At 53.2% G+C, this 922746-nt stretch carries 869 protein-coding genes, 10 tRNA genes, 3 other RNA genes, 31 pseudogenes and 2 other annotated features (2 of these 915 running past the window's edge); of the genes and pseudogenes, 469 read left to right on the plus strand and 444 right to left on the minus strand.

The annotated features are described in order from the left end of the window. From B1H58_RS15405 to B1H58_RS15515, 24 genes are all read left to right on the plus strand, one after another. Positions 1-369 carry the final stretch of a phage portal protein gene (locus B1H58_RS15405; protein ID WP_085071351.1) on the plus strand. 990 nt of this gene lie to the left of the window's left edge, so 369 of the gene's 1359 nt are visible here — the last part of the coding sequence; its start codon lies off the left edge, out of view; it ends in the stop codon at positions 367-369. Then, a complete protein-coding gene (locus tag B1H58_RS15410) occupies positions 311-1162 on the plus strand; it encodes a phage head morphogenesis protein (RefSeq protein ID WP_085071352.1) in 852 nt (283 codons plus the stop codon). Before B1H58_RS15405 ends, B1H58_RS15410 begins: the two co-directional genes overlap by 59 nt. A gap of 3 nt (positions 1163-1165) precedes the next feature. Beyond that, positions 1166-2311 carry a DUF2213 domain-containing protein gene (locus B1H58_RS15415; protein ID WP_085071353.1) on the plus strand — a complete coding sequence of 382 codons (1146 nt, stop codon included), beginning with the start codon at positions 1166-1168 and terminating at the stop codon, positions 2309-2311. 2 nt (positions 2312-2313) lie between these two features. Continuing rightward, positions 2314-2805, plus strand: a complete 492-nt coding sequence (locus B1H58_RS15420) for a structural cement protein Gp24 (protein WP_085071354.1) — start codon at positions 2314-2316, stop codon at positions 2803-2805. Positions 2806-2808: 3 nt separating this feature from the next. Continuing rightward, on the plus strand, positions 2809-3774 hold the full coding sequence (locus tag B1H58_RS15425; RefSeq protein ID WP_085071355.1) for a major capsid family protein: 966 nt from the start codon (positions 2809-2811) through the stop codon (positions 3772-3774). Between the two features lie 14 nt (positions 3775-3788). Further along, complete coding sequence (locus tag B1H58_RS15430; protein ID WP_085071356.1) at positions 3789-4151, plus strand: DUF4054 domain-containing protein; 363 nt, start codon at positions 3789-3791, stop codon at positions 4149-4151. A 9-nt stretch (positions 4152-4160) separates the two neighbouring features. Next, the gene (locus B1H58_RS15435) at positions 4161-4628 is read left to right on the plus strand and encodes a phage virion morphogenesis protein (RefSeq protein WP_085071357.1); all 468 of its coding nucleotides are present in this window, start codon (positions 4161-4163) and stop codon (positions 4626-4628) included. Continuing rightward, positions 4621-4977, plus strand: a complete 357-nt coding sequence (locus tag B1H58_RS15440) for a hypothetical protein (RefSeq protein WP_085071358.1) — start codon at positions 4621-4623, stop codon at positions 4975-4977. Before B1H58_RS15435 ends, B1H58_RS15440 begins: the two co-directional genes overlap by 8 nt. Further along, the gene (locus B1H58_RS15445) at positions 4974-5459 is read left to right on the plus strand and encodes a phage neck terminator protein (protein ID WP_085071359.1); all 486 of its coding nucleotides are present in this window, start codon (positions 4974-4976) and stop codon (positions 5457-5459) included. The genes B1H58_RS15440 and B1H58_RS15445 overlap by 4 nt, the downstream gene beginning before the upstream one ends. Before the next feature lie 3 nt (positions 5460-5462). Beyond that, positions 5463-6965, plus strand: coding sequence for a DUF3383 family protein (locus tag B1H58_RS15450; protein WP_085071360.1), 1503 nt, complete (start codon positions 5463-5465; stop codon positions 6963-6965). A 10-nt stretch (positions 6966-6975) separates the two neighbouring features. Continuing rightward, entirely contained in the window at positions 6976-7407 is a 432-nt protein-coding gene (locus tag B1H58_RS15455; protein WP_085071361.1) for a hypothetical protein, read from the plus strand. A gap of 3 nt (positions 7408-7410) precedes the next feature. After that, on the plus strand, positions 7411-7824 hold the full coding sequence (locus tag B1H58_RS15460; protein ID WP_085071362.1) for a hypothetical protein: 414 nt from the start codon (positions 7411-7413) through the stop codon (positions 7822-7824). 14 nt (positions 7825-7838) lie between these two features. After that, positions 7839-7991 (plus strand): hypothetical protein, encoded by a 153-nt coding sequence (locus B1H58_RS20835; protein ID WP_167373273.1) that lies wholly within the window; start codon positions 7839-7841, stop codon positions 7989-7991. Then, positions 7978-9567 (plus strand): phage tail tape measure protein, encoded by a 1590-nt coding sequence (locus tag B1H58_RS15465; RefSeq protein ID WP_085071363.1) that lies wholly within the window; start codon positions 7978-7980, stop codon positions 9565-9567. Before B1H58_RS20835 ends, B1H58_RS15465 begins: the two co-directional genes overlap by 14 nt. Then, entirely contained in the window at positions 9567-10373 is an 807-nt protein-coding gene (locus tag B1H58_RS15470; RefSeq protein WP_085071364.1) for a phage baseplate protein, read from the plus strand. The genes B1H58_RS15465 and B1H58_RS15470 overlap by 1 nt, the downstream gene beginning before the upstream one ends. Before the next feature lie 9 nt (positions 10374-10382). Beyond that, positions 10383-10718 (plus strand): hypothetical protein, encoded by a 336-nt coding sequence (locus tag B1H58_RS15475; RefSeq protein WP_085071365.1) that lies wholly within the window; start codon positions 10383-10385, stop codon positions 10716-10718. Next, on the plus strand, positions 10718-11668 hold the full coding sequence (locus B1H58_RS15480) for a hypothetical protein (protein WP_085071366.1): 951 nt from the start codon (positions 10718-10720) through the stop codon (positions 11666-11668). Before B1H58_RS15475 ends, B1H58_RS15480 begins: the two co-directional genes overlap by 1 nt. Positions 11669-11758: 90 nt before the next feature. Then, positions 11759-12178: a PH domain-containing protein gene (locus tag B1H58_RS15485; RefSeq protein ID WP_085071367.1), complete on the plus strand. Its 420-nt coding sequence runs from the start codon at positions 11759-11761 to the stop codon at positions 12176-12178. Between the two features lie 56 nt (positions 12179-12234). Further along, positions 12235-12687 carry a Gp138 family membrane-puncturing spike protein gene (locus B1H58_RS15490; RefSeq protein ID WP_237172416.1) on the plus strand — a complete coding sequence of 151 codons (453 nt, stop codon included), beginning with the start codon at positions 12235-12237 and terminating at the stop codon, positions 12685-12687. Positions 12688-12808: 121 nt separating this feature from the next. Continuing rightward, positions 12809-13189, plus strand: coding sequence for a contractile injection system sheath initiator (locus B1H58_RS15495; protein WP_085071368.1), 381 nt, complete (start codon positions 12809-12811; stop codon positions 13187-13189). Beyond that, positions 13173-14351 carry a baseplate J/gp47 family protein gene (locus tag B1H58_RS15500; RefSeq protein ID WP_085071369.1) on the plus strand — a complete coding sequence of 393 codons (1179 nt, stop codon included), beginning with the start codon at positions 13173-13175 and terminating at the stop codon, positions 14349-14351. Before B1H58_RS15495 ends, B1H58_RS15500 begins: the two co-directional genes overlap by 17 nt. Next, positions 14351-15073: a baseplate wedge 1 family protein gene (locus B1H58_RS15505; protein WP_085071370.1), complete on the plus strand. Its 723-nt coding sequence runs from the start codon at positions 14351-14353 to the stop codon at positions 15071-15073. Before B1H58_RS15500 ends, B1H58_RS15505 begins: the two co-directional genes overlap by 1 nt. Beyond that, positions 15066-16139 carry a hypothetical protein gene (locus tag B1H58_RS15510; RefSeq protein ID WP_085071371.1) on the plus strand — a complete coding sequence of 358 codons (1074 nt, stop codon included), beginning with the start codon at positions 15066-15068 and terminating at the stop codon, positions 16137-16139. The genes B1H58_RS15505 and B1H58_RS15510 overlap by 8 nt, the downstream gene beginning before the upstream one ends. Further along, positions 16140-16565 carry a hypothetical protein gene (locus B1H58_RS15515; RefSeq protein ID WP_085071372.1) on the plus strand — a complete coding sequence of 142 codons (426 nt, stop codon included), beginning with the start codon at positions 16140-16142 and terminating at the stop codon, positions 16563-16565. A 2-nt stretch (positions 16566-16567) separates the two neighbouring features. On the opposite strand, the gene B1H58_RS15520 is transcribed toward B1H58_RS15515, so the two are convergent. The 5 genes from B1H58_RS15520 to B1H58_RS15540 form a co-directional block, all read right to left on the minus strand. Next, complete coding sequence (locus B1H58_RS15520; RefSeq protein ID WP_085071373.1) at positions 16568-17602, minus strand: hypothetical protein; 1035 nt, start codon at positions 17600-17602, stop codon at positions 16568-16570. A gap of 7 nt (positions 17603-17609) precedes the next feature. After that, positions 17610-19040: an MBOAT family O-acyltransferase gene (locus tag B1H58_RS15525; RefSeq protein ID WP_085071374.1), complete on the minus strand. Its 1431-nt coding sequence runs from the start codon at positions 19038-19040 to the stop codon at positions 17610-17612. Between the two features lie 435 nt (positions 19041-19475). Further along, positions 19476-19685 (minus strand): hypothetical protein, encoded by a 210-nt coding sequence (locus B1H58_RS15530; RefSeq protein WP_085071375.1) that lies wholly within the window; start codon positions 19683-19685, stop codon positions 19476-19478. A gap of 138 nt (positions 19686-19823) precedes the next feature. Beyond that, positions 19824-19897 (minus strand) — tRNA-Gly (locus B1H58_RS15535). 1 nt (position 19898) lies between these two features. Further along, positions 19899-19974: transfer RNA gene (locus B1H58_RS15540), tRNA-Lys, on the minus strand. Between the two features lie 241 nt (positions 19975-20215). On the opposite strand from B1H58_RS15540, the gene B1H58_RS15545 reads away from it, so the two are divergent. The 6 genes from B1H58_RS15545 to B1H58_RS20840 all read left to right on the plus strand — a co-directional run bounded on the left by B1H58_RS15545 (position 20216) and on the right by B1H58_RS20840 (position 23394). Continuing rightward, a complete protein-coding gene (locus tag B1H58_RS15545; protein ID WP_085071376.1) occupies positions 20216-20629 on the plus strand; it encodes a hypothetical protein in 414 nt (137 codons plus the stop codon). Positions 20630-21115: 486 nt separating this feature from the next. Continuing rightward, positions 21116-21436, plus strand: coding sequence for a hypothetical protein (locus B1H58_RS15550; protein ID WP_157130192.1), 321 nt, complete (start codon positions 21116-21118; stop codon positions 21434-21436). Between the two features lie 233 nt (positions 21437-21669). Continuing rightward, positions 21670-22011 carry an MliC family protein gene (locus B1H58_RS15555; protein WP_085071378.1) on the plus strand — a complete coding sequence of 114 codons (342 nt, stop codon included), beginning with the start codon at positions 21670-21672 and terminating at the stop codon, positions 22009-22011. Between the two features lie 97 nt (positions 22012-22108). Continuing rightward, a complete protein-coding gene (locus B1H58_RS20695) occupies positions 22109-22261 on the plus strand; it encodes a hypothetical protein (protein WP_157130193.1) in 153 nt (50 codons plus the stop codon). Positions 22262-22644: 383 nt separating this feature from the next. Continuing rightward, the gene (gene cspE / locus B1H58_RS15560; protein ID WP_085071379.1) at positions 22645-22857 is read left to right on the plus strand and encodes a transcription antiterminator/RNA stability regulator CspE; all 213 of its coding nucleotides are present in this window, start codon (positions 22645-22647) and stop codon (positions 22855-22857) included. A 390-nt stretch (positions 22858-23247) separates the two neighbouring features. Continuing rightward, a complete protein-coding gene (locus B1H58_RS20840) occupies positions 23248-23394 on the plus strand; it encodes a hypothetical protein (protein ID WP_167373296.1) in 147 nt (48 codons plus the stop codon). A gap of 46 nt (positions 23395-23440) precedes the next feature. Here the strand turns inward: B1H58_RS20840 and B1H58_RS15565 are convergent, their stop codons facing one another. Further along, positions 23441-23680 (minus strand): DinI-like family protein, encoded by a 240-nt coding sequence (locus B1H58_RS15565; RefSeq protein WP_038625468.1) that lies wholly within the window; start codon positions 23678-23680, stop codon positions 23441-23443. Positions 23681-23867: 187 nt separating this feature from the next. Between B1H58_RS15565 and iraP the strand changes: the two genes are divergently transcribed. Further along, on the plus strand, positions 23868-24158 hold the full coding sequence (gene iraP, locus B1H58_RS15570) for an anti-adapter protein IraP (RefSeq protein WP_085071380.1): 291 nt from the start codon (positions 23868-23870) through the stop codon (positions 24156-24158). A gap of 100 nt (positions 24159-24258) precedes the next feature. Here the strand turns inward: iraP and B1H58_RS15575 are convergent, their stop codons facing one another. Further along, positions 24259-24582: a DUF6388 family protein gene (locus B1H58_RS15575; RefSeq protein WP_085071381.1), complete on the minus strand. Its 324-nt coding sequence runs from the start codon at positions 24580-24582 to the stop codon at positions 24259-24261. Between the two features lie 221 nt (positions 24583-24803). On the opposite strand from B1H58_RS15575, the gene yedD reads away from it, so the two are divergent. After that, positions 24804-25283, plus strand: a complete 480-nt coding sequence (gene yedD / locus B1H58_RS15580) for a lipoprotein YedD (protein ID WP_085071382.1) — start codon at positions 24804-24806, stop codon at positions 25281-25283. Positions 25284-25354: 71 nt separating this feature from the next. Here yedD and fliT read toward each other — a convergent pair whose 3' ends face one another. From fliT to fliD, 3 genes are read right to left on the minus strand one after another with little or no spacing between them, the layout of a single operon-like run. Further along, a complete protein-coding gene (gene fliT / locus B1H58_RS15585; protein WP_085071383.1) occupies positions 25355-25714 on the minus strand; it encodes a flagella biosynthesis regulatory protein FliT in 360 nt (119 codons plus the stop codon). Between the two features lie 2 nt (positions 25715-25716). Continuing rightward, complete coding sequence (fliS, locus tag B1H58_RS15590) at positions 25717-26124, minus strand: flagellar export chaperone FliS (RefSeq protein ID WP_085071384.1); 408 nt, start codon at positions 26122-26124, stop codon at positions 25717-25719. Positions 26125-26137: 13 nt separating this feature from the next. Then, positions 26138-27544 (minus strand): flagellar filament capping protein FliD, encoded by a 1407-nt coding sequence (fliD, locus tag B1H58_RS15595; RefSeq protein ID WP_085071385.1) that lies wholly within the window; start codon positions 27542-27544, stop codon positions 26138-26140. A gap of 252 nt (positions 27545-27796) precedes the next feature. Here fliD and B1H58_RS15600 point away from each other — a divergent pair, with 252 nt between their 5' ends. From B1H58_RS15600 to B1H58_RS15610, 3 genes are all read left to right on the plus strand, one after another. Further along, positions 27797-28693: a flagellin N-terminal helical domain-containing protein gene (locus B1H58_RS15600; RefSeq protein WP_085071386.1), complete on the plus strand. Its 897-nt coding sequence runs from the start codon at positions 27797-27799 to the stop codon at positions 28691-28693. Positions 28694-28897: 204 nt separating this feature from the next. Next, the gene (locus B1H58_RS15605; protein ID WP_085071387.1) at positions 28898-29794 is read left to right on the plus strand and encodes a flagellin N-terminal helical domain-containing protein; all 897 of its coding nucleotides are present in this window, start codon (positions 28898-28900) and stop codon (positions 29792-29794) included. A gap of 291 nt (positions 29795-30085) precedes the next feature. Then, complete coding sequence (locus B1H58_RS15610; protein WP_085071388.1) at positions 30086-33769, plus strand: glycosyltransferase; 3684 nt, start codon at positions 30086-30088, stop codon at positions 33767-33769. 144 nt (positions 33770-33913) lie between these two features. Here the strand turns inward: B1H58_RS15610 and glgX are convergent, their stop codons facing one another. The 6 genes from glgX to rfbA all read right to left on the minus strand — a co-directional run bounded on the left by glgX (position 33914) and on the right by rfbA (position 42983). Further along, positions 33914-35989: a glycogen debranching protein GlgX gene (gene glgX, locus B1H58_RS15615; RefSeq protein ID WP_085071389.1), complete on the minus strand. Its 2076-nt coding sequence runs from the start codon at positions 35987-35989 to the stop codon at positions 33914-33916. Positions 35990-36058: 69 nt separating this feature from the next. Next, on the minus strand, positions 36059-38548 hold the full coding sequence (treY, locus tag B1H58_RS15620) for a malto-oligosyltrehalose synthase (protein ID WP_237172500.1): 2490 nt from the start codon (positions 38546-38548) through the stop codon (positions 36059-36061). A 41-nt stretch (positions 38549-38589) separates the two neighbouring features. Further along, complete coding sequence (treZ, locus tag B1H58_RS15625; RefSeq protein ID WP_085071391.1) at positions 38590-40377, minus strand: malto-oligosyltrehalose trehalohydrolase; 1788 nt, start codon at positions 40375-40377, stop codon at positions 38590-38592. Positions 40378-40741: 364 nt separating this feature from the next. After that, on the minus strand, positions 40742-41584 hold the full coding sequence (gene rfbD, locus B1H58_RS15630; RefSeq protein WP_085071392.1) for a dTDP-4-dehydrorhamnose reductase: 843 nt from the start codon (positions 41582-41584) through the stop codon (positions 40742-40744). Next, on the minus strand, positions 41569-42117 hold the full coding sequence (gene rfbC / locus B1H58_RS15635; protein ID WP_085071393.1) for a dTDP-4-dehydrorhamnose 3,5-epimerase: 549 nt from the start codon (positions 42115-42117) through the stop codon (positions 41569-41571). The genes rfbD and rfbC overlap by 16 nt, the downstream gene beginning before the upstream one ends. Beyond that, positions 42114-42983 carry a glucose-1-phosphate thymidylyltransferase RfbA gene (rfbA, locus tag B1H58_RS15640; protein ID WP_085071394.1) on the minus strand — a complete coding sequence of 290 codons (870 nt, stop codon included), beginning with the start codon at positions 42981-42983 and terminating at the stop codon, positions 42114-42116. Before rfbA ends, rfbC begins: the two co-directional genes overlap by 4 nt. A gap of 238 nt (positions 42984-43221) precedes the next feature. On the opposite strand from rfbA, the gene B1H58_RS15645 reads away from it, so the two are divergent. The 8 genes from B1H58_RS15645 to B1H58_RS15680 all read left to right on the plus strand — a co-directional run bounded on the left by B1H58_RS15645 (position 43222) and on the right by B1H58_RS15680 (position 50523). Then, complete coding sequence (locus tag B1H58_RS15645) at positions 43222-44193, plus strand: HNH endonuclease signature motif containing protein (RefSeq protein WP_085071395.1); 972 nt, start codon at positions 43222-43224, stop codon at positions 44191-44193. Positions 44194-44340: 147 nt separating this feature from the next. Further along, positions 44341-45063: an RNA polymerase sigma factor FliA gene (locus B1H58_RS15650; protein ID WP_085071396.1), complete on the plus strand. Its 723-nt coding sequence runs from the start codon at positions 44341-44343 to the stop codon at positions 45061-45063. A 46-nt stretch (positions 45064-45109) separates the two neighbouring features. Beyond that, a complete protein-coding gene (gene fliZ / locus B1H58_RS15655) occupies positions 45110-45613 on the plus strand; it encodes a flagella biosynthesis regulatory protein FliZ (protein WP_085071397.1) in 504 nt (167 codons plus the stop codon). 148 nt (positions 45614-45761) lie between these two features. Beyond that, on the plus strand, positions 45762-46748 hold the full coding sequence (locus B1H58_RS15660; protein WP_085071398.1) for a D-cysteine desulfhydrase: 987 nt from the start codon (positions 45762-45764) through the stop codon (positions 46746-46748). A 256-nt stretch (positions 46749-47004) separates the two neighbouring features. Next, positions 47005-47805 carry a cystine ABC transporter substrate-binding protein gene (tcyJ, locus tag B1H58_RS15665; protein WP_085071399.1) on the plus strand — a complete coding sequence of 267 codons (801 nt, stop codon included), beginning with the start codon at positions 47005-47007 and terminating at the stop codon, positions 47803-47805. Continuing rightward, positions 47805-48473, plus strand: a complete 669-nt coding sequence (tcyL, locus tag B1H58_RS15670) for a cystine ABC transporter permease (RefSeq protein WP_085071400.1) — start codon at positions 47805-47807, stop codon at positions 48471-48473. Before tcyJ ends, tcyL begins: the two co-directional genes overlap by 1 nt. Continuing rightward, positions 48470-49222 (plus strand): L-cystine ABC transporter ATP-binding protein TcyN, encoded by a 753-nt coding sequence (gene tcyN, locus B1H58_RS15675; protein ID WP_085071401.1) that lies wholly within the window; start codon positions 48470-48472, stop codon positions 49220-49222. Before tcyL ends, tcyN begins: the two co-directional genes overlap by 4 nt. A gap of 227 nt (positions 49223-49449) precedes the next feature. Continuing rightward, the gene (locus tag B1H58_RS15680) at positions 49450-50523 is read left to right on the plus strand and encodes an acyltransferase family protein (RefSeq protein ID WP_085071402.1); all 1074 of its coding nucleotides are present in this window, start codon (positions 49450-49452) and stop codon (positions 50521-50523) included. Positions 50524-50773: 250 nt separating this feature from the next. On the opposite strand, the gene putA is transcribed toward B1H58_RS15680, so the two are convergent. After that, positions 50774-54724: a trifunctional transcriptional regulator/proline dehydrogenase/L-glutamate gamma-semialdehyde dehydrogenase gene (gene putA / locus B1H58_RS15685; protein WP_085071403.1), complete on the minus strand. Its 3951-nt coding sequence runs from the start codon at positions 54722-54724 to the stop codon at positions 50774-50776. 433 nt (positions 54725-55157) lie between these two features. Between putA and putP the strand changes: the two genes are divergently transcribed. After that, complete coding sequence (gene putP, locus B1H58_RS15690) at positions 55158-56642, plus strand: sodium/proline symporter PutP (RefSeq protein ID WP_085071404.1); 1485 nt, start codon at positions 55158-55160, stop codon at positions 56640-56642. A gap of 122 nt (positions 56643-56764) precedes the next feature. Here the strand turns inward: putP and pdxR are convergent, their stop codons facing one another. Continuing rightward, the gene (gene pdxR, locus B1H58_RS15695; protein WP_085071405.1) at positions 56765-58228 is read right to left on the minus strand and encodes a MocR-like pyridoxine biosynthesis transcription factor PdxR; all 1464 of its coding nucleotides are present in this window, start codon (positions 58226-58228) and stop codon (positions 56765-56767) included. A gap of 99 nt (positions 58229-58327) precedes the next feature. On the opposite strand from pdxR, the gene B1H58_RS15700 reads away from it, so the two are divergent. Beyond that, the gene (locus tag B1H58_RS15700) at positions 58328-59044 is read left to right on the plus strand and encodes a GNAT family N-acetyltransferase (protein ID WP_085071406.1); all 717 of its coding nucleotides are present in this window, start codon (positions 58328-58330) and stop codon (positions 59042-59044) included. A gap of 64 nt (positions 59045-59108) precedes the next feature. Here the strand turns inward: B1H58_RS15700 and B1H58_RS15705 are convergent, their stop codons facing one another. From B1H58_RS15705 to B1H58_RS15715, 3 genes are all read right to left on the minus strand, one after another. Next, positions 59109-59735 carry a LysE family translocator gene (locus B1H58_RS15705; RefSeq protein WP_085071407.1) on the minus strand — a complete coding sequence of 209 codons (627 nt, stop codon included), beginning with the start codon at positions 59733-59735 and terminating at the stop codon, positions 59109-59111. A gap of 241 nt (positions 59736-59976) precedes the next feature. Next, positions 59977-60399 (minus strand): DUF2000 domain-containing protein, encoded by a 423-nt coding sequence (locus B1H58_RS15710; RefSeq protein WP_085071408.1) that lies wholly within the window; start codon positions 60397-60399, stop codon positions 59977-59979. 17 nt (positions 60400-60416) lie between these two features. Beyond that, positions 60417-60620, minus strand: a complete 204-nt coding sequence (locus tag B1H58_RS15715) for a Dabb family protein (RefSeq protein WP_085071409.1) — start codon at positions 60618-60620, stop codon at positions 60417-60419. 162 nt (positions 60621-60782) lie between these two features. Between B1H58_RS15715 and B1H58_RS15720 the strand changes: the two genes are divergently transcribed. The 6 genes from B1H58_RS15720 (at position 60783) to phoH (ending at position 66093) form a co-directional block, all read left to right on the plus strand. Beyond that, positions 60783-61262: an Lrp/AsnC family transcriptional regulator gene (locus B1H58_RS15720; protein ID WP_085071410.1), complete on the plus strand. Its 480-nt coding sequence runs from the start codon at positions 60783-60785 to the stop codon at positions 61260-61262. 186 nt (positions 61263-61448) lie between these two features. Beyond that, on the plus strand, positions 61449-62282 hold the full coding sequence (gene efeU / locus B1H58_RS15725) for an iron uptake transporter permease EfeU (protein WP_085071411.1): 834 nt from the start codon (positions 61449-61451) through the stop codon (positions 62280-62282). A gap of 53 nt (positions 62283-62335) precedes the next feature. Next, on the plus strand, positions 62336-63457 hold the full coding sequence (efeO, locus tag B1H58_RS15730) for an iron uptake system protein EfeO (protein ID WP_085071412.1): 1122 nt from the start codon (positions 62336-62338) through the stop codon (positions 63455-63457). A 5-nt stretch (positions 63458-63462) separates the two neighbouring features. Next, positions 63463-64740 carry an iron uptake transporter deferrochelatase/peroxidase subunit gene (gene efeB / locus B1H58_RS15735; protein ID WP_085071413.1) on the plus strand — a complete coding sequence of 426 codons (1278 nt, stop codon included), beginning with the start codon at positions 63463-63465 and terminating at the stop codon, positions 64738-64740. A 297-nt stretch (positions 64741-65037) separates the two neighbouring features. Then, positions 65038-65238, plus strand: coding sequence for a hypothetical protein (locus tag B1H58_RS20705; RefSeq protein ID WP_157130194.1), 201 nt, complete (start codon positions 65038-65040; stop codon positions 65236-65238). A gap of 66 nt (positions 65239-65304) precedes the next feature. Continuing rightward, the gene (gene phoH, locus B1H58_RS15740; protein WP_085071414.1) at positions 65305-66093 is read left to right on the plus strand and encodes a phosphate starvation-inducible protein PhoH; all 789 of its coding nucleotides are present in this window, start codon (positions 65305-65307) and stop codon (positions 66091-66093) included. A gap of 483 nt (positions 66094-66576) precedes the next feature. Here phoH and B1H58_RS15745 read toward each other — a convergent pair. Next, a tRNA-Ser gene (locus B1H58_RS15745) sits at positions 66577-66664 on the minus strand. Positions 66665-66897: 233 nt separating this feature from the next. On the opposite strand from B1H58_RS15745, the gene phoA reads away from it, so the two are divergent. Then, a complete protein-coding gene (gene phoA, locus B1H58_RS15750; RefSeq protein WP_085071415.1) occupies positions 66898-68307 on the plus strand; it encodes an alkaline phosphatase in 1410 nt (469 codons plus the stop codon). 38 nt (positions 68308-68345) lie between these two features. On the opposite strand, the gene msrA is transcribed toward phoA, so the two are convergent. Both msrA and B1H58_RS15760 read right to left on the minus strand, forming a co-directional pair. Continuing rightward, entirely contained in the window at positions 68346-68885 is a 540-nt protein-coding gene (gene msrA, locus B1H58_RS15755) for a peptide-methionine (S)-S-oxide reductase MsrA (RefSeq protein ID WP_085071416.1), read from the minus strand. Positions 68886-69008: 123 nt separating this feature from the next. Beyond that, positions 69009-69572: a flavin reductase family protein gene (locus B1H58_RS15760; RefSeq protein ID WP_085071417.1), complete on the minus strand. Its 564-nt coding sequence runs from the start codon at positions 69570-69572 to the stop codon at positions 69009-69011. A 318-nt stretch (positions 69573-69890) separates the two neighbouring features. Between B1H58_RS15760 and B1H58_RS15765 the strand changes: the two genes are divergently transcribed. The 20 genes and pseudogenes from B1H58_RS15765 (at position 69891) to flhE (ending at position 93039) form a co-directional block, all read left to right on the plus strand. Further along, positions 69891-70421: an isochorismatase family protein gene (locus B1H58_RS15765; RefSeq protein ID WP_085071418.1), complete on the plus strand. Its 531-nt coding sequence runs from the start codon at positions 69891-69893 to the stop codon at positions 70419-70421. A 42-nt stretch (positions 70422-70463) separates the two neighbouring features. Then, entirely contained in the window at positions 70464-71147 is a 684-nt protein-coding gene (locus B1H58_RS15770) for an SOS response-associated peptidase family protein (protein ID WP_085071419.1), read from the plus strand. A gap of 334 nt (positions 71148-71481) precedes the next feature. Then, positions 71482-72275, plus strand: a pseudogene (otsB, locus tag B1H58_RS15775) (trehalose-phosphatase). Then, entirely contained in the window at positions 72272-73708 is a 1437-nt protein-coding gene (otsA, locus tag B1H58_RS15780; RefSeq protein WP_085071420.1) for an alpha,alpha-trehalose-phosphate synthase, read from the plus strand. The pseudogene otsB and the gene otsA overlap by 4 nt, the downstream one beginning before the upstream one ends. A gap of 1018 nt (positions 73709-74726) precedes the next feature. Next, entirely contained in the window at positions 74727-75074 is a 348-nt protein-coding gene (gene flhD, locus B1H58_RS15785) for a flagellar transcriptional regulator FlhD (RefSeq protein ID WP_085071421.1), read from the plus strand. Further along, a complete protein-coding gene (flhC, locus tag B1H58_RS15790) occupies positions 75074-75652 on the plus strand; it encodes a flagellar transcriptional regulator FlhC (RefSeq protein WP_085071422.1) in 579 nt (192 codons plus the stop codon). The genes flhD and flhC overlap by 1 nt, the downstream gene beginning before the upstream one ends. 133 nt (positions 75653-75785) lie before the next feature. After that, positions 75786-76673 (plus strand): flagellar motor stator protein MotA, encoded by an 888-nt coding sequence (gene motA, locus B1H58_RS15795; protein ID WP_085071423.1) that lies wholly within the window; start codon positions 75786-75788, stop codon positions 76671-76673. Beyond that, entirely contained in the window at positions 76670-77701 is a 1032-nt protein-coding gene (gene motB, locus B1H58_RS15800; protein WP_085071424.1) for a flagellar motor protein MotB, read from the plus strand. Before motA ends, motB begins: the two co-directional genes overlap by 4 nt. A gap of 11 nt (positions 77702-77712) precedes the next feature. After that, positions 77713-79710, plus strand: coding sequence for a chemotaxis protein CheA (gene cheA, locus B1H58_RS15805; RefSeq protein WP_208615361.1), 1998 nt, complete (start codon positions 77713-77715; stop codon positions 79708-79710). A gap of 24 nt (positions 79711-79734) precedes the next feature. Then, positions 79735-80232: a chemotaxis protein CheW gene (gene cheW, locus B1H58_RS15810; protein WP_085071426.1), complete on the plus strand. Its 498-nt coding sequence runs from the start codon at positions 79735-79737 to the stop codon at positions 80230-80232. A 334-nt stretch (positions 80233-80566) separates the two neighbouring features. Then, complete coding sequence (locus tag B1H58_RS21205) at positions 80567-82225, plus strand: methyl-accepting chemotaxis protein (protein WP_085071427.1); 1659 nt, start codon at positions 80567-80569, stop codon at positions 82223-82225. Positions 82226-82368: 143 nt separating this feature from the next. Continuing rightward, positions 82369-84042 (plus strand): methyl-accepting chemotaxis protein, encoded by a 1674-nt coding sequence (locus B1H58_RS15820; RefSeq protein ID WP_085071428.1) that lies wholly within the window; start codon positions 82369-82371, stop codon positions 84040-84042. A 203-nt stretch (positions 84043-84245) separates the two neighbouring features. After that, positions 84246-85919, plus strand: a complete 1674-nt coding sequence (locus B1H58_RS15825; protein WP_085071429.1) for a methyl-accepting chemotaxis protein — start codon at positions 84246-84248, stop codon at positions 85917-85919. Positions 85920-86221: 302 nt separating this feature from the next. Then, on the plus strand, positions 86222-87097 hold the full coding sequence (cheR, locus tag B1H58_RS15830; RefSeq protein WP_085071430.1) for a protein-glutamate O-methyltransferase CheR: 876 nt from the start codon (positions 86222-86224) through the stop codon (positions 87095-87097). Continuing rightward, positions 87094-88143 (plus strand): protein-glutamate methylesterase/protein-glutamine glutaminase, encoded by a 1050-nt coding sequence (locus tag B1H58_RS15835; RefSeq protein ID WP_085071431.1) that lies wholly within the window; start codon positions 87094-87096, stop codon positions 88141-88143. Before cheR ends, B1H58_RS15835 begins: the two co-directional genes overlap by 4 nt. Before the next feature lie 40 nt (positions 88144-88183). Beyond that, positions 88184-88573: a chemotaxis response regulator CheY gene (gene cheY, locus B1H58_RS15840; RefSeq protein WP_085071432.1), complete on the plus strand. Its 390-nt coding sequence runs from the start codon at positions 88184-88186 to the stop codon at positions 88571-88573. 9 nt (positions 88574-88582) lie between these two features. Further along, positions 88583-89227 carry a protein phosphatase CheZ gene (gene cheZ / locus B1H58_RS15845; RefSeq protein WP_085071433.1) on the plus strand — a complete coding sequence of 215 codons (645 nt, stop codon included), beginning with the start codon at positions 88583-88585 and terminating at the stop codon, positions 89225-89227. A 191-nt stretch (positions 89228-89418) separates the two neighbouring features. Next, on the plus strand, positions 89419-90570 hold the full coding sequence (gene flhB / locus B1H58_RS15850; RefSeq protein WP_085071434.1) for a flagellar biosynthesis protein FlhB: 1152 nt from the start codon (positions 89419-89421) through the stop codon (positions 90568-90570). Further along, on the plus strand, positions 90563-92644 hold the full coding sequence (flhA, locus tag B1H58_RS15855; protein ID WP_085071435.1) for a flagellar biosynthesis protein FlhA: 2082 nt from the start codon (positions 90563-90565) through the stop codon (positions 92642-92644). The genes flhB and flhA overlap by 8 nt, the downstream gene beginning before the upstream one ends. Next, entirely contained in the window at positions 92644-93039 is a 396-nt protein-coding gene (gene flhE / locus B1H58_RS15860; protein WP_085071436.1) for a flagellar protein FlhE, read from the plus strand. Before flhA ends, flhE begins: the two co-directional genes overlap by 1 nt. Before the next feature lie 187 nt (positions 93040-93226). Here flhE and argS read toward each other — a convergent pair whose 3' ends face one another. Both argS and B1H58_RS21180 read right to left on the minus strand, forming a co-directional pair. Beyond that, positions 93227-94960: an arginine--tRNA ligase gene (gene argS, locus B1H58_RS15865; RefSeq protein ID WP_085072340.1), complete on the minus strand. Its 1734-nt coding sequence runs from the start codon at positions 94958-94960 to the stop codon at positions 93227-93229. A gap of 205 nt (positions 94961-95165) precedes the next feature. Continuing rightward, positions 95166-95288, minus strand: a complete 123-nt coding sequence (locus B1H58_RS21180) for a hypothetical protein (RefSeq protein WP_257788816.1) — start codon at positions 95286-95288, stop codon at positions 95166-95168. A gap of 311 nt (positions 95289-95599) precedes the next feature. Here B1H58_RS21180 and B1H58_RS15870 point away from each other — a divergent pair, with 311 nt between their 5' ends. Then, positions 95600-96163: a VOC family protein gene (locus B1H58_RS15870; protein ID WP_085071437.1), complete on the plus strand. Its 564-nt coding sequence runs from the start codon at positions 95600-95602 to the stop codon at positions 96161-96163. Here B1H58_RS15870 and B1H58_RS15875 read toward each other — a convergent pair. Next, positions 96160-97308: a MalY/PatB family protein gene (locus B1H58_RS15875; protein ID WP_085071438.1), complete on the minus strand. Its 1149-nt coding sequence runs from the start codon at positions 97306-97308 to the stop codon at positions 96160-96162. The genes B1H58_RS15870 and B1H58_RS15875 overlap by 4 nt on opposite strands. A gap of 85 nt (positions 97309-97393) precedes the next feature. Between B1H58_RS15875 and cutC the strand changes: the two genes are divergently transcribed. Continuing rightward, on the plus strand, positions 97394-98146 hold the full coding sequence (gene cutC / locus B1H58_RS15880) for a copper homeostasis protein CutC (protein ID WP_085071439.1): 753 nt from the start codon (positions 97394-97396) through the stop codon (positions 98144-98146). 384 nt (positions 98147-98530) lie between these two features. Beyond that, on the plus strand, positions 98531-98980 hold the full coding sequence (locus tag B1H58_RS15885) for a hypothetical protein (RefSeq protein WP_157130195.1): 450 nt from the start codon (positions 98531-98533) through the stop codon (positions 98978-98980). Positions 98981-100020: 1040 nt separating this feature from the next. On the opposite strand, the gene B1H58_RS15890 is transcribed toward B1H58_RS15885, so the two are convergent. Continuing rightward, positions 100021-100659, minus strand: coding sequence for a LexA family transcriptional regulator (locus tag B1H58_RS15890; protein ID WP_335671916.1), 639 nt, complete (start codon positions 100657-100659; stop codon positions 100021-100023). Between the two features lie 135 nt (positions 100660-100794). Between B1H58_RS15890 and B1H58_RS15895 the strand changes: the two genes are divergently transcribed. From B1H58_RS15895 to B1H58_RS15910, 4 genes are all read left to right on the plus strand, one after another. Then, positions 100795-101265 (plus strand): glycoside hydrolase family protein, encoded by a 471-nt coding sequence (locus B1H58_RS15895; RefSeq protein ID WP_085071441.1) that lies wholly within the window; start codon positions 100795-100797, stop codon positions 101263-101265. Continuing rightward, positions 101262-101519: a DUF7940 domain-containing protein gene (locus B1H58_RS15900; protein WP_085071442.1), complete on the plus strand. Its 258-nt coding sequence runs from the start codon at positions 101262-101264 to the stop codon at positions 101517-101519. The genes B1H58_RS15895 and B1H58_RS15900 overlap by 4 nt, the downstream gene beginning before the upstream one ends. A gap of 149 nt (positions 101520-101668) precedes the next feature. Beyond that, positions 101669-103348 carry a hypothetical protein gene (locus B1H58_RS15905; protein WP_085071443.1) on the plus strand — a complete coding sequence of 560 codons (1680 nt, stop codon included), beginning with the start codon at positions 101669-101671 and terminating at the stop codon, positions 103346-103348. Between the two features lie 651 nt (positions 103349-103999). Next, positions 104000-104866, plus strand: a complete 867-nt coding sequence (locus B1H58_RS15910; protein WP_085071444.1) for a hypothetical protein — start codon at positions 104000-104002, stop codon at positions 104864-104866. Positions 104867-104939: 73 nt separating this feature from the next. On the opposite strand, the gene B1H58_RS15915 is transcribed toward B1H58_RS15910, so the two are convergent. The 6 genes from B1H58_RS15915 to B1H58_RS15940 form a co-directional block, all read right to left on the minus strand. Then, positions 104940-106037, minus strand: a complete 1098-nt coding sequence (locus B1H58_RS15915; protein WP_085071445.1) for a glycerol dehydrogenase — start codon at positions 106035-106037, stop codon at positions 104940-104942. 92 nt (positions 106038-106129) lie between these two features. Further along, positions 106130-106579 carry a DUF4385 domain-containing protein gene (locus B1H58_RS15920; protein ID WP_085071446.1) on the minus strand — a complete coding sequence of 150 codons (450 nt, stop codon included), beginning with the start codon at positions 106577-106579 and terminating at the stop codon, positions 106130-106132. 154 nt (positions 106580-106733) lie between these two features. Then, complete coding sequence (gene cmoB, locus B1H58_RS15925; RefSeq protein WP_085071447.1) at positions 106734-107702, minus strand: tRNA 5-methoxyuridine(34)/uridine 5-oxyacetic acid(34) synthase CmoB; 969 nt, start codon at positions 107700-107702, stop codon at positions 106734-106736. Continuing rightward, positions 107699-108439: a carboxy-S-adenosyl-L-methionine synthase CmoA gene (gene cmoA / locus B1H58_RS15930; protein WP_085071448.1), complete on the minus strand. Its 741-nt coding sequence runs from the start codon at positions 108437-108439 to the stop codon at positions 107699-107701. The genes cmoB and cmoA overlap by 4 nt, the downstream gene beginning before the upstream one ends. Before the next feature lie 489 nt (positions 108440-108928). Then, positions 108929-109750, minus strand: a complete 822-nt coding sequence (locus tag B1H58_RS15935; protein WP_085071449.1) for a DUF72 domain-containing protein — start codon at positions 109748-109750, stop codon at positions 108929-108931. A gap of 108 nt (positions 109751-109858) precedes the next feature. Next, complete coding sequence (locus B1H58_RS15940) at positions 109859-110425, minus strand: hydrolase (protein ID WP_085071450.1); 567 nt, start codon at positions 110423-110425, stop codon at positions 109859-109861. A 311-nt stretch (positions 110426-110736) separates the two neighbouring features. On the opposite strand from B1H58_RS15940, the gene aspS reads away from it, so the two are divergent. The 6 genes from aspS to ruvB all read left to right on the plus strand — a co-directional run bounded on the left by aspS (position 110737) and on the right by ruvB (position 116153). Further along, positions 110737-112515, plus strand: coding sequence for an aspartate--tRNA ligase (aspS, locus tag B1H58_RS15945; RefSeq protein WP_085071451.1), 1779 nt, complete (start codon positions 110737-110739; stop codon positions 112513-112515). A 1-nt stretch (position 112516) separates the two neighbouring features. Then, positions 112517-112951, plus strand: a complete 435-nt coding sequence (gene nudB / locus B1H58_RS15950; RefSeq protein WP_085071452.1) for a dihydroneopterin triphosphate diphosphatase — start codon at positions 112517-112519, stop codon at positions 112949-112951. Positions 112952-113136: 185 nt separating this feature from the next. Beyond that, a complete protein-coding gene (locus tag B1H58_RS15955) occupies positions 113137-113880 on the plus strand; it encodes a YebC/PmpR family DNA-binding transcriptional regulator (RefSeq protein ID WP_085071453.1) in 744 nt (247 codons plus the stop codon). 37 nt (positions 113881-113917) lie between these two features. Then, a complete protein-coding gene (ruvC, locus tag B1H58_RS15960) occupies positions 113918-114442 on the plus strand; it encodes a crossover junction endodeoxyribonuclease RuvC (RefSeq protein WP_085071454.1) in 525 nt (174 codons plus the stop codon). A gap of 83 nt (positions 114443-114525) precedes the next feature. Continuing rightward, positions 114526-115140 (plus strand): Holliday junction branch migration protein RuvA, encoded by a 615-nt coding sequence (gene ruvA / locus B1H58_RS15965; RefSeq protein ID WP_085071455.1) that lies wholly within the window; start codon positions 114526-114528, stop codon positions 115138-115140. A gap of 8 nt (positions 115141-115148) precedes the next feature. Beyond that, positions 115149-116153, plus strand: a complete 1005-nt coding sequence (gene ruvB, locus B1H58_RS15970) for a Holliday junction branch migration DNA helicase RuvB (protein ID WP_085071456.1) — start codon at positions 115149-115151, stop codon at positions 116151-116153. A gap of 44 nt (positions 116154-116197) precedes the next feature. Here ruvB and znuB read toward each other — a convergent pair whose 3' ends face one another. Together znuB and znuC are read right to left on the minus strand one after the other, a co-directional pair. Next, positions 116198-116983 carry a zinc ABC transporter permease subunit ZnuB gene (znuB, locus tag B1H58_RS15975; protein WP_085071457.1) on the minus strand — a complete coding sequence of 262 codons (786 nt, stop codon included), beginning with the start codon at positions 116981-116983 and terminating at the stop codon, positions 116198-116200. Continuing rightward, positions 116983-117735 carry a zinc ABC transporter ATP-binding protein ZnuC gene (znuC, locus tag B1H58_RS15980; protein WP_085071458.1) on the minus strand — a complete coding sequence of 251 codons (753 nt, stop codon included), beginning with the start codon at positions 117733-117735 and terminating at the stop codon, positions 116983-116985. Before znuC ends, znuB begins: the two co-directional genes overlap by 1 nt. Positions 117736-117812: 77 nt before the next feature. On the opposite strand from znuC, the gene znuA reads away from it, so the two are divergent. From znuA to lpxM, 3 genes are all read left to right on the plus strand, one after another. After that, complete coding sequence (gene znuA, locus B1H58_RS15985; RefSeq protein ID WP_085071459.1) at positions 117813-118760, plus strand: zinc ABC transporter substrate-binding protein ZnuA; 948 nt, start codon at positions 117813-117815, stop codon at positions 118758-118760. 13 nt (positions 118761-118773) lie between these two features. Then, positions 118774-120093 (plus strand): murein DD-endopeptidase MepM, encoded by a 1320-nt coding sequence (gene mepM, locus B1H58_RS15990; protein WP_085071460.1) that lies wholly within the window; start codon positions 118774-118776, stop codon positions 120091-120093. Between the two features lie 181 nt (positions 120094-120274). Beyond that, positions 120275-121249, plus strand: a complete 975-nt coding sequence (lpxM, locus tag B1H58_RS15995; protein ID WP_085071461.1) for a lauroyl-Kdo(2)-lipid IV(A) myristoyltransferase — start codon at positions 120275-120277, stop codon at positions 121247-121249. 139 nt (positions 121250-121388) lie between these two features. Here lpxM and B1H58_RS16000 read toward each other — a convergent pair whose 3' ends face one another. The 6 genes from B1H58_RS16000 to B1H58_RS16025 form a co-directional block, all read right to left on the minus strand. Further along, entirely contained in the window at positions 121389-122621 is a 1233-nt protein-coding gene (locus tag B1H58_RS16000; protein WP_085071462.1) for an MFS transporter, read from the minus strand. An 82-nt stretch (positions 122622-122703) separates the two neighbouring features. Continuing rightward, positions 122704-125061 carry a GNAT family N-acetyltransferase gene (locus B1H58_RS16005; protein WP_085071463.1) on the minus strand — a complete coding sequence of 786 codons (2358 nt, stop codon included), beginning with the start codon at positions 125059-125061 and terminating at the stop codon, positions 122704-122706. A gap of 1 nt (position 125062) precedes the next feature. Then, a complete protein-coding gene (locus B1H58_RS16010; RefSeq protein WP_085071464.1) occupies positions 125063-126355 on the minus strand; it encodes a lysine N(6)-hydroxylase/L-ornithine N(5)-oxygenase family protein in 1293 nt (430 codons plus the stop codon). A 10-nt stretch (positions 126356-126365) separates the two neighbouring features. Further along, entirely contained in the window at positions 126366-127922 is a 1557-nt protein-coding gene (locus B1H58_RS16015) for a pyridoxal phosphate-dependent decarboxylase family protein (protein WP_085071465.1), read from the minus strand. A gap of 536 nt (positions 127923-128458) precedes the next feature. Further along, positions 128459-129901 (minus strand): pyruvate kinase, encoded by a 1443-nt coding sequence (gene pyk, locus B1H58_RS16020; RefSeq protein ID WP_085071466.1) that lies wholly within the window; start codon positions 129899-129901, stop codon positions 128459-128461. Positions 129902-130219: 318 nt separating this feature from the next. Next, positions 130220-131092 carry a MurR/RpiR family transcriptional regulator gene (locus tag B1H58_RS16025; RefSeq protein ID WP_085072342.1) on the minus strand — a complete coding sequence of 291 codons (873 nt, stop codon included), beginning with the start codon at positions 131090-131092 and terminating at the stop codon, positions 130220-130222. A 359-nt stretch (positions 131093-131451) separates the two neighbouring features. Between B1H58_RS16025 and zwf the strand changes: the two genes are divergently transcribed. Both zwf and B1H58_RS16035 read left to right on the plus strand, forming a co-directional pair. Continuing rightward, positions 131452-132927, plus strand: coding sequence for a glucose-6-phosphate dehydrogenase (zwf, locus tag B1H58_RS16030; RefSeq protein ID WP_085071467.1), 1476 nt, complete (start codon positions 131452-131454; stop codon positions 132925-132927). Between the two features lie 209 nt (positions 132928-133136). After that, complete coding sequence (locus B1H58_RS16035) at positions 133137-133775, plus strand: bifunctional 4-hydroxy-2-oxoglutarate aldolase/2-dehydro-3-deoxy-phosphogluconate aldolase (RefSeq protein WP_085071468.1); 639 nt, start codon at positions 133137-133139, stop codon at positions 133773-133775. Positions 133776-133811: 36 nt separating this feature from the next. Here the strand turns inward: B1H58_RS16035 and purT are convergent, their stop codons facing one another. After that, a complete protein-coding gene (gene purT / locus B1H58_RS16040; RefSeq protein ID WP_085071469.1) occupies positions 133812-134990 on the minus strand; it encodes a formate-dependent phosphoribosylglycinamide formyltransferase in 1179 nt (392 codons plus the stop codon). Between the two features lie 139 nt (positions 134991-135129). Here purT and B1H58_RS16045 point away from each other — a divergent pair, with 139 nt between their 5' ends. From B1H58_RS16045 to B1H58_RS16055, 3 genes are all read left to right on the plus strand, one after another. After that, entirely contained in the window at positions 135130-135471 is a 342-nt protein-coding gene (locus tag B1H58_RS16045) for a YebG family protein (RefSeq protein ID WP_085071470.1), read from the plus strand. 325 nt (positions 135472-135796) lie between these two features. After that, the gene (locus B1H58_RS16050; RefSeq protein WP_085071471.1) at positions 135797-136468 is read left to right on the plus strand and encodes a tellurite resistance TerB family protein; all 672 of its coding nucleotides are present in this window, start codon (positions 135797-135799) and stop codon (positions 136466-136468) included. Positions 136469-136604: 136 nt separating this feature from the next. Then, positions 136605-138668 (plus strand): prolyl oligopeptidase family serine peptidase, encoded by a 2064-nt coding sequence (locus tag B1H58_RS16055; RefSeq protein ID WP_085071472.1) that lies wholly within the window; start codon positions 136605-136607, stop codon positions 138666-138668. On the opposite strand, the gene exoX is transcribed toward B1H58_RS16055, so the two are convergent. Both exoX and B1H58_RS16065 read right to left on the minus strand, forming a co-directional pair. Continuing rightward, a complete protein-coding gene (exoX, locus tag B1H58_RS16060) occupies positions 138665-139333 on the minus strand; it encodes an exodeoxyribonuclease X (RefSeq protein ID WP_085071473.1) in 669 nt (222 codons plus the stop codon). The two genes, B1H58_RS16055 and exoX, sit on opposite strands and share 4 nt — an antisense overlap. Positions 139334-139360: 27 nt before the next feature. Beyond that, positions 139361-139588: a DNA polymerase III subunit theta gene (locus tag B1H58_RS16065; RefSeq protein ID WP_085071474.1), complete on the minus strand. Its 228-nt coding sequence runs from the start codon at positions 139586-139588 to the stop codon at positions 139361-139363. Positions 139589-139716: 128 nt separating this feature from the next. On the opposite strand from B1H58_RS16065, the gene yobA reads away from it, so the two are divergent. The 3 genes from yobA to B1H58_RS16080 are packed head-to-tail and all read left to right on the plus strand — an operon-like array spanning position 139717 to position 141347. After that, positions 139717-140094, plus strand: a complete 378-nt coding sequence (yobA, locus tag B1H58_RS16070; protein ID WP_085071475.1) for a CopC domain-containing protein YobA — start codon at positions 139717-139719, stop codon at positions 140092-140094. Positions 140095-140096: 2 nt separating this feature from the next. Further along, the gene (gene copD / locus B1H58_RS16075; protein WP_085071476.1) at positions 140097-140972 is read left to right on the plus strand and encodes a copper homeostasis membrane protein CopD; all 876 of its coding nucleotides are present in this window, start codon (positions 140097-140099) and stop codon (positions 140970-140972) included. A 33-nt stretch (positions 140973-141005) separates the two neighbouring features. After that, a complete protein-coding gene (locus B1H58_RS16080) occupies positions 141006-141347 on the plus strand; it encodes a YebY family protein (protein WP_085071477.1) in 342 nt (113 codons plus the stop codon). Between the two features lie 553 nt (positions 141348-141900). Here B1H58_RS16080 and B1H58_RS16085 read toward each other — a convergent pair. The 7 genes and pseudogenes from B1H58_RS16085 to B1H58_RS16115 form a co-directional block, all read right to left on the minus strand. Further along, the gene (locus B1H58_RS16085; RefSeq protein WP_237172419.1) at positions 141901-142149 is read right to left on the minus strand and encodes a hypothetical protein; all 249 of its coding nucleotides are present in this window, start codon (positions 142147-142149) and stop codon (positions 141901-141903) included. 596 nt (positions 142150-142745) lie between these two features. Beyond that, positions 142746-143012 (minus strand): hypothetical protein, encoded by a 267-nt coding sequence (locus B1H58_RS21070; RefSeq protein ID WP_237172421.1) that lies wholly within the window; start codon positions 143010-143012, stop codon positions 142746-142748. Positions 143013-143182: 170 nt separating this feature from the next. After that, complete coding sequence (locus tag B1H58_RS21075; RefSeq protein WP_335671930.1) at positions 143183-143371, minus strand: DinI-like family protein; 189 nt, start codon at positions 143369-143371, stop codon at positions 143183-143185. 45 nt (positions 143372-143416) lie between these two features. Further along, a pseudogene (locus B1H58_RS20845) lies at positions 143417-143539 on the minus strand (hypothetical protein); the annotation flags it as partial. A 227-nt stretch (positions 143540-143766) separates the two neighbouring features. Next, positions 143767-143979, minus strand: a complete 213-nt coding sequence (locus B1H58_RS16100; protein ID WP_157130196.1) for a hypothetical protein — start codon at positions 143977-143979, stop codon at positions 143767-143769. A 291-nt stretch (positions 143980-144270) separates the two neighbouring features. Further along, complete coding sequence (locus tag B1H58_RS16110; RefSeq protein WP_085072343.1) at positions 144271-144912, minus strand: hypothetical protein; 642 nt, start codon at positions 144910-144912, stop codon at positions 144271-144273. A 12-nt stretch (positions 144913-144924) separates the two neighbouring features. Next, positions 144925-145653 carry a LexA family protein gene (locus B1H58_RS16115; protein ID WP_085071480.1) on the minus strand — a complete coding sequence of 243 codons (729 nt, stop codon included), beginning with the start codon at positions 145651-145653 and terminating at the stop codon, positions 144925-144927. Positions 145654-145759: 106 nt separating this feature from the next. Here B1H58_RS16115 and B1H58_RS16120 point away from each other — a divergent pair, with 106 nt between their 5' ends. The 4 genes and pseudogenes from B1H58_RS16120 to B1H58_RS16135 all read left to right on the plus strand — a co-directional run. Further along, positions 145760-145948, plus strand: a complete 189-nt coding sequence (locus B1H58_RS16120; protein WP_085071481.1) for a Cro/CI family transcriptional regulator — start codon at positions 145760-145762, stop codon at positions 145946-145948. Between the two features lie 349 nt (positions 145949-146297). Further along, positions 146298-146756, plus strand: coding sequence for an STM2901 family protein (locus tag B1H58_RS16125; RefSeq protein WP_085071482.1), 459 nt, complete (start codon positions 146298-146300; stop codon positions 146754-146756). After that, complete coding sequence (locus tag B1H58_RS16130) at positions 146750-147052, plus strand: DUF1493 family protein (RefSeq protein ID WP_085071483.1); 303 nt, start codon at positions 146750-146752, stop codon at positions 147050-147052. Before B1H58_RS16125 ends, B1H58_RS16130 begins: the two co-directional genes overlap by 7 nt. 174 nt (positions 147053-147226) lie before the next feature. After that, a pseudogene (locus tag B1H58_RS16135) lies at positions 147227-147471 on the plus strand (transposase); the annotation flags it as partial. A gap of 87 nt (positions 147472-147558) precedes the next feature. Here B1H58_RS16135 and B1H58_RS16140 read toward each other — a convergent pair. Beyond that, positions 147559-147942: pseudogene (locus B1H58_RS16140) on the minus strand (phage tail protein); the annotation flags it as partial. A 183-nt stretch (positions 147943-148125) separates the two neighbouring features. On the opposite strand from B1H58_RS16140, the gene B1H58_RS20710 reads away from it, so the two are divergent. Both B1H58_RS20710 and B1H58_RS16145 read left to right on the plus strand, forming a co-directional pair. Beyond that, positions 148126-148299, plus strand: a complete 174-nt coding sequence (locus tag B1H58_RS20710) for a hypothetical protein (RefSeq protein WP_157130197.1) — start codon at positions 148126-148128, stop codon at positions 148297-148299. Between the two features lie 510 nt (positions 148300-148809). Beyond that, positions 148810-149343 carry a hypothetical protein gene (locus B1H58_RS16145; protein WP_085071485.1) on the plus strand — a complete coding sequence of 178 codons (534 nt, stop codon included), beginning with the start codon at positions 148810-148812 and terminating at the stop codon, positions 149341-149343. Between the two features lie 371 nt (positions 149344-149714). On the opposite strand, the gene B1H58_RS16150 is transcribed toward B1H58_RS16145, so the two are convergent. Continuing rightward, entirely contained in the window at positions 149715-149975 is a 261-nt protein-coding gene (locus tag B1H58_RS16150; protein ID WP_085071486.1) for a hypothetical protein, read from the minus strand. A 260-nt stretch (positions 149976-150235) separates the two neighbouring features. On the opposite strand from B1H58_RS16150, the pseudogene B1H58_RS21080 reads away from it, so the two are divergent. Beyond that, a pseudogene (locus tag B1H58_RS21080) lies at positions 150236-150331 on the plus strand (con-10 family general stress protein); the annotation flags it as partial. 211 nt (positions 150332-150542) lie between these two features. Here the strand turns inward: B1H58_RS21080 and B1H58_RS16160 are convergent. The 5 genes from B1H58_RS16160 to B1H58_RS16180 form a co-directional block, all read right to left on the minus strand. Further along, positions 150543-151958 (minus strand): hypothetical protein, encoded by a 1416-nt coding sequence (locus B1H58_RS16160; RefSeq protein ID WP_085071488.1) that lies wholly within the window; start codon positions 151956-151958, stop codon positions 150543-150545. 227 nt (positions 151959-152185) lie between these two features. Then, positions 152186-152374: a hypothetical protein gene (locus tag B1H58_RS16165; RefSeq protein ID WP_085071489.1), complete on the minus strand. Its 189-nt coding sequence runs from the start codon at positions 152372-152374 to the stop codon at positions 152186-152188. Positions 152375-152886: 512 nt separating this feature from the next. Continuing rightward, the gene (locus tag B1H58_RS16170; RefSeq protein ID WP_085071490.1) at positions 152887-154101 is read right to left on the minus strand and encodes a diguanylate phosphodiesterase; all 1215 of its coding nucleotides are present in this window, start codon (positions 154099-154101) and stop codon (positions 152887-152889) included. Positions 154102-154395: 294 nt separating this feature from the next. Beyond that, a complete protein-coding gene (locus B1H58_RS16175) occupies positions 154396-154644 on the minus strand; it encodes a DUF883 family protein (RefSeq protein WP_085071491.1) in 249 nt (82 codons plus the stop codon). A 573-nt stretch (positions 154645-155217) separates the two neighbouring features. Then, positions 155218-155916, minus strand: coding sequence for a CTP synthase C-terminal region-related (seleno)protein (locus tag B1H58_RS16180; RefSeq protein ID WP_085071492.1), 699 nt, complete (start codon positions 155914-155916; stop codon positions 155218-155220). 203 nt (positions 155917-156119) lie between these two features. Between B1H58_RS16180 and B1H58_RS16185 the strand changes: the two genes are divergently transcribed. Beyond that, the gene (locus tag B1H58_RS16185; RefSeq protein ID WP_085071493.1) at positions 156120-157001 is read left to right on the plus strand and encodes an alpha/beta fold hydrolase; all 882 of its coding nucleotides are present in this window, start codon (positions 156120-156122) and stop codon (positions 156999-157001) included. A gap of 234 nt (positions 157002-157235) precedes the next feature. After that, on the plus strand, positions 157236-157883 hold the full coding sequence (locus B1H58_RS16190) for a metallophosphoesterase (RefSeq protein ID WP_085071494.1): 648 nt from the start codon (positions 157236-157238) through the stop codon (positions 157881-157883). 18 nt (positions 157884-157901) lie between these two features. Here B1H58_RS16190 and rsmF read toward each other — a convergent pair whose 3' ends face one another. The 3 genes from rsmF to yebS form a co-directional block, all read right to left on the minus strand. Next, the gene (gene rsmF / locus B1H58_RS16195) at positions 157902-159341 is read right to left on the minus strand and encodes a 16S rRNA (cytosine(1407)-C(5))-methyltransferase RsmF (RefSeq protein WP_257788817.1); all 1440 of its coding nucleotides are present in this window, start codon (positions 159339-159341) and stop codon (positions 157902-157904) included. 104 nt (positions 159342-159445) lie between these two features. Continuing rightward, positions 159446-162082, minus strand: a complete 2637-nt coding sequence (locus tag B1H58_RS16200) for a PqiB family protein (RefSeq protein ID WP_085071496.1) — start codon at positions 162080-162082, stop codon at positions 159446-159448. Continuing rightward, the gene (gene yebS, locus B1H58_RS16205; protein ID WP_085071497.1) at positions 162048-163289 is read right to left on the minus strand and encodes a membrane integrity lipid transport subunit YebS; all 1242 of its coding nucleotides are present in this window, start codon (positions 163287-163289) and stop codon (positions 162048-162050) included. The genes B1H58_RS16200 and yebS overlap by 35 nt, the downstream gene beginning before the upstream one ends. Positions 163290-163507: 218 nt before the next feature. Between yebS and B1H58_RS16210 the strand changes: the two genes are divergently transcribed. The 4 genes from B1H58_RS16210 (at position 163508) to htpX (ending at position 167979) form a co-directional block, all read left to right on the plus strand. Continuing rightward, entirely contained in the window at positions 163508-164008 is a 501-nt protein-coding gene (locus tag B1H58_RS16210; RefSeq protein ID WP_085071498.1) for a GAF domain-containing protein, read from the plus strand. Between the two features lie 96 nt (positions 164009-164104). Further along, positions 164105-164794: an RNA chaperone ProQ gene (gene proQ / locus B1H58_RS16215; protein ID WP_085071499.1), complete on the plus strand. Its 690-nt coding sequence runs from the start codon at positions 164105-164107 to the stop codon at positions 164792-164794. 19 nt (positions 164795-164813) lie between these two features. Beyond that, a complete protein-coding gene (prc, locus tag B1H58_RS16220) occupies positions 164814-166859 on the plus strand; it encodes a carboxy terminal-processing peptidase (RefSeq protein WP_085071500.1) in 2046 nt (681 codons plus the stop codon). A 238-nt stretch (positions 166860-167097) separates the two neighbouring features. Beyond that, positions 167098-167979: a protease HtpX gene (gene htpX / locus B1H58_RS16225; RefSeq protein ID WP_085071501.1), complete on the plus strand. Its 882-nt coding sequence runs from the start codon at positions 167098-167100 to the stop codon at positions 167977-167979. Positions 167980-168075: 96 nt separating this feature from the next. On the opposite strand, the gene B1H58_RS16230 is transcribed toward htpX, so the two are convergent. Next, complete coding sequence (locus B1H58_RS16230) at positions 168076-169458, minus strand: MFS transporter (RefSeq protein ID WP_085071502.1); 1383 nt, start codon at positions 169456-169458, stop codon at positions 168076-168078. A 188-nt stretch (positions 169459-169646) separates the two neighbouring features. On the opposite strand from B1H58_RS16230, the gene kdgR reads away from it, so the two are divergent. Continuing rightward, the gene (gene kdgR / locus B1H58_RS16235) at positions 169647-170438 is read left to right on the plus strand and encodes a DNA-binding transcriptional regulator KdgR (RefSeq protein ID WP_085071503.1); all 792 of its coding nucleotides are present in this window, start codon (positions 169647-169649) and stop codon (positions 170436-170438) included. Positions 170439-170487: 49 nt separating this feature from the next. On the opposite strand, the gene B1H58_RS16240 is transcribed toward kdgR, so the two are convergent. Then, a complete protein-coding gene (locus tag B1H58_RS16240; protein WP_085071504.1) occupies positions 170488-170730 on the minus strand; it encodes a YobH family protein in 243 nt (80 codons plus the stop codon). Positions 170731-170910: 180 nt separating this feature from the next. Here B1H58_RS16240 and B1H58_RS16245 point away from each other — a divergent pair, with 180 nt between their 5' ends. The 5 genes from B1H58_RS16245 to rlmA all read left to right on the plus strand — a co-directional run bounded on the left by B1H58_RS16245 (position 170911) and on the right by rlmA (position 174080). Further along, positions 170911-171177 carry a YebO family protein gene (locus tag B1H58_RS16245; protein ID WP_085071505.1) on the plus strand — a complete coding sequence of 89 codons (267 nt, stop codon included), beginning with the start codon at positions 170911-170913 and terminating at the stop codon, positions 171175-171177. Positions 171178-171205: 28 nt separating this feature from the next. Continuing rightward, a complete protein-coding gene (locus tag B1H58_RS16250) occupies positions 171206-172210 on the plus strand; it encodes an MBL fold metallo-hydrolase (protein ID WP_085071506.1) in 1005 nt (334 codons plus the stop codon). Between the two features lie 537 nt (positions 172211-172747). Further along, positions 172748-172915: a DUF2627 domain-containing protein gene (locus B1H58_RS20715; protein WP_103058347.1), complete on the plus strand. Its 168-nt coding sequence runs from the start codon at positions 172748-172750 to the stop codon at positions 172913-172915. Then, entirely contained in the window at positions 172902-173111 is a 210-nt protein-coding gene (gene cspE, locus B1H58_RS16260; protein WP_004386688.1) for a transcription antiterminator/RNA stability regulator CspE, read from the plus strand. The genes B1H58_RS20715 and cspE (B1H58_RS16260) overlap by 14 nt, the downstream gene beginning before the upstream one ends. A gap of 162 nt (positions 173112-173273) precedes the next feature. Continuing rightward, positions 173274-174080, plus strand: coding sequence for a 23S rRNA (guanine(745)-N(1))-methyltransferase (gene rlmA, locus B1H58_RS16265; protein ID WP_085071507.1), 807 nt, complete (start codon positions 173274-173276; stop codon positions 174078-174080). 9 nt (positions 174081-174089) lie between these two features. On the opposite strand, the gene mntP is transcribed toward rlmA, so the two are convergent. The 5 genes from mntP to manX form a co-directional block, all read right to left on the minus strand. After that, on the minus strand, positions 174090-174659 hold the full coding sequence (gene mntP / locus B1H58_RS16270) for a manganese efflux pump MntP (protein WP_085072344.1): 570 nt from the start codon (positions 174657-174659) through the stop codon (positions 174090-174092). A gap of 381 nt (positions 174660-175040) precedes the next feature. Then, a complete protein-coding gene (locus B1H58_RS16275; RefSeq protein WP_085071508.1) occupies positions 175041-175499 on the minus strand; it encodes a DUF986 family protein in 459 nt (152 codons plus the stop codon). A gap of 85 nt (positions 175500-175584) precedes the next feature. Next, positions 175585-176433, minus strand: a complete 849-nt coding sequence (locus B1H58_RS16280) for a PTS mannose transporter subunit IID (protein ID WP_085071509.1) — start codon at positions 176431-176433, stop codon at positions 175585-175587. An 11-nt stretch (positions 176434-176444) separates the two neighbouring features. Beyond that, positions 176445-177251, minus strand: coding sequence for a PTS mannose/fructose/sorbose transporter subunit IIC (locus tag B1H58_RS16285; protein ID WP_085071510.1), 807 nt, complete (start codon positions 177249-177251; stop codon positions 176445-176447). 65 nt (positions 177252-177316) lie between these two features. After that, positions 177317-178279 (minus strand): PTS mannose transporter subunit IIAB, encoded by a 963-nt coding sequence (gene manX, locus B1H58_RS16290; protein WP_085071511.1) that lies wholly within the window; start codon positions 178277-178279, stop codon positions 177317-177319. 520 nt (positions 178280-178799) lie between these two features. On the opposite strand from manX, the gene B1H58_RS16295 reads away from it, so the two are divergent. Next, on the plus strand, positions 178800-180365 hold the full coding sequence (locus B1H58_RS16295; RefSeq protein ID WP_085071512.1) for a TerC family protein: 1566 nt from the start codon (positions 178800-178802) through the stop codon (positions 180363-180365). Positions 180366-180395: 30 nt separating this feature from the next. Here the strand turns inward: B1H58_RS16295 and B1H58_RS16300 are convergent, their stop codons facing one another. From B1H58_RS16300 to pabB, 4 genes are all read right to left on the minus strand, one after another. After that, entirely contained in the window at positions 180396-181958 is a 1563-nt protein-coding gene (locus B1H58_RS16300) for an EAL domain-containing protein (RefSeq protein WP_085071513.1), read from the minus strand. Positions 181959-182252: 294 nt separating this feature from the next. After that, positions 182253-183617: an L-serine ammonia-lyase gene (locus B1H58_RS16305; RefSeq protein ID WP_085071514.1), complete on the minus strand. Its 1365-nt coding sequence runs from the start codon at positions 183615-183617 to the stop codon at positions 182253-182255. Positions 183618-183884: 267 nt separating this feature from the next. Beyond that, entirely contained in the window at positions 183885-184469 is a 585-nt protein-coding gene (locus tag B1H58_RS16310) for a CoA pyrophosphatase (protein ID WP_085072345.1), read from the minus strand. Continuing rightward, positions 184447-185829, minus strand: a complete 1383-nt coding sequence (gene pabB, locus B1H58_RS16315; RefSeq protein WP_085071515.1) for an aminodeoxychorismate synthase component 1 — start codon at positions 185827-185829, stop codon at positions 184447-184449. The genes B1H58_RS16310 and pabB overlap by 23 nt, the downstream gene beginning before the upstream one ends. A gap of 161 nt (positions 185830-185990) precedes the next feature. Between pabB and B1H58_RS16320 the strand changes: the two genes are divergently transcribed. Continuing rightward, positions 185991-186179, plus strand: coding sequence for a YoaH family protein (locus tag B1H58_RS16320; protein WP_085071516.1), 189 nt, complete (start codon positions 185991-185993; stop codon positions 186177-186179). On the opposite strand, the gene B1H58_RS16325 is transcribed toward B1H58_RS16320, so the two are convergent. Beyond that, the gene (locus B1H58_RS16325) at positions 186180-186533 is read right to left on the minus strand and encodes a RidA family protein (RefSeq protein ID WP_085071517.1); all 354 of its coding nucleotides are present in this window, start codon (positions 186531-186533) and stop codon (positions 186180-186182) included. Positions 186534-186685: 152 nt separating this feature from the next. Between B1H58_RS16325 and B1H58_RS16330 the strand changes: the two genes are divergently transcribed. The 5 genes from B1H58_RS16330 to rnd all read left to right on the plus strand — a co-directional run bounded on the left by B1H58_RS16330 (position 186686) and on the right by rnd (position 193124). Continuing rightward, positions 186686-188596, plus strand: coding sequence for an ATP-dependent DNA helicase (locus B1H58_RS16330; RefSeq protein ID WP_085071518.1), 1911 nt, complete (start codon positions 186686-186688; stop codon positions 188594-188596). 57 nt (positions 188597-188653) lie between these two features. Continuing rightward, entirely contained in the window at positions 188654-189355 is a 702-nt protein-coding gene (tsaB, locus tag B1H58_RS16335; protein ID WP_085072346.1) for a tRNA (adenosine(37)-N6)-threonylcarbamoyltransferase complex dimerization subunit type 1 TsaB, read from the plus strand. Positions 189356-189414: 59 nt separating this feature from the next. Continuing rightward, positions 189415-190005 (plus strand): Slp/YeaY family lipoprotein, encoded by a 591-nt coding sequence (locus B1H58_RS16340; RefSeq protein WP_085071519.1) that lies wholly within the window; start codon positions 189415-189417, stop codon positions 190003-190005. 203 nt (positions 190006-190208) lie between these two features. Beyond that, a complete protein-coding gene (gene fadD / locus B1H58_RS16345; protein WP_157130198.1) occupies positions 190209-191888 on the plus strand; it encodes a long-chain-fatty-acid--CoA ligase FadD in 1680 nt (559 codons plus the stop codon). Between the two features lie 108 nt (positions 191889-191996). Beyond that, the gene (rnd, locus tag B1H58_RS16350) at positions 191997-193124 is read left to right on the plus strand and encodes a ribonuclease D (RefSeq protein ID WP_085071521.1); all 1128 of its coding nucleotides are present in this window, start codon (positions 191997-191999) and stop codon (positions 193122-193124) included. A gap of 54 nt (positions 193125-193178) precedes the next feature. On the opposite strand, the gene minE is transcribed toward rnd, so the two are convergent. From minE to minC, 3 genes are read right to left on the minus strand one after another with little or no spacing between them, the layout of a single operon-like run. Further along, complete coding sequence (gene minE / locus B1H58_RS16355) at positions 193179-193448, minus strand: cell division topological specificity factor MinE (RefSeq protein WP_085071522.1); 270 nt, start codon at positions 193446-193448, stop codon at positions 193179-193181. A gap of 3 nt (positions 193449-193451) precedes the next feature. Further along, a complete protein-coding gene (minD, locus tag B1H58_RS16360) occupies positions 193452-194264 on the minus strand; it encodes a septum site-determining protein MinD (RefSeq protein ID WP_085071523.1) in 813 nt (270 codons plus the stop codon). A gap of 31 nt (positions 194265-194295) precedes the next feature. Continuing rightward, entirely contained in the window at positions 194296-194994 is a 699-nt protein-coding gene (gene minC / locus B1H58_RS16365; protein ID WP_085071524.1) for a septum site-determining protein MinC, read from the minus strand. 160 nt (positions 194995-195154) lie between these two features. Between minC and B1H58_RS16370 the strand changes: the two genes are divergently transcribed. The 4 genes from B1H58_RS16370 (at position 195155) to B1H58_RS16385 (ending at position 197824) form a co-directional block, all read left to right on the plus strand. Then, entirely contained in the window at positions 195155-195430 is a 276-nt protein-coding gene (locus B1H58_RS16370) for a YcgL domain-containing protein (protein ID WP_085071525.1), read from the plus strand. 85 nt (positions 195431-195515) lie between these two features. After that, positions 195516-196610, plus strand: coding sequence for a lytic murein transglycosylase (locus B1H58_RS16375; RefSeq protein ID WP_085071526.1), 1095 nt, complete (start codon positions 195516-195518; stop codon positions 196608-196610). Positions 196611-196657: 47 nt separating this feature from the next. Next, a complete protein-coding gene (locus tag B1H58_RS16380) occupies positions 196658-197317 on the plus strand; it encodes a fumarylacetoacetate hydrolase family protein (protein ID WP_085071527.1) in 660 nt (219 codons plus the stop codon). A 60-nt stretch (positions 197318-197377) separates the two neighbouring features. Next, positions 197378-197824 (plus strand): YcgN family cysteine cluster protein, encoded by a 447-nt coding sequence (locus B1H58_RS16385; RefSeq protein ID WP_085071528.1) that lies wholly within the window; start codon positions 197378-197380, stop codon positions 197822-197824. Between the two features lie 16 nt (positions 197825-197840). On the opposite strand, the gene dsbB is transcribed toward B1H58_RS16385, so the two are convergent. After that, positions 197841-198371, minus strand: coding sequence for a disulfide bond formation protein DsbB (gene dsbB / locus B1H58_RS16390; protein ID WP_085071529.1), 531 nt, complete (start codon positions 198369-198371; stop codon positions 197841-197843). A gap of 128 nt (positions 198372-198499) precedes the next feature. Continuing rightward, on the minus strand, positions 198500-200044 hold the full coding sequence (gene nhaB, locus B1H58_RS16395; protein WP_085071530.1) for a sodium/proton antiporter NhaB: 1545 nt from the start codon (positions 200042-200044) through the stop codon (positions 198500-198502). A gap of 214 nt (positions 200045-200258) precedes the next feature. On the opposite strand from nhaB, the gene fadR reads away from it, so the two are divergent. Further along, positions 200259-200975, plus strand: coding sequence for a fatty acid metabolism transcriptional regulator FadR (gene fadR, locus B1H58_RS16400; protein ID WP_085071531.1), 717 nt, complete (start codon positions 200259-200261; stop codon positions 200973-200975). Between the two features lie 58 nt (positions 200976-201033). Here fadR and B1H58_RS16405 read toward each other — a convergent pair whose 3' ends face one another. Then, positions 201034-202569: a SpoVR family protein gene (locus B1H58_RS16405; protein WP_085071532.1), complete on the minus strand. Its 1536-nt coding sequence runs from the start codon at positions 202567-202569 to the stop codon at positions 201034-201036. 505 nt (positions 202570-203074) lie between these two features. Between B1H58_RS16405 and B1H58_RS16415 the strand changes: the two genes are divergently transcribed. Together B1H58_RS16415 and dadX are read left to right on the plus strand one after the other, a co-directional pair. Continuing rightward, entirely contained in the window at positions 203075-204379 is a 1305-nt protein-coding gene (locus B1H58_RS16415; protein WP_085071534.1) for a D-amino acid dehydrogenase, read from the plus strand. A 19-nt stretch (positions 204380-204398) separates the two neighbouring features. Continuing rightward, complete coding sequence (gene dadX / locus B1H58_RS16420) at positions 204399-205469, plus strand: catabolic alanine racemase DadX (protein ID WP_085071535.1); 1071 nt, start codon at positions 204399-204401, stop codon at positions 205467-205469. Between the two features lies 1 nt (position 205470). Here dadX and B1H58_RS16425 read toward each other — a convergent pair whose 3' ends face one another. From B1H58_RS16425 to B1H58_RS16435, 3 genes are all read right to left on the minus strand, one after another. Continuing rightward, positions 205471-206661 carry a multidrug effflux MFS transporter gene (locus B1H58_RS16425; protein ID WP_085071536.1) on the minus strand — a complete coding sequence of 397 codons (1191 nt, stop codon included), beginning with the start codon at positions 206659-206661 and terminating at the stop codon, positions 205471-205473. Positions 206662-206775: 114 nt separating this feature from the next. Continuing rightward, a complete protein-coding gene (locus tag B1H58_RS16430; RefSeq protein ID WP_085071537.1) occupies positions 206776-207009 on the minus strand; it encodes a DUF1480 family protein in 234 nt (77 codons plus the stop codon). A 78-nt stretch (positions 207010-207087) separates the two neighbouring features. Beyond that, positions 207088-208815 (minus strand): potassium/proton antiporter, encoded by a 1728-nt coding sequence (locus tag B1H58_RS16435; RefSeq protein WP_085071538.1) that lies wholly within the window; start codon positions 208813-208815, stop codon positions 207088-207090. A 244-nt stretch (positions 208816-209059) separates the two neighbouring features. Here B1H58_RS16435 and B1H58_RS16440 point away from each other — a divergent pair, with 244 nt between their 5' ends. After that, the gene (locus B1H58_RS16440; protein ID WP_085071539.1) at positions 209060-209770 is read left to right on the plus strand and encodes a phage antirepressor KilAC domain-containing protein; all 711 of its coding nucleotides are present in this window, start codon (positions 209060-209062) and stop codon (positions 209768-209770) included. Between the two features lie 493 nt (positions 209771-210263). After that, complete coding sequence (locus tag B1H58_RS16445; RefSeq protein WP_085071540.1) at positions 210264-210785, plus strand: hypothetical protein; 522 nt, start codon at positions 210264-210266, stop codon at positions 210783-210785. A gap of 78 nt (positions 210786-210863) precedes the next feature. Here the strand turns inward: B1H58_RS16445 and B1H58_RS16450 are convergent, their stop codons facing one another. After that, positions 210864-212144 (minus strand): YeaH/YhbH family protein, encoded by a 1281-nt coding sequence (locus B1H58_RS16450; protein WP_085071541.1) that lies wholly within the window; start codon positions 212142-212144, stop codon positions 210864-210866. 93 nt (positions 212145-212237) lie between these two features. Beyond that, positions 212238-214172 carry a protein kinase YeaG gene (yeaG, locus tag B1H58_RS16455; protein WP_085071542.1) on the minus strand — a complete coding sequence of 645 codons (1935 nt, stop codon included), beginning with the start codon at positions 214170-214172 and terminating at the stop codon, positions 212238-212240. An 88-nt stretch (positions 214173-214260) separates the two neighbouring features. Here yeaG and B1H58_RS16460 point away from each other — a divergent pair, with 88 nt between their 5' ends. From B1H58_RS16460 to B1H58_RS16475, 4 genes are all read left to right on the plus strand, one after another. Continuing rightward, complete coding sequence (locus B1H58_RS16460) at positions 214261-216189, plus strand: recombinase family protein (RefSeq protein WP_085071543.1); 1929 nt, start codon at positions 214261-214263, stop codon at positions 216187-216189. Between the two features lie 151 nt (positions 216190-216340). Then, positions 216341-217452 (plus strand): IS3 family transposase gene (locus B1H58_RS16465; protein ID WP_157130138.1). Its coding sequence is split into 2 segments (ribosomal slippage): positions 216341-216602 and positions 216602-217452, totalling 1113 coding nucleotides; the frame shifts between segments, so codons are not numbered across the junction. A gap of 247 nt (positions 217453-217699) precedes the next feature. Beyond that, the gene (locus tag B1H58_RS16470) at positions 217700-217936 is read left to right on the plus strand and encodes a hypothetical protein (protein WP_085071544.1); all 237 of its coding nucleotides are present in this window, start codon (positions 217700-217702) and stop codon (positions 217934-217936) included. Continuing rightward, positions 217914-218534 carry a glycoside hydrolase family protein gene (locus tag B1H58_RS16475; RefSeq protein ID WP_157130199.1) on the plus strand — a complete coding sequence of 207 codons (621 nt, stop codon included), beginning with the start codon at positions 217914-217916 and terminating at the stop codon, positions 218532-218534. Before B1H58_RS16470 ends, B1H58_RS16475 begins: the two co-directional genes overlap by 23 nt. Before the next feature lie 30 nt (positions 218535-218564). Here B1H58_RS16475 and B1H58_RS16480 read toward each other — a convergent pair whose 3' ends face one another. Beyond that, the gene (locus B1H58_RS16480) at positions 218565-219473 is read right to left on the minus strand and encodes a RipA family octameric membrane protein (protein WP_085071546.1); all 909 of its coding nucleotides are present in this window, start codon (positions 219471-219473) and stop codon (positions 218565-218567) included. 160 nt (positions 219474-219633) lie between these two features. Further along, positions 219634-220371: a hypothetical protein gene (locus tag B1H58_RS16485; protein WP_085071547.1), complete on the minus strand. Its 738-nt coding sequence runs from the start codon at positions 220369-220371 to the stop codon at positions 219634-219636. Between the two features lie 526 nt (positions 220372-220897). On the opposite strand from B1H58_RS16485, the gene B1H58_RS16495 reads away from it, so the two are divergent. Both B1H58_RS16495 and B1H58_RS20720 read left to right on the plus strand, forming a co-directional pair. Beyond that, on the plus strand, positions 220898-221572 hold the full coding sequence (locus B1H58_RS16495; protein WP_167373297.1) for an EAL domain-containing protein: 675 nt from the start codon (positions 220898-220900) through the stop codon (positions 221570-221572). Between the two features lie 75 nt (positions 221573-221647). Continuing rightward, complete coding sequence (locus B1H58_RS20720; protein WP_157130200.1) at positions 221648-222013, plus strand: hypothetical protein; 366 nt, start codon at positions 221648-221650, stop codon at positions 222011-222013. A gap of 29 nt (positions 222014-222042) precedes the next feature. On the opposite strand, the gene B1H58_RS16500 is transcribed toward B1H58_RS20720, so the two are convergent. The 3 genes from B1H58_RS16500 to B1H58_RS16510 form a co-directional block, all read right to left on the minus strand. Continuing rightward, positions 222043-222414: a hypothetical protein gene (locus tag B1H58_RS16500; RefSeq protein WP_157130201.1), complete on the minus strand. Its 372-nt coding sequence runs from the start codon at positions 222412-222414 to the stop codon at positions 222043-222045. 120 nt (positions 222415-222534) lie between these two features. Then, positions 222535-222900 (minus strand): helix-turn-helix domain-containing protein, encoded by a 366-nt coding sequence (locus B1H58_RS16505; protein WP_085071551.1) that lies wholly within the window; start codon positions 222898-222900, stop codon positions 222535-222537. Positions 222901-222973: 73 nt separating this feature from the next. Then, entirely contained in the window at positions 222974-223234 is a 261-nt protein-coding gene (locus B1H58_RS16510; RefSeq protein WP_085071552.1) for a type II toxin-antitoxin system RelE family toxin, read from the minus strand. Between the two features lie 255 nt (positions 223235-223489). Here B1H58_RS16510 and B1H58_RS16515 point away from each other — a divergent pair, with 255 nt between their 5' ends. Then, the gene (locus tag B1H58_RS16515) at positions 223490-223711 is read left to right on the plus strand and encodes a DUF2188 domain-containing protein (RefSeq protein ID WP_085071553.1); all 222 of its coding nucleotides are present in this window, start codon (positions 223490-223492) and stop codon (positions 223709-223711) included. A 437-nt stretch (positions 223712-224148) separates the two neighbouring features. Here the strand turns inward: B1H58_RS16515 and B1H58_RS16520 are convergent. After that, a protein-coding gene (locus tag B1H58_RS16520) for an IS3 family transposase (protein WP_157130170.1) occupies positions 224149-225317 on the minus strand; the annotation gives its coding sequence in 2 pieces (ribosomal slippage) (positions 224149-225068 and positions 225068-225317; 1170 coding nt in all). Positions 225318-225473: 156 nt separating this feature from the next. Between B1H58_RS16520 and B1H58_RS16530 the strand changes: the two genes are divergently transcribed. Together B1H58_RS16530 and B1H58_RS16535 are read left to right on the plus strand one after the other, a co-directional pair. Beyond that, a complete protein-coding gene (locus B1H58_RS16530; protein WP_085071554.1) occupies positions 225474-226223 on the plus strand; it encodes a MipA/OmpV family protein in 750 nt (249 codons plus the stop codon). Between the two features lie 76 nt (positions 226224-226299). Beyond that, the gene (locus B1H58_RS16535; RefSeq protein WP_085071555.1) at positions 226300-227151 is read left to right on the plus strand and encodes an aldo/keto reductase; all 852 of its coding nucleotides are present in this window, start codon (positions 226300-226302) and stop codon (positions 227149-227151) included. A gap of 72 nt (positions 227152-227223) precedes the next feature. Here the strand turns inward: B1H58_RS16535 and B1H58_RS16540 are convergent, their stop codons facing one another. Together B1H58_RS16540 and gapA are read right to left on the minus strand one after the other, a co-directional pair. After that, positions 227224-228102 (minus strand): D-hexose-6-phosphate mutarotase, encoded by an 879-nt coding sequence (locus B1H58_RS16540; RefSeq protein ID WP_085071556.1) that lies wholly within the window; start codon positions 228100-228102, stop codon positions 227224-227226. Positions 228103-228179: 77 nt separating this feature from the next. Further along, positions 228180-229178 (minus strand): glyceraldehyde-3-phosphate dehydrogenase, encoded by a 999-nt coding sequence (gene gapA, locus B1H58_RS16545; protein ID WP_085071557.1) that lies wholly within the window; start codon positions 229176-229178, stop codon positions 228180-228182. Positions 229179-229520: 342 nt separating this feature from the next. Between gapA and msrB the strand changes: the two genes are divergently transcribed. Both msrB and B1H58_RS16555 read left to right on the plus strand, forming a co-directional pair. Next, entirely contained in the window at positions 229521-229931 is a 411-nt protein-coding gene (msrB, locus tag B1H58_RS16550) for a peptide-methionine (R)-S-oxide reductase MsrB (protein ID WP_085072347.1), read from the plus strand. Between the two features lie 4 nt (positions 229932-229935). Continuing rightward, on the plus strand, positions 229936-230217 hold the full coding sequence (locus B1H58_RS16555) for a YeaC family protein (protein WP_085071558.1): 282 nt from the start codon (positions 229936-229938) through the stop codon (positions 230215-230217). 30 nt (positions 230218-230247) lie between these two features. Here B1H58_RS16555 and pncA read toward each other — a convergent pair whose 3' ends face one another. The 3 genes from pncA to sppA form a co-directional block, all read right to left on the minus strand. Beyond that, positions 230248-230859 carry a bifunctional nicotinamidase/pyrazinamidase gene (pncA, locus tag B1H58_RS16560; protein ID WP_085071559.1) on the minus strand — a complete coding sequence of 204 codons (612 nt, stop codon included), beginning with the start codon at positions 230857-230859 and terminating at the stop codon, positions 230248-230250. Between the two features lie 14 nt (positions 230860-230873). Continuing rightward, complete coding sequence (ansA, locus tag B1H58_RS16565; protein ID WP_085071560.1) at positions 230874-231890, minus strand: asparaginase; 1017 nt, start codon at positions 231888-231890, stop codon at positions 230874-230876. Positions 231891-231983: 93 nt separating this feature from the next. Continuing rightward, positions 231984-233840 carry a signal peptide peptidase SppA gene (sppA, locus tag B1H58_RS16570; protein ID WP_085071561.1) on the minus strand — a complete coding sequence of 619 codons (1857 nt, stop codon included), beginning with the start codon at positions 233838-233840 and terminating at the stop codon, positions 231984-231986. 172 nt (positions 233841-234012) lie between these two features. Here sppA and B1H58_RS16575 point away from each other — a divergent pair, with 172 nt between their 5' ends. The 3 genes from B1H58_RS16575 to B1H58_RS16585 all read left to right on the plus strand — a co-directional run bounded on the left by B1H58_RS16575 (position 234013) and on the right by B1H58_RS16585 (position 236981). Further along, entirely contained in the window at positions 234013-234564 is a 552-nt protein-coding gene (locus tag B1H58_RS16575) for an NAD(P)H nitroreductase (protein WP_085071562.1), read from the plus strand. 189 nt (positions 234565-234753) lie between these two features. Next, on the plus strand, positions 234754-236670 hold the full coding sequence (locus B1H58_RS16580; protein WP_085071563.1) for a DNA topoisomerase III: 1917 nt from the start codon (positions 234754-234756) through the stop codon (positions 236668-236670). Further along, positions 236670-236981 (plus strand): YnjH family protein, encoded by a 312-nt coding sequence (locus tag B1H58_RS16585; RefSeq protein ID WP_085071564.1) that lies wholly within the window; start codon positions 236670-236672, stop codon positions 236979-236981. The genes B1H58_RS16580 and B1H58_RS16585 overlap by 1 nt, the downstream gene beginning before the upstream one ends. A 37-nt stretch (positions 236982-237018) precedes the next feature. Here the strand turns inward: B1H58_RS16585 and xthA are convergent, their stop codons facing one another. The 7 genes from xthA to B1H58_RS16620 all read right to left on the minus strand — a co-directional run bounded on the left by xthA (position 237019) and on the right by B1H58_RS16620 (position 240161). Beyond that, on the minus strand, positions 237019-237825 hold the full coding sequence (xthA, locus tag B1H58_RS16590; RefSeq protein WP_085071565.1) for an exodeoxyribonuclease III: 807 nt from the start codon (positions 237823-237825) through the stop codon (positions 237019-237021). 192 nt (positions 237826-238017) lie between these two features. Next, positions 238018-238142, minus strand: a non-coding RNA gene (locus B1H58_RS16595) — RtT sRNA. Between the two features lie 42 nt (positions 238143-238184). Beyond that, positions 238185-238309, minus strand: a non-coding RNA gene (locus B1H58_RS16600) — RtT sRNA. A gap of 42 nt (positions 238310-238351) precedes the next feature. Further along, positions 238352-238436, minus strand: a tRNA-Tyr gene (locus B1H58_RS16605). Positions 238437-238566: 130 nt separating this feature from the next. Further along, a tRNA-Tyr gene (locus B1H58_RS16610) sits at positions 238567-238651 on the minus strand. 149 nt (positions 238652-238800) lie between these two features. Further along, complete coding sequence (purU, locus tag B1H58_RS16615) at positions 238801-239649, minus strand: formyltetrahydrofolate deformylase (protein ID WP_085071566.1); 849 nt, start codon at positions 239647-239649, stop codon at positions 238801-238803. 53 nt (positions 239650-239702) lie between these two features. Further along, the gene (locus B1H58_RS16620; RefSeq protein ID WP_085071567.1) at positions 239703-240161 is read right to left on the minus strand and encodes a YchJ family protein; all 459 of its coding nucleotides are present in this window, start codon (positions 240159-240161) and stop codon (positions 239703-239705) included. Positions 240162-240270: 109 nt separating this feature from the next. Here B1H58_RS16620 and rssA point away from each other — a divergent pair, with 109 nt between their 5' ends. The 5 genes from rssA (at position 240271) to B1H58_RS16645 (ending at position 245771) form a co-directional block, all read left to right on the plus strand. Next, the gene (rssA, locus tag B1H58_RS16625; RefSeq protein WP_085071568.1) at positions 240271-241170 is read left to right on the plus strand and encodes a patatin-like phospholipase RssA; all 900 of its coding nucleotides are present in this window, start codon (positions 240271-240273) and stop codon (positions 241168-241170) included. 100 nt (positions 241171-241270) lie between these two features. Next, positions 241271-242284 carry a two-component system response regulator RssB gene (gene rssB / locus B1H58_RS16630; RefSeq protein ID WP_085071569.1) on the plus strand — a complete coding sequence of 338 codons (1014 nt, stop codon included), beginning with the start codon at positions 241271-241273 and terminating at the stop codon, positions 242282-242284. A 194-nt stretch (positions 242285-242478) separates the two neighbouring features. Next, on the plus strand, positions 242479-243387 hold the full coding sequence (galU, locus tag B1H58_RS16635) for a UTP--glucose-1-phosphate uridylyltransferase GalU (protein ID WP_085071570.1): 909 nt from the start codon (positions 242479-242481) through the stop codon (positions 243385-243387). 24 nt (positions 243388-243411) lie between these two features. Beyond that, positions 243412-244752 (plus strand): UDP-glucose dehydrogenase family protein, encoded by a 1341-nt coding sequence (locus B1H58_RS16640; protein WP_085071571.1) that lies wholly within the window; start codon positions 243412-243414, stop codon positions 244750-244752. A 14-nt stretch (positions 244753-244766) separates the two neighbouring features. Continuing rightward, positions 244767-245771, plus strand: coding sequence for an NAD-dependent epimerase (locus B1H58_RS16645; protein ID WP_085071572.1), 1005 nt, complete (start codon positions 244767-244769; stop codon positions 245769-245771). Positions 245772-245902: 131 nt separating this feature from the next. On the opposite strand, the gene hns is transcribed toward B1H58_RS16645, so the two are convergent. Next, positions 245903-246310, minus strand: a complete 408-nt coding sequence (gene hns / locus B1H58_RS16650; RefSeq protein ID WP_085071573.1) for a histone-like nucleoid-structuring protein H-NS — start codon at positions 246308-246310, stop codon at positions 245903-245905. A gap of 509 nt (positions 246311-246819) precedes the next feature. Between hns and tdk the strand changes: the two genes are divergently transcribed. Continuing rightward, a complete protein-coding gene (tdk, locus tag B1H58_RS16655) occupies positions 246820-247425 on the plus strand; it encodes a thymidine kinase (protein ID WP_085071574.1) in 606 nt (201 codons plus the stop codon). Positions 247426-247587: 162 nt separating this feature from the next. Here the strand turns inward: tdk and adhE are convergent, their stop codons facing one another. After that, positions 247588-250275 carry a bifunctional acetaldehyde-CoA/alcohol dehydrogenase gene (gene adhE / locus B1H58_RS16660; RefSeq protein WP_085072348.1) on the minus strand — a complete coding sequence of 896 codons (2688 nt, stop codon included), beginning with the start codon at positions 250273-250275 and terminating at the stop codon, positions 247588-247590. Between the two features lie 469 nt (positions 250276-250744). On the opposite strand from adhE, the gene B1H58_RS16665 reads away from it, so the two are divergent. From B1H58_RS16665 to oppF, 7 genes are all read left to right on the plus strand, one after another. Then, the gene (locus tag B1H58_RS16665) at positions 250745-251392 is read left to right on the plus strand and encodes a YchE family NAAT transporter (RefSeq protein WP_085071575.1); all 648 of its coding nucleotides are present in this window, start codon (positions 250745-250747) and stop codon (positions 251390-251392) included. Positions 251393-252010: 618 nt separating this feature from the next. Continuing rightward, positions 252011-253636 (plus strand): ABC transporter substrate-binding protein, encoded by a 1626-nt coding sequence (locus B1H58_RS16670; protein ID WP_085071576.1) that lies wholly within the window; start codon positions 252011-252013, stop codon positions 253634-253636. Positions 253637-253803: 167 nt separating this feature from the next. Continuing rightward, positions 253804-255444 (plus strand): oligopeptide ABC transporter substrate-binding protein OppA, encoded by a 1641-nt coding sequence (gene oppA, locus B1H58_RS16675; RefSeq protein ID WP_085071577.1) that lies wholly within the window; start codon positions 253804-253806, stop codon positions 255442-255444. An 88-nt stretch (positions 255445-255532) separates the two neighbouring features. Next, positions 255533-256453, plus strand: a complete 921-nt coding sequence (gene oppB / locus B1H58_RS16680) for an oligopeptide ABC transporter permease OppB (protein WP_085071578.1) — start codon at positions 255533-255535, stop codon at positions 256451-256453. A 14-nt stretch (positions 256454-256467) separates the two neighbouring features. Then, positions 256468-257376, plus strand: a complete 909-nt coding sequence (gene oppC / locus B1H58_RS16685) for an oligopeptide ABC transporter permease OppC (protein WP_085071579.1) — start codon at positions 256468-256470, stop codon at positions 257374-257376. A gap of 11 nt (positions 257377-257387) precedes the next feature. Continuing rightward, on the plus strand, positions 257388-258401 hold the full coding sequence (gene oppD, locus B1H58_RS16690; RefSeq protein WP_085071580.1) for an ABC transporter ATP-binding protein: 1014 nt from the start codon (positions 257388-257390) through the stop codon (positions 258399-258401). Then, the gene (gene oppF / locus B1H58_RS16695) at positions 258398-259399 is read left to right on the plus strand and encodes a murein tripeptide/oligopeptide ABC transporter ATP binding protein OppF (RefSeq protein WP_085071581.1); all 1002 of its coding nucleotides are present in this window, start codon (positions 258398-258400) and stop codon (positions 259397-259399) included. The genes oppD and oppF overlap by 4 nt, the downstream gene beginning before the upstream one ends. A gap of 55 nt (positions 259400-259454) precedes the next feature. Here oppF and B1H58_RS16700 read toward each other — a convergent pair whose 3' ends face one another. After that, positions 259455-259778, minus strand: coding sequence for an HI1450 family dsDNA-mimic protein (locus B1H58_RS16700; protein ID WP_085071582.1), 324 nt, complete (start codon positions 259776-259778; stop codon positions 259455-259457). A gap of 46 nt (positions 259779-259824) precedes the next feature. After that, positions 259825-261285, minus strand: a complete 1461-nt coding sequence (cls, locus tag B1H58_RS16705; protein ID WP_085071583.1) for a cardiolipin synthase — start codon at positions 261283-261285, stop codon at positions 259825-259827. Positions 261286-261440: 155 nt separating this feature from the next. Here cls and B1H58_RS16710 point away from each other — a divergent pair, with 155 nt between their 5' ends. Beyond that, positions 261441-261614: a YciY family protein gene (locus tag B1H58_RS16710; protein ID WP_133158584.1), complete on the plus strand. Its 174-nt coding sequence runs from the start codon at positions 261441-261443 to the stop codon at positions 261612-261614. An 85-nt stretch (positions 261615-261699) separates the two neighbouring features. Here B1H58_RS16710 and B1H58_RS16715 read toward each other — a convergent pair whose 3' ends face one another. Then, entirely contained in the window at positions 261700-261996 is a 297-nt protein-coding gene (locus B1H58_RS16715; RefSeq protein WP_085071585.1) for a YciI family protein, read from the minus strand. 207 nt (positions 261997-262203) lie between these two features. Between B1H58_RS16715 and tonB the strand changes: the two genes are divergently transcribed. Then, the gene (gene tonB, locus B1H58_RS16720; protein ID WP_085071586.1) at positions 262204-262950 is read left to right on the plus strand and encodes a TonB system transport protein TonB; all 747 of its coding nucleotides are present in this window, start codon (positions 262204-262206) and stop codon (positions 262948-262950) included. Between the two features lie 69 nt (positions 262951-263019). On the opposite strand, the gene yciA is transcribed toward tonB, so the two are convergent. The 4 genes from yciA to B1H58_RS16740 form a co-directional block, all read right to left on the minus strand. Beyond that, the gene (gene yciA, locus B1H58_RS16725; RefSeq protein ID WP_085071587.1) at positions 263020-263448 is read right to left on the minus strand and encodes an acyl-CoA thioester hydrolase YciA; all 429 of its coding nucleotides are present in this window, start codon (positions 263446-263448) and stop codon (positions 263020-263022) included. A gap of 60 nt (positions 263449-263508) precedes the next feature. Beyond that, positions 263509-264045: a septation protein A gene (locus B1H58_RS16730; RefSeq protein WP_085072349.1), complete on the minus strand. Its 537-nt coding sequence runs from the start codon at positions 264043-264045 to the stop codon at positions 263509-263511. 62 nt (positions 264046-264107) lie between these two features. Next, positions 264108-264845 (minus strand): YciC family protein, encoded by a 738-nt coding sequence (locus tag B1H58_RS16735; protein WP_085071588.1) that lies wholly within the window; start codon positions 264843-264845, stop codon positions 264108-264110. Between the two features lie 25 nt (positions 264846-264870). After that, a complete protein-coding gene (locus B1H58_RS16740) occupies positions 264871-265290 on the minus strand; it encodes a YkgJ family cysteine cluster protein (RefSeq protein ID WP_085071589.1) in 420 nt (139 codons plus the stop codon). Positions 265291-265557: 267 nt separating this feature from the next. On the opposite strand from B1H58_RS16740, the gene ompW reads away from it, so the two are divergent. Continuing rightward, positions 265558-266190, plus strand: a complete 633-nt coding sequence (ompW, locus tag B1H58_RS16745; RefSeq protein WP_085071590.1) for an outer membrane protein OmpW — start codon at positions 265558-265560, stop codon at positions 266188-266190. 51 nt (positions 266191-266241) lie between these two features. Here the strand turns inward: ompW and B1H58_RS16750 are convergent, their stop codons facing one another. From B1H58_RS16750 to B1H58_RS16780, 7 genes are all read right to left on the minus strand, one after another. Beyond that, the gene (locus B1H58_RS16750) at positions 266242-266556 is read right to left on the minus strand and encodes a BON domain-containing protein (protein WP_085071591.1); all 315 of its coding nucleotides are present in this window, start codon (positions 266554-266556) and stop codon (positions 266242-266244) included. Between the two features lie 143 nt (positions 266557-266699). Beyond that, positions 266700-267503 carry a tryptophan synthase subunit alpha gene (trpA, locus tag B1H58_RS16755; RefSeq protein ID WP_085071592.1) on the minus strand — a complete coding sequence of 268 codons (804 nt, stop codon included), beginning with the start codon at positions 267501-267503 and terminating at the stop codon, positions 266700-266702. After that, positions 267503-268693 carry a tryptophan synthase subunit beta gene (trpB, locus tag B1H58_RS16760; protein WP_085071593.1) on the minus strand — a complete coding sequence of 397 codons (1191 nt, stop codon included), beginning with the start codon at positions 268691-268693 and terminating at the stop codon, positions 267503-267505. Before trpB ends, trpA begins: the two co-directional genes overlap by 1 nt. A 45-nt stretch (positions 268694-268738) precedes the next feature. Next, positions 268739-270097, minus strand: coding sequence for a bifunctional indole-3-glycerol-phosphate synthase TrpC/phosphoribosylanthranilate isomerase TrpF (gene trpCF / locus B1H58_RS16765; RefSeq protein ID WP_085071594.1), 1359 nt, complete (start codon positions 270095-270097; stop codon positions 268739-268741). A 2-nt stretch (positions 270098-270099) separates the two neighbouring features. Continuing rightward, on the minus strand, positions 270100-271098 hold the full coding sequence (trpD, locus tag B1H58_RS16770) for an anthranilate phosphoribosyltransferase (RefSeq protein ID WP_085071595.1): 999 nt from the start codon (positions 271096-271098) through the stop codon (positions 270100-270102). Between the two features lie 15 nt (positions 271099-271113). Continuing rightward, the gene (locus tag B1H58_RS16775; protein WP_085071596.1) at positions 271114-271692 is read right to left on the minus strand and encodes a glutamine amidotransferase-related protein; all 579 of its coding nucleotides are present in this window, start codon (positions 271690-271692) and stop codon (positions 271114-271116) included. Then, a complete protein-coding gene (locus tag B1H58_RS16780; protein ID WP_085072350.1) occupies positions 271692-273254 on the minus strand; it encodes an anthranilate synthase component 1 in 1563 nt (520 codons plus the stop codon). Before B1H58_RS16780 ends, B1H58_RS16775 begins: the two co-directional genes overlap by 1 nt. Positions 273255-273276: 22 nt before the next feature. Beyond that, positions 273277-273373, minus strand: a sequence feature (Trp leader region). Positions 273374-273521: 148 nt separating this feature from the next. Between B1H58_RS16780 and rnm the strand changes: the two genes are divergently transcribed. From rnm to rluB, 3 genes are all read left to right on the plus strand, one after another. Then, positions 273522-274406 (plus strand): RNase RNM, encoded by an 885-nt coding sequence (gene rnm, locus B1H58_RS16785; protein ID WP_249776132.1) that lies wholly within the window; start codon positions 273522-273524, stop codon positions 274404-274406. A 13-nt stretch (positions 274407-274419) separates the two neighbouring features. Continuing rightward, positions 274420-275040 (plus strand): L-threonylcarbamoyladenylate synthase, encoded by a 621-nt coding sequence (locus B1H58_RS16790; protein ID WP_085071598.1) that lies wholly within the window; start codon positions 274420-274422, stop codon positions 275038-275040. Between the two features lie 267 nt (positions 275041-275307). Further along, entirely contained in the window at positions 275308-276192 is an 885-nt protein-coding gene (gene rluB, locus B1H58_RS16795) for a 23S rRNA pseudouridine(2605) synthase RluB (RefSeq protein ID WP_085071599.1), read from the plus strand. Between the two features lie 54 nt (positions 276193-276246). Here rluB and cobO read toward each other — a convergent pair whose 3' ends face one another. Continuing rightward, positions 276247-276840 (minus strand): cob(I)yrinic acid a,c-diamide adenosyltransferase, encoded by a 594-nt coding sequence (gene cobO / locus B1H58_RS16800; protein ID WP_085071600.1) that lies wholly within the window; start codon positions 276838-276840, stop codon positions 276247-276249. Further along, a complete protein-coding gene (locus B1H58_RS16805) occupies positions 276840-277601 on the minus strand; it encodes a YciK family oxidoreductase (RefSeq protein WP_085071601.1) in 762 nt (253 codons plus the stop codon). Before B1H58_RS16805 ends, cobO begins: the two co-directional genes overlap by 1 nt. A 194-nt stretch (positions 277602-277795) precedes the next feature. On the opposite strand from B1H58_RS16805, the gene sohB reads away from it, so the two are divergent. Continuing rightward, positions 277796-278845, plus strand: a complete 1050-nt coding sequence (gene sohB, locus B1H58_RS16810; protein ID WP_085071602.1) for a protease SohB — start codon at positions 277796-277798, stop codon at positions 278843-278845. Between the two features lie 27 nt (positions 278846-278872). Here the strand turns inward: sohB and B1H58_RS16815 are convergent, their stop codons facing one another. Then, a complete protein-coding gene (locus B1H58_RS16815; RefSeq protein WP_085071603.1) occupies positions 278873-279124 on the minus strand; it encodes a DUF2498 family protein in 252 nt (83 codons plus the stop codon). Between the two features lie 404 nt (positions 279125-279528). On the opposite strand from B1H58_RS16815, the gene topA reads away from it, so the two are divergent. The 5 genes from topA (at position 279529) to acnA (ending at position 287389) form a co-directional block, all read left to right on the plus strand. After that, the gene (gene topA / locus B1H58_RS16820) at positions 279529-282117 is read left to right on the plus strand and encodes a type I DNA topoisomerase (RefSeq protein WP_085071604.1); all 2589 of its coding nucleotides are present in this window, start codon (positions 279529-279531) and stop codon (positions 282115-282117) included. A gap of 277 nt (positions 282118-282394) precedes the next feature. Then, positions 282395-283369 (plus strand): HTH-type transcriptional regulator CysB, encoded by a 975-nt coding sequence (cysB, locus tag B1H58_RS16825; RefSeq protein WP_085071605.1) that lies wholly within the window; start codon positions 282395-282397, stop codon positions 283367-283369. A gap of 503 nt (positions 283370-283872) precedes the next feature. Beyond that, entirely contained in the window at positions 283873-284028 is a 156-nt protein-coding gene (locus B1H58_RS16830) for a YmiA family putative membrane protein (protein WP_418304129.1), read from the plus strand. Between the two features lie 2 nt (positions 284029-284030). Continuing rightward, on the plus strand, positions 284031-284195 hold the full coding sequence (locus B1H58_RS20725) for a hypothetical protein (protein WP_157130202.1): 165 nt from the start codon (positions 284031-284033) through the stop codon (positions 284193-284195). A gap of 518 nt (positions 284196-284713) precedes the next feature. Then, positions 284714-287389, plus strand: coding sequence for an aconitate hydratase AcnA (gene acnA, locus B1H58_RS16835; protein WP_085071607.1), 2676 nt, complete (start codon positions 284714-284716; stop codon positions 287387-287389). Between the two features lie 58 nt (positions 287390-287447). On the opposite strand, the gene ribA is transcribed toward acnA, so the two are convergent. Continuing rightward, positions 287448-288041 (minus strand): GTP cyclohydrolase II, encoded by a 594-nt coding sequence (gene ribA / locus B1H58_RS16840; RefSeq protein WP_085071608.1) that lies wholly within the window; start codon positions 288039-288041, stop codon positions 287448-287450. A gap of 232 nt (positions 288042-288273) precedes the next feature. Between ribA and pgpB the strand changes: the two genes are divergently transcribed. The 5 genes from pgpB to yciH all read left to right on the plus strand — a co-directional run bounded on the left by pgpB (position 288274) and on the right by yciH (position 291946). Further along, positions 288274-289044, plus strand: a complete 771-nt coding sequence (pgpB, locus tag B1H58_RS16845) for a phosphatidylglycerophosphatase B (protein ID WP_085071609.1) — start codon at positions 288274-288276, stop codon at positions 289042-289044. Positions 289045-289187: 143 nt separating this feature from the next. Continuing rightward, a complete protein-coding gene (locus tag B1H58_RS16850) occupies positions 289188-289493 on the plus strand; it encodes a LapA family protein (protein WP_085071610.1) in 306 nt (101 codons plus the stop codon). A gap of 6 nt (positions 289494-289499) precedes the next feature. Then, positions 289500-290669, plus strand: coding sequence for a lipopolysaccharide assembly protein LapB (gene lapB / locus B1H58_RS16855; protein ID WP_085071611.1), 1170 nt, complete (start codon positions 289500-289502; stop codon positions 290667-290669). Positions 290670-290903: 234 nt separating this feature from the next. Continuing rightward, positions 290904-291626, plus strand: a complete 723-nt coding sequence (pyrF, locus tag B1H58_RS16860; protein WP_085071612.1) for an orotidine-5'-phosphate decarboxylase — start codon at positions 290904-290906, stop codon at positions 291624-291626. Next, positions 291623-291946 carry a stress response translation initiation inhibitor YciH gene (gene yciH / locus B1H58_RS16865; protein WP_085071613.1) on the plus strand — a complete coding sequence of 108 codons (324 nt, stop codon included), beginning with the start codon at positions 291623-291625 and terminating at the stop codon, positions 291944-291946. Before pyrF ends, yciH begins: the two co-directional genes overlap by 4 nt. A gap of 81 nt (positions 291947-292027) precedes the next feature. On the opposite strand, the gene osmB is transcribed toward yciH, so the two are convergent. Next, positions 292028-292243 carry an osmotically-inducible lipoprotein OsmB gene (gene osmB / locus B1H58_RS16870; RefSeq protein WP_085071614.1) on the minus strand — a complete coding sequence of 72 codons (216 nt, stop codon included), beginning with the start codon at positions 292241-292243 and terminating at the stop codon, positions 292028-292030. Between the two features lie 396 nt (positions 292244-292639). Here osmB and araD point away from each other — a divergent pair, with 396 nt between their 5' ends. The 3 genes from araD to B1H58_RS16885 all read left to right on the plus strand — a co-directional run bounded on the left by araD (position 292640) and on the right by B1H58_RS16885 (position 295500). Then, a complete protein-coding gene (araD, locus tag B1H58_RS16875) occupies positions 292640-293341 on the plus strand; it encodes an L-ribulose-5-phosphate 4-epimerase (RefSeq protein WP_085071615.1) in 702 nt (233 codons plus the stop codon). Positions 293342-293508: 167 nt separating this feature from the next. Further along, the gene (kdgT, locus tag B1H58_RS16880; protein ID WP_085071616.1) at positions 293509-294492 is read left to right on the plus strand and encodes a 2-keto-3-deoxygluconate transporter; all 984 of its coding nucleotides are present in this window, start codon (positions 293509-293511) and stop codon (positions 294490-294492) included. A 141-nt stretch (positions 294493-294633) separates the two neighbouring features. Next, the gene (locus tag B1H58_RS16885; protein WP_085071617.1) at positions 294634-295500 is read left to right on the plus strand and encodes a crotonase/enoyl-CoA hydratase family protein; all 867 of its coding nucleotides are present in this window, start codon (positions 294634-294636) and stop codon (positions 295498-295500) included. Between the two features lie 6 nt (positions 295501-295506). Here B1H58_RS16885 and pdeR read toward each other — a convergent pair whose 3' ends face one another. The 5 genes from pdeR to B1H58_RS16910 all read right to left on the minus strand — a co-directional run bounded on the left by pdeR (position 295507) and on the right by B1H58_RS16910 (position 304632). After that, complete coding sequence (gene pdeR / locus B1H58_RS16890) at positions 295507-297492, minus strand: cyclic di-GMP phosphodiesterase (protein ID WP_085071618.1); 1986 nt, start codon at positions 297490-297492, stop codon at positions 295507-295509. Between the two features lie 222 nt (positions 297493-297714). Then, positions 297715-298008 (minus strand): YbdD/YjiX family protein, encoded by a 294-nt coding sequence (locus tag B1H58_RS16895; protein ID WP_085071619.1) that lies wholly within the window; start codon positions 298006-298008, stop codon positions 297715-297717. After that, complete coding sequence (locus tag B1H58_RS16900; protein WP_085071620.1) at positions 298001-300067, minus strand: carbon starvation CstA family protein; 2067 nt, start codon at positions 300065-300067, stop codon at positions 298001-298003. Before B1H58_RS16900 ends, B1H58_RS16895 begins: the two co-directional genes overlap by 8 nt. Positions 300068-300269: 202 nt before the next feature. Beyond that, positions 300270-302201 carry an exoribonuclease II gene (locus tag B1H58_RS16905; protein ID WP_085071621.1) on the minus strand — a complete coding sequence of 644 codons (1932 nt, stop codon included), beginning with the start codon at positions 302199-302201 and terminating at the stop codon, positions 300270-300272. Positions 302202-302325: 124 nt separating this feature from the next. Continuing rightward, on the minus strand, positions 302326-304632 hold the full coding sequence (locus tag B1H58_RS16910; RefSeq protein WP_085071622.1) for an FdhF/YdeP family oxidoreductase: 2307 nt from the start codon (positions 304630-304632) through the stop codon (positions 302326-302328). Between the two features lie 245 nt (positions 304633-304877). Here B1H58_RS16910 and B1H58_RS16915 point away from each other — a divergent pair, with 245 nt between their 5' ends. From B1H58_RS16915 to B1H58_RS16930, 4 genes are all read left to right on the plus strand, one after another. Next, the gene (locus B1H58_RS16915; RefSeq protein WP_085071623.1) at positions 304878-306470 is read left to right on the plus strand and encodes a PTS transporter subunit EIIC; all 1593 of its coding nucleotides are present in this window, start codon (positions 304878-304880) and stop codon (positions 306468-306470) included. A 397-nt stretch (positions 306471-306867) separates the two neighbouring features. Further along, a complete protein-coding gene (locus B1H58_RS16920; RefSeq protein ID WP_085071624.1) occupies positions 306868-307077 on the plus strand; it encodes a hypothetical protein in 210 nt (69 codons plus the stop codon). 283 nt (positions 307078-307360) lie between these two features. Further along, a complete protein-coding gene (locus B1H58_RS16925) occupies positions 307361-308326 on the plus strand; it encodes a chemotaxis protein (RefSeq protein ID WP_085071625.1) in 966 nt (321 codons plus the stop codon). A 316-nt stretch (positions 308327-308642) separates the two neighbouring features. Then, entirely contained in the window at positions 308643-309542 is a 900-nt protein-coding gene (locus tag B1H58_RS16930; RefSeq protein WP_085071626.1) for a LysR family transcriptional regulator, read from the plus strand. Here B1H58_RS16930 and B1H58_RS16935 read toward each other — a convergent pair. The 7 genes from B1H58_RS16935 to sapA all read right to left on the minus strand — a co-directional run bounded on the left by B1H58_RS16935 (position 309539) and on the right by sapA (position 317092). After that, positions 309539-310675: a CMD domain-containing protein gene (locus tag B1H58_RS16935; protein ID WP_085071627.1), complete on the minus strand. Its 1137-nt coding sequence runs from the start codon at positions 310673-310675 to the stop codon at positions 309539-309541. The two genes, B1H58_RS16930 and B1H58_RS16935, sit on opposite strands and share 4 nt — an antisense overlap. Before the next feature lie 198 nt (positions 310676-310873). Then, positions 310874-311662: an enoyl-ACP reductase FabI gene (gene fabI / locus B1H58_RS16940; protein ID WP_085071628.1), complete on the minus strand. Its 789-nt coding sequence runs from the start codon at positions 311660-311662 to the stop codon at positions 310874-310876. Positions 311663-311820: 158 nt separating this feature from the next. Continuing rightward, positions 311821-312633: a putrescine export ABC transporter ATP-binding protein SapF gene (gene sapF / locus B1H58_RS16945; RefSeq protein ID WP_085071629.1), complete on the minus strand. Its 813-nt coding sequence runs from the start codon at positions 312631-312633 to the stop codon at positions 311821-311823. Next, positions 312633-313625 carry a putrescine export ABC transporter ATP-binding protein SapD gene (gene sapD / locus B1H58_RS16950; protein ID WP_085071630.1) on the minus strand — a complete coding sequence of 331 codons (993 nt, stop codon included), beginning with the start codon at positions 313623-313625 and terminating at the stop codon, positions 312633-312635. Before sapD ends, sapF begins: the two co-directional genes overlap by 1 nt. Next, positions 313625-314515: a putrescine export ABC transporter permease SapC gene (gene sapC / locus B1H58_RS16955; RefSeq protein ID WP_085071631.1), complete on the minus strand. Its 891-nt coding sequence runs from the start codon at positions 314513-314515 to the stop codon at positions 313625-313627. Before sapC ends, sapD begins: the two co-directional genes overlap by 1 nt. Beyond that, positions 314505-315467, minus strand: coding sequence for a putrescine export ABC transporter permease SapB (sapB, locus tag B1H58_RS16960; protein WP_085071632.1), 963 nt, complete (start codon positions 315465-315467; stop codon positions 314505-314507). Before sapB ends, sapC begins: the two co-directional genes overlap by 11 nt. Beyond that, positions 315464-317092 (minus strand): ABC transporter substrate-binding protein SapA, encoded by a 1629-nt coding sequence (sapA, locus tag B1H58_RS16965; protein ID WP_085071633.1) that lies wholly within the window; start codon positions 317090-317092, stop codon positions 315464-315466. Before sapA ends, sapB begins: the two co-directional genes overlap by 4 nt. A gap of 383 nt (positions 317093-317475) precedes the next feature. Between sapA and uraH the strand changes: the two genes are divergently transcribed. Both uraH and B1H58_RS16975 read left to right on the plus strand, forming a co-directional pair. Continuing rightward, entirely contained in the window at positions 317476-317886 is a 411-nt protein-coding gene (uraH, locus tag B1H58_RS16970) for a hydroxyisourate hydrolase (RefSeq protein ID WP_085071634.1), read from the plus strand. 301 nt (positions 317887-318187) lie between these two features. Further along, complete coding sequence (locus tag B1H58_RS16975) at positions 318188-319219, plus strand: acyltransferase family protein (protein ID WP_085071635.1); 1032 nt, start codon at positions 318188-318190, stop codon at positions 319217-319219. A gap of 12 nt (positions 319220-319231) precedes the next feature. On the opposite strand, the gene pspF is transcribed toward B1H58_RS16975, so the two are convergent. Then, positions 319232-320287 carry a phage shock protein operon transcriptional activator gene (gene pspF, locus B1H58_RS16980; RefSeq protein WP_085071636.1) on the minus strand — a complete coding sequence of 352 codons (1056 nt, stop codon included), beginning with the start codon at positions 320285-320287 and terminating at the stop codon, positions 319232-319234. A 163-nt stretch (positions 320288-320450) separates the two neighbouring features. Between pspF and pspA the strand changes: the two genes are divergently transcribed. The 7 genes from pspA to tyrR all read left to right on the plus strand — a co-directional run bounded on the left by pspA (position 320451) and on the right by tyrR (position 326469). After that, complete coding sequence (gene pspA, locus B1H58_RS16985) at positions 320451-321116, plus strand: phage shock protein PspA (RefSeq protein WP_085071637.1); 666 nt, start codon at positions 320451-320453, stop codon at positions 321114-321116. An 88-nt stretch (positions 321117-321204) separates the two neighbouring features. Further along, on the plus strand, positions 321205-321429 hold the full coding sequence (gene pspB / locus B1H58_RS16990; protein ID WP_085071638.1) for an envelope stress response membrane protein PspB: 225 nt from the start codon (positions 321205-321207) through the stop codon (positions 321427-321429). Next, positions 321426-321788 carry an envelope stress response membrane protein PspC gene (gene pspC, locus B1H58_RS16995; protein WP_085071639.1) on the plus strand — a complete coding sequence of 121 codons (363 nt, stop codon included), beginning with the start codon at positions 321426-321428 and terminating at the stop codon, positions 321786-321788. Before pspB ends, pspC begins: the two co-directional genes overlap by 4 nt. Positions 321789-321843: 55 nt before the next feature. Continuing rightward, complete coding sequence (gene pspD, locus B1H58_RS17000) at positions 321844-322059, plus strand: phage shock protein PspD (RefSeq protein WP_085071640.1); 216 nt, start codon at positions 321844-321846, stop codon at positions 322057-322059. 132 nt (positions 322060-322191) lie between these two features. Next, positions 322192-323589 (plus strand): YcjX family GTP-binding protein, encoded by a 1398-nt coding sequence (locus tag B1H58_RS17005; protein ID WP_085071641.1) that lies wholly within the window; start codon positions 322192-322194, stop codon positions 323587-323589. Continuing rightward, positions 323586-324617, plus strand: coding sequence for a YcjF family protein (locus tag B1H58_RS17010; RefSeq protein ID WP_085071642.1), 1032 nt, complete (start codon positions 323586-323588; stop codon positions 324615-324617). The genes B1H58_RS17005 and B1H58_RS17010 overlap by 4 nt, the downstream gene beginning before the upstream one ends. Positions 324618-324903: 286 nt before the next feature. After that, positions 324904-326469, plus strand: coding sequence for a transcriptional regulator TyrR (gene tyrR / locus B1H58_RS17015; RefSeq protein ID WP_085071643.1), 1566 nt, complete (start codon positions 324904-324906; stop codon positions 326467-326469). Positions 326470-326563: 94 nt separating this feature from the next. Here the strand turns inward: tyrR and B1H58_RS17020 are convergent, their stop codons facing one another. From B1H58_RS17020 to tpx, 4 genes are all read right to left on the minus strand, one after another. Then, the gene (locus B1H58_RS17020; RefSeq protein ID WP_085071644.1) at positions 326564-327016 is read right to left on the minus strand and encodes a DUF943 family protein; all 453 of its coding nucleotides are present in this window, start codon (positions 327014-327016) and stop codon (positions 326564-326566) included. Then, on the minus strand, positions 327003-327536 hold the full coding sequence (locus B1H58_RS17025; RefSeq protein WP_085071645.1) for a DUF943 family protein: 534 nt from the start codon (positions 327534-327536) through the stop codon (positions 327003-327005). The genes B1H58_RS17020 and B1H58_RS17025 overlap by 14 nt, the downstream gene beginning before the upstream one ends. Continuing rightward, positions 327523-328371, minus strand: coding sequence for a DUF3289 family protein (locus tag B1H58_RS17030; RefSeq protein ID WP_085071646.1), 849 nt, complete (start codon positions 328369-328371; stop codon positions 327523-327525). Before B1H58_RS17030 ends, B1H58_RS17025 begins: the two co-directional genes overlap by 14 nt. Positions 328372-328609: 238 nt before the next feature. Further along, the gene (tpx, locus tag B1H58_RS17035) at positions 328610-329113 is read right to left on the minus strand and encodes a thiol peroxidase (protein WP_085071647.1); all 504 of its coding nucleotides are present in this window, start codon (positions 329111-329113) and stop codon (positions 328610-328612) included. A 175-nt stretch (positions 329114-329288) separates the two neighbouring features. Between tpx and ycjG the strand changes: the two genes are divergently transcribed. Beyond that, positions 329289-330266: an L-Ala-D/L-Glu epimerase gene (gene ycjG / locus B1H58_RS17040; RefSeq protein WP_085071648.1), complete on the plus strand. Its 978-nt coding sequence runs from the start codon at positions 329289-329291 to the stop codon at positions 330264-330266. On the opposite strand, the gene mpaA is transcribed toward ycjG, so the two are convergent. After that, positions 330263-330988: a murein tripeptide amidase MpaA gene (gene mpaA, locus B1H58_RS17045; RefSeq protein ID WP_085072351.1), complete on the minus strand. Its 726-nt coding sequence runs from the start codon at positions 330986-330988 to the stop codon at positions 330263-330265. The genes ycjG and mpaA overlap by 4 nt on opposite strands. Positions 330989-331142: 154 nt before the next feature. Between mpaA and B1H58_RS17050 the strand changes: the two genes are divergently transcribed. The 3 genes from B1H58_RS17050 (at position 331143) to ynaL (ending at position 334349) form a co-directional block, all read left to right on the plus strand. After that, positions 331143-332759: a peptide ABC transporter substrate-binding protein gene (locus B1H58_RS17050; protein ID WP_085071649.1), complete on the plus strand. Its 1617-nt coding sequence runs from the start codon at positions 331143-331145 to the stop codon at positions 332757-332759. Between the two features lie 178 nt (positions 332760-332937). Further along, positions 332938-333921 carry a zinc transporter ZntB gene (gene zntB / locus B1H58_RS17055; protein ID WP_085072352.1) on the plus strand — a complete coding sequence of 328 codons (984 nt, stop codon included), beginning with the start codon at positions 332938-332940 and terminating at the stop codon, positions 333919-333921. Positions 333922-334208: 287 nt separating this feature from the next. Next, entirely contained in the window at positions 334209-334349 is a 141-nt protein-coding gene (gene ynaL, locus B1H58_RS20730) for a proline-rich small protein YnaL (protein ID WP_418304158.1), read from the plus strand. Positions 334350-334402: 53 nt separating this feature from the next. Here the strand turns inward: ynaL and ttcA are convergent, their stop codons facing one another. From ttcA to B1H58_RS17075, 4 genes and pseudogenes are all read right to left on the minus strand, one after another. After that, positions 334403-335338 carry a tRNA 2-thiocytidine(32) synthetase TtcA gene (gene ttcA, locus B1H58_RS17060; protein WP_085071650.1) on the minus strand — a complete coding sequence of 312 codons (936 nt, stop codon included), beginning with the start codon at positions 335336-335338 and terminating at the stop codon, positions 334403-334405. A gap of 1 nt (position 335339) precedes the next feature. Then, a pseudogene (locus B1H58_RS17065) lies at positions 335340-335611 on the minus strand (tyrosine-type recombinase/integrase); the annotation flags it as partial. 477 nt (positions 335612-336088) lie between these two features. Continuing rightward, positions 336089-336868: an alpha/beta fold hydrolase gene (locus B1H58_RS17070; RefSeq protein WP_085071651.1), complete on the minus strand. Its 780-nt coding sequence runs from the start codon at positions 336866-336868 to the stop codon at positions 336089-336091. Positions 336869-337186: 318 nt separating this feature from the next. Next, positions 337187-339178 carry a BCCT family transporter gene (locus tag B1H58_RS17075; RefSeq protein ID WP_085071652.1) on the minus strand — a complete coding sequence of 664 codons (1992 nt, stop codon included), beginning with the start codon at positions 339176-339178 and terminating at the stop codon, positions 337187-337189. 331 nt (positions 339179-339509) lie between these two features. Between B1H58_RS17075 and B1H58_RS17080 the strand changes: the two genes are divergently transcribed. After that, the gene (locus B1H58_RS17080) at positions 339510-339782 is read left to right on the plus strand and encodes a putative hemolysin (protein WP_085071653.1); all 273 of its coding nucleotides are present in this window, start codon (positions 339510-339512) and stop codon (positions 339780-339782) included. 36 nt (positions 339783-339818) lie between these two features. On the opposite strand, the gene B1H58_RS17085 is transcribed toward B1H58_RS17080, so the two are convergent. After that, positions 339819-340811 (minus strand): 2-hydroxyacid dehydrogenase, encoded by a 993-nt coding sequence (locus B1H58_RS17085; RefSeq protein ID WP_085071654.1) that lies wholly within the window; start codon positions 340809-340811, stop codon positions 339819-339821. Between the two features lie 184 nt (positions 340812-340995). On the opposite strand from B1H58_RS17085, the gene B1H58_RS17090 reads away from it, so the two are divergent. The 3 genes from B1H58_RS17090 to B1H58_RS17100 are packed head-to-tail and all read left to right on the plus strand — an operon-like array spanning position 340996 to position 344133. Continuing rightward, positions 340996-343623: a YdbH family protein gene (locus B1H58_RS17090; protein WP_085071655.1), complete on the plus strand. Its 2628-nt coding sequence runs from the start codon at positions 340996-340998 to the stop codon at positions 343621-343623. After that, positions 343613-343798, plus strand: coding sequence for a YnbE family lipoprotein (locus B1H58_RS17095; RefSeq protein ID WP_085071656.1), 186 nt, complete (start codon positions 343613-343615; stop codon positions 343796-343798). Before B1H58_RS17090 ends, B1H58_RS17095 begins: the two co-directional genes overlap by 11 nt. 11 nt (positions 343799-343809) lie before the next feature. Continuing rightward, complete coding sequence (locus B1H58_RS17100) at positions 343810-344133, plus strand: YdbL family probable chaperone protein (RefSeq protein WP_085071657.1); 324 nt, start codon at positions 343810-343812, stop codon at positions 344131-344133. 76 nt (positions 344134-344209) lie between these two features. Here B1H58_RS17100 and B1H58_RS17105 read toward each other — a convergent pair whose 3' ends face one another. After that, entirely contained in the window at positions 344210-344809 is a 600-nt protein-coding gene (locus tag B1H58_RS17105; protein ID WP_085071658.1) for an FMN-dependent NADH-azoreductase, read from the minus strand. A gap of 254 nt (positions 344810-345063) precedes the next feature. Between B1H58_RS17105 and hrpA the strand changes: the two genes are divergently transcribed. Further along, positions 345064-348966 carry an ATP-dependent RNA helicase HrpA gene (gene hrpA / locus B1H58_RS17110; RefSeq protein WP_085071659.1) on the plus strand — a complete coding sequence of 1301 codons (3903 nt, stop codon included), beginning with the start codon at positions 345064-345066 and terminating at the stop codon, positions 348964-348966. Between the two features lie 18 nt (positions 348967-348984). Here hrpA and B1H58_RS17115 read toward each other — a convergent pair whose 3' ends face one another. The 6 genes and pseudogenes from B1H58_RS17115 to rstA form a co-directional block, all read right to left on the minus strand. After that, a complete protein-coding gene (locus B1H58_RS17115) occupies positions 348985-349800 on the minus strand; it encodes a trypsin-like serine peptidase (protein ID WP_085071660.1) in 816 nt (271 codons plus the stop codon). Between the two features lie 120 nt (positions 349801-349920). After that, positions 349921-350025: a small membrane protein YdgU gene (ydgU, locus tag B1H58_RS21370; RefSeq protein WP_472462600.1), complete on the minus strand. Its 105-nt coding sequence runs from the start codon at positions 350023-350025 to the stop codon at positions 349921-349923. A 128-nt stretch (positions 350026-350153) separates the two neighbouring features. After that, a pseudogene (asr, locus tag B1H58_RS17120) lies at positions 350154-350540 on the minus strand (acid resistance repetitive basic protein Asr); the annotation flags it as partial. 167 nt (positions 350541-350707) lie between these two features. Continuing rightward, positions 350708-352198: a carboxypeptidase M32 gene (locus B1H58_RS17125; protein WP_085071662.1), complete on the minus strand. Its 1491-nt coding sequence runs from the start codon at positions 352196-352198 to the stop codon at positions 350708-350710. A 14-nt stretch (positions 352199-352212) separates the two neighbouring features. Further along, positions 352213-353520: a two-component system sensor histidine kinase RstB gene (rstB, locus tag B1H58_RS17130; RefSeq protein ID WP_085071663.1), complete on the minus strand. Its 1308-nt coding sequence runs from the start codon at positions 353518-353520 to the stop codon at positions 352213-352215. Beyond that, positions 353520-354242, minus strand: coding sequence for a two-component system response regulator RstA (gene rstA, locus B1H58_RS17135; protein WP_085072353.1), 723 nt, complete (start codon positions 354240-354242; stop codon positions 353520-353522). Before rstA ends, rstB begins: the two co-directional genes overlap by 1 nt. A gap of 178 nt (positions 354243-354420) precedes the next feature. Here rstA and B1H58_RS17140 point away from each other — a divergent pair, with 178 nt between their 5' ends. Further along, entirely contained in the window at positions 354421-354834 is a 414-nt protein-coding gene (locus tag B1H58_RS17140) for a hypothetical protein (RefSeq protein ID WP_085071664.1), read from the plus strand. Here B1H58_RS17140 and B1H58_RS17145 read toward each other — a convergent pair whose 3' ends face one another. Further along, positions 354835-356226 (minus strand): basic amino acid/polyamine antiporter, encoded by a 1392-nt coding sequence (locus B1H58_RS17145; RefSeq protein ID WP_085071665.1) that lies wholly within the window; start codon positions 356224-356226, stop codon positions 354835-354837. Positions 356227-356437: 211 nt separating this feature from the next. Continuing rightward, on the minus strand, positions 356438-357391 hold the full coding sequence (ydgH, locus tag B1H58_RS17150) for a DUF1471 family protein YdgH (protein WP_085071666.1): 954 nt from the start codon (positions 357389-357391) through the stop codon (positions 356438-356440). 513 nt (positions 357392-357904) lie between these two features. Here ydgH and pntA point away from each other — a divergent pair. Continuing rightward, positions 357905-359434, plus strand: a complete 1530-nt coding sequence (gene pntA / locus B1H58_RS17155) for a Re/Si-specific NAD(P)(+) transhydrogenase subunit alpha (protein ID WP_085071667.1) — start codon at positions 357905-357907, stop codon at positions 359432-359434. Positions 359435-359445: 11 nt separating this feature from the next. Next, the gene (pntB, locus tag B1H58_RS17160; protein WP_085071668.1) at positions 359446-360837 is read left to right on the plus strand and encodes a Re/Si-specific NAD(P)(+) transhydrogenase subunit beta; all 1392 of its coding nucleotides are present in this window, start codon (positions 359446-359448) and stop codon (positions 360835-360837) included. Between the two features lie 134 nt (positions 360838-360971). Here the strand turns inward: pntB and B1H58_RS17165 are convergent, their stop codons facing one another. The 4 genes from B1H58_RS17165 to B1H58_RS17180 all read right to left on the minus strand — a co-directional run bounded on the left by B1H58_RS17165 (position 360972) and on the right by B1H58_RS17180 (position 364624). Then, positions 360972-361562 carry a hypothetical protein gene (locus B1H58_RS17165; protein WP_085071669.1) on the minus strand — a complete coding sequence of 197 codons (591 nt, stop codon included), beginning with the start codon at positions 361560-361562 and terminating at the stop codon, positions 360972-360974. Further along, positions 361562-362521, minus strand: coding sequence for a hypothetical protein (locus tag B1H58_RS17170; RefSeq protein WP_085071670.1), 960 nt, complete (start codon positions 362519-362521; stop codon positions 361562-361564). Before B1H58_RS17170 ends, B1H58_RS17165 begins: the two co-directional genes overlap by 1 nt. Before the next feature lie 281 nt (positions 362522-362802). Beyond that, the gene (gene uspE, locus B1H58_RS17175) at positions 362803-363753 is read right to left on the minus strand and encodes a universal stress protein UspE (protein WP_085071671.1); all 951 of its coding nucleotides are present in this window, start codon (positions 363751-363753) and stop codon (positions 362803-362805) included. Between the two features lie 118 nt (positions 363754-363871). Continuing rightward, positions 363872-364624 (minus strand): FNR family transcription factor, encoded by a 753-nt coding sequence (locus B1H58_RS17180; RefSeq protein ID WP_085071672.1) that lies wholly within the window; start codon positions 364622-364624, stop codon positions 363872-363874. Positions 364625-365020: 396 nt separating this feature from the next. On the opposite strand from B1H58_RS17180, the gene smrA reads away from it, so the two are divergent. Further along, complete coding sequence (gene smrA / locus B1H58_RS17185; RefSeq protein WP_085071673.1) at positions 365021-365584, plus strand: DNA endonuclease SmrA; 564 nt, start codon at positions 365021-365023, stop codon at positions 365582-365584. 66 nt (positions 365585-365650) lie between these two features. Here smrA and B1H58_RS17190 read toward each other — a convergent pair whose 3' ends face one another. After that, positions 365651-366571 (minus strand): LysR substrate-binding domain-containing protein, encoded by a 921-nt coding sequence (locus B1H58_RS17190; protein ID WP_085071674.1) that lies wholly within the window; start codon positions 366569-366571, stop codon positions 365651-365653. 318 nt (positions 366572-366889) lie between these two features. On the opposite strand from B1H58_RS17190, the gene B1H58_RS17195 reads away from it, so the two are divergent. The 4 genes from B1H58_RS17195 (at position 366890) to B1H58_RS17210 (ending at position 373388) form a co-directional block, all read left to right on the plus strand. Beyond that, entirely contained in the window at positions 366890-368200 is a 1311-nt protein-coding gene (locus B1H58_RS17195; protein ID WP_085071675.1) for an MFS transporter, read from the plus strand. A gap of 141 nt (positions 368201-368341) precedes the next feature. Then, the gene (gene hglS, locus B1H58_RS17200; RefSeq protein WP_085071676.1) at positions 368342-369679 is read left to right on the plus strand and encodes a 2-oxoadipate dioxygenase/decarboxylase HglS; all 1338 of its coding nucleotides are present in this window, start codon (positions 368342-368344) and stop codon (positions 369677-369679) included. Between the two features lie 286 nt (positions 369680-369965). After that, on the plus strand, positions 369966-371483 hold the full coding sequence (locus B1H58_RS17205; RefSeq protein WP_085071677.1) for a carboxylesterase/lipase family protein: 1518 nt from the start codon (positions 369966-369968) through the stop codon (positions 371481-371483). A 237-nt stretch (positions 371484-371720) separates the two neighbouring features. Next, positions 371721-373388 (plus strand): methyl-accepting chemotaxis protein, encoded by a 1668-nt coding sequence (locus B1H58_RS17210; RefSeq protein ID WP_085071678.1) that lies wholly within the window; start codon positions 371721-371723, stop codon positions 373386-373388. 18 nt (positions 373389-373406) lie between these two features. Here B1H58_RS17210 and B1H58_RS17215 read toward each other — a convergent pair whose 3' ends face one another. Beyond that, positions 373407-374276: a LysR substrate-binding domain-containing protein gene (locus B1H58_RS17215; protein ID WP_085071679.1), complete on the minus strand. Its 870-nt coding sequence runs from the start codon at positions 374274-374276 to the stop codon at positions 373407-373409. A gap of 128 nt (positions 374277-374404) precedes the next feature. Between B1H58_RS17215 and B1H58_RS17220 the strand changes: the two genes are divergently transcribed. Together B1H58_RS17220 and B1H58_RS17225 are read left to right on the plus strand one after the other, a co-directional pair. Continuing rightward, positions 374405-375574, plus strand: a complete 1170-nt coding sequence (locus B1H58_RS17220; protein WP_085071680.1) for a methionine aminotransferase — start codon at positions 374405-374407, stop codon at positions 375572-375574. Positions 375575-375592: 18 nt separating this feature from the next. Beyond that, positions 375593-376375: a transporter substrate-binding domain-containing protein gene (locus tag B1H58_RS17225; protein ID WP_085071681.1), complete on the plus strand. Its 783-nt coding sequence runs from the start codon at positions 375593-375595 to the stop codon at positions 376373-376375. Positions 376376-376438: 63 nt separating this feature from the next. Here the strand turns inward: B1H58_RS17225 and pepT (B1H58_RS17230) are convergent, their stop codons facing one another. Then, a complete protein-coding gene (gene pepT, locus B1H58_RS17230; RefSeq protein ID WP_085071682.1) occupies positions 376439-377665 on the minus strand; it encodes a peptidase T in 1227 nt (408 codons plus the stop codon). Between the two features lie 124 nt (positions 377666-377789). Between pepT (B1H58_RS17230) and B1H58_RS17235 the strand changes: the two genes are divergently transcribed. The 5 genes from B1H58_RS17235 to B1H58_RS17255 all read left to right on the plus strand — a co-directional run bounded on the left by B1H58_RS17235 (position 377790) and on the right by B1H58_RS17255 (position 383625). Next, on the plus strand, positions 377790-379376 hold the full coding sequence (locus B1H58_RS17235) for an ABC transporter substrate-binding protein (protein WP_085071683.1): 1587 nt from the start codon (positions 377790-377792) through the stop codon (positions 379374-379376). 250 nt (positions 379377-379626) lie between these two features. Next, positions 379627-379947, plus strand: coding sequence for a PTS sugar transporter subunit IIB (locus tag B1H58_RS17240; protein ID WP_085071684.1), 321 nt, complete (start codon positions 379627-379629; stop codon positions 379945-379947). Beyond that, positions 379947-381275: a PTS sugar transporter subunit IIC gene (locus B1H58_RS17245; protein WP_085071685.1), complete on the plus strand. Its 1329-nt coding sequence runs from the start codon at positions 379947-379949 to the stop codon at positions 381273-381275. The genes B1H58_RS17240 and B1H58_RS17245 overlap by 1 nt, the downstream gene beginning before the upstream one ends. Positions 381276-381286: 11 nt before the next feature. Then, on the plus strand, positions 381287-382681 hold the full coding sequence (locus tag B1H58_RS17250; protein WP_085071686.1) for a glycoside hydrolase family 1 protein: 1395 nt from the start codon (positions 381287-381289) through the stop codon (positions 382679-382681). Positions 382682-382701: 20 nt separating this feature from the next. Then, positions 382702-383625 carry a LacI family DNA-binding transcriptional regulator gene (locus tag B1H58_RS17255; protein WP_085071687.1) on the plus strand — a complete coding sequence of 308 codons (924 nt, stop codon included), beginning with the start codon at positions 382702-382704 and terminating at the stop codon, positions 383623-383625. A 139-nt stretch (positions 383626-383764) separates the two neighbouring features. Here B1H58_RS17255 and aldA read toward each other — a convergent pair whose 3' ends face one another. Further along, positions 383765-385201, minus strand: coding sequence for an aldehyde dehydrogenase (gene aldA, locus B1H58_RS17260; protein WP_085071688.1), 1437 nt, complete (start codon positions 385199-385201; stop codon positions 383765-383767). A gap of 397 nt (positions 385202-385598) precedes the next feature. On the opposite strand from aldA, the gene rhaT reads away from it, so the two are divergent. Then, positions 385599-386633, plus strand: a complete 1035-nt coding sequence (gene rhaT / locus B1H58_RS17265; RefSeq protein ID WP_085071689.1) for an L-rhamnose/proton symporter RhaT — start codon at positions 385599-385601, stop codon at positions 386631-386633. 114 nt (positions 386634-386747) lie between these two features. Here rhaT and rhaR read toward each other — a convergent pair whose 3' ends face one another. Both rhaR and rhaS read right to left on the minus strand, forming a co-directional pair. Continuing rightward, entirely contained in the window at positions 386748-387617 is an 870-nt protein-coding gene (gene rhaR / locus B1H58_RS17270) for an HTH-type transcriptional activator RhaR (protein ID WP_085071690.1), read from the minus strand. 12 nt (positions 387618-387629) lie between these two features. Further along, positions 387630-388454 (minus strand): HTH-type transcriptional activator RhaS, encoded by an 825-nt coding sequence (gene rhaS, locus B1H58_RS17275; protein WP_085071691.1) that lies wholly within the window; start codon positions 388452-388454, stop codon positions 387630-387632. A gap of 298 nt (positions 388455-388752) precedes the next feature. Here rhaS and rhaB point away from each other — a divergent pair, with 298 nt between their 5' ends. From rhaB to rhaM, 4 genes are read left to right on the plus strand one after another with little or no spacing between them, the layout of a single operon-like run. Beyond that, on the plus strand, positions 388753-390225 hold the full coding sequence (gene rhaB / locus B1H58_RS17280) for a rhamnulokinase (protein ID WP_085071692.1): 1473 nt from the start codon (positions 388753-388755) through the stop codon (positions 390223-390225). Next, on the plus strand, positions 390222-391478 hold the full coding sequence (locus B1H58_RS17285; protein ID WP_085071693.1) for an L-rhamnose isomerase: 1257 nt from the start codon (positions 390222-390224) through the stop codon (positions 391476-391478). The genes rhaB and B1H58_RS17285 overlap by 4 nt, the downstream gene beginning before the upstream one ends. Before the next feature lie 11 nt (positions 391479-391489). Beyond that, positions 391490-392332 carry a rhamnulose-1-phosphate aldolase gene (gene rhaD / locus B1H58_RS17290; RefSeq protein ID WP_085071694.1) on the plus strand — a complete coding sequence of 281 codons (843 nt, stop codon included), beginning with the start codon at positions 391490-391492 and terminating at the stop codon, positions 392330-392332. Next, positions 392322-392636, plus strand: a complete 315-nt coding sequence (gene rhaM / locus B1H58_RS17295; protein WP_085071695.1) for an L-rhamnose mutarotase — start codon at positions 392322-392324, stop codon at positions 392634-392636. The genes rhaD and rhaM overlap by 11 nt, the downstream gene beginning before the upstream one ends. 72 nt (positions 392637-392708) lie before the next feature. Here the strand turns inward: rhaM and B1H58_RS17300 are convergent, their stop codons facing one another. The 3 genes from B1H58_RS17300 to B1H58_RS17310 all read right to left on the minus strand — a co-directional run bounded on the left by B1H58_RS17300 (position 392709) and on the right by B1H58_RS17310 (position 396169). Then, positions 392709-393890 carry a sugar transporter gene (locus B1H58_RS17300; RefSeq protein WP_085071696.1) on the minus strand — a complete coding sequence of 394 codons (1182 nt, stop codon included), beginning with the start codon at positions 393888-393890 and terminating at the stop codon, positions 392709-392711. Between the two features lie 241 nt (positions 393891-394131). Next, positions 394132-394452 carry a hypothetical protein gene (locus B1H58_RS17305; RefSeq protein WP_157130204.1) on the minus strand — a complete coding sequence of 107 codons (321 nt, stop codon included), beginning with the start codon at positions 394450-394452 and terminating at the stop codon, positions 394132-394134. Between the two features lie 295 nt (positions 394453-394747). Further along, complete coding sequence (locus B1H58_RS17310) at positions 394748-396169, minus strand: MFS transporter (RefSeq protein WP_085071698.1); 1422 nt, start codon at positions 396167-396169, stop codon at positions 394748-394750. Positions 396170-396285: 116 nt separating this feature from the next. On the opposite strand from B1H58_RS17310, the gene B1H58_RS17315 reads away from it, so the two are divergent. The 6 genes from B1H58_RS17315 to B1H58_RS17340 all read left to right on the plus strand — a co-directional run bounded on the left by B1H58_RS17315 (position 396286) and on the right by B1H58_RS17340 (position 401841). After that, entirely contained in the window at positions 396286-397143 is an 858-nt protein-coding gene (locus tag B1H58_RS17315) for a helix-turn-helix transcriptional regulator (protein ID WP_085071699.1), read from the plus strand. Positions 397144-397197: 54 nt separating this feature from the next. Then, positions 397198-398352: an MFS transporter gene (locus tag B1H58_RS17320; RefSeq protein WP_085071700.1), complete on the plus strand. Its 1155-nt coding sequence runs from the start codon at positions 397198-397200 to the stop codon at positions 398350-398352. Positions 398353-398543: 191 nt separating this feature from the next. Next, positions 398544-399029: an efflux pump transcriptional repressor OqxR gene (locus B1H58_RS17325; RefSeq protein ID WP_085071701.1), complete on the plus strand. Its 486-nt coding sequence runs from the start codon at positions 398544-398546 to the stop codon at positions 399027-399029. Between the two features lie 602 nt (positions 399030-399631). Then, a complete protein-coding gene (locus B1H58_RS17330; RefSeq protein WP_085071702.1) occupies positions 399632-399985 on the plus strand; it encodes a helix-turn-helix domain-containing protein in 354 nt (117 codons plus the stop codon). Positions 399986-400122: 137 nt separating this feature from the next. Continuing rightward, a complete protein-coding gene (locus B1H58_RS17335) occupies positions 400123-401451 on the plus strand; it encodes a glycoside hydrolase family 28 protein (RefSeq protein ID WP_085071703.1) in 1329 nt (442 codons plus the stop codon). Positions 401452-401568: 117 nt separating this feature from the next. Then, positions 401569-401841 carry a barstar family protein gene (locus B1H58_RS17340; protein WP_157130247.1) on the plus strand — a complete coding sequence of 91 codons (273 nt, stop codon included), beginning with the start codon at positions 401569-401571 and terminating at the stop codon, positions 401839-401841. Positions 401842-401875: 34 nt separating this feature from the next. Here the strand turns inward: B1H58_RS17340 and B1H58_RS17345 are convergent, their stop codons facing one another. From B1H58_RS17345 to B1H58_RS17355, 3 genes are read right to left on the minus strand one after another with little or no spacing between them, the layout of a single operon-like run. Next, positions 401876-404284, minus strand: coding sequence for a virulence factor SrfC family protein (locus B1H58_RS17345; RefSeq protein WP_085071705.1), 2409 nt, complete (start codon positions 404282-404284; stop codon positions 401876-401878). Further along, positions 404281-407256, minus strand: coding sequence for a virulence factor SrfB (locus tag B1H58_RS17350; RefSeq protein WP_085071706.1), 2976 nt, complete (start codon positions 407254-407256; stop codon positions 404281-404283). Before B1H58_RS17350 ends, B1H58_RS17345 begins: the two co-directional genes overlap by 4 nt. A 2-nt stretch (positions 407257-407258) precedes the next feature. Beyond that, positions 407259-408611: an SrfA family protein gene (locus B1H58_RS17355; RefSeq protein ID WP_085071707.1), complete on the minus strand. Its 1353-nt coding sequence runs from the start codon at positions 408609-408611 to the stop codon at positions 407259-407261. Between the two features lie 43 nt (positions 408612-408654). On the opposite strand from B1H58_RS17355, the gene B1H58_RS20735 reads away from it, so the two are divergent. Together B1H58_RS20735 and B1H58_RS17360 are read left to right on the plus strand one after the other, a co-directional pair. Beyond that, positions 408655-408978, plus strand: a complete 324-nt coding sequence (locus B1H58_RS20735; protein WP_157130205.1) for a hypothetical protein — start codon at positions 408655-408657, stop codon at positions 408976-408978. Positions 408979-409273: 295 nt separating this feature from the next. Next, a complete protein-coding gene (locus tag B1H58_RS17360) occupies positions 409274-409456 on the plus strand; it encodes a con-10 family general stress protein (RefSeq protein ID WP_038626107.1) in 183 nt (60 codons plus the stop codon). A gap of 309 nt (positions 409457-409765) precedes the next feature. Here B1H58_RS17360 and B1H58_RS17365 read toward each other — a convergent pair whose 3' ends face one another. Continuing rightward, positions 409766-410944 (minus strand): benzoate/H(+) symporter BenE family transporter, encoded by a 1179-nt coding sequence (locus B1H58_RS17365; protein ID WP_085071708.1) that lies wholly within the window; start codon positions 410942-410944, stop codon positions 409766-409768. Between the two features lie 80 nt (positions 410945-411024). Here B1H58_RS17365 and B1H58_RS17370 point away from each other — a divergent pair, with 80 nt between their 5' ends. After that, entirely contained in the window at positions 411025-411591 is a 567-nt protein-coding gene (locus tag B1H58_RS17370) for a helix-turn-helix domain-containing protein (protein ID WP_085071709.1), read from the plus strand. A gap of 8 nt (positions 411592-411599) precedes the next feature. Here B1H58_RS17370 and pqqU read toward each other — a convergent pair. Further along, positions 411600-413713, minus strand: a pseudogene (gene pqqU, locus B1H58_RS17375) (TonB-dependent receptor PqqU). A gap of 237 nt (positions 413714-413950) precedes the next feature. On the opposite strand from pqqU, the gene B1H58_RS17380 reads away from it, so the two are divergent. Then, the gene (locus B1H58_RS17380; RefSeq protein ID WP_085071710.1) at positions 413951-414820 is read left to right on the plus strand and encodes an NAD(P)-dependent oxidoreductase; all 870 of its coding nucleotides are present in this window, start codon (positions 413951-413953) and stop codon (positions 414818-414820) included. A gap of 45 nt (positions 414821-414865) precedes the next feature. On the opposite strand, the gene B1H58_RS17385 is transcribed toward B1H58_RS17380, so the two are convergent. Then, on the minus strand, positions 414866-415213 hold the full coding sequence (locus B1H58_RS17385; protein ID WP_085071711.1) for a hypothetical protein: 348 nt from the start codon (positions 415211-415213) through the stop codon (positions 414866-414868). A gap of 760 nt (positions 415214-415973) precedes the next feature. On the opposite strand from B1H58_RS17385, the gene B1H58_RS17395 reads away from it, so the two are divergent. The 3 genes from B1H58_RS17395 to B1H58_RS17405 are packed head-to-tail and all read left to right on the plus strand — an operon-like array spanning position 415974 to position 417674. Next, positions 415974-416801, plus strand: a complete 828-nt coding sequence (locus B1H58_RS17395) for an arylamine N-acetyltransferase family protein (RefSeq protein ID WP_208615323.1) — start codon at positions 415974-415976, stop codon at positions 416799-416801. A gap of 56 nt (positions 416802-416857) precedes the next feature. Beyond that, positions 416858-417247 (plus strand): hypothetical protein, encoded by a 390-nt coding sequence (locus B1H58_RS17400; RefSeq protein ID WP_208615324.1) that lies wholly within the window; start codon positions 416858-416860, stop codon positions 417245-417247. After that, positions 417240-417674, plus strand: a complete 435-nt coding sequence (locus B1H58_RS17405; RefSeq protein WP_085071714.1) for a thiol-disulfide oxidoreductase DCC family protein — start codon at positions 417240-417242, stop codon at positions 417672-417674. The genes B1H58_RS17400 and B1H58_RS17405 overlap by 8 nt, the downstream gene beginning before the upstream one ends. A 58-nt stretch (positions 417675-417732) precedes the next feature. Here the strand turns inward: B1H58_RS17405 and ahpF are convergent, their stop codons facing one another. Continuing rightward, positions 417733-419301: an alkyl hydroperoxide reductase subunit F gene (gene ahpF, locus B1H58_RS17410; RefSeq protein ID WP_085071715.1), complete on the minus strand. Its 1569-nt coding sequence runs from the start codon at positions 419299-419301 to the stop codon at positions 417733-417735. Positions 419302-419366: 65 nt separating this feature from the next. After that, a complete protein-coding gene (gene ahpC, locus B1H58_RS17415; RefSeq protein ID WP_085071716.1) occupies positions 419367-419930 on the minus strand; it encodes an alkyl hydroperoxide reductase subunit C in 564 nt (187 codons plus the stop codon). 522 nt (positions 419931-420452) lie between these two features. Between ahpC and B1H58_RS21210 the strand changes: the two genes are divergently transcribed. Beyond that, positions 420453-422123 (plus strand): methyl-accepting chemotaxis protein, encoded by a 1671-nt coding sequence (locus B1H58_RS21210; RefSeq protein ID WP_085071717.1) that lies wholly within the window; start codon positions 420453-420455, stop codon positions 422121-422123. 233 nt (positions 422124-422356) lie between these two features. Further along, entirely contained in the window at positions 422357-422818 is a 462-nt protein-coding gene (locus B1H58_RS17425; protein WP_208615325.1) for a hypothetical protein, read from the plus strand. A gap of 79 nt (positions 422819-422897) precedes the next feature. Here the strand turns inward: B1H58_RS17425 and B1H58_RS17430 are convergent. From B1H58_RS17430 to B1H58_RS17445, 4 genes and pseudogenes are all read right to left on the minus strand, one after another. Next, positions 422898-424238: pseudogene (locus B1H58_RS17430) on the minus strand (MFS transporter). A 157-nt stretch (positions 424239-424395) separates the two neighbouring features. Further along, positions 424396-424632, minus strand: coding sequence for a non-oxidative hydroxyarylic acid decarboxylases subunit D (locus B1H58_RS17435; RefSeq protein WP_085071718.1), 237 nt, complete (start codon positions 424630-424632; stop codon positions 424396-424398). Positions 424633-424645: 13 nt separating this feature from the next. Beyond that, positions 424646-426073, minus strand: coding sequence for a non-oxidative hydroxyarylic acid decarboxylases subunit C (locus B1H58_RS17440; RefSeq protein ID WP_085071719.1), 1428 nt, complete (start codon positions 426071-426073; stop codon positions 424646-424648). Between the two features lie 16 nt (positions 426074-426089). Beyond that, on the minus strand, positions 426090-426680 hold the full coding sequence (locus B1H58_RS17445; RefSeq protein ID WP_085071720.1) for a non-oxidative hydroxyarylic acid decarboxylases subunit B: 591 nt from the start codon (positions 426678-426680) through the stop codon (positions 426090-426092). A gap of 224 nt (positions 426681-426904) precedes the next feature. On the opposite strand from B1H58_RS17445, the gene B1H58_RS17450 reads away from it, so the two are divergent. Beyond that, the gene (locus tag B1H58_RS17450) at positions 426905-427363 is read left to right on the plus strand and encodes a MarR family winged helix-turn-helix transcriptional regulator (protein WP_085071721.1); all 459 of its coding nucleotides are present in this window, start codon (positions 426905-426907) and stop codon (positions 427361-427363) included. A gap of 346 nt (positions 427364-427709) precedes the next feature. Continuing rightward, the gene (locus tag B1H58_RS17455; protein ID WP_085071722.1) at positions 427710-430055 is read left to right on the plus strand and encodes a membrane-bound PQQ-dependent dehydrogenase, glucose/quinate/shikimate family; all 2346 of its coding nucleotides are present in this window, start codon (positions 427710-427712) and stop codon (positions 430053-430055) included. A gap of 58 nt (positions 430056-430113) precedes the next feature. Here the strand turns inward: B1H58_RS17455 and B1H58_RS17460 are convergent, their stop codons facing one another. Beyond that, complete coding sequence (locus B1H58_RS17460; RefSeq protein ID WP_085071723.1) at positions 430114-430695, minus strand: flavin reductase family protein; 582 nt, start codon at positions 430693-430695, stop codon at positions 430114-430116. 284 nt (positions 430696-430979) lie between these two features. Between B1H58_RS17460 and araJ the strand changes: the two genes are divergently transcribed. From araJ to B1H58_RS17475, 3 genes are all read left to right on the plus strand, one after another. Then, complete coding sequence (gene araJ, locus B1H58_RS17465; protein ID WP_085071724.1) at positions 430980-432158, plus strand: MFS transporter AraJ; 1179 nt, start codon at positions 430980-430982, stop codon at positions 432156-432158. A 507-nt stretch (positions 432159-432665) separates the two neighbouring features. Beyond that, positions 432666-434366 (plus strand): tannase/feruloyl esterase family alpha/beta hydrolase, encoded by a 1701-nt coding sequence (locus B1H58_RS17470; RefSeq protein ID WP_085072355.1) that lies wholly within the window; start codon positions 432666-432668, stop codon positions 434364-434366. Positions 434367-434515: 149 nt separating this feature from the next. Then, a complete protein-coding gene (locus B1H58_RS17475; protein WP_085072356.1) occupies positions 434516-435256 on the plus strand; it encodes a nitroreductase family protein in 741 nt (246 codons plus the stop codon). A gap of 101 nt (positions 435257-435357) precedes the next feature. Here B1H58_RS17475 and tyrP read toward each other — a convergent pair whose 3' ends face one another. Further along, positions 435358-436569, minus strand: coding sequence for a tyrosine transporter TyrP (tyrP, locus tag B1H58_RS17480; RefSeq protein ID WP_085071725.1), 1212 nt, complete (start codon positions 436567-436569; stop codon positions 435358-435360). Positions 436570-436813: 244 nt separating this feature from the next. Here tyrP and B1H58_RS17485 point away from each other — a divergent pair, with 244 nt between their 5' ends. Further along, positions 436814-437836 (plus strand): LLM class flavin-dependent oxidoreductase, encoded by a 1023-nt coding sequence (locus B1H58_RS17485; RefSeq protein ID WP_085071726.1) that lies wholly within the window; start codon positions 436814-436816, stop codon positions 437834-437836. 235 nt (positions 437837-438071) lie between these two features. On the opposite strand, the gene dcuR is transcribed toward B1H58_RS17485, so the two are convergent. The 3 genes from dcuR to B1H58_RS21095 form a co-directional block, all read right to left on the minus strand. Then, positions 438072-438788, minus strand: a complete 717-nt coding sequence (dcuR, locus tag B1H58_RS17490) for a two-component system response regulator DcuR (protein ID WP_085071727.1) — start codon at positions 438786-438788, stop codon at positions 438072-438074. After that, positions 438785-440374: a sensor histidine kinase gene (locus tag B1H58_RS17495; RefSeq protein WP_208615326.1), complete on the minus strand. Its 1590-nt coding sequence runs from the start codon at positions 440372-440374 to the stop codon at positions 438785-438787. Before B1H58_RS17495 ends, dcuR begins: the two co-directional genes overlap by 4 nt. Before the next feature lie 150 nt (positions 440375-440524). Further along, complete coding sequence (locus B1H58_RS21095) at positions 440525-440698, minus strand: hypothetical protein (RefSeq protein ID WP_237172509.1); 174 nt, start codon at positions 440696-440698, stop codon at positions 440525-440527. Here B1H58_RS21095 and mqo point away from each other — a divergent pair. Then, entirely contained in the window at positions 440616-442226 is a 1611-nt protein-coding gene (gene mqo, locus B1H58_RS17500; protein ID WP_237172502.1) for a malate dehydrogenase (quinone), read from the plus strand. The two genes, B1H58_RS21095 and mqo, sit on opposite strands and share 83 nt — an antisense overlap. Before the next feature lie 108 nt (positions 442227-442334). On the opposite strand, the gene B1H58_RS17505 is transcribed toward mqo, so the two are convergent. The 6 genes from B1H58_RS17505 to B1H58_RS17530 form a co-directional block, all read right to left on the minus strand. Beyond that, a complete protein-coding gene (locus B1H58_RS17505; protein ID WP_157130206.1) occupies positions 442335-442715 on the minus strand; it encodes a tellurium resistance protein TerW in 381 nt (126 codons plus the stop codon). 95 nt (positions 442716-442810) lie between these two features. Beyond that, positions 442811-443752: an HpcH/HpaI aldolase/citrate lyase family protein gene (locus tag B1H58_RS17510; protein WP_085071730.1), complete on the minus strand. Its 942-nt coding sequence runs from the start codon at positions 443750-443752 to the stop codon at positions 442811-442813. 2 nt (positions 443753-443754) lie between these two features. After that, positions 443755-444840, minus strand: coding sequence for a cysteine protease StiP family protein (locus tag B1H58_RS17515; RefSeq protein ID WP_085071731.1), 1086 nt, complete (start codon positions 444838-444840; stop codon positions 443755-443757). Continuing rightward, positions 444837-445619 carry a hypothetical protein gene (locus B1H58_RS17520; RefSeq protein WP_085071732.1) on the minus strand — a complete coding sequence of 261 codons (783 nt, stop codon included), beginning with the start codon at positions 445617-445619 and terminating at the stop codon, positions 444837-444839. The genes B1H58_RS17515 and B1H58_RS17520 overlap by 4 nt, the downstream gene beginning before the upstream one ends. Continuing rightward, a complete protein-coding gene (locus B1H58_RS17525; RefSeq protein WP_085071733.1) occupies positions 445612-446745 on the minus strand; it encodes a phosphoribosyltransferase domain-containing protein in 1134 nt (377 codons plus the stop codon). The genes B1H58_RS17520 and B1H58_RS17525 overlap by 8 nt, the downstream gene beginning before the upstream one ends. Positions 446746-446761: 16 nt before the next feature. Further along, a complete protein-coding gene (locus B1H58_RS17530; protein WP_085071734.1) occupies positions 446762-447844 on the minus strand; it encodes an ATP-grasp domain-containing protein in 1083 nt (360 codons plus the stop codon). Positions 447845-448152: 308 nt separating this feature from the next. On the opposite strand from B1H58_RS17530, the gene B1H58_RS17535 reads away from it, so the two are divergent. From B1H58_RS17535 to B1H58_RS17570, 8 genes are all read left to right on the plus strand, one after another. Then, positions 448153-448731 (plus strand): TerD family protein, encoded by a 579-nt coding sequence (locus B1H58_RS17535; protein ID WP_085071735.1) that lies wholly within the window; start codon positions 448153-448155, stop codon positions 448729-448731. Between the two features lie 46 nt (positions 448732-448777). Then, the gene (locus B1H58_RS17540; RefSeq protein WP_418304130.1) at positions 448778-449908 is read left to right on the plus strand and encodes a TerD family protein; all 1131 of its coding nucleotides are present in this window, start codon (positions 448778-448780) and stop codon (positions 449906-449908) included. A gap of 13 nt (positions 449909-449921) precedes the next feature. Further along, positions 449922-450377, plus strand: coding sequence for a tellurite resistance TerB family protein (locus tag B1H58_RS17545; protein WP_085071737.1), 456 nt, complete (start codon positions 449922-449924; stop codon positions 450375-450377). A 34-nt stretch (positions 450378-450411) separates the two neighbouring features. Beyond that, positions 450412-451455 carry a TerC/Alx family metal homeostasis membrane protein gene (locus B1H58_RS17550; RefSeq protein WP_085071738.1) on the plus strand — a complete coding sequence of 348 codons (1044 nt, stop codon included), beginning with the start codon at positions 450412-450414 and terminating at the stop codon, positions 451453-451455. A gap of 58 nt (positions 451456-451513) precedes the next feature. Next, on the plus strand, positions 451514-452092 hold the full coding sequence (locus B1H58_RS17555; protein ID WP_085071739.1) for a TerD family protein: 579 nt from the start codon (positions 451514-451516) through the stop codon (positions 452090-452092). A gap of 75 nt (positions 452093-452167) precedes the next feature. Further along, positions 452168-452743: a TerD family protein gene (locus B1H58_RS17560; protein WP_085071740.1), complete on the plus strand. Its 576-nt coding sequence runs from the start codon at positions 452168-452170 to the stop codon at positions 452741-452743. Positions 452744-452824: 81 nt separating this feature from the next. Next, the gene (locus tag B1H58_RS17565; RefSeq protein ID WP_085071741.1) at positions 452825-454057 is read left to right on the plus strand and encodes a VWA domain-containing protein; all 1233 of its coding nucleotides are present in this window, start codon (positions 452825-452827) and stop codon (positions 454055-454057) included. Positions 454058-454616: 559 nt separating this feature from the next. Next, positions 454617-457106, plus strand: coding sequence for an Ig-like domain-containing protein (locus B1H58_RS17570; protein ID WP_085071742.1), 2490 nt, complete (start codon positions 454617-454619; stop codon positions 457104-457106). Between the two features lie 262 nt (positions 457107-457368). On the opposite strand, the gene B1H58_RS17575 is transcribed toward B1H58_RS17570, so the two are convergent. Further along, on the minus strand, positions 457369-457623 hold the full coding sequence (locus B1H58_RS17575) for a hypothetical protein (protein WP_085071743.1): 255 nt from the start codon (positions 457621-457623) through the stop codon (positions 457369-457371). Between the two features lie 72 nt (positions 457624-457695). Further along, positions 457696-458673, minus strand: coding sequence for a DUF6685 family protein (locus B1H58_RS17580; RefSeq protein WP_085071744.1), 978 nt, complete (start codon positions 458671-458673; stop codon positions 457696-457698). Between the two features lie 159 nt (positions 458674-458832). Here B1H58_RS17580 and B1H58_RS17585 point away from each other — a divergent pair, with 159 nt between their 5' ends. The 5 genes and pseudogenes from B1H58_RS17585 to B1H58_RS17605 all read left to right on the plus strand — a co-directional run bounded on the left by B1H58_RS17585 (position 458833) and on the right by B1H58_RS17605 (position 463820). Continuing rightward, on the plus strand, positions 458833-459189 hold the full coding sequence (locus tag B1H58_RS17585) for a hypothetical protein (RefSeq protein WP_085071745.1): 357 nt from the start codon (positions 458833-458835) through the stop codon (positions 459187-459189). A 275-nt stretch (positions 459190-459464) separates the two neighbouring features. Beyond that, positions 459465-460322: pseudogene (locus B1H58_RS17590) on the plus strand (MFS transporter); the annotation flags it as partial. 271 nt (positions 460323-460593) lie between these two features. After that, complete coding sequence (locus B1H58_RS17595) at positions 460594-461628, plus strand: tyrosine-type recombinase/integrase (protein WP_085072358.1); 1035 nt, start codon at positions 460594-460596, stop codon at positions 461626-461628. A gap of 122 nt (positions 461629-461750) precedes the next feature. Next, positions 461751-462551, plus strand: a complete 801-nt coding sequence (locus B1H58_RS17600) for a MetQ/NlpA family ABC transporter substrate-binding protein (RefSeq protein ID WP_085071746.1) — start codon at positions 461751-461753, stop codon at positions 462549-462551. A gap of 309 nt (positions 462552-462860) precedes the next feature. Then, positions 462861-463820, plus strand: coding sequence for an apurinic/apyrimidinic endonuclease family protein (locus B1H58_RS17605; RefSeq protein ID WP_085071747.1), 960 nt, complete (start codon positions 462861-462863; stop codon positions 463818-463820). A 97-nt stretch (positions 463821-463917) separates the two neighbouring features. On the opposite strand, the pseudogene B1H58_RS21235 reads toward B1H58_RS17605, so the two are convergent. The 4 genes and pseudogenes from B1H58_RS21235 to B1H58_RS21240 all read right to left on the minus strand — a co-directional run. Then, a pseudogene (locus B1H58_RS21235) lies at positions 463918-463998 on the minus strand (arylsulfatase regulator); the annotation flags it as partial. Continuing rightward, positions 463982-464237, minus strand: a pseudogene (locus tag B1H58_RS17610) (type VI secretion system tube protein Hcp); the annotation flags it as partial. The pseudogenes B1H58_RS21235 and B1H58_RS17610, both read right to left, overlap by 17 nt. A 239-nt stretch (positions 464238-464476) precedes the next feature. After that, positions 464477-465169: a hypothetical protein gene (locus B1H58_RS17620; protein ID WP_085071749.1), complete on the minus strand. Its 693-nt coding sequence runs from the start codon at positions 465167-465169 to the stop codon at positions 464477-464479. 39 nt (positions 465170-465208) lie between these two features. Then, positions 465209-465358, minus strand: a pseudogene (locus B1H58_RS21240) (helix-turn-helix domain-containing protein); the annotation flags it as partial. Positions 465359-465885: 527 nt separating this feature from the next. Between B1H58_RS21240 and B1H58_RS17635 the strand changes: the two are divergent. Continuing rightward, positions 465886-466716 (plus strand): annotated as a pseudogene (locus tag B1H58_RS17635) (nickel/cobalt transporter); the annotation flags it as partial. Here B1H58_RS17635 and B1H58_RS17640 read toward each other — a convergent pair. Further along, positions 466713-467618: a LysR family transcriptional regulator gene (locus B1H58_RS17640; RefSeq protein ID WP_085071751.1), complete on the minus strand. Its 906-nt coding sequence runs from the start codon at positions 467616-467618 to the stop codon at positions 466713-466715. The pseudogene B1H58_RS17635 and the gene B1H58_RS17640 sit on opposite strands and share 4 nt — an antisense overlap. Positions 467619-467714: 96 nt before the next feature. Here B1H58_RS17640 and B1H58_RS17645 point away from each other — a divergent pair, with 96 nt between their 5' ends. The 3 genes from B1H58_RS17645 to hpxO all read left to right on the plus strand — a co-directional run bounded on the left by B1H58_RS17645 (position 467715) and on the right by hpxO (position 471179). After that, positions 467715-468782, plus strand: a complete 1068-nt coding sequence (locus tag B1H58_RS17645; RefSeq protein ID WP_085071752.1) for an SDR family oxidoreductase — start codon at positions 467715-467717, stop codon at positions 468780-468782. Positions 468783-468943: 161 nt separating this feature from the next. Beyond that, the gene (gene glsB, locus B1H58_RS17650) at positions 468944-469867 is read left to right on the plus strand and encodes a glutaminase B (protein ID WP_085071753.1); all 924 of its coding nucleotides are present in this window, start codon (positions 468944-468946) and stop codon (positions 469865-469867) included. Between the two features lie 154 nt (positions 469868-470021). Next, positions 470022-471179 carry an FAD-dependent urate hydroxylase HpxO gene (hpxO, locus tag B1H58_RS17655; protein WP_085071754.1) on the plus strand — a complete coding sequence of 386 codons (1158 nt, stop codon included), beginning with the start codon at positions 470022-470024 and terminating at the stop codon, positions 471177-471179. A gap of 25 nt (positions 471180-471204) precedes the next feature. Here the strand turns inward: hpxO and bla are convergent, their stop codons facing one another. From bla to guaD, 6 genes are all read right to left on the minus strand, one after another. Next, the gene (gene bla / locus B1H58_RS17660; protein ID WP_085071755.1) at positions 471205-472071 is read right to left on the minus strand and encodes a class A beta-lactamase; all 867 of its coding nucleotides are present in this window, start codon (positions 472069-472071) and stop codon (positions 471205-471207) included. Between the two features lie 115 nt (positions 472072-472186). After that, a complete protein-coding gene (gene dcp, locus B1H58_RS17665; protein WP_085071756.1) occupies positions 472187-474340 on the minus strand; it encodes a peptidyl-dipeptidase Dcp in 2154 nt (717 codons plus the stop codon). Between the two features lie 49 nt (positions 474341-474389). Then, positions 474390-475181 (minus strand): xanthine dehydrogenase accessory protein XdhC, encoded by a 792-nt coding sequence (xdhC, locus tag B1H58_RS17670; RefSeq protein WP_085071757.1) that lies wholly within the window; start codon positions 475179-475181, stop codon positions 474390-474392. Beyond that, entirely contained in the window at positions 475168-477534 is a 2367-nt protein-coding gene (gene xdhB / locus B1H58_RS17675) for a xanthine dehydrogenase molybdopterin binding subunit (RefSeq protein ID WP_085071758.1), read from the minus strand. The genes xdhC and xdhB overlap by 14 nt, the downstream gene beginning before the upstream one ends. Continuing rightward, complete coding sequence (gene xdhA / locus B1H58_RS17680) at positions 477524-478966, minus strand: xanthine dehydrogenase small subunit (protein WP_085071759.1); 1443 nt, start codon at positions 478964-478966, stop codon at positions 477524-477526. The genes xdhB and xdhA overlap by 11 nt, the downstream gene beginning before the upstream one ends. Continuing rightward, entirely contained in the window at positions 478963-480300 is a 1338-nt protein-coding gene (guaD, locus tag B1H58_RS17685) for a guanine deaminase (protein WP_085071760.1), read from the minus strand. The genes xdhA and guaD overlap by 4 nt, the downstream gene beginning before the upstream one ends. 360 nt (positions 480301-480660) lie before the next feature. Here guaD and ydfG point away from each other — a divergent pair, with 360 nt between their 5' ends. Continuing rightward, positions 480661-481410, plus strand: coding sequence for a bifunctional NADP-dependent 3-hydroxy acid dehydrogenase/3-hydroxypropionate dehydrogenase YdfG (ydfG, locus tag B1H58_RS17690; RefSeq protein WP_085072360.1), 750 nt, complete (start codon positions 480661-480663; stop codon positions 481408-481410). A gap of 97 nt (positions 481411-481507) precedes the next feature. Here ydfG and B1H58_RS17695 read toward each other — a convergent pair whose 3' ends face one another. Next, the gene (locus tag B1H58_RS17695; protein WP_085071761.1) at positions 481508-481834 is read right to left on the minus strand and encodes a YnfA family protein; all 327 of its coding nucleotides are present in this window, start codon (positions 481832-481834) and stop codon (positions 481508-481510) included. Between the two features lie 120 nt (positions 481835-481954). Between B1H58_RS17695 and B1H58_RS17700 the strand changes: the two genes are divergently transcribed. Then, positions 481955-482302, plus strand: a complete 348-nt coding sequence (locus B1H58_RS17700; protein WP_085071762.1) for a DUF1283 family protein — start codon at positions 481955-481957, stop codon at positions 482300-482302. A gap of 52 nt (positions 482303-482354) precedes the next feature. Beyond that, a complete protein-coding gene (locus B1H58_RS17705) occupies positions 482355-482651 on the plus strand; it encodes a DUF1161 domain-containing protein (RefSeq protein WP_085071763.1) in 297 nt (98 codons plus the stop codon). A 131-nt stretch (positions 482652-482782) separates the two neighbouring features. On the opposite strand, the gene B1H58_RS17710 is transcribed toward B1H58_RS17705, so the two are convergent. Continuing rightward, positions 482783-484237, minus strand: coding sequence for an MDR family MFS transporter (locus tag B1H58_RS17710; protein ID WP_085071764.1), 1455 nt, complete (start codon positions 484235-484237; stop codon positions 482783-482785). A 381-nt stretch (positions 484238-484618) separates the two neighbouring features. Here B1H58_RS17710 and B1H58_RS17715 point away from each other — a divergent pair, with 381 nt between their 5' ends. The 4 genes from B1H58_RS17715 to osmV are packed head-to-tail and all read left to right on the plus strand — an operon-like array spanning position 484619 to position 488048. Continuing rightward, positions 484619-485332 (plus strand): ABC transporter permease, encoded by a 714-nt coding sequence (locus tag B1H58_RS17715; protein ID WP_085071765.1) that lies wholly within the window; start codon positions 484619-484621, stop codon positions 485330-485332. A gap of 11 nt (positions 485333-485343) precedes the next feature. Beyond that, positions 485344-486255, plus strand: a complete 912-nt coding sequence (locus tag B1H58_RS17720; RefSeq protein WP_085071766.1) for a glycine betaine ABC transporter substrate-binding protein — start codon at positions 485344-485346, stop codon at positions 486253-486255. 9 nt (positions 486256-486264) lie between these two features. Continuing rightward, positions 486265-486912: an osmoprotectant ABC transporter permease OsmW gene (gene osmW / locus B1H58_RS17725; RefSeq protein ID WP_085071767.1), complete on the plus strand. Its 648-nt coding sequence runs from the start codon at positions 486265-486267 to the stop codon at positions 486910-486912. After that, positions 486912-488048, plus strand: coding sequence for an osmoprotectant ABC transporter ATP-binding protein OsmV (gene osmV / locus B1H58_RS17730; protein ID WP_085071768.1), 1137 nt, complete (start codon positions 486912-486914; stop codon positions 488046-488048). The genes osmW and osmV overlap by 1 nt, the downstream gene beginning before the upstream one ends. A gap of 111 nt (positions 488049-488159) precedes the next feature. Here the strand turns inward: osmV and bioD are convergent, their stop codons facing one another. From bioD to B1H58_RS17745, 3 genes are all read right to left on the minus strand, one after another. After that, a complete protein-coding gene (bioD, locus tag B1H58_RS17735; protein WP_085071769.1) occupies positions 488160-488843 on the minus strand; it encodes a dethiobiotin synthase in 684 nt (227 codons plus the stop codon). A gap of 131 nt (positions 488844-488974) precedes the next feature. Beyond that, positions 488975-490192: a sugar metabolism global transcriptional regulator Mlc gene (gene mlc / locus B1H58_RS17740; RefSeq protein WP_085071770.1), complete on the minus strand. Its 1218-nt coding sequence runs from the start codon at positions 490190-490192 to the stop codon at positions 488975-488977. 142 nt (positions 490193-490334) lie between these two features. After that, a complete protein-coding gene (locus B1H58_RS17745) occupies positions 490335-491231 on the minus strand; it encodes a LysR family transcriptional regulator (RefSeq protein WP_085071771.1) in 897 nt (298 codons plus the stop codon). A 94-nt stretch (positions 491232-491325) separates the two neighbouring features. Here B1H58_RS17745 and B1H58_RS17750 point away from each other — a divergent pair, with 94 nt between their 5' ends. Together B1H58_RS17750 and tus are read left to right on the plus strand one after the other, a co-directional pair. Beyond that, positions 491326-492582 carry an MFS transporter gene (locus B1H58_RS17750; RefSeq protein ID WP_085071772.1) on the plus strand — a complete coding sequence of 419 codons (1257 nt, stop codon included), beginning with the start codon at positions 491326-491328 and terminating at the stop codon, positions 492580-492582. Positions 492583-492715: 133 nt separating this feature from the next. Next, entirely contained in the window at positions 492716-493654 is a 939-nt protein-coding gene (gene tus, locus B1H58_RS17755) for a DNA replication terminus site-binding protein (protein ID WP_085071773.1), read from the plus strand. A gap of 93 nt (positions 493655-493747) precedes the next feature. Here tus and fumC read toward each other — a convergent pair whose 3' ends face one another. Then, the gene (gene fumC / locus B1H58_RS17760; protein WP_085071774.1) at positions 493748-495145 is read right to left on the minus strand and encodes a class II fumarate hydratase; all 1398 of its coding nucleotides are present in this window, start codon (positions 495143-495145) and stop codon (positions 493748-493750) included. A gap of 199 nt (positions 495146-495344) precedes the next feature. On the opposite strand from fumC, the gene manA reads away from it, so the two are divergent. From manA to B1H58_RS17775, 3 genes are all read left to right on the plus strand, one after another. Then, a complete protein-coding gene (gene manA / locus B1H58_RS17765) occupies positions 495345-496517 on the plus strand; it encodes a mannose-6-phosphate isomerase (RefSeq protein WP_085071775.1) in 1173 nt (390 codons plus the stop codon). A gap of 74 nt (positions 496518-496591) precedes the next feature. Continuing rightward, positions 496592-498088 (plus strand): YdgA family protein, encoded by a 1497-nt coding sequence (locus B1H58_RS17770; RefSeq protein ID WP_085071776.1) that lies wholly within the window; start codon positions 496592-496594, stop codon positions 498086-498088. A 202-nt stretch (positions 498089-498290) separates the two neighbouring features. After that, positions 498291-499073 carry a DUF1460 domain-containing protein gene (locus tag B1H58_RS17775; protein WP_085071777.1) on the plus strand — a complete coding sequence of 261 codons (783 nt, stop codon included), beginning with the start codon at positions 498291-498293 and terminating at the stop codon, positions 499071-499073. A 48-nt stretch (positions 499074-499121) separates the two neighbouring features. On the opposite strand, the gene add is transcribed toward B1H58_RS17775, so the two are convergent. From add to B1H58_RS17805, 6 genes are all read right to left on the minus strand, one after another. Then, complete coding sequence (gene add, locus B1H58_RS17780; RefSeq protein WP_085071778.1) at positions 499122-500120, minus strand: adenosine deaminase; 999 nt, start codon at positions 500118-500120, stop codon at positions 499122-499124. 165 nt (positions 500121-500285) lie between these two features. Next, on the minus strand, positions 500286-501008 hold the full coding sequence (locus B1H58_RS17785) for a GNAT family N-acetyltransferase (protein ID WP_085071779.1): 723 nt from the start codon (positions 501006-501008) through the stop codon (positions 500286-500288). A gap of 299 nt (positions 501009-501307) precedes the next feature. Further along, positions 501308-502225 carry an arabinose operon transcriptional regulator AraC gene (araC, locus tag B1H58_RS17790; protein WP_085071780.1) on the minus strand — a complete coding sequence of 306 codons (918 nt, stop codon included), beginning with the start codon at positions 502223-502225 and terminating at the stop codon, positions 501308-501310. A 58-nt stretch (positions 502226-502283) separates the two neighbouring features. Beyond that, positions 502284-503267 (minus strand): L-arabinose ABC transporter permease AraH, encoded by a 984-nt coding sequence (gene araH, locus B1H58_RS17795; RefSeq protein WP_085071781.1) that lies wholly within the window; start codon positions 503265-503267, stop codon positions 502284-502286. 15 nt (positions 503268-503282) lie between these two features. Further along, positions 503283-504806 carry an L-arabinose ABC transporter ATP-binding protein AraG gene (gene araG, locus B1H58_RS17800; protein WP_085071782.1) on the minus strand — a complete coding sequence of 508 codons (1524 nt, stop codon included), beginning with the start codon at positions 504804-504806 and terminating at the stop codon, positions 503283-503285. Between the two features lie 128 nt (positions 504807-504934). Then, on the minus strand, positions 504935-505918 hold the full coding sequence (locus B1H58_RS17805) for an arabinose ABC transporter substrate-binding protein (protein WP_085071783.1): 984 nt from the start codon (positions 505916-505918) through the stop codon (positions 504935-504937). Positions 505919-506290: 372 nt separating this feature from the next. On the opposite strand from B1H58_RS17805, the gene B1H58_RS17810 reads away from it, so the two are divergent. Next, positions 506291-507976 carry a ribulokinase gene (locus B1H58_RS17810; protein WP_085071784.1) on the plus strand — a complete coding sequence of 562 codons (1686 nt, stop codon included), beginning with the start codon at positions 506291-506293 and terminating at the stop codon, positions 507974-507976. Between the two features lie 9 nt (positions 507977-507985). Beyond that, positions 507986-509488 carry an L-arabinose isomerase gene (araA, locus tag B1H58_RS17815; RefSeq protein ID WP_085071785.1) on the plus strand — a complete coding sequence of 501 codons (1503 nt, stop codon included), beginning with the start codon at positions 507986-507988 and terminating at the stop codon, positions 509486-509488. 193 nt (positions 509489-509681) lie between these two features. On the opposite strand, the gene yjfF is transcribed toward araA, so the two are convergent. The 4 genes from yjfF to ytfQ all read right to left on the minus strand — a co-directional run bounded on the left by yjfF (position 509682) and on the right by ytfQ (position 514224). Beyond that, a complete protein-coding gene (gene yjfF / locus B1H58_RS17820) occupies positions 509682-510674 on the minus strand; it encodes a galactofuranose ABC transporter, permease protein YjfF (protein ID WP_085071786.1) in 993 nt (330 codons plus the stop codon). Then, positions 510667-511686: a galactofuranose ABC transporter, ATP-binding protein YtfT gene (gene ytfT, locus B1H58_RS17825; protein ID WP_085071787.1), complete on the minus strand. Its 1020-nt coding sequence runs from the start codon at positions 511684-511686 to the stop codon at positions 510667-510669. Before ytfT ends, yjfF begins: the two co-directional genes overlap by 8 nt. Beyond that, positions 511679-513196, minus strand: coding sequence for a galactofuranose ABC transporter, ATP-binding protein YtfR (gene ytfR, locus B1H58_RS17830; protein ID WP_085071788.1), 1518 nt, complete (start codon positions 513194-513196; stop codon positions 511679-511681). The genes ytfT and ytfR overlap by 8 nt, the downstream gene beginning before the upstream one ends. Before the next feature lie 71 nt (positions 513197-513267). After that, positions 513268-514224 (minus strand): galactofuranose ABC transporter, galactofuranose-binding protein YtfQ, encoded by a 957-nt coding sequence (gene ytfQ, locus B1H58_RS17835; protein ID WP_085071789.1) that lies wholly within the window; start codon positions 514222-514224, stop codon positions 513268-513270. A gap of 681 nt (positions 514225-514905) precedes the next feature. On the opposite strand from ytfQ, the gene ydgT reads away from it, so the two are divergent. The 9 genes from ydgT to nth all read left to right on the plus strand — a co-directional run bounded on the left by ydgT (position 514906) and on the right by nth (position 522415). Next, positions 514906-515121, plus strand: a complete 216-nt coding sequence (gene ydgT / locus B1H58_RS17840) for a transcription modulator YdgT (RefSeq protein WP_157130207.1) — start codon at positions 514906-514908, stop codon at positions 515119-515121. 110 nt (positions 515122-515231) lie between these two features. Continuing rightward, positions 515232-515675 (plus strand): DUF2569 domain-containing protein, encoded by a 444-nt coding sequence (locus B1H58_RS17845; RefSeq protein WP_085071790.1) that lies wholly within the window; start codon positions 515232-515234, stop codon positions 515673-515675. Positions 515676-515800: 125 nt separating this feature from the next. Further along, positions 515801-516382, plus strand: coding sequence for an electron transport complex subunit RsxA (gene rsxA, locus B1H58_RS17850; RefSeq protein WP_085071791.1), 582 nt, complete (start codon positions 515801-515803; stop codon positions 516380-516382). Next, complete coding sequence (rsxB, locus tag B1H58_RS17855; RefSeq protein ID WP_085071792.1) at positions 516382-516960, plus strand: electron transport complex subunit RsxB; 579 nt, start codon at positions 516382-516384, stop codon at positions 516958-516960. The genes rsxA and rsxB overlap by 1 nt, the downstream gene beginning before the upstream one ends. Beyond that, complete coding sequence (gene rsxC / locus B1H58_RS17860; protein ID WP_085071793.1) at positions 516953-519409, plus strand: electron transport complex subunit RsxC; 2457 nt, start codon at positions 516953-516955, stop codon at positions 519407-519409. The genes rsxB and rsxC overlap by 8 nt, the downstream gene beginning before the upstream one ends. Beyond that, on the plus strand, positions 519410-520465 hold the full coding sequence (rsxD, locus tag B1H58_RS17865; protein WP_085071794.1) for an electron transport complex subunit RsxD: 1056 nt from the start codon (positions 519410-519412) through the stop codon (positions 520463-520465). It abuts the gene before it with no gap. 3 nt (positions 520466-520468) lie between these two features. Further along, positions 520469-521101, plus strand: a complete 633-nt coding sequence (gene rsxG / locus B1H58_RS17870; protein WP_085071795.1) for an electron transport complex subunit RsxG — start codon at positions 520469-520471, stop codon at positions 521099-521101. Beyond that, a complete protein-coding gene (locus B1H58_RS17875; protein WP_085071796.1) occupies positions 521094-521783 on the plus strand; it encodes an electron transport complex subunit E in 690 nt (229 codons plus the stop codon). Before rsxG ends, B1H58_RS17875 begins: the two co-directional genes overlap by 8 nt. Further along, positions 521780-522415: an endonuclease III gene (nth, locus tag B1H58_RS17880; RefSeq protein ID WP_085071797.1), complete on the plus strand. Its 636-nt coding sequence runs from the start codon at positions 521780-521782 to the stop codon at positions 522413-522415. The genes B1H58_RS17875 and nth overlap by 4 nt, the downstream gene beginning before the upstream one ends. Before the next feature lie 161 nt (positions 522416-522576). Here the strand turns inward: nth and betA are convergent, their stop codons facing one another. The 3 genes from betA to betI are packed head-to-tail and all read right to left on the minus strand — an operon-like array spanning position 522577 to position 526382. Further along, entirely contained in the window at positions 522577-524262 is a 1686-nt protein-coding gene (betA, locus tag B1H58_RS17885) for a choline dehydrogenase (protein WP_085071798.1), read from the minus strand. 42 nt (positions 524263-524304) lie between these two features. Then, complete coding sequence (gene betB / locus B1H58_RS17890; protein ID WP_085071799.1) at positions 524305-525765, minus strand: betaine-aldehyde dehydrogenase; 1461 nt, start codon at positions 525763-525765, stop codon at positions 524305-524307. Positions 525766-525776: 11 nt separating this feature from the next. Then, a complete protein-coding gene (gene betI, locus B1H58_RS17895; protein WP_085071800.1) occupies positions 525777-526382 on the minus strand; it encodes a transcriptional regulator BetI in 606 nt (201 codons plus the stop codon). Positions 526383-526544: 162 nt separating this feature from the next. Here betI and betT point away from each other — a divergent pair, with 162 nt between their 5' ends. The 3 genes from betT (at position 526545) to gstA (ending at position 531305) form a co-directional block, all read left to right on the plus strand. Beyond that, positions 526545-528554: a choline BCCT transporter BetT gene (betT, locus tag B1H58_RS17900; RefSeq protein ID WP_085071801.1), complete on the plus strand. Its 2010-nt coding sequence runs from the start codon at positions 526545-526547 to the stop codon at positions 528552-528554. Between the two features lie 532 nt (positions 528555-529086). Beyond that, positions 529087-530574, plus strand: coding sequence for a dipeptide/tripeptide permease DtpA (dtpA, locus tag B1H58_RS17905; RefSeq protein ID WP_085071802.1), 1488 nt, complete (start codon positions 529087-529089; stop codon positions 530572-530574). A 125-nt stretch (positions 530575-530699) separates the two neighbouring features. Further along, on the plus strand, positions 530700-531305 hold the full coding sequence (gene gstA / locus B1H58_RS17910) for a glutathione transferase GstA (RefSeq protein WP_085071803.1): 606 nt from the start codon (positions 530700-530702) through the stop codon (positions 531303-531305). A gap of 55 nt (positions 531306-531360) precedes the next feature. Here gstA and pdxY read toward each other — a convergent pair whose 3' ends face one another. The 5 genes from pdxY to anmK all read right to left on the minus strand — a co-directional run bounded on the left by pdxY (position 531361) and on the right by anmK (position 535853). After that, positions 531361-532221, minus strand: a complete 861-nt coding sequence (pdxY, locus tag B1H58_RS17915) for a pyridoxal kinase PdxY (protein ID WP_085071804.1) — start codon at positions 532219-532221, stop codon at positions 531361-531363. 57 nt (positions 532222-532278) lie between these two features. Continuing rightward, positions 532279-533553 carry a tyrosine--tRNA ligase gene (tyrS, locus tag B1H58_RS17920; RefSeq protein WP_157130208.1) on the minus strand — a complete coding sequence of 425 codons (1275 nt, stop codon included), beginning with the start codon at positions 533551-533553 and terminating at the stop codon, positions 532279-532281. 132 nt (positions 533554-533685) lie between these two features. Continuing rightward, the gene (gene pdxH, locus B1H58_RS17925; RefSeq protein WP_085071806.1) at positions 533686-534342 is read right to left on the minus strand and encodes a pyridoxamine 5'-phosphate oxidase; all 657 of its coding nucleotides are present in this window, start codon (positions 534340-534342) and stop codon (positions 533686-533688) included. 58 nt (positions 534343-534400) lie between these two features. Next, positions 534401-534715 carry an MliC family protein gene (locus B1H58_RS17930; RefSeq protein WP_085071807.1) on the minus strand — a complete coding sequence of 105 codons (315 nt, stop codon included), beginning with the start codon at positions 534713-534715 and terminating at the stop codon, positions 534401-534403. A 19-nt stretch (positions 534716-534734) separates the two neighbouring features. Next, positions 534735-535853 (minus strand): anhydro-N-acetylmuramic acid kinase, encoded by a 1119-nt coding sequence (gene anmK / locus B1H58_RS17935; RefSeq protein WP_085071808.1) that lies wholly within the window; start codon positions 535851-535853, stop codon positions 534735-534737. Between the two features lie 287 nt (positions 535854-536140). Between anmK and slyB the strand changes: the two genes are divergently transcribed. Beyond that, positions 536141-536608, plus strand: coding sequence for an outer membrane lipoprotein SlyB (gene slyB, locus B1H58_RS17940; protein WP_085071809.1), 468 nt, complete (start codon positions 536141-536143; stop codon positions 536606-536608). 49 nt (positions 536609-536657) lie between these two features. On the opposite strand, the gene slyA is transcribed toward slyB, so the two are convergent. From slyA to B1H58_RS17960, 4 genes are all read right to left on the minus strand, one after another. After that, positions 536658-537101, minus strand: coding sequence for a transcriptional regulator SlyA (gene slyA / locus B1H58_RS17945; protein ID WP_167373298.1), 444 nt, complete (start codon positions 537099-537101; stop codon positions 536658-536660). A gap of 565 nt (positions 537102-537666) precedes the next feature. Further along, positions 537667-538188: a superoxide dismutase family protein gene (sodC, locus tag B1H58_RS17950; protein ID WP_085071810.1), complete on the minus strand. Its 522-nt coding sequence runs from the start codon at positions 538186-538188 to the stop codon at positions 537667-537669. A gap of 91 nt (positions 538189-538279) precedes the next feature. Further along, on the minus strand, positions 538280-539176 hold the full coding sequence (locus tag B1H58_RS17955) for an aldo/keto reductase (protein WP_085071811.1): 897 nt from the start codon (positions 539174-539176) through the stop codon (positions 538280-538282). 70 nt (positions 539177-539246) lie between these two features. Then, on the minus strand, positions 539247-539516 hold the full coding sequence (locus tag B1H58_RS17960; RefSeq protein WP_085071812.1) for a DUF1289 domain-containing protein: 270 nt from the start codon (positions 539514-539516) through the stop codon (positions 539247-539249). Between the two features lie 173 nt (positions 539517-539689). On the opposite strand from B1H58_RS17960, the gene eptA reads away from it, so the two are divergent. From eptA to rnt, 4 genes are all read left to right on the plus strand, one after another. Next, on the plus strand, positions 539690-541324 hold the full coding sequence (gene eptA / locus B1H58_RS17965) for a phosphoethanolamine transferase EptA (RefSeq protein ID WP_085071813.1): 1635 nt from the start codon (positions 539690-539692) through the stop codon (positions 541322-541324). 38 nt (positions 541325-541362) lie between these two features. After that, positions 541363-541953, plus strand: a complete 591-nt coding sequence (locus B1H58_RS17970) for a TetR/AcrR family transcriptional regulator (protein ID WP_085071814.1) — start codon at positions 541363-541365, stop codon at positions 541951-541953. Positions 541954-542077: 124 nt separating this feature from the next. Continuing rightward, entirely contained in the window at positions 542078-542485 is a 408-nt protein-coding gene (gene gloA / locus B1H58_RS17975) for a lactoylglutathione lyase (RefSeq protein ID WP_085071815.1), read from the plus strand. 101 nt (positions 542486-542586) lie between these two features. Further along, positions 542587-543282, plus strand: coding sequence for a ribonuclease T (gene rnt, locus B1H58_RS17980; RefSeq protein ID WP_085071816.1), 696 nt, complete (start codon positions 542587-542589; stop codon positions 543280-543282). A 64-nt stretch (positions 543283-543346) separates the two neighbouring features. Here the strand turns inward: rnt and B1H58_RS17985 are convergent, their stop codons facing one another. Next, positions 543347-543682, minus strand: a complete 336-nt coding sequence (locus B1H58_RS17985) for a Grx4 family monothiol glutaredoxin (RefSeq protein ID WP_208615362.1) — start codon at positions 543680-543682, stop codon at positions 543347-543349. 358 nt (positions 543683-544040) lie between these two features. Between B1H58_RS17985 and B1H58_RS17990 the strand changes: the two genes are divergently transcribed. Next, a complete protein-coding gene (locus B1H58_RS17990; RefSeq protein WP_085071818.1) occupies positions 544041-544859 on the plus strand; it encodes a C40 family peptidase in 819 nt (272 codons plus the stop codon). Between the two features lie 59 nt (positions 544860-544918). On the opposite strand, the gene cydH is transcribed toward B1H58_RS17990, so the two are convergent. Continuing rightward, positions 544919-545008 (minus strand): cytochrome bd-I oxidase subunit CydH, encoded by a 90-nt coding sequence (gene cydH, locus B1H58_RS21325; protein ID WP_157130209.1) that lies wholly within the window; start codon positions 545006-545008, stop codon positions 544919-544921. Between the two features lie 284 nt (positions 545009-545292). Here cydH and purR point away from each other — a divergent pair, with 284 nt between their 5' ends. Next, the gene (gene purR / locus B1H58_RS18000) at positions 545293-546318 is read left to right on the plus strand and encodes an HTH-type transcriptional repressor PurR (RefSeq protein ID WP_085071820.1); all 1026 of its coding nucleotides are present in this window, start codon (positions 545293-545295) and stop codon (positions 546316-546318) included. 35 nt (positions 546319-546353) lie between these two features. On the opposite strand, the gene punR is transcribed toward purR, so the two are convergent. Next, positions 546354-547262, minus strand: a complete 909-nt coding sequence (punR, locus tag B1H58_RS18005) for a DNA-binding transcriptional activator PunR (RefSeq protein ID WP_085071821.1) — start codon at positions 547260-547262, stop codon at positions 546354-546356. Positions 547263-547373: 111 nt separating this feature from the next. Between punR and punC the strand changes: the two genes are divergently transcribed. Together punC and cfa are read left to right on the plus strand one after the other, a co-directional pair. After that, positions 547374-548576 (plus strand): purine nucleoside transporter PunC, encoded by a 1203-nt coding sequence (punC, locus tag B1H58_RS18010; RefSeq protein ID WP_085071822.1) that lies wholly within the window; start codon positions 547374-547376, stop codon positions 548574-548576. Positions 548577-548866: 290 nt separating this feature from the next. Continuing rightward, positions 548867-550015, plus strand: a complete 1149-nt coding sequence (gene cfa, locus B1H58_RS18015) for a cyclopropane fatty acyl phospholipid synthase (protein ID WP_085071823.1) — start codon at positions 548867-548869, stop codon at positions 550013-550015. Between the two features lie 62 nt (positions 550016-550077). On the opposite strand, the gene B1H58_RS18020 is transcribed toward cfa, so the two are convergent. Next, positions 550078-550725: a riboflavin synthase subunit alpha gene (locus B1H58_RS18020; RefSeq protein ID WP_085071824.1), complete on the minus strand. Its 648-nt coding sequence runs from the start codon at positions 550723-550725 to the stop codon at positions 550078-550080. Positions 550726-550949: 224 nt separating this feature from the next. Here B1H58_RS18020 and B1H58_RS18025 point away from each other — a divergent pair, with 224 nt between their 5' ends. The 6 genes from B1H58_RS18025 (at position 550950) to B1H58_RS18050 (ending at position 555241) form a co-directional block, all read left to right on the plus strand. Beyond that, a complete protein-coding gene (locus tag B1H58_RS18025; protein WP_085071825.1) occupies positions 550950-552323 on the plus strand; it encodes an MATE family efflux transporter in 1374 nt (457 codons plus the stop codon). 138 nt (positions 552324-552461) lie between these two features. Next, positions 552462-552538 (plus strand) — tRNA-Val (locus tag B1H58_RS18030). Positions 552539-552542: 4 nt separating this feature from the next. Then, positions 552543-552619 (plus strand) — tRNA-Val (locus B1H58_RS18035). A gap of 11 nt (positions 552620-552630) precedes the next feature. Further along, positions 552631-552707: transfer RNA gene (locus tag B1H58_RS18040), tRNA-Val, on the plus strand. 586 nt (positions 552708-553293) lie between these two features. Further along, the gene (pykF, locus tag B1H58_RS18045) at positions 553294-554706 is read left to right on the plus strand and encodes a pyruvate kinase PykF (RefSeq protein WP_085071826.1); all 1413 of its coding nucleotides are present in this window, start codon (positions 553294-553296) and stop codon (positions 554704-554706) included. A 298-nt stretch (positions 554707-555004) separates the two neighbouring features. After that, positions 555005-555241, plus strand: a complete 237-nt coding sequence (locus B1H58_RS18050; protein WP_002908860.1) for a major outer membrane lipoprotein — start codon at positions 555005-555007, stop codon at positions 555239-555241. 79 nt (positions 555242-555320) lie between these two features. Here B1H58_RS18050 and B1H58_RS18055 read toward each other — a convergent pair whose 3' ends face one another. The 7 genes from B1H58_RS18055 to sufA form a co-directional block, all read right to left on the minus strand. Beyond that, a complete protein-coding gene (locus tag B1H58_RS18055) occupies positions 555321-556340 on the minus strand; it encodes a L,D-transpeptidase family protein (protein ID WP_085071827.1) in 1020 nt (339 codons plus the stop codon). 65 nt (positions 556341-556405) lie between these two features. Beyond that, positions 556406-556822 carry a cysteine desulfuration protein SufE gene (gene sufE, locus B1H58_RS18060; RefSeq protein ID WP_085071828.1) on the minus strand — a complete coding sequence of 139 codons (417 nt, stop codon included), beginning with the start codon at positions 556820-556822 and terminating at the stop codon, positions 556406-556408. Positions 556823-556849: 27 nt separating this feature from the next. After that, positions 556850-558073 carry a cysteine desulfurase SufS gene (sufS, locus tag B1H58_RS18065; protein ID WP_085071829.1) on the minus strand — a complete coding sequence of 408 codons (1224 nt, stop codon included), beginning with the start codon at positions 558071-558073 and terminating at the stop codon, positions 556850-556852. Then, positions 558070-559350: a Fe-S cluster assembly protein SufD gene (gene sufD / locus B1H58_RS18070; RefSeq protein ID WP_085071830.1), complete on the minus strand. Its 1281-nt coding sequence runs from the start codon at positions 559348-559350 to the stop codon at positions 558070-558072. Before sufD ends, sufS begins: the two co-directional genes overlap by 4 nt. Continuing rightward, complete coding sequence (sufC, locus tag B1H58_RS18075; protein WP_085071831.1) at positions 559325-560071, minus strand: Fe-S cluster assembly ATPase SufC; 747 nt, start codon at positions 560069-560071, stop codon at positions 559325-559327. The genes sufD and sufC overlap by 26 nt, the downstream gene beginning before the upstream one ends. Positions 560072-560117: 46 nt before the next feature. Then, a complete protein-coding gene (gene sufB / locus B1H58_RS18080; RefSeq protein ID WP_085071832.1) occupies positions 560118-561614 on the minus strand; it encodes a Fe-S cluster assembly protein SufB in 1497 nt (498 codons plus the stop codon). 7 nt (positions 561615-561621) lie between these two features. After that, on the minus strand, positions 561622-561996 hold the full coding sequence (sufA, locus tag B1H58_RS18085; RefSeq protein ID WP_085071833.1) for a Fe-S cluster assembly scaffold SufA: 375 nt from the start codon (positions 561994-561996) through the stop codon (positions 561622-561624). 392 nt (positions 561997-562388) lie between these two features. Here sufA and B1H58_RS18090 point away from each other — a divergent pair. After that, positions 562389-562794: pseudogene (locus B1H58_RS18090) on the plus strand (hypothetical protein). A 3-nt stretch (positions 562795-562797) separates the two neighbouring features. On the opposite strand, the gene B1H58_RS18095 reads toward B1H58_RS18090, so the two are convergent. Together B1H58_RS18095 and ydiJ are read right to left on the minus strand one after the other, a co-directional pair. Further along, a complete protein-coding gene (locus tag B1H58_RS18095) occupies positions 562798-563229 on the minus strand; it encodes a hotdog fold thioesterase (RefSeq protein ID WP_085071834.1) in 432 nt (143 codons plus the stop codon). Then, positions 563229-566282 (minus strand): D-2-hydroxyglutarate dehydrogenase YdiJ, encoded by a 3054-nt coding sequence (ydiJ, locus tag B1H58_RS18100; protein WP_085071835.1) that lies wholly within the window; start codon positions 566280-566282, stop codon positions 563229-563231. The genes B1H58_RS18095 and ydiJ overlap by 1 nt, the downstream gene beginning before the upstream one ends. A 218-nt stretch (positions 566283-566500) precedes the next feature. Between ydiJ and ydiK the strand changes: the two genes are divergently transcribed. Continuing rightward, on the plus strand, positions 566501-567631 hold the full coding sequence (gene ydiK / locus B1H58_RS18105; RefSeq protein ID WP_085071836.1) for an AI-2E family transporter YdiK: 1131 nt from the start codon (positions 566501-566503) through the stop codon (positions 567629-567631). 244 nt (positions 567632-567875) lie between these two features. Next, positions 567876-567985, plus strand: an RNA gene (gene rprA, locus B1H58_RS18110) — antisense sRNA RprA. 68 nt (positions 567986-568053) lie between these two features. On the opposite strand, the gene ppsA is transcribed toward rprA, so the two are convergent. Next, a complete protein-coding gene (ppsA, locus tag B1H58_RS18115) occupies positions 568054-570429 on the minus strand; it encodes a phosphoenolpyruvate synthase (protein WP_085071837.1) in 2376 nt (791 codons plus the stop codon). Positions 570430-570914: 485 nt separating this feature from the next. Here ppsA and ppsR point away from each other — a divergent pair, with 485 nt between their 5' ends. Continuing rightward, positions 570915-571742: a posphoenolpyruvate synthetase regulatory kinase/phosphorylase PpsR gene (ppsR, locus tag B1H58_RS18120; protein ID WP_157130210.1), complete on the plus strand. Its 828-nt coding sequence runs from the start codon at positions 570915-570917 to the stop codon at positions 571740-571742. A 140-nt stretch (positions 571743-571882) separates the two neighbouring features. Then, entirely contained in the window at positions 571883-572929 is a 1047-nt protein-coding gene (locus tag B1H58_RS18125) for a 3-deoxy-7-phosphoheptulonate synthase (protein ID WP_085071839.1), read from the plus strand. Between the two features lie 164 nt (positions 572930-573093). Here B1H58_RS18125 and B1H58_RS18130 read toward each other — a convergent pair whose 3' ends face one another. The 16 genes and pseudogenes from B1H58_RS18130 to B1H58_RS18200 all read right to left on the minus strand — a co-directional run bounded on the left by B1H58_RS18130 (position 573094) and on the right by B1H58_RS18200 (position 587218). Beyond that, complete coding sequence (locus B1H58_RS18130) at positions 573094-574533, minus strand: protein adenylyltransferase SelO (RefSeq protein WP_085071840.1); 1440 nt, start codon at positions 574531-574533, stop codon at positions 573094-573096. Positions 574534-574609: 76 nt separating this feature from the next. Beyond that, positions 574610-575350 (minus strand): EAL domain-containing protein, encoded by a 741-nt coding sequence (locus B1H58_RS18135; RefSeq protein WP_085071841.1) that lies wholly within the window; start codon positions 575348-575350, stop codon positions 574610-574612. A gap of 382 nt (positions 575351-575732) precedes the next feature. Beyond that, positions 575733-576194, minus strand: a complete 462-nt coding sequence (locus B1H58_RS18140) for a C40 family peptidase (RefSeq protein ID WP_085071842.1) — start codon at positions 576192-576194, stop codon at positions 575733-575735. A gap of 70 nt (positions 576195-576264) precedes the next feature. Next, positions 576265-577020 carry a vitamin B12 ABC transporter ATP-binding protein BtuD gene (gene btuD, locus B1H58_RS18145; protein ID WP_085071843.1) on the minus strand — a complete coding sequence of 252 codons (756 nt, stop codon included), beginning with the start codon at positions 577018-577020 and terminating at the stop codon, positions 576265-576267. Beyond that, complete coding sequence (locus B1H58_RS18150) at positions 577020-577565, minus strand: glutathione peroxidase (RefSeq protein WP_085071844.1); 546 nt, start codon at positions 577563-577565, stop codon at positions 577020-577022. The genes btuD and B1H58_RS18150 overlap by 1 nt, the downstream gene beginning before the upstream one ends. A 33-nt stretch (positions 577566-577598) precedes the next feature. Further along, entirely contained in the window at positions 577599-578582 is a 984-nt protein-coding gene (btuC, locus tag B1H58_RS18155; protein WP_085071845.1) for a vitamin B12 ABC transporter permease BtuC, read from the minus strand. A gap of 101 nt (positions 578583-578683) precedes the next feature. Next, the gene (locus tag B1H58_RS18160; RefSeq protein WP_085072363.1) at positions 578684-579115 is read right to left on the minus strand and encodes a DUF2502 domain-containing protein; all 432 of its coding nucleotides are present in this window, start codon (positions 579113-579115) and stop codon (positions 578684-578686) included. 217 nt (positions 579116-579332) lie between these two features. Further along, positions 579333-579632: an integration host factor subunit alpha gene (ihfA, locus tag B1H58_RS18165; RefSeq protein ID WP_038626354.1), complete on the minus strand. Its 300-nt coding sequence runs from the start codon at positions 579630-579632 to the stop codon at positions 579333-579335. A gap of 4 nt (positions 579633-579636) precedes the next feature. Continuing rightward, positions 579637-582024: a phenylalanine--tRNA ligase subunit beta gene (gene pheT, locus B1H58_RS18170; RefSeq protein ID WP_085071846.1), complete on the minus strand. Its 2388-nt coding sequence runs from the start codon at positions 582022-582024 to the stop codon at positions 579637-579639. Between the two features lie 14 nt (positions 582025-582038). Next, positions 582039-583022 carry a phenylalanine--tRNA ligase subunit alpha gene (gene pheS, locus B1H58_RS18175; RefSeq protein WP_085071847.1) on the minus strand — a complete coding sequence of 328 codons (984 nt, stop codon included), beginning with the start codon at positions 583020-583022 and terminating at the stop codon, positions 582039-582041. A 72-nt stretch (positions 583023-583094) separates the two neighbouring features. Beyond that, positions 583095-583219, minus strand: a sequence feature (Phe leader region). After that, a pseudogene (gene pheM / locus B1H58_RS21330) lies at positions 583169-583210 on the minus strand (pheST operon leader peptide PheM). (Overlaps the previous feature by 42 nt.) Positions 583220-583332: 113 nt before the next feature. Then, positions 583333-583689 (minus strand): 50S ribosomal protein L20, encoded by a 357-nt coding sequence (rplT, locus tag B1H58_RS18180; protein WP_038626360.1) that lies wholly within the window; start codon positions 583687-583689, stop codon positions 583333-583335. 40 nt (positions 583690-583729) lie between these two features. Continuing rightward, positions 583730-583927 carry a 50S ribosomal protein L35 gene (gene rpmI, locus B1H58_RS18185; protein WP_038626362.1) on the minus strand — a complete coding sequence of 66 codons (198 nt, stop codon included), beginning with the start codon at positions 583925-583927 and terminating at the stop codon, positions 583730-583732. Between the two features lie 96 nt (positions 583928-584023). Continuing rightward, the gene (gene infC, locus B1H58_RS18190) at positions 584024-584566 is read right to left on the minus strand and encodes a translation initiation factor IF-3 (protein WP_038626364.1); all 543 of its coding nucleotides are present in this window, start codon (positions 584564-584566) and stop codon (positions 584024-584026) included. 3 nt (positions 584567-584569) lie between these two features. After that, positions 584570-586498, minus strand: coding sequence for a threonine--tRNA ligase (gene thrS / locus B1H58_RS18195; protein WP_085071848.1), 1929 nt, complete (start codon positions 586496-586498; stop codon positions 584570-584572). 423 nt (positions 586499-586921) lie between these two features. Beyond that, positions 586922-587218: a hypothetical protein gene (locus B1H58_RS18200; protein ID WP_085071849.1), complete on the minus strand. Its 297-nt coding sequence runs from the start codon at positions 587216-587218 to the stop codon at positions 586922-586924. Positions 587219-587438: 220 nt separating this feature from the next. On the opposite strand from B1H58_RS18200, the gene fdhF reads away from it, so the two are divergent. From fdhF to B1H58_RS18220, 4 genes are read left to right on the plus strand one after another with little or no spacing between them, the layout of a single operon-like run. After that, the gene (gene fdhF / locus B1H58_RS18205; protein ID WP_085071850.1) at positions 587439-590411 is read left to right on the plus strand and encodes a formate dehydrogenase subunit alpha; all 2973 of its coding nucleotides are present in this window, start codon (positions 587439-587441) and stop codon (positions 590409-590411) included. After that, positions 590411-590899 (plus strand): hypothetical protein, encoded by a 489-nt coding sequence (locus B1H58_RS18210; RefSeq protein WP_085071851.1) that lies wholly within the window; start codon positions 590411-590413, stop codon positions 590897-590899. The genes fdhF and B1H58_RS18210 overlap by 1 nt, the downstream gene beginning before the upstream one ends. Next, positions 590892-592271 carry a cytochrome ubiquinol oxidase subunit I gene (locus B1H58_RS18215; protein WP_085071852.1) on the plus strand — a complete coding sequence of 460 codons (1380 nt, stop codon included), beginning with the start codon at positions 590892-590894 and terminating at the stop codon, positions 592269-592271. The genes B1H58_RS18210 and B1H58_RS18215 overlap by 8 nt, the downstream gene beginning before the upstream one ends. Further along, on the plus strand, positions 592268-593221 hold the full coding sequence (locus tag B1H58_RS18220) for a cytochrome d ubiquinol oxidase subunit II (protein WP_085071853.1): 954 nt from the start codon (positions 592268-592270) through the stop codon (positions 593219-593221). The genes B1H58_RS18215 and B1H58_RS18220 overlap by 4 nt, the downstream gene beginning before the upstream one ends. Before the next feature lie 60 nt (positions 593222-593281). Here B1H58_RS18220 and B1H58_RS18225 read toward each other — a convergent pair whose 3' ends face one another. Both B1H58_RS18225 and B1H58_RS18230 read right to left on the minus strand, forming a co-directional pair. Next, entirely contained in the window at positions 593282-594043 is a 762-nt protein-coding gene (locus B1H58_RS18225; RefSeq protein WP_085071854.1) for a DUF481 domain-containing protein, read from the minus strand. 268 nt (positions 594044-594311) lie between these two features. Continuing rightward, the gene (locus tag B1H58_RS18230; RefSeq protein WP_085072364.1) at positions 594312-595406 is read right to left on the minus strand and encodes an ABC transporter substrate-binding protein; all 1095 of its coding nucleotides are present in this window, start codon (positions 595404-595406) and stop codon (positions 594312-594314) included. Between the two features lie 202 nt (positions 595407-595608). Here B1H58_RS18230 and ghoS point away from each other — a divergent pair, with 202 nt between their 5' ends. Together ghoS and B1H58_RS18240 are read left to right on the plus strand one after the other, a co-directional pair. Next, on the plus strand, positions 595609-595902 hold the full coding sequence (gene ghoS, locus B1H58_RS18235; protein WP_085071855.1) for a type V toxin-antitoxin system endoribonuclease antitoxin GhoS: 294 nt from the start codon (positions 595609-595611) through the stop codon (positions 595900-595902). A 75-nt stretch (positions 595903-595977) separates the two neighbouring features. After that, positions 595978-596862, plus strand: coding sequence for a fructosamine kinase family protein (locus B1H58_RS18240; protein ID WP_085071856.1), 885 nt, complete (start codon positions 595978-595980; stop codon positions 596860-596862). A gap of 30 nt (positions 596863-596892) precedes the next feature. On the opposite strand, the gene B1H58_RS18245 is transcribed toward B1H58_RS18240, so the two are convergent. Further along, complete coding sequence (locus tag B1H58_RS18245) at positions 596893-597429, minus strand: YniB family protein (RefSeq protein ID WP_085071857.1); 537 nt, start codon at positions 597427-597429, stop codon at positions 596893-596895. A 160-nt stretch (positions 597430-597589) separates the two neighbouring features. Between B1H58_RS18245 and hxpB the strand changes: the two genes are divergently transcribed. The 7 genes from hxpB (at position 597590) to B1H58_RS18280 (ending at position 605432) form a co-directional block, all read left to right on the plus strand. Continuing rightward, positions 597590-598261: a hexitol phosphatase HxpB gene (gene hxpB, locus B1H58_RS18250; RefSeq protein WP_085071858.1), complete on the plus strand. Its 672-nt coding sequence runs from the start codon at positions 597590-597592 to the stop codon at positions 598259-598261. Between the two features lie 252 nt (positions 598262-598513). Continuing rightward, entirely contained in the window at positions 598514-599350 is an 837-nt protein-coding gene (kduI, locus tag B1H58_RS18255; RefSeq protein WP_085071859.1) for a 5-dehydro-4-deoxy-D-glucuronate isomerase, read from the plus strand. A 22-nt stretch (positions 599351-599372) separates the two neighbouring features. Further along, complete coding sequence (gene kduD, locus B1H58_RS18260) at positions 599373-600134, plus strand: 2-dehydro-3-deoxy-D-gluconate 5-dehydrogenase KduD (RefSeq protein ID WP_085071860.1); 762 nt, start codon at positions 599373-599375, stop codon at positions 600132-600134. A gap of 124 nt (positions 600135-600258) precedes the next feature. Then, complete coding sequence (locus B1H58_RS18265) at positions 600259-600834, plus strand: metal-dependent hydrolase (RefSeq protein ID WP_085071861.1); 576 nt, start codon at positions 600259-600261, stop codon at positions 600832-600834. Positions 600835-601023: 189 nt separating this feature from the next. Beyond that, positions 601024-602415 carry an L-cystine transporter gene (locus tag B1H58_RS18270; protein ID WP_085071862.1) on the plus strand — a complete coding sequence of 464 codons (1392 nt, stop codon included), beginning with the start codon at positions 601024-601026 and terminating at the stop codon, positions 602413-602415. A gap of 228 nt (positions 602416-602643) precedes the next feature. Beyond that, on the plus strand, positions 602644-604908 hold the full coding sequence (gene katE / locus B1H58_RS18275) for a catalase HPII (RefSeq protein ID WP_085071863.1): 2265 nt from the start codon (positions 602644-602646) through the stop codon (positions 604906-604908). A 137-nt stretch (positions 604909-605045) separates the two neighbouring features. Beyond that, positions 605046-605432, plus strand: coding sequence for a DUF6515 family protein (locus B1H58_RS18280; RefSeq protein ID WP_085071864.1), 387 nt, complete (start codon positions 605046-605048; stop codon positions 605430-605432). A 134-nt stretch (positions 605433-605566) separates the two neighbouring features. Here the strand turns inward: B1H58_RS18280 and osmE are convergent, their stop codons facing one another. Next, positions 605567-605902: an osmotically-inducible lipoprotein OsmE gene (gene osmE / locus B1H58_RS18285; RefSeq protein WP_085071865.1), complete on the minus strand. Its 336-nt coding sequence runs from the start codon at positions 605900-605902 to the stop codon at positions 605567-605569. 276 nt (positions 605903-606178) lie between these two features. On the opposite strand from osmE, the gene B1H58_RS18290 reads away from it, so the two are divergent. The 4 genes from B1H58_RS18290 (at position 606179) to B1H58_RS18305 (ending at position 610569) form a co-directional block, all read left to right on the plus strand. Continuing rightward, positions 606179-607369, plus strand: coding sequence for a multidrug effflux MFS transporter (locus tag B1H58_RS18290; RefSeq protein WP_085071866.1), 1191 nt, complete (start codon positions 606179-606181; stop codon positions 607367-607369). A gap of 122 nt (positions 607370-607491) precedes the next feature. After that, positions 607492-608319, plus strand: a complete 828-nt coding sequence (gene nadE / locus B1H58_RS18295; protein WP_085071867.1) for an ammonia-dependent NAD(+) synthetase — start codon at positions 607492-607494, stop codon at positions 608317-608319. A 258-nt stretch (positions 608320-608577) separates the two neighbouring features. Beyond that, positions 608578-609441, plus strand: coding sequence for an excinuclease Cho (cho, locus tag B1H58_RS18300; RefSeq protein ID WP_085071868.1), 864 nt, complete (start codon positions 608578-608580; stop codon positions 609439-609441). Positions 609442-609537: 96 nt separating this feature from the next. Then, positions 609538-610569, plus strand: coding sequence for an SDR family oxidoreductase (locus B1H58_RS18305; protein ID WP_085071869.1), 1032 nt, complete (start codon positions 609538-609540; stop codon positions 610567-610569). Positions 610570-610648: 79 nt separating this feature from the next. Here B1H58_RS18305 and spy read toward each other — a convergent pair whose 3' ends face one another. Then, positions 610649-611140: an ATP-independent periplasmic protein-refolding chaperone Spy gene (gene spy, locus B1H58_RS18310; RefSeq protein WP_085071870.1), complete on the minus strand. Its 492-nt coding sequence runs from the start codon at positions 611138-611140 to the stop codon at positions 610649-610651. A gap of 479 nt (positions 611141-611619) precedes the next feature. Between spy and B1H58_RS18315 the strand changes: the two genes are divergently transcribed. Both B1H58_RS18315 and B1H58_RS18320 read left to right on the plus strand, forming a co-directional pair. After that, complete coding sequence (locus B1H58_RS18315) at positions 611620-612774, plus strand: mandelate racemase/muconate lactonizing enzyme family protein (RefSeq protein WP_085071871.1); 1155 nt, start codon at positions 611620-611622, stop codon at positions 612772-612774. Further along, positions 612767-614044, plus strand: a complete 1278-nt coding sequence (locus B1H58_RS18320; protein ID WP_085071872.1) for an MFS transporter — start codon at positions 612767-612769, stop codon at positions 614042-614044. The genes B1H58_RS18315 and B1H58_RS18320 overlap by 8 nt, the downstream gene beginning before the upstream one ends. 38 nt (positions 614045-614082) lie before the next feature. On the opposite strand, the gene astE is transcribed toward B1H58_RS18320, so the two are convergent. The 5 genes from astE to B1H58_RS18345 are packed head-to-tail and all read right to left on the minus strand — an operon-like array spanning position 614083 to position 620207. After that, positions 614083-615096, minus strand: coding sequence for a succinylglutamate desuccinylase (gene astE, locus B1H58_RS18325; protein ID WP_085071873.1), 1014 nt, complete (start codon positions 615094-615096; stop codon positions 614083-614085). Positions 615097-615152: 56 nt separating this feature from the next. Beyond that, positions 615153-616484 (minus strand): N-succinylarginine dihydrolase, encoded by a 1332-nt coding sequence (astB, locus tag B1H58_RS18330; RefSeq protein ID WP_085071874.1) that lies wholly within the window; start codon positions 616482-616484, stop codon positions 615153-615155. Continuing rightward, complete coding sequence (gene astD, locus B1H58_RS18335; protein ID WP_085071875.1) at positions 616481-617950, minus strand: succinylglutamate-semialdehyde dehydrogenase; 1470 nt, start codon at positions 617948-617950, stop codon at positions 616481-616483. Before astD ends, astB begins: the two co-directional genes overlap by 4 nt. Then, positions 617947-618990, minus strand: coding sequence for an arginine N-succinyltransferase (astA, locus tag B1H58_RS18340; RefSeq protein ID WP_085071876.1), 1044 nt, complete (start codon positions 618988-618990; stop codon positions 617947-617949). The genes astD and astA overlap by 4 nt, the downstream gene beginning before the upstream one ends. Beyond that, positions 618990-620207 (minus strand): bifunctional succinylornithine transaminase/acetylornithine transaminase, encoded by a 1218-nt coding sequence (locus tag B1H58_RS18345; RefSeq protein WP_085071877.1) that lies wholly within the window; start codon positions 620205-620207, stop codon positions 618990-618992. The genes astA and B1H58_RS18345 overlap by 1 nt, the downstream gene beginning before the upstream one ends. 497 nt (positions 620208-620704) lie before the next feature. Between B1H58_RS18345 and B1H58_RS18350 the strand changes: the two genes are divergently transcribed. The 6 genes from B1H58_RS18350 (at position 620705) to B1H58_RS18370 (ending at position 625003) form a co-directional block, all read left to right on the plus strand. Then, a complete protein-coding gene (locus B1H58_RS18350) occupies positions 620705-622141 on the plus strand; it encodes a cytochrome ubiquinol oxidase subunit I (protein WP_085071878.1) in 1437 nt (478 codons plus the stop codon). Beyond that, positions 622141-623151, plus strand: coding sequence for a cytochrome d ubiquinol oxidase subunit II (gene cydB, locus B1H58_RS18355; protein WP_085071879.1), 1011 nt, complete (start codon positions 622141-622143; stop codon positions 623149-623151). The genes B1H58_RS18350 and cydB overlap by 1 nt, the downstream gene beginning before the upstream one ends. A gap of 12 nt (positions 623152-623163) precedes the next feature. Further along, a complete protein-coding gene (locus tag B1H58_RS18360) occupies positions 623164-623322 on the plus strand; it encodes a DUF2474 domain-containing protein (protein ID WP_418304131.1) in 159 nt (52 codons plus the stop codon). A 172-nt stretch (positions 623323-623494) separates the two neighbouring features. Then, positions 623495-623725 carry a DUF8093 domain-containing protein gene (locus B1H58_RS21375; RefSeq protein ID WP_472462601.1) on the plus strand — a complete coding sequence of 77 codons (231 nt, stop codon included), beginning with the start codon at positions 623495-623497 and terminating at the stop codon, positions 623723-623725. Then, positions 623670-624509, plus strand: a complete 840-nt coding sequence (locus tag B1H58_RS18365) for an HNH endonuclease signature motif containing protein (RefSeq protein WP_237172429.1) — start codon at positions 623670-623672, stop codon at positions 624507-624509. The genes B1H58_RS21375 and B1H58_RS18365 overlap by 56 nt, the downstream gene beginning before the upstream one ends. Before the next feature lie 11 nt (positions 624510-624520). Next, positions 624521-625003: a YrhA family protein gene (locus tag B1H58_RS18370; RefSeq protein ID WP_085071880.1), complete on the plus strand. Its 483-nt coding sequence runs from the start codon at positions 624521-624523 to the stop codon at positions 625001-625003. A gap of 112 nt (positions 625004-625115) precedes the next feature. Here the strand turns inward: B1H58_RS18370 and B1H58_RS18375 are convergent, their stop codons facing one another. From B1H58_RS18375 to B1H58_RS18410, 8 genes are all read right to left on the minus strand, one after another. Further along, a complete protein-coding gene (locus B1H58_RS18375; protein ID WP_085071881.1) occupies positions 625116-626552 on the minus strand; it encodes a YchO/YchP family invasin in 1437 nt (478 codons plus the stop codon). 148 nt (positions 626553-626700) lie between these two features. Then, the gene (gene cobA / locus B1H58_RS18380; RefSeq protein WP_085071882.1) at positions 626701-627528 is read right to left on the minus strand and encodes a uroporphyrinogen-III C-methyltransferase; all 828 of its coding nucleotides are present in this window, start codon (positions 627526-627528) and stop codon (positions 626701-626703) included. Beyond that, positions 627525-630167, minus strand: a complete 2643-nt coding sequence (locus B1H58_RS18385) for a nitrate reductase (RefSeq protein ID WP_085071883.1) — start codon at positions 630165-630167, stop codon at positions 627525-627527. Before B1H58_RS18385 ends, cobA begins: the two co-directional genes overlap by 4 nt. Continuing rightward, positions 630164-634252, minus strand: coding sequence for a nitrite reductase large subunit NirB (nirB, locus tag B1H58_RS18390; RefSeq protein WP_085071884.1), 4089 nt, complete (start codon positions 634250-634252; stop codon positions 630164-630166). Before nirB ends, B1H58_RS18385 begins: the two co-directional genes overlap by 4 nt. A 10-nt stretch (positions 634253-634262) precedes the next feature. Then, the gene (locus B1H58_RS18395) at positions 634263-635051 is read right to left on the minus strand and encodes an ABC transporter ATP-binding protein (RefSeq protein ID WP_085071885.1); all 789 of its coding nucleotides are present in this window, start codon (positions 635049-635051) and stop codon (positions 634263-634265) included. 11 nt (positions 635052-635062) lie between these two features. Then, complete coding sequence (gene ntrB, locus B1H58_RS18400; RefSeq protein ID WP_085071886.1) at positions 635063-635938, minus strand: nitrate ABC transporter permease; 876 nt, start codon at positions 635936-635938, stop codon at positions 635063-635065. Then, on the minus strand, positions 635935-637200 hold the full coding sequence (locus B1H58_RS18405) for a CmpA/NrtA family ABC transporter substrate-binding protein (protein WP_085071887.1): 1266 nt from the start codon (positions 637198-637200) through the stop codon (positions 635935-635937). The genes ntrB and B1H58_RS18405 overlap by 4 nt, the downstream gene beginning before the upstream one ends. A 240-nt stretch (positions 637201-637440) precedes the next feature. Next, on the minus strand, positions 637441-638685 hold the full coding sequence (locus B1H58_RS18410; protein WP_085071888.1) for a nitrate- and nitrite sensing domain-containing protein: 1245 nt from the start codon (positions 638683-638685) through the stop codon (positions 637441-637443). A 168-nt stretch (positions 638686-638853) separates the two neighbouring features. Between B1H58_RS18410 and B1H58_RS18415 the strand changes: the two genes are divergently transcribed. The 9 genes from B1H58_RS18415 (at position 638854) to B1H58_RS18455 (ending at position 650218) form a co-directional block, all read left to right on the plus strand. Further along, on the plus strand, positions 638854-640641 hold the full coding sequence (locus B1H58_RS18415) for a methyl-accepting chemotaxis protein (protein ID WP_085071889.1): 1788 nt from the start codon (positions 638854-638856) through the stop codon (positions 640639-640641). A gap of 423 nt (positions 640642-641064) precedes the next feature. Then, the gene (locus tag B1H58_RS18420; RefSeq protein ID WP_085072367.1) at positions 641065-641520 is read left to right on the plus strand and encodes an SH3 domain-containing protein; all 456 of its coding nucleotides are present in this window, start codon (positions 641065-641067) and stop codon (positions 641518-641520) included. An 85-nt stretch (positions 641521-641605) separates the two neighbouring features. After that, positions 641606-642820 carry a type IVB secretion system protein IcmH/DotU gene (gene icmH, locus B1H58_RS18425; RefSeq protein WP_085071890.1) on the plus strand — a complete coding sequence of 405 codons (1215 nt, stop codon included), beginning with the start codon at positions 641606-641608 and terminating at the stop codon, positions 642818-642820. Continuing rightward, positions 642820-644934 carry a type VI secretion system membrane subunit TssM gene (gene tssM, locus B1H58_RS18430; protein WP_085071891.1) on the plus strand — a complete coding sequence of 705 codons (2115 nt, stop codon included), beginning with the start codon at positions 642820-642822 and terminating at the stop codon, positions 644932-644934. The genes icmH and tssM overlap by 1 nt, the downstream gene beginning before the upstream one ends. 10 nt (positions 644935-644944) lie before the next feature. Beyond that, on the plus strand, positions 644945-645640 hold the full coding sequence (gene tagF, locus B1H58_RS18435) for a type VI secretion system-associated protein TagF (RefSeq protein WP_085071892.1): 696 nt from the start codon (positions 644945-644947) through the stop codon (positions 645638-645640). Positions 645641-645675: 35 nt separating this feature from the next. Further along, positions 645676-646854, plus strand: a complete 1179-nt coding sequence (gene tagH / locus B1H58_RS18440) for a type VI secretion system-associated FHA domain protein TagH (protein ID WP_085071893.1) — start codon at positions 645676-645678, stop codon at positions 646852-646854. After that, positions 646851-647627, plus strand: a complete 777-nt coding sequence (locus B1H58_RS18445) for a PP2C family protein-serine/threonine phosphatase (protein ID WP_085071894.1) — start codon at positions 646851-646853, stop codon at positions 647625-647627. Before tagH ends, B1H58_RS18445 begins: the two co-directional genes overlap by 4 nt. Before the next feature lie 191 nt (positions 647628-647818). Then, entirely contained in the window at positions 647819-648745 is a 927-nt protein-coding gene (locus B1H58_RS18450) for a hypothetical protein (RefSeq protein ID WP_085072368.1), read from the plus strand. Between the two features lie 54 nt (positions 648746-648799). Next, entirely contained in the window at positions 648800-650218 is a 1419-nt protein-coding gene (locus B1H58_RS18455; RefSeq protein WP_085071895.1) for a serine/threonine protein kinase, read from the plus strand. 9 nt (positions 650219-650227) lie between these two features. Here the strand turns inward: B1H58_RS18455 and B1H58_RS18460 are convergent, their stop codons facing one another. Together B1H58_RS18460 and chaB are read right to left on the minus strand one after the other, a co-directional pair. Beyond that, the gene (locus B1H58_RS18460; protein WP_085071896.1) at positions 650228-650905 is read right to left on the minus strand and encodes a gamma-glutamylcyclotransferase; all 678 of its coding nucleotides are present in this window, start codon (positions 650903-650905) and stop codon (positions 650228-650230) included. 298 nt (positions 650906-651203) lie between these two features. Further along, the gene (gene chaB / locus B1H58_RS18465) at positions 651204-651434 is read right to left on the minus strand and encodes a putative cation transport regulator ChaB (protein ID WP_085071897.1); all 231 of its coding nucleotides are present in this window, start codon (positions 651432-651434) and stop codon (positions 651204-651206) included. Positions 651435-651826: 392 nt separating this feature from the next. Here chaB and chaA point away from each other — a divergent pair, with 392 nt between their 5' ends. After that, a complete protein-coding gene (gene chaA, locus B1H58_RS18470; protein ID WP_085071898.1) occupies positions 651827-652924 on the plus strand; it encodes a sodium-potassium/proton antiporter ChaA in 1098 nt (365 codons plus the stop codon). Between the two features lie 83 nt (positions 652925-653007). Here chaA and kdsA read toward each other — a convergent pair whose 3' ends face one another. Genes kdsA through hemA form a run of 6 tightly spaced genes read right to left on the minus strand, consistent with a single transcriptional unit; the run spans position 653008 to position 658319 of the window. Further along, complete coding sequence (gene kdsA, locus B1H58_RS18475) at positions 653008-653862, minus strand: 3-deoxy-8-phosphooctulonate synthase (RefSeq protein WP_085072369.1); 855 nt, start codon at positions 653860-653862, stop codon at positions 653008-653010. A gap of 35 nt (positions 653863-653897) precedes the next feature. Continuing rightward, entirely contained in the window at positions 653898-654707 is an 810-nt protein-coding gene (gene sirB1, locus B1H58_RS18480) for an invasion regulator SirB1 (protein WP_085071899.1), read from the minus strand. Next, positions 654704-655102 (minus strand): SirB2 family protein, encoded by a 399-nt coding sequence (locus B1H58_RS18485; protein WP_085071900.1) that lies wholly within the window; start codon positions 655100-655102, stop codon positions 654704-654706. The genes sirB1 and B1H58_RS18485 overlap by 4 nt, the downstream gene beginning before the upstream one ends. A gap of 14 nt (positions 655103-655116) precedes the next feature. Further along, the gene (gene prmC, locus B1H58_RS18490; RefSeq protein ID WP_085071901.1) at positions 655117-655944 is read right to left on the minus strand and encodes a peptide chain release factor N(5)-glutamine methyltransferase; all 828 of its coding nucleotides are present in this window, start codon (positions 655942-655944) and stop codon (positions 655117-655119) included. Further along, the gene (prfA, locus tag B1H58_RS18495) at positions 655944-657026 is read right to left on the minus strand and encodes a peptide chain release factor 1 (RefSeq protein WP_085071902.1); all 1083 of its coding nucleotides are present in this window, start codon (positions 657024-657026) and stop codon (positions 655944-655946) included. The genes prmC and prfA overlap by 1 nt, the downstream gene beginning before the upstream one ends. Positions 657027-657062: 36 nt before the next feature. Further along, complete coding sequence (gene hemA, locus B1H58_RS18500) at positions 657063-658319, minus strand: glutamyl-tRNA reductase (RefSeq protein WP_085071903.1); 1257 nt, start codon at positions 658317-658319, stop codon at positions 657063-657065. 222 nt (positions 658320-658541) lie between these two features. Between hemA and lolB the strand changes: the two genes are divergently transcribed. The 4 genes from lolB (at position 658542) to B1H58_RS18520 (ending at position 662485) form a co-directional block, all read left to right on the plus strand. Beyond that, positions 658542-659159 (plus strand): lipoprotein insertase outer membrane protein LolB, encoded by a 618-nt coding sequence (gene lolB / locus B1H58_RS18505; RefSeq protein WP_085072370.1) that lies wholly within the window; start codon positions 658542-658544, stop codon positions 659157-659159. Next, on the plus strand, positions 659156-660019 hold the full coding sequence (ispE, locus tag B1H58_RS18510) for a 4-(cytidine 5'-diphospho)-2-C-methyl-D-erythritol kinase (protein ID WP_085071904.1): 864 nt from the start codon (positions 659156-659158) through the stop codon (positions 660017-660019). The genes lolB and ispE overlap by 4 nt, the downstream gene beginning before the upstream one ends. Positions 660020-660155: 136 nt before the next feature. After that, a complete protein-coding gene (gene prs, locus B1H58_RS18515) occupies positions 660156-661103 on the plus strand; it encodes a ribose-phosphate diphosphokinase (protein ID WP_103061170.1) in 948 nt (315 codons plus the stop codon). A 221-nt stretch (positions 661104-661324) separates the two neighbouring features. After that, on the plus strand, positions 661325-662485 hold the full coding sequence (locus B1H58_RS18520) for a GGDEF domain-containing protein (protein WP_085071906.1): 1161 nt from the start codon (positions 661325-661327) through the stop codon (positions 662483-662485). On the opposite strand, the gene ychH is transcribed toward B1H58_RS18520, so the two are convergent. Next, entirely contained in the window at positions 662482-662769 is a 288-nt protein-coding gene (ychH, locus tag B1H58_RS18525; protein ID WP_085071907.1) for a stress-induced protein YchH, read from the minus strand. The two genes, B1H58_RS18520 and ychH, sit on opposite strands and share 4 nt — an antisense overlap. 249 nt (positions 662770-663018) lie before the next feature. On the opposite strand from ychH, the gene pth reads away from it, so the two are divergent. Continuing rightward, positions 663019-663606 (plus strand): aminoacyl-tRNA hydrolase, encoded by a 588-nt coding sequence (pth, locus tag B1H58_RS18530; protein WP_085071908.1) that lies wholly within the window; start codon positions 663019-663021, stop codon positions 663604-663606. Positions 663607-663622: 16 nt separating this feature from the next. On the opposite strand, the gene B1H58_RS18535 is transcribed toward pth, so the two are convergent. Continuing rightward, positions 663623-664315 (minus strand): EAL domain-containing protein, encoded by a 693-nt coding sequence (locus tag B1H58_RS18535; protein WP_085071909.1) that lies wholly within the window; start codon positions 664313-664315, stop codon positions 663623-663625. A 216-nt stretch (positions 664316-664531) separates the two neighbouring features. On the opposite strand from B1H58_RS18535, the gene ychF reads away from it, so the two are divergent. From ychF to B1H58_RS18560, 4 genes are all read left to right on the plus strand, one after another. Then, on the plus strand, positions 664532-665623 hold the full coding sequence (ychF, locus tag B1H58_RS18540; RefSeq protein WP_085071910.1) for a redox-regulated ATPase YchF: 1092 nt from the start codon (positions 664532-664534) through the stop codon (positions 665621-665623). A 364-nt stretch (positions 665624-665987) separates the two neighbouring features. Next, a complete protein-coding gene (locus B1H58_RS18545) occupies positions 665988-666470 on the plus strand; it encodes a cold-shock protein (RefSeq protein WP_085071911.1) in 483 nt (160 codons plus the stop codon). Positions 666471-666728: 258 nt separating this feature from the next. Beyond that, on the plus strand, positions 666729-666974 hold the full coding sequence (locus B1H58_RS18555; protein ID WP_085071913.1) for a DUF2543 family protein: 246 nt from the start codon (positions 666729-666731) through the stop codon (positions 666972-666974). 159 nt (positions 666975-667133) lie between these two features. Continuing rightward, positions 667134-667802 (plus strand): YecA/YgfB family protein, encoded by a 669-nt coding sequence (locus B1H58_RS18560; RefSeq protein WP_085071914.1) that lies wholly within the window; start codon positions 667134-667136, stop codon positions 667800-667802. A gap of 27 nt (positions 667803-667829) precedes the next feature. Here the strand turns inward: B1H58_RS18560 and B1H58_RS18565 are convergent, their stop codons facing one another. Next, a complete protein-coding gene (locus tag B1H58_RS18565) occupies positions 667830-668954 on the minus strand; it encodes an aminotransferase class V-fold PLP-dependent enzyme (protein ID WP_085071915.1) in 1125 nt (374 codons plus the stop codon). A 218-nt stretch (positions 668955-669172) separates the two neighbouring features. Here B1H58_RS18565 and B1H58_RS18570 point away from each other — a divergent pair, with 218 nt between their 5' ends. Both B1H58_RS18570 and gap read left to right on the plus strand, forming a co-directional pair. Further along, positions 669173-670153 (plus strand): GlxA family transcriptional regulator, encoded by a 981-nt coding sequence (locus B1H58_RS18570; RefSeq protein ID WP_085071916.1) that lies wholly within the window; start codon positions 669173-669175, stop codon positions 670151-670153. A 79-nt stretch (positions 670154-670232) separates the two neighbouring features. Next, positions 670233-671243 (plus strand): type I glyceraldehyde-3-phosphate dehydrogenase, encoded by a 1011-nt coding sequence (gene gap, locus B1H58_RS18575; protein WP_085071917.1) that lies wholly within the window; start codon positions 670233-670235, stop codon positions 671241-671243. A 217-nt stretch (positions 671244-671460) separates the two neighbouring features. Here gap and B1H58_RS18580 read toward each other — a convergent pair whose 3' ends face one another. The 8 genes from B1H58_RS18580 to B1H58_RS18615 all read right to left on the minus strand — a co-directional run bounded on the left by B1H58_RS18580 (position 671461) and on the right by B1H58_RS18615 (position 677995). After that, the gene (locus B1H58_RS18580; RefSeq protein ID WP_237172433.1) at positions 671461-671751 is read right to left on the minus strand and encodes a DUF3289 family protein; all 291 of its coding nucleotides are present in this window, start codon (positions 671749-671751) and stop codon (positions 671461-671463) included. A gap of 290 nt (positions 671752-672041) precedes the next feature. After that, positions 672042-672551 carry a hypothetical protein gene (locus tag B1H58_RS18585; RefSeq protein WP_085071919.1) on the minus strand — a complete coding sequence of 170 codons (510 nt, stop codon included), beginning with the start codon at positions 672549-672551 and terminating at the stop codon, positions 672042-672044. Positions 672552-673088: 537 nt separating this feature from the next. After that, on the minus strand, positions 673089-673289 hold the full coding sequence (locus B1H58_RS18590; protein WP_085071920.1) for a hypothetical protein: 201 nt from the start codon (positions 673287-673289) through the stop codon (positions 673089-673091). A gap of 226 nt (positions 673290-673515) precedes the next feature. Continuing rightward, positions 673516-673911 carry a VOC family protein gene (locus B1H58_RS18595; RefSeq protein WP_085071921.1) on the minus strand — a complete coding sequence of 132 codons (396 nt, stop codon included), beginning with the start codon at positions 673909-673911 and terminating at the stop codon, positions 673516-673518. Positions 673912-673991: 80 nt separating this feature from the next. Further along, the gene (locus B1H58_RS18600; protein WP_085071922.1) at positions 673992-674960 is read right to left on the minus strand and encodes an XdhC family protein; all 969 of its coding nucleotides are present in this window, start codon (positions 674958-674960) and stop codon (positions 673992-673994) included. Further along, the gene (locus B1H58_RS18605; RefSeq protein WP_085071923.1) at positions 674960-675520 is read right to left on the minus strand and encodes a nucleotidyltransferase family protein; all 561 of its coding nucleotides are present in this window, start codon (positions 675518-675520) and stop codon (positions 674960-674962) included. The genes B1H58_RS18600 and B1H58_RS18605 overlap by 1 nt, the downstream gene beginning before the upstream one ends. A gap of 120 nt (positions 675521-675640) precedes the next feature. Continuing rightward, positions 675641-677161, minus strand: a complete 1521-nt coding sequence (gene exaC, locus B1H58_RS18610) for an acetaldehyde dehydrogenase ExaC (RefSeq protein WP_085071924.1) — start codon at positions 677159-677161, stop codon at positions 675641-675643. Positions 677162-677281: 120 nt separating this feature from the next. Next, entirely contained in the window at positions 677282-677995 is a 714-nt protein-coding gene (locus tag B1H58_RS18615) for a glutamine amidotransferase (RefSeq protein WP_085071925.1), read from the minus strand. 201 nt (positions 677996-678196) lie between these two features. Between B1H58_RS18615 and B1H58_RS18620 the strand changes: the two genes are divergently transcribed. Beyond that, entirely contained in the window at positions 678197-679096 is a 900-nt protein-coding gene (locus tag B1H58_RS18620; protein WP_085071926.1) for a DMT family transporter, read from the plus strand. Between the two features lie 60 nt (positions 679097-679156). Beyond that, positions 679157-680533: a CoA transferase gene (locus B1H58_RS18625; RefSeq protein WP_085071927.1), complete on the plus strand. Its 1377-nt coding sequence runs from the start codon at positions 679157-679159 to the stop codon at positions 680531-680533. An 83-nt stretch (positions 680534-680616) separates the two neighbouring features. Here the strand turns inward: B1H58_RS18625 and B1H58_RS18630 are convergent, their stop codons facing one another. From B1H58_RS18630 to B1H58_RS18645, 4 genes are all read right to left on the minus strand, one after another. Then, positions 680617-681198 (minus strand): TorD/DmsD family molecular chaperone, encoded by a 582-nt coding sequence (locus B1H58_RS18630; RefSeq protein WP_085071928.1) that lies wholly within the window; start codon positions 681196-681198, stop codon positions 680617-680619. Positions 681199-681233: 35 nt separating this feature from the next. Next, positions 681234-681971 (minus strand): phosphatase, encoded by a 738-nt coding sequence (locus tag B1H58_RS18635; RefSeq protein ID WP_085071929.1) that lies wholly within the window; start codon positions 681969-681971, stop codon positions 681234-681236. 59 nt (positions 681972-682030) lie between these two features. Continuing rightward, entirely contained in the window at positions 682031-682972 is a 942-nt protein-coding gene (ghrA, locus tag B1H58_RS18640; RefSeq protein WP_085071930.1) for a glyoxylate/hydroxypyruvate reductase GhrA, read from the minus strand. A 106-nt stretch (positions 682973-683078) separates the two neighbouring features. After that, positions 683079-684548: a peptide MFS transporter gene (locus tag B1H58_RS18645; protein WP_237172434.1), complete on the minus strand. Its 1470-nt coding sequence runs from the start codon at positions 684546-684548 to the stop codon at positions 683079-683081. A gap of 232 nt (positions 684549-684780) precedes the next feature. Here B1H58_RS18645 and B1H58_RS18650 point away from each other — a divergent pair. Continuing rightward, positions 684781-684868, plus strand: a tRNA-Ser gene (locus B1H58_RS18650). Positions 684869-684934: 66 nt separating this feature from the next. Here the strand turns inward: B1H58_RS18650 and hmpA are convergent. The 3 genes from hmpA to B1H58_RS18665 form a co-directional block, all read right to left on the minus strand. After that, positions 684935-686218, minus strand: coding sequence for an NO-inducible flavohemoprotein (gene hmpA, locus B1H58_RS18655; RefSeq protein WP_085071932.1), 1284 nt, complete (start codon positions 686216-686218; stop codon positions 684935-684937). A gap of 187 nt (positions 686219-686405) precedes the next feature. Further along, a complete protein-coding gene (locus tag B1H58_RS18660; RefSeq protein WP_085071933.1) occupies positions 686406-686717 on the minus strand; it encodes a hypothetical protein in 312 nt (103 codons plus the stop codon). Positions 686718-686779: 62 nt separating this feature from the next. Then, positions 686780-687400 carry a LysE family translocator gene (locus B1H58_RS18665; RefSeq protein ID WP_085071934.1) on the minus strand — a complete coding sequence of 207 codons (621 nt, stop codon included), beginning with the start codon at positions 687398-687400 and terminating at the stop codon, positions 686780-686782. A gap of 275 nt (positions 687401-687675) precedes the next feature. Here B1H58_RS18665 and treA point away from each other — a divergent pair, with 275 nt between their 5' ends. Further along, positions 687676-689343, plus strand: a complete 1668-nt coding sequence (gene treA, locus B1H58_RS18670; RefSeq protein ID WP_085071935.1) for an alpha,alpha-trehalase TreA — start codon at positions 687676-687678, stop codon at positions 689341-689343. 218 nt (positions 689344-689561) lie between these two features. After that, positions 689562-691712, plus strand: a complete 2151-nt coding sequence (locus B1H58_RS18675; protein WP_085071936.1) for a TonB-dependent siderophore receptor — start codon at positions 689562-689564, stop codon at positions 691710-691712. Positions 691713-691862: 150 nt separating this feature from the next. Here B1H58_RS18675 and B1H58_RS18680 read toward each other — a convergent pair whose 3' ends face one another. Beyond that, positions 691863-692111: a GlsB/YeaQ/YmgE family stress response membrane protein gene (locus B1H58_RS18680; RefSeq protein ID WP_085071937.1), complete on the minus strand. Its 249-nt coding sequence runs from the start codon at positions 692109-692111 to the stop codon at positions 691863-691865. A 13-nt stretch (positions 692112-692124) separates the two neighbouring features. After that, positions 692125-692322 (minus strand): glycine zipper domain-containing protein, encoded by a 198-nt coding sequence (locus tag B1H58_RS18685; protein ID WP_085071938.1) that lies wholly within the window; start codon positions 692320-692322, stop codon positions 692125-692127. Between the two features lie 221 nt (positions 692323-692543). On the opposite strand from B1H58_RS18685, the gene B1H58_RS18690 reads away from it, so the two are divergent. Together B1H58_RS18690 and B1H58_RS18695 are read left to right on the plus strand one after the other, a co-directional pair. Next, entirely contained in the window at positions 692544-693278 is a 735-nt protein-coding gene (locus tag B1H58_RS18690; protein WP_085071939.1) for a flagellar brake protein, read from the plus strand. A gap of 98 nt (positions 693279-693376) precedes the next feature. Next, positions 693377-694525, plus strand: coding sequence for a mechanosensitive ion channel family protein (locus B1H58_RS18695; protein ID WP_085071940.1), 1149 nt, complete (start codon positions 693377-693379; stop codon positions 694523-694525). Here the strand turns inward: B1H58_RS18695 and emtA are convergent. Continuing rightward, positions 694510-695124 (minus strand): membrane-bound lytic murein transglycosylase EmtA, encoded by a 615-nt coding sequence (emtA, locus tag B1H58_RS18700; protein ID WP_085071941.1) that lies wholly within the window; start codon positions 695122-695124, stop codon positions 694510-694512. The genes B1H58_RS18695 and emtA overlap by 16 nt on opposite strands. Before the next feature lie 188 nt (positions 695125-695312). Between emtA and ldcA the strand changes: the two genes are divergently transcribed. Next, the gene (gene ldcA, locus B1H58_RS18705; protein ID WP_085071942.1) at positions 695313-696269 is read left to right on the plus strand and encodes a muramoyltetrapeptide carboxypeptidase; all 957 of its coding nucleotides are present in this window, start codon (positions 695313-695315) and stop codon (positions 696267-696269) included. Here ldcA and B1H58_RS18710 read toward each other — a convergent pair. After that, positions 696266-696649 carry a hypothetical protein gene (locus B1H58_RS18710; RefSeq protein WP_085071943.1) on the minus strand — a complete coding sequence of 128 codons (384 nt, stop codon included), beginning with the start codon at positions 696647-696649 and terminating at the stop codon, positions 696266-696268. The genes ldcA and B1H58_RS18710 overlap by 4 nt on opposite strands. A gap of 204 nt (positions 696650-696853) precedes the next feature. Between B1H58_RS18710 and B1H58_RS18715 the strand changes: the two genes are divergently transcribed. Then, a complete protein-coding gene (locus tag B1H58_RS18715) occupies positions 696854-697210 on the plus strand; it encodes a DUF4186 domain-containing protein (protein ID WP_085071944.1) in 357 nt (118 codons plus the stop codon). A gap of 69 nt (positions 697211-697279) precedes the next feature. Here B1H58_RS18715 and B1H58_RS18720 read toward each other — a convergent pair whose 3' ends face one another. Continuing rightward, positions 697280-697459 carry a hypothetical protein gene (locus B1H58_RS18720; RefSeq protein ID WP_085071945.1) on the minus strand — a complete coding sequence of 60 codons (180 nt, stop codon included), beginning with the start codon at positions 697457-697459 and terminating at the stop codon, positions 697280-697282. Positions 697460-697673: 214 nt separating this feature from the next. Between B1H58_RS18720 and B1H58_RS18725 the strand changes: the two genes are divergently transcribed. Continuing rightward, the gene (locus B1H58_RS18725) at positions 697674-698006 is read left to right on the plus strand and encodes a hypothetical protein (protein ID WP_085072371.1); all 333 of its coding nucleotides are present in this window, start codon (positions 697674-697676) and stop codon (positions 698004-698006) included. Between the two features lie 43 nt (positions 698007-698049). Next, entirely contained in the window at positions 698050-698604 is a 555-nt protein-coding gene (locus tag B1H58_RS18730; protein ID WP_085071946.1) for a hypothetical protein, read from the plus strand. Positions 698605-698616: 12 nt separating this feature from the next. On the opposite strand, the gene B1H58_RS18735 is transcribed toward B1H58_RS18730, so the two are convergent. After that, complete coding sequence (locus B1H58_RS18735) at positions 698617-698823, minus strand: DUF2767 family protein (protein WP_085071947.1); 207 nt, start codon at positions 698821-698823, stop codon at positions 698617-698619. Between the two features lie 124 nt (positions 698824-698947). Here B1H58_RS18735 and B1H58_RS18740 point away from each other — a divergent pair, with 124 nt between their 5' ends. The 4 genes from B1H58_RS18740 (at position 698948) to B1H58_RS18750 (ending at position 702827) form a co-directional block, all read left to right on the plus strand. Then, positions 698948-700714: a sensor domain-containing phosphodiesterase gene (locus tag B1H58_RS18740; protein ID WP_085071948.1), complete on the plus strand. Its 1767-nt coding sequence runs from the start codon at positions 698948-698950 to the stop codon at positions 700712-700714. Between the two features lie 121 nt (positions 700715-700835). Continuing rightward, positions 700836-701012, plus strand: coding sequence for a hypothetical protein (locus B1H58_RS20855; RefSeq protein WP_167373299.1), 177 nt, complete (start codon positions 700836-700838; stop codon positions 701010-701012). Between the two features lie 109 nt (positions 701013-701121). Continuing rightward, positions 701122-701661 (plus strand): SRPBCC family protein, encoded by a 540-nt coding sequence (locus tag B1H58_RS18745; RefSeq protein WP_085071949.1) that lies wholly within the window; start codon positions 701122-701124, stop codon positions 701659-701661. Next, positions 701661-702827 carry a zinc-dependent alcohol dehydrogenase gene (locus B1H58_RS18750; protein WP_085071950.1) on the plus strand — a complete coding sequence of 389 codons (1167 nt, stop codon included), beginning with the start codon at positions 701661-701663 and terminating at the stop codon, positions 702825-702827. The genes B1H58_RS18745 and B1H58_RS18750 overlap by 1 nt, the downstream gene beginning before the upstream one ends. A gap of 70 nt (positions 702828-702897) precedes the next feature. On the opposite strand, the gene B1H58_RS18755 is transcribed toward B1H58_RS18750, so the two are convergent. The 4 genes from B1H58_RS18755 to B1H58_RS18770 all read right to left on the minus strand — a co-directional run bounded on the left by B1H58_RS18755 (position 702898) and on the right by B1H58_RS18770 (position 706434). After that, on the minus strand, positions 702898-703146 hold the full coding sequence (locus tag B1H58_RS18755; protein ID WP_085071951.1) for a hypothetical protein: 249 nt from the start codon (positions 703144-703146) through the stop codon (positions 702898-702900). Between the two features lie 205 nt (positions 703147-703351). Further along, the gene (gene lysM / locus B1H58_RS18760; RefSeq protein ID WP_085071952.1) at positions 703352-703792 is read right to left on the minus strand and encodes a peptidoglycan-binding protein LysM; all 441 of its coding nucleotides are present in this window, start codon (positions 703790-703792) and stop codon (positions 703352-703354) included. 95 nt (positions 703793-703887) lie between these two features. Continuing rightward, positions 703888-705852: a M10 family metallopeptidase C-terminal domain-containing protein gene (locus B1H58_RS18765; RefSeq protein ID WP_157130212.1), complete on the minus strand. Its 1965-nt coding sequence runs from the start codon at positions 705850-705852 to the stop codon at positions 703888-703890. Positions 705853-706233: 381 nt separating this feature from the next. Next, the gene (locus B1H58_RS18770) at positions 706234-706434 is read right to left on the minus strand and encodes a hypothetical protein (protein WP_085071954.1); all 201 of its coding nucleotides are present in this window, start codon (positions 706432-706434) and stop codon (positions 706234-706236) included. A 172-nt stretch (positions 706435-706606) separates the two neighbouring features. Between B1H58_RS18770 and B1H58_RS20860 the strand changes: the two genes are divergently transcribed. The 4 genes from B1H58_RS20860 (at position 706607) to B1H58_RS18785 (ending at position 708491) form a co-directional block, all read left to right on the plus strand. After that, positions 706607-706750 (plus strand): hypothetical protein, encoded by a 144-nt coding sequence (locus B1H58_RS20860; RefSeq protein WP_167373300.1) that lies wholly within the window; start codon positions 706607-706609, stop codon positions 706748-706750. Positions 706751-706965: 215 nt separating this feature from the next. Next, positions 706966-707553, plus strand: a complete 588-nt coding sequence (locus B1H58_RS18775; RefSeq protein ID WP_085071955.1) for a YceI family protein — start codon at positions 706966-706968, stop codon at positions 707551-707553. A gap of 123 nt (positions 707554-707676) precedes the next feature. Then, a complete protein-coding gene (locus B1H58_RS18780) occupies positions 707677-708021 on the plus strand; it encodes a hypothetical protein (RefSeq protein ID WP_335671919.1) in 345 nt (114 codons plus the stop codon). A gap of 215 nt (positions 708022-708236) precedes the next feature. Then, the gene (locus B1H58_RS18785; protein WP_085071956.1) at positions 708237-708491 is read left to right on the plus strand and encodes a hypothetical protein; all 255 of its coding nucleotides are present in this window, start codon (positions 708237-708239) and stop codon (positions 708489-708491) included. An 84-nt stretch (positions 708492-708575) separates the two neighbouring features. Here the strand turns inward: B1H58_RS18785 and B1H58_RS18790 are convergent, their stop codons facing one another. Continuing rightward, a complete protein-coding gene (locus tag B1H58_RS18790; RefSeq protein ID WP_085071957.1) occupies positions 708576-709850 on the minus strand; it encodes a Glu/Leu/Phe/Val family dehydrogenase in 1275 nt (424 codons plus the stop codon). Between the two features lie 565 nt (positions 709851-710415). On the opposite strand from B1H58_RS18790, the gene B1H58_RS18795 reads away from it, so the two are divergent. Next, complete coding sequence (locus tag B1H58_RS18795; protein WP_085071958.1) at positions 710416-711864, plus strand: amino acid permease; 1449 nt, start codon at positions 710416-710418, stop codon at positions 711862-711864. Positions 711865-711924: 60 nt separating this feature from the next. Here B1H58_RS18795 and ahr read toward each other — a convergent pair whose 3' ends face one another. From ahr to B1H58_RS18835, 8 genes are all read right to left on the minus strand, one after another. Continuing rightward, entirely contained in the window at positions 711925-712941 is a 1017-nt protein-coding gene (gene ahr / locus B1H58_RS18800; RefSeq protein WP_085071959.1) for an NADPH-dependent aldehyde reductase Ahr, read from the minus strand. 114 nt (positions 712942-713055) lie between these two features. Continuing rightward, a complete protein-coding gene (locus tag B1H58_RS18805) occupies positions 713056-714477 on the minus strand; it encodes a heavy metal sensor histidine kinase (protein WP_085071960.1) in 1422 nt (473 codons plus the stop codon). Beyond that, positions 714474-715154 (minus strand): heavy metal response regulator transcription factor, encoded by a 681-nt coding sequence (locus tag B1H58_RS18810; protein ID WP_085071961.1) that lies wholly within the window; start codon positions 715152-715154, stop codon positions 714474-714476. Before B1H58_RS18810 ends, B1H58_RS18805 begins: the two co-directional genes overlap by 4 nt. A 30-nt stretch (positions 715155-715184) precedes the next feature. Further along, the gene (gene copD, locus B1H58_RS18815; RefSeq protein WP_085071962.1) at positions 715185-716117 is read right to left on the minus strand and encodes a copper homeostasis membrane protein CopD; all 933 of its coding nucleotides are present in this window, start codon (positions 716115-716117) and stop codon (positions 715185-715187) included. Positions 716118-716121: 4 nt separating this feature from the next. Next, positions 716122-716502 carry a copper homeostasis periplasmic binding protein CopC gene (gene copC / locus B1H58_RS18820; RefSeq protein WP_085071963.1) on the minus strand — a complete coding sequence of 127 codons (381 nt, stop codon included), beginning with the start codon at positions 716500-716502 and terminating at the stop codon, positions 716122-716124. Positions 716503-716534: 32 nt separating this feature from the next. Further along, positions 716535-717374 (minus strand): copper resistance protein B, encoded by an 840-nt coding sequence (locus B1H58_RS18825; RefSeq protein ID WP_157130253.1) that lies wholly within the window; start codon positions 717372-717374, stop codon positions 716535-716537. A 142-nt stretch (positions 717375-717516) separates the two neighbouring features. Continuing rightward, positions 717517-719229, minus strand: a complete 1713-nt coding sequence (locus tag B1H58_RS18830; protein ID WP_085071965.1) for a copper resistance system multicopper oxidase — start codon at positions 719227-719229, stop codon at positions 717517-717519. 426 nt (positions 719230-719655) lie between these two features. After that, on the minus strand, positions 719656-720150 hold the full coding sequence (locus B1H58_RS18835; RefSeq protein ID WP_085071966.1) for a thioredoxin family protein: 495 nt from the start codon (positions 720148-720150) through the stop codon (positions 719656-719658). A gap of 134 nt (positions 720151-720284) precedes the next feature. Between B1H58_RS18835 and B1H58_RS18840 the strand changes: the two genes are divergently transcribed. The 4 genes and pseudogenes from B1H58_RS18840 (at position 720285) to B1H58_RS18855 (ending at position 724905) form a co-directional block, all read left to right on the plus strand. Beyond that, on the plus strand, positions 720285-721166 hold the full coding sequence (locus B1H58_RS18840; RefSeq protein WP_085071967.1) for an ROK family protein: 882 nt from the start codon (positions 720285-720287) through the stop codon (positions 721164-721166). Between the two features lie 328 nt (positions 721167-721494). Beyond that, positions 721495-721722, plus strand: a pseudogene (locus B1H58_RS18845) (Y-family DNA polymerase); the annotation flags it as partial. Between the two features lie 73 nt (positions 721723-721795). After that, the gene (locus B1H58_RS18850) at positions 721796-722782 is read left to right on the plus strand and encodes a tyrosine-type recombinase/integrase (protein WP_085071969.1); all 987 of its coding nucleotides are present in this window, start codon (positions 721796-721798) and stop codon (positions 722780-722782) included. Next, the gene (locus tag B1H58_RS18855; protein WP_085071970.1) at positions 722782-724905 is read left to right on the plus strand and encodes a tyrosine-type recombinase/integrase; all 2124 of its coding nucleotides are present in this window, start codon (positions 722782-722784) and stop codon (positions 724903-724905) included. The genes B1H58_RS18850 and B1H58_RS18855 overlap by 1 nt, the downstream gene beginning before the upstream one ends. A 125-nt stretch (positions 724906-725030) precedes the next feature. Here the strand turns inward: B1H58_RS18855 and B1H58_RS18860 are convergent, their stop codons facing one another. Then, entirely contained in the window at positions 725031-725648 is a 618-nt protein-coding gene (locus B1H58_RS18860) for a helix-turn-helix transcriptional regulator (RefSeq protein ID WP_418304159.1), read from the minus strand. Positions 725649-725959: 311 nt separating this feature from the next. Here B1H58_RS18860 and B1H58_RS18865 point away from each other — a divergent pair, with 311 nt between their 5' ends. From B1H58_RS18865 to B1H58_RS18875, 3 genes are all read left to right on the plus strand, one after another. After that, positions 725960-726925, plus strand: a complete 966-nt coding sequence (locus B1H58_RS18865; RefSeq protein ID WP_157130214.1) for an ornithine cyclodeaminase family protein — start codon at positions 725960-725962, stop codon at positions 726923-726925. After that, entirely contained in the window at positions 726922-728049 is a 1128-nt protein-coding gene (locus tag B1H58_RS18870) for an aminotransferase (RefSeq protein ID WP_085071972.1), read from the plus strand. The genes B1H58_RS18865 and B1H58_RS18870 overlap by 4 nt, the downstream gene beginning before the upstream one ends. A 75-nt stretch (positions 728050-728124) precedes the next feature. Further along, on the plus strand, positions 728125-728919 hold the full coding sequence (locus B1H58_RS18875; RefSeq protein WP_085071973.1) for a PhzF family phenazine biosynthesis protein: 795 nt from the start codon (positions 728125-728127) through the stop codon (positions 728917-728919). A 135-nt stretch (positions 728920-729054) separates the two neighbouring features. Here B1H58_RS18875 and B1H58_RS18880 read toward each other — a convergent pair whose 3' ends face one another. Together B1H58_RS18880 and B1H58_RS18885 are read right to left on the minus strand one after the other, a co-directional pair. Then, on the minus strand, positions 729055-729948 hold the full coding sequence (locus B1H58_RS18880) for a dihydrodipicolinate synthase family protein (RefSeq protein ID WP_085071974.1): 894 nt from the start codon (positions 729946-729948) through the stop codon (positions 729055-729057). Positions 729949-730071: 123 nt separating this feature from the next. Continuing rightward, positions 730072-730668 (minus strand): helix-turn-helix domain-containing protein, encoded by a 597-nt coding sequence (locus B1H58_RS18885; RefSeq protein WP_085071975.1) that lies wholly within the window; start codon positions 730666-730668, stop codon positions 730072-730074. Positions 730669-730711: 43 nt separating this feature from the next. Between B1H58_RS18885 and B1H58_RS18890 the strand changes: the two genes are divergently transcribed. The 3 genes from B1H58_RS18890 to B1H58_RS21155 all read left to right on the plus strand — a co-directional run bounded on the left by B1H58_RS18890 (position 730712) and on the right by B1H58_RS21155 (position 732094). Further along, positions 730712-731416: a B3/B4 domain-containing protein gene (locus tag B1H58_RS18890; protein ID WP_085071976.1), complete on the plus strand. Its 705-nt coding sequence runs from the start codon at positions 730712-730714 to the stop codon at positions 731414-731416. A gap of 61 nt (positions 731417-731477) precedes the next feature. Then, entirely contained in the window at positions 731478-731819 is a 342-nt protein-coding gene (locus B1H58_RS21150; protein ID WP_208615327.1) for a LysE/ArgO family amino acid transporter, read from the plus strand. Next, complete coding sequence (locus B1H58_RS21155) at positions 731810-732094, plus strand: LysE/ArgO family amino acid transporter (RefSeq protein WP_208615328.1); 285 nt, start codon at positions 731810-731812, stop codon at positions 732092-732094. The genes B1H58_RS21150 and B1H58_RS21155 overlap by 10 nt, the downstream gene beginning before the upstream one ends. A 14-nt stretch (positions 732095-732108) precedes the next feature. Here B1H58_RS21155 and B1H58_RS18900 read toward each other — a convergent pair whose 3' ends face one another. Next, on the minus strand, positions 732109-733041 hold the full coding sequence (locus B1H58_RS18900) for a LysR family transcriptional regulator (protein WP_085071977.1): 933 nt from the start codon (positions 733039-733041) through the stop codon (positions 732109-732111). 66 nt (positions 733042-733107) lie between these two features. On the opposite strand from B1H58_RS18900, the gene B1H58_RS18905 reads away from it, so the two are divergent. From B1H58_RS18905 to B1H58_RS18935, 7 genes are all read left to right on the plus strand, one after another. Then, positions 733108-733725: a LysE family translocator gene (locus B1H58_RS18905; RefSeq protein WP_085071978.1), complete on the plus strand. Its 618-nt coding sequence runs from the start codon at positions 733108-733110 to the stop codon at positions 733723-733725. Positions 733726-733775: 50 nt separating this feature from the next. Next, on the plus strand, positions 733776-734234 hold the full coding sequence (locus B1H58_RS18910) for a GNAT family N-acetyltransferase (protein ID WP_085071979.1): 459 nt from the start codon (positions 733776-733778) through the stop codon (positions 734232-734234). A 112-nt stretch (positions 734235-734346) separates the two neighbouring features. After that, entirely contained in the window at positions 734347-735516 is a 1170-nt protein-coding gene (locus tag B1H58_RS18915) for an MFS transporter (protein WP_257788830.1), read from the plus strand. A 58-nt stretch (positions 735517-735574) separates the two neighbouring features. Beyond that, entirely contained in the window at positions 735575-736729 is a 1155-nt protein-coding gene (umuC, locus tag B1H58_RS18920; RefSeq protein WP_257788819.1) for a translesion error-prone DNA polymerase V subunit UmuC, read from the plus strand. Between the two features lie 116 nt (positions 736730-736845). Continuing rightward, positions 736846-737868 carry a LacI family DNA-binding transcriptional regulator gene (locus B1H58_RS18925; RefSeq protein ID WP_085071982.1) on the plus strand — a complete coding sequence of 341 codons (1023 nt, stop codon included), beginning with the start codon at positions 736846-736848 and terminating at the stop codon, positions 737866-737868. 167 nt (positions 737869-738035) lie between these two features. Continuing rightward, a complete protein-coding gene (locus B1H58_RS18930) occupies positions 738036-738959 on the plus strand; it encodes a TIM barrel protein (protein WP_085071983.1) in 924 nt (307 codons plus the stop codon). A gap of 10 nt (positions 738960-738969) precedes the next feature. Next, positions 738970-740139, plus strand: coding sequence for a Gfo/Idh/MocA family protein (locus B1H58_RS18935; protein WP_085071984.1), 1170 nt, complete (start codon positions 738970-738972; stop codon positions 740137-740139). 90 nt (positions 740140-740229) lie between these two features. Here B1H58_RS18935 and B1H58_RS18940 read toward each other — a convergent pair whose 3' ends face one another. Beyond that, complete coding sequence (locus B1H58_RS18940) at positions 740230-740817, minus strand: TetR/AcrR family transcriptional regulator (RefSeq protein ID WP_085071985.1); 588 nt, start codon at positions 740815-740817, stop codon at positions 740230-740232. A 146-nt stretch (positions 740818-740963) separates the two neighbouring features. Between B1H58_RS18940 and B1H58_RS18945 the strand changes: the two genes are divergently transcribed. Together B1H58_RS18945 and B1H58_RS18950 are read left to right on the plus strand one after the other, a co-directional pair. Next, positions 740964-741350: a RidA family protein gene (locus B1H58_RS18945; protein WP_418304132.1), complete on the plus strand. Its 387-nt coding sequence runs from the start codon at positions 740964-740966 to the stop codon at positions 741348-741350. A 94-nt stretch (positions 741351-741444) separates the two neighbouring features. Then, positions 741445-741940, plus strand: a pseudogene (locus B1H58_RS18950) (SulP family inorganic anion transporter); the annotation flags it as partial. 126 nt (positions 741941-742066) lie between these two features. On the opposite strand, the gene B1H58_RS18955 reads toward B1H58_RS18950, so the two are convergent. The 7 genes from B1H58_RS18955 to B1H58_RS18985 all read right to left on the minus strand — a co-directional run bounded on the left by B1H58_RS18955 (position 742067) and on the right by B1H58_RS18985 (position 748591). Further along, positions 742067-742771, minus strand: a complete 705-nt coding sequence (locus B1H58_RS18955) for a PIG-L deacetylase family protein (RefSeq protein ID WP_085071987.1) — start codon at positions 742769-742771, stop codon at positions 742067-742069. A gap of 2 nt (positions 742772-742773) precedes the next feature. Beyond that, positions 742774-743367, minus strand: coding sequence for a sugar transferase (locus tag B1H58_RS18960; RefSeq protein ID WP_085071988.1), 594 nt, complete (start codon positions 743365-743367; stop codon positions 742774-742776). A gap of 326 nt (positions 743368-743693) precedes the next feature. Next, the gene (locus B1H58_RS18965; RefSeq protein ID WP_085071989.1) at positions 743694-744125 is read right to left on the minus strand and encodes a carboxymuconolactone decarboxylase family protein; all 432 of its coding nucleotides are present in this window, start codon (positions 744123-744125) and stop codon (positions 743694-743696) included. A gap of 141 nt (positions 744126-744266) precedes the next feature. Beyond that, positions 744267-745388: an MFS transporter gene (locus B1H58_RS18970; protein WP_085071990.1), complete on the minus strand. Its 1122-nt coding sequence runs from the start codon at positions 745386-745388 to the stop codon at positions 744267-744269. Continuing rightward, the gene (locus tag B1H58_RS18975; RefSeq protein WP_085071991.1) at positions 745385-745933 is read right to left on the minus strand and encodes a TetR/AcrR family transcriptional regulator; all 549 of its coding nucleotides are present in this window, start codon (positions 745931-745933) and stop codon (positions 745385-745387) included. The genes B1H58_RS18970 and B1H58_RS18975 overlap by 4 nt, the downstream gene beginning before the upstream one ends. Positions 745934-745991: 58 nt before the next feature. Beyond that, positions 745992-747008: a LacI family DNA-binding transcriptional regulator gene (locus tag B1H58_RS18980; RefSeq protein WP_085071992.1), complete on the minus strand. Its 1017-nt coding sequence runs from the start codon at positions 747006-747008 to the stop codon at positions 745992-745994. A gap of 83 nt (positions 747009-747091) precedes the next feature. After that, positions 747092-748591, minus strand: coding sequence for a PTS transporter subunit EIIC (locus B1H58_RS18985; RefSeq protein WP_085071993.1), 1500 nt, complete (start codon positions 748589-748591; stop codon positions 747092-747094). Positions 748592-748882: 291 nt separating this feature from the next. Here B1H58_RS18985 and B1H58_RS18990 point away from each other — a divergent pair, with 291 nt between their 5' ends. Together B1H58_RS18990 and B1H58_RS18995 are read left to right on the plus strand one after the other, a co-directional pair. Beyond that, entirely contained in the window at positions 748883-749479 is a 597-nt protein-coding gene (locus tag B1H58_RS18990; RefSeq protein WP_085071994.1) for an NAD(P)H-dependent oxidoreductase, read from the plus strand. Next, positions 749476-750063 (plus strand): TetR/AcrR family transcriptional regulator, encoded by a 588-nt coding sequence (locus B1H58_RS18995; protein ID WP_085071995.1) that lies wholly within the window; start codon positions 749476-749478, stop codon positions 750061-750063. The genes B1H58_RS18990 and B1H58_RS18995 overlap by 4 nt, the downstream gene beginning before the upstream one ends. Positions 750064-750148: 85 nt before the next feature. Here the strand turns inward: B1H58_RS18995 and srlR are convergent, their stop codons facing one another. The 8 genes and pseudogenes from srlR to B1H58_RS19030 all read right to left on the minus strand — a co-directional run bounded on the left by srlR (position 750149) and on the right by B1H58_RS19030 (position 755356). Next, positions 750149-750916, minus strand: a complete 768-nt coding sequence (gene srlR / locus B1H58_RS19000; protein ID WP_085071996.1) for a glucitol operon DNA-binding transcriptional repressor SrlR — start codon at positions 750914-750916, stop codon at positions 750149-750151. Positions 750917-751003: 87 nt separating this feature from the next. Then, positions 751004-751369 (minus strand): transcriptional regulator GutM, encoded by a 366-nt coding sequence (gutM, locus tag B1H58_RS19005; protein ID WP_085071997.1) that lies wholly within the window; start codon positions 751367-751369, stop codon positions 751004-751006. A 44-nt stretch (positions 751370-751413) separates the two neighbouring features. Continuing rightward, positions 751414-752193 carry a sorbitol-6-phosphate dehydrogenase gene (gene srlD / locus B1H58_RS19010; protein WP_085071998.1) on the minus strand — a complete coding sequence of 260 codons (780 nt, stop codon included), beginning with the start codon at positions 752191-752193 and terminating at the stop codon, positions 751414-751416. A 13-nt stretch (positions 752194-752206) separates the two neighbouring features. Beyond that, on the minus strand, positions 752207-752575 hold the full coding sequence (locus tag B1H58_RS19015) for a PTS glucitol/sorbitol transporter subunit IIA (RefSeq protein WP_085071999.1): 369 nt from the start codon (positions 752573-752575) through the stop codon (positions 752207-752209). A 14-nt stretch (positions 752576-752589) separates the two neighbouring features. Next, a pseudogene (srlE, locus tag B1H58_RS19020) lies at positions 752590-753357 on the minus strand (PTS glucitol/sorbitol transporter subunit IIB); the annotation flags it as partial. A gap of 95 nt (positions 753358-753452) precedes the next feature. Further along, positions 753453-753578, minus strand: a pseudogene (gene srlE / locus B1H58_RS21335) (PTS glucitol/sorbitol transporter subunit IIB); the annotation flags it as partial. A gap of 14 nt (positions 753579-753592) precedes the next feature. Next, positions 753593-754141: a PTS glucitol/sorbitol transporter subunit IIC gene (srlA, locus tag B1H58_RS19025; RefSeq protein WP_085072000.1), complete on the minus strand. Its 549-nt coding sequence runs from the start codon at positions 754139-754141 to the stop codon at positions 753593-753595. Between the two features lie 342 nt (positions 754142-754483). After that, positions 754484-755356: a LysR family transcriptional regulator gene (locus B1H58_RS19030; RefSeq protein WP_085072001.1), complete on the minus strand. Its 873-nt coding sequence runs from the start codon at positions 755354-755356 to the stop codon at positions 754484-754486. Positions 755357-755500: 144 nt separating this feature from the next. Here B1H58_RS19030 and B1H58_RS19035 point away from each other — a divergent pair, with 144 nt between their 5' ends. Continuing rightward, the gene (locus B1H58_RS19035) at positions 755501-756376 is read left to right on the plus strand and encodes a DMT family transporter (RefSeq protein ID WP_085072002.1); all 876 of its coding nucleotides are present in this window, start codon (positions 755501-755503) and stop codon (positions 756374-756376) included. 16 nt (positions 756377-756392) lie between these two features. Here B1H58_RS19035 and B1H58_RS19040 read toward each other — a convergent pair. Next, positions 756393-757026: pseudogene (locus tag B1H58_RS19040) on the minus strand (AraC family transcriptional regulator). On the opposite strand from B1H58_RS19040, the gene B1H58_RS19045 reads away from it, so the two are divergent. Both B1H58_RS19045 and B1H58_RS19050 read left to right on the plus strand, forming a co-directional pair. Beyond that, a complete protein-coding gene (locus tag B1H58_RS19045) occupies positions 756932-757660 on the plus strand; it encodes an SDR family oxidoreductase (RefSeq protein WP_085072003.1) in 729 nt (242 codons plus the stop codon). The pseudogene B1H58_RS19040 and the gene B1H58_RS19045 sit on opposite strands and share 95 nt — an antisense overlap. Before the next feature lie 248 nt (positions 757661-757908). Further along, positions 757909-758475: a C40 family peptidase gene (locus B1H58_RS19050; RefSeq protein ID WP_085072004.1), complete on the plus strand. Its 567-nt coding sequence runs from the start codon at positions 757909-757911 to the stop codon at positions 758473-758475. Positions 758476-758555: 80 nt separating this feature from the next. Here the strand turns inward: B1H58_RS19050 and B1H58_RS19055 are convergent, their stop codons facing one another. Both B1H58_RS19055 and B1H58_RS19060 read right to left on the minus strand, forming a co-directional pair. Further along, a complete protein-coding gene (locus tag B1H58_RS19055; protein WP_208615363.1) occupies positions 758556-758876 on the minus strand; it encodes an AzlD domain-containing protein in 321 nt (106 codons plus the stop codon). Continuing rightward, positions 758876-759541, minus strand: a complete 666-nt coding sequence (locus tag B1H58_RS19060) for an AzlC family ABC transporter permease (RefSeq protein ID WP_085072006.1) — start codon at positions 759539-759541, stop codon at positions 758876-758878. The genes B1H58_RS19055 and B1H58_RS19060 overlap by 1 nt, the downstream gene beginning before the upstream one ends. Before the next feature lie 92 nt (positions 759542-759633). Between B1H58_RS19060 and B1H58_RS19065 the strand changes: the two genes are divergently transcribed. Further along, a complete protein-coding gene (locus B1H58_RS19065; protein WP_085072007.1) occupies positions 759634-760182 on the plus strand; it encodes a helix-turn-helix domain-containing protein in 549 nt (182 codons plus the stop codon). A 44-nt stretch (positions 760183-760226) separates the two neighbouring features. Here B1H58_RS19065 and umuD read toward each other — a convergent pair whose 3' ends face one another. Further along, a complete protein-coding gene (gene umuD, locus B1H58_RS19070) occupies positions 760227-760646 on the minus strand; it encodes a translesion error-prone DNA polymerase V autoproteolytic subunit (RefSeq protein ID WP_085072008.1) in 420 nt (139 codons plus the stop codon). 350 nt (positions 760647-760996) lie between these two features. Between umuD and B1H58_RS19075 the strand changes: the two genes are divergently transcribed. Further along, positions 760997-761239: a helix-turn-helix domain-containing protein gene (locus tag B1H58_RS19075; RefSeq protein WP_085072009.1), complete on the plus strand. Its 243-nt coding sequence runs from the start codon at positions 760997-760999 to the stop codon at positions 761237-761239. 159 nt (positions 761240-761398) lie between these two features. On the opposite strand, the gene B1H58_RS19080 is transcribed toward B1H58_RS19075, so the two are convergent. Next, positions 761399-761665: a DksA/TraR family C4-type zinc finger protein gene (locus B1H58_RS19080; RefSeq protein ID WP_085072010.1), complete on the minus strand. Its 267-nt coding sequence runs from the start codon at positions 761663-761665 to the stop codon at positions 761399-761401. A gap of 124 nt (positions 761666-761789) precedes the next feature. Continuing rightward, on the minus strand, positions 761790-761942 hold the full coding sequence (gene ymcF / locus B1H58_RS21340) for a cold shock small protein YmcF (RefSeq protein ID WP_418304160.1): 153 nt from the start codon (positions 761940-761942) through the stop codon (positions 761790-761792). A gap of 684 nt (positions 761943-762626) precedes the next feature. On the opposite strand from ymcF, the gene B1H58_RS21380 reads away from it, so the two are divergent. Next, entirely contained in the window at positions 762627-762962 is a 336-nt protein-coding gene (locus tag B1H58_RS21380) for a hypothetical protein (RefSeq protein ID WP_472462602.1), read from the plus strand. 219 nt (positions 762963-763181) lie between these two features. Here the strand turns inward: B1H58_RS21380 and B1H58_RS20755 are convergent, their stop codons facing one another. Beyond that, positions 763182-763535 carry an anti-adapter protein iraM gene (locus tag B1H58_RS20755; RefSeq protein ID WP_157130215.1) on the minus strand — a complete coding sequence of 118 codons (354 nt, stop codon included), beginning with the start codon at positions 763533-763535 and terminating at the stop codon, positions 763182-763184. 667 nt (positions 763536-764202) lie between these two features. Here B1H58_RS20755 and B1H58_RS19085 point away from each other — a divergent pair. Further along, entirely contained in the window at positions 764203-764448 is a 246-nt protein-coding gene (locus B1H58_RS19085; protein ID WP_085072011.1) for a biofilm development regulator YmgB/AriR family protein, read from the plus strand. A gap of 166 nt (positions 764449-764614) precedes the next feature. On the opposite strand, the gene B1H58_RS19090 is transcribed toward B1H58_RS19085, so the two are convergent. After that, complete coding sequence (locus B1H58_RS19090) at positions 764615-764845, minus strand: DUF1272 domain-containing protein (RefSeq protein WP_085072012.1); 231 nt, start codon at positions 764843-764845, stop codon at positions 764615-764617. Between B1H58_RS19090 and B1H58_RS20865 the strand changes: the two genes are divergently transcribed. Then, positions 764736-764975 (plus strand): hypothetical protein, encoded by a 240-nt coding sequence (locus tag B1H58_RS20865; RefSeq protein WP_167373274.1) that lies wholly within the window; start codon positions 764736-764738, stop codon positions 764973-764975. The genes B1H58_RS19090 and B1H58_RS20865 overlap by 110 nt on opposite strands. Positions 764976-764997: 22 nt before the next feature. On the opposite strand, the gene B1H58_RS19095 is transcribed toward B1H58_RS20865, so the two are convergent. Beyond that, the gene (locus B1H58_RS19095) at positions 764998-765855 is read right to left on the minus strand and encodes a manganese catalase family protein (RefSeq protein ID WP_085072013.1); all 858 of its coding nucleotides are present in this window, start codon (positions 765853-765855) and stop codon (positions 764998-765000) included. Positions 765856-766336: 481 nt separating this feature from the next. On the opposite strand from B1H58_RS19095, the gene B1H58_RS19100 reads away from it, so the two are divergent. The 4 genes from B1H58_RS19100 to B1H58_RS19115 all read left to right on the plus strand — a co-directional run bounded on the left by B1H58_RS19100 (position 766337) and on the right by B1H58_RS19115 (position 769187). Next, on the plus strand, positions 766337-766870 hold the full coding sequence (locus tag B1H58_RS19100; RefSeq protein WP_085072014.1) for a hypothetical protein: 534 nt from the start codon (positions 766337-766339) through the stop codon (positions 766868-766870). A gap of 171 nt (positions 766871-767041) precedes the next feature. Beyond that, a complete protein-coding gene (locus B1H58_RS19105) occupies positions 767042-767302 on the plus strand; it encodes a DUF2534 family protein (protein WP_085072015.1) in 261 nt (86 codons plus the stop codon). A gap of 230 nt (positions 767303-767532) precedes the next feature. Continuing rightward, complete coding sequence (locus B1H58_RS19110; RefSeq protein ID WP_167373302.1) at positions 767533-768408, plus strand: DUF4198 domain-containing protein; 876 nt, start codon at positions 767533-767535, stop codon at positions 768406-768408. Between the two features lie 176 nt (positions 768409-768584). Beyond that, complete coding sequence (locus tag B1H58_RS19115) at positions 768585-769187, plus strand: glutathione S-transferase family protein (RefSeq protein WP_085072017.1); 603 nt, start codon at positions 768585-768587, stop codon at positions 769185-769187. Positions 769188-769231: 44 nt separating this feature from the next. Here B1H58_RS19115 and B1H58_RS19120 read toward each other — a convergent pair whose 3' ends face one another. Beyond that, positions 769232-769480, minus strand: a complete 249-nt coding sequence (locus B1H58_RS19120) for a hypothetical protein (protein ID WP_085072018.1) — start codon at positions 769478-769480, stop codon at positions 769232-769234. Between the two features lie 661 nt (positions 769481-770141). Here B1H58_RS19120 and B1H58_RS19125 point away from each other — a divergent pair. Continuing rightward, positions 770142-771701: a sensor domain-containing diguanylate cyclase gene (locus B1H58_RS19125; protein WP_085072019.1), complete on the plus strand. Its 1560-nt coding sequence runs from the start codon at positions 770142-770144 to the stop codon at positions 771699-771701. A 75-nt stretch (positions 771702-771776) separates the two neighbouring features. Here the strand turns inward: B1H58_RS19125 and B1H58_RS19130 are convergent, their stop codons facing one another. Together B1H58_RS19130 and B1H58_RS19135 are read right to left on the minus strand one after the other, a co-directional pair. Next, entirely contained in the window at positions 771777-773006 is a 1230-nt protein-coding gene (locus B1H58_RS19130; RefSeq protein ID WP_085072020.1) for an amino acid permease, read from the minus strand. A gap of 360 nt (positions 773007-773366) precedes the next feature. Further along, positions 773367-773442 (minus strand) — tRNA-Val (locus B1H58_RS19135). 478 nt (positions 773443-773920) lie between these two features. Here B1H58_RS19135 and B1H58_RS19140 point away from each other — a divergent pair. The 6 genes and pseudogenes from B1H58_RS19140 to B1H58_RS21345 form a co-directional block, all read left to right on the plus strand. Continuing rightward, a complete protein-coding gene (locus B1H58_RS19140; protein ID WP_085072021.1) occupies positions 773921-774178 on the plus strand; it encodes a hypothetical protein in 258 nt (85 codons plus the stop codon). Positions 774179-774334: 156 nt separating this feature from the next. Beyond that, positions 774335-775618, plus strand: a complete 1284-nt coding sequence (locus tag B1H58_RS19145; RefSeq protein ID WP_085072022.1) for an arsenic transporter — start codon at positions 774335-774337, stop codon at positions 775616-775618. A 30-nt stretch (positions 775619-775648) separates the two neighbouring features. Beyond that, positions 775649-776071 (plus strand): arsenate reductase (glutaredoxin), encoded by a 423-nt coding sequence (gene arsC, locus B1H58_RS19150; protein WP_085072023.1) that lies wholly within the window; start codon positions 775649-775651, stop codon positions 776069-776071. A 438-nt stretch (positions 776072-776509) separates the two neighbouring features. Beyond that, on the plus strand, positions 776510-776866 hold the full coding sequence (locus B1H58_RS19155; RefSeq protein ID WP_085072024.1) for an MmcQ/YjbR family DNA-binding protein: 357 nt from the start codon (positions 776510-776512) through the stop codon (positions 776864-776866). Between the two features lie 287 nt (positions 776867-777153). Beyond that, positions 777154-777729: a TetR/AcrR family transcriptional regulator gene (locus B1H58_RS19160; protein WP_085072025.1), complete on the plus strand. Its 576-nt coding sequence runs from the start codon at positions 777154-777156 to the stop codon at positions 777727-777729. Positions 777730-777781: 52 nt separating this feature from the next. Next, positions 777782-777925, plus strand: a pseudogene (locus B1H58_RS21345) (DUF1348 family protein); the annotation flags it as partial. Positions 777926-778256: 331 nt separating this feature from the next. Here the strand turns inward: B1H58_RS21345 and B1H58_RS19170 are convergent. Continuing rightward, positions 778257-778745: a hypothetical protein gene (locus B1H58_RS19170; RefSeq protein WP_085072026.1), complete on the minus strand. Its 489-nt coding sequence runs from the start codon at positions 778743-778745 to the stop codon at positions 778257-778259. A 101-nt stretch (positions 778746-778846) separates the two neighbouring features. Next, positions 778847-779197 (minus strand): annotated as a pseudogene (locus B1H58_RS21110) (hypothetical protein); the annotation flags it as partial. Positions 779198-779254: 57 nt separating this feature from the next. Here B1H58_RS21110 and B1H58_RS19180 point away from each other — a divergent pair. Then, positions 779255-779509 carry a helix-turn-helix domain-containing protein gene (locus B1H58_RS19180; RefSeq protein WP_085072027.1) on the plus strand — a complete coding sequence of 85 codons (255 nt, stop codon included), beginning with the start codon at positions 779255-779257 and terminating at the stop codon, positions 779507-779509. Positions 779510-779535: 26 nt separating this feature from the next. On the opposite strand, the gene B1H58_RS19185 is transcribed toward B1H58_RS19180, so the two are convergent. Next, complete coding sequence (locus tag B1H58_RS19185; RefSeq protein ID WP_085072028.1) at positions 779536-780141, minus strand: CGNR zinc finger domain-containing protein; 606 nt, start codon at positions 780139-780141, stop codon at positions 779536-779538. Between the two features lie 278 nt (positions 780142-780419). On the opposite strand from B1H58_RS19185, the gene B1H58_RS19190 reads away from it, so the two are divergent. Continuing rightward, a complete protein-coding gene (locus tag B1H58_RS19190; RefSeq protein WP_085072029.1) occupies positions 780420-781292 on the plus strand; it encodes an alpha/beta fold hydrolase in 873 nt (290 codons plus the stop codon). A 208-nt stretch (positions 781293-781500) separates the two neighbouring features. On the opposite strand, the pseudogene tnpA reads toward B1H58_RS19190, so the two are convergent. The 3 genes and pseudogenes from tnpA to B1H58_RS19205 form a co-directional block, all read right to left on the minus strand. Further along, positions 781501-781668, minus strand: a pseudogene (tnpA, locus tag B1H58_RS19195) (IS66 family insertion sequence element accessory protein TnpA); the annotation flags it as partial. A gap of 304 nt (positions 781669-781972) precedes the next feature. Further along, positions 781973-782611, minus strand: coding sequence for a LysE family translocator (locus B1H58_RS19200; RefSeq protein WP_085072030.1), 639 nt, complete (start codon positions 782609-782611; stop codon positions 781973-781975). A 47-nt stretch (positions 782612-782658) separates the two neighbouring features. Then, a complete protein-coding gene (locus B1H58_RS19205) occupies positions 782659-783387 on the minus strand; it encodes a hypothetical protein (RefSeq protein ID WP_085072031.1) in 729 nt (242 codons plus the stop codon). A gap of 2207 nt (positions 783388-785594) precedes the next feature. On the opposite strand from B1H58_RS19205, the gene B1H58_RS19215 reads away from it, so the two are divergent. Both B1H58_RS19215 and B1H58_RS19220 read left to right on the plus strand, forming a co-directional pair. After that, complete coding sequence (locus B1H58_RS19215; RefSeq protein WP_085072033.1) at positions 785595-786800, plus strand: multidrug effflux MFS transporter; 1206 nt, start codon at positions 785595-785597, stop codon at positions 786798-786800. Between the two features lie 20 nt (positions 786801-786820). Continuing rightward, positions 786821-787381 (plus strand): TetR/AcrR family transcriptional regulator, encoded by a 561-nt coding sequence (locus B1H58_RS19220; RefSeq protein ID WP_085072034.1) that lies wholly within the window; start codon positions 786821-786823, stop codon positions 787379-787381. A gap of 299 nt (positions 787382-787680) precedes the next feature. Here the strand turns inward: B1H58_RS19220 and B1H58_RS19230 are convergent, their stop codons facing one another. Beyond that, positions 787681-788583 carry a DMT family transporter gene (locus tag B1H58_RS19230; protein ID WP_085072036.1) on the minus strand — a complete coding sequence of 301 codons (903 nt, stop codon included), beginning with the start codon at positions 788581-788583 and terminating at the stop codon, positions 787681-787683. A 297-nt stretch (positions 788584-788880) separates the two neighbouring features. Here B1H58_RS19230 and B1H58_RS19235 point away from each other — a divergent pair, with 297 nt between their 5' ends. Next, a complete protein-coding gene (locus tag B1H58_RS19235) occupies positions 788881-789564 on the plus strand; it encodes an O-methyltransferase (RefSeq protein ID WP_085072037.1) in 684 nt (227 codons plus the stop codon). A 208-nt stretch (positions 789565-789772) separates the two neighbouring features. On the opposite strand, the pseudogene B1H58_RS19240 reads toward B1H58_RS19235, so the two are convergent. The 4 genes and pseudogenes from B1H58_RS19240 to B1H58_RS19260 all read right to left on the minus strand — a co-directional run. Then, positions 789773-790099, minus strand: a pseudogene (locus B1H58_RS19240) (integrase core domain-containing protein); the annotation flags it as partial. Positions 790100-790119: 20 nt separating this feature from the next. Further along, positions 790120-791267, minus strand: a protein-coding gene (locus tag B1H58_RS19245) for an IS3 family transposase (protein ID WP_157130216.1) whose coding sequence is annotated in 2 segments (ribosomal slippage) — positions 790120-791030 and positions 791030-791267 — 1149 coding nt in all. Because the reading frame shifts where the segments join, the coding sequence is not laid out codon by codon here. A gap of 53 nt (positions 791268-791320) precedes the next feature. Continuing rightward, positions 791321-792174 (minus strand): annotated as a pseudogene (locus B1H58_RS19250) (IS3 family transposase); the annotation flags it as partial. A 307-nt stretch (positions 792175-792481) separates the two neighbouring features. Then, positions 792482-793402 carry an AraC family transcriptional regulator gene (locus B1H58_RS19260; RefSeq protein ID WP_085072038.1) on the minus strand — a complete coding sequence of 307 codons (921 nt, stop codon included), beginning with the start codon at positions 793400-793402 and terminating at the stop codon, positions 792482-792484. 106 nt (positions 793403-793508) lie between these two features. Here B1H58_RS19260 and B1H58_RS19265 point away from each other — a divergent pair, with 106 nt between their 5' ends. Next, positions 793509-794342: an oxidoreductase gene (locus tag B1H58_RS19265; RefSeq protein WP_085072039.1), complete on the plus strand. Its 834-nt coding sequence runs from the start codon at positions 793509-793511 to the stop codon at positions 794340-794342. A gap of 221 nt (positions 794343-794563) precedes the next feature. Here B1H58_RS19265 and B1H58_RS19270 read toward each other — a convergent pair. The 9 genes and pseudogenes from B1H58_RS19270 to B1H58_RS19315 form a co-directional block, all read right to left on the minus strand. Beyond that, positions 794564-794911: pseudogene (locus tag B1H58_RS19270) on the minus strand (MFS transporter); the annotation flags it as partial. 5 nt (positions 794912-794916) lie between these two features. Beyond that, a complete protein-coding gene (locus B1H58_RS19275; protein WP_085072040.1) occupies positions 794917-795207 on the minus strand; it encodes a chorismate mutase in 291 nt (96 codons plus the stop codon). 163 nt (positions 795208-795370) lie between these two features. Then, positions 795371-795949, minus strand: a complete 579-nt coding sequence (locus B1H58_RS19280) for a DUF308 domain-containing protein (RefSeq protein ID WP_085072041.1) — start codon at positions 795947-795949, stop codon at positions 795371-795373. 237 nt (positions 795950-796186) lie between these two features. After that, the gene (locus B1H58_RS20760; RefSeq protein WP_157130217.1) at positions 796187-796840 is read right to left on the minus strand and encodes a hypothetical protein; all 654 of its coding nucleotides are present in this window, start codon (positions 796838-796840) and stop codon (positions 796187-796189) included. Positions 796841-797484: 644 nt separating this feature from the next. Then, positions 797485-798066: a cytochrome b gene (locus B1H58_RS19290; RefSeq protein WP_085072043.1), complete on the minus strand. Its 582-nt coding sequence runs from the start codon at positions 798064-798066 to the stop codon at positions 797485-797487. Further along, entirely contained in the window at positions 798066-799109 is a 1044-nt protein-coding gene (locus B1H58_RS19295; RefSeq protein WP_085072044.1) for a catalase family peroxidase, read from the minus strand. Before B1H58_RS19295 ends, B1H58_RS19290 begins: the two co-directional genes overlap by 1 nt. A gap of 635 nt (positions 799110-799744) precedes the next feature. Next, positions 799745-801001, minus strand: a complete 1257-nt coding sequence (locus B1H58_RS19305; protein ID WP_085072046.1) for a sensor domain-containing diguanylate cyclase — start codon at positions 800999-801001, stop codon at positions 799745-799747. Positions 801002-801641: 640 nt separating this feature from the next. After that, positions 801642-802337: an aspartate/glutamate racemase family protein gene (locus B1H58_RS19310; protein WP_335671920.1), complete on the minus strand. Its 696-nt coding sequence runs from the start codon at positions 802335-802337 to the stop codon at positions 801642-801644. Positions 802338-802408: 71 nt separating this feature from the next. Beyond that, entirely contained in the window at positions 802409-803017 is a 609-nt protein-coding gene (locus B1H58_RS19315) for a TetR/AcrR family transcriptional regulator (RefSeq protein WP_085072048.1), read from the minus strand. Positions 803018-803861: 844 nt separating this feature from the next. Between B1H58_RS19315 and B1H58_RS19325 the strand changes: the two genes are divergently transcribed. After that, positions 803862-804428 (plus strand): nuclear transport factor 2 family protein, encoded by a 567-nt coding sequence (locus B1H58_RS19325; RefSeq protein ID WP_085072049.1) that lies wholly within the window; start codon positions 803862-803864, stop codon positions 804426-804428. 348 nt (positions 804429-804776) lie between these two features. Further along, positions 804777-805385, plus strand: a complete 609-nt coding sequence (locus B1H58_RS19330; protein ID WP_085072050.1) for a GNAT family N-acetyltransferase — start codon at positions 804777-804779, stop codon at positions 805383-805385. Positions 805386-805479: 94 nt separating this feature from the next. Here the strand turns inward: B1H58_RS19330 and B1H58_RS19335 are convergent, their stop codons facing one another. Continuing rightward, entirely contained in the window at positions 805480-806373 is an 894-nt protein-coding gene (locus B1H58_RS19335; protein WP_085072374.1) for a LysR family transcriptional regulator, read from the minus strand. A 118-nt stretch (positions 806374-806491) separates the two neighbouring features. Here B1H58_RS19335 and B1H58_RS19340 point away from each other — a divergent pair, with 118 nt between their 5' ends. Both B1H58_RS19340 and B1H58_RS19345 read left to right on the plus strand, forming a co-directional pair. Beyond that, positions 806492-807382, plus strand: coding sequence for an MBL fold metallo-hydrolase (locus B1H58_RS19340; RefSeq protein WP_237172437.1), 891 nt, complete (start codon positions 806492-806494; stop codon positions 807380-807382). A gap of 5 nt (positions 807383-807387) precedes the next feature. Then, complete coding sequence (locus B1H58_RS19345; RefSeq protein ID WP_085072376.1) at positions 807388-808383, plus strand: alpha/beta hydrolase; 996 nt, start codon at positions 807388-807390, stop codon at positions 808381-808383. Positions 808384-808497: 114 nt separating this feature from the next. Here B1H58_RS19345 and B1H58_RS19350 read toward each other — a convergent pair whose 3' ends face one another. Next, positions 808498-808842 carry a cupin domain-containing protein gene (locus B1H58_RS19350; protein ID WP_085072051.1) on the minus strand — a complete coding sequence of 115 codons (345 nt, stop codon included), beginning with the start codon at positions 808840-808842 and terminating at the stop codon, positions 808498-808500. A 344-nt stretch (positions 808843-809186) separates the two neighbouring features. Here B1H58_RS19350 and B1H58_RS19355 point away from each other — a divergent pair, with 344 nt between their 5' ends. Further along, the gene (locus B1H58_RS19355; protein WP_085072052.1) at positions 809187-809927 is read left to right on the plus strand and encodes an SDR family oxidoreductase; all 741 of its coding nucleotides are present in this window, start codon (positions 809187-809189) and stop codon (positions 809925-809927) included. Positions 809928-810310: 383 nt separating this feature from the next. On the opposite strand, the gene B1H58_RS19360 is transcribed toward B1H58_RS19355, so the two are convergent. Next, complete coding sequence (locus B1H58_RS19360; RefSeq protein ID WP_085072053.1) at positions 810311-811744, minus strand: MFS transporter; 1434 nt, start codon at positions 811742-811744, stop codon at positions 810311-810313. Positions 811745-811881: 137 nt separating this feature from the next. On the opposite strand from B1H58_RS19360, the gene B1H58_RS19365 reads away from it, so the two are divergent. Continuing rightward, positions 811882-812238 (plus strand): ArsR/SmtB family transcription factor, encoded by a 357-nt coding sequence (locus B1H58_RS19365; RefSeq protein WP_085072054.1) that lies wholly within the window; start codon positions 811882-811884, stop codon positions 812236-812238. 74 nt (positions 812239-812312) lie between these two features. Further along, positions 812313-812672: pseudogene (locus B1H58_RS21115) on the plus strand (RidA family protein). Positions 812673-812685: 13 nt separating this feature from the next. On the opposite strand, the gene B1H58_RS19375 reads toward B1H58_RS21115, so the two are convergent. The 3 genes from B1H58_RS19375 to B1H58_RS19385 all read right to left on the minus strand — a co-directional run bounded on the left by B1H58_RS19375 (position 812686) and on the right by B1H58_RS19385 (position 814845). After that, positions 812686-813315 (minus strand): LysE family translocator, encoded by a 630-nt coding sequence (locus B1H58_RS19375; protein ID WP_085072055.1) that lies wholly within the window; start codon positions 813313-813315, stop codon positions 812686-812688. Between the two features lie 185 nt (positions 813316-813500). Continuing rightward, a complete protein-coding gene (yajD, locus tag B1H58_RS19380) occupies positions 813501-813848 on the minus strand; it encodes an HNH nuclease YajD (protein WP_085072056.1) in 348 nt (115 codons plus the stop codon). 97 nt (positions 813849-813945) lie between these two features. Beyond that, positions 813946-814845, minus strand: coding sequence for a DMT family transporter (locus tag B1H58_RS19385; RefSeq protein ID WP_418304133.1), 900 nt, complete (start codon positions 814843-814845; stop codon positions 813946-813948). 108 nt (positions 814846-814953) lie between these two features. Between B1H58_RS19385 and B1H58_RS19390 the strand changes: the two genes are divergently transcribed. The 3 genes and pseudogenes from B1H58_RS19390 (at position 814954) to B1H58_RS19405 (ending at position 818308) form a co-directional block, all read left to right on the plus strand. Further along, positions 814954-816288: an aminotransferase-like domain-containing protein gene (locus B1H58_RS19390; RefSeq protein WP_085072058.1), complete on the plus strand. Its 1335-nt coding sequence runs from the start codon at positions 814954-814956 to the stop codon at positions 816286-816288. Positions 816289-816331: 43 nt separating this feature from the next. Further along, positions 816332-816406, plus strand: a pseudogene (locus B1H58_RS21350) (oxidoreductase); the annotation flags it as partial. Positions 816407-817825: 1419 nt separating this feature from the next. Next, complete coding sequence (locus B1H58_RS19405) at positions 817826-818308, plus strand: glutathione peroxidase (RefSeq protein WP_085072061.1); 483 nt, start codon at positions 817826-817828, stop codon at positions 818306-818308. A gap of 190 nt (positions 818309-818498) precedes the next feature. Here B1H58_RS19405 and B1H58_RS19410 read toward each other — a convergent pair whose 3' ends face one another. The 5 genes and pseudogenes from B1H58_RS19410 to icd form a co-directional block, all read right to left on the minus strand. After that, positions 818499-819233, minus strand: a complete 735-nt coding sequence (locus B1H58_RS19410) for a metallophosphoesterase family protein (RefSeq protein ID WP_085072062.1) — start codon at positions 819231-819233, stop codon at positions 818499-818501. 821 nt (positions 819234-820054) lie between these two features. Further along, a complete protein-coding gene (locus B1H58_RS19420; protein ID WP_085072064.1) occupies positions 820055-821035 on the minus strand; it encodes a GlxA family transcriptional regulator in 981 nt (326 codons plus the stop codon). A gap of 373 nt (positions 821036-821408) precedes the next feature. Continuing rightward, on the minus strand, positions 821409-822536 hold the full coding sequence (locus tag B1H58_RS19425; RefSeq protein ID WP_085072377.1) for an MFS transporter: 1128 nt from the start codon (positions 822534-822536) through the stop codon (positions 821409-821411). A gap of 389 nt (positions 822537-822925) precedes the next feature. Beyond that, a pseudogene (locus B1H58_RS21120) lies at positions 822926-823045 on the minus strand (GNAT family N-acetyltransferase); the annotation flags it as partial. A gap of 114 nt (positions 823046-823159) precedes the next feature. Further along, positions 823160-824413, minus strand: a complete 1254-nt coding sequence (icd, locus tag B1H58_RS19440) for an NADP-dependent isocitrate dehydrogenase (protein ID WP_085072067.1) — start codon at positions 824411-824413, stop codon at positions 823160-823162. Positions 824414-824514: 101 nt separating this feature from the next. Here icd and rluE point away from each other — a divergent pair, with 101 nt between their 5' ends. The 8 genes from rluE to B1H58_RS19480 all read left to right on the plus strand — a co-directional run bounded on the left by rluE (position 824515) and on the right by B1H58_RS19480 (position 832467). Beyond that, entirely contained in the window at positions 824515-825171 is a 657-nt protein-coding gene (gene rluE, locus B1H58_RS19445) for a 23S rRNA pseudouridine(2457) synthase RluE (protein WP_085072068.1), read from the plus strand. Between the two features lie 12 nt (positions 825172-825183). Beyond that, positions 825184-825621: an NUDIX domain-containing protein gene (locus tag B1H58_RS19450; protein ID WP_085072069.1), complete on the plus strand. Its 438-nt coding sequence runs from the start codon at positions 825184-825186 to the stop codon at positions 825619-825621. 98 nt (positions 825622-825719) lie between these two features. Next, a complete protein-coding gene (gene mnmA / locus B1H58_RS19455; RefSeq protein WP_085072070.1) occupies positions 825720-826832 on the plus strand; it encodes a tRNA 2-thiouridine(34) synthase MnmA in 1113 nt (370 codons plus the stop codon). A gap of 37 nt (positions 826833-826869) precedes the next feature. Further along, entirely contained in the window at positions 826870-827508 is a 639-nt protein-coding gene (gene hflD, locus B1H58_RS19460) for a high frequency lysogenization protein HflD (RefSeq protein ID WP_085072071.1), read from the plus strand. A gap of 49 nt (positions 827509-827557) precedes the next feature. After that, positions 827558-828928: an adenylosuccinate lyase gene (purB, locus tag B1H58_RS19465; protein ID WP_085072072.1), complete on the plus strand. Its 1371-nt coding sequence runs from the start codon at positions 827558-827560 to the stop codon at positions 828926-828928. Positions 828929-829033: 105 nt separating this feature from the next. Next, a complete protein-coding gene (gene phoP / locus B1H58_RS19470; RefSeq protein ID WP_085072073.1) occupies positions 829034-829702 on the plus strand; it encodes a two-component system response regulator PhoP in 669 nt (222 codons plus the stop codon). A 6-nt stretch (positions 829703-829708) separates the two neighbouring features. Further along, positions 829709-831169, plus strand: a complete 1461-nt coding sequence (gene phoQ / locus B1H58_RS19475; protein WP_085072074.1) for a two-component system sensor histidine kinase PhoQ — start codon at positions 829709-829711, stop codon at positions 831167-831169. Positions 831170-831342: 173 nt separating this feature from the next. Next, positions 831343-832467 (plus strand): ribosomal protein uL16 3-hydroxylase, encoded by a 1125-nt coding sequence (locus B1H58_RS19480; RefSeq protein ID WP_085072075.1) that lies wholly within the window; start codon positions 831343-831345, stop codon positions 832465-832467. A gap of 79 nt (positions 832468-832546) precedes the next feature. On the opposite strand, the gene pepT (B1H58_RS19485) is transcribed toward B1H58_RS19480, so the two are convergent. After that, the gene (gene pepT / locus B1H58_RS19485) at positions 832547-833773 is read right to left on the minus strand and encodes a peptidase T (protein WP_085072076.1); all 1227 of its coding nucleotides are present in this window, start codon (positions 833771-833773) and stop codon (positions 832547-832549) included. Positions 833774-834043: 270 nt separating this feature from the next. Between pepT (B1H58_RS19485) and potA the strand changes: the two genes are divergently transcribed. From potA to potD, 4 genes are read left to right on the plus strand one after another with little or no spacing between them, the layout of a single operon-like run. After that, positions 834044-835159, plus strand: a complete 1116-nt coding sequence (potA, locus tag B1H58_RS19490) for a spermidine/putrescine ABC transporter ATP-binding protein PotA (protein ID WP_085072378.1) — start codon at positions 834044-834046, stop codon at positions 835157-835159. After that, positions 835143-836003 (plus strand): spermidine/putrescine ABC transporter permease PotB, encoded by an 861-nt coding sequence (potB, locus tag B1H58_RS19495; protein WP_085072077.1) that lies wholly within the window; start codon positions 835143-835145, stop codon positions 836001-836003. Before potA ends, potB begins: the two co-directional genes overlap by 17 nt. Then, on the plus strand, positions 836000-836773 hold the full coding sequence (gene potC, locus B1H58_RS19500; RefSeq protein ID WP_085072078.1) for a spermidine/putrescine ABC transporter permease PotC: 774 nt from the start codon (positions 836000-836002) through the stop codon (positions 836771-836773). The genes potB and potC overlap by 4 nt, the downstream gene beginning before the upstream one ends. An 11-nt stretch (positions 836774-836784) precedes the next feature. Then, positions 836785-837831: a spermidine/putrescine ABC transporter substrate-binding protein PotD gene (potD, locus tag B1H58_RS19505; protein ID WP_085072079.1), complete on the plus strand. Its 1047-nt coding sequence runs from the start codon at positions 836785-836787 to the stop codon at positions 837829-837831. Between the two features lie 137 nt (positions 837832-837968). Here the strand turns inward: potD and cobB are convergent, their stop codons facing one another. From cobB to lolC, 5 genes are read right to left on the minus strand one after another with little or no spacing between them, the layout of a single operon-like run. Further along, entirely contained in the window at positions 837969-838808 is an 840-nt protein-coding gene (gene cobB, locus B1H58_RS19510; protein WP_085072080.1) for a Sir2 family NAD+-dependent deacetylase, read from the minus strand. Positions 838809-838821: 13 nt separating this feature from the next. Beyond that, a complete protein-coding gene (gene nagK, locus B1H58_RS19515; RefSeq protein WP_085072081.1) occupies positions 838822-839730 on the minus strand; it encodes an N-acetylglucosamine kinase in 909 nt (302 codons plus the stop codon). Positions 839731-839752: 22 nt separating this feature from the next. After that, positions 839753-840994 (minus strand): lipoprotein-releasing ABC transporter permease subunit LolE, encoded by a 1242-nt coding sequence (gene lolE, locus B1H58_RS19520; protein ID WP_085072082.1) that lies wholly within the window; start codon positions 840992-840994, stop codon positions 839753-839755. Beyond that, entirely contained in the window at positions 840994-841698 is a 705-nt protein-coding gene (gene lolD / locus B1H58_RS19525) for a lipoprotein-releasing ABC transporter ATP-binding protein LolD (RefSeq protein ID WP_085072083.1), read from the minus strand. The genes lolE and lolD overlap by 1 nt, the downstream gene beginning before the upstream one ends. Next, positions 841691-842890: a lipoprotein-releasing ABC transporter permease subunit LolC gene (gene lolC / locus B1H58_RS19530; RefSeq protein ID WP_085072084.1), complete on the minus strand. Its 1200-nt coding sequence runs from the start codon at positions 842888-842890 to the stop codon at positions 841691-841693. The genes lolD and lolC overlap by 8 nt, the downstream gene beginning before the upstream one ends. Positions 842891-843136: 246 nt before the next feature. Between lolC and B1H58_RS19535 the strand changes: the two genes are divergently transcribed. Both B1H58_RS19535 and mfd read left to right on the plus strand, forming a co-directional pair. Further along, on the plus strand, positions 843137-843346 hold the full coding sequence (locus B1H58_RS19535; RefSeq protein WP_085072085.1) for a hypothetical protein: 210 nt from the start codon (positions 843137-843139) through the stop codon (positions 843344-843346). A gap of 135 nt (positions 843347-843481) precedes the next feature. Further along, positions 843482-846925, plus strand: coding sequence for a transcription-repair coupling factor (gene mfd / locus B1H58_RS19540; RefSeq protein ID WP_085072086.1), 3444 nt, complete (start codon positions 843482-843484; stop codon positions 846923-846925). 232 nt (positions 846926-847157) lie between these two features. On the opposite strand, the gene B1H58_RS19545 is transcribed toward mfd, so the two are convergent. Continuing rightward, positions 847158-847706: a glycine zipper 2TM domain-containing protein gene (locus B1H58_RS19545; RefSeq protein WP_085072087.1), complete on the minus strand. Its 549-nt coding sequence runs from the start codon at positions 847704-847706 to the stop codon at positions 847158-847160. A gap of 390 nt (positions 847707-848096) precedes the next feature. On the opposite strand from B1H58_RS19545, the gene B1H58_RS19550 reads away from it, so the two are divergent. Both B1H58_RS19550 and B1H58_RS19555 read left to right on the plus strand, forming a co-directional pair. After that, positions 848097-848693 (plus strand): TetR/AcrR family transcriptional regulator, encoded by a 597-nt coding sequence (locus B1H58_RS19550; RefSeq protein ID WP_085072088.1) that lies wholly within the window; start codon positions 848097-848099, stop codon positions 848691-848693. Positions 848694-848773: 80 nt separating this feature from the next. Further along, on the plus strand, positions 848774-849715 hold the full coding sequence (locus B1H58_RS19555; RefSeq protein ID WP_085072089.1) for an alpha/beta fold hydrolase: 942 nt from the start codon (positions 848774-848776) through the stop codon (positions 849713-849715). Between the two features lie 63 nt (positions 849716-849778). Here the strand turns inward: B1H58_RS19555 and B1H58_RS19560 are convergent, their stop codons facing one another. The 7 genes from B1H58_RS19560 to hinT all read right to left on the minus strand — a co-directional run bounded on the left by B1H58_RS19560 (position 849779) and on the right by hinT (position 855146). After that, positions 849779-851083 (minus strand): NAD(P)/FAD-dependent oxidoreductase, encoded by a 1305-nt coding sequence (locus tag B1H58_RS19560; protein WP_085072379.1) that lies wholly within the window; start codon positions 851081-851083, stop codon positions 849779-849781. A gap of 219 nt (positions 851084-851302) precedes the next feature. Then, positions 851303-851845, minus strand: a complete 543-nt coding sequence (ycfP, locus tag B1H58_RS19565; RefSeq protein WP_085072090.1) for an alpha/beta hydrolase YcfP — start codon at positions 851843-851845, stop codon at positions 851303-851305. A 38-nt stretch (positions 851846-851883) separates the two neighbouring features. Beyond that, positions 851884-852921, minus strand: coding sequence for a beta-N-acetylhexosaminidase (gene nagZ, locus B1H58_RS19570; RefSeq protein WP_208615330.1), 1038 nt, complete (start codon positions 852919-852921; stop codon positions 851884-851886). Between the two features lie 57 nt (positions 852922-852978). Continuing rightward, entirely contained in the window at positions 852979-853809 is an 831-nt protein-coding gene (gene thiK / locus B1H58_RS19575) for a thiamine kinase (protein ID WP_085072092.1), read from the minus strand. Continuing rightward, positions 853790-854365: a penicillin-binding protein activator LpoB gene (lpoB, locus tag B1H58_RS19580; protein ID WP_237172507.1), complete on the minus strand. Its 576-nt coding sequence runs from the start codon at positions 854363-854365 to the stop codon at positions 853790-853792. Before lpoB ends, thiK begins: the two co-directional genes overlap by 20 nt. Before the next feature lie 41 nt (positions 854366-854406). Further along, the gene (locus tag B1H58_RS19585) at positions 854407-854775 is read right to left on the minus strand and encodes a YcfL family putative periplasmic lipoprotein (RefSeq protein ID WP_085072094.1); all 369 of its coding nucleotides are present in this window, start codon (positions 854773-854775) and stop codon (positions 854407-854409) included. A 20-nt stretch (positions 854776-854795) separates the two neighbouring features. Beyond that, complete coding sequence (hinT, locus tag B1H58_RS19590) at positions 854796-855146, minus strand: purine nucleoside phosphoramidase (RefSeq protein ID WP_085072095.1); 351 nt, start codon at positions 855144-855146, stop codon at positions 854796-854798. A gap of 363 nt (positions 855147-855509) precedes the next feature. Between hinT and B1H58_RS19595 the strand changes: the two genes are divergently transcribed. The 4 genes and pseudogenes from B1H58_RS19595 to B1H58_RS19610 all read left to right on the plus strand — a co-directional run. After that, positions 855510-857102: an MFS transporter gene (locus B1H58_RS19595; RefSeq protein ID WP_085072096.1), complete on the plus strand. Its 1593-nt coding sequence runs from the start codon at positions 855510-855512 to the stop codon at positions 857100-857102. A gap of 10 nt (positions 857103-857112) precedes the next feature. Then, entirely contained in the window at positions 857113-858252 is a 1140-nt protein-coding gene (bglB, locus tag B1H58_RS19600; RefSeq protein WP_085072097.1) for a beta-galactosidase BglB, read from the plus strand. Between the two features lie 278 nt (positions 858253-858530). After that, complete coding sequence (locus B1H58_RS19605; protein ID WP_085072098.1) at positions 858531-859373, plus strand: YPO3983 family protein; 843 nt, start codon at positions 858531-858533, stop codon at positions 859371-859373. Continuing rightward, positions 859370-859758 (plus strand): annotated as a pseudogene (locus B1H58_RS19610) (DUF943 family protein); the annotation flags it as partial. The gene B1H58_RS19605 and the pseudogene B1H58_RS19610, both read left to right, overlap by 4 nt. 312 nt (positions 859759-860070) lie before the next feature. Here B1H58_RS19610 and ptsG read toward each other — a convergent pair. The 14 genes from ptsG to yceD all read right to left on the minus strand — a co-directional run bounded on the left by ptsG (position 860071) and on the right by yceD (position 872337). After that, positions 860071-861504 (minus strand): PTS glucose transporter subunit IIBC, encoded by a 1434-nt coding sequence (gene ptsG / locus B1H58_RS19615; RefSeq protein WP_085072099.1) that lies wholly within the window; start codon positions 861502-861504, stop codon positions 860071-860073. 288 nt (positions 861505-861792) lie between these two features. Next, positions 861793-862593, minus strand: a complete 801-nt coding sequence (locus B1H58_RS19620) for a metal-dependent hydrolase (RefSeq protein WP_085072100.1) — start codon at positions 862591-862593, stop codon at positions 861793-861795. Positions 862594-862607: 14 nt separating this feature from the next. Beyond that, a complete protein-coding gene (gene holB, locus B1H58_RS19625; RefSeq protein ID WP_085072101.1) occupies positions 862608-863606 on the minus strand; it encodes a DNA polymerase III subunit delta' in 999 nt (332 codons plus the stop codon). After that, the gene (tmk, locus tag B1H58_RS19630; protein ID WP_085072102.1) at positions 863606-864238 is read right to left on the minus strand and encodes a dTMP kinase; all 633 of its coding nucleotides are present in this window, start codon (positions 864236-864238) and stop codon (positions 863606-863608) included. The genes holB and tmk overlap by 1 nt, the downstream gene beginning before the upstream one ends. Continuing rightward, on the minus strand, positions 864228-865250 hold the full coding sequence (mltG, locus tag B1H58_RS19635; RefSeq protein WP_085072103.1) for an endolytic transglycosylase MltG: 1023 nt from the start codon (positions 865248-865250) through the stop codon (positions 864228-864230). Before mltG ends, tmk begins: the two co-directional genes overlap by 11 nt. Before the next feature lie 13 nt (positions 865251-865263). After that, a complete protein-coding gene (pabC, locus tag B1H58_RS19640; protein ID WP_085072104.1) occupies positions 865264-866067 on the minus strand; it encodes an aminodeoxychorismate lyase in 804 nt (267 codons plus the stop codon). A gap of 132 nt (positions 866068-866199) precedes the next feature. Then, positions 866200-867441: a beta-ketoacyl-ACP synthase II gene (fabF, locus tag B1H58_RS19645; RefSeq protein WP_085072105.1), complete on the minus strand. Its 1242-nt coding sequence runs from the start codon at positions 867439-867441 to the stop codon at positions 866200-866202. An 85-nt stretch (positions 867442-867526) separates the two neighbouring features. Continuing rightward, positions 867527-867763 carry an acyl carrier protein gene (acpP, locus tag B1H58_RS19650; protein WP_085072106.1) on the minus strand — a complete coding sequence of 79 codons (237 nt, stop codon included), beginning with the start codon at positions 867761-867763 and terminating at the stop codon, positions 867527-867529. Positions 867764-867917: 154 nt separating this feature from the next. After that, entirely contained in the window at positions 867918-868652 is a 735-nt protein-coding gene (fabG, locus tag B1H58_RS19655; RefSeq protein ID WP_085072107.1) for a 3-oxoacyl-ACP reductase FabG, read from the minus strand. A 12-nt stretch (positions 868653-868664) separates the two neighbouring features. Beyond that, positions 868665-869594, minus strand: coding sequence for an ACP S-malonyltransferase (gene fabD / locus B1H58_RS19660; RefSeq protein WP_085072108.1), 930 nt, complete (start codon positions 869592-869594; stop codon positions 868665-868667). 15 nt (positions 869595-869609) lie between these two features. Then, positions 869610-870563: a beta-ketoacyl-ACP synthase III gene (locus tag B1H58_RS19665; RefSeq protein ID WP_085072109.1), complete on the minus strand. Its 954-nt coding sequence runs from the start codon at positions 870561-870563 to the stop codon at positions 869610-869612. A 6-nt stretch (positions 870564-870569) separates the two neighbouring features. Further along, on the minus strand, positions 870570-871604 hold the full coding sequence (plsX, locus tag B1H58_RS19670; RefSeq protein ID WP_085072110.1) for a phosphate acyltransferase PlsX: 1035 nt from the start codon (positions 871602-871604) through the stop codon (positions 870570-870572). 26 nt (positions 871605-871630) lie between these two features. Next, positions 871631-871801: a 50S ribosomal protein L32 gene (gene rpmF, locus B1H58_RS19675; RefSeq protein WP_038626789.1), complete on the minus strand. Its 171-nt coding sequence runs from the start codon at positions 871799-871801 to the stop codon at positions 871631-871633. 14 nt (positions 871802-871815) lie between these two features. Further along, positions 871816-872337, minus strand: a complete 522-nt coding sequence (yceD, locus tag B1H58_RS19680) for a 23S rRNA accumulation protein YceD (protein ID WP_085072111.1) — start codon at positions 872335-872337, stop codon at positions 871816-871818. A 142-nt stretch (positions 872338-872479) separates the two neighbouring features. Between yceD and B1H58_RS19685 the strand changes: the two genes are divergently transcribed. Beyond that, positions 872480-873070, plus strand: a complete 591-nt coding sequence (locus tag B1H58_RS19685; RefSeq protein WP_085072112.1) for a Maf family protein — start codon at positions 872480-872482, stop codon at positions 873068-873070. A 58-nt stretch (positions 873071-873128) separates the two neighbouring features. Here the strand turns inward: B1H58_RS19685 and rluC are convergent, their stop codons facing one another. Next, a complete protein-coding gene (gene rluC / locus B1H58_RS19690) occupies positions 873129-874082 on the minus strand; it encodes a 23S rRNA pseudouridine(955/2504/2580) synthase RluC (RefSeq protein WP_085072113.1) in 954 nt (317 codons plus the stop codon). Between the two features lie 572 nt (positions 874083-874654). Between rluC and rne the strand changes: the two genes are divergently transcribed. Both rne and B1H58_RS20870 read left to right on the plus strand, forming a co-directional pair. Beyond that, positions 874655-878080, plus strand: a complete 3426-nt coding sequence (gene rne, locus B1H58_RS19695) for a ribonuclease E (protein ID WP_085072114.1) — start codon at positions 874655-874657, stop codon at positions 878078-878080. A 76-nt stretch (positions 878081-878156) separates the two neighbouring features. After that, on the plus strand, positions 878157-878438 hold the full coding sequence (locus B1H58_RS20870) for a hypothetical protein (RefSeq protein ID WP_085072115.1): 282 nt from the start codon (positions 878157-878159) through the stop codon (positions 878436-878438). Between the two features lie 5 nt (positions 878439-878443). On the opposite strand, the gene flgL is transcribed toward B1H58_RS20870, so the two are convergent. From flgL to flgB, 11 genes are all read right to left on the minus strand, one after another. After that, positions 878444-879409 (minus strand): flagellar hook-associated protein FlgL, encoded by a 966-nt coding sequence (gene flgL, locus B1H58_RS19705; protein WP_085072116.1) that lies wholly within the window; start codon positions 879407-879409, stop codon positions 878444-878446. A gap of 25 nt (positions 879410-879434) precedes the next feature. Then, positions 879435-881072 (minus strand): flagellar hook-associated protein FlgK, encoded by a 1638-nt coding sequence (gene flgK / locus B1H58_RS19710; protein WP_085072117.1) that lies wholly within the window; start codon positions 881070-881072, stop codon positions 879435-879437. A gap of 125 nt (positions 881073-881197) precedes the next feature. After that, positions 881198-882166 carry a flagellar assembly peptidoglycan hydrolase FlgJ gene (gene flgJ / locus B1H58_RS19715; protein ID WP_085072118.1) on the minus strand — a complete coding sequence of 323 codons (969 nt, stop codon included), beginning with the start codon at positions 882164-882166 and terminating at the stop codon, positions 881198-881200. Beyond that, positions 882166-883275, minus strand: coding sequence for a flagellar basal body P-ring protein FlgI (locus B1H58_RS19720; protein ID WP_085072119.1), 1110 nt, complete (start codon positions 883273-883275; stop codon positions 882166-882168). Before B1H58_RS19720 ends, flgJ begins: the two co-directional genes overlap by 1 nt. A gap of 9 nt (positions 883276-883284) precedes the next feature. Beyond that, the gene (gene flgH, locus B1H58_RS19725; protein ID WP_085072380.1) at positions 883285-883989 is read right to left on the minus strand and encodes a flagellar basal body L-ring protein FlgH; all 705 of its coding nucleotides are present in this window, start codon (positions 883987-883989) and stop codon (positions 883285-883287) included. An 80-nt stretch (positions 883990-884069) separates the two neighbouring features. Continuing rightward, positions 884070-884852, minus strand: a complete 783-nt coding sequence (flgG, locus tag B1H58_RS19730) for a flagellar basal-body rod protein FlgG (protein ID WP_085072120.1) — start codon at positions 884850-884852, stop codon at positions 884070-884072. A gap of 17 nt (positions 884853-884869) precedes the next feature. Further along, positions 884870-885628, minus strand: coding sequence for a flagellar basal body rod protein FlgF (locus tag B1H58_RS19735; RefSeq protein ID WP_085072121.1), 759 nt, complete (start codon positions 885626-885628; stop codon positions 884870-884872). A 21-nt stretch (positions 885629-885649) separates the two neighbouring features. After that, the gene (gene flgE / locus B1H58_RS19740) at positions 885650-886849 is read right to left on the minus strand and encodes a flagellar hook protein FlgE (RefSeq protein WP_085072122.1); all 1200 of its coding nucleotides are present in this window, start codon (positions 886847-886849) and stop codon (positions 885650-885652) included. 29 nt (positions 886850-886878) lie between these two features. Continuing rightward, a complete protein-coding gene (flgD, locus tag B1H58_RS19745; protein WP_085072123.1) occupies positions 886879-887553 on the minus strand; it encodes a flagellar hook assembly protein FlgD in 675 nt (224 codons plus the stop codon). A gap of 12 nt (positions 887554-887565) precedes the next feature. After that, positions 887566-887970, minus strand: coding sequence for a flagellar basal body rod protein FlgC (flgC, locus tag B1H58_RS19750; RefSeq protein WP_085072124.1), 405 nt, complete (start codon positions 887968-887970; stop codon positions 887566-887568). Positions 887971-887973: 3 nt separating this feature from the next. Beyond that, on the minus strand, positions 887974-888387 hold the full coding sequence (gene flgB, locus B1H58_RS19755; RefSeq protein WP_085072125.1) for a flagellar basal body rod protein FlgB: 414 nt from the start codon (positions 888385-888387) through the stop codon (positions 887974-887976). 156 nt (positions 888388-888543) lie between these two features. Here flgB and flgA point away from each other — a divergent pair, with 156 nt between their 5' ends. The 3 genes from flgA to flgN all read left to right on the plus strand — a co-directional run bounded on the left by flgA (position 888544) and on the right by flgN (position 890045). Continuing rightward, on the plus strand, positions 888544-889203 hold the full coding sequence (flgA, locus tag B1H58_RS19760) for a flagellar basal body P-ring formation chaperone FlgA (protein WP_085072381.1): 660 nt from the start codon (positions 888544-888546) through the stop codon (positions 889201-889203). Between the two features lie 102 nt (positions 889204-889305). After that, positions 889306-889608, plus strand: a complete 303-nt coding sequence (gene flgM, locus B1H58_RS19765; RefSeq protein WP_085072126.1) for a flagellar biosynthesis anti-sigma factor FlgM — start codon at positions 889306-889308, stop codon at positions 889606-889608. 5 nt (positions 889609-889613) lie between these two features. Beyond that, positions 889614-890045: a flagellar export chaperone FlgN gene (gene flgN, locus B1H58_RS19770; protein WP_085072127.1), complete on the plus strand. Its 432-nt coding sequence runs from the start codon at positions 889614-889616 to the stop codon at positions 890043-890045. 99 nt (positions 890046-890144) lie between these two features. Here flgN and murJ read toward each other — a convergent pair whose 3' ends face one another. The 3 genes from murJ to rimJ all read right to left on the minus strand — a co-directional run bounded on the left by murJ (position 890145) and on the right by rimJ (position 893370). Further along, entirely contained in the window at positions 890145-891683 is a 1539-nt protein-coding gene (murJ, locus tag B1H58_RS19775) for a murein biosynthesis integral membrane protein MurJ (RefSeq protein WP_085072128.1), read from the minus strand. Between the two features lie 122 nt (positions 891684-891805). Then, positions 891806-892726, minus strand: coding sequence for a Gfo/Idh/MocA family protein (locus tag B1H58_RS19780; protein WP_085072129.1), 921 nt, complete (start codon positions 892724-892726; stop codon positions 891806-891808). Positions 892727-892779: 53 nt separating this feature from the next. Continuing rightward, entirely contained in the window at positions 892780-893370 is a 591-nt protein-coding gene (gene rimJ, locus B1H58_RS19785; RefSeq protein WP_085072130.1) for a ribosomal protein S5-alanine N-acetyltransferase, read from the minus strand. A gap of 292 nt (positions 893371-893662) precedes the next feature. On the opposite strand from rimJ, the gene mdtH reads away from it, so the two are divergent. The 8 genes from mdtH (at position 893663) to solA (ending at position 900137) form a co-directional block, all read left to right on the plus strand. Further along, complete coding sequence (gene mdtH / locus B1H58_RS19790) at positions 893663-894868, plus strand: multidrug efflux MFS transporter MdtH (protein ID WP_085072131.1); 1206 nt, start codon at positions 893663-893665, stop codon at positions 894866-894868. Between the two features lie 110 nt (positions 894869-894978). Beyond that, positions 894979-895626, plus strand: a complete 648-nt coding sequence (grxB, locus tag B1H58_RS19795; protein ID WP_085072132.1) for a glutaredoxin 2 — start codon at positions 894979-894981, stop codon at positions 895624-895626. Positions 895627-895775: 149 nt separating this feature from the next. Beyond that, positions 895776-896339 (plus strand): lipoprotein, encoded by a 564-nt coding sequence (locus B1H58_RS19800; protein ID WP_085072133.1) that lies wholly within the window; start codon positions 895776-895778, stop codon positions 896337-896339. 258 nt (positions 896340-896597) lie between these two features. Further along, positions 896598-897641, plus strand: a complete 1044-nt coding sequence (gene pyrC / locus B1H58_RS19805) for a dihydroorotase (RefSeq protein WP_085072134.1) — start codon at positions 896598-896600, stop codon at positions 897639-897641. A gap of 138 nt (positions 897642-897779) precedes the next feature. Next, positions 897780-898025: a DNA damage-inducible protein I gene (dinI, locus tag B1H58_RS19810; RefSeq protein WP_085072135.1), complete on the plus strand. Its 246-nt coding sequence runs from the start codon at positions 897780-897782 to the stop codon at positions 898023-898025. Positions 898026-898172: 147 nt separating this feature from the next. Beyond that, positions 898173-898448 (plus strand): hypothetical protein, encoded by a 276-nt coding sequence (locus B1H58_RS19815; protein ID WP_085072136.1) that lies wholly within the window; start codon positions 898173-898175, stop codon positions 898446-898448. Between the two features lie 216 nt (positions 898449-898664). After that, entirely contained in the window at positions 898665-898919 is a 255-nt protein-coding gene (bssS, locus tag B1H58_RS19820) for a biofilm formation regulator BssS (RefSeq protein ID WP_084970930.1), read from the plus strand. Positions 898920-899021: 102 nt separating this feature from the next. After that, on the plus strand, positions 899022-900137 hold the full coding sequence (gene solA, locus B1H58_RS19825; protein WP_085072137.1) for an N-methyl-L-tryptophan oxidase: 1116 nt from the start codon (positions 899022-899024) through the stop codon (positions 900135-900137). Positions 900138-900232: 95 nt separating this feature from the next. Here the strand turns inward: solA and proP are convergent, their stop codons facing one another. After that, on the minus strand, positions 900233-901693 hold the full coding sequence (gene proP, locus B1H58_RS19830; RefSeq protein ID WP_085072138.1) for a glycine betaine/L-proline transporter ProP: 1461 nt from the start codon (positions 901691-901693) through the stop codon (positions 900233-900235). 750 nt (positions 901694-902443) lie between these two features. Here proP and B1H58_RS19835 point away from each other — a divergent pair. Beyond that, the gene (locus tag B1H58_RS19835) at positions 902444-903019 is read left to right on the plus strand and encodes a cytochrome b (RefSeq protein ID WP_085072382.1); all 576 of its coding nucleotides are present in this window, start codon (positions 902444-902446) and stop codon (positions 903017-903019) included. Positions 903020-903023: 4 nt separating this feature from the next. Beyond that, positions 903024-903599: a YceI family protein gene (locus B1H58_RS19840; RefSeq protein ID WP_157130254.1), complete on the plus strand. Its 576-nt coding sequence runs from the start codon at positions 903024-903026 to the stop codon at positions 903597-903599. 153 nt (positions 903600-903752) lie between these two features. Here the strand turns inward: B1H58_RS19840 and trhO are convergent, their stop codons facing one another. Beyond that, on the minus strand, positions 903753-904811 hold the full coding sequence (trhO, locus tag B1H58_RS19845; protein ID WP_085072140.1) for an oxygen-dependent tRNA uridine(34) hydroxylase TrhO: 1059 nt from the start codon (positions 904809-904811) through the stop codon (positions 903753-903755). A 208-nt stretch (positions 904812-905019) separates the two neighbouring features. Between trhO and B1H58_RS19850 the strand changes: the two genes are divergently transcribed. The 3 genes from B1H58_RS19850 to B1H58_RS19860 all read left to right on the plus strand — a co-directional run bounded on the left by B1H58_RS19850 (position 905020) and on the right by B1H58_RS19860 (position 907731). Next, positions 905020-906117 (plus strand): NADH:flavin oxidoreductase/NADH oxidase, encoded by a 1098-nt coding sequence (locus tag B1H58_RS19850; RefSeq protein WP_085072383.1) that lies wholly within the window; start codon positions 905020-905022, stop codon positions 906115-906117. A gap of 145 nt (positions 906118-906262) precedes the next feature. Then, positions 906263-907183 (plus strand): Kdo(2)-lipid IV(A) acyltransferase, encoded by a 921-nt coding sequence (locus tag B1H58_RS19855; protein ID WP_085072141.1) that lies wholly within the window; start codon positions 906263-906265, stop codon positions 907181-907183. A 146-nt stretch (positions 907184-907329) separates the two neighbouring features. Continuing rightward, positions 907330-907731, plus strand: a complete 402-nt coding sequence (locus B1H58_RS19860) for a MysB family protein (protein WP_085072142.1) — start codon at positions 907330-907332, stop codon at positions 907729-907731. Between the two features lie 8 nt (positions 907732-907739). Here B1H58_RS19860 and B1H58_RS19865 read toward each other — a convergent pair whose 3' ends face one another. The 3 genes from B1H58_RS19865 to mdoG form a co-directional block, all read right to left on the minus strand. Beyond that, positions 907740-907979 carry a YceK/YidQ family lipoprotein gene (locus B1H58_RS19865; protein WP_085072143.1) on the minus strand — a complete coding sequence of 80 codons (240 nt, stop codon included), beginning with the start codon at positions 907977-907979 and terminating at the stop codon, positions 907740-907742. A 172-nt stretch (positions 907980-908151) separates the two neighbouring features. After that, a complete protein-coding gene (mdoH, locus tag B1H58_RS19870) occupies positions 908152-910716 on the minus strand; it encodes a glucans biosynthesis glucosyltransferase MdoH (protein ID WP_085072144.1) in 2565 nt (854 codons plus the stop codon). Continuing rightward, on the minus strand, positions 910709-912244 hold the full coding sequence (gene mdoG / locus B1H58_RS19875) for a glucans biosynthesis protein MdoG (RefSeq protein WP_157130255.1): 1536 nt from the start codon (positions 912242-912244) through the stop codon (positions 910709-910711). The genes mdoH and mdoG overlap by 8 nt, the downstream gene beginning before the upstream one ends. A 269-nt stretch (positions 912245-912513) precedes the next feature. Here mdoG and mdoC point away from each other — a divergent pair, with 269 nt between their 5' ends. Further along, positions 912514-913635: a glucans biosynthesis protein MdoC gene (mdoC, locus tag B1H58_RS19880; RefSeq protein WP_085072146.1), complete on the plus strand. Its 1122-nt coding sequence runs from the start codon at positions 912514-912516 to the stop codon at positions 913633-913635. 24 nt (positions 913636-913659) lie between these two features. Here mdoC and B1H58_RS19885 read toward each other — a convergent pair whose 3' ends face one another. Together B1H58_RS19885 and B1H58_RS19890 are read right to left on the minus strand one after the other, a co-directional pair. Then, complete coding sequence (locus tag B1H58_RS19885; protein ID WP_085072147.1) at positions 913660-915132, minus strand: phospholipase D-like domain-containing protein; 1473 nt, start codon at positions 915130-915132, stop codon at positions 913660-913662. 31 nt (positions 915133-915163) lie between these two features. Further along, positions 915164-915715 (minus strand): O-acetyl-ADP-ribose deacetylase, encoded by a 552-nt coding sequence (locus B1H58_RS19890; protein WP_085072148.1) that lies wholly within the window; start codon positions 915713-915715, stop codon positions 915164-915166. Between the two features lie 105 nt (positions 915716-915820). On the opposite strand from B1H58_RS19890, the gene B1H58_RS19895 reads away from it, so the two are divergent. Further along, a complete protein-coding gene (locus B1H58_RS19895) occupies positions 915821-916981 on the plus strand; it encodes a glycoside hydrolase family 1 protein (protein WP_085072149.1) in 1161 nt (386 codons plus the stop codon). On the opposite strand, the gene B1H58_RS19900 is transcribed toward B1H58_RS19895, so the two are convergent. From B1H58_RS19900 to B1H58_RS19920, 5 genes are all read right to left on the minus strand, one after another. Next, positions 916978-917175 (minus strand): hypothetical protein, encoded by a 198-nt coding sequence (locus B1H58_RS19900; RefSeq protein WP_085072150.1) that lies wholly within the window; start codon positions 917173-917175, stop codon positions 916978-916980. The two genes, B1H58_RS19895 and B1H58_RS19900, sit on opposite strands and share 4 nt — an antisense overlap. 338 nt (positions 917176-917513) lie before the next feature. Continuing rightward, on the minus strand, positions 917514-918887 hold the full coding sequence (locus B1H58_RS19905; protein WP_085072384.1) for an efflux transporter outer membrane subunit: 1374 nt from the start codon (positions 918885-918887) through the stop codon (positions 917514-917516). Then, positions 918887-919975, minus strand: a complete 1089-nt coding sequence (locus B1H58_RS19910) for an HlyD family secretion protein (protein ID WP_085072151.1) — start codon at positions 919973-919975, stop codon at positions 918887-918889. Before B1H58_RS19910 ends, B1H58_RS19905 begins: the two co-directional genes overlap by 1 nt. Beyond that, the gene (locus B1H58_RS19915; RefSeq protein ID WP_085072152.1) at positions 919972-921657 is read right to left on the minus strand and encodes an MFS transporter; all 1686 of its coding nucleotides are present in this window, start codon (positions 921655-921657) and stop codon (positions 919972-919974) included. Before B1H58_RS19915 ends, B1H58_RS19910 begins: the two co-directional genes overlap by 4 nt. Position 921658: 1 nt before the next feature. After that, positions 921659-922090: a MarR family winged helix-turn-helix transcriptional regulator gene (locus B1H58_RS19920; RefSeq protein WP_085072153.1), complete on the minus strand. Its 432-nt coding sequence runs from the start codon at positions 922088-922090 to the stop codon at positions 921659-921661. 543 nt (positions 922091-922633) lie between these two features. Between B1H58_RS19920 and B1H58_RS19925 the strand changes: the two genes are divergently transcribed. After that, positions 922634-922746, plus strand: the beginning of a protein-coding gene (locus tag B1H58_RS19925; protein ID WP_085072154.1) for a biofilm/acid-resistance regulator YmgB/AriR. 151 nt of this gene lie beyond the right edge of the window; only the first 113 of its 264 coding nucleotides appear in the window; its start codon is at positions 922634-922636; its stop codon lies beyond the right edge, outside the window.

A 922746-nucleotide genomic window follows, 5' to 3' on the forward strand; every position in this document is an offset into this window, starting at 1 on the left:
ATCAACGGCATGCAGGAAACACGCCTGCGGCCGATGCAGGATTTCGCTGACAGGTTCCTCCTTGACCGCCTGGCTGTTACTGAGCAGATGACCTACGAATATCCGTCAATCGACAGCATCAACGAAACGGAAGAGGCAACGCGCTTCACTCAGTACGCGACCGGCTTCAATACGCTCGTTACCGGCGAGATTCTGACCGAGGAGATCGCTCTCCGGGAGATGATTGCCCGAGGCGTACTGAAGACGGTAACCGAGGAGGAAATTCAGGGCATCGTCAGCGGTGGTGCAGATTCCGGCTCATGGGGTAACTATGGAATTACAACAACTTCTGGAGCGCAAGCAGGGCCGCCGGAAGCCGCGGCGGCGTAAGATGCGGCCACCCACACCCAGCAAGCGCGCTGAGGTGTGGTACCGGGACCGGCTATCAGAGTTCATCAGCAGCATGACTCAGATCGTCACTGAGGAACTGGAAAGGCCAACGCTTACTGACGCACCAGACGACAACCCGCTTTCAATCACCGCCAGACTCGCCCGTATCATGCAGCGCCTCGCCAGCATCTCAATAGGCGAGATAGCCAGCCGCATAGCCTCCGGGCTTGTTCGGAGGGCCAACCTTCAGAACAAAGAGCAGACGCAGCGCACCTACAAAGAAGCCTTTGGTATCGACCTCACCGGCATGTTGGGTGACGGCGCTGTCAGGGAGAAAATGGAGGATGCGGTCCGCGAAAACGTCGATCTGATTACGTCTATTCAGACTGACTTCATCAACGACATCGGGGAGAAGGTTTTCGGCAACCTGCGTGAAGGCGGTCGGAGCGAGAACCTTATAGGCATCATTCAGGAGCGCGGTAACGTCTCTCTGAGCCGCGCCCGCTTCATTGCCCGCGACCAGACTGCAAAGCTCAACTCACAGCTGACAGAAGCGCGCAGTCAGGCGCTGGGGCTGGACGTGTACGAGTGGAGCGGCACAGGCGATGAGAGAGAGCGTGACAGTCACTTCGCCCTGAACGGCAAACTCTGCAAATACTCCGATCCTACCGCCTACTCAGATGACGGCGGCAAGACGTGGAAGAAGCGCAGCAGCATTGGTGCCTACGAGGGCAACCCCGGCGAGGATTACCAGTGCCGGTGCCTTTCTCTCCCTTACGTAGCGTGGGAATAAGCCATGACATGGAAACGAACACCGCAGGGGTACGTAATTACCACTGCGACGATAACCCGCGCCGGTCCTATTGAATATTACGGGCATGAGCTGGGGTTAACCGGCAGCGATGCCAACAAGAAGATCACAGTAACCCGCACGCTCGATGAGCTATCCAAACCAGAAACCCTCGCCTCATTCAACGGCCTACCGTTCACGCTGACGCATCCGGACGATGGCGCAGTGAACGCGAACGACCACAAAGAGAAAGCCTCAGGGCATATCGCAAACACCCGCATCAATGGTGATGAGGTGGAGTGCGATGTTTTCCTGACTGACTCAGCGGCGATTGAGGCACTGGAAAAGACAGGCATCCGGGAAGTTTCGGTTGGCTATGAGCCCGCAGAACTGATTGACCGGGGCGGGCAGCTTTACCACATCAACATTCGCGGCAATCACGTCGCGGGCGTGGCAGAGGGGCGTTACGGGCCTCAGTGTAAGTTAAACGACAAAAAAGGTAAGCCGATGTTCAAAACACTAACCGACGCCCTCAGTTTCCTGAAGGGCAAAAAGCTCAAAGACGCAGATGGCGCCAGCCTGACGCCCGATGAGATTGTGGGGATGATTTCCGCACTGGAAAAAGCCCTCGAAGATTTAAACTCTCAGGGTACCGATGAGGCAAACGCTCAGGCTCAGCAGGTTCTGTCTCAGCTTGCGGAACTGAAAGCGCAACTCGAAGGCATGACTGTTACGCCTCCTGTTGATGCAGATCCGGACACCTCCGGAGGCGACGACAAAGACGCGAAAATCACCGCGCTCGAAACCGAGAATGCTGACCTGAAAGACAAGGTGAAGGAGCTGGAAGATAAGCTCGCCGCTCTGCAGGCAGACAGCGAAACCGAAGCAACTCTGACCGACGCAAAAGCCCGCTTCCCAAAAGTTAACTTTAACGATGCTAAATCAGCCCGCGCCGTTCGCTCTGCCGTGCTGGTCAGCACACGTGCATTTAACGATGCGCAGGTTAAGGCAATGACCGACAGCGAGGTCCGGGCGGCGTATGCGGCGATTCAGGCTACGGCTAAATCACGCAGCAACATCGGTTCTCACCTGTTTAACGACAATAAGCCCGCTCCAACTAAAACGGCCACCCAGCGCCTCGGAGGTAAATAATCATGGCATTCGGATTCACTGACTGGGACGGTGCAGACGGCACTATCCAACCGGGTTCAATCAAACGCGCGTCCAGCTCAAACGACAAGGTCTGGGGTGAAGAGAACCTGACTAACACGCCGCTGGCGTACGGCACTTTTGTAGCTGTTAATCCGGCAGGCGGTGTTATGCCTCTGGCAGCTGACACTCGCATTCACGGCATCGTGGTGCGTGACATTTACGGCGACGCAGCACCTGCTAACAAGACCTCTAATATCGGCCACTTCTCACACGGTGACTGCGTTGGCGCACTGGCGGTTGACGGCGTGGACTTCGTGCGCGGCGATACGGCGTACATCGTTGCGACCGGTGCAGACGCTGGCAAGGTTACCAGCGAGGCAACCGGCAACATCGATTTGGGTTACTGGGTTGAAGATGTGAGCGCAGGCAATAACTGCGTGGCGATCACCCTGGGTTATGTACAGCAGGCAGCGCCGGCAGCGGCGGGAGAATAAGAAATGGCAATGGAAACCGCAGATTTTGAAAACGTACTGCAGGAAGCGCTGACCGAGCGCGATACGACCCTGCAGGAACGCGAGCTTCCGGAAATCAACATCGGTGAAGCGCTGCCGATCAAAGAGGGTCTGGATTTCGCCCTCGAATACGTTGATTTCGGCGTCTCTACGGTTGTCGGCTCAGTAAAAGACGGCATCATCGGAAACAAAACCAACAGCCTGAAAACCATTGATAGCGATATCGAATGGATGAAGGCACCTGTGGGCCAGTGGGCTAAAGCAGCCACCTGGACGCAGCAGGAGCTGGAGAAGATCGCCCGGCTGAACATCAGCCTGCAGTCTAAAAAGCAGGATGACCTGTACGCTAACGCGCTGGCAACCATTCAGTATGCCGGTTACGTGGGCCATCAGGGCGTGAAAGGTCAGGAAGGCCTGCTGACCGGCGCCTCCGTGCAGCTAATTACTGACGCAGGCAACAAAACCATCGCGGACATGACTTCTGCTGAGTTCGTCGCGCTGGTGCTTAACGCCTACAACGTAGCATGGAAGAAATCTGGCTACCGCATCCAGCCAACGAATATCGCGATGGACGCCAGTGATTTCATGCTGGCAATGCAGAAGTTCGATCCTGACTCGGCAATTGTCGGAACGGACCTGCTGCCGGTTGCGGCAATGGATCGCATCATGGCGGCGCTGCGTAAAGCGTCAGGCAATGAAGCTTTCAGCATCACGTTTGTGAAGGTGCCAAGCAACTATGCAGTAGGCATCAAATCAGGCAAGACGCGCATGGTGATTTACACCTATGAGGCGGATTACCTTGAGATGGAAGTTCACATGCCGGAACTGCTGCCTGTCCGCGCACGTGACCTGCTGACGTATGAGTGCGGTTATCGCTCAGCGTTTGGCGGCGCCATGTGGAAGCAGCCGCAGTCCGCCGTTTACGTGGATTACAAGTCCTCACCGCAGTAACAGAAGGGGGTAGCATGGAATTCACTGACCGTTACCCCGAATTCTCCAGCACCGCACCAGCCCGCATCAGCGGGGCTCTTGAAGATGCAGCAAACCAGATGAGCCGCAAAGTGTGGGGCCGCCTGTATGAACAGGGTCAGGCTGCATTAGCGGCTCATCTGCTCTTTGTATCTGGCGCGCTGACAGCCTCCGGCAATTCCAACGGTAACCCGATGAAGACGATCGCCAGCAAGTCCGTGGCGGGCGTTTCTGTCAGCTACTCATTACCTGATGCCGGGTTTGGTTCAAATCACGACGGCTACGCATCCAGCGGCTACGGGCAGGAATACATCCGCCTGCGCAAACTGGTAGCCGTGCATGTGCTGGCAATTCGCTAAGGGGGCCATATGACGCCGGAAGAAACGCTCAGGGCAACAACTGAGTACCTGAAGAACCTGCAGGCGATGAAGTCTCACCATGTGGCTGTGGGCCTGCCGGCATCAAAGGTGGCCGATAAGAAATATGAAGGCGGCGTGTCAGTCATTGAGGCGGGCGCCGCGCATGAGTTTGGCACGGAGCATATCGATGAGCGCTCTTTCCTGCGCGCTCCATTCACCCTGAAGAAATCAGAAATAAACCGGGCTATTGAAAGTCAGGTTGCCAGTGTCGGCGCCGGCCAGAGAGATGCAGTATCGGCTCTTAACCTGATTGGCATCGTTGCCCAAAACATTAGCATAAAAGCATTTGAGACCGGCGGTTATGGTACATGGCCGGATATCAAGGAAGAGACCAAGAAGGCAAAGGGCTCATCCGGGGTGCTGATAGACACAGGCGAGCTGCGCGGCTCTATAACGTGGGAGGTTCGCAGTGAGTGATTTATCCGATCTCGATATGACCGACGCGCTGATTGGCTGGGAGCGGCCGGTAAAGCTCAAAACCAGAACTGAAGTCACGGTGAATTTTATGCCCGTCGCCGTCGTCACGGTTCAGGACATCATCGCAGTTGTGCAGAGTGCCAACAAAGAAAACCTGACGCTCGACAGCCTGGACTGGTCGAAAGAGTACCTGCTTATTCATGCGCGCACGAAGATGGAAGCGGGGCAGTTCATTGAGAAGGACGGCAGAGATTACAAGGTCGTTTCTCCCGGCGACTTCATGGACTACGGCTTCTGCTCTGCCATTGCGGAGGAAACCAAGCTTCCACTACTGGTGCCAACGCCATGAGACAACCCCACCTGATAGCCGTGGCCCGCTTTGTGCGCGACCTGCTGAGCTATGATGAGCAGCTAATAAAATTCGATCGCCAGAACGTCATAGCTACCGATTTCGAGACGAGCTACATCATCGTTAATGGCTCCCTTCCGCAGACGGTGCTGGCGCGCGGGCAACACTTCAATGGCACAACCGAGGTGATGACCTACACGGCGGCCGTCAGCCACGCTGTGGTGCTGGAGTTCTACGGCAGCAACGCCTACACCAACGCCCAGGCATTCATGATGCTCAGTGAGAGCCAGAGAGCTAACGAACTCAGGCGCAAAAATGCACTGACCATTATGGCCGTATCGAATATCACCGATGTGGGGCAACTGTTGGGTCAGTCTCACGGCAACCGCGTCCATCTCAGTTTCAACGTTCAGTATGCCCCGGCGCATGACGTGCAGACGCTGCGTATCGACACGCCGCAATTTCAATTTTTAGAGGACTAATAAATGTCGGCATCAATTAACAACGTCATCAATGTGACGCTTCTGGAAGAAGGGCGGGCAGCGGCGCGGGATAACATCAACGTGTGCGCCATCATGACCAGTCAGCCCGGCGTACTAAGCACGGCAGAGCGCTGGCGTTCATATAAGTCACCATCTGCCGTGGAGCAGGACTGGGGCGCATCGTCTGTAACTGCGGCATTCGCCAATGCGTTTTTCGGCACGAGCCCTAACCCGGTTTCCGCCGGCGGAACGCTGATTATCGGATACTGGAATGCAGCCGGTGAAACTCTCCCCGCCACTGCAGGTGTGTTGCGTGGTTCTGAGATTTCACAGGCCATTGTGTTGCCTGTTCTGCGTCAGCATGAAGACTGGTCATTCAATATCACGGTGGATGGCACAAAGCATGAAGTCACCGGCATTGACGGATCAACTGCAGCAACCTTGGCAGACGTGGTGGAACAGATTCAGGACAAACTGACTCCGGAGGTTGCTTCGGTCGTGTTTGATGGCTCGCACATCGTTATCACCAGTAAAACAACGGGCGCAGCATCGATTGTTGGCTATCCGGAGGCATCATCTACCGGCACGTTTATCGGTGACCTTCTGGCTGTTTCTGATGGCTCTGGCGCAGCGCATGTTGATGGCAAGGCTGATTCTCAGGTTGATCCTGAAACACAGCTACAGGCGCTGAGTGCTCTCAAAGCGCTGGTAAACATCAAGGGCGTCAGCTTCATCGATAAAATCCTTGATGCGCAGGTGCCGCTCATAGCAGCCTGGGCGAAAGCAAATGCCGTCATAGTGTATGAGACGTTCACCGGCAGTGAGGCGCTTGAGGTTGACCCGGCTAACCCGGCGTGGGCGGTAACGCTCGCCAGTCAGACCAATTTCCGCATGTTGTACAGCAAGGCGGGCAACCGCAAGTTGGGCGTCAGTTACATGGCGCGCACCCATACTGTCAATTTTAACGGTGAACGGACAGCCATTACCCTGCACCTGAAAACGCTGAGCGTCTCTGCTGAGGATTACTCGCAGACGGAAATCGACAAGGCTAAACGCATCGGCCTGGACATCTACACCACGATTAAAGACGTGCCGTGCGTCTTGTCCAGTGGCACCAACGATTTTGTGGATAACGTCTACAACCTGATGGCGTACGTTGACGCCGTGCAGACTGACTCCTTCAACCTCCTTAAAACCACGCCTACTAAAGTGGCTCAGACCTATTACGGTGTTGACCAGCTAGAGGACTGCGTGGAGAAAACCACTCGTGGCTTTGTGCGTGCGAATGTGTTCAGCCCTGGCACCTGGACGCTGCCTGATTTCTTCGGTGACCGCGACATGTTCCTGCGCAACATCGAGCAGGAAGGGTTCTACGTGCTGGCTGGCGATCTGGCTGACCAGTCAGCCGCTGACCGGCAGGAGCGCAAGTCGCCTGTTGTCCAGGTAGCCGTGAAGAATGCCGGAGCTATCCACAGCGGCGACATCATCATCAACTTCAATAAATAGGGGCCGGTAAATGTCACAGATTGTTATTAGCGCAGATACCGCCACTATCGTACTGAACGGGCGGATTATTACAGATATCTCAGCGGGTGATTACATCACGCTGACGCCATCAAACGCCCTGACCAGCCGCGCCAACAGTGCAAATAATGGGGTCACAATCTCCGGGCGTGTCGATGCTGGGGTGCATGTTGCAGTGCTCAGGGTTCAGAAGTTTTCCAACGATGACATCTGGTTGAACCAGCAGCGTAACGCCAAAATTCCTACCGTGTTTAATGGATCGGTTAAAGAGTCGTTTGTGCGTGATGGTGCCGCGCTGAAAGAAACCTACGATCTGCAGGTCGGCTCTATCACGACCCAGCCAACGCAAACCAAAAACAACCAGGACGTTAACGCGCTGATGGAATACACCATCGAGTTCCGCAACGTTGTGCGCAAGGTATAAGCCATGTCAAAAGATAAGCAGAAAGAAGCGCTGGATATGATCCGGGCCGTTTACGATGACGGTTATGCAGAGATTAACGGCAACCGGTACGAGTTCTCAGCGATGACACACAAGAAGCGCCGCAAGGTGTTTGCTTTCTTTACCGGCATCGCCAGCGAACTTGGCAGGCAGTCTCTGGAGTTCCTTGATACTGCCCGATTCGAAGAAGTTGAGCGGGTGATGTTTGATTATGTGCTGTTTGATGGCGTTCAGTTATCCAAGCAGCCTGACCACTTTGAATCGTACCCCGCTGACTACGTCATGCTGGTTACCACGGCGCTGCAGGTAATTAGCTGGCCTTTTATGGGCGGGAGCAATATGAACTCACGTTCAGAAGCTCCAGACGTTCAGAAATTTACGTTAAATCCTCGAACGTAAGCGATGAGATGAGTATGTACCTGGCGCTGTCAAAGGCCGGGTACGGCTCTTACTCTGAGCTCATCAGGCTGGATACGCCCGAACTGCTGGACATGCTGGAGTTCGAGAACATCAGCGCTGACATTCAGCAATACGAAATGGAGAAATCCCGCAATGGCGATAGTTAATGAGCTTATTACCAAGTTTGGGTTTATCGGTAACCTTGCGCCGCAGGAATCGTTTAACGCAAATCTGAAGGCTTCCATTGGCCTTCTGTCTGGTATGGGGGCAGCTATTCAGGGGGCGGCGGGCGCTCTTGCCGGATGGTTCACGTCCATTATAGACGGTCTTGACCCGTTGGTTCAGTTTCACCGCGAAACCGGGCTTTCTGTGGAAGGGTTGCAGGAGCTTGGGCGCGTGGCAGAGCTTAACGGCTCCAGCATGGAGGCAGTCACCGACTCCATAGGCGAAATGACCATGAGGATTGGAGAATTTGTCTCCACTGGTGAAGGTGAAATGGCTGACATTGCCAAAAGACTTGGCATGAGCTTTAAGGATTCTCAGGGCAACGTAAAGGATGCCACGCAAACATTCACCGAGCTATCAGACAAAATGCGCGGAATGAGCCAGGCAGAGAAGTTTTCCTTGCTGGACAAGATGGGTATTGATCGCTCAATGGTTCAGATGTTGTCGCTTAGCCGTGAGGAACTGGATAAATCCCTGCAACAGGCTCGTGACTGGGGCGTTGTAACAACAGAACAGGCTGATGCTGCCGCCGATTTTAATAATTCCCTTAAAGATCTTCGCATGGGCTACAGTTCTGTATCCACGCAGGTGGCCCTAAGTTTTCTTCCCATGCTGAAAGATGTAATTGACGGCATGCGAGAGTGGCTGCACACCAATGCGGACTTAATTAAAAACGGACTACATGCGTTTGGCGAGATTGTTTTCTCTCTGGCTGGAATGATACGGCGCTTATTGCCTGTCATCGCCTTAGCAGTAGTTGGGTTTACCATTTGGAAGATCGCAGCCTTTGGCCTGGGCAATGCTTTGAAGCTTGCATTCTCCCCGGTGTTACTTATTACAGCCCTGATAATAGGCATTGCTCTTGTTATCGATGATTTGATTGTTGCTATGCAGGGCGGGCAAAGTGTCATCGCAGATTTCTTTAAAGACACATGGGGTATCGATATTGTACCGGGCCTGCTGGCGATAAAAGATGCCGTGATGGTCGTGGTGGATTTTATCATCGATTCCTTCAAGGTCAGCGTTGAAAGCATAAAGTTGCTGTTCTCTGCTCTATGGAAGGTGGTAACCGGCGATTTTAAAGGTGCATGGGATGATGTTGTTAAAATCTTCGATAACAGCGTCGAGCTGATGAAAATGCCATTTACTGCTTTCATAGACTGGGCGAAAAATATCTTTGCGGGCTTGGGCGATTACATCGGGAATGTAATCAGCAACGCCGCGTCAAATGCATGGAATGCAACCAAGTCATTTTTTGGTGCAGGGGGTGATGAAGATCAATCCGTGCCTGCGTACTCAGCTGGGGGGGCTGGCATGAATGGCATCCCATACGGTAATCCTGGTCTAAATGGCAATCTGGCATACGCATCGGGCGGCGTCAGTAACTCCAACGTTAGTCAGAGCAATACCATTCACATCAACACCTCTGATCCGGTTGTTGCAGGCAACACAGCAGCAGATGGATTGCAGCAGAGCATGCGTGACGCTAACAGGATGAGCAGAAGAGGTGGGATGTAATGGGTATTCTCGACGGTTTCACAAAAGCTCAGGAGTCTGGTAAAGCCACGGTAAAAAATGTCGGCATCGGCGGGTTTTCGATGTTTGCCCGCGTCAGTGACTCAACACAGTATCCATCACAGGTTCCCGTCGATGTACTGGAGGATGGCAGCAACGCATCTGATGACATCATTAACGGGCCACTTGTGGTCACAATCAGCGGTGTGGTTTCTGATGTGTATGCTGACGCTGAACCGGGAGAGTCATTTGGCATCATCCCCGACTATTCCCGCGTGGGGGAGGTCATTGAGTACATTCCGGCGAAAACACAGCAACAGCTTCAGAAGGTAAATGAGATCGCCGACCGGGTGGAGCAGCAGGTACTGAAAGCGAAACGCCTGGTGGATAAAGGTGCCGATCTGTTTGGCTTGGTGGGCAACCCCACCTCTGGCGGCGCCAAAGGGCTGCGTGAGCAGTTCCTCGACTTTATTGAGGCGATTTATTACGGCAAGCAACTGATATCCGTAGAGGTAGATTACCGTACGCACGAAAACATGGCTCTGAGCGGACTTGCTCTGAACACTGATAATCAGACGATGGAAACCCGCTTCGAAGCCACCTTCACTAAAATCAATTTCACGCAGATAACCACAACGCCAATCAGTCGCTACTTCAAATCCCCATCCGCGGCAGCTAAATCCAAAACGGCTGGCGTGGCGAATAAAGGCGCTCAGACCCCGGCGGATAACTCTAAAGTAAGCGGCGGGCCCGTCAGGTCAAAGTCACTCGCCACTTCACTAAAAGGCGCTTTTAAGAGCTTTCTTTAAGGATGACACATGGACCTGATAACCAATATCACCGACGAACCTATTCAGCGGCATGTACTTCTGTTTGAGCGTGGTGAGGCGGTAATGACAATTCGCCATCTGCCAACGGTAGAAATGTGGAAGATGCGCATGGAATACAATGGTGACTTTATCGACGGCGTTAAGCTATCGCTGGGAACGCTGCATTTTCGACACAAGAACTGGCCGTTTGATATTGCGCTGCTCACCACTGATAACTCCGGCATTGATCCATGCCGGGCTGATGACTTCTCTACCGGACGCTGTGAGATGTATATGGTGACGCCGGAAGAGATGATTGAAGTACGCGGGGGAGACGTGCCGTGATGGAAACCTTTTATCGTGACTACCGGCTGACGGTCGGCATCGGCAATCAGGCAGTGATTATTGAGCCGCCAATGTCAGTGTCTTTCAAAGCACTCGAATCGGTAGATAAGAAATCACTGGGAAAACTATCAGTGTCGATAAACGGCCTGAAACCGTCGACACGCCTGCAACTGGTAAAATCTGAGGATGATAAAAAATACATCCCGGTACGGCTGGAGGTTGGTTATAACGAAAAATTGCGGCAGGTTTTCCAGGGCTCTGTAAAAAGTGGCGCCGTGAAAAGAGAAGGTCCGATTCACGTCGTAAGCTTGGAATGCGAGGATGGCGGTCACGACTATATCAATGCGTTCACATCGCGCACTGTTCGCGGCAAAGAGCGGGTAGTAGATGCTGTGTTGCAGGACATGCCGAACACGAAGAAAGGGGCGGTTACGGGTCAGCAGCAGTTGATCCGGCCAAAGGTTCTGGTAGGAAGCTCAAGCAAAATCCTGAGTGACATGTTGTCGCCTGATGAAGCGTTTTTCATTAAGGATGAGCGCATCAATATTCTGAAATCGAATGAGGTGGTATCAGGCAACATACCGGTGGTGAATGCCAGGAGTGGACTGCTCAATACGCCTCAATCGACTAAGGCAAGCGCACAGGCGAGTGGAAACCAGAAGAAGCCAGCCCCTACTAACAATCCAGTAACCGACCCCGGCGGAGACAGTAAAGAAACCGTGGATTCCAGCACGTTAGTTTCTCAGGTGAAAGGCCAGATCGTCTTCGAAACAAAACTAAATCCAATGCTCAGAATTGGTGGTCTGTGCTCTCTGGAGAGCGTAACAAACCCCGCGCTGAACGGGGTTTATAAAATTTACCAGATTGAAACCAGCGGGCAGTACACCGGACCAGCATGGACACAGAAGGTTGTGTGCCAGCCAGCGGGCGAGTATAAGGTCATTACTTAAAATTTATTGATTAATCTCTCCAATAACATATCGAAACAAATTTTGTAAGGTGATATTATCCGAATCCCTTTGCAAAGGAGTTTTTGGGATATGTCCTATATCGATTCAAATCTGGTTGGCAATGAAGAAGTTTTGTACCGTGGAAAGGTGACTCTATTAGCATTGATACCATGGGTTATCTGGGGTTTGATTCTGGCGATGTTTACCATGGGGGTAGGCTTACTTCTCATTCCTTTAGGTTACTTAAGTCTCCGCTCTAACGAGGCAGGAATAACAAACAAGCGATTGATTGCTAAAGCTGGTTTGATAAAGCGAGATACTGTAGAAATCCCTATTAAGAAAGTATCAAGCCTGCAAATCAAACAGGGTATTATTGGTCGCATCTGCGGTTACGGCTCCTTGGTAATCAGTGACACCGGTTCTGCACATGCCCCAATACGCTTCATCAAAGACCCAATGCGCTTCCGTCAGCGCTTCTTTGAGGCTCAGGAAGCTGCAGAGTCAGCTTAAGCCTAAAAAAAGCACATAAGCCCGCCACCTGGCGGGTTTTTTTATGGGTGAAATTCATGATTGAAGAACTCCACGACACCATAGGTCAGGGTGTCGATTTTGCCCTGGCTAATGTTCACACCATTGTCATAGCAAAAATCACTGCTGTAAACGAAAAAACCATTAATTGCGTACCAGTTATAAATCGTGTTGTGGATGGTGCGAGCATCAGGTTGCCCGAGCTTATCGAGGTTCCGCCGGTCATTATGCAAGGCGGTGGGAGCTACATTGTTGAGCCTGTGAAGCCTGATGATTACTGCCTCGTTCTGATATCAGAGCGCTGCTATGACTCATGGTATGCCGGTAGTGATTTCGTTCCGCCGCTTGAAATGCGCATGCACGACTACTCGGACGGCTTCGCACTATGCGGCGTTAACCCGCTCGCGTCTGCGATATCAATTCCAAAACAGAATCGCCTCATGATGGGTAATACCGATCATTCGGGGATATGGTTATTACAGGAAATCTGACTGTCACAGGCGATATCACCTGCACAGGCCGCCTGACAGTTGGCGCAGCAACAATTGGGGGTATTGATTTTGGCGCGCATACCCATCGCGGTGATAGCGGTGGAAATACAGGAGGGCCTCAATGATCGTATCTGCGCTCGATAAAGATGACGACTGGGGGTTTGGCCGCGGGAGGGCGAATTACATCACTGGCGGGGCCGCCATTGCCCAGAAAGTTAAGTGCCGAATCCGGTCATTCAAAAACGACAACCCCCTCAACATGGCAGATAACATCGACTGGTTTTATCTGCTATCCGAGAAAAACACCGAACAGCAAATACTGCGCGAAATAGAGCGCGTCACGCTGGCAACAGATGGCGTGATGCGGATTAACAATCTGGAGTTGACCGTCAATAAACGGACCAGACATCAGATTATCGAATTACGCATCCAGACAGTATTTGACGAACAGATAATCAACTTCCCTGTTGGCGGAGCGCAGAGCGATGGCACTACAGTTTGATAATAACGGCCTGCAGATAGATACATTCAGGGATATATTCCAGAGCCTGAGCGACGGTTATAAGGCAATTTACGGTCAGGATATCGACCTCGATCAGGAGTCGCCCGACGGCCAGCGCGTTGCAATCGAGGCACAGGCACGCACCGATATTGAAGCGGCGCTGCAGTGGATTTACTCGCAGATGGACCCGGATTTCAACACTGGCGACATGCAGCAGATCATCGCAAAGCTGCACGGGCTTTATCTTCGCCCTGGCTCCCGCTCTCAGCGAGATCTGAAGGTCACAACTGACAGACCGGTGCTTTTGTACAGTGGTTACAAAATTCGTGACCAGGCTAATCAGGTCTGGTTTGTCAGGCAAGATATTACGGTGCCGGCCGGCACGACCACGGTTACGTTCTTTGCGCAAAACTTTGGAAAGGTGACCGGGCTGATATCCGACACCTTCACTCAGATAACACCTGAGCTGGGTATTCTGAGCATCATCTCTGACACTGCCGTTGTTGTGGGAAGGGATGAGGAAACACCCGAACAGTTTCGCCAGCGCCGCAACAGGTCACTGGAAAACCCGGCCACGGGCAGCACTGGGGCCATATTTGCAAAGATAGCGCAACTCGCCGGTGTAACCGATCTCAATATCGATGAGAACGATACGAAGTTTGATGATGCGGAAACCGGTATTCCTGCCAACTCGATATGGCTGGTAGTGGAGGGTGGTGCCGTGTCTGAAATCGTTGAGGTCATGGTTAAGCAGAAGGGCGGCGGCACAGGAACTAAAGGAAGCGTTACCGGGCGCTACATTGAGTCACTGGCTCGGCCTGACGGCTCCATCCTTCAGATAGCGCATGACCTACAATTTGACCGTCCTGTTTACAAGCCGCTGTACATCAGGCTTACGGCCCGACGCAAGATTACCAATGACCCGGTCGATCAGGATTCACTGAAGGAGGCTCTGGCATCCCGGGAGCTGCACATTGGTGAGAGCATTGACGCAAACGAATTTTACGCCGACGGGTATAGCACAAGCCGTGTGAACTATGTACTTACTGACCTCATGATCAGCAATGACGGAAGCACATACACCGATGCGGAACTCTCTCCGGGATTTCAGGGGAAATTCACCTTAAGCACCAGTGATATCGACATCACCGAGGTGACCTGATGAATAACGACATCATTAACCGCTATACGCTGATGCTCATCCGGCAGTACTGGGAGAAGCCGAAAGCCAAAGCTGAAATTCAGGCCATGATGAAGCAGTGGCAGATTATTGCCGACTTCATTCGCAACCCTGACAACTTTGATATTGATAAAGCGACTGGTTACCGGCTGGACGTTATTGGTCGCATAGTGGGGTTATCACGAAGCGTTCCTGCAGTGATTGCAAAGGTATTCTTTGGCTTTGAGGGGCATGAAAACTCAGCTGGCTTTAAAAGCAAGTCCAAGCCCGGCTACGTGGGGGCGCCATTCTACAGTAAGTTTTCGCCGGCTTACGGTGATTATCAGCTTGGAGATAATGAATACCGGCGGTTCCTGAAGGTTAAGATCGCTAAGAACGCCACGTCCGGAACTATAGCGTCTGATGATCGCGTCAGCCTGCAGGAGGTCATTCAGGCCGCTTTTAACGGAGAGGCTTACGTTACAGACCGCAAGGATATGACGCTGGCTCTGAATATATCCCCTCAGATATCCCTGGATGAACTGCGCCTGATCGTAAAGCTGGGCCTTTTACCCAAGCCTGCCGGCGTCAGATACGACTATTACTATCAGGTTACGCCCGGGCAGACGTTTGGGTTCTCAAGAAACCCCTCAGCCAGAGGGTTCGCAAGCAAATTCAATACCGCCTATCAGGGCGGTTTTTTTTCGAGGAAAATTCATGTCTAAGATTGCACGATACGCAGGGAATCTTCCCGCTTTTGCATCTAATGCTCAGGGACTGGAGCGAACCGTCTTCGGTGGGACGGCGCAGGCTGACGATTTGACATCACAGGTTACTGACGCATTTCGCCGTGGGTGGGGAATAGTAGGCCCGTCTGAGAATCCCTCGCTGGAGGATTTCAACGCCGCGTTCTATACGCTGAGCCAGCTCATTTCATACCAGCATCAGATGGGTGTGCCGGAATGGGATGCCGCTCAGGAATACTATGTTGGCTCTCTATGCATCAGGAACGGAGATGCATACTCATCTGTTGCCAGTAACAACATTAACAGTCCTCCGCCATCATCAAAATGGGCGAAGTTGATTAATGATAAAAATGGTCTTCTTAGCCTCGGGTTGAGTGATGTCAGCGGCTTCGTCGGCCGGCTTATCAACATTCAGATTTTCGCAGTAAGTGGCACATACACCCCATCTGCAGGCGCAAAAAAGTGCATTATAGAGGCTGTTTCCGGAGCTGGCGGCGGCGGATCTGTAATTAATATTTCATCTGGGCAATCTGCTGTCGGTAATGGGGGGGTTAGTGGCGAATACGTCAGAACCCCTTTAATAAGCGCTCAAGCTCAAGCTATAACTATTGGTGCCGCTGGATCAGGAGGCACGGCAGGAAATCCTGGCAATGCAGGCGGAGCCACCCTTGTAGGCTCAATAATAAGTCTGCGAGGTGGTCCTGGCGGAGGAAGTGGTTCTGCATCAACTAACAACTTAATCGCCCAAACAAATGGGGCCTTATCTGGCACGCTCAACTATCCAGCAAACTCTTTATTTATGTCTGCCTCTTTGGGCCCCAGAGGACTGATCGTTAACCCGGGCGTCGCTTCAGGCTGCCTCGCTGGTAGCGGCGGGTCATCCCCTCTAGGGAAGGGTGCCGACGGTACAAACGCCACAAGTAATGGATCTGACGGTTCCGGATATGGCTCTGGCGGTTCAGGCGCAATAAATATTGGAGCGAACCCATCACGATCTGGTGGTTCTGGCACAGGCGGAGTTGTGATTATTTGGGAGTATGCATAAATGTCGACATATGCTCTTATTAAAGATGAAATGGTTGTAAATGTTGTTGTATGGGACGGCGAAGGACAAATGTTTGATTCCTTCACAACATATGAAGTTAAAGAAAATGAACAAATCGGACCCGGATTCTCAGCAAAGAAAGACAAAAAAGGGTCTTGGTCTTTTACACCACCATCTGTAGTAATGACTGATGAAGAGATAGCATTGGCAAATATTTCCACAGCTCAGTCTGAGTATGATGTTGCAACTGCAAATATCAATGCTCTTAGACAAATTGTAGAAGATGGAGACTATGAGGATAGTAGCGAGGAAGAGATTAAAAATTTAATCAATGAATGGACTTCCTATCGTATAGCGCTTCGCTCTTACCTTAAAGCTGCAGACGGGAGCAAAGAGCTCCCTAGAAAAGCTGAAGATAACAACTAACTTCAAGCGCCATGGATAGGCGCTATAACCTCTCTTCTCAGGCAATCAAGAACCTTATTGGCTCTTAATTCCTCTCCGCTCTTGTTCAAGTGGTAGTAAGTATCAAAAAAATACTTGGAGTCCAGATTGAATTCATAAGGTTTGCAGTGAATATCAATCCCTTCTTCACTCACTTCCCTCTTAATTTCTGATATGAAGTGGCTAGAACTTTCGTTCATTTCATTAAATGATTCAGATTTAATCGATGCCGGCCAGATTAATATTAGCTTTGCACCCTTCGATTCAATGGCTTCTTTTAGTTTAATAATTTGATCGATGCTATATTTCGCAGGCTTAGACGAAGACTCATATGTCAGAGGTGAACCCTCTGCATCAATATTTGACATGAGGCTCTTTACATGACTGGTCTGGTTTTCTGGTGTTATTATGTCACCATTGCGTTTTATTGATTTATAGCTGTAACCCCGATATACACCAGTAGGTATAAATCGCTTAATGTCATGCTCGCTGGTTAAAACTCGCCTTTTTGGCGTAAGCAGCCCCTCAAAAACTCTTCGTGCATCGGTATGCGCAATAAAGCTGGCTTGATCAAAAATATCTAACCCATGGAGATAGTCAGCCCCCCATGCAATCATGTTGTTTATAAACCAATCTGAATACATGCTTTTTCGCACATAATAAGTATATTCTAGCGGAGCGACAAAAATGTCGCCTTTTTTCGCGATGTTACTTGCTACCTTTGACAGGTAACTCATGTCGAGTGACGCATGTAAGCCAAAGTTAAACGTTGGTATTCCTGTGCCTTCCTCAATCACGCTACTGTCAAAACCAAAAAGGGAGTTTGAACCGGAAATTATAACTATTCTTTCTGGCGATTTTACTTTTGAAAGTAAATCTGTTTTTTTAATTACTGTTTCTTTTAGCCACCACTCGGCCTTGACTGGCGCTCCAATCTGCTGCTTATACAACAATGCGTAAACTGCTGATAAAGAAATGGCCGAGATAAAAAATACTAATACCTTAACTGTGTTTTTCATGATGACCTCAAAAAGCAGCGTAAATGAAAGCAGCTGCAGAAGCACCGCCAAACATAAATATGATAGAGGCAGCTAAAGCCAGCCCTGCAAGCACCGTTCTCAGGAACCCAATTTCCCCTGAGTTTATCACTTGGGCAGTGTTCTTTACGGTAAAAACAAAGAGCAATACGACGCTGACATACATAGCTGCGTATGTCGTCACTTGGTTAGGGCTGAATACAGATTTGAGCCAGTTCCAGTCGTTGTAAGGGTCACGATAGAGCCAGTTACGTAGCTCTACCAAATCAGGCCTGAACATAGCGCAGAATATGTTGTAGGCCGACTGAACACTGTCGGCGCGGAAGGGTATCCATGACAAGTTGATGAACAGAATGGTAACCAGCCATCCAGCAAGCGCCGGCATCCTCAGCCCGGCCTTCTCCCACAGCACGTTAACGATCGTGGCGATGCCATGCATGGCACCCCAGATAATGAAGTTGAGTTCGCTTCCGTGCCAGGCTCCGCTTATCAGAAATGTGATGAGCAGGTTAGCCATGGTCCGCGGCATTCCCTTCCTGCTGCCTCCTAGGGGGATATAAACGTAATCCCGGAGCCAGGTAGACAGTGATATGTGCCACCGGCTCCAGAAATCCCGGATGTTCACAGCCTTGTATGGAGAATTGAAATTATCCGGGAGGCGGATACCCAGCAGTAATGCTGAGCCGATAGCGATGTCAGAGTAGCCGGAGAAATCGAAATATATCTGTGCAGTGTAAGAAAGGCTCGTTACCCATGCCTCGGCGAAACTCAATGCTGCAGTATTGGCATATCCGACATCTGCATAACGAGCGAAGAGGCCAGAGAGAACTACCTTTTTGAATAGTCCAATGGCGATTACCGTCAGTCCGGCCAGCACCATAGACGAGCGTATCATCTCCCGGGAGTTTGTTTGCGGCATCAGTGACTGCCACCGGGTGATAGGACCTGCGATCATCTTAGGAAAGAACAGCACGTAATAGAGATAATCGAAAAGTGCTACCCGCTCAATCTTCCCTTTGTAGGCGTCCACTAAAAAGGAGATCTGCTGAAAGGTGAAGAAGCTTACCGCCAGCGGCATGCCGTATGTGCGAAGCCAGTCAGTAGCATATGCAGCGCCAATCGGAACAAAGTGGTTGTACTTGAGAACGCACAGCAAAATTACATTCGCAGTCACACCAATTATCATCGCCAACTTACGTCTTCTGGGGGACATGATAATAGCTCGGTATGATGCATAGCTCACTAAACATGAAGCAGCCAGAACCGGAGCGCCGGTATATGTTGTGTAGACATAGAAATATGCAGAAGCGGCGATCATGAATAACTTACTTCCACTAACGCTAAAGCGCCTGATCAGGTTGTATGCCACGGCAGTAATTGGCAGGAATAGCAGGATAAAAGACAAGGAATTGAAAAGCATCTGTTAAGCCTGGTAATTTTTATTGGGAAGAATCTTAGTTTTAAAGAGAAAGGTTCACAAGTGGTTACCGATGATGATGTCTAATGCAGTAGATAATTTGGTGAGACAAATTTGGGACATGCAGGGCTTTGTGACCTTTGCCAAAGCTTTGCTGCTCACAAAACGCGCATTGGATGGGTTAGGGCATATGTAGGGCAAAAAATTACCGCAAAGCAACTCAAAGCCACGGCAGGCAAGGAATCGGTTTGCGGTAATGCATTGCAAAAACTCACATCACCCAGCATCAACACAGCATAGCGGCACTATGAGGTGGTTTCATGAATATGCAGGTGTAGTGGGGCCTGGTTCAGGCCTGTTTGTTAAACCTTGCCTGGAAATATCTGCCTGATAATAAAAAACCCCGCAGGAGCGAGGCTTGTTGAGTTCAGTGGTTTGTTACAGCAATGAAAAGTGCCATGAGCCAATGGCTTTTCGGGTCAGGATCATCACCTTTTCTTGCTCATCTATAACGACGTAGAACTGATCTTTAACTTTAAGGTTGCGTGGGAAGCCTTCATTACCGTCGTATCGTACGGTGATTTTGCCCCCAAAAACCTCAGCCTCCGCCTTTTTATCAAACTGGGGCAGGTAAATTGTTTTCTTCACTGTTTCTCCTCCTTCTGATTGCGCGTCGCTGCTGTATGGCGACGGCGTGGCGATCTGCCTGTAATGTTCGATACCGCCCTGAAGTATTCCCCAAAATCTGTCGACTGCGGCATGTCACATGTAAAAAAGAGGGAAGCGTGGAGCGGCCAGCGGGAATCGAACCCGCGTCATCAGCTTGGGAAGCTGAGGTAATGCCATTATACGATGGCCGCCTGGTGGGTCGTGCAGGGTTCGAACCTGCGACCAATTGATTAAGAGTCAACTGCTCTACCAGCTGAGCTAACGACCCAGGCGGGAAGTATCCTACCACAACATATAAGGTAAAAATTGCGTCATATCAAGGGAAGCTGATACCAGTTAAAACATTGATAGCAGCGAAAGCGCGTACTGCATAGCCGGTAAATAAAAATGCGTTATGTTTTTGGCGGGCAGCGAGGATACCCAACAAGAGCGGGCACATCATCAGGTTTCTACTACGCTAAAGATATTCTTATCAGCTGTATCACCTTCATTATGGCAAGGGGGATGTGATGTCTGAAGATAGAGAAGTTAAAAACGTCGTGGCAAGCAAAATGCGCGATATGGATTTGGTTTATCTCACCAATATAGTGAATGCGGTCGGCGGATCTTTTGGAATTACCCTGTTCCTGAAAGGCACGGTGATCAGCGGCTTAATGATATCTGGTAAAGAGTACTACTCAACGCTGGCTGAAAACTTAGCGCAGGTGGGAGATATCGGTGAAAACCTGGCGGAACACTTTGCGCGGGTCGCGGATGATGTTTACGCCCCTGTTTCTGAAAGCGAATCTATCCCGGCAAACTTTATCCATATGAAAGATCTGAGAGTTAAATCAGGTAACGGCGAATTTGATGAAATGCACAATGCCCTGCTACGGCTAAAAATCGAAGAGATAGATGGCCACATTGTGGGTAACGTATCTTAGCATGCTGTTATGTTTATCAGGCCGCCTGCGGGCGGCTTTTTGTTGCCGCAAGTCACTGGATGCGCGCGTTTTGGATATGGGATGAACAATCAAAGGGTTTTATAACCGATAGCAATAATTAAATAAAATAAGTAAGAATAATTAGCAATCTTATATCGTGAGCGCTATTTTTTATTACATTAATAAGCAAATTACGAACACTGAATAATAATTGGGTGGGTTTTTTTTGATAAGGTAAGCTACTCAATGGAAATAATAAGCTGCCTGAAATTTCATCATTTTCCGTTATCTGTGATACCAGGGAAAATCTGATTTTAAGCACTATTATATTGAATAAGTGAATTAGGGATAAAACTGCGTTTTTATTCTTGATTTCGATCATTTTATCAACATCAGGCAATGGCTAATAATAGCGCTCTTTAATAAGCATGGCAGTTTGTTCTTATTGTTAATTTTTATTTGCACAGCATAATAACAAGGTTATTTATGAGTAGAATGGTTTCAGATTGGTCGCCAGAGCGTATCAGGTCATTACTTAGCTGGATTGAAAAAAGAACGCCTGAAACGGTAACGCTTAATGCTAATGATTTTTCCTCTTTAATGCTTTATTGCGAACAGCTGCACAGTCATGATGACAGCACGCTATTACTGGAAAATGAAAAGCTAAAGAAAACCATTGCCGCACAGGCGCGAAAAATAGAACAGATTAGCCAGTCGCCAGCGAAGGCGAAACGCCTGGCTATTGCTATCGCAACGATACACAGCTATGCGGATGAAGCGTTGAAATCTGGACGGGTGAAGATGTAGCCTTAATAACGTACAGGGCTTAAAATCCATCGTTGAGTCATCCCCGTTATGCATTTGCTCGCAGAGCCAGGCGGTATCAGCTCTGCGATGTCCCAATTTTGTGTCACTATTATTTGCTGAAAGGCGGGGAAATTAACGCTAATAATGAGTGTTAAACAGGATGGCGGAATGAGTGCGGGGCTTTCAGGAAGTACCAAATCCGCCTCCGGGTGCGCTGATTTTAAGGAGGAGTTATGCATAAAAATCAAGCAGGTCTGGCCGTGATCGCTATGTTGCTCTGCGGATGCAGCACACCGTATTCATTCCCGGGAAAGGGCGTTACCGACACGACGCAGGCGATTTACCGATGTGATGATGGTCAACGGCTTGAGATCACTTATTATAATAACCAGCCCAACGCACTTGCAGTAATAAAGAAGGGGAGCGGCCCTGAAATAGTGATGGCTAACGTGATATCAGGCAGTGGGGCGAAATATAACGGTAATATCTGGCAGTGGTGGAGCAAAGGCCGAAGCGGTATTTTTAGCGACCTGATGAAGGATACCAGTACGGAGTGTCAGGCAATTGCTGAATAGGGATCGTTACTGTTTTCAGCAGGTTTTCGCGTAGTTTTTATCTTAGGCCGCCGGGGCTCTGCTAATCTTTAAAAGAAAGAGATGAGGGGAGCGAAAAATGAACAAACGTCTACTTTTTGCCATTTTAGCGATTGCGTTTTTAGCTGGTGCTATTCTGCGTTTTATGGCCGGCGGCATGGCTTTCGGGGTGATGTTTTTAATCCTTGCGGCAGCTTCTGCCTGGTTTAGTATTAAAGCGAAGCGGGAATAACACGCCCGCTGCCATTCAGGTTACTATTTGTGCGGCGTAGCAGAGAATATTAATAAAACAAAGCGCAGCAGCATTATTTTTCCCTATACGTTTCTTTACATATCGATGAGGTCAGTACGCACAAGCGCTGCGCTTATTATTTCATACCGCACAGTAAAACAATTCAAAATAACGCTTGCGCTCAATTAGGTTCCATGAGTAAATGACGCATCGGTTTGGAAGTCAGACCTTATGAAAGCAGTTTTAGTAAAGCAGTCCTCATTTAAAGCGTTATCTTAGATACCCTTCTTCTTGAGCCTCTTCTAAGTGCCCAGTAAGTATTCTCTGCAATACAGACCTTGTATGCCACGCTAGCTGGCTCACCAATTAAGAAGGAAGTTACTATGTCTAACAAAATGACTGGTTTAGTAAAATGGTTTAACGCTGAGAAAGGTTTCGGCTTCATTTCTCCGGAAGATGGCAGCAAAGATGTATTCGTACACTTCTCTGCAATCCAGAGCAACGATTTCAAAACCCTTGATGAAGGCCAGAAAGTAGAGTTCTCTATCGAGAACGGTGCTAAAGGTCCGTCAGCAACTAACGTTGTTGCGCTGTAAGGCGTTTTAGCCTGCATCAAGCCTTGCGATAGCGATGAAGGTTTTAACCTGAGCAGCAAAGGCCATGATAAAGGCAAAAGCTTCGGTCTGCTGACCGGGGCAATCTTTCAAAAGCGGCTGATTTATCAGCGCGTATTTTGAATAAAAAGCTCACTTCGGTGGGCTTTTTTTATGCCTGAAAATCCGCTCTGCCTGCAAAGTGTTATCAGCCGGACCACACTAAAGCGCATAACAGGCGGTCAACACAAGTCCGGTGTAAAGCCGTTCGGGACAAACGGCAGGTCAGGCGCATTAACTGTGACCGCATCGACAAGAGATAAATTTCTTGCCCGGTTATCTGTGGCCACCACCTACACTTATTAAGCCCCTGTCGGGTTACTGGAGGTTAAAATGTCAGAGCGTCCTGATGTAAATGATCCGTTAGAAGATGATGAGCCCGTACCGCAAACGCCGGACGAAATCGCTGACGACGATGACGATGCCGATCCGCTGGAAGATGATGACGATGAAGGCCAGGATCCCAGTACGGTAATCTAGCCAAAAAAACCGCCCCAAAGGGCGGTTTCTTTATCTGACAGACGGGTTATTCCGCTACCAGCCACATATCCGCTTCATCAAACATCTCTTCAACGATGCGGATAATGATTGATTTATCGCTTTTGCTGGCGTCGCTTTCAATGGCGTTACGCTGCATAGCCTTAGCTTTTACCTCTGCATCCGGGAAAGTGCGATGAATTCTTTTTTGCAGCTCTTCCAGAATAAGTTCATGCGCGCCAGGCAGCCCGGCAACGTTGCGCTTGTCATAAATCAGTTCAACAAACATGGGTAGCAATCCTCTTGATTCGGCACCGCTCGAAGCATCCGTTATCATACTGGATATGCAAACAGTATCAAATGCATTTTTTAACGTGCACATCAGAAATAATTATTCCGGTTGCTTTACGTATTGTCTTATACAACTTGCACCATTTGCGTGGTAGTTTCGATCGCAAAACTAAAAGGGGATCACCATGAAACACCTTGTCATCGATATTTTGATGAAACTGGCAAAAATGGATGTGGAAGCCAAAGAACTTACAGCGCAGGTGGAGGCACAATCATTGCTGGTTGCCGCGCTGTTGTTAACTGCCGGGAAAGAAGGGTCTGACAGCATCGAAAAGAACATTAGCAACGCTATACTGGCCGCTTCGCGGGCATCACCCGACGTGATCCAGTCTGATATTGATTTGCTCTTAACGCACATTAACCGTTTGCTGGCGGTAACGCGCTATATCGATGAAGACGTGGTAGAGCGAAGTTAACAACAACCTCTGAAGGTGCTGATCCAGCGACACCTTCAGAGGCAGTATGATGACGGTGCGGCATTGTTATTGACGCATTTTACTGTCACTTATTTAGCCGTTATAAATCATTTTTCTGGCAAAACTCTTCCCACGTCATTCCCAGCGCTGCCGCGTGCTCTTGCAGATAGGTTTCAATTGCCTGAATCGCTACTTCTTTATCAGGTTCCGCCAGCTGAATAGAAAACAGAATGGCATCCTGATTTTTAGCCCGCAAAAACGCGGCATAAAACCGATCCGCCTGCATACTGCGATACTGTGCCAGCGACATATTAAACCCGTCTGCTTCTTGCTGCGTCAGGCCATCAAGGGCAGCCTGAAAGTCAGGATGGGCTGACAAAAACATTGAACGGGCGATAGCATAATACTCTTGAGGCGTTTTCATGGGCGTAACCTGTAAATAATGATGGCGTTAAGTGTAACCTGAGGCGACGCAGCTGTCAGGCGATCGCCATCTAACCGCCGCAAAGTTACCCACTGCCCGGGCGGGGTGGGGAAAAATGTTCTTAATCACCTGCATTAACCCGACTGATGCGCAAGTTTCTTGCGCTGGCGGGGTGAAAAATTATAACGTAGCCGCCATCAAATGAAGGTTAGGGAGCCAGAATGAAAAAGTGGATGCTGTTGGGCGCGCTGGCGCTGACGGGCTGTGCGCAGATTGATCAATATCAGCAGGCGGTAAAAACACCGGCTCCGGCCAATCTGCAGGGTTACTGGCAAACTACCGGGCCGCAGCGCGGGCTGATTAGCGATCGGGCGATGGGTAGCCTGATCATTACTGCCGAAGGCGATACGCTGGACTGCCGCCAGTGGCAGCGCGTGATAGCCAAGCCTGGTAAGCTGACGCTGCTAAACGGAGAATACGTTAACGTGAATAAGCAGCTGCGCGTAATGCCGCTGGCACTGGAAGGCAATGAACTGCATTACGACAAGCTGACGCTGAAAAAAGTAGAGCAGCCGACGATTGAATGCCAGCAGGCGCTGGAGCAGGTGGCGTTACAGCCGGATGCCGCGGTTATTCAGAATATCGAGCCGCACAATATGCGCGCCGTTTTCGCGACGCAACCCGCCGCAGGCCAGCCGTAGCCAACAGAAGATGACGCGCGGGCGTCATCTTCTGCATTTCGGTTATCCATGCCTTTATCCGGCGCCCCGATTTACAGATCGGAAGGGTGCAGGACATTACCAGAAAAACGGCCATAGGCGGAGGTAACGTTTTTCTGCTGATTACCCTGATTAACCATCGTGCGCAGCTCATCCATGCGGCTGACAAGCAGACTTTTAATCAGGTTTTCATTATCCAACAATTGCTTCAGCAGCGGGCGGATTTGCGTTTGCAGCGCGGCGGGCAGGGAAGTGCCGGCCATGGAAAGCGTCACGCTTTCTACCGCCTGCACATAGCCCATCTCATGGCCGATCAGCTCATCCCATTGGCTCTGCTTCGCCAGCGCCAACATGGTATTACTAAGCATCAGCAGCTGCTGATAGCGGCGCAGCAAATCGAGGTTAGCCGACATTATCAGGCTTCCTGAGTCACGTGCGCGTTCGGCCCGATCTCTTTCCAGGCATCGGCAATATTGGTCAACAGTCTTTCCACTTCGGCAATCGCCTCAGCGTCATTATGCAGGTTGGCATGCAGCAACCTGCGAGTCATATAGTCATACAACCCATCAAGGTTCGCTGCAATTTCGCCGCCAGCTTCATGGTTCAGGCCGGCGCGCAGGCCGCCAGTGATAATGTTGATCGCTTTAGAGAGCGCCTGACCTTTGCCGGGAATGTCGCCCTGTTCCATCAAAATGACCGCTTTTTTCATCGCGCTTAGCGCGCCATCAAATAGCAGGACCACCAGCTGATGCGGCGTGGCGCTCATCACGGCACTTTCAACGCCAACCTGGGCGTAGGCCTGGATTCCCGATTTTGCGTACATGTTATTCCTCTGATTAGCCATTCATCGCGTTGAACTGTTGGGTCAGGTAGTTCCCGGTCTGCGTCATCGATGAAACTAAAGTACTTAAGCTGGTAAATTGCGTTTTATAGCGCGCCATGGTCGCCTCAATCTGGGCGGTGACCTGATCGTACTGATCGGACAGGCGCTTCAGCGAAGTATTGATACCGTCTTCCGCACGCTGAATTGAACCGTCAGAAGCCAATATGGACTTCAGCAGATTGCTGGCCTGGGTGGCGAAGCCGGTAGTTTTACCGTCGCCTGACAGAAAATTCACCACGCTGGTTGATTTTTCATTCAACGCTTTGTTCAGCTTATCGCTGTCTACCGTCAGCTTGCCGTTAAGATCTTGCGTCACGCCAATTTGCGACAGCAGCGAAATATCACCGCCGGTCTGCGAAGCGGTGGACAGCGTTGAGCGCAGGCGCGTTTGAATATTACGTAGCGTGCCGTCACCCAACAGATCGCCGTTACCGGTATTCTGACTGCCGCTGCCCTGATCCACTGCGGTATATATCGTCTGGTTAGCGATGGTGGTCTGCAGCGAGTTATAGGCGTCAACGTAGGCCTGTACTGCATCAACCATCGGCTGATTATCTTTTTCTACCGTCAGGGTTTCCGGGTTGCCGACGTTGGTTTTCGTCAGCGTCAGGGTGACCCCTTCCGGCGCATCGGTGATGGTATTGCTGCTGCGCGTAATCGCCACGCCGTTAAGCGTTAATTGGGCGTCTGCGGCGGCAACTTTTTCACTCATTGCGTTAGTGCTCGACGATTTATCGTAGCTAATGTACTGCGCCAGCGAGCTGTCATCGGTGGTCACCGTCATTTCATTAGCGGTGCCGGTATCGCGCGAGGTCAGCGACAGGTAATAGGTGTTATCGTCAGATTTAATGATGCTGGCGGTAACGCTGCCCTGCTGTTGGTTAATCGCATCACGAATATCCGCCAGGCTGGTTTTATCCTGAGCCAGCGTTACGGTCATCGGTTTTGACTGGCCGCTTTGCGCAATGGTAATGGTGCGCGAAGCCAGCGAGCTGTCGCCGAGATCGGTATCTTTACTGGTGGCAGATTTAGAGAGCAGTGACTGCGCTTTAGCCAAAGTAGTCACTTCTACCGAATAGTTACCTGCCGCTGCGTCGTTAGCCAGCGCCGCGCTAAAAGCGGTATTAGTGCTGCTGACCTTGGTTGATGCGATACTGGAAGTATCCTTCAGCTTATCAGCGGCGGTTTGCAATTTTTCCAGCGACGTTTGCACGATACCCCAGGCGGTTAGCTTCGCCTTATAGGAGGTCTGCTGGGTAGTAATCGGCGTCAGGCGTGTTTTTTCTGATGTCTCAAGGCTGTCATACAACGATTGCAGATCGAGACTGGTTCCCGCACCGAGAGAGCTAACACTTGCCATGTTGTAATCCTTTGTTGGTTGACTATCACTGGGAAGGGTATCGGCAGCAGTTGAGAAAATATTAGCCTGAATGGAAAAAAACAATCGGCAGATAAAAAGCCCTTCTTTATTGCACTTCCGGCTTTAACCCGTTTGCGAATTTTTCGAAAATTTTTCTAAAGGTTGTTTTAAGGCTGACGATAATGAGGGTGACGGTGATGAAGCCGTAGAACAGATGCCTGAATCTGAACCATTTTTTAAAGGAAAAACATCATGGCAGTAATTAATACTAACACCCTGTCGCTGATGACTCAGAACAACCTGAGCAAATCTCAGTCTTCTCTGGGCACCGCGATTGAGCGCCTGTCTTCTGGTCTGCGTATCAACAGCGCAAAAGATGACGCAGCAGGTCAGGCGATCGCTAACCGCTTCACCTCTAACATCAACGGTCTGACCGTGGCGGCACGTAACGCTAACGACGGTATCTCTCTGGCGCAGACCGCTGAAGGCGCGCTGAGCGAAATCAACAACAACCTGCAGCGCGTACGTGACCTGACTGTTCAGGCGCAGAACAGCACCAACTCTGCCTCTGATATCGACTCCATTCAGTCTGAAGTTAACCAGCGTATGGCTGAAATCGACCGCGTGACCAGCCAGACTGACTTTAACGGCACTAAAATCCTGGATAACGATACCGCCAAGACATTCAGTTTCCAGGTTGGTGCTAAAGATGGCGAAACCATCAGTATCACCATGAACAGCAGCTCCGGCTGGAACATGTATAAGGCGGCCGCAACTGCAGGCGTCAGCGGCGCCAGCGTTGCAGCGGACGATCGTCAAGTCAAGGCCAGCGGCTTTGATGTACTGACAGCAGTCGGGGATGCAAACGACGCAACCAGTGGTGCATTGGCAACAATTGATAATGCCATTAAAGCCGTTGATTCTCAGCGCAGCCTGCTGGGTGCGTCTCAGAACCGTTTTGAGTCCACCATCACCAACCTGAACAACACGGTGAACAACCTGTCTGCAGCCCGCAGCCGTATTCAGGATTCTGACTACGCAACGGAAGTGTCCAACATGTCCCGCGCGCAGATCCTGCAGCAGGCTGGCAGTTCCGTACTGGCTCAGGCCAACCAGGTTCCGCAGACCATGCTGTCCCTGCTGCGTTAATCGGTTACCGGTTACGCTATCAAAGACGCCCTCATTATGAGGGCGTTTTTTTAGCCGTTATTTGTCGCTTTACCACTATTAATTTATTTAGCGAAGCTGCAAAAAAATTCTAAAGTCCTGCTTAACGTTGTCGATAACATTTATGACGGTGATGAAGCCGCAGGCCAAATGCCGAACCCTAATTTAACTTGAAGGATACTTATCATGGCAGTTATTAATACTAACACTCTGTCGCTGACCACTCAGAACAACCTGAGCAAATCTCAGTCTTCTCTGGGCACCGCGATTGAGCGCCTCTCTTCTGGTCTGCGTATCAACAGTGCAAAAGATGACGCAGCAGGTCAGGCAATCGCTAACCGCTTCACCTCTAACATCAACGGTCTGACCGTGGCGGCACGTAACGCTAACGACGGTATCTCTCTGGCGCAGACCGCTGAAGGCGCGCTGAGCGAAATCAACAACAACCTGCAGCGTGTACGTGACCTGACCGTTCAGGCGCAGAACAGCACCAACTCTGCCTCAGACATCGACTCCATTCAGTCTGAAGTTAACCAGCGTATGGCTGAAATCGATCGCGTGACCAGCCAGACTGACTTTAACGGCACTAAAATCCTGGATAACGATACCGCCAAGACATTCAGTTTCCAGGTTGGTGCTAAAGATGGCGAAACCATCAGTATCACCATGAACAGCAGCTCCGGCTGGAACATGTATAAGGCGGCCGCAACTGCAGGCGTCAGCGGCGCCAGCGTTGCAGCGGACGATCGTCAAGTCAAGGCCAGCGGCTTTGATGTACTGACAGCAGTCGGGGATGCAAACGACGCAACCAGTGGTGCATTGGCAACAATTGATAATGCCATTAAAGCCGTTGATTCTCAGCGCAGCCTGCTGGGTGCGTCTCAGAACCGTTTTGAGTCCACCATCACCAACCTGAACAACACGGTGAACAACCTGTCTGCAGCCCGCAGCCGTATTCAGGATTCTGACTACGCAACGGAAGTGTCCAACATGTCCCGCGCGCAGATCCTGCAGCAGGCTGGCAGTTCCGTACTGGCGCAGGCCAACCAGGTTCCGCAGACCATGCTGTCCCTGCTGCGTTAATCGGTTACCGGTTACGCTATCAAAGACGCCCTTATTACAAGGGCGTTTTTTTTACTTCTTTCGTTTGACTGAGCAGTATCCTTTCATTTGACTGAGCAGTATCCAGCGTTATTTTCACCTGTCTAACTTTTCCTGGTTCGGTATCTATCAGTTAAATTAATGCCCTTTTAGCGCTGATCTCGGCGCTTTGGAAAAGCACGGCCGCGGTAGATTAGCAATCAAATCTGTTTTCCTCGGGATCTCATTCTGCATCACTTTCGGGGAAAGTCACAATAGAACCTGGAAGATATTATGTCGCGTATATTGATCTGCTCAAACCATTTAGAAAAGCTGCAAGGTAGTGAGTTAGTTACACTAGAGCTGGTTGAGTTTATGCTTGATCAGGGGTGGTATGTGGATGTATTCACGCATCTTTTAGGTGGCGACATTCAAAATGAGTTTGAAAGCCTTCCGAACCAGGAACGTTTACTGGTTACTGATGATGACAGTTATCCTTTTGAACAGGCTTATGACATTGTCTGGATACAGCATACTGTCCTCAATGCCTATATGATTGAGCGACTCTGTAAAGAGGGAACTAACACCCGCTTTATCTTTAACCACATGTCGTCTTTTGCATCAATGGAAATGCCTCTGGATGCCGAGCTGGAAAATCGTCTGGCAGCAGCTGTATTAGCTGTTTCGCATGAATGCGCGGAAATGCTAGTGAAAAAGGGTATTAAAAAAGAAAAAATTATTCTTTTCGATAATCCTGCTCCGGTAAAATTTGCCGGTACGTCAGTTGAATATAAAGAAACGCTAAAAAATGTTCTGTGTATATCTAATCATCCGCCACAAGAACTTTTTGAAGCACAGCAGATGCTGGAAAAGCAGGGCGTCCGCTGCGATATGATCGGTGCTGCAGGCAAGCAATTACGCGTATCTCCTGCGCTTATTGCCAGTTACGACGCTATTATCACTATTGGTAAATCAGTTCAATATGCTTTGGTAGCCGGTATTCCCGTTTATATTTATGATATGTATGGCGGTGAAGGCTATCTTACGGAAAGCAATTTTACCCAGTCGGCATGGCATAACTTTTCAGGGCGGGCCACCAAACAAAAACGCGAAGCAGCGAATATTTGTCAGGAATTAATTGACGGGTTTGAGCAAGCACAGCGTTATGTACTGCAGCAGCGCTCTGAATTTATCCAACGCTGGAGCCTGACACAACAGCTTCCTGCTCTGCTGGCAGGTTTGGCGGAACCTCAGCATTATCAACTTAGTGATGAGGAATCTCGCACTTTATCCATTCATAATAAGGCGCAGCGGCAGGGGACTGCCCCTGTATGGTCATATAAAAAATGGACAGAAGCTCGTGCGCTTAGTCAGCATCGACTGGCTGCAACCGAAGCCATTCTGAGAAACAACGATGCTGCCTGTCGTATTGATATCATCGTGATCAATGCAGGTGATGTTGCAGCTACTATGGCTTCGTTAGACAGTGTTATGGCACAGCACTATCGGGCAGATAACATCTGGGTCACCGGTCAACATTTTGCGGAAACAACAACCTTACCGATTAACGTTATTCATCAGCAGGAAAGTTGGTGTGATGGCATAACACTGATCGCTGAAAAGAGTCAGGCTGATTTACTATTGGTATTGCATGCCGGCGATTGCCTTTTGCCGCATAGTTTATTGAAGCTTGCGGAACACAAACTACGCTATCCTTCATCGCTAATTTTTTATTTTGATGAAGAGGCTTCTGATGCTCAGGGTGGAATAAATCCTATGCTGAAGCCTGATACAAATATTGATTTGCTACGCAGCTATCCTTATATCGGCAGGTCATTGGCGTTTGAACGCGGTCTGCTACCGGCTGTTAACGGGTTAAACCCGGCATCTGGTGAGTTTGCACTGATTGATATGGTATGGAAAGCCATTGAGGCTGCCGGTCCGGGCTGCGTAAAACATATCGATTATATCAGCGTCAGGGCAGCTTTACCTCTGCTGCATTGGTTAAATAGCAGCAATAATAATTTATATCAACAAGTGATTAATGAACATTTTAAACGGTTTGGCATTGCCGCAGATATCAATAGTGCACATGAAGGTTCTGCATTAAAGATTCGTTATCATCATCAGTGTAATTATAAAGTCAGTATCATCATACCGACGAAAAATAACTATAAAACTTTACGTCAATGTATTGAGTCATTGATGGAAAAGACAGCTTATCACCATTATGAAATTATCATCGTCGATAATGGATCAACTGATAGTGATATGGTTGAGTATTTGCAAAAATTAAAGGCACTAAATATATCTCAGTTAAGATTACTGGAATGGGATGGCAACTTTAACTATGCAAAAATTAATAATTTTGCTGTTAACGCTGCTACAGGTGAACTGCTCCTGTTTATCAATGACGATATTGAAGCTTTTGAATCTGATTGGCTTGACGAGATGATTTCCCATGCCCTACGACCTGAAGTAGGCCTTGTAGGGGCCAGGCTCATTACCAAAACGGGTATAGTACAACATGGGGGTATCGTGTTAGGCCTGAACGGTGTAGCAGGTACTGTTAATCAGGGGCTAAACTCTGCTTCGTCCGGTTATATGAATCGCCTGAAAGTGGCTCAAAATATGAGCGCGCTTAGTAGCGCCTGCTTAATGATAAAAAAAGAGGCATTTCTCTCTATTAATGGTTTCGATGATAAAGATTTCCCTCAACATTTTACTGAAATTGATTTGGCTCTAAGGTTGAGCCAACAAGGTTATCTGCATGTATGGACGCCTTATGCCACGCTGTTTCAAACTAACAGAACATCCCTCTATAAAGGGGAAAACAGAGCGAAAGCTTTCCCCAGTAAAGAGGATAAAGATCGGCTGTATCATAAATGGCTTCATCAGCTTTCCATTGACAGTGCTTATAACAAGCAATTAAGTAAGCATGTCCCTGGATTTGAGATCTCACCTTATATGGCTTCCGTGCAGGATCCATTGCCGGGAAGGCCGCTGCCAGTGATATTAGCCAATAATATTGATCGTCAAGGCTGTGGCTATTACCGTGTGATCCATCCTTATACAGCACTTGAACAACAGCTTTATATTGATGGCGGGGTAAACGATACGCTGATAGCTCTTCCTGAGATTGAGCGTTTACAGCCTGATGTAATGCTAATCCAACCGGGATTAAGAAGAGGGTTAAGTAAATATTTTGAACAGGTGAGAACTTATTCCTCAGCCAAAATTGTTATCGATTATGATGATTATTCGCCTAATATCCCTGTCCGTAGTATGGTCAGAAAACATATTAAACAGGATATTATTAAAGATATTCGTCGTGATTGCGCGCAGGCTGACTGGGTTGTTGTTTCTACAGCCCCGCTGGCTGATGAGTTTTCGCGTTTTACCTCTAATATCAGGATTGCGCCAAATGGGTTACCTGTAGATATTTGGGGAGAACTGAAAAGTAATAAAAGGACTAAAAAGAAGCTGAGGGTAGGTTGGGCCGGTGGTTCTACGCATACAGGCGATCTTTCGCTTATTAAACCTCTCATTAAAGCCTTTGAGCATGAGATTGAGTGGGTATTTATGGGCATGAAACCTGAAGGTGTTCAATGCGAATTTCATCCGGGCGTGCCAATTGAAGTTTATCCGGAAAAATTGGCCAGCCTTGATTTAGATTTGGCCTTAGTACCGCTGGAAATTAACCAGTTTAATATATGTAAAAGTAACCTGCGTTTACTTGAGCTGGGCGCTTGCGGCATACCCGTGATCTGTACTGATATTGAACCTTTCCGCTGCGGTTTACCTGTTACCCACGTAAATAACCGCTACGCAGAGTGGGCTGAGGCAATTAATATGCATATTCACGAAAAGGAAGCCCTTGAGCGACAAGGAGAAGAGTTAAGAAAAGCGATTCATGAGAACTGGATGCTAAGGGACGGCTTGCTTGAAAAGTGGCGGAACGCCTGGCTGCATTTATAAGCGATGTAGATGATCACTATTTTACATCAAGGGAAATAGTAACAACTTTAAGCGATAAAAACGCGGACAGGATTCGCTGTCCGCACTTATCTGTAACTCATAGCGGGTAACCCCGCCATTTTACTCATCTATCTACAACGCTCCCTACGGCCTTCTGAACAACACGATACTGCGGCCTTCCAGTTCAAATTCCTTTTCACGCGTAATCACCAGTCCACGCCGGTCGGTATCGGAGGTGGAAAGCTCCAGCACCCAGCCGCCTTCGCCAAACTGTGGGATAAGGAACGGTACATTACCTTCAAACGGGTTGAGCAAAATCAGAACATCGTGCCAAATGCCTTCTTCCTGCTGCAGATCGGAGCGCCCCAGATAGACGCCCAGCGTCGATCCTTCGTCCCACTGTTCAGGCTGCTGGAAGCCGCCGCCGGCGTTAAACCATTTAATATCCATGCCGTCGCGCCAGCTTTCGCGGCGCAGCAGCGGCTGTTTGCTACGCAACGCAATCACCTGACGGGTAAACTCGCGCAGCGCCTCGGCGCTTTCCGGCAGGTTTTCCCAGTGTACCCAGGAGATCTCGCTGTCCTGGCAATAACCGTTATTGTTACCCATCTGGCTGCGGCCAAACTCGTCGCCTGCCAGCAGCATTGGCGTGCCGTGGGAAAAGAACAGGGTAGCGAGGAAGTTACGCTTCTGGCGTTCGCGCACCGCATTGATGCCCTCATCATCCGTTGGTCCTTCGACACCGTAATTATAAGAGCGGTTATCGTTATGGCCGTCGTTGTTATCCTCGCCGTTATCGTCGTTGTGCTTTTCGTTATATGAAACCAAATCGTTCAGCGTAAAACCGTCATGGGCGGTAATAAAGTTGACGCTGGCCCAGGGACGGCGGCCTCGCAAATCGTAAAGATCGCCGGAGCCAAGCAGTCGGGCGGCGAAATCGGTTGAGACGTTATCGCCTTTCCAGTATTCGCGCACCGTATCGCGATATTTGTCATTCCACTCTGCCCAGCCGGGCGGAAAGCCGCCAACCTGATAGCCGCCGGGGCCGATATCCCAGGGTTCGCCGATCAGCTTCAGCTTTGAGAGCACCGGGTCCTGCATAACCGCATCGAAATAGCCGCCGCGCTGATCGAAGCCTTCCGGCTCGCGTCCCAGAATGGTGCCAAGATCGAAGCGGAAACCGTCAATATGCATGGTTTCTGCCCAGTAGCGCAGCGAATCCATTACCATTTGCAGCACGCGCGGATGCGAAGTATTTACGGTATTACCGGTACCGGTATCGTTGATGTAATAGCGATGCTGGTCGGGCAGGGTGCGGTAATAGGAAAAGTTATCGATGCCTTTGAAAGAGAGCGTAGGGCCGAGCTCATTCCCTTCCGCCGTGTGGTTATAAACTACGTCAAGGATCACTTCGATACCGGCATCGTGGAACGCACGCACCATATCGCGGAACCCCTGAATGCCCTTCGGACCGTAATAGCGTGAGGCAGGCGCAAAGAAGGCGAGGGAGTTATAGCCCCAGAAATTTTTCAGGCCTTTCTCAAGCAGATGCTGATCGTCCGGGAACCAGTGGATCGGCAGCAGTTCAACGGAAGTAATCCCCAGGCTTTTAATGTAATCCACTGAAACCTTGTGCCCCATCCCTTCAAAGTTGCCGCGCAGTTCAGGCGGCAGGGCGGGATTAAGCTGGGTAAAGCCTTTTACATGGGCTTCATACACAATCGTATTTGGCCAGGCGATGGTCGGGCGATTGGTGTCCTGCCAGTCGAATTCATTGGGATCGATCACCCGGCACTTCGGCGTAAAAGGGCCGCTGTCGCGCGTGTCAAAGGTTAAATCTTTGTCTTCATGCAGCAGATCGTAAGCAAAATGCGCTTCATTCCACTCAACATCGCCCACCAGTTCGCGCGCGTAGGGATCGATCAGTAACTTGTTGGGATTAAAGCGGTGACCGTTTTCGGGATCGTAAGGTCCATAAACGCGATAACCATACAGTGCGCCAGGCTTCAGGCCCGGGACATAACCATGCCAAATCTCATGGGTATACTCCGGCAGATCCAGCCGGGCAATTTCTGTTTTGCCATCTTGATCGTACAGGCACAGCTCAACGCGTTCGGCATGCGCAGAGAAAATAGCGAAGTTGACGCCCTCGCCATCAAAATTAGCCCCAAGCTGGTGGCTATGCCCCGTCGTGATTTCAAAAGGCTGATCGTTTGACATACATCTCTCTCCATTGAAAGATAATTTTTAAGCACAACAGCAATTTGTAGCGTTTTTATTTAAATAAAATCATGCGCTTACCAGTATGAGAGACGAACTACAGGCCACCGTCTCCAGGCTTAAGCGGTCGGCTGGCGAGACAAATTCTCCGCTCAGGATGTCCCGGTAACGACGGTTAGCGAGGCGCTCGGGCAGGGCAATTTCCGTTTCCAGCCAGCGCTGTGGCTGCGGCTGGGCCAGACCGCCATCAAGGCTGCTGAAAACCAGGCGCGGTGCGATAACAATCAGCGCATCATCATTTTCCACCCGGGCGAAGGCGATAACGTTCTCTGCCCGCTGACCGCTGGTGGAAAGCGGCAGATATTCACCCCGGCGAAACAGCGCAGGAGCCTGCTGACGAAGATGCAGCAGGCGCGCAATGATATGCTGCTTTAAGCGACCGCTTAACCAGCTCTCTTCCGATGCGGACTCCGGCGTTTCATGGCCGTTCAGCATGGCGTCAAGTGTCGCAAAGTCAGGTTCGCGGCGGTTATCGGGATCCACCAGGCTGAAGTTCAGCGCTTCGCTGCCCTGATAAATATCCGGCACGCCCGGCGCGGTCAGTTTGATAATGGTTTGAGTAAGACTATTGACCAGGCCAGCATGAATAAAAGGCTGTAGCGCCTCGGTAAAGTCCTGCAGGAAGGCCTGATTAGCCGGTGAAAGCAGATGTCGAACATAGTCCAGCACCGCGTTCTCATAGGCATCATTGCTGTCGGCCCAGTCGGTGCGCAGCTTCGCTTCCCGCAGCGCCTTTTCAACAAAAGCAAGGAAACGTGTTTCCAGCGCCTGCAGACCTGCCTCGTCTTGCGGATGCAGCGTTGGCGGCCAGACGCCAGCCAGCGCCTGATAAAGCATCCATTCCACGGCGGGTTTCGGGGCCGGGCCATCTTCCAGCACGCTGATTTTTGAACGGTTCATCTGCCGCCAGCGGGCAACGCATTCGGCCCAGCGCTCTGGCGCTTCAGTCAGCGTATAGAGCCGGGCGCGGGCATCTTCGCCGCGTTTGGTGTCATGGGTTGAGGTGCCGGAAAGCGCATCGGGCTGCCGTTCAAGCCGCGTTTGCATTTCGCTGTGGAAGCGATCGAGCGAGAAAGCGCGCGGGATTGGCTCAGCGCCCACTTCGTTTAGCGCCAGCTCCATGTTCTGACGGAAAAACAGCGTATCCTCTACCGATTTTGCCATCAGCGGGCCCGTGAGCTGCTGGAAACGGGTGCGAAACTGGGCTGCGACCTCGTTAGCTTGCTGTGACACTTCGCCGCATAAAATGCGCACCAGGAAATCGAGCGCTTCAGGCGCGGGCGCACTGGCGCTGGTTCTTACTTTTTCCGCCACCCGTTGCAGCATCTCGTTGCTTTCCGCCGGCAGGCCTTCTGCGGTGCCGTAGGTGCGGTAAACCGGGAAAGCGATTAGCAACTCACGCAGGGCGGCGCGCACGGCCTGTTCTTCCTGCGCCACGTTATCGATGCTGGCGATCTCCATGGAGAGACGCAGCAGCGTTGAAAATTCACCGGCAAAATTGCGATCGGTCATCAACAGCTTGGCTGAGCGCAGCTCGGCGGCCATGTTCACCGGCTTGCCTGTTACCTCATCATAGGCTTTACGCAGCAGACGGATATTTTCACCATCCACCAGCACATCGGAAAGCGACTCGATAAATTCATAGCCGGTGGTGCCAGAGATGGGCCAGTCCGCTGGGATCTGCTCATCTTTGCCAAGGATTTTTTCCACGGTGATATAGCACTCCGGCCCGGCCTGCTGGCGCAGACGTTCAAGATAGGCTTTGGGATCGGCCAGCCCGTCCACATGATCCACACGCAGCCCATCAACCGCGCCGGAATGTACCAGCTCCAGGATCAGCCGGTGCGAATCATCAAATACCAGCGGGTCCTCAACACGAACGCCTGCCAGCCCGGTGATCTCGAAGAAACGACGATAAGAGAGATCGCGCGGCGCATCGCGCCACGACATCAGCCGCCAGGGCTGACGCTCATGCAGCTTAGCGATCTCCGCCTTATCGGTAAGCCGCAACACCTCTTCTTCGCGGCCCTGCCAGCTTTCCGGCGTCAGCGGGTAAAAGCTTTCATAATAGGCGAGCGCCGGCTTACCGGTTTTCGGATCGGCTTTGACGCTGATTTCGCCTTTTTCCAGGACCGCTTCAAAAGTATCGCCCAGGAAAGGCAGCGTCAGGCGACGCGACCAGTCAATGTCGAAATAGCGGGCGTAGCGGCTGTTTTCACCGTGCTCAATCACATCGCGCCACCAGGCATTTTCCAGCGAGGCGGCCATATGGTTCGGCACGATATCTAGGATCAGACCCAGCCCGGCCTCCTGCAGCGCCTTAACCATACGGTCAAAGCCTGCACGCCCACCCAGTACCGGATCGATCTCATTAGCGTCAGTCACGTCGTAGCCGTGAGTAGAGTCAGACGTTGCGGTAAAAACCGGCGAGGCATACAGATGGCTGATGCCGAGTCGCTTGAGATAGGGCACCAGACCAGCGGCACGATCAAACGTCATGCCGTTGCGAAACTGAATACGATAGGTAGCGGTCGGGATCTTCACTCTGTATCTCCTGGAGCAAGGCGGACAATCATCGAATTCTGCGGCAGCTCCGCTGACGCCTGCGGCCAGGCAAACAGGGTTTCGCCGGGCAGGTCGGGCAGCGGCTGCGTGGTTGCGCCAATATTAAACGCCAGCGACAGCGTGCCTGCGGGGAAAGACCAGCTCACAGCGACAAAGCCCTCTGCTGTCTTGATCACCTTGCCCGCATTACCGCCCGCGTTGGCCAGAAGCGGCACGATATGCTGCTGGCGCAGCGCTAACAGCTCACGGGTAAGCGCCAGCCAGGCTTTACCTTGCTCGCTTTCCCGTTTCTGCCAGTCCAGCTTTGAGGCTGCAAACGTGGTTTCGGCGTTGGGATCGGGTACGCTTTCACCTTCATGGCCCGCGTGGCCCTCAAACTCTCTGGCACGGCCTTCGCGCACCGCTTTAGCGAGATCGCCATGGAAATCGGTGAAAAACAGGAATGGATTGGTCTCGCCATACTCTTCGCCCATAAACAGCAGCGGAATATGTGGCGAGAGCAGCAGCGTGGCGAACATCACTTTAGTGCGCTCAACGCCAGCCAGTTCAATCAGCCTTTCGCCCTGAGCGCGGTTGCCGACCTGATCGTGGTTTTGAATAAAGTCCACAAAGGCAACCGGCGGCTGGCTGCTGCTGCTAACGCCGCGCGGCTGGCCCGACTGCACAGAGACTTCGCCCTGATAAGCGAAACCTTCCGTGAGGATACGTGCCACCAGTTTTTCCGGCTCGTTGGCGAAATCCTGGTAGTAGGCATGCGTCTCACCGGTCGCCATAACATGAACCGCATTATGGAAGTCATCATTCCATTCGCCGGTAAACAGCGGCACGGAGCCATCCTGTTCGCGCGGATGCAGGAAAATAACGTTGCGGCTATCCTCGGTTGTGAGATGGACAGGGCGGTCGGTAATTTCGGTGCGAATACGCTCGGCAATTTCAATCAGCGCATGCTTTTCAGAATTATCTTCGATTTGATCGATAGCATCGAAGCGCAGGCCGTCAAGGTTAAACTCTTTCAGCCAGTAGAGCGGCGCTTCAACGATATAACGACGAGCGGCATCAACGTCATACGCAATACCCGCGCCCCAGGGCGTCATCCGCTCTTTATGAAAGAATGCCGGGGCCAGCAACGGCAGATAGTTGCCTTCGGGACCAAAGTGGTTCAGAACAATATCCAGCATCACTGAAAGTCCATGACCATGAGCGGCGTCGATAAAGGCCTTGAAGTCATCCGGCGTGCCATATGCCGAATGCGGCGCGTAAAGCAGCACCCCGTCATAGCCCCAGCCACGGTTGCCGCCGAACTGCGAAACGGGCAGCACCTCAATCATGGTAATACCCAGTTCGGCCAGCCGGGGTAGCTTCTCAATGGCAGCCTGGAACGTACCCTGTGGCGTGAAGGTGCCGATATGCATCTCATAGACCACGGACTCTTCCCACGGACGCCCCTGCCAGGCGCTGTTTTGCCAGGCATAACGCATGGGATCAATAACCAGAGAAGGACCGTTAACATCCTCTTTCTGAGCGCGGGATGCCGGATCCGGCACCACCATGCCATCGGCAAGAACGAAATTATATTCCGTGCCGGGCGCAATATTATTAGCCTGTAGTTCAAACCAGCCGTCGCCGCTTGCATTCATCTCGCGGTCATGGCCGTCAATCCTCAGGGTTATCGTCTGCTGGCCGGGTGCCCAAAGACGAAAACGCACTGTATCGGCAGCCACATATTCGGCGCCCCAACTCTTACGAAATGATTTGGACTCCATTCATTTTCCTCGCTTCACGCAGAAATGACCCATGGACGACATCATGTAATTTTGTTCGGTGATGCAAGCTATTCGCTTAAGCCTGTAGCGCGATCTGGATGCCGCAGCGGATCGGCCCATTTCTGATAACGATCAGAGGGCTGTTCCGCTTAGTGAGGAGATAAAACGGTGTCCGGTTAACCTGGCCTCAGGCTGCATACACAGAACAATCATAGACTATGCAGCGAGAGTTGAAGGGCTGGGTTAACGGAGCGGCGTGTTCGCCTTTTGTTTAACAATAAAGATAGCATGGAGTAAGCCAGCAGCCTTGGTTGCTGGCTTGTTACTAAAAATTGAGAGGGGGGCGTTTCTGTTACTCCACCGCTCAGGCTGACATCACCATGCCCAGCGCCTTATCCCAACAGGAGGCCTGAGACGCAGTTCTTTCGCTTTGCATCACGGAGTTGATCGGGCGGCACGCCTGTTGTTTAAAGGCCGCAGTGGATATCGGGCAGACTTCAATCGAGCGCAGCGCAGGATACTCATTGCCGAAGAGGTTGAATATAGTCAGTGCGAACTCATACCAGCTGACCGCCTTATCGCCGCAGTAGTGATAAATTCCCGCCGCATTCGCATCGGTAGCCAGCGTGATCATCGCCTGCGCCAGATCGCCCGCGTAGGTCGGGCAGCCGCGCTGATCGTTCACGACACGAAGCGTTTGCTGAGTTTGCGCCAGACGCAGCATAGTCTTAACAAAGTTGTTGCCATGTTCGCTAAACACCCATGAGGTGCGAACGATAATGGCGCGGGGCAGTATCGCCTGCACGCGCTTTTCGCCTTCCCATTTGCTTAAGCCGTAAAAGTTAACCGGGCAGGGAACGTCGCTTTCAACATAGGGCGTGGTTTTGGTGCCGTCAAAAACGTAATCGGTAGAAATATGGATCAGCTGGGCGCCATTATCACGCGCAGCGCGTGCCAGATTTTCCGGGCCAATCGCATTAATTTTCATTGCGCGGATGCGATCGGTCTCCGCCTTATCCACCGCCGTGTAAGCAGCAGCATTCATAATCACCTGGGGCTGAAAACGACGAACAATGCGGTCTACTGCCGCCTGGTTGGTAATATCCAGCTCGGCTGAACCGCAGGCCAGTAAAATCCAGTCGGCAGGAAAGCGGTCCAGCAGGCTCCGGCCCAGCTGGCCGTAAGCGCCGGTTAACAATACGCGCATGGCAACAACTCCGTAAGAGGTAAACCTTTTTTATCTTTTTCCGACAGCAACGGATCTTTCACCGGCCAGTCAATATTTATGCAGGGGTCATTCCACAGCAGACAGGCTTCATCTTGTGGGTTGTAGTAATCGGTACATTTATATTCAAAATCCGCAATATCAGAGAGCACCAGGAAACCGTGCGCCAGGCCGGGTGGGATCCAGAGCTGCGTCTTATTCTCTTCGGAAAGAATAACGCCTTCCCACTGGCCAAAGGTGGGTGAATCCGGGCGAATATCCACGGCGACGTCAAACACTTCGCCGCGTACCACGCGCACCAGCTTGCCCTGCGGCTGCGTTTTTTGAAAATGCAGGCCGCGCAAAACGTTTTTACCGGAGCGGGAATAGTTGTCCTGCACAAACTCCAGCTTTATATCCAGCAGCTGCTGATAGCGTTTTTTTTCGAAGGTCTCCAGAAAGAAGCCGCGCGCATCGCCATAGACGGCGGGCTGAATAATTTTTACATCACAAATACGCGTATTGATTACCTTCATGCTTCCACCAGCAACTGATGCAGATAGGATCCGTACTGGGTTTTGTTAAGATAGTTGGCCCGCTCGCGCAGCTGGCCGGCGCTTAGCCAGCCCTTACGCCAGGCTATCTCTTCCAGGCAGGCGACTTTGAAACCCTGACGTTTTTCAATGGTGTGAATAAAATGCGATGCCTCCAGCAGGCTGTCATGGGTGCCGGTATCAAGCCAGGCGAAACCGCGTCCCAGCACTTCTACCGACAGCAGGCCATCTTCCAGATACATCTGGTTAAGCGTGGTAATCTCCAGTTCGCCGCGCGCGGAAGGTTTTACCTGCTTCGCCATCGTGCAAACCTGCCGGTCATAAAAATAGAGGCCGGTCACCGCATAGTTGGACTTCGGCTGGCTCGGCTTCTCTTCCAGCGAGATCGCCTGAAACTGTTTATTGAATTCCACCACGCCAAAGCGCTCCGGATCCATCACCTGATAGCCGAAAACCGTTGCACCGCTGTCACGCGCGCTCACTTCTTCCAGCTTTTTGGCGAAGCTTTGCCCGAAGAAGATGTTGTCACCCAGTACCAGCGCACAGCCTTCACCGGCAAGAAAGTCCTCGCCGATAATAAACGCCTGTGCCAGCCCTTCAGGTTTCGGCTGAACGGCAAACTGCAACTGAATACCGAAACGGCTGCCGTCGCCCAGCAGTCGCTGGAAAGCCGGGAGATCTTCTGGCGTAGTGATCACCAGAATCTCCTGAATGCCCGCCAGCATCAGCACGGAAAGCGGATAATAGATCATCGGCTTGTCATACACAGGCAGCAACTGCTTGGATACGCCGCAGGTGACCGGATGCAGGCGCGAGCCTGTGCCGCCAGCGAGTACGATACCTTTCATACAGAGTCTCGATATAACAAGATGCAGGGAGCCTTCCCCGGGGATGTGATAAAGATTACGCCTGAGATCCGATGAGTAATGGCGCAAATAAGAGGGGAAAGCAGGGGCTTTATTGCGGATAACCTGCGGGCGAGAAAGATTTTAAGTCTGCGTTACAGAAAAGTAACCCGCTGCCGATAATAACGGCAAAGCAGCGTCTCTTCGCTGATTAACCCGTGACTCTTTTTCGGGAGTGGTTATGCGCTTTAATTATGACTTGTTACCAGGGGAACAGCTGACCTTTGAAGAGATCAGCCAGCGCTACGGGCAAAAATATCCAACGGAAAAGGCGCTGACCTTTCGTGGCTTATTAAGCCCATCCACCAGCCCGCGTCAGCTGGTTATTCGGGCGGTATTTGCCCATCAGGCCGAAAACAGTCCGCTGGAAGATCTGCTGTTTGTTTCTGACGATAACGATCGAAAAAATTATCTGCGCCGCTTTGAGCACTATATGCATCAGGGGCAATCCTTTCTTTATCTCAGGCGCAATGATGCCGCCGGGACGTTATGGAAAGTCATGGGGGAGAGCCGGGTCTATGCGATGCTCGATCCCAACGGGGCAACGGCGCAAAATCTGCTGGCCAGCCGCGGCTATCGGTTGACGCTGATGCGTCAGCAGGGCGATGACGATTACTGGCAGCTTTATGATCCCAAAGCGCAGCCTTGCTTTAACGAGGCGCGCACACTGCAATTTATCGTGGTGCTGGAAACGCCGATGCTGCCTGCGCCTGCCGCGGTGATTGCTGGCCAGCAGGTCGGACGGCGCGTCAGGGTTAAAGTGCTGCAGCGCGCCAGCCAGGCGGAATTCAGCGCGGCGGTTAACGCGCGCTACGGCGGTTGCGTGATTACCGGCACTACGCTTTCAGAGAGCGCTTCTGCTCCCTGGGTTGAAGCCTGTTATATAGACGCCAGCGAAAACAGCGAAGGTCTGCTGGCTGATAGCAGCGTCGACAACGGTCTGTTTTTACGCAGCGACCTGCGGCGACTGTTTATTAGCGGACGATTATTTATCGATAGCGATCAGGGAACGGTGCATATTCGTCCGGCGCTGCAAAGTGAAGATAACCTGCATGACATTTATCATGACATTGATGGCAAAGTCTGCGCGCTTTGGCAATGTGTGCCGCCGGCAACCCGCGAACGGCTAAAGAAAACGGTGCGCCTGTTTTAACAAAAGTGTGATCCCATCGGCATCGCACCGGTAGTGGTCACACACATTTTCTAAATAACCCGCCTTTTTTATCCCTATTCCCCCAATCGATCGCCCTACAGAATCGGATAATCATGCCGATAACGTAACTAACGCAGGGTAGTCAAAGTGAACGATCTCTATACCGCTGATGGCGTGATGGACAAACACTCGCTGTGGCAGCGATACGTACCGCTGGTGCGCCATGAGGCGCTACGTCTGCAGGTACGGCTGCCCGCAAGTGTTGAGCTGGATGATTTACTGCAAGCTGGAGGTATCGGGCTGCTGAATGCCGTGGAGCGCTATGACGCGCTGCAGGGTACCGCCTTTACCACCTATGCCGTACAGCGCATACGTGGGGCCATGTTGGATGAGCTACGTAGCCGTGACTGGGCGCCGCGCAGCGTGCGACGCAACGCGCGCGAAGTCGCGTCTGCGATGCATCAGTGTGAACAGACACTGGGGCGTGCCGCATCCGAGCAGGAAGTTGCCAGGCAGTTAAATGTTTCGCTGGAAGAGTATCGACAGATTCTGCTGGATACCAACAACAGCCAGCTTTTTTCCTATGACGAATATCGCGAAGAGCATGGCGATAGTGCGGAACTGGTGACGGAAGGACATGAAGATGCCAATCCGCTTCACCAGCTGATGGAAGGGAATCTGCGTGAACGCGTCATTGAAGCGATCGAGGCATTGCCCGAGCGCGAAAAAATGGTGCTGACACTGTATTACCAGGAAGAGTTGAACCTGAAAGAGATTGGCGCGGTGTTGGAGGTGGGAGAGTCCCGCGTCAGCCAGCTGCACAGTCAGGCGATCAAACGCCTGCGCGCCCGGTTAACGGGAGCGCGCTGACAGCGTCAGCTCTCGCTTTCGAGACATATAACCGGGGGTCTCCTCAATGGGAACCAAACTAAAAACGAGGCCATTAAGCCGTTATCTTAAAGACTTTAAACACAGCCAAAGTAATTGTTCACACTGCGGAAAAGTACTCGACAGGATGGCGTTAGTTTTTCGCGGTCAGATCATCAATAAAGAAGCCATATCCCGGATGGACCAGCCGATCGACGATCAGGTCTGGCTTAAACTACAAAACGAACTGACCGCTCTGTGCCGGTTTTGCAGCGATATTTACTGCAATACGCACCCCAATTATTTTGACATTATGGCGTTTAAACAATATCTGTTTGAACAGACGGAAATGAGCCACAGCACGATACGTGAGTATGTGGTTCGTCTGCGTCGTCTGGATGACATGCTGTCGGCGAAAAATTACCCGGCAGAGAAATTACGCGGCGGAAGCTGGCACGAATGTCTGGAAAAAGACTTACCGGATGCCGGAAACAATAACTACCGCATTGCCCTGCGAAAATATGACCAGTTTTTAGGATGGCAGCGTAATTAAGTGTTCGGCACGGATGGGTTTTCATCCGTGCCGCGCTGACTTTTTCAGCAGCTAAGCGCGTCTGCGCCTCATCACACGAACTGACCATAGATCCCCGACAGATCTTCTGCAACACTGTAGCCATTATTCTGTGTGCGTGGAGGCTGCTTTGTCCCTGTCTAATCTGATCAAATTTCCCCGTCTGGAACTTGTTGGCGCCCCAACGCCGCTGGAGCATTTGCCACGTCTTTCCGACTACCTTGGCCGCGATATTTTTATCAAGCGTGATGATATTACGCCGCTGGCGCTGGGTGGAAACAAGCTACGCAAGCTGGAGTTTCTGGCGGCGGATGCGTTGCGCGAAGGGGCCGATGTGTTGATTACCGCCGGGGCCATCCAGTCAAACCATGTACGCCAGACAGCCGCAGTGGCGGCAAAGCTGGGTCTGAAGTGTTTTGCCTTGCTGGAGAACCCGATCCAAACCCCGGCGGAAAACTATCTCAGCAACGGCAACCGTCTGCTGCTTGATCTGATGGACTGCGAAGTAGAGCTGGTGGATACGCTACATGCGCCCGCACAACAGCTGGAGGCGCTGCGTATTCGTCTGGAAGCGCAGGGCTTTCGTCCTTATGTGGTGCCGGTTGGCGGTTCCAACGCGCTGGGCGCACTGGGTTATGTAGAGTGCGCGCAGGAGATCGCGCATCAAAGCGAGGATGTTGTGGATTTCGCTGCGGTGGTTGTGGCCTCCGGTAGTGCGGGCACGCACGCGGGTCTGGCGCTGGGATTAGAACATCTGCTGCCGGAAACGGAGCTGGTTGGCGTGACGGTGTCACGTAAAGTTGTGGATCAGCTGCCGCTGGTCACCGGCCTCCAGCAGCAGGTTGCCAGCATGCTGGAAACGCACGGCAGCGCGGCGATCACGCTTTGGGATGACTATTTTGGTCCGCGTTACGGCATGCCCAGCGAAGAGGGTATGGAAGCAGTGAAGCTGTTGGCGCGCCTGGAAGGCATCTTCCTTGATCCGGTCTATACCGGCAAAGCGATGGCGGGATTAATCGATGGCATCAGCCAGCAGCGCTTTCAGCGTGAAGGACCGTTGCTGTTTGTGCATACCGGCGGCGCACCGGCATTATTTGCTTATCACCCTTCGGTCTGATACCGAAAAACGAAAAGGATGATAGCCGTTATACTTCAGGCGGTATCTTTGCTGGCACCCCTTTCTTTCCTGCAGCACTGACTTGTGTAACTGCATCGGGATCCAGGCGGTTGCCGCAGCGATGCAGCTTGAATTATTTAGGGTATACAATCATTCTGTTTAATGATCTTTGCTTTTTCGTAACAAAGCCGAACTATTCGGCTTTGCTTTTTAACGAAAGCGTTTTACACACAATCCAACAATAAACGGGGTAAATATGATTTTTTCTCAGGTACGTCGTCAACTGGTTCTGGGCGTGATGGCCGTGGCGCTGGTCGCGGGTGTTAACGTAAAAACATTCGCGGCGGAAAACCTGCTCAACAAGGTTAAAGAACGCGGCAGCCTGCTGGTGGGCCTGGAAGGCACCTATCCGCCGTTTAGCTTTCAGGATGAAAACGGCAAGCTGACCGGTTTCGAAGTGGAGTTTGCCGAAGCGCTGGCTGAGCATCTTGGCGTTAAGGCAAGCCTGAAGCCGACCAAATGGGACGGCATGCTGGCATCGCTGGATTCCAGACGCATCGATGTGGTGATTAACCAGGTCACGATTTCCGACGAACGCAAGAAAAAATATGATTTCTCCACGCCTTATACCGTCTCCGGCATTCAGGCGCTGACCCGTAAAGATAAAGAAGGCACCATCAAAAGCCCGCAGGATCTGGCGAACAAAAAAGTTGGTGTCGGCCTGGGCACCAACTATGAGCAGTGGCTGCGTGAGAATGTGAAAAATGTTGATATTCGCACCTACGATGATGACCCGACTAAATATCAGGATCTGCGCTCTGGCCGTGTGGATGCCATTCTGGTTGACCGTCTGGCTGCGCTCGACCTGGTGAAGAAAACCGGTAATACCATGGCGGTAGCAGGTCCGGCATTCTCACGTCAGGAAGCGGGTGTGGCGCTGCGTAAAGGCAATGAAGATATGCTGAACGCTATTAACCAGGCGATTGCCACCATGCAGACAGACGGCACGCTGAATAAGATTTCACAAAAATGGTTCGGCGCGGACGTTACTAAATAATGCAAGAGAGTATCCAACTGGTGCTGGATTCAGCACCTTTTTTATTAAAGGGCGCGCTGTTCACGCTGCAGCTCAGCATCGGCGGCATGTTTTTTGGCCTGGTGCTGGGTTTTATCCTGGCGCTGATGCGCCTCTCATCCTTCTGGCCAATTAACTGGCTGGCGCGCATTTATGTTTCTATTTTTCGCGGCACCCCGCTGATTGCTCAGCTGTTTATGATCTATTACGGTCTGCCGCAGTTTGGCATCGAGCTTGATCCTATCCCGTCGGCGATGATTGGCCTGTCGTTAAATACCGCAGCCTACGCCTCTGAGTCGCTGCGTGGCGCGATTGCCGCCATTGAGCGCGGTCAGTGGGAAGCGGCGGCCAGTATCGGCATGACGCGCTGGCAAACGCTGCGTCGCGTGGTGCTGCCGCAGGCGGCGCGTACCGCTTTGCCGCCGTTGGGCAACAGCTTTATCAGCCTGGTAAAAGATACCTCGCTGGCCGCCACCATTCAGGTGCCGGAGCTGTTCCGCCAGGCACAGCTGATCACATCACGCACGCTGGAGGTTTTCACCATGTATCTGGCGGCATCGCTGATCTACTGGGTGATGGCGTCTGTGCTGTCAGCGCTGCAAAACCGCCTGGAAGATTATGTTAACCGTCAGGATCGGGAGGGCAAATGAGCGCCATTGAAGTCAGCAAACTGGTAAAACGGTTTAACGGTCAGACGGTGCTGCATGGTATCGATCTTGAGGTCGCTTCCGGTGAGGTCGTGGCGATCATCGGCCCCAGCGGCTCGGGAAAAACCACGCTGTTGCGCAGCATTAATCTGCTGGAAGTACCCGACGGCGGCACCATTAAAGTGGGCGATATTGAAATCAATGCCGCTCTGCCGGTCAGTAAACAGAAAGAGCGCGTACGCCAGTTGCGCCAGCAGGTGGGCTTTGTATTCCAGAGCTTTAACCTGTTTCCGCATCGCTCGGTGCTGGAAAATATTATTGAAGGTCCGGTCATCGTTAAGGGCGAACCCAAAGCCGAGGCGATAGCACGCGCCCGGGCGTTACTGGAGAAGGTAGGGCTGCACGGTAAAGAGGAAAGCTATCCACGCCGCCTTTCTGGCGGACAGCAGCAGCGCGTCGCCATTGCGCGTGCGCTGGCGATGCGTCCTGAAGTGATCCTGTTTGATGAGCCCACGTCGGCGCTCGATCCTGAACTGGTCGGCGAGGTGCTCAGTACCATTCGTTCACTGGCGGAAGAGAAACGCACTATGGTAATTGTCACGCATGAGATGAGCTTCGCACGTGACGTGGCCGATCGCGCTATTTTTATGGATCAGGGACGCATTGTGGAGCAGGGGCCGGCAAAAGAGCTGTTTGCGCATCCTCAACAGGCGCGTACGCGCCAGTTCCTGGAGAAATTCCTCAGCCAATAACTGGCCTTACCGACGCCAGGTTACTCCTAAATCTATTTATCCAACGGGCAGCCACATTCGCGGGCTGCCCGTTTTTTTATTGTTTCAGTGACCCTTTGATTATTTTGTGTCAGGACCGATTATTCTTTTTAAGATAAAAGCTACAGCGAATTCATTCACGTCCCGTTAATAATGCAGGCTGGCTATTCTGCCTTTTTACTTCCGTCAACTTAGCGGGAATCACAGCAATGAACGATAAAAAAAGCCAGGAAATTCAGTGGGTCAATACGCTCAAAGGCGGCTGCATTCTACTGGTGGTGCTCTATCATGTGGTGTTGCCTGGATTTGAAGGCACGCTGAAACATCTCACGGCAGGCGGCTTACCGGCCCACCTGTGGGTGGCGTTTAATACTGTCCTGTCGCCGTTGCGTATGCCAGCTTTCTTTTTTGTATCCGGCATGCTGGCCGCGCGGGCAATTAATGACAAACCGTGGCAAAAAGTATTTACCAGTCGCGTAACTAATCTTTTTTATCTTTATATTCTTTGGGGTGTTATTCAGTGGTTTTCTATTTACGGTATCTCTTCAGAGATTACTCATCATCGTATTTCCAGTAATATTAACTCCTCGTATGCTGAATCACCGCAGGAATTTATATCACTGATGCTGCTGGCAATGAGCAGTTCCTGGTATCTTTATGCGCTGGGATTGTTCTTTCTGTTTGCGAAACTGTTCCGCAAACAGCGCCTGCCGCTGGTTATTGTCGCGGTGCTGTTGAATTATCTGGCAGTGGAAAAAATCATCCCTGGATGGGGACCGGAAAGTCTCTCACAATATTTTATCTATTTTATTATGGGTTCATTCTGGAGTGCGCAGGTTATCCATCTTAGCGAATGGCACAAAAATAACCTGCTGCCGTGGCTGGGATTAGCGTTACTGTCCGTGGTGCATCTACTGCTGGGTCTACAGAAAAACCTGTTTCTCTGCACGTTAGCTATCCTGTTCTGTATCGCGCTCTGCCGTACCCTGAATAACCACTTCCGTATGACGTGGATGAACTGGATCGGTAAAAATACGCTGCAAATTTATGTGTTGCACCGCATCTTTATTGAATATTTCGGTATGACGGCGATCCTGTTCGCGCTGGATCATCACCTGTTTGATTCCGCGCTGTTCTCGATACTTTGGGCGGCCGGCTTTCCGGTTGGCATGGTGGCGCTCTGTTCACTCTGTTCGATAGCAGTATGGAAGCTATTGAATAAGGGGCTGGGGAAATCGCTGTTTATCTATCCGCGTCTGCTGCGCATGAAATTCGATGTATAACCGAAGGCCGCGTAATCCATAACAAGGGCATCAGGTTTTGACGAAAGGTAAGAGGCCTGTTAACGCGTTTGTTTGACCGCATCGGGTTAACAGTAGCCTCTTTTAAACCAGAAGCTGCGTATCAGTGGTGGATCTGCGCCAGATCGTGCTCAGAAAGGCCGGTCATTTTCATCAGGGTAATGATCGTCCAGGCACCAGAGCAAAAAAAAAGCCGCCCTGTAGCAAGGCGGCTTGTTGTTAACCGGTGGCGTTAGCCAATCGTCATCAGGCTGGCGTTTCCTCCCGCCGCAGCGGTATTGACGCTCAGCGAGCGTTCAATTAACAGCCGCTCCAGCAGCAGATTGGTTTCGCCACGGGCAAAGCCCTGCACTGAAACGATCGCGCCGCCGCGTGCGGCAATCTTCTCGCACAGCAAACGCAGCTGATCGGCGTCGCCGTGATAGATCACCGCATCATAGTGCTGTTCCTGAGCCAGCGGATCATGGGCGAAGTCGATATGTGCACGCACTTTCTCCGGCAGCGACTGCGCCAGCTTACGATGCAGCTCATCATCCTGCCACAAAGCGCGACTGCCGACGCTGGTCACCGCTGCCAGCTGTACCAGCGCATCCTGCTCGTTATCCGCCAGACAGAGCACGCGCTCGCGTGGCAGCAGAATATAGGTATTGCGCTCGCCGGTTGGGCCCGGCAGCAAGCGTACCGTGCCGCCCTGCGCCAGTTTTTCATAGCGGGCGCAAACTTCCGCCAGCTGCGGCTGCGCGTTGGCCCAGTCGCTCAGCGCTTTGTGCGCTTCGATAAGGGCAGGGCGCAGTGTGGCATCAAGCGTCTGTTCGGCATCGTGACGATCGAGCGTGACCTGCAGCGCATTATCCGGACGATGCGACAACAGACGATAGAGGTAAAGCGGGCCACCTGCTTTCGGGCCGGTACCTGACAAGCCTTCGCCGCCGAACGGTTGTACGCCAACCACTGCGCCAACCATATTACGGTTAACGTACAGGTTACCAACTTTCGCACGCTGGGTTACCTGACCGATAGTTTCATCGATACGGGTATGCACGCCCAGCGTTAAGCCATAACCAGAAGCATTGATTTGCTCAATCAGCTGCGGCAGTGAGCTGCGCGTATAACGCACCACATGCAATACCGGACCAAAAATCTCTTTATCCAGTTCATCGATACTGTTCAGCTCAATCAGCGTCGGCTTAATAAAGGTGCCCTGCGTCCACTCTTTGCTGTCCTGCTGATTCTCCTGTACCGCCTGGAACACCGTTAGCCCTTTGGCGCGCATCGCCTGAATATGACGCTCAATATTCTCTTTCGCCTCGGCATCAATTACCGGACCGATATCGGTTGAGAGGCGTTCAGGATTACCCATACGGCATTCCGCCATCGCGCCTCGCAGCATCTTCAACGTATGCTCGGCGGCGTCCTCCTGGATGCAAAGCAGGCGCAGCGCCGAACAGCGTTGGCCCGCGCTGTCATAAGCAGAGGAGACGATATCCAGTACCACCTGCTCGGTCAGCGCGGAGGAGTCGACAATCATCGCGTTCATTCCGCCGGTTTCGGCAATCAGCGGCGTTGGGCGGCCCTGTGGATCGAGGCGTCCGGCCAGGTTACGTTGTAACAAACTCGCCACCGCGGTCGAGCCGGTAAACATGACGCCGCGCACCCGATCGTCGCCGGTCAACTGGGCGCCTACGGTCTCGCCGAGGCCCGGCAGTAGCTGGATCACGCCAGCCGGCACGCCCGCTTCAAGCAGAATGCGTACTGCCTGAGCGGCAATCAGCGGCGTTTGCTCTGCGGGTTTCGCCAGCACGCTGTTGCCCGCCGCCAGGGCGGCGGCAATCTGTCCGGTAAAGATCGCCAGCGGGAAGTTCCACGGGCTGATACAGACCACCGGCCCTAATGGACGATGGGTTTCATTATCAAAGTCGCTGCTTACCAGGCCGGCATAGTAATAGAGGAAATCGACCGCTTCGCGCACTTCAGCAATCGCGTTACTGAAGGTTTTACCCGCTTCGCGCACCAGGATGCCGATAAGCGTCTGCATCTGACCTTCCATCAGTTCAGCGGCGCGCTCCAGAATAGCGGCGCGCTCCTGCGCTGGGGTGGCAAACCAGATTGGACCAGCATTCACCGACGCCTCCAGCGCCTGTGCGACCTCCTGCTCGCTGGCTTCACGCACTTCGCCCACCCGGTCGGAAGGATCGGCCGGGTTCAGTACCGGGCGGTATTCACCCTGGCCCAGCTCTCCTTCAATCATCGGTTCGGCACGCCATAAATGCGCGGCGCTGCTTAACAGGGCGCTGGAGAGTGACGCCAGGCGATGTTCGTTAGCTAAATCCAGTCCGGCGGAGTTGGGGCGTTTATCACCATACAGATCGCGTGGCAGCGGAATTTTCGGATGCGGCAAACCAATGGCACCTTCCGTTGCGGCCAGACGCTCAACTTGCTGAACCGGATCGGCCACCAGCTCATCCAGCGGCAGGGTTTTATCCGCGATACGGTTAACAAACGAGGTATTAGCGCCATTTTCCAGCAGACGACGCACCAGGTAAGCCAGCAGGGTTTCATGGGTGCCGACCGGTGCATAGATACGGCACGGGCGGTTCAGCTTGCCATCAGCGGTTTTGCCCACCACCTGCTCATACAGCGGCTCGCCCATGCCGTGCAGACACTGAAACTCATACTGACCGGGATAATAGTTATTGCCCGCCAGATGATAGATCGCCGCCAGGCTGTGGGCATTATGGGTGGCGAACTGCGGATAAATCAGGTTAGGCACAGCCAGCAGCTTGCGGGCGCAGGCCAGGTAAGAGATATCGGTGTAGACCTTGCGGGTATAGACCGGGTAGCCTTCCAGCCCTTCGACCTGCGCGCGTTTGATTTCGCTGTCCCAGTAAGCGCCTTTTACCAGACGAATCATCAGACGACGACGGCTGCGCTGCGCCAGATCGATCAGTGCGTCAATCACAAACGGACAACGCTTCTGATAAGCCTGAATAACGAAGCCGATGCCGTTCCAGCCTTCCAGTTCCGGCTCGAAGCAGAGTTTTTCCAGCAGATCGAGTGACAGCTCCAGACGATCCGCCTCTTCGGCATCAATATTAATCCCGATATCGTAAGAACGCGCCAGCAGCGTCAACGATTTAAGAATAGGGTAGAGCTCTTCCATAACGCGCGAGTATTGCGCGCGGCTGTAGCGTGGATGCAGCGCAGAAAGCTTGATCGAAATCCCCGGGCCTTCATAAATACCGCGCCCGTTGGAGGCTTTGCCAATGGCATGGATCGCCTGCTGATAAGAGAGCAGATACGCTTTCGCATCGCTGGCGGTCAGCGCCGCTTCGCCCAGCATATCGTAAGAGTAGCGGAAGCCTTTTTCTTCCAGTTTACGGGCATTGGCCAGCGCTTCTGCGATGGTTTCGCCGGTAACAAACTGCTCGCCCATCAAACGCATCGCCATATCCACGCCTTTGCGGATCAGCGGCTCGCCGCTTTTACTGATAATACGGTTAAGGGAGCGCGACAGGTTGGCTTCATTATGCGTTGCGACCAGACGGCCGGTAAACAGCAGACCCCAGGTGGCGGCATTCACAAACAGCGAAGGACTGCGGCCCAGATGCGCCTGCCAGTTGCCGTTGCTGATTTTATCGCGGATCAGCGCATCGCGTGTCGGCTTATCGGGGATGCGCAGCAGCGCTTCCGCCAGACACATCAGCGCCACACCTTCCTGAGAAGATAACGAGAACTCCTGTAGCAGGCTTTGCACCATTCCGGCGCGTCCGGTTGCCCCTTTTTGGTGCCTCAGCTTATCCGCCAGCGACCACGCAAGCTGATGGGCTTTTTCTGCCAGCGGGGCAGGTAAACGCGCCTGCTCCAGCATCATTGAGACGGCTTCAGGTTCCGGGCGACGCCAGGCAGAGGTAATGGCTGCACGGGTAACCGTTTGTGGCAGGATCTGTTCAGCGAAATCAAGAAACGGCTGATGCGGCTCTTCCGGCAATGCCTCTTCTGATTCATTTGCTGCTGCCTGCAGCGGATATTCAGCGGGCTGCGTGCCCTGTTCCAGCTGCTCAAGATAGTTAAAAATCGCTTGTTTGATCAGCCAGTGCGGGGTGCGATCGATATGTTGTGCAGCCTGTTTGATTCTTTCGCGGGTGGCTTCATCCAGTTTGACACCCATTGTCGTCGTTGCCATGCCTTAAACGCTCCTCAAAACCTTATATCACCGTTGTATGGCGCAATATCACCCATGTTGCAACTTTGTGCAACCGTGTTAATTGTGAGCCTGTTAACACTCCGCGCAAACGCCAAATTGTTAAATCTGCGAAAGCGGCATGGATATTGCTGCAAATTCCTCGCCATCTTTGCGAAAGCCCGAATTTTCTGAAGTTGGCGCGGTTGCGATCAGGGTGCTACTGATTGAAACGTGACCTGGTGCAACCTTCTGAAATTCTGATAACCAGAGGGAGTGAATTCAGTGTAACAGCTGTGTTAAATGTTGTGCGTTATGAACCTTTCCGGCAGGATAGCGCGCCAAAGATAAGTTTTTAATAAAAACCGCTGCGTTCCGGCGGTGAAGACAGGGCAAATAACCCTCTGCTTAATACCGATAATAAATGGAGAACCTGATGACAGTAAGCACACCGATGTTGGTGACATTCATCATCTATATTCTTGGCATGGTGTTGATTGGCTTTATAGCCTGGCGCTCAACCAAAAATTTCGATGACTACATTCTTGGGGGGCGTAGTCTGGGCAGCCTGGTTACCGCACTTTCAGCGGGCGCATCGGATATGAGCGGCTGGCTGCTGATGGGGTTGCCCGGCGCTATCTTTTTGTCAGGAATTTCAGAAAGCTGGATTGCCATCGGGCTAATTATCGGTGCCTGGCTGAACTGGAAAATTGTAGCGGGTCGCCTGCGCGTACAAACTGAACATCACAATAACGCCCTGACGCTGCCTGATTTCTTTACCAGCCGCTTCGAGGATCGCAGCAAGCTGCTACGGATTATCTCCGCCATCGTTATTCTGGTTTTCTTTACCATCTACTGTGCATCCGGCATTGTGGCCGGGGCGCGCCTGTTTGAAAGCACCTTTGGTATGAGCTACGAAACGGCACTGTGGGCCGGAGCGGCCGCCACTATTCTTTATACCTTTGTAGGTGGTTTCCTTGCGGTAAGCTGGACCGATACCGTGCAGGCAAGTTTGATGTTTTTCGCTCTGCTGTTAACGCCGATTATGGTGATTATCGCCGTGGGCGGCTTTGAAGATTCTCTGCGGGTGATTGAAGCGAAAAGCCTGGAAAACATCGATATGCTGAAAGGGCTGAACTTTGTTGCGGTAATTTCGCTGCTGGGCTGGGGCCTGGGCTATTTTGGTCAGCCGCATATTCTGGCGCGTTTTATGGCAGCCGACTCGCATCGCTCGATCCGTACCGCACGACGTATCGGTATGGCATGGATGATCCTCTGTCTGGGCGGCGCGGTCGCGGTGGGCTTTTTTGGCATCGCCTGGTTCCAGAGCCATCCGGAACAGGCGGCTGGCGTAAGTGAAAACGGCGAGCGCGTCTTTATCGAGCTGGCGCGTCTTCTGTTTAACCCGTGGATCGCCGGCATTCTGCTTTCGGCTATCCTGGCGGCGGTGATGTCTACCCTAAGCTGCCAGCTGCTGGTCTGCTCCAGCGCGCTGACGGAAGATCTTTATAAAGGTCTGCTGCGTCAAAACGCCAGTCAGAAAGAGCTGGTCTGGTTTGGCCGTATGATGGTGCTGGTGGTGGCTCTGATTGCTATTGCGCTGGCCTCTAATCCTGAGAACCGTGTTCTGGGGCTGGTGAGTTATGCCTGGGCGGGTTTCGGCGCCGCGTTTGGTCCGGTAGTGCTGTTCTCGGTCTGCTGGAAACGCACCACGCGCAACGGCGCGCTGGTGGGCATGGTAATTGGCGCGCTGACGGTGCTGGTATGGAAACATTACGGCTGGCTGGGTCTGTACGAAATCATCCCTGGCTTCCTGTTTGCCAGCATCGCGATCTACGTTGTGAGCCTGATGGGGCGTGCGCCCTCTGCTGAAGCGCAGGCGCGTTTCGATGCGGCCGACGCAGAATATAAATCGCATTAATTTCCCCGGGCCGACAGGCCCGATGACCTTACAGGAATATTTCCTCTGATCGCGGCCTGCCTGTTTATGGCAGGCCGCACTGTTTCTGCTGCATTCCCCTTTTGCTCAGGGCAGGGCAGAGGCTACTTTCCGCTCGCCTGATGGCGCAGACGTGTAATCAATTGCTGTAACCGCTCTATCGCCGGAACAAACTGCGAGGCTGAGGTATTGCCGTAGCCCAGCACCAGCCCGTACCGGACACGGTTTTTATCAAGATAAAACTGACTTAACGGGGCGGGCGCCAGCTGATACTGACGCGCCTGTCGGGCCAGCATGACATCATCAATAGCATTAAGCGTGATGGTAAGATGCAGGCCGCCGTTTCCGCCAGTAATGGTGAACGGCTCGGTTAGATGATTCGCCAGCGCTGCGCGTAGCTGTTGCTGCCGTTTGCGATAGAGACGGCGCATCGCCGCAAGATGACGCGCATAGTGTCCCTCTTCGATGAATCGCGCCAGCGCGCGCTGTTCCGCCCGGTGCCCGCCGCGCAGCAGTGCGCCCACCACAGGCCGCGCCGCCAACGCCAGAGCGGGCGGCAACACGATAAATCCGGTGCGCAGTGCCGGAAACAGGGTTTTGCTAAATGTACCAAGATAGATTACCGGCGCATCAGGCTGCATGCCTGCCATGGCCGGTATGGGCGCGTTGTCGTAGCGAAACTCACTGTCGTAATCATCTTCAACAATCCAGGCGTGATGTTGCCGCGCAAACGTCAGCAGCGCCAGGCGACGGGCGGCGCTGAGCACAGCTCCGGTGGGATACTGGTTCGATGGCGAAGTGAAAATTATTCGGGGCGGTAAGGCAGTGAAATTAGCAAAGCACAGCCCTTCATTGTCTACAGGGATCGCTTCAGGCACCAATCCTGCCGCAGTAAACGCGCTTTTCACCCCCAGATAACCGGGATCTTCAATCCAGGCGCTTTCGCCCGGCTGCGTCAGCAAACGTGCGCACAGGCTTAGCCCCTCCAGCGCGCCTTCAGTAATAATAATCTGCGAAGCGTCGCAGTGAATGCCGCGCGCCAGCGCCAGATGTCGTGCAATTGCCACCCGCAGCGACCATTCGCCTGCTGCATCGCCATAGCCCAACAGCGTGCAACTTTCTTCATGCAGAACGCGAGTGAGTAAACGACGCCAGAGCGGCAGTGGAAAGTAGTTGAGAGCGGGCGTACCGGGCGTAAAAAGCAAAGGCGGCGAATCGCGCTGGCTGCCAGACGGAAGCTGCATCAGATGCGCTGGCAAGGAAACGCTGTTGGTATTCACCGAAAAAGTATTTTGCGCCGCCAGTGTCGCAACCTGCGAACCCTTGCGGTCGCGTAGCAGATAGCCCTCCAGCGCCAGCTGTTCCAGCGCGCCGTTAACCGTATTGCGCGATAGCGTTAGTCGTTGCGCGATGGTACGCGATCCTGGCAGGCGGCTTCGGGCCTGTAGCTTTCCTGCAAGGATGGCATCACGTAAAGCATGGTACAGCGCACGCTGGCGGGTTACGCCGCCTCGCTGTGCCAGCGCATTTTCAAGCAGCGTATAAAAAGCGTCGTCGGGAATATTCATCACATCTCCTGGTGGTACCATAAAAACGTACCACTGTGGCGCTTTTTAAGGAACCAGTACCTTTATATGCTCTGCCTCTCTAACAGCTAAGGAGGCATAATGCATCACTATAATGAATTTGGTCAGCCAGTTGGCGAGCCGTTATCTGACTGGCAGCCGCGCCCACATCCGCAACGCACGCAGCTTGAGGGCCGCCTCTGCCGCCTGGAACCGCTAAACATGACCCATGCGCAGACATTGTACGCCGCGTTTCAGCAGGCACCCGATGCCCGCGACTGGACATGGCTGCTGCGGGAGCCTGACAACAGCAACGCCAGTTTTGCCGCCTGGGTAAAGAGCGTGGAAAATCTCAACGATCCGCTTCACTTTGCGGTAATTGATAAACAGAACATGATGCCTGTCGGATCACTGGCGCTGATGCGGATCGATCCTGTGAATGGCGTGACGGAAGTGGGGCATGTTCATTTTTCACCGCTGTTAACCCGCACGGCAATGGGGACCGAGGCACAGTGGCTGCTGATGCGTTATGCCTTCGAGACGCTGGGCTATCGCCGCTATGAATGGAAATGCAACAGTCTGAATGAAGCTTCTCGTCGTGCTGCGTTACGGTTGGGCTTTCAGTATGAAGGGCGTTTTCGCCAGGCGCTGGTGACAAAAGGCCGTAACCGCGACACCGACTGGTTTTCTGTTATCGATAAAGAGTGGCCGGAAGTGGATATGGCGCTACGCAGCTGGCTTGCGCCGGAGAATTTTGATGCCGCAGGCCGTCAGCGGTGCTCGCTGCAAAGCCTGCGAGCGCAATCCGCTACGCGGTAGTTGAGCGTGTTGATACCCCCGGGGAAGCCCTCGCCCCAGGGGGCGTGGATAACAGTGGATAGAGCTACAGCGTTTTTGCCACCATGCCGATGGCCGCCAGCAACATAATCACGCCCGCAGAGCGGAATAGCAGGCGCTGCGCTTCAGCGCTGGTAAGGAAATGGCGTATCTTAAGCGCCGCGAGGATAAATACGGCACCGACTGCCAACAGCACGAAAATGGTCAGCGGCACCAGCATCATGCCCCAAATCTGCAACGAGACGTTATCCAGCGAAATCACCAGCGGCAGGATCGCCAGATAAAAGGCGATAGTCTTCGGGTTGCCCAGCGTAATGGTCAGCCCGGAGAACCAGGCGGAGGCCAGCTGTTTACGCGTCGCCCGCTGATCGATATTGACCGCCTGCGGCTGATAGCGCCAGAACTGCCAGGCGAGACAGCATAAATAGAGCGAGGCCGCCCAGTTAATCAGGGTAAACAGCGAAGTGTAGTTATGGGCGATAACCGCCAGGCCAAACACCGCCACAGAGAGATAAATCAGGTCGCCCAGAATCAAACCGGTCAACATGGTGAAGCCCGTCACGGCACCGCCGCTAACGCTGCGGGCGACCAGGGCGGTCATCCCCGGACCTGGTATAGCAGCAGCTAATCCAAGCGCGGCGATATAAGAGAGGATTTGTGCAGTTCCCAGCATAGTTATTCCTGTTCAGAAAAAGAAAGATTGCGCCAGCAGGGCTTAAGGTCCAGATGTTCACGACACCGGTTAGCAAACGCGGTAGCGCCTTCTTCCTGCGGTCCCCAAACGGTGAGAGAGCGGAACGTCCGTGCCACCATCATCATGTGGGCATGCTTCTTTGCCTGTACGCCGCTGCACAAAATAGCCAGCCTTTGCGATTAAGCTGCCTGTTTGATGGCGTTCGGCATGTTATGGCTTGTTATTTATAGAGCGGCAGGCTGCCTGTGATTTTGGTGATTTTCTTTTTCGGGCCGATAAGCCCAATGGCGACCAGCTCGATATTACTGCTGTTGACTGAAGAGATGCGTTCGCCATATTCATCATAGGTTTTACAGGACTGGGCCAGGGCGCTGAATGGCATAACATAGATCTCTTCATCATTTTCAGCCGTCTTTTGCAGTTCATGGATGACTTCGCCTGGCGCCAGCAGTACCGGGAGCGGCGCGTAAATCACGCCCGGGTAATTGATGTTGTCCAGACTTTGCCTGTCCGGGCCTACCAGGTTTTCAACGGTGCGGCCAAAGCTAATGCCGATCACGCTCGCGGCGTTAATGGCAAGACCGGCGGGCAAATCTTTATCAATGACAATCGTGCAACGATGTTGGCTGGCATCAAATTTCATATTCGGTTCCTGGTTTTTCAGCAAGCGCGGCCTTCAAACATGCCGATAACGACAAAATCAGCCGCGATATGACGGCGAGTGATGTTGCGACCATAGGTCCATCCTTTAATTTCATCAATGTAATTAGGGTGCGCACGCGTCGATCTTTCCGCATCGATAGCTTCAATGGAAGCCCAGCTCCATGGGGTTTTAAACGTAAACAAGACGATATGCATTAACATACGAGTCGGTTCCTTTCGGCATTCACTTCAATTAATCATTAAAGTTGCGAATGTATTATGCCGTAGCCGGAAGGGAAATTGTTACCTATATCACTTGCTTCTTTGCTGGTGTCAGGAAAAAATCATCTTTTATCACGGTGAAAACGAAAGGAACTTTCTTTTATGGCGCTTAGCCCGACAGAAATGAAAATCCTGAAGCTGTTGCAGGATGATGCGCGTGTTACTAATCAGGTACTGGCCGAAAAAATCGGCATGTCCGCTTCGCCATGCTGGCGCAAAGTACGCAAGCTGGAAGAGGATGAAGTGATTCAGGGCTATCGTGCCGTCCTGAATCGCAAAAAAATTGGCCTGGGCGTTATGGTGTTTGTGCGAGTAGCGATCGACAGCCACAGCGAAGCGGAAGCAAGGAAATTTGAAGAGGAAGTAACCGCGCTGGAAGATGTGGTGGCCTGCTACAGCATCGGCGGCGATGCCGATTTTTTATTGCAGGTAGTGGCTTCGGATCTGGATTCCTATGCCGATTTCGCCATGTCGGTAGTGCGCCGTCTTCCCGGAATCAAAGAGATGCAAAGTATGTTTGTTCTGAAAGAGATTAAACCGCTGGTGACCTTGCCGATTAAAAAGATCGGGGAGGGGAGCTGAAGCAAGCCTACTTGCCGCTGAAGGAGCTCTGACGCTGAAAAACGTCGCTGGCTTAAATTTCCTGCGCCCTGATAAATAATCACTGCGGCGTCTTGTTTTTTTTGTGCCGATAATGATAATCAGTATCGTTTGTGTTTACGCATCTTTACGTCACTTTACGCGAACTAAAACTACTGAGGATCAGGCATGTTTGTACCCTTTCTGATTATGCTGCGCGAAGGGCTGGAAGCAGCACTTATTGTCAGCCTGATTGCCAGCTACCTGAAGCGTACCCAACGCACCCGCTGGTTCGGCGCCATGTGGGCTGGCGTCTTTATTGCGGCCGCGCTCTGTCTGGCGCTTGGCGTGTTCATCAACGCCACAACCGGTGAGTTCCCGCAAAAGGAACAGGAGCTGTTTGAAGGTATTGTGGCGGTGATAGCGGTAGCGATTCTTACCTGGATGGTTTTCTGGATGCGCAACGTTTCGCGCAACGTCAAAGCGCGGCTGGAAGATGCCGTCGACCAGGCGCTGCAAAAAGGCAGCCACAATGGCTGGGCGCTGGTGCTGATGGTGTTTCTTGCCGTGGCACGCGAAGGGCTGGAATCGGTCTTCTTTCTGCTGGCCGCTTTTACCCAGGATGTCGGTATGGCGCCGCCCGTTGGCGCTGTGCTCGGGCTGATCACGGCTGCGGCTATCGGCGCGCTAATCTACTGGGGCGGCGTCAAACTCAACCTGGCGAAATTTTTCAAATGGAGCAGCCTGTTTATCATTTTTGTTGCCGCCGGCCTGGCTGCCGGGGCGATCCGCGCCTTCCATGAAGCGGGGCTGTGGAATCACTACCAAATCATCGCCTTTGACCTCAGTAACGCGCTCTCCACACACACCCTGTTCGGGACGCTGCTGGAAAGCCTGCTGGGATACCAGGAGACGCCTACCGTTAGCGAAGTCGCAGTCTGGTTTATCTATCTGATCCCGGCGCTACTGTTCTTTTTTATGCCTGCCCGGCCGGGTGCCGCAGCGGCACGTTCAACAAGCTAAAACTAATGGCGCGTTTTTCGCGCCTGTTTGTGACTTTAACAGGGACTATATTGATGACTATGATTTCTCGCCGTAAAGCCTTACTGGCTTCTCTTCTGGCGTATTCCGCTGTGTCCGGTGCGGCTGATGTGCCGCAGGTAAATGTCAGCGTTAACGATAAACAATGTGAACCGATGGCACTCACCGTTAATGCCGGCAAAACCCAGTTTATTATCCGTAACAACAGCCAGAAAGGGCTGGAGTGGGAGATCCTCAAGGGCGTTATGGTGGTAGAAGAGCGTGAAAATATCGCGCCGGGCTTTACGCAAAAGCTCACCGCCAATCTTGAGCCTGGCGAATATGAGATGACCTGCGGCCTGCTCAGCAACCCGAAAGGCAAACTGATCGTTAAGGCGACCGGCACTGAGCAGAGCAGCGGCAAACAGGCTGAGCTGATGCAGCTAAGCGGAGCGATTACCGACTATAAAAGCTGGGTTGTTGGCGAAGTGACGCAGCTGGTCAGCAGCACTAAAGCTTTCACCGACGCGGTTAAAGCGGGTGATGTGAAAAAAGCGCAGTCGCTCTATGCGCCAACCCGGCAGCACTATGAGCGTATCGAACCGATCGCTGAGCTCTTCTCTGACCTGGACGGCAGCATTGACGCGCGTGAAGATGACTATGAACAAAAAGCAGCGGATCCTAAATTCACCGGTTTCCATCGTCTGGAAAAAGCACTGTTTGGCGATCGCAGCACCGAGGGCATGAACGATTATGCCGATCGTCTGTATCAGGACACGCTGGAGCTGCAAAAACGCATCAATGCGCTGGCTTTCCCGCCGGGCAAAGTAGTGGGCGGCGCAGCTGGCCTGATTGAAGAAGTTGCCGCCAGCAAAATTTCCGGCGAAGAAGATCGTTACAGCCGTACCGATCTGTGGGATTTCCAGGCCAACGTTGATGGCGCGCAGAAAATCGTCAATCTGCTGCGTCCGCAGCTGGAAAAAGCCAATCCGCAGCTGCTAAGCAAGGTGGATAACAACTTCAAAAAAGTCGATGTCATCCTGACCAAATATCGTACGCAGGATGGCTTCGCCTCATATGAAAAATTGACCATAACCGATCGCAACCGCTTGAAAGGGCCGATTACCGTCCTGGCGGAAGATTTGGCTCTGTTGCGTGGCACGCTGGGACTGGATTAAGCCGGATGGAAAAAGTGACCGACGCGGCGATGCCTTCACGGCGTCGCCTGTTAAAAGGGCTTGGTCTGCTGAGCGGCGCCGCTGTGGTTGGCAGCGGTTGCCCGGTAAGCGCTGTGGCGGCGGAAAGCTTCTCGCCTGGGGCGCTTTCTCCCAATTTCCGGGAAGAGCGCCAGCCGTTTTACGGACCGCACCAGGCCGGGATCACCACGCCGCAGCAGGCCGCGATGATGCTGGTGGCTTTTGATGTGCTGGCAGGCGATAAAAACGACCTTGTGCGGCTGTTTAAACTGCTCACTGAACGCATCGCTTTTCTGACCACGGGCGGCACGGCACCGCTGGTCACCAATCCCCGGTTGCCGCCGCTTGATTCCGGCATCCTCGGCGAACGTATCTGGCCCGATAATCTGACGATCACCGTCTCGGTAGGTGAGGCGCTATTTGACGATCGTTACGGTCTTACGGCGCTGAAGCCTGCAAAGCTGCAAACCATGACGCGTTTTCCTAACGACGCGCTGGATGCGGAAAGCTGTCATGGCGACCTGCTGCTGCAGATTTGCGCCAACACCAACGATACCGTAATCCATGCGCTGCGCGATATCATTAAGCATACGCCTGATTTGCTGGCGGTACGCTGGCGGCGCGAAGGCTTTATCCCGGACCATGCGGCGCGCAGTAAAGGCAGGGAAACGCCCATTAACCTGCTGGGCTTCAAAGATGGTACGGCCAATCCCGACACGGCAAACCGGGCTTTGATGGATTCGATACTGTGGGTGACGCAGGATCAGCAGGAGCCCGCCTGGGCCGTGGGCGGCAGTTATCAGGCAGTACGCATTATTCAGTTTCGCGTCGAGTTCTGGGACCGTACGCCGTTGGGTGAACAGCAGACCATCTTTGGCCGTGAAAAGCTTAGCGGCGCGCCGCTGGGGATGAAACATGAACATGACGAGCCGGATTACGCGCAAGATCCGCATGGGAAGATCATTCCGCTGGATGCGCATATTCGTCTGGCCAACCCACGTACGCCGGAAACGCAAAGCAGCCTGATGCTGCGTCGTGGCTACAGCTATTCCGCCGGCATTACGTCTGCGGGTCAGCTGGATATGGGGCTGCTGTTTGTCTGCTACCAGCACGATTTAGAAAAAGGATTTTTAGCCGTGCAACAACGGCTCAACGGCGAGGCGCTGGAGGAATATATTAAACCCACAGGGGGCGGCTATTTCTTTGTGCTGCCGGGCGTGATAAATAATCAACATTATCTGGCTCAGTCATTACTGGAGGCCTGATTAACTTACGGTTTCCCGCCAGGTTATAAATGGCGGGAGACGGTTTTTTGCTCGATCTTTCTCTTTGCTATTCCGCTTTCTTTCCTGTTATGAAATTTCTGAATTATCTCACCGCTATTTTTGTTTTTTAACCTACTGAATTATCAGCATAAATCAGGAGAGTGACTTTTTCATGGATGCCGGGTGATTATTTTTTATTCATTTGATCAAAATTGCTATTGCAAAATTATAAGAATCTGTTGCACTTTATACAGGTCGGTAGTCTGTAATGCTCAGCTTCCTCGATGGAGAATGCGAATGGAAAAGTCCTGTAATGGACAGCCCGTTTTAAATAAAAAACATCGCAAGACTTTTCGCGAGCGTTTTTCTTTCTCCAGACTATTTGCTTCTTTTATCAATCCTCTCGGCTTAACTCGTCCCTTTTATGATTTCCGGCGTATGTCAGCGGCATGCGCTCATTCAATGGCTCGTAAGGCTCTGAAGGAAGCCACCCTCTAAAGCGTTCACGTAATCGCACCAGACCAGCTCCGGTGCGGGAAATGAAACCAACTGTAAGGTGCCACTATGGGAAGACAGAAAGCAGTGATCAAAGCGCGTCGTGAAGCACGTCGGGTGCTTCGTAGCGATTCACGCAGCCACCGGCAGCGTGAAGAAGAATCGGTCACCTCGCTGGTGCACATGGGCGGCCTGGACGCCATCGGTATGGCGTGTGATTCACGCGATCGTTCACCTATCGAAGCGCGTAATGAGGCTCAGGCGCACTATCTTAACGCCATAGAGACGAAGCAGCTGATCTTTGCAACCGGCGAAGCGGGTTGCGGTAAAACCTGGATCAGCGCTGCAAAAGCAGCAGAAGCCCTGATTAACAAGGATGTCGACAGGATTATCGTGACCCGACCGGTGCTGCAGGCCGACGAGGATCTGGGCTTTTTGCCTGGTGATATCTCTGAGAAGTTTGCTCCCTATTTTCGCCCGGTCTATGACGTTCTGGTTAAACGTCTCGGCTCTTCCTTTATGCAATACTGTCTGCGTCCGGAAATTGGTAAGGTGGAGATCGCCCCCTTTGCCTATATGCGCGGACGTACGTTTGAAAACGCGGTGGTCATCCTTGATGAGGCGCAAAACGTCACCGCCGCCCAAATGAAAATGTTTTTGACCCGCCTGGGCGAGAACGTCACGGTTATTGTCAACGGCGACATTACCCAGTGCGATCTGCCGGCCGGGGTAACATCGGGCCTGGCCGATGCGCTTGACCGTTTTGTCGAAGATGAAATGGTAAGCGTAGTGCGGTTTGGGAAAGAGGATTGTGTGCGTTCCGCGCTCTGTCAGCGCGCGCTGCATGCTTATAGTTGATTGAGTGAGTAGCTGTAGCCCAAGCCCGGACGTAAGTCCGGGCTTTTTTATGCATACAAAAAAGCCTGAGCTTTCGCTCAGGCTTTAATGCAAATAAAAAAGCCTGAACTTTCGCTCAGGCTCTTTCATTAAATATGGCGGTGAGAGGGGGATTGACTCGCGCTGAAGCGCTCGCCCTGCGGGCAGCCTGTGGCTGTCCAACCGGCTTTGCCGGTTGTCGAACCCGGCGGGGCTTCTCATCACCCCTCTCTGCGGTGCTTTATGCGTACAAAAAAGCCTGAACTTTCGCTCAGGCTCTTTCATTAAATATGGCGGTGAGAGGGGGATTGACTCGCGCTGAAGCGCTCGCCCTGCGGGCAGCCTGTGGCTGTCCAACCGGCTTTGCCGGTTGTCGAACCCGGCGGGGCTTCTCATCACCCCTCTCTGCGGTGCTTTATGCGTACAAAAAAGCCTGAACTTTCGCTCAGGCTCTTTCATTAAATATGGCGGTGAGAGGGGGATTCGAACCCCCGATACGTTGCCGTATACACACTTTCCAGGCGTGCTCCTTCAGCCACTCGGACACCTCACCGTATTGTCTGCTGACACCGCTCTGGGTGGCAACGGGGCGCTACTATAGGGAGTTGTTATAAAAGGGTCAAGCACTATTTTTCCCTTTTATTAGCGCCGGTTAAGCCTTATACAATTCAGGCGCGTTAAACCCATTGTCATAAAAATGCCAACACCCTGTAAGAAAAAATACATCCCTTTCCTTTACGCTTCTTTACACTAATGGCAGATAAACATTTACAAAGGACTAAGCGAATGAAAAAGCAGCCCTTTATAGCGCTCTCCCTGTTGGCAATTTTAGTTAGCGGTCATGCCGTGGCTGAAATCGCCACTCTCTCACGCGCCGCGATCGGCGATATCACTCAGCACGGCGGCGCGCGCCGTTTTACTGGCGATCAAACCGCCGCACTAAAGGCATCGTTAAGCAGCGCTCCGGCAAAAAACGTTATTTTGCTGATTGGAGATGGTATGGGTGATTCGGAAATTACCCTGGCGCGCAACTATGCCATGGGAGCAGGCGGCTTTTTCAAAGGTATCGATGCGTTACCGCTCACCGGACAATATACGCACTACTCGCTGGATAAAAAGACGCATAAACCCAACTATGTAACTGATTCTGCCGCCTCGGCAACCGCCTGGTCAACCGGAGTGAAAACTTATAATGGCGCGCTTGGCGTTGACGTGAACGGCAACGCTCAGGCGACGCTGCTGGAGTTGGCCAAAGCAGCGGGTAAAGCGACCGGCAACGTATCTACTGCTGAACTGGAAGATGCCACGCCCGCCGCGCAAATATCGCATGTCACCTCACGTAAGTGCTACGGTCCGGAAAAAACCAGTGAGCTTTGCGCCAGCAATGCGCTGGAAAAGGGTGGCAAAGGGTCGATTGCCGAGCAGTTGTTAGTTACGCGTGCTGATGTCACGCTGGGCGGCGGAGCGAAAACTTTCAGCGAAGTAGCCAAAGCGGGGGACTATCAGGGGAAAACGCTGCGCGAACAGGCAGAAGCGCGTGGTTATCAACTGGTCAGCGATCTGCAAAGCTTAGAGGCGATAACCGTAGCCAATCAACAGAAGCCGCTGCTGGGCCTGTTTAGCGAAGGCAATATGCCGGTGCGCTGGCAGGGGCCAAAAGCCAGCTATCATGGCAATATCGACAAGCCCGCTGTGACCTGCGAAGTCAACACCCAACGTTCAGCCAGCACCCCAACGCTGGCGCAGATGACCGATAAAGCCATTAGCCTGCTCAGTCAAAACAAGCAGGGCTTCTTCCTGCAGGTTGAGGGCGCGTCGATCGATAAACAGGATCACGCTGCCAATCCCTGCGGACAGATTGGGGAAACGGTAGATTTAGATGAAGCGGTACAGAAGGCGTTGGAATTTGCGCGTAAAGATGGCAATACGCTGGTGATCGTCACCGCCGATCATGCACATTCCAGCCAGATTGTTGAAAACGGCACTAAAGCGCCGGGATTGACGCAGGCGTTAAACACCAAAGATGGTGCAGTCATGACCGTTAGCTATGGTAATTCGGAAGGGGAATCGCAAGAGCACACCGGCACGCAGCTGCGTATCGCCGCCTACGGTCCTCATGCAGCAAATGTGGTGGGACTAACAGACCAGACCGATCTCTTCTTTACTATACATAACGCGCTGGGGCTACAGAAATAAAGAAAGGCGAGCCAGGCTCGCCTTATGTCTTTCTCCGCTTAAGAAGATGACTTCACGCGGTTAGCAAAACTTTTACGCAGCTTCTGCAGCTTGGGTGGGATTACCGCCATGCAAAAGCCGTTGCGCTGGCCTTCGCCTTCCCAGTAGTTCTGATGGTAATCTTCCGCCGGGTAAAACTCTTTCAGCGGCTCGATAGTGGTCACGATCGGATCGCTGTGATCCTGCTGCGCACGCGCGATCGCTGCTTTGGCTTCCGCTTCCTGTTCAGCGTTCGCCGGGAAAATTGCGGAACGGTACTGGGTACCGATATCGTTGCCCTGACGGTTCAGCTGAGTCGGATCGTGCGTAACAAAACTGATATCCAGCAGATCGCCATAGCTCACTTTCTCCGGATCGAAACCGATGCGGATGGCTTCGGCATGTCCGGTTGCACCGCTGCATACCTGCTCGTAGGTTGGGTTAGGGCGCGTTCCGCCGGTGTAGCCGCTCTCTACAGATTCAACGCCAATGATGTCCTTGAATACCGCTTCGGTACACCAGAAACATCCGCCTGCAATTACCGCATATTCAATTGCCATTCTTTTACTTCTCCAGATTGGGTCGTGACGCTAAGGGAGCCATCCTCGCATAATCTGCTATTCACCGGCAATTAGCGCCGCTCTTTCTGTTCAGCTAACCGGCTAACAGGAAAATTTTTCATGTTAAATCAGCATCTCCGGCTTAAATTTCTTATGCTGATCGCTGGTTTTTTCACCCATAACCCGAAACAGGCCTTCGCCGGTATAGTGCAGCGTAGCAGGGAAGGCTACCTGGGGATCGACATGCGCCTTTACCACTTCAAAGATGAAAAAGTTGTAATTATCTACCAGCGCGCCGTCGTAAAGCCGACATTCAAAACTGGCGAAACATTCGGCAATCAGCGGCGCTTTAACCACGCTGCCCGGTTCGATGTTCAGGCGGTTAGCTGCGAACTTATCCACCTCATCGCCGTGACTGTTGCCAATGGCCACCACCTGATCGATTAACTCGTGGGTAGGGACATTTATCACGCATTCGCCACTGTTACGGATCAAATCGTGGCTGACATTCATACTGGCGATCATGCAGCCTACCAGCGAAGGCGAAAATTCAAGGATGGTATGCCAGCCCAGCGTCATTATATCGCTTTGGTTTTCCCAGCTCGATGTCACCAGAACCACCGGGCCAGGTTCCAGATATTTGCGCACTTTTTCCACGGGAAAGTTTTGCTTGTTGTAATCAGTCATAATGCCTCCACTGGTGAAAGAGACTCTTCTCTGAGTGTAGCGGGTGACGCGCGCGGCACCAGCGAAAGCCCGCACTAGCGGCTACGCAGACGAATAATCAGGCCGCCCGCCGCTGCCAGCGTCGCCAGGATTATCACACCGTTCCAGCCCGCCTGCGCCAGTTTATGGCGCTAATGCGCAAAGTGATGCCACCTATTACTGGCACTCAGCCGCCTCAGCATTTGCATGCTAAACTGTGATCCACGCCTATTGCAGGGATTGACCCCGGCGTCAGGCATCAGCCAGGATGGAATCTTCCCTTCTCACTGAGAAAACTCTATGTCCGCACGTATAGTGATTGTGGTTGATATGCAAAACGGCGTTTTTAATACGCCGCGTTTCGATCGGGCAGGGCGCGTCGCCTGTATTAATCAACTGATTGACGCCGCTGAACACACCATTTTTATTCAACATCTGGATACGGATATGCAGCCAGGAACCGAAGCCTGGCAAATCTTACCGGAGCTGCATCAGCCGCCGGGCTCGCTCTACATTAATAAACAGGCGTGCGACAGCTTCTGGAACACCGAACTCGATCAGCTGTTACAACGACTGGATGCCTCCTCCTTTGTTATCTGCGGCTGCGCTACCGACTATTGTGTGGATACCACCATTAAAGTCGGCAGCAGCAAGGGATACGCCATCCGCGTGGCAGCCGACGCGCATACCACTTCCAGCCGCCGCTGGGCCACAGCAGAGCAACTGATTGAGCAGCATAACGAAGTCTGGGCCAATCTTATCCTGCCGGGCAATGGCGTGCAGGTGATCAGCACCGCTGAGATCGTACAGGCGTGGCGTACCGCCGCCTGATCTCTGCGCGCCTTCTATACTGCTATATATAAAGGAGGCGCTATGTGCGGACGTTTTACTCAAATTCAATCACGCGAAGCCTGGCTGTCAGCGCTTGAAGGCCAGGCAGAACGCAATATCGCCTGGGATGAGCAGCCGATCGGGCGCTACAACGTTGCGCCCGGCAGTCATGTGCTGCTGCTGAATCACCGTGACGATGCGCTGCATCTCGATCCGGTATTTTGGGGCTATGCGCCGCCCTGGTGGCATAAGGCGCCGTTGATCAACGCTCGCGTAGAAACGGCGGCAGAAAGCAAAATGTTTCGTCCGCTATGGCAGCACGGGCGCGCCGTGGTGATGGCGGATGGCTGGTATGAATGGAAACGTGAGGGCGAAAAGAAACAGCCTTACTACATCTATCATCGCCAGCGCCAGCCGCTGTTTTTCGCGGCGATAGGTCATGCGCCCTATGCACGTCCGCAGGAAAAAGAAGGGTTTGTGATTATCACCGCAGCCAGCGATCGCGGCATGGTTGATCTGCACGACAGGCGTCCGTTGGTGCTGGAAGCGCAGGCGGTAAGCGAATGGCTGCATCCTGATACCTCCGCCCAGCGCGCTGGCGAGCTGGCCGGGCAGGCAGCGCTGGATGCGCAGCAGTTTAGCTGGCATCCCGTCAGCCGGGCAGTAGGCAATCCGCATCATCAACAGCCGGAACTGGTAGATCCCATAGAGGACCCGCTCTGTTAAACCGGCTAAGTCCACCTTTTTTTGCAAAATTCAGTCTGTTCTGAAAATTCGTACATTCCTGGCGAAGCCGGAATTGATGACTATACTGGTTTGGTACGATGTCCGCATAAAGTGATGCGAGATGGGCAGTCGGCTCAGGGCCGGCCAGGTAACAGGTCAACCCGGGAGAGTCGCCATCATTAGCTATCCAGCATTGTGCCACTTGTCTCATCCAGCCGCGCTGTAAACCTGCCCAGTTTCGTTATCCTTTTGCTGCATCAAAAATTTCTAAGCGCGTTAACCCCAGGGCCTTATCCGGCTGGTTAAACGTGTTAATCCGGGCAGGAGGAAGAGTGTGACAACCGTAGCAGTAGAAAACCACGTATTACCTTCCCTGAGCGGCGGCCTCTATGCATTCTTCTTTGATGTTGACGGTACGCTGGCTGCGATCCAGTCGCGTCCCGACGAAGCTTTTATTCCTGAGCCGGTACGAGAAACGCTGCTGACGCTTTCACGATTAAGCGAGGGCGCACTGGCGCTGGTCTCAGGACGTCCCATTCATGAACTGGATATGCTGGCCGCGCCGTTGCAGGTGCCGGCAGCTGGCGTACATGGCGCGGAACGACGCGACGCCAGCGGCGAACTGCATCGTATTTCTCTGCCAGCCTCGATGGGCCAGGAATTGAGCGATACCCTGCACAATGCCATGGCGCAGTGGCCGGGTACACAGCTGGAAACCAAGGGCATGGCGTTTGCGTTGCACTATCGTCGCGCCGTGCAGTATGAAGATGAGGTCATGCAGCTGGCTCAAAAGCTGGTTGAACATTATCCGACGCTGTCGCTGCAGCCGGGTAAATGTGTAGTGGAAATCAAGCCACAGGGTGTGGATAAAGGCGAAGCGATCAAAGCATTTATGGGAGAAGCGCCGTTTGCCGGACGTATTCCGGTATTTATTGGTGATGATTTAACGGATGAAAAAGGATTTCGCGCGGTTAACGCGCTGCAGGGCATATCCGTAAAAGTTGGTGAAGGCTCAAGCGAGGCGCACTTTCGCCTGAAAGGGGTAAGTGAGGTCTATGCCTGGCTGGAGCAAATCAAATTACAATTAGATCAAGACAAGACAACGTCGGTAAGGAGTCAAGGTTATGAGTCGCTTAGTAGTCGTATCTAACCGTATCGCTGTACCAGATGGATCAAAAGCCAGCGCTGGCGGTTTGGCGGTCGGTATCCTGGATGCACTGAAAACGACCGGTGGATTATGGTTCGGCTGGAATGGAGAGATCAGCGCCATTGGTGAAGAAGATAGTGAAGAGATCGACATTGTTAAACAGGAAGGCATTACCTACGCCTCTTTCCCGTTGAATCAAAACGATTACGATCTCTACTATTGCCAGTTCTCCAATACCGTTATTTGGCCTGCTTTCCATTACCGTCTCGATTTAGTGCAGTTCCAGCGTGAAGCGTGGGACGGCTATAGTCATGTGAATGAGCTGCTGGCAGAACGTTTGCTGCCGCTGATCGAACCAGACGATATTCTGTGGATTCATGATTACCATCTGCTGCCGTTTGCTGCCGAGCTGCGTAAGCGCGGGGTAAATAACCGGATTGGTTTCTTCCTGCATATTCCTTTCCCAACGCCAGAAATCTTCAACGCGCTGCCGCCGCATAAAGAGCTGCTGGAAATGCTGAGCGATTACGATCTGCTGGGCTTCCAGACAGAAAACGATCGCCAGGCTTTCCTGGAGTGCATGGCGATGCTGACCCAGGTTCAGCATCAAGGGCCGAAACTGCATCGTGCCTTTGGCAATACTTTTGCTACCGAGGTCTATCCAATCGGCATCGAGCCGGACAGCATCAAAGAGATGGCAGAGGGTCCGCTGCCGCCGAAGATGGCGGCAATGAAACGTGAACTGGGCGATGCGAAGAACATTATCGCCTGTGAGCGCCTGGACTACTCCAAAGGCCTGCCGGAACGTTTTCTGGCTTACGAAGCGCTGCTGGAGAACTATCCGCAGCATCGCGGCAAAATTCGCTATTCACAGATCGCGCCCACTTCACGCGGCGATGTGCAGGCGTATCAGGACATTCGTCACCAGCTGGAGACGGAAGCAGGGCGCATCAACGGTAAATACGGCACCCTGGGCTGGACGCCGCTCTACTATCTGAACCAGCATTTCGATCGCCGTCTGCTGATGAAAATTTTCCGCCTGACCGACGTTGCGCTGATTACGCCGCTGCGTGACGGCATGAACCTGGTGGCTAAAGAGTACGTTGCCGCACAGGACCCGGAAGATCCGGGTGTACTGGTGTTGTCGCGCTTTGCAGGTGCGGCAAACGAGCTGACCTCGGCGCTGATCGTTAACCCCTACGATCGCGATGAAGTGGCGGCGGCGCTGGATAAGGCATTAACCATGTCACGTACCGAGCGTATTTCTCGCTATAACGACATGATGACTATCTTGCGCAAAAACGATATTAGCGCATGGCGTGAAAACTTCCTGCAGGATTTGCGCGCGATTACGCCGCGCTCTGAAGATGGTAAGACGGACAACAAGGTCGCAACCTTTCAACGTCTTGCCTGATTAAGCTAACGCATCGACAGGGAGGTTGATGCGTTTTCTCTTTTTGCCGCCGTTTACTCAGCCGTTACGCCTGAAGAGGCTGAAATAAGCTACCTGTAAAAACGCCTGAATCCCGCATAAAATAATGCATTCCCGCTTATTAATAGCCTGAACGAAAAAACGCGCAAAGCAGTGTGCACAGACTGTTTTTTGTGCAGTTGCGAGCTATTTGCGAAAAAAACCGCGTTTATTGATAAAGAACCGCTTATCCGTGCCGATAGTAGATCACTACCCTCCGTCTTTGCATAAAATCATTCATATTCCTTATGTAACAGCTCGTTACACCTCTTGCTATGCTCTATACAATGACGCTTCACTGTTAACGAACCGTTGCCATAAAGCGGTGATCCGACCTCTTGACTCCTGCTGATTCAATCCACTTCGTACGAAACAATTACCCTAAGTGATTAATTTCACAACGGGTTCATCATGCCCGATCCAGTATTAAATATGGTGTTTACAAAAATAGATGGATGTTAATTTTGCGTAACAGCACATTTTTCTTTTTCGAGATGCAATCTGAGCAAAAAGCAACCTTTTGATGCGAGTTTGTTAACAGGAAGCTAAAAACTTAGCAAAAAGGGGCTTTTTTGCTGGTGTAATGAACTATTCACAAGCGTTACTGATGGATTTTTTTTGGGAATTTGCGTTAAAAGTGTGACGTGGATCACACTTTATCTAAAATTTTACCGATCGCTCGTTGTATGTCGAAATCAGAGGGGATACATTTGCACTGCTTTCGGAATTATCTTAAAAAAATGTAAGCGAACGTCACGGAAGACAGCAACAACTCAAGTAATGCATGGCCTGGTGTTATGACTATTACTGACTCAGTAGCCCGATGGGATGTGAAAACGTTCAGAAAATGTTTGGCTTCTGCCGCTGATTTTTTGCCATCTTTAGATTTACCAGCCAGCAACCAAGAATGCGGTAACCATTCCGCACAGTTAAAAGTAGTGTTAGTCAGGATGGGAAAAAAATGGGTACATCCGAATTATTAAAACATATTTACGATATCAACTTGTCATATTTGCTGCTTGCTCAACGTTTAATTAACCAGGAAAAAGCCTCTGCAATGTTCCGTTTGGGTATCGATGAGTCAATGGCTGATACTTTGTCGCAGTTAACGCTGCCGGAAATGGTTAAATTAGCGGAAACTAACCAGTTAGTATGTCAGTTTCGGTTTAACGACCACAATCTTATTAACCGCCTGACGCAGGAATCGCGTGTGGATGATTTGCAGCAAATCCACACAGGTATTCTATTATCCAGCCGCTTATTACGCGATGCTGCAAAAGATGAAGCGCCGAAAAAGAGGGCGGTATAATGAGCGAAAAAAGTATTGTACAGGAAGCGCGTGATATTCAACTGGCGATGGAATTAATTACGCTGGGTGCGCGCCTGCAAATGTTGGAAAGTGAAACGCAGCTTAGCCGTGGCCGTTTAATCAAATTATATAAAGAGCTACGTGGCAGTCCGCCGCCAAAAGGCATGCTGCCGTTTTCTACCGACTGGTTTATGACCTGGGAACAGAATATTCATGCATCGATGTTCTGTAACGCCTGGAAGTTTCTGCTGAAAAGCAAACTCACCAGCGGCGTGGATGCGGTTATTAAAGCGTATCGTCTGTATCTTGAGCAGTGTCCGCAGTCGGATGATGGCCCGCTGCTGGGGTTGACCCGCGCCTGGACTCTGGTGCGCTTTGTTGAGAGTGGCATGCTCGAACTGTCCGACTGCAAATGCTGCGGTGGAAGCTTTATCAACCATGCGCATCAGCCAACAGGCAGCTTTGCCTGTAGCCTGTGCCAGCCGCCGTCACGTGCGGTAAAAAGACGTAAACTTTCGGTAGAGGCTGCCGATAACAATTCACAACTGCTGGATGAACAGGTTAAACACGCCGTTTAAGTTTGTTCGCACTGTGAAAGGCATCCAGCAGCGGTTTTTAACCGCTGCTTTTTTTTGTCCTCACTTTGACGAATAACGCCTGCGGCTCTCTGGCTTAACTTCCACCAACACGTTACTGACGTAAGGATTTATTGTGCTGGTTATCTTGGGTTATATCCTCGTTGTTGGCTCGGTGTTAGGCGGCTATATGATGGTCGGCGGTCACCTGGGCGCGCTTTATCAACCTTCCGAACTGGTGATTATCGGCGGGTCCGGTATTGGCGCTTTTATTGTCGGCAATAACGGCAAAGCGATTAAGGCAACGTTAAAAGCGTTACCGATGCTGTTCCGCGGCTCTAAATATAATAAAGCCGTGTATATGGACCTGATGGCGCTGTTATATCGTCTGATGGCCAAATCACGTCAGCAGGGCATGATGTCGCTGGAACGCGATATTGAAAATCCCAAAGAAAGTGAAATTTTCGCTAATTACCCGCGCATCCTGTCCGATAACAGGTTAGTGGACTTTATTACCGACTATATGCGGTTGATGATCAGCGGCAACATGAACGCGTTTGAAATTGAAGCGCTAATGGATGAAGAGATCGAAACCTACGAGCATGAATGCGATGTGCCAGCACAAAGTATCGGCGCGATGGGCGATTCGCTTCCGGCTTTCGGTATCGTGGCGGCGGTGATGGGCGTGGTGCACACGCTGGCTTCGGCGGACCGTCCGGCGGCAGAGCTGGGCGAGCTGATTGCTCATGCGATGGTCGGTACGTTCCTCGGTATCCTGCTGGCCTACGGCTTTATTTCGCCGCTGGCATCAGTGCTGCGTCAGAAATGTGCGGAAAACACCAAGATGATGCAGTGCATCAAGGTGACGTTGCTTTCCAGCCTGAACGGCTATGCGCCGCAGATTGCCGTTGAGTTTGGTCGTAAAACGCTTTACTCCACCGAGCGTCCGTCGTTCACCGAACTGGAAGAGCACGTACGCAACGCGAAATCAGCCGGTAAACAGAATTCGGGCCAGGACGCATGAACAACCACAATCACCCCATCGTAGTGGTAAAAAAGCGCAAGCATAAAAAACATGAGGGTGGTCACGGTTCATGGAAAATCGCCTACGCCGATTTTATGACTGCGATGATGGCGTTTTTCATGGTGATGTGGCTGATCTCGGTTGCAAACCCCAAGCAGCTGACGCAGATCGCAGAATATTTTCAGACGCCGCTGAAAGTGGCGTTGTCTGGCGGTCAGCGCAGTAGCGACAGTGAAAGCCCGATCCCCGGCGGCGGCGACGATCCAAGCAGAAAGGAAGGGGAAGTACAGAAACATATCGATCTAGACGCGGAAAAACGCAAGCTGGATGAGATCCGTCTTAACCGCCTGCGCGAACGCCTCGACCAGCTGATCGCGTCCGATCCGCGCCTGAAAGCGCTGCGACCGCACTTGATTATTAATCTGGTTGATGAAGGATTACGCATCCAGATTATCGATAGCCAGAACCGGCCAATGTTTAAAACCGGCAGCGCGCAGGTTGAGCCTTATATGCGCGATATTTTGCAGGCAATTGCGCCGATTTTAAACGATTTGCCAAACAAGATCAGTCTTGCAGGCCATACCGATGATTTTCAGTACGCCACGGGCGATCGCGGCTACAGCAACTGGGAACTGTCGGCCGATCGCGCTAACGCCTCACGTCGTGAGCTGGTGGCGGGTGGCCTGGATGGTAGCAAAATGCTGCGTGTGGTGGGCATGTCCGACACCATGCGGCTGAAAAACCGCGGCGGCAATGAGGCGATAAATCGTCGCATCAGCCTGCTGGTGCTAAATCGCGACACTCAGGCGCAAATCGAAAAAGAGAATGCCGAAAGTGACGTTGTAGAGCTAAGCGATCCACAGAGTATTAAACAAATAACCGCGCCGGCTCAGCCGTCTGCTGCGGTCATAAACCCAGATCTTCAACCTTCACAGGCCGCGCCGGTCAGTCAGGAGAAGCCGGTAACCGATTTACCGCCAGCTCCTGCCAGCACGCCGCAGCCTGATCGCGACTCACAGCAGAGGTGATAACCGTGAGCATGGATATCAGCGATTTTTATCAGACGTTCTTCGATGAAGCTGACGAGCTATTGGCGGACATGGAGCAACACCTGCTGGGGTTAGACCCGCAGGAGCCTGATTCGGAACAGCTTAACGCCATTTTCCGTGCAGCCCATTCGATCAAAGGGGGGGCCGGCACCTTTGGCTTCGTGGTTTTGCAGGAAACCACGCATATCCTGGAAAATATTCTGGACGGTGCGCGCCGGGGCGAAATGCAGCTCAGCACTGACATCATCAACCTGTTTTTGGAAACCAAAGATATTATGCAGGAACAGCTCGATGCCTATAAGGCGGGTCAGGAGCCTGACGCCGAAAGCTTTAAATACATTTGCGAAGCTCTGCGCCAGCTGGCGCTGGAAGCAAAAGGCGAAACGATCGCACCAGCGAAAACCGCTGAAGCCGAACCGGTTACCGCCGCGCCTGCTGCTGCATCTGGTCTGCGCCTGAAGCTGAGCGATCTCAAGCCGAACGAAGTGGCCCTGCTGCTGGAGGAGCTGAGCAACCTCGGCACCGTTAGCAATGTGCAGAAGGGGGAAACCAGCCTGGAAGCCACGCTCGACACCACCATCGATAAAGATGATTTGGTGGCGGTGCTCTGTTTTGTCATTGAAGAATCTCAGATCAGTTTCCTGGATGCAGCCTCTGCGCCTGCGCCTGTGGTAGCGGAACCGGAACCGGCTGCGCCGACCACTATGGCCGAAGCGGAGATTGCTGCGACGCCAGCCACGGTCACCGAACTGGTGCCAGCGGCAAAACGTGAAACCAAAAAGGCCGCGCCGGCGAAAACCAGCGAATCGAGCAGTATTCGCGTGGCGGTTGAGAAGGTTGACCAGCTGATTAACCTGGTTGGCGAACTGGTGATTACCCAGTCGATGCTGGCGCAGCGTTCTGGTGCGCTTGACCCGGTTGCACACGGCGATCTGCTGAACAGTATGGGCCAGCTGGAGCGTAACGCGCGCGATCTGCAGGAATCGGTGATGTCGATCCGTATGATGCCGATGGAATATGTCTTCAGCCGCTTCCCGCGTCTGGTGCGCGATCTGGCCAGCAAGCTGGGCAAAGAAGTTGAACTGACGCTGCTGGGCAGCTCAACGGAACTGGATAAGAGCCTGATCGAACGCATTATCGATCCGTTAACGCACCTGGTGCGTAACAGCCTTGACCACGGGATTGAATCGCCCGAGAAGCGTGTTGCCAACGGTAAAACCGCAGTGGGCAATCTCACCCTGTCAGCGGAACATCAGGGCGGCAATATCTGCATTGAAGTGATTGATGACGGTGCCGGTCTGAACCGTGAGCGTATTCTGGCGAAGGCGCTCTCATCTGGCCTGCCGGTCAGCGATGCGATGAGCGATGAAGAAGTTGGCATGCTGATCTTCGCCCCTGGCTTCTCTACCGCCGAGCAGGTTACCGACGTATCAGGCCGGGGCGTCGGAATGGATGTGGTGAAACGAAACATCCAGGAGATGGGCGGCCACGTTGAGATCGCTTCGAAGCAGGGCAAAGGCACCACTATCCGTATTCTGCTGCCGCTGACGCTGGCGATCCTTGACGGCATGTCAGTACGCGTCGCGGATGAAGTATTTATCCTGCCGCTGAATGCGGTGATGGAATCACTTCAGCCAAGCGCAGAAGATCTGAAGCCGCTGGCGGGTGGCGAGTGCGTACTTGAAGTACGTGGTGAATATCTGCCGCTGGTAGAGCTGTGGAACGTTTTTGATGTGCAGGGCGCGAAAACCGAGGCGACTCAGGGCATCGTGGTGATATTGCAAAGCGCGGGCAAACGCTACGCCTTGCTGGTTGACCAGTTGATTGGCCAGCATCAGGTTGTGGTTAAAAACCTTGAGAGCAACTATCGCAAAGTACCGGGCATCTCCGCCGCCACCATCCTTGGCGATGGCAGCGTTGCGCTGATCGTTGATGTCTCTGCACTGCAATCATTAAACCGCGAAAAGCGCGTGGCCGGCGCCGCGTAAACGTAACCAATTAGGGGCAAACCTATGACTGGAATGGCAAATGTAACGAAACTGGCCGGTGAAACCGTCGGACAAGAGTTTCTGGTTTTTACGCTCGGTGACGAAGAATACGGCATCGATATTCTGAAAGTGCAGGAGATCCGTGGTTACGATCAGGTGACCCGTATCGCCAATACCCCCGCGTTTATCAAAGGGGTAACTAATCTGCGCGGCGTGATTGTACCCATCATCGATCTGCGCGTGAAGTTCGCGCAGCCGGGCGTTCAATACAACGATAACACCGTGGTTATTGTGCTTAATCTGGAGCATCGCGTGGTGGGCATCGTAGTGGATGGCGTTTCTGATGTGCTGTCGCTGACGACCGATCAGATTCGTCCTTCGCCGGAATTTGCGGTGACCATGTCTACCGAATACCTGACAGGGCTTGGTGCGCTGGGTGAGCGGATGCTTATTTTGGTAGATATTGAGAAGCTGTTAAGCAGTGAAGAAATGGCATTAATGGATACTTTGCGTAGCGCATAAAATATACCGTTAACCCCGGCAGGTAATAAACCTGATAAATTGTAACGGGGTGACACAATAAAAAAAGGGCGTCATACTGACGCCCTTTTTTTATGTCTTTGGGAAATTTCTTATTCATCAATAGTTGCATATTAATGCTGTTGCAGATTAGCCCGTGTCGGAAAGGCCTGCAATTACCGGTCACTTACAATAACGCGTCGGATGGGGGAAGAAAGCAGTGAATCGCGGCTGCAGGTAAAGCCGCAGTAATAACGGAATATCTGGAGTAAACCCCTCCATGACAGCGGATTCTTTACACAAATTGTTATTTTTGTGTTTGAAATAAGGGAACTATATGTTTAAAAATATAAAGATTGTAACGGTGCTGTATGCCGTGCTGGCATTATTTAGCCTAATGCAATTAATAACTAACGGTTTGTTCTATTACTCTCTGCAAAAAAATCAGCATAATGTTGAAATTGACCATGTTATTCGCGTGCAGCAAGAGCACTTATATGATCTTGGCACGACGCTGTTAAAGGCACGTAATACCCTGGTTCGCTATGCACTTTATTTAAAGCTGCAGGAAGAAGATAAAAGCCTTGCTGCTTCCTCGCAGGAAATGTGGGTTAGCTCCAAAAAAAATCTGGATGAGGCAAAAGCGATATTCCATGAATTCCAGCAATCGCTAAAACAGTCGCAAGAGAAGGATAATGATGAGGTTATCGCGGCGTACCACCAGCTGCATCAGGCGTTGAGCGAGCTGCGACTGATGTTAAATAAAGGTGATATGGCGGGCGCGCTGGCGCAACCCACGATACAATATCAGGAGCGCTTTATTCTGGCTTATGAAAACTGGCTGATGAAAAATCATGCGCTGATTGAAGAAGCCAACGCGATAAACGAACGGGATCACGAGTATTCAATCGGGCTATCCATTTTTATTTCATGTCTGTCGGTTATCAGTACCGTTTTAATGTGGATCATGCTGCGACGCATCTTGCTGAAGCCGCTGATGTCCACAATGGAACATATCAAGCGTATTACGCGCGGCAATCTTACGGAAGACATCTCTGCTGAAGGTCATAACGAAATGAGCCAGCTGGCGCTCAGCCTGAGTGAGATGCAACAATCTTTACGGCGCACCGTCAGTGATGTGCGCGGTGGGGCGAACACTATTTATCATAGCGCCACCACCATTTCTCACGACAGCGGCGACTTAGCATCCAGAACCGAACAGCAGGCGGCTTCCCTGGAACAGACGGCCGCCAGTATGGAAGAGCTGACCGCCACGGTGAAACAGAACGCTGATAATGCCCGCCAGGCATCGCAGCTGGCGCTGAGCGCATCGGAAACGGCGCAGAAGGGCGGCAAGGTGGTACACAATGTTGTGACCACCATGAGCGAAATATCCCACAGTTCGAAAAAGATCGCCGACATCATCAGCGTGATTGACGGCATCGCCTTCCAGACCAATATCCTGGCGCTGAATGCGGCGGTGGAAGCGGCGCGCGCCGGTGAGCAGGGGCGTGGCTTTGCGGTGGTTGCCGGTGAGGTACGCAGCCTGGCAAGCCGTAGTGCGCAGGCTGCAAAAGAGATCAAAGACCTGATTGACGAATCGGTCAGCTGTGTGGATACCGGCTCTGTGCTGGTGAGCAGCGCAGGTGAAACCATGCATGAAATCGTCAGCGCGGTAAAACGCGTGACCGATATTATGGCTGAAATCGCCGCCGCTTCGGATGAACAGAGTCGTGGAATTGAACAGGTAAGCCAGGCGGTGACGGAAATGGATCGCGTAACCCAGCAGAACGCCGCGCTGGTAGAGGCATCCGCCGCCGCCGCCGCCGCGCTGGAAGAACAGGCCAGTCGCCTGGGTAAAGCAGTAGCGGTGTTTACGCTGCCGGGCGGCAGTAACAGCATGGAGACGCAGGAGACATCGCTGATGTTGACACAAACTCACACCAGACTGGAAGACAAAGCGCAAGCTGCTGAAGATAATTGGGTCACATTTTAACCGCTGTATCTGCTTATCTGATGCCGTCACCCGGCGGCATCAGTTTTATTACTCCATCCGCTTTTTTTAGTTCAATAAATAAAACTTACCCCTTCCTTGCCGATAACTGACTGGTAGTCATTTTCTTAATACCAGGGGTAAATATGTTAAAGCGAATTAAAGTGGTGACCAGCCTGATTGCCGTGCTGGTCATTTTTGGCGTAATGCAGCTACTGGCGGGTGGGCTGTTTTTCCATGCGCTAAATAAAGATAAAACCAATTTTAACGTTTCACAAACGTCCAGTCAGAACATCGCCGCGTTGACCGATGCCTGGATTGCGCTTAACCAGACGCGTATCACGCTTAACCGTGGCATGCTGCGTCTGCAAAGCTCTCTGGCCAGCGAGATCAATGGCGGCAAACTGGATGGACTGGTGCAGCAAAGCCGGGCGCAACTGGCAGAAGCGGAAAAACATTACCGCGAATATAAGTCGCTGCCAAACACGCCAGGCCTGGATGAGCAATACAATAATCTTTCACTGCGTATGGAAGAAAAATATACCACGCTGGCCAAGACGTTATCTGAGATGACCGACCTGCTGGAAGCGAAGCAGCTGGAAGGGATGTTTAAGCTCAATATTGAGCAGAAACAGGATGAGACCCAGGCGGTCTATACCGAATGGCGCAATGCGCAGGCAGAGCTGTCAGCGAAAGGTATCGCCGAAAACGAAACTGCCTTTAATATCATGCTGTGGATCCTGGGCATCATTATGGTGCTGGTCGTGACTGTGATTGTACTTTGCTGGTTTGGCCTGCAGAACATTCTGCTCGCGCCGCTGCAAAAAACCATGCAGCACATTAAAGCTATCGCCGCAGGCGATCTGACGCAGCCGATTGAAGTGGAAGGGCGCAATGAGATGAGCCAGCTGGCCGCCAGCCTGAAGCATATGCAGCAGGAGCTGGTGCGCACCGTCAGCGACGTGCGCGACGGTTCAGACGCCATCTACACCGGCGCAAGCGAAATCACCGCGGGCAGCAATGACCTCTCTTCCCGTACCGAGCAGCAGGCTGCCTCGCTGGAGCAGACCGCTGCCAGCATGGAAGAGCTGACCGCCACGGTGAAACAGAACGCGGAGAACGCCCGTCAGGCGTCACAGCTGGCGCTGAGCGCGTCAGAAACCGCACAGAAGGGTGGCAAGGTGGTGGACGGTGTGGTGAAAACCATGAGCGAAATTGCCGGCAGTTCGAAGAAGATTGCCGACATCATCAGCGTGATCGACGGCATCGCCTTCCAGACCAACATTCTGGCGCTGAACGCGGCGGTGGAAGCGGCGCGCGCCGGCGAGCAGGGGCGTGGCTTTGCGGTGGTTGCCGGTGAAGTGCGTAACCTGGCGCAGCGCAGCGCCCAGGCGGCGAAAGAGATCAAATCACTGATTGAAGACTCGGTTTCCCGCGTTGACACCGGCTCCGCGCTGGTAGGTACCGCTGGCGAAACCATGAGCGATATCGTCAGTGCGGTAACGCGCGTGACCGACATCATGGGCGAAATCGCCTCGGCATCGGACGAGCAGAGCCGTGGGATCGACCAGGTGGGCCTGGCGGTGACCGAAATGGATCGCGTAACCCAGCAGAACGCCGCGCTGGTAGAAGAGTCCGCCTCTGCTGCTGCCGCGCTGGAAGATCAGGCCAGCCGCCTTAGCCAGGCCGTATCGGTGTTTAAAGTGCGTCAGGAGCAGGCTGCTCGTTCAATGCCGCTGAAAACGCAGGTATTGAGCAAGCCTGCCGGAACAAAGCTGGCAGCGGCCCCTGCTACTGACAGCAACTGGGAAACCTTTTAATTCTTTTACCCCTGAATCTGCGAAATAACCATAACCAGGGATGCCGTTCGGTGACGGCATCCCTGTGCAGAAAAGTAAAGCGCCCTGAACCGTACATTTACAGAGCGATAGAGGGGTGGGCGGCGGTTAATTTCAGATAAGGATAAAGATCCTGATAAGCGTGCCGATAAATCCATTCATTCAACCACGCTTTAAGGTTCACTATGTTTAAACATATTAAAGTTGTGACGGCACTGATTCTGGTGCTGACGATATTCGCTGGACTGCAGATTGCTTCAAGCGGGCTGTTTTTTAATGCCCTGAAAGGGGATCGGCAAAATTTTATGCTTACGCAGAAGATCCAGCGTGAGCAGATCAATCTCAACGCCGCCTGGGTAGCATTGATTCAGGCGCGTAATACCCTTAACCGCGCCGGTATCCGCTATATGCTGGATGCCAATAATGCGGGCAGCGGCAGCACCGTTGCCGAGCTGGTAGCGCTGGCCAATCAGCAGCTGGAAGCAGCGGATAAAAGCTTTGCCGCCTATCAACAGGAAGTGCCGGATGATGTCAAAAACATGGCTTACCTGGTGGCAGTAAATGAAAAATATAAGGTGCTGCATGACGCGTTAACCGAGCTGGTGCAGATGCTGGGTGCAGGCAACCTGAAAGGGTTTGTTGACCAGCCGACGCAGGGCTATCAGAACGATTTTGAAAGTGCTTATAACACCTGGGCACAAACCACCAGCACCTTTATGACCGCCGGTGCCGAACAAAATGAGAGCGCCTATCAGCGTGCGCTGTGGATCATTGGCATCGTTCTGTTGGTGCTGGCAAGTATCGTTGCGCTGGTCTGGACCGGTATGCACCACATTCTGCTGCGTCCGTTGAAAACCACTATGGAGCATATTCGTCATATCGCCGCAGGCGATCTGACGCAGTCGATTGAAGTGGAAGGGCGCAATGAGATGAGCCAGCTGGCCGCCAGCCTGAAGCATATGCAGCAGGAGCTGGTGCGCACCGTCAGCGACGTGCGCGACGGTTCAGACGCCATCTACACCGGCGCAAGCGAAATCACAGCGGGCAGCAATGACCTCTCTTCCCGTACCGAGCAGCAGGCTGCCTCGCTGGAGCAGACCGCTGCCAGCATGGAAGAGCTGACCGCCACGGTGAAACAGAACGCAGAGAACGCCCGTCAGGCGTCACAGCTGGCGCTGAGCGCGTCGGAAACCGCACAGAAGGGTGGCAAGGTGGTGGACGGCGTGGTGAAAACCATGAATGACATCGCCGGCAGTTCGAAAAAGATCGCCGACATCATCAGCGTGATCGACGGTATCGCCTTCCAGACCAACATTCTGGCGCTGAACGCGGCGGTGGAAGCGGCGCGCGCCGGCGAGCAGGGGCGTGGCTTTGCGGTGGTTGCCGGTGAAGTGCGTAACCTGGCGCAGCGCAGCGCTCAGGCGGCGAAAGAGATCAAAACGCTGATTGAAGACTCGGTTGCCCGCGTCGATACCGGTTCAGTACTGGTGGAAAGCGCTGGCGAAACCATGAGCGATATCGTCAGTGCGGTAACGCGCGTAACCGACATCATGGGCGAAATCGCCTCGGCGTCGGACGAGCAGAGCCGCGGGATTGACCAGGTGGGCCTGGCGGTGACGGAGATGGATCGCGTTACCCAGCAGAACGCCGCGCTGGTGCAGGAGTCCGCTACTGCCGCTGCCACGCTGGAAGAACAGGCCAGCCGCCTCAGCCAGGCTGTCGCCGTGTTCAGAATTCGTAAAGAATTTGCCGCCGCCGCCGTTAACGTTAATACGGCAGCGAAAAAGCTGCAGAGCGCTACGCCGACAACGGCAGCGCGCAAATCCACCGGCACGGATGAGAACTGGGAAACCTTCTGATTGAGTGCGCAGTGGCAATAAGTGATGTGTTGACAGCAGGAAGTCCTTGTCCAGCTTCAAATGATGGCGAGCCATACCAATGGCCGCCAGCCAGATTGGGTCACACAGCAGAATGCCGCGCTGAGAGAGGAAGCGGCAACGGCCACGGATTAGCTTGTAGCCTGGCTAATTCGTCTGAGTAACAGCGGCGCGGTTTGCGCTGCTGCTTGCCAGACCGGCGCATTCAGGCGAGATGCACATAAGCTATCGCCCTGAAGCGGCGCCCTTTAACCTTTTATCTGCTTTTTGTTGGGTGAACCTGGATGAAGAAATCAACATTACTGGCACCACCCGAGAACGCAACGCTGTTATCTCAGATGGTTCAGCGCTTGCCTCTCTCTGATACGCATTTTCGCCGTATCAGTCAGCTCATTTATCAGCGTGCCGGTATTGTACTTGCCGACCATAAGCGCGAGATGGTTTACAACCGGCTGGTGCGTCGTCTGCGCACGTTGAACATCGATGACTTCGGACGTTATCTCGCCCTGCTGGAAAACGATCAGAACAGCGCCGAGTGGCAGGCATTTATTAACGCGCTGACCACCAACCTGACGGCGTTTTTCCGTGAGGCGCACCATTTTCCGATTCTGGCCGAGCATGCCAAACGGCGCGGGGGAAACTACAACGTCTGGAGTACCGCGGCTTCTACCGGCGAAGAACCCTACTCCATCGCCATGACGCTGGCGGAAACGCTGGGCACGGGCCCGGGCAAATTCACGGTTCATGCCAGCGATATCGATACTCAGGTCCTGGAAAAGGCCTCATCGGGGATCTATCGCCAGGAAGAGCTGCGCACGCTATCGCAGCAGCAGATGCAGCGCTTCTTTTTGCGCGGTACCGGCCCACACTCCGGCATGGTGCGGGTGCGTTCTGAACTGGCAGGCATGGTGAGCTTTACCCAGCTTAACCTGCTGGCGCACGAATGGTCGCTGCCCGGACCGTTTGATGCGATTTTTTGCCGCAACGTAATGATCTATTTCGACAAAGAAACTCAGGAAAAGATCCTGCGGCGCTTTGTTCCGCTACTGAAGCCCGGCGGCCTGCTGTTTGCTGGTCACTCGGAAAACTTCAGCCAGATAAGCAAAGAGTTTTATCTGCGCGGACAAACGGTTTACGGGCTGACTAAGGAAAGATCATGAGCAAAATCACCGTAATGTGCGTTGATGATTCAGCGCTAATGCGACAACTGATGACAGAAATCATCAACAGTCATCCCGATATGGAAATGGTGGCGACGGCGCCCGATCCGTTGGTGGCGCGCGATTTGATAAAACAGTTCAATCCGCAGGTGCTGACGCTGGATGTCGAGATGCCGCGTATGGACGGCCTCGATTTTCTGGAAAAGTTGATGCGTCTGCGCCCGATGCCGGTAGTGATGGTTTCATCGCTAACGGCGAAGGGATCGGAGGTGACCCTGCGCGCACTGGAGCTGGATGCGATTGATTTCGTTACCAAGCCGCAGCTGGGCATTCGCGAAGGCATGATGGCTTACAGCCAGATGATTGCCGATAAAATTCGTGCCGCAGCGCGCGCCCGTATGGTGCCGCGCCTTAATCAGGCGGCGCCGGTGATGCTGAAAGCGGGCCCGCTGCTCAGTAGTGAAAAGCTGATCGCCATCGGCGCATCAACTGGCGGCACCGAAGCGATCCGTCATGTGCTGCAACCGTTGCCAATGACCAGCCCGGCGCTGTTGATTACGCAGCATATGCCGCCAGGTTTTACCCGCTCGTTTGCCGAGCGTTTGAACAAGCTGTGCCAGATCACCGTGAAAGAAGCGGAAGATGGCGAACGTATTCTGCCGGGCCATGCTTATATTGCGCCCGGCGCTATGCACCTGGAGCTGGCGCGCAGCGGCGCTAACTATCAGGTGAAACTGAACGATGGTCCGCCGGTTAATCGTCACAAGCCTTCGGTGGATGTGCTGTTTAAATCGGTGGCGCAGCATGCCGGACGTAACGCCGTCGGCGTCATCCTTACCGGGATGGGCAATGATGGTGCGGCCGGGCTGCTGGAGATGCAGCGCGCCGGCGCCTGGACCATCGCGCAGAATGAAGCAAGCTGTGTGGTTTTCGGTATGCCCCGTGAAGCAATTGCTTACGGGGGAGCCAGTGAAGTGGTGGATCTGCACCAAATCAGCCAGCATATGTTGGCCAAAATTAGCGCCGGACAGGCATTGCGTATTTAACCAGGCCCGTCCAGCGGGTTGAGATAACACAGGAGTAGATATGGTTGACAAAAACATGCGCTTTTTAGTGGTGGACGATTTCAATACGATGCGTCGTATTGTACGTAACCTGCTAAAAGAGCTGGGCTTCAACAACGTTGAAGAAGCCGAAGATGGGGCAGACGCGCTGACCAAGCTGCGTGCTGGCGGTTTCGATTTCGTCATTTCCGACTGGAACATGCCGAACATGGATGGTCTGCAACTGCTGCAAACCATCCGTGCCGACGCCACGCTGGGCAAGCTGCCGGTGCTGATGGTCACCGCGGAAGCGAAGAAAGAGAATATCATCGCTGCGGCGCAGGCGGGAGCCAGTGGCTATGTGGTGAAACCTTTTACTGCGGCGACCCTGGAAGAGAAGTTAGGTAAGATCTTCGAAAAATTAGGTATGTAAGGAGACGTGATGAGCGAACTTACGAAACCAGCGACCGACGCGGCATCGGCGCAGGACATCATCACACGCATTGGCTCGTTAACGCGCATGCTGCGTGACAGTCTGCGTGAGCTGGGGCTGGATCAGGCCATAGCAGAGGCGGCGGAAGCGATTCCCGACGCCCGCGACCGCCTTGATTATGTTGTTCAGATGACTGCTCAGGCTGCTGAGCGCGCGCTGAACTGCGTAGAAGCATCACAGCCGCGCCAGGATGCGCTGGAGCGCGGCGCCAAAGATCTTAAGACACGCTGGGATGCCTGGTTTGAGGACCCCATCGAGCTGTCGGATGCGCGCGTGCTGGTTTCGGATACGCGCGAATATCTGGCTACCGTGCCGGAACACACGTCCTTTACCAACGCACAACTGCTCGACATCATGATGGCGCAGGATTTCCAGGACCTTACCGGTCAGGTTATCAAGCGTATGATGGATGTGATCCAGGAAATTGAGCGCCAGCTGCTGATGGTGCTGCTGGAGAATATGCCGGAAGCGAATGCGCGTCAGAAGCGGGAAGAGAACAGCCTGCTGAACGGTCCGCAAATCAATGCCGCCGCGCCTGGCGTGGTTGCGAACCAGGATCAGGTTGATGACCTGCTCGATAGTCTGGGCTTCTGAGTTAAAGGCTGCCGTTCGGTAAAACAGAGCGGTAGCCCTTTTGCTTGTGCACAGGCCGACGATCGCCCGATCGTCGGCCTGCTTTTTCCATTCCCTGAAATAACCCCTGTTTAACCCTGTTACTCCACCCATTAAATTTGCCTGGGTTTGGCAAGCTATGCGTAATTCCCATTCCAGAGCAGGTGATCAACGTGGCTGAAGGTAGCGACGAGGAAAAAACAGAATCGCCCACACCCCACCGACTAGAGAAAGCGCGCAAAGAAGGGCAGATCCCGCGATCCCGCGAACTGACTTCTCTGCTGATGCTGGTGGCGGGGTTGCTGATTTTGTGGATGGGCGGCGGGACGATGGCGCGTCAGCTGGCTGAGATGGTCGCCTCCGGCTTTAGCTTTGATCATCATTTGATTAATGACCCCGGACAGATTGTACGTCACATCAGTCGCTTGCTGGGGCTGGCGGTATGGGCGCTGGTACCGATGATGGCGGGCCTGGTGCTGGTAGCGATCGCCGCGCCGATGCTGCTGGGCGGGATTGTCCTGAGCGGTAAATCCATTTCATTCAAGTTTAGCAAGCTGAATCCGCTGAGCGGCCTGAAGCGCATGGTGTCAGCGCAGACCTGGGCCGAGCTGTTAAAAGCGGTGATGAAAGCGGTGCTGGTGAGCTCGGTGGCCGGTTGGTATATCTGGGTAAGCTGGCCAGAGATGCTGCACCTGGTCAGCGAAGCTCCGTTTGTTGCGCTGGAGCACGGCATGCGCATGGTTGCCGTATGCTGTTTTCTGGTGGTGTTGGGGCTGGTGCCGATGGTGGGCTTCGACGTCTTCTGGCAGCTCTACAGTCATTTCAAGCAACTACGCATGTCGCAGCAGGATATCCGCGATGAATATAAAGAGATGGAAGGCGACCCACACGTTAAGGGCCGTATCCGTCAGGCAATGCGCGCAGCCGCTCGTCGCCGCATGATGGCGGACGTGCCGAAAGCGGACGTGATCGTTACCAACCCCACACACTATTCCGTCGCGCTGCAGTATGACGAGAAGAGAATGAGCGCGCCGAAAGTGTTGGCGAAGGGGGCGGGCGACGTGGCGTTGAAGATTCGTGAGTTGGGGAAAGAACATCGCGTGCCGATACTGGAAGCGCCGCCGCTGGCGCGCGCCCTTTATCGTCACAGTGAAATTGGGCAGCACATTCCAGGCGCGCTGTATGGCGCGGTAGCGGAAGTGCTGGCCTGGGTATGGCAGCTGCGTCGCTGGAAGCGCGAGGGCGGCCTGATACCGCAGAAACCTCAACGTTTGCCGGTGCCGGCTGAACTGGACTTTGCAGGAGAAACGAGAACTGATGGCTAATCTGGCCGCTTTACTTCGCTTACCGGGTAACATGAAAGATACGCAGTGGAAGGTGCTGGCTGGCCCGCTGCTGATTCTGATGATCCTGTCGATGATGGTGCTGCCCCTGCCGCCCTTTATCCTCGATCTGCTGTTTACCTTTAATATCGCGCTGTCGATTATGGTGCTGCTGGTAGCGATGTTTACCCAGCGGACGCTGGAGTTTGCCGCGTTCCCGACCATTCTGCTGTTTTCAACGCTGCTGCGCCTGGCGCTGAACGTTGCCTCCACGCGCGTTATTTTGCTGGAAGGACATACCGGCGCGGCGGCGGCCGGTCAGGTGGTGGAGGCGTTTGGCCACTTCCTGGTCGGCGGCAACTTCGCCATCGGTATAGTGCTGTTTGTCATTCTTATCATCATTAACTTTATGGTTATCACCAAGGGTGCCGGACGTATCGCCGAAGTGGGCGCGCGCTTTGTACTTGACGGGATGCCGGGCAAGCAGATGGCGATCGACGCCGATCTGAATGCCGGTTTGATTGGCGAAGAAGAAGCGAAAAAGCGCCGTTCAGAAGTGACCCAGGAAGCCGATTTCTACGGCTCAATGGACGGTGCCAGTAAGTTCGTTCGTGGTGACGCTATCGCGGGCATCATGATCATGATTATCAACGTGGTGGGCGGCCTGCTGGTGGGCGTGCTCCAGCACGGAATGTCGCTGGGTACCGCAGGGGAAACCTATACGCTGCTGACCATCGGTGACGGCCTGGTTGCGCAGATCCCCGCGCTGGTGATCTCGACCGCCGCCGGTGTGATTGTTACCCGCGTCGGCACCGATGAGGATGTGGGCGAGCAGATGGTGACCCAGCTGTTCAACAATCCACGCGTAATGATGCTGAGCGCCGGTGTATTAGGCCTGTTGGGGTTGGTGCCGGGCATGCCAAACCTGGTGTTCCTGCTGTTTACCGCCGCGCTGTTAGGCTTAGCCTGGTGGCAACGTGGCCGCGAGATGCAGCCGAAGCCGGTAGCGCAGCCGTTGCCGCGTGCGCAGGAGACGGCCGCAACGGTTGAAGCGACATGGGGCGATGTGCAGCTGGAAGACTCACTGGGGATGGAAGTGGGCTATCGCCTGATCCCTATGGTGGATCAGCAGCAGGATGGCGAGCTGCTGGGACGTATCCGCAGTATTCGTAAGAAGTTTGCGCAGGAAATGGGCTTTCTGCCGCCGGTGGTGCATATCCGTGACAATATGGATCTGCCTGCCGCCCGCTATCGTATTCTGATGAAAGGGGTTGAGATCGGCAGCGGCGACGCTTATCCGGGGCGCTGGATGGCGATTAACCCTGGTACGGCCTCCGGTACGCTGCCGGGTGAAGCGACGGTTGACCCGGCATTTGGTCTGGCAGCGATCTGGATTGACAGCGCGCTGAAAGAGCAGGCGCAGATTCAGGGCTTTACCGTAGTGGAAGCCAGTACCGTCGTGGCAACGCACCTTAATCATCTGATTGGTCAATATGCCAGTGAGCTGTTTGGCCGTCAGGAAGCGCAGCAGCTGATGGATCGCGTAAGTCAGGAGATGCCGAAGCTGACTGAAGATCTGGTGCCGGGCATCGTGTCGCTGACAACGCTGCATAAGGTGCTGCAGAATCTGCTGGCCGAGCGTGTGTCGATCCGCGATATGCGCACCATTATTGAAACGCTGGCGGAACATGCGCCGGTACAGAATGACCCGTATGAGCTGACGACGGTGGTACGCGTGGCGCTGGGCCGCGCCATTACCCAGCAGTGGTTCCCGGGCAATGGCGAAGTGCAGGTGATTGGTCTTGACGCGACGCTGGAACGTCTGCTGTTGCAGGCGCTGCAGGGCGGTGGCGGACTGGAGCCGGGTCTGGCGGATCGTTTGCTGGAGCAGGCGCAGCGCGCGCTGCAAAACCAGGAGATGTTAGGCGCGCCGCCGGTGCTGTTGGTTAATCACCCGCTGCGTGCGTTGCTGGCGCGCTTCCTGCGCCGTAACCTGCCGCAGCTGGCGGTGCTCTCGAATATGGAGCTGAGCGATAATCGCCATATCCGTATGACCGCAACCATTGGAGGTCAGTAATGCGATTTTCACTCTGTGCGTTGATGCTGCTGTTGCCGCTGACAACCCTGGCGGCGGATGGTGCCTGGCAGGGGAGCGCCACCGGCGTGACGTTAAGTAATCGCGGCGTGGAGGCATCATCGCCGCCGATTGCGCCGCCGGGTCCGATTTCCGGCCTGATGAATGTGATTTACTGGCGTTTCGAACTGACCGGCCCGCAGCCAGCTGGCCTGATGGTAAAACTCTGTTCCAGCACCCGCTGCACGCCGATCGAAGGGGCCAGCGGCTCGACACGCGGCCTGACCAATGTGCCCGCCAGCGATACGCTGCGTTTTGTGTATAGTGTACAGGGGAAGGGAAGGCTGTTTCCTGTCACGCGGGTGCGCAGCAATCAGGTAATGGTAAATTATAACTAGTACCGCGTCTTATCGCACCGATCTGCCTGCTCCTCATGGGGGAGCACTGCGACTCAAACCACTCCAATTGCGGCCATTTCTGACAACAACCTTTCCGAAGCCTGATAGCAGATAAAAAAATCCACGCCGGAGCGTGGATTTTTTTGATGTCATCGGGCCTTCGCCAGAAACAAGGGCAGCCGGTGGCTTACATACGCTCGACGGTTTCAATACCCAGCGTATCCAGACCCTGCTTCAGCGTGCGTGCCGTCAGCAGTGCCAGCTTCAGACGGCTCTGGCGTACTGCGGCGTCTTCTGCTGACAGAATCGGACAGTGCTCGTAAAAACCAGAGAACAGACCGGCCAGATCGTACAGATAAGCACACATCACGTGCGGCGTACCGTCACGCGCCACCAGCGTAATGGTCTCTTCAAACTGCAGCAGACGTGCCGCCAGCTGTGCTTCACGCTCGTCGTTCAGCTGAATGGTGCCTTCCAGCAGCGCATTCTCATCAATACCGGCTTTGCGGAACACTGACAGCACGCGCGTATAAGCATACTGCATATACGGCGCAGTATTGCCCTCAAATGCCAGCATGTTATCCCAGTCGAAAATGTAATCGGTGGTGCGGCTTTTCGACAGGTCGGCATATTTTACCGCGCCAATACCGACAATATTTGCCAGTTTGCGCAGCTCATCGGCATCCATCTCTGGATTCTTTTCCGATACCAGCGCGGTAGCGCGCTCAACCGCTTCATCCAACAGATCGGAGAGCTTAATGGTACCGCCGCTGCGGGTCTTAAACGGACGTCCATCTTTGCCCAGCATCATACCAAACATATGGTGCTCAAGGGGCACCGATTCCGGCACATAGCCCGCTTTACGTACGATGGTCCAGGCCTGCATCAGGTGCTGGTGCTGGCGCGAATCGATATAGTACAACACGCGATCGGCATGCAGCTGCTCATAGCGATATTTCGCGCAGGCAATGTCGGTAGTGGTGTAGAGATAGCCGCCGTCCTTTTTCTGGACGATCACGCCCATCGGCTCGCCTTCTTTATTTTTAAACTCGTCAAGGAAGACAACGGTTGCGCCTTCGCTTTCCACCGCCAGCCCTTTCGCTTTCAGATCGGCAACGATACCCGGCAGCATATCGTTATACAAACTTTCACCCATGACATCGTCACGCGTCAGCGTCACGTTCAGACGATCATAGACCTTCTGATTCTGGGTCATAGTGATATCAACCAGCTTTTTCCACATGGTGCGACAATATTCATCGCCGCCCTGTAATTTCACCACATAGCTGCGCGCGCGCTCGGCGAAAGCCTCATCTTCGTCATAGGTCTTTTTCGCTTCACGGTAGAATGCTTCCAGATCGGCCAGCGCGATCTCTTCATGATGCTCACGCTGCTGCTTTTCCAGATAGGCGATCAGCATACCGAACTGTGTGCCCCAGTCGCCGACATGGTTGGCGCGGATCACGTGATGACCAAGGAATTCCAGCGTACGTGCCGCCGCATCACCAATAATGGTTGAGCGCACATGGCCTACGTGCATCTCTTTCGCCACGTTTGGCGCTGAGTAGTCAATCACGATAGTTTGCGCATCCACTGGCGCAACGCCCAGACGCGGCGATGCCAGGGCGGCTTCTGCCTGCTGCGCCAGCCATTCAGGGGCGAGGAAAATATTAATAAAGCCCGGACCCGCGATTTCAACCTTACTGGCAATGCCATTAAGATCAAGATGCTGAACGACTCGCTCAGCCAGCTGACGTGGCTGCTGCCCCAGTTTTTTCGCTACCGCCATAATGCCGTTGGCCTGGTAATCGCCAAACTGAACTCTGGCCGACTGACGAACCATAGGTTCGCAATCTGCCGGCGCGCCAACGGCGATCATCGCCTGACTAACTTTTTCCGAAAGGAGAGCCTGAATATTCACCGAGTTACCTTCATCCGTCTGCACTGCCCGCCGCGCCAGGGGCGGCAGGCATAATCATCGCGACGCCTGACAGTCTGGCAGGGTGCTGTACAATAGCGTCGCGGAAAAAAGAAGGGGGGAAGTATACGTTATTTGCGGGGGGGCGTCAGCAGCCGTAGCAGGCGGAAACATTGCTGTTGATGTTTCCGCCACCGACGAAAAAAGGTTAACGACGTCGAGAATGCCGATATGGGTTATTTACCGTTTTTTCATTGCGCACCTTCCAGTGGCGGGTGAGAGCATACCCCATCAGCGCGATAAGAACTGCAATAATAATAAGTTTAAGCATAAAGCCATTCCTTGTGTGATGGTTCGGGTAAATCTATAAGAAAGACTTAGTAGTCGCAATTGCGTACTCAACCAATTAGGAATTACCTTAAACTCCCTGCAAACATAATTAAAAACATTAGGTTAACCGGGGTTTTATAAAATATTTCCTGGACCTGTGCCGTGCTAAACTGGACATAAATAAGGTAAATTACGCCAGCTTATCTAAAAAATCTTGTCATTAACGCTATTTTTACAACTATAACTGGTCTTGCGAAATTGCTTATAAAGCAACCAATGTTTAAAGAAATTGTCTAAAAGTGGAGAGTAATTGTGCCATTCAGGAATAATCTGGAAGCGCTGTCTGACCTGACAAACGATCTGCCGCGTTTTGAAAAATCACTGGTGAATTTGGCGGAAAAGTTGGGTTTAGTACTGGAAAATCTCGATGCCGACCATATTTCGCTGCGCTGCCATCAAATTGCGACAGCGGAGCGCTGGAAACAAGGCTTGATGCAGGTTGGCAAGCTGTTCTCAGAAAAAATGATTAACGGCAGGCCGATTTGTCTGTTTCAACTGCACGAGCCGCTGAGCGTAGGGCCGTGGCGGATCGAGGTGGTCGAGCTGCCCTGGCCGGGCAATAAACTCTATCGCCATGAAGGATGGGAGCATGTTGAAATTGTCCTGCGCGGCGATCCGGCCACGCTGGGTGCCAGGGCAATGGCATTATTATCCGACAGCGGCCTGCTGCAGCCGGGCATTTCATTCAAAACCAGTGCGCCGCAGGGCGAAGGCGAACGTCTGCCTAATCCCACGCTTGCTGTGACCGACGGACAGATCACCATTAAATTTCATCCCTGGAGTTTGCAGGAGATCGTTGCCAGCGAGCAGGATTAAGCCTTTGCCGCAGCGACCGCGCGTTCCAGACGTGTCACCGCCTCTTCCAGCGTGGCCCGCGTACAGCCGAAGTTAAAACGCACGAAGCCATCGTCGCCAAACTCCCGCCCCGGTGAAAAACCCAGCCCGTGCTGCTCAAACCAGAGCGTCGGGCTGTCAATACTGGGCAAGCGTGCTGAAATCCAGGCCAGATAGGTGGCTTCCGGTGGCGCGACGCACAAACCTGGCAGCGCGTTAACACGTTTACACAGCCAGTCACGATTATGGCGCAGATAGTCGAGCTGAGCCTCAAGCCAGGGCTGACCATCGCGCCAGGCTGCGGTAGCAGCGGTCAGCGCCAGGATATCTGGCGAGGGTACCAGGCCGCGACGTGCCTCTTTGAAACGCTGGCGCAACGCTTTATTCGGAATAATCGCCAGCGATGCGCCCAGGCCAGCGATATTAAAGGTTTTCGACGGTGAAATAAGCGTCACTGAACGCTGCGCGGCATCCTCGCTAAGCGTAGCGAAAGGCGTATGCGTTAAGCCCGGCTCCAGGATCAGATCGCAGTGGATCTCATCAGAACAGACAATCAAATCGTGGCGCTGGGCAAACCGCAGTTGCTCCGCTAACTCTTCGCGCCGGTAGACCGTGCCGCCGGGATTGTGCGGATTACACAGCATCAGCAATTTCTCATTTCCCTTTAGCTGCATCTCCGCCGCTGCCAGATCCATTACCCAGCGCTGATTTTCCAGCCGCATTTGCAGATTGATTTGGCTGCGCTCTGCCCAGGCGGCGGCCAGTCTGAAAGGAGGATAAATGGGCGTCGGGGCAAGGGTACCTTCACCAGGAGAGGTAAAGGCGCGCACGCATAAATTGAGACCGGTAACCACGCCGGGCAAAAACACTAACCAGTCCGGCTCAATCTGCCAGTGATAGCGGGTGGCCATACGTTCAATAACGATATCGATAAGCTCGTCGGGCTCGCTGCCGTAACCGAATACGCCATGTTCCACGCGCGCGTGCAGCGCCTCGATAACCGCAGGCGGCGAACGAAAGTCAGTATCCGCTACCCACAGCGGCAAAACATCGCGGTCGCCATATTTTCGCCATTTAAGGCTATCGCTGTGATACCGGTCTACCCATTGGTCGAAATTGAATGCCATGATTACGTCTCTCTTTATACTACCTGCAAACTGAGCCTAACTGAGAATCAGGAAACCAGCCAGCAGTCATTAACAGGAGGATGAAATGGTTAAACTGGAAGTCTGCTGCTACGGAATCGACTGCGCGGTTAACGCCCAGCAGGCGGGCGCTGACCGGATTGAGCTTTGCGCCGCGCCGAAAGAGGGCGGTTTAACACCGTCCGCAGGCATGTTACAGGCGGCACGTGAACATCTTGATATTCCGGTCCACCCTATTGTTCGTCCACGCGGCGGCGATTTTTGCTACAGCGCCCGTGAATTCGCCACGATGAAATCGGATGTAGCGTTAATTCGGGAACTGGGTTTTCCCGGTGTGGTGCTGGGGATGCTTGATGAAGATGCCTATATAGACATCAACAGGATGGAGGAAATAATGTCGCTGTGTGGCGATATGCAGGTGACTTTCCATCGTGCTTTTGATCTCTGCCATAGTCCGAAACGTACCCTGGAGACATTGACCGGGCTGGGCGTTGCGCGCATTCTGACATCAGGCCAGCAACAAAATGCGGAGAACGGAATTGCATTGTTAAAGGAACTTACTGAGTTAAGTAAAGGTCCAATTATTATGGCGGGGGCGGGCATCAGGTTAAGCAACCTGCAAAAGTTTCTGGATGTCGGGATCCGTGAGCTGCACAGCTCAGCCAGTCATCTGGTTTCTTCCCCGATGCGCTACCGGAAAGCGGGTGTTTCCATGAGTTCCGATGTCGAGACCGATGAATTCAGTCGTCAATGTGTTGATGGCGAGATGGTTGAGGCGATGAAGAGCATTATGCAGATGAATGTTGTTCGGGTTGCCTGAACCATAAACAGTTTTTGCCGCGCAGCACGCCGTTCCTCAGACGTGATGTTTGCAAGTACCAAACCCCAGCACTTTGTTGGGGTTTTTTTTATGCCAAACAGAGCCAGATAAAAGGCGTGACTTTAAAATCATAACCTGCCTGCTGCATCATTTTTAGTGGATTTCACACGCTCACTTCACCTGCCACCCCGGGATTTTGACATCAACGCAACATTCCCGCTGTAGAATTAATTCTGCATTTTTTTGCCTGATTTTAACTATTATTAAATTTCGATAAGAATATTCTCGATTATCCTGGCTAAATTCTTATGTAATTTTTAAATGGTACTGATGTTTTGTAAATAAGACAAGACTACTTTAGATAAATTGTGAGGATAAAAGCCCATGAAAAACAGGAAGTTACCAGCGCTTCTCACCGTTATGGTACTGGCTTTAACAGCGTGTAATGAGCAAGAAAGTGTAACGTTTGTTAAAAACCCAGATAAGTCAGGTGAATCAATCACGCCTCCTGACTGGGCCGCTATTGCACGTAGTGATATTCAGAGCGGTTTAACAATGAGTCTTTTTAGCGCGACCTGTAAACTCCTTTATCGCGATGAGCAGTGGTTTGTGGGATGCAAACCCGAAGAAGACGAGTCATCATTTATGCTCTATTCCATTCAGCAGGATAAAACCTCGAAAATGAGTTCTGTGGTGGTTGCGATTAACGATCTGGCCAAACGTTATACGCAACAAAACCTGATGTTGCGTCAAATTATCACTACTGATACGCACAACATCGCGCTCAATCCAGAACGTTTAAAACAAGATTTCGAAGCCCAGTCAGGAACATAAAAGGGGGAGCGGATCTCTTTTCAAGCCTGTGCGTTAACAGGTAAGCCTGCCATTCTGCATCACAGCTGTGTGATATCAACTGTTGCCCCCTGGCTGCCGGAGCCTAATCCGGCGGCACCCTTATTCTTCCCTCGCTACTTCTCCTGAGCCCTTTTAACGATAGATATCGGCAAAACGTATTGCCTGCCTCTGATAGCTACATCACTGGAAACTCCTTAAGGCCTGAAAAGAATGTTATTAACTTTAATACGCTTTGGTACGGAGACGAAAAGTTAAATCTGCAGCAAATTTAACTAAATGAGACAGGTCACATTTTTCACATTGGTTACCAGTGCTAAACACATCACGGGATCCGGTGCCGATCTTCCGTTACGCCGCAAAATAAATTCTGCCTTTATAATTTATTGAAAGATATACCTATTTTATTGAACGCCTTTCTCCTGGCGCGAATGAGAATTTTTCTCAAAAATTCCCAAAAGAGCGAGTTTTTGATTGAATTGATAATAATTCCCTGTATTTAAAGAATAAATTCTATAGGCGGGAAAGTTATCACTGGAAAGGAAGGAAGTTTTTCACCTTATCAAAAATTTTTTTAAGCAAATTTTCATCTCTTGTTACCGTTAAGCTTGTTTAATCATTAAAAATCAGAAAATGATTAGCTGACAGGAAGTTAGCTCATCCACAACCCTGCTGAAATGCCTGTCAGCGCTACGTTTTGCTATCGAAACCGCCTGTGAATAAGCCCATTTTTTCAGCAAACAAACTTGACACTTTTTTAATAGCTAATAGTATTTTTAATAACAAAGGTTATGAAGTGTGGTGAATGTGTTAACCGCCTCGTCAGCGAACTATTAAGCCGCATTCATGCTTCATAGGCGTGTTGAAGCATAGTTGAACCCGGAGCGGCGCCCAGGCGCCGATGGGAAGTTAGATAACTGACGGGCTGAGTAGCTGAAGAGGTTCGCCATGATTTATGTCTTATATCGTGTCGCCGGTGGGCAGTATCGCGAGTTCACCTTACCGGATGATGATGTGGCGGCTTACCGGCGCAAATCACGGATTAAAAAGATAGCGACGCCGATAAGTTCGGCGGAGGGGGAGAGTTCGACAGCCGGTAAACGTGGATCATCCACGGTTAAAAAGCCGTTAGATGGACCTTCGAGATAGCGATAAACACTGATGCGCTCATTAACACGAGCGATCACCAGGTCGCCTGACTCTGGCGGAATATCAGTATCAATAATGACGATACTGCCCGCAGTAGCTTCAGCACAACCGCTGTTTCGATCTATCAAGTAGGCTCGCCAGGTTTTTTTGGCGCGGACGCCGTTAGGCGTGGTTACGGTCTCGCTGGTTTTACCTGCCAGCGTCCAGACAGGGACGTCACTGGCCGCGGGAGTATGTGAAAAACCTTCTTTGTTTGAAGGTCCCTGCATCTCTCCCTGACCTTTGGCCAGCCATTCGACATTGACGTTGAGTGCGGCCGCGATGTCGACCAGTTTGCGTGATCCAGCGGCCTGACCTTTGGTCAGACGCCAGATAGTAGGCTGGGAAACGCCGGATGCTTTAGCTAAAGCACCCTGAGTCATTCCGGCCATGTTCATCGCTATATTGAGCCGCGTAGCAAGAGAATCTGTTTTCATAAACGAAAATTTATAGCGCGCCGTATTGTTCGTCAAACACGCTTTGCTATGGCCTGATTCGATACGTTTTGTTATGGGTTCAAGCATTATACATAACAGAATGAAAACCACCAATGTGGCAGAGCCAATTTTTAACAAGGTCACGGGTAAGTTAGAGAAGGAGAGAGTGCGATGAGCGAGATAATAAAAATTCTTAAATTTGAAGAAGGTTATCGGGCAAAGCCTTATATCGATACAGAAGGATATCCGACCGTGGCTTATGGCATCAAACTTGGGCCGCGCGGATGCCCAATCAGTAATTATACCTTCACGGTGCCGGAGGTGGTGGGGAGCGTATGGCTGGAAACTCTGTTGAGCAATAACAGGTTACAAATGAATGCCATGCCGGGAATTGTCGATGCGCTGCGACATTGTAACGAACCGCGGAGCGATATTTTGTACAGCATGGCATGGCAAATGGGGGTTGAGGGGTTAGCCGGATTCAAGAATATGCTGGCCCTAATTTCTCAGGAAAATTTTACCGCAGCGGCCAGCAGCATGTTGATGAGTAAGTGGGCACGGCAAACGCCTAACCGGGCGAAGCGCCATGCGGATGTAATGCGTAGCGGCAGTTATGAGAGTTACAGAGGGGTAATCATATGAAATTACGGCTGGTTAAGGATTGGCCGAACTGGTGGCGCTGGCATTCTACGAAAGCGCTGGTTGCACTCGGTCTGCTACCTACGATTTGGCTTGAAATGCCTGCTGAGTGGAAAGCATTGATTCCGGCTCACTGGCTACAAATCACTTCATTTATTGTGATGCTGGTGGGAATGTTCTCACGTATTACCAGGCAAAAAGCACCGCCTGATACCAATACGCCAGCTGATACAGAAGGCACAAATAATACGCCTTGAATTAAATATTACGCACCAGGGCTTAATAATGAAAACGGTAAAGAATAATTCCGTAATAGAAGCGGAAAGGGATTTCCGCAACCTTAATTCGTGCGCTGAACAGTTTTAACAAGGATAAAAACCCTTACTTTTCATTCTGGAGGTTCATCATGGCTTTAACTACATCTTCTCAAAAAATTGCTGCAACAAGTGCAACTGATTATACAACCGATAATACCGTCGCTTTTCAGGCGCTGCTTAATAAGGAAAGACATGTCATCGTCGATACCATTATTAATCTTTCTGCACAGGTTAAAACTGCCTTTGAAGGGCAGATTATCGAAGGAACGGAGACGGGTGAAATCAGGCCGATAGGAACCACCATGAGCGGCCGCGCCATGTTGGCTTTAAAGCATCGACGTTGCCGGGTAAGCAGTTTGAAATCCGCTAACCCTCTCTTGCTGCAGAGTAATGAAAAAGGCGGCGGCCGTCAGGGTACTATCGATATTCAGGCGGACTTCTGTGTCGTTGAAGGCTGTACCATGGTAAATCAGGTAAACGCCGTTATCGCTTCTTCGACTTACCGTGCGCATGGTTCACGTATTATCAATAATAACTTTTTAGATTGTATTGGGGTGGGGCTGGAAGATCGCGGCGATGCGGTAAGTATCTGGGGATCGGGTACGGTTATTGCGCATAACTATGCCTCCTGTAAGGCTGATACCGATGGACGTATTGCTTTCCACGCCGAAGCGCCGGTGACCTCCACTACCGGGCGTGCACAGTTTGACGCGCAGCACACCATTATGGCAAATAACCTGGCTTACGGCCCGTTCCGTCGTCACTTTGTCATGGAAGGGATTACCAACGGAACCTCGATTGGCAACGTCTCCATCGGCGGTGCTACCTGGTGGTGCGAAGCTTATATTATGTGTACCAACGTGCTGGCAGAAAATACCCTTAAATATACCCGTACCGCCGCCGATCTGCAGGGCTCAAACTGGGTACCAAAACGCGGGGCTATTTGCGTACAAAACTGGTCTTATAATGTGACCATACGCTCCACGGCGGTCCTGGATGAAGGTTCAGTAGGTGATGGTTTTATTCTCGATCGCTCATCAACGGTATTTGGCCAGCATAAACTGACGCTGCAGGTTTCCATGCTGAATAAAGGTGAAGCCAAAAATAACGCCTTTAATTTAGTACCGGCAGAAGATTTGCATCTGAATAACTGTTTTGCCGATGGCTTCGCGAACTTAATCAAAAGCTCTACCAATGCTGTTAACACTATCCTGCTGACCGGTTGCCGTCTGCGAGGCAATGGTACCGCAAGCGGCATTCTGTTCCAGGGCGGTGCAGGCGGTACGCTCTCTATTAACCACAGTATTATTGATGTGGGCACCAATGATTATGCCCTGAGCCTGATGAACCTGTCGAAAGTGCACGTTACCAGTACCGGTTTTTCTGGAAATAAATATGCTGCAAATATGCGTGATATTGGCGAGAAGTTTGTCATGAGCAACTGTTATAACCTTAACTCAGCTTCTCCGCTATCAATCCGCTATACCAAAACCAATGATGCGGGCGGTTCCAGCTCATTAACCACAGGGGACGTACCGGAAATTGAATGGCTGTTTAATCAGAATGATGGCATTACCTGTGGATTCGTCTATTCTCAGGCGCAGCTTAAATCGTTAACTTCTACAGTTAATACTTTCGGCAAAGCGATGGGTAAAATCGTGCTGGGTTATAACGCCGATAAGAAACTGCGTTACTACTATGCAACGGGGCAGAGTGCTAATGCGCCCTGGGTAACCTTTGATTATGCTGAAACCGTGACGCCAGCTTAATTAACCAGGCCTTCCGTGCAATGCGGAAGGCCCTTTTTGCTTAAATAAATTTAACAATGCCGTTCCTTAGCTTACTCCTTCTGTATGACAGTATGAACACACCCTTGCGCATATTAGCAGCCAGTTATTAATACGGTTTCTACCGGGTAAGTTTTCACCTTTTTTCCTTTATCCCTTTCAACCTGTTAAATCCAGTTAGTTTATTTTTCCGGGCTCTTTTTTAACCGGTTTATGCCGAAACAGAAGGAGTTGTCACAGTCATTAACGATACTGATTTAGTTAACCAGGCTAAAAATAAAATAATTTATAATAAAGCGGCTATTGCGCCTTTTAATAGTATATTTCTGACCGGGTATCGGCTGGAGGGTAACGGTACCGCTACGGGGATTCTGCTTTGTCTATCCGCAGGCACAGCTTGCTTCCTCCGCCGCCGCCGTAAATGCTATTGGTAAATCCTCAGGCAAGATTGTACTGAGCTATGATGTAAGTAAGCAGCTACGTTACTACTATGCCACGGGTGAAGAGGCGAAAGCGCCATGGGCCATGCTGGAAAGCACGCGTTCAGTTACGCCTGCCTGACCTGATGCTACTGCCGTCTACGGCGGAGGCCTTGATGCTGGTATCCCCGTGGCATTACCACAGGAATTGATAATGAAGTCTGGATACCTGGCACTGACTACCGGCATTTGCAGCCTGAGCTTTTGCAGCCTGAGCCTGGCGGCAGAAACCTGCCGCGCCATTCCTGAAGCGATAAAACAGAGCAACAGCGTCATTCTGCTGGGCGGCACGGCAAAAGGGCCGGTTAAACAGGTGGTGATGGGCGAGTTCGGCAAAAATGTCAATTCGCAAAAGCGCGTATTGGGCCAGTTCGACCGTTGCGGTCAGCTTGTCGTCGCGGATATCAGCTACGATAAAAACGATCAAAATATTGTCCTGGCCATGGAGCAGCATATTTTTCGCGTTAATCACGGCTGGCTGGCTGAATACCAAATCTCAGTGAAAGTGCAAAAAGAGAATGCCCTGGTGGAGGTAAATAACAAGCAGGGCAATATCAGCTATATGATAGGAACCCAGGGCAATATCATCAGCGCCAGCGATAGTTTTATGCTGATGGGAAAGAAAGGTTTCACCGAGACAACGTACGACTATGATCCCCAAATGCGTTTAAGCAGCAGCACATCACGCGGCTCGGATAGGCTCACCAACGGTGAATATCGCTATCGCTGGAGCAAAGTGGGATTGCTGCTGGGCAGCAGCTCGGCGCAAAGCAAGGAAAGTTACACTTACGATGCGCAACAGCGCGAGCTGGGAATGCGGATGGTTAATACCACCAGCAACGGCACCATTACCACGCTGGATGAGTGCCAGAGCTGGGATAAAATCGGTAACTGCACGCTGAGCTATTCCCATGAAACCGAAATTGCCGGGCAGGAAACCCTGCAGCGTCAGCTGGGGACGGCGTATCGCTTTGAGTACTGGGATAGTGAGGCAGAAAAGGACGGAGAGGAAAAACGCTAAACGCTTTTGCGCACGGAGAGGATCTGAACAGAGGCGCCCGTTGACGCCTCTGCTGTTTAACGCCGTAACGTCACTATTTCACGCTTTGGCTGAACGCATCTACTGCCAGAATAGCATTGGCGACCGTTTCCGGCGTCAGACCCGGATTAAGGTTTTTCAGCGTGTCGCCTTCGCTGTTTGCCAGCGCGCCGATTCTAACCATGTTTTCCCAGCTTTCATTTTCCAGGTGCATCTCTGCCAGCGTAGTCGGCATGTTTATCGCGCGATAGAAGCGGATATAGCGGGCGATCTCCTCATCAGGCCGCTGTTCCAGCACCATCTGCGTGAGCGTGCCATACGCCACTTTTTCACCATGCGTCAGATGATGAATATCACCTTCGATAGCGGTAAAGCCATTATGAATGGCATGCGCGCCCGCCAGCCCGGCATTTTCAAAACCCAGCCCCGAAAGCAGCGTATTGGCTTCCACTACTGCTTCAACCGCAGGCGTGACGCGCTTTTGTGCAACGGCGGTCCAGGCGCTGTAGCCCCAGGTCAGCAGCGTCTCTTCACAGGCGCGAGCGATCGCCATTCCGGCAATGGTCGGATCGCCATTCACCATCGATTTACCGTGTGAACGCAGCACCGCCTGCGCTTCAACGTAGGTCGCCAGGCCATCAGCAATGCCGGAGGCAAACAGCCGCACCGGCGCCTGAGCGCAGACCCAGGTATCTACCAGCACCAGGTCGGGGTTTTTACTGTAAAAGCGATAACTTTCGAAGACGCCGCTCTCGGAATAGATAACGGAGAGTGCGCTACAGGGCGCATCGGTCGAGGCGGCAGTCGGTACGATAGCCACCGGCGATTGCAGCTCATCCGCCACCGCTTTGGCCGTATCCAGCGTTTTGCCGCCGCCCAGACCAACCACGACCACAGAGCCCTGTTGGCGTGCGGCATTGGCCAGGCGGGTAATCTCACTGCCGGAAGCCTCACCATTGAATTTTTCATAGTGCTGCTGGATATCGCTCTGTTTCAGCGTATTTTGCACCTGTTCGCCAACCAGTCCCCATACAATATCGTCAGCGATCAGAAACGCGCTGTCACCCAGCTCTTTCAGCCAGGTTCCCAGTTCAGCCAGTACGCCTGCGCCCTGAACATATTTGCGTGGGGAGGAAAAAACAAACTTACTCATTCCGGTTCTCCTTTTAGCCATTGATTTAACGTATTAGCTAAAGCCTGGCAGGTTTCCGGGCATGGGTTTGTTAAAGTGTGGGAAAAGGAGAATTATCCATAGCGCTGCTGGTGGGCTTTTTTGCGTCGCAGGTAATCTTCATCGGCACGAATTTTATCCCAGTATCCTTTAAAAATGGTGGCCGATTCGACTTTCTCCGCATCCAGCTGTTGCGGCAGCACCTGCCGCTGCGCATCATATTTTTTACCGCCGGGATGATTGGCATAGCGTCGTGCGCGGGTAAAACCCATTTGAATAAATTTACGCGCCATATCCATACCAACAAAGTCATCCTGCTGTCGATAGGCTTCAAACAGCGCCATAATTTTTTCCGCTGACTCACGCGCAATGGCTGGGGTACGAAAGCGCCAGTGCGGTAAAATTTCCGATTTGTAGGGCTCGACAAGCAGTACGCCCTGTTCGCCCCGGCCTACCTGATACAGCTCCGGGTGCTGGCGAAAATCGATGGTTTTAAAATCCTGCTGATAATCAAACTCTCTCATTGGCCCTCCTGCGATCGCTGCGTTAAGTTTAGTGTTCAACGCAAAAATCTGCTTTTCTGCGGCGGGGCCGTTGGGTATGAGGAAGGAGATAAAGCGTTGGGAAGGGCGCTGTGGCATTAAAAAAGGGCATCCCGGGATGCCCCTGACTATCCTGTTACGGCTTGCGTGCTACCAGTACGGCACGTAAAGGAGCGGGGTAACCCTCCACAGTTTTGCTGCTGTCCTGGGGATCGAGAAAGTCCGCCAGCGATTCGGTAATCATCCAGTCGGTGCGTCGCTGTTCGTCGGTGGTGGTGCGGGAATAGTCCACGATGCGCACATCAACAAAACCGCATTTTTCCAGCCAGCGTGCCAGAGCCTCCGCCGACGGAATAAACCAGACATTGCGCATTTGCGCATAGCGTTCGCCCGGCACCAGCACATCATGCTCGTCGCCTTCAATAACCAGGGTTTCCAGCACCAGCTCGCCGCCGCTCACCAGCTGATTTTTCAGCTGGTAGAGATGATCCAGCGGGGATCGCCGATGATAAAGCACTCCCATGGAAAAAACGGTATCAAAAGCCTTCAGCTCCGGCAGCTGTTCAATACCGACCGGCAGCAGATGCGCGCGCTGATCGTTGCCAAGCAGCTTACGTACCGCTTCAAACTGGCAGAGAAACAGTTGTGTAGGATCGATGCCTACCACCAGGTTTGCGCCCGCGCCAATCATGCGCCACATGTGATAACCGCTGCCGCAGCCGACATCCAGCACGGTGCGATCGGTGAGCGGGGAGATGTGCGGCAGCACGCGATCCCATTTCCAGTCGGAACGCCACTCGGTATCAATATAGGTGCCGTAAAGTGAATAAGGACCTTTACGCCACGGCATCAGGGTGCGCAGCAGTTTTTCGATGCCCTGACGCTGGCGATCGCTAAGCGCATCGCTGTCGGCGGTAACGCTGTGCTGTAAATCGAGATGCTGCGGCGTGAGCTGCGGCAGGTTATCTACCGCTTTGGTCCAGTTGCGGAAATGACCGTGAAGATTTTCACGCTGCCAGGCTGCCAGCTGCGCCGGCAGCACTTCAAGCCAGCTGGCCAGCGGACCCTGCGCGATGCGCTGATAAAAGTTGCCGAAGTCGATCATGCCGTACCTGCTTTTAACGCCACCAGGGAACCAAAGTTAAAGCACTGGAACCAGAGTTCGCTGTGTTGAAAACCGGCCTGGCGCAGGCGCGCCTTATGTGTTTCAACCGAGTCGGTCAGCATCACGTTTTCCAGCATGCTGCGCTTCTGGCTAATTTCCAGCTCGCTGTAGCCGTTGGCACGCTTGAAGTCGTGATGCATGTTAAATAACAGCTCGCCCACTTCGGCATTCTCAAAGCTGAATTTTTCCGACAGCACCAGCGCGCCGCCAGGATTCAGACCCTGATATATCCGCTCCAGCAGCGCCAGACGATCGTCAGGTGCCAGGAACTGCAGGGTGAAGTTCAGCACTACCATTGAGGCGTTTTCAATGTTGATATCGCGAATGTCAGCTTCGATAACCTCAACCGGCGTGCTGGCGCGGAAGGCATCGATATGACGACGGCAGCGTTCAACCATCGCCGGAGAGTTATCAACCGCAATAATTTTGCAGCCTTCCGCCTGTACCGAACGGCGCACGGAAAGCGTGGCGGCACCAAGCGAACAGCCTAAATCGTAAACCCGGGTATGGGGCTTAACAAAGCGTTCGGCCAGCATGCCGATCATAGAGATGATATTGGAATAACCCGGCACCGAGCGCTGGATCATATCCGGGAAAACTTCAGCTACGCGCTCATCAAACGTCCAGTCGCCCAGTTTATCAATAGGCGCGGAGAACAGCGTATCTCGATTAGACATAGGGGTAAATCCGGTCAACTACGGAAAGGGCGTTATTTTGGCAGAAAGCGCGGCGCGCTGCATCTTTTGTCGCGTAGCACTGCACCGGCTGCGACAACCGTTGAGTCGTGAAGGCGCCGCGCGCTTAGTGTTTCACGGTAAATATGGAATCTGTGTCTTCAAAGCATCTTTTTATTCATGAAATGATGCATGTCTGGTAACACCAAAAGAGAATGTGGGTCCGGACAAGAGGGTTACTTAGCTGGGCTGCGGACTATACCTGTCAGCTTGAGGGTAAACCACTGTTACAGTATTCACTGAAACAACAAGCCCAAATTATTGCCGATTATTATGTACTTTATACCTTCGGTTATAGGGTATGGGATATGTATAAAAAACAGGCTTATCCACTAGATTAAGCCAGCAGCAAAAATGGGCGGCAGAAATTTCATCGCTACGTTCACCCTTTATCGCGTCGATGGCAAATTGATGGCGACCCGCATATAACGCTTAAAACAGCGCCGCCTGCTGCGGCCAGTCCGGGGGCGCGCCTACCTGCGGCAACGCCTGTTGCAGGCGCGGCCACAGCGTTTGTACCAGATCCAGCACCTCGCCGATATCGGGCGTATGAATAAACAGCCACGGCGTTCCCTTTTCCTGCCAGCCAGGCAGCTTGTTTAGCCAGTCCTCGAACCATATCTGATTTTCCTGCAGGGATTCGCTGCCGATAAAGCGCACCATCGGGTCGCTGGCGGTCATGATAGCGTGCGTCGGCACCTTCGGTTTTTTCGCTTTGGCATCCAGCGTGGCGGGCGTAACGGCATCAGAAGCGTGAACCGGGCGGCTGTCAAGGATCACGCGGTTAACGCCGCGCTGATGTAGGCCGCGATTCAGTGCACGCTCCGCTTCACCTTTGGCGAAAAAAGCCGGATGACGCACTTCAACGCCATAGCGGAACACGGCAGGTAAACCATCAAGAAATGCCCACAGCGCCGCCAGCGAATCGGGGCCAAAGGTGGCAGGCAGCTGCAGCCAGTACTGACCAATGCGGGCGCTAAGCGGATCCAGCGTACGGAAAAAGGTATCCAGCAGATCGTCGCAGTCGCGCAGGGCAGCCTGATGGCTGATAGTGGCGGGAAATTTAAAACAGAAACGAAAATCATCGCTGGTCATATCATGCCAGAGCAACACCACCTCTGTTTTTGGCAGCGCATAGAGCGTGGTATTGCCTTCAACGCAGTTAAAATAGCGGGCATAGTCAGCCAGCGTTTCCAGCCCATAGCGCTTCCAGTGCGGATGTTGCCACTGCGGCAAACCCAGACGAAGTGTCATAATGCTCCCGTATCAAAGTGCCCCCGGCGAACTGGCCCGCTCTGCAAACGCGAAAAGCGGATCACCCGCCGGGGCTTCACGGGCGGACAGAAGAGTGTCCACCACAGGTTACAGCGCGGCGATAATCTCCTCGCTACGGCGTATTTTTGCGATACGCGGGAAAATCCATTCCAGGCTGCTGTTATGCTGCTCTACGCTGCCAGCGCTGCAAATATCCTCGGCAATGACCAGGTTAAAGCCCAGCTCCCAGGCGTTGCGCGCGGTAGATTCTACGCCAATATTGGTGGAAATGCCGCCCAGGACGATAGTATTGATGCCGCGACGACGCAGCTGCAACTCCAGATCGGTGCCGTAAAAGGCGCCCCACTGGCGCTTAACCACTTCAATATCGCCAGACGCCACGCCCAGCGCCGTAGGGTAGTTCCACCAGTTTTCCGGCAGTGCGCCGTGCATCAGCGCAGAATCGACTTCCTGCTTCGGCGCATCGGCAAAATCAGGCGACCAGCCAACACGCACCAGCACCACCGGCGCGTTTACGGCGCGGAATTTTTCCGCCAGCCTGGCCGCCCCTGCCACCACCTGCTGCGCGCTGTGCGGGCCGCCGGCAAAAGGCAGGATACCTTCCTGCAAATCGATTAAAACCAGCGCGGTTGATTCAGGATTGAGTTTCATAATGTTCTCCGCGAACAGACAAAAGCGTAAGCCTACGTGACTCGCTGGCGTGCGGGCGAGCAGAAAAATGTCGTTAATTCATGAATTTTGTGAATTTCTGTGTGCGCGGCGCTAACATTAGCCGGCAGGGAATAACAAATGTGCACACATTCTGCGCTGCGCGCCGTTCCCCCTTATCGTGCCTCGCTTTTTACATTATAATGCCTGCCTTTTTGCGGCAGCGTCTGCCTGAGGGTTATCCGCCGGATAACCGACTCCAGAACGATACATCAGCGCTGCCCATGCTGCAGCGGCGAAGTTAAAAGGATAGCGTTATGCGTACAGAATATTGCGGACAGATCAATCCGTCTCATGTTGGCCAGCAAGTGACTCTCTGCGGTTGGGTTAACCGTCGCCGCGATCTCGGGAGCCTGATCTTTATTGATATGCGCGACCGTGAAGGCATCGTCCAGGTCTTTTTCGACCCGGATCGTCAGGAGGCGTTCAATCTGGCGTCTGAGCTGCGTAACGAGTTCTGCATTCAGGTGACCGGCGTGGTCCGCGCCCGTGACGAGCGCAATAAAAACCCCGATATGGCGACCGGCGAAGTAGAAGTTTTCGCCACCGACCTCACCATCATCAACCGTGCTGAGCCGCTGCCGCTGGATTTTAACCAGGTCAATACGGAAGAAGCGCGTCTGAAATATCGCTATCTCGACCTGCGGCGCCCTGAAATGGCGCAGCGCCTGAAGGCGCGTGCCAAAATCACCAGCCTGGTGCGTCGCTTTATGGACGATAACGGCTTCCTTGATATTGAAACGCCGATGCTGACCAAGGCCACGCCGGAAGGCGCGCGCGATTATCTGGTGCCGAGCCGCGTTCATAAAGGCAAATTCTACGCGCTGCCGCAGTCTCCCCAGCTGTTTAAACAGCTGCTGATGATGTCCGGCTTCGATCGTTACTATCAGATTGTTAAATGCTTCCGTGACGAAGACCTGCGTGCTGACCGTCAGCCTGAATTTACGCAAATCGACGTGGAAACCTCCTTTATGACCGCGCCGCAGGTGCGTGAAGTGATGGAGCGTCTGGCGCGCCAGCTGTGGCTGGAAGTGAAGGGCGTCGACCTGGGCGAGTTCCCGCAGATGACTTTTGCTGAAGCGATGCGTCGTTACGGTTCCGACAAGCCAGACCTGCGTAACCCGATGGAGCTGGTGGATGTCGCCGATCTGGTTAAAGAGGTTGAGTTCAAGGTCTTCTCTGGTCCGGCCAACGACGCCAAAGGCCGCGTAGCGGCGCTGCGCGTACCGGGCGGTGCGCAGCTTAGCCGTAAGCAGATTGATGAGTACGGCAAGTTTATTGAAATTTACGGCGCGAAAGGGCTGGCTTATATCAAAGTCAACCAGCGCGCGCAGGGCCTGGAAGGCATTCAAAGCCCGGTAGCGAAATTCCTTAACGCTGAAATCGTGGAAGCGATCCTGGCACGCACCGGCGCGCAGGATGGCGATATGGTGTTCTTCGGCGCTGATAAAGCGGGCGTGGTGGCTGATGCGATGGGTGCGCTGCGCCTGAAACTGGGTCGCGATCTGAACATCACCGACCTCAGCGCCTGGAAACCGCTGTGGGTTATTGACTTCCCGATGTTTGAAGACAACGGCGAAGGCGGCCTGACGGCAATGCATCACCCGTTCACCGCGCCGCGCGATATGACGCCGGAGCAGCTGAAAGCCGCGCCGGAAACCGCCATCGCCAACGCTTACGATATGGTGATTAACGGCTACGAAGTGGGTGGCGGATCGGTACGTATCCACAACGGTCAGATGCAGCAAACCGTATTTGGCATTCTGGGCATTACCGAAACCGAGCAGCGCGAGAAGTTCGGCTTCCTGCTGGATGCGCTGAAGTTCGGTACGCCGCCGCACGCGGGCCTGGCATTTGGTCTTGACCGTCTGGTGATGCTGCTGACCGGCACCGATAATATTCGTGATGTTATCGCCTTCCCGAAAACCACCGCTGCAGCCTGTCTGATGACCGAGGCGCCAAGCTTCGCTAACCCAGCTTCGCTGGAGGAGTTGAGCATTCAGGTGGTGAAAAAGGAAAAGCCAGAGAGCCTGTAAGATGACGTTTAAGCATCCTGTCTCGGTACTGGTGGTGATTTTCGCGCAGGATACCGGGCGGGTGCTGATGCTACAGCGGCGCGACGATCCTGCGTTCTGGCAGTCGGTCACCGGCAGCCTGGAGGCGGGAGAAGCGCCTGTCGAGGCGGCGCGGCGCGAGGTGTGGGAAGAGCTGGGCATTGACGTGGCGGCTGAAGGGCTGACGCTTGAAGATTGCCAGCGGCAAATTGAATTTGAAATCTTTCCGCATTTTCGTCATCGCTATGCGCCGCACGTTACGCATAATATTGAGCACTGGTTTCGGCTGGCCTTGCCGGGTGAACGCAGCATTATGTTAAGCGAGCATCTGGCCTGGCAGTGGCTGGATACAGCCACTGCCGCCCGTCTTACCAAGTCCTGGAGTAATCGCCAGGCGATAGAAGAATTCGTCGGCTAACCGCTGCCGACAGCCGCGCAGCGCACCGCAATGTGCGTGCTGTTTATCAGCAATAGCGCGCTGAAGCTGTCAGTCAGTCTGGACTGATACAAAATCAACAGCGTCAGACTAAGGTGCGTTGTTTCCCTGCAGAGGGAACCGGCCTTGAGGCGTCTGACCGGTGTCAAACTGGAGAGAGCAGAGTTATGGCAGGTCATAGTAAATGGGCCAACACCAAACACCGCAAAGCGGCACAGGATGCCAAGCGCGGTAAAATTTTTACCAAAATCATTCGCGAGCTGGTGACGGCGGCGAAGCTGGGCGGCGGCGATCCCGCTTCCAACCCGCGCCTGCGCGCGGCAATGGATAAAGCGCTGTCTAATAATATGACGCGCGACACCATGGATCGCGCTATCGCTCGCGGCGTAGGCGGCGACGATAACAGCAACATGGAAACCATTATTTATGAAGGCTATGGCCCGGGCGGCACGGCGGTCATGGTTGAATGCCTGAGCGATAATCGTAACCGTACCGTATCAGAAGTGCGTCACGCCTTTACCAAATGCGGCGGCAACCTCGGTACCGATGGTTCCGTTGCCTATCTGTTCACCAAAAAAGGCGTGATCTCTTATGCGCCTGGCCTGGATGAAGATACGGTAATGGATGCGGCGCTGGAAGCGGGTGCGGATGACGTAGTGACCTATGAAGATGGCGCGATTGACGTCTTCACGCCGTGGGAAAACTTAGGAGAAGTGAAGGATGCACTGGATGCGGCGGGTCTGAAAGCGGAAAACGCAGAAGTCACGATGATCCCTTCTACCAAAGCGGATATGGATATTGAAACGGCTCCGAAACTGATGCGTCTGATCGATATGCTGGAAGACTGTGACGACGTGCAGGAAGTTTATCACAACGGTGAAATGTCCGACGAGGTGGCGGCAACCCTGTAATGGTTGTTGCCCTTCACCAACCTGACGGAGCAGCCTGATGGCGATTATTCTGGGCATTGACCCGGGTTCACGTATTACCGGCTACGGCGTGATCCGGCAGGTTGGGCGACAGTTGACCTACCTCGGCAGCGGCTGTATTCGCACCGGCGTTGACGATCTACCCTCCCGTTTGAAGCTGATTTACGCGGGCGTGACGGAGATCATCACGCAGTTTCAACCTGACTTTTTTGCCATTGAACAGGTGTTTATGGCGAAAAATGCCGATTCAGCCCTTAAGCTGGGTCAGGCGCGCGGCGCGGCTATCGTGGCGGCGGTCAATCAGGATCTGCCGGTATTTGAATACGCGGCGCGTCAGGTGAAACAAACGGTGGTCGGCATCGGCAGCGCGGAAAAAAGCCAGGTGCAGCATATGGTGCGCACCTTACTGAAGCTGGCGGCTAACCCGCAGGCGGATGCCGCCGATGCGTTGGCGATTGCGATCACTCACTGTCACGTTAGTCAGAACGCCAACAGGCTAAGCGATACGCGCCTGACCCTGACGCGCGGCAGATTGCGTTCGTAACCCATTATCAGGCTGGATATTCATCCAGCCTTTTTTATGTTATAACTCTGACACTTTCTCTCCCTGAATCAAAGGAAGCTACTGTGATAGGTCGTCTGCGAGGCATCATTCTGGAAAAACAACCGCCGCTGGTATTAATTGAAGCGAACGGAGTGGGATATGAGGTCCACATGCCAATGACCTGCTTCTATGAGCTGCCCGAGCTGAATCAGGAAGCCGTTATTTTTACGCAGTTTATCGTGCGTGAAGATGCCCAGCTGCTGTATGGCTTTACCAGCAAGCAGGAGCGCGCGCTGTTTCGTGAACTGATTAAAGTCAATGGCGTAGGGCCGAAGCTGGCGCTGGCGATCCTTTCCGGGATGTCGGCACAGCAGTTTGTGACCGCAGTAGAGCGTGAAGAAGTCGCGACGCTGGTTAAGCTGCCCGGCGTCGGTAAGAAAACCGCCGAGCGGCTGGTCGTGGAAATGAAAGATCGCTTTAAGGGCATGCACGGCGATCTGTTTGGCGGCGACGCAACCTTTACGCTTACCAGCGAGAATGCCGCCATCGACAGCAACGATGCCGAGGCCGAAGCGGTTGCCGCGCTGGTGGCGTTGGGGTATAAACCGCAGGAAGCCAGCCGGATGGTTAGCAAAGTGGGCCGCCCGGACGCTGACTGTGAAACCCTGATTCGTGAAGCGCTGCGTGCTGCGCTCTGAGGTAAACCATGATTGAAGCCGATCGCCTGGTCTCACCTGGCAATGTGAGCGAAGAAGAAATTATCGATCGCGCGATCCGTCCGCGCCTGCTGGATGAATATGTGGGCCAGCCGCAGGTGCGCGAACAGATGGAGATCTTTATCAAGGCGGCCAAAATGCGCGGCGACGCGCTGGATCACCTGCTGATTTTCGGCCCGCCAGGCCTGGGTAAAACCACGCTGGCGAACATTGTTGCCAATGAGATGGGCGTGAACCTGCGCACCACCTCCGGTCCGGTACTGGAAAAAGCGGGCGACCTGGCGGCGATGCTGACCAACCTTGAACCGCACGATGTGCTTTTCATTGATGAAATTCATCGTCTGTCACCGGTAGTGGAAGAGGTGCTTTATCCGGCGATGGAAGATTATCAGCTGGATATTATGATCGGGGAAGGGCCGGCGGCGCGCTCTATCAAGCTTGATCTGCCGCCGTTCACCCTGATCGGTGCCACCACGCGTGCAGGTTCGTTAACCTCGCCGCTGCGCGATCGTTTCGGCATTGTGCAGCGCCTGGAGTTCTATCAGGTAAAAGATTTGCAGCACATCGTGGCTCGCAGCGCCGCCTGTCTGGGGCTGGATCTGAGCCCGGAAGGCGCGCTGGAAGTGGCACGACGTGCACGCGGCACGCCGCGTATTGCTAACCGGCTGCTGCGCCGCGTACGCGATTTTGCTGAAGTGCGCGCCGAAGGCGTGATGGACGGCGATGTCGCGGCGAAGGCGCTGGATATGTTGAATGTCGACCACGAAGGCTTCGACTATATGGACCGCAAGCTGTTATTAGCCATTATCGATAAGTTTACCGGCGGGCCGGTAGGGCTGGATAACCTGGCGGCGGCCATTGGCGAGGAGCGTGAAACCATTGAGGATGTGCTGGAGCCTTACCTGATTCAGCAGGGCTTTATTCAGCGTACGCCGCGTGGACGCATTGCCACACAGCACGCCTTTAAGCATTTCGGCATGACCCGCGAAGTATAAAAAACGCCAGCGATAAGCTGGCGTTTTCGTCTGGTTAACCGCTCTCAGGCCGGAGCTTTTTTCATCTGGCTGATAATAAACAGCAGTGCGGCACAAAGCACCACCGAAGGGCCGGCGGGCGTATCGTAAAAGGCCGAGAAGGTAAGGCCGCCGGTCACGGCAATAATGCCTGTACCGATAGCGATAAACGCCATCTGCTCCGGCGAGCGGGCAAAGCGGCGAGCGGTGGCGGCGGGGATCACCAGCAGCGAAGTGATAATCAGCGCCCCGACAAACTTCATCGCCACGCCAATGGTTAAGGCAGTAACCAGCATCAGCAGCATGCGCGTGCGCGCGATATTGACGCCATCCACCTGCGCCAGCTCCGGGCTAATGGTCATGGAGAGTAAAGGTCGCCATTGCCAGGCGAGCGCCGCCAGCACCAGCGCCACGCCGCCGCCGATTATCCATAAATCCTCCGGCGTCACCGCCAGCAGATCGCCAAACAGATAAGCCATCAGATCCACGCGGACATTCGACATCAGGCTCACCACCACCAGCCCCAGCGACAGGGCGCTGTGCGCCATAATTCCCAGCAGCGTATCAATAGCCAGATGGGGACGACGCTCCAGCCAGACCAGGCCCAGCGCCAGCAATAGCGTGACCGCAATCACCGCGTAAAAAGGATTAACGTTCAGCAACAGGCCAAAGGCCACGCCCAGCAACGAGGCGTGCGCCAGCGTATCGCCAAAATAGGACATCCGACGCCAGACCACAAATGAGCCCAGCGGACCGGCTGCCAGCGCCAGCATTACGCCGCCCAGCCAGCCGGGAAGTAACAGTTCAAGCATTATTTTTCCTGTCCTTTACGCAAAACTATCCGTCCCTGTAAATCGTGACGATGATTATGATGATGCCGGTAGATCGCCAGCTGCTCTGCGCCGCGTGGGCCAAACATAGCGATAAATTCAGGATGGCGCGACACCACTTCCGGCGTGCCGGAACAGCAAATATGGTGATTCAGGCAGAGCACTTCATCCGTTTTTGCCATAACCAGATGCAGATCGTGCGAGACCATCAGCACGGCGCAGTTCAGTTCAAGGCGCAGCTGGTTAATAAGATCGTACAGCGCAACCTGACCGTTAACGTCAACGCCCTGGGTGGGTTCGTCCAGCACCAGCAGATGTGGTTGATTAAGCAGGGCGCGCGCCAGCAGTACGCGCTGGGTTTCACCACCCGACAGCTTTTGCAGCGCGGCATGCTGCAGGTGTCCGGCCTGCACGCGTTTGAGCGCAGGCAGAATATCCGCTTTGCGCGTGCCCGGACGCAGCCGCAGAAAACGCTCTACGGTCAGCGGCAGCGTTGGGTCGAGATGCAATTTTTGCGGAACATAGCCGATACGCAGCGGATTATTGCGTTTCAGCGTGCCACTATCCGGCGCGATCAATCCAAGCACGACGCGAACTAACGTGGACTTACCGGCGCCGTTAGGGCCAAGGAGCGTCAGGATCCGTCTTGGTTCCAGCGCTAAAGAGATATTGGACAATACCTGACGCTGGCCAAAACTGACTGAGATATTTTCCAGACTAATCAGTGAGGTCATAGTTATTAATGCTTGCAGAAGTTATCGGATGTTATAATATCACAATCCATCACCCAGTCACGATGGATTGACGCATTATGTTACAGAATAAAAAAGCCCTTTTTCCTCTGCTATTTTCCCTTGGTTTTGCCGCTGCGTTTAGCGCTCCCGCCAGCGCAGCGGTTATCGCTTCGATTAAACCGCTGGGCTTTATCGCCTCCGCGATCGCCGATGGCGTAACCCCGGTAGAAGTTTTACTGCCCGATGGCGCTTCCGAACATGATTACGCTTTGCGTCCTTCTGACGTTAAACGCTTGCAGAGCGCGGATCTGGTGGTATGGATTGGTCCTGATATGGAAGCCTTTATCAGTAAAACCGCCAGCGCATTTCCCGCAGAAAAGAACCTGGAAATTGCCCAGTTGCCCGCGGTAAAACCGTTGCTGATTACCGGCGCGGAAGAGCAGGATGAGCATCATGAAGAAGATGAAGCCCATCATGACGCAGCGCATGAACATCATGATCATGGACAATATAATATGCACCTGTGGATGTCGCCGGAAATAGCGCGCCAATCTGCGGTTGCAATCCATGAGAAATTATTGGAACTTATGCCGCAGCGCAAAGACAAACTTGACGCTAACCTGCAGCAATTTGAGGCAGATTTAGCGAAAAGCGATACGCAAATTGCGCATCAGCTGGCACCGCTTAAAGGAAAAGGATATTTCGTTTTTCATGATGCTTATAGCTACTTTGAAAAGCATTACGGTCTCACGCCACTTGGCCATTTTACCGTTAATCCTGAAATCCAGCCGGGCGCGCAGCGTTTACATCAAATTCGAACACAGTTGGTTGAGCAAAAAGCGACCTGCGTTTTTGCTGAGCCACAATTCAGGCCGGCCGTAATCGATGCCGTTGCCAGAGGAACTCAGGTGCGTAAAGGTACGCTCGATCCGCTGGGAATGGGCATCAGCTTAGCAAAAGACAGTTATGTGAAATTCCTCTCACAGCTGTCGAGCCAGTATGAAAGCTGCCTGAAAGGAGCATGAGGAATCCCTAAAAGTGCAACAGATAGCCCGCTCTGTCGCTCTGGCATTTAATAATCTGCCGCGTCCCCACCGCGTTATGCTTGGGTCGCTGACCGTTGTTACTCTGGCCGTCGCTGTCTGGCGGCCGTTTGTTTATCACCCGGGTGAAACATCGCCCATCGTAAAAACCATTGAAATTGACAAAAACCAGCTGCGTACGCTGCTGCCTGAAGCCAGCGAGCCGCTCGATCAGCCTGCGCCGGAAGATGACCTGCCGCAGGATGAGATCGATCAGGACGTAACGGCGGAAAGCGGCATCCATGACTATGTGGTCTCCAGCGGCGACACCCTGAGCAGCGTGCTGAACCAGTACGGCATCGATATGGGTGAAATCAACCAGCTGGTTAAAACGGATAACGATCTGCGTAATCTCCAGGTGGGGCAGCAAATCTCCTGGACACTTACCGATGAAGGCCAGCTGCAACGCCTGACGTGGGAGATGTCGCGGCGCGAAACCCGTACCTACGATCGCATCGGTAACGGTTTTAAGATGTCCAGCGAGCTGCAGAAAGGCGAATGGACAAACAGCGTGCTGACCGGCGAAGTCAAAGGCAGCTTTGTCAGCAGCGCTCAGCGCGCCGGGCTGACCAGCGCGGAGATCAGCGGCGTGATCAAAGCGCTGCAGTGGCAAATGGATTTCCGCAAACTGCGCGCGGGCGATAAATTCAGCGTACTGATGTCGCGTGAAGTGATGGATGGAAAAAATGAACAGAGCCAGCTGCTGGGCGTGCGTTTGCGCACCGGAGGCAAGGATTACTACGCCATCCGTGCCGAAGATGGCAAATTCTATGACCGCAGCGGCTCTGGCCTGGCGCGCGGTTTTATGCGTTTCCCAACGGTAAAACAGTACCGGGTCTCCTCTAACTTTAATCCGCGCCGTCTGAATCCGGTGACAGGCCGTGTCGCACCGCATAAAGGGGTGGATTTTGCCGTGCCGGTCGGCACGCCGGTACTGGCAGTGGGCGACGGTGAAGTGGTACAGGCAAAACGCAGTTCCGGCGCGGGCAACTATGTTGCTATCCGCCATGGCCGTCAGTATATGACGCGCTATATGCATATGAAAAAGCTGCTGGTGAAGCCAGGCGATAAGGTCAAACGTGGCGATCGCATCGGTCTTTCCGGCAACACGGGTCGTTCAACCGGCCCGCATCTGCACTATGAAATCTGGATCAATAACCAGGCCGTAAATCCGCTGACGGCGAAGCTGCCGCGCACTGAAGGACTTACCGGCAAGGATCGTTCCGCATTCCTGGCGCAGGCAAGAGAAGTGCTGCCTCAGCTCAAACTCAATTAAGCGTCAGCAGTTTCTTATCAGCGAGGCGCACGGTAACACGTGCGCCTCCGCTTGCTCTCTTTTTCCCCACAGGTGCGTTGGTTTCGTATTATTTAGGGTTGGTTTAACGACAACCTGCGGTAAGCGTTGCAAATTTACCTGCCGACACTATCATTAGCCGGTTATTGATAGAGGCGAGTGCATGGAAACCAGCAAGAAAAAAAATACAGAATTTATTCCCGTCTTCGATAAATCCTTCCTGTTACCCAAATACTGGGGTGCCTGGTTGGGTATCGGTGCGTTTGGCGTAATGGCAATGCTGCCTGCAGCGCTACGCGATCCTATCCTTGGCGCGGCGGGCCGCCTTGCTGGACGTTTTGCAAAAAGCGCGCGTCGTCGCGCGCAAATCAACCTGCTGTATTGCATGCCAGAGCTGTCGGAAGCTGAGCGTGAAGCGATCATTGATGAAATGTTTGCCACCGCTCCGCAGTCAATGGCGATGATGGCCGAACTGGCGCTGCGTAATCCGGATCGCGTCCGACAGCGTGTTCACTGGCACGGGCGGGAAATTATTGATGAGATGCTGGCAGAGAAGCAGAATGTTATTTTTCTGGTGCCGCACGGCTGGGCAATCGATATTCCTGCCATGCTGCTGGCTTCAGAAGGTCAGATGATAGCGGCAATGTTTCACAATCAAAGTAATCCGCTGAATGACTATATCTGGAATCGGGTGCGGCGTCGTTTCGGCGGCCGTATGCATGCCAGGAACGATGGTATAAAGCCCTTTATTAACTCGGTGCGTCAGGGGTACTGGGGATATTATTTACCCGATCAGGATCATGGCGCAGAGCAAAGTGAATTCGTTGATTTCTTTGCCACTTATAAAGCGACTTTGCCTGCGGTGGGGCGGCTGATGAAAGTATGCCGCGCGCGCGTGGTGCCGCTATTCCCGGTCTATAATGCCAAAAATCATCAGCTGGATATCTATATCCGCGCGCCAATGGACGATCTGCTTGATGCAGACAACCCAACGCTGGCGCGCCGCATGAATGAAGAAGTAGAGTATTTTGTGCGTCCGCATCCGGAGCAGTACACCTGGATATTAAAACTGCTTAAAACGCGGCGTGAAGGGGAGATCGAACCCTATAAGCGCAAAGAGCTGTTTCCGCGCAAATAGTAAAACGGTAAGCGCCCGCCGGTTGCATAAAGCAAAGGCAGGGCAGAAGTGACCATCGTCCCGCGCCTTTATGGCGCGGGATTTGCGTTCCGGCAGCCGCTAAGAGCGGACTGAAACGCATGGAGATGCATGCCTCTGCTCAGAGCGGATTTACCGTACTGCGTCGCTTGCGCTCGCGCAAAAAAGCGGTCACCAGCACCAGCCACAGCAGGCCGCTCGCCAGATTGATCAGGCTAAACCAGGCGCTGCCGCCATGAAAATAGCCATATTTCGTCAGCTCAATACCCAACGCAAAAGCAATAATACTTACCATCCCTAACATGGCGGCCACGCTGCCTTTGCCCGCAGTGCTGGAAAAGAGCGTTAAACGATACAGCCCGGCATTTACCATGCCTGCGCCGTAGGCATACAGGCTCAGTCCGGCGGTCAGCCACAGGTAACTGTGGTTATCGATCAGGCTGGTTAGCGCAGCAAGCGCCAGTCCGGCCAGAATCGGCCATGCGCCAAAGCGCAGCGGGCCTTCAATCGGCAGGCGGCTGGCCAGACGGCTCAGCGTCAGGTTACCGGCGATCATCGCCAGGAAAACCGGCAGCTGCAGCAGGGCGTAATCCATACGCGACAGCCCCTCATCCTGAATCAGAATTACCGGCGACAGTGCTACCCAGGCAAGGATAGGAATAAATACCAGGCCGATCGCCAGCGAGCCGCTCATGATTTGCCGATCGCGTGCCAGCGCCAGATAGCTGCGCGCCAGATTTTTCAGGCTAATGGAAACGGTACGATCGCCTGCGGTTTCCGGCATGGCGCGCCAAAGGCCAATCAGCGCCAGCGCCGCGATAACAGCAAACAACCAGAACATGGTGCGCCAGTCACCTACGGTTAAAAAGGCTGCGCCCGCCAGCGGACCAGCCAGCGGCGCCAGCAGCGCGACATTGGCCATCAGCGCCATAATCCGCACGCTGCGCGCCTCGTCAAACGCTTCCTGAATCGCCGCATAGCCTACCGCGCCGATAAAGCAGAGGCTGATGCCCTGCAAGAAACGCAGCACGATAAATTGCTCAATGGATGAAATCCAGTGCATCAGCGCGCAGCAGATAATAAAAAACAGTACGCCAGCCAGCATTACCGGACGCCGGCCATATTTATCTGATAACGGGCCAAGCAGCCATTGCAGAACGATGCCGCCGATCAGATAAGCCGTCAAGGAAGCGGAAACCCATTCGGCTCCGACATTGAATTCGTTGGTGACCAGCAGCATGCCGGGCTGGATCATGTCGTGCGCAATATAGGTAGCGAACTCAAACAGCACCAGCGAAAGCGGAAAGAGTAAATGCCTGAAGGTCAGGCTGGAAACCGGGGTGTATGCGGCCATGCAGGTATGCTCCAGAAAGATAAAAACGCGACCGCAAATGCGGCCGCGTCAGTATAACGATCAAAATTATATTAAATATGAATTATTCCTGATGCGCGAACGCGGCAATCGGGTTAATCAGTTCTCCGGCAAACTTCAGGTTCTCTGCCGGATCGGCCAGATTAATCATCTGCTGATTATTCGCCAGCTGCAGGCGATTCAGACAGGAAAGCGCGAAGGTGGGCGCAAACAGATTATAGCGGGCAAATTTAGGTGCCAGCTGCGGATGCGCCTGCTGATAATCATGAACGCACTGCGCCACGCGCTGCCAGAAACGTGCTTCGGGCAGCGTCCCGCTGTCATCCAGAATAGCAGAGACAAAGCGGAAAATGCAGTCAAACACATCGGTAAAGATTGAGAGTACCTTCAGGTTTTCCGGTACCTCCACCGCCAGGCGTTGCGCCTTCTCCGGCAGCACCGCATCCGGGTTCAGCACCGCGATCTCCTCGCCAATATCTTTCATACAGGCGGCGATCGGCACATTATTTTCCAGCAGCAGGATCAGGTTTTCGCCGTGCGGCATAAAGACGATGTCATGTTGGTAGAAACAGTGCAGCAGCGGGCTAAGGTAGCAGGTCAGATAGCGATCGATCCAGGCTTCCGCCGCCAGGCCGGAATCGGCAATCAATGCAGGCAACAACGGCTGCTGATGCTGATCGATATGCAGCAGTGAAGCCATGGTCATCAGACGCTGGTCAGGTTTCAGGTTCGCCACTGGATTATCGCGCCACAGCGCGGCAAACATCTTTTTCCAGGCGGAGTCGCCCTGAATAGCGCGCTCATAGTAACGGTTATGATAGCCGATCGCCGCTACCTCGCGCAGCAGACGGAAGTCACACTGCTGTAGCCAGCGATCCTGGCTCACTACGCTTTCCAGCCACTGGTTTACCGCTGGCGTGGTGGCCATATAGTAAGGTGACAGTCCGCGCATAAAGCCCATATTTAATACTGAGAGTGCGGTTTTGACATAACGTTTGTTGGGCTGGCTGCGGTTAAAGAAGGTGCGGATCGACTGCTGCGCCTGATAGTTATCTTCGCTTTCTCCCAGCCAGATAATATCGCGTGCGGCGATATCGGGTGCAAAAACCGTCAGCAGCTTATTCTGCCACTGCCAGGGATGGACCGGCATAAACAGATAATCCTGCGCATCCACGCCCAGCGCCCGCAGGCGCGTATTAAACCCGGCGATGGTGGTTTCTCCGAGCTCCTCCTGCATTAACTGCTGATAGCTCAGCGTATCCAGGCTGGAGAAGTGCGCATTGCGGGTATGCACCGCAACCCAGACCAGGCGCACTGGCGTGGCCGCTTCCGGCGCGTAGGCAAGATAGTCACGCGCATCAAAACCGATGCGGCCATTATTGGCAACAAAGCAGGGGTGACCTTCGGTCATTGAAGCTTCCACCGTCTGGAAATCTGCCTTTACCAGCGCCGCGCTGTCCGGGTTGCCCTTCTGTAGCTTATAGACGCTGCTACACAGCGTACTGGTGATCTCTTCCATATAGATCGCCAGCATGGCGGCAGGGATACCAATCTGCTGCTTAAACTCAATAATAAACTGCAGCGCATCCAGCGGCCGCGGCTCGCCGTTTTCATGCTTTTCCAGTGAGTCTGCATCAATTTGCCAGTGATCGAGCGCCAGACGGCGGGCGCGGAAAGTGTATACCGCTTCGCCGCCCGGCACCGCCAACTGATAGCTACCGCTGGCGTCAGGCTGGGGTGAAATCAGCTTCTCATGGGCGAACTCAGCAATCGCCTTGCGCACCAGCAGGCGGTTAGCCAGCGCCCAGTTGTCGCCGCTCAGGTGTTGTCCGTTGATCAAGGTTTGGTTTGTTGTCATCTGTAATTGTTCCTGCAGTTGCGCTTGCTGATAATCTTCGCGCTGGCAAAAGGCGAGCCAGGCGGTTTTATGGCCCATATCGATGGTGTGCTGATAGCGGAAGCCGGCCCGTTTGTTCAGACGATGGATTTTCTCGTTACGCACGTCTGGCTCCACCACCACCCGCCGCACCTGCGGCAGGCTGAAGAGGTAATCCATTACCGTGCTGAATACCTGCCAGCTAAACTGCGGCAGCGGTTTTTCCGCAGGCGCAATCAGAATATGCATCCCATAATCGTCAGGGCGAGCCGGATAGTATTTGCCCACCTCATCCTGTTCGGCGCGGTAAAACTCCATCAGGAAAACTGGCCGGTCATTGCAAAGGCCGATCATTGCCGCCTGCGGATCGTGGGCGGCCAGCTGCTGGTAAAAGTTAGCGACCTGTTCCAGCGTGTGGTTTTGCATACCCCAGAAGCATGCGTAGCTTTGCGTCACCCAGCGATGGATAAGCGGCGCGTCCTCTGCGTTCATTGGGCGCAGGGCAAATTCACCAGCGGGTCGTTTGCAGCGATATAAAAAACTCATCTTAGCGCTCCGTCTCTGCCGGGAAGGTCTGGAAGGCGATGCGTTTTTCAACCGGGTAGATCTCCCGTCCGGCGATTTCACGGATCAGCACTGAGTTGCGATAGCAGGCCATGCCGAGATCGGGCGTGACAAATCCATGGGTATGCAGCTCGGCATTTTGTACAAACACCGCGTTATGGCGATCGATGCTGTAATTGCGCTGCACATCGTAGCGCCCCTGCTCATCCCAGCGCAGCCGGTGAGAGATGCCTTCAATAAACTGCGGCGGCCGGTAGTGATAGCCGGTCGCCATCACCAGACCCTCGGTACGGCGCGTATAGTGCTCATCCTGCTCGCGCTGATGCAGCGACAGCTCCAGCTGGTTATCCGGCAGGCGACGCAGGCCGGTCAGCGCTGAATTGGTAAACAGCCGCACCTTGAGGTCGCCATCCAACTGTTTGATATACATTAGATCGTAAATGTCATTTATCAGGCTGCTGTTGATACCTTTGAACAGGTTTTTATGTCCGGCATTCAACTGGTCACGTTTAGCCGGAGGGAGGGCATGAAAATAGTCGATCCATTCTGGCGAGGTCATTTCCAGCGTCAGTTTGGTATATTCCAGCGGATAGAAGCGCGGCGCGCGCGTTATCCAGTTGAGCTGATAGTCGTGGCTGTCGATATCGCTTAACAGATCGTAAAAAATCTCCGCCGCACTCTGACCGCTGCCGAGCACGGTTATTGAGCGCTGCGCCTGCAGCTGCTGCTTATTCACCAGATAGTCGCTGGAGTGCACAATCCGATCGCGCAGCGGACGGCTGCATTCCGGCAGCCAGGCGACCGGGCCGGTACCCAACACCAGCTTACGCGTCAGCCAGGTATGACGTTCGCCGCTGCGGGTATCAAGGGTCTGAAGCTGATAGCATTCGCGGCCCTCATCGTAGCTGACATAGTCAACGCGCGTATTCCAGCGCAGGTTATTCAGCTGTGAGCAGGCCCACTGACAGTACTGGTTGTACTCCTTACGCATCAGAAAGAAGCTTTCCCGGATATAGAAGCTGTAAAGCTTGCCCTTTTGCTTCATATAGTTCAGCAGGCTAAACGGGCTGGTGGGATCGGCCAGCGTCACCAGATCGGCCATAAACGGGGTTTGCAGATGGGCGCTTTCCAGCATCATGCCGGTGTGCCAGTCAAAACCGGGATTCTGGTCGAGAAACAGACCATTAATCTCCTCCAGCGGCGATGTCAGACAGGCGAGGCTCAAATTAAACGGACCGATGCCAATGCCGATAAAGTCATAAACGGTGTCGTTCATCATTATGTCCTTACTGATTTGCAGCGCTTAACGGCGTGTTGCGTGACAGTTCGCGTCCGTAATGGCTAATTAACGCAATAACGTCTTCCATATCGGCGACGCGGGTAGTGGGGTTAAGCAGGGTAAATTTCAGATACTGGCGTCCGTTGACTTTAGTGCCTGCCACCACCGCGTTGCCGGAGCGGAACAGCGCTTTGCGGATCTGCGCGTTGATCTCATCTGTTGTTTCATCGTTCAGGCCGGGACGGGGGATATAGCGGAATACCTGAGTGGTCAACTCCGGCGCATGCAGCACTTCGATGGCGGGATGCGCCAGTAGCAGGCGATGCGTTTGCTGTGCAAGGGCCAGTACGCTGTCAAAGGCCGCACCCAACTGCTGCGCGCCCATAATACGCAGCGTCATCCACATCTTCAGCGCATCAAAGCGGCGCGTGGTCTGAATACTTTTATTTACCAGGTTGGGCGTACCTTCCTGCTGTGCGCTCAGCGGATTGAGATAGTCGGCATGTACCGTAACGTGGCTGAGGTGTTGGCTTTCACGCACAAAGAAAGCGCCGCAGCTGACCGTCTGAAAGAAGGATTTATGATAATCCACGGTAACCGAATCAGCGTGCTCAATGCCAGCCAGGCGCGATCGATGCTGTGACGACACCAGCAGACCACAGCCGTAGGCGGCATCCACATGCATCCAGAGCTGGTAGTGACGGCAGATATCGCTAATCGCCTGTAGCGGATCGATGCTGCCGAAATCGGTGGTGCCCGCTGTGGCCACCACGGCAATCGGGATCAGCCCATCCTGCCGACATTGCTGGATCGCCTGTTCAAGTTTGACGGCATCCATACGGTAATGCTCATCGTGGTCAATAGCGATCACCGCATCATAGCCAAGGCCCAGAATGGCAGTGGATTTCTGAATACTGAAATGGCTCATTTTCGAGGTGAAAATGCGCCATTTACCTGCCTCAGGCGGCAAACCGCGCTGTTTGATCAGATGTTCCGGGCGTTGACGCACGCACCAGCTGTCGCGCGCCAGCAGCATGGCCATCAGGTTAGACTGCGTACCGCCGCTGGTGAAAATACCGTCCGAACCGGCTGGCAGGCCGATGCGCTGCAGCGTCCAGTCGATAACCTTCTGCTCGATCAGCGTACCGCCAGCGCTTTGATCCCAGGTATCTACCGAGCTGTTAACCGCGCTCATAACCTGTTCGGCCAACAGAGAAGGCAGAACGATTGGGCAGTTCAGGTGTGCCACATATTTAGGATGATGAAACCAAACCGCATCACGCAGATAGACTTCCGCCAGTTCGGCAAGCGCCGCCTGTGAATCGCCCAGCGGCTGCTCCAGATCGATATTACGTAAGGCTGGTGCCAACTCGTGCGGCAGGATGCCGCTGAACGGCTTCTCAGTCTGCTGGATCTGATGCCGAATTAAAGACAGCGCGCTTAATGTTTGCTGCGCATATTGCTCCAGCTGAGCCTCGTTAAAGAAAAATTCGCTACCGCTAATGCCTGAATAGTCGCAATGGTCTACAGCGGTCTGTTGTGTTGTTGCGGAAACTAAAGCCATTTCCTGACCCTTTTTCTGGACGTAGGAACCCGTACCGCCAGTAAAAAAAATGGCGGCCCTGTACGCCTGGTGTTTTACGACACCAGTTAAAATTTTCTAATGTTTTGCGGGTGTGAGGAATTTACCCGTAATAAAATAAAAACAGAGGAGCTACCGTCTGAAGCAGATAAACCTCCTTTTTATGCGGTTATCGCGCTATTTTGTTAATGTAATGCTGCGCATGAGAATGAAAATGTGATTATAAATAGCAATCATTATCATTCAATATAATTTTGATGACAATAAAGCTATAAGTAACATTAATATTTAAAGTGTGATGCAGATCACCTTTTTTCGGGTTTAAGGTGCTGGGAACGTGCAAGGATCTTCAGATAACCGGGCGTAAACAGACGGATATCCACTGCGCGGTAAGCAGGAAAACAGGTGTGTGCAAATCAGGGAGATGGTGAGCGGGGCGCTGCGTAGCAGGTGCTACCGTGGTCGGTGGGAACGAAGAGCAGAGAGAAAAGCTGCCGCTTCTGCGGCAGCTTGCGGAATTACTCGACGCGCAGGATACGACTGGTATTGGTGGTGCCGGTGGTGGCCATCACGTCGCCCTGGGTGACGATAACCAGGTCGCCAGAAACCAGGAACCCTTTGTCGCGCAGCAGATTAATCGCATCATGCGCTGCCGCCACGCCATCATTATTACTGTCAAAGTAGACGGGCGTGACGCCGCGATAGAGTGCCGTCAGGTTGAGCGTGCGTTCATGACGCGACATAGCGAAAATGGGCAGGCCCGAGGTGATGCGCGAGGTCATCAGGGCGGTACGGCCCGATTCCGTCATGGTGATAATCGCCGTTACGCCCTGCAGATGGTTAGCAGCGTACATCGCCGACATAGCGATCGCTTCCTCCACGTTATCGAACTGCACTTCCAGACGATGTTTCGATACGTTGATGCTGGGAACTTTTTCCGCGCCCAGACAAACTTTTGCCATCGCGCTAACGGTTTCAGCCGGATACTGACCCGCCGCGGTTTCAGCCGAGAGCATTACCGCATCTGTCCCATCCAGCACCGCATTGGCGACATCCATCACTTCGGCACGCGTCGGCATTGGATTGGTGATCATCGACTCCATCATCTGCGTGGCAGTAATCACCGCCCGATTCAGCTGACGGGCGCGACGGATAAGCGCTTTCTGAATGCCGACCAGCTCCGGATCGCCAATTTCCACGCCCAGGTCACCACGGGCCACCATCACCACGTCGGAGGCAAGAATGATATCGTCCATCGCTTCCTGGCTGGAAACGGCTTCGGCGCGCTCAACCTTGGCGACAATTTTCGCATCGCTGCCCGCGTCCTGCGCCAGACGACGTGCGATATTAAGATCTTCACCGCAGCGCGGGAAAGAGACCGCCAGATAGTCAACGCCGATTTTCGCGGCGGTAAGAATGTCCGCTTTATCTTTTTCAGTGAGTGCCTCAGCAGAGAGACCGCCGCCCAGTTTGTTAATCCCTTTATTATTGGAGAGCGGGCCGCCGACGGTAACTTCGGTAAAAACTTTGTTCTCGCGCACTTCCAGTACTTTCAGCTGTACGCGGCCATCATCCAGCAGCAGCACATCACCCGGCACCACATCTTCCGGCAATCCTTTATAATCAATGCCGACTTTTTCCTTGTCGCCTTCACCTTTCCCCAAACTGGCGTCAAGCAGAAACCGGTCGCCTACGCTGAGAAAAATTTTCCCTTCTTTAAAAGTCGAAACGCGAATTTTCGGCCCCTGCAGATCGCCAAGAATGGCGACGTGGCGTCCCAGTTTGGCAGCAATTTCACGCACTTTATCTGCGCGCAGCTGATGATCCTCTGGTGTGCCGTGGGAGAAGTTCAAGCGGACTACGTTAGCGCCGGCGGCAATGATCTTCTCCAGATTATTATCGCGGTCAGTAGCGGGGCCTAAAGTAGTAACGATCTTGGTTCTTCTGAGACGTCGAGTCATGGGTTTTCCTTAAGGTGTAAAAACCTGAGTGATGCGTAGAGTAAGTATGCGTGTTCTTTTTATGATTATTGATATAACGGCGAATTCATATTCCTTCCTGTTACGCCTGAGTGCATTGCAGGCGCTGTGCTAAAGAGCTTTTACTTTCTCGTCAAATACAATACTGACACCGGATGCTAAAGTCACTCTTCACGCGCAGTGAAGGAAAAGTTCGTTGATAACAGACAAGATTTATCGCTTCGTGGCAGCGGAAAAGGGCATGAAAAGCAGACGCCGTCGGCGGTAAAAAAATGCATCGGTCAGCGTAACAGCGCCTGCTTAACGTTGAATGGGGAAAGGGTCGATCTCTTTATCCAGCCGTGACGGCTTTAACGCCTCTTTCACGCGTTTGAGATTATCGCGGAAGCTGGCGCCATGATGTAGCGTAAAGCCGGTCGCCAGCACGTCAATCAGCATGAGCTGGGCCATACGTGACACCATCGGCATATAAATATCGGTATCTTCTGCCACGTCCAGCGCCAGCAGCAGCGAGGCCTCCTGCGCGAGCGGGGAACCGGAAGCGGTAATGGCCAGTACCACCGCGCCGTTTTCGCGCGCCAGCTGAGCCAGCTCCGGCAGCGATTTTGTGCGCCCGGTGTGGGAAATCAACACCACCACATCGCCCACGCCACTGTTAATACAGCTCATGCGCTGCATAACCACATCGTCTGAACAGAACACCGGTACGTTAAAGCGGAAAAACTTATTCATGGCGTCGTGCGCTACTACGGCTGACGCGCCCAGCCCGAAAAAGCCGATCTTTCTTGCCGTGGTCAGCACCTCGACGGCGCGCTGGATCGCCCGCATATCCAGGCGTTGACGCACCTGTTCCAGACCCGCCAGCGCTGACTGAAAAATCTTGTCGCTGTAGATTTCTACCGCATCATGCTCATTAATATTACGGCTGACCCACGGCTTGCCGGTCGCCAGGCTTTGCGCCAGCTGCAGTTTAAAATCGGGAAAGCCTTTGGTTTGCAGACGATGGCAAAAACGGTTTACCGTAGGATCGCTGACTTCGGCGGCGGCGGCCAGCAGCGCGATACTGGAGTGGATAGCCATTTCAGGCGCGGCGAGCACCACTGCTGCAACTTTGCGTTCGGATTTACTGAGAAAAGGAAGCTGCGACTGAATTCTCTCTAACATATTGTTCATACGGTAACGCTCATCACTTTTGTCAATTTCATAGACAGGTGCATCCAATGGCTGTTTATTGCGAATATACCGCGCTATAGCCGCAGCATGGCAGCGCAGGTAAAACCTGACCTGACGTTTTTTGCCAGAATATGAGCTGTGTCTGATTTCATTGCACAAAAGCCATAGTATTTACAGGGAAACACGCCGCGTATAAGCAGGCCAGGCGTTGTTAAAATAACCGTTTATGGCAAAAGAAGCGGGTGCTGGTTTACCCGCATCGCGCAAACACAGTACATTGTGCTGGAATAAAATTACAATAAGAGCTGGGTCACTGAGGATTATCCGGGCCCGACTCATCCTGCAACGAGGAGATAAGAATGGCGGTAACACAAACAGCCCAGGCATGCGATCTGGTTATTTTCGGTGCTAAAGGCGACCTGGCGCGCCGTAAACTGCTGCCTTCCCTGTACCAGCTGGAAAAGGCTGGGCAGATTCATGAGCAGAGCCGTATCATCGGCGTTGGACGCGCGGAATGGGATAAAGCGGAATATACCAAAGTCGTACGCGAAGCGCTGGAAACGTTCATGAAAGAAAAAATCGACGAAGCGCTGTGGGATCGCCTCAGCAGCCGCCTCGATTTCTGTAATCTGGATGTTAACGATACCTCGCATTTCCCGCGCCTGGGCAAAATGTTGGATCAACAGAACCGCGTAACCATTAACTACTTTGCCATGCCGCCCAGCACCTTCGGCGCTATCTGTAAAGGGCTGGGGATGGCGAAGCTGAATGCCAAACCCGCGCGCGTTGTTATGGAAAAACCGCTCGGCACCTCGCTGGAAACTTCGCAGGAAATCAACGATCAGGTTGGTGAGTATTTTGAAGAGTGCCAGGTATTCCGTATCGACCATTATCTGGGTAAAGAGACGGTGCTTAACCTGCTGGCGCTGCGCTTCGCCAACTCCCTGTTTGCCAATAACTGGGATAACCGCACCATCGATCATGTGCAAATCACCGTAGCGGAAGAGGTCGGGATTGAAGGCCGCTGGGGCTATTTTGATAAAGCGGGTCAGATGCGCGATATGATCCAAAACCATCTGCTGCAGATCCTCACCATGATTGCCATGTCGCCGCCGTCCGATCTCAGCGCTGACAGCATCCGTGACGAAAAAGTCAAAGTGCTGCGCTCGCTGCGCCGCATCGATCACAGCAACGTACGCGACAAAACGGTACGTGGTCAGTATACCGCCGGGTTTGTGCAGGGCAAAAAAGTGCCGGGCTATCTGGAAGAAGAGGGCGCTAACAAAACCAGCAATACGGAAACCTTCGTGTCGATTCGCGTTGATATCGACAACTGGCGCTGGGCTGGCGTGCCGTTCTATCTGCGCACCGGTAAACGTCTGCCGACCAAATGTTCGGAAGTGGTGGTCTATTTCAAAAATCCGGAAATGAACCTGTTCAAGGATTCCTGGCAAGAGCTGCCGCAGAACAAACTGACAATTCGCCTGCAGCCGGATGAAGGGGTGGATATCGAAATCCTGAATAAGGTTCCGGGTCTCGATCATAAACATAACCTGCAAACCACCAAACTGGATCTGAGCTACTCAGAAACCTTTAACCAGTCTCATCTGGCGGATGCCTATGAGCGTTTGCTGCTGGAAACCATGCGTGGCATTCAGGCGCTGTTTGTGCGTCGTGATGAAGTAGAGGCCGCGTGGAAATGGGTGGATTCCATTATTGATGCCTGGGCAGCGGATAACGATGCGCCTAAGCCTTATCAGGCTGGCACCTGGGGGCCGGTTGCTTCGGTCGCGATGATTACGCGCGATGGTCGTTCGTGGAACGAGTTCGAATAAGCCGCTTCCTGCTAAGCCCGCGTAATGCGGGCTTTTTTTTGCCTTAAGAAACGTCATATAAAAATGAACCGCAGTTTCAAAAAATGCTTAAGCGCGTGGACGCCTGAGGTGAAAATCAGGTATGGTAGTGTCCGTTTCCTTTGCTGCGCGGATGCGCGCCATTATTGCCAGTGGTCGGAACGTTCGCTGGCCTCACAGGAGAAAGTGCGATGAAAAACTGGAAAACGAGTGCCGAAGCGATCCTGACCACGGGACCGGTGGTGCCGGTTATTGTAGTCAACAAACTGGAACATGCGGTGCCGATGGCGAAAGCGCTGGTGGCGGGCGGCGTTCGCGTACTGGAAGTGACTTTGCGCACGCCGGTGGCGATGGATGCGCTGAAAGCCATTATTCAGGAAGTGCCGGACGCTATCGTCGGTGCCGGAACGGTGATAAATCCTCAGCAGCTGGCGGAAGTCACGGCGGCAGGCGCCCAGTTTGTTATCAGCCCGGGCATTACCGAACCGTTGCTGCAGGCGGCCACAGAAGGTACCGTTCCGTTAATTCCAGGTATCAGCACCGTTTCTGAATTGATGACCGGGATGCAGTATGGCCTGCGCGAATTTAAATTTTTCCCGGCAGAAGCCAACGGCGGCGTAAAAGCTTTACAGGCGATCGGCGGGCCTTTCCCGCAGGTGCGTTTCTGCCCAACCGGCGGTATCTCGCCAGCTAACTATCGTGATTACCTGGCGCTGAAAAGCGTACTCTGCATCGGCGGCTCCTGGCTGGTGCCGAACGATGCGCTGGAAGCGGGCGACTATCAGCGTATTACCGAGCTGGCACGTGAAGCAGTAGCTGGCGCTCGCTAAATACAATGGCTCTCCCACCGCGGGAGAGCCGTTTCCTTAACCGCTTACCCTGACCGCCGCCGCTGCCGCAACCGCGCGACTAACCGCTTCCTCAACGCTTTCTGCAGTGGCCAGCGCTACGCCCATGCGCCGTTTGCCGTCGATGTCCGGTTTAGCAAACAGCCGCAGCTGTTGACCGGCACCTAATGCTTTTTCCACATCGCTATAGCTGACATTGTTGCTCTGCAGCTCCGGTAAAATAACCGCTGACGCGGCGGGGCCGTACTGACGAATCGCCCCAATCGGCAGGCCTAAAAAGGCACGTACATGCAGGGCAAACTCAGAGAGATCCTGTGAAATCAGCGTTACCATGCCGGTATCATGCGGGCGCGGCGAAACTTCGCTAAAGATCACCTCATCACCGCAGACAAAGAGCTCAACGCCAAATAACCCAAAGCCACCCAGCGCCTTAACCACTTTTTCAGCGATCTGCTCAGCGCGTGCTAATGCCAGCGGGCTCATCTGCTGCGGCTGCCAGGATTCACGATAATCGCCATCTTCCTGACGATGGCCGACAGGCGCGCAGAAGTGGATGCCGTCCACGGCGCTTACGGTAAGCAGGGTAATTTCAAAATCAAATGTTACCACGCCTTCAATAATGACTTTTCCCGCTCCGGCGCGTCCGCCCTGTTGCGCATAGTCCCACGCTTTTTCCAGCTGTGACGCATCACGAATAAAACTTTGGCCTTTGCCGGAAGAGCTCATGACCGGTTTAATGATGCAGGGGAAACCAATCTCTTCTGCCGCGGCGATAAAAGCGGTTTTACTGTCGGCAAAGCGATAGCTGGAGGTAGGCAGGCCCAGCGTTTCAGCTGCCAGACGGCGAATACCTTCACGATTCATGGTCAGACGCGCCGCCTGAGCGGCTGGCACTACGCGCTGTCCCTGCTGCTCCAGCTCAATCAGCATATCGGTGGCGATAGCTTCAATTTCCGGTACCACAAAGTCGGGGCGCTCCTGGTTAATCAGCGCTTTCAGCGCTTCGCCATCCAGCATATTAATGACATGGCTGCGGTGGGCAACATGCATGGCCGGCGCATCGGCATAACGATCAACAGCGATCACCTCAACGCCCAGACGCTGACATTCGATTGCCACTTCTTTGCCCAGTTCACCTGAACCCAACAGCATCACGCGCGTCGCACCCGGACGCAGCGCAGTTCCAAGAATCGTCATAGTACCTACCTGAAAAGTGAAGAGTAAAAACGCGCGCAGTATATACGAAAACGTTTGCGTTGGCAGCTGCAGGGAAAACTTGATCTCACTGTTTGGCCTGTTATACTGTATAAAAATACAGTATAACCCGAGGTGAGTCATGGCTGTTGAAACCAAATTTGTTGTGGTCAGAAAAGGTGAAGAAAAAATGACATTTGCCAGTAAAAAAGAAGCAGACGCATACGACAAAATGCTCGATATGGCAGAAGCTTTTACTGACTGGCTGATACAAAGTGAACTGCCACTGGAGGAAGCGCAACTGGAAAAACTGGGGCTGTTCCTGGCAGAACAAAAAGATGCCGTTCAGCACATTTTGCGTACCAGCAAGCTGCCGGAAGCGCAGCCAGCGGTAAAAGCCGCGAAAGCTACCGCAACGGAAACAGATGACGGTAAAGCACAGGACGAAACGGCAAAAAAAGTACGCGCAGTGAAGGCCGCCTGATTGACCAGCCTGATTAACATTGCAGCCTGTTGAATATCAGCCACACTTTCCTGATAACGATCTTAAGCAGAGTGGGATGAGCGCTCCCGTCTCATCCCGTCCTGTTTTATACAGGACAGGCAGGGTGATGTAGCGATGTAGACCCACAGCTCCGATGGCGCGTTTTCGCTCAACCACGGGCGATCTTTGGCGCGAGCGGCCCGTTGCTAATCACCTGACGCTGCTCCGGAAATATCCGGCGCGGCGTTTTCTGCTATTTGCTCTCGCTTACGCTTCTTGACGTCCGGTGCTTCACACTAAGGCACACATCAAAAAAGGAGAGATTATGAGTAACTGGCTGCAGCAGGTGCAAAAAATGTTAAGCAATACGGCAATTGGCAACGCGGGCGCAAAAGCGCAGGGCGGCAGCGAAGGGTTAAGTAAAATGCTGGCGCCTGGCGCGCTCGGTGGCCTGGCCGGAATGCTTATCTCCAATAAATCTTCCCGTAATCTGTTAAGCAAATATGGCAAAAATGCGCTGGTGATTGGCGGCAGCGCGGCGGCAGGCGTTCTGCTGTGGAATAAATACAAGCAGCGGGTGCGCGAAGCCCATCAGGGTGAGCCTGAGTTTGGTCAGCAGGCGACACCGGTGGATCAGCGTGCAGAACGATTAATCACCGCGCTGGTGTTTGCTGCAAAAAGCGACGGACATATTGATGGCGAGGAACGTAAAGCCATTGAGCAAAATATCCATCAGGCAGGGTACGGCGAGCAGGCGGAGGCGCTGATTCAGCAGGCGATCAACCGTCCACTGGACCCGCACTGGCTGGCGCAGGGAATAAAAAACGAGGAAGAGGCGCTGGAACTCTATTTCCTGAGCTGTGCGGCTATCGATGTCGATCACTTTATGGAACGCAGCTACCTGAAAGAGCTGGGCGATGCGCTGAAGATCCCTGTAGATGTGCGCGAAGATATTGAGAAAGATATTCGTACCGAAAAAGAAAAACTTCCTTCCTGAACGCCGCAGTTAAGGCCTGTCGCAGTCTGGCGACGGGCTGCTACTTCTCTCTTACCTGCTTTTTACCGCTGCCGCTTGGCAATCATGGTCTTAACTGCCAACCTTAGTGTATGTCTGTCTGAAAACAGTAACCGTTATGATGCCACCGAAAGCGAAAAGAGTTCCTCACGAAATGACGCTGCATGATGATACGCGCGTCGATAATTACTACTGGCTACGCGACGATCAGCGTGAAGATCCAGAGGTACTGGATTATCTGCACGCTGAAAACAGCTATGGTCATCAAGTGATGCAGACCCAAAAGGCGTTGCAGGATCGCCTGCTGAAAGAGATGGTCGGACGTATTTCGCCGCAGGATTACTCGGTCCCTTACGTGAAAAACGGCTATCGCTATCAAAGCCGTTATGAGGCCGGTAACGAATACGCTATCTATTATCGCCAGCCAGCGGAGACCGAAACGCCGGAGGAGTGGGAAGTGCTGCTGGACGCCAACCGGCGCGCCGCCCACAGTGAATTTTATACCATGGGCTCGCTCGATATCAGTCCTGATAACCGCATTATGGCGCTGGCGGAAGACTTTCTGTCGCGCCGTCAGTTCGGTATCCGTTTCCGTAATCTGGAAACCGGCAACTGGTATCCTGAAGTGCTGGAAAATGTCTCTTCCAGTTTTGCCTGGGTTAACGATTCAAAAACGCTCTATTATGTGCGCAAAGATAAGCAGACGCTGCTGCCGTATCAGGTGTGGCGTCATAATGTCGGCACGCCGCAACAGGATGATGAGCTGGTCTATGAGGAGAGTGATGACACCTTTTACCTCAGCGTGCATAAAACCACTTCGGAACATTTTGTTCTTATTGCGCTGCACAGCACCACTACAACCGAAATCCATCTGCTGGATGCTGAATATGCCGATGCGCGCCCCCGAGTTTTTGTGCCGCGCCGCAAAGGTCATGAATACACGCTCGATCATTACGATCATCACTTCTGGCTGCGCTCGAATCGTGAAGGCAAGAACTTCGGCCTGTATCGCACCAGCTATCTGGATGAATCACGATGGGAAACCATTATCGCGCCGCGCGATCATGTGGTGATGCAGGATTTTCAGCTGTTTCGTGACTGGCTGGTGGTTGAGGAACGCCAGCGTGGCCTTTCCAGCCTGCGGCAGATCTGCTGGCGTACCGGCGAAACCTTTGGGATCGCCTTTGACGATCCCGCTTATGTGACCTGGCTGGCCTATAACGCTTCGCCGGAGACCAGCAAGCTGCGCTACGGCTATTCATCCATGACCACCCCGAGCACGCTGTTTGAACTGGATATGGATACCGGTGAACGGCGCGTATTAAAACAGACGCAGATAAACGGCTTTGACTCCGCTAATTATAAAAGCGAGCACTTGTGGGTTAAAGCGCGGGACGGCGTGGAAGTGCCGGTTTCGCTGGTCTATCACCGCCAGCATTACCAGCCGGGAAAAAATCCGATGCTGGTATATGGGTATGGCTCTTACGGCACCATTATGGATGCCGATTTCAGCTCCAGCCGCCTCAGCCTGCTGGATCGCGGCTTTATCTATGCATTGGTTCATGTGCGCGGCGGCGGCGAACTGGGGCAGCAGTGGTATGACGATGGGCGTTTACTGAACAAGATGAACACTTTTTATGACTTTCTCGATGTAACCGATGCGCTGGTTCAACAGGGCTATGGCGATCCACAGCGGCTCTATGCAATGGGTGGCAGCGCGGGCGGCCTGCTGATGGGAACGGTGATAAATCTACAACCTGAGCGTTTTCATGGCGTCGTGGCGCAGGTGCCGTTTGTGGATGTGGTGACCACTATGCTGGATGAGTCGATTCCGCTTACCACCGGCGAGTATGACGAATGGGGCAATCCCGACGATCCACAGTATTATCACTATATGAAGCAATACAGCCCATACGATAACGTCACCGCTCAGCCCTATCCGCATATGCTGGTAACCACGGGCCTGCATGATTCTCAGGTACAGTACTGGGAGCCGGCCAAGTGGGTTGCTAAGCTGCGCGAGCAGAAGACCGATGAAAATCTGCTGCTGCTCTGTACCGATATGGATTCCGGCCACGGCGGGAAATCGGGACGTTTTAAATCTTATGAAGGTGTTTCGCTGGAATTTGCTTTTATTATCGGCCTGGCGCAGGGCACGCTGCACGGCAGCAGCGGCTATTAATCATCCTGATTAACCTGCTTCTGCAGGGCATTACGCAGGGCAGGTTTAAGATCCGGGATAGCATTCAGCATCCAGCGCAGATAGCCCGGATCGCGTTTAGCTACATCAGCAACAGGACGCCCACGATATTTACCGAACGGCATCACTTCCACTTCCGCTGCGGTTTGCTGCATGCGCGTAGCCATATGTGCCGCATCCCAGCCGGAGGTTTCCATAATGCGTATCAGCAGCGCGGCGGTGACATAACAGTCATAGAGCGCCCGGTGTGCATGCAGGTCTGCTGGCGGCGTAACATCCAGCCGCAGATGCTGACGCAACGCCTGATTGCCATAGGTTAAACCGGGCCACAGCTGGCGAGCCAGCTTCATGGTACAGATCCATTCGCCATACATTTCCGGCAGCATACGCCGATCGAAGCTGGCATTGTGCGCCACATAATAGGCACTACCGTGATAGCGACTGATTAAGGCTTCAATTGGCGGCTTATTCGCCACCATGGCTTCACTGATGCGATGTACGGCCATCGCCTGACGGCTAATAGGCCGGTCCGGACGCACCAGATCGCTCATGGGATTAACGATCTGGCCGTCAATCACATCGACGGAAGCAATTTCAACGATACCGCCCTGTAAACCACAGGTTTCAGTATCAATCACGCGGAGCATAAAGCCTCTTAGCGCTGACGCGCACTGTTATTTCTTCGGTTCCCATGGCAGGCGGGAAAGGTTAATCGAGGTTTGTCGATGATGCATCAGACGCTGGCGGAACCAGTCGCGTAGCGCTTCTGGCTGCTCACGCTCAACGATTTCCGCTACCACCGGCATATTGTAACGCTCTTTGAAGGCGACGCCAGCGGCGGCCAGGTCGACATTCACTTTATCTTTTTCTTCCTGCGTTAATGTTGCCAGGTTGTTAGACATTTTTTGCTCCTGTGTATAAGCGCCGCAGTGCTTATATTGAATCGCCGTTAATGCCTCGACAGGCTTAATTACGGGAGGTATGCTGCGGCCTCGTTGGTGACAACCACGATAGTTTACAGGATGAAATCATGTTGAAAACCCGCTTCTCTGCTTTACCTGGTGCAGCCGCCCTGGTACTGGCAGTTGCCTTTTCTCCGGCTGCGCTGGCCCATGCCCATCTGAAATCGCAATATCCCGCCGCGAATGCCAATGTAGAAGCCTCGCCGCAGGCGCTGACCCTGACATTCTCTGAGGATATTGAGCCTGCTTTCAGCGGCGTTGATATTGTTGCCGCTGACCAGCAGACGATGCCGGTAGCTGAAGTGGAGCGTGCGCCTAAACAACATAATCAGCTGATTGTGCCGCTGGAGAAACCGCTGCCCAGTGGAAGCTATCAGGTAAACTGGCATGTACTGTCGGTAGATGGTCACCGAACCAAAGGAAGTTACACTTTCAGCGTGAAATAGTGATGACGCTGGATACGCTGTATATATTTTGCCGCTGGCTCCACTTCAGCGCCTTGTTGCTGCTAACCGGCAGCGCCTTTTATAGCGCGCTGCTGGCACCGCGCCGCTATCAGCCTGTGCTAAGCCAGCGTTTGATGCCGCTGTTTACTCTCTGCATTATCCTGACGCTATTGAGCGCGCTGGCGATCCTGGCGGCCCAAGCCGGCCTGATGAGCGGAGACTGGCGTAATATTGCCCGGGCGAATATCTGGTGGGCGGTCATGCAGACAGGTTTTGGTCAGGCCTGGCGCGTGCAGCTGCTGGGCGCGTTGCTGGCTGGCCTTGCTCTGGCAACCGGCGGCAGCACGCGTCAGCGTTTACTGCTGCTGTGTGGTTTGCTACAGCTCTGTGGCCTGGCGCTGGTTGGACATGCGGCTATGCTGGATGGCTGGCCTGGCGTGTTACAGCGTGTTAATCAGGCGATTCATCTTACCGGCGCAGCCTTCTGGGCTGGTGGCCTGCTGCCGTTATTATGGTTAATGCGTGATGCGCAATTGCCGCAGCAGCGTGCTGATGCAATCCAGACCATGATGCGCTTTTCGCGCTATGGGCATTTGGCGGTGGCGCTGACTTTGCTGAGCGGCATCGTTAACACAGCTTTTATCGTTGGCTGGCCCTGGCCTGCAAACAATGATTACCGGCTATGGCTGACCATTAAAATCGGGCTGGTGGCGCTAATGTTATGCACCGCGCTGTTTAATCGCTACTGGCTGGTTCCGCGTTTTGCCATGCCGGGCAGCAGGGCGCAATTATGGTTTGTGCGTGCAACGCAGCTGGAAATAGCGATGGCGGTACTGGTGGTGATATCAGTCAGCATCTTTGCCACGCTACAACCGTAATGAGTAAGTTAAGTAAGACAATAAGGTAACCCCATGAAAAAAATCCTCGGATTAATACTGGCGATGGGATGCTGCACCAGTGCGCTGGCAGCGTCAGAAGTTATCACCGTAAGTCGTTTTGAAATTGGCAAGGATAAATGGCCTTTTACGCGCGAAGAAGTGATGCTCACCTGTACGAAAGGGCATGCGCTGTTTGCCATCAACCCCAGCACCCTGATGCAGTATCCGCTCAATGATGAAGCGGCAAAGAACGTGACCTCAGGCAAAGCCACGGCACAGCCCATTTCGGTGATTCAGGCCGACGATCCGCAGCACCCAGGGCAAAAAGCCAGCCTGCAGCCTATTATTGAGCGTGCAGAGAAGCTGTGTAGGTAAACCCTCAGGCGCGGTATCGCCGCGCTAATTCCCTGTAGCTAATTTTGGTGCTAAAAGACAGCGCCCGGGCTGCTTTTTGCCGTTGTTCTCACAGACTTAAACTCTTCTTTGCAGCCTGTTTGCATCTGACTGGACATTACTCATGACTGTTCTACGCTTTATAAGGCAAGGCGACATCGCCTGCATTAATGCCAACTTTTAGCGCACGGCTCTTACAAGAGCCATTTCCCTGGACCGAATATAGGAATCGTATTCGGTCTTTTTTTATTTACTATTCAAGAACAGCAACTTAGGTAAAAATCAGTAGCTTACCAGGACCCCTGATCTACCCAATATCCCCTCTGTTGATCTCTTGTAGTCAGTTTGTGGACGCGATTTTTATTTTCTGCAACGGGTTTAAATAAATGGCATCTTCCAGATGGCCTGGTGCGAAACAAAAACGCATGCAAACTCATGCACCTTATGCATGCGCTGCTTAAAAGCGGGAAAATCGCGGATAAATGGCATTAAAAACCGACATTATGAGTGCCGGTCTTGTGGTTTAATTCATGCATCAGTTCTGCCATGAAACGATGTCGTCCAGACCTGAGAGCAGGTCTGGAAAATAACTTCCATCAATATTGAAGGAATCCTCAAGCGTAATATTGTCAGCATGGTTTTCAGGCTTTAGTACCATGCTAACGCCAACAGCCCCGGCAAAATGTGCCTGGTGAAATTTAAGCACAACCTGCTCGAATGCCGAGGTTAAATTAATATCCTTAAATTCCCCCCCATTCTTTAAGGCCTGATGGAAACCCTGCATATCATTCCTGAACTGCTCTAACTGACCGAAAAAAACTCTGCGGCGAACTCAGTTTTTAAGGCAGGAATTGAGAATTCAACCCATACCATAATACGGCTATAGGCAGGCTCCTCGGGCTCAGCCAGTCTTTCATAAGGCGTTAATTTAAGGTGTCTGGTACCGCTTGTGATATCTATCATCACTCCCCCTTTACGGCATGTACTGAAAATGCATGATAGTCCAGTCAGCTTCCCTGACCAGAACCTCAGGACGGTATGATCTGTAAATATAAGTGCCTTTATTTTGCTTGTTTTCCAGAAGCTTATACATACGAGCTTCGTACCGGAAAAGCCCTGGCTTTTTCAGTGGATCTGGCGTTCTGGTACCATAACGAATGGCCTTTTCCTGAATCTGTAAAGGCACATAGCGGCCGGGGTTTGGCATATGTTTTGCCGATGACTCACTCATCCTTTACGCGCAAGCGGATAAGCCCATTTTAAGGCGGCCACGTAAGATACTGGTGGTGGCCTGACTCAGTTTCACGGTTACAGCCGTTTTGACACCACTCTCCAGTAACGCTTTACCAGCCCGAAAAAGGCGAAATGCACCAAAGGCGATTAGAGCGAGGTCTGTAGGGTCAATAAGAGGGCTTCTAACGGAGCCTCTTCCAGTCTGACAAACACGCCATTGGCATCATAAATCTGCCATAAACCGGGAACCTGAGCGACGGAATAACCAAAACACATCCCGTTTTCATCATCAACGATGGGTTTTGAGTTCAGTGGTGGGTTACGGGGGCGAAATTCAAAGTATTCACCTGATGGTAATTTTGACTGGAAGGTGTAAAAAAGTCCTTGCTCGTCTGTAATTAATCCAATGCTCATTGTGATGATTTCCTTTTGGGCTAATCTTGGGATCATCATAATGGACATTTTTGCTTGAATCTACTTTACCCGATGCTTATTAAGCGGTTCAGCCAACTAACGCCCCGCACGGCGGGTTGTTCAATCCCACCGCCCCAAAAATAAGGGTTTCAGTGCGGCAGGATTTTGAATTAATGCCAACTTCCTCCTTCCCAAACCTCTTGCAGAATCCCGTTTAATGTTTCTCGGTCTGATTCTTTGTTAAAACCCATGAATTCAACGACCGTAGTTGACCTTTTCTTGATACTCATTTTTATATCAGGGAAAACGCATTTCACTCGACGATCTATCTCATTCTGAAATGCATCGACAATTTGCAGCCCTAATTTTTGTTCTTTATCCTACATGATATTGATTCTCATAATCTACTCAGCCTTATAAAATATATCATCTTCGATTTCGTTATTTTCGCTATTTGCCAGATCAGTAATGAGTGTGAGTGCGAGTTTTAAGTCCGATGGTTTGCAGTTTGCAATCAGAGATACCTTGACCTGGCCCCAGCATTAGATTTAAACATCAGTTAGTTATATCTCGTTTTAACCTAACCCTAATGACTAATACAAACCACTTTAGTAACTTCCGCTTATGATACTAAACGGACCTTATTAGCCAAAAGCCAGACCAAGTACCATGTCTGATATGGCTCATGAGGCAGGCCATATATGCCTAATTTACAAAAGGTCTAAGATCGCTTGGATACTTAAACTTTGTATGATTAACGAACTTTTTGGTAGATGCACATCAGGGGCAGAGCGATTGCTGCTGACAGAACCGCCTTTGTACAGACCACAGTAAAAGCAAAATCGGCCATGGCTTCTTCGCCATCGCCATGTATGGGTATGTAATGACCAACGAAGCTGCTAACCCAGCTGTCCGGTATCAAAACGATACCCGCAATTACTAAGATAAAGAACATTAAAATTTTCATCCTGCTTCACACTTTTATGAAGTTCTGCAAGAGTCAGGAAAAATGAATCTTTATGCGGAATTTTGAATACCGTATCGATTAATCTTATAGCTCAAATGTCATCATGAACTCTGTTGGCAATACGGTACACTAAATAGGCAATTATAAAACCCAGGCATGATATACCGGCTTTAAGATAGCGGTACTCAGACTCTGACATAAAAATGAACCAAAACAGGAGCCCAAGGGTAGCCAAAATAATGCAATCGCTGATCCCTGCTATACCCCGTGATATGATTTTTTTTAATATATTCATGGAGTTACTCTCTGAAAAAACAACGTTGTCACCTCGTCGAACAGACGGCGGTTGCGATGCCATAAAGCCGTTGCGTCTTCAAAAGGCTTTACTCGTTTCTCAATTAGAAAATAAAGAAGATCCAAATTTCCCAGCCTGCGGAGATAATTATAAAGTTCCGGATCTCGTCGATTCAGCTCACGGGATGAATAAACAGCTCTGGACTGTAATGCTCCTAAAGAAAGCAACGTCGAAAAAGTAAATCCCACGACCATTTTTGCGACCATACGGCTAGTAAACATAGTGCCAATATTGCCCAATATTAACCTGTTTGTTATTACACTACCGGCAAGACTTGCTGAACTATTAACCGCTACGTTTTTAAGTTTCTCTATATCTACTTTATCCAGGTAACGTTGAATAATGTAATTTGCCATCTTTTCGATGTATTTGCGGTTAGCAAAGCCATCTTTAACCAGCCTGATACAGCGCTCTTTATCAAAATTATTTTCCCAGCGACTATCTGTATCCAGAAAGTCATAGCCGAGATAAAACAAATCTACAGGTAGCTCCAATGCACCCCCTGCGAAACTACGCAAAAAACTGCTGTTAACATTAATGGCATCCGCCATATTGTTTGCTAGCTCTTTAGCATCCATACCAAAACCCATCTAATTTTTTGTGAAAGTTTCTTCCGGCCATTGCGCCTTTACCACTTTGCCGATAATGCGGCAGCTATGATCGCAGTCCAGAATCCTGTAGGCCGGATTGAGTGGCACCAGATAACTTACTCCACCATCAAGCTCGTACTTTTTGAAGGTTGCCTCTGAGTCTCCGTTAGCTGAAGCCACACAGAAATCACCTGATTCCACCAGTTCGGCAGGGTCCACGAGTATCAACATCCCTTCAGGAAAACTCGGCCGTACCCCCTGTGGAGCCGTCATAGAATGACCTTTGACTTCAAGCCAAAATGCTTTGGCGCTCGCTTTCTTTGTGGTTGCTATCCATGCCCTGGCATCACTGGCGGTATAGCTTCCTACCTCCGAAAAGGGGCCGGGCTGTACATAGTCGAAAAGTGGATAATCGTAAGCCAGTCGACCAGAAGGCTGTTTAGATCTTTCTTCTGAGTTGTTGAAAGAATACTCAGACACCTCTCTGGACAGTGTTTTGCTGAACTCAGAGATTGGCACCTGTAGGATCTTCGCAAAGCCAGAAGCTATGGGGACGTTGAGACCAATTCTACCATTGAGGTAATGGCCTACCGCGCCCTGTGAAATCCCCAGTTCGTCTGCGATTGTGTACTGAGTAATACCCAGCATTTTTTTCTTAGACTCATACAGAGCTTTCAGCCGCTTCGCGTCTTCAAGCTGTTCTGTCGTCAGGGGCTTCTTTTTTTCCATATTGCGATTGTAATACTAACAGTACTCATTTAAGAAATACCTGTACTATTGAATATAATAAATACCCTTAGTATTCTTATGGCGAGTAAACCTCAGGAGCTAGCTTATGAATCGAATGACACTTGAGGATTACGCGAAGCTATATGGCCAGGCTAAGGCTGCGAAAGACTTTGGCGTAATTCAGTGCGCAATCAGTAAAGCCATCCGTACCGGTCGAAATATTTTTGTCACCATTTTGCCGGACGGAAGTGTCAAGGGGGAGGAGCTACGGCCTTTTCCAAGTCATAAAAAATAGTTTCACCGCTCTTAAACATCCCGCGCTGAAAAAGCGCATGAATCAACGAAACAGCCAATACTGCAAGAACGTGGGTTCGAATCCCACCCTGACAAATAAACCGCCTCCGAGCGGTTTTTTTATGCCCGTTTCCCGGTACGACAACCCCAGTGGGCTGTGGGGCGAATAACACCCGCAGCACAAGCACCGGTCGGCCCTGAGCCAAATTCCTGCTGGTGGCTTATGCAGACAGCCGGAAAGACGGAATATACAAAGCCTGGCAACAACATACCGGTTAACCTTGCTCATCTGGACTGCTCTAAATTACAGCGGTACTATCAAAAAGTACGCAGCTAAAAGGATGAGCGTTATGGATACCACAGAGCAGCTTAACGGGACTTATTTTTATGGTGGACTGACGAACCTCACAGCCGGGGAGCTTTTTTACTGGATCATGGTTGATGTCACTGCCGGGCATTTTACTGGTGCAAAGGATGTAATCGCTGCGGCAGCAGTTTACAGCGGGCAAAACACTATTCAGGTTAGAGGGAAATTTGGCAAAGCCACGCCGGGAACGAGTTACGCGTCAAAGTATTCTCGTAAGCTTCTGAAAGGGTACATGCTGCCATTTCAGTTACCCACCTGGATTCAGAATCCTGCCAATCCATTTGAAGTTAAAAGGGTAATGACTTACAGACTGGCTACGTTTGTAGGACGAACTATCCCGGTTATCGGTTGGCTTGTATTGGCGACAGACGTGGCGCAAATAAGCTATGAGGCAATGGTTCGTTATAACAGAATAGTCAGGACAGAGGATAAAGTATGGTAGAGGATAATGTCGAACAAGCCGTATTTGAGCTGGTAAATGAATACAACGGCCCAAGGTTGTTTTCAATGAAACGTTATCCGCTAAAGGCTACAACTGATCTGAACGAAGATTTCAGAATGGATCCGATTGACGCATATGAGCTACTTGAGCGGTATGTGGAGATGTTCAACATAGAGCCATCTGACATAGATTTTGAGCAATATTTTCCTGAAAACCTGAGCAAAAAACATGACCCGTTAACTATTCAGTTAATGATAGATTCTGCAAAAGCCGGACGCTGGTTAGGTAAAAGCTAAAGCATCTGCAACTGTTTTATTCTTTCATCTGTGGTGGCCATGTGCCGCCTTTTATATGCCCGCACTTATATCTCATCAGACATTACAGAGGCTCTTTGCATAAAGGGAAATGAATCCCCACGGGTTTAACAGACACCTCAGAGTCATTTAAGATGACTTATAAAAGAGGTGCCCATGAGCGGTAAACGTTATCCTGAAGAGTTCAAAATTGAAGCGGTCAAACAGGTTGTTGCTCGCGGCCATTCCATCGCAACCGTCGCCACCCGTCTTGATATCACCACGCACAGCCTCTATGCCTGGGTAAAAAGTATGGCCCTGATTCATCAGTCACTAAAACGCAGTCCGGTGCTCAGTCTGAGATCCGGCGTCTTCAGAAAGAACTGAAGCGGGTTACCGACGAGAGAGACATACTAAAAAAGCCGCTGTAGATTCAATCGGTCAATGCAACCCCGGATGACAAAAGATATTGTCCTGAACGCATTACTGATGGCGGTATGGCGGCGTGACCCGATAACCGGCGATCCTTCGCCCAAACCGAGGTTTTTAAGAACATCAGCAATCAGTCCGGCGCCCTTGATTTCAGCCATAGCGCTGGCGATTTGCAGATACTGTGAATGAAGGGTTTTCTCTGCCAGGTGCTTTCTCATGAGTTCGTCAGCATAAGCCCGTATCTCGATAGCTTTGTCGTCCACATACTTACGCGTCGCCAACACCACGGATGGATCAATTTTTAGCGTCACGGCGGCGGTACTGTTCACGATTAAAATCATGCGGATGGTCTGCGTGCGACCGCTGCCTTCCTGCAGCGGCGGCTTATAGGTTTCGGCGCAGTTCGCCACGGCCACCATATCGCCATCGGTATCAAACAGGCCGCTTTCACGTATCCAGAAATCATAAAATATTCTGGCAACAAAGAGGGCAGATTCTCATTCCTCCCATGCACTCCGTGTTATAGGCTCTTTGCTTTGCTAAAGATTTTACATCTGTACACAATAGATACAGAGACGTTCCTTCATGGTTACAAATCTTGTGCTATAGATCACATCACCTTTACAGCAAAGCGGGAAACGGTGATGGCTTTGGCATTGAAAAAGGATTTACTTGTAGGAGCGGTACTGGTTGAGGTACTGCGTCAACATCCGGAAATTGAGTTACCAGGTAACTTCGTAGATGCGGTTATAGAAATGAGTACTGCTTTATGCGAAAAGTTTCCGCGCGATGATGATTCTACTGCATCAGATAATTAAAAAGCGCCTGGGTGACGGGAACAGATTACAGGCAAAATCCTGTAAGGCTCGCTTTGACGGGCCTTTTTTGGACCCACGCCACGCCGGGGTTAACTGTTCGTTATGCGTAGTCAAATAGCAAACTGACATGATGTACGCTGTACGGCGCTTGCTGCGGGGGCATCTGATGCATTGCATTTATTATCTTATCGGTTTTCTGTTCAATGATATGAAAAAGGCCTTAAGCGTAATGCCTGTAAAAATGGCTGTAACATCATGCATTGAGGTAATGTCGCTCACGTGTTTATTTTATCAATGCAATATTAATTTTTAGCGCTGGCTTTTTATTAAGCATACCCTATGCTTAAAATATAAACAAAAAAGGAGCTGCCGGTAAACTCATCTGATGTATAAAAATTTTCATAAAATCAAAGAATAACAAAATGCTTTTTACCCGGGACGCTGTGGTTGTGCCAGTCTTTTAGCTCTACCGGGCAAAATATTGATTACAATAAAAACGGGGAATAAAAAATGAAAATTGCCTGCCTTGCCTGGGGTTCGCTTATTTGGAAGCCGGAAAATTTACCTTTAGCTTTTGACTGGAACCCGGACGGTCCTGTTATGCCAATTGAGTTTTCCCGTGTAGGAGATCAGGGCGAACTCGCTACTGCTATCTGCATGAATGCCCCACCTGTACAGGTTTACTGGGCTTTGCTGGATACCAACACCCTTCAGCATGCTATCTCATCCCTGCGCGAACGAGAAAAAATCCCTGACTCTCGGGAGGACAGCGTAGGTAAATTTTTACTGAAAAGCATGCCCACCGGGGTTCTGGCTAACTGGGCCGTAGCACAAAAACTGGATGCGGTAATATGGACGGCTCTGCCGCCAAGGTTTTCTGGTCTTGAAGGCCGTATTCCTTGCGCTGAAGATATCCTGGAATATCTTGGCTTGCTTGAGGGAGAAAAGCTTCAGCATGCTCAAAACTATCTGAAAAAAGTGCCAGCTAACATCAATACGCCTTATCGCAAGCTTGTTCGTGAGCAACTGGGATGGGATTGTTAAGCAGGGAGAAAGAGAGTTAAGGCATTTTTGGTCAGTGAAATTATAAAATAGATGATTAGACGAAAAAATAACCCTCCATTAAGGGAAATCCATTATCTCTGGAGGGGATGCAAGGCACCTGTCGTTACAGAAGCATTATTAAATAATTAGAATCTTATATTTTGATCTCGAGCAATTTTGTCATAAACCTGACAGAACAAATCAATAAGCCAGATAGCTAGCTGTTTCTTTACAAATCGCTTTTAATAATCTTTATTAGCGCCGGGATAATCACGGAAGTAAACAGCGAGAGCGGCAGGAAAGAGGCAAGTGGCTTTTGGTTTTTGACAGCGCTCAAAGCAATGCTCTGAACGCTGCGAATTTAAATTTCATTAATCAATTGGGGCAGGTTGTAGCAGGTCGATAACATCATCGATCTCATTACTGGCGGCATGTCTGTCAAGGGCAACGGCATAGTACTTTCCTTTACAGTAATGCTTTTTTACCACAACCCGGTGGCCGGCAGCATTGTCACCCTGGCCCGCTGATGGAGAGGACAACGTGGTCGGAACAACCAGTTCGTCTTCAAGCTTCTCCGCTTCAATAATTCGGTTATAACCGTCACTGGAAAGCAACAGATGTTGAATGCGCATATCCCTTCCTCTTGCTGATAGATTGGTACGAGTCTGAAGAAATTGTAGCGCAACGCTTATCAAATGCCGGAATAGCCTGATCAAAGAGTTCTTTGAGGCAGGCATTTAGCGTAGTAACAGACGTATCAGGCGCCTCTTGCTATCGATCCGGCATGGTGAACGAATGTTGATTCGTCCTTATCTCTCGCCGCGTACAGCCTGACCGTCTGCTTATTACCTGCCTGGGCCATTAATCTAATGACAAAAGTTCAGGAGGATAAATGGCCTGGCATCGTGGAGGTTGCGGTAACTTTGCAGAAAACCGGGAGAAAACATCTGAAGCAGGTAAAAAGGGCGAACATAGCCACAGCGGTGGACGAAAGGATGAATAAAGAACACCTGTTCTTTTAACTGCCAGCCCCAACGGTACAGGTTGGGGCTATAACTTTTCAGGCCAACTCGTCTTGGCGAAAAATCCGGTTACACGCTGAAGCCGTAGGGGAAAACCCCGTGAAACAGAGAGTGCGTATAGATGGCAGACTGATTCATGCTATCGACATATATTGATATTTATCAGTGCGTTAAAGCCTACAGTGTGACGCCAGCATTCTCCAGCACCTGAATGATTTTAAGGGCACCGGTATAGTTAATATGATCGCCATCAAGGAAATCAATGCGATCAAAATCCTGATGCGCGGAAAGGTCGTGCAGAACAAAACCATCACCACACAGGCTGTCCAAAAAAGCCCGGTTTTCCTGCAACATCCCCTGATGCATATGTTCGCGGTAGGCTGCGGGAAAAGGCGGGATGACATAATGAACGGTTATTCCACTTTTTTTAGTTTGTTCCGCTATCTCCAGCAGTAAGCGCATATTCGCTTGCTGGCTAAGCTTATATTTATAATTTTTACTGTGTAACTTCGCTCGTGCTGCGCTGCTGACCGGAGCCTCGCTTTCATCCAGAAAAGCGGCATCTTCTTTTCTCTGCTCCCAAAAATCATGGCATTTTGCCAGGGTTTCAGCACACTCCAGTTTTTGATGAATATTGTTGAGAGCGGGAACATTCATTTGGAAAGGAATGATTTCCGCAGCCCATTCACAAGCCGTGCGATCCACAATCGGCTGCCTGGTTTTATGGTGAGGGATAATATTGTTTAACTGATTGTAATGACTAAGAATATGAACAACACGGATATTCTCTTCCGCTCTGGTTTTGGCCAGTTCATAAAAGAGATCAAACATACCAAACATGATAACGATCTCTTTAACATTTCCCCTCTCAGTGTAATGCGCAATCATCGCCTGAGCCTGTTTCAGATCCATACTGTGCATTGCCAGATTAACAGCGGAACGAAGGTTTTTTTGAGGGAATGCATGATAGCAATAAGAGTTGCCAACAATTAAGGTCGCCGGATCTTTATTGATTAAACGAAGATGCTTTTCCTGCAGATAAGCAATGAAAGTATCTTCATTATATGAAAAGGGAGCCGCCTTGTTGAACATCACTTCCTGAAAGTCCGCAATGAGCAGGGCCGCATTAACTTCAGGGAGCGTGAGAATATTAGCCGCATCATGATCGTAGATGATGACTGGCCGCTGGCTTTCAGTAAGCTGCTGGTGAAATGCTGCTGCAGAAACCGGTTCGGTTAAGGTGCATTTGATAAAGTAGAAATTCCCCAGCGCGCTTTTATCCAGGTATTGATAAAAATATCCGGCATGTTCTTCATTACCAAAGAAAAATATATCTAATTTTTGGTGATGAAAAATATTTAACCAGTAATGCCAAAGCGCTTCTTTCAGGCAACCTGTTTCAGTCTGCGCCAGCCCGCTTTCCAGCACTGCTGCCACGCTATTCAGCAGATTGATGGTGGGTTCATTATCCATGATAAAGGCGGGATGGTCAGACAGGCATTTCACCAGTTGATTAACCGCTTGCTCTGCATTACTTTCAATGTTTTTAGATAAGCTCTGAATTTCTTTAAGAAAAACCAGTTCCTGTGCCAACGTCTATTCCCCCTTCAATCGTTTTGCTCAGTGTAACGGGCCTGACGATTATCTATGGGAAAATAACGGGGGTAATTAATGCGCTTTTATCAGGATTACTTATGTTTTGGCAATGATCCGGGTTAATGATATTGCGATGGCAGACCTGTGATTTTCATACTTCAGCATGCTTTTTGCCAGCAATAAAAAGGGCCGCCATAGCGACCCTGTCATCTGTCTTTATGATATCAAACAGCATTCATAGCTGTTACGTTGATGTCAGATCGTAGAATGCCATGTCTGGCAGATTGCTCATCAAAGAAGTCATTTAAAGCACGAGCAGCGTTTTCGCCATGAATTGGCAAAGACATTTCAATGGCTTTTTCGCCTTTTTTAACGATGAACTTTACGAACCAACTTTTCTTAACTGAACTCATTCTTTGCCTCCCCTGGTGATAAGTCGGGTATCTCCCCGTGATTATTTAATCGGCGAATATTGCTAAAACTTTAACCATTTTTATGGCGAGTGGTCGTTAATGATGACAGCTATCGCTTTTATCATCCTTCTGCGCGCTGGATAACGGCGCAACCGGAGGCATATTGTGCCTAAGCGCTGGCTCGCATTGCGCTGATACCGATCAAAATTCATACGCACAGCGGTATTGGCATGATTGAATGTGCACTCTCGCTGACTGAAGGCAAAATTTTGTGGGGCTTAACGCAGTTTATACGCATTTATGCACAGGCTACCCCCATTTTCTGTGGATAACTAACCGGCGGTTTTTACCCGTGATTTAATCTGTTGTTAGCCAGTACGAGAAAGGGTGTTTAGCCCACAGCAGAGAATGGCGTGCGGTCGTTACGGGCGCGCGCATTGGTCAGCGCGCCCGTAACTCGAAAAGAACCCCGGCAGGGATGAAAAGAGGACATAAGTAGAAAATGATTGATTTTAATTAATTTTTTCAGGCCACGCCACGGCAGGAATGCCGTTCAGTTTAGGTCTGGCAAAGAGATCGCCCTGAAAATTACAGATACCTGCGGCTTCCAGCCACATCCATTCTTCCGGTTTTTCTACGCCTGTGGCGATAACGCAAATTTCCAGGGAAGAACAGCATTTGATAATTGCCTGAACGATCGCCTGTTTCGGGCCGCTTTTATGAACATCACGAATAATGGTGTGGTCGATTTTTACCCGATCCGGTTGAAATTGCACCAGCAGTGAAAGTCCGGCATATCCTGCGCCAAAATTATCTATAGCAAGGCTGATGCCTGCAGCCTTGAGTTGCTTAATGGCCGTTTCCACTTCCTCGATCCGTGAAATAACTTCGTTCTCAGTGATTTCAACAACGATCTGCTCAGGTACCAGCCCATTTGCTTCAATCTCACTCAACAAAAAGTTAACGGCATTTGGGACCATAACCAGCGACATCGGCAGCAGGTTTACAGAAAGCGTTTGTGCTTTAATCCCTAACTTTTTAGCCAGCGCAAAGGCAGCCTTCTTGGATTGCAGATCGTTCCGGTAGATTTTATCGCGCGAAAGCGCTGATGAATCGTCCAAAGGTGAGCCTTCACACACAGGCTGTATCAGAGCTTCAAGCGAGTCTGTTTGACAGGAAAAGGGATCGATAATGGGCTGCATGGACACGCTAAAGGTTTCGGCTTCGGTGGCCAGCGCTTCCGGCTGAGAAAGGGAGGTATCATCGCTAATGAAATCCCAGTAATCTGCCGGCGGGATTTCAAAATAGTTCTCTTTTTCCCGGGCTTCGACAAAGGTGCGCAGGAACTGTAGCGCTCTGTCACTATAAGTCAGCTGGTATTTTGAGGTGCCTCTGTCCAGTACGGCCTGAAGAACGCTCTCCTTGTCATATTTCCGGAGATCGAACAGTTCCATTCCTGTATTACCAAAGCGACGCGCAGGTGCGTAATCCCGTAACAGTTCCACCAGGTTATGATGTCGTGGATCGCGGCAAATCGCGGCATAGATGGAAAGCACCGCTTCTTCAGGGCCTTCCAGCAGCTGGAAAAAGTGGGTGCCATTGAACAGTAAAATACCGGTAACGCCATATAATTCATTGTGACTATTGGCCTTGATGACCATTTGCTCCAGTTCTTTAACCGGGACGTCATCGACAAGGTGGCTGCGATAGATAAGGGTAGATAACATAGCGTATTCCGTGGTGTTTGTGTTTATGTTGCACACCTTAACAGAAGCCTTTACGTTGTTGTCCATATCTATTAAAAAAGCATCAACATCTTTCCTGATCCATGTTCGTTCAGAAATGTGGCTTAAAGCGGCGTCTGGGGATTTTAGTGTTAAATGTGAAAGAGAAAAGCTGAGTGGCTTGTCAGACAGGAAGCAATGCTGATTGGTTGCGGCAGGACGCGGACCGAGAAGTTACAGCTTATTAAAAGGTTAGGCAGGATCAGGCTGGCAGGAAGCCTGCCAGCCTGCGAGACGTTATTTACGACCCAGCAAATAACCAAATACCACCCCGACAGCGGCAGCAATAGCTAAGCCGCCCATCGGATTGGAAGAGACCTGGCTGCGCACGGTATCAGCGGCATCTCGTACTGCGTAGCTCGCCTGGCTGGCATATTTACGTGCGCTGCCCTGAGCTTCATCAGTATAGCTATCCGTTGCGCGACCGTAAGCTTCCTGAGCCCTACCTGCGCCTTCACGTACTTTATCTTCAACTTTACCTAACATATTTTTCTCCTTTGAAAGCGTTGAGTAAATGAAGTCTAGCAGAAATAAAATTAGCTGCCGGGTGACGGAAAAAAACAGAGCGGATTTACAGCAGCTTGACATATTTACCGCAATTTATTGGCAGAAGTTTCGCCCAAAACGGCATAGTAAATAAATAACGCAGGCATTGCCAGGTGGGCCAGGCATGCAGCTTATTAACTGAATAACCTGGTGTTTTTATCTTTTGTGATTGGTTCCTTATCAGAAAGATAAGTTTTATAAAAAAACGACAAATTAAGATTAATCTGTGCAAACAGTCGCGTCATGAAATATTTAAAGAGATGACAAATAATTACTCTCCTTGAAAATAAGCCTGTATTGTTGTGGAGCACGGCGTAGTTAAATAAAGTCTCAATAGAAAGGAAATAATTTAATCGATGAGCCGTTTTTTAGTGCGGTTAATAAGCCAGCGCGAACTTCCTGCCAGGTGAATCCCATTATTGAATAACAATTTTTGCTGATGCTGATGCTGATGCTGATGCTGATGCATTGCTGAGAGGTGAGAACAGGGGAAAGCATTTCCCCTGTCTTAGATCAGTTACGCGCTGCGGCTGCTTTAATCCATGCCAGCACCAGCGGCGAAATTTCCTGGCGTAGCGCTGCGCGTTCAGACTGAAACAGCGTGGCGACAAAAAAGCGGTGGTCGGGCAGCTCAATAGCGCGCGCATCGCCAGCCATATCATGGGCGCTAATGCGTAATGGAAACGCCTCCAGTTCACGAATAAAGTCGGGGTTAACACCGAAATTACAGTGATAGCCTTCATGCGTCTGCAGACTGCCGTAAGCGTCAGCAATGCGGCTGCCTGGCACCAGCTGTACATCGCCGGTTTTCTCTACCAGTGAGCATGCCAGCGGCGTGATCACTAAGCGTCCCGCCTGGTCTGTTTCCGCATGTCCGGCATCGTGCCAGCCCATCACGTTGCGCGCATATTCTACCAGCGCATACTGAAACCCGCCGCAGGAGCCCAGAAACGGAACCTGCTGTTCACGCGCCCAGCGAATAGCGGTAAAGGCGCCGCGATCGTGTTGATAAGGGCTGCCGGGCACCAGCCAGATGGCATCATAGCTTGTCAGAGCATCTGCGTTATGGATCGAGGTGGTCGGCAGCCAGTCCCAGCTGGCAGTAATATTTAACTGGCTTAGCGCCAGAGGAATGGCCAGTGGAATAGCCTGATGTGCAACGGCGGACGGGCGATAATCGCCGACTAAGGCAAGACGAACAGCAGCGGACATCTTCAGCTTCCTGTGCAGTGAAAAAAGGAGATGAGTCAAATTCTGCTCCTTTTATAGCGGTTTTGGTTAATTTATGCGATAAAGAGCACAGATTTAAGCGTAGAAAAAGAAGTTATCGTAACGGTCTTGTGGACCAGCTCCTGTGCGATAGCCCGCCGTTCGGCCAACTCATCTTCTTCATAACCGTCACGGGAATCCGTTTAATGCATACCAAACCAGCAATTTTACTGGCAGGCGTTCTGGCGCTCGCTCCTGCAATAGCGCAGGTGGAAACGCAGCACAGCCATTGGGGAACACGCTGGCAGCGGCTGCCAGCTACGCCCGTTCCGGTGGCTGGCATGCAAACAGGCTATGCCGATGTAAACGGTATCCAGCTTTATTACGCCACAACAGGCAAAGGCGCGCCCGTTATCCTGCTGCATGGCGGGCTGGCCAACAGTGATTACTGGGGGCTACAGGTCACGGAGCTGGCGAAGCACCATCAGGTGATCCTGGTCGATAGCCGTGGACATGGCCGCAGTACGCGCAATGCGCGGCCTTACGGTTATGATTTGATGACCGACGATATTATTGCTTTGATGGATCGCCTGCATCTGCCGACAGCCGCTATTGTTGGCTGGAGCGACGGAGCAATTATCGGGCTGGATATGGCGATGCGTTATCCGCAGCGGGTAAGCAAAGTGTTTGCTTTTGCGCCAAGCACCACTACGCAGGGCGTAAAAGCAGGCACCGAAAAAAATCCGCTGTTTGCGGCTTATATTTCCCGTGCGGAAGAGGAGTATAAAAAGCTGTCGGCCACGCCCAATGATTATGCGAATTTCAGGCGGCAGATTAGTCAGATGTGGCAGTCGCAGCCTGGGTGGCGCGACGAAGATTTAGGCAAGATTACAGCACCGGTAATGATTGCTGATGGCGATCATGATGAGGCGATCGATCGCAATCATCTGGAGCATATTGCCGCAACCATTCCTGACGCTGGCCTGCTGATCCTGCCTACCGTCAGCCATTTTGCCTTTCTGCAGGCGCCGAAAGAGTTCACCGATGCGGTGCTGCACTTTCTCGATGATAAAACATCCCGCACTTGATCTGTAAACGTGCGGCGACCATCGCGCTTAGCCAACAATGAGTTTATGTGCCAGGCGGGCCATAATCTCCAGTAGCAGCACGCTGCCGCTAAAAAGGCAGATTAGCATCAAAATAAATTTCTTTTGGTTATTCATTCTGTTCCGCACCTGTGAATTGACTCCGCTGCTACACTTTAAAGGCAACAGCCTTAACCGCATATCAATATCCCCCTTACAGCTGTAAGGAAAACCAACATGTTGTATCAATACCTTAATGGTGCTAACTGGCGGCATATTTATATCGTCGGCGATTTGCATGGCTGCCACGCCTTGCTGGATCGCCAACTGCTGGCGGCGCGCTTTGATCCGCAGGAAGATCTGCTGATTTCAGTAGGCGATCTGATCGATCGCGGACCGGATAGTTTGGGCTGCTTGCGCCTGCTGGCGGAGCCCTGGTTTCGCAGCGTGCGCGGCAATCATGAAGAGATGGCGCTGAACGCGCTGCAGCAGAACGAAACCCTGCTGTGGAAAATGAACGGCGGGGATTGGTTCTGGCGGCTGAATGCTGAACAGCGCGATGAGGCGCAGCGCGCGCTAATACAGTGTCAGACGCTGCCTTTGATCCTGCATATTAGTCTGGAAGAGCGCACAGTGGTTGTGGCACATGCTGACTATCCGGCAGCGCATTATGCTTATGAACAGCCTGTTAATGAATATGACGTGGTCTGGGGACGCGAACGTATCCATCGTTTACAGCGCGGTCAGGGAGAAATTATTACCGGAGCGGATGATTTCTATTTTGGTCATACACCGCTGGACCAGCCGCTAAGCGGCTGGAACCAACACTTTATTGATACCGGTGCGGTGTTCGGCAATCAGCTTACGCTAATTAAAATTCAATAAGCTGATGCCAGCGTCCCGTTAGCGCCGAAACAGTTTACCGTCGCGCACCAGCTCACGTGGATAGCTGTTTTTCAAACGCTGTCCCACCTTTTTCGCCAGGCCAAGCGGCTGTTGCTGCCAGGTCACCAGCACTTCATCGCGTGGCAGCGGTGCCTGTGGCCAGATATCACGCCCGCGATACCACTCTTCCGCTTCATCTTCGCTTAGCTCAACACTATTAGTGGCATCGGGACGGGCAAGGGCGATCACCGCTTCATGCTGCCAGCGATAGCCTTTGTTGAAGGTTTCCGCCAGTTTCAGCCCAATGCGTGAAAAACGCACCCGACCAAAAAGCGACTCTGCTGTGCCGGGAAACAGCCAGATCTCTTTATCGCGCTGCCATAGCGAGTGCGAAGAGGGGCAGTGCAGGCCAGATTTTGCAGCAGCCTGAATCACCGTCTGCGCATCCTTACGTGACAGCGGGCTGAAAGGAAACTTGCCAACCTTGTAACCTGGCACAGGCGGCGGTTCCACGCCGTGCGTTTTGCGCAGTCGCGCCACAAAGAAGCCTTCACTATCGAAAAGCTGCGGGAAAACGTGCAGAAAACCTTCCGGCGTAACGGCTTTATCCGCGCCGGGAAATAGATCGTTTAGTGCATCGATCTCTACGGCATCAGGATATCGCTGGCAAAGCCATGACACGACCTGCTGATTTTCCAGCCTGTTCAGGGTACAGGTGGAATAAATCAGCGTGCCGCCGGGCCTGAGCGCATGAAAAGCGCTGTCGATCAGATCGCGCTGGGTGGCGGCGATAGCGTGAGTGCTTTCCAGCGTCCAGTTGCGCAGGGCGTCGGGGTCTTTACGAATCACACCTTCGCCGGAGCAGGGCGCATCAAGCAGAATGGCATCAAACGTTTCCGGCAGCGCCGGGCCAAAGACGCGCCCGTCAAAATGGGTGATTGCCGTATTGCTGATACCGCAGCGGCTGATATTTGCGTGCAACACTTTTACCCGGCTGGCCGCATATTCATTTGCGACAATGACGCCATGGTTATTCATCAGTGCCGCCATCTGGGTCGTTTTCGAGCCGGGCGCAGCCGCCACATCCATCACACGCTCAGGTTGTGGCTGTACAGCGAACAGCGCGCTAACCGGCAACATTGAGCTGGCCTCCTGGATATAAAAGAGCCCGCTGAGATGTTCGGCGACGCTGCCCAGCGGCAAGGCCTCATCTTCTTCACTGCGCGTTATCCAGAAACCTTCAGCACACCAGGGGATTGGCGTGAGCTGCCAGCCATAGTCAGCCGTCTGGCTTAAAAAATCCGCCACGCTGATTTTCAGCGTATTCACGCGCAGACTACGGCGCAGCGGCTGCTGGCTGATAGCCAGAAAGTCCTGCAGGCTGGCTTCATCGGGCAGCGTTTGCCGCATCAGATCAAGAAAGGCCTCAGGGAAAGGGGCTCGGGATTGTTGGGGCACGACAGAGTTCCGGTAGTTGCAAAAAATCAGGCGGGAAGTGTACCACAGCCAGGACAAAAGCTGATGAAGAGGGAAGCCTGACAGCCAGGCTCCCCCGCAGGCGATCAGGAGGAGGGGATTGCCGTCCCCCATTTACGCCACTCTTTTGGCTCGCCATCCTGCAGCAGGAAATGTTTGCCGGAAGAGGCCCGTGGCGCCAGCGGCACCGTTGGCGGCGTGGCAAATTGAATGCCGCCGCGAATAAACTGCTGGAAGGTGCCGGTTTTCACTACGCCGCCAATCAGGCCAAACTCCAGGTTATAGCCAGAGGCCAGCCAGAACACTGAGTTGTTGCGCACCAGATGCTGATACTTCTTGCTGATGCGCAACTGAACCTGCACACGATCCGCCATGCTGCCGAGCGAGGTGCCGGTTACCGTACCAACCTCAACGCCCCGGAACAGTACCGGCGTGCCGATGCCCAGCGATCCCGCTTCCGGCGCATCAACCACAATACTCAGCCCGTCCAGATAACGTGAGTCAGTAATGGTGGTTTCCTGCAGCTCAAAACGGCGCGTCAGACTGCCTTTACCCGGATCAACGTTGATATAAGGCTGCAACAGCGTTTCCAGGTGATTGACCCCGGTAGCGGATATTTCCGGCGACACCACCGAGAAACGGCTGCCGTTGCGGGCGAAGCTTTGCACATATTCCGGATACAGCACCGCTTTGGCGATCACCTGATTATGATCCTGGCTGAGTGCCAGCGACTCCACCTGACCAATATCAATACCCAGGTAGCGAATCGGCATGTTGGCAGAGAGCTTGCTGCCATCATAGGTGTGCAGCAGAATCTGGCTGCCGACGGCGCGAGCGGCAGTTTCGGAGCTGTAGAGCACGCGCGTTTCATTTTTGCTGCTGCTGGCTCCTTCAAGGTTATCAAAGCTGATGGCACCGCGCAGCGCCCGGTTCAGCGGTGAGGCCTGAACCGTTAGTCCGCTGCCGTTCAGCTGCACTTTGGCCCCGCCTTCCGCCCAGAACACACTATCGGGGGTCAGCAGCTTGCGATATTCCGGCTTAATATGCACCGCCACCACAAACTCGTTGGCCTTCGGCGTCACATCAACAATTTCACCTACCTGGAACTTGCGATAGAGCACCACGGAACCGGGCTGAATATCCGGCAGGCTGTTAGCCGTCAGCGTCAGGGTGGTCGGCGGACGTTCGCCGGTAATGCCTTCCTCCGCTTTCTCCGCATTGGCGTAGAGCGGATACCGATCGCGCGGCGCGCCTTTGCTGCCGGGCTCCAGGCGAATACCGCCATCTACCCATTCGCTGGCGCTGGCACCCAACACTTTCATGCCATCAAGACCAAATTTAACGTCCAGTCGGCTGTTGATAATAAATTTGCTGTCGGCATGTACCAGCTGACGATGTTCCGGGGCAATTGCCGCTTCGAAATCCACCCCTTTTTCGGTGAGGTGGCGACGGATCACCTGACCAATCTGAATGCCGCGCAGCACAACCGGCTGGCCCGCATCAATGCCGTAGCTTTCCGGCGCGCTCAGGCGTACGGTCAGCACATCAGGCTGCTGTAGCAGCGCCTCGTTGCTTTGGCGGACCTGAAAACGATTTTGCGGGTCGCCCTCGCCAGGAATCAGCTCCAGCGTGGTGCCGGTGAGCAGCGCACTCAGGTTGGGATTATTCAGGGTAACTTTCGGACTACGCATTTCGATACGCGTACCGCTGCGCATCAGACCCACCACGGAAGGATCCAGTGTCAACTCGCCGATCACGTTGCCGCCAGGCTGTAGCGTTATTTTGGTCAGGGTACCCACTTCCAGTCCCTGATAAATGAGCGGCGTGCTGCCTTCCTGCAAACCTTTGCCATTGGGCAGATCGAGCGTGACGATGACGCCACGCTGGCTATGTGCCAGATCGGGATAAAGCTGATAGCTGCTTTCGCTGGCGGCCTGCTGCGAGGCGGGCGGAGAGTCAAAGGCAATAGCGCCGTTCACCAGCGCCGCAAGGCTTTCCAGCTCTACTTTCGCCCCGCTAAGATTCACATCCGCCTTAACGCCGGAAACGTTCCAGAAGCGACTATCCTTTTTCACCAGGTTAGTGAAGCGGCGCTCAATCAGCGCATCAATCGTTACGCCGTTATTATCGGGATTAATCGTGTAGTCATAGACGCGGCCGACCGGGATTTTGCGGTAGTAGACGGGCGAGCCGGTATTCAGCGAACCCAAATCCGGCGCGTTTAAATGCACCATCATCTCGCCGGTGTTAACACGGTATCTGGGCTGCGTATCCAGCGCGACGAAGTTTTCCCGGCGCGGCCCGCTCTTGCCGGGCATCATACCGATGTAGTTACCGCCGACTAACGCATCCAGCCCGGAAACGCCCGCCAGCGAGGCTTTGGGCGTCACCAGCCAGAATTGCGCATCTTCACGCAACGCGTCGCGCATATCGCTTTTAATACTGACGCGTACCTTGATTTTACGCAGATCGTCGCTGAGGCTGATGCCCTGCACGGTGCCAACCTCAACGCCCTGATAGCGTACCGGCGTGCGACCCGGCACGATACCGTCCGCCTGGGCAAAGTCGATGGTTACCGTGGTGCCGCGCTCCTGATAGTTGGTCCACAGCAGCCAACCGGCAATCATCAGAGCGATAAAAGGCAGCAGCCAGAACGGCGAAATTTTACGCTTGTTGGTTATCCGCGCTCTAGTCGGTGTAGTCGGCGTTTGTTGCATGAGCATCCCAAATAAGACGGCTATCCAGCCACTGTACGGCAAGGATAGTTAAAATTACTGCGGCGCCAAAATAGAAGGCGGCCGGTCCCATAGTAAAAGCCAGCAGCTGGTCACGATTCACCAGCGACATGGTTAACGAAATCACAAACAGATCCAGCATTGACCAGCGGCCCACCCAGGTCACCAGTCGCAGCAGTCGGATACGGGTTTTTAGCCCTTGCTGACAGCGAAAATGAATACTGAGCAACAGCACCAGCAGCACCAGCACCTTGGTAAAAGGCACCAGAATACTGGCGATAAACACAATCGCTGCCACCGGGATATTGCCGGAGGCCAGCGACAGAATGCCGGAAAAAATGGTGTCTTCCTGACGCGCGCCGTTGAGATAAATGATAGAAATTGGCAGCAGGTTAGCCGGTATCAGAAAAACGATGGCTGCTATGAGCGCCGCCCACGATTTTTGCAGGCTCAGGGGGCGACGATGAGCAAGACGCGTATGGCAGCGCGGACAGCGTCCACGATCATCCGGCAAGCCGGTATGATGACAGTTCAGGCAGACCTGTAGCTTCTCCTGCGCAACCTCCGCCTGCGGCTGCGGATAGAAGCGATGCCACAGCTGCTCCATATTCAAATGGATCATGGTTAACAGGCTAAGGATCATCAGTGCGATAAACGCCACCAGCCCATAGCCAATGTCAATATCGGCATAATCCTTTACCTTGATAGAGGCGACCGCAACGCCCATCAGGTAAATATCCAGCATGACCCACTCTTTCAGGCGCTCAAGCATCAGCAGTACCGGGCGCAAATTCATGCCCAGCCGGTTGCCGAAAAACAGAAAGCCGATAGCGCCGACCAGCGTAACCGGCGCGCCAATGGTGCAAAAAGTGACCATCGCAGCGGTCAGCACGTCGCCCTGCATGGTCATCTGCATAATGCCCGTCAGAACGTTGGCGCGAATTGGCGTGCCCAACAGGCGGATCTGGATAAGCGGCTCGATAAAAGCAAAAGGCATTAACAGCAGCATGGTCACCGCCATGGCCATTAATCGGGTCATTGACCAGTCCCGGCCGGTCATGATTTTAGCGTTGCAGCGCGGACAATGAGCAGACTGGCACGATTTAACATCCGGTAAGGAAAAAAGGGTATCGCATTGCGGACAACGCTGATAACGTTCATGGGGCAGAACGTGACTGATAGTGTGTATTTTCATATAGTGAAGCAGTGACCCTCATCGTGCAGATAAGCACGGTCCTTGAATGATGCAAAACGGACGCTGAGGGGCATAGCCCGTTTTGATAATCCGATCCGCAAGATACTAAGGTTATATTAACTGCCGGAATCCTTCACCTTGTGGCAATGGATATTTAGTGCTTATTTTACCGGACGGCTCAATTGTAGCCGTCCGCTTGCTTTTAAGATGGTCAGGAAATGAACAAACAAGAATTTTATCACGATCTTAACCGCGATCTGCGTGCGCTTATCGCCGGTGAAACCAGTTTTCTCGCCGCGTTAAGCAACAGCAGCGCGCTACTGTTTGAGCGTCTGGAAGAGGTTAACTGGGCAGGCTTTTATCTGTTAACTGAAGAGAAGACGCTGGTGCTGGGGCCGTTCCAGGGCAAAATCGCCTGCGTACGTATTCCGGTTGGCCGTGGCGTGTGTGGCACGGCAGTTGCAGAGAAAAACGTGCAGCGTGTTGATGACGTGCATGCATTTCCGGGTCATATCGCCTGTGATGCCGCCAGTAACGCTGAAATCGTGCTGCCGCTGATCGTCGATGGCGAGGTGATCGGGGTACTGGATATCGACAGTACGCGCTTTAATCGCTTCGACAGTGAAGATGAAACTGGCCTGCAAACCTTTACCAGTGAGCTTTGCAACGTGTTAGCCCAAAGCGATGTTAAAAAATATATTCATCTGAATCGTGGCTAAAGCGCTGGATTTCGTGGCAATTGCTGATGGGGTCATTATAATGTCGCCTGTTCATGCCCGCGCTGGTTGGCAAACCCGTTGTAATCAGGAAATTTCATGGAAAATCAACCTAAGTTGAATAGCAGTAAAGAAGTCATCGCCTGGCTTGCGGAGCGTTTCCCGCACTGCTTTAGTGCCGAAGGTGAAGCGCGTCCGCTTAAAATCGGTATCTTTCAAGACCTCGTCGAACGTGTTCAGGGTGAAATGAACCTGAGCAAAACGCAGCTACGTTCCGCTCTGCGTCTTTATACCTCCAGCTGGCGCTATCTGTACGGCGTTAAAGCGGGCGCAACCCGTGTTGATCTGGATGGCAATGCCTGCGGTGAGCTGGAAGAGCAGCATGTTGAACATGCGCGTAAGCAGCTTGAAGAGGCTAAAGCCCGTATTCAACAGCAGCGTCAGCAGCAGCAGGCGAAAAAGCGTGAAGCGGGTGCCGGTGAAGACGCGCCAGCGCGTCGTCCGCGTAAAGCCGCCAGCCGTAAACCTGCCGAAGGTGGTCAGCCTGCGCGCAAAGCCCGCACCAATGAGGCGCGCCCGGCTCAGGATCGTGCGCCTGCCGCACCGCGTCAGCCGCGTCCGCAGCCCGTTACCGACACTTCAGCGCTGCAGCCCGGTCAAAATATTAAAGTTAAAGCTGGCAAAAGCGCAATGGACGCCACCGTTCTTGAGATCTCCAAGGATGGCGTCCGGGTACAGCTGGCATCCGGCCTGGCAATGATCGTACGCGCAGAACATTTACAGTTCTGAAACGGAGGCCACCCTGGGCATGAACAAGTTTTTTAAGATGAGCGTGATGGCGGGCCTGCTACTGGCAGGTCACGCCATTGGCGCTGATAGCATTACTCGCGCGGATCAAATCCCGCAGCTGCAGGAAGAGCCGCAGCACGCTACCGTTAGCGAACGCGTTACCTCCCGTTTTACCCGCTCTCACTACCGTCAGTTCGATCTCGATAACGCCTTCTCAGCGAAAATCTTCGACCGCTATTTGAATATGCTGGACTACAGCCACAATGTGCTGCTGGCAACCGATGTGGCGCAGTTCGCTGATAAAAAAACCACGCTGGGCGATGAGCTGCGCAGCGGTAAACTCACGGTGTTTTACGATTTATTCAATCTGGCGCAAAAGCGTCGTTTTGAGCGTTATCAGTATGCGTTGACCGTGCTGAACAGGCCGATGAGCTTTACCGGCAACGATACCATCGATACCGATCGCAGCAAGGCACCGTGGCCGAAAAATGCCTCTGAGCTGAATGCCCTGTGGGACGCGAAAGTTAAGTATGACTGGCTCAGCCTGAAGCTGACCGGCAAGCAAGACACCGAAATCAAAGATATTCTCACCAAGCGTTACAATTCCGCTATTCGTCGTCTGGCGCAGAGCAATAGCGAAGACGTTTTCCAGCTGGCGATGAATGCGTTCGCGCATGAGATCGACCCGCATACTAACTATTTGTCCCCACGCAATACCGAGCAGTTTAATACCGAAATGAGCCTTTCCCTGGAAGGTATCGGCGCGGTGCTGCAAATGGATGAAGACTACACGGTCATCAATTCAATGGTAGCAGGCGGCCCGGCGGCGAAAAGCAAAGCTTTGAGCGTCGGCGATCGGATTGTGGGCGTGGGTCAACCGGGCAAACCGATTGAAGATGTCATCGGCCTGCGGCTGGATGATGTAGTGGCAAAAATCAAAGGGCCAAAAGGCAGTAAAGTGCGCCTGGAGATCCTGCCTGCCGGTAAAGGCACCAAAACCCGTACCGTTACGCTGACGCGCGAGAAAATACGCCTTGAGGATCGCGCGGTCAAAATGAGCGTGCATAACGTCGGTAAAGATAAAGTTGGCGTATTGGATATTCCGGGCTTCTATGTCGGCCTGACCGATGATGTGAAAGTACAGCTACAGAAACTGGAAAAACAACACGTCGATAGCGTGGTTATCGATCTGCGCACTAACGGCGGCGGAGCGCTTACCGAAGCGGTGTCGCTTTCCGGTCTGTTTATTCCCAGCGGCCCGGTAGTGCAGGTACGCGATAATAACGGCAAAGTCCGTGAAGACAGCGATAATGACGGCGTGGTTTATTACAAAGGCCCGCTGGTGGTGCTGGTTGATCGCTTTAGCGCCTCGGCGTCAGAAATTTTTGCAGCAGCTATGCAGGATTACGGACGTGCGCTGATTGTCGGCGAGCCAACCTTCGGTAAAGGCACCGTGCAGCAGTATCGTTCTCTGAACCGTATTTACGACCAGATGCTGCGCCCTGAGTGGCCTGCGCTGGGGTCGGTACAGTACACGATTCAGAAATTCTACCGTATCAACGGCGGCAGTACGCAGCGTAAAGGCGTTACGCCCGATCTGCTAATGCCTACCGGTGTCGAGGCGGCAGAAACCGGCGAGAAGTTTGAGGATAACGCTCTGCCGTGGGACAGCATCAATGCGGCAAGCTATACCAAATCGGGCGATTTAAGCGATCTGGTGCCTCTGTTGACTAAAGCGCACCAGCAGCGTATCGCTAAAGATGCCGAGTTCCAGTACATCATCAAAGATATTCAGCGCTATAACGCCCTGAAGGACAAGCGCAACATTGTGTCGCTCAATCTTGCCCAGCGTGAGAAAGAGAACCGTGAAGATGATGCGCTGCGTCTGGAGCGGATTAACGCGCGCTATAAAGCGGAAGGGAAAAAGCCGCTAGCTAAGCTTGACGACCTGCCGAAGGATTATAAAGAGCCCGATCCTTATCTGGACGAAACGGTAAATATTGCTAACGATCTGGCGCATCAGTCGCCGGAACAGCCGGGTAAAAAAGCGGCAACGGCAAAATAAAACGTCGATATAACCACCCCTTAAAAGGCACCGCGTTGGCGGTGCCTTTTTTATTGCACGCTATTGTTTAGCCCGGCTGTTTAATCCCACAAAGTGAGGTTAAAAAAAGATTGCGACAAAATGTAAAGTTATGTCTTTTTAAGCACTTAAACGTTAAGTATGCTTGAAAAGCTACGCGATGTCCCTACGATGTATATCCGCGCATGGGCGCTTAGTTAACTGAGGAAGATTAAAGTTTATGATGCGTATTGCTCTTTTCCTGCTGACCAACCTTGCCGTGATGTTGGTATTCGGGCTGATTCTGAGCCTGACAGGAATTCAGTCAAGCAGTGTGCAGGGCCTGATGATAATGGCGGGTCTGTTTGGCTTCGGCGGTGCGTTTGTTTCACTGCTGATGTCGAAATGGATGGCACTGCGTTCCGTTGGCGGTGAAGTTATTGAACAGCCGCGTAACGAGACGGAACGCTGGCTGATGGAAACGGTAGGGCGTCAGGCGCAGCAGGCGGGAATCGCTATGCCGCAGGTAGCGATTTACCATGCGCCTGATATTAACGCGTTTGCCACCGGCGCACGTCGTGATGCTTCGCTGGTCGCCGTATCTACCGGCCTGTTGCAAAACATGAGCCGTGATGAAGCGGAAGCCGTGCTGGCGCATGAGATAAGTCACATTGCTAACGGTGACATGGTCACCATGACGCTGATCCAGGGCATTGTGAACACCTTTGTGATCTTTATTTCCCGTATCCTCGCACAAATCGCCGCAGGCTTTCTGTCCGGGAACCGGGAGGATGAAGAGAGCAGCAACGGCAACCCGATGGTCTATTTCGCTGTGTCGATGGTGCTGGAGCTGGTGTTTGGTATTCTTGCCAGCATGATCACCATGTGGTTCTCACGTCATCGTGAGTTTCATGCTGACGCAGGCTCAGCGCGTCTGGTCGGTCGTGAAAAAATGATTGCGGCGCTGCAGCGGTTAAAAACCAGCTACGAGCCGCAGGAGCCGGGCAGCATGATGGCGTTTTGTATCAACGGTAAAGGCAAATCATTAAGCGAATTCTTTATGTCGCATCCGCCGTTGGATAAACGTATTGAAGCGCTGCGCAGCGGCCAGTATCTGAAATAAAAGTCTCTGCCAGCCTGGCTGGAATAATGAAAAAACCACCTCTCAGGAGGTGGTTTTTTATTGCCTGCGGTTCAGGAATAGCGGCCAGCCCCGGCGTTAACTGGGCTTTTGCAACGGCTGGCGCAGGCGCGACAGGCTGAACAGCGCGGCGAGGGTAGAAAACAGACCCGCCAGCAGCAGCGAGGCGTGCGTACCCTGCGTATCAAACAGGTTAAACATAAGCGCTACCAGCGCCGCGCCGCTGGTTTGTCCCAGCAGGCGAGCCGTGCCCAGCATACCGCTGGCGCCGCCGCTGCGATGGCGCGGTGCGGCAGAAATGATGGTGTGATTATTTGGCGACTGAAACAGGCCAAAGCCCGCGCCGCATAAAATCATGCGCCAGATAATATCGCCATCTGTCGGCGCGGCGGGCAACCAGGCCAGCGCAAACAGACCAAAGGCAAAAACGGCCAGCCCGATCCCCCCCAACAACCCGGCATGAAAGCGTTCCAGCAGGCGTCCGGCAATCGGCGACATCACCATCGTGGCCAGCGGCCAGGGCGTCAGCAACAGACCGGTTTCCACCTCGCTTCTGCCCAGCACGCTCTGCAAAAAGAAGGGCAGGGAAACCATTGCCAGCATCTGCGCCAGAAATGAACAGATCGAGGTGCAGATTGAAAGCGAAAAGATGGGGATACGTAGCAAATCCACCGGCAGCAGCGGAAAGGTCATTCTCAGCTGACGCCGGATAAACAGCGTGCCGACCAGCAGCAACGCCAGCAGTTCGGCCACAATAAGCCGGTAGTCCTGGCCCTGCGCCGCGCCGCTTAGTGCTGACAGCAGCAGGCCGAAAGTCAGCGCATTCATTACCGCGCTGGTAATATCGAAACGCTGCGTTGGCGATGACTTCTGGGTGTTGTCCGGTAAAAAGCGCCAGGCCAGCAGCAGCGCCAGCATGCCCGCAGGGACGTTAATCAGAAACAGCCATTTCCAGGACGTCACTGCCAGGATCGCAGCAGCAACCGTTGGCCCCGCTGCGCTGGAGACGGCGACAATCAGCGCGTTAATCGCCATGCCGCGTCCCAGATAGCGCTGCGGATAAATAATCCGTATCAGAGCGGTATTCACGCTCATCAGCGCCGCGCCGCCAAAGCCCTGCAGAACACGGGCGAAGGTTAACATGCCGAGCGAGTCGGAAAAGGCGCACAGCAGCGAAGTAGCGCTAAACAGCAACAGCCCGCCCTGATAAATACGCCGATAACCCAGCAGATCGCCAAGAAAAGAAAACGACAGCAGTGAAATGATAATCGCCAGCTGATAGGCATTAATGATCCAGATTGATTCCGCCGGGCTGGCCTGGAGCTCGCGAGCGATAGTCGGGAGGGCTACGTTGGCAATGGTGCCGTCAAGCACGGCAACGGTTATTCCTAAAGCAATAGCGGCTATCGCGCCATAACGGCGCGGCAGCGGTAAACCGTCAGAGGATGTAGTCACAGGCATGCTTAAAATTAAAGAGAGTGAATATCACCATGCTAATGATTTTTTTAACATGATGCATCTTAATTGCATTGAAAAGTCTTACAGACACGTCACTTGTCACGCACAAATATTGCCTGCGGCAGGAAGAGCCACGTATACTGGAAATGGCGTTCCATTTTTAATAAAACAATTTTAAAAAGGCTTTGATTATGGCGAATGTAGATGGCGATAAACAGCCCGATTCGGTCTCTTCTGTACTAAAGGTGTTTGGCATTTTACAGGCTCTGGGCGAAGAACGTGAAAACGGCATTACCGAACTGTCGCAGCGCGTGATGATGTCCAAAAGTACCGTTTATCGTTTTCTGCAAACAATGAAGTCGCTGGGCTATGTTTCTCAGGAAGGCGAATCAGAAAAGTATGCGCTAACGCTGAAACTGTTTGAGCTGGGTGCCAGAGCGTTGCAGAATGTTGATCTGATTCGCAGCGCAGATATTCAAATGCGCGAGCTGTCGCGGCTGACCAAAGAGACCATTCATCTTGGGGCGCTGGAAGACGATAGCATTGTCTATATTCACAAAATCGATTCGCTCTATAACCTGCGCATGTATTCGCGTATCGGACGCCGTAATCCTTTGCACAGCACTGCGATTGGCAAGGTGTTGCTGGCCTGGCGCGATCGTGCCGAGGTGCATGATATTCTGCGTGAGGTGGAGTTCCGCCGTAGCACACCGCACACGCTGGGCAGCGAAGAAGAGCTGCTGAAAGTGCTGGACGTCGTAAAAGTTCAGGGTTTTGGCGAGGATAATGAAGAACAGGAAGAGGGGCTGCGCTGTATTGCCGTACCGGTTTTTGACCGTTTCGGCGTGGTAATTGCCGGTATGAGTATCTCTTTCCCGACTATTCGCTTTTCAGAAGAGCGCAAGCATGAATATGTCGCGATGCTGCATCGAGCAGGGCGGACACTCTCATCGCAGCTGGGCTATCACGACTATCCTTTTTAAGGAACACAAAGCGGCACTTTCAGGGTGCCGCTGTTGCTGAAGGGGCAATCTAGCCGTTATTGTCCACAACCTCAGAACTTTTTCTGAGAACAGGACAATCCGCCACGCCAATAATGCCGCTGTCGCTGTGCAGATATTGCGCTTTGATCATCCCGCGAGCCGTCAGGTACTGACACTGTAAACCGATACCGGCGACATTTTTGTGGCTGCCGGTCAGGATGCCATAGCCGGTTAGCAACAGTCCCAGCCAGATGAGTGCCAGTAAACTCACAATTCGAAGCAATATTTTCATTTTATCTCCCTGTAAAAATGGCAAGCTTCCCGCTTCGCTGCCGAAAAGGGAGCAGCATAGCCTGATTGCAGAATGAAAGCGATCGGAGGAAGCTTAAAGCGATGTTCTGACGCAGCGGCTATTCATTACGATGAATCCAGGTAAAATCGTCGGCGTAACGTAAGACAAGCAGAGGTTGTTATGAACGAATTAAATGGCGGTGGCACTCTGATGCCGCTTATCAGCAGTATTGCTTTTGCGGTGGTGGGGCTGATTGCCTGGTTTTTTGTTAATCGCGCCAGCGTGCGTGCCAGTGAACAGATTCGGCTACTGGAAGCGCTGCTGGAAGAACAGAAAAAACAGAATGCTATTCTGTATCAGCTGACGCAGCAGGTTGCCGGCGGCGAACAACAGCAGAGGGATGATGAGCAGGACCCAGATTTCACCCGCCTGATCCCGGAGCGATAAACAGTCATTACGGCTAAGGAGCAGAAGGATGAAATGGAAAAATCCCTGGTACGACGCGGAAAAATCACACCATACGCCGGAAGGATTTTGCAATCCAGAGCCTGACCTGCGTCAGTCGGGCGATCTTCAGCGCTGGCGCAAAGAGCGTAAAGCGCAGGGAGTCCCGTTTCCTCCACGGCAGGGCTATGAAGCTTTTACGCAGCAGTGGCAGCAGCAGGCCGATCTGAGCGGTGAGCAGGACTGCATATGGTGGCTGGGCCACGCGGCGATAATGCTGCGGCTGGATGGGCGCTACGGTTTGATCGATCCGGTATTATCGCAAAGAGCTTCGCCGCTGCGCTTTTATGGACCGCAGCGTAAAACGCCTGCACCGTTGGCTATTAAAGATCTGCCTTCTCTCGACTGGGTATTGATTTCGCATAATCATTACGACCATCTCGACAGGCCGACCATTAACGCTATTCTGCGACGCTTCCCACAGGTCCAGTTTATTGTCCCGCTGGGACTGGAGCCCTGGTTCCGTCGGGCAGGCGCGCGCCATGTGGTGCAGCTTGACTGGTGGCAGCAGACGCAGCGTCACGGGATAACGTTTCATGCCGTACCGGCGCGGCACTGGAGTATGCGCACCCTGTACGATCGTAATCGTTCGCTTTGGTGTGGCTGGACCATTAAAACGGAACATCTTAATTTCTGGTTTTCTGGCGACAGCGGCTATTCACCCAGCCTGCTGGACATAGCGCGTCGTCTGGGACCATTCAATCTTGCGGCATTACCCATAGGCGCATATGCACCAAGATGGTTCATGCAGGGACAGCATATGGACCCGCAACAGTCAGTATCATTACATCAGGCTATCGGCGCTCCGGTAACCATTCCTCTCCACTGGGGAGTATTTGAGCTGGCTGATGAGGCGCTGGATGAGCCGCCACAGGAGCTGGCACGGGCGCTCGAGGCGGCTAAGCAGAATAAAATGCGTTTCCGACCCTGGAAAATAGGGGGAAGGGCCAATTTAAATAATATAAACCAGGAATAATCTGATAACAGCGAGGGATGATTTAATAGTGCAACGGTTACGCTTTAAAAACGCCCTCGCCTTATTCAAAAGATCGGAATAACTTTTAAATAATAATGCTGCGTTTATTTGGGGCAGGTAAATTTATATATTCCTTTTTTGGTGCAGCCTCGCAAATTTGCTACCAGCGGGGCAGATTACAGCGATGCTATTTCTGATATTGCATGGCCCTGAAAGCAGGCGAAGACGTTGAAAAAAGGTGAAGTAAAGTTGCCATAATTATGCAATATTCTTCCGTTACAGTGAGAAGCGGCGAAGGTAAAAACTGAGACGCACATCTCTTCAGGCCCACAGGCTGCTGGATTTCACTGTTGGACGGCAACGTAGTACGCCCGGGCGAAGGGGCGGCGTTTAACGTTTCTTAATGCATAAAACTGCAAACCTTGTAATGAATTCACAATAAGTGTGCGGCAGGTCGATCACCGTTTAAAAATTACTTGCCATAAATTATCGGATATGTGATAACGCTATTAAGCAAAACGAGGTACAGCTCTGTTTATGTATGGCATATTCAGTAAAGAAGTAATGAGTAAAGACGTTGACGTTGAATACCGCTTCCTTGCCGAACCTTATATTAGTGCCTCATTCAGTAATGTCTCTGGTTTTCTGTCAGTCGCCTTCGGGCAAATAAACATTCTAAGGAATTACAAAGATGGCAAAAATTAAAGGTCAGGTTAAGTGGTTCAACGAATCCAAAGGTTTTGGCTTCATTACTCCGGCAGACGGCAGTAAAGATGTGTTCGTTCACTTTTCTGCTATCCAGGGTAATGGTTTCAAAACCCTGGCCGAAGGCCAGAACGTCGAGTTCGAAATTCAGGATGGTCAGAAAGGTCCGGCTGCGGTTAACGTTGTCGCTATCTGATAGCCTGTTTTTCTTTTCACGCGGTTTTTTGTTTACTGCGTAAAGATAAGGCAAAGGCCCTGGTCAATGACCGGGGCCTTTCTTTTTTGACGGCTTTTGGCGGATGACGCTGTTGCCTGCAGCGTGTAAACTGCGCGCCTGATTCAGCCAGAGAAAGAGACCATGGATTATCTTTGTCCCCTCTGTCAGCAGCCATTAACGCTGGTTCATCACAGCTGGCGCTGCGCGCAACAACATCAGTTTGATCGGGCAAAAGAGGGCTACGTTAATCTGTTGCCGGTGCAGCATAAGCGCTCCAAAGAGCCCGGCGACAGCGCAGAAATGATGCAGGCGCGTCGGCAGTTCCTGGATGCCGGTTACTATCAGCCGCTGCAGCAGCGAGTAGCTTCTTTATTAGCGCAACAGCTACCTGCGAAAGCCCGCATACTGGATATTGGCTGTGGCGAAGGTTATTACACCGCAGCGGTGGCCGATGCATCGGGAGAGCAGGCCAGCGTTTGCGGGCTGGATGTGGCTAAGGTGGCGATTCGGGCTGCGGCAAAACGCTATCGGCATATCGATTTTTGCGTTGCGTCCAGCCATCGTCTGCCTTTTGCCGATGCTTCCCTGGATGGCGTTTTACGCATTTACGCGCCCTGTAAGGCTGAAGAGCTGGCGCGCGTGATCCGCAGCGGTGGCTGCTTGTTAACCGTAACGCCTGGTCCACGCCATCTGCTGCAGTTCAAAGCGCTGATCTATTCGCAGGTGAGATTGCATGATACGCAGCAGGAAGTGCTGCCAGGATTTACGCTGGAACTGGAACAGCAGCTGGCGTATCCGTTAACGTTAAGCGGTGCGGATGCGGTAACGCTACTGCAAATGACGCCGTTTGCCTGGCGCGCCAGCGCGGACGTATGGCAAGCGCTACGCGACAGTGCGCAATTCAGCAGCGAGGCGGATTTTATCGTACGTCTTTGGCGCCGTAGTTAATTGATAATGTCAGGCGAAATGCGTCCAGAGGATCTGCGCGCCAATGGCGATCAGCACTGCGCCGCCGAGCAGTTCAGCGCGTTTGCCCAGCAGCGGGCCGATCAGGCGCCCGATCAGCATACCAATGGTGGTCATGGTAAAGGTGGAGAGGCCAATCAGCAGCGCGGTCAGAACAATATTGACCTGCATAAACGCCAGGCTCACGCCAATTGCCATCGCATCCAGGCTGGTGGCGATAGCGGTGGTGACCAACAGGCCCAGTCCATGCTGTTTTACCGGTTCACAGGGCGCTGCCGTGACGGGCTGCTGGCGGCAGCCTTCAATCAGCATACGTCCGCCTAAAAAACAGAGCAGGGTAAAAGCGATCCAGTGATCCCAACGGGCGACGAAGTGGGTAGCGAACTGGCCAAGCGACCAGCCGACCAGCGGCGTCAGGGTTTCAATAACCCCAAAAATAAGCCCGGTGCGCAGCGCTTCGCGCAGTTGTGGACGTTGCAGGGCGGCGCCTTTACCGATGGCGACGGCAAATGCATCCATTGACATGCCAAAGGCAAGAATAAGCAGAGCGGAAAAAGTCATCGAAGTCGTAACCTCGGCTGGGAATACCATAACCTGACGCGCCTTCCCAACCAGACAGGCACATCGGTCAATGGTCTCGCCTACCGTAAAAGGTCGCACGCGCCACGTTGCTGTAACAACGAGTATGTTGACAGGTGCATTTCTGTATTAATAACAGAAATCGGCTACTCCCCAGGAACGGCGCTCACCTTACCACATTATCTTTTGTCGTCAAAATAAAAATAGTGTCACGACAGCTTGTATGGATATTATATGTTGCGCTGATAACAACAGGTAAAAATAATCCTGATAATGTTAAGGGAATGATGTTGAAATAAAAAAGGCACACACTTTATGTGCAATGTTATAGCCTGTTGAATATGCCTTTTGCTATATTTTATCTTATTGATTTTCAACCATTACATGGTAAATTTTTTCCAGATCGTCCAGTTTACTGACCCTGATTAACAGGTTTCGCTGTTCCAGTTGAATAACCAGAATGCCATCCTCTGATAAATTCATACCTTTTATACGGTCATAATTAACCCAGGCATTCGTGAAGAAAAGGCCCTGTTTTTTTAGTAATAACTGTGGAGTGCGGATCCATGAGAGATAAACCGAAACGACAATGAGTGCCAACAATAATGTCGTGGTTATTACGGGTCCCTGTTGGGTGACGTTATTATAAATAAGAATCATTATCAGGCCGATAAAAATAATATTATCGACTTTGCTGCGGCGCTGTAGGGGAACCTGCAGCAGCGTTGGGCCGTGACGACGCGGCATTATCCACTGATCGTAAATGGCGTACAGCAGCAGCAAGGCGATAAACAGCACCAGAACAATGTCAGTTAACGACATAAAGACTCCTCAGATAACGCCGGCAGACGGAGCTGAATAAAAAAACGGCCAGCCGTGGCAAGCGACTGACCGTCTGAAACGCGGGTTACAGGCCCAGCAGGCCGATCCAGTAACCAAAAATACCGATCGCAAAGAAGCCAATGATGATCCACAGCGCGTTCACTTTGCGGCGCAGCAGCCACATACAGCCAAAGGTAAGCAGCAGCGGCACCAGCCCCGGCATCAGCTGATCCAGAATCGACTGTACCGTGGTAACGGTGGTTTTACCGGTTTGGTCGGTAATACGTGAAACCACCAGCGGGATGTTAACGTGGGTCCATTTGTTAACCAGCGCCCCCATAACAAACAGGCCAAGAATAGACGCCCCCTCCGTAAGCTTTTGCAGGAAGCCGCCACCCATATCATTAACGATATCTACCCCTTTTTTGTAGCCATACGCTACGCCGTAGTAACGAAACAGCAGACGTACCGCGTTAAACAGCACAAAAAACAGTAGCGGGCCAAGCAAACTGCCGGTCATGGCGATACCGGCACCCAGCGCAGCGAAGACCGGACGCATGGTGCCCCAGAATATGGGATCGCCGACGCCCGCCAGCGGTCCCATCAGGCCCACTTTGATGCCGTTGATCGCGGCATCGTCAATGGGCGCGCCATTGGCCCGCTGCTCTTCCATCGCCAGCGTGACGCCCAGGATAGGCGCGGCCGGATAGGGATGGGTGTTAAAAAACTCCAGGTGCCGCCTGATGGCCTGACGGCGCTCTTCATTATTTTCCGGGTAAAGCCGACGGATAGCGGGAACCATCGAGAAGCAGAAGCCCAGCGCCTGCATACGTTCGAAATTCCACGAGCCCTGAAAAAGATTGGAGCGCAGAAAGACGCTACGCACATCGCCGCGCGTCAGTTTTTTTGCCGTTGCTGTAGTTGTATCTACCATTTGCATACCCCTTAATCTAATTCGTTATCCAGGTCGTTCCGGGCCGGGCCTGAGGCAGGCGCAGCGCCACCAGCGGCACGGTTATATTTGGGACTGAGCTGAATATAAAGCGCAGCCATTACCGCGCCAATCACGCCCAGCGCAACCAGGTTGAAATCGGTAAAGGCGGCGGTAACAAAGCCCAGGTAGAAAAACGGCATCAGATAGCCAGCGCGCATCATATTGATAACCATCGCATAGCCCACTACCACAATCATGCCACCCGCAATATTCAGACCGTTGGTAACCACTTCCGGGATGGCGTTCAGCATATTCTGGACCGCGTCGGTACCTACCGATACCGCCACAATCACTGCGGGGATAGCGATACGCATTGCCTGCAGAATCAGCGCGGTGACGTGGATCCATGAAATGGCGGTGAGGTTACCTTTATCCGCCGCTTTATCTGCCGCGTGCTGGAAAGCAACGGTGATAGTACGCACGATAATGGTTAATACCTGACCTGCAGCGGCCAGAGGGATCGCCAGGGCGATACCGGCACCGATGCTCTGACCGCCGGCAATCACCAGGATGGTGGAAATGATCGAGGCCAGCGCGGCGTCCGGTGCGACGGCTGCGCCGATATTCATCCAGCCCAGCGCGATCATCTCCAGCGTACCGCCGATAATAATGCCGGTTTTCATATCGCCCAGCACGGCGCCGATTAAGGTACAGGCGACCAGCGGCCGGTGAAACTGGAACTCATCCAGAATGGATTCCACACCGGCAATACAGGCGACAATAAACACCAGCGCAATTTGTAGAGTGGTGACTTCCATTGCACTTCTCCTGTGACAGAGTAAAACTACATGAAACCTGAAATATCAGGCGCGTGGGATGGCGATCAGTGGTTCATTTTGGCGATCAGATCCATCATTTTCAGTCGTGGATCGTTGGAGACTTTTCTGACTTCCAGTTCGATACCGCGAGCGTTGAGTTTTTTAAACGCTTCGATATCTTTGTCATCCACAGAAACAGCGTTGTTGACCTGCGTTTTCCCCTGGCGGAAGGCCATGCCGCCGATGTTGACTGATTTCACCTCAACGCCCTGCTCAACGACCCGCACCACATCGGTCGGATTGGTGAACAGCAGCATGACGCGATCGTGGGCATACTTTGGGTTATTCCAGACGCGGACCATTTTATCGATATCTACCACGTGCGCGCTGACGCCTGGCGGCGCCACCTGGGTGAGCAGCGTTTTACGCACCTTATCGGCCGCCACTTCATCACTAACGACGATAATGCGGTTAACGTTGGTCTCCTTGGTCCAGCGCGTCGCCACCTGACCATGGATCAGACGGTCATCAATACGTACCAGACCGATTTTCATATGATCTTCCGGACCCAGCACCGGCTGCGGCGCGGCTGAACGCGCAGGGGCCGCTGGCGCCGCAACCGCTTCCGGCGCTTCGGCTTTCAGCGCTTTCACGCCTTCACGGCCGGTTTCCACTGCAATGGCGACCAGCTCGTCAAAGGCAGGATCGTCATCCCGCGCCATCAGGGTTTCCACCAACATAGGAATGTTGACGCCCGCAATAACCTCATGCTGCTGTTTATCCACGACGATACGGCTCGCCGCGTTGAACGGACTTCCTCCCCAGGTGTCGACCAGAAAAAGCACGCCTTTGCTGGTATCGAGCTCAGCGAGACGCGCGTGGTATTTTTCAATCAGGGTTTCAGCATTTTCACCTGGCACGAAATCGATCCAGCCAATGTTTTGCTGCTCACCTAATAGCATTTCGGCGGTTTTGAGCAGCTGCTCCGCCGCCCAACCGTGTGTGCCGATTACAATAGCAATAGTCACTTGCTACCTCCGTTTTCATTATTGAGCGATTCAGTCCAAAACCGATTCGCCAACGCTGTTATCCGGGCGTTGCTGTTTCAACGGTAATGAACATGCAGGCCTTGCCGTCAGCGGAGCGCTTCTTTTTATATAACTGACAACCTAAAGATAACTTCGGGATTTATTTTAGTGAGTGAAAAAATAAATTTTGTGACCCGCCTCAGTTATTTACAGGCTTATCATTTCGAAACGAATAATTAATATAAGTAATCAAGATGCGTAAATTTTTATTAACTATGAGAAATTATTTTGACGACCCTGTGTCAACTGCTAATATCATTTCCTCTTTTTCAATACAGGAGTAACGGGCCTCAGCCCTCCCTATGGACTGTCACCGACGTCTTTTATTCACGCCACCGGGTCATCCGGCTTCTTTGTTAACGCCTTCTGGCGTCACCCTCGGTTCTGCTTTCCTGTTCTGCCGCGCTACGGTTGTTGAACCCGGCGTTCGGTTTTCCTGCTGCATTTTTCGGAGTCTGTTATGGAATTTCTTTTAGACCCTTCGATTTGGGCCGGTCTGCTGACGCTTATTGTTCTGGAGATCGTGCTGGGGATTGATAACCTGGTTTTTATCGCCATTCTCGCCGATAAGCTGCCGCCAAAAGAGCGTGACAAAGCGCGTCTGATTGGCCTGTCGCTGGCGCTGCTGATGCGTCTGGGCCTGCTGTCGTTAATCTCCTGGATGGTAACCCTGACGCGACCGCTGTTCAGCATTGGGCAGTTTAGCTTTGCCGGACGCGATCTTATCCTGCTGGCGGGCGGTCTCTTTTTGCTGTTCAAGGCCACGATGGAGCTGCATGAGCGGCTGGAAAACCATCCGCACGACAGCAACGGCAATAAAAGCTACGCCAGCTTCTGGGCGGTGGTGGCTCAGATTGTGGTGCTGGACGCTGTTTTCTCGCTGGATGCGGTCATTACCGCCGTGGGCATGGTGAACCATTTACCGGTTATGATGACCGCCGTGGTGATCGCGATGGGCATTATGCTGCTGGCCTCCAAACCGCTCACCAATTTCGTGAATGCGCATCCGACCGTGGTAGTGCTCTGTCTGAGCTTCCTGCTGATGATTGGTCTGAGCCTGGTAGCTGAAGGGTTTGGTTTCCATATTCCTAAAGGGTATCTCTATGCGGCGATTGGCTTCTCGATTCTGATTGAGTTGTTCAACCAGATCGCCCGGCGCAATTTTATCCGTCATCAGTCGCATCGCCCCATGCGTGAACGTACCGCAGAAGCGATCTTACGTCTGATGGGCGGACGTCGTGGCGGAGCAGCAAGCGTGGAAGCGGGGCAGAGTACCGTAGAAAATCCAAAGCTGCCGCAGGAAACCTTCAAGGATGAAGAACGCTATATGATTAACGGCGTATTAACGCTGGCCTCGCGCTCGATTCGCAGCATCATGACGCCGCGCGGAGAGATTTCCTGGGTGGATGCCACTAAGCCACTGGATGAGATCCGCATGCAGCTGCTGGATACGCCGCACAGCCTGTTTCCGGTTTGCCGTGGCGAGCTGGATGAGGTTATCGGCATCGTGCGTGCCAAAGATCTTCTGGTGGCGCTGGAGCAGGGCATGAATATTCATACTTTCGCCGCCTCATCGCCGCCGCTGATCGTCCCGGAAACGCTGGACCCCATTAACTTACTGGGCGTGCTGCGTCGGGCAAAAGGCAGCTTTGTGCTGGTGACCAATGAATTTGGTGTGGTACAGGGGCTGGTGACGCCGCTGGACGTGCTGGAAGCAATCGCCGGTGAGTTCCCGGATGAAGATGAAACGCCAGATATTGTTGTTGATGGCGATAGCTGGCTGGCAAAAGGCGGCACCGATTTGCATTCGCTGCAGCAGCGGCTCGACTACTTCGATCTGGTTAAGCCAGGCGATAATCACGCTTCGCTGGCCGGCCTGCTGATTGCGCAGAAAGGTCAGCTTCCGTTGCCAGGGGAGACGATCGATATGCCGCCGTTGCATTTCATGATTGTCGAAGCGACCGATTATCGTATTGATTTGGTGCGTATCATCAAGGATCGGCCGCAGGACGAAGAAGAAAGTTAATGCGATTGCCGGGACAGCGCGTCCCGGCAGTTACTCTGGCAGGCTGGCCTGATGCTGAGCCAGCCATGCCGGAAATGCTTCCAGCGGCATCGGACGAGCATAGTAGTAGCCCTGTAAGGTATCCACGCCGCGCTGGCGCAAATAGCTGGCCTGCTCGGCAGTTTCCACGCCTTCCGCCACCAGTCTGATATGCAGTCGCTGCGCCAGAGAAATTACCATATCGGTTACCGTTGCGTTAATCGCATCGGTGCCAATGGCAGCGGTAAAAATCTTATCCAGCTTCAACACATCCGGGCTTAGGGTTTTCAGATAGGAAAGCGAGCTGTGGCCGGTACCAAAATCGTCAATCGCGACCCTGATGCCTGACTGTTGCAGCTGGGCCACCACACTTTGATCCATCAACGGCAATGCATCACGCTCCGTTAACTCCACCACTAATCGTGGTAGCGGATTAGCCGGCCACCAGATTTTTTGCAAGTCATCAATAATGGCCTGGTTATGAAAATGGCTGGCGGCAACGTTAATAGCAATATGAAAATCAGCGGTATGCGGCAGTTGCGGCAAATGGCGCACGGTTTCGTTAAGGACAAAGCGGGTCAGTGGAGCAATAAGATTATGTCGCTCGGCCAGCGGAATAAACAGATCCGGCGGTATCCAGCCCTGACGCGAGTTATGCCAGCGCAGCAAGAGCTCAATGCCGTCGCAGTTACCGGTGCGGCTATCGATAAGCGGCTGGCAGTACACCATAAATTCATGCGCAGAGAGACCATAGCCGATTTGCCAGGAGAAGCTCATGCGGTTAGCTGTCGCCAGCCAGACAATATAGCCGGTTAGCAGGCTAAGCAGCAGGGCGAGCGGCAGCTGTGAAGGCAGTGACAGCAAGGCCAACTGGGTAGGCGCTGGTCCGTACAGGATAATGGTAAAAGGGTAGCGCAATGAGCTCTGTTGATAGCTGACTTCACCTTCTGCCGGGCGGGTATTTTCAATTAGCGGATTACCATACTCCAGGCTTTTGCCACCGATATTAAACACCGCGCGCTCTACCCAGGGCTGCGTTGGCTCCAGCAGATAGCGGCTCATCAATTCGATATTGATAACCTGCAAAATGCCGCTGCGATTATCCAGCGAACTGGCGGTCCAGAGCAGTAAAATCGGCGATCCTTTAATCAGAACGTTGTCCACGCCCAGCGTCATGCGCTGATTATCTACTGCCAGTTCGGGGTAAGTTTCATTGAAGATGAGCGATTGATCGCCAAACACGCTGGAGCAGTAAACACGATTCTTATCCACTAACAGGATGGCACGCACGGTTTGCATGGCGGAGATTTTTTCATGCAGCAGAAAGCGGATATCGTTGCATTTAAGCCCAACCAGGCCGACGGTATTATTTGCTGCTACGTCCAGCGGTGAGAAAAGGCGATCGAAACGCTGAATAGCGTTACTGGCAAACTGTTGCGACTGCTGCTCTATCCGCTTTTTTTCTTCTAAGTAGCGAAAAGTGAGTGTAAGGATAAGCACCAGTGCAGCGACTATCGACGCGATAAACAGCCTTTTACGGCGAAGTTGTCCAATAATCTGCTGGGATATTTGCATCCGTAGCCACCCTTTACACCCAAATAAAATTCCGACATTTCCATATCGGCATCAGCGGCATTAAGTTTAGCGACGTTGGAGAAAAAGACGCGTCTGTGGGAGTAAGCGTTGGGCCTCAGAGAGCAACAGCAAGCCGTCCCGGCTGAGTCGTGATGAAGCGTCCTGAAAGAGGAATTAATAAAAGGAGCCTGCGCATGCAGGGCAGCCACACGACACCTGATATCCATGTGCGGGCACCAGGTACCTTATAATAAGCCTGAGCCGCGCTCAAAATGCGGCTCAGGCAAGTGATATTTAATCGCACTGCACCTTAATCGCCAGGCCACCGCGTGAAGTTTCACGATATTTGGCGTTCATATCTTTGCCGGTCTCGTACATCGTCTCGATCACTTTATCCAGCGACACACGCGGCTCGCTGGTACGGCGCAGCGCCATGCGCGCCGAGTTAATCGCTTTTACCGAGGCGATAGCGTTACGCTCGATGCAGGGAACCTGCACCTGGCCGGCAACCGGATCGCAGGTCAGACCAAGGTTATGCTCCATACCGATCTCTGCGGCAACGCATACCTGTTCCGGGCTGGCACCTAACAGCTCCGCCAGTCCTGCCGCCGCCATGGAGCAGGCCACGCCCACTTCGCCCTGGCAGCCGACTTCCGCACCGGAGATGGAAGCATTCATCTTATACAGCGTGCCGACAGCACCCGATGCCAGGAAATAGCGAATGAAAATATCGGGGCTTACCGATTCGATAAAATGGTCGTAATAGGCCAGCACCGCAGGCACGATGCCGCAGGCACCGTTAGTCGGGGCAGTAACAACGCGTCCACCGGCAGCGTTCTCTTCATTCACCGCCAGCGCAAACATATTCACCCAGTCGATAACAATCATCGGATCGTTAGAGTGCTTGCCGGAAGAGACCAGCATCCGACGCAGCGCAGCCGCACGGCGCGGAACCCGTAGCGGGCCAGGCAGTACGCCTTCGGTATTCAGTCCGCGATCGATACAGTCGCGCATTGTCTGCCAGACGGCAGCAAAATAGCTCTCAATCTCCTGGCGACTATGCAATGCCAGCTCATTCTTCATCACCAGGCCGGATACAGAAAGCCCGGTTTCGCGGCAGTGCGCCAGCAGCTCTTTCGCCGAGTTAAACGCATAAGGCACCGAAACTTCATCCAGCACCGGTTCGCCAAAATGCTCGTCATCAACGATAAAACCGCCGCCAATGGAGTAATAGGTTTTACTGTAGATGCAGGTTTCGCCAGCAAACGCATGGATACGCATAGCGTTCTCATGGCGTGAAAGGTTTTCGCTGCGGAAATTCATGCCGCCTTCGCGCGGAAAATCGACCTCATGCTGACCGTTTGCCAGCAGCAGACGCTCGCGCTGTTCAACATCACGAATAAAGGCAGGGATCGCATCAATATCCACGCTTTCAGGCGAGGCGCCGGAAAGCCCCATAATAATGGCGATATCGGTATGGTGTCCTTTACCGGTGAGCGAAAGCGAGCCGTACACTTCCACGGCGATGCGCGTAACGTCCAGTAACCGGTTATCCCGGCTCAAATCATCGACAAACTGTTTGCCGGCTTTCATTGGGCCCAGGGTATGGGAACTCGACGGGCCAATGCCGATCTTAAACATGTCGAAAACGCTAATCACGCTATACGCTCCTTAACTATTAATCTCGCAGCGAAATGCACTGCCTGTATACCTGTCATGCTTCACGTTAAAGCCGAACGAAAACCCGTTGCGCTGGCTGGCTGCCTGAACCTGATTAATGCGAAACACCTCAGAAACTTCCTGATGAGTCGGCGCGCCAAATATAACTATTTTGTGGGAATAGGGAAGTGATTTGGATCGCTAACCCAGGAAAATTTAGTGAAAAATCACGGAAAGGGTACTTTTTGCCCAACATTTATTTGGTTATCACGTCGCCAGTTCCGGCATTATCTGTAAGCTAAGCTGGCGGATAATGCCAGCCGTCATGCCCCAGACAAAATAGTCCTGATACCAGGATAGCCAGACCTGATGCATCATGCCTTCACGGTGAATCTCCAGCGACGTATAACGTGAAAGACGCAGCGCCTCCTGCAATGGCATTTCAAAAATGGCATCCACTTCATCAGCGCTGGGCTGGAGCGGCAGATCGGGCGGAATAATCCCTACTACCGGCGTTACCTGAAAGCCGCTGCTGCTGCCTACCACGGGTAAGGTGCCAATAAGACGCACATCCTGCGCCTGCAGCGCGATCTCTTCCTGTGCCTCACGCAATGCGGTAAAGCACAGAGAGGGATCGCTGGCATCGCGCATGCCGCCGGGAAAAGCCACCTGGCCTGCATGCTTGCGCAGCCAGGGCGCACGGCGCGTGAGCAGCAGACCCGGCTCGGGGCGGGCAACAATCGGCACCAGTACCGCCGCCTGGCGACGGGCGGGCAAAAAACCGGGCGACGGCGGTGGAGGCTGGAGCTGGAAACGGGTCAGAAAACTATCAAGCGTCAGCGGCAGGGTCATCAGGCGCACCATCCTCCAGCAACGGTAAAATGCGGCCCAGCTTATGCAACGTCTCCTGATATTCCAGTTCCGCCTCGCTGTCGGCAACGATACCGCCGCCTGCCGCACAGTAAAGCTGACCGCGTTCCGCAATCAGCGTGCGAATGGTAATGCTGCTGTCCATTCTGCCGCAGCAGCTCAGATAACCGATGCTGCCGCACCAGGCGTTACGGCGCTGCGGCTCTAACGCTTCAATGATCTCCATCGCCCGTACCTTGGGGGCACCGGTAATCGATCCGCCCGGAAAGCAGGCACGCAGCAGATCGCAGGCGCTCAGCTCCGGCTTCAGGCGGGCGCGGATGGTACTGACCAGATGATGTACGGCAGGAAAAGGTTCAACCACAAACAGCTCCGGCACCCGCACGCTGCCTGGCACCGCGACGCGGCCAATATCATTACGCAGCAGGTCGACAATCATCAGGTTCTCGGCACGATCCTTTTCCGATTCCGCCAGTTTGCGCGCCTGCAACCGATCGGCCTGCTCGTCCGCCAGACGCGGCAGCGTTCCCTTAATGGGCCGGGTTTCGATAACATCGTGCTTTAACGAAAGGAAACGCTCCGGCGACAGGCTAAGAATAACGCTATCCGGCAAACGTAAAAAGGCGCTAAAGGGCGCACGGTTGCTCTCATTAAGTCGCTGAAACGCCTGCCATTCATTGCCTTCATAGCTTGCCTGAAAGCGTTGCGCCAGATTGACCTGATAGCAGTCGCCAGCCTGCAGCCAGGCCTGAATACGCTCGAAACGCTCACGGTAGCCTTCCGGCGTCATGTTTGACTGCCAGCGGCGGGTCAGACGAAACGGCGCAGCGATCGGTGGCGGCAGGTTATTCAGCCAGCGCAGCCGCGCATCTGCGGGCTGATGATCGACCAGCGTAAGCGTTTGATGCTGATGATCAGCTATCAACGCCCAGTTATAGATGCCCGTCGCCATATCTGGCGTGGCGATATCCGCAATGGCCTGCTGCGGCAGGCGTTCAAACCGGCGCCCTAAATCATAACCAAACAGGCCAAGCGCGCCGCCCTGAAACGGCAAATCGTCACGCGGCGCAACCGCAGAGAGCAGGCTGGCCTGCTCTGCCTGCAGTAAGCTCAGCGGATCTGCTGCTGATTCGGTGACAACGTCACCTTTACGGATGCGGGTTACCTCTCCGTGTGTCTCCAGCGTGGCAACAGGGTCAGCCACCATAATATCGAAACGGCTGTCAGGATGGTCGGCAGAACCGGAGCTGAGCAGCATCGCCCAGGGCAAATGGGCGACGCGACCAAAGAGTTCAGAAAGCGCATCAGGTGTATAGGGTAAAGCGTGGTAGACTACAGGCATCACTTTTAGCAGCGTTAGTGGTGGTCAAACGGCAAGCCTGGCATATTTTTTCGCTGCTGGCATCTGTTTGTTTACCGTAAAATATTCATGCGGCTGACCAACCCAACGCGCGGGAAGTTCAGGCACGTTGTTGTCCGTTTCAATTAATAACAGGAGCCATTATGTCTACAGGTTTACCGGCGTTAAGCCATGAACAGCAGCAACAGGCGGTGGAGCGTATCCACAAACTGATGGCCGAAGGAATGAGTAGCGGAGAGGCCATTACCCGTGTGGCCCAGGAGATCCGCCAGACGCATACTGGCGGACATGTCGCAGCACTCTTCGAAGAAGATGAGGATGATGAGGCCTGATCAGGCGGGATTGAGCGCGGCAATAATTTTAATTTCTACTTTATATTTTGGGTTCATTAAACCGGCCTGAACGGTGCAGCGCACCGGGGCATTGTCTGGTGAAACCCAGGCATCCCAGGCCCGGTTCATCGCGGCAAAATCCGCTTTATCAACCAGAAAAATAGTGGCGTCCAGAATGCGGCTTTTATCTGAACCCACGCGAGTCAGCAACCGGTCGATAACCGCCAGCGCATTCGCCGTTTGCGCTTCAGCATCTTCATCCAGATTCTCCGGCACGCTGGTGTAATAGACGGTATCGTTGTGGATCACCGCTTCCGACATACGATGTTCAGGATCAATACGGGTAACTGACATAGCTTATTTCCTTATTCCGTTTTTTCGCCGTTAGCCTGGCACAGTTAAGCCTGCGCTGTCATTAAAATGAGGACGGGGTGATGCTTTTGCCGCCAGCCGCTCGAATTATTTCAGGTATAATCAGGCCGTTTTAACGCAACCAGAGAGGATATGTGGCAGACGATTTTGCAGCCGATGGCGCTTTAGCGCAGGCAATACCCGGTTTCCGGCCGCGTGAGGCGCAGCAGCAAATGGCCGTAGCGGTCACGCAGGCGATTGAGCATCGCGGCGAGCTGGTAGTAGAAGCGGGAACCGGCACGGGAAAAACCTACGCCTACCTGGTGCCGGTATTACGTGCCGGCAAGAAAGCGATTATCTCCACCGGATCAAAAGCGTTACAGGATCAGCTTTACAGCCGCGATCTGCCAAAAGTGGCGAAGGCGCTGGCGTATAAAGGTAAAACGGCGTTGCTGAAAGGGCGCTCTAACTATCTTTGCCTTGAACGGCTGGAACAGCAGAGCATGACCGGCGGCGAGCTGACCGTCCAGACCCTCAGCGATCTGGTTTATCTGCGCCGCTGGGCCAGCGAAACGTCGGATGGCGACATCAGCGGCTGTAGCGGCGTGGCGGAAGACAGTGCAATCTGGCCGCTGGTGACCAGTACCAACGATAACTGCCTCGGTAATGATTGTCCGCTCTATAAAGATTGCTTTGTGGTCAAGGCGCGTCGTCGGGCGATGGATGCCGACGTAGTGGTGGTTAACCACCATCTTTTCCTGGCAGATATGGTGGTTAAAGAGAGTGGATTTGCTGAACTGATCCCCGAAGCGGACGTGATGATCTTCGACGAAGCGCATCAGGTGCCCGATATCGCCAGCCAATATTTTGGTCAACAGCTCACCAGCCGACAGCTGCTGGATCTGGCGAAAGATATTACCATCGCCTATCGCACCGAAGTGCGCGACGTCCAGCAATTGCAAAAAGCGGCCGACCGGCTGGCGCAAAGCGCTCAGGACTTCCGTCTGGCGTTAGGCGATCCCGGTTTTCGCGGCAATCTGCGCGAGATCCTCAGTGACCGTGATGTACAGCGCGCCCTGACATTGCTGGATGATGCGCTGGAGCTGTGTTATGACGTGGCGAAAATGTCGCTGGGACGCTCGGCGCTGCTGGACGCCGCCTTCGAGCGGGCTTCACAGTATCGTAATCGCCTGAAGCGATTAAAAAATATTAGCGAGCCTGGCTTTAGCTACTGGTATGAATGTAGTTCGCGACATTTTGTGCTGGCGCTGACGCCGCTTTCGGTTGCCGAGCGCTTTCGTGAAGTGATCAGCGAACGCCCGGCTGCCTGGATCTTTACCTCTGCCACGCTGGCGGTAAATGAAAAAATGACCCACTTTATGGATCGGCTTGGCGTGCATCAGGCGCAAAGCATGATCCTGAACAGTCCGTTTGACTATGCGCGTCAGGCTTTGCTTTGTGTGCCGCGCGATCTGCCGTCGCCTAACCAGCCGGGCGGGGCTAAACAGTTGGCGCGCCGCCTGCTGCCGCTGATCGAAGCGAATAATGGCCGCTGCTTTTTCCTCTGTACTTCGCATCAGATGATGCGTGCGCTGGCGGAGGAGTTTCGCGCCAGCCTGACGCTGCCGGTGCTGCTGCAGGGCGAAACGGGCAAAGCGCAGCTGCTGAAACAGTTTATTGAGGCGGGCAACGCGCTGCTGGTGGCAACCAGCAGCTTCTGGGAAGGGGTAGATGTTCCCGGCGATGCGCTGTCGCTGGTGATTATCGATAAACTGCCCTTTACCTCGCCAGACGATCCCCTGCTAAAGGCGCGTATGGAGGATTGCCGCCTGCGCGGAGGCGATCCTTTTGATGAGGTGCAGTTGCCCGATGCGGTGATCACCCTGAAGCAGGGCGTTGGACGCCTGATCCGCGACGTGGAAGATCGTGGCGTGCTGGTTATTTGCGATAACCGCCTGGTCATGCGGCCTTATGGCGCAGTATTTCTTAATAGCCTGCCGCCCACGCCACGTACCCGCGATCTGCAGCAGGCGGTCAGCTTCCTGCATCGTCCCGATGAGAAGTAATTCCCTGGTGGCTGTGCTAAGATGCGCGCCGAAAAAAATTTCTCGCCTGAGGTTGTTATGTCCGCGCGAATTTTAGCTCTTGATACTGCTACTGAAGCCTGTTCGGTAGCGCTGTTGCTGGACGGTGTCGTTGACGCCCATTTTGAACTTTGCGCACGCGAACATACGCAGCGTATTCTGCCAATGGTAGAAGAGATGCTGACGCGCCATCAGATAACGTTGTCGCAGCTGGACGCGCTGGCATTCGGTCGTGGGCCGGGCAGTTTTACCGGCGTACGCATCGGCATTGGCATTGCGCAGGGACTGGCGTTTGGCGCAGGCCTGCCGCTGCTGGGTATTTCCACGCTGATGACCATGGCGGAAGCCGCCTGGCAGCATCATGGCGCTCGCCGCGTGCTGGCGGCGATTGATGCGCGCATGGGGGAAGTCTACTGGGCGGAATATCAGCGCGCTGATGATGGTCAGTGGCAGGGCGCCGCGAGTGAGGCGGTGCTGAAGCCGGAAGCGGCGCTGGCGCGGATGCAGCAGCTTTCTGGCGAATGGATGACGGTCGGCACTGGCTGGGCCGCCTGGCCGCATCTGATGGCGGAAAGCCCGCTGACGCTGCACGCCAGCGATATTACCCTGCCTGCGGCGGAGGCGATGTTGCCGTTGGCGCAGCAGCTCTGGCAGCAGGGCGCTGCCTTACCGCCGGAGCAGGTGGAACCCGCCTATCTACGCAATGAAGTGGCATGGAAAAAACTACCGGGACGTGAATAGACTGGCGGCAACTTATTTATTACGCAATAGTCTAATCAGGCAGGTTTCTGGAGAAAGCTATGCGTAAATATCTTAATAACAAAGCAGCTCTGCTGGTAGCTACGCTGCTGCTGGCTGGCTGCGTGACCGTCCCGGATACCGTTAAAGGTCGTTCGCCTGTGCCGCAGCAGGATTTGCTGCGGGTTATGAACGCCCCTCAGCTTTATGTCGGACAGGAGGCGCGCTTCGGCGGTAAGGTGGTAAAAGTCACTAACCTTAACGGCCGCACGCGACTGGAAATCGCCACTCAGCCGCTGGATGACACCGCGCGGCCCCGATTGAATGCCGCCTCGGTTGGTCGTATCTGGGCCGATATCAACGGCTTTGTCGATCCGGTTGATGTGAATAACCAAATGGTAACGGTGGTCGGCACCATCAGGGGCAGTGAAAAAGGCGAGATCGGCAAGGCCAGCTACAACTTTGTGGTGGTAGATGTCGCGGGCTATCAACGCTGGCGTTTACAGCAGCAGGTTGTTATGCCGATGCAGCCGATCGATCCCTGGATCTGGTATGGTCCGGGACGTCACCATCCTGGTTTCTGGGGGCCAGGCCCCTGGGGCAACTATTACAACTCCGGTCCGGTACAGGTGCAAACTATCCTGACGGAATAAACATCCTGGTAGTAATGATTAGCGGCCCGGTCGCATATTATGTGACCGGGCCATTTTATTGTTAAAAAACAAAAAAATTTAGTGATGGGCTTCGCAGCCTGAACGGCAGGTGTCAGGCATACTGGTACAATGAGTTAAAATATTGTTAACAACAGCGGGCCGAGGCTGCGATGGCGAATAAATATGATTTCCGAGGTGAATCCTTGAATAAGGTCTGGCTGAACCGTTACCCCGCCGATGTACCGGCGGAGATTAATGCCGATCGTTATACGTCGCTTATCGATCTTTTTGAGCAGGCTGCCCAGCGTTACGCCGATCGTCCAGCTTTTATTAATATGGGTCAGGCGATGAGCTTCCGTAAGCTGGAGCAGCGTAGCCGGGCGTTTGCCGCCTATCTGCAGCAAACGCTGGGGCTAAGCAAAGGCGATCGGGTGGCCATTATGATGCCTAATCTGCTGCAATATCCGATTGCGCTGTTTGGCATACTGCGGGCCGGTATGGTAGTGGTGAATGTAAACCCGCTCTATACCCCGCGCGAGCTGGAGCATCAGTTGAATGACAGCGGCGCGAAAGCGATCGTTATTGTTTCTAACTTTGCCCATACGCTGGAAAAAGTTGTGGCGAAAACCTCGGTCAGACACGTTATTCTGACCCGTCTGGGCGATCAGCTTTCGCCCGCGAAAGCCACGCTGGTTAATTTTGTGGTGAAATATATCAAGCGGCTGGTACCGAAATATAACCTGCCAGATGCGGTCTCATTTCGCAGCGTGCTGCAGCAGGGCGCACAGCTGGATTATTTCCGACCGGAACTACAGAATGACGATCTGGCTTTTTTGCAATATACCGGCGGCACCACCGGTGTTGCCAAAGGAGCCATGCTTACCCATCGCAATATGCAGGCTAATCTTGAGCAAACCAAAGCCACCTATGGCTCACTGCTGCGCGACGGCAAAGAGCTGGTGGTCACGGCGCTGCCGCTCTACCACATCTTTGCGCTGACCGTAAATTGCCTGTTATTTATTGAGCTGGGCGGGCAAAATTTGCTGATTACCAACCCGCGTGATATTCCCGGCTTTATAAAAGAGCTGAGCAAATATCCTTTTACCGCCATCACCGGGGTGAATACGTTATTTAACGCCCTGCTGAATGATAAACATTTCCAGCAGCTCGATTTTTCCGCGCTGCGTCTGTCGGCGGGCGGGGGGATGTCGGTACAGAAAGCGGTGGCGGAGCGCTGGGAGAAGCTGACCGGGCACTATCTGCTGGAAGGTTATGGGCTGACCGAATGCTCACCGCTGGTTTCGGTTAACCCTTATGATATTACCTGTCATAACGGCAGCATCGGTCTGCCTGTGCCCTCTACCGAGATCAAGCTGGTAAATGACAACGGCGTGGAAGTGGGAGCAGGAGAGCCGGGCGAGCTCTGTATCAAAGGGCCGCAGGTTATGACCGGCTACTGGCAGCGTCCGGATGCCACCGATGAAGTGCTAAAAGAGGGCTGGCTCTATAGCGGCGATATCGTTACCGTCGATGAAGAGGGCTTTTTGCGTATCGTCGATCGTAAAAAAGATATGATTCTGGTTTCCGGCTTCAATGTCTATCCGAACGAGATTGAAGATGTGGTAATGCAACATCCGAAAGTGCGCGAGGCGGCGGCCATTGGCGTACCGAGTGACCTTTCTGGCGAAGCGGTGAAAATCTGTATCGTGAAAAAGGACCCCTCTCTGACCAAAGATGAGTTGATTGCCCACTGCCGTCGTCATCTCACCGGTTATAAGGTGCCGAAAATCGTTGAGTTTCGCGAAGAGTTGCCTAAAACCAATGTGGGTAAAATCCTGCGACGCGCGTTGCGTGACGAGATAAATAAAGCGCCTGCCGCCTGATGCCGCGAGTATGTTAAGCTATGGATGTAAACGCCGGTTAATCCGGCGTTTACATTGTATTCATCAGCATTAGCAACGCAAACGTACCGCTGGCAAGAGAGCAAGCATTTGAATTACACCTATATCACCACTAATGAGGCGCTGCAGGCCTGCTGTGACGCTGCGCGTCAACACCGTGCTATTGCGCTCGATACCGAGTTTGTCCGCACCCGCACCTATTATCCGCAACCTGGCCTGCTGCAAATTTATGATGGCGAACAGATCACGCTGGTTGATCCTCTGACCATTACCCAGTGGCAGCCGCTGATCGATCTGCTAAGCGACGCCAGCATAACGAAATTCCTGCACGCCGGTAGTGAAGATCTTGAAGTCTTTCAGCACAGCTTCGGGGTCATGCCAACGCCGCTGATTGACACGCAAATCCTCGCTGCTTTTAGCGGACGTCCGCTATCAATGGGCTTTGCAGCGATGGTCGAAAACTTTACCGGTGAAGTGCTGGATAAAAGTGAATCACGCACTGACTGGCTGGCGCGTCCGCTTTCTGCCCGTCAGTGTGAATATGCGGCCGCCGATGTGTTCTGGCTGTTGCCGATTGCCCACACGCTGATGGATGAAACCGCAGCGGCAGGGCAGCTGGATGCGGCGCGCAGCGAATGTCTGCTGCTTTGCCAGCGCCGTACTGAAACGCTGCAGCCGGAAGAGGCGTATCGGGAAATCAGTAACGCTTCGCTGCTGCGTCCGCGTCAGCTGGCGGCATTACAGCGCCTGGCGGCCTGGCGTCTGAAACTGGCGCGCGAAAAGGATATGGCGGTTAATTTTGTCGTACGCGAAGAAAATCTCTGGAAGGTAGCGCGCTATCTGCCGGGTTCGCTCGGCGAGCTGGATCACTTAGGGCTGAGCGGTCACGAAATCCGTTTCCACGGCAAAACGTTGCTGGATATGGTTAATGAGGCTAACGCGCTGCCGGAAGAGAGTCTGCCGGAGATGCTGCTCAATATTAACGATCACCCGCACTATAAAAAAGCGTTTAAAGCGCTGAAAGCAGTAGTGCTGGAGGTCAGCGAGCGCAGCGGGCTGAGTACCGAACTGCTGGCGTCACGCCGTCAAATCAACCAGCTGCTGAGCTGGCACTGGCAAATCAAACCGCGAGAAAAGCTGCCTGAGCTGGTAAGCGGATGGCGCGGCGAATTGATGGAACAGGAAATCAAACAGGTACTGGCGGACTATCCGCAGTAGCCTGCATAAACTTTCCCCTGCGTAAGGCAGGGGAAGGTCAGGAATGAAGACGAATCATTTCGCGGTTTCTTCCATTTCTGGCAGCGTCACGTTCAATTCCAGTATCGAAATATCATCACCGCGCTGATCCAGCTGTACCGTTACCATCTCCGGATCAATCTTCACATATTTGCAAATCACTTCCAGAATGTCGCGCTTCAGCTGGGGAAGGTAATGGGGCTCACTATCGCCCCTCCTGCGTTCAGCTACGATAATCTGCAGCCTTTCCTTGGCTATGTTAGCAGTGTTCTTTTTACGGGATAAAAAGAAGTCAAGTAAGGCCATGGTTTATCCCCCGAACAGGCGTTTCAGGAATCCCTTCTTCTCTTCTTCAATGAAGCGGAAGGGGCGTTCTTCACCGAGTAACCGCTCAACGGTATCGGCATAGGCTTTGCCCGCATCGGATTCAGTATCCAGAATCACGGGTTCGCCCTGGTTGGAAGCGCGCAGTACCGACTGATCTTCCGGGATTACGCCAACCAGCGGAATACGCAGAATCTCCAGCACATCTTCCATACTCAGCATATCGCCGCGGCTAACGCGACCTGGATTATAACGCGTCAGCAGCAGGTGCTCTTTTACCGGCTCCTGGCCGTTTTCAGCACGGCGTGATTTGGATGCGATAATGCCCAGAATACGATCGGAGTCACGCACCGAAGAGACTTCCGGGTTGGTGGTGATAATAGCTTCATCGGCAAAATAGAGTGCCATCAGCGCGCCGGTCTCAATACCTGCCGGCGAATCACACAGTACGAAGTCAAACTCCATCTTATCCAGTTCGTTCAGCACTTTCTCAACGCCTTCGCGCGTCAGTGCATCTTTATCTCGCGTTTGGGAAGCAGGCAGGATATAGAGGTTTTCTGTACGTTTGTCTTTAATCAGTGCCTGATTCAGCGTGGCATCGCCCTGGATAACGTTGACGAAATCATAAACCACGCGCCTTTCACAGCCCATAATCAGATCGAGATTACGCAGACCGATATCAAAATCGATCACCACGGTTTTCTTCCCTTTCTGTGCCAGACCGGTAGCAATGGCCGCGCTTGACGTGGTCTTGCCAACGCCCCCTTTGCCGGATGTAACTACAATAATGCGTGCCATATATAAGAATTCCTTATAAATAAAAAGGGGCCTAATTCAATGTCTGTATTGTCAGCGCGCCATCTTTTAGGCTAAGGCGCGCTGCTTTTGCAAAATATTCCGCCGGAATTTGATCCATAATCCAGTACTCACCCGCTATGGAAACCAGCTCCGCAGATAAACTGGTACAAAATATCTGGCATTCACGATCGCCACCGGCGCCCGCCAACGCGCGTCCGCGCATCATGCCATAAATATGAATATTGCCATCGGCAACCAGTTCAGCACCGGCGCTTACGCTATTCGTCACAATCAGATCGGTATTACGCGCATAAATTTGTTGCCCGGAGCGAACCGGCGTGGTGACCACACGCGTTTTAACCAGAGTGCTTTCCGGCGCCGCTACCGCAACCGAGTCTACCGGTTCAGAATTTTTTTTCTGTTCTTTGCCTTCGGACAGGATGGGCAGGCCAGCGCGTGCGATCATGCGCTTAAGCGACTCATCTTTACAGCCGCTGACGCCTACAATGCGTAACCCCGTCGAAGCGATAGCCTGCTGCATCTGTTTCCAGTTAACGTCACCGTTCAGAGAGGCTACATTCAAAACCACGGGCGCATTTTTGAGAAAGGCAGGCGCCTGGTCAATTTTGTCCTGAAGCGCCTGACGAACCACATCGGGATGCGTGTGGTGTAAATGAACAACAGACAGAGTAAAACTACTGCCTTTAAACTCGATTGGCGTTTGCGACATCTGTCCTGGCTCAGTCCTGTTATGTCTAAACCCGACTAAATTATGCCTGATTTAGCCAGCGCGTAATCAAGGCGGGACATTATTCCTAACTACTGCAAGCATGTTATAGTTACTGTTATATTCAGGCAAGTCACCACCCCGCTTAATTCGAGTAAAAAATATGTTTTGTGTGATCTACAGAAGTCCTCAACGCGATCAGACTTATCTTTACGTTGAAAAAAAAGACGACTTTTCCCGTGTGCCGGAAGAGCTGCTGCGTGGTTTTGGCAAACCGCAGCTGGCAATGGTGTTACCCCTTGAACGCACTAAGAAACTGGCGAATGCGGATATTGAAAAAGTAAAGCTGGCACTGCACGAGCAGGGTTATTATTTGCAGCTGCCGCCACCGGTAGAAGATCTGCTGAAAATACATTTAGGAAAAAACGATCCGGTTTAATTCAGATTCATCTGTAAATAATAAATTGGCGAATAATTCCTCAATTTATTTCCGGCGATTTTCAATTGATTAATAAGGAACTGATATGAAGCTAAATGCTCTGAGCGCGACGTTACTGACAATAATGTTAGCGGGATGCGCCAGTAAAAATAGCGTCTCGTCAGCGCCTGAAACCACGGGGGCTGCCGCGCCGACGCCTGCCGCCAAAAGCGGCGGCTTTCTGACGCCACCGACGGGTAAAACCACCCTGGCACAGCAGGGGCGCGATCCTGCGGAGTTCCCCGCTTACGTTGAGCAGCTGAAAGCGCAGGCGCGCCAGCAGGGCATCAGTGAGCAAACCGTAAACAGCGCTTTCGCTAACGTGCATTTTGTTGACCGGGTGATTAAATCCGACCGTAATCAGCCCGAGCAGAAAATTACGCTGGATGATTATCTGGCGCGGGTCATTACCCCTAAAAAGATTGAGCAGGGCCGCAGTCTTTATCAGCAATATCAGAACGAGCTGACAAGCGTAAGCCAGCAATATGGCGTAGCGCCGCAATATATTGTGGCGCTGTGGGGAATGGAGAGTAACTTTGGGCGGCTTCAGGGCCGCGAAGATATTATCTCTGCGCTCGCCACGCTGGCTTTTGAAGGGCGGCGCGAAGCCTTCTTCACTAAGGAGCTGATCGCCGCGCTGAAGATGATCCAGCAGGGTCATATCAGCGCGCCGGAAATGAAAGGCTCCTGGGCGGGTGCGATGGGACAGAATCAGTTTATGCCCAGCTCTTATCTGAACTATGGTGCGGACGGCGACGGCGACGGAAAAATTGATATCTGGCATAACCAGCGCGATGTGTTTGCCTCCACGGCTAACTATCTGGCTAAAGAAGGCTGGAATTCTGGCGAAAGCTGGGGACGCGAAGTGATCCTGCCGGTCGATTTTGCCCCTCAGCTGGCGGGTCTGAAGACACCCCAGGCCAAAACGGTGGCCGAATGGGAAAAACTGGGCGTGCGGCTGAGTAGCAGCGATAATTTGCCGGATACCGGGCAGCGCGGCTGGATTATACTGCCGGACGACGTGGGCGGACGCGCCTTCCTGGTGTATGACAACTTCCGTACCATAATGCGCTGGAATCGATCATATTATTTCGCTATCAGCATCGGCAAAATGGCGGATGCGGTAGCACAAGCACAGTAGGCTAGCGGCGCCGGCCTGGCGCTGTCACTCTCAGCAAGGGGAAAAGCATGTATCAACATCGTAACTGGCAGGGCGCGCTGTTAGATTTTCCAGTCAGCAAAGTGGTTTGTGTCGGCAGCAATTACGCTAAGCACATTAAAGAGATGGGCAGCGCGACGCCGCAGGAGCCGGTGATTTTTATCAAGCCTGAGACGGCGCTGTGCGATCTGCGACAGCCGCTCTCGATTCCACGCGACATGGGGGCGGTGCATCATGAGGTGGAAATGGCGATCCTGATCGGCTCCACCCTGAAACAGGCCAGCGAAGCGCATGTCGGTCAGGCTATCGCGGGTTACGGCGTCGCCCTTGATTTGACGCTGCGTGATATTCAGGCTGGCCTGAAAAAAGCCGGACAGCCGTGGGAAAAGGCCAAGGGATTCGATAATTCCTGTCCGCTTTCCGGCTTTATTCCTGTTAATCAATTCACCGGCGATCCGCAGCAGTGCGAACTTAAGCTGGTGGTTAATGGTGAAGTGCGCCAGCAGGGCAGCACCGCCGATATGATCACGCCCATCCTGCCGCTGATTGCCTATATGAGCAAATATTTTACCCTGCGCGCGGGCGATGTAATTTTGACCGGCACCCCGGAAGGCGTGGGGCCACTGCATGCAGGGGACCAGCTGGAAGTCTCGCTGGCGGGCCACGGCGTGAGCACGCGCGTGCTGTGATGCTTGCATCTGACCGCTGAACTGTTTATAAGGTGCGCTTTTGCTTAACCGGACATCACAATGACTGAGACCCCTTTCTGGCAGGAAAAGAGCCTGGAACAAATGACTGATGAGGAATGGGAATCCTTGTGCGATGGTTGTGGCCAGTGCTGCCTTAATAAATTGCAGGACGCCGATACGGATGAAATCTATTTCACCAACGTGGCCTGCAACCAGCTTAATATCAAAACCTGTCAGTGCCGTAACTATGAGCGCCGCTTCGAATATGAAGAAGACTGTATCAAGCTGACGCGTGACAATCTGCCTACCTTCTCCTGGTTGCCAGCCAGCTGCGCCTACCGTCTGTTGGCGGAAGGAAAAACGCTACCGGTCTGGCACCCTTTACGCAGTGGCTCAAGTGCCGCAATGCATGCGGCACGGATTTCGGTGCGTCATATCGCGGTGCGTGAGAGCGAAGTCAGGGACTGGGAAGATCACATTATTAACCGGCCGGAATGGAAAGGCTGATCCAGCCGGTCAATGCTTAACGGGAAAAGAGATCGCGACGCCGGGGTTTGAACGGCTGCGCGATCAATACCAGCAGCGCTACCAGCAGATAAGCAGCAAAAATAATCATTAGCCATTGTGGCATACTCAGCGTCAGGAAAGACCAGACGCGTTCTGAGCAGTCGCCCGTGGCAACAAACACTGACGGCAGCCATTTATCCAGCGGTAGCCAGCCGGGAAAACGGGCGGCGAAATCACAGGTTGTAAACGGATTAGGATGCAGTTGCAGCATCGTATGCTGATAGGAGAGACGCAATCCCTCCCAGGCGCTGTAGAGCCAGATCAGCAGCGCCGCATAGCGCAGCGGCGTTTTTGGCGCGATCGCGCCAACCAGCCCGGCACCCATCACGCCAAACAGCGCGCAGCGCTCATAAATACACATCACGCAGGGTTTCAGCATCATAACGTGTTGAAACCACAGCGCGACCATTTCCAGCGCAAAAGCAGTCAGCGCCAGCAGCAGCCAGGCGCCACGTCCTTTTGAGCATTGGTTCAGGTATCGCAACATAAATCATTCCCTGTCATTAGCGTTGAACCGGCAGTGTAAAGCAAATAAACATCGCTGCCAGCCAGGGCAGCGAAAAAACAGAATTAAAAATGACGTAAGATCATTTTGTTCCCGATTTTTACCGGGCGCTATGATGCAAGTGGCGGCAGCCAGCCATGCGCCATCATCCATAATGTCATCGGCTCCAGCGCATACATAATGCAGAGCAGCCCCACCAGCGACAGTACAAAGGTATAGGGCAGTGCCATCCATACCATGCGCCCGTAAGAGAGGCGAATCAGCGGTGCCAGCGCGGAGGTCAGCATAAACAGAAACGCAGCCTGACCGTTAGGCGTGGCGACAGAGGGCAGATTGGTGCCGGTATTGGTCGCAACCGCCAGCAGTTCAAACTGCTGCAGGCTAATCTCACCGCGGGTAAAGGCGTTTTTCGCTTCATTAATGTAAACCGTGCCGACAAACACGTTATCTGATATAGAAGACAGCACCCCATTGAACACATAAAACCAGGTCAGCTGCATATTGGCTTCTGCCTGCAAAACAAAATGGATCAGCGGGCTAAAGAGATCCTGTTGCACGATAACCGCGACAATAGCGAAAAACACCGTCAGCAGCGCGGTAAAGGGCAGCGCTTCTGAAAACGCCCGACCAATAACGTGCTCATCGGTCACCCCACACAGCGAGGTGGCGAGAATGATCACCGACAAACCAATCAGGCCCACTTCCGCCAGGTGCAGCGCTAGCGCAACGATCAACCAAACGGCGATGGCACCCTGGATCCACAAATTAAGGCGATCCTGACGGGTACGCTTTTTCCGGGACTGAAGATCGTAATTCATCAGGATCTCGCGCACTTTTTCCGGTAGCGGTTCGCCATAGCCAAACAGGCGGAAGCGCTCCAGCAGCATGCAGGTGATCAGGCCGCAAATCAGTACTGGTACCGTCACCGGCGCCATACGCAAAAAGAATTCAATAAAGTCCCAGTCGGCGGCTTTAGCGATAATCAGGTTCTGTGGCTCACCTACCATGGTCATTACGCCGCCTAAGGCGGTACCGACGCCAGCCTGCATCATCAGGCTGCGCAGAAACGAGCGGAACTTTTCCAGCGTTTCGCGACGTGCCTCGTGATTGATATCCCCGGATTCGGCATGCTCATCTCCCTCCGATAACACGCGGTGATAGATATCGTAAAAGCCGGCGGCAACGCTCAGCACCACGGCGACCACCGTCAGGGCGTCGAGAAAGGCGGAGAGGAACGCGGCGGCCAGGCAAAACGCCAGGCCCAGCACCATCTTCGAACGGATGGTCAGCAGCAGGCGGGTAAACACAAACAGCAACAGCTGGCGCATAAAATGGATGCCAGCCACCATAAAGATCAGCAGCAGCAGCACCTCAAGGTTATTCGCCAGTTCTTCTTTCACCTGTTCCGCACTGGCCATGCCAATGATAATCGCCTCCAGCGCCAGCAGGCCGCCGGGCAGCAGAGGATAGCATTTTAACGCCATCGCAAGGGTAAAAATGAACTCTGCCACCAGCAACCAGCCGGCAAGAAACGGGCTAACAAAGAAAAACAGCAGCGGATTAACAACCAAAAATCCCAGCAGCGTTAGCTTATACCAGTCGGGAGATTGCCCAAGAAAATTGCGCGTAAAGGCGCGCCCGGTGGAAATATCCATGTGTATCGTTATCCTCATACAGGACCAAGAAAATTTTCAGATTCAAAGGGTAAACGTCGCCAGCGAGTGAGGCAATGCACATTCGGTTAAAGCGGCTCAATTCGTCATTTTTTGCGCTGGATTCAGGTTTTAAACGAAGCGAGGCTAGGTGATGCCTGGGCCCTCTGGTATGATGAGTGGCATATTGCCTAATGAAAAAGCAACGAGAAATGCTATGGTTATAAAGGCGCAGAGCCCGGCCGGGTTCGCGGAAGAGTATATCATTGAAAGTATCTGGAACAGTCGCTTCCCCCCTGGATCTATCCTGCCTGCCGAACGCGAGCTTTCTGAGCTGATTGGCGTAACGCGTACCACGCTGCGAGAAGTGCTTCAGCGTCTGGCGCGCGATGGCTGGCTGACCATTCAGCACGGCAAGCCGACGCGGGTAAATGATTTCTGGGAAACTTCCGGTCTGAATATTCTTGAAACGCTGGCGCGTCTCGATCACGACAGCGTACCGCAACTGATGGATAACGTGCTCTCCGTGCGTACTAACGTTTCCTCCATCTTTATCCGTCGCGCTATCCGTCACTTTCCTGAACAGGCGCGTGAGGTGCTGAAAGCGGCTGAAGGCGTCGAGGATCAGGCGGATGCCTATACCGAGCTGGATTATCGTATTTTTCGCGGGCTGGCTTTTGCCTCCGGTAATCCGATTTACGGCTTGATTCTTAACGGGCTGAAAGGGCTCTATACCCGCGTGGGACGTCACTATTTTTCCAATCCCGAAGCGCGTACCTTAGCGCAGCGTTTTTATCAACAGCTGCTCTCTTTTTGCGATGGCACCGAGCCGGAAAACATCGTTACCGCAGTACGTGAATATGGTCGTCGCAGTGGGGAAATCTGGCACAGCATGCAAAAATCGATGCCGGATGATGAGCTCCATCGTCGCTGAGGAGTATTGACCCGTCTGAGTAATAACAGGGCCGGATTCGCCTCCGGCCCTGAGGGTTTTATAAAGTGTTAGGACGCGGCGGGCAGCGATCCAGTATCTCAACGCTGCCATCTTCATTCTGCTGTTCCAGATGAACCTCAAATCCCCACAAACGATGCACATGCTTTAACACTTCGCGTCGGCTCTTGTCCAGCGGAGAGCGCTGATGCGGCACATAGCGCAGCGTCAGCGAGCGATCGCCGCGTAAATCAACGTTATAGACCTGAATGTTAGGTTCCAGGTTGCTCAGGTTATACTGCGCGGAAAGCTGCTGACGGATTGCGCGATAGCCCGTTTCATCATGAATCGCGGCAATTTCCAGATAATTGTTCCGATCGTCATCCAGTACGGTGAACAGACGGAAATCACGCATCACTTTCGGCGAAAGGAACTGACTGATAAAGCTTTCATCTTTAAATTCCCGCATGGCGAAATGCAGCGTTTCCAGCCAGTCCGAACCGGCCATATTCGGGAACCAGTAGCGATCCTCTTCGGTGGGCGACTGGCAGATGCGTTTAATATCCTGGAACATAGCAAAGCCCAGCGCATAAGGGTTGATTCCGTTATACCAGGGGCTGTTATAGGCGGGCTGGAACACCACATTCGTATGGCTGTGGAGGAACTCCAGCATAAAGCGCTCTGTTACCTTACCCTCATCGTACAGATGATTCAGGATGGTATAGTGCCAGAAGGTCGCCCAGCCTTCGTTCATCACCTGCGTCTGTTTCTGCGGATAAAAATACTGACTTACCTTACGCACAATACGCAGGACTTCACGCTGCCAGGGCTCCAGCAGCGGTGCATTTTTTTCCATAAAATAGAGCAAGTTTTCCTGCGGTTCAGAAGGGAAACGTACTTTCTCAGCATGCACTTCTTCTTTTTCGCGACGCGGTAGGGTACGCCACAGCGTATTAACCTGGCTTTGCAGGTACTCTTCGCGGCTTTTCTGCCGCGCTTTCTCTTCCTGTAATGAGATTTTTTGCGGACGCTTATAGCGATCGACACCGTAATTCATTAGCGCATGGCAGGAGTCGAGCAGACGTTCTACTTCCTCCACGCCATAACGCTCTTCACACTCGGCGATGTAATTTTTCGCAAACAGCAGGTAATCAATGATTGAGCCAGCATCGGTCCAGCTGCGGAACAGGTAGTTATTTTTAAAGAATGAGTTATGACCATAGCAGGCGTGAGCGATAACCAGCGCCTGCATGGTGATGGTGTTCTCTTCCATCAGGTAGGCGATGCAGGGGTTAGAGTTAATCACGATTTCATAAGCCAGCCCCTGCTGACCATGTTTATAGCGCTGCTCGGTTTCGATGAATTTTTTACCAAAAGACCAGTGCGCATAGTTGATGGGCATACCGACGCTGGAGTAGGCATCCATCATCTGTTCAGAGGTAATGACTTCAATTTGATGCGGATAGGTATCCAGACGGTACTGTTTCGCGACGCGATCGATTTCCGCCAGGTAGGTATCAAGTAGCTCAAAGGTCCAGTCGGGTCCGTCACTGAGTCGTTTGCTGTCCTTAACCGGATCGTCAAATAATGTCGCCATAGCGCACCCCTCGTTGGTGAATCCCATTGGGCAAAGCGTTGCCGCAAGGATTCCTGTTGTTTAAGGCTCATCCTGAATAAGAAGGCCCAAAGAACTGAGCGAACACTCTAATGATAGTTCACTGTTTTCCATCTGAAACCGGAATGCAACCTGAAACTGCAATACAAAATAAAGCGCCAATTAAAAACGAAATTTTAAATAACGAATAATGCGAATTAATGCCTGTTAATTAGTATAAAATGCTGTTTATTCTGTTTTTGTATGACCCATATTAAATCTGCTGGCGACAGGCCAGTTTACCGGGTTAATCCTCACTTGCTGCTGCGATAACTTTAAAAATAATATTTTCCACTGAAATTTAGTCAGCATCTTGTTTTTACTCAGCGCTAAGGTAAAAAAGATGTGAAATATGTCACCGCTATGTTGATGGGGATCCGGCAAAATTATCATCCATAGGGTTGGCTAAGAGTTAGTGGATTGTTCTATCGGGGTTGCTGGGGGAATTATGCGAGTTGTCATTCTGGGAAGTGGAGTTGTCGGCGTCGCCAGCGCCTGGTATCTGGCTCAGGCGGGTCATGATGTTACGGTTATCGATCGTCAGCCGGGTCCGGCGCAGGAGACCAGCGCTGCCAATGCCGGGCAGATTTCTCCTGGCTATGCAGCCCCCTGGGCTGCGCCGGGCGTACCGTTAAAAGCGATAAAATGGATGTTTCAGCGGCATGCTCCTCTGGCAATCCGTCTTGATGGCAGCCGCTTCCAGCTGCAATGGATGTGGCAGATGCTGCGTAACTGCGATATGCGTCACTATCAGGAGAATAAAAGCCGGATGGTGCGCATTGCGGAATACAGCCGCGACTGTATGAAAGCACTGCGGGAACAAACCGGAATCAACTATGAGGGCCGTCAGGGCGGTACGCTGCAGCTGTTTCGTACCGCGCAACAGTATGAAAGCGCCAGCAAAGATATTGCCGTACTGAAAGAGGCCGGCGTGCCTTATGAACTGCTGGAGGCGCACCAGCTGGCGCGTGTGGAACCGGCACTCGCCTCCACCCATCATAAGCTGACCGGCGGGCTGCGCTTGCCCAATGACGAAACCGGCGACTGTCAGCTTTTTACCCAGCGGCTGGCGCAGATGGCGGCAGAGGCCGGCGTAACATTTCGCTTTAATACGCCAGTGGATGGCCTGCTGCGTGAAGACAATCGCATTGTCGGCGTGAAATGCGGCGCAGAGATTGTTACCGCAGACAGCTATGTTGTTGCCTTCGGATCCTGGTCCACCGCGCTGCTTGCGGATATCGTTTCTATTCCGGTTTATCCTTTAAAAGGCTATTCATTAACCATTCCAATTCGCGATGAGGCCGGTGCGCCAGTTTCCACCGTTCTGGACGAAACCTATAAAGTGGCCATTACCCGTTTTGACCAGCGCATTCGCGTTGGCGGAATGGCGGAAATTGTTGGCTTTAATACGCAGCTGTTGCCCGCCCGGCGTGAGACGCTGGAAATGGTGGTACGTGACCTTTATCCCAACGGCGGCAATATTGAACAGGCCAGCTTCTGGACCGGTCTGCGTCCAATGACGCCGGACGGCACGCCGATTGTTGGGCCTACGCCGTTAAAAAATCTTTACCTTAATACCGGACACGGCACGCTCGGATGGACGATGGCATGCGGTTCAGGACAGCTGCTTTCTGATATTATCTCCGGAAAAAAACCGGCGATAGCTGCAGATGATCTTTCTGTAATGCGTTATCTGCCTGGTTATTCACCGGTAACGCCCCCGCAACTGCATAACGCAAACGTTGCACGTTAACGAGTATCAAGGAGAGGTTATGTCACGTCCGATTGTCGCAACCATTCATAGCGCTGCGCTGCGACAAAATCTGGAAATTGTGCGCCGCGCTGCGCCGGGATCCCGTGTCTGGTCTGTGGTCAAAGCGAACGGCTATGGTCATGGCCTCAGTCGCATCTGGCAGCATCTGAGCGATACGGATGGCTTTGCGCTGTTAAATCTGCAAGAGGCGATTCTGCTGCGTGAGCAGGGCTGGAAAAAACCGATTCTGCTGCTGGAGGGCTTTTTCCATAGCGATGAGCTTGAATTGCTGGACCGCTATCGTTTGACGACCAGCGTTCACAGCAACTGGCAAATCCAGGCGCTGGCGAAAGCGCAGCTTAGCGCGCCGCTCGACATTTATGTCAAAGTAAACAGCGGCATGAACCGGCTGGGCTTTATGCCTGAACAGGTGCATAAGGTATGGCAAAAACTGCGTGCACTGGAGAATGTCGGAGAGATGACCCTGATGACCCATTTCGCCGAGGCGGAAAAAGAAGAGGGCATTCTTGAACCCATGAAGCAGGTTGAGCTGGCGGCAGAAGGGCTTAACTGCCCGCGTTCGCTGGCTAATTCAGCGGCGACGCTCTGGCATCCGGAAGCGCATTTTGACTGGGTGCGGCCCGGAATTATCCTTTATGGCGCTTCACCAGGCGGTCACTGGCAGGATATTGCCGGAACCGGCCTCAGGCCCGCGATGACACTGAGCAGCGAAATTATCGGCATCCAGCATCTGCGCCCTGGCGCTGGCGTGGGTTACGGCTATCGTTATCATGCAGTTGCGGAGCAGCGCATTGGGGTTGTGGCCTGCGGCTACGCGGATGGCTATCCTCGTCATGCGCCAAACGGTACGCCGGTAGTCATTGACGGCGTGCGCACCACCACCATCGGCGCGATATCGATGGATATGCTCACTGTGGATTTAACGCCTTGTCCGCAGGCCGGAATTGGCTCCAAAGTAGAGTTGTGGGGCGAACAGGTGAAAATCGACGAGGTGGCAAGCAGTGCCGGTACCGTTGGCTATGAGCTAATGTGCGCCGTCGCACCGCGGGTACCGGTTGAAGTCTTATAGTTTACAGCGCGGTCAGCGAGCCGCGCATTTTTTTACTGCAGCGCCATGCCAGAAACGTGAGCGCTGCGCCTGCCAGCATCATCAGCGCCAGCGCATCTTTTTCCGTCAGCGGTAACGCCATCATCAGCAGTCCAGCCGAAGAACCGCCCGCCATCTGGATAAATCCTGCCAGCGCGGAAGCGACGCCTGCCTGCTGCTGATAAGGCTCCAGCGCATAGCTGGTGGCCGGGCCTACGGTAAAGGCCAGGCCCGCTACAGAGATGGCAACAGGCAGCATATAGAGCGCCCAGTGGGTTTGCATCGTGACGGGAAACAGCTGCTCACCTGCAAACAGCATCAGCGCGCCCAGCAGCATCGCCAGCGTTCCCAGCGCCAGACAAACCGGACGTCCAACTTTGCGGATCATTTTATTGACCAGTATGCTCACCAGCATAATCCAGAAGCCGTTTGCGCCGAAGGCGATAGAGAACTGAAGCGCGCTAAGACCGCCTACAGTCATAAGCACATGCGGTGCCAGCGAAACGTACGTTAACACCATCCCCAGCGCGCCTGCGTTGGCAAAGGCAAAAGCGAGAAAACGCGGCTGGCGCAAAATGGCACCATATTGACGCAGCGGCAGACCTTTCACTTTGCGTGTGTCGGCAGGGCGCGTCTCTGGTAACAGAAACGCAATCAGCACACCGATCGCCAGCGCATAGCAGACCAGGAACCAGAAGGGCGCTCGCCAGCCGAAGGCTTCGGCCAGAAAACCGCCCAGCATGGGGGCCAGCGCCGGCACGATATTAAGCGCGCCGTTAAGAAAGCCATAGGCACGCGCTGCTTCATCACCCGACAACCGATCGCGTACGCCGCTAAAAGCAACCACGGCGGTACAACAAACGGCGCAGCCCTGAATCAGACGCGCCAGCAGAAACATAGGCCAGTTTACTGCGCAGGCCGCGAGCGCGCTGCCGCAGACATAGAGCAGCAGACCTGCCATGGCGACAGGCTTACGGCCAAAGTTATCTACCAGCGGCCCGGCGATAATTTGCCCCAGCCCCATAACCAGCAGAAAGATGGGGATAGTGGTTTGCACCGTTGAGACCGGCGTTGACAAACCCAGGGCAATGTCCGGTAGCGTCGGCAAATAGAGATCGATGCCAAGGGGCGCTAACAGCACCAGGCTAAGCAACAACAAGGTAAATTTTTGCATCAGGGAAGTTGTTATCCGATATTTTTGAGCTGCACAGCGTAGAGAGATGTGACGAAAAAGAAAAGGGAAAAGTAACAAAATCAGGAGCAGCCGGGCTGCTGCTCCTTTAACTTATCAGGCAGGTTTTTTTAAAACCCAGCGATCCTGCTGTTTATCATAGTGACCGATCTCCAGATCCACCGGCTGTCCGTCAATCCACGCGGGAACGCTGGTTTCTTCATCCCAGCCGTCAAGCTGGTAGCTGAGCCCGGGATTGGTTTGACAGGGGATGCTGATGGTATCAGCCAGTTCAGCATCCATATCTGCATCAATAATCTCGTAGCGACCAATTTTGACTACATGACCCATGGGTTATTTCCCTCCAGGAAAGACGTGAACTATAAGCTTAGTCGCTCTGGCGGGAAATTCGAGGCCGTCAGGCCAGGATTATTCCTTCTCTTCCGGCACCCGCACGCCGATTTTGATCACCTGGTTATCCTCTTTTTCCGCCACGGTCCAGATCAGATGATTCCATTCCACCTGATCGCCCACCACCGGCGCGCCGCCGAGCATGCCCAGAATCAGCTGCCCCAGCGATTGCTGATCGTTAGTCTCTTCATTCAGATCCAGACCATAGATTTGTGCCACGTCGCGCAGTCTTGCATCCGCATCCAGAATAAAGTCGCCGAAAAAGCGCTGGTCAAGTGCTACCGGAGGCGACTGACTGAACAGCCTGCCGAGTGCGGGCAGGTCGCGCTCACGACCAATCACACAGAGCACATCGCCTTCCCGCAGGCGGGTATTGCCGGTGGGATGCATCAGCACATTATGACGGAACAGGGCGGCGATACGCGTTTCACGCGGCATTTGCAGATCGCGCAGCGCCGCGCCGACGCACCATTTATCCGCGCTTAACTGATAAACAAATTGTTCCCAGGGGTTTTCCGGATGGATATCAAGCCCAACGCGACTAATCGGCGAAGCGGTAGGCGGCACGATAACTTTCGCTTTACGCGCGGCAAAGCCCAGTGAAGTGCCCTGTAGCATCAGCGATACCAGCACCACGAAAAAGGCGATATTGAAGAATAGCGAGGCGTTTTCCAGCCCGGCCATCATCGGGAACACCGCCAGAATAATGGGCACCGCGCCGCGTAAACCGACCCAGCTGATAAAAACGCGTTCGCGTAGGGTAAAACTGCGGAAGGGCAGCAGGCCAATAAAAACAGAGACCGGACGGGCAAACAGAATCAGCCAGAGCGAAAGGATCATCGCCGGTACGGCGATATGCCAGAGGTCGGAAGGGGTTACCAGCAGACCCAGCACCAAAAACATGCCGATTTGGCTCAGCCAGGCCATCCCGTCAAAGGTTTGCAAAATGCCGTGCCGGTTGCGGATGGGGCGGTTCCCCAGCAGGAAGCCGCAGAGATAGACCGCCAGAATGCCGCTGCCTTCCAGCACCGTGGTCAGGGCGAAAACCAAAATCCCGCCGCTGACGGCCAGCAGTGGATAAAGCCCATTGGCTAAAGAGATACGGTTAATCAGCTGTTGTATCGCCCAGCCGCCGCCCAGCCCCAACACAATGCCTAAACCAAACTGCTGGATTAAATGAACCACAAACATCCAGCTTAAACCGCTTTCTCCCTGCTGAATCATCTCAATCAGGGTAATGGTAAGGAACACCGCCATGGGATCGTTGCTGCCGGATTCAATTTCCAGCGTAGAGCTGACGCGCTCGTTCAGCCCCTTATCCCCCAACAGCGAGAACACCGCTGCGGCATCCGTGGAGCCGATAATCGCGCCAATCAAAAAGCCCTGCATCATATCCAGCCGGAACAGCCAGGCGGCAGCGAGCCCGGTAAGGCCGGCGGTGATCATCACGCCTACCGTAGCCAGCGACAGCGCCGGGCCTAATGCGACACGCAGCGAAGTGGCACGGGTGCGCATGCCGCCATCCAACAGGATCACCGCCAGCGCCAGGTTAGAAACCATATACGCGAGCGGATAATTATCAAACGCGAAACCCCCGATACCGTCCACGCCGGTCAGCATACCCAGCGCCAGAAAGATCACCAGGATAGGGATCCCTAAACGGGAAGAGAAGGCGCTGAGTAGGATGCTTGATGCAACCAGCACGGAACCAATAATGAAAAGACTGTAAATTGTGCTGGCATCCAAGGCATTTTCTCCTCGTAAAACAGATGGCAAAAGCGATTTTAAACGTGGTTACACTATAACCGTTTTCAAAAGATAATGCTTTATCAATAGGTTGTCACAGCACGCAGGATAAAAAATGTGTGCTTTTCGCAGTATGGTATAAAGTAAAATTGCTTAAAAAAAATACTGGATATTAAACCAGTAATACGTATACTATTTGTACTCCCTAACGGGCTGATGCTATTTGCAAGTCAATGGTGAAGCTATGATGATTTCTACTGAGAGCCTGAACGCTCTTCATCAATCCGTCACAATGAGTAGCCGTGAAATCGCCGAGATGACCGGTAATACCCATGGTGAAGTGAAACGTCTGATTAAAAGTCTGGAAACGGCCCAGCGTCTGTCACAGCCGTTAATCGCATGGGATTACGAAGCTGACGGCGCGACACGCCAGGAATATCGTCTTAACAAGCGCGACTCGGTGCTGGCCGTGGCGCGTTTATCGCCAGCCTTTACTGCTGAAGCGCTTGATCGCTGGCAGGAGCGGGAAAAAATGGCGCATCTGCCCGATTTTACTAATCCAGCGGAAGCGGCGCGCGCCTGGGCCGAACAGTTTGAACAGCGTCAGAAAGCAGAGCAGCAGCTGGCGCTTTTCGCCCCCAAGGCTGAATTCTTCGATCGTTATGTCACGGTTGAAGAGGAGTCGCTTGGTTTCCGTCAGCTGTGCAAGATGCTGAAGGTTAAAGAGCCTGACTTTCGCCAGTTCCTGCTGGAACGTCATATCATGTATCGCATGAACGGCACGCTTACGCCGCATCAGCAGCATATCAACGCAGGGCGCTTTACACTGCGTTCCGGAGTAGGCGAAAACCAACATGCGTTTTCGCAGGCGCGCTTCACGGCCAAGGGCGTGAAGTGGGTTGCCAGCCTGTGGGCAGGGCACATTGCATCGCAGCCGAAAGGCGCTGCGGCCTGATAACAAGCCGGGAAGGAGAACGCAGATGAATGGATGCGATGCAAGTTAAAAGCCGGTCATGGACCGGCTTTTTTGTTTCTGAAATCCGCCTGCTCGCCTCATGGATAACATCGCCTGCGCTATACCGGTTCGGGGTTTTTCATCCTTCGCGTGGCCTCGCGCTGTTATACTACCGCCTGTACTACCTTTTTGCTTAAAGCTGAGATATAACCAGCGTCAATGCGCAACTGGTCTTTTACTGAAATAAATTTATATGAAAAGTAGATCACAGATTTAACAATAATAATTTAAATATTGAACCATTCCGTTAGTTTTTACGGGTTTTCTGCTTTATTTTTTATAGCTGAATAAAGGCACTCTCCCTTGAGAAGAGGGATGGGAACTTTATCAACAAAAATACGTTAGCTTTATAGATTGAGTGTGTAGTCTTAATCAGACACTGATATTAGTTCGCAGAAAGCCTTCTGCTATTCAAACTTATAAAGGAAGCACCTTGGCTGGTAAACTTACAGGCGTCGCTTGCATAGCTTTTACTGGAGTGGCAGCTTTTTCCAACCTCTGTCTGGCGGATGAGCTGGATCTCTATTCCCTTCATACCGCTTCATTTGCATACCATCTTTATTCTCCGACCAAAGATTATAACCAGTACTTCAAAAATAATTTGATTGCTGTGGAAAGGCGGGTTAACGAGAACTCAGATTACAGCCTGTATGCTGGTACCATGATTAACAGTGAAGGGAATCGATGCGCGCTACTGGGTTTTGAGAAGGATTGGGGAACCTACAACAACCTGACCATTGAGGGCATTTACCTCTATGCCGGTGAGTTTTGGTTTAAGTCGTTCTCAAGCTGTGGCGATAAGGGTATGTACCAGGATATAAAGAAGATGACTGGCGTTGGCTTCGCTCCTTATATTTATCATGGCGTTAAGTATGAAATGAACCCTCATGTTAGTTTCAGGTCGGGGGTTCTGCTGCCGGGAATTTTAGTTCTTAGTCTGCAGTTTAAATTCTGACGGGCTGGACAACGAGCGCACGATGGCGATAAAAAAGCAGCCTTCAGCGGCTGCTTTCAAGGCACCAGCTTATACAGACTAGCTCATCTCGCTGGCCTGTTTATGAAACAGCTCGCGGAACACCGGATAGATATCCTCTGGCTCACGAATATGCTGAATCGCAAAGTTATCAAACGCGGCCTGAAGATGCTCATATTCACGCCACAGCGTTTGATGAGCGCGGCGGGTAATCTCGATATAACTGTAATAACGCACCACCGGCAAAATATTCTTTGCCAGTATCTCATGGCACAGCGGTGAATCGTCAGCCCAGTTATCACCATCGGAAGCCTGCGCGGCGTAGATATTCCATTGCGTGGGATCGTAGCGATCTTTCACCACCTCATCCATCAGCTTTAAGGCGCTGGAAACAATAGTGCCGCCGGTTTCCTGCGAGTAGAAAAACTCCTGTTCATCCACTTCCTTTGCCTGGGTATGATGGCGGATATAAACCACTTCCACGTTTTTATAGGTACGGCTCAGGAACAGATAGAGCAAAATATAGAAGCGTTTTGCCATATCTTTTGTTGCCTGATCCATTGAGCCTGACACGTCCATCAAACAAAACATGACTGCCTGACTGGACGGCTCCGGTCGTTTTTCAAAGTTTTTGTAACGCAGGTCAAAGGTATCGATAAAGGGAACCCGCTCGATGCGTGCCCGCAGTTCAGCAATCTCTTTACGCAGCCGCTCTTCTTCCAGCAGTTGCACCGGCTCGGTTTTTTCCACCGTCTGCAGCGCATCCTCCAGCTCATGCAGCATACGGCGCTTACCTGCCGTCATCGCGGTACGCCGCGCCAGTGAGTTCTGCAGCGAGCGTACCACGCTGATATTGGCGGGCACGCCGTTAGAGGTAAAGCCGGCGCGATGCGTCTTATATTCATTCATCTGCCGCTGCTGCGTTTTACGCAGGTTGGGCAGAGCCAGATCTTCAAACAGCAGATCAAGATATTCATCCTTGGAGATTTGGAAAACAAACTCGTCCTGACCTTCACCATCCTGGCTGGCGTTGCCCTGGCCGCTTCCGCCGCCACCGCCGCCGCCCTGAGGACGTTCTACACGGTCATTCTGTACAAAATGATCGTTGCCGGGATGAACGCGATGGCGGGTGCCGCCGCGTCCCTGATGGAAAACAGGTTCATGAATGTCATCTACCGGTATAGAAACAGATTCACCACTCTCAACGTCGGTAACCGAACGTTTATTGATGGCCTCGGAGATCGACTGTTTAATTTGCGACTTGTAGCGACGTAAAAAACGCTGGCGATTTACCGCGCTTTTATTTTTGCCGTTCAGCCGCCGATCGATAAAATAGGCCATAGCTCCCCCAAACCACGTTGCAAGCAAGGTCGAACATAATGTCCGACCTCTTTACTGTCGCTTCCGTTACGTTTATAGGCTGGTACGCCTTACTTACGATGATTTGCGTACGCGCAGGTACCATTCACACAGCAGACGAACCTGCTTGCGGGTGTAGCCTTTTTCCATCATACGGTCGACAAAATCATCATGCTTTTTCTGCTCATCGGTTGACGTTTTTGCGTTAAAGGAGATAACCGGCAACAGCTCTTCGGTATTAGAGAACATTTTCTTCTCAATAACCGTGCGAAGCTTCTCATAGCTGGTCCAGTTAGGGTTGCGCCCGCTGTTTTGTGCACGGGCGCGCAGCACGAAGTTAACGATTTCGTTACGGAAATCTTTGGGATTACTGATCCCGGCTGGCTTCTCAATTTTCTCCAGTTCAGCATTCAACGCCTCGCGATCGAAAAGCTGGCCGGTATCCGGGTCGCGGTATTCCTGATCCTGAATCCAGAAATCCGCATAGGTCACGTAGCGATCAAAAATATTCTGACCATATTCTGAATAGGATTCCAGATAGGCGGTCTGGATCTCTTTGCCAATGAATTCCGCATATTTAGGGATCAGATAACCTTTCAGAAACTCCAGATATTTCTCGGCAAGTTCCTGTGGGAACTGCTCGCGTTCAATCTGCTGCTCCAGAACGTAGAACAGATGGACCGGGTTTGCCGCCACTTCCGTATGATCGAAGTTAAATACCCGCGACAGAATTTTAAAGGCGAAACGTGTGGAGAGCCCGTTCATCCCTTCATCCACACCAGCATAATCGCGATACTCCTGGTACGATTTGGCTTTCGGATCGGTATCCTTCAGGCTCTCACCGTCATAGACCCGCATTTTTGAATAGATGCTGGAATTTTCCGGCTCCTTCAGGCGGGAAAGGATCGAGAAGCGGGCCAGCGTTTCCAGCGTACCGGGCGCGCAAGGTGAATGGGTCAGCTCACTGTGATTAAGCAGTTTTTCATAAATCTTGATCTCTTCTGAGACGCGCAGGCAATAAGGCACCTTAACGATATAAACACGGTCAAGGAACGCCTCATTGTTTTTGTTGTTACGGAACTGCACCCACTCAGATTCATTGGAGTGCGCCAGAATAATTCCGTTAAACGGCAGGGCGGAAATCCCTTCCGTACCGTTGTAGTTACCCTCCTGCGTTGCGGTCAGCAGAGGATGCAGCACCTTAATCGGTGCTTTAAACATCTCTACAAACTCCATGATGCCCTGGTTGGCGCGGCACAACGCCCCTGAATAGCCATAGGCATCAGGATCGTTTTGCGCATGGTTTTCCAGCTTACGGATATCCACCTTACCGACCAGCGCGGAGATATCCTGGTTGTTCTCATCGCCCGGCTCGGTTTTTGCGATAGCCAGCTGCTCCAGAATCGACGGCCAGACTTTAACCACTTTAAAACGGGTAATATCACCGCCGAACTCATGCAGCCGTTTTGCCGCCCACGGCGACATAATAGTGCCCAGATAACGGCGCGGCACGCCATACTCTTTTTCAAGAATATTGGCATCCTCCTGCGGATTAAACAGGCAGAGCGGATGGTCATTGACCGGACTGCGTTCGCCGTCGGCGCTCAAAACATAAATAGGTACACGCTGCATCAGCGATTTTAAGCGTTCGGCGAGTGAGGATTTACCCCCACCAACCGGGCCCAACAGATAGAGGATCTGTTTTTTCTCTTCCAGGCCCTGAGCCGCATGTTTCAGGTAAGAGACGATTTGTTCAATCGCTTCTTCCATCCCATAGAACTCTTCAAAAGCCGGATAACGTGCAATTACACGATTTGAGAACAGTCGGGAAAGGCGAGGCTCCTGGGCAGTATCGACCATGACTGGCTCACCAATAGCCATCAGGAGTCTTTCTGCCGCGTTGGCGTATGCACTGCGATCCTGCTTACAGGTAGCAAGAAATTCCTGCAGTGTGAACTCTTCGTCCTTGGCAGCTTCATAACGCTGACGATAGTGATCGAATATATTCATAGCGATGCCCGTCCTGTTAGAATCATTGGGAACAAAAAAGGGATACGTTAACCACAGCTTTTTACTTGCCTCTTTAGCGGGGAATTAAATGAAATACATACCATATTGTTATCGACGCCTTTCCACTATGAGTCAAGTTACGAGCGGTCAAGGATTAGACGATCAGAGGTCGATAATTGAGCGTTTTTTAGAGGATAATGCTGAGAAATTCACCGGAGAGCCAACATATATAACGGACGAAGGTATCTCTGCATACAAAGATGCCAACATTGCAGAATCTTCTGCTCTCGGGATTTTCCTTCGAGACGTGAAGGAGCACCGAATTGGTTTCGGAAGTGCGTTAATCGTCACATCACTCGACAGGTTATCCAGGAGGAATGCATGGTCAGAGAACACTATTCAGTTCATCGTTAACTCCGATGTAGTGGTATTCGATATCAGTACTGGGCTTGTGTTAAAGAAAGATGACTCTTTCACTAAAATTCATATGGAAATCATTCTTTCCCGTAGTCATAACGAATCATTGATGAAGTCAATACGTGCTAAAACTGCTTGGGAAAACAAGGTACTAAAGGCTGTAGAAAAGGGTGAGGTTCTTTCAAACAAGCTTCCTCGGTGGTTAGAAAATATCGATAACAAATACGCCCTTAAACCGGAAAAAGCAGAGGAAATCAGACAGATTTTTGATTGGTATATTCACGGGTATAGCACAGGCCAAATTGTCAAAATGCTCAACAATGGTTCGCGTTTAGTAACCATTTCAAAACTACTTCGTGACAGGCGTTTGATTGGTGAGCATAAACGGGTGAATGGTCAAATTCTACCCAATGTGTACCCTATTGTAGTTGACGAAGAAAAATTCACCATAGTTCAAAATTTGATCAACTCCAATAAAGCTAATGTAGGGAGTAGTCCAGAGAGCCTTCTTGATAATATTCAGGAAGTACAAGAAATCTTCAAACTTACTGAGGAAGGTTTGAGTACCGGGCAGATAGTACGGAAACTCAAAAACGGATGGACTACCGTAAACGTTTTACGAGTACTTAGAGATGGTGAAGTCGTCACAAAAGAAATCATCGACAATCTTACTTTTAAACGAGTCCAAGAAAGGTTAACCAAGAAGGGCATAGCAAAGAGGGTCAGAAAGGATATTACCCGTTCTGAAAACGATGTGATCACGAACCTATTCGCTCCAGTGCTTCATTGTGGGTTATGTGGGGGAAGAGTTGCTCTGCACTATAACCATCTTAAAACAAAGTACATTTCATGCCGAACGAGAGAAGAGAAAAAAACCTGCACTGCAAAAGGCGTACAGTACATACACCTCGAAGAAAACATTCTTAGTACTATCAGGAAAGTTAACTTTTCGGCTTTGATGAATTCTGATGGCAACAAAAATTTTTCAGGTGAGGCAAAGAAAGCTGAACTTCTATCATTGCGGGCAGAAGAACAGCGTTATATAGATGCTATTAAAGAAAGGGAACTTCAAAAGAAACGTAAATCATTCGAGTTACAAGCAGGGTTAAGTGATGTACGTGACGCTATTGAAGAACTTGCGAAAGAAATTGCTAACAATAATACTTTAGAAGTACTACCTAATTTTAACTTTGATATGAGTAAAGCACTCGATCCCGAAAATCTTGAGATCCGAGCAGCTATAAAGAAAGAAATAAAGCAAGTGGTTCGCACCATCAATTACATCAGGTTCGATAAGTACATATCAGTTGAAATGAAGTACTTCACAGATGTTTTGAGGCACGTACTAATTATAAAGAATAAAGGCGGGGAACTTGTCGCTAACATAGCCATACAAGACCACGGCGACATAATTACATATGAGACACCTTCATTTGTATTGGTTGAAGATAAAGAAAATAGGGTATGTAGCATAGACGACAAGTACAAAGTTACTGTGCAAGATTACGGGCTTTTATTGAACTATATGCAGGGTATAGCAGATCAAAAAATTGTAGACTATATGATTGCCAACATGTCTCAGATACTGCGTAATAACTAAAAAAAGCCAGTACTTTGCAGTACTGGCTTCATTTTAATCTAATTTGGTTTCACGTCCTGCTTCAACATCACTTGTAAGTATCCCGCATAATCGTACCATTCACATTCAGAGATCATCCGGCATAATCAATCTGCCAACAAAGGAGATCGCTATGCGTAAAGCCCGTTTTACTGAGCATCAGATCATCGCCGTGATTAAGTCGGTTGAAGCCGGACGAACTGTTAAGGATGTTTGCCGGGAGGCCGGTATCTCTGAAACCACTTACTACAACTGGAAGTCTAAATACGGCGGCATGGAAGCATCTGATATTAAAAAGATAAAGGACCTTGAGGACGAAAACCGCCGTCTCAAACAGATGTTTGCCGACCTGAGTCTTGAGAACCGGGCTCTGAAAGACGTTATCGAAAAAAAGCTTTAAAACCAGCCTTTAAGCGTGAGCTGGTAACACATCTGATAACGGCATTCGGACTCAGTATTCGCCAGGCCTGCCGAAGTCTGAACCTGAGCAGAACGGTTTATCATTACCGCCCGGATACCACGCGTGATGAACCCGTTATTGCCGCATTGCAGGCGGCGGCTGAACGATACCCGCGATACGGTTTTCCGAAGCTTTATCAGGTTCTGCGACGTCAGGGGTATCAATGGAATCACAAAAGGCTCCACCGTATTTACTGTCTGCTCAGGCTGAATTTTCGCCGTAAGGGTAAACAACGGCTGCCGGTGCGTAATCCTTCGCCGCTGGCCACGCCGGAAGCGCTGAACCAGAGCTGGTCTGTCGATTTTATGAATGATGCCCTGGTCTGTGGCCGTCGTTTTCGCACGTTCAATGTCGTTGATGACTTTAACCGTGAGGCATTGTCGATTGAAATCGATCTGAATCTGCCAGCCCCGCGAGTGGTCCGGGTGCTCGACAGGATCGCGGCAAACCGTGGCTATCCTGCCATGCTTCGCATGGATAACGGACCGGAATTTATCTCGCTGGCACTGGCTGAATGGGCAGAGAAACATGCAATAAAACTGGAGTTTATCCAGCCGGGTAAGCCAACACAGAACGCTTTCATTGAGCGTTTTAACCGGACATACCGTACAGAAATACTCGATTTTTATCTGTTCAGAACGCTGAATGAGGTGCGGGAAATCACGGATAAATGGTTATCAGAATATAACTGTGAACGCCCGCATGAATCGCTGAACAATATGACACCGGAGGAATATCGCCAACAACATTATCTGGCCGGGATCTCAAAAAATGCATGGAACTAAAACGGGTCTATTTACAAAATCTCCAACTTAGCTTTCTTGGGAGTAACATTAGGCGGATGGGTGACAATCATCCTCGCTATTGGTGCATTGCTTTTATTTTTGATGAATTTAGTTAAGTTCATTCAATTTTCATACGGCTGTTATAAGAAAATTAAGAATTATTATCAAGATAAAAAAGAAAAATAAACTCATTTCATTTGAACCTCTTTTTAGTACTAATTGATTAAATACTATCAGGAAGAAAGTAATGCTTCCTGTTTATTTAATTCTAAAAGAGGTTTATATGAAAAAGATTATGATTGCACTTGTTATTTTTATCGGTTCTATTTTGTTCATTACACATGGTAGTAAACAAACAGAGCCAAAGAATATTAGTTATATTCAATGCGTAGTAATTGACGGAAAAGTACATGATTGTACTGATATAACTGACTTCAAGATATTAAAAACGGAGTCTACGGATGGATATAAAGAGCACAATTAAGGGAATAAGTGCTGGGGTACTTCTTCTGTTTGGAACGAGCGTAGTAACATTTGAAGGCTTACCATCAATGAATCCTAACGGCAATTATTCGCCGTATAAAGATCCTGTTGGTATTACAACTCTCTGTTATGGATACGTACCGCAAATGACAGAAGCCATACAGAAAGAGTATACAAAGAAAGAATGTGATGTTCTGCTTGATAAGACACTTTATAAGTACACAATAGTACTGAACAACCTGCCAGTAATGCCAGTTTCAACAACGGTAGGATTTCTGGACTTTGCCTATAACGCAGGTATTAATGCAGCGAATAACAGTACAGTGAAAAAGAGGCTTGCTGAAGGTAACTATGTTCAGGCAAGTAAGGCAGTACTGCAATGGCGTTACGTCTCTCAGAAGAAGCCAGATTACTCTAAGGGACGATGGGAACACAGGAATGGTAAGTACTATTATGACTGCTCTCAGTACCATCAGGGCAAGCCTAATAAGCTGTGCTATGGCCTCTATACAAGGCGTTTGATGGAGAGTGAACTACTTGCCGGCACTATGACCAACAAAGAAGAAATACAAAGCTACATACACAGATTTGGAAAGTAGAAGAGGGGATACCATGTGGTATCCCTTTTTTTATTTAAAATACAAGAGATACAAGATGGATAAAGATATAAGCAACCAAATAATTAATAGTATTAGCTTCATTATTTTTATGGATAAATTTAGCATGTTGTGCCATGAACTTTTTTTGCCTTCGTTCGCGGATTTGTCTTCTGGTTTCTTTTCTTTTTCTATCTCAACAGCCCAACTGGATATTAATGTTTTAGTCTTGCCCGTGCTCCTATAAGTAAAGATGTCTATGACATTCGATATTGTAAGCACTAAAATACTAAAAGTTGCAAGCAAAATGAAGAAGTTGTTTCTGTCATTATATGGGAACACCACAAAATATATACCTTCTGCTAAAAACAACCAAACACCTAAAAACAGAATGTACAATGCCCTATTTAATTTTGATATTGAGTGACGTTTAGCCGTGGTGTTAATTAGTGTGCTGTAAATTCTACCTGAAAAAAGTGGTTCCAGTAAATTTACGTGGTACTCCCAATTCTTTTGCCAATATTCCCCACCCTGTATTATTTTCGTTGCAATGATCGTTAACAATACACCTACAACAGCAACACTGGCCACTAAACCTAATAATGCACGTTTATCTTCTGGAGCCATGTTCAGACGATAATATGCAGCGAGTAACAAGCCTGTTACTGTTATCAGCGATGCGATTAATGTCCAAACGTAAGTAGTTCTTTTCCAATAAAGGTCTATTTCAAACTTACGTATATCATGGGCTTTATCATATGATTCTTTAAGAACATCATAGTCTCTATTCGTGAGATATTCTTTGTTAGGATCGTTTAAGAGTTTTTTAATGTATTGATTTGGCGTAGGTTCCAGAAAGTACGCTTGAGCAATATTATCTTTGTGCTTCTTATCAAGGGGTTTTTCAGAACTACTGCTTTTGACAACTCTACGATTTAGCATAGTACTAATCCTTTGTAACCACACGGGTAAATTCTGATGTTAGCTTCAAAGGGATGACAAATCTATAGGAATGTGTAAAGTTACTAATGTGTTGCCCATATGCCCAGAAACTGGGGGCGTGTTCTGCAAACCGTATATGGGCAACACATTACTCATTTTATCAAGGTGTTGCTAATATTGCGTTTACGATAGACTGATTAAAATCATATGGGTTCTTGATCATGTTATCTATAAATTCATCATTTTGGAAGTCAATTTCTATCTCAATTTCTTCAGCACCATTCACTGAAAGAATAGTGGCTTTAGTGGAATATTTCTTGTGGCTAATATCTTTTATGTATTGAAGTTGTTCGTGTAATGATAGTTCTTTTAAGTCCTGTTCTAACTCAAAGGTAAGTTCTCTAACATCATTGGGTTCAATTGATATAGGAAAGGGGGCGGGTGAGTAATTTTTTTGATTGCTTTTAAAAGAAAACTGCCTTTTTAATTCCGCCAAATCTAATGATTTTATTTTTATTGGGAAATTGTTATGGTTTGATACAATGAATGTCAATGATAGTCCAATTGTATTGATTTTATTCTTTGTGGTGTAAGATCTTACATAATTCTTCGCTTGAAATGTTGTAATTTCAGTGCCTTTGTTTTGTTTTTCTGTATTGATTTTATGCTCTTTAACCCAAGCTTTATAACCAGCAAGGAAAAGAGCAATGAAGGCTCCAGCAATAAGGATGGGGCGATAATAAGCTTTAAATGGATCAAGGAATTCTGTAAAATTTGCTGCAAATAAAACAACCGAAACAAAAAGAAAAGCACCAACTATTGATTGTATTTTTCCAAAAAGTTCAAATAGTTCATTAAAACCAGAGATTAATGCCTTGAGGTATGTTTTTAGGTACATAAATCAAATCCATTTAAAAAAGGTTAAAGGAGAGAGTTGTCTAAGTCTTCAAACATAATACTACGTGTTTCGCGTATTGAATACTTACTTGTACCGTGCTCTTGTACGATTCTAAAAGCATCATCAATGTACACCGGCGTGTTAATTATGAACTCAACATGATATGGATAGATGAACACGATCCAGTAAAAACAGGGGGTTGTATGGCTCTCAAACATACCATAGCTGCCATATAGCTCAGGTTTGTAGTAGGTGAACACGTCCTCTCTTTGACAGTACACGATAGTTTTCCCGTTCATTTCAATGATAGCCATTATACCTTCCCTCTAATTTTCATACTGTTTATCCATACAGTATTGCCAAGTGTGCAAATCTCGCAAGCAAAAAATGCAAAATGATATCTATCAATAACCTATGCATCGATAGGTGAATTTATGATATCTAAAACCTTTCAAAATGATCTGTACCAATAGGTAAAAGCGATCAATAATCATTCATATAACATACAAAAAGCGAAGGAATGGTTATGGAACATAGTTTTTGGGCACAGCCAATTCATACTACTGATGGCAAGCTGTTGGGGGTTGAAGTACTGACCAAGTTTGAGCAGCCTGGCCTGTACCAAGTAATTAACCCTAAATACTACATAAAGAGTTTGTCCACAGAGGCAAAACGGCAACTTCTGATTGATCAGTTGCTCACGATTGCAGAGCACTCACAATGGTTCAGGCATAACAAACAGTTCTGTAATGTTAATATCGATAATGATCTTGCAGAACTACTATTGAATGATCCTTGGTTAAAGAACATTGTTATGCAGCTTCCCTTTGTACGTTTAGAAATTTCTGAAGATTTTAAAGGATTGAATGAAGGTATGAACAATCCAGTACTCAAGGGGCTTGTAGAGAACCTGAATGTACTTTGGCTGGATGATTTAGGTTCAGGGAAAGCTAACATGCAAGCTGTTATTACGCAGGTTTATGAAGTGGTGAAGCTTGATCGTAAGTTCTACAGGCAAGAAGTAGAGAAACCGTACTTTATAGAGATGGTGAGGAATATCCGAAAATACTGTGATTGGATTGTGGTAGAAGGAGTAGAATTTATAGAGGAGTTACCCATTCTAAAGCAGGCTGATATCTGGGGAGTTCAAGGTTTTTTGTATAAATCTGTACCACTCACAAAGATACAAACCTTGATTTGACTATCAAGAAAAGTAGTGGAAAACTGAAATAGAAAAGTGTTTAATTCCGGTTTTCCACACACAGTTTGAAATTTCATGAATTTAATAACAAAATTAGGATTAATTGCAGTACTAACTTCAACTTGTCATTTTGCAAATGCATTATCTTTAAAAGGGTATCTTGATGCTAAAAAAGACACCTCTCCTGTTGATCAAAAAGTGATCGCAGATTTATACCTTGGTGCTGTAGCACAGAGTTTAATAGAAAGTAATGCTGTAGTTTATAATCAGTTAGGAAAAAACCTATTTTGTATGCCAAATCATATTGTATTTGGCTCAGATGAATTAGATGCAGCCATAGAGAAATATATTGGGCCTAATCCGCTTCCTGAAAATTTATATGATGTAGGAATTGCAGCCGTAGGACTTATAAGCTTGGAACGCATGTATCCATGTCAATAAGATAAGGCCGCTATGATAGCGGCCTTTCTTCATTTCTTATCTTTAAGCATTTCAAAGATTAGTTTTTTCATTTCTTGAGAGCACTGCTCAACGTATAAGTTCTCATCATCAGTTTTTATTTCATTAGTACGAGTATCAAGTTCTTTAAGGAATTCCTCACTTTGTACTAAATCAATAACAGACTCTGTGAACTTTTGTTTTTTATTCAAACTAAAAGATTGGGGTAGTAAATTACCAATTGCTATTGAAGTATAACCCCATTGGGTGGGAGTAATTATCTCAGCAGCTTCTTGCATTGTTTCTTTAACATTTTTCTTCCTGGAGAAAACAGAAAAAAAGGTTTCTATTATTTTATCAACAATCTTGTTTTGTTTTTCTTCAGGCAGAGTTTTAAAAAGCACGTGAAAAATTCTTAAGAAAGTCAAGAGATCCATGTTTGTTTTCAAGTATGTAAAAAGTGGTGGCATCATACTCTATGAGAGACTAATACGAAAAGGCCACCGTGAAGGTGGCCTTTCAATTTAGAGTACTAACTGTTCTGGACGGCAATCATAAAGCTTTGCAAGCCGCTCACGAGTCTTTTTCTGTGGCTTACTCTCTGCACGTTCTAACTGAGAGATAGCACTCTGAGTAGTACCTAATTTTTCTGCTACATCGTACTGACTCAAACCACGATGGATACGCCAGGCGGCCTGAAGGCTCACTTCTTGATCAATCATGATTCCTACCACTTCATGCGGTACGGTTTCATCATCATCTGGGCTTGCTTCAATAGGTATACTCTCCCATTCGCCTTCAGCGTCTGAGAGAAGCTTTTCGTATTCTGCTACAGGAAGTACCACAAATTGTGGTTTTCCTGCTTCATCGTATATGTACTGTTTTGACATAGTTTATCCGGGTATCTATGAGTCGCGGCAAATGTCATAGGTGCGTAATGAAGCGGGGGAAACCCCCGCTTAGTTAGTAAGTACTCGATGTTCTTCGTGCCACTTCCTTGATTTCAAGTACTACCGGTTCACCGTATATTAATTCAAAAAGTACTCTGTAGTCTCCAACACGTAACCTGTACTGGTTGTCGCTTGCCTGAAGTTTCTTAATGTCCAAGGTCACTAAGGGGAAAGCAACTAACTCGCCAACTTTTTGATAAATGGTGTTCTGATAGCGTCTGTCGATCTTGAGAAGGTGCTTAGAAGCACGCTTAGACCAGATCACTTTAACCACTACGCACCTCATTTTTAAAGAACATATCCCGCTTGGGATGATTAGATAGTATGATCAATATCTAATCATTGCAAGATCATTTTTCTAATCATCTAATGTTGGTTTCTTGCTGGAATTCGAGGGTACAGAGACTTGCAAAGATGCACTTGTAAGATGCGTACATATTGTGATTATGATCAAATAAAATACTACATGTAGTGTTTTTTGAAGCGGAGCGGATATAAAATATTAACTTACATTACTGGAGGGCATCAAATGGGTAAAAACCAGCACGTAGTACCTCATAACGGTGAGTGGGCAGTAAAAGGGGCAGGTAATACAAAAGCGACCTCAGTACATGGTACACAGCAACAAGCGATTGATGCTGCTCGTGCCATTGCACAAAACCAAGGTAGCGAATTGCTGATTCATGGACGAGATGGACAAATTCGTGCAAAAGACTCGCACGGCAAAGATCCGTTTCCCCCTAAAGGATAGTCAAAGCAACACATCAAAAAGAGCCGACAGGCTCTTTTTTATTACTTATCAATTGGTTAGGTTAAAAATACAAATGTTCCCATTGATTCTTTTATGCGTCCTTTCGTTTTTAGCACAGGTAATGGAAGCGTTATAAAAGGTGTATCAGCTTCCGGAAGATATTCTCTTGGGAGTACAGCAACCCTTATGCCAACCTGACGTATTTTTATCGGGGTACACAGATTTGATGGTTACTCTGCTCGAACGAATCACATAGGTTACTTTTAACTGTAGATGGCATTTCAGGAATTTTCTTTAATGCTATTGAATTACACTAGGAAAGTGTGACCGGTAATAAGCATTGCCCTTGCGGGGCGCGGCCTGTGACGGCTTTGTAAATAAGCGGAGAAAGACTCAGCAAACTGAACCCTTCTTTCCTTCGAATATGACTGTAGTGGTCAACAAAAACTGGTCACCGCTTTAGAGTTTTTCCAGTATCGACTTTCCGATTCGTTTGGTGGTAATCCACCGTTATATTCATGCGGCCTGAGCGTGCTGTAGTAACCCACGATGTAATCTGTGATCGCATGAGAGGCTTCACTGAAGTTCATGTATCCCATCACGGGAACCCATTCATTTTTCAGGCTCCGGAAGAACCGCTCCATTGGGCTGTTATCCCAGCAATTTCCCCGCCGACTCATGCTCTGCTTTATCCTGCAACGCCACAGTAACTGCCTGAACTGCCGGCTTGTGTAGTGGCTACCCTGATCGCTATGGAACATCACTCCGCCTGGCTTTCCCCGACGCTCCCAGGCCATTTCCAGCGCTTTCATAGTGAGTTTGCTGTCCGGTGAGAATGACATTGCCCAGCCCACGGGTTTTCTGGCGAACAGGTCGAGAACAACAGCAAGATATGCCCAACGTTTTCCTGTCCAGATATAAGTCACGTCGCCGCACCATACCTGGTTGGGCTCGATGACCGCGAACTGACGATCAAGGTGGTTCGGTATAGCGATGTGTTCCTGTCCACCGCGCTTATACCGGTGTGTTGGCTGCTGGCAGCTTACAAGTCCCAGCTCTTTCATGAGTTTGCCAGCAAGCCAGCGCCCCATACGGAAGCCTTTAAGTGTTGCCATAGTGGCAATGCTTCTTGCGCCCGCTGAGCCATGACTGATGCTGTGTAACTCCTGCACCTGGCTACGCAACGCTGTCCGCCTGATATCCGGTTCATCAGGACGACTTTTCCAGTATTTGTAGCTGCTACGGTGAACCCCAAACACATGGCACAGTATCGCCACGGGATAACGCGCTCTGAGCTTCCCGATTAACGAGAACTGTTCAGGGAGTCTGACATCAAGAGCGCGGTAGCCTTTTTTAATATGTCATTTTCCATTTCAATACGTTGAAGTTTTTTCTTCAGCTCACGAATTTCAATTTGTTCCGGCGTTATCGGCGAGGCTTTTGGCGTTTTGCCCTGACGTTCATCACGCAACTGTTTAACCCAGCGCGTCATGGTAGAAAGCCCTATATCCATCGCTTCAGCCGCTTCAGCAACGGTGTAATTCTGATCGACGACAAGCTGGGCTGATTCGCGTTTGAACTCTGCACTGAAATTTCTTTTTTTCATTGGGGCACCTGTATTGTTCTGAGGCGAGCATATCACCTCTGTTCAGGTGGCCAAATTCAGTAAACCACTACAGACAAAATGTATTAAGATTTAAACCTGTCACGTAATGACGTTAGACTACCTCTCTAATTGTTATATTTATGGAAGAAACATATTGTGAACCGATTCAAAATTAGCGCGCTTGCTTTGCTGTTGCCTCTTTGCGGTGTCGCCCAGGCGGAACAAACTTCTCCGCTCACGCTGGGTGCGTCAGTGGCGTATGCGCAGAGTCCCTATAAAGGGGGACAGGATCGCTATTTACCGCTGCCGGTGATCAACTATGAAAGCGACAGCTTCTGGCTGCGCACACTGCAGGGCGGTTATTATCTGTGGAAAGATCAACAGGATCAGCTTTCTGTTACCCTGGCAGGCTCGGCACAGCGCTACGATCCGGATGATAACGATCTGGGCGCGATGAAAGGACTTGATGAACGTCACATGACGCTGATGGGCGGCCTGGAATATCGTCATATAGCTGAGTGGGGGATTGTGCGGACCAATCTGCTTGGCGATGTACTGGGCAAAAGCGACGGTATCGTCTGGGATTTGACCTACCTTTATCGCTTTGAGTTCGGCGACTTCAGCGTGGCGCCTGGCATCGGCGCAACCTGGACCAGCGCCAATCAGAATCGTTATTATTATGGCGTTTCCAGCCACGAGTCAGCGCGCACCGGCATTCGTCGCTATCAGCCGGATGACAGCTGGAGTCCTTACCTTGAGCTAAGCGCTAACTATCGCCTGACCGAGCGCTGGAATACCAGCGTCTATGCACGCTATACGCGACTGGCTGATGAGATTAAAGATAGCCCGATGGTCGACACGGATTCTCAACTGACCACCTGGGCTGGTATTAGCTATAGCTTCTGATTGAGCAGGCTAAAACAGGGCAGCGGGCGCTCCGTTGCGCCTGTTTGGTGCATGCCCGCGGTGCAAAGGAGGGAGGATGGGCAAAAATATAGCGTTTGCAGCGGATTTGACGTTGCCAGCCATTGGTCAGGGCACCTGGTATATGGGTGAAAAAACCGAGCTACGTCAGCAGGAAATTGCCGCCTTACAGGCTGGCCTGGAGTGCGGTTTAACGGTAATCGATACCGCTGAAATGTATGCAGACGGCGGGGCGGAGCAGGTTGTTGGTGAGGCGCTGCAGGGAAGGCGCGATCGTGCCTGGCTGGTTTCAAAGTTTTACCCGTGGAATGCCGGCGTTGATGATGCAAGGGAAGCCTGTGAGCGCAGCCTGAAGCGCCTGAAGACAGATTATCTTGATCTCTATCTGTTGCACTGGCGCGGCAATATCCCGCTGGAAGAGACGATCCGTGCAATGGAGAAACTTCAGCAGCAGGGAAAAATCCGCCGCTGGGGCGTGTCTAATTTTGACTACGAGGAGATGCAGTCGCTTTGGCAAGAGCCAGGCGGCAGTGCCTGTGCCGCTAACCAGGTGCTATATCATCTTGCCTCACGCGGCATTGAGTTCGATCTTCTGCCCGCCTGTGGTGAGCGCCAGCTACCCATTATGGCCTATTGTCCGCTGGCTCAGGCAGGGCGTTTGCGCCATGGCCTGATGAGTTCGCCCGAACTAAACGAAATGGCCGATCGGTTAGGGATTAGCGTAGCGCAACTGCTGCTGGCGTGGGTGATCCGCCATCCGAATGTCATGGCGATCCCCAAAGCCAGCAGTATCAGCCATGTTCAGGAAAATGCCGCCGCGTTAAGCGTGACGTTAGATGAAACACATTTGAAGCAAATCGATCTGCTGTTTCCGCCGCCGCAAAGCAAGCAGCCGCTGGATGTGGTATGAAAATAACGCCATGCAGGTCGGGCATTTGCCCGACCTGTAACTGCTGGCACGTTTTTCAGACGAAAAGATAAATTAGCGCTTTTTACGCAGGCGGAAGGTGGTGGCCAGGCGAGCCGGTTGCTCGGGCGCACTCTTCATTGGCGTATTGATACGTGCTGTTTCTACGCAAACCATGGTCTGGAAGCCATCGTTCGCCATATCGGCCATGCTGCAGGATAACTCCACGCCCGGATTCCAGGTAACCACATCGCTATGATGATGGTGGTAAACCTCAATCACCCGCTGCCCGGATTTATCGTGGATCAGACTACAATCTTCTGGCTGGGTATAAATACGATCGACCTGACCGGCATAGCGCTGTTTGCCATCCGCAGAGGTTGCCTGTTCGCCGCCTTTCACCTTGTCGATAAAGTGCGTGCCCAGACCGCTGACTTCCACCTCCGCAATATCCGCCACGTTAAAATAGCTGTGCAGGGCGCAGGTCGCCTGGTATTCACCATGCGCTTCCAGCTCAATTTCGCAATGTTCACCCAGGCGGAAGCGCGCAATTAATGTGAAATCATGCGGCCAGAGCGCTTTGGTCTGCTCATTACTTTCCAGCACCAGCGTCAGCAGAACGTTGTCGTTATTTTCATCGTGAGCAGAGAGCGTCCAGGGTTGATTACGGGCAAAGCCGTGTGCCGGTTGGCCTGCCGGTCCAAACCACGGCCAGCAAATCGGTACGCCGCCGCGAATCGCCTTACCTGAGGTAAACGCCGTTTTGTCACTAAGCCAGATAACTGGCTTTTCACCGTTTGGCTGCCAGGCAATCAGCTGTGCGCCCTGCAGCGTAACCGCAGCACGCACTTTCGGATGATTAACCACGATAACGGGCAATTCGCCAATCTGTCGTTGGCTCAGGTAAGGGGAGATCTGGTTTACCACGGGAAGCGAAAAGATTTTTTCGGTCATGATGTTACCTTGCTGGAATTCAGACGATAAAAAAGGGCGACCGTAGTCGCCCTCTAAGCTTAGTCTGTCACTGTTACTTATTTAGAAGCAACCAGCGCGATCAGATCCAGAACTTTGTGAGAGTAGCCGGTTTCGTTGTCATACCAGGAAACCAGTTTCACGAAGTTGTCGTTCAGTGCGATACCGGCAGCGGCATCGAACACAGAAGTCAGGGTTTCGCCGTTGAAATCGGTAGAAACCACGGCGTCTTCGGTGTAACCCAGAACGCCTTTCATGTCGCCTTCAGAAGCGGCTTTGATTGCTTCACAAATTTCTTTGTAAGAAGCAGGCTTAGCCAGACGCACAGTCAGGTCAACAACGGACACGTTCGGAGTCGGAACGCGGAACGCCATACCAGTCAGTTTACCGTTCAGTTCCGGCAGAACTTTACCTACGGCTTTAGCCGCACCGGTAGAAGACGGGATGATGTTCTGAGCTGCGCCACGGCCGCCGCGCCAGTCTTTGTGAGACGGGCCATCAACGGTTTTCTGCGTTGCGGTAGTTGCGTGAACGGTGGTCATCAGGCCTTCAACGATACCGAATTTGTCGTTGATAACTTTAGCCAGCGGTGCCAGGCAGTTGGTGGTACAGGATGCGTTGGAAACGATGTCCTGGCCAGCATATTTGTCAAAGTTAGCGCCACGAACAAACATCGGGGTGTCATCTTTAGACGGGCCGGTCATTACCACTTTTTTGGCGCCAGCAGCGATGTGTTTGCGTGCAGTTTCGTCGGTCAGGAAGATACCGGTTGCTTCTGCTACTACGTCAACACCGACTTCGTCCCACTTCAGGTTAGCCGGGTCTTTTTCAGAGGTAACACGGATTTTTTTGCCGTTTACGATCAGCGCGCCGTCCTGTACTTCAACGGTGCCTTCGAAGCGGCCGTGCGTTGAGTCATATTTCAGCATGTACGCCATGTATTCCGCGTCCAGCAGATCGTTGATTGCAACGATTTCAACGTCAGAACGTTGCTGCGCAGCACGGAAAACGATGCGACCGATACGACCAAAACCGTTAATACCTACTTTGATAGTCATATATTCCACCAGCTATTTGTTAGTGAATAAAAGGTTGCCTGTAAAATTACAAAATCCTTACCAGGCGTCAAGCGGAATCGTGTCAATTATTGCGACAAATCAAACCTGTGATGGTGAATTTGCAGGTAAAAATGCGCTTCCGCGTCTATTCTCCCGCAGGAGTTTTACGCCTCAATTACCGAATATAAAGGCCTGCCCTGACTGGAAAGTGATCTTCATCACAGTTTAACAGTTAAGCGGCGGTGAAAATTCGCCAGGCACAAAATATTAAGCTGTTCTTGTTAACTGTTTGTTAGAATACTAGCCGATTTTTCCAGAATAACACTGCCAGAGATGATGAAAATGGCTAAAGAATTGAACGATCGTACGCCTGATAACCAGCTTAGTGAAATGCAACGTTATGTTACCCAACAGCGGGGCACTGAGCCGCCGTTCAGCGGCGCGCTGCTGCATAATAAATCGGAAGGTATTTATCACTGTCTGGTATGTAACGCACCGTTGTTTTTATCGGAAACCAAATACGATTCTGGTTGCGGCTGGCCCAGCTTTTATCAGCCTTACAGCGATGATGCGATCCACTATCTGGAAGATAATTCACATGGCATGCAGCGGATTGAAATTCGTTGTGGCAGCTGTGACGCTCATCTTGGCCACGTCTTTCCCGATGGTCCCCAGCCGAGCGGCGAACGCTACTGCGTAAATTCAGCCTCGCTGAGCTTTAGCGATAATGACGGTAATCAGATTAAAGGTTAATACGATGAAATCTGAACTCAAGGCGATAGTCGACGCAATGACCCCTGAGATTTATCAGCGTCTGGCAACGGCAGTAGAAATCGGAAAATGGCCAGATGGCGTGGCGCTTACGGAAGAGCAAAAAGAGCACTGTATGCAACTGGTTATGCTGTGGCAGGCGCAGCACAATCATCAGCCGCAGCATATGAGCATCGGTGCAGGCGGAGAGCTGGTGACCCGTTCGAAACGCGAGCTGAAAGAAGAGTTTGGTATCAGTGACAGCGTCACACGTATCACACTGCAATAATTATCCCGCCAGCACGGCGGGATAATGGCCTTACTGGCGGATCAGTGCGCCGTTTGCCGCCATATCCGCTAAGGCCTGATGGCTGTCCTGCGGCTGTAAGTTAACGCCGCGGCAACCTTCAGCAATCACTTCTACCTCATACCCTAACCGCAGCGCATCCAGCACGCTAAATTTCACGCAGTAGTCTGTCGCCAGACCCATCATGACCAGACGTCTGATGCCCTGCTGACGTAACCAGGCATCGAGCCCGGTCTGGCGGCGATGACCGTTATCAAAAAAGGCGCTGTAACTGTCAATATCAGGCTGCTCACCCTTATGAAATATTTTATCGATTAACGTGCGCCTGAGCGCCGGATGAAAATCTGCACCCTGCGTATGTTGAACAGCATGATCGGGCCACCAAATCTGCGGCAGGCCATTCAGCTCGCCCAGCGTATTGACGGCCTTACCGGAAACCGAAGCAAAACTGCCATGGTTTGCCGGATGCCAGTCCTGCGTGGCAATCACCGGTTCGCCACGTCGATGAAACGCTTCGGCCAATTGATTAGCGACGGCAATGGTCGCGTCGCCGTCGGCCACCGCCAGTGCGCCGCCCGGACAAAAATCATTCTGCAAATCGATAAGGATCAACGCCTGGGTCATAACAGAATCCGCTATTAGTTATCAGAGGTTAGCTCGCCACGCAGATTGACCTGCATTAGCTGCCGCACTTCATCGCAGCTTAACGGCTGACTGAGTAAATAGTGCAGTTTGGTCAGAGTAGCCTCTACCGTCATATCGAAGCCGCCGATCACGCCTGCATGGGCGAGGGCGTTGCCGGTAGCGTAGCCCCCCATATTCACCTTGCCCGACATACATTGGGTAAGGTTAACCACCACAATACCGCGTTCAGAAGCTGCCTGCAGCTCAGCAAGAAACTCGGCGTTTTGCGGCGCATTACCCACGCCGTAAGAACGTAAAATCAACGCTTTTACCGGCTGGCGCAGAAAGTTGCGTACCACCTCAGCGGAAATGCCTGGATAGATGGTCACTACCCCGATTGGCTGAGGCGTAATAGGGTGAACAATCAGTTCGCCTTCGCCTTGTGGGGAAGCGGGCGTATTCAGTCGTCGGATATGAATACCCGCTTCCAGCAGCGGCGGCAAATTGGGCGAGGCAAAGGCATTAAAGCCATCCGCATGGGCTTTGGTGGTGCGATTACCCCGGTAAAGGGTATTGTTAAAAAATAACGACACTTCTTTGATCGGGTAGTTAGCCGCAACGAAGAGTGCGTTCAACAAGTTTTGCTGGCCGTCAGAGCGCAGTTCCGCCAGCGGGATTTGTGACCCTGTCACAATCACCGGCTTGGCCAGATTCTCCAGCATAAAAGAGAGCGCCGAGGCGGTAAACGCCATGGTATCGGTGCCGTGCAAAATCACAAAACCATCGTACAACGCATAATTTTGCTGAATATCGTCTGCAATCGCCTGCCAGTCTTGTGGCGTCATATCCGAAGAGTCGATCAGCGGCTGGTATTCATGAATGGTAAAGTCAGGCATCTCCGGGCGATGAAACTCCGGCATTGCCGACAGCTGCTGCTGAAGGTGACCGGAAACCGGAATATAACCTTGTTCTGAACGCTGCATACCGATGGTTCCGCCGGTATAGGCAACGTAAATGGATTTTTTTTGCATGAAAAGCGACTCAGCTTGGCGGTAAAACCGCAGTATAAGGTAAAGTCTCAGGAAGAGCAGCCCGACCAGCGGCAATACCGGTCGGGCTGAAAGTTATCGTACGTCGCCGCAGGTCAGGCAGAGAGCGTAACGGTTTTGCGGATCGTTCAGGGTTCCCGGAAGCCCGGGCTGCTGTTTCATGGCGCTTACCACATCCGCCATGGGGGCCGGTAGCCAGGCTTTCAGCGTAGCGGGCAGCAGTGCCTGTGCTGAAGCATCCATCTGTCCCAGTACCATGTCAATGAAGGCGGGCTCGTCGGCAAACCAGTTCAGTTGTATATTCTTCACCTTCGCCAGCTCTGCCGCCTTAGTAATAGCATCATCAAAATCACCCAGTGCATCGACCAGGCCATTTGCTTTGGCATCTTCACCGGTCCAGACGTGGCCCTGGGCAATCTGATCGATCTGCTCAGGCGTTTTCTGCCGTGCTTTCGCCACCAGGCCGATAAAGTTGCGATAGCCGTTTTCAATGCTGAGCTGCATCATTTGCTGTACTTCAGGCGGCAGCGCCTTAGTGGTGGCAACGTCCGCCAGCGGCGAGGTCGCTACGCCATCAGTATGCACGCCGATAGCATCCAGCGAATTTTCCACCGTATTGATTACGCCGAAAATGCCGATGGAACCGGTCAATGTCGCCGGGCTGGCAATAATGTAGTTAGCAGGCGTTGAAATCCAGTAACCGCCAGAGGCCGCCATGCCGCCCATGGAAACCACCACCGGTTTGCCTGCTGTACGTGCTGCTGCCAGCTCCTGACGCACCACTTCCGATGCGGTTACGCTGCCGCCCGGGCTGTTTACACGCAGTACAATCGCCTTGATTGCCGGGTCGAGCCGCGCTTCGCGGATCTGCGCCGCGGTGGTATCGCCGCCGACGGATCCCGGCGTCTCTTCGCCATCCATAATTGCGCCATTCGCAAGGATCACGGCGATATTGCCATTCTGCGAGCTGGTATCCTTCACCGGATAGTCATAAATGCTGATAGCGTTGTAATCCTGATCCTGCTTGTCCCAGCCAAACTGTTTGGTAAACAGCTGCTCGGTTTCGGCACGGGTCGCCAGCTGATCCACCAGCTTGTTTTCTTTCGCATAGAGTGCCGTATCGCCGCCGGTTTTTTGCAAACCGCTCAGCAGGCCCTGCGCGCCAGGGAAAAGCTGTTGTGGGCTAATCTGACGGTTAGCGGCAACGGTATTCAGATAGTTTTGCCACAGTTCACCCACCCAACGGCTGTCGGCCTCGCGCGCTGCCGGCGACATATCATCACGCAGGAAAGGCTCTACCGCAGATTTATAGGTGCCGACGCGAAAAACGTGTGAGGTCACTTTCAGCGTGTCGAGCAGGCTTTTGTAGTAAAGCGTGTTGGTGGCAAAGCCGTGCAGATCGACGGTGCCCTGCGGCGAAAGGTAAATTTTATTGGCATAGCTGGCAAGGTAGTATTGCGCCTGACTATAGCTGTCGCCGCTGGCATAAACCGGCTTGCCGCTGTCGCGGAACTCACGCAGCGCCTTGCCGATATACTGCAGAGAAGGCTGGTCGGCCCCGGCAAAGTTACGCAGGTCCAGCACAATTCCGGTGATTTTCTCATCCTCTTTGGCCTGACGGATCGCTGCCACCACATCAAAAAGCGAATTCTCTTTCAAACGATCGCTGCTGGCACCCAACAGCTGACGACCAATTTTGCTGAGCTTGTTGCTGACCGAAGGTTTATCGACCACCACGCCGGAGAGATCGACTTTCAGCGCGCCACGCGGCACCTCTGCCGGTGTGCTGACGCTTTTAATCTGTAGCCAGATCCCTACGCCAATCAACAGCAAAAAGATAAAAAATAAGTTGAGGATGCATTCACGAACAAAGTTCAGCACCCGCCATGTCCATTTAAATAAGCCGGTTATGATTCGCCACAACGTGCGCATGTTTTCTCCATAATCACCAGACAGAGCGCAGAAAAGCAGCTTTTCTGCCAGAATTTCATCCACATCCTAAAGAGCAGTTGGGCAAATGTCAGCAGGAAATCGCACGCGGCTGTAACAAAACGTCAGCCTGTGCTAGTTTGCAGTGAATGCTAATCATTATCAGGAGGCATAAATGGATGCACTGGATTTACTGGTTAACCGTCGTTCCGCATCGCGCTTAGCCGAGCCTGCGCCACAGGGCGAAGCGCTGGACAATATTATACGCGCCGGTATGCGTGCGCCGGATCACGGCACGCTACAGCCATGGCGCTTTCATATTATTGAAAAGCAGGGATTAGAGCGCTTTAGCGCCCTGCTGGAGCAGGCTGCGCGTGACGGAAACATGGATGATAAAGCCATTGAAAAGGCGAAGCAGTCCCCGTTCCGGGCGCCGATGATTATCACCGTGGTTGCGCACTGCGTCGAGCATCATAAAGTGCCGCGCTGGGAGCAGTTGTTATCAGCAGGCTGTGCGGTCATGGCAATGCAAATGGCCGCCGCCGCACAGGGGTTTAACGGTATCTGGCGCAGCGGCGCTTGGACAGATAACGACGCGGTAAGAGCGGCATTTAACTGTCGCGAGCAGGATGCGATTGTCGGCTTCCTTTACCTGGGAACGCCGCAGTTAAAATCATCCACCACCGTTTTACCTCCTGATACCGCCCCCTTCGTCAGTTATTTCTGACAGATCGCGCGCCGTCGTTTTGGCAGGATAAGTTGATTATCCTGCTTTTTATCTACTCCGCCGCAGGGATGGCTTATCACGCCAGAGCGAACGCGTTAACATAGATGGCCGCTCTCATCACGAGCGGTCTGATGCCGATTAAAGCCGGTGTTCCTTATTATCTTGTCTTAAGAGAGCTTTGCCCCATTCATGCGCCTGTTTATTGCTGAAAAGCCAAGCCTGGCCCGCGCCATTGCCGATGTGCTGCCGAAACCACATCGTCGTGGCGATGGTTACATTGCCTGTGGAAACGATCAGATGGTTACCTGGTGCGTGGGGCACCTGTTAGAACAGGCCCAGCCTGACAGCTATGACAGCCGCTATGCGCGCTGGTCGTTAGCGGATTTACCTATCGTGCCGGAAAAGTGGCGTTTGCAGCCGCGTCCTTCCGTGGCGAAACAGTTGAATGTGATCAAAAAACTGCTGGAGCAGGCGGATGAAGTGATCCACGCCGGCGACCCCGATCGCGAAGGACAACTGCTGGTGGATGAGGTGCTGGACTATCTGGCGCTGCCCGCGGCTAAACGTGATAACGTCCAGCGCTGCCTGATTAACGATCTCAATCCGCAGGCCGTGGAGCGTGCCATTAACCGTCTGCGACAAAACAAAGAGTTTATTCCGTTATGTGTATCGGCGCTGGCTCGCGCCCGGGCTGACTGGCTGTATGGCATAAATATGACCCGCGCCTGGACCCTGTTGGGGCGCAATGCTGGTTACGACGGCGTGCTGTCGGTGGGGCGCGTGCAGACGCCGGTATTGGGGCTGGTGGTGCGGCGCGATGAAGAGATCGAAAACTTTATACCGAAAGATTATTTTGAAGTAAAAGCGCATATCGTCACGCCCAAAGAGGAGCGTTTTGTGGCGCTCTGGCAGCCCAGCGACGCCTGTGAACCCTGGCAGGATGAAGAGGGAAGGTTGTTGCATCGTCCGCTGGCGGAACATGTGCTGGCGCGCATTGGCGGTCAGCCTGCGCATGTTACCGGTTATCAGGACAAGCGGGAAAACGATACAGCGCCGCTGCCTTTCTCACTTTCCAGTCTGCAGATTGAAGCGGCCAGACGCTTTGGCCTGAGTGCCCAGACGGTACTGGATACCTGCCAGCGGCTGTATGAAACCCATAAGCTGATTACTTACCCACGCTCCGACAGCCGTTACTTGCCGGATGAGCATTTTGCCGGGCGTCATGCGGTATTAAACGCCATTAGCGCGCATCAGCCTGATATGAAAACCCCGGCCGATTTCGATACCAACCGTAAAAACCGCTGCTGGGATGATAAAAAGGTGGATGCTCACCACGCCATTATTCCTACCGCGCGCAGCAGCGCCGTGCGTCTGAGCGATAATGAGGCCAATATCTATGGGCTGATTGCGCGTCAGTATCTGATGCAGTTTTGCCCGGATGCGGTTTACCGTAAGTGTGTTATTGAGCTGGATATTGCTGGTGGCAAATTTATCGCCAAAGCGCGCTTTCTTGCCGGGGCGGGCTGGCGAGCATTGCTGGGTAGTAAAGAGCGGGATGAGGAAAATGACGGTACGCCATTGCCGGTGGTAGCGAAGGGCGATGAGCTGTTGTGTGAAAAAGGGGAGATCGCTGCGAAACAAACGCAGCCGCCACGGCCCTTTACCGATGCGACGCTGTTATCTGCCATGACCGGCATTGCCCGCTTTGTGCAGGATAAAGATCTAAAGAAAATCCTGCGTGCGACCGATGGTTTAGGAACGGAAGCAACCCGGGCCGGCATTATCGAACTGCTGTTCCGGCGTGCCTTCCTGACCAAAAAGGGCCGTTATATCCATGCGACCGAAGCGGGCAGAGCGTTAATCCACTCTCTGCCGGAAATGGCTGCGCGTCCCGATATGACGGCTCAGTGGGAATCAACGCTGACGAAAATCAGTGAAAAGGCCTGTCGCTATCAGGATTTTATGCAGCCTTTGGTCGCAACGCTGCATGACCTTATTGCGCTGGCGCGTCAGCAAAGCTCGGCGCGCGCCTTTCGGGGCGTAGCGGCACCCGCCGGGAACCAGAAACGTCGTAGTAAAAAGGCGAAAGCAAAGGAGACGGAATAATGAAACTGGCATGGGGCATTATGCTGGCACTGCTGTTAAGCACGGCAGCGCAGGCGCAACGCCATGATTATCATAGCGGCGGCAATCAGCAGAGCGATATAAACAGCGATGTGATAGTGGATATGCCACCGGAAGTCTGGACGCAGGGGCAAAATCGTTCGCAGAATCCGCCCTGTTTGCGTTGCTGTATCTATGAAAATCGTAGCTATACCGAAGGCGCGGTGGTTAAAGCGGAAGGGGTGCTACTGCAGTGCGTACGCGATGAGAAATCGTTAGGCACTAATAATCTGATCTGGCGTATCGTGAAATAACAGCAGGCGTTGCGACAAGCCTCGCAACGCCTGCTGTTTAAAGCTGGAACTCAGCCCAAATCGGCGCATGGTCGGACGGTTTTTCCATCGCGCGGATCTGATAGTCAATGCCGGTATCAATGCAGCGCTCTGCCAGCGCACGCGTGGCCAGCAGCAGATCGATACGCAGGCCACGGTTATCATCAAAACCTCTTGAACGATAATCAAACCAGGAAAAGCGATCGGCGCACGCGGGGTTCGCGGCTCGCCAGGTATCGACCAGACCCCAGTTAAGCAAGCGGTCCATCCACTCCCGTTCTTCCGGCAGGAAAGAACATTTACCGGTACGCAGCCATCGCTTACGACTATCTTCACCGATACCAATGTCCAGATCGCTGCTGCTGATATTCATATCGCCCATCACTAAAACCCGATCGTCCGCCGTCAGGTGGGTTTCCAGATAGTTTTGCAGATCGCGGTAAAATTTTTCCTTTGCCGGAAATTTTGTCGGATGGTCACGGCTTTCGCCCTGCGGAAAATAGCCGTTAATCACGGTAATATTCCCGGATGGTGCGGGGATTTGCGCAATAATCAGACGGCGCTGCGCCTCTTCATCATCCTCAGGAAAACCGCGCTGTACCATAAGCGGCATTTCACGGGTCAACAGGGCTACGCCATAATGGCTTTTCTGTCCATGATAAAAGACGTGATAACCCAGCTTGCTGACATCCTCCAGCGGGAACATATCATCATGAACCTTGGTTTCCTGCAGGCCGATAACGTCAGGATTATGCTGCTGAATCAGCGCTTCCAGCTGATGGGGGCGAGCGCGTAGCCCGTTGATATTGAAAGAGATGAATTTCATATTGCGATAACTGCACAGTAAAAAGATGGCAGGATGTTAACAGAGATGTTTTGCTGATGACAGTATGTAAACCGGATTGCGCACGTTGTCTCGCGCTGCTCGACTCGAACCTTGTCGAAGCTTCTCACCTTCTCCCGATGGGGAAGATGCTGCATTAGCGCTGAGTTGGAAAACAGAGAGAGTATACAAAGATGGTGGTGGGAGAAGGATGACTCGTCGCTGCGCTCCTCACCCTGCGGGCCGTGCTGCGCACGTTGTCTCGCGCTGCTCGACTCGAACCTTGTCGAAGCTTCTCACCTTCTCCCGATGGGGAAGATGTGGCTTTACAGTTGAATTTACTAAAGGGGAGCATGCAAAGATGGTGGTGGGAGAAGGATGACTCGTCGCTGCGCTCCTCACCCTGCGGGCCGTGCTGCGCACGTTGTCTCGCGCTGCTCGACTCGAACCTTGTCGAAGCTTCTCACCTTCTCCCGATGGGGAAGATGTGGCTTTACAGTTGAATTTACTAAAGGGGAGTATGCAAAGATGGTGGTGGGAGAAGGATTCGAACCTTCGAAGTCTGTGACGGCAGATTTACAGTCTGCTCCCTTTGGCCGCTCGGGAATCCCACCAGATAAAACAGGTTTGCTCTTATTGTCGCTTTCAGCTTCATCAGTCATCAAAATGATTGATGCCAGATTTGCCCGTAAAACTCGCCAGCATGCCCGACGGATTTTACTCCTCTGCGCTGAAACAGAAGAGTGGTGGTGGGAGAAGGATTCGAACCTTCGAAGTCTGTGACGGCAGATTTACAGTCTGCTCCCTTTGGCCGCTCGGGAATCCCACCACGAATCAGGACAATATTGCCTGAAAGCGGGGCGCATCATAACAAATGAAACGATGCTGTAAAGCGCCCCACGAAAAAAAGCGGTCTGTTCGCCGTTTTTTTACCCACGCCGCCGCTTTGTTGAACAGCCGGCGTCGGTAAAGCTTAACTTAAAGAATAATCGTGCGGTTGCCGTAGACAAAAACGCGCTGTCCCAGCACTTTATATAGCGCACGGCTTAACACATTTTTTTCGACGTCGCGTCCCGCACGCATCATCTCTTCTGCCGTATAGCTGTGGTCAACGTTAATCACGTCCTGCATGATGATTGGGCCTTCATCCAGGTTGTCATTTACGTAGTGCGCGGTGGCACCGATAATTTTTACCCCGCGTTCGTACGCCTGGTGATAAGGGCGCGCACCGATAAACGCCGGCAGGAACGAGTGGTGAATATTAATGATCTGATTCGGGTAACGTTGCACAAAAGCGGGCGTCAGAACGCGCATATATTTTGCCAGTACCACGTAATCAGGCTGATAGCGATCGATCTGCTCCGCCATCTGGTTATCGTGCTCTTCTCGCGTCAGCCCTTCATGGCTCACCAGAACAAAAGGAATATCGAAGCGCTCCACCAGCGAACGCAGCGTATCGTGGTTGCCGATAACGGCGGCGATTTCCATATCCAGCCCGCCGAAAGCGCTTTTCATCAGTAGGTCGCCCAGGCAGTGTGCCTCTTTGGTAACCAGAATCACCACGCGACGACGTCCGGCACATTGCAGTTCACGAACCGAACCCTGCGGGAGCGCGCTGTCCAGATCCGCCAACAGCGTCGTATCGTTAAAAATGCCTTCCAGTTCAGTGCGCATAAAAAAGCGCCCGGTGCGATGATCGACAAACTCATTGTTTTGCACGATGTTAAGCTCGTGCTTGTAGCAAATGTTAGTGATCTTGGCGATAAGGCCCTTGGCGTCAGGGCAAATAGTTCGAAGTACTTTACGTTGTAAGTTCTGCGCTTGCATGAGTTATCAATCCTGTCGAAGCGGGATAGCAGTGAATCTGAACGGCACCAGCATTACTGGCCGCAACACTTTTTGTATTTTTTTTCGGAGCCACAGGGACAGCGGTCATTACGACCCACCTGGGGTGCGGTTCCATCAATATAGTACCAGCGTTGATCCTCACGGACAAAGCGCGAGCGTTCATAAACCGCCCCTGTGCGGCCATTTTCACTATAACGCGCAAAAAATGTCACATAAGCTTCATTATCATGACTTCCCGCCTCGCGGGCGACGATGGTCAGCCCTTGCCAAACGGTTTGTGGAAAACTTTCAGATAAGGCCTGGCGCAGTTGTGAAGTACGATGCGTGCTGTGCCAGGTCGCCAGTAAATAATCAACGTCATGTCGGGCATAGGCTGTATAGCGGGAACGCATTAGCGCTTCCGGGCTGGGAGGGATATGCTCGCCACTTAGATAGGGACCGCAACATAGGCTATACTGCAATCCGCTGCAGCATGGGCAATTTTCAGACACGTGAACTCCAGATTTTGCAACAACAGGGCAAAAGACGTTATTTTACGTTATGTTATCTGACCCGAACGTATAACGCTATTCAATGAAAAGGGGTGAAAACAGGAATGCAATGAGACAGGTAAAAATAGGACTGGCGCTGGGCTCAGGTGCCGCCAAAGGATGGGCACATATTGGCGTAATTGATGCGTTGTTGAGTGCAGGGATCCGTATTGATGTTATTGCTGGCTGCTCTGTTGGCGCATTGGTTGGCGCAGCCTGCGCGACCGAACGATTGCCGTTGTTAGAAAAGTGGGTAAGATCCTTTGGTTACTGGGATGTGATTCGGTTGATGGATTTTTCATGGCAGCGGGGCGGTTTACTGCGAGGTAATCGCGTATTTAACCACATTCGTCGTTTAATGCCTGATGAGTCTATCGAACAGTGTCATATTCGTTTTGGCGCGGTAGCCACCAACCTGAGCACCGGGCGAGAGCTATGGCTAACCGAAGGCGATTTGCATCAGGCGGTACGTGCCTCATGCAGTATGCCGGGACTGTTGCCGCCGGTCAGACATAATGGCTATTGGCTGGTGGATGGCGCGGTGGTGAATCCCGTTCCGATCTCTCTGACCAGAGCGTTGGGAGCAGATATTGTTATTGCTGTTGATTTACAGCACGATGCGCATCTCATGCAGCAGGATCTCTTCTCTGCCACACCCATGCAAAACATGCCGGAGGAATCTGTATCCTGGCGCGGCAGGCTGCGCCAACGTTTGGCACAACATTTAACACAGCGACGAACATCTCTTTCGCCGGGTGCGATGGAGATTATGACAACCTCAATTCAGGTACTTGAAAATCGCCTCAAGCGTCACCGCATGGCAGGGGACCCGCCGGATGTATTAATACAGCCTTATTGTCCCCAGATTAGTACGCTTGATTTTCATCGTGCAGAGGAAGCGATTGCAGCCGGAAGAGCCGCAGTTGAGAAAAAAATGGATGAATTATTACCGTTAGTACAAAGCCGGTAATGAGAATGGGTCAATCACACATGTTACTTCAGGCAATTCTGACAGGCACAAGTGCGTTTTTTGAACCACTATTGAGTTATCTGGCTTACGGGGGAAAACAATGGAAAAACCATTAAATGGAAAACAGATCTTGATCGTGGAAGATGAGGCTGTTTTTCGCTCCCTGCTGGAAAATTTCTTGTACTCGCTTGGCGCTACACTATTGGTAGCCAGCGATGGTCTTGATGCTATCGAAACGTTGCGCTTTCATCAGCCCGATATGCTGATTTGCGACTTAGAAATGCCTCGTATGAATGGCATCAAGTTAGTGGAACACTTACGCACCAACGGCAACCAGGTTCCCATTTTGGTCATTTCTGCTACTGAGCAGATGTCCGATATTGCACACGTTCTGCGTCTTGGCGTACAGGATGTGCTGCTTAAACCGATCAAAGATATGGAGCGCCTGCGTGAGGCGGTCTACGAGTGCCTCTATCCATCAATGTTTACTTCTCAGGTTGAAGAAGAAGAGCAGTTGTTTCAGGACTGGGATGCGTTAGTCAGCGATCCCACTGCGGCCGCCAAGCTACTTAAACAGCTACAGCCGCCGGTTCAGCAGGTTATCGCTAACTGCCGGATGAACTATCGGCAGCTTACGATGGCGGAACAGCCTGGACTGGTCCTGGATATCGCGGCTTTATCTGACAAAGATCTGGCCTTTTACTGCCTGGACGTGACGCGTGCCGGTGATAATGGCGTGCTGGCTGCGCTGCTGTTACGCGCGTTATTCAACGGGCTGCTGCAGGAGCAGCTTTCCGGGCAGAAGCAGCGTTTACCTGAATTAAGCAGCGTGCTTAAACAGGTTAATTTGTTATTGCGTCAGGCAAATCTTAAGGGGCAGTTTCCATTATTAGTCGGGTATTATCATCAAACCTATAAAAACCTGATTTTGGTCTCTGCTGGTTTAAACGCAACGCTGAACATTAGCGGACAAGAAATACAACTCAGAAATGGTGTGCCTTTGGGCACAATGGGTAGTACACATCTCAATCAAATTAACCAGCAGGGCGATGCATGGCAATGTCAGGTCTGGGGGAATGGAGGGCGGCTGCGTCTGATGTTGTCGCCTGAATAACAAGCGAATGCTTTTTATTTTTGCGCCGCCCAGACAGACCTTAGTATAAGTTTTACACTTGGGTAATAATCTTAATTTAGCCGGGAAGAAGTTATCCAGGATAAATCCGGCGCCCCTTAACTGATATACTCGTTTCGTTTTTTAAATCGACATATCAAGTATTAACTTGAACGGCCTATAAGAGAGGTATCTTAATGTCTGCCTATAAGTCAAAAGTAAAAAAAGCGGTAATCCCCGTTGCCGGTTTAGGGACGCGCATGCTGCCCGCAACCAAAGCCATTCCAAAGGAAATGTTGCCGCTGGTTGATAAGCCGTTAATTCAGTATGTCGTTAACGAATGTATCGCTGCCGGGATCAATGAGATTGTGCTGGTTACGCACTCGTCAAAGAACTCCATTGAGAACCATTTTGATACCAGTTTTGAACTGGAGGCGATGCTGGAAAAACGCGTTAAGCGTCAGCTGCTGGATGAAATTCAGTCTATTTGTCCGCCGCACGTTACCATCATGCAGGTGCGTCAGGGCATTGCAAAAGGCCTGGGTCACGCAGTCATGTGCGCGCATCCGCTGGTGGGCGATGAGCCAGTTGCGGTGATTCTGCCAGACGTCATTATCGATGAGTATGAGTCTAACTCCACCAAAGATAACCTGGCTGAAATGCTGAACCGTTTCGACGAAAGTGGCCGTAGCCAGATCATGGTAGAGCCGGTAGCAGACGTTACGGCTTACGGCGTTGTTGATTGCCAGGGTGCCGAACTGCAGCCGGGCGACAGCGCGCCGATGGTTGGCGTGGTAGAAAAACCGAAAGCCAACGAAGCACCGTCTAATCTGGCCGTTGTTGGTCGTTATGTACTTTCTGCCGATATTTGGCCGCTGCTGGCTAAAACGCCTCCGGGCGCAGGCGGTGAAGTTCAGCTGACCGACTCTATTGCCATGCTGATGGAAAAAGAGACCGTAGAAGCTTATCACCTGAAAGGCGTTAGCCATGACTGCGGCAACAAGCTGGGTTATATGCAGGCTTTCGTTGAGTATGGTCTGCGTCATCCGTCACTGGGCAGCGATTTCAAACAGTGGCTGAACGATACAGTTGAAAATAAAAAGTAATTCACACAGCAACAGGATAACGCAATGAAAGTCACCGTATTTGGTATCGGCTATGTGGGTCTGGTTCAGGCTGCGGTATTGGCCGAAGTCGGACATGACGTTCTTTGTATTGATGTCGACGAAAACAAAGTCGAAAATCTGAAGAAAGGGATCATTCCCATTTATGAGCCAGGTCTGACGCCGCTGGTTAAGCAAAACTATGAAGCGGGTCGACTGAATTTTACTACCAATGCCGAAGAAGGCGTTAAACATGGCGTTATGCAGTTTATCGCCGTGGGTACGCCGCCGGATGAGGATGGCTCTGCCGATCTGAAATATGTTACTGCGGTAGCGCGTACCATTGCTCAATATATGGATGAGCATAAAGTGGTGCTGGACAAGTCTACTGTACCGGTCGGAACAGCTGACCGCGTGCGTAACGTCATGCAGGAAACCCTTAAGGCGCGTGGGCTGGATTTGACCTTTGATGTGGTCTCTAACCCTGAGTTCCTGAAAGAAGGTGCCGCAGTAAGCGACTGCATGCGTCCTGAGCGTATCGTAGTCGGAACGGATAACGATGAAGTCGTTGAGCTGCTGCGCGAGCTGTATGAGCCGTTTAACCGCAATCACGATCGTCTGATTCTGATGGATATCCGTAGCGCTGAGTTAACCAAGTATGCGGCAAACTGCATGCTGGCGACCAAAATCAGCTTCATGAACGAAATCTCCAACCTGGCGGAACGTCTGGGCGCAGATATTGAGAAAGTGCGTCAGGGTATTGGTTCAGATTCCCGTATCGGCTATCACTTCATTTACCCGGGCTGCGGCTACGGCGGTTCCTGCTTCCCGAAAGATGTACAGGCGCTGATCCGTACGGCGGAAACCATTGGCTATAAACCTCGTCTGCTGCAGGCGGTGGAAGCTGTCAATGACGATCAGAAACTCAAGCTGCCGACCTTTATCAAGCGCCATTTCGGTGACGATCTTAAGGGTAAAACCTTTGCGCTGTGGGGACTGTCATTTAAACCCAATACCGACGATATGCGTGAAGCGTCCAGCCGCGTGCTGATGGAAACGCTGTGGGCTGCAGGCGCAACGGTACAGGCGTTCGATCCGGAAGCGATGGATGAAGCTCAGCGTATCTATGGTCATCGTGCGGACCTGAAGCTGATGGGAACAAAAGAAGCCGCTCTGCAGGGTGCAGACGCGCTGGTTATTTGTACCGAATGGCAGAACTTCCGTGCGCCGGACTTCGACGTCATTAAAAATGCCTTAAAACAACCCGTGATTTTTGATGGTCGTAACCTGTATGATCCAGAAAGAATTAGCAAACGCGGTTTTGTTTATTATGCAATTGGCCGCGGAGCGTCTATTCAAATTGCATAATTAATGAGGTAAATATGAACTATCTGGTTACCGGCGCGGCAGGGTTTATTGGTTTTCACGTTACCCAACGCCTTCTGTCGGCCGGTCACCAGGTTGTCGGTCTCGACAACCTGAATGATTATTATGATGTAAATCTCAAACGTGCCCGCCTTAATCAAATCACTTCTTCCGACTTTACTTTTATCGAAGGCGATTTATCTGACAGGGATGCAATAGCCTCGCTGTTTGCACAGCATCGTTTCCAGCGTGTTATTCATCTGGGGGCGCAGGCAGGTGTTCGTTATTCTATTGATAATCCACATGCATATGCAGACGCTAATCTGACGGGGCACCTTAATATTCTTGAGGGCTGTCGTCATCATAAAATCGAGCATTTGCTGTACGCCTCTTCCAGTTCTGTTTACGGTCTGAACCGTAAAATGCCATTTTCCACCGACGATAGCGTAGACCATCCGGTTTCGCTTTATGCGGCAACGAAAAAAGCTAATGAACTGATGTCGCATACTTATTCACATCTTTACGGTATCCCAACGACCGGTTTGCGCTTCTTTACCGTCTACGGACCGTGGGGACGTCCGGATATGGCCCTGTTTAAATTCACCCGAGCTATTATCGCGGGCGAAAGGATCGACGTTTATAACAATGGTCAAATGCGCCGCGATTTTACTTATATTGACGATATCACCGAGTCGATTTTCCGCCTGCAGGATGTGATACCGCAAAAAGATCCCGACTGGACAGTTGAAACAGGCTCGCCTGCCACCAGCTCTGCGCCTTATCGTGTTTATAATATTGGTAACAGTCAGCCTGTAACGCTAATGGCTTATATAGAAGCCCTGGAGAAAGCGCTGGGTACAGAGGCGCAGAAAAATATGCTGCCGATGCAGCCGGGCGATGTGCTGGAAACCAGTGCGGATACGCAGGCGCTGTACGAGGTGATCGGATTTAAACCGCAAACGGGCGTGGAAGAGGGCATCAAACGCTTTGTGGAGTGGTACCGGGCTTTTTATAAGGTCTGAGTTAAGTAATTAAAAAAAGGAAGCCTGGGGCTTCCTTTTTTTGGGTGTGGCCTGGCATGACAAATACGATAAAAAGACCAATAAAAAACCCCATAACAAAATGGGGTTAAGAGAAGCACCCTGAACAGGAATTACAGCAGAAAATCATCCAGCTGCTTGCCTTCCTCTTCAATGGCTTTCTTGATTACCGCAGGAGTACGGCCCTGGCCTGTCCAGGTTTTGCTTTCGCCATTTTCATCAACGTATTTATATTTAGCCGGACGTGCAGCACGCTTGGCTTTGCCACTTGTTTTAGTTGCTGCCATAGTTTGCAGCAGTTCATTCGGATCAATGCCGTCGGCAATCAGCATTTCGCGGTACTGCTGAAGTTTACGCGTACGCTCTTCAATTTCAGCCTGCGCCTGACTTTCTTCTTCGCGGCGCTCATTAACGACCACTTCCAGTTTTTCCAGCATTTCTTCCAGAGTTTCCAGAGTACATTCTCTGGCCTGGGCGCGCAGTGTACGGATGTTGTTCAGAATTTTAAGTGCTTCGCTCATTGTCCTAATCTCAAAATATATTGGGTGGGAGAAATGTTCTGCCTGATAATAATAGAGGTGGAAAAAAGGAACTGCAATAGTTAATTTTGTAAGAAATTCACAAAGTCTTATTAAAGTGAGATTTGCATAACGCAATTGGGGGAAAGTTATAGTTGTCTCAGGCGAAAATAAGCCAGTCCCATTAAAAGCTATCATTAAACGGCCTTGGGCTTACAAGGGATTATCTGTTCATCCTGGTGCTTAAAATCGTCGTATAACCTAAAGCGTTAGCCTCATTAAGCTTAAAGTGCAAAGGTTCAGAGCGGCTAAAAAAAGGCCATAATAAGAACAGGGATTGAGGTTTTATCATTTAATGCCGCGGACAGAGATTATGCGTTACTGCGGATGATGTTAAACAAGCGCCGCGGTTAAACAACATAATCATATTGCAGGTTATCCAGCCGGCACTACTGAGGCTATGATACAATCGTCGGCGTTTTTGTTTAACCCTTTTGGCGGAGTTCAGCCCTATGGCTCAGCTTTATTTCTATTACTCGGCAATGAATGCCGGGAAATCCACCGCATTGTTGCAATCTTCTTATAATTATCAGGAAAGGGGCATGCGGACTTTGGTCTGGACTGCGGAGATAGACGATCGCTTCGGTAGTGGTAAAGTCAGCTCACGCATTGGCCTTTCGTCACCGGCTAAATTGTTTAACAATCAGACTTTGCTGATGCATGAAATTACTGAAGAATATGAAAAAAAGCCGATACATTGCATACTTGTTGATGAATGCCAATTTTTGACGCGCGAACAAGTTCGAGAACTTTCTGATGTCGTCGATTATCTGGATATACCCGTATTGTGTTATGGCTTGCGCACTGATTTCCGTGGTGAATTATTTAGCGGAAGCCAGTATTTATTAGCCTGGGCTGATAAACTTATCGAATTAAAAACCATTTGCCATTGCGGCCGTAAAGCCGGGATGGTGCTACGTCTTGACAGTGAGGGTAAGCCCTATGCCGAAGGCGAGCAGGTGGTTATCGGCGGTAACGAGCGCTATGTTTCTGTGTGTCGCAAGCATTATAAGGATGCGCTGGTAAAAGGCGTTTTACAGCCCGCAGAGCCTTCCTGAAAGGAGAGGGGTAGGCTGCAGCGCCAGACGCGTTACAGAGGCTTACAGGGCGTTTTATGCAGGAAGTGAAGCGTCGGGAAATCAGTACAGAACACCGGGGATGCGTCCAGACGACAGAGATAAAAAAAACCCGCCAAAGCGGGTTTTTTTATGGTCTGAGAATCAAACTTTTTTAGCTTTCTTCTCTACTTTAGCCTCTTTGACCGGCTGAGCAATGATCGCTTCAGAGACAGATTCAAAGGGTTCTGCATATTCGCGACCGTAGAAGGTATCAAGCATGATCTGTTTCAGCTCAGCAATCAGCGGGTAACGCGGGTTAGCGCCGGTACACTGATCATCAAACGCGTCATCAGCCAGCTTATCGACTTTCGCCAGAAAATCAGCTTCCTGAACGCCTGCCTCGCGAATCGATTTCGGAATACCCAACTGGGCTTTCATCTCTTCCAGCCACGCCAGCAGTTTCTCGATTTTCTGCGCCGTGCGGTCGCCGGCAGCGCTCAGACCAAGGTGGTCGGCGATTTCGGCATAACGACGGCGAGCCTGCGGACGATCGTACTGGCTGAACGCTGTCTGTTTGGTCGGATTGTCATTAGCGTTATAGCGAATAACATTCGAGATCAGCAGGGCATTAGCCAGGCCGTGCGGGATATGGAATTCAGACCCCAGTTTATGCGCCATTGAGTGACACACCCCAAGGAAAGCATTCGCAAAAGCGATACCGGCAATGGTTGCGGCGTTATGAACGCGTTCACGCGCTACTGGATTTTTCGCACCATCGCGATAGCTGTCTGCCAGATTGTCTTTCAGCAGCTTAAGGGCCTGCAGCGCCTGACCATCAGAGTACTCATTGGCCAACACGGAAACATAGGCTTCCAGCGCGTGGGTTACCGCATCAAGACCACCAAAAGCGGCCAGCGATTTCGGCATATTCATCACGAGGTTGGCATCTACGATAGCCATATCCGGCGTCAGCGCGTAATCAGCCAGCGGATATTTCTGGCCGGTGGCATCATCGGTCACCACCGCAAACGGCGTAACTTCTGAACCGGTGCCTGAAGTGGTGGTCACCGCAATCATCTTCGCCTTCACGCCCATTTTCGGGAACTTATAGATACGTTTACGGATATCCATAAAGCGCAGAGCCAGCTCTTCGAAATGGGTTTCAGGATGCTCGTACATGACCCACATGATTTTGGCTGCGTCCATTGGAGAGCCGCCGCCAAGGGCAATGATCACATCCGGTTTAAAGGAGTGCATCTGTTCAGCGCCTTTGCGCACGATGCTCAGCGTTGGGTCGGCTTCCACTTCAAAGAAAATTTCGGTTTCGACGCCGTGAGATTTCAGTACAGAGGTAATCTGATCGGCATAACCGTTATTGAACAGGAAGCGGTCGGTCACGATAAAGGCGCGTTTTGCTCCGTCAGAAGCTACCTCTTCCAGGGCGATAGGCAGAGAGCCACGACGGAAATAAATAGATTTTGGAAGTTTGTGCCACAACATATTTTCAGCTCGCTTGGCCACGGTTTTCTTATTGATAAGATGCTTAGGACCGACGTTTTCAGAAATTGAGTTGCCGCCCCATGAACCACAGCCCAGCGTCAGAGAAGGCGCCAGTTTAAAGTTATACAGGTCGCCGATACCGCCCTGTGAAGCTGGCGTATTGATCAGGATGCGCGCGGTTTTCATTTTGTCGCCAAAATAATTTACGCGTTCATGCTGGTTGTCCTGGTCGGTATACAGACAAGAGGTATGACCGATACCGCCCATCGCCACCAGTTTCTCTGCTTTTGCCACAGCCTGTTCAAAGTTATCTGCGCGGTACATTGCCAGCGTAGGCGAAAGTTTTTCGTGGGCGAAAGGTTCAGATTCGTCCACCAACTGCACTTCGCCAATCAGAATTTTGGTGCTTGCCGGTACATGGATGCCTGCCATTTCGGCAATTTTCACTGCCGGCTGACCCACGATGGCTGCATTCAGCCCGCCGTTTTTCAGGATGATATCCTGTACGGCTTTCAGCTCTGTGCCCTGTAACAGGTAACCGCCGTGGCTGGCGAAACGCTCACGTACTGCATCATATACGGCGTCTACCACGATAACGGACTGCTCTGAAGCGCAAATGACGCCGTTATCGAAAGTCTTGGACATCAAAATAGAGGCCACGGCACGCTTGATATCTGCGGTTTCGTCAATAACGACCGGGGTATTCCCCGCGCCGACGCCGATAGCGGGTTTACCAGAGCTGTAAGCTGCTTTTACCATCCCCGGGCCACCGGTTGCCAGAATCAGGTTAATGTCCGGATGATGCATCAGTTGGTTAGAAAGCTCTACGGAAGGCTGGTCAATCCAGCCGATAATATCTTTTGGCGCACCAGCGGCGATGGCAGCCTGCAGCACGATATCCGCTGCTTTATTGGTAGCGTCTTTCGCTCGCGGATGTGGAGAGAAGATAATACCGTTACGGGTTTTAAGGCTGATCAGCGCCTTAAAGATAGCGGTGGAGGTTGGGTTAGTAGTAGGGACGATACCGCAAATTAGGCCGGTGGGTTCAGCAATGGTAATGGTGCCGAAAGTCTCGTCAGTTTCCAGAATACCGCAGGTTTTTTCATCTTTATAGGCATTGTAAATATATTCTGAAGCGAAGTGGTTTTTAATCACTTTATCTTCCACAATACCCATTCCAGATTCTGCTACCGCCATTTTTGCCAGCGGAATACGCGCGTCGGCAGCAGCCAGCGCGGCGGCGCGGAAAATTTTATCAACCTGCTCTTGAGTGAAATTGGCGTATTCGCGCTGCGCTTGTTTTACACGTTCAACAAGTGCGTTAAGTTCAGCGACATTGGTAACGGCCATAATGCTCTCCTGATGGAAGTTAAACTCTTTTAGTAAACAGGCCAGGCTGAATGCGGCATTACGCTTTGGAGCGGGCAAATAACGCATTTTGCGCTTTACTTACTCCGTGCTGTTTACTGAAAGAGTTTCTATGGCGAAGGCGTTGGTAAATGACAGCGCGCCTCGTTATCAATTCCTTTTGATGAGGCCAGCTTACCTGGATCGGGGTAGATGCTTGTTGATTTAGATCAAGATTCCTTGAAGCTGACACCTTTCAGCATGATTATTTTTTGACCAAAATCAGATTTTGACTAATCTACCGTAACAACAATTTTTTTCGCATCATTAGCTAAACAATCTTTTAACAATGGATTTTTTTCCTGCGTTGAGGGGTAATTACAGCTTTTTAGACTGGGGTTGTCCGCTGGCAAGCGGATGATATTTACTTTAAATTAAGGCGGTTATTATTGGCGCATTTGCGGAGTAGTTTGTGAATACCCTTGCACTGGATCTGTCCGGCTATATTAAATTTTTTGTTGGCCTGTTTGCGCTGGTGAACCCCATCGGGATTATTCCTGTTTTTATTAGCATGACCAGCTACCAGCCGGTGGCCGAAAGAAACAGAACCAACCTGACGGCGAACCTTGCTGTGGCGATTATCCTCTGGACATCGCTGTTTCTGGGTGATGCCATTCTGCATATCTTTGGTATCTCTATCGACTCTTTCCGTATTGCAGGCGGCATCCTGGTGGTGACCATTGCCATGTCGATGATTAGCGGTAAGCTGGGCGAAGATAAGCAAAATAAACAGGAGAAATCAGAAACGGCGGTACGCGAAAGCATTGGCGTTGTGCCGCTGGCATTGCCATTAATGGCTGGCCCGGGGGCCATTAGCTCAACTATCGTCTGGAGCACGCGTTATCACAGTTGGGTAAACCTGCTGGCCTTTAGCATCGCCATTGCGCTATTTGCCTTTTGCTGTTGGCTTTTGTTTCGCGCCGCGCCGGTTATGGTGCGCGTGCTGGGCCAAACCGGCATCAACGTTATTACCCGTATCATGGGGTTATTACTTATGGCATTGGGCATAGAATTTATTGTTACTGGCCTTAGAGCAAGCTTCCCTGGCTTGCTTAATTAACCTTTCATAACCGATGTCTGCGTGACATCGGTTATGAGCTTTACTCTTCCGCGCTGAACAACTTAATTTTCCCTTTGAACCATTTCTTTGCCCTTAAAAAGTGCAATTGTGCACTTTTCTGCACTCTTTTGGTGCTGTTATTCATAACTCTTAATAACAGATGCTAATTATTAGTTTAATTGCTGATTTTTCTGTGACTTTGGTTTGTCTGCCCAGAAATGTGATTATTTTCACATCAGTTACTGCGTAATACTTTTCATCTGACAGATTTTTATCAGCTGTTTTGCTTTATTGATAGATGATCATTCTATGTGAAGCATTTGTTATGATTTTTTGCCGCTTTTTCAGGCGCTTTTCATAATAAGTGGTCCTCTAAATCAGACTTGTGGCTATTTTTTCTTTTGATATCAAAGAAATAAATGATAATTCAACTGTAAAAATAACGCTTCCGTGTAAAGAGCGATCATGATAAAAGAGAAATAGATAACATTTTTACTATTTGTTTTTGGCACAAAAAAAATCATCTGTTAACTTCCGATTAAAGTTTTTTGATCCGGGCAAAGTGAGAACGGATTTTGCTTTACAGCCTGCAGGTTACTTCTAAGAGCAAAAGGTTTTATGAATTCAGCAAATCCTGATTATTTTGGCAAAGCGGCACTCATTGTTCTCCTGGCTTTGTCTGTTAATGCCCGGGCAGCCAGCGTGCCGCCTACTGTAGAGTTAGCTCAGGATCAAACCATTGTTATTAATAACGGTACCGAAGTCGCCTCGCTGGACCCGCATAAAACCGAAGGTGTGCCGGAAAGCGATGTCATAACTAATTTGCTGGAAGGATTGATTGCAACTGATAATGCCGGTCGTCTGCTGCCTGGTGTTGCGCAGCAATGGCAGCAGCAAAATAATGTCTGGACCTTCACCCTGAGGCCGGATGCCCGCTGGAGCAATGGCGACCCGGTAACGGCCGCCGATTTTGTCTACAGCTGGCAACGGCTGGTGGATCCCAAAACGGCTTCTCCCTACGCCAGTTTTTTGCAGTACGCACATATTCTGAACGTCGATGACATTATTGCAGGCAGGCAACCTCCCTCGGCGCTGGGCGTAAAAGCGCTGGACGATCATCACCTGGAGGTTACGCTAAGTCAGCCGGTGCCTTACTTTACGGCGATGCTGGAACATACCGCGTTAAAACCGGTTCATCGCCAGACCATTGAGCAGTGGGGGGACAAATGGACCCGTCCGGAGCATTATGTCGGCAACGGCGCCTATACGCTGAACAGCTGGGTGGTTAACGAGAAAATTACGCTGAAGCGCAACCCACATTATTGGGATAATGCGCATACGATTATTGAAACAGCGATTTTCTTGCCGATCAGCTCGGAAACCAGCGACGTCAACCGCTATCGTAGCGGCGGTATCGATATTACCAACAGCGCGATCCCTCCCGAACTTTTTCCTTTGCTCAAGAAAGAACTGGGCGCTCAGGTGCATGTCAGCCCTTATCTCTGCACTTTTTATTATGAGTTGAATAACCAGCGTCCGCCGTTTAATGATGCGCGGGTGCGTACGGCGGTGAAATTAACCCTGGATCGCCAAATCATCGCTGAAAAAATCATGGGGCAAGGGCAAATTCCCGCCTTTGGCTTTACGCCGCCCTATATTAACGGGGCTAAATTTACCGCGCCGGCCTGGTTTACTCAGACGCAGGCAGAACGCAACGCCACAGCAAAACAGCTGCTGGCTGCGGCGGGCTACGGCGCGCAAAAGCCGCTGACCTTTACGCTGCTCTATAACACCTCCGATCAAAATAAAAAGCAGGCTATCGCTGCCGCCTCAATGTGGAAAAAAAATCTTGGCGCTAACGTCACGCTGCAAAATCAGGAATGGAAAACCATGCTGAATACGCGGCATGAGGGAAATTATGACGTAGCGCGCGCCACCTGGTGTTCCGACTATAACGAGCCTTCCTCTTTTCTGAATATGCTGCTGAGCGACTCTTCGAATAATACCGGTTTTTATCGTAGCCCGGCATTTGATGCATTGATGGCGAAATCGCTGGTGGCCGACGATGCGCAGCGCGCCGTGTTATATCAACAGGCGGAAGCGCAGCTGGATAAAGATTCAGCGCTGGTGCCGGTCTATTACCGCGTCAGCGTGCGACTGGTGAAGCCCTGGGTAGGCGGCTTTACCGGCAAAGATACGCAGGACCGACAGAACATTAAGAATTACTACATCACCAAACATTAATTCGCTGCCCGGGTAATTGATAACGGGCGGTAGATGATGGCAGCCCTAAGAAAACAGGAAGCAAACCCTGTCCGGCTTCAGGTTCCGGAGCGCGTGGCAGGTAACCCGTACAGCGGGGGAAAGCCGCAGGTAAATACTGCGGTAATTATAAAAAAACTGGAGTAAACATGACCAACATCACAAAAAAAAGCCTGGCGGCACTGGGCGTTATGGCAGCGCTGGGCGCATTAACCGTGAACAGCGCGCTGGCAGCCAATGTGCCGGCAGGGGTGCAGCTGGCGGAGAAACAGGAGCTGATCAGAGGCAACGGCGCCGAGCTGCAGTCGCTCGATCCCCACAAAGTCGAAGGCACGCCGGAAGCCTATGTGAGCCGCGATCTGTATGAAGGGCTGGCGATTAACGACGCCGACGGCAAAATTCAACCTGGCGTGGCGGAAAGCTGGGAAAGCAAAGAGGGCGGTAAGGTCTGGATCTTCCATCTGCGTAAAAATGTGAAATGGTCCAACGGCGAGCCGCTAACCGCCAATGATTTTGTTTATAGCTGGCGTCGTCTGGCCGATCCGAAAACCGCCTCGCCCTATGCCAGCTATCTGCAGTACGGCCACCTGCTAAACGTAGATGATATTATTGCAGGTAAAAAAGCGCCGGATACCCTTGGGATTAAAGCGGTTGATGACCATACGCTGGAGGTTACGCTGAGCGAAGCGGTGCCTTATTTTTACAAGCTGATTATTCATCATTCAATGTCGCCGGTGTATAAACCCGTTATCGAAAAATTTGGCGATAAGTGGACGCAGCCGGAAAACTTCGTCGGCAACGGCGCGTTTAAGGTTAAAGAGTGGGTGATTAACGAACGCCTGGTTGTAGAGCGTAACCCGCAATACTGGGATAACGCCCATACCGTACTGAATAAAGTCACCTTCCTGCCCATTTCTTCAGAAGTGACCGATACAAACCGCTATCGCAGCGGCGGCAGCGATATGACCTATAACTATCTGCCGATTGAGCTGTATCAGAAGCTGAAAAAAGAGATCCCGCAGGAGATCCATGCCGACCCGTATCTCTGCACCTATTATTATGAAATTAATAACCAGAAACCGCCGTTTAACGATCCGCGCGTGCGTACCGCGCTGAAGCTGGGTATCGATCGCGATATCATCGTGAATAAAGTAAAAGCGCAGGGCGAAGACCCCGCCTGGAGCTATACGCCGCCATTTACTGACGGCATCACTCTGACCAAACCGGAATGGATGAGCTGGACCCAGCAGAAACGCAATGAAGAAGCGAAAAAGCTGCTGGCCGAAGCGGGCTATACCGCCGATAAACCGCTGTCGTTCAGCCTGCTGTATAACACTTCCGATCTGCATAAAAAGCTGGCCATTGCCGCCGCCTCGATCTGGAAGAAAAACCTGGGCGTTGATGTGAAGCTGCAAAACCAGGAGTGGAAGACCTTCCTTGATACGCGTCACCAGGGCAACTTTGATGTCGCGCGCGCCGCCTGGTGTGCCGATTACAACGAACCCACCAGCTTTCTGAATACCATGCTCTCAAACAGCAGCAATAATACCTCGCACTATAAAAGCGCTGAGTTCGATAAGCTGCTGGCGCAGGCGCTGAGCGCGAAGGATGAGGCTACGCGGAGCCAGATTTACGCCGAAGCGGAGAAGGTGCTGGATAAAGATTCCGTTATTGTGCCGATCTACTACTACAAAAACCTGCGTCTGGTGAAACCGTACGTCGGCGGCTATACCGGCAAAGATCCGCTGGATAACTCGCACGATAAAGATCTCTATATCATCAAACATTAATGCAGGTTTCCGGGCGGTCGCAGGCCGCCCATTTCAGGCAATATGGCTTCGGCTATCCGGCTGAAGCCAGGTTTATCAGGTACGGGCAATGTTAAAGTTCATCCTGCGTCGCTGCCTTGAAGCAATTCCGACGCTATTTATTCTGGTTACTATCTCTTTCTTTATGATGCGCCTGGCGCCCGGTAGTCCCTTTACCGGTGAACGTGCCTTAACGCCGGAAGTAATGGCGAATATCGAAGCGAAATATCATTTAAACGATCCGATGTGGAAGCAGTACGTCGATTACCTTAACCAACTGGCGCACGGCGATTTCGGTCCCTCGTTTAAATATAAGGATTATACCGTTAACGATTTAGTGGCCGGCTCGTTCCCGGTTTCCGCGAAGCTCGGCGCAGCGGCCTTTATTTTTGCCGTGCTGCTGGGGGTAACGGCAGGCGTTATCGCTGCGTTAAATCAAAACAGTAAATGGGATTATGTCGTCATGGGGGTGGCGATGACCGGCATAGTTATTCCCAGTTTTGTTGTCGCGCCGCTGCTGGTATTAATCTTTTCTATTACTCTGAAATGGTTGCCCGGCGGTGGCTGGAACGGCGGGGCGCTGAAATTTATGATCCTGCCGATGGTGGCGCTGTCACTGGCCTATATCGCCAGCATTGCGCGTATTACCCGTGGCTCAATGATCGAGGTCATGCACTCTAACTTTATTCGTACCGCGCGTGCGAAAGGATTACCGACGCGGCGTATTGTGTTACGTCACGCCTTAAAGCCTGCGCTGTTGCCGGTGCTTTCTTATCTTGGCCCCGCTTTTGTTGGCATTATTACCGGCTCGATGGTTATTGAAACTATTTACGGGCTACCGGGAATTGGTCAGCTGTTTGTTAATGGCGCGCTGAACCGTGACTATTCACTGGTACTGAGCCTGACGATTTTAGTCGGCACGCTGACCATTGTTTTTAACGCCATCGTTGACGTGCTGTATGCCGTTATCGATCCAAAAATTCGTTATTAATACCGGGGCTCGCCATGATTTTAAGTAAGAAAAATAGCGAAGCTCTTGATACGTTCAGTGAAAAGCTGGAAGTGGAAGGGCGCAGTTTGTGGCAGGACGCGCGTCGTCGTTTTATACATAACCGTGCGGCGTTGGCCAGCCTGTTTATTTTACTGCTGATCGCGCTTTTTGTGATTATTGCCCCCTGGGTCTCGCCCTTTGCCTATGATGATACCGACTGGGCGATGATGTCTGCCGCGCCAGATATGGAATCGGGCCACTATTTCGGCACTGACTCTTCCGGACGCGATCTGCTGGTGCGCGTGGCGATTGGCGGGCGCATCTCGCTGATGGTTGGCATTGCCGCCGCGCTGGTGGCGGTAGTGGTTGGCACCCTGTACGGCACGCTGGCGGGCTATCTGGGCGGAAAAACCGATTCCGTTATGATGCGCCTGCTGGAAATCCTTAACTCCTTTCCCTTTATGTTCTTTGTGATCCTGCTGGTGACCTTTTTCGGGCAAAACATCCTGCTGATCTTTGTCGCCATCGGCATGGTCTCCTGGCTGGATATGGCGCGTATTGTGCGCGGCCAGACGTTAAGCCTGAAGCGAAAGGAATATATTGAAGCAGCCCAGGTTGGCGGCGTCTCGACAATCAAGATTGTGCTGCGCCATATCGTGCCGAACGTGCTGGGCGTGGTGGTGGTCTACGCCTCCTTACTGGTGCCGGGCATGATCCTGTTTGAGTCATTCCTTAGCTTTCTGGGACTGGGTACGCAGGAGCCGCTCAGCAGCTGGGGTGCCTTACTGAGCGACGGTGCCAACTCAATGGAAGTGTCGCCCTGGCTGCTGCTTTATCCGGCGGGGTTTCTGGTGATTACGCTGTTTTGTTTTAACTTTATCGGCGATGGCCTGCGTGATGCCCTCGACCCGAAAGATCGTTAAGGAGTTTCCCGATGAGTACTATTGAGGTTCAGCCAGCGATGGCGAAAAACGCGGGAAGCGACTTACTGCTCGACGTGAAGGATTTACGCGTCACCTTTTCTACCCCGGACGGCGATGTCACGGCGGTGAATGATCTTAACTTCAGCCTGCGGGCCGGTGAAACGTTAGGGATTGTCGGCGAATCCGGCTCCGGTAAATCACAAACCGCTTTTGCCCTGATGGGCCTGCTGGCCAGTAACGGACGCATCGAAGGCTCCGCGCGTTTTAACGGTCGTGAAATCCTTAACCTGCCGGAGAAGCAGCTTAACGCGCTGCGGGCGGAGCAGGTGGCGATGATTTTCCAGGATCCGATGACCTCGCTGAATCCCTATCTGCGCGTCGGCGATCAGCTGATGGAAGTATTACAGCTGCATAAAGGAATGAGCAAAGCGCAGGCGTTTGAAGAGTCGGTACGGATGCTGGATGCGGTAAAAATGCCGGAAGCGCGCAAGCGCATGAAAATGTACCCGCATGAGTTTTCTGGCGGCATGCGCCAGCGCGTAATGATTGCCATGGCGCTGCTTTGCCGGCCCAAACTGCTGATTGCCGATGAGCCGACCACCGCGCTTGATGTGACGGTGCAGGCGCAAATCATGACGCTGCTGAATGAGCTGAAGCGCGAATTCAATACCGCCATCATTATGATCACGCACGACCTGGGAGTCGTGGCGGGTATCTGTAATAAGGTCCTGGTGATGTACGCCGGACGCACCATGGAATATGGCAGCGCGCGCGACGTCTTTTATCATCCGGCGCATCCTTACGCGCTGGGGCTGCTGAACGCGGTGCCGCGTCTGGATACGGAAGGGGAATCGCTGCTGACCATACCGGGCAATCCGCCGAATCTGCTGCGTCTGCCGAAAGGGTGTCCGTTTCAGCCCCGTTGCCCCTATGCGATGGAAATCTGCGCCGCCGCGCCGCCGCTGGAAGCCTTTGGCGAGGGACGTTTGCGCGCCTGCTTTAAGCCGGTGGAGGAATTAGTATGAATGCCGTAGCTGAGAAAAAAGTCCTGCTTGAAATCGCCGACCTTAAAGTGCATTTCGATATAAAAGATGGCAAACAGTGGTTCTGGCAGCCGTCGAAAACCCTGAAGGCGGTAGATGGCGTCAGCCTGCGTCTGTATGAGGGAGAGACGCTGGGCGTGGTTGGCGAATCAGGCTGCGGCAAATCAACGCTGGCGCGCGCCATTATCGGCCTGGTCAAGGCGACTGAGGGCCGCGTCGCCTGGCTGGGCCGCGATCTGATTGGTCAAAGCGACGAAGAGTGGCGCAAGGCGCGCAGCGATATTCAGATGATTTTTCAGGATCCGCTGGCCTCGCTGAACCCACGCATGAATATCGGCGATATTATCGCTGAGCCGCTGCGAACCTATCATCCCAATATGCCGCGTCAGGAAATAAAAGATCGTGTGAAGGCGATGATGATGAAAGTCGGGCTGCTGCCGAACCTGATTAACCGTTATCCGCATGAGTTTTCCGGCGGTCAGTGTCAGCGTATCGGTATTGCCCGCGCGCTGATTCTGGAGCCGAAACTGATCATTTGCGATGAGCCAGTATCGGCGCTGGATGTTTCGATTCAGGCGCAGGTAGTTAATCTGTTACAGCAGTTACAGCGTGAAATGGGGCTTTCACTAATCTTTATCGCTCACGATCTGGCGGTGGTAAAACATATTTCCGATCGCGTGCTGGTGATGTATCTGGGACATGCGGTAGAGCTGGGAACCTGGAGCGAGGTCTATAACAATCCGCAGCATCCTTATACCCGCGCGCTGATGTCTGCCGTACCGATCCCCGATCCCGATCGGGAGAGAAATAAAACTATTCAGCTGCTGGAGGGCGATCTGCCATCGCCGATTAATCCGCCATCGGGCTGCGTGTTCCGTACCCGTTGCCCGATTGCCGGACCCGAATGCGCGAAAACCCGCCCGCTGCTGGAGGGGAGTTTTCGCCATGCGGTTTCCTGCCTGAAGGTTGATCCGCTATAGCGTGCTGATACCAAAAAGGCTGCCGGAGGCAGCCTTTTTGGTCATGGGACGCACGTTATTCACGCCATAAAATATGGCACAGCTTATGATCTTTCTCACGGCACAACAGAACGCGGGCAAAGACGTCGGTTACCGGTTCGCCTTCCGCTTCGCCAAGACCAATCACCACCTCGGCGAAAAAGTCGGGATTCAGATCGTAATCGACATGCTCGCGCCAGTCTTCCGAGGGATCAAACAGCTCCGCGCCGCCGCGCTCTTCAAACTGCAAGTTAAACAGAATGATATCCGCCGGATCGAGGTTATCACCCGCCAGCTCAAGAAAAATATCGTAAGCCTGTTCCAGCGTTTCATCTTCAGTAAGACGGTTATTTAAGTCCATGATTGATCCCGTATGCCCGCAGGCGTAATAGCATTTTCCGCATCTTTTACAGCAACGGACTAAAGAAGTAAAACAGTCGTTCAACGATCCGCTGCCACCAGGGGCGACGCACCCAGCGTTTGGCATCCACCAGACGGGAGCGGGCGATATAATCATCCTGCACGTGCGCCAAATCGCTGCCAAAACCGTCGTCGTCAATCACCAGCGTAATTTCAAAATTCAGCCACAGGCTGCGCATATCCAGGTTAACGGTGCCAATCAGGCTAAGCTGCCCATCCACCAGCACGCTTTTGGTATGCAGCAGGCCGCCTTCGAACTGATAAATTTTTACCCCGGCTTCCAGCAGTTCAGTAAAGAAAGCGCGACTGGCCCAGCCAACCAGCAACGAGTCATTATGACGCGGCACAATGATACTGACATCAACGCCGCGCAGCGCCGCCGTACAGATAGCATGTAATAAATCGTCGCTGGGAACAAAGTAGGGCGTGGTCATAATCAGTTGTTCGCGCGCCGAATAGACCGCTGTCAACAGCGCCTGATGGATCATATCCTCCGGGAAACCGGGACCAGAGGCGATCACCTGTATAATATGCCCGCTCTCCTGTTCGAAGGGCATCACGTTAGTATCCGGCGGCGGCGGCAAAATGCGTTTGCCCGTTTCAATCTCCCAGTCACAGGAGTAGATGATGCCCATGGTGGTGGCTACCGGGCCCACCATACGCGCCATTAAATCGATCCACTGACCCACGCCCGCATCCTGTTTGAAATAGCGCGGGTCTACCATATTCATGCTGCCGGTATAGGCAATATAGTTATCGATCAGCACCACTTTACGGTGCTGACGTAAATCCATACGGCGCAGAAAAACGCGCAGCAGGCTGACCTGCAACGCCTCCACAACGTCAACCCCGGCATTGCGCATCATCGCGGGCCACTGGCTGCGGAAAAAGGTGACGCTGCCGGCTGAATCCAGCATCAGGCGACAGTGCACGCCGCGTCGCGCTGCCGCCATCAGCGACTCGGCAACGTCGTCTGCCAGGCCGCCGGGATGCCAGATATAAAACACCATCTCGATATTATGGCGCGCCAGCTGAATATCACGGATCAGGGCTTTCATCGTATCGTCAGTACTGGTCAGCAGCTGCAGCTGGTTGCCTTTCACACCGGCAATGCCCTGACGATTTTCACACAGCTGAAACAGCGAGCGTGCCACATCGCTGTGTTCTGTGGCGAAAATAGAGTGACAGCTTTTTAAGTCATGCAGCCAGCGGGCCGTAGAGGGCCACATGGTGCGCGCGCGCTCAGCACGCCGTTTGCCCAGATAGAGCTCGCCAAAGGAAAGATAAGCGATGATGCCCACCAGCGGCAGAATATAGATAATCAACAGCCAGGCCATCGCTGACGTTACTGCCCGGCGTTTCATCAGAATACGCAGCGTCACGCCAGCGATCAGTAACCAGTAGCCGAAAAATAAAAGCCAACTAATCAGAGTGTAGAACGTGGTCATAAAGTGGAAGTCCGGTTCGCGCTTTGATGCAGGGAGTGTACGTGGAGATAGCCACCTGCGAAACCCTTTGCCATTAATCAGCAACAGAGAAGGATGTTGCCAGCAGAGGAAAAGATCTATAATGCGCCGCGTTGTTTGGCAATCGGATAAATATTATGAAGCGAAGCAGGAATGAAGTCGCTCGCTGGCGTATGTTGCGTCAGGCTCAGCGTAAAAAGGCGCGCTGGCTGGAAGGGCAGTCGCGACGTTATCGACGTATTCATGCTATTCGCCATCAGCTGGCGCAGCAGCAACGCCGTTCAGTGCTGTTTATCAACTATTTCTGGTAAGAAAAAAGGGAGCTTTGTGGCTCCCTTAATGTTTCTCTGAGGCTTTTTGCCCCTGCTTATTTACCCGCCAGCAAGATGTTTACGCTCAAAATACCCGCTTAAACGGCTTTACTGCGACCTGTTTATAGACGCCAGCGGCGATATAGGGATCGTCCTCAGCCCAGGACTGCGCGGCTTCCAGCGAGGGGAACTCAGCGATCACCGTTGAGCCGGTAAAACCCGCCGCTCCCGGTTCGTTACTGTCAACGGCAGGCATCGGGCCTGCCACAATTAAACGACCTTCGTCCCGCAGTAGCTGTAGACGAGCAAGGTGGGCCGGGCGAACGGCGCCGCGCTTTTCCAGCGAATCGGCATTGTCTTCAGCATAAATAACATACAGCACGATAATTACTCCTGTTGGGGCGGGTCAGTTTGGCAGTTACGTTAATTTATCGTAAAGTTTTGTGCAAATGAAAAGATAACGCCGTGTTGACCTGTAGCAATGAAGGCGGGTTTTATGCTTTTTTCTGGCTGCTGTAGTGGGTGAGTTGTTGAAACTGATTGCTATTTGCATTTAAAATTGCGACCTCACTTGACCATGCGAATAGTTATGACAACGCTGACGACTCCTTTACCTCGCCGCTTATCAGTATCCATGTTGCTTTCAGTGGCGCTGCACGGCAGCGTGATTGCCGCTTTGTTGTATGCTTCGTTTAACCGGAGCGTTGAAGCGCCTAAGATGTCGCAGCCCATTAGCGTCTCGCTGGTGGCTCCGGAGGTTCAGCCGCAGGCACAGCCTACACCGGAGCCTGCGCCCATGCCGGAACCAGAACCGGAACCCCAGCCGGAGCCGATGCCTGAGCCGCCGAAGGCGGAGCCGGTAACGATCCCCAAACCTGAGCCAAAACCCAGGCCGAAGCCCAAACCGAAACCGGTTAAAAAAGAGGTGGTGAAGCCGCCTAAAGAGATCAAACCACAGACGCAGCCGCGGCAGGCATCGCCTTTCCAGGAAAATAGCGCTAAAACCACGGCGGCGAAACCCTCCACCGCGCCGAAAACTTCGCCAGCGCCATCGCGCACCGTTTCTGACGGACCGCGAGCGTTAAGCGTCGGCAAGCCGGGCTATCCCGCGCGCGCTTTTGCCCTGCGTATTGAAGGGCGTGTGCGTGTGCAGTATGACGTAGACAGCAGCGGACGTGTTGATAACATTCGTATTCTGTCAGCGCAGCCGCGTAATATGTTTGAGCGTGATGTGAAGCAGGCTATGAGGAAGTGGCGCTATGAGAGCGGTAAGCCAGGCAATAACCTGACGATGACTATCGTGTTTCGCATTAATGGCGGCACCAGCATTGAATAGCACGGCGATCGCCTGAAAAAGGTGCCGCGCCTGCGCGGCACCTTTTTCATGAATTACAGACGCGGCGCTTTATTCCGTACTCTCCTGCGCAAGATAATGACTCTTCCCGGCTGGTAGCGGACGAGATTTCCCCTGTTCATCTACCGCGACATAGATAAAAATCGCTTCGGTAGTACAGTAGAACTGGCCCAGCGGCTCAGAAGAGACTTTCTTGATCCAGACTTCCACATTGATGGTCATCGAACTGCTGCCGGTGCGAATACAGCGGGCATAGCAGCTGACAACGTCTCCTACCGCCACCGGCTTAAGGAACGTCATTCCATCAACGCGTACCGTCACAACGCGTCCCTCGGCCAGCTCCTTGGCCAGAATAGCGCCGCCAATATCCATCTGCGACATCAGCCAGCCGCCGAAAATATCGCCGTTAGCGTTGGTATCCGCCGGCATCGCCAGCGTACGTAACACCATTTCGCCTTGCGGCTTACGATTATTATCCATTACTCAATTCTTTAGTTAGCAAAATAAAAGCCCGGTGCATTGGGGCCGGGCAGAGCAGAACTATTTTTCCTGCTGAGGCATCAGACGGTAAATATAAACGCCGCTGAGCAAGGTAAACAGCAGCGTCAGGCCCGTCAGGCCGAAGACTTTAAAATTAACCCAAAACGCCTGCGGCATCCAAAAGGCAACATAGATATTCGCCAGACCACACGCCAGAAAGAACAGCGCCCAGGCAATATTCAGTTTACGCCAGGCGTATTGCGGCAGCTGCAGCTCTTTCCCCAGCATGCTCTGAATTAATGGTTTTTCCATGAAAAGCTGGCTGAACAATAATGCCAGAGCGAACAGCGTATAAATAACCGTGACTTTCCATTTGATAAACTCATCGTTATGGAAAACCAGCGTCAGCGTGCCGAATACCGCGACCAGCACAAAGGTAAAGATGGTCATCTTTTCCAGTTTACGATAGAGGATCCAACTGGCGACCAGCGCCAGCCCGGTTGCGGCTATCAGCGCGCCGGAGGCGACATAAATATCGTACAGCTTATAAAAGACGAAAAAGACCACCAGCGGAAGAAAATCGAGTAGTTGCTTCATAATGAATTCCAGATCGAGCCCGGTAGAAAAGAACAACGGCATACAAAGTATGCCGTCAGAACTTAACGCAGCAGCATATAAAGACGGAACAGATAAATAACCAATATTGCCGAAACCAGGTTGCTTAACGCATTAAGCAACACAGAGGCGACATTAGCCGGCAGGACGGTAAAGGAAGAGGCCAGCAGCAATAAGGCCATTTTAGCCAGCAACCAGACGATGACCGCTGGTGCGATCAGACGCATATGTGCCCAGGCGAGACGGGAACTGGTGCGCAGCGCGGCAAGAATACCGGTTTTCTCAATCGCCAGAATCACCGGCGCCAGAGAAAGCAGGATACCCAGAATCACGCCGGGAATAACCAGCACCATAAAGCCAAGCTGTACCACCAGCGTAATCAGAAAGGTCAGCAGCAGCAGACGCGGCAGCAAAGGAGCAGAAGCGCCAATCGCCCGCAGCGCGCTGGTTCGTTGACCCGCCGACACCAGAGGGATCAGGCAAAGCATGGCGCCGAGCAGCAATGTATTACCGACCAGAGAGGCAAACGTACCGGCTGCTGAAGCGCGTAGCAGAACCTGCTGCTGTTCCGGCGACAAGTTTTGGATCACCTCAATTAACGAAGTGGCGCCGCCGTTATCGCCTTCGCTCAGTATCGAGAGCTGTTCTGCGTCCGGTGTTAACACATGACCAATCATCACTGTAATCAGTGATGTCAGTAATGCTATCAGCACAATAGTGGCCAGCTGATGACGCAAAAAATTTCCCGTGTCACGGTATAGCGAGCCCGCCGTGATGGACATGTACACTCCTTTGGTAATTACCGGTTTACAGATCCGGCGATTGTACATGGTCTGACGCGGGACTGGCACCCAGACTTACATAACTTTCAGTAAGTGGCGGGTTTGATGAAAAAAACAGCGGTGGCAGACCATATTTTGCCCGGGCACGGTCACAGGCTTCATTCCCGACACCATTTTCACCGGACATAGCAAATTCACGGCAGGGCGTTGGACGCTGTTCGTAAATACCACAGGAGACGCACTGACCCACTTCGCCCTGCAAAGCAACACAGCGCGGCGTACGGGCATTTGTGCCACGCATGTTGCGCATCAGCAAATTAAGCGGTTCGGTGAGATCGGCGGGTACGCCTCCACCGGCATCATCTGCCTCAGCCCAGTAGAAGGAAACACGGAAATGGGCGCAGCAGGCACCACAGGAAACACAAGGATTAAAATTATCGCTCATTTGATCGCCCGCCCCTCCGAGGCATCGAACCAAAATCACACTGGAAGATCAGCAAAATAATCTTTCATGTAACGTCCTGCAACGGGAATTTCACAGGTGTTACCGCTTTGTTTATTGATCTAAATCAATGTTGCCTTTTTTAAGTGCTATGGAAAATTTGATCTACATGATTTTTCAGCCGTTTCGTTGTAAAAGGTGCTTCTGACACTTTTTTCTTACTTATAAGTGGGTAGGGGTTAATCCCTTTTAATTACACAAGGAGTAGTTATGAAACGAGCTGCATTAGCGTTGGCGTTCCTCTCGGCATTTCCGGTTATTGCCAGCGCCCATCAGGCGGGCGACTTTTTTATACGTGCGGGTAGCGCGACGGTTCGTCCCTCTGAAGGATCGGATAACGTGCTGGGGATGGGGTCTTTTGACGTTGATAACAATACGCAGCTCGGTCTGACGTTCACCTGGATGGCCACCGATAATATTGGCGTAGAGCTGCTGGCTGCAACACCGTTTCGCCATAAAGTCGGCCTCGCTGCGACGGGTACGCTGGCAACCGTACGTCAGCTTCCGCCAACGCTAATGGCGCAATATTACTTTTTTGACAGCAACAGTAAGCTGCGTCCTTATGTCGGGGCCGGGATTAACTACACCACCTTTTACGATACCGATTTTAACCAGACCGGACGCGACGCGGGCCTGAGCGATCTCAGTGTAAAAAATTCATGGGGGATGGCCGGTCAGGTGGGGCTGGATTATGAAATCGATCAAGACTGGATGCTGAATATGTCGGTCTGGTATATGGATATTGATACCGAAGTCAAATTCAAAGCGGGCGGTCAGCAGCAGAATATCGATACGCGTATTGATCCCTGGGTATTCTTCTTTGGCGTGGGTTACCGCTTCTGATTGCGCTGCTAAAACGCATAAGGCCGCTGGCATAGCGGCCTGAGCGGAAAATTATTTAATCTGCATATTATTGACTACCGATTTCACGCCCGGCACGCGGCGCGTCACTTCTACCGCATGGTTAGCCATCTGCGGCGAAGAAACAAAGCCGCTGAGCTGTACCCGACCTTTAAAGGTCTCCACATTTATTTCACGTGCTTTCAGTGATTCGTCGCCCAGGAACTGGGATTTCACCCTGGTAGTGATCACCGTGTCATCAATATATCCCCCGGTTCCTTCCTGGGTGGAAGTCGGGGCGCAGGCGCTCAGCATCATGGCTACCGCCGCAGCAGCCACTGTTCCGGTAAACAATTTAACAGCTTTCATATCGCTACTCCCTGTCATGAAAAAGGCGGTTGCCGCTTCGATTAGCGGCACATTAAGTGTGGTAGACAATAGTGGGAAATACAAACGGGCAGGGGAAAAGGCGCGGATAAAGAGTGCCTTACCAGAGGCAAGGCACAGAGGATTTAGCGGGTAGCCGCTTTCAGCTCGCTGACAAAACGTTTCAGCTCGGCAAGCATCACGTCAGGTTCGGCGTGGTGTTTTTCTATGATTTTTACAATGGCAGAGCCGGAAATTGCACCGTCTGCGCCAGCCGCAATCGCCTCTTTTACCTGCGAAGGTTCTGAAATGCCGAAACCTTGCAGCGTAGGCGCGGCATGGTACTCACGCAGCGTGTCGATTAAATGCTTTAACGGCAGGCTGGCGCGCTTCTCCGCTCCGGTAACGCCGGCACGCGACAAAAGATAGATATAACCACGTCCGTAAGAAGCGACCGCGCGCAGCAAATCATCATCGGCATTAGGCGGGCAGATAAATATCGGCGCGATATTATGACGCATCGCTGCCTGACGGAAAGGACCTGACTCTTCGACCGGCACGTCGGCAACCAGCACCGAATCGACGCCAGCCTGCTCGCAGCGGGCATAAAATTCATCGACGCCGTTAGTAAACACCAGGTTTGCGTACATCAGCAGCCCAATCGGTAAATCGGGATATTTATGACGTATGGTCGTCAGCATCTCAAAACATTGCGCCGGCGTGGTTCCGGCAGCAAAGGCGCGCAGCGTGGCGTTCTGAATAGTCGGCCCATCCGCCAGCGGATCGGAGAAGGGAATACCTAACTCAAGGGCATCGGCACCAGCGGCCACCAGCGTATCGATAATCTGCAAAGAGAGCTCCGGCGAGGGATCGCCCAGCGTAACAAAAGGAACAAAAGCGCCTTCTTTGCTGGCCTGCAGACGTTTAAACAGCTGTTCATAACGTTCCATTAGATCTCTCCCTGCGCTTTCAGAATATCGTGAACGGTAAAAATATCTTTGTCGCCACGGCCGGAAAGGTTGACCACCAGCAGCTGCTCTTTTTCAGGATCTTGCTGAATCATCTTCAGGGCCCAGGCCAGCGCATGCGCTGATTCCAGAGCCGGGATAATACCTTCCGCCCGGCAAAGCTGTTTAAAAGCCGCCAGCGCTTCGTTATCGGTAATGGATACATATTCCGCGCGGCCAATGCTGTTCAGATGTGCATGCTGCGGCCCCACCGACGGGAAATCCAGCCCGGCGGAAATGGAATAGGACTCTTCAATCTGACCATCCTCGGTCTGCATCATCGGCGCCTTCATACCGAAATAGATGCCAACCCGTCCATGCTTCAGCGGTGCGCCATGCTCGCCGGTTTCAATACCGTGCCCGGCAGGCTCAACGCCAATCAGACCGACATCTTTCTCATCAATAAAGTCGGCAAACATACCGATAGCGTTTGAGCCGCCGCCCACGCAGGCGATCACCGCATCCGGCAAACGTCCTTCCGCCTGCATGATCTGCGCTTTGGTCTCTTCGCCAATCATCCGCTGAAACTCACGCACGATAGTAGGATAAGGATGCGGCCCTGCGGCGGTGCCCAGCATATAGTGCGCGGTCTCATAGCTGCCGGACCAGTCGCGCAGCGCCTCATTACAGGCATCCTTCAGCGTCGCGGAGCCACTGTGAACCGGGATCACTTCGGCGCCCATCAAACGCATGCGGAAAACATTGGGCGACTGACGTTCTACATCTTTTGCGCCCATATAAATACGGCATTTCAGGCCCAGCAGGGCGCTGGCAAGGGCCGAGGCGACGCCATGCTGACCCGCGCCGGTTTCGGCAATGATTTCCGTTTTGCCCATCCGTTTCGCCAGCAGTGCCTGGCCCAGAACCTGATTGGTTTTATGCGCGCCGCCGTGTAGCAAATCTTCACGCTTCAAATAGAGACGCGTTTTGCTGCCTTTGGTCAGGTTCTGACAAAGCGTCAGCGCAGTGGGACGTCCGGCATAATTCTTCAGCAGATCGTTAAACTCCGCCTGAAAGTCGGCGTCGCGTTGGGCGCTAACAAAGGCTTCTTCCAGCTGGCGCAGCGCAGGCATCAGAATTTGCGGAACATACATGCCGCCAAATTCGCCAAAGTAGGGGTTCAGTAATGTCATGTGCGTTATTTTCCTTATCACCGCCCGCGGTGCGGACGTATGCTGTCAGTAGGCGCGCAGCGTTTGAAAAACTGCGGCGATCTTTTCGGCATCCTTGATGCCCGGCGCGCTTTCAACACCGGAATTAAAATCGAGCCCGACGCAGCCCAGCTGCGCTGCCGATACGCAATTATCTGCACCGAGACCGCCCGCCAGCAGCACATTATCCAGCTGCTGGCCGGTGAGTAATGACCAGTCGAAACGCTGGCCGCTGCCGCCAGCGCCATTATCAAAAACATAGCGATCGACATGGGCGAGATTGCGCGTCGGAAGCCGATCGCTCACGCTAAGCGCTTTCCAGATCGCGATTTCTGGCGGCAGTTCAGCGCGCAGCGTATCAATATAATCCTGATCTTCATTGCCGTGCAGCTGAACGGCGCTCAGAGACAGCGCACGGCTGGTTGTGACAACGTCACCGATTGCCGCATTGCGGAACACGCCCACGTAGCCCAAAGGGGCCGCTGCAATAACCTGTCGTGCCTGGGCAATATCAACTTTACGCGGCGATCCTTCGGCGAAAATCAAACCGCCATAAATGGCGCCTGCCTGCCAGGCCGCAAAGGCATCTTCTGGTCGGGTCAGGCCGCAAACTTTGTTATCTCCCAGCAGCACGCGCCGTACCGCCAGGTGAAGATCCGCTTCGCTCATCAGGGCGGAGCCGATTAAAAAACCGCTGGCAAAACGGCTCAGTTCACGAACCTGCGCATAGCTGCCGATGCCAGATTCACTGATTACCGTGACGCCGTGACCCGTCCGTGGCGCCAGCTGGCGGGTACGGTCCAGATTAACCGACAGGTCGCGCAGGTCGCGGTTATTGATACCCACAACTCTGGCGTTCAGCGCCAGCGCGCGCTCCAGTTCGGCTTCGTTACTGACTTCGGTCAGAATTCCCATTTCCAGGCTGTGCGCCACCGCCGCCAGCTGACGATACTGTTCATCATCCAGCACGGAAAGCATCAGCAATACCGCATCGGCCTGATAAAAGCGCGCCAGGTAAATCTGCCAGGGATCGATAATAAAATCTTTGCACAGCACTGGCTGGCTAACCGCTGCGCTCACCAGCGACAGGTAGTCGAAACTGCCCTGAAACCACGTCTCGTCGGTGAGCACGGAAATTGCTGACGCATAATCTTTATAGACTTCAGCTATGGCTACCGGATCGAAATCGGCACGGATCACCCCTTTGGAGGGCGATGCTTTTTTACACTCAAGAATAAAAGCGGTGCGGGCGCCCTGTAGCGCATGATAAAAACTGCGGGTGGAGGGCACCAGTTGCTGCTGAAAAGAGGCCAGCGGCTGGAGCGTCTTGCGATTTTCCACCCATAGCCTTTTATCCCGGATGATCTCATTCAGTACGGTTTGCATCTCTAGCCTCTTGCTGCCAGCGCGACAACGCGCTCGTAAGCCTGACCGCTCGCAATCGCTTTCAGCGCGCGCCGGGCATTATCACGTAAATCTTCATTGCCAAAAATTTTCAATAACATAGCAACGTTAACCGCCACGGCGTGCTGGTGCGCCTGCTCGCCTTTACCCTGGAGCAATTGCGTCAGAATGTCACGGTTTTCTTCCGGCGATCCGCCTGCCAGCGACTCTTTAGTATGATACGGCAGGCCGAAATCATCTGGCGTCAGCTGATAGCTGGTGATATCGCCGTCGCGCAGTTCCGCAACCTGCGTGGCGCTGTGAATGGCCACCTCGTCCATACCGCCGCCGTGAACCACCGCCGCACGCTGATAGCCCAGCACACGCAGCGTTTCCGCAATCGGCAACACCAGTTCCGGGCTGTAAACGCCAATCACCGCCAGCGGCGGGCGCGCTGGATTGATTAGCGGTCCCAGCACGTTAAACAACGTCCGGCTTTTTAACTGCTGGCGTACCGGCATCGCATGGCGAAAACCGGTGTGATACTGCGGAGCGAACAGAAAACAGACGTTAAGATCGTCCAGTGCCTGACGCGCCTGTTCAGCCGGTAAATCCAGGCTGATGCCGAACGCCGCCAGCAGATCGGATGAGCCGGACTTGCTGGAGACGCTACGGTTACCGTGCTTGGCCACCTTCAAACCGCAGGTTGCTGCGACAAAAGCGCTGGCGGTAGAGATATTAATGCTGTTGCTGCCGTCGCCGCCGGTGCCGACAATATCGGCAAAGGCGTAGTCGGGGCGCGGAAAGGGACGTGCGTCCGCCAGCAGAGCCGATGCGGCACCGGCGATCTCCTCCGGACGTTCGCCGCGTACTTTCATCGCTATCAGCGCTGCCGCCAGCTGCGTTGGTTCCAGTTGGCCGGTGATAATAGCGCTGAACAGCTGGTGGCTTTCTGCCCGGGTCAGCGTCAGCCCCTGATAAAGTTTCTCCAGAATATGTTGCATCCTTTTCTCCTTAGCTTATGCCAGCGCCCAGGCCAGAGTTTGTTCCAGCAGGCGCGCGCCCTGCGTGGTCAGAATTGATTCCGGATGAAACTGAAAGCCGCATACCCGGTCAGCATCGTGGCGCACGGCCATCACCATCTCGTTAAACGTGGCGTTGATAGTCAGTTCGTCAGGCGTATTGCTGCCTACCAGCGAGTGATAACGCGCGACCGGCAGCGGATTACTCAGTCCGGCAAACATCGCCTGGTTATCATGGGTAACAGCGGAGGCTTTACCGTGCAGAATTTCACCGGCCTGACCAACGTGACCGCCGTAAGCTTCAATAATCGCCTGATGGCCCAGGCAGATACCGATAATCGGCAGGCGACCGCGCAGACGCTGTAACAGCTCAGGCATACAGCCCGCCTCAGCCGGTGCGCCAGGGCCAGGCGATAGCATCAGCACCGGGTTTTCCATCTGTTGCAGGCGCTCAATCAGGGTATCGGCCGGCACAGTGTTGCGGTAAATCACCACGCGGTGACCAAAGGTACGTAGCTGATCGACCAGGTTGTAGGTAAAAGAGTCGATATTATCGAGCAGCAGAATATCAGCCATTAGAACGTCTCCTGGCAATGATGAGCGGTGGCGATGGCGCGCAAAACGGCGCGCGCTTTATTGCGGCTTTCATCCGCTTCGGCCTGCGGCTGTGAGTCCAGCACCACGCCAGCCCCCGCCTGAACGGTAGCGATGCCATCTTCAACATAAGCCGAACGGATCACAATGCAGGTATCCAGGTCGCCGCTGGCGGTGAAATAGCCGACGGCGCCACCGTATACGCCGCGCCGCGTGCCTTCCGCACCGGCAATCAATTGCATGGCGCGTACTTTCGGCGCGCCGCTCAGGGTGCCCATATTCATACAGGCACGATAGGCATGCAGCACATCCAGATCCTGGCGCAGCGTGCCCACTACGCGTGAAACCAAATGCATAATAAAGGTATAGCGGTCCACCTTGGTCAGATCGGCGACGTAGCGGCTGCCGGGCTCGCAGATGCGCGCCAGATCGTTACGCGCTAAATCAACCAGCATCAGATGTTCTGCCAGCTCTTTATGGTCGGTTCGCATCTCCAGCTCAATGCGGCTGTCTAAATCGCGATCCAGCGAGCCATCGGCATGGCGACCACGCGGACGCGAACCGGCAATTGGATAGATTTCAATCTGGCGTGAGGCGGCGTCATATTTCAACGAGCTTTCCGGAGAAGCGCCAAACAGCGTGAAATCGCGATCCTGCATAAAAAACATATAGGGGCTGGGATTATTGTTTTTCAGCGTTTCGTAAGCCGCCAGCGGCGACGGGCAGGGCAGAGAGAAGCGGCGTGACGGCACCACCTGAAAAATTTCGCCGACACGGATCGCCTGCTGCATATTGCGTACCACCTCGCAATACTCTTCATCGCTCTGGCTACAGCTCAGCGTCATCTGCTCAACGCGCTGTACCGGCAGCGGCTGGGGAGGCTGTAACATCTGTTCATGCAGTTGATGAATGCGGCGCTGCAGGCGCTGGAATTCATCGGTAGAGGGAGCAAACAGGCTGGCCTGCAGACGTGCGCTCTGATGCTGATGATCCAGCACCAGCAGCGTCTCGGCCAGATAGAAGCAATAATCCGGACAGCGCTGCTCATTTCGTAAGGCGGGCAGCGGCTCGAAGCCGGCTACTAAATCGTAGGCGAACAGTCCGCCGAGCAGCATCGACTCGCGCTCATCCTGCGGCGCGTCCACCAGCTGGACAATCAGGCGCAGCGCATCAAAAACCGACAGGGATTTCAGCCGGGAATCCTCGTCCTGAGTGCCGCCTGTTTCAGGAAACAGCAGCTCGCGACCATCGGGACGGTGCTGATTGCTTACCTCAACGGGCAACGCCGCATCCAGCAGCGGCAGCAATTGACGGCCATTTTCCGAAAGCGCCTGTACGGTAACGCGGTTGCCGAGGGCGGTAATGCGCAGCGCGCTGTCAACAATTAGCAGGCTTTTCAGGTTACGTTTACTGTCAATATCCGCCGATTCCAGCAGCAGCGTAGCCGGACGGGCGCCGCACAGCTGATGGAAAACCGCAGCGGGATCTTCACGGTAGGGGGCCGAGCCGGTAATCACTTTCAATCCAGGTTTTGCATTCAACATAATCGGTTCTCTAAAATCGCTCAAAAAAAAGCCCGCATCGGCGGGCTCAGGTATCAGCATGTGATCATTACAGATGCGTGACATCGTCGCCCTTCAGCAGAAGCGCGCCACCATCCCATCATCAATTTATGCTTAAACATCATCATGGATACCCCCGCGTGAACTTGTGTACTAGTTAACGGGTTCAGGGGTTAATTGTCAATACTTTTTTATATAGCGGTTAATCCGTTATGATGCGTCGACGTTTTATGTTTTTCAGGAGTTATTTTGACCGCAACCACGCCAATAAGCGCCTTTCCCATTTACGATCTACACAGCCATACCCGCGCATCGGATGGTCTGTTATCCCCTCAGGAACTGGTGTTGCGCGCCGTTGAAATGCGCGTTGGCGTACTGGCGATTACCGATCACGATAGCGTGGCCGGCTTAGCCGCCGCCAGAGAAGCGATTAATCAGCAGGCGCTGCCACTGCATTTGATTGATGGCGTAGAGGCTTCCACACTGTGGGAGAACCATGAAATTCATATTGTAGGATTAGGGATCGATCCCGCGCACCCGGTCATCACCGAATTTCTGGCCGGGCAGAGTGAATGTCGCATGGCGCGCGCCAGGCTTATGGCCGAGCGGCTGGAAAAGGCGCGGATCCCAGGCGCGCTTGAAGGCGCGCTGACGTTAGCAGCAGGCGGGGCGATCACGCGCGGCCACTTTGCCCGCTGGCTAATTGCCCAGGGTAAAGCCGACAATATGGCCCAGGTATTCAAACATTATCTGGCGCGCGGCAAAACCGGCTACGTGCCGCCACAATGGTGTACAATTAAACAAGCCGTTGATGCTATTCATCATTCCGGTGGTTATGCGGTATTGGCGCACCCGGGGCGTTATGGTTTATCAGCCAAATGGCTGAAACGCCTGATCGCCCATTTCGCCGAAATTGGGGGCGACGCTATGGAGGTGGCGCAGTGCCAGCAACCGCCAAACGAACGCAGCCAACTGGGACGCTATGCACAGGAATATCAGCTGGCAGCGTCGCAGGGCTCTGATTTTCATCAACCCTGTCCGTGGATTGAGCTGGGTAAAAAGCTGTGGCTGCCGGGCGGCGTGGAAGCCGTATGGTCCCGCTTTCCGGTATTAATGCCCTCCACGGAAAGGTGATAAGAGGTTAGCTATGAGTCAGATGTTTCATATTCATCCCGACAATCCACAGCCGCGCCTGATTGGCCAGGCCGTTGATACGCTGAATAAAGGCGGTGTGATTGTTTATCCTACCGATTCAGGCTATGCGCTGGGCTGTCGGCTGGAAGATAAAAACGCCATGGAGCGTATCTGCCGTATTCGTCAGCTGGATGGCAATCATAATTTTACCCTGGTTTGCCGCGATCTTTCTGAGCTGTCAACCTATGCGCATGTGGATAACAGCGCGTTTCGGCTGATTAAAAACAACACGCCGGGCAACTACACGTTTATCCTGAAAGGGACCAAAGAGGTACCGCGTCGTTTGATGAATGACAAGCGTAAAACCATTGGCCTGCGCGTGCCCTCTAATCCGGTGGCGCTGGCGCTGCTGGAGGCGCTGAATGAGCCCATGATGTCAACCTCGTTGATGCTGCCCGGCAATGACTTTACCGAGTCTGACCCGGAAGAGATTGAAGATCGTATCGGCAAGCTGGTGGATCTGATTATTGACGGCGGCACGCTGGGACAGCAGCCGACCACGGTGATTGACTTAACCAGCGATACGCCAGAGGTCATTCGGGAAGGGGTCGGCGACATCCGCCCTTTCCGCTAAACCCTGACCGGCGTTAAGCGCCGGTCAATGCAGCGGGAGAAGAGGGCTGCGGATGGAAAGCCATCAGCAGCGCTATAAATCCGCTCTGAAAGTGCGCGTACAGGAAACACGGGCAAGTCGGTAAACTTCATGTATACTGTGCGGCCACATTGCACGGGGTCGCATAAAAAGGCGGACTCAGCGCAATCCCTCCTTTCAGGTTATGGCTCGCCACGCCGTGACAGAAGCAATAAACGACGCCTGTGAAGGCGACAGTGAGGCAGCTCAATGAGCGAAAAGTTACAAAAAGTATTGGCGCGGGCCGGGCATGGCTCTCGTCGTGAAATAGAAACCATGATTTCTGCCGGGCGCATTAGCGTAGACGGCAAACTGGCGACGCTAGGCGATCGTATCGAACCCAACGCCACGGTAAAAATCCGTATTGATGGACATGTCGTCTCCGTTAGTGAATCCAACCAGCAGGTTTGCCGCGTACTGGCTTACTACAAGCCGGAAGGCGAGCTCTGTACCCGCAACGATCCCGAAGGGCGTCCGACGGTATTCGATCGTTTGCCACGCCTGCGCGGTGCGCGCTGGATTGCCGTAGGGCGTCTGGATGTCAACACCTGCGGTCTGTTGCTGTTTACCACCGATGGCGAACTGGCTAACCGTTTGATGCACCCCAGCCGTGAAGTTGAACGTGAATATGCGGTACGCGTATTCGGGCAGGTTGATGATGCAAAAATCCGTCAGCTGAGCCTGGGCGTACAGCTGGAAGATGGTCCGGCCTCGTTCCGTACCATTAAGTTCAGCGGCGGTGAAGGGATCAACCAGTGGTACAACGTTACCCTGACCGAAGGGCGCAACCGTGAGGTTCGTCGTCTGTGGGAAGCCGTTGGCGTTCAGGTAAGCCGTCTGATTCGCGTACGTTACGGCGATATCACGTTACCCAAGGGGTTACCGCGCGGCGGCTGGACCGAGCTGGATCTGCAGCCGGTTAACTATCTGCGTGAGCTGGTAGAATTGCCGCCGGAAACCATCAGCAAGGTGCCGGTAGAAAAAGATCGTCGTCGTACCAAGGCGAACCAGATCCGTCGCGCAGTGAAGCGCCATACGCAGGTAAGCGGCAATCGTCGTCCGGCAAAGCGCGGCGAAAGCCCTAAACGCGGTTAAGCGTTAACGCGGAAAGCGTATGAAAAGGCATCCCTTGGGATGCCTTTTCTTTTTCTACCAGTCGATGCCCTGTTGCGCCTGGATACCGGCATCAAAGGCATGTTTAACCGGCCGCATCTCGCTGACCGTATCCGCCAGCGCCAGAATATCGCGGTGGCAACCGCGCCCGGTAATAATCACGCTTTGATGAGCGGGGCGCTGCTGGAGCGCAGCGATAACCTCTGCCAGCGGAAGGTAATCGAAGCTGAGCATGTAAGTTATTTCATCCAGAATGACCAAATCGAGCATGGGATCCTGCAGCATACGTAGCGCATGCTGCCAGACGGCAAGGCAGGCCTCGGTATCCGCCGCGCGATCCTGCGTTTCCCAGGTAAACCCGGTTGCCATAACCTGGAACTCAACACCGTGTGCTTCCAGCAGGTTACGCTCACCGTTGGGCCACTCGCCTTTGATAAACTGAATCACGCCAACCTTTTTCTGATGTCCTGCCGCCCGCGTTGCGGTACCAAAGGCGGCGGTAGTTTTCCCTTTGCCGTTGCCGGTAAACACCATCAGAATGCCACGGGTTTCGCTGGCGGCGGCGATGCGGGCGTCAACCTGTTCTTTCAGGCGCTGCTGCCGCTGCTGGTGACGATCCTGCGCGGCCATTATTCTGCCGGTCCTGGTTTGCGTCCCGGCTGTGCATCAAAGCTGATACCGGTTTTGCGGCGGCTGTCGTCGCCCATCAGATAAAGATAGATAGGCATGATTTCCGCTGGCGTTTTCAGCTTGTCCGCATCCTCTTCCGGGAAGGCGCTGGCGCGCATTTTGGTGCGGGTACCGCCAGGATTGATGCAGTTAACCCGCAGATTACGATTTTTATACTCTTCCGCCAGCACCTGCATCATGCCTTCGGTAGCAAACTTTGATACAGCGTAAGCGCCCCAGCCAGAGCGACCCACACGGCCAACGCTGGAACTGGTGAAAACCAGCGAACCCGACTCTGCGTTCAGCAGCAGCGGCAGTAGCGCCTGGGTCAGGAAAAAAGTGGCATCGACATTGACGCGCATCACCTGTTGCCATATCTCTGGCGCAAGATCGGCAAGCGGCACGATTTCGCCCAGCAGACCGGCATTATGGAGCACACCATCCAGGCGCGGTACCTGCTGCGCCAGCTCACTGGCGAACTGATGGCAGCTCTCCGACGTCACCGTAGCCAGATCGAGAACACGTATCAGCGGCGTCGCTTTGCCCAGTGCGCTGATTTCATCACAGACGCGCTGCAATTTTTCTGCATTGCGCCCCAGCAGGATAACCTGCGCGCCATAGCGCGCGTAGGTGAGCGCCGCTTCACGTCCAATACCGTCGCTGGCACCGGTAACAAGGATAATTCGTTGATCAAGCAGATCGCTTTTCGGTTGATAATGCAAAACGTCTTCCTCGGCGAGTAAGGGTTCAGCACGGGGCTGAGAAGATCTAAGCAGGAGTTATGCCTGAAAAATATCGCCAGTTCAATGTCGCAGCGCCCATTTCCCCCCGGCGAGCCGCTTTACAGGCGACGAAGCAGGCCGACTCGGCTACACTACGCTCTGGTTTCAAAAGGACATCAACAAAGGCGGATCGAATGGATTTACTGTTCTCCTATGCACTATTTTTAGCAAAAATCGTTACCGTTGTGGTTGCTGTGGCAGCGATTGCCCTGATACTGGTTAACGTTACGCAACGTAAGCGCGGGCAAAGCGGGCAGCTGCAGGTCACTCAGCTTAACGAGCGCTACCGTGAAATGAAAAAAGCGATGCTGCTGGCGTTACTGCCGCCGCAGGAGCAAAAGCTGCGTCAGAAAGCGGAAAAGAAAAAGCAGAAGCAGGAAGCGAAAACGGCTAAGCAGCGGGCGAAGCAGGGACTGCCCGACGCAGAGCATAAACCTGTGCTGTATGTTCTGGACTTCAGGGGCAGCATGGATGCCGGTGAGGTCACCTCGCTGCGGGAAGAGATTTCTGCAGTGCTGGCGGTGGCGCGTGAGCAGGATGAAGTGCTGCTGCGGCTGGAAAGCCCGGGGGGTGTGGTGCATGGCTACGGGCTGGCGGCTTCGCAGTTGCAGCGCCTGCGGGAAAAAAATATTCGCTTAACGGTAGCGGTAGATAAAGTCGCTGCCAGCGGCGGCTATATGATGGCCTGCGTCGCCGATCGCATTATTGCCGCACCTTTTGCCATTATTGGATCGATTGGCGTGGTGGCACAGGTGCCAAACTTCAATCGTTTGCTGAAGCGCAACAATATTGATGTGGAACTGCACACCGCCGGAGAATATAAGCGTACGCTGACCTTATTTGGCGAAAATACCGAGCAGGGACGTAATAAGTTTCGCGAAGATCTCAATGAAACGCATCTGCTGTTTAAACAGTTTGTTCAGCAAATGCGCCCGGTATTAGATATCGATCGGGTGGCGACCGGTGAACATTGGTATGGCAGTCAGGCGCTGGAAAAACAGCTGATTGATGGGCTGGGAACCAGCGACGATCTTATTATCGAACGCATGGAGCATTTCAGCGTAGTCAGCGTGCGTTACATACGCCGTAAAAAGCTGATGGATCGCTTTACGCAAAGCGCCGCCGACAGTGCCGCTCATCAGCTGCTGAAACTGTGGCAGCGTGGCGACAAGCCGCTGCTGTAACGCCCTCACGCCCGGCTGGACCGGGCGTTAATCGGCCAGATGGTATTTCTCTGAAAGTCCCACCGTCAGCGCTTTGAATATGTTAAATACCGCCGTGCTTTTAGCGGTGGGCAGCCCGTTTTCATCCAAAAAATAGTCGCCGCGAAAAATCAACAGCTGACCATTTTGTTCCACTTCGGTGGCTTCGATACCGGCAAAATAATCGTCATGTTCACGGATCAGCGCATTGGCTTTTTCGAGTATTTCTCTGCGAGATAGTGCGACCGTTTTTGCGTTCATTATTTAACCCCATTTTGACAGATTATAATTCTCTTCTATATTACTGGCCTGACGTCGCTATCCGCAAATTAAGTATGGTTATTCTGGCGGCGGGAAAAATCGCCAAAAGTGGCGTAAAACCAGGCGAGATGCTAATTAAGTTGCGTATCCGATTTTATCAGGTACAGTGTGGGCGTTTCAGTGTCCGGGCGTAAAAATGGCTTTACGCAGGTAGCAATGAGCGTCGGGTTCCGGCTAAAATCGCCTGCTAATCAGTACCATAAGCTGTCGTATATTAGGTTGCTTGCTTCAAATCAGGCCAGGTTGAATTCTTTCTGATTCGCTCATATAGGTTGACACGCTGACTGGCAACGCTGGAAAACGCCATCATTACATTCGGACGTATTCATCAGGTAAAGGTAAATATGGGTAAAGCTCTCGTAATAGTCGAGTCCCCGGCAAAGGCCAAAACGATTAATAAATATCTCGGTAAAGACTACGTGGTTAAGTCCAGCGTGGGTCATATACGTGATTTGCCGACTAGTGGCTCGACGGTGAAAAAGAGCGCTGACGCTAAGCCAGCCAAAAAAGCGAAGAAAGACGAAAAGACGGCGCTGGTTAACCGTATGGGCGTCGATCCGTGGCACGGCTGGAAAGCTGACTATCAAATTTTGCCCGGTAAAGAAAAAGTTGTTGCTGAACTGAAAGCGCTGGCGCAGGAAGCCGATCATATCTATCTCGCAACCGACCTTGACCGCGAAGGGGAAGCCATCGCCTGGCACCTGCGGGAAGTGATCGGCGGCGACGACAAACGCTTCAGTCGCGTGGTGTTTAACGAAATCACCAAAAATGCGATTCGTCAGGCTTTTGATAAGCCAGGCGAGCTCAATATTGAGCGCGTGAATGCTCAACAGGCCCGCCGTTTTATGGATCGCGTGGTGGGTTACATGGTTTCCCCGCTGCTGTGGAAAAAGATCGCCCGTGGGTTGTCCGCTGGTCGTGTTCAGTCCGTTGCCGTACGGCTGGTGGTGGAACGCGAGCGTGAAATCAAAGCATTCGTACCGGAAGAATATTGGGAGTTAAGCGCTGATCTCACTACGCCGAAGGGCAGTGACTTGCCGATGCAGGTGACTCATCAGGGTGAGAAACCATTCCGACCGGTTAATAAAGAACAGACGCAGGCGGCGGTTAGCCTGCTGGAAAAAGCGCGTTTTCGCGTAGAAGATCGCGAAGACCGGCCAACCAGTAGCAAGCCGGGCGCGCCTTTTATTACCTCTACGCTGCAACAGGCAGCCAGCACCCGCCTGGGCTTTGGCGTTAAAAGAACCATGGCGCTGGCGCAGCGTTTGTACGAAGCGGGCCATATTACCTATATGCGTACCGACTCTACTAACCTGAGCCAGGATGCCGTTGCGATGGCACGCGGCTATATCGAATCAAATTTTGGCGATAAATATCTGCCGAAAACGGCCAACGCCTACGCCAGCAAAGAGAACTCTCAGGAAGCGCACGAAGCGATACGCCCCTCTGACGTGTCCATTCAGGCCGAACAGCTGAAGGATATGGAAGCGGATGCCCAGAAGCTTTATCAGCTTATCTGGCGCCAGTTTGTTGCCTGCCAGATGGTGCCGGCGCAGTATGATTCCACCACGCTGACGGTAGCGGCTGGCGATTTTAAACTGAAAGCCAAAGGGCGCATCCTGCGCTTTGACGGCTGGACAAAAGTGATGCCTGCGCTGCGCAAAGGCGATGAAGATCGCATTCTGCCAGCCATTGAGATTGGCGATGAGCTGAGCCTGCAGCAGCTGAATCCAAGCCAGCACTTTACTAAGCCGCCAGCGCGCTTCAGCGAAGCCTCGCTGGTACGTGAGCTGGAAAAACGCGGTATCGGTCGTCCTTCTACCTATGCATCGATTATTTCGACCATTCAGGACCGTGGCTACGTACGCGTGGAAAGCCGCCGCTTCTATGCGGAAAAAATGGGTGAAATTGTTACCGATCGGCTGGAAGAGAATTTCCGCGATCTGATGAGCTATGATTTTACCGCGCATATGGAAGATAACCTTGATCAGGTCGCCAACGCTCAGGCCGAATGGAAAGCGGTACTGGATCATTTCTTCGCTGATTTCAGCAAACAGCTGGACCAGGCGGAAAAAGATCCGGAAGAGGGCGGCATGCAGCCCAACCCGATGGTGTTGACGTCCATCGACTGCCCGACCTGTGGTCGTGAAATGGGTATTCGTACCGCCAGCACCGGCGTCTTCCTTGGCTGTTCCGGCTATGCTTTACCGCCGAAAGAGCGCTGTAAGCAAACCATTAACCTGATCCCGGAAAATGAAGTTCTGAATATTCTGGAAGGGGATGATGCGGAAACCAACGCGCTGCGTGCGCGTCGTCGCTGTCAGAAGTGCGGTACCGCGATGGATAGCTACCTGATTGATAATCATCGCAAGCTGCACGTATGTGGTAATAACCCCAGCTGCGATGGTTATGAGATTGAACAGGGCGAGTTCCGTATCAAGGGCTATGACGGGCCGATTGTTGAGTGCGAAAAGTGTGGTTCCGAAATGCACCTGAAAATGGGGCGCTTTGGTAAATACATGGCCTGCACCAATGACGAGTGTAAGAACACCCGTAAAATTCTGCGTAATGGCGAAGTTGCGCCGCCAAAAGAAGATCCGGTGCCGCTACCGGAACTGCCCTGTGAGAAATCGGACGCCTATTTTGTGCTGCGCGACGGTGCGGCAGGCGTGTTCCTGGCAGCCAATACTTTCCCGAAATCACGTGAAACCCGTGCGCCGCTGGTGGAAGAACTGCAACGCTTCCGCGATCGGTTACCGGAAAAGCTGCGTTATCTTGCCGATGCGCCCGCTACGGATGATAAAGGAAACAAAACGCTGGTACGCTTTAGCCGTAAAACCAGGCAGCAGTATGTCAGCTCCGAAAAAGAGGGCAAAGCCACCGGCTGGTCAGCTTTTTACGTTGACGGCGCATGGCGCGTAACAGAAAAATAAGCCGCATTTTTTTTACTGTTACTCAGCGCTAATAGAAAAGAAACGCGAAGCTACAGTTAAATTTGTGCTACCGCCTCAGGGCCAGTCTTTGACTGGCCTTTTCTTTTTGTTTTGCTTATAGCTAAAAGCTATACATCAAACACAAAAATGTTATAGTTGTTATAGCAGTAATTCTGATATTTCCTGTCGCAATAACTCGCCCGCCAGGCGCCTTTTCCTGAGAATTTTCCCGGGTCGCGCGCGGGTTTAGTGCGTACTTTATCCGGGATAAACAACTATGAAATTGCAACAGCTGCGTTACATCGTGGAAGTAGTTAATCATAATCTGAATGTCTCATCGACTGCGGAAGGGCTTTATACCTCGCAGCCAGGTATCAGTAAGCAGGTGCGTATGCTGGAGGATGAGCTGGGCATTCAGATATTTGCGCGCAGCGGTAAACATCTGACCCAGGTCACGCCTGCTGGCGAAGAGATTATCCGCATTGCGCGTGAAGTACTCTCTAAGGTCGACGCCATCAAATCAGTGGCCGGTGAACACACCTGGCCCGATAAAGGCTCGCTGTATGTCGCCACCACGCATACGCAGGCGCGCTATGCGCTTCCTGGCGTAATCAAAGGCTTTATCGAGCGTTACCCGCGCGTTTCGCTGCATATGCATCAGGGGTCGCCAACCCAGATTGCCGAAGCGGTATCCAAAGGGAACGCGGATTTCGCTATCGCTACTGAAGCACTGCATCTGTATGACGATCTTATCATGCTGCCTTGCTACCACTGGAATCGCGCCATTGTGGTCACGCCCGATCATCCGCTGGCGGGAAAAAGCGATGTCACCATTGAAGAGCTGGCGGAATATCCGCTGGTAACCTACACCTTTGGCTTTACCGGTCGCTCAGAACTGGATACGGCGTTCAATCGTGCCGGCCTGACGCCGCGTATTGTCTTTACGGCTACCGATGCAGATGTGATTAAAACCTATGTGCGGCTTGGGCTGGGCGTGGGTGTTATCGCCAGTATGGCGGTTGACCCGGTAGCCGATCCCGATCTGGTTCGTATTGAAGCCGCAGATATTTTCACAAACAGCACCACCAAAATTGGGTTTCGTCGCAGTACCTTCCTGCGTAGCTATATGTATGATTTCATTCAACGTTTTGCGCCGCATTTGACGCGAGACGTGGTTGATACAGCAGTGGCGCTACGCTCAAATGAAGATATTGAAGCCATGTTTAAAGATATCCGCCTGCCTTTTAAATAGAATAACCTTATTAATTAGATGGAATTGAGGCCGCTGCTGCGGCCTTTTGTCTTTAATACCAGCTAATTGCACAAATTTTGGAATCTTTAGGATCATTTTTCTGTAAATGAAACATTCATCACATGTTTTTCAATTGTTATTAATTAAATGAGAAACAGTACACATTTTCATGCGGGGAATTTTGTGCACCGCCAGGACAATTCTCATACTCAAGTTAAATCAAACGCGTAACAGCAGCCAGTAGGGGATTCAGAAAAGTTTTCTCAAGTATTAACTGGATCGTTAAATTATTTTCTTACTGCAATTTGAGTTAAAGGAAGATTAAAAAAGGGGGGTGAAGTTAAGCTTTGCTAATACGAAATTTAATGAACGATAAATTGTACTTATCGTTTAACTCAACAAAAATAGCTGGATTTTTGGTCTTAAAATGTTTAGGATTTCTCCTAAAAGCTAATTGAAGTTACCAATCGTTTTAATGAGAGTGATTATCAAAAACTATGGCTATGAGAATTTCAATACAACCTGGCGTACAGGGTAATGCCACTAAGGTGGCAAAAAGTGGCAGCAGCATCCGTCGCAAAGCCTGGTTGGCAGTATTTGCAGCGTGTGGCCTGTTCTGGACTGTTGTTGCCTTAATGGTTTGGCAAATCTGGAGTTAATTATGTGGGAACAAGCATTGCCGCTTAAAACGCAGCCGGTTCGCAAATTAAAAACCGCCAGCTGTAAATCCAAAGTACAGGATAAAGCGACGATTCCGGAATCATGGAATCTCAATGACGCGCAGCGCAGTTTTATTGAATTGATGCTAGATAACAACAATAAATAAACCATAACTATTCGTATTTATCTAAAATAATAAAATAATTATTCATTTCGACCTTTCTGTTGATCGGCAAACCGATCGGGGCACTGTACTTCGCCCGATAAAATTAACCAATTACAGCATTCGGTAGAATCTATTAATGTTTTTAAATAGATTCCGTGTTCAGTGACTTATTGGTCGGAAATCGACCTGAGAGGGTGCCTAATGAATATTACCTTTTTTCCGTTGTTTAGCGCTTCCGTCTATTCTTTATTAGTCTGGATGGCCGCTGCCTGGCTTTTAATGCAATAAGTTATTTCTCTCTCTGGCTTTCCGTCTAAACGCCCCGTCTGTTTACTGCGGGGCGTTTTGCTTTTCTTTTCCCACTGTACGTTTCCATTTTCCGCCTTGCTGTTTCCTGTTTTTTCCTGTCAATGTGTCGATTCGTGTTGTTATAAAAACGTTAATCACAGTTTGTACTATGTTTAACACAGACCTTGTTAAGCATCGGGTTATTAAGCGCATTATAAAAAGGAGGAGCTATGTCGTTATCCCTGCGCGATAAAAGTCAGGACACGCTGGATGTAGATGGGCAACGCTACCATTTTTATAGTCTTCCACGTGCCGCTCAGCAGCTGGGCGATCTCTCCCGTTTACCCAAATCACTGAAAGTATTATTGGAAAACCTGCTACGCTGGCAGGATGAGAGTTCCGTTACCGCTGATGATATTCAGGCGCTTGCCGACTGGCAAAAAAGCGCCCATGCCGATCGTGAAATCGCTTATCGCCCTGCACGTGTACTGATGCAGGATTTTACCGGCGTCCCCGCTGTGGTTGATTTGGCGGCCATGCGCGAAGCGGTTAAGCGTCTGGGTGGCGATGTAGCGAAAGTAAATCCGCTTTCGCCAGTTGATCTGGTTATCGACCACTCCGTGACCGTTGACCGCTTCGGGGATGATAATGCCTTTGAAGAAAATGTCCGACTGGAAATGGAGCGTAACCACGAGCGCTACGTCTTTCTGCGCTGGGGGCAAAAGGCTTTCGATAAATTCCGCGTTGTGCCGCCCGGCACCGGCATTTGTCATCAGGTTAACCTGGAATATTTAGGCCAGGCTGTGTGGCATGAAGAGCAGGATGGCAAGCGTGTCGCTTATCCCGATACCTTAGTCGGCACCGATTCTCATACCACCATGATCAACGGCCTTGGCGTGTTAGGGTGGGGCGTTGGCGGTATTGAGGCGGAAGCGGCGATGTTGGGTCAGCCGGTATCGATGCTAATCCCGGACGTAGTGGGATTTAAGCTGACGGGAAAATTACGTGCAGGCATTACCGCCACTGACCTGGTGCTGACCGTAACGCAAATGCTGCGTAAACATGGTGTTGTCGGCAAGTTTGTAGAGTTTTATGGCGACGGGCTGGATGATTTGCCGCTGGCGGATCGCGCCACCATCGCTAATATGGCACCCGAGTATGGCGCTACCTGTGGTTTTTTCCCTATTGATCATGTCACCATCGGCTATATGAAACTTACCGGCCGCAGCAGCGAACAGGCTGCTTTGGTAGAAGCCTATGCTAAGGCGCAGGGATTATGGCGCGAACCGGGTGAGGAGCCGATCTTTACCAGTACCCTGGCCCTGGACATGAATGAAGTGGAAGCCAGCCTTGCTGGTCCAAAGCGTCCGCAGGATCGCGTTTCCCTGGGCGACGTGCCGCAGGCTTTCCAGCAAAGTTACGAGCTGGAAGTGAATCGTGCGCAAAAAGCCCATCATGCGGTTACTTACCGTGACGGTGAGCAGGAATATGATTTAACCGACGGCGCAGTGGCTATCGCTGCCATTACCTCCTGTACCAATACCTCCAACCCAAGCGTGTTGATGGCTGCCGGCCTGCTGGCAAAAAAAGCGGTCTCGCTCGGTCTGCAGCGCAAGCCCTGGGTGAAAGCCTCTCTGGCGCCCGGTTCCAAAGTGGTATCCGATTATCTGGCTACCGCGCGTTTGACCCCTTATCTCGATAAGCTTGGCTTTAATCTGGTGGGCTACGGCTGCGCTACCTGTATTGGTAACTCAGGACCGCTGCCGGAGAATATTGAAAGCGCAATCAAACAGGGCGATTTGACGGTCGGTGCCGTGCTTTCGGGCAACCGTAACTTTGAAGGCCGAATTCATCCGCTGATCAAAACCAACTGGCTGGCTTCACCGCCGCTGGTTGTTGCCTATGCGCTGGCGGGTAATATGAATATCAACCTTCAGAGCGAGCCGCTGGGAGAGGATAAAACCGGCAAGCCGGTATATTTGCGTGATATCTGGCCAACGCCTGATGAAATCACCGCGGCGGTACAGCAGGTTTCCAGCGATATGTTCCTGAAGGAATATTCCGAAGTTTTTGATGGCACGCCGGAATGGCAGCAGATCAAAGTCAGTGAGGCAGCCACCTACGACTGGGATGAAGGCTCAACCTACATCCGCCTGTCGCCTTTCTTTGATGATATGGAAAAAACGCCGAAGCCGGTGCAGGACATTAAAGGCGCGCGCATTCTGGCAATGCTGGGCGACTCGGTGACAACCGACCACATCTCTCCGGCAGGCAGCATCAAGGCGGAAAGTCCCGCGGGTCGCTATTTGCTTGAGCGAGGCGTGGAGCGTGGTGACTTTAACTCTTATGGCTCACGGCGTGGTAACCATGAGGTTATGATGCGCGGTACATTTGCCAATATTCGTATTCGCAATGAAATGGTGCCGGGAGTGGAAGGCGGGATCACGCGTGTAGTGCCGAATGGCGAGCAGATGTCGATTTATGACGCTGCGATGGTTTATCAGCAGCAGGGCGTGCCGCTGGCGGTGATTGCAGGTAAAGAGTATGGCTCCGGCTCCAGCCGCGACTGGGCAGCGAAAGGACCGCGTCTGCTTGGCGTTCGGGTGGTTATCTGTGAATCCTTTGAACGTATTCACCGTTCCAACCTGATCGGTATGGGCATTTTACCGCTGGAGTTTCCGCAGGGCGTAACACGAAAAACGTTAAACCTGAGTGGTGAAGAGCTGATTGATATTGAAAATCTGCGTGACTTACAGCCCGGCGGTACGGTGAAAGTGACCATTACGCGCCCGGACGGCAGCAGGGAAGAGCTGGATACGCGCTGCCGTATCGATACCGGCAATGAACTGACCTATTACCAGAACGACGGCATATTGCATTATGTGATTCGTAATATGCTGAATTAACCAGACGCCGGGCATTCATCGATACACACATGATGTGACGGAATGCCCGGCGGACTTATCAGGATTTGGGCAGCAGATGGCCCATTTTCTCTGCTTTAGTGTCCAGATAGTGCGCATTTTTGGGATTACGCCCCACAATCAACGGCACCCGCTCAACAATATTGATCCCGGCTTCGCTCAGAATCTCCACCTTGCGTGGATTGTTGGTTAATAACCGCACTTCATCAATGCCCAGAAGCTTAAACATATCGGCGCACAGGGTAAAATCACGCTCATCGGCGGCAAATCCCAGCTGGTGATTCGCTTCAACGGTATCGTAGCCTTTATCCTGCAGCGCATAAGCGCGGATCTTATTCAACAGGCCAATATTACGGCCTTCCTGACGATGATAAAGCAGAACGCCACGGCCTTCTTCAGCAATGGCGTTCAGGGCAGCTTCCAGCTGGAAACCGCAGTCGCAGCGCAGGCTGAACAGCGCATCGCCGGTCAGGCATTCAGAATGCACACGCGCCAGTACGGCTTCATTGTTATTAACATCACCAAATACCAGCGCGACGTGGTCGTGGCCGGTAGCCAATTCTTCGAATCCCACCATGAGGAAATCGCCCCAGGGCGTGGGCAGTTTAGCTTCTGCCACCCGTTTAAGCTGCATGTGACTCTCCAGAACCATATTAGGTTGCGCTATCATCAAGGTAGCGCCTGTTGGTCAGGCTGACCGAAAACATGGCGTCTATTTTGCCATAACCCGTCTGCGTACGGGTAATACGTCACGACGATTAATGTGATAACGCACGATTATCTAAGTATTCATGGTTATGTTCTTCATTTGTAAGCTATTATTAAAGGCTATTCGCTTGAATATTTATTAACGACAAGGAAGCAGCATGCTGGAAATAGCAAAACGCACGGCCTTTGGCGCTCTGTTACTGTCGATAATGCCGCTATTGATGTGGCTTTCCCACTGGCAGTGGCAGCCAGGCGCCAGCGGATTAGGTTTACGTTTGCTGTTCTGGATGACGGAAACCGTGACGCGGCCATGGGGGATCCTCACCAGCGCGATACTGTGCGCCTGGTTTTTATGGTGTCTGCGCTTTCGTTTAAAACCCGCGCTGTTTCTGCTGGTGATTATGATCGCCGCGATTCTGGCCGGGCAATATACGAAATCTTTTATTAAGGCGCGGGTACAGGAGCCACGTCCCTATGTGGTGTGGCTGGAAAAAACGCATGGCATTCCCGGCGATGAGTTTTATCAGTTGGATCGCCAGGCGCGCGGCCAGATGGTGACGCGTTTAGTGGCGAATGATAACCATATTCCGCAGTGGCTGAAGCGTCACTGGGCATTTGAAACAGGGTTTGCCTTTCCGTCGGGGCATACCATGTTTGCTGCCAGCTGGGCGCTGCTGGGCGTGGGGCTGCTTTGGCCGCGCCGCCACCGCAAGACCGTGACAATCCTGATGATTTGGGCCGTTGCCGTTATGGGAAGTCGGGTGCTGTTGGGGATGCACTGGCCGCGCGATCTGCTGGTCGCTACCTGGATTAGCTGGCTGCTGGTGACACTGGCTTGCTGGCTGGCGCAGCGCCTGTGTGGCCCGTTGACCATTCCCCCTGATGAGCATCAGGAGATTGCCCGGCGCGAGCAGGATAAAGAATCATGATTGCAATGCGCCTTTTCGGCCCCATAACCTCAGTAAGAAAACAGATTTTTGCTGAGATAGCGAGTAAAGCCACTATCTCAGCAAGCATCCTTATAACATTTTTGGCATAATCCTTTGGCTTACACCGAATTACAGGACGAAATGTGAAATATTTACTGATCTTTTTACTGGTTCTGGTGATATTCATCATCTCCGTGACGCTTGGCGCGCATAATGACCAGGTTGTCTCATTCAACTTTTTGATTGCCCAGGGCGAATACCGTATCTCTACCTTACTGGCCTCGCTGTTCGGTGCAGGGTTTGTACTGGGCTGGGCAATCTGTGGTCTTTTCTGGCTGCGGGTGCGCGTGTCACTGGCGAATGCACAGCGTAAACTCAAGCGTCTGCAGCAGCAAACCGTTCAGACCGACAACGTGACTCCGTCACATCCGCCTGTGGTCAAGGAATAACTCCCGATGTTGGAACTGCTGTTTCTGTTACTGCCCGTGGCCGCTGCCTATGGCTGGTACATGGGGCGCAGAAGTGCGCAGCAGGATAAGCAGCAAGAGGCTAATCGTCTGTCACGCGATTATGTGACCGGCGTAAACTTTCTGCTGTCAAACCAGCAGGATAAAGCGGTCGATCTTTTCCTCGATATGCTGAAAGAGGACAGCGGCACGGTGGAAGCGCACCTGACGCTGGGCAATCTTTTCCGCTCGCGCGGTGAAGTGGATCGCGCGATACGCATCCATCAGTCCCTGATGGAGAGCGCCTCCCTGAGCTACGAACAACGTCTGCTGGCGGTACAGCAGCTGGGCCGCGACTATATGGCGGCAGGGCTGTATGACCGGGCTGAAGAGATGTTCGAACAGCTCACTGACGAAACCGATTTTCGTCTCAGCGCGCTCCAGCAGCTGCTGGTTATCTATCAGGCCACCAGCGAATGGCAAAAAGCGATAGACGTTGCTGAAAGGCTGGTTAAGCTCGGTAAAAGTCATCATCAGATAGAAATTGCGCACTTCTACTGCGAGCTGGCATTACTGGCGATGGGCAGCGACGACCTTGACCGGGCGCTTAGCCTGCTGAAAAAAGGGGAGGCGGCCGACCGTCAGAGCGCGCGCGTTTCCATCATGATGGGGCGTATTTTTATGGCGAAGGGTGATTACGCCCGAGCCGCGGGTCATCTGCAACGCGTGATTGAACAGGATAAAGAGCTGGTCAGCGAAACGCTCGATATGCTGGAGAGCTGTTATCAACAGTTGGGGCAGCCGCACGCCTGGGCTGATTATCTGCGCCGCTGCGTGGAAGAAAACACCGGCGCGCTGGCTGAGCTTTATCTGGCAGATATTCTGGAGCGCGAAGAGGGTGCAGATGTGGCGCAGGTTTATATTAACCGCCAGCTGCAGCGGCATCCTACCATGCGCGTTTTCCATCGCCTGATGGATTTCCATCTGCATGAGGCGGAAGATGGCCGAGCCAAAGAGAGCCTGATGGTGCTGCGTGATATGGTAGGCGAGCAGATCCGCACCAAGCCACGCTATCGCTGTCAAAAATGTGGCTTTACGGCACACGCGCTCTACTGGCACTGTCCTTCCTGTCGGGCCTGGTCAACGGTTAAACCCATACGCGGGCTGGATGGCCAATAATCAAACCACCATTGCGGTAACCTGTTTTACAGCGGGTTATCTTGCTGTTATTAGTTACAACATACTTAAAGCTCAATAGCAGCAGACTCCCTTTACAGCGCGGATAATTTGCCTGTCAGGTCGATTCTGGCCCTGTTTGCTGCAGCTTAAAGCTGTTTTCCGCCGCCAGTGGCAGGTAGAATGCTTGCCGTTTTCTCCTGCGCCGTGCGGTGCCTCATTGTTGAAGGAATAGACATGTCTCAACCTCAAAACCGTATTGACTCGCCTGTTCTGGTCGCGCTTGATTACGCTGACCGTAACCGTGCGCTGGCCTTCGTGGATGGTATCGATCCTGCCAGCTGCCGTTTAAAAGTGGGCAAAGAGATGTTCACGCTTTTCGGACCTCAGTTTGTCCGCGATCTGCATCAGCGTGGTTTTGAGGTTTTCCTCGATCTGAAATTCCATGATATTCCCAATACCACTGCGCATGCGGTGGCCGCCGCCGCCGATCTGGGGGTGTGGATGGTTAACGTACACGCCAGCGGCGGGGCGCGTATGATGAATGCCGCCCGTGAAGCATTGACCGCTTTTGGTAAGGATGCGCCGCTGCTGATTGCGGTAACGGTGCTGACCAGTATGGAAGCCGCCGATCTGCAGGATCTGGGCATCACGGCAACGCCGGCAGAATATGCCGCGCGCCTGGCGCGTCTGACGCAACAGTGCGGGCTGGATGGCGTGGTCTGTTCGGCACATGAGGCCTCTGCCTTTAAGCAGCAGTTTGGCCAGGAGTTTAAACTGGTTACGCCAGGCATACGTCCTGCCGGCAGCGAGGCGGGCGATCAGAGGCGTATTATGACGCCGCTTCAGGCACAGCAGGCAGGCGTTGACTATATGGTTATTGGACGCCCGATCACCCAGTCAGCCGATCCGGCCGCCACGCTACAGGCTATTCTGATTTCACTGCAGGAGGAAGCATGAGTAAAGATAACCCGCTGGTTTATTCCACTGACAGCGGCCGCATTACTCAGCCGGAAATCAAAGCCCCACGCCCTAAAGGCGACGGTATTGTGCGTATTCAGCGCCAAACCAGCGGACGTAAAGGCAAAGGAGTTTGCATTATCTCCGGCCTGGATCTGGATGATGACGGGCTTAATAAGCTGGCGGCTGAGCTAAAGAAAAAGTGCGGCTGCGGCGGGGCAGCAAAAGAGGGCCTTATTGAGATTCAGGGCGACAAACGCGATGAATTAAAAAGCCTGCTGGAAGCGAAAGGATTTAAGGTCAAACTGGCTGGCGGATGAAAAAAACAAGGCCGTTCAGTGAACGGCCTTGTCGTATGGGTAGATGCGCTGCGTAGCCTTGAATTATAATTATATTAAAGTTTAGTCGATCTGGTGACCAATAATCCCGCCGACAGCCGCGCCGCCGATAGTACCCAGGCCACTGCCGTTAGTCAGAACCGAGCCGCCAATAGCGCCAGCGCCAGCACCGATTGCTGTGTTACGGTCGCGTTTAGACCAGTTGCTGCAGCCGGTTAAAGACAGGGCAACGACAACAGCCAGCACGGTAGCGGAAATGTGTTTTGCATTGTTAGTCATAATTACTTCTCCTTAATTGTTGCTCACAGAGGAAACCCTTTAAGTATAGTCGGGTTGCTCCGCGTCTCAGGTTCGCTGACCGTTTATTTTAGATCGGAACACATCCCTGTTTTGCCGTTGTTGCGGCAGAATCTGGTTGATTTCCAATCGTCTGTTTACGTCAGGAACAGCAATTGTACTTATTAAAAATAAGGGCGCTAATAATCACCCAAGGTTCAATTGCCTTGATTAATTATAGGCACTACCAAAAGTTACAACAGGTTAAAAACTCCTAATTCACTACACAAAACCAGCTTATCAGCCAGATCGCGCTATCTAATCAGCCAGCGCTTCCATACCTTTACCGCGCCAGCCCAATAACAATAGTGCATTTACAAAAGGGTGGATGGAAAGATTATGCTGGAAGAACTCAAAGAGCAGGTACTTGAAGCCAATCTGGCGCTGCCTGAACACAATCTGGTGACCTTTACCTGGGGCAACGTCAGCGCTATCGATCGCGAGCGCGGGTTGCTGGTTATCAAACCCTCCGGCGTGAGTTACGATGCCATGAAGCGCGACGATATGGTGGTTGTGGCGCTGGAAACCGGAGAAATTGTCGAAGGCGATAAGCGTCCCTCATCCGATACCGATACGCATCGGGCACTCTACCTGGCCTGGCCAGATGTTGGCGGCATCGTGCATACGCATTCGCGCCACGCGACCATCTGGGCGCAGGCTGGACGCGATATTCCCGCCTGGGGCACCACACACGCCGACGATTTTTATGGCCCGATTCCCTGTACGCGTATGATGACCGATGAAGAAATTGCGCACCGCTACGAATGGGAAACCGGGCAGGTGATTATCGAAACGCTGCGTGAGCGGGATATCGCTCCGCTGGCCGTTCCTGCTGCGCTGGTTCATTCCCACGGGCCTTTCGCCTGGGGCAAAAGCGCCAAAGATGCGGTTCACAGTGCAGTGGTGCTGGAGGAAGTCGCCTACATGGCGTTGTTCAGTCAACAACTTACCCCAGACTTACCGGCAATGCAGCAGACATTGCTGGATAAACACTGGCTGCGCAAACATGGCGCCAATGCCTATTACGGGCAAAAAGGTTGATGCTCGCGCAAATACAAAATAACCTTTCTATAAAAATGAAACATAGTTTCAGAAATATCGAGAGGATCACTTTTTCCGCTGAATAATCACGGTATGTTGCTGTCCATTGCCCCGATGGGCGTTGCAGGATGGTTCTGACATCTTGCTCAACAAGGGTGGAACGCAACATGCATATCAAAAGAGCTATCGATAAAATACCGGGTGGGATGATGCTGGTGCCCCTGTTCTTAGGGGCGCTTTGCCATACATTTGCGCCTGATTCAGGTAAGTACTTTGGATCTTTTACTAATGGATTGATGAGCGGAACCGTGCCAATTCTGGCCGTCTGGTTCTTCTGTATGGGCGCATCAATAAAATTAAGCGCTACCGGCACCGTGCTGCGTAAGTCGGGCACGCTGGTGATAACGAAAATTGCCGTGGCCTGGGTTGTGGCGGCTATCGCCTCCCGCCTGATACCAGAAAATGGTTTTGAAGTAGGAATGCTGGCCGGATTGTCAACGCTGGCACTGGTAGCGGCAATGGATATGACTAACGGCGGTCTCTACGCTTCTTTAATGCAGCAGTATGGTACTAAAGAAGAGGCGGGCGCCTTTGTACTGATGTCACTGGAATCGGGCCCGTTAATGACGATGGTGATTTTAGGCACTGCCGGGATCGCCTCGTTTGAGCCACATGTTTTTGTCGGTGCCGTGCTGCCATTCCTGGTTGGTTTTGCCTTAGGGAACCTGGATCCTGAACTGCGCGAATTTTTCGGCAAGGCGGTACAGACGCTGATTCCTTTCTTTGCCTTTGCGCTGGGCAACACCATCAATCTGGCGGTTATCGCGCAAACCGGCCTGCTGGGCATCATGCTGGGCGTCGCGGTTATTATCGTTACCGGCATCCCATTGATTATCGCCGATCGTCTGATCGGCGGCGGAGACGGTACGGCCGGGCTGGCTGCCTCCAGTTCGGCAGGCGCGGCGGTAGCCACGCCAGTATTGATTGCTGAGATGGTGCCGCAGTTTAAACCGGTAGCGCCCGCAGCGACGGCGCTGGTCGCCACCTCGGTTATTGTGACCTCTCTGTTAGTGCCAATCATTACTGCGATTTATTCAAAACAGATAAAACGGTATCGCGCAGCCGCAGGACAACGCGCAGCAGTTAAGTAATTTATCGGCTAAAAATCAACCCCGCCACGGCGGGGTTTTTTTTGTATTTTATCTTAAAAATCAGTCGCTCATTCAGTGTTGTCTCACTCTGCATTAGGCTGGTGTTGCGTTTAACGCATCAACTATACCGAGGATGAGACTATGTCATTACTAAACCAACCTACCTGCCGACTATTTACTGAATCTGGACAGACCACTCAGCTGGATGCCTGGTATGAAGAAGAGCGGCGCACGATGTGGATGATGCTACGTGCGGAACCGCGGCCTTCCTTTAATCATGCGCTTATTGAAGAGATCATGAATCTCCGTTATGCCGCTCAACGCTCCGGTTTACCTATTGATTTTTGGGTAACAGGATCGCTGGTTCCGGCGATGTTTAACGCTGGCGGTGACCTGCAGTTTTTTGTGGAGTGCATAAAAAATAACAGACGCGAGGCGCTGCGTGCTTATGCGCGCGCCTGTGTTGATTGCATTCATGCGGCAGCACAGGGATTTGATGTCGGCGCGGTGACTATCGCTATGGTCGAGGGCAGCGCCCTGGGCGGCGGTTTCGAGGCGGCGTTAGCCCATCACTTTTTGCTGGCGCAAAATAATGCGCGTATGGGCTTTCCGGAAATTGCCTTTAACCTGTTTCCCGGCATGGGCGGCTATTCGCTGGTGGCGCGCCGCGCCGGTATGAAACTGGCTGAGGAGCTGATTTGTGAAGGAGAGAGTCATACTGCCGAGTGGTTTGAAACGCGCGGTCTGGTTGATCGCCTGTTTCAGCAGGGGGAGGCCTATCGAGCCACGCGTACCTTTATCGATACGCTGCGCCCCAAGCTCAACGGCGTCAAAGCGATGCTCAAAGCGCGTCAGCGCGTGCTTCAGCTCTCACGCGGAGAGCTGATGGATATCACAGAAGATTGGGTGGATTACGCCTTCACCATTGAGGAAAAAGATCTGGCTTATATGGAGCGCCTGGTTCAGCTGCAAAACCGCCTCAGTTCGCAGCTGCGTAAAGTAAGCTAACAGGATTCAGGGCTTGGCAGGACGCTGAGCAAGCCAATGCTCCAGTTTATCTGCGGGCATTGGCTTCGCATAATAGTAGCCCTGGCGTTCTTCCACCTCGTTATTCAACAGAAACTCTTCTTCCTGTTGGTTTTCAATACCTTCAGCGATTACGCGCAGATTCAGCGCCTTAGCGACGGCAACGATTGCCCGCACCAGTGATTGGCCAATGGGCTGTTTATGCACATCACGAACGAAGCTTTGATCCAGTTTGATGGCATCGATCGGCACGCGCGCCAGCTGCGACAGTGACGAATAACCGGTGCCGAAATCGTCCAGATGCACCTCTGCGCCCAGCTCGCGGAACTTATGCATCAAGGCCAGCGTCTGCTGTTCATTTTCAATCAGACAACTTTCCGTCAGCTCAATATCGATCGGGCTGGAGTTCATGCCGTTAAGCTGCAGAGCCTGTTTCAGATCGTTGTAGATGCTCTGGTCGATCAGCTGACGCGCCGAGACGTTGACCGCCACGCGCAGATAGATCCCCTGACGACGCCAGGTCACAATCTGCTGTAGCACCGTCAGCATCACCCAGCGGCCAAGCGGCACAATCAGGCCAGACTCCTCGGCATAAGAAATAAATTCATTGGGGGGGATCAGGCCGCGCTCCGGTGAAAGCCAGCGCACCAGCGCTTCAGCGCTCGTTACCGCATTGCCTGCGCTGATTTTTGGCTGGTAGTGAACAATCAGCTGCTGCTGCTCCAGCGCCTTACGCAGATTAGTATCCAGCCAGACATATTCAAAGACGCGCTGATTCATCTCAGCGGAAAAAACGCATGCCTGCCCGCGTCCGCACTCTTTGGCGTGATACATCGCCGTATCGGCATTGCGTATCAGGCTTTCACGATCTTCACCATGCTGCGGCGACAGCGCGATGCCCAGCGAACAGCTGGTATACACTTCGATCAGGCCGATGCGGAAAGGCTGACGCAGGCGCGTGAGAATGCGTAACGCCATCGCTTCAAGCGCGGTCTGGGAGCTGTTTTCCGCCAGTACGATAAACTCATCGCCGCCGAGACGACCCAGCGTTTGCTGTGGCTCCAGGCAGGTGAGCACCGCCAGCGCTACCGCCTGTAGCAGCTGATCGCCAAACATATGGCCGTAGGCGTCATTAACCTTTTTAAAATTATCCAGGTCCAGATAAACCACGCCGATCTGCTGCTGTTCGCGTTTTTCCAGCACTTCGCTGATGCGTTGATGGATGGCGTTACGATTAGGCAGGCCGGTAACGGTATCGGTGTTCGCCAGGATACGCAGACGCTCCTGCGCCCGACGTTCTTCAGTGATATCGGTGCCGGAACAGATCAGGAATATTTCGTTTTTGCCGCTGCCGCTGTGAACGAATTTATTGCGAAACAGAAACAGGCGCTGGCCCTTACGTGTTTTTACCCAGCGCTCTACTTCATATGAGCTGCCGTCGCGGAAAAAGCCGGTAATATTGCGGCGAGAGGCCACCGCCTCCTGGCGAGTCATAAACAACTGAAAAACATTACGGCCAATGACTTCCTGCTCTTTCAGGCCGGTGTATTCTTCACTGAGACGGTTAAAGCGCTGAATATTGCCGTTCTGATCAAGGATAACAATCACCGAGTTGGCTTCTGAGACTACCTGCTCTGCAAAAGAAAGTCCCTGGGTCAAATCACGCGCCACGGAGGAGGTATCGCCCCATGCCGATGCGGTGCCAGCCCATTCTCCCTGATTGATTTTGCGTCCGACAAAATGCATCGGCAATTCTTCGCCACGCAAATTTACTACCATGTTTACGCTGGTTGTCACTACCGTCATGGCGCGCAGCAGCTGCGCCTGTGACGCTGTAAGCGGAACAGCCAGGCTCGTTTCCGCCAGTTCTTCCCGGGAAAGTTTTAGGGCATCACTGTCGGAGGTAAGCTGCCAGTAAGGGCTGCGGGTGCCAAACAATGTATAGAGCAATGTTTGACCCTGATCTTCAAGCATACAAACCATCCTGTTAAGCAGATCGCGTGACTATCATAAGTTTAGTAATACTTTATGACTGAATACATAAGCATTATGCATGCAAAAAGCGATTTTTTTCCGTAAAAAATTAACATCTTCCGCGAATGATCGTTAAACAGGCGCCCGGGTATGGGCGCCTGAACGTTTGCTTTGTATGTTGATACTATCAGTCAACGGGAAACCGTAATAGTTGCTGACAGTTTAACAAGGACATTTTCCCATTTTTCCACCTTTAGCCGGGAAACGCGCCTCCAGGCAATACCGGTGAAACTCTTTTTCCGTCATCGGCACGGCGGAAGGATGCCGCTGTCGCATATGGCGCAAATAATTCTGATAATCCTGCACGCCAACCATCAAACGAAAACTTTGCGACAGCCGCAGCCAGAACAGCCGCCAGCCCTGAGGCGGCGGCGCATCTGAGGGAGCCAGCGGACGGCAGCGTTGAATTTTCGCCATTTGACGTAGCGCGGGAGCAGCGCGAAGCAACTCAGACATGACGAACCTCCTTACGCAGCATCGGCTCAGTTTCATGCGTGGTAGGACGCTCGCTTTTCAACGCGCGGCGGATCACGAAAAAGGCGGAAATCAGCATGGTTACCGCAACCAGCATAAAGAAGGCGCACAGGGCGGCGTTGATCTGATTGCTGAGCACAATGGTTTGCATATCCGCCACGCTTTTTGCCGGGGCGATAACGGTGCCGTTATCAATAGCCGTACTGAATTTTTTCGCCTGCGCCAGAAAACCGATGGCAGGTTTTTCATGGAAAATCTTTTGCCAGCCCGCCGTCATCGAGGTAATAAATAGCCAGATGGTTGGCAAAATTGTAACCCAGGCATAGCGCTGCTTTTTCATTTTAAACAGTACCACGGTGCCGAGGATCAGCGCCATTGAGGCCAGCATCTGGTTGCCGATGCCAAACAACGGCCACAGAGTGTTGATACCGCCTAACGGATCGACCACGCCCTGATACACAAAGAAGCCCCAGCCTGCGACCGCGACCGTGGTGCCCGCCATATTGCCCAGCCAGGAGCGGTTATTGGCTAAGCCCGGGATCAGCGTACCTGCCAGGTCCTGCACCATAAAGCGACAGGCGCGCGTCCCGGCATCGACCGCAGTAAGGATAAACAGCGCTTCAAACAGAATGGCGAAGTGATACCAGAACGCCATCATGGCGCGACTGTTAAAGACGTCGGTAATAATATGCGCCATGCCGACAGCAAAAGTTGGCGCGCCGCCAGCCCGCGACAGCACTGAAGTCTCGCCTACGTCACGGGCGATGGTGGTCAGCATTTCTGGCGTTACCACAAACCCCCAGCCGTTAATGACCTGCGAAGCGCTCTCTACCGTGGTGCCGATCAGCGCCGCCGGAGAGTTCATCGCGAAATAGACGCCCGGATCAATCACCGAGGCGCAGATCAGCGCCATGATCGCCACGAATGATTCCATCAGCATTGCGCCGTAGCCGATAAAGCGGATATGACTTTCACGCTCGACCAGCTTCGGCGTAGTACCGCTGGAAACCAGCGCATGGAAGCCGGAAATTGCGCCGCAGGCGATAGTAATAAACAGGAAAGGAAACAGCGCGCCGGAGAAAACCGGGCCGCTGCCGTCAATAAAGCGCGAAATAGCCGGCATTTTCATTTCAGGCATGGCGAACAAAATTCCCACGGCCAGCCCGACAATAACGCCAATTTTCAAAAAAGTTGAGAGGTAGTCACGCGGAGCCAGCAGCAGCCATACCGGCAGTACCGAGGCGATAAAACCATACCCCACCAGCACCCAGGTCAGCGTAGTACCTTTCAGGGTAAAGAAGGGTCCCCAGTAAGGATGCTGCGCAATATCGCCCCCGTAAATAATTGCTGCCATCATCAGCACAAAACCGATAAGCGACACTTCAGCGATTTTGCCCGGGCGCAGAAAGCGCATCCAGATCCCCATCAGCAGGGCGATAGGAATGGTCGCGGCGATGGTAAACAGGCCCCACGGGCTGTCAGCCAGCGCTTTTACCACCACCAGCGCCAGCGCCGACAGGATAATAATCATTACTCCCAGCGCGCCGAGCATGGTAATCACGCCGGCAAACGCGCCCAGTTCCTGACGCGCCATTTCACCCAACGAACGGCCATCGCGTCGCGTAGAGATAAATAGCACCAGGAAATCCTGCACCGCGCCCGCCAGCATCACGCCAACCAGGATCCAGATGGTGCCGGGCAGGAAACCCATTTGCGCTGCCAGGATCGGGCCAACCAACGGACCCGCGCCGGCAATAGCAGCAAAGTGGTGACCGAACAGCACCCATTTATTGGTGGGCACATAGTCAAGACCGTCGTTGTAGCGTTCGGCGGGCGTGATGCGGCTATCATTAAGTTCAAAGATATTTCTGGCGATAAACAGGCTGTAAAAGCGATAGGCAATGCTGTAGCAGGCCACGGCAGCCACCACCAGCCAGACGGCGTTAACCGGCTCGCCGCGGTTAATCGCCAGCATGGCGAAGGCAAACGCACCAATCAACGCCACGGCTAACCAGATCAAACCGGTTTTGACGTTTCTCATGACTAACTCCTTGCTGAATCCAGAGGGAAGGAAAATAGGTAAGCAAGGTAAAAATAATTTAAAGTTTTGTTAGAGAAAGGAAAATTTAAGAGAAGTGTGAGGCGGAAGGCGTTTTAGTTGTGAAAAGCGATCGGTCAGATTATTAATATCAGAGGCAGTTAATAAAACGGGGCGGCATAATACCGCCCCGTTAATGGCACTATCAGGCAGCAGGACGCGCCACGATATTGCGTGTTTCCATGCGAACTTCAGCAATGGTTACTTCAATCACATCGGTAACGCGATAGACCACTTCGCCTTTGATCTGTACCGTGCCGTTTTCCTGGCTGCACACCAGTTCATCACGCACCGCATGGATAAAAGGTGCCGGGATAAAGGCCACGGCGCCGTTATCCAGCAGGCGTACGCGCATACCGCCACGAGAAACATCAATGATTTCTGCGCTGAAGCGGGTATCGGTACCGGCCGCTTTGTTCAGGAAGCGGGCATACAGCCAGTCGCCCACATCGCGTTCCGCCATGCGGTTCAGACGACGACGCTCGCCCATTTTCAGCGTCACGTCATCATTCGGGCGTGAGGCGCTTTCACCACGCACGATCGCTTTCAGCAGACGATGGTTAACCATATCGCCATACTTACGAATCGGGGAGGTCCAGGTGGCATACGCTTCCAGGCCAAGACCAAAGTGTGGGCCTGGCTCGGTGCTGATTTCGGCAAAGGACTGAAAACGACGGATACGACTATCAAGGAACTGAGTTGGCTGCGCATCCAGCTCGCGTCGCAGCTGAATAAATCCTTCCAGCGTCGCCATCGCAGCAGCATCAGCGGTCACGCCGTGATTAGCCAGCACGGCAGCGGCCTGCTCGGCATTAGTAACATCAAAGCCCAGATGCACGTTATAGATGCCAAAGCCAAGCTTATCGCGCAGCACCATGGCCGCACAGATATTAGCGGCGATCATCGCCTCTTCAACAATGCGGTTAGCGATACGGCGCGGTTCGGCAATAATGTCCAGCACTTCGCCTTTCTCGCCCAGCAGGAAGCGGTAATCAGGGCGATCTTTAAACACCAGCGCATGTTGCTGACGCCATTCCACACGGGAGAGGCAAACACGATGCAGTAAACGAATCTGCTGAGCAATCGCTTCGTTGCCAGGCTGCCATTCGCCTTTGTTTTCCAGCCAGTCGGAGACCTCGTCATACACCAGCTTGGCTTTAGATTCGACCCAGGCGGCAAAGAAGACGATGTCAGAGAGCGAGCCGTCCTGGCCAACGGTAACGCGGCAGGCCAGCGCCGGACGACGCTCATTCGGGCGCAGCGAGCAGACATTATCGGAGAGCTCGCGCGGCAGCATCGGGATATTGAAGCCCGGCAGATAGTTAGTAAAAGCGCGCTCGGCGGCGATAGCATCCAGCTTGCTGCCGGCAGGCACATAAGCGGTGGGATCGGCGATGGCGATGGTCAGGCGCAGCGCATTATCCGCCAGCTCTTCAACATACAACGCATCATCCATATCTTCGGTGCTGGCGCTGTCAATCGTCACGAAATTCAGCGCAGTCAAATCTTCACGCTCCAGCTTTTCATCCAGCATGTCGCTGAACGTTTCCGCCGGGGCTTCACGCTCAAGATTGTGGCGTGACAGTGTCACCCACCACGGTGCCAGATGGTCGTCGCCGGTGGTGATAAATTCAGTGAGTTCAGCATAAAAGCCACGGTCGCCTTTCAGCGGATGGCGGCGCATTTCCGCCACGGCCCAGTCACCGGCCTGAAAGTCATGTTGCAGGCTGCGTACCGGACGGCAGGGAATGGCATCTTTAATCAGAGGATGATCGGGAACAATAGAAAGGCGGTCATCTTTTTTCTGCACCCGGCCAACAAAGCGCGTCAGGAACGGCTCAACCAGCGTTTCCGGTTCGGCAATTTCACGATCTTTATCGGTTTGTACCGCAGCGATGACGCGGTCACCGGCCATCACTTTTTTCATCTGCGGCGGCGGAATAAAGTAGCTTTTCTGCGCGTCTACTTCTAAGAAACCGAAACCTTTCTCGGTGCCTTTTACCACCCCTTCCACACGCGGTGTCTGGGCGTGGAGCTTCTCTTTAAGCTGCGCAAGCAGCGGATTATCCTGGAACATAGTTGAATTCAGTTTCGTGGCCTAAGAGCGGCAGACAGTTTTACGCGATTCGCTGGCGCCCGGCAAGGTGTAATAAACGTAAAAAGCCGGAAGGATCCGGCTTTTTACACAGGCTTACAGGCTATCAGGCAATACGCTGCGTGACCACGTCGGCTGACAAAGAAATTTTTACCGGTACCGATTTTGACGTCGGCGTGCCGCTGCCGTCACCAAAACTGGAGAGGGGCACCAGCGGGTTGGTTTCCGGGTAATAGGCGGCAAGGTTTCCACGTGGAATATTGTAAGGCACCAGCTTAAAGCCGCTGACCCGGCGGGTAATTCCGTCGTTCCACAGGGTTTCGATATCCACGTTTTGCCCGGCTTCATAACCCAGTTCGCGCATATCTTCCGGGTTAATGAACAGCACTTCACGCTGACCATAAACGCCACGATAACGGTCATCAAGACCATAAATGGTGGTGTTGTACTGATCGTGTGATCGCAGGGACTGAAGCGTAAACGGCACTTTCACATCGCCCAGCTGTGGGAACAGCGAGGTGGGCAAGGCTGCCGCGCTAAAGTGTGCTTTACCGCCAGGCGTATTAAAACGCAGCTCGGCTGCGGCGTTGCCTAAATAGAAGCCGCCAGGCTGCTCGCACTTCTGATTAAAGTCGGCAAAACCGGGAATAGTGGCAGCAATATGATCGCGGATTTTATTGTAATCTGCCGCCAGCGCCAGCCAGTCAACCCTGGCGTTGCCAAGCACTGCATTTGCAATGCCCGCGACGATGGCGGTTTCTGAACGCTGCGTCTCAGCCAGCGGTTTACCCACGCCTTCAGACGCGTGCACCATACTGAATGAATCTTCCACGGTAATAAACTGTGAGCCGGTGGCCTGCATATCCTGCTCAGTACGACCCAGCGTTGGCAGAATCAGGCTCTCCTGACCCGGCACCAGATGGCTACGGTTCAGTTTGGTACTGATATGTACCGTCAGACCGCAGCGCTGCATCGCTTCTTCCGTACGCGGGCTATCCGGTGCGGCAGCGGCAAGGTTGCCACCCAGCGCGATCAGCACTTTGATCTCATCGCGCAGCATCGCTTCCAGCGCCTGTACTGTGTTATGACCAGGCTCGCGCGGCGGCTCAAAACCAAAATGCTGCGCCATCGCATCCAGGAAGGCCTGCGTCGGTTTCTCATCAATACCCATGGTGCGGTTGCCCTGCACATTGCTGTGACCGCGCACTGGACAGAGACCGGCACCTTTCTTGCCCAGTTGGCCAAACAGCAGCTGCAGGTTAACGATTTCACGTACCGTATCCACAGAGTGCTTATGTTGGGTGATGCCCATCGCCCAGGTACAGATAACGCGGTCGGCGCTCTGGTAAATCGCTGCTGCTTCACGCAGCTGCTGCTCGCTCAGGCCGGACTGCTGCTCAATCTTTTCCCAGCTGGTGGCATCTACCGCTGCCAGGTAATCTTCCACGCCCTGCGTAGCCGCATTGATAAAGGCTTCGTCAAACAGGCCTTTTTCACCTGCGGCGATACGGGCACGGTGAGTTTCCGCCAGCGCTTTAACCATACCGCGTACCGCAGCCATATCACCGCCAAGATTTGGCTGATAATAGGTGGAGCTGATGGTACCCGCTTTTGATGTCACCACTTCCAGCGGCTTCTGCGGATCGGCAAAACGCTCAAGACCACGCTCGCGCAGGGTATTAAAGGTCACGATTTTGGCCCCGCGATCGGCGGCATGACGCAGGCTGTGCAGCATACGCGGATGGTTGGTGCCCGGGTTCTGGCCAAAGACAAAAATAGCGTCCGCATGATCGAAATCATCCAGGCGAATAGTGCCTTTACCCACGCCAATGCTGCGCTTCAGGCCGCTGCCGCTCGCTTCATGACACATATTGGAGCAATCAGGGAAGTTATTGGTGCCCACCATGCGACCAAACAGCTGATAAAGCCATGAGGCTTCATTGCTGGCGCGGCCTGAGGTGTAAAGCTCCATCTGATTGGGATTGTCCATGGCGTGAATATGCTGAGCAATCAGCGAGAACGCATTTTCCCAACTGATCGGTTCATAGTGATCGGTCAGGCGGTTATAGCGCAGCGGCTCGGTCAGACGTCCCTGATACTCCAGGAAATAGTCGCTCTGCTGGTAAAGCGTGCTGACGCTGTGCGTGGCAAAAAACTCAGCGTCGACAAAGCGGCGCGTAGCTTCCCACGTCACCGCTTTCGCGCCGTTCTCACAGAAACTGAAGGTGCTTTTGTTATCGTCGCCCCAGGCACAGCCCGGGCAGTCAAAACCTTTGGCTTTGTTCATGCGCATCAGGTTGCGCATGTTTTTCAGTGCTTGTTTGCTGTCAATAACGAAACGGGTGGTGGCTTCAAGTGAGCCCCAGCCGCCCGCCGCGGCCTGGTATGGCTTAATTTGTGATTTAAATTTCATGATTCATGCAGGCTTATTGTGTTTATGAATTGTTAAGCATTTATTGCTTCTTTTGCCAGGAAGTCTGCTGCGGGTTAAATATTTTGTCTAATTGATTGACTTAATGGTGTGATAGTTTTCATTTATCGTGCCGCACAAAAATGTGAGTTTGCTCAAAATTTACCCGCCACCTGCCGTCGCCGGTGCGGTGCTTATCGCCTGACTGACTAATACTGAAACTTTCTGACCTGCAACAGAGGCGGTTTATGAAAGATTTTACCAGTAAGGTTCATGCGTTCGGCAAAGCATTGATGATGCCTATTTCAGTAATAGCCGCAGCCGGTATTTTTCTTGGCGTTGCTGCGGCAATGCAAAATCCTGCTATCACCGGCGATGCTTTCGCCAATATGCACACGCCTCAACTTATTATCGGTTTTATTCGCAAAGTCGCGGGCGCGCTGTTTGCCAATCTGCCGGTATTTTTCGCCGTTGCCAGCGCCATTGGCCTGGCAAAAGCAGAAAAGCCCACGGCGGCTTTCGCAGCGGTGATTGGATTTATCGCTATGCATGTGGGGATCAGTGCCACGCTGGCAGCCAGAGGGCTGACGGCGCAAACCACCACGCCGGAAGCGCTGCAGCAGGCCGGAATGGATCAAACCACAGCCATGATGACCTCAGCGGAATATATCGAAATGCTGGGCATCTTTACCTTTAACATGAGCGTGCTGGGCGGCGTCATTGCCGGTCTGCTGACGGTTATGTTGCATAATCGTTTTTATACCCAGCAACTGCCGACGGCGATCAGCTTTTTTGGCGGACGACGCTTTGTTCCGATTGTGACAGTAGTGGTATTGCCGCTGGTGGGCGTGCTGCTGGCGATGATCTGGCCTGGCATCGGCGCAGGCATCGCCTGGGTGGGTGAATTTATTGGCAAGAGCGGTCAGTATGGCGCGTTTCTGCTGGGCACCTGTGAACGGCTGCTGATCCCAACCGGACTGCATCATATCCTCAATGAAACCGTGCGCTTTACGCCGATTGGCGGTATCGCTACCGTAGATAATCAGACCATTGTCGGCGCACTGAACATTTTCAACACCTCGCTAACTCATCCGGGCACCATTCCTGACGAGACCGTGCGTGAGGCGACGCAGTTCCTGGCGCAGGGCAAGATCCCGGTAATGATGTTTGGCCTGCCGGCGGCGGCGCTGGCGATATACCATACCGCACGACCGGAACATAAACAGCGCGTTAAGGCGCTGGTGCTGGCCGGGGCATTGACCTCCTTTACCACCGGTATTACCGAACCGCTGGAGTTCTGTTTTATCTTTGTTTCGCCGGTGCTTTATATCATGCATGCGCTGTTAACCGGCCTCTCGTTTATGTTGATGTCGATGCTGCATCTGATGATTGGCAACGTGCAGGGCGGGGCTATTGATTTGGTGGTATTTGGTATTCTCGGCGGTGGAAAAACTCATTGGTGGTGGACGCTGGTGCTGGGGGCAATTTATGCGCCGCTTTATTACTATGGATTCAAATTTGTCATCAAACGCATGAATGTGGAAACCCCTGGGCGTGAATCAGAAGAGCAGGAAGCGCCAGCACAGGTCGTTAGCGCCAACGAGCGGACCAAAACAATCATCAGCGGGCTGGGCGGTGAAGGAAATATTGAAGAGGTTGACTGCTGTTTTACCCGTCTGCGCGTGCGGGTGAAAAATATGAAAGAGGTGGTCGATCAAACCCTGATGACCACCGGTGCCAACGGCGTTAACCGGGTCAGCGATCATGACGTGCAGGTAATTTATGGCCCGCAGGTAGAAAAAATTGCTAACGAAGTGAAAACCGCATTAGGCGTAGCCTGAATAAGCGATTTCAGGAAGCTGTCAGGCATAACCTGTACTTTAGGGGAGTAGAATCATAAGGTAATTTTATAAATAATGGCAGCGTCTACTCGAGAACGGTTCGCCCGGTTTTTTTTAAAACCAACCAAATACTGCTTGCAGCTCTAAATATGCGTCCGTAAGCGGGTAGGCAGCCATAGCAATACTGTCACACCAGGGAAACACCCCACTGCAAGCCTTAAGCGCTTCAGTAATTATATAAATAAAATTAATAGTAAGCGAAAGGCTGCCTGTGGGCGGCCTTTTATTTTTGTCGCGTAACGGTCAGGAGGAGGCAGGTCCGGCACAACAAGGCAGTGAGTCACATCCTCGCCTATACTCAGTTAACGTATCCGCGTGAATGTTAATGGAGGAACCAATGTCAGAACGCCCCGATCATAACAAGCCTTACCCGGACGAGCACGAACATCATGGCTTACCTGAAGATGCTCCTCATGCGCCTAATCCCTATGAAGAAGACGATCTTGGCGCTAGCGGCGCGCCGGACGAGCAGGGTGAGATCCCGCGTAAACGCGATGACAGTACCGATGATACAGAAGATCCTTACGATACTGATGGCAAACATTAACGCTGTCTGAGTAACGCATCCTAACCCTGGCATCCTGTGTGTCAGGGTTTTCTTTTTTGTCCCGCCCAGTCATTTCCTCCTGCTGACAGGTTTTTTAGTAACTTAAACCGTTAGTCACGCCACAGAAAAGCGATTCACTCTGTATTTTTATTTTTATCTGCCGATAACTCATTAGAGCAAACGCATAAGCGTTAACGTTGCCGGGTGTAGCCGTGCCCTCGTGACGCCTGATAAATATCGCATTGTGAGCTTACGCCAGCCACAATAATAACCAGAGGTAAAAATGGATAATTTCCAGAAAGATATTGATGAGAGAGCGAATCTCGCCTTATCTAATAAATTTGAACTGTTATTATTTCGGCTGGGGTCTTCTCTGGAAGGCGAAAAAGCTGAGCTGTTTGGCATTAACGTATTTAAGCTGCGTGAAATCGTCCCGATGCCTACCATTACCAAAGCGGCAGGCATGCAATCTCCTCTGCTGGGCATGGCCAATATCCGCGAGCAAATCATTCCCGTCATCGATCTGGCGGCCGTTGCGGGCTGTAAACCGGCGACCGGGCTTAATCTGCTGCTGGTAACGGAATATGCCCGCAGTACGCAGGCTTTTGCCGTCGAGTCGGTTGATAATATCGTGCGTCTCGACTGGAGCCAGGTGCACACCGCTGAGTCTGGCGTGAGCAGCCGCAATATCACCAGTATCGCCTGTCTGGATAATGACGATCAGACTACCAGCCTCGCCATGGTGCTGGACGTTGAACAGATCCTTTATGACATCGTGCCTTCAGTACGCGACGCCGCGCCGAAAGAAATCACCCAGCGCACCTTCAAATTCAAGCCGGGCGCGGTAGTTATCGTCGCGGAAGATTCAAAAGTGGCGCGTACCATGCTGGAACACGGGCTGCAAACCATGGGCATTCCGGCGATTATGCACAACACCGGTCTGGAAGCCTGGGAGAAAATCAAGATGATTGCGCGTGAAGCGCAGGCGGCAGGGCAGCATATCAGCGAGCGCATCGCGATGGTGCTGACCGATCTGGAGATGCCGGAGATGGATGGTTTTACTTTGACGCGTAATATCAAACGCGACGAGACCCTGAAAAAAATTCCGGTAGTGATCCATTCTTCGCTCTCAGGCAGCGCCAATGAAGAACATGTGCGTAAAGTCGGAGCCGATGGCTATGTGGCTAAATTTGAAATCAACGAGCTTTCCGAGGCGATTCAGGCGGCGCTGGACAAAGTAGCTGGCTAAGATAACCGCGCTGCCGTGTTGTTCACTCTACCCGGCAGCCCTGACCATCCCGGGGTTTTGCACTAAAGGTCAATATAACAGCCCGTTAAGATAAAATGCGTTGTACCGCTGTGTTAACATTTTATTTCCTCAATCAGGCCTGATTAATCCCTCATGCTTTGGCGATAAGCGAGCCTGTAGCCAGATAAAATAACAGCGAGCCACTCTTTATTCATCAGGAACCCGGCCAGGTAAATTTTAAATGAGTAGACCTGCCTGGGCACATGTTTCACGCAGCATGATTTTATCTATTCTAACTGGTTGAATTATAATAACTATGGATATCAAGCAACTCATTTATCTTTGCAATCTGGAGCGTGAGCGCCATTTTGGGCGTGCGGCGGAGGCCAGCTTTGTTAGCCAGCCAACGCTGTCGATGCGGCTAAAAAACCTGGAGCGTGAGCTGGGCTTGTCGTTGATCAACCGCAGCAATAACTTCGATGGGTTTACCGCAGAAGGTGAAAGGGTGCTGGCCTGGGCGCGGGAAATCGTGTCGGTTTATCAGGGACTTAAACTGGAAGTAGAATCGCTTAAGCATGGCGTCAATGGCACATTGCGCATCGGCGTGGTGCCTCAGTGCAGCGTGTCGCTGCCGCTGCTGCTAAAAATGGTTAGCGATCGCTATCCGCAACTTGATTATCGCGTCGCGGTGCTCAGCGCCGATCAGCTGCTTGAGGCGCTGAACAGTCACACTGTAGATGTGGGTATCGGTTTTTTTGAGCTGGCAACGCTGCGTGAACTGCATTTCCAGGCGGAATCCTTAACGGATAACGGCGTAGAACTGGTGTATCATCCGGCGCATTTTCCGCAGCTGGACAATTATCACAGCCTGCGCCTGGAAGATATTGCCGCTCTGCCGCTCTGCCTGGCAGAGCCTACGCGCTATTTCCGGCGCTACCTGGACGCCAGCTTTCGCGAGGCTGGCTTAACCCAACGCGTGATCCTGGAAAGCACCTCAATTTTTCAGCTGCTGCAGGGTGTGCAGGTGGGGTTAGGCTGCCTGATTTCACCGGTAGGACATTTGTTACCTGATATGAATCCGGATCTGCACAGTCGTCCGCTGGCCATTGCGCCCATGGCGCGCCATGCTGCGGTGGTGGTTGCAGAGCCCGGGCGTGCCACACCGCTGGCGCAGCACTTTTTCGATGAAGTGCGGCGTATCCTGAGCGCAGGCTAATATTCGCCCAGCGCCTGCAGTAGCCGGTTATTCCAGTTTGCCAGCGCAACCCGCTGCACCAGACAAAACAGCTGCTGATGCGTGATTCCCTGGGCCAGCAGCGGCTGCAAATGCGCGGCGCTAAGGCGATCCGGCGCGCGCGTCAGCTGTGCGGCCAACTGGATCACGGCATGAGGTAACGGCTCGCGGCGGCTGGCGGTCAGCGCATCATCAACCCCGCATTGCAGTTCAGATAAAAAGCGGCCCTGATACCTTTCAAAACATAAGGCACTGCCGTTAATACGTGCGGCTACCGCCTGCGCCAGCGCTTCTTCCTGAGTTGCCGAAGGCAGTGTGCTTTGCAGGCTGCTCCAGGCGTGCAGCGTACCAGCATCATGTGCCGCCAGCCAAACCACGTGGGTTAATTCAGGCAACGCCAGGGCCGCCTCAATCGCCGCCAGCTGCTGCTCGCTGGCATAGCGCCGCTCCAGCGGCGGCAGGCGAAGACGGTATTCCTTTGGCGATGAAAAGTCGTGCCATGCGGCATCAACGCATTCATTTAGGCCGGGCAGCCAGCACACCGGCATGCCGAGTAGCGCCTGTAATCCTGCTACCACGCGTGCCTGATAGCTAACGAACCCCACAGTCTGGCTCAGGCTGATAATATCCGGCGTGCTTAAACCAACCTCATCCAGCCGTTGCAGCGCAGCGGTGTCAATGACTGCCGGCTGGCTGGCCAGCTGGCGCGCGTACTGCGTCAGCTGGGTCAGACGATTGTTGCTTTCCCGTGAAGAGTCGGGGCCGGGCAGCGGATTGAGGCGCGCCGCATAATGGTTGCACAAGCGCTGAATGCCGGTAACCTGGGCTGCGGTCAACGCGATCGCCAGTCGGTCGTACAGCGTGAGCGTATGCGTGAGTGTCGGCGTGATATCGTCCGGAAACAGCAGGTGGCTGAGCGCCTGTCCCGCTTGCAGCACCGGACGAAAAGTATGAAAGAGCGGCGTCAGGATCGATGCATGTTGCTGGAGTCCCAGCAGGAAACGATCCTCAATATCTGCGGCTTCAGGATAAAGCGGGGGCGTTTGCTCAGCGCGTGCGCTGGCCTGCGTTTCATGATACCAGTGGCTGTTGCCGGAATAACGGCGTGGTTCCATGATCATTCCTTTCACAAGTTAGCCAACCCGGCGGCATAAAATACTGTAAAACCGGGTCGGAACGGCATGGCTATCCTGCAACAAGGGCTGCGCAGCGGCAAAGAATGTTCGGTGATAACAAATAGCGGAAAGCTATAAGGTTAATCAGAAAGGGAGTATGAAAAGAGAAGGGCGAGACAGGCGCCTCGCCCAAAAAAATTATTTCAGTTCCAGCTCGTTCATGGCAGCGATGCTGAAGCCGCCGTCAACGTGAACGATTTCGCCGGTGATGCCGCCCGCCAGATCGGAGCAAAGGAAGGCTGCAGAATTACCCACATCTTCAATGGTCACGGTACGGCGAATCGGCGTAACCGCTTCGCAGTGAGCCAGCATTTTACGGAAATCTTTAATGCCGGACGCGGCCAGCGTACGAATCGGACCCGCAGAAACGGCGTTAACACGCACGCCTTCCGGCCCCATAGCGTTAGCCATGTAGCGTACGTTTGCTTCCAGAGAAGCTTTCGCCAGACCCATAACGTTATAGTTCGGGATAGCGCGCTCTGCGCCCAGGTAGGAAAGCGTCAGCAGGGCTGAATTTGGGTTCAGCATCGCACGGCACTCTTTCGCCATCGCAACAAAGCTGTAAGCGCTGATGTCGTGTGCAATTTTGAAACCTTCACGGGTAACGGCGTTCACATAGTCGCCATCCAGCTGATCGCCCGGGGCGAAGCCGATAGAGTGAACGAAACCGTCAAATTTAGGCCAGGTTTTTGCCAGTTCAGTAAACAGCGCTGTGATGCTCTCATCTTCAGCAACGTCACAGGGCAGAACAATTTCGGAGCCGAGATCTTTAGCGAACTCTTCAACACGGCCTTTCAGTTTATCGTTCTGATAGGTGAAAGCCAGTTCTGCGCCCTGTTTGTGCATCGCCTGTGCAATACCGTAGGCGATGGAGAGTTTACTGGCAACGCCAGTAATCAGAATGCGCTTACCGGAAAGAAAACCCATAGCTGTAATCCTTATGGTCATTGTTGTTGGCGGCTGCCTAGCTCAAAAAATGTGCAGCCGCGTTAATCGACCCGGCGATTCTAGCACGAGTCTGTCGATAGCGTTAATCCGACCTGTCAGTTGGCGAAAAGCACCGCAGCTGACAGGGATAGCGGTGCCTAAACGGGCGGATCGCGCCGCCATGCATCTGCCGTCAGCGCCTCGCCAAAGTGGCTGGCAATCATGCGACGCGTTAAATCATGTAGCGGCGCGGCCAGCACATCGGCGGTGCCGCCGCGCTCGACTACTTCACCCTGATGCATCACCAGCACCTGATCGCTGATATGTTTCATCATGCCGATATGCTGGGTAACGAAAATATAAGAAAGCCCATGTTTTTCCTGCAGCTCCAGCAGCAGGTTAACCAGCTGTGAGCGCATCGACATGTCCAGCGAAGCCATCGCCTCATCGGCGATAATCACTTTGGGTTGCAGGATCAGCGCGCGCGCCAGGCCGACGCGCTGTTTTTGGCCCGGCGCCAGCATATGCGGATAGTAGGCGGCGTGATCGGGCAGCAGACCTACCTGACGCAGCGTAAGATTGATGCGTTTTTCCCGGGCGGAGGCATCAAGATCGCTGTTCAGACGCAGCGGGAAATCAAGAATATGACCGATGCGCTGGCGAGGATTAAGGGCGGTAGAGGGATCCTGAAATATCATGCGGATCAGCCGACTGCGAAAACCATAATCGCCGTAGCGCAGCGGATGATCGTTAATGACCATTTCCCCGGCGCTGGGCTCGACCATGCCGCTCAGCATTTTTGCCAGCGTCGATTTTCCCGAGCCGTTTTCACCAATAATCGCCAGCGTCTGCCGTTCGCGCAGGGTAAAGCTGACATCTTTCACTGCCTCAACGTGCTGACGACGAAACAGGCCGGTGCGATAGCGGTAGGTTTTGCTGAGGTTTCGCACTTCCAGCAGCGTTTCAACCATCAGGGTTTCTCCATATTCAGCGGAAAGTGGCAGGCGAACAGATGGTTTTTTGCTCCTGCCAGGCGCGGCGTTTCGATACATTTTTTCTGTGCGTAGGGGCAGCGCGGGCCAAGTCGGCAGCCAATGGGCAAATGTTCCAGCGACGGAATCGCCCCCGGCAGGGTATTCAGCCGGCTTTTATGCGGCAGCGCGCTGCCGAAGTCAGGCATCGCGCGGATCAGCGCCTGTGTATATGGATGATGCGGCGTGGCGATCAGATCCTGACTGGCGGCGGTTTCTACTGTTTGCCCGCAGTAAAGAACATTAATCCGGTTTGCCCACTGGCTCATGGTGCGCAAATCGTGGCTGATCAGTAAAATGGTGGTGTTGTTGTTCTGGTTAAGACGGCTGAGCAAACGGAAAATTTGCGCCTGAGTGGTGGGCTCCATAGCGTTGGTCGGCTCATCGGCGATCAGCAAACGTGGCTGGTTTGCCAGCGCAATGGCGATCATCACCTTCTGGCACTCCCCTTCGGTTAACTCATAAGGGTAGCTGCGCATGATATCTTTATGATCTTTGATGCCGACGCGATGCAGCAGCTCAATCGCGCGCGCGTGACGCCAGCGAAAGCGCTGATACCAGCGGCCTTTCCAGGTCCAGCCGGGGATCGCCTGCATCAGCTGGCGACCCACGCGGGCAGAGGGATCAAGACAGGACTGAGGCTCCTGAAAAATCATCGAGACGTTATGACCGACAATGCGGCGACGCTCGCGCGGCGACAGGCGCAGCAGGTCGATATCATCAAAGCGCATGCGGTCGGCGCTGATGCGCCAGTTATCTTTGGTCACGCCGCAAATGGCTTTCGCAATCAGGCTTTTTCCGGAGCCCGATTCCCCCACCAGCCCACGGATCTCCCCTTCGTTCAGGGTCAAATTAACGCGATCGACCGCTTTGACCGGCCCGTCGGCAGTCATAAACTCAATGGTCAGGTTACGGATATCAAGTAACGGCATTATTCCACTCCCGCCACAATGGCGCGGCGAATCCCGTCGCCCAACAGATTGATGATCAACACGCTCAGCATAATCGCGGCGCCAGGCAGCATGACCGTCCAGGGCGCAACGTAGATCAGCTCCAGCGCGTCACCCAGCATTGAGCCCCATTCCGGCGAAGGCAGTTGCGCGCCGAGATCGAGAAAGCCGAGCGCCGCAATATCCAGAATAGCCATAGAGAGCGCGCGGGTGAATTCACTCACCAGCAGCGGCAGAATATTGGGCAGAATGGCATGCCAGAGAATATTCTTGTTGCTGGCCCCGTCCAGACGCGCAGCCACGATATAATCTTTTTCCAGTTCGTCATGTACGGCGGTGTAAATTGCCCGCACCAGTCGCGGCAACAGCGCCAGCCAGACCGCCAGCATCACATGTCCCAGCCCCGGCCCGATAAAGGCGACCACAACAATCGCCAGCAGCAGGGAAGGGATCGACAGCAGGGTATCCAGAATGTGATTCATCACCGCCGAGCGCAACCCGTGCGTTATTCCTGCCAGCACGCCCAGCACCACCGCGCAGAGCGCCGCCGCCAGCGTTACCAGCAGCGCTGAGCCAACGGTCGGTGCCGCACCGCTCAGCAGACGGCTCAGCACATCGCGGCCTAAATCATCGGTGCCGAGGAAAAACGAGACATCGCCATAGCGTGACCAGGAGGGCGGCAGCAGCTGATAGCCAAGAAACTGTTGATCAAGGCCATACGGCGCCAGCCAGCCGCCAAACAGGCAAAGCAGCAGCAGGGCGATAAAGCCGTAAAAACCCACCATCGCGCTGGTATCGTGGTAGAAAAGCCGCCACGTATAGCGAAACGGGCTGGGAGGCCGTTTCTCGGCGTAAATATTATCAACGGGCATACCATTCCTTATGCTTCAGCGGGGTCGTCATCGCGCCCAGGATATCGGATAACACATTCACCAGAATCACCAGGCCGCCAACCACCATTACGCCAGCAGAAATAGCGGCATAATCCTGCTGGCGAATCGCATTAATCAGCCAGCGGCCCAGGCCGGGCCAGCTGAAAACCATTTCGGTGATCATGGCCAGCGTCAGCATGGTGGCAAACTGTAAGCCCAGACGTGGGATCACCGGCGGCAGCGCATTATGCAGCACATGACGCCGGATAACCGTAAAGCGTGACAGCCCACGGGTGGCAGCCGCTTTGATATAGTTGGCGTCAATAACCTCGCTGGTACTGTTGCGCAGCAGACGGATAACTTCCGTGGTAGGGGCAATTGCCAGCGTGGTAACCGGCAGCACCATATGCAGGGCCACGTTGGTCAGCATTTCACGACGCCACGGCGAGTCGCTGATAAAAGCATCAACCAGGACAAAGCCGGTGACCGTTTTCATTTGATACAGCAGATCGATACGGCCGCTCACCGGCAGCCAGCCGAGGTTCAGTGAGAAAAACAGCGTCAGCAGCAGCGCCAGCCAGAATACCGGCATGGAAAAACCGAGCAGGGAAAACGCGCTTATCACCCGATCCTGCCATTTATTACGCATCACGCCAGCAATAATGCCCAGCGGGATGCCCAACAGCAGTGCCACGCTAAAAGCGAGCAGACAGAGCTCCAGCGTAGCGGGAAAGACCTCTCGCAGCTGTAGATTGATCGACTGTCCGTTAATGCTGGATACGCCAAAATCGAGCTGCAACACGCCGGTAAACCAGAACCACCAGGCGTCCAGCAGAGAAGCGCCCTGTAGCGGCGCGTGCGGTGTAAAATAGCTCAGACTGAAGGCCACCAGCGTCAGCATAAACAGCGTCACCACCAGCAGCACCAGACGGCGCAGCGTATAGATAATCACGGTTTCGACTCCTCGCCATTATCGCGGTGGACGCCCGCAAAAGAAGCATTGCCAAACGGGCTTAGCACCAGTCCCTGTATATCGTGTCGGTAGGCTTGCAGGCGTAAAGAAGAGGCGAGCGGTAACACTGGTAGCTCGCGCGCCAGCACCTGCTGAGCCCGATCGTAGTGCTCTATGCGCGACGCCAGCTGTTGCGAGAGCAGCGCCTGCTGAAGTTCGCCATCAAATTCAGTATTGCACCAGTGGGCATAGTTCGTCTGAGAATTAATTGCCGCGCAGCTGAGCAGCGGACGGAAAAAGCTGTCCGGGTCGTTACTGTCGGTCGCCCAGCCGGTCAGGGTTAAATCGTGATTCATTTGCATCAGACGCGCTTCCTGAAAACGTCCCTCGACCGCCACAATGGTTACGCTTACGCCAATCTGCGCCAGGTCGGCCTGAAGCAGTTCAGCGGTTTTCAGCGGACTGGGATTCCAGGACTGTGAAGCGGAAGGCACCCACAGCGTCAATTCCAGGTTTTCCAGCCCCAGTTTTTTCAGTAACGCCCGCGCTTTATCGGGATTATATTCCGTGATGCGCGCTTCGCTATCATAGGCCCACGAGGCCCGCGGCAGCACGGAAGCCGCCGTTTCCGCCGTACCGTAATAGATCGATTCCATCAAACGTTCGTTATTGATCGCCAGCGCCAACGCATGACGTACTTCAACGCGATCCAGCGGCGGCTTGCGGGTATTAAACGCCAGATAGGCGATATTCATGCCTGGCCGCAACGTTAGTCGCAGACGCGGATCGTCACGCAGAATGGTGAGTTGGCTGGCGGCAGGATAGGCCAGCACGTCGCATTCGCCGGTAAGCAGTTTCGACAGCCTGCCGGTACCGCCCGCGCCCATATCAATCACCACCTGCGGCATACGCGGCAGGCCTTTCCAGTAATGCGGGTTACGCTCCAGGCGCACATACTGCCCGGCACGGTATTCATTCAGCATAAAGGGGCCGGTGCCGACCGGCTGGCGATCCATCTCTTCCTGGCGATCGCGCGCCGTCAACTGCTGAGCATATTCTGCCGACAATACCGGCGCGTAGTGGGTAGCCAGATGCCACAGAAAAGAGGCGTCCGGACTTTTCAGACGGATCTCTACCGTATCCTTGTCGATTTTTTTAACGCTTTTCACCGCATCAGCATATTGCAGGCTATCGAAGTAGGGATAGTCGCCGCCGTTAATGTTATGCCAGGGATGATGACGATCGAAAATGCGTGCAAAGCTGAACACCACATCATCAGCATTCATGGTGCGGCCAGGGGTAAACCAGGCGGTTTTTTGAAAGGAGACATGGCGACGTAAATGAAAGCGGTAGGTGGCACCGTTATCCAGGGTTTCCCAGCGCTCTGCCAGTTCAGGGATCAGACGATAGGTGTAGGGATCGACATCCAGCAGGCGGTCATAAAGCTGCGCGGAAAGCGTATCTACCACCAGCCCGCTGCTGACCAGCTGTGGATTAAAGGTATTCATGATGCCATTAACGCAGTAGACGAAACCGCTGTTACGAATATCTTCCGGCGTCGCGGCGTGGCTGGCCGCGCTCAGCAGCATTAGCCCTGACAACAGCCTGGAGAGTAATTTCAACATAGGAAGTTAACATTCAATGGGTGACACGCTGAGTGTATCGCACTCTGCAAGTTGTCCCAAAGTTTGCGGGGACGGCCGCTGTTTTTTCCACCATTCTGGGCAGGACGCCGCAAAGTAAGCCCAGAATTTGTGTGGTAATGAGAAAAATTCTCAACAAATGACTTTGCAAATGATATTGAGAATGATTACTATTCATCTGTGCTTCAGCGGTGGCTCTACCGGGGAAGTGCACGACATTGCTCACATTGCTTCCAGTATTACTTGCCCGCCAGTGCGGGCTTTTTTTTGCCTCTCTTCCAGGAAATTTCTGATCTGAACCCTTTTTTCCACTCTTCCTGACCACAGCGTGTAGGCTCAGCGGTGAAACTAACAAGGAGCATCAAATGAAAATTAAATCAGTTTTACTGCTGGCAGGGCTGGGTATGATGGGCAACGCGCTGGCTGACGCGCCGCGTAACCCGATTAGCGTTCATGTGCTGAATACCCAGACCGGGAAACCTTCCTCCGGAGTAAAAGTAGATCTGGAGCAGCAGCAGAGCGGTAAGTGGGTCACGCTGGCCAGTAAAACCACCGATACCGATGGCCGCATCGCCGCTTTTTATCCGGAAGGTAAAAATTTTAGCGCCGGAGAGTATCGCGTAACTTTTCACACCGGCGACTATTTCCAGCAGCATCATCAGGCGACCTTTTTTCCGGAGGTGCCGGTGAATTTTCAGGTCACCAATACGCAGGAGCATTACCATATTCCACTGCTGCTGAGCCAGTACGGTTTTTCCACCTATCGCGGCAGCTGACACGCCACTGTCTTAGCGCCACTCGCGGTGGCGCTGATGCGTGTTACCCTCGATCTATTGATTTTTCCCGTCAGAAAAATTCCCAAAAATCCTTTCATCAAAACATATTCTGCTTTACTGACTGTACAGTAAGGCTTTTCCTAATCGTCTGTTTTTGTTGATGACCATCAAAATAGATAAATTCTTTTAATTTATGTTGGCACGTAAGAGCAGCGTCGCTATTGGCGAGCTGACAAGGCATCGTTGCGTCAGCGCTCTGAGACGAGGCTGCCCGGGGATAGTGGATTACGTGGGATAAATTATGATTATTTCTGTACAAATATTACGGGCGCTGGCGGCGCTGATGGTGGTCATGCAGCATATCGCTGATAAGGCGGAACAGTATCATAGCGATGCGCTTAGTGATTACCATATCGGCTATTTTGGCGTCGATCTCTTTTTTATCATTTCCGGCTACATCATGTGTCATGCCACAAGCCAGAAGAGGCTGAGCGTCAGGCGCTTTATCGCCAATCGTATTAAAAGAATCATCCCTCTTTACTGGATCGTTACCGCCGCTGCGCTGATGGTTTATCTCGTTGCACCTTCAATGGTTAACAGCTCTGGCGGCGAAACCAGCATTTTTTCTTCCTGGACGCTGATACCAACAGGGAAAAAATTGTTAGTGCAGAACGGCTGGACGCTTAGCTATGAATTTCTGTTTTACCTGATTTTTGCAGGCTTTTTGGTGGTTGGCTCGTTGAAAAAACAGATTATTTTCTCTTCCATCGTGCTGATGGCAATGGTGCTGGTGGGACTCTATTTCCAGCCGCAGCAGCCAACGCTGAAGTTCCTTACAGATAAACTTTTCGCAGAATTTATTTCAGGCATGCTGGCATACTTGTTTTTACAGCGTGTGTCGTTGTCATCAACAACTTCTTTTTTGTTGCTGACCGCGGGCATGGCGTTGTTGCTTCTGCAAAATCACTACGGGATCTATGCCTCTGCGGCTGGCAGGGTATTAAGCGGTGGCGTGCCGATGCTGCTACTTTTTACCGGCATCGTGGGACTTGAACCCGTAATAAGCAAAATCGCCTTTCCTGGCAAGAAAAGCGCGATATTGTTGGGGAATGCATCCTATTCACTCTATCTGATCCATCCTTTTACGCTTTCTCCCTGTGCGCTGATCCTGCACAAATTTCAGCTGGTGCAAAACCAGATGCTGTTTGTGTCGCTGCCGCTTTTTGTCGCCGTTCTGGCTGGCATTGCGGCATGGCTTTTTATCGAGCAGCCTGTAAACGCCTTTTTTAAACAGAAAAACATGACCGCAGCGGCGAGCCCGCTTACTGGCTAAGGCAGGTGGCGATCATGCCGGGCGCGGCGACATTTCATGTTTTTTCACCATAGCGCGCCACTGATGATAGGTAACGCCTAACAGCTCTGCCGCCCGGCGCTGGTTAAATTTGGCCTGCTGCAAACTTTTTTCCATCAGTGCAAGCTCCTGCTGTAGCTGCCATTGTCTGAGATCGAGCGGAAGCGCAGGCAGAGCCTCTGCGCTCTGCAGAGCAGAAAGCGGCTGCGAAGCGCGCTCCGCCATGTGCTGATAAGCAACAGGCGCAGGTTCATCAGCCTGTGCCTGAACAGGCTGGCGCGGCGCAAAGGGGTTAATAATAATCTCATCCAGCTCTTCATCTACGGAGGCGTGACGGTAGACAGAGCGTTCAACCACATTTTTTAACTCTCGAATGTTGCCTGGCCAGTGGTAATCAAGCAGCGCCTGCTGCGCACGATGGGAAAATCCAGGAAACAGCGGCAGCCCCAGTTCACGACACATCTGAATGGCAAAGTGACGGGCCAGCAGCAGGATATCGCTACGGCGCTCGCGCAGCGGCGGCAGCTGTACCACATCAAACGCCAGCCGATCCAGCAGGTCGGCGCGAAACTGGCCCTGTTGCGCCAGCTCAGGCAGGTTAGCGTGCGTTGCGCACACCAGCCGCACATTCACCTGCAGCGACTGATTGCCGCCGACGCGCTCCAGCTGGCCATACTCAATCACCCGCAGCAGCTTTTCCTGCACCAGCATTGGCGCCGTTGCCAGCTCATCCAGGAACAGGGTGCCGCCATCGGCGCGTTCAAAACGCCCTAAATGGCGCTGCCGCGCACCGGTAAAGGCGCCCGCTTCATGGCCGAATAGTTCAGAATCGAGCAGGTTCTCATTCAGCGCGGCGCAGTTAAGTGAAATAAACGGGCCCTGCCAGCGCTCGGAAAGATAATGCAGGCGGCTGGCAATCAGCTCTTTACCGGTGCCGCGTTCGCCAATAACCAGCACCGGTTTATTGAGCGGAGCCAGGCGCGAAACCTGTTCCAGCATCTCCAGAAAGTTATTGGCTTCGCCCAGCAGGTTTTCGTTCGCTTCGCTCATGGTTAATTTCACCGAAAGTTGGTTTTATTGACCACTATAAAAACTATCTTTGCCTGGGTCAAAATTAAAAATTATTAAATATCAAACAATTAAAAGTTGGCACGGAACTTGATAAAGAGAACAGGTAAGCGTCATTAAGCGCTAAAAACTGGAGGAGTAAATTATGGGTATTTTTTCTCGTTTCGCCGACATCGTAAACGCCAACATCAACACGCTGCTGGATAAAGCGGAAGATCCACAAAAAATGGTGCGCCTGATGATTCAGGAGATGGAAGACACGCTGGTTGAGGTTCGTTCCACTTCTGCACGCGGCCTGGCTGAACGTAAACAGCTGCTGCGTCGTATTGAACAGGCGCAAATCCAGCAGAACGAATGGCAGGAAAAAGCAGAGCTGGCGCTGCGCAGAGACAAAGACGATTTAGCACGTTCCGCGCTGATTGAAAAGCAGAAGCTTACCGATTTAGTGGCCTCGCTGCAGCAGGAAGTGACTCAGATTGATGAAACGCTGGCGCGAATGAAAGGCGAAGTTGCCGAGCTGGAGAAAAAGCTGAGTGAAACCCGCGCACGCCAGCAGGCGCTGACGCTGCGTCATCAGGCGGCTTCTTCCTCACGCGATGTTCGTCGTCAACTGGACAGTGGCAAACTCGATGATGCGATGGCGCGCTTTGAATCTTTTGAGCGTCGTATCGATCATATGGAAGCGGAAGCGGAAAGCCATCGCTTTGGCAAAAGCAAAACCCTGGATCAGGAATTTGCCGAGCTGAAAGCGGACGACGCCATCGGAGAGCAACTGGCGGCGCTGAAGGCAAAAATGAACCGCAGCGAATAAAGGTGGGCGGTCCGCCCTGTAAAGTGCAGGGCGTTGTTGACTGTTTTAGCCGTTTTGCCCTCCGGGGCGACACCATCAAGGAGAGAGAATGAGCTCACTATTTCTTGCCATACCCCTGACTATTTTTGTGCTGTTTGTTGCACCGGTCTGGCTGTGGCTGCATTACAGCAATCGTCAGAGCGGGGCCAGCCTTTCCTCAGGCGATATGCAGCGTCTGCAACAGCTGACGCAGGATGCGCGTCGCATGCGTGAACGCATTCAAACGCTGGAGGAGATCCTCGACGCAGAACATCCGGAGTGGAGACAGCCATGAATAAAAGCCGATTCAGTGGAAAAAAACTGTGGCGTATCCCGCAGCAGGGCAAGGTCAAAGGCGTTTGCGCCGGGATCGCCCACTATCTGCATATCCCGGTTACCCTCGTCAGGGTAATTGTGGTGCTGTCGATGGTGTTTGGGCTGTTTATGTTTACGCTGATCGCCTATGTGGTTCTCAGCTACGTGCTGGAGCCGATGCCGGCGCATGCTGAACAGCAAGCGGCGCCGCTGCGGGCTGATGAGCTGCTGGACGCGCTTAGCGATGAAATGGCGCAAAATGAACATAAGCTGCGCCAGCTTGAACGCTACGTTACGTCAGAAACTTTTAGCGTACGCAGCCGTTTTCGTCAGCTTTAATCCCGGGCTGCGTCGGCCACTGTCCGACCAGCCTGTTATCAATATAAGGAGAGGTATGTCGAATTTTCGTCAGCGCGCAATACGCGCCACGCCTGTGCTGAAACGCGCGGGCAAACAGCTTCTGATTCATGGCCTGATGCTGGCTCCAGTCGGCATCAGCGGCTGGGCGGTAAAAGCCGTAGCGCGCAGGCCGCTACGTTTGCTGATCGCCTTTGCGCTTGAGCCGCTGCTGAAAAAAGTCGCTAACCGTCTTGCCTCTCGCCTGTGCTGATCCGGCACGCGCTGAATTACCAGCGCATCTCACATTATCCGTTCTTTTTAGTAATGCATTACACTGATGGTCAACCCGCCGGGATGCCTGACGCTATCCCGGCTTATTATTGATGCAGCAGGGATGAGCCCGATGAAACGAATTCAAAATGAACTGGCGGCATGGGTAAATCGCGGCGTCGATCGTCATTTACGACTGGCGGTAACCGGCCTGAGCCGCAGCGGGAAAACGGCGTTTATTACGTCGCTGGTTAATCAGTTGCTGAATACGCATGGCGGCGCACGTCTGCCGTTATTTTCCGTGGTGCGCGAAGATCGCCTGCTGGGTGTAAAGCGCGTGCCGCAGCGCGACATGGGCATTCAGCGTTTTACCTACGATGAAGGGCTGGCCCAGCTTTACGGCAGCCCACCTGCCTGGCCGACGCCGACGCGCGGCGTCAGTGAGATGCAGCTGGCGCTGCGCTTCCGATCGCAGGACTCTCTGCTGCGACACTTCAAACAAACAGCCACCCTCTATCTGGAGATCGTTGACTATCCCGGCGAGTGGCTGCTCGATCTGCCCATGCTGGCGCAGGACTATTTAAGCTGGTCACGTCAGATGAACAGTTTATTGCAGGGCGATCGGGCGGAGTGGGCCGCAGAGTGGAAACGGCTGTGTGCTAATCTCGATCCGCTGGCACCGGCGGATGAAAATCAGCTGGCGGCTATTGCTGCCGCCTGGACCGCTTATCTGCTGCGCTGCAAGCAAGAGGGACTGCATTTTATTCAGCCGGGCCGTTTTGTCCTGCCGGGGGAGATGGCTGGCGCGCCTGCGCTACAGTTTTTCCCGTGGCCACAGCTGAACGATATCGATGAGGCGCGGTTTGCGCAGGCAGAAAAAGGCAGCAATCTTGCCATGCTGCGCGCCCGTTATGATTATTACTGTCAGCATGTGGTAAAGGGCTTTTATAAGAATCACTTTCTGCGCTTTGATCGCCAGATCGTGCTGGTGGACTGCCTGCAGCCGCTAAACAGCGGGCCACAGGCGTTTAACGATATGCGCCTTGCCCTGACGCAGTTGATGCAAAGCTTTCATTACGGCCAGCGCACGCTGTTTCGCCGTCTGTTCTCACCAGTTATCGATAAGCTGCTGTTTGCGGCCACCAAAGCGGACCATATCACCGCCGATCAGCATGCGGGGCTGGTCTCCCTGCTACAGCAACTGGTTCAGGACGCCTGGCAAAATGCGGCTTTCGAAGGCATCAATATGGACTGTATAGGCCTGGCCTCCGTGCAGGCGACGCAAAGCGGCATAGTGGATCATCAGGGCGAAAAAATTCCCGCGTTGCGCGGAGATCGTCTTAGCGACGGCGCACCGCTGACGGTATTTCCTGGCGAGGTGCCGTCACGTCTGCCCGGGCACAGCTTCTGGCAGGAGCAGGGGTTTCATTTTGAACAGTTCCGGCCGCAGCCGCTTAATGTTGATCGACCGCTGCCGCATATCCGCATGGATGCTGCGCTGGAATTTTTACTGGGAGATAAGCTGCGATGAGTCAACCACCGTTGAAATCGCGCATCGATTTTGCGCAACCGCTGGAAAGCGAAAAAGAAAGCGTTCTGAAGCCTGCACAGCATTTTGACGCTGCGGATAATTTACAGTTTACCCTCCAGCAAGAGGAGGATCCGTTGCTGGAGGAGCAGAGCGGCGAGCAGGTGGTCGAGGCCGCGTTACGGCCAAAGCGTAGCATCTGGCGGCGCATCGCTATGGCTGGCGTCGGGCTGTTTGTCGCCAGCACGGTGGCCCAGGGCGTGCAGTGGATGCTGGATGCCTGGCACAGTCAGGCCTGGTTTGCGCTGGGCGCGGGCGCGGCCGGTTTGCTGATTATTCTGGCGGGCGTGGGCGCGCTGGTGACGGAATGGCGGCATCTTTATCAGCTACGCCAGCGCGCTGAAGAGCGTGAAGTGGGGCGCGAGCTGTTACACAGTCATGGAATGGGGCGCGGGCGCGCGTTCTGCGAAAAGCTGGCGCAGCAGGCCGGACTGGATCAGGGACATCCTGCGTTGCAGCGCTGGCAGGCGTCGCTGCATGAAACGCATAACGATCGCGAAGTCGTGGCGCTCTATGCTCAGCTGGTGCAGCCGGTTCTCGATCGCCAGGCGCGCGCTGAAATTGGACGTAATGCCGCAGAAGCGACGCTAATGATTGCCGTTAGCCCGCTGGCGCTGGTGGATATGGCGTTTATCGCCTGGCGTAACCTACGTATGATTAACCGCATTGCGGCGGTTTACGGTATCCATCTTGGTTATTTCAGCCGTATTCGTCTGTTTCGCCTGGTGCTGCTGAATATCGCTTTTGCCGGGGCTTCAGAGCTGGTGCGCGAAGTAGGTATGGACTGGCTGTCACAGGATCTGGCCGCCAGGCTATCCGCGCGCGCCGCGCAGGGGATTGGCGCCGGGCTGCTGACCGCTCGTCTGGGGATCAAGGCAATGGAGCTGTGCCGTCCGCTGCCGTGGATCGACGACCGTCCCAAACTTGGCGATTTTCGCCGTGAGCTGCTCAATCAGTTCAAAAAGCCCTGATCGCGGGCGCGACGACAAAACGCAGAGCGCTATGCCGCTGCCCCTTCAGCGGCATAAATAAAGATAAAAAGTGCATTTTATATGGCACTGTTCTGCAGGATGCAGCAGATTTGTTATAAACCTCTAAAAAATGGTGTAAGCGCATGATTATCGCTAACACTTCCGCTACACTCCTTTTCGCCATTGCCGCACTCTGTCAACTTATCCTGACAGAGTGCTTCTGGCTCATCGCAAGTTGGCGTATTATTTCATAATTCGCTGTTACCAAACCCAATAAGGCCACCGAATGCGTTTGGAAGTCTTTTGTCAGGACCGAATTGGTCTCGCCCGTGAACTGCTCGATCTGCTGGTTGAACGCAGCATTGATTTACGGGGTATCGAAATTGCGCCGATTGGCCGCATTTATCTTAGCTTTTCCGCTATCGCCTTTGAGCAGTTCAGCCAGCTGATGGCGGAAATTCGCCGCATCCCGGGGGTGACGGACGTACGCACCATCTCCTATATGCCGTCTGAGCGTGAGCATCGGGCGCTGAGCGCGCTGCTGACCGCCATGCCGGAACCGGTATTTTCCATTGATATGAAAGGCAAAGTTGAGCTGGCAAACCCGGCAGCGCAAAGCCTGTTCGATCTGGATGAGCATAAAATACGCAATCACACGATTACCTCTCTGGTTACCGGTTTTAACTTTACCCGTTGGCTGGAGAGCGAACGCGTAGAGGCCCAGACGCAGCGCGTAGTGATCCAGGGGCGTGATTTTCTGCTGGAGGCTCGCCCGGTTTATACCGCCGAAGAAGAGGGCGCTACGCTGCCGGTTGGTGCGATGGTGATGCTGAAATCCACCGCGCGCATGGGACGCCAGTTGCAAACGCTTGCGGTCAACGATGACACTGAATTCCAGCATATTGTGGCGGTCAGTCCGAAGATGCGTCAGGTTATCGAGCAGGCGCGTAAGCTGGCGATGCTGGATGCGCCGCTGTTGATTGTCGGCGATACAGGGACCGGAAAAGATATGCTGGCGCGCGCCTGTCATCTGCGCAGCGCGCGCGGGAAAAAGCCTTTTCTGGCGCTGAACTGCGCCTCGCTGCCGGATGACGTGGCGGAGAGTGAGCTGTTTGGCCATGCGCCGGGCGCTTACCCCAACGCGCTGGAGGGGAAAAAAGGATTCTTTGAGCAGGCCAATGGCGGTTCGGTACTGCTGGATGAAATTGGGGAAATGTCGCCGCGCATGCAGACAAAACTGCTGCGTTTCCTGAACGATGGCACTTTCCGTCGCGTCGGGGAAGAGCATGAGGTGCATGTAGACGTACGGGTGATCTGCGCCACGCAGCGTAACCTCACCGAGCTGGTGCAACGCGGCGAGTTTCGTGAAGATCTGTTCTATCGCCTGAACGTTCTGACGCTAAATCTGCCGCCGCTGCGTGACCGACCGCAGGATATTTTGCCGTTAACCGAACTGTTCGTGGCGCGCTTTGCCGATGAGCAGGGTGTCGCACGTCCCCGTCTGTCACCGCAGCTAAACGCCTTTCTGGCGCGTTATAACTGGCCGGGCAACGTGCGCCAGCTGAAAAATGCGCTTTACCGCGCGCTGGCGCAGCTGGAAGGTTATGAACTGCGTCCGCAGGACATCATGCTGCCGGAGTTCACTGAACAGCTGGCGCTGGATGAGCAGGCGATGGAAGGCTCGCTGGACGAGATCACCAGCCGCTTCGAACGTTCAGTGCTGACGCGCCTCTATCTCTCTTATCCCAGCACGCGCAAGCTGGCGAAACGGTTGGGGGTTTCCCATACCGCTATCGCTAATAAGCTGCGCGAATATGGGCTGAGTCAGAAAAAGGGCGAGCCGGAAAGCTAAAAGCGGCGTTGTCTGATGAGTCACGGGCGCTTCCGGCGCCCGCTGGCAATATCGTGATGCTTGCTAGGGCTATGCAAAAATGGATGGAAAACATTTATTCGACTTTATCAATTTCCCCATTTTTCCTTAATATATATTTCCCCTTACTTACTCTGAAAAAAACCTGATTGTAACGGTTGCTGAAAACGGTCATTACGGCATTCTTATCGATGCAGCGCAGCTCGCTTTTGATTTCATCAAAGCAGAGCCGCTCGTCAATGATATCTTTTTGATAACCATCGCCAAACAGAAAAATGGTGGCCCAAAAAGTGCCATCCTCATCGAGATAGGGGGCGTTATATTTCTCTTTTAGCATAGCGTGATTTTCCAGCCACCAGTTGATTTTCCCCCTATCGGTAAAAGGGAAGTTTTTAACTAAAAGATCGGTGAAACCGTTTTTATGATGAGCCGCGACAATTTCTACCGGACGCAAAAAGAGCCAGGGCAGGTAAACAAGCAGCGCGGCGCCGGCCAGCAACAGAGCAGCGCGCTTTTTATTTATCTGCATTGGGCCCTCCGGTAATTTCAACATCGGAAATGCATATTTTTTTATCAAGGTTCGTGACCTTAAATGACTCGGATCTATCAAGTTTTCCGTTATTTCTTAATATATATCTTTCCTTACCTAAACTGAAAAAAACCTGATTGTAACGGTCGCTGAAAACGGTCATTACGGCATTCTTATCGATGCAGCGCAGCTCGCTTTTGATTTCATCAAAGCAGAGCCGCTCGTCAATGATATCTTTTTGATAACCATCGCCAAACAGAAAAATGGTGACCCAAAAAGTGCCATCCTCATCGAGATAGGGGGTGTTATATTTCTCTTTTAGCATAGCGCGATTTTCCAGCCACCAGTTGATTTTCCCCCTATCGGTAAAAGGGAAGTTTTTAACTAAAAGATCGGTGAAACCGTTTTTATGATGAGCCGCGACAATTTCTACCGGACGCAAAAAGAGCCAGAGCAGGTAAACCAGCAGCGCGGCGCCGGCCAGCAGCAGAACAGCGCGCTTTTTATTATTTATTGTCATTACGCTCTCCGGTAATTTCAATGTCGGCGTTAATATTAGTTATAAAGGGTTTAAAGCCAAAACGATGATAGCGCTGCAGCACAAACCAGATGCGGAACAGTCGGAAATTGCTAAACAGAATATTTTGTATATCCTCACAGTCCAGGCCAAAGTGATCTTGCACCCGATAATGCACCCTCGCACGGTAGCTCTTTTCCCCAATATGTAAGGATGTTAGCGTGATATGGGTGGCCCAGGTGTCATGAACGGCAATGCCCAGCCCGTTGAAGCTGTCCTGTAATCTGTCAAACTTAGGCAGGCGCCCTCTCTGAATGCTCTCTTCAAGTTTGTATTTAAGTTCCGAGGGAAAGCAGCCGTTTTCCCAGTCAATATGTTTAGACAGGGCATCCTGTATTTTTAAAAAGGTACTGTTTTCAATATCATTATCATTCACAATATGCTGTTTTAACGCGCAGTTAAGATAAACGCTTTCGAATGGAAAACCGCTGTTACCCTCCATATGCGTTATCATCTCATCGATCACCCGTCTGTAGGGGCCGAAAAGCGCAAAGGCCTGCGCAAGATGGCGGAACTCAGCAAACAGGATGCGGGCACACGCCTGCGGCATGATTTTTTGTCCCGGCCGGTGGGAACCTTGAAACATTGACTGCGGCAAACTGAAAGGGCTAAGCGTTGTCAGCGTATAAGGATCCACCCGGGTAGAAACATCTACCAGCTGGAATTCTCTTTTTAATTGCGTTTCCGTTAAATCACCGCAGCGCATATCGCTGGCGTCATAGTCATCCATTTTTTTTTGGGTTTTAAACAGACTGCAGGGAAAGGTTAATGCCTCCATTAAGATTCCATCCTTTTTTATCATCCATGTTGCGCGTCAGGCTGGAATAATAAGCGGGTACCGGCTGGTTGTAAATCGTCGTTTTTGCTGGCGAGCGTATAATTTATTATTAAATAGAAGCTACGATAACGCGATGCGTTAATTAAATGAGGCGAAGAATAAATACGGGCTGATAAAGGTAAGGTGCGTGGCGCTATTAAATTATCGCCCCCGGGGGGGCGATAACGTTATCTGTTACTTATTTCAGCGCGGCCAGCGCAGCATCATAATCTGGCTCGGTGGTAATTTCATTTACCAGCTGGCTGTAAAGCACCGTATCGTTCTCATCTAATACCACAACCGCACGCGCCGTCAGGCCCTGCAGCGGACCATCAGCAATCGCTACGCCGTAGTCATCTTTAAAGTTACCGCCGCGCAGGGTGGAGAGGGTTACCACGTTTGACAGGCCATCGGAGCCGCAGAAGCGTGACTGGGCAAAAGGCAGATCGGCAGAAATACAGAGAACAACGGCATTCTCCATGTCGCCCGCCAGCTGATTAAACTTACGCACCGATGCGGCACAAACGCCGGTATCGATACTGGGGAAAATGTTCAGCACTTTACGTTTGCCGGCGTACTCAGAAAGGGAAACGTCAGCCAGGTTTTTAGCAACCAGCGTAAAGGGTTTCGCTTTTTCGCCAGCCTGCGGCAGTTGGCCTGCTACGCTAACCGGATTACCCTGAAAATGAACGGTCTGAGACATAATCTATCCTTTTACTTTTGCTTAACAAGATTCACAGTGTAAAGGAACGAGCAAAGGTGAGACAGTGAAATTATACAGCAGACAACGCCGGTTATGGCACGCGTCGACAAGCTCCTGTTTGTTGCTTATAGCGCAACTGCGCTGAACGCCTCTTCTGACTAACGAGAGAAAAAATATGAGGACGGTTAAAGTTTATCCCGAGGCCTGGCCGCTTAATAAGCCGTTTGTTATTTCGCGCGGCAGCCGTGAGCAGGCGGGTGTAGTGGTGGTGGAGCTGGAAGAAAATGGCGTCAAAGGTGTAGGGGAATGCACGCCTTACCGGCGCTATGGCGAAAGCGAGGCTTCGGTGCTGGCGCAAATTAGCTTGCTGCTGCCGCAGCTGGAAATGGGCATGACACGCGAAGCGCTGCAGGAGGCACTGCCGGCAGGCGCGGCGCGCAACGCCATTGACTCTGCACTGTGGGATCTCGCCTGTCGCCAGCAGCAGCAGACGCTGTGTCAGTTGCTTGGTGTTACGCTGCCCGGCCGGGTGACTATGGCGCAAACCGTTACGCTGGATACGCCGGAATCAATGGCAAGCAGCGCGCTGGCGCTCTGGGAAAACGGGGCCAGGCTGTTAAAAATCAAGCTGGATAACCATCTGATTACTGAGCGGCTGATGGCGATTCGCAGCGCGGTTCCGCAGGCGCGGCTGATTGTGGATGCCAATGAATCCTGGCATAGCGAAGGGCTGGCGGCGCGCTGCCAGCTATTGGCCGATCTGGGGGTTGAAATGCTGGAGCAGCCGCTACCGGCAAGCGAGGATGAGGCGCTGGCAAATTTTATTCATCCATTACCGGTCTGCGCCGACGAAAGCTGCCATACGCGCAGCAGTCTGCCGGCATTGCGTCAGCGCTATGAAATGATCAATATCAAGCTGGATAAAACCGGTGGCCTTACCGAAGCGCTGGCGCTGGCCAGCGCAGCGGAAGAGGCGGGCTTTACGCTTATGCTGGGCTGTATGCTTTGCACCTCACGCGCCGTCAGCGCCGCGCTGCCGCTGGTGCCGCGCGCGCGCCTGATCGATCTTGATGGCCCGACATGGCTGGCGGTGGATGTGGATCCTGGCCTGCGCTTTGGCAGTGGAGAGATTGACCTTACCTCTACGGATTAACGCCTCTTCTGTGTTTCGGGCTGCCAGTAAAGCAGTCCGGTTAAGGCTGGCAGATAACGTTCCGTCGCCTCATCGGCAGAAACCGGCGGCAGCTCGGCGGTAATGCAGGGGAGACCAATATCGGCGCACCAGCTTCCGAACGAACCGGGGGTGCTGTAGCCAACGCTGGAGACCAGCGGCAGCCCTGTCTGTTCAGCTAACCAGCCGCCGAGCTGGCTATGCTGCGGATCCTCAATGCAGGCCAACGGTTCATGCAGGGAGACCACCCAGGCAGGCCGCAGCGTATGAATCAGCTGACAGAGCGCTGCGGTTTCCGGCTCTGACGCGGCACGCGCGCCGGTAGAAAGCTTTACGTCACGTTGTTCAGCGCTACTGTTCCAGCGATATACCGTTTCGCCAGCCTGCCAGTTCGCCGCCGGAAAGTTACGGTTAAGGTCTACGCCGTTGGCATTGGCGCGCAAACCCAGCTGGCAGCCGTCGGGATTAACCGCCAGTACCAGATGATGCCGTCGCAGACGGGCAGGCAGTGTGCGCAGCGCGCAGGAAAGGGTTACCACAGCTGCGCCTTCGTCACCGTGCGTGCCTGCCAGAATTAGCCCGCTATCGCGTGCCGCCAGCGGCGCCGGGAACCAGAGCAGCGGCGCCCCCAACACCGACGTGCCGTAACGCGTCATCTCCGCCGTCAGTGCGCCGCGTTGTGAACGCGGCTGTTGCATTGTCATCATTTGCTCCTGTGAAAAAAGTCGCAGAACCGGCGGCGCGGCCACTGCAATAAGCAAAACAGCTGGTTCAGGATCAATTATTTGCGCTAAAGTGCCGGTTAGCATAAGCCACCAATATGTTTTGCCAAACCGGCAGCTTTAAGGGTAGGACAAGATGAAATCATTTCGCATTGCGCTGCGTACCTTTTTAACCGCCTCGCTGTTAACCACGGCGCAGGCTGCACAGGTGGCCCCTGGCGACCAGCTGGCGGAACGGCAGGATATCGTGCGCCATATCAAAGATGAACCGGCGTCGCTCGATCCGCAAAAGGCTGTGGGACTCCCTGAAATCCAGGTGATGCGCGATCTGTTCGAAGGGTTAACCAACCAGGATGCGCAGGGAAACGTTGTGCCGGGCGTGGCGCAAAGCTGGCAGAGCAATGATAACCAGAGCTGGATCTTCACGCTGCGGGAGGATGCGCGCTGGTCAGACGGCAAGCCGGTAACGGCCCAGGATTTTGTCTACAGCTGGCGGCGTCTGGTTGACAGTAAAAATGCCTCGTCTTACGCCTGGTTTGCCGGGCTGGCGGCGATTCATAACGCCGGGGCGATAACGCAGGGTAAACTGCCGCCCGAGAGCCTTGGCGTCACCGCGCTGGATAAAACCCATCTTAAGGTAACGCTCGATCGACCTGTCGCCTGGTTTCCCAGCCTCACCGCGCATGTCAGCCTCTATCCGGTACCACAAAAGGTGATTGAGGCGTGGGGCGATGCCTGGACCAGGCCGGGTAATCTGATCGGCAACGGCGCTTATCAGCTAAAGGAACGGGTAGTAAATGAAAAAATTGTGCTGGTGCGTAATCAGAACTATTGGGATAACGCACATTCAGTACTGAATCAGGTCACGTTCTTGCCGATTAACGAAGAGTCCAGCGCCACCAAGCGCTATCGCGCAGGGGATATCGATATTACCGAATCCTTCCCGAAAAACCTCTACGGCATGCTAAAGAAAAACATTCCGAATGAGGTCTATACGCCCGATCAGCTGGGAACCTATTATTATGCGTTTAATACGCAGCGCGGGCCGACTGCCGATGCGCGCGTGCGTCGGGCACTCTCCTGGAGCATTGACCGTCGCATTATCGCCGAAAAAGTGTTGGGCACCGGCGAAAAACCTGCCTGGCATCTCACCCCGGAAGTGGTAAGCGGTTTTACGCCCAAACCCTCCATTTTGCAGCAGCACACCCAGGCCGAACTGAATATGCAGGCGAAGGCGCTGCTGGCTGCGGCTGGCTATGGGCCAAACCGGCCGCTGCGGTTGTCGCTGCTGTATAACACATCAGAAAACCATCAAAAGATCGCTATTGCGGTGGCCTCGATGTGGAAGAAAAACCTCGGCGTAGAGGTGAAACTGCAAAATCAGGAGTGGAAAACCTATATCGACAGCCGCAACAGCGGCAATTTCGACGTGATCCGTGCTTCCTGGATTGGGGATTATAATGAGCCTTCCACCTTTCTTAGCCTGCTGACGTCCAGCCACAGCGGTAATATTGCTAAGTTCCATAATGCGGATTACGATGCGGTGCTGGCGAAGGCGAGCCGGGAAAACAACGCGCAGGCGCGTAACGAGGATTACAACCGCGCAGAGCAGATCCTTGATGAGCAGGCGCCGATCGCGCCAGTTTATCAATATACCAACGGGCGCTTAATCAAGCCCTGGGTGAAAGGCTATCCCATTAACAACCCTGAAGACGTTGCCTACAGCCGCCAGCTCTATATCCTCAAACATTAAGCATACAGGGCGGTCATAGCGCGTTGTTTATGCGCCATGACCGTCTCGCCGCTGCTTTTCTTTTTTCGCACAGACCGCGACGCTATTTATTGAACATGTCCGCGACGCCGAAAGATTGATTCTGCCTGGCGTCAGGCTAGACTGTAGCGTTTGAATTCAGCTGATTATGAGGCATGACGTGAACGTCATTGAAGGAAAAGCGCTACAGGTTTCAGGTGCAATTATCGCCTGCCAGCTTGACGGGCAGGGCGGCCTGATCCCGATTGAAGATAAAGATGTGATTCATTGCGAGCGCCCCTGCTGGCTTCATCTCAATTATACCCACCGCGAAAGCGCCGAGTGGCTCTCTTCCACGCCGCTCATCCCGGACGCGGTACGCGATGCGCTGGCCGGAGACAGCCTGCGCCCACGCGTTAGCCGTCTGGGCGATGGTTTTATGATTACGCTACGCAGCGTGAACCGCAACAGCGATTCACGACCTGAACAGCTGGTGGCTATTCGCGTTTTTATTAACGATAAGCTGATTGTTTCCACGCGACGGCGTAAGGTTAACGCTATCGATGAAGTGCTGTCCGAGCTGCAAAACGGCAATGGTCCGGTGGATGGCGGAAGCTGGCTGGTAGAGCTTTGCGATGTGCTGACCGATCACACCAGTGAATTTATCGAAGATCTGCAGGATAAAATTATTGAGCTGGAAGATGCGTTAATGGATCAGCGCGTACCGGCTCGTGGCGAATTGGCGCTGCTGCGTAAGCAGCTGATAGTGATGCGCCGTTATATGACGCCACAGCGTGATGTCTATGCGCGTCTGGCCAGCGAAAAGCTGGGCTGGATGGATGACAATGAACGTCGCCGCATGCAGGAAATTGCTGACCGGCTTGGCCGTGGGCTGGATGACTTAGCCGCCAGCGTGGCGCGCACGGCGGTGCTGGCGGATGAGATCGCATCGATAATGCAGGAGGCGATGAACCGGCGAACCTACACCATGTCGCTGCTGGCGATGCTCTTTCTGCCGACAACCTTTCTTACCGGCCTGTTTGGCGTCAACCTGGGCGGTATCCCGGGAGCGGAAAGCCGCTATGGCTTTGCGATTTTCTGCCTGATGTTAGTGTTGCTGGTGGCTGGCGTTGCCCTGTGGTTACATAAACGTAAGTGGCTATAGCAAAAGCAAATGGGTAACCAGAAAAGGGGAGAAAAGCTGATCGACGTCAATAAACTGTAGGCAGGGCTGGGGCAAACTCTCTTCCGCAGGTGAATGCAACGTCAAGCGATGGGCGTTGCGCTCCATATTGTCTTACTTCCTTTTTTTGAATTACTGCATAGCACAATTGATTCGTACGACGCCGGCCTTAAAGCCGGCTTTTTTTTGCCGCTTCGCCATCCCTGTGCAATTTCTTCTACGCTTAAGAAACCGAGCAACCTGAGGAAGAAACTATGCCGATTTTGTGGATGACCAACCCGCTTTCCGCTTCCGACCCGATACCCACCGATCCCGTTCCGGTTCCTGATCCGATCCCGCAGCCACAGCCGACACCCGACCCAATGCCGGATCCCGAGCCGATTCTCGATCCGCCGCCGCATATGAAATAATTTATCGCAATCCTGGCACCATACTGCCTGTTACCGGTATGGTGCCAGCGTGCTTATTTGATTTCCAGAATATCCAGGCGCTGACTCGCAGGCGCATCTTCTTCTTCATCCGGCTGCCAGCCAACCGGCTGGAGCGGCAGAGACTCACGATCGAAAGCCAGATCGCCACCATCCACCACGGCGCTGCCATGTTGAATCGATTTAAAATCAAACAGCGAGGTATCGGCCAGATGCGACGGAACCACGTTTTGCATGGCGCTGAACATGGTTTCAATGCGACCCGGATAGCGTTTATCCCAGTCGCGCAGCATATCTGCAATCACCTGACGCTGTAGATTAGGCTGAGAGCCGCACAGGTTGCACGGAATAATCGGATACTGACGTGCAATGGCAAAGCGCTCAATATCTTTTTCACGACAATAAGCCAGCGGGCGGATGACGATATGCTTACCGTCGTCACTCATCAGCTTCGGCGGCATACCTTTCATTTTCCCGCCGTAAAACATATTCAAAAACAGGGTTTGCAGAATATCGTCACGGTGATGTCCCAGGGCGATTTTGGTGCAGCCCAGTTCCGTAGCGGTACGGTAAAGAATGCCACGACGCAGGCGTGAGCAGAGTGAGCAGGTGGTTTTCCCTTCGGGGATTTTATCTTTAACGATGCCGTAGGTGTTCTCTTCGACGATTTTATATTCAACGCCAAGAGAGTCCAGATACTGCGGCAGCACATGCTCCGGGAAGCCTGGCTGTTTCTGATCAAGGTTAACCGCAATCAGCGAAAAATTGACCGGCGCGCTTTGCTGCAGGTTACGCAAAATTTCCAGCATGGTGTAGCTATCTTTACCGCCGGACAGGCAAACCATGATGCGATCGCCTTCTTCGATCATATTGAAATCGGCAATCGCTTCACCCACGTTACGACGCAGGCGCTTTTGCAGCTTGTTCAGGTTGTATTGCTCTTTCTTATTAACGGTTTGATCTTGTTGCATTTTATAGTGTCTCGACAGCCAAAGGGGCATAGAAGGGGCAACATTTTTTACAGCGGCAGCCGGATGTTAACCAGGGAGATAATATTTCCTGGACCGTTTGCGCGTTCTCATGCCCCATCTGGTCAGCAATAAATGACGGATTAGCGCCGGCAGATATCAGCCAACATGCGGAAGTATGGCGCGTATGGTACGGATTATGCCGCCGAATTCCAGCACGTTTTACGGCAGCATTTATCTTGCCCCAGGGCCTGAGAGTGATAGTAGTGGATCCTGAAGATATTTATCAATGCGGAGAGAGTTAGCCCTGTGGTCTCCAGGCTACCCTATTCTGCGTTGTATCAGTGGCTGGAAGTAGAGCAATAGGCTGAGCACGCAACCGCCAGCGAACCTTAAACCGGAGTGGGTCGCCCCTGGCGTGATCTACCCCACGAACCTGGCGCGCGTTAAATGTGACAGTGCGGAAGATATCGCCCGCCACTGGCAACAGATAAAAGAGCCTGAAGATGGGTAATGACGATGAATTTCAGAGGATTGTCTGACATCTCAAGAACTGTATGCATATCCGAACGCCGGGAGACTTACAGGCTCTTCGCGCAGCGATCTTTTGCAGCGATCCGGTTTTGCTGTGCCGGCAGATCTCTAAAAATAGATGGTTCGATTTAGTGGGGTACTTGCATCATCATTGCCCGGCAGTGATTGCCGGGCATACTATCAGGTTCAGGATTCAGAGAAGGAAAGGTGATGGCTCTGTTAATCTGCGATCGCGCTGCTCAGGAAATCCAGAATTAATGTCGTGACGAATGCGGGATTTTCACGGTTACTGATATGACCGGCCTGAGGGATTGTGGTGAATTCACATGCGAGCCTTTCGGCCATGGCTTTTCCCTCGGATAGCGGACGGGGCAGGTCCCGTTCCCCTGTAGCGACATGAGTGGGACACTGAATGCTGTCAAGGATATGCATTCGATCCGCCCGTCCAAAAATCATTTTTCCTACCGGCACAATGCTGTCGCGCAGCTGTTGAGCGCCAAGGGATGAAAGATAAGAGGTTAAAGCGGTGACCTGGTCTGCTGAAGCAGAGGCAGAGTAAAACTGCGATACGATATAGTCTAACAGGGGGGATGTAATGGCACCCGCCTTCTCTACGGCATTAAGCATATGAAAATATTGCGCCTGTGCCTCGGTTGTTTCACTGCCCAGAAACGTATCAAAAAGCATCAATGCCCTGACGCGGTCTGGTGCAAGAGCGGCGAGCTCGGCTCCCCACATGCCGCCAACCGACAGGCCCACCACGGCAAACTCTGTAATGCCCAAATACGTCATCAAATTCAAATGATCTGCGGCCAGGTCTGACAGGGACTCTACCCGGGACGGCAGGGACGGAGAAGCGCCATGCCCCCATAAATCGGGGGCAATAACGCGGTATTTTGTTGTCAGCGCGCTAATCTGCGGCGTCCACATCTTATTATCGAAAAGATAACTGTGACCCAGTAAAACCGGAAAGCCTTTACCTGTGTCGGTGAATGCCATGTAACTTTCATTTTTCAAAATCAAGTTCCTTTTGTCAGAGCCATTAAAAACAACAAACAGCGTAAGTTAAACGGCTATTCTACAACCGGTGGGTTATCGATTTACTTGATGAATTTCACTTTAGTGTGCTTTTTTGGCGATATAGCCGAAAAAGGTTAAGGGCCGGGAGTAAACGCAATCAAAAGAATTTTAGGCTTTATGGGACGGCGGAGAAACAACGGGGTGAGATAACCAGGCAGGCAAGCCAGAATGCCAAATAAGCAGTTGCGTGCCGACAGCGAAGGTTGTCGGCACGCGCTTTCTTATCAAAAAACGTGATTAACGGACCACATGTAAAAAGTGCAGGTGTTTTTCATATTGATCAAGAATATCGTGAAGGATCTGCTCCTGCGTCCAGCCCATCACATCATAATCCTGGCCACCTTCTTTCAGGTAAACTTCCGCCCGATAATACTTTTGTTCATCATCCTTTTCGCTGTCGCCTATTCCCGCCAGAGCAAAAGTTGGCTGCAAATAGGAGCGTAGCCGGACTTCATAAACAAAGTTCAGCTCGTTGCCCAGATCAACTTCGAAATGAATGCGATCATCACCATCCTCGGTACGCGAAGGGGTATTCTGCCTGGCCAGCTCCGCTTCCACCATCTTCATCGCCGGTGTGATCACTTCATTCATGAAACGTCTGACTTGCGAACGTTTCGGGAAATAGGCGATATTACGCAGCCTGCGTTGCCAGGAGATAGGATTGCGTGCCGCAGTCGGCGCGATAGTCGCTATCTGTTTACTGTCGCGTTTCCATGCATCCAGACGCAGCGCTTTTAAAAGTCCATACATCGATATCAGCAGGATGATAGCGAAGGGCAGTGCACTGGCGATAGTCACGGTTTGCAGGGCTTTCATGCCGCCAGCCAGCAGTAGCGTGATGGCAACCACACCCATCAATCCGGCCCAAAAGATACGCTGCCAGATCGGTGTTTTATCTGTCCCACCGGAAGCAAGCGTATCCACGACCATCGCACCCGAGTCAGCCGAAGTAACAAAAAAGACTACAACCATCGCCATCGCGATAAAAGAGAGCACGGAGCTAAAGGGGAAGTGCTCCAGAAAATTAAACAGCGCCAGCGTCTGATCGGCCTGAACGGTTTCGGCCAGGTCGCGCGCGCCTTTTTGCATAATTAGCCAGATAGCGCTGTTGCCGAAAAAGGTCATCCACAGCAGGGTGAAGCCCGCAGGAACAAAAAGAACGCCGGAAACAAACTCCCGGATGGTTCGGCCACGTGAGACACGAGCGATAAACATGCCGACAAACGGCGACCATGCCAGCCACCAGCCCCAGTAAAACAGCGTCCAGCCGCCCAGCCATTTGCTGGACTTAGGCTCATAGGCATAAAGGTTGAATGTCTTGGTTACGATCTCAGAAAGGTAGCCGCCGGTATTTTCTACAAAAGATTTAAGCAGCAGGACGGTTGGACCAAGAATACCCACCATAATCAGCAGTAATACGGCCAGGCTCAGGTTGATTTCAGACAGAATACGGATCCCCTTATCGAGCCCCGATACCACTGAAAGCGTTGCCAGCGCGGTTATCACCACAATTAAAATAACCTGTACGGTTTCATTAACCGGCAGGCCGAAAAGATGGTTCAGTCCGGCGTTAACCTGCAAAACACCATACCCCAGCGATGTTGCGACACCTAACACCGTACCGATAACGGCAAAAATATCGACGGCGTGTCCCATCCAGCCATAAATACGGTCGCCAATAATCGGGTAGAGCGCCGAGCGCAACGTCAGCGGCAAGCCATGACGGTAGCTGAAAAAGGCCAGTATCAGGGCAACAATCGCATAAATTGCCCAGGCATGAAGCCCCCAGTGGAAAAAGGTGATACGTAGCGCCTCTTTCGCGGCCTGAATGGTTTCCGGTGTGCCGGTAGGCGGGGCCATATAGTGCATTACAGGCTCAGCCACCCCAAAGAACATTAGCCCGATACCCATTCCGGCAGAAAAGAGCATCGCGAACCAGGAGATATAGCTAAAATCGGGTTCGGCATGATCGGGGCCCAGCTTAATATCGCCATAACGCGACATCCCCAGGTAGGTCACGGTCAGTAAGATCAGGGCGACAGCCAGAATGTAAAACCAGCTCGCATTGGTAAACAGGGCGCTTTGCAACGCGCCTAACTGGCGTTCAGCCTGTTCAGGAAACATCGCCGAGAAGGCGACCAGCAGGAAGATTAAAACTGCGGAAGTATAAAAAACCGGCGGATTGATTTGGCTGCGTTTAGCTTTAAGTACGGGTTCATTTTGATTCATTGTTTACCTTTGACGCGATTGAAACTGCGCTAAATGTAACAATCAGTATGAAATAGTTAAACCCGGGATGTCATAAATTTATGTTTTTCTGCTCTGCTAAAGGTTTTTTTAAAGAAAATGCGCGTTTTTTCAGGTAAATCCCGTTTACCAGATAGGTGTCTGGCTGCTCAGGACGTTATAATTTCAGCGAATTCCATAAGCGAAACGAGAATATTCCTGGTGACTTTCTGACAGGAAAATAACGTAAAAAGATGTTTCCTGTCTCGACGCCTGCATTAACGTCGCTTATGCTGGCAAAGCCTTGACCCCTATCATTCCCGGAGCCCGACCAATGAAAGCAGCCACTTTTCTGCTTGCTGGCGCTGCGCTGTTGCTCAGCGCATGTAGCAGCAGTGACAATGAGCCGCCACAGCAGGCCACCGCCGCGCATGTTCAGCCCAGAGTCAGTATGTCCTCTCTGGCGGAAAGCAACTGCGCCCTCGCGGGCGGAACCCTGGCATTTTCTCGTCAGCTGGACGGCAGTAGCACGGGAATGTGTCAGTTAGCCAATGGGCGTCGCTGTAGTGAAAGCGCGCTGGAAAGCGGAAGCTGCGCGCGCTTTTAACATTCTGGTGCGCACAGGGCGCACCAGAAAGAGTGACTAAACGCTGACCTCATTCGGGCAGGCCTCGCCTTTTGCCAGCTGTTGCAGGTTAGAGAGCGTGGTTTCTGAAATGGCGGTAAGCGCTTCAGCGGTTAAGAAAGCCTGATGACCGGTAAACAGAACGTTATGGCAGGCCGAAAGGCGACGGAACACATCGTCCTGAATCACGTCATTGGATTTGTCCTCAAAGAACAGATCGCGCTCATTTTCATAGACGTCCATGCCAAGCGAACCAATTTTCTGCTGTTTCAATGCCTCGATCGCGGCCTGAGAATCCACCAGTCCGCCACGGCTGGTATTGATGATCATTACCCCGTCCTTCATCTGGCTGAATGCGGCGGCATCCAGTAAATGATGGTTATCCGCCGTCAGCGGACAGTGCAGGGTAATCACATCGGATTCTTTAAACAGGCTTTTAATATCGACATATTCTGCGCCCAGATCCAACGCCTGTGGGTTTGGGTAAGGATCGAATGCCAGCAGGCGCATGCCAAAACCCTTTAAAATCCGCAGCGTCGCGATACCGATTTTACCGGTGCCCACCACGCCAGCGGTACGACCATGCATATTAAAACCGATTAATCCCTCCAGGGAGAAGTTGGCGTCGCGGGTGCGCTGATAGGCGCGATGAATACGACGGTTAAGCGTCATCATCATGCCTACTGCATGTTCCGCCACCGCTTCCGGCGAGTAGGCCGGTACGCGTACCACTTTCAGGCCCAGCTCGGCGGCCGCCGCTAAATCAACATTATTAAAACCGGCGCAGCGTAATGCGATGATTTTTACACCCTGGGCGCTAAGGATTTCCAGCACCGGGCGGCTGGCGTCATCATTAACAAAAATACAGACGGCTTCACAATTGACGGCGTTTATCGCAGTACGTTCGGTAAGCAAAAAATCAAAGTATTCGATATCGAAACCAAAGCGCTGGTTAACGTTATCCAGATATTTTTTGTCGTACTGTTTGGTGCTGTAGACCGCAAGCTTCATTGTCGACTCCTTATTATTGTCTCTTGATCCATTTTAGACTGGCAGGCCTGCGCCGTAACTTTTAATCTGCTGCCCGCGCATCCGGCGCTGCGCAATACAGAAAAGCGTAGCGAAACCTTCACCCTGGGTAATGAACATGCCATCATAGCCGCAGGATTTTTTACCGAACAGGACCGTTATAGCAATGCGATGGCGCTTATCTTTTGCTCTGGCCTCGCTGCTGGCGCTGGTTCTGCTGGTGCTGGCGCTATTGGGTAGCGTGACGTACTGGCTGCCGCGCCTGGCGGGAATCTGGTTGCCTGTGGGCACAAGTATTGCGCTGGATGCTTCACCGCGCTGGCAACAGGGAGCGCTGCGTTTTCCGGCGGTGCGCTATCTGGTTGCTGATTGCCAACTGGCTGAGCTGCAGCATCTCTCTCTGGGGTTTCAGGGCTCGCGCTGGCAGGCCCGTGCGCAACGCCTGGTGCTGGACACTGCCTGCCTGAGCCGTTTACCCGCCGACAGTCACTCTGCCAGTGCGCCGCGCTCGCTGGCGCAGTGGCAGGCGATGCTGCCATCTGCTGATGTTGCTATCGATCGTCTCATCATTAATCCTTATCAGAACTGGTCTGGCGCGCTGCGGCTGACGCTGGATGCAGATGCGCAACGGCTCGACTATCAGGGCGATAAACTGCGTCTGCTGGCCGATTTGCAGGGGCAGCGTCTCTCGCTGCGCCAGCTAACGCTACAGGCGCCCACGCTTAGCGAACCGGTTAGTCTGCACGGTTCGCTGATGCTGACAGAATTTGCCAACGGCGTGCCGGAAAGCGGCGAGCTTGGCGGCAACTTTACCCTGACGCAAGTACCGCATCCGTTGCGTTTTACGCTGACATGGCAGCAGCAGCAGGGCCGCCTGGTACTGCAAACGCCGCAGGATGCCGAGCCGCTGGTGGATCTTCCCTGGCAGGTAACGCCGGAGCAGATCCGCATTGAAAGCGGACGCTGGCGTTGGCCGTGGGCAGCGCAGCCGCTGGCGGGTGGCGTCGCGCTGGCCTTCTCTCACTGGCAGCAGGGGCTGGAAGCCACTGAAATTAGCGGACGGCTGAATATGCTGACGCAGGGCCGTGGCGGCAAAGGCAACATTGTGTTGACGCTGGGGCCAGGGCATTTATCCCTTACCGACAGCCAGCTACCGCTGCGCCTTACCGGAGAAAGCAAGCTGGCGGCGCTGCAGTTTTATGCCTCGCTACCCGGCACGCTGCAAGGTTCCCTGCTGGATCCGCAGTTATCTGTCGCGCCGGGCGCGCTGCTGCGTATGCGCGGACGCCTGCTTTCCACGCTGGACGTTGACGAGGCGCGCTGGCCGCTGGCTGGGGTAAGCCTTTCCGCCTCCGGCATTAATGGTCGTTTGCAGGCGATTTTGCGCGCACACGATACCCAAAAAGGGCGCTTTACGCTGCATCTGGATGGTCGCGCCAGCGAGTTTTGGCCCGATAGTGGGCGTTGGGCATGGCGCTACTGGGGCAACGGCTATCTGGCGCCGCTGGATGCCAAATGGGATGTGCAGGGCACCGGCAACTGGCACGATAGCGCTATTTCGTTAACGACGCTCTCTACCGGATTTGACCGGCTCAGCTACGACATGACCACGGTGAATCAGCCCCGGCTGCGGCTGGCGCAGCCGCTGGTCTGGCAGCGCGATGCCGGGCAGGCCGCGTTTCACGGTAAAATCACGCTTGATGCCGCAGCGACCCGCTTTGAACGTGGCGGTTATCTGCCGCCGTCGCGGCTGGAACTCACGCTAAAAGGCAGCGATCCGGCGCATTTTTTATTTAACGGCAGCCTGCAGGCGCAATCGATCGGCCCGATTCGCGTGAATGGTCGCTGGGACAGCGAGCGTTTGCGCGGACAGGCCTGGTGGCCGGCGCAATCCCTGACGGTTTTCCAGCCGCTGCTTAGTCCTGATTTGAAAATGAAAATTACCGGCGGCACGCTACGGGCGCAGGTGGCCTTCTCCGCCGCTGAACAGCAGGGCTTTACCGCAGGTGGGCACTGGGTGGTGCAAAACGGCGCGTTATGGATGCCGGATAACAGCATTGAAGGGGTTGATTTCTCACTGCCGTTTCGTCTGCATCAGAGCCGCTGGTCACTGGGCACGCATGGGCCCGTATCGCTGCGCATCAAAAACATCAATAACCAGTTTCTGATCCATGATGTTACCGCCCAGCTACAGGGCAGCTGGCCGTGGCAGGAGAGCGAACCGCTTACGCTGAGCAACGTCAGTCTGGCGCTGCTGGGCGGCACGCTGAGCCTGCAGCAGTTGCGTCTGCCGCAGCATCAGCCCGCGGTTATTCGTCTGCGCGAAATTAGCCTGAGCGAGCTGATCACCGCCCTTAAGCCAAAGCAGATCGCCATGTCCGGGCGCATCAACGGCGAGCTGCCGCTGTGGCTGGATAATTCCCCCTGGCTGGTTAAGGATGGCTGGATCGCTAACAGCGGCAACCTGACGCTGCGGCTGGATAAACAGATGGCTGATACCATAACGCAGAATAATATTGCCGCCGGTGCCGCACTGGACTGGCTGCGTTATATGGAAATCTCCCGTAGCTGGGCCAGGCTCAATCTCAATACCATCGGCGATCTCACCCTGCAGGCGGAAGTTAACGGCACCAGTCGTTTCAGCAATCGCGATCAGCATGTCAATCTGAACTATCGCCATCAGGAGAACCTGTTTCAGCTGTGGCGTAGCCTGCGTTTTGGCGATAATTTGCAATCCTGGGTAGAGCAAAACGCGGCTCTGCCTTCACAGAAGGACTCAAAGCATGAGAATTAATCGGATGCTGCTGCTGGCCTGTTGTTTTGGGTTAGGGGGCTGCGTACCGCGTATTGAGGTCGCGGCGCCAAAGGAACCGATTACCATCAATATGAATGTGAAAATCGAGCATGAAATCCATATCCGGGTAGATAAAGATGTGGAAGCGCTGCTGAAAGATCAGAATCTTTTTTAAGGAGCAGCATGATGAAAGGCTGGAGCGTACTCTTTCTGCTCTGCATGTTGACGGCAACACCGGCGCAGGCGCTGACGCTGGATGAGGCGCGTCAACAGGGGCGCGTTGGCGAAACCCTGAGCGGCTATCTGGCAGCACGTCAGCATGACGCAGAGACAGAGGCGCTAATCACGCACATCAATCAGCAACGTGAACAGCGTTATCGGGAAGTTGCGCAGCGTAACCAACTTTCTACCGCTGAAGTTGCGCGTATTGCCGGAGAAAAGCTGGTGCAGCGCGCCGCCGCCGGGGAGTATGTACAGGGGATTAACGGCAGGTGGGTAAGAAAACAGTAACGCGGCGGAGAGCCGGGGATAAAGCACAGGCGTAAGAATAACATGCTGGCCGCTGCTGCAGCGGCCAGCGCAGGCATCAGGCGGTTGCCAGCTGCTGCAAAACTTCTTTTGCTTCAGCGGTGGCTTTGGTGGCCACTTCCGGGCCGTAAGCGATACCTTCAGCAAAAACGAAGCTCACGTCGGTAATGCCGATAAAGCCGAGGAACAGCTGCACGTAAGGGGTCAGCAGATCGGTAGGCGTATCTTTATGAATGCCGCCACGGCTGGAAATCACTACCGCGCGTTTCCCTTTAACCAGGCCTTCCGGGCCCGCTTCGGTATAGCGGAAAGTGACGCCAGCGCGGGCGATCAAATCGAAATAGTTTTTCAGCTGAGTAGGGATATTGAAATTGTACATCGGCGCCGCAATAACAATCACATCGTGCGCGTTCAGTTCAGCGATCAGCTCATCAGAGAGCGCCAGCGCTTCTTGCTGACGCGGGGTCAGTTCGGCATCGGAAGGACGCAGTGCGCCGACCAGTTCGCCATCCAGTACCGGGATCGGGGTTGCAGCCAGATCGCGTACCGTTACCTGATCGCCGTTCGCACTGGCCTCGGCGGCATAAAAATCGGCCAGCTGGCCTGACTGAGAGTAACCGGCAAGAATACTGGATTTTAAAACTAATACTTTGCTCATGCTGTTTTCCTGTCTGCTGATTAGGGAAGTCTGTCTGCTCAATGGTTTACACTGTAGGGAGTTTAACTCAGCAGTGAAAGCGCAATATTTCGAGTCCTATGTTCAAAATTCCTGAACAAGCCCAGAGGCAATCTTTGTCAATACGCGGCCTGTGTTACCATACGCCGCAATAAATGAACGTAATGTCGGCCAGTGCCGACCACGCGGCGGCCATAACAGCAATCAGAAGCCGCTGTGTTAATAAGGTAATAACTATGTCTGTCGAATCAAACACATCGCCGCTGGCCCCTTTCTGGGCGCGGCTGGATAGCGTGACGCTGCGGGATCGCCAGCGCCTGCAACGTCGCCTGCACGGTGCTAAAAAGGTAAAAAACCCAACGGCCTGGCAGAGTATCGCCGAGGAGCTGGAGAAAGAGTTTGCGCTGGCCGAACAGCGTTTGCAGCAGCGCCAGGCGGCGACGCCGGTTATTCGCTTCCCGGAGAATCTGCCGGTTAGCCAGAAACAGCAGGAGATTGCTGACGCCATTCGCGATCATCAGGTGATTATCGTGGCGGGTGAAACCGGCTCCGGTAAAACCACCCAGCTGCCGAAAATTTGTCTGACGCTGGGGCGCGGCGTCAAAGGATTGATCGGCCACACGCAGCCGCGTCGTCTGGCGGCGCGCACGGTAGCCAACCGTATTGCCGATGAGCTGGAAACCTCACTGGGCGGCTGCGTCGGCTATAAAGTGCGCTTTAACGATCAGGTCAGCGACAATACGCAGATCAAACTGATGACGGACGGTATTCTGCTGGCAGAAATCCAGCAGGACCGGCTGTTAATGCAGTACGACACCATCATTATTGATGAAGCGCATGAACGTAGCCTGAATATCGATTTTCTGCTGGGCTATCTGCGTGAGCTGTTGCCGCGCCGTCCCGATCTAAAAGTGATTATTACCTCGGCGACCATCGATCCGCAGCGCTTTTCACGCCATTTCAATAATGCGCCGGTGGTGGAAGTTTCCGGGCGCACGTATCCGGTCGAGGTGCGCTATCGTCCGGTGGTTAACGATGTGGATGACAGCGATCGCGATCAGCTGCAGGCAATTTTTGATGCGGTCGATGAGCTGGCACAGGAGAGCAGCGGCGATATCCTGATCTTTATGAGCGGCGAGCGTGAAATCCGTGATACCGCCGATGCGCTAAGCAAGCGCGACCTGCCGCATACGGAAATTCTGCCGCTTTATGCGCGCCTGTCCAACGCCGAGCAGAACCGGGTGTTTCAGTCACACAGCGGACGTCGCATCGTGCTGGCCACCAACGTCGCGGAAACTTCGCTTACGGTGCCCGGCATCAAATATGTTATCGACCCCGGCACTGCACGCATCAGCCGCTACAGCTACCGTACCAAAGTGCAACGCCTGCCGATCGAGCCGGTATCGCAGGCATCGGCTAATCAGCGCAAGGGGCGCTGTGGCCGCGTCTCTGAAGGGATCTGTATCCGTCTCTATTCCGAGGAAGATTTTTTAAGCCGCCCGGAATTTACCGACCCGGAGATTCTGCGTACCAACCTGGCATCGGTTATTTTGCAGATGACCGCGCTGGGGCTGGGCGATATCAGCGCCTTCCCGTTTGTTGAAGCACCCGATAAGCGCAATATTCAGGATGGCGTGCGCCTGCTGGAAGAGTTGGGCGCGATTACCGAAGAGGAAAATGGCCGCTATCGCCTGACGCCGTCGGGCCGCCAGCTGGCGCAGTTGCCGGTGGATCCGCGGCTGGCGCGGATGGTGCTGGAAGCGCAGAAATATGGCTGCGTGCGCGAAGTGATGATTATCGTCGCAGCGCTCTCAATTCAGGACCCGCGTGAGCGACCGGTAGAAAAGCAGCAGGCCGCTGATGAGAAACATCGGCGCTTCGCCGATAAAGAATCTGACTTTATCGCCTTCGTTAACCTGTGGAACTATCTCCAGGAGCAGCAGAAAGCGCTGTCCGGCAACGCTTTTCGTCGCCAGTGTAAAACAGACTATCTCAACTATCTGCGCGTGCGCGAATGGCAGGATATTTATACCCAGCTGCGCCAGGTCGTACGTGAACTGGGCATGCCGGTAAATAGCGAACCGGCGCCGTACCGTGAAATTCACACCGCACTGCTGACCGGTTTGCTGTCGCATATTGGCATGAAGGATGCCGAAAAGCAGGAGTTCAGCGGCGCGCGTAACGCCCGTTTCTCCATCTTCCCCGGCTCGTCGCTGTTTAAAAAGCCGCCAAAATGGGCCATGGTCGCGGAGCTGGTGGAAACCAGCCGACTATGGGGACGTATTGCCGCGCGGATCGATCCCGAATGGATCGAGCCGATTGCCCAGCATCTGCTAAAACGCAGCTACAGCGAACCGCACTGGGAGAAAGCGCAGGGCGCGGTGATGGCGATGGAAAAAGTGACGCTGTACGGCCTGCCTATCGTGAACGCGCGCAAGGTCAACTACGGCAAAATCGATCCGCAGCTGTCGCGTGAACTGTTTATTCGTCATGCGCTGGTCGAGGGCGACTGGCAAACGCGCCACGCCTTCTTTAAGGCCAACCAGAAGCTGCGCAGCGAAGTAGAAGATCTGGAGCATAAATCGCGCCGCCGCGACATTCTGGTGGACGATGAAACACTGTTTGCCTTTTATGACAGCCGCGTGGCGCATGAAGTGGTTTCCGCTCGTCACTTTGACAGCTGGTGGAAAAAGGCCAGTCAGCAAACGCCCGATCTGCTCAGTTTCGATAAAGAGATGTTGATTAAGCAGGGTGCGGATAAGGTCAGCAAACTGGATTATCCCAATTTCTGGCAACAGGGGAATCTCAGGCTACGCCTGAGCTATCAGTTTGAGCCCGGCGCTGATGCCGATGGCGTAACCGTGCATATTCCGCTGCCGCTGTTAAATCAGGTCGAAGAGAGCGGCTTTGAATGGCAAATTCCCGGTCTGCGCCGCGAGCTGATTGTGGCGCTGATTAAATCGCTGCCGAAGCCGGTTCGGCGTAATTTCGTGCCTGCGCCCAACTACGCCGAGGCATTTTTGGGGCGCGTGACCAGCACTGAAATGCCGTTACTGGATGCGCTGGAGCGCGAGTTCCGCCGCATGACCGGCGTGACTATTGACCGCGAGGCCTGGCAATGGGATCTGGTGCCCGATCACCTGAAAATAACGTTCCGCGTGCTGGATGAGCATAACCGCAAGCTGAAAGAAGGGAAGGATCTGACGGCCCTGAAGACGGCGCTGAAAAGCAAGGTTCAGGAAACGCTGTCGAAAGTGGCCGACGATGGGCTGGAGCAGAGCGGCTTGCATATCTGGAGCTTTGGCGATCTGCCCAGCCAGTTTGAGCAGAAGCGCGGCAGCTACAGCGTAAAGGCCTGGCCGGCGCTGGTGGATGAAAAAGATAGCGTGGCGATTCGCCTGTTTGACAGCCAGCATGAGCAGCAAAAAATGATGTGGCGCGGTCAGCGCCGTCTGCTGCTGTTGAACATTCCTTCGCCGATAAAATACCTGCATGAGAAACTGCCAAACAAAGCCAAGCTGGGGCTTTACTTTAATCCCTACGGCAAGGTGCTGGAGCTGATCGATGACTGTATTACCTGCGGTATAGATAAGCTGATGGCAGAAAATGGCGGGCCAGCCTGGAAAGAAGAGGAATATCAACAGCTGCATGAGAAAGTACGTGCCGGGCTGAACGACACGGTGGTGGAGATCGCCAAACTGGTCGAGCAGATCCTGACAGCGGTATTTAATATCAACAAACGGCTGAAAGGGCGCGTGGATATGACCATGGCGCTGGGGCTGTCAGATATTAAAGCACAGATGAGCGGCCTGGTTTACCGTGGTTTTGTGACCCAGAACGGCTGGAAACGTCTGCCCGATACGCTGCGTTACCTGCGGGCGATTGAGCGGCGGCTGGAGAAATTGCCGGTTGATCCGCACAGCGATCGGGCGCGTATGTTGAAAGTGGAGCAGGTGCAGCAGGCCTGGCAGAGTTGGCTGAATAAGCTGCCGCCTGCCCGTCGCGATGATGAGGATGTGCAGGAGATCCGCTGGATGATCGAAGAGCTACGTGTCAGCTATTTCGCTCAGCAGCTTGGCACGCCTTATCCTGTCTCTGATAAACGCATCCTGCAGGCAATGGAGCAGATTGCTGCCTGATGCACGCTGGCCGTTGGGTTATTCAGCGGCCAGCGCTTCCAGCTCGTCATGAAACGCGGTCACGGCTATCGCCCGGTTATCGGCGCGGTAGCGATCTGCCGCCGCCGGTGCCGAGCTTTGTACTGCAATAAGCCGCCAGCCTTCGGCAGTTTGCAGCAGTAAAGGCGATCCGCTGTCGCCAGGCAGGGTATCGCACTGATGTGACAGTACCGAACGCTGCGCCCAGCCAGTAATCAAACAGTCGCTGTGTGACCAGAGCGCATCAAGATGATCTTCCGGGTAACCCGCCTGAGTGACTTTACGGCCAGTGGTTTTTAACGCGGCGGTCAGATCGCTGCGCGAGCCGCTAAACAGTGGCACTGGCGTGATACCGGAAGGTGGGTTGCGCAGTACAATCAGACCGTAGTCATACGGAGCGGCTGCCGCCGGCACAATCCAGCCATCGCCATCCGCCTTGAGTTTTTTCCCCAGGCCTGGATCCACGCGTCCTTCAATATCATGAATCTCATAGCGCCAGCCGTTATCGCTGGCAATAAAGCGCAGCGCAACCGGCTTATCAAGCTTGCCTGGTGGTGTAACCAGACAATGCCCGGCGGTCAGCGCCAGATGTGTTGAAATAAGCGTTGCGCTGCAGAGGTTACCGCTGGCGGTTTCCAGTTGCCCAATCGCTTCCCAGGGCACGCTGGCGGGATGCGTAATGGGCTGACGATCGTCATGATCAAAGAACAGTGTCTTGAGCTCTTCAGGACCTGGGGCATCATCGCTCTCATCATCCGCATGAGAAAAGCTGGAAAAACAGAGTAAACCCACTACTAACACAGCCGTTATGCGCATATCTCACTCAAAGAAGGGGAGAATTATAAGAAAAAAAGGATTAACACGCGTCATGCGTAACTATAGACGGTGAGAAGCAAAAAAGGGAGTTTAATTCGGAATATCAGTACGCTACGTGCATCAAACGTAGAAGCAGGCCGCAATGACACCGCAGAGGATCATGACGAAGAGAATAATTTCGAAACGATAGCGACGTATCACTTCTGCTACTCCAGGATAAAACACCCGGCAAACCGGGTGTCTGAGATAGATAACCAGGCACCTGCGCCTCAGGCGATTTTAAGCATCGCCGCTTATCACGCCCGGTAGCCCGGGCGTCGTCAGGCGGTTATCGCGGGGAGCTTTGATGCTTATTTTGCGGCAGGCTTAACCACTTTTTTATGATGCTTTTTTGCCGCCTGCGCTTTCTGCGCTACCGGCTTAGCGGCATGTTTGTGATGTTTTTTCGCCGCCTGTGCTTTCTGCGCTGCTGGCTTAGCGGCATGTTTGTGATGCTTTTTCGCCGCCTGTGCTTTCTGCTCTGCCGGTTTAGCCGCCTTTTTATGGTGCTTTTTCGCGGCCTGCGCTTTTTGCGCGGCGGCTTTTTTATGTTTGTGATGGACCACTTTGTGTGAGGCTTTCGCCGGAGCAGCAGTGGTCGTCGTCGCGGTGGCAGCCAGAGCGGCAGCAGTATCCGCTGCGAAAGCCACGGAAGAGATACCCATAGCAGCGGCTACAACCAGAGCAAATAATTTTTTCATTGCAAGACCCTCTATTTCTTTATCATTAGCCCACTGCGGGGCCGGTGAAGAGACTATAGAGAAACGCAGTTGGGCTTTCCGTGAGTGATTGGTATCGGCGTGTAACCGAATGTACAGCGCGGAAGAAATCTGGCCTGCTGATCAGCAGGCCAGTTAACGGCGGAAGGCTATGCAGAGGCCAGATAACGCTGTTCCAGATGGCGACGGAAATGCAGCGGGTTGAGATCTTCACCGCTCGCCTGAGTGATCAACTGGGCGGTAGGGAATCGGCTGCCGTGCTGCCAGATATTCTGCGAAAGCCAGTTAAAAATCGGCTGCAGCTCACCGGCGGCGATCTGCGCTTCCAGCTGCGGCAGCGCGCGCTTCAGCGCCTGAAACAGCTGCGCCGCATACATTGCGCCCAGCGTATAGGTTGGGAAATAGCCGAATGCGCCGTCGGTCCAGTGAATATCCTGCATACAGCCATCACGGTAGTTGCCTTTGGTATCCAGACCCAGATAGCGCTGCATCTTCTCATCCCACAGCGCCGGAATGTCGTCCACCTCAATATCACCGGCAATCAGGGCGCGTTCGATTTCATAACGCAGGATAACATGTAGCGGATAGCTGACTTCATCGGCATCAACACGAATAAAACCGCGCTTCACACGCTGGTTAAGCCGCACAAAATTAGCGGGCGTCAAAGCGGGCTGTTCGCCCATCTGCGCAACAACCTGCGGCAGTATGTGCTGCAGAAACGGTGCGCTGCGCGCCAGCTGCATTTCAAAGAACAGACTTTGCGACTCATGAACCGCAGTGGATCGCGCCAGCGCTACCGGCTGACCACGCCAGGTTTTCGGCAGATTTTGCTCATAGCGGGCGTGTCCGGTTTCATGGATCACGCCCATCATGGCGCTGATGAATTCGTTTTCGTTATAGCGCGTAGTGATGCGCACATCATCCGGGACGCCACCGCAGAAAGGATGCGCGCTGACGTCCAGGCGACCGGCGTTAAAATCGAATCCAAGCAGTTTCATCAACTGCAAACCCAGCTGACGCTGCGCCTCGATCGGAAAAGGGCCGACGGGCGTATCAACCGGCTCGGCAGCCTGTTTTTCCACTACGCGCGCGAGCAGGTCCGGCAGCCACTGGATAAGATCGCCAAAAGTTACGTCAAGCTGAGCGCTGGTCATACCCGGCTCATAAAGGTCCAGCAGCGCGTCATAGCGTGAACAGCCCGCCGCCTGAGCGCGAATTTCTGCCTCTTCGCGACTCAGGCGCACCACCTCTTTCAGACTGGCGGCGAAACCCTGCCAGTCATTCGCGGGCCGCTGTTGCCGCCAGGCATGCTCACAGCGTGACCCCGCCAGCGATTTAGCTTCCACCAGCGCAGCGGGAAGCAGCGCCGCCTGCTGCCAGGCACGTTGCATCTCCAGCAGGTTGGCCTGCTCCACATCATTCAACGATTCTTGTTGCGCCGCCTCCAGCAGGGTTTTAACCCGGCTGTCGGTGAGCAACTGGTGCTGCAACACGCTCAGCTCGGCCAGCGCTTCACCGCGCACCTGGCTGCCGGCGGGCGGCATCATGGTTTGCATATCCCAGCCGGCAATGGCGGAAAGATGTCCAAAGCGCGACAGGCGCTGAAAGGTTTGGGTAAGTTGTTGATAAGCAGATGTCACGCAGATCTCCTTGCTCAGTTAAGGCGGTTCGCCGTATCTCGCAAGGGTAAATCAACCGGCCAGCAAAAGCGAACGCTGGCACCGCCCAGCGGGCTGCTGTCGATGGTAACGTGACCGTCAAGCGCCAGCGCCACGGACTGCACAATCGCTAAACCCAGACCGCAACCGCCAGTGGCCCGGTCACGGCTGGGATCGAGCCGGACAAACGGCTCAAGAACGCGCTGCCGCTCCTCTGCCGGGATCCCCGGGCCATCGTCTTCCACCTGCAAACAGGCCTGATTGCCGTCGAACCACAGGCCAACCCGCAATCGCTGCTGCGCATAGCGCAGCGCATTATTGACCAGGTTATCCAGTACGCGCTCCATGAGTCGCGTATCGGAGACGCCAAAATTGTCGCGCTGCGGCAGATCCAGGGCGATGTCATAGTCAGGGTGAACAGAACGAATGTCAGCAATACGCTCGTTGAGCCAGCTGGCAAGATTGACCGGCTGAAGAAACAGATCTACCTGTGGACGATCGAGGCGCGCGTAGGTTAATAGCTCTTCGATCAGGGACTCCAGCTGTCCAATGTCACGCCTAAGCGCGGTGGATTCTGCCGCGCTAAGGTTATCACTCATCTCCAGTCGGTAGCGCAGCCGCACCAGCGGCGTGCGCAGCTCGTGGGCAATGTTATCAATCAGCTGTTTTTTACTGGCCACCAGCGTATTGATATTGTCCGCCATCTGGTTAAAAGCCACCCCCAGGCGTAGCAGGCTCGAGGCGTTATCAAAATGGATACGTTCACCAAGATGGCCCTTACCGAAGCGCTGCGCCGCCGACTCCAGCTTCAGCATATCTTTCCAGTAGGGACGCATCCAGATAAACACCGGCAGCGCCAGCGACATACCGATAAAGGCCAGTAGCGCAATATCCAGCAGCCGCATCTCATGCAGAAAGAACAGATAGGGGATAGGCCCGACCGCCAGCACATAGTGGCTGCGGGGAATATGCTGTAAAAAAGTGTACTCGTCATCCAGCGCGACAATTTCTCCAGCGCGCAGGCGGCGCATGCTGCCAGCATCAAGCTGATATTTGGTGATCGGCTCGATATGCAGCTTAAAGGAGAGATTAAGGTCGAGATTGTTAATGGTTTTGTTCCAGTCGCGCGGCGGAATTTCCCGTAGCTCGCTGCGCATCAAATAGAGCGAGCTTTTCATTAGGTCATCCATCGACTGCCGCCCGGCGCGCTCAGCGGTAAACTTATAGACCAGCCCCACCAGCATGGTCATCACCAGGAAACAGACAAACAGCAGCAGATAAAACTGAATAAAAAGTTTTCTCATTACGCGTGGGTATCCCAGGCATGGGGCGCAAACAGATAACCTTTGTTACGAATGGTTTTGATGCGATAAGGTTCAGTTGCGCTGTCCTGTAGCTTTTTCCGCAGGCGCGAAATAGCCACATCGATACTGCGATCCATGCCGTCATAGCTAACGCCACGCAGGGTTTTCAGCAGGGCATCGCGGTTAAGGATTTGCCCGGCATGGATAGCCAGCTCCCAGAGCAGATCGTAATCGGCAGTGGAAAGGGCGATAACCTCGTCGCCCAGCGTGACCTGGCGATTAAGAGGATCGATGGTGAGCGAGCCAAAGCGCAGCGTTTTTTGGCTGTTAACCGCCGGGGCGATCTCATCATGCTGCGCCACGCTCGCCTGACGCAAATGCAGGCGCAGACGTGCCAGCAGCACTGCCGGCGGCGTGGTTTTCAGGATATAGTCATTCGCGCCCATCTCCAGCGACAGAATATGATTCATATCGCTGTCCAGCGAGGTCAACAGCACGATCGGGCCTGGCCAGCTGGCGCGCAAATCGCGGCACAATGTCATGCCATCTTTCCCGGGTAACATAATATCCAGCATCACCAGATCAGGCTGTTCGCGGGCGATAACCTCTTCAGCGCGATCGCCACGGCTTTCAATAATCACCTCAAGGCCGTGACGGCTTAGCCAGGCGGCGATCAGCTCACCTACCTCGGGATCATCTTCTACGAAAACTATTTTATTCATGATACGGGAATTCAGGCTGCGGAGCACAGCAGCATAACCTTTTCAGTTAATAACAACTATCAACGTCACTTAAATGACGTAAGATGTCTATTACAAGCCGGGGAAACTATGCCATTATATCTGCAGGGTTGTTAATGTAGGTTGTAACCCTTTTTTTCTGGCCAGGAGGAGAGTGAGGGTGTCAGATAAACCGCTGGCGTCTGCGGGGCTAAGCGACCGCATCTGCTTCAATTATACCGATTTTCTTGCTGCATCCTGTAAAAAGCGCTGGAGCTTTGTCGATGCGATTTATGGCGTAATGCCTATTTTCGGCATGGTGACGCGTAATCCGGCGGATTCGCAACGGCCGCCTTCCGAGCGGTTAAAAGAATTAGCGCTGCAAATCATTTCGACCCAGGTAAGCGATGAGATCAACATCGCCCGGCTGATTACCTTAGCCGAACAGCAGCATATCGCGCAGTTTGATATTTTATTGCCTTATCCGCTCTCCAGCGATCAGCTTGACGCTATTCATCAGGAATATCGCAAGCCATTGTTGCTGTCGCAGCAGGAGGAGCGGCTGACCATTCAGTTTCCAGCCGCCCCACATTAGTTACTTCATTAACATCCATGTCGCCGGAAAGGCGCCCACCACCAGCAGAGCGATGGCAACACGTTCGACCATGCTCAGCGCACTGAATGCCCGACCGCCACGGCGGGCAAACAGAAACAGCAGCATACCCGGCGCGTAGAGAACCACCGACAGCAGCAGATGCAGCGGGCCGGAAGCATAAAGCAGCCACAGGCCATATATGCAGGCGCCCAGCGCCACCGCCGTCATCCATGCCTCGCCTTTGTTCCACACCAGCTTCAGCAAATACGCGCCTACCAGAAAATAGGGCACCAGCACCATTTCCGACGCGATGGTCAGCAGCGTGTTGTAATCAGAATTGGTTAACCAGATTAAGATCAGGCAAACCTGCACGCTGCCGTTGGTTAACCACAGCGAGGCAGAAGGGGCGTTATGACGATTTTGCCTGCTAAGGCTACGCGGAAACGCCCCCTGCTGTGCTGCGATTAAAGGCACTTCGGCAGCCATAATCGTCCAGCTCAGATAGGCACCGCATACGGAAACCACCAGCCCCAGCGCGATAACTGCATTACCCCATGAGCCAATCAGTTTGGTCATCAATCCGGCCATAGAGGGATTGCGCATCTCCGCCAGCTCAGCGCGTGGCACAATACCCAGCGAGAGCAGAGTAACCAGCAGATAAACGGTAAGGGCCGCCAGTACCGCCAGCAGCGTGGCTTTACCGACGTCGCGTTTATTACGCGCCCGTGCTGAAACCACCACCGCGCCCTCTACGCCGATAAATACCCACAGCGTAATCAGCATGGTTTGCTTGACCTGCTCCCAAACCGGCTGCCCCAGCTCAACGCCGGTAAAATCGAAGCGGAACCGGTCAAGGTTAAAAGCAATTATCGCCAGCACCACGAACAGGCCGAGCGGCACCAGTTTGCCCAATGTGGCGAGCATATTAATACTGGCCGCTGTCTGCACGCCGCGTAAAACCAGCCAGTGGACCAGCCACAGCAGCAGCGAAGCGCCGAGCATCGCCTGCCAGGTATTGCCATCGCCAAAAATCACATGCCCCGGGGAGTCGGTAAAAAAGCTCAGGGCAGAGAACACGATAACCAGATAAGAAACATTGGCGATCACGGCGCACAGCCAGTAACCCCAGGCGGAGCTAAAGCCCACCAGTTCGCCGAACCCATCGCGGGCATAGGTAAAAATTCCGCCGTCCAGCTCCGGCTTCAGGCGCGTCAACAGCAGCAGCGCCAGCGAAAGAAACAGAATACCCGCGCCGGTAATGGCCCAACCGATAAGAAGCGCGGCGGGGCTGGCTACCGCAGCCATATTTTGCGGCAGGCTAAAAACCCCTGCGCCCAGCATGGAGCTGAGTACCAGCGCGGTCAGCGCGCTAAGGCCTAATTTTTTGTCCAAGAAACCGTCCTGAAACAGAATAAATAACCAGGGAACCGCGTAGCGGTTGACGTTTAATCAGGCTGAAAGAGATGGAACCGCTCTTTTTCGCTGAAATAAGGCCGGGATTTTACGGAGTGCGAAGGCGTCGCGCAATGCGTGTCTATGCAAAAAGCGCTACAGATTATTCAGAATATGACGGAGCGGCAGAAGCGCCGCTCCGGAAAGAAGGTTATTTAAACAGATCGGCAGTAACGGTCAGGTTGCCGCCGCTCTGGTTCTGCCACTGACGCGTCACGTGGTAGAACTTAGCGCCTTTCTCCGCAGCACGCTTGGCGACCGCTTCAGAGATCTCCGTCGGCGTACCGAAGTGGCCAGTAAAGGTAACGGTATCAAACGGCTGCATCTGCGCAGCGGTAATCGCGTTCACTTCCTGAATCTCTGTGCCGTTCGGCAGGCGCACGGTATAACGCTCACCGGAAGAGCTCTGGGTTTCGAAGAAACGACCCACTTTATTGCTTGGCGTTTCTGACGAGGCTACGCCGGGCAGCTCTACCTGTTTCGCAGCAGCGCCGCCAGCGGCCAGCGCCGCTTTACCCGCTTCCGAGTTACGTGGGATAGCATTCGGGCTTTGCACCTGACGTTTTGGCGCATCGGCTTTATAGACATACGCGGTGACATACTGGTTGCCGCCGCTGTTGGCGTCAATCTGACGTACAATAAAGAAAGAGGCAGCGCCTTTTTCTTTAGCGGCTTTGCCAATCGCTTCATTCACTTCCGGCTGGCTATGGTAAAAGCCGCTGACGGAAACGGTATCGAAAGGCTCCAGCGTATAGGCTTCCGCTTTAGGCAGCTCTTTTACGCCGCTAAAGTAGCGATAGCCTGGCGTTTTGTCTGCGGCAGGGGCATCGGCGTGATAGAGATCGGCCGTAACGCGCCAGTTGCCGCTGTTGCCTGTTGCGTCATTGATTCCCTGAATATAAAAGGCTGCTGCGCCCTTGCTATCCGCACGACGGGAAACCGCCTCGCTGGCATCACCAATAGAATTAAAACGACCGCTAATATTAATACGTTCGAATGGTTTCAACGCGGCCGCTTTTTCTGGTGAAAGCTCCTGCGCCGCCTGGGCGGTCAGCGCCATTGATGACAGCAGAGCAGTCAACAGAAGAGTGTTCTTCAGCTTCATAAAAATAATCCTTCGCCTTACGCAAAAATTGAGTACGAAAACGTGCTGGACTCTTGATGTGTAACAGATTAGCTGGAGATTATTGCATGTAATAATGGCCGCTGTCTCAGGCAATTTATGCCATTCAGGCTTTGAGATTTCATCACTAAAAAGTGCGCCTGCAATGAACGCAATTTGCCCGGGATTGGGGGGCAGTTATCGATTTAAGCGGTTAATCATACAACTAATTTAGTTAATTACTTGTTAAATAACAATAATGTGGCGGGCGATGTGCTTTTTTATTGGCTCTCATGCAGCACATTATGGCTTATTAGGCGCAGATAACATGGCAAATATAGTGGATGAGCGCAGCGGCAAGGGATTTTTGCATGAAAACTTTTAACGCAGCCTGTAGCGGGTAGATTACGCGACATATATTCAGTAGGTTATAAACACTTTGATACAAAGTCCGGGACGCATAACGGCGCTGTCGTTGCGTTTCCATATCATCACTAACCGATGAAAGGGAAAACTATGTTAATTGGAGTACCCAAAGAGCGGTTGTCAAATGAAGCCCGCGTGGCTGCAACGCCGAAAACGGTGGAACAGCTGTTGAAGCTGGGTTTTAGCGTGGCAATTGAACAGCAGGCGGGCATGGCGGCAAGCTTTGCCGATAGCGCTTATCAGCAGGCAGGCGCCACGCTGGTGGATCGCCAGCAGGCTTTGCAGGCCGATATTGTGCTGAAAGTTAACGCACCTGATGACGAAGAGATCGCACTGCTGCGTGAGGGCAGTACCCTGATAAGCTTTATCTGGCCCGCGCAGAATCCGCAGCTGATGGAAAAGCTGGCCGCGCGCAACATCAACGTGATGGCGATGGATGCGGTACCGCGAATCTCCCGTGCGCAATCTTTGGATGCGCTGAGTTCCATGGCGAATATCGCCGGTTACCGCGCAGTCGTGGAAGCGGCGCATGAGTTTGGGCGCTTCTTTACCGGGCAGATCACTGCCGCAGGAAAGGTACCTCCGGCCAAAGTTATGGTCATCGGCGCAGGCGTAGCGGGACTGGCCGCTATCGGCGCCGCCCGTAGCCTGGGCGCTATTGTACGTGCTTTTGATACCCGTCCTGAAGTCAAAGAGCAGGTCAAAAGCATGGGCGCCGAATTCCTTGAGCTTGATTTTAAAGAGGAAGCGGGCAGCGGCGACGGCTATGCCAAAGTGATGTCAGAGGCCTTTATTGAGGCGGAAATGGCGCTGTTCGCCGCCCAGGCCAAAGAGGTGGATATCATTATCACCACGGCGCTTATTCCCGGTAAACCCGCGCCGCGCCTGATTACTCGCGATATGGTTGCCGCCATGAAACCCGGCAGCGTGGTGGTGGATCTGGCGGCGCAAACCGGCGGTAACTGCGAACTCACCGTTGCGGACAGCATTACCACCACCGCCAACGGTGTAAAAATCATTGGCTACACCGATTTGCCCAGCCGTCTGCCCACCCAGTCTTCCCAACTCTACAGCACTAATCTGGTCAATCTGTTAAAGCTATTGTGCAAAGAGAAAAACGGCGAAATCGACATTAACTTCGACGATGTGGTGATCCGTGGCGTAACCACGGTGCGCGCTGGCGAAGTGACCTGGCCTGCGCCGCCAATTCAGGTTTCTGCCGCCCCGAAAGCGGCACAACCCGCAGCCGAGCCGCAGGCGGTGCCGACAAAGCCCGCCTCGCCGTGGCGTAAATATCTGCTGCTGGCGCTGGCGATTGTGCTGTTCGCCTCTCTTGCTAACGTGGCTCCGGCGGCTTTCCTTTCACACTTTACCGTTTTTGCGCTCTCGTGTGTGGTGGGATATTACGTGGTATGGAATGTCAGCCACTCGCTGCATACCCCTTTAATGTCAGTAACCAATGCCATTTCCGGGATTATCGTTGTGGGTGCGCTGTTGCAAATGGGTCATGGCGGCTGGGTCACTTTCCTCTCCTTTATTGCCGTTTTGATTGCCAGCATCAACATCTTTGGCGGTTTTACCGTAACTCAGCGCATGCTGAAAATGTTTCGTAAGAACTAAGGGGTAACAACATGTCTGGCGGATTAGTTACTGCAGCATATATTGTTGCCGCAATCCTGTTTATTTGTAGCCTGGCGGGGCTTTCGAAGCATGAAACCTCGAAACAGGGGAACATTTTTGGCATGGCGGGCATGGGCATCGCGCTGTTTGCCACCATCTTTGGCCCGGATACCGGCAATATCGCCTGGATTTTATTGGCGATGGTTATCGGGGGCGCCATCGGTATTCATCTGGCGAAAAAGGTCGAAATGACCGAAATGCCGGAGCTGGTGGCGATCCTGCACAGCTTCGTTGGTCTGGCGGCGGTGCTGGTAGGGCTCAACAGCTATATCGATCACGGTCCTGGCCTGGAGCCGGTGATGGAAAATATTCACCTGACGGAGATTTTCCTCGGCATCTTTATCGGCGCGGTGACCTTTACCGGTTCGCTGGTGGCATTTGGTAAGCTGCGTGGAAAGATTTCATCGCGCCCGCTGATGCTGCCGCATCGTCACAAGCTTAACCTGCTGGCGCTGGTGGTTTCTTTCCTGCTGCTGTGGATATTTGTTCGCACCGACAGCCCCGGGCTGCAAATCTTTGCGCTGTTAATTATGACGGTAATTGCGCTGGCCTTTGGCTGGCACCTGGTCGCCTCGATCGGCGGCGCAGATATGCCAGTGGTAGTTTCGATGCTGAACTCCTATTCCGGCTGGGCTGCAGCGGCGGCAGGCTTTATGCTGAGCAACGATTTGCTGATTGTGACCGGCGCGCTGGTGGGATCTTCAGGGGCAATTCTCTCTTACATTATGTGTAAGGCGATGAACCGTTCGTTTATCAGTGTCATCGCCGGCGGCTTCGGCACCGACAGTAGCGCGACGTCAGGTGAGGGCGAAGAAAGCGGCGAGTATCGTGAGATCAGCGCGCAGGATACGGCTGAGCTGTTGAAAAACTCCTCTACGGTGATCATCACGCCGGGCTACGGCATGGCGGTAGCGCAGGCGCAGTATCCGGTAGCGGAGATCACGGAGAAACTGCGCGCGCGCGGTATCAATGTGCGGTTTGGTATTCATCCTGTTGCCGGTCGTCTGCCGGGGCATATGAACGTTCTGCTGGCGGAAGCTAAAGTGCCATATGACGTGGTGCTGGAGATGGATGAAATCAACGATGACTTCGCCAGTACCGATACGGTGCTGGTGATTGGCGCGAACGATACCGTGAACCCGGCTGCACAGGAAGATCCCCGCAGCCCGATCGCCGGTATGCCGGTACTGGAAGTCTGGAAAGCGCAAAACGTAGTGGTGTTTAAACGCTCTATGAACACCGGCTACGCAGGCGTACAGAATCCGCTGTTCTTTAAAGAGAATACGCAGATGCTGTTTGGCGATGCGAAAGTCAGCGTAGAGGCGATCCTCAAGGCGCTGTAAGGCCGTAAAACCATAAAAAAGCCGCTGTTGGCATCGGGCCGACAGCGGCTTTTGTTTGCGAGTCCCGAACTTGCAAAGAGAAAATTTTCTCTCACAGTATATCGACACTGGAGGCTCGGCTAATTAACTCAACATTAATTTCTTGCCAGCCGCATAGCACGTGCCAGAGCAGCGATACGTTGAGTCCGGCAAAAAAGGACAAATGCAATAAATGCTCTGCTGTTAAACAGATAGCGGCATCCGAACCATAAAAACAGTGCAATTACCATCAGCAGGCAATTCTGCATATCGCCAGTAACCAGAGCACAGAAGAGTAACAGTAACGATGCCAGGGCAAGGCTATGATAAACGCCGCTATACCAGAGCAAGCCTGCCGTTTTCCCACGCGCGATAAGGTAGGTCGCGGTGAGATTGCTCAATATAAACAGTATTGAGGGAGCGAAAAATAACAGCGCGTGCAGGGGATAAGGTAACGATGGCACCATTGCCAGCATAGTTAACATATCCAGCGCAAAAACCAATAAAAACAGCAGCAGCGCCAAAGCTAAGGGAAAGCCGTTCTGTTTTGGCATCTCATGGCTCGACTTAGCGAACCAGCGTTCCATATCAATGGTGGAATGCCGTAGCAGGCTATCATCTTTACGCGAGATCGTTATGTCCACTTCACGACCATGCTGCAGCAAATCGCTGAAATATCGGCCCGAGAGAAAGTGTGTCAACTGCATTACAGCACCGCCAGCGACTGAATGGTGCCAATAATATAGCGCCCGGTTTTCGGCACATTGTTGGGGGCGGCAATCACACCGCTTATCGCGCTGCCCGCCAGCGCGGCAGCGCTATTCACTACATTAGCTAACTGACGTGTGAGCTCAATCTGAATGGGCTGCACCGGAAAGCGTTTAGGATAAAGTCCGGCGCGGATAGCTGCCTTAATCTCTTTATGACTAATACCGGGATTTTGCAGACGAATAATCAGTTCGGTTAAGCGCGCACGATCCTGACGAGGATAATTTTTTAACCATTCCATTGCTTTAAGCGACGAGACCGATTTCATGGCGCGCCAGGTTGCCAGAGCTTCTTTAAGTGCGCCGCCCGCGCTGGCTAAAGATATTAAATCGAGCGCAGTAGAGGTAGCGACATACCAATTCTGTGAATCAAGCCACTGCGCTGTATCGCCGCCATTTTCAACAAAATCATATAAACGATAAAGGCCATTGAGGCATTGCAGGCCGCTGGCGGCAGCACCTGCATAACCAATAGCTACCAGCGCACCGCTGGCACCTGCTGTAAGCGGGGTGGCAGCGGCAGAGATAGCCATAACACCCGCCGTGATTAACATTGCGCCGCATGAAAGCACTGTTGAGGCGATTTCGGGCCCTAATGATGATGAGGAAACCGCCGCGGTCAGGGATTTGCCAACGCTATGGGTAGTACTTTTCTCAGGCATTTTGGTTACAATAACATGCGTTATTATCCCACTTTGTCCATTAGGATGACGTTTACCAGGACGCACCAGATAACGTTGCTCGCCTTCCGCATAAATAATGCCTGCCAGGTTGAAATCGCGGGTGCAATCCATAGCGGCGCCCAAAGCAGCAAAATCGAAATCAGAGGTGCCTTTGTGGGTTAAACGGGTAAAGCTATAGTCAGGGAGGGGACTTTTTGCGAATCCTGGCAGCGTCATTTTGCTTTCCTTTTTGCAACGTTTATAAGCAGCAATAACATTTAGCCTGGCCTCTTTTATCTGTGTGAAAAGGCCAGTAGCTGAAGCGAGCTGATAAAAACTATTAATTTATATTAATACTTTACCCTCTCTGTACAGCGACAGTAAACATTTCTGAGACTAATGACTGGACCTGATCATTACTCGCGATCCTGATTCGCCACCTTCCCCTAAAAAGTAAAAGCCGCTGTTGGCATCGCGCCGACAGCGGCTTTTGTTTGCGCTATGTTTACCGGCGCGTTTTAATCATCCTCGTCATCATCCAGCTCAAACGGCGAGGCAAAATTGTCTGGTTTAATTACCAGCAGATCGCAGCGTAAATGATCGATAACCTGTTCAGCGGTGTTACCTAAAAATGCCGCCGACAGCCCGGTTCGGCCAATGGTGCCTAACACCACAACGCCGGCGTTAAGGTGATCTGCCAAATCGGGAATCACTTCCTCCGGCAAGCCTTTAGCCACGTGAGTAAACTTTTCATCAATAGAGAATTTTTGCCGTAGCGCTTTCATCGCCACCAGATGCTGGCCGCGAATGGCATCGTTATAGACGCTGGGATCAAAATCAGGCAGTTCGATGGCAATATTGATTGGCGTAACCGGATAGGCACCTACCAGATGCACCTCAGTATGGTTAACCATAGCGGCCAGTTCGGTGGTTTCACGAATCAGCTTCTGATTAAGACCGTCATGATGAGGTTCTTCACTGGCGAGGTTAACGGCAACCACCGCTTTACCCTGTTCTGGCCAGGGCTGATCTTTCACCATCCAGACCGGGCAGGGGCATTTGCGTAACAGATGCCAGTCGGTAGGGGTAAAAATAACTGACTCCAGCCGATCGTGCTGGTGGGCCATTTTTAACACCAGGTCATGCTGGCCAGTGAGGACTTCCTCAATAATCGCTTCAAAAGGGCGATTATGCCATACAACCTTGATATCGATATCCACGCCCGCTTCGAGATAAGCGTGTGCCTGCTCGCGAATCCATTCTGTCCGCTGGCTAATCACCCCCTGACGCATGGTGGTGCGTTCATCGGGTGAAAGAAGGGTGGTCATCTCGTAAGAAAAATCATAGATGGGCAAAAAAGCCTTAATTTTCCCGCCGATACGCTGGTTGAGATAAACAGCCCGCCGCAATGCAGGCTGATCGTCCTGTTCAGGATCTATCGCCACCAGAATATTTTGATACTTAACCATAACGGCTTCTCCAAACACCAGAGCGTGTCAGCTAAAGATAGCCCATTAACAGGTCAGGCAAAAGAGGAAAAGTTCTAACCGGATCAATAAAATAACAATTAGTGATCCGGCAAACTCATCAGGCAGCGCCGCGACTTTGACCAGCCAGCTCGGCCAGCATTGGATGGTCTTCGATGGTGATATATTTGCCTTTCACCGCCAGCATCCCGCTTTTCTGGAAGCGACCCAGCAGACGGCTGATGGTTTCTACCGTCAGGCCCAGATAGTTACCAATATCGCCACGCGTCATGGTAAGACGGAACTCGCGCTGCGAGAAGCCACGCTGGCCAAAACGACGCGCCAGATTCCAGATAAAGGCAGCCAGACGCTCTTCGGCATTTTTCTTGGACAGCAGCAGGATCATATCCTGATCGCCTTTGATCTCGCCGCTCATCAGACGCATCATCTGCTGGCGCAGGGCGGGCATTTTGCCGGAAAGGTCATCCAGCGTTTCGAAAGGAATTTCGCAGACCATTGAGGTTTCCAGCGCCTGAGCAAAGCTGGGGTGGTGCCCGGAGCCAATGGCATCGAAACCCACCAGGTCGCCCGCCAGGTGAAAACCGGTGATTTGCTCATCACCCTGTTCGGTAATGGTGTAGCTTTTTATGGTTCCGGAGCGAATAGCATACAACGAACGCAGTTCATCACCGGCCTTGAACAATGCCTGGCCTTTCTGAATCGGCTTTTTACGTTCGATAATATTGTCCAGCTGGTCCAGTTCGTGCTCATTCAGCGTGAAGGGAATACACAGTTGACTGATGCTACAGTCCTGGCAATGAATTGCGCATCCACCAGACTGGATGCGACGAATGCTTCGTTTTTCCGGGATCATGATACATCCTCGACAATAATTGACTGAGGTCAATTTTAACATTCTTCATGAGCGAAATGGAATGCATAAGCGCACTTTTAACCGCATAAAAAGCAGGGACGTTATCGTTTAATATCCTGAATGTAATAATAAGGGTAAATTTCAGGCGTTATTTTGTTAATCGATGACGGAAAACAACTTTTTCAATGTTGCCGAACAGAAACTTGTTGTTAACACTTAACTAACCTGTCAAAAAACAGCCTGCAGGAAGGTCAAAAAATCAACGCTGGTTAATGCGCTGCTCAGGCGCAGCTTTGGCTTTTGGCAACGCCTCGCCAATCGGTTAAACTTGCCGGGACGCACGGTCATTTCCTTCTTCGTGCATTGCCACGACATATCAGGCGTGAGGTAAGCCCCATGAACCTTGACGATAGAGATCTGTTTCGTGACGCCATGGAAGATGTCACTCCGCTGAAAGATTGCGCTAATATTCACTGGCTAAAAGCGCCGACGCCAAAAGCGCAGCGCCAGCCGGTTAATGAGGAAACGGAGAACTTCCTTACCCGAGGCTACCTCGATATTGTTCCGCTGAACGAGCCGCTGGAATATAAGGCCGAGGGCATCCAGCAGGGCGTGCTTGATAAGCTGCGTTTAGGTAAATACAAGCTCGACGCCAGCCTTAATCTGTTGCGTCAACCCGTAGAGTCCTGCCGACAGACGCTCTTTGCCTTTATCATGGAAGCGCGAAAGGATAATCTGCGCAATCTGTTGATTGTGCACGGCAAAGGCAGGGAAGATGAATCGCATGCTAATATCGTGCGCAGCTATCTGGCGCGCTGGCTGCGGCAGTTTGACGATGTGCAGGCGTTCTGTATCGCCCAGCCACATCATGGCGGCAGCGGCGCAATATATGTTGGGATGCGTAAAACAGAACAGGCGCGGCTGGATAACCGCGAACGGCACGCAAAACGCAGCCGATAACCTCTGCGGCTGGCGTTGACCAGCCGTTAATACCTTTATCCGCCTGCACTTATTCTGCCGCTGTTATCACGAATGACACTTACGAATGGTCGCCAGCAGGATCTCGGCGCTAAGAGAGAGCGGATTGCCGGAACGGGTGATAATGCCTACCGGCTCGCCGGGTCCGTGCGAGGCGACAGGCAATGCCACCAGCGAACTGTGTGATAAATCTTCTTTTACCGCGCCCGACGGCACAAACCATACATAGTCATAACGCAGCGCAAGCTGGCGCGCCAGCGAGGTGGAAGAGGTTTCCACACAGCTGGCGGGCAGCTGGCAGCCCTGTTCATCCATCATGGCCTGGGCAATCCGACGCGGCGCGGTTCCTTCCGGTGAAATCACCACCGGCCACTGTAGCGCCCGGGAAAGCGTGACGTTGTCATTTAAAAGCGGATGTTCGGGCCTGACCACCAGCCGTAAGGACTCCAGAAACAGCAGTTCATAAGAGAGTCCGGCCATCATATCGGCATCCGCCATGCGGCCAATGCCGATATCAAACTCACCCGCTTTCAATCCCGCCAGCAGCACATTGTTGTGCAGCGTAGCAACCTGCACTGTGGCCTGCGGCTGCTGCTGATGAAAACGGTCGAGAATTTGCGGTAGCATGCCCATCGCCGCCGTGGTCAGTGCCCCAAGACGGATCACAACCGGTCTGTCGCTGACTGGATTAGCGAAGGACTGCCCGGCATGGTTTAGCGCATCAAGGACCTTGATGGCGTGCGTTAAAAACTGTTCGCCGATGGTAGTGAGCTGCGCGCCAAGCCGTCCGCGCTCAAACAGGCGTACTCCGGTCAGCTCTTCCAGCTCGTTAAGGGTTTTAGAAAGGGCGGGCTGGCTCAGGCTGAGCGTTTCCGCCGCGCGGCCCAGCGTACCTTGCTGTGCAACCGCGACGAACGTATGTAGATGACGCAGACGAATGCGCTGATTAAACAGATAGTTTTTGTCCATAGGGCAAGAGTAGAGAGACCGGCAGAATGAACGCAAGCAATAAGCTGTAATTTTTTTAACTTTATTGCAAATTATATTTAACATTATTGCGCTTTGTTCAGAAAAACGTCCGCTTGTAATGCCCCGAAGGTAATCCTTTCGCACACCACCATAACTTTTCTGCATGGTTAACCGCAGCGGCAATGGACAAAATGACCTGGTTGAGAAAATTTCAGGCGGGTGCAAAGTCATAGCCGCAGAGTGCAGCGTTTCGCTATGATAAGGCGTTTTATTTTGCGCGGGCGCTTTATCCGTTAACCAGCCACAGGGAGTAGAGTTCTGGACAGCACACAGGCCATTGACGTTCGTCAACAAATTAACCAGCACGCCTTAAGTGCATTTCAGCGACGGATTATTGCCCTCTGTTTTATTATCGTCGCGCTGGATGGGATGGACATTGCGCTGATGGGCTTTATTGCGCCCGCTTTGCGCAGCGCCTGGCAAATTTCCAGTCACCAGCTCGGTATGGCGATCGGTGCCGCCCTGGCTGGGCTGGCGCTGGGCGCGATGTTTGCCGGTCCGCTGGCCGATCGTTACGGGCGACGCTGGATTATTATCTGCAGCGTTTTCTTTTTTGGCCTCTGGACGCTGGTAACGGCGTTGGCACAAAACATCGAGCAGATGATGTTATTCCGTCTGCTGACCGGATTAGGGCTGGGGGCTGCGATGCCTAACGTGGGCACGCTGGTATCTGAGTATGCGCCTGAGCGACAGCGGGCATTTTTAATTACCGTAGTGTTCTGCGGTTTCACCTTCGGTGCGGCCAGCGGCGGTTTTGCCGCTTCCTGGCTTATCCCGGCTTTCGGCTGGCATGCGGTACTGCTGCTGGGAGGGATTTTACCCCTGTTGCTGCTGCCGCTGCTGCTGCGTTACCTGCCTGAATCGGTACGTTTCCTGCTGGCGCACCAGGCACCACACTGGCGCATCCGCGCAATCGTCGAAAAGATGTGGCCGGGCAGTACCACGCCATACAGCACTTTTCTGTATCCCGCACGGGTTCCGGGCGCAGGCAGTATCCGTACGGTGCTTTCCGGTCAATACCGTTTCGGTAGCCTGATGCTGTGGGGCGGCTACTTTATGGGCCTGTTTCTGGTTTATCTGATTGGTAGCTGGATGCCTGCGCTAATAGGCGATCTGGGTTTAAGCGTGACCGCCGCCGCGCTGATTACCGCGATGTATCAGGCAGGCGGCACCGTAGGTTCGCTGTTCGCTGGCTGGTTAATGGATCGGGTTAACGCCAACCTGGCGCTGGCGGCTATCTATTTTGGCGGCGCGCTGGCAACGATTTTGCTGGGCTGCGTTCCCGCCCAGCCGCTGTTAATGGCGGGGATCGCTTTTTGCTGCGGCTTCTGTTTCAACGGCGCCAATACCGGGATGAATGCATTGGCCGCCAGCTACTATCCCACGGCGGCGCGCGCCACCGGCTCCAGCTGGATGCACGGTATCGGGCGCATCGGCGCTATCCTGAGCGCCTTCGCCGGCGCGCAAATGTTAGCGCTGGGCTGGTCGTTTAGCCAAATTTTCATGCTGCTGGCCTTGCCTGCGGTGCTTACTACGCTGATGCTGCTGGCGAAACAGCGTTGGGGGTAATGCGGCCACGCTTGTAAAGAGGGCGTAACAGCCAGCGTTGCGCCGCTTTCACCGTCGCGATCACAAATTTAACAACTTTTTTCCGCCCCTTTTTTGCTTGCTCTACAGTGGCAACAGAGAAATGCAAAATAAGGCGGAGTTATGCAAAAGTTTGTTAGCGCGGATGCGCTGCGGGAACGTTTTTCTCAGGCGATGTCCGCCATGTATCAGCAGGAGGTTCCGCAGTATGGCACCTTATTAACGCTGGTGGCGGAGGTCAATCAACAGGTACTGGCGCAGGACAGCGCCCTGGTGGAGCGACTTACCGCGGCGGATGAGCTGTCGCGTTTGAGCGTGGAGCGTCACGGCGCGATTCGGGTCGGCAGCGCGCAAGAGCTAAATACGCTGCGCCAGCTGTTCGCCATTATGGGCATGTATCCGGTGGGCTATTACGATCTGGCTCCGGCGGGCGTGCCGGTTCACTCAACGGCCTTTCGTCCGGTAGCGGCGGATGCGCTGCGTCGCAACCCGTTTCGGCTGTTCACCTCTTTGCTGCGGCTGGAGCTGATTGAAGACGCGGCGTTACGACAAAAGGCACAGTCGATACTGGCGGCCCGTGAGATTTTTACGCCGCGCTGCCTGGCGCTGATAGAGCTGCATCAGCAGCAGGGCGGTTTCGATGAGCAGACAGCCGCTGAGTTTGTGCGCGAGGCGCTTGAAACCTTCCGCTGGCATCGACAAACCACCGTTGACCGTGCGACTTATTACGCGCTGCATCAGCAGCATCGTCTGATAGCCGATGTGGTCTGTTTTCCGGGATGTCATATCAATCACCTTACACCTCGCACGCTGGATATCGATCGGGCTCAGGCCCTGATGCCAGAGCGAGGGATAGTACCCAAGGCGATCATTGAAGGGCCGCCGCGCCGTCAGGTGCCCATTTTATTGCGCCAGACCAGTTTCAAAGCGCTGGAAGAGCCGGTAACGTTTTGTGATGGCGGCGAAGGCAGCCACACGGCGCGCTTTGGCGAAATCGAACAGCGTGGTGTTGCGCTGACGCCCGCAGGACGGCAGCGTTACGATAGCCTGTTGACGCAGGCGGGCAGCGGCAGCGATAACCAGCAGCATCAACAGCATCTTGCCGACATCTTTCAGGATTTTCCCGATAACGAACGGCTGTTGCGTCAGCAACAACTCGCCTGGTTTGAGTACAGGCTAACGGAAAAGGGCCGGCAGCAGGGGTTTCCACCTGATGCTGATAAAGAAGCGCTGATTGACCAGGGGCTGCTGGTGGCCGATCCGCAGATTTACGAAGATTTCTTGCCCGTCAGCGCTGCCGGTATCTTCCAGTCCAATCTGGGCGAACAGGCGCAGGAATCCTTCTCAGCCGCCGCCAGCCGGGCCAGTTTTGAAGAGGCATTAGGCGGTGCCGTTATCGATGAGATGACGCTGTATGAGGCGCGACAGACAGCAAGCCTGCAACGCTGCGGATTAAGCTGAATTGTTAATATTTCGCGCTGGCGGGTATTCACGGTCAGCGCGAACAGTATCACGATCCTTATCATTCAGGCGTATTCAGCCCGCTTTTCAGACTGGATACGCCCCTCAGCACCCTCTGTTTTTGTCGCTTCTGTCCGCTCCTCTGTGTCACTTAAACCCACTGTTTATCCGAAATGTTGTTCATCAGGCTGATTTCGCCTCGGCATAATCTGCAAAATTGCCGTCAGCATAGACATTAAAACCGCGTCTGCGAATAATAAGCCGGAGCTTCACGTTGGAAAAAATAATGAAGAATGAATCTTTAAGGATACACACGGCAGAAGGTGCATTACGCGGCGCAATTGATGAAGGCATTTTTGTTTTCAAGGGCATTCCCTATGCGGCTCCGCCGACAGGCGCACTGCGCTGGCGCGCGCCCAGGCCTGTCACCCCGTGGAAAGAGGTGCGTGACGCCACACAGTGGGGCAATGCCAGCTGGCAGCAGCGTGAATATTGCGTGCTGGCAGGGGGCGGCGATCCCGGCAACCTCAGCGAAGATTGCCTTTATCTCAACGTCTGGTCGCCGGAGATCCAGCCGTCGCGCCCACTGCCGGTTATGGTCTGGATCCACGGCGGTGGCTTTACTATCGGCGCGGGCAGCCTGGCACCCTATAACGGTAAAGCATTAGCGGCGCGTGGCGTGGTAGTGGTAACGCTCAATTATCGTCTTGGGCATCTGGGCTTTTTTGCTCATCCGGCGCTGGATGCTGAGTCTGCGCCTGGCGAAACGATCAATAACTTCGCGCTGCTCGATCAGATCGCAGCGCTGCAGTGGGTACAACGTAATATTGCCTCCTTTGGAGGCGATCGACGCAACGTTACCCTTTTTGGTGAATCCTCGGGCGGACGCAGCGTATTGTCGCTGTTTGCTTCACCGCTGGCGGCGGGGCTGTTTCACAAAGGTATTGTACAGAGCGCCTACAGTCTGCCAGATAAAAAGCGTGATGAGGCGCTGACCAATGGCGTTGCGGTGGCGCATCATCTCGGCCTGAAAAACGCCAGCGCGGAAGCGTTGCGCGCCTTGCCTGCCGACAGTTTTTGTTCGCTGCCGCCGCATTTGGGCAACGGGCCGGTCGCGATCGCTGGCGACCAGGTACTGCCGAAACCGATGGTAGAGGTGTTTGCCGCTGCCCGCCAGCACCGTTATCCCCTGATGATCGGTTACAACAGCGATGAGGCCAGCGTGCTGGAGTATTTCGGTATGGATCCTACCAGCACCATTACCCGTTTACGTCAGCGGCGTCCGCTGTTGCTGAAGTTAATTAAATCGCTTTATGACGAACATGACGATCATCGTCTTGGACGTAAAGTTGCGCGTGATATGGCTTTTGGCACCATTACCTGGCTGGCAGTGCAGGCACAGCATCGACGCGGCGTGCCGGGCTGGCGCTATTATTTTGACTATGTCTCGGAAAACGCGCGCGATCTCTGCCGCTATGGAAGCTGGCATGGAAACGAAATCCCTTATGTGATGGAAACAATGAGTGCCGAGAACCCACAGATGGCGGATCGTCCCTTTACCGCAGGGGATCGTCAGTTTGCCCAACGAATCAGCGAATACTGGCTGCGTTTTGCGCATGACGCGACGGAATTTTCGCATCAGCTCACGGGTGAAATCAGCTGGCCAGCCTGGCACCCTGGCGAAGATGTTACCTTGCGTTTTGGCGTTAAAGGCGAGGCGGCGGTCATCCTGCAGCACCGTTTTATGCGTGTACGCCTGCGCCTGTTGCGTTTGCTGATGCGTGCGATGGTCAAACTGCGCTAATTACTTAACAAAACCGTCACTTTAAGTGACAAAATTTTATGCGTTTCCGGTAACATAAATCTGGTGTTTTTCAGTAATATCATAAAGTTAAGCGGTTTCTTTTTAGTGCGACCTCAAAAAATCAGGCAGGGCGGATGTTATAAAACAGTATAATTTCCGCCGCTGCTGCCGATAACCTTCGATAAGCCCGCCAGAGTTGGCGGAATATTCTACGGTTATGACCGAACTGAGGCAGCTATGCAGCTATTAAAAAACTTCACCATACGCGCCGTTATGCTTTCAATCCTGGGCCTGTTTTGTTTGCTCTGGTCTGCGGTTGGCATGTACAGCGTCCATTCGTTAAACGCCCTGAGCGAAGGCAACAACGTCGACCGGCAGCTGGTGTCGCAAATGACTATCCTGAGCAAAGGTAACGATCAATATTTTCGTTTTGTTACGCGTTTATCGCGGGTGATGGAAGTGCGCGCCACTGGCGGTACGCCGGATGCGGCAGCGTTTGCCAGCGTACAGAAAGCGCTTGACGGTATGGAAGAGCAGCTGGCGCAGTTTAAAGCTGCAGCCCCAGGACCGATGGATGCCGCAATTTCAACGGCGGTAGAAGAAAAATGGACGCAGTTGCTGGAACAGGGCGTCAGACCCCAGATGCAGCTGGCGCAGCAGGCCTCAGTAGAAGATTATCGCCGTCATGCGAACAGCGTAACGCCGACCTTCAGCCGCGAGTTTGGCGCAGTTGCGGAAAAATATAACGCCGCAGCGGGCCTGATGCTCGATCAAACCCGCGTTACCGTTGACCGCATTACTATTATTACCCGGATCACTATTATTGTGGCCGTTATCTGCGGTCTGCTGATTTTGCTGTTTACCGATCGCTATCTGGTGACGATGCTGGTACGCCCGCTGGAACTGCTGCGTGGACATTTCAGTAAAATTGCTGAGGGTGATTTAAGCCAGCCGATCCATGATTTAGGCCGTAACTGTATCGGGAAACTGGTACCGCTGCTGCGCGCCATGCAGGATAGCCTGCGTGAAGCAGTCAGCGCCATTCGTAGCGGTACGGAAAATATCTATCGTGGCGCGGCAGAAATTTCCATGGGAAATAATGATCTCTCTTCGCGCACCGAACAGCAGGCAGCAGCGCTGGAGCAGACCGCAGCCAGCATGGAGCAGCTTACCGCTACCGTGAAACTGAACGCGGATAACGCTCGTCAGGCCAGCGATCTGGCGGACAGTGCCTCGTTGACGGCAGGACAGGGCGGCAAACTGGTTAATGATGTGGTGCAGACCATGTCCGGTATTTCTGACAGTTCGAAAAAAATCGCTGAGATCACCAGCGTGATCAACAGTATCGCTTTCCAGACCAATATCCTGGCGCTGAACGCGGCGGTGGAAGCCGCACGTGCGGGCGAGCAGGGCCGCGGCTTTGCGGTTGTGGCCAGTGAAGTGCGTAATCTGGCACAGCGCAGCGCCGGCGCAGCGAAAGAGATTGAGTCGCTGATTGGCGACTCCGTGGCGCGGGTGGATAGCGGCTCAAAACTGGTTAACGAAGCGGGCAGCACCATGAGCGCCATTGTGAAATCGGTCAGCGATGTCACTGAAATCATGAAGCAAATTGCCGCCGCGTCAGAAGAGCAGAGCAAAGGCATTGAGCAGGTAGGCACCGCCGTTGCAGAGATGGACAGCGTAACGCAGCAAAACGCCTCGCTGGTGGAAGAGGTTTCCGCCGCCGCCACCGCGCTGGAGCGTCAAACCGAAGATCTACAGCGCTCGGTATCCCGCTTCCGTTTGTCGGCAGACGATCGGCAGCAGCCGTCTGAGCCGGTAAAAACGCCGGTTTTGACTACGGCCACTGCACGCCAGAAAACCCCAGCCGCCGCCAGCTCGGCGGATGAGTGGGTCTCCTTCTAATCCTGCGCGCGCCCGCACTCAGGGCGCGCTTTGGTTAGTGGGTTGACAGAGCCACGCCACCAGCGTTGTAAGATGCGGTGGCGTTTCTTTTCCCTCGCGGCTGATTAAGCTGTAGGTCGCCCCGGTTCTGACCGCCGAGGTAAAAGGGGCAATCAGTCTCTGAGCCGCCAGATCGCTTTTCACCAGCGTAATATCCGCAACGGTAACGCCAAATCCCTGAATTGCCGCGCCAATCGCCAAATCCATGGTGGCGAAATGCTGATTACGCCGCATCGGCAGTTTCACTTCCTGCGCCTGCAGCCACAGCTGCCAGTCCCGTTCGTCATTGTTGGGATGTAAAAAAGTAAAGCCAGCGAGATCGGCGACGGTCAGTGGACGGTTGTCCAGCAGCGCTGCGGCCATGACTGGCGTCAGTCGCTCCTCAAACAGCAGATGGCTGCCCGTCGGCGTGGTGCCGTAGACAATCGCCGCATCAAAATTTTCCAGTTGATCTTTATGCGCCAGGGTGGTGGTCAGCTTTACATGCAGATCGGGATGCTGCTGCTCCAGCTGTACCAGTCTTGGCAGCAGCCAGCGCATCACGCAGCTGGGCGCACGCAGGCGCAGGGCATTATCGGGCTGCTGCCGGGCCTGTTCAGTCGCGCTCCGCATCAGCTCATAACCCTGCTGAAGCTGCGGCAACAGCGCCGCGCCGCGCGTTGTCAAACGCAGACCCCGTGCGTGACGATCGAACAGGGCAAAGCCCAGCCACTTCTCCAGCGCCGCGATTTTACGGCTTACGGCCCCTTGTGTCAGACAGAGCTCATCGGCGGCACGGGTCAAATTAAGGTGGCGCGCGGTGATCAGAAAAGCATGAACGGCATTCAGCGGCAGCGGTTGATGAACCATAGGGCGATCCTGAGCTATGAATTTTGTGCATAGCTATTATGACAACAATTCGCTTGCTGTCACAACCAGGCTCGGTTTGAATGCTTATATAATTATTATGTATATTTATTCACCCACTGGGGAGCAGGATGGCTTTATCTTCAACCGTAACGCATCGCTCAAAACTGCCGGATGTCGGCACCACTATTTTCAGCGTCATCGGACAGCTTTCCTCGCAGTACGGCGCCATCAACCTGGCGCAGGGCGCACCTAATTTTCCCTGTGATAAAGCGCTGATCGCCAGCGTCGAGCGGGCGATGCGCGCCGGACATAATCAATATGCGCCAATGACCGGCTATCCCCCATTAAAAGAGGCGCTGGCGGAAAAGGTCAGCACGCTGTACGGCCAGCACTATGATGTTGCCAGCGAGGTGCTGATCACCGCCAGCGCCAGCGAAGGGCTCTATGCGGCGATTTCCGGGCTGGTTCATGCCGGCGATGAGGTGATCTTTTTTGAACCCGCCTTTGACAGCTATGCGCCGGTGGTCCGTTTACAGGGGGCCACGCCGATTGCGATAAAACTGAAGGTGCCACAGTTTGCCATCGACTGGGATGAAGTGCGCGCGACCATTACGCCGCGTACCCGCATGATCATTATCAATACGCCGCATAATCCCTCAGGGCAGGTGCTGAGCGCTGAAGATCTGGCACAGCTCGCTACGCTGACGCGCAACAGTGACATCATTGTGCTTTCTGATGAGGTGTATGAGCATATTCTGTTCGACGGACGCCGCCATCATGGTATGGCGACCCATCCTGAGCTGGCGCAGCGCAGCGTTATTGTTTCCTCCCTTGGCAAAACCTTTCACGTAACCGGCTGGCGCGTCGGCTACTGCCTGGCGCCCGCTGAGTTGATGAATGAAGTGGTGAAGGTGCATCAGTTCCTGATGTATGCCGCGGATACGCCCATGCAGGTTGCTTTCGCCGACTGGCTGCGAGAGCCAGCTCACTATCAATCGCTGGCAGGATTCTGGCAGCAGAAACGCGATCTGCTGGCGTTAATGTTGCAGGAGTCACCGTTTGAGCTGCTGCCCACCGCCGGTTCGTTTTTTATGCTGGCAAGCTATCGGCACTTTAGCGACGAAAGCGACAGCGAGATGGTGAAACGGCTGATTATCGGGCACGGCGTGGCTACCATTCCGCTCTCTGCGTTTTATACCGACGGAACGGATAACCGGTTAATTCGGCTCTCGTTTGCCAAAGACGAGGCAACATTGCAGGCGGGCGCGCAGGCGCTCTGTTTGTTAAAGGCGCGCTAATCACTGCGAGGAAAAATCATGAAAAAACGCTCTCTTCTCTGGCTGGCGCTCGGCCTGTTTGCAGCGACGCAGGCCACGGCACAGCAAACGCTGCGCTACGGGGTAGAATCACAGTATCCGCCGTTCGAGAGCCGCAACGCGCAAGGCGAGCTGGAAGGGTTTGATATTGAACTGGGCAATGCGATTTGCCAGGCGGGAAATTTCGCCTGCAGCTGGGTAGAGAGCAGTTTCGATGCGCTGATTCCCGGGCTGACGGCAAAAAAGTTCGACGCAATTAATTCAGCGATGAATATCACCGAGGCACGGATGAAAAGCATCGCCTTTACCCAGCCAATTTACCGCATTCCCAGCATGCTGGTCGGCAAGGCGGATGCCGGGCTACAGCCCAACGCCGCCGGGCTGAAAGGCAAAAATATCGGTGTGCTACAGGGATCGATTCAGGAAACCTACGCTAAGCAGCACTGGGAGCCGCACGGTGTCACTGTAACCTCTTATCAGGATCAAAATCAGGTGTACAACGATATGCTGGCCGGACGGCTGGACGGTACGCTGGTGATGTCGGCGGCCGGCCAGTCTGGCTTTCTGAATAAGCTGCAGGGCAAGGGATACGCCTTTATCGGCAAGGCGGTGGAGGATGACAAAATCCTTGGCTCCGGCATCGGTTTTGGTCTGCGTAAGGATGACAGTCAACTGAAAAGCGAGCTGGACGCGGCGATCGTTAAAGTGCAGCAGGACGGCACCTTGCAAAAGCTGGCGGCGAAGTATTTTCCCGGCATCGACGTCAGCGTCAGCAAACTCTAGCGAACTGATGAAAAACGCCGCTTTGGCTAACTCAGAAACGGTCACCCGGGGGTGACCGTTTGTTTATCGCGCCGCCAGATAGCAGAGCTTTTCTGCTACCAGATAGGATTTTACAAACGAGGGAACCGGCAGGAACTCAAACCGCGAGTGGAAGTTATGCGCGCCGGTAAAAAAGTTAGGCGTTAGCAAACCTTTTGCCGACAGGGCTGCGCCGTCGGTACCGCCGCGCATCGGCACCACTTTCGGCTCAATCTCCAGCTCCGCCAGTGCGGTAAAAATCAGATCGATAGCACGACGATCGTCGCCAATGGCATTGCTGATATTGCTGTAAATGTCGTTGATCGTCACCGCAACCTTGCCGGTGGGATAACGTGCGGCAATCTGCTGCGCCACGTCGTGGATCTGTTGCTTGCGCTGATTAAAGCTGGCTAAATCGAAATCACGAATTGAGGCTCTTAGCCGTGCCTCGCTGGCGTTGGCGTTGATTTCGTTAAACCAGATATAGCCTTCGCGACCGGCGGTATGCTCCGGCGTCTGTTGGCGATCGAAACGGGCGATAAAGTCGTGCGCCATCAGCAATGGATTCACCAGTACCCCTTTTGCCGACATCGGATGCGCCGGAACGCCGGTAAACACAATCTCCGCCGCCGCACCGTTAAAATTCTCATAAACCACTTCACCCAGCTCACAGCAGTCGATAGTCCAGGCGAAATCAACGTTAAAGCGCGTTTCCAGATCCAGCGCTTTTGCGCCGCGCAGGCCTATCTCTTCATCCGGCACAAAGGCCACCACGATGTCGCCATGATCGCCGTTAAGGTTTTCCATCAGCGTCATCACCACACTCACCGCTGCTTTATTGTCTGCGCCCAGTACGCTGGTGCCGTCGCTGAAAATAATCTCCTGGTCGCGGTAGGGCAGGATTTCCGGATGTTCGCTGACGCGCAGCCAGATATCCTGCTGCGCATTCAGACAGAGATCCTCACCGGTAAAGCGCAGCGTCTGCGGATGAATATGCGGCGACAGGCCGACATCAACGGTATCAATATGGGTAATAAAGCCGATGCGTGGCGCACCGGTCCGGTTACCGGGCTTTACGGCGGTTACCGTTGCATGCTCATCAATGATGACCTGCTGCAGACCAAGCGACTCCAGCTCTGCCGCCAGCAGACACGCCATCTGATGCTGCTCCGGCGTGCTGGGCAACGTTTGTGCGGCGCTATTGCTCTGGCTGCTGACAGCAAGATAGCGGTAAAAGCGATCGGTTAACTGACGAGCCAGCCTGTGATTCATAGCGCTTCCTTATCCATGGTTATTAAGTGTTCTGCGAAAGGGGGAAACATGTTATTTATTAACCAGATGTTAAATTGTTTTACACATTGCCAGCGGATTAAGTCAACTAAAAGCGAGGACCGAGATGAAAAAAACGGTAACGGGCGTAGCGCTCATGATGCTGTTCAGCACGGCGGCAGCGGCGAAAACGCTGGTTTATTGTGCAGAAGGATCGCCAGAAAACTTTAACCCCCAGCTTTACACCTCCGGCACCAGCGTTGACGCCAGCGCGGTTCCCCTCTTTAACCGACTGGTAGAGTTTAAAACCGGCACCACTGAACTGGAGCCGAGCCTGGCGCAACGCTGGGATATCAGCCCTGACGGCACGGTTTATACCTTTCATCTGCGGCAGGACGTTCACTTTCACAGCAATAAATATTTTAAGCCGACGCGCACATTCAATGCTGATGACGTAATTTTTTCCTTTATGCGCCAGATGGATAGTAAAAATCCTTACCACAACGTCTCTGGCGGCACCTATGCCAACTTCGAAAGCCTGGAATTTGGCACCCTGATCAAGAAGATTGAAAAAGTAGACGATCATACGGTGCGCTTTACCCTGGCACATGCTGAAGCGCCGTTTCTGGCCGATCTGGCATGGTATTTCGCCTCAATCCATTCCGCCGAATACGCAGATAAAATGTTGAAGGCGGGCACGCCAGAGCGCGTCGACAGAGATCCTGTTGGCACCGGCCCCTTCCAGTTACTGCAGTATCAAAAGGATTCGCGCATTCTCTATAAGGCTTTCCCGGAATACTGGCAGGGCAAAGCGAAACTGGATCGGCTGGTGTTTACCATTACGCCGGATGCTTCGGTGCGCTATGCCAAGCTGGAAAAGAACGAATGTCAGGTGATGCCGTTTCCTAACCCAGCCGATCTGCCGCGCATGCAGGAAAACCCGGATCTGGTGCTGATGAAAAAGTCAGGGCTGAATACCGGTTTCCTCGCGTTTAACACGCAAAAACCGCCGCTGGATAATGTCAAAGTGCGTCAGGCATTAACCATGGCGATCAATAAACCGGCGATTATCGAGGCGATTTTTCATGGTACCGGCAGCGTTGCCAAAAATCTGCTGCCGCCTGATGTCTGGAGTGCCGACAGTGCGCTGAAGGATTATGCCTGGGATCCTCAGCAGGCGCAGCAGCTGCTGGCCCAGGCGGGCATTAAGCCGGGCACCGTTATCGATCTCTGGGCGATGCCGGTGCAGCGTCCTTACAATCCCAACGCACGGCGCATGGCGGAGATGATCCAGTCCGACTGGGCCAAAGTGGGCATCAAGGCGCGCATTGTCAGCTATGAGTGGGGCGAATATCTCAAGCGGGTAAAAAACGGCGAACATCAGGCGGCGCTGATGGGGTGGACTACCGCTACCGGCGATCCGGATAATTTCTTCAGTCCGCTGTTTAGTTGCACCGCCGCCAATGGCGGCTCCAACTCGGCAAAATGGTGCTATCAACCGTTTGAAAAACTGATTAACCAGGCGCGCACCGAGCAGGATCACAACAAGCGTATTCAGCTTTATCAGCAGGCGCAGCAGGTGATGCATGATCAGGCGCCAGCGGTGATGATCGCTCATTCCACCCTGTTTGAACCGGTACGTAAGGAAGTCATCGGCTATCAAATCGATCCTTTTGGCAAACATATCTTTTATCAGGTCGATCTTAAAAACTAAACGCTGGCCGTTGCAAACTGACTCAGGTAAAGCGCCGGGGCTGACCCGCGCTTTGCTGTATCGCTTCTGAAACAGATTTATTACGCAGGAAACGGCCATTGTTACATTAATAATCGTGAACAAACTCACAGCCTGTTCTTTTTTCCAGACCTAATTCATGAACTCTCTCGCAAAATAATACGCCCGCTATGGAAACCGGTTTCCACTTTGTTTCCTATAGCCAGGTCGAAACCGTGAGAAGGCCAGGATCATGTATAAAATTATGCTTTGCTGTTCCGCCGGAATGTCTACCAGCATGCTGGTAAAGAAAATGCAGGATGAAGTCGCAAATCGTGGGCTGGAAGCGGAAATCGCCGCCTTCAGCGCCACCGAGTTTGATGAACGTTTTGCCTGTTATGACGTGGTGCTGCTGGGACCGCAGGTAAAATATATGCAGGAAAGCCTGGCGGCGAAAACCGTCAGCGAAGGCATCCCGGTTGCCACCATCAACATGATGGATTACGGCACGATGCGCGGTGATAAAGTACTGGATTATGCGCTACAGCTGATTGAGCAGAAAGGGGTGGCATAATGACATCACTTTATCAGGGCTTAATTAATATCATCGAGCGCAAGATTACGCCGCTGGCCGGTGCTGTCGGTCAGCAGCGTCATGTTGTGGCTATCCGTGACGGCTTTGTCTCTGCGCTGCCGTTTATGATAATCGGCTCCTTTATGCTGGTATTTATTTTTCCGCCCTTTGCCGCTGACAGTCAGTGGGGCTTTGCGCGCGGCTGGCTCGATTTCTCGCTGCGCTATCGCGACCAGTTGATGCTGCCGTACTATCTCAGCATGGGCGTGATGACCTTTTTTATCTCGGTTGGCATTGGCGCCAGCCTGGGACGACACTACAAGCTCGATCCGGTAATGACCGGTCTACTGGCCTTTATGGGGTTTTTGCTGGTGGCCGCGCCTTATCAGGATGGTAAAATCGCCACCGACTATTTCTCCGGCCAGGGGATCTTTACCGCCATCCTTACCGCTATCTATACCAGCGAAATTTATGCGCTGCTGAAGCGGAAAAATATCACTATTCGCCTGCCGAAAGAGGTGTCGACCGGGGTTGCGCGCTCGTTTGAAATTTTGATTCCGGTGATCGTGATTGTCGCCACGCTGCATCCGCTTAATTTGCTGGTGGCCTCCTGGAGCGGCATGATCATTCCACAGGCGATTATGCATCTGTTGCAGCCGCTGGTTTCTGCCTCCGATTCCCTGCCGGCGGTGCTGCTTTCGGTGCTGATTTGCCAGATCCTCTGGTTTGCCGGTATCCACGGCGCGCTGATTGTCACCGGCATTATGAATCCCTTCTGGCTTACCAACCTGGCCGCCAACCAGGCGGCGCTGGAAGCGGGGCAGGCTCTGCCGCACACCTACCTGATGGGCTTCTGGGATTTCTATCTGTTGATTGGCGGCGTCGGCTCCACGCTGCCGCTGGCGTTTCTGCTGCTACGAAGCCGGGCAGCGCACCTGCGTACCATTGGCAAAATGGGCATCGTGCCAAGCTTCTTTAATATCAATGAACCGATTCTGTTCGGCATGCCGATTATCATGAACCCGCTCTTTTTTCTGCCATTTATTCTGGTGCCGATGATCAATGCCGTATTTGCCTGGACCGCCACCAAACTGGGCTGGGTGGCGCAGGTGGTTTCAATGGCGCCCTGGACGACGCCTGCGCCGATTGGCGCTTCCTGGGCGGCAAACTGGGCGTTTAGTCCGGTAATAATGTGTCTGTTCTGTATGGCACTTTCCGCTCTGATCTATCTGCCGTTTGTTAAGGCGTGGGAGCGTAGTCTGTTACAGCAGGAAGCAGAGGCCAGTCAAAGCGCAGCGGCGTCCGGCGCCGGATTGCAAACCCCATAAGGATCACCATTATGCACTATCAGTTTCCCGCAGACTTTTGGTGGGGCAGCGCCAGCAGCGCGCCACAATCTGAAGGCGAAAGCCTGAACTTTGGCAAAAGTGAAACCATCTGGGATCGCTGGTTTGATGAAGCGCCGACCCGTTTTCATCGACAGGTGGGGCCAGCACAGACTTCAACTTTTTATCAGCACTGGCGTGAAGATATTGCCTTGTTGAAACAGTTGCGGCACAACACTTTTCGTACTTCGATTGCCTGGTCACGCCTGATCCCGGACGGGCGCGGCGCGGTTAACCCCGAGGCGGTGCGCTTTTATAATCAAATCATTGACGAGATGTTAAGCCAGGGCATCACGCCCTTTATCAATCTGTTCCATTTTGATATGCCGATGGTGATGCAGCAGGCAGGCGGCTGGGAAAATCGCGAAGTGGTTGAGGCTTATGCGCAATACGCACAAACCTGCTTCCATCTGTTTGGCGATCGGGTGAAACACTGGTTCACCTTTAATGAGCCGATTGTGCCGGTGGAAGGCGGCTATCTGTATGATTTCCATTACCCTGGCGTAGTGGATTTTCGGCGGGCGGCGACGGTGGCCTATCATACTATGCTGGCGCACGCGCGCGCGGTGCAGTTGTTCCGCGAAGGGCAATATCCGGGCGAGATTGGCATAATCCTTAACCTGACGCCCTCTTATCCACGCTCATCGCATCCGGCTGACCAACAGGCGGCGCATATCGCCGATCTCTTTTTTAACCGCAGTTTTCTCGATCCGGCGCTGCTGGGCCGCTATCCGGCAGAGCTGGTTGCGCTGCTGGAAGAGCATCAGCAATTACCTGCCAGCCAGCCCGGCGATCGGGCGCTGCTGGCGGAAGGGCGGGTTGATTTACTGGGTATCAACTACTATCAGCCGCGTCGGGTGAAATGCCGCGATTCGCTGGTTAACCCACAGAGTCCGTTTATGCCGGAGTGGTTTTTCGATCATTATGCGATGCCGGGGCGCAAGATGAATCCCTATCGCGGTTGGGAAATCTACGAAAAGGGTATTTATGACATTCTCAGCAATCTGCGTGAGCATTACGGTAACCCGCGCTGTTTTATTTCTGAAAACGGCATGGGCGTTGAGGATGAGCAGCGCTTTGAGCAGCAGGGACAGATTCAGGATGACTATCGCATCGACTTTGTGCGCGAACATTTAATCTGGCTGCATCGGGCATTGCAGGAGGGATCGCACTGTCTGGGTTATCATATGTGGACCTTTATCGATAACTGGTCATGGAGCAACGCCTATAAAAACCGGTATGGTTTTGTGCAGCTCGATCTTGACAGTCAGCAGCGCCGCGTGAAAAAAAGCGGTGAGTGGTTTGCGCGCGTAGCCAGCGAGCATGGGTTTACGCAACACAGTGATTGAGCGGAGAGATAAGCACCCTTATGGCGAGTATTAACGATGTTTCACGCCTGGCAAAAGTATCAAAAGCCACCGTTTCCCGGGTGCTCAGCGGCAGTCGCGGCGTTAAGGAGGAGAGCCGCGACGCCGTGCTGCGCGCCGTTGAGAAGCTGAATTATAAACCGAACGTCATTGCGCAATCCTTAAGCTATCAGAAAACCCACTGCATCGGCGTGATCTGCGCAACTGAACATGTGCAGCAGGCTACCGGCTATCTGCAGGCGCTGGAAAAGGCGCTGAGCCAGGAGAGTAAACATCTGCTGCTGCGCTTTGCCAACAGCGCGCCAGCGGTTGCGGTTGCGATGGAAGAGCTGGGATCCGGGCGCTGCGATGCGGTGATGGTGGTGGGGGCGCGCTTTGCGCTGCCGGATGAAGCGAAGCAGGCGGTGCTGATTGATTGTCTCGATGGCGGGGAAGGGCCACAGCTGGCCATTGACTACCAGTTCGCCAGCCTGACCGCCTGTCACTACCTTTTCAGCCAGCAGCGGCGCAAAATCGTGCTGTTTAACTTTAGCCACGGTGAGGCGGCAGGACAGGTACTGGCAGGCTATTGCGATGCGCTGGAGAGCGTCGCGCTGCCTTATAACCGTCAGCTTATCTGCGGCCAGGAAGAATCGGTCAGCGTTGCGCTGCAAACCCTTATCAATCGTCATACTGCATTTGATGCCTTACTGGTGACCGACTATATCAAAAGCCGTGAGGCGATTGCGCTGCTGCGTCGCTATCAGCGTCAGGTGCCGCAGGATGTGATGGTATTCAGCCTCGACGGCGCGGTGCCGGTGGTCGGCGCGCCAGAAATGCCACAAATGGCGTGGCCGCTGGATATGCTGGCGCAGCGGGCGTTACAGTTGATCAGCGGGGAGCAGGCCTGTTTTCCTCCGTTGCGTGGCAGCCTGATTGCACCCTGAGAGATGAGTTTCGTGCTGTGACGTTGTCACTTCCTCCGTGTGACAACGTCACTCACTGGCAGCCCGGCCTGACAGAGCGCGCGACCCCGGCAGAATAAGGCGAGTAGCGTGAATAGCGCCACGCCGCTCGCTTATCCGCTTATTTAAACTGCAAATAGGCTACGTGGGTTTGCAGATATTCTTCCAGTCCATGACGGCCATCGGCACCGCCGATCCCTGACTTACGCCAGCCCGCATGAAAACCCTGCATCGCCTCAAAATTTTCCCGGTTAATATAGGTTTCGCCAAATTTCAACCGGCGCAGGGCGATCATCGCGGTATTAAGGTTTTGCGTATAGAGCGAGGAGGTCAGGCCATATTCGCTGTCGTTAGCCAGCGCAATCGCCTCGTCCAGCGTGCGGAAAGTGGTAACCGGCAGGACCGGGCCGAAGATCTCCTCCTGCATAATCGCCATATCCTGTTTAACACCGCTCAGGATCGTGGGCTGGAAGAAATAGCCGGTCTCGCCAGCGCGCTTCCCGCCGGTAATGAGCTGAGCGCCCTGTTTCAGCGCATACGCCACTTTTTCTTCTACGCGCTGCAGGGCAGCGGCACTGATCAGCGGCCCCATATCCACATCTTGCTGTTCTGCCGGATTACCCCAGGTTATCTTGCTGAAGGCCGTGGTCAGACGCGCCATAAAGGCATCATAGATGCCTTCCTGTACGTAAACGCGCTCGGCGCAGTTACAGACCTGGCCGGAGTTGATGATGCGTGAACTGACAATCGCTTTTACCGCCAGATCGAGATCGGCATCGTCCATCACAATCGCTGGCGCTTTACCGCCCAGCTCCAGCGACACCTTAGTCACATTTCGCGCCGCCGCCGTCATGGTCTGAATTCCGGCATTGACGCTGCCGGTAAGGCTGACCATGCCTACCTTTGGACTGGCGGCCAGCTCCTGGCCCACTACCGGACCGTAGCCAAAAACAATATTAAGCACCCCTTTAGGCAACCCCACCTGCTGCACGATCTCAGCGAATATCACCGCGTTGAGCGGGGTAACCTCGCTGGGCTTGAGCACAATGGTATTGCCGGTGATCAGCGCTGGCGCTGCTTTACGCGCAATCAGAAAGAAAGGAAAGTTCCACGGCAAAATGCCGGTCGTCACGCCAATCGCCTTTTTAAAGACGAAAATATTTTCATCAGGGCGATCGCTTTGCACAATTTCGCCCTCATAACGGCGTGCCCACTCCGCCATATAGTCAAGATAGTCAGCGGTAAACAGCACTTCGGTTTGCGCCAGGCCCTGGGTTTTTCCCCCTTCGGCAACAATCGTTGCGGTCAGCTCCGGTTCACGCTGACGGATGGCGGCGGCGATTTTATGCAGCCAGACGCCACGCTCCACCGCCGGCAACGCTTCCCACTGCGGCTGTGCCGCTTCAGCCGCATCGATAGCGCGCTGCGCATCTTCGCGGCTACCTTCCGGCACCTGAGCAATCACCGCTTCCGTTGCCGGATTGATCACCTCAATCCAGGCACCCTGATGAGACTGAAATTCACCGTCGATATACATTTGTTTTTGAATAGTTGCCATGCATCCGCTCTCCGTTATCAATTCTGCTTTTTATGGTTAATAAAAAGATATGGAATTGTTTAATTTTGCCACCTTGACCTGGACGCAGAGATTTGACCTTCCGCTGAATGCCATTGCGCTTAAGGAACTGGCAAAAATACAGGGATTAACCTGATGAGGCTGGCATAACCTGAAATTAATCTTTTGAAGCAAGAAGTTAGCGCTGCAGTGGCTGTAATGGACACAACAGCGCGATTGTAATGGATTTGTGATCGTCATCGCGGCCACCTGCTGATTTTTGCCACAAGGGGACACAGGCGGGCAGTCAGCGAAAGGCTGGTGAGGAAATGAACTCTTTAGACTCGCGGTAACCGGGAGAGTCTTCTCCTGCTGGCCTCAACCTTACTAAGGAATAACGATGAACAACGCAATCCTTGCCGGCATTCTCTGGCATCTGGTCGGTGCCGCCAGCGCCGCCTGTTTCTATGCCCCTTTTAAGCGTGTCCGACACTGGTCATGGGAAACCATGTGGTCAGTGGGCGGCCTGATGTCCTGGTTAGTTCTGCCCTGGGCGGTCAGCGCGGTGCTGTTGCCTGATTTCTGGGGCTATTTTCAACAGTTCAGCGCCGCGCAGCTGCTGCCGGTATTTTTGTTTGGCGCCATGTGGGGAATAGGCAACGTTAACTACGGGCTAACCATGCGCTATCTCGGTATGTCGATGGGAATTGGTATCGCCATCGGCATTACGCTGGTGGTCGGGACGTTGATGACGCCGCTTTTGCAGGGGCGTTTTATGGTGCTGTTCAGCTCCGCCGGTGGACGGATGACGCTGCTGGGCGTCCTGATTGCGCTGATTGGCGTGATTATTGTTTCCCGTGCCGGTTTCCTGAAAGAGCGCGCGCTGGGTATCAACGCGGAAGAGTTCAACCTGAAAAAGGGGCTGGTGCTGGCGGTGCTGTGCGGGATTTTTTCCGCCGGTATGTCATTCGCGATGGATGCGGCGAAACCGATGCATGAGGCCGCCGCCGCTGCCGGCATCAATCCCCTCTACGTCGCTTTGCCTAGCTACGTGGTGATCATGGGGGGCGGAGCGCTGGTAAACCTGGCCTGGTGCTTTGTACGTCTGGCGGTAAAGCCGTCGCTGTCGCTAAAAGCCGATTTCTCGCTGGCGAAGCCGCTGCTGGGGGCGAATATTGCCTTTGCCATGCTGGGCGGCCTGATGTGGTATTTGCAGTTCTTTTTTTATGCCTGGGGTCACGCCAACATTCCGGCGCAGTATGACTTTGTCAGCTGGATGCTGCATATGAGCCTGTATGTGCTGTGCGGCGGCATTGTCGGGCTGCTGATGAAAGAGTGGCATGCGGTAGGGCGTCGTCCGGTTCGCGTACTCTCTGTAGGTTGCCTGGTCATTATTCTGGCGGCAAACGTCGTCGGGATGGGAATGGCGGGCTAACAGGCAAGAGAGCCTGGCAGCACGGCAGGCTCTCCTGAGCGCTTGCAGGATTTGGGGTGTTATCAGGGAGAGCGGCGAAAGCATTTGCACAGCGGCGTTAAAAGCAAAGCCGGACTATTTTTGCTGTTCCGGCAGCGGCTGTGGTTTGCTGGTGCGCTCAAAACGCTGACGCCAGGCGCTGGGAGTAAACCCGGTTTCGCGGGTAAAAACGGCGGAAAAGTAGTTGCTGTCATCAAAGCCGCAGCGGAACGCCACTTCACCAATCAGCAGATCGGTATTACGCAGCAGATATTTAGCCTGGCAGAGCTGCAGCTGACGCAGATAATGACCAATGGTCATGCCCGTTTGCTGGCGAAACAGCTGCTTCAGGGCGCGTTCGCTGAGCCGGTTATGCTGACAAAAAGCGGCAAGATCGAAGGGGCGGGCAGTGCTGGCCTGAATGGCAGACATCAGCAGATCGAGCTGCTCGCCTTCCGGCAGTTCGCCAGCGCGTTCGGCCACGTAGCGATGTCGCCGCAAAATAAGCGCCAGCTGCAGGAACAGCGCCTCCGCCAGCTGCATCGAGAGCAGATCGGTTTTACGGCTCTCCTGCTCCAGCTGTACAATCACGCCGCGCGCCAGCGCCATGCCGCGCGTGGTTAAGCGCCAGTGGGCGCGATAGTCCGCGTCATCCAGCGGCAGCAGCTGGCTCCAGTCCAGCCCGAGCCGAAAGCGTTCCGGGCAATAGAGGATATTATCCAGCACCAGATCGTTTACCGACTCATAGCTGTGGCAATCGCTGTGCTGGATATAGAACAGATCGCCGCAGGTCACCAGCCAGGGACGATCGTTAAGCACATGCAGACCGTTACCGCGCCAGACGATGACAATTTCGCTGAATTCATGACGATGGGGCGGAAAAGAGGGCTGCGGCGCCCGGTCGGCTACCGACACCGGCATCGCTTCAGAGGGAAAATAGTCCGCCTTCGCCAGAATTAACCCCATGCTGTTCTCCTGTTACCACATCTGTTGTCGCTCGGCGCGTGGGGCGCAGCCAAATTCACGGCGAAACAGGGTCGAAAAGTGATTGCTGTCGCCAAAGCCGCACTGAAATGCAATATCGGTAATCCGCATTTCGCTGTGGCGCAGCAGATGACGCGCCTGTAAAAGGCGCAGCCGGTTAAGGTAACGCTGCGGCGTGCTGCCGGTTTGCTGTTTAAGCTGGCGATGCAGTGTGCGCAGCGAAAGTGAAAAGCGATCGGCCAGCGCATCCCAGTCAATATCTTCACTGTAGTGTTCGTTTAGCCAGTCAAGCAGGCGTAACAGACGAGCCTCCTGCGCATCGCTCTCCTGTTCCCGGCAACCCTGACGCAGCAAAACCAGCAGCTGCATAAAGGTGAGTTCCTGTTGCACACGCTGCTCTATGGCATCGCTGCCGTCAGGCTCCTGCAGCTGCGCTACCAGCGTTTTTGCCTGTGCCATCACCCGGTTACTGATGCGCCAGTGGGAAGGGTAACGGCCATCGCACTCCTGCGGCAGTAAATCCTCCAGCCCGGTCAGAAAGCGAAATGCCTGCGGACCGCGCCACAGTACATTGGTCAGAAACAAATTTTCCGTTTGCTCATAAAGATGACGATCGTGATCGCGAACAAAACAGACGCAGCCACCGCACAGCGACTGGGGCTGGCCGTTAAAGATATGAATGCCGGCACCCTGTTCCACCAGCACGATTTCATGAAAATCATGATGATGTTCAGGAAACACGCTCTGCGGGGCCCGGGGTTCAATCGCGACCGGCAGATCGCCATCTGGAAAAAAATCGGCGCTATGTAATACGGTCATGGTGCGTCCTCGTTGACCTCTGTGTGACCGATACTAGCCAGCGCGCGCTTAACTTACCTTGAATTTTGCACCGCAAAACAGGGTTAACCGGTTAATTTTTCAAGAAACAGCTGGAAATCTTCAGAATTGCGGCAAGGGTCACATCATGTTGCGGCAACAGGGAAAAACAGATCTGTGAGCTGCTTCACGTCCTTCTTTACGCCCCTGCCAGGCGGATTAAAACATTGGCACTGGCAGCAAGGTGCGAAATTCACCGCTTTTTACACTGGTGAGCATGTTTCATCAGGAAGCGAATCTTATGACGCACCGCAATTTTGTTGCCATCGATCTCGGCGCCTCCAGCGGCCGTATTATGCTGGCGCGCTACCAGCCGGAAACGCAGGCGCTTACGCTGGAGCAGGTTAGCCGCTTCGCGAATCAACGTTGTCAGATTGACGGGTATGACTGTTGGGATATCGACGCGCTGGAGCAGTCGATCCGCGCAGGACTGGAGCAGCTGCTGGCGAGCGGCGTGGTGCCGGACAGTATCGGCATCGATACCTGGGGCGTGGATATGATCATGCTCGACCAGGCAGGCGAACGCGTCGGCCTGCCGGTTTCCTATCGCGATAAACGGACTCACGGCCTAATGGCACAGGCACAGCGCGAACTCGGCCGGGATGTTATCTGGCAGCATACCGGCATCCAGTTCCTGCCTTTTAATACGCTTTATCAGCTGCGCGCCTTCAACCAGGCGCATCCTGAACTGCGGGATCGCGTCGCGCACGCCCTGATGATCCCCGATTATCTGCAGTACCGTTTGACCGGTCAGCTGAACTGGGAATATACCAATGCCAGCACCACGCAATTGCTGAATCTGGCTACCGGCGAGTGGGACAGCACGCTGCTGAACTGGGCTGGCGCGCGCGCCGGGTGGTTTGGCAAGCCGCAGCAGCCCGGTATGCCGGTAGGGGAATGGCAGAGCCGCAGCGGTGCACGTATCCCGGTGATCGCCGTCGCCACACACGATACCGCCAGCGCCGTGCTGGCGACGCCGCTCACCCGCAGCGATGAAGCCTATCTTTGTTCAGGCACCTGGTCGCTGCTGGGTTTTGAAAGCCGCACGCCGTTCAATGACCACGCCGCGCTGGAGGCCAATATCACCAATGAGGGCGGCGCGGAGGGGCGCTATCGCGTTCTGAAAAACATTATGGGGCTCTGGCTGCTGCAGCGCGTCTGCGATGAACTGCAAATCGACAATCTTTGTGCGCTGATTGATGAGGCCGCGCATTATCCCGCCTGTTTGTCGATTATCGACGCTAACGATGCGCGCTTTATCAATCCGGCCAGTATGGTGCGGGAAATTCAGGATGCCTGCGTAGAGCAGGCGATGCCGGTACCGCACAGTCCGGTAGCGCTGGCGCGCTGCATTTTCGATAGTCTGGCGCTGCTCTATCGGCAGGTCAGCGAGGAGCTGGCCGCGCTGCGCGGCACCGCTTTTACCCGTCTGCATATTGTGGGCGGCGGCAGCCAGAATCCGTTGTTAAATCAGCTCTGCGCCAATGCCTGCCAGTTGCCGATAAGCGTTGGCCCTGTTGAGGCCTCAACGCTGGGCAACATCGGCAGCCAGCTGATTGCTCACGGCGAAATGGCGGATGTTAACGCCTTCCGCCGCTGCGTTGCTCAGAATTTTCCTTCTCATCTTATTCAACCTCTCTCAGACAGCGCGCTAACCGACGGCTGGTCGCGTTTTCAGGCGCTGAAACAACCGCGTAAGGAACTATGCTTATGACCAGGCTTACAGAACAGGCTTTTGAACTGGCGAAACAGCGCTATGCTGATAACGGCGTCGATGTCGAAGCCGCAATGGAGCAGCTGGATACCATCCCGGTATCCATGCATTGCTGGCAGGGGGACGACGTACGCGGTTTTGAAAATCCGCAGGGCGCGCTGACCGGCGGTATTCAGGCCACCGGTAACTATCCGGGCCGTGCGCGTAACGCCTCTGAGTTGCGGGCGGATGTTGATGTGGCACTGGGGCTGATCCCCGGCCCAAAACGCTTTAACCTGCACGCTATTTATCTGGAAAGCGACGGGCCGGTGGAGCGTAATGAGATCGAACCGCAGCACTTCGCAAACTGGGTGAGCTGGGCGAAAGAGCGTCAGCTGGGACTGGACTTCAACCCAACCTGTTTCTCCCATCCGCTGAGCGCTGACGGCTTTACGCTATCGCATGCGGATGAGCGCATTCGTCAGTTCTGGATCGATCACTGCAAAGCAAGCCGCAACGTTTCCGCCTGGTTCGGCGAACAGCTGGGTACGCCCTCGGTGATGAATATCTGGGTGCCGGACGGCATGAAAGATGTAACCGTGGATCGTCTGGCTCCGCGTCAGCGGCTGATGCAGGCGCTGGATGAGGTGCTGAGCGAAAAGCTGAATCCGGCCCATCATATCGATGCTGTCGAGAGCAAGCTGTTCGGCATCGGGGCAGAGAGCTATACCGTGGGCTCTAATGAGTTTTACCTGGGCTACGCCACCAGTCGCCAGACCGCGCTGACGCTGGACGCTGGCCATTTCCATCCTACCGAAATGATCTCCGACAAAATCTCCACCGTTATGCTCTATGTGCCGCGTCTGTTGCTGCACGTCAGCCGCCCGGTGCGCTGGGACAGCGATCATGTGGTGCTGCTGGATGATGAAACCCAGGCGATAGCGCATGAAATTGTGCGTCAGAAGCTGTTCGATAAGGTGCACATCGGCCTCGATTTTTTTGATGCCTCGATCAACCGCATCGCCGCCTGGGTTATCGGGACGCGTAATGCCAAAAAAGCGCTGCTGCGTGCGCTGCTGGAGCCAACCGGGAAGCTACGCGCCATTGAAGCTGCCGGTGATTACACGGCACGCCTGGCGTTGCTGGAAGAGCAAAAATCACTGCCGTGGCAGGCGGTATGGGAAAGTTACTGTCTGCGCCACGGTGTGCCGGTGGATGCTGGCTGGCTGCGCAACGTGCGCGATTATGAAGAGCAGATCCTCAGTCAACGGTAAGGATGATACTTATGCAATCGATTCTTTCTTCCTGGTTTGTTCAGGGAATGGTAAAAGCCACCAGTGACATGTGGTTAAAAGGCTGGGATGAGCGCAACGGCGGTAATATCACCCTGCGCCTGCTGCCGGAAGAGGTAGCCGCATTCCAGCACGATTTCGTGGCTGAACCACGCTGCATTGAACTGAGCCGGGCGGCACCGGGGCTGGCCAATGACTGGTTTATCGTGACCGGTTCCGGCAAGTTTTTTCGCAACGTGCAGCTCGATCCTGCTGACTCTCTGGCGCTGCTGCAGGTGGATGATAAAGGCCTCTCCTGTAAAATTCACTGGGGGCTGGTGAACGGTGGCGTGCCAACTTCCGAGCTGGCCTCTCATTTCCAGTCGCACAGCGTGCGCAAGCAGCTTACCAACGGTGCCGATCGGGTGATTATGCACTGCCATGCCACCAACTTTATGGCGCTGAGCTATGTTGTGGAGCTGGATCCGGCGCGCTTTACCCGCCTCCTGTGGGAAGGCAGCACTGAATGTCTGGTGGTTTTCCCGGATGGCGTTGGCATTGTGCCCTGGATGGTGCCGGGCACCGATGAAATAGGCGATGCCACCGCTAAACAGATGCAGTCGCACAGCCTGGTGATGTGGCCTTTTCACGGTATTTTCGGCGCAGGGCCGACGCTGGATGAAACCTTCGGCCTGATCGATACTGCTGAGAAATCGTCAGAAGTGCTGGTAAAGGTTATCTCTATGGGGGGCCTGCGCCAGAGCATTACCACTGAACAACTGGTGGCGCTGGGTAAACGCTTTAACGTTAATCCCTGGCAGGCCGCACTGGATACGGGACCGGCCCATGTTGCGTAAAGCCTTTGTGATGCAGGTTTATCCGGACTGCCATGAAACCTATCAGCAGCGCCATTCGCCTGTCTGGCCTGAGCTGGAGCAGACGCTAAAGGCGCATGGGGCGCATCACTACAGCATTTATCTGGATGAGCAGCGCAGCCTTTTGTTTGCCTGTGTAGAAATTGAATCGGAAGAACGCTGGGAAGCGATAGCGCAGACTGAAATCTGCCAGCGCTGGTGGGCATCGATGCGTGAGCTTATGCCCTCAAATGCAGATAATAGTCCGGTAAGCCAGCCGCTGAAGCCCGTATTTTATCTGGAGTAGCGGGCAGGTTAAAACCTCGCACGACGTTAAACGAGCGTAATAATTAAGGGGCCGAATGGCCCCTTAATTTATTTAACCGTTGCTGCGCAGCTGAGGATAGCGCCGGAAAATAAAGATGCACCAGAACAGCGCCAGCAGGCCAAGGATAGCGCCGACATTGCCGACATCTGCCATTTTGAAATGCAGGCTGACCTGATTACCTAACAGCGCACCTGCGCCTATGCCGATGTTATAGATGCCGGAAAAAAGCGACATCGCCACATCGGTAGCGTCAGGAGCCAGCGACAGCACGCGTACCTGCATCGCCAGGCCAATGGTCATCATGCCCATCCCCCAGACCACACAGAGCACGGAAACCGCAACCGGATGAACCGCTGCGAACAGCAACAGCCCCATGCACAATGTAATCAGTCCGATGGCGCTCAGCAGTAGTGCGGAAGGGAATCTGTTGCCCAGCAGGCTAAAGATAATGCTGCCAACAATGCCCGCCGTGCCAAAAATCAACAGCAGGAAAGTGGTAAAGTTTTCCCCCTGTGAGGCAATCACCTGCATAAAGGGTTCGATATAGCTGTAAGCGGTATAATGTGCGGTGACCACCAGCGTAACCAGCAGATACATGCCGACCAGCGCCGGACGTCTGAACAGCATCGGCACGCTACTGAGCGAGCCGGTATGCTCACTTGGCAGCTTCGGCAGCAGCTTGATCAACATCAACATCAGTACCAACGCCGACGCGCCGATCATACCGAAGGTAATACGCCAGCCAAGATACTGGCCGATAATGCGTCCAATCGGCACGCCCAACACCATCGCCAGTGCGGTGCCGGTAGCCAGCATGCTGAGCGCCTGGGTCTTCTTGCCGGCAGGGGCAACGCGGATCGCCAGCGAGGCGGTAATCGACCAGAAGATAGCGTGTGCCAGTGCAATACCAATGCGTGACAGTACCAGTACCGGGAAACTCCAGGCCAGCAGCGACAGGATATGGCTCAGGGTAAACAGCAGGAAAAGTACAGTCAGTAACAGACGGCGCTCTATATTGCGTGTCGCCAGCATAAGCGGGAGCGACATCAATGCCACTACCCAGGCATAGATGGTCAACATAATGCCTACTTCAGGCGTTTCCATGGAAAATGACGCGGCGATATCAGAAAGCAGACCCACCGGCACAAATTCGGTGGTGTTGAATATAAAAGCTGCGACAGCCAGTAGAACAACGCGTAGCCAGGCCGTTTTACGGGAAACAGATGTTTGCATAGGAATAAATGGATGCCAGACGTGTTAACAGAATTGATGATTTCATCACCAAAAGGTGATTTACATCACATTTAATCACTATTGTGGTCGATTTATAGCAAGAGTGAAACAGTGCGATAAAAAAATATCCTTACAAACGTCCGTCTGACCTGAAAGGGCGCGGCGGCAGGACATTCGACTCTGGCAATCTGAAGGGATTCAGTGGCACCAGAGCCTGACGCTATGTGTGTAATCTGCAATGTTAGCAGGAAGAGAGTGAAGTAATAGATGTATGATTTTTATGGGATTGTTTTTTCTTTTTTGGCAGAGGGCAGCAGTTTTTGCATCCTTCAGCGCGGGCGTAATACTTTTTTGCCTGCTTAATCGCATCAAGCGGCGCATAGAAAGTGCCTAAGAAAAAGCGATCGTTTTCAGGCGCGAGCGAAGCACAGTGGGCGGAATGAACCCGATAAATACCTGACGAGCCTGCCTTGATATTAACGTAATAAAACTTCCCCATGATGCGCTCTCTGTTGATGAAATATTTTGCAACATGGTTATTTAATATAGTGCGTTTTTTCAAAAAGCCCAGTAAAAACAAAAACAGCGTTGGCAGGATGCTAAAAAAATAGCGACAGGCGTTTTTGTATTTATAAAAAGTCTTTAATAAACAGGATGTTAATTTTATTGAGCGTAACTGGATGGGTAGTAAAAAGAAAAGTGAGACGGTAATTTTTATGTGAAGAGTATTAACGTCAAATTAATTGAATGACACCTGTTAATATTTTTCAATATTTATGAGTGGTTGCTTTTTGTTAATATTTCATTAGCGATTATCCGATCAATAATAATAAAAGACCGGATAATCCATCCTGGTACTATCTGGTGGTTCTGGCTGTCTGACAGGAAGCGACAAAGGTGCGTTTTGAACCTAAGGTGCGCAGCACCAGAACCAACATCAGCAGCCATTCCGCTGCCAGCGTAGCCAGCACCGCCTGTTGATAATCTCCCTGCTGCAACATTTGCGTAAACAGCGAGCCCAGCGCCATAGGGCCCATACCAAATGCAGCCTGTTGCACCGTTGACAGGGTAGCACTACCGGCTCCGGCATAATCTGTAGGGACGTCAGCCATGCCAATACGGTAAAACGTGCTGACAATAAGCGCCTGACCACCGCCAATAATCGCTGTTGCGGGTATCAGGGTGAAGATATTTACCGTTGCCCAGCCGTAGTAAAAGGTTGCCATTAATAACAATAAGCCGCTCATCTGTATAACGCAGCCCAGCAGCAGGGTATGGCGTTTACCCAGCTTTTCCACAATCCGCGTCGAACTGATGGAAACGATAAAGTAGGTCGCGCCTAAAGCAATAAAAGCGTTGCCGGATGAGAAAGCGCTCATACCAATGCCTGACTGCAGCGTGAGTGCGACCGCAAACATAAAACCGCTCCAGCAGCTAAAAAACAGCACTGCCAGGCTGATGCCGAAACGCATACTGGGCAAGCGCAACAGCACCGGGGGCAGCAACGGCGCGCCGCCACGCTTCTCCAGCGCGATTTCTGTTCGCCACAGCTGTATCAGCAGCAGCGGGAACAGCATCAACAGCAACAGGCACGGCCATGACCAGTGCAGCACCGGCCCGAGCGCCAGCGCCACCATCAAACTGCCGGTTGCGCCCGCCAGCAGCAGCGTTCCGGCTTTATCGATCGGCAACGGCTGAGCATTGCGGGTTTCAGGGATAAAACGCCGTGCGGTCAATAAGATCAGCAGGCAAACCGGCAGGTTGATCAAAAATACGCTGCGCCAGCCGTAACCGGCAATATTTGCGCCGATCAAAAAGCCACCCAGCACCTGACCGATAATAAAGGCCAGCCCGCCAATGCCTCCATACAGACCAATCGCCCGCGCATGCTCGCGTCCCTGCAGTGTAACGTGCAGCGTGGCCAGAATTTGCGGCACCACCAGCGCTGCGCCAATGCCCTGAAGCGCGCGCGCCAGCAGCAGCGTATTAACATTGTTTGCCAGGCCACACAGCAGCGAGGCCAGAGCAAATAGCCAAACGCCGCTGATAAACAGGCGACGGCGGCCAAAGTTATCGCCCAGGCGGCTACCCATCGCCAGACAAACGGCAAAGGCGATGCCATAAATCGCGACAATCAATGCCAGCTCAATGGCGGTTGCGTGCAGGCTGGCGGCCATCGCATCCAGCGCAACGTTAACAATGGAGAAATCAATCATTGGCAGCAGCTGACCGGCGAGCAAAACCATCAGGCCGGCTTTTCTTAACGTTGTCGTGTTCATAACGCTTCTCTTGTTTTTGTTACAGGTGGGGCTTAGCATCAACCATTGATTAAACGGGTACCAGTTTTTGCTTATCATGGTATTAATGCTACCAGCCTGAGCAGGGAGAAGAGAAAATGCCAAACGCAAGCCGTGCGGAAACGCCGGAAAAATCGGGCAGCCGCCTGTTAGGCGACTTTTTGCGGAGCCGGCGTGAAAGTCTCGATCCGGTGCGGCTTGGCCTGCCGCGTATGCGCCATCGCCGTACGCCGGGCCTGCGTCGGGAAGAGGTGGCGCAGTTGGCTGATGTCGGTGTAACCTGGTACACCTGGCTGGAGCAGGGCAGAGAGATTAAAGCTTCAGCTAAAACCCTTTCCGCCATCGCGGCAGCGTTACAGTGTAACGAAGCGGAAACGCAGCATCTGTTTCGCCTTGCCGGGCAGGTGTATCCGGCGTCTCAGGCTGCTAAAGCCTGCGCCAAATTGTCGGCCCATACGCGCATTATGCTGGACAGCCTGAATCCGCTGCCCGCCGTGGTGCAAAACCAGCGCTTTGATATTATGGGGCACAATCAGGCCTGGGCGCGCCTGATGAATGTTGATGTGGAAACCCTGCCACAAGAGCAACGCAACTGTATGTGGCTGGCGTTTAACCATGCTGGCTGGCGCAGCGCTGTCGCCGACTGGGAAGAGGTGATGCCGCATATGGTGGCAATGTTTCGGGCACAAATGGGCGAGCACCTGGGCGATCCGCACTGGGAAGATTTTCTGGAACGGCTGCTAACCAGCTCAGCCGAATTTCGCGACACCTGGCAACGCTATGAGCTACGCAGCATTGAAAACCGGGTGAAATATTTTTCTCATCCGCAGGCCGGCAGGCTGGCGCTGCGGCAGAATAACTGGTGGTCGGCACCGCGCAACGGCGATCGTCTGCTGGTTTATATTCCTGACGATGAGGCCAGCGCGGCGGCGCTGAAGATCATCACCACGAACTAAGAGAACAACGGATTGCAACAGAAGATCGCTTATCCCGGTTTGGCCGGCATCGTTATGTTAGGCATGGCACAGATCATCGCATGGGGCGGATCTTTCTATGTTATGGCGGTGCTGGCCGCGCCAGTAAGCCGGGAGACAGGCTGGTCGCAGCAATGGATTTACGGTGCGCTGTCGCTGGCAATTCTGGTCTCCGGCATGCTGGCACCCTTATGCGGCCGTATCATTGCTCGCACCGGCGGTCGTACTATGCTTGCCGCCAGCGGCGGCGTACTGGCTGCGGGTCTGGTACTGGTCGGACTGAGTCACTCGCTGTGGCTTTTTCTGCTGGCCTGGACCATTATCGGCGTGGGTATGGCAATGGGGCTGTATGATGCGCTGTTTGCCACGCTAGGCACGCTGTATGGTGGAATGGCACGCCGTGCTATTACCAGCATTACGCTCATTTCCGGCTTTTGTACCACACTGGTATGGCCGTTTTGCGCTTTGCTTATTGAATGGCTGGGATGGCGGCATGCCTGTTTTGCTTATGCAGCATTATTGGTGGTTAGCGTCCTTCCGGCCTGTCTGTTCTCTTTACCGGCCGGAGGCGGTCGCAAAATCAGCCTGGTCAGTAACACGACATCAGGCAAGCAGGAGACGATAGCGCAGGATCTCTTCTGGCTGCTGTGCGCCATCTTTACCCTGGCGTCGGTGATCATGACCGCCATTTCGGTACAGCTGATTACGTTATTGCAGAGCCAGGGCTATACGCTGGCTGCCGCGCTGGCGTTAAGCGCCATTCTGGGGCCGTGTCAGGTGGCTTCGCGCGTGGTGGATATGGCATTCCGGCGCGGTCATCCGCTCTGGACCACGCTGTTTTCAGTGGGGCTGGTCGCGCTGGGGCTGCTTATTCTATTGTTGTTTCCCCATCTTGCGATGCCCGGCATGCTGCTTTACGGGGCGGGCAACGGTCTTCGGGCGATTGTGCGCGGCACCCTGCCGCTAGCGCTGGTAAAACCGGAAGAGTATGCCATTGTTGCCGGGCGGATGGCGCGGCCAGCACTGATTGGTCAGGCGCTAACGCCTTTAATTGGTGGCTGGGTTTTTCAACACTTTGGTGCGCAGGCTACCTTGCTGCTGCTGTGCGCGCTGGCGCTGATCAATGTATTGTTTACCTTACTGCTAAAAATGCGGCTGCCGCAGCAGCGGGCAATGCCTGAGAAATCGTAACGGCAGGGCAGCAGGGCGCAACCCGCGTGGCCCGCTTTTCACAGCAAAAAAGCAGCGAATAATTGTGATTATGTGCCTTGCGTCCGCAGCTGGCTTCATAAAGGCAACTGTGTTTGTTATATTATTTTGTATGATTCTTCACAGCCGCGGTGCCAAAAAGAATAAAATTCGCCGCAACTCAGGATGATGAAATGTTAGATTACCGCTTCCCGACAGCTTTGCAGATGGTTTTGAGCGTAGCGATGGCGGAGCAGTCGGGCAAACGCTCCACCAGCGCCATTCTGGCGTATGGTCTGGAAGCTAACCCAAGCTTTATTCGTAAGCTGATGGTGCCGCTGACGCGCGATGGCATTATCGTGTCCACGTTAGGCCGTACCGGTTCGATTCACCTTGGACGGCCCGCCGATCAAATAACGCTGCGTGATATTTATGTCTCAGTGATTGAAGACAAGAAAATTTGGGCATCGCGTCCTGAAGTCCCCGCGCGTTGTGTGGTAAGCGCAAATGCCTGCTGGTATTTCAAAGCCATTGCTCAGGAGGCGGAAGAAGCCTCGCTGAAGGTGCTGGCAAAGCGCACCGTCGCCGATGCGCTGGAAGAGCTAAAAACCAGAGATACCAGCGGCTGCGAGGCCGTTCCTGAACCGGAAACTGAAACACCCTGCAAAAGGAGCCGCTAAATGCGGCTTTTTTTATCTTTGTTGATTCTTACTGCGTAGCCTGCCTGCCGTATCGCCTACACTCTCTTTAGTTACAACATACTATTTAAAAACAGTAATTAGATACCTCGACAACGAAGCTGATATGGCTTAGCAGCTACTGTGTCAACTTCTGTCCATGTCGCTGAAGGTAGTTGCTGGCCCCTAAGCGTCAGCAGCAAGCTGCAAACGTCAAGCTGGAATCATGTCCTTTTCGTTTGCGGATATTCCGTGTCTTGATGCGACTTGATCCCGTTGTTAAGCATGCAGCGGTCAAATGCGCTTTTGCTTACGTCTATATCAGTTGCAGGCATCATCTCACTTAAACCGTCACGCCTGTTCGACGCCTGCCAGGGTATGCCTATCAATGCTATTGGCAGAAGCATACTAAACAGGGGAGTGCATTGATATATCAATAATTTCAATAGATTAGGGGCGGGTTGTTACTGTTCGTTAAATACTCAGCACGTCGGCGTCAATTTAATGTATCAATATAGTTTGCAATTTTCCGTGAAATCAGTCACCGTTAAAGTGTAACTGCAACTGATACTGATACCATTAGCCCTGGCGACGGGAGAGAGAAGATGAGAAGTGACGCGTTTATTCACGATCTGATTGACTGGATTGACAACAATATCGAAGGCCGACTGGACCTGGATACCGTTTCCGAGCGTGCAGGCTATTCAAAATGGCATCTGCAGCGGATGTTCAAAGAGCATACCGGCCATCCGCTGGGCGAGTATATCCGTTCGCAAAAGCTGAAAAAATCAGCCGATCGCCTTACCCGCAGCAATGAACCGATCCTTAATGTAGCGATCTCTTTAGGTTTCGATTCTCAGCAATCTTTTAACCGCAGCTTTAAACGTCAGTTCGGCCAGGCACCTGGCGCATGGCGTCGCAGCGTGGTTCAGCAGCACGGTAAATCACTACAGAGCTGAGCGATCGCCAGGGCCGGATGCTTCCGGCCCGCGTTGTGAAACATCTCACATTTCCTTTTTATTCAGCCAATGCTGAAATGGCGTTTCAATATAATCTGTGTTGGGATTAACGCATCGTTTTTTCCGGAAACGCACCGATGCTTATTTCACTGGATGATTATCATCCCGCAGCCGATGGCGTAACAGCCGACACTGCCCATTTTCAACGCGCTATTGATGACATTTCCGCTCAGGGCGGCGGCACACTTTATGTTCCTCCCGGGCCATACCTGATTGGCTCTCTGACGCTCCCCGCAAATTTCACGCTGCATCTGGCCGCTGGGGCAACGTTAATCGCCAGCTGCCGGGCAGAAGATTATACAACGCAGACACAAAGCCAGGCGGAATGCTCCTCGCGGGCGTTGCTGTATGCGTACGGTCGGAAAAATATCACCATTGAAGGAAAAGGGCGCATAGATGGCAATGCCAGCGCCTGGTTTGCTGCGCATGCAGATGAGATGGGCTACCGTTTGCCGCTGGCGCAACGGCCACGCATACTGGTACTGGAAGCCTGCCGTCAGGTTACGCTACAGGATTTTACTATTGAGCAGGCACCCATGTGGACAATCCATCTGGTGAGCTGTGAGCAGGTCAGGATTAGCCGCCTCTGCGTTGATAACGATCTAACGATGGCGAACACCGATGCGCTGGATATCGATAGCTGCCGCTATGTTCACATCAGCGACAGCTATTTTAGCGCGGCGGACGATGGCATCTGCATCAAAACCACCCGCAAGCCGACGCCGCTGCGCGGCCCGGCTGCGCACATTACCATTACCGGCACCATTCTGCGCTCCAACAGCTGCGCGCTAAAGATTGGCACGGAAACCTGGGATGACATTGAAGATGTCGTGGTGACCGGCTGCACTATCATCGATTCCAACCGTGGCATCGGGCTACTGAGTCGCGACGGCGGGCGCTTTCGCCGACTCTCTTTTAGCCATATCACCTTTAATTGCGTCTATGCGCCACCGGTTCACTGGGGCAAAGCCGATCCGGTATTTATCTCGGTTCGTCCACGTCATCCTGAGGTTACGCCAGGGGAAATTGCCTGGGTACAGTTCAGTCATCTTACCGGTACCACGCAGGGGGCGATTAATCTGCATTGTGAAACGCCCGGCGCGCTGCATCATATCAGCTTCGATCACGTGTTAATCGACCAGCTTCCCAGCGAGCATCCGGAGCAGGGCTGGTATGATATTCGGCCACCCTGCAATCCGGCGAACCCGACCGGCATGGGACTGGATAATGCCTGGGCTATTAATCCCGCAACGGACCGCCCCTGGGGCGTGGAGGCCTGGCCTGGCGGGATGCCGGGGCTGTTTGCCCAGGGCGTCTCGGCGCTGTCGCTCAGTCAGATCGTCATTCATCGGCCAGATCCGCTGCCGCCAGGCTGGAATCCGCAGCTTATCGTTGAGCTTAGTTAGAATAAAAAAGAAGAGGTTTTCAGCCGGAAGGCGGGCACTTTATCTGTGCGATGGGCTAATCTATCTGACAACCGACCATAACCGCAATTTCACTGCGTGGAGTCATCTGTGCTGGAAATGCACTTCGATTTTTTAGCAATCCGCAGCGGCGAAGAGTTTTACCGCTGCTTTACTGAGCAGAGCGGCATCGCCGGAAAACCAGGCGCCAGTATCGATGCGCTATGGGATATGCTGACGGGCGAGTTAAGGCTACCGGCGCGCGCGTGGCTTTATCATTTACCTTCTGTACAACAGCGTGCAGACCTGGCGGCGATTATCGAGCTGCTGGAAGAGGCGGCGCGCGAATTACAGGGTGAGTTTATTGTGCAGCGGGTTCAGGTTTGCGGGTAATAAAACTGCAGGGCAGCGTTGCCCTGCAGGCTCTTTAGGCGCGGATGAGTTTCAGCGCCTGCTTTAACGGCAGTCGTGCGCTATCGGCAATCTCACTGCCGCCCGCATAGCCATTGTTCTCCACAATCAGCGTATTCAGGCCAACCAGCCAGTCATAAATATAAAAGGCGGTAGTATTGGCTGGCGCAGCGGAAAGGCGCGTCAGGCGTTGCGTGCTGCCAAAAGTCACGGTTGGCGTTTGCGGTTGGGCAAAAATCTTCTGGCCGCGATTCACGCGGCTGTCGGGCCGTTCCGCCGCGTCGCGCTTCAGGAAGCCGAGCCAGGCGACAAAGTCTCCCAGCACCGTCAACGCCCGTGAAACCTGACGATCCACCTTGCCTTCGCGCGGCGCGTTGGCCGCTTCATGCTCGGTCAGCGTACGTAACAGGGTGCCCGCGATATCCAGACGGAAACTGGCAGTGATCAGCTCCTCTGTTAACATTTGCAGCGTCGTTTTGCTTACGCCCAACAATGAGAGCAGACCATCGTTATCCGGCAGGCTGCGCAGATGATAGATCCAGTAGCGCTGCACGTTATGAGCAAACAGGCTGTCGTTATCCAATACCGGTTCTTCGCTTTCACCATCCAGCGCCGGTTCTGGCTGATTGCTGAACAGATCAAATTCAAAGCCAATGCCAAAATGGCTGCCCGGCAGATTGGGTGCGGCTGGCGTGGCATGCGCTCCGGCGGCGGCCTGCTGCTGCGGCAACAGATAGAGCGTGCGCAACTGCTCACGCGAGGGCTGTAATCGCTCCAGTAATTCGCCGTGCAGGCCAGTACGGGTTTGCAGCGCTTTTAACAGTTCATCAGCAATCTGCTGTTTCTGCTGTATATCGTCAACCGGCTGCGCCCAGTTGGCCAACAGGCGGTCGCTAAGCTCGCGGCTCAGACGCTGTATCTGATCCTGCATGCGCTGTTGTTTTTTTTCCGGTTTAATCTCGTTTTGCAGCCAGCTTGCCATACGCTCAATGCCGCCCGCATCCTGCGCCAGCATTGAGCCCCAGTCGCTGCCAGCGGTACCCGTTTGGCGCTGTACCGCTTCGTCGATATTCGCCGACTGCACATAACGTCCATCAAAACGGGTTACCGCCCATACCAGTACCGGCTTATGCCCGCTTTGCTGTTCGCCTTCGCCGCGACGCATGGTTTTCAGCCACTGCGTTAACATGCGTGCAACGAAGCTGGCGTCATTACGCTGGCTGGCGGCAGTAGATACCAGCAACAGATCCAGACCATGACGTTCACCATAAAACTCCAGAAACAGCGCGCGCCTGGCCTGCATCAGCCGTGCCAGCAGCGGATCGCGCTGAGCGGCCTGCGCCTGCTCCTGGCGCGTATCTTCATCCAGTGCAATGCCGTAGCCGGGAATATCTACCACATCCACCTGATCGAATAGAGCCTGACGCGGCGGAGTAGATAATGGGATCTGCACTTCCAGCGTCAGCAACTGCAGTTCCGTCAGTGACAGCGTGATAGGGCTGGCGGCGCGTCCAGCCAGCCAGGGCACCACTTCCGCACGGCGCGTGGCATGGTTTGGCGTGGCGGCAGTACTGAACAGCAGTTCAGCTGGCAGCAGTGAGTCATCAACTAACAGCGAAAGCGGCGCCAGTACGTATGGCGCATGCTGTAGCGCATGCAGGGTATGCGCCAGCTGTCGCCACAGCGCGGTCAGGGTTTCATCATCATTCCACAGCAGTGCGAACAGTTGGGCACGGTCGTCCACGCTGAGCAGCGGCGCCAGTTCACAGGCCTGCGGCCAGAAATGGCGGTTGAGTAGCGCGGCGCGACCTGTATCATGACGGCGGCAAAAATCCCACAGCGTAACCAGTTCATCGCTGGCAGCGCCTTTAACCGGCTGCGGCTGACGCAGACGCTGCAAATGTTCCAGCCGCGCCTCAAGCTGTTTCGCTTCCGGTTCGCCCTGCGGCTGCTGGAAGGCGGCCATCAGCACCATGCGCGTCATTTCCGCTTCGCTCAACAGCGTTAAGCACAGGGGCCTGCTGGCATCTTCCGGCTCGCGGCAATGGCTGAAGCGTGTCGCCATGCCATAATCCTGATTGCCGGGATTGATATGCGTGAGATAGTTAAGTGCTTTACCGCCAAAACTGGCGGTTAACTTTCCCTGAACATCGCCAGACAGCGCCTGCAGCAGTGAGGCTTTTCCCGCCTGTGAAAGACCATAAAAGCCGAGCGTATTTTCGCCAGGCTGCGTCTTTTGCATCTGGCGCAGCCGATATTTACCCCGGCGCAGAGCGAGTTTCAGGCCATCTGCCTCTATATCCAGGCGCGGCGACTGCACGCGCTGTGCATCGATCCATGAAAGGGCGAGGTCGATGCCTTCGTTCATTTCCACTAACTGCTGGCTGAACGAAGAAGCCTGCTGTTTCAGCGTAAAGGCTGTCATTTCTTAAATACGCTCCCGCTGTCGATCCAGTATTGGGCATTGGCATTGCCGCTGGCGGACAATGTATTCAGTTTCAGGCTGAGCTGGGAAAGCGGTACGCGCGTACCGTCATCCAGCCGGGCATCAGCCAGCACGAAGCGCTCCGGCGAACCTGACTGGGTGCCAGGCTCCACCGCCAGCTTTACGCGCAGTACGCTGTCGCCAGCGACCTTACGCGCCAGCTGCGCATCATTAATAGTCAGACTGTATAGCGGCGACGCCAGCCAGCGGTCATTATCCAGCTGACGGAAACCCAGGCAAACATTGCCACGGATCTGGAAACTGCTTTTGCGATCGGGGGTCCAGTTGGGGTCATCCAGATCGATTTCGCTGTAGCAGACGTTTTCACTGGTCAACGCATGGTTATCATCCAGCATCCCGAGATAGCGAATGGTAGAGTAAGGCTGGAAATCACCGGCCTTAAACCAGAAGCTCGACAAACGTAAATCCAGAGCCAGCAGGCAGAGCATTGCGCCCACCGCCGCAGTTGATTTCGGGTTATCAATACGGCCCATTTTGTTAAACGGATACCAGTCGCTAGTGTGATAGCCCTTCAGCGACAGAATGCGGCTGCCCGGCAGCGGCTGCAGATGGCGAAACAGCGCCTGCACGCCAGGGAAACGGGAAGGGCGACCGGTCAATAGCAGTACATCGCAGCTGTAAAGTGAAATCACCTCCGCCATCGAACGCAGCGCAGGCACAATCGCCATCCGGTGCGACAAAAATTCGCCGTGCAGCTTGCTGAGGCTTACCACTATCGGCACCTGCAAAATATCAAACGCCAGCTGACCGCCAAGCGCGCGCTGCACCTCGCCATTAATATAATCGAGCACCGCCGCGCCGGGACGCTGCGTCAGCAGTTCGCCATACAGCGCTTCGATCTCCGCGCTGACATCCAGTGGGTCATAGCTCTCATAGCGTTCAAGAATCGCCTGTGCCAGCGGGATAAAGAGTTGCAGCGTCGCCTGTTGACGCAGCGTGGAAAAACCATCCATGCGTCCGTCATAGCCGAATAGCTTATCCAACAAAATATCAGGGTTGCCCAGCCCGGCCTGCTTCAGAGAGGCATGCAGCGCAGGCAGGACATAAAGCTGGATCACATCCAACAAAATATCATCGCCGGCCACCTTAAAGCCTTCACGGAACAGCAGGCGCGGGTTGATTTTTACGTTGTTGCCCTGACCATCGTCCAGTGCGTAATGAGTTATCGCCAGGTCAGTAGTGCCGCCGCCGATATCAATGGAGGCGATACGCAGCGTTTTACCGGCAGGCTCATTGGCGTCGCGCAGACGGTCGGGGCGCGCCATGCTGGCGAAAAAGGCTTCTGCGCGGCCAGCAAAGTTAACCTGGGTTTCATTGAACAGGTAAACCATCTGCCCACAGGTTGCTTCATCCCACTCCATCTGCACATCGGGCACCGGGCGGCTGCTGAGCGCTTTATCGCTCAGGCTGTCAAACGGCGCATCGGCGGGATGCCAGCCCATCGCTTTCCACACCAGACCAATCGCATCCTGCATACGACTGCGGAAAATCTCCCGCTCTGGCTTCGGCATCGCTGAGGGCAGGGTAAGGATAATGTGACGCAGCTGACGCGGCGCATAGCTGTGCGGCATTTTTTGTCGCTGAGCGGCGCTGTTCATCTGCATCATCGCCTGAGCCAGCAGTTCGCTCAGCATAAAGGTCATCAGGGAGCTGCGGCTGTAGTGTGCTGAAAACACCGGCAGCCGCTCATCTTCCTCGATCTGCCACAGCGGCTCGCCTTCATCGTTAATCAGGGTCATCAGCGGTTCTGCGATCGCCTGCGGCTCAGCGCCTGCGCGATCGGCGTGATTAAAGCGCCACCCTGCGGCGTAACGGGCTTCATCCCACAAATAACGACGCGGACTGGAAATACCGGTGGTGCCTTCCGTTCCGGCACGCTGCAGCGCCATACGGCTCGCTTCGCGGCCCACGCGGGTTAATGAAGGCCAGACAAATGCCTCTTCACGCCCGCTCTCCACGGAAAAATTCTTTTTGCCGAAATGCGCTTCCGCGAACTCAACCCGGCTGTCGAACATTTCGTTATACAACCGGTGCGGTTGCGAAAGATCGCGCAACTGCAGTTCGTAGGTCTGCTTCAGGCCGTTGACTTCGTCGGGATGATCTTCCACCAAAATGCCGCAGGTATGGGAGTTGCCAACGTCGAGGATCAGATCGACATTCACGACCGGCTCCTGCAGCGTGGCGGTAAGAATGCGAATATCGGTCAGCGCCAGCTGGGTACCCAGCAGTTCAAGCAGGTTAAGGTAGTGCGCCTGATATTCAAACTCGCGTAGCGCCATTTTAATGTCACTGTCGTGACGCGACTCCAGCTCAGTGGCTCGCTGGGTAAAAACTTCACGTAGCCAGCCGTCAACCCAGGTCAGGTCGAGGAAGTCGCCGAGTTCATAGTTTTGCCAGGCAAGGGCAAAACTCACGCCGTTATTGGCGTCAGAAGGAGTCAGGGCCAGCTGCGCCTGATCGCTGTCGTCCGCAGCAGTTTGGGTATCAAATGCCAGGATCACGCGATGGGTATGGCCTTCCACATCCGGTTTATCCAGCGCGGCAATCTGCATGCGCGCCCAGTTTTCCGGGCCGCCGATAAACTGGCGCGGCGGAGCGCAGCGCAGAACCGGTACAGGCAGCCAAATCCCGTTAAGCAGGTTCAGCGATTGCTCCTGAGTGGTGCTGCATTCTGGCTTCACCACCTCTGGCGCGGCGCCATCTTCCAGCGGCAGCAAAAAACGGCCGCTGGCGGCATCATGCGTAATGCGCAACAGCGGGCCGTTCGCCGTCTGGCGTACAAATTTACGCGGCTGGCTCTCCTGAACGGCAATCGCAAAATCAAGGAACTGAATACCGCTTTCGGCAATCAGGGTAATTTTCTGTTTAAAATCGGTGATGGGCGCCAGCATTCTTATTTACTCTCACGCTTGATCGTCATTGGAAATGCGGCATCGCTGCCAAACTGCGCTTCACACACGGCGGCGCCATCCCCTTGTTTACACACCAGCTGCGGCATTTTATAACGCGTACCGTTCGCGCACCGGGCGGTATAGCGGCTGTTGATAATCAGATTACCTGAGCTCATCAGGCCAGCGGTGGCTTCAGCTTTACAGCGGGTGCCGTTGCCCTGAACAAGAGTGGCGGAGCCTTTACCGTCGCGGAACTGATAACGCACGGTAGGCGCTTTGAAACCAGGCATATTGCGAAGCTGTAACGAAACGCGCCAGTTGCCGTCAAGGAATGCAACCGAACCGTTTCGTACTGCGTTGGTCGGCATCACCAGATCATCTTTGGCCGCCGGCGCGTTAACCGGCGCGGGATCCGGCAACACAGGGGGTTCCGGCTGCGCGGGCACCACTGCCGCATTGCTGAGCGGCAGGGTTTTATGCAGCGCAAGAGTTTGTGCCTGAGTGGCTGCCGGGATCACCACGCGCGGTTTGATCGCTGGCAGGCTCCCCGCTGTTTTGGCTGACTCGGCAGTGACAGGCTCCGGTTGTGCAGGCCAGAAGGTGAACGCCAGCGCAGCGGCGATAGCCAGCCCCAGCGGCGCGGCAACCCACAGCAGACGACGCGAACGCTTCGGCGTAGGTATCGGCTGCGGCTCGGCCGTGGGCTCGTCTTCCTCATGCAGTTCATTAATTGCCTGATAAGCACTAATGGAGGCGGCGGGGGCTACCGGTTGCGCCGCCGGTTCAGGTTCGGGTTCAGCTTTTGGCGGCAGCGGTAAGATCTCAGCCGCAGGTGCGCTAATCAAAGGGGCATCGGAGATCGGTTCAGGCTGAAGCGAACTGCGCAGGCAATCAAGCGCATCGCTGTGTGAACGCTTATCCAGATCGACAAAGCCCCAGAAGGTCAGCACCGGGCGGCCGTTTACCAGATAAACATATTGACGATCGGGGAACTGGAAGGCTTTGCTAAGCAGAGCGCCAAAGAGTTTAAGCGCTGGCTTGTCCGCGCTAAGCGCGCGTTGGCTTATGGCGGTCAGTGTTTGTTGATAGCTTTCCAGTTCGGCCAGCGCCTGACGACGCTCACTTTCGCTGGCGTTAAGCCAGGATTTTACCCGGCCATTAAAAGGGGCGTACCAGTCCAGTCGGTCGCCGCGCTCGTTGGTCTGCGGGATCGCCAGACAATCGGCAAGTTTCTGCTGCTTGCGCAGGCGCAGAGTTTCGCGCAACTGAAGCGCAGAAAGGTAAACCGGCTGACCATTCTCACCTAAAGCAAGTACGGCATCCAAATTCCCACTGCGTAAAAATGTTTTTGCCACCTGTAAGGGCCCTTATTTGACGCTGCCAGAGGCAGAAAATCGTATGGTATCCGCTATTCGAATGATCTTATCTTTACATGAGATAAATCAAACGCCGGAAAAGAGCGCGTATTTGATTGATATTCCCCTTGCAAAGGCAAGCAGCACAGAAAATGCGACAGGTGGCTGTAAAATAAGGCATCAGGAGGCCCTGCCGTTGCCTGGAAAACGCGCAGTTGATCATCACAACAGCCGGGGCGCGTTCATCATCAGGAACAATAAATCGTATTCGCCATGCTCACCAGAAACAATCCTCTCTCGCGGCACGCCTTTTCGCAGCGCAACCTTTTTATCAACATGCTCTGTCCCTGTCCCTGTCCCTGAGTAACTATAGATGAATGTTAACAAAGTGGAAATTATCTAAAAAAATCAGGCTTACGGCTTAATTGCGCTCATTTTAGGAAAAATCTTAAACGGCAATTCTTATTATGTTTTTACGGGTTAATTATTAATTAAAACAATTGCAGGCTGAGCAGTTTTATCAGACAGAGGCGCTTTTAAGGGAAAGCAAAATAGTTGCACTTCGTTACTGAGCTTCTACATTTAATAACGTTGTTACGCTTACTTATCTCCTGCTGGGAGAGTGAGTTGCCCCCTTTAATGTTAAGAAAAGAGGAATTGTTATGACTCAGTATCGTGGTGGTGCAGGTAATTTCGCAAACGATCGGCAGCGTGCCTCCGAGGCTGGCAAAAAAGGCGGTCAGCGTAGCGGGGGCAACTTCAAGAATAACCCGCAGAAAGCTTCCGAAGCTGGGCGCAAAGGCGGCCAGAACAGCCATGGTGGAGGGCGCAAACCAGCAGAGTAACGCCCACGGCAATTCCATTTTTTTACGCCTCTTCACTCCGGCATAATTTGTATAATTATGTCGGAGTGATTTTTTCTCCCGGCTGTTTTGCTATTAACTGACTCTTTATGGTTAATCGCCTTATTCAATTATTGTTTCCATGATGAATATTTCGCAGGGTAATAACCCTCTGGTAATTTAATTGTTTGTTCATTCGACAAGCAAGTGATGATCAAGCGGCAAACGCCCATACCTGGACAAGAAATAACAAGCCTGTACAACTATTTCCATTACCACTGAACGCGCACGTTAAATAAACGCTTGTTCTTATTAGCGAAGCCGATGAGCCGATAATATCAGCCATACCAGCATTCCTGTTAATAAACCCCAGAATGGCGCGCCTGTACCCGCCAGCGAAATGCCGGAAGCGGTCACTAAAAAGGTGACCATGGCCGCATCACGTGTCTCTTCCTGATGCAGCGCTCGCTGAATACTGCTGGTCAGCGTGTTCAACAGCGCCAGCCCGGCAAGGATATGAATCAGCGCCATCGGCAGGGCGGTTAACAGCAGACCCACTGCACCGCCAAACAGGCCCGCCAGCAGATAAAAAATGCCGGCGCAGGCTGAAGCCAGCCAGCGCTTAGTGCGATCGGGATGCACTTCCTCACCCATACAGATAGCGGCGGTAATGGCGGCAAGACAAACGGAAAAGCCGCCGAAAGGCGACAGCAGCAGGGCAATCATGCCGCTCCAGCCAATCAATGGTGAAACCGGCGCGTTATAGCCATGCGCCTGCAGCGTAGCGATGCCCGGCGCATTTTGCGAGGCCATGGTCACCAGGAAAAAAGGCAATCCAGTGCCCAGTAGCGCTGACAGAGAGAACGACGGCATAGTAAACGACGGCCAGCGCAGCGTCAGCAATGGCTGGGCCAGGTGCAGATCGCCGCGCGCCAGCGTCACCAGCAGGCCTGCAAGCAGAGTGATAATAATCGCATAACGCGGCAGCAGCCGACGCGCCAGCAGCCAGCTAACACACATTATTCCGCATAACAGCAGAGCGGTAGGCAGCGCGCCGAAAGCCTGCAGACCGAAGCGCAATAAAATCCCGGCCAGCATGGCAGCGGTAATCGCCTGAGGGATCACTTTCATTAAGCGGGCAAACAGCCCGGTAATGCCGCACAGCACAATTAACAAATTGGTAAAGATAAAAATACCGACTGTTTGTGACAGTGTAACGCCGTCAAGACTGGTTGCCAGCATGGCGGCACCAGGGGTTGACCAGGCAGTCAGGATCGGCTGGCGATACCAGAGAGAAAAGCCAAGGGAGCTGATGCCCATCGCCAGGCCCAGCGCGGTAAACCAGCCACCGATCTCATCCGCACTGACACCGGCAGCGGCGGCAGCCTGATATATAATCGCCGCTGAGCTGGCGTAGCCAATAAGCGTTGCGATAAACCCGGCGATCGCAGCCGGGAAAGCAATCTGACGTGCATGCGGCACCGATAACATAGTATTCTCTCCTGGGCGCTATAACGCACACAGTAGCATTGTGCGTTATAGCGCACAAGATAACTTTCGGGAGGAAAAGGATGCAGGCACTCACGCAACACCTCGCTCAAACGCTAAAAGCCTTACGTGTTCAGCGCCAGTGGAGCCTGACGCAGGCAGCGGAACACAGCGGCGTCAGTAAGGCGATGCTGGGGCAAATTGAACGCGGTGAATCAAGTCCTACGGTTGCCACGCTGTGGAAAATCGCCACCGGCTTTGCCGTGCCGTTTTCGCTGTTTATCACGCCGCCTGAAGCGCCAGCGGAGGTAACGCACTATCGCGACGGTGAACGACCGCCGTTTCAGCAACGCAATGCACAGATGCAGGTCAGGCCGCTGGCTGATTTCGATCCGTTGCTGGGGTTCGATCTGCTGGAAATTACCTTTTCCGCCGGTGCGTTTAGCGAGTCGGCTCCCCACGCGCCAGGGGTAACAGAACATGTGGTGGTGATTTCCGGTACGCTGGAGGTGCGGGTTGCGCAGCAATGGCATCTGTTGAAGCAGGGCGAAGTGCTGCGTTTTAACGCCGACGTGCCGCACGCCTACCGCAATAGCAGCGACCAGCCAGCGTTAATCCACGACCTGATACATTATCCGCGTGCGGGCTAAACGCAGAATTAATTAAATTCCCGGCTCAGCGAAGCGCCCACGCCGTAATTACGTCCTGGCGCTGGTTCGAAGTAGCGGCCATTGCCTTCATTAACAATCACCGAACCCACATAGCGGCGGTCAAACAGATTATCAACGCGGCCAAACAGATCCAGTACCCAGTTCCCGGCGCGGTACTTATAGCCGCCGTTCAGCGCGGTCACCGCATAAGCCGGAGCCTGCTCACTGTTGCTGTCGTTGGCCTGAATCTCACCCATATAACGCAGCTCGGCACCGCCGTACCAGCCGGTTTCCGGCGCATACTCCAGCGCCGCCCAGGCCATATTGCGGGCAATGCCTGGCAGACGATTGCCGCGCGTCACCGGATTTTTGGCGCTGCTGCTGCTGTCACGATAGGTGGCATCCAGCAGTGTCCAGGAGAGCCGCAGTCGCCAGTCAAGGGCAAACTGCTGATCGAGCGCCAGCTCCAGACCGCGTCGCCGCGTCTGCCCGGCATTTTTATAGCTGCTGCGTCCGCCTTCGCTGTTGGCTTTTTGGTATCGGTCTGAAATAGCGCGGCGCTGAACAGACCGTTGCCAATGCGGGTTTTGCTGCCAATCTCCAGCGTATCGCTGGTCGAAGGTTGCAGGAGGTTATTCAGGCCGCCCTGGTCATCGTTGCGATAGGAGAGTTCGGTAATGGTCGGCGACTCGAAACCGCGTCCGGCAGAGGTGTAGATATTCCAGGCATCCGTCAGCGCATATTTCAGCGCGGCGGCAGGCAGCCAGCGGTGATAGCGCGCTTCGCCGCTATCGTCGCCGTTGTTCGTGGTGATGTAGCGATCATTATCATCAAAATTCACCGTGCTGAAGCGCACGCCCGCGTCCAGCGTCAGCTCAGGCGTAAGTTGCCAGGAGGTCTGCAGATAAGGATCGAGGTTCCACATCAGGTTGCGCTCGTTGCGGCGCAGGTTGCCCTTATGACCAAAAGCTGGCGCGCCGTTTTGCATAATGAAGTTTTCATAGCCTTTGCGGCGTTCGCTCATGGTTTCGTAATCAACCCCACCGGTGAACGTTACAGGGATCGCGCCGACGGCGTCACGATGCGTCCAGCGCGCATCGATGCCCTGATAGTGACGGGTTAAATCAATCACGCCGCCGGCATGGGTCGGTCTCAGCTGCGGCGCGCGCGGGATCGACTGATACTGCACCGTTTCACGTTCGCCCGCCCACGCCATCAGGCGGAGGTCATCGTTTTCGCTCATTTGACGTTCATAGCGCTGCCCGGCCTGCGTTTGCTTTGTGGTTTTGCGCGTATTGTACTCTTCCGCGCGCGGAGACTGCCGCGGGTTATCGTGCCATTCTGCGTTGGTGAGGCCACCAGCGTCCTGGGCTTTGATATTCACGCTGTTAAACAGCAGCGTTAAGGTACTGACATCATCAATACGCACCCCCAGCCGCGCGTTGCCGAGATTCTTTTGCGCGCTGCTGTGATCGCGGTAACCGTGGGTGCTAAAACGGGTTGTGGAAACCGCATAGTCAACATCACCCGCCTCACTGCCGTCGCCGGTTGCGCCCTGTGCCTTCAGGCCGTAGCGCCAGCTACCGAAGCTGCCATAATAGCTACTGGCCTCAATGCTGGCGGGCTGGCTGCCTTTCAGGGTATCAATGTTGATGACGCCGCCCGAGGCGTTGCCGTACAGCGCGGAAAAGGGACCACGCAGCACTTCCACGCGATCCACCGAGTTGAGATCGATATTAGACGTTTGGCCCTGACCGTCCGGCATCGTTGCCGGGATGCCATCGACATAAATACGCATACCGCGCACGCCATAGGTAGAGCGCGAGCCAAACCCGCGAATCGAAATCTGCAAATCCTGCGCATAGTTCTGTCTGTTCTGGATTTGTACGCCAGGAAGGCCGGAGAGATTCTCCGACAGATTAACGCGCGGCGCGGCCAGACGCAGATCGTCGCCGTTGATCACGCTCACGGCAGCTGGCGTGTCCAGTTCGGAAAGGCCGCCAGGGGAGGCGCTCACCACCAGGGTAGATTCATCGCTGGCCGCTGCGCAGATGCAGCTAAAAACCAGCAGGGTGGGTGCCGCTATAAAGCGGGCAGAACAGGGAGAAAGGATGATTTTCATAAAGGCGTCCTGCGGCAGAAATAATTGATAACGTTCCGTAACATCTGTGTTTAAGCCTGGCAGCCCGGTCATATTTTGCAAAAAGCGTTAATAAAATATTTCAGGCCAGCGGTGACAAATCACGTGCGAACCGCTGCAATGCTGCAGAAGCAGCTGATAATCTGGCTGATATAAAACGAGACTATTATCAGGACCCAGGTCAGTATTAACCGACATTTATCAAGAAGGATTTACACCATGAATCAACGTCCCGCGGTAGCGGTATTGGGATTAGGCGCCATGGGGCATGCTTTCGCTGCTAACCTGGTAAAGAAAGAATTTCAGGTAGCAGGCTGGAACCGCACCCGGGCACGCGGTGAGGATCTGGCGGCGGCTGGCATGCAGCTGTGTGATGAGCCGCAGCAGGCGGCAGAACAGGCAGAGGTTGTGCTGGCGATGCTGTCAGACGGCGCAACCACCGAACGCGTTTTGCAACAAATAATGCCAGCGTTAAAGCCCAACGCTATTTTCTGCCAGATGGGCACCATCGGTGTGGAAACCACCGATAAACTCATTTCTCAGCTGGCGGCGGCGCGCCCGGATGTGGTCTATATCGATGCGCCGGTTTCCGGCACCAAAGCGCCCGCAGAAAACGCGCAGATCCTGGTGCTGGCCAGCGGCGATCGTCAGCGTGCGGCGCGCCTGGAGCCCGTGTTTGCCGCTATCAGCAAGGGCGCGCGTTGGTTGGGTGAAGCGGGCGCCGGTTCGCGAATGAAACTGGTGGTAAACGCCTGGCTGATTAGCATGATGCAGGGGCTGGCGGAAAGTACCAGCCTGGCGCAGCAGTTTGGTTTTACCCCTGACGAACTCTGGTCTGTACTGGAAGGCGGGCCGTTAGCGGCACCCTATGCAAAGGTAAAGCTGGAGACCATCAGGGGCGGCGACTATACGCCCCAAATGCAGCTGGTCTGGGCGCTTAAAGATGCGCAGCTGGCGCTGAGCGCGGCGGAAGATCAGTCTATGCCGGGGCTACAGAATATTGCTCAGCTCTGGCAGCAGGCGGTGGAAGCGGGCTATGGCGAGCAGGATCTTGCGGTGATTTATCGGTTTTTGACCGGCAAAGAGTAAAGCCTGTCTGGCAGAAGCGGGCCGTAGCCCGCTCTGTTAACCCATTTACTCTGCTTTTTGATACTGCGCCAGCGTTGCTTTTTTACAGGCGGCGGCATCTTTAAGATTACTTTTCTTCACATCGTCAGGCAGCTTGATATAAGCATCCGCTACCTTTTCCGCCTCATCCTGATTAAATTCAGGCGTGTTCATGCCATAAGGAGCCGAACCGCGCATCACCATATCTTTAAGCTTCTGCACATACTCTTCCTGTGATGCGCCCGCTGCTTGCTGTTCGGCGGTGATGGTACAGAGTCCCGCAATATAGGATTGCGCTTCGCTGCTTGCTTCATCTGCTGCCTGTGCCACGCCGCAGCTTGCCATCAATAGCAGTATCGCCAGTCGCTTTTTCATTATTGCTCCTTTTTGCCTTGTTAAATCGTTACTTAAGCATAGCTGAGATATGTTTTTACGGAACGGGGCGCTGCTCGTAACGCTGATAAGCTGTTGCCATAAAAGCCTGGCGGAACAGCCTCTGTACAAATTCAATCCATGACGGAGGCCAGAGTAAAGTTCTTCAACTGCCGATTCACCTGCTGATGCTGCGATCCGCATTAACGCGCGTTTGCCAGGCGCTGACCGGTAAGTTTTGCGGCGACGAAGCGGGTTAATTTCATATTTGCCTCTTTTTTATTAACAACGTCCAGATTATTGAAATGTATAGATTTTTCTAAACGCTTTGCCCAGCCGCCGCTGCGTCTTGACAATCTCTTGCGTGAGATAAGTCTCAGAAATCGATTACAGGGATCCCCAAATTTTTTGAGCGTTCATAGTTAAGGGATGTTTTTCACCGAAGGAGGGAAAAAAATTGTCCTGGTTATCTGAAGATGTAGAGCATGACTCCGAGTTTTTGGCGTTGGTGGGTCGGGCTGTCTTAGCGTTAGCACAGGAAAGGCGGGCATTAAGTTACGATGCGCTCTGTTCGCGTTTGGGCGGTCTGGCCGATAACGCGGACGACGACGAAATGATTATTAGTTGTTGGCGAGCGCGTCAGCTGTTAAAAAACAGCGTGGGATTAGTCAAATAAAATGAATGGATGCCTCGCGCACCTGGCATTAAACCCCGCGCCAGAAATCAGCTATAAGATAAGCATCGTTTTCACCAGGAAGAAATTATGCCGTTTGATCTTCACGCTTATCTGGCGCGTATCGGTTTTACCGGCGCGACGCGCCCTTCATTAACGACACTGGCACAGCTGCATCAGGCGCATGTATGCGCTATACCCTTTGAAAACCTGGATGTGCTTCTTGATCGCCCGATTCATCTTGAAACCGAAGCGATTCAGGAGAAGCTGGTCGTAGCGCGGCGTGGTGGTTACTGCTATGAGCAGAACGCGCTGTTTCTGCTGGCGCTGCAGCAAATGGGTTTCGATGCACGCGGGCTGGCGGCCAGAGTCGTTATTGCCCAGCCGCCGTCCGTGCCGCCGCGTACCCATATGTTGCTGCTGGTGCAACTGGAAGAGGATTTCTGGATTGCCGATGTAGGCTTTGGCGGCCCGACGCTGAGCGCGCCGATTCGCCTGCAGGCAGATCGCGTGCAGACCACGCCGCACGGCGAATATCAATTGCAGTCGCTGGGTGAAGAGTGGCTGCTGTGCCAGCGGCGTAATCAGGAGTGGCTGCCGCTTTATCGCTTCGATCTGGTGACGCAGTATCCTTCCGATTACCTGATGGCCAGTCATTTCGTCTCGACCTGGCCGCATTCTCACTTTCGGCATCATCTGCTGGCGGCACGTTATCTGCCGGACGGCGGTCAGCTGTCGCTGGAGAACCGACGTTTTAGCCGCTATGGCGTGCAGCCGGAGAGGCGCACGCTGGATGATTTGCGCGCGCTTTATCAGCTGTTGCAGGATGAGTTCCGCCTTGGGGTTAAGCATTCGCTGTATGGCGTGAGCGAAGAGGCGTTTATCGAAGCAATGACGCGGCTGGAGAAGGCGCAATAAGCGTCCTTGCTGAGCCTGGCTATACTTATCAACCTGAATGCCATACAGGAGGAATTATGCCCGATAATCGTAACCAGGACTTGATGCCCTATAACCTTTTCTACTGCGACGGCACCATACTGGCGCAGAATATCGATGGCCACGTTATCGAACTGGGCCAGGCGAACGTGCATGATGGGCTGATCGGGTATCAAATTGACGGCAGCGATCTGCATGGCGAAAACTACAGCGCGCCGGAAGAATTACTGGAAGATTTAGGCGAGCAGCTCGACTTCCTGTTTCTTGACGGGCAGTTTACCAGCCTGCCGGACGTGAGCGAACGCTGGCTGGACAGGCTGGAAGATGCGCCGGTACAGCTGATTAGCCTGCATGAGCTGGATAGCGGCACCGAAGATGAAGATCCTGTGTCGATTAGCGATGAAGATCCTGGCGTCCGTAATGAGTGATCGCGCCGCACCGCCATTGATTTCACCTGACGAGCAGGTGGTGCTGTATGACGGCACCTGCCGGCTCTGTAACGGCTGGGTGAATTTCCTGCTACGCTACGATAAATATCATACGGTGAGGCTGGCGGCGGTGCAGAGCGAGCAGGGCAAAGCGCTGCTGCGCTGGGCAGGGCTCTCTACAGAAAACATCAGTACGATTGTGCTGATTAGGCAGGGGAAAGTTTATCTGCGCGCCGAAGCCATATTTCGTGTCATGGCCGGGCTGCCCTGGCCGTGGCGTATCCTGGCGCTGTTGCGTCTGCTGCCTGCGACACTTAGCAACCGCTGCTATGATGTGATCGCCAGCAATCGCTACCGGCTCTTTGGGCGTTACGACAATGTCCAGTCTCTCATCGCGGATCATCCGCAACGCTTTCTCGACCGCTGAACCCCGGGCAAAAAAACGGCATCCGAAGATGCCGCTACTGTTTTTTTGCGGGTGGGCCTTAGCCGACCGGCTGAGTACGGATCAGGTAATCAAACGCGCTCAGTGAGGCTTTTGCGCCTTCGCCGCTGGCGATGATGATCTGCTTGTACGGTACCGTGGTGCAGTCACCGGCAGCAAAGATGCCTTTCACGCTGGTTTCGCATTTCGCGTCGATCATGATTTCGCCCATCTGGTTGCGCTCAATGGTGCCATCCAGCCAGGTGGTGTTCGGCAGCAAACCAATCTGTACGAAAATACCGGCAACGTCCAGCTGATGAACCGTGTCGTTTACGCGGTCTTTGTATTCCAGGCTGGTCAGCTTGCTGCCGTCGCCTTTCACTTCCAGCGTTTGCGCATTAAGAATAATGTCCACGTTCTGCAGGCTGCGTACTTTTTCCTGCAGCACGGCATCCGCTTTCATCGCGGGAGCAAATTCCAGCAGGGTAACGTGTTCAACGATGCCTGCCAGATCGATCGCCGCTTCAACGCCGGAGTTACCGCCACCAATAACCGCAACGCGTTTGCCTTTGTACAGCGGGCCGTCACAGTGCGGGCAGTAGGTAACGCCACGGGTGCGGTACTGCTCTTCGCCTGGCACGTTCATGTTACGCCAGCGTGCGCCGGTCGCCACGATAATGCTGCGCGATTTCAGCTCAGCGCCGGAGGCGGTTTTAATGGTATGCAGGCCGCCTTCAACGCTGGCCGGGATCAGCTTGCTGGCGCTCTGGCTGTCGATAACATCGATAGCATATTCGCTTACGTGCGCTTTCAGTGCGCCGGCCAGTTTAGAACCTTCGGTTTTCGGTACGGAGATATAGTTTTCGATATCCACCGTATCCAGCACCTGTCCGCCAAAGCGTTCGCCCAGCAGAGCAGTACGAATGCCTTTACGCGCCGAGTAAATCGCTGCCGCTGCGCCCGCCGGGCCGCTGCCGACAATCAGCACATCGTAAGCGTCACGCTTATTCAGCTCTTCCGCCGCGCGTTTATCAGCGTTAACGTCCACTTTGCTGACGATCTCCGCCAGACTCATGCGGCCCTGACCAAACTCTTTACCGTTAAGGAATACCGCAGGAACGCCCATCACATTGCGATCCTGGATTTCGCTCTGGAATACGCCGCCGTCGATCGCTGTATGGCTGATGCGCGGATTCAGAATCGCCATCAGGTTCAGCGCCTGTACCACGTCAGGGCAGTTATGGCAGGAAAGCGAGTAATAGGTTTCAAAATGCAGGTCGTCATCCAGCTGGCGGATCTGATCCAGCAGCGCCTGCGTCTCTTTTGACGGATGTCCGCCGGTCTGCAGCAGTGCCAGCACCAGCGAAGTAAATTCGTGACCCAGCGGCGAACCGGCAAAACGCGGGCCGGTAGTGTTGCCTGGGTTAGTAATCAGGAATGAGGGTTTACGCTCCGGCAGGGTGTTGTCTTCACGGAACGTTACTTTTTCAGACAGCTCCGCAATCTCAGTCAGCAACTCTTTGATTTCAGCAGACTTGGCGCCGTCATCCAGCGTAGCGATTAACTCAACAGGCTTGGTTAATTTCTCAAGATAGGCCTTGAGTTGGTTTTTCATCGTGGTGTCGAGCATGAGGGTCTCCAGGCAAAAAATCGGGTGCCGCAGCACCCGATGAAAATATAAAGAGCGAGGCTAACTTAGATTTTGCCAACCAGGTCCAGAGACGGAGCCAGCGTTGCTTCGCCTTCTTTCCATTTTGCAGGGCACACTTCGCCCGGGTGGCTGGCAACGTACTGAGCTGCCTTCACTTTACGCAGCAGGTCAGAGGCGTCACGGCCGATACCTTCAGCAGTGATTTCTACTGCCTGGATGATACCTTCCGGGTCAACGATAAAGGTACCGCGGTCAGCCAGACCCTGATCTTCGCGCATGATGTCGAAGTTACGGGTCAGCGCGCCGGTCGGGTCGCCGATCATCGCGTACTGGATTTTCGCGATGGTTTCAGAGCTGCCGTGCCAGGCTTTGTGCGTGAAGTGGGTATCAGTAGAAACAGAGTAAATGTCTACGCCCATTTTCTGGAATTCTGCGTAGTGGTCAGCCACGTCACCCAGTTCAGTCGGGCAAACGAAGGTGAAGTCAGCCGGGTAAAAGAAGAATACGCTCCATTTACCTTCAACGTCTTTCTCAGTCACTTCGATGAACTCACCGTTTTTGAACGCGCTGTTTTTAAACGGTTTGATTTTGGTGTTAATGATAGACATCAGTTACTCCTTCATATTGGTTAGCGTGAAAGTTACCGAAAAATGTGATTGAGATCTAATGCGTATCCATTATTGAATCAATAAGTAAAACCTAACAACAGCTAAGGCATTACTTATTATGGATAAATTCTGCTCTCAACCCTATGTGCTTCGGCAGCTCAGGCGCTGCAACACTCTGACAGATAGCCATTACGCTGCGTTTGATTTATACAGGGTTTCCCTGTTTGGGCCAGCAGGATAACGACACTGCATGACCGGCGTCATCATACGTTGTTCATGGCCTGACAATCCAGCCCGATAAAAACGCATAAATAAACCAGTAGTCAATGGTTCGTGGTCATCTTCAGATTAACGGATAACCTAACCGGGTTTTCTACTCTCTCTCCTGCAGCCAGCACCCCTTACAGCAACAGGCAGCAGCATAATCCGCCTTTTCAACTGCCTGATGATTAATCAATGATGCTAATGTTACCGGTAAAGTTGCCGATAAGTGTGATGTTTATCACTTTATTTGAGGGAGCTATGTCCTTTTTCAGCCGTATCAAAACATCCACCTTTCTGATTTGCTGTATCGCTCTGTTTGGCCTGCTGCAATTCGCTTCCGGCGGACTGTTTCTTAATTCACTTAGCAATGACAAGGAAAATTTCTTTACCGCCACCACGGCCAATGACAAGGTCACTGCGCTGACCAACGCCTGGTATGCGCTGAACGCGGTGCGTTCCGATGCTAACCGCATCGTTATTTGGATCCAGCAGGAAGGCCCAGCCAGCGCAAAAGTGCCTGGGATGATCCAACACGGACGCCAACAGCTGCAGGAAGCAGAGCGCTGGTATCAGGAGTATCAGTCTGGCGCGCCGTTGAAACAGCTTGACCCGCATCTGACCGCTGAACTTAACGCCAGCTATAAAGCTTACTCGACGCTGTTGCAGCAACTGATGGACACGGCGGATACGCACAGCCTGGCTGCAATGTTTGCCATTAATGCCGCGCCGAAACAGCAGGCGATGCTGGAAGATTACGAGCGCTGGCGCAGCGCGGTCAATCATCTGACCAGTCAGGCGGCTGAGGACAGCAGCCAACATTTCCAGCGAATGGAAATGTTGCTGGCAGGCGTGATGCTGCTGGTATTAGCCTGCGTTGCGCTCAGCTGGCGTGTGTTGCAGCGCGTGCTGTTGCAGCCGCTCACTGCCGCGCTTAATCATATTGATGCGATTGAACATGGCGATCTCACGCAGCCGGTGAAAATAGATCCGCTGGCGCGAACTGAAATGGGGCGACTGCATAATGGCCTGGCGCGTATGCAACAGGCGCTGGTCAATACCGTCAGCAACGTGCGCAGCGGCTCTGAAACCATCCTTACCGGCGTTAGCGAAATTGCCGCAGGCAATGCCGATCTCTCATCGCGTACGGAACAGCAGGCCGCTTCACTGGAACAGACGGCAGCCAGCATGGAACAGATTACCGCTACCGTAAAACAGAATGCGGATAATGCGCTGCAGGCATCCAAACTGGCGTTATCGGCGTCAGAGACCGCTGAGAAAGGCGGAGATATTGTTGATGGAGTAATCAAGACCATTTACGACCTGGAAGAAAGCGCGAAGAAAATTGCTGAGATCACCGGCGTTATCGAAAGCATTGCCTTTCAGACCAATATCCTGGCGCTGAATGCTGCGGTAGAGGCGGCACGCGCCGGAGAAAACGGGCGCGGTTTTGCAGTGGTTGCAGGAGAGGTGCGCAATCTGGCCCAGCGCAGCGCGGCAGCGGCCAAAGATATTAAAGGGCTGATTGATGAGTCCTCTTCACGTGTGGAAAAAGGCACAAAGCTGGCGGTTGCCGCTGAAGAGTCGATGGAAGCCATCGTGGTTGGGGTTAAGCAGGTGCGCGATATTATGGATGAAATCTCCTCTGCTTCTGAAGAGCAAAGCCGTGGCATCAGCCAGGTAGGCATTGCGGTGGTCGAATTGGATCAGGTCACGCAGCAAAACGCCTCGCTGGTTGAAGAGTCATCTTCGGCGGCCAGCCAGCTGGAAGATCAGGCCCGACATCTGAACCAGATGGTAGCGACCTTTCGTCTTACCACAGGCGTTACGTTGTCACAACCAGTCGCGAGAAAGCCGGTAGCTAATGTTGCGCGCTCCGCGCTCGCGCGCCCAAAGGAAACGCTGTCGACAGAAGGATGGGAAGCTTTCTGACAACCACTCATTAAATAGAGAAAGCTGACCTGAAACAGGGTCGGCTTTAATTAATTTCCGGGTAATTAAAAATAAAAAAGTTAATTATAAATATGTGAAATAAAATAATTATCGAAAAAATCATTTTTGATAAAATACTTATTAAGTTGCGCTAATTAATATAATTGTTATTGACTAAACTTATTTATTGATTATTATTTCTGCCGCCCCGAAACAAGAAAAGGAGTTTATCGGTGAAAAAAATAAGTATGGCCTTTATGCTGGCTACGCTGGCGATTATGCCCATAACGCATGATGTCATCGCGCAGGATAAGGCGGCGCAAAGCTCGTCGTCTGCGCGCCCGGAAGTCGCGGAGGAAGTGAAGGCGTGGGAGGGCGAAGAGGGCATTCAGGTGTGGATATTACGTTATGGCCCGCGCAAGGACAATAAAGCGCTGGTGCAGATTACTAATATCGATCACCCCTGGAGCCAACGCATTCAGATAATGGATGTGCAAAAAAACGATAAAAAGAAAACCTATTCGCTAATGGTGGATGGCAAACGCTTTATCGCCTTAAATATGCTCGGTTCCGGCATGGGCGAGCTTTATCTTCCTGATGAGAAGCAGCCTTATCGCATTAGCTACAGTCAGTCGCTCTCATCCTATGGCAATGCGCAGCATTTCCTGACGGATTATCTTAACCAAAAGAAATAATAAGCCGGTTTTATCTGTTAGTAATCAGCAGGCATTATTTTCAGGATAATAATGCCTGTTTTTTTTGTTACGTCGCGGTTCAGTGGCTGGCCGCCCGGCTAACCGGCAACGAACCGGCACGCTCAGCGCTCAGTTTTTTCTCCGGCTGTAACAGCATCATTGCCAGCATACTGGCGAAAGCAATCAGCGCGGTAGCGGTAAACATCGCGTTGTAGCCATAATATTGCGCCAGCCAGCCGCTTAGCATCGGGGAAATAATCGAGGCCAGATTAGCTATCGCCAGGGTCATGCCGCTGTAGGTGCCCACGCTGGCGCGCGGCGTAACGTCAATCACTACTGACCAGTAGACATTATTGACTAACGCATTCAGCGCATTGCCCAGCGTCATCATCAAAATAACCGTACTGGCGGAGGGCATCCACGGGATCGCCAGAAAGCAGCCGCCAGCCAGCAGCAGCGTTAACGCAGCGAAAAGGTTGCGCGCCAGGCGCAGATTAGCAAAACGGCGCAGCAGCAAATCACTGATTCTCCCACCCAATAGCACGGTAATACAGGCGCCGCTCCAGGGAAGCATGGCGATATAGCCCAACGACTGTAGATCGAAATGGAAATTATCCTGCAGATATTTGGGTGCCCAGGTTACCAGGGTGAAGGTAATATAGAGAAACGAAAAATAGCCCAGCGCATTGCAGACCAGCGTCCGGCTGGTAAAGAAACGCCACCAGGGCAGCGGCACGCCCCCTGCCGGCTCCGGCGCTTGTCCACGGCTGATGAGCAGGCGTTCGGCCGCATTCGCGGCGGGCTGCTGTTCTGGCGTATCGCTAAAAGCGCGGGCAAACACCACCATCGCCACCAGCGACATCACCCCCAGCAGGATAAACATCATCCGCCAGTCGTTGGTCAGTAACAGCAGCGTGACCGCTACCGGCGCGGTAAGCAGCGAGCCGACCTGAGTACTGAGTAAACCAATCCCCAACGCTATGCCGCGCTCGTTGTCCGGCGCCCAGTGGGCGATGGCCTTGTTCATCAGCGCATAGGCGGGGCCTTCCGCGAAGCCAAACAGAATACGCAGCGCCGCAAACCCCATGATCGCCGAGCCGCCGAACAGCGCCATACCTAAATCGCCCGCCCAGGCGGTGGCAATCTCTAAAAGTGACCAGAGTACGCCCGCCATTAGCTAGACCTTTTTCGTGCCGAAGCGGTCGGCCAGGAAGCCGCCGCACAGCGAACCGAACAGATAGCCAAAGCCGAAATAGCCCAGCACCGCCCCAAGCTGCACTTTAGTAAATTGATATTCAGCGGCGATGGCACTGGCGGCAAAAGAGAGCGCCCCGCGGTCGATGTAGTTAATCAGAGCAATAAAAAACAGCAGGGCAAAGATTTTAAAGCGGTAGCGGCTGGCCGCAGCGGTAGCAAGCATAGCTTTTCTCCTGAAAACGTGAGCAACGTCTGGTATTAAGCAAAGGCGATGCCAGCTGGAGAAAAAGGGTAAGTGCGGGGATGGCGCGTTCTGCTGCCGGGAAAGGTTGCACTCTTTGCAGGCAAGCGCCCGAAACAGGGCGCTGCCAGCGTGCAAATTAGCGCTCGCTTTCCGGGAGCAATGGCGGAATAGCAGGCACCTGCGGCGCATTATCGATATCCTGCTGCGTCATACGGAACGCTTCCGGATAATGTTCCCGGCTGGTGCGGCGCAGTGGTTCGGTCGAGCGCCAGGTATACAGGCAGCGTTGACATTGATGTACAGTCCAGACACCGGCAACCGGCGAAGTTGCCATTAATTCAATATGTTGATCGCCACAGCGTGGACATAGCATAGCTCTTCTCCTGTTATTTACGGTTTGCCAGCATTGCGCTCAGTTTTTCCACCCATTCGGCCGTCTCCGGCAGATCTTTGACCGGCTGGCTGTAGTGGCCGCGGTTATCCGGCGCGACCGGCGTGGTGGCGTCAATAATTAGCTTGTCGGTGATGCCGGCGGGAGACGAGCCCGGATCCAGCTCCAGCACCGACATATTCGGCAGCTGAACCAGATCGCCCGCCGGGTTTACTTTGGAGGAGAGCGCCCACATCACCTGAGGCAAATCAAACGGATCGACATCCTCATCCACCATAATCACCATCTTGACGTAGCCGAGTCCGTGCGGGGTGGTCATGGCGCGCAGGCCGACCGCGCGGGCAAAGCCGCCGTAGCGTTTTTTCGTCGAGATAATCGCCAGCAGGCCGTGGGTATACATCGCGTTAACCGCCTGCACTTCCGGGAATTCCGCCTTCAGCTGCTGCCAGAGCGGCACGCAGGTCGCAGGGCCGATCAGATAATCGATTTCGGTCCACGGCATTCCAAGATAGAGTGATTCAAAGATGGGCTGGCTGCGCCAGCTGACGCGATCGATACGCACCACCGTCATATTGCGTCCGCCGGAATAGTGGCCGGTGAACTCGCCGAACGGCCCTTCGATCTCGCGTTTGCGTCCTTCAATCACCCCTTCCAGGATCACTTCCGACCCCCACGGCACATCGAAGCCGGTCAGCGGCGCGCTGACAATCGGATAGGGCGCTTCGCGCAGCGCGCCCGCCATCTCATATTCCGACTGATCATATTTCAGCGGAGTGGCGCCCATCAGGGTGATAATCGGGTCGTTGCCGAGCGTAATGGCGACGGGTAAATCTTCACCGCGCTCTTCCGCTTTGTGCAGATGCAACGCAATGTCATGCATCGGTACCGGCTGCAGACCGAGCTTACGCTTACCTTTTACCTCCATGCGGTAGATGCCGACATTCTGTTTACCGAAGTTATCGGGATCTTGCGGATCGCGCGACACCACGCAGGCCTTGTCGAGATAGAAGCCGCCGTCGCCATCGTTTAAACGGAACAGCGGCAAAATATCAAACAGATTGATGTCGTCGCCTGCGGCGCTGTTTTCCTGCCACGGTGCGCTGTCGCGGCGTTCGGGCGCGACCGGGAAGGTATCCCAGCGACGCATAAACGCCTCGATCTGCGCACGGGTTGAGGTATTGGGCGGCAGACCCAGCGCGATAGCGTGATTCTGCCACGAGCCCAGGGTATTCAGGGCGACGCGCGCATCGGTAAAGCCGGCAATATTATCAAACCAGAGTGCGGGCGCGCCTTCGCCGATGCGGCCTGTGGCGTTGGCGGCGGCGGCCAAATCGGGTTCCGCCTGCACCTGCTCGTTGATTTTTAACAGCTGCCCCTGTTCATCCAGCGCCTGCAAAAAGCTGCGCAGATCGTCATAAGCCATAACGTGCTCCTTAAGGTTAATTAGCGTTTTCCTGCGTCCGGGGCTGCGATAATCCCTGCCAGCGCCGGGCCTGCGGATAAGAGAGACCAAACTGATCGAGAACGCGCGCCACAATATGATGGGTAATGTCTTCAACCGAAGCGGGGTGGTTATACCAGGCGGGCATGGGCGGCACCATCGCGACGCCGAGGCGCGATAACGCCAGCATATTTTCCAGATGAATGGTGCTGAGCGGCGTTTCACGCGGCACCAGTACCAGCTTGCGCTGCTCCTTTAGCACCACGTCTGCGGCGCGTCCCACCAGCCCATCGGCATAGCCGGCGCGAATACCGGCCAGCGTTTTCATGCTGCAGGGAATAATGATCATGCCGTCGGTTTTAAACGAGCCTGAAGAGATAGTGGCAGCCTGATCGCTGGCGTTATGACAGACATCCGCCATCGCGGCGACATCGCGCACGCGCCAGGGCGTTTCCAGCTCAATGGTGGTTTTCGCCCATTTTGACAGCACCAGGTGCGTCTCCACCTCGGGCATCGCCTGTAATGCCTGCAGCAGCGCCACGCCGAGCGGCGCGCCGGTGGCGCCGGTCATTCCTACGATCAGTTTCATTCCGCCTCCACATCGTTCGTGTACGAACCAATGAAATTACCTTAGGCCGCAGGCAGCATGAATGCAAGCAGCTACCACAAAAAAAGTTCGTACAGGAACGTTTTTATCATGAACAGCGAGTCCGGTGAGCCTGAAGCGCTAAGGCAGGGTAACGCGCGAGAATTTTCCGTTTAGTCTGATGCGCCCTATAATGGCGCTCTGATTATTGATGGGAAGGGCGGCCAATGCCTTTAACGCTAAATAAAGAAGCTTTTCATTTGATGCGCCAGTTGTTTCAGGAGCATACCGCTTACTGGCAGCAGCTGTTGCCGGATCTGACCAAACCGCAATATTCAGTGCTGCGTGCGGTGGCGGAAAAACCGGGTATTGAACAGGTCGAGCTGATTGAAGCTGCCGTCAGCACCAAAGCGACGCTGGCGGAAATGCTTTCACGTCTGGAGAAGCGCGGCATTCTGCGGCGCGAGCATGCCCCTGAGGATAAGCGTCGCCGCTTTGTGTTTCTGACACCAGCAGGCGAGCAGCAGTTACAACATGCAATTCCCTTAGCCAGTGAAGCTGACCAGGCGTTTCTTAACCGGCTTGAGCAACACGAGCAGGACGAGTTTGTCCGGCTGCTGGATAAAATGGTGCCAGAAAAGAACGGCCCGTTTACAGAGCCATCGCAGCGTAAGGCAATTGATTAATTGCCTGCATCTCTGGCGGGGCCGCCATCGATTACCCAGGCGAAAAAACCTGTTGAATCAGGGGACAGACAGCTTGCGGATCCCCTTTTTTTAGCATTACGTGGCAATTCTTTTCTATGCTTTACAACCTGCCTGAATATTTCCGCTGATTGATTATTTCTGAGTCGGCGCGAGACGCCGCACAAATAATTTGGCGCGGTTTATCTGGCCTGAATCCATCAAATTATCTTAACAGATAAGATTTAGTTTAATTTTATTGCCCCGATATCAAAGTTAAAATTGTGTTGATTTCGTGTAATGTTTTTTAGTTTTACTTTCAATTTTTGTAAATTGTTATGAGGGAAACATGGTTAACAAAATTACCGGGATAGTTATCGCCCTGATCGGCATAGCTATGCTTTATATGGGCGGCAGGCTGTTACTGCTTGGGGGGAGCCCATTTTACGCAGTCATGGCCATCGGGCTATTGATTATCGCCATTACCCTGGCGATGAATAAGAAAATCGCCTTAACCGCCTGTGCCGTTTTATTGTGGATTACATTGTTCTGGATTATTTATGAGGTGGGCTTCGATAAATGGCAGTGGATCCCGCGTGGCGATATCCTCGGCCTGATCGGCGTCTGGCTGGCGATGCCGTGGGTAGTACGTCCGTTGACCGGACGTAAGTTTCATCCGTTCCTGGGGTCTACCCTGATTATTATTATCGCAGTGGTAATTGGCCTGATGTTCTACGACCCGCTGCCGCAGGAAGGTAAAATTACCAATGCCCGCCAGCCCAGCAGTGCCGCCGTCGCACACGAAGACTGGGTCGCTTACGGTGGCACCAACAACGGCCTGCGCTTTTCTGCTCTGAACCAGATTAATAAGCAAAACGTGAATAATCTGGAGGTTGCCTGGACTTATCACACCGGCGATCTGCGTCAAAGCGACGATGCCAGCGAATATACCTTTGAAGCGACGCCGCTGAAGGCAAATAACACGCTCTATTTCTGTACGCCGCATAATGAAGTCCATGCGCTGGTGCCGGAAACCGGCAAGCTGAAATGGAAATATGTGCCGCAAAAGGATCGCTCTTATCTGCAGCAGCACCAGACCTGCCGTGGCGTTAGCTACTATGAAGCCAGCGCTGCTCAGCCGCAGGATAATGCGCCGGCAATCTGCCGCAAGCGTATCTTTAACGCTACCACCGATGCCAAACTGGTGGCGCTGGATGCGGATACCGGCAAGCGATGCGCTGATTTCGGCCAGGACGGCATTGTGGATCTGCGCGCCAATATGGGCGAAATCCGTCCGCATGCGCTGATGCAGACCGCCGCACCGCTGGTAGCGGGCAATCTGGTGATTGTTGGCGGCTCGGTCATGGATAACGGTTTTGATAAAGGCAACCCATCCGGCGTGATACGAGCCTATGATGCGCAGAGCGGTCGCCTGGTATGGAATTTCGATCCTGCCAACCCAACGCAAACCCAGCCGATTGCCGCCAACCAAAACTTTCCTTACGATACGCCGATTGCCTGGGGTACTCTGAGCGCCGATCTGCATAACGGCCTGGTTTATGTGCCGTTTGGCAACGCCTCGCCGGATGAGCTGGGTATCGAGCGCGATGCCAACAGCAATACCGAGAAGTTCCGCGATGCGCTGGTGGCGCTGGATCTGCAGACCGGTACCTTTAAATGGCGTTTCCAGAGCTCTAACCACGATCTGTGGGATCGTGATAATCCGTCGCAGCCGTCACTGCTTGATATTGATTATCAGGGCAGCAAACAGCCGGTGGTGATCCTGCCGACCAAAACCGGCAACCTGTTTGTTCTTAATCGTCTGACCGGCGAGCCGGTTTATCCCGTCCGGCAGGTGCCGGTTTCGACCGATGGCGTTGCCGGCGAGAAGTTTGCTGCGACCCAGCCGGTTTCCAGCCTGAACTTCCTGCCGGAGCCGCTGACTGAAAAATCGATGTGGGGCATTACGCCGTTCGATCAGATGGCCTGCCGTATTGATTTTAAATCGCTGCGCTATGACGGTAATCCCTGGACACCCTCTACCGAGCAGGGTTCTGTCATATTCCCGGGTAATATCGGCGTGTTTAACTGGGGTTCCGTGGCGGTTGATCCGGAGCGGCAGATCCTGATCGCTTCGCCGGTGCGCCTGGCCTATAAATATACGCTGATCAAGCGTACGCCGGAAACGGCCACGAAACGTATGTTCACTCAGGATGGACAGCCTTACTGGAATGAGAACTTCCACGGCGACTATGCCATTCATATCCAGCAGCTGGCTTCCGATCTGGGTATACCTTGTATCGCCCCGCCGTGGGGACGTATGGTTGGCGTGGATCTGAAAACCGGTAAAACCGAATGGCTGCGCCGCGTGGGCACCACGAAAAACCTCAACACCAGCTTCCTGCCGGGTCGTTTCCCGATCGGTTTCCCGATGGGGATGGTGGCGCATGGTGGTCCGCTGGTGACGGCGGGAGATGTGGTATTCCACGGCGCGACGGCGGATAACTTCTTCCGTGCTTATGATATCAATACTGGTGAACTGCTGTGGCAGACCGAGCTGAGCGCCGGCGCGCAGGCTACGCCGTCGACCTGGCAGGGCAGCGATGGCAAACAGTATGTGGTGATCGCCGCAGGCGGCCACGGTTCGCTGGGTACCAAAGCCGGAGACAGCGTAGTGGCGTTCCGCCTGAAATAACTAACGCGAAGCAAAAGTAAAAAGCGCCTGCAAGGGCGCTTTTTTTATGGCTGAAAGATCAGAGCGGCTTTGCCTGTATCAGCGGCCCGCTGGTAACAAAGCTTCCGGCGCCTAAATGATGCAGCGTATGATGCTCAGGATGTTCGGCTGAGAACTGCCAGCGGCCCTGGTTAAAAATACGCGTATCGGCGGCGGCGGCGACCACCTCACCAAATAAGGTATCGTACTGCTGCTGCGCTTCGGTTTCCGGCAGAAGTCGGCATTCCAGCCAGGCGGCACAGCCCTGTTCGATCACCGGCAGGCCGAGTTCTGGTCCACGCTTAGCCTCAATATTGTAGCGTTCAAATTTATCCTTATCGCGTCCGGAAACGCTGCCTACCGCCCAGGTTAAATCAGCAATGGCAGCGGTAGGAACGCAGATAGCAAATGCCTGGTTCTGCTCAATGATTTCTCGCGACCAGGTGCCTTTATCCACCACAATAGCAATACGCGCCGGGACAAACTCAACCGGCGTTGACCAGGCCGCAGCCATAACATTACGTCTGCCGGAGGCAGCATCAAAGCTGGTGATCAGAACGGTAGGGCCGTGATTAAGCAGACGGCTGGCATGGTTAAGCGCTACGGGCTGAAAATATGACATCGTTTACCTTAAATAAGCGGCGGGGCCGCGCTGATGACGTGTGCTGTCAGCATAGCGGAAAGCCACTCCGGATGGTTAAACCGAAGTGGTCATCACCACACCGGTACGGCCCGGGAATTTATGCAACCCACGGTTATTAAAATGACCCGCCTTTCAGCAGAGGAGTTGGCGCAGATCCGCCACTGATTTTTTATTAGCAAGTTTATTAATAACATCACGAGAATAGTGAATGCTCTGCTAACCCCATTCGTGACACCATAAAAAAAAGCTCGAGGGTTAGCGGTATGAACAAAGTGATTATTTCCCTGGCGCTGGGAACATTCGGACTCGGCATGGCCGAATTCGGCATTATGGGCATATTGACCGAACTGGCTCGTGATACAGACATCCCGGTCTCTTCCGCAGGTCATATGATCTCATTTTATGCGCTTGGGGTGGTTATCGGCGCGCCGGTGATTGCCGTTATCTCTCATAAGTTCTCGTTGAAAACGATTCTGTTATTTTTGGCGGCGCTGTGCATTACTGGCAACGCTATCTTCACCTTTTCCTCTTCCTATACCATGCTGATTATTGCTCGCCTGATTTCCGGCTTTCCGCACGGCGCGTTTTTCGGCGTCGGCGCGATTATCCTGACCCGGGTAATAAGGCCGGGTAAAGTGACCGCAGCGGTAGCCGGCATGGTATCCGGAATGACGCTGGCGAACCTGATCGGCATTCCGCTGGGCACATTGCTGAGCCATGAATTTAGCTGGCGATCAACTTTCCTCCTGATCTCTGTTTTTAATATCGCGGTAATCACCTCTATTGTTTTTTGGATCCCTGATATTTCTGATAACACGTCAGCCAGACTCAGCGAACAGTTCCACTTTCTGAAATCAGCTGCGCCGTGGCTGATTTTTCTGGCTACCTTGTGCAGTAACGCCGGGGTATTTGCCTGGTTCAGCTACATCAAGCCGGTAATGATCTACATCTCTGGCTTTTCCGACCAGGTGATGCCGCTGATTATGATGCTGGTGGGGCTGGGCATGGTGCTGGGCAATATAGTAAGCGGGAAGTTATCCAGCCGATTTTCGCCGCTGCGCATTGTGGCGATAACTAACTTCACGATTGCCGTCGCGTTAACGTTAACTCTGTTTTTTGCTTATCAGAATATCGCCTCGCTCAGCCTGGCGTTTATCATCTGCGCCGGACTGTTCGCGCTCTCTGCGCCGTTGCAAATTCTTCTGCTACAAAATGCCAAAGGCGGTGAGATGCTGGGCGCTGCGGGCGGGCAAATTGCGTTTAACCTCGGTAGCGCCCTGGGCGCCTTCTGCGGCGGAGCAATGCTTACCGCCCATTTCCCCTATAACTATGTGGCTCTGCCCGCTGCGCTGCTGTCGTTATCGGCCATACTGTCGCTACTTCTCTATCGGCGTTTAAAATCCCGTCCGGCATTTTGTTCTGAAGCGAAGGTTACAGGCTAAAAATGTGACATTGTTCAATTCAGGGCATAAAAAAATCCGGCACCGTGGCAATGCGCGGTGCCGGACGACGAAAGGCGTCTACAGCAAAGGGTTACACAGGAACTCGTAAATAAAGTTAGTCAAGATTACCGGGAAATCAATGTCCACACCGTCCATATGGTTATTTTTATCCAGTTATCACTGGTACTGAATGCGGGGTGGTAATTAAGTGTTTGATAACACAAATTTATCAAGAAACAGTGGCCTGATGTTTACTTTTCCCCTCGTTGCCTTTTTCTGTCTGTCTATGCTTTTCCGCTCTGTCGGGCCTTTCCGCTTTGCTGGCTCAATCCTGACGCTTTCTTCACATTTCCGTCCGACGTAGCCGTAAAAAAAATGCTATTTAGAGAGAACCGTCAGATCGCGAAATCGAGACAAACAGATAAACTGGATATGAAAATGGCACAGTGGGTAAAGAAAGGCTATCAGGCGGCACTGGTGCTGGCTTGTGGTTGGCTATGGCTGGCAATGATGCCTGCAGGCGCGGCGGAAAATCTTCCGGTTATTAAGCCAGTAATGGCCTGTGCGCAGTTAAGCACGCTTTCACTGAGCGAAAAGGTGGGCGCGCCGGTGACCATAACTTCCGCCTCGGTAATACAAACAGCAAAGGGAAACTTCTGTAAGGTAGCCGCAACCATTGCGCCAGCGATCGGCATAGAAGTGGCATTGCCGACGGAAAAGTGGACGCAGCGCTTTCTGCAGGTGGGCTGCGGCGGGCTGTGCGGCAATATTAATCTTACGCTCTCTAATGCCAGCGGCTGTACGCCCGCCACCAACGGCGAGTTTACGGTTGCCGCCACCAATATGGGGCACAGCGGCAGCATGATGGACGCAAGCTGGGCCGAAGATCCGCAAAAACGTATCGATTTTGCCTGGCGGGCCAATCACCTGACCGCCAGGCTGAGCAAAGCGCTCGTTGCTGCCTATTATGGTCAACAGCCAAAGTATGCCTATTTTATGGGCTGTTCCGATGGGGGTCGTGAAGCGCTAATGGAGGCCCAGCGGTATCCGGAGGATTTCGATGGTATTTCTGCCGGCGCGCCTGCCGCATTTTTCCAGTTCCAGAATTCCTTTTATCATGGCTGGAATGTGGCGGCGAACTTACGTCCGGACGGCAGCGCTATTCTGTTAAAGGATCGTTTGCCTGTTCTGCATCGGGCGGTTCTGCAATATTGCCCCACGCTGTCAGGGGTGGAGGATGGTATCTTGCAAAATCCTTATGCCTGCACCTTCTCAGCAAACTGGGTAAAACAGTGTGATGAAAAACAGCAGGATAAATCAGACTGCCTGACCCGCGAAGAGATTACCGTTGCAGAAAATCTCTATCGTGGCGCGCACGACAGCGCTGGCAATCAGTTTGTTCCAGCCGGTTTGCCGTTGGGATCGGAGCTGCGCTGGCCGGTTCCTGACTCGGCATCGGGCCATTCTGTGTCCGAAATGATGGTACTGCCTGCGCTACAGTCGGTGCTGCTGCCTGGCGGAAAACGCACTATTACCTCAATAAAGGATTTCCCGCTTAATAGCCATAATTTTGCGGCAGTCGCTGAGCTGGCACCGCTGTACAACGCAGCGAATACCAATTTACATCGCTACCAGCAGCGGGGCGGAAAACTGATTATCTGGCACGGTCTGGCTGATGATTCCATTAGTCCGGCATTTTCCATCGCCTATTATCGCGGCGTTGAGAAAACCCTTGGCGCAGCTGCCGTTAATCAGTTCCTGCGTCTCTTCCTGTTACCCGGCGTTGCGCACTGTGGCAACGGCGAAGGATACGATCAGATCGATCTTCTGACGCCGCTGATGAGCTGGACTGAGCAAGGGCAGGCACCGGAAAAAATCATTACCGGCAAACTGGCTGCATCGGTAAAACCCCAGGGGATGCCGCCTGAGCCAGGCGCTTCGGCAGAGAAACAATTTCATGGTTTACAGCGACCCAGTCAGCCTTATGCAACACCGGCCGCTGCCGTAACATCGACGCGCCCCGTCTGGCCCTATCCTTATATTGCCCGCTATACCGGTAAAGGCGCGGTGAATAAGGCGGAAAACTATGAGCCCGTAAAATCCAGCGCCTATGATCGGCTGACTATCGGCAAGCCGGCCAGTGATTTTATCGGACCCGATAATCAAAAAATGTATCAGGTGCGTGACGGTAAGTTAGCAGAAAAATAGGCCACAAAACCGCCCCGATGTCTGAGCGTCGGGGCGGTAAATCCTGCGCCAGGGAAGGCAAATTGAAAATATCAGGCGGCACAGAGTGCGAAGCCGCTAATGTTGCGCTCATCTACACTGCGCCAGATATTTATAACAAGGGAAATATAATGAATCCGGTTATTGACACATTTATTAATCACCGCAGCGATCGCAGCTATCTTGATAAACCCGTTTCGGATGCCGTTCTGGATAATATTATTTTGTCTGCTTATCGGGCGCCAACCTCTGTTCATTCACAGCAGGTCTCTGTGATCGTTACGCGTGACAAAGCCACTAAAGCTAAAATCGCCGAGCTGGCAGGCGGTCAGCCGTGGATCGCGCAGGCACCGGTGTTTATCACTTTTGTTCTGGATATGCATAAAACGCGCGAGGCGATGAACCTGATCGATGAGCAGCAGATCGCGCACGAAAGTATTGAAAGCATTGTTTCCGGCAGCACCGACGTCGGGATTGCCCTGGCGTCGGCAATGGCCGCCGCGCGTGCGCAGGGGCTGGGCGTGGTGCCGATTGGTGGAATGAGAAGAAGCCCGGCAGAGTTTATTGAACTGTTTGAGCTGCCGTCGCTGACCTTCCCGCTGGTGGGCCTGGCGCTGGGCTATGTCGATCGTCCTGCCGATCTCAAGCCGCGCCTGCCGATGTCTACTTTCCGTCATGAAGAGAAATATCAGACGGAAGGCCTGGTGGAGAAAATTGGTCAGTTTAACCACGAGCTGGAGCAGCACTGGCGTGATATCAAGCGCGACGGCGGCGAAAACTGGAGCCAGACCGTAGCCAACTACTATAAAAACATCTACTTCCCGAACGTCCTGCCAGCACTGTTAAAGCAGGGCTTCGGCAAAGATAAATAAGCCCGCCGGGCTGAGTTTATTCCTTTTGAAAACAAAACGGGCCGTCTGGCCCGTTTTGTTTCAGCGTTTTATTAACGGCGTACACTACCACCACATCTATGTCATCCCACTTCCGGCAGCCCGCCCAGTGCAATCAATAACTGAATAACGATAACGCCAATACCGCAGAGAAACACCAGCAGCAGCAAAGGCCTGCCGCCCACGACCTGATAACTCGCCGCGCTGTGCTGCTGACGGCTACGCCATACCAGCAGAGCGGGAATAATCAGCGCCAGCACCGCCAGCGCCACGCCTGCATAGCCAAGCGCCAGCACAAAACCCTGCGGATAGAAAAGGGCGAACAGCAGCGGCGGCAGAAAGGTCATCAGCCCGCTTTGCATACGCCCTGTAACGCTGGCGTTACGCTTACAGATATCCGCCAGATAATCAAACAGGCCCAGCGACACGCCTAAAAAGGATGTTGCCAGCGCCAAATCGGCAAACAGATGTACCGCCAGCTCAACGTGCGGCGAAGCGACAATTTGACGAATCGCCTGCAGCAGACCGTTCAGCCCGGCATGGCTGGCGAGCAGGGCGCTGAAAGCGCTTTGGTCGATAGCGCCCAGCGTCGCCAGCTGCCAGAAAATATAGGCCACCAGCGGAATAGCGCTGCCAATGATAAACACCCAGCGTAGCTTACGCAGATCGCCGTTCAGGTAGCTGATAATGCTGGGCACGCTGCCGTGAAAACCAAAAGAGGTAAAGATAACCGGGATAGCGGCCAGCACCAGGCCTTTCTCCAGCGGAAGCGTCAGCAGATTGGTTTGATGAATATGCGGCATCATCAGGCCCAGCATTACCACCAGCAAAATAATCTTGGCGCTGAACAGCACACGGTTAAACATATCCACCATCTGAGTGCCAACACAAACGATACCGCCGGCAATCAGCGTAAACAGCAGCACGCCGCTGCTGGCGGAAATTTCCGTAGAGAACCACTGACTCAGGCTGGCTGCCAGCAGTTCGCCCGCGCCGCTGATATAGGCGGCGGTCAGCGCATAGAGCAAAAACAGCATGCTAAAACCGGTCAGCCATTGACCGGGACGACCAAGATAACGGCGCGTTAGCGTGCCCAGTCCGGTATCCGCCGATGCATGTTGATAGACTTCAACCAGCAGCAGCGCGGTATAACACATCAGCGCCCAAAGCCCTACCAGCAGCAGCAGAGTCACGCCGGGGCCGATACCCGCAGCGGCCAGCGGCATGGCCAACATACCGGCACCAATGGTGGTACCGGCCACGATAAAAATACTGCCCAAAGTACGGTTCTTCACGCTTTCCCCTGAATGTACGGTTCCGCTTACATCACGATGCGCGCAGAGTAAGGGAATCTTTACAGGGCGTCAAATCTTGCTTACAGATATTCTTGTTGCCGCTGTACAGCATTTTTTACCCGATAAAAATGGCTGATTGCTGGTACAGGGAGATGCTTTCCGGCTGCCGGGCCGCTACAGTTAACAGATAAAAAGCCGGTGTTAATCGTACCGGGTATCCTGCATTTTTATAAAAGGCAACAGCATGAAAAAAATCGGGTTTCTTTCATTTGGTCATTGGGGGCCGTCGTTCCAGTCGGCAACGCGTACCGCCGCTGATGCTCTGCAGCAATCGATCGCGCTGGCCGAAGCGGCTGAAGATTTAGGCGCAGACGGCGCTTATTTCCGCGTACATCATTTTGCCCGCCAGCTTAGCGCGCCGTTTCCCTTGCTGGCAGCGGTCGGTGCCCGTACCCGGCGTATTGAAATCGGTACCGGCGTGATCGATATGCGCTATGAGAACCCGTTCTATATGGCGGAAGAGGCAGGCATCGCCGATTTAATCAGCGGCGGACGTTTACAGCTGGGCATCAGCAGGGGGTCACCAGAGCAGGTAATTGATGGCTGGCGCTATTTCGGCTATCAGCCGCAGCAGGGTGAAAGCGACGCGGACATGGGCAGACGCCATACCGAAGTGCTGCTTGATGTGCTACGCGGTGAAGGGTTCGCCAAACCCAATCCGCAGCCGATGTTTGCCAATCCGCCAGGCCTGTTACGACCGGAACCTTTTTCTGAAGGCCTGCGTGAGCGTATCTGGTGGGGATCGGGATCCAACGCCACGGCAATCTGGGCGGCCAGGCTGGGAATGCATTTGCAAAGCTCCACGCTGAAAGATGATGAAACCGGTGAGGCGTTTCATATTCAACAGGCGAAGCAGATCCGCGCATATCGCGCCGCCTGGCTGGAAGCGGGGCATGCGCGCAAGCCACGGGTCTCGGTAAGCCGCAGTATCTTTCCCCTGGTGAATGAAAAGGATCGTGCTTATTTTGGTGCCAGCCGTCAGGAAGGCGATCAGGTCGGTTATCTGGATGAGAAAACGCGGGCAATTTTTGGCCGCAGTTACGCCGCAGAGCCAGAGACGCTGATTGCGCAGCTGAAGCAAGATGAAGCAATTGCCGAAGCGGATACGCTGCTGCTAACCATTCCCAATCAGCTCGGCGTGGATTATTGCGCGCACGTGCTGGAAGCGGTTTTGACCCAGGTCGCACCTGAACTGGGCTGGCGCTAAGCGTAACTGAATAAACTTATTTCTACGGGTTGCATATTGATAGCAGGATCACTTCGTAGTCAGAGCGCAAAGCATTGCTTGAAACCGGGTCAGGCCGCGCGTGACGTAGGTTTTTTTTATCTGATAAACCACGGTATCGCCGTTAAAATAGCCGACAGATAAACCAACAAACGAGCAAGCCTGGCAAAAAAGAGAAAAGGGTGCCGATAAGCGTCAGTGCTTACCGGCCCGCGCATTAACAGTAATGTTTCAGCAGGGAGTGATATTCCGCCTGCAAACGATAACGATAAACCGGCCTGCCGGTAGCGCCGTAATGAATGGTGGTGAAAAGAATTTTAATTTCCGCCAGCCAGATAAGATATTTACGGCAGGATACGCGCGAGATATTGACTTCTGCGGCTAATTCATCGGTAGAGAACTCAGTGTCAGGATGGGCATCAATCCACTGACACAGGGTGCGTAAGGTTTGCGGTGTTAATCCTTTAGGAAGTCGTTGCTGCTCATTAGTGGTTGAGGCGCGGCCATGAATGATACGGTCGAGTTCCGCCTGCTGATAATACTGTTGATTATCCATCTGCGATCTTTTTTGTCGCCAGTGGGTCAGCGCTTCTTCAAAACGCGAGAACTGGAAGGGCTTGATCAGGTAATCAACTACGCCATAGTTAAGCGAGGTTTTAATCGTTGCTACATCCGCCGCAGAAGAGATAATGATGACATCAACGGGATAGTGAGAATTGCGCAATTCTGACAGTAAATCGAGCCCGTTTTCCTGCTGCATATAGATATCCAGCAGGATCAGATCGACCGGCGGCTCGATCTGAAGTAATCGCTCTTTTGCCTGTTGTAAGGTTGACGCGGTACCACAACAGGTAAGCCCTGGGATCTGTTCTATATAGCAACGGTTAAGTTCAGCGACCATAGCATCATCGTCGACCACTAACACATTCATCATAAAGCCTGATTTCCTTTGCCCCAGGGGAGCTGTACAAAAAATTGGGTATAGATACCCGGTTCAGATTCGACGCTGATATTTCCGCCAAGCGTTTCTGTTTGTTGTTTAACCAGGAACAAACCCATTCCCCGATCGTCGCCTTTTGAAGAAAAGCCTTTTTCGAAAATAGATTTTTCCAGGGCGGCAGGAATGCCAGGGCCGTCATCACTGACTTCGCAGGATAGCCACCCATTCTGATAATGCAGCAGCAGATGAATTTCACCTTCCTGCTGCTGATCTAACGCTTCCAGCGCATTTTCAATTAAATTTCCCAGAATAATAATCAGCGCTGCGACCTGTTCTTCACTGCCGCTATCCGGCAAATAACTGGCATCGTTGAGAATTAAGCGATGCCCTTTATCTGAGGCGCGGTTGATTTTACTTAAAAGAAATCCCGTCATTACCGGTGACTTAATACGTTGCTGCAGCGACCCAATTTCCGTCTGGTAATTATTTGCCGTTTTTAAAATATAGGCTTCCATCTGCGCATAATTTTTCATATGCAGCAGGCCGAGAATGACGTGCAGCTTATTCATGAACTCATGGGAGCGTTCACGTAACGCATCGACGTAGTTTACCATACCGTCCAGGCGCAACATCAGCTGACTGATTTCCGTTTTATCACGGAAGGTACATACTGCGCCGATAATACGCTTTCGACTGCGAACCGGCACGGTATTGCTAATCATGATGCGCCCGCGTACGTTAAGTTCTTCATCATGTCGCGCCTTACCGTCATGCAGGGCTTCCCGCAGATGGCTTAACATCAGCGAGTTTTCCGGGATCCGATCGCCGCTGAGCGGTGCTTCGATGGCTGTTTTGCGCAGTAACTGCTGCGCTGCCTGGTTAATCAGCGTAACGCGCGCATGGGCATCAACCGCAATCACGCCCTCTTTTACAGAGTCAAGAATGGCCTGCCGCTGTTCAAACAGGCTGGAGATTTCATGCGGCTCCAGACCAAGCAGAATTGTTTTCAGGCGTCTGACCAGCATCAAGACGCCCAATAATCCCACTGTCCCGCCTAAGAAAGAGGTCCAGATAATGTTCCAGCGGCTTTTACTGACTTGCGCCGTAACATCGCTGAGTGAAATCCCAATCGCCACGACGCCGATTTGCTGATGCCGGGTATTAAATACCGGGGTGAATACGCGCAATGCTTTTACCAGCGTCCCCTGGTTGAACGCAACGTTTTCATGCCCGGCCAGCGCCGGCTGCAGGTCTTCGCCAATAAAACGTTTATTAATTAAGGCGCGGTTGGGATGTGAGTAACGTATACCGTTCATATCGGTAACGGTGACAAACAGTAAGTCATTGCGCTTTTTTGCCGCCTGAGCAATGGACTGAATAACGCCATTGTTAGCGGGCAGGGTAAGGCTGTGTTGAATTTGTGGATCTTCGGCCAGCGTTCGCGCTACGGCAAGCGCCTTGTCTTTCACATGGTCATGCGTGAAGTTGTCAATCTGAATAAAGTAGAGCAGATGAACGCTTAACAGCACCGTAAATATGACCCCGCCCATCATTAATGTGGCCAGGGTAGTGAGTTTCATTGGGCGCTTAGGTGCGGTTTTTGGCTGTGGTAACAGGTTCATTAAGATAATAAGGTTCTTAGCGTAGCGCATTTAGTAACTAAAGTAACAGGCGGTGCTGTTTTTTTAATTAAATAACTAAAAATAAATTAACTATTAAGTAACAATAATTTAAAGTTTATTGGCTTTTTTAACCATAACTGCGACATATTGAAGACTAAGCATGATTAAATCAACAAAAGTACTGCCTTCGCTTTCCCTTTTGGCTCTGCTAGTAACTTCTGCAGCGCATGCTGAAACTGCACCAGAGAAAACCGATGTTTTACTGATCGGCGGCGGCATCATGAGTGCCTCATTAGGCACTTTCCTTGAAGAACTTCAGCCTGACTGGAAACAGATCATGGTTGAGAAACTTGACGGCGTCGCGCTGGAATCGTCCAATGGCTGGAACAATGCGGGTACCGGCCATTCAGCAAATATGGAGCTGAACTATACGCCAGAGCGTCCGGATGGTTCTATCGAAGTTAAGAAAGCTTTAGAAATCAACGAAGCTTTTATGATTTCCCGTCAGTTCTGGACTGCACAAGTTAAAAAGGGCGTGCTGAATAATCCGCACTCATTTATTAACTCCACGGCTCATATGAGTTTTGTCTGGGGCGATAAAAACGTCGATTATCTGAGCCGTCGTTATCAGGCTCTGCAGAAAACCGTTTTGTTCCAGGGCATGAAATTCTCTACCGATCATAAGCAGATTGAGCAATGGTCTCCGCTGATTATGGAAGGCCGCGATCCGAAGCAGAAAGTAGCCGCAACCTGGACGCCGGTCGGTACCGATGTTAACTATGGTGAAATTACCCGTCAGTTGATTGGCAGCCTGAAGAAGAATGATAATTTCAAGCTGGAAACCTCTTCTGAAGTTACCGATTTCAAACGTAACAGCGATAATTCCTGGCATGTCACCATCAAAGACGCCAAAAATGGTGAAACGCGTAGCGTTGATGCCAAATATGTCTTTATCGGCGCTGGTGGTGGGGCTCTGAAGCTGCTGCAGGAAACCGGCATTCCTGAAGCGGATAAGTATGCAGGCTTCCCGGTCGGCGGTTCTTTCCTGGTAACGGAAAACCCGGAAATTGCGCAACGTCATAACCAGAAAGTGTATGGCCAGGCTTCCGTTGGTGCACCGCCAATGTCTGTTCCGCATCTGGATTCCCGTTATCTGGATGGCAAAAAGGTTGTCCTGTTTGGACCTTTTGCAACATTCTCAACCAAGTTCCTGAAAAATGGTTCACTGTTTGATCTGCTGAGCACCACTACCACCAAGAACGTTATCCCGATGACAAACGTGGGCATGGATAACTTTGATCTGGTTAAATACCTGGTCGGTCAGGTTATGCTGAGTGATGAAGACCGTTTCGCCGCGCTGAAAGAGTATTATCCCAACGCGAAGAAAGAAGACTGGAAACTGATCCAGGCGGGTCAACGTGTACAGATCATCAAGAAAGATGAAGAGAAGGGCGGCGTGCTGAAACTGGGAACCGAAATTGTGACCGATCAGCAGAAAACGGTAGCGGCCTTGTTAGGAGCTTCCCCGGGCGCATCAACTGCAGCTCCGATTGCGCTGGATGTGGTTAAGCAACTCTTCCCGGAGCAGTTCAAGTCTGCGGAATGGCAGGAAAAAATTCGTAAAGTTGTGCCGAGCTACGGCAAGAAACTGAACGACGATCCTGCGCTGGCACAGCAGGTGTGGAACGACACGGCAGCGACTCTGCAACTCACTAAACCGCCGGTGATTAATATGGCAGGTAAATCCGCTGAAGCACCGGCAGCAGAGACGTCAAAAGCGTCAGAGCCGCAGTACAATATGGCCCTGTAAGGCGAGCGCATCAATAAGTAAGCTTTGCATTCCCTGATATAGCAAGTAAAAAGGCGGGTTTAAAACCCCGCCTTTTTTATTGCCCGCTTTAGACGACCGTACTCTGCGTTATTTCTTCTTACTACCAAAGTGGTTTTCCACCAGCCACTCAACGACCTGGCTGCGGTTCATCCCGTTGCGATAGCCATACGTCTCTATTTTGCGGAGCACGGAAAAACGCAGCGACAGAGAGACCGGCTTCTTTCCTTCCTTGTCCAGCACAACCGTCTGACCGTTTGTTGATGAGCCGGACTTCTCACGCATGGTCATTGCCTCGCGCATGTATTTTACAAGCTTTGGCGTGATCGCGCCTGCCCCGATCATCTGGTATTTACCGCTGGCTTTGTGGAACTTTATCTCGGCATGAAACTCTTCTCTTATGTCCCTTAAATCGCGGATAAATGTCGGTTCGGAACAGTCCATTTCCTGAAACAGCGCATCCTTACTCACGGGCTTTCCCGTGCTCAATAAAACGATCAGTTTGTATTGTCTGTACTGTTTAGCGCTCAGGGACATAACACACCATAATGATAATAAGCACGCACCTACTGGCGCGTGGCAAAAAACACATTGTCAAACTGCTTCACAATTCCACAATGCTTCGAGCGCTCAAGGACCGATGTCGCCCAGCGCCAGTGCGTCGCCGGTTCGCACATTGCTCCCTGAGATTTAAACACCGCCTGGGTTGAGTTAAGAATGCGCAGCGCATCTTCGTATTCCTCTGTTTCAACCATCAGACCACGATGAATCAGTTCAAGTTGCGAAGGGTGAATCGCTGTCTTGCCGACTAAACCGTGGGCAATATCCAGCGCCAGCTCCCGCTCCAGGAGTTCGATATTGTCGATCTGTTCACAAACGGGCGCAGTAAGTGAAAAACCGCGGGGGGCAAAAACCGCAACCAGCATTTTCACCACATATCCCATAGGCCCATCGTAAAGCGTCAGATTTTTCGGTCGTCGCATTGAAATCACACTCATCAAATCGTTCCCACCAATACGAAGGGCAACGATTCTCTCCCTGGCGGGATGCTGCTCCAGCGCAACGGCCAGCGCGTTCATCGCATTTACGTCGAATACTTCCCGTGTTTCAAGCGTTGGCATCATCGCTAGATGGGTTGAACCGAGAATTTGCCACCAGCAGGATAAGTTAGCGTGGGTAAACTTTGGCAAAACAAAACCATCAATACCGGTCAGTTTATATTTACTGACAAGTATCGCTGCCATTTCTTCGTGACGCGGGCGGATAAAAACAACAGGGCGTAGAGCGGCCTCATCGGAGCCCACATTTTCACTCAGTTCCTGAAGCAGCGCGTCGAGGTTCATTAAGGCCCGTTCAAGATCGGATTCGCTTACTGCATCCTCCAGGCAGACAACCAGCGAGCGGAGTTCGGGTATTTTTCCGTGCAGAATGATTTCAGCGAGGTCATCACGCGTGGCAGGCATATAGAGAGTTGCACCCAGCATGAAAGGGGAAATGCATTTTTTCATGATCAGGCCACCTTTTTGATGATGGTTACGGCGCGGTAAAACCCAATAGTATCGCCAACTTCTTCAACCGTTATCCCTTTCTGTTCAGCCAGATAAACCAGCAGAGAAACATCATGGTCGGCTTTATTACTCACCAGGACATGATCCGGAACGCGGCGCAAAACCGCCCGGGTCGCTTCCGCAATACCAGGCTTAATCCGGTTGATGTTCGTTATATGGAATTTTTCTGCCAGCTTATGTATGACCTTCTGGCTGATACTGGACTGGTTCTGGCATTGGGTTGAGAAGGGAAGTGCTGCGGGAACGGTACCGGCATCAATCTGCTTACGGAACTGATCAACGGTGTCTACCAACAGGGTGCTGCACTCGAATTCGCGCAGGTGCTCACAAAAAACGCAGCCGTGAAAGCCGGTTTCAGTCCATATGGATCGAGATACCATGCCAGAAACGGGAGCGCCCATAATGCCAAAAGGGATAAGCCAGTCATTATCTGAGGCCGCTATCCATGCGCAGCCAGCAGGATCGGCAAGCACAGCCAGACGCGGCATTTTAGGGTAACCGGGACGGTTTTTAAGACTTTCTGTCAACTGACCGGTGATGGTGCCTTTTCCCGTCCAGCCGTCCACAAAGATAATCCCATCCGTACCGTGACGGGATTCGATAACAGCAAGCGCCTCGGTATCGATACCGCGGTCACGGATAATACTGATGCCGTAATGAAATGAGAGATGCCCCATATCCGTGATGGCTCGTTGAAGCATCACGCCAAGCGGCACGCCTGCGCGCACCAGACTCACCAGAATAACAGGGCGAGCCTGAATCTGTTCTGTCAGGCCTTTGGCCAACGCGATAACTTCGCGCGCCATTCTGGCCGCGCCAACGTCCAGTGCTTTACCAAACAACTCGAGATGAGCCGGGGTCGGGGCCGGTTCCTGGCTCAGCATATCGGAATAATGCTTCTGGCCGGACTGGATCAGTCGCTCTTTTTCTTCCACTGAAGTCATTTCGATCTCTACCGGTTCCAGCAGAAACTGAATATCAGAAGGAAGGTAAGAGCCGTGAAACGGTTTAAGTGTCTTGCTCGTCATACTGTTTTACCCTCACAAAACAATCTTTCGTTAATGGCCTCTGCAAACTGACTACGGGAAGGCATCCCAAACCAATGGCAGTGCTTCATGAACGTGTGATCGCTTAAACTGTCTCCCAGCCCCAAAACTGGAAACGCCCCTCGCTCATTCCGCAGTTTTTTCAGTAACCATTCCACGGCCAGTCCCTTCTGCACGCCAGCCGGAATCCAGGCGATGTTATTGCCGTTCGAATGGATGTAAAATCCTTCGGTATCAAGCTGTTGCATCATCACCTTATTGAAATCATAAAGCGCCTGGATTTTGGTACTGTCCCTGTGTTTCATGACGAAATAAACCGGTGTGCCGTCATATTCAACATTCATCCTGCACCATGCATCAAGTCCCGCTTCCGCCAGCTTGTCGCTCAGCACCTGCCGGTAGCTCACCAGCCGGTCATGCATGGTGGCAAGTCCGGACATGATAATATCCTGCCACTCCCGGTTAACCGTGCCGTCCGGATTAGCGATCACCGCACCATGCGTCATCACTTTCCATGATGTGAAGGGCACGGCGACGCGGGCGGTTTCTTCCGTCCCACGCGCCGTGACAGGAATAAGCTCAGCGGTAGACAGAAGCCAGTCAACCAGCATCGCCTGCTCAGTTGACATAAAGCTTCTGGGCTGGTGTTCACGATCGTATGCGCCAATACGAACAGGCTCCAGGTGCATTTCATTCAGCATTTTGCGTCTGGTTTGAAAAAGGGTGTCGTCAAGATCACACAGGGCAACCGGCTTATTCATAACTGATAACCTCTACGCGGGGGGAGACTTTCCTGAGCTGGGCGAGCAGTTCCGGACAAACTGTCTCAACCGGCGTTTCCACACACACAATCACACGGTCGTAGGTGTGGTGAGCAACGTTGTAAATGAAGTTAGGGATACCTAACCCGTAGTTGTCTGTAAACGCGATGACGGATTCTATCGCCATGCCGATGGCTATAGGCGATCGGGTAAGCGAACCAAATCGAACCTCAGCGCCGTGGTTTTCCAGACATTCAGCGAGCAGGAAAGGTTGCCAGACAAACTCTCCGGAACCGATAACCAGAATTCTTTCACCTTTCTCGGTGCGTAATGCTTCCCCCAGATTGCACGATGTTTCATGCATGCCAAGACGTCCCCAGTCCTGACGTTTAGCGATTGAAGCAGATCCGCGTGCCGTGACGTTTACAGAGGGCATCACCGGCACCGGCGCGTCCGGGCGAGGTGCCCAGATCCAGTTGCCTTTAACCAGCGACACGACATCAACAGGCAGAGGGCAATTTTGCGAGATAGCGTCTCCACTCCAGTCGGTAAGCGTCACGGTGACCACGCGAGTCAGGGCGTTCAGACCGGCCTCACGTAATGCCTGGAGAAGGTTAAGGAACGTTTTACCCGTTGTGGCTTCATCATCAATCAACACCAGCGTTCGGGCATTTAGCGCACGATCACGCAGCGTTGCATCTTCAGGATGGTAGATAAGATGATCGGTGGCATGGCTGTGATCTTCTTTGAATTCGCACAGCAAATCGCCGTCGATAGGATGTCGGGTACTGGTAAGAAAAACCGGCTGTGCAATGCGTTTACTGACCTCGCGGAAGACACCGGCTGCAAGGCCAACGGCGGTTTCGGCCATGCCGATAAACAGCACGGGTTCAGGCAGATCGGCAGGTATATCCGCAGCAAGGTTAACGTAGCTTTTGTTCATCACGGCGGGAGAGACAGGGATATGACGGCCCAATACCTTGCTGACAAATAAAAAAGCCCGCTTTGGATTTCTACGCTCAGCGATGTCAAATAATGCGTCCAGACGTACGTCGCTGGTAGTTGTAACCGTTAGCGTACCGCTTGTCAGTTTTCGCTGATAAATCTGCTGTTTTGACTGTGACATAACTCTGACTTAAACCTCAGGAAACACTGTCTAACGTGCTGATCTCAACGACCGGCAGCGGTTTGACGTTATGAGTAGAAATGACCTTTACAGATCTGAATAACGACAGTCTCTCAGACGTTTCGCCGTCGTTTATCAAGCCCAGCTGGCGCAAAGCAAACAGGCCGGACAGATTTATCCCGCTAAAGGCAGTGTATCCAATGCCACCAGAAGGCCGAAGGTTAGCTTCGAGCAGCACAGGCTCGCCCTGGTCATTGTTGCGCGTCTGTACATTGATTAGGCCGTCAGCCCCCAGTTTATGTGCACATGCCAGTGCTAACTGAAATGCAGCACCCGAATTTTCAAATGTCTGCACTGACCCGGCTTTGCTTCTGGCTACTGCAGCAATGACGCGGCCTTTTTCAACCAGCATGTCTGTTGAGCGCTCAGGGCCAGGCAAATAAGGCATCATAATCTGTAAAGGCAATGCTTCTTGCGCAGCTACGGCGCTACGCAAAGCAGAAAGAAGAATGTCGGGATGCATATGGCGATGCTCAGGATTATTAAAAAACGCCAGTTGCTTAACGCTACGTTTCAGCACCCAAAAACCCATACCATATATGCCACGAACGGGCTTAATGCAGGGAAGCAGCCCTTTGGACTCCAGGCAGGAAATGGCATCGGCCACTTCTTCAGGCGTCTGAACCTGAATTGACTGAACGGAAGCAAGCCCTTCGCAAAGCATCTGTTCACTAAACAACGTTTTGTTATCAGCCAGCTCAAAGGTGTCAACGTGACGAGCGCCGGTCGTCAGCTTAACGCCAAGCGCTTCAATCTCCGCCCGCATTTTTTCCATCAACCAGCCACGCTTGCCTGCATGAATGGCAACCACATTGTGCTTCTCACATACGGCAGTAATGAAAGACAGCAGGTCATCATTGTCGGCGGGTTCGATATATGAAAAGTCAGCTTCAGCGAGGATTTCAGGCCGCTCGTTGCGATGAGAAGCAAGCAGGGTGAAGACATAGCCACCCTCAGTGCGAGCCTGTTTGACCTGCTTAAGTATGTCTTTCTGTGATGAAACACCTTCCATAAACCAAACAGCAGCAGGTCTAACCATTCTGTCGAAGCCCTTACGTCACGTTAAAAACACAAGAGGAACAAGTGTATGCATAACCACAATTTTAAGCAATCATAATATGATTATTTGCTAGGTATTATAACAAAAGTGTAATCTTGTTAATGCGCAATGGTTTACATAACTCAAATTTAACTTTTTTTAGCTATTTATTCAAAAATATATAAATATCAGGCTGTCATATCATGATTGTTTTCTTGCACTATAAAAACATCATGTTATGATTTCATAGCTTTTAAATTAATCGGCAATTTTTACTACAGCAAAACACCTATCAGTAAGGGGACATGATGGTATCTCTCAGTAAGAATCAGACGATTTCGCTGGCTAAATCCAGCAGCGCAATTTCACAAATTCGTTTCGGCCTTGGCTGGGATCCTGCTAAAAAAAAGGGACTGTTTGGCAAACTTCTCGGTGGTGGTGACAGCATCGATCTTGATGCCAGTTGCGTGCTGCTCGATAATGCCGGTAACGTGCTGGATACCGTCTGGTTCCGCCAGATGCAGTCTAATGATGGCTCCGTGAAGCACAGCGGTGATAACCGCACGGGTGAGGGGGATGGCGATGATGAAACCATTGTTGCCGATCTGTCTCGCCTGCCTGCTAACGTTGAGCATCTGGTTCTGACGGTGAACAGCTTTACCGGCCAGTCTTTCAATGATGTAGAAAATGCTTTCTGTCGTGTGGTTGATCAGCAGGGTAAAGAGCTGGCCAGGTATACCCTGACTGAACAAGGCTCTCACACGGCAGTCATCATTGCCTCACTGCACCGCAACGGCGGTGAGTGGAACTTTACCGCCCACGGTAACGCATCGCGTGGTCGTACCATTCAGGATATGGCGTCCGACATTAAAGCGGTAGCGCGCTAATGAACTTGATGCCGGGGGCAATGCCCTCGTTCCCAACCAGTCGCTGGTGGTGCGGGTTTCCGCGGGCACACCCATTGATGTCTCCTCTTTCCGTTTGTATGACAACGGTAAGGTGCGCGGCGATCTGGATATGGTTTTCTACGGCCAACGTGAGAATGACGATAGCACCGTTCGTTACTCTTCATCCGGTAACGAAACCATGTTTACCGTCAGCCTGCCGCAGCTGCGATCTGACGTTCAGAAAATCGCTTTTACGGCTACGTGTGACGCTGGAAAAAACGTCTCTCAGGTCGAACGTCTTGCCATACAGGTAGAAGCGAACGGCAATGCCATCCTTCTTTGTGATGTTGATCTGGCTGGGCGCACTGAAGCCGCGCTTATTCTGGGCGAACTGTATCGTCGTAACGGGGAGTGGAAGTTCCGCTTTGTCTCACAGGGTTTCAATGGCGGGTTGAAACCGCTGGCCGAGCATTTTGGTGTGGATGTTGCCGATGCGCCATCGGCCCGTTCGACGCCCGTGCCAGCACCAGCACCAGCACCAACGCCAGCGGCTTCCCCTACGGTGAATCTCAGCAAGGTGAGTCTTACCAAAGAAAAGCCGTCTATTAGTCTTAAAAAGAAGGATGATTACGGCCAGATCCGCGTGAACCTTAACTGGAATCAGCGCGTGGGCAATAACAGCGGTGGCTTTTTCAAAAGCATGTTCAATAACAACAAAGGCATCGATCTTGACCTTGCCGCGTATGTTGAACTGTCAAACGGATATCGCACTATTGTTCAGGCGCTTGGCAACAAATTTGGCAGCGTACGTGATGAACCCTATGTAGAGCTTCAGGGGGACGATCGTACCGGTGCAGTCAGTAACGGCGAATGGATATATATCAACGGTACTGAATGGAAGCACATTCGCGAAGTGCTGATCTTCGCTTTCATCTATGAAGGCGTGCCGAGCTGGGAGAATACGGACGGCTCCGTCACTATCCACGTTCCGGATCAGCCTCCAGTGGAAACTTTTATGACGGAAGGGAACAACCGTCAAAATATGTGCGCCATTGCACGTCTGATAAACGAAGGTGGCGCAATCCGTGTAGAACGTATCAATCGCTATTTCAGCGGTCACCAGGAGCTTGATCAGGCTTTTGGCTGGGGATTCAACTGGAAAGCGGGTTCAAAGTAACCTGGGAGTAAACATGAGTTTTTTTAATACGCTTAAAGAGAAATTTAACGCGGGTCGCGATGAGCTAACAAAACAGGTAGGCCGTTATAAAAACCGCGCCTTTCTGGAAGGTACGGTTGCCGTTTGCGCACGCATTGCGGTTTCGAGCGACGGCGTGAGCGCAGAAGAAAAGCAAAAAATGATGGGCTTTCTTCGTGCTTCGCCTGAACTCAGCATTTTCGATACAACAGAAGTGATTACGTTTTTCGAAAAACTGGTGACATCCTTTTCTTTCGATCTGGAAGTTGGGAAGGGCGAAACCATGAAATACATTCTGGCGTTAAAAAATAAGCCTGAACAGGCACAACTGGCTGTACGCGTAGGTATCGCCGTTGCCAAAAGCGACGGCAATTTTGATGAAACCGAAAAAGCGAATGCGCGCGAAATTATCGAAGCCCTGGGCTTCCAGACAAGCGAATTTGGCCTTTAACGGGTAATAATTTTAAGTCTCTGGAGTTGATCACATGCAATCCACCCACATTGGGTTCCCGATAGAAACGGTCGCGGTGTTTTTACTGCTTTCAGTTGGTGCCATTTTCATCGATTTGTTTATGCATCGTCATGACAAGCCTATCTCCCTTAAAAGCGCCGCTGCATGGTCGGTTTTCTGGATCCTGATGGCGCTTGCTTTTGCGGGCTTCCTGTACGTTCATCACGGTGCGGAAGTGGCGAGTCTGTTCGTTACTGGTTACGCGCTTGAAAAAGTGCTTTCAGTAGACAATCTGTTTGTCATGATGGCTATTTTCTCGTGGTTTGCTATTCCGAACAATTACCGTCACCGCGTGCTGTATTGGGGCATCATCGGGGCGATTGTGTTCCGTGGTATTTTTGTCGCCATCGGCACCAGTCTGCTTGCGCTTGGCCCGTGGGTTGAGGTTGTGTTTGCCCTTATTGTTGGCTGGACAGCGGTAATGATGCTGAAAAGCGGCGATGATGGTGACGAGATCGAGGATTACTCTCAGCACTTTGCTTACCGAATGGTAAAACGCTTCTACCCGATTTGGCCGAAACTTAAAGGCAGCGCATTTGTGCTGAGCCAGAAAGAAGTTGATGCGGAACTGGCAAAACCCGAAAACGCCGACGTTCAGATTGGCCGACTGACAAAAGCGGGGCGTTACGCCACCCCAATGCTGCTTTGTTTAGCTGTCGTTGAGCTTTCAGATGTGATGTTTGCGTTCGACTCCGTACCAGCCGTTATCGCGGTCAGCCGTGAGCCACTGATTGTATACAGTGCAATGATGTTCGCTATTCTTGGTCTGCGTACCCTGTACTTCGTACTGGAAGGGCTCAAGCAATATCTCGTTCATCTGGAAAAAGCGGTTATTGTTCTGCTCTTTTTCATCGCGGTGAAACTGGGCCTGAACGCAACAGATCACTTCTTCCATCACGGTTATTCAATCAGTGCGACCGTCAGCCTTTATGTGGTAATGGGGGTTCTGGCACTGGGCATTATTGCAAGCCTGCTTTTCCCGGGTAAAGAAGAGCAGAATGACGAAGAACGCGGCTAAGCCGCGTCGTTAATCAAAGCATACCGAGTATGCATCACGACGATTTGAGGAAAACAACATGGCAGTGACTCTCTCTAAAGGCGGTAACGTATCCCTGGCTAAAGTGGATCCGTCACTGAAAAACGTGAAGATCGGTCTTGGCTGGGATACGCGTTCTACTGATGGTCAGGATTTCGACCTGGACGCCTCCGCTTTCCTGTTGACCGACGCAGGCAAGGTTCGCGGTGATAACGACTTCATTTTCTATAACAACCTGAAATCTTCAGACGGTTCCGTTACCCATACCGGGGACAACCGCACGGGCGAGGGTGAAGGTGATGATGAGTCCCTGGTGGTCGAACTGAACCGTGTTCCGCAGGATGTGACCAAAATTGTTTTTGTGGTCACCATTCATGATGCCGCAGCACGTCGTCAGTCGTTCGGCCAGGTCGCCAACGCCTTTATCCGCCTGGTCAACAACGATACAAACGTTGAAGCCGCACGTTATGATCTCTCCGAAGATGCCAGCACTGAAACCGCGATGCTGTTCGGTGAACTGTATCGTCATGCCGGTGAGTGGAAGTTCCGTGCCGTAGGCCAGGGCTATGCTGGAGGACTGGCATCCGTGTGTGCCCAGTATGGTATCAACGCGTCATAAAACGCGTTTCGCATTTACGCAGTAACTTACGCCCGCATTATCGGGGCAACAGACCAAAGCAAAGAGGATTTCATAATGGCAGTTAATCTGACTAAAGGCGGTAACGTAAACCTGTCTAAAGAAGCCCCTACCATGACCAAAGCGATTGTCGGTCTTGGCTGGGATGCGCGCGTCACGGACGGGCAGTCATTCGATCTGGATGCATCGGTGTTCCTGGTAGGCGCGGAAGGTAAAGTGCTTTCCGACCAGCACTTTGTTTTCTTTAATAACAGCACCAGCCCGGATGGTTCAGTTGTCCATCAGGGCGATAACCGTACCGGTGAAGGCACGGGTGATGATGAGCAGGTTAAAATCGCGCTCTCTACCGTACCGGCAGACGTGCAAAAAGCAGTGTTTGCGGTCACCATTTACGACGCGGAAACCCGTAAACAAAATTTCGGTATGGTATCTAACGCTTACATCCGTATCGTTAACGAAGACAACAATACGGAAATCGCTCGCTACGACCTGTCTGAAGATGCCAGCACTGAAACGGCGATGATCTTCGGTGAGTTGTATCGTCACAACGGTGAGTGGAAATTTAAGGCCGTTGGGCAGGGCTTTGCGGGTGGTCTGGCAGCGCTGGCTGCCCAGCATGGTGTCTCTGTTTAAGAGCGTTCAAATCTCAAGCCTCTTCCCTGTGAAGGGGCTTTTTTTTTGCCTGTGTGGGCAGGGTTAACAAAGGGGAAGGGTATGGAACTGGCTCCCGGTCAGAATACCGCTATTCATGCGAACAATATCGAAGTAAAACTAACCTACATCCAGCGAAATGATTTTCACAGTGATATAGATGCCTCCGCCTTTTTACTGGGCGTTAATGAAAAGGTTTCAGGCGACTTGGATATGATTTTCTTCAACCAGCCACAAAACGCGAATAAAAGCGTGGTGATGGAGGCTAGGCCAGGTGAAGCTGTTTTCAGAATTAATTTAGCGGGCGTTCCTGCTACAGTGAATAAAATTGCCGTGACGGTTGTTATCGACGGGAAAGATACGCTGGATGGCCTTCAGGAACTGAAACTTATGTGTGACGGACATACGTTTCCGATCCAAATTGCAGGACGAACGGAAAAGGCGTTGATTGTCGGGCATATTTACAGACATAACGGTATGTGGAAACTTCGCGCTGTTGGTCAGGGTTTTAATGGCGGATTACATCCGCTGGCACTGCATTTTGGGGTGGATGTATCAAATCCCGAACCGGCCCCGGTACCCACCGTCAGCCTTGAGAAAAAGCTGTCTAAAGCACCGAAGCTGGTCAGTCTGGCGAAACCCATAACCGTCAGTCTGGAAAAACACCGGTTAAAAGAAGTGAAGGCGCAGGTGGCCTTTGTTCTTGATGCTTCTGGTTCAATGTCGGGGCAATTCAGGCGCGGTAATGTGCAGGCGGTTCTTGAACGCGTTACGGCGCTGGCCGTGCAGTTTGATGATGACGGTGCGATGCCCGTCTGGGCTTTTGGGGAAAAGTTCAAACGCTATGACGATGTGACGCTGGATAATATTGAGGGCTATATCGAGCGCATCCGTAATGAGGGCAAGCGCAGCATGTGGGAAGTGCTGCCGGGGCTGGGCGGTACGAACAATGAACCACCTGTGCTGGACGCTATTAATCAAGAATTTAAGGACTCAACGCTGCCTGTCTATGTCGTGTTCATTACTGATGGTGGGATCAGCAAGACGCGCCTGATCAAAGACAAATTGCGGGAATCGGCAAACTTGCCGGTGTTTTACAAATTCCTCGGTCTGGGTGGCTCGAATTATGGCATCCTTGAATCACTGGATAAATTTTCCGACAGGCTTGTTGATAATACGCATTTTTTCCCCGTTGATGATTATGAAAAGGTCAGCGACGAGACGCTCTACGATCAACTCTTGATTGAATTCAGGGAGTGGATCGATACTGCAAAAGCAAAACGTATTCTGCGTTAAGATGAGTACCGGCCTTCAGGCCGGGCTCGTTAGCTTCGCACGAGCAGTCAGCTTTATCGCGACGCTCCCATTATCTCCAGAGAGCAGGATAAGAGGGAGTGCAGCCTTTATCACAAAATCCCATTCTGGTCGGGCGGGGGCAACGCCTTTTTTTCAAGTCCAGCCAATAATAAACCAGTAAGAATTTTCCTTTTCCAGTCTCAGCTCGATATAAATAAAAGCAATGTCTCTCCCGCTTATTTAAAGATTTTGCCGATTATAGTCGGATCTAAAGCCCATTGTTTTCGGTGATTAATTAACCTCTCTAATCGAGTGGATAAAATTTAATCAACGACAAAGGCACAGCTATTACTTATAGCTGTAGAAGAAAAAAGTATAGCGTTACGAGCGCTATCACACTTTGCCTCTGTTCCGGGACGTGATTGATCCCGGTGTACACCAGTGAACGTTTCCGCCTTTGTGGAAACCTTAACGCTAATGCCGCAAACGAACGCTGTAGCGCTGCTACGGCACTGTTTCGTGCGCGTCATATAACCCTCTGGTGTATAAGGAGTTTATTATGTCTTCAGACAGTACTAATCTTCGCAGCGAGAGTGGCCTGGTTACCAGCGCCATTCAGGCGGCACCGCCGATTACTATAGATAGCTTTTCCGGTGACGGCCTGCTTAACGGCCGGGAAAAGCAGGTTGAGCAGCTTATCTCTGGCCGCGTCTCTGCGGATATCGCCGTGGGTGAAAGAGTTGATATTGAGGCGTTTGGCCAACGCTGGCATACCACCGTTGGTAATGACCGCGTCTGGAGCGTAAATCTCCCTTCCCGTGATGTCTTGTTATTTCCTGCCGGTGATGGCGTGATCTCCGCCGTGGTTAGCGATTTAGAGGGTAATCAGCGGTTCGCAGCGAAAGAAGTTACTGTCCAGGCTGGATCCGGCAATGAATATTCTGCCCGCATTGAGATCAATACTGTTGGTGACTATGCCATCCGTGATGCCATCGTCGCGGGAGAAGACCTTTCATTTACTGGCCGCACCTATAACGTTGCCAGCGGAAAAACGGTCACGGTAACGATTAACGATCAGGACTATACCGCGCAGGTGCAGCCGGGGGGATTCTGGCGTATCACGCTACCCAATGAAGATCTTCAGACGCTACCAGATGGCAGAGTATCGCTACTGGCTTCTGTGGCCGATCTGACGGAAACCGCAGCAACCTCACAGCAGCTATTGGTGGCGCACAGCGTAACGGAGGGAGGAAGCTTAACGCTTAACCCCATCACAGGAGATAATATTGTTGACGCCAATGAAGCGCGAGGGTGGTTAAAGGTGAACGGTACCAGCGAGGGGATTACCACTGGAAACACCGTTGAGGTCGTCATAAACGACATTTACCACTATGCGCTCATTCAGGAAGATGGCACCTGGGAAGTCACGCTAACGCAAAGTGAAGTACAAAGCCTGAATGAAGGCGATAATTACGCTTATGTAAACACCTATGATGAATTTTATCGTTATAGCTCTGATATTGCCGATTTCATTGTTGATCGTTTTCCCCCTTACCAGCCTATTACCATTGATGACGTCATTGGAGACAGCAATTTTAATGGCAGAGAGAAGCGTGTCGATCAGGTTATTTCCGGCATGCTGGATGAAACCGATAATGACTGGCTCCAGCTAACCGTAATGTTAAACGGTAAAAGCTATAATGCCACGATAACCAGTGAAGGGGCCTGGAGTGCTGTGATCCCCAGCGCGGATATGTTGGCGCTGCCGGAGGGTAATGTACTGTTACGCGCTCAGGCCTTGAGTGAAAGCGGCGATATTTACACCAATAATAAAGTTATTGATGTTACTGCAGGCCTGGGGAACAACTACTCGGCGCGGGTCACGCTTGATCCACTCGCTGATGATAGCGTGCTTAATGCGCTGGAGAACTATCAGGATCTCCTGATTAGCGGCAGGGCTTACAATGCGGCAAGCGGTAAAATAGTGACGGTCACCCTCAATGGCGAACATTACACCACCGAGGTACAGGATGGCGGTTACTGGAATCTTAATATTTCCTGGATCGACCTTCATTATCTGAAGTTAGGAAGCGCGACGCTGCTGGCCAGCCTGGCCGATCTCGGTGAGACAGCGACCAGCGTCCAGATCATCAACGTCGACAGGCCTCAGCCTCAAATTACTATCGATCCTTTTACCGGTGATAACGTGCTTTCCTATGCGGAAAGCCAGGATAATCAGGTGATAACCGGAACCTCGCAGCATATCCAGCGAGGGCAGACCATTACGGTTACGCTCGGTGAAAAGGAATACTCGACGGTGACCTCCACCGATAACGACTGGTCGATATTTGTCCCTGCTGCGGATTTACAGGCGCTGACGAATAATAGCGAACTGATTGAAGTACGGGTGACCACAGAGTGGGAGCAGGACGTCAGCGCCTCTGAACTTGTGCAGATTCAGGCTCCTCCGAGGTCCGGTATCACCATGTCGCCCATTAGCGAAGACCAAATCCTGACGCCGGAAGAGGCGCTTAGTCCGCTTACGATTAGTGGGACACTTCAAGGCACGTTTTCTCCCGGCAGTGAGATTGAAATGATCATTGGTGAGAGTATGTATTACACGATCCCGGAAGGGTCAGCGTGGAGCTTTACGCTTACACCTGCGGACCTGGCGCGGCTGGAGGAGGGATCAAATACGGTCTATGTGCGAACCAATGATGCCTTTGGACGCGAAGTGACGGCAGTGCAGTCACTGCTGGTAGATAAGGCTGATACGGCCGATGCGCTGACGCTGGATACGTTAGGGATGCAGGCGAGTCACGAGCAGGACATCATGCAATTGCTGGCCAGTGAAAATCAGGAAGCAGAGTCATCGCAGGCAGGCATAACGATGCCAATGGAAACGCAGATTTCGCTGGCGGAAACGGTCAGCGAAATCTGGAATCCCGTTACGCAGGACAGGGTGAGTGGATCGTCAAATCTGCCGGTTATAGAGAATACGCTGGCAGAAGTATTGGTTCAGCATAATCTGGATACCCGCATTGTGTGATTGATCGGTCAGGAGTGGGGAATTTTTCTGCTCCTGACCATTTGCTTTATCAAACAGTGAACTGCGCCGCACCAGTAATGACTATTAAACCCAGCAGTGCAGTTATTGATAACCGCATGGTTCCCTCTTTATTTTTTTAGCATAAAACACCATAAACGCCAGCTGGCCAACTGCTCTAAACAGGGCTTTATGCTACACCAGTCCTAATATCTCTCATTTTCTGAACTACCCGCTCTAAAACAACCCTATGTTCTTGAACCTGTTATATAGAGCTAGCTAACTCTTCAAGTTTTTTAGCCATGAGCCTTAGAAAATCAGGATCGCGGGGTAGCTCCATTGTTGTATGGCTCTCGCCAGCCTGTTCGCCAGCATAATTAACAAAAATTTTGCTGTGGGTCCAAGTTAGATATAGCGCCTTAGCGTCCATACTAAAATGCTTACCTTTGCGATCTAATGGCTCGACTTGGTAACTTTCATTAGGGAAGGGGATATAACAACCAGCTTGTGTCTTACGCATTTTTTTAACCTTTTCTTTTTACTGGAGTACGTCGCATTACTTTACATTAGTGAAGGTTGAAAAATATCGGCATCAGTTTCTCGCTGTATGCTTGGTTGAGTTTCCTAAAGCATCAAGAATGAGGCCAAAATCAGTGAATCCTCCAAAATCCAAAGCGAGGCCTACCGCTGAGGCTTTTGGATCATCTTTGCTAAGCCAGATGATGCTCAGCTGCTCGTCAACGCCCAGGGCATTGTGCAAATTTCTTGGTAATTCACACTGACCAAAAGCACACTGAAACGCAGCCATGGCCTCATAAAATTTCCCGAAGACCTCACGCTTCGGCAGCAGAAACATTGACCATCGTTTTCTCAGCCGAAGAAGGCTAACGTTATCTAGAGAATATTTGGTCAAAATGCCAGTGAGCGGTATTGGGTAACTCAGACGAACAGCCTGATGTCTGGCAGCGGCAAAATGATGTGATCCGCCAGCGTTATGCCAGTGAATCCGTCGCTTAGCCCATGTAAAATCGGAAAAACGCATATCATCAAGCCTAATTTCACCATGATCCATATTCTTATGGAGATGTTCAATCGTTATTGGTTCGACAAATTCTCTACAGCGTATCAACGGAAATTCATCAATATGGCTAATGTCGTGCGACATGGATTTAGAGGCGGAAATCCCGGTTACTTCAACAATATCAAGCCTGTGATTTTCGAATACATGCGTTTTAATAAGAGTCTTCAGCTCAGGTATAAATAGATGTTCCATTTCAAGAATGTGACGCCGATTACCAGGATGTCGATAATCAATTTGGTATTCAGTGCTGTGATCGTAGCGTGCAATACCTTTCCACTCATCCCAACGTATCACTGAGCGCGTCCACATTGTATCTGGGGCTGGTTTAATCGGAAGGGGGCTAAGAGATCCCTCCTCGATGTAGCGAAGTAGTTGCTGAGGCCGCATCAGCTTGTGACAAATGTCTTCATAAAAATATCGGATTATATTTTTCCAAAAAGGCAGTATTGAAGGATAAATTACCTCCCTTAAATCCTTACGGTTATCCATATTACTTCCTGATTATTTTAACCCTGTAACCAATAGCCTTATCGGGGCTAGTAAGTCAACCCATTAAAATATTTCTTTAATCATTGTTGAAAGCGGCTCGAGAAGCCACCATAACAGATGAGTCCCAGCGATAGTGCAGGGCATAAAAAGGAGTAAAAAATGACCGACATTAATAACCTGATCTCTGCGGCATCTCCGCATATCCCATTCCGCAGCGAAAACGCCGCACAGCAGTTTCTTTCTCAGCATACGGTAAGTGATCAGGCTGCCCTGGTTAGTGCCTTATACATTGGTCGTGATCATCTACATGACGACAAAATTCAGCCAAACTACGTACCAAATGGCATAGTTTTTGACCGGAACTTTCATACTTATGGAGTAACATCCGGGCGCTGGCTAATTGAGCCGACAGACTTTGCCCGCATTCTTTATGAGAAAAACTCTCAACTGACTGATTATTTTACTGCTTTCCAACGCTGCGCTAAGGCATCAAGATACGTTCTAGCGAAGTTCTAAGGCTGTGAGCTTAGCCACCAGAAGAATGATATACAGGCCGCTTTAGCGTCTTTTTTTGTGTCTCATAGAGAACCAGGTGATCATCGAGGGGGAGCACCGATTACAAGTTTCAACAGAACTTATTGATTTATTTATTTATTTAACATAATATACATTATGCGCACCAATGATAAGGATGGCGGAATCTGGCGGGAATCGTTGACACTGACCGTCAACTGGCTACTATCGACGATGATTCTACGTTACCCGTTTCTCCAGACGAACTCACTTAGTCATATATCTGGCCAGCAGCGCTGATTTTCGGCGGTGCTTTGCCTTTGCTGCTGCTGCCGGTGTTCATCTGGTTATTACCTGAGTCGGCGCTTAATCTGGTGGTGCGTAAGGCACCACGGGCACAAATTGCCGCTCTGTTGAATCGTATGGGAGGCCATTTTGGTAATGACAGCGCCTTTATCCTTAACTCTCCCGGCATCAAACGCAACAGCACTATTACAGAGCTGTTTCGTCATGGCTTTGCACGCGGCACCATTATTCTCTGGCTGACCTATTTTATGGGGCTGTTCGTTATTTATTTGCTGAACGGCTGGCTGCCGACCATTATGCGCTCGGGCGGTATCTCACTGGAACAGGCCGCTATTATCGCCGGGTTATTCCAGCTGGGCGGTCCGGTGGGTGGCGTTATCGTCGGCGCGCTCATGGATAAGCTGCGTGCTAAATGGGTTATTGGCGTGGTCTATTTCATCGGCTGCGCTTGTCTGATCACGCAAGGCGTATTTGGGCTGAGTGGCGTGGCGCTGGGCGTGATTATTTTTATCACCGGTATGTGTATCAACGGCGCACAAAACGGACTTCAGGTCTATTCCCCCGCTTACTATCCAACTGAGATCCGGGCCACCGGCGTAAGCTGGATGCATGGCATTGGTCGCATTGGCGCTATCCTGAGCTCATCCCTGGGCGGTCTGTTAATGGGGGCTTTTCCTGGCCAGTCTGCCATCTTCTTTATCCTTGCCCTGCCCGCGCTGCTTGCCGCCATCAGCATTGTGGCGCATCGCAACGTGCAGTTGACGATGAAAATCAAAGGTGCAGGACTTGGTGAAATCCCGGCCCTGTCGGAAACGTTAAATAACCGATAAGCATGTAACCGTAATCGGGCTGGGAGCTAACCTGGATCCCCAGCCCGATCCCGATCCTTGCGCCCTGAGCTGATTAACTTTATATAATGGGACTTATATAAAGTCAGGACAGCGGTTTTTCAGACAGGTATCATGGTCAGCTCTTTTAAGAGGATGATATTTGGCCCTTGTTTTGACGCCGCTACGTAAATTCTGCAGGGTAACTGCCCTGCTTCTTGCTCAGATTTCACGTAGCGCGATCGGCATTAAAGCGGTTATTTACCGGGCAAAAATGACAAAAATTATTCAACAGAGTGCGCAATTACCGGCGTTAAGCGCTGATGAGGATATCGCCGGGCAACTGCGTGCCTTTGTGCAGGATCGGGAAGCCTTTTCGCCTAATACCTGGCGTCAGTTACTGAGCGTTATGCGAATTTGCCATCAGTGGGCCACCGAGAACGATCGCCGCTTTTTGCCAATGGCACCGGAAGATTTGCGGGATTATCTGACGTTTTTACAGGCGAACGGACGGGCCTCTTCCACTATCGCCACCCATGCATCATTGATTTCCATGCTTCATCGTAATGCCGGGCTGCTGCCACCCAACACCTCTCCTGCGGTGTTCCGGGCGATGAAGAAGATCAACCGCATGGCTGTAGTGTCAGGAGAACGAACCGGACAGGCCGTTCCTTTCTGCCTGTCAGATTTAAAAGCCCTGGATGTGCGCTGGCAAAACTCAGCGCAATTAAAAGAGATGCGTAATCTGGCATTTCTGCATGTTGCATACAGTACGCTATTACGCGTCAGCGAGCTGGCGCGCCTGCGGGTCAGTGATATTACGCGCGCCGAAGACGGCCGTATTATTCTGGACGTCGCCTGGACAAAAACCATTGTTCAAACCGGCGGCTTGATCAAAGCGCTCAGCACGCTCTCCTCACAGCGCCTCACGGAATGGATACAACTTGCCGGCCTTGCTGCTGAACCGGATGCCTTCCTCTTCTGTCCGGTACATCGCACCAATAAAGCGTTGATCACCACGCACCGGCCTTTAAGCACGCCGGCGCTGGAGGATATTTTTATTCAAGCCTGGCGAGAGGCAGGACAGAGTCGGCCAAAGGGCAACAAGAACCGCTATCGTGGCTGGAGCGGACACAGCGCTCGCGTTGGTGCCGCTCAGGATATGGCAAAACAGGGTTATGCCGTGGCGCAAATTATGCAGGAAGGCACCTGGAAAAAACCGGAAACGCTGATGCGTTATATTCGTAATGTTGATGCCCATACCGGAGCGATGATCGATCTGATGGAAAAGAAAAGTGGCCAGCGTTAACACCACCCGTCAGCTCAGCCAGGCAGGCTGCCGGAATTTTCATCAAACGCAACGCTTATGGATGTACAGACGTCTGGATGTATATTATAGTGTTTTTCTAACACTTATAAGGGAACTACAGAATGAAAAAAACACTGCTCACGGTCCTGCTTGCTGCATCAGTAACGTTGCTCAGCGCCTGTGATAAAGACAGCGATAATAAAATCAAAGTCGCGATTAACACCGGACCCGACCAGCAGTTATGGGAAACTGTTAAACAGGTTGCTCATGATAAATATAAGCTGGATGTGGATGTGGTGGCGTTTAATGATTATGTACAGCCGAACGAAGCGCTGTTTAACAAAGATGTCGATGCTAACGCCTTCCAGAGCCTGCCCTATCTGGAAAAACAATCGAAAGAGCGTGGCTATCGCTTTGCAGTGATCACCCACACTTTCGTCTTCCCGATCGCAGGTTACTCACACAAAATCAAAACATTAAAAGAGTTGCCGGATGGCGCAACCATTACGATTTCCAATGAGGCCACGACGCTGGGCCGCAGCCTGCTGCTGTTACAGGCGCAGGGATTGATCACCGTTAAGCCAGAGGCTGGCCTGCTGCCAACCACGCTGGATATTACCTCTAACCCGAAAAAACTTAAGTTTGTTGAGGTAGATACGCCGCAGCTGGCCCGTACCCTGGACGATCCGCAGGTTTATATCTCTATTATCAATAACAACTTCGCCGCGCTGGTCAATCTGTCTGCCTCTCGCGATGGCATGTTTATGGAAGGCAAAGCCTCTCCTTATGTGAATGCTATTGTGGCGCGTGAAGATAACAAAGACAGCCCGAATGTTCAGAAGCTGAAAGAGGCCTTCCGCTCGCAGGAAGTGCTCGACAAAGCCAACGAACTGTACAAAGGCGATATTATCAAAGGCTGGTAATTTCCTCTGATACAGGCCGCGCAAGCCACGCTTGTGCGGCTTTTTTCTGCTTATCTGTTTCTTGTCCAACCCGTTTAGGTGATTTCCGCGAGCTTTGCGGTACGGTAACACTGCTTGCGGCATGCTCTCATTTCTCCTTTATCAACGCGGATTTTGATAAAACACGCATGGCGCAATCGCTATCCATGAATGCTTATTTGTGTCACTGAACTGCGCTGGTATGGCGCGGCACCCTGTTTACTCCCTGCGTTTTTAGCCATTTCTCCGTTAGCTGTTACACTTAAGTATGCCCGACAGACAGGAGAAATTATGAAATTAGGCTTTGCTTGCAAATATCTTACTGCTGATTTAAAGCAGCCTTTCCCGCTCAAAGCCACCACCAGGAAGCGTTTTCTGAGTCTGAATAATGAACAAAGAACCCTTCTTATTTATGAGTTAGCTAAAAACAACCTGGTTAATTTATTTCAAACGCTGGAGCAGTTGGCTTTGCTGCCCGAAGATTTACGCATGATGCGTATTGGCAGCGATCTGTTGCCGTTATATACCGTTCCCGAAGCAACAGATTTATATCAGGAATTTTTACCTGATCTTTATCCGTTATTTATTAAATGCGGTGATTTTGCCAGGGGCAATAATATCCGTCTCTCTTTCCATCCGGGACAATATTCCGTGCTGGCTTCAGAGGATGAGTCAGTGGTAATTCGGGCTATTGAAGATGTTGAATATCATGCACTTTGTGCAAAATTAATGGGTTATGGCCGCACGTTTCAGGATTTTAAGATCAATATCCATATGAATGGACGAAAAGGATTCACCGGTTTTCAACAGGCGTTCGGCAAACTAAGTCCGGAAGCGCGGTTAATGTTGACCGTTGAAAATGACGAAATTTCCTGTTCGCTGGACGATGTATTACAGGCCAAAGCGCTCTGTGCGGTGGTTTTAGATATTCATCATCACTGGGTAAAGGAAAATGAATTTATTAAGCCTGATGATCCGCGTATTGAACAAGTAAAGGAATCATGGCGCGGTGTGCAACCCGTTTTGCATTATTCAATATCGCAGGAAGGTTTAATTCCTGAAGAGGGTTTTCCCGATCAGGCTGCATTGGGTTTATCAAAAATGAAATTCCGCTCCCATTCAGATTATTATTTCAACAATACGCTGAACGACTGGGCATTATCGTTTGTTGATTTCGATATTATGTGCGAAGTGAAAATGAAAAACCTTGCCAGAGATCGGCTCTACCAGTACCGGCAGGCGTCCCGATAGCTGCAGACGCAAAGCGTTACGACTAACGAGGTTTTATGAAAATCAGAAGATTTAGGGGTTCTACGCCGGAACCGCCAAAATTTCCGGCGCGAGGTTTTTAGTGATCTTTCGGCACCTCAATGACTCCATCTGCAATGCCCTGTGCCAGCCTTTCCATCCATTTTGCAAAGCGAAAGAATGATATTGAAATATTCTGACTCAATGCCCGATTCCAGTATTCGGTACATCTTGATTGTTGCTTTTTCAGTGTACGGCCTTCACATACGGCTCGATACAGAACAGGTGTTGTTTGGTCAAATCCTTTTACTATCGTGCTCGGGCTATGAACGCGCGTTCCGGTAAGTTTGCCCCAGCACAACTGCCAACAATCGGCGATCCGTTTTCATCTTCAAGCCATAAATGTGCGGGAGTGGACATATAATTTCCTTATCAGTGATAATTTAAATAACTGTCATATTCACGCTGTCACCATTTACAGTAACGCGTAAAAATAACAATCATAACTATGGCGAATACGCCTATAGGCCAGACAGGGCTGTCAGGGAAAAAATATCCCTGAAGCAGCGCGAAAATAATCGTGAGGATCACTGGTCCGTACAACGATGATAAAAACCTGAGTTGCCACATTAGAAATTTCTTAAGTGATTGAAACATGGTTATCTGATCATCCGGGTGATAATATTTGCTATGCCAGAATCAGACGACCATTGCGCTTCAAGGGCACCTGCGCGCTCGAATAGCGGCTCAATCAGAAAATACATCATTTCCAGTTGTTGCATGTAAAGTGCTGAGTAATAAGCTGGGTATTGGACGTGTAAACGACGGGCGCTATCCGCCGCTTTCTGAACCAGTCCATATGTAGCCACAACCCCCGCAACCGTACCCGCTGCACGTCCCGTAATGGCACTGAGTTGCATACTTAGATTCAATCCAATACGCACGCTGGTAGCGACCGCTAAAGCGTACCCTGCACCTGTAAGGGTGCTGGCAGCGATATGGACATTCGCGGCCATAAGCGCTTTTTTAATATGCTCTAATTGTGCATTAGTTTTGTATTTGAATATTTCCTCAAAGTAGATCCGAAGCATTTCATAGACAACGTCACCATGCTGAATAATGCGAATAACAGCATTCCTGAAGCGCAAATCTTCCGTCTTTTGCTGCTGGCAAACATCGTTGTATTCATCGGTGAAACAGGACGTGTAATACAACAGGCGGGTCGCCCCCTTTCCTAATGTATCAACCTGGTTTCTAACCTGTTCGCCGACGGCAGAAACAGCATGGTCTAGCTTCAGTGCAAGAATTTTGTTGGCCTGTAGGTAATTGATGACTTCATTGTTGTTGTACATAACCGCTCCATGCTAATTTTCATTAAATCCATTTTTCCATTATTTCCCACGGGAAAGCGTCCGATAGACTGTGGGGCGGGAGACGGAAAATAATTCAGCCAGATCGCTGATAGAGTACTCGCCGCTTCCGTGCATCCTGCAAAGCTCTTTCTGCTGTTTATCTGACAGCTTCGGCTGTTTCCCCCGCAGGTACGTATAAGGAGCCGTCAAAGAGATTAATATCGTACCAGTGATATGAGACAACGTCAGCCGTGATTTTCTCTGAAGCACAAATTTAAATTTTCACTGTTCGCAGAACGATCCTCTTACGGACATAATTAATCGGGGTCAGGATGACTACTCGTGGCAAAGCGACAGGCAAAAGTGAACGACTGGCTGTTTTAAGTAATGCAGAACAGGAAGCGCTGTATGGCCTCCCTGATTAACGGCTGGAATATCTTGCTTTGGATGAATCTGAGCTGGCGCTGGCCTGTAGCCGTCAGGGGCTTCAAGTAGTGAAATTATTGACCTGGATGAGCTGGTTGCCGAGCTGAAACTGAGGCGTGTATAGCTTAACGTGAGTTTTCGTTCCACTGAGCACCAGACTCCGTATACTGAAGGCGGATTTTTCTTAATCAGGATGCTTTATGTTTGGTCGCTCCCTCTCTTCTGGCAAGCACGCTCTGATGGTTGTCGTCACGCCACTGGTGCTGCTGGCGCTGTATTGTTGGTGGAACTGGGATGATTTTCTGGCCTGGAGCCTGGCGACGCAGATTACTCTGCATCGTTACCTGGTACTGCATCTGCTGCAAATCAACAACGGTCAGTACAGCGGCGGGCTGTGGCTGTTGTTCTTCACCTTTCTCTATGGCGTTTTGCATGCGGTTGGACCGGGACACGGTAAGTTTGTTGTCACTACCTGGTTAAGTACCCAACCGCAGCATGCATCTGCCGCGCGGCGAGCGGTACCGCTGGTTGGCAGCCTGGTTCAGGGACTCAGCGCCATTCTGTTTGTGTTTATTCTGGCGGTGGGTTTTAACCTGGTAGCGGGTGAATTAAGCCTTAGCCGTTGGGTTATGGAAAAGGTCAGTGCGCTGCTGATCGCCGCTTTTGGTGGCTGGATGTTGCTACGTGGATTGCGCAGTTTTTCTTTCTCTCATCATGATACCCATCAGCCATGCGGCTGCGGTCATCATATGCCGCTGGCTCAGCCCGCAAACTGGAAAGAGCTGTCTGGCGTAATGATGGCCATCGGCTTACGTCCCTGTAGCGGCGCGATTACCGTTTTATTGTTTTCGAATGCAATTGGTATCGTGACATGGGGCATGCTGGCGGTGATGACTATGGCGCTGGGCACCGGCCTCTCCCTGTTATTGCTGGCTATGGCGGTAAGCCGTTTGCGCGATACCGTCGCCGCTGTTTGGCTTCGCGATTCGCCTGCCGCCGCCAGCATTATGGCGCTGGTCCGCATTGCCGGTGGCGTACTGCTGCTGCTTTTTGCTCTGATCCTGTTTCTTACCGTAGTGCCGGTCAGTCCGGGCGGAGACTTTATTGCAGCGGGCTGCTAACGAATCACCAGACGATGAAAGGTTTTCAGCAGCGCATCCACTTTTGGCAGCAGCTGTTTCTTGCGCGGCCAAACCAGCCAAAGCGGCAGGCCATCCAGCATTAGCTGTGGCAGGATGATCTTCACCCTGCCCGCCTGCTCTGCTTCCCGTATCAGCCATGTCGCCATCTGGGCGATACCCAGACCGGCGCTGACTGCGCTTAGCTGTGCTTCGCTATCGCCAAAGGCCAGCCTGGCGTTTACCGTCCGGCTGGCGACACGGCCGTCGGCTGCCATAAAGCGCCAGGGCGTGGTGGTGCCATCCACCCGTTCATAGGCCACAGCGCGATGCTGCTGCAGCTCATCGAAACTCTGCGGCGTACCGTGGCGCTGCAGATAGTCCGGCGCGGCGCAAAATACCAGCTGCTCGTTGCCCAGATAGCGCACCCCCAGCGAGGCGGGATAATCCGCCGGGCCGCCGATGCGCACCGCAATATCGATATTCTCCTCAAACAGATCGACAAAGCGATCGGCAAAAGTCATGTTGATTTGCAGGTCGGGATAATCGCGGCAGAAGTCATTGATTAACGGCATCACGTGCGAGCGGCCAAAGGTCATCGGCACTGCGACGCGCAGGCGTCCAACCGCATGGGTACGCTGTGCCGCCAGCACCGTTTCTGCCTCGCTCAGCTCATTCACCACGCGTTGACAGGTTTGATAATAGGCTTCTCCGGCGTCGGTCAGCCGCAGAGTACGCGTGGTGCGCTCAAACAGCCGCGATCCCAGGCGCTGCTCCAGTCTGGCTATACTTTTACTGACAGCTGAGCTGGTCAGATTCAGCCGCTCCGCTGCCGCGCTGAAGCTGCCCGCTTCTACCGTTGCCACAAACGGCATAATACCCTTAAGCAAATCATTGCCAGTCATAATTCATGAATCCATTTCTGAAATGTTGTGAATTTATACCGCAGATATGAAATTAATTCCGCACTATGCTTAACAGCATCTGTTACAGGAGGCGTAATGAGTAAAAAAGCATTGATTATTGGCGTAAGCGGCGTAGTTGGCAGCGCGCTGGCAGAAAAATTACAGGCGGATGGCTGGGACGTTTACGGCCTTTCGCGCGGACGCGCGCCGGTGCCGCAGGGCTGTCACTCTCTGACCGCCGATCTCACCTCGGCGGAATCGGTTAACGCCGCGCTAAAAGATTTCCATTTTGACAGCCTGTTCTTTAGCGTCTGGTCGCGCCAGGCCAATGAGAAAGAGAATATCCGGGTAAACGGTGCGATGGTGCGCAACGTTCTTGAAGCGATGGGCGAGCGCCTGAAAGGCAGCCATGTCGCGCTGGTTACCGGTCTGAAGCACTACCTTGGCCCGTTTGACGCCTATGGTAAAGGCAGCGTGCCAATGACGCCGTTCCGCGAAGAACAGGGACGTCAGCCGGTCGATAACTTTTACTATGCGCAGGAAGATGAGCTGTTCGCCGCTGCCGACAAATATGGCTGCACCTGGAGCGTACATCGCCCGCATACCATTATCGGCTATGCGCTGGGCAATGCGATGAATATGGGGCAGACGCTGGCCGTCTACGCTACCCTGTGCAAAGAAACCGGCAAGCCCTTTATTTTCCCGGGTTCAGAAGCGCAGTGGAATGGCGTTACCGATATGACGGATGCCAGCCTGCTGGCGGAGCAGCTGGAATGGGCGGCGACGTCCCCCGCTGCACAAAATCAGGATTATAACGTGGTAAACGGCGACGTGTTCCGCTGGAAATGGATGTGGGAGCAGATCGCCGATTACTTTGGGATTAAGGCGGCGCCGTTCCCCGGCGAGATCCAGCCGCTGGAAGGCCGCATGCTGAATGCCGATCATGACTGGGAAATTATTGCTGATAAATATCAGCTGCGCGAAGCGGACATTAACCGCCTGGTTTCCTGGTGGCATACCGATGCCGATCTCGGTCGCCCGATGGAAGTCTTTACCGACATCAGCAAAAGTCGCAAGGCAGGCTTTACCGGATACCGCTCTACGCGCGATGCCTTCTTTACGCTGTTTGATAAGCTGAAGGCTAACCGCATTATCCCATCCTGATCCCACACAAAAGACTGGCCGGAACGCGACAGTTTACAGGGCGATCCGGCCATCCTCTCTTTCTACCTTTTTCTGCACCAGACGCTTTTTTCTGAATTTATTGACGCTGTGAAGACAACCTCCCATCATGCTGCGCATCTAACGTAACGGAGAAGATTGTCGTGGCTGAACTCAGCAATGCTTTACTGGAAGAGATCCTGCAGCAGGTGCGCCCTTTAACGCGTCAGGGAAAAGTGGCTGACTATATTCCGGCGCTGGCTCAGGTATCGCCTGACTATCTGGGTATCGCGGTGCTCACCCGCGAAGGCACGCTGTATCAGGCTGGCGATGCTGATGTCCGTTTCTCTATTCAGTCGATCTCCAAAGTGTTGTCGCTGACGCTGGCACAAACGCGTTATCAGGAACAGGAGATCTGGCAGCGCGTGGGTAAAGAGCCTTCCGGCCAGCCGTTTAACTCGCTGGTGCAGCTGGAGATGGAACGCGGTAAGCCGCGCAATCCCTTTATCAATGCGGGCGCGCTGGTGATTTGCGATATGCTGGAAACCCGTCTGACCGCCCCGCGTCAAAGGATGCTGGAGGTAGTGCGTCAGCTGTGTGATGAGCCATCGATTAACTACGATCGTTATGTTGCCCGCTCCGAGTTCGATCACTCGGCGCGCAACGCCGCTATTGCCTGGCTGATGAAGTCCTTTGGAAACTTTGATAATGATGTACCCGGCGTGCTGCAAACCTATTTTCATTACTGTTCGCTGGCGATGAGCTGTCAGGAACTGGCGCGTTGCTTCTTTTATCTGGCCAACCAGGGTTGTCCGCTGGGCGAGACAACGCCAATACTGACGGTACGTCAGACGCGCCAGATCAACGCCCTGCTGATCACCAGCGGAATGTATGACGGCGCAGGCGAATTTGCCTGGCGGGTAGGAATGCCTGCCAAATCGGGCGTGGGCGGAGGAATTATTGCCATTATTCCCGGAGAGATGACGATCGCGGTCTGGTCGCCAGGCCTTGATGCGTCCGGCAACTCCCTGGCAGGCACCGCAGTGTTGGAATTGCTCTCCGAGCAGCTCGGCTGTTCAATCTTTTAAGGGGCGCGAACAGACAAGTTGCACCCTAAAGCAGCGTTGAGCATGCCTTCTGCCCTGTAAATGCGCAATCGCAGCGGTGACATCGCCCTTTTTGGCACCTGCATAGCTGGTACAAAAGTTGCAGTTTCCTGCTATCAACAGCAAGGAGAGAGCAATGAAAGCGATCGTAATCGGTGGCGGTATTGGCGGGATGTGCGCAGCGCTGGCGCTGGAACAGAGCGGTTATCAAACCGAGGTGTATGAAGCGGTAAAAACCATCCGTCCGGTGGGCGCGGCGATTTCCATCTGGCCAAACGGCGTTAAATGCCTGAACTTCCTGGGGTTGAAAGCGCAGCTGCAGGCGTTGGGCGGCAATATGGCTTTTATGGCCTATAACGATTTCCGGCACGGACAAACCCTTACCCGCTTCTCCATGACGCCGCTGGTGGAAAGCGTTGGTGAACGCCCCTATCCGGTAGCGCGCGCTGATTTGCAGGCGATGCTGCTCGATCGCTACGGCGCACAGCGCGTTAACTTCGGCAAGCGCGTCAGCCATATTGAACAGGATGCCACGGGCGTCACCGCCTGGTTTGAGGATGGCAGCGAAGCACGCGGCGATTTTTTGATCGCTGCCGACGGCACGCATTCGGTAATCCGCCCCTCGGTAACCGGCCAGCGCGCTGAGCGGCGTTATGCCGGCTACGTTAACTGGAACGGCCTGGTCAGCATTGATGAAACCATTGCTCCCGCCGATCAGTGGACCACCTTTGTTGGTGAAGGCAAACGCGTCTCTTTAATGCCGGTCAGCGGCAACCGCTTTTACTTTTTCTTTGATGTGCCGTTGCCGCAGGGACTGGCGGAAGATCGCAGTAGCGTAAAAGCGGACTTAGCCCGCTATTTTAGCGGCTGGGCCGAACCGGTGCAGAGGTTGATCGCCGCGATTAACCCGGAAACCACCAACCGTATTGAAATTCATGATATCGATCCTTTCCCGCAGTTGGTCAAAGGCCGGATTGCGCTCCTGGGCGATGCCGGACACAGCACCACGCCGGATATTGGCCAGGGCGGCTGCGCTGCTATGGAAGATGCGGTGGTGCTGGCATTAACCCTTCAGGCACACTCGCTGGGCATCGAGGATGCGCTGCGGCGCTATGAGGCTCGCCGTGTGGATCGGGTCAAAGATCTGGTGTTGAAGGCGCGTAAACGCTGCGATGTGACCCACGGTAAACAGCCTGAGGTAACGCGTGCCTGGTATGAAGAACTGAAGCGGGAAACCGGCGAACGGATCCTGAGCGGTATGCAGGAGACCATTGTCGGCGGCCCGCTGGCGTGAAAAGCCGGGCTTCAGGCCCGGCCCGTTATGGGTGAAGTTCAGCGATAACCGCACGCGTGGCGGCGGCCAGCACCGCCTTATTACTGGCCGCTTTTCGCTGCGGCTGGGTGAAGTAGATGGCTAAAATTTTCGGCTGTGCTTTGTCAGGCCAGAGCACGGCCAGATCGTTGGTGGTGCCATATTCACCGGCACCAGTCTTATCGCCAACGACCCAGCCCTCTGGTACGCCAGCACGAATACTCTCATCGCCGGTGGTGTTCTGCTTTAACCAGCGGTTAAACATCTGGCGCTGCTTTACTGGCAGGATATCGCCCAGCGCCAGCTGATTCAGGTTAGATGCCATTGCCGCTGGCGTGCTGGTATCGCGTTGATTGCCCGGCACCGCGCTGTTCAAATCGGGCTCGTAGCGATCGAGCCGGGTTATCCGGTCGCCCAGCTGACGCGCCCATGCGGTAACGCCCTGCGGGCCGCCCAGCTCATGCAGCAGGTAATTGGCCGCCAGATTATCGCTGTATTCAATGGTGGCGGCGCACAGCGCGCCAATGCTCATGGCCTTGCCGATATAGTTACCGGTGACGGGCGTCCAGGGAACATTGTCCGCGTTGTTGATCATCACCTTTTTCTCCAGCAAACCGGGCTGGCTGACGCTTTTATGCAGAATGGCCGATACTGCCAACGCTTTAAAAGTGCTGGTCAAAGGAAAACGTTCATTGGCGCGATAGCCGTAGCGCCGATCGCCATCAATCCATGCCACGCCCAGCCGCCCGCCGCTGGCTTTCTCCAGTCCGGCCAGCTTTTGCGTCAGAGTGGCTTCATCAGCCATCGCGCTGAACGACCATAACGAAAACAATCCGGCCAGCAGCGAATAGCGCCAGAAACAGTTTTTTTGCATGTGGAACATCCTTTTAGGTTAGCCTGGTGCCTGAACGTTATTGTACATCAAACGACTGTTTTCAGATGGAAAAAAAGGGCATTGCTGCCCTTTTCCCTGGTGATGAGAAGGCGGTTTAAGGTGCTTCCTTCAGGCCCCGGTTGAGCAGCATCGGCTCGATTTCAGGATCGTGACCGCGCCAGTCATGATAGAGCTGTTTTAGATCGCTGCTGTTGCCGCGTGACAAAATCATATCGCGGAAGCGCTGGCCGTTTTCACGCGTCAGGCCGCCGTGCTCTTTAAACCAGGCAAAGCCGTCATCCGCCAGCATCTCGGTCCACAGATAGGCATAATAGCCTGCCGCGTAGCCGTTGCCCCAGATATGCTGGAAATAACTGGAGCGATAGCGCGGCGGCACCTGCGGCAGGTTGATCTTATCCTGCGCCAGCGCGTTCTGCTCGAAAGCATCCACATCTGGCTGCGTGTCTCCGGCACGAAGACTGTGCCAGTGCATATCCAGCAGCGCCGCCGCCAGCAGCTCGGTCATGTCGTAGCCTTTATTGAACTTATCGGCTTTCAGGATCTTATCGTGCAGCGCCTGCGGCATGGGTTCGCCGCTCTGATAGTGACGGGCAAAGTGTTTGAACACCTTATCGTCGCTGGCCCAATGCTCGTTAAACTGTGAAGGGAACTCCACGAAATCACGCGGAGTCTCGGTGCCGGACAGGCTCGGATATTGCTGATCGGCAAACATTCCGTGCAGCGCATGACCAAATTCATGGAACATTGTAATCACATCGTCCCATGACAGCAGCGCAGGCTGGCCCGCCGCCGGTTTGCTGAAGTTAGCGACGTTATAAATCACCGGTTTGGTTCCCAGCAGCTTCGACTGGTCGACGAAGTTGCTCATCCACGCCCCGCCGCCTTTGTTATCACGCTTAAAGAAATCGGTATAGAACAGCGCCAGCGAGGAGCCATCCTTATCAAACACTTCATAGACGCGTACGTCAGGCTGATAAACCGGCAAATCGTTACGCTGCTTAAAGGTCAGGCCGTAAAGCTGGTTGGCCGCATAAAATACGCCGTTTTCCAGTACGTTGTTCAGTTCGAAATAAGGGCGAATTTGTGATTCGTCGAGATCGTATTTAGCGCGACGCACCTGCTCTGCGTAAAAGGTCCAGTCCCAGGGCGCCAGCTTAAATCCGCCCTGCTGCTGGTCAATCACCGCCTGAATATCAGCCGCTTCGCGCTGCGCGCGTGCTGTGGCGGCCGGAACAATATTGCGCATAAAGTCCAGCGCCGCCTGCGGGGTTTTCGCCATCTGATCCTGCAGTTTCCATGCGGCATAGCTGTCGAAGCCCAGCAGCTTTGCCTGCTGTGCCCGTACCGCAGCCAGACGCGCAATCAGCTGACGTGTATCGTTGGCATCGCCTTTTTCCGCGCGCTGCCAGGAGGCGTTAAACAGCGCTTCACGCGTCTGTCGATCCGACAGGCTTTGCAGTTCCGGTTGCTGGGTGGTGTTTTGCAACGCCAGCAGCCACTGGTTTTTCAGACCGCGCGCCCCGGCCGCTTCGGCAGCGGCAGCGATTTCACCTTCGCTCAGGCCAGCCAGTGCCGCCTTATCTTTAATCACCAGACCGCCCGCTTTGGTAGCCGCAAGCAGACGATTGGTAAACTGGGTACTCAGCGTCGCCGCTTCCTGATTCAGCGCCTTGAGTTCGGCTTTTTGCTGGTCGCTCAGGCTGGCTCCAGCCAGCTGGAATGACTGCCAGATAACCTCAACCAGACGACGAGATTCCGCATCCAGCTGGAGCTTGTCGCGCTGCTGATAAACCGCATCAAGGCGGGCAAAAAGTTTGCTGTTAAGGTGGATTTCATCGTCCAGCGCCGCCAGTTTGGGGGCTGTTTCTTCATCAATTTTTTGTAATTCGTCGTTGGTATTGGCAGAGGTCATGGCGCCGAACACGTTTAACACCCGCTTTAGCATCTGGCCGCTTTTCTCCAGCGCCACATAGGTATTTTCAAAGGTAGGCGGCTGCGGATTGTTGGCGATACGCGCCACTTCTTGCTGCTTATCGCGGATGCCCGCTTCAATCGCAGGAAGATAATCGCTGTCCTTAATACGATCGAAAGGCGGTGCCTGAAAAGGCAGAGCGCTGGGCTGGCTAAAGGGATTGTGCTGTTCGCCGGACATGGTCTTCTCCTGATCGTGATTCGCCGTCGCATCGGCTGCCTGAGCTGAGACGCTCAGGGCCAGGCCAATGGACAAAAATAACACCGATAACCGCATATCCTTACTCTCCTGTTCCTTGCCTGTAAAGTCAGAATCATAAGAGCAGTTAACCGATGGTGCCAACATTCTGCGTCTGTTGATAAACGGAGATAATTTCTGCCGCTACGGCGACGGCAATTTCCGCTGGCAGTTTGCCCTTGACCTGCGGCAGCCCTATCGGACAGCGCAAGCGCGCCAGCTGCTGCTGGCTGAATCCTTTGCCGCTCAGACGATACTCAAAGCGCTGACGCTTGGTATTTGAACCAATGACCCCGGCATAACGATAGTCATCGCGGCGCAGAATGGCTTCGCACAGCGCCAGGTCGAGCGGATGATGATGCGTCATCACCACAAAATAGCTCTCTGGCGGCAGCTGCGACACATACTCCACTGGCTCCTCTACCTGACAGACGCTGACGCCAGCTGGCACCTGCGTGAACAGCTCTGCACGCTGATCGATCCACTGTATGTGACAGGGTAACGTCGCCAGCAGCGTGACCAGCGCCTGGCCGACGTGCCCCGCCCCAAAAACAGCGATCTGCGGCTGCACATAAAGCAGCGGCTCAAACAAAATGGTGGTGCTACCACCGCAGCACTGCCCCAGCCGCGCACCCAGGCTGAACTGTTCGCTGTGCAGACTTTCGCGGCCCTGCATTAGCAAATTGCGCGCTATCTCAATACACTGGAATTCCAGATGTCCACCGCCGATGGTAAAAAACTGCCCATCCGCCGTCACGATCATTTTGCTGCCGCGATCGCGCGGCACCGAACCGCGCTCGCTCAGCACGGTAATCAGCACGCACGACTGACGCTGCGCTCGTAGCTGCTGCAGCGTTTCAATCCACTCATGCGCCAGCATTATTTTCTCCCGCCAGCCGGTTTACCGCCCAAAATACCTTTTCCGGCGTGGCGGGTGCATCCAGATGCGGATGCTGACGATAGTCGGCCACGCTGGCTATCGCATCCTGTAGTGCGACCCAAACGGAAATCCCCAGCATAAACGGCGGCTCGCCGACCGCTTTGGAATGAAATACCGTCTGCTGAGGATTTTTACGGTTTTCCAGCAGCGTCACGCGCAGATCGTCAGGCAGATCGCCCAGGGTAGGGATTTTATAGCTGGCCGGTCCATCGGTCATCAGGCGTCCCAGGCTATCCCAGACCAGTTCTTCGCAGGTTAGCCAGCCCATGCCCTGCACAAAACCCCCTTCGACCTGCCCCACATCAATGGCCGGATTCAGCGATGCGCCGACGTCGTGCAAAATATCCGCACGCAGCAGACGATATTCACCGGTTAAGGTATCAATAAGTACTTCGCTACAGGCCGCGCCGTAAGAGAAATAGTAAAAGGGCTGACCGCGTCCCGCCTCACGATCGTAATGAATGCCGGGAACGCGATAGTAACCGGTGGCAGACAGCGGCACCTGATTCAGCCAGGCGAGCTGTGCGACCTGACTAAAGGTAAAATAATGCTGTTTCACCCGCACGATGCCGTTGCTGAAGCTTACCTCCTGCGGCTGGCACTGATGCAGGCGACACAGCATCTCCGTCAGACGCTGGAGCAAAATTTCCGCCGCGTGCTGGGCGGCCTTGCCGTTAAGGTCGGTGCCGCTGGAGGCTGCCGTCGGCGAGGTGTTGGGCACTTTGCCGGTATCGGTCGCGGTAATACGGATGGCGCTCGCGTCAATCTGCAACACTTCCGCTACGATCTGCGTCACCTTGGTATGCAGCCCCTGGCCCATTTCGGTGCCGCCGTGGTTCAGCTGAACGGTGCCGTCGGTATAAATCAGGATCAGCGCGCCGGCCTGGTTTAGAAAGCTGGAGGTAAAAGAGATGCCGAATTTCACCGGCGTCAGCGCCAGGCCACGTTTCAGGATCGGACTGGCGGCGTTAAACCGCCGTACCGCTTCCCGACGCATCTGATAATCAGCGCTCTGCTCAAGCTGTGCGGTAATTTCTTCCAGCAGGTTATCCTCAACCCGCTGATGATAATGGGTAATATTACGCGTCTGCTGTCCATAGTAGTTACGTTTACGTACCGTGAGCGGATCCAGCTGGCGGTGGCGCGCAATGGCTTCGATAATTTGTTCAATCGCCACCATGCCCTGCGGGCCACCAAAGCCGCGATAGGCGGTATTGGAAGCCAGATTGGTGCGGCAGCGATAGCCGGTAATGCGCGCATCGCCCAGATAATAGGCGTTATCAGCATGGAACATCGCACGATCGACAATTGACCCGGAAAGATCAAGCGAATAGCCGCAGTTGCCCGCCAGCTCGATGTTTACCCCGCAGAACAGGCCGTCATCATCAAAGCCAACGTCATAGCGCACAAAGAAAGGATGACGTTTGCCGGTGATATGCATATCGTCACGCCGTGCCAGACGCATTTTTGCCGGTCGCCCGGTTTTGTGCGCCGCCAGCGCGCATAAACAAGCAATACCCGCCGCCTGGGTCTCTTTGCCACCAAAACCGCCGCCCATGCGTCGCATATCGATGGTAACGTTATTCATCCCCACGCCCATGACTGAAGCAACCAGTTTCTGAACTTCAGTCGGATTTTGCGTTGATGACCAGACCTGAAAAGAGCGATCCTCACCAGGCGCAACCAACGCGATCTGCGTTTCCAGATAGAAATGCTCCTGACCACCGATATGAAACGCCCCCTGAATGCGATGCGGCGCACGCGCCAGCGCGGCATCGACATCGCCACGCTGATGGATATGCGGCTCCTGCACAAAATGGCGCTGCGCCAGAGCCGTTTCCACATCAAGAATTGCCGACAAAGGCGCATATTCAATATGGGCAGCTGCCGCGCCCTGTCGTGCAGCCTCTTCGCTTTCCGCTGCCACAACCAGCACTATCTGTCCCACATAACAGACCGTGTCGCGCGCCAGCAGCGGATCGCCCGGCTCCAGTGCACCAATATCCAGCTCGCCGGGCACGTCGCGCCAGGTGAGAACCTCAATCACGCCGGGAATGGTATAACAGGCTGCGGTATCGATATGCAGGATACGCGCATGCGCCTGATCGCTCAGACGTGGGCAAAGGTGTAACAGACCCGGAAAGGCTAACCGGTCATCAATATATTGCGCTTCGCCGCTAACGTGCTTTTCTGCGCTTTCATGCTGCCGATCGCGACCAACGCCGTTCTGGATGCCAGCCAGATACTGTGCTTCAAGAACCTCTTGTTTAACCGGCGGACGATTATGAGACATAGTGGGATACCTCGCTCACGGCCAGTTCTCCGTTCAGCTGGTGGAAATAGCGGCGCAGCAGATTTTTCGCCAGCTGCATGCGCCAGGCGGCGCTGGCCCGCGCATCGCTTAGCGGCTGAAAATCCTGTACCAACGCCCGACAGGCATTTTCCAGCGTGGTCGCTGACAATAGCTGTCCGATGAGCGCGGCTTCGCAGGCGGAAGCGCGTCGCGGTACCCCGGCCATGCCGCCATACGCCACCCGCGCTTCTGTTATTACACCCTCATCACGTTTGAGATTAAAAGCGGCAAATACTGCAGAAATGTCATCCTCACGGCGTTTGGATACTTTCCAGGCACGAAAATCAGGTGACAGTGTCACCCTCGGGATATGGATTGCGCGAATAAACTCGCCGCTTTCCAGCGCCGTACGCCGGTAACCCAAGAAAAACTGATCAAGCGGCAGCTGACGCAGGCGTTCCCCCTGCTGCAAAATCAGCGATGCGTCCAGCGCCAGCAGCATGGGTGAGCAATCGCCGATCGGCGAAGCATTGGCGATGTTGCCGCCCAGCGTGCCGCGATTGCGAATTTGTAATGAAGCAAAGCGGTGCAGCATTTCACTAAAGATTGGGATGGTGGTTTGCAGGCGCTGCTGACAAACGCTGAGCGGCACGGCAGCGCCGATGAGGATCGCCTCTGACGTTTCTTGCCACTGATGCAATTCCTCTACCTTTTCCAGCGTAATCATCAGCGGCAGTTTTTGGTATTGCTGGGTAATACGCAGCATGACGTCCGTGCCGCCCGCCAGCAGCACCGCCTGAGGATGATCCAGATAAAATCTTGCCAGTTGCGCGCAGGTTTTAGGGATCACGCAGCGGCTGGACTCAATGACAACGTCACTAAAAGCGTGCTGCTGCATCTCCTTCAGGCGCTTTACCGTCTCCTGCTCACGCTGGGTGAAACTGTCCTCTTCCGGTTGTTCACAGGCGATGCGCGCCGCTTCCACAATAGGCCGATAGCCGGTGCAGCGACACAAATTGCCCGCCAGCGCGCTTTCTGCCTGCTGGCGGTCCCAGCCGTTGCTGTTTTTTTGCAGCGTAAACAGCGACATAACAAAGCCTGGCGTACAAAAACCGCACTGCGAGGCGTGACAGTTAACCATCGCCTGTTGCACCCCGTGCAGTTGGTCGCCCTGGCGGAGATCTTCTACGGTTAACAGCTGTTTGCCATCCAGCGCACCCATCGGCAGCAGGCAACTGTTAACCGTCTCATAACGCATTTTGCCTTCCACTACGCTGCCCAGCGTAACGGTACAGGCGCCACAGTCGCCCGAGGCGCAGCCCTCTTTTGTACCGCAGCGCCCTTTTTGCTGGCGCAAATAGTTCAGCACCGTGGTATTAGCATCAATCTGATGCTCACTTACCAGCGTCTGGTTGAGCAGGAACTGGATCATATCGCTGCCTCTTGATCGTATTGTTGCCAGGCAAGCTGGCCGTTTACCCAGGTTTCGGCGATAGTGCGATCGTCGCCAAGCGTCATAAGCACAAACAGTTTTTCCCAGATGTCGCGGCTGTTGTGCCAGCGCATTTTCTGCAGCGGCGTAGCCTCAGGTTGCAGCACCACGAAATCCGCCTCCTTACCGGGCATAAAGTTGCCAATCAGATGATCCAGGCTTAGCGCCCGCGCGCCGCCCAGCGTGGCGTGATAGAAAGCTTCGCTGGCATGCAACTTATAGTTCTGCAGCTGACTGACCTTATAGGCTTCGGCCAGCGTCTGCAGCATGCTGAAGGTGGTGCCCGCGCCAATATCCGTGCCGATGCCAAGTTTGATCGGCTGCTGCCAGCTGCGTTGTAAATTAAACAGTCCGCTGCCAAGAAACAGGTTCGAGGTTGGACAAAAGGCGATGGCGGAATCGGTCTGATGCAGGCAGCGCCACTCTTCTGGCTCCAGGTGCAAACAGTGCGCAAAGATGCTGCGCGGGCCGGTCAGCCGATAATGGTGATAGACATCAAGATAGCCTGCCTGCTGCGGAAATAGTTTTTTCACCCACTCCACCTCCTGCGGGTTTTCCGCCAGATGGGTATGGATCCAGGTATCAGGAAACTCCTGATGAAGCTGCATGACTTTTTCCAGCAGTTCTGGTGATGAAGTAGGCGCAAAACGTGGCGTGAGCGCATATCCCAGGCGGCCACGCTTGTGCCAGCGCTGGATCAGTGCGCGCGTTTGCTGATAGCTCTGCTCCGGGGTTTCCAGCAGATAATCTGGCGCGTTGCGATCCATCATCACCTTACCGGCGATAATGCGCATCGCACGCTGTTCGGCCGCCTGGAACAGCGCCTCGACTGACTCGGGATGCACCGTGCCAAAAACCAGCGCGCTGGTGGTGCCGTTGCTGAGCAGCTGTTGCAAAAAGAAGGCGGCCATTGTTGCTGCGTGCCCGGCTGAATGGTATTGCCCTTCAACCGGGAAGGTATAGTTTTCCAGCCAGCTCAGCAGCTGTTCGCCAAAAGCAGCGACCATTTCGGTTTGCGGATAGTGGATATGGCAGTCAATAAAACCGGGAACGATCAGGCTTCCGCGTCGATCGAGCACGGGGCAATTGGCAGGTAATCTGCCCTCCGCTTCCAGCCACGGGCGCAGGCTGGCAATTTTTCCCGCTGTGATCAGCAGCAGGCCATCTTCAATATAGCGTGCCCGTTGCTCGATCTCCTGTGGGTCGCTGGCCGTAGCGGTTATATCAAAAAAACTACTGCGAATGGCGTAAGTTTCAGTGGCTGGCACAGACATAAAGCTTCCTTAACCCAAATTTTCGTTATGGCAAATGAGCGGGTATTTAGCAAACTGCAAGAGTTATGCCAGCCGGTTATTTGTATAAATATATTTAAAATCAATAAGTTATGATAAAAGGCTCTCATTTCACTCGGACCAAACGATTGCGCAAACGCTTGCCCACGTTTAACGCGTTAATATTTCTCAGGCCTTTCAGACAGCCCCTGCCGGAACCTCTGAATAACCTGTTACGCAGGCAAACTTTTGGTGCAATGCGCACCAGTACAGTGCTTTTTGTTCATCATTAACTGGTACTGGGCAGCAGCAAAACGAAGTGTTATGGTAATTAGCCTGAAAAACCTGTTAAGGAACAGCGAGATGATAATCTTTGTTACCGGTGCGACTGCCGGTTTTGGTCAATCGATCGCCCGTCGTTTTATCGCAGCAGGACATAAAGTTATTGCTAACGGACGTCGCCAGGAGCGCCTGGATGCGCTAAAGGCTGAACTGGGCGAAAATTTGTATACCCTGCAATTCGATGTCCGCGATCGTGCTGCAATTGATGCTGCGCTGGCTACCCTGCCGGCTGAATGGCAACAGATCGATATTCTGGTTAACAACGCCGGGCTGGCGCTGGGTGTGGAACCTGCTCATCAGGCCAGCATCGACGACTGGGAAACCATGATCGATACCAATAATAAAGGGCTGGTGTACATGACCCGCGCGCTGTTGCCTGGCATGGTAGAGCGTAATACCGGGCATATTATTAATCTCGGCTCGGTTGCCGGTAACTGGCCTTATATGGGCGGCAACGTATATGGCGCAACTAAAGCCTTTGTACGTCAGTTCAGCCTGAATTTACGCACCGATCTGCACGGCACAGCGCTGCGCGTGACTGACATCGAGCCAGGCCTGGTAGGCGGCACCGAGTTTTCCAACGTGCGCTTTAAAGGCGATGATAATCGGGCGGAAAGTGTGTATGCCGGTACTACCGCGCTGACGCCAGAAGATGTGACCGAAGCGGTATATTGGGTGGCGACGTTGCCAGCGCATGTGAACATTAATACGCTGGAAATGATGCCGGTTAGCCAGACCACCGCCGGGCTAAAAGTGGCGAAAGAATCCTGACGCCATAGGCGGACGAACATCCGCCCGTCTCAGGCACCGCAAGGTGTAGGCAACTAAGCCTGACTGATTTCCTCAGGTTTAGTTGTCCGGCGTAAGGTTACGCTTTGCCCCATCCCGCCACGATAATCAGCATGCCGCAGAAAGCCACCGCCGCGCCCAGCCAGTCACTGTAACTTAAGCGTACGCCATCCACCCAGCGCAACCACAGCAACGCCGTGACCACATAAACGCCGCCGTAAGCCGCATAAACGCGCCCGCTGGCGGCGGGATGCAGCGTCAGCAGCCAGACAAAAGCCGCCAGGCTCAGCGCCGCCGGAACCAGCAGCAGTGCCGACGCGCCCTTTTTTAGCCACAGCCAGGGAAGAAAACAGCCCACAATTTCCGCCAGTGCGGTAAGAAAAAAAAGCAGCGTGGTTTTGATCATAAAAAAGCTTTCTCAAAGCTAAACGAAGCGTCTGGCTCGCTGGTGAGTAAACAAGCGACAATGATATACTAAAAGCGGTATCACCTCATGGCAGGTTGCCATAAAGATAAGGAACCGATGATGCAAACATTATTTACCCGTCTGGCTGTTGCCCTGCTTCCGTTTACGCTGTTCAGCGCTTTGGCGCTGTCGTCTGCGTCGGCCCAGGCGCGCACCGAGCGTTTGATCATTGAAAACGGAAGCAATGCGTTAAGCAATGAAGAAGCGCGTCAGAATAAAGAACAGTGGGATGACACGCGCATGCTGCGCAAAAAGCTCAACAGCCGCGTCGAAAAAGAGTTTGATAAAACCGATCGCGCCTTTGATAGCCGCGACGCCTGTGAAAAAAGCTATAACGTCAACGCATACTGGGAAGCCAATACCCTGCGCTGCCTGGATCGACGCACCGGACGCACCGTAACACCCTGATCTTACTTTACTGCTATAGTTACCGCTGGTTTTATTGCAAAAGGATGATGTGATGAGAGCGAAGAAGTGGATGTTAAGCGCCCTGTTGGTTGTTGCTCCGCTGGCAGCCCAGGCATCGTGCGAATCGGTAAAAGCGGATATTAGTCAGAAGATCATTAATAACGGCGTGCCTGAATCAGGTTTTACGCTGGATATTGTGCCTAACGATCAGGCTGAAGCTGCCGGTGGCCAGGTGGTTGGACATTGTGAAAACGACTCACAGAAAATCGTTTATAAACGTACCGGCGTCGACGGAGAAACTAACGTGCCTGCCGATGCCGGTACCGCACAGGATGCCCCCGCCTCCTGATTTATCCTCAAGGCGCCTGAACGGCGCCTGTTTTTTCTCAAGCTAATTATTTTTACTGAATCACATCTCAGCTGACAGTTACCGGTTATTTGTACCGGTATTTTCAATAGTGAATTGGGTTAAGATCCTTGTCATTCCGGTCTGCGTCGTGGCATGGTCCAGGCGATAAACAGGCTGCCAACGGCAATCACCAGTGAGACAATAAATACCCAGTGCAGCGAGGCAGCAATATGCAGCGTCATCTGATGCAGGGTGCCCCCGTCTAACGCCTGCCGCCGCTCCGGCGACATAATTTGCTGCACCGGATCCTGCGCGTCAGGCAACCGCAGCAGCAAATTATAATTGAGGACCGCGCCCATAATGGCTGTACCCAACGCGGAGCCAAGCATGCGGCTAAACATGATCGAGGCGGTGCAGATACCGCGAATAGCGAAATCGGCGCTGTTCTGGACCGAGACCAAAAAGGTGGTGCTGGTCATGCCCATTCCGGTACCGATCACAAAGGCGGCAAAGCCAGCCTGCAGCAGGCTGCTCCCGGCATGCAGCGTTAACAGCAGCGCCGTGCCCGCAATCAATAACAGTGCGCCCAGCTGAGCGGTAAAACGATAAGAAGTATGCAGCATCAGACGGCCACTAAAGGTACTGGCAAGCGGCCAGCCAATCGACATCATGGCCAGCGCGCTGCCCGCCTGCAACGGCGAGCCGCCATTGATTCCCTGGATCCAGGTGGGCAAAAAGGCACTGATGCCCATCATCGCCGCGCCGATAATCAAGTTCCCGGCGTTACCGGCAACGATGACCCGGCTCTGCCAGATAGCCAGCGGAAAAAGCGGCGCTTCGGCTTTTTTTTCATGGCGCAGCAGAATAAAACCGGCGATTAACGCCACGGCCAGAAACAACAACAGCCAGTAACCCAGCGCCTCAGCCTGAAGCAACGCAACCAGCAGCGCGCTGACGCTTAGCATTAGCCAGGCGCTGCCGGATACGTTAAGGCTCTGCTCTGAAGGTTTTTCATGCGCTGGCAGCCAGCGCGCCAGCATCAGCATTGAAATAATGCCCAATGGGACGTTAACCCAGAAAACCAGCGACCAGCTGAAATGTTGCACAATCCAGGCGCCGGTCAGCGGGCCAATAATCGCCGCTACGCCCCAGACGCTTGAAAGCCAGCCCTGAATGCCCGCCCGCTCGCGAGGCGAATAGATGTCCGCCACAATCGTCGAGGTGATCGGCATAATCGCTCCTGCACCCAGCCCCTGAAAAGCACGAAACAGAATAAGCCAGGTCATACTGTGCGCCATGCCGCACAGCACCGAACCCAGTAAAAACAGCGAGGCGCCGATCAGGAACATGCGTTTACGTCCCCACAGATCGGCGAGCCGCCCGTAGATCGGCACGCTTACCGCCTGGGTTAGCAGGTAAATGGAAAAAACCCAGCCAAATTGCGAAAAGCCGCCCAGTTGGGCAATGATGGTGGGCATCGCCGTCGCGACAATAGTGACTTCAATTGCCGCCATAAACATCGCCAGCATACAGGCAATTAAAATCCAGTGACGGTGAGCTACCGTCTGATGTTGAGCTTCTGACATGTTTTCTCTTCCTGTTAATCCCCTAAGCGTAGCCCAACGCAGGGCATTGCGTACAATCCTTTAAGTGACGTTGTCACTTAAGTTTGCTTTGGTTGTTTCCTGCCTGCCGCTGGCGTTTGAAAACATGTTTTCTCCCCTTGCCGGGAAAAACTCTCCTGCCGATCCTGCCGTAAAACTGGCGAACCCTTCTGCGCGCTGCTATAGATTTAAGGCACCACGTTTGTTTTTGCTGATAAACACGTAAAAATCAGCAGTTTATCTTTATCGTCCGGCGTCGCTGACGCGTACCTGCTTTCCACGGCGCTATGCACACGGATTAATATAACAATTGCGGCATCCTTCAGGGATGCGCTTCAGATCATCCCCAGGAGAACGCTGTTCATGCATTTTTCCCCCGCGATTAAGCGAATCATTCTGGCGTTGCTGGTGATAGCGCTGGTGGCTGCGCTGTTGATTTACGGTGTCGGCCCTGAGGTGATTAAAGCGCGTCAGGTCGATTTAATTTACCTTGGCAGGCAACATCTCTGGCTGGTGGGTTGGTCGATGCTGTTCGCTCTGCTGGTCGGCATTCCCAGCGGTATTTTACTCAGTCGTCCTTATATGCGCCGCTGGGCGGAATACATTATGCAGATCTTTAATGTTGGCAATACGCTGCCGCCGCTAGCGGTGCTGGCTCTGGCGATGGTAGTGATCGGCATTGGCGACCGTCCGGCGATTATCGCGCTGTTTCTTGCTTCGTTATTACCTATTGTACGTAACACCTATGCAGGATTGATTGGCGTACCGGAATCGCTGCGGGAAGCGGCCAACGGCATCGGCATGACAAAAATGCAACGTCTGCGTCAGGTAGAGCTGCCTAACGCCTGTCCGGTGATCCTTTCCGGTATCCGCATCGCAATGGCAATTAACGTTGGCACCGCGCCGCTGGCGTTCCTGATTGGCGCCAGCAGTTACGGCGAGCTGATCTTCCCGGGGATCTACCTCAATGACTTCCCTGTGCTGATTTTAGGCGCGGTGGCGACAGCGCTGTTTGCGCTGATTCTGGATATGCTGCTGGCGGCCCTGGGTCGCTGGTTAAGCCCACATGCGCTGTAAAAAGGATGCTTATGACTATTTCTGTTTTGACCCGGACGCTGGGTACGCTGCTGGCGACGTTACTACTATGCCTCTCCTGTGTGCAGGCCGCACCGATTACCATGGCTACCAAAGGCTTTACCGAACAGCATATTTTGTCAGCAATGACCACGCAGTGGCTGAATAAAAAAGGCTTTCAGGTGATCCCTAAAACGAATATCCCGGTGTCGATCGGACGCAGCGCAATGCTGAACAAACAGATCGATATGACCTGGGAATATACCGGCTCCTCATTGATTATCTTTAATCATATTACGACCCGGATGTCCTCTGAGCAGGCTTATCAAACGGTAAAGCGGCTGGATGGTAAATTAGGTCTGATCTGGCTTAATCCGGCACCCATGAATAACACCTACGCTTTTGCCATGCAGCGTCAACGCGCCGAAAAAGAGCATATCACCACGGTTTCACAGCTGGTGGCGCGTATTGAGCAGATCCGCAAACAGGATCCGGGCCATAACTGGATGCTGGGTCTGGACCTGGAGTTTGCCGGGCGCGCCGATGGTCTGAAGCCGCTGCAAAAACTGTATGGATTAACGCTGGATCGTCCGCAAATCCGCCAGATGGATCCGGGGCTGGTGTATAACGCCATTCGCGACGGTTTTGTCGAGGCCGGGCTGGTATATACCACCGACGGACGGGTAAAAGGCTTTGACCTGAAAATTCTGGAGGATGATAAGCATTTCTTTCCCAGCTATAACGTGACGCCGCTGGTGCGTAAAGAGGTACTGGAGGCGAATCCAGGTCTGGCGGAGGCGCTCAATCAGCTTTCTGCACTGATCACAGATGACGTAATTACTGAGCTCAACAAACGGGTCGATATCGATCATCAGTCACCGCAGCAGGTCGCCCGCGATTTTCTGCAGTCTAAAGGCATGCTGTAAGGAGATGCTATGGATACGATACACTATATGATCGACAACTGGCCTCACCTTGTCGCCCTCAGCTGGCAACATCTGTGGCTGGTTCTGGTGGCGGTTGGCTGCGCTATTCTGGCTGGCGTGCCGCTGGGCATTTTAATTGTGCGCTTTAAATGGCTGGCAACCCCGGTGCTGGGGATCGCTACCATTGTGCTTACCATCCCTTCTATCGCGCTGTTTGGTCTGATGATCCCGCTTTTTTCCCTTATTGGTCAAGGTATTGGCGTGGTGCCGGCGATTACAGCGGTATTTCTCTATTCCCTGCTGCCGATTGTACGCAATACCCATACCGCGCTGGAAAGTCTGCCGCCTGGTCTGCGCGAAGCCGGGCGCGGTATCGGCATGACCTTCTGGCAACGCCTGCGCTGGGTGGAGATCCCGCTTGCCCTGCCGATTATTTTCGGCGGTATTCGTACGGCGGTGGTGATGAACGTAGGCGTTATGGCGATTGCGGCAATTATTGGTGCTGGCGGTTTGGGCCTGCTGTTGCTGGATGGCATTAGCGGCAGTGATATTCGTATGCTGATCGCAGGCGCACTGTTGATTTGCTTCCTGGCAATTATTCTTGACTGGCTGTTGCATCGCCTGCAGCTGGTGCTGACACCGAAGGGGATTCGATAATGATAAAGCTGGAAAACCTGACTAAAACCTTCATTCAGAAAAATGGCACGACGTTTAATGCGGTAGATAATGTCAACCTGCACGTACCAGCGGGAGAAATGTGCGTGCTGCTTGGCCCGTCCGGCTGCGGAAAAACCACTACGCTAAAAATGATAAACCGTTTGATCCCGACAACCAGCGGTAAAATTACCATTAACGGTGAAGATACCAGCACTCAGGATACCGTTACCCTGCGCCGCAATATCGGCTACGTGATTCAGCAGATTGGCCTGTTCCCTAACATGACTATCGAAGAAAACATCACTGTCGTGCCGCGCATGCTCGGCTGGGATAAAAAACGCTGCCGCGATCGTGCCAGCGAGCTGATGAATATGGTGGCACTCGATCCGCATAAGTTTCTGCATCGTTATCCGAAAGAGATGTCCGGCGGGCAGCAACAACGTATAGGTGTCATTCGTGCGCTGGCGGCGGATCCGCCGGTTCTGCTGATGGATGAGCCTTTCGGTGCGGTCGATCCGATTAACCGGGAGGCAATTCAGAACGAGTTTCTGGAAATGCAGCGCCAGTTAAAGAAAACCGTCATGCTGGTTAGCCACGATATTGATGAGGCGCTCAAGCTGGGCGATCGCATCGCTGTATTCGGTCAGGGAAAAATTGTGCAGTGCGCCACGCCTGACGAACTCCTGGCGAAACCGGCCAACGAGTTTGTTGGCTCTTTTGTCGGCCAGGATCGTACGCTGAAACGATTGCTGCTGGTCCAGGCTGGCGACGTGACCGACCAACAGCAAACCCTTACCGTTAAGCGGTCCACCCCGTTGTCAGAAGCATTCGTTATCATGGATGATAATGATATGCGCTCGATTACCGTGGTAGATAGCGATGATCGCCCACTGGGCTTTGTAAAACGGCGTGAAGCGCGCGGAGCCAGCGGCTGCTGCGAGGAGAAACTGCACAACTTTACCGTAACCGGCAAAGCGGAGGAAAACCTGCGTGTGGTGCTGTCAAAACTCTATGAACATAATATGGTATGGATGCCAATTGTGGATGAAGAAGGCCGCTACAGCGGCGAAATTTCGCAGGATTATATTGCTGATTATCTGAGTTCAGGCCGTACGCGTCGCGCACTCAGTCGCTAAACATAAGATGCGCCCTGTGGGCGCATCAAAAAATGGTTACCTTGTTTGCGTAGGGCATTTTCTTCCTGCCCCCGCGCTTTATTCGGTAACTGTGCGTATACCCTCTGCGAATCAGGCGACAGCCTGCGGCAGTAAAAGCGAAGACAGATCGATATAATCTGCCAGCTCGCGCTCTTCGGCCCGAGGCAAATAAGGCAGCTCGCCTAACAGCGGCGCCGGGATTTTCTCCTGCAGCACCTGGATAATTTCCGCATAGTGCGCCAGCCCCGGATTGATGCGGTTGGCGACCCAGCCCATCAACGGCAGACCATCGTTAATGATCGCCTGCGCCGTCAGTAAGGCATGACTGATACAACCCAGCTTGATGCCGACAACTAACACCACCGGCAGCTGCTCCTGAATAACCCAGTCGGATAACGGCCGCAGATCGTTCATCAGGCTGCGCCAGCCGCCGGTCCCTTCCACTACCACCACATCGGCCTGCGCTTCTAACGCCTGCAGGCCGCTGCTCAGACGCGCATAGTTAATGGCTTCGCCGCGATGGGTGCTGATTTCATCTTCAAGCAGCGTAACGGGATTGATCGCTTCATAAGGCACATCAAGCGTGGAGGCGCGATGTAATATCAACGCATCTTTATTACGTAGCCCGTCTGTCGTCATCTGGCTGCTTTTGGCTACCGGTTTATATCCCACTACCGCCGGGTGCGTTTCCGCCAGTTTTTGCATCAGGGCACGTGTAACAACTGTTTTACCGACGGCGGTATCCGTACCGGTAATGAAAAGACGACTCAGCATAGCAACACTCCGGCAGGCTGTCGGCCTGAAATAGTTAAACATTAATCATCGGTTTATGTTGCACAGTGTAGGAAATCGCGCTTTTGCACAGCTTGCGTTAGCGCAATTTTTTAGTGATAACTGAAATTAGATTAGCCCTGCAACAGTTTGATAAGCAGTTCACCGTTATAAAGGGCGTTTTTGACCAGCGCAGCGCCGGGCATCGTGCCGACGTTGGGGAATTGGGTGGGTTCAACATGTATATCGGCGCTGTAAGCTGGCAGCGCCTGCTGGCGGATCGAGGCGCCGATTGCCGGATACAGCACCTCGGCGGCGCGGTTAAGCGGAGAGCCAATCAGGATTTTTTCCGGATTGAACAGATTAACCATAATGGCCAGAATGCGCCCAACGCTATTGCCAATCCCTGTAATGATATCGCGTGCCAGCGGATCGCCATTCAGTGCCGCATCGCACAGTGACTCCACCGTTAACGGCTGATGATTCAGAATAGAACTGAGCGCGGTCTGCATACGCTGTGACGTCAGTTCCAGAATGCTGCCGATACTGGCGACCGTCTCCAGGCAACCATGGTTGCCGCAATAGCACTGCTTGCCATACGCATCCACCTGCGTGTGCCCAATTTCAACCAGCGCGCTGCGGCTGTTATGCAGCAGGCGTCCGCCGGTGATTACGCCTGCGCCGACATTATCATCAATGACGATCTGGATAACATCGCTGGCCCCGCGCGATGCGCCAAACAGTGATTCAGCGATGGTCCAGGCGCAAACATCATGCTGAATATAAACCGGCAGACCAGTATGGGCGGACAGTTCCGGCCCCAGCGGCATATCAGCGACCTGATAAAACGGCATGCGATGAACCATACCTTTACCGGAATGAATAATACCGGGCAAAGTAATGGCGATGGCGGTCAGCCGCTCCAGCTGGCGCTGATGGCGGATAAAAAACTGATCGATTTCAAGGATAACGCGGTTTAGCAGCGGCGTCTCGCTCTGCACCGGCAGCGAGCGGGTCTCTTCGGTAACCAGCGCGCTGCTGAGGTCGCGTAGCGCCAGCGTGATCTCGCCGTTGCCAATCCGAACGGCCAGATAGTGCCAGGCAACGGTATCCAGAATCAGGCCAACCGCAGGCCGACCACGACTGCCCGGCTCCTGATACTCCGTTTCCTGTACCAGATGGGCTTCCAGCATTTCACGGACAATTTTGGTGATACTGGCTGGCGCCAGCTGGGCCCGCCGGGAAAGCTCAATACGCGATATCGGGCCAAATTGGTCGATCAGGCGATATACAGCCCCAGCGTTTGTCTGCTTGATCTGGTCAATATGACCAGGTTGACTGTCCGCTATCACTACCCCTGCTCCCACTTATTTTCGCGCTTCAAAATAAACCTGCTCAGGCTATGGTGGATGAGATATTAACAGGCGTCAACTATTTGATTCGGAATGTGATTTACTGCACAAAAACAGGGCCAGGCAGAGAGTGAATAATCAATCAGGCCTGCGACCCGGTGAGCAACAAGGATTTCATTTGCTTCATTTGCGCACTGATTTCACGCTGTTTTGACCAGACCAACCACATTTCCGACCAGGCATCCGCTTCCTGTAGCGGCAACCAGACCACGCCTGCCAGTTGCGCACGGCGAAAAGAGGCGGGCAAGATAGATATGCCCAGCCCGGTGGCAACCAGGCCAAGGATGGTCATCGCCTCGCCAACCTCCTGCGTGATATAAGGCTGAATTTGGTAGCGCTGCAGAAGCGCCATCGTTTCGCCATACAGTGCGGTGCCGCTTTGCGCATCGAAAAAAACAAAAGGTTCGTTGGCCAGGGCAGTAACCGAGACGCTTTGCTGACTCGCCAAAGGATGCGCATGATGCACTATGCAGCAAAGCGGCTCACGCAGCAGCAGCTGCCATGCCAGCGTTTCCGGCAGGGGCGTGTTACGCATTACGCCAAAATCCAGTCGCCCTTCGCTTAAAGGCGTCAGTTGTTGGCGAGTATTCATCTCCTGCATTTGAATATGCACCTGCGGAAAACGCTGACGATAGGTAAACAGCGCATCGGAAACGGCGGTAATAAAAGGCGCCGATGAGGTAAAACCGATACGTATCTCCCCTTCTTCTCCCTGATGTAAACGCGCGGCGCGGCTGGCCGCCTGCTCAACATCCAACAGGATCACGCGCGCATCCTGCAGGAACTGATGTCCCGCAGCGGTAAGCTGAACGCTACGATTAGTGCGCGCCAGCAAACAAGCGCCTACCTGCTGTTCAAGCTGCTGAATTTGCTGGCTTAACGGCGGTTGTGAAATATTCAATCGCAGCGCCGCCCGGCCAAAATGCAGCTCTTCCGCGACGGCTATAAAGTAACGAAGATGGCGAAGTTCGATATTCATATTTTAAATGTATCAATTCAGATAATTAATATATTAGACAGTATAATAAGGTCGCCCCACAATTAAATAGTTGATGTTTAAATAAGGAACTATTGTGGAACGCTCATCTCAGGGCGTGACGTTACCCGCTGACAAGGTTCAGCGTGTCTCGCCCGCTGTCGTGAATAAAAACCTCTATATCAAACGCGGCACGCCGCAGTTTATGCGCGTAACGCTGGCGCTGTTTTCCGCAGGTCTCGCCACCTTTGCCCTGCTCTACTGCGTTCAGCCTATTTTGCCAGTGCTTTCCCATGAATTTGGTGTTTCGCCCGCAACAAGCAGCATTTCGTTGTCAATTTCAACCGCTCTTATGGCACTGGGGCTGCTGGTAACCGGACCGCTTTCCGACGCCGTAGGCCGCAAGCCGGTAATGGTGATCGCGCTGCTGCTGGCAGCGATATGCGCCCTGATCTCCGCCACCATGCACAGCTGGCACGGCATTTTGATTATGCGGGCGCTGATTGGTTTATCGCTAAGCGGCGTGGCTGCGGTCGGTATGACCTATTTGAGTGAGGAGATTCATCCCAGTGTGGTTGCCTTTTCCATGGGTTTATATATCAGCGGAAACTCTATTGGCGGGATGAGCGGTCGTCTGCTGAGCGGCGTTATTACTGATTTTAGCTCCTGGCGCGTGGCGGTAGCCGTGATCGGCTGTTTTGCCCTGGCTTCAGCGCTGATGTTCTGGAAAATTCTGCCTGCTTCGCGTCATTTTCGGCCAGCTTCACTTAATCCCCGTAGCCTGGCGATTAACTTTCGCCTGCACTGGCGCGATCGCGGTTTACCGTTGCTGTTTGCGGAGGGTTTTTTGCTGATGGGCGCCTTCGTTACGCTATTTAATTACATTGGTTATCGTTTGCTGAGCGCGCCCTGGTTTCTCAGTCAGGCGGTTGTTGGCCTGCTGTCGGTGGTTTATCTCACCGGTTCATGGAGCTCACCCAAAGCGGGGGCGATGACGGCCCGCTATGGACGTGGCCCGGTTCTGTTTTTCTCCACGGCTTTGATGCTGTGTGGCCTGCTTATCACGCTTTTTAATTCGCTGTGGCTGATTTTCCCGGGAATGATGCTGTTTACAGCCGGATTCTTTGCCGCCCACTCCGTCGCCAGCGGCTGGATTGGCCCACGTACGCGGCGCGCCAAAGGGCAAGCTTCATCGCTGTATCTGTTCAGCTATTATGCAGGTTCCAGCATTGCGGGCACCCTGGGCGGCGTATTCTGGCACGCCTGGGGCTGGACAGGCATTACGACATTTATTGCCGTAATGCTGCTGTTGGCGTTGCTTGTCGCCAGCCAACTCCACAGTAAAAAACTCTAGCCCGCCTTCTTCTGGCCGCCCTGGCGCGGTCTTTTTTTCTGCCTGACTGATGATTTCCCGGTTGCTGGACTGGTATTTTTAATTATTAATATGTATGTTGTAACTAATGTTATTTTTCACCGCAGGAGCCGCCATGCCTCGTTATGACTTAGTGGAAGATTTGCGTCAGTGCGCTGATCAGCTTGATGAGGAGCTTAGCATCCTCCAGCAACATTTAACGTCGCTGCCGCTGCTGGTCGGCCGGGTGTTCTCGTTACCGCCAGTAGCAAAAGGTACTGAACACGATCCCATAACGCAAATCAGCGTAACCCAGCATTTGGGGGATGAGGCGCGACAGCTTGCTTTGCAGCACTATTGTCGTCTGTTTATTCAACGTCAGTCGGAAAATATCAGCACCAAGGCCGCTGTACGCTTACCCGGCGCGCTCTGCTTTGAAGCAGACAGCCACCAGCATGCCCTTCTCCATCAGCAGGTTGATAAAATCAATCTGCTTAAGGCGCGGCTGGAGCAGATCATTACCGTGGAATCTGGCTTACCAAGTGAAGCACGTTTTGAATTTGTGCATACGCATCTGCGCGGCCTGCTAACGCTAAACGCCTACCGCGCCATTACCCTGCTGGATGCGCCAGACAGCGTGCGCTTCGGTTGGGCCAACAAACATATTATTAAAAATGTGACGCCGCAGGAGATTGAGGCAAAGCTGGAAAAGAGCCTGAAGGCGGGCCGCGCGCAGGCGCCCTGGACCCGTGAACAATGGGCGGAGAAGGTACAGCAGGAGCTGATCGCGGTGCAGTCATTGCCTGCGGGCGCGAAGCTGAAAATCAAGCGGCCGGTTAAAGTGCAGCCGATTGCACGTATCTGGGATAAAGAGCAGCAAAAACAGACGCAGCTGGCCTGCCCTTCCCCGCTGCTGGTGCTTTGTCCGGATCGGCAACAGGTGCCGGTATTAGGTGAGCTGTTAAATTATGATGCGGATAATATTACCCATCGCTATAAGCCGCAGGCGGATCCGCTGTGGCTGTTGATCCCGCGACTGCATCTTTATTGCGACAGGCCAGTAAGCCCGGTTTAAGGGAAAGATGACAGGCAAAGGGAGATGGCATAACGGCGCTGAATGGTCAGATGCAAAGAGAAAAAACGGGGCCAGCTGGCCCCGGGAGATAATTTACTGCTTCATGCTGCCAACCATCTCTTCTGGTCGAACCCAGGCATCAAACTCTTCTTCCGTCAGATAGCCCAGCTTCAACGCGGACGCTTTCAACGTCAGCCCCTCTTTATGCGCCTTTTTAGCAATTTCAGCGGCTTTATCGTAACCGATATGAGTATTCAGCGCGGTCACCAGCATCAGCGACTCGTTCAGCAGTTGCGTAATACGATCGCGGTTTGGCTCGATGCCTACGGCGCAGTGATGATTAAAGCTATCCATACCATCTGCCAACAGACGAATCGACTGCAGGAAGTTATGAATGACCATCGGACGGAACACGTTCAGTTCAAAGTTGCCGGACGCGCCGCCAATATTAATCGCCACATCGTTACCCATCACCTGACAGCAAAGCATGGTCATCGCTTCGCACTGGGTCGGGTTAACTTTGCCCGGCATAATAGAGCTGCCGGGTTCATTTTCCGGAATGGCAATTTCACCGATGCCGCAACGCGGGCCAGATGAGAGCCAGCGCACATCGTTAGCGATTTTCATCAGCGAGGCCGCCAGACCTTTAAGCGCGCCGTGCGCATGCACCAGCGCATCGCAGGTCGCCAGCGCTTCAAACTTATTCGGCGCAGTGACAAACGGCTGACGGGTCAGCGCGGCCAGCTCTTCAGCAACACGTACTGCATACTCAGGATGCGTATTCAGTCCGGTGCCAACGGCGGTGCCGCCCAGCGCCAGCTCGGCCAGATGCGGCACGCTCTGCTCGATATGCTTCAGGTTATGTTCCAGCATCGCTACCCAACCGGAAATCTCCTGGCCCAGCGTCAGCGGCGTGGCGTCCTGCAGGTGGGTACGGCCAATTTTTACGATGTCTTTAAATGCTTCCGCTTTAGACTGCAGCGTTTGCTTCAGTATATTGAGCTGCGGAACCAGGTTCTCACGCAGAGCGATCACCGCCGCCACATGCATAGCGGTAGGGAAAACGTCATTGGAGCTCTGGCTTTTATTGACATCATCATTTGGATGCACCAGGCGAGACATGCCACGCTCACCGCCGAGGATCTCACTGGCGCGGTTGGCCAGCACCTCGTTCATATTCATATTGGTTTGTGTGCCGGAGCCGGTCTGCCAGATAGCCAGCGGGAATTCAGCGGTATGCTTTTCCGCCAATACTTCGTCCGCAGCCTGAATAATCGCCTGCGCTCTCTCCTGCGGCAGCAGGCCGAGATCGCTGTTAACTTTTGCGGCGGCGCGTTTGGTTAACGCCAGCGCATGCACCAGCTCGGCAGGCATTTTTTCTGTAGAGATGCGAAAGTGTTCCAGCGAGCGCTGCGTCTGCGCGCCCCACAGTTTATCAGCCGGTACATCAATAGGTCCCATTGAATCTTTTTCAATGCGGTTGGCTGCCATTACTTCTCTCCTTTAGCACAAACATATGATTTAAAAAGCCCTGACCTGTGACTATCCGACACAGCGGGCATGGGCCATAGTGTGACATACAATAATTTAACATTTTGCGAGCCAATCGTCCTTATTTGACTTGCGTCCAGGTTTCGAAAACACGTTCTGCTTTAATACCTGCGGTCAGCCGCCAGTAAAAGGAGAGATCATGTTTAAGCTTCACAATTCACTGCAAAACTACGCATGGGGCAGTAAAACGGCACTAACTGAGATGTATGGCATTGAGAATCCGACACAGCAGCCGATGGCTGAGCTATGGATGGGCGCACATCCTAAAAGCAGCTCCAGAATTGAAGTGAATGGCGAATTGCGCTCGCTGCGGGAGATGATCGAATCAGATAAGCCGGGCCTGCTGGGAGAAAAAGTGGCGGCACGTTTTGGCGAGCTCCCCTTTTTGTTTAAAGTGCTGTGTGCCGAACAGCCGCTGTCGATTCAGGTGCATCCTGGCAAATCCGCCGCCGAGGCTGGATTCACACGTGAAAACGCAGCGGGCATCCCGCTGAACGCGCCGGAACGCAACTATAAAGATGCTAACCATAAGCCTGAACTGGTTTATGCGCTGACCCCTTTTTTAGCGATTAACGGTTTTCGCCCTTTTGCTGAGATCATTTCCCTGCTGCAGCCGGTTGCCGGTGCGCATCCGGCTATCGCCCACTTCTTGCAACAGCCGGATGAGGCGAATCTGGCCATACTGTTTTCCTCGCTGCTTTCGTTACAGCAGGCAGAGAAACAACGTGCAATTGATATTCTTAAAGCCACGCTGCATACGCAACACGGCGAACCCTGGCGGACTATTCGCAACATCGCTGAAGAGTACCCTGATGACAGCGGGCTTTTTTCTCCGCTGCTGCTGAACCTGATTGAACTACAGCCGGGCGAAGCGATGTTTTTATTTGCTGAGACGCCACATGCCTATCTACGCGGCGTGGCGCTGGAGGTGATGGCAAATTCAGATAATGTGTTACGTGCCGGACTGACGCCGAAACATATTGATGTTGATGAGCTGATGGCCAACGTAAAATTTACGCCTCGTGCTGCGGATACCCTGCTCAACAAGCCGGTGCAGCAGGGAAATACGCGCGAATTTCCCGTTCCGGTGGATGATTTCGCTTTCGCTATTCACGCGCTGAACGCTACACCGATAACGCTTAGCCAGCAGAGCGCGGCAATCCTGTTCTGTATTGAAGGCGAAGCCCGGCTGACGGGCCAACAGCCGCTGACGCTCAGGGCAGGCGAATCCTGTTTTGTCGCCGCCAGCGAATCACCGATAACGGCTTGCGGTCAGGGACAACTTGCCCGAGTTTATAACCTGCCAGGCTGACGGCCAGTTCTGCAAATGCTATGATTATTCAATAAATTAATATCAGGCATTGATGCCGTAAAAAGGACGAATCGATGAACAAGACGAAAATTGCGGTTGGCGTTGTAGTCGCGCTGGGAGTGGCCTGGACGGGCGCGGCCTGGCTAACAGGCAAGCAGATCGAAAGCCACATGGATCAGATCGTGCAAAACGCGAATGCGCAGCTGACAAAGCTCGCGCCGGACAGCCGTCTGAAAGTGAGTTATCAAAATTATCAGCGCGGCCTGTTTACCAGCCATACACAGCTGGTAGTACAGGCCAGTTCGCAGACAGAAGATAATGCGCTGCTGAAGCCGGGCCAGAGCGTGGTGCTGAACGAGACCATCGATCATGGCCCTTTCCCCTTCGCTCAGCTGAAAAAGTTTAATCTGATCCCGAGCATGGCCTCAGTACACAGCGAGCTGGAAAATACCCCCGCGTTGAAAAAGCTGTTTGATCTGACCAAAGGTAAATCGGTGATTGATGCGGACACCCGTATCGGTTACAGCGGCGCTACCGCTTCGACGATTCGTCTGCTGCCGCTGGATTATCAAAACAGTGAAACCGGCGAGCGCTACGCCTGGAACGGCGGCACGCTGGGCATTGACAGCGATGCCGAAGGCGATCGGGTTAATTTCGATTCCGATATTGACAGCGTGGCGCTGACAACAAGAAACGAAGCAAATCAACCCGTGCTGTTCACCCTGAATGGCATTAGCCTTAACGGTAATACCCACCTTAGCCCGCAGGGCGTGCGTATTGGCGATCAACACTTCAATCTGAAAAAGCTGACCACGGCGGTTAACGGTCAGGAAACAGCAACGCTGGAAGGCATGGATATCAAAACGCAGTTTGATTCCAGCGGCAATATGCTCTCTGGCCAGATGGATTACGCCATTGATAACCTCATGCTGGAAAAACAGAGTTTTGGTTCCGGCAAGATGACCCTGAAGCTGTCACAGTTTGATGGACAGGCATTGAAAACGGCCTCGGATAACTATCGCAGCCAGATGCAGGCATTAATCAATCAGCCCGGCATTGAACAGGATCCCGAGCGTTATCAGGAAGGCGTACGTCAGATTATGGCCGCTAACCTGCCGCTGCTGCTGAAAGGCGATCCGGTGGTCACCGTGGCTCCGCTAAGCTGGAAAAATGATAAAGGAGAAAGCACCTTTAACTTATCGGCGCACTTTAAAGATCCCGCTACCGCTCAGGGCGTAGCGCAAACACCGGCTGAAGCACTGAGCCGGATGCTGAAATCACTGGATGGTAAACTGGTGATTAATATGCCGATGGCGACCGCCCTGATGAAGCAGGTTGCTATGGCGGAAGGTTATCAGGAATCTGATGCCAGCAAGCTGGCTGAACAGCAGGTTAAAGGCCTGGCGGCGATGGGACAGATGTTCCGCCTGACCCAGCAGCAGGATGATAACATCGTGACCAGCCTGCAGTTTAATGGCGCTCAGGTGACGATGAACGGTGAAAATATGCCGCTCGACGGTTTTCTCTCCCGTTATATGCTGGGCGCGCCGGCACAAAACCTGCCGGAATAAGGTTATTGCGCGTTTAGCGCGCGACTCTCTCTCAGGGCGGCATTATGTCGCCCTGTTTTATATCAGCGCTTTTTTTTGCGTGCCCCTTCTCATTCGTAAAAATAAAATTTGCGCTCAGATGCTTATTTAATAATTATGCCACTCCATCCTCAGGATTGAGGTTATTTCTTGTCTGACAGAAATAATATAGAAGGAACTAAAAATGAAATTAATAGCATCGATATTATTATTATTCTCTCTTTCCGCCTGCACCACCTCGTCTCACCCGGTAATAGATAAACAAACCTCTGAACGACTTGATGAGATCCTGCAACAGCAGGTTATTCCCGCACACAATAAACCACTGGGAGAGCGCATTGCCAATATCTCTGCGGCTTTTCTCGGGACGCCTTATCAGGCAGATACGCTAACGGGATCGGATAACGTTCCAGAGCAGCTGGTTGTAAATTTTAACGGCGTCGATTGCTTTACCCTGTTGGATTATGTTGCAGCGCTTAGCCACGCAAGCAGCCGCGACGACTTCATTACTCAGTTGCGCCTCACACGTTATCACCAGGGACAGGTGAGTTTCGTCCAGCGTAAACATTTTTTCTCCGACTGGTTTAGCCTGGCACCACTAAATGCGCGCGATATTACCGATAAACTGAATACACCGACGGTTAAAGTTACCAAACAGCTTAATTTAAAAGCCGACGGCGGAAAATATTTACCTGGCGTGCCGGTAACACCCCGGATAATTAATTATATTCCAGCTAATAATATTAACAAAGGGACTTTAAAAGCGTTGCAAACAGGCGACTATGTGGGAATTTATTCACCGCTGGCAGGCCTGGATGTTTCGCATACCGGAATTATCATTAAAAAAGGTAGTCAGGTCTGGTTACGTAATGCCTCTTCTTTAAAGAAAAATATGAAGGTTGTCGATACACCGCTGCTCTCTTACATTAAAACGCGGCCAGGCATTGTGGTTGCCCGTCCGCGCTAGCCAGCCTGTATGGTATTATGCTGCGGGCTGACTCGGGTTCAGTTCTGCTTAGCCCGCTACACGCTGACGGATACGCTGCTTCTCTTCTTCGCTCAGGAAGGCAATCTTCAGGCCATTTTCCTGGGCAGTACGAATATGCTCAGCCGTCAGCCCAGCCTGCGGTGCGGCAACCTGATACTCATGAGCAATTTCGATACCCTGCACCGCCGGATCGTCGGTATTCAGCGTAGCAAGAATGCCATGATCAAGAAACTTCACCAGCGGATGATGGCTCAGATGCGCTACGGTGCTGGTCTGGATATTTGAAGTCAGGCAGGACTCAATACCAATCCCCTGCGCGGCAAGGAAATCCATCAGCGCCGGATCTTCTACTGCCTTAACGCCGTGACCAATACGTTCAGCGCCCAGTTCACGAATCGCCTGCCAGATACTTTCCGCACCGGCGGCCTCACCGGCATGTACCGTAATCCGGAATCCTGCGTCACGTGCACGATTGAAGTGGCTGAGGAATTCACTGCCAGGGAATCCCAGCTCGTCACCGGCCAGATCCACAGCGGTAATGCCATCGCGATGAGCCAGCAATCCTTCCAGCTCATTCAGGCAGGCTTCTTCACCAAAGGTACGGCTCATAATGCCGATCAGACGAACCTCAATATTATGCTGCTGGCAGCCAGCACGTACGCCATCAATTACCGCTTCCACCACGCCGGCAATGGGCAATTGATGATTCATCGCCATATAGCCTGGCGAAAAACGCAGCTCGGCATAATGGATCCCGGCGCGGGCAGCATCCTCAACGTTTTCCAGCGCCACGCGACGGCAGGCCTCCAGCGATCCCAACACCTTTACCCCCCAGTCAAGCTTTTGCAGGAAACTCACCAGGTCGGGCTGGTTTTCGACAACCTGAACATGAGGACGCAGTGCTTCCAGGCTGTTGGCTGGCAAAGCGATGTTGAACTCACGACCTAAATCAAGGATGGTGGCGGCACGAATATTACCATCAAGGTGGCGATGGATATCGGTAAGCGGAAGGCGGGCGTCGATCATATGCACTCACTTTTAATCTTTAAGGTAAAGTGCAGAGTAGTATAAAAATAAGTTGCGCAACTATGCCAGATAATTGCGCAAGATGTTAAACCAACTGCTGATTAAATGGGCGCCTGAGCGTCGCCAGCACAGAAGCTGCAAAGCGTGCTCACCCTAAAACCCGGCTTATGCGTCGCCACTGTTCACTGCAACGCGGAAGCTCTCAAGTTTATGGATCTGCCTGCCACGCTCATCAAAATTTTCTTTTCTCAGCCAGGCCTTGAGAGCGGCAGCTGTATCAACCCAGTCAGAAGCGGTGATGGAAAAAAACGCGATATCTTCGGCATAACCTTTACTGATCCTTTTATCACGCAGGATTCCCTCTCTGATAAACCCGATACGTTGGGCCGAGTCTATGGACTGACTGTTCAGGCTGTTGGTTTGCCACTCGCATCGCCGGTAATGCAGCTTATCCATAAAATAGCTAATGATCAGAAAAAGCGACTCCGTACTGAGCCGTGTTCTTTTCATCAGCGGCGTCCAGTTGATTTCCGCCAGCGCAAACACCCCATTATTCGGGTCAATATGGGTGACGCAAAACATGCCTTTTATGTGACCATCATGAATATCTTTAACGGCGAAGTAGAGTTTATCTTTATCTGAGCTGAGTTTTCTAAAATACTGATAGCATTGTTCTTTAGTGGCAGGTTTGGCATCAGAAAGATAGGTCCAGTCCCGGTCATCGTCAATGCTGTGCCATTCAGGAAAGAGATCTTCGGCATGATCGGATGATAACGGTAAAACGATACAGTAATCGCCTTTCAGCGTGACTTTTTCAGGAGCGGCTCTCTTCACCCAATCTTTAATTTCTCTGCCTAAGGCCTGGCCATAGTGGTTATGAGTAAGCATACCTTCTCCTTCGCATTGTTATTGCCTGAAAGATAACGACGGTAAGCCGCCTGAAATCCCTGCTTATTGCACAGTATAATGTAGAGTGAAAAATGAAATATTAATATCCTGCAATATATATCCTGTGATCCTGAACATAGAGTTTTGGCAACGAGGCGGCGCTAAGCCAGGTGATGTAAGGCGCAAGAGCGGTAACGCGTACAGAGGACGGGGAATTTTTCAGACAAAAAGATGAGCGATGCTACTGTTTCTGTTCAGGACAAGGCCCGCGATGCGATTAACGCGGGCCAGCAAACCGTTTACTCCCCTGCTCGCTTTGGCAATTGCCAGGTTTCCTGTGCTACCAGCGCGTCATGCGCGTCCTGGCTGCGGCGTCGGAAGTCGCTCGGGCTGACACCGACACGTTTGCGGAATACGCGTGAGAAATAGAGCTGATCGTCATAACCGACCTCACGGCCAACAGAAGCGATTGGCTCCTGGGTGGTTTGCAGCAGCAGCTTGGCACGAATGACCCGCTGGTCTTCACGCCAGCGTAGCAGGTTTACCCCCATCTGCTCACGAAACAGGTGCGCCAGCCGCGATGGCGACAGACAAACGTGCTTCGCCACCGCCTCAATTTTTAGCTCGCCAGCCAGATTACTGGTCACATACTGACAGGCTTCAATAATACGCGGATCGCGAATTTGCTGATGCGAGCGGGGATCTTCTTCTACTGCCCGCAGCAGGAGCCGCTCCAGCAAATTCATCGCCAGCTCTTCGGCAAAGCGACGGCCGGAATTATGCGTCTGTTCAATATTAGCAAACAGCCGATCAAACTCACCGCGCAGCGACTCTGGCAGCCGCAGGCGTCCCACGCCATTGGTTTCATCCTGCCAGCGTAGCCAGTCGTGCCAGTAGGCGCGGGGCCGGAAATAGATCCAGCGGTGATACCAACAGTCGCTATCGGGCGCCCGGCCATAATAGTGCGGCGTCTTGGGCTGAAACAGCAGCATTTCGCCCGGCTCGCAGTCGAAAGAGGCATCGCCGTCGAATACCCGGCCCCGTCCTTTTATCGTCAGGTTGATAATATAGCCTTTCATGCCGTGCGGGCGGTCGATACAGAAATCAAGCGCGCCGCCAGCGCTAATCGGCGTCAGCCCGGCCACCAGCCAGGCATTAAACGCATAGCCCGGTAGTAAAGGGTTGGGCTGTGACTCAATCGGTTGACGATGGTACATAATAATCCTCGTAACGAAGCGTCGAAATTGCGGGCAGCCGTGCGGCTGCCCACGACGATCAGGCCGCTTTATGGCTCTGTTTGTAGCGGTCGAAAATCACCGCTGCCAACAGTATCAGACCGCGCACCACATATTGTGAGAAAGGTGAGATATTCAGAAGATTCATCGCATTCTCAACGGTACCGAGGATCAGTACGCCTGCCACTACGTAGGAGATTTTGCCAATCCCGCCTTTCAGCGATACGCCGCCCAGCACGCAGGCAGAGATAACGATCAGCTCATAGCCCAGCGAAGTCATCGGCTGACCGCTGGTCATACGTGAAGCAAGGATAATCCCGGCAGCGGCTGAAACCAGTCCGGAAAGAATAAAGATAATAATGCGGGTACGTACCACCGGCACGCCGGCCAGCCGTGCCGCCTCTTCGTTACCCCCGATAGCCAGCGTATTGCGGCCAAATGTGGTTTTATTCAGCAGAAAGCCAAAGATAATCATGGTGCCGATGGTCAGCCAGATAGGTGCCGGCAAGCCGAACCAGGTGGCATAACCCAGCTCGAAGAAACGTTCATCTTCAATGCCCACAGCTTTACCATCGGAAAAGATATAGGCCAGGCCGCGCACAATCTGCATGGTTGCCAGCGTGGTGATCAGCGCATTGATTTTCAGTTTAGCGATGACAAAGCCATTAACGAAGCCGCAGAGCATCCCCAGCAGCAGACCCGCGCCGATGCCCAGCCACAGGCTTTCGCTCATATTGATCACCACCGCCGTGGTCACCCCTGCGCAGGCAATCACCGACGCCACGGAGAGGTCAAAGTCGCCGGAGGCGAGGCAGAACAGCATGCCGCACGCCACCATACCAGACATCGACATCGCCAGACCCAGCCCTTTCATATTGATAAAGGAGCCAAAGTTAGGGATAAACAGTACGCAGGCGATAAATAATACGGCAAAAACCACCAGCATCCCGAAATTATCCCAGATACGGCCCAAACGTAAACCGGAACGCGCTACCCGCGGCGTATTTGAAGTCGTGGAAGACATAGCATTACTCCTGCATCAGGCCACGGCGGCCGTCTGTTGCGTATTTTTCGGCATGGCAAGGCTCAGCGTAAGCTGTTCCGTTGCCTCATCATGTAACAATTCACCGGCGATCTCACCTTCGCGCATCACCAGAATACGATCGGCCAGACCCATGACTTCCGGCAGATCGCTGGAGGCGAACAGCACGGCAATACCCTGCTGCGCCAGCGCATAGATCAGGTTATAGATTTCATGTTTCGCCCCGACATCAATCCCGCGCGTCGGCTCATCCAGCAGAATGACCTTCATATCTTCTGACAGCCAGCGGCCGAGGATCGCCTTCTGCTGGTTGCCGCCGGAAAGGTTCATAATCAGTTGTTCAGGTCCCGGCGTTTTGATATTCAGCGAGCGGATATGCTTATCGGCGTTCTGCGACTCCCAGCGCTGATCGATCAAACACCCCGCCATCAGGTTATTACGTCGTGCAGAGATATTGATGTTATCGCGCACCGAATGGACGGGAATAATGCCGTCGGCTTTGCGATCCTCCGGGCAGAGCATAATCCCGGCGCGAATGGCATCTGAAGGCTCGCTGATAGCCAGGGCTTTGCCGTCCAGCAGCACACGTCCCGCCTTCAGGCGTGTCGCGCCAAACAGCCCTTTCATTAGCTCGCTGCGTCCGGCACCCACCAGGCCAAACAGCCCGACGATTTCACCGGCATGTACGTTGAACGAGACCGGCTTGCGCACGCCGACCGCATGAACGCCCTCCAGCTGCAATCGCACCGGGCCATGCTCACGCGGCGCATAGCCATAGACATCGCCCAGATCGCGCCCGACCATCGCCTGTACCAGCATGTCGTGACTGGTATTGGGCACATCGTCAAAGGTGCGCACATAGCGCCCATCTTTAAACACCGTAATGGCGTCGCTAAGCGCAAAGATCTCTTCCATACGATGCGACACATACAACACCACGCGCCCTTCCGCACGCAGCTGACGAATAACGCGGAACAGCTGCTCGATTTCGCGCGCCGACAGCGAACTGGTGGGTTCATCAAAGGCGATGATTTTGGCGTTGCGCGCCAGCGCTTTGGCAATCTCCACCATCTGCCACTGCCCAAGCGACAGATATTTCAGCGGCGTATCGGGATCGATATCCATGCCGAGGTTTTTCAGCTGTAGCCCCGCCTCATAGCGCAGCAGCTTACGGTTAACCAGTCCGCCGCGCTGCGGCAGCTGGCCAAGATAGATATTTTCCGCAATGCTCATTTCCGGCACCAGGTGCAGCTCCTGGTAGATAATGGCCACGCCAGCATTCAGCGCGTCGGTGGTGTGACTGAAATTTACCGGCCTGCCCTGAATCTGAATGGTGCCGCCGCTGGGCTGGTAACTGCCGCTAAGAATTTTCAGCAGCGTCGATTTACCGGCGCCGTTTTCCCCCATCAGCGCGTGCACTTCGCCTGCATGGCAGCTGAAGCTGATATCCTGCAGCGCCTTTACGCCGGGAAAAGTTTTACTGATGCCATGAAACGACAGAAAGGCTGAATCAGTGTTCATGGTGTCTCCGCTTTGCCTGTTCACTGTGAACGCCGGTTAGTCGGCGTAAGATGAGGACAACCTGCCCGCATAAATAGCGCGGGCCTGCTTACCGGGCGACATTTGCCGCCCGTCGATGAAATCACGCGTTACATCAGCCCTTTTTTCGCCAGTTCAGCTTTGAAGTTATCGCGGGTAATCAGCACCACATCCGTTACTTCGGTGAATTTTTGTGGCTCTTTATCGTTGGTCACCCAGTCATGCAGCATCTGGATACTTTTGTAGCCATGCACATCCGGGCTGGGCAGCAGCGAACCGTAGAAGCCGGTCGCCTGACCTTTAGAGAGTTCACTGATGGCATCCACGCCGTTAATGCCGATGCCGATAACATTGGCCGCCTTAAAGCCCTGACCTTCAGTCGCGCGTACGCCACCCAGCACGGTGTTATCGTTCATGCCCACAATCAGCCAGTTTTTTACTTCCGGATGCTGTACCAGCAGCGAATTAGCGGCATCAAAAGCGCCAGGAATATCGTTAGATTTGGTAGGAACCTGATAGATCTGCTTTTCCGGGAATCCGGCTGCCTTCAGCGCCTCGATGGAACCAGAAGTGCGGCGACGCGCGGTGTCCAGTTCGTTCGCAGTGATCGCCATGACCGCTGAGGTTTTCACATCCCAGCCGCGTTTCTGCATCTCTTTATACAGCTCCTGGCCCTGACGTTCGCCGATTTTGGTCGCCGCCATCATCACCAGCGGCACGCTATCCATCGGTTTGCCTTTGGCGGTAACAAACTGATCGTCCACTGCGATCACTTTTAAATCGTAGCTACGAGCTTTTGCCATAATCGCCGATCCCAGTTTGGGATCGGGAGTACAGATAACAAAGCCTTTCGCGCCGCTGGCGGCCAGACTGTCAATGGCGTTCAGCGTCTTCTCGCCGTCAGGCACCGCAATCTTGATCACCTCAAAGCCCAAATCTTTGCCCGCTTTATCAGCGAATTTCCATTCCGTCTGGAACCAGGGCTCTTCCGGTTGTTTAACCAGGAAACCGAGTTTCATCGTCTCAGCGATAGCGGATTGTGACATAACGGCAGCCAGTCCAATGGCGGCTAACGCTTTAGTGAATTTGTGCATGGTGTTCTCCGGCGCAGTGTAATTATTTCGTTGTGCGCAACGAAACGGTGTAAACGATACCAATCGGATTAAAAAGATTATGAAAACGGTAAATCAGATAATTAGCTTTAAGATTGCGCGTTACCTGAACAAACGCTGGGCTAGTTTTAGCGGGAAATGCATCACGAAATGTAGAGCGGTATCACATAGCAAAACAATGGCAATTTAATCCATAAATTCAGCAGTTTTAACCGGGCGTTAACTTTTGATCGGCTTCACATAACCCATGACGATGACAGAAAAATACATATATGCAGCTGGCCAGGGCTAACTGAAAACCGCCACGCTTTTTAGTGTTAGAGCCTGCGATTGTTCATTAACAGGAGAGCCCGAATGCGTGCTGGTGCCATAACGATTGGTCTGGACTTTGGCAGCGATTCGGTTCGCGCCCTGGCAGTAGACTGCCAAAGCGGCGAGGAACTACAAAAAGAGGTGGCGCCCTATACGCGCTGGATGGCCGGCCAGTATAGCGTGCCGCAGGTCAGCCAGTTCCGTCATCATCCGCTGGATTATATTGAGGCGCTGGAAAAAGCGATTTGTGGCGTGGTAGCACGCCTGAGCGAAGAGCAGCGCGCTGCGGTTGTCGGCATCGGTGTGGATTCTACCGGCTCAACGCCGGCACCGATCGACCGCGACGGTAACGTACTGGCATTGCGCCCTGAATTTGCTGATAACCCCAATGCAATGTTTGTGCTGTGGAAAGATCACACCGCCATTGAAGAAGCGGAGGAGATTAATCAACTCTGTCGCAGCGGCCAGTTTGAAGACTACTCGCGCTATATTGGCGGCGTGTACTCCTCTGAATGGTTCTGGGCAAAAATTTTGCACGTCTCCCGCGCCGATGCCGCGGTGCGCGACGCCGCCGTTTCCTGGATTGAACTGTGCGACTGGGTACCTGCCTTGTTGAGCGGCACCACCGCTCCGGCAGTGATTCGTCGTGGACGCTGCGCCGCTGGCCATAAATCCCTGTGGCATCCGCAGTGGGACGGCCTGCCGCAGGCGGCATTCTTTAACGCGCTCGATCCCATGCTGACTCAACAGCTGGATTATCCCCTGTTTACCGATACGTTTACCGCGGAAAAACCCGTTGGCACGCTCACCCCGGAATGGGCGCAGCGTCTCGGCCTCTCTACCTCCGTGGTGCTCTCCGGCGGCGCGTTTGACTGCCATATGGGCGCGGTGGGCGCCGGTGCCCAGCCTTATACCCTGGTGAAAGTGATCGGCACCTCTACCTGCGACATTCTGATTGCTGACAGCGAACGCGTCGGCAGCCGTGCGATTGAAGGAATTTGCGGTCAGGTTGACGGTAGCGTCACGCCGGGCGTGATTGGGCTGGAGGCGGGCCAGTCCGCTTTTGGCGATATGTATGCCTGGTTCAGTCGTCTGCTGAACTGGCCGCTGCAGCTGGCCGCCCGTCAGCAGCCAGAGTTAAAACCGCAGCTTGACGCGCTGTCGCAGGATCTGCTGCGCCAGTTAACCGATGCCTGGGTCGCTAACCCGCAGCTGGATCATCTGCCTGTGGTACTGGACTGGTTTAACGGCCGCCGTACGCCGTTTGCCAACCAGCGCCTGAAAGGCGTGATCACCGATCTCAATCTGGGTACGGACGCGCCCACCCTGTTTGGTGGCTTTATCGCCGCCACCGCCTTTGGCGCACGCGCCATTATGGAGTGTTTTGAGCAGCAGCAGATCCCGGTAGAAAACATCCTGACCCTGGGCGGCATCGCCCGTAAATCCCCGGCAATTATGCAGGTCTGCTGCGATGTGATGAATCGACCGCTGGATATTGTGGCATCCGATGAGTGCTGTGCACTGGGCGCGGCGATCTTTGCCGCCGTAGCGGCAGGCGTGTATGACGATGTTCCCGGCGCCCAGCAACAGATGGCCAGCCCGGTAGAGAAAACGCTGCAGCCCGATGCGTCGCGCGTGGCGCGCTATCAGCAGCTTTATGAACGTTATCAACAGTGGTGTGCGACAGCTGAACCGAATTATGCCGCACGTCCCTCTTCCGCTATTTAAGGAGTTTTTATGCAACAGTTTGATTCGCTGAGCGTGTGGTTTGTGATTGGCACCCAGCATTTGTATGGACCGGAGACGCTGCGCCAGGTTGCCGATCATGCACAACAGGTGGTCGATGGGCTGAATCGGGAAGCGGGCCTGCCGGTAAAACTGGTCCTGAAGCCGCTGGTGAAAAGCCCGGACGAAGCGCTGGCGCTCTGCCGCGACGCTAACTATGACAACAGCTGCATTGGCATTATTACCTGGCTGCACACCTTCTCGCCGGCCAAAATGTGGATCGGCGGTCTGTCGGTGCTGAATAAGCCGCTGCTGCAGTTCCATACCCAGTTTAACGCGGAGATCCCGTGGGAAACGATGGATATGGATTTTATGAACCTGAATCAGACGGCACACGGCGGCCGTGAGTTTGGTTTTATCGGCGCACGCATGGGTCTTTCTCATAGTGTGATAACCGGCCACTGGCAGGAGAGCCAGAGCCATCAGCGTATCGGCAAGTGGATGCGCGCTTCGGCGGCGCGTCACGCCAGCCAGCAGCTGAAAGTGGCGCGCTTTGGCGACAATATGCGCGAAGTCGCGGTAACGGAGGGCGATAAAGTTGCGGCGCAAATCCAGTTTGGCTACGCCGTTAACGGCTGGGGCGTGGGCGATCTGGTAGAAGTGATTAATCAGGTCAGCGATGGCGACGTTAACGCATTGATTGATGAATATGAAAGCCAGTACCGGTTTAGCGCCGTCGCCGCCGTTAACGGCGAAAAACGCCAGAACGTGCTGGATGCGGCACGTATCGAACTGGGTATGAAACGTTTTCTGGACGATGAAGGCTGCCGCGCGTTTACAACAAACTTTCAGACGCTGCACGGTATGACTCAGCTGCCGGGCCTGGCGGTACAACGACTGATGGCACAGGGTTACGGTTTTGCTGGGGAAGGTGACTGGAAAACCGCTGCTTTGCTGCATATTTTCAAGGTAATGGCGGGCGATCGGCCTGGCGGCACCTCCTTTATGGAAGACTATACCTACCACTTCTCGCCGGGCAATGAGTTGGTACTGGGTTCGCATATGCTGGAGGTTTGCCCCTCTATCGCTAAAGAAGAGAAACCTCTGCTGGATGTACAGTTCCTTGGCATTGGCGGCAAAGCCGATCCGGCCCGCCTGATCTTCTCGACGCCTGCCGGCCCGGCGGTTAACGCCAGCGTTATCGATATGGGCGACCGCTTCCGCCTGCTGGTCAATGTGGTGGATGCGATTGAACAGCCGCAGCCATTGCCGAAGCTACCGGTGGCCAACGCCTTGTGGAAAGCGCAGCCTTCGCTTGCCACAGCTTCTGAAGCCTGGATCCTCGGCGGCGGCGCGCATCATACCGTATTCAGTCAGGCGCTGGATGTGGATGATATGCGTCTGTATGCAGAGATGCACGGTATTGAGGTAATGGTGATTGATAATGACACCACGCTGCCTACTTTCAGGGATGCGCTGCGCTGGAATGAGGTCTATTACCGCCTGAACCGCTAACTTCATTAGCTGAGCAAAAAGCCGCATCATTGATGCGGCTTTTTTATGGCTTCGCTTCGGTGCGTTCTGAAACCGGGTCGGAAATCCATTTTTAGTATGTTGTAACTAATTAACTTTATTAAAAAGCGCACCCCGTATGAACGGTACCCCTGCTGGCGAGCCAAAGGATACCGTCAGATGTGGTGCGCTGTAGTCAGGGTTTTAGTCTAATGCGCCTCACCGGTGCATTCTGCTGCCGATCCCATATCACCGTCAGCAGACGCTGGAGCGCGATAAAAGCAAACAGCAGAATGCCAATGGCGATTTTGGTCCACCATGAACTCAGGGTGCCGTCAAAATTAATCCAGGTCTGAATCAGTCCCTGAATCAGCACGCCGAACAGCGTGCCCAGCACGGTGCCTACCCCGCCCGAAAGCAGCGTGCCGCCAATAACGACCGATGCGATAGCATCCAGCTCCACGCCCATGCCCGCCAGCGCATAGCCCGCCGAGGTATAGAGCGAGAAAACAATCCCCGCCAGCGTTGCCAGTAAAGTGGAAAGCATGTAAACCTTCACGGTGGTGGCGCGGGTTGAAACGCCCATTAGCTGCGCCGAATGCATACTGCCGCCGATGGCATATACCTGATTGCCAAAGCGCGTACGATGCGCCAGCATAATTCCCAGCACCACCACCATCAGCATGATTAACGCCATCAGGCTCAGCCGCCCTCCGCCCGGCATTTTCCACGCCATACTGGAAAGCGTGCTGTAAAGGGGATGATCAATCGGTATCGAACTTTCCGCAATCAGATAGCTACAGCCGCGCAGAAAAAACATCCCCGCCAGAGTAATAATAAATGCCGGGATCTTCAGCGCATCGATCAGCCATCCCATCAGCGCGCCGAAAGCGGCGCCCGCCAGCAAAATGATGCCAAAGGCCAGCCAGGGGGAAAGATGGAGGTCGCCAATCGCTCTGGCAAGAAAAACGCCGGTAAAGGCGATCACTGCACCAACAGAGAGATCGATCCCGCCAGAGAGGATCACAAAAGTCATGCCAACGGCGATAATGCCAAGAAACGCGTTATCGGTAAGAATGTTGCCAATTACGCGCGTGGAGGCGAAACCGGGAAACTGCGTCAGACAAAACAGGTAACCGGTGACAAACACCAGTAACGTAATCATCAGGGGTAAATGACGTTTAAGCATTGTTGCCTCGCCGTTTCAGTAATTGCAGAAAACGCGGCGACTGCAGCAGCAGGACCGCCATCACCACTACCGCTTTGACCACCTGATTCAGCTCCGGCTGAAAGCCGGAAAGCAGAATGCCGGTATTCATCGCCTGAATAATCAGCGCGCCCAGCAGCGAGAGCCACAGATTAAAACGCCCACCCATCAGCGAAGCGCCACCTATCACCACTGCCAGAATCGCATCCAGCTCCAGCCATAAGCCGGCATTGTTGGCGTCGGCACCGCGTATATCCGCTGCAACAATCAGCCCGGCCACCGCCGCGCACAGTCCGCTAATCACATAAGTAGACATTACCACCAGCCAACCGTTAACACCGGCGTTGCGTGCTGCGCGTAAATTAATCCCCACGGCTTCGATAAACAGCCCCAGCGCGGTTTTACGCGTCAGCAGCCAGACCAGCAGCGCAACGATCGCCGCGATCCATACCGGCACTGGCAACAGCGCAAACGCCCCGCTACCGATCCAGCCCAGCGCATCGCTATTAAAGGTAACGATTTGCCCCTGGGTAATCAGCTGGGCGATACCGCGACCGGCCACCATCAGGATCAGAGTGGCAACAAACGGTTGGATCTTCAGCAGCGCCACCAGAATGCCATTCCACAGGCCACACAGCACGCCACTGGCCATTGTCGCCAGAATAATCACCGGTAAACTATGCCCCGCTACCGTTAGGGTTGCTGCCGTGGCGCCGGCAATCGCCATAATCGCACCCACGGAAAGATCGATGCCCCCGGTGGCGATCACCAGCGTCATGCCGATGGCCAGCAGCGCAACCGGCACTGCGCGGTTAAGTATGTCGATCGGGCTGCCAAACAGTCGCCCATCCTGCAAATGCAGCGCAAAAAAGTTTTGTGCCACCAGACTGTCGACCAGTAGCACCAGAATCAACGCCGCCAGCTGCGGCATACCGGGGGGAAATTTACGCTTCTGCATCGTGGGCTTCTCCGATAACAGGTGGCTTTCAGGCATGTTGAGTTCCTCCATCCGCAATTGCGCTGACGATTGCCGCCACCGACAGTTTCTCCAGTGGAATTTCCGCGACCTGTTGTCGATCGCGCAAGATCACCACACGATCGGCGTAACCCACCAGCTCTTCCAGCTCTGAAGAGATCACCAGGAGCGCCAGCCCGTCAGCGCAAAGCGTCTCGATCAGGCGAATAATTTCCGCATGTGCGCCAACGTCAATGCCACGCGTCGGCTCATCAAGAATCAAAAACTGGGGTCGGGTAACCAGCCAGCGCGAGAGCAGTACCTTTTGCTGGTTACCGCCTGAGAGCAGTTCAACAGGCTGATCCTCGTTGGGTGTACGAATACCCAGCTGGCGAATAAAACGCTGGGCGATCTCACTCTGTTCGCGATCGCTAATTGGACGCAGCCAGCCCCGCTGCGCCTGTAGCGCCAGAATGATATTTTCCCGTACCGAAGCGGCACCGATGATACCGTCGGTTTTACGATCTTCGGGACAGAACCCCATGCCAAGTCGTGAAGCCTGCGCCGGACTACGGATGTTTTGCTTTTTACCGCGGATGATGGCCGTACCGCTATCGGGACGGCGAATGCCAAACAGCAGTTCAGCTGTCTCAGTACGCCCCGATCCTAATAGCCCCGCCAGCCCCACCGCTTCGCCCGGGCGTACCTGCAGATCAAACGGCTCAATTGCGCCCTTCTTACCGTAATGATGAAATTCTACTACCGGTTTTTCACTGCGCAGCGTGCGTCCGGCACGCTGCAGCGCCGTTTGCAGCAGGTCGCGGCCCAGCATCAGTTTAATCAGTTCCAGTTGGGATAGCGTATGGGTGTCACGGGTAGCGATATATTGCCCGTTACGCAGTACGGTAATGCGATCGCAGATGCGATAAACCTGGTCAAGGAAGTGCGTGACAAAGATCAGGCTCATACCTTTGGCTCTGAGCTGATTCATCAAGGTAAACAGCATTTCAACTTCGCTGGCATCGAGGCTGGCGGTCGGTTCATCCAGGATCAGCACCTGAGCTGAGAGGTCTACCGCACGGCAGATAGCGATAATTTGCTGCATCGCCACAGAGTAGTGCCCCAGCGGGCGGTTAACATCCAGTTCAAAACCATAACGATTAAGCAGGCTGCGGGCTTCCCTGACTATTCTTTTTCGATCAACCATCCCGAAGCGGCGCGGCTCGCGCCCGATAAACAGATTATCCGCCACCGACATATTCGGCAGCAAATTAACCTCCTGGTAAACGGTCCCGATCCCGGCCTGCTGCGCCTGAGCGGTATTGCGCGGCGCTATCGGCTGACCATTCAGGACAATCTCACCGGCGTCACGCTGATAAACGCCGGTCAGCACTTTAATCAGAGTTGATTTTCCCGCTCCGTTTTCGCCCAGCAGCGCCATGATCTCTCCACGCCGCAGGCTAAAAGAGACGTTATCCAGTGCCTTTACGCCGGGAAAGAATTTGCTGACGCCACGAATATCCAGCAGCCGATCTGTTTGCTCGTTCATAATGCGCCTCGGTAGATAAGAAGGTCGGCGCAGGCAGCGATGCCTGGCCGACAGCTGGGGTTAAGCACGCCTTAATAGCCCATATCTTTTTTCTTATCGAGCTCGCTTTGCGCATCGGCAGGCAGCCAGAGCGTAGTCACGGTTTTAATCACTTTTGGCGGTACGGTGCCGTTCTGCCTGAATTTCTCCAGCGCGTCAAATGCCGGGCCAGCCATATTCGGTGTTAACTCAACGTTGGCGTTGGCTTCGCCTGCCAGCATCGCTTTATAAATATCGGGTACGCCATCAATCGAGCCGGTGAGAATATCTTTGCCCGGTTTTAATCCGGCTTCTTTAATAGCCTGAATCGCGCCGATAGCCATATCATCGTTGTGCGCATAAACCATGCAGATATTTTTTCCGTTATTCTCCGCCTTAATAAAGCTCTCCATCACCTCTTTACCTTTGCTACGGGTAAAGTCTCCGGACTGCGAACGAATTATTTTGATCCCCGGCGTATTGGCGATCGCTTCAGCGAAGCCTTTTTTGCGATCGATAGCCACACTGGCCCCTACCGTTCCCTGCAGCTCTACAACGTTACAAGGCTTGCCGTTCATCTGTTTTACCAGCCAGTCGCCGATTAACCGTCCTTCCAACACGTTGTCTGCGGTGATGACTGACATATAGAGTGACGGATCTTTCACTACGATGGCGCGGTCAAGCAGGAACACCGGGATCTCTGCATCCTTCGCTTCTTCCAGTACCGGTTCCCAACCGGTTTGCACCACCGGCGCAATAAAGATGGCGTCTACGCCCTGCGCAATAAACGAACGTACCGCCTTGATCTGGTTTTCCTGTTTCTGCTGACCATCGGCAATTTTCAGGGTGATGCCACGCTTTGCCGCCTCGCTTTTCGCTACGCTGGTTTCAGCAGCGCGCCAGCCTGATTCAGAGCCAACCTGAGAAAAGCCAACGGTTAAATCTGCCGCCAGCACCGGCGCGGCGAGCGCAGCGCTCACCATGGCTGAGATAAGTAAACGCTTCCACATAATATTTATTCCTCTGATGGGATTCAGATGTTCAGGTACAAAAGCCCCTACAGCCTGGCCGATTCGGCTACGTCAGATTTGGATATACTTCACAAAATCCAATTAATTAAATGAGTTAACTGTTTCAGGTTTGATAATCTTCTGTAGGTAATATGGATGATTCGCCTGAAGTTGGTTTGCGAGACTGTTAAATAAATGTAATAAAGAGAAGCGCTTAGCAAACCTCTCTTTGGAACCGATTACAAAGACGTGTAAACTTCAGTCATCAGCGTTAACGCCAGATTCTGCCGGTTAAATAACGGATTTGTGATGATTCGCACAATGCAGGAGTGTGCCTTTTTTAGCGAAAATGTTAACAATTAAGGCGCAGATGACCAAAATGTAAGAATAATGAAGTTTATTGTGACAGATAGTTTGTCACTTTTCCCTTATATGACAACTCTGTAGTTAAATGTTATTTATTAGGAAAAATCCTATCGCTCGCTTCAATTTTGGTTATAAGTCGCCGCGTAATCGTTTGCTATGATAAAAAAGTCGCTCAAAGGTTGAGTTTGAATCTTAACTCTTTCTGAACAGCGCTATTTTCTGAATTTAACCAATTTTTATCTGGCAGGATCTGGACAGATGGCGCGGCCTCTCTATACTGAGTCGCTCATTCTTCTTTCCATAATTATGGTTATTATGACAGCGCAAGATTACCTGTTGAAATTTCGTAAAGTGAATACCTCAGAAAGCCTGGAAAAATTATTTGATCATCTTAATTACTCGCTGACTGACGATCGGGAATTAATGAATATGTACCGCGCTGCCGATCATCGACGTGCAGAGCTGGTTTCCGGCGGACGGTTATTTAATTTAGGCGAAGTGCCTAAGTCAGTTTGGCGCTACGTGGTTTAATCCTGCCTGTTTCCTTCCGCTTCTTTCCCCTATAATGCCCGGTCCAACAGGCGTGATTCGCTTGGACAACGCCTGTCTCACGCCACCGTTTCTGCTGTAAGGAATGCATTATGTCATTAACCCCTTCCCCGCCGCGTCCTGGCGGCTGGCTACTGCTGCCGCTCGCCTGGCTGATTGTGACCCTGATAACCAGTGCGCTGGTCGTGGTGATGTATATTAGCGCCCTGTTTAATCCCGCGTGGCGCGAGCTGCTGTTCAGTCATGACCATACGTTTCTTTTACAGTGGGGATTATCGCTGGCAACGTCGCTGGCCGTATGGTGTTACAGCGCCTGGGTAACGTGGATTTTCTGTTTGCGCTCGCGTCGCCTGCCACGTCATTACATTATCTGGCTGCTGTTAACGGTGGTGCTGGCTTTAAAAACCTTCGCCTTTTCACCGGTCACCGATGGCGCGGCGGTGCGCTCTTTGCTGATCGCTTTGCTGGCGGCGGCAGTCCTGGTGCCCTATTTCAGACGTTCCCGTCGGGTGAAAGAGACGTTTATCGCGCCCTGAGCGCCATGATAATCACCTTAAATTTAATCCTGAGTGCTTTTGCTGCTTTTTTAACGGCGCGGTGCCGTTGTGATAGCATCGGGAATATTTGATAATAAGCGGCTTTTATTACTCCGGGCGAAACGATGACCGATTACCTGCTTCTTTTTGTTGGCACCGTACTGGTGAATAACTTCGTTCTGGTGAAGTTTCTCGGCCTTTGCCCGTTTATGGGCGTCTCCAAAAAGCTGGAAACGGCGATAGGCATGGGGCTGGCGACCACCTTTGTGATTACGCTGGCCTCAATTTGCTCCTGGCTGGTGAACCATCTGATTCTGTTGCCGCTGGATCTCGTTTACCTGCGTACGCTCTCCTACATTCTGGTGATTGCGGTAACCGTACAGTTCACCGAAATGGTGGTGCGTAAAACCAGTCCGCCGCTTTATCGTCTGCTGGGTATTTTTTTGCCGTTGATTACCACCAACTGTGCGGTGCTGGCGGTGCCTCTGCTGAGCGTTAACCTCAACCATACCTTTTTGCAGGCGGCGCTCTATGGCTTCAGCGCTTCGCTGGGCTTTTCGCTGGTAATGGTGTTATTTGCCGGGATGCGCGAGCGTCTGGTGCTGGCTAACGTACCGGCGCCGTTCAAAGGTTCTTCTATTGCCCTGATTACCGCTGGCCTGATGGCGCTGGCGTTTATGGGCTTCTCTGGTCTGGTGAAATTCTGATGTCCGCTATCTGGATAGCTGTTATTGCAATTAGCGCCCTGGGCCTGATTTTTGGCGGGCTGCTGGGCTACGCTTCGCGCCGCTTCAAAGTAGAAGCGGACCCCATCGTGGAACAAATCGACGCGACTCTGCCGCAGAGCCAGTGCGGACAGTGCGGTTACGCTGGCTGCCGCCCTTATGCCGAAGCGGTCGGTAACAATGGCGAGGCGATCAATAAATGCGCCCCCGGCGGTGAGCAAACCATGCTGAAACTGGCAGAGCTGCTGAATGTTGAGCCGCAGCCGCTGGATGGCGATGCCAGCGTCAAAGAGCCGGTACGCACCGTTGCCTGGATTGACGAGGCCAACTGTATTGGCTGCACCAAGTGTATTCAGGCCTGTCCGGTAGATGCTATCGTCGGTGCCACCCGTGCCATGCATACCGTGCTGAGCGATGTGTGCACCGGCTGCGACCTTTGCGTTGCCCCCTGCCCGACCGACTGTATTGAAATGCGCCCGGTTGCCACCACGACAGCCAACTGGAAATGGGATCTGCACACTATCCCTGTTCGGGTTATTCCTGTGGAACATCATGCTTAACCTTCTGAATCTATTCCGTAAAGATAAAGTCTGGGATTTCGACGGCGGCATTCATCCGCCTGAAATGAAAACCCAGTCAAACCGTACGCCGCTGCGTCAGCTGCCGCTGGCGGATCGCTTTATTATTCCGCTGAAACAACACATTGGCCATGAAGGCGAACTCTGCATTAAGCCAGGTGACAAGGTGCTGCGCGGCCAGCCGCTGACGTTCGGCAATGGCCGAATGCTGCCGGTGCATGCGCCGACTTCCGGCACGGTAGAGGCGATTGGTCCGCATATGACTGCGCATCCTTCCGGGCTGGCTGAGATCTCTGTATTTATCATTCCTGACGGTGAAGATCGCTGGATTGAGCGCCAGCCTCTGACCGATTATCGCCAGCTGCCGCGTGAAGAGCTGATAAAACGTATTCATCAGGCGGGCGTGGCAGGCCTTGGCGGTGCAGGCTTCCCTACTGCAACCAAGTTAAAAGGCGGGCTTAACAGCACCCGTACGCTGATCATTAACGCCGCCGAATGTGAACCCTATATCACTGCCGACGACCGGCTGATGCAGGATTGTGCCGATGAGGTGCTGGAAGGCAGCCGTATTCTTGCATGGGTGTTACAGGCGGAGCGCGTGCTGATCGGCATTGAGGACAATAAGCCAGAAGCGATTGCCGCCCTGAAGCGTGCGCTGGGCAACAGTACCGATCTGCAACTCCGCGTGATCCCCACCAAGTACCCTTCCGGCGGTGCAAAACAGTTAACTAAAATTCTTACCGGCAAAGAGGTCCCACACGGCGGGCGCTCTTCTGATATTGGCGTGCTGATGCAAAATGTCGGCACCGCCTGGGCGGTTAAGCGCGCTATTATCGACGGCGAGCCGCTGACCGAACGCGTAGTGACCCTGACTGGCGAAGCGGTGACGCAGCCCGGTAACGTCTGGGGACGTCTTGGTACACCCGTCAGCCATTTGCTGCATCAGGCGGGTTTCCAGCCGCAGCCGCAGCAGATGGTGATTATGGGCGGTCCGCTGATGGGCTTTACCCTGCCCGCGCTGGATGTGCCGGTGGTAAAAATCACCAACTGTCTGCTGGCACCTTCCGCCAGCGAGATGGGCGCGCCTCAACAGGAACTCTCCTGTATTCGCTGCAGCGCCTGCGCTGATGCCTGTCCGGCGAATTTGCTGCCGCAACAGCTTTACTGGTACAGCCAGGGGGGCGATCATGACAAAGCGCGGGCTTACCATATCGACGATTGCATTGAGTGCGGTGCCTGCGCCTGGGTTTGTCCCAGTAATATACCGCTGGTGCAGTATTACCGTCAGGAAAAAGCGGAACTGCGCGCTATCGATCTGGAGGCAAAACGTACCGCTGAGGCCAAAGCGCGTTTTGAAGCGCGCCAGGCGCGTCTTGAGCGTGAAAAGCTGGAGCGCGAAGCGCGTCATTCTCAGGCGAAACGCCGGGTCAGCGCCAGCGAGCAGGACGAAATCGCCGCCGCGCTTGAACGCGTAAAGGCGAAGAAAGCCGCTGAAACTGTTGAGGTGCAAGCCGGACAGGAGCCAGACAACGCTGCGGTTATTGCGCAACGCGAAGCGCGTAAGGCGATGGCCCGCGCACGTCAGGCAGAAAAACAGGCTGAAACCGAGCCGCTGTCGCGTCAGGCTGGCGATCCGCGCAAGGCGGCTGTGGAAGCCGCTATCGCTCGCGCCAAAGCGAAAAAAGCGCAGGTGGCAGGCGTCGCGCGTTCAGAAGCTGAGAATGATATGAATGCGGAAAGTCACAGCGTGCCAGCGACCGATGCGACCTCTCCGGTTGCCGATGCCGCCACGCCGGTCGATCCGCGCAAGGCAGCGGTGGAAGCCGCCATTGCCCGCGCCAAAGCGAAAAAAGCAGCGCAGGCGCAGGCCGCCAGCGCTGATGTATCAAACGTTGTCGGGCAGCCGCAAAGCCATCCGGCGGCTGACGACGCGCCGGTCGATCCGCGCAAGGCAGCAGTAGAAGCCGCCATTGCCCGTGCTAAAGCGAAAAAAGCGGCGCAGGCCGCCAGCGCTGATGCACCAAACGTTGTCGGGCAGCCGCAAAGCCATCCGGCGGCTGACGACGCGCCGGTCAATCCGCGCAAGGCAGCAGTAGAAGCCGCCATTGCCCGTGCTAAAGCGAAAAAAGCGGCGCAGGCCGCCAGCGCTGATGCACAAAACGTTGTCGGACAGCCGCAAAACCTTCCGGCGGCTGACGAAGCGCCGGTCGATCTGCGCAAGGCAGCGGTGGAAGCCGCCATTGCCCGCGCTAAAGCGAAAAAAGCAGCGCAGGCGCAGGCCGCCAGCGCTGATGCACCAAACGTTGTCGGGCAGCCGCAAAGCTATCCGGCGGCTGACGAAGCGCCGGCCGATCCGCGCAAGGCAGCGGTGGAAGCCGCCATTGCCCGCGCCAAAGCGCGTAAAGCACAGCAGCAGAGCCTTGAGGATTAAATGTTTCGTATTGCAAGCTCCCCTTATACTCATAACCATCGCGCCACCAGCCGCATTATGCTGCTGGTGCTGCTGGCCGCCGTACCGGGCATCATTGCCCAGTGCTATTTCTTTGGCTATGGCAACCTTATTCAGATAGCGCTGGCGGCGCTGACGGCCTGGGGCACCGAGGCGGCCATTTTACATCTGCGCAAACAGCCGGTACTGGTAAACCTGAAGGATCACTCTGCCCTGCTGACTGCGGTGCTGCTGGGCATTAGCCTGCCGCCGCTGGCTCCCTGGTGGCTGATTGTTATTGGCACTGCCTTTGCCATTATTATCGCCAAGCATTTATATGGCGGGCTGGGACAAAACCCGTTTAACCCGGCGATGATCGGTTATGTGGTGCTGTTAATCTCCTTCCCGGTGCAGATGACCAGCTGGCTACCGCCCCAGGCGCTGCAATCCGTCACGCCCGACCTGGCTGACTCGCTGAGCATGATCTTTACGCATCACACGCTGGCAGGCGATACCATGCAACAGCTGCAGCTGGGCGTGGACGGCATTAGCCAGGCAACCCCGCTGGATAATTTTAAAACCGGCCTGCGCGCCGGCCACAGCGCCGATCAGCTGCTGGCCCAGCCGATTTACAGTGGCGTGCTTGCCGGCCTCGGCTGGCAATGGGTGAATGCGGCTTTTCTGCTGGGCGGGCTGTTTCTGCTGGCGAAAAGCACTATCCGCTGGCATATTCCGCTGAGCTTTCTGCTTGCGCTACTGCTTTGCGCCACGCTGGGCTGGCTGTTTTCTCCCGCTACGCTGGCGTCGCCGATGATTCATCTCTTTTCCGGTGCAACCATGCTGGGCGCGTTTTTTATCGCAACCGATCCGATTACCGCCTCCACTACCAATAAAGGCCGCCTGCTTTATGGCGCGCTGATTGGTCTGCTGGTCTGGCTGATCCGTAGTTTTGGCGGTTATCCGGATGGCGTTGCCTTTGCGGTGCTGCTGGCGAATATCTGCGTGCCGCTGATCGATTACTATACCCAGCCGCGCGTATACGGCCACCGCAAGGAGTAAAGCATGCTGGATACCATACGTAAAAATAGCGTAAGGCTGGCGCTGTTTGCCGCTGTAACCACCGGCCTGACCGCAGTGATCAATACGGTTACCAGACCGACTATTGCTCACCAAACCGCAGTGCAGCAAAAAATCCTGCTGGATCAGGTGGTGCCGCCCGAAAAATATAATAACGTAATGCAGGATGAATGTTACGTTGTCACCGATAGCGCGTTAGGCAACGACAAGCCCCACCGTTTATACGTGGCGCGTAAAGACGATCGCCCGGTCGCGGCGGCGCTGGAAACCACCGCGCCAGACGGCTATTCCGGCGCAATCCAGATGCTGGTCGGCGCAGATTTCCACGGCAAAGTACTGGGCGTGCGGGTGGTTGAACATCATGAAACGCCAGGCCTTGGCGATAAAATCGATCTGCGCATTTCCGACTGGATCACCGCTTTTAGCAGCGTACAACTGAACGGCGCGCAGGATACCCATTTCGCGGTGAAGAAAGATGGCGGTGATTTCGATCAGTTTACCGGCGCGACCATTACCCCACGTGCAGTGGTTAACGCGGCTAAACGCGCTACGCTGCTTATAGAAACTCTGCCAGAAAAAATTTCTGCGCTACCCGTTTGTGGAGACGCTAATGAGTGAAGCTAAAAATTTATTAATCGGCGGCCTGTGGAAGAACAACTCTTCGCTGGTGCAGCTGCTGGGCCTCTGCCCGCTGCTGGCCGTGACCTCCACTGCCACCAACGCGCTGGGGCTGGGGCTGGCGACCACGCTGGTGCTAACCATCACCAACAGCGCTATCTCCGCCTCGCGCCGCTGGGTGCCGTCGGAAATCCGTATTCCTGTTTACGTCATGATCATCGCCTCGGTGGTGAGCTGTGTGCAGATGCTGATTAACGCTTACGCTTATGGCCTGTATCAGTCGCTGGGGATCTTTATCCCGCTGATTGTTACCAACTGCATTGTAGTGGGACGCGCGGAGGCGGTCGCCTCGAAAAGTTCTGTGCCGCTGTCGGCGCTGGATGGCTTTGCCATCGGCATGGGTGCCACCTGTGCGATGTTCGTGCTGGGCTGCCTGCGTGAAATTATTGGCAACGGTACAATTTTTCACGGTGCCGATCAGTTGCTGGGTAGTTGGGCAAAAGTGCTGCGCATCGAAGTAGTACATTTCGACTCGCCAATGCTGCTGGCGATGCTGCCACCGGGTGCCTTTATTGGCCTCGGTATGCTGCTGGCGGCCAAATATATTATCGATCAGAAATTGAAGGCGCGTGCCGCCGCGCAGCAGAGCCTTGCACAGGAACCAGCCGGGAAAGCGGTGTGAATAAAGAAAAACGCTATCAAATTTTGTCACGACTGCGGGATAACAATCCTCATCCGACAACCGAACTACAGTTTAACTCCCCTTTTGAGCTGCTGATTGCAGTGCTGCTCTCGGCGCAGGCCACCGATGTCAGCGTCAATAAGGCAACGGCGAAGCTCTATCCGGTCGCCAATACGCCCGCAGGAATGCTGGAGCTCGGCGTCGAGGGCGTAAAGCAGTACATTAAAACCATCGGCCTGTTTAACAGCAAAGCGGAAAACGTGATTAAGACCTGCCGCATTCTGCTGGAGCGGCATAATGGCGAAGTGCCGGAAGATCGCGCCGCGCTGGAAGCCCTGCCCGGCGTCGGGCGTAAAACCGCCAACGTGGTGCTGAATACTGCCTTTGGCTGGCCGACAATCGCCGTGGATACCCATATTTTCCGCGTCTGTAACCGTACCAATTTTGCGCCTGGCAAGAACGTTGAGCAGGTAGAAGAGAAGCTGCTAAAAGTGGTGCCCGCTGAATTTAAAGTGGATTGCCATCACTGGCTGATTTTACACGGACGTTATACCTGCATTGCCCGTAAACCGCGCTGCGGTTCCTGCCTGATTGAAGATCTGTGCGAATATAAAGAGAAAGTCGATCTCTAAAGCGTCGTGTTTATACCAAATAAAAAGCTGACAGGCAGGCATTGCAATCGGGTTCAATGGAGAGAGCTTTTCCTGAATAGCGGATGCCTGATCGCTTCCTGCCCTGTAAAAAGGCCAGTCAGCCTGCACTGACTGGCCCGGATGATGCTGATCGGCTTTGCTTACGCGCTTTCCTGCGCATCCGCCTCGGCAATTTCCTGTTCGCGCTGCAGGCGATAATAGTCCGCCTGCGATGGCGCGAGCGGCTGTTTGCCACGGATCAAATCGGAGATTTTCTCAGCGATCATTACTGTAGGCGCGTTCAGGTTACCGGTGGTGATTTGCGGCATGATCGAGGCATCCACTACGCGTAACCGCTGCAGACCATGTACCCGCCCTTCACTGTCTACCACGTCCATTTCACCGTAACCCATCGCGCAGCTGCCGCAGGGGTGGTAAGCGGTTTCTGCATGCTCGCGGATAAAGGCGTCGATCTGATCGTCGCTCTGCACTGCGATGCCCGGCTGGATTTCCGCGCCACAGTAGGGCTCGAGCGCTGGCTGACGCATGATCTCGCGCGTCAGCCGCACCGCCGCGCGAAACTCCACCCAGTCGCGCTTTTCTGACATATAGTTGAAAAAGATTGATGGCGCGTCATAAGGATCTCTGGACTTCAGTTTAATACGCCCGCGGCTCATGGAACGCATCGGCCCGACATGCGCCTGGAAACCGTGCTCTTTAACCGGGCTGCTGCCATTATAATTAATTGCCACCGGCAGGAAGTGATATTGCAGATCCGGCCATTCCGGATGTTTATCGCTGCGGATAAAACCGCCCGCTTCAAACTGATTGCTGGCACCGATGCCGGTTCCTTTCAGCAGCCACTCGGCACCGATTGCCGGCTGGTTCCACCACTTCAGTGCCGGATAGAGAGAAATTGGCTCTTTACAGCGAAACTGCATATAGATCTCCAGATGATCCTGCAGATTGCGCCCTACGCCCGGCAGCGCATGCACTACATCAATATCCAGTTCGCGCAGCCACTCTTCCGGCCCCACGCCGGAGCGCTGCAGGATCTGCGGCGAGGCGATAGCGCCAGCGCACAGCAACACTTCTCGCCGTGCGCTGGCCTGCTGACGCGCGCCCTTACGCAGCCAGGTTACGCCGCTGGCGGTTTTACCCTTAAACAGAATTCGATCGGTTTGCGCATGGGTAATAATCGTCAGGTTTGAACGCTGTTTTGCCACGTCAAGATAGCCGCGCGCGGTGCTGGAGCGATGTCCCTGTGGCGTAACGGTGCGATCCATCGGCCCGAAACCATCCTGGCGATAGCCGTTCAGATCGTCGGTTTCATGGTGTCCTGCCTGTTTTGCCGCCTCGATAAAGGCGCGATAAAGCGGATTATTGCCGGTTTTCGGCGTGGTTACGCTCAGATAGCCTTCGCCGCCATGATAGTCGTTTTCGCCGATATCACGCTTTTCTGCCCGGCGGAAATAGGGCAAACAGTGCAGATAAGACCAGCTTTCCAGCCCCGATTTTTTTGCCCAGCCATCGTAATCCAGCGCGTTGCCGCGAATGTAACACATGCCGTTGATTAACGAGGAGCCGCCCAGCCCTTTGCCGCGTCCACACTCCATCCGGCGATGGTTCATATGGGGTTCAGGATCGGTTTCGTAGGCCCAGTTATAGCGTTTACCCTGTAACGGATAAGCCAAAGCGGCTGGCATTTGGGTACGGAAGTCCCAGCGGTGATCGCGTCCGCCTGCTTCCAGTAACAGTACCGATACGTCAGCATCCTCGGTAAGGCGCGTCGCCAGCACATTTCCCGCTGAACCGGCACCAATAATGATGTAATCAAATTCCTGCATTAAACCTCCGGGATCCGGCGGCCTGCGCCACCGGTGTATGTATTAAAACGCTGACGGGTAGTCTCCCAGCTCAATCAGCACGGATTTGGTGCGGGTATAGTGCTGCAGCGTATCGATGCCGTTTTCACGACCTACGCCAGACTGCTTGTAGCCGCCAACCGGCATCGGGGCCGGGGACTCCCCCCAGCTGTTAACCCAGCAGATGCCGGCTTCCAGCTGATGGATCACGCGGTGCGCGCGGTTCAGCGACTGGGTAAAAATGCCGCCCGCCAGACCGTAGCCGGTGGCGTTAGCACGCTGAATCACTTCGTCTTCGTCGTCAAAGACCAGAATGCTCATTACCGGGCCGAAGATCTCTTCCTGTACAATGCGCATCTCATCATGACAGTCGCTGAATACCGTCGGCTCTACGTAGTAACCCGCAGCCAGCTCGCCTTCGGTAATGCGCTGCCCGCCCGCCAGCAGGCGCGCGCCCTCCTCTTTGCCCAGCCGCAGGTAAGAGACCACTTTTTCACAGTGCTGTGCGCTGACCAGCGGACCGAAGTTCACCGCCGGATCGCGCGGGTCGCCGGTTTTAATACGGGCCATTTTCTCCAGCAGACGCTGTTCAAATGCCGACAGCAGCGAGCGCTGAACGAAAACGCGCGTGCCGTTGGTACAAACCTGACCGCTGCTATAAAAATTGGCCATCATGGCACCATCAACGGCGCGCGCCAGGTCAGCATCATCAAACACAATCAGCGGTGACTTACCGCCCAGCTCCATGGTGACCTCTTTCAGGTTGGCCAGCGCCGCATCCGCCATTACCCGTTTGCCGGTGTTCACTTCACCGGTAAAAGAGATTTTTTCGATGTCGGGATGCTGGCTCAGCGCCTGTCCGACCTCGGCAGCACCCTGCACCACGTTAAATACGCCGTCCGGCAGACCCGCTTCGCTATAGATTTTGGCCAGTTCCAGCGCGCTTAAGGGCGTGACTTCGCTGGGTTTAAACACCATTGCATTACCGGCAGCCAGCGCGGGCGCGCTTTTCCACAGCGCGATCTGGATCGGATAGTTCCATGCGCCAATCCCGGCACAGACGCCCAGCGGCTCGCGGCGGGTGTACACCAGCGCGCTGTCACGCAGCGGGATCTGCTCACCCTGCAGCGCAGGTGCCAGGCCTGCGTAATACTCCAGCACGTCAGCGCCGGTCACAATATCCACAGCGGCCGTTTCGCTAATCGGCTTACCGGTATCGGCAGTTTCCAGCTCAGCCAGCGCCTGATTGCGCTCACGCAGCAGCGCTACCGCCTTCAGCAACACGCGGCTACGCTCAACCGGCGTATAGCTGCGCCAGATACGCTGTCCGGCCTGGGCGCTGGCCACGGCGCGATCCACATCCTCGCGGCTGGCGGCGCTGATTTCCGCCAGAACCTTGCCGTTAGCGGGGTTGACGCTGGTAAAAATTGCGCCCTGACCCGGCTCTTCGCGACCGTTAATATAGTTTCCGCGGCGTTCTGCCATGTTTCCTCCTGTTAATGCGGGTTCTGCTCCGGCGACCGTAGCCAAAGCGCGAGATTCTGATAACAGAGCGTTCGGGCCCGTCGGAGCCCATCCTCAATGGGCTCCGACGATAACGTCATGCGCAACCACAATCCGTCAATGATTGCCGCCATGCTGCTGCCCGCCGCTCGTGCCTGCCCGCGCGGCATTGCGCGGGCAAACTGGGCGGTCAGATTCGACCACAGCCGCCGATCGTTGATGCTTTGCAGGCGCTGTAGCCTGGGCTGATGCAAACTGTTCGTCCAGAACACCAGCCAGGTTTTTAATACCGGAGCATCAACCTGCGAGAGGTCAAAATTGCCGTCGATGATGGCGCGTATCTGTGCTTCCGGCGTGTCGGGAACCTGACGCCTTTGTCGCTCTACCGCCAGGTAGAGATCGGCCAGTATCTGCCGCATGCAGGCGTCCAGCAGGCCATTTTTGTCGCCAAAATAGTGGCTGACGATGCCGGTCGAGACACCCGCCTCTTTGGCAATTACCGCAATACTGGCTTCCGCCAGTCCTACCCGATCGATTACCGTCAGGGTCGCTTTAATTAGCTGCGCCTGGCGTATGGCTTTCATTCCAACTTTTGGCATCGTGCTGTCACTTTTCACCAATAAAGTCTCTATAGGCTAGCTTTTTTATATTGAACGTTCAATCAATAAAACCTACTATCTATAACAAATGGATAACAAAACCTTGAACTTTACAGGGGCTTTCAGGCAGGGATGATTCACTTAATTTGATGGGGAGCTTGCATGCCGGGGTCACAAGACCGAGATACCATTCAATCCGTTACGCTTAACCGCGCAGTGTTTTATGGCGCTGCGCTAATCATTGTGCTTTTTTCCTCTTGCGTGCTCGCCTTTCCTGAACAGGCGAGCCTGATACTGGGTAAGGCGCAAACCTGGGCTTCCGCCACCTTCGGCTGGTATTACATGCTGGTGGTGGCTTTTTATCTGGGCTTTGTGCTGTTTGTCGCCCTTTCCCGCTATGGCGATATCAAACTGGGCCCGGATCACGCGACGCCCGATTTCAGCTATGGCAGCTGGGCAGCGATGCTATTTTCCGCCGGCATCGGTTCCGAGTTGCTGTTTTTTGGCGCGTCAGAGCCGCTGGATCACCTGCTGCTGCCGCCGGAAGGGGTCGCAGGCTCCGCTCAGGCGGCGCGCGACGGCATGGTGCTGACCATGATGCACTGGGGTCTGCACGGCTGGGGCATTTATACGCTGGTGGCGATGGCGTTGGCCTATTTTGCTTATCGTCATAATTTGCCGCTGGCGCTGCGATCCGCGTTTTATCCGCTGATTGGCGATCGTATTAACGGCCCTGTGGGCCATGCAGTCGATATATTCGGCATCGTCGGTACTATGTTTGGCCTGGCAACCAGTCTGGGCATCGGCGTAATGCAGATTAATTCCGGCATCAGCTTTTTAACCGGCATCGCGCAGAGTCATACCATGCAGGTGATCCTGATTGTGGTGGTGATGGGCGCTGCGACCCTTTCCGCCGTCAGCGGCGTCGATAAAGGCATTCGCCGGATGTCGGAGCTGAATATGCTGCTGGCGCTGCTTATGTTCTTTTTTGTACTGTTTACCGGGCCAACAGCCCATCTGCTGAACACGCTGGTGCAAAACTTCGGCGACTATTTTACCAGCCTGCCGCGTAAAACCTTCGATCTTTACGCCTACGGCAATAGCGGTAAAGAGCGCTGGCTGGGCAGCTGGACGGTGTTTTACTGGGCCTGGTGGATTGCATGGTCGCCGTTTGTCGGCATGTTTATCGCTCGTATTTCCCGTGGCCGTACCCTGCGCGAATTTGTTATTGGCGTGCTGCTGATCCCGATGGGCTTTACGCTGGCCTGGCTGTCGGTATTCGGCAACAGCGCGCTGAGTTTCTTCCAGCATGGTATGAAACAGCTGGGCAATATTGCCCTGAGCGAGCCGGCGATGGCGGTTTACCATATGCTCTCCAGCTATCCGCTGGCGACGCCGCTTATTGTGTTGGCGGTAGCCATCTGCTTTATCTTTTTTGTAACCTCAGCCGACTCCGGCGCGCTGGTGGTGGCTAATCTCTCCTGTACCGGTGACAGCAGCAGCGATGCGCCCAACTGGCTGCGAATTTTCTGGGCAGCGGCGGTCTGTATGCTCACACTTTCTCTGCTGTTTGCTGGCGACTATACCTCGTTGCAAACCGCAGTGGTGCTGAGCGCCTTGCCCTTTTCTCTGGTACTGGTGCTGTTTGTGGTGGCGATGTATCGCGCGCTGCATCATGAAAAACAGCGCGATCGCAGCCGCTCGCTGGCCATTGCCTCACCGCTGCTTAACGGGCGTTATCGTCCGGGCCACACCAGTAGCTGGCGTCGACGCCTGAACCGGGCCATCTCTTATCCGGGACGCGATATGGTTTATCGCTTTATGGATGAGACGGCGCGTCCGGCGCTGAGTAAGGTCGTTGAAGTCCTGGAAGAGAAGGGTTTACAGGTGGAAAGCGATCTGTCGCCACAGGATTTTTCAATGAGCATTCGCGTCGAACATGGCGATGAAGCGCCTTTTGTATACGGCGTGCAGATGCAGGGTTACAGTACTCCTTCCTTTATGCGTCGCGGCGGTAATTTACCTACTGCCAGCCGCTATTATCGTGCGGAAGTCCATTTATGGGAGGGCAGCCAGGAATATGACCTGGTGGGTTATACCGAAGAGCAGATAATTAACGATATTCTGGATCACTATGAACGACATCTGCAGTTTCTGCATTTAATTCGTTAATTTGTATCTTTAGCCGGGCATAATAGTGTTATGCCCGAATTTCATAGTTTATTAATTCATCACACTTATTTTTAATCCTGAATTAATCGTTTAGATTGTGATCCTGCTCACATCTTAAAACCGCTCAATTTCCACTGTTGCGCAACTCTCTATAAACATTGATAAAAATTCTATTAAACCTGCTTTGCCAGCGATTTATTCTGCGTTTTTGGTGAATTTTTGCATGTCATAAGGTTAATAGCGTTACCAGAAAACAATCGCCCTTCAGTCCTGCCTCTCAGATTAAAATGATATATTGTTTCGTCAATAAATTAACAAACAGTACTTAACACTATTTAACACGCTTAACTATTGCTGTTAACCCTATGCGCTAAGGCTGGGATAGCAAATAAAAAAACACTTGCCACTCGTGGCGGGATAAGAGAAATTAACCGCCGTTTTTTCAGATTTTATTACAGAACCGCGCGCAGGTTTCGCCAGCGACGCAGTCTTATTTCCTGATGAAAATCAGGTTGAAACAACAGAGGTAACAGTGTCTACAGCAAACAAACACACTGACAAGGCGGCAAGCCTTAATGCGTTCAAACAACCAAAAGCGTTTTATCTGATCTTTTCTATCGAACTTTGGGAACGTTTCGGTTACTACGGTCTGCAAGCCATTATGGCAGTCTACCTGGTTAAACAGCTGGGTATGTCTGAATCTGACTCCATCACGCTTTTCTCATCGTTCAGCGCGCTGGTTTACGGCCTGACCGCTATCGGCGGCTGGCTGGGGGATAAAGTGCTTGGCACCAAACGCGTGATCGTGCTTGGCGCGCTGGTCCTGGCGGTAGGTTACAGTCTGATTGCCTGGTCAGGGCATGATGTGTCGATGGTTTATATTGGCATGGCCACTATCGCTATGGGCAGCGGCCTGTTTAAAGCCAACCCGGCCTCCCTGCTCTCTACCTGCTACGACAAGGATGACCCGCGTATCGATGGTGCTTTCACCATGTTCTATATGTCGATCAACGTGGGCTCACTGGTTTCCATGATGCTGACGCCATGGCTGGCGGCGCGCTACGGCTGGAGCGTGGCCTTTGCCCTCTCTGTGGTTGGCCTGGCGATCACCGTTATTAACTTCCTGCTGTGTCAGAAAATGGTGAAGAACTATGGTTCTAAACCCGATTTCGCGCCGCTGAATATGGGTAAACTGCTGGCAACGCTGGTCGGCGTAGTAGTGCTTATTTCTATCGCCACCTGGCTGCTGCATAATCAGTTTATTGCGCGCATTGTACTGGGCGTGATTGCGCTGGGCATTCTGCTGGTTTTCGCGAAAGAAGCCTTCGCATTAAAAGGCGCGGCGCGTCGCCGTATGATTGTTGCTTTCCTGTTGATGGTCGAAGCGATTGTGTTTTTCGTACTCTATATGCAGATGCCGACCTCGCTTAATTTCTTCGCCATTCGTAACGTAGAACACAATATTCTGGGCATTACTTTTGAACCTGAACAGTATCAGGCGCTGAACCCGTTCTGGATCATGGTAGCCAGCCCAATCCTGGCCGCCGTCTATAACAAAATGGGCGACCGCCTGCCGATGCCGCATAAGTTTGCTATCGGTATGGTTCTTTGCTCCGGCGCCTTCCTGGTACTGCCGCTGGGCGCAAGCTTCGCCAATCAGTTAGGCATCGTATCCGTTAGCTGGCTGATCCTGAGCTATGCGCTGCAAAGTATCGGTGAGCTGATGATTTCCGGACTGGGTCTGGCGATGGTTGCTCAGCTGGTGCCGCAGCGTCTGATGGGCTTTATTATGGGCTCCTGGTTCCTGACCACCGCTGGTGCCGCCATGATTGCCGGTAAGGTTGCTAACCTGATGGCAGTACCAGAAGGCGTCAACGATCCGCTGCAGTCGCTGCAAATTTACAGCGATGTGTTTCAGAAGATCGGTATCGCCACCGCAGTTATCGCCGTGCTGATGCTGCTGACCGCGCCGATCCTGAACCGCATGACTATCGATCATGATGTACCTAAACAGCCATAAGCGGCTGGTGTGATGCATAAAAAAGCCGTCCCCGTGACGGCTTTTTTTATTCTTTTTTTACGCTGACATTTGCCAAAGCCCGCAGTAGGATGAGGCTCCCCCCCGCATGCAACAAGGAGCATTGTATGAAACTGTTCAGTAAAGCCGGTGCCTGTTCCCTCTCTCCCCATATCATCCTGCGCGAGTGCGGCCTTGATTTCACCCAGGTGAATGTCGATTTAGCCAGCAAAAAAACCGAGCGCGGCGAAGACTATTGGCAAATCAATCCCAAGGGGCAAGTTCCGGCCCTGGAACTGGATGACGGCACGCTGCTCACTGAAGGTCCGGCTATTGTGCAATATCTGGCCGATTTAAAGCCCGATCGTCAGTTGCTGGCGCCAGCCGGAAGCCTGACACGCTACCATACGCTGGAATGGCTGAACTATATCGCCACTGAGCTGCATAAAGGCTTTACTCCGCTGTTCCGCCCCGATACGCCAGAAGAAGTTAAAGTGCAACAGCGTCAGCAGCTGGAGCGCAAATTCCGCTACGTCAATGATGAGCTGCAGGATAAACAGTGGCTGGTGGGTTCACGCTTTAGCGTGGCGGATGCCTATCTGTTTGTTGTCTCGCGCTGGGCAAATGCGGTGCAGCTTGACCTGAGCACGCTGGAAGCGTTGTCAGCCTGGCAGGCGCGCGTGGCTGAACGACCCGCCGTGATTGCCGCATTGAAAGCGGAAGGCCTGGCCTGATGTCAAACGGGACGCTGTTGCGTCCCGCTATTTTTCTTTTTCGCCTGTTGGCCGCTTAAAGTTTCTCAGCGACAAAATGCTGCTGTGGTTGCGCAATCAAATCCTGGGCCGCCACCAGCTGTAGTTCATATTCGCCCATCTCATGGGTTTTCAGCATCACCTCATACACCGCTGCGGTGATATGCTCCAGCGACTGCTTCAGCGTTTCGCCCTTTAACAAATTAACCAGCAGCAGGCCGCTGGTTAAATCGCCAACGCCTACCGGCTGTCTGACACCAAAATCGATCAGGGGACGGCTGATATGCCAGGCTTCCTGGGCAGTAACCAGCAACATTTCAAAACGGTCGCTGCGACGTCCGGCGCGTGCCAGATGTTTAACCAGCACAATTTTTGGCCCTTGCGCAATCAGTTTTCGTGACACTGTCACCGCCTCGTCTACTGACGTCACGCTGCTGCCGCTGAGCATTTCCAGCTCCAGCAGGTTCGGCGCGATGATATCGCTGGCAGGCAGCGACGCTTTGCAGTGAAACTCCGCCACACCCGGCGCCACGATGCAGCCCTTTTCCGGATGTCCCATCACCGGATCGCAGAAGTACCAGGCGTCGGGATTGGCCTGTTTGACCTGGCGTACAATCTCCAGAATCTGTTCACCCTGCTCGGCAGACCCGAGATAGCCGCTCAGCACCGCATCGCAGGTTTTTAAGCGATCGATATTGGCAATACCCTTCACAATATCGGTCAGATGTGAAGCCGGCATAACGGTGCCGGTCCAGTGCCCGTATTGCGTATGGTTGGAAAACTGAACGGTATTTAATGGCCAGACGTTCGCGCCCATACGACGCATCGGGAATTCCGCCGCGCTGTTGCCGGCGTGACCAAAAACTACGTGAGACTGAATAGCGAGAATATTTTTCATGTTAAACCTTGCACAGCCCTGCCAAAAAATAAGGCCGGTCGAACCGGCCTTTTATCTTTATTTCCAGCACACCAGACAATAGTGCTTTTTACCGCGACGCAGCAAGGTATAACGACCAAACAGCCTGTCGCTGTCGCTGAAGCGGTATTCCGCATCAGACTGTTTTTCACCGTTAACCGTAACCGCGTTAGAATTGATCATGGTGCGCGCCTGCCCGCGGGACGGCACCAGCTCCGCATTAACCAGCGCCTGTTGCAGATCGGCATCGGCTTCCAGCGTAATGGTCGGCATGCCGTCCTGCGCCAGCTGTTCGAAATCCGCTTCGGTCATCTCGCTCAGGCTGCCGGAGAAGAGGCTTTGCGTGATACGCTGCGCCGCAGTCAACCCTTCTTCGCCATGCACCAGACGGGTGACCTGTTCGGCCAGCACATACTGAGCGCGCGGCGCTTTGCCGCTGTTTTTATCTTCTTCTTCCAGCGCATTGATCTCTTCAATGCTCATAAAGGTGAAGAATTTCAGGAAGCGATAAACGTCCGCATCGGCGGTGTTGATCCAGAACTGATAGAATTTGTACGGGCTGGTTTTCGCGGCGTCCAGCCATACCGCGCCGCCTTCCGTTTTGCCAAATTTCGTGCCGTCAGACTTGGTGATCAACGGTACGGTCAGGCCAAACACCTGATTTTGATGCAGACGCCGCGTCAGATCGATGCCGGAAGTGATGTTACCCCACTGATCGGAGCCACCAATCTGCAGCGCCACGCCGTAGCGTTCGTTCAGGCAGGCGAAATCATAACCCTGCAACAGATTGTAGGAGAACTCGGTAAAGGAGATGCCCTGATCTTCGCGATTCAGACGCTGCTTCACCGCCTCTTTGTTAATCATCTGGTTAACAGAGAAGTGTTTGCCAATATCACGCAGGAAAGTCAGCACGTTCATGCTGCCGAACCAGTCGTAGTTGTTGGCCGCAATAGCGCTGTTTTCACCACAGTCGAAATCCAGGAACGGGGCGACCTGTTTGCGGATTTTATCTACCCATTCATTTACGGTTTCAGTCGTGTTCAGCTTGCGCTCTGCCGCTTTAAAGCTGGGATCGCCAATCAGACCGGTGGCTCCGCCCACCAGCGCAACCGGTTTATGTCCCGCATCCTGGAAACGTTTCAGACAAAGCAAAGGTACCAGATGGCCCAAATGCAAGCTGTCGGCAGTGGGATCAAAGCCGCAATAGAGAGCGATTGGCCCTTGCGCCAGTCTCTCTGCTAACGCGTCCTCGTCCGTTACCTGGGCGATCAGGCCCCGCTCTTGCAATTGTTTAATCAGGTTACTGCTGGTCATTAAAGACTCCATGTTGTAACGACTGCACCTATGCTGGTACACAGCTTTCCGCTGACGTGCGGAGAAATGAAGGCCTATAGAATAAAGCGCTGTTGCCGCCAGCGCCAGCGCCTCAGGCGGATATTTAGTGAATCAGGGCGCCAGCCGATCGATTTTCCAGCGCTCGCCGTCGCGCTGATAGAAAAAGCGATCGTGCAGCCGGTTCTCACCACCCTGCCAGAACTCCATTGCGTCGATTTTTACTCGAAATCCGCCCCAGAAACTGGGCAGCGGCACCTCGCCCTGACTGAATTTCTGTTTCAGCTCAAGAAATTTACTTTCCAGTACCCCGCGCGCTGATATGCGGCTGGACTGCTGCGAAACCCAGGCGCCAATTTGGCTATCACGCGGACGGCTGTGGAAATATTTCACCACCTCCAGCGTCGACAGCTTTTCTACCTGGCCCAGCACCATCACCTGACGCTCCAGAAAATGCCAGGGAAACAGCAAACTCACGCGCGGATTTTCAGCCAGCTGCTGCGCCTTACGGCTGCCCAGATTGGTATAAAAAATCATGCCGCGCTCGTCGTAGTGCTTAAGCAAAACAATGCGTTGATAAGGCTGCCCCTGCGCATCAACGGTCGCCACGCACATCGCGGTGGGATCGGGCACCCGGGCATCGCACGCCTGACGCAGCCACTGTTCGAATAAGGCCAGCGGCTGCTCAGGCAGATCCTTACGACGCAGGCCGCCGCGGGTATATTCACGGCGCAAATGGGCTATCTGTTGCAAACTCTCATTGTCACTCATAACCGGATCCAACCATAGCAATAGGGTGCCGCTATTGTGCTATTCACCCTGATAATATTCAACGCGCAGGCGCGTCCTGCAGCTGGCAATCATTGACAATAATGCGCTGATTACGCTCGATAAACGCACTGTTGCCCTTTGACCAGAAACGGTAAGTGCCGTTGCTGTAGATCACGCCGGAAGCGGATTGCTGCTCAGTCAGCGTGAGCGGCTGGCCGTCCATAATAAAATGCGCCTGCTGTTGCGCGATTTTAACCGTCAGCGGCAGCGTGCCACACAGATAGTGTAACGTCTGCTCTTGCGGCTGATGTTTGCCAAACAGGCCACAGCCGGAAAGCAGCATTATCGGAAACAGTATCAGATGCTTGTGCATGCGATCTCCTTACGATACCTCATAGCGGTGGCCGATTGGCCGGATAGATAGCGCCCAGTATGCTGGCTTCGCGAGCGCCGGTAACCGACGGCAAATTACCTGACAATCCTGATAGCGTGCGGTAAGCCAGCCAGGCGAAAGCCAGCCCTTCCATATCATCGCCATTGATGCCAACTTTATCCGTCGTGGAGACTTCCGTACCTGCTAATAATGACGCCAGGCGCGCCATCAGCAGCGGATTGCGGCAGCCGCCGCCGCATACCAACAGGCGATCGCAGCCACCGCTCAGTTGCACCTGTTCGCTGATGGTCATCGCCGTCAGCTCCAGCAGCGTAGCCTGTACATCCTGCGTAGCCAGGCCCGGGAAATGGCTTAGTTGCTTTTCGATCCAGCCGAAATTGAAATACTCTCTGCCGGTGCTTTTTGGTGCCGGCAGCGCAAACCAGCCGTCGCTCAGCATCTGCTTCAGTAACGGCAGAATGACCTTTCCACTGCCTGCCCATGCGCCATCCTTATCATAAGGCAGACCGCGATGACGCCAGATCCAGGCATCCATCAGCATATTGCCGGGTCCGGTATCGTACCCGCCCGGCGCTCTGCCAGGGATCAGCACCGAAAGATTCGCAATGCCGCCAATGTTTAATACCATGCGACGCTCTTGCGGATGCATCAGCAACGCCTGATGAAAAGCGGGCACCAGCGGCGCGCCCTGCCCGCCCAGCGCCATATCGCGCCGACGAAAATCGCCGACCACGGTAATGCCGGTCGCAGCGGCAATCTGGTTATTGTCGCCAATCTGCAGCGTACTGGGCGCATCACCATAGGGCTCATGCCATACCGTCTGGCCATGACATCCGATGGCGGTGATATCATCGGCGCTCAGGTTTTGCTGTTTCATTAACGTTAATACCGCCTCCGCAAACAGGCGGCCAAGACGGGTATCCAGCTGCCCCAGCTGCGACAGCGTCAGGTTTTGCCCCTGATTGATCGCCAACAACTGCTGGCGTATCGCCTGTGGCACCGGATGGTAATAGCTCGCCTGTTGCGCCACCATTCGTTCATCAATCGCGGCTAACACCACATCCACGCCATCCAGGCTGGTGCCGGACATTACGCCAATATAGCGTCCCGATTTCATCAACTGACCTTACTTCCGCTCTGGAAGAGAATTCAAACAGCCCTCAGCCTGGCAAAAAAGGCTGGGTAATTCTATGATTAATTGTTGTTTTTCATGTACGACCCGACGCTTTTACATTCAGGCATGATTTTTTGCTGGCGTAATTGAATCTTTGTTTATCTGATACGGTTTATGCTCAGCCCTCGTCTTTTTTTCACTATTTTAAAACAGGCGTAGGTTCTGCCGTATAATTAGGTCATCTGTGGCTGCTTTAGAGTGCAGTCAACAATCATGAAAGGAGCTTTATAATGATGAAGCGTTTATTAGTTGTGGCGCTGGCAGGCATGACGCTGGCAGGCTGTGCTAACACGGATACGCTTTCCGGTGACGTGTACAGCGCTAACGAAGCTAAACAGGTGCAAAGCGTAAGCTACGGAACGCTGGTGTCCGTTCGCCCGGTTAAAATCCAGGGCGGTGATGACAGCAACGTTATTGGCGCTATCGGCGGCGCAGTACTGGGCGGCTTCCTGGGTAATACGGTAGGCGGCGGCACTGGCCGTAGTCTGGCGACTGCAGGCGGCGCAGTACTGGGCGGCGTGGCTGGTCAGGGCGTTCAGGGTGCAATGAATAAAGCGGACGGCGTTGAGCTGGAAATTCGTAAGGATGACGGCAACACCATTATGGTGGTACAGAAGCAGGATGCCAGCCGCTATTCTGTGGGCCAGCGCGTGGTGCTTGCCTCAAACGGCAGCCAGGTGACCGTTTCTCCGCGTTAAATCCTGTCGCGCAAAAAACCGACGCATCGCGTCGGTTTTTTATCGCTTGTTACTCGCTTTTCTTTTGCAGTTCGGCAATGTTTTTTTCCAGACGGGCGATAAGCGTAATCAGCTGCTCAACTTCGCGCTTCGAAATACCCGCTAAAATATCATCACGCGTGGCGTCAATGACATGCTCCACCTGCTGGATAACCGGCTCCGCTGCTTTTGTTAGCTTGATGCGTTTCGCCCGTCGGTCGTTAGCGCAGGTACAGCGCATAATCAACCCTTTCTCTTCCAGCTGATCGAGGGTGCGCACCAGCGAAGGCTGTTCAATGCCGATAGCTTTAGCCAGCTGAATTTGTGACTGATGCGGGGGTAATTGATGAATATTATGCAACGTAACCCAATGCGTTTGCGTCAGTTCCAGCGGTTTAAGACGTTGATCGATCAGCGCACGCCAGATGCGCACTAAGCGTGCTAAATCCGTTCCTAATGGCGTATCCAATTTCATCTCCTTATAATTAGCTTGCTAGCAATCAAGCGTGATTTTAGTCTATTCTGCGAGTTTAACGGGCAAAATACAAATTCAGCACGCGGTGTAACGGGCGTTGGTTTCTGATTTCAACACCTTGCATCTCTGGGTGAATGAGGCTCGCTTGTTTGGCCTATCCTGCTGTTTAACAATCTTTTTCAGATTTTCACCTGGCCGACCAGACGCTGTGGTTCAGTTAATTACCGTAAACGCGGAAGTCAGAATGATCTACGTGACTGGCCGGTGCTGTATCAGCTCATCAATTTGCCTTGATCGCCCAGGATGGATTTGCTGTAGCCGATCGGGGCGTTAAGCGGCCAAACCAGGAGTTATTACACCGTCACGCACGGCACATTCAGATATGCCGTCCCGGTCATCATGCCGGGACAGACAGTTACAGCAATGGGTATCGTCTCAAAGCATCGATAAAGTAGGCTGTTCAGGCTATTGCCCGGTAAACCTGGCGTGTTGACGGCAACAGACCCCGGGTTCGACATAAAATCTGCCCGATCCGAAAATCAGGCATGGCAGTATCAACCAAAGCTTACTTAATAACGCCGCAGGCGTAACGCGCGCCACCGCCGCCCAGCGGCTGCGGGTGATCGCTGTGATTATCGCCGCCCGCATGCACCATCAGCGCCTTACCGGAAATGTCACTGATTTTTTTCAGACGCGGTGCCAGTACGGGATAGGTGGCATCACCGTCGGCGTTGACATACAGCGCCGGGAGATCGCCCAGATGACCTTCTCCCCATGGACCAAGGTGGCTGCCGCTGTTCTGCGGATCAAAGTGGCCCCCCGCCGCGCCAGCCGGCACCGTTTTGCCGTCGGTAGTGGCAGGTTCACAGCTGCCTTTGGCATGAACATGGAAGCCATGAATGCCCGGCGGTAGCTGTTTGAGATTAGGCGTAAACGTCAATCCATAGGCCGTTTCGTCAATCTTTACCGTGCCGACAACCGCGCCGACGCCCTCTTTGGTTACGCTATGCAGCGTCACCTCTTCGCTGGCTGCCTGCGCGTAGCCACATACCAGCAGCGTTAACGCTGCCAAACCGTGATATTTCATCTAACCTCCTGCAGATTAATGTCAGCTTACCTTTCCAGCCTGGCTGAAAATCACGTATAAGCTGAACAACGCAGCGTTTTTTTGCGTTTCTTTACGGCACATCATAACCCAGCGCAGCTTTCCGAATACGGAACCACTGCTGGCGGCTAAGCTGCAATGAAGAGGCCTTTTGTGCGGCGCGCACCCGCTCTATTTTACCCGAACCAATAACCGGCAGCGGCGCAGAAGGCAGGCGCATAATCCAGGCATAAACCACCTGATCCGGCGATTCGGCCCCCGTTTCTTCGGCAACGGCCTGTAGCTCAGCACGCAGCGGCGCGAACTTATCTTCGCTGAACAGACGCCCCCCGCCGAGACAGGACCAGGCCATCGGTTTAATGCGTAGTTGCTGACATTGATCGAGCGTGCCGTCCAATAGCGTATCCTGACAAAGCGGAGAAATTTCCACCTGATTAGTCGCCAGCGTAAAGGGTAAGCGTGACTGCAACAGTGCAAATTGCGCTGGCGTAAAATTGGACACACCGAAATGGCGCACTTTACCGCTCTGATGCAGCGCGCTGAAAGCTTCCGCCACTTCGTCCGCATCCATTAACGGATCGGGACGGTGAATCAGCAGCAGATCGAGGTAATCGGTAGAGAAATGGCGTAAGGAGGTTTCTGCGCTGCGGATAATGTGGTCACCATCGGTAATATAGTGGCCCAGCGCATTTTCTGGCCTGGCGGTAGTGGCGATGCCGCACTTGGTTACCAGTTCCAGTTGGTGACGTAGCGAAGGCTGCAGGCGCAGCGCCGCGCCAAAAGCGGCTTCACACTGATAATCACCATAAATATCCGCATGATCGACGGTGGTAATGCCCAACGCCAGATGCTGCTCAATAAAGCTGGTCAGCTGCTGCGCGGACATTTGCCACTCCATCAACCGCCAGTAGCCCATCACCAAACGGGAAAATTCTGGCCCCTGCGGCGCGATACACACTCGTTCTGTCATTTTTTCACCTTTGCGACTAACGTTTCAGGCCGCAGTATACGCTGACGTCAGAGAAAAAAAGGGAAAGATATCAAAACAGTGACGGTTGTTGGGGTTCTTCGGGTGAAGCGGGTTTTTCGCTGCGATGCAGCCGTAACCAGCGCTGCCGACAAAGGCGCAACACTTCGCGCTTGCGCGCATCGCTGTATTTCATCCAGTTAAACCGCTCTTCACGGCTGCGCAGGCAGCCACGACAGTATCCGCGTTCATCGGACTGACAAATACCGCGGCACGGGCTTGGCACCGGGAAAAATTCAAGCTGCTCTGCCACATCGCCTCCTGAGTCATTGTCTTCTTTCATTCAAGACAGCTTCAGGCTGGAGCGCAAGCCTGTTCAGAAAATTCATGCTATCTGCCAATAAGCCAGCATCTGTGTCTTGCGGGGGGATAGCGGCTCCTTTGTTAGTCCACGTTAAGGTTTTACTAAGGTTTTTAAAATAGTCTGCGCGAAACTCCTCCACTTTTATTTTGATTATGCAGATGCTGAAAAAAATACGCTGTAATGATTCTGTGTTTCTTATTGGTTGCACCCTGTTTTTTACTTTTATTCTTAACGCGCAGTTTATTATTCGTGCGGCAGAAAGAACGCCTCTCCTCCGTTTGCACGATTATCTGTTCCTCGCCACCATTCCAGTGGTGCTGTTTTGCGCTTTTATGGTGGTTTTTAATCTGTTGGCATTGCCCTGGATCCGTAAGCCGCTGCTGATTATTTTGCTGCTGTGCGGCGCGGCGGCAAATTACTTTATGTATAGCTTCGGTACGGTTATTGACACCAATATGGTGCAAAACGTTTTTGAAACGGATTTACAGGAGGCCTCTGCCCTGCTTAGCCTGCGCTACGTGCTCTGGCTGCTGGTACTGGGCGTTATACCTGCGTTAGTGATAAGTGCCACCCGCATCACGCGGACGCGCCCGTGGTGGTTTACGCTGGCGAGACGGGCGTTATGGTGTGTCGGCTCCATCCTGGTGATTTTGCTGATAGCGGCGCTGATGTATAAAGACTACGCCTCTCTGTTTCGCAATAACAAAGGGCTGGTGAAAATGGTAACGCCAGTAAATGTAGTCAGCGGCGTCATTCACTATGCCGACGATCGCTGGTTGCAGGGTAATCAAGATCTGGTGCGCATAGGCCAGGACGCCCATAAAGGTCCACTGGTCAAAGCAGCCGGGAAAAAGACGCTGGTTATTTTTGTGCTGGGCGAAACGGCGCGTGCGGAAAACTTTTCACTTGGTGGCTACAGCCGTGAGACCAACCCCAAACTGAAACAGCAGCAGGTCATTTACTATCCTCACGCCAGCTCATGCGGAACAGAAACCGCTATTTCCGTGCCCTGTATGTTTTCAGGCATGACGCGTTCGCAATATAACGCTAACCTGGCGCGACATCAGGAAGGGCTGATGGATGTACTGGCACATGCTGGCGTCAACGTGATGTGGCGCGAGAACGATGGCGGCTGTAAAGGCGCCTGCAACCGTATTCCACATACCGATATGACCTTATGGAAACTGACGGATATTTGCCACAACGACTACTGCCTGGATGAGGTTCTGCTGCACCGTTTATCGCATTATATTGATAGTCTTAAGGATGACTCGGTGATCGTGCTGCATCAAATGGGCAGCCACGGCCCCGCCTACTATTTACGTTATCCTCCGGCTATGCGACAGTTCACTCCTACCTGCGACAGTAAACAAATCCAGGATTGCGATCATCAGGCATTAGTAAACACCTATGATAATTCGCTGCTTTACACCGACGCCATGCTGAGCGATACCATCGATCTGTTAAAGTCTTATCAGGATCGTTTTAATGTGGCGCTGATCTATCTTTCGGATCATGGCGAATCACTGGGCGAACACGGTATGTATCTGCACGGTACGCCTTATCTGTTTGCTCCCAGCCAGCAGACGCATATTCCTTTCCTGCTGTGGCTCTCTTCCGATTATGCCCGGACTTATGGCGTTGATGAGTCCTGTCTGCGCCAGCATGCGCAGCAGGATGAGGTTTCACAGGATAATGTTTTCCATACGCTGCTGGGCATGGTCAACATTCAGACTGCGTTGTATCAGCCCCGTCTTGATTTGCTTAAGGTCTGTCAGGCGCATTAGGGTTGCATTAGACCAACTGGTCTATTACCCTGAGCCCTATGAGTAAATCGATCCGACATGATACCCGTGAACAGCTGCTCGCCATTGGCGAGCAGCTCTGTTTGCAACGTGGCTTTACCGGCATGGGCCTGAATGAATTGCTCAGTCAGGCCAGCGTGCCGAAGGGATCGTTTTATCATTATTTCCGATCCAAGGAAGCTTTTGGCGTCGCCATGCTTGAGCGCTATTTTAGCGCTGTGCGACGTAGCATGCTGATCTGGTTTGATTCACCTGTGCCGCCGCGCCAGCGTCTGCTTGACTATTATCGTCAGGCGGAACAGCGTTTTCATGAAACCGGCCATATTGAAAACTGCCTGGCGGTTAAAATCTCTGCCGAGGTTTGCGACCTGTCAGAAGAGATGAGAGTAGCGCTGGAACAGGGAGCCGCAGCTCAAATAGCAATTCTGACTATGACGCTGCGCACCGCTGTTTTGCAGGGTGAAGTTCGCCTTTTCTGCCCGCCTGAGGCTATGGCGCAAACGCTTTATTCTCTCTGGCTGGGTGCCAGCCTGCAGAGCAAAATAGGGCGCGATGGCAGTGCGTTAACGCATGCGTTTCAGGCAATTTTACAGCTCTTGCCGGAAAGTTAATAAAAAAACCTGTTTTCAAGAAGACCGGTCTACTCATTATTGGCCGGAACTCCCGGTTGGCCACAGGCGGCTATACTAAGCTTTTTTGACCGTCATCGGATGATGACACCTTTTGGAGACTATTATGCGCTTACTTCATACCATGCTGCGCGTTGGCGATATGCAACGCTCACTTGATTTTTACACCCGTGTGCTGGGCATGCGTCTGCTGCGTGAAAGCGAAAACCAGGAGTATAAATACAACCTGGCGTTTGTAGGCTATACCGACGAAAGCGAAGGCGCAGTGATTGAGCTGACCTATAACTGGGGCGTTGATCAATATGACCTTGGCAACGCCTATGGGCATATCGCGCTTGGGGTAGACGATGTTGCCGCCACCTGCGAAAGAATTCGTCAGGCTGGCGGTAAGGTGACCCGCGAAGCTGGCCCGGTGAAAGGCGGCAGCACCATTATCGCCTTTGTAGAAGATCCAGACGGTTATAAAATCGAACTGATTGAAAACCAACATGCCGGTCATGGCCTCGGCAACTAAGTTTTCAGGGCGCCTTCCGGCGCCCTGCTTTTCCCCGCTGCTGCAACCCCTGCGGAAATTTGCCATAATGCGCGCTGCATTTTTTCGCCAATGAGATCCTGATGTCTGAATCGAAACAACTGAACGCTTTATCTGACCGCTTCCGCGGGTTTTATCCGGTAGTTATTGATATTGAAAGCGCCGGATTTAATGCCAAAACCGATGCACTGCTGGAAATTGCCGCCGTTACATTGAAAATGGATGAAGATGGTTGGTTACAGCTTGACCAGACGCTGCATTTTCACGTAGAGCCTTTTGAGGGCGCGATTCTGCATCCGGAGGCGCTGGCGTTCAATGGTATCGATCCTGATAATCCGCTGCGCGGCGCGGTTAATGAATATGATGCGCTGCACGCTATCTTTAAGCAGGTGCGTAAAGGCATGAAAGATCAGGGCTGCAACCGCGCCATCGTCGTGGCGCATAACGCCAATTTCGATCACAGCTTTATGATGGCTGCCGCCGAACGGACTGCATTAAAGCGTAATCCTTTTCATCCTTTCGCCACCTTCGATACCGCCGCCCTGAGCGGGCTGGTGGTTGGCCAGACGGTGCTGGCGAAAGCCTGTAAGGCGGCGGGCATCGCTTTTGATGCCAGTCAGGCGCACTCGGCGCTGTATGATACTGAGCGCACTGCCGAACTGTTTTGCGAGCTTGTCAACCGCTGGAAACGTCTGGGCGGCTGGCCGCCGCTGCCGGTGGCCGATGAGCAGCCAGTGGATGAACAACCTGTCGATGCAGAAATCAGCGACAGCGAATAAGCGCTCAACAGCCGTAAAAAAGGGTGCCTGAGGCACCCTTTGTGGTTTAATGCGGGATAACAACTTATTCCGCTTCTTTATATTTTTCTGCAGTTTCTTTGATCAGCGTCTGCAGTTCGCCGCGCTGGAACATTTCGATTACGATATCGCAACCGCCAACCAGCTCGCCATCTACCCACAGCTGTGGGAAGGTCGGCCAGTTAGCATATTTCGGCAGTTCAGCACGGATGTCAGGATTTTGCAGAATATCCACATAGGCGAAGCGCTCACCGCAGGCGGAAAGCGCCTGGACCGTTTGCGCAGAAAAGCCGCAGCTTGGTAACTTTGGCGAGCCTTTCATATAGAGCAGAATCGGATTTTCTGCGATCTGGCGTTGAATTTTTTCAACAGTACTCATAATTGCCTTCCTTAAATAGCATGCTTCGTGTCTATTGATTGTAGCGACTGTAGCGGGTTGCTGAAAACGACATTTTCTGTAAGGTTAAATAATGCTGGTTATTGTACCGGTTTATCAGGCCAAAATAACATCAGCCTGGGCGATTTCCTCAGCGAGGATTAATACCTGGCAATAAATTTGCTGAGATAAACACCTGACTATGCTTATTTTTACATCTGTATGCATTTAAAGTTTATTTGATTAAAAAAGGCTTTATCTTTTCGGAAAAAGTTCGATTAGAATTGCCCATCAGGAGTCTGCCCTGTGTGGCAGAAATAAGATTAACCTTGCGCTATCACTGCGCTTTGAGTGTAACCACACCATGCGTTTATTGATTACGCTTTTTATGCTGGCCATGGCTCAACTGTTTTTCAACGTTGCCCATGCCTCACCGCAGGCCCCGGTAAAGGCCAGCCAGCATAAAGTTGATAAAAAAGCCGCCCGTGACGATGACCGCCGCAAGCGTCGGACGGTAAAAACAATCAGTAAAAAAAACCGTACGGCCAGCGTTGAAAAAAACAAAGTAAAGAAAAAAAGCAAACCGGCCGCCGTTGCCGCAACCAGCGTAAAAAAAAGCCGCGCATCGGTGAAAACCACCAGCGTGAAAAAAAGCAGCCTCAAGAAAATCAGCAGCAAAAAAGGCTTGCAGCGCTATGGTCGCCAGCGTGGCGATAAGAAAACGGCAGCGGCCAGGCGGGGGCCGCTGGAGATGAGCAAAGCGCACCGTGAACGCTATCAAAAAGCGCGTGAAACCGCGATGAACAAACTGATGAGCCAGTTAGGAAAGCCCTATTTATGGGGAGGCACCTCACCCCATACCGGCTTCGACTGCAGCGGTCTGGTCTGGTATGCCTATAAAGATGTGGTGAAATTCAAGATCCCCCGCACCGCGAATGAAATGTATCATCTGCGTGATGCGGCCCCCATTAACCGTGAAGCGCTGGAAAAAGGCGATCTGGTGTTTTTCCGCATCAATAACCGTGGCGCAGCCGATCACGTTGGCGTCTATCTGGGCAATGGTCGTTTTATCCAGTCGCCGCGTACCGGTAAAGATATTCAGATTAGCCAGCTTAGTGATGATTACTGGCAGCGGCACTATGTTGGCGCGCGTCGCGTTATGACGCCGCGCACCATTCGCTAACGCGTTGCGCAACAAAAAAGCCTGTCTCATGACAGGCTTTTTTATACTTCGCGCGGCGCTCAGTGCATAACGGCAGTGAAGCTAAACGCCATAATCATCAGCAATGCCACGACGGTAGTACCTATTGATAGTTTTAAATCGGTGTTCATCTGGCCTCTCCTTTACCCACATAAATTGTAACGTTATAGATTTTCCCATACTCCCTGGTAAAAATCTCGTTTTCTTTGCGCCAGCTTGGTAGAATCCCCGCCTTGCGTTGCGCAACGACAAAAAACCACCGTTGGCAGCCCTTTTTTAAAGACGTCCCGCCAGTCAGACGTACCTCAGCCCGCATAATGACAACCTCAACGCGCGCTGAATAACGCTATGTGGACGCAAACGATTAACATTAGCCTTATCAAAATATTAGGATAGGCGCAGGAGTATCTTTTTAATGGCAACAATCAAAGATGTCGCGAAGCGTGCCGGCGTTTCCACCACCACGGTATCGCACGTCATCAATAAAACCCGTTTTGTCGCGGAAGAAACCCGTGAGGCCGTGTGGGCAGCCATCAAAGAACTACACTATTCGCCCAGTGCGGTCGCACGCAGCCTGAAGGTTAACCACACTAAATCGATCGGTCTGCTGGCAACCTCGAGTGAAGCGCCCTATTTTGCTGAAATTATTGAAGCGGTAGAAACGCGCTGTTTCGCCAGTGGCTATACCCTGATTTTGGGCAACGCCCATAACGATCTACAAAAACAGCAGGCTTATCTGTCAATGATGGCGCAAAAGCGCGTGGATGGTCTGCTGGTGATGTGTTCTGAGTATCCTGAAGCACTGCTGAAAATGCTTGAGGAAAACCGCAATATTCCCATGGTGGTCATGGACTGGGGCGAATCCCGCGGCGATTTTACCGATACCGTGCTGGATAACGCTTTCGAAGGCGGCTATCTCGCCGGGCGCTATTTGATTGAGCGCGGTCATCGCGATATCGGCGTGATCCCAGGTCAGATGGAACGTAATACCGGTAGTGGACGCTTTGCCGGCTTTGTAAAAGCGCTGAATGAGGCCAACATCCCGGTACGCGAAGAGTGGATTGTACAGGGTGACTTCGAACCTGAGTCAGGCTATCGCGCCATGCAGCAAATTCTGGCGCAAAAGCAGCGCCCTACCGCCGTGTTCTGCGGCGGGGATATCATGGCAATGGGCGCGATTTGTGCAGCGGATGAAATGGGGTTGCGCGTGCCGCAGGATATTTCGGTTATCGGTTACGATAATGTGCGCAACGCTCGCTATTTTACCCCGGCGCTGACTACCGTCCACCAGCCCAAAGAGCAGCTGGGCGAAACCGCCTTTGATATGCTGCTGGACAGAATCACCAGCAAACGCGAAGAGCCGCAAACCATAGAGGTTCATCCCACGCTGATTGAACGTCGCTCCGTCGCCGACGGCCCTTTCCGCGACTATCGTCGTTAATGCGATGGCTCAGAAAACCTCCTTTTCTGAGCCTGTTACTCTTCACGCAGCCATTCCCGGTTGATTGTTTCCGTATCGCCAAGATAGTCCAGCAACCAGCGCAGTGCAGGTGAATCGCTTTGCTCCGACCAGCTGACGCAACAGAAGCTGTCGGGGAACGGCACCGGCAGCATCAGCTCCGTTAGCTGCCTGGCTTTAAGCAGCGGCGCGGCAAAATGACCGGGAACCATGCCCACGCACAGCCCGGCACGCAGGCAATCAAACGCGCTTTCCCAGTCCGGCACTACCAGGCGACGCTGATTATCCAGTGTCCAGGTAGTGCGCCGGGGCAACGCGCGGGAAGTATCCTCCAGCACCAGCGACGGCCATGGGCGAATATCATCCTCCTGTAGCGCAGTGGTAATGCTGGCTAGAGGATGATCAATGCTAACCACACAACGCCAGTTCAGCGCGCCCATATCGCGGAAGGCGAAGCGCCCTCCCACCGGGATCGCCTGTGTCGCGCCGATCGCCACATCAACCCGTTCATCCGCCAGCGCATCCCAGACGCCGTTAAAAACTTCCGGCGTGATCAGCAGCTCCATATCCGGAAAATGTCGGTAAAAATCGAGCACCAGCTGGCGGGTACGCTGCGGCTTAACGATGCGATCCACAGCAATGCTTAACTGCCCGCGCCAGCCGTTCGCTACCTGCTGGCACTGGCGTCGCGTGGCCAGCATTTTTTTGATAACAGCCCGCCCTTCACGAATAAAAAGCTCTCCCGCCTCCGTTAATACCACGTCCCGATGACGTCGTTCGAAAAGCGGCACCGCCAGCCAGGATTCCAGCTGACGAACCGTATAGCTGATAGCTGAGGGTACACGATGTAACTCTTCGGCGGCGGCGGAAAAGCTGCCATTGCGTGCTACGGCATCCACCACTTCCAGTGCATATTCAGACCACATTTTTTGCCTGCAAAAATTTTGATATCAATCGGCAAATTTTAGCGTTTCACATTCAGAAAAACATCCTTTACCCTCGCGCCGTCTGTTCACCTGCTTATAAATGAGAAAGAGATGTCTGCTTCAAAAGGATTTATGCTCTATCTGGCGCTACTCAGCACGCTGGGTTTTCTGGCCACCGATATGTATCTGCCTGCGTTTACTGCCATGCAGGCGAGTTTTCACACTTCCGCTGGCGTGATTAGCGCCAGCCTGACCGTGTTTTTAGGCGGCTTTGCCTGCGCTCAGCTTTTGTGGGGACCGCTTTCCGATCGTTATGGTCGTCGGCCAATATTGCTGTTGGGCCTTGCGCTGTTTGCGCTGGGCTGCGCGGGCATGCTGTGGGCGGATGCCACCTGGCAGATGTTGACCCTGCGCTTTATTCAGGCGGTTGGCGTATGCGCGGCGGCGGTAAGCTGGCAGGCGCTGGTTGTTGATCGCTATCGGGGCGCACAGGCGAATCGGGTTTTTGCCACCATTATGCCACTGGTAGCCCTGTCGCCGGCGCTGGCGCCGCTACTGGGTGCCTGGCTGCTCAGCCATTTTTCATGGCGCGCGATTTTTCTGGCGCTGTTTCTGGTTACGCTACCGCTGCTGTTTGCCACAGCAAACCTGAAAAAAACCACGCCCGCTTCCGATCCATCGCGGCAACGCAGCGGTTTTTTCCGTCTGCTGGCGTCTCGTATCTATAGCGGCAACGTGCTGATTTATGCTGCCTGTTCCGCCAGCTTTTTCGCCTGGCTGACCGGCTCGCCCTTTATTCTGCACGATCTTGGCCTCACGCCTGCCGATATTGGCCTGAGCTATCTTCCACAAACCGTCGCGTTTCTGGTCGGCGGCTTTGGCTGCCGTTCGGCGCTGCAGCGCCGTAGCGGACGTACGCTCTTGCCCTTCCTGCTGATTTTTTATGCGCTAAGCGTTGCTGCGCTGTTTATGGTATCGATTAGCGGTCAGGTTACGCTCTGGGGTTTATTAATTCCTTTTTGCGGCATGGCGTTGGCAAATGGCGCGATTTATCCCATCGTGGTGGCTAACGCCCTGCTGCCTTTCCCGGATGACACAGGTAAAGCCGCAGCGCTGCAGAACTGTTTACAGCTGGGTCTCTGTTTTTTCGCCAGCCTGGCCGTCTCATCCTGGTTGACGCATCCATTATTGACCACCAGCACGGTTATGCTGTCGACCATTCTGCTGGTGGTGGTGGGTTACGCTTTACAGTACGTTGCGCGCCACAGCGCTGCGGGCACAAAAAAGAGCGCCCGCTCTTCTCTTAGCGATTAAACCTCGCGGCTTCAGGCATAGTTAGCAACCTAACTATTAGCCGTTGTATATTGCCTTGCGGGAGCATATACTCCTTGCAAGGCAGTGACTTATAATAATCAGCGTGCTTTTTCCCGGTCATCCTGCGCTTTTCAGGCGACAATGTCGTACCTGGCCGGGCTTTCATTCAGTTTCAATCCTCTGTTTAACGTCGGATATCTGGCACACGGTCTTCCGTGAGATTTCTCACAATCCTGAGAAATTGACTATTCTCTTTCTCAGGTTCGTATCACACAGGTGATGGAGAAGCTATGAGTTCATCGTGCATAGAAGAAGTGAACCTGGAGGAAAACCATTGGTATCGTATCGTCCATGAAATGCTGGAGATGGCTGATATTGAGATCAACGGTAACCGCCCCTGGGATATTCAGGTAAAGAATCCTGACTTTTTTAAACGGGTTTTACAGGAGGGATCCCTTGGCCTGGGCGAAAGTTATATGGACGCCTGGTGGGATTGCGAACGCCTTGATATGTTTTTCCATCGCGTTCTGAAACACAAATTGGATCAACAACTCCCTCATCATTTTAAAGATACCTTGCGGATTGCAGCAGCGCGCCTGACCAATCTGCAGTCAAAAAAACGCGCCTGGATGGTAGGCAAGGAGCACTACGATTTAGGCAACGATCTTTTTTCGCTGATGCTTGATCCCTTCATGCAATACTCTTGCGGCTACTGGAAAACAGCCCAAACGCTGGAAGAGGCGCAGCAGGCGAAGCTAAAAATGATCTGCGAAAAGCTTGCACTGAAACCGGGCATGAAGCTGCTGGATATTGGCTGCGGCTGGGGCGGGCTGGCTGAGTTTGCCGCACGTCATTATGGCGTCACGGTCGATGGCGTCACGATTTCTGCCGAACAGCAGAAAATGGCCCAGCAGCGCTGCGAAGGGCTGGACGTGAATATTTTGCTGCAGGATTATCGCGACTTAGATAACCAGTACGACCGGATCGTTTCGGTAGGCATGTTTGAGCATGTTGGCCCTAAAAACTATGCCACCTATTTCAACGTGGTCGATCGCAATCTCAAACCGGATGGTCTGTTCCTGCTGCATACTATTGGCGCGATTAAAACCAATATGGATGTCGATCCCTGGATTGATAAATATATTTTCCCCAACGGCTGTTTGCCGTCAGTTCGTCATATTGCCGAAGCCAGCGAACCGCATTTTATTATGGAAGACTGGCATAATTTCGGCGCTGATTACGATACCACGTTAATGGCATGGTATGAGCGTTTTCTGGCGGCGTGGCCACAGCTTGCGGAGAAATATGGCGAGCGTTTTAAACGCATGTTCACCTATTATCTCAACGCCTGTGCTGGCGCGTTTCGTGCACGTGATATTCAGTTATGGCAGGTGCTATTTAGTCGCGGCGTCGAAGGCGGATTGCGCGTACCCCATTAACGGTATGTCGGGCAAATAAAAAACAGGCAACCCTGTTGCCTGTTTTTTTATGGTGTGCCAGCTTATTCCGCGTGGTTTTGCAGCGTGGTCGCCAGCGCCGCGTCACGTTGCGCCAGTACGCGTTCCACCGTATCAACAATCGCCTGTGTATGCGGATCAATTTCAATATTGACCCGCTGCCCCAGCCTTTTTGCGCCCAGCGTGGTACGCATCAACGTCTCAGGAATAAGATGGACGCAAAATTTAGTTTTAGTGACATCGCCTACGGTCAGGCTGATGCCATCAATACCGATAAAACCTTTGTGAAGGATATATTTCAGTAGCGTGCTGTCCTGCGGTTTAAACCAGATCTCACGGTTATTTTCAGCATTAATGATTTTGCTGATTTCTGCCGTGGTCATAATATGACCGGACATCAAATGACCGCCAATTTCGTCGCTGAACTTCGCCGCGCGCTCAATATTTACCGTATCGCCCGGCTGTATATCGCCAAGATTAGTAATGCGTAACGTCTCTTTTACCAAATCGAAGCTGACCCGATCGCCATTAATTTCCGTTACGGTCAGACAGCAACCGTTATGCGCTACCGACGCGCCCAGCTCCAGGCCCGGTAATAACGCCTGCGGCATTTTAACAATATGAGTGCGAAAGTTAGTTTTTTCTTCAATGGCAACCACCTCTGCGGTGCCCTGCACAATTCCGGTAAACATAGATCGGCCTCAGTGAGTTTTTGCTGATATTAACATACTCTCCAACGCAGAGCAGGCCGGCAAAAGCGTGAAAAGCGCCACCCGGGTACCATAAAATGCGGTTTCCTTCACCGTCTGATGTGGTTATGATCCTGCACCAGCGTTGTGCATCATTATCTAATCTTAATTATCCTGTTCCTCTGGACACTATCTATTCATTTCTTAAAACATAAAAAGGTGTATACGTGCAGAAGTATCTGACAGAAGCGCGTCAATTACTGGCTCTTGCCATTCCGGTTATTCTGGCGCAGGTTGCGCAAACAGCTATGGGCTTTGTTGATACCATTATGGCGGGATCGGTTAGCGCGACCGATATGGCCGCCGTTGCGGTCGGCACCTCAATCTGGCTGCCCGCTATCCTGTTTGGTCACGGACTTATTTTAGCCTTAACGCCGGTGGTGGCGCAGCTTAACGGCTCCGGACATCGTGAGCGCATCGCCAGTCAGGTGCGTCAGGCTTACTGGCTGGCAGCGATGGTCTCGGTGCTGATTATGTTTGTGTTGTGGAACGCCGGTTATATGATCCATGCAATGCACGATATTGATCCCGCTTTAGCTGATAAGGCGGTGGGTTATCTGCGTGCGCTGCTGTGGGGCGCGCCGGGCTATCTGTTTTTTCAGGTCGCCCGTAACCAGTGCGAAGGATTATCGAAAACCAAACCCGGCATGGTGATGGGCTTTATCGGTTTACTGGTCAATATTCCGGTTAACTACGTGTTTATTTATGGTCATCTGGGCATGCCCGCATTAGGCGGAGTCGGCTGTGGGGTTGCGACGGCATCGGTTTACTGGGTGATGTTTATCATTATGCGGCTGTGGGTGCGTCGGGCGCGCTCTATGCGGGATATTACCCTGCCCGGCTACTTCAGCGCTCCAGACTGGACAGTTCTGTCGCGGCTAACCCGTCTCGGCCTGCCAGTTGCGCTGGCGCTGTTCTTTGAAGTTACCCTGTTTGCCGTGGTCGCCCTACTGGTTTCTCCACTGGGCATCGTTAATGTTGCCGGTCATCAGATTGCGCTTAACTTTAGTTCATTGATGTTCGTCCTTCCGCTTTCGCTGGGGGTAGCAACAACCATTCGCGTCGGCTTCCGCCTTGGGCAGGGTTCGGTCGAGGCGGCAAAAGTCGCGGCCTGGACCGGTCAGGGCGTGGGCATCATGATGGCTGCCGCGACGGCGCTGTTTACGGTTACCTTCCGAGAGCAGATCGCCCTGCTGTATAACGATAATCCGCAGGTCGTTGCGCTGGCCGCGCAGCTCATGATGCTGGCCGCCATCTACCAGTTCTCTGATTCCATTCAGGTGATCGGCAGCGGCATTTTGCGTGGTTATAAGGATACGCGCTCGATCTTCTTTATAACGCTGGTGGCTTACTGGGTGGTTGGCTTACCCAGCGGCTATCTGCTGGCGCTGACCGACTGGATTGTGCCGCCTATGGGGCCGGCAGGCTTCTGGTGCGGTTTTATTCTTGGGTTAACCTCAGCGGCAGTAATGATGCTGTGGCGCATTCGCCGGCTGCAAAAATTACCAGCTGAACTGATCCTGAGCCGTGCTGCGCATTAAGTTAAACGCCCGTCGCGTCTAAAAAAACGGCGGGTCGCACAGTTGATGGGCAGTTGCGCAGAAAATTGCATGTTTCTGCTTGCCAGCGGTGAACAGTGTCGCTAATATTCGTCCCCGCCGTCACCCAAGACGGCAGATGCGTTCTTAGCTCAGTTGGTTAGAGCACCACCTTGACATGGTGGGGGTCGATGGTTCGAGTCCATTAGAACGCACCAAAGTGCGTCCGTAGCTCAGTTGGTTAGAGCACCACCTTGACATGGTGGGGGTCGGTGGTTCGAGTCCACTCGGACGCACCAAAAATTACGCTGCGTTCTTAGCTCAGTTGGTTAGAGCACCACCTTGACATGGTGGGGGTCGATGGTTCGAGTCCATTAGAACGCACCACTCTCTCTGTATTCTCCTTTTTCTCTGTTTCTCTCATCAGCTTTGTTCTGTTTAAGCCGGTTTTTTATCTGTACGGCATACAGCAGGGGCAATTTTATTCATAATTTACCCCGCTAAAAAAAGTTTTTTATCAGCCAATTCTGCCTTAATAAAAATCCGCCATATCAGAACTTTCCTGGTATACAACCGGCATTCCGTCTGGATGCCCGAGACGATCGCCATCGCTAATTCCGCCTCATGCGAAGGTAAAATAACGTTGCAGCAACGTCACTTTCCTTGATCTTGCACCAGCTGCTGCCACCCTTTTTGATTGGTTTTCGTATACTTAGCGTCTATACTATCCTTCGGTGTCTCACTTGAATGGTTTCAGCCAATTGACGTGCCCTTACCTACACTCACAACCAGTTGCGCAACTCGCCCACAGGGGCCACGGAACATCAACGCTCAACTTCCTCTGCACGCTTCATATCTGTCACCTATTCTTAGTTTGTATCGCAGTCCGCTCACTGAGCATGAATATTTCCCCGATGCACCAGGCATCGACCTCAAACCTTAATCATCCATCACAACTTACAGATAACTTGTCATGAAAAAGACCAAGATCGTTTGTACCATCGGCCCGAAAACTGAATCAGAAGAGATGCTAACCAACCTGCTGGAAGCGGGCATGAATGTTATGCGTCTGAATTTCTCTCACGGTGACTATGAAGAGCATGGTCGTCGTATCGCCAATATCCGCGCGGTTATGCAAAAAACTGGTCATCAGGCAGCTATCCTGCTGGATACCAAAGGCCCGGAAATTCGCACTATGAAACTGGAAGGCGGTAATGATGTTTCGCTGAAAGCGGGCCAGACGTTCACCTTCACCACCGATCAGTCCGTGATTGGCAACAGCGAGCGCGTTGCCGTGACTTACGCAGGTTTTGCTGCCGATCTGAAAATCGGTAATACCGTACTGGTCGACGATGGCCTGATCGGTATGGAAGTCACTGAAGTCACTGAAAACAGCGTGGTTTGTACCGTACTGAACAATGGCGATCTGGGTGAAAACAAAGGCGTTAACCTGCCGGGCGTTTCCATTCAGCTGCCTGCGCTGGCTGAGAAAGATAAACGCGATCTGATTTTCGGTTGCGAACAGGGCGTGGATTTCGTTGCGGCCTCCTTTATTCGTAAGCGTTCAGACGTGCTGGAAATCCGTGAGCATCTGAAAAAGCACGGCGGCGAGCATATCCAGATCATCTCTAAAATTGAGAACCAGGAAGGCCTCAATAACTTTGATGAGATCCTGGATGCTTCTGACGGCATCATGGTTGCCCGTGGCGACCTCGGCGTGGAAATCCCGGTTGAAGAAGTGATTTTCGCGCAGAAAATGATGATCAAGAAATGTAATAAAGCACGCAAAGTGGTCATCACCGCCACTCAGATGCTTGATTCCATGATCAAAAACCCACGCCCTACCCGTGCAGAAGCTGGCGACGTGGCGAACGCCATTCTTGACGGCACCGATGCGGTCATGCTCTCTGGCGAAAGCGCTAAAGGTAAATATCCGCTGGAATCGGTACGCATTATGGCGACCATCTGCGAACGTACCGATCGCGTGATGAAATCACGTATTGATTCGCTGAACGACAACCGCAAACTGCGTATCACCGAAGCGGTATGTCGCGGCGCAGTTGAGACCGCTGAGAAGCTGGAAGCCCCGCTGATCGTTGTTGCGACCGAAGGCGGTAAATCAGCGAAGTCGGTGCGTAAGTACTTCCCTGATGCCACCATTCTGGCGTTAACCACCAATGAAATCACTGCACGCCAGCTGCTGCTGAGCAAAGGCATTGAAGCGCGCGTGGTGAATGAGATCGCCTCTACCGATGATTTCTACCGTATTGGTAAAGAAATTGCGCTGGAGAGCGGTTACGGCCAGAAAGGCGATGTGGTGGTAATGGTCTCAGGTGCCCTGGTACCAAGCGGAACAACAAATACCGCTTCTGTACACGTACTGTAAATAATTACAGTCCTGCAGATAAAAGCGCCGAAAGGCGCTTTTTTAATTTTGTCGTAACGGTTATTTCTAAAAATTCCAATTGAAAATAACAATAAAATCTGCCTTTCAGACAAGATAAAATCAATTAAATCTGACTGTTTTAACTTATTTTTTGGCATTATTGGCTTAACAGATGTTTCTTTGAGCGAACGAGCAAAAATAAGCATGTTCTCATCAAAAATTTATTCTCATACCAAAAAACTTTGTGTAATACTTGTAACGCTACATGGAGATTAACTCAATCTAGAGGGTATAAATAATGAATCGTACTAAACTGGTACTGGGCGCGGTAATTCTGGGTTCAACTCTGCTGGCTGGTTGTTCCAGCAATGCTAAAATCGACCAGCTGTCAAGCGACGTTCAGACTCTGAACGCGAAAGTTGACCAGCTGAGCAACGACGTGAACGCAATGCGTTCTGACGTACAGGCTGCTAAAGATGACGCAGCTCGTGCTAACCAGCGTCTGGACAACCAGGCTCATTCTTACCGTAAGTAAGAGTACTGGTGTAATAAAAATGGTGCCCAATGGGCACCATTTTTTTTGTGCTTTCTGAACACCTCGCTGTAAGCGCCTCTCAGCTTTTCCCTATCGTAGCGCTCTCCTGACCCGTCTCATGCTCCTGCGCGCTTTCCAGCGCATTCTGCGGCGCTATCTGGTCATGGTTTACCGCTTCGCCAAGGTTAACCAGTACCGGCATGCCTGAGCGTCGTTTTAACGCCGCCTCGATGATCGCTTTATCGCTTTCGCTACTATTGATAAAACGCTTCAGCGCTTTGCTAAGCGGCAGCGGCATGGTTTGCGGGTCATCCTGCTCATTACGCGATAACGGCTGATGTACTTCGATATAGCGCTTACCGTCGGGCTCAATAGCGTACTTCACCGGTTGGTTGACAACCTGCACTCGCGTATTCTCCGACACGCTGTTAAACAGGGCCTCGATATCATCAGGCCGCAGACGAATACAGCCTGAGCTGACGCGCATGCCGATGCCGAAATCAGCGTTAGTGCCGTGGATCAAATAGTGACCGCTGCCCCAGGCCAGACGCAGCGCAAACAGTCCCATTGGATTATCAGGCCCGGCGGGAAATACGGCTGGCAGTTTCACGCCTTCCTGCGCGTAGCGCTTGCGGATATTGGGGGTTGGCGTCCAGGTTGGGCCAGGGATTTTTTGGCTAATGCGGGTAACCATCGAAGGGGTCATAATCCCCTGCTGGCCGATGCCGATCGGATAGACAATCACCTTGTTTTCCCCTTTCGGATAGTAATAAAGGCGCAGCTCCGCCAGATTGACCACGATGCCCTCGCGTTTGGTATCGGGCAGCAGCATCTGATGAGGGATAGTAAGCTCGCTGCCTGCGGCTGGCAGCCAGGGATCAGTGCCGGGATTCGCTTCCAGCATATTTAACAGACCGACCTGATAGCGTGCGGCAATCGACTCCAGCGGCCGCTTATCGTTCGGCACCTGCGCCGTGGTGTTTTCACCAATCAAGCGGCTGTTTTCGGCAGGCAAGGGATATTCAGTAGCGCTGACCAGGCGCGGTACAATAAGCGCGGCGCATATTAACCAGCCGGCAAAAGGAAGGTGAGCGTTCATGTAAGCTTCTCTCGTGATGAATAACGCACCCCGCTAACCGTAACGGGGTGTGAGAGAAGTGTAGCTTAGCAGAGCGACTGCGCGCGGGCGCGGATAGTGCGGATCATGGCTTCCAGCCCCTGAGAACGGGACGGCGTAAGATGCTGCGTTAATGCCAGTTGTTCAAACCAGGGACGCACATCAAATTCTACAATCTGCTGCGGCGTCATGCCCTGATAAAGGCTAAATACAATCGCAATCAAGCCCTTAACAATGGCCGCATCGCTGTCGCCCAGCAGCCCGACGGTACCGTCGGCGCCCTGCTGCATGACAATCCAGACCTGGCTCTGGCAGCCGGAAACGCTGTATTCCGGCTGGTGGAAGGAATCAGACAATTCTGGCAGCTTCCCTCCCAGTTCAATCACATACAGGTACTTCTCTTCCCAGTTGGCGCAGCGATTAAAATTGCGCACCAGCTTCTCTTTCTCTGGCAGTATCGCCATTCCTTCCTCCCTTGCCCGCCGGATGGCTTAGCCTCCCAGCAAGCGATGAATACGTGTCAGCCCAGCGGCAAGCCGATCGGCCTCTTCTTCGCTATTATACATGGCGAACGATGCGCGACACATAGCAGGAACGCCATAGTGCTTCATCAATGGCATTGCGCAGTGGTGGCCGGTACGAATAGCAATCCCGTACTGATCGAGGAAACTGCCCACATCATAGGCGTGATGGTTGCCAAGATTGAATGCGATCACCCCGGCGCGCGTCTGCGGCCCGTAAATAGTCAGCTCCGGTACCGACGCCAGCTTATCCAGTGCATAACGCATCAGCGCCTGTTCACGGGCCTGAATATTATCCAGCCCCAGTGCTTCCACATAGGCGAGCGCAGCGCCCAGTCCAATAATACCGCCGGTATTAGGCGTGCCCGCCTCGAGGCTCCAGGGCGCTTTGGCGTAGGTTGTCCCTTCCGGTAGCACTACGTGCTCAATCATCGCGCCGCCGCCTTCCCACGGTGGCAGCGCTGACAGCTGCGCATAGCGGCCATACAGAATACCAATGCCGGTCGGCCCGTAGAGTTTATGTCCGGAGAACAGATAGAAGTCGCAGTCAATGTCCTGCACATCTACCCGCTGGTGCATCACGGCCTGCGCGCCATCCACCAGCGTCACCAGACCTGCCGCTTTCGCCTGCGCAACCAGCTCTTTAACCGGGTTAACGGTGCCCAGCACGTTGGAAACGTGCGTAACCGCCAGCAAACGTGTTTTGCTGTCAATCAGCGCTGCGAGCTGCGAGCTATCCAGCTCCCCATCCGCCGTCAGCGGCAATACGCGAAGGGTAGCGCCGGTACGGGCAGCCACCATCTGCCACGGCACGATATTCGCGTGATGCTCCATGGCAGTGATAATAATATTGTCGCCTGGCTGCAGCTGACTGCCGCCCCAGCTGTTGGCAACCAGATTGATGCCTTCTGTGGTGCCTTTAACGAAAACAATCTCTTCCGGCGAGGCAGCATTAAGAAAACGCGCCGCCTGGGCGCGCACGTTTTCCATATCCGTCGTGGCGGCGGCGCTGAGGGTATGGATCCCCCGGTGAACCGCCGCATAGCCGTGCTGGTAGAAATGACTTTCCGCGTTAATCACCGCCAGCGGTTTTTGCGCGCTGGCCGCGCTGTCAAGGTAGGCCAACGGCTGTCCGTTGACCTCGCGTGCCAGAATCGGGAAATCGGCCCTGACGCGTGCGAGATCAAAACTCATTGAATGCCTCCGGGAAAACGTTGCGCGATACGCTGCAGCACAAAAGCTTTCAGCGTTTCATCGTCAATCGCTTCTGTGAGTTCGGCAGCAAAGGCGTAGACGATCATGCGTTGCGCCGCTTCTTCGCTAATGCCGCGCGCGCGCAGGTAGAACATCTGTTCTTCGTCAATGCGTCCCACGGTAGCGCCATGGCTGCATTTAACGTCATCGGCATAGATTTCCAGCTGCGGTTTGGTATCCACTTCCGCCAGACGTCCCAACAGCAGGTTGTTGTTGGTCATCTGACCATCCGTTTTCAGCGCATGCTGTGCCACCTTGATCATGCCGTTAAATACTGCACGGGCGCGATCGCGCACGATGGTTTTATGCAGCTGACGGCTCTGACAGTAGCCTTTGTTGTGCTCAAGGTAAGTGCGGGTATCGCATACCTCTTTGTCCACCGGCAGCACCAGGCTGTTGATAGAAAGGTCGCTATTTTCGCCGTTCAGCTGCGCGCTGGTATTGTGACGACTCAGGCCGGCGCCCAGCAGGAAGCTGTGGCTGCTGACGCGCGCATCGCGTCCGGTCACGATATCATTATGCGCAAAATGGAAGCTGGCGGCATTCTCGAACGAAAGTTTGGTATGCGTCAGCTGTGCATTGTCACCAACCGTCATGGTCAGACGAGCGCCGGTAAAATGCGGCTGCGCATTCAGGCTAACGTAATGTTCAATTACCTGCGCTTCAGCACCCTCATCGATCTGCAGATGATGACGGTAATGCACCGTATTCAGCTGCTGTTCTGCCCGACCGCTGCTGATATGCAGCAAATAGAGCGGACGTTCAGCCGCTTTGCCACGCGGCAGGCGCAGCATGGTCGCCTGCTCGGCCAGGCTTTCGGTCAGGTGCAGAAACACCTCCGGCTGCACGGGAGTGGCAAAATTGCGTCTTTCCGCCGCGCTGGCTACCTGCACCTCAAAATGATCGAACTGAGTATCGCTCAGCGCAGCATTAAAATGCCCGTCAACAAACACCAGGCGCACCGCGTCCAGCGGCAGCGCCAGACGTGTAACATCTTCAGCCGTCAGCGCGGGCGCGTCAGGCAATACAAACTGCTGGCTGAGCAGCTCGTCCAGCGGCGTATATTTCCAGTTTTCATGCTTGCGGGTCGGCAATCCCAGCCGCATCAGCTGCTGCCAGTGCTGCTGTGCCTGTAGCGAGCGCACGTCGCCGCGCGACTCAAACAGATGGTGCCACTGCTGCAGCGCGTTTTCACTCCTGGTCGGTAAGCCAGCCATAGCCTTGCTCCTCCAGCTGTTTCACCAGCGTAAAGTCGCCAGATTTCACAATTTTGCCCTGATAAAGCACATGAACATAGTCTGGCTTGATATAGTCCAGAATACGCTGATAGTGCGTAACAATAATAAAGGCGCGTTTGCCATCCCGCAGCGAGTTCACACCGTTAGAGACAATTTTCAACGCATCGATATCCAGACCGGAGTCGGTTTCATCCAGAATGCACAGATCCGGCTCCAGCGCCGCCATCTGCAGAATATCGTTACGTTTCTTTTCGCCGCCGGAAAAGCCGACGTTAACCGAGCGGGTCAACAAATCTTCCGGCATTTTCAGCAGTTCGATTTTTTCTTCGATAAAGTCCTGAAAATCGAAACGGTCCAGCTCTTCCTGCTGACGATATTTACGTACCGCATTAACAGCGGTTTGCAGGAAAAACTGATTGCTGACGCCGGGGATTTCCACCGGATACTGGAAAGCCATAAAGATGCCTTCGCCCGCGCGATCTTCTGGCGACAGCTCCAGCAGATCTTTACCTTTGAAATCCACCGAGCCGCCAACCACTTCATACTCTTCGCGACCTGCCAGAGTAGCGGAAAGCGTGCTCTTACCGGAGCCGTTAGGTCCCATGATCGCATGAACTTCGCCCGGCTTTATTTCAAGATCGAGTCCGCGCAGAATGGCCTTATCTTCAATGTTTACCTGTAAATCTTTAATGCTTAACATGTTTTATCCTTCGCTTGCCCACAGGCAACGATGCATCGCGCTGGCATTAGCCAACGCTGTGTTCCAGACTAATGGCCAACAGCTTTTGCGCCTCAACGGCAAATTCCAGCGGCAGTTCAGAGAAGACATCTTTACAGAAACCGTTAACAATCATGGAGATCGCATCTTCTTCGCTGATCCCACGCTGCAGGCAGTAGAAAAGCTGATCTTCACCGATACGTGAGGTGGTCGCTTCATGCTCCAGCTGCGCGGTGTTGTTACGCGTCTCAACATAGGGGAAGGTATGCGCCCCGCAGTCCGGGCCTATCAGCATGGAATCACACTGGGTAAAGTTACGCGCGTTGGTGGCGGTTGGCATAATTTTTACCAGTCCACGATAGGTGTTCTGGCTCTTACCGGCGGAGATCCCTTTGGAGATGATGGTCGATTTGGTGTTTTTACCAATGTGAATCATCTTGGTGCCGGTGTCCGCCTGCTGGCGACCGCTGGTCAGCGCGACAGAATAGAACTCACCGATAGAGTTATCGCCGCGCAGGATCACGCTTGGATATTTCCAGGTAATTGCAGAGCCGGTTTCCGATTGCGTCCAGGACATTTTGCTGCCCTCGCCTTCGCACAGCGCGCGCTTGGTCACGAAGTTCAGAATACCGCCTTCCCCTTCGCCGCCCGGGAACCAGTTCTGCACCGTAGAGTATTTCACTTCGGCGTTTTTATGAATGATCACTTCCACCACCGCCGCATGCAGCTGATAGCTGTCACGTACCGGTGCGGAACAGCCTTCGATATAGCTGACGTAGCTCTCTTCATCGGCGATCAGAATTGTGCGCTCGAACTGTCCGGTTTTCGCCGCGTTGATGCGGAAATAGGTGGAAAGCTCCATCGGGCAGCGCACCCCTTTCGGGATATAAACAAAGGTGCCGTCTGAGGCGACAGCCGAGTTCAGTGCGGCAAAGAAGTTATCGTTATGCGGCACCACAGTACCAAGATATTTCTTAACCAGTTCCGGATGTTCCTGAATAGCTTCGCCAAATGAGCAGAAAATAATGCCCTGCTCAGCCAGTTTATGGCGATAGGTGGTGGCTACCGATACCGAGTCAAAAATGGCGTCGACCGCCACCTCTTTTCCTTCACGCACCGGTACGCCGAGCTGTTCGAACGCTTTTTCTACTTCCTGCGTCAGGTAGCTGCTGCTCGCCTGACCGCCGGAGGTTTGCTGCGCACCCGGCTCTGACGCACAGCTGTCATCGCAGTTGCCGCAGGAAGGCGCCGAGTAATAGCTGTAATCCTGGTAATCCAGCTTGTCGTAATGGGCTTTCAGCCAGTGCGGCTCTTCCATCTGCAGCCAGGCTTCATAGGCTTTCAGGCGGAACTCCAGCATCCACTCCGGCTCGTTGCGCTTCGCGGAAATGGCACGCACCACCTCTTCGCTGATACCGTGCGCCAGCTCATCGGTTTGCAGTTGGGTAAAGAAGCCTTCTTTATAATTTTTGCGGCCGCCTTCCCAGATTTGTACGTCGTCTGATGCTTCACTGTTTCGGGACATAGCACTGTTACTCAACGCCAAAGCTCTCACCACAACCGCAGGCGTGTTGAGCTTTAGGATTATTAAATTTAAATACCTGATTCAGACCTTCGCGAACGAAATCTACCTGCGTACCGTCAATAAAGGGCATCGCCTGAAGCGGCACGTACAGCGTTGCGCCCTGATGAGTAAACAGCAGATCGTCTGCTACAGGCTCTTTCACCAGGTCCATGGTATAGCCGAACCCCGCACAGCCGGACTGTTTTACGCCCAGCCGGAGTCCTAACACTTGCGGATCGTTAGCGGTAAGCGCCTTGATTTGCTGCGCTGCGCTGTCAGTAAGGGTCAAACCCTTCCAGATAAAATCATCTGGAGAGAAAGAGGCCGGATTTGCAGATTGCATTGTTTATTACCTCGCGATGCGATGCCTTACAGGCTTATCCCACTATGTTAGTGATAATGATAATTGCTTCAACCTCTTGTTTTGCAGGGATAAGCGCAAAATTGACGTTTTAAGGCCCGTTAACTAAGGATAGTCCCTGCCAGACCAGATTGCGCAGACCATCATAACGCGCCTGTTGGCCGGGAATAATATTTTAAAATCATTCATTTAAAAAGTGCTACCTGAGTTAACCTGCTTTATCAGCTATTTTACGCTTATATTAAAAGGTTGGGATTGCTATTGCCGATTTTATCAACAGGAAGCATTAATCGATAAATTCTTCCGCCGCGCCATTGCAACCTGCAGCAATTTTATTATGATAATGATTATCATTAGCACATCTCAGGTAAAGCATGAACCTCTCCGTTAATGCCTGGCTACAGCATAAAATCGATGAGTATAAATTTGCCGTGCGCGATATGACGGTGGATTTTTATCTGGCGCAGGCCAAACTGAACCGTCCCGATTGTTCCCTCAATCAGCTTCGTAATTTCAATGATACCTGTTTAGATATGGCCGAACTCTGCCAGCTCAATGGCGATGAGCAAAGTTATCTTCATGCGCTGGGAAAACTTCATCATCGGCTGCTGCAGGAGGTGAACAATACCCAACGGGAACGGCTGTTCCGTATGCAGGCGTGCCAGCTGGCACGCCATACGCTGACTAAACTGTGCCAGCAGCTGACAATGAGCGGCGACTGGGAAAAGGCCACCGTTCTGCAAAGCAGATTTTGTCAGGCATGCTGGCTGGATCTGGTAAATTTCAGTCTCTGGCTGCGGCAGGCCTTACTGACGTGGTGAGCCGGGAACTGCAACAAAGACGGTTTTCATCATCATAAATATCTATCTGCCAGACCTGATGCATGCGACCAAGATGCAGTGGCCGACAGCGCCCCCGCACCTTGCCCTCACGTACCGCACGCAGATGGTTGGCATTGATTTCCAGGCCCACCAGCATGTCATCCTCCTGTGTGCAGAGATAACCCGCCATTGAGCCTAACGTTTCCGCCAGCACGGCGGAAGCACCGCCGTGCAGCAGCCCAAACGGCTGACGCGTACGCGCATCCACCGGCATCACGGCTTCCAGGCCGTCATCATACAACGCCGTAAAGCGGATGCCTAAATGCCCCACCATACAGCCTTCACCCTGTGCGTTGATCTGCTCCAGGGTTGCCTGTCGTTGCCAAATCGCCATTATACTAACTCCAACAGCGCCTGCAGCGGGTGGCGCATCCCATTGCCTTCGATACGTTTAACCTGGCTACGACAGGAATAGCCGGTGGCCAGGCAGCGTTGACGCGGCAATTTTTGCAACTGTGGATGCCAGGAAAGCTCATAAATGCCCAGCGAGTTATCCAGGTTTTTTGCCTCATGCCCGTAGGTACCCGCCATGCCGCAGCAGCCCACATTGATATTTTCCAGACGCGCACCAAAGCGTGCAAATATAGCGGCCCACTGATTCGGCGTTGCGGGCAGCGTAGTGACCTCGGTACAGTGGGCAAACAGATACCAGGCTTCGCCACCAGGTGGCTGTATGGCGCGCGACGACAGCGCCTGGTGCAGCCACTCATGCACCAGCTGAACGTGGAAATCGCCGCGTTTATCGCCCAGCGTCTGCTGATACTCATCGCGGTAACACAGCACCAGCGCAGGATCGACGCCGACCATCGGCATCCCCAAACGCGCCAGCCGGTTAAGGAAATCTGCCGTTTTCTGTGCGGTGCGGGCGAAGCGTTTCAGGAAACCTTTTATATGCTGCGCTTTGCCGTTAGGCGAAAACGGCAGCAGTACCGGCTGATAACCCAGTTTTTCAATCAGGCGCACAAAGTCCGCCACTACCTGCGCTTCGTAATAGCTGGTAAAGGGGTCCTGGACCACCAGCACCGTTTTTTCCCGCTGTGCAGCGTCGAGCCTCTCCAGCTGTTCCAGCGTGGTGGTCGCTGCCGTATGGCCCGCCAGCTGTTGTTTTAGCGTAGGTGAAGAAAGCAGCGGCAAATCAACCATACCGATATGACGCTGGCTCAGGGTCCGCAGCCAGGGCTGGCGCAGGAAGAAATTAAAGGTGCGCGGCGCGCGCGCCATCACCGGCGCATAGCTTTCTACCGCCGCCACCAGATGATCGCTGAGCGGGCGCAGGTAACGCGTGTGATAGAGCTGCAAAAAGCGCGAGCGGAAGGCCGGCACATCGATTTTGATCGGGCACTGCGTCGAGCAGGCTTTACAGGCGAGACAGCCTGACATCGCCTCTTTCACCTCATGCGAAAAGTCATATTCGCCTTTACGCGCATACCAGCTGTTGCGGGTGCGGGCGATTAAACCCCGCAGGCTAATAGCCGATTCCGGGATCTGCTGCTCCAGCGTCAGCGGATCGACTCCCTTCTCCGCCAGCAGACGCAGCCATTCACGCGTCAACGTAGCGCGCCCTTTCGGCGAATGGATGCGGTCGCGGGTAATTTTCATCGAGGGACACATCGGGCTGCGCACATCAAAATTAAAGCACAGGCCGTTGCCGTTGCACTCCATCGCGCCACGCCACTCGTTACGCACCGCCAGCGGGATCTGACGGTCATAATAGCCGCGTTTCACGCCATCGACCTGCATCATCGGCTCATCGACGCCAGTCGGCGTACAGATCTTGCCCGGGTTAAGGCGGTTGGCGGGATCGAAGGCCGCTTTGATCCGGCGCAGCTCTTCATACAGCGTTTCGCCAAAAAAGGCAGGACTATATTGCGCACGGAACCCTTTCCCATGTTCTCCCCACAGCAGGCCGCCATAGCGCGCCGTCAGCGCTACCACCTCATCAGAGATCTGCTTCATCAGCATTTCCTGCTGCGGATCGCACATATCCAGCGCAGGCCGCACATGCAGCACGCCCGCATCCACATGACCAAACATGCCGTAATTCAGGCCGTGGTTATCCAGCAAGGCGCGAAATTCGGTAATATAGTCCGCCAGATGCTCTGGCGGCACGGCGGTATCTTCCACAAAAGGAATGGGCTTGGCGCGTCCTTTGGCATTGCCCAACAGGCCTACCGCTTTTTTACGCATATTGTAGATGCGCTCTATGGCATCAATATCGTTACAAAGCTGATAGCCGATCACGCCGCCCTGCTGCTGCGCCATCAGCGCATCGAGACGCTGGCACAGCGCCGTTATCTGAGTATCGATCAGCTGAGGATCGTCTCCGGCGAATTCCACAATATTAATGCCGAGCATCTCTTTGCCCGGCACATCGGTAATTAATTCGCGTACCGAATGCCAGACAATATCCTCACGCGCCAGATTCAGCACTTTTGAATCAACGGTCTCTACCGACAGCGCTTTGGCTTCTACCATTAAAGGCGCATTACGCAACGCCGAATCAAACGAGTCATACTTGATATTCACTAAACGCCGCACCGCAGGCAGCGGCGTAATATTCAGACGGGCTTCACTGATAAAGGCCAGCGTGCCTTCAGCCCCGCACAGAATGCGGGTCAAATCGAACGTCTGCAGATCGTCGCTTAATACATGACGTAAATCGTAGCCGGTGAGAAAACGGTTCAGCGGCGGGAATTTTTCCGTAATCAGATCGCGCTGCTGGCGGCAGCGTGACAGCACAGTGTGATAGATACGCCCTTCCGGTGTCTGCTCGGCGGCCAGCTGTTCTGCCAGCGCAACCGGCATGGCGCGCGTATCAATAATATCACCGCCCAGCACCACCGCCCGCAGCCCCAGCACATGATCGGAGGTTTTGCCGTATACCAGCGAGCCCTGACCCGAAGCATCCGTATTAATCATGCCGCCCAACGTGGCGCGGTTGCTGGTTGACAGTTCCGGCGAGAAAAAGTAGCCGTAAGGCTTAAGAAAGGCATTGAGCTGATCTTTTATCACGCCCGCCTCAACCCGTACCCAGCCCTGCTCCGGATTGATCTCCAGGATACGGTTCATATAGCGCGACATATCAACCACGATGCCCTGATTAAGCGACTGTCCGTTCGTGCCGGTGCCGCCGCCACGCGGGGTAAAAATCAGGCGGGAAAACTGCGGCATCGCCGCTACTCTGGCTAACAGAGCAACATCAGCGGTAGAGCGAGGAAAAAGCACGGCATCCGGCAACAGCTGATAAATACTGTTATCGGTCGACATGGTTAAACGATCGGCATAGCTGGTGGCCGTATCGCCGGTAAAGCCTTGTTGCTTAAGCGTGTCCAAAAATGAAAGCACCAGTTGCACAAGGCCTGGCGCCTGAGAAATCTGTGGGATCATTATCGGGTGACCAAATGTTGTGTATCGTTTGCGCTTACTGTTTTATCTGCGAAATCTCGTTGTATCACATTTTTTTATGCCCCGCTGTTTTTTCAGGAAACGTAAAAACTTCCGGCGCTTAACTCTGTCGCAGCGTAAAGAAATCACGCATTATTATGGGATGAGCGGCAATGGGCTGTTCATAATCGCAAGGCGTAAATTAAGGATCCTTTTTTCGTATGAGAAAACTGCAACAGGATATGGATTTAACCCAGATTCTATTCTCTTTGATGTTCATCCTGCTGATGATCGTTGCCTGCTTCTGGGTAGTGCAGCCATTTATTTTGGGATTTGCCTGGGCTGCGATGGTGGTTATTGCCACCTGGCCGTTAATGATCAAGCTACAGGCTCTGCTTTGGGGACGACGTACGCTGGCGATTATCGCTATGACGCTTATCCTGCTGCTGCTGTTCATTATTCCCGTCGCGCTGCTGGTAAATAGCCTGATCGATAATACCGGACCGGTGGTCGCCTGGGCGACCTCAGGAAACCTTCATCCCCCTCAGCTGACCTGGCTGAATGAGGTGCCGCTGGTTGGCGGAAAACTCTACCACAGCTATCACCTGCTGCTGGACGGCGGCGGCGGCGCAGTGATGACAAAAGTACAGCCTTATATTGGGCGTACCACCGGCTTTTTTGTCTCCCAGGCGGGCCATTTTGGCCGATTTTTGCTGCATCTCGGCCTGATGCTGCTGTTCAGCGTGCTGCTCTACTGGCGCGGAGAGCAGGTGGGTGACGGCATTCGCCACTTCGCTTTCCGTCTGGCCGGCCGCCGGGGCGATGCCTCGGTACTGCTTGCCGGACAGGCGATTCGTGCGGTCGCGCTGGGCGTCGTGGTTACGGCACTGGTGCAGGGCGTGCTGGGTGGCATCGGCCTGGCCGTAGCCGGGATACCTTATGCCACGCTGCTGACGGTGCTGATGATTCTGTTTTGTCTGGTGCAGGCGGGACCACTACCGGTGCTTATCCCGGCGATTATCTGGCTTTACTGGAGCGGCGATACCACATGGGGCACGGTGCTGCTGGTCTGGAGCTGCGTGGTCGGTACGCTGGATAATGTGCTGCGTCCGGTGCTGATCCGTATGGGCGCAGATTTACCGATGATTTTGATCCTCTCCGGCGTTATCGGCGGCCTGGTAGCTTTTGGCATGATTGGTCTGTTTATTGGGCCGGTGGTACTGGCAGTCTCCTATCGTCTGGTCTCTGTTTGGGTTCATGAAGCGCCGATGCCGCAAGAAGATCCTGAAGATGTGGTTGAGGAACTGGCTGAACATGAAGAAGAAGTGAAGAACACCACAACCACAAATTAACCCTCCTGTCGGGCAGTTAGCGCTGTCCGGCTTTTTCCCCTGTGTAAATACTGCAGAATAATATTAAATCTTCTTAATATTTACCCTGCTTTATATCTCATGAGGTAGTGCCTGCGTGAAACTGATTACCGCTGGCACTGTTTTCGGGCCTTAAAAGAGTAAAGTGGCGCATTAAATATAACGCATGATTAACTAATAAGAGGATTCTTAAAGACTGGCAAGCCGTAGCTGAATACTATGAGTGCCATGTTTAGGATCAAACCTATGATTTTTAAACAACCTTTTTCCCCTGAGTAAAGTGAAGAATTGCTGTGTGTAGTCTTTGCCCATCCCATGTGATGGGCTTTTTTTTATGCTTTTTTCCAGTAAAAAGGCCGGAAAATTCCGGCCTTTATCGTTAAGTAACATTATTAAGGGATCTTTTACTTTATTTCTGCAAGGCTTAGCCAGGTCTGAACCACCGTATCAGGGTTAAGCGACAGGCTGTCGATACCCTCCTCCATCAGCCAGGCGGCAAAATCCTGATGATCGGATGGGCCCTGACCACAAATACCCACATATTTCCCCTGCTTTTTGGCGGCGCGAATTGCCATCGACAGCAGCGCTTTCACCGCCTCGTTACGTTCATCGAACAGTTCGGAAACCACGCCGGAATCGCGGTCTAACCCCAGCGTCAACTGCGTCATATCATTTGAGCCAATAGAGAAGCCGTCGAAATGCCCGAGGAACTGCTCCGCCAGCAGCGCATTAGAGGGGATTTCGCACATCATAATAATCTTCAGGCCGTTTTCGCCGCGCCTGAGTCCCTGACGCGCCAGTTCCTCAATAACCGCTTCCGCCTGCGCAACGGTACGTACAAACGGGATCATAATTTCGACGTTGGTCAGCCCCATCTCATTGCGCACGCGTTTAACGGCCTGGCATTCCAGCGCAAAGCAGTCGCGGAAGCGATCTGCCACGTAGCGTCCGGCACCACGGAAGCCCAGCATCGGGTTTTCCTCTTCCGGCTCATAGCGTTCGCCGCCAACCAGATTGGCATATTCGTTAGATTTAAAGTCCGACAACCGCACAATCACGCGCTTCGGCGCAAAAGCGGCACCCAGCGTGGCGATCCCTTCCGTCAGACGCCCGACATAGAACTCGACCGGATCGTCGAAACCTTTCATGAGTTCGCGGATTTTTTGCTGCAGCTCCGGCGTCTGCTGGTCGAACTCCAGCAGCGCTTTTGGATGCACACCGATCATGCGGTTAATAATAAATTCCAGACGCGCCAGGCCTACCCCCTCGTTAGGCAGACAGGCAAAATCAAATGCCCGATCCGGGTTGCCTACGTTCATCATGATCTTGAGCGGCAGATCAGGCATTTTATCCACCTGCGAACTTTTTACTTCAAAGTCGAGCAGGTCGTCGTAAACATAACCGGTATCGCCCTCGGCGCAGGAAACGGTAACCTTATGCCCATCCTTCAGCCGATCGGTAGCGTCGCCGCAGCCTACTACTGCCGGGATACCCAGCTCGCGGGCAATGATGGCCGCATGACAGGTGCGCCCGCCACGGTTAGTGACGATCGCTGCCGCTTTTTTCATAATCGGCTCCCAGTCCGGGTCGGTCATATCGGTGACCAGTACATCGCCCTTCTGAATGCGGTTCATTTCGCTGATATCGTGAATGACTTTTACTTCGCCGGCGCCAATGCGATGACCAATTGCGCGCCCTTCGACCACCACCTTGCCTTTGCCCTGCAACGTATAACGTTCCATGACCTGCCCGTTGGAGCGCACGGTTTCCGGACGCGCCTGAACGATATAGAGCTTGCCGGTATGGCCATCTTTCGCCCACTCAATATCCATTGGACGCTTATAATGTTTTTCAATTTGCAGCGCCTGATGCGCCAGCGCCTGGGCTTCGTCATCGCTGAGGCAGAAACGATCGCGATCCTGTTGCGGCACGTCCTCGATTTTTACCTGTTCGCCATGCTCCTGCGAATCGGCATAGACCATGCGGATTTTTTTCGAGCCCATATTACGGCGCACAATGGCGGGACGGTTAGCCTGTAACGTCGGCTTATGCACATAAAATTCATCCGGGTTAACCGCGCCCTGCACCACCATTTCGCCCAGGCCCCAGGCGGCGGTAATAAAGACCACCTGATCAAAGCCCGACTCAGTATCAATGGTAAACATTACGCCGGAAGCGGCCTCATCGGAACGCACCATGCGCTGTACGCCAGCGGAGAGCGCCACGCCACGATGATCGTAGCCCTGATGCACGCGATAAGAGATAGCGCGATCGTTAAACAGCGACGCGTAAACATGTTTTACCGCCACCATGACGGCATCAATACCCTGTACGTTAAGGAAGGTTTCCTGCTGACCGGCGAACGAGGCATCCGGCATATCCTCAGCGGTCGCTGAAGATCGCACGGCGAACGAGGCCTCGTCATCATCTGCCGAGAGTTGCTGATAGGCTTCGCGTATGGCTTCTTCCAGCGCCGGCTGGAAAGGGGTTTCTACAATCCACTGACGGATCTGTTTACCCGCTTTCGCCAGTTCATCCACATCATCAATGTCGGTTTCATCCAGCAAGGCATAAATACGCTGGTTAACGCCGCTCTGATCGAGAAATTGATTGAAGGCTTCCGAGGTGGTCGCAAAACCGTTTGGAACGGATACGCCAAGCGACGACAGGTTAGTAATCATTTCACCGAGAGAGGCATTCTTTCCTCCCACGCGATCAACATCGTTCATGCCTAACTGGCTATACCAGAGCACTAGCGGCATTTCGCCTTGATTGGACATTGGGACAATCCTTTTATGATAAATTTGAGGGGCACACGGAAAAAATAGCGCTGAAAAAGCTTATTCAGCCTGGCACAGCGGAATGTAAAAGCGAAAGTGTTGAATCGTTAAAGCAGAGTAAAAAAAGATTTTTAAGAAAACTCCGCCTATAATAGTGCGTTTGCGCAACATTATTATTTTATAAAAAAGGTAAGTATTTCAATGCAATAAATTAATGTAATCGCTTAACCTTATTTATTTCGTTGCGCAACGCCACAACCCTGTCTTTATCCATTTATTTGTTGTGAGCCACCCTGCCGATAAATCAAAACAGGAACGCCATTTCATTTTGTTCTGTTTTCGGTACGGGATAAATTCTGAAAGAATAAAATATTCAAATTAACTATTTTTGAAAATTTAATTTCAATGATTATACGAAATTCCCGATTGATTTTCGTCCCGATTATCTGTCAGGCTCATTTAACCCTGTATAAGAGAGAATAAGTATGACGGCAGAACGCAGCGTTTTTTATATCTCTGACGGCACCGCTATCACCGCAGAGGTGCTGGGACATGCGGTTATGTCGCAGTTTCCGGTAATGGCCAATAGTTTTACCCTGCCCTTTGTTGAAAACGTGCAGCGCGCCCAGGCGGTTAAAGCGCAGATCAACGCCATTTATCAGCAAAGCGGCTTACGCCCTTTGGTGTTTTTTTCTATTGTGCTGCCGGAAGTGCGCGACATTATTCTACAGAGCGACGGCTTTTGTCAGGATATAGTGCAGGCGCTGGTTGCACCGCTACAGCAGGAATTGGGCATCGCGCCTGCGCCGGTGGCGCACCGTACCCACGGCCTGACGGCCAGTAATCTGGGCAAGTATGACGCGCGTATCGCCGCTATCGACTATACCCTGGCGCATGATGATGGCATTTCACTTCGCGGTCTGGATGAGGCGCAGGTGATTCTGCTGGGCGTTTCCCGCTGCGGTAAAACACCAACCAGCCTCTATCTTGCCATGCAGTTTGGCGTACGCGCCGCAAATTATCCCTTTATCGCCGATGATATGGATAATCTGAAGCTGCCGCCTGCCCTGAAGCCCTTCCAGCACAAACTGTTCGGCTTAACCATCGATCCGGAGCGGCTGGCGGCAATTCGTCAGGAGCGCGCCGAGAACACGCGCTACGCTTCGATGCGTCAGTGTCGGCTGGAAGTGGGAGAAGTGGAGGCGCTGTTTCGCTCGCATCAAATACGCTATCTCAACAGCACTAACTATTCGGTCGAAGAAATCGCCACCAAAATTCTCGATATTATGGGGCTGAGCCGCCGGATGTATTAGGCCAGGCTCCGGCGTGTATTGTACTGTAAAACACGCTTTTACCCCTTTCGGACGGTTGAATTTACTGCTGGTTGGTTTATTGTGATCGCCATCACTTCCCGGTACTTCTGCCGCTGTGAAGACATTATTTTGAGATCTCAATGAACAAAACTGATGAACTGCGTACTGCTCGCATCGATACGCTGGTGACGCCCGCAGCGTTGGCCGAGCAGTATCCGATAAGCGAAGCTATTGCTGCGAATGTCACCTCGGCGCGCCAGCGCATTGCGCGCATTCTTTCCGGCGAGGATGCGCGCCTGCTGGTGATTATAGGCCCCTGTTCGCTACACGACCCGCGCGCCGCGCTGGAATATGCCGCTAAACTCAAGGCGCTGCATGATAAATATCATTCCCGCCTTGAAATCGTGATGCGCACCTATTTCGAAAAACCCCGTACCGTTGTTGGCTGGAAAGGGCTGATTTCCGACCCCGATCTTGACGGCTCGTTTCGTGTTAATGAAGGGCTTGCTATCGCGCGTAAGCTTCTGCTGGATATCAATGCGCTGGGCCTGCCTACGGCGACAGAGTTTCTTGATATGGTGATCGGCCAGTTTATCGCCGATCTGGTAAGCTGGGGGGCAATTGGCGCGCGCACAACGGAAAGCCAGATCCATCGTGAAATGGCCTCCGCCCTCTCCTGTCCGGTTGGTTTTAAAAACGGTACCGATGGCAATACGCGCATTGCCGTCGATGCCATTCGGGCGGCACGGGTAAGCCATATGTTCCTTTCGCCTGACAAGCATGGACAGATGACTATTTATCAGACCAGCGGTAATCCTTCCGGCCATATCATTATGCGCGGTGGAAAAGTGCCAAACTACCATGCACAGGATATTGCCGATGCGGTCGCCAGCCTGCGTGCCTTTGATCTGCCAGAGCATCTGGTTGTGGATTTCAGCCACGGCAACTGTCTGAAGCAGCATCGCCGCCAGCGTGACGTGGCTGCGTCGGTGGCGCAGCAGATCCGTGACGGATCGCGCGCCATTGCCGGGGTGATGATTGAAAGCTTTCTGCAGGAAGGCAATCAGTCGGTGGTAAGCGGACAGCCACTCACTTATGGTCAGTCCATTACCGATCCCTGTCTCAGCTGGGAAGATAGCGAAGCGGTCCTGGCGCAGCTCGCCGAGGCAGTCGACAGCCGCTTCTAGTTAAAAAACCGGCATCGGCCCCGGGAGTGCAGGCCGAGCGTAAAGACGCAAAACAGATCCCCGGCCCGCGCCCTCTATGACGCGGGCCGCTTTACTTTTCTGCCTGTACTCACCGCGCCCTGAGTTCAGTGAACGTTCGTACCAGATCCGTTGACAACCTGCGGTTAGCTGGAACAGCTTACCGAAATTTTCTTGCCTTCATCCGGCGGACGTCGGGTTAAATCAGCATATTCCGGCGCATCGCTGAACGGATTACATAACGCCTGATGCAGGTGTTGCAGCATGGTAATGTCATCGCGTTCCGCGCCTTCAATTGCCTGCTGCGCCAGATAGTTACGTAAAACAACCGCCGGGTTCGCCGCTTTCATTCGCTGCTGGCGTTCAGCATCGCTACACTCATCTTTTAATAAGCGCTGCTGATAACGCTGATACCACTGGTCAAACGCGGCACGATCGATAAACTCGTCACGCAGCGGTGAGCGACTCTCCTGCTGCTGCGTCTCGCTTAGCATACGGAAGGTGCGGGTATAATCACTCCCCTCCTGGCTCATTAACGCCAGCAATCCGGTCAACAGCTCGTTATCTTCCGTCTGCGGCGTTAAAAAGCCCAGCTTCGCGCGCATTCTTTCGCCCCATGCCGCCATTAATGCCGGCTCATACAGACTCAGTGCCTGCTTAAGCTGTTCGGTAGTCATCAGATCCGACAGCGCATGCGCCAGCCGGTTAAGATTCCATAAACCGATCATCGGCTGATTATCAAAGGCGTAACGTCCCTGATAATCTGAATGATTGCAAATAAAGCCAGGCTGGTAATCATCCAGAAAACCGTAGGGCCCATAATCCAGCGTCAGGCCCAGAATCGACATATTATCGGTATTCATTACCCCATGCGCGAAGCCCACGCTTTGCCAGGCGGCAATGAGGCGTGCTGTGCGCTCCACCACATCGCTAAACCACAACAGATAGCGATCCGGCTCTGACGCCAGTGACGGCCAGTGATGATGAATGAGGTAGTCTGCCAGCTGGCGTACTTTTTCCGGTTCGCCATGATAAAAGAAGTGTTCGAAATGACCAAAGCGTGCATGGCTTTCTGCCACGCGCAACAGCATCGCCCCGCGCTCTTTGGTTTCACGGTAAACCGGATCATCGCTGGTAACAATGGTCAGCGCCCGGCTGGTGGGAATGCCTAAATGATGCAAGGCTTCAGAGGCGAGAAACTCACGCACGGTTGAACGCAACACAGCACGTCCGTCTCCCATACGTGAATATGGGGTTAAGCCCGCTCCCTTCAGGTGCCAGTCAAATTTTCTGCCATCGCTCAGCTGCTGCTCGCCCAGCAGAATGCCGCGACCATCGCCCAGCTGCCCGGCCCAGACGCCAAACTGATGGCCGCTATAGACCTGCGCCAGCGGTTGCATGCCCGGTAACAGCGTTTCACCGCTCCAGACGCCGGTATTTTCTTCGTTGAACCAGCTTTCATCCAGTTCCAGCTCGCGCGCCAGCGCCTCGCTATGATAAAGCAGGCGGGCCTGTTTCAGCGGTGTTGGCTTCAGCGCGGTATAAAATCCGCTTAGTTCGTTATGCCAGGTGTTATTAAACTCCATGCTGCCTCCGTTTACCGCAGTAGAGTTTAAGTGTAACCCTGTTATGCAGTGGTAGACAGAAAACCGCGTGGGTTTATCAGCATTGACCGTCAGAAAAACCGTGAGGCGGCTCCATCAGAGCGGCCAGCTCGCTGTCCGGAACCGGGGGAAACAGTGCTCCCTGCATACCGGTAAAGGCAAATGGGGCGATTTTTTCCAGGGTAGTGATATCGTCAATGCCCGACACGATAAATTGCTGGCAGTGATCGCTTACCTGATAAACGATCGCCTTTAACATAGAATGATATGAGGCGCGCTTCAGCGTCTGCTGCAAAAAATATTTATCCAGCCTGATACGATGAAACAAATTATCGTAAACCGCTTTTGCAGGCGCTTTGCCTGAGCCAAAATTAGTCAGGGTTAATTTAAAATTATCACTCAGACTGCTTAATAACGGATTATCTTTTCCCGCCCTGAAGTTGGGAAAACTCTCACTCAGCCCTAATTCCAGCGCCTGCAGCGGTCGCAATTTACGTAGCAAAAACTCACTGGATAAAAGGGTCTCAACCATCTCTTCATCCACGTTCAAAATTACCGCAACATTATTCCGCAGAAAAAAATCGTGATAATGCTCAATAACGCTGATCTGCTTTTGTAAGGTTTGCAATCGCTGTTCGCCGTCGAACTGAGGTAACAAAATATCCTGCGGCACAACAACGTTAAGAGAAGTATGTGTAAAGCTGGATAGCAAATCTACGGCAAGTAATCGGCCATTTAAAGCATAAACAGGGTTGAAGGCTGTATGAATAAAATAATCAGCAAAAACTGTTGTTGTCATTTTTTTTAGCCATAAAAAAGTGGCAATTCGCGCATCCTATACCAAGGAAATATTACAATCAATAGTATATTTAATGATAAGTAATACCCACCCCTGCTTCCTTTAGCGCAGTAAGCTACTGATACTAAACTATATAACGCAAATTTACCTTTATGGCTGCTTATGTTTCTTGGGGCTGAATCAGCCAGGATAAATAAGATTTAGTGATCATTCTCGTTGTTTTCGGGAATATCTTACTTACTGAGCAATTAAAAACGTTGCTTATGTAAAGCTGAAATTTCATTCATTGCCGATTTGCATTATCGGTATATTATTCCATATTTTAAGCGCTGATTAAATGAGCATTTTCTGAATCGAATGATGCTTTTTCAACAGGTTAATCTTAAATTCTTCGCGCCTGCCAAAATACTTTTCGCCAGTAACTGTTATCCAGCGAAGAGCGGATTACCCCTTTGCTGGTAGAGGCATGGATAAATCTTTTATCACTGTCATAAATGCCTACGTGCAGACCATTCTCACCACGGCCAGTCTTAAAAAAGACTAAATCTCCCGGCAGTAACTGATCCTTATCGATGCGCGTGCCTGTATCGCTCTGGTCGCGCGTACTGCGCGGCAGTTGTAAATTAAAGCGATCGCGAAATGTCAGGTAAACAAATCCGGAGCAGTCGATGCCTCTACGGCTCAGGCCACCGTAACGATATGGCGTACCCTGCCAGCGGCTTAGCTGATCGTTCAACTCGGCAATAACAGTAACTGAATCAGAAAGTCGCGCGTTAGGCGGTGGCGCATGATGACTACAGCCGACAAGCAATACACTAAGCAAAAGTAATACACCGATTCGCATAACCTGAATCCATCCTGTATAAGCGGAGCCGGGCTAACTGTAACGGTAAGTCCTGACGCTGGCAATCCTCTCAGCGCGCCTCTTCAGCTACTAACCAGCTTTCTCCTTCCGACTGTAGCTTACGAAACGCCAGTCCATACAGCATACGCAGCGTATCAGGCTGCAGGACCGCCTCAGCCCGTCCCTGACGGATAACTTTACCCTGTTGCATCAGCCATACATCGCGCGCATGACGCAGGCTATGGTTAACATCGTGACCGCTGGTGATCACCGCGCCGCCCGCCTCGCAAAAAGCGGTTAACTCGCGATCCAGCGCCTGCTGCTGCGCCACGTCCAGTCCGGCGTAAGGCTCGTCCAGCAGCAGCAGCGTTGCCGGCTGCGCGACGCATGGCCAAACCTGTAGCAATACCGCCATAAGCCTGACGCGCTGCCATTCGCCGCCGGAAAGCTGGCTTAACGAACGCGTAAGCTTATCATGCAGCTGAAAAGCAGCCAGCAGACGTGACAGCAGAATATCCTGACCGGGTTTTGCCCCGGTCAGATGTTGTTGTAAATAGTGGAAAACCGCCATCTGCCCCAACTGCTGCTGCTGCTGTGGTAACCAGGCGCGCCGTCTCGCCAGCGCTGCCCGCGGCCACTCCTCCAGCGGCCTGCCGATAAGGCGCACCACGCCTGCGCCAGGTAACAGCCCGGCCAGACGCGCTAACAATGAGCTTTTACCGGCACCATTGGGACCAAGCAGATGAACCAGATCGCCGCTTTTCACCTGGGCACTAAAAGCCTGCAGGCGTCCCGGGACGGTCGCCTGCTCAATGGACAACAACATTATTTTGCCAGCGCGAGCTTGATGCTTTCCATCACAATAGGATCTTCTGGCGTCATATCCGGCGCGAAACGCTGTACCACTTCACCGTTGCGCCCCACGAGGAACTTTTCAAAATTCCATAAAATATCGCCCTTTTCTTTCGGCGCACGTCCTTTACTTGCCATACGCTCATAAAAGCCGCTGTTTTCTGGCTCGACCGCTTCAGGGCAGGCGGCGATCAGTTGCTGATACAGCGGATGACGCTCAGGACCGTTTACTTCGATCTTGCTGAACATCGGGAAGCTGATACCGTAGTTGGTGTCGCAAAATTCCCTGATCTCTTCGTTACTGCCTGGCTCCTGACCAAGAAAGGCGTTGCACGGAAAACCGAGCACGTTAAAGCCGGACTTATTCCAGGCGCGCTGCAGGTTCTCCAGCTCTTTATACTGTGACGTCAGTCCACACTGAGAAGCGACGTTAACTATCAGCAGCACATCGCCTTTCCATTGTCCCAGCGTGGTGCGTTTACCATCCAGCATAACCAGTTCAGTATCATAAATGCTCATGCGCGTTTCCTGTTTCGGTGTGTGGTACAGCCCTTAACGGTGCTGAGTGAGTAATAACCAAATAAACAGCGGCGCCCCCAGCGTAGCGGTGACGACGCCAATGGGCAATTCCGCTGCGGTAAGTATCAGTCTGGCAATGATATCGGCAGCAAGCAATACGGCGGCCCCGGCCAGCGCGCTGGCGGGCAGCAGCATACGATGATCGGTAAGCCCGTTCAGCCGCAGCAAATGCGGCACCACCAGCCCAATAAAGCCAATTGCCCCGGCCAGCGCTACGCTAACGCCAACCAGCCAGCCAATTGCCACCACCAGCAGATTGCGCCAGAGATAAAGCGACAGGCCAAGCTGGCGGGCGCTGGTTTCGCCCAGCGCCAGTAGATTCAGAATTTTCGCCTGCCCACTCAGCCAGATCAGCACCGGCAGCAGCGCCAGCATCAGCCAGCGGTAGCGCCAGTCAATGCCGCTAAAGCCGCCCATCATCCAGTACATCAGCTGTCGCAGATCGAGATTACTGCTGAAATAAACCACCCAGGTCATCGCCGCACTACAGATAATCCCCAGCGCAATACCCGCTAACAGCAGTCGGCTGTTAGAAAGATGACGACGGGCAAAACGCAACAGGATCAGCGTGACCAGCAGCGCACCGGCAATGGCTGCCAGGCTGAATGCCCAGAAATCGCCATTTCCCAGCAGCACACACAGCACAAGGCCGATCCCCGCGCCGTTTGATACGCCAAGCAGGCCGGGTTCCGCCAGCGGGTTTTCAAACAGCGCCTGCATCACGCACCCCGCCGTTGCCAGTGAGGCGCCAACCAGCAACACACTCAGCGTGCGCGGCAGACGCAGTTGCCAGACAAACAGCTTGCCCTCCTCGCTTAGCCAGCGGTCAGGCAGGATCCACGTCTCTCCCGCGCACAGGCTTACCAGCGTAACGCCCAGCAGAATAGCGCTCAGCCAGATCAGCCAGCGATAAGCGCGACGATCCGCCTGACGGGAGAGTTCAGTTAGCAGCGACATAGCTATAGTTTTATAAGGAAAACAGAGATTTGATTGTAGTGGCTGAGGCAGAAAAAGAAAGGAATAAGAGAAGCCGGACACTGTCGTCCGGCGTAATGTGCTTAACCGTGCGGCTGAAAATCGGGACGATGGCCTGCTGCGCCATGAGCCTGCTGATCTGCAGCCAGTCGATCGTTGCCGGATGCCTCACGGTGCGCCGTCGGGCGATCGCGTGCCGGTTCCTGATGATGCGTAACCGGCTTTTTACGCACGGGTTGCTGCTGATGCGCTTCAGGTCGATGTGGCTGCCACCCGTTGCCATTCCAGTAGCCGCGCGGCCCCTTCTCGCCAATATGACGGCCATGATGTTCCTGCCACCATTTTGGCGCTCGCCAGTCATAACCATCCCAGTAGTAGCCTCGATGATCGCGATCGCCAATATGGATTGTCACGCCAGCAGGCGTCAGATCAAACGACACGCCGGCGCTGGCGACAACAGGCAGCGCCGTCACGATGCTCAGCACGATACCTGGAAGTAATGTTTTTATGTTCATCGGGGTAACCTCATCATGTTTCATCCCCTGTTTATACCTGTGAACCTGCAGCTGTCACTATCAGTCTGAGCCGATTTTCAGCTTATTTTCCCGTGCCTTACGTATTCCTTACATTGTGGTGACTTTATGGAAAAAGCGGGAGAGCTGTGCTGATGAACCAGCCTGTAAAATACCCATAAAAAAGGCCGCACGAGGCGGCCTTTATGGTGCTGACAGATCAGCTGTTTTTAGGGGAAGCGTTCTCGACGCGGCTTTTCAGCTTTTGTCCAGGACGAAACGTCACCACACGACGCGCGGTGATAGGAATATCTTCACCGGTTTTCGGGTTACGCCCCGGCCGTTGATTTTTATCGCGAAGATCAAAATTGCCAAATCCAGACAGTTTGACCTGCTCGCCGTTTTCCAAAGCTCTTCTTACCTCTTCAAAAAACAGTTCAACCAGCTCTTTGGCATCCCGTTTACTCAGCCCCAGCTTTTCAAACAGGTATTCCGACATATCAGCTTTTGTAAGCGCCATAGGTTCAATCCCTCAAGGTTGCCTGGAATCGCTCTTTTAATGCCGCAACGCAGTTGGCGACGGTTGCGGCAATCTCGTCTTCTTCGAGTGTCCGGCTGGTATCTTGCAAAATCAGGCTTATCGCAAGGCTCTTAAAACCTTCGTTTACGCCCTTACCACGGTACACGTCAAACAAGTTTACGCCAACTATCTGATTTGCGCCAACTTTCTTACACTCCGCAATGATATCTGCTGCGGGAACCGTTTCAGCCACCACAACGGCGATATCACGACGGTTTGCCGGGAAGCGCGAAATCTCACGCGCATCAGGCAGGACGCGGTCTGCAACCTTATTCCAAAGCAGTTCAAACACTAAGGTGCGGCCATTGAGGTCCAGCTTGCGTTCCAGCTCCGGATGCACCACACCGATAAATCCGATGCGTTCACCCTGTAAATAGATCGCTGCGCTTTGACCCGGATGCAGGGCCGGATTAGCTTCGGCACGAAATTCAATGGCATCCAGTTTACCGGTCAGTTCCAGTACCGATTCCAAATCACCTTTTAAATCATAGAAGTCGACGGTCTGACGCGCCAGGTCCCAATGCTCTTCGTAGCGGTTACCGCTCAGTACGCCAGCCAGCATAACATCCTGGCGGATACCTAAATCTGCTTGAGTATCCGGCACAAAGCGTAATCCGCTTTCAAACAGGCGTACACGGCTCTGCTGGCGGTTCTGGTTATAGACTACGGCAGAGAGCAGGCCGGTCCACAATGAGAGGCGCATCGCAGACATATCACTGGAGATGGGGCTGGGCAGCAGCAGCGCTTCTTCGCCAGGGTGCAGCAGAGCCTGCACTTTGGGATCGACAAAGCTGTAGGTAATGGCTTCCTGGTAACCTTTATCCACCAGCAGGTTTTTTACGCGCCTTAGCGACAGCGACGCTTCACGATGCTGCGTCATCACCAGCGAGGCTTTAACCGGCACGTCCGGGATGTTGTTATAGCCGTAAACACGCGCGACTTCTTCAACCAGATCTTCTTCAATCGCCATATCAAAGCGCCAGCCCGGTGCTACCGCGCGCCATTCGCCTTCGCTTACGCTGACTTCACAGCCCAAACGCTGCAGGATATCGGTAACCTGCGCATCGGCAATATGATGACCAATCAGTCGATCCAGCTTTTCACGGCGCAGCGTGATGGTAGCGCGTACCGGCAGCTTATCCTGCGCACTGGTATCCACAACCGGACCCGCTTCACCGCCGCAAATATCCAGCAGCAGACGCGTCGCGCGCTCCATTGCCTGTTGCTGCAGTGTCGGATCGACGCCGCGCTCATAGCGGTGGGAGGCATCAGTATGCAAACCGTGGCGACGTGCGCGGCCGGTAATCGCCAGCGGCGCAAACCAGGCGCACTCCAGCAGCACGTTTGTGGTCTCTTCATTCACGCCTGAATGCTCGCCGCCGAAGATGCCGCCCATTGCCAGCGGTTTATGATGGTCAGCAATCACCAGCGTATCGCTGTTTAGCTTCACTTCATTGCCATCAAGCAGCGTCAGCGCTTCATCCTGCTGCGCCATGCGCACCACGATGCCGCCATCAATGCGATCCAGATCGAAAGCGTGCATCGGCTGCCCCAGCTCCAGCAGCACATAGTTGGTCACGTCCACCACCGGATCGATAGAGCGGATGCCACAGCGACGCAGCTTCTCTTTCATCCACAACGGCGTGACCGCCTTCACATTAATATTTTTTACCACCCGGCTCAGATAGCGCGGACAGGCATCGGTGGCGTCTATGCGAATCGGCAGCGTATCGCTAATGGTCGCTGGCACCGCAGCCATTTCCGGCACGTTGAGCGGCAGGCTATTCAGCACCGCTACGTCACGTGCGATACCGATAATACCAAAGCAGTCGGCACGGTTCGGCGTGATACTGATTTCGATGCTGTTATCGTTCAGCTGCAGATATTCACGGATATCGGTGCCAGGCGGCGCATCCGCAGGCAGTTCAATAATACCGTTGTGGTCATCGCTGATGCCCAGCTCAGAGAAAGAACAGAGCATGCCTTCCGACGGCTCGCCGCGCAGCTTCGCCGCTTTGATTTTAAAATCGCCCGGCAGCACGGCTCCGACGGTGGCCACGGCCACTTTCAGCCCCTGACGGCAGTTTGGCGCACCACAGACGATATCCAGCAGGCGATCGCCGCCGACGTTGACCTTGGTTACACGCAGTTTATCGGCGTTCGGATGCTGACCACATTCGACCACTTCGCCAACCACGACACCATGGAAAGCGCCGGCGACCGGTTCAATGCCGTCAACTTCCAGACCGGCCATGGTGATTTGTTCCGCCAGGGCCGCACTGTCAAGAGCCGGATTTACCCATTCGCGTAACCAGAGTTCACTGAATTTCATTGGATAACCTGCCCTTATTTAAACTGTTTGAGGAAACGAAGATCGTTTTCGAAGAAAGCGCGCAGATCGGTCACGCCATAACGCAGCATAGTCAGACGTTCCATACCCATGCCGAACGCGAAGCCAGAATAGACTTCCGGATCGATGCCGACATTGCGCAGCACGTTTGGATGCACCATGCCGCAGCCCAGCACTTCCAGCCATTTGCCGTTTTTACCCATGACATCCACTTCCGCAGAGGGCTCGGTGAACGGGAAATAGGAAGGACGGAAGCGGATCTGCAAATCTTCTTCGAAGAAGTTACGCAGGAAATCGTGCAGCGTGCCCTTCAGATTGGTGAAGCTGATATCTTTATCGACAATCAGGCCTTCCATCTGATGGAACATCGGCGTATGCGTTTGGTCGTAGTCGTTACGATAAACACGGCCCGGCGCGATAATGCGAATCGGCGGCTGCTGGTTTTTCATGGTGCGGATCTGTACGCCAGAAGTCTGGGTACGCAGCAGGCGCGTGGCGTCAAACCAGAAGGTGTCATGATCGGCGCGGGCCGGATGGTGACCCGGGATATTCAGCGCATCGAAGTTATGATAATCATCTTCGATTTCCGGTCCGGTAACTACAGCAAAACCCAGCTCGCCAAAAAAGTCTTCAATGCGATTGATGGTACGGGTTACCGGATGCAGGCCACCGTTTTCTACCCGACGTCCCGGCAGGGAAACATCGATGGTTTCTGCAGCCAGACGCGCGTTCAGCGCGGCGGATTCCAGCGCGTCTTTACGCACGTTCAGCGCTTCCTGCACCTGCTGTTTGGCTTCGTTAATCACTGCGCCTGCCGCAGGACGCTCTTCGGCCGGCAGTTCGCGCAGGGTGGTCATCTGCAGGGTCAGATGCCCTTTTTTGCCCAGATATTCGACGCGGACGTTATCTAACGCCGCAACATCCTGCGCATGTTCAATGGCTGCCCTGGCGTTGGCAACCAGCTCTGCGAGATGGGACATTGTTTCCTCTTCTTCCAGCCTAAGGCCGGGCTGTTTCAGGTGGGGACCAGAAGTCCATATCAGTTCGCGGAAAATAAAAAAGCCTCCACGAGGGAGGCTTTCAGTGCGATTTTTCGTTTCTTTTTTCGCGCACAAGCCCCCAAAATTCAGGTGCTAAAGTAAAAAAAGAAACGAAAAATAGCGTGCATGCTTGGTTTACCTTGTCGCTTGCGTTAGACGGCTCTATTGAAATGCCAGCAGGCGGAAAAGTCAATCTTTTGCTGCGGTTACATAAAATAAAAGAGGGAGCAAGCTCCCTCTTTCATCTGACTTACGCCAGAGCTGATTTCGCTTTTTCAACCAGTGCAGAGAAAGCCACTTTGTCGAATACGGCGATGTCAGCCAGGATTTTACGGTCAATTTCAATGGACGCTTTTTTCAGGCCATTGATGAAACGGCTGTAAGAGATACCGTTCTGACGCGCTGCAGCGTTGATACGCGCAATCCACAGCTGACGGAACTGACGCTTACGCTGACGACGGTCGCGGTAAGCATACTGACCAGCTTTGATAACAGCCTGGAAGGCAACGCGGTAAACACGTGAACGTGCACCGTAGTAGCCTTTAGCTTGTTTTAAGATTTTTTTGTGACGTGCGCGAGCAATTACACCACGTTTTACACGAGCCATTTGAGCTCTCCTGTTCTATATTCTGATTGAAAAAATTAACTTATGCGTACGGCAGGCAGGCAATAACCAGACCCAGATCGCCTTTAGACACCATGGCTTTCGGGCGCAGGTGACGTTTACGCTTGGTTGATTTTTTGGTCAGGATATGACGCAGGTTCGCGTGCTTGTGCTTAAAGCCACCTTTACCGGTTTTTTTAAAGCGTTTAGCCGCGCCACGGACAGTTTTAATCTTAGGCATTTATAAAATATCCACTTCGCATTGTTAATAAAATGAACCAGACAGGCGAATAAAATCGCACAACGCGAACGCTGCGCGATATTATTACTTGAAAGCCTACTGTTTCTTCTTGGGTGCGAGCACCATGATCATCTGGCGGCCTTCAATCTTCGAAGGGAAAGATTCAACTACTGCCAGTTCACTCAGATCTTCTTTCACGCGGTTAAGCACTTCCATACCGATCTGTTGGTGCGCCATCTCACGACCGCGAAAACGCAGGGTGATCTTGGCTTTATCGCCTTCTTCCAGAAAACGAATCAGGTTGCGTAGTTTGACCTGATAGTCGCCTTCATCGGTACCAGGGCGGAATTTAATTTCCTTTACCTGGATAACTTTCTGCTTCTTCTTCTGTTCCTTAGAAGACTTACTCTTTTCATAGAGGAACTTGCCGTAATCCATTATACGACAAACCGGCGGTTCGGCGTTAGGGCTGATTTCAACTAAATCAACACCTGCTTCTTCAGCTTTTTCAATAGCTTCGCGTAAACTAACAATACCAAGCTGCTCGCCTTCGACGCCAGTCAGACGCACCTCGGTAGCACGGATTTCACCGTTAATACGATTGGGACGCGTCGGTTGAACTCGTTTTCCGCCTTTAATACCTTATTCCTCCAATTGATGAAGATTGCGGCTGCGTATTTCTTGCTGCAGCTTCTCGATCAGCACATCCACGTCCATGGACCCAAGGTCTTTACCGCGGCGGGTACGTACAGCCACTTTACCGGCTTCTACCTCTTTATCACCGCAAACCAACATATAAGGGACGCGACGTAATGTGTGCTCGCGGATTTTAAAGCCAATCTTCTCGTTTCTCAAGTCTGCTTTTACACGAATGCCCGCATTCTGTAATTTTCGCGTTAATTCGTTGACATAATCAGACTGCCCGTCGGTGATATTCATCACCACCGCTTGTACCGGTGCCAGCCAGGTTGGATAAAAACCGGCGTATTCTTCAGTGAGAATACCGATAAAGCGTTCCATTGAACCCAGAATAGCACGGTGAATCATCACCGGCACCTGTCGTTCGTTATTTTCACCTACATAAGAGGCACTCAGACGGCTCGGCAATGAGAAATCGAGCTGTACGGTACCACACTGCCATGGACGATCCAGGCAGTCATGCAGGGTAAATTCAATTTTAGGACCGTAGAATGCGCCCTCGCCCGGCTGGTATTCGAACGGAATAGCGTTCTCTTCCAGCGCCGCAGCCAGATCCGTCTCAGCACGATCCCATAATTCATCACTGCCGATGCGTTTTTCCGGACGGGTAGACAGCTTCACCACGATTTTTTCAAAACCGAAGGTGCTGTACATGTCGTACACCATCTTAATGCAGCTGTTAACCTCAGCACGCACCTGCTCTTCCGTACAGAAGATATGGGCATCGTCCTGGGTAAAGCCGCGCACACGCATCAGACCGTGCAACGCGCCGGAAGGCTCGTTACGGTGGCAGCTGCCGAACTCAGCCATACGTAATGGCAGGTCGCGGTATGATTTTAGACCCTGATTGAAAATCTGCACGTGGCCGGGGCAATTCATCGGCTTAATGCAGTATTCACGGTTCTCAGAAGCGGTGGTAAACATCGCTTCTTTATAGTTTTCCCAGTGGCCGGTTTTTTCCCACAGGACGCGGTCCATCATAAACGGACCTTTAACTTCCTGGTACTGGTACTCTTTCAGCTTACTGCGAACAAAGGTTTCAAGCTCACGGAAGATAGTCCAGCCATCGTTGTGCCAGAATACCATACCCGGCGCTTCTTCCTGCATATGATAGAGATCAAGCTGCTTACCGATCTTACGATGGTCACGCTTGGCTGCCTCTTCCAGACGCTGCAGATAAGCGTTCAGCTGCTTTTTATCCGCCCATGCGGTGCCATAAATACGCTGCAGCATTTTATTGCTGCTGTCGCCACGCCAGTAAGCACCCGCAATTTTCTGCAGCTTAAAGTGATGGCAGAAACGCATATTAGGCACATGCGGCCCACGGCACATATCGACATATTCTTCATGGTGATACAGACCAGGACGATCGTCATGGCTGATATTCTCATCAAGAATGGTGGTTTTATAATTTTCACCGCGTGCGGCAAAGACGTCACGCGCTTCCTGCCAGCTGACTTTTTTCTTAACGACGTCATAGTTCGTTTCGGCCAGCTCATGCATGCGCTTTTCCAGCCGATCGAGATCTTCCTGCGTCAGAGTATGATCGAGGTCGACATCGTAATAGAAGCCGTTATCAATAACCGGACCGATAGCCATTTTCGCGTTGGGCCAAAGCTGTTTCATGGCGTGGCCCAGCAAATGCGCGCAGGAGTGGCGGATAATTTCCAGGCCCGCCTCATCTTTAGCGGTGATAATGGCAACGCTGACATCTTCGGCGATCGGATCAACCGCATCCACCAGGTCGCCATTAACGCGACCGGCGATACAGGCTTTTGCCAGCCCTGGACCGATATCTTGCGCAATATCCATCACGCTAACAGGATGGTCAAAGCTGCGCTGACTGCCGTCAGGAAGGGTAATTACAGGCATTTCATATCCTTAATTGCAGTGGTAACCCACACGAAAGATTACATGCAAACATTGGTTAGAAGTTAATTTTCAACGGATTACCGGCCAAAACTAACCCACAGTTGTTAATTTGGTACGCAGTCTGGGACAAGATGCAAAAGTGCCCGACCGGGTAAGAGTTGAAGAGCGGACATCTTACACGCTAAAGGGATGATGTTAAACAGGTGTTTGCCGTGACCTACAAAAGAAACGGCCCGCATCAGCGGGCCGTTAGCGCATTCAGGAAAAGGTTCTCCTTACTGCTTTTTTTCGCTGCAGAGCCTGTCCCACAGCTCATTATGCGTATTGATCGCGCGTATCGTGCGAACGTCCATCACCTCGGCATCATTGCCATGCGTATAGATAGGCTGAAATAGCGTACAGGATGAATCGACGCTGGCGCGGTCAATCATCGACGTTGTATTTCGACCGGCGCAGCTTGTCACGAGCAGCAGCGTCACTGACAGTAGCGTTAGACGTTTCCACATGCTTAGCCACCTTAATATTATCCGCCTGTTTTTTTGCAATCGCCTCAGCCTGTTGGGTTTGCAACTGTGCCGCCGCCACATCCCCACGAGCCTTCTCTTGGGTCTTGCCAATTTTTTTTCCACCAAAGTAAGAGCCGGCAAGCCCGGCAATAAGCGCCAGTCCTCCCAGTATCCAACTCCAGCCCCCGGACAGTAATGACATAACTTCACTCATGATAAGGCCCTCCCGCTTTAGCCAGCCTTACTTTAAAGCGTAGGCAGCAACCGCAGGCGCGCCACTGCCTGAAATAATTTTTATCATTTGAAACCAGGTTTTTTATTACTGCCCTTTTGCCGGGAATAGCGTCAGGGTCTACCTTCAATGACATAACTTTACGAAAACAGGGAAAGCACACAGGAAGTGGTCATGATGCATTGCCTTATGAGAGCGCCTGATGAGCCAGAACACCTGCACCATTATTTACAACGGCGAAAACCTGAGCGGCGAAGCTGACCAGCCTCTGATTGATTTTTTACAAGCCCAGGAAAAGATCTTGCCGCACGTCTGCTATCACCCCGCCCTGCCTCCGCTGCAATCGTGCGATGTCTGTTGGGTTGAATATCAGGGTGAGCTGGTGCGCGGCTGTACGTTGCGCACCCGGGATGGCATGGAGATTTCCAGCCATCAGCCTCGGGCGAAAGCCGCGCAGGAAGAAGGCATGGATCGACTACTGGCGCGCCACGAACTCTATTGTACTGTTTGCGAGCACAATACCGGCGACTGCACGCTGCATAATACCGTCGCCGATATGCGTATCCCTATTCAGTACTATCCCTGGCAGCGTAAACCTTATCTCAAAGATGAAAGTAACCCTTTCTACACCTACGATCCCGATCAGTGCATTCTGTGTGGACGCTGTGTAGAGGCGTGTCAAAACGTTGAGGTCAATGAAACGCTCTCTATTGACTACAGCGCGGAACATCCGCGTGTACTGTGGGATGGCGGCACCGAAATTGCCGGATCCAGCTGCGTCAGCTGCGGCCACTGCGTGACCGTTTGCCCCTGTAACGCGCTGCTGGAAAAAACCATGCAGCCTGACGCCGGGCCTTTTACCGCGATGCCGGAAGATCTCAAACGTCCAATGATTGAGTTAGTGAAGTCGCTGGAAAACACGATTGGCGCGCAGCCTGTTACCGGTGTTTCGCTGATAGATATGGCGATGCGGCAGAAAGAGATCAAAAAAACCAAAACCGTCTGCACCTATTGCGGCGTGGGCTGCAGTTTCGAAATGTGGACGCGCAATCGCCATATCCTGAAAGTTCAGCCGGTGGCGGATGCTCCGGTAAATGGCATTTCAACCTGCCTGAAAGGCAAGTTCGGCTGGGATTTCGTGAACAGCCCGCAACGACTGACCACGCCGCTGATCCGTGAAAACGGGCGCTTTCGTCCGGCCAGCTGGGATGAGGCGCTGGATCTCGTCGCGCAACGGCTCAAAACCATCGCCACGCAACACGGCGGCGACAGTATCGGTTTTATCGGTTCCAGCAAAGGCAGTAATGAAGAAGCTTACCTGACACAGAAAATTGCCCGCCTGATTTTTGGTACAAACAATGTCGATAACTCTTCGCGTTACTGCCAGAACCCGGCGACCGAAGGGCTGTTCCGCACCGTGGGTTATGGCGGCGACGCAGGCACGATAGAGGATCTGCAAAAAGCGGATTTAATTGTGATTGTTGGCAGCAATCTGGCGGAAAACCATCCGGTTATCGCCTCGCGCATCAAGGCCGCGCAAAAACATCACGGACAAAAACTGCTGGTGGTGGATCCGCGCAAACATGAAATGGCCGAGCGTGCCGATCTGTACCTGCGCATCAACCCCGGCAGCGACAGCCTGTGGGCCTCCGCCATGTCCCGTTATATGTTCGAACATGGCTATGCGGATGACGCTTTCCTGGCGGAGAAGGTCAATCAGGTGGAGGAGTACCGCGCCTCGCTGGCGGATTATACCCTGAGCGCCGTCAGCGAGCAGACCGGGCTGAGCGTTGAGCAGATGACTAACGCAGCGGAGATGATTGGCCAGGCTGAGCGGGTCTGTATCCTGTGGGCAATGGGCATTACCCAGCACAGCCACGGCGCGGACAGCAGCACCGCCCTCTCTAATTTACTGCTGGTCACCGGCAATTACGGTCGCCCGGGCACCGGCGGCTATCCAATGCGCGGCCACAATAACGTACAGGGTGCCAGCGACTTCGGCTGCCTGAGCAACATCTACCCCGGCTATGAAAACGTCACCGACGCAGCGGTACGGAAAAAGTGGGCGCAGGCGTGGGGCGTTGCGCCAGAAGCGCTCTCCGATCGGGTGGGATCGGATAACTATATGATGATCCAGCATGCGCATGAAGGTTCCCTGAAAGCGATGTATATCATTGGCGAGGAGACCGCATTCTCTGACGCTGACTCCACAAAAGTGCATGAGGCGTTCAGTAATCTGGAATTTATGGTGGTGCAGGATATTTTTATGAGCCGCACCGCCGCCTTTGCCGATGTCGTGCTACCGGGCTGCCCGAGCGTGGAAAAAGAGGGTACCTACGTTAACACCGAACGCCGTATACAGCGTTTTTACGAAGTGATGCCGCCGCTGGGCGACAGTCTACCCGACTGGCGTATTCTCACCGATATTGCTGCGCGCCTCGGTCACGCCTGGCACTATACCCACCCGGGCGAAATCATGGCGGAAGCCGCGCAAATCGCTGAAATCTTTGCCGGGGTTGATTATCAACATCTCAGCGGCTGGCAATCGCAGCTATGGCCGGTGAAGCCGGACGGTAGCGACACGCCACTGCTCTATACCGACGGTTTTAAGTTCCCCGACGGCAAAGCGGTGCTCTGGCCCATTAGCTGTCAACCGCCCCAGGAAGCTCCGGACGAGGAATACGACCTGTGGTTAAACAATGGCAGGATGCTGGAGCATTTTCAGTCCACCAATCAGACCGGACGCGGTGACCGTATGTTTTCGCTTTCGCCGAACGGCTTTGTGGAGGTCAGTCCGCAACTGGCCGAGGCGCGCCAACTCCAGCAAGGCGACTGGGTGAGCATCGCATCGCGCCGTGGCACGATAGAGGTACCGGTCATCGTCAGCGATCGCGTGGCGGGCAACGTATTGTTTATGCCGATCCACCATGGCAAGCCGGGCGTTAATGGCCTGACCGGCGAACATCACGATCCCGACGTGAATACCCCGGCCTATAAAGAGATTGCGGTAAAAATGGTTAAGCTGGCGCACCCACCGCTGGCCGAGCCGTTGCCGCCTCAAAACTTCCGCTACGGCAGTCGCACGCCGCAAACCCGCCTGCCGATCGAAATCAAATGGCAACAGGAGGGTTACACCCTTCCCCCTGAACACACCCAACATCCGGAGAAATTTTAATGGCTGAGCCGATAAATTATGATGTCCCGCCCCCCAAAACCGAACCTGATGCCCACGATGCCTTGCATGAGCTATTGCACAGCCTGCACCATCATGGTTTCCTGCGCCTGGCCAATGATATGGTTTCAGCCAATACGCAGATTGCCAAAATTCTGGTGGAGGGCTTAAACAAACCCGGTTCGCAGAACGCGATGCAGAATCTTTCGGTGTTGCTGATGGCGCTGTCTGATATTCCGCCTGGGCAGTTTCATAAAACGGTTTACGCGGTGAAATCCGCCTTAAACGCGGTGAATATACACGCCGAGACCCAACAGCGCCATGAGGTAGCACCCGGCGTGAGCGGCACCTGGAAACTGCTGCACGATGAGAGCTTATGGCACGCGGTGATGCCGCTGGTCGCCGGCTTAAAAGCGTTCGCTACCGCCATGGAACAGCCTGCCCCGGACAAGCCCATCAGCGCCTTTACCGGCAAAGACAGCCATGCCTGATGCGGAATTGACGCTGCTGCTCTCCCGCGCCCAGTTTGCGGTGACCATCGGCCTGCATATTATCCTTGCCGGATTCAGCTTTGGCCTGTCGCTGTGGCTGGTGGCGCTGGAGGGCGCATGGCTGTGGCGCAGGCAGCAGCGCTGGTTGGATCTCTATAATTTCTGGTTGAAGATTTTTGCCCTGAACGTGGCGGTCGGCGTGGTTTCCGGCGTTGTGATGGAGTTTCAGTTCGGCACCAACTGGGCACCCTTTATCGAGCGCGTTGGCGGCCTGATCGGCCCGCTGATGTTTTATGAAGTACTGGTGGCCTTCTTTCTGGAAGCGGGCATGGTGGGCGTGATGATGTTTGGCATGGAGCGCATCGGTCCACGCCTGCATTTTATGGTGACGGTGCTGGTAGCCGTTGGCGCCTTAATCAGCGTTTTCTGGATCCTGGCGGCCAATTCATGGATGCAGACCCCCACCGGCTTTTTCCTTGATGAGCAACAGCGCTTTCAGCCGCAAAACTGGCTGGCGATTATCTTTAGCCCCTCTTTCCCCTGGCGTGCCGCCCATATGCTGCTGGCGATGCTGATCGGCACCGCATTTATGGTGGCGGGCACCGGTGCCTGGCAGTTGCTACATCACAGCGATAACCAGCGGGCGCGCCTGATGCTAACCATCAGCCTGTGGCTGCTGCCATTCCTGACCGTCACCCAGGCGGTGGTCGGCGATCTGCACGGTGAAAATACCTTGCAGCATCAGCCTGCAAAGATGGCGGCGATGGAAGGCGACTGGCAGCGTCCACCGCCGGGCAAAGGTGAGCCGCTGCGGCTGTTTGCCCTGCCCGACCAACAGCAGCAGCGCAATCACTGGGAGGTAGCGATCCCGCTGATAGGATCGCTTTATCTGCGCCACAACCTGAGCGGTCAGATTAAAAGTCTGCATGAGTTCCCGTCGGAGGATATCCCGCCGGTCGCGCCGGTTTTTTTCGCCTTCCGCCTGATGGTCGGCCTGGGGATCCTGATGCTGACAGTAAGCCTGACCGCGCTGGTCCAACGGTTACGCGGCCATCTGTGGCGCTCTCGCCGGTTGTTGAAGCTGCTGGTTTTAATGGGGCCGGCGGGCTTTATCGCCATGCTCTCAGGTTGGATAGTGACTGAGATGGGGCGGCAGCCGTGGACCGTTTACGGTCTGGTGCGCACCGCAGACAGCGTTTCACCCATCTCATCGCATCTGGCGATCGCCTCCGGCTGCGCTATTTTGTTGGTCTACGGTCTGGTATTCACTATCGGCCTGCGCTATTTGCTGCGTTACGCCCGTAAGGCGCCGCAGACGGATGAGCCAGGCCCGGCGCAGGAGATGCGCCCTGACCACGGAGGAGAGCGATGATCCCGCTGACGCTGGATGATATTTCCGCCGCCACGCTCGCAGTTTCCCTGTTGATGTATTTGCTGCTGGACGGCACCGACCTCGGCGTGGGAATGCTGTTGCTTTTCTTTCGCGACGACGAATCGCGCCGCAAGCTGTCGATGAGCATCCTGCCCATCTGGGACGCCAACGAAACCTGGCTGGTGCTGCTGGCGGGCGGCATGCTGGCGCTGTTTCCGCTGCTTTACAGCACGCTTTTCAGTGCCATTTATCTGCCGCTATTTATTATGCTACTGGCGCTGGTTGGGCGGGCGGTGGCGCTGGAGTATCGCGGCCACGTTAATCGCCGCTGGCACCGCTATCTTGATATTGCCCATATAATCAGCTCGCTGATCGCCAGTTTTATTCAGGGCACGCTGGCAGGCGTAGTGATTGCCGGGCAGACCCAGGCAGGGCCGTTCAGCTGGCTGACGTTATATCCCGTTCTGTGCGGTCTCGGTCTGATTGCCGCTTATCTGCTCTGCGGCTGCTGCTGGATACATTGGCGCATCGCCGGTGCAGAGCCGGAGCTGGCCCACCAGCTGGCCTGGCTGTTTTTAGTCCTCAGCCTGGCGCTGATGGTCGCGATTAATCTGCTGGAGAGCAGCGCGCTGTTACAGGCGTGGCAACGGTTGCCGGGTAAAATTATCTTGCTGCTGATGGCGCTGACGTTGGTTGCGCTGCTGCTGGCACTCTACCGGGAACGGCCAGTGATATCGCTGGCGCTGGTATTGACGTTAATTACGCTGTGCTGGGCGTTACTGATTGTCGGCCTCTGGCCGTGGCTGCTGCCCGGTAAGCTCACCATCCAGCAGGCCGCCGCCGCTCCCGCTACGCAACTCTTCTTATTAAGCGGCTATGGGATCGTCCTGCCGCTAACGCTGGCCTATAACAGCTGGGCATTCTGGGTGTTTCGCGCCAGGGTGCGTTAGTCTGGCACTGCGGTGCGCAAAGCAGAAGCAATAAGGGCTGCCACACGGCAGCCCTTATTATTACATGGCGTAGGAAAGCAGAACTTGCGTTTTGGTATCGGTATGATCCGGCGCAGACTCTGGCGGGTTGTTATTCCAGGTCACGTTATAGGTCAGCTTCAATGCAAAGTGCGCGTTAATTGCCACCTGCAGGCCGGTCTCAGAGTTAACCGTGGTGTTGTCATTAAAGCTGCTCAACACCGAGGCACCCTGAATAAATTTGGTGGTATCGGTCATCTGCCACTGATAGCTCATCGCACCGTAGCCCAGTCCCTGCGTTTCATATCCGCCATCATGGAAATCGTCATAGCGTACGCCCGGACCAAATTCCACACGCAGCGAATGCACCGGGCCGTTCAGGATTTGACGACCGTAACCGGCAGCCAGCACATCACGCGAATCATAGCCGTTAAAACGATCGCTAAGCCAGCTGGCCTGACCGAACAGATAGTCATGGTCGGTCATGTTATAACGTGTACGTCCACCTACCTGATAGGTTTCGGAAGAACGCTCATCGTTAGAAGACGTGTTGGCTGCGTTGCCCCACAGGCTGTACGCGGTATTCGGCTGATACCACGTCATATTGGTCTGGGCGGTTAATGAAGAACTTTTGGTGTTTCCGGTCTGTGCTAAATACCCCGCCGCCGCATTGCCTTCAAAGGTTTTTTTAGCGGTAGAGGGATCGTCCATAACGGTAAATACGGTGTTATCAGCCATGGCCTGATGACACAAAGCGCCCGCAGAAAGTAATAGCGCGGCAGAAAACTTATTAAGCAAATTCATTTATTGTGATCCGTACGACAGTTTAAAAAAGGGAGAGTCTGAAGAGTTTTACGCTGCAATCAACGTCATTTACCGTAAATTTTGTAAACAGGCGTTAAATAGCGCGAATACCTAAGCATCCAAAGGAAAAGATGTCATGAATTGGATTTTTCTTATTAACGGCGCGCATTATAAAGGGTAATCAGGCGAAACGCAGCACGGTGGAAAAAATATTTTTTCCCTTTATAAATCAAAGAAAAGCACGCCGGCAGCGTGCTTAAAACCGCAGTTACTTTTGTGGAGCTGCCGAGCCTAATACGCCCTGGCCTTCCGGGATGGTAGTAAAACGCGTGACGATTTCATGCCAGCTGTTAGCAGGATCAAGCTGATCGAACGACCGGGGATAAATAAATTTCGCCAGATATTCAATACCCACAATATTCCATGGGTGATTATAGAAATTATGATAAACCCCATAAAAATGCCCTTCTTTCACTGGCTGTAACTGTGCAAAGCCCGGGCGCTGTTTCATTCTATTAAATGCCGCATCAACCTGCTGCTGCGTTACGCCATAGCCAAACGGCACGGCCGCATTATTTTTGCTTGCCCACTGTGAACCCGACACGATATAGGCGTCCGGCTTTATGGCGATCACCTTCTCAAGTGATACCTCGCCGGTTGCACCCGGCAGCAGCTCAGAGCCGATATTGGTCGCGCCGACCGCTTCCACCATAGAACCCCAGCCAACATGGCCGTGGGTATAACAGCAGGATTCCAGCCCGGCCAGCCCGGCTTTGGCTTCAATAAAGACGCGCGGTTTCGGGGAAACCGTCCGCACCTTATCCTGAATTGCCTGGTAGTGCTGCTGATAAAAATCGGTGTACTGCTGCGCTTCCTGCTCACGATTAAGCGCCTCACCCAACAGCGTTACGCTGGCTGGCGCATCCTTTACCGGGTCTTTAAAAGTATCAATAAACAGCACGGGAATATTCAACTGCTTAAGCTTTGCCAGCACGCCGGTCTGGGTTAACGACGGTTTTGAGCGCAGCTGTGCAATCATTAAATCTGGCCGCTTGGCGATAACGCTTTCAAGATTTACCTCGCCCTTATCGCTGAAGCCCATATCGGTAATCTGCTCCGCCTGCGGCCATTTGCCCAGCATCAGTTGCCAGGTTTGCCCGTCGCTTTTCTTTAACAGGTTATTCCAGGCCACGACACGCTGAAAAGGATCCGCGCGATCCAGCAGCGCCAGCGCCAGAATATCGCGTCCGTCCTGAACCACGATTCGCTGCGGCTCCTTAGCCAGGGTGATTTTCTGCCCATCGAAATCGGTCAGGGTAATGGGATAAGTGGTTGCTACGGCAGATGCGGAAGCCGCCAGCATAACAACCGAGGCAGAAAATTTTATTGCGCGATGCACATCGTTCTCCTTGTCACAGACGGTGCCTGTTCAACTATTATTCAAAAGGTTAGTGCCATAATAATAATGATAATTAATCGCATTATCAAACCTGTTTTGTTACTGGTTCGCCGCTTTGGCTGTGATGGTCTAAGCTGAAAATTCTTTCGGGAACAACGAGGTGAATATGAGCCCATCAAGTGTGACCCGTTATGTTGTTACCTTTCGTTACCAGGACAAGGGGCTGACTGCCGGTCTTGAACTCAACAGCGCGATGACTAACAGCGGTTTTAGCGCTACCCTGCAGGATGATGAGGGCCATACGCACGAGCTGGGTACCAACAGTTACGGCATCGTCAGCGCTAAAAGCGCCGATGAGATCCGTCAGCAGGCCATCAGCATTGGCGAAATCGCTCTGGAGAGTGAGCCGGAGGTGGAGGTACAAACCTTTGTGGATTATATCCAGCAGAACCGCCCTTGACGCCTGAAGAGCGATCTGCGCGTTGGCGCCGATTTTTATGCTCTTTCATGACACAGCGAAAATGAGGATAGCCCCATGTGGTCAGCCATAAGTCGTCTGTTGAGTGAACAATTAGGACACGCGGAAATTACCCAGCGCACGGAGCTGCCTGCCGGTGAAGTTCATGCTGCCTGGCAAATTCGCTATGGCGAACATCAACTCTTTATGAAGTGCAATACGCAGGAGATGCTGAGCGCCTTTACTGCCGAAGCGGATCAGCTGGCGCTGCTGGCACGCAGCCAGACGGTACGCGTGCCGAAAGTGTATGGCATCGGCAGCGATCGCGATTACAGTTTTCTGCTTCTGGAATATATTCAGCCGCGTCCGCTGGATGAAGCCAGCGCCTTTCAGCTGGGGCAGCAGCTTGCCCGCCTGCATCAGTGGAGCGAACAGCCACATTTCGGTCTTGATTTCGACAATAATATTACCACTACGCCTCAGCCCAATGTCTGGGTGCGTCGCTGGTCACGCTTCTTTTCCGAGCAGCGGATCGGCTGGCAGCTTCAGCTGGCAGCGGAAAAAGGCATTTTGTACGGTAATACCGAGTTGATTATCGATTGCGTTCAGCGCGCGCTGGCGACTCATCATCCTCAGCCCTCGCTGTTGCATGGCGATTTATGGCCCACTAACTGCGCGGGCAGCGAAAGCGGAGCGTGGATCTATGATCCCGCCTGCTACTGGGGCGATCGTGAATGCGATCTGGCGATGCTTTCCCACTATCCCGTTTTTCCGGAAAAAATTCTGGCAGGTTATCAGTCGGAATGGCCGCTGCCGGAGGATTATCTGCTGCGTCAGCCGGTTTATCAGCTTTATTACTTGCTCAACCGCGCCAATGTGTTTGGCGGTGCCTGGCTGAACGAGGCGCAACGCGCGGTGGGCCTGCTGCTGGAACGGGATGAACAGCAGAAAAATCGGGCCTGAAGCGATCATTGTTCAGGCCCGTTACGCTGTTCAGATAAAACCGGTTAGTGACAGCACAAAGTAGCCTGCCAGGGCGATAACGATCGGCAACACATAGAGCGGGAAGATTTGCAGGAAAATAGTATGCCGCGGCACCATGATTTTCTCCTCCAGCTGCTGTCGGCTGCGTCCTTCCTCGCCTTTTACCTGTTCCAGGATCAGCATATCTTCGATCCCTTCTTTTATATGGCGCGACTGCCGCCACATACGTGCGCCCGATGCCCGCAGCGCCAGACCCACAAAGATCAGGATATAGATAAGCCAGAAACCGATATTGCCACCCGCATTAAAGTCGGGCACCGGAGAATTACGCCAGAAAAAGCCAAGAAACGGCGTATTGAAACGGATCATATCGATCATTACGTGAATAAAATCGAGCAGCACCGCATCAATGCCGGGCCGCTTTTCGCTGTGCGTGAACATAAAATTCATTAGCGATACCAACGTGGAAATCAGCGCCGGTAGAAAAATAATCCAGCCAGCCACGCGTTTGATAATGGCAACACGGCCAGCCTGTTGATAAGTCATGGTTTCTCCTTGCACCTGTTGTCTGGCAGTAAGTCTACCTGCTGTCAGGGAAAAGTGCCTGGAAAAAAGCGCTGCTAACTATTTTGTCCTGTGAGTCCCGCCATGCCTGCTGGAAAGCTTCATGCTATGTTAAAGACAAAATGTGAAAATGGAGCCTTGTATGACCTACACCCGACCTGTACTGGCCGCGATATTTGATATGGACGGCTTGCTGATTGATTCTGAACCCTTATGGGATCAGGCGGAAATGGATGTATTCGCCACGCTGGATGTTGATCTGTCGCGTCGTAGCGAACTGCCGGATACGCTGGGCCTGCGTATCGATCAGGTGGTGCGCATGTGGTACGAAACGCTGCCGTGGAATGGCCCCAGCCAGCAGGAGGTTGCCGACCGCATCATTACCCGCGCCATCAATCTGGTGGAAGAGAAAAAACCGCTGCTGCCGGGCGTGGAGCAGGCGCTACAGCTCTGTCGGTCTGAAGGTTTAAGAATCGGTCTGGCTTCCGCCTCACCGTTGCATATGCTGGAAAAAGTGCTGGCGCTGTTTAATCTGCGCGACTATTTCGAGGTGCTGGTCTCCGCCGAGGCGCTGCCCTACAGCAAACCGCATCCGCAGGTCTATCTGGATGCCGCAGCACGTCTCGGTGTGGATCCGTTAAACTGCGTCACGCTGGAAGATTCCTTTAACGGCATGATTGCCACTAAAGCGGCGCGTATGCGTTCAGTGGTGGTTCCCGCAGCTGAATATCGCAGCGATGCGCGTTGGGCGCTGGCGGACGTTAAGCTGGATTCGCTGTTACAACTCACAGCCCAGCAGTTAAAGGGCTACTGACTTTTACCCTGCCTGCGCGTTGCAGGCAGGCTATTCCCTTTGCTGCCTGCCTCTTTGACTCTGCTGTTGGTCTCCGGGCGCCGCCACGCCCTGCTTTATCCCCACTGTTTTTTTCCGCAAATATGATCCGACGTGCAAAATAAATAAAACAGCATTTCATTTTTATTGAATTCGTATGCCGACCTGCCTATGATTCTGTTAACGACAAGCGTATTCCTGATTTATGGGTTTTAACCTCAGAGAGGCATCGACATGCAAGTTCGTCAAAGCATCCACAGTGACCATGCCCGTCAGCTTGATACGGCTGGCTTACGCCGCGAATTTCTTATTGAGAACATATTCACGGCTGACAACTACACCATGACCTACAGCCATATTGACCGCATTATCGTTGGCGGCGTAATGCCGGTGCGTGAAAGCGTCACCATCGGCAGCGAAGTGGGCAAGCAACTGGGTGTGAGTTATTTTCTGGAGCGCCGCGAACTGGGCGTGATCAATATTGGCGGGCCGGGCCTGATTGAAGTTGATGGCAAAGCCTGGGAGATCGGCAATCAGCAGGCGCTCTATGTCGGCATGGGCGCGCAGTCGGTGGTGTTTAAAAGCGTAGATGCCAGCCAGCCCGCGAAATTTTATTACAACAGTGCCCCGGCCCATATGCGTTACCCGGATAAAAAAATCACCCTGGAAGAGGCCTCGTCTGCCACGCTGGGCGATCCCGCCACCAGCAACCGCCGCACCATTAATAAATTTATCGTGCCGGATGTGTTGCCAACCTGCCAGCTCACCATGGGCCTGACCAAACTCGAAGAAGGCAGCCTGTGGAACACCATGCCCTGCCATACCCATGAACGCCGTATGGAAGTTTACTTTTACTTCGATATGGATGAGGAAACCGCCGTGTTTCATATGATGGGCCAGCCGCAGGAAACGCGTCATCTGCTGGTGCATAACGAGCAGGCGGTAATTTCGCCGAGCTGGTCGATTCACGCCGGCGTCGGCACCAAACGCTATACCTTTATCTGGGGCATGGTGGGTGAAAATCAGGTCTTTGACGATATGGATCACGTCAAAGTCAGTGAACTGCGTTAACGACGATTACAGGAAGCAAAAAATGATACTGAATGCATTTAATCTCGAAGGAAAAGTGGCGCTGATTACCGGCTGTAATACGGGTCTGGGTCAGGGAATGGCTGTGGGGCTGGCGCAGGCGGGCTGTGATATCGTCGGCGTTAACCACTCTGGCGCGGATGACACTCCCTCGCTGGTGGAAGCTACCGGCCGCCGCTTTATCAACATCAATGCCGACCTGATGGACAGCAGCTGCATCCCGCAAGTGGTGCAACAAGCGGTTGCCGCCTTTGGTCGCATCGATATTTTAGTTAATAACGCCGGTATTATTCGCCGCCAGGATGCGATTGAATTCAGCGAGCAGAACTGGGATGACGTGATGAATATCAACAGCAAAACGGTATTCTTCCTCTCGCAGGCGGTGGCGCGTCAGTTTATCAGTCAGGGCAACGGCGGCAAAATCATCAATATCGCCTCCATGCTCTCTTTCCAGGGCGGAATTCGGGTGCCATCCTATACTGCGTCTAAAAGCGCGGTAATGGGCCTGACGCGGTTGATGGCCAATGAGTGGGCGGCACATAACATTAATGTTAACGCCATCGCCCCGGGCTATATGGCAACCAACAACACCGAGCAGCTGCGTAACGATGAAGATCGCAGTCAGGAAATTCTTGGCCGTATTCCGGCCGGACGCTGGGGTAAACCGGACGATATGATGGGGCCGGTAGTGTTCCTGGCTTCATCCGCTTCTGATTATGTTAACGGCTATACGCTGGCGGTCGACGGCGGCTGGCTGGCACGCTAATGGTTACCGGACAGGGCCTGGCTCTGTCCGGTATTCACTTTTGGTTACAGCGTCACAACTTCCCTTCTACTGTATAAATCCCCTATACTGGATAGATTGACAGTTATGTATCCAGGTTATCTCCATGACGGCCGAAGGCCACGTTATTTTCGCCATTGCCAGCGCTATTTTTGCCAAGCGCGCTGAGCTTACGCCAGAGCTGGCTAACGGCGACTGGTGGCACATTATTCCGGCGGTACTGCTGACCTGCCTGCTGCCTGATATCGATCATCCCCGCTCAACCCTTGGGCAGCGTTTTCGCTGGATTTCCCAGCCCATTGCGCGGGCGTTCGGGCATCGTGGCTTTACCCATAGTTTGCTGGCGGTGCTGGGCGGCATCGTGCTGCTACAGTTTAATCTGCCGCACGGTTCGCCGTTGCCGGGCGATGCCATGCACGGCATGGTATTAGGCTATCTCAGTCATATTGCGGCTGATATGCTCACGCCCGCTGGCGTGCCGCTGTTGTGGCCATGCCGCTGGCGCTTTCGACTGCCGCTATTAAACACTAAATCAGGCAACCAGCTGGAACGCCTGTTCTGTCTGGCGCTGGTTGCCGGGGCGTTATGGTTTCCGCCAGGCATGCCCCAGTTCGGTGCGGACGGCTGGCCTGCCCGCGTAATGAATAATGTGCAGACGGGCATCGATCGTCTGCTGAACTAAGCGCCTGCTGCATTTGCATACAAAATCAGACAAAAAGTTATAACCCATTCCATTCGGATCTAATAGCGTCAGGTGCTGACCTGATACCATTTCGCCATTGCGCAACACACTGCGCCGATAAAAACACTTCTTCCTGCCCCACAGGCTGCGTTTTAACGCGGCGGTGGGGTAATCTCATGGAGAAAAAAAATGAATGTTCCGCTTATTTTGAATATTTTGACGTTTATCGTCCTGCTGGTGGTGTTATCCCGGCTTGGCCGCCAGGGCTGGAGCCTGTCGAAAAAAGTATTAGTTGGTCTGGTCATTGGTGTGCTGTTTGGCCTGGCGCTGCATCTGATCTATGGAGACAACGCAGCGGTACTGAAAGAGTCGATTAGCTGGTTTAACGTGGTAGGCAACGGTTACGTTCAGCTACTGCAGATGATCGTGATGCCGCTGGTATTTGTCTCTATTCTCAGCGCCGTGGCGCGTTTACATAACGCTTCCTCACTGGGGAAAATCAGCGTGCTGACCATTGGCGTCCTGCTGTTTACTACCGCTATCGCGGCGCTGGTCGGGGTATTTGTCACTACCCTGTTTGGCCTGACCGCCGAAGGTCTGGTGCAGGGCGCGCAGGAAACGGCTCGTCTGTCGGCCATTCAGTCTAACTATGCGGGTAAAGTCGCCGATCTCAGCGCGCCGCAAATGCTGCTCTCTTTTATTCCGAAAAATCCCTTTGCCGATCTGGCCGGTGCTAACCCCACCTCCATTATCAGCGTGGTAATCTTTGCCGCTTTCCTTGGCGTTGCCGCTTTGCAGTTGTTAAAGGATGACCGGGAAAAAGGTGAGCGCGTCCTGAAAGCGATTGAGGTTTTACAGCTGTGGGTAATGAAGCTGGTTCGCCTGATCATGAAGCTGACGCCATATGGCGTGCTGGCGCTGATGACCAAGGTGGTCGCCAGCTCTAACCTGCAGGATATTATCAAGCTCGGCGGCTTTGTGGTGGCCTCATATCTGGGCCTGGCGATTATGTTTGGCGTACATGCCCTGCTGCTGTCGGTTAACGGTATTAATCCGCTGCGCTTTTTCCGTAAGGTATGGCCGGTGATCACCTTTGCCTTTACCAGCCGCTCCAGTGCCGCTTCTATACCGCTTAACGTGGAAGCACAGACCCAGCGTCTCGGCGTGCCGGAATCTATCGCCAGCTTCTCCGCCTCATTCGGTGCCACTATCGGACAGAACGGCTGCGCCGGTCTTTATCCTACTATGCTGGCAGTAATGGTTGCGCCGACAATGGGCATCAACCCGCTGGATCCGGTATGGATCGCTACGCTGGTCGGTATCGTGACGCTGAGCTCAGCCGGTGTGGCGGGCGTCGGTGGCGGTGCAACCTTTGCCGCGCTGCTGGTGCTGCCGGCGATGGGGCTTCCGGTTACGCTGGTTGCCCTGCTTATCTCTATCGAGCCGCTGATTGATATGGGCCGCACCGCGCTGAATGTTAATGGTTCAATGACGGCCGGTTCCCTCACCAGCCGCTGGCTGCGCCAGACAGACAAGGCGCTGCTTAATAGCGACGATCATAGCGAACTGGCACATCGCTAACGCCGCTGTCCCCTGACAGTCGACCTGAGCCTGCAGCGTTCAGGTCGGACAAACCCCATAAGGGCCGGATTTTCTGGCCCTTATTTTTTCTCTGCGGCTTGCCTGGCGACGCTTTCTTTTCAACCGCCTTAATGCGCTATAACACAAAATCCCGGAAATTCCAGGCGTACCTAATGTGCTGTTCTATAGTTAATGGAGCCTTAAACGACATCAACAGGAGCAATGCTAATGTCGAAAGAAACCGATAATAAGGAGCTGAGCCACAGCGCACCGGCTACAGGCCCCGAATCTGCCAGGCCAGGTCTGGATTCTTTAGCCCCAGCGGATGGATCGCATCAACCCTCTTCCGAACCGACGCCGCCAGGCAAACAGCCTACCGCGCCGGGAAGCCTCAAGTCGCCCAACACGCGTAACGCCAAACTCGATCAACTGGACGCGCACCGCAAAGGCGGTGAGAACTTTCCGCTGACCACCAATCAGGGCACGCGCATCGCCAACGATCAAAACTCACTGAAGGCGGGAACGCGCGGCCCGACGCTGCTGGAAGATTTCATTATGCGTGAAAAAATCACGCATTTTGACCATGAACGCATTCCCGAGCGTATCGTGCATGCGCGCGGTTCAGCTGCGCACGGCTATTTCCATCCCTATCGCTCCATGAGCGACATCACCAAAGCGGATTTCCTGCGCGATCCCAGTCAGGCCACCCCGGTCTTTGTCCGTTTCTCCACGGTTCAGGGCGGCGCCGGTTCCGCCGATACCGTGCGGGATATTCGCGGCTTCGCCACCAAATTTTATACGCAGGAAGGCGTGTTTGACCTGGTGGGCAATAATACGCCGGTATTCTTTATTCAGGACGCGCATAAATTTCCTGACTTTGTCCATGCGGTGAAACCCGAACCGCATAATGAAATCCCGCAGGGACAAAGCGCGCACGATACCTTCTGGGATTACGTTTCGCTGCAGCCGGAAACGTTGCATAACGTGATGTGGGCGATGTCCGATCGCGGTATTCCGCGCAGCTATCGCACCATGGAAGGATTTGGCATTCATACTTTCCGCATGATTAACGCAGAAGGTAAAGCAACCTTTGTCCGTTTCCACTGGAAGCCGGTGGCAGGCAAAGCGTCGCTGCTGTGGGACGAGGCGCAAAAGCTGACCGGCCGCGACCCTGATTTCCATCGCCGCGATCTATGGGAAGCGATTGAGGCGGGCGATTATCCGGAATATGAACTCGGCGTGCAGCTGATCCCGGAAGCGGACGAATTTAAGTTTGATTTTGATCTGCTGGATGCCACCAAGCTGATCCCTGAAGAATTGGTGCCGGTAGAGCTGATCGGTAAAATGGTGCTGAACCGCAACCCGGATAATTTCTTTGCCGAAACCGAGCAGGTTGCCTTCCATCCGGGCCATATTGTGCCAGGACTCGACTTTACTAACGATCCGCTGCTGCAGGGGCGCCTCTTTTCCTATACCGATACGCAAATCAGTCGCCTCGGCGGTCCGAATTTCCATGAGATCCCTATTAACCGCCCGGTCTGCCCTTACCATAACTTCCAGCGTCAGGGCATGCATCGCATGGATATTGATACTAATCCAGCGAACTATGAACCGAATTCTATCAACGATAACTGGCCGCGCGAAACGCCGCCGCAGCCGCGTCGTGGCGGTTTTGAAAGTTATCAGGAACGCATCGAAGGCCACAAGGTACGCGAGCGCAGCCCGTCGTTCGGCGAATACTATTCCCAGCCGCGTCTGTTCTGGCTAAGCCAGACGCCTATTGAGCAGCAGCATATTATTGAAGCCTTCTCTTTCGAGCTGGGTAAAGTTGCCCGTGCCTATATTCGCGAGCGCGTCGTGGATCATTTGCTGCATATTGATGTGTCGCTGGCGCATGGCGTGGCGCAGAATCTGGGCATTGCGCTGTCGGATGAGAAGCTGCATACCGCGCCGCCTAAAGATGTTAACGGCCTGAAAAAGGATGCCAGCCTGAGCCTGTATGCCATCTCGAACGGCAATATCAAAGGCCGTCAGGTTGCTCTGTTGGTGAGCGACGGCGTGAAAGCGGCCGACGTGCTGGCAATTTTGCAGGAGCTGAAAGCGCACGGCGTGCACGCCAGGCTTTTGGCCTCGCATATGGGACAGGTGCGCGCCGATGATGGCTCCAGCCTGCCGATTGACGGCACCTTTAGCGGCCTGCCTTCGGTTACGGTGGATGCGGTGATTGTGCCGGACGGTAATATTGATGCGCTGCTGCTGAGCGGCGATGCACGCTATTATCTGCTGGAGGCCTATAAACATCTGAAGGTTATCGGCCTGAGCGGCGATGCACGCCGTTTCAAAGCGCAGTTTGGTCTGGGCGACGATGAGCCTGAAGAAGGGCTGGTTGAGGATGTGAAAGCCGAAGGAGTACTGATGAGCGAGTTTATCGCTTTCCTCGGCGCGCACCGCATCTGGTCTCGCAGCCAGAAAGCGCTAAGCGTACCGGCCTGATGCCGTTGGCGGGCTATTTAGCCCGCCACGTTAAGAAAGCGTTAAGCATAGTAACCATGCGCTAAATCGCCCTTTTCCCGCTTGTTTTTTCCCGCGTTCAGGTCAATTCTGCTGTGAGTTAATGCAGGAGAATTATCATGAAAAAGGTTATCGCATCGCTACTTGCCCTGACGCTAACCACACCGGTTATCGCCCTTGCCCATCCAGGCGAACCAGGCCCGGGCTGGCACCATGGCGGCGACGGTCCCGGCTGGGGACGTCCGGCCCCCTTCCGCTTCCTGCCAGAGGCGGCAACCGCCGTGTTGATTGGCGGCCTCACTTACTACTTACTCAACGGCACCTATTACCAACGCCAGGGAGAAACCTACGTGGTGGTAAAACCGCCTGCAGAACGCGTTACGCTCGATAACAGCATGCATGCGCTTGACTACAACGGGCGACGCTATTATGTGCAGGATGGGCATTACTATGAACGCAATATTAATGGGGAATATCTTGAGGTACCGCGTCCGCCGGGGCTATAGGCTGGGATAATATGGGACACAGGAAAGCCTGTTGTGCAGCGGCCCTGTCTGATGGAACAGCCATCGTTCTACACAGAAAGCAGAAACAGCAGAGGCGGCCTTTTCAGGCCGCCTCTGCTAATTTCGTTCAGATCTTACTGATTGGCCTGCGGGTCGGTATCGTACTCTTTACAGCTCTGGAAGCCGTAGTTCATCACGCGACCCGTGTCGTTATAGCTGACAAAATAGGTCTGCGGTTTGCCGTCACGCTCGCCCAGTACATAAGTCTGACAGGTACCGCGCGCGTGTACCATGGTGATTTCAGTGGATGCCGGGCCAGCTACCTGACGAACCTGTTCACGCGTCATGCCTTTTTTCACATCCTTTACGACGGGCTGAGTAACGAAACTTTCAGCACGATCGTAAGCGGTACAGCCAGACAACACCGCTAAAGCCACTGCAGCACCAATAAATCCTGTGAGTTTTTTCATCTTTATGTTCCTCATTTATTGTCCATGTGAAGTAATCCTGGAACATAACTACTGATTTATCAAATTTATGCCGTAGATTTGTTGGTTTTCAGCCGACTCTTATTTAGCGTTGCGCAAGGGTCATTGCCCGGGGAAATCATTGCCAGGCGAAACCGTGGGGAAACCAGGCGTAAAACCGTATAATCGCGCCGCCTGCCCCCGCAGTGATAATGCAGCCCGCAGAGAACTGCGCAATAAATGCTCCACACCGTTTTAGACAGGGAGAAAAAAAGCAACATGACTTCAACCCATCGTAACCCTATTGGCTATGCGATAAGCCTTGGCCTGCTGGCGGCGTTAGGGCCGCTATGCATCGATCTTTATCTGCCAGCGTTGCCTGACCTGGCTGCAGACCTGAACACGCCCACTGCTACCGCGCAGCTAAGCCTCACCGCCGGTCTGCTTGGACTGGGCGTAGGACAGTTACTGTTTGGCCCGCTCAGCGATAAAATGGGCCGTCTGCGACCGCTGAATCTGTCGCTGATCCTGTTGATTATTGCTTCGGTGGGCTGCGCGCTGGCGCAAAACATCGATCAGTTATTACTGGCGCGCCTGTTTGAAGGGCTGGCTGGCGCTGGCGGCGCGGTACTGTCACGCGCTATCGCTCGCGACATGTATAGCGGACACGATTTAACGCGTTTTTTCGCTCTGCTGATGCTGGTGAATGGTCTGGCCCCGATTGCCGCACCGGTGATGGGCGGCGCGTTGATGGCTTTCCTTGACTGGCGCGGGCTATTTATGGTGCTGGCGCTAATCCCGCTGCTGCTGCTGATTATGGTGCGCGTTAAGCTGCATGAAACCCTGCCGCCCGGGCAACGCAGCCAGGGCTCCCTGCTCTCTGCCTGGGGAGCCCTGGGCAAAGTGGTAACCCATCGTCCCTTTATGGGTTTTTGCCTGACGCAGGGGTTTATGATGTCCGGGATGTTTGCTTATATCGGCGCGTCACCTTTTGTCCTTCAGCAGATCTACGGCCTGTCGCCACAGGCATTCAGCTTCTGCTTTGCGCTGAACGGACTGGGGCTGATTATCGCATCACAAACCAGCGCCCGCCTCTGTCCGCTATGGGGTGAATATCGCGTGCTGAAAGGCGGACTGACGCTGGCATTTATTGCGTCCACCAGTCTGGTTTTAACCGGCCTCACCGGCGCAGCGCTGCCGCTGGTGCTGGTCGCATTGTTCTTTACCGTGGCCAGCAATGGCGTCATCTCCGTTACCGCTGCATCGCTGGCGATGCAAAGCCAGGGCAAACGCGCAGGCAGCGCCTCGGCGGTGATTGGCGTCACCATGTTTACCCTCGGGGCGATCAGCGTGCCGGTTACCGGCCTGGGCGGCACCTCGGTGTTAACCATGACCTTTACTATCTTTGGCTGCTACGTGTTGGCAATCACAACCTTCATCCTGCTGGCAAAAAAACCGCAAACTGTCTGAATTAACCGCGCCTGAACATTTCTCAGGCGCAAACCCGCTTGTCGTTTTGCCTGATGCACGTTAGCTTTAACAGGATACGCATTCGCAACGAGCCATCAGGCTACTGATTTAAGGAGTGGTTTATGTCACTGCAGCAGGAAATAATTAAGGCGCTGGATGTCAGGCCAACGATCGATGCCAGAGAGGAAATCCGCACCAGCGTTGAGTTTTTGAAATCCTATCTGAAAGCCCATCCCTTTTTAAAAACTCTGGTGCTGGGCATCAGCGGCGGTCAGGATTCTACCCTCTGCGGCAAATTGAGCCAGCTGGCTATCAGCGAACTGCGCGAAGAAACCGGTAACAGCGACTATCAGTTTATTGCCGTGCGTCTGCCGTATGGCGTACAGGCGGATGAAAAAGATTGTCAGGATGCGCTCGATTTTATTAAGCCCGATCGTACGCTGGTGGTAAACATCAAAGAAGCGGTGCAGGCCAGCGAGCGAGCGCTGAAAGAGGCAGGTATCGAGCTTAGCGATTTTGTGCGCGGCAATGAAAAAGCGCGCGAACGTATGAAAGCGCAGTACAGCATCGCCGGCATGACCCAGGGCCTGGTAGTGGGTACCGACCATGCGGCTGAAGCGGTTACCGGCTTCTTTACCAAATATGGCGACGGCGGCACCGATATTAACCCGCTGCACCGCCTGACCAAAGGCCAGGGTAAAATGCTGCTGAAAGAGCTGGGCTGCCCACAGCACCTCTATCTCAAACACCCAACGGCGGATCTGGAAGACAATCGTCCGGGCCTGCTGGATGAAGTGGCGCTGGGCGTTAGCTATGGTCAAATCGATGCCTATCTTGAAGGCCAGCAGATCGATGAATCTGCCGCCAAAACTATAGAAGGCTGGTATCTGAAAACCGAGCATAAGCGTCGCCTGCCGGTCACCGTTTTTGACGATTACTGGAAAAAATAATCGCTCTGCGGGCAGACTGCCGCGTGTGGCCTGCTCGCTTCCTCTCTTTTGGCTTACGCTCTTTCCGCCCCGCTCAGCCTTTTCGTCACTTCCTTTTTCCCGGCCAGGATACCCGTTATTTTTGCGATATGCGCAAGTGGCTCAATCTTTCCCCCTTCTCCGGACGATGATAGAGCCTGCAATGCGCCGTTTTTTTGCACTGTTCAATTTCCGCCCCGGCTGATAGACTGGATATGCAACCAGTAAACGGAGTCACCTGTGGTAAGACGTGCTGCCAGCCACCGCCTTGAATTTGAAGCGGCGGCCATTTATGAATATCCCGATCATCTTCGCTCATTCCTGGCCGACATTCCTAAGCTGCCCGGCGTCTATACGTTTCACGGCGACAGCGACGTTATGCCGCTCTATATCGGCAAAAGCATTAACTTGCGTACGCGGGTAATGTCACATTTCCGCACGCCGGATGAGGCAAAAATGCTGCGCCTGACGCGCCGTCTGAGCTGGATAACCACCGCCGGCGAACTGGGGGCGCTGCTGCTGGAAGCGCAAATGATCAAAAACCAGCAGCCGTTGTTCAACAAACGACTGCGGCGCAACCGGCAGCTCTGTTCGCTTCAGTGGGACGGCATCTCTCAGCCCGCCATTGTTTATGCGCGCGATCTCGATTTCTCCGCCTCACCTAACCTGTTTGGGCTTTATTCCAGCCGCCGCGCGGCGCAGGAGACGCTCAAGTCTGTCGCCGATGAACATCAGCTCTGCTATGGCCTGCTGGGGCTGGAAAGCCACAGTAAAAACCGCGCCTGTTTCCGTGCCAGCCTGAAACGCTGTGCTGGCGCCTGCTGCGGCAAAGAGCCGGTGAGCGATCACCATCAGCGATTGCTGGCCGCGCTGGAGAAAGTCCGCGTAGTGTGCTGGCCGTGGCCGGGCGCCGTCGCGCTGGTGGAGCAAGGCCCACAGGAAACGCAGATGCACATTATCCATAACTGGTTTTACCTTGGTTCCGTCAGCCACCTCGACGAGGCGAAAAGTCTCACCAGTCCGCCAAAGGGCTTTGATAATGACGGCTACAAATATCTTTGCCGCCCGATGCTGAGCGGAAAATATCCAATTATCCCGCTCTGATCCCGGCACCGCTTCGCATGAACTGTGATTTGCGTCTACCTTTTAATCAGTTGTGTCGCCGTTTATTAGACACTTTACTGATGGAAAGGAGAACATATGTCTCAACACGATCACAGTAAGTTTTCTCGTCGCCAGGTGGTTGGCGGCCTGGTGGGCAGCATGGCGGTTACCGGTATGGCTGTAGCAGGCAGCGCCAGCGCAGCGGAAAGCGGTAGCGCCGGTGCAGCCTCAAATAACGTTCCGCCGCTAACCGGTAAAAATCCGCTCGACGCTTTTCCCAAACCCCCTTTTGAACGCCAGCCGCAGGATCCGCCGGGCCTGGCCAGTAAGATGGTGCCGCGCCCCGATCACGGTGAAGAAAGCTACCGTGGCAGCGGACGTCTCACCGGCCGCAAAGCGCTGATCACCGGCGGCGATTCCGGTATTGGCCGCGCCGTGGCGATTGCCTACGCGCGTGAAGGTGCCGATGTCGCAATTAACTATCTGCCGGAAGAAGAGTCGGATGCCAAAGAGGTCATCGATCTGATCCAGGCGGCGGGTCGTAAAGCGGTTGCTATCCCTGGCGATATTACCGATGAGGCTTTTTGTCAGAAACTGGTTAACGATGCGGCAACGCAGCTTGGCGGACTGGACATCCTGGTTAACAATGCTGGCCGACAGCAGTATGTGGAGTCGATTACCGATTTGACCACCGAGTCGTTCGACAAAACCTTCAAAACCAACGTCTATGCGATGTTCTGGATCACCAAAGCGGCGATGGCGCATCTGAAGCCGGGTTCAGCCATCGTCAATACTTCTTCGGTCCAGGCGGGCAAACCCAGCGCCATTCTGCTGGACTACGCGCAAACCAAAGCAGCGATTATTGCCTTTACCAAAGCACTGGCAAAACAGGTAGCAGAAAAAGGGATTCGGGTCAATGCCGTTGCGCCGGGTCCTTACTGGACGCCGTTACAATCCAGCGGCGGTCAGCCGATGGAAAAAGTGATGAAATTTGGCGAGGAAGCGCCGTTTGGTCGGCCAGGGCAGCCGGTTGAGATCGCCCCGCTCTATGTCACGCTGGCCTCAGCGGAAAGCAGCTTTTCTTCAGGTCAGGTCTGGTGCTCTGACGGCGGCACCGGCACCTTCTGATAAAAAAAACCGCCGACGCTGCCCACGGCGCAGGGCCATGGACAACGTCGGCGGTCTCAGAAATTATCCCGCGCGACGATTATTCGTCAGCTGGCGGTGGAGTCATCTTACCGTCACGCATCGGCTTTTCAGTCAGACGTTTCTCAAAATTAGCGTTGTACTGCTTTTTCTGTTCCGGCGTCAGTACGTTATAGAGTTTGTTCTGCGTTTCCATCATCGCCAGAGCGTTTTCTTTCGCATTGGCGGTCATTTTCTCAGCCTGCGCTTCCGCTTTGCTGCGGTCGAAACTATCGGCGGCGATAATCGCGTGATTAGCGCGGCGCTCTTCCAGTGACGGACGTTTCATATCTTTGCGGGCATCTTTCATGATGTCACGCATCTGCTGTTTCTGCGCATCCGTCAGGTTCAGGTTTTTGAACATCCCCATCGGGCCATGTCCCATCGGACCTTTATGATGCATCGCCTGCTCGCTGCCTGCTGGCGGCGGGGTGATGTTATCTGCTGCGTGAGCAACGCTCGCCGCACCGAAAGCCAGAGCCGATGCTACCAAAATAGAGGTGAGTTTACGCATTGTATTGTCCTTACTTATCAGTTTTATGACGACAGCTGATGTCGCTGCTACGGAAATGAGTCTACGACACCAAACGTCAAGTACTCAGAGTCTGAGTAAAGCCCTGAAAGCATAGAAGATAAATATGCAGCAATCCTGGAGAGAATAAGAAGATTAGGGTGAAGAATTGCAAAAGAATATGACACTATGCGGAAAAAAGAGGAAATCGTGGAGAAGTGTAACCCTGAGCACAGAATAGAGGAAAGAAAAAGTTAACGCCTGCGAGAGGAATTCTTCTCCTGCGCTGTTTTTGTGAGCTGCCGCGCGAGCGCTTATTCATTTGCCAAAAGATATGCCGTTTCCCCACCTTAACTTTATGCGCCTGTACAGTGCCCCCGCCCCGCCTGTTTTTTATACTATTGTCGGTTAATTCCAGTTAATGCTGAAAAATACTTCAAAAAGCCTCTCTCTCTTATTTCCCTACTTTTAAGGTGTATGGCATGAAAATAACAAGCATTGAGGTAATACGCCTCAGCCTCCCTTTTGACAGCGATCGCCCAACGGCGACAGAGCAGGAAACCGCATGGAACGCCGCCTCGCCGGCTCTTAAACAGATGGAAACGCTGCTGGTGCGCATAGAAACCAGCAGCGGCATCCATGGCTGGGGCGAGGCTTTTGGCCATCTTGCCAACCCGGTGACGCTTCAGGCTCTACAGCAGCTGGTGATCCCCTGCTTTTTAGGCAAACCGGTTCCACAGAGCCGCGCCGCGCTGGAGGCGCTAATGGCAGAGGCGGAAAAAGCGCTGCATGGCTTTGGTCGTGGCGGGCCGGTGCGCTTTGGCCTGTCAGCCATCGATATCGCGCTATGGGATCTGCTGGGACAGCAGCTTGCTCAACCGCTGTGGCAGCTGCTGGGGGCCCGCCGTCAGCAAATTGGTCTCTATGCCAGCCTGGTCAGCTATAACAACCAGCCGGAAGAGGTTGCCCGTCAGGTCATGCGCGCCTGGCAGGCGGGATTCCGTACCCTGAAGCTGCATGAAACTGAGTATGCGGCGATTGCAGCAGCCCGCGCAGCCCTGCCGCCAGAGGCGACGCTGATGGTGGATGTGAACTGCCCCTGGACGGTGGAAGAAGCCAGCCTGCGTGCGGCTCAACTAACGGAGCTGAAGCTGGGCTGGCTGGAAGAGCCGGTCTGGCCACCGGAGGATGCGCATGGTCTGGCAGCGGTGCGCAGTGCGGGAACGCCGATCGCCGCAGGAGAGAATGCCTGCGGCGAGTGGGGGTTCACCGAGCTGTTTGACAACGCCGCCATCGATGTGGCTCAGCCCAGCGTGGCGAAAGTAGGCGGCATTAGCGCGCTGCTGCGCGTAATTAAACGGGCGAACACGCATCAGGTAAAGGTCGTTCCCCACTGCTTTTATTACGGCGCCGGGCTGCTGGCGACGGCGCATATTGTGGCAGCGCTACCCGACGAGGTTCAGCTGGAAGTGCCGTTTATCCGTTTCGCCTCCCCACTCTATCCCCAGCTCGCATTTTCGCCGACCTTGATGCTCCCGGACGCGCCGGGGCTGGGCTTTACGCCTGATGAACAGGTAATGAAACAGCATACTGTCAGCCATTTGCAAATCGATATGGAGGGAACCCGTCATGTTTAAAAATTACCGCAGCGTTGTAGCTCTGCTTCTGTTTTTTGCCGGAATGTTGAACTATCTCGATCGGGCAGCCTTATCGGTTATGGCTCCGCTGGTAAAAAAAGATCTGCATATTGACGATGCGCAGATGGGCATTCTGTTTAGCTGCTTTTTTATCGGCTACTGTCTGTTCTGTTTTTTAGGCGGCTGGGCAGCAGATCGCTTTGGACCGCGTCGGGTATTTGGCTGGGCGGCAGCAGTCTGGTCACTGTTTTGCGGCGCTACCGCGCTGGCGGGCAACTTCACCCATCTGCTGATTATGCGTGTGCTGTTCGGGATTGGCGAAGGTCCAATGGGCACCACCACCAATAAATCGATCTCCAACTGGTTTCCACGTAAGGAAACTGGCCGCGCGGTGGGTTTTACCAATGCCGGGCAGCCTTTGGGCGCTGCGGTGGCGGCTCCGATAGTGGGTCTGGTGGGGTTGCATTTCGGCTGGCGCCTCTCCTTTGTGGCGATTGCGCTACTGGGTTTTGTCTGGCTGGGCTTCTGGCTGTGGCTGTTCCGGGATAAGCCGGAAGATCATCCGCGCGTTAGCGACGCTGAACGTCATCTGATTAAAGCGCACCGCCCCGCTACCCGCATCGCTGAAGCAGGAACCCGTCCGGCAGGCATCTGGCGCTACGTGTTCTCGCTACCGGTATTGGGCGTGGCCGCCGCTTTTTTCTGCTTTAACTATATCCAGTTCTTTTTCCTCTCCTGGCTGCCGAGCTATCTGACCGATTACCAGCATCTGGATATTAAAAGCATGAGTCTGATCGGCATTCTGCCGTGGCTGGGCGCAACGGCGGGCTTTATTGGCGGAGGGTTGATTTCAGATGCTATCTATCGGCGCACCGGGAATTTTCTGTTGTCACGCAAGCTGGTGATTTTTGCCGGGCTGGCGGTTGCGGGAGTCAGCGTGATGTTTACCGCCTGGACTGACAACATCATCTTCGCCGTTGCGTTGATCACGCTCGCCAGCGTGTTTGCCTATATGACGCCGCAGGCGTGCTGGTCACTGTTGCAGGATATTGTTCCGGCGGAACGCATCGGCACGGCGGGTGGCTTTGTTCATTTGCTGGCAAACCTGGCGGGGATCCTCTCTCCGGCGATCACCGGCTTTCTGATCCAGTTCGGCGGGGGCTACTCTTCCGCCTTCCTGCTGGCCAGCGCGCTGGCGCTAACCGGAATTGCGATGCTGGCGCTGTTTGTACGTCAACAGAGCGTAATAAGGCTACGCGCACTGGCGTAGCGCGGTATGTACGGCCCGGTCATTCTGGGCCGCTTTGGCTATCTATGCGCCGCCGCGTCACCGCTCAGCGCCGCGTTATGAGCATTATCTTCCACCAGCATTAAACCGGCACGCAGGCCAGCGGCGACATTGGGATTGGGAAACAGAACATACTCTTGCGCCTGCTGCACGAAATAACGCGTTTTGCCATCTTCCGCCAGCAGCGTGCCCTGCGGAAAAGCGGTGAAGTTCAGCGTCTGCGGGTTCATGTGCAGCTGAAAATGTTCGCTGTTACGTGTTATCTGCTGCGTTACCCGATAACGGCGCGGTGTCACAGTGGCTTCCGGCAGCGGTACGCCAGCGATCAATGACGTTAGCGCCTGCTGCGCTGCCTGAAACTGCGCCAGATCGTTATGACCGAACGGCAATGCCTTGCCCAGCTCCAGCGTACAGCTGGCAGCCTGAAAGTGCTCGCTGCTGTAATGGCTGAAGGTGCCGCCTGGCGCGCGATGAAACACCAGCGCCTCCATGCCCGCCGCCGCCAGCCAGTGCAAAAATGCCTCAGGCCAGGGCTGCGTACTGAACGGCAACACGCCGAAGCGCGTATGATAAGAGTCGCGAATCGCGGTATGCAGATCGAGATGCCAGCGCGTCTCCTGATGCGCTCCGGCCTGCCAGAATGTCTCCAGCGCCTGCTCCAGGCATAAAGCACGCTGCGCTTCAGGACAATTTTCAAACTGCTGCCAGCGTCCGCCGAACAGCCGGTTTAAATCGCAGCGCAGATAGCGTTCTCCGGCGCGCAACGCAGGCGGGTTGCCGAGCAAGACCAGCAGCCGCACCGTCAGCGGTAATTCTCCCTGTAACAGCCGGGTCACTATTGCATTCAGGATCTCTACCGGCGCGGTCTCATTGCCATGAATACCGGCTGAAATAACCACAGCCTGTTGAGCCTGTACCAGCGGGGTCAGCTCAAGGATCCCCTCATCCAGCCATCGCCAGTGCAGATTTGGCAATGTCCCACTGGTTATTGTCGGCGGGTTGCCGGAAAGCGTTTGCTGTAACAAATCCTGCATGAAATCTCCTGTGACGCGGAAAACCGACGACGCGAAACCATCGCGCCGTCGGGCCTTTATTCCTGCTGGAATGGATAAACACTTCCTAAGTCTAGCAAACGCGTCAGCTCATCCAGTGCTTCGCGCCCTTCGTTCAGTAATTGCGGATCGGCCAAATCGGCCTGGGTAAGCCGATCGCGGTAGTGACGATCGACCCACTGGTTAAGCGTGGCGAACAGTTGATCGTTCATCATTACCGCCGGGTTAACCGCCTGCTGTTCGGTAGCGTTAAGCGCCACGCGCAAACGCAGACAGGCCGGACCGCCGCCATTGTTCATGCTTTCGCGCAGATCGAACACTTTTAGTTCGCGAATCGGTCCGCCGCTCTCCACCAGCTCCGTGAGATATTGCCAGACGCCGCTATGCTGACGTGCCTCCTGCGGCAGTACCAGCAGCATAGTACCATCGTCCCGGCTCAGTAGCTGACTATTAAACAGATATGTGGCGACCGCGTCTGTCACCGACACGCGATTGTCCGGCACGATAACTGGCGTAAAGCCGGGCACTCTTTCGCTTAAATCCGTCAGCAGCTTATCCTGATGCAGAAACGCCAGCTGATGGCAAAACAGCACCTGCTGGTTACTGACGGCAATAACATCATTATGGAAAACGCCCTGATCGATTACCGCCGGGTTCTGCTGCACAAACAGCGTGCGGGCCGGATCGAGCTGATGCAGCCTGGCCACCGCCTCGCTGGCCTCCCGGGTCTGGCGCGCTGGATAGCGCGCCGGTACCAGGCCGCCATGACTCTCTTCGCGACCATAGACAAACAGCTGCAAGCCCGGCTCACCGTAGTCGCCGCCAAAGCGATTATGATTAGCAGCACCCTCATCTCCCAGCAGCGCCACCTGCGGCAGCGCAGAGTGATGAGCGAAGTAGCGCTCGTCGCGGAAAATCGCGCGCAGCAGCGCGCCGGTGGTCTGCGACTCAATGGCGCGGTGAAATTTATTGTTCAGGTTCGCCACGGTGAAATGCGTTTTGCCGTCAGCGCTGTCGGCAGAAGGCGAAACCGTGGCGGCATTCGCCACCCACATGGCAGAGGCGGAACTCACCGCCGAGAGCAGCTGCGGCGCCTGCCGTGCTGCTTTAGCCAACACCTGCGCGTCGCTGCCGCTAAAGCCCAGCCGACGCAGCATCGGCAGATGGGGCCGTTCGTGCGGCGGGATCACGCCCTGCGCGAAACCGGCATCCGCCAGCGCCTTCATTTTCAGCAATCCCTGCTGCGCCGCCAGCTTAGGATTAGAGACCTGATGCTGATGGCGGGTGGAGGCTTCATTACCAAACGACAGGCCCGCATAGTGATGGGTCAGTCCCACCAGCCCATCAAAATTCACTTCTCTGGCTTTCATGAGCGCGTCTCCGGCTGGCTGAAGTCGAGACCCGGCGACAGCGTCGCAGGCAGGGTAAGATCGGGGGTTTCCAGCGAAGCCAGCGGCCAGGCACAGTAGTCAGCGGCGTACCAGGCGCTGGCGCGATGGTTGCCGGATGCGCCAATACCGCCAAAGGGCGCGGTGCTGGCGGCACCGGTCAGCGGCTTGTTCCAGTTAACAATGCCCGCGCGCGCCTCAATCAGCAGCTGGTCAAATTTCTCACGCTGCGGCGAGATCAGCCCGCACGACAGACCGTAGCGGGTTGCGTTCGCCAGCGCTATCGCCTGCTCAAAGCTGTCGTAGCGCACCACCGCCAGCAGCGGTCCGAACACCTCTTCATCCGCCACGTTACTGACTCCGGTGAGATCGATAATCCCCGGCGTCAGCAGCGCGCTGTCACGCGCTGGCCAGCGCATTTTCAGCAACGGCTTACCGCCTGCCGCAATGCGCTTTTGCCACTCCTGATAAATATGTCCGGCGGCCTGTGGCGAAATCACGCTGCCCATAAACGGCTGCGGCTCATCGTTCCAGCGCCCGATGCGCAGCTGCTGCGTCACTTCCACCAGACGTTGCAGGAACGCGTCGCCTTCCGCGCCGCGCTTCACCAGCAGCCGACGAGCGCAGGTACAGCGCTGGCCAGCGGTAATGAAGGCGGACTGCACGGCAATATGCACTGCCGCGTCAATGTCAGCCACATCCTCTACGATCAGGGCGTTATTCCCGCCCATCTCCAGCGCCAGCATTTTTTCTGGCTGACCGGCAAACTGCCGATGCAGCTGATAGCCAGTGCTGGCGCTACCGGTAAACAGCACGCCGTCAATCTGCGGCTGCTGCGCCAGCGCCTGACCAACGCTTCGGGCGCCCTGCACCAGGTTCAGCACGCCCGGCGGCATACCCGCTTCCAGCCACAGTCGCATGGTCTTTTCTGCGGTCAGCGGCGTCAGCTCGCTGGGCTTAAACACCACGCTGTTGCCTGCCAGCAAGGCAGGAACGATATGCCCATTCGGCAGATGACCGGGAAAGTTGTAAGGGCCGAAAACTGCCAACACGCCATGCGGACGATGGCGTAGCGCACTCTCCGCCTGCTGATGCGTACCGGTACGCTCATGGTAAGCCTTAACGGAGATGGCGACTTTATTGATCATCGCCTGCACTTCGGTCAGCGCCTCCCAGCGCGGCTTGCCGGTTTCACGAGCGATGGTTTCGCTCAGATCGTTTTTGTGCTGTTCCAGCTGAGCCGCAAAATTTTCCGCAATTGCCTGACGGGCAGCGAACGGCTGGCGCGCCCAGGCGGGAAACGCGGCGCGTGCCGCAGCGCAGGCGGCGGCCACCTGCTGTTCATCAGCAGCGTTGCCCTGCCACAGCAGCGCGCCATCCACCGGATCGTTTTTACTCAGGCTTTCACCCTGGCCACTCAGCCATTCTCCATTGATACAGTGCGTCATGCTTTTTTCTCCTCGCTACAAAGTGGCACGGCCCGCAACGTATCGCCGGGCTGACAGCGTAAAATTTCGGCGGCGGCGGCCGGAACGCGTATCTGACCGCTGTTGGGATCGGCGGGCAACAGCAGAACGCGATAATGATGATAGTTATCGTTGCTGACCAGGCAGAGCGGCAACGTATCAGCAACGGACGCCTCCGGATCGATCGCCATGACGGTCACCAAACGGCTCTTGCGAACCGCCCGGATATGTTCAATGTCGCACTCCAGCGTCGGGCCACCGTCAAAGATATCCACATAATTTTGATAGCGGAAACCCTCGGCCTCCAGCACTGCGCGGGCCGGCGCAGTGTGTGGATGAACCTGCCCGATTACCGCCTGCGCCTCTGCCGACAGATAGTGAACATATAAAGGATGCTTGGGCATCAGCTCGGCGATAAAGGCTTTTTGCCCGGTGCCGCTCAAAAAATCGGCCTGGGTAAAGTCCATAGAGAAAAAGTGGCTGCCAACGCTGTCCCAGAACGGCGAGCGCCCCTGTTCATCGCTGACGCCGCGCATTTCGGCCACCACTTTATCCATAAAACGTTCGCGGAAGGCGGCGATAAACAAGAAGCGAGATTTTGACAGCAGATAGCCGTTTTTACCGTCGCGACGTTCAGGGTCGAGAAACAGCGTACAGAGTTCGCTGCTGCCTGTGTGATCGTTGCACAGCGACAGCGTGGCAAGACTGTTATAAACGTCCAGCTCTTTCGAGGCGTGTACCTGGGTGCCGACGCGGAAGTTATACCAGGGATCCTCCAGCCCTACTGCCACCTCAATGGCGCAAATACCGCAGGCCTGGTGGGTGTCGCTGTCGGCCAGCACAAAAACGTAGCCCTGCTGGGCGCGCGGCAGCATATCCTGCCAGGTCTGGATCGAGCGCTCAATGCGCGCCGCCAGCGTTTTGCTGTCGGCGGGCAGCGAGGTCAGACCGCCGCCGGTTTTACCCGCCAGCGCCATCAACTGCGGCAGATCGTCACGCTCTACGGGGCGAATATACATCATCACGACGCTCCTTTAATAACCGACTCGCAGGCGCGTTCAAAGCGGGCCAGCCCCTCTTTAACATCCTGCTCGCTGATAATCAGTGACGGCGCAAAGCGCACCACGTTAGCGCCCGCAATCAGCACCATCACGCCCTCTTCCGCCGCCGCCAGGCTGAACTGTTTCGCCTTGCCGCTGAAGTCTTCATTTAATACGCAGCCAATCAGCAGGCCGAGCCCACGGATCTCTTTAAACAGATGCAGGCGCTGGTTAATGGCGTTCAAACCCTCGGTAAACCAGCGATGGCGCAGATGTACGCCCTCCAGCACCTCCGGACGATTAACCAGCTCCATGACTTTGCCGCCAACAGCGCCCGCCAGCGGGTTACCGCCATAGGTGGTGCCGTGGCTGCCAACGTTCAGCGCCGCACCCAGCTTCTCCGTGGTTAACATTGCGCCAATCGGGAAACCGCCGCCCAGCGCTTTGGCTGTGCTCAGCACATCCGGCGTCACGCCGTAATGCATATAGGCGTAAAGCGAGCCGGTGCGGCCCACGCCGCTCTGCACTTCATCAAAAATCAGCAACGCGTTATGGCGATCGCACAGTTCGCGCAGCCCACGCAGAAAAGCCGGTTCGGCAGGCAGCACGCCGCCTTCTCCCTGGATTGGCTCAACGATGATCGCTGCGGTGTGGTCATTAATCAGACTCGCTACCGACGCAAGATCGTTGAATACCGCATGATCAATCCCGCCCGGCAGCGGCGCAAAATCTTTGGAATAGGCGGGCTGACCGCCTGCCGAGACGGTAAACAGCGTGCGGCCATGAAAGGCATTTTTGAAAGCGATAATGTGACTTTTTTCCGGCCCAAAATGGTCGTGAGCATACTTACGCGCCAGCTTCAGCGCCGCTTCGTTCGCCTCGGCTCCGGAATTGCAGAAAAACACCCGCTCGGCAAAAGTGGCATCAATCAGTTGTTTCGCCAGACGCAAAATTGGTGCATTGGTATACCCGTTGCCGGTGTGCCAGAGTCTGGCCGCCTGCTGCTGCAGCGCCTGCTGAAGTTCGGGATGCGCATGGCCCAGCGCATTAACGGCAATACCACCGGCGAAATCGATATATTCCTTACCGTTTTGATCCCACAGCATTGAGCCTTCCGCACGATCCGGCACAAAACTGGCAGGAGAATAAGCGGGAACCATCCAGCGATCGAAATCCTGACGAGAAACTGACTGTTGCATAGCGGCCTCATAGCATCACCCGAGGGTGAATCAAAAGTTTAAATTATGTTAATGAAATGATTCATTGCAGCTCTACTCTAGATTGCATGCTTTGTGCCAGCCAGCGTTAAAAATGCATAAAACAGGTTGAACAACCGTAAATCAATCACTTACAAGCTAACGCTATTCACATTAAATGCATAAATAGTGAATAAATATCTGAGGCTGCGGCATAAACGACAGATCAAACAGCGGAATTATGCAGCGATAAAATAAAATATTGCTTTTGTGATCCTGAATAACATTTGCTGTTAAAACAGGGCAAAACAGGCACAGTAAAAAGGCGAAGCGCATCAAAACAGTGCACGACGTGTCCTGACTGTTATAGGTTATTTTCTGTTTTCTGTTTCTGTTATAGCTATCATTTCTGTGGTTCACTAAACCCTCTTCTACACTTGTTGTGTTATCAGCAAGGACTTTCTCTTTGGAAGCTTAATAATGAACATCTCGAGGTGGCTATGTTCGGTTTAGACGCATTCGAACTGGCAAGGATACAATTTGCGTTTACGGTCTCTTTTCACATAATTTTTCCTGCAATTACCATTGGTCTTGCCAGTTTTCTGATGGTGCTGGAAGCGTTATGGCTGAAAACCCGCAATAACACCTGGCGCGACCTGTATCATTTCTGGTTGAAAATTTTTGCAGTGAATTTTGGTATGGGTGTGGTTTCCGGCCTGGTCATGGCTTATCAGTTCGGAACCAACTGGAGCGGGTTCTCCGCCTATGCGGGCAGCATCACCGGCCCGCTATTAACCTATGAAGTGCTGACCGCCTTCTTCCTGGAAGCGGGCTTCCTTGGCGTAATGATGTTTGGCTGGAATCGCGTGGGGCCGGGACTGCATTTCTTCTCTACCTGTATGGTGGCGCTGGGGACGCTGATGTCGACCTTCTGGATCCTTGCCTCCAACAGTTTTATGCATACGCCGCAGGGCTATGAGGTGCTTAACGGCCAGCTGATCCCGGCGGACTGGTTTAAGGTGATTTTTAATCCCTCTTTCCCTTATCGTCTGCTGCATATGGCAACCGCCGCCTTCCTCTCGACCGCCTTTTTTGTCGGCGCATCGGGCGCGTGGCATCTGTTGCGCGGTAACAAGAGCCCGGCAGTCAAACGGATGTTCTCAATGGCGATGTGGATGGCGCTGATTGTCGCACCTATCCAGGCCGGTATTGGTGATGCGCACGGCCTGAATACGCTGGAGCATCAGCCAGCTAAAATCGCGGCGATTGAAGGCCACTGGGAGAATACCCCTGGCGAGCCGACGCCGCTGATTCTGTTTGGCCTGCCCGATATGGAGGCGGAAGAGACAAAGTATGCGGTGGAGATACCGGTGCTGGGCAGTATTATCCTGACCCACAGTATGACCAAACAGATCCCGGCGCTGAAAAGCTTCCCGCCGGAAGATCGTCCTAACTCCACCATTATTTTCTGGTCGTTCCGCATTATGGTGGCGCTGGGCCTGTTGATGATTCTGGCAGGCGTCTGGAGCCTGGTGCTGCGCCTGCGTAAGCGGCTGTACGATCAGCGTCTGTTCCACCGTTTTGTGCTGCTGATGGGCCCATCCGGTCTGCTGGCGATTCTGGCCGGCTGGTTTACCACTGAAATTGGCCGTCAGCCGTGGGTCGTGTACGGGCTGATGCGTACCCGCGATGCGGTTTCTAATCACGGCACGCTGCATATGTCGATAAGTCTGTTGGCCTTTATTCTGGTTTACGCCTCGGTGTTTGGCGTGGGTCTGGTTTATCTGCTGAAGCTGGTCGCGCGCGGGCCGCAGCCGTTTGTCGATCATGCGCCGCAAGGTGGTCCGGGCACGCCCCGTACGCCAGCCCGTCCGCTCTCTGCCGCCGATGAGTCGCTGGATGAGCCTAAGAAAGATGAACTGGGAGGAATTAAATAATGGGTATCGATCTTCCGCTGATCTGGTTCATTATCATTGTGTTTAGCATTCTGATGTACGTGGTGATGGATGGCTTTGACCTTGGCATCGGTTTGCTCTATCCGATGGTGCGCGAGACTAAAGACCGCGACGTGATGATGAATACCGTTGCGCCGGTCTGGGACGGCAACGAGACCTGGCTGGTGATGGGAGGTGCCGGGCTGTTCGGCGCTTTCCCGCTGGCCTATTCGGTGATTCTGGATGCGCTGGCGGTGCCGCTGACGATTATGCTGATCGGGCTGATTTTTCGTGGCGTCGCCTTTGAGTTCCGCTTTAAGGCCACGGTGTCGCATCGCGGCTTCTGGGATAAGTCCTTTATCGCCGGTTCTTTTATCGCGACGTTTGCGCAGGGCGTGGTGCTGGGGGCGTTCCTCAACGGTTTTCCGGTGCAGGGACGAGAATGGAGCGGCAGCGTGTTCGACTGGATTACCCCGTTCAGTCTGTTCTGTGGGCTGGGTCTGGTGGTGGCCTATGCGCTGCTGGGTGCCAGCTGGCTGATTATCAAGACGGAAGGTCATCTGCTGCAAACCATGCGTAAGCTGGCACGTCCGCTGCTGCTGGCGCTTTTGGTGGTAATGGCGATTGTCAGCATCTGGACGCCGCTGACGCATCAGTCGATTGCTGACCGCTGGTTTACCACGCCGAATCTGTTTTTCTTCCTGCCGGTGCCGGTTTTGGTGTTGTTGGTATCATGGGCGCTGTGGCGTAACGCCTGGCTGCCGGATGCGCATTATGCACCTTTTATTCTGACACTGGTGCTGGTGTTCCTGGGCTTTAGCGGGCTGGGGATCAGTATCTGGCCAAATCTGATCCCGCCGGATATTACGTTCCGCGCGGCCTCTGCGCCGCCGGAGAGCCAGGGTTTTATGCTGGTTGGCGCGCTGTTTATTATCCCGCTGATTCTGGTGTATACCTTCTGGAGCTATTATGTGTTCCGCGGCAAGATCGACCCGAATCATGGCTACCATTAACAGGAGTATGCGATGGCAATTCAACGCATGACCGGGAAAACCACGAAGCAGCCGCTATGGCGGCGGTTGCTGTGGATGGTGATTATCTGGGGCGGCAGCGTGCTGGCGCTGTTTGTGGTGGCCAGTCTGTTCCGCGTGCTGATGTCCGCCGCCGGATTGAGAACCCATTAGTCCTCGCTACAGATTAATAAACGCCGCCTTCACTGAAGGCGGCGTTTATCTTCCCCCCTCTGCCTTCCTGGTTATTTTCTTTTACGCCTTTATGGTTTAAAAAAACATCAATGGCCTTTTGTTAGCCTTTCAGCAAAGTGGGAAACTGCTTCCCAACCTGGGGCCAACCATCATGAGTTTTAGCCTGCCCGGAACGGATCTTTATTACCTGCAGCATGATAATCTTGCCCCTGAAAGATACGAAGAAATTATCAGCCCCTTTTTAGCCTGGTCCCGCATCGTCAGCGAATACGTTTTTGATGACCGTCGGCCGCTGGACTTCCGACTTATCAACATGCAAAAACGTAATGTTTACGGTTATAGCCACACAACTCCACCGCATGGGCCACGGGAGCGGGTTTGACGGGGCGCAGCGAATTATCCGCGCATATAAAAATGCCGTAGCCCGCCGTGACGATCGCCGCAGAGGCGGCAAACCGCCCCCCACTGTTCTGTCTGCTCCACTGAGCAAAGAAAAGCAGCCTCCCTCACTCGGCACCATCAACAGTAAAATGGCGGGCCGCCTGCTGGCCGCTGGCGGCATTTACCACCAGAACCCGGAAATGTTCGCCGAGACCGCGCGCAGGCTGGGCGGCGACGCCGCAAAAGGTTTTGAACAGATCCTGAATGAACAGACGGCGGGCACCCTGGTGGCGCTCTCATCGGTGCTGATAGCGGGCAAAGCTTCTGTTACGGGCCGTCCCGCTGTTGGCAGCCTGCACGAGCTAAAGCATTATCTGGGGAAAACCAGAGGAGAAGCTAAACTGCTGCATAATATCGAAGTGATAAAAATGAACTACGTGCGGCGGGATCGGGCAGAACTGGCAATATTACGTCAGAGCTTTCAACGCGTAAAACCCAAATTTTATAAAATGCTGGCTGAGCATCCGGAAGCGAAAAAACGCTTTAATCAGCATGAGCTGGCAAAAATGGCAAAGGGGATACGCCCTGGCGAACAGTGGGAGATACATCATAAGTTTCCTCTGGATGATAGCGGTAACAATGATTTTAGTAACCTTGTGCTTATTCGGCGTGATTATGAACATTACATTTTCAATGCGGCGCAGAAAAGCATTACTCGTCAGATGAAGTCAGACGAGATAAAAGAGGTGTTATGGGTAATTCCTGTTGGCGTAGTTTATCCCTGAAGGTAAATAATATGGTTATCAGCAATAATCTAATTAACCAGTTAAAGCAGCTTGTCATGGAAAATGATGAAAGGCTGGCCCCGGCAATCGTTTTCCCGGACGATCTCTATGACTATAATTTTGGGCGTAAGATTGGTAAGGCGCCGCGCCTGTTTTGGGAACAATATAAAAATTTCGTTGAACATATGGACGGCATCAATATCGATGGCTGCAGAATTTACGGTATCGAAAACCACTTCAATTATGAAAATGACCTCTTTACCTTCAACGGCTTCCTGACAAAAATCGCATGTGAAGCCCCAGACACCATGATTGCGGAGGATTTTTATTGTATTGAAATTGGTGGTTCTTCGCTGGATACCTATACGTATGACATAAGAAGCAATAAGTGGGAATCACGCGACCAACAGCAATACCAGAACCTTTTTATCTCCTGCGATACGCTGGCAGAGTTTCTGCAGGCGGTGCTGGATGATATTCGCCAGCATGAATAATAAATTAGCCCGAAAAAGCCGCCAGCTATTGGCGGCTTTTTATCTGGCAGGAGTAAATGCCCGGCCTGACAGCCGGGGATTGTTGCTGGCAGGCGCTAATCTAACAGCAAAATCAGGGCTGCATAACATCAAAACGATCCGCTGGCGGTGCCTGTAGCGTCATCGGCGGCGTGACCTGCAGCGTGATCCAGTTAGAGGTCACGCGCTGCTGCTTACTGTCTTCCAGCGTTACCGACAAGCGATACTGATTGCTGGCTCCGGGCGAGTTGTCCCAGGCGGGCATAATCACTGTCCAGCCGTGCGGGCTGCGATTGTCCGGCGGCGGCGTCAGGCTCAGCGCCTGCGTATCGCCCTGCCAGCTCACGGCGGTAATGTCATTGGCGGCGCGAATCTGAAGTTTTAGCGCCAGCGCTTCACCTGAACTCAGCTGCCAGGGCGGCGTTGCCAAAAATACCGACAGCGTTTTACGCTGGCGAAACTCCAGCACCGGCGTGGTATTGCGCTCAACCAAATCGTAACGGCTGCCGCGCAGCGATCGTGCCTCGGCGACGTTATCGGCGGAGAGCTGCTTGCTCAGCGCTACACCGGGGCGATAGTTGATACGCATACCCAGCTGATCCTGCGACTGGCCGCTTTCACCTTCTTTATGCGAGGCGGTAAAGGTCAACAGCGGCACCGGGGTATAGTTGACCCCGACTTTCACCGCAACCGGGTTTTTCTCCAGGCTGCCGTTATTAAACAGATCCACCTGATTCCCCAGATATTGCTCCCAGGTTACCGAAACGCCCAGCTGGCGATAAAACGGCAGATAGCCCTGGGTCGTAATATCGTAGCCGCGCGCCATACGGTTTTGTTGAAGAGCACTGCTGTTGTGCCAGCCGCTAAGCGGCGTATAGTAATTTGCCGAGAGGCGCAGGAAATCGCTCCAGGCCTCGGTACCGAGCGAGGCACGCTGTAACCCTGAATCGAGTTGGCGATCCACCAGCGCGTTATAGCCGAGTAGCCAGTTGTGCGCTACCCAGCGCTGCCCCAGTCCGGCACTGCCTACCAGCCCATCATCAGTTTGCGTGACGCCCAGCTGTGAAAAGGTTAAATATTGATAGTTATCCTGCCAGGGAGTGAGCAACTGGCCGCCGCTGCCATTAAAGTTACCCTCCATATCCACCTGTAACGAAAGCTGCGCTGTGCCATAAGAAGAAAGCAGCGACTGCCCTTCATCCACCAGCCGCCCGGTAACCTCATCGCGCAAATGATTAAACGCCCAGACGCCTGCCTGTTGCCCAAAGGTCGCGTCGCTGGTGTTATTACTGGCTTCGCCAATGCTTTTGGCGATTTGCGCCAGGCGCGTGGAAAAAGCATCTTCTGACGATACATCGCCGCCAAGGCTGGGAAGACTCTCCTTTACAGCGCTAAAGCGCGCAGGATCGTTAAAGGGGGCGTCGGGCACCCTGCTTTCCGGCTGAAAAGCGTAGGCATAGCGGCTCAGTAACAGCGTGCCGGGCAACAGCAGCAAAAAAGTGGATAAAGTAACTCGATGTATTAATAACATAGCGGCGTCGGGGTTAACTTAAGCTGTCATCATGGGTGGCCGTAATCAGCGTGAATAAGCCTTTAGCTTAGCATAATTGTGAGCTGGATCATGATTTTCCCGACGCGTCATTAGTCCAAAAAGCGCGCTGTTATGAGCGTGAATGCCGTCATACCTCCCCTGAAGCCACTGTTGCGCATGTTGCTGCTTCCGCCGCCTGAGAGGCACGATAGAGCCTGACCACCTCACCCACGATAATGAGCGAAGGCGACAGCGGCTGATAGTGCGTGATGGTCATCGGCAGCTGGGCCAGCGTCGTGATCAATACACGCTGGTCATGCCGCGTACCGCGCTCAATCACAGCAACCGGGGTGTCAGCAGCGCGCCCGTGCTGACACAGCTGGCTACTGAGTTCCGCGCTCCAGGTAAGTCCCATATAGAACACCAGCGTCTGGCTGGCATCCTGTAAGCTCTCCCAGGCAAGGTGCGGCTTACCTTCTTTGCCATGACCGGTAATAAAGCGTACCGACTGCGCCATGTCCCGGTGCGTCAGCGGAATGCCGCAGGCGGCGGCACAGCCGGTCGCAGCCGTGATGCCCGGCACAATATCACAGGCGATGCCCGCCGCCTGCAGCTGCTGCATCTCCTCCCCGCCACGGCCAAAAATAAAGGGATCGCCACCCTTCAGCCTCACTACCTTGCGTCCGCTGTGGGCTAAATCCACCAGCAGCTGGCTAATCTGATGCTGTTTCATGCCGTGAAAACCTGGCGTTTTACCGACGTCAAGCGCCAGCGTGTCGGTGGGGATCAGTGCCAGCACCTCTTCGCTGACCAGCCGATCGTAAACCACCACGTCCGCCTCGCCGAGCAACCGCAGCGCCTTCAGCGTCAGTAGCTCAGCATCGCCCGGACCTGCGCCTACCAGCCAGACGCTGCCCTGCGGCTGATTAACGCCGCCGCTTAAAAGCCTGTTCAGTGCAGGTAACCGCTGTGTCATTCTGACCTCCCGCTTACCGCCTCAGCCTGCTGAGGGGCATGTTGTTCAATAAGTTTTTTCAGCTCCGGCAGGCAGGAGCCACAGTTGGTGCCACACTTCAGCTGCTGCCCCAGCGCCGCACAGCTTAACGCGCCCTGGCGGATCGCAGCGGTAATCTGCTGTTCGCCAACGCCAAAGCAGCTGCAGATGGTTTTGCCACGCGCTTCTCCCAGCACGGCGCGCCCCGCCAGCAGCGCAAAGCGTGACTCTGACGAAGCGGGCGGCTGCTGAAAAGCGGCGGCAATCAGGGCATCATCAGTTACCGGACGGCGCGCAGCGGCATAAAAGGCGAGCTGTATCTCGCCCCGCTCCCAGGCAATCAGGTGATAAAAAGCCTGTTCATCGCCCGCCTGCTGTAGCGTCCATTCCGGCTTTAACATTGTCTGCAGCCAGCGGCGTGGGTCGCCCTGGTGCGCCAGTGAAAAGCGGGCGATTCCGTCCGCTACCGGTATGCGGCACCACCAGTTAACGGCTGCTGGCGTGACGTTGTCACGTAGAAACAGCGTACCCTGCCAGTCACTCCGCCAGGGCTGAATGCGCACCGGGGTCTGTTTGCTCTCCGGCTGACCGGAGTGTTCGCAGCGCCAGGGCGCGACCAGCCGATCCACATTGCCCTCAGCGCAATACTGTTGATTCCAGTGCATCGGCACAAACAGCGTGCCCGGCGTTTGATCTTCCGTCAGGATAGCGCGCGTCAGCATCCAGCCATGCCGCGACTGAATACGCACCAGCGCATCGGGCCAGATGCCATAGCGCAGCGCATCATCAGGATGCAGTGCCACAAAGGGTTCGGAATAATGTTGCAGCAGACGCGGCACCAGGCCGGTGCGCGTCATGGTGTGCCACTGGTCGCGAATACGGCCAGTGTTCATCATTAACGGCCAGCTGCGGCTTACGGCAACGCGCGGTCCGGCAGGCGTTACCGGCAGCAGGCGCGCCTTGCCGTCGGGATGATAAAAACGGGGTGTAGTGAACAGCCGGGCGCACCCCTGCGGATAGTCACCGTTGACCGGCCACTGCAGCGGCTGCAGATCATCCCATTCATTGTTGCTGAGCTGCGCCAGTCCGCTGATATCAAAGGCGCGCCGTCCGTGGTTTTCAAAGCCGGAAAGTGCGGCATGTTCACGAAATATTTCCGCCGGGTGCTGCCAGCTAAATGCTGCGCCGTATCCCAGTCGCTGCGCGACCTGCGCCAGCATCCACCAGTCAGGGCGCGCTTCGCCCTGCGGCGGTATAAAGGCGCGCTGACGTGAAATGCAGCGTTCGGAGTTGGTCACCGTGCCATTTTTCTCACCCCAGGCCTGGGCCGGCAGCAGAATATCGGCAAAGGCGCTGGTATCGGTGGCGCGCATAACGTCAGAGACAATCACCAGCTCACAGCGCTGCAACGCTTGCGCCACGGCGTTGCCGTCCGGCAGCGAGACCGCCGGATTGGTACCCATAATCCAGACTGCCTTCACCTCGCCACGCCCAATCGCCTGAAACAGATCCACCGCCTTCAGGCCTGGCTGCGTCGCAACCCGATCGCTCTGCCAGAAGCGTTTTAGTCGATCGCTGTTTTCCGGAGTGAAGTCCATTTGCGCCGCCAGCTGATTTGCCAGCCCGCCAACTTCGCGTCCGCCCATGGCGTTGGGCTGGCCGGTCAGAGAAAAAGGCCCGCTGCCAGGCTGGCCGATCTTGCCGCTAAACAGGTGCGCATTCAGAATCGCATTGCACTTGTCGCTGCCGCTGGAAGACTGATTAATGCCCATGCACCACAGCGTTAATACCCGTTGATGCGCTGCAAACAGGCGATAAAATGCCTGGATATCCTGCTGCGGTAACTGACAGGTTTGGGCCACACGTTCAGATGTCCACCCGGCTGCGGCCGCCAGGGTTTCCGGCACCTGAGCCAGGTGCGGCTGCATAGCGCTGTCACCGTAGCCGCCCTGCGCCAGCCAGTGTAGCAGCCCGTTAAACAGCGCGCCGTCACTGCCCGGCGCGAGCGGCAGATGGAGATCGGCCAGATCGCAGCTGGCGCTGCGGCGCGGATCGATAACCACCACGCGCAGCGCCGGATTCTGCTGCTTCGCCTGCACCAGCCGCTGATATGCCACGGGGTGTGTCCAGGCCGCATTGGAGCCAGCCAGGACGATAACCTCAGCGTGAGCGAAATCTTCATAGCAGCAGGGAACCGCATCGGCCCCCAGCGCACGCTTGTAGCCGGTTACCGCCGAAGCCATACAGAGACGCGAGTTGGTGTCGATATTGCCGCTGCCGATAAACCCTTTCATCAGTTTATTGGCAACGTAGTAATCCTCGGTCAGCAGCTGGCCGGAAGCGTAAAACGCCACGGCGTCGGGACCATGCTGCTGAATAATCTTCTGTAACCGTTCGGCTACGCTATCCAGCGCGCTCTGCCAGGAGACGCGCCGCCCGTCCACCAGCGGCCACAGCAGGCGGCCCGCCGGGATAAGCGTTTCGGCCAGCGCCGCGCCCTTCACGCACAGACGACCCGCACTGGCCGGATGCTGCAGGTCTCCGCTGACATGCCAGCCCTGCGCGTCCGCCCTGATCTCTACGCCGCAGCCGACGCCGCAGTAGGGACAGGTGGTTTTCATGATGCCTCCGCCACGCTCAGCCTGCCCACTGCCAGCGGCTCACTGCCGACCAGCACCCGTCCGGACACAATACGTACCGGCCAGCAGCGCAGTTGCAAATCTGCGCCATCAAGCGCGATGCCGTCACGCAGGCGAAAACGCTGTTTATAAAGCGGTGAGATCACTATCGGCTCACCGGCAGCATCGCCCAAAATGCCACGCGACATTACGCTGGCGTTGGTGCCGGGTTCATTATCATCCAGCGCATAAATCACATCGTCAAAACGGAACAGCGCAATACGCTGACCGCCCAGCCGCGCGCCGATGCCCGCCTGCGGCGGAATCGCCTCCAGCGTGCAGATATCGCTCCAGGGCTCCTGTGGCAACGGCAACGTCCCGGTCTGCGGCGCGGTTGCCGGGCGGATTTGGCCGCGCTCCCGCTGCCACTGTAGCGTTTCATCCGGCTCATCGCTGTTCAGCGTGGCGCGGAACAGCCGCAGCCGATCCGGCGACGCCAGCGTGGTACGCCATTCGCACTGCCAGCTGTCGACAACCTGCTGCATCTCCTGCTCCAGCTCCGCGCCAATCCCCAGGCTGTCGTGGATCACCACTTCACGCAGGTATTCCAGCCCGCCCTCCAGGTTATCCATCCAGACGCTGGTGCGCTGCAGGCGATCGGCGGTGCGGATATAGAACATCAGCAGGCGATCGACATAGCGGATTAAGGTCTGCTCATCCAGATCGCTGGCGAAGAGATCGGCATGGCGCGGCTTCATGCCACCGTTGCCGCAAACGTACAAATTCCAGCCATTTTCCGTGGCGATCACGCCAATATCCTTGCTCTGCGCCTCGGCGCATTCTCGGGTACAGCCGGACACCGCCATTTTGATTTTATGCGGCGCGCGCAGCCCCTTGTAGCGATTCTCCAGCTGGATGGCAAAGCCGGTAGAATCCTGCACGCCATAGCGGCACCAGCTGCTGCCGACGCACGATTTAACCGTTCGCAGCGACTTTCCATAGGCGTGGCCGGTTTCAAATCCGGCATCAAGCAGCGCCTGCCAGATGGCGGGCAGCTGATCCAGCGCCGCGCCAAACAGATCGATGCGCTGACCGCCGGTGATTTTACTGTAGAGATTAAAGCGCTCAGCAACCTGACCGATGGCAATCAGCCCCTGCGGCGTAATCTCGCCGCCGGGAATACGCGGCACCACCGAGTAGCTGCCATCTTTCTGTATATTAGCGAAGTAACGATCGTTGGTCTCCTGAAGCGGCAAGTGCTGCGGTTTCAGCAGATAATCGTTCCAGCATGAAGCGAAAATCGAGGCGGCCAGCGGCTTGCAGATTTCACAGCCGTGACCACGGCCATGCTGTGTCAGCAGCTGTTCGAACGTTTTGATCCGGCCCACACGCACCAGGTGATAAAGCTGCTGACGCGACCAGGCGAAATGTTCACAGACATCTTTCCTGACCTCAACGCCCTGTGCTGCCAGCTGATGCTCCATCACCTGTTTGACCAGCGCACTACAGCCGCCGCAGCCGGTGGCGGCTTTGGTAACGCTTTTCAATGAGGCCATGTCTCCACAACCGTTGCTGACCGCATGGCAAATATCGCCTTTGCTGACGTTATGGCAGGAGCAAATTTGCGCGCTCTCCGGCAGCGCCGCTACGCCCAACGCTTTTGTTGGCGCACCGGACGTGCGCGGCAGGATCAGGCTTTCCGGCTGAGGCGGCAGCGGAATAGCATTCAGCATCATCTGTTGCAGCTCGCTGTATTCGCTGCTGTCGCCTACCAGCACCGCCCCCAGCAGCCGTTTGCCATCGGCAGAGACCACAATTTTCTTGTAAATCTCCTGCGGGCCGTTGGTCCAGTGGTAGCTTTGACTGCCTTCGCTGCGCCCATGCGCATCGCCCAGCGAGGCAACGTCCACGCCCAATAGCTTTAGTTTGGTGCTCATATCCGCGCCGGTGAAGGCGGCCGGTTCATCTGCCAGAGTGCTGGCCAGCACACGCGCCATCTGATAGCCTGGCGCAACCAGGCCAAATATCTGCCCCTGCCACAGCGCACATTCGCCAATTGCCGCAATGTCCGGATCGCTGGTGCGACAGCCGTCGTCGATCACAATGCCCCCGCGCGGTCCCAGCGTGAGGCCCGCCTCGCGTGCCAGTTCATCACGCGGGCGAATACCGGCGGAAAACAGCACCAGATCGCTGTGCAGCGTACCGCCATCGGCAAAATGCAGCCGCAGCGAGCCATCCGCCAGCGTTTCAATTTCACGCGTTTCGGTGGCGGTATGCACCGTAACGCCCAACGCTTCGATTTTACGCCGCAGCATCTGCGCGCCGCCTTCATCCAGCTGCACCGCCATCAGACGCGGGGCAAACTCCACCACATGCGTTTCCAGGCCCAGGGTTTTCAGCGCGTTGGCCGCTTCCAGCCCCAGCAGACCGCCGCCGATCACGACGCCGCGACGGGCACTGGCAGCGCGTGCCCCGATCGCATCCAGATCGGTTAAGGTGCGATAGACAAAGCAGTTGTCCGCGTCAAAGCCCGGAATCGGCGGTACGAAGGCGTAAGAGCCGGTGGCGAGCACCAGCCGATCCCAGGCCATCTCGCGCCCGCTGCTGTCACGTACGCAGCGACGCTGGCGATCGATATGGGTGACCTTTTCGTGACAACGTAACTCGATATCATGTCGGGTAAAGAAATCTTCACTGACCAGCGACAGCGCCTGCGCATCGCGCCCGGAGAAGTAGTCGGAAAGGTGTACGCGATCGTAAGCGCTGTGCGGCTCTTCGCCATAAACCACCAGCTGATAGCGCAAATGCAGCTGCTTATTTACCAACTGTTCAAGAAAATAGTGGCCAACCATGCCGTGACCTATTACCACCATAACCGGTTTGTTCATCGCTTTACTCTCCGCAGCCTCAGACTGCCTGTCAGGATAGGTGAAGCCAAACAGCGCGCCCTCAGTAACGGGAGCGCTGCGTTGCAGATGTTGCAGCAGCGAGGCTGCCGCTGAGGTATCGCCATAAAGGATCGCGCCGGTGAGTTTGCCGTCGCGCAGTACCAGTCGCCGATAGTGCTGGCTGAGCGGATCGCTGGCGGTCAGCGACCGGCTGCCGGGCGCGCTGCCGGTCTCGCCAACGCTAAAGATGTCGATGCCGGTGACTTTTAATCGGGTGCCCTGCGCCTGAGGGTGAAAATCGGCAATGGGCATGTCGGCCAGCTGATGCGCCAGAACTTCTGCCTGCGCCAGGCACGGTGCCAGCAGGCCAAACGTTTCCCCGCTGATTTCACAACATTCGCCCAGCGCCCAGATGCCCGGAAGCGCACTGCGCAGCTGGCGATCCACCAGAATGCCCTGAGCGCAGGGGATCCCGGCTTTACGTGCTACGGCGATCGCGGGCTGCACACCGATGGCAATAACCACATCAGAGGCAGGCAGCGTTTCACCACTGGTTAAAGTGACACTGTCACTATGAATGCACCTGATACCTGCGCCAGGACGGCAGCGGATGCCACGCTGCGTCAGCGCCTTTGCCAACAGGCCGCCGGCGGTTTCATCCAGCTGGCGATCCAGCAGCCAGCGATGACGATGCACCAGCGTGACTTCGCGACCGCGCAGACGCAGCGCCGCCGCTGCCTCTATCCCTAACAGTCCTCCGCCCAGCACTACCACCGGCCCATCCAGCGCCAGCATTCGTTCCACATCACGCAGGGTGCGGAAGCCGCCGACATGCGGCTGTTCAATGCCGGGGATCGCGGGCAGACGCGGCTCGGCGCCGGTGGCAAATACCAGCCGATCCCAGTTCAGCCTGCGCCGTTCCGTGGTCAGCTGGCGCTGTTGTACATCCACTGCCAGCACCTTCTCTCCTGCCAGCAGGCGAATGCCCTGCTGCTGATACCATTCCGGCGCGTGGATAAGCGTGTCCTGAAAACTTTTTTCACCGCCCAGCACCGGCGAAAGCTGGATACGGTTGTAATTGCCCTGCGCCTCGCTGCCGATCACCGTGATGCGATAGCGTTCGGGTGCCAGCTGCAGCAAGGTTTCCACCATCCGCATTCCCGCCATGCCGTTACCGATAACCACCAGATGTTCAGGCATTGCTGACTCCTCAGGCCGCGTGGCGCTGTTTTTCATACAGGAAATGCAGGATCTGCTGACGCAGCTGGTGATAGCGCGGCGCGTCCGCCAGCGCCACGCGTGAACGCGGACGCGGCAGATCGATGGTCAGGATTTCGCCCAGCGTCGCCGCCGGGCCATTAGTCATCATCAGTACCCGATCCGACAACAGCACCGCCTCGTCAACATCATGGGTTATCAGCACAATAGTGGTGTTCAGCTCCTGCTGAATACGCATCACGCTATCCTGCAAATGGGCGCGCGTCAGGGCGTCCAGCGCGCCAAAGGGCTCATCCATCAGCAGGACGCGCGGTTTCATCGCCAGCGCGCGGGCAATGCCAACACGCTGTTTCATGCCGCCTGACAGCTCCGCCGGTCGTTTATGGGCTGCATGACTCATCTGCACCCGCGCCAGGTTATGCTCAATCCACTCCCGTCGCTCCGCCCGGTTCATGCTGTGCTGAAAGAGGTGATCCACCGCCAGCGCCACATTTTCCTGCGCTGTGAGCCACGGCAGCAGCGAGTGATTCTGAAACACCATCGCCCGCTCCGGACCAGGGCCGGCGATCTCACGGTTATCACACAGCAGTACGCCATCGCTGGGCAGCGTCAGTCCGGCGATAAGGTTAAGCAGGGTTGATTTACCGCAGCCAGAGTGGCCGATCAGACTCAGCGTCTCTCCGGCGCGCACGTTAAAAGAGACATTATCCAGCGCCAGAAATTCGCCCTCAGAAGTATGAAAGCGCTGGCTGACACTCTGCACCTGAATAATATTTTGCATGGCGTACTCCCCTATTTTTCCCAGCTAAAACGACGCGCCAGCAGCATGAGTCCCTGCTCCAGCAGCAGGCCCACCACGCCGATAATAAAAATGGCGATCAGAATGTTTTCTACGTTGAGGTTGTTCCACTCGTTCCAGATCCAGAAGCCGATGCCCAGGCCGCCGGTCAGCATTTCTGCTGCGACGATCACCAGCCAGGCAATGCCAATTGAGAGGCGCACCCCGGTCAGTACCGCAGGCAGTACCGCCGGAAACAGGATTTTGCGCAGAATGGTCCATTCAGAGAGCTTCAGTACCCGCGCCACGTTGAGATAGTCCTGTGGGATGCGTTGTACGCCTTCGGCGGTATTGATGATCATTGGCCAGATGGAGCAGATAAAAATCGTCCAGCTGGAGGCGGGTTCGGCGCGTTGAAACAGCAGCAGACCAATCGGTAGCCAGGCCAGCGGGCTGACCGGGCGCAGCAGCGCAATCAGCGGATTAAACATCTGCGCCAGAAAGCGAAAGCGCCCAATCAGAAAACCTGCCGGGATCCCCACCAGTGCCGCCAGCCCAAAGCCCACCGCAACACGCGTCAGAGAGGCGATAACGTTCCAGCCGATCCCCTGATCGTTAGGGCCACCGTTATAAAAAGGATGGGCAAACAGCGTTAGCGCCGCCTGCCCGGTAGCCAGCGGCGTGGGAAAGCCGTTGCTGTTCAGCGCCGCAGTCTGCCAGATGCCGAGCATCAGCAGCAGGCCGCAACACAGCGGGATCAGCCGCTTCAGCAGCGCATTAAGCGACCAGCGACGTCGCCGGGGACGCGGCGATGCGGGCGGCAAAACGATCACTTCCGCTACCGCAGGCGCGGTGTCTGCGGATGGTACAATCTGAGCTTCGTTCTTCATGCAGGTTCTCCCCGGCGTTTAATGGCGAAATCATTGGCCCAGGCGGCAGGATTGCTGCCATCCCAAACGTTGCCGTCGATCAGCGTGCTGCGGCGCATCTCACTCTGCGGCACCGAAATATTGCCCACCGCGCTGGCAGCCTGGCGATAAATGTCGGTGCGGTTGATGGCGCGTGCTACCGCCTGGTAATCGGGCTGCTGCTTCAGCAGGCCCCAGCGCTGTAGCTGGGTTAAAAACCACATGCCATCCGACAGCCAGGGGAAACTCACTTCACCGTCGCGGAAAAACTGCATGCCGTGCGCGTCCTGCCAGCGGCGGCCCAGACCATCCTGATATTCACCCAGCATTCGTCCGGTAATGCTCTCCGCCCGGGTATTGAGACAGGCGCGCCCGGCTATCGCCCGTGCGGTTTCACGCCGGTTATCCTCAGAGGCATCAATCCAGCGGGCAGCCTCGAGCACCGCTGCGGTCAGGGCACGGGCGGTGTTGGGGTTGTCCTGTACCCACTGTGCGCGCGTGGCGAGGATTTTTTCCGGATGATCCGGCCAAACCTGCTGGCTGGTGACGGCGGTATAGCCGACCTGCTCGCTGATGGCGCGCTGGTTCCACGGCTCGCCCACGCAGAAGCCGCTCATATTGCCAATTTTCATATTCATCACCATCTGTGGCGGCGGCACCACCAGCAGACGCAGATCGCGGAAGGGGTCGATCCCCACGCTGGCCAGCCAGTAGTAAAGCCACATGGCATGAGTGCCGGTGGGAAAGGTATGCGCGAAGCGATAGGTGCCCGGCTCGCTGGCGGCGACCCGCTTTTGCAGGCTGTTGCCGTCATGGACGCCCTGTTCCCTTAGCTGGCTGGAGAGCGTGATCGCCTGGCCGTTGTTGTTCAGCGTCATCAAATTCGCCATCGCCTGTTGCTTACCGGCAATGCCGAGATGCAGTCCATAGATCATGCTGTACAACGCGTGAGCGGCATCCAGTTCGCCGGAGGCGAGTTTGTCGCGCACCGCCGCCCAGCTCGCCTCTTTCGACGGCTGCAGGTTGATGCCATGCTTTTTATCGAACCCTTTCAGCGCCGCCATAATCACCGGGGCGCAGTCGGTAAGGGGGATAAAGCCCACGCGCACCAGCGGCTTTTCCGGCGCGTCAGAACCGGCAGCCCAGACCGCGCTGCTTAATCCCGGCACCAGGGCGCTGCCCGCCGCCAGCGCGCTGCCAACGAGAAAACGACGACGTGACGACATAAAACGCGCGTTGCTCATTCTGTGCATCCTGATAAAAGAGATAAAAAAAGGCGTCCGTCGCAGGGAGTGAAAGCCTGCGAGCGGACGCCTTTATCCAAAGCACTCGTTTCACCGCCGTTGGTGAAACAAATGCACACGTTGTCTTACGTTACTGCAAGCGGCATGCCAGCTTTGAAATGCGCTCCGCAGGCGGCTTCAGGAGGCTGAACGCCCGGCGGCGCACTCTGGTGTGACATTTTACGCACGCTGATTGTGCAGCTACCTGGTATGAGGTAGCGAGAAGACGGCAGCAACTTCTATCATCGCCCGCGCAACTTCACCGACCCGCTTATTTTGATCCATCGCCATTTTGCGCAGCGTATGCCATGCCTGTTGCTCATCGCACTGGTAATGCTGCATTAACAGCGCTTTGGCCCGGTCGATCTGCTTACGCTCCGTCAGCGTGGCGTGCATCGCCGCCAGCTCATCCTCTTGCGCCTGCAGGCGCTGAGCCTGATTCTCTATCAGCGCCAGCAGCGAACGTCCCAGCTGGGGCGCAATCCCCGCTGAGTCCAGCATGCCACCCTCCTCCAGCCAGGGGGTGTTAGTGACATACAGGCTGTAGCCTGACGGCTGCCGGCATGCTTCCGACAGCGTTGCGGCATTTGCCGTTTCCAGCTGAGCAATGCCATCACGACAAATGCGCATTACCTGCTGCCGGAGCAGCTGTTCTGTCTGCTTCATGCCATCCAGCCGCTCACTGAGCAGCTGAAACCAGCGCTGCGCATCAGTACCGCGCGTGCTCATCCCGCTACAGGCGATGCGCCGCAGCTTTTCTGTTTCCTGTCCCGCTTCAGCGATGGCGTGCCAGGCCTGCAGGCTCTGCTCGTCGGCAAACTGGCAAAAAGTACTGAAGCTGCGATCCTGACTCTCCAGCAGCGTGACCAACTGCTGACGATCCGCTTTACTGAACGCGCCGGCGGCAAAGCCCGCCGCGCCGATTGCCCGCTCCTGCCCGGCCAGCTCTTTGCCCTGCATAAAGCTGAACAGCGCCAGCAACGCTCGTGACATGCTGTGGCTGGCGTTATCCGCCGCCTCGAATATCAGATGCAGCAGATGCCGTATCAGTTCGCTGTACTGCTGTATCGCAGCGGTATGGGGCAGCTTATGGCACAGCACCTCCTCACGCAGCGCCGTCAGCCCGCTTAACGCCTGTAGCGTCAGCGCCACGCGCCCGTAAAAACCGCTGGCAGCGGCCCGCTTTTCCGGCTCCGGCAACTGCGTCAGCATGCCGCTCAGCGCCTTATCAACTTCATCTTGCCGCGTGATGAGCTGCGGCAACGTTAAATCGCTGTCGCGGCAGAGCCAGAGCGTGGAGATGCCGCGTTCACGCTGGAGAGCGTGAATTAAAGCGCTAATCGCATCGAGCAGCGCCTCGCTATTTAACAGTTCCTGTAACGCTAACCGCTCGCTTTCCCGTGACGCTGACCAGTAACGCCAGGCATAATCGGTGGTGTTTTGCATTATCAACCGCCCCGTTAACCTTATCCCGCTCAGGATCAAGCAAAGTACGTGCCGCTTATCGCAACAGGCAAGCGATAGCTTTTGCTTATATTTCACGCATCAGCCTCAAGTTGTTGAGGCTGATAACCGATACCGTAAGTACTGATCTCGGTTTCATGAGGCTCCACCATGCTTTCTTCAATTCGCGCCCGTATTGTTGCTATTACTACTGCCTGCGTGGTGGTGGCGTTGTTGATTAACGCCACGCTGAACTATCTGGTAACGGAAAAATATAATCAGCAGGCCATTACCAGCACGCTGGAAGCGGTAGCCGACAGCCATAATGCCGCGATTGCCGAATGGGTTAACAGCAAGTCCACCATGATCGCCTCGCTGCAGCCGGTGGCGCTGGAGGCCGATCCGGTCCCGGCGTTCCGCCAGGTGGCGGCAGCGGGCGGCTTTACCAACGTTTATGCCGGCTACGCCAGCAAAATAGCGAAATTTTCCGATGCGACCGGCATTCCCCCTGATTTTGATCCAACGGGGCGTCCATGGTATTTGCAGGCGCAGGCGGCTGGAAAACCGATCGTGACGCCGCCCTATGTCGATATCACCAGCGGTAAGCTGGTGGTGGCTTTCGCCATTCCGGTAATAGAGAACGGCACGCTGCAGGCGGTGCTCTCCGGCGATGTGGCCATGGATAGCGTTGTCGCAAACGTCGGCTCTATTCATCCTACGCCCGCCAGCAGTGGCCTGCTGATCGATAAAAATGGCATGATTGTGACCACCAGCGATGCGGATATGGCGCTGAAACCGGTGAAAAATCTGCTGCCCGACCTTGACGTACCCGCCCTGCTACACAGCGACACGCCGGTGGCGGCCCAGCTGAGCGGCGTGGACAAGCTGCTGCTGGCAAAACCGGTTAGCGGCACTGACTGGTATCTGGTGGTAGCGCTGGATCGTGCGGAAGCGTACGCCGGTATGCATTCGCTGCTTTCTGCCTCTGCGGTTTCGCTGATCCTGCTGGTTCTGGTCGCCGCACTGGTAATTGGTCTGCTGATTGGCGCGCTGATGCGTCGCCTGCTGTCGATTCGTGATGCGATGCATGCGATCAGCTCTGGCGATAACGATCTGACCCAGCGCCTGCCGGTCAACGGCAATGATGAAGTCTCGCAAATCGCCAGCGCCTTTAACGCCTTTACCGATAAGCTGGCTACGGTGATGACGCAGTTGCGCGACGCCAGCGCCTCGGTGCAGGTTGCCGCCAATGAGATCGCCAGCGGCAACGCCGATCTCTCCGGGCGTACCGAGCAGGCAGCGAATAACCTGCGCGAAACGGTCAGCGCGATGGATGCGATTAGCCAGTCGGTAACCGAATCAACCCAGTCGGCAATGCAGGCAAATCAGCAGGCGGCCTCGGCTTCTGAAGCCGCACGACGTGGCGGCGAAGTGGTCTCCAGCGTAATCGCCACCATGGAAACCATTGAACAGGCATCGGGTAAAATCGGCGATATTATCAGCGTGATCGACGGCATCGCTTTCCAGACCAATATTCTGGCGCTTAACGCTGCGGTCGAGGCCGCGCGCGCCGGTGAACAAGGGCGTGGTTTTGCCGTGGTCGCCGGTGAAGTGCGTAATCTGGCGCAGCGCAGCGCGCAGGCGGCGAAAGAGATTAAAGCCCTGATCGACAGCACCACGCAGAGCGTGGCGACCGGCTCACACTATGTCCGCATGGCGGGCGAAAGCATGGATGATATCGTCAGCAATGTGGCCAGCGTTTCTGAAATTATGGAAGGTATTACGCTGGCCAGTGAAACGCAGCTGCACGGTATTCAGGGCGTACATCTGGCTATTGGCAAACTGGATGAAATGGTGCAGCAGAACGCCGAACTGGTGGTGCAATCTACCGCCGCTGCTGGCGCGCTGAAGTATCAGGCTAACGAGCTGGCCGATACCGCAGGCCACTTCCGTCTGTAAATTCTGAAATAGTTCGCCTGGCGGTGCGTGCGCGTCGTCGGGCGCTATCCCTTTCCACCGCCCTTTCTTTTTTCGCGCATTGCATTAAGCCTGCGCCGCGCCTGCTTTGCTGTCTATACTTGCCAGATAATGTTCTGACGTTGCCGTCGGGCGATGCCGCTAAGGTGACGCACGGCGCGCAAATAACATGAGAAACAGACTCGCGCAATGGTTTGAAATCTCAAAAGTGTCAGGTAGACTGAGCCTGGTTTTATCTTTCTGTAAATCTGAGCAATTTTTCCAGCCAGCCGCGTCAAATTTCGGCAAGCATCAGGCTTGCCCGCCGCGTCTCTGCGCTACACGCTCTGGCTTTTGTCCAGATAATCTGATGAGATCGTGAGGATCAAAGTGAAAATTCGTTTCGCGCTGACATTACTCGCTGTTATGACCGTTGCTGGCTGTAAACCACCTGCACCGCCCGTCAATGACGACACGCTGGTTAGCAGCACCGTCAACGGCGTGACGCTGGTCCATCGTCATGCGGTCAGTGCGCCCGGCGAGTTTACGCCGATTGATGAAAGCTATCGCGCGCTGTACAACGCCTCGGTGATGACCACGCCCGACTACGGCGGCAAAGTGGTGCGCTATCTGGAAAACGGCAAGCCTTTCCAGGTGCTGGGCAAGGTGGAAAATAACTGGCTGGCCATCGCCGAGCCTGATGATACGCAGCTTATCGGCTATGTGCCGATGAAGGCGGGCGTGCCCAGCGATCGTTATGAGCAGACGCTGCGCAACGATCGTCCACGTCCACGCCGCGCCACTAAGCAAGTCTGTGTCGATGTCGGCGGCGCCAGTAAAGCCTGTCGCAAAGCCAATACCGCTACCTGGATCCTTGATTAAACTACGCCTGCCGGCGCATGACCCGGCAGGAACTCCCGGTTACTGCTGAAAATGGGATATTTTCGGTCTGGAATAATGTGATTCAATGACGCCTGTAGATGCTGCCCGTGAAGCACATAACACGAGCAAGGATAATATATTACTGGCAGCGGCCTCTCCGCTGTTGAATACCATTGTGCATATTCGTATGGCTGCCACGCATGACGATCCGGCCGGGCTGCGCCTGCAACTGGTGGAAGAAGTGCGTCAGTTTGAAAATCGCTGCAAGCAGGCCGGGTTGCCGTTTGAAACCATTATTGGTGCCCGCTACTGTCTTTGCAGCACGCTGGACGAAGCGGCGGCACAAACGCCCTGGGGCATTCGCGGCGTCTGGTCGGGCAACGGCCTGCTGGTTACCTTCCATAATGAAAGCTGGGGTGGCGAGAAGTTTTTCCAGCTGCTCTCCCGCCTGTCGCAAAATCCGGCCCAGCATCTGGCGCTGCTGGAAGTGATCCACTATTGTCTGCTGCTGGGCTACGAAGGCCGCTATCGCGGCATCGAAAATGGCCGTCAGCAGCGCGATACCCTGCGCACCCGCCTTGGACAGCTGATTGCCGAAACCCGACAGAATCAGGATACCCCCGCCAGCGTAACGGTTGAGGCAAGACCGCTTTCCAGCCAGTTCTGGCGACCGCCGGTGCCGATCTGGAGCTGTTTGCTGGTTACCGCGTTAATTGCCGGGCTGATTTATAGCGGCCTTAACTGGCGGCTGGGCAGCCAGGCTGAACCGGTGCTGCGCGCTATCTATCAGGCGCCGCTGCCTGAAGTGACGTTGTCACGCGGTGCGGCAATGCCGCAGTCGCTTCTGAATTTACGCCAGCGCTTGAGCGATGTGCTGGCCGCAGGACAGCTGGAGGTCAGCGATGGTCCTTTCGGCAGCAAAATTATCCTTTCCTCCGATAAACTTTTCGAACCGGGTGCCACCGCGCTGAATAGCTCAGGGCGCGCGTTGCTGATGCGCGTCGCCGACGCGGTACAGGATATTAAAGGCACGCTGCTGGTTTCCGCCTATACCGATAACCGCGTGCCGCGCACTAATCGTTTTCCGTCGAGCTATGAATTTTCTCTGGCGCGGGCGAAAACCATCACCGCCCTGCTGAATCAGCAACTCACCGTCGGTCATCAGATCAAAGCGGAGGGACGCGGCGATAGCGATCCGCTGCTGCCGAACGACAGTGAAGAAAATCGCGCCCGTAATCGACGTATCGAAATTACGTTGTTCGCCGCGCCGGTGAACCCTGCGCAAAAGGAGAAGCCGTAATGAAGAAAGCATGGCCCCCGTTGCTTGCCAGTCGTCTGGCCTGGGGCTTTATCGGCATTAGCGCCTTTGCCTGCCTGATCTGGATTGTTGGCCCGCTGTTGGTCATTAACGATGCGCGCCCGCTGGAGTCGGTGTTTAATCGCCAACTGGTGATTGGGCTCGCCTATTTTTTCTGGATCCTGATGCAGCTGATCCCCCGACTGTATAATGCCTGGTTCAATAATCGTCTGCTGACGAACTTGCAGCAGCAGGCGATGCTTGACCCGGCAGAGCAACAGGCAACGGAAAGCATGCTGACCGAGCGCTTTAACGAAGCCATTACTCTGCTGAAAAAAGCGCAATTTGGTCGTAAGCGTCATGGCAGCCGCTGGCAGCGCTACAGCGCGCCGTGGCTCTATCAGCTGCCGTGGTACATGATTGTCGGCGCGCCAGGCGCCGGTAAAACCACTGCCTTGCTGAACTCTGGTCTGGAGTTTCCCTTAACCGATAGCCTTGGCAAAAGCGCCGTGCGCGGCATCGGCGGCACGCGCCACTGCGACTGGTGGTTTACCGATCGCGCCGTACTGCTGGATACCGCAGGACGTTATACCTTGCAGGAGAGCCAGCGCGCCCGCGACGCCAGCGAATGGCAAACGTTTATCGCCCTGCTGAAACGCTTTCGGGCGCGTCAGCCGATCAACGGCGTAATCATGACGATAAGCGTCGCCGATCTGCTCAGCGATGCTGCCGAAGCGCGTTATGCCCAGGCCACCGCCCTGCGGCAACGCATGCATGAACTGCATCAGCAGACCGGCATTGCGTTTCCGGTCTATATCATGGTGACAAAAACCGATCTGCTGAAAGGCTTTATGGGCTATTTCGCTACGCTGGATAAGCAGCAGCGCGACCGCATCTGGGGCTTTACCTTCCCCTGGGAGACGAACCGCGACGGCAGCTCACCGCTTAATGGCCATTTCGGGCAACAGTTTACCCTGCTGCAGCAGCAGCTACAGCGCGACGTGGCGCACCGCATGGAGCAGCAAAACGAACTAATGCAGCGCGCCGATTGCTTCCTGTTCCCACAGGAGTTCGCCTCGCTGCGTCCGCTTTTGGCAGAGTATCTGGATATTGTCTTTTCGCCGGTCGGCGGCGCGGTCGCCTGGTCGCCGCGCGGCCTGTTTTTTACCAGCGGCACGCAGGAAGGCCTGCCGTTCGATCGCATTATGGGGCAACTGACGCGTAAACTACAGTTGCCGCGCACCGGCGAACACTCTATTGCCGCCTGGGACAGCGTGAACCGTGCCGCGCCCATTCCAGGTAACAAAGGGCAAAGTTATTTTATCCGCCACTTGCTGAGCGACCTGATCTTTGAAGAAAGCGGACTGGCCGGCAGCGATAGCCGCTGGGAAGACCGTAACCGCCTGCTGCACTGGACCGCCTATGGCGCGATGGCCGCCGGGCTGTTGCTGGCCTGCGGGCTCTGGTTTACCAGCTATCTGCAAAACCAGCACTATCTTCAGCAGATTGCACAGCGCGTCCCGCCGTTGACACATCAGGGCGAGGAACTTGCCCGCCAAAACGCCGGCACCATTTTCGATCTGCTACCCTATTTGAATAGCCTGGTGAAGTTGCCGCAGGCAGAGAATTTTTCTCTGGATAATCCGCCGCTCAGTATGCGGGCAGGACTCTATCGCGGCGATCAAGTTAGCGACGCCGCCTGGGTGCTCTATCAGAACGCCCTGAAATCGTTGCTGCTGCCCCGCGTGGCGCAGGAAATCACGCGCATTTTAGGCAGTGATAAAGGTAACGACAGCGAATTTAGCCGTAATGCCCTGCGCGCCTATCAGATGCTTTACCAGCCGCGCAATTATGATGGCGAGTTCCTGCGCGGCTGGTTGATGCAGAACTTACAGCGTACCCTGCCGGCAAACGTCACCACGCACGATCTTCAGCAGCTTGACTGGCATCTTAGCCAGCTGCTGGACCGGCAGATACAGTCGTCGCCTTTCGCTCGCGACAACGCATTAATTATGCGCAAGCTGGCAGCCAGCCTGGCGGATTCAACGCCGGACAGCAGGCAGTTTGCGATCGCGTCCGCAGAAACAACGCAGCGAGCGGGCAATCGGCATCAGTGAGGAAATGGTTATGGCGGAGAAATTAGCTCCGGGCTGGTATGGCAAGCTACCGGTTACCGGCGATTTCCTGCAGCGTCGGCTGTCGGATAGCCTGGTCACCGGCTGGTCCAACTGGTTTCAGCAAGGTATCACCCAGTGGCACCAGCAGAAGGTGACGGCAGAAGCCTTTCTGCGTGCGCCGGTGTGGAACTTTATTATTCCAGTCACGCCCGGTTTCCAGCGCATCCAGATGGGCTGCCTGCTGCCCTCACGCGATCGCGTAGGTCGCAGCTGGCCGCTGGTGGCGGTAAAAACCTTTACCCCTGAACAGTGGCATCCGGCGCAGTTGATTATCGCCGGCGACTGGTATCGCCAACTGGGCGGCTGTTTACTGCAGGCGGTGCGCGAATCGCAGCCGGTCGATACGCTGGAGCAAAATCTGCTGTCGCTGCCCCCGCTGCCGGTGCCAGAAAAACAACGCTCCGCTATTATGGACGTGATCGGCTATCAGGATCTGCCCTGCACCTTGAGCTGGCGCGAAGTCGCCGATCGCTTTAACCCACAACACTTTATCAGCTACTGGTGGAGTAACCGCTGTGACGGGTTCCCTCACGCCACGCACAAGCACAGCGGCATTTTAAACGCGCAGCTTTTTTCCCTGCTGTTTAACCCGGCCGCAGGTGCGCTGCCGGGACGTAACGGTCTTTATCCACCGATGTTTGAGTAGTGCCTTTTGTCCCGACTTTTGATGCAGGAATCATCATGCGATTTACCATTGTGCAACAGACAGGCGTGCCCTATCAGACGGTCGACTTTTTACCTCCCGGCGGAACCATTGGCCGCAGTCAGGACAATGACTTAGTCCTGCCGGATGAAGCGCGTGCCATTTCCCGCCTGCAGGCGGTAGTTCATGTTTCAGCGCAGGGTGAATGTCGATTAACCAATCACGGCAGCGTTACCAGCGTGGTGTTAAATGGACGCCCGCTGGATCGCGACAGTCAGGTTCTGCTGCAGCACGGCGATACCCTGACCATCGGTGAGTATCAAATTGACGTGCGCGATCCACGCCATGAAATCGTCAGTGAGAATCTGGCCAGCAGCTTTGATCCGCTCTCGCTGTTTCAGCAAAACGCACAGACCTCCGATCCGCTGGGGATGGCGCAATATGATTATTCTCCGCTGGTGACCTCCACGCTGGAGCCCGCCGCCGCGACCGACAGCGCTTCCAGCCGGACAAACGCGCACAGCGGCGCACGGCTGGATATTGACCCGCTGCCGCGCGACCGCAGCGAACAGGCAGAAGGCGTTGAAGGCGCGCAGCCATGCAGCGATGATCGGTTGATTCAGGCGCTGCTGGATGGGATGGGGCTGGATAATCATGGCAAGGATGCATTGACTGAAGAACAGATGCGGATGACGGGCCGCATGCTGAGCCTGTTTTCTCAGGGTACTGTCGCTCTGCTCTCTTCGCGCTCGATTCTTAAGCGCGGGGTTAAGGCTGAAATGACCATGATCCTGAATGAAGCCAACAATCCCTTTAAAATTTTACCGTCGGGCAAAACGGTGCTGATGCAGATGTACCAGAGCCAGATGCCAGGCTTTATGCAGCCGGAACAGGCGGTTCGCGATGCGCTGGTGGATTTACAGGCACATCAGCTCGGTATGATCGCCGGGATCCGGGCGATTATCGCCGCCATGTTGCAGTCATTTAATCCGCAGCGGCTGGAAGAGAATGCGCGTCAGGATGGGCAACTGCCAAAAATGCCTTTTACCGCGCATCGTAAAGCGGCGCTGTGGGACTATTTTATGCGCAGCTACCAGCGCACTGCCGGCGAGCTGGAGGATGATTTTCACTCCCTGTTCGGCGAAGCCTTTTTGCACGCCTATGACATGGAAGTGAATCAGTACAAAGACTCTCAGACGCGAACGGAGAACGAATGAATATCGCCTTTGCCATTACCTCGCAACAGGGCGAGCGCACGAACAATCAGGATCGGGTAGGCCATCTGCTGACTGAACAAAACGCCTGCTTTGCGGTGTGCGATGGCGTGGCCGGTCTTCCCGGCGGCGAACAGGCGGCGCGCATCGCCTGTGATACGCTGCTGGATACGCTGAGTTCGCTTCCGGCGTTCTCCGTTCAGGCGAGCTATCAGGCGATTGAAAAAAGCGATCGCGCTATCCGCGAAGCACAGCAGATAAATCCGAAATTACAGCGCATGAGCACCACCCTCGCCGCGCTGTTTATTGACCGTACTCAACAGCTTGCATGGTGGGCGCACGCCGGGGATAGCCGCATTTACCATTTCCGTCGTGGCTACCTGAAACAGGTGACGCACGACCACAGTCTGGCGCAGCGAATGAAGGATGCAGGTTATGAAAATACCGGCATTAACAGTAATTTACTTTATAATGCGCTCGGGGCGGAAGCGATGCGCGAGGTCAGCCACAGCGAGGTGATTACGCTGGAGGATGGCGATGCCTTTTTAGTCTGCAGCGATGGCTTTTGGCTTCATCTGGCCACCGCTGAAATGGAGCAGGCGCTGCGCATGGTAAACAGCTGCGAGGAGTGGTTAACGCTGATGCAGCAGGCCATCGACCGGGCCCGCAAAAACGATAACCTGAGCGCCATCGCCATTTGGGTCGGGTCGCCGCAGGAGACGACATTATTACAGTCGCTGGCTGATTCGGCACGCCTGTTGCCGCCTCGCGATTAATTTCAAGGAGCGTTATGAAATTGCTGACCAAGTGCCTGCGTCGGGCGTCCGGCCCGATGGTAAAGATGCACACAACGTCGTCGACAGATTGTTCTGCGTTAACTGTAACGCGGGGCGCATTACGCCTCTGCCACCATGCCCTGCGCACCGGGGTGACTGGCCATAAAGCAGCCATTTGGCTGCATGGCGTTATGGCGCTTTTCGTAGCCTCCGCCGCCAACGCCGAGAATTATCGCGTGGTTTATTCCCCCAGCATGGCGCTGGAGGTGTTTATTGATAACGTCGCCAGCAATGCGCCGCAGGACTGGTGTAAGGAAACGCTGCATCTGCGCATTGTTTCCGGCGAAAGCAAAGATTCCACGGTATTAACCTCCTTTTTGCCCCGCGTCGGTACCCTGCTGGCTAATCAGTGTGGAAAATTGCAGGAGCTGCCCTGGGAGATGATGGATAACCAGGGTGCGGCGCTGGCCAGCGGAACCGCAGTGAAAGCACAAAACTGGCGGCCCATCGTTACCGCCGATGCAACCGCGACGGCAAACGCCAATAATGCCGCTCCGCTCGATCTCTCTCGCCCCGCCAACACGGAGCCGCTTCAGCACTTCGAACTGCCGGGCGGCTGCCATTTCCGCACCTGGTGGGACGATAACGGTCAGTCGATGTTTATTCCCGATAATCGCAACCTGAGCTGCTCGACCGAGGGCTGGCTGGAGGGCGCCAGCGAGCTAACGCTGGTGAGCAACGGCAAAAGCGAGCCGGTAACGGTAAATTTCTGGCAGGGCTATCCGCTGATCGGTCTGAAGCCGGACAACGCCATGCTAAGCATGGTAAATATCAATAACCAGCGCATGGTGGTGACCAATACCGGCGCGGAAGATAGCTGGCTGATCCTGCCTTTTGATAATCATCTTCATGTGTGGCAGTTCAGCGGCACGCTGCTGATTAAAATGGATAAAAGCACGGCTCAGGACCTTACGGCGGTCCGGGCACGGGTGAATGCGGTGCGCAAAGCCTGGTCCGGTATGCTGCCCGCCAAACAAAAGATAAACGTTATGCTGGTGGATGCGCTGCATCCCGACCTCGCCGATCCGGCGATTGGCGCATACCGCACCTTAAATTAAACGCAGGCGCGTGCCTGCAGTAAACAGGCCGTAAACGCTCAGAGAGTGGTAACTATGTCGGCAAATGAAGAACAGAATATGGTGGCTGGTGCCCTCCCGGCGGGTCATCGGTTCAATGAATTTGAAATCAAGGATGTGATTGGCGGCGGCGGTTTCGGCATTGTCTACCGTGCGTGGGATCATTTGCTGGAGCGCACCATCGCCATTAAAGAGTATATGCCGGCGTCGCTGGCGATACGCAATGACGATCTTTCGCTTGGCCTGCGCAGCGAGCGATTCGGCAAGCTGTTCAACGCCGGGCTGAGCAGTTTTATTCAGGAGGCGCGTCTGCTGGCGCGCTTTAACCATCCCGGACTGCTGCATGTGCTGCGTTTCTGGGAAGAGAACGGCACCGCCTATATGGGCACGCTCTGGTATAGCGGCATGTCGTTAAAAGCGTGGCAACAGCAGCATCCCGATACCATCAATGAAGAGTGGATACGTCAGCTGCTGCCTCCGCTGTTTGGCGCAATTGGTACCATTCATCAGGCGGGCTATCTGCATCGTGATATTGCGCTGGATAATATTCAAATCCAGGATAACCAGCTGCCGGTACTGCTTGATTTTGGCTCAGCGCGCAAAGAGATCGGCAACCTTTCTGACGAAACGGAGATCATGCTGAAGCCTGGCTTCGCGCCCATTGAGCAGTACAGCGAAGAGACCGATAGCGATCAGGGCCCCTGGACCGACATTTATGCGCTGGGCGCGGTGCTGCATACGCTGATAACCGGCAGCCCGCCGCCAGCCAGCGTGGTGCGCTGTATCGAGGATCACTATCAGCCGCTGGCGCAGCGTCAGCCCGCAGGTTATTCCCTGTCGTTGCTGCATGCCGTGGACCGCGCTTTGATGATGAAGCCTTCCGATCGTCCCCAGTCCGTTGATGAGCTGGCGACGCTTATTTCCCTGCCGGTCAGCGATGTACAGCAGCTGGTCAGCGCCGTGAATGCGGTTCAGGAGAAAGAGCCGGAAGCAGCAACCACGCCGGAGCCGGTAGTACTGGCGGTCAATCATGGCGCCTCCAGCGCCGAGCCATTAACGCCGCGCACGCCGCGTCGTGTTTCGCTGCCGTTGATTTTGCTGAGCGGCGGTGCGTTGCTGGCGGTGATCGCTATCGCCGTTCTGGTGAACAGCGGCGGCAATAAGCAGGCCAGCACCGCCCGTGAGAGCAATGCGACAAGCGATGCGGCGCAACAGCAGCCGCAGGGCAGCGGGCCGACAATGGCCACGGTTTATCTCCGCTTGCGCAGTAATGAAACAGTCAGCCTGAACGGAGAAACACTGGACGTGAAGCCGAGCAATAACGGCTATGCGGCGCTTAATCTGGCCGCAGGCCGTTATCTGATTGAAGTGCATCAGGAGGATGGCGTACACAGCCAGCAGCTGGAGATTAATCGCGCCGGCACCTGGCTAATTAATCCGGCACGCAGCAAATAATCTGTCAGGCTAGCCCTGTAAGCTGTGATGCGAGACCTGAAGTTCGCGCACCTGCCTGGCAAGATCGGACAGTGCGGTATCTTCCATACCGCGCTGATGCAGCTCCTGCGCCAGAGAAAACAGATACTGTGCATTGGTGCCCAGCGGCCCGCTGGCATGTGCAATCAGCGGCGCGATAGTTTTTGAGCAGGTGTCCGCTTCATACAGGGGGTGACGCGGATCCATAATAAATACCAGCGCCGTAACGCGACGGCCATCTTTTAACGTCAGCTCGCGCCAGCTGGGTAGATAACAGCCGGTCACCATTTCCCGCTTCCACAGCAGCTCCAGCTCTTCATGCAGGCGATCGTCGGGCAGACGAAAAGCGAGCCCGCTGGTAATGCCGCCCTCTTTTAACGCCAGCATCCGTCCGGGCTGCTGCGCCGTTCCGCGTCCCACCGTTAGCCGCAGGCAAAAAGCGCGGTGCCAGCCGTGCAGCGTCGCCGCTGCCACCTCTTCCGCTTCAAAAACCGGATTCCACATCAGAGAGCCGTAACCAAAAATCCATACCGGACTGTTATCAGGTCGACAGGCCAGCGTTGCTGCCAGCGATGCCGCGCGCTGTTCACAGGTCCATAACAGCGACTCCTCAATTTCGCCAAAAGCGGTTTTACAGTCTGCTTTTAATAAGAATTCGCGTGTTAACAACCTTACCTCCTTAGCCTTGCCTTTCTTTCCTCTGTCGAACCGCTTTTATTTCGTTGCCGATGGCTTCAGCTTTACTGTGGTTTCGTCAGGATTAAAAAGACCTTATTCATTTCCGCCAGCGCTTGCAAGCGTGAAGCCGATCACATAAGAGTACAATGTTATAAAAAGCATCGGCGGCTTAACGTAAGTCTTGAGGGATTTAAGGGAAATTTTTCCAGCAGTTGATGCGGCTCACGGCGGGAAGCAGTATGCAGCCCCTGCGGGCCGGGCGCGCAGCGCGGCGTACCCGGCGATTAGCCTACTTTTTGGGATGCCACTTATCGTCATCGCCCTTTTCATATTTATTTTTTACCGCTGCCCATGCCACCTTATGCGCGACTTCCTCCCGCGATTCATCGTCACGGCGTTCCTTTTTATCCTTATATTCATCCCAGGCGCTGTTAAAAGCTGCCTGATAAATTTCCTGAGCATGGGCGGGCAGAACGTTTTTTACGTTGTCCGGCAGTGAAGCTGTGGTTTTATAAGGCATATTTCCTCCTGTATTAGTGAGTTTAAGTGTGGCCTGGCATTGTTTTTTGCGCAAACTGTACAGACCAGCGCTTGCTGATGTTTTCCCTGGCAGAACTGCCATAAACACTGATTTCATGGCTCTTTCCGGCTGAAAAGGTCTTGTTTATTTAGCCTTACAATAATTTAACTGCCTGATAAAAAAGTGCTTTAAAAGCAAATCCCTTAAAAAACCCCCTCTGTCATGCCATTTATGACAACAGGTAAAACAAAGTAAAAAATAATGCGCATTTATTCAGAGTCATTACACTGTGGACGCTGGTAAAAAACATAACAGCGTTTAATCTTTAGAGGCTCACCATTGGGTTTCTGTAACAAGGAATGTATCGTTAAGACAGGAGAATACTATTGCCTATGGGTACGCATGACAGCAAGAAAACCCGCCATACCGAATACTCACTCTTTTTTCCTCTGGCTGCGCTGGCCGTGTTGTGGCTGTATGGTAGCGCGGATACGATGCCGCTGGTCGTCTCGATTAACCTGTTAGCGCTGGTGGGGATCCTCTGTAGCGCATTTAGCGTTGTGCGTCACGCGGATGTACTGGCGCACCGGCTGGGTGAACCCTACGGCTCGCTGATCCTGAGCCTGTCAGTGGTGATTCTGGAGGTCAGCTTAATTTCTGCCCTAATGGCGACCGGCAACGCAGCGCCTGCGCTGATGCGTGATACGCTCTATTCGATCATTATGATTGTCACCGCCGGGCTGGTAGGTTTTGCGCTGCTACTGGGCGGACGTAAATTTGCCACGCAGTACGTTAACCTCGCCGGTGTAAAACAGTATTTGATTGCCATTTTCCCGCTGGCAATTCTGGTGCTGGTGTTTCCTAACGCCCTGCCAAACGGCAATTTCACCACCACTCAGGCCCTGATTATTTCCGCTATTTCCGCCGCCATGTATGGCGTTTTCCTGCTGATCCAGACCAAGACGCATCAGAGCCTGTTTATCTATGAGCATGAGGATGAAGGCGATGATGACGATCCGCATCATGGCAAACCTTCTGCGCATAGCAGCCTGTGGCACGCTGTCTGGCTGGTGATTCATCTTGTAGCGGTGATCACCGTAACCAAAATGAACGCCGGGCCGCTGGAACATTTGCTGACGGAGCTGGAGGCGCCGAAACAGTTCACCGGTTTCCTGATCGCATTGTTGATTTTATCGCCGGAAGGTTTGGGCGCAATCAGAGCGGTGCTGGCAAATCAGGTGCAGCGCGCCATGAATCTCTTTTTTGGTTCGGTGCTGGCGACCATCTCACTCACGGTGCCTGCGGTAACGCTGATCGCCGCACTGACCGGACAAGAGCTAATTTTTGGTCTGGAGCCGCCGCATATGGTGATGATGGGCGCGGTGCTGATCCTGTGTAACATCTCGTTCTCTACCGGCCGTACCAATGTATTGAACGGCTGCGCGCATCTGGCGTTATTTACCGGCTATCTGATGACAATTATGCTGTAATCCGGACGCTCACCAGCGCGTAACGACAGCAATAAAAAAGCAGCGGTTTGGCCGCTGCTTTTTTGATCCTGAATGCCTGACAATTACTTGCTGGTGTCCAGCTCCGGGAAGCTTTTTACCAGGTCATCGATAGCTTTCATCTGCACCAGGAAAGGTTCCAGCTTGTCCAGCGGCAGCGCGGACGGACCGTCACATTTCGCATTAGCCGGATCCGGATGCGCTTCGATAAACAGACCAGCGATGCCCACCGCCATACCGGCGCGCGCCAGTTCTGCCACCTGCGCACGACGACCGCCGGACGCAGCGCCAAACGGATCGCGCGTTTGCAGCGCATGGGTTACGTCGAATATCACCGGGCTGTTGTTAGAGACGCGCTTCATGACATTGAAGCCCAGCATATCTACAACCAGGTTGTCATAACCGAAGTTAGCGCCGCGATCGCACAGGATAACTTTGTCGTTACCGCCTTCGGCAAACTTCTCGACGATATTACCCATCTGACCCGGGCTGACAAACTGCGGCTTCTTCACGTTAATGACCGCGCCGGTTTTAGCCATCGCTTCTACCAGATCGGTCTGACGCGCCAGGAACGCAGGCAGCTGAATCACATCCACCACGTCCGCAACCGGCTGCGCCTGTGACGCTTCGTGTACGTCGGTAATGATTTTCACGCCGAACGTTTGCTTCAGCTCCTGGAAAATCTTCATTCCCTCTTCCAGGCCAGGGCCACGGTAAGAGTGAATGGATGAGCGGTTAGCTTTATCGAAAGAGGCTTTGAAAACGTAAGGGATGCCCAGCTTATTGGTCACGGTCACGTAGTGTTCGCAGATGCGCATCGCCAAATCGCGCGACTCCAGTACGTTCATTCCACCAAAGAGTACAAACGGCAGATCGTTAGCAACCTGAATATCACCGATACTGACAACTTTTTCTTTCATGCCTTCGCCTTTTTTCATTGAATGGCTTACGCCGCTTAGTGCAGCGTCACCTGTTTCTGTTCAATCGCATGGATCTGGACTTTAATCATTTCGCTGACCGGATCTTCCGGGCATTGCTCAACAAAATAGATCAGATCGGTCAGGGCAACGTGTTCGCAATCGAGCTGTGCGTAGATCAGACCACGGTCGCGAATCTCATACGGATCGTCCGGATCGATTTCCAGCAACAGGTTGCAGACGTTGAGCGCCAGCTCCATATGCTTCTCTTCCATCAGCGCGGTTTTCAACGTATCCAGCATTTTGCGGATAACGGTTGATGACTCCGCCTCATCCAGATCCTCGTCGTACAGCTCTGCCGTTGGGCTGATATTGCCCTTGAGCCAGACTTCCAGCGTATGTTCGCTGAGCGTGTCACCGTTAAAGGGGTTGATCAGCCACATTTCGCCATCCATCCAGTCGGCGCGTAAAATCAGCTGCGTCGGGAAAATCACCGGCATCAGCGGCAGCTCCAGCTGATGCGCGATATGCAACAGCACCACGCCGAGCGATACCGCCGTTCCCCGGCGCGTATTTAATACGTTATCCAGCCAGAGCACATCGGAAAGCTTATAGACGCCGCTGGCACCGCCAAACTTCCACTTTTTATAAAACAGCTCCAGCAGCTTCTCCAGCTGAAAATCAGGCCCCTCTACCGTCGAAACGTAAATGCGCGCTTCCTCTACCAGTGCCTGCAGCTGTGCGTTAACCGCGTCTGCTGGAAAATCATTGCGGATAGCGCGCGAGGTGGCGATCACCGCTTCACACAGCGGCGCTTTACTAAAATCGATATTTGTTACTGATGTCATACAATCCCCAAAAGCGGCAGTTTGGTTACGGCCAGCTTAATAATGATGCCCAGCACTGCCAGCGCCACGATAAAGGCAATCCAGCGTACTTTAGCCTCACGTGGACGACGGCCAAAAGCCACTACGCCCAGGGCGACATAGATAATAACGCCAAACAGCTTTTCCGTCAGCCATGAACCCTGCGGCGTAAACGGATAAAAATGGGTGATCATCACCAGGGTTATCCCGGTAATAAACAGTAACGTATCATTGATATGCGGCACGATGCGCACCCAGCGCTGCGACATCATGGCTGAACCGCGTTGCAGCCAGAAAAAACGCAGAATAAACAGCAGCACCGTGACGGCGACGGTGAGCAAATGGAAATGTTTAATTACGCCATAATAAGCAGCCATCATGATCTCCCTGTTTAATAATTGGCGATCGTTACACGATCGTGACCCGCATAGTCCTGGCAGGTTTTTACGTCCTGATAATCCTGGGCAGAGAGGATAGTACGCACTGCCTCCCCCTGTTGCCAGCCATGCTCCAGCATTATCGCCCCGCCCGGCAGCAGATAATGCCGTGCCGCCTGGGCAATATGTCGGATATCGGCCAGCCCCTGCTCTTGCGCCACCAGTGCGCTGAGCGGCTCAAAGCGCACATCGCCCTGCTGTAAGTGCACATCGGCGGCATCAATATAGGGGGGATTGCTGACAATCAGCGCAAACTTTTGATCGTTCAGCGCGCTAAACCAGTCGCTGAGCAAAAAGGTGACGTTGGCGATCTGCAGCTTTTGCGCATTGTGCTGCGCCAGCGCCACCGCATCCGCCACCTGATCGACGCCAGTAATCCGGCAATCGGGCCGCTCGCTGGCGATGGCCAGCGCCACCGCGCCGGTGCCGGTGCCGAGATCGAGAATATCCACGGCGCAATCAGGCAGACGCGCCAGCGCCTGCTCCACCAGAATTTCAGTATCGGGACGGGGAATTAAGGTGACCGGCGAAACGGTAAGCGGCAGCGACCAGAACTCGCGCTCACCGGTGAGATGCGCAATCGGCTCGCCACGGGCTCGCCGGGCGATCAGGGCATTGAGCTGCGCCAGCTGCACCGCATCCAGCGGCGTCTCATCAAACGCCATCAGCCAGCTGCGCGATTTTCCCGTGACAAAAGAGAGCAGCACTTCGGCATCGCGTTTCGGACTGTCGCCGCCGCACAGCGTGGCGCAAGCGGCTTTTAACCAACTGCGAATATCCATTAATCCTGCCCGGCAAGCGCAGCCAGCTGATCCGCCTGATGCTCCTGCACAATCGGTTCGATCAGACTGTCAAGCTTACCTTCCATCACCTCATCCAGGCGGTAGATCGTCAGGTTGATACGATGGTCGGTCACACGACCCTGCGGGAAGTTATAGGTACGGATACGATCGGAGCGGTCGCCGCTGCCTAACAAATTGCGACGCGTGGAGGCTTCCTGCTCGTGACGGCGGGCCATTTCCGCCGCATGAATACGCGCGCCCAGTACCGATAGCGCCTTGGCCTTGTTTTTATGTTGGGAGCGTTCGTCCTGACACTCCACCACAATGCCGGTAGGCAAGTGGGTGATACGGATAGCCGAATCGGTGGTGTTAACGTGCTGACCACCCGCGCCCGACGAGCGGAAAGTATCAATTTTTAAATCGGACGGATTAATATCGGGCAGCTCCGCTTCCGGCAGCTCCGGCATCACCGCAACGGTACAGGCGGAGGTGTGAATACGGCCCTGAGATTCGGTTTCCGGCACGCGCTGCACGCGATGACCGCCCGACTCAAACTTCAGTCGGCCGTAAGCGCCTTCGCCGCTAACGCGCGCGATCATCTCTTTATAACCGCCATGTTCGCCTTCGTTTGCGCTGATCACCTCAACGCGCCAGCGCCGCGATTCCGCGAAGCGGCTATACATACGGAACAGATCGCCGGCAAAAATAGCGGCTTCGTCACCGCCCGCGCCTGCGCGTATTTCCACAAAGCAATCGCGCTCGTCGTCGGGATCTTTCGGTAACAGCAGCACCTGCAGCTGTTGTTCCAGCTCTTCGCTCTGCGCGCGGGCGATTTTCAGTTCGTCCATTGCCATGTCGCGCATTTCCGCGTCGCTAAGCATCTGCTCGGCGGTGGCGATATCTTCCTGCACCTGCTGCCACTGACGGAAGCATTGGCTGACGTCGGTAAGCTGGGCATATTCGCGTGACAGCGCACGGAAACGCTCCTGCTCGGCGATGACGCTGGCATCGCCAAGCATCGCTTCCACTTCTTCGTGGCGCTCCTGCAAGGCTTCCAGTTTGGCAACAATAGAAGTCTTCATCTGGTATGTTTTACCCTGTATTGGTGTGGGATTGTTCTAGTCCAGCCCGAGGCTGTCACGCAGGATCTGCAGGCGTTCGCCATCGCCGTCGCGTGCAGCCTGCTGCAGGGATTTAGTAGGGGCGTGAATCAACCGGTTGGTTAGCTTATGGGCCAGGTCGTGCAGCACTTCCTGCGCATCCGCGCCCTGCTGCAACGCGGCCAGCGCTTTCGCTTCCAGCTCAGCGCGTATCTGCGCCGCCTGTTCACGATAATCGCGAATGGTCTCAACCGCGCTTTGCGCGCGCAGCCAGGCCATAAATTCACTGCTTTCCTGCGCGACGATGGTTTCAGCCTGTACGGCCGCCGCCTTACGCTGGGCCATATTATTTTCAATAATCGCCTGCAGGTCATCGACGCTGTAAAGATAAGCATTCGCGAGCTTGCCGACTTCCGGCTCGACATCGCGCGGTACGGCGATATCCACCAGCAGCATCGGCTGATTGCGGCGCGCCTTCAGCGCCCGCTCGACCATACCGCGACCGATAATCGGCAGTGGGCTGGCGGTGGAGCTGATAATAATATCCGCTTCCGCCAGACGGCTATCGATATCCGCCAGGCCAATCACTTCTGCGCCAACCTCATCCGCCAGCAGCTGGGCGCGCTCACGGGTACGGTTGGCGATCATCAGTTTTTTTACATGGTGTTCGCGCAAATGACGCGCCGCCAGCTCGATGGTTTCGCCCGCGCCGACCAACAATACGTTAACCGTAGAGAGCGATTCAAAGATCTGGCGAGCCAGGGTACAGGCGGCAAAGGCAACAGAGACGGCGCTGGCGCCGATATCGGTTTCGGTGCGCACCCGTTTGGCAACAGAGAATGTTTTCTGAAACATGCGCTCCAGTTCGCTGGAGAGCGAATGGCCGCGCTGAGAGTCAGCAAAGGCTTTTTTCACCTGACCAAGGATCTGGGGTTCGCCAAGCACCAGCGAGTCCAGCCCGCTGGCGACGCGCATCAGATGGCTGACCGCCTCATTGTCATGATGCCAGTAGAGGCTTTTGCGCACTTCGTCTTCACGCAGGTTATGATATTCACACAACCACTGCACCAGACGTTCATGCAGGTTTTCCTGCTGCTCTACGCTAAGATAGAGTTCTGTGCGGTTACAGGTAGACAGCACAACGCCCCCCTGCACCATCGGCTGCGCCAGCAGGCTGTTTAAAGCCTCATCCAGCGTATCCGGCGAGAAGGTAACTCTTTCGCGTAAGGCAACAGGTGCCGTTTTATGATTTATTCCGAGGGCCAGCAGCGTCATGGTGAATCAGATCGGGTTATCCCAATGTCGTTGGGGTTTTATGAGGCGCATTCTACAAGATGCGGGAGATCATGAAAAGCCATACAAAGACTATGACTGTAATAAGATATAGCTGATAAGACTGAATTTCGATAATTCCACGTTGACGGGTAACCAGTGAATGATTAGCGTTACTCGTTTGGCTCTAAAAAGTGTGTTTGAGGAGATGACCCGGTGTTTGATCTGTTTACCCGCCGCTCGTTGCGGCTGCTTCCCCTTGCCAGCGTATTGCTGGCGGCCTGTACCATCAATAAACCTCAAGGCCCCGGTCAAAGTCCTACCTCATTGCAGTGGCAGCAACATCAGCAGGCAGTACAAAAAATCACCCAGTATCAAACGCGCGGCGCTTTTGCCTGGCTTTCTGACCAGCAAAAGGTTTATGCACGCTTTAACTGGCAGCAAACCGCCTCTGACCGCTATCGTCTGTTGCTGACTAACCCGCTCGGTAGCACCGAACTGCAGCTGGATGCGCAGGGCTCAACGGTGCAGTTAGTGGATAACAAAGGCAAACGCTACGTCAGCAACGATGCTGAAAAAATGATCTCACAGCTGACCGGCATGGATATCCCGCTGGCGAACCTGCGTCAGTGGATGCTTGGCCTGCCGGGCGATGCCACCGATTTCACCCTGGACGATCAATATCAACTGCGCACGCTGAGCTACAGCCGCAACGGGCAGCAGTGGGACGTTACCATTCAGGGCTATGACCACAAGGTTAACCCGGCGTTGCCTGCCAGCATTGAGCTAAAACAAGGCGATAAACGTATTAAACTGCGCATGGATAGCTGGACTGTACAATGATTACCACCTGGCCCGCCCCGGCGAAGCTAAACCTGTTTCTCTATATCACTGGCCGTCGACCTGACGGCTACCATAATCTGCAGACGCTGTTTCAGTTTCTTGATTATGGCGACAGCCTGCGGATCACACCACAGCCCCACGGCGAGATCCGTTTATTAACACCGGTTCCCGGCGTGGCGCATGAAGATAACCTGATTGTGCGCGCCGCCCGACTGTTGATGCGCGCCGCTGCCGATCGCGGCACGCTACCGGCTCAGGCTGGTGCAGATATCGCTATCGACAAGCGTTTGCCAATGGGCGGCGGGCTGGGTGGCGGTTCTTCCAATGCCGCGACGGTGCTGGTGGCGCTTAATCACCTGTGGAATACCGGGCTGGAAAACGAAACGCTTTGCGCACTGGGACTACAGCTAGGTGCCGATGTTCCGGTTTTTGTGCGCGGTCATGCCGCCTTTGCCGAAGGGGTGGGCGAAGCGTTACAGCCTGCCGCACCGGCGGAAAAATGGTATCTGGTGGCGCATCCTGGCGTTGCCGTTCCTACGCCGCTGGTGTTTAACGATCCTGAACTGATGCGTAATTCACCGGTACGCTCATTTGATGCGCTGTTACAGGCTCCTTTCAGCAATGATTGTGAGGCAGTCGTAAGAAAACGTTTTCGCGAGGTTGATGCGCTTGTTTCCTGGCTGCTAGAATACGCGCCGTCGCGCCTGACAGGAACCGGCGCTTGTGTGTTTGCAGAATTTGACACCGAGTCCGCAGCCCGTCAGGTGCTTGAGCTGGCCCCGAACTGGATGCAGGGATTCGTGGCGCAAGGCGTAAACCTTTCGCCTCTTCACCGCATTCTTTCAGGGCACCTGGCGTGATGTGACAGTGTCACCCTGTTCCTGATGCTGCACAGAACGCTTTAATACACCCGTATGCACGCATGCGACGGATATAGCGCGCCCGTTGCCGTTCGCCTGTGTGCATTCTCTGGACGCAAAGCCTGAGGTTCTTCTCGTGCCTGATATGAAGCTTTTTGCTGGTAACGCCACCCCGGAACTAGCACAACGTATTGCCAACCGCCTTTACACCAGCCTGGGCGACGCCGCCGTCGGTCGTTTCAGTGATGGTGAAGTGAGCGTACAAATCAACGAAAATGTACGCGGTGGCGATATTTTCATCATCCAGTCCACCTGTGCCCCTACCAATGACAACCTGATGGAGCTGGTTGTAATGGTAGACGCGCTGCGTCGCGCTTCTGCTGGTCGTATTACCGCTGTAATCCCCTACTTTGGCTATGCTCGTCAGGACCGTCGCGTTCGTTCAGCGCGCGTGCCAATTACTGCTAAAGTGGTTGCGGACTTCCTTTCCAGCGTCGGCGTTGACCGTGTGCTGACAGTGGACCTGCACGCAGAACAGATCCAGGGCTTCTTCGACGTTCCGGTTGATAACGTATTCGGTAGCCCGATTTTACTGGAGGATATGCTGCAGATTGGTCTGGAGAATCCGATTGTGGTGTCCCCGGATATCGGCGGCGTCGTTCGCGCCCGTGCCATCGCCAAGCTGCTTAACGATACCGATATGGCCATTATTGATAAACGTCGTCCGCGCGCTAACGTTTCTCAGGTTATGCATATTATTGGTGACGTGGCAGGCCGCGACTGCGTACTGGTTGACGATATGATCGATACCGGCGGCACGCTGTGCAAAGCGGCTGAAGCGCTGAAAGAGCGCGGTGCCAAACGTGTTTTCGCCTATGCAACGCATCCGATCTTCTCGGGTAACGCGGCGGAAAACCTGCGTCACTCAGTGATCGATGAAGTCGTGGTTTGCGATACTATCCCACTGGCCGACGAGATCAAGGCGCTGCCTATTGTACGTACCCTGACCCTTTCAGGCATGCTGGCTGAAGCGATTCGCCGCATCAGCAATGAAGAGTCTATCTCTGCGATGTTTGAACACTGATCGCTGAAATGATAAAAACCGGGCTCAGGCCCGGTTTTTTTTTATATTCACCCGCCCTGCCGCTATCTGTTGATAAGCCTGTGGCACGTATAGCTAATTCCACGATCGATAATCAGCAAAGCGCGTAATGTTTATGGCATTTCTTTTACCGCTGCGTTAAGCGCTTTTTACAACCGGCGAGTCATGATATTTTGCTGCGGTTTTTTATAGGGAAGCGCTTTATGGCACTTGATGTCTACACACTGTTTATCTGTGAACTCTATGTGCTGGGCTTTCTGAGCATAATTATGATTTTTGCCTGGAGCGGCGCGCAGTACGACCGCGTGCTGGGCTTCACCACCATGGCAATTATCGCCATGATGGTCTCGGTATGGCTGGGCAGCCTGCGCAATCACGGCCTTCTGTTCCTGCCGGTGGCGATCGGCAACACGTTAGTGATGCTGGCCTATGGCATGTGGCTGAACGCCTTTCGCGTGTTTGCCGGGTTTCGCCCCGGGATTAGCTGGCTGTTTGGTGCGCTACTTTGGGCGCTGCTCTGCTGTTTTCCGTCATTTTATTGCTCGATACCAAAACGCATTATGGTGAGCTGCCTGCTGTGCATCAGCTATACCGTTGCATTGATTATTATGCTGGTCCGTTCACGCGCCTGCCTGCAGATCACTTTCTGGCCAGCTCAGCTCCTGCTCTGCTTTCATCTGGTGTTTCATCTCTCGCGCATGTGTTTCGACAGCGGCTCTTCCGCTCACAATGCGATGGGACATAGCCCGTTTTCCAGCTACGTTATCCTGGAATCAACACTGTTTGTGATTGGCCTGACATTTACTATTCTGGCAATGGTGAATGAGCGCACGCAAATACGCTATAAACAGGCTTCGCTACGCGATCCCCTTACCAGCGTCTGGAACCGCCGTGCGTTATTTGCCCAGGCGGGGCTTGCTGAGAAAAAAAGCATGCAGAAACAGCTTCCTCTGGTCGCTATGGTCTTCGATCTGGATCATTTCAAAAGCATCAACGACCGGTATGGGCATAATCAGGGCGATCGGGTACTGCTGGATTTTTGCCGCGTCGTAGAGAAAGTTTTGCCCGCAGAATGTACCTTTTCCCGGCTGGGCGGTGAGGAATTTGCCGCGCTTTTTGTCGGTGATGTAGAGAAGGTGCGGAGTTTATGTGAAGAAATTCGGCTTCTGGCGATGGTTTCTCGCCCGGATAATATTGAATACACGGTAAGTATCGGCATTGCGGCTGGCAATACCCACAGTTTTTCATCATTGATGATGATGGCAGATAAAGCGCTTTATGAAGCTAAAGCGGGTGGACGCAACCGTATTGAGATAAAAACCACAGCGCCGCAGAGCGCGACGCTGGTGAACCTTAACCTTTAATGGCTATGGGGGCGTTGATGAGAGGCACGACGGCAACGTTGATCGCCACAGTGACGCAGCCAGTAATACTTATCGGCCACTTTTTCACGTCCGCTAATACGTGCGCCCACCAGCCACAACAGCGCGCCAATAAAAATACTCAGGATCGCGAGAGGCGTTAGCATGGGGGGCAACTGGAGCTGCGGCAGTTGGTTTAGTACCGCATAGCCGATGCCTGTAATCATGGTCAGTAACCCCAGCCCCATCAAACCATTACCTGCAATCATTGCGTTTTTACGTTTCATCCCCTGCCTCCTTTTTTTGGCTACACAGCACATACTGTTAAACCACCATAAGCTTAGGAGATGACCCAACTGCCCGTTGGGCGCACGATCACACATTTTAACTACTGTTCGATAAAATTTATTGATAACCGTCTGTATTTATATAGAAAACATATTATTTACTACCGTAACTAAAAGCCTCACCCGCTTTGTATTCTTGTCAACAGGCCGCTACACTATCGCCCTTCGGTTTTTAGCAGGAAAGACCCCGTGAGTGAGATTAAGCTGATTGTTGGCCTTGCCAACCCTGGCGCCGAATACGCCGCAACGCGCCATAATGCCGGTGCCTGGTATGTGGATTTACTCGCAGAGCGCCATAATCAGTCCCTGAAAGAAGAGAGCAAATTTTTTGGCTATACCGCACGACTTAACGTGGCAGGGAAAGATGTGCGCCTGCTGGTGCCAACCACCTTTATGAACCTGAGCGGTAAAGCGGTGGCGGCGATGGCGACCTTTTATCGCATTGCCCCTGAAGAGATTCTGGTGGCTCATGATGAGTTAGATCTTCCGCCAGGCGTGGCGAAGTTCAAGCTGGGCGGCGGACATGGCGGCCATAACGGCCTGAAAGATATCATCAGCAAACTGGGCAATAATCCCAACTTTCATCGCCTGCGCATTGGTATTGGTCATCCGGGCGATCGCAATAAGGTGGTGGGTTTTGTGCTGGGTAAACCGCCCGCCTCTGAGCAAACGCTGATCGATAATGCGGTTGATGAGGCGGCTCGCTGTACAGAAGTCTGGTTAAAAGATGACTTGCTGAAGGCGATGAACCGGCTGCATAGCTATAAGGCGAGTTAAGGTTACACCTGCTGCGTTAATCCGGCAGGTCACCGATTTTGCTGAGCGGCAGCGGCGCGTACAGATAGTTCTGCAAAGCCCAAACGCCCTGCTGCTCCAGCATGACCCGCTGCGCCTCGTTCTCCACCCCATCCACAATCAGCCGGTTAGTCATTTGCATTATCTGTCGCAGCAGCACGATAAATATCGATTTATGCACATTTTCGGCGAAAAAACGTCGGTCCAGCCTCACCGCCTCGAAAATATGGCTTTGCACCGCATTCAGATTAGCGTAGCCAGCGCCAAGATCGCTCAGCCATAAGGTATTCAGCTGCTCAGACAGCGTTCTGATTAACGGATTATCGATGCCATCATGCAGATTGGGAAAAGCTTCAGATAACGACAGACGTAAAAAAGGCAGATGTTGCAGGGCATGGCGTATAAAAGCCGATTCGGTAACCCGCTGCGCCAGTGCAAAATCGAGCGTAATACAACAAAGCCACTGGCGCTGACGCAGTAAGGCGGACATGCTTTCCAGACTCAGTAGTTGGTGGATGAGCATCTCTTCCCGTTGCGCCGTAGAGAGGGATTCCAGCTTCAGGCGACCGACCACGCTACGATAGGCGGCCGAATGCGGCTCATCATAGTGCAGATCAAGCGCAACGATACGTCCGGCAGGCGTATGCAGCACATCGCAAATTATTTCCAGCGGCTGTTGCAGCTTGATCATAGAAAACTGGTTGCGCCTCTCGCTTCTCGTTACGCCTCGTTCTTATTATCAGCAACAATCAGCGCAATTGCAGTTTTAAAACGCGTTTTCCCACCGGCTCAGGATGAAATCAGCCGCATCCGGGCCATAATTACGTGTATAATAGCGGCAAATTTTTCATGTCATTACCGGCAACGGTTATTGTCCGGTTATCTCAGCAATTAAGGTGATTCAAACATGGGATTCAAATGCGGTATCGTGGGCCTGCCTAACGTGGGTAAATCCACTCTGTTCAATGCGTTAACCAAAGCGGGCATCGAAGCAGCAAATTTCCCGTTCTGTACCATTGAGCCTAATACCGGCGTGGTGCCAATGCCTGATTCACGTCTCGACCAGCTGGCGGAAATCGTTAAGCCGCAGCGTATTATTCCGACCACAATGGAATTTGTTGATATTGCTGGTCTGGTAAAAGGGGCATCCAAAGGTGAAGGCCTGGGCAACCAGTTCCTGACAAATATTCGTGAAACCGAAGCGATTGGCCACGTAGTCCGCTGCTTTGAAAACGATAATATCATTCATGTTTCCGGCAAAGTAAACCCGGCGGAAGATATTGACGTCATTAATACTGAGCTGGCGCTTTCCGACCTGGATACCTGTGAACGTGCCCTGCAGCGCGTACAGAAAAAAGCCAAAGGCGGCGACAAAGACGCCAAACTGGAGCAGGCGGTGCTGGAGAAATGTCTGCCGCACCTGGAAAATGCCGGTATGCTGCGCGCCCTGTCGCTGGATGAAGAAGAGAAAGCGGCGATCCGCTATCTGAGCTTCCTGACGCTGAAGCCAACCATGTACATTGCTAACGTGAATGAAGATGGCTTCGAAAATAACCCTTACCTGGATCAGGTACGCGCTATTGCTGAACAGGAAGGTTCTGTAGTCGTGCCGGTTTGCGCCGCCGTTGAATCTGATATCGCCGAGCTGGAAGATGACGAACGCGCCGAGTTTATGGCGGAGCTGGGTCTGGAAGAGCCGGGCCTGAACCGCGTTATCCGTGCCGGCTATGCGCTGCTGAACCTGCAGACCTATTTCACCGCGGGCGTAAAAGAAGTACGCGCCTGGACGATTCCTGTCGGGGCCACCGCGCCGCAGGCGGCCGGTAAGATTCATACCGACTTTGAAAAAGGCTTTATCCGCGCGCAGACCATCGCTTTTGAAGATTTTATTACCTACAAAGGTGAACAGGGCGCGAAAGAAGCTGGCAAGATGCGTTCAGAAGGCAAAGAGTACATCGTTAAAGATGGCGATGTGATGAACTTCCTGTTTAACGTCTAAGCGCTTCAGTTGTTGTCGGGGATCTCAACATACTTCCCCGGCAATCACAGATAATAAAGATCCACGCAAATGCGTGGATTTTTTTATCGGCGTCCATTGTCTGGCTAAGGAACCCGGTCGCCTGTTTTCTGCTATAGGTATCTACCGGGAGCAACGACCTCTTATCCTGCTCATCTCCCGCTATCCCCTCCGCTACGTCTGTCTGCGGGATCCACTCTGCGTCGCTTACTCTTTTACCGGGTCATCCCCTCGCATACCTGAAATTTATCATCCAGACTTAAACCAAAGACATGGTCTGCGCAGGCAATGTGCTTTACACTGCGCGCTGCAAAAAATGAGTAGATAAACGATTAATCAGGCGGTAATGGCGATGAACGGAACAATCACAACGTGGTTTCAGGATAAAGGTTTTGGATTTATCAAAGATGAAAACGGTGAGAACCGTTATTTTCATGTGATCAAGGTCGCCAACCCTGAACTGATAAAGAAAGATGCGGCGGTAACTTTTGAGCCCACAACCAATAGCAAGGGCTTGTCAGCATATGCGGTAAAAGTTTTACCGGAAAGTAAATATCTCTATATTGCAGGCGAGCGCGTTAAGCTTACCTCAATCAAATCCTACCTGGTTTACAGCGAAGAAGTGCCTGCCGATACCCGCATCGATAAAGAAAGCCCCGTGCTGTCTGTGGGCGTACTGATGAGAAGCATCAGGCCGAAATCAGCGGCGCAGCCTGGTGAGATGCGTTTACTGAAAAAACTGGCGATCACTACCTTTCAGGGAACCACGTTAATCTTCTCGGAAGATGAAATAGACATAGATGCCACAGTGAAACTGCTCAAGGTTTGAAATAACACGTACTGACCCGGTGTTGAAATTTTGCGCCATCCTTAAGCAGAATTTCAACATCGGCTACCGGCCTGCGTGCGCCGTGATATCTGACTCTTTTATCACCTTCGCCAGCCATCAGCCCGCTCCCGGCACAAAACCGATCGCGTTAATGCCCTGCCCCGACTGGATGACCAAAAAACCCAACAAGAATGATATTATTCAGGCCAGACGATGCAAACAGCAACTGACACCGAACATAGTCCCTGAGGATCTTTTATGAACAAAGAAATACCGCTTAAATATTATGACATCGTGGATGAGTATTCGACGGAAACGGCCAGGGCGGTGAGCGACGCAGAACGCGAGCCTCTGGCGCACTATTTTCAACTGCTGATTACGCGCTTAATGAATAACGAAGAAATCAGTGAGGATGCGCAGAAAGAGATCGCCGATGAAGCCGGTATCGATGACGCGCGTATTGATGAGATAGCCACATTTCTGAATCAATGGGGCAATGAGTAGTTTTCGCTGAGAGCACTGGACACAACGCAGGTAAAAATAAACCCGACACCTGATTCCCTCGCCGTCTCGCCAGGCCTGTTGTCAGATTTATAGCTAAGCTGAGCGGATAAGCGTGTACACTGCTGCGGTTTTAAATCTAAGCGCCCAGGAGGCAACAGTATGAAAGAAGGCCCATTGACCGGGAAAGAGCTGCAATGGCTTGACGAAATGCTGGATAAATATGGCAGCGAGGCGTCGATCGTGGATGTCGCCGAGCTGGATGGCCTGCTGACCGCGGTGCTTTCCGGTCCGCGAACCATTGAACCTAGCGAATGGCTGGTGGCGTTATGGGGCGGTGAAAAACACATCCCCAGGTGGAGCAACGAGCGCGAAATGAACCGCTTTATGGAGCTTTGCTTCCAGCATATGAATGATATCGCCGACCGTCTTGCGGATTTTCCCGAACAGTTCGATCCACTGTTTGGCGTACGTGAAACTGAAGGCCAGGATTTTACCGTGGTAGAAGAGTGGTGCTTCGGCTATATGCGCGGCGTCGCGCTGAGCGACTGGTCATCATTGCCGGAAGCGTTACAGCCAGCGCTGGACGCCATCGCTCTGCACGGCAAAGAGGAAAATTTCCCACAGCTGGAGAACCTTTCCCCGGAGGAGATGGAAGAACGCTTCGCCGCCATTCGCCCCGCCGCGCTGGCGCTGCACGATTACTGGATCGCCCAGCCGGAAGCGATACCCGCGCCGCAGCAACCGGTGGTTACCGAGCAGAAACCGGGCCGCAACGATCCCTGTTTTTGCGGCAGCGGTAAAAAATATAAGCAGTGCTGCCTGCACTAAGCCTGATGCGCCTGCGGGCGCTTTTTTTTATGCGGCAAACTCCCCGCCATCGATCAGGTAATCGATTAACGCCGTAAGCTTTTTCAGATCGTCCAGTGAAATATTGTGGAAGAGCGCAATGCGCAGCTGGTTGCGGCCCAGCGCCCGGTAGCCATCAATACCATAAACCAGCTGCCGCTGTTCCAGCCAGGCGATCAGCCTGCTTACGTCAATATTGCTCGCCACGTCAATGGTGGCCACCGTGGTTGAACGCGCCCGTGGATCCGCCACATAGCAGGATAAGCTGTTATGCGTCTGCGCCCATTGATAGACCCACTCGGCCTTCTCTTTTGCCTGCTGCTCCACCTGCGCGAATCCCAGCGCATTCATCCGTTTAACCTGCTCAGCAAACAGCCATAGCGTTACCACGGCTGGCGTATTATAAGTTTGCGCCTGCTCGCTGTTACTCAGCGCCAGCCGCCAGTCGGCAAAAACCGGCATATAGCGCTCAGTATCTGCGGCAACCTCAGCGATACGGGCTTTCGCTTTCGGCGAAAGCAAGGCCACAAACAGCCCTCCTTCGCTGGCGAAAACCTTTTGCGGAGAGAAGAAAAAGAGATCGGTACGTGAAATATCGCAGGCTATCTGTCCGGCACCACTGGTAGCATCCACTGCCAGCAGGCAATGTTCGCCAACCTGCGGCAGCGCACTATTCATTACGCCGGTAGAGGTTTCGTTCAGCGTAACGGCAACAACGTCGTCTGCATCATCACTTTGGGTCATCATATTGCCCTGCCCATTTTCTACCTGGCGCTTTTCCGCCTCGATCCAGGGAATACGTCGCGAAGCGTTAAACCATTTATCAGAGAACTCGCCGCAGACATGATGAACGATGCGCTTTTTCACCAGCCCAAGCCCCACCATATCAAACAATAGCGTCGCGCCACCGTTTCCCAGCACGATGCTGTAATCCTGAGGAACATTTAAATAGCTGCGCAGGTTATCCTGAATTTCCCGGCATAACGCTTTTACCGGTTCTTTGCGATGACTGGTGCCTAACAGATGCGGCCCTTGCTGTTGCAGGCGGGCCAGATCTTCCAGGCGAATTAATGAAGGGCCACAGCCAAAACGCGGATCGGCAGGGATTAAATGCTGAGGGATGTTAACAGACACGCGAAACTCCTGTGATAAATGAATTTAATCCTGCAAAGCGCCCAATCTGCGACGGCTGCAATGTCATATTTTTACGCTAACCGGTTTATTTTTTATCATTAATTCTTTGTAAAAACACCGAAAAAAATGGCTGCCGTCTCTGACCGGCACCCTGGCGCGGTCTGGTTTATTTTTGTATCCTCTCTTGACCTATTTTGTCGAAAGTATACTTTCCGGACATGAAGAAAATTCTGATTATCGTTCCCGATGGCGGCATGCTGTTTGAGTCCGCCGGTATTGCCGACATTCTGATGCATGCCAACCAGCTGCATCCGCAAGGCCTGACGCGCCCTCGCTACCAGGTTGATATTGCGACAACGCAGCCGCATCAGGTGATCCATGGTCAGTCCGGGCTGAATCTGCTTGCCGATTACCGCATTCACGAACTGGACCCGCGCCAGCCGCTTGACACCATTCTTATCACCGGCCGGGGCCAGACCGAACAGGAAGGCACCGCCGTTGTCGACTGGCTGCGCCTCGCCGCTCCGCATGCGCGTCGTGTCGCCTCGATTTGCGGCGGCGCCATGCTGCTGGCACAAACCGGCCTGCTTAACGGCAGACGCGCCACAACGCACTGGAAACTGCTGGAAACCATGCAGTCCGCTTTTCCTGAGGTAAAAGTAGAAGGCGGACCGCTCTATATTCAGGACGGACCGATCTGGACTTCCGGCGGCGTTACCTCCGGTTTTGACCTGACGCTGGCGCTGGTAGAGGAAGACTACGGCTTTAACCTTGCCCGCGATATCGCGCAGGATCTGGTGATGTATCTTCGCCGCCCCGGCAGTCAGCTACAGTTTAGCCGCTACACTCTGCAGCAAAGCAACGGCTCTGGTCCGATAAGCGATCTTCAGGCGTGGATACTGGAAAATATCGCCGCCGATCTCTGCGTGGAAAAACTGGCAGAGAGAGTCGCCATGAGTCCACGTAATTTTACCCGCGTATTTACCCGCGAAACCGGGGTCTCTCCGGCGCGCTATGTCACTGAAGTGCGCATGGCCGCCGCCCGGCAACGCCTGGAGCAAACCCGCGATACGCTGGATAAAATCGCCGTACAAACCGGCTTTGGCAGCAGCATTAATCTGCGCCGTATTTTTGAAAGGCAGCTTCATCTGACCCCAGGAGAATACCGTCAGCGTTTCCACAGCCGTTATATGGCTTAAAGTGATCCTTTTTTGTCGTTTACGCCAAAACAGCAGCGACCTACAGTAACCCCAGAGACCACACATAAGGGGGTTCATCATGGTCAGGATCGGTATTAATGGTTTTGGTAGAATCGGCCGCAACGTATTACGCGCAGCGCTGGGCAATCCGGATATTCAGATTGTAGCAATCAACGATCTGACAGATAGCAAAACGCTGGCTCACCTGCTGAAATATGACTCGCTGTTGGGCACGCTGCCGGTAACCGTGGAAGCGCGCGACAAGCAGCTGAGCGTGGATGGACAGCCCATCGTCGTCTTCAGCGAGCGCGATCCGGCCCGGATTCCCTGGCGCGAGGTGGAAGTAGATATTGTTATCGAGGCGACGGGCTTCTTTACCGAACGTGAAAAAGCCGCCGTGCATATTCATAGCGGCGGTGCAAAACGCGTCATTATCTCTGCCCCGGGGAAAAACGACGATTTAACCATCGTAATGGGGGTTAACCATACGCTCTACGATCCGCAAAAGCATTACGTCGTCAGCAACGGCAGTTGCACCACCAATGGGCTGGCCCCTGCCGCACAGGTTTTGCATCAACATTTTGGCATCAGGCACGGGCTGATGAATACCACGCACGCCTATACTAACAGTCAGGCGCTGCACGACCAGCCGGAAAAAGATCTGCGCGGCGCGCGAGCCGCAGCGCTGTCGATTGTGCCTTACTCCAGCGGCGCCGCCAAAGCGTTAGGGAAAGTGATCCCTGAACTGGATGGTCGAATGACAGGCTATTCGCTGCGTGTGCCGGTTCCGGTAGTATCGATAGTCGATCTTACCGTTACCCTTGAGCGCGATGTTACGGTGGAAGAAGTGAATGAAGCGTTCCGTCAGGCGGCCGCTTCCGGACCGCTACAGGGCATTCTCGGCTATAGCGACGAACCGCTGGTATCAAGCGATTATCAGGGCGATCCACGTTCATCGATTATTGACGGGCTGTCAACGCTGGTTATCGGCGGCAATATGGTCAAAATCCTTGCCTGGTATGACAACGAATGGGGATTTTCAAATCGCCTTGTCGATCTGGCGCTGATGATGGCTCAGCGCGAACGATAGTGACGGCGTGTTGCCTGACGTCAGGATCCTGGTTTGGCGGGCAGCGGTACAAGTCTAAGCCGTGCCGCCTCTACCTGTAATGTACCTAATGCGCCTGCGGGCGCATTATTTAACCGGTTAATGCCACTTCCTTACCCACCTATGCCCATCCCGTTCTTCAAGCATGTTGTAAAAACCCAGACCGGGGCCCCCCAATACCAGCAGTAACAGGACCAGGTTAAGGATTTTGTTTATGTTTATGTTTATTCCCCGCTATTTCTACACGCGCGCACATATTAGTCATAAAAGGCCGACAGGCGAAACGTTCATATCGTTGCAACACAAACCCGATGCGAAAGAACCTGAACCAGTGAAAGTGAGTTTTCAGAATATCATCGTTATCCAGGCCAAAATGATCCTGTATGTCATGGCAAGGAGAACAAAATATATTGCAATGACCCTCGGATGAATTGGTTTTCTTGGTTTGTTTTTTAAATAATTTATTCTTTCTGCTGGAGTCATGGTTCACTAATATATCTCGTTACTTACCCAGCTTAATTAATATGTTAGTTAGTGCAGTGAAAGAAAAAATGAAATCATGGTTTTAATCTCTGTAATTAACAAGCAATAAAAAGCAGATGAAATAATGCCTATCTGCACTATTTCATTTTCACACAGCTACAGACAGGGGAAGCGCTTGCTGAATGGCGTCAGCCCCAACGCGAAACAAACCTGCCAGGAGAGTCGCGTCAGAGCTGTGGCAATTAGCCTAAACAGGTTTTCGCAGGGGCCTGAACCTGTCCCGAGAGGTGACTGAGCCTACCTGAAGCTCCATTGCATGCTGATAACAAAAACCGCAGGGAAAATAACCCCACTCTCAACCCCAAAATAATCGGTAAAATTATACTGGACTGCATGATAAATATAGGGGGCGAACCCTACACCGGTGGCGTTTTTAAAGGACCGATAAATACCATCGTCGCCGCAGTGGCTAAAGCCATCAAAAAAGAACTCACCCGTGTAACCGTAAACGCCCTTAAAAGCCCAACGGCTCTCTTTTTTCCAGTCTTTGCGCACGCCCAGTGCCAGGCAGCGATCGCCATAACTGTTTTTCATCGTCCCTACCAGGACGCTGTAGTCGGAATCGGAAGAAAAGCGTCTCTCCGCTGAAAAAAACTGATTATCAAACTTTTCAGTATACATCCCCTGGTTATCGATGAGATGGTAAACAAAAGAGCCGGTATTGATGGAATATAAGTTTATTTCGCGAGCCTGACTCACAGGTATTACACACTGAATCAGCAAGAATAATAAAAAAAGAAAGCGCATAGGCATGTCAGAACAACCACGGGTGATGAAGGGAATATTATATGTAACAGCTACATAAAAGTATTAATTACATATGCGTATATTACAGATCATTCAGGCGCTTAATTATCAGCGCAGAACAGAACAAAAAAATTCTGCTTGATGATGACCCACAGAATAGCCAGCATTTCATCCATGAATTTATCAGAAACCCTTTTGAATCTTTCCATTTTCGACGCCCGTGTCTACTGCACAGAACTATTCCCGCGCATCTTACTTCGGCAGAATCAACGACGTCAACGGTAACATTCAGCCTACGCTGTGATTTTTTACCGGCACGATAGCATCAATGATCGGCCGAATAAAAACATACAACTTTCTTATGTGTAGCGGCTAAAGGCCACGCAGCAGAACGCTGCGGCGGCGCTGGAGGATCAGGCGTCCCAGTTCAGCCGCAGCGTGGCAATTTTCAAAATCACCGCGCTATAAAGCAATAGCAGGAAAAGCGAGAGGTCGCTTCTCCTGCCTAACGTTAACGGAATAAATTTATACGCGATGTTAACGCCAGAACACCCGCTCATCGCTGTCATAAAGCGGATCGCGCAACGCGCTATAATGTTCGCTCATCAGCACAGGGAAACGTTCTTTATCGCTCAGATGAAGCGGGTGTCGTCCCGGCAAGTTCACTGCAATCAGGCTTTCCTCAAGAGCATCCAGCGTTTCATCACGCTCGTCAAACAGGCTACGGCTTACTGACATCAGTTCTCTCCAGTGAAAATGCATCCTTTTAATCATAGTAATATCGGACCATTACGCCAAATCAACAGGGTAAACGGTTTTTTTTTCCGATATTTCTCTTATCGTTTTCAGGAGAGCGTGGTTTATATGCTGATGTCGTTAACTCAAACAGCTCCGTGCTGGCCGTATGTTCTTATGATGCTGAGGGCAGGATGCCCTCTCTGTTCAGCTATTAAGGCAAGGAGATTCAGGCGTTCTGGTAGAGATCCCAGCGGTTACCATAAATATCTTCAAAAACCACCACTGTCCCATATTCTTCCTGACGCGGCTCTTCACAAAAGTGAACGCCCTTTTCCTTCATTGAATGATAATCACGCCAGAAGTTATCAGTCTGAAGGAAAAGAAAAACGCGCCCGCCACACTGATCCCCAATAAAAGATCCCTGACGTTCATTAGATGCTTTGGCAAGGAGCAGGTTACAGTCGCTTTCCGGGTCAGGCGTCACAACAACCCACCGTTTACCAGGCTGAGGTGTATCTTCAACAAGATGAAAACCTAACAGGTCGGTGTAGTATTCGATGGCACGATCATAATCATCTACAACAAGAGCTACATAGCCCAGACATCTCTTCTGCGTTCTCAACGTGCCCTTCTCCTTATGCGAATATGATCGCTATGCGTTTCTGAAACATCAAAAAGTAACTAACAGTTAGCTGCGAATAATCAACGCCCATTTTTGACACGTACAATATCGGCCATAATCGCCAATGCGATCTCTGTGGGTGTCTTACTGCCGATGGGCAGGCCAATGGGGGCATGGATACGTTGTAACGCGCTTTCATCCAGCTCACCGATCCGACGCAGACGCGCCAGCCGCTGTTGGCTGTTGCTGGCGGACCCCATGGCTCCCAGATAAAAAGCCGGCGTATTTACCGCTTCCAGCAGCGCCAGATCATCCACACGCGGATCGTGCGTGGCGCAGATCACCGCGGTTTGATCGCTTGCGCCATGCAGCTCCAGATAGCGCGCCGGGTGCTGACTGATACAGCGCAAATGCGGCTGCGGTAAATGATTGTCCTGTAGCTGCTGCCAGAAATCGTCCCGGTGTTCACACACAATCACCTGCATACCCAGCATCAGCGCCAGGCGGAGGCATTCACCGGCTACCGCTGAATAGCCCGCCAGCAGCAGCGTCGGCACGCTGCCTACTGATAACGATACGCTGTCATGGTCATAGCACAATGCGCGCGGCACGCGATCGCTCCCGGTTTCCAGCTGTGCGCTCTGCCCTATTACAATCTGCTTGCACAGCCGATCGCCGCCCGCCAGCGCCTGCTGCAGTCGCCGGAGATGGCTCAGGCTGGCTGCGTCCGGCAGCAGCCGCTCAATCAGCACATCCAGCACCCCGCCGCACGGCAGCCGGGTGGATGTTGCCAGCCCGCCTTCACCGTAGCGCACTATTTGGCTGGCGGCGTTAAAACTCCCCTGCTGTAAGCGCGCAAGAAAATCCTCTTCAATACAGCCACCGGAGAGCGATCCGCAAAATTGTCCCTGCTGATTCGCCACCAGCAGCGCACCGGGCGCGCGCGGCGCCGATCCCCAGCTGTGCAATACGGTACAGAGCCAGACGCACTCCCCCTGCTGATGCCACTGCAGGGCGCGGTCGATAACCTGTTGATCAAGTGACTGCATTATCCCTCTCCCGACAGCATTGACGGCAGATCGACATCGCGTACCACACCCCTGTCCTGCGTCGCCAGCAGATAAACGTCATGCTGCGCTAACAGCTCACGCGCCGCCGTTTCGCCGCTTAACGCCGCCAGCTGCGCATAACATTCACGGCGAAAGCCCACCGGATGACCCGGCTGTCCTTGCCAGCAGGCGCGCACCCGCTGATGTTCCTTCAGCGCCTCTGCCGTCTGTCGTAGCGTTGCCGGACTCAGCCACGGCATATCCGCCAGCATAATCAGCCAGCCATGCCACTGTGCCGTTGCCTTTACCCCGGCGGCGACAGAGCTGGCGATGCCCGTGCTTGGCAGGATAATCTGGTGTGCGCCGCCAGTGCAGCGCCGCAGCGCCAGCGGCGCTGGTCTGAGCACCACAGCCACCGGCAGGCCGCTTTCTCTGGCGATACGGTAGCTGCGCGCCAGCATCGGCTCGCCCTCTATCGGCTCCAGCAGCTTGTGGCGACCGCAGGCGGCGCGATAGCGCGTACTTTCTCCCGCTGCCAGCAGCAAAATCCCCACGGTCATAGACGTCCCGTTGCGTTACGATAAAAGCTAAGCATAGATCGTCGGGAACCAGGCCTGCAAAAATTGGCATCAAAGGATAAAAAAAGGGGCGAGAAACGCCCCTGATGCGGGAAGGCAAGGTCAGAAAAAGCCCAGCGGCTCAATGCTGTAGCTCACCAGCAGGTTCTTGGTCTGCTGATAATGATCGAGCATCATTTTGTGGGTTTCACGGCCAATACCCGATTTTTTATAACCGCCAAACGCCGCATGCGCCGGATAAAGGTGATAACAGTTGGTCCAGACGCGACCCGCTTTGATGGCGCGTCCGACCCGCCAGGCGCGGTTAATATCGCGCGTCCAGACGCCTGCGCCAAGGCCGTAAATCGAATCGTTGGCAATAGCGATGGCTTCCGCCTCATCTTTGAAGGTGGTGATGCCCACAACCGGTCCGAAGATCTCTTCCTGAAACACCCGCATACTATTACTGCCTTTCAACAGCGTTGGCTGAATATAGTAGCCGCTTTGCAGTTGCCCTTCTGTTGGCTCAATGCCGCCGCCGGTCAGGATCTCTGCGCCCTCTTGCTGCGCGATATCCAGATAAGAGAGAATTTTATCGAACTGCTGCTGCGAAGCCTGCGCGCCGATCATCGTCCCGGTATCGAGCGGATCGCCGCGTCGAATGGTTTTTATCCGCGCCATCACCGCTGCGATAAACGGCTCGTAAATCGATTCCTGAATCAGCGCGCGCGATGGACAGGTACAAACTTCGCCCTGATTAAGAAAGCCCAGCACCACGCCTTCCGCTGCTTTTTCAATAAAAGAAGGCTCCGCCTGCATAATATCTTCAAAAAAGATGTTAGGCGATTTACCGCCCAGTTCGACGGTGGACGGGATCAGGTTTTTCGCCGCCAGCTCCAGAATATGGGTGCCGGTTGCGGTAGAACCGGTAAAGGCGATTTTAGCGATGCGCGGATTGCCCGCCAGCGCTTCGCCCGCCTCGCGACCAAAGCCATGTACCACGTTCAGCACGCCCGGCGGCAACAGATCGCCGACCAGCTCAGCAAAAAGCGTGATCGACAGCGGCGTCTGCTCGGCAGGCTTCAGCACCACGCAGTTGCCAGCCGCCAGTGCCGGTGCCAGTTTCCAGGCCGCCATCAGCAGCGGGAAATTCCACGGGATAATCTGTCCAACCACACCCAGCGGCTCGTGAATATGATAGGCAGCGGTATGCTCATCAATTTCCGCCGCCGTGCCCTCCTGCGCACGAATACAGCCGGCAAAATAGCGAAAGTGATCCACCGCCAGCGGCAGATCGGCCGCCAGGGTCTCACGCACCGGTTTGCCATTATCCCAGGTCTCATGAACTGCAAGACGTTCCAGGTTCTGCTCCAGACGGTCAGCAATTTTCAGCAGCAGCTGAGACCGTATCTGCACCGAGGTTTTGCCCCAGCGATCGGCGGCGGCATGCGCGGCGTCCAGCGCATTTTCAATATCCTGCTGGCCGGAGCGCGGGAATTCGCCGATAACCGAGCCGTCAACCGGCGACGTATTCGTGAAATAGTCGCCGCTAACCGGCGCAACAAATTCACCGTTGATGTAGTTGCCATAGCGCTGCTGCAGCGTTATCAGCGAATCTTTATATCCGGGCCAGGCGTAGCGCATACCGATTCTCCTGTGGTGTTAGATAACAAACAAGTAACTATTTATTAACATGGCCGAGTGCAGCAGCTTTGTCAGTTGCCACAGGAGAAAAGTGTGAGCGCGGCGGAAAGATTCAGCGCCTCAGGCGCTAAGCTGCTCGCGCTGACGCAGGCTTTGCCAGAAACGCTGTAAAATCAGACGTGGCTGATGGGTATCCGGCTGAGCGGCAGGATTAAAATCCGCGCCCTCCGGCAGACAGGCCTGCATAATGTGCGCGTCAAATTCGGGATGAAACTGCACCGATAGCGCATGCGGTCCGTAACGGATGATCTGGCAATCATCACCGTCGGAGCGAGCCAGCACGCGCGCGCCGGGCGGTGGCGTCAGCACCGTCTGACGATGGGAGAGCCAGACCGAAAAGCGGGAGGGCAGCGCCTGCAGCAGCGGATCGGACTGCGTGCCAGGCTGCAACGCGATCGGCAGCGCGCCCCGCTCCCAGCCGCGCGGGTTATCGCCCACCTCACCGCCCAGCGCATAAGCCATGAGCTGATGACCATAGCAAACGCCAAACAGCGGCAGCGCCTGTTCCATTGCCGCGCGCAGCCAGGCGGCGGTGCGCTCGCTCCATTCGGCGTGGTCGGTTACCATCGCCCAGGAGCCGCTCAGAATAGCGCCGCTGATGGCAGAGAACTCAGGCAGCGTTTCACCCAGGTCGGGGCGGCAGATAATATAGTCGTGGGGCGTGAGATCCAGCGCATCAATAAACCAGCGCGCCTGTTCGCCAATACGTTCGCGCACCGGCGCGGGAGGCCGTTCAAGCTGGATAATCGCAAGAGGATGCTGCGTGCAGGTCATACCGAATCCTTTTCCTGTTACGGGAGCGTTTCGGTTGCACAGTATTGCAGCTCTGTCGGGGACTGTCTCATAACTTTTTCTGAGACTTGAGTGCGAACTGATAATAAGCAGGCAAAGAAAACCGCCGCGCTAAGGCTTGTCTGTGTGTCGATACCTGTCATGATAGTTAATGATTTATTGCAGACAATTAAGGATGGTGTTGTGACTCTGCGTCATTTTTTTCTGGTGTTGATGGTTGTCTCCATTTGGGCATTTAATAACGTGGCCATTAAATGGGGCCTGCTGGATCTGCCGCCGTTATTTATGACCTTTATGCGCTTCGTAGTCGTTGCGCTGGTACTCATCCCCTTTACCCGTATCACCCGCGCTCAGTTGCCCTGGCTGGCGGCGCTGGCATTTACCTTTGGTTTTATGCATTTCTCCCTGCTGTTTGTCGGTATCAGCTACACCGATGCCGGTACCGGCGCGGTGCTGGTCCAGCTGGGCACGCCAATTGCCATGTTGCTCGCCTGGGTGATCCTGAAAGAAAAGTTAACACTGATGCAATTATCTGGCATCGCTATCTCTCTTAGCGGCGTGGTGGTATTAACCGGCAGCCCAACGATCCCCAACTGGTGGGTGCTGGCGCTGCTGCTGACCAGCGCATGCGGCTGGGCCATCAGCAACCTGATTGTCAAAAAAGCGCCGCCAATCAAACCGTTAACCATGACCGGCTGGCTGTCGTTTATGGCGATCCCCATCGTAGGCGTAACCTCATGGCTGACCGAAGCGCATCAGATTGACGCGCTCCTGCACGCCTCATGGCGTGGCTGGTTCGGCATTTTGTATAGCGCTATCGCCTCTTCCGTTGTGGCCTATTCGCTCTGGTATGCGCTGCTGAAAAAATATAACGTCAATCTGCTGATGCCCTATTCGCTGCTAACGCCGGTGCTGGCAGTGATTATGGGCGTGCTGGTGCTGGGCGACAGCATGAATATGTTTAAAATTATTGGCTCGCTGCTGGTTATTTGTGGCACCGCTATCGCAGTAATCAATATCCGTCGTTTACGTATGCATGCCCGTTTTCCCCGTTTGCCGCTACGGCGTAAGCGTCAGCCGTAACAGGAAAAAAAGTCCATCCATTGCTAAGGTGAAAGAGAGAATGAACTGAGGGAGAAGGATATGGATAGCAACCTGGCGGCACTTTTCTGGCAGCAGCTGTGGCATGCTCTAAAGGGAGAGATATCGCCCCCACCCATGATCCTGCAGGGATATGAAGTCTTTGCATCAGCTTTTCCGGTGAGTGAACTTGCCGCCACCAGCATGGCGCTGGCGGCGCAGTCCGCTGCGGGCCTGGTTGGCAATCCTGAAAAGGTCACGGTTGATATCCGTCTCGCCTCACGCTGGTTCCAGCGCACTTTTCGTCCGATAAACCGTCCGCTGCCTGTCGCCTGGGATGTTTTCGCAGGTGATTACGCTACCGCTGACGGCTGGATCCGTTTGCACACCAATGCGCCGCATCACCGTCAGGCAATGGAGCGCGTGCTGGGAAAACAGGCGGACCGTGCGGCGCTGGCAAAAGTGGTTGCCGGCTGGCAAAAACAGACGCTTGAGCAGGCCATCATTGATGCCGGCGGCTGTGCTGCAGAGATGCGCACTTTGGCTGAATGGCAGCAGCATCCGCAGGGGAAATGCGTGGCGCAGGAGCCGCTAATTGCCTGGGAAACGCAGACGCAGGGCGCGCCGCCCGCATGGCCTCTTCCGATCGCACGCCCGTTACGGGGCGTTAAGGTGCTGGATTTAACGCGCGTTATCGCCGGACCGGTGGCCACCCGCTTTCTGGCCGGGCTGGGCGCTGAAGTGCTGCGTCTCGATCCTCCTGACTGGGAGGAGCCTTCACTGGAAGAGGAGATGATGCAGGGCAAACGCTGCGCCCGGCTCGATTTAAAAAGCGCGCAGGGGCGACAGCAGTTTGAACAGCTGCTGGCACAGGCAGATGTACTGGTACATGGCTATCGCGCCGATGCGCTGGAAAAACTGGGTTACGACAGTACCCGTCGGCAACAGTTGGCGCCCGGACTGGTGGATGTCAGCCTGAATGCCTGGGGCTGGAGCGGCCCCTGGCGCAATCGACGCGGTTATGACAGTCTGGTGCAGATGGCCTGCGGCATCGCCGATGCGGGCCAACGCTGGCAGGCTGCCGATGCGCCATCTCCCCTGCCGGTTCAGGCGCTGGATCATGCAACGGGTTATCTGATGGCGGCGGCCGTGCTGGAAGGCATGCGCCGACGCATCGCGCATCGCTCCGGCATAACGGCCCGGCTCTCTCTGGCGCGCACCGCGCATCTGCTGACTTCCCATCCTTACGCAGCCAACACAGCAGCGACTGGCCCTGGCCCGACGCAGCCGCACGATGAAAGCGATACGCTGGAACTCACCCCGCTGGGCATGGGTTACCGGCTGCGGCCACCGCTATGGCTGCCCGGTACCCCGCTGCTCTGGTCACGCAGCGGCAGCCCGCTGGGTTCAGCCTCCGCCAACTGGTTGCCAGACCGGTAGCGGTTTGGTTTTGCCGTGCCGGGACTTACTGCGTTTTAGCTGCAGGTAAAGCGCCTGGCCAGAAAACAGCGACAGGTGCGTAATTACGCTTCGTCTTCGCCCTCTTCTTCTGCTTCCTCTTCCGCTTCTGCCAGCTCTTCACGCATCGCCTGCAGCGCTTCGCGGCTTAATGCCGCCAGCGTACGATAAAAACCGCTGGTGGCGTGCGCTTCAACCTTGCCGAGAAACGCGCCGCACCAGGGCAGCAGATACTCATCAAACAGTGCGATCTGCGCCTGAATCTCATCTTCCTGCGCCTGATCTTCCAGCCAGGAGGCTGCCAGCAGTAATGCGCCAAAGTGATCGGCTGGCGCATCGCTCAGCGGCATACCGCGCTGTTGTAAAAAAGCGCGCACCTCTGCCTCTGCCGGACCATCCTGCCACTGCGAGCCATAAGGCGGCACGCTGCAGTCGCTGCCGACGAACAGCGCATTGTAATCGGCGGCCAGCGCCTGGGGATCGGCGTGCTGTTGCAGACGCGTCAGCAGTTCATCCTGCTCCAGCGGCCAGTTCTGTTGCAGCTTACCTTCACGGATCAGCGTAAACAGCGGCACCAGCAGCGGATCCTGCGGCTGCCGATTAAACAGCGAGCCAAGCACGCGGCAGATGATGGAAAACTCATTCATTACTTTCAGTCCGTTCAGAGGTTAAGACGCCGCCGTTAAAAGTCAGCAAACGCGTCGAGAGGCTTCCCGCCCCGCATTTCCAGAAAATCGAGCAGGCGGCGCGGTGTGACATTTAACACGCGTTCCTCCGGAAAATCCACCTCGCGCGCAATACGCAGGCAATGCTCAAAATTTCCCAGCGTAAAAGCAGTATGGGAATCGGAGCCAAATGCCAGCCATCCGCCCGCCTCTTTCACCGCCGCGGCGATGGCGCGACAGTTCGGCTCGCTGCCGGGGCGCGAATGGGTAAAGGAGGAGTTGTTTATCTCCAGCGCCACCTGATATTTCGCTGCCGCTTCGGCAATTGCCGGAATATCGACCGGAAACTTCGGGTTACCGGGATGACTGATAATATGCACATTACCGCTGGCCATGGTGGCGATCATCGCTTCGGTATGGGTCGCTTTATCCTGCGGCGCAAACACCGGTTCATGAAAACCGGCCACCACTAAATCCATCGCATCCAGCATGCGTCCGGTGCAGTCGATCTCGCCAGCGGTGTTTTTGATATTGGCTTCAATACCGCGCAGGATGCCCACGCCATCTACCACGCGCGGCCAGACGTGCATATTGATAAAGTGCCAGTAGTGCGGCGCATCGGCCATATCGGGGCCATGATCGGTGATAGCGAACAGTTTGATGCCGTTCTGTTTTGCGACAGCGATATAGTCATGTAGCGTACTGTATGCGTGGGTGCTGGCTACAGTGTGCATATGTAAATCAACAGGGTACATTTAAGGCCTTCTCCTTCAGATTGGGCAAGGGCCGCGCCTTGCCATCGTAATGGTTACGGTTAATAACCGCGCGTCAGATCAACACGGCCTTCGGGCTGCTGCCCCGCTTCCAGTTGCGCAATCGCGCTGGCGATAAAGCGTATCGCTTCATCCTGCAGGGTTACTGCGGCATTATGCGGCGTCAGCGTGACGCGCGGATGAAGCCAGAACGGATGATCCGGCGACAGCGGCTCATTAACAAAAACATCCAGCGCTGCGCCCTTAATTTTATCGTCATTCAGCGCCGCCAGCAGATCTTCTTCCACCACATGCGCCCCGCGCGCCAGATTCATCACATAAGCGCCATCATTAAGCTGGTTAAGCAGCGCACGGTTGATGATCCCCTGGGTCTGCGGCGTGTTGGGCAACAGGTTAATCAATACCTGAGTGCCGGAAAGAAAGTTCGCCATCTGGTCATCGCCGTGAAAGCTCTCAATTCCCGCCAGCTGCTTTGGCGAGCGGCTCCAGCAGCGCAGCGGAAAACCCCAGGGCTTCAGACTTTCCGCCACGCTCAGCCCCAGCACGCCCGCGCCCATAATGCCGATGGTAAAGTTTTCGCGCTTGTAGTTGCGCAACGGCTGCCAGAGCGCCTGCTGCTGCTGCAAGCGGTAGTCGTCGAAGCGGCGGAACCAGCCCAGCACGGTGTGTACCGCATACTCCTGCATTTGCAAGCCCATGCCGGTATCCTCCAGACGGAACAGCGGTACCGCCGGATCGATCATATCCGGATGCTGTTTTAACAGGCCAAGAATATCATCCACGCCTGCGCCGATGGCAAAAATTGCCTTTAGTCCGCGACGTCCCTGCAGCATTTCAACCGGCGCGAAGCGCATCAGCGCATAGTCGGCGTGATCGTTGTCGCCCGGCTGCCAGAGCCGCAGCCGCGCCTGCGGAAGCTGCTGTTGCAGGCCCTGCTGCCATTTTTCCGGGCTAAAGGTGGGATGGTAAAAAATGATGTCCATAGAGCCTCCTTTGTTTTTATTTCATCCAAGGCTCGGGGAAACTGGAGGCGCTGGCAAGAAAAAATTGCAGAATATGGCCCGCCACGCCGGGTGGGCCTGAAAATGATTACGCCTGTGGCGCGGTTGACTGAATCAATCTGCGCAGCAGCGGCATAAGCAACAGCATCACCAGACCAACTGCCGCCGCCCCCCAGCCCAACAGGCTAAAAATATGGCTGTAACCGGGATTGGTTAACAGCGCGCTACTGCCGCTGTTTTCCGGCATCAGTGCGGAAACGTAGCCCGCCAGTACCGATGCAACACCGGTGACCATCATCCAGCAGCCCATCATAATGCCCTGATAGCGCGTCGGGGCCAGTTTGCCGATCATCGCGTAACCGATTGGCGAAATCAGCAGCTCGCCAATACTTTGCAGCAGGTAGCTGAAGAAGATCCATTTGAAAGCCACCATACCGTCGCCCCCCGCCAGCATAATGCCCAGCGGCAGAACCAGCATGCCCATTCCAATACAGAACAACGAGCAGGCAAACTGTAGCGGAATATCGATGCGCCAGCCGCGCTGACGCAGACGGTTAAAGGCAACGGCCAGCAGCGGCCCGCCGATAACGATCACCAGCGTGTTGATGTTTTGCACCCACTGCGGCGCAATACGTATTCCCCAGATGCTGAGGTTAATGTTGTGTTCAACAAACAGCATCAGCCCCATCGGTGCCAGCTGATAAAGCATCCAGAACACCAGCGAGCCCAACGCCAGCAGCAGATAAGCTGTCATGCGGCGCTGTTCGTGACGCGGCCGATGGCGTAGCGTGGTAATACATAGCAGCAGGAAGATCAGCACGCCCAGCGCAATAACAAAAGAGCCGGTAAAATCGGCGTGCGTCAGCATGATACGAATAACCGGCACCAGCACCACCAGCACCGCCAGGCCGGTTGCCATTCGCACCCAGTATTGACGCGGGCTGGCATGCAGCAGCGGCGTATCAATATCCGCCAGAATTTTCCAGCGCAGCAGGCTGATAACAATAGCCAGCGCGTTACCCACGGTAGCAAACAGGAACAGCGCCTGGTAATGCTCGCCAAGCTGAAAATAACCTGCGCCGGTGAAGCCGATAAAGAACCCCAGGTTCATTCCGGCGTAGTTCCATAAAAACGCGCTTTCGCGACGTTGATCGTCAGGCGTGAAGCGCTGGGTCAGCATCATATTGATACAGGTGACATTCAGCCCACTGCCGGTAAGGAACATCGCCAGCCCCCAATAAAGCCCCGGCGCACTTTCACCTGACAGCACCCAGCACCCGATTACCTGTAATACCATGCCCAGCACGAACAGATTACGGTTACTGAGGAAACGCCCGCCCAGGTAGCCGCCAAAAAGGTGCAAACCGTAATTGAATGCGCCGAAAACGCCCATGGTGGCATTGGCCTGCGCTTCGCTGAAGCCGAGGCGTTTGGTGGCATAGAGCACCAGCGTGGAGTAAAGCACGGCGAAGCCGAGCGTTGCGAAAATCTGAATAAAGAACAGCGCCCCGGTTCCAGCCGGAACCCCCTGTGGTTGCGCTTTGGTTGGATTGTTCAAGCTGACCTCAGTGATTTTTAAGCATAAATTACGCATCAGTATGCATCTCCAGCCCGGATTATGCAGTATGATTTATGCTATTCGGGTGCATTGCCCTGTTTATCGCTTATTTTCGCGCCGAAGTGGTTTAAAACTGACTAAACGCATCATTTAGCGCAGAAAGTTGATTGACGCGCCGCGGCAAAATCCCTACATTAGCGCCGGTCAGCAGTGTGCCTGTTGACGACAATATGGTGAGGTGTCCGAGTGGCTGAAGGAGCACGCCTGGAAAGTGTGTATACGGCAACGTATCGGGGGTTCGAATCCCCCTCTCACCGCCATATTTCATAAGAGAGCCTGAGCGAAAGTTCAGGCTTTTTTGTATGCATAAAGTATGCAGCGAGGCGCTATAAATGCAGCCCGCCGGTGCCAAAGGCTTCGCTGTATATTTTCTCCTGCGGGACCCCTAACGCAATCAAAGCGCGATACTGCTCTTGCATAAACGGAATCGGCCCGCATAGATAGTAATCTGCCTCTTTGGGAAGATACCCAACAGGAAGTGCCTTTAAATCCAGCCTTCCCTGCATATGATAATCTTTACCCGCTACCTCGCTCTCTTTCACATTCTCATAGGCAATAAAAACATGCAGGTTGTCGTTCTGGCTGGCCAGGTTTTCCAGCTCTTTACGCAACGCATGCACTTCAGAACTACGGGCGGCGTGAATAAAATAGATATCTTTTTTCAGCGTCCGATACGCTTTGTCACTGGCATGGGTTTCTTTATGTAGCGCGGGATTAACATTGGGATCGGCATGTTCAGCCAGCAGATGATTAACCATAGAGATCATTGGTGTCAGCCCAACACCCGCGCTGATCAGCACATTAACGGCATCCGGATTCAGCAAATAAAAGTTGCCTGCCGGAGCGCTGAGCTCAACCACGCTGCCTTCGTTAATAGCGTTATGCAGCGTGGAAGAAACGTAACCCGGATCCTGCCCTTCCGTACGGGCATCTTCGCGCTTAACCGAGATACGCAGATAAGGGTCAGAAGGGCTGCTGGACAAACTGTACTGGCGAGGTTGTTTAATACCCAGCGCCGCAACCTCTACCCGTAAGGTAATATATTGGCCGGGCTTATAAGCAGGAAGCGGCCCGCCATCCTGCGGAACCAGATAAAACGAGGTAATTTCCTCGCTCTCCTTTATCTTTTTATCCACGATAAAGTTTCGCCAGCCTGTCCAGCTTCCGATGGTGTTTTTGCGCTCTTCGTACAGTTGCTTTTCAGTTGCAATAAAGATGTCAGCCAGCTGTTGATAGGCTACGCCCCAGGCGGCAATAAGCTCATCATCCATCGGGATGTTAAGCACTTCGCTGATGGAATGCAGCAGATTCTCACCAACAATATTATAATCGGGAGCCTGTATATTCAGGCTGACATGTTTATGGCAAATCAACTCAACAACCGGCATCAATACTGAGGGATCGTCAATATTTTCGGCATAAGCCAGTACCGCTCCCGCCAGTGCTTTCGCCTGCGCGCCGCTGCGTTGATGGCCCATGTTGAACGTTTCTTTCAGGTGGGGATTATTTTTTAACATGCGCTTATAGAAATAATCCGTTAACGCCTCTCCGTTCTCTTTTAGTACCGGTACCGTGGCTTTAACCAGCTCTTTTTGCCTCTCGCTTAACATTGATACCTCACTTTGCTTTTAGTTTATCAACGAGAAAAAACAGGAACCCGTACGCAAGGCTCTCCATGCTGCTTTAAATATAGAGCCTTTGAGCAAGTTGAAGTCTGGCTACATTGAGTATCACAGGAAGCAGGATAAAGAATAGCGCAGACAGGTCAGTCGCCACAGGCTGGCGACCGGGAACATGCTACAAGGCAGAGACGGAGTGAACGGTGTGCTGAAATACATAAGGATCGGACAGCAGCTCAAATTGTTCATCATCAGGATAAGTTACCGCAATCTGATACTCCTCTCCGGCAAACGCTTTTACTGCATTCAGGTCCTCCCAGTAGGTTGCCAAAAAGAAATGTTCCCATTCGCCCTGCGTCTCCCGTCGTACAAACGCGCCCTGATTTCCCGGCGTTGCTGTTGAATGATCAACGCCGGTTTTTTGCAGATGTCTGGCGAAACCGTCTGCGTGTTTTAGCGGGACACATCCGTGCCAGGTTCTGACGATCATTTTTTGCTCCTTTCAGGTTGTAATGGGAAGAACGTTTTCCCGCGTTAACCATCACAAAATAGCTAGCGGTGACTCAGCGCCAGTTTCGCTGCAAACAATATAAAAAGGGTGCCGGTAGCGCGATCCATCCACTGGACAAACCGTGGTTTTCTCAATATTCCTGACGCGAAACGCGTTCCCGTTACCAATACCGCTGACCACAGCGTACCGATAGCAATATGGATGGATACCAGCAGGAATGTCCACAGCACCGGGGAGTGCCCGGCAGGTATAAACTGTGGCAGAAATGAGACGTAAAAAACGCCTATTTTGGGATTCAGTACATTACCCAGCATCCCTTTTACAAACCAATTTGTTGCAATCGGATTCGTAGTGTCTGAGGTGACCAATTTTCTTCGCGGCTTAAATATGAGTCCTATCCCTAACCAGCATAACCAGGCCGCGCCACACCATTTCAGCAAGTTATAAGCTATTTCAGATGCCGCCAGCAACGCCCCCAGTCCCAAAGCCACCAGCGCTCCCCAGATAAAACAGCCGGTATTGATGCCGGTTGCCGCCTGGAATGCTTTTTTCCTGCCCTCAGCCGTTGCAGTACGCAAAATAAGTGCCGTGTCCAGCCCGGGTGTCAGCGTTAACAGCAATGCGGCAAATGAAAAGGCAAGCAGTGAATCCGTGACGGACATCTCTTTCTCCACAAGGGCGAGTATCAGGTAAAAATCAACCTGCACGATACAATAGTTAAAAATTTTTAACCTTTAACAGGGCTAAAATCAACCGCTTATTCATTAGCCAGCCGCTAAACAGACCCGTAACACCTCACCTCTGGCGTACAAGTTAAAACCCTAATCCAACTCACATTTCCCGACTTCACGCCAGGCAAACTCTTTAATTTCGTCTAAAGTTTTTTGAATGGTCAAACACTTACAGGCCATGTCGGGTCTGGACAAGGAGAATACTGATGAAAAAGGCCGTACCTTCTCAATGGAAAGGCGCGCTGTTATTGCCTTTACTGATTACCGGCGCGCTGGCAACGGGATCTTTTTATGCACGGGCGGCGGACGATCAACGCCTGCTGACTCAGGCACCGCAGCCGCCGGATGTGCGCCTGGGGCCGCTTTATCATGCAGTTCAGTCAGCGAAGTTCTTCCCGGATCAGAAAACCTTTGCCGATGCGGTGCCGAAATTTGATCCGGCGTCCATTCTGGCCGACTGGCAAATGCAAAAAAACCAGCGCAATTTTGATCTACGCCGCTTTGTCGATGCTAATTTCACCCTGCCGGGCAAAGGCGAAGCCTATGTGCCGCCAGCGGGACAAAGTCTGCGCGAGCATATCGACGGCCTGTGGCCGGTGCTGACGCGCACTACGGATAAAGTGAATCAATATGATTCACTATTGCCGTTGCCAAAACCTTATGTGGTGCCGGGCGGTCGTTTCCGTGAGATTTACTACTGGGACAGCTATTTCACCATGCTGGGGCTGGCGGAAAGCGGCCACTGGGACCGCGTTCAGAATATGGTAGATAACTTTGCTCATGAGCTGGATAAATATGGCCACATTCCCAACGGCAACCGCAGCTACTATCTGAGCCGCTCGCAGCCGCCGTTTTTTAGCCTGATGGTTGATTTACTGGCGCAGCACGCCGGTGAAAGCACATACAGTAAGTATTTGCCGCAGCTGCAAAAAGAGTATCAATACTGGATGGCGGACGCCCAAAGCGTGGCGGCCGGTAATGCCAGCAAGCGCGTTGTAAAGCTGAAAGATGGCACCATTCTGAACCGTTACTGGGACGCACGCGATGTGCCGCGCACCGAATCTTATATGGATGACATCGCCACGGCGGAAAAAGCCAAACAGCGCAATAAAGCGGAACTCTATCGCGATCTGCGCTCCGGCGCGGCGTCGGGCTGGGATTTCAGCTCGCGCTGGTTTGACGACCCGAAAGATCTGTCCACTATCCGCACCACCGAAATTGTTCCTGTTGATCTGAACGCCCTGCTGTTCCATCTGGAAAAAACGCTGGAACGTGCCAGTAAAGTTGCGGACAAGCAGAGCGACAGCCAACGCTATGCGGAACTGGCAGAAAAACGTCAGGCGGCGATTAATCGTTATTTATGGAATGCGGAAGGCGGCTGGTATGCCGACTATGACTGGAAACGCAGCAGCGTGCGCACGCAGCTGACTGCCGCCGCGCTGTTCCCGCTCTATATGCAGGTCGCCAGCGACGATCAGGCGGCGAAAACTGCTGCCGCAGTTGAAAAACAGTTGGTCAAGGCGGGCGGCCTGGTAACCACCAATGTGCATAACGGTCAGCAGTGGGATGCACCGAACGGCTGGGCACCGCTGCAGTGGGTCGCGGTGGAAGGTCTGAATCACTATGGCAAACAGACGCTGGCGAAAGAGATTGGGATGCGCTTCCTTGATAACGTTCAGGCCACCTATGACCGCGAGCATAAGCTGGTAGAAAAATATGTGGTGGAAGGTAACCTCGGCGGCGGCGGCGGCGGCGAATATCCGTTACAGGATGGTTTTGGCTGGACCAACGGCGTCACCCTTAAGCTCATGGATATGTACTGCCCGAAAGATGTTACCTGTAATAACGTCAGTGACATGAAAAAATCGCAGTAAATTTTGGCAGCCTGGCAACAGCCAGGCTGCCAGTCCTCGCCTTTTAATCCCCTGAATCCACACACTTTATCTGGAAATAATCAGATAAATTACATCTTGAATCGGCAATCGATAAAGATAATAATTCTCATTAGTCTTTTCAGTTACACGATATTACATTGCCTCTGGCCGCGTTCCGTTACCGGGCGGCCTTTTCGACTCTGTTTAAGGGATATCACATGGGAATGCCTTTTAACCTGAAACGTTCTGCGCTGCTTTGTTCACTGGCGCTCACCGTCCCGGGCTTATCTATCGCGGAAGAGACGCTGACGGTCACCGCGCAACCTGCTGAAACTGCCGATTCGCCGACCTCAGGCTATACCGTTAAAACCAGTAAAGGCGCGACTAAAACCGATCAGCCGTTGATTACTACCGGTCAGTCTGTTTCGGTGGTAACACGCCAGCAGATGGAAGATCAGGGCGCGATGGATGTTAACCAGGCACTGAACTACTCCTCAGGCGTATTCACGAACTTTGCCGGGGCGGCGACCCGTTACGATACGGTCTCCCTGCGCGGTTTCCACGGCGGCGATGTGGATAATACCTTCCTCGACGGCCTGCGCCTGATGACCGATGGCGGCAGCTACAACGCGCTACAGGTTGATCCCTGGTTCCTTGAACGTATCGATGTGATTAAAGGCCCCTCTTCCGCGTTGTACGGCCAGACGGTACCAGGCGGGCTGGTTATGATGACCTCTAAACGTCCACAGTTCTCGCAGGAAGGTCATTTCCGCCTGATGGCGGGCACTAACGCCACTACAGGTGCTGCTTTCGATTACACCAACGCGCTGAACGAGCAGTGGGCGTTTCGTATTACCGGTATTACGCGCAATAGCGATACGCAATATGACCATACGCGTGAAGAACGTTATGCTATTTCTCCTTCCCTGCTCTGGCAGCCTGATAGCGATACCTCTTTATTGCTGAAAGCCTATCTGCAAAAAGATCCTTCCGGTGGCTATCACGGTTCGGTGCCGGGCGAAGGCAGTATTACCGAACACAACGGCCAAAAGTTAAGTAATAGCTTTTATGACGGCGAAAGCTCTCTCGATCAGTTTAAGCGTCGCGAGCAGATCTACAGCTATGAGTTCTCGCATCGTTTCAACGATACCTGGGCTTTCCGCTCTAACGCCAGCTATACCCATTCAAATGTCGATTTAGATCAGGTGTATCAAATTGGCTGGCGCGGCGACAGTAACCTGCTGGAGCGTTATTATTCCGGCGAACGCTCTTCTCTGGATGCCTTTGCTATCGATAACCAACTGGAAGCGGATTTCGCCACCGGCGAGGTAGCGCATACGCTGGTACTTGGCGCAGATTATCACCAATACCGTAACAAATTATGGGATGCCAGCGCGTATGTTGACCCGCTCGACACGCAAACTGGCGAAGGCGGTACGCGCTTCTGGCAAACGGCTTACGCTGAAGGCACCGCTCGCGTGCCTGGCCTGTATGCCTATAATCAAACGCGTCGTTATCATCAGACAGGCGTTTATCTGCAGGATGATATGGTCTGGAATCAGTGGCATATGACCCTTTCCGGCCGTTATGATCGTCTGGTAGCGAAAAGCACCAACGACACCACGGATACCAGCCGCCGTCGTTCCGATGATCATATCAGCGGCCGTGCCTCGCTACTTTACGCCTTTGATAATGGCGTATCCCCTTATGTCAGTTACAGCCAGGCTGTTACCCCTTCCAGCCTGCCGGATGCGAACGGCGATTTGCTGAAGCCCACCACCGCCGAGCAGTATGAAGCCGGGGTAAAATATCAGCCACCAGGCACCTCTGATATGTACTCCCTGGCGGTTTACGATCTGACACAGAAAGATGTAGGCAACCGTATTGTAAATACTTCCTTCTACGAGCCGGCAGGAAAAGTTCATTCGCGTGGACTGGAACTGGAAGCGCGTAACCAGCTTACGCCGCGCTTGAGTACGATTGCCAGCTATTCAGTTACGCGCGTGCGCTTCAAAGATGCCGTTGACGGTAACGATGGGCATACGCCATACGTAACGCCGAATCAAATCGCGTCACTCTGGGCGAAATATAACTTTGATTACGGCATCAGCACCGGCGCGGGCGTACGTTATATCGGCAAACAGTGGGCGGATAATGAAAATACCACTCGCCTGCCATCGGTTACCCTGTTCGATGCTTCCGTACGCGCAGATTTGGGTGTCTGGAATAGTCAGCTGAAGGGCGCATGGGTTCAGGTTGCGGCCAATAACCTCACCGATCGTAAATATGTTGCCGCCTGTTACGGTACCGGCAACTGCTACTGGGGTGCGGAGCGGACTGTTACCGCCACCGTGGGCTACGATTTCTGACGGCGCGACTCTGTGTCGGCTTGCTAAAGGTACTGGCGCAGGCGAACTGGCTGGAAAGTCCCTTGCGCTTATACAGCGTACACCAATGAAAAACGTGGGATCGCAGGCATAAAAAAAGGAGGCGTTAGCCTCCTTTTTTGTATTTAAAGCTTAATGACGAACCTTGCGATAAATAAACAGCACCAGGATGGCACCGATCACCGCGACCACAAAGCTGCCGAAATTGAAGCCATCAACGCGGCCGAAGCCAAAGAAGGTACTGATCCAGCCGCCGACGACGGCACCGATGATGCCCAGAATAATGGTAATAATGATGCCACCACCATCTTTACCCGGCATGACCCATTTAGCGATAATACCGGCGATTAAACCAAAAATGATCCATGACAGAATTCCCATCTGTAACTCCTTCTTATTTACGGCTAATTAACATACCAACAATGATACCCACTACGGCACCGGCACCGACGCCTGCCCAGGGGTTACTTCTTACATACGTACACGCCTGATGCGTTACGTTGTTCATTTCACGACACAGTTCACTGCCTGCTTCGCGTGTACGGTCCTGCGCATATTCCAGACTGTCGCGCGTTTCTTTTTTCGAAAACATACCCAGTCCTCCTGAGATCGGTGAGCGGCTGACCTGTTCATCACACTTCTGGCAACAAGTATAGGACAGGTTTCTAACTATGTGATTTCAGAGATAACTTTTTGCAGGTTTTTTACCCAAAAAAGCAACGGCTGCTATAAATTTCTACGTTGCAATGCCGATAAACAGCAGATAACGCGTATTACAGAAATATCTGGAAACAGACCGGGACGGGAAAGTAAGTGAAAGAGTCTGACAATGAGCAGTATTACAAACGTGGCACGCTGGCGGTGTTAGGCGTACTGCGCGACATAGAACGTGACGGTACGCCGATCATGGTTTCCCATGCGCGCGGCCAGTTTATTAGCCATATCCTGTCCGTTGATAAAGAGCTACTGGTAATCGATTACGGCAGTAACGATTATGATAATCAGGTCACGCTGGAGATGCGCAGCCTGGCCATTACTGCAGAAATGAAAGGGGCAAAAGTCGAATTCAATCTGGAGCAATTGCACGAGACGCATTTTGGCGGCCTGCCCGCTTTCAGCACCCCGCTGCCGTCTGAGCTGTTGCAGATCCAGCGTCGTGAATATTTTCGGATTAGCGCCCCGCTGGACCCGATTTTTTACTGTCATGCCAGCTGGCCTGAAGGCGGCAAGGCGCGTTTCCGCTTGCAGGATATTTCCCTGGGCGGCATTGGCGTACTGGTGGAAGGCGACATGCCGGAAAACCTTGTCTGCGGAGATCTCTGGCGCGGCATGCGGTTGGATATGGGCGAATATGGCGAGCTTCAGGTAGATGGTCAGCTGCTGCACGTGGGCACCCGCACTACCGTGAGCAGTAAAAACGAGACGGTTTCAACGCCGCGTCTGAGCTTTAGTTTTACCTCGCTGAGCGCCGCGCAGGAGCGTCAGCTACAGCAAATTATTTTCTCTCTTGAACGCGTCGCGCGTGAAAAAGCGATGCGCTTTCGTTAAAGAATGCTTCTCCTCTCGCCTGGCAAAGGACATCCGCCTGAGCCAGGCTTAGTGTTGATTTCAGGCCACTCAATCAACCGTAAGGAGAAGCTCCCCTGATGGAAACTCTATTTTCCGACCGGAATCTGTCACTGCTGTTTAACCAAACGTTCTGGTTCAATACGGTTATCGTTGTTGCCGGCACATTTATTATTTACTGGTTGCTGCGCTCACTGATTGGCTTTATCAGCTCCCGTCTTGGACGTTTTGAAAACGATCACCGCTCGCGCTTTTATAACATCGCCGTTGAGATGTTGCGCACCACCAGCCGCCTGCTGCTGTTTATCTTTTCCCTGTTGATTGCGATTAAATTTATCGATCTGCCGGTCACCTGGCAAAGCAACATTTCTCACGGCTGGTTTATCGCCCTGATGCTGCAGTTCGCGCTGTGGCTGGACTGCGGCGTACGCCTGTGGCTGAGAAATATGCTGCGCGATCCCACACATGTGCGTAACCCGGTCACCATGGTGATCCTGGGCATTATGCTGCGGATATTTATCTGGGCGATTATGATGCTGGCAATCCTGTCAAACATGGGCGTCAACATTACTGCGCTGGTCGCCAGCTTAGGGGTAGGCGGTATTGCGGTCGCGCTGGCGATTCAAACCGTGCTGAGCGATGTTTTCGCCTCGCTGGCTATCGGGCTGGATAAGCCGTTTGAAATTGGCGACTTTATTGTTTTCGGCGATATTGCCGGCTCCATTGAGCATATCGGCCTGAAGACGACCCGCATCCGCAGCCTCAGCGGTGAACAGATCGTTTGCGCTAACGCGGTGCTGCTACAGCAAACCATTCACAACTATAAGCGTATGCAGGAGCGCCGCATCCAGTTCCGCTTTGGCATCAGCTATAACACGCCAGCGGAGAAAGCGCGTAAAATTGGCAACATCGTTAAAGAGATTATTGAGGGCGTTGAACAAACCCGTTTCGACCGCGCGCACTTCTTATCGTTTGATGTTTCCCAGCTGACTTATGAAGTGATCTATTTTGTTACCGATGCCGACTACAACAAATATATGGATATTCAGCAGGAGATAAACCTGCAGCTGATGGAACGTCTGGCCGAACTGGATGTGCATTTCGCCTTCCCGATCCGTCACGTTCAGTTTACCGGCGGGACATTGCCGGAACTGAACATGGCGGAAAAGGCGTCTAACGAGGATGAGGATAACCAGAAGGCTGACCGTCAGCCTCAGATGGTGCGATAAACGGTATTCACTTTCCACAGGTAGCGCGGCGCCTGTGCAGCCGGATGTCTGGTCTGCACATGGCGTCGAAACTCGTCCGGCGACATCTCATTAATCATGGCAATAGCCCGATCGCGGTCACGCGAAAAGGTGCGCAACAGCGCGCCTGCGCCATTAGCGTAAGAGACAATCGTGGCGTAACGCAGCGTTTCCGGGTCGCGAATGCCTGCCAATGCCCGCTGCTGTAGCAGACGGATATAGGCGGTGCCGATATCAATATTTTTTGCCGGATCGCGCAACTCGCGCGTCGAAGGTTGTCCATGACGTCCCTGCGCACGATAGACTTCACGTCCGGCGGTCGAGGCTTTGATTTGCATCAGGCCAACGGCATTCGAGCGGCTTACCGCATCAGGATTGCCGCCCGATTCAACGCTGATAATCGCACTGATTAAGCGCTCGTCAACACCATAATGGCTGGCGGCGTTTTCCGTAAACATTGACCAGGTTTGCGAAACGTGTGCTGGCGCGGCTTTGGTTAAGGGCGTTTGCCGCTCCCGGGCAGTATGGTGGGTGGTTTTACTGGCACAGCCTGCCAGTAATAGTGCCGATAGCACCAGCATCCTGATTTTCACGCTTAGGGTTCCTCGAAGCCTTATTGCTGCGCCCCATCTTACTTAGCGGTTCGCTTTTAAAAATTACCACTTATCTGAATTACTGAATAAAGTGTGACAAATGATGACTTTAGTCACGCTTTTCGTCATCATCACGCAGTTGGACTGCAGGACGATAAACAACAGGAGTCCCGTTAATGAACCCGCATACGCCTCGTATTATCCATCTGATCGCGCCGTCCGGTTACTGCCATAATCAGCCTGCCGCCGCGCTGGGTATCCAGCGGCTGCAACAGGCGGGACATCAGGTAACCAATCAGACGGTAACCGGTCGCCGTTTTCAGCGCTTCGCTGGCAGCGACGCCGAACGCCTGCAGGATATCAATGCGCTGGCCCGGCTCAGCCCGCTGCCTGATATTGTTCTGGCGGTGCGCGGCGGTTATGGCGTGACGCGGTTAATGGATCAGATCGATTACGCCGGCCTGCGGCAACAGCTACAGGGCAAGCCGGTCGCGCTGTGCGGTCATAGCGATTTTACCGCGCTGCAGCTGGCGCTGCTGGCGCAGTCTGGGCTGATCACTTTCAGCGGGCCGATGCTGTGCGGCAATTTTGGCGCGCCGGAGTTGTCTGAATTTAGCTGGAACCACTTCTGGCAGGCGTTAACTTCGCCTGAGTTTACCCTGAGGTGGGCAAGCAGTACGCCGACATTGCCGACGCTGAGCGGCACGCTATGGGGTGGCAACCTGGCCATGATCATGACGCTGATCGGCACGCCGTGGATGCCGGATATTGATAACGGCATTTTGGTGATCGAAGATGTGAATGAGCATCCGTTTCGCACCGAACGCATGCTGCTACAGCTGCATCAGTGCGGTATCCTGGCGCGCCAGCGGGCAATTATTATTGGCAGCTTCACCGGCTGTAAACCTTCTGACTATGATAACGGCTTCGGCTTTGCAACCGTCTGGCAGCGCATGCGCGAGCTCACCGGCCTGCCGATCGTCGACGGGCTCGATTTTGGTCATGACCAGGCGACGGTAACGCTGCCGCTGGGGGCGCAGGGCACGCTGAGCGTGGCGCGCGGCCAGGCCAGCCTGCGCATCAGCGGTCATCCGGTATTATCTGCCCACGCAGCGTCGGAAACAGAGCGCTAAGAATCAATATGGCCGCGATCGTCAAACCGCTCCAGGGTGATCGCTTCTACTTCGCGTTTAGCGCTACGGCTACAGGGCAGCAGCTTATTGGTATTGCGATAGGCAAACCAGACCTTGCCGCTGCTCTGATTAATGATCAACCGATCGCCATTGCGAAAACGAGTAATGGCGACCTTCGCGCCATTTTCCAGCGTGTGTCGCACCTGACCCGAGGCGACCTGAAAGTGGCGCTGCGGCCACATAAGCGTGGTCAGGCCGTGCTGTGCACGTGAGATGGTCATCACTGCCCTGCCCGGACAGGTGATCTGAAATTCAGTTTCGCTCCGGGCAGATGATGTAAACAGCGTAAGCAATCCTGCCGCCAGTAATAATTTCCTCATAACGCATGCATCCTCAGCGTAATTACACAAAATATCGCCTTAATATCCATAGTCTGACATCGCCGGAAATGCGAACGGAAGAGATGATCTGGCGCAAGCCAGTGCTGAAAATGCTGACAAACACCCTGTCAGCCATTGATTTGACAACGCGCATCATGCAATTAACATCGCCATTAACGTTGATGCGGTGAACAGGAGCGATGTATGTCTGAACTTGATCGGTTGTTTCAACGCCTGGACGCGTCGACTTTTCGTCGTCGTTTTCGGCTGGGCAGTAAGGAGCGGCAATATTGCCTGGAAAAAGGTCCCGAGGTGATTGACCGCCATGCGGCGGATTTTATTGCCCAGCGTCTTGCCGCTGCCGAGCCGCGTAACGATGGCAAACAGACGCCCATGCGCGGGCACCCGGTGTTTATTGCTCAGCATGCCACTGCAACCTGCTGCCGTGGCTGTCTGGAAAAGTGGCATCGAATCGCCGCACATCAACCGCTAAGCGCCCAACAGCAGCGCTATATTGTTACGGTGATCCACGCCTGGCTGGTGAAAGAGATGAATCGCTGAATTCACCGGCGGGAATAACGCCGCATGGTGCGGCTTTCAGATCCGCTCAAAATTTGTGCCACAATTTTTTTACTCTGCGGCAATTTCCGCTGCCACCAGCATCAACGCCAGGCCAGCATCTTCTTCCTCATACTCGCGCAGGGTCTCTTTTATTCTGCCAATACAGCGCTCTACCCGCTCCTTCTGCGGCTGCGGCAGGTTATCGATAGCATGGCGAATCAGCATCAGACTGGCTTCTTCTTCTTTCATTCCGCTTTTCCCTTTCGTGATAGGGCGCACAGTTTGCCAAATTTATTGCGCCAAACCAAGTTAAGTCATTTTTTTTCACTGGTCCAGTTGAAACAGCGAGGCTGAATTCCATCATTTCTTCGGGTGAATGCTATGCTGTTGAAAGCGTAGCGCGCTGCTGCGCCGGTCCTGTTTTATTTGGCAGGAAAAGCGATAAGATAAAAAGGCAATGAATATGCTGCGAGTGATGATGTTCACGCTTCCCTTTTTGCTGGCTGCCTGCTCTTCCGGCCCGCAGGGCGTTGAGTGTCCCGGCAAAGTCGCCTCGATTTACGGTCAGGAAGGTCATGTTACCCACGGCACCGTGTTCGATCTGGTTAGTTCGTTTAGCGTGGCTACTGATGACGTCAAAGTGGAAAGCGGACCGCTTCATTCTACCGACCGCACCCGCTACATCCCGGCAGCGGTCACTAAAGAGGGTTATCTTGCCCAGCGTATTTCTGATAAACAGTTTCGCCTTATCGATCCGCAACAGGATCAGATGATTACCTGGACCTGCGGGAAGTAATCCGCCACAGCTAACGCTAAGCTCACCTGAACGGGATATCAGCATGGAACAGGATACACAGCACGACCGCTTCATTAGTTTTCCCTATCCGCATGAAAATTACAGCGACGGCAGCATTAATTATGGCGGAATCGACTTAACGCATGAGACACAGCGCATTGATGAGATTGAGGAAGCCAAACGCTCTCCTAACCTGCGACGCCTGCTGGAAGAGGTAAATTTGCAGGATGGACTGTTCATGACGCTGGGCTGTGATTATCGACGTCTGGAAAACGGGATCGGCGGCTATGTGGATTTTACCTTTCGCCCGGGTTTACCCGCCTCGTTAACGGTGGATGCCGTGAGCCTGGATGACTATTTTTGGGCGTATCTGGCGAAACAGGAGTTAGATCATCACATTAACGATGGCGCGATGGTGAACTATGCGCGTTCCGCGCTGAAGTGGAGCTGGTCTGAACTGGAGATGGGTGGCGTACACAGCAAGAAAATCACCCTCGCCTTTTGCTGTCAGCACAGCGAGGATGCCGAATGGTGTCTGGATCATCTGCGTCACTTCCTGGTGACAGAATTTCCCTCGTTGCCGCCGCGACAGACATAATCCGGATGCAATTCAGGGCTTAATCAGCCGGATCGCATGCTCCAGTACTTTCTGTTCGTCCCGGTCGCTATCCTGACGGCGCTGGCGCGTTTGCCAGAGCAAACTGGCGAGCGTTTCGCGCTCGGTATTCAGGCCGCTTTCCGATAACACGATTGCCGCATCGCCAATCACCCGGCAAACCTCGTCATAATAGTCTTCGCTTAGTGCATCACGTTTCATTACTTGCTCCTCTTTTCTGAATCTGGCCCAAAAGTAAAACTAAAGCAAAGGCCACATGCGCCGATACTTCGATAAGTATAATCATTCCCTTTTAATTTTTCGTTCCGACGCCAGGCGAACAATCATGCTTAGCCCATTACAACCATTAAATAGCAAAAGGCGTGCAGCACTGGAACTGCTGAAAAAAAATGACCGCTGCCGGGATGAAATTCTTAGTCAGTTCACGTTACTCACCAGCCAGCTGTTAGGCATTCCCGGCTGCTACGTTTCGATTCTTGATGAAGATCGCCAGTACATTAAAGCGCCACAGAGGTTTCCATTAACGGAAACCTCGCTACAACATGCGTTCTGCCGACATACCATACAGTGCGAACGGCTATTGATTTGCCCTGACACCTGGCAAGACCCGCGATTTGAGCAGCATCCGCTGACGCGTGGCGCGCCGTTTATCCGCTTTTACGCTGGCGCACCGCTGATCTCCGGTGAAGATGACATCATCGGCACGCTCTGCGTCACTGATACGCAGCCGCGCACGTTCAACGAAGAACAGCAGATAACGCTGGCAACATTAGCGCGCCTCACCGCCGCCTTTCTCGACGCCTGGTATGCCAGTGGTTATATCGATACCGTTACCGGCCTGCCCAATCGTCAGCGTTTACTGCGCGATCTGGAATTAAGCGCCGACATGCTGCCCGATCAGCAGTGGCGTCTGTTAATGATTGACTGTATCGATCCGCAGCACATTTTCGATGTGTCGCGCTCATTGGGGATTGCCGCGTCTGAGGGTCTGCTGCATGAGCTAACCCGGGTGCTGCATCAGCGGCTGAGCCTTCACGGCAAAGAGCCGATGCTCTATCTGATTAACCATGGCCGCTTTGCGCTGTTAACCCACAGCGAAGAGGGAATGGACAGCAAACTCTGCAGCGAAAAGCTGGGCGGCATTAATGCCTGTCTCGGCGATACCATTACCATTGATTTACAGGTTCGCGTTGGAGAAGTGCAGTTTTCTCCCCGAACCCTGCCGCCGCTGGAGGCGATGCGCCGTGCGCTCAGCGCGTTACATGAGGCGATCGCTCAACAAAATCTCTTCCAGCTATTCGATAGCGAAAACGATCAAAGACGGAATCAGGAGTTTCAGCGGCTAAACGATCTGGCGCGGGCGGTGCGCGGACGCTACGGCCTTTACCTGGTTTATCAACCGAAAATTTGCCTGCACACCGGCAAAACGGTGGGTCTGGAGGCGCTGCTGCGCTGGAAGCATCCCGTTGAAGGCGAGATCCCGCCCGGCCGTTTTATTCCACTGGCGGCCGGCACCAGCCTGATGGCGGAGCTGACCGACTGGGTGCTGGATAGCGCCATCAGGCAGCTGCAGCGCTGGGCGCAAAAAGGCATTCATCTGCCGGTGTCGGTTAACGTGAGCGTCTCCGATATTTGCCGTCCTGATTTTGCCGATCGCCAGGAAGAGCGGCTGCTGCGCTGCGGTTTGACGCCAGAATATTTAGGTATTGAATGCCTGGAAACGGAAGAGATCCACGCCAGCCCCAACGCGCTGCACGGTTTCGATATGCTGAAGCTGCGCGGCTTTAAGATTTCGCTGGATGACTTCGGCTCTGGCTACAGCAATATCAGTTACCTGCGGCGCATTCCGATTGATGTCATTAAGCTGGATCGCTCCTTGATTAGCCGTCTCCAGCATGATACCGCCAGCGGCATTATTGTCCGTAACGTGATAAGCATGCTGAAGGATCTGGATTATGTGGTACTGGCAGAGGGCGTCGAGGATAAAGAAACCTATGAACAGCTGCAGTTGCTGGGCTGTGATGAAGTGCAGGGTTTTTACTGCTCGGCACCCATGAAAGCCACTGCGCTGGAGAGATGGTTACAACAGTAAACCATTATTTCGCCTCATCTTTGCCGGGCGATTTCTGCCGTTTATTTCTCCTTATCTGCGCTTCTGTGCTATAGCTTTTACAACGCTATGTTCAGAGTAGCCAAGGAAAAAGGAGAGTAAATTGAAAATATTTTACTTTATTGCGCTGATCGCCTCTGCGTTCTATTTGTTTGTCAATTTGCCGAAAGAGAAAAGTAAACGTGAACCGGTGGCCTACTGGGGCTGCTGGGCGTATCTGGTTGCTTCCGCCATCTACTGGAGCATTTTCAGCCTGCGCCACCATTTTCATCTGTTCTGATATCTGCCCCTGCGCTGGCTTTCGGCGCGGGGCATGTTATTTGGGATACGCGACGCCGTTCCTTCCCTTCCAGACTGCATCACAACCGCTGTTAACAACCGGAGGTTTTGTGAGTAAGAAAGTTCAAGCTAAGGGCACCCATGTCGCCCACGAAACCCAGCTGCGCCGCTGGATCACCATCGGTAAACCCGCCGATCAGCTCTATGCGTTATGGCGCGATCCCGCCACGCTGCCGCAAATTATGGCGCACTTTGCTCAGATAACGGTGATCGATGATACCGACGCCGACTGGCAAGTTAAGGGGCCGCTGAAAAAAAGCTTTCGCTGGCGTAGCCGGATTGTCGAACAACAGCCGGGCGTGGTTATCGCCTGGGAATCGCTGGACGGTGCTGACGTGCCAAACGAAGGCATGCTGCAGTTTCGCCCTGCACCCGGCGAATGGGGCACCGAGCTGACGCTGACGCTGCGCTTTAACCCACCGGGCGGCGCGCTGGGTAAAAAAGTGACTACGCTGCTCGATCTGTTTCCCAAAGAGCAGCTCAGCAAGGCGCTGCACCGCTTTAAGAGCCTGGCCGAAACCGGAGAGATCCCCAGCCTTGACGGGCAGCCAGCGGGTCGTCATACAGAACGAAAAGATAAGGAGGCGTAATGCGAGCTTTATGCTGGAACGGCGTCAATGACTTACGGGTAGAAAGCGTGGCAGATCCCGCTTTGCTGAATCCGCATGATGCAATTATCAAAGTACGCTTAACCACCACCTGCGGTTCCGACTTGCACGTTATTGATGGCCTGATCCCGACCATGCACGAAGGCGATATTCTTGGTCATGAATTTATGGGTGAAGTGGTAGAGGTCGGCAGCGCGGTTAAAAATATCAGGCGCGGCGATCGGGTGGTGGTGCCCTCTTTTATCTCCTGCGGCTCCTGTTGGTATTGTCAGCATGAACTGCCTTCCTGCTGCGATAATACTAATCCGCACTGGGAACAAGGCGAACCGATACTGGGACACGCAACCGCCGGGATTTACGCCTACAGCCACGCCTTCGGCGGCTATGCCGGTTCTCATGCTGAATATGTGCGCGTTCCTTTCGCCGATAATGACTGCTTTGTGGTACCGGAGACGGTCAGCGACGAACAGGCGCTGTTTTTATCGGACGCCGCCCCTACCGGCTATATGGGCGCAGATTTCTGTAATATTCATCCCGGCGATACCGTGGCGGTTTGGGGCTGCGGCGGCGTGGGGCTGATGGCGATGCAGAGCGCCTGGCTTATGGGCGCGCATCAGGTGATCGCAATTGACCGTTTCCCGGAACGACTGGCGATGGCGCGCGATTATGCCGGTGCCATTACGCTGGATTACAGCAAGGCGGATATCCATGAGGCGCTGCTGGAGCTGACCGGCGGACGCGGCCCGGATAGCTGTATTGATGCTGTAGGAATGGAGGCGCGCGGTGAAGGCCTGACGCAGGTTTACGATCGCACTAAACAGCTGCTGCACTTGCAAACGGACGTAGGCGCTGCGCTGCGCCAGGCGCTCTACTCCTGCCGCAAAGGCGGTAATATTTCGATTCTGGGCGTTTACGGCGTGATGGATAAGTTTCCGCTGGGACTGATGATTAATAAAAGCCTGACGATCCGCACTGCACAGCAGCACGGCCAGCGTTATATGCATCGGCTGCTTGATCATGTGGCGAAAGGTGAACTGAACCCCGCATTTATGGCGACCCACCGCTTCTCGCTGGAAGAGGCACCTCGCGGCTATGAGATGTTTAAACACAAGGAAGATGGCTGCCTGCGGGCGGTATTTGCGCCCTGAGGAACCTGATGGAACAGAACACAAATAAGGGGACCGGATGTCCCCTTTTCTTTTTCCGCACCGCTGCGCGTTACAGGCTGTCGGTCAGCTTATCAACAACAATTTTGCCGCTGCAATCACGTTGGGTAATGCGGTAGTTAACCGGCCAGGAGCGGCGGTTACAAAATTTATCAAACAGCGTGACCCGCCCTTTCAGACGGCCATCCGGCCCTTTTATCGACCACGTGGTGATATCTTCCTGTCCACGGTTTTTCAAATGAATCTCTTCCACGCGTTCCAGCGTGTCACTTTCCTGAATCTTTAAGTGATTTCTTAACATTAATGCTAACCTCCAATGACACACTCACTATACGCCTTTTATTTATGCTAACAATCGAATATATTCATCGAAATAACCGTTTTGTTAACATGGCTATAGCGCTAAAAATTCGTGCGCGACAGGCGTTGGCGTCTGTATACAGCGGAGCTACGGCCGTAAAGAGAGTCCCGGAAATAAAAAGCCCGCCTAAAGGCGGGCTAGTATGTTATTGCGGAATACGCAGCGTTTGACCCGGATAGATCTTATCGGGGCTGCTCAGCATCGGCTTGTTGGCCTCAAAAATCTTATTGTATTCGTTGGGGTTGCCATACACCTCTTTCGAGACAGCGCTCAGAGTATCGCCTTTCTTCACGGTATAAAAACGGCTTTCCGTGGCGGGTTGTGATACTGCTACCTTGTCATCAACCCCGCTGATTCCGGCTACGTTACCGATCGCCACCAGAATTTTCTCTTTCGCTTCCTGGCTCAGACCTTCGCCGGTTACCGTTGCCTGACCATCTTTTACCGCGACCTGCACCTTATCGGCATCCGGCACCCCGGTTTTCTGTAGATGCTCTTTGAGCTTTGCATCCTGTTCCTGTGAGTTATGCGTTACCGTATCCCACAGTTTTTCTCCTGCGTCTTTCACAAAGCTTAACAGTCCCATGCATCCTCCATTTTTACGCTAAAAAATTTATCTCCCTCTAAGCGTAGCAGATGGATGCTATTCAGACCGAACGGCAACTCAGGCCTGACCGCTTTCTAAACAATAAAATCAATATGCATATTAGGGCGCGCGGCAATATCAATAATCATATCTGGCTGCATATCTCCCGACAGGTTCAGTTTTAAATGCGTCAGATGGTTAGTGACATCCCACGTCATCTGCATTTCGCCCAGCCTGCCGGTGAACTTTGAGGCGAAGCGCAGCGGATATGCGTGGCTGTCCAGCGCTGACAGGTCGATTTTGTCACTGCCGCTGGTGAAGTCACCGATTAAATCACGCAGTCCAGGCAGGGAATCTTTCGCGCTGGTGAAGATAAACCGATCGCTACCTGCGCCGCCGTAGAGCTTATCCACCCCGCCGCCGCCATATAACCGGTCTGCCCCTGCTCCGCCTTCCAGCCGGTCGATGCCGTTTTCACCATATAGCGTATCGTTGCCGCCGCCGCCGTACAGCAGATCGTTGTTTTCGCCGCCATACAGACGATCGTGGCCATTTTCACCGTACAGCCGATCGTTGCCGTTGTTGCCGTACAGCAGGTCATCCCCCTCGCCGCCAAACAGACGATCGTGGCCGTTTTCGCCGTACAGACGGTCGTTGCCGTTATTGCCGTACAGCAGATCGTCACCCTCACCGCCGTACAGCCGGTCATGACCGTTTTCTCCGTACAGCGTATCGATGCCGCTCGCGCCATACAGCAGGTCATCACCCTCGCCGCCAAACAGACGATCGTTACCGTTTTCCCCATACAGCGTATCGTTACCGGGCGCGCCATACAGCAGATCGTTGCCGTCATTACCGTACAAACGATCGAGTCCGCTATCGCCATACAGAGTATCGATATCAAGACCGCCATACAGCACATCGTTGCCGTTGCCGCCGTAGAGTCGATCGCTGCCGCTGTCGCCATACAACGTGTCGTTGCCATCGTTACCGTACAGCGTATCGTTGCCAGCGTTGCCGCGCAGGCCGTTAGCAACCGCGTTGCCAATCAGCGTATCGTGACCGGTGCCGGCAATGGCGTTTTCAATCACCACGCCGAGCGCGACAGAGACATTGCCAATCAGCCCGCCCACGTTAGAGAACGTCTCTGCATTAAGGTTAACCCGTTGATTCTGCCGGAAGCCGGAAAAGTTCAGCGTATCGTTGCCGCCTGCATCCCACACAGAAAAGATCAGCGCATCGCTGCTGCTGAGTGCGGTGTAATAGTCTCGTCCGGTATTCGAACCAAAGCCATACACGGTATTGCCCGTCAGCGTGGTCATGTTAGCGCCATACAGACGCTGGATAGCAGCGATGTCATGCAACAGCGGCGAAGCCGCATAGTGGCCGTAAAAATTAGCGCCGGTATTGGTTTCACTCCAGTAGCTCATTAAGGTGTACTGGCGCGAATCCTCTATATAAGGAGCGCTGGCGCTATAAGAGATCTCTCCGGTGCCGCTGTTATAGTCACCAGGATGACTCAGGCCAAGAGCATGACCTAATTCATGGGTCAGCGTCAGGCGTCCATATTCATAATGTTCCGGTGAGCGGTTATTGTCCATATTGTAATTGAACCACATCGTACCCGCCGCCCGGCTGCCGCCTGGCAGATAAGCATACGCCTGATCGTCCGCCTGCTGACCATTGGCATACTGCGTATAGTTGGCAAAGGTTAACCGGGCGCCGCTGCTCACCTGCGTAAATTTTATGTTCGCCACATCGGCCCAGGACTGCAGCGATTTCAGCGCCGCCGCTTGCTGTTCGCTGTTAAAGGTAACAATGCCTTTATCACCGTATGGCGTGCTCGTCAGGTTATCGGGAAAAGCGAAACTGATTTCCAACGGCTTGTTATAGACCTGATAACCATTCCAGCTCAGCCCGCTGCGAGTGAGCTGAACCGCAGCCTGGCTGGAGCTGTAATGGACAGTGGGCGCACTGGAATAGTAACTGCTGCTGGTTGCGCTGGTCGCGGCCTGCAGATCGGGTTCAAACCAGGAAGTACGCATGCTCTTTGTGGACAAGGGCTTTTCTCCGGAAAAATAGGTTCCGAGAAGCCAGCATTACCCGCTCATCCTGACAGGGAATAACGAATCATTTCGAATTTACTGCAGGTTCTGGATTAAAACGACCTTAACGTCGTCTTTAGCTATATCGGCAAAACAGGCGCAACATTAGAGACTTTTTTGCCTGTGCGGCGCTCATTGTGGACGCATTATTATAACCGGATTTCATTGTGCCCCTCAGGGAAATAGCACAGGCGAGATAAGAGTTATTTTTATCGCCAGGATTATTAAAGCGGCATCAAATATTTTCGCTGCGCTGAATACCAAAACAGGCCGGACAGCGTTATACGGCCCGGCCTGCGGTTAGCGAATGTTGCTGCATAAACGGAAGGTTAATCGTCAGGCAGAAACCTTGCTGATCTCAATAATTTCATCAAGACGCGTTTTCATCTCTTCAAGATTCTGTCGCAGGTTATTGTCCGCTTCTGTCGCGTTTTTTCCTTTACCAATAAGCGTAAAGCGGTAGCCCGGCTGTTCGCAGCTGGCACGATACTCATAATCGCCGTTAGCCATCTGATGTTTTTCAATATTCACGTCCATTCTTGCCTCCTGTCTCTTTTTTTTAAATATAGCAAAGCCTGGCAGCAAAGGCCTTTTCGCCTGTGTCGCAGGAAAAACGCAGCAAAGTGTCAGGAAAGTGAAAATCAGCGGCTCGCCTGGTTTAAGGCTCATTTTTTTATCTTAGAATCGCGCGCACTTGCTGGAGGTAATCATGAAAAAAATGTTTATGTTATTAACGGCGGTCGTGCTGACCGCATCATTAAGCGGCTGTGTCTGGTGGGGGCCCGGCTGGGGTGGCCCGGGCGGCGGTCATGGCGGTGGCGGCGGATTCCATCAAGGCGGTCCTGGCCGTTAATTCGCCCTTCCCTGACTTACCGAAGGGCCGACAAGAGACATTGAGCTTTCGACCCTGTGCAAGACCCGCCGCTGGTGGGTCTTTTTTATGCCGCATCGCCTGCCTCGCTGTTTTCTTCAAATTATTTGAAAAACAAAAACAATTATCTTTGCTTTCGGTTCTTGCCGTCAGCGGCCACACTTAAATTCCTTTTTAGTGATTGCAGGATTGTCGTTATGTTGAGCATGAAAAAAATTGCCACGCCGCTGGCGTTAAGCCTGGGCCTTTGGGCGCAGTTCAGCCATGCTGAGGCGCAGACCTATCAGCTGAATCCGGAACATACCTCCGTGGTAATGAGCTGGTCGCATTTTGGTTTTTCTCATCCGACCGCTGATATTTCCGGCACCAGCGGCACGCTGGTTTTCGACAGCGCAAATCCGGAAAAATCAAAAGTCGACGTGACGCTGCCCCTGACCAATATTGATACCCATGTAGAGGCGCTGACCACCGAATTCAAAGGCGATCAATATTTTAATACCGGTACTTATCCCACGGCGACTTTCCGCAGCACGCGCGTTATCAACAAAGGCAACAACCGCTATGAGGTGCAGGGCGATCTGACGCTTAAAGGCGTTACCCGTCCGGTCACGCTACACGCCACGCTGAACAAGCAGGGAGAACACCCCATGCTGAAAAAGCAGGCGATTGGCTTTGATGCCACGGCAACGGTAAAACGTTCCGATTTCAATCTGAAGCAGTATATTCCCGCCGTTAGCGATGACGTTACGCTGACTATCTCTACCGAAGCCTACGCGGCCAAATAAGCCTTTCAGCCCTGCTCTGTCAGGGCTGATGATTTTTCTCTTCCCGGACCGCCCTCTGCTGCCTTTACCCGCAAGAAAAAACGCGCGCGCTTCACGCTGCTGGCGTACCATTCTGGTAACCAGATGCTTATCAGAGAGGTAACCGTGAATTCAGCGTCATTTATCCTGCGTCTTTCCGCTTCCGTCAGCGCAGATATGCTGGAGGATCTGCGGGCCGTGATCCCCGCCGAGGTCACGCATGTGTTTATTAACGCACTGGATGAAGAGAGCCATACCACCTTTGAATGCCTGCAAAGCGACGAAAGCTGCTCGCTGGCCGCTTCTGCCATTGCGCTGTGGCGTCAGCTGGGTCATATCCATCACCTGACCTGGCGGCACGGCTGGGATACACAGGAGGTTTCAGACGCCAGCCAGCAGCAGCTGTTTCAGATGTTAAAAACCCCTGGCGCGATCTTACAGATTACCTGAAGCAGCCTTTGTAGGGTTTAGAGGCTAACATGATTACCGCATGCTGTTACGCCGCTATTAACCGTCTGATTAAACAAGCGAAATGATAAAAAAACTTTACTTTAGAGTTTCGTACTTTCTGACATGGATCAATAATTCCGCCAGAAAAAGGGATAAAAAATAACCTTAAGCTAAATTTTATTAATCATTATCCAAAGCAGGCTTAAGGAGACTGTATGGCACGCCAACACTTTACCGCCCCGGAGTTTGCCCGGTATGCGGGTATCAAAGAGACCGAACTGATTCGCGCTATCTGTAATCGCGGCACCATTGACGGCGTATCGCTGCCTGAGTCGCTGAATCATGCGCCACTTTCCGTTCGCGTCTGGCTGCGTAAAGATGTAATGCTGTTTACGCATACGTTAAACCGCGCCAGAGCAGGACGCAAATACACCACACAGAACCGGAAACGCACCAGCCAGACCAGCTGATGCGAGAGGTTAACCGCAGGCCCGTAGCCTCTGTATTGCGCCGGGCCCGCTCTGTTCACAGCGCAACACGCCGTGACCAGCTACTTAGCCTGGATAGATACCACGATCTTTACGCGCCATCAGGATACGTTCGCAGGCGACGATATAGGCAGCGGTACGCAGCGTACATTCTTTTTCTATCGCTTTATCCCAGACATGCACCATCGCTTCGGTCATGATCTTGTCCATACGCGCATTGATCTCTTCTTCGCTCCAGAAGAAGCTCGCCATATCCTGCACCCATTCAAAATAGCTGACCGTTACCCCGCCTGCGTTACAGATAACATCCGGCACCACGGTAATGCCGCGCGCCTTAAGAATATCATCCGCATCAGGATAGGTTGGGCCGTTCGCCCCTTCCAGCACCAGTTTGCAGCTAAGCTTCTCTGCGCGTTCGCGCGTGATCTGCCCTTCCAGCGCCGCCGGGATCAGAATATCCATTTTCGTGGTCCAGAAATCTTCGCTACTGATTTTCTGGGCGCCAGGGAAACCGGCGATCTGTTTGTGGCTGAGCTGCCACTCGCTGAGCGCGTGCAGATCAATTCCGTCCGCATTAAACAGCGTAGCGGTATGATCCTGGATCACCACCACGCGCGCCCCCGCTTCCGCAAACAGACGAGCCGCTTCGCTGCCGACGTTACCAAAGCCCTGCACGGCGATTTTTGCGCCTTCGATTTCAATACCGGCGCGCCCTGCTACTTCACGACCGGTAACAAATACGCCGCGTCCGGTCGCTTTTTCACGACCCAGCGAGCCGCCGAGGTGAATCGGTTTGCCGGTCACCACGCCGGTGATGGTGGTGCCGTGATTCATGGAATAGGTATCCATCATCCATGCCATCACTTTACCGTTGGTGCCCACATCCGGCGCCGGAATGTCGCGCTGCGGCCCAATAATCAGACCGATTTCACTGGTATAGCGGCGAGTCAGACGTTCCAGTTCTCCCTCAGACAGCGAGAACGGATCGACGCGAATGCCGCCTTTCGCCCCGCCGTAAGGCAGGTTTACCGCGGCGCATTTGATGGTCATCCAGGCGGAGAGGGCCATGACTTCATTCAGATCCACGTCAGGATGGTAGCGAATACCGCCCTTACCCGGACCCCGGGAAAGATTGTGCTGAACACGAAAGCCTTCAAAATGGCGGATGGTTCCGTCATCCATCTGTAGGGGAATATCAACGATCAGGGCACGTTTCGGATGGCGCAGCGTATCGATCCAGCGCGACAAATCACCCAGATAAGGGGCAACGCGATCGATTTGCTGAAGGTAGGTGTTCCAGGCCGATGTACCGCTTTCTGACGCGTAAGATAGCTTTTCCATAACAAACCTTTTTGAACAAAGTTATTTATATTGTTTAACCGTGGAAATGACCTGCATATCACTATGCGTTGATGAATTTACCATTAATTATCGTCGATGGATTTTTCAGTCCGATGGAAAAAATTGTTTTTGCGTAAAGCAATCGCAACAGAGATGAATAATTAGTTACTTTTATTGGTTGCCATAAGGAGGCGGACTTTATGCAGTTATTATGCACTATTTATGCATAAAAAAGATTTTTCCTGACTTTTCAGAAAGTTGAAAGGGATCAAAAAGTTAAATTTTCGTTATTTTACAGAGTTGACAATGTAAAATTCGCCAGCCAGCATTAACCCGCCAGCTACTGTTGTACCGGCTGATTCTTGTGCGAATCAGAAATCGCTATCGTTTTCAAAATGTTGAAAATGAGGCTGCCTGTAGTCCGCTGAATATCGTTCATTATCCAGACAAGCCTGCCCTGTTCCTGGCGCGCTGAGCGCCTGATCCCTGCGTCGTTACGGGGAGGGGGTGCGTTTGTCTGCAATCGGAGTTTACTTCATGGTCAGCCGTTATAAGAGGAGAAGCCATGACCGCAAAACAACCACCGCGATCGAGACCATCGGGAAATGAACAGAGTGCGCCGCAGACCTTACAACGCGGCCTGAGCGAACGACATATCCAGCTGATCTCTCTCGGCGGCGCGATCGGCACCGGCCTGTTTATGGGCGCAGGTAAAACCATTGCCGTTTCCGGCACCTCTATTCTGATCACCTATATCGTGGTCGGCTTTTTTATGTATATGGTGATGCGGGCCATGGGCGAAGTGCTGCTTACCCGGCTGGATTACCGTTCATTTGCAGATTTTGTCTCAGATTATCTGGGGCCGAAAGCAAGCTTCTTTCTCGGCTGGTCATACTGGCTAAGCTGGGTGGTGACCTGCATCGCCGATGTGGTGGTGTGCGGCGGCTATGTACAGTACTGGTGGCCGACGCTGTCGCCCTGGATCCCGGCGCTGTTTGCGCTGGCACTGCTGTTGGCGTTTAACCTGCTGTCGGTCAAAATGTTTGGTGAAGCGGAGTTCTGGTTCGCCATCATCAAGGTTATCGCTATTATCGCGCTGATCCTTACCGGCCTGTGGATGATCGCCACCGGCTGGACATCGCCGGACGGCGTGCAAGCCTCGCCAGGTAATCTGACCGATCCGGCGGTGTTTATGCCGCACGGCGTGGTCGGCTTCTTTGCTGGCTTTCAGATCGCTATTTTTTCCTATACCGGCATTGAGCTGCTCGGCACCATGACGGCGGAAACCAAAACGCCGGAAAAGATCCTGCCACGCGCCATCCGGGCCATTCCGCTACGCATTATTATTTTTTATGTGCTGTCGATGGTGGTGATTATTGCCGTCACCTCCTGGCAGCACGTTTCGCCAGATACCAGCCCGTTTGTCACGCTGTTTGATAAAGCGGGCCTGCCCGCCGCCGCCGCGCTGATTAACTTTGTTGCGCTCACTTCCGCCATGTCCTCTGCCAACAGTGGCGTCTATTCCAGTACCCGCATGCTGTATGGCTTGTCGGTGGAAAAACATGCGCATCGCCAGTTCCGCATCCTGTCGCGCGTCACGGCGATACCGGTGCGCAGCCTGCTGTTCTCCTGCTTCTGTATGCTGAGCGGCACGCTGCTGCTGTTTCTGACGCCCAACGTCATGACGCTGTTCACCATTGTTTCCACGCTGGCGGCAATTCTGGTGATCTACAGCTGGGGAATGATTCTGGTGGCCTATCTGGTTTACCGTCGGCGTCAGCCGGAGTTACATGAGCAGTCAACGTTTAAAATGCCGGGCGGCCGGGCGATGTGCTGGTTGACGCTGCTGTTTTTCCTGTTTTCGCTGGTGATTATGGTTTTCGATGCCGATACACGCGCGGCGCTGTGCGCCATGCCTGTCTGGTTTATCCTGCTGGCCATTTTCTGGCGGCTGACGCTGCGCCGCCGTCAGGCGCGGGCGCGCCAGTCCTGGCAAACCAGCATTGGATCCTGATCGTAAAAAAGGCGGCGAGATTATCTCGCCGCCTGACTTAGCTTTTTGCGCGCTGGCAGATTAAAAATCTGCTTTCAGCACCACGCGATAATTCGCCTTACCGGCTCGCACGTGATCCAGCGCTTCATTGATTTTCGACATCGGGAAAAACTCCACTTTCGGCGCGATATCGGTGCGCGACGCCAGCTTCAGCAGCGTACGCAGCTGGCCCGGCGAACCGGTGGAAGAACCGGTTACCGCCCGGTCACCCAGAATCAGGCTGAACGCCGGTACGTCGAAAGGTTTCATCACCGCGCCCACGGTATGGAATTTACCGCGCGGCGCCAGCGCTGCAAAGTACGGCTGCCAGTCAAGATCCACCGCCACGGTGCTGAGGATCAGATCAAACTGACCGGCCAGTTTTTTCAGCGCTTCCGGATCGCGGCTGTTGACCACATGATCCGCGCCCATATCAAGAATCGACTGCTTTTTCTCCGGCGTTGAGCTGAATGCGGTCACTTCCGCGCCCATTGCATGCAGAATTTTAATCGCAATATGGCCCAGGCCGCCGATGCCGATTACCCCGACGCGGCTGGTGGCAGTGATGTTATGCATCAGCAGCGGTTTGAAAACCGTGATGCCGCCGCACAACAGCGGACCGGCTGATGCAGGATCCAGTTTCTCCGGCAGCGGAATCACCCATTGCCAGTTAGCGCGCAGCTTCTCGGCAAAGCCGCCTTTGTTAGCGATAGTCGGCACGCTGCCGTTCAGGCAGTTGACCTGATCGCCGGTGATGCAGGCGTCGCAGTGTTCACAGCTTTTCGCCGTCCAGCCAATGCCCACGCGCTGACCAATGGAAAGGCCTTTATTTTTAGCCGCCTCGCCCAGTGCGGAAACGCGCCCAATCACTTCATGACCGGCAATCACGGGATATTGAGAAATACCCCACTCGTTATCGATCATCGACAAATCAGAATGACAAACGCCGCAGTATTCCACTTCGACTTCAACATCTTCGGCGCTCAGCGATGCTGCTTCATATTCATAGAGTTCTAAAGCCTGACCGGCTTCCATCGCTGCATAGCTCTTGATTTTCACTAATTCACCTCAGATTGCGTTAGAGATCCAACTGAGAGTGTAGCAAAACGCAGTAGCAGCAGACTTTCCACTTTATGCCACGGTTATTTTTCAGTCAGTTAGCTTTTCTGCAAGTTAATCCGTCGGGTGCTGAGCAGCGACTGCCGCCGGAATAATAGCCGTGAACGTAATGACATTATCCTTCATGGCAACCTGCAGATCGCCATCATGCGCCAGTAAAATCGCGCGCGTGATGGACAGCCCCAGCCCGGCACCATCCGTATTATGCTGCCGGGAGGCATCGCCACGATAAAAACGGTCAAAAAGCCGTCCCAGGTTTTCCTGAGAGAGATTTTCTGTAGGATTAGAAAACTGTACCAATACCGCTCCCGCTTTCTGTTCCACCAGCACACTAATGGCTGAAGCGGGTAAAGAATATTTTATGGCGTTGGCCAGCAGATTGCTTAACGCACGACGCAGCATCAGACGATCGCCTTTGACGGCAGCTTCGCCCTGCAGTAACAGGGTTTTATCGCTGTCGCCAGCCAGCGGTTCGAAAAAGTCGATAAGTTCTGCCAGTTCTGCGTTAAGGGAAATGCGCTGCTTTTCCAGAGGCATCAGCCCGTTCTCTGATTTCGCCAGAAAAAGCATATCACTGCTCATTCTGGCAAGCCGACTGAGCTCTTCCAGATTCGAAAAAAGCACCTCCCGGTAACTTTCCGCATCGCGCTCCCGGGACAGGGCGACCTGGGTCTGCATCATCAGGTTACTGACGGGCGTCCGCAGCTCATGGGCAATATCAGATGACAACTCAGAGAGGCGACGAAATGAATTTTCCAGCCGCTCAAGCATGCTGTTGAATTCAGCTACCGTCGCCTTCAGCTCCGCTGGCAGATCATGCGCGGGAAGACGTTCACTGAGGTTATTAATGGTGATCGCCGAGGCCAGCCGGTTTATTTCATTCAGTGGTCTCAGCCCCATGCGGGTGACCAGCCAGCCCAGAAATACTGAAATAAAGATCAGGGCGAGGTTAAACCAGACCAGCCACTTTTTAAGCTGACCGATAAACGCATCATGAAAGCCGGTATCATAAGCGGCCGTGATCAGCACGTCGCTTTGTCTGCCAGCATCACGGGCACTGATTTTTCTGACCAACACATGATACCGTCCTCCCTCTTTCTCTACAGTTTGCAGAGTATCCAGGCGGGCGGCTTCATCGGCAAAGCGTTGCTGCGGAACCGGAAAGCCAGATGAGGCGTAATCAGCCAGTATCTGATTATCTGAGGTTTTAACGGAAAGATAGAGCCCGCTGTGACCGACCATGGCATCCGTAAGCTTGCGCGCAAGCGACGCGCTGTCGAGCCTTCCTGCATGCACTTCCCCCTCAAGCAGTTCAGTAACCAGTTCAAGTTTTCCGGTTAATAACGAGGCATCCTGATGGCGAAAATAGCTGCTCAGGGCGGCCACCAGCAGGACGCTGGAAAGCAGCCAGACGGACATCATCACGCCCGCAAATATCATGCTCAGCCGTGAGGTCAGGGAACCGTTACGTTTCAATCTTCGCGTATCTCCAGGACATAACCTATTCCCCTGACGGTATGAATAAGCTTTGGCGTAAAGTCATCGTCCACCTTGCTGCGAAGCCGCCTGACGGCGACATCAATCACATTGGTATCGCTGTCAAAGTTAATATTCCAGACCAGGGAGGAAATCAGGCTTCTCGGTAATATCTCTCCGGTTCGCTGTAACAGCAGCTCAAGCAGCACAAACTCTTTTGAGGAGAGATGAATTTTTTTGCCGGAGCGGCTCACGCTTCGGCGGGCAACATCCATAACCAGATCGGCAATGCGGTGCGTTCCGGAAGCCTGCATGCGGTTGCGCCTGAGCAGCATGCGGACACGGGCCAACAGCTCGGCAAAATCGAAGGGTTTAAGCAGATAGTCATCCGCGCCCAGATCGAGACCTTTAATCTTCTCACTGACATTATCTCTGGCGGTCAGAAACAGCACAGGCTCTTCGTGGCGGGCCATTCGCATTTGTCGCAGGATATCCCAGCCATCCATTGAAGGCAGCATGACATCCAGAATAATCAGATCGTAACGCTGTTGCAGGATATGCTCCAGCCCCTGCCGTCCGTCATGCACCAGCGTCACCTCATATCCTGCTTCCTGAAGTCCCTGCTTCAGGTAGGTCCCGGTTTTCAGTTCGTCCTCGACAATCAGCATGGTGGTCATGATGCGGTTTTCCTGGGCTGCGTTTGGTGGTTACGCCATACCGCTACCGGGCGACAATGTGCCGAGCCAGGCGACGATGGCCAGTATCAGTATCGATAGGGTAAATTCCGTGATAATGCTTTTACGCATCAGGATAATGCTTGCTTTATGGTGACCCTGAAGCAGCGCATTTTCCAGCCCCGGGGCAAGCCGAAAGCGATTTAGCGCAGCCAGCAGCAGTAGCAGGCAAAACAGCAGGGTTTTTATCAGCAACAGCAGACCATAGTCGCTCCCTGGTAAGGTCGTCAGGGGTTTTTCAACGATAAATAAGGCATTAACTACGGCGGTAATCACAATGCTCAGCACAATGAGGGTTCCCGCGCGGGCGAACCCTGTTAGCGCATCGGCCAGTTGCCGGGCATAGTCGGCCTCTTCAGCCTTTTTGCTGCACAACAGCAGAGTAAAGGCCGCCAGCGCACCGACCCAGGCTCCCGCCGCGAACAGATGGACAATATCGCTCAGCAGATGCAGGTAATAGCGGACACCGTCGTTCATGGCCGCATGACCGCCCCATGCCAGCGTCGCCAGCGCCGTGCCGCCAGACAGGACCAGAACATAGCGTGAAAGCCTGGCATATCTTAACCGCAGGCTGAGACCGACAAAGGCCATGACCAGCGCAACGAGCCGGATCACCCAGCTCATACCGACTGCGGTTTCCCCGACAACTATTTCCATAATATGCAGGGTTAACTCACCGGGATGGGCGACGCCGCTCATCGACTGGGCAACAAGCAGCATATTCGCCAGAGAGAGTACAATACCCGCAGAGATAAACGTAAAGCAGAACGACCAGCCGCTGAACAAAGACACCGGTTTCTTTAGAGCGCCTTTCACCCCGTACATCTCAAATAAAGGCAGGCCAAAAAGAAGCATAAGATCAAGATAAAGCAGAAACCGGATAGCAATAAAAAGCTGATCGTTCATGAGATTACTTCACGGTGAAGCTGTAGTTCCCGGTACGGGGATGAGTATCAGAGGATACCGCCCGCCACTCCACTTTATAGGTTCCGGCAGGCAAGGGTTTTACCGGCGTGATAACCATTGTTTTCGCATCGCTGCCTGCTGACACTTTCGTCGCAACCGCCATAGGCGCATGGGAAGCCATACCCGGCATGGCGGTCATCACAAGGCGCGCACCGGAGAATTTAGTGACCAGATCCTCAGTAAAATGGAGTTCCACCTTTGCAGGTGCCGTTACCTCAGCTTTGTCCGCAGGTACGGAAGAAGCCAGTTCCGGATGCGCCTGTGCAGCAAAAGCAATCACAGAAGCAGCAACAGCGATAAAGTAGCCAGCGTAAGTACGTTTCATAATAGATACCTGCTTTGTTTGAATTAACGGCATCAGAACCACATGCGAGCCCCGAGAAGGAAACGCACTTCGTTATCTTTTTCACCCTCACGGGCAGCCATATCGGCGGTATTGCCGTAGAGCTGGCTCCAGGAAACCCCCACGTAAGGGGCGAACTCACGTTTCACTTCGTAGCGAAGACGCAATGCTAATTCAGTACTCGATAGCCCCTTGCCGGTTTCGCGCGCGTCGTCATCTTTGCCATACATATTGGCTTCCAGAGAGGGCTGTAAAATAAGACGATTAGTCAGCAGAACATCGTAATCCGCCTCCAGCCTCAACGCGGTACGCCCCTGCTCTCCGACAAAAGCCGTCAGCTCCGTTTCAAAGTTATAGAGCGCCATTTCCTGAAAACCGGCTGCAAGCCAGGTCTGGGGTTTTCCGGGCCTAAAATCCTGACGGACACCGGCAACCCCATCCCACCAGGGTGTAACGGCATGTCCCCACAGAACCTGAATTTCTGCCGATTCCGTTTTACCGTCGCGGGTTTCGCCTTCGCTGCGTAACCAGAGCCGATCAATATCTCCCCCTACCCAACCGCTCAGGTTCCAGTTGAAGCCGCCAGGGTCATTGCTCTTCTGCCATTCCAGCCGATCGGCAAGCAGAAAGTAATTCACGCTGCTGTCATGCACTTCATGCCCATGAACATCCGGGAACGCTGCTTTACGATCGGCTTCCGTCACCGGCGGAATGGGGGTGCGGCTTTGCGTTGGCGCAGCAGGCTGCATGGATTCCATCGCTTCCATACCCGACATGGGGCTCATTCCTTGCATCGCAGAAGGGTCCATGCCCTGCATTGCAGAGTGGTCCATACCCGACATATCGTGCTGCATATGCTGAGACGGTTCGCTCTGGGCTGCGTAAGCGGGCGCAAAGGGGGTTCCGGCAATCACCGAGCAAATGGCCAGCCCTGCCGCTGAACGTGAAAAATTCTTTGTCATATCACTCCACCCTGAAACTGGCATCATTACCCCCTCACTCAATCACCCGGACTTCACGGAACATGCCGGTTTCCATATGGAAAAGAAGATGACAGTGATAAGCCCAGCGCCCGAGCGCATCCGCCGTCACACGGTAGCTGCGACGGCTTCCCGGCGGCATATCAATGGTATGTTTACGCACCAGGAAATTGCCCTGCTCATCCTCCAGATCGCTCCACATACCGTGCAGGTGAATGGGGTGCGTCATCATGGTGTCGTTAACCAGCACAATACGTACGCGTTCGCCGTAGCGGAGCGTGACCGGTTCCGAATCTGAGAATTTAATGCCGTTGAATGACCAGGCAAATTTTTCCATATGCCCGGTAAGATGCAGTTCGATAGTGCGTGACGGTTCACGGCCGTCCGGATCCTCAAAGGTGCTTTTCAGATCGGCATACGTCAGTACCTTTCTGCCGTTATTACGCAGCCCGATGCCCGGATCGCTTAATTTTGCCGTCGGCATCATGGCCTGCATGTCGACCAGAGGATTATCTGTTTCGCTCGCGGGATGTTGCTGCATCTGGCTGTGGTCCATCGTGCCGTGGTCCATGCTCTGCATCTGGCTGTGATCCATACTGCCATGATCCATGCCGCCCATACCCATATCGTCCATGGTCAGCCAGGGACGCGGATCGGGTGCCGGAACCGGTGCAGAGAGCCCTTCACGAACCGCGAGCGTGCCACGAGCGTAGCCGCTCCGGTCCATGGACTGGGCAAAAATGGTGTAGGCATCGTCAACCGGTTCCACAATAACATCGTAGGTTTCAGCAGCGGCGATGCGGAACTCATCAACAGAGACAGGCGTGACATACTGTCCGTCAGCAGCCACCACCGTCATTTTCAGGCCGGGAATACGTACGTCAAAATAGCTCATGGCTGAACCGTTAATGAAACGCAGACGTACTTTTTCCCCTTTACGGAACAGACCAGTCCAGTTTTTACCGGGCCCCTGGCCGTTCATAAGATAGGTATAGGTAGCACCACTGACATCAGCCAGATCCGTCGGGTTCATTTTCATCTCTGCCCACATTTTGCGATCGGCTAATGTGTTACCGAGACCTTTTTCCCTGGCATCGCGGAAAAAGTCGCTAACGGTGGGTTTGGCGAAGTTGTAATAATCTGACTGCTTTTTCAGTTTTGCGAGAATGTCTGAGGCTTTTTCATCAGACCAGTCGGTCAGCATCACAATATGCTCGCGGTCCCAGACAAAGGGCTCAGGCTCCGCCGCGTCGATGATAATTGGACCATAAACGCCTTCCTGCTCCTGCAGGCCGGAGTGACTGTGATACCAGTATGTCCCGTTCTGCTTTACCTGAAAGGAGTAAACATAGGTCTCGTCCGGCTCAATGCCATGAAAACTGAGCCCCGGCACGCCATCCATATTTGCCGGTAAAATAAGGCCATGCCAGTGAATAGAGGTGGTTTCGGACAGGCGGTTTTTAACCCGTAACGTAACGGTGTCGCCTTCCTTCCAGCGCAACAGTGGTCCCGGCAGGCCGGCATTGATGGTTTTTGCGTAACGGGTTTTACCGGTGATATTGAGCAGCGTTTCACTGATAAAGAGATCAAAGTCAGTGCCGGTAAGCGTACGGGACGGCATCAGGCTGACCGCCGAAAATGCATCGAACGACCTCAATCCCAGGCCACCGACAATACCAGCGGCAGTGATGCCTTTAATGAAATTACGTCGTGAACTTTTAAGCTGCATGACTCAACTCCAGCACATTCATGTCACCTCAAAACAAGGTGTCTCTCCATAACGTAAGCACAAGCAGCACTTACCGTTCAGGAAGTTTAATTTTTGTTACCTGGAAGTTATCACAGCTAAAACATGAAGGTGATTACAATTCTGTAATGTTATAACACTCTGTTTTAAATTATATTTTTATCAAAACATCAATAATGGGCATTTCTGCCTGCAGGAAAGTTTTAGTGAGTAATTGTTTATCCCCTGTTGATCTTCTGTACCTTCAGGAGAAACGATATAAAAGCGTTAACGGCAAAATCTACGGGCACTGAAACGGGGAATAATCCGGCCCGGCTCTCCCCCGTTCAGCTTTGTCTTGTGTTCTCAGCTTATTGTAGCCTGCCTCTGTCCTGTAGACAGAAATTGTATCGAGGCTCTGTCCTGTTTTTACGCTGCGATAATAGCGCTGATATCGCTGATGGTTTCTGCTAACAGCTCGCCGCGACGGTAAGCCTCAAGCTGCTCCGCGTCGCCATTCACCACTGAGGCAGGCCGCTCGATAAAGACGCCTAACGGCGTAAAAGCCTCATCCAGCACCACGGCCATCGGGATTTTCACCTTATCAACGCCCAGCAGTTCGATAAAAGGCTGCGCCTCATCACGGGTGATAATCGCCATTTCGATGCCAGGCAGACGCTGGCACAACAGCGCCATCGGCGGAATGTTGCGATGGCAGTCCGGGCACCACATCTCGGCCGCCACCAGCAGCCGGAAGCGCCCTGCCGCCCGTTGTGCAGGCGCAAGCGCCTTTTCTACCGCTTCACTCTGGCTTTCCAGCATCGCCTGCCAGCGCTGCAGATCGGCGATCTGCTCCGGCGTGCCGGTAGCAATAAACTCTGCGGTATTTTTCCCCTGCTTAAACAGTGTTTCAAATGCGCTCATAAAACCTTCTCCAGTAACAACCGATAGCGGTCTATCTTAAAAGAATCCGCCGCCGCATACACCTCACAACATCGCCGTGCGCATGACGGGCCTATACTCATGTTTATATTTTAAAAACCAGAGGAGAAAATTAAGTGAAAATAGCGGCGTTTGATATCGGCGGCACATCATTAAAAATGGGCGTGGTCACCGATAAAGGCGAAATAGTAGCGCGCGATAAAAAAGATATTATGAACCACTCCGGCAAGGAGATCCTTGACGGTGTACTGACCTGGCTGGATCGGCATGCCGACTGTGAAGGCGTCGCTGTCAGTACGCCCGGCTACGTGGATCCGGACAGCGGTTATATTGCGATGGGCGGCGCTATCCGCGATTTTGATGATTTTCATCTTGGTAAGTGGTTGCGGGAGAAAACGCCGCTGCCTGTCAGCGTAGAAAATGATGCCAACTGTGCGTTACTGGCGGAGCGCTGGCTGGGTAAAGCGCAGGAGATGTCTGACTTTTTAATGATGACCATCGGCACCGGCGTTGGCGGCGCGATCTTCTGCAATAATGCGCTGGTCCGTGGCAAGCAGTGTCGCGCCGGTGAATTCGGTTCGCTGCTCAGCACCCGACCAGGCAGCGAGAATGTTCGCCACTATACAATGAACACCACCTGCACGATGCGCGTGCTGACGCAAAATTACAGTATGCACACGGGACAAAAGCAGGAAGAGATCACCGGCGAAGAGATATTCGCCCGCTACGATAATAACGATCCGATTTGCAGACGATTAGTGACGAATTTCTATCAGGATCTGTGCGGCGGCATCTATAACCTGGCGCACGTATTTAATCCGCAATGTATTTTCCTTGGCGGCGGCATTACCGAGCGGGAAAGCTTCCTGGAGGAGCTTCATTATCATCTCGCCTGGTTTGATCTTGATGTACAGGTGGATACTGCCACCTACGGCAATGATTCCGGCTTGCTGGGGGCAGTAAAACATTTCCTGCAGTCCCAACAAGAAAAAGCCTAATCTGACGCATGGATAAATACCGCTGCTGCTGGTTCATTAGCGGCATCCCGGCATTATTCGTGCTCCCGACACGCAGCCTGCTTCGCTTTTGTGTGATATCCGGCTGGACAGCGTTCTGCTACTTGATTTACTCACTCAATAGTGAATACTGTATATAAAAACAGGTAAATCATAAAAATGAGACTTAGCACAAATCTTTTTATCCGCCGCACGCAGCCTGCCAAATGCTTATGGCTAAAGCTCAGCCTGTTGCCCTTAACCATTAATCATTATCAGCGGGCCGGGAGTACGCCGGGTAAAACAGGGATCAACCAGGCACTCTTCCACCATGTACGCGCTCTGTGACGTCAATTCATTTTACAGCTCGGTAGAGACTATCTTCCGGCCCGATTTATGGGGAAAGCCGGTTGTTGTTGTTTCCAATAATGACGGCTGCATTATCTCGCGATCGGCGGAAGCTAAAATATTAGGCATCCCCATGGGCGCGCCGCTGTTTAAATGGGGCGATTTTTTGCGGCAGCACGGCGTACAGGTCTTTTCATCAAACTATGCGCTTTAGTAAGTTACGTGGAATGCAACATTGACTAAGTAAACTTTGAGCAGCACTACCGCTATCAGAGGTGACCGCTATGCTGATTCCACCGGATGAACATATCCTGTTGCTGGCAGAGCGCTGGCTGAAACTGTTATCTGATCTGGGGCGGGCGCAGACTACACTTACCGCCTACCGCAGTGCCCTCCGCCATTATTTTGCGTTTTGCAGCCTGCATAATATTGAACCTGAAAAGGCCCGGTTTGAAGACCTGGCTGCTTACATCAGCCCTCAGCTGCCCGGGATGCCTTTCCCCGTGGCAAGCGCCACGCTTCAGCTTCGCCTGTCTGCGATCCGTCTCTGGTATGATTTTCTGGTTTATCAGGATATATGCAATCTCAATCCGCTACCCCGTGCGGGTTTACCTGGTACCATTTATACCGGGCGGGGGCTGGTCCCGCGTATCACCCGCTTACCCGTAATACCTGACAATGATCAATGGCTGAGATTTCTTAAACATGTTTCAGCTGCCTCCCTGCGTGACCGGCTGATGCTCGCGCTTGCTTATTTTGGTGCACTCCGCCGTGCAGAGGTGACAGCCCTGGCGCTTGAAGATATTGACCCAGCTCATCGCCTGATCCGTATCCGCCCGGAAACGACGAAAAGCAGGCGGGAAAGGGTTGTGTGTTATGGTCCGGACGTGGTGCCGGTACTGGCAAACCATTTTCGGCAGCTGAAGAAGGCTGACTGGACACAGGGTGCGTTGTTCCGTTCATTTTCTGATCGTAATTATGGCACCCCCCTTTCTGTGTGGAACTGGAGTAAAACCGTACGCAGATGGGCTCTGGATACCGGGCTTCCACACATTACAACACATACCTTCCGTCATCTTCGTCTGACTCATCTGGCACGGGCCGGCTGGAAGCTGCATGAGCTGGCGACTTATGCAGGACACAGGGATCCGCGCACCACACAGATTTATATCCATCTGTCAGGTTCCGATCTGGCTGGCCGGATAACCGCAGCCGTGGCCGAAACCGACAAAAAAGTCGCCGGGCTTATTTTTCAGGCGGGGACATACTGATGAAGGAAAAGACAGCCAGCGTCACCTATGTACCTTTTAAACGCACAGATTATCAGCTGAGCGATGCATTAAGTCCTGAGGAAAGGGAAGCAATAAGTACAGGCTATCGACGGTCAGCTGCTTTAGACCAGCCGGATTCCCTGCCGTCTTTACTGTTGCCCCTGCAGGATATTGCTTCGCGCAGCAGTATCAGTGCCAGACTGGTCAGAATTATCATACTTGCCGTTCTGGCAGAAACGCACCGGGCGGGCCAACCCTGCTGGCTGTGGACGCAGGAAAGATGGTTAACGCTCTGTCAGCAACACAGTTCCGGCAGGCCTTTGCTTGCTGCTTTTGCCTTTCATCTCGGCCCGTTTCCCTCTCCGCTCAGCCTGCCAGTGCATGGCGCACCGTCGCTGTACGCCAGTGCCATCTATGGCCGGAATTTTGTCAGCCATGAACTCAACCGGCTGACGGACGTTCTGATCTCACTGGGATATGTCGGGCAGAATCAGAAACACAATCTGTCGGGTATGCTGGGTGTTCTGATGCTGATGAACAATGATCCGCAACTTGAAACTTTTACGACAGACCTGCTGTGGCGGGGGCAGAACTGCCACGACCGGGGAATCGCAAGAGTTACAGGAAAAATATCCTATGCACTTGCTGCTATGGGAATTATAAAAAGTCCCCTGAGAATGCGGAATTATAAAGAATGGCATGAAAAGCCAACAGAAGGTATCGCGCCTGACTGGGCCCGGTGGTGCCGGAAGTGGCGGGAAACGTCGGTACTCCGCCCCCGCTCCAGAGAAAATCAGTACAGTTTCATTCTCCGCTGTGGCCTGTGGCTTGCCCGGGAAAAGCCGGAAATATGCGAGCCGTCTGACTGGACAATGGAAACCTGCGCCAGCTTTATTTCAATGGTTGGCAGACTGAAAGTGGACGGGCTGTCACTGGACACCCATAAAGGAGGCAGGCGATCAAGCCGCTCTGGAGAGCCTCTGATGCCCCATTCCCGCAGCCGGTTTGTTTATGCAGTACGTCGTTTTATGCTTGATTATGAAAGCTGGGGGTGGGGGAAATTAAAATTCAGTCCGGCCCGTCATCTTTCCACGCCTGACACACCGCTGTTTCGTCAGGGCGTGAACCCCCGTGTCATTGATGATCCGGTCTGGCTGAAACTGGTCTGGGCAAGCCTGAATCTGCGTAAGGAAGACCTGCTGAGCGAAATTCATTACCCCCTGTCTATGCTTCAGGCTATGGCGGTGATCTGGACACATGCCGGGCTGCGACAGAACGAACTTATGCGCCTGACAATGAACTGCGTTACTCCACAGGCGGATGACATTCTGCAGGAAAACGGCAGCGCTATCCCGGCGGGTACTCTGTGCTATCTCAGCGTGCCTGCCGGCAAAACGTCTAAAGCTTTTGTTAAGCCGGTCTCATCTGTTGTGAAAAAATATGTCGATATCTGGCTCAGTGAGCGTCCTCAGGAGCAGGCAGCACTTACGGATGAACGCACCGGTGAAAAAGTTCGTTATCTGTTTCAGAATCGGGGTAAACCGGTGGGAAGGAACATAATAAATCTCACTGTCATTCCGCTTCTCTGCGCCAGAGCGGGTATGCCTGTGGAAGATTCACGCGGTCCCATTACAAGTCACCGCGGCCGTGCTTCTGCCGTTACAGCACTGGCCGGTGTTCCTCAGGGCATGTCTTTATATGAGCTGATGCAGTGGGCCGGCCACTCGTCCCCACAGTCAACCATGCATTATATTCGTATACGTCCGACTCAGCTGGCCGCCTCGTTCGTAAAAGCAGACAGAGTGGCTCACATGATAAGCGTGCTGATTGACCACGATCCGGAAGCCGCCAGTCTGACCGGACCCGCGACGTACTATGATCTGGGTGACTCATACTGCACGAACCCTTTCTGGAGCAGCTGTCAGCACCGGATGGCCTGCATTGGTTGCGATTTTAACCTGCTCAAACAGAGCGCGCGCGGACTGGTACTGGAAAGCAAAGCCTCTGTCAGACGTTACCTTGAAGAGGTTCCGCTCACACCCGATGAGAGAGCCATCGTTGAACAGGACGCAGAGAAAATTGAACAGGCTCTTAAAAGGTTGCCCCTTAAACCCGAAGGGTAAAACGGGCCGCTTTGCGCCAAAAGCGGACGTCAGCAGCCAGGAATAAGAATGGCATTGATGCCAGGAAAAGGCAGTCAGTTTAGTTACGGGTTCAAAATGAGGAATGATATTGCTGCATCACTATTTTATTCTCCCCGGATTTCACGCAGATATTTATAGATGGTAGTGCGTCCGAGCGACAACACACTGGCGATATACTCGGCCGCATTCCTGGCCCGGAACGCACCTTCTTCATGCAGTGCAATAACCAGCTCTTTTTTCTCTCTGCGGTTCAGAGCGTTTAGCGAAGTATTCCTCTGACGTATCCAGTGATGCAGGAACGTATTGATGTTTTCCTGCCAGTCATCGCGGAACAGCTGTTCCGGCTGCGGCTGCAGGCGGGTTACCGAAAGGAAAAGCTCCAGGGCATTTCGCGCTTCTTCAAAAATTGCGGTGCTGAGATTGATGCACAGCAGGTACCCCGGATCATTGCCGCTGCCCGTTGCCACCGATACAGAGCGCATTTTTTTCCCATCCCAGTTCAGTTTTTCATAAGGTCCGGTGACCGGGGCCAGATCGCTTCCCTGAAGTTCTTCCAGGCCAGCATCATCTCCGGGTTTACGCTTTGACAGATTGTTGGCAATGTAAGCCACTTTTCTTGTCGCGACGTCATGGATAACGACTTCCACGCTCGGGAAGAACAGCGCTGCTATACCATCAGCAACTGACGTCAGCACGTCCAGCTGGGATTTCTGTGTAAAAATTTTTTCTGCCACCTGCTGCTCTCTCCGGAATTGGTTCTGATATGTCCCTGCCGGTGCTCCCCCGTAACCAGCGCGCATTATGCATTCCTACTTTAACATGCAATTGTCCCGTACCCGATCTATCCGGCGTATCGCACGACAGGCCGGGGTCGGTTATGTCGCGCTCCGTGTGCGGCCAGATTTCTTCACCGCGCTCTGACGTGGTATCGGAACACAGTTAAAATCATATTGTAAACAAAAAGTTCATGATGTACTTTTTAGTTCATATCGTGCTTATCTGCACCCGCGTGGTTTAAACAGAGAGGATCATTATGCTGATGGGGCTCCCCCTTCTTAACGCTGAGCAGACTGCCGACATTCTGCGCTGCATCGATGTACCTGCGGCCCTGCGTCGCGTTTTTTCAGGCCTTGCAAGCGGGCAGGCAGTACAGCCAGCACAAAAGGTTATGCTGCTGCCCGACAACAGGGGGGATGTCATCAGCTATTTTGGCATTGATATGTCATGCAGCCTGCTGGGCGTAAAGGTTTCCCCTTATCTGGTGAAAGAAACAAAACCGGTTATTACTGCCTGGACGCTGCTGATGTCGGCAGAGGACGGGATGCCGCTGATGCTCTGTGATGCGTCTTTGCTGACCATCGAGCGGACGGCAGCCACCACGGCACTGGCCGTGGATATGCTGGCCCCGGATAAGGCGGCTATCCTCACCGTTATCGGAACAGGCGCCGCAGGACGTGCGCACATCCGGCAGGCGCTCACTGTCCGCCCGTGGAAAGAAATCCGGGTCTGGAATCGCAGCGGCGGCCTGTCTGCGGAAGTGCTTTCCCGCGAACTGGGGCTTGACGCCGGACTCATTACCGTCAGTACCTCCGCTGACGAGGCCGTCAGGGATACGGACGTGCTTATGTTGTGCACCTCTTCGGCCACGCCGGTTGTAGCTCTGGACCAGCTGACGCGTCCCTGCCTTGTTACGTCAATCAGCACCAACGCACCTCACGCGCATGAAATTGCCCCCTGTGCGCTTGCTGAAATGGATGTGTACTGCGACTACCGGCAGACCACGCCAGCTCATGCGGGTGAAATGGTGATCGCGGCCCGTGAACACGGCTGGAGCGGGGAGCGTATACGGGGTGACCTGCCGGAGCTGGTAACGGATGCCTGCGCAAAGCCTGACTACCGCCGCCACGTATTTTTCCGCTCTCTGGGGCTGGGGCTGGAAGATATTGCTATCGCTGACAGCGTGCTGTCTCACCTCAAAGAACAGGATACGGAAAAATGAAGATCAGACCTTTTGGCGTTGAACAGTGGATGAACGAGTGGGAAACCCGCTGCGCGTATAACCTGGCAGAAACCTGCGTCGAGTCCCTGACCATGCAGCAGCTGCTGGACATGACGGGAAAAGCCGGCGAAGTGCTTGATGAGATGCTGAAAATCAGGATGACCTACGGCCACATTACCGGCTCCGGAGACCTGCGCCAGCTGATCTCAACGCAGTATGCCAGTCAGTCAGCAGAAAACGTGCTCATTACGCACGGCGCTATCGGGGCCAACGCGCTCATTTACGAAACCCTGGTCGAGCCGGGCGACACCGTGATTTCCGTGCTGCCGACCTATCAGCAGCACTATTCCATTCCGGCGAGCTACGGCGCCGACGTCAGAATTCTGCCGCTGCGCGAGGAAAATGGCTTCCTGCCGGATGTGGCTGAGCTGCGGACCCTGATAAACGACAGGACAAAGCTGATTGCCATAAATAACCCGAACAACCCCACCGGGGCACTGATGGATGAAACGCTGCTGCGTGAAATCATTAAGGTAGCCCGGGAGGCCGGCGCCTGGCTGTTGTGCGATGAGGTCTATCGCGGCACTAATCAGGAGGGGAACGGCTATACGGTAGCTGTTGCGGACATTTATGAGAAAGGGATCAGCACCGCGAGCATGTCAAAAGCCTACTCGCTGGCAGGCCTGCGACTGGGCTGGATTACCGCTCCCGTCTCTCTGCTGAAAGAGGTGGAAATTCATCGGGATTATAACACCGTGAGCGTGGGCATCCTCGACGACTACTTTGCCACGCTGGCGCTGAAGAACCGCGACAAAATTCTGGCCCGCAATCATAAAATACTGCGCGATAACCTGCAGGTGCTGGATGAGTGGGTGAGTAACGAACCGCTGATAAGCTACGTGAAACCCCGGGCAGGGACTACCGCGCTGCTGAAATACGATCTGCCACTCGGCTCCCGCGAGTTTTGCGTAGGTCTGCTGGAGCGCCATGGCGTGATGTTCACGCCAGGCGCAGTGCTGGATATGGAAGGTTATCTGCGAATCGGCTTTGCCAACAACAGCGAAGTCCTGCAGCAGGGACTTGCGCTGGTCAGCCGATACCTGCAGGAACTGTCAACCTGCTGAGCCATGTCTGAGTAAAACCACTGCCCGTTTGCGACCATCCTGACGGGCAGGACCAGTCAACAGAGAGTGTGTTTTATGTTCCTCAAAATGTACCAGGTGGACGCCTTTTCTGACCGGATTTTTGGCGGTAATCCCGCGGCAGTTCTGATACTGGAAGAGTGGCTGCCGGACAGCCTGATGCAGTCCATTGCGGCGGAAAATAACCTGGCTGAAACAGCCTTTGTGAAGCGTGCCGGTGATGGCTGGGATCTGCGGTGGTTTACACCCACTGTGGAGGTGGATTTTTGTGGCCACGCCACGCTTGCAACCGCACACGTTCTGGTAACGGAATATGGCGTAGCGGGACCGCTCTCGTTTTCCGCCCGCGTCGGGCAGCTCAGGGTTGAGGTGAAAGAGAACGGCTACCTCCTCGACCTGCCCTGCATCTCTCCGGAAAAGCTGGAGCAGCTTCCTGATGCCATCAGCCCGGACTTCACCGGTCAGGCTGAACACTGGTTCAGAAATTTCGAAAATATCTTTGTGGTGCTGCCCGGTGAGGATGCGGTCAGGGCATGCCAGCCTGATATGAATGCGCTTGCCGGACTGGGACCGGTCGGCGTGGTGGTGACAGGTAAGGGATCGGGTAGTCAGTACGATTTTGTTTCGCGCTACTTTGCCCCGGGCGCGGGCATTCCGGAGGATCCTGTGACCGGCTCGATACACGCTACGCTGGTGCCCTACTGGGCCGGAGAACTGGGTAAAAGCAAACTGTCTGCCTGGCAGGCCTCTCTCAGAGGCGGGCATCTCATTTGTGAGCTGAAAGAAGACAGGGTGGTTATTGAAGGGAAGGCGGTGACGTTCATGAGAGCGGAGATTTGTGTTCCCGTCTGACCGGTGTGAGTCTGGCCCGGTGAGCCGGACCATACTGCACCCTGCTGTTCATGCTGACTGAAGAGCGCCGGGCGCTCTTTGTATTGCTGCAGCTCAGCTGGCATCGGCCGTCACCTGCGCCGCGACAGGCGTTGTTTACGACAGCTCCAGACTGGATATTACGCGTTTCACCTCAGTGATCTGGTCTGGCCGCAGCGGTAATAACGGACGGGGCAGGCAGTTATCATCAGCCAGACCAAGAATGCCGGCCGCAGCTGAGATGACCCTGAAGCTGCCCCCATGCTGGCGAAAAAGCGCCCAGAGCGGGTTGAGCCGCTCACTTCGTTCCCGAACTTCTGCGTGGTTGCCCGCCGCCGCCGCTTCCGTAATTTTTTTCGCCACCACCGGGAACAGGCCGCCACACACCGAATACCAGACCTCGCAGCCGGCGCTCAGGCCGGTGCCTGCCGAGCTGTCACCGCTGATGCCGATCGTTACGTCTGCTGGCAGCCTGTTGCGCAGGCTTCTTACCCGGGCAGAGGCAGCCTCAGCATCTGCCGGAACACCCGGAATTTTAATCGAGCGTACGCCGGGCAGCGCTGCAATTTTCCCGTGCAGCTCATCTGAGAAGGTAAAATGGGTCGTGCCCGGATTGTCGTAGACGCAAAGCGGCACGGATACGTGACGGGCGAGCGTTTCAAACAGTCCGTACACTTCTGCATCATTCAGCGTCTGGTAAGAAACCGGCGGCAGCAGCAGCGCGCCTGCACCGGCTGCCTGTGCGTCATCGGCCAGCCGCAGCACCTCATCTGTGCTGACTGCCCCAACACACACCATGACAGGAATATTTCCGGCATTATCGACCGCCAGTCTCGCAATGCGCCCGCGCTGCTCACGCGTCATATAAGCGTAGCTGCCCGTCGATCCGAGCACGCCAAGCGAATCAACCCTCGCGTCGGTGAGCCTCTTCAGTATTTTCAGAAACCCTTTCTCATCCGGGGAGCCGTCCGTAAACGGAGTAAGCGGAAACGCGCTGAGACCTTTAAACATGACTTATCCTTTTCATTCCGGTTGACGGTCAGCAGGACGGGCATTGCTTTCTCATCGTGCTGATTAATGGCTGTGCACGCCAGAAGGCGAAGGCGTACCGTGAAAAACCATGGCGCGCCGCTTTCAGCGGCCTTTCTCGCTCACCGTCATGGTGAAAACGGCCACGCCGGTGCCGATGTTCATATAGGCATGCGGCGCATCCGTTCTCGCCACGGCCGCACACCCCGCGTTAATCACGAAGGTGGTTTCGCTGACGGCGAGCGTCAGGGTCCCTTCAGCCACGTGGAGCAGTTCACTTGTGCCCTCAGGGTGACCGGGCGATTCAAAGGTTTCGCCAGGATAAAGCCTCCACTGCCACAGCTCGACCATGTCCGGCCCGCTGGTTCCGGCGAGCAGGCGCGCGCTGCCGCCCTTCTCACCTTTCCACAGTACGGGGATTTCACCGGCCCCGATGAGTTGGACGGCGGGTTTACCGGCCACGTTGACGAAGTCTGCCACGGACAGGCCCATGGCGGACGCCAGGCGGCAGAGCAGCGCAATGCTTGGGTTGGCCCGGCACCCTTCTATCTCAACCAGCATACCCTTGCTGACGCCCGACAGGCGGGAAAGCTCATCAAGCGACATCTTTTTCTGGCTGCGATAAAGTTTTATCCGCGCGGAAACGGCCTCGTTTACCCTGGCGGCATCGGCATCGGTCGTTATATTGACTTTAATGGTCATTGGTCATTATCATGCAACAAATCAGTCATTACAGGATTATCGTATGTCAGCCGTGTCACCGTCAATCAGTCCCGAAATTTACCGCATCGCGCCGGGCTTTCGTGCGCTCAGCATCTGCGTTGAAGCGGCTCCCGTGGTCGATGAGCGAGTGGGTGAAGTCGCACTGCGGCAAGCCTGCGAGGCCGCGCTGGCAGGCCAGCCTGACTGGGCAGACGCCCACCTCAGCGCATGGGCGGATGTATTCCGGGCCTTCGGTGCAAAGCCTAAGCGCACACCCTGTTCAGCAGAAGCCCTGAGAAAACGCGTCATCAAGGATGGCACGATGGCCGCACTCGATCCGGTGGTTGATCTCTATAACGCCGTCAGCATCCGGTACGCCGTTCCGGTGGGCGGTGAAAATTTTGCGGCTTACGCCGGGATGCCACAGCTGGTTGTGGCTGACGGGACCGAAACTTTTGATACCATGAAGGACGGTCAGCCGGGAAGTGAGTCACCGGAGGCGGGAGAGGTTGTCTGGCGCGATGACACCGGCGTGACCTGCCGCCGGTGGAACTGGCGACAGGGCGTACGGACCCGGCTGAGCGTGGCGGACAGCAGCATGTGGTTCATCCTTGAGAGCCTGCCTGAAATGCCGCTGGAAGCGCTGCACGAGGCAGGCCGGATGCTGACAGACGGCCTGGAAAAAATGATGCCGGGCGCGCGCTGGCAGACCGTTCTCATCAGCAACGCGTCGTCTGACGTGCAGTAACTTTTGCTCTCCCGGCGCGTGCCGGGCCAGCTGCCTTTTGACGTCATACCAGAGAGTAAATATGTACCTGTCCGCAATACCGGCCGGTTTTATGACCGGGCTGGGACTTATTATGGCTATCGGCGCGCAGAACGCTTTTGCGCTGCGTCAGGGTCTTCAGCAGCGTTACGTTGCACTCGTTGTTGTGGCTTTCTCACTCAGCGACATAGTGCTCATCATGGCCGGCGTGGCCGGTACGGGAAAGCTGGTTCAGGCGTGGCCGGCCGCACTGCAGGTGCTGCGCTTTGGCGGGGCGGCTTTTCTGGCAGCTTACGGACTGATGGCCGCCAGAAGAGCCCTTAAGGGGGGGACGTCCTTCGCCCGGCAGAAGAAGCGGCTTCGGGCTGGAAAAAAGTGCTGCTGACCGGACTGGCATTTACCTTTCTGAATCCGCACGTCTACCTGGACACCATGATCCTGGTCGGCAGCCTGTCTGCCCGCTACCCGGGCGCGGGTAAGTGGCTGTTTGGCCTAGGCGCCTGCATGGCAAGCGTAGTCTGGTTCACCTCGCTGACCTGCGGTGCCCGCCTTTTGCAGCCGGTTTTCCGCAGGCCGCGTGCCTGGCAGATTCTGGACGCGCTGATTGCTCTGTTTATGCTGTCGCTGAGCGTCCTGCTCCTGTTCAGACCGCTGGATTAAAATGCGGGCCAGGACTACTGAGGCGCGATCAGGGTGCGGAGCCAGGCAAGTAGTTCAGCCTGCAGGCTGCCCGGCTCAAACGGTTCCGGTGACAGCAGGTAGTAGCGTGAACCATCCTCAGTAAAACCCTGCGGTGCCGCCAGCACGCCGCTCTCCAGATCGTCACAGACCTGGTACCACGAACCAATTGCCACGCCAAGTCCGGCCACGGCGGCCTGCAGGCTGAAGTAAAAATGGTCGAAAACCTGCCCCCCCGTGCCGGCTGCGGGCTGCCCTGCGGCGCTGGCCCACGACTGCCAGGCATCCGGGCGCGTACGGGTATGGAGGCGCTCAGCGTCCGGCGCCGGTACGGGGCCGGACGCCGTTGAGGTAAACCACCGGGATACTTTGTCCGGGCGGCATACCGGTCCGACCTTTTCCATAAAGAGAGGAGCGGCGTGATAGCTTTCCGGCCAGTCGAAATCATCACGCCGAATAGCCAGGTCCAGGCCGCTGGCAAATGAAAAAGGGCCGCCACCGGCCGCCAGATGTATGTCAGTGCCAGCATGCTGCGCCTGAAAGGCCGGCCAGCGCGGTATCAGCCAGCGCATCAGCAGCGTGGGTTCGCAGGACAATACCCACCGCTGCCGCTGTCGCGCGCTGGCGCGCAGGGCGTCAACGGCCTGCTGCATGACCTCAAGCCCTTCGCCAACCGCACGGGCAAGCCTGTGGCCGGCATCGGTCAGGAAGACGCGACGACTGCGTCGCTCAAAGAGAAGCACGCCCAGTTCGTCTTCGAGCAGTCGCACCGCCCGGCTGACCGCGCCGTGGGTAATATGAAGCTCAGCGGCCGCCCGGCTGAAGTTCTCAAGGCGCGCCGCGGCTTCAAAACTGCGTAAGGCAATCAGTGAGGGCAGACGAGGAGAAAATAGTGGTGATCCAGACTCACAGTTTTTGTCAGAAAACATCGTTATTCACCCGTATATGCGCACAGTAAAATTCCGCACATTCATTGATTTATACCGGAAAACATTATGACTGAACTGCTAGCTGTTATCACCATCACAATACTCGCCGTCATCAGCCCCGGGCCCGATTTTGCCATGGTTTCACGCAACAGCCTGTTGCTGTCGCGCCGCGCGGGGCTGCTGACGGCATTCGGGATCGGACTGGGCGTTCTTGTCCACGTCTCGTACACGCTGTTTGGCGTGGGGCTGCTGATACAGCAGTCGCTCTGGCTGTTTAACGCCATCAAGCTGGCCGGCGCCGTTTACCTTATCTGGCTGGGCATAAAAATGCTTCGCACAAAAGCCAGCGGGGCGGTGACTGACAGCCGGGTTGCTCCCCTGTCAGATCTGGGGGCCCTGCGCACCGGATTCCTGACAAATGCACTGAATCCCAAAACCACTATTTTTATCGTCAGCCTCTTTATGCAGGTGGTGAAGCCTGAGACGCCGCTGATGGTACAGATTGGCTATGGACTGTTTATCTCGGTGGCACATATGGTCTGGTTCAGCCTTGTGGGGCTGTGCTTTTCTGCGGGCATGGTCCGCGACCGCTTTCTGGCCGTGCGTCACTGGATAGACAGAACTTTCGGCGGCCTGCTGGTGATTTTTGGCGTGCTGCTTGCGTTAGCCAGCCGGACGCGTTAAGGCCGGCATGGTCGTAATATAATGGTTAAGAAACATCGTAAGGGTTAAAGATGGAAATAAGCTGGAAGGCATTGCGGGGCAGCAGCCTCAGCGCACGGCAGCTGCATGATATTCTGGCGCTGCGCATCGCGGTCTTTGTCGTGGAGCAGACGTGCCCGTTTCAGGATATTGACGGGCAGGATCTGCCTGAGAGTACCCTCCACGTTGCCGGCTACAGCAACGAAAAGCTTGTCGCCTACGCAAGGGTGCTGCATGTGGATGACTCTCCTGATGCGGCGAAAATCACGCGGGTGATTGTTGATGACGCATTCAGGGGACAGAAACTGGGCGTCAGGCTGATGGAAAAAACGATGTCCCTTATTCACGATTATGAGCCGGGCAAGGCGATAAAGCTCTCGGCACAGTCTCACCTCGTCAGGTTCTATGAGGGATTCGGGTTTAAAACGGTGTCCGGTGAATACCTGGATGACGGCATCCCCCATAAAGACATGGAGTATGCGGACGCCTGAGTCTTACCGCGCCTGACGGCCCGGCGCTCCCTGCTCCGGGCCGGACGTTGCCCGGACTGGCAGGAATTTCTGATAAACAGGAGGCAGCAGAAGCGCGCCAGCCATGAATAATTTGTCCCCGCCTTCAGCCAGTAACACATCTCCTGGAAAACGACCGTTTTTCAGACTTCCGCGGGCGCTGCTGAGATGGCTTGCCGCTTCCGCTCTGCTGAGCTTCCCACAGGGCGCCGGTCCGATTGCTTTCTCGCTGCTTGCACTCAGCGTGACAGGGAATAGCAGGGGCGGTGCGGCCATGATACTGGCAATGACGGCCGCACAGATTGCCGGCGTGCTGCCGTTCACGCGGCTGGGCTCCCGGTACGGCCCCGTGCGTTACCTGCGATTCCTGATAGTGTTTCGTACCCTCTCTTTTTTCTCCATCGCCCTGGCAGCCTGGTTCCGTTTGCCGTTTCCGGTCATGATTGTCCTTTCCGGTATGGCGGGCCTGGTAACGGGTGCCGCCCAGGGATATCTGCGGGTCATCCTGAATCATCTGGTTGATGCGGGCGGTCTGCCCCGTGCGCTCGGACTGGCCGCCTCGCTGAATGAAGTCATTTTTGTTCTGGCACCGGTGGTGGCGTCCGCGCTGGGCACGCTTTCCCCGGCCCTTTCACTGTGCGTGATAGCGGCCCTGGGCCTGCTGCCGGCCCTGCTCCTACCCGGCCAGGACGTGCACAATTCACCGCCAACGGCAGTCAGCAGGCAGAGGACATTAACCCGGCCTGTGGCGCTCTGGCTGGTCTGTGCCACAGCCGTTGCGGCTGTCGTCGGGGCCACAGAGATAGGGGCCGTCGCGCTGGCGCTTGAGTTTCACTACACGCCTGCCTACGCCGTAATTTTTACCGTTCCTTTATGTCTGGCCTCGGTAATCGGCGGGGCGCTGGTGAGCATCCGTAACCGTATGTCAGCGCCCGGCACCGTACTGATACAGCTTCTGGTTATGATCACCGGAGCGATAGCGGTGGCAGTTAACTGCTCGGTAATAACGACCATCATGGGCGTCATTTTTATCGGTTCAGTGACGGCACCTCTGGGTACGCACTTTTCTCTGATACTGGACAGGTTGTCTCCCCCGCATCAGAAGGCTCAGGTATTTGCGCTGCTGCGTACGGCCATTGCTGCTGGCATTATCATCGCAAGCGCGCTGCTGACAGCCGGATCGCTGTCATTTTCTCTGACTGTTCTCACAGCTTTTTTAAGCGTCGTTACTGCAGCTATGGCGGCTGGGATAAGGAGAAAGTGATTGTCTCAGGGGATTCAGAACGCAGGAAAACAGCTCCCGTGTTAATTCTCACAAAAGCGTGCAGATCTGCTTACTAAGGTTTCGCGGTTTTTTTAGATTGAAAGTCTGGAATGTCCGCTTTTCGCTCATAGCAGACTTTAAAATACCAATAATATCTGTAGATTTTCCATTCCACATAAATGCTGACATGAGCCTGCGGGTAATGACGATTCTGGAAGAGATGGCTCCTAAAACCGAGGTCTACTCTATCGATGAATCATGGCTATTTCTGCAGGGCATGGGAAAGCTGGTGTGCTGGGAAACTTATGGCCGCGAGATACGCCGCCGCGTACAGCGTGAAACGCATCTGACGCTGGGGGTTGGCATCGCGCCAACCATGACGCTGGCGAAGCTGGCCAACTATGCCGCTAAGCGATGGACCAAAACGGGCGGCGTGGTCGTGCTTACCGATCCCGTGCGTCAGAGAAAACTGATGGCGCTGGTAGATGTCAGTGAGGTCTGGGGCGTGGGAGCGCGCCTTAGCAAGCATCTTAACGCTATGGGCATTAAAAAGGCGTTAGATCTGGCGACTGCCGATACTCACCTGATTCGTAAAAAATTTAGCGTGGTACTGGAACGCACGGTGCGTGAACTGCGTGGCGAACCTTGTCTGGCGTTAGAAGAGATCCCCTCCGCCAGGCAACAAATTGTTTGCAGCCGCTCCTATGGCGTTAAAGTGACGGATAAAGATGCGGTACGTCAGTCGATATGTGCTTTTGCCGAACGCGCCGCCGAGAAACTGCGTGAAGACAGGCAGTTCTGTCGCTCTGTTACGGTTTTCTTTCGCACCAGCGGTTATGACACTGCAGGCGGATATTGTTCCCGACAGGGAGCGGTGACCTGTCAGATCCCAACCAATGACACGCGCGACATCATTAAAATGGCGCTAAGCATATTTGAACAGATATGGTTGCACGGGCCACGCTATGCGAAAGCCGGCATTATCCTGGGCGACTTTTACCAAAATGGCGTGGCGCAGCCGGGACTGTTTGATGAGATCAAACCCAGGGTAAACAGCGAAGCGCTGATGCGTGTTGTTGACAGCCTGAATCATACCCGGCGCGGCACGCTCTGGTTTGCCGGTCAGGGTATTCAGAAGCCCTGGCAGATGAAGCGTGAAATGCTTTCCCCCGCCTATACCACACGGTTTTCCGACCTCCCTCACGTTCGTTAGAACATCCATAGCGGATGTCAGCGCGCTGGCATTCCGCTTTTACCGGCTGTCACAGATTTTGCAGGAACCCTGACGCATCGGCATAATGATAAAAATTTATCATCCGGGATAAAGCAATGAAAAAAGTTTCTATGGCTGCTGTTGCTAAAGCAGCCGGAGTCGGTATTGCCACCGTCGATCGTGTTTTAAACAACCGGACGCCGGTCCGCCAGGAAACCAGACAAAAGGTTTTGCTGGCGGCGGAACGGCTGGGATACCGTGAAGAGATGCTGAAGGTAATGGCCAGCGAGAAAAAGCCGGAAAAAATTCCCGTTCGTATGGGTTTTATTCTGTTATCAAAAGATCACTCTTTCTATCAGCCGCTTGCAGACGCATTACGGCGCTACGCACATGAGTACGCCCAACATGAACCTGAGTTTTTATGGCGTGATATTCAGAATGTAGAGAGCATGGTGACCTCTCTGGAGAGCCTGGCAAAGCGGGTTGATGCCATTGGCCTGGTGGCCCTTGACCACCCATTGATACGACACACCATTAAAAAAATTGCCGCCTCTGGCGTTCAGGTTTATGCCCTTTTTTCTGATTTCTCGCCCTGTGGACATGCTGGCTATATTGGACTGGATAACCAAAAAGCGGGACGTACCGCCGGATGGTTTGCCGATCGCTTATTACAAAGCCAGGGCGTTATTGGCGTTTTGCTGGGCGACCATCGTTTTAACTGTCAGGAAAGCTGTGAGATCAGCTTTCGCTCCTTCCTGCGTGAAAAAAATAACGGTTATGTGGTTCTTGAGCCGTTAAAAACGCATGAAAACGTTGAGGGCGGCTATTCAGCCACAAGAACATTGCTCAAAAATCATCGCGATCTTGCCATGATCTACGCGCCTTGCGGTGGAATAGAAGGCGTTCTTGAAGCCATTAAAGAGAGCGGTCGACAGAACATAAAATTGCTTTGCCATGGTCCGGTGGTGAATGGCGACCTCGCGCTTATTGAAGGCCACATTGAAGTGATGATCAGACATCGAATTGATTTAATTGCGGAAACAGCCGTGCGCGCGTTTATCAATAACTTCCACAACGGTGATGCCATCCCGGTTCATATAACCGTGCCTTTTGATCTGGTGATCCGTGAAAATATTTAACCCGGTAACAGGGTAATCCTGCCTCAACCGTCAAATGATAGAAACACATCATAATTATGATATAAAAAATCATGATCGCCATCAAAATATGAAAATTTCATTGTTGCTGGCAATGAAATTTTCGTTTGATACTGCCTGCACATTTTACCGTGCGGGAAGAACATACTATGCCTCTTTTTATCGCCAACGCGCCCTGCAGCTGGGGGGTGGACGACCCGAAAAATCCCTATTTACCCGCCTGGCAGAAAGTCCTGCATGAGGCGGCGCAGGCGGGCTACAAAAGCATAGAGCTTGGCCCCTGGGGTTATCTGCCGGTACAGGCAGATGAACTGAAGGAGGCTCTGGACAGGCACGATCTCTCTCTTGTTGCCGGTACCATTTTTGACGATCTGGTCAGCGAACAGAATTTTCCGGCGATGGTGGAGCTTACGCATAATATCTGCCGCAACCTTAAAGCTGCGCCCTCCGCCGAAAAAGCTCATGGTAATAATAAGCCAGCCCCCTACCTGGTCATTATTGATTTTGGCAATCCGCAGCGTGCCGCTTTAGCGGGCCAGCCGACAAAAGCCCCCCGTCTCTCTGCTGCTGCATGGCAAGCCATGATGGCGCATATATCCGCACTCAGTGAGATAGCCTGGAAAGAGTACGGCGTGCGCCCGGTGATCCATCCGCATGCCGGAGGATGCATTGAATATCAGGACGAAATTGAGCAACTGGTGACGGATATTCCCCATTCCGTTGCCGGTCTCTGTCTGGATACTGGCCATCTGTTTTATTCCGGCATGGATCCCATTACCGCTCTCGACAAATTCTGGGATCGCATTGACTACCTTCATTTTAAGGATATCAACGCCTCCGTATGGCGGGAGGTTATTAACGATGAGATCGATTTCTTCTCCGCCTGTGCCCGGGGCGTAATGTGCCCGCTGGGCAGCGGAGCGATTAACTATCCGCGAATTCATGCGTTTCTGCGACAGCGTCATTATCAGGGCTGGATCACTATCGAACAGGAAAGGGATCCGCGCGATGCCGATACCAGTCTGCGCGACGTCACGGCAAGCCTGAACTATCTGCAATCCATTGGTTTTTAAGGAGACGGAAATGATTAATGGCATTAATCCCCTCGGACATTCGTTGCGCTGGGGTATGGTAGGCGGCGGCGAAACCAGTCAGATTGGTTATATTCATCGTTCAGCGGCGCAGCGTGACAGCGCCTTCACGCTGCTGGCCGGCGCATTTGATGTTAATGCTGAACGCGGCCTGGCGTTTGGCACCGCACTGGGCGTTCAGCCGGAACGCTGTTATCCCGACTATGAAAGCCTGTTTGCCGCAGAAGCCGCACGGGAAGATGGCATTCAGGCGGTCTCTGTCGCCACGCCCAATAATACGCATTTTGCCATTTGCCGGGCGGCGCTACAGGCTGGCCTGCATGTGATCTGCGAAAAACCGTTGTGCTTTACCACCCAGGAAGCCGATGAGCTTGAGCGTTTAAGCGCAGAAAAAAACAAAATTATCGGCGTCACCTATGGATATGCCGGTTACCAGCTCATCCATCAGGCGCGGGAGATGATTGCTGCCGGCGAGCTGGGCGATATCCGGATTATCAATATGCAGTTCGCCCACGGCTTTCACAGCGAGGCGGTAGAGTTAAAAAACCCCAGCACGCGCTGGCGCGTCGATCCGCGCTTCGTGGGGCCCAGCTATGTGCTGGGAGACCTGGCGACACATCCTTTATTTATTGCGGAAACCATGGTGCCGGGGCTGCAGGTTAAACGCCTGATGTGCGCCCGTCAGAGCTTTATTGAAAGCCGCGCGCCGCTGGAGGATAACGCGTATGTACTGATGGAGTTTAGGAATGGCGCGGTGGGTAGCATGTGGGCTTCGGCGGTAAACGCCGGCGCTATGCACAGTCAAAAGATACGAATCACAGGCTCCAGAGCCAGCCTGGAATGGTGGGATGAACAACCCAATCAGCTGCGCTATGAAGTCCAGGGCGAACCGGTACGCATTCTTGAGCGAGGCATGGGTTATCTTAACGCGCGCGCTCTGGAAGAAGATCGTATTAGCGGCGGCCATGCGGAAGGGTTATTTGAAGCCTGGTCAAATCTCTATCGTCGTTTCGCGCTGGCAATAGATGCGACAGATCGCGGCGATACGGCGTTCCTCAGTGATTTCTGGTACCCGGATGTACATGCGGGTCTGGCGGGGGTGCGCTGGGTAGAAAATTGCGTGCGTTCGGCAGATGCGGGCGCCGTGTGGGTGGAGTGCTGAAACGGAGCGGGAGCATTGCGGCTCCCAATTCCCTGCTTCAATATTGGTCCGTTTTCATCGTTAAATGGCTAATAAGCTACTCACGCCTCTTTAAAAGCGCAGCCCCTCTGCCATATGAATAAAGACCTCAATCGCTTTTGGCAGTTGCTGTTCGGGCTGTTCCGCCGCGGCAACCCACAGGGCCGCATTCAGCGCTGCGCCGTTAAGTAGCCGCGCCGCCGCTTCCACATCAACCGGTTTTACTACGCCACGTTCGATCAACCCGGCTACCGCGCTGCGTGTCGCCTCAAAACAGGCATTCTGGCTGGGCCAGCCTGACGGTTCGCCTAAAAAAGCGGGGCCATCCAGCAATACGATACGCTGGACCTCTGCATTGAGCGCCATTTTTATATAGGCGATACCCTCAGCCAGTAAACGATCCCAGCCCTCTTCAGCGGTACTGGCGATCTCTTTTGCCCGCTGCGCCATTTCGCCATCCACCTGTGCCACCACCGCAGCCAGCAGCCCGCGCTTGTCGCCGAAATTATGATACAGCGCGCCACGAGTCAGCCCCACGCTTGCCGTCAGCTCATCCATTGATGCCGCAGCGAACCCTTTTTCCGCAAACGCTTTGCGCGCTGCAGCGATAAGCTTGTTTCTGTTTTCTTCCATCATTTCAGCACGACGTCCGACAGCCACTTTTTTCTCCCTGTTTGACATACGGTACGTATTTGTTTTGACATACGCAGCGTATGTGTTATCTATTTAACATACGATTTGTATATTAAATGAATTGCGTGTCTCACGCATCCCCGTCTGTAACAGCTAAAGAGAGGTAGCTAATAATGGAACGCGAAACGATTTTCCCGGCCAGTCGCCATGCTCTGTATGAACAGCACGGCTATTCAGCTGCTATTCGTTCGGGTGATTTGCTGTTTGTCTCCGGGCAGGTCGGCAGCCGTGAAGATGGCTCACCGGAGCCGGATTTTGCCGCGCAGGTCAGGCTGGCATTTGAAAACCTGCGGTTAACACTCAAAGCCGCAGGCTGTGGGTTTGACGATCTGGTTGATGTCACTACTTTTCACACCGATCCTGAAAACCAGTTTGCAACCATCATGGCCGTTAAACAGGAGATCTTTCCCCAGGCACCCTATCCAAACTGGACGGCGGTTGGGGTTAACTGGCTGGCCGGTTTCGATTTCGAAATAAAAGTTATTGCCCGAATACCATAAAGCGTCTTGAGAGGTCATAAGCTTTTCCCGCTGCTGTTCATGTCGCGCGTCTGTGCAACAGCAGGCGCTTTTCGCCTCAGCAATATGGCGGCAAATGACCGCTCTTTCCCTGTGGTTGCATCTGGATGTCCGCACCGTAGGCGACATGGGCAAGCTGCCCGACAGCCTGCCGGTATTCCTTATCCCGGATATCCCGTTTAACCTCAATACGCTGCTAATTATTCTGCCTTACTCGGCGGGGCTCGCCGTGGTGGGACTGCTGGAGTCAATGATGACGGCCACTATCGTGGACGATATGACGGACACGCCGGGCGATAAAAACCGCGAGTGCAAGGCACAGGGCATTGCCAATATCTGCACCTCATTTATCGGCGGCATGGCGGGTTGCGCAATGATTGCACAATCCGTTAGATACCCGTACATATACCGTGACCGGACAAGTCTTTTTTGCCTCATCTGACCGCTTCACCAACCACTTCGACTTCCACGAGGCGATTAAACATGTGGTAATTGACGTAACGCATGCCCACTTCTGGGACATTACCTCAGTAAGCGTGCTGGACCGCGTGGTAATTAAATTCCATCGCGAAACGGGCCTGATTTACACGCCCTTTTTAGTTTTAATGATATAACCGCAATCTAAAAGCCGGGTATGCTTTCATCGTTATCCGGTTTAACTCATCGTCAGCAAGCCCGCCTGCGGTCAGAAAGATTTATTAATCAATCCATCCACGCATAAAATAGAGCATCTCTGCATAATCGTATCCCGCTTCAACGCCCCGAAATGATGCCAGTCGCTTTACGCCATCGAGTGAGATAAGCGCATTTCTTGCCGCAGACATCTGCGATTGATGTTCTGCCAGCATCGCCAGTTTCTCCACTAAATAATCGCTGATATTGATATACAGCGCGCCACGCGAACTGTCCCAGGATGAGGAGTTACCCCACCCGGCAGCCGGATACTCATACGCGGCGATCAGGCGCAGCGAACGCGGGTTTTTGGTAGGACGTGTAGCGGCAACACAGCAGTTATAGACCCACTGATGCTCCTGATGAAACGAGGGAACCGGCATCAGCAGCAGCTCAGGCTGAATTTCTTCAATAAGCGTATCCAGCTGCTGAACACAGCCAGACTGGCTTGAAGAGGCCAGATCGAAGCACTCCCCCTCGTTAACAAAATTCAGCACGGAATAGTGCGCCCCGGCGCTGTTCATAGCGGCGGCCAGCTCCTGATAGCGCCGGGAAGCAGGAACATAACGCTGCCCACGCAGATGGGTTTCCCCTTTCAGTATCACTACCGCAATATGCACCTCAATACCGGCGTCGACAGCTCTGGCGATGCTGCCGCCGCAGCCCAACTCTGCATCATCAGCGTGCGGGCTGATGATCAGCCAGCGTCGGTAAGAAAAAAGCTGTTCCATGATCAGTTCACCCCTTTCATACCGGCTACCACGCCGAACGTCTTCAGAAAAATATAGATATCCATTCGGGCGCGACGGCGACGGCTGTAATAGCGATCAATCGCCACGCGACGGTGATAAGGCAGATCGTCACGCCCTGATACCTGCCACAGGCCGGTAATACCGGGTTTTACGGAACAGTAATAGCGGTAACTGCGCCCATATTTATCTTTTTCATACGCCGCGATGGGACGCGGTCCGATAACCGACATATCGCCCCGGAGTACATTAATAAACTGCGGAAGTTCATCAATACTGGTTTTACGAATGAAGGCGCCGAAACGGGTGACGCGCGGATCGTTTTTTACCACGCTGTAGAGCTGCAGCTCATGCCGTATACGCGCCTGTTCAGCAGCAGAAACTTTCTCCATCGGCAGCATGGAGGTAAATTTCAGGCAGTAAAAGATTTTGCCACCCTGCCCCATTCTGGGATGGCTAAACAAGGGTTTCATACCTGTTAGCCACAGAATTAGCGCCGTGATTAACATAAACGGCATGAGCAGAAGCAAACAAAATGAGGCAACAAGGATATCGAAAAAGCGTTTCTTTATCGTCATAGCAACCTCTGAAAGGCGACAGCCATCCGCTATGTAAAAACATCACGCAATCTAAAGATACAGATTGAAATATAAGCAAGATCAAGTAAACCTACTCAGATCACATGGTGAAACCCTGCAGATAATATGCATTAATTTCAATATATTAGGCAGCGCAAAAAGAGGAGTATTCAGAGTTTCCTTACTATTCTGGGAAATAAAACATCTGACGGGATGGCTTTTAGGTGGCGAATAAAAACGGTTTATTGCCGGTTTACCCCTGTGTAGCGCTAAAATAGCGTGCCGATCAGCCCCACATGAGTGAGGCTTGATCCGTTGAGGCAGGCTTACTGTCTCATTCCTATGGCAAGCCGGTTAAAGGCTGACATAAGCGAAACGGCGAAAGTGAGATCGGAAATTTCAACATCGGTAAAAAACTTATTGAGCGGTTCAAAGTCGTCATCAGAGGCAAATGTCTCATCAACCCTGACCAGCGCTTCTGCCCATTGCAAAGCAGCTTTTTCTTTATCATCGAAATGGTGGCTGACGCGCCATCCGGCAAGCGCATCAATCTTAGCGTTCTCTACCCCCGATTCCCGCAGTGATTTCGCATGCATTTCAAGGCAGAAGGCACAGCCGTTCATTTGAGAAACGCGCAGATAGATAAGCTCAACAAGCACCTTTCCCAGCGTGCTGTTTTCTAAGGCTTTTTTAGTGGAAATCAGGCCCATATAAGCGTCATTAGAGAGTGTGAAATAAGGCAGACGAAGCGTGGTCATGATCTCTTCCTTTTGAGGTAAAGTTCAAAAGATTATCACCCTGAAAAGAGACCATTTTCTCTCTGGTGCTGTCAGAACGCCGCGCTTCTGATTACAGATATCTCCTCACAGCCCTCATATGCAAAATGTTGCCAGCCGATCCTATCGCGAAGGGCGAATCACTGTTGCCAGACAGGCGGTTGCAGCAAAAAGAATAAGCGCGCTTATCACGCCAGCTCCCTCCAGCACAGCGCCGAACAGAGGCGTACCTACAGCCTGACCCAGCGCCAGAACCAGAAAAGGAATGCCAAGGCCTAAATCTGGTCTGTCCGGGAGGAGGTTGATGCCCTGTATCAGATAAACACCTGAAGAAACGATATAGGCAGCACCGAAGACGCTCATGGCAACGAAACCATAAACTGGTGACAGCGAAGCGGCAGTCAATCCCACCATTGCTGTCGCCATTACAAGCAGTGCAAATATATGGATGCGTGCGGTACCGAACCGGTTAGTTAAAATACCCGTCAGGGACCCACCGATACCAGCCACGCCAAGTGCAATCCAGGCCCAGCCGATATCCGTATCGGTAAACCCGTACTTGCCACGTAAAATATCCGCTCCAAATGTCCAAATTGCCGTGCTGGAGAGGCCCATCAAAAATGCGCTAATGCAAAGCGTCAGGAGACCGGGACGCGTTAAGATTTTAAAGCTAACTTTCCCTACATCGGTACTGGTATAGGCAGGAATGGCAAACCAGAGCCAGAGGGTTACGGCTCCGCCAGTTAGTGCAAATAAGGCATAAAGCTCGCGCCATGCTCCGACAGCTACCAGCGTCGTTGCTCCAGAAAACATGATACCCGCCGCCGTCCCGGCGTTAATTATCGCGTTAGCTTTTGGACGCGCCTTCCCGCTGAAGTGACGCGTGACAGCAGTAGCCAGCGGAGGGGATGTCAGGCCGGTACTTAATCCCGCGAGCGCAATGCCTGCGCCCAGCCCCGCGCCTGAAGAGGCAACGAAAACCAGCCCCATGCCCGCCGTTGCGGCGAAACCGGCCGACAGCGCAATCGTACGGGCGCTGAGTTTACCGCTGCCATAAAAAGTGAAAAGAATACCCGCACAGTATGCGGCAAAGGCGCCGCTTCCAACCCATCCTGCCATAGTGACATCAAGGGAGAGTTCGGCACGAATCTGAGGTAAAAGCAACCCATAAGCAAAGCGCGCCAGACCGTAGGAAAGCGCGGTCAGAGTAAAAGCTGCGGCGATCAGATTAAGTCCGGATCTCATCCGTTGCGCGCTCGGGCAATGTCAACCAGCAAAAGCGCGGCATCCCGCGCATCGTTGGTGAGCGCGTGGCTGGCGACGCTTGCCGCCGCCGTCGCGCCTTCAAACAGTATCCAGATTTGGGCGCTCAGATGTGCGTCATCATAGCCAAGAACACGCCGCACACGCTTTGCAATCTCATCACGAAATTCACCTTTCTGCTGGCCGACCAGCGAAACGATTTCAGGACTGGCCTCGCTATACTCGCTACGCGCGCGCAGCAACATGCATCCGCGCGCGCCATGCTGTTCCAGCCAGCATTGCAGCGTATCGAACAGTGACCCGATCGGATCGGCGTTCGCCGTCTCTTCTGCTAAGCGCGCCATAAATGCACGATGCCTTGCTTCAAGCACGGCAATCACCAGCCCGTCACGCGTGCCAAAATGCTTATAGAGCGTGCGGGTCGAGACGCCCACGGGCGCGATAACACGATCGACACCCACGCCCCGAAAGCCTTCAGCTTCAAATATGCGCGCAGCACCCACAATGATTTCATTTCGTTTATTCATAAACAAAGTGTAAAACGATCGCTTTACACGTCAAGTCTGTTTTTTAAACCACCGGGCTTTATGCTGATTCCCGCACCACCAGTTGGCCGGAAAGCGTGATGCGCTGCGGGGGAAGATCCGGCTCGCTCAGCTTGCGCAGGATCAGGGCGGCGGCCTGTCGGCCTGTCTCTTCGCTGGCAGAGGAGACATAAGTGAAGGATGGCGAGGTAAGGTTAACATGCAGCATATCTTCGAAGCCGAGCAGCGCCACCTGTTGCGTGAGAAACACATCTTTGCCAGGCGTACGACCAACCTGATAAATAGCGCTGATACTGCCAATCATCGCATTTGGTGAATGGCAGAGCAGCGCCGTAATTGTGTTGTTATTCTCCAACAGATGACGCGTTACCAGGCTTGCCGCCTGGGTACTTTCAGCACAGGCGGGCGTTAATGTCTCCCGAAGCGTCATCCCGTACTGTGCCAGGGCGCTGCTAAAACCCAACAGACGCTGCTGGCGAATCCGATCGTTCTCCGTGCCGCCGATATAGGCGATATTACGGTGGCCGCGTTCAATCAGATAGCGGGTGGCCTGAGAGGCTGCCTGCCGGTTATCTCGCATCACTAAATTACAGCCATCCTGTTGCAGGGATTGCGAAACCACCACCAGCGGCAGCGGACAGCGGCGGATCTTTTCCGGCAGCAAGGCGGCGGTGACATCTGATGCCAGATAGATCACTCCCGCGACGCCCTGCTGTTTGAAGGAGAGCAGGCAGCGCTCAAGCGCGTCGCCTTCATCCTGCGGCTGTCGCAGAAATACCATATAGTGCTGACGTTCCAGCTCCTGCACGATACTCGCCATCACTTTAACGGCAAAGCTGTCGCTGAAATCAGGCACAATCAGGCCAATCAGGTTGGAAGTATTGGCGCGCAGATTGGCGGCGGCCACATTATGCACATAGCCCAGCGCGCTCATCGCTTCATGCACCCGCGCTATGGTGGCAGCGGAAATCTTTCCTTTCTGACGCAGCACCAGCGATACGGTTGAAACCGACACGCCAGCCTGTTTAGCGACCTCAACGATGCTAACCCTTTTCACATTTTCTCCCTGAAGGTACGGCTTATCCGCCAGAGTAAAGCCTCCTGGGAAAAGCCAGGAGGCTTTTTTACTGCCCGCCTCGCTTATTTGCCCAGCACCAGGGACATTTTCTGGGCGATAAATTGCGCCCGTGCACCAAAGATCACCTGAATGCCTCTCTCACCGACAAATACCACGCCACGCGCTCCCAGCGCGTTCAGCCCGTCTTTATCCACCTGCCCGCCCTGGGCAACTTCAAGACGCAGACGAGTAATACAGGCGCCCACGGAATCAATATTACGCGCGCCGCCCAGCAGAGCAATGATCTCCGTAGCCAGTTCGTCGTCTGTTTTATCACTGGCATCGGCAGTGATATCTGCCCGACCCGGAGTTTTGATATCAAAACGGCGGATCACAAAGCGGAAGGTAACGTAGTAAATCAGCCCCATCGGCACCCCGATGATGATGGCATTGAGAAAGTTGGTCTGATACCCGTTAAACGAGGGCAGGATGCCAAACGAAATATAGTCAATCAGCCCGGCAGAGAAAGATTTGGCGATATGCGCATGCATCAGATACATACACATATAGGAGAGCCCGGCCATCACTGCGTTAAACACATAGAGGATCGGCGCGACAAAAATAAAGGTAAATTCAACCGGTTCGGTAATCCCGGTCAGGAAGCAGGTCAGCGCGGCGGAAAACAGGATCCCCGCAGCGATTTTTTTGTTTTTGGTTTGCGCCTCATGGTACATCGCCAGGCAGGCCGCCGGCAGTGCAAACAGCATTAACGGGAATTCGCCCTGCATGAATTTACCGGCATTCTGGTAAGTGTCGCTGCTAAAAGATTTCGTGCCTTCCTCCAGCATTTTAAACCAGATGGTCTGGTCGCCATGAATAACCTGCCCCGCCTGGGTCGTGTAATCCCCGAATGAATACCAAAAAGAAGGATACCAGATGTGATGCAGCCCAAGCGGGATCAGCGCACGCTCCACCAGCCCGAAAATAAACGTCGACGCGGCCTGGTTATCGCCGTTTACCACTACCGACAGCGCATCAATACCGGACTGAATATATTGCCAGATATAGGGTAACAGCAGACCCAGCAGGAAAGAGAGAAACGCGGTGGCAATAGCGACAAAGCGTTTGCCTGAGAAAAAGCCGAGAAACTCCGGCAACTGAATGGTGTGAAAACGGTTGTAGCACCAGGCTGCCAGAATGCCGCACAGCAGGCCGCCGAACACGCCCATTTGCAGCGTAGGAATACCGACCACCATTGCATACTTTCCGCCCTGTGCAGCCATTTCCGGGGTAATCGACAACACGGTGCCGATCGTCATATTGGTAATAAACACCGAGACGGCAGCCGAGAGTGCAGCAATCCCTGATTCAGAGGCCAGCCCCACGGCGGAGCCAATAGCAAACAGCAGCGGCAGGTTATCGAAAATCACCCCGCCCGCATTCATCATTAGCGGTAAGTGGAACTTATCCCCGAACGCCAGCAGCAGCCCGGCGGCGGGCAACAGAGAGATAGGCAGCATCAATGCGCGCCCAATCATAGAAAGCTTAGACAGCGACTTCACAAACCCTGATATCACACTCATTTTCTTCCCCGGGTTAAGGCCGTTACCTGCGCTAAAAACGCGCTGTTATTGTAAGTAGAACGTTTTATTAGAACGTTCTACCATCGTGAAATAAGTGATAACGGCGTGCAACAGAAATTTTACGCACGGTCATAGGGAATTATGATTGTTTGAATTCCATCAAAGATCGCGCTGGCGCTTATTTTATCTGCAACGCTAAAGCCGGACAGAAACGCGCTTGCCAGACGTGCGGCATTAACCTACCATTAGTAAGTTACTGTTAGTAGGTAAACTGAAAATGAGGTCATTGATATGCACGCACTGATCGTTTCTGCCCATCCCGATAGTCAGTCACATACCCAGGCGATAGCTTCACAGGTGGCCCATGGCGTTGCCGCCAGCGGCATACATACTTTTGAGCAGGTCAACCTCGCTGCGGAGCAGTTCGATCCGCGTTTCAGCCAGGCTGACTATGAGCAGTTTAAACATGGCTCGCCATTACCTGCTGATGTGCTGGCCGAACAGCAGCGGCTAAACCGTGCTAATGCGCTGGTGCTGGTCTATCCCGTTTACTGGTGGTCATTTCCGGCACAGCTAAAAGGCTGGATCGACCGGGTATTTACCCATGGCTGGGCATATGAAGAAGCCGGGGATAAGGTCATCGGAAAGCTTGGACATCTGCAGGTGCATCTTCTGGCGCTGGGCGCAGCCACCCCGCGCACTTATCTCCGTCGCGGTTATTTCAGCAGCATGCGCACTCAAATTGACCTGGGTATTTTTGGCTACTGCGGCGCGCCGGTGATAACCAGCGAACTGCTGTTGCCTGCTGATGAAAACTATCCCGACGCACATTACACCCTGGCCTATAATCTTGGCCGACAGTTGTTTGAACAGAAGGAAAAGATATGAATCAGGCTCCACGCCAGCGTATGACTCATCAGGCCAGACGACAGCAGCTGTTAACCGTTGCATGGGATCTGATACGCCAGGAAGGCACCGATGCGCTTACGCTGGGCCGCGTGGCTGAAGAAGCAGGCGTCAGCAAGCCGGTAGTGTACGATCACTTCAGTACGCGTCACGGCTTGCTGGCTGCGCTGTACGAAGATTTTGATATTCGTCAGAACGCGCTTTTCGATGCGGCTATGGCGGCGGCGGGCGACAGGCTACAGGACAAAGCTGCGGTGGTGGCCGCCAGCTATGTGAATTGTGTGCTGACGCAGGGGCGCGAAATTCCTGATGTTCTCTCTGCGCTGGACAGCACCCCGGAGCTTGCCGAGGTTAAGCGCCAGTATCAGCTCGATTTTATCGAAAAGTTTCGCGGCTGGTTTGCAGCGTTTGTTGCGCCCTCCGGCATTCCTCTGGCTACCATGTGGGGATTGCTGGGGGCGGCAGATGCCATTTCCAGTGCAGTGATCTGTGGTGATATCAGCCAGCAGGAAGGATTGCAGGAGCTTACTGCACTGATTATCACGACGATCGAACGCAGCCGCTAACGCATCATTGCCTGCTCATCGGGGCACAGGGTTAAATACTCTCCCTTCTCATTGGGTCGCGCCCCGGTAAATTCATGCGAACAGATTAGTCGTCTGCGACGATAATCACCTCAATCCCCTTCGCTTCCAGCTGCGCCGCAATATCCGGGGGGATATCGCTGTCGGTGATCAACACATCGACAGCATCCAGGCTGCACACCACGTTCGGACTGCGGCGACCAAATTTTGAGGCGTCGACCAGCAGGACGATTTTCCTGGCGGCGTGACACATCGCCTGGCTGACGGCAAACACTTCATTGAATGTTGTGACCCCGGCGCTCATATCCACGCCGTCGGCGCCAATAAACAGCGTATCGAAGCTGAATTTGGTGAAAGCGGATTCCGCGAGGCTGCCGTGGAAAGAGGCGGATGTGCTGCGATAGGTGCCGCCAGGCATAAGAATGACCTGATCGTTGTCCAGCTCCACCAGCTCATTGACAATGCTCAGGCTGTTGGTCATCACGGTAATATTATTGAAACGCGCCAGATGCGGCACCATTTGCAGAACGGTACTGCCGGCATCAAAAATAAGCGAGTCGCCTTCGCTGATAAGTGAAGCGGCACGTGCGGCGATACGCTTTTTCTTTTCTGTATTAATAAGCGTTTTTCTGTCGATAGGCTGATCTCCTTCATCGCGGTTCAGCATCACGCCGCCATAGGTTCGTATTACGGCCCCTTCCTGCTGGAGCCGCGTCAAGTCCTTGCGGATGGTGGTTCCGGTGGTATTAAAATGGGCAATCAACGCTTCTACGGTTGTTCGGCCGTGCTGCTGCAGATATTCAAGGATTTGCGCCTGACGCTGTATCGGTTTCATAAAGAGGTCCTTTTCAGTTTCTGAACTTCCTCATCATCCCGGACGTCTTGACTCGCGATGCAAAGGAATAATCTTTCAGAATGAAAGTTAACATCTTTTATTTGAAATAGCTAACGTCAGCGCCTCGCGCAGCGCCTTATTCCCAGGAAAGAGGGTTTCAGGATGCAGTTCGCTGAGCGTTTTGCCGGTCAGTGCGTTCTCGCTGTACGGACGTGCAAACACCGTCAATCCCTTCATTACGAAATTACCGGTGATTCGGCCCTCATTACTGACCGCCAGTGCCAGAATGATACGCGGCTTAAAACGCCCGGCCGAGCGACCAATGCATATCTGTCCGCTCTTTGAAAGCGTCCCGATCGCCTGATTGAAACGGTTAATTTGCTGCCAGCCCAGCGCGATCTGGCCAATCCAGGCAGCGGCTGCCATGCAGATTAGTGCATTTACAGGATCCATCTTTTTTCCTCTGTAACCGGCAGCCTGCGCTGCCGGTTCCCTTGTCAGAACATCACCTGTCCGCCGGTAATGTTAATAGACTGCCCGGTGCAGTAAGCGGCTTTATCACTTGCGTAGAACAGCAGAACATTAAGCACATCCTCATAATCACATCCACGCTTCAGCGGCACCTTATCGATATAGTGCTGCTCTACCTGATCGGGTCTGATACCCAGCTTCTCCGCATATTGCGGCAGCAAAGACTGGAACATCGGCGACTTAAGCAGGTTGCCCAGCATCAGTGAGTGAACGGTGATGCCATATTCAGCCAGGTCGAGCGCCAGCGACTGTGTCAGCCCGACGCCGCCAAACTTGGCCGCGCTGTAGCCGGAATTATGCTTGCTGCCGACTTTGCCCGATTTGGAGTTAATCTGAATGATTCGTCCTTTAATGCCATCTCTGATCATCAACTTTGAGAACTCGCGGGCGCAAAGAAAATAGCCCACCAGATTGACCTGCAGCGACAGGTCAAAATCATTAAGCCCGAATTCCGTAATCGGTGCGGCTTTGGCAATACCTGCGCTGTACAACAGTAAATCCGTTCGGCCAAATCCTTCGTCAACCTGGCGCGCCAGCGCGATCACGCTCTCTTCACTGGTGGCATCGACCTGAAACCCCTGCGCCCGGCCTGCGCCATAACGCTCGTTAATGGTTGCGGCGACCTTGCTGGCATTCCCTTGATTAAGGTCGGCAACCGCCACTTTATAACCGGCCTCCGCCAGCCCCTCGCACAGGTAAGCACCCAGCGTCTGACCACCACCGATGACTACAGCAACCTGATCCATTCTCTTCTCCCGATTATTCACTCAGCATACGAAACTTTTGGCCCGGCTCAATGGATGCCGGCGCGCTGCCGGCAACATGAACGGTGCCGGGAAACTCGGCCTGACTGGCACCGTCAAAACGCACGGTGATATGCCCAAGGTCGCGCAGGTTTTCCCGCGCTACATTGCCAACGGCCGTGACCGGATACTCTCTTTCTCCGATAGCCAGCACGGAACCGGCATCAAATGCGCCACCGTCGTTGATGTCGGTACGGTGAATGAAGCAGTATTCCGCCACATCCTGCGGTGCGCCTTCACCGAAAGTGATAATGAAGTTGTCTTCCAGCGACTCATTCGCACAGGGGCCAACAGAGATAAACGTGGATTCATAAACGGTTTTCATAAGCTCTCCCGCTATTATTGATAGATAAACCCGGATACGGCCCAGGCAAGAAGCACTGACGGCGCGCCGGTAAGGAAACGGCCAACCAGCACCGATGGCACGCCGACACGCACGGTCTCCTGGCGCGCCTCGGCAATCGACAGGCCGACGGGAATAAAGTCGCAGGCCGCCTGTGAATTAATGGCAAACAGCGCCGGTAGCGCGAGATGCGGCGGAATGGTTCCCTGCCCGATCTGCACCCCGACCAGCACGCCAATAACCTGCGCAATGACGGCCCCGGGACCAAGAAACGGTGAAAGCAGAGGGAAAGAGCAGATCAACGCCAGCGTCACCAGGCCGACCGGGCTGTTGGCCAGCGGCGTCAGGCCGTGGGCGATAAAATCCCCCAGGCCGGAGGCCATGATGATGCCTATCAGCGCTGAGACAAACGCCATGAATGGCAGAATGGTTTTCAGTACTGTGTCGATGGTTTCACGACCGGCCTGGAAGAAAACAGCCATAACCGATCCCATCCCCATCCCGACTTTGGCCAGCAGGCCGTCGCTCTGTTCGGTGATTTTTTTACTGGTGTCGTAGTCGCGCCCTTTGCCGAGAGGCGTTGCAACAGGCTGTGATTCAGCGGCTGGCAAAGGCGTGCCGCTGCCGGCCTGAATATCTTCCGGACGAACGCCTGACACGTAGATATCTTCCGTAATGTACTGCGCCAGCGGCCCGGACTTACCGGTGGCATGAATGTTAATAGTGGGAATGCGTCGCTTCGGATAGAGTCCGCAGCGCAGCGTGCCGCCACAGTCGATAACCGCCACGCCAATTTCTTCTGCGGGGGTTCTCCCTCCTTGAAACCATCCACAGCCTCCCAGCCGGTCACCTCTTTCAGCCGGTCAACGATGGCCGGTCGGGTACCTGCCGTAACGTAAACAATCTTTTTCCCGGGCGTAACGGTGATTGTGAGCGGGCCACCCCAGCCACTTTCGCCTTTTTTAACGGTAATGGTGTCAGTCATCTTCTGCTCCGCTCTTATAAACGAACCTGACGGTCGAGTTGTACGCCCATCTTTCTTTCAAAAATGGTGGTGGTGAGATCGGTAATCCAGCCCCTGAAAAAGTTGGTCACTATGCCGACAAGCAGATAGCTTACGGCCAGCGGCCCCAGCGGCAGGCCAAGCGTTGTCAGTCCGTTGGCAATCCCCAGGTAAACAAACAGCTCGCCGGGGTTGATGTGTGGAAACAGACCGTTCATTGAGTGACAACTGTAGGAAGCGGCAGCGTAATAGCTCGGTTTGTATTTTTCCGGCATAAACTTGCCAAGGCTGTGCGTCATGGGATTACAGAAGACAAACGTGCCGATAACGGGCAGGAGCAGATAACGAGAAACCGGATTACCGGCGCAGCGCTGTGCAAGCGCTTCAATGCGACGCTGCCCGACAAAAACGATCAGCGCATTCATAACCACCAGCAGGCTGATCAGCAAAGGAAGAATATCGGTGACCATCCCGATGAAAACTTCGCCCCCTTTCTGAAAGAGCCCAATAAACCACTCGGCTCCATGTGTGATGCTTTCAATCATGTTGCAACCCCTTCACCTGGAAAACAGAAATAACTTCTTGTTCACTGCGATAACAAGGTAGATCGAAAATGAAACAATAAAAGATATGGAGATCACATAATGATTATAAAATCTTTCATAATGAAAGAATAAATGAAAGATAAAATCTTTCATTTAGCGAGGTGTGTGATGGATTATGACGTCAGTACCCAGCCAGCACTGTAGAAAATTTACGCCTGGCAACAGGTATGAATGATCAGGATTGAGCGATAAAGAGAGGAATTGGCGGAAAGAAACCTGCCGACAGCGGATGCCCTCGCCTGTCAGAACGCAAGGCGGTTTTAATCAGATTGCTGTTAAAGCCTATGGCTTTCTGTAATCCAGGTAGTCAATGAATTGTTTCACTGCACGCGAAGTGGTTTTTTTATTTCGGAAAGCGAGGCCAATATCACGACAGGGTGATATGTCGATTTTTCGGGTAACGACACGATAAGGAACATTTCTGAGAATAAGCGCCGGTAAGATGCTGACGCCCAGCTTTTTTTCTACCATAGCCATAACGGCGTAATCATCCCATAACGTAAACCTTACGCGCGGTACCAGACCAGATGCGCTGAATATCTCGGATATTTCAGTATTCTTTCCCTTTTCAAGCAGAATGAAAGGTTCCTGGCATAAAGAGGCAACCGGAACCGCATCATACGCTGAAAGCGCATGCCCCTCAGGAAGCACTACCAGATATTCATCTTTCTCAAGAAAAAGGGTTTCAAAGGCAGGTGAAGCCGGTAAACGTGTGAAACCACAGTCCACCCGCCCTTCAGCGATCCAGCCCTCAATTTCCGTATAGTCCCCCAGCAACAGTTCAAAATCGATATTGGGATAATCTTCCTGAAACGCTTTCAGAATATCAGGTAACCAGTGGGTAGCGACGCTGGAAAAAGTGCCAATACGAATAATTCCCGACTGCAGTCCATTGAGCGCATCAACTTCTGCCTGAAGCTTCTGATACTCCTCACAGACATTTTTGGCAAAAGGCAAAAGCTTGATACCGTCGGAAGTTAGCCGCACACCCGTCCGGCTGCGCTCAAACAGGGTGACGTTCCACTCCTTTTCCAGATCATTAATCATCCGGCTAATCCCTGACTGAGAATAAAACAGTTTTTCCGCCGCTCTGGTAAAGCTTTCCAGCTCTACCACTTTCAGGAAAGCCTTATATTTTTGGATGTTTACGTCCATGAATGCGTCGTTTCATCTGAATTTGTCATGCTTTGCATGCTAAACATTCGTTTTTGTAATTTCAACTGGGGTGATAAATTCCAGATAAAAGCACGCCGGGAACGGTGCGCGCCGATATAAAATAAGCAAGGAAAACAGTTAATTATGCCGATAAATAAAACAACCATTGCCTCGCAGAGCGCAACGTCCGGCTTTGTACTGCTCTGGGGCTGCGCTGCTATTTTTACCCGGCTGGGTCTGGATAACGCATCGCCGTTAGCGCTACTGATTTTCCGTTTTGCTATTGCTCTTGCCACGCTACTGCTTATCGGCTGCTTTCGCCGACGGTGGCTGCCGGAAAAAGGCACCCGCCGCCAGGCGGCGCTGACCGGACTGATGCTTATCGGTGGCTATTCGATCTGTTATTTCCAGGCGATGGCGTACGGCGTTACGCCCGGCCTGATTGCCACCATTATGGGAATTCAGCCCATTCTCACGCTGTGCATTGTGGAACGCAGGATGCAGGGATTGCGATTTTTTGGCCTGTGCGTGGCGCTTTCAGGCCTGGTGCTGCTGGTCTGGCGCAGCCTGTCCGCCTCTCATCTGCCCGCAGCCGGCATTCTTTTTGCTCTGGCCGCCCTGCTGTTTATGACATTCGGCGCCATTATGCAAAAGAAAACGCGCCAGGCACCCGCTGACGTGCTTCCCCTGCAGTACGGGATCGGGCTGTTGCTGTGCCTCTTTCTACTGCCGCTGGGGACATTCCAGGTAAGCTTTAACCAGGCGTTCTTTATCTCTGTATTGTTTCTGGGCGTATTGATTTCGGTAGTGGCACAGTTGCTGCTGTACCGCCTGCTTAACGCCGGCAGTATTGTTAACGTGACGAGCCTGTTTTATCTGGTGCCGGTGATCACTGCCGTGCTGGATTATTTCCTGTTGGGCAATGCGCTGCCCTGGTCAGGCATGGTCGGTATGGTTGCCATCCTGCTGGGGATTATGATGGTATTCCGTGCTCCACGCGCGCAAGAGACTGAAGCGTAGCCTTGATCCCCGCTTATTAATGGGAAATCGCCTGTCTTTCCAGCCCGGCAGGCGGTAATAAAGCAAGGGCCTGTTTCATCCGACGAGTCTCGTCGCCTGGGCTACGACCAAAGAAACGACGAAATTCGCGGTTAAACTGCGATGCGCTTTCATAGCCTACCTGCAGCGCAGTTTTTGCAGCGGGAAGATTGCTGCGTATCATCATCAGCCGGGCCTGATGTAGCCTGACAGATTTAATGTACTGTATCGGCGATGTGTGGGTAATCGCCTTGAAATGAATATGAAAACGCGGCACGCTCATTCCTGCTTTTTCCGCCAGCATGGGCACGTTTAACGGGCAGAAGCTCCGTCGCCAGCGCCAGGTTAAGCTTCACCGCCACGGCCAGCATCGGCTCTTCCGGCGTCGCTTCTGTTTCTGAAGAAAAAGGTAAAGGCACCGAGAGCACCAGAAACTGCTGCGCATCATAGTGCCAGATGCGATCGGCGAGATAGCCTCGCTTACGTCCCTGACAAACAATAATAATGCTGGGTTCATAGAGCACTGGCGTACGTTCAATGGGCTGGTCTGCACGCATAAAACGCACCTCCTCCAGCAGCGGTATCGGTGAAGCAACTGCCCGCCTGCTGGCAGCTGAAGGCCATATGCTGATTGTAGGCGCACGCCGTCTCGATCGTCTTGAAACGCTGTGCGCCGAACTGCGCGCCGAAGGGAGAAACATTGATGCGTTGCAGTGTGACGTGCTGGAGCGTAGCGCGCTGCAGCGGTTGGCCGATCTGGCCATGGAAAAATATGGCCGCATCGATGTGCTGATTAATAACGCGGGGGTGATGCCGCTGTCGCCGCTGTCAGCGCTGAAAGTAGAGGAATGGGAGCTGACGCTGGATGTTAACGTGCGCGGAGTGCTGTATGGCATTGCAGCGGTGCTTCCGGCTATGCAGGCGCAGGCGTACGGCCATATTATCAATGTAGCCTCCATTGGCGCTCACAGCGTCTCGCCCACCGCTGCCGTTTATTGCGCCAGCAAATATGCTGTTCGCGCCATCTCTGACGGGCTGCGGCAGGAAACCGATAAAATTCGGGTAACGGTGATCTCGCCGGGCGTGGTTGAGTCGGAGCTGGCCGATATTATCAGCGATGACACAGCGCGCCAGGCGATGCAGACGTTTCGTCAAATTGCGCTGCAGCCAGAGAGCATTGCCCGCGCAATGTCATATGCCATCGCTCAGCCTGATGAGGTGGACGTGAGTGAAATCATTGTGCGTCCTACTGCCAGCCCTTACTAATCTCACGCGCCGTTGCCAAACGCAGGCGTATTGTCCGGTAGCGAGCAGTTTGTTTGTGCTGAATGTGTAACATAATTTTAGCGACACAAAGCGCTAATGCAGCAGAAAAGCTGTAAAACCGGCGCTTTCCGGCCGGTTTCCAGTAAATTAACGTAAAAAGAAAAAGTTAAGTTTCTGGGTAGCGCTTCTTTCAGTTATAAAACAGAATATTCAGCACTTTTCCCCTTCCTGGAGCGCGCTAATCTAAAATGAATCGCAAACTGGCTCAAACGTTATTGCTTGTCTCTTTTATTGCTCTTGCCGGTTGTTCTTCATCTCCGGGGAAAAACTCAGCAACAGCACAGGATTCTGCCGATGCCAGCGCGCAAGGCGAGCAGGCTGATTTGATTCCGGTGATTGCGGCCCTGCACGATCAAATGCATACCTGGCACGGCACGCCTTATGAATGGGGCGGCACGAAATTATCAGGCGTGGATTGCTCAGGCTTTGTCTGGAGAACATTAAAAGATCGCTTTAACTTACCGGTTGAGCGGCTCACTACGCGCGATCTTATTCATATGGGCACGCACGTTAAGCCAACGCAATTGCGCCCCGGTGATTTAGTTTTCTTCCGCATCAATGGCGGAATGCATGTCGGCTTTTATGATACTGACCGGCATTTCCTGCATGCTTCCACCAGTAAAGGCGTGATTCGCTCCTCGCTGGACAACCCTTACTGGCAGTCCGTTTTTTATCAGGCGCGTCGGTTGAATAAAGAATATGACGCTGGCATCAGCTTAAATAATGACGGCATGAGCTTAAGCAAAAGAAACTAACCTGTTTATCTCCGGCGCGGCGGCGTAAACATAACGCTGTTTCCGCGCCGCTGATTTCCTGTGCCTGGTTTACGCTTGCTTTACATCACACCCACATAGCGCATCAGGGCGGTCACCAGCCCGGCACTGATAATCACCAGAATCAGTGGCACTTTACGCCAGGCGAGAAACAGCGCCACCAGTACGCCAGCCAGACGCGCATACCCGGCAAACGCTTGTCCGTTAAACAGCGTGGCGGTGGCGGCAACGGCCAGCAGCAGCACAATAGCCGCATCGGATAACAACATCCGGGTGCGTTCAGATAGCGCCAGTCGACTGCCCAGCTTATAGCCAGCAAAACGCATTAACCAGGTGCCTGCGGCAAGCAGAGCGATGCCGCCGATTGTCATCGTTGCTGGCATCATTTTCTGTTCCTCCACGCCAGCAGTCCTGACAGGGAAAAGAGTACCGGCATACCCACCGGCACCCACGGTAACGTCGCCAGTGCAACCACCGCGCCCGTCGCAGCAGGAATTAACACTCGCCGATGCCGCAGCGCCGGAAAAATCAGCGCAATCAGGATGGCCGGAAAAACGGCATCCAGCCCGATAGCGTCGGTATCCGGGATCCACTGCCCAACCACCGTTCCCAGCATGACACTGAGCGGCCAGCAGAAGGCGATGCCAAGCCCGCAGAACCAGTAGGCAGCCCGGCGCTCCACATACTTGCGCTGAGAAATACCAAACACCACGCTTTCATCATTCATAATGTGACAACCCAGCCAGCTAAGGTATTTACGTCCTACCAGATCTTTAACGGCAATGCCAAAAGGCAGATGACGGGCGTTCACCAGCAGGCCTGCGGCGGCGGCAGTAAAGGGGCTGCCGCCGCCTGCAATAATGCCGATAAACATAAACTCCGATGCGCCAGCAAGCACTAAAACCGAGAGCGTCATCGGTACCCAAAAGGGAAAGCCTTCGGCAATAGCCAACGAGCCGTAGGAAAGCCCGACCAGCGCATCGGCCAGGCAAACCAGCGCGATAGCTTTGAACACATCATTTTTGAGTAAGAACCGACGTCGAGCCATAATCCCTTTTCCATATCAAACGAATGTTCGTTATAATGAACACCTCCGGAACGTTTTACAAGATGAACGATCGTTCGATACAGGACAAGAGAGTGACCCAACCCATTACGATTATTGCTGAAGGACTGGTGCGTGAACGGCATAGAGCCGGTCTCTCGCTGGCAGAAGTAGCGCGCCGCGCCGGCATTGCCAAATCTACGCTTTCTCAGCTTGAGGCAGGCACCGGTAATCCCAGCCTTGAGACGCTCTGGGCGCTGTGTGTCGCTTTGGATATTCCTTTTGCCCGTCTGATGGAGCCGCAAGTTAATCAGATGCAGGTTATTCGTCGGGGTGAAGGGCCAACGGTTACCGCCGAGCTGGCCGATTATAAAGCAATTCTGCTTGCCACCTGTCCGCCAGGCGCACGCCGGGACGTCTATTTACTGATGACGCAGCCTGGCTCTGAGCGCCTTTCCAGCCCGCATTCGCTGGGTTCGGTTGAGCATATTATTATTGCTCAGGGACGTGCGCTGGTGGGGCTGAGCGGCTCGCCGGTAGAGCTAAACGTCGGTGACTATATCTCTTATCCGGCGGACCAGGAGCATATTTTCCGGGCGCTGGAACCCGATACGCTCGCGATACTGGTATCTGAACAAAACTGACGCACAGGGGCTGCGTGGCTGGCAACAAGTGGTTTGCCCTGGGTCTATTTCACCGCTTTAATGGTAAAGGTGACCACGCCAAAGATTTGCAGCCCCTCTTCGCTGTTCAAAACAATAGGCCGATAAGCCGGATTCATCGGCACCAGTTGCACGCGCGGCCGCAGCTGAAGTTTTTTTACAGTAAACTCTCCTTCCACTGCCGCCACCACAATATCGCCGTGCTCTGGCGTTAGCGAACAATCCACCACCAGCATATCGCCATCACTGATGCCGCCCTCGATCATTGAATCGCCGCTTACCCTGACAAAATAGGTTGCGCTGGGTCGCTGCACTAACAGATCGTTAAGATCAAGACGCTGTTCAATATAATCCTGCGCCGGAGAAGGAAAACCACATGCTACCCGCTCTATAAACAGCGGCAAATGCAAAATAGCGCGCAGTTCAGCAGGCCTGATGAAATCCATAACAAATAACCCTGATAAACACTGTATATAATTACAGTAAACGTAACAGGTGGTTTCGATCAAGCGCAGCGGGAATATTTTACAAAAAACAGAGGGGCTATTTACTTCAAACGCAGCGCGTAAAGGTGAAGATCGCCTTTCACAAATGATAGATTTTTTTACCGCTTCGCTAAATCCTCTGTTTTTTTCAGCATTAACTGAAATTTTAAATTTGATAACGTTTAAAAACCAGCCAACAATTGTAATATCAATTAATTATAAAACTACAACAATTTAGCTTGCCTTGACACCGGAAGGGTCCGTGTTAATGCTTAGGAAAAAACTTATTATAAATTGTTGTGGAGAATGCGATGCCTCTGAAAGTACTGTCCATGATCCCCGCGACCGGTGCCACCATTAAAACCACGCGTCAGGCAGCAGGTCTGACGCAGGCGGAAGCGGCAGAACGCTTTGATTACAGTTTGCGTGTATGGCAAAAGAAAGAGTCGGAAGCGGAAGCCAGCAAGAACGGAGGACTAAGTCAGGGTGAATATGAACTGCTGCTTTTGCTGGCGGGGAAACATCCCGATTATCTGCTGACGCCAAGAAAATAAGAGATGTTAAAAAATAAGATACATAGCCGGTAAAGGGCGTCAGGCAAGGGTTCTGGGTGGTACGACAGGGAAAAAGAGGCAAAGGGTTGTTGTTTACCCTGTAAAGACAAAGCAATAACCGCAATGATTATTTATCGGTGTATTTTGCCTTCCATACGATTAGCGTAGCTGGCTGTCTTTACTGCCGCGCCGATTATAAAGGCTGAGGTTTTGTTGTTTTTTATCCATCTCACTCTGACAGGCAAGACAAAAGCGTACGCCTTTAAGCGCCTTTCGTCTTGCTTCAGAGATTTCCTCACCACACTCCTGACAGTAACGTTCACTTTCGCCCTGTCCAAGAGCCTGGCGGACCCGTTCTACGCCATCATTGATGGTGCTATCAATCTGTTCATTTACGGCTTCGTCAGAAGCCCAACCGCTGGCCATGATTTCCTCCTGATCTGATGATTAAGATTAAATATGGTTGCAGGTGTCCCACACTTCAAGTCGCCGGGCATCAGTAAAACGCAGAGAACCCGCTTTTCAGGGAAAGGACCACAAAAGAAACGATTCAGGCAGCCTGGGACGTCAGGTAACTTACAAGCATGGGGGATTTACAAAAGATGCAGATGGCACCATGGGGGTTACGCATTGATACGTCGAACAACGAGATACGACATTGATGACCCTGACAACGAGAGCATCGGTATTTAATAGTTAAAATAAGAAAGCCTTAATATTTATTGAGTGATTCACCAGCTTAGCACCCTTCTCTGATGCTGTCTTGTCTCTGACAGTTTTTATTTTTATCGCCCCCTGCCCACAGGTAACGTCAGATCGGATGAGCGCGGCGAAACAGAAAAACAGGGGTCATGCAGTTCAACACGTTGAGACGGAGCATGAAATTAAAAAGGCCACCCAAAGGCGGCCTTAATATCTATTAATTTTTTATAGTTTTTTCCAGAAAAGCGTAGCGCTGTTTCCAGAAAGGTTTCCCTGGTGCGGCAGCCGTATGGCTTTTTGCGCCGAACAGCAAAATGATGCTGTAACGGCGTTGCTGTTGACGGGCACCCTGAACGGCTTTGGGCTGCCCGCAATCAACGAGGTCTATATTCCTTTAAAATAACTTATGTATCAACTCTCTTAAAGTACAGGTATGAGGGCTTTCTAAAAAACTCCTGCCGTTTTGTCCTGCATCTCACTCGTCCTTCTGCATCACTTTTGCACAATAACCACTTATTTCATTTCGCAAAATAATCAATAAGTTAAATCCGGGCTGCTTAAAAGTTGCAATAAATTAACTGATCCTCAAGAAGAACAGTAAATTCTGACTATAATCTTTTGAGTAGAGTCGAGACTCTAACACTCAAAAAGCAGGATTTTTTTGTTGCCGTTTAATGGAGCAGTTATGGTTTGGTATGTACTTGACTCTATTGTCAGCCCCGATTCAGATACCGTATTTTCGCTTGTCAGTTCGCCCTATAATCTGAAGTTTGTTTTATGGTACGGTTCGGAGACTTACCTCTTTCCCGGCGACAGGCTGGAAACAACTGAGAATGGTTTGATAGTTAATGGGCATATTCAGCCTTTTACTATGCTTGATGTTTCTATATTTCGGGCAGTCTATTGGCGAAATCTCTATGACTACAATAAAAGCTGCCCTGGTAATAGCCAGCAACCACCAATCACCTGTGCTTATAAGCATAAGTGCCGAATAACAAAATGCCCTTTCGTTTCACCCTGATCGCGCTTTAACATCTGGCACATAGCGAAAGTCACGTACCTTTTTTCTGCATTAAAAGGTTTATGCTCCGCTATAGCGAGATCTATATCATGTGAGTCAGAGTAGCCGAATTGCTAAAATTTAAGGCCAAAGTTAACTTTAGGGACAACCGCATCTTCCATAATGTATGCCATTAAAAATCAAAAGAACGAGGAAGATTGCCGTTGCCCTGGTATTATTTCATTCCTCCATTGCGGCCAACTTTTCTAATCCGTATGGGCAAGATGCAAAACGACATGTATCGAGACGATGGCAGGCTGAAGGTGGCCGCGTTCCATTTGCCGGGCATCCAGTGCGGCTGGACAGTAAAGCCCAGTTTGCGCGATTAAAAGGAAATACGGTAATAATCTTTACATCGCTGGCTATGCCATTGACCAGTAATTCTTTTCCAGTCGAGGATAGTACATCTCCAGCCTGAACGATCGTCTCTCCCTGATACCAGATAATTAACTTCAGGTTTTTCCTGGTTATAACGCCGCTAAAAACCGTTCCTGTTAAAGGACACATCAGAGAATCCATGACGTTATAATGCATACCGTCCCCTCCCACTTGTAAAAATCCATTAAATATCGCTAACTTAGCAATTCCATGTAACAATGCAGTTATGTTTAACTGTTAGTGAAATAATATTTCACTTTGGTAATGTTTGAAAGGAAAATTCTTACTATTTAAATAAAATTAAACAGAGATCAATAAAACCAGGGTTTATCTAATTAAGTTTCTTTAGTAGAGAAAAAATGACGCTTAAGGACAGAACTTGACATTAATTAAGCAACATATTCTGCATAATTTATTTTCATAAAATTCACGCTATTAAAAAGAAATAACCTTTAAAACATCTTTGCCCCCGGTTAATCAGGGGATTACGCTTTCCTGAATTAACAACAAACAACTTAAATAAAATCAATAAATTTGCGGAAACTAATCCTAAGCCATCAAATAGATTAGAAAGCAATTATTAGCAGGCTATATTAATTATCTGCATCAGATATCAGTAAGAAAATTCCTTACTAAAAAATGGATAAATATTGATTTTGCGATATAACTTCAGCATCGGACGATAAAATACCATGTTATAACCCTATAATAGATGTGGGCATTTTGTCGTGATTTGCAGGAGGTTACTTTCAGATAACAAATGTACGCAAGCCATTACTTTTTTTTAACTTTCTAACGATAGATTATTCACCGGAGATGCACTGTGAATCAGGAACAAGCAATTGAAAAGCAGATCGTCAACTACTTTAAACAGTCAGCGACAAAAGAAAGCACTAATGAAGAGGTATTGCGCACGCTGATGGAAAAAATTGCCACCAAAACACATGGACGTAGTGAAAAAAAGATCATTGCCAGCCTGTTAGAAAAGATCGAAACAGAACATGATCGCGACAGGCTTCAGTTCTACCGTCAGGCGCTGGAGCTATTATTACGTGGTGGCAGAAATTAATGCTGCACTGTACCGCAGACAGTTCGCATCATGTTAAAGCAGGTAAAATTAAGGTGTTAGCCGTTATTGCTAACCACACGACTGGATAACAGACAAATAACGGCCTGGCCTGAAGAGCACGGCTACATGCTTATTTATGTGCGATTAACGCAGCCAGAACATGGCTTTAACAGGGCGAGACCACCCTTTTCGTAGCGGCAGGATGAGTGAGTAGTTTATTACGCGGCCTGACAGGTCGACGTACCAGCTCACCTCCGCAGTTAGGGCATTGCTCCTGAAGCCGCACTATGGCGCAGCTGCGACAGAAAGTACATTCAAAAGAGCAGATCATTGCCAGCGGTGATTCCGGTGGCAGATCGCAATCACAACACTCGCAATTTGGTTTTAATTCCAGCATGGCCGCCTCCACAGCGATGATTTCAACCCGTAATGATATTGGCACAGAAGCCAGAAAAAAGAAGCAGCCTCTTCTTTTACAGCAAAAAATAAGGCCACCGGAGGGTGGCCTTGTGCAGCTTGCAAAATGAACAGCAACGATCAACGCTCAGCTTATTTAACCGTGCCTGCTGGCGGCACCGAACCGGAAATCTGCTCATTCTGCGCGCCAGACCCCGGACGGGCTGGCCCCAGTAACGGCTCATCACCAAGGATTTCAGGTTTTTCTTTAGCGGTAAACTGCCCCTTGCCATCATAAGAAGGACCTTCGCTCCAGCGACCTTTTGGCAACGGTTTATCCAGTGACGTGTTCAGGCAATAATAAGAATGCTCTGTTGCCTCATTTTCCTGCGGGAAGCTGTTAGGAATAGGCAGAGAAGCGTTCAGGCCACCCATATCTTCAATCACCGCCAGCCATTGCTGCTGATGCATGGTATCGCGGGCGATCAGGAAGGACAGGAAATCTTTCATGCCTTTATCTTCAGTCATGTTATACAGGCGGGTAGCCAGTACACGCCCTGTCGCCTCGGCCGTGACGTTTGCCAGCATATCTGCCGCAACGTTACCTGAAGCATAGATATGGCTCATATCAAAAGGCATGCCGTTAGCATTTACCGGCATGGCCGCCAGACCTGAAGAAAGAATATGGCGTGGATTCATGCCGCCAAGAATGGCATTAACCACTGGATCTTTGGCTGAGGCTTCCTGATAAGAAAGCGGCGCACCTTCAAGATTCAGCGCGACGGCATAGGCCAGCATTTCGATATGACCCAGCTCTTCCGTGGCGGTAGACATCAGCAGATCCCTGATACGCGCATCGCCGCGCGCGCCCATTGCCTGGAAGAAATACTGCATTGCTACGCGAATTTCGCCTTCTACTCCGCCGATAGCCTGTTGCAGCAGCATCGCGAATTCTGGATCGGGTTTTTCTACTCGTACCGGAAACTGCATTTTTGATGAGTGGTGAAACATATAATCCTCCTCTCTTGCCTGATAGGTTGAAACGCTTAAAACCTAAACAAGCCTGGAAGGTGTTTATGCATAAATCAAATATCAATAATAAAAATTCTCATTTGAGACATGCTATACAGCATCGTTCTGCCCGGCTTCACCTGGCCTGTAGCCCGATACTTTTGATGAAATTTACCGTCATACTTGCCCATTATCATGCATTTTAACCGCCAGATTCTTCTTTAAGTGGCGTCAGGCAATGCCCGGATTTCGCAATCATATTTAAGGCGTTTCCTATCAAATCGAAAGGTTTAACCACCAGAAATCTTCTCTTACCGGCTGTTGCCACGCGCATTTGCCTGTGACCGGCCCGTATCAAAAAACCAACCTGTCGGCCAGGGCGGAGCTGGTACTCCCTGCGGTTCGTTCTATGCTGATAGAAGCACTTTCAGCGCGATAAATTGTCAGCGGTAAAATAATTAAAACGATTCAGGAGAGTAAAATGAATATTGCATGTCTGGGTTGGGGTTCGCTGCTGTGGAAGCCTGGTCCGCTACCCGTCAGCGGCGAGTGGCACGCTGATGGCCCCTGGCTTCCGATTGAATTATCCCGCATTGGCGATAATGGTGAACTGGCAACTGCAGTTTGTCTTAATGCTCCTGCTGTGCAGGTTTTTTGGGCGTTGTTGGCTGTTGATACGCTGGAACAGGCTTGCAAAGCGCTGCGCCAGCGTGAACAGATCCCGCAAGACAGAAATGATGGCATCGGCGTGCTGATTGCTCAGGGTTCGCCTGTTGGCCCGCTGGCAGAGTGGGCGCAGCAGCGTCAAATTGATGCGGTAATCTGGACAGCGCTACCGCCACGCAGCGCGAACAACGAAGGATTAGTTCCCACGATTGACGATGCCATCGCCTATCTTCGCAGCCTGGAGGGCGAGAAGCGTGAGCACGCGCGTAACTACCTTGCTCAGGTGCCGCAACAGTTAGATACCCCCTATCGTCGTGCCATTAGCCAGCAACTGGGCTGGAATGGTTAACGCAGGCCCGGGCTATTTTTACCGGACGGCCTTTCCTGCTTTCTTTTACAGGCAGGGCGCAGTATCCAGAGCCCGGTTGCCGGTCCAGTGGGCGAGATAGTCAGCAGCTAAAACGGTATACTTGCTTAGCGGTTAGCACGATCGCTGTTATTAACGCAAAAGAGGCGTTGTATGTTGCTGGAAAAATTAAAAAAACCTGAAGGCAAAAAGTTTCTGCTTTCAGTGCTGGTTATTTTTATCATTGTGCTGTCAATTCTTATTCGCGCTACCATTGGCGGCGTGATTGAAGAATACAACCTGCCGCTCTCAGCCTGGTCAATGCAAATGTATATCCTGCAGGGCGCAATGGTGCTGGTTTACACCACGGTGATTACACTTATCTTTTCTCTGCCGCTGGCATTCTATTTTTTGGGCGAGAAAGAGACACATTAACCAGATTCATTCAATTTCTGTTCTCTCCCGACTACCGTCAGCGCTGCGCTACGGTAGTTAAAACTTCCTGTTTAGCTACAGGCACCTGTTTTATCTGCAGCAATCCCCATCACAATGCTACCCAGCCAGAATTTGTTATGATATAACATTTCGCACCCATGGCGACTGTAGCGTTCGATGCTATTAAGCGCCCGGGTAACGGGAACCTTTGGGAATGTTCAGGAGATAAAATGAAAAATATGCTGTTGAGCGCCACGCTTTCCATCACGGCGCTAACCTCTACCGGCCTGCAGGCGCATGAGCTGTGGTTAAACGTACCGCCGGTCACTGCAGGCAACCCGCTACAAATTGAGATGGGATATGGGGAAAATTTCCCGCATGGCGAGCCGATCCCAGCTGCACGCCAGGCGCTGTTTGCTCCGCTCAGGGTGACAGGCAGCGATGGCAAAGTCACTGAGTTCCCGATTAACAGCGAACAGTACAAATTCAGTCAGAACAACACCGTCAGCGGTTCCGTACTGGTGACGGCCACCTATAAGCCCGCTTTCTGGTCTCTGAAGCCTGACGGTGAGAAATATCAGTGGCGTCAGAGCAATAAATCTCAGTGGGCCGGCAGCTATTGCATGGAAAGCACCATGAGCGCCAAAACAGTCAGTTACGCAGGCGCACCGGGGAATAACAATGCTCTGACCCAGCCAACCGGCGTCCGACTGGAATTTGTGCCTGAGGTCGACCCCGCTACGCTAAAAACCGGCGATACGCTCACCCTTACGCTTTTAGCTAACGGAAAACCGCTGGCTAATCATGAAGTGGGCATTGCCATGGTGGATTTATCAGGTCCGCGTGTTGCCGCTAAACCGCATGCCCACCACCATCATCATCACAGCGTGGATGCCAACCTGAGCCACCCGGCGCTGGCACATACCTATGCTTATGAAAATGCAGCAATGAAAGATCGTACTGACAGCAGCGGCAAATTAAGCCTGCCCATTCTGAAAGCCGGACAATGGCTGCTGATGACGGCTAACGATACGCCTTATGAAGATAAAGCGGTTTGCGATATTCATCTCGATCAAACCACCTTTGGCTTTTCGGTAGCTAAATAGTTTCTGAGAACCTGGAGCGCGGCTCCAGGCTTTCATTTCAGTGCCTCCTCATCCGTAACGCTGTATGCAAAACATTAAGCAGTGTGAGCGGTTTCCTCTTCTGCTACGCTAAGCTGCTAACGATGTTTTGCCGCGTCAGACTGCGCTGACGTAACGGGACACTAAATAAGAGGAGAATGACGCTGAAAATCTACACCTATCCTAAAAGCCGCTCGCTGCGTGTGTTATGGACGCTGGAAGAAATGGAGCTCCCTTATCAGCCCGTCCGGGTCGCCCTGAAGCCGGGAGAGCCAGGAATAAGATCGCCTCATCCTCAGCGTAAAGTTCCGGTGCTGGAAGATGGCTCATTTTTTCTGGCTGAAACGCAGGCTATCTGTAAATTTATCTGCACGAAATATGCAGGACGCGTGCTCTATCCGGTGCAGCCGGAGGAGCAGGCGATCATCGATCAATGGTTAAGCTTTGCAATAACCGAGCTGGAAGCGCCCGTGTGGCTAACGTTAAAGCACAAGCTGCTGTTGCCTGAACCAGCGCGGGTAAAGGCCGTTGCCGAAAGCGCTGCGGCTGATGCTCAGACGGCGCTGCGCCTGCTGTCGCAGGCCCGTTTGGATCGCTGGATCGCCGGTGAAAACTTTACCCTGGCCGATATTTTCCTGGCGCATAATCTTGCCTGGGCGCAGGCGGCTGGCCTGACGCTTAGCGAATCGTTAGCAGATTATGTAAAGCGCTGTTTTTCCCGTCCCGCCAGCCTTCGGGCAGTAGAAATGAATAATCGTTAGGCCCCACAGGAAGGCGTGCTCGCCTTCCCTTCCCTCATCACTGCTCAGATATTTTTTACTTCAACCAGTACCAGCGGATTTCTTTTTACTTTGCAGGCCTGTGTCCAGGCAAGCTGGCAGACAGAACAGTAGTCATGTACCTCCGACTGATATTCATATTCAATATAACAACGAAACTTCTCACCATACGAACTAAGCCGGCAGAAGCGACGCGGTTCCAGCAGCTCGTCCAGCTGCAAAAAAGTCAGTGCAGAAGGATTATGGAATCCAACGCGAATACGATAAGTAGTCATGCGTCGATTATTTCCATAAAGCTCAGTCCAGGCCAGCTGATCGTACTTCTTCCTGAGATAGGCAAAAGCTTAAAAATCGCATTCTGTCTGTTGAAACCATTAACATTCTGTACAAAAAAATCCCTTGTCTGTAGGATATTTTGCGTGTTTCAACCGGAGCCTTCAACGCGCCACGATAGCCGGAAATTAATAGATTAATAACGCTATGGAGAAAGTCATGACGCTGAAAAAATTGATGTGGCTACTGGCAATAGCCGCAGGCTTTACTGCGGCGATTCACGTATCCGATAGTCTGATTAACCAACAGATCGCCCAAATGGCAGAACAGGAAGAGTGACGTTTTTATCCGTGCGCTAAAGTTCCACCGCCGCGCGCCGATAGTCATCAAACCTGACGAGATAGCGCTGTGCCTGTGGGTTCGCCCTGCTCGTAAGGTGACTAATCACTGACGTAATCTTGTAAGCTGCTTGCCGGTATCGCTATCGGCCCTTCGGAAATGTCCAGCCCGCTTCGTGCGGGCTTTTTTATGGCGTTAACTCACCGCTTTTCTGCTGCTGCTGACTGACCATTACAGCGCCATGGCGTATGGCTGATCCGTTGATGCCGCAAAAGCATAAGCTGTGCTTTACTTAAAAGTCCTTCCCCGGCGGCGAAAAGATCCATGAAAATCAGCAAAAAACTTTCCGGTACGTTTGTTCTGCACTCTTCGCTTGGCAGGACAATGATGATATTTATGCTGCTGTTGCTGACGGCGGTGCTGGTGGTTAGCGCATGGACGCTTGACCGCTCCTGGTCGCGTAAGCTACAGGATACCGAGAGTAGCGCGGTCAACCTTTCTGTGTCACAGGCGCGTCAGGCTGAAGATACCTTTTTACAAACGGAAATCACGCTGCGTGCTATCCAGCGTGAGATCCCGGCTGGCGGTCCAACCCATGCGGATAAAGCAGCGCTAAACGCCGCACTGGCAGAGATGAAAAGTGGACTGCCGCAACTGAATGGCCTGTTTGTTTATGATGCTCTGGGAAACTGGATCGCCACTGCCGCCGCCCAAACGTCAACCGGCATGAATAATGCCGATCGGGAATATTTTACTTACCATCGTAACAATCGTCATGGTGGTATCCATATCGGTCAGGTGATCCGTAGCCGTTTGACCGGCGAACTGGTGATCCCGGTTTCGATACGTCTGAATGATGCGGGCAACGGCTTCGTCGGCGTGGCGCTGGCAACGGTGCGGATTGAATCTTTTAAGCGTTTTTACAGCTATTTTGAGCTGGGCGAGGGCGACCTGCTGGCGCTGCTGCTGGATGACGGAACCGCTTTGTATGTCCGCCCTTTTCCGGATACTTTTATCAATCAAAGCCTCTCAGCCAGCCCGTTGTTTACCACTCAGCTGGTTCGTGCGGATCGGGGAAAAGGCACCTGGAACTCTGCGTTGGATAATAAAGTGCGTATTTTTGGCTATGCACGCTCCGGTCAGTATCCACTGATTGTGGCGGCCGGATTCGATAAATCTGCGCTCTGGTCACGTTGGTTGCATGACAGCATGCCGGATTTGGTGCTAAACGGTACGCTGCTGCTGATCATCGTTTTGATCGGCACTCTGGTTCTGCGTCAGGTGCGCACCAATGTAGAAAACCAGGTCGAGCTCACCACGCTGCGCGATGAGCTGACCACCATCAATCAAAGCCTGCAGGCGCTGGCGCTGCTGGATGGTCTGACAGGCCTGGCGAACCGTCGCCAGTTTGATCTTTTTCTGGGTCAAAGCCTGAAACGTTCGGCGCTCAACGGCAAAGGGGTGGGATTAATCATGATGGACATCGATTTTTTCAAACTTTACAACGATACCTATGGTCACGTTGCTGGCGACAACTGCCTGCGGCGCGTAGGAGAGGCGCTGAAAAATCTCCCCCTGCGGCAAACAGATTTAATAGCACGCTACGGCGGTGAAGAGTTTGCGATTGTGCTGCCGGATACCTCGCCTGACGCGACCTTGCATATTGCACAAAGCGCCGTTGATGCGGTACGCGAAGCGGCTATCCCGCATGAAAGCACTACATTAGAAGCGGGCGTGGTAACGCTTAGTGCTGGCTGTATTGTTCTGGTGGGCAGTGATGACGGACAGGATGCGCAGCGCATTAAGGAAGGTGCCGACCATGCGCTCTATCAGGCCAAGCACGATGGTCGCAACCGGGCATTAATAAGCGAGGCGAGTGAATAATTCGCATCCTCCCGCCTGTTGTTGGCAACGCTTCTGCCTGAGCGGGAAAGAGGCTTCCCTCTCCCGCTACGCCGGTTACATCATTGAATAGAGCAGCGCCGAAAGTGTGGCAATACCGCCAGCTAAAATCACCAACGCTTTGCCGCCGCGCAGAAAAGCGAGACCGGGCTTGTTATAAATCAGCCAGGCGGGGATTAAAAACAGAATAATGGCAATCAGCGGGCCGCAGAATGCTTCGATCAACGTAATGACGTTTGGATTTTCATAAACAATCAACGAGGTGACGCCATACATTGCCAGCATGGCCGCCGCCTGGCTGATTTTTCGGCTTTTATCGCTACGGCAGTTAAACAGCCTGACGATAAAGTCGCTAAAGGTTTCCGCTACCGATAGCGAGACGCCAAGGAAGGATTTTGTCATGCCGATAATGGCGATCAGGGGCGCGATATAAAACAGCACGCCAGCGCTGCCCGGTGATGAAATAACCGACAGCACGTTCAGATTTTTCTCTTTTGCCTCGACAAATGTTGCGGGCGGAATGCTCAATACACAGCTGAAAACAAAAAAGATAATACTGAGGAATATCGCCAGATAGGCAACTTTTATTACCCGATATACCCGCGGTTTATCTTGCGATTGCTGATAGTGCGCCACCAAAGGAGAGATAATCGGTGCACAGCAAAAAGAGAAAGTAATGAGCGGCAGCGTCAGCCAGATATTTTTAAAGGTAGTTTCAGCAGAGGCATCGGGCAGCGCATTCAGGGCATCGGTCACATTACTCCAGCGCCACGCCGGGATCTGTACAGCGGCAATTGCAATAATGGCCACGGCGAAAGGCAACGCCAGAGTGCCTAACGTGCCAACGACTTTGCTGCGGCCTTTGCTCAGAATACCAAACAGCACAACCATACATAACAGAGTCAGTAACCCTTTGTTGATGCGAACGAAGTGGAGATGATCTACCAGAAAGTTATCCAGGGCATTAACCAGAGAAATGCCATACACCAGCATTACCGGATAAAACGCGACGCAGTAGAGCAACGTCATCAGCCAGTCGCCACGCGGCCCAAACCAGGTGCTCAGGGCTGGCAGGCGCTGCGGCGTCGCTTCGCTCATATAGACGCGCGCCAGCACCAGATGCGGCAGTAATGAGAGCGGTAACCCCAGCAGCAGCATAATAATAAAAATAAGCGGGCCACGCGTACCAATCTCAACCGGCAAAAAAAGCGTGCCTGCGCCCACCGTGGTGCCATACAAACCTAACGTCCAGATTGTATCCTGGAGTTTCCAACCCTGCTGTTTCATAAAAACCTACAAATAAACCATCACGAATCGAATAAAATGTACAGACTTTATGCCTTTGGGTTAAGGGAACCCGTCAGGATAGAAAAACGTCTGCAGAAGCGCATTCTATCAGAAAAAAGATAACAGGGCGGCGTGTCAGTAAATTGTATAATTATGAGGCAAAATATCAGGTTCTATTAAAGCGGGGAAAGTCATTCTAAATATGACTATTTATTCTACTAATCTGTTTTCTTATTATTTTATAAAGGCAAAATTATCATCTAACAGCAAATAATTAACAGGACGTTTATCTTTATGAAATAAATCAGGCCGGGAGCATAAAAGCGTTGCAGATAAACTGTTTGTCAGCGCAGCCTGGGTTGGAACGGGCAGCAGGACTCGAACCCGCATCCTCAGCCGGTACGGCTGGCGTAATCACCGCTTATACCACGCCCGTATTGCAAAAGTGTGAAAGGACGATGTCAGCCTAAAGGCTTTTAGTCCACCGGGGAGGTTCAGCCGGGTTGGTCAGGCAGGAAGCCATAGTAAGAGGACGTTGGCAGCAGGCGCAGCTCGCTCCGTGCTGGTTTTTTTTAGTGCTGGACTGGCAGGTAAAGATGAATTTATTGCTACCGCAGACGGGACAACAAAACTTTAATGAATGCATAATCACCTCACGTAAAAAACATCTCGTTCATTTCTGACGAGCCTTAAGACTACGCTTAACCTTCGCTTTAACAAGCCTCCGTATTGTTTAAAATTGCATATATTTATCTATATTTGTCAGTCAGGGTTACCCAAACAGGCTTAGCGTTATACCGCCGCTGCGATCGTTTAGGATAAATCTTAATCATCGCCCTTTCATCTTTGCTAAATGGCAAACTGGATATCTGCGTTTAGGATGATAATTCAGACCACGGTAATCAGGAGGTGTTATGCCCTCTGTTCAACTGCACATCAAAGACCATCCGGAATATGCATTCACCGGTAACTATTTTACAGAGCAGCCTGAAGGAGAAAATGCATCCCCACGCAGCCATTTTGAAATTTTAAAGGCGACGCAGCCTGCCGAAGCTTTTGAGGAGCTGAATCAGGGCGATACCGTGACCTTTGTTTCCGCCAGCGGCCAGGCGGAAGAGATGTTGCTGAGTAACGAAACGCCCTCACATATTATTTTTGTCTCTCGCGACTAGCTTTCAGGCGACATAGCCTGACATCTGGCCTGTTTGTCAGCCCCGTTTCTGTACGCGTCTCATGCTGCTGAGGTGCGTTTTACAGGAGCGGGGCTGTTTTTTTGTCTTTGGCTGCTGTATTTGTTATTACCTTTTTTATTTCACAGCGGAGTTGCCATGTTGTTGGCTGGTGCGATTTTTATTTTTACCCTTGTCCTGGTTATCTGGCAGCCGCGCGGCCTGCAGATTGGCTGGAGCGCCTCTATCGGCGCTGCGCTGGCTCTGCTTAGCGGTGCGGTTAGCGTCAGCGATATCAGCATTGTCTGGCAAATCGTCTGGAACGCCACGGCCACCTTTATTGCCATTATTATTATTAGCCTGTTGTTGGATGAAAGCGGTTTTTTTGAATGGGCAGCGCTGCATGTGGCGCGTGGTGGGCATGGTCGTGGAAAACGGCTGTTTACTCTGATTATTCTACTGGGTGCCTGCGTAGCGGCGCTGTTTGCCAATGATGGCGCCGCGCTTATTCTCACCCCTATCGTGATTGCCATGCTGCTGGCGCTGGGCTTTAGTCGTGCCTCAACGCTCGCCTTCGTGATGGCCGCCGGATTTATTGCCGATACCTCCAGCCTGCCGCTGGTGGTTTCCAACCTGGTCAACATCGTAACGGCGGACTATTTCCATCTGGGCTTTAATGATTACGCGCGGGTTATGGTGCCGGTGGATCTTGCTGCCATTGCCGCCAGCCTGGCCATGCTGCACCTTTTCTTCCGTCGGGATATTCCTGCCGTCTATGATACCGCACGACTTAAGGCGCCCCGGGAGGCCATTCGCGATCGTCGTACCTTCAGGGCGGGCTGGATCGTGCTGGCTATCCTGCTGATTGGTTTTTTTGTGCTGGAGCCGCTTGGCGTGCCGGTAAGCCTGGTGGCTGCAGTGGCCGCGCTGATCCTCTGGCTGATTGCCCGTCAGGGGAAAGTTATTGATACCGGCAAAGTATTACGCGGCGCGCCGTGGCAAATTGTGATTTTTTCCCTCGGCATGTATCTGGTGGTTTACGGACTGCGTAACGCGGGCCTGACCAGCTTTATCTCTGCCCTTCTCAATCAGCTGGCGCAACAGGGCATTTGGGTCGCTACGCTTGGTACAGGCCTGCTTACCGCTGCGCTTTCTTCGGTAATGAATAATATGCCGACGGTATTAATCGGCGCACTCTCCATTAACGCCAGTGATGCGCAGGGCGTGATAAAAGAGGCAATGATTTACGCCAATATCATCGGCTGCGATCTGGGTCCTAAAATTACCCCGATCGGTAGCCTGGCAACGCTGTTGTGGCTGCATGTGCTGGCGCAAAAGGATATTCGTATCAGCTGGGGCTACTACTTCCGTGTGGGTTTGGTTATGACGCTGCCGGTTTTAGTGGTGACGCTTATCGCACTGGCGCTGTGGCTGTCAGTATAATCTGTCCATGGCTATTTTTGAGAGGCTTTAATGAGCATTACTATCTATCACAATCCGAACTGCGGAACTTCGCGCAATACGCTGGCGCTGATTCGCAACAGCGGCGATGAACCACACATTGTTTATTATCTGGAAACGCCGCCTTCGCAGGCAGAGCTGAAAGCGCTACTTGAAAAGATGGGCACTGGCGTACGCGATTTATTACGAAAAAACGTTGAGCCTTATGCCACGCTGGGACTGGAAGAAGATCGTTTTAGCGATGAACAGCTTATTGATTTTATGGTGCAGTATCCGTTGCTGATTAACCGCCCGATTGTGGTGACGCCGTTGGGTACCCGGCTCTGCCGCCCGGCGGAAAAGGTTCTGGATATTCTGCCTAATCCGCAGCAGGGAATGTTTGTTAAAGAGGATGGCGAAATCATCATTGATGAGACCGGGAAACGCCTGAAATAATGGCAATGTAGCTAACCGCCATCGTACAGAACGATGGCGGTTAGTCGCCTGGAACTGCTAAACGCCCTGCTAGCGACACTGCCCTGTTATACCATCCCGCCCGTTTGGACAAACATCCGAGGCAGGGATCAGTGACGCCATACCCCATGAACAACCGGTAAGATATAAACAGACCACCAGCATTAATACCTTTTTCATAGCTCCCCTTCTGATGCGCCTGGGTATCTTGTTACCTGCGCACCTATTATAGGCGCTGTTTTCACCTTAGCAGCCCGCACATGACGTTTTTGCGCAGCAGGTTGGCTTAGCGCGCTTTTTTAGCATCTGATAAGCTTTTCCCATATCCAACGAGCGTAACCCTGTAGAAGGTTCGTCAAGCATCTTGTTCGATTTCTTAGGCAGCTCTAATATTTATAAACTCACTGCAAGGGAGTTCTTATGAAAAAAGATACACTGTTCAGCTACGCCCGGGAACATTTTAACGCAGAGCCGGAATATCTCTGGAGCAACCTGCCAGACTATGCAGTGCTTCGCCATCATGATGGCGATAAATGGTTTGGTATCGTGATGAACGTACCAGGTACAAAGCTGGGACTGAAAACAGATGAAAACATTGATATTCTTGTGGTTAAGATCAGACCTGAACATCTGGGCTCATTACGTCTGAAAGAGGGTATTTTGCCCGCTTACCATATGAATAAAGAGCATTGGGTCAGTGTGATGCTTTCCGGGCCGCTGTCCGCGAAAGAAATCCATGAGCTGCTTGCTGACAGTCATGACCTGACCTCAGGCTAAATCCGGGTTCAAATACCTGTCGCTTAACAGCGGCATATCATCTGCCTGATACCTTCATACGCTGATGCTTCCCGGCCTGGTGTATGCATGCTTAGCCGTTAATGTTCATTTTTCGCTCATCGCTGCCTGACACTGCGCGCTGGTTTGCGCCAGAAGCGGCCACTTTCTGACTACATCAGCCATATGAACCAGAGCGCGCTCACATCTGGAAAACGTTGCCTGCGTTCTCTGAAAATGTACTTAGCCTGTTGCCTGACAGGGTAGAACGATCGTTCTACCATCGCTTCATGAACAAAAAAACAACCGATACCCGGGAAAAAATCCTGGAAACCGCAGAGCAGCTTATTTATCAGAATGGCATTCATGCCACCGGGATGGATCTGCTGGTCAGAACCTCTGGCGTGGCAAGAAAAAGTATCTATCGCTACTTCGCGACCAAGGATGAGGTGGCGGCCGCCGCGTTAAATGCGCGTGATGAACGCTGGATGCAATGGTTCATAATGGAATGTAATAAAGGCACGTCCCCTCAGGAACGTATCCTGAATATGTTCACTGTACTCAGAGGCTGGTTTGAGTCAGATGGCTTTCGTGGCTGTGCCTTTATCAACACGGCCGGAGAGGTCGGTGATCCTGACGATCCCGTACGGCAGATAGCAAAGCTTCATAAGCAAAAGCTACTGGATTATACGCTTGAACTCACCCGTCAACTGAACATTGAGCACCCGTTAGCTCTGGCAAGACAGCTACTGATCCTGACAGAAGGTGCCATCACCATGTCGCATGTGATGGGCGATGCCAGCGCCGCCGACAGCGCAAGAGACGTGGCGCAACTGCTGTTGAAGCAGGCCTCTCACCCGGCCTGAGCGTCAAAATACTGACTCTACTGATATATCCTGATCGCCTGGAGGCGCTACCATGTCCGAAAAACAGATTCGCCCGCCCCTTCCTCCCTTCACTCGCGAAACGGCGATTGAAAAGGTACGGCTCGCTGAAGATGGCTGGAACAGCCGCGATGCTGAAATAAGCGATCACTATCTCATGGCTTATAAGTGTGAATCTGTTATCAATACCCAAATGAATAATGTTTTCGTTAACCATCTCGATAGCGTGTCGGTATCCCTCTTTGGCAAAAAACTCGTTTAGGTATCTTTTTGCTGTTTTAAACGCCATTACGGCAGCAAAGGCCATCACTATATTAGCACCGGCAATAACCCAGTTACTGACTTCATTGCTTTGGCCGCCATGACCATAAATGATTGCACCCAGTATAACAGCCATAAAAAGCATAAATATTACGCGAATAATCCGCTCAGCATTGCTCATTATATGTTCCTTTATTAACAGCCTATTTAGCTATAGGGTATTTTATCTTCTACGGATCTGATTCGACTTATAGCGGGTCAGTATTCTGCTGAATATAATCACCGATATATTCCTCAACCCGGAGACAGAGCACTGCAGCCAAATCATCTATACCTGTCTCGTTGCTCTCTTCGTCGCATCCGCTGCTGTACATGTGAAACTCACTTATGTTGTTGATAAAACGAAAGCCCAGTTCAAATTCACTGGTGTCCGGATTATGAACGGCATGACCATAGACGGTGCCGGGAACGAATACCCTGCCCTTTAGTTTGGGGAAGAGTAACCCTGCCTTTTCCAGATGTGCCGGCAGCCGGCCGGGACGCAGCTCCAGACGAACAACCCAGGCACCGTATGCATAATCTTTGGGCTGGGAAATTGTCACGGCGACCCGTTCTCCCCGGTGAGTGTATTCACGGACGGCCTCCGGGCGTGTCAGAAGTCCGGTATCGATAAGCAGTTCCTTCAGCGTACGCAACTCTCCTTCTAGTTCACTGAGTGAAAGGGCATAGTTGCGCATTTTCTCCAGATAAGGCGGCAGCTGGGCAACCGCCTCTGATAGCTGAAGGTCACATACAGATAAAAGATACCCTGCACGGGATAAGCTGTGAGAAACCCTCTCCACAGCTGCAGGCAGGTGATCCCGTCGAGTCGAATGACGTAATCGCCCCGGCACGCCATGTACAAGATGTCGCCCAGCTCGACCGGCCGGTCGTCATCCCGGGTGTCAGCGTCATCCGTCTCCCTGACCGGGACCAAGGGCTGGACCCTGACTTCCGTCGCCCGCCGTTCCGCCACCACACGTTCCTGCTCGGCGGTCAGGAGCGGGGCGGCCAGCTCCCTGCCCGCGTCCGTGAGTTTGACGGCCAGCTGCAGGTTTGGCGCCCGCAGGGTGCGCAGCCAGCCCGCGGCTTCCATGCGGCGGCAGGAGGCGCGCAGATTAGGCCCGTAGACCGGGGCGTCACCGCTCTGCAGGATTTACAACGCTGGGTACTCACCCATCTGGACACAACGCGCAATGCTATTGAGATGGCAACTCATATCAATCTTAGTGTTCGCCACCTGAACAGGATCTTTCAACAGGAAATGGGAGTCAGTACAGGGGAGTGGCTGGAGCAGGCAAGAATATCACGCGCCAGAGAGCTTCTTATCGAACAGCTACCTATAAAAGCGGTAGCTACGAGCTGTGGATACAGTAGTAGTGACGTCATGCGAAGGGCGTTTAAAAAAATTACGGGAATGAGCCCGGCGACCTATCAGAAAATATATGGCGTCACTAAATGAAAAAAATACACCAACTTTTTGATAAATCAGGATTTTTCAGTTTCCGCTTTTTGCCTGAACTTAGCAATTTTAATCCGGTTGCCACAAAGTGCCATACTGCACCAACGCCTTCTATGCGCTTTGGTACGATCGTAAAACCAGAGAGTACAGTCCGGATGCTCGCACTGGCGAATGTAATCGAAATTACCTTCGGTAAGTAGCTTTGCAGCCGCTTCTGCAATTATCCCAAGAGCATTGGCTGGCGAGGCCGTCTCAGAACAACGAATAATCTGATATGTACCTTCGCTGTCAGTAATGATTTTGGGATAACTCACAATTTTTCTGAGGTATTCATTAAGCCCATCGGGATCGAACTGTTGACCATGTTTTTTCTTTTCGACAAGGCTGCGTATAAGTTCTCTCAGTGTCCGGGCTGACAGTAATAACTCGCCAGGGGGGCCAGGCAGGGCATTCCGTGACGCCTGAATTTCAATCCCTGCTTTATTCAGCCAATGCAGAACATCATCGTCAGCCTGAAGAAAATCGTGAGTCACCTTATCGGTCATGGCAACTGTATTTATGAAATCTAGCGCAATCTGGTCTGCGAGGAGCCAGGGGCCTCCTCTGTTCGTAATGCTGACTGTACCGGTCATAATCTCTCCTGCTCATATCTGCCCTGCTTAATGTAACCGCTTTGAGTTTATTTTAATAGTTACCTCATTAGAAATATGTTGTTACAAATACAATTGCCAGCATCAAATATCGCTTAATCTATTGAATTTTATACATAAGAAATAAAGCACGGCGTAGATAACTTATAAAATCAACTGTAACCGTTAAAAGAGATATTTACAGGTTACATGGTTAGGCTAAGATTACTTCATCACGTAACAACACAACGTTAATTTTCCTGGACAAATGAGGTGATGATATGAATAGCAATGTGCATTTCTCTGTTGAGTACAAATACGCAGAAGCTGACGGCGTTAAGGTTTTTTACCGTGAGGCAGGTCATCCTGAAAATCCGGATCTACTGTTATTGCATGGTTTCCCAAGTTCATCCCATCAGTTTCGGGAATTGATCCCTTTACTCGCGGATAAGTTTCACATTATTGCGCCAGACCTTCCCGGCTTTGGTTTTACAGAAGTGCCGCAAGAGCGGGAATATGTCTATACCTTCGACGCACTCGCTCAGACGATCATTTCATTTGTAGATACACTGCACATGGAAAAATTTGCAATGTATGTCTTTGACTACGGTGCTCCGACAGGATTACGGCTGGCACTGAAATACCCGGACCGTATTACTGGACTGATTTCACAGAACGGAAATGCATATCTTGAGGGACTGGGAGATGCTTGGGCCCCTATCCGCGCCTATTGGGCCGATGCGACTGCTGAAAACAGGAAAGTTATCCATGATGCGATTCTTCATCTGGAAGGCACTAAATGGCAGTATGTTCATGGGGTTGAGGATCCCGAAGCCATTGCACCTGAAGCATATTACCTTGATGCGTTATTACTGGAACGTCCCGGGAATAAAGATATCCAGTTGGACCTCTACTTGGATTATGCAAATAACTTAAAACTTTATCCAGAATTTCAGGCCTTCTTCCGCAGCACTAAGCTTCCATCGCTTATTATCTGGGGAAAGAATGATCCATTCTTTATTCCGCCGGGTGCGCAGGCCTTTAAACGGGATAATCCGAATGCGGTAGTAGAGCTGCTGAATTCGGGTCACTTTGCTCTGGAAACGCATGTTGAATATATTGCCAAAAGAATTAAGGAAGTGATTGGAGCTTGATTTCACGTCGGTTTTGTTAAGAGACAAAGTTATAGCGGGATATTTACTTATCCCGCTCTTTTGTTTAAAAGACCGAAGCCGTGGATCATGGGGGCCTGAAACTGACAGCCCCCCCGCGATATTGCCCAGGCTGCTGAGTCCCTGATTACAGGAAGAACACGCTGGGTTGCCGTAACCAGCGCCATACGAAGACCTGATAACCGCACAATTTAAGCCGCTTCACTTCAGGTACTTCCATAGCGCCAAACTTCTTGCGCCAGGTATAGAAAGTAGCATCGGAGATAGCATGCCTGCGGCAAAGCTCCCGGGCAGAAACCCCGGCTTCAGCCTCGCGGAGGATACTGATGATCTGTTCGTCGGAAAAACGCTTCTTCATGGGGATGTCCTCACGTTGCTAATGAAGACATTACTAACATCGTGGTGTATTAATCAATGGGGAGCAGGTCAGATCATTGCGCTGCATCGGCAGTAACATCTCAATACCAAAGTCGTCCAAGGTGCTGTTTCGTCTTGGGCAACTGTAAAAGCTACTTTCTGTACCTGCCATATAAGGTGCATTTGATGATACTTTCGCGGGTATAGGTCAAAATGACACCCTCGATGATTCCTTAATTAACAAATCACTTTAAAAAATAAAGGCAGCCACAACCATCTTGGCCACCTCTATTCAATACTATCACTCAGTGCAAGTACGGTGTAATAACAGAGATTATTAGGCCAATAGCAAAAACCATAAATACGCTACCACCAATCTTATTCAGATATGAAAAGGCTTTACCAGTAGCCAGTTTTTTCTTCACTGAATTTGCAGATACACCATATAGGAAATGAATAATAACCACCAACACGCAAAATGTTATTGAAAGAATACAGAACTGGCTGATAAAAGGCTTATCCGATTTTATAAACTGAGGAAACAGCGCCATAAAAAACACGATGGGTTTTGGATTAAGCAAAGATACAAAAAAACCTTGACGAAACCTTGAAGATTTTGACGGAAGAATTAAAGCTTTCTCACTTCCAGATTCGCTCATTTTTTTTGGAGTAGAACGAAACAGCTTAACGCCCAGGTAGGCAAGATAAGCAGCTCCTACAATTTTTACCACAACCAGCGCAAACTGAGAAGTTGTTATAATTATGCCCAAGCTACTTGCTGCAACGATTGAAATAACACCCATACCTGCTGCCACACCAATAATTCCAGCTAAGGCACTACGTAAACTGTAGTTAAGTGTATTCGTTAACGTGAGCAATACACCCGGTCCCGGACTCGCTATGGTTAGGCTGGCAATTAAGATATAAAGGTAAATCTGAGACATGAATTTGCCCTGTCCAAAGGGGGGCGTTCCCCCCGGCGGTTAGTAGATTAGATTGAGAGATCTCTGTATTCCTGCCCGACAAACAGAGCGCTGTCAACAAGGCGGTCGCCCTCATTCTTAGCTACTTCCAGGTGGAATTTTGTCGGGCCTGCATACTTGAAGTAGTTTCTTGGGATTTCCAAATCGCTGGCTCGTTTGGCGTCATATGTACTTTCAGAGCAGAAGAAACGCATCACAAACGCTGCACGAATGTCTACCTCTCCTTCGCCAAGCATTATGCTTCGATGGATGACGTATTTGTCAAAAATAAGTGCATCTCCAACTTCAAACTCATCCTCTACACCAAAGTGGTTAAGAATAGCCATCTGGGCGTTATCGTTGAGAGGCCCATCGCGCCACTGAACGAAATCGTCTGTAGTTGGATTCTCATTAGCGTCAATTTTTTCCTGCAGCATACTGAACACAGAAGGATCTATATGGCTATAAAGATAGTCACCGTTTACACGATTTTTTGGTACGTAAGCCATCCCTCCACGTTGCCCTTTAGGATTGATATTAACTAAAGGGGCCCAGATGGTGCATCCAAAATCTTCAGCATGATGGTAGCCAAAACTCTGAGTACCGATATGCCATGGAAAGCCCTTATTTTTGAGTTTTTCAAGCTCAAAAGATAATGCTTGCGCATAAAACATATTCCTACCAGTCAAGTCTTTCATGGCTTTCTTAAATGCCGGGTCTTTCAACAGGCCAATCACCACCTCATCGCCATCATACATGTCAAAAGCTAATCGGCTGAACCCAGTCTAATACTTATCAGTGGGTTTATCAATGTATTGACCAATAGTTGACTTGATATAACTCACAAACTCTGGAGAATAAAAACCTTTTAACAAAAGGAAACCTTTCTCTCTAAAGTCAGAAATCTGCTCTTTCGTTAAGCTGAATTTTTTATTAATCACTTCATCACTCCATTTTTAAAGCCCGATAGGGCAAGGCCAACCATTTAGGTTGAGATAATACTGTTCCCTTTGATGATTAATTTTCAATACTCAAAAATGCATCATAATAATTAGCTTGCGCATCCAAACAAACTGACGCTCCAAGCATGACAGATTTCTTATTTTTAAATTCGTCACCATACTAATGGAATTAGTTCGTCATGGATCCACTTATCTGAATAATCAATATTATTTTTTGTTTTTTCATAAATCATTAGAGTCTTTCTATTCCTTATTTCAAGCCGGTGCGCCCCATGCATTATCTTTTCAATCAAAAAAGGCATTGTTAGCTTTTGCGCAGCAATGATGCCTACTAACTGATAAAAATGCTCTTCGTAGTCGGCCTCAAGGAAACCGCATCTTTAGGTAAATTACAACCAACGTCACTATAGTCACTTCCGTTCAGATAGGATTTGACATCTCGCATTTCTAGCAAGCTAATGAATGCTTCATAATATACCCCTCCAGACTTAAGCCAGAGCTTCTTAAAGACGTAGAGCTTTTCCTGATCTCCCTGAATATATTTTCCGGAATGTAAATGAAATTCATCAATACAAATAGATGCTTCAAATAATGTGTCAAAATCCTGTACATTTACGGAGCTCCTGATTTTTAAACAATAAATCATTAGAAGCTTTATGCCGCATGCATAAGCTGATAAGAGTATGAAAAAAGGAATTTGAATTATTATCGCTATTCACATCCCGAATGTGCTCCAATTTTAACAGACTGTCACCCGAGGTTGCTTTGAATCTAAACCCACCCTCAAAACAGTTCAATAAAATTTAATTGCAGGGTGCTGGATCAGAGATTTTGACTGCGCATCCTTGTCTCAAATTCATTCCGCGAACGCTCAATACTCAACCAGTTATTTACATTTCATTTACTTTAACCACATTGAATTTACTTGTCATTAAATTTATAACCAATTGAAATTTAAACACTTATTAAGAAATTAAGCGCGCCTTGTTCAAAAATCATACTACTTGAGGGCGTTTTAAATGATGCAGAAACAAAAAACACTACCTGAGTAGTTAACATCAGTTAAATTAACCAAATTGGTCGCAAAACAAGCTAAATTAAATCTAAACATAAAATATATATTTTTTTTGCCGAACATAGTTCTGCGAACACTTCCTAACGTTATTTCTACCGGTGATTATTAACAGGATAATTAAGCATTACAGAAAGCAATTGATATGAAAGAAGTCCAGCTTATGAAAACAGGCAAATTATTCACAGCGCTTCTTCTTAACCCGTTGATTACACTTCATTTTATTTATGATATATTGAATTAAAGCCGGAAAAAACCATATAGACGAAGTTGAATCAAATCAATTTAATTCATCATCATCTCAATCTTTCTAGACAAGACAACCGTAACCCTGCCGTCAGGCCGAATATAATCCGTTCACGGTTAGTCAAAGTTTACCTGCATTGCTGGTTAGCGCAGTCGAGTTGCGGGGCTTGCTTGCCAGGAAAGACAGGAATTCTGCACATCAATGTTTTCGGAAAGTTATTCGCAAAAGCATAGAATTTTTACCAACACGGCTGAGTGAATCATCAGGTCTATTGATTACCTAAGCCCTGCCCTAAACGTGAAGTGACTTCCGCTTCTCGCTCATAGCGGCCGTAGCTTCGTAGTCAATAAACTTGCTGATGTTAGCTGACTACACAGGTTGACCTCAGCGTCAGCCATTATCCTTCTGTCGCCAGGCATGAAATGCATCTTTCCGTGGTTTAGTGAAATGAAGGCGTTTTTGGAACCGCTTTAGAACTGACGATAAACCGAATTGTTCTGGGATCAGACACCTACAAATCCGCTAACAGGCTCTCACTCATTTATCTTCCCTCTGGGGAAAAGCGACACATTCTTTAATGTCTGATTTTTTTGCTATTCAGGAACGATAAAATATCAAAACATCTTTACGACCTGCCGGTCGGTAGGTATATTCTGGGCCCTCTTATAATCTTTAGGAATTATCATGGCTTCTTCGCATTTCAGATTATCCGTTTCGCTCGCCCTTATTACTGTTCTGGGGCCATCAGCGATCGATATGTATCTTGCCTCGCTGCCCGACATGGCAGCGGAGCTTGGTGCCTCACTGACGCAAATTCAGTTGACCCTTACAGTATTTTTACTGGCAATGGGGCTGGGCCAGCTTATATCAGGCCCTCTGATCGATGCTTACGGCCGACGCACACCGTTGCTGTCCGCCATTCTGTTGTTTATTGTTTGCTCAATATGGGCTTCCTGGTCAGATACTATCTCTGCGCTGCTCTACGCTCGTTTCTTCCAGGGACTTGCGGCATCCATGACGCTCGTTGTGGCCATAAGCACGGTCAGGGACGTTTCATCAGGAACGCAGGCGGCAAAACTGTTTGCCATGCTGATGACTATTGAAGGGCTGGCCCCTGTACTGGCACCAGCCATTGGTGGGTATGTAGATGCTTACGCAGGCTGGTCAGCAGTAATGCTGGTGTTGGCAACAATGGGGCTGATAGCTTTCATCAACAGCTGGTTTAACCTGCCGGAGTCGCTACCCCCTGCTCAACGTCAGTCGCTGGCCCCTTCGCAAATCTTCAGAACGTACGGGCGATTACTGCGCGATCGCGACTTTATGCTTCCCGCGCTTTCTCTCTCTGCCGCATTCTTTTTCCTGTTCATCTATATCGGCGGTGCGCCGGTGATTTACCAGACCCACTACGGTCTCAAACCAGACACCTTTGGCCTGGTGTTCGGCGGCACCGGCATCGCAGTGCTGCTCGGCGCTATTACCTCGGGTCGCTGGGTCATGCAACTGAGCGTGCCTGCCGTTGCGCTGCGGGGCGTTTTAGCTATGGCGGCAGGTACATTACTGGCAGGCCTTTCTGTCATCAGTGGTCTGGGCCTGCCGGGCGTGGTAGCGGGTATGTTTATTGCCCTGTTCGGGCTGGGTATTGCTGAGGCCACGCTGATGTCCATGACTATGTCCACCCAGAAGACAGCTCTGGGCTCTGCTGCGGCCGTTCTCGGCGCGCTGCAACTTATACTCTCGGCTACTGCGACCCCACTGGCAGGATACTTGTCGGCGAAGGGAAGCATGCCCTGGCTGGGCTTCCTTGCCTTGTTTGGCATTTTCGTGGTTGCGCTGACCGTTTTGAGCATCCGCTGGGCCCGGGATGATATAGAATACGCTGCCGGTCATTAACTTCAGGAAAGCACTTTCATATGGCAATCTCTTCTGCTGCTCAAAAAGTTTCAGACGCTGCTGTTACCCACTTTGCGGAGCGAGGGTTTGAGTCCGCCTCGTTAAAGGAAATAGCTGAGGCCGCTGGCATCAGAAAAGCGACTATTTATTCGCATTTTAAAAATAAAGATGAGCTATTCCTCCACGCTTTTAGTGGGTCGATTGAGGTTGAGGGTGCTTTCGTATCCAGTTGCTTTGATGCTGATACAGAGGCTGGGGAACGGTATCTGGCGAGGGTAGCTTCCCGCTACTCCACATCCGAACATTTGCGCCTGATGCTGCGTACCGCTTTTATTCCGCCGGGAGGGCTGCGAGAACAGGTCTCTCTGGGATACGAAAAATTTATTTCGCACATCAGGGCTCGCTTTGTGGCGAAGCTGCAACAAAACAGTTCTGATGCAGAATTGCTGGCGGAGGCCTATATCGGCATTATCGACAGCGTCCATGTTGAACTGCTTTACGCTTCGCCCGCTGCGGCAGAGAGAAGACGAAAAGCGCTCTGGCACATTCTGCATGCGGCTGTCACTGCAACTCACCGATAGAACAAGTCGGGCTATGGTCGGAATCCTTTGCATTATCGTAGACTGCACTGTAAACGCATAAAGCTTTTTCTAATCCGGGCAGTTAACCAGTCACATGCTCCAGCGAGTTTCTGTATGCAATGAATACCCAGTTTTCAGGTGGCGTTTCCAGCCCGAGGTGAAGCATACAGGCCGACACGCACACTTATTGCTTCATAAGGTACAGAATGTTAAAGCAGGTGACTGGTTCATAGTTCATTCTGTAGCGGGCGGCTTGGGGCTGATTGTTACCCGCTGGGCAAGCAGGTTAGGTTTTAAAATCATACCCGTCGTGCGCGAACAGCGGCCGTAGCGAGATAAGTAATAACAGCTGTAAAAGTCACAGCTCCACCCAGTAACGTTGATGAAGGCGGCGTTTCGTCAAAAACTATCCAGACCCACAGCGGTGCCAGTAGCAAATCCAGCTGACCGATGAGACCGGCAAGGGTTGCCGGAATGAACCTGCTTCCGCCAAGATAAAGCAGATAGCTCAGGCTCTGTGTCGCCATGCTGAAAGCAAACAACCAGAGCATGTCAGACAAATCCGGGATGGGCGCGTCAGCAGGACTTTTAATAAAGCAGATAATCATACAAATCAGGCAGGCAACAGATGTCACGCCCGGCAGGTTCATATCCGGCCATTTTTTAGCGAGAACTATGCTCCCTGCAAATCCAAGCGCCATCAGGAAGGCCAGAAGATAACCAGCCATATCGCCCCGGCTGCTGGAAGAGCCGGTCATGACGAATACACCGGCAAGGCTCGCCAGAGAGCAGAAAGCCGCCATGGCTGTAAGCCGTTCCCGAAGAAATACCCATCCCAGCCCGAGCGTAATAAAAGGGGTAGTGGCATAAATTGTCATCACACCCGCAACAGTTGTCACCTTGAGCGCGGCAATATAGCAGAACATTGAAAGGGACATCACAATGGCTGTAATGATCTCACGCCAGCCCAGCCTTATTTTCTGAGGAAACCATTTGCTATTACGCCAAAAAAGCAGCACGACAGCAAGGGTTAAGGTGGCAAAAAAGGAACGCCATGCAACCATAGACCAGACGTCCATCTGCAGGTGGCGAACAAAAATACCCACAGAGCTCCACATAAGTACTGATAATGTTACAAGCGCCACGCCCGATAAAGAATGGCATTGTGAAGAATTATGACTTTTATCTGTTAGATCTGACATTTTTCTGGTTCATATTTATAAAATACAAAGTATAGAAGTTACCTTGAACTTTTCAGGCTGAGTCAGTTTTAACGGGATTCATTATGATGCTAAAGGTTCGTGCCCGCTAATTGAATTCGCCCCGGGCATGCAGAAGCTTTCCGGGGCCAGTACTGTTACAAAAATGGCCTGCAAAAGCCAGCTATGTGCCAGGAGCGGACATAACTTTTAATGCCCAGAGGGACATTAACGTGCCGACAGCTGTAACAAACGCTATCTAAACTTCTTAAATAACCACTAAAGGAGAATAGATCCCATATGCGAACCCCTGATTATCCTTCCCGGGACTTTGATAAATGGTCACAGGTAGATGCCTGGTTTGCTGAAAAGCTTGCACCTGAAGGGCCAGATTTAAAATACACTCTCTCTAATAATTCAGAGCAAGGATTACCCACACACGATGTGTCTGCTTTGCAGGGAAAAATGCTGGCCATCTTCATTCAAATGACACGCGCTGTCCGCGTTCTTGAAATAGGAACCCTTGGAGGTTACAGCACGATCTGGATGGCCAAAGCTTTACCCCAACATGGAAGCGTAACGACCATTGAATTCAATAAGCATCATGCAGATGTTGCCCGCCAGAATATAAACAATGCAGGATTAACTGAGCGCGTTGAGCTTCACACTGATGCTGCACTTGATGTTTTACCCATGCTTAAGGCACCTTTTGACCTTATTTTTATCGATGCTGATAAAGTGAATAACCCACGCTATCTGGAATGGGCCATCAAATTGTCGAAGCAAGGTACTGTAATCGTGGGTGATAACTCAGTGCGTGGCGGTAGTGTGATTGATTCTGATAGTGACGATCCTAACGTGCAGGGTCTGAGAGAGTTTATTCAGATCATTTCAGAAGACGAACGACTTGAGGCCACAGCCATACAAACTGTTGGTGAAAAGGGATGGGATGGGTTCGTCATGGCTATAGTTAAAACCATATAATTATCTGTCTTACACACTCAGAGCTCAGCCGCTACCAGGCGGCTTTCTCATACCACTCTCTGGAGATTGTTGGATGCCCTGCCCTCATGGATTAGCGCTTACTGAGTCTATTCACACTTTCATTCTGGCTCGATCGCTTTTTTAGATTTTCAACAAGCAGGTCCGCTTCTCGCTCACAGGTGACAACTCTAATCACATCTTGTAGTGGTCAACAAAAACTGGTCACCGCTTTAGAGTTTTTCCAGTATCGACTTTCCGATTCGTTTGGTGGTAATCCACCGTTATATTCATGCGGCCTGAGCGTGCTGTAGTAACCCACGATGTAATCTGTGATCGCATGAGAGGCTTCACTGAAGTTCATGTATCCCATCACGGGAACCCATTCATTTTTCAGGCTCCGGAAGAACCGCTCCATTGGGCTGTTATCCCAGCAATTTCCCCGCCGACTCATGCTCTGCTTTATCCTGCAACGCCACAGTAACTGCCTGAACTGCCGGCTTGTGTAGTGGCTACCCTGATCGCTATGGAACATCACTCTGAATCGCCACGGATAATCTAGACACTTCTGAGCCGTTGATAATACTGATTTTCATATTCCGTCGGTGGCATCTGATCACTCGACCCATGTCGACGCTTACTGTTATAAAACATTTCGATGTAATCAAAAATATCGCTGCGGGCTTCTTCCCGCGTTCCGTAAATCTTTTTCTTTATCCGCTCGCGTTTCAGTAACTGGAAAAAGCTTTCTGCAACCGCATTATCGTGACAGTTACCACGACGGCTCATACTCCCCTCCAGTCCGTGTGATTTCAGGAACGACTGCCACTCATGGCTTGTGTACTGACTCCCTTGATCAGAATGAACCAGCACCTGTTTTTGGGGATTACGCCGCCATACAGCCATCAGCAGTGCGTTCAGAACAATATCCTTTGTCATCCAGGGTTGCATTGACCAGCCAATAACTTTGCGCGAGAACAGGTCAACAACTACGGCCAGATACAGCCACCCTTCGTGAGTTCGGATGTAAGTTATGTCCGTTACCCAACGTTCATTCGGTGCTTCCGGGTTGAACTGACGCTGGAGTCTGTTGGGTGCCACGATACTGGCTTCACCTTTATGCGCTCGTGGGCTTCGATACCCGACCTGAGCCTTTATCCCGGCACGCTTCATCAGCCGCCAGACCCGGTTAATCCCGCACTGTTGCCCGCTATCTTTCAGGTCGAGATGGATCTTGCGATAGCCATAAACGCAACCGGACTCCAGCCAGAACTGTTTGATTTGTCCTGTCAGCCTGAGATCCGCCTGATGCTGTGGTGAATGCGGCTGCTGAAGCCAGGCGTAAAACCCACTCGGATGAACATTCAGCACCCGACAGAGCAGACGAACAGGCCAGCAACAGGTGTTGTCACGGATAAAGGCGTACCTCAGTCGGACAGCTTTGCGAAGTACGCCGCGGCTTTTTTTAATATGTCCCGTTCGTCAGTAACCCGCTTCAGCTCCTTCTGGAGTCGGCGGATCTCAGCCTGAGCATCTGACTGTTCTTTGTTGGTGGAAGAGTCCGGTCCGTACTTCTTTATCCAGGCATAAAGACTGTGGGTAGTGATATCGAGACGTGTTGCAACACTGGAAACAGAATGACCACGATCAACAACCTGTTTTACCGCTTCAATTTTAAACTCTTCGGGATAACGTTTACCGCTCATGAGCACCTCTCTTTTAAGTCATCTTAAATGACTCCGGGGTGTCTGTTAAACCTGTGGCGATTCACTCCGCCTGGCTTTCCCCGACGCTCCCAGGCCATTTCCAGCGCTTTCATAGTGAGTTTGCTGTCCGGTGAGAATGACATTGCCCAGCCCACGGGTTTTCTGGCGAACAGGTCGAGAACAACAGCAAGATATGCCCAACGTTTTCCTGTCCAGATATAAGTCACGTCGCCGCACCATACCTGGTTGGGCTCGATGACCGCGAACTGACGATCAAGGTGGTTCGGTATAGCGATGTGTTCCTGTCCACCGCGCTTATACCGGTGTGTTGGCTGCTGGCAGCTTACAAGTCCCAGCTCTTTCATGAGTTTGCCAGCAAGCCAGCGCCCCATACGGAAGCCTTTAAGTGTTGCCATAGTGGCAATGCTTCTTGCGCCCGCTGAGCCATGACTGATGCTGTGTAACTCCTGCACCTGGCTACGCAACGCTGTCCGCCTGATATCCGGTTCATCAGGACGACTTTTCCAGTATTTGTAGCTGCTACGGTGAACCCCAAACACATGGCACAGTATCGCCACGGGATAACGCGCTCTGAGCTTCCCGATTAACGAGAACTGTTCAGGGAGTCTGACATCAAGAGCGCGGTAGCCTTTTTTAATATGTCATTTTCCATTTCAATACGTTGAAGTTTTTTCTTCAGCTCACGAATTTCAATTTGTTCCGGCGTTATCGGCGAGGCTTTTGGCGTTTTGCCCTGACGTTCATCACGCAACTGTTTAACCCAGCGCGTCATGGTAGAAAGCCCTATATCCATCGCTTCAGCCGCTTCAGCAACGGTGTAATTCTGATCGACGACAAGCTGGGCTGATTCGCGTTTGAACTCTGCACTGAAATTTCTTTTTTTCATTGGGGCACCTGTATTGTTCTGAGGCGAGCATATCACCTCTGTTCAGGTGGCCAAATTCAGTAAACCACTACAGAATGAGCTTAGAGAACTGGAAAGCAGTCAGTCCTCATTTCTAATCCCGACATTTCATACCCGCTACAGGTAAATGTAAGCATTTCGCTCATGGCAGATATTGGCTTATGCGTTCACTTTGTGCCAGAAGTTATCTGCTTTTTGCTCAAAGCGAACCTGGCTTCACCCATGTCCGCTCTGTGCCAGAAGCGGACGTTGCCTGCCTTACGGTTTATTCAGCTATGTCGAATAAACTTTAATGCGATGAAATAAATACCGATGCTTTCTGTACAGGCGGAACGGCGAAATAACGCTGCATGCGTTTTATCTCCTCTGCTGGCGGCAGCCCAAACAGGCGTTTGAATTCACGATTAAATTGCGACGGACTTTCATAGCCGACAGCATAACTTGCGGCGGCGGCAGTGATCTGCTGACGCACCATCAACATCCGCGCCTGGTGCAGGCGTACCGATTTCACATACTGCATCGGCGGCATCCGGGTTATCGCTTTGAAATGGCTGTGAAACGTTGGCACGCTCATTCCGGCGTCCATAGCCAGTTGCGTCAGCGTTAACGGCTCAGCATAGGTGGCATGGATGCGCTGAAGCGCTTTGCCTATTTTGCCGAACTGCCCCTGCAAGGCCAGCGCGGCGCGCATTGCATTGCCCTGAGCGCCCGTCAATACGCGGAAATAAAGCTCACGTACCCGCGCAGGGCCGAGGATAGCCGCTTCAAGCGGATTATTCAGAACTTCAAGCAAGCGCAGCACGGCCGTTTTTATCGCGTCGTCCATCGGGCTCGACATCATGCTTTGCGGTGCAGCAGGTGGTTGCGGGGCACCATGCTGTTCAATCTGCAACATCAGTTCAGCGGCCAGCTGAAAATCCAGATGCATATAAATCGCCAGCAACGAATGTTTTGCCGACGCGTCGGTTTCCATCACAAACGGCACCGGCACCGAAACCGCCAGGTAGTGCTGTTCATCATATAAATAAGTCTGCTGACCAAAATAGCCGCGCTTGCTGCCCTGGCAGACAAACACGATCCCCGGATCGTATAGCACAGGCGTTTTGGCAAGCGGGCGATCAGCCCGCAAAATTCTCACATCAGGCAACGCAGTAAGGTTATACCCCTCCTGCGCCGCAAGTGCTTTCACTAAGGTCATCATCTCAGACATCACAGCACCTCATATAATCAGGCAAGAAAAAGAGAAGATACGGCCTAAAAATGCAAAAGGGTATAAAATACTATGCAACCTTCACTGTTCATGGAGGTTCTTTTTTATGACATCTGCAAAAACGATTTTAATCACCGGCGTTAGCAGCGGCTTTGGTCGTGCGCTTGCACAGGAAGCCCTCGCCGCAGGCCATCGGGTCGTCGGAACCGTACGCAACCGCGAAGCCCAGCAGACTTTTGAGGCGCTCAATGCGCAGCGGGCTTTCGGCCGACTGCTTGATGTCACAGACTTTGAGCGTATTGATGAGGTGGTTGAGGAGATTGAGTCAACCGTCGGTCCGGTTGATGTGCTGGTGAACAACGCCGGTTATGGCCATGAAGGCATTCTTGAAGAATCGTCCCTCGAAGAGATGCGCCGCCAGTTTGACGTGAATGTGTTTGGCGCGGTGGCGATGATTAAAGCTGTCCTGCCGGGCATGCGTCAGCGTCGTCGCGGACACATTATCAATATCACTTCGATGGGCGGTTTTATTACCTTGCCCGGGATCAGCTACTACTGCGGCAGCAAATTTGCGCTGGAGGGGATTTCAGAAACGCTAAGCAAAGAGCTTGCTCCGCTCAACATACACGTCACCGCTGTAGCGCCTGGCTCATTCCGCACTGACTGGGCCGGGCGTTCAATGGTTCGCAGCGCTCGCAGCATTCCAGACTATGACACTTTATTTGAACCCATTCGTCAGATTCGAAAAGAAAAAAGCGGTAAGCAACCCGGTAATCCCGTTAAAGCCGCCCATGCCATGCTGGCATTGATTGAGAGCCAGAGTCCACCAGTGCATTTGTTGTTAGGCAGTGATGCACTGAGCTTAGTGCGGCAAAAGCTCACGGCATTAAATAATGAAATAGAACAGTGGGAAAAGCTCACTCGCTCAACGGATGACTAAGCCGTTTCTGAGACCAAGAGTAAACGGGATGACCGATGATGGCCGGTCACACAAACGGCCATTTCACTCTGTCAGTACAAGAATGATGCACAGAATCGAAATTGTGCAGATTTAAGCACAGAGGCTGTGCTGCCCGTAAAGAGAGCCGAAGCGAAAAATAATGGGTTCTCAGCTGGCTGCCGAATCACACGGGAGTTCGCAGCCAGCTGTGATTTGTTGCGTTACTTGAGAGAAAAGCTGGCTGGGACTGTAGAGCGATCGGAGGAGCGCCGGATTAGCCGAATACTTAGCCCTGCCCCGGTAGCCAGGCAGACGACCATCGTCAGAAGCGCGACGATAAAGGCGTGCATAATCGCTGCTCCGCTGTCACCGTTGCCCAACATGCCGTAAAAGATGCCGCCGATGACGGCGACGCTCAGCGCAGTGCTGATTTGTAATGCCGAGCTGGTTACGCCAGCAATCATATCTGAAAACTGTGGCGCAACCCGGTCTGTCACTATCCGCACCAGAGTTGGCATCGCCAACCCCTGGCCAGGACCTGTAACAAAAAGGAGAACTGCGAGCGGCAGCGCGGTTACGCTTTTAATTCTCCATGTCTGCGGACCACTTCGTCAATAATATAGCGCATAAATCCTTCTACAAAATTCACGTCGAGACTCGCACTTTGCGCGATTTCTTTCAATCTGGTGAGCTGCATGGCCTCTCTGTTTTTATCAGTTTCCGGCAGATTATGTGCAGCCTTGAGCTCGCCAACTTTATGAGTGCAACGAAAACGCTCTGCCAGGATATAAATAAGCGCAGCATCGAGATTATCGATCGTTAGTCTATACGATGAAAGCTGTGCCTGATAATCATTGATATACATTTGTTGACCTCTTAAAATTAATTTGTCTGAACGGATGGGCGAATTTATGACGAATTGTCGACAATTTATTTGTCGGCCTGGTTGATTAGCTTACGCGTCGAATCATTTACTCCGCCATAAGCCGCCCGTTGAATATTGACATTCACCCTGCTATTTTTATCGTTCAACAAGTTAATTTACTTTTACGACTATTTTTTATTGTCAATGTGATGGCTGAAATCAAGAAATAGAGGACGCCGAAAGCAGCATATGGTGCAACAGTGGTGACATCCAAAGTAATATCACTACTCGCCTGTTTAAACATAAACAGACCCGCTAATGCGGATTGCGCGCCACTTAAAATCATAGCCCATTGACCATTAGAATGTTTCCAGCGACGGATGGATGCAGAAAGCTGCAGCACACCAGAAAATATTGCCCATATCCCAAAGACTTTTATAGTTGTACTCATGCTGATTGAGAGGGCCCAGATAATAGCCGCTGCTACAATAATGCTGACAATGAAGTTGAATTTTTGGGGTGGGTTCGCTGCTAAACCACCTGACTTTTTAGCATCAAAATAATTAGCGAATGCATCCCAGGCGGGATAGAGAACAAGCAGAACGGCACCGATAACGGGATTATGTTTACCGATAAATACCGCCAGTGCAATCCAGATAATGGAGCCAGTTGCACGGATATAGTAATAAGATTGAAGCCATTGGTTTTGAGCGTTAGCGGATGTAGATGTATTGGTTTGCATAATGATTCTCCAGGTAAATTGGAACTGTCACAGAAATTGTCAAAGGGAATTAATCGCCTGATTAAACGCTTCAATCGAGCAACCGGAAGATGAAGTGAATTCTTAATCTTCATGACGCGATAATTTATTTGCTAAAAGGCACTTACTTCAGCTTCCCGACCAGAGAGCGCCAGTCAACTGAAGGTTAAAATATTATAAAAACAATAACTTATTAGTGATCGCCAACGGACTTTGATACTAACCCACTTCATTGCGGTTATTACCATCCTGGCGGTAACCTATTCTGTTTAACAGACGAAGCCTGCGTATACGCAATGGCTGGCCTCTGTAAAATGGAAACGGAAACCGGATTATTTCGGGAGAGATCCAAATAAAAATGTTCGTGAGAGGTGCCATAACCACAGCCGGAAACGGTTGCTGGCATGCAAAGTGATGGTCTGAAATATGAGCATGACATTCAGGATCGCCCCTTGATGCAATATGATCTTTGTTTATTTTGCTACATAAATCGGAAACGGGTACACGAGCATATTCCGCATTACTTACCTCAGCGGTTTCAATACAGGAGTTATCAGCCATGCTGCATTCTGTTAAGTCTTCCCTGTTTGTTTTTCCAGAAACAGAAACTGGATTTTTTGTGTGTAATAGCATCTTTCTGCTGGCGAGTAATTGTGCAAGCATCGAATCGATGTCAGACCGGTGTGGTGACATACTTGCCGACTGCTTTTGCATGCCTGGCAAAATTGACCCATGAGAGCGTGAGAGTTTGACCTGAGTCTGTAACAGGGAATGAAAATCTGATGCTATGGAATCAGGAGATCGGTAACTTATCTTTTCAATATTTAACGATGTCAGATTTGGCATTGAAGGCAGAGCACGAATAGTCGTCATAAATAACTTCCCCGTGTTAGCAAAGACGCATATACATAAATTTCGTTAAGGCTATGCCTGCGTCTTCTATTTGTCATAGATGACATTTATATCTGAACAGTGTTAAAGCCCACCCAATAAACCTACTAGAAGGTAGCCTGACTGTCAACGATGACACACGCTGTTTTTCGTCATGTGAAATCTGCAAACATGCTTTAAAGTTCGCTGCAAAGTTATCCCATGATGGGCAATTTACCGCACTGGAACTTTGCTGTTTAATAAGGTGTTCATATTGCTGGTAATATGAATAAGTCTGAGCAACCAAAATAAAAGATCCGCTAAAAGCGGCATTTTATCTGCAGTGCCTTAGCGAGCTTTCATTAACCTATTTATTACCGGCTCGACAATTTGCAGGAATAAACCAGCGCTATTAAAAGCACGCGCAGCGATAATCGTACCATGTACCGTTGCCATAATAGATTTTGCCTCTACCGCTGCACTTTCCCGCAGGGTAAATTCGCTGCTCTTATCGCCCCTGTCCAGCACGGGGGTCAGCCAGTTCGTGAGACCGGTAAAATGTCCCCTGACTTCCTGTGATGTTCTGTACTCACGCATGCTCCGGCAGCAAAGATAAAATAACTTCAAACCAGTAAACGGCCCTGAACCTACTGACCGTCAGCCGGGTTGTCAAGCGCGCGTGGCGTGCTGCGTTTGCCTTTGCAAGAACCAGCCATACTGCTGAATACGCCATCGCGAAGAATCAAAGCGTGGAACAACGCTGCGGCAAGATGCAACATGACGGTCATAAATAGCGCCAGCGCCACCCAACTATGAAGCGGCCGCAAAAAGGCATAAGCAGCGTTACTGACAGGAACAACTGGCGGCAGCACCATACTACCCAGCGTGACGGGATAGCCTGCCGCCGACAGCATGCCCCATCCAATTAATGGCTGAGCCAGCATCATGGCATACAGCGCCCAATGGGACAGATGCGCTAACAATTTCTGCCAGCCAGGCAGCGTGGCTGGAAGTGCCGGTTTAGCGGTAGTGAAGCGCAGCCAGAGTCGTACAGCCACCAGCAATAAAATCATCAAACCCAGCGGTTTATGAATGGCAACCAGTAGACTATGTGATGACGAAACCGTAGCTACCATCGCTACACCAATAAACAGCATTGCCATAATAGCCGCAGCCATCAGCCAGTGGATCACACGCAGTGCCGGATGGAAAGTGTTGTTCTGTTTCATCAGTGAGCCCCGGCCTGTTCGTAGGTGCGTGCATTATAAGATTTGGCGTAAGCGGATGAACGGGCATTCAAAAGCGGGTCATCCGACGCCGTAATGCCATTCGGTAAAATCAGCGGGTCATAATTAATGTCGTTACATGCGCCATGCTGTTGTGGCGTCGTCTTATTGATGATCAGCGTTCCGGCATTAATCATCTGACGATCGGCTGGCCAGACAACCGTTGCGTCATTGCCTCTGTCATGCGGACCAGCGACTGTGATAATCAGATCCCATTTTTGCGGCCCTTGCGCCAGCCGCTGCTGCAAATCGCTTTGTAAAAAGTTAGTGTCTCCTTTCTCTTTTGCCTCAATCGGCTGATAGTCAGCGTGCGGCACCATACTCCAGCGCACCAGGTGTGAATTGCCCTCAGCATCAATGAAATTAAATGCGTTCAGGCTATTAAATCGATCGCTGGCCCAGCTGGAAGATGGCACATATTGCTTTGCCCAGGCGAAGAAGGGTTTAATCTCTGGATGCTGCTGCACAAAAGCCTGAATTTTGGCGGGATCGGGTTTACCAGTTTTGGCATCCGGCAGCGTGGCGCTTTGCAGATCGTAAAAACTCTGCACGCTTTGCACCGGGAAAAACGGCATCGCATTCATGCCGGTGCGCCACTGTTCACCATTTTTTTGATAAAACGCCAGCGCCATACTGCGTACCGGCACCGTATAATCAGGCGCATTGGGATTACCGCCCGCAATGGCAAAACGGCCCACCACAGGCGTGACGCCTGGCGCAAACAGTGCCGCGCGTGACAGGGTACTGGCGTTACCGCTAGCGAAAAAATCGCCCAGGATACAGACGCCCTTAGCATGATTACGGCGATAACCCGGGTGATTGCCGCCAGATTTTTCTAAAGCTGCCACCAGCTTATCCGACGTCAACCGCTTGGGGGCCAGCCAGCCACCCGCCCACAGGAACAGGCCTATCAGCAGCAACGGAATAACAGCAACAATCGCCAGGCGCGCTAATTTCTGGCGGGTAGAAAGAGAGGGCTTATTCATAAATACACTCAACATTGCAGAAATTTAAGTCGACGCTCACCCGAGCGTAATCATTCACATTTTGCGTGTGGCAACGGGATGGCATTCAAAAATCACGTATGACGCCTGCGATCAATCTACTAGTAGGTAGACTGGCCTGTCAACGATTATTCTTCTCTCTTTTATCTGCCGTGCTCTTAACGTAAAGCCAAATTACTTACATTCGCCAACAAAAATGGCCTCTAACGTTCTACAGATTTTTCGATGCTTTACCGACTCAGCCAGTACTCCCCGTTGTTCATTGACCACAACTTGTTTATGCCTGCTTTGTTTTTTTAAGTGTGTGTGAACGCTCACAGGACATAGCGAATCAAAAAGTCATGCAATAACCAGCTGCCGATTCAGCTATGCTGCGGAACCGGAATGCTGATAAATGTAGATGAGTGCCGAAATCCCTGCCGTCGATTATGTGCATAGCTATGCTCTGGTGCCGGATTGATTTACATGAATCTGCGCGGTTTTCGGAACTTAGCGCGGGATCTTTAGGGGGCCTGGACCAGGACGCGCTGAGGGCGCTTGCAGGGGCAGTGAACGGGCATATGGTAAACAACACTATGATGAATCGTAGACAAGGGCAGAAAGCGAAGCCTGATATCCTAATCACATAACGGCGGTGTTGCGGGCTCGAAAAACTGATATGTCCCATCACGTTTTACTTTCGCCTGGTACATCGCTATGTCGGCATTTTCAAATAGCATTTTGGCCGATGCCGTCCCGGAGCGTGCGAGGCTGATGCCAATAGCCGCCCCGATGCGTATTTCCATGTTATTGACAGTAAATGGCTCTTTCAGGCTTTCAATAAGGCGCTGGGCGATGGCGGACGCCGCCTCGCGACTGCCACACTTCGTTGCTACCACAAACTCGTCTCCACCCAGGCGTGCCACCGAGTCGCCCGGATGCATGCAGCTTTGTAGCCGTTCGCTTACCTGCTGCAGCAAGACATCCCCTGCTGCGTGTCCCATCGCATCATTGACTGCCTTGAATCCATTCAAATCGATAAACAGGACTGCTGTGTATACCAGATCTTCGCCCTGAGCAAGCATGCGGTCAACGTGGTCGTTGATCCAGGCGCGATTAGGCAAACCGGTCAACGGGTCGCGGGTTGCCAGTTTCTCAAGCTTCCGGATTTTTTCCTTATCACGACTAATGTCGCGCGAAACCAGCACTGCACCGATGCTGTTGCCTGTGGAAGGATCGATGACGCTGCAGGCCTTAGTGCCAAGCGTCATGTAATAACCGTCGTGATGTAGCTTGCGCACCTCGACGACGTCCGGCAGCACGCCACCGTTGAAGAGATGTGCCAGTGCCTTCGTGGCGTGTGCGCGGTCGTCGGGATGCAGGAATTCCACCACCAGCTGGCCTATCATCTCATCGGCTGGCCAGCCTGTCATTTTGCTATAAGAAGGCGAGATCGAAACGTATCTGCCGTCCGTGTCACAATGGGCGATCAGATCAGTGCTGTTTTCAATCAACAGACGGTATTCCGCCGCCGTGCGCAGCGCGTCCTCAAGAGCTTTACGATGCTCGGTTATATCAAGAATGAAGCCGCTGTACTGCAGGCGAGAAGCACCAGGTTGGTCATCCGGCAGGCCTGAAACAATCACACGCCGCGTCGTCCCGTCCTGACAATGGATCGGCACTTCGATATGAAAAGGTGTCATACCTTCCAACGCCGCAGTAAGTTGCAGCGCGATCTTTTCATCATCAGGCTCTGCGATCCTTAGCCATGCACTTAGCGTTATGCCTTTCAGTGCGGGGATAAGGCCGGCAGGGCTTTCCTGAGTGGCGATGCAGATGCCCTGGGCGTCCGTGGACCAAACGACGACAAGGGTAGGTTTGATCACAGTGTTCATGGTGGTCGGCTCCGTTGTGAACAATCTTAATACTCGTCGTTACAAACCTCTTGACCGCCGTAATTGCCCCACAAACGTGTGAGGTGCTTCGGTAGAGGTTTTCAGTTGCGTGAATGTCAGTCATGAGCGGTGGCTGGCGCTGTCGCCTGTCGGCAGCAGTTGTTGCGGCACTATCCTGCCTGCAGAAATGAGCGAGAAATTATCTATGACGATATTCAGGGCCACCTACATTGAGAGGCTGATTAGCACAGGATCTTTAACGAATTCTATACAACGGCTGCATAGCCTGCCACTGCCGCGTTATTCCTGAATTATACGACTATTCTCCATGTTTCGTTTTCACGACATGTAGAGTCCCTTTTTTCTCTTAGCGGACGGGGCGCCTGATGCCCGTTCGCTTTGTGCCAGAAGCAGACAAACAAATTTAGGGGCGAATGCTGGTTGATGAATCTCGTTGTATACAGGGTAAACCTTAACAAGGGCAAAGCTCGCAAGCGCAGGTCAAAAAAGTTCTGCGGACTTTGCGAAAGCATTAATTATGAGCTTTGCCGACAGGGTTGATCAGTCTTCCTGTCCCCTCCTTTAAACATGAATCTGACAAAATCGGGATAACACATTATGTGACTAAGGATATGTGCAATCAGGGACGCAACGCCATTTCCACTGCTGCTTCGCAATGAATCAACGTGGTATCGAAAACGGGCACGGACACATTATCCTGATTAAGTAACATGCCAACTTCCGTACATCCAAGAATCAAACAATCTGCACCCTTTTCAGCTAAACGTTGTGCTATGTCCTCATAAACAGAGCGACTGGCTGGGGTTACTATATCCTTGCATAGTTCCTCATAGATGATGCGATGTACTTCTGCCCGATCGGTAGCATCGGGAACAACAGGCTGAAGTAAAGCCGTCCGGAGACGATCAAGATAAAAAGGCTGCTCCATCGTAAAGGCTGTCGCCATCAGGCCCGGCGCTTTCAGGCCTTCTTTGACAACCCGGCTGGCCGTTGCATCCGCAATGTGCAGCAGCGGGATGCGGACACCGTCCATCATCTGCTCAGCCAGTCTATGCATTGTGTTTGTTGCCAGAACGATAAAATCAGCGCCTCCGCGTTCCAGCGCCTTTACCTCAGCGTTCAAAAGTAAACCGGCTTCGTCCCATTTGCCGCTGACCTGTAAATTTTCGATGTTTGCAAAATTTAGTGAACGAATAAGCAGCTCAGGAGAATGCAGGCCTCCCAGGCGCTGACGAACCAGCTCACACATCTTTCGGTAATAAATCTGTGTTGAGGCCGCAGACATGCCCCCCAGGATCCCAATCGTTTGCATCATATTTCCGCTCGGTTTTTACTGCATATAAAGGGAAGATGAAGAGGAAAGCATGGATAAGACATTATCAACCATTACCTCTTCGCTAGTTTATATGGTGAGCCTGCGGCGCATAAACGATTCAAAACAGGCTGTGTAATCTGCTCAAACAAATCGACATTATCAAAAGCCCGGGCAGCCAGCATCGCACCATGTACCGTAGCCATCAGGGCCTTTGCCTCCACATCTGGCGTATCTTGCAGATGAAAAGTACCTTCACTTTGTCCCTTCTGAAGCAGTGAGGTCAGCCAGTTGGAAAGGTCCTGGAAATGACCGGTAACTTCTGCTGCTATTTCCACTGGTAAGGTGGGTAACTCAACAGCAAGCATCACGCATATGCAGAATGAAGATGAGCCATCCTTGATACACTGTGACCAGTAGCCGATATACGCCTTAAGCTCAACCAGTGGATCATTGAACTGGCGATCAAGAGCCGACATACCCGAACGCGCTTCTTCACAATATTGTGCGACCACAGTGCGCACGAGATCCGCCTTGCCGGGAAAGTGATGATGAATGCTGGCCTTACGAATATTCACTATCTCAGCAATATCGGCGTAGCTAAAGCTTTTATAGCCGCCTGTGGTAAGCAGTCGTCTGGTGTGAGCAATAATTTCATTAGCCTTATGAGAAAGTTCAGTCATAAATCATCTCGGTCAGTTTATACAAAGAAAACAACAAATTTATATCAAAAGAGGGTCTCGCGCTTTAGTCAACCTACCAGAAGGTAGCCTGATTGTCAAGGAAGCGAGATTTAGCCTAACAGTCCGGTCTTGACACAAAACCAACTAGAAGGTAGGTTGTTTCTTGTCGTTCCATGTCTGTTTGATTGAAGCATTCATCAGAGGTTAGCCAATGAAAAATCATGATTGTGCAGTTCAGCTTTCTTTCTATCGGCAGACGATTGTTAATCCTGACGCAGCGTTAATCTATATCCTTTCTGAACGGTTTCGATGCCCTTCTGAAGTTAGTAAACTTAAATCCGAATATAACCTGCCAAAAAAGATGCGCGCAGGGAGAAAAATCAGTTGGCCAGCCTTGATCAAGGATTTGCTGAGAAATTGAAGCTATTGATTATTAATAAAGCCGTTTGCATGCATGAAAAAATAACCATATGGAAATTTTAACTGTTTTATTAAATCTAATTTTTCATAGATTATATTTTACCAGAGCAGGATTATTCTTTTAAAATTAAAGCTTAACCCGATTAAATAATGAGGTAACTACGGAATAATTTCCTTTACGAAATCAGCCTGAGATGATAACTATTATTTCTGTCTGTCATAGACAAATTTTACATAATCAATAATCCAATGGTTTTATATAACCGCTTGATAATATTATAGCGGCATTGAACCAACCGAAAGCAAACCCTTTTGTGGCAACATTTTAATATTAACAGGCATACAGACAGTATCGGCTGAACTGTCAGAACATACGTTTTTTGAAAAATCTTTCCTCGTCGTTATAAATTTATAAGGAGTCTCTATGTCTTTATCTAAAAAAAATGACTATGAAAAACGTCTTCAAACCATAGAAGATAAATTGAAAATATTTGAACTCATTGCTGCTCACCCCCTTAGCGCGGACACTGGACATTCTGAGTACACACTCACGGTTTATAATCATGATGGTATCTTTGATCGTGGCCCTGAACTGGATGGTGCAAAGGGGGCCAAAGATATTGCGGCGTTTATTGAACGTCCGGAGCATGAGGAAGCAATTGTCGGTGGGCTTGCACATTTTACCGGGCTCCCACTGATTGATTTGCGTGACGATGTTGCAGTAGTAACCTCTTACCTTCAGATAGTGCAACTTAATCAGGAAGGCCCTAATCAAATGCTTCCAAATCATGGAATGTCAAAGGGTTACCGAATTCACCGCGTAGTGGTAAATCGCTGGGAACTGGAACGGCGAGATGGCTGCTGGAAGGTTGCGAAGCGAACGCTTCTGCCGGTAGATGGTTCAGTTAGTCATCGGCAACTGCTACGTAAGGGATTAGATGAGCTTTATTTTCCAGGTTCAGAAAAAAACTCTCCCACTGTGGGTACATGATATTCGTCATGCATAGGGCAAGAGATCTTATGCCCCTGAAATGCCTGCGCCACATAATCATAGGGCGTGACGCTAACTTCTTAAAATGCCCATAGCGGTCAGTAATGTGTACTGCCAACGATTATTCCTCTGTTGGGGAAAGCCTTTGTGCGGTTCATGGCCATGACATGCACATAACCGCAGAGGTAGCAGCGTGTCCGGGGGTTAAGAGATGACAAGATGTATGAAATCCAGACAGGTCATAAAATTATGTAGATATCTGATAGCACGCTTATCTACTGATAGGTTTAGTAAATGGACCATTTTCAATCGATTATAATTCCCTGACTTTCTGATAAGGGCAAAAATATGACTTTCCAAATTGATGGGATTAAAAAGCGTCAGCCGGAAGAATTTTTTACGGAGCAATCCGGCCAGTTGACAGTTATACATCTTGAACCCGTCTGCGAAGATGATATTGCAGCTGTCACAGCGTTGCTTAATCAGGCTTATCGTTGTATCGGTGGTGACGGTGGATGGACAAACGAAGGCGGGATCATTGCCGGGAATCGCATAAGCGAAGAAACGCTGAGACAGGAGATTGCGTCTAAGCCGGATTCAAGTCTGTTGCTATGGAAAATGCAAAGCAAAATTCGGGGATGTGTCTGGATGGAGCCAATTACTGACAGTACCTGGTATCTCGGTTCGCTTGCAATTGACCCACTGTTACAAAACTGCCGATATGGCCGTAAGTTAATTGCTGCAGCAGAACAGTGGTGCAGCAGCCGTAAAGGAAATACTATTCGGTTGACGGTACTGGACGTCCGTCACACGCTTATTAACTGGTATGAAAGGCGGGGTTATACGCTGACCGGAGAAACAGAACCTTTCCCGGTGGAGGACACGCGGTTTGGAATACCTATAAATTCCGGTTTGCGCTTTGTCTATATGAAGAAAATATTGAACCACACCAGATAAAATATCACTGCAAGCTTCAACACTATTCGCAACGTGTCATATCATAAAACGCCGCTGATAATCTGTTATGTGCCAGCGGCGGACGTCTACGGCATTAAAAATCCCATGTCGTTCTTATCCAGTCGATAAACACACGGGTTTTTGCAGGCAGGTGACGATTTTCCGGCCACGCGATGTGCACCGGCACTTCATCATGCTGCCAGTCTGGAAATAGTTCGATCAGATCGCCTTTTTCCAGACATTCTTCTGCCAGAAATCGGTAAGTAGTCACTATCCCCAGCCCTGCTTTTGCCGCGCTGAAAGCTGCCACCGAATCATTAACTGATATCACCCACTTTCCCCAGAGCTGAACTTCATCACCCGTTCTGGAAACTTTATGCTCAAACGCCCGCCCTGATCGAGGCGATGATATCTGCACCAGGATATGTTCCTGCAACAGCTGGCCCGGATGTTCTGGCGTCCCCCGTCGGTTGAGGTAATCAGGAGACGCACAGGTCACCATTTTCAGCGTGCCAAGAGTGCGCGCTATCAGTGATTCCTGATAAAGATTCCCTATCCGGATAACACAGTCATAGTTATCTTCGATCAGATCTGAAGTCTGGTTGCTGATACCTGCCTCTATCTGTACGCCAGGAAATTTTTCAGTGAACTCCAGAAGACGCGGGATGACATGGTAGCACCCCAGCGCGTGCGGCATCTCAACCCGGACTTTTCCCTTTGGTCCTGCGGCCTCAGTACGAGTGTCGCTTTCCAGAATATTCAACTGCTCCAGAAGCTTCAGCGCTCCCTGATAGAAAATGCTCCCCTGCTCCGTCAGGTTCAGCCTGCGGGATGTCCTGTTTAGCAATTTTGTTGCCATCGAGTTTTCCAGCCCCTGGACAAGCCGGGTTACCGTTGATTTTGGCAGTCCGAGCTGTTCTGACGCACGCGTAAACGAACCGGCTTCAACAACCCTTATGAACGCCTTCATTGAGTCAATTTTGTCCACATCGCTCTCCGATTGTTGCAAAAAATGCAACTCATGGTTGCAGGATATCAGCTTGTTCCCTCCGGCAAAAGTGGCAGACTGACGTCATGTTTAGCGAAGTAAACCAGAGGAACCAGCCGTGAATTCTCTTTTTTCCTGGCAGACAGCAGATCTAAAAGTCACAAAAATTCCCGAAATGGAATTGCACAATATCGATGCATCTTTCCTTTTTCCGCAATGGAATGCGCGAACAGGTCAGGCGGCGATGGCGGGGCTCAATAATGAATACAGAGGAAGGGAGGAAAATCAGGTTCAGCTGAGTACCCACAGTTGGCTGATTGAAACCGGGAAGCATATATTCCTGATAGATACTGCAGCAGGTAATGACAAACTTCGTCCGCTAAACCCCGTCTTTAACCAGCTTAATACCCGCTGGCTTACTCATCTGGCGGCTGCGGGCATCAGGCCTGAACAGGTTGACTTTGTATTCCTGAGCCATCTTCACGTGGACCACGTTGGCTGGAATACTCGCCTGATGAATGGACGCTGGACGCCTACATTCCCCAACGCACGTTATTTCTTTTCTGCCCGGGAACTGAGTTTCTATTCAGATGAGAAAAACGTCGGGGAGCCCAGTAAGGGTATTTTTGCCGACAGTATTCTTCCTGTTACAGAAGCAGGTCAGGCTGTGCCGGTTGACGCTGAAGCTATCCTGCCGGTTCCCGGGTTAAAGATACACCGGACACCGGGACACAGTTACGACCACTGGTCATACAGCCTGCAATCAGAAGGTGAAACCCTGCTCTTCTGGGGAGATGTTATGCATCACCCTTTACAATTACGCGTCCCCGACTGGTACTCGGTTTACTGCGAGGATATAGCCGCCTCCGTTGTCTCCCGAAAGTGGGCTATCGCATTCGCTCTGGAGCAAAACGCAGCCATTTTCACCACGCATTTCCCGGGTACGTCTGCCGGAAGGGTGCAGAATAGCGCACTCGGTCTGAGCTGGACGCCCTTTAAACAGGAGTAATGACCATGCATAAAGATAACATCATCAGCGAAAGCCTGTTTATTCCATCAAACACACAAGGCATTGAGCTGCACCTTATCCATAAATTCCGCCGGGATAGAGTGAGCGTCGATGAGTCAAATACCATCATCATGATGCACGGTGCCACTTATTCATCCGAAAGCCTGTTTGACACGCCGGCAGAAGGCGCTTCGTTTATTGATGTGCTGGCCAGCAAAGGGTTCAACGTTTATGCCGTTAACGTCAGAGGATACGGGGCTTCTACCCGCCCGCCTGAAATGAGCCAGCCTGCAGAAAACAACGTTCCTGCGGTGAGAACCGATGTGGCTGTCCGCGACTTCAGCTGCGCGGTTAATTATGTGCTGGGTTTTCATAAGCTGAATCAGGTAAACATCATTGGTATGTCATGGGGAGGCACGGTTGCCGCAACCTTTACCTCACGTAACAATCACCACGTCCGTCGTCTTGGGCTGATTGCACCCCAATGGCTAAGTAGCCAGCCAGTGCCCCTTGATGAAGGAGGCACATTGCATGCATGGCGTATCGTAAACGCAGGAGAAGGCAAGGCTCGCTGGCTGAGTGGTGCCCCGCAGCATAAACAGCAGGATCTCATCCCGGCGGGCGTGTTTGAGGCCTGGGTAGACAAAGCTGTCAGCACTGAACCTGATGAGAATCTGCGAATGCAAAATTCTTTCAGGGCCAGCAACGGTCCTGTTCAGGATATCCGGGACTACTGGACCAAAGGAAAGCCTTATTATGACCCGGCCGATATTCGCGTACCGTTGCTGCTCATTCATGGCGAGTGGGACAGAGATGTTCCTGTTGCCGTTACACAGGATTTATTCCTGCATATGACCGGCTCACCGGATAAACGGTGGCTGGAAATTGGCGAGGCAACACATATGGTTGTTCTGGAAAAGAACCGCCATAAGGTTTTTGACGCACTGGCCAATTTCTTTAGTGAGCCAAACATTAAGAATTCCAGGCACGTTGCTCAGTAGCTACCCCTTCTGGTCCGCTCAGTGCCAGAAACGGACATTGCTCATATCCAGTTATGTTAGTAAATAACGAGCTGACCTTATGTTAAGGCCAGCTATTACAGTTAGTACGTGACATCAGGATGGTGGGAGGTCAGAACGATCCCCTCGTGTGGTCGGATGTGAAATTACAATAAACTCTACGGGAGATTCAGTATCGTTTCTGGCTTGATGCCTGGAGCCCGGAGGAATTTCTAATCCCTGCAGGGCCTTAATATTATGCATTTCACCTTCAAGCTCAATTGAAAGAACGCCTTTAAGAACAAAGAAAAACTGTCTGGAAACTGAGTGGAAATGTCGCTTTTCGAAGGTGCCTGGAGGCATTTTTTCATGAATAACCAGCATGTCCTGGCGGTTTACCAGGTACCAACCATCGCAATTGCCACCCCATATATAATGCTCTGCATTATCCTTTGAAATCATCATAGTTCTCCTTATGCATGCAACCATATCTCAAGGGTGTAAAAGGTTTATACCGAGAGATGCTATCAATTCGCAACGGGTTAAGCTTTGGTTAATCGCTTAAAAATATTAACTTTATCGTTCACATACCCATCAGTTATTAATTTCTTGGCAGATTGGTATTTACACAGGACATTAGGTCTGCTTTTTGCTTATAGCAGACCTTGCCCCGTACGCATGTCCGCTTTTGCCAGAAGCGGACATTCAAGCAGTAATGCTGTCGTTGCGTAATGAAACAGATGACGAATAGTGTTTTGTTTACGTAAGGTAGATGCTGATTCCGCAGCCAAGTAAAGGGCGTAAGCATGGGAAGATTTCAGGGTAAACGTATACTGATCACGGGCGGTACCAGTGGCATGGGGCTGGCAGGCGCTCAGCGCATTGTCACTGAAGGCGGCCATGTAGCCATTACGGGGCTTAATGAAGAAAGGCTGAAACATGCACGCAGCCTGCTTCCTGTAACATCGCTTATTGTGAAAAGCGATGCTGCAAGCGAAGCTGACATAAATGCGCTGGAAGAAGCTGTTAGCGGCTGGGGATCACTTGATGGATTATGGCTTAATGCCGGCTTCGCAGAGGTCGGCTCCCCGGAATCTGTAACGGCAGATTCTTTTAATCGCATGATGAACGCTAATGTGCGCGGTCCGATGCTACAGCTGGCAGCTCTATCTAAATCACTTAACTCAGGCGCATCCGTTCTGGTTACTTCTTCCTCCTCTGTATATGAAGGTGCGGCGATGACAAGCCTGTATGCAGCGACGAAAGGCGCCGTTATCGCTATGGTTAAAAGCTGGGCATCTGCGCTGGCTGAACGCGGTATCCGCGCCAACACTTTGGTGCCAGGTCCGATTGAAACCAACTTCAGGCATTTTATGCCAGAGGAGTCGCGTCAGCAGTTTGAGGATTTTGTGGTAAGCCAGGTTCCTTTGGGTCGCGCAGGAACAGCAGAAGAGGCTGCTGCAGTTGCACTTTTCCTCCTTTCCGATGATGCATCCTATGTTACCGGCAGCCAGTATGCTGTAGACGGTGGGCTGGTACATTACTGATCGTTTACCAGGGCTCATGAAAGTAACTGAAATTAATCCGGTAAAGTCCACTTCCGCTCATAGCGGACCTTACTCCAGTGTTAGTCCGCTTCGTGCCAAAAGCGGACTGTAGGAAAACCGCAGTGCTTTACATTTAGGTGATCGGGTAACAGACGAAATAAAGGTTTCTGGATATATAGGGTCAAATCCATGACTACGCTACCCTGGAACAAAAGCCGTATCATTGGCCAAAAACGGCTTCTTCAGCTATCTCATATCTGAGGAATTCGTATCTGAGAGCCGGTAATGCAAAAGATTAACGTTAATGAAACCTGCCTGACAGCAAGTCTTTGATACCCCTGTTTTTCATCTGGAAGCGGATACAGAAGAATACTGATTTTCAGTTACGTCGTTTCTGCTGATACACCAGTCGCAGCTTTGAAGGGCAACAGATGGGAAACAAGAAGCCCCGCCATCTGTCCGGCTGCAGCCAGATAAAAAGCAAGTTGTATGGCATTTTCGAGACTGCTCACAGAGGTTTCCAGCTGCAGATTTTCGGCCCCACTTCCGGATAAGGCTATCAGCAAAGCAATACCAATAGCATTACCTACGTTCAGCGTTGTGGAAGCCATGCCGGAAGCGATCCCCTGTTCGTTATGCTTTACGCCAGAGCCAGAAGCTATCCACATTGCCGTCCATACAATTCCCTGGCCTGCTCCTGAAATGACCAACCCGGGCAGTATTTCCGCATAAGACGCGCCTGAAAAGGCTGCCGGCACCAGTGCCAGCGTCCCGGCGGTTCCGGTCAAAAAACCGGCCAGTAACGTCGTACGCACCGGCAGCCAATTTGCCAGTCGGGCTCCGAGCTGCGTCCCGGCAAAAATTGCCAGCGAAGGGATAATAAATGCCAGGCCAGTTTGTAGGGCGCTGTACCCCATAACGCTCTGAAACATAACAGTCAGAAAATAAGGCAGGGCACCAAAGGTTCCCATATAAATGAATGTAATCACCATGCCTGTGGCCAGACTGCGGTTTCTGAATAAACGTAACGGCATCAGTGGATCGTGGCTGCGTGACTCAATGGCAGCAAACGCCAACAGAAATACAGCTGCCAGAACCAGTAATAAAAGAATATGTCCTGAGAGCCAGCCGTCTTCCGGTCCCTGAACTATGGCATAAACCAGCAGGGTTGCTCCCATGGTTACTGTCAAAGCGCCCGGAAAATCGAAACGGCGGCGCTCGTTGCGCAGACTATCCTTGGGTAAGACGAAAAAAGCAGCAGAAATTGCGATAGCTGCCAGGACAACGTTGACGAAAAACACTGCCGGCCAGCCACAAAAACTGGTGAGAATACCTCCGGCAAGCGATCCTAGCGTCAGGCCGCTTGCTCCGGCGCCGCCCCATATAGCCAGTGCTCTGTTGCGTGAGGGACCTTCCTCAAACAGCCTGTTTATAAGTGAAAGCGTGGATGGAAACAGCATTGCAGCGCCTATGCCCTGTATGGCTCGCGCAATTACGATGATAACAGGACTCCATGCTAAACCTCCCGCAAGCGAAGAGAGCGCGTACACCCATAACGCACTAATAAATACGCGACGCTGTCCCAGCAGATCTGCAGCACGTCCACCGAACAGTAAAAATCCTCCGCAGCATACCGTGTAAGCACTGACCACCCACTGAAGCGTGTGCTCTGAAAATCCCAGACCCGCGCCAATCTCTGGCAGAGCCACAAACACAATATTGATATCCAGGGAGTAGATAAGCTGGGCGAACGCAAGCAGCGCAAGGCTCCAGTGTTGTAAACGAGGGACGCCTGAAACCGGTGAGGGAATAGCCATTGAACAATCTCCATATAAACTAAAAACCAATGTACGAGTACATACGTACAATTAATGTATGAGTGTACTCGTACATTAGTCAACTGATAAAATTTAAAGTAGAGTGTTCGCATGTTGCCAAGCCGAGGAGTAACCAGATGCTTTCTAACCATCCTGACACGGAACAAATACGTCTTGAAAATGTGCTGACGGCTTTGGGAAATCCGCTACGTCTGACTGTGGTGCGTGTACTGGCTGGCGGTGGTGAGTATGCCTGTAGCGCCGTGCTGAGCGGTATTCCCAAATCAACGCTGACTCACCACTGGCGTGTATTACGAGACAGTGGCGTTATCTGGCAGCGTCCTTTTGGCCGCGAAAATTTACTGTCGCTACGTCGGGAAGACCTGGATGCCCGCTTCCCCGGGCTGCTTGATGTCCTGTTGGGCGCGGTGGAAAACGATGCTCTGACGCAGGAGTCAACAACAAGGCATCTGCCGCCTATCCCCCCGGAATAGCAGGTATATGAAAAGATGATGTGAACTGAACGCATAAATCCGCTTTTTGCTCACAGCGGCCTGATGCCGTCGCTATGGGTTGCTTTGTGCCGGGAGCGGAATTAAAAACTAAGGCTCCTTATATTTACTCTGTAAAGCACTGCAACACGCTCTATATTTCAGGACTGACTGCGTTTGACACAGCGTCTTAAAACGCAAACATTGCTGAAGAGGCATTCAGCTGAGTCAGTAAGATTTCCAGCGCTGAAAGTACGCATTTTTCGGCCCTTATTAAGGTCATCCTGTTTACTCCCTCTTTTGAGGAGCTTAACGACCTGCGCAAGGTTCTCTACCGAAATTACGGAGATCACTTCCCTGCCAGTTCTCTTGTTGACGTCAGCCGCCTTTTTTCACCTGATCTTAAAATAGAAGTTGAGGCGGTATTTGACCCCTGATTCGTAGTCATTTTCAGCTACGGCTAAATACTAGCTTCAGGCCCGCAACCGCGAAGCAGCAAGCTAACAGCGCATCAAGTCCGCGGCGGATACGACGATAAAATGCGGTCATGACCACAGTAGAGAACAACAGCGCATAGCCACAGAAAACCACTATGCATATTATTCCACAGCCGACAACGATAAGGGGTAAAGTAGAGAGTGCTGCGTCCGGTTTGAGCGCGACGGACATAATTGCCACCCAGGTGAGGATGGCTTTGGGATTACCAACGTGCATCAGGACACCCTGACGAAATAGTTTACCAAACGCAACGCTCTCATCACGGCTCTTAAACTCGGTGGCATCCGGGCGACTCAGGGCGGATTTCCCTGCTTTGAATGCCAGCCATAGCAAATACAAACCACCGCCGATTTTCAACATAATCAGTAACTGTGCAAAGGTTGCCAGCACGGTTAGCACGCCGCAGGCTGCCAGCAGCGCCCATAACATCGAGCCACCAATCACCCCACTTGCCAGCGCCAGTGCGGCGCTACGGCCTTTTTTCATTGCCATACCCATGATAGCCATATTGCTGGGACCAGGACTGGCCGTTGCGACGAAGTAGGTGATATAGATTAAGATTAATTCGTGCGAAAGCGACATGTATTCCGGCTCCTGTGCAATGGGGTTGCCCTTTTTACTGTTAAATCGATTTACATGAAAATTGACGATGCTCTGTCACTTATTCTGATAATAATGACTTTGGCATAATGCCCATTTTTCGCTCACAGCAGGTCAGGCGAACCTTCAGCCTGACCGCTATGTGCCTGGCGCGGACATGTCTAATCTTATTTCTTTTTATTAAGCATCGACTTTAAATCGGCAAAGGGATTATAGGTTGCGGCCGCCACATCTTTTTGCGCGTCCTCCCCTGCCACCACAGTTGTGCCGTACTGGTCAGCTTCTGTGTACTTCGAGTGTTCGTGGTCATGACAATACAGACACAATAATTCCCAGTTACTGCCGTCTTCCGGGTTATTGGTATGGTCGTGGTCGATGTGGTGAACCGTTAATTCGCGTAGATTGGAGTAAACAAACTCCCGTGAGCAGCGTCCACATACCCACGGATAGATTTTTAATGCTTTCTCACGGTAGCCACTTTCCAGCCGCGTATAGTTTTTTGGGATCAGAGCCATTACTGATGTTACCTGTTATAAAAAGATAATTTTCCATTCAATTTAAGCAAGCTATCCTGCTTAACCGGGAATTTCAAGTTGCTTGCTCCGTGCGCTATTAAGATGCTTTACGCGCAAATTTGCGCGAACCGATGACGCAGAGGATTACCCCCAGCGTGACCGCAAGCATCAAAGGAGTCACCGTTTCCGACAGCAGCGAGGCGGAAAGCCCGAGCCCGAAGAAAGGCTGCAGCAGCTGTAGCTGCCCCACAGCGGCAATACCGCCTGTAGCCAATCCTTTGTACCAGAAAATAAATCCTATCAGCATGCTGAAAAGGGAGACATATCCCAGCGCAGTCCATCCCCGTACGCTTATCGTGCTGGCATCCTCTGGCATGGTTATAAACGTGGCCATGAGCATCAGCGGCAAAGAAATAATCAGCGCCCAACTTATCACCTGCCATCCGCCCATTTCACGTGAAAGCTTTGCGCCTTCGGCATAGCCCAGCCCGCAGACAACTACAGAGGCCAGCATCAGTAAGTCACCGATCGCGGAGACCGACGCACTCTGCGACAGAGCGAATCCCCCTACTAACAGGCTGCCGATGACAGAAAATATCCAGAATGGCAGACGTGGTCTTTCCCCTGCTCTGATTACGCCAAAAATGGCGGTAGCCAGTGGTAGCAGCCCCAGAAACACGATCGAATGAGCAGAGGTTATGTGCTGCAGCGCTATTGCCGTCAGCAGCGGAAAACCCATTACTACGCCAAGTGCAACAATGATTAAAGAGCCTATCTGGCGGCGCTGCGGACGTTGCTGACTGAAAAACAGGATCAGCATGATTGCCAGCATACCGGCAATTGAGGCTCGTATAAAAGTCAGGAAAAAAGGGTTCATATCCTGAACCGCTATTCGTGTGGCTGGCAACGAACCGCTGAATATCATTACGCCCAGTAAGCCATTGATCCAGCCGGACACCGCACCGGGAACCGGTTTATTCTCTATCCTGGTCACCACAATACCCCGCATTGAAGCATGGCTGAAACAGCAAGCCTTAAAAATTGACAGCCCCTATGCTAGTCCTCATGATTTATTACAATCAAAAAATTGTCATGGATACAATTTATGAAGGCGCGCTATAAAGCTATCGTGGATGAATACGCGGCTGCGATCCGAAGCGGCAACCTTCCGGCAGGTACCCAACTTTTGACCCACAGGGCGCTATCCGCCGGGAAACGTATTTCTCTGGCAACCGCAACCCGCGTTTATGCAGAACTGGAAGCCATGGGCCTTGTGAGTGGAGAAACTGGCCGTGGAACCTTTGTGCGAGATATTTCGTTGCCTGCCGGACTTGGAACGGACCAGCATGTCGTGGCGTCAGACGTTCTGGATCTCAACTTTAATTACCCTTCTCTGCCGGAACAGACTGAACTGCTGCGTGAAGCGATTCGTTCACTGGCCATGACCGGTGATCTTGAATCAGGGCTGCGTTACCAGCCTCACGCCGGGAGACAAAACGACCGGAATACTATTGCTTCATGGCTGAGGAACGCAGGTATTTCACCCTCTGCGGATGACGTCCTGATTGTGAATGGTGCGCAGCATGGCCTCACGATAGCTGTGATGGGCCTGCTGAAACCCGGCGATGTGGTAGCGGTAGATGCACTCACCTATCCCGGCTTTAAAGCTCTGGCCACGCTTTATCATCTGGAACTTGCACCGATACCTGTGGGTTCTGACGGTCCTGACCTGAATGCGTTAAGGCAAATCTGCCAACGCCGACGCGTTCGTGCGATCTATACAATGCCTACGCTGCATAATCCGCTTGGCTGGGTCCTGAGTCATGCTCAGCGCAGGGAACTCGCCCTCATTGCCAGAACGTTTGATCTCATCGTGCTTGAGGACGCAGCCTATGCCTTTCTCATTCATCGTCCCCCCTCCCCCCTCGCCTGCTATGCACCGGAAAGAACGGTCTATGTCACCGGCTTTGCGAAAAATATTGCTACCGGCCTGCGTGTCGGTGCTGTGGTCTGTCCGGCTCACATGCGCGGAGCGCTTGAGCGTGCTGTTCGTGCCACAACGTGGAATACGCCTTCCCTTATGGTCTCGATTGCTTGTGGCTGGATTAAGGATGGTACGATCAGGCGTCTGGAGTTAATGAAACGGCGCGATGCCCGTCAGCGCCAGGTTATTGCCCGCGAGATCCTGGGTGATGGTAACGGGGTAAGCCATCCCAGTTCCTATTTTATCTGGCTACCGCTACCTTGTGAGATCAGAGCTGAACGAATTGTGAACCGTTTAATGCAGCAGCAGATCTCTGTTTCTACCGCAGAGCCATTCAGCACCTCACAAAACGTGCCGCACGCCATCCGCCTCGCGCTGGGCTCAGTCAGTCTGGACAAGCTCCGGCTTGCCCTGACCGCAGTGAAAGAGACAATAGAATATGAAAAGGATATCTAAGCAGCAAACGGTGACATGACGAAGGTCAGTTGCATTAAGTTCTGTGGGCAGGTTTCAGGGAAAACACATACTTATCACCGATGGTACCAGCGGCATGGGGCTTGCTGGTGCTCAGCGCACATAAAAACAGACACAAAAAACCGCCCGAAGGCGGTTAGAGTTTTATTTGATATTTTCTCGGATTTTCGAAGCATTGCGAACAGGGAGCGGTTGCAAGATGTCGCAACCGGGACACTTTTATGGCATCCCGTTCGTGGTAAAACGTGCCCAAAAAGTCCCGCTTACCCCACGCTGGCAGTAATGCGCATCCTTCAGAGTGGATCTGATATTTGATAGTTTGCTGTGACAGTTTCTCAAGGTAGTAAAACTTTGCCATCTCTTTTTTCCATATTTATTTTTGTAATAAAAACGTAGTCAAAAAATAAATATTGGCCCTAAAATTTCACCTATCAAATCGATAGGTTTTATCTTAAAAGGAAGACTGGCGCGCTCAGGCAGGCCAGGTGCCTTGTGCTACGTCCTCAACGCTGTTTGTCATCCACACCCGCGCTTACGTCCGAAGTTTTTTACAGTCAGATTGCACTTTTACGAAAAATTAACTGGTCAATCTATCGCCAACCGGCTGAATTAGGAATATTCTTAATTAGCTTCCTCGTAAACAGGGTCAGAGACGATGTCAGTAATACAATTGGTATGCACAGAGTGCGGATGCGATCGCTTCACTTCATCGGCAAAATCTTTCAGTGATGAAGCCGTTGCCAGTATCCAGTGTGAGAAATGCTCGGCACAGGTGAAGGTTGATGAGGTCGTCTGGTATCAGAAGGATTGCATTTCCCCTGCTCGCGGTGCTTTGGGAGAAAAAGCTTCGTTCTCTGACACTTTTTATCTTGTTCCTGGCTCATAAGTCCCTTACCAGAAACTTTAGGCAGGAAGCTCCTGCCGGAAATCATAAGCACATCGGCCATTGTTATGTCAAAACAGCAATTGCCAGCAAATGTGCTGAAAGCGATTGAGTCATCGGCGGACGAAATTAATCCAATAAATGCAGACGATACTCATTTTCAGTGGGTTACAGTTGATGCTGTAACGTTACCTGTAATTGGTGGCCCGGCCTGATTAAACCTTAGTCAATGTATAATTAAGCGTCAGAGCGCAAATACGAAAAAGGCTCACCAAAGCGAGCTTTTTTAATAAGAAATAACTCTCACCATATGTAGTTTTAAATCCTGAAAAATTGATAGTTAATTAACCCCCCAGCGTACCCGTGAGAATGACTCTACATACATTTTTGAACGACCTGAAATCATTAACGGTAAAATAGTTTAAGACAAACAGAGCCATTATTAATATAAGTGCGTTCAACACCACCCTTTTTAGATGTTTACTTATCATCAGCACGTTGGTTATCTGCCTTTGTCTTAGCTGTCCACTTTGTGCCAGGATCGGATGTGAAAAATGTGCAATTCTGTCAACAGGCAGTTGTCCTGTCTTACACAACGAACGAATCTGCGATATGAGTAATTCTGAGGATTTTGACATGACCACTTTTCATCAGCTTACTGCCACTAGTCTGAGTGGCCAGCTCATCCCTATGGCCGACTACGCTGGCAAGCTGGTTCTCGTGGTCAATACCGCCAGCCATTGTGGATTTACGCCACAATACGCAGGCCTTGAATCGCTTTACAAGAAGTACGCCGCCCAGGGTCTGGTAGTGCTTGGTTTCCCCTGCAACCAGTTCGGTAAACAGGAACCCGGCGGTGCTGACGAAATCGCGCAGACCTGCCTCATCAATTATGGCGTGAGCTTCCCGATGTTCGGGAAAGTGAAGGTTAACGGCTCTTTAGCGCACCCGGTGTTTCGTTACCTGAAAGACGAATTGCCTGGCGTACTGGGAGGACGAATCAAATGGAACTTTACTAAGTTCCTGATCGGACGCGATGGCAAACCACTCAAGCGTTTTGCACCGATCTCCACCCCGAAGAAAATGGAATCCGTAATTATTGCTGCACTTGAAATCTAAGCACTTCTGTAATTTGAACCATTAATCTTTAGAGCGTTTCCGCCTAAATGATTATATCCGTATGAGGTTAATGCCCGCTTTTCGCTCAAAGCGGATACTGGCCTGCGTATCAGTCCGCTCTGTGCCAGGAGCGGACGTTAGAAAATCCATTATGGCCTATTAAATGGCGGGAAAGAAAGCAATATAAAATTTACATCCGCCCTGTTCTGAGCGCATTTAACCAGTCGGGACGGTTGTTGCTGATCGCAACTGAAGCTGCTAACTCCCAGTCATACTCAACCGCTTTAAACTCTGCTTTCCATAACCCGTTATGTCGTTCCACAATTGCATAGCGCGCATGAGGGGAACCACTTTCCATTACATGCGCACAGGGGGTGTTATCATCATAGGCCTGCAACCCCACGCTGCCGGGGTTGACGATCAGTTGACCGTCAGCCAGCTGTAATTTTCGGGGGATGTGCGTGTGGCCGCAAAGGATCAACGACACATCCTTGTTTGCAATAAGGGATAAAACGCGCGCTTCTGACGACGGCCGCACACCTGAAGCAGTGACTTCTTCGAGAAGATAAACAAGGTCGTCACCCGGGGCGCCGTGCACCATCAGTATGTCTTCATTGAAAGTTAACTCCGTCGGCAGGCTTTTAAGCCATTGCCAGTGTGCAGCATGAAGGCAATCAAACGCATGCCTGTCGGACAGGCTCATATCTGAAACATCCTGTTCAAGGAGTTGTCGTTCGTGATTACCTCTTATAGTTGGAATGTGAAGAGGCATCAGCCTGTCAGCGGTTTCCGCAGGGAATAGTCCTCCCGAAACGATATCGCCAAGGTTTACGATCTGATCAACGCCCTGAGACTGAATGTCCGCCAGCACAGCATCCAGCGCCGGAAGATTCCCATGAATATCGGATATCACTGCCAGTTTCATGATGCTTTCCCTGTTATGTATTAACCCACATATCCACTCACCCGAGCGGCCTGCAAAGCTGATAAAAACACTGTCTGAAATTAACCTATCCCGAAAAATAACATTGCGTTTGTCCAGATGCGTTGTTCAAATATCTGAGCAGTCAGCTGAAAAGTTGCGTGACGGTTATACAGAATACTTTTCACTGTATGATGAACTTATCACGCGTGCACTTCCAATCCCTGCGAACAAATATGGTGTGGGACGGTTCGTCATTGACGAACAGGAAATCGATGCGCCTTATCTTCAGAGTGCCACGGTTCCGCTGAACGTAACTGGTTTACCTGACATAGCGCTCCCTTTGGATAAAGTCGCAAAGGACTGCCGATTAACGTTCAGGTAGTTGGCAAATGGTATGGGAAAAGATCATTCTTCATATCGCTTCACTATTGGAGTCTCTCAGATCGCTAAAAGGCTTTCATCCTTCGTTTTAAAACTAAAAAAGACCTTTCATCTTTTTAAGGCTCAAGGTCCGCTCTTCGCTCATAACAGACCATGCACCTATATTTGGCCGCTTGTGCCAGAAACAGACATTGCTCACATCACGGTGGATTAATCAACGGGAAGCAGGTCAAACAACAAAACACACCGGAACCGGAAAATTGTTAAGGCAGCAGCCGGAGCTGGCTTAAAAACCCGTTATCTTGCCGCAGATCATATACAGTTAAAATTAACATCGTTGATTGGCTGAAGAAACCACGAGGGTGATGCTGCGACCGGAAGGGGTTGAGCCCTAAACCTGCTGTGCCGTATCTGTGCGGATAAAATATCCGTATTCGCTGTCACGCCGGGTCATTCTGCCGGTCAACCAAATCCGGCCCCCGGAATGCCCGGCGCCATTCACTGGGACTCACGCTGAATTTTGACTTAAAACTCTGGCGGAACGAAACCGGTGACTGAAATCCGGCCATCTCGGCGACTTTTTCAATACTGTGACCGGTCGTCTCCAGCAGCTCCTGACTTCGCTGAAGCCGTTCTGCGTTAATCCAGTCTCCCAGCGTGGTACCGGTGGCCTTCAGAAAGTGACGCGTCAGCGTTCGCCGGCTCATGCTGACAAATCCGGCCAGAGAATCCAGGTCGTGAGGTTTGTCCAGATTGCGGCGCAGATAATCCATTAATTCATTCATTTTGCTGTCCCGCGAGGTTCCCGGAACCGGACGCTCTATAAACTGAGCCTGGCCGCCTTCCCGGTAAGGCGGAACCACCATCCTTCGGGCCACCCGGTTGGCAACGGCCGAACCGTAATGGTCCCGGATAATATTGAGACAGCAGTCGATACCCGCTGCAGTGCCGGCAGAGGTAATCAGCCGTTCATCGCTGGTATACAGCGAATTACTGTCCAGGTGAACGTCAGGAAAGCGTGTTGTGAAATCCTGTTCATACTCCCAGTGTGTAGCGGCACGGTGTCCGTCGAGCAGACCCGTGTAAGCCAGCACGTAGGTGCCCAGGCAAAGGCCCACTACCTGTGCGCCACGCTGCCACGCGCTTACCAGCTTATCCAGCAGTGCCTGAGCGGGTTTTCCATCAGGATTATTCCAGTAAGGCACGATGATAATATCAGCAACATCAAGCTGGTCCAGGCCGTGCTCCACATTGATGGACAGTCCTATATCAGACTGCACTACGCCCGGTCGCTGGGCACAGATTTCGACACGGAACAGATCCGGTTCCGGCATTGCGGGGCCGAAAATGATGCAGGGTACTGAAAAGTGGAACGGGCTGAATCCGTCAGTAGCAATGACGGCAACTGTCAGAGCAGACATCGTATTTACCTTTTCGTAAGTTACAGCGACCAGAATTCCGGTCGCTGACACGTTGATTCTGACCGGCTATGTGCCAGCAGTGGCCGGTCGTCAGATTGTTTTTCGTAACAGAGGTATCCCGAACCGTCAGTTTTGTAAATCGTCAGGCCATCCACAAAATGGTTTTCATCTTTCAGCACAAGGATATTAACAAATCCCTGAGAACGGATCTGACTTCATTTCTTACTCCGGTAATTCATCAGATTTAAGCCACAACCCGCTCACTGTGAACGGATAACGGGGCTGCGAGTGGGTTTACTATAAGCGGTGATCCCGGGGCGACGTGACATGCCCACAGGCCATTAATCGATGAAATCGGGTCAATATATACCTGTCAGCAGCGCCAACCGGATACAGGCACTCCCGCAGTGATTTCATTAACGGGGAATGACACGTCAGGTGCCGCCGGGACAGCGCCCAGCGAGCAAATCAGGCTAAAAATAAAGACACTCATGTCATTTGCCGCCTGAGCAATGCCTTTTTCAGCTGCAGAGTAAGTCGTTGCCAGCAGGCTGGTCCCGCCGACATAAAGAAAATTCCATCCTATCCCCATCAGAACCAGCGCACCGGCAAAAAATCCCCAGGTGACGCCGGAAAGCACCAGAGCGATATACGCGAGCAGGAGCAGGATCCCTGCAAGCATCATGGTAGTGACACCGAACCGGTCGATGAGTCTCCCGGTAAAAAAGGAGGGAACGAAACGACCCAGGATGTGGAGCTGGATGACCACAGCGATCTGGGAGAGGTCAAATCCATAGTGTTTCATGGCAATGGGGGCGGCGGTCAGTCCCAGTACCATAATGCCAAACCCTGAAGCACCGGAAAAAAGCGCAACAAGATAAGCCGGCTGGGAAAGCACCCTGAACCACGGACGAGCCCCGGCCTGCGCTGACAGGTCACCGGGTTGCGCTGGCATGTGTAAACGCGACAGCAGAAGTAAACCCAGCGAAGCCAGTATGGCCATAAAGAGAAATGATCCCATATAGGCCACGTTGAAAAGTGTACTTCCATAGCTGGCCAGGAACGGGCCTGCCAGGGCAGCAACAACACCGCCAGCCAGGACCAGCGAAATGGCCTGGGTGCGGAAGGCCGGCAGCGCAACTTCACCCGCAGCAAAACGGAAAAACTGCGCAAAGGCCTGGTATATTCCCAGGAAAAACATCCCCAGACACAGTAGTATGAATGAATGCTGGATCATTGCCGCCATGGAAATGACGGCGGCCACAATCCCGCTCAGGGTACCGGTGATGAATCCTGTTTTTCTGCCTGCCCGATCCATCCATAAAGAGGCGGGAAACATCACCAGTACGGTTCCCAGGCTTGCCATTGAAATGGGGACCGTCACCAGTGAAGCATCAGGCGTCAGCAGGGCCCCCGCCAGTCCGCCTATTGTCATTATCAGTACCGATATCGACTGAAAGATAGCCTGTGAACCCGCAAGTATCAGGACCTGCTGACGCATATTTCTCATGTTGGTGAAGCTCCGGAATGAAATTAAGCAGACGGGGGAGTATCAGCCAGGCCTATGCCCGCCTGACGGAAACCAGATGACGCAGCATCGGGCCAGGTCTGGGGCAGACGGAAATAACGGCTACGTTATTCAGCAGCTCATCCCGCGTACTGTTGGTGGAAGGAGTATACGGAGCATGGACGGAGACACGTGAGAAGGCTTACAGCCAATTATCAATGAAAACGGGTCAATTCGACTGAACGGTTCCGACAGAGATACCCGCAGGTTCACCCGCAACCGCCTGTCGTGGCAGTGCTAATATTTTTTGTGAAGCGGGACAGAAGTTCAGGAGTCAGCGGGAAATAAGAAATACAGACAGGGGAGCCGGTCGGTTATCCATCTCCAGGCCCCTCACCCTGATATTCCTCAAGTACACAGACATCGCAAAGATAAGCGAATGTAGCAAAATCCGTTATCAGACGAGCGAAACCTGTCTGAGTTTCACTATGATAAACGCCAAAGATGATCTGGCTATTTTTTAAACAGCCCTGGGAAGATTTTGAGGGAAGAAGCACAAATAAAAAAGCCAACATAAATTTAACATTTTATGTTGGCTATATGTTGTTAATCAGCGATTACATGTTGTTGATAATCGCGTCGCCAAACTCTGAACATTTCAGCAGCTTGGCGCCTTCCATCAGACGCTCAAAGTCATAGGTCACGGTTTTCGCGGCAATCGCGCCTTCCATGCCTTTAACAATCAGGTCTGCGGCTTCGAACCACTGCATGTGGCGCAACATCATCTCAGCGGAAAGGATCACGGAACCCGGGTTCACTTTATCCTGGCCCGCATATTTCGGCGCGGTGCCGTGGGTAGCTTCAAACAGCGCGCACTCGTCACCGATGTTTGCGCCCGGAGCGATACCGATACCGCCAACCTGCGCCGCCAGGGCGTCAGAAATGTAGTCACCGTTCAGGTTCATACAGGCGATAACATCATATTCAGCCGGACGCAGCAGGATCTGCTGCAGGAAGGCGTCAGCGATCACGTCTTTAATCACGATCTCTTTGCCGCTGTTCGGGTTCTTGATTTTCACCCACGGGCCACCATCGATCAGCTCACCGCCGAACTCTTCACGCGCCAGCTGGTAGCCCCAATCTTTAAAGGCACCTTCGGTGAATTTCATGATGTTGCCTTTGTGTACCAGCGTCACAGAATCGCGATCGTTGGTAATGGCATATTCAATCGCCGCACGCACCAGACGTTTGGTGCCTTCTTCAGAGCAAGGCTTCACGCCGATGCCGCACTGCTGCGGGAAACGGATTTTGGTTACACCCATCTCATCCTGCAGGAACTTGATGACTTTATCCGCTTCCGGCGTGCCCGCTTTCCACTCGATACCGGCATAGATGTCTTCGCTGTTTTCACGGAAGATCACCATATCTGTATCCTGCGGACGCTTAACCGGGCTTGGAGTACCCTGATAGTAACGAACCGGACGCAGACAGATGTACAGGTCCAGCTGCTGACGCAGCGCAACGTTCAGAGAGCGGATACCGCCGCCAACCGGCGTGGTTAACGGACCTTTGATGGCAACGCGGTAATCCTTAATCAGGTCAAGGGTTTCCTCCGGCAGCCAGACATCCTGACCATACACCTGAGTTGATTTCTCACCGGTGTAAATTTCCATCCAGGAAATTTTTCGCTCGCCGTTGTAGGCTTTTTTCACAGCGGCATCAACCACTTTGATCATGACGGGAGAAACGTCTACGCCAATGCCATCACCCTCGATATAAGGGATGATCGGATTAGCGGGAACAACCAGTTTTCCCTGATCGTCGAGAGTGATTTTCTGACCTTCCGCCGGAACAACTACTTTGCTTTCCATTAACCTCTCCTTCGAGCGCTTTTTTGTTAATGATTTGTAAGATGCGCGTCAATACTACTTGAATATTGCCGTCGCGCCAATCATCTCAATTTCGCGTTATAATGCGCTCATTCAAGTCAAGTGCAAAGCTTATGCGTAAAACAGTTGTTAATAATCACCGAGTTAAACGATTCAGCCGCCCTTCTCCTGCCAGGCCGCAGTATAAGGGGCCGCGGCGTGTAATCGTTTTTAACAAACCTTATGATGTTCTGCCGCAGTTTACCGATGAGGCGGGACGTTCCACCCTAAAAGATTTTATTCCGGTTAGTGGCGTTTATGCGGCAGGCCGGCTGGACCGCGACAGCGAAGGCCTGATGGTGCTGACCAACGATGGCGCGCTACAGGCAAAGCTGACCCAGCCGGGCAAGCGTACCGGAAAAATTTATTACGTTCAGGTTGAAGGCGAGCCGGATGAAAGCGCGCTGCAGGCGCTGCGCAGTGGCATTATTCTGAAAGATGGCCCTACCCTGCCCGCCGGAGTAGAAAGCGTCGATGAACCCGCCTGGCTCTGGCCGCGTCAGCCGCCCATTCGTGAACGTAAATCGATCCCCGTCAGCTGGCTTAAAATAACCCTTTATGAAGGACGTAATCGCCAGGTTCGCCGCATGGCTGCACACGTTGGCTTTCCTGTTTTGCGTCTGATTCGTTATGGTATGGCGTCGTTAACGCTGGATGATCTCGCGCCTGGCGAATGGCGTGACATTACCGATCGTTTTTAACCGGAGCAGCCTATGTACAAACCGCACGTTACCGTGGCCTGCATTGTGCAGGCAGAAGACGAACTGCTGGTGGTAGAAGAAACCATTAACGGTAAAGCCACCTGGAATCAGCCAGCCGGTCATCTGGAAGCAGAAGAAAGCCTGCTGCAGGCTGCCAGCCGTGAACTTTATGAGGAAACCGGCATTCAGGCGGAGATGAACAGTTTTCTCGGCGTACAGCAGTGGACCGCGCCGGATAAAACGCCTTTTATCCGTTTCCTTTTTGCCCTCGATCTACCGGAACGTCTGGAAACCAATCCGCAGGACAGTGATATCGACCGTTGCTGGTGGCTGCCGCCGCAGCAGATTTTAACCGCTGACCATCTGCGTTCGCCGCTGGTAGCGGAAAGCGTACGCATCTGGCAGAGCGGCGTACGTTATCCGCTGTCGATGGTGCAGTTTTATCGATAATGGCTTTCCGGTCAGGCAACGTCCGCGCCGGGGATGCGTCGGTGGCGCACGCGTGCTAGAATACGCCGCCTGTTTTTGTTCCTTGTCGTGAGTGTGTCATGTCTGACAACAGCCAGAAAAAAGTGATCGTCGGAATGTCCGGCGGCGTCGATTCTTCCGTTTCCGCCTGGTTACTGCAGCAGCAGGGTTATCAGGTGGAAGGGTTATTTATGAAAAACTGGGAAGAGGACGACGGCGAAGAGTATTGTACCGCTGCGGATGATCTGGCCGATGCCCAGGCCGTTTGCGACAAACTTGGCATGAAGCTGCATAAAGTTAACTTTGCAGCCGAATACTGGGATAACGTCTTCGAGCATTTCCTGGAAGAATACAAGGCTGGCCGTACGCCTAACCCCGATATTCTGTGCAATAAAGAGATCAAATTTAAAGCGTTCCTTGAGTTCGCGGCGGAAGATCTCGGCGCAGACTATATTGCTACCGGTCATTACGTGCGCCGCCAGGAAAGCAAGGGTCAAAGCCAGCTGCTGCGCGGTCTCGACGGCAACAAAGATCAAAGCTACTTTCTCTATACGCTCAGCCACCAGCAAATTGCACAGAGCCTGTTCCCGGTCGGCGAACTGTCGAAGCCGGAAGTGCGCCGTATTGCCGAACAGCTGGAGCTGGTGACCGCGAAGAAAAAAGACTCAACCGGCATCTGTTTTATCGGCGAGCGTAAATTCCGCGATTTCCTTGGGCGCTATCTGCCTGCTCAGCCAGGCGCTATCGTTACCGTTGATGGCCAGACGGTGGGCGAACATCAGGGTCTGATGTACCATACGCTTGGACAGCGGAAAGGGCTGGGCATTGGCGGTATGAAAGAGAGCAATGACGATCCCTGGTATGTGGTGGACAAAGACGTCGCCGGTAATCGCCTGATTGTCGCTCAGGGCGCCGACCATCCGCGTCTGATGTCGGTTGGATTGATTGCGCAACAGCTGCACTGGGTCGATCGCCAGGCGTTGCGTGAGCCGTTGCAATGCGTAGTGAAAACCCGTTACCGTCAGGAAGATATTCCCTGCGTTATCACCCCGCTGGACGATGATCGCATTGAGGTGCGCTTTGAGCAGCCGGTCGCCGCTGTGACGCCAGGCCAGTCTGCCGTATTTTACCTGGGCGAAATTTGCCTTGGCGGCGGTATTATTGAACAGCGTTTACCGCTGGTGCCGGCATAAATCGCGTGCGGCTTACGATGTGTATACAGGAGTAACCGTGGCTAAAAATTATTATGACATCACGCTGGCGCTGGCAGGGATCTGCCAGTCCGCGCATCTGGCACAGCAGCTGGCCCATCAGGGCCAGTGCGATGCGCAGGCGTTGAAAACCTCTCTGAGCAGCCTGCTCGATCTTAATCCCTCTTCCACTCTGGCGGTTTACGGTAACGATGAAGCCCAGCTGCGTTTTGGGCTTGAAACGCTGCTGGCGGTGCTGAGTAACCCCAGCCGTCAGGGACTGGGGGCGGAACTGACGCGTTATACCCTAAGTATGATGGTGCTGGAGCGTAAGCTCAGCGCCAATAAATCTGCCCTTGATACGCTGGCCCAGCGCATTGCCCAGCTTGATCGCCAGCTGAGCCATTATGATATCGACTCCGAAACCATTATCGCCGCCATGGCCGGGATTTATGTGGATGTAATTAGTCCGCTTGGGCCACGCATTCAGGTGACAGGGTCACCTGCGGTGCTACAAAATACTCAGGTGCAGAACAAAGTTCGCGCCGCCCTGCTGGCAGGGATTCGTTCCGCCGTGCTCTGGCATCAGGTTGGCGGTGGCCGCCTGCAGTTAATGTTTTACCGAAACCGCCTTATCCGTGAGGCGAAACGTATTTTAGCCGGTATGCCTTCGGCCTGATCGGGCCGAATACACCAGACCTTTAGTTAACGATCCAGGAGTTGCTCTGATGGAATTATCCTCTCTGACCGCCGTCTCACCTGTCGATGGTCGTTACGGCGACAAAGTCAGCCCACTGCGTGGCATTTTCAGCGAGTTCGGCCTGCTGAAATTCCGCGTTGCGGTTGAAGTTCGCTGGTTACAAAAACTGGCCGCGACTGCAGAGATCAAGGAAGTTCCTGCTTTTGACGCTGACGCAAACGCTTACCTTGACGCGATTGTGGCTAATTTTAATGAAAATGATGCTGCGCGCATCAAAACCATTGAACGCACCACTAACCACGACGTTAAAGCGGTTGAGTATTTCCTGAAAGAAAAAGTGGCCGATGTACCGGCGCTGCATGCCGTTTCCGAATTTATCCACTTTGCCTGTACTTCTGAGGATATCAATAACCTCTCTCATGCACTGATGCTGGAAACCGCCCGCCGTGAAGTGATTCTGCCTTACTGGACGCAGCTGATTGACGCGGTAAAAGATCTGGCGCATCAGTATCGCGATATTCCGCTGCTGTCACGTACTCACGGTCAGCCTGCAACCCCCTCTACGCTGGGCAAAGAGATGGCGAACGTCGCTTACCGTATGACGCGTCAGCTGCGTCAGCTGGAGCAGGTAGAGATTCTGGGCAAAATCAACGGCGCGGTAGGAAACTATAACGCCCATCTGGCAGCCTATCCGGAAGTGGACTGGCATCAGCTGAGCGAATCTTTCGTCACCTCGCTGGGCATCAGCTGGAACCCCTACACCACCCAGATCGAGCCGCACGACTATATTGCTGAACTGTTTGACTGTATTGCGCGCTTCAACACCATTCTGATCGATTTCGATCGCGATATCTGGGGTTATATCGCGCTGAATCACTTCAAACAGAAAACCATCGCGGGTGAAATTGGCTCCTCGACCATGCCGCATAAAGTTAACCCGATCGATTTTGAAAACTCAGAAGGCAACCTCGGCCTGGCGAATGCCGTTATGCAGCATCTGGCGACCAAGCTGCCGGTTTCCCGCTGGCAGCGCGATCTGACCGATTCCACCGTGCTGCGTAATCTGGGCGTGGGTGTGGGTTATGCGCTTATCGCCTATCAGGCGACGCTGAAAGGCATCTCTAAGCTGGAAGTTAACCGCGATCGCCTGCTGGCGGAGCTGGACCAGAACTGGGAAGTGCTGGCAGAGCCGATTCAGACCGTGATGCGTCGTTACGGCATTGAAAAGCCGTATGAAAAGCTGAAAGAGCTGACGCGCGGTAAACGCGTGGACGCGGCTGGCATGCAGGCGTTTATTGACAGCCTGGCGCTGCCGGAAGAAGAGAAAACCCGTCTCAAGCAGATGACCCCGGCAAACTACCTGGGCCGCGCTGTGCAGATGGTTGACGATCTGAAGTAAAGCCTTTTCCCGGACGCCTGGCGTCCGGGATTGCTCCTGCGTTAACCCCTGGTTTATCCGCGCCCCTCTATACTCAACTCAAGATTATCTGTAAAGGAAAGGCATATGCGCGTTTTGGTTGTAGAGGATAACGGTTTACTGCGTCATCACCTCTCTGTACAGCTGCGTGAAATGGGCCATCAGGTCGATGCGGCTGAAGATGCAAAAGAGGCGGATTATTTTCTGGCTGAACATTCGCCCGATATTACGCTGGTCGATTTGGGGCTGCCCGATGAAGATGGGATGACGTTAATCCGTCGCTGGCGCGCTCAGGAAGTTAAGCAACCGATCCTGGTCCTGACCGCGCGCGAAGGCTGGCAGGCGAAAGTGGAAGCGCTGGAGGCCGGAGCGGATGATTATGTCACCAAGCCTTTCCATATTGAGGAAGTCGTGGCGCGTATGCAGGCGCTGATGCGGCGCAACAGCGGGCTGGCCTCGCAAATTATCAATCTTGCCCCTTTTCATATCGATCTCTCACGCCGTGAACTGACGGTAAACGATCAGTCAATCAAACTGACCGCCTTTGAATACACCATTATCGAAACGCTGATCCGTAACGTAGGCAAAGTGGTCAGTAAAGATTCGCTGATGTTGCAGCTTTATCCCGATGCAGAGCTGCGTGAAAGCCATACGATTGATGTGCTAATGGGTCGGCTGCGTAAAAAAATACAGGCGGCTTATCCGCAGGAAGTGATCACTACGGTTCGCGGTCAGGGTTATCGCTTCGATATTTAACCATCAATGAAAATTCTACAGGGCAAACGCCCTTTTTCGCTCCGCGCCCGCTTTCTGCTGGCGACGGCCGCCGTGGTACTGATCCTCTCTCTTTCCTATGGCATGGTTGCGGTTGTTGGCTATATCGTCAGCTTTGACAAAACCACCTATCGCGTTATGCGCGGTGAAAGCAATCTGTTTTACACCCTTGCGCAATGGAAGAATAACCAGCTAACCATCGCCCAGCCGAAGCAGATGACGCTAAACTCGCCCACGCTGGTTTTTATTTACGATGAGCGTGGCAGGCTGCTGTGGCAGCAGCGTGACGTGCCGGAAATTCGCCGTAAGATCCGTCCTGACTGGCTGAAAAAGCCCGGCTTTTACGAAATCGATACCAATAATCAGACCAGTAGCAAAGCGCTGGGCGATGATCAGGCGGCCAAAATCAAGCTGCACGCCTATGATGATAACGGCGACGGCACCTTTACCCACTCGGTGGCGGTAAATCGTTATGACGCCACCACCAGCCTGCCCGCGCTGACGGTGGTGGTGATCGACTCGATTCCGCAGGAGTTGCAACACTCCGACGTGGTCTGGTCATGGTTCAGCTATGTGCTGTTGGTTAATCTGCTGCTGGTGATCCCGCTGCTGTGGCTGGCAGCGCACTGGAGCCTGCGGCCCATCGGCACGCTGGCCAGCCAGATCCGCGAGCTGGAGAGCAGCCAGCGTGACGCGCTGGATCCCAATCCGCCGCAGGAGTTACGTAGCCTGGTGCGCAACCTGAATCTGCTGCTGGACAATGAACGCCAGCGCTATACGCGCTACCGTACCACGCTCTCCGATTTGACCCATAGCCTGAAGACCCCGCTGGCAGTGCTGCAGAGCACGCTGCGTTCACTGCGCGGCGGTAAAAACCTCTCTGTAGAGCAGGCGGAGCCAATTATGCTGGAGCAGATCAGCCGCATCTCGCAGCAGATTGGCTACTATCTGCATCGCGCCAGCATGCAGGCGGATCACAACCCCTTAAAACGCGAACTGCACTCGGTATCCGCCCTGCTGGATAGTCTTTGTTCGGCACTGAATAAAGTTTATCAGCGTAAAGGCGTCTCGCTGACGCTGGATATCTCTCCGGAAATCACCTTTGTCGGCGATCAAAACGATTTCATGGAAGTGATGGGCAATGTGCTGGATAACGCCTGTAAATATTGTCTGGAATTTGTGGAAATCAGCGCGCGCCAGACCGACTCCACCCTTCAGCTGATTGTGGAAGATGATGGCCCAGGCATTCCGGAAAGCAAACGTGAGATGATCTTTCTGCGCGGCCAGCGTGCGGACACGCTGCGTCCGGGACAGGGATTAGGGCTGGCGGTAGCGCGCGATATTCTGGAGCAGTACGCAGGCGATATTGAAGCCGGAACCAGTGCGCTGGGCGGCGCGCATATGACAGTGATTTTCCAGCGACAGGAAGTCGAACATAACCTTGAGTAGAACCGCGTCGCCGCTGTTATACTCTGGATAATTCATGTTGTATAAAGACGGCAGCGCAGCCCCTCTCCGGCCAGGTAAGTTAGCGGAGTGAACGAAGCGCGCCAACGCACATACAACCTCAGGGATAACAAGTATATACTTGCTGCCATCTCTCGCCTGCACTGGAAAACCTTATGGATTATCAGCTCGATCTTAACTGGACCGATTTTTTACAAAATTATTGGCAGAAACGCCCGGTCATCCTGAAACGCGGCTTTAAAAACTTTATCGACCCTATCTCTCCGGATGAGCTGGCGGGACTGGCGATGGAGAACGAAGTAGACAGCCGCCTGGTAAGTCAGCAAGACGGAAAATGGCAGGTGAGCCACGGCCCGTTCGAAAGCTACGATCATCTGGGCGAACATAACTGGTCGTTGCTGGTTCAGGCGGTTAACCACTGGCATGAACCTGCCGCCGCGCTGATGCGACCGTTCCGCTTTTTACCTGACTGGCGTATCGACGATCTGATGATCTCCTTTTCGGTGCCCGGCGGCGGCGTTGGCCCGCATCTGGACCAGTATGACGTCTTTATTATTCAGGGCACCGGCCGCCGTCGCTGGCGCGTCGGCGAAAAGGTGCCGCTGAAGCAGCACTGCCCGCATCCTGATCTGCTACAGGTTGAACCGTTTGACGCCATTATCGATGAAGAGATGGAACCGGGCGATATCCTCTATATTCCGCCGGGATTCCCGCATGAAGGCTACTCGCTGGAAAACGCACTTAACTACTCCGTGGGATTCCGTGCGCCAAGCGGACGCGAGCTGATCAGCGGCTTCGCTGATTTTGTACTGGCTCACGAGCTGGGCAGCCGCCGCTACAACGATCCGGAGATCGTGCCGCGTGACTGCCCGGCAGAGATCCTGCCGCAGGAGATCGACGGCATCCGTCAGCTAATGATGGAGGTTATCGATCAGCCGGAGCAGTTCCGTCAGTGGTTTGGCGAGTTTATTTCGCAGTCGCGTCATGAGCTGGATATTGCGCCGCCGGAGCCGCCCTATCAGCCCGATGAAATTTATGATGCCCTGCAGCAGGGCGATAAGCTGTCACGTCTTGGCGGGCTGCGGGTGCTGAAAATCGGCGATGCGGTGTTTATTAACGGTGAGCAGCTGGCATCCGCCTGGCCTGCAGCCTTAAATGCGCTGGCGGCCAAACAGACGCTGGGCCTGCAGGATTTTGCCGACGCGCTGGACGATCCGGCCTTTCTGGCGCAGCTGGCCGGACTGGTCAATAACGGTTACTGGTATTTCAACGAAGGGTAACTGACTCTGCGAAAAACAGCGTCGGCAGCTACCGGTGAGCAACGCCTGCGGCGGCTGGAGAGATCCAGCCGCCTTTTTATTATTTTTTCTCAGCTGCCAGTCGGGCGATACCGACAATGACCTCTACCGTTTTTTGCATAATATCTAACGAGGCAAACTCATGCTTGCCGTGATAGTTATAGCCGCCGGTAAAAATATTTGGGCAGGGCAAGCCCTTAAAAGAGAGCCCGGCGCCGTCGGTGCCACCGCGAATCGGCTTCACATCGGGTTCCACCCCGCAGTTGCGCATCGCCTGCAACGCCAGCTCAATGCTGTGTGGATGCGCCTCGATGATCTCCCGCATATTGTAATAGCTGTCTTCTACCGTTACGTCGATATAACAGTCAGGATTCAGCCCTTTACCGACACGTCGGGCAATATCAATCAGCTTCTGCTTACGCGCTTCAAAGTTGTCACGATCGAAATCGCGCACGATATAGCTTAGCTCTGCACGCTCCACGCTGCCTTTAACGCCATGCAGATGGTAAAATCCTTCATAGCCGCTGGTAAACTGCGGTTTCTCAGTAGCCGGGACCTCGGCATGAAAGCGCATCGCCAGATCCAGCGCATTCACCATTACGCCCTTCGCCGTGCCGGGATGGACATTATTGCCAACGATTTTTACCGTCACCGAGGCGGCATTAAAGTTTTCAAACTGGAACTCGCCCAGCCCGCTGCCATCAACGGTGTAAGCCCAGTCCGCGCCAAAAGCAGCGACATCAAAATGTTCGGTGCCGCGCCCAACCTCTTCATCTGGCGTAAAGGCGATGCGAATCTCGCCATGCGGAATATCTCCCTGCGCCAGCTGTGCTACCGCAGTCATGATCTCCGCCACGCCCGCCTTATCATCTGCGCCAAGCAGGGTTTTACCGTCGGTTGTGATCAGCGTATGACCGGTCAGCTGATGCAGTATCGGGAACATGACCGGCGACAGGATCTCTTCACCGATGCCAAGGGCAATATCCCCGCCGCGATAGTTCTCGACAATTTGTGGATTAACATGTTTGCCGCTGAAATCGGGCGAGGTATCAACGTGAGAAATAAAGCCGATCACCGGTGTGGGATAATCCACATTTGCCGGTAAGGTCGCCATCACGCTGCAGTGCTCGCTGAGGGTCACATCTTTCAGCCCCAGCTCGGTTAGCTCTTTCTGCAGTTCCCTGGCCAGCTGCCACTGCCCTTCCGTGCTGGGAACCTGGCGCGCATGCGGACGCGACTGCGTATCAAACGAAACATAGTGTAAAAACCGGTCGAGTAGCGTTGTCATCTTTCTTCTCTCTCAATGGCAGTGAGCTATTATGGAAAGCCTGCGTTGCCAACATATTGCGTCAGGTCATAGTGTTAAAGCGTAGTGTGCAAAAAGGTAAATCGCTTTTTTATCCGGGTAAAGAGCGGTTATTGGCCTGCGAGCATGGAATTAGCGTGGTTTTAAGGTATCATCGCGCCCCTGACTTTGTTGGCTGGTTGACCGTAGCAACCGGCTTTACACACATACAGGCAGCCCTGACTGCCGATAACTTCGGGCTGAGTGACTAAAATGACGCAAACACGCGCGCAAACGGCGCTGGTTACGCTTTCTGGCATCAGTAAAGCTTTTGACGGCAAAGAAATTATTGCCGACTTTAACCTGACCATACACCACGGCGAGTTTATCACCTTGCTGGGCCCTTCCGGCTGCGGCAAAACCACTATTTTGCGCCTGATCGCGGGCCTGGAAGAGACCGACAGCGGAGAGATCGTTCTCGACGGTGAAACCATTACCGCCACGCCCGCCGAACACCGCCACGTTAATACCGTTTTCCAGAGCTATGCTCTGTTTCCGCATATGTCGGTGTTTGAGAATGTCGCTTTTGGCCTGCGCATGCAAAAAACGCCAGCGGCAGAAATCACCGCGCGCGTTAACGAGGCGCTGGCGATGGTGCAGCTGGACAGTTTTGCCGATCGCCGTCCGCACCAGCTCAGCGGTGGCCAGCAGCAGCGCGTTGCCATTGCGCGCGCGGTGGTGAATCGCCCTAAAGTCCTGCTGCTGGATGAATCGCTGTCGGCGCTGGATTACAAGCTGCGCAAGCAGATGCAGAATGAACTGAAAGCGTTGCAGCGTAAGCTGGGCATTACCTTTGTGTTCGTTACCCACGATCAGGAAGAGGCGCTCAGCATGTCGGATCGCATCGTGGTGCTGCGCGACGGGCGCATTGAGCAGGACGGCTCGCCGCGTGAAATTTATGAAGAACCCGCCAACCTGTTTGTGGCGCGCTTTATCGGCGAGATCAACGTGTTCGACGCGGTGGTTATTGCGCCGCTGGATAATCAGCGCGTCCGCGCCCGCGTTGAAGGGCGCGAATGCGATATTCTGGTGCCCTTCCCGGTGGTAGCCGGTCAGCATCTTCATGTCTTGCTGCGTCCGGAAGATCTGCGCGTTGAAGAAATTGGTGATAATGAAGGTGCGGAAGGCCTGGTGGGCTTTGTGCGCGAACGCAATTACAAAGGCATGACGCTGGAATCCACCGTTGAGCTGGAAAACGGCAAGCTGGTGACCGTCAGCGAATTTTTTAACGAGGACGATCCCGATTTTGACCATTCGCTGAATCAAAAGATGGCGATTACCTGGGTTGAAAGCTGGGAGGTGGTGCTGCCTGATGAAAATGATGCGTAACCGCTTTCAGAAAACCATTATCACGCTGATTGTCGGCTGGCTGGTGCTGTTTGTGTTTTTGCCCAACCTGATGATTATTGCCACCAGTTTTCTGACGCGTGATGACGCCAGTTTTGTCCGCCTGGCGCTGACCTTCGATAACTATACCCGGCTGCTTGATCCGCTTTACGCCTCGGTACTGCTGCATTCGCTCAATATGGCGCTGATCGCCACGCTTTGCTGTTTGCTGCTCGGCTATCCTTTCGCCTGGTGCCTGACAAAGCTGCCGGCACGTATCCGTCCGGTGATGCTGTTTCTGCTGATTGTGCCATTCTGGACCAACTCGCTGATCCGCATTTATGGCCTGAAAATTTTTCTCAGCACGCGCGGCTGGCTCAATGAGTTTCTGCTGTGGCTGGGGCTAATCGACAAACCTTTTCGCATTATGTATACCTCCGAAGCGGTGGTGCTGGGACTGGTCTATATCCTGCTGCCGTTTATGGTGATGCCCCTCTACTCCAGCCTGGAAAAGCTGGATAAGCCCTGTCTGGAGGCGGCGCGCGATCTCGGTGCCAGCAAGCTGCAAACGTTTTGGCGCATTATTTTACCGCTGACGATGCCGGGCATTGTTGCGGGCTGCCTGCTGGTATTGCTGCCGGCGATGGGGCTGTTTTTTGTCGCTGACCTGATGGGCGGCGCGAAAAACCTGCTGATCGGCAACGTGATAAAGAGTCAGTTCCTGAATATTCGCGACTGGCCGTTTGGCGCGGCCACCAGCATTGTTTTGACGCTGGTGATGGGCCTGATGCTGCTGTTCTACTGGCGCGCAGCGCGCATGCTGAACAAGAAAGTGGAGCTGGAATAATGGGTAAAACATTACGCAGCGGCTTTATGTTTCTTATTTATGCCTGGCTGTATATTCCGATCGTTATCCTGATCGTTAACTCTTTCAACGCCTCGCGTTTCGGCATTAACTGGCAGGGCTTCAGCACCCGGTGGTATGCATTGTTAATCAACAACGACAGCCTGATCCAGGCGGCGCAGCATTCGCTGATCATGGGCGTGCTCTCAGCCAGTTTCGCCACGCTGATCGGCGCGCTGACGGCGGTGGCGCTCTACCGCTACCGCTTTCGCGGCAAGCCGTTTGTCAGCGGCATGCTGTTTGTGGTGATGATGTCGCCCGATATTGTTATGGCGATCTCCCTGCTGGTTCTGTTTATGCTGCTGGGGATTTCGCTGGGCTTCTGGTCGCTGCTGGTTTCGCATATCACCTTTTGCCTGCCGTTTGTGGTGATTACCGTTTACTCACGCCTGAAAGGCTTTGATGTCAGGATGCTGGAGGCGGCACGCGATTTAGGGGCCAGCGAAGCAACCATCCTGCGCAAAATTATTTTGCCGCTGGCGATGCCAGCCGTTGCCGCAGGCTGGCTGCTGAGCTTTACCCTGTCGATGGATGATGTGGTGGTCTCCTCGTTTGTGACCGGCCCAGGCTTTGAGATCCTACCGCTGAAAATTTATTCAATGGTAAAAGTCGGCGTTTCGCCGGAGGTGAACGCGCTGGCGACCATCCTGATGGTGCTGTCGCTGCTGCTGGTCGCCGCGAGTCAGCTGTTGCTGCGTGATAAAACAAAATAAGAGGAAAAGTCATGAAGAAATGGGGTTACTGGCTGGCGGCTGGGGCGCTGGCGCTGGGCTTACAGAGCGCGCAGGCCGCTGATGACGGCAAAACGCTTTATTTCTATAACTGGACTGAATATGTCCCGCCGGGGCTGCTGGAGCAGTTCACTAAAGAGACCGGCATTAAGGTGATCTATTCCACCTATGAATCCAATGAAAGCATGTACGCCAAGCTGAAAACCTATAAAGATGGCGCGTATGACCTGGTGGTGCCTTCCACCTATTTCGTGGCGAAAATGCGCAACGAAGGCATGATCCAGAAGATCGACAAAAGCAAGCTGAGCAATTTCAGCAATCTCGATCCGAGCCTGTTGAATAAGCCGTTCGATCCCAACAATGATTATTCGATCCCGTACATTTGGGGCGCAACGGCCATTGGCATTAATACCGATGCGATGGACGCAAAAAGCGTTACCGGCTGGGCCGATCTGTGGAAGCCGGAATATAAGCAGAGCCTGTTGTTAACCGACGATGCGCGTGAAGTTTTCCAGGTGGCGCTGCGTAAGCTGGGCTATTCCGGTAATACCCGCGACGCTAAAGAGATCAATGCCGCGTATGAAGAGCTGAAAAAGCTGATGCCGAACGTGCTGGCCTTCAATTCCGATAATCCAGGCAATCCCTTTATGGAAGGCGAAGTGAATCTGGGCATGATCTGGAACGGTTCGGCTTATGTCGCACGTCAGGCAGGCACCCCGCTGGAAGTGGTATGGCCGAAAGAAGGCGGCATTTTCTGGATGGATAGCCTGACGATCCCGGCAAATGCGAAAAACAAAGAAGGCGCGCTGAAGCTGATTAACTTCCTGCTGCGTCCGGATGTCGCCGCGCAGGTGGCAGAAACCATCGGTTATCCGACACCAAACCTGGCGGCGAAAAAGCTGCTGCCGGCCAGCGTGGCTAACGATCCGTCGCTCTACCCGTCTGCAGAGGTGATCAAAAACGGCGAGTGGCAGGATGATGTTGGCGACGCCAGCGTACAGTATGAGATGCTGTTCCAGAAGCTAAAGGCGGGACGTTAACAACAGCTGGCGCAACCCGCAGATAGCATTCAAAAGTAAAAGGGCATCCGGGAAAAGCTCCCGCATGCCCTGAATAGTTATCAGGCCGCGTCACCCTGGCGCTGAAATCAGCGGCTGACGACGGCTTGAGGCCAGGGTCATACCAGCCGATAAAGCCCTTTCTGAAACTTCTCTACCCAGGCAGGCACCACTTCGCTCGCCAGCCCGTAGTGCTTTTCAGCAAACTGATTGCCCACCTGGCTCGGCTCTAGATTCAGCTCAACGGTATGAACGCCCTGCAGTTTCGCTTCATGTACGAAACCTGCGGCCGGATAGACATGACCGGAGGTGCCGATCGCCAGGAAATAGTCCGCCTCAGAGAGCGCCTGATAGATGTCATCCATTCCCAGCGGCATTTCACCAAACCAGACCACGTGCGGGCGCAGACGGGCAGGAAACTGACAGCAGTGGCAACGATCATCGGCGCTTAAATCACCGGTCCAGTCCAGCACCTGCCCGCTCATTTCACAGCGCACCTTAAGCAGCTCGCCATGCATATGCAGCACGCGCTGGCTACCGGCGCGCTCGTGCAGGTTATCAATATTCTGCGTAACCAGCAGGAAGTTGTCGCCCAGCACCGATTCCAGCTCCGCCAGCGCCAGATGCGCGGCATTAGGCTGGATTTCCGGCTGCTGGAGCTGACGGCGGCGCGCATTATAAAACGCCTGCACTAGCGCCGGATCGCGCCTGAAGCCCTCCGGCGTAGCAACATCTTCAATACGATGCTCTTCCCACAGGCCGTCATCGGCGCGAAAAGTACGAATGCCCGATTCGGCGGAAATGCCTGCACCGGTCAACACCACCACCCGAGGCTCCGGATGAGCCGCCAGCTCAGCGTTACGATCGCGTTCAAAAATACGCTGCCGGAAACGCTGATGCATCTTGCGCCTGGTTTTACGAAAGCGCGCAATACATAAACGGCGACGGGGTGTGCGCATAAAAACTCCTTAATTACCTGAGATGCAGGAATGCGGCACCGCGCATTCCGCCCGCATCGCCATGACGCGCCTGTGCAAAGCGCGGCGGCTTCGCGCGCGGCAGCAGGTGCGGCTGCACCTGCTCCGCCAGTCCGTCATAGAGCACTGCGAAATTTGACAATCCGCCCCCCAGCACAACTAAATGCGGATCGAGCAGGGTAAGCAGATTGCCGAGACAAACCGCCAGCAGCGCACGAAAGCGCCCGGTATGCGCCTGCGCCTGTGGATCGCCCTGATAATAGCGTTCAATAATCACGGGCGCACTGAGCGTCTGCTGATAAAAGTGGTGAAACAGCCAGGAGAAACCCTGACCGGAAAGCAAGGTTTCAATGCAGCCGCGTTTACCGCAGCCGCACTGTCGCAGCGGAATATCCTGCCCCAGCAGCGCCAGCGCATCCACCGGCAGGCGCATATGCCCCGCCTCACCGGTGATAAAGCTGCGCCCTGAGACCGGCTTGCCGTCAACCACCAGCCCGCCGCCGACGCCGGTGCCGAGGATCAGCCCCAGCACCACCGGATAAGCGCGAAACTCATCATCCCACGCCTCGGAGAGCGCGAAACAGTTAGCGTCGTTATCGATGCGCACTTCACGTCCCAGCCGCTCGCTGAGATCGCGGCCAAGGCGTTGCCCCTGTGCCGCCGGCACGTTGGCGGTGAAGAGCGTGCCATCGTCGGGATTGGGCAGGCCCGGCACGCCTACGCCAACGCTGCCGCGCTGGCTGGTAATAGCATCCGCCTCCGCCGTCAGGCGGGTAAAACTTTCCAGCAACTGCGCGTAGTCGTCACGCGGCGTCGGGACGCGCTTGCTCCATACCAGCTGGCGCTGCGCATCGTAAACGCCGAGGGCGATTTTGCTGCCGCCCATATCGAAACCGTAAAACATCGCTTTATCCGCCACGATAAACCTACTGTCCGCTTAACACGCGTGCGGGATCGATACGGCTGGCGCGCCGTGCCGGATACCAGCTGGCCACCAGGCTCAGAACGATAGCGGTCGCCAGCACCGAAGCCACATCCAGCCAGTGCAGTTCTGAAGGCAGGAAATCAATAAAATAGATATCGCCGGAGAGAAAATGATGTCCGGTCAGATGTTCAATTCCACGCATCAGCGGCGTCAGGTTCAGCGCGGCCAGCACGCCCACCACCGCGCCGCTTACGCTGCCCAACAAACCGGCACGCAGCCCGTACCAGACAAAGATCGCGCGGATCAGACCATCCTTCGCCCCCAGCGTGCGCAGCACGGCGATATCGCTGCTTTTATCTTTCACCGCCATCACCAGCGTGGAAACAATATTAAAGCAGGCAACGCCAATCACCAGCACCATCGCCAGATACATAATGGCGCGGATCATCTGAATATCGCGATACATATAACCGTAGGTGCCGATCCAGCTGCGGATATAAACGTAGGCCTTCGTTACCTCGCCCGCATCGCGCACCAGCTTAACGGCGTTAAAAGGATCGTTCATTTTCAGCGCAATGCCGGTTACCTTGTCCGCCATATCAAGATATTGTTGCGCATCAGCCAGCGGCACCAGCGCCAGGCTATGATCGAGCATCCCGCTGAGTTGCAGGATGCCGCTGACCTGTAAGCGGATACGCTTCGGCTGCAGCAGCTTATTTTGCCCGTCGCTGTTGGGGATCATCACCGTCAGCCAGTCGCCCTGCCTGACGCCTAACGATTTCGCCGCGCCGCTGCCGATAATGATTTGCTGTTTACCGGCGCTAAAGCTGGCCCAGGCATTATTCTGCACAAACTGCGGTAGCGCGCTCAGGCGCTTTTCCTGCGCGGGATCCACCCCTTTCACCTGAATCGCCTGTAGCTTCGCACCGCTTTCAATCAGACCGGTAAAATTGATATAGGGCGCGGCGGCGGCGATGCCCGGCACCTGCTCCATGCGTGGCAACAGCGGCTGCCAGCCGGAAAGCGGGCCGTTAACCGGTTCGATTTCACCGTGCGGCACCACCGCCAGAATGCGATTATTCAGCTCGCGCTCAAAACCATTCATCGCGCTCAGGCCAACGATTAACACCGCCACACCCAGCGCAATGCCCAGCGTGGAGATCACCGAAATCAGCGAAACCATGCCCCCACGCCGCCGTCCGCCGCTGAAGCGCGTCGCTAACAGTAAGGATAGTGAAGCCATTACAGCGCTCCTGCCAGCGTGACCTGCTCGCTGAGCTGGCCGTCGCGCATTTCGCGCTGCGCGGGCAGCCGTTTCGCCAGATGCAGATCGTGCGTCACCACCAGAAAAGCGGTGCCCTGACGCACATTCAGCTCGCCCAGCAGATCGAAGATCGCATCGGCATTACGGGCATCCAGGTTGCCGGTCGGCTCATCGGCCATCACCAGGCGCGGGTTGTTAACCAGCGCACGCGCAATGGCCACGCGCTGACGTTCACCACCGGAAAGTTCGGCAGGACGATGCGCTGCACGCTTTTCCAGGCCCACCGCACGCAGCATTTCCAGCGCGCGTTCCTGTGCTTCCTGCTTGCTCTTTTTGCCAATCAGCAGCGGCATCGCCACGTTTTCCAGCGCGGTAAAATCGGGCAGAAGATGGTGAAACTGATAGATAAAGCCCAGCTCGCGGTTACGCAGCTCAGCTTTTTGCGCTGAAGACATGCTGCTGAGCGCGCGGCCGTTGAACAGCACATCGCCGGAGGTAGGTGCATCCAGACCGCCCAGCAGATGCAGCAGCGTACTTTTGCCGGAGCCGGAGCTGCCGACAATTGCCATCATTTCGCCGGGCCGCATGGTGAAACTGACGTCGCGTAACACGTCTGTCTGCACGCTCCCTTCCTGATAGCGTTTGCACAGTTTGTTACACTGTAACAGATTCAAATCACTCATAGCGTAAAGCCTCAGCAGGTTGTACGGCGGCAGCGCGCCAGGATGGATAAAGCGTCGACAACAGCGCCAGCGCCATCGCCGTCAGCGCAATGGCAATCACCTGCCAGAAAGAGATATCCACCGGCAATGCCGCGCCATCAAGAAACATACCGATAACCGGCATTAAATTATTAAGCTGACTGGCCAGCAGCACGCCCAGCAGCGTGCCAAGCAGCGCGCCGATAATGCCGGCGCTGGCGCCCTGCACCATAAACACCAGCATAATCTGCCGACGCGTCAGCCCCTGGGTTTGCAGGATCGCCACTTCCCCCTGCTTCTCCATGATCAGCAGGCCGAGCGAGGTAATGATGTTAAACGCCGCGACGGCGATGATCAGGCTAAGCAGCAGCCCCATCATATTTTTTTCCATGCGCACCGCCTGGAACAGATCGCCTTTGCGATCGCGCCAGTCTTTCCATACCAGGCCCGCCGCCAGCGGCTGCTGACTGGTACTGTCCACTTCCAGCGGTTTATCCAGCCACAACCGCCAGCCGGTAATATTGCCCGCCGGGTAACGCATTAACCGCGAGGCATCCTGCTGGTTTACCAGCATCTGATAGCCGTCAACTTCGCTGTTGGCGGCGAAGGTGCCAATCACATTAAACAGACGCTGGCTGGGCAGACGGCCCATCGGGGTAAACTGGCTGGCGGAAGGCACCATCAGACGCAGCTGATCGCCGCGCTTCACGCCCAGCTGTGCAGCCAGTTGCTCGCCCAGGATCACGTTGTACTGCCCCGGCTGCAGCGCCTGCTGCTGTGCATTAACCAGATAAGGCGTCAGAGGATCGTTCTCATCGGGCTGCACGCCGAGCATCACGCCCACCGCCACGCTGCGCGCGCTTTGCAGCACGACATCGCCGGTGGTTAATGGCGCAATGCGCCGTACGCCCTGTAAATTCAGGCTGCTGGCGGGCTGTTGCTGCGGGTTGATTGAGCCTTTGTCGCTGGTGATCAGCGCCTGCGGCATCAGGCCAAGAATATTGCCTTCCAGCTCGCGCTCAAAACCATTCATTACCGACAGAACGGTAACCAGCGCCAGCACGCCTAAGGTGATGCCGATAGTGGAAAGCCAGGAAACAAACCGACCAAAGCGGTCTGAGGCACGTCCGCGCATATAGCGCAAACCGATAAATAACGCGACAGGTTGATACATGAGATCCGTCTTATGCGTAGCAAAAAGCAAAAGTAGTCAGGATGATAAAGGAGCCGCTTGTTTTATGGAACCTTTACCCGTCCGAGTTAATGGTAAAGATGCATCAGAATTTTTCCGCTGCGCTCTGTTGTACAAAAAAGCCTCCTGCGCTGAAGATAACCCTGCGCTAATCTGCACTATACTTGCCCTTGCTATTTAAAGGGTTAATGCAACTAATTAGCCGTGCCGCTGGCACCGGAGCCGCTTATGAGTAAGTATCTAAAAGGCAATATTGTCAAACATCAGTCTGGTGAAATTCGCGGTCAGGTGGTTACGGTTTTCGCGCAGGGAAATTTTCCCGCCAGCTATCATGTTCAATGGGATGACGGCACCTGGAGTCTGCATGCGGAAAAAGAGCTGGAGTGGGCAAATAGCGATCGCCACGTTGAGAATGATTTCTCGCCTCGCGCGCGCTAAAGCGCAACACCGCCAGCTACCATTAAGGCTGAAGAGAGCCCGTCGGGCAAAAAGCCTGCCGCAGCAGATGATCCCCGCCGCGTTCTGTGGAATGATTATGCCCCTGAAATAAACAGAGAGAACGTCGAAACGACTATGCCTGAACAGATTCGCTATGCCCTGCCCGCTGCGGCAAACGATCAACGCCAGCTGGGACAGCTAACCGGCGCCGCCTGCGCCGTTGAATGTGCGGAAATCGCCGAGCGTCACCCGGGGCTGGTGATGCTGATTGCGCCTGATATGCAAACCTCGCTGCGCCTGCAGGATGAAATTCAACAGTTTACCCACCAGCCGGTTTTGAGCCTCGCTGACTGGGAAACCCTGCCGTTCGACAGCTTCTCTCCACATCAGGATATTATCTCTTCACGTCTGTCGACGCTCTATCGCCTGCCGACGCTGGAACGCGGCGTGTTGATCCTGCCGGTGACCACATTGATGCAGCGTTACTGTCCGCACGATTTCCTGCACGGTCATGCGCTGGTGATGCATAAAGGGCAGCTGCTGTCACGCGACCGGCTGCGGGACCAGCTGGAACAGGCGGGCTATCGTCATGTCGATCAGGTCATGGAACATGGTGAATATGCCACGCGCGGCGCGCTGCTCGATCTGTTTCCCATGGGCAGCGAACAGCCCTATCGCATCGACTTTTTCGACAATGAAATCGACAGCCTGCGGCTGTTTGACGTCGACAGCCAGCGCACGCTGGAAGAGGTGGAGGCGATTAACCTGTTGCCCGCTCATGAGTTTCCCACTGATAAAGCCGCCATTGAGCTGTTTCGCAGCCAGTGGCGCGAACATTTCGATGTACGCCGCGAGCCGGAACATATCTATCAGCAGGTGAGTAAAGGCACCCTGCCCGCCGGTATTGAGTACTGGCAACCGCTGTTTTTTGAACAGCCGCTGGTGCCGCTGTTCAGCTATCTGCCGCGCGATACGCTGGTGGTCAGTACGGGCGATCTGGAAGCCAGCGCAGAGCGCTTCTGGCAGGACATCATGGCGCGTTTTGAAAACCGCCGCGTGGATCCGATGCGCCCGCTGCTGCCGCCGGAGTCGCTGTGGCTGCGCACCGATGGTCTGTTCGCCGAATTGAAACAGTGGCCGCGCATCCGTATGAACAGCGAGGCGTTGCCCGATAAAGCGGCCAACACCAACCTGAATTATCAACTGCTGCCGCCGCTGGCGGTAGAGCCTCAGGCCAAAGCGCCACTGGATAACCTGCGCCATTTCCTTGAGGCATTCGATGGTGCGGTGATCTTCTCGGTGGAAAGCGAAGGTCGCCGCGAGGCGTTACAGGAGCTGTTGGCACGCATCAAGCTACAGCCGAAGGTGATTCAGCGCCTGAGCGAAGCTTTTGCCCCGGGCCGTTATCTGATCATCGGTGCCAGCGAGCGCGGCTTTGTTGATAATCTGCGCCATCGCGCCCTGATCTGCGAAGGCGATTTGCTGGGTGAGCGCGTGACGCGTCGTCGCCAGGATACCCGCCGTACCATTAATCCCGATGTGCTGATCCGCAACCTGGCAGAGCTGCATCCCGGCCAGCCGGTGGTGCATCTGGAGCATGGCGTGGGGCGCTATATCGGCATGACCACGCTGGAAGCGGGCGGCATCAAGGCGGAATATCTAATGCTGGCCTACGCCAATGACGCCAGGCTGTACGTGCCGGTCTCTTCGCTGCATCTGATCAGCCGTTACGCTGGCGGTGCTGATGAAAATGCGCCGCTGCATAAGCTGGGCAGCGATGCCTGGTCACGGGCGCGTCAGAAGGCGGCAGAGAAAGTGCGCGACGTGGCGGCAGAGCTGCTGGATATTTATGCACAGCGCGCCGCTAAGGCTGGCTACGCCTTTAAGTACGATCGTGAGCAGTATCAACTGTTCTGTGACAGTTTCCCGTTTGAAACCACACCGGACCAGGCACAGGCGATCCATGCCGTATTGAGCGATATGTGTCAGCCGCTGGCGATGGATCGTCTGGTGTGCGGCGATGTGGGCTTTGGTAAAACCGAAGTGGCGATGCGCGCGGCGTTTCTGGCAGTAGAGAATAATAAACAGGTGGCGGTGCTGGTGCCTACTACCCTGCTTGCCCAGCAGCACTATGATAATTTCCGCGATCGCTTCGCGAACTGGCCGGTGCGCATCGAAATGCTTTCCCGCTTCCGCAGCGCCAAAGAACAGGCGCAGATACTGGAGCAGGCCAGCGAAGGCAAGATCGATATTTTGATCGGCACCCATAAACTGCTGATGAGCGATCTGAAGTGGCACGACCTGGGGCTGCTGATTGTTGATGAGGAGCACCGCTTTGGCGTGCGCCATAAAGAACGTATTAAAGCGATGCGTGCTGACGTCGATATTCTGACGTTAACCGCCACGCCGATCCCGCGAACGCTGAATATGGCGATGAGTGGCATGCGCGATCTGTCGATTATCGCTACGCCGCCCGCGCGTCGCCTGGCGGTGAAAACGTTTGTGCGGGAATATGACAGTCTGGTGGTGCGTGAGGCGATCCTGCGCGAAGTGCTGCGCGGCGGCCAGGTTTATTATCTGTATAACGATGTGGAAAATATCGAAAAAGCGGCCCAGCGGCTGGCGGATCTGGTGCCGGAAGCGCGCATCGCCATTGGTCACGGGCAGATGCGCGAGCGCGATCTGGAGCGGGTGATGAATGATTTCCATCATCAGCGTTTTAACGTGCTGGTCTGTACCACCATTATCGAAACCGGTATCGATATCCCTACCGCCAATACCATCATCATTGAGCGCGCCGATCACTTTGGCCTGGCGCAGCTGCACCAGCTACGCGGGCGCGTAGGCCGTTCACATCACCAGGCCTATGCATGGCTACTGACGCCGCCGCCGAAAGCGATGACTACCGATGCGCATAAACGCCTGGAGGCGATCGCCTCGCTGGAGGATCTGGGCGCGGGCTTCGCGCTGGCCACGCATGACTTAGAAATCCGTGGCGCAGGCGAGCTGCTGGGAGAGGATCAGAGCGGCCAGATGGAAACTATCGGCTTCTCACTCTATATGGAGCTGCTGGAAAATGCCGTGGATGCGTTGAAAGAGGGTCGCGAGCCTTCGCTGGAAGATCTGACCAGCAATCAGACCGATATCGAACTGCGTATGCCAGCGCTGCTGCCTGATGATTTTATTCCTGATGTCAGTACGCGGCTCTCTTTTTACAAGCGTATCGCCAGCTCACAGGATAAAAGCGAGCTGGAGGATCTGAAGGTTGAACTGATTGACCGCTTTGGTAATCTTCCCGATGCAGCTCGTAACCTGTTGGATGTCGCTGCACTCCGTCTGATGGCGAAAAAAATTGGCATCCGGCGCGTGGAGGCCAGCGATAAAGGTGGCTTTATCGAGTTTGATGAGAAAAATAAAGCTGACCCGGGCTGGCTGATTGGCCTGATGCAAAAAGAGCCGCAGAACTGGCGTCTTGACGGTCCAGCCAGGCTGAAGTTTATTCGCGATCTGAGCGAGCCAAAGTTACGGATGAAATGGGTGCGGGAGTTTATGGATCAGATTCTGGATAATGCGGCCTGATCCGCCGCGTTTTCAGGTGAGTCCGGCAATAAGCGTACTCACAGGATGCTGGATTAGCGCGATCACAGCATGATGTGGGCGAAGAGAAACGTTGCTGGAAGCAGACGGTGAAAATAGCGGCCCGGCGTTAAAAATGAAAACGAGCCTCATTGCAATAATGAGGCTCGTTATGCATGCTTTAGCCTGTCGGCTCTGGTCTGTTGCCCATAGCCAGGCGAAATGCTGTCAGGGCTTATGCCTGATTGCTGTTGCTGTTAAGAATGAGCTGACCGTTCCGATCCAGCGGGATGCGGGTGCCGGGATCGTTCTCCATACGAATTTTTCCCTGCTGATCGCCGATTTTATAGGTGACGTCATAGCCCAGCATTTTATCCTGCTTATCGTAGACCGTTTTGCAACGCTGTTCAGTGGTGGTGTAAGTATCACGATCCTGCAGAGTGCCCTGAACCTGATTACCGGCATAGCCGCCAGCCAGCGCGCCTGCAACCGTCGCGACATCCTTACCGCGCCCGCCGCCAAACTGGTGACCCAGTACCCCGCCAGCCACCGCGCCCAGTACTGAGCCGGCGATGCGATTCTCATCCTGTACCGCCCGACGATGGGTAAGCGTCACGTTGCGGCACTCCTGCCGTGGGTTCTTAATCGTTTCCTTGATAGGCGTTGCGGAAATAACCTGTGCGTATTGGGGACCCGGATTAAATACATTCATACTGGCAACGGCAGCCACACCCAGAGCAGCAACCACACCAATACCCATACCCGCTATCATTGATTTATTCACAGGACAACCTCCTGACTATGTTACCGCGCAATCCTGCTGCTGCCGGTTCCGTGGCAGTAAGCCCTACTCGGCGTGCGCGACTCGCCGTGGTAATTGATAAAAATTGTGCAGATGCAGACAAAAACCAGCAATCAGATAAAGGGAGGAAAAGCGTTACAGAAGGATAAACCAAGGCTTTTCAGAGAGTTCTTAGCCGCCGTCGCGTTGATCATAACCCTTGCTTTGGCAAGGTTGCCTGCTCCTTTTTTACCTTAACGCTGCGCCGGTCACATAAATACCTGACGCAACCTGCTGGCCGTGAATTTGCAGTTTGTGACTTGCAGCGGCTAAATATTTCTGTCATTTTGGAATCAATCGTTTCCTTATTAGTATCTGACGGGCCGCTTAACCATGAATGAGATAAAAGAACGTGGACGTCCGCGTGAATTTGACACTGACCAGGCGCTGGATCAGGCGATGCTGGTGTTCCGACAAAAAGGCTTTCATGCCGCATCCATTGCCGATCTGGCCAGTGCGATGAACCTTACCGCCGGTAGCATATATAAGGCGTTTAAAGATAAGCGCACTCTGTTTGTTCAGGTATTTGCGCGTTATACCTCTCAGCGTAATGCTGTACTTCGGCAACGCCTGGAACCCTGCGCAACAGGGCGGGAAAAGCTGGCTGAGCTGTTGCGCTTCTATCTTGACTCCGCGCGCGAACTGGAAGGCAGACGGGGTTGCCTGGTTGTCGGCAGCGCAACTGAACTTCAGGTGCTGGATGACGGGCTCTCAGAGCTGGTACGTAATGCCGTCAGGCGTAATAAAGCGTTCCTTGTCGCCTTATTGCAACAGGGCCAAAAGGATGGTTCGGTGTCACCTGATGTTAACGTGGAAACCGCAGCAGAGTTGATGCTCTGTATCGCTTTTGGTATGCGCGTGCTGGGCAAAATAGAGAACCTCACGGACCGGGAAGAGACAATAAAGCAGGCAATGAAGCTTTTGGCTTAAATTTTTACCCATTCAGGAACCGATCATTTCCTAAAACAGTGTTCGCCATGTCGGCAAATCATAAAATACAGGAATCCACTATGGACAATCATGTATCAAAAATCACAGCCACGGCTGCACTTCGCCAGATCAGTGCAGAACCGGTTAGCTGGCGCGATCGCACTCTTATTGATTTCCAACACCGCTACGCGACGGTAGAAGGGATCAGGATGCATTATGTAACTGGCGGCAATCCGCAGGGTGAAACCGTGGTTTTTTTAGCCGGATTTCCGCAAAGCTGGTATGGCTGGCGTAAGGTCATGCAGCGGATGAGCGCGGCTTACCACATTATTGCGATCGATCTGCCGGGTCAGGGGGACTCCGATCGCCCGGAAAGCGGTTACGACACGCGATCGCTGGCGCAGAAGGTGCATGGCCTGCTGACGCAGCTTGATATCACGCGCTATTTTCTCGCCGCGCATGATGTAGGTGCCTGGGTTGCCTGGCCCTATACCGCGCTTTACGGCAGTGAAGTTAAACGTCTTGCCTTACTGGACGCCGGTATTCCGGGTATTACGCTGCCGGATGCCCTGCCCGTCACGCCAGATAAAGCCTGGAAAACCTGGCATTTCGCTTTTCATATGATCCCCGATCTGCCCGAGGCGCTGATCGTTGGGCGCGAGCGTCTTTATATTGAGTGGTTCCTGAAAAGAAAAACCGCCTCTCCCGATGTCTTTTCAGATGAGGATATTGATGAGTATCTGCGCGTGCTGCTTGCCAGCGGTGGGTTACGCGCCGGCCTGGCTTTTTATCGTTCAGTATCACTTTCAGCCACGCAAAATGCTGCTCTGCAACAACAGGGCAAACTGAAAGTGCCGGTGCTGGCTGTCAGCGCTGAATTTGGCTCGATTCCTGATATGGCTACGCCGCTGCGCGCTTTTGCCGAAGAGGTTACCGGAATTCTGGTGCCGCACTGCGGCCATTTTTTACCGGAAGAGCAGCCGCAGGCCGTTGCCAGCGAGCTAAGCGCATTTTTTATTTAACGCAGAGAGTATCAGAAAAGGGGCAGCCCGTGTTGAAGCACGGGCTGCCTTAGCAGCGGGAAATTAATGCAGCTTCAGGCGTGGACGGATCACCCGGTTGATGCTGCCCACCAGCATCATCAGACCAGTTTTGAAGTAGCCGTGCAGCGCAATCTGGTGCATACGATAAAGCGAGATGTAGACGAAACGCGCAATGCGTCCTTCCACCATCATTGAACCGCGCATCAGGTTACCCATCAGGCTGCCTACGGTACTGAACCGGGAAAGCGAAACCAGCGAACCGTGATCTTTATAAACATAAGGTTTCAGCGGCTGCTGACGCATTTGCGCCAGGATGTTTTCCAGCGCCTTCGAAGCCATCTGATGTGCCGACTGCGCACGCGGCGGCACAAATCCGCCGGATGGCAACGCACAGGAGGCGCAGTCGCCGATGGCGTAGATATCGTCATCCAGCGTGGTTTGCAGCGTCTCTTTCACCACCAGCTGATTAATCCGGTTGGTTTCCAGTCCGCCAATATCTTTCATAAAATCTGGCGCTTTGATGCCCGCTGCCCAGACCATCAGATCTGCTTCGATAAAGTCGCCGCTTTTGGTATGCAGGCCATGTTTATCCGCGCTGGTGACCATGGTTTGCGTCAGCACCTGCACACCCAGTTTGGTCAGTTCCTGATGCGCCGCTGCGGAAATACGTGCCGGCAGCGCTGGCAGAATGCGTTCGCCCGCTTCCACCAGCGTAACGTTCAGCACCTGATTATCCAGCCCTTTGTAGCCGTAACTGTGCAGCTGTTTTACTGCGTTATGCAGCTCAGCAGAAAGCTCAACGCCCGTTGCGCCGCCGCCTACAATCGCAATATTGATTTTCCCCTGCCGGTCGGCATTGGCTGAATACTTCAGGAACAGGTTAAGCATTTCATTATGGAAACGCTGCGCCTGATGCGGGTTATCGAGGAAGATGCAGTGATCTTTCACGCCCGGCGTACCGAAATCATTCGAGGTGCTGCCCAGCGCCATAACCAGCGTGTCGTAAGGCACTTCACGCGCCGGAACCAGCACTTCGCCCTGCGCATCACGAATTTCCGCCAGCTGCAGCCGCTTGTTTTCCCGATCGATATCGGTGAGCGACCCCAGCTGGAACTGGAAGTGATGATTACGCGCATGGGCCAGGTAGCTGAGCGCATCGATGCCTTCATCCAGCGATCCGGTTGCCACTTCATGCAACAGTGGTTTCCATAAATGACTATGGTTGCGATCGATCAGCGTAATTTCCGCTTTCTGACGGCGACCCAGCTTGTGCCCCAGCTGCGTTGCCAGCTCCAGACCACCGGCTCCCCCACCAACGATAACAATTTTTCTCAACGGTGTAGTCAAAATGACCCCCTTAAAATGTAAACCAAAAGTTAACCAAAGGTTAATGAAAACCTTAATTAACATAGGGTTGCGAGTTAAATCGCGAGCTGAAATCAGAATAACATGACGGGGTAAGTTGGTCATACCAAATTTGATGCAGATCAATTTTCCTACAATAAGTCGGATTATTGACCATAAAAAAGCGGGCGATTGTCGGGCAATCATCCCGCTAAACAGGCATTAGCCGAGGGTTTTAAACGCTTTAATACGCTGTAAGTGGGGAGAAAGACTGGGGAATTTATGAGGCTGCTTTTCGTCCCAGACAATTTCATACCAGGGTTGCAGCGCTTCTGCTGTGCGTTGACTGTCAAGGATACCGTCGTGGCGCGAAAGCAGCGTCAGGCAGCGGTCGCGGTTTTTCTCACGGAAATTACTTACGCACTTGGTAGCAATATCAGGATACTCTTCCGGCCGATCGATTTTGCCCGCCATGTTTTCCTGCGGCCAAAGATTAGGGTTAACCATCACCTGGCGAATATCACATAAAAAACCAATGCGCTCAGCCCAGAAGCCTCCCAGACCGACGCCACAAATCAGTGGCCGTTCATCGACATTCAGCATCAGCATCTTATCGGTCTCTTTCAGCAGATGCTGCATATCATGTTTCGGATGGCGTGTGCTGTAGCTCAGCAGCCGCACATCAGGATCGATAAACTGCAGCTGCAAAACTTTTTCATGGTTACCCGGACTAGTGGAATCGAAACCGTGCAGATAAATAATCATGGCTATCCTCACCGTTACTTAGCCTGCCGGGTTTCCTGTTAGTGACCCGACGCCTTATGCTCCAGCCAGCGCGCCTGTAATGCGCTCAGCTGTTGGCTGGCGCGCTGCCAACGTGCAGAATCGAGCAGCTGCTGGCGGTTAAATGTCCCACGATGATACAGGCGGCTCACCTGTTCTGCTTTGATCGGCGGCAGGTTATCCAGCACGCTAACCGCGCCTTTACGATCGTTGCAAACCAGAATCATATCGCAGCCGGCATCCAGCGAGGCGCGCGCGCGCTCCGCATAGCTGCCCATAATCGCTGCCCCCTCCATCGATAAATCGTCAGAGAAGATAATGCCGTTAAAGCCCAGTTCAGTACGCAGCACCTGCTTCAGCCAGTATGAAGAGCCGCTGGCCGGGCGCGGGTCTACCTGCGAGTAGATAACGTGCGCCGGCATAATCGCGTCCAGCGCATTCTCATCGATCATCTGCTGAAAAATGGCCATGTCATGCTGGCGGATAGTGGCCTTATCACGCTCATCGCGCGGCGTCTCTTTATGTGAGTCAGCGCTGACTGCGCCATGACCGGGAAAATGTTTACCGGTGGTTTTCATGCCAGCTTCGCGCATACCAGCAATGAAACAGCGCGCCACACGCAACGCAATAGCGGGATCTTCATGGAAAGCGCGGTCGCCAATCGCGGCGCTGATATGTCCAATATCCAGTACCGGCGCAAAGCTGATATCGATATCCATTGCCATCATCTCCGCCGCCATCAGCCAGCCTGCCTCCTGTGCCAGCCTGTCCGCCTGCTCCTGGCTGTTCAGCGCGGCAAAGGACTGCATGGCCGGCAGGTTGGTAAAGCCGTCACGAAAGCGCTGCACCCGCCCGCCCTCCTGATCGACCGCGACCACCAGCCGCGCATGAGATGCGGTGCGAATCTGACGCACCAGTTCACTCAGCTGAGCGGGATCGTGATAGTTACGCGCGAATAAAATCAGCCCGCCCACCAGCGGGTGCGCCAGAATTTCGCGCTCTTCGGCGTCCAGCTCATAGCTTGCCACGTCCAACATTACCGGACCGGGTATCGACATGATGATTCCTCCTGTAAAAACTGGCGCACATCATAGCCGGAATGCAGAAACAGCGCGCTAAATTTGTCGCCAGGCGGCAATAGCCCGTTGATGCAGCGCCGGATCGCCACTCTGCTCCCAGCGCAGCTGATACCAGCTGGCCATCAACAGATGTAGCCAGGGCTGCCAGCGCCTGACCTGCCGCTTAAGCGCCCTGAGATCCAGCCGATTACTGCAGGCATAATCAGCCAGTAGCGTCGCACGTTGTGCAGCGTTCAGACTGTTGCCGCTGATGATAGCAGCCAGTTCCAGCGCTATATCGCCATCGGCGGCATACTCCCAGTCAATCAGCCGCAAGCCGTCAGGATGCGCCAGCAGGTTGCCCGGATGGATATCCATATGCAGCAGTCCCAGCCGCAGCGGCGGCGGTTCTCCCTGACGCGCCAGCTGACGTAGTCGTCGCAGCCAGCGCGGATTGCGTTGACGGCACTGTCGCCAGTAGTGGTGCAATAATGGCAGCAGCTGTAGCCGATAACCGCTAAGCGGCTGATGATGCAACCGTGTTAACAGCGAAACCAGTTCAGTCTGACGAGCCAGAAATTCCTTTTCCGCCAGCGTCTCGCCCGGCAGCCATTCCAGCAGCAGCCAGCGCCGATCGATCGCCAGCGCACGCGGTGCCAGTCCGCTGGCGGTTAAACCCCGTAGCAGATGCCATTCGCGTTGGCGAGAGATAAAAGGGATCGGCTGATGTGGGATTCGGCGTGCCAGCCAGCATTGCTGGCCACATACTACTTTCCCGGATAGTCCGGTAAGGCCATTCAGCGGATAAAAATAACCGGCAGACGAAGCTGCCGGCTGGAGTCGTTCAATCAGCGCCTGCAGGGCGGTATCAATGCTGGACGCTGCCATTTCCTGACCAGATAATTTCTCCAGTTTGCACCAGCATCAGCTGCATCTGCAGTTCAGGCGCTTTTACGTCGCCCTGTGCATTACTGTAAAGCACATACTGCGCGCCAACGTAGCGAGCCAGGCCGATCGCTTTGCTACGTGAATTCAGGCTGTCTTCAGGCGATAGCCCCAGCGTTTGCCTTGCCTGCATCAGCTGCTGCTGGGTAACCAGCGTAAAGGTATTATTGCTTGCCAGGGCATTTTGCAGCGCTGCTGTTGCCTTCGCGGTTTGCAGGCTGCCATTGGTGCTGTTCTTGATCCGATCTACCAGCAATACGCTGCCGGGCGTGATGCCCTGGGCCTGTAGCATCTGCGCCACCAGCGGCTGTACGCTGGCATCCCAGTTTATCGTTTTTAGCTTCGGCGGCTGCGGCACCGTTTCGCCCGGCTGCGGACTGGTAATCGGCGGCGGCTGTACCACAACCGGCGGCGTCGTTGGCTGCACGGGTTCCACCGGCGCCGGTGGTTGTTGCTGTTGATTATTAATACAGCCCGCCAGAACGAATGCCAGCAGCATGACGCCGGAGAGTTTTAAACGCCTGAACACAGTATTTCCCCTTACAAATAAATATAGAGACGAACTTTACTGGCCATCAGATTGCCCATCTGCGAACTGATTTCAACCCGCTGATTTGCGGGAACCACCAGCGTGCGGGGCGTTTCAAAAGGCTGAATTTCCAGTCCTTTATCATCGTACCAGTAGAAACGATAGTGCACGGTAACCGGTTTGTTTTGCTGATTCTCCAGCGTGCTTACTGCCCGCTGCTGTCCGGCCTGTTCAGAAAGAGTGGGTTTGCTGGGCAAAATTCCCGCCGAAAGCACGGACGATTCCATAATCAGCGCCTGTGAGGTGTTGATCACAGGTTTATCGCTGCTACAGGCGACCAGCGTCAAAACCAGAGGCAGACTGGTTAATAAAGCGCGCATGATGGCGTTCCGCACGTTAATTAAAGGCTTAGCATCGGCCCCAGTGGGCAACCACCGACCAGGTGCATATGGATATGATAAACTTCCTGGCCACCATGACGATTGCAGTTAACAATCAGTCGGTAACCATCCTCAGCAATACCTTCCTTTTTAGCGATTTTCGCCGCCACGGTGAACATACGTCCCATGGCCTGCTCATGTGCTTCGCTGACATTGTTCGCGGTCGGGATTAAAATATTCGGCACAATCAATACATGGGTTGGCGCTTTGGGAGAAATATCCCGGAAAGCCGTTACCAGTTCATCCTGATAAACAATATCGGCCGGAATTTCACGACGAATAATTTTACTGAAAATAGTTTCTTCAGCCATGATGCATATCCTTAGCAGAGACGTAAGCATGGAGTATGAGCGAGAATTTCGTTTTCTTTCAACCTTCCTGCTGTTTTTCTTTTGTTTCACCTGCCGTAGTGCCACTTTTTTGTACAGCCCTGACAAGCGGGCCGATTTTTTGTGCGGTTTTTCGCATTCTCACAGACTTCTTCTGACAGAAATAAAACACCGTTTTATAAATTAGAGGCAGGGCATGTTTTCCTTTGTTTTTTTGCCACTCAACGCCTTTTCCTAGCCAAAACGCGAAGGTTTGCCCTCTCCCGCCATTCTACCTTCTGGGGTAATCCGTCTGAGCTGTCGGAGTCCGTGCGTTTTTTAATGGTTATGACGAGGAGATTGACAATGCCAGTGCGTAAAATTGGTTTACGGCATTACCTGGCTTATGGATCGGGCGACTTTTTGGGTGCCGGCACTACAGCCCTGACGGCAGCATGGCTGCTCTATTTCTATACCACTTTCTGCGGCCTGACGCCGATTGAAGCAACCTTTATCTTTGCTATGGCGCGCGTGCTGGATGCAGTGGTCAGCCCGCTGATGGGCTTCCTTACCGATAACTTTGGCTCTACTCGCCTCGGCAAGCGCTTTGGACGCCGCAAGTTTTTTATTCTGCTCGGCATTCCCTGCGTATTCAGCTATAGCCTGATGTGGGTCGGCGATATGAGTTACCTTTACTACCTGCTGACCTATCTGCTGTTTGATATTGTCTACACCATGATTCTGGTGCCTTATGAAACGCTGGTCCCGGAAATGACCGACGATTTCAAAAAGAAAACCAAGTTTTCCGGCGCACGTATCGCACTGGCTCAGCTTTCCGCTATTCTGGCCGCTTTCCTGCCGGGCGTGCTGATCAATCACTTCGGCAAAGATAACGCCGTCTCCTTCTTTTATGCCAGCCTGGTATTTTCGGTGATTTGCGCCATTGTGCTGACGCTGGTTTGGTTTTTCACCTGGGAACGCGCACCAGAAGATTTTTCTGAAGAGTCACGCCGCGCTGAGGCGGAAAAACAGCAGCTGACGCTGGCGCAAAGCCTGAAGCGTCTGTATGTCGAACTGGCCTCCACCCTTCGCATCCGTATTTTCCGTCAGCATCTGGGCATGTACCTCGGCGGCTATATTGCACAGGATGTGTTTAATGCAGTCTTTACCTGGTATGTGGTTTTCGTGCTGATGCAGAGCGCGCAGATCGCCTCCAACCTGATGGGCACGATGGCTATTCTGCAATTTATCGCTGTGATGGGCATGATCCCGCTTTGTATTCGCCTTGGTCCTGCACCTTCCTATCGTCTGGTCGTGACGCTGTTTGGTCTGAGCGCCCTCTCTTATGCCGGGCTCTGGTATACCGGCATGAACGATAACATGGCGCTGCTGGTGTTGATCTCCGCGCTGGCGGGCCTGGGCCGTGGTGGCATCAACTATGTGCCGTGGAATATCTACACCTACATCGCGGATGTTGACGAGGTGATCACCGGCCAGCGTCGCGAAGGGATTTTCGCCGGCATCATGACGTTAACGCGTAAGGCTTCGCAGGCTGGCGCAGTCATGCTGGTGGGAATTGTCTTACAGCTTTCCGGCTTCGTTTCCGGTCAGGCTAATCAGAGCGATAACGTTCAGCACACCATTCTGTTGATTCTGAGCGTGGGTACGCTGTGCGTACTGGCGATCGGCTTCTTTATCTCTCTGCGCTTTCGCCTGAACCTGCAGACGCATTCAGTACTGCGTGAAGAGACCCAAAAAATGCGCCAGGCAGGACGTCCGGTGCCAGAGAACCTGACGCCTGCAGCGCGTGCAACGGTGGAAACGCTGGCCGGAATGCCTTATGAAAACCTTTGGGGCAACAATAACATAGGCTTTCTTAATCGCCATAAATCCCCGGCGCCGCCGCTACGGCCTGCTCAGGCTGTAGGCGCGGTGCAACCACATACGTTAAAACGATAGGATCTGAATGATGACGGTATTTCCTGTAAAGCATAGCGCTCTGCTGCGTCAGCCTGAATTTCTGGTGCCGCGTCCCGAGCTGGTAACGCTGATTGAAAAGCTAACCGACAACCTGGTAGCGATTACTGATGAGAGCGGCGAGTTTCTGTTGCGTCTGGACGATGGCCGGGTGATCGATACCAAAGGCTGGGCTGGCTGGGAATGGACACATGGCATCGGGCTGTATGGCATGTATCACTACTATCAGCAAACGGGCGACACAAAAACACTGGCGATTATTGATGACTGGTTCCGTGAGCGGCTGGCAGAAGGTACGCCAACCAAAAACGTCAATACCGTTTGCCCGCTGTTGACTCTCGCTTATCGCTATGAAGAGACGCGCAATCCTGCGCTGCTGCCGGTGCTGGAGCGTTGGGCGGAATGGGTGATGTATGAAATGCCGCGTACGGAACAGGGCGGCCTGCAGCATATTGTTTATAACAATGAGAATCATCAGCAGCTGTGGGACGATACGCTGATGATGAGTGTGTTGCCGCTGGCGAAGATCGGCAAGCTGCTCAACCGCCCGGAATATGTTGAGGAAGCAAGCTATCAGTTTTTATTGCATGTGCAATATTTGATGGATCGCGAAACCGGCCTGTGGTTCCACGGCTGGAACTTTGAAGGCCGCCACAATTTTGCCAAAGCGCGCTGGGCGCGTGGTAATAGCTGGCTGACCATCGTCATCCCGGAGTTTATTGAACTGATGGCATGGCCGGAACAGCACGCCACGCGCCGTTTCCTGCAGCAGGTGCTGGAAAGCCAGGTGGCGGCGCTGCGCCAGTGGCAGCATGAAAGCGGTCTGTGGCATACCCTGCTGGACGATCGTGACAGCTATCTGGAAGCGTCTGCCACCGCCGGTTTCGCCTACGGCATATTAAAGGCGGTGCGTAAGCGTTATCTGTCACGTGACTATCTGCCAATGGCGGAACAGGCGGTAAAAGGCGTGATGCAGCATATCAACAGCGACGGCGAGCTGACGCAGGTTTCCTTCGGCACGGCAATGGGCAGCGATCTTGACTATTACCGCCAGATACCGCTGACCTCTATGCCTTATGGTCAGGCGATGGCCCTGCTCTGCCTGACAGAGTATCTGCGCGTTTATCTTTAACATTTCTCTACAGTTATTAGCGGCCCTGATGGGGTCGCTATTCGCTACTTTTCCCTCCCCCGCTTAACGCTGCCGTATTATTAGGCAACGCCCTGCGCACCTTTCGCCTGCGATGCCTGCCGTTACGCCGATCGATAACGCTGTTCATTATTTACACAGCACCTGCCGGGGGATATTATCAATCCATGACCAAAGCGCTCAATATTTATATCGTTTTCGCAGCAGCCTGCGGTCGACAAAGTGAATACATGGATGAAAGATGACACAAGGAGTGAGCAATGACGGCTTTACGTTTTCCCTGCAGGATATTCGAAACGCAAAAAAGAATGGATGATTACGGCGCAGACGATATGCGCTACGGCGATCTTACCGAATCGCAGTTAAAAAATGAGTATCACCTGCATGATGTTTCCACCCGCATTGATCCATATACCCTGACGGAAATTACCCCGTTCCGGCAGCCGCATTCGCGATTCTATGGCTCCTGGGGCGCAGGCGCAAAACATTCTACAGCCGAGTGCGTCACTATTCTTTTTGATGAAATGCGCCATCTGTCGCAGGCTTTTGCCATCTATGGACCTTACAGACATCTTATCGAAGAGATGATTACCCATATGCAACATGGCGAAGGCGCGCCGTTTAGCAGCCCCTATCTGAACAGCGCGCTGAGGATGCATATTATTAATGATAGATCTTCCGAGAACAGTACACGTCTGTTATTACAGGATACTTTTGCATTAAAAATTGACTGGAAAAATAAATTTTATCCAGCATCAGATAAAGCAGAGTTAAAAAAAGCTATTTCAAAGGGTAAGCTACCAAAATTCGATCGTTTTCAGGATAAAATTAACGGTATGGGCATTACCGTACATGATACCTGGGCTACTCATATCACCATCGAATCACTCTGTATTGATAATTATCATTACCGGGCCAGGGTAAAGTACACAATACAGGATCACTTCGGTTTGGATGCTTACGATATCTTAAAAGCGAAGTTTAACCTGTTTCGCTTCTTCCGCATCTGGTTTGTGTTGCAGCGGTACAATCGCTTTGGTTTCAAACCTTTTATCACCAATATGGAAGCCATAACAGAAATCACCGGGGATGCCAGACGATGATAAAAAACAAAAAATTGCGCTGGTCAATATTAATTATTGCAGCTATAGCATTAAGTTATTTCTCCTGGCTATCTCTGCGGCCAGTAAAAATTATTGCGGTTCATGATGATGGGAATTATACCGATATACTAGTAGACAATTTTCCCATCACCGTAAGGGGAAAAATAGGCTGGTGGCGGGAAAACAGCGAGATGCTTAAAAGCCATTACGGCATCCCTAAACCTTCCCTCTCTGGCAGCTATACCATCACTTTTTGGCTGTTCGGCGACGGCTATATGGAAGAGGGAAAATATGACAGGCTGTGTTTCATGGAAATGAAAACGAAAAAAACTGCATAGAAAAGGACAAGACTTTTACTGTCAGATACAGTAAAAATAGCGGCCTCTATTTTCTTGCACATGATGGTTATTACCAACTAACAGATAGCGGAAAAATAGTGCAGCTGCCTTCTGATTAAATAAAATTCATTCACCGCTGAGGTTGCCCCGAAGACATCGGATCATGTGTGCCTTTCAGGCGGACAAGGTAAAGCTCCAGTCGTGGGAGCAGACCGCTGTCGGTTTAACCGGCGCGGAAAGCCGTATGGGCTGAGATATTAAAATTCCTCATCCTGCTTCCGATCGCGAACAGCGGTTATAAGACAGGCCCCAACGTAAAAAGGCGAGCCGAAGCTCGCCTTTGCTGTGTGCATCAGTGATTAACTGTTGCGAATATAATCATCCATTTCGGTTTTCAGGTTATCGGACTTAGTGCCGAAAATAGCCTGCACACCGGAACCAGCCACTACCACACCGGCAGCGCCCAGTTTTTTCAGGCCAGCCTGATCCACTTTGGATACGTCGGCTACGCTAACACGCAGACGGGTAATACAGGCATCCAGGTTCGTGATGTTCTCTTTACCACCGAACGCGGTAACCAGGTTAGCTGCCATTTCATTGGCTGTACCGGTTGACTGCTCAGTCGTGGTTTCTTCACGGCCTGGCGTTTTCAGGTTCAGCTTCGCAATCAGCACGCGGAAGATGGTGTAGTAAACCAGACCATAAATAATACCTACAATCGGGAACAGCCAGATTTTGCTGCTGTTGCCGCTCAGCACGATAAAATCGATCAGGCCGTGCGAGAAGCTGGTGCCGTCACGCATGCCAAGCAGGATACAGATCGGGAAGGCCAGACCTGCCAGAATAGCGTGGATTGCATAGAGAATCGGTGCCACGAACATGAACGAGAACTCGATCGGCTCGGTGATACCGGTCAGGAACGAAGTCAGCGCTGCGGAGATCATGATACCGCCCACTTTCGCACGGTTCTCTGGTTTTGCAGAGTGCCAGATAGCGATAGCGGCTGCCGGCAGACCATACATTTTGAACAGGAAGCCGCCAGAAAGTTTGCCCGCAGTCGGGTCGCCTGCCATATAGCGTGGAATATCACCGTGGAAGACCTGTCCTGCGGCGTTGGTGAATTCACCAATCTGCATCTGGAAAGGAACGTTCCAGATATGATGCAGGCCAAACGGCACCAGAGAACGCTCAATCAAACCGTACAGACCAAAGGCCACAACCGGGTTTTGATAAGCCGCCCATTGAGAGAAGTCCTGAATCGCGCTGCCAATCGGCGGCCAGATAAAGGAAAGGATAACGCCCAGGATAATCGCCGCCATACCAGAAATAATCGGTACAAAACGTTTACCGGCAAAGAAGCCCAGATATTCAGGCAGCTTAATACGGTAGAAGCGGTTAAACATGTAGGCGGCAATAGAACCGGCAATGATGCCGCCCAGTACCCCGGTATCCGCCAGGTGTTTAGCGGTAATTTCTTCTGCCGGTAAATGCAGCACCAGCGGTGCGACAACCGCCATGGTTTTCACCATGATGCCGTAAGCAACCACAGCCGCCAGCGCCGAAACGCCGTCGTTATTGGTAAAGCCTAATGCCACACCAATAGCAAAGATCAACGGCATGTTAGCGAACACCGAGCCGCCCGCTTCCGCCATCACATGTGAAACAACGGCTGGCAACCAGGAAAAGTTTGCCGAACCGACACCCAATAAAATACCGGCGATCGGCAGAACCGACACCGGTAGCATGAGCGATTTACCGACCTTTTGCAGGTTTGCAAATGCGTTCTTAAACATATTGTGGAACTCCTGAGTATGAGTGCTTTTAATCGCGTGGTACGCGTGGCAAAAGAGGGAGGATCTTCTGCCTCTGGAGCTTGTTAAGGCTCTCTGGATTTATTACGAAGAGTAAAATAAATCTGTTCAGTTTTGTTTGATACCTGTCACGTTTCGCCCATCAGGCGGCTAACCTTTAGGATATTTTTTATTGTTTTGCCAACTTTTGTACAGAAAAAATCGTCAGCGCAGCGATTTTGGCGCTGCACTTTACGATCTTAACGGATTAATTACGAGCTCTAAAAAAAGTCACACAGGCGTATCGGTCAACCGTGAAAGCGGAACATGAAACAGGTCAGAAAAGTTTTGCGTAGTGGCCTGAGCCAGCGTTTCTAAATCAACGCCCTTAAGCACGGCCATATACTCCGCCACATCGCGGGTAAAGGCAGGCTGGTTCTCTTTTCCGCGATGTGGCACGGGCGCAAGATAGGGTGAATCGGTCTCCACCAGCAAGCGATCCAGCGGAACATAGCGTGCAGCTTCGCGTAACGCCTCTGCATTACGAAAGGTAACGATGCCGGAAAATGAGATGTAAAAGCCCATATCCAGTAGCTTAGCTGCGGTTTCACGATCCTCGGTAAAGCAGTGCAGTACGCCACTACACTCCTCTGCCCCTTCTTCCCGCAGAATTGCCAGCGTATCTTCCCGCGCATCGCGTGTATGTACGATAACGGGTTTGTTCAGTTGGCGGCCCACGCGAATATGCTCACGGAAGGAAGCCTGCTGACGCGCCCTGGTTTCTGGCTGATAGTGGTAATCCAGCCCGGTTTCGCCCATGGCAATAACGCGAGGATCGTCAGCCAGCTGCGCCAGCTCAGCGAAATCCCATTCCTCTTGCTGATTTAAAGGATGTACGCCACAGGACCAGGCAACATTCGGGCGGTCGCCCAGCAGCTGCGCCATGGCTTTGAACCCTGGCAACGTGGTAGCAACCGCCAGCATAAATTTGACATCGCGCGCGGCGGCTTTCGCCAGTACATCATCCACGTCTTTATGCAATGTCTCATAATTCAGACCATCAAGATGGCAGTGGGAATCAACTAAAAACATAACAACTCTCTCGGTTAATCAGCCAGCGATGTCGACGCTGGTCTGAGTAAGGTTTCCCAGTTTAATAACTGTTCGGTTAGCAATAATTCCCGGTTGACCGCAACAATATGTATCAGGCGTTCCCGACACAGCAGCCATTGACGCAGGCTTTTATCCAGCGCGGCGGCCGGTAGACGCTGTGCCAGCTGAGTAATCAGCGCGGGTTGATCGACATTGGCGATAAACTGGTCTCCGCTGTGTTGCCATTTCAGCGCATCCGTTAGCAGTGAAGCCAGCCAGCTGATTCTTTCGGCGACGTTATCATGATTGAGCTGCGGCAACAGTGTAAGCACATCGCCTATCAGAGCGCTGGCCAGCGTAGCGCACAGCGTCTGACGCTGTTCCCAGTTTTGCTTATCAAGCAGCGCCAGCGCGGCGGCGGGTGCACCGCTGCTGAGGCGGAGCGCAGTCAGCATCGCTTCATGAGAACCCGCATTTTGCTTTTGTAGCCAGCCAAGGCTGTGCGCCTCGTCGGGTGGTGCAAGATGCAGCTTCAGGCAACGGCTGCGTAGCGTGGGCAACAGCCTTGACGGCTCTGCACTGCTCAAAAAAAACCAGCTGTTCTGCGGCGGCTCTTCCAGCGTTTTCAACAGGGCGTTAGCGGCTGCCTCAGTAAGCTGTCCGGCATCAGGTAGCCACACTACTTTTGCGCCGCCCTGCTGAGCATGGTGATACAGCGTCTCGTTCACATCGCGTACTGCATCAATCCCCAGCGCGCTTTTCCCTTTTTCCGCCGTCAGTCGATGCCAGTCAGGATGGGTACCCGCCATCATTAACTGGCAACCGTGACAGTGACCGCAGCTTTTTTGTCCATCGCGTCGTTGGCATAACAGCCAGCGGCTTACCGCCCAGATTAGCGCAGCGTCGCCCATACCCGGCAATGCCTGTACCAGCACAGCATGATGCGCCCGCCCAGCCTGATGCTGAGCAACAAGCTGACGATAAACAGGATTAAGCCACGGATACCAGTTCATTATTTTTGCTCCACCAGCCAGGCTTGCAGAACAGTTTTAAGTGACATTGTCACTTGTTCCAGCGGCTGGCTGGCATCAATGGTTTTAATGGAATCATCGCAAGCTGCCAGGGCCTGATAACGCTCACGGGTGCGCATAAAGAAATTTAGCGACTCCTGTTCAATACGATCGAGTTCGCCGCGTGCGCGTGCGCGCTGCAAACCAATTTCCGGCGTAACATCCAGGTAGAGCGTTAAGTGAGGACGAAAATCGCCCAGCACGGTATCGCGTAGCGTCTGCATCAACTGTTGGTCGATACCACGTCCGCCGCCCTGATACGCCTGTGAAGAGAGATCGTGGCGATCGCCCACCACCCAGGCACCACGCGCCAGCGCTGGTTTGATTACCGTTTCCACCAGCTGTACACGGGCGGCATACAGCATCAGCAATTCGGCTTTATCGGTTATCTTTTCTCCTTCCAGCCCCTGCTTAATAAGATTGCGCAGCTGCTCTGCCAGCGGGGTACCGCCCGGCTCACGGGTAAAGACAATATCGGTAATGCCCTGCTCGCGCAGCTGTTCAACAATGCAGTCACGTGCGGTGGTTTTCCCGGCCCCCTCCAGCCCTTCAATTACAATAAACTTAGCGTTCATTTTTTTCCTTCATGGTCGTGCGCCATGCCTGCACGGCCCGATTATGGCTGGCCAGGTTGGTGGTAAAGGTATGTCCGCCCTTACCGTCGGCGACAAAATAGAGATAATTGCTTTTTACCGGATGGGCAGCGGCTTCAAGCGAGGCTTTACCCGGCAAGGCGATAGGTCCCGGCGGCAGGCCGTTGATGGTGTAGGTGTTATAAGCCGTCGGGGCTTCCAGATCTTTACGCGTCAGGGTGCCATTATACTTTTCGCCCATCCCGTAAATCACTGTGGGATCGGTTTGCAGACGCATACCCACCCGCAGGCGGTTAATAAATACCGAGGCGACCTTTGTTCGTTCATTGCTGACCGCCGTCTCTTTTTCAATGATAGAGGCCATGGTCACTAACTCATTAGGCGTTTTATAAGGCAAATCAGGCATACGGTTCTGCCAGATTTTCGCCACTTCCTCTTTCATGCGCTGATGCGCGCGTTTCAGTAACGCTACATCGCTGGTATTGGCGGTGTAGAGCCAGGTATCCGGCCAGAGCCAGCCCTCCAGATTTTCATCCTCTTTCAGCCCCAGCGCTGCTGCGACCGTTTCTGGCCGGTCATCTTTCAACGTATGTTTGATCCAGGGCGAGCTACGTAACGCCTGCAGAACATCCTGCAGACGTGTGCCTTCGGTAAAGCGTACCGGAAACTGCGCCTCTTTGCCGCTGGCCAGCAGCGTCAGCAGCTGACGCACATTCAAGCCAGCGTCCAGGCGATAGGTGCCCGCCTTGAATTTTGCCAGTTCCGGCTCCAGCTTCAGCAGCACGCCAAACCACGGCGACGGCTTAATGATATGCTGGCTTTCCAGCTGCGCTTCAAGAGCAAGGCGGCCTGTACCGGCCGGCAGCGTGAAAATCTTTTCCTGGCTAATGGTTAATGGCGACGCGGCAAACTCACGCACCTGCCAGTAACAAACGACAGCAGCGGCAGCTAACAGCAGCGCCACAGCAGCCAAAATTTTAATTTTTCGGGTCATGATTAATCCAATATTAACAATCTGGCAGCAGTCGTTGATAAAGCGTACGGGATTGATAGTGCCAGCTATCGATCTGCCTTACTGGCAGTAAGGGCATCAGAGCGTTTGAGATAAAAACCTCATCCGCATCCACCAGCGTCTGCGGCTCTTCCCGCACCACCTGACAGACATAACCGTGCCGCCGCGCCAGCGCAATGATGTGCCGACGCATAATCCCGTCAACGCCTGCGCCGCTAACAGCGGGCGTATAGAGCTGATTTCCTTTGCGCCAGAATAAATTAGCCGCACAGCATTCCACCAGCTTGCCCTCAGTGTCAAGCACCAGCGCCTCATCGGCGCCGCTCTGCTCAAGCTGTGTGCGGATCAGCACCTGCTCCAGCCGGTTAAGGTGTTTGATTCCGGCAAGCTGAGGGTTAATGCCAAGGCGCACCGGGCTGGTCATCAGGCGAACGCCGCTTTCACTCAGTGCGGCATAATGTCCCGGCGCGGCAAACAGCATAATGATACGTACCGGTTGATGGCATCCGGCACCGCTATAGCCTCGCCCGCCTGAGCCACGTGACAGAATCACCTTCAGAACGCCGTCGTCCTGCCGCCAGCTGGCTGCAGCGATCCCCATCTCCTGTTTTAACCGAAGCCAGTCAACGTCGGGGATCATTAGTACAGAAGCCGCTTCCTGCAGGCGCTGAAGATGCGCCTCCAGCCAGGCTATTTTGCCCTGGTGCAGACGCGCAGTGGTAAAACAACCATCGCCGTAGTGTAAGGCGCGATCGCTGACCGCTATCTGCTGCTGCTGCTCGCCGTTAATCCAAATCATTTGCTCACTCGTTTGCTGAGGCTGCCCACTTAAGCTTACCGTTATGGCGCTCAGGTTACAGCCCTGAGCCGTTCAGAATAGTCCAGATGTAAAAAAGGCCCGCAAAGCGGGCCTTAAATAGCAATGGTACCGTTAAACGCGACGGAAAATCAGCGATCCGTTGGTACCGCCGAAACCGAAGGAGTTACACAGCGCATATTCCAGTCCCTTAACCTGACGTGCGGTATGAGGAACGAAATCGAGATCGCAGCCTTCATCCGGGTTATCAAGGTTAATGGTCGGTGGAATCGCCTGGTCGCGTAGCGCAAGAATCGAGTAAATTGATTCTACCGCGCCTGCCGCACCCAGCAGGTGACCCGTCATCGACTTGGTCGAGCTGACCATCACGCTGGAGGCCGCTGCGCCAAACACTGACTTAACCGCCTGCGCTTCAGCCTTATCGCCAGCTGGCGTTGAGGTTCCGTGAGCGTTAACGTAGCCAACCTGCTCTGGCGTCAGCTGCGCGTCTTTCAGCGCATTGATCATCGCCAGTGCAGCACCAGCACCATCTTCCGGCGGAGAAGTCATATGGTAAGCATCGCTGCTCATACCAAAGCCAACCAGCTCGGCATAGATTTTCGCGCCGCGCTTTTTAGCATGCTCATACTCTTCCAGCATGATAATGCCTGCGCCATCACCCAACACAAAACCATCGCGATCTTTATCCCACGGACGGCTGGCCGCCTGTGGATTATCGTTACGCGTGGAGAGCGCGCGCGCCGCGCCAAAGCCGCCTACGCCCAAAGGCGTACTGGCTTTTTCCGCACCGCCAGCCAGCATCGCATCCGCGTCGCCGTAGGCAATCATACGAGCCGCATGGCCGATGTTATGCACGCCTGTTGTACAGGCGGTCGCAACGGAAATGCTTGGCCCACGCAGACCATACATAATGGTCAGATGACCGGCCACCATATTAACAATGGTAGAAGGCACAAAGAACGGACTGATTTTACGCGGACCGCCTTTTACCAGCGACGCGTGGTTTTCCTCAATCAGCCCTAACCCGCCAATGCCTGAACCGATAGCAGCGCCGATGCGAGTCGCGTTTTCTTCGGTAACAACCAGGCCGGAATCCTGCATGGCCTGTATGCCAGCGACAATTCCATATTGAATGAAGGCATCCATCTTGCGCTGTTCTTTGCGCGAGATGATCTCTTCACAGTTAAAATCCTTTACTAAGCCAGCAAAACGCGTTGCGTAGGCACTAGTATCGAAATGGTCGATCAGGCTGATGCCACTCTGCCCGGCAAGGAGAGCACTCCAGGTTGACTCTACGGTATTGCCGACAGGAGACAACATGCCAAGACCGGTCACAACTACACGACGCTTAGACACGTTCGTCCTCCAGGGAGGGAAAGATTGACACTATGTGGGACGGATAAAAACTCAGGCGGTCGAGTGACCGCCTGATGGTAGTTCATTAGGCCTGATGGCTATTGATGTAATCAATGGCAGCCTGAACGGTAGTGATCTTCTCAGCTTCTTCGTCCGGAATCTCAGTATCAAACTCTTCTTCCAGAGCCATTACCAGCTCAACGGTATCAAGAGAATCAGCGCCAAGATCTTCAACGAAAGATTTTTCGTTGGTGACTTCTTCCTGCTTAACGCCAAGCTGCTCGGAGATGATTTTCTTAACGCGTTCTTCGATAGTGCTCATACTATTAAATTTCCTATCAAAACTCGCTTTCGCGATGGTTTTCGTAGTGTATAAAAAGTTGGAAAAGATGCAACTCAATCCCGGCTGGTCCAACCACGATTTCACGCTATTTTGCGGCTATTACCGCAATTAACGCAAATAATTTTCGTAATTATCAGACCATGTACATTCCGCCATTGACATGCAGCGTCTCACCAGTGATGTACGCTGCCTCGTCAGAGGCTAAAAATGCAACGGCATTGGCGATTTCCTGCGCGTCGCCAAGACGACCTGCAGGAACTTCGGCCAGGATGCCAGCGCGCTGATCTTCGCTCAACGCACGCGTCATGTCGGTTTCAATGAAACCAGGAGCCACGACGTTAACGGTAATACCACGTGACGCAACTTCGCGCGCCAGTGACTTGCTGAAGCCGATCAAACCCGCTTTTGCTGCCGCGTAGTTTGCCTGGCCTGCATTACCCATGGTACCAACAACGGAACCGATGGTAATGATACGGCCCACACGTTTTTTCATCATGGCGCGCATAACCGCTTTGGATAAGCGGAAAACGGAGGTCAGATTGGTATCCACAATGGATTGCCACTCGTCATCCTTCATGCGCATCAGAAGATTATCACGCGTAATGCCAGCATTATTGACTAAAATATCCACCTCGCCAAATTCGGCACGGATATTTTCCAGTACGCTTTCAATTGACGCGGGATCGGTAACGTTCAGCAGAAAGCCTTTACCGCTCTCTCCCAGGTAAGCGCTGATCGCATCTGCGCCGCTCTGGCTGGTTGCCGTGCCGATCACTTTCGCACCGCGTGCCACCAGCGTTTCCGCAATAGCGCGACCAATACCACGACTGGCACCGGTTACCAGGGCAATTTTTCCTTCGAAGCTCATTTTTATCCTCTGTTATTGTTCAAGCGCCGCTGCCAGGCTGGCGGGATCATTTACCGCCGAGGCTGTCAGGGTGTCAACAATACGTTTCGTCAGGCCCGTCAGGACTTTACCCGGACCGACTTCCAGCAGCGAGGTCACGCCCTGCGCCGCCATAAATTCTACACATTCCGTCCAGCGTACCGGGCTGTAGAGCTGACGTACCAGCGCGCTGCGAATCGCTTCTGGCGAGGTTTCGCATTTTACATCAACATTATTAACTACCGGTAAGGCTGGCGCGTTAAAAGTCATACTTTCCAGCGCAACCGCCAGTTTATCTGCAGCAGGCTTCATTAGTGCACAGTGAGACGGCACACTTACCGGCAGCGGCAGCGCACGTTTTGCGCCGGCAGCTTTACAGGCCGCGCCCGCACGTTCAACCGCGTCTTTATGTCCAGCAATCACAACCTGGCCCGGCGAGTTAAAGTTTACCGGCGATACCACTTCTCCCTGCGCAGCCTCTTCACAGGCCTGCTGGATAGCGGCATCATCAAGGCCGATAATCGCCTGCATCGCGCCAGTACCGGCCGGTACCGCTTCCTGCATCAGTTTCCCGCGCAGCTCAACCAGTTTGATCGCTTCGGCAAAATCCAGCACGCCTGCACATACCAGCGCAGAATATTCGCCCAGACTGTGTCCAGCCATCATCGCAGGCGTTTTACCGCCTTTCTGCTGCCACAGACGAAAGAGCGCAACCGAGGCGGCCAGCAGCGCAGGCTGCGTTTGCCAGGTTTTGTTTAATTCTTCTGCGGGACCCTGCTGCGTCAGTTGCCAAAGATCGTAACCCAACGCGTCAGAAGCCTCTTTAAAGGTTGCTTCGACAATCGGGTTGTCCGCTGCCAGCTCAGCCAGCATGCCAACGGTTTGCGAACCCTGACCTGGGAAAACCATTGCAAATTGCGTCATCTTTTGTTCCTTCGATTAAAAACGAACCAGAGCCGAGCCCCAGGTAAATCCACCACCAAAGGCCTCCAGCAGAACCAACTGGCCCGGCTTAATACGTCCATCGCGCACCGCTTCATCCAGCGCAGCCGGTACGGAAGCAGCGGAAGTATTGCCATGACGGTCAAGCGTAACGACGACTTTATCCATGCCCATACCCAGCTTTTTCGCCGTGGCGTTAATAATGCGCAGGTTAGCCTGATGCGGCACCAGCCAGTCGATTTCGGCGCGTTCAAGGTTATTGGCCGCCAGCGTCTCATCAACGATATGCGCCAGTTCGGTTACCGCGACCTTAAACACTTCATTACCGGACATGGTGAGATAAGCCGGTTGATCCTGCTGCGCACGGTTCTGATAAGGCAGCGTCAGCAGCTGGCCATAGCGGCCGTCGGCGTGCAGATGGGTAGAAATAATGCCAGGCTCTTCGCTGGCGGAAAGCACGACGGCGCCTGCGCCATCGCCAAACAGAATAATGGTGCCGCGATCGTTGGGATCAAGCGTGCGTGCCAGCACATCAGCGCCAATCACCAGCGCATGTTTTACCGCGCCGTTTTTAATGTATTGGTCGGCAACGCTCAGCCCATAGGTAAAGCCGGCGCAGGCGGCGGCCAGATCGAAAGCCGCGCAGTCTTTGATCTCCAGCATATTCTGGATCATACAGGCTGAGCTGGGGAATGCATGGCTGCCTGACGTGGTGGCAACGATAATCAGTCCGATATCGTCTTTACTAACGCCAGCCATTTCCAGCGCGCGCTCGGCGGCCTGAAACCCCATCGTCGCAACGGTTTCATCAGGCGCGGCGATACGTCGCTCACGAATGCCGGTACGAGTGACAATCCACTCATCCGACGTATCCACCATTTTTTCCAGATCGGCGTTAGTCCGCACCTGAGCGGGCAGATAGCTGCCCGTACCGATAATTTTGGTATACATGTCCGCTCAATCACTCCTGGCTAATACAGCCTTTAGGCGCGCGGCAATCCGCTCCGGGACTTGCCGCCGCACCGCCTGCTCTGCCTGTTCAATTGCTGCGGCAAAAGCGCGTTGATTTGCCGCACCGTGGCTCTTGATAACCAAGCCTCGCAATCCTAACAGACAGGCGCCATTGTACTGGTCGGGGTTTAAATGTCCGAAACGCTTAGCCAGCCGTTTTTTAATCCAGCGCTCCAGCAGTTTCATCCACCACGCCCGTTTTTTGCCTTCGCCAGATGATTTCAACAGCGAAAGAAATATCCTTACCACGCCTTCCAGGGTTTTCAGCGTGACATTGCCCACGAAACCGTCGCAAACCAGTACATCAGTCTTGCCTGTCAGCAGATCGTTGCCTTCAAGGTAGCCGATATAATTAATTTGCGGCGATGCCCTGAGCTGGTTCGCCGCTTCCCGAATCGAATTCAGCCCTTTGGTTTCTTCCTGGCCGATATTCAGCAATGCCACACGCGGTTTTTCAATGGCTAAGACTTCCTCCGCCATCACCGCACCCATAATGGCAAACTGCACCAGCATGGCACTGTCAGATTCAACGTTAGCGCCTAAATCCAGTACCACCGTATTACCGCCCGGCTGATTCGGCAACACGGTAGTTAACGCCGGACGCTCAATGCCGTCCAGCGGTTTCAATAACAGTTTTGCCAGCCCCATTAAGGCACCGGTATTCCCGGCACTAACGCAAGCCTGCGCCTTTCCTTCTTTGACCAACTCAAGCGCGATGCGCATAGAGCTACCGCGACTGTGGCGGATAGCCTGAGAAGGTTTGGCATCACTGGCGATAACCGATTCGGCAGGAATAACCTGCAGACGCCGTTGTACAGCGGAATCAGCTTTAGCAAGTAATGGCGTGATAGCGGCGGGATCGCCGATCAGAAGAAGCTGTAATTGCGAATGTAAGGCCAGTGCCTGCAAAGCTGCAGGCACTGTCACGCAGGGACCGAAGTCCCCGCCCATAGCATCGATGGCCAGGGTCAAACGTGTCAAAGTATCGCCTTGCGTTGCCGCAAGTATTACTTAACGATGACCTTGCGACCGCGGTAGTAGCCATCCGCAGTGATGTGGTGACGCAGATGAGTTTCGCCAGAAACTTTATCTACGGACAGAGTGGAAGTGGTCAGCGCATCGTGAGAACGACGCATGCCACGTTTGGAACGGGTTGGTTTATTCTGTTGTACGGCCATGGACCTTACTCCTATTACTTACGCTTTAAACTGGCTAATACGGCGAATGGGTTTGGTTTCTCCGCCTCTTCAGGCAGTTTGCCAAAGACCATGTCCGCGTCGGACACTTCACAGTGTTCAGAATCATGCACCGGAACTACAGGCAGGGCGAGGATAACTTCATCTTCAACCACCGCCAGCAGATCGATCTCACCGAAGTCGTTGACTTCGATCGGCTCGTAGGCTTCCGGCAACGCATCAGCCTGCGCATCATCTGCGACGGGACTGAAGCAATACGTTACGTGAACCTGATGTGCAAATGGCTTGTTGCAGCGCTGGCAGCTCAGCGTGACGCTAACGTCAGCCGTTCCTTTCAGAACAGCCAGACGCTGGTTATCAACGGCAAACGACATAACGCATTGTACATCACTGTCCACACTAACAACGGTATCGGCTACGCGCTCCACCTGTTGAGGCGTATAGACGCCCGCATAATCAAGGCGTTTTTGAGCGGCGCGAACCGGATCGATTGTCAGGGGTAATTTTACCTTTTGCATAGGGCGCGCATATTAACTTTGTAACGACAGAGAGTCAAAGAAAAAGGCTGTTTAACAGCATCTTTCACTTGGTATTCGCATCCAATGCGGCGGACAGTTTAAAATGTCTGCATCCGATTCGCTATATTTTAACTGAAAAAATATGACACAGCTGATTTTAGCTTCAACCTCTCCCTTTCGTCAGGCGCTGTTAAATAAACTCGGCCTCTCTTTTATTACCGCTGCGCCAGAGGTGGATGAGACGCCGCTGCCAGATGAAAAGGCGCCGCAGCTGGTAGAACGGCTGGCGCAGGCCAAAGCCCAGGCGCTGGCGGCGCATTATCCACACGGCTGGATTATTGGCTCCGATCAGGTTTGCGTACTGGAAGGCAAAATAACCGGCAAGCCGCATACGGAAGAAAATGCGCGTGCGCAGTTACGCGCCGCCAGCGGAAAAGTTATTACCTTTTATACCGGGCTGGCGCTTTATTGCGCTGACAAAAAACGCCTGCTCTCTCTTTATGAAACATTCCATGTCGGTTTCCGCTCATTAAGCGAAGCAGAAATTCATGCCTATGTCGCCATTGAGCAGCCGTTACAGTGTGCCGGCAGTTTTAAAAGCGAAGGTTTAGGCATTACATTATTCGATCGGCTGGAAGGACGCGATCCTAATACACTCGTGGGGCTGCCGCTGATCGCACTGTGCGATATGCTGCGTGAAGTGGGGATTAATCCTTTAACCACGGGGCGATAAACAGCGTATGCGATAGCCTGATGCGACGCGCCGCATCAGGTTTTCTTATGTAAAGGCGTTACGACGGTTTACGCAACACCGCCAGGCATTGTTTCAGTTCATCATCCAGCGGTGCTTCAATGCGCATTCTGTCGCCGCTGTGGGGATGATTAAAGCTGAGCGCCGCTGCATGCAGGAACAGACGACGCAGGCCGGTAGCGCTTAACTGCTTATCAAACTCCCGTTCGCCATAGCGATCGTCAAAGGCGATGGGGTGACCGGCATGCAGGGTATGAACACGAATCTGATGCGTACGGCCGGTTACCGGGCTGGCTTTTACCAGCGTAGCGAACGCATAGCGCTCTTCTACCTTAAAGCGCGTCTCGGAGGGCTTCCCTTCGCTGCTCACGCGGACAATGCGCTCGCCGCTTTGCAGAATATTTTTCAGCAGCGGTGCCTGCACCGCTTTTATATGCGAAGGCCACTGACCGCGCACCAACGCCAGATAATCCTTCTGCATGCCTTTTTCACGCAGCTGCTCATGCAGCGAACGCAGCGCGGAGCGCTTTTTCGCCACCAGCAGCACACCTGAAGTATCGCGGTCAAGGCGATGCACCAGTTCAAGGAAGCGAGCTTCCGGGCGCAGTGCGCGCAGCCCTTCGATCACGCCGAAGCTTAAGCCGCTGCCGCCATGCACCGCCGTACCGGACGGTTTATTCAATATCAGAATGTATTCATCTTCATAAAGAATCGCATCCTTCAGGCTGGCAACGCGCTCGAGCTTCGGCGAAATGGCGGCTTCCTCGCGCTCTGCCACGCGTACCGGCGGAATGCGAACCTCATCCCCGGCCTGCAGTTTATATTCAGGCTTGATGCGTTTTTTATTCACGCGCACTTCGCCCTTACGCAAAATGCGATAAATCATGCTTTTCGGCACGCCTTTAAGCTGCGTGCGCAAAAAATTGTCGATGCGCTGTCCCGCTTCTTCAGCGGAAATGGCGACGATTTGTACCGATGGCGTATTCATATTCATGGGCGGCGATTCTAATGAGTGGCGGATAATAGCGCCACTTCTTTTTCTGTGCTTAACTGACAACGTACCGCCAATTTTGCGGCCTGTTTCATACTTTTCCACAGTGGTGGTGAAAAAGCCTGCAAAATGAATGTGTAATGCTGCAAGAAAGTTTATCAGTAATGAAAAGTCACCTTGCTATAACAAGGTTAGCAATGGAATAATGGCCCGGTCTCCTGAGCGCTTACCGTCAGGAAACCATAAATAGCGAATTAAGAAATTTTGCCGGATAGCACATACACGCAGCAATGGCGTAAGACGTATTGTGAAATCAGGCATTTAGCGGGCTGCGGGTTGCAGCCTGGACGATAAGACGGGATTGACTCTCTCTGGTAAATTCAGTGGCGGTTCCCTCATCCGAGCGCTGTTTTTCCTTATAAAAACAGGCTGCCGAGATTTTTGCGCCCCTTGAGCGACCGACAACCGTGAGGTTGACGATGAAGCGATAAGACACGGGGCCGTCGGTTATTCTTCGTCCAGTGTTACTTAGCCCGCAGCTTAGTCACTCACGTAAGAATAACGAGTACGTTACGATGAAAAGAATGTTAATAAACGCAACTCAACAGGAGGAGTTGCGTGTCGCCTTAGTAGATGGACAACGTCTGTACGACCTGGATATTGAAAGCCCCGGACACGAACAGAAAAAGGCGAATATCTATAAAGGCAAGATCACCCGCATTGAGCCAAGTCTGGAAGCAGCATTTGTTGATTACGGCGCTGAACGACACGGTTTCCTTCCGCTTAAAGAAATTTCCCGCGAATATTTCCCTGCCAGCTACAACGCTCATGGCCGCCCCAATATCAAAGACGTATTGCGCGAAGGTCAGGAAGTCATTGTTCAGATCGATAAAGAAGAGCGCGGCAACAAAGGCGCGGCTCTGACCACCTTTATCAGCCTGGCAGGCAGCTATCTGGTGCTGATGCCAAATAACCCACGCGCAGGCGGCATTTCACGCCGTATTGAAGGCGATGACCGCACCGAGCTGAAAGAAGCGCTCTCGTCGCTTGAGCTGCCGGACGGCATGGGCTTAATCGTGCGTACCGCAGGCGTGGGCAAATCAGCCGAAGCGCTGCAGTGGGATTTAAGCTTCCGTCTGAAGCACTGGGAAGCGATCAAAAAAGCGGCGGAAAATCGTCCGGCGCCCTTCCTGATCCATCAGGAAAGCAATGTGATTGTTCGCGCCTTCCGCGACTATCTGCGCCCTGACATCGGCGAAATCCTGATTGATAACCCGAAAGTCCTCGATCTGGCGCGTCAGCATATCGCCGCCCTTGGTCGTCCTGATTTCAGCAGCAAAATCAAACTGTACACCGGTGAAATTCCGCTGTTCAGCCATTACCAGATTGAATCCCAGATCGAATCGGCCTTCCAGCGTGAAGTGCGTCTGCCTTCCGGCGGCTCGATTGTGATCGACAGCACTGAAGCGCTGACCGCGATCGATATCAACTCAGCACGCGCCACGCGCGGCGGCGATATCGAAGAGACAGCGTTTAACACCAATCTTGAAGCTGCCGACGAAATTGCGCGTCAGCTGCGCCTGCGCGACCTTGGCGGCCTGATCGTTATCGACTTTATCGATATGACGCCGGTACGCCATCAGCGTGCGGTAGAAAACCGTCTGCGCGAGGCCGTTCGTCAGGATCGCGCCCGTATCCAGATCAGTCATATCTCCCGCTTCGGCCTGCTGGAGATGTCGCGTCAGCGTCTTAGCCCATCGCTGGGTGAATCGAGCCACCATGTTTGCCCGCGCTGTAGCGGAACCGGCACCGTTCGTGATAACGAATCGCTGTCGCTCTCTATTCTGCGTCTGATTGAAGAAGAAGCGCTGAAAGAGAACACCAAAGAAGTGCACGCCATTGTGCCGGTGCCGATCGCCTCGTATCTGCTGAACGAAAAACGCGACGCCGTTAATGCCATTGAAAAACGTCAGGGCGGCGTGCGTGCGATTATCGTTCCGAACGATCAGATGCAGACGCCGCACTACTCAGTACTGCGCGTACGCAGCGGTGAAGAGACGCAAACGCTCAGCTATCACCTGCCGAAACTGCATGAAGCTGAGATGGCGCTGCCGTCTGAAAACGAGCAGGCTGAACGTCGTCGCCCTGAGCAGCCTGCACTGGCCGCCTTTGTGATGCCTGATACGCCGCCTGCCCCGCAGGAAACCGCCGTTGAAAGCAGTAAACCTGCTCAGCCCGCCGTGCCGAAGCAGGCCGCAGCGGAACCTGCCGCATCGACCGGTATTATCGGACGCCTGTTTGGCGGCCTGAAAAAGCTGTTTGCCTCTGAGCCGGCTGCGCCAGCCACAGCCGGGCAGCCGCAGCAGGATAAAGCTGCTGGCGATGAGTCTGAACCAACCCAGCAGCGTGAACGCCGACAGGGCAACAACCGCCGCAACAACAACAATAACCGCCGCGATCGTAACCGTGACCGCAACGGGGAAAACGCCCCACAACAGGCGCGCGATAATCGTGAAACCCGTGATAATCGTGAAACCCGTGAAGAGCCGCGTCGTAACAACAAACGCCAGCAGGCCAATGCTGAAGTGCGTGAAGAGACGCAAAACACGCTGACTGACGAAGCACGCGCGCAGCGTGAAGAGCAGCAGCAGCAGCGTCGTGAGCAGCGTGCCGAACGTCAGCGTCGCCGTCAGGAAGAGCGTCGTCAGCAGCAGGAAGCCGCCAAAGCCGCCGCTCAGCAAGAGCAGCAGCCGGTAGCCAGCGTCGTTGAAGAGAGCGAAGAGAACCCGGCGGAAGAGCGCGTTCAGGTCATGCCGCGTCGTAAGCCGCGTCAGCTGGCGCAGAAAGTGCGCGTGGTCAGCGCGGAAACAGTGGCGGAAACGCAGCCTGCTATTGACGACGTGAAAGCGGCTCCAGAAGAGACGCCGCAGTTCGAAGCCGCCGCGCCAGAAGCGCAGACGCAGCCTGAAGAGCAGCAGGAAGAGCAGGAGAACCGCGATAACGGCAATATGCCGCGCCGCTCACGCCGCTCTCCGCGTCATCTGCGCGTCAGCGGTCAGCGTCGTCGTCGTTACCGCGATGAGCGTTATCCGACGCAGTCTCCGATGCCTGTCTCCTGTGCTGCAGCCTCGCCGGAAATGGCTTCAGGTAAAGTCTGGGTTCGCTATCCGGTCGCGCAGGCCAGCCAGGAGACCGTTCAGGCAGCTGATGTGCAGCATGAAACGCCGGACTACAGCCACGTTGAAACCGCTGCCGCCGTTGCTTTGCCAGTTGCCGCCAGCGAAGCCGCCGTTGAGGCATCTTCCGCTCAGCCGGCGGAAGCTGAACAGCAAACGGCGCAGGATGCAGTACATGAAGTTGCGCCGCAGCAGTTTGATGCGCCGGTAACGCCGGTTGATACGCATGACACTTCAGCTATTGAAGTGCCGGTAAATGAAGAGCCTTCTGTGATTCCGGCCGCTGCTGAAGCACGTGCCGCTCAGGTTGCCGCTCAGGCGCAACCGGCAGACGACGCGGTTAACGCGTCAGCAGAAGCCGCTGAGCCAGAAGCTGCGCCGGTGGAAACCGCAGCAGCAGAAGCCGCTCAGGCAGCATCGGTTCCGGTTGAAACCGTGCAGCAGAACGTTGAAGCCACGCCGTCCGTAACGGATGAGCAGCAGGCTGTTGCCGTGGCCAGTGCCAGCGACGTTAGCGCTGATACGGCGGCCCAGGTCGGGCAGGTGCTGAATGCGCCAGCAATCGAGCCAGAAGAGGTATTGCCGGTTCGCGAACCGCATGCGCCGGTTCCGGCTCGTGATCAAGCGCCTGCAGCCAGTCAGTCCCTGCTGGCCGGTAAATACCATGCCAGCGCGCCGATGACGAAAGCACCGGCTCCGGCATGGCAGCCAGAAGCGCCGCGTCATAGCGACTGGGTACGTCCGCCCTTCCAGTTTGAAGGCAAAGGCGCAGCCGGTGGCCACAGCGCGACACATCAGGCAACGGCTCCGGCCACCAAACCCTGATTGCGCTAAATAAGCCTCTCTCAACCCCGGCTCAGGCCGGGGTTTTTTATGGCTTAAGCAAACGTAATCCTGTTCCATGCCGGACGTCAGCCCGCAGCTGGCCTCTGGTTCCGCTACCGTTAGCTACCCGCTGCTGCTACCTGTTTATCCATGGCTACCGGCAGACTACCCTCTGCTGCTGCCGACCTGCCTGCTACCGTCTGGTTATCTGCTGCTGGCTGCCTGCTTCGCTGCATTACGCCCATTATTTTTAAATCAGGCTTACCGTTTTCAGAGCAAAAAAAAACCCGTCAGCGACGATAAGCCATCGGTGACGGGAAAAAACGAACGCGCCCGGTTTAAGCACGTCCAAAACTAAAATTTTTAGCTATTCATCTGAAACAGAGACATCTGTGACATATCGCTGAAAGTCTTATAAGAAGCCTGTAGCGCCTGCTGCTGCATGGTATAGGTTGAAATCGCGCTGGTATAATCCACGTTCACCAGTGCGCTCATTCTTACTTCCTGCAGCGTGCTGCGATCGTCGCCCAGGCTATCCAGTTTTTCCAGCTCGCTCAACTGTGTACCCAGCTCAGACTGTACTTTCAGAATGTTGTTTAACGAGTTGCCCAGGCCGCGCGTGGTCTTATCCAACGCCTCTTTCGCTACCGCACGTGTTGCATCATCCGTATTCTGAATCGGCTGTTTCAGGGCGTTGATGGCGATATCCAGCGTCTCAAAAATATTTGTTTCGCTTGCTGACCCATCCGGCTCTTTTACCGCGTTGCTGGTGATGGACATAAACACCTGCGCACCGGTATGACTGGTGGTCATGGTACGGCTGGCGTCCACTTTCTGCGTGATCGCATCGGTGCCGCCGTTGTAAACAATGCTGCCGCTGGCATCTTCAGTAAAGGGCGCGCTGCCACTGTTATAGCCGGCAAAAATATAGCGACCATTGCCGTCGGTGCTGTTCGCCAGATTGAGCAACTGAGCGCGTACGCCCTCCAGCTGGGTAGCATAAGATTCACGATCATCGTCAGAAAGCGCTCCGTTGCCCGCTAAGATCACCAGTGACTGGGCGCTCTGCACCGCCGCAGTGGCGTCATCCAGCACGCTGGTTTCCAGCGACACGCTTTGCGTCGCGAAATCACGCGCCAGCTTGTACTGCTTGTTCTCTGCCTGTGCCTGGGAAAGCACGACCGCTTGCGCGGCGGCCAGTGGATCGTCCGACGGGTTAATAACCCGCTTGCCGGTAGAGAGCTGCTCGCCCGCTTTCAGCCAGCTTGACTGGGCGTTGGTCACGCCACGCGTCTGCTGGTCATACATCATGCTGGTACTGAGTCGCATGGTGGTTATTCCTTCATCAATTCAATTAGCCACGGATGCTGATTAAGGCATCGAAAATTGCTGATGCTGTCTGCAGAACCTGCGCATTCGCCATGTAATATTGCTGATAGCGTTGCAGGTTCACGTACTCTTCATCAAGGTTAACGCCTGATACCGACTGCTGACGGCTGGTAAGCTGATTCACCACGTTGGTCTGCGTCTCGCTGGTGGTTTTCAGCGTATTGGTTTTGTTACCAATATCACTCACCAGGCTGGCATAGCCTTGCGCCAGCGTCGCGTTGCCGTTGACCAGGTTCTTGCTCTGCAGGTCCAGCAGCTTCTGCGCGTTACGGTTATCGCTTTCACCACCCGCAGCGCCTGCGGCGGCAACCTGTGCCTCATTGGTGACCACGACGTCCATATTCACAATCGCATTGCTGACCGGCTTGACGATAAAGCTGTCATTGGCAGCAGGCGTGCCGGACGGCGTAACCTGCAAACCGTCGAAATTAAGCTGGCCGTTGGCGTCCAGTGACGCGCTGACGCTGGTATTGTCAGAGAGACGCTTAACGTTCCAGTTGCTGCCGTCCCAGCTCACTTTATAGTCTGTTGCCTGCGCTTTGCTGGTGTCGCTCCAGCTGGCGGTCAGCGTGACGCCGGAAGCGTTTTTGCTGTTGCCGACCACGGTCGGTCCGCCGATGGCAAAGAAATCGGTGCCGGCATTGCCTTCACTGTCGAAGCCCGCTTTATGCTGCGTGTTAAAGCTATCGGCGAAGTTCAGCGCCAGCTGATTCAGTTTATTGCGCGCCGAATCGAGATCTTCGGTACGGAACTTCAGCAGACCGCCTAATGAACCGGTGCTTACCAGGCTTTCAGGGATCTCAACGTTGCCGGCGGTTTTATCTACATAACCAATGGTGGTACGGGTTGGATCGTTGCTGGCGGTCATCGCCACCAGTTGACGCGTTTCCGCGCCGTTAACCAGCGCCAGGCCGTTAGACATAGAAACGATATAGCTGCCATCCTGCTGAGAGACGCTTACGCCTACCAGGTCGTTCAGTTTGCTGACCAGCGCGTCACGCTGATCCAGCAAAGTGTTAGGATCGGCACCGGCACCGGCCGCCTGCAGTTTGCCAATCTGGGTATTCAGGCCGGCAATCTGGCTGGCATAGCTATTAATCTGCTCCACGGAAGAGGAGATGCTGGTGTTAATGCTGGCATCCATATTCCGCAGATATTGATCGGTAACTTTAAACTGGTTAACCAGCCCTTCCGCCTTGCCCAGCAGGGTCTGACGCGCGGAAGGATCATCCGCGTTGCTCACCACGTTCTGGACGTTGGTAAAGAAATCAGAGAGCGTGGTAGAGAGGCTGTTTGACGATGAAGAGAGCAAGTCATCGATGTTAGAGATCTGATTGTACTGGGTAGTTATACCGCTGTTTTGCGCCGAGGCGCTGCGCAGCTGCCCGGTAATAAACTCATCATATTCGCGGTGAACGCTGCTGATTGTTACGCCGTTACCGTAATAGTTGCCGCCGTTCAGGGTGCTGGGCAGCGAGCTCAGTACCGCCGTCTGACGTGAATAACCCGCCACATTATAATTGCTGATGTTGCTGCTGGTGGTATTCAGCGCAGCCTGCGCCGCGCTCAGCCCGCTCATTGCGGAGTTAATTAAGCTGGACATGTCGGTTCCTTTTTGCGCCGGTACGCACCGGGCGGCATTCAACGAATCGGGTGCCGCAAGCGTAACGGGACGCTTTCTGGCCTGTTTTGGTTATCGGCGTGCTTAAGTGAAACTTGAGTAAAAAATCAGAACAGATCGCCTAACTCATTGCCGTACGCTTTGGCAACTTTTTCACCCAGGTCTTTAAACTGCTGGATCATACCGACCAGTTTTTTGGCATATTTCGGATCGGTTGCGTAGCCCGCAGCCTGCAGCGCATGCGCGCCCTCTTCCGCCGTTTTTGCCGTCGTCACTTTGGCATAGCGCGAATTCTTACTCAGCAGATTGGCGTAGTCCGCTAATGCATCGATATAGGAGTCATAGACGCGGAACGCCGCCTTCACTTTTTTCGCCACGCCGTTCTCATATTCGGTGGTGGTGATTTCCGTGGTCTTGCCTTGCCAGCTGCCGGTGGCCTTAATGCCAAACAGGTTGTAGCTCGGCTTGCCATCTTCGGTCAGGATCTGACGTTTCCCCCAGCCCGATTCCAGCGCCGCCTGGGCAAGGATCAGCTGATGGGGAATGCCGGTCTGCTGGCTGGCAAGCTGCGCCGGCTGCGTGAGTTTGGCAATAAAATCGCTGCTGTCGCCGCTCAGCGGCGCGCCGGCCGTGGGCTGCGGCAGTCTTGGCATGGCGCGCTGCACCATTTGCGCCATCTGCGTCTGCATCTGCTCCATCTGGCGCGGCAGCAACGTATTGATAACCACCGAACGATCGAGCGGCATCGGCACGGTGCCCGCACGCTCGTCCGGCGCCTGGGCTGGCATCATCTGTTTTACGATAACGTCTGCCAGCCCCAGCCCTTTATTCCCCATCTCCTGCGCAATCTGCTGGTCGTACATAGAGGTGAACATGCGTGTCTGCTCGGTGCTGAGCAGACCGTCCTGCGGCAGCGCCTGTCGCATGCTCTTCAGCATCATCTGTACAAACATGCCCTCTACCTGCTTCGCCACCTGCAACGCCTGCCCTTGCGGGTCGTTGCCTGCCTGACGTTTCAGACTATTAAGCGCCTGGCTGTCATAAGCCGCGCTCATTACAGATTGCGTATCATTCATCAGATAATTTCCAGTTTGGCGCGCAGACAGCCGGCGCTCTGCATTGACTGAAGAATCGACATCAGGTCCATCGGCGTTGCGCCAAGCGCGTTCAGCGCACGCACCACGCTATTCAGGTTGGCGCTGGCGTTAACTCGCTGCAGCGCGCCGCCTTCCTGACGCAGATCGATCTGGGTTTGCGGCGTGACCACGGTTTGACCACCGGCCAGCGGCGTATCCGGCTGATTGACGTTCTGCTGCTGATTGATCGTTACCGACAGGTTACCCTGCGCTACTGCACATGAGCTGAGCGTTACTTCGCGGTTCATCACCACCGAACCGGTGCGTGAGTTGATGATCACTTTCGCATCCTGAATCGGTACGGAAACATCGATATTCTGAATATCTGCCAGCAGACGCACCTGTGAACTGTTGTTCACTGGCACGCGGACCTGAACGGTACGGGCGTCTAGCGCCTGTGCCGAGCCGTAGCCACGTCCGTTAATGGCATCGCTGATGCGCTGCGCCATACTGAAATCTTCTTCGTTCAGCTGCAGATTGATGGTGCCCTGCGTCCCGAAGTTGCTCTGCATTTCGCGTTCAATGGTCGCGCCGCCGGTAATGCGTCCGCCATTGAGTTGGTTAACCTGAACGCTGGCACCGCCCGCCGCCGCGCCTGCACCGCCAACCAGGATATTCCCCTGCGCCAGCGCATAAACCTGGTTATCGACGCCTTTCAGCGGCGTCATAATCAGCGTGCCGCCGCGCAGGCTTTTGGCGTTACCCAGCGAGGAAACCACCACGTCGATCTGCTGTCCCTGACGACCAAAGGCTGGCAGGTTGGCAGTCACCATGACCGCCGCCACGTTTTTCAGCTGCATATTGGTGCCGGCGGGTACGGTAATGCCCAGCTGTGACAGCATGTTGTTCAGCGACTGAGTAGTAAACGGCGTTTGCGCCGTCTGGTCGCCGGTGCCATCCAGTCCAACCACCAGACCATAGCCGATCAGCTGGTTATCACGAACGCCCTGGATCGTGGTGAGATCGCGGATGCGATCGGCGCTTGCCAGCGTGCTGATGCTCAGCAGCAGCAGGGAGAGCGCCATATGAATAATGCGTGACTGTGACATAAAAGCCTCTTACATCGGTGAGATGTTCAGGAAGAAGCGCTGCAGCCAACCCATGTTCTGCGCTTCGTTGATATAACCGTTACCGACATATTCGATACGGGCATCTGCCACCTGCGTGGAGACCACGCTGTTATTGCCGCTGATGGTGCGCGGGTTGACCACGCCAGAGAAGCGAATAAATTCGGTACCCTGGTTAATCTCAATCTGTTTCTCACCGACCACGTTCAGGTTGCCGTTCGGCAATACCTGATTGACGGTAACGGTAATCGTACCGGTGAAGGTGTTATTGGCCGAGGCACCACCCTGACCAGCGAAATCATTTTTGCCTTCGCCGCTCATTGTGGTTTTATCGCCGCCCAGCAGGCCTTCAAGGGCGCGTGGCACAGCGGTCAGGCCAAGGCTGGCGCTGCCATCGCGGCTGGCATTAGCCGAGGAGCTTTTGCTGGCGCTGACATTTTCCTGCAGCACGATCGTCAGCGTGTCGCCGATATTGCGCGGACGACGATCCTCAAACAGAGGCTGATAGCCGTAGTTCATCGGCATCACCCCCTGGAAAATAGATCCGTTAACCACGGGCGGCGAAGCAGGCATCGGCTGAGCCGTTGTCGGGCCGGTGACCAGCGGTGTACGGGGAACAAGGGCGCAACCGTTAAGGGTCATCAGCATCGTTGCGATAACCAAATGTCCAGGCTTTAAAGTGAATTGCTTCGCCACGACGTATATACCTTTCATTCATTATTTAATTTGGCGGAGCCGAAACTCCGCCAGTCCGCGACTAAGCGCGCTTACTGCCCTTATACCTGCGTCAGTTTCTGCAACATCTGATCGGAGGTAGTAATAGCTTTACTGTTGATTTCATAAGCGCGCTGCGTCTGGATCATGCTGACCAGCTCTTCCGCCACGTTGACGTTAGAGGTTTCAACATAACCCTGATACAGCAGGCCGGCACCGTTCAGGCCAGGCGTGCTGTCGGTAGGTGCGCCGGAAGCCTGAGTTTCCTTGTAGAGGTTTTCACCCATGCTTTCGAGGCCGGTATCATTCATAAAGGTGCTCAGCGTCAGCTGTCCCACCTGTACCGGCTGCGCCTGACCCTGCTGGGTCACGCTCACCACGCCGTCACGCCCGATAGTGATGCTCAGGGAGTTAGCGGGAATGGTGATGCCGGGCTGTACCGGGAAACCAGCATTGGTTACCAGCTGGCCGTTCTGATCGACCTGGAACGAGCCGTCACGGGTATAAGCTGCGGTGCCATCCGGCATCTGCACCTGGAAAAAGCCCTGTCCGTTAATCGCCACATCTTTCGAGTTGTCGGTTTTAGACAGGTTGCCCTGGGTGTGCAGACGTTCGGTGGAAACCGGACGCACACCAGTACCGATCTGCAGGCCAGACGGCAACGTGGTTTGCTCAGAAGACTGAGCGCCCGGCTGACGCATGGTCTGATACATCAAATCTTCAAATACCGCACGTGAACGTTTAAAACCGTTGGTGCTAACGTTTGCCAGGTTGTTGGAGATGACGTCCATATTGGTTTGCTGGGCGTCAAGACCGGTTTTGGCGATCCATAAGGAACTGATCATGCTGTTTTCCTCTTGCCTTAGCTGGTCATGTTGAGCAGCTGGTTGGCGCGTTGTTCGTTTTCATCGACGCTGGAGATGACTTTCATCTGCATTTCAAAGCGGCGGGCGTTGGCAATCATGTCAACCATGGTTTCGACCGGGTTTACGTTGCTGCCTTCCAGCACCCCGGGCATCACCTGCACCGTCGGGTCGTTTTGCAGCACCGCGCCGCGCTGGGCCTGTGCCGCAGCGTTCAGGCGAAACAGCCCGTCATCGCCGCGCACCACTTCCTGCCCCGTCGCCTTCACCAGCTTTAAACGTCCCAGCTGTACCGTCGCGTTGGGCTCATCGCCCGGATTCAACGCGGTAATGGTACCGTCAGCCGCAATGGTAATTTCTGCTGCCTGCGGCACCGCAATCGGGCCGCCGTCACCCATCACCGGGCGACCCTGAATGGTCAGCTCCCCGGTAGGGCTAATCTGCATATTACCGTTGCGGGTATAGGCTTCAGTGCCATCTGCCGTTTGTACCGCCAGCCAGCCATCCTGCTGTACCGCAACGTCAAGCGAGCGCTGCGTATAATTGAGCGTGCCCGGCGTCATATCGGAACCCGGCGTCGAGGCGGTGACCAGCGTACGCGTCGGCAGCGTTAAGCCTTCTACCGGCACCGCGCGCAGCGCATGAAGCTGAGCGCGAAAGCCTGGCGTTGAAGCATTGGCCAGGTTACCAGCCGTAACCGCCTGCATATTGAGCGTCTGGCTTGCCGCGCCCATGGCGGTATAAATAGCGTGATCCATAGCGCTCTCCCGTCAGTCCTGTTAACGCAGGTTAACCAGCGTGTTGAGGATCTGATCCTGTGTTTTGATGGTCTGCGCGTTCGACTGATAGTTACGCTGCGCCACAATCATGTTCACCAGCTCTTTACTCAGATCGACGTTAGAAGACTCCAGCGCGCCTGCGGTCAGGGTACCGAGGTTACCGGTGCCTGCCAGGCCTACCAGCGGCTGACCAGAAGAAGCAGTGGATGACCAGACGTTGTTGCCTTCAGATTTCAGGCCTTCGGCGTTAGCGAAGTTCGCCAGAACGATCTGTCCCAGCACCTGGGTTTTTTCGTTGGAGTAGGTGCCCACTACCGTGCCGTCTTCATTGATCTGGTAGCTCACCAGATCGCCCGGCTTGTAACCATCCTGCGTTGGGTTGCCAAAGGTGTTGGCGCCGGTGTTCTGCTGCATGCTGCCGGTTAAGTCCAGCGTAAAAGTCTGGGCGTTAGAGCCGTTCAGCGCGCCCATAGAGATGGTCTGGTCGGTAGCAGAGGTCAACACGCCGTTGGCGTTAAAGCTCATGGTGAACGGCGTAGTGGTGGTGCCGCTGCTGGAGTCGATTGGATGCACGCTCCAGCTATTGTCCGCCGTTTTCACGAAATACAAATCGATGGTGTGCGCATTACCCAGCGAGTCAAAGGTGGTCATTGAAGACTTGGCGTTGAAGCTGGTGGCGTCGGTGCTATCGAAGTTCGCATCAACTTTGGTGCCGTCAGATGAGTTCAGGTTTGCAACCAGCGAACCCGTGGTGGTTGCGCTTGCGGTCATCTGCGTGGTCGGTACGCTGAGCGCTACCGGGTTAGCGCCGGTCTGCACGGTCGGCGGGGTGCCCGCTACCGGATAACCGGTCAGCTTCATGCCCTGCATGTTAACGATGTTGCGGTTCTCATCCAGCGTGAACTGGCCGTTACGGCTGTAGTAAATTGCGCCGCTGTCGTCCGCCATGCGGAAAAAACCCTGCTGGCTGATAGCCACATCAAGACCACGGCTGGTGGTGGTGGTGGTGCCGTCGTTAAAGTCCTGAATCACGCCCGCAACTTTTACGCCCATTCCCACTTTGGAACCGGCATACATATCAGCAAAAGAGACGGTGCTGGATTTAAAGCCCGCAGTCGCAGAGTTGGAAATGTTGTTGCCGATAACGTCGAGGTTACTGGAGGCCGCGTTTAAACCGCTGACCGCTTGTGAAAAGCCCATGTGTCACTCCTGAGTAAATTAGTGTCGAATCAGAGAATCTGACGAATTTTATCGAGCGTGGAAGTGCCCATCGTCCCGAGGTCGAGTATTGCCCCGCTGGAATCGGTGGTCACACCGTTCACTAAGGCGTAATTCAGTGGCTGCGCCACCAGTTGCTCCGTCCCGTTGCTGGCGGCAATGGTGACGTTATATTTGCCATCCGGTGCAGTGGTGCCATCCGTTAAGGTGCCATCCCACGCAAAGGTATGAACGCCAGCGGTCAGGCCGCCGAGATCGATCGTACGCATCACTTTGCCGCTGCCGTCGGTGATGGTGGCAGTCGTGGAGGTTGACGCACGCGTCAGCTCGACGCCAAACGGCGTGGTCTCGCCTTTCCCAGTCAGGATCTGGCTGCCCGGCACCATAACGCCATGGCCAATCAGGGTAGAAGCCTGTACCGACTGGTTGCTGTTGAGCTGACCAGAAATCGAACCCAGCGTGGTGTTCAGTTTTTCAATACCGCTCACGGTATTGATCTGCGCCAGCTGCGTGGTCAGTTCGTTGTTTTCCATTGGATTGGTGGGATCCTGGTTTTTTAACTGCGCCACCAGCAATGTCAAAAAGTTACTCTGTAGATCGGTTGCGCTGTTGCTGCCCGATGCGCCAGTGGTACTGGTCAATACACTGGGATCGATCCTTTCATTTACGCCAACGGCTAAGCCCATGGTTATTCTCCGTTATTGACCAATGGTCAGGGTTTTCATCATCATTGACTTGACGGTGTTCAGCACTTCAACGTTCGCCTGATAGCTGCGCGACGCCGCCATGCTGTTTACCGTCTCGCTGACCACGTCGACATTAGGCATCTTGACGTAGCCCTTGGCGTCCGCCAGCGGATTGCCCGGATCGAACACCAGCTTCGCCGGACTTTGATCCTCTACGACCTGCGCAACGCGCACGCCGCCGGTGGCCTGTCCCGGAGCAGCATCCACCTGGAATACCACCTGTTTGGCGACATAAGGCTGACCGTCAGGACCGGTAACGCTGTCGGCGTTAGCCAGGTTACTGGCGGCCACGTTTAAACGCTGTGACTGTGCAGCCATCGCCGAACCGGCGATATCAAAAATATTAAGCAGTGCCATCGGTTATTGTCCCTGCAGCACGTTCATCATGCCTTTAATCTGGCTACTGATAAGCGTGAGGTCGGTTTGGTATTTCAGGCTGTTATCTGCAAACTGCGTACGCTCACGGTCCATATCGACCGTGTTGCCATCCATCGACGGCTGATCGGGAATGCGATACAGCAGGTCCATTGATGGCGGCGTCGCGGTTTGCGCAGGAATGTGGCGTGCCGACGTCACCGCCAGCGACAGGCCAGAGCCCTGCGCCCGCCCTTTCTCCAGCGCGCGGTTAAGCTCGCTGGCAAAATCGATATCGCGGGCCTGGTAGCCTGGCGTATCAGCGTTAGCGATGTTGGATGCCAGGATTTCCTGACGCTGAGCCCGCAGATTGAGCGCTTCGGTGCCGAATTGCAGAGCTGCATCCAGTTTGTCGAGCATGCTTTCCTCCGGAAGTGAAATTTTGAGTTGTCAGCATAATCGGGCGCTGCAAAAGCTATCGCTGGAATAGCGCTAAAAAGCATCGCTATTTTTTGCCTTGAAAAGTTGCGCGCGCGGGTAGAATCAGCGCCATGAGTCAGGACGGGGATAAACATGATGCGGATAGTGACGTGGTGGCTGGGAATGATGCTGACCTTACTGGTAATGCCGGTACGGGCAGACGATCTTAGCGCTCAGCTTAACCAGTTCTTTAAAACGCGCGATCCGCTGCATGCCGCCGGAATGAATGTTGTGATACGTACCCCGGAGCAGCAGTGGCCCACCTGTACCACACCGCAGCTTAGCCTGCCGGGTAACAGTCGTTTATGGGGAAATATGAGCGTGGCGGCGACCTGCGACCGGGAGCGGCGTTTTCTGCAGGTGGAAGTACAGGTAACCGGCGACTATGTGGTCGCCAGTCGTCAAATTCCACGTGGTACCGCCTTAACGGCCGGGGACATCAGGATAAAGCAGGGCCGGCTTGATACCCTGCCCGCACGGGCGGTGCTGGATCCTCAACAAATAACAGAAGCCATCAGCGTACGTGATATTTCACCGGATCAGCCGTTAACGCTCTCAATGTTGCGTCAGGCCTGGCGCGTGAAGGCTGGTCAGCCAGTGATTGTTATCGCTCAGGGCGATGGTTTTAACATTAGTAGCGAAGGACGTGCGCTGAATAACGCCACGGCGATGCAGCGGGTTCGGGTGCGCATGGGGAATGGGCAAATAGTGAGTGGCAACGTCAGTGCAGATGGGAATATTCTTATATCTCTATAAACTGCTAAAGATGAGTGTTGAGTTGCCGATAGTGGGATCAACATACATTGTACTCTTTGCCTCTCAGGCTGCCCTAATGCCTGAACCTACTGGAGCCAGATCATGAGCATCGACAAAACTAAAGCTACGCAGCCTGTCAGCACTGTTCAGCCGCGTGAAACCAATGATAACAGCGGCGCTGCAAAGGTTCGTCAGACCTCCAGCCCGGCAACGCCAGCCAGCGCAGCGCAGGTTAGCCTGAGCGGCGCGCAGTCTCAGCTAATGACCTCGGACGGAAAAGATATTAATGCCGCCCGCGTTGAGCAACTGAAAACCGCCATTCGCAATGGCGAACTGAAAATGGATACCGGCAAAATCGCCGATGCCCTGATTCAGGAAGCGAAATCTTATTTACAGGATAAATAACCGCTATGAATAGCCTGATTACCGCGCTGGATAAAATGCAGGAAGTGCTTGGTTCGCTGAGCACAATAATGAAGGAAGAAAACGAGCAGCTCTCTGCCGGCCTCATTAACAGCAGCCTGCTACAGCGTATTACCGAGGATAAAAGTTCACTGCTGACCACGCTGAACTATCTTGACGGTATCCGGCGGGAATCAGAAAAGCAGTACCGTATTCAGGCGCCCTATCGCGCTCAGCCGGAGCTGGCTCGTCGCTGGCAGGCGATTGAGCAGCGCACCCGTCAGCTACGCGACAACAACACCCATAACGGGATGCTGTTAAATAAGCAGATGGATTATAACGATAAGGCGCTGGCACTGTTAAAACCGCATCAGACTCAGGCCTTTTACGGTCCGGATGGTCAGGCGACGTCAGGCGGCTTTAACTCGCGGCGGGTTTAAGGCCACCGCGCTTAACCCACCGGATTTGCTGCCGGCGGGTTTAAGGCCACCACGCTTAACCCATCGGATTTGCTGCCGGCGGGTTTTGTCTGTCCGTTATCAGGCTACCGAGCGGCGGGCGAAGTCTTTTGGCCGGAATCCTAACAGGCCCAGCACCACAAAATAAGCACCGCCGCCCACGGCGCAGATTGCCGCCAGACGGGCCAGACGATACGGCATGCCGCCCATATCCCACGCAGGCATCACCATCATCATGCCAATAAGCACGCCCGCCATCACCACTACCGCCAGAATCAGACGCAGTAAAAATCCTGTCCAGCCCGGCTGCGGCTGAAAAATTTGCTGCTTACGCAGTTGCCAGTAAAGCAGCGCACCGTTCAGACAGGCCCCCAGTCCAATAGAGAGCGCCAGCCCGGCATGTTTCAGTGGCCCGATAAAAGCCAGGTTCATCAGCTGTGTCATAATCAGCGTCACGATAGCGATTTTGACCGGCGTTTTAATGTCCTGACGTGAGTAGAAACCGGGCGCCAGCACCTTAACCACGATCAGTCCCATCAGTCCGACCGAATAGGCGATCAGCGCCCGCTGCGTCATGGCGGCGTCAAAAGCGGAAAATTTCCCATACTGAAACAGCGCCACGGTGAGCGGGCCGGAAAGGATCCCCAGCGCTACCGCGCTCGGCAGCGCCAGCAGGAAACAGAGACGCAGCCCCCAATCCATCAGGCGCGAATATTCCGCCTGATTGCCGCTGGCGAAGCTGCGCGACAGCGACGGCAGTAAAATCGTGCCTAACGCCACGCCCAGTACGCCGGAAGGGAACTCCATCAGACGGTCAGCATAGTACATCCAGGAGACAGAGCCAGAGACCAGAAAGGAGGCAAAAATGGTATTGATGATCAGTGAGATCTGGCTAACGGAAACCCCAAGAATAGCTGGACCCATTTGGCGCAGCACGCGCCAGACGCCCGCATCTTTGAAGTTCAGACGCGGCAGTACCAGCATGCCAATTTTCTTCAGGTGCGGCAGCTGATAGCCGAGCTGAAGCACGCCGCCGACCACCACTGCCCAGGCCAGCGCCAGCACCGGCGGGTTAAAATGGGGCGCGCCAAACAGCGCGAAGCCGATCATGCTGATATTTAACAGCGTGGGCGCAAAGGCCGGTACCGAAAAACGGTTCCAGGTATTCAGAATCGCCCCTACCAGCGAGGCGAGCGAAATCAGGAAAATATAGGGAAAAGTGATGCGCAGCAGGCTGCTGGTCAGCGCAAACTTATCGGCAGTATCGGCAAAGCCCGGCGCGGTGATCATAATCACCCACGGGGCGGCAATCATGCCCAGGAAGGTGATTAACGCCAGCGCCAGCGTTAACAGACCTGAGATATATGCGACGAAAACACGCGTTGCCTCTTCCCCCTGCTTGCTTTTATATTCCGCCAGGATCGGCACAAAAGCCTGAGAAAATGCGCCTTCGGCAAAAATACGGCGCAGCAAGTTGGGAAGTTTAAAGGCGACGAAAAAGGCATCGGTAGCCATCCCGGCGCCGAATACTCTTGCCACGATCGCATCGCGGGCAAAGCCCAGCACGCGGGAAAACAGCGTCATTGAGCTGACCGCTGCCAGGGATTTCAACAAATTCATGGTTAACTGCGCATCCTGAATATTCAATCCGGTTAACAGACAATAGCGGACCGACAGCGGTCGATCCGGCGGTTAGTCTACCGATACGCAGCGAAATAACCACAAAGGATTGTTACCGCAGGTTATTCCCGCTCAAGGTCGCGCCAGATTTTTTCCACGATACGCTGGGCTTTCAGCGCCTGCTCGCCACTGGTTTCCGGCATTGTCTGATTTTGCACGCAGGCGATAAAGTGGCGGGCCGCGCCATCGAAACCGCGTTGCACCTGAGTGGTTTGCCACGCGGGAACCGCTTCCGTTAGCGTTTGACCATTGCGCTCATGTCGCCATTCGCGCATCTCATCCAGCTGCCAGACGCCGCCATCAGCAATTGCCGAGACCGACTCGCGCTGCGTCCCGGCGCGCCGGTGCATACTGGTGGTGATCTGCGTATTGCCCACGCTAAAATGATGCTCGCCGTAGAGCATCTCTCCCGCTTCGGTGGTCTGAATATAGCCGTGACGCAAGGTGACTTTCCCTTCCGCCAGCCACAGCGCGGTATCCACCACGTGCAGATAATCATCCAGCAGCGTAAAACGCAGATCGTGCGGCCCGACGCTGTCGCTGCGGTGTTTCTCCATGCGGATGGAGGCGGGCTGCTGTAAGGCCGCTTTAAGCTGCTGATAGCGCGGGGCAAAGCGTCGGTTAAAGCCCACCATCAGCTTGCGCCCGCGTTTATGCGCCAGCTCCACCAGCGCCTCCGCCTCGCTCAGGGTTTCCGCCAGCGGTTTATCCACGCAGACGTCCACGCCCTGCTCCAGCAGCGTTCGCACCACCTGATAGTGACTGGCGGTGCTGCTGTGAACAAATACCGCATCACAGTCGGCGGCCAGCGCGTCAAGCTGCGAATAGCAGCGCATCCGCCAGCTGTCGCAAATTAGCTGCGCTTTCTGCTGGTTAGGCGAAAAGCCGCCCATCAGCGTCCAGCTGTCGGCATGCGCCAGCACCGGCAGCCAGGCTTTTTGCGCAATACCGCCTAATCCCACCACCCCAATCTTTACTGTCATCACAGACTCCCGCGCCGCAGTCTCTGGCGGTGCATAAAGTGAAAAATCGACGCTTAGCCACGCCGCTCCGGCGTCCACTCCTGACTGGTGAGCGCGGTCAGCACATGATCCTGCCAGCGGCCATTAATAAGCAGGTAATCTTTCGCATAGCCTTCTTTCTCAAACCCGAGCCGCGCCAGCAGATTACCGCTGCGCTGATTGTGCGGCATATAGTTCGCCATAATACGATGCATCCGCTGCTGCCGCTGCATATAGCGAATCGCCGCCTGCAGCGCTTCGAACATCATGCCCTGTCCCTGCCATTTTTCACCGAGCGAATAACCGAGATAGCAGGCGTGAAACGAGCCGCGCAACACGTTGCTAAAGTTAGCCACGCCGCGCACTTCCTTCTCTTCAGGATCCATCACGATAAAATAGAAGGCGCTGCCCTGTTTATGCATATCGGTAATCAACCCAAGACGCGCCTGCCAGCCAGAAGGATAGCAGTGGCTCTCATCACGGACCGGCTCCCAGGGTTTAAGGAAAGCGCGGTTTTCCGTGTAGTAATCAGCCAGTCGCCATGCATCGCGTTCATGAACAAGGCGGACCACCAACCGATCGGTGGTCAGACGCACTTTCGGTGCGGCGGAACGGTAGCCAAACATCTCTTCTCCTGAAAGCCATGGCTGATAAACAAAATTTATTGATGCCTGCCGCGCTAAAAATCAACGCAGCCCGATTATCGACAGCGACGCCGCTTCACGGCTCCGATTAGCGCCGGTAAAACCGCGTGGCGATAACGCCGCGGCAGGCATCATTACTCCACTGAAATTACAGCACATTTTGCCAAAGATCGATAAAAAAATATCATTCTGCACTTGCTGTTAAATTAAACAGTTAGCGCGCAAAATAATATCCCTAAAGAGTAATTATATTTAGCATCGCTAAGGAATCAGCATGGCTGGAGTTGCGCGCGCCCGACGTCTTGGTCGGGTTTTTCTGTTGGTAGATAACATGCTGGTGGTGCTGGGATTCTTTGTGGTGTTCCCGTTGATCTCAATCCGCTTCGTTGATCAGCTGGGCTGGGCGGCGATGATCGTCGGGATCGCGCTGGGTTTGCGCCAGCTGGTGCAGCAGGGACTGGGCGTATTTGGCGGCGCTATTGCCGATCGCTTCGGCGCCAAGCCAATGATTATCAGCGGCATGTTGCTGCGTGCGGCTGGTTTTGCTGCGATGGCGGTGGCACACGAGCCGTGGGTATTGTGGTTTTCCTGTCTGCTTTCCGGCATTGGCGGCACGCTGTTCGATCCGCCGCGTACCGCGCTGGTGGTGAAGCTGATTCGTCCCGAGGCGCGTGGCCGTTTCTTTTCGCTGTTGATGATGCAGGACAGCGCTGGCGCAGTGCTGGGTGCGCTGATTGGCAGCTGGCTGCTGGCGTGGGATTTCCGCCTGGTTTGCTGGGTGGGCGCGCTGGTTTTTGTCCTGGCCGCGCTGTTTAACGCGCTGCTGCTGCCAGCCTGGCGTATTTCTACCGTGCCGACCCCGCTGCGCGAAGGGCTGGGACGGGTGCTGAAAGATCGCCGTTTTTGCACCTATGTGCTGACCTTAACCGGCTATTACATTCTGGCGGTTCAGGTCATGCTGATGCTGCCGATTATGGTAAACCAGATTGCCGGAACTGCCAGTGCAGTCAAATGGATGTATGCCATTGAGGCTGCGCTGTCGCTGTCACTGCTTTATCCGATTGCCCGCTGGAGCGAAAAGCGCTTTCGTCTGGAGCATCGTTTAATGGCTGGTCTGCTGCTGATGACGCTGAGCCTGCTGCCGATTGGCCTGACTGATTCCTTACAGCAGCTGTTTATTTTGATCTGCCTGTTCTATATCGGCGCAATTATTGCCGAGCCGGCGCGTGAAACCCTGAGCGCGGAGCTGGCCAGCTCACGGGCACGCGGCAGCTATCTTGGCTTTAGTCGCCTGGGTCTGGCGCTGGGCGGCGCGCTGGGATATACCGGCGGCGGCTGGATATTTGATACCGGACGCGAGCTGGATTTGCCGGAGCTGCCGTGGCTGATGCTGGGCTGTACCGGTGCAATTACCCTGCTGGCGCTGTGGTGGCAATTTCAGCCGCGCGCCGCAGCGCCCGCTATATTGCGCGGCGGCTAACATGCCGTTGCGGTTTGCCCTTCCCGGGGATCTCTTCCATACTTTTTAAGCATATTCAAATAATTGCTGACGGCAGCCTGCTGTTGGCAATATGAGTAAGGAGAGATGCGGTGAAACTCTATATTTACGATCATTGTCCGTTTTGCGTTAAAGCACGCATGATTTTTGGCCTGAAAAATCTGCCGGTAGAACTGGTGATAATGCTTAACGATGATGAGGAGACACCAGTCCGTCTGATTGGTCAGAAAATGGCGCCGATTCTGCAAAAAGAGGATGGCAGCTGTATGCCGGAGAGCCTTGATATTGTGCGCTATGTCGATCAGCTGGATGGCGAACCATTACTGACCGGTAAAACCAATCCCGCAATTAACGACTGGCTGCGCAACATGGGTAGCTATGTGAATAAGCTGCTGCTGCCGCGCGTTGCTGAAGGCGCTTTTGCCGAGTTCGCCACGCCGCAGGCGCGCAGCTATTTCAAAAACAAAAAGGAAGCCAACATTGGCGACTTTGCTGAATTAAAACAGCATGCAGACGGGCTGATCAAAAAGATCTCTAACGATATGCGCGATCTCAATAAGCTGATCGTGAAGCCGAACGCCGTTAATGGCGAACTGAGCCTGGATGATATTAACCTGTTTCCTCTGCTGCGTTCGCTGACGCTGATAGCGGGTATTAACTGGCCCAGCCGGGTCGCGGAGTATCGCGATAATATGGCGAAGCAAACGCAGGTCAATTTGTTAAGTTCGGTTGCGGGTTAATTTTTTAAGGGCAGCGTTTCGCCGCCTGCTGTCCTTCTTCCCGCGTTTTACCTTTCTTTTCCTGTTTTCCTGGTGACTCACGACGGTGATTGCGGCAAGCTTAGCCTCCTGAAAAGGAGACTTTCTCCGCATTACTTTCGAGGATTGTCATGAACAAGGCGTTTTTGGCGCTCTGCGCCCTTGTGCTGGCCGGTCTGTTGACCGCCTGTAATCAGCTAACCCAGTACACAATTTCCGAGCAGGAGATCAATCAGGCCCTGCAGAAACATAATAATTATCAGAAAGACATTGGCGTGTCCGGGCTGGTTAATGCCCATATCGTGCTGAATAACCTCAGCAGTCAGATTGGCCGCGAGGAAGCCGGTAAGGTGACGCTCTCCGGCAATGCGAAAGTGAATATCACTTCGCTGCTGGGGCCGCAGCAGGCGGATATGCAGCTGAAGATGAAAGCTCAGCCGTTCTTCGATAAACAAAAAGGCGCGATTTTTCTGAAGGATCTGGAGATCGTGGAAGCCAATGTGCAGCCGGAAAAAATGCAGCCGATCCTGCATACCCTCACGCCCTATCTTAACCAGTCGCTGAAAAGCTATTTCGATCGCGAACCGGCTTATATCCTGAGCGAAGATCGCAGCAAAGCGGAAGCGATGGCGAAAAAACTGGCGAAAGGAATTGAGGTAAAACCGGGTGAGCTGGTGATCCCTTTTATCGACTGACCACAGCCGCCCGCGCTGTTTTCTGCGGCGCGGGCTATTTACCTTTAATCGCTTTGCGATTCCAGGCTATCCGGGCGTGACAGGCTGCGCTCCTCCCGCAAGGCAGCGGAGGCGCTGGCGCTATTTGCACCACTTCTCCTGTTTCTCCAGACTTTTTTCGCGCGGCCGACATAAAGCAAGTGCAATCGGTTGCCTTTATCCTTATGCTTGATACCCGGCTAAAAACTGCCTTGATTTCCCACCGCCGGAGCCTAATTCATGACTGCACAACCTCAGCAACTGATCATTCGCCGCCCTGACGACTGGCATATCCATCTGCGTGACGATGAGATGCTGCGCGCCGTATTGCCTTTTACCAGCGCCGTGTGCGGCCGTGCCATTGTGATGCCTAATCTGGTGCCGCCCGTCACCAGCGTGGAGGCGGCAAGCGCCTATCGCGCACGTATTCTGGCCGCGTTGCCGGAAGGACATACTTTCCAGCCGTTAATAACCTGCTATCTTACCGATTCGCTTCAGCCTGATGAGGTGGAAAAAGGCTTTCAGGCCGGAGTTTTTACCGCAGCCAAGCTTTATCCCGCTCACGCCACCACCAACTCCAGTCATGGCGTAACCAGTATTGACGCCATCGCCACGGTGCTGGAGCGTATGCAGCGCATCGGCATGCCGCTGCTGATTCATGGCGAAGTGACCGATGCGCATATCGATATTTTCGATCGTGAGGCACGCTTTATCGAAACGGTTATGGAGCCGCTGCGTCAGCGCTACCCTGAACTGAAAGTGGTGTTTGAACATATCACCACCAAAGAAGCCGCACAGTATGTCGAGGCGGGCAATGATCTGCTGGCTGCGACAATCACGCCACAGCATCTGATGTTTAACCGTAACCATATGCTGGTGGGCGGTGTGCGCCCGCATCTCTATTGCCTGCCGATCCTGAAGCGCAATGTCCATCAGGAGGCGCTGCGCAAGGTAATTGCCAGCGGTAACCATCGCTTCTTCCTCGGCACCGATACCGCGCCGCATTTACGTCATCGTAAAGAGGCCAGCTGTGGCTGCGCCGGGGTGTTTAATGCGCCGACCGCGCTCCCCGCTTACGCTACGGTTTTTGAAGAGATGGGTGCGCTACAGCATTTTGAAGCCTTCTGTTCAGAAAACGGCCCAAACTTTTACGGTCTGCCGCTGAATGAAGGAACGATTCGCCTGGTGCGTGAACCCTGGACTGTCGACGAAAGCATTGCGGCGGCGGGCGATACGCTGGTGCCTTTCCTCGCCGGTGAAACCCTGAACTGGCGCATTGCCTGATGATCCCCTGCGGCTGATGTTTTGCCATCAGCCGCTTCTGTAATTCTCTCCATTTTTTCATCGACATCCTGCTCGCTTTTCGTTGCTTTGCTGCCGCATTAACTGTATAAATAGCCAGTACTCACAGCGGAGGCAGATATGCGTGTTGAAGTAACCATAGCGAAAACCACTCAGCTCCCTGCCGGCGCTATCGATGCGCTGACGCAGGAACTGTCAAAACGAATCGATAAAGAATTTCCGGAAATGGCCAACCATATTTCGGTGCGCTACGCCAGCGCGAATAACCTGACCGTGATGGGCAGTGGTAAAGATGCCAAAGATCGTGTGACCGAGATCCTGCAGGAAACCTGGGAGAGCGCCGACGACTGGTTTATCACTGACTAGCTTTCTTTTTGTGCCGTTGTTTGCCGGATATCGCCATCCGGCTTTTTTTTATCTTTACCGCCTCGCCGCCCTCCCAACGCGGTTATAGACTGTTGTAAGCCGATGACATATTCTGGCGTCCGTCATGACTTACAGGAGGTGTTAACCATGACCGCTGATAAACCTGAAGAGGCGATGACCTTTGGTGAACTGCTGGCGTTAATTGGTGAACAGCAGCGTCGTCTTACCGTGTTGGAAAACGCATTTTCCTATCTTGCCTTTTGTCTGGACGATAAATCTAATCAGTTATTGATTCATAGCCTGCGACTGGAAGCGCAAAACCAAAATCATGATGAGGGAATGCAGCAGCATTTTGCTCGTCTTGCGGCTGAGCTGGAAAAACGTCACGCCCCGGTTAAAATTCAACCCGATACCACTCTTTGATTTTTATAAACTCCTGCATTATGCAGGAGTTCTTTTCCTGCTAAGAATAATCAGAATTCTGTTCAAATATTATTCTCCGTAGATTAATTACGCTATTCGAGCATTTTTCGTGCCGCTTAAATCTGTAACACTGTTATAATCACTCTGCTCTGTGAAAAAAAGCCGCATTGAAACCTCAAATAATCACTTCGTTCTACGAGTAATAAGGGGGTTATAATGGACAGTAATAAAGAGATTATTCAGACACATCCCCTCGTTGGATGGGATATCAGTACCGTGGACTCGTATGATGCGATGATGATTCGTCTGCATTCGCTTTCATCTAATGAGCAACAGCCTGATGAAGCCGACGTAGGGCCGACTTACTGGCTGACTACGGACGTTGCCAGACAGTTTATCTCCATTCTGGAAGCAGGTATCGCTAAAATAGAAGCCAGCGAAATCCTTGCCCGAGACTACAAAAAGCATTAACCAGTAACGTTGGTTAACCAGGCACCCTGCGGGGTGCCTTTTTATTATCTGCACGCTTTTGCTATGCTGCTAAGCCTTCGCAGCATCAGGAGAAGTTGGCTAATGGTTTATGATCTTATCGTTATCGGTAGTGGTTCCGTCGGGGCCGCCGCAGGCTGGTACGCGACGCGTGCCGGGCTTAAGGTGCTGATGATTGACAGCGCGCACCCGCCCCATCAGGAAGGCAGCCACCACGGCGCAACGCGTCTGATTCGTCACGCCTATGGCGAGGGCGCTCGCTATGTTCCACTGGTTTTGCGCGCTCAGCAATTGTGGGATGAACTGGAGCAACAGAGCGGTGAACAGATTATGCACCGCAGCGGCATCATCAACCTTTCTCCTGCCGACTCGCCGTTTATTAACAACGTAACAGAAAGCGCACGCCAGTTTCAGCTGGAGATTGAGGTTTTATCGCCAGAGCAGATACGCCAACGCTGGCCAGAAATTGCGGTACCGGAAGGCTACACGGGCGTTTTTGAACCGCGCTCCGGCTATCTGAAATCAGAGGTGGCGATTCGCAGCTGGATTCGCCTGGCGCGCGAAGCGGGCTGCGCTCAGCTGTTTAACTGTGCGGTATCCGCCATTGCCCGCGAAGATGAGCTGCAGCGCGTGACCACGGCTGATGGCGACTACTATGGACGCAAGCTGTTACTCAGCGTCGGCACCGCCGTTAAGCAGTTCTGCCCTGATATACCGGTTACGCCAGTACGCAAAGTGTTTGCCTGGTATCAGGCCGACGGGCGCTACAGCGAAAATAATAAGTTTCCCGGCTTCACCGTGGAAATGGCCGATGGCAGCCAGTATTACGGCTTTCCCGCAGATAATAACGCGCTAAAAATAGGCCGACATGACGGTGGTCAGCCAATGCAGAACGCACAGGATCGCAAACCTTTTGGCGCTTATGCCAGCGATGGCAATGAGGTTTTTAATTTCCTCCGCCGCTTTCTGCCCGGCGTAGGGGTTTGTTTGCACGGCGCCGCCTGCGCTTATGATAATTCTCCCGACGAGGATTTTATTATCGATACGCTGCCGGAAGATAATAATCGCATGATAATAACCGGACTCAGCGGTCACGGTTTTAAATTCGCCAGCGTATTAGGTGAAATAGCCAGCGCCTTTGCCAGCAATAAATCATGTAAATTTGATTTATCGCCATTTTCTTTGTCCCGTTTTAAATAAAACAATAAAGGCACAATAAAATTGTGCCTTATTATTTCTGCGATAATTATTATCGTTTTGATTGTTTAATATTACCCGTTCGGCTTTGCCGCTAATTATTGCGTCGCCCTGTGCTCTTTTTGGCGACGCAGCTTGAGTTTTTTCACCAGTTTTACCGCTTCTGCTTCTGAACCCACCGCCGGTGCTGAACCATGCAGCGGCTTACGCGCCGTTTCGCGCATAAAGAACACGGTAATCAAGCCGATAACGCCCGCTCCCATCAGGTAATAAGCTGGCATCAGCAGATTCTGGAATTTATCCACAAGCCAGGCGGTCATCAACGGCGTGGTGCCGCCAAACAGCGATACGGAGATATTAAAACCGATAGCCAGCGCACTATAGCGCACATCGGTGGCAAACAGCGCTGGCAGCGCCGACGGCATGGTGCCGCTAAAGCAGCTATGCAGCACGCCAAAGATCATCAGGCCAATGAAAACAAATACCAGGTTGCCGGTCGCCACCAGCATCAGGCAGGGAATGGAGAATACCAGCAGCCCCACCGCGCCCAGCGCAATCACCGGACGACGTCCCAGGCGATCGTTCCAGTGTCCCCAGAACAGCGTGAGCGGCATCATAACAAACATCACCACCAGCACCAGCATCAGGCCGCTTAGCTCGCTCAGACCCAGCACGCCGGTGAGATAGCTGGGCATATAAGAGGTCAGCATATAGTTGGAGACATTAAACAGTAGTACCAGACCAATACACTTCAGCATCTGTGCCCGATATTTACGCAGCATTTGCCACAGAGTTAGCCGCGGTTTGCTGTGTTCCAGCGCTTCCTGTTTTTCCATATGCTTCTGAAACGCCGGTGTCTCTTCCAGCTTCAGACGAATATAAAGGCCAAACAGTCCCAGCGGTGCAGCAATGAAGAAAGGAATACGCCAGCCCCAGCTAAGTAGCTGATCGGCAGAGAGCAGCGCCGTCAGTGCGGTGACCAGCCCCGCGCCCAACAGATACCCGCCCAGCGTGCCGAATTCCAGCCAGCTCCCCATAAAACCGCGACGTTTGTCGGTTGAGTATTCAGCGATAAAGGTCGCCGCGCCGCCATATTCACCGCCAGTGGAAAAGCCCTGTACCAGCCGCGCCAGCAGCAGCAGTAACGGTGCAGCAATACCGATGCTGTTATAGCCGGGGATCAGTCCAATACAAAAGGTCCCGATTGCCATCATGATCATGGTGATGGCCAGCACTTTTTGCCGACCGATACGATCGCCCAGCGGGCCGAAAAAGAGCCCGCCAATGGGACGTACCAGAAACGCGGCGGCGAAAGCGCCAAAGGTGGCAATCAACTGTGCAGCCGGACTGCCGCCGGGGAAGAACACTTTACCAATGGTAACGGCCAGATAGCTGTATACGCCAAAGTCAAACCACTCCATGGCGTTGCCGAGCGCGGCTGCACCCACAGCGCGTTTCAGCATAGCCTTATCGACAATGGTAATATCATCGACGGTAAGTTCTTTTTGGCCTTTTTTCTGCCAGAAATGTTTTTTAGATGAGCCTGTAGCGACGTTCATATCGTTTCCTCACGGATTACGCGATGACGGTAGGCAGCACCATAGCTTTCATAGCCAGCAGCGGCTGATGGTAAGGAAAGCTATAACGCAGCATGAATACGCTCAACAGAATGAGATCTGCATCACGTTTATTGACACAGATTTACTTTATCGATTGTAAAGGCAAAATGCAAATTTGATGAAATATTAGGCTATCCACAGCGTTTAAGCTGGTACGGAATCTCATCCTTTCGCCAGATAATAGTTTTTATAACCATAAAAACCGAACGAGATTTTCAGCTCAGCGTCGTATGGAAACGGCAACACCAGGTTACCGGCCAGATATTATAAAAAAGTTAATTTTTATCTTCACGCTCTGCACGGGCACCTGTCAAACGCCGCTGCCGCATTGACAAAAACTGACTAAACGCCAACAAAAGTCGATATTTGATTCAAATTTATTGAAATTATTATTCTTAACAGCCGCATTTTTTTCATGGCTATTATATGGCTGACCGAAAGGCTGACTTACACATTATTTTGCTAACGTTATGCTTGTTTTAGCGCCAGAATGCTTCCTCGCTCTCTCGCTGTAAAATATTACTTTGCTAATACCAGCGGCTTTTCAGGCGATAAAACTGATAATAACCACCTTTAAACAATCAATTAATTTGAGATAAATTAAAAAAGCAGAGTGGCTAGCGGTTTTTTGTTGATTTTCTGTTTCAGCTTGTACAGTCTCATGTCAAAACATTGAGCAGAGATATGGCGATGGGATGGAAAAATAGCGGCGACGGATATGGTCATTTTAGCTTATTGCTCCACTGGCTGGTGGCGCTGGCCGTGTACGGTATGTTCGCGCTGGGTTTGTGGATGGTTTCGCTGGGCTATTACGACACCTGGTATCATAAGGCGCCGGAGTTGCATAAAAGCATCGGCATGGTGCTGTTTGCCGTCATGATTTTACGGGTAATCTGGCGCTTTGTTTCTCCGCCCCCTGCTCCGCTCGCCAGCTACTCTCCGCTGGTGCGCTATTCCGCCGTGGCGGTCCACCTGCTGCTCTATTTATTGCTTTTTGCCATTTTTATCAGCGGCTATCTGATATCAACCGCAGAAGGCAAACCCATCGACGTCTTCGGCGTGTTGCCTGTTCCGGCTACTTTTAGCGGCTACGGTGCGCAGGCCGATCTGGCGGGCGATATTCACCTGTGGCTGGCCTGGCTGGTAGTGATTATGTCACTGCTGCACGGACTGGCTGCATTAAAGCATCACTTTATCGATCGCGATATTACCCTGAAACGTATGCTGGGCTACCGCATCACTTCATCTGTTAAAACGGAGAAATAATATGTTGAAAAAAACGCTTTGCGCGTTGACCGCAGCCACGTTGTTGCTGGGTGCTCAGGCTGCTACCGCAGCGGAATATAAAATTGATAAAGAGGGGCAGCACGCCTTTATTCAGTTCCGCATTAAGCATTTAGGCTACAGCTGGCTGTACGGCACCTTTAAAGATTTTGACGGCGGCTTTACCTTTGATGAGAAAAACCCGGCGGCCGATAAAGTTAACGTAACGATTAATACCAGCAGCGTTGATACCAACCATGCCGAACGTGATAAGCATCTGCGCAGCGCCGATTTTCTCAACGTCAGCAAATTCCCGCAGGCAACCTTTGTTTCTACCGGCGTGAAAAAGGATGGCGACGAACTGGATATTACCGGCAATCTGACGCTGAACGGCGTAACCAAACCGATTACGCTGGAAGCGAAACTGCTGGGCCAGGGGGACGATCCCTGGGGCGGCTACCGGGCTGGCTTTGAGGCGGAAGGCAAACTGGCGCTGAAGGATTTTAATATCACTAAAGACCTTGGTCCGGCCTCGCAGGAGGTTGAGCTGATCATCTCTGTGGAAGGCGTACGCCAGAAGTAGACCATACAGACTCTAAAAGGCTAACGCTAAACTCAAGGCGCGGGGTGTCCCGGGACACCCCGCGCGGGCGCATATTAGACCTTTGCGATCTCCCCCGAGCAGTTTTTTGCAATTTCCCTGACCGCGAGTGTTTTCCCTTCCCCCAGGCAGCTGTTATTTTTTATCGATCGGTGCCGGGATCGTCAGCGTGGCGGTTAACAGGCCGCGCGATTTATTAAAGATCTTGTTGCTGGTTTCACGTCCGGCGCGACGAGCGCGCTGCTCTTCCGGCGGCAAGGCTGCCTCTTCCATGCACATCGGGCTGCAGCAATGCTGAAACTTCTCGGCGCAGGACGGGCACTGAATGAACAGCAGATGGCAACCATCGTTCACGCAGTTAACGTGCGTATCGCACGGCGCGCCGCACTGATGGCAATGAGCAATCACATCATCTGAAATGCGTTCGCCCATGCGTTCGTCAAAGACAAAGTTTTTGCCTTTGAAACGCACCGGCAGGCCCTGCTCGCGCGCACGGCGAGCATATTCAATAATGCCGCCTTCAACGTGATAAACCTGCCCGAAACCGTTATGCAGCATCCAGGCGCTGGCTTTTTCACAGCGGATCCCGCCGGTGCAGTACATAACAATCTTTTTGTCTTTCTTATCCTGCAACATCTCCACTGCCATCGGCAGTTGATCGCGGAAAGTATCGGCAGGAATTTCCAGCGCCTTGTCAAAATGCCCCACTTCATATTCATAGTGGTTGCGCATATCAACAAACACTGCATCCGGATCATCCAGCATGGCGTTGACTTCATCCGCTTTCAGATACGCGCCCACCTGACTGGCATCGAAACTTTCATCCTCAATGCCGTCAGCGACGATGCGATCGCGCACCTTCAGCCGCAGCACCCAGAACGATTTGCCGTCATCATCCAGCGCGATATTCATGCGCATATTATTCAGTGCTGGATCAAAGCCGTACAGCGTTTCCTGCATGCGCGCATAGAGGCTGGCCGGCACGCTGACCTGCGCGTTAATCCCTTCATGGGCCACGTAGATACGTCCAAAAACTTTCAGCTCGGTCAGTGCAAGATAAAGCGCATCACGAAAAGCTTTGGGATCGGCGATATGAAAATATTTATAAAAAGAGACTGTGGTGCGCGGCTCGGTTTCGGCCAGCATGCGCGCTTTCAGCTCTTTGTTTGAAACAAGGTTATGTAACACTGGCATGGTGTTCTTTCCCGGTAGTGAGCTCTTTTTTGCGGGCGACATCATACCTGATTTAACAGTGAAGCAAAGCTTTGCAGCATTTTTTCCACATTTGACGATCTCTTCTTACCGCACATACTGACAATTACCCGCTCTGCCAATTGAATTAAGCCGTGTTATATCATTAGCGACCTTACTATCACTCAGGTGATAACAGATGGAGAAAAACATGAGTCAGCTTTTTACGCCGTTGCAGTTGGGCAAATTATCGCTCAGCAATCGTATTATCATCGCGCCGATGTGTCAGTATTCGGCAGAACAGGGCAAAGCGACGCCCTGGCATCGCATTCATCTGGGACATTTATCCCTCTCCGGCGCTGGACTGCTGATTATCGAAGCCACCGCCATTGAGCCTGCCGGGCGCATTACGCCGCAGGATCTCGGCCTGTGGGATGATGAAACGGAGCAGGCGCTGGCGGAAACCATCAATGATGTAAAACGCTACGCAACCATGCCGCTGGGGATCCAGTTGGGCCATGCCGGACGCAAAGCCTCCTGCGACGTACCCTGGCGTGGCGGCGGCTTTTTAACGCCGCAGCAGGGCGGCTGGCAGACCTCCGCTCCTTCAGCGCTGCCCTACAGCGAAAAAGACGGCACCCCGCTGGCGCTGACCAAAGAACGTATCGCCGAAATCAAACAGGCCTTTATCGACAGTGCCATCCGCGCCGATCGGCTGGGCTTTGAGCTGGTGGAAATCCATGCCGCGCATGGTTATCTGCTGCATCAGTTCCTTTCACCTTTATCCAACCAGCGTGACGATGAATATGGCGGTTCACTGGAAAATCGCATGCGTCTGGTGCTGGAAATTTTTGATGAGGTGCGCCGTGTCTTCCCACGTGATAAGGCGGTTGGCGTGCGTATTTCCGCCTCTGACTGGGTAGAAGGCGGCTGGGATGAGGCGCAATCCATCGCGCTAAGCAAGGCGCTGGAAGCTGCCGGCTGCGACTATATTCATGTCTCCAGCGGCGGTTTGTCGCCCCAGCAGCAGATCAGCGTTGGCCCGAACTATCAGGTGCCTTTCGCCGCAGGGATTAAAGCAGCCCTGACCACCATGCCGGTGATTGCCGTAGGATTGATTACCGAACCTCAGCAGGCGGAAGCGGTGCTGGTCAACGGTGAAGCCGATGCTATCGCCCTGGCCCGCGCCATGCTTTACGATCCGCGCTGGCCGTGGCACGCCGCCGCCGAACTGGGCGAAAAAGTGCAGGCGCCGCCACAATACTGGCGCTGCGAGCCGCACGAAGTGAAAGGTTTGTTTGATTTTTAAACGCTATCCGGCAGTGCAGTGATTGTGCTGCCGGACATCTGGCTGACATCCCGGTTTCAGCAATAAGTAAAAAAGTGGCACAATACACCCTTCAAATTGGACACTGCGGCGTTTTTTACCTGCTGCAACGAATAACTGGAAGAACATGACTCAGTTGCCTCAATTTTCACGCGATCTGCTTCATCCGCGTTACTGGTTCCTCTGGCTTGGTATTGGCCTGCTTTATCTGGTGGTATTGTTGCCCTACCCGGTGCTTTACCATCTCGGTTGTGGTTTAGGTCGTCTTTCGATGCGCGTGATGAAACGACGCGCGGCGATCGCCCAACGCAATATTGAGCTCTGCTTTCCTCAAATGCCGCCCGCCGAGCGCGATGCGCTGCTGAAGCGCAATTTTGAGTCGGTCGGCATGGGTTTTCTGGAGACCGGCATCGCCTGGTTCTGGCCGGACTGGCGGGTGCGGAAATGGTTTACCGGTATCGGTGATGAGCATATTCAGCAGGCAAAGCGCGAGCAGAAAGGCATTCTGCTGATCGGGATGCATTTTCTTTCCCTGGAGCTGGGCGCACGCATGTTCGGCTTGCTGAACCCCGGCATCGGCGTTTATCGTCCTAATGACAATCCGGTGATCGACTGGCTGCAAACCTGGGGCCGCATGCGCTCGAATAAGAGCATGATCGATCGTAAGGATCTCAAAGGCATGATCCGCGCGCTGAAGGCGGGCGAGATCATCTGGTATGCGCCCGATCACGATTACGGCCCGAAAAGCAGCGTCTTTGTGCCCTTTTTCGCCGTGCCGGATGCTGCCTCGACCAAAGGCAGCTATATGCTGATCCGCACCGCGAAGCCCGCCGTGATCCCTTTCCTGCCGCGTCGTCTGCCGCACGGTAAAGGTTATGAGCTGATCGTCTTGCCTGACGTGAAAGATGTGCCGACCGATAACGAGGAAGCCACCGCAAGGCGGATGAATCAGATCGTTGAAGAAGCGGTACTGATGGCCCCGGAGCAGTATATGTGGCTGCACCGTCGTTTTAAAACGCGTCCGCCTGGCAAAGAGAAACTTTACTAACCCCTTCTTTTCCCTTTCGTTCCACTACGGAGCGAAAGGGTCTGATTTCCGCCCATCCAGACAGTTTTTTTAAAGCTGATGCTATGAGTGCTGAAACTTCGTCTATTCTTTCCTGAAACCATCCTTGAGGAGATTAGGAGAGACTAATGAGCATGTTTAGCACACTGGAAGAAGCTATCGATAGCGCCCGTGAAGAGTTCCTGGCGAATAACCCAGAGCTGGATGAAGATGAGGTTTCAGTAGGGCAATTCAATCTGCAAAAATATGTGATGCAGGATGGCGAAATTATGTGGCAGGCGGAGTTTCTCGCTGATGAAAGCGATGACGGCGAGTTGCTGCCTCTCCGCACCGGTGAAGCTGCGCAGGCTATTTTCGAGGGTGACTTCGATGAGGTGGAGCTGCGCCAGGAATGGATGCCGGAAAACACGCTGCACGAATGGGACGAAGGTGAATTCCAGCTGGAAGCGCCGCTGGATACCGAAGAAGGCGAAGCGGTAGCCCAGGAGTGGGAAGACAGCGGCAGCAATAACGAATCAGACCGCTGGTAACCCTGTTTTTATTCATAAGGCCCGTGCTGTGCATCGACCGGTAACAGCAGCGTATCCAGCAGGGCCGACAGCGGCACGTCGAGAATGGTGAGAAAACGCCACGGCGTGTCGCGCACATCCCACTGTACGCCAGGATAATATTGATTACCGTGCCCCTGTCCGGGTACGGTGCGGCTGATAATGCTGCCGCAGCCGGTTAACAGCAATACCAGCGTCAGCAGGGCTGCGCTACGTAATCCTTTTTTCAATCTTTTACCTCTCTTTTAGTCAGCCTGATATTGGCTGTCCGGCGTTTGTCCGCCCTCTGTTTAAAAATAGCCTACTGCCAGCCGGGAATAAAAAAGCGGCCCGAAGGCCGCTCTTGCAACATGCTAATGGCACTATGGCTGCGCTGGCCCGCGAAACAGGCCAGGCACCGGCTTATTTCGCAGGCGTTAGCGCCAGCGGATTCAGCTGCAGCGTACGGTAGTAGTCCTGCCACTCACGGTACTTTTCTGCATCCTGCCACAGACGATAGTGCAGGCGCGCCAGCGTTACCGGATCGCTAATCAGCGCCAGACGCTCATCGCGGTTCAGCTTCGACGGCGCATCGCTTAAGGCATGCTCTACCCGACGGTCGCGCGCATAGTCCAGCAGATCGCTTTTCAGGTGACGCGAGGTCGCCAGCGCGGTGGCCAGGGCGTTAAACGACGGATGGAACAGCGCATGCATAAAGCCCTGCTTCAGCGCACGTTCGCGGTTCAGCTGCAGATAGGTATCGGTATCCACCAGCTCTTTCGGCGGCGCATACTCTTCCGGGATCAGGAACAGCTTGGCGCGGCGGGTCGCCAGCCCATTGCTGGCGCGGCTGGAAATTACCGACACAAACGGCGACAGGATCAGCGAGAACACAATCGGTGACAGCCACCAGAGGAAGTTCAGATCCAGCCAGCCCATGCCCACCGCCCAGACGATACCCAGCAGCATCTGTGAACCATGACGCCGGAACGCTTCGCTCCAGGGCGTAGCATCGTCGTCACGCTGCGGTGAGTTCCACACTACTTCCCAACCCAGGAAGGCGCTGACCACAAATACCGTATGGAACAGCATACGCACCGGCGCCAGTAACACCGAGAACAGCATTTCCAGCAGCATTGAGGCCAGCAGACGCAGCGCGCCGCCATAGCCTTTCGCGCCTTTAAACCAGATCAGCACTACGCTCAACAGCTTCGGCAGGAACAGCAGCACCAGCGTGGTAGAGAACAGCGCAATAGCCAGCTCCGGACGCCACTGCGGCCACACCGGGAAGAGCTGGCGCGGTTGCAGGAAGTACTGCGGCTCCATCAGTGTATGCACCACCTGCAAGGCAGTGGAGAGCGCGAGGAACAGGAACCACAACGGCGCAGAAAGATAAGACATCACGCCGGTGAGGAACACCGCGCGGTGCACCGGGTGCATGCCTTTAACCAGGAACAGCCTGAAGTTCATCAGGTTGCCGTGACACCAGCGACGGTCACGCTTCAGCTCATCCAGCAGGTTAGGCGGCAGCTCTTCATACGAGCCGGGCAGATCGTAGGCAATCCACACGCCCCAGCCGGCGCGACGCATTAGCGCAGCCTCGACAAAGTCATGGGAGAGGATCGACCCGGCAAACGAGCCTTCGCCCGGCAGCGGTGCCAGCGCACAGTGCTCGATAAAGGGCTTCACGCGGATAATGGCGTTATGCCCCCAATAGTGCGACTCGCCCAGCTGCCAGAAGTGCAGTCCGGCGGTAAACAACGGCCCGTAAACGCGCGTGGCAAACTGCTGGCAACGCGCATAGAGCGTATCCATCCCGGATGCCTTTGGTGAAGACTGGATAATACCGGCATTCGGGTTCGCTTCCATCATGCGTACCAGACCGGTCAGACATTCACCGCTCATTACGCTATCCGCATCCAGCACCACCATATAGCTGTACTGGCTGCCCCAGCGGCGGCAGAAGTCATCGATGTTGCCGCTTTTACGCTTCACGCGGCGGCGGCGGCGGCGATAAAAGATCTTCCCTGCCCCGCCCACGTCACGAACCAGCTCCATCCAGGCTTTCTGTTCCGCCACGGCGATATCTGCATCATAGCTGTCGCTAAGAATATAGACGTCAAAATGCTGACTCTCTCCGCTGCGCACTACCGATTCCCAGGTGGCGCGCAAACCGGCAAAGACGCGTTCCACATCTTCGTTACAGATCGGCATAATCAACGCGGTGCGATGAGTGGGATCGATCGGCTCATTGCCGGTAAGCGTATACGAGATACTGTACTTATCGCGGCCAATCAGCAGCTGCAGAAAGCCCATCAGCGCCGTCCAGAAACCGGCAGAGACCCAACAGAACAGAATGGCGAACAGGAACAGAATCCCGGTCTGCAACACATAAGGCAGCAGTTGCAGCAGCGATTGCTGCCAGTTCTGGTTGAGCATATCCATTGGGTCGATCAGCGCCCAGCCCTGGTAAGGCAGAATGGTCTTCATATACCAGGTGGCGATCACCGTCTGGAAAATCGTCAGGATCAACAGAATATAACGACGAATTGAGCCGACATGACGCCATTTATCTTCCTGGCGCTGTTCTTCCGCCGAGGCGTAGCGCGGGGTGGATTTACGTCCGCGCAGCGAATCCCAGGCGCGCGCCAGCGGGTTAGTCCGCCAGGCTTCCGGGAACATCAGCGAACGCTTTACCGGCGGCATCGCCTTCAGCGTGGTGCGTCCGAGATAATCCTCGCTGAACTGTTTGCCCTCATCCAGCGAGTCCGGCCAGCTCATTTCAATACGTGACTTTACCGAGCTCAGCGGCGCGTCATCGGCACGCGCTTCGGCTGGGCCATTCTCGCCCAGCTGCTGATGCAGTTTGCTGTAAACCTCACCGCCCGCCTCCGGGGCGGGCAGATTTGACGCCAGCGCCGCTTTGCCGTCCGGCGGCAGCGGCAGCGCGTCGATATAGTCAGCGGGAGTTAGGATTGATTTATTCATTGGCAGGCAACTGATAGCTCCATGTTTCCGTCAGCGTTTTATCACCGTTAACCAGTGCGGCACGCATTTCGGTCGGCTGCTTATTGTCTTTAACGCGAATGCGCAGCATTAAACGCCAGCCTTTGTTTACCGGGTTATAGCGCACGCTCTGTTCAACAATCTCACCGTTATTGCCGATGCTAACCTGAGGCGTAACCGGCGTGTTATCCGGCAGCGCGCTCATATCCTGACCGACAAAGTCCACCACAAAAGCGAGGGTGCCGTCTGGCTGGCGCACCAGGTTTGACTGTTTTACATCGCCGGTAGAACGCAGCGTATTTTTCACCCATGCGGTATCCGGCGAATGCAGCTGGTCTTCATCACGGGTAAAGTGCAAACGATATTTAAAGTTCATTTCCTTGCCCGGCTCCGGCAGATTCTCCGGCGTCCAGAAGGCAACGATATTATCGTTGGTTTCATCTGCTGTCGGGATCTCAACCAGCTCTACGCGACCTTTACCCCAGTCGCCCTGCGGCTCAATCCAGCCGCTTGGGCGCAGATCGTAACGATCGTCGAGATCCTGATACTGATTGAACTCGCGTCCGCGCTGCAGCAGGCCAAATCCTTTCGGACTTTCTACGGTAAAGGTGCTTACCGCCAGATGTTTCGGATTGTTCAGCGGACGCCAGATCCATTCGCCGTTACCGGCATGAATCGACAGACCGTTGGAATCATGCAGAGAAGGACGATAGTTGACTATCGGAGAAGGCTGATTCGGACCATAGAGGAACATGCTGGTCAGCGGCGCAACGCCCAGCTTGCCTACTTTGTCGCGCAGATAGACTTTTGACTGCACATCCACATTGGTGTCCTTACCCGGACGCAGCACAAAGCGGTAGGCACCGGTAGCACGCGGAGAATCCAGCAGCGCATAGATTACCAGCTGTTTATCCTGCGGCTTTGGACGCTCAATCCAGAATTCGCGAAAACGTGGGAACTCTTCACCAGAAGGCAGCGCGGTATCGATCGCCAGCCCACGCGAAGAGAGGCCATAAACCTGGCCGCCGCCAATCACGCGAAAATAGCTGGCGCCGAGGAAACTGGTGATTTCGTCATCTTTATCTTTGGCGTTTAACGGATAAAGCACTTTAAAACCAGCAAAACCCAGGTTCTTAATGGTTTCCGGATCGTGCTGAACATTGCCAAAATTAAAATATTCCGGGCTGTATTTGATTTCCCGGACCGCGTTGGCAGTGACTTCATGCAGTTTTACCGGGGTATCGAAATACATGCCCTGATGATAAAACTCCAGCTTGAATGGCGTTTTCAGTTTATGCCAATAGGCTTTATCGTGATTAAACTGAATCTGCTGATAGTCAGCATATTTCATGTCACGAAACTGAGAGGGCAAATTGCTCTTCGGCGCTTCAAAACTTTTTCCCGCTAACGACTTTGCCTCTTTGGCGACATCATCAATGCTAAAAGCCCAACCGGTGTTGGTATACAAGGCAAACAGAACTGCCGCACTGACCCAGTGCGTTTTTTTCAGTCCCGATTTATTTTTGTTAGTAATCAGCACATCCCCCCCTTTCGTGTGCTTAAATCAATCTCATCCATATTAATGGATTATTCGGTTTTCCGACAGTATACCCGCCGTTTTGTTCCTGTATTCTCTGCTCTCAGGGCTTTTCTCTGCGTTGATCGTCTGTTACAGAATCGGCTGATATTATATGGATTCCCGTTCCGGTAAAGTAAAGCGCTTACTTTTGTCACGTTCAGGGCGAGCCGGTATATAAAACGTACTAAAACTGGATAACTATGCGTACTAAATCTCATCAGCGTGAATATTTTTTTGATTCTATTCGCGCCTGGCTGATGCTTCTTGGCATTCCTTTTCATGTTTCACTTATTTATTCCAGCCACCAGTGGTCTGTTAACAGCGCGGAGCCGTCGTTGTGGTTAACCGTGTTCAATGACTTTATTCATGCTTTCCGCATGCAGGTGTTTTTCGTCATATCTGGTTACTTTTCTTTTATGCTCTGGTTGCGCTATGCACCGCGCGAATGGTGGAAAGTGCGCGTGGAGCGCGTTGGCATCCCGATGCTCAGCGCCATTCCGCTGATTACCCTGCCCCAGTTTTTTATACTGAAAGAGTGGACGGGTAAAATCACCGGCTGGCCACACTTTACCGCGTATGAAAAATATAACACCCTGGTCTGGGAGCTTACCTCCCACCTGTGGTTTCTGTTGGTGCTGGTTATTTTCACCTCGCTGGGGCTGGTGCTGTTTCGCCACCTGCGGGCGGCGGAGCAAAACCTGACCACCGCGCCCGGCTGGCTGATACTCACTCTGGCAGTGCTGTTTTACAGCCTGTGCTGGGGCGCTTTTCGCCGTCTGATTTTTACCTTTCAGCCTGCGCTGCTGACCGATGGGCTTTTCAACTTTGCCGTTATGCAAACCCTGTTTTATCTCCCTTTCTTCTGGCTTGGCGCGCTCGTCTGGCGCAATCCGGCGCTGAAGGCGCGCTTTGTGCGCTTTAATCCGTGGGCGCTAATCGGCTCGGTGCTGGCATTCTTCGCCTATATGGCCAACCAGCGCTACAGCAGCGGCGAAGGCTGGATGTATGAAATTGATGCGGTGGTATCAATGCTCATGGGTCTGTGGATGGTTAACGTGGTATTTTCCTTTGGGCATCGCTTCCTGAATGCCCATTCAGCGCGCATTACCTGGCTGGTGAATGCTTCTCTGTTTATCTATCTGGTGCATCATCCGCTGACGCTACTGTACGGCATCTTTATTACGCCGCATATTCATAATAATGCGCTGGGTTTTATTGCTGGCCTGTTGTTTGTCTTCGGCATCGCCTTTGTGCTGTATGAAATTCATTTGCGCATTCCGCTGCTGCGCTTCCTGTTTTCCGGGCGAAAAGCCCGCCCCTGAGTTACAGACGGGCATGGATGCCCGCTATAGCAACCACTCTACCGGCAGACGCCAGACCAGGCGCACCAGCAGACGCTGATAAAAGCGGGTTTTCGGCTCATGCTTATGCACGATTTCCCCCGGTTCACCTTCATATTCCACCCAGTTAACCCGTCCCCATTTATCCAGCCGCAACGTCCAGGCGCGCTCACGCATCTCTTCGACAAACCGCTGATGGATATTGCTTGCCAGCGTTTCGCTCTCGATCAGCAGCCCCATTTCGGTATTCAGCACTGCCGAACGCGGATCGAAGTTAAAGGAGCCGATAAACACCTTCTGGTTATCGACGCTGAAGGTTTTGGCATGCAGGCTGGAGCCGGAATTGCCGGTAAGTCCGCGATCGTGCGGCTTCTCTTCGCTATCGGCCTGCGGCTTTAGTTCATACAGCTTAACGCCATGACGCAGCAGCTTTTTACGCCATTTGGCGTAGCCGGCATGCACCACCGATACATCGTTAGCCGCCAGTGAGTTAGTGAGGATAGCGATTTTAACGCCGCTGCGCACCAGCGCCAGCAGCTGCGCGACGCCCGCGCGCGTCGGGACAAAATAGGCGGAAATGATATCGAACTGGTGTTGCGGGCGACCAATGATTTCGATCATCCTCTGCGGCAGCAGCGTGGCGCGCCGCGCTTTGCCCAGTCCCTTACGCGGATCGTCGCTCAACAGACGCGCCGGTGCCCAGGTCATCTTTAATTCGCCGCTGTCCAGCTGCGACATATAGCCGCAGGACTGCAGGCGCTGCATATAGCGCTGCACCTGTTCGCTGTCGCGCCAGGCTTCTGGCAGCGTCACTTCCGCGCGGGAATCGTCCGGCGCTTCATCCACCACCGCGGAAAAAGCGGTCACCGCCTTGCTTTGCCAGTAGCGTTCAAAGTCAGCCGCCACCTCTTCCACCACTGGCCCGATCGCCATAACATCGAGATCGGAAAACAGCGGCTGTTTGCCTGCGCCAAAGTATTCATCGCCAATATTACGCCCGCCGACAATGGTAACCATGTCATCAACGGTCAGGCTTTTATTGTGCATGCGGCGGTTCAGGCGGGCAAAATCGCTGAGATAACCCAGCGCCCGCAGAGTGCGAAACGAGAACGGATTAAATAAGCGGATCTCGATATTGGGATGACGATTCAGTTCGCTCAGCGTTTTGTCCAGTCCCATGGTGTTGTTGTCATCCAGCAGCAAACGGACCTGGACGCCCCGGTCAGCGGCCTCCAGCAGCGCGCTGAACAGCAGCCGTCCGGACATATCGTTTTGCCAGATATAGTACTGGATATCGATGCGTTCTTCCGCCATCGACAACAGCTGATAGCGAGCAGCGAAGGCATCCAGTCCGTCGCTTAATGAATGGATACCGCTGTGCTGTGGATGTTGAACGGTACGGGGTTTAACTGCCCTGGCGAGGCGGGTACGGCTGTCTGCAGGCGTCACGTTATCCTGCGGGTAAAGCGCTTCAGCCATTATTTTTCCTTTTTTCTAAACCTGATTGTTATTATTCACCGGCTGCAGCTCCGCCGTCATCGGCCTGTTCTGAATGCTGGCGATAAAGACGATAGCTTTCCTCGTCAAAACAGACCAGCCAGACCTGCTGCGGATAGTCGTGCTGCTGCAAAAACTGGCTAATGGTTCGCAAGGCGATCGTCGCCGCCGCCGCTTTAGGGTAGCCATAAATGCCGGTGCTGATAGCGGGAAAGGCGATGGTGGCGAAGCGATGCTCTGCGGCCAGCTGCAAACTATTATTATAGGCGCTGGCCAGCAGCTCCGCTTCGCCCTGGCCGCCACCACGCCAGACCGGGCCTACGGTATGAATCACTGCACGCGCCGGTAAGTTGCCGGCTCCGGTCAGCACCGCCTCTCCGGTCGGGCAGCCGCCCCGACTCGCCGCCAGCTGGCGACACTCGGCTAACAACGCCGGTCCCGCCGCGCGATGAATTGCGCCGTCAACGCCGCCGCCGCCCAGTAAGCTGCTGTTTGCGGCGTTAACAATCACGTCTACCTGCTGACGCGTAATATCACCCTGAATAATACGTAGTCGGCTATGCATGTTTTCTCCTCGCAATATCAATGGTGAAAATCGGGTCGGGGATGCCATTTAGTCTAGACTTAGCGAAACGTTCCGCGCCTGCCTTTTTTACAGGAGAAGAACCGCATGCGAGTTACCTCATCAACCGTGCCATCGCAGCGCCATCAGCCGTCTCTGTTCAACAGCTTTTTTCAGGGCAGCTTCCCCTGCTCAACCGCCTGCCGCAAAGAGGGTAAACGTCTGGATATGATTATCAGCAGCGGGCACGATATGCTGATCCATAAAGATTATGCCGCGCTGGTGGAGCATCGTTTACTGACCGCACGCGACGGTGCACGCTGGTATCTGATCGAAAAAACGCCTGGCGAATATGACTGGTCCTCTTTTCTGCCGATGGTGCATGCCGCCAGCCAGCACGGAATTCAGGTGATCTGGGAAGTGGCGCACTTTGGTTATCCGGATCATCTCGATATCTGGTCACCCGGCTTTGTTGATGCCTTCGCCCGTTTTGCCCGCGCCATGGCGGAAGTGATGCGCAACGAGGGTATTGAGCAACCCTTTTTCACCCCCATCAATCAGATCTCCTTTTGGTCGTGGGCGGGCGCGGAGGTGGCCTGGCTTAACCCCTACGCCAGCGGACGCGGCCCGGCCCTGAAGAAACAGCTGGTGCGCGCCAGCCTGGCGGCGATCGCCGCGATACGCGAGATCTATCCGCAGGCGCGCTTTGTTTTGACGGATCCGCTGGTGCATGTTGCGCCCGCTGACCACAGCGCGGCGGCGCGTGAAGAGGCGCAGCGTCAGCACCTTTCACAGTTTGACGCCTGGGATATGCTGTGCGGCAAGCAATGCCCGGAGCTGGGCGGCAGCCCGGAGGCGCTGGATATTATCGGTCTGAACTACTATCCCGATAATCAGTGGCTCAGTAACGGCTCGCCTTTAAACGCAACGCACGCCGCCTGGCGTCCGCTGCATCTGCTGCTGGAGGAGGTCTGGCAACGTTATCAGCGCCCAATGCTGTTAGCGGAAACCGGTGCGGAAGGGGAAGCACGGGCCAACTGGCTGAACATTGTTGCTGATGAAGTGGAGCTGGCGCTGGAACAGGGAGTGGCAATGGAAGGCATTTCCCTCTATCCGGTAGTGGAGTATCCGGCCTGGGCAGACGACCGTCGCTCGCCCGGCCCGCTGTTTGGCCTGCCCGATCCCAATGGCAGCCGCACGCTCTATGAGCCGCTGGCGCTGGCGTTACGCAGCCAGCAAATCAAATTACAAAATCGTGCAAAAGGTTAAGGCGTCGGGGAAGCTTCGGCGGGCTGAGCGGCGGGTTCTGCAGGCGGCATGGTGCAGGTCTGAACTTCAAACGCGTCGGATGAGGGACGACGAATGTCGGCCAGCCAGGTCGTGGTAAAGATAACTACGATGCCGATCAGACTGGCAGCGAGTAAACCAATTAACGCGATAAGTTTATCGTCACGGTTTTCCATCACTGATCTCCTTATTTAACCATCGGACCTTTTGCAGTGTGCAATTATGACATCCATAGCGTAACAATGAGAACAAAGAATATCAGAGTAAAAGAGGTCAATAACAGGACTACAATGGCAAATTGCGCATCGTCGAGTTGCGGCAGTTCATCTCTTTCTGGAGGCTCAGGCGGCAAAATTTCATTCATTTTTGTCATCATCACAGCGGGCATAATCGATAAACAAGACACCGCTCTGTTTCTGCCATGCGGTTTTACAGTGTAGCACGGCTGATTGAAATCGTAACCGCCTGCTGAGGCTGCGCCGAATCTTAGCGTTCCGGCGCGCTAAGCAGGCTCTTAAGAGTGCCAGCCGCCGCCCAACGCCCGATAGAGATCGATTTGCGCCAGCAGCAGATTGCTTTTCAGCTGTACCACGTTCAGCTGCGCGCTGAATAGCGTACGCTGTGCATCCAGCTCGTCAAGATAGGAAGCGTAGCCGTTTTGATAGCGGTTGCGGGCAATACGCAGCGTGTCGGCGGCGATCTCCTGCTGCTTTTCTACCTCCTGCAGCTGCGCCTGGGTCTGCTGAATCGCATCCAGCGCATCGTTTACTTCGCTAAAGGCGTTTCGCACTACTTTCTCATAGCCGTACAGCGCCTGATTGCGCGATGCCATCGAAACATCTACCTGCGCCGTTAGCGCCTCCCGATTCAGCAAGGGTGCCAGCACGCTGCCGCCAATGCTCCACAGCCGGAACGGATTATCCACCAGTTGATGCAGCACCGAGGATTGCAGGGTGCCAGAGGCGGTCAGATTAAGCGAGGGCAGCAGCTGGGCCTGAGAAGAGACCAGCGTCTGGTCCGCCGCCAGCAGCAGCCGCTGGGCCTGAACAATATCTGGTCGGCGCTGCAGCAACTCTGATGGAAACAGCGACGGTAACCGCTGCGGCATCACCTGCGTAAAGTTTGACTGGCGAGCAATGCGACGCGGGTTCATGCCCACTAAAATACTCAGCGCGTTTTCCTGCTGATGGATTTGATGTTCAAGCTGGGGAATTTGCGCTTTGGCCGCCTGATATTCCGATGCTGCCTGCATCCACTCCAGCCGCGAGGTATAACCTGCGGCGAACTGACGCTGCGCCAGATTGAGCGAGTTTTCTCGCGTCGCCAGCGTCGCCCGGGTCACGCGCAGCTGCTCGTCCAGCGCCAGCAAGGAAATATAGCCGGAGGCGACCGAGGTGGCGATGGTCAGTTCAGCCGCAGCCGCGGCGGCCTGTTGCGCCGCCAGCGACGCGCGTGCGGCATCGATACTGCTACTGCGCGATCCCCACAGATCCACGTCATAGTTTGCCTGCAGCAATCCCTGATACACGTTGCCCTCGCGCGGTTGCCCGGTAACGGCTGACAGCGAACGCGCACGCGTTGCGCCTACGCCCACATCCAGCGTGGGAAAATTATCTCCGGCGGCGGCGCGCAGCTGCGCCCGATACTGATCGACGCGCGAACGGGCGGTCAGAATATCGGGATTATTGCGCAGGGCCTGTTCCACCAGCCGGTTCAGATTGGGATCGGCAAAGGTTCGCCACCAGTTCGCTTCCGGCGCGGCGGACGGCCCCACCCGATAACGCCACTGCGGCGGGATCGGCAACGATGACGGTGCCTTGTCTACGTCACGGGCACAGCCGATTAACAATGGGATCATTAGCGCCAGCACCTGCGGTTTCCAGCACATCATGACCGTGGCTCCTCTGCGCCGGAGGTGTCGATATTTACCTCTACCGACATCCCGGGACGCAGCCGCGCCTGCGTATCATCCGTGATCCTGATACGTACCGGAATACGCTGCGCTATCTTCACAAAGTTACCGGTCGCGTTATCCGGTGAGATAGCGCTGAACTCCGAGCCAGCAGCCGGAGAGATAAATTCCACCACGCCGTGAAACTCTGCGCCGTTCAACGCATCTACGGTAAAGGTGACCGGCAAGCCGGGACGCACATGCGCCATCTGCGTCTCTTTCATGTTGGCGATCACCCATTTTTTCGCCAGCACCAGCGACGTGAGCCGCGTTCCCGCTGAGACATAGGCGCCGCGCCGCACTGAGATCTGCCCCAGCTGCCCCTCTTCCGGCGCAATAATGCGCGTGTTGTCTAAATCGATCTGTGCCAGCTGCAACGCCGCCTGCGCATTGGCGACATCCGCCTCCAGCGAGGCGCGATTAACGATTACCGTTTGCCGATCCTGACGTGATACTTCCAGCGTCGCCTTCGCCTGCTGCACGGCAGTTACCGCCGCGCTATTCGCCGCGCGCGCCGCGTCACGCTCACGAATGGACAGCGAGCCGTCCGCGACCAGATTTTCCACGCGTTTTAAATCGAAGCCGCTTTTTGCCGCCTGCGCACGGGCATTTTCCAGCGCCGCCTGGTTACGTACGATCACCGCTTCGGCGCTGAGCCGCTGCTGCTGATTATTGGCTAACGCCGCCTGCTTCATCGCCAGCTGCGCTTTCGCCTGTTCAACCCGCTGACGATAGATACGATCGTCAATGGTCATCAGCACGTCACCCTTATGAACCGGCTGTAGATCCTGCACATTAACGGCGGTGATATAGCCACTGACCTGCGGGCTGATAAAAGTGATCTGCCCTCGCACATAGGCATTTTCCGTACTCTGCACCGCGCTGGTAAAGGGCCATAGCTGCCAGGCGTAAAGGATAACCAGTACGCCAACCAGAGCTATACCGCTGCCAACGGCAATGGAGAGGATCCGAAATTTATTATTACGCTCGCGCTCGGCGGCTTTGACTTCTTCCTGCTGGCTCATTGTTTCTCCATGCTGGCTGATGTTGCCGAAATTGGTTGAGCAGCGGCGGCCTCACGCTGCTGCTGACGTCGGGTGATAATACGCTGGCGCGTCAGGCGATAAAGCACCCAGACCAGGGTACAAAAGGCCATCCCGGCGGTCAGTAAATAGGTATCGTTCCATGCCAGTACGTTGGCCTGCAGCGTGGAGACACTTTGCAACTGCGCTACCGCCTGTGCGCTAAGCAGTGCACTGTCGCCCAGCTGGCTATTAAACAGCGCGCTGTACTGACTAAGGCGCTCGGTTACGTTGGGATCGAGTAGTGAAAGCTGGTCACCCAGCAGGCTGGAGTGATATTTTTCCCGCCATACCTGAAAGGTGCCGAGCATGGCAGCGCCAATCAGACCGCCTAAATTCTGACTCATGCCGAACAGCACCACGAAGCTCACCAGATTTTTCGGCTGAGTTACCACGCTGCCGATGCCCAGCAACATGGCAGGCGCCATAAAGAAAGCGCTGCTGAAGCCCAGCAGAAACTGGCTGAAATACATATTGTGCGGCCGCGTCAGCGGATTAGAGTGGCTGTCTATAAACGACGCAATCATCATGATCAGCAACGAGGTGACGATCGGCCAGCTGAAGTGTGCAGGTTTTAAGGTCAGCGCACTGGCAGTGATCCCCAGCACCACGCCAGCAATAATCGCCAGCGCCAGGCCACGCAGCTGATCGTTCTGCAGGCCAACCTGCTGCAAAAAGCCGATGGCTCCGCTGTTCTGTTCCGCCAGCACCACGCGCATCATGATCATTACGATACCCAACCGGATAATGGCTCCGCTGCCCAGCCAGCGCGTATTGATCAGCGGATTTTTACGGTTATGCTCTACCACCACCGCGCTGATGATCAGTACCACAGCCAGTGCCAGGCAAATACCAAGCCACGGCGTACTGAACCACCATTCGATGCGCCCCAGTGACAGTACGCCGCACAGCAGCGCCATCCCCGGCGCCATTAAAATGAAAGTGACGAAATCCATTTTTTCAAACACCTTGCTGCGATCGCTTGGCGGCAGCTTCAGCATCAGCACGCATCCCAGCGCCACCATCGCCAGCCCCAGCTCAAACAGATAAAGCCCGCGCCACTCCTCCAGCTGTAGCAGCTCGGAAGAGAATAGCCGTGCCAGTGGAATGGCCAACTGTGAAGCGCTGATGCCGATCGCTAACGCCTTAAGGCGATGCTTTGCCGGCCACGCCTGAATCTGATAGTAAATGCCCAGAGAGCTCAGCGCGGCCGCCACCATACCGTGCGCGGTACGGACAATGATCGCCGAGCTGAGATCGTTAACGAACAGGTGAAAAAAGGCCACCAGCACATACAGCAGCAGAAAAGCCTCGGTAAAGATACGCAGGCCGAACTGCTGGCGAAACTTCACCAGCAGCAGGTTAATAGAGATATTTCCCATTACGTAAACCGCCGGGAGCCAGGCGATCTCGTTTGAATAAGCGCCAAAGGTGCCCTGAAGATTGGTCAGATTAGCCGTTACCAGCGCATTGCTCAGCGCGCCCGTCAGGGTAATCAGCAGGCCAACCAGCCCAAAAGCGATACGTTTTTTGGTGGGATGAATCGGTGTTGAAGGTGAACCGGGCAGCATGGGCTTTTCATGTGGCTGCCACTGGCGCGGGGCATAAGGATTCGATTTCGCCACGTCAGAGAGTTCCTGTCTTATCCAGCAGTTGCTGCAGTACGCGCTGGGCTATCGCTAACTCGTTGCGATCGATATCCGTTAACAGCTCGCCGCGTAAACGGTCTGCTTCTACTTTGACTTTTTCAAAAACCGCCCAGCCTTCGGCAGTGACAATAAGCAGACGCTTACGTCGATCTTCTTCTGGCTGCAGACGCTCTATCAGCCGTTGCGCCACCAGCCGGTCGATTAGCGGCACCATGCTGGCCTCTTCCAGCCCCAGCACCTGCGCCAGCGCTTTCTGCGTCATGGGTTCACTTTCGCTGGCCAGCGTGGCGATAGCCAGCCAGCTATTCATGCTGAGGCCGCTCTCTTTTAGTCGGCGGTCGATAGCCAGTCGCCAGGCGTGCGCCGTGAGCTGCAGCAGGCGAGGAAAGCGCTGAGAGGAATCCAAAATATAGACACCTAATGATTAGACTTCTATGTATGTAGCCATTGGTAAGTATAGGCGCTGGAGAAAGGGCTTGTGAAGAATCTTGCCGGCTTATTATGGTGCAAAAAATGGCATTTCCGGGAACGGCAAAAAACGCGCCTTCACTGCCTTCAGCCTGGTTTTAAAGTTACCTTTAGAATAAATGTTACAAGCGAAACGTTTTTATCGCGATTTTGTATAGCTTTTGTATAATTATTTTGCTTTTTAATTATTTGATTACTAAGGAATAGCACTTTTTGTTTAATCATTGTTTGTACAACTTTGCCTTTTTTGTATAGCTTTATCTTCGCTGAGCTAAATCATGCTCTGTAACGAATGATGCATTTGCGTCGCCTCTGAAGGTGTTTAACTCGGATTTCCACCTTCAGAGGTTTTTTTTCGCCTGAAGGATGTATTGCATTCTGCTCAAGACATCATTGGTTTTTGACCGTAAACATTAGAACCCGGTCATTTCTGACCGATCCCTTAAGCCTTGACGCGCTACCAGCCGCGTTAAAGAGGACGAACATGCAGACTACTACCTCGCAAACCGACAAGGATATTACCGACTATTTCAACCTGCAGGAGCAGGGAGCCGTTAACGAAGGCGAAGTTTTGGGTGCCGTCGTGGCTGAGATTCT

Source organism: Pantoea alhagi (assembly GCF_002101395.1).
Classification (GTDB): Bacteria; Pseudomonadota; Gammaproteobacteria; order Enterobacterales; family Enterobacteriaceae; genus Mixta; species Mixta alhagi.

What these genes read in the sequence shown, in the direction of transcription:
- B1H58_RS18685 (WP_085071938.1), bottom strand. Translation starts at nt 692,322, where the DNA reads ATGTTTTCGAAAAAAGAAACGCGCGACAGTCTGGAATATGCGCAGGAC.
- motB (WP_085071424.1), top strand. Translation starts at nt 76,670, where the DNA reads ATGAACAACCACAATCACCCCATCGTAGTGGTAAAAAAGCGCAAGCAT.
- B1H58_RS16015 (WP_085071465.1), bottom strand. Translation starts at nt 127,922, where the DNA reads ATGGCTTTAGTTTCCGCAACAACACAACAGACCGCTGTAGACCATTGC.
- B1H58_RS20755 (WP_157130215.1), bottom strand. Translation starts at nt 763,535, where the DNA reads ATGCATTATAACGTCATGGATTCTCTGATGTGTCCTTTAACAGGAACG.
- B1H58_RS20760 (WP_157130217.1), bottom strand. Translation starts at nt 796,840, where the DNA reads ATGACGACTATTCGTGCTCTGCCTTCAATGCCAAATCTGACATCGTTA.
- efeB (WP_085071413.1), top strand. Translation starts at nt 63,463, where the DNA reads ATGGAAAAAGTGACCGACGCGGCGATGCCTTCACGGCGTCGCCTGTTA.
- B1H58_RS16310 (WP_085072345.1), bottom strand. Translation starts at nt 184,469, where the DNA reads ATGACCCTGCCGCTGACGCTTGATAGTTTTCTGACCCGTTTCCAGCTC.
- B1H58_RS19120 (WP_085072018.1), bottom strand. Translation starts at nt 769,480, where the DNA reads ATGACTACTTATCGTATTCGCGTTGGATTCCATAATCCTTCTGCACTG.
- B1H58_RS16740 (WP_085071589.1), bottom strand. Translation starts at nt 265,290, where the DNA reads ATGAGCGATAATTTTAATCCTTGTGTTTCCTGTGGTGCCTGCTGCGCC.
- flgN (WP_085072127.1), top strand. Translation starts at nt 889,614, where the DNA reads ATGAATAGCCTGATTACCGCGCTGGATAAAATGCAGGAAGTGCTTGGT.
- B1H58_RS16735 (WP_085071588.1), bottom strand. Translation starts at nt 264,845, where the DNA reads ATGTCCATCACGGCGGGCTCGCTATACCGTGACACGGGAAATTTTTTG.
- tagF (WP_085071892.1), top strand. Translation starts at nt 644,945, where the DNA reads ATGGCGGAGAAATTAGCTCCGGGCTGGTATGGCAAGCTACCGGTTACC.
- rhaB (WP_085071692.1), top strand. Translation starts at nt 388,753, where the DNA reads ATGACGCACCGCAATTTTGTTGCCATCGATCTCGGCGCCTCCAGCGGC.
- bla (WP_085071755.1), bottom strand. Translation starts at nt 472,071, where the DNA reads ATGCAAAAAAACTGTTTCTGGCGCTATTCGCTGCTGGCCGGATTGTTT.
- B1H58_RS17365 (WP_085071708.1), bottom strand. Translation starts at nt 410,944, where the DNA reads ATGTTATCGGTGCCGCATGCACGTCAGATTGCTTTCCCGGCTGCGATC.
- B1H58_RS17210 (WP_085071678.1), top strand. Translation starts at nt 371,721, where the DNA reads ATGCAGCTATTAAAAAACTTCACCATACGCGCCGTTATGCTTTCAATC.
- arsC (WP_085072023.1), top strand. Translation starts at nt 775,649, where the DNA reads ATGAGCATTACTATCTATCACAATCCGAACTGCGGAACTTCGCGCAAT.
- B1H58_RS19305 (WP_085072046.1), bottom strand. Translation starts at nt 801,001, where the DNA reads ATGAACACTGTGATCAAACCTACCCTTGTCGTCGTTTGGTCCACGGAC.
- B1H58_RS15605 (WP_085071387.1), top strand. Translation starts at nt 28,898, where the DNA reads ATGGCAGTTATTAATACTAACACTCTGTCGCTGACCACTCAGAACAAC.
- yedD (WP_085071382.1), top strand. Translation starts at nt 24,804, where the DNA reads ATGAAAAAGTGGATGCTGTTGGGCGCGCTGGCGCTGACGGGCTGTGCG.
- B1H58_RS16045 (WP_085071470.1), top strand. Translation starts at nt 135,130, where the DNA reads ATGGCTGTTGAAACCAAATTTGTTGTGGTCAGAAAAGGTGAAGAAAAA.
- B1H58_RS15505 (WP_085071370.1), top strand. Translation starts at nt 14,351, where the DNA reads ATGAATAACGACATCATTAACCGCTATACGCTGATGCTCATCCGGCAG.
- B1H58_RS18570 (WP_085071916.1), top strand. Translation starts at nt 669,173, where the DNA reads ATGAAGAAAATTCTGATTATCGTTCCCGATGGCGGCATGCTGTTTGAG.
- B1H58_RS18395 (WP_085071885.1), bottom strand. Translation starts at nt 635,051, where the DNA reads ATGCAAAATATTATTCAGGTGCAGAGTGTCAGCCAGCGCTTTCATACT.
- bssS (WP_084970930.1), top strand. Translation starts at nt 898,665, where the DNA reads ATGGACAGTAATAAAGAGATTATTCAGACACATCCCCTCGTTGGATGG.
- B1H58_RS17025 (WP_085071645.1), bottom strand. Translation starts at nt 327,536, where the DNA reads ATGACAATAAATAATAAAAAGCGCGCTGTTCTGCTGCTGGCCGGCGCC.
- B1H58_RS17250 (WP_085071686.1), top strand. Translation starts at nt 381,287, where the DNA reads ATGCACTATCAGTTTCCCGCAGACTTTTGGTGGGGCAGCGCCAGCAGC.
- B1H58_RS17875 (WP_085071796.1), top strand. Translation starts at nt 521,094, where the DNA reads ATGAGTGAAGCTAAAAATTTATTAATCGGCGGCCTGTGGAAGAACAAC.
- pyrF (WP_085071612.1), top strand. Translation starts at nt 290,904, where the DNA reads ATGTCTCAACCTCAAAACCGTATTGACTCGCCTGTTCTGGTCGCGCTT.
- B1H58_RS16515 (WP_085071553.1), top strand. Translation starts at nt 223,490, where the DNA reads ATGGGTAAAAACCAGCACGTAGTACCTCATAACGGTGAGTGGGCAGTA.
- B1H58_RS16295 (WP_085071512.1), top strand. Translation starts at nt 178,800, where the DNA reads ATGGAATTTCTTTTAGACCCTTCGATTTGGGCCGGTCTGCTGACGCTT.
- B1H58_RS15680 (WP_085071402.1), top strand. Translation starts at nt 49,450, where the DNA reads ATGAACGATAAAAAAAGCCAGGAAATTCAGTGGGTCAATACGCTCAAA.
- B1H58_RS17370 (WP_085071709.1), top strand. Translation starts at nt 411,025, where the DNA reads ATGCAGGCACTCACGCAACACCTCGCTCAAACGCTAAAAGCCTTACGT.
- purT (WP_085071469.1), bottom strand. Translation starts at nt 134,990, where the DNA reads ATGACGATTCTTGGAACTGCGCTGCGTCCGGGTGCGACGCGCGTGATG.
- pheS (WP_085071847.1), bottom strand. Translation starts at nt 583,022, where the DNA reads ATGTCCCATCTCGCAGAGCTGGTTGCCAACGCCAGGGCAGCCATTGAA.
- purU (WP_085071566.1), bottom strand. Translation starts at nt 239,649, where the DNA reads ATGCAAGCGCAGAACTTACAACGTAAAGTACTTCGAACTATTTGCCCT.
- betI (WP_085071800.1), bottom strand. Translation starts at nt 526,382, where the DNA reads ATGCCAAAAGTTGGAATGAAAGCCATACGCCAGGCGCAGCTAATTAAA.
- B1H58_RS17970 (WP_085071814.1), top strand. Translation starts at nt 541,363, where the DNA reads ATGAGTAAATCGATCCGACATGATACCCGTGAACAGCTGCTCGCCATT.
- B1H58_RS18455 (WP_085071895.1), top strand. Translation starts at nt 648,800, where the DNA reads ATGTCGGCAAATGAAGAACAGAATATGGTGGCTGGTGCCCTCCCGGCG.
- cheY (WP_085071432.1), top strand. Translation starts at nt 88,184, where the DNA reads ATGGTTGACAAAAACATGCGCTTTTTAGTGGTGGACGATTTCAATACG.
- B1H58_RS19355 (WP_085072052.1), top strand. Translation starts at nt 809,187, where the DNA reads ATGGGAAGATTTCAGGGTAAACGTATACTGATCACGGGCGGTACCAGT.
- B1H58_RS18410 (WP_085071888.1), bottom strand. Translation starts at nt 638,685, where the DNA reads ATGCAAAACACCACCGATTATGCCTGGCGTTACTGGTCAGCGTCACGG.
- slyA (WP_167373298.1), bottom strand. Translation starts at nt 537,101, where the DNA reads ATGAAATTGGATACGCCATTAGGAACGGATTTAGCACGCTTAGTGCGC.
- phoA (WP_085071415.1), top strand. Translation starts at nt 66,898, where the DNA reads ATGAAAAAGCAGCCCTTTATAGCGCTCTCCCTGTTGGCAATTTTAGTT.
- B1H58_RS17770 (WP_085071776.1), top strand. Translation starts at nt 496,592, where the DNA reads ATGAACAAGACGAAAATTGCGGTTGGCGTTGTAGTCGCGCTGGGAGTG.
- B1H58_RS19860 (WP_085072142.1), top strand. Translation starts at nt 907,330, where the DNA reads ATGAGCATGTTTAGCACACTGGAAGAAGCTATCGATAGCGCCCGTGAA.
- araJ (WP_085071724.1), top strand. Translation starts at nt 430,980, where the DNA reads ATGAACAAAGTGATTATTTCCCTGGCGCTGGGAACATTCGGACTCGGC.
- B1H58_RS15460 (WP_085071362.1), top strand. Translation starts at nt 7,411, where the DNA reads ATGTCAAAAGATAAGCAGAAAGAAGCGCTGGATATGATCCGGGCCGTT.
- B1H58_RS18350 (WP_085071878.1), top strand. Translation starts at nt 620,705, where the DNA reads ATGTTCGGTTTAGACGCATTCGAACTGGCAAGGATACAATTTGCGTTT.
- adhE (WP_085072348.1), bottom strand. Translation starts at nt 250,275, where the DNA reads ATGGCCGTTACCAATGTCGCTGAACTTAACGCACTTGTTGAACGTGTA.
- aldA (WP_085071688.1), bottom strand. Translation starts at nt 385,201, where the DNA reads ATGGCAACTATTCAAAAACAAATGTATATCGACGGTGAATTTCAGTCT.
- B1H58_RS16495 (WP_167373297.1), top strand. Translation starts at nt 220,898, where the DNA reads ATGGAACATAGTTTTTGGGCACAGCCAATTCATACTACTGATGGCAAG.
- kdgR (WP_085071503.1), top strand. Translation starts at nt 169,647, where the DNA reads ATGGCGAATGTAGATGGCGATAAACAGCCCGATTCGGTCTCTTCTGTA.
- B1H58_RS19180 (WP_085072027.1), top strand. Translation starts at nt 779,255, where the DNA reads ATGGCAACTCATATCAATCTTAGTGTTCGCCACCTGAACAGGATCTTT.
- B1H58_RS18140 (WP_085071842.1), bottom strand. Translation starts at nt 576,194, where the DNA reads ATGCGAATCGGTGTATTACTTTTGCTTAGTGTATTGCTTGTCGGCTGT.
- trpB (WP_085071593.1), bottom strand. Translation starts at nt 268,693, where the DNA reads ATGACATTACTGAACCCCTACTTTGGCGAATTTGGCGGCATGTATGTT.
- add (WP_085071778.1), bottom strand. Translation starts at nt 500,120, where the DNA reads ATGATCGACGCCCGCCTTCCGCTTACCGATATCCATCGCCACCTTGAT.
- B1H58_RS17495 (WP_208615326.1), bottom strand. Translation starts at nt 440,374, where the DNA reads ATGAAACTCACTACCCTGGCCACATTAATGATGGGCGGGGTCATATTT.
- B1H58_RS19410 (WP_085072062.1), bottom strand. Translation starts at nt 819,233, where the DNA reads ATGAAACTGGCAGTGATATCCGATATTCATGGGAATCTTCCGGCGCTG.
- B1H58_RS16285 (WP_085071510.1), bottom strand. Translation starts at nt 177,251, where the DNA reads ATGGAAGTCACCACTCTACAAATTGCGCTGGTGTTTATTGTCGCCTGT.
- oppB (WP_085071578.1), top strand. Translation starts at nt 255,533, where the DNA reads ATGTTAAAGTTCATCCTGCGTCGCTGCCTTGAAGCAATTCCGACGCTA.
- B1H58_RS16120 (WP_085071481.1), top strand. Translation starts at nt 145,760, where the DNA reads ATGAATCGAATGACACTTGAGGATTACGCGAAGCTATATGGCCAGGCT.
- B1H58_RS19905 (WP_085072384.1), bottom strand. Translation starts at nt 918,887, where the DNA reads ATGTGCTGGAAACCGCAGGTGCTGGCGCTAATGATCCCATTGTTAATC.
- B1H58_RS16915 (WP_085071623.1), top strand. Translation starts at nt 304,878, where the DNA reads ATGAAAGATTTTACCAGTAAGGTTCATGCGTTCGGCAAAGCATTGATG.
- nirB (WP_085071884.1), bottom strand. Translation starts at nt 634,252, where the DNA reads ATGCCTGAACATCTGGTGGTTATCGGTAACGGCATGGCGGGAATGCGG.
- rfbC (WP_085071393.1), bottom strand. Translation starts at nt 42,117, where the DNA reads ATGAAGGTAATCAATACGCGTATTTGTGATGTAAAAATTATTCAGCCC.
- B1H58_RS18210 (WP_085071851.1), top strand. Translation starts at nt 590,411, where the DNA reads ATGGCTGAGCCGATAAATTATGATGTCCCGCCCCCCAAAACCGAACCT.
- dinI (WP_085072135.1), top strand. Translation starts at nt 897,780, where the DNA reads ATGCGTGTTGAAGTAACCATAGCGAAAACCACTCAGCTCCCTGCCGGC.
- yciH (WP_085071613.1), top strand. Translation starts at nt 291,623, where the DNA reads ATGAGTAAAGATAACCCGCTGGTTTATTCCACTGACAGCGGCCGCATT.
- pyrC (WP_085072134.1), top strand. Translation starts at nt 896,598, where the DNA reads ATGACTGCACAACCTCAGCAACTGATCATTCGCCGCCCTGACGACTGG.
- sapA (WP_085071633.1), bottom strand. Translation starts at nt 317,092, where the DNA reads ATGTTGAAATTACTCTCCAGGCTGTTGTCAGGGCTAATGCTGCTGAGC.
- dcp (WP_085071756.1), bottom strand. Translation starts at nt 474,340, where the DNA reads ATGCGGTTATCGGTGTTATTTTTGTCCATTGGCCTGGCCCTGAGCGTC.
- B1H58_RS15765 (WP_085071418.1), top strand. Translation starts at nt 69,891, where the DNA reads ATGTCCGCACGTATAGTGATTGTGGTTGATATGCAAAACGGCGTTTTT.
- B1H58_RS18715 (WP_085071944.1), top strand. Translation starts at nt 696,854, where the DNA reads ATGTCTGAACTTGATCGGTTGTTTCAACGCCTGGACGCGTCGACTTTT.
- B1H58_RS17010 (WP_085071642.1), top strand. Translation starts at nt 323,586, where the DNA reads ATGAGTCAACCACCGTTGAAATCGCGCATCGATTTTGCGCAACCGCTG.
- oppA (WP_085071577.1), top strand. Translation starts at nt 253,804, where the DNA reads ATGACCAACATCACAAAAAAAAGCCTGGCGGCACTGGGCGTTATGGCA.
- B1H58_RS16150 (WP_085071486.1), bottom strand. Translation starts at nt 149,975, where the DNA reads ATGCGCATTCAACATCTGTTGCTTTCCAGTGACGGTTATAACCGAATT.
- sufD (WP_085071830.1), bottom strand. Translation starts at nt 559,350, where the DNA reads ATGGCTGGCTTACCGACCAGGAGTGAAAACGCGCTGCAGCAGTGGCAC.
- B1H58_RS17440 (WP_085071719.1), bottom strand. Translation starts at nt 426,073, where the DNA reads ATGGCTTATGACGATCTGCGCAGCTTTTTGCAGGCGCTGGATGAACAG.
- flgG (WP_085072120.1), bottom strand. Translation starts at nt 884,852, where the DNA reads ATGATCAGTTCCTTATGGATCGCCAAAACCGGTCTTGACGCCCAGCAA.
- B1H58_RS16405 (WP_085071532.1), bottom strand. Translation starts at nt 202,569, where the DNA reads ATGGCGACATTATTTGACGATCCGGTTAAGGACAGCAAACGACTCAGT.
- putP (WP_085071404.1), top strand. Translation starts at nt 55,158, where the DNA reads ATGACAGTAAGCACACCGATGTTGGTGACATTCATCATCTATATTCTT.
- B1H58_RS19275 (WP_085072040.1), bottom strand. Translation starts at nt 795,207, where the DNA reads ATGTATATCAATGATTATCAGGCACAGCTTTCATCGTATAGACTAACG.
- ansA (WP_085071560.1), bottom strand. Translation starts at nt 231,890, where the DNA reads ATGCAAAAAAAATCCATTTACGTTGCCTATACCGGCGGAACCATCGGT.
- B1H58_RS19160 (WP_085072025.1), top strand. Translation starts at nt 777,154, where the DNA reads ATGAACAAAAAAACAACCGATACCCGGGAAAAAATCCTGGAAACCGCA.
- sohB (WP_085071602.1), top strand. Translation starts at nt 277,796, where the DNA reads ATGGATTTACTGTTCTCCTATGCACTATTTTTAGCAAAAATCGTTACC.
- pabC (WP_085072104.1), bottom strand. Translation starts at nt 866,067, where the DNA reads ATGATTTGGATTAACGGCGAGCAGCAGCAGCAGATAGCGGTCAGCGAT.
- B1H58_RS16460 (WP_085071543.1), top strand. Translation starts at nt 214,261, where the DNA reads ATGAAATACATACCATATTGTTATCGACGCCTTTCCACTATGAGTCAA.
- B1H58_RS19550 (WP_085072088.1), top strand. Translation starts at nt 848,097, where the DNA reads ATGAATGAGATAAAAGAACGTGGACGTCCGCGTGAATTTGACACTGAC.
- prfA (WP_085071902.1), bottom strand. Translation starts at nt 657,026, where the DNA reads ATGAAGACTTCTATTGTTGCCAAACTGGAAGCCTTGCAGGAGCGCCAC.
- ydfG (WP_085072360.1), top strand. Translation starts at nt 480,661, where the DNA reads ATGATAATCTTTGTTACCGGTGCGACTGCCGGTTTTGGTCAATCGATC.
- rsxA (WP_085071791.1), top strand. Translation starts at nt 515,801, where the DNA reads ATGACCGATTACCTGCTTCTTTTTGTTGGCACCGTACTGGTGAATAAC.
- ribA (WP_085071608.1), bottom strand. Translation starts at nt 288,041, where the DNA reads ATGCAGCTTAAACGGGTGGCAGAAGCTAAACTGCCCACGCCCTGGGGC.
- ycfP (WP_085072090.1), bottom strand. Translation starts at nt 851,845, where the DNA reads ATGATTATTTATCTGCACGGTTTCGATTCCACTAGTCCGGGTAACCAT.
- B1H58_RS17350 (WP_085071706.1), bottom strand. Translation starts at nt 407,256, where the DNA reads ATGCTGGCGCCCATCACCGATTTTAAACAGAAAATTACCCTGATTGCC.
- fabG (WP_085072107.1), bottom strand. Translation starts at nt 868,652, where the DNA reads ATGAGCTTCGAAGGAAAAATTGCCCTGGTAACCGGTGCCAGTCGTGGT.
- B1H58_RS19555 (WP_085072089.1), top strand. Translation starts at nt 848,774, where the DNA reads ATGGACAATCATGTATCAAAAATCACAGCCACGGCTGCACTTCGCCAG.
- B1H58_RS17510 (WP_085071730.1), bottom strand. Translation starts at nt 443,752, where the DNA reads ATGAAAAAATGCATTTCCCCTTTCATGCTGGGTGCAACTCTCTATATG.
- B1H58_RS20715 (WP_103058347.1), top strand. Translation starts at nt 172,748, where the DNA reads ATGTATGGCATATTCAGTAAAGAAGTAATGAGTAAAGACGTTGACGTT.
- rssB (WP_085071569.1), top strand. Translation starts at nt 241,271, where the DNA reads ATGGAAAAACCATTAAATGGAAAACAGATCTTGATCGTGGAAGATGAG.
- exaC (WP_085071924.1), bottom strand. Translation starts at nt 677,161, where the DNA reads ATGCGCTACGCCTGGCCCGGATATAAAGATTCGCTGATAACGCTGCAG.
- B1H58_RS21205 (WP_085071427.1), top strand. Translation starts at nt 80,567, where the DNA reads ATGTTTAAAAATATAAAGATTGTAACGGTGCTGTATGCCGTGCTGGCA.
- B1H58_RS21095 (WP_237172509.1), bottom strand. Translation starts at nt 440,698, where the DNA reads ATGATGCCGCCGCCGATCAGTAAAACATCGGTTTTCTCTGGTGCAGTT.
- trpCF (WP_085071594.1), bottom strand. Translation starts at nt 270,097, where the DNA reads ATGCAAACCGTACTGAATGAGATCATCCGGGATAAAAGGCTATGGGTG.
- dsbB (WP_085071529.1), bottom strand. Translation starts at nt 198,371, where the DNA reads ATGTTGCGATACCTGAACCAATGCTCAAAAGGACGTGGCGCCTGGCTG.
- B1H58_RS18130 (WP_085071840.1), bottom strand. Translation starts at nt 574,533, where the DNA reads ATGGAGTTTAATAACACCTGGCATAACGAACTAAGCGGATTTTATACC.
- B1H58_RS17255 (WP_085071687.1), top strand. Translation starts at nt 382,702, where the DNA reads ATGGCGAGTATTAACGATGTTTCACGCCTGGCAAAAGTATCAAAAGCC.
- B1H58_RS18925 (WP_085071982.1), top strand. Translation starts at nt 736,846, where the DNA reads ATGAAAAAAGTTTCTATGGCTGCTGTTGCTAAAGCAGCCGGAGTCGGT.
- B1H58_RS17165 (WP_085071669.1), bottom strand. Translation starts at nt 361,562, where the DNA reads ATGCAGTTGACACACTTTCTCTCGGGCCGATATTTCAGCGATTTGCTG.
- B1H58_RS15415 (WP_085071353.1), top strand. Translation starts at nt 1,166, where the DNA reads ATGACATGGAAACGAACACCGCAGGGGTACGTAATTACCACTGCGACG.
- B1H58_RS16125 (WP_085071482.1), top strand. Translation starts at nt 146,298, where the DNA reads ATGGATACCACAGAGCAGCTTAACGGGACTTATTTTTATGGTGGACTG.
- mdoC (WP_085072146.1), top strand. Translation starts at nt 912,514, where the DNA reads ATGCGTACTAAATCTCATCAGCGTGAATATTTTTTTGATTCTATTCGC.
- oppC (WP_085071579.1), top strand. Translation starts at nt 256,468, where the DNA reads ATGATTTTAAGTAAGAAAAATAGCGAAGCTCTTGATACGTTCAGTGAA.
- B1H58_RS18420 (WP_085072367.1), top strand. Translation starts at nt 641,065, where the DNA reads ATGACCGTTGCTGGCTGTAAACCACCTGCACCGCCCGTCAATGACGAC.
- cydB (WP_085071879.1), top strand. Translation starts at nt 622,141, where the DNA reads ATGGGTATCGATCTTCCGCTGATCTGGTTCATTATCATTGTGTTTAGC.
- anmK (WP_085071808.1), bottom strand. Translation starts at nt 535,853, where the DNA reads ATGAAATCGGGACGCTATATTGGCGTAATGTCCGGCACCAGCCTGGAT.
- B1H58_RS17285 (WP_085071693.1), top strand. Translation starts at nt 390,222, where the DNA reads ATGACCAGGCTTACAGAACAGGCTTTTGAACTGGCGAAACAGCGCTAT.
- B1H58_RS16145 (WP_085071485.1), top strand. Translation starts at nt 148,810, where the DNA reads ATGAAAATTGCCTGCCTTGCCTGGGGTTCGCTTATTTGGAAGCCGGAA.
- flgE (WP_085072122.1), bottom strand. Translation starts at nt 886,849, where the DNA reads ATGGGCTTTTCACAAGCGGTCAGCGGTTTAAACGCGGCCTCCAGTAAC.
- efeU (WP_085071411.1), top strand. Translation starts at nt 61,449, where the DNA reads ATGTTTGTACCCTTTCTGATTATGCTGCGCGAAGGGCTGGAAGCAGCA.
- tssM (WP_085071891.1), top strand. Translation starts at nt 642,820, where the DNA reads ATGAAGAAAGCATGGCCCCCGTTGCTTGCCAGTCGTCTGGCCTGGGGC.
- B1H58_RS15575 (WP_085071381.1), bottom strand. Translation starts at nt 24,582, where the DNA reads ATGAAAACGCCTCAAGAGTATTATGCTATCGCCCGTTCAATGTTTTTG.
- B1H58_RS15425 (WP_085071355.1), top strand. Translation starts at nt 2,809, where the DNA reads ATGGCAATGGAAACCGCAGATTTTGAAAACGTACTGCAGGAAGCGCTG.
- emtA (WP_085071941.1), bottom strand. Translation starts at nt 695,124, where the DNA reads ATGCTGGTGCTATCGGCACTATTACTGGCAGGCTGTGCCAGTAAAACC.
- B1H58_RS19260 (WP_085072038.1), bottom strand. Translation starts at nt 793,402, where the DNA reads ATGTCTGAGATGATGACCTTAGTGAAAGCACTTGCGGCGCAGGAGGGG.
- B1H58_RS19595 (WP_085072096.1), top strand. Translation starts at nt 855,510, where the DNA reads ATGCCAGTGCGTAAAATTGGTTTACGGCATTACCTGGCTTATGGATCG.
- B1H58_RS15720 (WP_085071410.1), top strand. Translation starts at nt 60,783, where the DNA reads ATGGCGCTTAGCCCGACAGAAATGAAAATCCTGAAGCTGTTGCAGGAT.
- betA (WP_085071798.1), bottom strand. Translation starts at nt 524,262, where the DNA reads ATGCAGGAATTTGATTACATCATTATTGGTGCCGGTTCAGCGGGAAAT.
- B1H58_RS15455 (WP_085071361.1), top strand. Translation starts at nt 6,976, where the DNA reads ATGTCACAGATTGTTATTAGCGCAGATACCGCCACTATCGTACTGAAC.
- B1H58_RS19130 (WP_085072020.1), bottom strand. Translation starts at nt 773,006, where the DNA reads ATGAAACAGCAGGGTTGGAAACTCCAGGATACAATCTGGACGTTAGGT.
- B1H58_RS18230 (WP_085072364.1), bottom strand. Translation starts at nt 595,406, where the DNA reads ATGCTGGCGGCTTCCGCATCTGCCGTAGCAACCACTTATCCCATTACC.
- B1H58_RS18600 (WP_085071922.1), bottom strand. Translation starts at nt 674,960, where the DNA reads ATGCAGTCACTTGATCAACAGGTTATCGACCGCGCCCTGCAGTGGCAT.
- araA (WP_085071785.1), top strand. Translation starts at nt 507,986, where the DNA reads ATGCAACAGTTTGATTCGCTGAGCGTGTGGTTTGTGATTGGCACCCAG.
- galU (WP_085071570.1), top strand. Translation starts at nt 242,479, where the DNA reads ATGTCTGCCTATAAGTCAAAAGTAAAAAAAGCGGTAATCCCCGTTGCC.
- B1H58_RS19480 (WP_085072075.1), top strand. Translation starts at nt 831,343, where the DNA reads ATGGATTATCAGCTCGATCTTAACTGGACCGATTTTTTACAAAATTAT.
- B1H58_RS17720 (WP_085071766.1), top strand. Translation starts at nt 485,344, where the DNA reads ATGACTATTTCTGTTTTGACCCGGACGCTGGGTACGCTGCTGGCGACG.
- copD (WP_085071962.1), bottom strand. Translation starts at nt 716,117, where the DNA reads ATGAACGATCAGCTTTTTATTGCTATCCGGTTTCTGCTTTATCTTGAT.
- prc (WP_085071500.1), top strand. Translation starts at nt 164,814, where the DNA reads ATGAACAAGTTTTTTAAGATGAGCGTGATGGCGGGCCTGCTACTGGCA.
- B1H58_RS16505 (WP_085071551.1), bottom strand. Translation starts at nt 222,900, where the DNA reads ATGTCAAAACAGTACATATACGATGAAGCAGGAAAACCACAATTTGTG.
- cydH (WP_157130209.1), bottom strand. Translation starts at nt 545,008, where the DNA reads ATGAACACCGATTTAAAACTATCAATAGGTACTACCGTCGTGGCATTG.
- tpx (WP_085071647.1), bottom strand. Translation starts at nt 329,113, where the DNA reads ATGTCTCAGACCGTTCATTTTCAGGGTAATCCGGTTAGCGTAGCAGGC.
- astA (WP_085071876.1), bottom strand. Translation starts at nt 618,990, where the DNA reads ATGATGTATATTCGCCCCGTAGAGCGTGACGATCTGCCGCAGTTGATG.
- B1H58_RS18865 (WP_157130214.1), top strand. Translation starts at nt 725,960, where the DNA reads ATGCTGATGGGGCTCCCCCTTCTTAACGCTGAGCAGACTGCCGACATT.
- B1H58_RS18485 (WP_085071900.1), bottom strand. Translation starts at nt 655,102, where the DNA reads ATGGCTGCTTATTATGGCGTAATTAAACATTTCCATTTGCTCACCGTC.
- B1H58_RS19155 (WP_085072024.1), top strand. Translation starts at nt 776,510, where the DNA reads ATGAAAAAAGATACACTGTTCAGCTACGCCCGGGAACATTTTAACGCA.
- B1H58_RS18770 (WP_085071954.1), bottom strand. Translation starts at nt 706,434, where the DNA reads ATGGACGTGAATATTGAAAAACATCAGATGGCTAACGGCGATTATGAG.
- B1H58_RS17220 (WP_085071680.1), top strand. Translation starts at nt 374,405, where the DNA reads ATGGCTTTATCTTCAACCGTAACGCATCGCTCAAAACTGCCGGATGTC.
- minD (WP_085071523.1), bottom strand. Translation starts at nt 194,264, where the DNA reads ATGGCACGCATTATTGTAGTTACATCCGGCAAAGGGGGCGTTGGCAAG.
- B1H58_RS15705 (WP_085071407.1), bottom strand. Translation starts at nt 59,735, where the DNA reads ATGCTGGGAACTGCACAAATCCTCTCTTATATCGCCGCGCTTGGATTA.
- B1H58_RS19425 (WP_085072377.1), bottom strand. Translation starts at nt 822,536, where the DNA reads ATGCGTCAGCAGGTCCTGATACTTGCGGGTTCACAGGCTATCTTTCAG.
- B1H58_RS18240 (WP_085071856.1), top strand. Translation starts at nt 595,978, where the DNA reads ATGTGGTCAGCCATAAGTCGTCTGTTGAGTGAACAATTAGGACACGCG.
- B1H58_RS18695 (WP_085071940.1), top strand. Translation starts at nt 693,377, where the DNA reads ATGGAAACTCTATTTTCCGACCGGAATCTGTCACTGCTGTTTAACCAA.
- yeaG (WP_085071542.1), bottom strand. Translation starts at nt 214,172, where the DNA reads ATGAATATATTCGATCACTATCGTCAGCGTTATGAAGCTGCCAAGGAC.
- flgL (WP_085072116.1), bottom strand. Translation starts at nt 879,409, where the DNA reads ATGCGACTCAGTACCAGCATGATGTATGACCAGCAGACGCGTGGCGTG.
- B1H58_RS19685 (WP_085072112.1), top strand. Translation starts at nt 872,480, where the DNA reads ATGACACAGCTGATTTTAGCTTCAACCTCTCCCTTTCGTCAGGCGCTG.
- flgJ (WP_085072118.1), bottom strand. Translation starts at nt 882,166, where the DNA reads ATGAATGATACGCAATCTGTAATGAGCGCGGCTTATGACAGCCAGGCG.
- ghoS (WP_085071855.1), top strand. Translation starts at nt 595,609, where the DNA reads ATGAGCCCATCAAGTGTGACCCGTTATGTTGTTACCTTTCGTTACCAG.
- B1H58_RS19620 (WP_085072100.1), bottom strand. Translation starts at nt 862,593, where the DNA reads ATGTTTTTAGTTGATTCCCACTGCCATCTTGATGGTCTGAATTATGAG.
- B1H58_RS17705 (WP_085071763.1), top strand. Translation starts at nt 482,355, where the DNA reads ATGAGAGCGAAGAAGTGGATGTTAAGCGCCCTGTTGGTTGTTGCTCCG.
- ychH (WP_085071907.1), bottom strand. Translation starts at nt 662,769, where the DNA reads ATGAAACGTAAAAACGCAATGATTGCAGGTAATGGTTTGATGGGGCTG.
- B1H58_RS15555 (WP_085071378.1), top strand. Translation starts at nt 21,670, where the DNA reads ATGCATAAAAATCAAGCAGGTCTGGCCGTGATCGCTATGTTGCTCTGC.
- pspB (WP_085071638.1), top strand. Translation starts at nt 321,205, where the DNA reads ATGAGCTCACTATTTCTTGCCATACCCCTGACTATTTTTGTGCTGTTT.
- ytfQ (WP_085071789.1), bottom strand. Translation starts at nt 514,224, where the DNA reads ATGTGGAAGCGTTTACTTATCTCAGCCATGGTGAGCGCTGCGCTCGCC.
- B1H58_RS16930 (WP_085071626.1), top strand. Translation starts at nt 308,643, where the DNA reads ATGGATATCAAGCAACTCATTTATCTTTGCAATCTGGAGCGTGAGCGC.
- B1H58_RS17845 (WP_085071790.1), top strand. Translation starts at nt 515,232, where the DNA reads ATGTCATTAACCCCTTCCCCGCCGCGTCCTGGCGGCTGGCTACTGCTG.
- fliZ (WP_085071397.1), top strand. Translation starts at nt 45,110, where the DNA reads ATGGGAACCAAACTAAAAACGAGGCCATTAAGCCGTTATCTTAAAGAC.
- rluE (WP_085072068.1), top strand. Translation starts at nt 824,515, where the DNA reads ATGCGCTCATTCAAGTCAAGTGCAAAGCTTATGCGTAAAACAGTTGTT.
- mltG (WP_085072103.1), bottom strand. Translation starts at nt 865,250, where the DNA reads ATGACCCGAAAAATTAAAATTTTGGCTGCTGTGGCGCTGCTGTTAGCT.
- B1H58_RS19050 (WP_085072004.1), top strand. Translation starts at nt 757,909, where the DNA reads ATGAATCGCAAACTGGCTCAAACGTTATTGCTTGTCTCTTTTATTGCT.
- ptsG (WP_085072099.1), bottom strand. Translation starts at nt 861,504, where the DNA reads ATGTTTAAGAACGCATTTGCAAACCTGCAAAAGGTCGGTAAATCGCTC.
- B1H58_RS15465 (WP_085071363.1), top strand. Translation starts at nt 7,978, where the DNA reads ATGGCGATAGTTAATGAGCTTATTACCAAGTTTGGGTTTATCGGTAAC.
- B1H58_RS17600 (WP_085071746.1), top strand. Translation starts at nt 461,751, where the DNA reads ATGAAAAAAACACTGCTCACGGTCCTGCTTGCTGCATCAGTAACGTTG.
- B1H58_RS15450 (WP_085071360.1), top strand. Translation starts at nt 5,463, where the DNA reads ATGTCGGCATCAATTAACAACGTCATCAATGTGACGCTTCTGGAAGAA.
- msrA (WP_085071416.1), bottom strand. Translation starts at nt 68,885, where the DNA reads ATGGCAATTGAATATGCGGTAATTGCAGGCGGATGTTTCTGGTGTACC.
- B1H58_RS18720 (WP_085071945.1), bottom strand. Translation starts at nt 697,459, where the DNA reads ATGAAAGAAGAAGAAGCCAGTCTGATGCTGATTCGCCATGCTATCGAT.
- B1H58_RS18795 (WP_085071958.1), top strand. Translation starts at nt 710,416, where the DNA reads ATGACCGCAAAACAACCACCGCGATCGAGACCATCGGGAAATGAACAG.
- ytfR (WP_085071788.1), bottom strand. Translation starts at nt 513,196, where the DNA reads ATGAACGAGCAAACAGATCGGCTGCTGGATATTCGTGGCGTCAGCAAA.
- B1H58_RS17100 (WP_085071657.1), top strand. Translation starts at nt 343,810, where the DNA reads ATGAAAGGCTGGAGCGTACTCTTTCTGCTCTGCATGTTGACGGCAACA.
- rsxD (WP_085071794.1), top strand. Translation starts at nt 519,410, where the DNA reads ATGTTTCGTATTGCAAGCTCCCCTTATACTCATAACCATCGCGCCACC.
- pyk (WP_085071466.1), bottom strand. Translation starts at nt 129,901, where the DNA reads ATGACTCGACGTCTCAGAAGAACCAAGATCGTTACTACTTTAGGCCCC.
- B1H58_RS20695 (WP_157130193.1), top strand. Translation starts at nt 22,109, where the DNA reads ATGAACAAACGTCTACTTTTTGCCATTTTAGCGATTGCGTTTTTAGCT.
- B1H58_RS19015 (WP_085071999.1), bottom strand. Translation starts at nt 752,575, where the DNA reads ATGAAAACCGTTTATGAATCCACGTTTATCTCTGTTGGCCCCTGTGCG.
- lolC (WP_085072084.1), bottom strand. Translation starts at nt 842,890, where the DNA reads ATGTATCAACCTGTCGCGTTATTTATCGGTTTGCGCTATATGCGCGGA.
- B1H58_RS19895 (WP_085072149.1), top strand. Translation starts at nt 915,821, where the DNA reads ATGCGAGTTACCTCATCAACCGTGCCATCGCAGCGCCATCAGCCGTCT.
- B1H58_RS19205 (WP_085072031.1), bottom strand. Translation starts at nt 783,387, where the DNA reads ATGTATGATGGCGATGAGGTGGTGATTGGCCTGTTGAAAGACCCGGCA.
- kdgT (WP_085071616.1), top strand. Translation starts at nt 293,509, where the DNA reads ATGCATATCAAAAGAGCTATCGATAAAATACCGGGTGGGATGATGCTG.
- proP (WP_085072138.1), bottom strand. Translation starts at nt 901,693, where the DNA reads ATGAACGTCGCTACAGGCTCATCTAAAAAACATTTCTGGCAGAAAAAA.
- B1H58_RS19835 (WP_085072382.1), top strand. Translation starts at nt 902,444, where the DNA reads ATGGGATGGAAAAATAGCGGCGACGGATATGGTCATTTTAGCTTATTG.
- punR (WP_085071821.1), bottom strand. Translation starts at nt 547,262, where the DNA reads ATGTGGTCTGAATATGCACTGGAAGTGGTGGATGCCGTAGCACGCAAT.
- gloA (WP_085071815.1), top strand. Translation starts at nt 542,078, where the DNA reads ATGCGCTTACTTCATACCATGCTGCGCGTTGGCGATATGCAACGCTCA.
- B1H58_RS18365 (WP_237172429.1), top strand. Translation starts at nt 623,670, where the DNA reads ATGTTTACGGTTATAGCCACACAACTCCACCGCATGGGCCACGGGAGC.
- ghrA (WP_085071930.1), bottom strand. Translation starts at nt 682,972, where the DNA reads ATGGACATCATTTTTTACCATCCCACCTTTAGCCCGGAAAAATGGCAG.
- nagK (WP_085072081.1), bottom strand. Translation starts at nt 839,730, where the DNA reads ATGTTTTACGGTTTCGATATGGGCGGCAGCAAAATCGCCCTCGGCGTT.
- flhA (WP_085071435.1), top strand. Translation starts at nt 90,563, where the DNA reads ATGGCTAATCTGGCCGCTTTACTTCGCTTACCGGGTAACATGAAAGAT.
- astB (WP_085071874.1), bottom strand. Translation starts at nt 616,484, where the DNA reads ATGAAAGCCAGAGAAGTGAATTTTGATGGGCTGGTGGGACTGACCCAT.
- yobA (WP_085071475.1), top strand. Translation starts at nt 139,717, where the DNA reads ATGTTGAAAACCCGCTTCTCTGCTTTACCTGGTGCAGCCGCCCTGGTA.
- B1H58_RS17435 (WP_085071718.1), bottom strand. Translation starts at nt 424,632, where the DNA reads ATGCTATGTCCACGCTGTGGCGATCAACATATTGAATTAATGGCAACT.
- mdoH (WP_085072144.1), bottom strand. Translation starts at nt 910,716, where the DNA reads ATGAATAAATCAATCCTAACTCCCGCTGACTATATCGACGCGCTGCCG.
- B1H58_RS18375 (WP_085071881.1), bottom strand. Translation starts at nt 626,552, where the DNA reads ATGTTATTAATACATCGAGTTACTTTATCCACTTTTTTGCTGCTGTTG.
- B1H58_RS17395 (WP_208615323.1), top strand. Translation starts at nt 415,974, where the DNA reads ATGCCGTTTGATCTTCACGCTTATCTGGCGCGTATCGGTTTTACCGGC.
- B1H58_RS17400 (WP_208615324.1), top strand. Translation starts at nt 416,858, where the DNA reads ATGCCCGATAATCGTAACCAGGACTTGATGCCCTATAACCTTTTCTAC.
- B1H58_RS16175 (WP_085071491.1), bottom strand. Translation starts at nt 154,644, where the DNA reads ATGTTAGGTAAAGTTGAAGATAAAGTACGTGAAGGCGCAGGTAGGGCT.
- B1H58_RS19450 (WP_085072069.1), top strand. Translation starts at nt 825,184, where the DNA reads ATGTACAAACCGCACGTTACCGTGGCCTGCATTGTGCAGGCAGAAGAC.
- B1H58_RS18975 (WP_085071991.1), bottom strand. Translation starts at nt 745,933, where the DNA reads ATGAATAAACGAAATGAAATCATTGTGGGTGCTGCGCGCATATTTGAA.
- B1H58_RS17455 (WP_085071722.1), top strand. Translation starts at nt 427,710, where the DNA reads ATGGTTAACAAAATTACCGGGATAGTTATCGCCCTGATCGGCATAGCT.
- B1H58_RS17810 (WP_085071784.1), top strand. Translation starts at nt 506,291, where the DNA reads ATGCGTGCTGGTGCCATAACGATTGGTCTGGACTTTGGCAGCGATTCG.
- tagH (WP_085071893.1), top strand. Translation starts at nt 645,676, where the DNA reads ATGCGATTTACCATTGTGCAACAGACAGGCGTGCCCTATCAGACGGTC.
- B1H58_RS16775 (WP_085071596.1), bottom strand. Translation starts at nt 271,692, where the DNA reads ATGGCTGATATTCTGCTGCTCGATAATATCGACTCTTTTACCTACAAC.
- B1H58_RS15770 (WP_085071419.1), top strand. Translation starts at nt 70,464, where the DNA reads ATGTGCGGACGTTTTACTCAAATTCAATCACGCGAAGCCTGGCTGTCA.
- rssA (WP_085071568.1), top strand. Translation starts at nt 240,271, where the DNA reads ATGAGACAGGTAAAAATAGGACTGGCGCTGGGCTCAGGTGCCGCCAAA.
- oppF (WP_085071581.1), top strand. Translation starts at nt 258,398, where the DNA reads ATGAATGCCGTAGCTGAGAAAAAAGTCCTGCTTGAAATCGCCGACCTT.
- sufA (WP_085071833.1), bottom strand. Translation starts at nt 561,996, where the DNA reads ATGCAATCTGCAAATCCGGCCTCTTTCTCTCCAGATGATTTTATCTGG.
- cmoA (WP_085071448.1), bottom strand. Translation starts at nt 108,439, where the DNA reads ATGTCTAATCGAGATACGCTGTTCTCCGCGCCTATTGATAAACTGGGC.
- holB (WP_085072101.1), bottom strand. Translation starts at nt 863,606, where the DNA reads ATGAACTGGTATCCGTGGCTTAATCCTGTTTATCGTCAGCTTGTTGCT.
- B1H58_RS19235 (WP_085072037.1), top strand. Translation starts at nt 788,881, where the DNA reads ATGCGAACCCCTGATTATCCTTCCCGGGACTTTGATAAATGGTCACAG.
- B1H58_RS15490 (WP_237172416.1), top strand. Translation starts at nt 12,235, where the DNA reads ATGATTGAAGAACTCCACGACACCATAGGTCAGGGTGTCGATTTTGCC.
- B1H58_RS16430 (WP_085071537.1), bottom strand. Translation starts at nt 207,009, where the DNA reads ATGGGTCATGTAGTCAAAATTGGTCGCTACGAGATTATTGATGCAGAT.
- B1H58_RS18415 (WP_085071889.1), top strand. Translation starts at nt 638,854, where the DNA reads ATGCTTTCTTCAATTCGCGCCCGTATTGTTGCTATTACTACTGCCTGC.
- B1H58_RS19900 (WP_085072150.1), bottom strand. Translation starts at nt 917,175, where the DNA reads ATGGAAAACCGTGACGATAAACTTATCGCGTTAATTGGTTTACTCGCT.
- B1H58_RS20865 (WP_167373274.1), top strand. Translation starts at nt 764,736, where the DNA reads ATGGCGCAGCTGCGACAGAAAGTACATTCAAAAGAGCAGATCATTGCC.
- B1H58_RS16320 (WP_085071516.1), top strand. Translation starts at nt 185,991, where the DNA reads ATGTCTACAGGTTTACCGGCGTTAAGCCATGAACAGCAGCAACAGGCG.
- B1H58_RS17930 (WP_085071807.1), bottom strand. Translation starts at nt 534,715, where the DNA reads ATGCACAAGCATCTGATACTGTTTCCGATAATGCTGCTTTCCGGCTGT.
- B1H58_RS18985 (WP_085071993.1), bottom strand. Translation starts at nt 748,591, where the DNA reads ATGAGTGTGATATCAGGGTTTGTGAAGTCGCTGTCTAAGCTTTCTATG.
- B1H58_RS17085 (WP_085071654.1), bottom strand. Translation starts at nt 340,811, where the DNA reads ATGAAGCTTGCGGTCTACAGCACCAAACAGTACGACAAAAAATATCTG.
- mntP (WP_085072344.1), bottom strand. Translation starts at nt 174,659, where the DNA reads ATGACTTTTTCCGCTCTGCTTATTCTTGCCTTTGGCATGTCAATGGAT.
- betT (WP_085071801.1), top strand. Translation starts at nt 526,545, where the DNA reads ATGCCGGGGTCACAAGACCGAGATACCATTCAATCCGTTACGCTTAAC.
- potB (WP_085072077.1), top strand. Translation starts at nt 835,143, where the DNA reads ATGAAAATGATGCGTAACCGCTTTCAGAAAACCATTATCACGCTGATT.
- B1H58_RS15915 (WP_085071445.1), bottom strand. Translation starts at nt 106,037, where the DNA reads ATGAGTAAGTTTGTTTTTTCCTCCCCACGCAAATATGTTCAGGGCGCA.
- B1H58_RS18160 (WP_085072363.1), bottom strand. Translation starts at nt 579,115, where the DNA reads ATGAACATAAAAACATTACTTCCAGGTATCGTGCTGAGCATCGTGACG.
- fadR (WP_085071531.1), top strand. Translation starts at nt 200,259, where the DNA reads ATGGTTATAAAGGCGCAGAGCCCGGCCGGGTTCGCGGAAGAGTATATC.
- B1H58_RS19115 (WP_085072017.1), top strand. Translation starts at nt 768,585, where the DNA reads ATGACGCTGAAAATCTACACCTATCCTAAAAGCCGCTCGCTGCGTGTG.
- topA (WP_085071604.1), top strand. Translation starts at nt 279,529, where the DNA reads ATGGGTAAAGCTCTCGTAATAGTCGAGTCCCCGGCAAAGGCCAAAACG.
- rimJ (WP_085072130.1), bottom strand. Translation starts at nt 893,370, where the DNA reads ATGTTTGGCTACCGTTCCGCCGCACCGAAAGTGCGTCTGACCACCGAT.
- B1H58_RS15420 (WP_085071354.1), top strand. Translation starts at nt 2,314, where the DNA reads ATGGCATTCGGATTCACTGACTGGGACGGTGCAGACGGCACTATCCAA.
- yebS (WP_085071497.1), bottom strand. Translation starts at nt 163,289, where the DNA reads ATGAAAATACACACTATCAGTCACGTTCTGCCCCATGAACGTTATCAG.
- araH (WP_085071781.1), bottom strand. Translation starts at nt 503,267, where the DNA reads ATGTCTTCCACGACTTCAAATACGCCGCGGGTAGCGCGTTCCGGTTTA.
- tus (WP_085071773.1), top strand. Translation starts at nt 492,716, where the DNA reads ATGCCTCGTTATGACTTAGTGGAAGATTTGCGTCAGTGCGCTGATCAG.
- srlD (WP_085071998.1), bottom strand. Translation starts at nt 752,193, where the DNA reads ATGGATCAGGTTGCTGTAGTCATCGGTGGTGGTCAGACGCTGGGTGCT.
- znuB (WP_085071457.1), bottom strand. Translation starts at nt 116,983, where the DNA reads ATGCTTGAACTGTTACTTCCCGGCTGGCTGGGCGGCGTAATGCTGGCG.
- B1H58_RS16200 (WP_085071496.1), bottom strand. Translation starts at nt 162,082, where the DNA reads ATGCTCATGCAACAAACGCCGACTACACCGACTAGAGCGCGGATAACC.
- B1H58_RS19080 (WP_085072010.1), bottom strand. Translation starts at nt 761,665, where the DNA reads ATGGCCAGCGGTTGGGCTTCTGACGAAGCCGTAAATGAACAGATTGAT.
- ruvB (WP_085071456.1), top strand. Translation starts at nt 115,149, where the DNA reads ATGATTGAAGCCGATCGCCTGGTCTCACCTGGCAATGTGAGCGAAGAA.
- B1H58_RS16905 (WP_085071621.1), bottom strand. Translation starts at nt 302,201, where the DNA reads ATGTTCCAGGATAATCCGCTGCTTGCGCAGCTTAAAGAGAAGCTCCAC.
- sufE (WP_085071828.1), bottom strand. Translation starts at nt 556,822, where the DNA reads ATGGCGATACTGCCAGAGAAAGAGAAGCTGGTGCGCAATTTTAATCGC.
- B1H58_RS15480 (WP_085071366.1), top strand. Translation starts at nt 10,718, where the DNA reads ATGGAAACCTTTTATCGTGACTACCGGCTGACGGTCGGCATCGGCAAT.
- B1H58_RS16185 (WP_085071493.1), top strand. Translation starts at nt 156,120, where the DNA reads ATGCATACCAAACCAGCAATTTTACTGGCAGGCGTTCTGGCGCTCGCT.
- B1H58_RS19350 (WP_085072051.1), bottom strand. Translation starts at nt 808,842, where the DNA reads ATGATTTCAAAGGATAATGCAGAGCATTATATATGGGGTGGCAATTGC.
- slyB (WP_085071809.1), top strand. Translation starts at nt 536,141, where the DNA reads ATGATGAAGCGTTTATTAGTTGTGGCGCTGGCAGGCATGACGCTGGCA.
- B1H58_RS16815 (WP_085071603.1), bottom strand. Translation starts at nt 279,124, where the DNA reads ATGAACGCAAAAACGGTCGCACTATCTCGCAGAGAAATACTCGAAAAA.
- yajD (WP_085072056.1), bottom strand. Translation starts at nt 813,848, where the DNA reads ATGGCTCTGATCCCAAAAAACTATACGCGGCTGGAAAGTGGCTACCGT.
- B1H58_RS17030 (WP_085071646.1), bottom strand. Translation starts at nt 328,371, where the DNA reads ATGGAGGCATTAACCTTTCCCTGCAGTCTGTTTAAAACCCAAAAAAAA.
- pncA (WP_085071559.1), bottom strand. Translation starts at nt 230,859, where the DNA reads ATGACCCAGGCGTTGATCCTTATCGATTTGCAGAATGATTTTTGTCCG.
- B1H58_RS16975 (WP_085071635.1), top strand. Translation starts at nt 318,188, where the DNA reads ATGATTATTTCTGTACAAATATTACGGGCGCTGGCGGCGCTGATGGTG.
- B1H58_RS15935 (WP_085071449.1), bottom strand. Translation starts at nt 109,750, where the DNA reads ATGACACTTCGTCTGGGTTTGCCGCAGTGGCAACATCCGCACTGGAAG.
- B1H58_RS19060 (WP_085072006.1), bottom strand. Translation starts at nt 759,541, where the DNA reads ATGGCTCGACGTCGGTTCTTACTCAAAAATGATGTGTTCAAAGCTATC.
- B1H58_RS16485 (WP_085071547.1), bottom strand. Translation starts at nt 220,371, where the DNA reads ATGTACCTAAAAACATACCTCAAGGCATTAATCTCTGGTTTTAATGAA.
- B1H58_RS16750 (WP_085071591.1), bottom strand. Translation starts at nt 266,556, where the DNA reads ATGAAAGCTGTTAAATTGTTTACCGGAACAGTGGCTGCTGCGGCGGTA.
- B1H58_RS17300 (WP_085071696.1), bottom strand. Translation starts at nt 393,890, where the DNA reads ATGCAAACATCTGTTTCCCGTAAAACGGCCTGGCTACGCGTTGTTCTA.
- fdhF (WP_085071850.1), top strand. Translation starts at nt 587,439, where the DNA reads ATGAGCCAGAACACCTGCACCATTATTTACAACGGCGAAAACCTGAGC.
- B1H58_RS16925 (WP_085071625.1), top strand. Translation starts at nt 307,361, where the DNA reads ATGGATAATTTCCAGAAAGATATTGATGAGAGAGCGAATCTCGCCTTA.
- B1H58_RS17095 (WP_085071656.1), top strand. Translation starts at nt 343,613, where the DNA reads ATGAGAATTAATCGGATGCTGCTGCTGGCCTGTTGTTTTGGGTTAGGG.
- B1H58_RS18220 (WP_085071853.1), top strand. Translation starts at nt 592,268, where the DNA reads ATGATCCCGCTGACGCTGGATGATATTTCCGCCGCCACGCTCGCAGTT.
- btuD (WP_085071843.1), bottom strand. Translation starts at nt 577,020, where the DNA reads ATGTTGTTGTCCATTGAGCAGGCGACCGTCCCGGGACGCCTGCAGGCT.
- B1H58_RS19230 (WP_085072036.1), bottom strand. Translation starts at nt 788,583, where the DNA reads ATGTCAGATCTAACAGATAAAAGTCATAATTCTTCACAATGCCATTCT.
- B1H58_RS17405 (WP_085071714.1), top strand. Translation starts at nt 417,240, where the DNA reads ATGAGTGATCGCGCCGCACCGCCATTGATTTCACCTGACGAGCAGGTG.
- B1H58_RS21380 (WP_472462602.1), top strand. Translation starts at nt 762,627, where the DNA reads ATGGTTTGGTATGTACTTGACTCTATTGTCAGCCCCGATTCAGATACC.
- rluC (WP_085072113.1), bottom strand. Translation starts at nt 874,082, where the DNA reads ATGAATATGAATACGCCATCGGTACAAATCGTCGCCATTTCCGCTGAA.
- srlR (WP_085071996.1), bottom strand. Translation starts at nt 750,916, where the DNA reads ATGAAACCGATACAGCGTCAGGCGCAAATCCTTGAATATCTGCAGCAG.
- B1H58_RS16645 (WP_085071572.1), top strand. Translation starts at nt 244,767, where the DNA reads ATGAACTATCTGGTTACCGGCGCGGCAGGGTTTATTGGTTTTCACGTT.
- B1H58_RS18970 (WP_085071990.1), bottom strand. Translation starts at nt 745,388, where the DNA reads ATGAGATCCGGACTTAATCTGATCGCCGCAGCTTTTACTCTGACCGCG.
- B1H58_RS17620 (WP_085071749.1), bottom strand. Translation starts at nt 465,169, where the DNA reads ATGTACAACAACAATGAAGTCATCAATTACCTACAGGCCAACAAAATT.
- B1H58_RS15700 (WP_085071406.1), top strand. Translation starts at nt 58,328, where the DNA reads ATGCATCACTATAATGAATTTGGTCAGCCAGTTGGCGAGCCGTTATCT.
- flhD (WP_085071421.1), top strand. Translation starts at nt 74,727, where the DNA reads ATGGGTACATCCGAATTATTAAAACATATTTACGATATCAACTTGTCA.
- B1H58_RS19290 (WP_085072043.1), bottom strand. Translation starts at nt 798,066, where the DNA reads ATGAAACAGAACAACACTTTCCATCCGGCACTGCGTGTGATCCACTGG.
- B1H58_RS16165 (WP_085071489.1), bottom strand. Translation starts at nt 152,374, where the DNA reads ATGAGTTCAGTTAAGAAAAGTTGGTTCGTAAAGTTCATCGTTAAAAAA.
- B1H58_RS18930 (WP_085071983.1), top strand. Translation starts at nt 738,036, where the DNA reads ATGCCTCTTTTTATCGCCAACGCGCCCTGCAGCTGGGGGGTGGACGAC.
- otsA (WP_085071420.1), top strand. Translation starts at nt 72,272, where the DNA reads ATGAGTCGCTTAGTAGTCGTATCTAACCGTATCGCTGTACCAGATGGA.
- B1H58_RS18445 (WP_085071894.1), top strand. Translation starts at nt 646,851, where the DNA reads ATGAATATCGCCTTTGCCATTACCTCGCAACAGGGCGAGCGCACGAAC.
- sodC (WP_085071810.1), bottom strand. Translation starts at nt 538,188, where the DNA reads ATGAAATATCACGGTTTGGCAGCGTTAACGCTGCTGGTATGTGGCTAC.
- rhaS (WP_085071691.1), bottom strand. Translation starts at nt 388,454, where the DNA reads ATGACCGTATTACATAGCGCCGATTTTTTTCCAGATGGCGATCTGCCG.
- B1H58_RS17575 (WP_085071743.1), bottom strand. Translation starts at nt 457,623, where the DNA reads ATGCGTAAGACACAAGCTGGTTGTTATATCCCCTTCCCTAATGAAAGT.
- B1H58_RS15600 (WP_085071386.1), top strand. Translation starts at nt 27,797, where the DNA reads ATGGCAGTAATTAATACTAACACCCTGTCGCTGATGACTCAGAACAAC.
- B1H58_RS16700 (WP_085071582.1), bottom strand. Translation starts at nt 259,778, where the DNA reads ATGGACTTAAATAACCGTCTTACTGAAGATGAAACGCTGGAACAGGCT.
- nhaB (WP_085071530.1), bottom strand. Translation starts at nt 200,044, where the DNA reads ATGGATATTTCCACCGGGCGCGCCTTTACGCGCAATTTTCTTGGGCAA.
- tcyN (WP_085071401.1), top strand. Translation starts at nt 48,470, where the DNA reads ATGAGCGCCATTGAAGTCAGCAAACTGGTAAAACGGTTTAACGGTCAG.
- B1H58_RS15410 (WP_085071352.1), top strand. Translation starts at nt 311, where the DNA reads ATGGAATTACAACAACTTCTGGAGCGCAAGCAGGGCCGCCGGAAGCCG.
- B1H58_RS17245 (WP_085071685.1), top strand. Translation starts at nt 379,947, where the DNA reads ATGACATCACTTTATCAGGGCTTAATTAATATCATCGAGCGCAAGATT.
- rhaD (WP_085071694.1), top strand. Translation starts at nt 391,490, where the DNA reads ATGCAATCGATTCTTTCTTCCTGGTTTGTTCAGGGAATGGTAAAAGCC.
- lpoB (WP_237172507.1), bottom strand. Translation starts at nt 854,365, where the DNA reads ATGCTGCTGGCATTCGTTCTGGCGGGCTGTATTAATAATCAACAGCAA.
- B1H58_RS17330 (WP_085071702.1), top strand. Translation starts at nt 399,632, where the DNA reads ATGAGAAGTGACGCGTTTATTCACGATCTGATTGACTGGATTGACAAC.
- rhaT (WP_085071689.1), top strand. Translation starts at nt 385,599, where the DNA reads ATGAACAACGCAATCCTTGCCGGCATTCTCTGGCATCTGGTCGGTGCC.
- B1H58_RS20860 (WP_167373300.1), top strand. Translation starts at nt 706,607, where the DNA reads ATGAAAAAAATGTTTATGTTATTAACGGCGGTCGTGCTGACCGCATCA.
- B1H58_RS18095 (WP_085071834.1), bottom strand. Translation starts at nt 563,229, where the DNA reads ATGGCGATTTGGCAACGACAGGCAACCCTGGAGCAGATCAACGCACAG.
- B1H58_RS15435 (WP_085071357.1), top strand. Translation starts at nt 4,161, where the DNA reads ATGACGCCGGAAGAAACGCTCAGGGCAACAACTGAGTACCTGAAGAAC.
- B1H58_RS17775 (WP_085071777.1), top strand. Translation starts at nt 498,291, where the DNA reads ATGAAATTAATAGCATCGATATTATTATTATTCTCTCTTTCCGCCTGC.
- tonB (WP_085071586.1), top strand. Translation starts at nt 262,204, where the DNA reads ATGACAACGCTGACGACTCCTTTACCTCGCCGCTTATCAGTATCCATG.
- sapF (WP_085071629.1), bottom strand. Translation starts at nt 312,633, where the DNA reads ATGGTTGAAACGCTGCTGGAAGTGCGAAACCTCAGCAAAACCTACCGC.
- rpmF (WP_038626789.1), bottom strand. Translation starts at nt 871,801, where the DNA reads ATGGCCGTACAACAGAATAAACCAACCCGTTCCAAACGTGGCATGCGT.
- ppsA (WP_085071837.1), bottom strand. Translation starts at nt 570,429, where the DNA reads ATGTCCAATCAAGGCGAAATGCCGCTAGTGCTCTGGTATAGCCAGTTA.
- rluB (WP_085071599.1), top strand. Translation starts at nt 275,308, where the DNA reads ATGAGCGAAAAGTTACAAAAAGTATTGGCGCGGGCCGGGCATGGCTCT.
- B1H58_RS18735 (WP_085071947.1), bottom strand. Translation starts at nt 698,823, where the DNA reads ATGAAACGTGATGCACTAAGCGAAGACTATTATGACGAGGTTTGCCGG.
- astE (WP_085071873.1), bottom strand. Translation starts at nt 615,096, where the DNA reads ATGCAGGATTTGTTACAGCAAACGCTTTCCGGCAACCCGCCGACAATA.
- B1H58_RS16230 (WP_085071502.1), bottom strand. Translation starts at nt 169,458, where the DNA reads ATGCCTGTGACTACATCCTCTGACGGTTTACCGCTGCCGCGCCGTTAT.
- cspE (WP_085071379.1), top strand. Translation starts at nt 22,645, where the DNA reads ATGTCTAACAAAATGACTGGTTTAGTAAAATGGTTTAACGCTGAGAAA.
- solA (WP_085072137.1), top strand. Translation starts at nt 899,022, where the DNA reads ATGGTTTATGATCTTATCGTTATCGGTAGTGGTTCCGTCGGGGCCGCC.
- ompW (WP_085071590.1), top strand. Translation starts at nt 265,558, where the DNA reads ATGAAACGAGCTGCATTAGCGTTGGCGTTCCTCTCGGCATTTCCGGTT.
- B1H58_RS18590 (WP_085071920.1), bottom strand. Translation starts at nt 673,289, where the DNA reads ATGTCAGTAAGCCGTAGCCTGTTTGACGAGCGTGATGAAACGCTGGAT.
- xdhB (WP_085071758.1), bottom strand. Translation starts at nt 477,534, where the DNA reads ATGTCTCATAATCGTCCGCCGGTTAAACAAGAGGTTCTTGAAGCACAG.
- trhO (WP_085072140.1), bottom strand. Translation starts at nt 904,811, where the DNA reads ATGCCAGTGTTACATAACCTTGTTTCAAACAAAGAGCTGAAAGCGCGC.
- msrB (WP_085072347.1), top strand. Translation starts at nt 229,521, where the DNA reads ATGGCTAAAGAATTGAACGATCGTACGCCTGATAACCAGCTTAGTGAA.
- B1H58_RS15895 (WP_085071441.1), top strand. Translation starts at nt 100,795, where the DNA reads ATGAGCGAGATAATAAAAATTCTTAAATTTGAAGAAGGTTATCGGGCA.
- B1H58_RS17645 (WP_085071752.1), top strand. Translation starts at nt 467,715, where the DNA reads ATGAGTAAAAAAGCATTGATTATTGGCGTAAGCGGCGTAGTTGGCAGC.
- B1H58_RS18990 (WP_085071994.1), top strand. Translation starts at nt 748,883, where the DNA reads ATGCACGCACTGATCGTTTCTGCCCATCCCGATAGTCAGTCACATACC.
- uspE (WP_085071671.1), bottom strand. Translation starts at nt 363,753, where the DNA reads ATGGTTAAGTATCAAAATATTCTGGTGGCGATAGATCCTGAACAGGAC.
- B1H58_RS16895 (WP_085071619.1), bottom strand. Translation starts at nt 298,008, where the DNA reads ATGTCTGAGTTGCTTCGCGCTGCTCCCGCGCTACGTCAAATGGCGAAA.
- B1H58_RS18360 (WP_418304131.1), top strand. Translation starts at nt 623,164, where the DNA reads ATGGCAATTCAACGCATGACCGGGAAAACCACGAAGCAGCCGCTATGG.
- B1H58_RS17530 (WP_085071734.1), bottom strand. Translation starts at nt 447,844, where the DNA reads ATGGTTAGACCTGCTGCTGTTTGGTTTATGGAAGGTGTTTCATCACAG.
- gap (WP_085071917.1), top strand. Translation starts at nt 670,233, where the DNA reads ATGGTCAGGATCGGTATTAATGGTTTTGGTAGAATCGGCCGCAACGTA.
- B1H58_RS16275 (WP_085071508.1), bottom strand. Translation starts at nt 175,499, where the DNA reads ATGTCGTTAACTGACATTGTTCTGGTGCTGTTTATCGCCTTGCTGCTG.
- B1H58_RS19090 (WP_085072012.1), bottom strand. Translation starts at nt 764,845, where the DNA reads ATGCTGGAATTAAAACCAAATTGCGAGTGTTGTGATTGCGATCTGCCA.
- srlA (WP_085072000.1), bottom strand. Translation starts at nt 754,141, where the DNA reads ATGATTGAAAGCATCACACATGGAGCCGAGTGGTTTATTGGGCTCTTT.
- icd (WP_085072067.1), bottom strand. Translation starts at nt 824,413, where the DNA reads ATGGAAAGCAAAGTAGTTGTTCCGGCGGAAGGTCAGAAAATCACTCTC.
- betB (WP_085071799.1), bottom strand. Translation starts at nt 525,765, where the DNA reads ATGGCAGAACGCCGCGGAAACTATATTAACGGTCGCGAAGAGCCGGGT.
- B1H58_RS21070 (WP_237172421.1), bottom strand. Translation starts at nt 143,012, where the DNA reads ATGAGCATTGGATTAATTACAGACGAGCAAGGACTTTTTTACACCTTC.
- B1H58_RS15955 (WP_085071453.1), top strand. Translation starts at nt 113,137, where the DNA reads ATGGCAGGTCATAGTAAATGGGCCAACACCAAACACCGCAAAGCGGCA.
- B1H58_RS18135 (WP_085071841.1), bottom strand. Translation starts at nt 575,350, where the DNA reads ATGACAACAACAGTTTTTGCTGATTATTTTATTCATACAGCCTTCAAC.
- B1H58_RS17380 (WP_085071710.1), top strand. Translation starts at nt 413,951, where the DNA reads ATGAATCAACGTCCCGCGGTAGCGGTATTGGGATTAGGCGCCATGGGG.
- B1H58_RS16480 (WP_085071546.1), bottom strand. Translation starts at nt 219,473, where the DNA reads ATGCTAAATCGTAGAGTTGTCAAAAGCAGTAGTTCTGAAAAACCCCTT.
- B1H58_RS15510 (WP_085071371.1), top strand. Translation starts at nt 15,066, where the DNA reads ATGTCTAAGATTGCACGATACGCAGGGAATCTTCCCGCTTTTGCATCT.
- B1H58_RS18850 (WP_085071969.1), top strand. Translation starts at nt 721,796, where the DNA reads ATGCTGATTCCACCGGATGAACATATCCTGTTGCTGGCAGAGCGCTGG.
- B1H58_RS16340 (WP_085071519.1), top strand. Translation starts at nt 189,415, where the DNA reads ATGCGTAAATATCTTAATAACAAAGCAGCTCTGCTGGTAGCTACGCTG.
- ppsR (WP_157130210.1), top strand. Translation starts at nt 570,915, where the DNA reads ATGACGGCAGAACGCAGCGTTTTTTATATCTCTGACGGCACCGCTATC.
- B1H58_RS19405 (WP_085072061.1), top strand. Translation starts at nt 817,826, where the DNA reads ATGACCACTTTTCATCAGCTTACTGCCACTAGTCTGAGTGGCCAGCTC.
- gutM (WP_085071997.1), bottom strand. Translation starts at nt 751,369, where the DNA reads ATGGATCCTGTAAATGCACTAATCTGCATGGCAGCCGCTGCCTGGATT.
- htpX (WP_085071501.1), top strand. Translation starts at nt 167,098, where the DNA reads ATGATGCGTATTGCTCTTTTCCTGCTGACCAACCTTGCCGTGATGTTG.
- B1H58_RS19325 (WP_085072049.1), top strand. Translation starts at nt 803,862, where the DNA reads ATGTCTTTATCTAAAAAAAATGACTATGAAAAACGTCTTCAAACCATA.
- B1H58_RS15825 (WP_085071429.1), top strand. Translation starts at nt 84,246, where the DNA reads ATGTTTAAACATATTAAAGTTGTGACGGCACTGATTCTGGTGCTGACG.
- sapC (WP_085071631.1), bottom strand. Translation starts at nt 314,515, where the DNA reads ATGCCCGTTGATAATATTTACGCCGAGAAACGGCCTCCCAGCCCGTTT.
- phoP (WP_085072073.1), top strand. Translation starts at nt 829,034, where the DNA reads ATGCGCGTTTTGGTTGTAGAGGATAACGGTTTACTGCGTCATCACCTC.
- B1H58_RS18955 (WP_085071987.1), bottom strand. Translation starts at nt 742,771, where the DNA reads ATGGAACAGCTTTTTTCTTACCGACGCTGGCTGATCATCAGCCCGCAC.
- B1H58_RS18450 (WP_085072368.1), top strand. Translation starts at nt 647,819, where the DNA reads ATGGCGCTTTTCGTAGCCTCCGCCGCCAACGCCGAGAATTATCGCGTG.
- treZ (WP_085071391.1), bottom strand. Translation starts at nt 40,377, where the DNA reads ATGGAGTCCAAATCATTTCGTAAGAGTTGGGGCGCCGAATATGTGGCT.
- B1H58_RS19585 (WP_085072094.1), bottom strand. Translation starts at nt 854,775, where the DNA reads ATGCGCGCTTTATTAACCAGTCTGCCTCTGGTTTTGACGCTGGTCGCC.
- B1H58_RS15835 (WP_085071431.1), top strand. Translation starts at nt 87,094, where the DNA reads ATGAGCAAAATCACCGTAATGTGCGTTGATGATTCAGCGCTAATGCGA.
- pabB (WP_085071515.1), bottom strand. Translation starts at nt 185,829, where the DNA reads ATGCCTGTAGTCTACCACGCTTTACCCTATACACCTGATGCGCTTTCT.
- B1H58_RS16250 (WP_085071506.1), top strand. Translation starts at nt 171,206, where the DNA reads ATGAAATGGAAAAATCCCTGGTACGACGCGGAAAAATCACACCATACG.
- cfa (WP_085071823.1), top strand. Translation starts at nt 548,867, where the DNA reads ATGAGTTCATCGTGCATAGAAGAAGTGAACCTGGAGGAAAACCATTGG.
- ydgH (WP_085071666.1), bottom strand. Translation starts at nt 357,391, where the DNA reads ATGAAGCTGAAGAACACTCTTCTGTTGACTGCTCTGCTGTCATCAATG.
- B1H58_RS19800 (WP_085072133.1), top strand. Translation starts at nt 895,776, where the DNA reads ATGAACAAGGCGTTTTTGGCGCTCTGCGCCCTTGTGCTGGCCGGTCTG.
- punC (WP_085071822.1), top strand. Translation starts at nt 547,374, where the DNA reads ATGTCTGCTTCAAAAGGATTTATGCTCTATCTGGCGCTACTCAGCACG.
- B1H58_RS17710 (WP_085071764.1), bottom strand. Translation starts at nt 484,237, where the DNA reads ATGTCAGAAGCTCAACATCAGACGGTAGCTCACCGTCACTGGATTTTA.
- dcuR (WP_085071727.1), bottom strand. Translation starts at nt 438,788, where the DNA reads ATGATGAATGTGTTAGTGGTCGACGATGATGCTATGGTCGCTGAACTT.
- B1H58_RS15445 (WP_085071359.1), top strand. Translation starts at nt 4,974, where the DNA reads ATGAGACAACCCCACCTGATAGCCGTGGCCCGCTTTGTGCGCGACCTG.
- B1H58_RS18615 (WP_085071925.1), bottom strand. Translation starts at nt 677,995, where the DNA reads ATGACCTGCACGCAGCATCCTCTTGCGATTATCCAGCTTGAACGGCCT.
- sufB (WP_085071832.1), bottom strand. Translation starts at nt 561,614, where the DNA reads ATGTCCCGAAACAGTGAAGCATCAGACGACGTACAAATCTGGGAAGGC.
- B1H58_RS18825 (WP_157130253.1), bottom strand. Translation starts at nt 717,374, where the DNA reads ATGCAGCACGATATGTCGGGTATGGACCACTCTGCAATGCAGGGCATG.
- fliD (WP_085071385.1), bottom strand. Translation starts at nt 27,544, where the DNA reads ATGGCAAGTGTTAGCTCTCTCGGTGCGGGAACCAGTCTCGATCTGCAA.
- B1H58_RS16080 (WP_085071477.1), top strand. Translation starts at nt 141,006, where the DNA reads ATGAAAAAAATCCTCGGATTAATACTGGCGATGGGATGCTGCACCAGT.
- gapA (WP_085071557.1), bottom strand. Translation starts at nt 229,178, where the DNA reads ATGACTATCAAAGTAGGTATTAACGGTTTTGGTCGTATCGGTCGCATC.
- iraP (WP_085071380.1), top strand. Translation starts at nt 23,868, where the DNA reads ATGAAACACCTTGTCATCGATATTTTGATGAAACTGGCAAAAATGGAT.
- B1H58_RS16280 (WP_085071509.1), bottom strand. Translation starts at nt 176,433, where the DNA reads ATGGTAGATACAACTACAGCAACGGCAAAAAAACTGACGCGCGGCGAT.
- trpA (WP_085071592.1), bottom strand. Translation starts at nt 267,503, where the DNA reads ATGGAACGTTATGAACAGCTGTTTAAACGTCTGCAGGCCAGCAAAGAA.
- treA (WP_085071935.1), top strand. Translation starts at nt 687,676, where the DNA reads ATGAAAAAGGCCGTACCTTCTCAATGGAAAGGCGCGCTGTTATTGCCT.
- B1H58_RS17640 (WP_085071751.1), bottom strand. Translation starts at nt 467,618, where the DNA reads ATGACTGGCAATGATTTGCTTAAGGGTATTATGCCGTTTGTGGCAACG.
- B1H58_RS17050 (WP_085071649.1), top strand. Translation starts at nt 331,143, where the DNA reads ATGAAATCATTTCGCATTGCGCTGCGTACCTTTTTAACCGCCTCGCTG.
- B1H58_RS17070 (WP_085071651.1), bottom strand. Translation starts at nt 336,868, where the DNA reads ATGGCATTCACCGACACAGGTAAAGGCTTTCCGGTTTTACTGGGTCAC.
- B1H58_RS17310 (WP_085071698.1), bottom strand. Translation starts at nt 396,169, where the DNA reads ATGAACACGACAACGTTAAGAAAAGCCGGCCTGATGGTTTTGCTCGCC.
- B1H58_RS18750 (WP_085071950.1), top strand. Translation starts at nt 701,661, where the DNA reads ATGCGAGCTTTATGCTGGAACGGCGTCAATGACTTACGGGTAGAAAGC.
- hpxO (WP_085071754.1), top strand. Translation starts at nt 470,022, where the DNA reads ATGAAAGCGATCGTAATCGGTGGCGGTATTGGCGGGATGTGCGCAGCG.
- B1H58_RS17745 (WP_085071771.1), bottom strand. Translation starts at nt 491,231, where the DNA reads ATGAATATCGAACTTCGCCATCTTCGTTACTTTATAGCCGTCGCGGAA.
- B1H58_RS17105 (WP_085071658.1), bottom strand. Translation starts at nt 344,809, where the DNA reads ATGAGCAAAGTATTAGTTTTAAAATCCAGTATTCTTGCCGGTTACTCT.
- B1H58_RS18900 (WP_085071977.1), bottom strand. Translation starts at nt 733,041, where the DNA reads ATGTTTTCTGACAAAAACTGTGAGTCTGGATCACCACTATTTTCTCCT.
- B1H58_RS16000 (WP_085071462.1), bottom strand. Translation starts at nt 122,621, where the DNA reads ATGGCCGCATACACCCCGGTTTCCAGCCTGACCTTCAGGCATTTACTC.
- B1H58_RS17565 (WP_085071741.1), top strand. Translation starts at nt 452,825, where the DNA reads ATGGAACTGGCTCCCGGTCAGAATACCGCTATTCATGCGAACAATATC.
- B1H58_RS16885 (WP_085071617.1), top strand. Translation starts at nt 294,634, where the DNA reads ATGTCATTACTAAACCAACCTACCTGCCGACTATTTACTGAATCTGGA.
- osmB (WP_085071614.1), bottom strand. Translation starts at nt 292,243, where the DNA reads ATGACTAACAATGCAAAACACATTTCCGCTACCGTGCTGGCTGTTGTC.
- B1H58_RS16190 (WP_085071494.1), top strand. Translation starts at nt 157,236, where the DNA reads ATGTTGTATCAATACCTTAATGGTGCTAACTGGCGGCATATTTATATC.
- mdtH (WP_085072131.1), top strand. Translation starts at nt 893,663, where the DNA reads ATGGCTGGAGTTGCGCGCGCCCGACGTCTTGGTCGGGTTTTTCTGTTG.
- B1H58_RS19200 (WP_085072030.1), bottom strand. Translation starts at nt 782,611, where the DNA reads ATGTCTCAGATTTACCTTTATATCTTAATTGCCAGCCTAACCATAGCG.
- B1H58_RS16025 (WP_085072342.1), bottom strand. Translation starts at nt 131,092, where the DNA reads ATGAACAATATGTTAGAGAGAATTCAGTCGCAGCTTCCTTTTCTCAGT.
- B1H58_RS16910 (WP_085071622.1), bottom strand. Translation starts at nt 304,632, where the DNA reads ATGAAATTTAAATCACAAATTAAGCCATACCAGGCCGCGGCGGGCGGC.
- B1H58_RS20870 (WP_085072115.1), top strand. Translation starts at nt 878,157, where the DNA reads ATGCCGGACGTCAGCCCGCAGCTGGCCTCTGGTTCCGCTACCGTTAGC.
- B1H58_RS16450 (WP_085071541.1), bottom strand. Translation starts at nt 212,144, where the DNA reads ATGGCCTATTTTATCGATCGGCGGCTGAACGGCAAAAATAAAAGCGCG.
- B1H58_RS15885 (WP_157130195.1), top strand. Translation starts at nt 98,531, where the DNA reads ATGAAAAACAGGAAGTTACCAGCGCTTCTCACCGTTATGGTACTGGCT.
- tmk (WP_085072102.1), bottom strand. Translation starts at nt 864,238, where the DNA reads ATGAACGCTAAGTTTATTGTAATTGAAGGGCTGGAGGGGGCCGGGAAA.
- B1H58_RS17475 (WP_085072356.1), top strand. Translation starts at nt 434,516, where the DNA reads ATGAATCCGGTTATTGACACATTTATTAATCACCGCAGCGATCGCAGC.
- pheT (WP_085071846.1), bottom strand. Translation starts at nt 582,024, where the DNA reads ATGAAATTCAGTGAACTCTGGTTACGCGAATGGGTAAATCCGGCTCTT.
- B1H58_RS16830 (WP_418304129.1), top strand. Translation starts at nt 283,873, where the DNA reads ATGAGAATTTCAATACAACCTGGCGTACAGGGTAATGCCACTAAGGTG.
- hinT (WP_085072095.1), bottom strand. Translation starts at nt 855,146, where the DNA reads ATGGCTGAAGAAACTATTTTCAGTAAAATTATTCGTCGTGAAATTCCG.
- B1H58_RS18935 (WP_085071984.1), top strand. Translation starts at nt 738,970, where the DNA reads ATGATTAATGGCATTAATCCCCTCGGACATTCGTTGCGCTGGGGTATG.
- B1H58_RS16110 (WP_085072343.1), bottom strand. Translation starts at nt 144,912, where the DNA reads ATGGATGCTAAAGAGCTAGCAAACAATATGGCGGATGCCATTAATGTT.
- B1H58_RS19185 (WP_085072028.1), bottom strand. Translation starts at nt 780,141, where the DNA reads ATGACCGGTACAGTCAGCATTACGAACAGAGGAGGCCCCTGGCTCCTC.
- B1H58_RS19100 (WP_085072014.1), top strand. Translation starts at nt 766,337, where the DNA reads ATGAATATTGCATGTCTGGGTTGGGGTTCGCTGCTGTGGAAGCCTGGT.
- B1H58_RS18945 (WP_418304132.1), top strand. Translation starts at nt 740,964, where the DNA reads ATGGAACGCGAAACGATTTTCCCGGCCAGTCGCCATGCTCTGTATGAA.
- B1H58_RS17385 (WP_085071711.1), bottom strand. Translation starts at nt 415,213, where the DNA reads ATGAAAAAGCGACTGGCGATACTGCTATTGATGGCAAGCTGCGGCGTG.
- B1H58_RS17445 (WP_085071720.1), bottom strand. Translation starts at nt 426,680, where the DNA reads ATGAAACTGATCGTAGGAATGACCGGCGCCACCGGCGCGCCGCTCGGC.
- ldcA (WP_085071942.1), top strand. Translation starts at nt 695,313, where the DNA reads ATGAACCCGCATACGCCTCGTATTATCCATCTGATCGCGCCGTCCGGT.
- sirB1 (WP_085071899.1), bottom strand. Translation starts at nt 654,707, where the DNA reads ATGACATCAGTAACAAATATCGATTTTAGTAAAGCGCCGCTGTGTGAA.
- yjfF (WP_085071786.1), bottom strand. Translation starts at nt 510,674, where the DNA reads ATGCTTAAACGTCATTTACCCCTGATGATTACGTTACTGGTGTTTGTC.
- B1H58_RS16920 (WP_085071624.1), top strand. Translation starts at nt 306,868, where the DNA reads ATGTCAGAACGCCCCGATCATAACAAGCCTTACCCGGACGAGCACGAA.
- efeO (WP_085071412.1), top strand. Translation starts at nt 62,336, where the DNA reads ATGACTATGATTTCTCGCCGTAAAGCCTTACTGGCTTCTCTTCTGGCG.
- B1H58_RS19855 (WP_085072141.1), top strand. Translation starts at nt 906,263, where the DNA reads ATGACTCAGTTGCCTCAATTTTCACGCGATCTGCTTCATCCGCGTTAC.
- B1H58_RS16470 (WP_085071544.1), top strand. Translation starts at nt 217,700, where the DNA reads ATGCTTCCTGTTTATTTAATTCTAAAAGAGGTTTATATGAAAAAGATT.
- B1H58_RS17570 (WP_085071742.1), top strand. Translation starts at nt 454,617, where the DNA reads ATGTCTTCAGACAGTACTAATCTTCGCAGCGAGAGTGGCCTGGTTACC.
- B1H58_RS19365 (WP_085072054.1), top strand. Translation starts at nt 811,882, where the DNA reads ATGCTTTCTAACCATCCTGACACGGAACAAATACGTCTTGAAAATGTG.
- B1H58_RS15875 (WP_085071438.1), bottom strand. Translation starts at nt 97,308, where the DNA reads ATGGCATTCAATTTCGACCAATGGGTAGACCGGTATCACAGCGATAGC.
- araD (WP_085071615.1), top strand. Translation starts at nt 292,640, where the DNA reads ATGCTGGAAGAACTCAAAGAGCAGGTACTTGAAGCCAATCTGGCGCTG.
- B1H58_RS16210 (WP_085071498.1), top strand. Translation starts at nt 163,508, where the DNA reads ATGAACAAACAAGAATTTTATCACGATCTTAACCGCGATCTGCGTGCG.
- pdeR (WP_085071618.1), bottom strand. Translation starts at nt 297,492, where the DNA reads ATGCTTGAAGATCAGGGTCAAACATTGCTCTATACATTGTTTGGCACC.
- B1H58_RS16475 (WP_157130199.1), top strand. Translation starts at nt 217,914, where the DNA reads ATGGATATAAAGAGCACAATTAAGGGAATAAGTGCTGGGGTACTTCTT.
- B1H58_RS17585 (WP_085071745.1), top strand. Translation starts at nt 458,833, where the DNA reads ATGACCGACATTAATAACCTGATCTCTGCGGCATCTCCGCATATCCCA.
- B1H58_RS18125 (WP_085071839.1), top strand. Translation starts at nt 571,883, where the DNA reads ATGAACAAAACTGATGAACTGCGTACTGCTCGCATCGATACGCTGGTG.
- B1H58_RS16575 (WP_085071562.1), top strand. Translation starts at nt 234,013, where the DNA reads ATGGATGCACTGGATTTACTGGTTAACCGTCGTTCCGCATCGCGCTTA.
- katE (WP_085071863.1), top strand. Translation starts at nt 602,644, where the DNA reads ATGTCGAAAGAAACCGATAATAAGGAGCTGAGCCACAGCGCACCGGCT.
- rnt (WP_085071816.1), top strand. Translation starts at nt 542,587, where the DNA reads ATGTCTGAATCGAAACAACTGAACGCTTTATCTGACCGCTTCCGCGGG.
- B1H58_RS16555 (WP_085071558.1), top strand. Translation starts at nt 229,936, where the DNA reads ATGAAATCTGAACTCAAGGCGATAGTCGACGCAATGACCCCTGAGATT.
- B1H58_RS17535 (WP_085071735.1), top strand. Translation starts at nt 448,153, where the DNA reads ATGGTATCTCTCAGTAAGAATCAGACGATTTCGCTGGCTAAATCCAGC.
- B1H58_RS16385 (WP_085071528.1), top strand. Translation starts at nt 197,378, where the DNA reads ATGACTGAGACCCCTTTCTGGCAGGAAAAGAGCCTGGAACAAATGACT.
- cheA (WP_208615361.1), top strand. Translation starts at nt 77,713, where the DNA reads ATGGATATCAGCGATTTTTATCAGACGTTCTTCGATGAAGCTGACGAG.
- B1H58_RS15820 (WP_085071428.1), top strand. Translation starts at nt 82,369, where the DNA reads ATGTTAAAGCGAATTAAAGTGGTGACCAGCCTGATTGCCGTGCTGGTC.
- B1H58_RS17485 (WP_085071726.1), top strand. Translation starts at nt 436,814, where the DNA reads ATGAAAAAAATCGGGTTTCTTTCATTTGGTCATTGGGGGCCGTCGTTC.
- pgpB (WP_085071609.1), top strand. Translation starts at nt 288,274, where the DNA reads ATGCTGGAAATAGCAAAACGCACGGCCTTTGGCGCTCTGTTACTGTCG.
- B1H58_RS18960 (WP_085071988.1), bottom strand. Translation starts at nt 743,367, where the DNA reads ATGACGATAAAGAAACGCTTTTTCGATATCCTTGTTGCCTCATTTTGT.
- B1H58_RS15485 (WP_085071367.1), top strand. Translation starts at nt 11,759, where the DNA reads ATGTCCTATATCGATTCAAATCTGGTTGGCAATGAAGAAGTTTTGTAC.
- B1H58_RS19055 (WP_208615363.1), bottom strand. Translation starts at nt 758,876, where the DNA reads ATGCCAGCAACGATGACAATCGGCGGCATCGCTCTGCTTGCCGCAGGC.
- B1H58_RS17075 (WP_085071652.1), bottom strand. Translation starts at nt 339,178, where the DNA reads ATGAATCAAAATGAACCCGTACTTAAAGCTAAACGCAGCCAAATCAAT.
- kduD (WP_085071860.1), top strand. Translation starts at nt 599,373, where the DNA reads ATGATACTGAATGCATTTAATCTCGAAGGAAAAGTGGCGCTGATTACC.
- minC (WP_085071524.1), bottom strand. Translation starts at nt 194,994, where the DNA reads ATGTCGCAAACGCCAATCGAGTTTAAAGGCAGTAGTTTTACTCTGTCT.
- rstB (WP_085071663.1), bottom strand. Translation starts at nt 353,520, where the DNA reads ATGAGAAAACTTTTTATTCAGTTTTATCTGCTGCTGTTTGTCTGTTTC.
- B1H58_RS18755 (WP_085071951.1), bottom strand. Translation starts at nt 703,146, where the DNA reads ATGTTAAGAAATCACTTAAAGATTCAGGAAAGTGACACGCTGGAACGC.
- B1H58_RS15430 (WP_085071356.1), top strand. Translation starts at nt 3,789, where the DNA reads ATGGAATTCACTGACCGTTACCCCGAATTCTCCAGCACCGCACCAGCC.
- ntrB (WP_085071886.1), bottom strand. Translation starts at nt 635,938, where the DNA reads ATGAAGAACGAAGCTCAGATTGTACCATCCGCAGACACCGCGCCTGCG.
- B1H58_RS19095 (WP_085072013.1), bottom strand. Translation starts at nt 765,855, where the DNA reads ATGTTTCACCACTCATCAAAAATGCAGTTTCCGGTACGAGTAGAAAAA.
- B1H58_RS15565 (WP_038625468.1), bottom strand. Translation starts at nt 23,680, where the DNA reads ATGTTTGTTGAACTGATTTATGACAAGCGCAACGTTGCCGGGCTGCCT.
- tsaB (WP_085072346.1), top strand. Translation starts at nt 188,654, where the DNA reads ATGTCCGCGCGAATTTTAGCTCTTGATACTGCTACTGAAGCCTGTTCG.
- B1H58_RS19665 (WP_085072109.1), bottom strand. Translation starts at nt 870,563, where the DNA reads ATGTATACCAAAATTATCGGTACGGGCAGCTATCTGCCCGCTCAGGTG.
- B1H58_RS16585 (WP_085071564.1), top strand. Translation starts at nt 236,670, where the DNA reads ATGAAACTGGCATGGGGCATTATGCTGGCACTGCTGTTAAGCACGGCA.
- rhaR (WP_085071690.1), bottom strand. Translation starts at nt 387,617, where the DNA reads ATGGGGTTAATTCTGGCGAAGGCGGACTATTTTCCCTCTGAAGCGATG.
- B1H58_RS17525 (WP_085071733.1), bottom strand. Translation starts at nt 446,745, where the DNA reads ATGTCACAGTCAAAACAGCAGATTTATCAGCGAAAACTGACAAGCGGT.
- potD (WP_085072079.1), top strand. Translation starts at nt 836,785, where the DNA reads ATGAAGAAATGGGGTTACTGGCTGGCGGCTGGGGCGCTGGCGCTGGGC.
- B1H58_RS16055 (WP_085071472.1), top strand. Translation starts at nt 136,605, where the DNA reads ATGATGCCACCGAAAGCGAAAAGAGTTCCTCACGAAATGACGCTGCAT.
- rsxG (WP_085071795.1), top strand. Translation starts at nt 520,469, where the DNA reads ATGCTGGATACCATACGTAAAAATAGCGTAAGGCTGGCGCTGTTTGCC.
- yceD (WP_085072111.1), bottom strand. Translation starts at nt 872,337, where the DNA reads ATGCAAAAGGTAAAATTACCCCTGACAATCGATCCGGTTCGCGCCGCT.
- hns (WP_085071573.1), bottom strand. Translation starts at nt 246,310, where the DNA reads ATGAGCGAAGCACTTAAAATTCTGAACAACATCCGTACACTGCGCGCC.
- B1H58_RS16240 (WP_085071504.1), bottom strand. Translation starts at nt 170,730, where the DNA reads ATGAAAATATTGCTTCGAATTGTGAGTTTACTGGCACTCATCTGGCTG.
- B1H58_RS17550 (WP_085071738.1), top strand. Translation starts at nt 450,412, where the DNA reads ATGCAATCCACCCACATTGGGTTCCCGATAGAAACGGTCGCGGTGTTT.
- B1H58_RS18965 (WP_085071989.1), bottom strand. Translation starts at nt 744,125, where the DNA reads ATGACCACGCTTCGTCTGCCTTATTTCACACTCTCTAATGACGCTTAT.
- B1H58_RS16010 (WP_085071464.1), bottom strand. Translation starts at nt 126,355, where the DNA reads ATGAACGACACCGTTTATGACTTTATCGGCATTGGCATCGGTCCGTTT.
- B1H58_RS18625 (WP_085071927.1), top strand. Translation starts at nt 679,157, where the DNA reads ATGGATAGCAACCTGGCGGCACTTTTCTGGCAGCAGCTGTGGCATGCT.
- hglS (WP_085071676.1), top strand. Translation starts at nt 368,342, where the DNA reads ATGCAAAAGTTTGTTAGCGCGGATGCGCTGCGGGAACGTTTTTCTCAG.
- rfbA (WP_085071394.1), bottom strand. Translation starts at nt 42,983, where the DNA reads ATGAAAGGTATCGTACTCGCTGGCGGCACAGGCTCGCGCCTGCATCCG.
- B1H58_RS17320 (WP_085071700.1), top strand. Translation starts at nt 397,198, where the DNA reads ATGTTAGGCATGGCACAGATCATCGCATGGGGCGGATCTTTCTATGTT.
- lapB (WP_085071611.1), top strand. Translation starts at nt 289,500, where the DNA reads ATGTTGGAACTGCTGTTTCTGTTACTGCCCGTGGCCGCTGCCTATGGC.
- B1H58_RS18200 (WP_085071849.1), bottom strand. Translation starts at nt 587,218, where the DNA reads ATGAGTGAAGTTATGTCATTACTGTCCGGGGGCTGGAGTTGGATACTG.
- B1H58_RS19145 (WP_085072022.1), top strand. Translation starts at nt 774,335, where the DNA reads ATGTTGTTGGCTGGTGCGATTTTTATTTTTACCCTTGTCCTGGTTATC.
- B1H58_RS16425 (WP_085071536.1), bottom strand. Translation starts at nt 206,661, where the DNA reads ATGCAAAAATTTACCTTGTTGTTGCTTAGCCTGGTGCTGTTAGCGCCC.
- nagZ (WP_208615330.1), bottom strand. Translation starts at nt 852,921, where the DNA reads ATGTCGATACCCGGTCCGGTAATGTTGGACGTGGCAAGCTATGAGCTG.
- ttcA (WP_085071650.1), bottom strand. Translation starts at nt 335,338, where the DNA reads ATGCAACAAGATCAAACCGTTAATAAGAAAGAGCAATACAACCTGAAC.
- rpmI (WP_038626362.1), bottom strand. Translation starts at nt 583,927, where the DNA reads ATGCCTAAGATTAAAACTGTCCGTGGCGCGGCTAAACGCTTTAAAAAA.
- B1H58_RS17315 (WP_085071699.1), top strand. Translation starts at nt 396,286, where the DNA reads ATGCCAAACGCAAGCCGTGCGGAAACGCCGGAAAAATCGGGCAGCCGC.
- aspS (WP_085071451.1), top strand. Translation starts at nt 110,737, where the DNA reads ATGCGTACAGAATATTGCGGACAGATCAATCCGTCTCATGTTGGCCAG.
- B1H58_RS17470 (WP_085072355.1), top strand. Translation starts at nt 432,666, where the DNA reads ATGATGCCTGCAGGCGCGGCGGAAAATCTTCCGGTTATTAAGCCAGTA.
- B1H58_RS15495 (WP_085071368.1), top strand. Translation starts at nt 12,809, where the DNA reads ATGATCGTATCTGCGCTCGATAAAGATGACGACTGGGGGTTTGGCCGC.
- B1H58_RS19105 (WP_085072015.1), top strand. Translation starts at nt 767,042, where the DNA reads ATGTTGCTGGAAAAATTAAAAAAACCTGAAGGCAAAAAGTTTCTGCTT.
- minE (WP_085071522.1), bottom strand. Translation starts at nt 193,448, where the DNA reads ATGGCCTTACTTGACTTCTTTTTATCCCGTAAAAAGAACACTGCTAAC.
- hmpA (WP_085071932.1), bottom strand. Translation starts at nt 686,218, where the DNA reads ATGTTAAGCGAGAGGCAAAAAGAGCTGGTTAAAGCCACGGTACCGGTA.
- B1H58_RS18730 (WP_085071946.1), top strand. Translation starts at nt 698,050, where the DNA reads ATGGAACAGGATACACAGCACGACCGCTTCATTAGTTTTCCCTATCCG.
- B1H58_RS16170 (WP_085071490.1), bottom strand. Translation starts at nt 154,101, where the DNA reads ATGTTATCTACCCTTATCTATCGCAGCCACCTTGTCGATGACGTCCCG.
- B1H58_RS18405 (WP_085071887.1), bottom strand. Translation starts at nt 637,200, where the DNA reads ATGAGCAACGCGCGTTTTATGTCGTCACGTCGTCGTTTTCTCGTTGGC.
- flhE (WP_085071436.1), top strand. Translation starts at nt 92,644, where the DNA reads ATGCGATTTTCACTCTGTGCGTTGATGCTGCTGTTGCCGCTGACAACC.
- proQ (WP_085071499.1), top strand. Translation starts at nt 164,105, where the DNA reads ATGGAAAATCAACCTAAGTTGAATAGCAGTAAAGAAGTCATCGCCTGG.
- B1H58_RS16115 (WP_085071480.1), bottom strand. Translation starts at nt 145,653, where the DNA reads ATGGAAAAAAAGAAGCCCCTGACGACAGAACAGCTTGAAGACGCGAAG.
- B1H58_RS18320 (WP_085071872.1), top strand. Translation starts at nt 612,767, where the DNA reads ATGTTTAAAAATTACCGCAGCGTTGTAGCTCTGCTTCTGTTTTTTGCC.
- B1H58_RS19735 (WP_085072121.1), bottom strand. Translation starts at nt 885,628, where the DNA reads ATGGATCACGCTATTTATACCGCCATGGGCGCGGCAAGCCAGACGCTC.
- eptA (WP_085071813.1), top strand. Translation starts at nt 539,690, where the DNA reads ATGCAGATGCTGAAAAAAATACGCTGTAATGATTCTGTGTTTCTTATT.
- B1H58_RS19280 (WP_085072041.1), bottom strand. Translation starts at nt 795,949, where the DNA reads ATGCAAACCAATACATCTACATCCGCTAACGCTCAAAACCAATGGCTT.
- ydiK (WP_085071836.1), top strand. Translation starts at nt 566,501, where the DNA reads ATGAGAAAACTGCAACAGGATATGGATTTAACCCAGATTCTATTCTCT.
- sufS (WP_085071829.1), bottom strand. Translation starts at nt 558,073, where the DNA reads ATGAGTTTTGATCTCGCACGCGTCAGGGCCGATTTCCCGATTCTGGCA.
- ahpC (WP_085071716.1), bottom strand. Translation starts at nt 419,930, where the DNA reads ATGTCTATCATTAACACCAAAATCAAACCGTTTAAAAACAGCGCGTTC.
- pepT (WP_085071682.1), bottom strand. Translation starts at nt 377,665, where the DNA reads ATGAATCACAGGCTGGCTCGTCAGTTAACCGATCGCTTTTACCGCTAT.
- B1H58_RS16580 (WP_085071563.1), top strand. Translation starts at nt 234,754, where the DNA reads ATGCGCCTGTTTATTGCTGAAAAGCCAAGCCTGGCCCGCGCCATTGCC.
- thrS (WP_085071848.1), bottom strand. Translation starts at nt 586,498, where the DNA reads ATGCCTGTAATTACCCTTCCTGACGGCAGTCAGCGCAGCTTTGACCAT.
- B1H58_RS18555 (WP_085071913.1), top strand. Translation starts at nt 666,729, where the DNA reads ATGAACAAAGAAATACCGCTTAAATATTATGACATCGTGGATGAGTAT.
- B1H58_RS16035 (WP_085071468.1), top strand. Translation starts at nt 133,137, where the DNA reads ATGAAAAACTGGAAAACGAGTGCCGAAGCGATCCTGACCACGGGACCG.
- pdxH (WP_085071806.1), bottom strand. Translation starts at nt 534,342, where the DNA reads ATGAGTGACAATGAGAGTTTGCAACAGATAGCCCATTTGCGCCGTGAA.
- B1H58_RS17080 (WP_085071653.1), top strand. Translation starts at nt 339,510, where the DNA reads ATGAAAGCAGCCACTTTTCTGCTTGCTGGCGCTGCGCTGTTGCTCAGC.
- astD (WP_085071875.1), bottom strand. Translation starts at nt 617,950, where the DNA reads ATGACGCACTGTATCAATGGAGAATGGCTGAGTGGCCAGGGTGAAAGC.
- B1H58_RS17715 (WP_085071765.1), top strand. Translation starts at nt 484,619, where the DNA reads ATGCATTTTTCCCCCGCGATTAAGCGAATCATTCTGGCGTTGCTGGTG.
- mpaA (WP_085072351.1), bottom strand. Translation starts at nt 330,988, where the DNA reads ATGACAATGCAACAGCCGCGTTCACAACGCGGCGCACTGACGGCGGAG.
- B1H58_RS19125 (WP_085072019.1), top strand. Translation starts at nt 770,142, where the DNA reads ATGAAAATCAGCAAAAAACTTTCCGGTACGTTTGTTCTGCACTCTTCG.
- pspD (WP_085071640.1), top strand. Translation starts at nt 321,844, where the DNA reads ATGTCGAATTTTCGTCAGCGCGCAATACGCGCCACGCCTGTGCTGAAA.
- B1H58_RS19265 (WP_085072039.1), top strand. Translation starts at nt 793,509, where the DNA reads ATGACATCTGCAAAAACGATTTTAATCACCGGCGTTAGCAGCGGCTTT.
- B1H58_RS16730 (WP_085072349.1), bottom strand. Translation starts at nt 264,045, where the DNA reads ATGAAGCAACTACTCGATTTTCTTCCGCTGGTGGTCTTTTTCGTCTTT.
- chaB (WP_085071897.1), bottom strand. Translation starts at nt 651,434, where the DNA reads ATGCCTTATAAAACCACAGCTTCACTGCCGGACAACGTAAAAAACGTT.
- pntA (WP_085071667.1), top strand. Translation starts at nt 357,905, where the DNA reads ATGTTAATTGGAGTACCCAAAGAGCGGTTGTCAAATGAAGCCCGCGTG.
- B1H58_RS18150 (WP_085071844.1), bottom strand. Translation starts at nt 577,565, where the DNA reads ATGAGCATTTATGATACTGAACTGGTTATGCTGGATGGTAAACGCACC.
- B1H58_RS17005 (WP_085071641.1), top strand. Translation starts at nt 322,192, where the DNA reads ATGAAACGAATTCAAAATGAACTGGCGGCATGGGTAAATCGCGGCGTC.
- B1H58_RS18725 (WP_085072371.1), top strand. Translation starts at nt 697,674, where the DNA reads ATGCTGCGAGTGATGATGTTCACGCTTCCCTTTTTGCTGGCTGCCTGC.
- B1H58_RS19605 (WP_085072098.1), top strand. Translation starts at nt 858,531, where the DNA reads ATGACGGCTTTACGTTTTCCCTGCAGGATATTCGAAACGCAAAAAAGA.
- tcyJ (WP_085071399.1), top strand. Translation starts at nt 47,005, where the DNA reads ATGATTTTTTCTCAGGTACGTCGTCAACTGGTTCTGGGCGTGATGGCC.
- B1H58_RS15475 (WP_085071365.1), top strand. Translation starts at nt 10,383, where the DNA reads ATGGACCTGATAACCAATATCACCGACGAACCTATTCAGCGGCATGTA.
- B1H58_RS19295 (WP_085072044.1), bottom strand. Translation starts at nt 799,109, where the DNA reads ATGAATAAGCCCTCTCTTTCTACCCGCCAGAAATTAGCGCGCCTGGCG.
- ychF (WP_085071910.1), top strand. Translation starts at nt 664,532, where the DNA reads ATGGGATTCAAATGCGGTATCGTGGGCCTGCCTAACGTGGGTAAATCC.
- cheZ (WP_085071433.1), top strand. Translation starts at nt 88,583, where the DNA reads ATGAGCGAACTTACGAAACCAGCGACCGACGCGGCATCGGCGCAGGAC.
- B1H58_RS19220 (WP_085072034.1), top strand. Translation starts at nt 786,821, where the DNA reads ATGGCAATCTCTTCTGCTGCTCAAAAAGTTTCAGACGCTGCTGTTACC.
- B1H58_RS17695 (WP_085071761.1), bottom strand. Translation starts at nt 481,834, where the DNA reads ATGATCAAAACCACGCTGCTTTTTTTTCTTACCGCACTGGCGGAAATT.
- pspC (WP_085071639.1), top strand. Translation starts at nt 321,426, where the DNA reads ATGAATAAAAGCCGATTCAGTGGAAAAAAACTGTGGCGTATCCCGCAG.
- B1H58_RS18215 (WP_085071852.1), top strand. Translation starts at nt 590,892, where the DNA reads ATGCCTGATGCGGAATTGACGCTGCTGCTCTCCCGCGCCCAGTTTGCG.
- pdxY (WP_085071804.1), bottom strand. Translation starts at nt 532,221, where the DNA reads ATGAAAAATATTCTCGCTATTCAGTCTCACGTAGTTTTTGGTCACGCC.
- B1H58_RS15715 (WP_085071409.1), bottom strand. Translation starts at nt 60,620, where the DNA reads ATGTTAATGCATATCGTCTTGTTTACGTTTAAAACCCCATGGAGCTGG.
- B1H58_RS18270 (WP_085071862.1), top strand. Translation starts at nt 601,024, where the DNA reads ATGAATGTTCCGCTTATTTTGAATATTTTGACGTTTATCGTCCTGCTG.
- zwf (WP_085071467.1), top strand. Translation starts at nt 131,452, where the DNA reads ATGGCGGTAACACAAACAGCCCAGGCATGCGATCTGGTTATTTTCGGT.
- B1H58_RS17450 (WP_085071721.1), top strand. Translation starts at nt 426,905, where the DNA reads ATGCCTTTAACGCTAAATAAAGAAGCTTTTCATTTGATGCGCCAGTTG.
- purR (WP_085071820.1), top strand. Translation starts at nt 545,293, where the DNA reads ATGGCAACAATCAAAGATGTCGCGAAGCGTGCCGGCGTTTCCACCACC.
- B1H58_RS18050 (WP_002908860.1), top strand. Translation starts at nt 555,005, where the DNA reads ATGAATCGTACTAAACTGGTACTGGGCGCGGTAATTCTGGGTTCAACT.
- rsxB (WP_085071792.1), top strand. Translation starts at nt 516,382, where the DNA reads ATGTCCGCTATCTGGATAGCTGTTATTGCAATTAGCGCCCTGGGCCTG.
- B1H58_RS15500 (WP_085071369.1), top strand. Translation starts at nt 13,173, where the DNA reads ATGGCACTACAGTTTGATAATAACGGCCTGCAGATAGATACATTCAGG.
- B1H58_RS19910 (WP_085072151.1), bottom strand. Translation starts at nt 919,975, where the DNA reads ATGAGCCAGCAGGAAGAAGTCAAAGCCGCCGAGCGCGAGCGTAATAAT.
- B1H58_RS18635 (WP_085071929.1), bottom strand. Translation starts at nt 681,971, where the DNA reads ATGTACCCTGTTGATTTACATATGCACACTGTAGCCAGCACCCACGCA.
- tyrS (WP_157130208.1), bottom strand. Translation starts at nt 533,553, where the DNA reads ATGACCAGCAGTAACCTGATTAAACAATTGCAAGAGCGGGGCCTGATC.
- B1H58_RS16375 (WP_085071526.1), top strand. Translation starts at nt 195,516, where the DNA reads ATGAAGCTAAATGCTCTGAGCGCGACGTTACTGACAATAATGTTAGCG.
- cheR (WP_085071430.1), top strand. Translation starts at nt 86,222, where the DNA reads ATGAAGAAATCAACATTACTGGCACCACCCGAGAACGCAACGCTGTTA.
- B1H58_RS19330 (WP_085072050.1), top strand. Translation starts at nt 804,777, where the DNA reads ATGACTTTCCAAATTGATGGGATTAAAAAGCGTCAGCCGGAAGAATTT.
- B1H58_RS17170 (WP_085071670.1), bottom strand. Translation starts at nt 362,521, where the DNA reads ATGACGCTGCCAGGATTCGCAAAAAGTCCCCTCCCTGACTATAGCTTT.
- B1H58_RS17090 (WP_085071655.1), top strand. Translation starts at nt 340,996, where the DNA reads ATGCGATGGCGCTTATCTTTTGCTCTGGCCTCGCTGCTGGCGCTGGTT.
- B1H58_RS17605 (WP_085071747.1), top strand. Translation starts at nt 462,861, where the DNA reads ATGAAATTAGGCTTTGCTTGCAAATATCTTACTGCTGATTTAAAGCAG.
- B1H58_RS18290 (WP_085071866.1), top strand. Translation starts at nt 606,179, where the DNA reads ATGACTTCAACCCATCGTAACCCTATTGGCTATGCGATAAGCCTTGGC.
- hxpB (WP_085071858.1), top strand. Translation starts at nt 597,590, where the DNA reads ATGACCTACACCCGACCTGTACTGGCCGCGATATTTGATATGGACGGC.
- B1H58_RS19780 (WP_085072129.1), bottom strand. Translation starts at nt 892,726, where the DNA reads ATGACAGTAAAGATTGGGGTGGTGGGATTAGGCGGTATTGCGCAAAAA.
- ydiJ (WP_085071835.1), bottom strand. Translation starts at nt 566,282, where the DNA reads ATGATCCCACAGATTTCTCAGGCGCCAGGCCTTGTGCAACTGGTGCTT.
- B1H58_RS16535 (WP_085071555.1), top strand. Translation starts at nt 226,300, where the DNA reads ATGGGCAAAAATATAGCGTTTGCAGCGGATTTGACGTTGCCAGCCATT.
- B1H58_RS18665 (WP_085071934.1), bottom strand. Translation starts at nt 687,400, where the DNA reads ATGTCCGTCACGGATTCACTGCTTGCCTTTTCATTTGCCGCATTGCTG.
- B1H58_RS18740 (WP_085071948.1), top strand. Translation starts at nt 698,948, where the DNA reads ATGCTTAGCCCATTACAACCATTAAATAGCAAAAGGCGTGCAGCACTG.
- tcyL (WP_085071400.1), top strand. Translation starts at nt 47,805, where the DNA reads ATGCAAGAGAGTATCCAACTGGTGCTGGATTCAGCACCTTTTTTATTA.
- B1H58_RS18345 (WP_085071877.1), bottom strand. Translation starts at nt 620,207, where the DNA reads ATGCAACAGTCAGTTTCTCGTCAGGATTTCGATCGCTGGATGGTTCCC.
- smrA (WP_085071673.1), top strand. Translation starts at nt 365,021, where the DNA reads ATGAACCTTGACGATAGAGATCTGTTTCGTGACGCCATGGAAGATGTC.
- znuC (WP_085071458.1), bottom strand. Translation starts at nt 117,735, where the DNA reads ATGACCTCACTGATTAGTCTGGAAAATATCTCAGTCAGTTTTGGCCAG.
- B1H58_RS16935 (WP_085071627.1), bottom strand. Translation starts at nt 310,675, where the DNA reads ATGGAACCACGCCGTTATTCCGGCAACAGCCACTGGTATCATGAAACG.
- B1H58_RS17515 (WP_085071731.1), bottom strand. Translation starts at nt 444,840, where the DNA reads ATGACGAGCAAGACACTTAAACCGTTTCACGGCTCTTACCTTCCTTCT.
- B1H58_RS17225 (WP_085071681.1), top strand. Translation starts at nt 375,593, where the DNA reads ATGAAAAAACGCTCTCTTCTCTGGCTGGCGCTCGGCCTGTTTGCAGCG.
- B1H58_RS19110 (WP_167373302.1), top strand. Translation starts at nt 767,533, where the DNA reads ATGAAAAATATGCTGTTGAGCGCCACGCTTTCCATCACGGCGCTAACC.
- B1H58_RS18385 (WP_085071883.1), bottom strand. Translation starts at nt 630,167, where the DNA reads ATGAAAACCACCTGTCCCTACTGCGGCGTCGGCTGCGGCGTAGAGATC.
- flhC (WP_085071422.1), top strand. Translation starts at nt 75,074, where the DNA reads ATGAGCGAAAAAAGTATTGTACAGGAAGCGCGTGATATTCAACTGGCG.
- prmC (WP_085071901.1), bottom strand. Translation starts at nt 655,944, where the DNA reads ATGGATATTCGCAGTTGGTTAAAAGCCGCTTGCGCCACGCTGTGCGGC.
- B1H58_RS21210 (WP_085071717.1), top strand. Translation starts at nt 420,453, where the DNA reads ATGTCCTTTTTCAGCCGTATCAAAACATCCACCTTTCTGATTTGCTGT.
- znuA (WP_085071459.1), top strand. Translation starts at nt 117,813, where the DNA reads ATGTTACAGAATAAAAAAGCCCTTTTTCCTCTGCTATTTTCCCTTGGT.
- B1H58_RS19885 (WP_085072147.1), bottom strand. Translation starts at nt 915,132, where the DNA reads ATGGCTGAAGCGCTTTACCCGCAGGATAACGTGACGCCTGCAGACAGC.
- fabI (WP_085071628.1), bottom strand. Translation starts at nt 311,662, where the DNA reads ATGGGTTTTCTTTCCGGTAAGCGCATTCTGATTACTGGCGTTGCCAGT.
- flgC (WP_085072124.1), bottom strand. Translation starts at nt 887,970, where the DNA reads ATGGCACTGCTTAATATTTTTGATATCGCCGGTTCGGCGATGGCTGCA.
- osmV (WP_085071768.1), top strand. Translation starts at nt 486,912, where the DNA reads ATGATAAAGCTGGAAAACCTGACTAAAACCTTCATTCAGAAAAATGGC.
- B1H58_RS16415 (WP_085071534.1), top strand. Translation starts at nt 203,075, where the DNA reads ATGCGAGTTGTCATTCTGGGAAGTGGAGTTGTCGGCGTCGCCAGCGCC.
- B1H58_RS19360 (WP_085072053.1), bottom strand. Translation starts at nt 811,744, where the DNA reads ATGGCTATTCCCTCACCGGTTTCAGGCGTCCCTCGTTTACAACACTGG.
- B1H58_RS19215 (WP_085072033.1), top strand. Translation starts at nt 785,595, where the DNA reads ATGGCTTCTTCGCATTTCAGATTATCCGTTTCGCTCGCCCTTATTACT.
- icmH (WP_085071890.1), top strand. Translation starts at nt 641,606, where the DNA reads ATGACGCCTGTAGATGCTGCCCGTGAAGCACATAACACGAGCAAGGAT.
- lpxM (WP_085071461.1), top strand. Translation starts at nt 120,275, where the DNA reads ATGGAAACCAGCAAGAAAAAAAATACAGAATTTATTCCCGTCTTCGAT.
- B1H58_RS20720 (WP_157130200.1), top strand. Translation starts at nt 221,648, where the DNA reads ATGAATTTAATAACAAAATTAGGATTAATTGCAGTACTAACTTCAACT.
- sufC (WP_085071831.1), bottom strand. Translation starts at nt 560,071, where the DNA reads ATGTTAAGCATTAAAGATTTACAGGTAAACATTGAAGATAAGGCCATT.
- B1H58_RS18280 (WP_085071864.1), top strand. Translation starts at nt 605,046, where the DNA reads ATGAAAAAGGTTATCGCATCGCTACTTGCCCTGACGCTAACCACACCG.
- B1H58_RS17700 (WP_085071762.1), top strand. Translation starts at nt 481,955, where the DNA reads ATGCAAACATTATTTACCCGTCTGGCTGTTGCCCTGCTTCCGTTTACG.
- B1H58_RS18315 (WP_085071871.1), top strand. Translation starts at nt 611,620, where the DNA reads ATGAAAATAACAAGCATTGAGGTAATACGCCTCAGCCTCCCTTTTGAC.
- B1H58_RS17180 (WP_085071672.1), bottom strand. Translation starts at nt 364,624, where the DNA reads ATGATCCCGGAAAAACGAAGCATTCGTCGCATCCAGTCTGGTGGATGC.
- B1H58_RS16670 (WP_085071576.1), top strand. Translation starts at nt 252,011, where the DNA reads ATGAATTCAGCAAATCCTGATTATTTTGGCAAAGCGGCACTCATTGTT.
- cls (WP_085071583.1), bottom strand. Translation starts at nt 261,285, where the DNA reads ATGACCACGTTCTACACTCTGATTAGTTGGCTTTTATTTTTCGGCTAC.
- ytfT (WP_085071787.1), bottom strand. Translation starts at nt 511,686, where the DNA reads ATGCCTGAAAGCCACCTGTTATCGGAGAAGCCCACGATGCAGAAGCGT.
- B1H58_RS21150 (WP_208615327.1), top strand. Translation starts at nt 731,478, where the DNA reads ATGTACCTGTCCGCAATACCGGCCGGTTTTATGACCGGGCTGGGACTT.
- B1H58_RS20835 (WP_167373273.1), top strand. Translation starts at nt 7,839, where the DNA reads ATGTACCTGGCGCTGTCAAAGGCCGGGTACGGCTCTTACTCTGAGCTC.
- B1H58_RS18370 (WP_085071880.1), top strand. Translation starts at nt 624,521, where the DNA reads ATGGTTATCAGCAATAATCTAATTAACCAGTTAAAGCAGCTTGTCATG.
- murJ (WP_085072128.1), bottom strand. Translation starts at nt 891,683, where the DNA reads ATGAATTTGTTGAAATCCCTGGCAGCGGTCAGCTCAATGACGCTGTTT.
- B1H58_RS17360 (WP_038626107.1), top strand. Translation starts at nt 409,274, where the DNA reads ATGACTCAGTATCGTGGTGGTGCAGGTAATTTCGCAAACGATCGGCAG.
- B1H58_RS15550 (WP_157130192.1), top strand. Translation starts at nt 21,116, where the DNA reads ATGAGTAGAATGGTTTCAGATTGGTCGCCAGAGCGTATCAGGTCATTA.
- rhaM (WP_085071695.1), top strand. Translation starts at nt 392,322, where the DNA reads ATGTTGCGTAAAGCCTTTGTGATGCAGGTTTATCCGGACTGCCATGAA.
- putA (WP_085071403.1), bottom strand. Translation starts at nt 54,724, where the DNA reads ATGGCAACGACGACAATGGGTGTCAAACTGGATGAAGCCACCCGCGAA.
- hemA (WP_085071903.1), bottom strand. Translation starts at nt 658,319, where the DNA reads ATGACGCTGCTGGCCCTCGGAATAAATCATAAAACGGCACCTGTTGCC.
- B1H58_RS15645 (WP_085071395.1), top strand. Translation starts at nt 43,222, where the DNA reads ATGCGCTTTAATTATGACTTGTTACCAGGGGAACAGCTGACCTTTGAA.
- btuC (WP_085071845.1), bottom strand. Translation starts at nt 578,582, where the DNA reads ATGTCGCTGCTAACTGAACTCTCCCGTCAGGCGGATCGTCGCGCTTAT.
- B1H58_RS16050 (WP_085071471.1), top strand. Translation starts at nt 135,797, where the DNA reads ATGAGTAACTGGCTGCAGCAGGTGCAAAAAATGTTAAGCAATACGGCA.
- kduI (WP_085071859.1), top strand. Translation starts at nt 598,514, where the DNA reads ATGCAAGTTCGTCAAAGCATCCACAGTGACCATGCCCGTCAGCTTGAT.
- hrpA (WP_085071659.1), top strand. Translation starts at nt 345,064, where the DNA reads ATGTCTGTCGAATCAAACACATCGCCGCTGGCCCCTTTCTGGGCGCGG.
- B1H58_RS19045 (WP_085072003.1), top strand. Translation starts at nt 756,932, where the DNA reads ATGGGCTGGTCTGCACGCATAAAACGCACCTCCTCCAGCAGCGGTATC.
- nudB (WP_085071452.1), top strand. Translation starts at nt 112,517, where the DNA reads ATGACGTTTAAGCATCCTGTCTCGGTACTGGTGGTGATTTTCGCGCAG.
- araG (WP_085071782.1), bottom strand. Translation starts at nt 504,806, where the DNA reads ATGAACACTGATTCAGCCTTTCTGTCGTTTCATGGCATCAGTAAAACT.
- B1H58_RS18885 (WP_085071975.1), bottom strand. Translation starts at nt 730,668, where the DNA reads ATGACCATTAAAGTCAATATAACGACCGATGCCGATGCCGCCAGGGTA.
- B1H58_RS16100 (WP_157130196.1), bottom strand. Translation starts at nt 143,979, where the DNA reads ATGAAAATTTTAATGTTCTTTATCTTAGTAATTGCGGGTATCGTTTTG.
- B1H58_RS19850 (WP_085072383.1), top strand. Translation starts at nt 905,020, where the DNA reads ATGAGTCAGCTTTTTACGCCGTTGCAGTTGGGCAAATTATCGCTCAGC.
- B1H58_RS16790 (WP_085071598.1), top strand. Translation starts at nt 274,420, where the DNA reads ATGAGTCAGATGTTTCATATTCATCCCGACAATCCACAGCCGCGCCTG.
- B1H58_RS15525 (WP_085071374.1), bottom strand. Translation starts at nt 19,040, where the DNA reads ATGCTTTTCAATTCCTTGTCTTTTATCCTGCTATTCCTGCCAATTACT.
- B1H58_RS17345 (WP_085071705.1), bottom strand. Translation starts at nt 404,284, where the DNA reads ATGACAGCCTTTACGCTGAAACAGCAGGCTTCTTCGTTCAGCCAGCAG.
- copD (WP_085071476.1), top strand. Translation starts at nt 140,097, where the DNA reads ATGACGCTGGATACGCTGTATATATTTTGCCGCTGGCTCCACTTCAGC.
- acnA (WP_085071607.1), top strand. Translation starts at nt 284,714, where the DNA reads ATGTCGTTATCCCTGCGCGATAAAAGTCAGGACACGCTGGATGTAGAT.
- rstA (WP_085072353.1), bottom strand. Translation starts at nt 354,242, where the DNA reads ATGAATAAAATAGTTTTCGTAGAAGATGATCCCGAGGTAGGTGAGCTG.
- B1H58_RS17235 (WP_085071683.1), top strand. Translation starts at nt 377,790, where the DNA reads ATGAAAAAAACGGTAACGGGCGTAGCGCTCATGATGCTGTTCAGCACG.
- cheW (WP_085071426.1), top strand. Translation starts at nt 79,735, where the DNA reads ATGACTGGAATGGCAAATGTAACGAAACTGGCCGGTGAAACCGTCGGA.
- fliS (WP_085071384.1), bottom strand. Translation starts at nt 26,124, where the DNA reads ATGTACGCAAAATCGGGAATCCAGGCCTACGCCCAGGTTGGCGTTGAA.
- B1H58_RS19345 (WP_085072376.1), top strand. Translation starts at nt 807,388, where the DNA reads ATGCATAAAGATAACATCATCAGCGAAAGCCTGTTTATTCCATCAAAC.
- B1H58_RS17560 (WP_085071740.1), top strand. Translation starts at nt 452,168, where the DNA reads ATGGCAGTTAATCTGACTAAAGGCGGTAACGTAAACCTGTCTAAAGAA.
- B1H58_RS17240 (WP_085071684.1), top strand. Translation starts at nt 379,627, where the DNA reads ATGTATAAAATTATGCTTTGCTGTTCCGCCGGAATGTCTACCAGCATG.
- flgA (WP_085072381.1), top strand. Translation starts at nt 888,544, where the DNA reads ATGCGGATAGTGACGTGGTGGCTGGGAATGATGCTGACCTTACTGGTA.
- B1H58_RS15520 (WP_085071373.1), bottom strand. Translation starts at nt 17,602, where the DNA reads ATGAAAAACACAGTTAAGGTATTAGTATTTTTTATCTCGGCCATTTCT.
- B1H58_RS19375 (WP_085072055.1), bottom strand. Translation starts at nt 813,315, where the DNA reads ATGTCGCTTTCGCACGAATTAATCTTAATCTATATCACCTACTTCGTC.
- B1H58_RS16085 (WP_237172419.1), bottom strand. Translation starts at nt 142,149, where the DNA reads ATGCAGGGTTTCCATCAGGCCTTAAAGAATGGGGGGGAATTTAAGGAT.
- xdhA (WP_085071759.1), bottom strand. Translation starts at nt 478,966, where the DNA reads ATGATCCAGTTCCTGCTCAACCAGACGCTGGTAAGTGAGCATCAGATT.
- flgD (WP_085072123.1), bottom strand. Translation starts at nt 887,553, where the DNA reads ATGGGCTTAGCCGTTGGCGTAAATGAAAGGATCGATCCCAGTGTATTG.
- B1H58_RS18225 (WP_085071854.1), bottom strand. Translation starts at nt 594,043, where the DNA reads ATGAATTTGCTTAATAAGTTTTCTGCCGCGCTATTACTTTCTGCGGGC.
- rplT (WP_038626360.1), bottom strand. Translation starts at nt 583,689, where the DNA reads ATGGCTCGTGTAAAACGTGGTGTAATTGCTCGCGCACGTCACAAAAAA.
- exoX (WP_085071473.1), bottom strand. Translation starts at nt 139,333, where the DNA reads ATGCTCCGCGTGATTGATACTGAAACCTGTGGTTTACAGGGCGGTATC.
- pspF (WP_085071636.1), bottom strand. Translation starts at nt 320,287, where the DNA reads ATGAGCGAAGCGAACGAAAACCTGCTGGGCGAAGCCAATAACTTTCTG.
- ydgT (WP_157130207.1), top strand. Translation starts at nt 514,906, where the DNA reads ATGACAGCGCAAGATTACCTGTTGAAATTTCGTAAAGTGAATACCTCA.
- B1H58_RS15920 (WP_085071446.1), bottom strand. Translation starts at nt 106,579, where the DNA reads ATGAGAGAGTTTGATTATCAGCAGGATTTTAAAACCATCGATTTTCGC.
- B1H58_RS18680 (WP_085071937.1), bottom strand. Translation starts at nt 692,111, where the DNA reads ATGGGAATTCTGTCATGGATCATTTTTGGTTTAATCGCCGGTATTATC.
- B1H58_RS17215 (WP_085071679.1), bottom strand. Translation starts at nt 374,276, where the DNA reads ATGGTTCATCAACCGCTGCCGCTGAATGCCGTTCATGCTTTTCTGATC.
- B1H58_RS19310 (WP_335671920.1), bottom strand. Translation starts at nt 802,337, where the DNA reads ATGATGCAAACGATTGGGATCCTGGGGGGCATGTCTGCGGCCTCAACA.
- B1H58_RS17520 (WP_085071732.1), bottom strand. Translation starts at nt 445,619, where the DNA reads ATGAATAAGCCGGTTGCCCTGTGTGATCTTGACGACACCCTTTTTCAA.
- B1H58_RS17805 (WP_085071783.1), bottom strand. Translation starts at nt 505,918, where the DNA reads ATGCACAAATTCACTAAAGCGTTAGCCGCCATTGGACTGGCTGCCGTT.
- B1H58_RS15905 (WP_085071443.1), top strand. Translation starts at nt 101,669, where the DNA reads ATGGCTTTAACTACATCTTCTCAAAAAATTGCTGCAACAAGTGCAACT.
- B1H58_RS18520 (WP_085071906.1), top strand. Translation starts at nt 661,325, where the DNA reads ATGGCACTTGATGTCTACACACTGTTTATCTGTGAACTCTATGTGCTG.
- lolD (WP_085072083.1), bottom strand. Translation starts at nt 841,698, where the DNA reads ATGAGTGATTTGAATCTGTTACAGTGTAACAAACTGTGCAAACGCTAT.
- guaD (WP_085071760.1), bottom strand. Translation starts at nt 480,300, where the DNA reads ATGTCTGTGCCAGCCACTGAAACTTACGCCATTCGCAGTAGTTTTTTT.
- osmE (WP_085071865.1), bottom strand. Translation starts at nt 605,902, where the DNA reads ATGAAAAAACTCACAGGATTTATTGGTGCTGCAGTGGCTTTAGCGGTG.
- B1H58_RS18055 (WP_085071827.1), bottom strand. Translation starts at nt 556,340, where the DNA reads ATGAACGCTCACCTTCCTTTTGCCGGCTGGTTAATATGCGCCGCGCTT.
- B1H58_RS18790 (WP_085071957.1), bottom strand. Translation starts at nt 709,850, where the DNA reads ATGGAAAAGCTATCTTACGCGTCAGAAAGCGGTACATCGGCCTGGAAC.
- B1H58_RS15900 (WP_085071442.1), top strand. Translation starts at nt 101,262, where the DNA reads ATGAAATTACGGCTGGTTAAGGATTGGCCGAACTGGTGGCGCTGGCAT.
- B1H58_RS17960 (WP_085071812.1), bottom strand. Translation starts at nt 539,516, where the DNA reads ATGAAAGAAGACAATGACTCAGGAGGCGATGTGGCAGAGCAGCTTGAA.
- B1H58_RS17990 (WP_085071818.1), top strand. Translation starts at nt 544,041, where the DNA reads ATGCGTTTATTGATTACGCTTTTTATGCTGGCCATGGCTCAACTGTTT.
- cspE (WP_004386688.1), top strand. Translation starts at nt 172,902, where the DNA reads ATGGCAAAAATTAAAGGTCAGGTTAAGTGGTTCAACGAATCCAAAGGT.
- B1H58_RS19030 (WP_085072001.1), bottom strand. Translation starts at nt 755,356, where the DNA reads ATGGACGTAAACATCCAAAAATATAAGGCTTTCCTGAAAGTGGTAGAG.
- B1H58_RS17115 (WP_085071660.1), bottom strand. Translation starts at nt 349,800, where the DNA reads ATGCGCATAACGGCTGTGTTAGTAGTGGGTTTACTCTGTTTTTCCAGC.
- thiK (WP_085072092.1), bottom strand. Translation starts at nt 853,809, where the DNA reads ATGGCAGCGTCCAGCATTGATACCGCCCTGCAGGCGCTGATTGAACGA.
- cutC (WP_085071439.1), top strand. Translation starts at nt 97,394, where the DNA reads ATGGTTAAACTGGAAGTCTGCTGCTACGGAATCGACTGCGCGGTTAAC.
- ynaL (WP_418304158.1), top strand. Translation starts at nt 334,209, where the DNA reads ATGACCAACCCGCTTTCCGCTTCCGACCCGATACCCACCGATCCCGTT.
- B1H58_RS18020 (WP_085071824.1), bottom strand. Translation starts at nt 550,725, where the DNA reads ATGTTTACCGGAATTGTGCAGGGCACCGCAGAGGTGGTTGCCATTGAA.
- ispE (WP_085071904.1), top strand. Translation starts at nt 659,156, where the DNA reads ATGATTACCACCTGGCCCGCCCCGGCGAAGCTAAACCTGTTTCTCTAT.
- B1H58_RS17205 (WP_085071677.1), top strand. Translation starts at nt 369,966, where the DNA reads ATGAAGAATGAATCTTTAAGGATACACACGGCAGAAGGTGCATTACGC.
- B1H58_RS17545 (WP_085071737.1), top strand. Translation starts at nt 449,922, where the DNA reads ATGAGTTTTTTTAATACGCTTAAAGAGAAATTTAACGCGGGTCGCGAT.
- B1H58_RS15545 (WP_085071376.1), top strand. Translation starts at nt 20,216, where the DNA reads ATGTCTGAAGATAGAGAAGTTAAAAACGTCGTGGCAAGCAAAATGCGC.
- B1H58_RS18535 (WP_085071909.1), bottom strand. Translation starts at nt 664,315, where the DNA reads ATGATCAAGCTGCAACAGCCGCTGGAAATAATTTGCGATGTGCTGCAT.
- lolE (WP_085072082.1), bottom strand. Translation starts at nt 840,994, where the DNA reads ATGGCTTCACTATCCTTACTGTTAGCGACGCGCTTCAGCGGCGGACGG.
- fabD (WP_085072108.1), bottom strand. Translation starts at nt 869,594, where the DNA reads ATGACGCAATTTGCAATGGTTTTCCCAGGTCAGGGTTCGCAAACCGTT.
- B1H58_RS18880 (WP_085071974.1), bottom strand. Translation starts at nt 729,948, where the DNA reads ATGTTTAAAGGTCTCAGCGCGTTTCCGCTTACTCCGTTTACGGACGGC.
- B1H58_RS19140 (WP_085072021.1), top strand. Translation starts at nt 773,921, where the DNA reads ATGCCCTCTGTTCAACTGCACATCAAAGACCATCCGGAATATGCATTC.
- B1H58_RS16540 (WP_085071556.1), bottom strand. Translation starts at nt 228,102, where the DNA reads ATGACCGAAAAAATCTTTTCGCTTCCCGTGGTAAACCAGATCTCCCCT.
- glgX (WP_085071389.1), bottom strand. Translation starts at nt 35,989, where the DNA reads ATGTCAAACGATCAGCCTTTTGAAATCACGACGGGGCATAGCCACCAG.
- B1H58_RS16640 (WP_085071571.1), top strand. Translation starts at nt 243,412, where the DNA reads ATGAAAGTCACCGTATTTGGTATCGGCTATGTGGGTCTGGTTCAGGCT.
- B1H58_RS18855 (WP_085071970.1), top strand. Translation starts at nt 722,782, where the DNA reads ATGAAGGAAAAGACAGCCAGCGTCACCTATGTACCTTTTAAACGCACA.
- B1H58_RS15910 (WP_085071444.1), top strand. Translation starts at nt 104,000, where the DNA reads ATGAAGTCTGGATACCTGGCACTGACTACCGGCATTTGCAGCCTGAGC.
- B1H58_RS17460 (WP_085071723.1), bottom strand. Translation starts at nt 430,695, where the DNA reads ATGTCATATTTTCAGCCCGTAGCGCTTAACCATGCCAGCCGTCTGCTT.
- B1H58_RS19315 (WP_085072048.1), bottom strand. Translation starts at nt 803,017, where the DNA reads ATGACTGAACTTTCTCATAAGGCTAATGAAATTATTGCTCACACCAGA.
- B1H58_RS15470 (WP_085071364.1), top strand. Translation starts at nt 9,567, where the DNA reads ATGGGTATTCTCGACGGTTTCACAAAAGCTCAGGAGTCTGGTAAAGCC.
- B1H58_RS19420 (WP_085072064.1), bottom strand. Translation starts at nt 821,035, where the DNA reads ATGTCTGCTCTGACAGTTGCCGTCATTGCTACTGACGGATTCAGCCCG.
- gstA (WP_085071803.1), top strand. Translation starts at nt 530,700, where the DNA reads ATGAAACTGTTCAGTAAAGCCGGTGCCTGTTCCCTCTCTCCCCATATC.
- lysM (WP_085071952.1), bottom strand. Translation starts at nt 703,792, where the DNA reads ATGGGACTGTTAAGCTTTGTGAAAGACGCAGGAGAAAAACTGTGGGAT.
- B1H58_RS16065 (WP_085071474.1), bottom strand. Translation starts at nt 139,588, where the DNA reads ATGTCTAACAACCTGGCAACATTAACGCAGGAAGAAAAAGATAAAGTG.
- tdk (WP_085071574.1), top strand. Translation starts at nt 246,820, where the DNA reads ATGGCTCAGCTTTATTTCTATTACTCGGCAATGAATGCCGGGAAATCC.
- B1H58_RS18305 (WP_085071869.1), top strand. Translation starts at nt 609,538, where the DNA reads ATGTCTCAACACGATCACAGTAAGTTTTCTCGTCGCCAGGTGGTTGGC.
- B1H58_RS15710 (WP_085071408.1), bottom strand. Translation starts at nt 60,399, where the DNA reads ATGAAATTTGATGCCAGCCAACATCGTTGCACGATTGTCATTGATAAA.
- ihfA (WP_038626354.1), bottom strand. Translation starts at nt 579,632, where the DNA reads ATGGCGCTTACAAAAGCTGATATGTCGGAATACCTGTTTGAAAAGCTG.
- B1H58_RS19190 (WP_085072029.1), top strand. Translation starts at nt 780,420, where the DNA reads ATGAATAGCAATGTGCATTTCTCTGTTGAGTACAAATACGCAGAAGCT.
- B1H58_RS17555 (WP_085071739.1), top strand. Translation starts at nt 451,514, where the DNA reads ATGGCAGTGACTCTCTCTAAAGGCGGTAACGTATCCCTGGCTAAAGTG.
- phoH (WP_085071414.1), top strand. Translation starts at nt 65,305, where the DNA reads ATGGGAAGACAGAAAGCAGTGATCAAAGCGCGTCGTGAAGCACGTCGG.
- B1H58_RS17595 (WP_085072358.1), top strand. Translation starts at nt 460,594, where the DNA reads ATGACAAAAATTATTCAACAGAGTGCGCAATTACCGGCGTTAAGCGCT.
- B1H58_RS18810 (WP_085071961.1), bottom strand. Translation starts at nt 715,154, where the DNA reads ATGACCACCATGCTGATTGTCGAGGACGAACTGAAAACCGGGACCTAC.
- B1H58_RS16370 (WP_085071525.1), top strand. Translation starts at nt 195,155, where the DNA reads ATGTTTTGTGTGATCTACAGAAGTCCTCAACGCGATCAGACTTATCTT.
- mnmA (WP_085072070.1), top strand. Translation starts at nt 825,720, where the DNA reads ATGTCTGACAACAGCCAGAAAAAAGTGATCGTCGGAATGTCCGGCGGC.
- treY (WP_237172500.1), bottom strand. Translation starts at nt 38,548, where the DNA reads ATGACGTTTGATCGTGCCGCTGGTCTGGTGCCCTATCTCAAGCGACTC.
- B1H58_RS21180 (WP_257788816.1), bottom strand. Translation starts at nt 95,288, where the DNA reads ATGCTTAAACTTATTATTATTGCAGTTCTTATCGCGCTGATGGGGTAT.
- trpD (WP_085071595.1), bottom strand. Translation starts at nt 271,098, where the DNA reads ATGCAACATATTCTGGAGAAACTTTATCAGGGGCTGACGCTGACCCGG.
- B1H58_RS18835 (WP_085071966.1), bottom strand. Translation starts at nt 720,150, where the DNA reads ATGAGCGCATTTGAAACACTGTTTAAGCAGGGGAAAAATACCGCAGAG.
- ahpF (WP_085071715.1), bottom strand. Translation starts at nt 419,301, where the DNA reads ATGCTCGACACCACGATGAAAAACCAACTCAAGGCCTATCTTGAGAAA.
- flgB (WP_085072125.1), bottom strand. Translation starts at nt 888,387, where the DNA reads ATGCTCGACAAACTGGATGCAGCTCTGCAATTCGGCACCGAAGCGCTC.
- B1H58_RS21375 (WP_472462601.1), top strand. Translation starts at nt 623,495, where the DNA reads ATGAGTTTTAGCCTGCCCGGAACGGATCTTTATTACCTGCAGCATGAT.
- B1H58_RS18780 (WP_335671919.1), top strand. Translation starts at nt 707,677, where the DNA reads ATGCTTATCAGAGAGGTAACCGTGAATTCAGCGTCATTTATCCTGCGT.
- umuD (WP_085072008.1), bottom strand. Translation starts at nt 760,646, where the DNA reads ATGGATTTCATCAGGCCTGCTGAACTGCGCGCTATTTTGCATTTGCCG.
- phoQ (WP_085072074.1), top strand. Translation starts at nt 829,709, where the DNA reads ATGAAAATTCTACAGGGCAAACGCCCTTTTTCGCTCCGCGCCCGCTTT.
- rsxC (WP_085071793.1), top strand. Translation starts at nt 516,953, where the DNA reads ATGCTTAACCTTCTGAATCTATTCCGTAAAGATAAAGTCTGGGATTTC.
- B1H58_RS19815 (WP_085072136.1), top strand. Translation starts at nt 898,173, where the DNA reads ATGACCGCTGATAAACCTGAAGAGGCGATGACCTTTGGTGAACTGCTG.
- B1H58_RS17020 (WP_085071644.1), bottom strand. Translation starts at nt 327,016, where the DNA reads ATGCAGATAAATAAAAAGCGCGCTGCTCTGTTGCTGGCCGGCGCCGCG.
- rne (WP_085072114.1), top strand. Translation starts at nt 874,655, where the DNA reads ATGAAAAGAATGTTAATAAACGCAACTCAACAGGAGGAGTTGCGTGTC.
- B1H58_RS18605 (WP_085071923.1), bottom strand. Translation starts at nt 675,520, where the DNA reads ATGACCGTGGGGATTTTGCTGCTGGCAGCGGGAGAAAGTACGCGCTAT.
- spy (WP_085071870.1), bottom strand. Translation starts at nt 611,140, where the DNA reads ATGCGTAAACTCACCTCTATTTTGGTAGCATCGGCTCTGGCTTTCGGT.
- B1H58_RS20735 (WP_157130205.1), top strand. Translation starts at nt 408,655, where the DNA reads ATGGTATCCGCTATTCGAATGATCTTATCTTTACATGAGATAAATCAA.
- pdxR (WP_085071405.1), bottom strand. Translation starts at nt 58,228, where the DNA reads ATGAATATTCCCGACGACGCTTTTTATACGCTGCTTGAAAATGCGCTG.
- B1H58_RS16900 (WP_085071620.1), bottom strand. Translation starts at nt 300,067, where the DNA reads ATGAGAAACGTCAAAACCGGTTTGATCTGGTTAGCCGTGGCGTTGATT.
- B1H58_RS18830 (WP_085071965.1), bottom strand. Translation starts at nt 719,229, where the DNA reads ATGCAGCTTAAAAGTTCACGACGTAATTTCATTAAAGGCATCACTGCC.
- purB (WP_085072072.1), top strand. Translation starts at nt 827,558, where the DNA reads ATGGAATTATCCTCTCTGACCGCCGTCTCACCTGTCGATGGTCGTTAC.
- B1H58_RS16245 (WP_085071505.1), top strand. Translation starts at nt 170,911, where the DNA reads ATGAACGAATTAAATGGCGGTGGCACTCTGATGCCGCTTATCAGCAGT.
- cysB (WP_085071605.1), top strand. Translation starts at nt 282,395, where the DNA reads ATGAAATTGCAACAGCTGCGTTACATCGTGGAAGTAGTTAATCATAAT.
- rfbD (WP_085071392.1), bottom strand. Translation starts at nt 41,584, where the DNA reads ATGCGCGTATTGTTAACCGGCGCTTACGGCCAGCTGGGCCGGAGCCTG.
- flgM (WP_085072126.1), top strand. Translation starts at nt 889,306, where the DNA reads ATGAGCATCGACAAAACTAAAGCTACGCAGCCTGTCAGCACTGTTCAG.
- B1H58_RS18910 (WP_085071979.1), top strand. Translation starts at nt 733,776, where the DNA reads ATGGAAATAAGCTGGAAGGCATTGCGGGGCAGCAGCCTCAGCGCACGG.
- B1H58_RS16300 (WP_085071513.1), bottom strand. Translation starts at nt 181,958, where the DNA reads ATGCAAATATCCCAGCAGATTATTGGACAACTTCGCCGTAAAAGGCTG.
- tyrR (WP_085071643.1), top strand. Translation starts at nt 324,904, where the DNA reads ATGCGTTTGGAAGTCTTTTGTCAGGACCGAATTGGTCTCGCCCGTGAA.
- bglB (WP_085072097.1), top strand. Translation starts at nt 857,113, where the DNA reads ATGACGGTATTTCCTGTAAAGCATAGCGCTCTGCTGCGTCAGCCTGAA.
- B1H58_RS18785 (WP_085071956.1), top strand. Translation starts at nt 708,237, where the DNA reads ATGGCACGCCAACACTTTACCGCCCCGGAGTTTGCCCGGTATGCGGGT.
- sppA (WP_085071561.1), bottom strand. Translation starts at nt 233,840, where the DNA reads ATGCGCACGTTGTGGCGAATCATAACCGGCTTATTTAAATGGACATGG.
- B1H58_RS16780 (WP_085072350.1), bottom strand. Translation starts at nt 273,254, where the DNA reads ATGTTGAATGCAAAACCTGGATTGAAAGTGATTACCGGCTCGGCCCCC.
- B1H58_RS19890 (WP_085072148.1), bottom strand. Translation starts at nt 915,715, where the DNA reads ATGCATAGCCGACTACGTATTATTCAGGGTGATATTACGCGTCAGCAG.
- B1H58_RS17325 (WP_085071701.1), top strand. Translation starts at nt 398,544, where the DNA reads ATGTTAGATTACCGCTTCCCGACAGCTTTGCAGATGGTTTTGAGCGTA.
- fumC (WP_085071774.1), bottom strand. Translation starts at nt 495,145, where the DNA reads ATGGCAGCCAACCGCATTGAAAAAGATTCAATGGGACCTATTGATGTA.
- B1H58_RS20705 (WP_157130194.1), top strand. Translation starts at nt 65,038, where the DNA reads ATGGAAAAGTCCTGTAATGGACAGCCCGTTTTAAATAAAAAACATCGC.
- B1H58_RS19720 (WP_085072119.1), bottom strand. Translation starts at nt 883,275, where the DNA reads ATGTCACAGTCACGCATTATTCATATGGCGCTCTCCCTGCTGCTGCTG.
- B1H58_RS18660 (WP_085071933.1), bottom strand. Translation starts at nt 686,717, where the DNA reads ATGATCGTCAGAACCTGGCACGGATGTGTCCCGCTAAAACACGCAGAC.
- B1H58_RS18875 (WP_085071973.1), top strand. Translation starts at nt 728,125, where the DNA reads ATGTTCCTCAAAATGTACCAGGTGGACGCCTTTTCTGACCGGATTTTT.
- B1H58_RS16130 (WP_085071483.1), top strand. Translation starts at nt 146,750, where the DNA reads ATGGTAGAGGATAATGTCGAACAAGCCGTATTTGAGCTGGTAAATGAA.
- ycjG (WP_085071648.1), top strand. Translation starts at nt 329,289, where the DNA reads ATGAGGACGGTTAAAGTTTATCCCGAGGCCTGGCCGCTTAATAAGCCG.
- mfd (WP_085072086.1), top strand. Translation starts at nt 843,482, where the DNA reads ATGCCTGAACAGATTCGCTATGCCCTGCCCGCTGCGGCAAACGATCAA.
- dadX (WP_085071535.1), top strand. Translation starts at nt 204,399, where the DNA reads ATGTCACGTCCGATTGTCGCAACCATTCATAGCGCTGCGCTGCGACAA.
- nadE (WP_085071867.1), top strand. Translation starts at nt 607,492, where the DNA reads ATGTCACTGCAGCAGGAAATAATTAAGGCGCTGGATGTCAGGCCAACG.
- B1H58_RS16380 (WP_085071527.1), top strand. Translation starts at nt 196,658, where the DNA reads ATGTATCAACATCGTAACTGGCAGGGCGCGCTGTTAGATTTTCCAGTC.
- B1H58_RS18995 (WP_085071995.1), top strand. Translation starts at nt 749,476, where the DNA reads ATGAATCAGGCTCCACGCCAGCGTATGACTCATCAGGCCAGACGACAG.
- cmoB (WP_085071447.1), bottom strand. Translation starts at nt 107,702, where the DNA reads ATGATCGACTTCGGCAACTTTTATCAGCGCATCGCGCAGGGTCCGCTG.
- sapD (WP_085071630.1), bottom strand. Translation starts at nt 313,625, where the DNA reads ATGCCGTTACTTGATATCCGTAACCTGACCATTGAGTTTATGACTGCC.
- yciA (WP_085071587.1), bottom strand. Translation starts at nt 263,448, where the DNA reads ATGGATAATAATCGTAAGCCGCAAGGCGAAATGGTGTTACGTACGCTG.
- pspA (WP_085071637.1), top strand. Translation starts at nt 320,451, where the DNA reads ATGGGTATTTTTTCTCGTTTCGCCGACATCGTAAACGCCAACATCAAC.
- cobB (WP_085072080.1), bottom strand. Translation starts at nt 838,808, where the DNA reads ATGCGCACACCCCGTCGCCGTTTATGTATTGCGCGCTTTCGTAAAACC.
- B1H58_RS15760 (WP_085071417.1), bottom strand. Translation starts at nt 69,572, where the DNA reads ATGACTGATTACAACAAGCAAAACTTTCCCGTGGAAAAAGTGCGCAAA.
- B1H58_RS19075 (WP_085072009.1), top strand. Translation starts at nt 760,997, where the DNA reads ATGCCTCTGAAAGTACTGTCCATGATCCCCGCGACCGGTGCCACCATT.
- B1H58_RS18890 (WP_085071976.1), top strand. Translation starts at nt 730,712, where the DNA reads ATGTCAGCCGTGTCACCGTCAATCAGTCCCGAAATTTACCGCATCGCG.
- B1H58_RS15610 (WP_085071388.1), top strand. Translation starts at nt 30,086, where the DNA reads ATGTCGCGTATATTGATCTGCTCAAACCATTTAGAAAAGCTGCAAGGT.
- B1H58_RS19035 (WP_085072002.1), top strand. Translation starts at nt 755,501, where the DNA reads ATGCCGATAAATAAAACAACCATTGCCTCGCAGAGCGCAACGTCCGGC.
- B1H58_RS16440 (WP_085071539.1), top strand. Translation starts at nt 209,060, where the DNA reads ATGATGATTTCTACTGAGAGCCTGAACGCTCTTCATCAATCCGTCACA.
- B1H58_RS20840 (WP_167373296.1), top strand. Translation starts at nt 23,248, where the DNA reads ATGTCAGAGCGTCCTGATGTAAATGATCCGTTAGAAGATGATGAGCCC.
- osmW (WP_085071767.1), top strand. Translation starts at nt 486,265, where the DNA reads ATGGATACGATACACTATATGATCGACAACTGGCCTCACCTTGTCGCC.
- B1H58_RS18630 (WP_085071928.1), bottom strand. Translation starts at nt 681,198, where the DNA reads ATGAATGAGTTTTCCATCATCTGCCGCGTGCTTGGCTCGCTGTTTAAT.
- potA (WP_085072378.1), top strand. Translation starts at nt 834,044, where the DNA reads ATGACGCAAACACGCGCGCAAACGGCGCTGGTTACGCTTTCTGGCATC.
- acpP (WP_085072106.1), bottom strand. Translation starts at nt 867,763, where the DNA reads ATGAGCACTATCGAAGAACGCGTTAAGAAAATCATCTCCGAGCAGCTT.
- B1H58_RS18675 (WP_085071936.1), top strand. Translation starts at nt 689,562, where the DNA reads ATGGGAATGCCTTTTAACCTGAAACGTTCTGCGCTGCTTTGTTCACTG.
- B1H58_RS18245 (WP_085071857.1), bottom strand. Translation starts at nt 597,429, where the DNA reads ATGACTTATCAACAGGCTGGCCGTGTTGCCATTATCAAACGCGTGGCT.
- cobO (WP_085071600.1), bottom strand. Translation starts at nt 276,840, where the DNA reads ATGGCCGCGCAGGATCGTCACCAGCAGCGGCAGCAGCGCCTGAAAGAA.
- B1H58_RS18545 (WP_085071911.1), top strand. Translation starts at nt 665,988, where the DNA reads ATGGCGATGAACGGAACAATCACAACGTGGTTTCAGGATAAAGGTTTT.
- B1H58_RS16180 (WP_085071492.1), bottom strand. Translation starts at nt 155,916, where the DNA reads ATGTCCGCTGCTGTTCGTCTTGCCTTAGTCGGCGATTATCGCCCGTCC.
- B1H58_RS15515 (WP_085071372.1), top strand. Translation starts at nt 16,140, where the DNA reads ATGTCGACATATGCTCTTATTAAAGATGAAATGGTTGTAAATGTTGTT.
- fliT (WP_085071383.1), bottom strand. Translation starts at nt 25,714, where the DNA reads ATGTCGGCTAACCTCGATTTGCTGCGCCGCTATCAGCAGCTGCTGATG.
- xthA (WP_085071565.1), bottom strand. Translation starts at nt 237,825, where the DNA reads ATGAAATTCATCTCTTTCAATATCAACGGGCTACGCGCTCGCCCCCAT.
- B1H58_RS19535 (WP_085072085.1), top strand. Translation starts at nt 843,137, where the DNA reads ATGAGTAAGTATCTAAAAGGCAATATTGTCAAACATCAGTCTGGTGAA.
- flgK (WP_085072117.1), bottom strand. Translation starts at nt 881,072, where the DNA reads ATGTCCAGCTTAATTAACTCCGCAATGAGCGGGCTGAGCGCGGCGCAG.
- B1H58_RS18560 (WP_085071914.1), top strand. Translation starts at nt 667,134, where the DNA reads ATGAAAGAAGGCCCATTGACCGGGAAAGAGCTGCAATGGCTTGACGAA.
- B1H58_RS17580 (WP_085071744.1), bottom strand. Translation starts at nt 458,673, where the DNA reads ATGGATAACCGTAAGGATTTAAGGGAGGTAATTTATCCTTCAATACTG.
- B1H58_RS19390 (WP_085072058.1), top strand. Translation starts at nt 814,954, where the DNA reads ATGAAGGCGCGCTATAAAGCTATCGTGGATGAATACGCGGCTGCGATC.
- B1H58_RS20725 (WP_157130202.1), top strand. Translation starts at nt 284,031, where the DNA reads ATGTGGGAACAAGCATTGCCGCTTAAAACGCAGCCGGTTCGCAAATTA.
- bioD (WP_085071769.1), bottom strand. Translation starts at nt 488,843, where the DNA reads ATGCTGAGTCGTCTTTTCATTACCGGTACGGATACCGCCGTCGGTAAA.
- B1H58_RS18710 (WP_085071943.1), bottom strand. Translation starts at nt 696,649, where the DNA reads ATGAGGAAATTATTACTGGCGGCAGGATTGCTTACGCTGTTTACATCA.
- B1H58_RS17785 (WP_085071779.1), bottom strand. Translation starts at nt 501,008, where the DNA reads ATGCTTACTCATAACCACTATGGCCAGGCCTTAGGCAGAGAAATTAAA.
- chaA (WP_085071898.1), top strand. Translation starts at nt 651,827, where the DNA reads ATGGGTACGCATGACAGCAAGAAAACCCGCCATACCGAATACTCACTC.
- kdsA (WP_085072369.1), bottom strand. Translation starts at nt 653,862, where the DNA reads ATGAAAGAAAAAGTTGTCAGTATCGGTGATATTCAGGTTGCTAACGAT.
- B1H58_RS18905 (WP_085071978.1), top strand. Translation starts at nt 733,108, where the DNA reads ATGACTGAACTGCTAGCTGTTATCACCATCACAATACTCGCCGTCATC.
- cobA (WP_085071882.1), bottom strand. Translation starts at nt 627,528, where the DNA reads ATGACACAGCGGTTACCTGCACTGAACAGGCTTTTAAGCGGCGGCGTT.
- B1H58_RS19170 (WP_085072026.1), bottom strand. Translation starts at nt 778,745, where the DNA reads ATGCGCAACTATGCCCTTTCACTCAGTGAACTAGAAGGAGAGTTGCGT.
- B1H58_RS16005 (WP_085071463.1), bottom strand. Translation starts at nt 125,061, where the DNA reads ATGAGTTTTTTATATCGCTGCAAACGACCCGCTGGTGAATTTGCCCTG.
- rlmA (WP_085071507.1), top strand. Translation starts at nt 173,274, where the DNA reads ATGGATTATCTTTGTCCCCTCTGTCAGCAGCCATTAACGCTGGTTCAT.
- B1H58_RS17335 (WP_085071703.1), top strand. Translation starts at nt 400,123, where the DNA reads ATGCTTATTTCACTGGATGATTATCATCCCGCAGCCGATGGCGTAACA.
- B1H58_RS20710 (WP_157130197.1), top strand. Translation starts at nt 148,126, where the DNA reads ATGGCTTTGGCATTGAAAAAGGATTTACTTGTAGGAGCGGTACTGGTT.
- B1H58_RS18265 (WP_085071861.1), top strand. Translation starts at nt 600,259, where the DNA reads ATGACGGCCGAAGGCCACGTTATTTTCGCCATTGCCAGCGCTATTTTT.
- xdhC (WP_085071757.1), bottom strand. Translation starts at nt 475,181, where the DNA reads ATGCTGGCGCATGAGTGGATTGAAACGCTGCAGCAGCTACGAGCGCAG.
- manA (WP_085071775.1), top strand. Translation starts at nt 495,345, where the DNA reads ATGTTTAAGCTTCACAATTCACTGCAAAACTACGCATGGGGCAGTAAA.
- copC (WP_085071963.1), bottom strand. Translation starts at nt 716,502, where the DNA reads ATGAAACGTACTTACGCTGGCTACTTTATCGCTGTTGCTGCTTCTGTG.
- B1H58_RS17955 (WP_085071811.1), bottom strand. Translation starts at nt 539,176, where the DNA reads ATGACAGAACGAGTGTGTATCGCGCCGCAGGGGCCAGAATTTTCCCGT.
- B1H58_RS16710 (WP_133158584.1), top strand. Translation starts at nt 261,441, where the DNA reads ATGAAGCGAAGCAGGAATGAAGTCGCTCGCTGGCGTATGTTGCGTCAG.
- araC (WP_085071780.1), bottom strand. Translation starts at nt 502,225, where the DNA reads ATGTACCATCGTCAACCGATTGAGTCACAGCCCAACCCTTTACTACCG.
- pepT (WP_085072076.1), bottom strand. Translation starts at nt 833,773, where the DNA reads ATGACAACGCTACTCGACCGGTTTTTACACTATGTTTCGTTTGATACG.
- pykF (WP_085071826.1), top strand. Translation starts at nt 553,294, where the DNA reads ATGAAAAAGACCAAGATCGTTTGTACCATCGGCCCGAAAACTGAATCA.
- B1H58_RS18775 (WP_085071955.1), top strand. Translation starts at nt 706,966, where the DNA reads ATGTTGAGCATGAAAAAAATTGCCACGCCGCTGGCGTTAAGCCTGGGC.
- B1H58_RS17190 (WP_085071674.1), bottom strand. Translation starts at nt 366,571, where the DNA reads ATGGACAAAAACTATCTGTTTAATCAGCGCATTCGTCTGCGTCATCTA.
- pntB (WP_085071668.1), top strand. Translation starts at nt 359,446, where the DNA reads ATGTCTGGCGGATTAGTTACTGCAGCATATATTGTTGCCGCAATCCTG.
- oppD (WP_085071580.1), top strand. Translation starts at nt 257,388, where the DNA reads ATGAGTACTATTGAGGTTCAGCCAGCGATGGCGAAAAACGCGGGAAGC.
- uraH (WP_085071634.1), top strand. Translation starts at nt 317,476, where the DNA reads ATGAAAATTAAATCAGTTTTACTGCTGGCAGGGCTGGGTATGATGGGC.
- B1H58_RS18585 (WP_085071919.1), bottom strand. Translation starts at nt 672,551, where the DNA reads ATGCGCTTTCTTTTTTTATTATTCTTGCTGATTCAGTGTGTAATACCT.
- B1H58_RS17340 (WP_157130247.1), top strand. Translation starts at nt 401,569, where the DNA reads ATGCACTTCGATTTTTTAGCAATCCGCAGCGGCGAAGAGTTTTACCGC.
- B1H58_RS18870 (WP_085071972.1), top strand. Translation starts at nt 726,922, where the DNA reads ATGAAGATCAGACCTTTTGGCGTTGAACAGTGGATGAACGAGTGGGAA.
- ruvC (WP_085071454.1), top strand. Translation starts at nt 113,918, where the DNA reads ATGGCGATTATTCTGGGCATTGACCCGGGTTCACGTATTACCGGCTAC.
- B1H58_RS16325 (WP_085071517.1), bottom strand. Translation starts at nt 186,533, where the DNA reads ATGTCAGTTACCCGTATTGATCCTGAACATCGTATGTCGGAAGCGGTG.